This is a genomic window from Dickeya sp. MK7, from assembly GCF_000406305.1.
In the GTDB taxonomy this organism is placed as follows: domain Bacteria; phylum Pseudomonadota; class Gammaproteobacteria; order Enterobacterales; family Enterobacteriaceae; genus Dickeya; species Dickeya fangzhongdai.
Genome location: NZ_CM001984.1, coordinates 1,664,895 through 2,400,932, shown reverse-complemented (window position 1 = coordinate 2,400,932; position 736,038 = coordinate 1,664,895). Strand labels below are relative to the sequence as shown.

At 55.9% G+C, this 736,038-nt stretch carries 652 protein-coding genes, 6 tRNA genes, 8 pseudogenes, 2 riboswitches and 2 other annotated features; of the genes and pseudogenes, 279 read left to right on the top strand and 387 right to left on the bottom strand.

The window, feature by feature from the left end; all coding sequences use genetic code 11:
• From DXXMK7_RS23065 to nth, 5 genes and pseudogenes are all read left to right on the top strand, one after another.
• A pseudogene (locus DXXMK7_RS23065) lies at positions 1 to 210 on the top strand (electron transporter RnfC); the annotation flags it as partial.
• Positions 211 to 1,263, top strand: a complete 1,053-nt coding sequence (gene rsxD / locus DXXMK7_RS10460; protein ID WP_038919029.1) for an electron transport complex subunit RsxD — start codon at positions 211 to 213, stop codon at positions 1,261 to 1,263.
• A gap of 12 nt (positions 1,264 to 1,275) precedes the next feature.
• A complete protein-coding gene (rsxG, locus tag DXXMK7_RS10455; RefSeq protein WP_038920966.1) occupies positions 1,276 to 1,905 on the top strand; it encodes an electron transport complex subunit RsxG in 630 nt (209 codons plus the stop codon).
• The gene (locus DXXMK7_RS10450) at positions 1,902 to 2,594 is read left to right on the top strand and encodes an electron transport complex subunit E (RefSeq protein WP_038919027.1); all 693 of its coding nucleotides are present in this window, start codon (positions 1,902 to 1,904) and stop codon (positions 2,592 to 2,594) included. Before rsxG ends, DXXMK7_RS10450 begins: the two co-directional genes overlap by 4 nt.
• A 1-nt stretch (position 2,595) precedes the next feature.
• Entirely contained in the window at positions 2,596 to 3,231 is a 636-nt protein-coding gene (nth, locus tag DXXMK7_RS10445; RefSeq protein ID WP_038919026.1) for an endonuclease III, read from the top strand.
• Positions 3,232 to 3,314: 83 nt separating this feature from the next.
• Here nth and cysB read toward each other — a convergent pair whose 3' ends face one another.
• Together cysB and topA are read right to left on the bottom strand one after the other, a co-directional pair.
• The gene (gene cysB, locus DXXMK7_RS10440) at positions 3,315 to 4,289 is read right to left on the bottom strand and encodes an HTH-type transcriptional regulator CysB (RefSeq protein WP_013317898.1); all 975 of its coding nucleotides are present in this window, start codon (positions 4,287 to 4,289) and stop codon (positions 3,315 to 3,317) included.
• 336 nt (positions 4,290 to 4,625) lie between these two features.
• Positions 4,626 to 7,229, bottom strand: coding sequence for a type I DNA topoisomerase (gene topA / locus DXXMK7_RS10435; RefSeq protein ID WP_038919025.1), 2,604 nt, complete (start codon positions 7,227 to 7,229; stop codon positions 4,626 to 4,628).
• Positions 7,230 to 7,670: 441 nt separating this feature from the next.
• Here topA and DXXMK7_RS10430 point away from each other — a divergent pair, with 441 nt between their 5' ends.
• Together DXXMK7_RS10430 and DXXMK7_RS10425 are read left to right on the top strand one after the other, a co-directional pair.
• Positions 7,671 to 7,940 (top strand): YciN family protein, encoded by a 270-nt coding sequence (locus tag DXXMK7_RS10430; RefSeq protein WP_033568757.1) that lies wholly within the window; start codon positions 7,671 to 7,673, stop codon positions 7,938 to 7,940.
• Positions 7,941 to 8,382: 442 nt separating this feature from the next.
• Positions 8,383 to 8,976 carry a YolA family protein gene (locus tag DXXMK7_RS10425; protein ID WP_038919024.1) on the top strand — a complete coding sequence of 198 codons (594 nt, stop codon included), beginning with the start codon at positions 8,383 to 8,385 and terminating at the stop codon, positions 8,974 to 8,976.
• Positions 8,977 to 9,363: 387 nt separating this feature from the next.
• Here the strand turns inward: DXXMK7_RS10425 and sohB are convergent, their stop codons facing one another.
• Positions 9,364 to 10,410: a protease SohB gene (sohB, locus tag DXXMK7_RS10420; protein WP_038920965.1), complete on the bottom strand. Its 1,047-nt coding sequence runs from the start codon at positions 10,408 to 10,410 to the stop codon at positions 9,364 to 9,366.
• A gap of 282 nt (positions 10,411 to 10,692) precedes the next feature.
• On the opposite strand from sohB, the gene DXXMK7_RS10415 reads away from it, so the two are divergent.
• Both DXXMK7_RS10415 and cobO read left to right on the top strand, forming a co-directional pair.
• A complete protein-coding gene (locus DXXMK7_RS10415; RefSeq protein ID WP_038919023.1) occupies positions 10,693 to 11,454 on the top strand; it encodes a YciK family oxidoreductase in 762 nt (253 codons plus the stop codon).
• 21 nt (positions 11,455 to 11,475) lie between these two features.
• Positions 11,476 to 12,066, top strand: a complete 591-nt coding sequence (gene cobO / locus DXXMK7_RS10410; protein WP_038658783.1) for a cob(I)yrinic acid a,c-diamide adenosyltransferase — start codon at positions 11,476 to 11,478, stop codon at positions 12,064 to 12,066.
• Positions 12,067 to 12,115: 49 nt separating this feature from the next.
• Here the strand turns inward: cobO and rluB are convergent, their stop codons facing one another.
• The 3 genes from rluB to DXXMK7_RS10395 all read right to left on the bottom strand — a co-directional run bounded on the left by rluB (position 12,116) and on the right by DXXMK7_RS10395 (position 14,779).
• Positions 12,116 to 13,006: a 23S rRNA pseudouridine(2605) synthase RluB gene (gene rluB / locus DXXMK7_RS10405; RefSeq protein ID WP_038658786.1), complete on the bottom strand. Its 891-nt coding sequence runs from the start codon at positions 13,004 to 13,006 to the stop codon at positions 12,116 to 12,118.
• A 188-nt stretch (positions 13,007 to 13,194) separates the two neighbouring features.
• Positions 13,195 to 13,815 carry an L-threonylcarbamoyladenylate synthase gene (locus DXXMK7_RS10400; RefSeq protein WP_038919022.1) on the bottom strand — a complete coding sequence of 207 codons (621 nt, stop codon included), beginning with the start codon at positions 13,813 to 13,815 and terminating at the stop codon, positions 13,195 to 13,197.
• A 91-nt stretch (positions 13,816 to 13,906) separates the two neighbouring features.
• A complete protein-coding gene (locus DXXMK7_RS10395; protein ID WP_038919021.1) occupies positions 13,907 to 14,779 on the bottom strand; it encodes a PHP domain-containing protein in 873 nt (290 codons plus the stop codon).
• A 251-nt stretch (positions 14,780 to 15,030) separates the two neighbouring features.
• Positions 15,031 to 15,131, top strand: a sequence feature (Trp leader region).
• A 22-nt stretch (positions 15,132 to 15,153) separates the two neighbouring features.
• On the opposite strand from DXXMK7_RS10395, the gene DXXMK7_RS10390 reads away from it, so the two are divergent.
• From DXXMK7_RS10390 to DXXMK7_RS10360, 6 genes and pseudogenes are all read left to right on the top strand, one after another.
• Positions 15,154 to 16,716 carry an anthranilate synthase component 1 gene (locus DXXMK7_RS10390; RefSeq protein ID WP_038919020.1) on the top strand — a complete coding sequence of 521 codons (1,563 nt, stop codon included), beginning with the start codon at positions 15,154 to 15,156 and terminating at the stop codon, positions 16,714 to 16,716.
• Positions 16,716 to 18,312: pseudogene (gene trpD / locus DXXMK7_RS23060) on the top strand (bifunctional anthranilate synthase glutamate amidotransferase component TrpG/anthranilate phosphoribosyltransferase TrpD). Before DXXMK7_RS10390 ends, trpD begins: the two are co-directional and overlap by 1 nt.
• 8 nt (positions 18,313 to 18,320) lie before the next feature.
• Positions 18,321 to 19,706 (top strand): bifunctional indole-3-glycerol-phosphate synthase TrpC/phosphoribosylanthranilate isomerase TrpF, encoded by a 1,386-nt coding sequence (gene trpCF / locus DXXMK7_RS10375; protein ID WP_038920963.1) that lies wholly within the window; start codon positions 18,321 to 18,323, stop codon positions 19,704 to 19,706.
• A gap of 17 nt (positions 19,707 to 19,723) precedes the next feature.
• Positions 19,724 to 20,914, top strand: coding sequence for a tryptophan synthase subunit beta (trpB, locus tag DXXMK7_RS10370; protein WP_038919017.1), 1,191 nt, complete (start codon positions 19,724 to 19,726; stop codon positions 20,912 to 20,914).
• Positions 20,914 to 21,723, top strand: coding sequence for a tryptophan synthase subunit alpha (gene trpA / locus DXXMK7_RS10365; protein WP_038919015.1), 810 nt, complete (start codon positions 20,914 to 20,916; stop codon positions 21,721 to 21,723). The genes trpB and trpA overlap by 1 nt, the downstream gene beginning before the upstream one ends.
• A 551-nt stretch (positions 21,724 to 22,274) precedes the next feature.
• Positions 22,275 to 23,003, top strand: coding sequence for an oligogalacturonate-specific porin KdgM family protein (locus DXXMK7_RS10360; RefSeq protein ID WP_038919014.1), 729 nt, complete (start codon positions 22,275 to 22,277; stop codon positions 23,001 to 23,003).
• A gap of 79 nt (positions 23,004 to 23,082) precedes the next feature.
• Here the strand turns inward: DXXMK7_RS10360 and ompW are convergent, their stop codons facing one another.
• A complete protein-coding gene (gene ompW / locus DXXMK7_RS10355) occupies positions 23,083 to 23,715 on the bottom strand; it encodes an outer membrane protein OmpW (RefSeq protein ID WP_013317880.1) in 633 nt (210 codons plus the stop codon).
• 338 nt (positions 23,716 to 24,053) lie between these two features.
• Between ompW and DXXMK7_RS10350 the strand changes: the two genes are divergently transcribed.
• The 4 genes from DXXMK7_RS10350 to yciA all read left to right on the top strand — a co-directional run bounded on the left by DXXMK7_RS10350 (position 24,054) and on the right by yciA (position 26,458).
• Positions 24,054 to 24,359, top strand: a complete 306-nt coding sequence (locus DXXMK7_RS10350; RefSeq protein ID WP_231348866.1) for a YkgJ family cysteine cluster protein — start codon at positions 24,054 to 24,056, stop codon at positions 24,357 to 24,359.
• A 118-nt stretch (positions 24,360 to 24,477) separates the two neighbouring features.
• On the top strand, positions 24,478 to 25,230 hold the full coding sequence (locus DXXMK7_RS10345; RefSeq protein ID WP_038919011.1) for a YciC family protein: 753 nt from the start codon (positions 24,478 to 24,480) through the stop codon (positions 25,228 to 25,230).
• A gap of 193 nt (positions 25,231 to 25,423) precedes the next feature.
• Entirely contained in the window at positions 25,424 to 25,984 is a 561-nt protein-coding gene (locus tag DXXMK7_RS10340; RefSeq protein ID WP_038919010.1) for a septation protein A, read from the top strand.
• A 51-nt stretch (positions 25,985 to 26,035) separates the two neighbouring features.
• Positions 26,036 to 26,458, top strand: a complete 423-nt coding sequence (gene yciA, locus DXXMK7_RS10335) for an acyl-CoA thioester hydrolase YciA (protein WP_013317876.1) — start codon at positions 26,036 to 26,038, stop codon at positions 26,456 to 26,458.
• A 63-nt stretch (positions 26,459 to 26,521) separates the two neighbouring features.
• Here yciA and tonB read toward each other — a convergent pair whose 3' ends face one another.
• Positions 26,522 to 27,280, bottom strand: coding sequence for a TonB system transport protein TonB (gene tonB / locus DXXMK7_RS10330; RefSeq protein ID WP_038919008.1), 759 nt, complete (start codon positions 27,278 to 27,280; stop codon positions 26,522 to 26,524).
• 201 nt (positions 27,281 to 27,481) lie between these two features.
• Here tonB and DXXMK7_RS10325 point away from each other — a divergent pair, with 201 nt between their 5' ends.
• Together DXXMK7_RS10325 and DXXMK7_RS10320 are read left to right on the top strand one after the other, a co-directional pair.
• A complete protein-coding gene (locus DXXMK7_RS10325) occupies positions 27,482 to 27,778 on the top strand; it encodes a YciI family protein (RefSeq protein ID WP_038658828.1) in 297 nt (98 codons plus the stop codon).
• 129 nt (positions 27,779 to 27,907) lie between these two features.
• Positions 27,908 to 29,608 carry a methyl-accepting chemotaxis protein gene (locus tag DXXMK7_RS10320; protein WP_038919006.1) on the top strand — a complete coding sequence of 567 codons (1,701 nt, stop codon included), beginning with the start codon at positions 27,908 to 27,910 and terminating at the stop codon, positions 29,606 to 29,608.
• A gap of 72 nt (positions 29,609 to 29,680) precedes the next feature.
• On the opposite strand, the gene DXXMK7_RS22635 is transcribed toward DXXMK7_RS10320, so the two are convergent.
• Positions 29,681 to 29,857, bottom strand: a complete 177-nt coding sequence (locus tag DXXMK7_RS22635) for a YciY family protein (RefSeq protein WP_087881238.1) — start codon at positions 29,855 to 29,857, stop codon at positions 29,681 to 29,683.
• Between the two features lie 226 nt (positions 29,858 to 30,083).
• On the opposite strand from DXXMK7_RS22635, the gene cls reads away from it, so the two are divergent.
• Together cls and DXXMK7_RS10310 are read left to right on the top strand one after the other, a co-directional pair.
• Positions 30,084 to 31,544, top strand: a complete 1,461-nt coding sequence (gene cls / locus DXXMK7_RS10315) for a cardiolipin synthase (RefSeq protein ID WP_038919005.1) — start codon at positions 30,084 to 30,086, stop codon at positions 31,542 to 31,544.
• A gap of 54 nt (positions 31,545 to 31,598) precedes the next feature.
• On the top strand, positions 31,599 to 31,922 hold the full coding sequence (locus tag DXXMK7_RS10310) for an HI1450 family dsDNA-mimic protein (RefSeq protein ID WP_013317870.1): 324 nt from the start codon (positions 31,599 to 31,601) through the stop codon (positions 31,920 to 31,922).
• Positions 31,923 to 32,036: 114 nt separating this feature from the next.
• Here the strand turns inward: DXXMK7_RS10310 and oppF are convergent, their stop codons facing one another.
• The 7 genes from oppF to DXXMK7_RS10275 all read right to left on the bottom strand — a co-directional run bounded on the left by oppF (position 32,037) and on the right by DXXMK7_RS10275 (position 39,147).
• Complete coding sequence (gene oppF, locus DXXMK7_RS10305; RefSeq protein WP_038919004.1) at positions 32,037 to 33,041, bottom strand: murein tripeptide/oligopeptide ABC transporter ATP binding protein OppF; 1,005 nt, start codon at positions 33,039 to 33,041, stop codon at positions 32,037 to 32,039.
• Positions 33,038 to 34,027 (bottom strand): ABC transporter ATP-binding protein, encoded by a 990-nt coding sequence (locus DXXMK7_RS10300; protein ID WP_038919003.1) that lies wholly within the window; start codon positions 34,025 to 34,027, stop codon positions 33,038 to 33,040. The genes oppF and DXXMK7_RS10300 overlap by 4 nt, the downstream gene beginning before the upstream one ends.
• A gap of 16 nt (positions 34,028 to 34,043) precedes the next feature.
• Complete coding sequence (gene oppC / locus DXXMK7_RS10295) at positions 34,044 to 34,952, bottom strand: oligopeptide ABC transporter permease OppC (protein ID WP_038658842.1); 909 nt, start codon at positions 34,950 to 34,952, stop codon at positions 34,044 to 34,046.
• A gap of 12 nt (positions 34,953 to 34,964) precedes the next feature.
• Positions 34,965 to 35,885, bottom strand: coding sequence for an oligopeptide ABC transporter permease OppB (oppB, locus tag DXXMK7_RS10290; RefSeq protein ID WP_038658845.1), 921 nt, complete (start codon positions 35,883 to 35,885; stop codon positions 34,965 to 34,967).
• Between the two features lie 89 nt (positions 35,886 to 35,974).
• Positions 35,975 to 37,618, bottom strand: a complete 1,644-nt coding sequence (oppA, locus tag DXXMK7_RS10285; protein WP_038919001.1) for an oligopeptide ABC transporter substrate-binding protein OppA — start codon at positions 37,616 to 37,618, stop codon at positions 35,975 to 35,977.
• A gap of 174 nt (positions 37,619 to 37,792) precedes the next feature.
• Positions 37,793 to 38,113 carry a hypothetical protein gene (locus DXXMK7_RS10280; RefSeq protein ID WP_038919000.1) on the bottom strand — a complete coding sequence of 107 codons (321 nt, stop codon included), beginning with the start codon at positions 38,111 to 38,113 and terminating at the stop codon, positions 37,793 to 37,795.
• A gap of 389 nt (positions 38,114 to 38,502) precedes the next feature.
• A complete protein-coding gene (locus DXXMK7_RS10275) occupies positions 38,503 to 39,147 on the bottom strand; it encodes a YchE family NAAT transporter (RefSeq protein WP_038918999.1) in 645 nt (214 codons plus the stop codon).
• A 546-nt stretch (positions 39,148 to 39,693) separates the two neighbouring features.
• On the opposite strand from DXXMK7_RS10275, the gene adhE reads away from it, so the two are divergent.
• Complete coding sequence (gene adhE, locus DXXMK7_RS10265) at positions 39,694 to 42,396, top strand: bifunctional acetaldehyde-CoA/alcohol dehydrogenase (protein WP_038918997.1); 2,703 nt, start codon at positions 39,694 to 39,696, stop codon at positions 42,394 to 42,396.
• A 616-nt stretch (positions 42,397 to 43,012) separates the two neighbouring features.
• Here adhE and DXXMK7_RS10260 read toward each other — a convergent pair.
• Positions 43,013 to 43,612: a thymidine kinase gene (locus DXXMK7_RS10260; protein WP_038918996.1), complete on the bottom strand. Its 600-nt coding sequence runs from the start codon at positions 43,610 to 43,612 to the stop codon at positions 43,013 to 43,015.
• A gap of 385 nt (positions 43,613 to 43,997) precedes the next feature.
• Here DXXMK7_RS10260 and hns point away from each other — a divergent pair, with 385 nt between their 5' ends.
• Positions 43,998 to 44,405, top strand: a complete 408-nt coding sequence (hns, locus tag DXXMK7_RS10255) for a histone-like nucleoid-structuring protein H-NS (RefSeq protein ID WP_038668517.1) — start codon at positions 43,998 to 44,000, stop codon at positions 44,403 to 44,405.
• Positions 44,406 to 44,512: 107 nt separating this feature from the next.
• Here the strand turns inward: hns and galU are convergent, their stop codons facing one another.
• The 3 genes from galU to rssA all read right to left on the bottom strand — a co-directional run bounded on the left by galU (position 44,513) and on the right by rssA (position 47,606).
• On the bottom strand, positions 44,513 to 45,424 hold the full coding sequence (gene galU, locus DXXMK7_RS10250; protein ID WP_038918995.1) for a UTP--glucose-1-phosphate uridylyltransferase GalU: 912 nt from the start codon (positions 45,422 to 45,424) through the stop codon (positions 44,513 to 44,515).
• 200 nt (positions 45,425 to 45,624) lie between these two features.
• On the bottom strand, positions 45,625 to 46,641 hold the full coding sequence (gene rssB, locus DXXMK7_RS10245) for a two-component system response regulator RssB (protein WP_038658867.1): 1,017 nt from the start codon (positions 46,639 to 46,641) through the stop codon (positions 45,625 to 45,627).
• Positions 46,642 to 46,700: 59 nt separating this feature from the next.
• On the bottom strand, positions 46,701 to 47,606 hold the full coding sequence (rssA, locus tag DXXMK7_RS10240; protein WP_038918994.1) for a patatin-like phospholipase RssA: 906 nt from the start codon (positions 47,604 to 47,606) through the stop codon (positions 46,701 to 46,703).
• 159 nt (positions 47,607 to 47,765) lie between these two features.
• Between rssA and DXXMK7_RS10235 the strand changes: the two genes are divergently transcribed.
• The 3 genes from DXXMK7_RS10235 (at position 47,766) to DXXMK7_RS10225 (ending at position 49,395) form a co-directional block, all read left to right on the top strand.
• On the top strand, positions 47,766 to 48,233 hold the full coding sequence (locus tag DXXMK7_RS10235; RefSeq protein ID WP_038918992.1) for a YchJ family protein: 468 nt from the start codon (positions 47,766 to 47,768) through the stop codon (positions 48,231 to 48,233).
• A 78-nt stretch (positions 48,234 to 48,311) separates the two neighbouring features.
• Entirely contained in the window at positions 48,312 to 49,163 is an 852-nt protein-coding gene (purU, locus tag DXXMK7_RS10230; protein ID WP_038918991.1) for a formyltetrahydrofolate deformylase, read from the top strand.
• A 147-nt stretch (positions 49,164 to 49,310) separates the two neighbouring features.
• A tRNA-Tyr gene (locus DXXMK7_RS10225) sits at positions 49,311 to 49,395 on the top strand.
• Between the two features lie 191 nt (positions 49,396 to 49,586).
• On the opposite strand, the gene DXXMK7_RS10220 is transcribed toward DXXMK7_RS10225, so the two are convergent.
• Entirely contained in the window at positions 49,587 to 50,207 is a 621-nt protein-coding gene (locus tag DXXMK7_RS10220) for a trimeric intracellular cation channel family protein (RefSeq protein WP_038658878.1), read from the bottom strand.
• 21 nt (positions 50,208 to 50,228) lie between these two features.
• A riboswitch (glycine riboswitch) is annotated at positions 50,229 to 50,323 on the bottom strand.
• A gap of 242 nt (positions 50,324 to 50,565) precedes the next feature.
• On the opposite strand from DXXMK7_RS10220, the gene xthA reads away from it, so the two are divergent.
• On the top strand, positions 50,566 to 51,372 hold the full coding sequence (xthA, locus tag DXXMK7_RS10215) for an exodeoxyribonuclease III (protein WP_038658881.1): 807 nt from the start codon (positions 50,566 to 50,568) through the stop codon (positions 51,370 to 51,372).
• 45 nt (positions 51,373 to 51,417) lie between these two features.
• Here xthA and DXXMK7_RS10210 read toward each other — a convergent pair whose 3' ends face one another.
• The 3 genes from DXXMK7_RS10210 to DXXMK7_RS10200 form a co-directional block, all read right to left on the bottom strand.
• Positions 51,418 to 51,813: a DUF1496 domain-containing protein gene (locus tag DXXMK7_RS10210; RefSeq protein WP_038918990.1), complete on the bottom strand. Its 396-nt coding sequence runs from the start codon at positions 51,811 to 51,813 to the stop codon at positions 51,418 to 51,420.
• Positions 51,814 to 51,818: 5 nt separating this feature from the next.
• Positions 51,819 to 53,744 (bottom strand): DNA topoisomerase III, encoded by a 1,926-nt coding sequence (locus DXXMK7_RS10205; RefSeq protein ID WP_038918989.1) that lies wholly within the window; start codon positions 53,742 to 53,744, stop codon positions 51,819 to 51,821.
• Positions 53,745 to 53,828: 84 nt separating this feature from the next.
• Entirely contained in the window at positions 53,829 to 54,380 is a 552-nt protein-coding gene (locus DXXMK7_RS10200) for an NAD(P)H nitroreductase (protein ID WP_038918988.1), read from the bottom strand.
• A 266-nt stretch (positions 54,381 to 54,646) separates the two neighbouring features.
• On the opposite strand from DXXMK7_RS10200, the gene sppA reads away from it, so the two are divergent.
• From sppA to pncA, 3 genes are all read left to right on the top strand, one after another.
• A complete protein-coding gene (sppA, locus tag DXXMK7_RS10195; RefSeq protein WP_038918987.1) occupies positions 54,647 to 56,497 on the top strand; it encodes a signal peptide peptidase SppA in 1,851 nt (616 codons plus the stop codon).
• Positions 56,498 to 56,635: 138 nt separating this feature from the next.
• Positions 56,636 to 57,655 (top strand): asparaginase, encoded by a 1,020-nt coding sequence (gene ansA / locus DXXMK7_RS10190; RefSeq protein WP_038918986.1) that lies wholly within the window; start codon positions 56,636 to 56,638, stop codon positions 57,653 to 57,655.
• Between the two features lie 58 nt (positions 57,656 to 57,713).
• On the top strand, positions 57,714 to 58,355 hold the full coding sequence (gene pncA, locus DXXMK7_RS10185; RefSeq protein WP_038918985.1) for a bifunctional nicotinamidase/pyrazinamidase: 642 nt from the start codon (positions 57,714 to 57,716) through the stop codon (positions 58,353 to 58,355).
• 45 nt (positions 58,356 to 58,400) lie between these two features.
• On the opposite strand, the gene DXXMK7_RS10180 is transcribed toward pncA, so the two are convergent.
• On the bottom strand, positions 58,401 to 58,730 hold the full coding sequence (locus DXXMK7_RS10180) for a YeaC family protein (RefSeq protein ID WP_038918984.1): 330 nt from the start codon (positions 58,728 to 58,730) through the stop codon (positions 58,401 to 58,403).
• A gap of 65 nt (positions 58,731 to 58,795) precedes the next feature.
• Complete coding sequence (gene msrB / locus DXXMK7_RS10175; RefSeq protein ID WP_038920962.1) at positions 58,796 to 59,212, bottom strand: peptide-methionine (R)-S-oxide reductase MsrB; 417 nt, start codon at positions 59,210 to 59,212, stop codon at positions 58,796 to 58,798.
• Positions 59,213 to 59,561: 349 nt separating this feature from the next.
• Here msrB and gapA point away from each other — a divergent pair, with 349 nt between their 5' ends.
• On the top strand, positions 59,562 to 60,557 hold the full coding sequence (gene gapA / locus DXXMK7_RS10170; RefSeq protein ID WP_013317844.1) for a glyceraldehyde-3-phosphate dehydrogenase: 996 nt from the start codon (positions 59,562 to 59,564) through the stop codon (positions 60,555 to 60,557).
• Between the two features lie 212 nt (positions 60,558 to 60,769).
• Positions 60,770 to 61,642 carry a D-hexose-6-phosphate mutarotase gene (locus DXXMK7_RS10165; protein ID WP_038918983.1) on the top strand — a complete coding sequence of 291 codons (873 nt, stop codon included), beginning with the start codon at positions 60,770 to 60,772 and terminating at the stop codon, positions 61,640 to 61,642.
• A gap of 49 nt (positions 61,643 to 61,691) precedes the next feature.
• Here the strand turns inward: DXXMK7_RS10165 and DXXMK7_RS10160 are convergent, their stop codons facing one another.
• Together DXXMK7_RS10160 and DXXMK7_RS10155 are read right to left on the bottom strand one after the other, a co-directional pair.
• Positions 61,692 to 62,543, bottom strand: a complete 852-nt coding sequence (locus DXXMK7_RS10160) for an aldo/keto reductase (RefSeq protein WP_038918981.1) — start codon at positions 62,541 to 62,543, stop codon at positions 61,692 to 61,694.
• Positions 62,544 to 62,669: 126 nt separating this feature from the next.
• Positions 62,670 to 63,419: a MipA/OmpV family protein gene (locus tag DXXMK7_RS10155; protein WP_038918980.1), complete on the bottom strand. Its 750-nt coding sequence runs from the start codon at positions 63,417 to 63,419 to the stop codon at positions 62,670 to 62,672.
• Between the two features lie 449 nt (positions 63,420 to 63,868).
• Here DXXMK7_RS10155 and yeaG point away from each other — a divergent pair, with 449 nt between their 5' ends.
• From yeaG to DXXMK7_RS10125, 6 genes are all read left to right on the top strand, one after another.
• Entirely contained in the window at positions 63,869 to 65,803 is a 1,935-nt protein-coding gene (gene yeaG, locus DXXMK7_RS10150) for a protein kinase YeaG (RefSeq protein ID WP_038918979.1), read from the top strand.
• 18 nt (positions 65,804 to 65,821) lie between these two features.
• Positions 65,822 to 67,117, top strand: coding sequence for a YeaH/YhbH family protein (locus tag DXXMK7_RS10145; RefSeq protein WP_071603941.1), 1,296 nt, complete (start codon positions 65,822 to 65,824; stop codon positions 67,115 to 67,117).
• A 328-nt stretch (positions 67,118 to 67,445) separates the two neighbouring features.
• The gene (locus tag DXXMK7_RS10140) at positions 67,446 to 68,249 is read left to right on the top strand and encodes an ABC transporter ATP-binding protein (protein ID WP_049842556.1); all 804 of its coding nucleotides are present in this window, start codon (positions 67,446 to 67,448) and stop codon (positions 68,247 to 68,249) included.
• A gap of 4 nt (positions 68,250 to 68,253) precedes the next feature.
• On the top strand, positions 68,254 to 69,069 hold the full coding sequence (locus tag DXXMK7_RS10135; RefSeq protein WP_038918977.1) for an ABC transporter ATP-binding protein: 816 nt from the start codon (positions 68,254 to 68,256) through the stop codon (positions 69,067 to 69,069).
• Between the two features lie 26 nt (positions 69,070 to 69,095).
• The gene (locus DXXMK7_RS10130; protein WP_123130534.1) at positions 69,096 to 70,610 is read left to right on the top strand and encodes an ABC transporter substrate-binding protein; all 1,515 of its coding nucleotides are present in this window, start codon (positions 69,096 to 69,098) and stop codon (positions 70,608 to 70,610) included.
• Positions 70,607 to 72,349 (top strand): ABC transporter permease subunit, encoded by a 1,743-nt coding sequence (locus tag DXXMK7_RS10125; RefSeq protein ID WP_038918975.1) that lies wholly within the window; start codon positions 70,607 to 70,609, stop codon positions 72,347 to 72,349. The genes DXXMK7_RS10130 and DXXMK7_RS10125 overlap by 4 nt, the downstream gene beginning before the upstream one ends.
• A gap of 114 nt (positions 72,350 to 72,463) precedes the next feature.
• Here DXXMK7_RS10125 and DXXMK7_RS10120 read toward each other — a convergent pair whose 3' ends face one another.
• On the bottom strand, positions 72,464 to 72,712 hold the full coding sequence (locus DXXMK7_RS10120; protein ID WP_038918974.1) for a GlsB/YeaQ/YmgE family stress response membrane protein: 249 nt from the start codon (positions 72,710 to 72,712) through the stop codon (positions 72,464 to 72,466).
• A gap of 343 nt (positions 72,713 to 73,055) precedes the next feature.
• Positions 73,056 to 73,472, bottom strand: a complete 417-nt coding sequence (locus tag DXXMK7_RS10115) for a hypothetical protein (RefSeq protein ID WP_231348874.1) — start codon at positions 73,470 to 73,472, stop codon at positions 73,056 to 73,058.
• A gap of 540 nt (positions 73,473 to 74,012) precedes the next feature.
• Here DXXMK7_RS10115 and DXXMK7_RS10110 point away from each other — a divergent pair.
• Complete coding sequence (locus DXXMK7_RS10110) at positions 74,013 to 74,351, top strand: YebY family protein (RefSeq protein WP_038918972.1); 339 nt, start codon at positions 74,013 to 74,015, stop codon at positions 74,349 to 74,351.
• 556 nt (positions 74,352 to 74,907) lie between these two features.
• On the opposite strand, the gene DXXMK7_RS10105 is transcribed toward DXXMK7_RS10110, so the two are convergent.
• Positions 74,908 to 75,315 (bottom strand): hypothetical protein, encoded by a 408-nt coding sequence (locus DXXMK7_RS10105; RefSeq protein WP_038918971.1) that lies wholly within the window; start codon positions 75,313 to 75,315, stop codon positions 74,908 to 74,910.
• A gap of 337 nt (positions 75,316 to 75,652) precedes the next feature.
• Here DXXMK7_RS10105 and DXXMK7_RS22630 point away from each other — a divergent pair, with 337 nt between their 5' ends.
• The 6 genes from DXXMK7_RS22630 to DXXMK7_RS10080 all read left to right on the top strand — a co-directional run bounded on the left by DXXMK7_RS22630 (position 75,653) and on the right by DXXMK7_RS10080 (position 82,865).
• Positions 75,653 to 76,402 carry a hypothetical protein gene (locus DXXMK7_RS22630; protein WP_127353491.1) on the top strand — a complete coding sequence of 250 codons (750 nt, stop codon included), beginning with the start codon at positions 75,653 to 75,655 and terminating at the stop codon, positions 76,400 to 76,402.
• A 376-nt stretch (positions 76,403 to 76,778) separates the two neighbouring features.
• Entirely contained in the window at positions 76,779 to 78,152 is a 1,374-nt protein-coding gene (gene pelA, locus DXXMK7_RS10100; RefSeq protein ID WP_049842555.1) for a pectate lyase, read from the top strand.
• A 260-nt stretch (positions 78,153 to 78,412) separates the two neighbouring features.
• Positions 78,413 to 79,537, top strand: a complete 1,125-nt coding sequence (locus DXXMK7_RS10095; protein WP_038918970.1) for an FIST N-terminal domain-containing protein — start codon at positions 78,413 to 78,415, stop codon at positions 79,535 to 79,537.
• Positions 79,530 to 80,645: a sensor histidine kinase gene (locus tag DXXMK7_RS10090; protein WP_038920959.1), complete on the top strand. Its 1,116-nt coding sequence runs from the start codon at positions 79,530 to 79,532 to the stop codon at positions 80,643 to 80,645. Before DXXMK7_RS10095 ends, DXXMK7_RS10090 begins: the two co-directional genes overlap by 8 nt.
• Positions 80,636 to 81,733, top strand: coding sequence for an HDOD domain-containing protein (locus DXXMK7_RS10085; RefSeq protein WP_038918968.1), 1,098 nt, complete (start codon positions 80,636 to 80,638; stop codon positions 81,731 to 81,733). The genes DXXMK7_RS10090 and DXXMK7_RS10085 overlap by 10 nt, the downstream gene beginning before the upstream one ends.
• Positions 81,726 to 82,865 (top strand): response regulator, encoded by a 1,140-nt coding sequence (locus tag DXXMK7_RS10080; protein ID WP_038918967.1) that lies wholly within the window; start codon positions 81,726 to 81,728, stop codon positions 82,863 to 82,865. Before DXXMK7_RS10085 ends, DXXMK7_RS10080 begins: the two co-directional genes overlap by 8 nt.
• A 494-nt stretch (positions 82,866 to 83,359) precedes the next feature.
• On the opposite strand, the gene DXXMK7_RS10075 is transcribed toward DXXMK7_RS10080, so the two are convergent.
• The 4 genes from DXXMK7_RS10075 to copC all read right to left on the bottom strand — a co-directional run bounded on the left by DXXMK7_RS10075 (position 83,360) and on the right by copC (position 86,643).
• Positions 83,360 to 84,019, bottom strand: coding sequence for a DNA/RNA non-specific endonuclease (locus DXXMK7_RS10075; RefSeq protein ID WP_238555987.1), 660 nt, complete (start codon positions 84,017 to 84,019; stop codon positions 83,360 to 83,362).
• Positions 84,020 to 84,558: 539 nt separating this feature from the next.
• Positions 84,559 to 85,068, bottom strand: a complete 510-nt coding sequence (ftnA, locus tag DXXMK7_RS10070; RefSeq protein WP_038658962.1) for a non-heme ferritin — start codon at positions 85,066 to 85,068, stop codon at positions 84,559 to 84,561.
• A gap of 282 nt (positions 85,069 to 85,350) precedes the next feature.
• On the bottom strand, positions 85,351 to 86,259 hold the full coding sequence (copD, locus tag DXXMK7_RS10065; protein ID WP_038918964.1) for a copper homeostasis membrane protein CopD: 909 nt from the start codon (positions 86,257 to 86,259) through the stop codon (positions 85,351 to 85,353).
• 3 nt (positions 86,260 to 86,262) lie between these two features.
• Positions 86,263 to 86,643, bottom strand: a complete 381-nt coding sequence (gene copC, locus DXXMK7_RS10060) for a copper homeostasis periplasmic binding protein CopC (RefSeq protein WP_082170933.1) — start codon at positions 86,641 to 86,643, stop codon at positions 86,263 to 86,265.
• 160 nt (positions 86,644 to 86,803) lie between these two features.
• Here copC and DXXMK7_RS10055 point away from each other — a divergent pair, with 160 nt between their 5' ends.
• Complete coding sequence (locus DXXMK7_RS10055; protein WP_038658972.1) at positions 86,804 to 87,034, top strand: DNA polymerase III subunit theta; 231 nt, start codon at positions 86,804 to 86,806, stop codon at positions 87,032 to 87,034.
• A gap of 530 nt (positions 87,035 to 87,564) precedes the next feature.
• Here the strand turns inward: DXXMK7_RS10055 and DXXMK7_RS10050 are convergent.
• Positions 87,565 to 89,601, bottom strand: coding sequence for a S9 family peptidase (locus tag DXXMK7_RS10050; RefSeq protein WP_038918961.1), 2,037 nt, complete (start codon positions 89,599 to 89,601; stop codon positions 87,565 to 87,567).
• A 283-nt stretch (positions 89,602 to 89,884) separates the two neighbouring features.
• Between DXXMK7_RS10050 and purT the strand changes: the two genes are divergently transcribed.
• The gene (purT, locus tag DXXMK7_RS10045) at positions 89,885 to 91,063 is read left to right on the top strand and encodes a formate-dependent phosphoribosylglycinamide formyltransferase (RefSeq protein WP_038918960.1); all 1,179 of its coding nucleotides are present in this window, start codon (positions 89,885 to 89,887) and stop codon (positions 91,061 to 91,063) included.
• A 208-nt stretch (positions 91,064 to 91,271) separates the two neighbouring features.
• Here purT and DXXMK7_RS10040 read toward each other — a convergent pair whose 3' ends face one another.
• Together DXXMK7_RS10040 and zwf are read right to left on the bottom strand one after the other, a co-directional pair.
• On the bottom strand, positions 91,272 to 91,913 hold the full coding sequence (locus DXXMK7_RS10040; RefSeq protein WP_012884856.1) for a bifunctional 4-hydroxy-2-oxoglutarate aldolase/2-dehydro-3-deoxy-phosphogluconate aldolase: 642 nt from the start codon (positions 91,911 to 91,913) through the stop codon (positions 91,272 to 91,274).
• Between the two features lie 153 nt (positions 91,914 to 92,066).
• Positions 92,067 to 93,542, bottom strand: a complete 1,476-nt coding sequence (gene zwf, locus DXXMK7_RS10035; protein WP_038918959.1) for a glucose-6-phosphate dehydrogenase — start codon at positions 93,540 to 93,542, stop codon at positions 92,067 to 92,069.
• Between the two features lie 365 nt (positions 93,543 to 93,907).
• Between zwf and DXXMK7_RS10030 the strand changes: the two genes are divergently transcribed.
• Both DXXMK7_RS10030 and pyk read left to right on the top strand, forming a co-directional pair.
• Positions 93,908 to 94,777: a MurR/RpiR family transcriptional regulator gene (locus DXXMK7_RS10030; RefSeq protein ID WP_013317811.1), complete on the top strand. Its 870-nt coding sequence runs from the start codon at positions 93,908 to 93,910 to the stop codon at positions 94,775 to 94,777.
• Positions 94,778 to 94,957: 180 nt separating this feature from the next.
• Positions 94,958 to 96,400, top strand: a complete 1,443-nt coding sequence (gene pyk / locus DXXMK7_RS10025) for a pyruvate kinase (RefSeq protein WP_038918958.1) — start codon at positions 94,958 to 94,960, stop codon at positions 96,398 to 96,400.
• Positions 96,401 to 96,542: 142 nt separating this feature from the next.
• Here pyk and DXXMK7_RS10020 read toward each other — a convergent pair whose 3' ends face one another.
• The 5 genes from DXXMK7_RS10020 to znuA form a co-directional block, all read right to left on the bottom strand.
• Positions 96,543 to 96,947, bottom strand: coding sequence for a hypothetical protein (locus DXXMK7_RS10020; RefSeq protein ID WP_038918957.1), 405 nt, complete (start codon positions 96,945 to 96,947; stop codon positions 96,543 to 96,545).
• Positions 96,948 to 97,106: 159 nt separating this feature from the next.
• Complete coding sequence (locus DXXMK7_RS10015) at positions 97,107 to 97,538, bottom strand: hypothetical protein (protein WP_038918956.1); 432 nt, start codon at positions 97,536 to 97,538, stop codon at positions 97,107 to 97,109.
• 440 nt (positions 97,539 to 97,978) lie between these two features.
• Positions 97,979 to 98,965 (bottom strand): lauroyl-Kdo(2)-lipid IV(A) myristoyltransferase, encoded by a 987-nt coding sequence (gene lpxM, locus DXXMK7_RS10010; protein WP_038918955.1) that lies wholly within the window; start codon positions 98,963 to 98,965, stop codon positions 97,979 to 97,981.
• Positions 98,966 to 99,113: 148 nt separating this feature from the next.
• On the bottom strand, positions 99,114 to 100,532 hold the full coding sequence (gene mepM / locus DXXMK7_RS10005) for a murein DD-endopeptidase MepM (RefSeq protein WP_038918954.1): 1,419 nt from the start codon (positions 100,530 to 100,532) through the stop codon (positions 99,114 to 99,116).
• A 15-nt stretch (positions 100,533 to 100,547) separates the two neighbouring features.
• Positions 100,548 to 101,570, bottom strand: a complete 1,023-nt coding sequence (znuA, locus tag DXXMK7_RS10000) for a zinc ABC transporter substrate-binding protein ZnuA (RefSeq protein WP_038918953.1) — start codon at positions 101,568 to 101,570, stop codon at positions 100,548 to 100,550.
• A 75-nt stretch (positions 101,571 to 101,645) separates the two neighbouring features.
• Between znuA and znuC the strand changes: the two genes are divergently transcribed.
• Both znuC and znuB read left to right on the top strand, forming a co-directional pair.
• Positions 101,646 to 102,404: a zinc ABC transporter ATP-binding protein ZnuC gene (gene znuC / locus DXXMK7_RS09995; protein ID WP_038918951.1), complete on the top strand. Its 759-nt coding sequence runs from the start codon at positions 101,646 to 101,648 to the stop codon at positions 102,402 to 102,404.
• On the top strand, positions 102,401 to 103,186 hold the full coding sequence (znuB, locus tag DXXMK7_RS09990; RefSeq protein WP_038918950.1) for a zinc ABC transporter permease subunit ZnuB: 786 nt from the start codon (positions 102,401 to 102,403) through the stop codon (positions 103,184 to 103,186). Before znuC ends, znuB begins: the two co-directional genes overlap by 4 nt.
• A gap of 161 nt (positions 103,187 to 103,347) precedes the next feature.
• Here znuB and ruvB read toward each other — a convergent pair whose 3' ends face one another.
• The 10 genes from ruvB to pdxA all read right to left on the bottom strand — a co-directional run bounded on the left by ruvB (position 103,348) and on the right by pdxA (position 114,413).
• The gene (gene ruvB / locus DXXMK7_RS09985; protein WP_038918949.1) at positions 103,348 to 104,352 is read right to left on the bottom strand and encodes a Holliday junction branch migration DNA helicase RuvB; all 1,005 of its coding nucleotides are present in this window, start codon (positions 104,350 to 104,352) and stop codon (positions 103,348 to 103,350) included.
• A gap of 7 nt (positions 104,353 to 104,359) precedes the next feature.
• Positions 104,360 to 104,977, bottom strand: coding sequence for a Holliday junction branch migration protein RuvA (gene ruvA, locus DXXMK7_RS09980; RefSeq protein ID WP_038918948.1), 618 nt, complete (start codon positions 104,975 to 104,977; stop codon positions 104,360 to 104,362).
• A gap of 207 nt (positions 104,978 to 105,184) precedes the next feature.
• The gene (locus DXXMK7_RS09975) at positions 105,185 to 106,216 is read right to left on the bottom strand and encodes a HoxN/HupN/NixA family nickel/cobalt transporter (protein ID WP_038918947.1); all 1,032 of its coding nucleotides are present in this window, start codon (positions 106,214 to 106,216) and stop codon (positions 105,185 to 105,187) included.
• Positions 106,217 to 106,421: 205 nt separating this feature from the next.
• Positions 106,422 to 108,527, bottom strand: coding sequence for a transketolase (tkt, locus tag DXXMK7_RS09970; RefSeq protein WP_038918946.1), 2,106 nt, complete (start codon positions 108,525 to 108,527; stop codon positions 106,422 to 106,424).
• A gap of 18 nt (positions 108,528 to 108,545) precedes the next feature.
• Positions 108,546 to 109,490: a transaldolase gene (gene tal / locus DXXMK7_RS09965; RefSeq protein ID WP_038918945.1), complete on the bottom strand. Its 945-nt coding sequence runs from the start codon at positions 109,488 to 109,490 to the stop codon at positions 108,546 to 108,548.
• A 32-nt stretch (positions 109,491 to 109,522) separates the two neighbouring features.
• A complete protein-coding gene (locus DXXMK7_RS09960) occupies positions 109,523 to 109,981 on the bottom strand; it encodes an RpiB/LacA/LacB family sugar-phosphate isomerase (protein ID WP_038918944.1) in 459 nt (152 codons plus the stop codon).
• A gap of 48 nt (positions 109,982 to 110,029) precedes the next feature.
• Positions 110,030 to 110,401, bottom strand: coding sequence for a PTS glucitol/sorbitol transporter subunit IIA (locus DXXMK7_RS09955; RefSeq protein ID WP_038918943.1), 372 nt, complete (start codon positions 110,399 to 110,401; stop codon positions 110,030 to 110,032).
• A 10-nt stretch (positions 110,402 to 110,411) separates the two neighbouring features.
• The gene (locus tag DXXMK7_RS09950; protein ID WP_038918942.1) at positions 110,412 to 111,419 is read right to left on the bottom strand and encodes a 2-keto-3-deoxygluconate permease; all 1,008 of its coding nucleotides are present in this window, start codon (positions 111,417 to 111,419) and stop codon (positions 110,412 to 110,414) included.
• 193 nt (positions 111,420 to 111,612) lie between these two features.
• Positions 111,613 to 113,331, bottom strand: coding sequence for a four-carbon acid sugar kinase family protein (locus DXXMK7_RS09945; RefSeq protein ID WP_038918941.1), 1,719 nt, complete (start codon positions 113,329 to 113,331; stop codon positions 111,613 to 111,615).
• Positions 113,332 to 113,387: 56 nt separating this feature from the next.
• Positions 113,388 to 114,413 (bottom strand): 4-hydroxythreonine-4-phosphate dehydrogenase PdxA, encoded by a 1,026-nt coding sequence (gene pdxA, locus DXXMK7_RS09940; protein WP_038918940.1) that lies wholly within the window; start codon positions 114,411 to 114,413, stop codon positions 113,388 to 113,390.
• Positions 114,414 to 114,658: 245 nt separating this feature from the next.
• On the opposite strand from pdxA, the gene DXXMK7_RS09935 reads away from it, so the two are divergent.
• Positions 114,659 to 115,444 (top strand): triose-phosphate isomerase, encoded by a 786-nt coding sequence (locus DXXMK7_RS09935; RefSeq protein ID WP_038918938.1) that lies wholly within the window; start codon positions 114,659 to 114,661, stop codon positions 115,442 to 115,444.
• Positions 115,445 to 115,634: 190 nt separating this feature from the next.
• On the top strand, positions 115,635 to 116,597 hold the full coding sequence (locus DXXMK7_RS09930; RefSeq protein ID WP_038918937.1) for a sugar-binding transcriptional regulator: 963 nt from the start codon (positions 115,635 to 115,637) through the stop codon (positions 116,595 to 116,597).
• Between the two features lie 118 nt (positions 116,598 to 116,715).
• On the opposite strand, the gene ruvC is transcribed toward DXXMK7_RS09930, so the two are convergent.
• The 4 genes from ruvC to aspS form a co-directional block, all read right to left on the bottom strand.
• The gene (gene ruvC / locus DXXMK7_RS09925; RefSeq protein WP_038659051.1) at positions 116,716 to 117,237 is read right to left on the bottom strand and encodes a crossover junction endodeoxyribonuclease RuvC; all 522 of its coding nucleotides are present in this window, start codon (positions 117,235 to 117,237) and stop codon (positions 116,716 to 116,718) included.
• 40 nt (positions 117,238 to 117,277) lie between these two features.
• Positions 117,278 to 118,021 (bottom strand): YebC/PmpR family DNA-binding transcriptional regulator, encoded by a 744-nt coding sequence (locus DXXMK7_RS09920; RefSeq protein WP_038918936.1) that lies wholly within the window; start codon positions 118,019 to 118,021, stop codon positions 117,278 to 117,280.
• Between the two features lie 142 nt (positions 118,022 to 118,163).
• Positions 118,164 to 118,607, bottom strand: coding sequence for a dihydroneopterin triphosphate diphosphatase (nudB, locus tag DXXMK7_RS09915; RefSeq protein WP_038659057.1), 444 nt, complete (start codon positions 118,605 to 118,607; stop codon positions 118,164 to 118,166).
• 1 nt (position 118,608) lies between these two features.
• Positions 118,609 to 120,399, bottom strand: a complete 1,791-nt coding sequence (gene aspS / locus DXXMK7_RS09910) for an aspartate--tRNA ligase (protein ID WP_038918934.1) — start codon at positions 120,397 to 120,399, stop codon at positions 118,609 to 118,611.
• A 328-nt stretch (positions 120,400 to 120,727) separates the two neighbouring features.
• On the opposite strand from aspS, the gene DXXMK7_RS09905 reads away from it, so the two are divergent.
• From DXXMK7_RS09905 to cmoB, 4 genes are all read left to right on the top strand, one after another.
• Positions 120,728 to 121,543: a DUF72 domain-containing protein gene (locus DXXMK7_RS09905; RefSeq protein ID WP_038918933.1), complete on the top strand. Its 816-nt coding sequence runs from the start codon at positions 120,728 to 120,730 to the stop codon at positions 121,541 to 121,543.
• Positions 121,544 to 121,723: 180 nt separating this feature from the next.
• Positions 121,724 to 122,119, top strand: a complete 396-nt coding sequence (locus DXXMK7_RS09900; RefSeq protein WP_038659066.1) for an MAPEG family protein — start codon at positions 121,724 to 121,726, stop codon at positions 122,117 to 122,119.
• 123 nt (positions 122,120 to 122,242) lie between these two features.
• Positions 122,243 to 122,986 (top strand): carboxy-S-adenosyl-L-methionine synthase CmoA, encoded by a 744-nt coding sequence (cmoA, locus tag DXXMK7_RS09895; protein WP_038918932.1) that lies wholly within the window; start codon positions 122,243 to 122,245, stop codon positions 122,984 to 122,986.
• Complete coding sequence (gene cmoB, locus DXXMK7_RS09890) at positions 122,983 to 123,954, top strand: tRNA 5-methoxyuridine(34)/uridine 5-oxyacetic acid(34) synthase CmoB (protein WP_038659072.1); 972 nt, start codon at positions 122,983 to 122,985, stop codon at positions 123,952 to 123,954. Before cmoA ends, cmoB begins: the two co-directional genes overlap by 4 nt.
• Positions 123,955 to 124,051: 97 nt before the next feature.
• Here the strand turns inward: cmoB and DXXMK7_RS09885 are convergent, their stop codons facing one another.
• From DXXMK7_RS09885 to DXXMK7_RS09875, 3 genes are all read right to left on the bottom strand, one after another.
• Entirely contained in the window at positions 124,052 to 124,348 is a 297-nt protein-coding gene (locus tag DXXMK7_RS09885) for a hypothetical protein (RefSeq protein WP_038918930.1), read from the bottom strand.
• 288 nt (positions 124,349 to 124,636) lie between these two features.
• Entirely contained in the window at positions 124,637 to 125,401 is a 765-nt protein-coding gene (cutC, locus tag DXXMK7_RS09880; protein ID WP_038918929.1) for a copper homeostasis protein CutC, read from the bottom strand.
• Between the two features lie 203 nt (positions 125,402 to 125,604).
• Positions 125,605 to 126,177, bottom strand: a complete 573-nt coding sequence (locus DXXMK7_RS09875; protein ID WP_038918928.1) for a VOC family protein — start codon at positions 126,175 to 126,177, stop codon at positions 125,605 to 125,607.
• Positions 126,178 to 126,879: 702 nt separating this feature from the next.
• On the opposite strand from DXXMK7_RS09875, the gene argS reads away from it, so the two are divergent.
• Positions 126,880 to 128,610: an arginine--tRNA ligase gene (gene argS / locus DXXMK7_RS09870; RefSeq protein ID WP_038918927.1), complete on the top strand. Its 1,731-nt coding sequence runs from the start codon at positions 126,880 to 126,882 to the stop codon at positions 128,608 to 128,610.
• An 84-nt stretch (positions 128,611 to 128,694) separates the two neighbouring features.
• On the opposite strand, the gene DXXMK7_RS22315 is transcribed toward argS, so the two are convergent.
• From DXXMK7_RS22315 to rimJ, 22 genes are all read right to left on the bottom strand, one after another.
• Positions 128,695 to 132,762 (bottom strand): DUF4157 domain-containing protein, encoded by a 4,068-nt coding sequence (locus DXXMK7_RS22315; RefSeq protein WP_082202648.1) that lies wholly within the window; start codon positions 132,760 to 132,762, stop codon positions 128,695 to 128,697.
• A gap of 15 nt (positions 132,763 to 132,777) precedes the next feature.
• Entirely contained in the window at positions 132,778 to 133,053 is a 276-nt protein-coding gene (locus DXXMK7_RS09860; protein ID WP_038918926.1) for a hypothetical protein, read from the bottom strand.
• A complete protein-coding gene (locus DXXMK7_RS09855) occupies positions 133,050 to 134,426 on the bottom strand; it encodes an ATP-binding protein (protein WP_049842553.1) in 1,377 nt (458 codons plus the stop codon). Before DXXMK7_RS09855 ends, DXXMK7_RS09860 begins: the two co-directional genes overlap by 4 nt.
• A gap of 119 nt (positions 134,427 to 134,545) precedes the next feature.
• Positions 134,546 to 135,685 carry a hypothetical protein gene (locus DXXMK7_RS09850; RefSeq protein WP_038918924.1) on the bottom strand — a complete coding sequence of 380 codons (1,140 nt, stop codon included), beginning with the start codon at positions 135,683 to 135,685 and terminating at the stop codon, positions 134,546 to 134,548.
• Between the two features lie 19 nt (positions 135,686 to 135,704).
• The gene (locus DXXMK7_RS09845; protein ID WP_038918923.1) at positions 135,705 to 137,462 is read right to left on the bottom strand and encodes a hypothetical protein; all 1,758 of its coding nucleotides are present in this window, start codon (positions 137,460 to 137,462) and stop codon (positions 135,705 to 135,707) included.
• 92 nt (positions 137,463 to 137,554) lie between these two features.
• Positions 137,555 to 141,490, bottom strand: a complete 3,936-nt coding sequence (locus DXXMK7_RS09840) for a contractile injection system tape measure protein (RefSeq protein ID WP_038918922.1) — start codon at positions 141,488 to 141,490, stop codon at positions 137,555 to 137,557.
• Entirely contained in the window at positions 141,487 to 144,330 is a 2,844-nt protein-coding gene (locus DXXMK7_RS09835) for a hypothetical protein (RefSeq protein WP_038918921.1), read from the bottom strand. Before DXXMK7_RS09835 ends, DXXMK7_RS09840 begins: the two co-directional genes overlap by 4 nt.
• On the bottom strand, positions 144,327 to 148,085 hold the full coding sequence (locus DXXMK7_RS09830; protein WP_038918920.1) for a baseplate J/gp47 family protein: 3,759 nt from the start codon (positions 148,083 to 148,085) through the stop codon (positions 144,327 to 144,329). The genes DXXMK7_RS09835 and DXXMK7_RS09830 overlap by 4 nt, the downstream gene beginning before the upstream one ends.
• The gene (locus DXXMK7_RS09825; RefSeq protein WP_038659103.1) at positions 148,069 to 148,506 is read right to left on the bottom strand and encodes a GPW/gp25 family protein; all 438 of its coding nucleotides are present in this window, start codon (positions 148,504 to 148,506) and stop codon (positions 148,069 to 148,071) included. Before DXXMK7_RS09825 ends, DXXMK7_RS09830 begins: the two co-directional genes overlap by 17 nt.
• 3 nt (positions 148,507 to 148,509) lie before the next feature.
• Positions 148,510 to 148,809 (bottom strand): PAAR domain-containing protein, encoded by a 300-nt coding sequence (locus DXXMK7_RS09820; RefSeq protein WP_038659106.1) that lies wholly within the window; start codon positions 148,807 to 148,809, stop codon positions 148,510 to 148,512.
• A gap of 34 nt (positions 148,810 to 148,843) precedes the next feature.
• Positions 148,844 to 150,631, bottom strand: a complete 1,788-nt coding sequence (gene vgrG, locus DXXMK7_RS09815; protein WP_038918919.1) for a type VI secretion system tip protein VgrG — start codon at positions 150,629 to 150,631, stop codon at positions 148,844 to 148,846.
• Positions 150,628 to 151,308 carry a hypothetical protein gene (locus DXXMK7_RS09810; RefSeq protein WP_082202647.1) on the bottom strand — a complete coding sequence of 227 codons (681 nt, stop codon included), beginning with the start codon at positions 151,306 to 151,308 and terminating at the stop codon, positions 150,628 to 150,630. The genes vgrG and DXXMK7_RS09810 overlap by 4 nt, the downstream gene beginning before the upstream one ends.
• 103 nt (positions 151,309 to 151,411) lie before the next feature.
• Positions 151,412 to 151,582, bottom strand: a complete 171-nt coding sequence (locus DXXMK7_RS22830) for a DUF5908 family protein (RefSeq protein ID WP_157987320.1) — start codon at positions 151,580 to 151,582, stop codon at positions 151,412 to 151,414.
• 2 nt (positions 151,583 to 151,584) lie between these two features.
• Positions 151,585 to 152,058, bottom strand: coding sequence for a phage tail protein (locus DXXMK7_RS09805; protein ID WP_038918917.1), 474 nt, complete (start codon positions 152,056 to 152,058; stop codon positions 151,585 to 151,587).
• Positions 152,048 to 152,512 carry a phage tail protein gene (locus DXXMK7_RS09800; RefSeq protein WP_038659115.1) on the bottom strand — a complete coding sequence of 155 codons (465 nt, stop codon included), beginning with the start codon at positions 152,510 to 152,512 and terminating at the stop codon, positions 152,048 to 152,050. The genes DXXMK7_RS09805 and DXXMK7_RS09800 overlap by 11 nt, the downstream gene beginning before the upstream one ends.
• 61 nt (positions 152,513 to 152,573) lie before the next feature.
• A complete protein-coding gene (locus DXXMK7_RS09795) occupies positions 152,574 to 154,157 on the bottom strand; it encodes a phage tail sheath C-terminal domain-containing protein (protein ID WP_038918916.1) in 1,584 nt (527 codons plus the stop codon).
• A gap of 115 nt (positions 154,158 to 154,272) precedes the next feature.
• Positions 154,273 to 155,085, bottom strand: a complete 813-nt coding sequence (locus DXXMK7_RS09790) for a hypothetical protein (RefSeq protein WP_038918915.1) — start codon at positions 155,083 to 155,085, stop codon at positions 154,273 to 154,275.
• Complete coding sequence (locus tag DXXMK7_RS09785; protein ID WP_038918914.1) at positions 155,085 to 155,660, bottom strand: DUF4255 domain-containing protein; 576 nt, start codon at positions 155,658 to 155,660, stop codon at positions 155,085 to 155,087. Before DXXMK7_RS09785 ends, DXXMK7_RS09790 begins: the two co-directional genes overlap by 1 nt.
• Positions 155,661 to 156,315: 655 nt before the next feature.
• Positions 156,316 to 157,851: a murein biosynthesis integral membrane protein MurJ gene (gene murJ, locus DXXMK7_RS09780; RefSeq protein WP_038918913.1), complete on the bottom strand. Its 1,536-nt coding sequence runs from the start codon at positions 157,849 to 157,851 to the stop codon at positions 156,316 to 156,318.
• A 207-nt stretch (positions 157,852 to 158,058) separates the two neighbouring features.
• Positions 158,059 to 158,973: a Gfo/Idh/MocA family protein gene (locus DXXMK7_RS09775; RefSeq protein WP_038920955.1), complete on the bottom strand. Its 915-nt coding sequence runs from the start codon at positions 158,971 to 158,973 to the stop codon at positions 158,059 to 158,061.
• Positions 158,974 to 159,011: 38 nt separating this feature from the next.
• Positions 159,012 to 159,656, bottom strand: coding sequence for a YceH family protein (locus DXXMK7_RS09770; RefSeq protein WP_038918912.1), 645 nt, complete (start codon positions 159,654 to 159,656; stop codon positions 159,012 to 159,014).
• A 25-nt stretch (positions 159,657 to 159,681) separates the two neighbouring features.
• Entirely contained in the window at positions 159,682 to 160,266 is a 585-nt protein-coding gene (gene rimJ, locus DXXMK7_RS09765) for a ribosomal protein S5-alanine N-acetyltransferase (protein ID WP_033568451.1), read from the bottom strand.
• A 311-nt stretch (positions 160,267 to 160,577) separates the two neighbouring features.
• On the opposite strand from rimJ, the gene mdtH reads away from it, so the two are divergent.
• From mdtH to DXXMK7_RS09750, 3 genes are all read left to right on the top strand, one after another.
• Positions 160,578 to 161,783, top strand: coding sequence for a multidrug efflux MFS transporter MdtH (gene mdtH, locus DXXMK7_RS09760; protein WP_038918911.1), 1,206 nt, complete (start codon positions 160,578 to 160,580; stop codon positions 161,781 to 161,783).
• Positions 161,784 to 162,030: 247 nt separating this feature from the next.
• On the top strand, positions 162,031 to 162,678 hold the full coding sequence (grxB, locus tag DXXMK7_RS09755; protein WP_038918910.1) for a glutaredoxin 2: 648 nt from the start codon (positions 162,031 to 162,033) through the stop codon (positions 162,676 to 162,678).
• A 135-nt stretch (positions 162,679 to 162,813) separates the two neighbouring features.
• Positions 162,814 to 163,377, top strand: coding sequence for a lipoprotein (locus tag DXXMK7_RS09750; protein ID WP_038918909.1), 564 nt, complete (start codon positions 162,814 to 162,816; stop codon positions 163,375 to 163,377).
• A gap of 45 nt (positions 163,378 to 163,422) precedes the next feature.
• Here the strand turns inward: DXXMK7_RS09750 and DXXMK7_RS09745 are convergent, their stop codons facing one another.
• Together DXXMK7_RS09745 and DXXMK7_RS09740 are read right to left on the bottom strand one after the other, a co-directional pair.
• Positions 163,423 to 163,998: a molecular chaperone gene (locus DXXMK7_RS09745; protein WP_038918907.1), complete on the bottom strand. Its 576-nt coding sequence runs from the start codon at positions 163,996 to 163,998 to the stop codon at positions 163,423 to 163,425.
• Positions 163,999 to 164,044: 46 nt separating this feature from the next.
• Positions 164,045 to 164,782, bottom strand: a complete 738-nt coding sequence (locus tag DXXMK7_RS09740) for a phosphatase (RefSeq protein WP_038918906.1) — start codon at positions 164,780 to 164,782, stop codon at positions 164,045 to 164,047.
• 272 nt (positions 164,783 to 165,054) lie between these two features.
• Between DXXMK7_RS09740 and DXXMK7_RS09735 the strand changes: the two genes are divergently transcribed.
• Positions 165,055 to 165,144: transfer RNA gene (locus DXXMK7_RS09735), tRNA-Ser, on the top strand.
• Here the strand turns inward: DXXMK7_RS09735 and DXXMK7_RS22625 are convergent.
• Positions 165,136 to 165,348, bottom strand: coding sequence for a hypothetical protein (locus DXXMK7_RS22625; protein ID WP_152490645.1), 213 nt, complete (start codon positions 165,346 to 165,348; stop codon positions 165,136 to 165,138). The two genes, DXXMK7_RS09735 and DXXMK7_RS22625, sit on opposite strands and share 9 nt — an antisense overlap.
• A gap of 343 nt (positions 165,349 to 165,691) precedes the next feature.
• Between DXXMK7_RS22625 and DXXMK7_RS09730 the strand changes: the two genes are divergently transcribed.
• From DXXMK7_RS09730 to DXXMK7_RS21880, 3 genes are all read left to right on the top strand, one after another.
• Entirely contained in the window at positions 165,692 to 167,023 is a 1,332-nt protein-coding gene (locus DXXMK7_RS09730) for an ATP/GTP-binding protein (protein WP_038918905.1), read from the top strand.
• Entirely contained in the window at positions 167,016 to 167,459 is a 444-nt protein-coding gene (locus DXXMK7_RS22620; RefSeq protein ID WP_127353461.1) for a hypothetical protein, read from the top strand. Before DXXMK7_RS09730 ends, DXXMK7_RS22620 begins: the two co-directional genes overlap by 8 nt.
• 182 nt (positions 167,460 to 167,641) lie before the next feature.
• Entirely contained in the window at positions 167,642 to 168,061 is a 420-nt protein-coding gene (locus DXXMK7_RS21880; RefSeq protein ID WP_071605201.1) for a hypothetical protein, read from the top strand.
• A 16-nt stretch (positions 168,062 to 168,077) separates the two neighbouring features.
• On the opposite strand, the gene DXXMK7_RS09720 is transcribed toward DXXMK7_RS21880, so the two are convergent.
• Positions 168,078 to 169,004, bottom strand: a complete 927-nt coding sequence (locus DXXMK7_RS09720; RefSeq protein ID WP_038918904.1) for a carbon-nitrogen hydrolase family protein — start codon at positions 169,002 to 169,004, stop codon at positions 168,078 to 168,080.
• A gap of 101 nt (positions 169,005 to 169,105) precedes the next feature.
• Between DXXMK7_RS09720 and DXXMK7_RS09715 the strand changes: the two genes are divergently transcribed.
• Positions 169,106 to 170,044, top strand: coding sequence for a LysR family transcriptional regulator (locus DXXMK7_RS09715; RefSeq protein WP_038920954.1), 939 nt, complete (start codon positions 169,106 to 169,108; stop codon positions 170,042 to 170,044).
• A gap of 90 nt (positions 170,045 to 170,134) precedes the next feature.
• On the opposite strand, the gene DXXMK7_RS09710 is transcribed toward DXXMK7_RS09715, so the two are convergent.
• On the bottom strand, positions 170,135 to 170,890 hold the full coding sequence (locus tag DXXMK7_RS09710; RefSeq protein WP_038918902.1) for a DeoR/GlpR family DNA-binding transcription regulator: 756 nt from the start codon (positions 170,888 to 170,890) through the stop codon (positions 170,135 to 170,137).
• 183 nt (positions 170,891 to 171,073) lie between these two features.
• Between DXXMK7_RS09710 and DXXMK7_RS09705 the strand changes: the two genes are divergently transcribed.
• The 4 genes from DXXMK7_RS09705 to DXXMK7_RS09690 all read left to right on the top strand — a co-directional run bounded on the left by DXXMK7_RS09705 (position 171,074) and on the right by DXXMK7_RS09690 (position 174,187).
• Positions 171,074 to 171,679, top strand: coding sequence for an NUDIX domain-containing protein (locus DXXMK7_RS09705; protein ID WP_038918901.1), 606 nt, complete (start codon positions 171,074 to 171,076; stop codon positions 171,677 to 171,679).
• Between the two features lie 102 nt (positions 171,680 to 171,781).
• Entirely contained in the window at positions 171,782 to 172,387 is a 606-nt protein-coding gene (gstA, locus tag DXXMK7_RS09700) for a glutathione transferase GstA (RefSeq protein ID WP_038920952.1), read from the top strand.
• Positions 172,388 to 172,845: 458 nt separating this feature from the next.
• Positions 172,846 to 173,484, top strand: coding sequence for a ribonuclease T2 (locus tag DXXMK7_RS09695; protein WP_038918900.1), 639 nt, complete (start codon positions 172,846 to 172,848; stop codon positions 173,482 to 173,484).
• 214 nt (positions 173,485 to 173,698) lie between these two features.
• Positions 173,699 to 174,187, top strand: coding sequence for an NUDIX hydrolase (locus DXXMK7_RS09690; RefSeq protein WP_038659168.1), 489 nt, complete (start codon positions 173,699 to 173,701; stop codon positions 174,185 to 174,187).
• Positions 174,188 to 174,245: 58 nt separating this feature from the next.
• Here the strand turns inward: DXXMK7_RS09690 and DXXMK7_RS09685 are convergent, their stop codons facing one another.
• Positions 174,246 to 175,358 carry an NADH:flavin oxidoreductase gene (locus DXXMK7_RS09685; RefSeq protein WP_038920951.1) on the bottom strand — a complete coding sequence of 371 codons (1,113 nt, stop codon included), beginning with the start codon at positions 175,356 to 175,358 and terminating at the stop codon, positions 174,246 to 174,248.
• A gap of 102 nt (positions 175,359 to 175,460) precedes the next feature.
• On the opposite strand from DXXMK7_RS09685, the gene DXXMK7_RS09680 reads away from it, so the two are divergent.
• Positions 175,461 to 175,865, top strand: coding sequence for a helix-turn-helix domain-containing protein (locus DXXMK7_RS09680; RefSeq protein ID WP_038918899.1), 405 nt, complete (start codon positions 175,461 to 175,463; stop codon positions 175,863 to 175,865).
• 45 nt (positions 175,866 to 175,910) lie between these two features.
• Here the strand turns inward: DXXMK7_RS09680 and cueO are convergent, their stop codons facing one another.
• Positions 175,911 to 177,620, bottom strand: coding sequence for a multicopper oxidase CueO (cueO, locus tag DXXMK7_RS09675; RefSeq protein ID WP_038918898.1), 1,710 nt, complete (start codon positions 177,618 to 177,620; stop codon positions 175,911 to 175,913).
• A 578-nt stretch (positions 177,621 to 178,198) separates the two neighbouring features.
• On the opposite strand from cueO, the gene DXXMK7_RS09670 reads away from it, so the two are divergent.
• Entirely contained in the window at positions 178,199 to 178,999 is an 801-nt protein-coding gene (locus DXXMK7_RS09670) for a cyanophycin synthetase (protein WP_238555983.1), read from the top strand.
• 157 nt (positions 179,000 to 179,156) lie between these two features.
• On the opposite strand, the gene DXXMK7_RS09665 is transcribed toward DXXMK7_RS09670, so the two are convergent.
• The 5 genes from DXXMK7_RS09665 to cmoM all read right to left on the bottom strand — a co-directional run bounded on the left by DXXMK7_RS09665 (position 179,157) and on the right by cmoM (position 187,950).
• Complete coding sequence (locus DXXMK7_RS09665; RefSeq protein ID WP_038918896.1) at positions 179,157 to 180,470, bottom strand: FAD-binding oxidoreductase; 1,314 nt, start codon at positions 180,468 to 180,470, stop codon at positions 179,157 to 179,159.
• A 188-nt stretch (positions 180,471 to 180,658) separates the two neighbouring features.
• Positions 180,659 to 185,098 carry a chromosome partition protein MukB gene (gene mukB / locus DXXMK7_RS09660; RefSeq protein ID WP_038918895.1) on the bottom strand — a complete coding sequence of 1,480 codons (4,440 nt, stop codon included), beginning with the start codon at positions 185,096 to 185,098 and terminating at the stop codon, positions 180,659 to 180,661.
• Complete coding sequence (gene mukE, locus DXXMK7_RS09655; RefSeq protein WP_038918894.1) at positions 185,095 to 185,829, bottom strand: chromosome partition protein MukE; 735 nt, start codon at positions 185,827 to 185,829, stop codon at positions 185,095 to 185,097. The genes mukB and mukE overlap by 4 nt, the downstream gene beginning before the upstream one ends.
• A complete protein-coding gene (gene mukF, locus DXXMK7_RS09650; RefSeq protein ID WP_038659203.1) occupies positions 185,810 to 187,132 on the bottom strand; it encodes a chromosome partition protein MukF in 1,323 nt (440 codons plus the stop codon). Before mukF ends, mukE begins: the two co-directional genes overlap by 20 nt.
• Positions 187,129 to 187,950, bottom strand: coding sequence for a tRNA uridine 5-oxyacetic acid(34) methyltransferase CmoM (cmoM, locus tag DXXMK7_RS09645; RefSeq protein WP_038918893.1), 822 nt, complete (start codon positions 187,948 to 187,950; stop codon positions 187,129 to 187,131). Before cmoM ends, mukF begins: the two co-directional genes overlap by 4 nt.
• Positions 187,951 to 188,101: 151 nt before the next feature.
• On the opposite strand from cmoM, the gene elyC reads away from it, so the two are divergent.
• A complete protein-coding gene (gene elyC, locus DXXMK7_RS09640) occupies positions 188,102 to 188,881 on the top strand; it encodes an envelope biogenesis factor ElyC (protein ID WP_038659208.1) in 780 nt (259 codons plus the stop codon).
• A 40-nt stretch (positions 188,882 to 188,921) separates the two neighbouring features.
• On the opposite strand, the gene DXXMK7_RS09635 is transcribed toward elyC, so the two are convergent.
• The 7 genes from DXXMK7_RS09635 to DXXMK7_RS09605 all read right to left on the bottom strand — a co-directional run bounded on the left by DXXMK7_RS09635 (position 188,922) and on the right by DXXMK7_RS09605 (position 197,756).
• Positions 188,922 to 189,818, bottom strand: a complete 897-nt coding sequence (locus DXXMK7_RS09635) for a YcbJ family phosphotransferase (RefSeq protein WP_038918892.1) — start codon at positions 189,816 to 189,818, stop codon at positions 188,922 to 188,924.
• 262 nt (positions 189,819 to 190,080) lie between these two features.
• The gene (gene pelN / locus DXXMK7_RS09630) at positions 190,081 to 191,400 is read right to left on the bottom strand and encodes a pectate lyase PelN (RefSeq protein ID WP_038918891.1); all 1,320 of its coding nucleotides are present in this window, start codon (positions 191,398 to 191,400) and stop codon (positions 190,081 to 190,083) included.
• 286 nt (positions 191,401 to 191,686) lie between these two features.
• Positions 191,687 to 192,439, bottom strand: a complete 753-nt coding sequence (gene kdsB, locus DXXMK7_RS09625) for a 3-deoxy-manno-octulosonate cytidylyltransferase (protein ID WP_038918889.1) — start codon at positions 192,437 to 192,439, stop codon at positions 191,687 to 191,689.
• The gene (locus tag DXXMK7_RS09620) at positions 192,436 to 192,618 is read right to left on the bottom strand and encodes a Trm112 family protein (protein ID WP_013317752.1); all 183 of its coding nucleotides are present in this window, start codon (positions 192,616 to 192,618) and stop codon (positions 192,436 to 192,438) included. The genes kdsB and DXXMK7_RS09620 overlap by 4 nt, the downstream gene beginning before the upstream one ends.
• 40 nt (positions 192,619 to 192,658) lie before the next feature.
• Positions 192,659 to 193,672 (bottom strand): tetraacyldisaccharide 4'-kinase, encoded by a 1,014-nt coding sequence (lpxK, locus tag DXXMK7_RS09615; protein ID WP_038918888.1) that lies wholly within the window; start codon positions 193,670 to 193,672, stop codon positions 192,659 to 192,661.
• Positions 193,669 to 195,417, bottom strand: a complete 1,749-nt coding sequence (msbA, locus tag DXXMK7_RS09610) for a lipid A ABC transporter ATP-binding protein/permease MsbA (protein ID WP_038659221.1) — start codon at positions 195,415 to 195,417, stop codon at positions 193,669 to 193,671. The genes lpxK and msbA overlap by 4 nt, the downstream gene beginning before the upstream one ends.
• 38 nt (positions 195,418 to 195,455) lie before the next feature.
• Positions 195,456 to 197,756: a ComEC family protein gene (locus tag DXXMK7_RS09605; protein WP_071605200.1), complete on the bottom strand. Its 2,301-nt coding sequence runs from the start codon at positions 197,754 to 197,756 to the stop codon at positions 195,456 to 195,458.
• A 49-nt stretch (positions 197,757 to 197,805) separates the two neighbouring features.
• Between DXXMK7_RS09605 and DXXMK7_RS23055 the strand changes: the two genes are divergently transcribed.
• Positions 197,806 to 198,396 carry a hypothetical protein gene (locus tag DXXMK7_RS23055; RefSeq protein WP_231348864.1) on the top strand — a complete coding sequence of 197 codons (591 nt, stop codon included), beginning with the start codon at positions 197,806 to 197,808 and terminating at the stop codon, positions 198,394 to 198,396.
• Between the two features lie 72 nt (positions 198,397 to 198,468).
• Here the strand turns inward: DXXMK7_RS23055 and DXXMK7_RS09595 are convergent, their stop codons facing one another.
• Positions 198,469 to 198,807 (bottom strand): DUF496 family protein, encoded by a 339-nt coding sequence (locus DXXMK7_RS09595; protein ID WP_013317748.1) that lies wholly within the window; start codon positions 198,805 to 198,807, stop codon positions 198,469 to 198,471.
• 514 nt (positions 198,808 to 199,321) lie between these two features.
• On the opposite strand from DXXMK7_RS09595, the gene sbcB reads away from it, so the two are divergent.
• Both sbcB and DXXMK7_RS09585 read left to right on the top strand, forming a co-directional pair.
• A complete protein-coding gene (gene sbcB, locus DXXMK7_RS09590) occupies positions 199,322 to 200,752 on the top strand; it encodes an exodeoxyribonuclease I (protein ID WP_038920949.1) in 1,431 nt (476 codons plus the stop codon).
• A 31-nt stretch (positions 200,753 to 200,783) separates the two neighbouring features.
• Positions 200,784 to 201,371, top strand: coding sequence for a hypothetical protein (locus DXXMK7_RS09585; protein ID WP_127350715.1), 588 nt, complete (start codon positions 200,784 to 200,786; stop codon positions 201,369 to 201,371).
• 82 nt (positions 201,372 to 201,453) lie between these two features.
• Here DXXMK7_RS09585 and DXXMK7_RS09580 read toward each other — a convergent pair whose 3' ends face one another.
• From DXXMK7_RS09580 to DXXMK7_RS09535, 11 genes and pseudogenes are all read right to left on the bottom strand, one after another.
• Complete coding sequence (locus tag DXXMK7_RS09580) at positions 201,454 to 202,812, bottom strand: APC family permease (protein ID WP_038659232.1); 1,359 nt, start codon at positions 202,810 to 202,812, stop codon at positions 201,454 to 201,456.
• Positions 202,805 to 203,071, bottom strand: a complete 267-nt coding sequence (locus DXXMK7_RS21875; RefSeq protein ID WP_071605199.1) for a hypothetical protein — start codon at positions 203,069 to 203,071, stop codon at positions 202,805 to 202,807. Before DXXMK7_RS21875 ends, DXXMK7_RS09580 begins: the two co-directional genes overlap by 8 nt.
• Before the next feature lie 235 nt (positions 203,072 to 203,306).
• Complete coding sequence (locus DXXMK7_RS09575; protein ID WP_038918885.1) at positions 203,307 to 204,059, bottom strand: flagellar brake protein; 753 nt, start codon at positions 204,057 to 204,059, stop codon at positions 203,307 to 203,309.
• Between the two features lie 224 nt (positions 204,060 to 204,283).
• Positions 204,284 to 205,192 carry a triphosphoribosyl-dephospho-CoA synthase CitG gene (gene citG, locus DXXMK7_RS09570; RefSeq protein WP_038918884.1) on the bottom strand — a complete coding sequence of 303 codons (909 nt, stop codon included), beginning with the start codon at positions 205,190 to 205,192 and terminating at the stop codon, positions 204,284 to 204,286.
• The gene (gene citX, locus DXXMK7_RS09565; RefSeq protein ID WP_193745945.1) at positions 205,170 to 205,712 is read right to left on the bottom strand and encodes a citrate lyase holo-[acyl-carrier protein] synthase; all 543 of its coding nucleotides are present in this window, start codon (positions 205,710 to 205,712) and stop codon (positions 205,170 to 205,172) included. Before citX ends, citG begins: the two co-directional genes overlap by 23 nt.
• A complete protein-coding gene (gene citF / locus DXXMK7_RS09560; RefSeq protein ID WP_038659240.1) occupies positions 205,709 to 207,238 on the bottom strand; it encodes a citrate lyase subunit alpha in 1,530 nt (509 codons plus the stop codon). Before citF ends, citX begins: the two co-directional genes overlap by 4 nt.
• 106 nt (positions 207,239 to 207,344) lie before the next feature.
• Entirely contained in the window at positions 207,345 to 208,235 is an 891-nt protein-coding gene (gene citE / locus DXXMK7_RS09555) for a citrate (pro-3S)-lyase subunit beta (RefSeq protein WP_038918883.1), read from the bottom strand.
• Complete coding sequence (citD, locus tag DXXMK7_RS09550) at positions 208,235 to 208,525, bottom strand: citrate lyase acyl carrier protein (RefSeq protein WP_033568418.1); 291 nt, start codon at positions 208,523 to 208,525, stop codon at positions 208,235 to 208,237. The genes citE and citD overlap by 1 nt, the downstream gene beginning before the upstream one ends.
• A 32-nt stretch (positions 208,526 to 208,557) precedes the next feature.
• Positions 208,558 to 209,602 (bottom strand): annotated as a pseudogene (gene citC, locus DXXMK7_RS09545) ([citrate (pro-3S)-lyase] ligase).
• Between the two features lie 75 nt (positions 209,603 to 209,677).
• Positions 209,678 to 210,562: a fumarylacetoacetate hydrolase family protein gene (locus tag DXXMK7_RS09540; RefSeq protein WP_038659250.1), complete on the bottom strand. Its 885-nt coding sequence runs from the start codon at positions 210,560 to 210,562 to the stop codon at positions 209,678 to 209,680.
• A 64-nt stretch (positions 210,563 to 210,626) separates the two neighbouring features.
• A complete protein-coding gene (locus DXXMK7_RS09535) occupies positions 210,627 to 211,994 on the bottom strand; it encodes a 2-hydroxycarboxylate transporter family protein (RefSeq protein ID WP_038659253.1) in 1,368 nt (455 codons plus the stop codon).
• Positions 211,995 to 212,421: 427 nt separating this feature from the next.
• On the opposite strand from DXXMK7_RS09535, the gene DXXMK7_RS09530 reads away from it, so the two are divergent.
• The 3 genes from DXXMK7_RS09530 to DXXMK7_RS09520 all read left to right on the top strand — a co-directional run bounded on the left by DXXMK7_RS09530 (position 212,422) and on the right by DXXMK7_RS09520 (position 217,112).
• The gene (locus DXXMK7_RS09530) at positions 212,422 to 214,017 is read left to right on the top strand and encodes a sensor histidine kinase (protein WP_038918882.1); all 1,596 of its coding nucleotides are present in this window, start codon (positions 212,422 to 212,424) and stop codon (positions 214,015 to 214,017) included.
• Positions 214,018 to 214,041: 24 nt separating this feature from the next.
• A complete protein-coding gene (locus tag DXXMK7_RS09525; RefSeq protein ID WP_033568413.1) occupies positions 214,042 to 214,767 on the top strand; it encodes a response regulator in 726 nt (241 codons plus the stop codon).
• Between the two features lie 386 nt (positions 214,768 to 215,153).
• Entirely contained in the window at positions 215,154 to 217,112 is a 1,959-nt protein-coding gene (locus tag DXXMK7_RS09520) for a methyl-accepting chemotaxis protein (RefSeq protein WP_038918881.1), read from the top strand.
• Between the two features lie 145 nt (positions 217,113 to 217,257).
• Here the strand turns inward: DXXMK7_RS09520 and DXXMK7_RS09515 are convergent, their stop codons facing one another.
• Positions 217,258 to 218,079 carry an SDR family oxidoreductase gene (locus tag DXXMK7_RS09515; protein ID WP_038918880.1) on the bottom strand — a complete coding sequence of 274 codons (822 nt, stop codon included), beginning with the start codon at positions 218,077 to 218,079 and terminating at the stop codon, positions 217,258 to 217,260.
• A gap of 229 nt (positions 218,080 to 218,308) precedes the next feature.
• Between DXXMK7_RS09515 and hisL the strand changes: the two genes are divergently transcribed.
• The 10 genes from hisL (at position 218,309) to DXXMK7_RS09470 (ending at position 226,464) form a co-directional block, all read left to right on the top strand.
• Positions 218,309 to 218,356, top strand: a complete 48-nt coding sequence (hisL, locus tag DXXMK7_RS22615; protein ID WP_107760798.1) for a his operon leader peptide — start codon at positions 218,309 to 218,311, stop codon at positions 218,354 to 218,356.
• Positions 218,332 to 218,454, top strand: a sequence feature (His leader region). It overlaps the preceding gene by 25 nt.
• Before the next feature lie 63 nt (positions 218,455 to 218,517).
• Complete coding sequence (gene hisG, locus DXXMK7_RS09510; protein ID WP_038659269.1) at positions 218,518 to 219,417, top strand: ATP phosphoribosyltransferase; 900 nt, start codon at positions 218,518 to 218,520, stop codon at positions 219,415 to 219,417.
• 4 nt (positions 219,418 to 219,421) lie between these two features.
• Positions 219,422 to 220,732: a histidinol dehydrogenase gene (gene hisD / locus DXXMK7_RS09505; RefSeq protein ID WP_038918879.1), complete on the top strand. Its 1,311-nt coding sequence runs from the start codon at positions 219,422 to 219,424 to the stop codon at positions 220,730 to 220,732.
• A complete protein-coding gene (gene hisC, locus DXXMK7_RS09500; protein WP_038918878.1) occupies positions 220,729 to 221,799 on the top strand; it encodes a histidinol-phosphate transaminase in 1,071 nt (356 codons plus the stop codon). Before hisD ends, hisC begins: the two co-directional genes overlap by 4 nt.
• Before the next feature lie 14 nt (positions 221,800 to 221,813).
• Positions 221,814 to 222,881 (top strand): bifunctional histidinol-phosphatase/imidazoleglycerol-phosphate dehydratase HisB, encoded by a 1,068-nt coding sequence (gene hisB / locus DXXMK7_RS09495; protein ID WP_038918877.1) that lies wholly within the window; start codon positions 221,814 to 221,816, stop codon positions 222,879 to 222,881.
• Positions 222,881 to 223,471 (top strand): imidazole glycerol phosphate synthase subunit HisH, encoded by a 591-nt coding sequence (hisH, locus tag DXXMK7_RS09490; RefSeq protein WP_038918876.1) that lies wholly within the window; start codon positions 222,881 to 222,883, stop codon positions 223,469 to 223,471. Before hisB ends, hisH begins: the two co-directional genes overlap by 1 nt.
• Positions 223,472 to 223,477: 6 nt before the next feature.
• Positions 223,478 to 224,215 carry a 1-(5-phosphoribosyl)-5-[(5-phosphoribosylamino)methylideneamino]imidazole-4-carboxamide isomerase gene (hisA, locus tag DXXMK7_RS09485; protein ID WP_038659286.1) on the top strand — a complete coding sequence of 246 codons (738 nt, stop codon included), beginning with the start codon at positions 223,478 to 223,480 and terminating at the stop codon, positions 224,213 to 224,215.
• Positions 224,197 to 224,973, top strand: a complete 777-nt coding sequence (gene hisF / locus DXXMK7_RS09480) for an imidazole glycerol phosphate synthase subunit HisF (protein ID WP_038659291.1) — start codon at positions 224,197 to 224,199, stop codon at positions 224,971 to 224,973. The genes hisA and hisF overlap by 19 nt, the downstream gene beginning before the upstream one ends.
• Complete coding sequence (gene hisIE / locus DXXMK7_RS09475) at positions 224,967 to 225,581, top strand: bifunctional phosphoribosyl-AMP cyclohydrolase/phosphoribosyl-ATP diphosphatase HisIE (RefSeq protein ID WP_038918874.1); 615 nt, start codon at positions 224,967 to 224,969, stop codon at positions 225,579 to 225,581. The genes hisF and hisIE overlap by 7 nt, the downstream gene beginning before the upstream one ends.
• Positions 225,582 to 225,828: 247 nt before the next feature.
• On the top strand, positions 225,829 to 226,464 hold the full coding sequence (locus tag DXXMK7_RS09470; protein WP_049842551.1) for a hypothetical protein: 636 nt from the start codon (positions 225,829 to 225,831) through the stop codon (positions 226,462 to 226,464).
• Positions 226,465 to 226,595: 131 nt separating this feature from the next.
• On the opposite strand, the gene DXXMK7_RS09465 is transcribed toward DXXMK7_RS09470, so the two are convergent.
• From DXXMK7_RS09465 to serC, 6 genes are all read right to left on the bottom strand, one after another.
• Positions 226,596 to 228,491, bottom strand: coding sequence for an amidohydrolase (locus DXXMK7_RS09465; protein WP_038918873.1), 1,896 nt, complete (start codon positions 228,489 to 228,491; stop codon positions 226,596 to 226,598).
• 421 nt (positions 228,492 to 228,912) lie between these two features.
• Positions 228,913 to 229,197, bottom strand: a complete 285-nt coding sequence (gene ihfB, locus DXXMK7_RS09460) for an integration host factor subunit beta (RefSeq protein WP_038918872.1) — start codon at positions 229,195 to 229,197, stop codon at positions 228,913 to 228,915.
• A 90-nt stretch (positions 229,198 to 229,287) separates the two neighbouring features.
• Positions 229,288 to 230,997, bottom strand: a complete 1,710-nt coding sequence (gene rpsA, locus DXXMK7_RS09455; protein ID WP_071603939.1) for a 30S ribosomal protein S1 — start codon at positions 230,995 to 230,997, stop codon at positions 229,288 to 229,290.
• Between the two features lie 68 nt (positions 230,998 to 231,065).
• Positions 231,066 to 231,752, bottom strand: a complete 687-nt coding sequence (gene cmk, locus DXXMK7_RS09450) for a (d)CMP kinase (protein ID WP_038918871.1) — start codon at positions 231,750 to 231,752, stop codon at positions 231,066 to 231,068.
• Positions 231,753 to 231,945: 193 nt separating this feature from the next.
• The gene (aroA, locus tag DXXMK7_RS09445) at positions 231,946 to 233,235 is read right to left on the bottom strand and encodes a 3-phosphoshikimate 1-carboxyvinyltransferase (RefSeq protein WP_038920946.1); all 1,290 of its coding nucleotides are present in this window, start codon (positions 233,233 to 233,235) and stop codon (positions 231,946 to 231,948) included.
• A gap of 358 nt (positions 233,236 to 233,593) precedes the next feature.
• Positions 233,594 to 234,679 carry a 3-phosphoserine/phosphohydroxythreonine transaminase gene (gene serC / locus DXXMK7_RS09440; protein ID WP_038918870.1) on the bottom strand — a complete coding sequence of 362 codons (1,086 nt, stop codon included), beginning with the start codon at positions 234,677 to 234,679 and terminating at the stop codon, positions 233,594 to 233,596.
• Between the two features lie 272 nt (positions 234,680 to 234,951).
• Here serC and ycaO point away from each other — a divergent pair, with 272 nt between their 5' ends.
• The 5 genes from ycaO to DXXMK7_RS09415 all read left to right on the top strand — a co-directional run bounded on the left by ycaO (position 234,952) and on the right by DXXMK7_RS09415 (position 242,949).
• The gene (ycaO, locus tag DXXMK7_RS09435; RefSeq protein WP_038918869.1) at positions 234,952 to 236,715 is read left to right on the top strand and encodes a 30S ribosomal protein S12 methylthiotransferase accessory factor YcaO; all 1,764 of its coding nucleotides are present in this window, start codon (positions 234,952 to 234,954) and stop codon (positions 236,713 to 236,715) included.
• Between the two features lie 495 nt (positions 236,716 to 237,210).
• Positions 237,211 to 238,068, top strand: coding sequence for a formate transporter FocA (gene focA / locus DXXMK7_RS09430; RefSeq protein ID WP_038659314.1), 858 nt, complete (start codon positions 237,211 to 237,213; stop codon positions 238,066 to 238,068).
• 56 nt (positions 238,069 to 238,124) lie between these two features.
• The gene (gene pflB, locus DXXMK7_RS09425) at positions 238,125 to 240,407 is read left to right on the top strand and encodes a formate C-acetyltransferase (protein WP_038659317.1); all 2,283 of its coding nucleotides are present in this window, start codon (positions 238,125 to 238,127) and stop codon (positions 240,405 to 240,407) included.
• A gap of 302 nt (positions 240,408 to 240,709) precedes the next feature.
• Positions 240,710 to 241,450, top strand: a complete 741-nt coding sequence (pflA, locus tag DXXMK7_RS09420) for a pyruvate formate lyase 1-activating protein (protein ID WP_038918868.1) — start codon at positions 240,710 to 240,712, stop codon at positions 241,448 to 241,450.
• A 569-nt stretch (positions 241,451 to 242,019) separates the two neighbouring features.
• The gene (locus DXXMK7_RS09415) at positions 242,020 to 242,949 is read left to right on the top strand and encodes a LysR family transcriptional regulator (RefSeq protein WP_038918866.1); all 930 of its coding nucleotides are present in this window, start codon (positions 242,020 to 242,022) and stop codon (positions 242,947 to 242,949) included.
• A 21-nt stretch (positions 242,950 to 242,970) separates the two neighbouring features.
• Here DXXMK7_RS09415 and DXXMK7_RS09410 read toward each other — a convergent pair whose 3' ends face one another.
• Entirely contained in the window at positions 242,971 to 244,122 is a 1,152-nt protein-coding gene (locus DXXMK7_RS09410) for an MFS transporter (protein ID WP_038918865.1), read from the bottom strand.
• A 130-nt stretch (positions 244,123 to 244,252) separates the two neighbouring features.
• Positions 244,253 to 245,161: a LysR family transcriptional regulator gene (locus tag DXXMK7_RS09405; RefSeq protein WP_038920945.1), complete on the bottom strand. Its 909-nt coding sequence runs from the start codon at positions 245,159 to 245,161 to the stop codon at positions 244,253 to 244,255.
• A gap of 102 nt (positions 245,162 to 245,263) precedes the next feature.
• Here DXXMK7_RS09405 and DXXMK7_RS09400 point away from each other — a divergent pair, with 102 nt between their 5' ends.
• The 3 genes from DXXMK7_RS09400 (at position 245,264) to DXXMK7_RS09390 (ending at position 247,925) form a co-directional block, all read left to right on the top strand.
• Positions 245,264 to 246,139 (top strand): MBL fold metallo-hydrolase, encoded by an 876-nt coding sequence (locus DXXMK7_RS09400; RefSeq protein WP_038918864.1) that lies wholly within the window; start codon positions 245,264 to 245,266, stop codon positions 246,137 to 246,139.
• 289 nt (positions 246,140 to 246,428) lie between these two features.
• Entirely contained in the window at positions 246,429 to 247,073 is a 645-nt protein-coding gene (locus tag DXXMK7_RS09395; RefSeq protein WP_038918863.1) for a DsbA family protein, read from the top strand.
• Between the two features lie 246 nt (positions 247,074 to 247,319).
• The gene (locus DXXMK7_RS09390) at positions 247,320 to 247,925 is read left to right on the top strand and encodes a glutathione S-transferase family protein (RefSeq protein WP_038918862.1); all 606 of its coding nucleotides are present in this window, start codon (positions 247,320 to 247,322) and stop codon (positions 247,923 to 247,925) included.
• 180 nt (positions 247,926 to 248,105) lie between these two features.
• On the opposite strand, the gene dmsD is transcribed toward DXXMK7_RS09390, so the two are convergent.
• From dmsD to lrp, 6 genes are all read right to left on the bottom strand, one after another.
• Positions 248,106 to 248,720 (bottom strand): Tat proofreading chaperone DmsD, encoded by a 615-nt coding sequence (gene dmsD / locus DXXMK7_RS09385; protein WP_038918861.1) that lies wholly within the window; start codon positions 248,718 to 248,720, stop codon positions 248,106 to 248,108.
• A gap of 319 nt (positions 248,721 to 249,039) precedes the next feature.
• Positions 249,040 to 250,335, bottom strand: a complete 1,296-nt coding sequence (gene serS / locus DXXMK7_RS09380) for a serine--tRNA ligase (RefSeq protein WP_038918860.1) — start codon at positions 250,333 to 250,335, stop codon at positions 249,040 to 249,042.
• Between the two features lie 106 nt (positions 250,336 to 250,441).
• Positions 250,442 to 251,785 carry a replication-associated recombination protein A gene (locus DXXMK7_RS09375; RefSeq protein ID WP_038918859.1) on the bottom strand — a complete coding sequence of 448 codons (1,344 nt, stop codon included), beginning with the start codon at positions 251,783 to 251,785 and terminating at the stop codon, positions 250,442 to 250,444.
• A 7-nt stretch (positions 251,786 to 251,792) separates the two neighbouring features.
• Positions 251,793 to 252,407: an outer membrane lipoprotein chaperone LolA gene (lolA, locus tag DXXMK7_RS09370; protein WP_100849449.1), complete on the bottom strand. Its 615-nt coding sequence runs from the start codon at positions 252,405 to 252,407 to the stop codon at positions 251,793 to 251,795.
• A gap of 208 nt (positions 252,408 to 252,615) precedes the next feature.
• The gene (locus DXXMK7_RS09365; protein WP_038918858.1) at positions 252,616 to 256,152 is read right to left on the bottom strand and encodes a DNA translocase FtsK; all 3,537 of its coding nucleotides are present in this window, start codon (positions 256,150 to 256,152) and stop codon (positions 252,616 to 252,618) included.
• Between the two features lie 117 nt (positions 256,153 to 256,269).
• On the bottom strand, positions 256,270 to 256,764 hold the full coding sequence (lrp, locus tag DXXMK7_RS09360) for a leucine-responsive transcriptional regulator Lrp (RefSeq protein ID WP_010277211.1): 495 nt from the start codon (positions 256,762 to 256,764) through the stop codon (positions 256,270 to 256,272).
• Between the two features lie 501 nt (positions 256,765 to 257,265).
• Here lrp and trxB point away from each other — a divergent pair.
• From trxB to infA, 5 genes are all read left to right on the top strand, one after another.
• Positions 257,266 to 258,219 (top strand): thioredoxin-disulfide reductase, encoded by a 954-nt coding sequence (trxB, locus tag DXXMK7_RS09355; protein ID WP_038918857.1) that lies wholly within the window; start codon positions 257,266 to 257,268, stop codon positions 258,217 to 258,219.
• A gap of 228 nt (positions 258,220 to 258,447) precedes the next feature.
• Positions 258,448 to 260,214: a cysteine/glutathione ABC transporter permease/ATP-binding protein CydD gene (gene cydD / locus DXXMK7_RS09350; RefSeq protein WP_038918856.1), complete on the top strand. Its 1,767-nt coding sequence runs from the start codon at positions 258,448 to 258,450 to the stop codon at positions 260,212 to 260,214.
• Between the two features lie 19 nt (positions 260,215 to 260,233).
• A complete protein-coding gene (gene cydC, locus DXXMK7_RS09345) occupies positions 260,234 to 261,955 on the top strand; it encodes a cysteine/glutathione ABC transporter ATP-binding protein/permease CydC (protein ID WP_038920942.1) in 1,722 nt (573 codons plus the stop codon).
• Positions 261,956 to 261,967: 12 nt separating this feature from the next.
• The gene (aat, locus tag DXXMK7_RS09340) at positions 261,968 to 262,696 is read left to right on the top strand and encodes a leucyl/phenylalanyl-tRNA--protein transferase (RefSeq protein ID WP_038918855.1); all 729 of its coding nucleotides are present in this window, start codon (positions 261,968 to 261,970) and stop codon (positions 262,694 to 262,696) included.
• A gap of 91 nt (positions 262,697 to 262,787) precedes the next feature.
• Positions 262,788 to 263,006, top strand: a complete 219-nt coding sequence (infA, locus tag DXXMK7_RS09335; RefSeq protein ID WP_002211347.1) for a translation initiation factor IF-1 — start codon at positions 262,788 to 262,790, stop codon at positions 263,004 to 263,006.
• Positions 263,007 to 263,238: 232 nt separating this feature from the next.
• Here the strand turns inward: infA and clpA are convergent, their stop codons facing one another.
• Together clpA and clpS are read right to left on the bottom strand one after the other, a co-directional pair.
• Positions 263,239 to 265,515: an ATP-dependent Clp protease ATP-binding subunit ClpA gene (gene clpA, locus DXXMK7_RS09330; protein ID WP_038918854.1), complete on the bottom strand. Its 2,277-nt coding sequence runs from the start codon at positions 265,513 to 265,515 to the stop codon at positions 263,239 to 263,241.
• Positions 265,516 to 265,543: 28 nt separating this feature from the next.
• Positions 265,544 to 265,864, bottom strand: a complete 321-nt coding sequence (clpS, locus tag DXXMK7_RS09325) for an ATP-dependent Clp protease adapter ClpS (RefSeq protein WP_033568380.1) — start codon at positions 265,862 to 265,864, stop codon at positions 265,544 to 265,546.
• A 323-nt stretch (positions 265,865 to 266,187) separates the two neighbouring features.
• Here clpS and cspD point away from each other — a divergent pair, with 323 nt between their 5' ends.
• A complete protein-coding gene (gene cspD / locus DXXMK7_RS09320; RefSeq protein ID WP_022633331.1) occupies positions 266,188 to 266,409 on the top strand; it encodes a cold shock-like protein CspD in 222 nt (73 codons plus the stop codon).
• Positions 266,410 to 266,558: 149 nt separating this feature from the next.
• Here cspD and DXXMK7_RS09315 read toward each other — a convergent pair whose 3' ends face one another.
• Positions 266,559 to 268,220: an ATP-dependent endonuclease gene (locus DXXMK7_RS09315; RefSeq protein ID WP_038918853.1), complete on the bottom strand. Its 1,662-nt coding sequence runs from the start codon at positions 268,218 to 268,220 to the stop codon at positions 266,559 to 266,561.
• A gap of 252 nt (positions 268,221 to 268,472) precedes the next feature.
• Here DXXMK7_RS09315 and hcp point away from each other — a divergent pair, with 252 nt between their 5' ends.
• From hcp to DXXMK7_RS09300, 3 genes are all read left to right on the top strand, one after another.
• Complete coding sequence (gene hcp, locus DXXMK7_RS09310; RefSeq protein WP_038918852.1) at positions 268,473 to 270,125, top strand: hydroxylamine reductase; 1,653 nt, start codon at positions 268,473 to 268,475, stop codon at positions 270,123 to 270,125.
• A gap of 59 nt (positions 270,126 to 270,184) precedes the next feature.
• Positions 270,185 to 271,192, top strand: a complete 1,008-nt coding sequence (gene hcr, locus DXXMK7_RS09305) for an NADH oxidoreductase (protein ID WP_038920941.1) — start codon at positions 270,185 to 270,187, stop codon at positions 271,190 to 271,192.
• 204 nt (positions 271,193 to 271,396) lie between these two features.
• Positions 271,397 to 272,863, top strand: coding sequence for a DUF2867 domain-containing protein (locus DXXMK7_RS09300; protein ID WP_038918851.1), 1,467 nt, complete (start codon positions 271,397 to 271,399; stop codon positions 272,861 to 272,863).
• A gap of 38 nt (positions 272,864 to 272,901) precedes the next feature.
• Here the strand turns inward: DXXMK7_RS09300 and DXXMK7_RS09295 are convergent, their stop codons facing one another.
• Complete coding sequence (locus tag DXXMK7_RS09295) at positions 272,902 to 273,783, bottom strand: N-acetylmuramoyl-L-alanine amidase (RefSeq protein WP_049842550.1); 882 nt, start codon at positions 273,781 to 273,783, stop codon at positions 272,902 to 272,904.
• Entirely contained in the window at positions 273,780 to 274,106 is a 327-nt protein-coding gene (locus DXXMK7_RS09290) for a heavy metal-binding domain-containing protein (protein ID WP_038918849.1), read from the bottom strand. Before DXXMK7_RS09290 ends, DXXMK7_RS09295 begins: the two co-directional genes overlap by 4 nt.
• 352 nt (positions 274,107 to 274,458) lie before the next feature.
• On the opposite strand from DXXMK7_RS09290, the gene artP reads away from it, so the two are divergent.
• From artP to DXXMK7_RS09260, 6 genes are all read left to right on the top strand, one after another.
• Positions 274,459 to 275,187, top strand: coding sequence for an arginine ABC transporter ATP-binding protein ArtP (gene artP, locus DXXMK7_RS09285; protein WP_162942926.1), 729 nt, complete (start codon positions 274,459 to 274,461; stop codon positions 275,185 to 275,187).
• 17 nt (positions 275,188 to 275,204) lie between these two features.
• Positions 275,205 to 275,936: an arginine ABC transporter substrate-binding protein gene (artJ, locus tag DXXMK7_RS09280; protein WP_038918848.1), complete on the top strand. Its 732-nt coding sequence runs from the start codon at positions 275,205 to 275,207 to the stop codon at positions 275,934 to 275,936.
• A gap of 15 nt (positions 275,937 to 275,951) precedes the next feature.
• Positions 275,952 to 276,668 carry an arginine ABC transporter permease ArtQ gene (artQ, locus tag DXXMK7_RS09275; RefSeq protein WP_038918847.1) on the top strand — a complete coding sequence of 239 codons (717 nt, stop codon included), beginning with the start codon at positions 275,952 to 275,954 and terminating at the stop codon, positions 276,666 to 276,668.
• A complete protein-coding gene (artM, locus tag DXXMK7_RS09270; protein WP_038659391.1) occupies positions 276,668 to 277,339 on the top strand; it encodes an arginine ABC transporter permease ArtM in 672 nt (223 codons plus the stop codon). Before artQ ends, artM begins: the two co-directional genes overlap by 1 nt.
• Positions 277,340 to 277,603: 264 nt before the next feature.
• Positions 277,604 to 278,353: an arginine ABC transporter substrate-binding protein gene (locus DXXMK7_RS09265; protein ID WP_038918846.1), complete on the top strand. Its 750-nt coding sequence runs from the start codon at positions 277,604 to 277,606 to the stop codon at positions 278,351 to 278,353.
• A 199-nt stretch (positions 278,354 to 278,552) separates the two neighbouring features.
• Positions 278,553 to 279,746, top strand: a complete 1,194-nt coding sequence (locus tag DXXMK7_RS09260) for an MFS transporter (RefSeq protein ID WP_038918845.1) — start codon at positions 278,553 to 278,555, stop codon at positions 279,744 to 279,746.
• A 28-nt stretch (positions 279,747 to 279,774) separates the two neighbouring features.
• Here the strand turns inward: DXXMK7_RS09260 and rlmC are convergent, their stop codons facing one another.
• From rlmC to nfsA, 9 genes are all read right to left on the bottom strand, one after another.
• Positions 279,775 to 280,905: a 23S rRNA (uracil(747)-C(5))-methyltransferase RlmC gene (rlmC, locus tag DXXMK7_RS09255; protein WP_038918844.1), complete on the bottom strand. Its 1,131-nt coding sequence runs from the start codon at positions 280,903 to 280,905 to the stop codon at positions 279,775 to 279,777.
• Positions 280,906 to 280,970: 65 nt separating this feature from the next.
• Complete coding sequence (locus DXXMK7_RS09250; RefSeq protein WP_231348863.1) at positions 280,971 to 281,387, bottom strand: YbjO family protein; 417 nt, start codon at positions 281,385 to 281,387, stop codon at positions 280,971 to 280,973.
• 146 nt (positions 281,388 to 281,533) lie between these two features.
• Positions 281,534 to 282,379 (bottom strand): putrescine ABC transporter permease PotI, encoded by an 846-nt coding sequence (gene potI / locus DXXMK7_RS09245; protein WP_038918842.1) that lies wholly within the window; start codon positions 282,377 to 282,379, stop codon positions 281,534 to 281,536.
• A complete protein-coding gene (gene potH / locus DXXMK7_RS09240) occupies positions 282,376 to 283,335 on the bottom strand; it encodes a putrescine ABC transporter permease PotH (protein ID WP_038918841.1) in 960 nt (319 codons plus the stop codon). Before potH ends, potI begins: the two co-directional genes overlap by 4 nt.
• A 14-nt stretch (positions 283,336 to 283,349) precedes the next feature.
• Positions 283,350 to 284,483 carry a putrescine ABC transporter ATP-binding subunit PotG gene (gene potG, locus DXXMK7_RS09235; protein WP_038918840.1) on the bottom strand — a complete coding sequence of 378 codons (1,134 nt, stop codon included), beginning with the start codon at positions 284,481 to 284,483 and terminating at the stop codon, positions 283,350 to 283,352.
• Positions 284,484 to 284,606: 123 nt separating this feature from the next.
• Positions 284,607 to 285,716, bottom strand: a complete 1,110-nt coding sequence (gene potF / locus DXXMK7_RS09230; protein WP_038918839.1) for a spermidine/putrescine ABC transporter substrate-binding protein PotF — start codon at positions 285,714 to 285,716, stop codon at positions 284,607 to 284,609.
• 384 nt (positions 285,717 to 286,100) lie between these two features.
• Positions 286,101 to 286,580: a YbjN domain-containing protein gene (locus DXXMK7_RS09225; RefSeq protein WP_033568365.1), complete on the bottom strand. Its 480-nt coding sequence runs from the start codon at positions 286,578 to 286,580 to the stop codon at positions 286,101 to 286,103.
• A gap of 129 nt (positions 286,581 to 286,709) precedes the next feature.
• Positions 286,710 to 287,612 (bottom strand): 30S ribosomal protein S6--L-glutamate ligase, encoded by a 903-nt coding sequence (gene rimK, locus DXXMK7_RS09220; RefSeq protein ID WP_038918838.1) that lies wholly within the window; start codon positions 287,610 to 287,612, stop codon positions 286,710 to 286,712.
• A gap of 12 nt (positions 287,613 to 287,624) precedes the next feature.
• A complete protein-coding gene (nfsA, locus tag DXXMK7_RS09215) occupies positions 287,625 to 288,347 on the bottom strand; it encodes an oxygen-insensitive NADPH nitroreductase (protein ID WP_038918837.1) in 723 nt (240 codons plus the stop codon).
• A 503-nt stretch (positions 288,348 to 288,850) separates the two neighbouring features.
• On the opposite strand from nfsA, the gene DXXMK7_RS09210 reads away from it, so the two are divergent.
• Positions 288,851 to 289,108: a GrxA family glutaredoxin gene (locus DXXMK7_RS09210; RefSeq protein ID WP_012770093.1), complete on the top strand. Its 258-nt coding sequence runs from the start codon at positions 288,851 to 288,853 to the stop codon at positions 289,106 to 289,108.
• Positions 289,109 to 289,244: 136 nt separating this feature from the next.
• Here the strand turns inward: DXXMK7_RS09210 and DXXMK7_RS09205 are convergent, their stop codons facing one another.
• Positions 289,245 to 289,619 carry an inner membrane protein YbjM gene (locus tag DXXMK7_RS09205; protein WP_038920938.1) on the bottom strand — a complete coding sequence of 125 codons (375 nt, stop codon included), beginning with the start codon at positions 289,617 to 289,619 and terminating at the stop codon, positions 289,245 to 289,247.
• A 345-nt stretch (positions 289,620 to 289,964) separates the two neighbouring features.
• Between DXXMK7_RS09205 and DXXMK7_RS09200 the strand changes: the two genes are divergently transcribed.
• Both DXXMK7_RS09200 and deoR read left to right on the top strand, forming a co-directional pair.
• Positions 289,965 to 291,653, top strand: a complete 1,689-nt coding sequence (locus tag DXXMK7_RS09200; protein ID WP_038918836.1) for an aspartate:alanine antiporter — start codon at positions 289,965 to 289,967, stop codon at positions 291,651 to 291,653.
• Positions 291,654 to 292,134: 481 nt separating this feature from the next.
• A complete protein-coding gene (gene deoR, locus DXXMK7_RS09195) occupies positions 292,135 to 292,905 on the top strand; it encodes a DNA-binding transcriptional repressor DeoR (RefSeq protein WP_038918835.1) in 771 nt (256 codons plus the stop codon).
• A gap of 63 nt (positions 292,906 to 292,968) precedes the next feature.
• On the opposite strand, the gene DXXMK7_RS09190 is transcribed toward deoR, so the two are convergent.
• Entirely contained in the window at positions 292,969 to 294,177 is a 1,209-nt protein-coding gene (locus tag DXXMK7_RS09190) for a serine hydrolase (RefSeq protein WP_038918834.1), read from the bottom strand.
• A 522-nt stretch (positions 294,178 to 294,699) separates the two neighbouring features.
• Between DXXMK7_RS09190 and DXXMK7_RS09185 the strand changes: the two genes are divergently transcribed.
• Positions 294,700 to 295,518: an alpha/beta fold hydrolase gene (locus tag DXXMK7_RS09185; RefSeq protein ID WP_038918833.1), complete on the top strand. Its 819-nt coding sequence runs from the start codon at positions 294,700 to 294,702 to the stop codon at positions 295,516 to 295,518.
• A gap of 76 nt (positions 295,519 to 295,594) precedes the next feature.
• On the opposite strand, the gene DXXMK7_RS09180 is transcribed toward DXXMK7_RS09185, so the two are convergent.
• From DXXMK7_RS09180 to DXXMK7_RS09170, 3 genes are all read right to left on the bottom strand, one after another.
• Positions 295,595 to 296,257: a methionine ABC transporter permease gene (locus tag DXXMK7_RS09180; protein WP_038659430.1), complete on the bottom strand. Its 663-nt coding sequence runs from the start codon at positions 296,255 to 296,257 to the stop codon at positions 295,595 to 295,597.
• Positions 296,250 to 297,266, bottom strand: a complete 1,017-nt coding sequence (locus DXXMK7_RS09175) for a methionine ABC transporter ATP-binding protein (RefSeq protein ID WP_038918832.1) — start codon at positions 297,264 to 297,266, stop codon at positions 296,250 to 296,252. Before DXXMK7_RS09175 ends, DXXMK7_RS09180 begins: the two co-directional genes overlap by 8 nt.
• Positions 297,267 to 297,411: 145 nt before the next feature.
• Entirely contained in the window at positions 297,412 to 298,257 is an 846-nt protein-coding gene (locus DXXMK7_RS09170) for a MetQ/NlpA family ABC transporter substrate-binding protein (RefSeq protein ID WP_038918831.1), read from the bottom strand.
• 270 nt (positions 298,258 to 298,527) lie between these two features.
• Between DXXMK7_RS09170 and DXXMK7_RS09165 the strand changes: the two genes are divergently transcribed.
• Positions 298,528 to 299,145 (top strand): glutathione S-transferase family protein, encoded by a 618-nt coding sequence (locus tag DXXMK7_RS09165; RefSeq protein WP_038659438.1) that lies wholly within the window; start codon positions 298,528 to 298,530, stop codon positions 299,143 to 299,145.
• A 46-nt stretch (positions 299,146 to 299,191) separates the two neighbouring features.
• Here DXXMK7_RS09165 and DXXMK7_RS09160 read toward each other — a convergent pair whose 3' ends face one another.
• Positions 299,192 to 300,316 (bottom strand): PQQ-dependent sugar dehydrogenase, encoded by a 1,125-nt coding sequence (locus tag DXXMK7_RS09160; protein ID WP_038918830.1) that lies wholly within the window; start codon positions 300,314 to 300,316, stop codon positions 299,192 to 299,194.
• A 255-nt stretch (positions 300,317 to 300,571) separates the two neighbouring features.
• Between DXXMK7_RS09160 and rimO the strand changes: the two genes are divergently transcribed.
• Positions 300,572 to 301,975 (top strand): 30S ribosomal protein S12 methylthiotransferase RimO, encoded by a 1,404-nt coding sequence (rimO, locus tag DXXMK7_RS09155; RefSeq protein WP_193745944.1) that lies wholly within the window; start codon positions 300,572 to 300,574, stop codon positions 301,973 to 301,975.
• Positions 301,976 to 302,146: 171 nt separating this feature from the next.
• A complete protein-coding gene (gene sanA, locus DXXMK7_RS09150) occupies positions 302,147 to 302,902 on the top strand; it encodes an outer membrane permeability protein SanA (RefSeq protein ID WP_038918829.1) in 756 nt (251 codons plus the stop codon).
• On the opposite strand, the gene yeiB is transcribed toward sanA, so the two are convergent.
• From yeiB to DXXMK7_RS09115, 7 genes are all read right to left on the bottom strand, one after another.
• Positions 302,903 to 304,051, bottom strand: a complete 1,149-nt coding sequence (gene yeiB, locus DXXMK7_RS09145; protein ID WP_193745943.1) for a DUF418 domain-containing protein YeiB — start codon at positions 304,049 to 304,051, stop codon at positions 302,903 to 302,905.
• 148 nt (positions 304,052 to 304,199) lie between these two features.
• Positions 304,200 to 304,868: a GTP cyclohydrolase I FolE gene (gene folE, locus DXXMK7_RS09140; protein WP_038659451.1), complete on the bottom strand. Its 669-nt coding sequence runs from the start codon at positions 304,866 to 304,868 to the stop codon at positions 304,200 to 304,202.
• A 200-nt stretch (positions 304,869 to 305,068) separates the two neighbouring features.
• Complete coding sequence (locus tag DXXMK7_RS09135; protein WP_038918826.1) at positions 305,069 to 306,754, bottom strand: methyl-accepting chemotaxis protein; 1,686 nt, start codon at positions 306,752 to 306,754, stop codon at positions 305,069 to 305,071.
• A 380-nt stretch (positions 306,755 to 307,134) separates the two neighbouring features.
• Positions 307,135 to 308,802: a methyl-accepting chemotaxis protein gene (locus DXXMK7_RS09130; RefSeq protein WP_038918825.1), complete on the bottom strand. Its 1,668-nt coding sequence runs from the start codon at positions 308,800 to 308,802 to the stop codon at positions 307,135 to 307,137.
• A 796-nt stretch (positions 308,803 to 309,598) separates the two neighbouring features.
• The gene (locus DXXMK7_RS09125; protein WP_038918824.1) at positions 309,599 to 311,260 is read right to left on the bottom strand and encodes a methyl-accepting chemotaxis protein; all 1,662 of its coding nucleotides are present in this window, start codon (positions 311,258 to 311,260) and stop codon (positions 309,599 to 309,601) included.
• 494 nt (positions 311,261 to 311,754) lie between these two features.
• A complete protein-coding gene (locus DXXMK7_RS09120) occupies positions 311,755 to 313,428 on the bottom strand; it encodes a methyl-accepting chemotaxis protein (RefSeq protein ID WP_038918823.1) in 1,674 nt (557 codons plus the stop codon).
• A 661-nt stretch (positions 313,429 to 314,089) separates the two neighbouring features.
• Positions 314,090 to 315,496 (bottom strand): methyl-accepting chemotaxis protein, encoded by a 1,407-nt coding sequence (locus tag DXXMK7_RS09115; protein WP_238555986.1) that lies wholly within the window; start codon positions 315,494 to 315,496, stop codon positions 314,090 to 314,092.
• Between the two features lie 1,021 nt (positions 315,497 to 316,517).
• Between DXXMK7_RS09115 and DXXMK7_RS09110 the strand changes: the two genes are divergently transcribed.
• From DXXMK7_RS09110 to DXXMK7_RS09095, 4 genes are all read left to right on the top strand, one after another.
• Entirely contained in the window at positions 316,518 to 317,381 is an 864-nt protein-coding gene (locus DXXMK7_RS09110) for a LysR family transcriptional regulator (RefSeq protein WP_038918822.1), read from the top strand.
• A 97-nt stretch (positions 317,382 to 317,478) separates the two neighbouring features.
• Entirely contained in the window at positions 317,479 to 318,600 is a 1,122-nt protein-coding gene (locus DXXMK7_RS09105; protein ID WP_038918821.1) for an S-(hydroxymethyl)glutathione dehydrogenase/class III alcohol dehydrogenase, read from the top strand.
• A 20-nt stretch (positions 318,601 to 318,620) separates the two neighbouring features.
• Positions 318,621 to 319,466, top strand: coding sequence for an S-formylglutathione hydrolase (gene fghA / locus DXXMK7_RS09100; protein WP_038918820.1), 846 nt, complete (start codon positions 318,621 to 318,623; stop codon positions 319,464 to 319,466).
• Positions 319,467 to 319,795: 329 nt separating this feature from the next.
• Complete coding sequence (locus DXXMK7_RS09095; RefSeq protein ID WP_038918819.1) at positions 319,796 to 320,008, top strand: KTSC domain-containing protein; 213 nt, start codon at positions 319,796 to 319,798, stop codon at positions 320,006 to 320,008.
• A 48-nt stretch (positions 320,009 to 320,056) separates the two neighbouring features.
• On the opposite strand, the gene DXXMK7_RS09090 is transcribed toward DXXMK7_RS09095, so the two are convergent.
• On the bottom strand, positions 320,057 to 321,145 hold the full coding sequence (locus DXXMK7_RS09090; protein WP_038918818.1) for an oxidoreductase: 1,089 nt from the start codon (positions 321,143 to 321,145) through the stop codon (positions 320,057 to 320,059).
• Between the two features lie 378 nt (positions 321,146 to 321,523).
• Between DXXMK7_RS09090 and DXXMK7_RS09085 the strand changes: the two genes are divergently transcribed.
• Positions 321,524 to 323,035 (top strand): sugar ABC transporter ATP-binding protein, encoded by a 1,512-nt coding sequence (locus DXXMK7_RS09085; protein ID WP_038918817.1) that lies wholly within the window; start codon positions 321,524 to 321,526, stop codon positions 323,033 to 323,035.
• An 83-nt stretch (positions 323,036 to 323,118) separates the two neighbouring features.
• Complete coding sequence (locus DXXMK7_RS09080; RefSeq protein ID WP_231348873.1) at positions 323,119 to 324,039, top strand: ABC transporter permease; 921 nt, start codon at positions 323,119 to 323,121, stop codon at positions 324,037 to 324,039.
• Between the two features lie 168 nt (positions 324,040 to 324,207).
• Here DXXMK7_RS09080 and DXXMK7_RS09075 read toward each other — a convergent pair whose 3' ends face one another.
• From DXXMK7_RS09075 to DXXMK7_RS09055, 5 genes and pseudogenes are all read right to left on the bottom strand, one after another.
• Positions 324,208 to 325,281, bottom strand: coding sequence for an alpha/beta hydrolase (locus DXXMK7_RS09075; RefSeq protein ID WP_038918815.1), 1,074 nt, complete (start codon positions 325,279 to 325,281; stop codon positions 324,208 to 324,210).
• On the bottom strand, positions 325,278 to 326,024 hold the full coding sequence (locus DXXMK7_RS09070) for a 2-oxo acid dehydrogenase subunit E2 (protein ID WP_038918814.1): 747 nt from the start codon (positions 326,022 to 326,024) through the stop codon (positions 325,278 to 325,280). Before DXXMK7_RS09070 ends, DXXMK7_RS09075 begins: the two co-directional genes overlap by 4 nt.
• Entirely contained in the window at positions 326,002 to 326,115 is a 114-nt protein-coding gene (locus tag DXXMK7_RS23050) for a hypothetical protein (protein ID WP_238555985.1), read from the bottom strand. The genes DXXMK7_RS09070 and DXXMK7_RS23050 overlap by 23 nt, the downstream gene beginning before the upstream one ends.
• A 283-nt stretch (positions 326,116 to 326,398) precedes the next feature.
• Positions 326,399 to 327,991: pseudogene (locus DXXMK7_RS09060) on the bottom strand (HAD-IIIC family phosphatase); the annotation flags it as partial.
• Between the two features lie 294 nt (positions 327,992 to 328,285).
• Positions 328,286 to 329,311, bottom strand: a complete 1,026-nt coding sequence (locus DXXMK7_RS09055) for a 3-oxoacyl-ACP synthase (RefSeq protein WP_038918813.1) — start codon at positions 329,309 to 329,311, stop codon at positions 328,286 to 328,288.
• Positions 329,312 to 329,987: 676 nt separating this feature from the next.
• Here DXXMK7_RS09055 and DXXMK7_RS09050 point away from each other — a divergent pair.
• Positions 329,988 to 331,175 (top strand): sugar transporter, encoded by a 1,188-nt coding sequence (locus DXXMK7_RS09050; RefSeq protein ID WP_038918812.1) that lies wholly within the window; start codon positions 329,988 to 329,990, stop codon positions 331,173 to 331,175.
• A gap of 98 nt (positions 331,176 to 331,273) precedes the next feature.
• On the opposite strand, the gene DXXMK7_RS09045 is transcribed toward DXXMK7_RS09050, so the two are convergent.
• Positions 331,274 to 332,758 carry an amino acid permease gene (locus tag DXXMK7_RS09045; protein ID WP_038918810.1) on the bottom strand — a complete coding sequence of 495 codons (1,485 nt, stop codon included), beginning with the start codon at positions 332,756 to 332,758 and terminating at the stop codon, positions 331,274 to 331,276.
• A 163-nt stretch (positions 332,759 to 332,921) separates the two neighbouring features.
• Entirely contained in the window at positions 332,922 to 333,800 is an 879-nt protein-coding gene (gene yieE / locus DXXMK7_RS09040; protein ID WP_038918809.1) for a DNA-binding transcriptional regulator YeiE, read from the bottom strand.
• A 107-nt stretch (positions 333,801 to 333,907) separates the two neighbouring features.
• Here yieE and DXXMK7_RS09035 point away from each other — a divergent pair, with 107 nt between their 5' ends.
• Complete coding sequence (locus tag DXXMK7_RS09035; RefSeq protein WP_038918808.1) at positions 333,908 to 334,990, top strand: YeiH family protein; 1,083 nt, start codon at positions 333,908 to 333,910, stop codon at positions 334,988 to 334,990.
• A gap of 80 nt (positions 334,991 to 335,070) precedes the next feature.
• A complete protein-coding gene (gene nfo, locus DXXMK7_RS09030) occupies positions 335,071 to 335,928 on the top strand; it encodes a deoxyribonuclease IV (protein ID WP_038918807.1) in 858 nt (285 codons plus the stop codon).
• A 50-nt stretch (positions 335,929 to 335,978) separates the two neighbouring features.
• Here the strand turns inward: nfo and DXXMK7_RS09025 are convergent, their stop codons facing one another.
• The 4 genes from DXXMK7_RS09025 to fruB all read right to left on the bottom strand — a co-directional run bounded on the left by DXXMK7_RS09025 (position 335,979) and on the right by fruB (position 340,591).
• Positions 335,979 to 336,689 (bottom strand): hypothetical protein, encoded by a 711-nt coding sequence (locus DXXMK7_RS09025; RefSeq protein ID WP_038918805.1) that lies wholly within the window; start codon positions 336,687 to 336,689, stop codon positions 335,979 to 335,981.
• A gap of 122 nt (positions 336,690 to 336,811) precedes the next feature.
• Positions 336,812 to 338,500 (bottom strand): PTS fructose transporter subunit IIBC, encoded by a 1,689-nt coding sequence (gene fruA / locus DXXMK7_RS09020; RefSeq protein ID WP_038918804.1) that lies wholly within the window; start codon positions 338,498 to 338,500, stop codon positions 336,812 to 336,814.
• 16 nt (positions 338,501 to 338,516) lie between these two features.
• Entirely contained in the window at positions 338,517 to 339,455 is a 939-nt protein-coding gene (gene fruK, locus DXXMK7_RS09015; RefSeq protein WP_038918802.1) for a 1-phosphofructokinase, read from the bottom strand.
• Positions 339,452 to 340,591 carry a fused PTS fructose transporter subunit IIA/HPr protein gene (gene fruB, locus DXXMK7_RS09010; RefSeq protein ID WP_038918801.1) on the bottom strand — a complete coding sequence of 380 codons (1,140 nt, stop codon included), beginning with the start codon at positions 340,589 to 340,591 and terminating at the stop codon, positions 339,452 to 339,454. The genes fruK and fruB overlap by 4 nt, the downstream gene beginning before the upstream one ends.
• A gap of 335 nt (positions 340,592 to 340,926) precedes the next feature.
• Between fruB and DXXMK7_RS09005 the strand changes: the two genes are divergently transcribed.
• A complete protein-coding gene (locus DXXMK7_RS09005) occupies positions 340,927 to 342,108 on the top strand; it encodes a sugar efflux transporter (protein ID WP_038659534.1) in 1,182 nt (393 codons plus the stop codon).
• Between the two features lie 5 nt (positions 342,109 to 342,113).
• Here DXXMK7_RS09005 and DXXMK7_RS09000 read toward each other — a convergent pair whose 3' ends face one another.
• Complete coding sequence (locus tag DXXMK7_RS09000; RefSeq protein ID WP_038920936.1) at positions 342,114 to 342,368, bottom strand: YkgJ family cysteine cluster protein; 255 nt, start codon at positions 342,366 to 342,368, stop codon at positions 342,114 to 342,116.
• Positions 342,369 to 342,556: 188 nt separating this feature from the next.
• Here DXXMK7_RS09000 and yeiP point away from each other — a divergent pair, with 188 nt between their 5' ends.
• The 8 genes from yeiP to yejF all read left to right on the top strand — a co-directional run bounded on the left by yeiP (position 342,557) and on the right by yejF (position 351,720).
• Positions 342,557 to 343,129: an elongation factor P-like protein YeiP gene (yeiP, locus tag DXXMK7_RS08995; protein ID WP_038659537.1), complete on the top strand. Its 573-nt coding sequence runs from the start codon at positions 342,557 to 342,559 to the stop codon at positions 343,127 to 343,129.
• A 70-nt stretch (positions 343,130 to 343,199) separates the two neighbouring features.
• On the top strand, positions 343,200 to 344,174 hold the full coding sequence (locus DXXMK7_RS08990; RefSeq protein ID WP_038918800.1) for a GTP-binding protein: 975 nt from the start codon (positions 343,200 to 343,202) through the stop codon (positions 344,172 to 344,174).
• A gap of 48 nt (positions 344,175 to 344,222) precedes the next feature.
• Positions 344,223 to 344,936 carry a phosphatase PAP2 family protein gene (locus DXXMK7_RS08985; RefSeq protein WP_038918799.1) on the top strand — a complete coding sequence of 238 codons (714 nt, stop codon included), beginning with the start codon at positions 344,223 to 344,225 and terminating at the stop codon, positions 344,934 to 344,936.
• 425 nt (positions 344,937 to 345,361) lie between these two features.
• On the top strand, positions 345,362 to 345,937 hold the full coding sequence (gene mepS / locus DXXMK7_RS08980; RefSeq protein WP_038918798.1) for a bifunctional murein DD-endopeptidase/murein LD-carboxypeptidase: 576 nt from the start codon (positions 345,362 to 345,364) through the stop codon (positions 345,935 to 345,937).
• A gap of 251 nt (positions 345,938 to 346,188) precedes the next feature.
• Positions 346,189 to 348,000, top strand: a complete 1,812-nt coding sequence (locus DXXMK7_RS08975; RefSeq protein ID WP_038918797.1) for an extracellular solute-binding protein — start codon at positions 346,189 to 346,191, stop codon at positions 347,998 to 348,000.
• A 9-nt stretch (positions 348,001 to 348,009) separates the two neighbouring features.
• On the top strand, positions 348,010 to 349,104 hold the full coding sequence (locus tag DXXMK7_RS08970) for a microcin C ABC transporter permease YejB (RefSeq protein ID WP_038918796.1): 1,095 nt from the start codon (positions 348,010 to 348,012) through the stop codon (positions 349,102 to 349,104).
• Entirely contained in the window at positions 349,101 to 350,126 is a 1,026-nt protein-coding gene (locus tag DXXMK7_RS08965; RefSeq protein WP_038918795.1) for an ABC transporter permease, read from the top strand. The genes DXXMK7_RS08970 and DXXMK7_RS08965 overlap by 4 nt, the downstream gene beginning before the upstream one ends.
• A gap of 1 nt (position 350,127) precedes the next feature.
• Positions 350,128 to 351,720: a microcin C ABC transporter ATP-binding protein YejF gene (yejF, locus tag DXXMK7_RS08960; RefSeq protein WP_038918794.1), complete on the top strand. Its 1,593-nt coding sequence runs from the start codon at positions 350,128 to 350,130 to the stop codon at positions 351,718 to 351,720.
• A 66-nt stretch (positions 351,721 to 351,786) separates the two neighbouring features.
• On the opposite strand, the gene DXXMK7_RS08955 is transcribed toward yejF, so the two are convergent.
• From DXXMK7_RS08955 to rsuA, 3 genes are all read right to left on the bottom strand, one after another.
• Positions 351,787 to 352,131, bottom strand: coding sequence for a YejG family protein (locus DXXMK7_RS08955; protein ID WP_038918792.1), 345 nt, complete (start codon positions 352,129 to 352,131; stop codon positions 351,787 to 351,789).
• A 358-nt stretch (positions 352,132 to 352,489) separates the two neighbouring features.
• Entirely contained in the window at positions 352,490 to 353,614 is a 1,125-nt protein-coding gene (locus DXXMK7_RS08950) for a Bcr/CflA family multidrug efflux MFS transporter (protein WP_237431766.1), read from the bottom strand.
• Between the two features lie 156 nt (positions 353,615 to 353,770).
• Positions 353,771 to 354,469 (bottom strand): 16S rRNA pseudouridine(516) synthase RsuA, encoded by a 699-nt coding sequence (gene rsuA / locus DXXMK7_RS08945; RefSeq protein WP_038918790.1) that lies wholly within the window; start codon positions 354,467 to 354,469, stop codon positions 353,771 to 353,773.
• A gap of 255 nt (positions 354,470 to 354,724) precedes the next feature.
• Between rsuA and DXXMK7_RS08940 the strand changes: the two genes are divergently transcribed.
• The 3 genes from DXXMK7_RS08940 (at position 354,725) to rplY (ending at position 357,199) form a co-directional block, all read left to right on the top strand.
• Positions 354,725 to 354,964, top strand: coding sequence for a YecH family metal-binding protein (locus DXXMK7_RS08940; protein ID WP_013317604.1), 240 nt, complete (start codon positions 354,725 to 354,727; stop codon positions 354,962 to 354,964).
• Positions 354,964 to 356,754 (top strand): DEAD/DEAH box helicase, encoded by a 1,791-nt coding sequence (locus tag DXXMK7_RS08935; protein ID WP_038918789.1) that lies wholly within the window; start codon positions 354,964 to 354,966, stop codon positions 356,752 to 356,754. Before DXXMK7_RS08940 ends, DXXMK7_RS08935 begins: the two co-directional genes overlap by 1 nt.
• A 157-nt stretch (positions 356,755 to 356,911) precedes the next feature.
• A complete protein-coding gene (rplY, locus tag DXXMK7_RS08930) occupies positions 356,912 to 357,199 on the top strand; it encodes a 50S ribosomal protein L25 (protein ID WP_038918788.1) in 288 nt (95 codons plus the stop codon).
• A gap of 182 nt (positions 357,200 to 357,381) precedes the next feature.
• Here the strand turns inward: rplY and DXXMK7_RS08925 are convergent, their stop codons facing one another.
• From DXXMK7_RS08925 to yejK, 4 genes are all read right to left on the bottom strand, one after another.
• Positions 357,382 to 358,599: an OFA family MFS transporter gene (locus DXXMK7_RS08925; protein WP_038918787.1), complete on the bottom strand. Its 1,218-nt coding sequence runs from the start codon at positions 358,597 to 358,599 to the stop codon at positions 357,382 to 357,384.
• A 185-nt stretch (positions 358,600 to 358,784) separates the two neighbouring features.
• Positions 358,785 to 359,519: a LytTR family DNA-binding domain-containing protein gene (locus tag DXXMK7_RS08920; protein WP_038659577.1), complete on the bottom strand. Its 735-nt coding sequence runs from the start codon at positions 359,517 to 359,519 to the stop codon at positions 358,785 to 358,787.
• A gap of 25 nt (positions 359,520 to 359,544) precedes the next feature.
• Entirely contained in the window at positions 359,545 to 361,245 is a 1,701-nt protein-coding gene (locus tag DXXMK7_RS08915) for a sensor histidine kinase (RefSeq protein ID WP_038918786.1), read from the bottom strand.
• A gap of 140 nt (positions 361,246 to 361,385) precedes the next feature.
• Positions 361,386 to 362,396, bottom strand: coding sequence for a nucleoid-associated protein YejK (yejK, locus tag DXXMK7_RS08910; RefSeq protein WP_038918785.1), 1,011 nt, complete (start codon positions 362,394 to 362,396; stop codon positions 361,386 to 361,388).
• 161 nt (positions 362,397 to 362,557) lie between these two features.
• Between yejK and DXXMK7_RS08905 the strand changes: the two genes are divergently transcribed.
• The 7 genes from DXXMK7_RS08905 to DXXMK7_RS08885 all read left to right on the top strand — a co-directional run bounded on the left by DXXMK7_RS08905 (position 362,558) and on the right by DXXMK7_RS08885 (position 368,094).
• Positions 362,558 to 362,788, top strand: a complete 231-nt coding sequence (locus tag DXXMK7_RS08905; protein ID WP_013317597.1) for a YejL family protein — start codon at positions 362,558 to 362,560, stop codon at positions 362,786 to 362,788.
• Positions 362,789 to 362,801: 13 nt separating this feature from the next.
• Complete coding sequence (yejM, locus tag DXXMK7_RS08900) at positions 362,802 to 364,574, top strand: LPS biosynthesis-modulating metalloenzyme YejM (RefSeq protein WP_038918784.1); 1,773 nt, start codon at positions 362,802 to 362,804, stop codon at positions 364,572 to 364,574.
• A 78-nt stretch (positions 364,575 to 364,652) separates the two neighbouring features.
• Positions 364,653 to 364,729 (top strand) — tRNA-Pro (locus DXXMK7_RS08895).
• Positions 364,730 to 364,999: 270 nt separating this feature from the next.
• Positions 365,000 to 365,245, top strand: a complete 246-nt coding sequence (locus tag DXXMK7_RS08890) for a CopG family ribbon-helix-helix protein (protein WP_038918783.1) — start codon at positions 365,000 to 365,002, stop codon at positions 365,243 to 365,245.
• A complete protein-coding gene (locus tag DXXMK7_RS21865; protein WP_071603937.1) occupies positions 365,235 to 365,519 on the top strand; it encodes a type II toxin-antitoxin system RelE/ParE family toxin in 285 nt (94 codons plus the stop codon). Before DXXMK7_RS08890 ends, DXXMK7_RS21865 begins: the two co-directional genes overlap by 11 nt.
• A gap of 582 nt (positions 365,520 to 366,101) precedes the next feature.
• Positions 366,102 to 367,211 carry a ParA family protein gene (locus DXXMK7_RS21860; RefSeq protein WP_071605198.1) on the top strand — a complete coding sequence of 370 codons (1,110 nt, stop codon included), beginning with the start codon at positions 366,102 to 366,104 and terminating at the stop codon, positions 367,209 to 367,211.
• A 4-nt stretch (positions 367,212 to 367,215) separates the two neighbouring features.
• The gene (locus tag DXXMK7_RS08885) at positions 367,216 to 368,094 is read left to right on the top strand and encodes an SIR2 family protein (RefSeq protein WP_038918781.1); all 879 of its coding nucleotides are present in this window, start codon (positions 367,216 to 367,218) and stop codon (positions 368,092 to 368,094) included.
• Positions 368,095 to 368,304: 210 nt separating this feature from the next.
• Here the strand turns inward: DXXMK7_RS08885 and DXXMK7_RS08880 are convergent, their stop codons facing one another.
• The 6 genes and pseudogenes from DXXMK7_RS08880 to DXXMK7_RS08855 all read right to left on the bottom strand — a co-directional run.
• On the bottom strand, positions 368,305 to 368,790 hold the full coding sequence (locus DXXMK7_RS08880) for a DUF3916 domain-containing protein (protein WP_038918780.1): 486 nt from the start codon (positions 368,788 to 368,790) through the stop codon (positions 368,305 to 368,307).
• Between the two features lie 344 nt (positions 368,791 to 369,134).
• Positions 369,135 to 369,530: an Imm63 family immunity protein gene (locus DXXMK7_RS08875; protein ID WP_038918779.1), complete on the bottom strand. Its 396-nt coding sequence runs from the start codon at positions 369,528 to 369,530 to the stop codon at positions 369,135 to 369,137.
• Positions 369,527 to 369,757: a hypothetical protein gene (locus tag DXXMK7_RS08870; protein WP_038659597.1), complete on the bottom strand. Its 231-nt coding sequence runs from the start codon at positions 369,755 to 369,757 to the stop codon at positions 369,527 to 369,529. The genes DXXMK7_RS08875 and DXXMK7_RS08870 overlap by 4 nt, the downstream gene beginning before the upstream one ends.
• Before the next feature lie 229 nt (positions 369,758 to 369,986).
• On the bottom strand, positions 369,987 to 370,370 hold the full coding sequence (locus tag DXXMK7_RS08865; RefSeq protein WP_038918778.1) for a hypothetical protein: 384 nt from the start codon (positions 370,368 to 370,370) through the stop codon (positions 369,987 to 369,989).
• Between the two features lie 300 nt (positions 370,371 to 370,670).
• Entirely contained in the window at positions 370,671 to 371,096 is a 426-nt protein-coding gene (gene arsC, locus DXXMK7_RS08860; protein WP_038918777.1) for a glutaredoxin-dependent arsenate reductase, read from the bottom strand.
• Positions 371,097 to 371,139: 43 nt separating this feature from the next.
• A pseudogene (locus tag DXXMK7_RS08855) lies at positions 371,140 to 371,358 on the bottom strand (ArsB/NhaD family transporter); the annotation flags it as partial.
• Positions 371,359 to 371,822: 464 nt separating this feature from the next.
• Between DXXMK7_RS08855 and DXXMK7_RS08850 the strand changes: the two are divergent.
• Both DXXMK7_RS08850 and DXXMK7_RS08845 read left to right on the top strand, forming a co-directional pair.
• Entirely contained in the window at positions 371,823 to 372,845 is a 1,023-nt protein-coding gene (locus tag DXXMK7_RS08850) for a sensor domain-containing diguanylate cyclase (protein ID WP_038918775.1), read from the top strand.
• Positions 372,846 to 373,529: 684 nt separating this feature from the next.
• Positions 373,530 to 373,994, top strand: coding sequence for a protease inhibitor I42 family protein (locus DXXMK7_RS08845; protein WP_225623145.1), 465 nt, complete (start codon positions 373,530 to 373,532; stop codon positions 373,992 to 373,994).
• A gap of 77 nt (positions 373,995 to 374,071) precedes the next feature.
• Here the strand turns inward: DXXMK7_RS08845 and DXXMK7_RS08840 are convergent, their stop codons facing one another.
• Positions 374,072 to 374,488: a helix-turn-helix domain-containing protein gene (locus DXXMK7_RS08840; RefSeq protein WP_197724543.1), complete on the bottom strand. Its 417-nt coding sequence runs from the start codon at positions 374,486 to 374,488 to the stop codon at positions 374,072 to 374,074.
• Between the two features lie 183 nt (positions 374,489 to 374,671).
• Here DXXMK7_RS08840 and DXXMK7_RS08835 point away from each other — a divergent pair, with 183 nt between their 5' ends.
• Entirely contained in the window at positions 374,672 to 375,097 is a 426-nt protein-coding gene (locus DXXMK7_RS08835; RefSeq protein WP_198677302.1) for a hypothetical protein, read from the top strand.
• Positions 375,098 to 375,198: 101 nt separating this feature from the next.
• Here the strand turns inward: DXXMK7_RS08835 and DXXMK7_RS08830 are convergent, their stop codons facing one another.
• From DXXMK7_RS08830 to DXXMK7_RS08810, 5 genes are all read right to left on the bottom strand, one after another.
• A complete protein-coding gene (locus tag DXXMK7_RS08830; protein ID WP_049842547.1) occupies positions 375,199 to 376,206 on the bottom strand; it encodes an ABC transporter ATP-binding protein in 1,008 nt (335 codons plus the stop codon).
• The gene (locus DXXMK7_RS08825) at positions 376,196 to 377,218 is read right to left on the bottom strand and encodes an ABC transporter ATP-binding protein (protein ID WP_049842546.1); all 1,023 of its coding nucleotides are present in this window, start codon (positions 377,216 to 377,218) and stop codon (positions 376,196 to 376,198) included. The genes DXXMK7_RS08830 and DXXMK7_RS08825 overlap by 11 nt, the downstream gene beginning before the upstream one ends.
• A 7-nt stretch (positions 377,219 to 377,225) precedes the next feature.
• A complete protein-coding gene (locus DXXMK7_RS08820; protein ID WP_038918773.1) occupies positions 377,226 to 378,071 on the bottom strand; it encodes an ABC transporter permease in 846 nt (281 codons plus the stop codon).
• A 5-nt stretch (positions 378,072 to 378,076) separates the two neighbouring features.
• Positions 378,077 to 379,030: an ABC transporter permease gene (locus tag DXXMK7_RS08815; RefSeq protein ID WP_038918772.1), complete on the bottom strand. Its 954-nt coding sequence runs from the start codon at positions 379,028 to 379,030 to the stop codon at positions 378,077 to 378,079.
• 106 nt (positions 379,031 to 379,136) lie between these two features.
• On the bottom strand, positions 379,137 to 380,696 hold the full coding sequence (locus DXXMK7_RS08810) for an ABC transporter substrate-binding protein (protein ID WP_038918770.1): 1,560 nt from the start codon (positions 380,694 to 380,696) through the stop codon (positions 379,137 to 379,139).
• A gap of 509 nt (positions 380,697 to 381,205) precedes the next feature.
• Here DXXMK7_RS08810 and DXXMK7_RS08805 point away from each other — a divergent pair.
• Positions 381,206 to 381,739: a hypothetical protein gene (locus DXXMK7_RS08805; RefSeq protein WP_038918768.1), complete on the top strand. Its 534-nt coding sequence runs from the start codon at positions 381,206 to 381,208 to the stop codon at positions 381,737 to 381,739.
• Positions 381,740 to 381,837: 98 nt separating this feature from the next.
• Here DXXMK7_RS08805 and DXXMK7_RS08800 read toward each other — a convergent pair whose 3' ends face one another.
• Positions 381,838 to 382,179 carry a GlpM family protein gene (locus DXXMK7_RS08800; RefSeq protein WP_038918767.1) on the bottom strand — a complete coding sequence of 114 codons (342 nt, stop codon included), beginning with the start codon at positions 382,177 to 382,179 and terminating at the stop codon, positions 381,838 to 381,840.
• A gap of 285 nt (positions 382,180 to 382,464) precedes the next feature.
• Here DXXMK7_RS08800 and pemB point away from each other — a divergent pair, with 285 nt between their 5' ends.
• Positions 382,465 to 383,766 (top strand): pectinesterase PemB, encoded by a 1,302-nt coding sequence (gene pemB / locus DXXMK7_RS08795; RefSeq protein WP_071605196.1) that lies wholly within the window; start codon positions 382,465 to 382,467, stop codon positions 383,764 to 383,766.
• Positions 383,767 to 383,817: 51 nt separating this feature from the next.
• Positions 383,818 to 384,852, top strand: a complete 1,035-nt coding sequence (locus DXXMK7_RS08790; RefSeq protein ID WP_127353462.1) for a hypothetical protein — start codon at positions 383,818 to 383,820, stop codon at positions 384,850 to 384,852.
• A 71-nt stretch (positions 384,853 to 384,923) separates the two neighbouring features.
• On the opposite strand, the gene DXXMK7_RS08785 is transcribed toward DXXMK7_RS08790, so the two are convergent.
• The 14 genes from DXXMK7_RS08785 to DXXMK7_RS08725 form a co-directional block, all read right to left on the bottom strand.
• Positions 384,924 to 386,204, bottom strand: coding sequence for an HlyD family secretion protein (locus tag DXXMK7_RS08785; protein ID WP_038918765.1), 1,281 nt, complete (start codon positions 386,202 to 386,204; stop codon positions 384,924 to 384,926).
• Positions 386,194 to 387,639 carry a TolC family protein gene (locus DXXMK7_RS08780; protein WP_038918764.1) on the bottom strand — a complete coding sequence of 482 codons (1,446 nt, stop codon included), beginning with the start codon at positions 387,637 to 387,639 and terminating at the stop codon, positions 386,194 to 386,196. The genes DXXMK7_RS08785 and DXXMK7_RS08780 overlap by 11 nt, the downstream gene beginning before the upstream one ends.
• Positions 387,629 to 388,816 carry an ABC transporter permease gene (locus DXXMK7_RS08775; protein WP_038918763.1) on the bottom strand — a complete coding sequence of 396 codons (1,188 nt, stop codon included), beginning with the start codon at positions 388,814 to 388,816 and terminating at the stop codon, positions 387,629 to 387,631. Before DXXMK7_RS08775 ends, DXXMK7_RS08780 begins: the two co-directional genes overlap by 11 nt.
• A 7-nt stretch (positions 388,817 to 388,823) precedes the next feature.
• The gene (locus DXXMK7_RS08770) at positions 388,824 to 389,480 is read right to left on the bottom strand and encodes an ABC transporter ATP-binding protein (protein WP_049842545.1); all 657 of its coding nucleotides are present in this window, start codon (positions 389,478 to 389,480) and stop codon (positions 388,824 to 388,826) included.
• A gap of 75 nt (positions 389,481 to 389,555) precedes the next feature.
• Entirely contained in the window at positions 389,556 to 389,936 is a 381-nt protein-coding gene (locus DXXMK7_RS08765; RefSeq protein ID WP_038918762.1) for a hypothetical protein, read from the bottom strand.
• Positions 389,937 to 390,027: 91 nt separating this feature from the next.
• A complete protein-coding gene (locus DXXMK7_RS22610; protein ID WP_127353463.1) occupies positions 390,028 to 390,429 on the bottom strand; it encodes a hypothetical protein in 402 nt (133 codons plus the stop codon).
• Between the two features lie 108 nt (positions 390,430 to 390,537).
• A complete protein-coding gene (locus tag DXXMK7_RS08760) occupies positions 390,538 to 390,909 on the bottom strand; it encodes a hypothetical protein (RefSeq protein ID WP_127353464.1) in 372 nt (123 codons plus the stop codon).
• A gap of 404 nt (positions 390,910 to 391,313) precedes the next feature.
• Complete coding sequence (locus DXXMK7_RS08755) at positions 391,314 to 391,802, bottom strand: Hsp20 family protein (RefSeq protein ID WP_038918759.1); 489 nt, start codon at positions 391,800 to 391,802, stop codon at positions 391,314 to 391,316.
• A gap of 167 nt (positions 391,803 to 391,969) precedes the next feature.
• Entirely contained in the window at positions 391,970 to 393,274 is a 1,305-nt protein-coding gene (locus DXXMK7_RS08750) for a cytosine permease (protein ID WP_038918758.1), read from the bottom strand.
• Between the two features lie 214 nt (positions 393,275 to 393,488).
• Entirely contained in the window at positions 393,489 to 394,511 is a 1,023-nt protein-coding gene (locus tag DXXMK7_RS08745; RefSeq protein WP_049842544.1) for a biotin-dependent carboxyltransferase family protein, read from the bottom strand.
• Positions 394,501 to 395,382: an allophanate hydrolase subunit 1 gene (locus DXXMK7_RS08740; protein WP_038918757.1), complete on the bottom strand. Its 882-nt coding sequence runs from the start codon at positions 395,380 to 395,382 to the stop codon at positions 394,501 to 394,503. Before DXXMK7_RS08740 ends, DXXMK7_RS08745 begins: the two co-directional genes overlap by 11 nt.
• A 1-nt stretch (position 395,383) precedes the next feature.
• Positions 395,384 to 396,769, bottom strand: coding sequence for an acetyl-CoA carboxylase biotin carboxylase subunit (locus DXXMK7_RS08735; RefSeq protein WP_038918756.1), 1,386 nt, complete (start codon positions 396,767 to 396,769; stop codon positions 395,384 to 395,386).
• A 57-nt stretch (positions 396,770 to 396,826) separates the two neighbouring features.
• Positions 396,827 to 397,075, bottom strand: a complete 249-nt coding sequence (locus DXXMK7_RS08730) for an acetyl-CoA carboxylase (protein ID WP_038918755.1) — start codon at positions 397,073 to 397,075, stop codon at positions 396,827 to 396,829.
• A gap of 29 nt (positions 397,076 to 397,104) precedes the next feature.
• The gene (locus tag DXXMK7_RS08725; protein WP_038918754.1) at positions 397,105 to 397,887 is read right to left on the bottom strand and encodes a 5-oxoprolinase subunit PxpA; all 783 of its coding nucleotides are present in this window, start codon (positions 397,885 to 397,887) and stop codon (positions 397,105 to 397,107) included.
• Between the two features lie 127 nt (positions 397,888 to 398,014).
• Here DXXMK7_RS08725 and DXXMK7_RS08720 point away from each other — a divergent pair, with 127 nt between their 5' ends.
• Complete coding sequence (locus tag DXXMK7_RS08720) at positions 398,015 to 398,929, top strand: LysR family transcriptional regulator (protein ID WP_038659674.1); 915 nt, start codon at positions 398,015 to 398,017, stop codon at positions 398,927 to 398,929.
• On the opposite strand, the gene DXXMK7_RS08715 is transcribed toward DXXMK7_RS08720, so the two are convergent.
• The gene (locus DXXMK7_RS08715) at positions 398,926 to 400,107 is read right to left on the bottom strand and encodes an MFS transporter (protein WP_038918753.1); all 1,182 of its coding nucleotides are present in this window, start codon (positions 400,105 to 400,107) and stop codon (positions 398,926 to 398,928) included. The genes DXXMK7_RS08720 and DXXMK7_RS08715 overlap by 4 nt on opposite strands.
• A gap of 97 nt (positions 400,108 to 400,204) precedes the next feature.
• On the opposite strand from DXXMK7_RS08715, the gene DXXMK7_RS08710 reads away from it, so the two are divergent.
• Positions 400,205 to 400,699, top strand: coding sequence for a MarR family winged helix-turn-helix transcriptional regulator (locus DXXMK7_RS08710; protein ID WP_038918751.1), 495 nt, complete (start codon positions 400,205 to 400,207; stop codon positions 400,697 to 400,699).
• 71 nt (positions 400,700 to 400,770) lie between these two features.
• Here the strand turns inward: DXXMK7_RS08710 and ompX are convergent, their stop codons facing one another.
• On the bottom strand, positions 400,771 to 401,286 hold the full coding sequence (ompX, locus tag DXXMK7_RS08705) for an outer membrane protein OmpX (RefSeq protein WP_038918750.1): 516 nt from the start codon (positions 401,284 to 401,286) through the stop codon (positions 400,771 to 400,773).
• Positions 401,287 to 401,657: 371 nt separating this feature from the next.
• On the opposite strand from ompX, the gene rhtA reads away from it, so the two are divergent.
• From rhtA to glnQ, 5 genes are all read left to right on the top strand, one after another.
• Entirely contained in the window at positions 401,658 to 402,539 is an 882-nt protein-coding gene (gene rhtA, locus DXXMK7_RS08700; RefSeq protein ID WP_038918749.1) for a threonine/homoserine exporter RhtA, read from the top strand.
• A gap of 435 nt (positions 402,540 to 402,974) precedes the next feature.
• On the top strand, positions 402,975 to 403,478 hold the full coding sequence (dps, locus tag DXXMK7_RS08695; RefSeq protein ID WP_038918748.1) for a DNA starvation/stationary phase protection protein Dps: 504 nt from the start codon (positions 402,975 to 402,977) through the stop codon (positions 403,476 to 403,478).
• A 501-nt stretch (positions 403,479 to 403,979) separates the two neighbouring features.
• Positions 403,980 to 404,726: a glutamine ABC transporter substrate-binding protein GlnH gene (gene glnH, locus DXXMK7_RS08690; protein WP_038918747.1), complete on the top strand. Its 747-nt coding sequence runs from the start codon at positions 403,980 to 403,982 to the stop codon at positions 404,724 to 404,726.
• 99 nt (positions 404,727 to 404,825) lie between these two features.
• Complete coding sequence (gene glnP, locus DXXMK7_RS08685) at positions 404,826 to 405,485, top strand: glutamine ABC transporter permease GlnP (protein ID WP_038918746.1); 660 nt, start codon at positions 404,826 to 404,828, stop codon at positions 405,483 to 405,485.
• The gene (glnQ, locus tag DXXMK7_RS08680) at positions 405,482 to 406,204 is read left to right on the top strand and encodes a glutamine ABC transporter ATP-binding protein GlnQ (protein WP_033568280.1); all 723 of its coding nucleotides are present in this window, start codon (positions 405,482 to 405,484) and stop codon (positions 406,202 to 406,204) included. The genes glnP and glnQ overlap by 4 nt, the downstream gene beginning before the upstream one ends.
• A 144-nt stretch (positions 406,205 to 406,348) precedes the next feature.
• On the opposite strand, the gene DXXMK7_RS08675 is transcribed toward glnQ, so the two are convergent.
• Positions 406,349 to 406,744 (bottom strand): nuclear transport factor 2 family protein, encoded by a 396-nt coding sequence (locus tag DXXMK7_RS08675; RefSeq protein ID WP_038918745.1) that lies wholly within the window; start codon positions 406,742 to 406,744, stop codon positions 406,349 to 406,351.
• Positions 406,745 to 406,812: 68 nt separating this feature from the next.
• Positions 406,813 to 407,451: a DsbA family protein gene (locus tag DXXMK7_RS08670; protein ID WP_038918744.1), complete on the bottom strand. Its 639-nt coding sequence runs from the start codon at positions 407,449 to 407,451 to the stop codon at positions 406,813 to 406,815.
• Between the two features lie 84 nt (positions 407,452 to 407,535).
• Between DXXMK7_RS08670 and DXXMK7_RS08665 the strand changes: the two genes are divergently transcribed.
• On the top strand, positions 407,536 to 408,507 hold the full coding sequence (locus DXXMK7_RS08665; RefSeq protein WP_049842543.1) for a LysR family transcriptional regulator: 972 nt from the start codon (positions 407,536 to 407,538) through the stop codon (positions 408,505 to 408,507).
• Positions 408,508 to 408,664: 157 nt separating this feature from the next.
• Positions 408,665 to 410,362 carry a DUF1349 domain-containing protein gene (locus DXXMK7_RS08660; protein WP_038918743.1) on the top strand — a complete coding sequence of 566 codons (1,698 nt, stop codon included), beginning with the start codon at positions 408,665 to 408,667 and terminating at the stop codon, positions 410,360 to 410,362.
• A 171-nt stretch (positions 410,363 to 410,533) separates the two neighbouring features.
• Here DXXMK7_RS08660 and DXXMK7_RS08655 read toward each other — a convergent pair whose 3' ends face one another.
• Positions 410,534 to 411,799, bottom strand: a complete 1,266-nt coding sequence (locus DXXMK7_RS08655; protein ID WP_231348861.1) for a phosphatase PAP2 family protein — start codon at positions 411,797 to 411,799, stop codon at positions 410,534 to 410,536.
• A gap of 376 nt (positions 411,800 to 412,175) precedes the next feature.
• The gene (locus DXXMK7_RS08650) at positions 412,176 to 413,462 is read right to left on the bottom strand and encodes a phosphatase PAP2 family protein (protein ID WP_038918741.1); all 1,287 of its coding nucleotides are present in this window, start codon (positions 413,460 to 413,462) and stop codon (positions 412,176 to 412,178) included.
• A 300-nt stretch (positions 413,463 to 413,762) separates the two neighbouring features.
• On the opposite strand from DXXMK7_RS08650, the gene DXXMK7_RS08645 reads away from it, so the two are divergent.
• Positions 413,763 to 414,881 carry a hypothetical protein gene (locus DXXMK7_RS08645; RefSeq protein WP_152490644.1) on the top strand — a complete coding sequence of 373 codons (1,119 nt, stop codon included), beginning with the start codon at positions 413,763 to 413,765 and terminating at the stop codon, positions 414,879 to 414,881.
• Positions 414,882 to 414,971: 90 nt separating this feature from the next.
• Here DXXMK7_RS08645 and DXXMK7_RS08640 read toward each other — a convergent pair whose 3' ends face one another.
• The 4 genes from DXXMK7_RS08640 to dinG all read right to left on the bottom strand — a co-directional run bounded on the left by DXXMK7_RS08640 (position 414,972) and on the right by dinG (position 421,522).
• Entirely contained in the window at positions 414,972 to 416,837 is a 1,866-nt protein-coding gene (locus DXXMK7_RS08640; protein ID WP_038918739.1) for a M3 family metallopeptidase, read from the bottom strand.
• A gap of 98 nt (positions 416,838 to 416,935) precedes the next feature.
• Positions 416,936 to 417,904: a DNA-binding protein YbiB gene (gene ybiB / locus DXXMK7_RS08635; protein WP_038918737.1), complete on the bottom strand. Its 969-nt coding sequence runs from the start codon at positions 417,902 to 417,904 to the stop codon at positions 416,936 to 416,938.
• A 176-nt stretch (positions 417,905 to 418,080) separates the two neighbouring features.
• The gene (locus DXXMK7_RS08630; RefSeq protein WP_038918736.1) at positions 418,081 to 419,247 is read right to left on the bottom strand and encodes a YfaP family protein; all 1,167 of its coding nucleotides are present in this window, start codon (positions 419,245 to 419,247) and stop codon (positions 418,081 to 418,083) included.
• 169 nt (positions 419,248 to 419,416) lie between these two features.
• On the bottom strand, positions 419,417 to 421,522 hold the full coding sequence (dinG, locus tag DXXMK7_RS08625; protein ID WP_038918735.1) for an ATP-dependent DNA helicase DinG: 2,106 nt from the start codon (positions 421,520 to 421,522) through the stop codon (positions 419,417 to 419,419).
• A 212-nt stretch (positions 421,523 to 421,734) separates the two neighbouring features.
• On the opposite strand from dinG, the gene DXXMK7_RS23045 reads away from it, so the two are divergent.
• Positions 421,735 to 421,842, top strand: coding sequence for a membrane protein (locus DXXMK7_RS23045; protein WP_012770198.1), 108 nt, complete (start codon positions 421,735 to 421,737; stop codon positions 421,840 to 421,842).
• 118 nt (positions 421,843 to 421,960) lie between these two features.
• On the opposite strand, the gene bglX is transcribed toward DXXMK7_RS23045, so the two are convergent.
• Complete coding sequence (gene bglX, locus DXXMK7_RS08615) at positions 421,961 to 424,279, bottom strand: beta-glucosidase BglX (RefSeq protein WP_038918734.1); 2,319 nt, start codon at positions 424,277 to 424,279, stop codon at positions 421,961 to 421,963.
• Between the two features lie 1,174 nt (positions 424,280 to 425,453).
• Between bglX and DXXMK7_RS08610 the strand changes: the two genes are divergently transcribed.
• Both DXXMK7_RS08610 and nifJ read left to right on the top strand, forming a co-directional pair.
• Positions 425,454 to 427,088, top strand: coding sequence for an NAD(P)-binding protein (locus tag DXXMK7_RS08610; protein ID WP_038918733.1), 1,635 nt, complete (start codon positions 425,454 to 425,456; stop codon positions 427,086 to 427,088).
• A complete protein-coding gene (gene nifJ / locus DXXMK7_RS08605) occupies positions 427,085 to 430,660 on the top strand; it encodes a pyruvate:ferredoxin (flavodoxin) oxidoreductase (protein ID WP_038918732.1) in 3,576 nt (1,191 codons plus the stop codon). The genes DXXMK7_RS08610 and nifJ overlap by 4 nt, the downstream gene beginning before the upstream one ends.
• Before the next feature lie 436 nt (positions 430,661 to 431,096).
• On the opposite strand, the gene DXXMK7_RS08600 is transcribed toward nifJ, so the two are convergent.
• A complete protein-coding gene (locus DXXMK7_RS08600; RefSeq protein ID WP_038918731.1) occupies positions 431,097 to 432,437 on the bottom strand; it encodes an aspartate aminotransferase family protein in 1,341 nt (446 codons plus the stop codon).
• A gap of 401 nt (positions 432,438 to 432,838) precedes the next feature.
• Here DXXMK7_RS08600 and DXXMK7_RS08595 point away from each other — a divergent pair, with 401 nt between their 5' ends.
• On the top strand, positions 432,839 to 433,615 hold the full coding sequence (locus tag DXXMK7_RS08595) for a DeoR/GlpR family DNA-binding transcription regulator (RefSeq protein ID WP_071605195.1): 777 nt from the start codon (positions 432,839 to 432,841) through the stop codon (positions 433,613 to 433,615).
• Positions 433,616 to 433,711: 96 nt separating this feature from the next.
• Entirely contained in the window at positions 433,712 to 434,398 is a 687-nt protein-coding gene (locus DXXMK7_RS08590; protein ID WP_038918730.1) for a glutathione S-transferase family protein, read from the top strand.
• Between the two features lie 19 nt (positions 434,399 to 434,417).
• On the opposite strand, the gene pbpG is transcribed toward DXXMK7_RS08590, so the two are convergent.
• Entirely contained in the window at positions 434,418 to 435,371 is a 954-nt protein-coding gene (gene pbpG, locus DXXMK7_RS08585) for a D-alanyl-D-alanine endopeptidase (RefSeq protein WP_038918729.1), read from the bottom strand.
• A 253-nt stretch (positions 435,372 to 435,624) separates the two neighbouring features.
• Here pbpG and DXXMK7_RS08580 point away from each other — a divergent pair, with 253 nt between their 5' ends.
• Positions 435,625 to 436,308, top strand: coding sequence for an epoxyqueuosine reductase QueH (locus DXXMK7_RS08580; protein ID WP_038918728.1), 684 nt, complete (start codon positions 435,625 to 435,627; stop codon positions 436,306 to 436,308).
• A gap of 95 nt (positions 436,309 to 436,403) precedes the next feature.
• Here the strand turns inward: DXXMK7_RS08580 and cyaB are convergent, their stop codons facing one another.
• The 3 genes from cyaB to DXXMK7_RS08565 all read right to left on the bottom strand — a co-directional run bounded on the left by cyaB (position 436,404) and on the right by DXXMK7_RS08565 (position 440,373).
• Positions 436,404 to 436,943, bottom strand: coding sequence for a class IV adenylate cyclase (cyaB, locus tag DXXMK7_RS08575; protein ID WP_038918727.1), 540 nt, complete (start codon positions 436,941 to 436,943; stop codon positions 436,404 to 436,406).
• A gap of 751 nt (positions 436,944 to 437,694) precedes the next feature.
• Positions 437,695 to 438,630: a tRNA dihydrouridine(16) synthase DusC gene (dusC, locus tag DXXMK7_RS08570; RefSeq protein ID WP_038918726.1), complete on the bottom strand. Its 936-nt coding sequence runs from the start codon at positions 438,628 to 438,630 to the stop codon at positions 437,695 to 437,697.
• A 147-nt stretch (positions 438,631 to 438,777) separates the two neighbouring features.
• Positions 438,778 to 440,373 (bottom strand): ABC transporter substrate-binding protein, encoded by a 1,596-nt coding sequence (locus DXXMK7_RS08565; protein ID WP_038918725.1) that lies wholly within the window; start codon positions 440,371 to 440,373, stop codon positions 438,778 to 438,780.
• Between the two features lie 115 nt (positions 440,374 to 440,488).
• On the opposite strand from DXXMK7_RS08565, the gene pepT reads away from it, so the two are divergent.
• On the top strand, positions 440,489 to 441,730 hold the full coding sequence (gene pepT / locus DXXMK7_RS08560; protein WP_038918724.1) for a peptidase T: 1,242 nt from the start codon (positions 440,489 to 440,491) through the stop codon (positions 441,728 to 441,730).
• Here pepT and DXXMK7_RS08555 read toward each other — a convergent pair.
• The 11 genes from DXXMK7_RS08555 to DXXMK7_RS08505 form a co-directional block, all read right to left on the bottom strand.
• Entirely contained in the window at positions 441,722 to 442,600 is an 879-nt protein-coding gene (locus tag DXXMK7_RS08555; protein ID WP_038918723.1) for a helix-turn-helix domain-containing protein, read from the bottom strand. The two genes, pepT and DXXMK7_RS08555, sit on opposite strands and share 9 nt — an antisense overlap.
• Positions 442,601 to 442,674: 74 nt before the next feature.
• Positions 442,675 to 443,016 (bottom strand): tRNA-binding protein, encoded by a 342-nt coding sequence (locus tag DXXMK7_RS08550; protein WP_038918722.1) that lies wholly within the window; start codon positions 443,014 to 443,016, stop codon positions 442,675 to 442,677.
• Positions 443,017 to 443,061: 45 nt separating this feature from the next.
• The gene (locus DXXMK7_RS08545; protein ID WP_038918721.1) at positions 443,062 to 444,024 is read right to left on the bottom strand and encodes a DMT family transporter; all 963 of its coding nucleotides are present in this window, start codon (positions 444,022 to 444,024) and stop codon (positions 443,062 to 443,064) included.
• Between the two features lie 79 nt (positions 444,025 to 444,103).
• Positions 444,104 to 444,868 carry an AraC family transcriptional regulator gene (locus tag DXXMK7_RS08540; RefSeq protein WP_038918719.1) on the bottom strand — a complete coding sequence of 255 codons (765 nt, stop codon included), beginning with the start codon at positions 444,866 to 444,868 and terminating at the stop codon, positions 444,104 to 444,106.
• 178 nt (positions 444,869 to 445,046) lie between these two features.
• Positions 445,047 to 445,847 carry a glycerophosphodiester phosphodiesterase family protein gene (locus tag DXXMK7_RS08535; RefSeq protein WP_038920925.1) on the bottom strand — a complete coding sequence of 267 codons (801 nt, stop codon included), beginning with the start codon at positions 445,845 to 445,847 and terminating at the stop codon, positions 445,047 to 445,049.
• Positions 445,848 to 445,924: 77 nt separating this feature from the next.
• Positions 445,925 to 446,803 carry an ABC transporter permease gene (locus DXXMK7_RS08530; RefSeq protein WP_038918718.1) on the bottom strand — a complete coding sequence of 293 codons (879 nt, stop codon included), beginning with the start codon at positions 446,801 to 446,803 and terminating at the stop codon, positions 445,925 to 445,927.
• Positions 446,804 to 446,814: 11 nt separating this feature from the next.
• Positions 446,815 to 447,741 (bottom strand): ABC transporter permease, encoded by a 927-nt coding sequence (locus tag DXXMK7_RS08525; protein ID WP_038918717.1) that lies wholly within the window; start codon positions 447,739 to 447,741, stop codon positions 446,815 to 446,817.
• Complete coding sequence (locus tag DXXMK7_RS08520; protein ID WP_038918716.1) at positions 447,735 to 448,607, bottom strand: ABC transporter ATP-binding protein; 873 nt, start codon at positions 448,605 to 448,607, stop codon at positions 447,735 to 447,737. The genes DXXMK7_RS08525 and DXXMK7_RS08520 overlap by 7 nt, the downstream gene beginning before the upstream one ends.
• Positions 448,604 to 449,476, bottom strand: coding sequence for an ABC transporter ATP-binding protein (locus DXXMK7_RS08515; protein WP_038920923.1), 873 nt, complete (start codon positions 449,474 to 449,476; stop codon positions 448,604 to 448,606). The genes DXXMK7_RS08520 and DXXMK7_RS08515 overlap by 4 nt, the downstream gene beginning before the upstream one ends.
• A gap of 10 nt (positions 449,477 to 449,486) precedes the next feature.
• Positions 449,487 to 451,046 (bottom strand): ABC transporter substrate-binding protein, encoded by a 1,560-nt coding sequence (locus DXXMK7_RS08510; RefSeq protein WP_038918715.1) that lies wholly within the window; start codon positions 451,044 to 451,046, stop codon positions 449,487 to 449,489.
• Positions 451,047 to 451,245: 199 nt separating this feature from the next.
• On the bottom strand, positions 451,246 to 452,019 hold the full coding sequence (locus DXXMK7_RS08505) for a DeoR/GlpR family DNA-binding transcription regulator (RefSeq protein WP_038918714.1): 774 nt from the start codon (positions 452,017 to 452,019) through the stop codon (positions 451,246 to 451,248).
• Positions 452,020 to 452,549: 530 nt separating this feature from the next.
• On the opposite strand from DXXMK7_RS08505, the gene DXXMK7_RS08500 reads away from it, so the two are divergent.
• Complete coding sequence (locus DXXMK7_RS08500) at positions 452,550 to 453,446, top strand: DMT family transporter (protein WP_038918713.1); 897 nt, start codon at positions 452,550 to 452,552, stop codon at positions 453,444 to 453,446.
• Between the two features lie 138 nt (positions 453,447 to 453,584).
• On the opposite strand, the gene rhlE is transcribed toward DXXMK7_RS08500, so the two are convergent.
• Positions 453,585 to 454,955, bottom strand: a complete 1,371-nt coding sequence (gene rhlE, locus DXXMK7_RS08495; RefSeq protein ID WP_038918712.1) for an ATP-dependent RNA helicase RhlE — start codon at positions 454,953 to 454,955, stop codon at positions 453,585 to 453,587.
• Between the two features lie 421 nt (positions 454,956 to 455,376).
• Here rhlE and hlyD point away from each other — a divergent pair, with 421 nt between their 5' ends.
• From hlyD to clsB, 6 genes are all read left to right on the top strand, one after another.
• On the top strand, positions 455,377 to 456,381 hold the full coding sequence (hlyD, locus tag DXXMK7_RS08490) for a secretion protein HlyD (RefSeq protein WP_038918711.1): 1,005 nt from the start codon (positions 455,377 to 455,379) through the stop codon (positions 456,379 to 456,381).
• Positions 456,371 to 458,122 carry an ATP-binding cassette domain-containing protein gene (locus DXXMK7_RS08485; RefSeq protein ID WP_038918709.1) on the top strand — a complete coding sequence of 584 codons (1,752 nt, stop codon included), beginning with the start codon at positions 456,371 to 456,373 and terminating at the stop codon, positions 458,120 to 458,122. Before hlyD ends, DXXMK7_RS08485 begins: the two co-directional genes overlap by 11 nt.
• Entirely contained in the window at positions 458,106 to 459,251 is a 1,146-nt protein-coding gene (locus tag DXXMK7_RS08480; RefSeq protein WP_038918708.1) for an ABC transporter permease, read from the top strand. Before DXXMK7_RS08485 ends, DXXMK7_RS08480 begins: the two co-directional genes overlap by 17 nt.
• Positions 459,252 to 459,315: 64 nt before the next feature.
• The gene (locus tag DXXMK7_RS08475; protein WP_038920921.1) at positions 459,316 to 460,422 is read left to right on the top strand and encodes an ABC transporter permease; all 1,107 of its coding nucleotides are present in this window, start codon (positions 459,316 to 459,318) and stop codon (positions 460,420 to 460,422) included.
• Positions 460,423 to 460,514: 92 nt separating this feature from the next.
• The gene (locus tag DXXMK7_RS08470; protein ID WP_038918707.1) at positions 460,515 to 461,285 is read left to right on the top strand and encodes an endonuclease/exonuclease/phosphatase family protein; all 771 of its coding nucleotides are present in this window, start codon (positions 460,515 to 460,517) and stop codon (positions 461,283 to 461,285) included.
• A complete protein-coding gene (gene clsB, locus DXXMK7_RS08465) occupies positions 461,282 to 462,493 on the top strand; it encodes a cardiolipin synthase ClsB (RefSeq protein WP_038918706.1) in 1,212 nt (403 codons plus the stop codon). Before DXXMK7_RS08470 ends, clsB begins: the two co-directional genes overlap by 4 nt.
• 368 nt (positions 462,494 to 462,861) lie before the next feature.
• On the opposite strand, the gene DXXMK7_RS08460 is transcribed toward clsB, so the two are convergent.
• The 12 genes and pseudogenes from DXXMK7_RS08460 to DXXMK7_RS08405 all read right to left on the bottom strand — a co-directional run bounded on the left by DXXMK7_RS08460 (position 462,862) and on the right by DXXMK7_RS08405 (position 473,452).
• Positions 462,862 to 463,572 carry a Bax inhibitor-1/YccA family protein gene (locus DXXMK7_RS08460; RefSeq protein WP_038918705.1) on the bottom strand — a complete coding sequence of 237 codons (711 nt, stop codon included), beginning with the start codon at positions 463,570 to 463,572 and terminating at the stop codon, positions 462,862 to 462,864.
• A 181-nt stretch (positions 463,573 to 463,753) separates the two neighbouring features.
• On the bottom strand, positions 463,754 to 464,788 hold the full coding sequence (locus tag DXXMK7_RS08455; RefSeq protein WP_038918704.1) for an ABC transporter ATP-binding protein: 1,035 nt from the start codon (positions 464,786 to 464,788) through the stop codon (positions 463,754 to 463,756).
• Positions 464,785 to 466,286, bottom strand: a pseudogene (locus DXXMK7_RS08450) (ABC transporter permease). The gene DXXMK7_RS08455 and the pseudogene DXXMK7_RS08450 overlap by 4 nt, the downstream one beginning before the upstream one ends.
• A 124-nt stretch (positions 466,287 to 466,410) precedes the next feature.
• Positions 466,411 to 467,427 (bottom strand): iron ABC transporter substrate-binding protein, encoded by a 1,017-nt coding sequence (locus DXXMK7_RS08445; protein WP_038918703.1) that lies wholly within the window; start codon positions 467,425 to 467,427, stop codon positions 466,411 to 466,413.
• 246 nt (positions 467,428 to 467,673) lie between these two features.
• Positions 467,674 to 468,123 carry a molybdopterin synthase catalytic subunit MoaE gene (moaE, locus tag DXXMK7_RS08440; RefSeq protein ID WP_038918702.1) on the bottom strand — a complete coding sequence of 150 codons (450 nt, stop codon included), beginning with the start codon at positions 468,121 to 468,123 and terminating at the stop codon, positions 467,674 to 467,676.
• Between the two features lie 3 nt (positions 468,124 to 468,126).
• Positions 468,127 to 468,372: a molybdopterin synthase sulfur carrier subunit gene (gene moaD, locus DXXMK7_RS08435; protein WP_038918701.1), complete on the bottom strand. Its 246-nt coding sequence runs from the start codon at positions 468,370 to 468,372 to the stop codon at positions 468,127 to 468,129.
• Positions 468,369 to 468,851, bottom strand: a complete 483-nt coding sequence (gene moaC / locus DXXMK7_RS08430) for a cyclic pyranopterin monophosphate synthase MoaC (protein WP_038659837.1) — start codon at positions 468,849 to 468,851, stop codon at positions 468,369 to 468,371. The genes moaD and moaC overlap by 4 nt, the downstream gene beginning before the upstream one ends.
• A gap of 6 nt (positions 468,852 to 468,857) precedes the next feature.
• The gene (gene moaB / locus DXXMK7_RS08425; protein WP_038659841.1) at positions 468,858 to 469,370 is read right to left on the bottom strand and encodes a molybdenum cofactor biosynthesis protein B; all 513 of its coding nucleotides are present in this window, start codon (positions 469,368 to 469,370) and stop codon (positions 468,858 to 468,860) included.
• Between the two features lie 31 nt (positions 469,371 to 469,401).
• Entirely contained in the window at positions 469,402 to 470,391 is a 990-nt protein-coding gene (gene moaA / locus DXXMK7_RS08420) for a GTP 3',8-cyclase MoaA (RefSeq protein ID WP_038918700.1), read from the bottom strand.
• Positions 470,379 to 470,522, bottom strand: a riboswitch (molybdenum cofactor riboswitch). (Overlaps the previous gene by 13 nt.)
• Before the next feature lie 311 nt (positions 470,523 to 470,833).
• Positions 470,834 to 470,980 carry a DUF2474 domain-containing protein gene (locus DXXMK7_RS08415; protein ID WP_071605258.1) on the bottom strand — a complete coding sequence of 49 codons (147 nt, stop codon included), beginning with the start codon at positions 470,978 to 470,980 and terminating at the stop codon, positions 470,834 to 470,836.
• 47 nt (positions 470,981 to 471,027) lie between these two features.
• Positions 471,028 to 472,035: a cytochrome d ubiquinol oxidase subunit II gene (gene cydB, locus DXXMK7_RS08410; RefSeq protein ID WP_038918698.1), complete on the bottom strand. Its 1,008-nt coding sequence runs from the start codon at positions 472,033 to 472,035 to the stop codon at positions 471,028 to 471,030.
• 1 nt (position 472,036) lies between these two features.
• The gene (locus tag DXXMK7_RS08405) at positions 472,037 to 473,452 is read right to left on the bottom strand and encodes a cytochrome ubiquinol oxidase subunit I (protein WP_038918696.1); all 1,416 of its coding nucleotides are present in this window, start codon (positions 473,450 to 473,452) and stop codon (positions 472,037 to 472,039) included.
• 631 nt (positions 473,453 to 474,083) lie between these two features.
• On the opposite strand from DXXMK7_RS08405, the gene yvcK reads away from it, so the two are divergent.
• A complete protein-coding gene (yvcK, locus tag DXXMK7_RS08400) occupies positions 474,084 to 475,004 on the top strand; it encodes a uridine diphosphate-N-acetylglucosamine-binding protein YvcK (protein ID WP_038918695.1) in 921 nt (306 codons plus the stop codon).
• Positions 475,005 to 475,007: 3 nt separating this feature from the next.
• Here yvcK and DXXMK7_RS08395 read toward each other — a convergent pair whose 3' ends face one another.
• The 6 genes from DXXMK7_RS08395 to bioB form a co-directional block, all read right to left on the bottom strand.
• Positions 475,008 to 475,439, bottom strand: coding sequence for a VOC family protein (locus DXXMK7_RS08395; RefSeq protein ID WP_038918694.1), 432 nt, complete (start codon positions 475,437 to 475,439; stop codon positions 475,008 to 475,010).
• A gap of 121 nt (positions 475,440 to 475,560) precedes the next feature.
• Entirely contained in the window at positions 475,561 to 477,573 is a 2,013-nt protein-coding gene (gene uvrB / locus DXXMK7_RS08390) for an excinuclease ABC subunit UvrB (RefSeq protein ID WP_038918693.1), read from the bottom strand.
• A gap of 732 nt (positions 477,574 to 478,305) precedes the next feature.
• A complete protein-coding gene (gene bioD / locus DXXMK7_RS08385; protein ID WP_038918691.1) occupies positions 478,306 to 478,986 on the bottom strand; it encodes a dethiobiotin synthase in 681 nt (226 codons plus the stop codon).
• Positions 478,979 to 479,761, bottom strand: a complete 783-nt coding sequence (gene bioC / locus DXXMK7_RS08380) for a malonyl-ACP O-methyltransferase BioC (protein ID WP_049842538.1) — start codon at positions 479,759 to 479,761, stop codon at positions 478,979 to 478,981. The genes bioD and bioC overlap by 8 nt, the downstream gene beginning before the upstream one ends.
• On the bottom strand, positions 479,748 to 480,902 hold the full coding sequence (gene bioF / locus DXXMK7_RS08375) for an 8-amino-7-oxononanoate synthase (protein ID WP_038918689.1): 1,155 nt from the start codon (positions 480,900 to 480,902) through the stop codon (positions 479,748 to 479,750). Before bioF ends, bioC begins: the two co-directional genes overlap by 14 nt.
• On the bottom strand, positions 480,903 to 481,940 hold the full coding sequence (gene bioB, locus DXXMK7_RS08370) for a biotin synthase BioB (RefSeq protein ID WP_038920918.1): 1,038 nt from the start codon (positions 481,938 to 481,940) through the stop codon (positions 480,903 to 480,905).
• 89 nt (positions 481,941 to 482,029) lie between these two features.
• Between bioB and bioA the strand changes: the two genes are divergently transcribed.
• From bioA to DXXMK7_RS08310, 12 genes are all read left to right on the top strand, one after another.
• Positions 482,030 to 483,313 carry an adenosylmethionine--8-amino-7-oxononanoate transaminase gene (gene bioA / locus DXXMK7_RS08365; protein WP_038920917.1) on the top strand — a complete coding sequence of 428 codons (1,284 nt, stop codon included), beginning with the start codon at positions 482,030 to 482,032 and terminating at the stop codon, positions 483,311 to 483,313.
• Positions 483,314 to 483,723: 410 nt separating this feature from the next.
• On the top strand, positions 483,724 to 485,700 hold the full coding sequence (locus DXXMK7_RS08360; protein WP_049842675.1) for a glycoside hydrolase family 3 protein: 1,977 nt from the start codon (positions 483,724 to 483,726) through the stop codon (positions 485,698 to 485,700).
• A 146-nt stretch (positions 485,701 to 485,846) separates the two neighbouring features.
• Complete coding sequence (locus tag DXXMK7_RS08355) at positions 485,847 to 486,257, top strand: CidA/LrgA family protein (protein WP_038918688.1); 411 nt, start codon at positions 485,847 to 485,849, stop codon at positions 486,255 to 486,257.
• Positions 486,257 to 486,952, top strand: a complete 696-nt coding sequence (locus DXXMK7_RS08350) for a CidB/LrgB family autolysis modulator (protein ID WP_038659877.1) — start codon at positions 486,257 to 486,259, stop codon at positions 486,950 to 486,952. Before DXXMK7_RS08355 ends, DXXMK7_RS08350 begins: the two co-directional genes overlap by 1 nt.
• Positions 486,953 to 487,054: 102 nt before the next feature.
• Entirely contained in the window at positions 487,055 to 488,401 is a 1,347-nt protein-coding gene (locus DXXMK7_RS08345) for a PD-(D/E)XK nuclease family protein (protein WP_038918687.1), read from the top strand.
• A 173-nt stretch (positions 488,402 to 488,574) separates the two neighbouring features.
• The gene (gene cdd / locus DXXMK7_RS08340; RefSeq protein WP_038918686.1) at positions 488,575 to 489,462 is read left to right on the top strand and encodes a cytidine deaminase; all 888 of its coding nucleotides are present in this window, start codon (positions 488,575 to 488,577) and stop codon (positions 489,460 to 489,462) included.
• 281 nt (positions 489,463 to 489,743) lie between these two features.
• Positions 489,744 to 491,441: an NAD-dependent malic enzyme gene (locus DXXMK7_RS08335; protein ID WP_038918685.1), complete on the top strand. Its 1,698-nt coding sequence runs from the start codon at positions 489,744 to 489,746 to the stop codon at positions 491,439 to 491,441.
• Positions 491,442 to 491,658: 217 nt separating this feature from the next.
• Positions 491,659 to 492,894 (top strand): molybdopterin molybdotransferase MoeA, encoded by a 1,236-nt coding sequence (gene moeA / locus DXXMK7_RS08330; RefSeq protein WP_038918684.1) that lies wholly within the window; start codon positions 491,659 to 491,661, stop codon positions 492,892 to 492,894.
• Positions 492,894 to 493,652: a molybdopterin-synthase adenylyltransferase MoeB gene (gene moeB, locus DXXMK7_RS08325; protein ID WP_038918683.1), complete on the top strand. Its 759-nt coding sequence runs from the start codon at positions 492,894 to 492,896 to the stop codon at positions 493,650 to 493,652. Before moeA ends, moeB begins: the two co-directional genes overlap by 1 nt.
• A 213-nt stretch (positions 493,653 to 493,865) precedes the next feature.
• Complete coding sequence (locus tag DXXMK7_RS08320; protein WP_038918682.1) at positions 493,866 to 494,261, top strand: acyl-CoA thioesterase; 396 nt, start codon at positions 493,866 to 493,868, stop codon at positions 494,259 to 494,261.
• A gap of 115 nt (positions 494,262 to 494,376) precedes the next feature.
• Positions 494,377 to 495,429: a glycosyltransferase family 2 protein gene (locus DXXMK7_RS08315; protein ID WP_038918681.1), complete on the top strand. Its 1,053-nt coding sequence runs from the start codon at positions 494,377 to 494,379 to the stop codon at positions 495,427 to 495,429.
• 467 nt (positions 495,430 to 495,896) lie between these two features.
• Positions 495,897 to 496,451, top strand: coding sequence for a flavodoxin family protein (locus tag DXXMK7_RS08310; RefSeq protein WP_038659899.1), 555 nt, complete (start codon positions 495,897 to 495,899; stop codon positions 496,449 to 496,451).
• Between the two features lie 71 nt (positions 496,452 to 496,522).
• On the opposite strand, the gene DXXMK7_RS21850 is transcribed toward DXXMK7_RS08310, so the two are convergent.
• The 3 genes from DXXMK7_RS21850 to DXXMK7_RS08295 all read right to left on the bottom strand — a co-directional run bounded on the left by DXXMK7_RS21850 (position 496,523) and on the right by DXXMK7_RS08295 (position 499,487).
• Positions 496,523 to 496,690, bottom strand: coding sequence for a YqaE/Pmp3 family membrane protein (locus tag DXXMK7_RS21850; protein WP_038918679.1), 168 nt, complete (start codon positions 496,688 to 496,690; stop codon positions 496,523 to 496,525).
• 156 nt (positions 496,691 to 496,846) lie between these two features.
• Positions 496,847 to 497,869 (bottom strand): discoidin domain-containing protein, encoded by a 1,023-nt coding sequence (locus tag DXXMK7_RS23260; RefSeq protein ID WP_231348860.1) that lies wholly within the window; start codon positions 497,867 to 497,869, stop codon positions 496,847 to 496,849.
• A gap of 1,270 nt (positions 497,870 to 499,139) precedes the next feature.
• The gene (locus tag DXXMK7_RS08295) at positions 499,140 to 499,487 is read right to left on the bottom strand and encodes a DUF3168 domain-containing protein (RefSeq protein WP_038918678.1); all 348 of its coding nucleotides are present in this window, start codon (positions 499,485 to 499,487) and stop codon (positions 499,140 to 499,142) included.
• A gap of 579 nt (positions 499,488 to 500,066) precedes the next feature.
• Between DXXMK7_RS08295 and DXXMK7_RS08290 the strand changes: the two genes are divergently transcribed.
• From DXXMK7_RS08290 to DXXMK7_RS08275, 4 genes are all read left to right on the top strand, one after another.
• Positions 500,067 to 501,287 (top strand): site-specific integrase, encoded by a 1,221-nt coding sequence (locus DXXMK7_RS08290; protein ID WP_038918677.1) that lies wholly within the window; start codon positions 500,067 to 500,069, stop codon positions 501,285 to 501,287.
• A 210-nt stretch (positions 501,288 to 501,497) separates the two neighbouring features.
• Positions 501,498 to 502,241, top strand: a complete 744-nt coding sequence (locus DXXMK7_RS08285) for a hypothetical protein (RefSeq protein ID WP_038918675.1) — start codon at positions 501,498 to 501,500, stop codon at positions 502,239 to 502,241.
• Between the two features lie 572 nt (positions 502,242 to 502,813).
• Positions 502,814 to 503,215, top strand: a complete 402-nt coding sequence (locus DXXMK7_RS08280; protein ID WP_038918674.1) for an H-NS family nucleoid-associated regulatory protein — start codon at positions 502,814 to 502,816, stop codon at positions 503,213 to 503,215.
• A gap of 326 nt (positions 503,216 to 503,541) precedes the next feature.
• On the top strand, positions 503,542 to 504,240 hold the full coding sequence (locus DXXMK7_RS08275) for a hypothetical protein (RefSeq protein ID WP_038918673.1): 699 nt from the start codon (positions 503,542 to 503,544) through the stop codon (positions 504,238 to 504,240).
• Positions 504,241 to 504,355: 115 nt separating this feature from the next.
• Here DXXMK7_RS08275 and DXXMK7_RS08270 read toward each other — a convergent pair whose 3' ends face one another.
• From DXXMK7_RS08270 to DXXMK7_RS22605, 4 genes are all read right to left on the bottom strand, one after another.
• A complete protein-coding gene (locus DXXMK7_RS08270; RefSeq protein WP_038920915.1) occupies positions 504,356 to 504,577 on the bottom strand; it encodes a hypothetical protein in 222 nt (73 codons plus the stop codon).
• A 341-nt stretch (positions 504,578 to 504,918) separates the two neighbouring features.
• Complete coding sequence (locus tag DXXMK7_RS08265) at positions 504,919 to 505,203, bottom strand: conjugal transfer protein TraD (RefSeq protein ID WP_038918672.1); 285 nt, start codon at positions 505,201 to 505,203, stop codon at positions 504,919 to 504,921.
• A complete protein-coding gene (locus tag DXXMK7_RS08260) occupies positions 505,200 to 505,457 on the bottom strand; it encodes a hypothetical protein (protein WP_038918671.1) in 258 nt (85 codons plus the stop codon). Before DXXMK7_RS08260 ends, DXXMK7_RS08265 begins: the two co-directional genes overlap by 4 nt.
• A gap of 112 nt (positions 505,458 to 505,569) precedes the next feature.
• Complete coding sequence (locus tag DXXMK7_RS22605; protein WP_152490643.1) at positions 505,570 to 506,175, bottom strand: hypothetical protein; 606 nt, start codon at positions 506,173 to 506,175, stop codon at positions 505,570 to 505,572.
• 770 nt (positions 506,176 to 506,945) lie between these two features.
• On the opposite strand from DXXMK7_RS22605, the gene mobQ (DXXMK7_RS21845) reads away from it, so the two are divergent.
• On the top strand, positions 506,946 to 508,355 hold the full coding sequence (gene mobQ / locus DXXMK7_RS21845; RefSeq protein WP_071605257.1) for a MobQ family relaxase: 1,410 nt from the start codon (positions 506,946 to 506,948) through the stop codon (positions 508,353 to 508,355).
• Between the two features lie 320 nt (positions 508,356 to 508,675).
• On the opposite strand, the gene DXXMK7_RS08235 is transcribed toward mobQ (DXXMK7_RS21845), so the two are convergent.
• The 5 genes from DXXMK7_RS08235 to DXXMK7_RS21840 form a co-directional block, all read right to left on the bottom strand.
• On the bottom strand, positions 508,676 to 509,005 hold the full coding sequence (locus tag DXXMK7_RS08235; RefSeq protein ID WP_038918665.1) for an ankyrin repeat domain-containing protein: 330 nt from the start codon (positions 509,003 to 509,005) through the stop codon (positions 508,676 to 508,678).
• Positions 509,006 to 509,157: 152 nt separating this feature from the next.
• A complete protein-coding gene (locus tag DXXMK7_RS08230) occupies positions 509,158 to 509,529 on the bottom strand; it encodes a hypothetical protein (protein WP_038918664.1) in 372 nt (123 codons plus the stop codon).
• An 804-nt stretch (positions 509,530 to 510,333) separates the two neighbouring features.
• On the bottom strand, positions 510,334 to 511,218 hold the full coding sequence (locus DXXMK7_RS08220; RefSeq protein ID WP_038918662.1) for a hypothetical protein: 885 nt from the start codon (positions 511,216 to 511,218) through the stop codon (positions 510,334 to 510,336).
• A gap of 378 nt (positions 511,219 to 511,596) precedes the next feature.
• The gene (locus DXXMK7_RS08215) at positions 511,597 to 511,872 is read right to left on the bottom strand and encodes a hypothetical protein (RefSeq protein ID WP_038918661.1); all 276 of its coding nucleotides are present in this window, start codon (positions 511,870 to 511,872) and stop codon (positions 511,597 to 511,599) included.
• Between the two features lie 9 nt (positions 511,873 to 511,881).
• On the bottom strand, positions 511,882 to 512,355 hold the full coding sequence (locus DXXMK7_RS21840; protein WP_152490642.1) for a DNA-directed RNA polymerase subunit beta: 474 nt from the start codon (positions 512,353 to 512,355) through the stop codon (positions 511,882 to 511,884).
• A 225-nt stretch (positions 512,356 to 512,580) separates the two neighbouring features.
• Here DXXMK7_RS21840 and DXXMK7_RS22595 point away from each other — a divergent pair, with 225 nt between their 5' ends.
• The gene (locus DXXMK7_RS22595; RefSeq protein WP_152490641.1) at positions 512,581 to 513,141 is read left to right on the top strand and encodes a hypothetical protein; all 561 of its coding nucleotides are present in this window, start codon (positions 512,581 to 512,583) and stop codon (positions 513,139 to 513,141) included.
• A gap of 483 nt (positions 513,142 to 513,624) precedes the next feature.
• Here DXXMK7_RS22595 and DXXMK7_RS08210 read toward each other — a convergent pair whose 3' ends face one another.
• Complete coding sequence (locus tag DXXMK7_RS08210; RefSeq protein WP_038918660.1) at positions 513,625 to 513,900, bottom strand: hypothetical protein; 276 nt, start codon at positions 513,898 to 513,900, stop codon at positions 513,625 to 513,627.
• A 9-nt stretch (positions 513,901 to 513,909) separates the two neighbouring features.
• Positions 513,910 to 514,464, bottom strand: a complete 555-nt coding sequence (locus tag DXXMK7_RS08205; RefSeq protein WP_038918659.1) for a membrane lipoprotein lipid attachment site-containing protein — start codon at positions 514,462 to 514,464, stop codon at positions 513,910 to 513,912.
• A 653-nt stretch (positions 514,465 to 515,117) separates the two neighbouring features.
• Between DXXMK7_RS08205 and DXXMK7_RS08200 the strand changes: the two genes are divergently transcribed.
• Positions 515,118 to 515,495 carry a hypothetical protein gene (locus DXXMK7_RS08200; protein WP_038918658.1) on the top strand — a complete coding sequence of 126 codons (378 nt, stop codon included), beginning with the start codon at positions 515,118 to 515,120 and terminating at the stop codon, positions 515,493 to 515,495.
• Positions 515,496 to 515,830: 335 nt separating this feature from the next.
• Entirely contained in the window at positions 515,831 to 516,595 is a 765-nt protein-coding gene (locus tag DXXMK7_RS22590) for a hypothetical protein (protein WP_152490640.1), read from the top strand.
• Positions 516,596 to 516,993: 398 nt separating this feature from the next.
• On the opposite strand, the gene DXXMK7_RS08195 is transcribed toward DXXMK7_RS22590, so the two are convergent.
• Positions 516,994 to 517,263 (bottom strand): hypothetical protein, encoded by a 270-nt coding sequence (locus DXXMK7_RS08195; protein ID WP_050569993.1) that lies wholly within the window; start codon positions 517,261 to 517,263, stop codon positions 516,994 to 516,996.
• A gap of 909 nt (positions 517,264 to 518,172) precedes the next feature.
• On the opposite strand from DXXMK7_RS08195, the gene DXXMK7_RS08190 reads away from it, so the two are divergent.
• Positions 518,173 to 518,907 carry a DNA-binding protein gene (locus DXXMK7_RS08190; RefSeq protein ID WP_038918655.1) on the top strand — a complete coding sequence of 245 codons (735 nt, stop codon included), beginning with the start codon at positions 518,173 to 518,175 and terminating at the stop codon, positions 518,905 to 518,907.
• 26 nt (positions 518,908 to 518,933) lie between these two features.
• Here the strand turns inward: DXXMK7_RS08190 and DXXMK7_RS22585 are convergent, their stop codons facing one another.
• The 7 genes from DXXMK7_RS22585 to DXXMK7_RS08160 all read right to left on the bottom strand — a co-directional run bounded on the left by DXXMK7_RS22585 (position 518,934) and on the right by DXXMK7_RS08160 (position 523,009).
• Positions 518,934 to 519,953, bottom strand: coding sequence for a ComEC/Rec2 family competence protein (locus tag DXXMK7_RS22585; protein WP_152490639.1), 1,020 nt, complete (start codon positions 519,951 to 519,953; stop codon positions 518,934 to 518,936).
• A gap of 250 nt (positions 519,954 to 520,203) precedes the next feature.
• A complete protein-coding gene (locus DXXMK7_RS08185) occupies positions 520,204 to 520,455 on the bottom strand; it encodes a DNA-binding protein (RefSeq protein ID WP_038918654.1) in 252 nt (83 codons plus the stop codon).
• A 63-nt stretch (positions 520,456 to 520,518) separates the two neighbouring features.
• Positions 520,519 to 520,884 carry a hypothetical protein gene (locus DXXMK7_RS08180; RefSeq protein WP_038918653.1) on the bottom strand — a complete coding sequence of 122 codons (366 nt, stop codon included), beginning with the start codon at positions 520,882 to 520,884 and terminating at the stop codon, positions 520,519 to 520,521.
• A 56-nt stretch (positions 520,885 to 520,940) separates the two neighbouring features.
• Positions 520,941 to 521,231 carry a hypothetical protein gene (locus DXXMK7_RS08175; protein WP_038918652.1) on the bottom strand — a complete coding sequence of 97 codons (291 nt, stop codon included), beginning with the start codon at positions 521,229 to 521,231 and terminating at the stop codon, positions 520,941 to 520,943.
• A 69-nt stretch (positions 521,232 to 521,300) separates the two neighbouring features.
• Positions 521,301 to 521,513: an AlpA family transcriptional regulator gene (locus DXXMK7_RS08170; RefSeq protein ID WP_038920914.1), complete on the bottom strand. Its 213-nt coding sequence runs from the start codon at positions 521,511 to 521,513 to the stop codon at positions 521,301 to 521,303.
• 264 nt (positions 521,514 to 521,777) lie between these two features.
• Positions 521,778 to 522,671: a DUF6387 family protein gene (locus DXXMK7_RS08165; protein ID WP_038918651.1), complete on the bottom strand. Its 894-nt coding sequence runs from the start codon at positions 522,669 to 522,671 to the stop codon at positions 521,778 to 521,780.
• A gap of 248 nt (positions 522,672 to 522,919) precedes the next feature.
• Positions 522,920 to 523,009 (bottom strand) — tRNA-Ser (locus DXXMK7_RS08160).
• 94 nt (positions 523,010 to 523,103) lie between these two features.
• Between DXXMK7_RS08160 and mtfA the strand changes: the two genes are divergently transcribed.
• Positions 523,104 to 523,895, top strand: a complete 792-nt coding sequence (gene mtfA / locus DXXMK7_RS08155) for a DgsA anti-repressor MtfA (RefSeq protein ID WP_038918649.1) — start codon at positions 523,104 to 523,106, stop codon at positions 523,893 to 523,895.
• A 109-nt stretch (positions 523,896 to 524,004) separates the two neighbouring features.
• A tRNA-Asn gene (locus DXXMK7_RS08150) sits at positions 524,005 to 524,080 on the top strand.
• Between the two features lie 220 nt (positions 524,081 to 524,300).
• On the opposite strand, the gene DXXMK7_RS08145 is transcribed toward DXXMK7_RS08150, so the two are convergent.
• Together DXXMK7_RS08145 and DXXMK7_RS08140 are read right to left on the bottom strand one after the other, a co-directional pair.
• Positions 524,301 to 524,729, bottom strand: a complete 429-nt coding sequence (locus DXXMK7_RS08145; RefSeq protein WP_038918648.1) for a hypothetical protein — start codon at positions 524,727 to 524,729, stop codon at positions 524,301 to 524,303.
• 46 nt (positions 524,730 to 524,775) lie between these two features.
• Complete coding sequence (locus tag DXXMK7_RS08140; RefSeq protein WP_371206763.1) at positions 524,776 to 525,720, bottom strand: AraC family transcriptional regulator; 945 nt, start codon at positions 525,718 to 525,720, stop codon at positions 524,776 to 524,778.
• A gap of 359 nt (positions 525,721 to 526,079) precedes the next feature.
• On the opposite strand from DXXMK7_RS08140, the gene DXXMK7_RS08135 reads away from it, so the two are divergent.
• The 8 genes from DXXMK7_RS08135 to DXXMK7_RS08100 all read left to right on the top strand — a co-directional run bounded on the left by DXXMK7_RS08135 (position 526,080) and on the right by DXXMK7_RS08100 (position 534,816).
• Positions 526,080 to 527,228: an iron-containing alcohol dehydrogenase gene (locus tag DXXMK7_RS08135; RefSeq protein WP_038918647.1), complete on the top strand. Its 1,149-nt coding sequence runs from the start codon at positions 526,080 to 526,082 to the stop codon at positions 527,226 to 527,228.
• A gap of 81 nt (positions 527,229 to 527,309) precedes the next feature.
• Positions 527,310 to 528,401 carry an alpha/beta hydrolase gene (locus DXXMK7_RS08130; RefSeq protein ID WP_038918646.1) on the top strand — a complete coding sequence of 364 codons (1,092 nt, stop codon included), beginning with the start codon at positions 527,310 to 527,312 and terminating at the stop codon, positions 528,399 to 528,401.
• Positions 528,402 to 528,690: 289 nt separating this feature from the next.
• On the top strand, positions 528,691 to 529,626 hold the full coding sequence (locus DXXMK7_RS08125) for a metal ABC transporter solute-binding protein, Zn/Mn family (protein WP_038918645.1): 936 nt from the start codon (positions 528,691 to 528,693) through the stop codon (positions 529,624 to 529,626).
• Positions 529,623 to 530,519 (top strand): manganese/iron ABC transporter ATP-binding protein, encoded by an 897-nt coding sequence (locus DXXMK7_RS08120; RefSeq protein WP_038918644.1) that lies wholly within the window; start codon positions 529,623 to 529,625, stop codon positions 530,517 to 530,519. The genes DXXMK7_RS08125 and DXXMK7_RS08120 overlap by 4 nt, the downstream gene beginning before the upstream one ends.
• Positions 530,512 to 531,366, top strand: a complete 855-nt coding sequence (locus tag DXXMK7_RS08115) for a metal ABC transporter permease (protein ID WP_038918643.1) — start codon at positions 530,512 to 530,514, stop codon at positions 531,364 to 531,366. The genes DXXMK7_RS08120 and DXXMK7_RS08115 overlap by 8 nt, the downstream gene beginning before the upstream one ends.
• Before the next feature lies 1 nt (position 531,367).
• Entirely contained in the window at positions 531,368 to 532,195 is an 828-nt protein-coding gene (locus tag DXXMK7_RS08110) for a metal ABC transporter permease (RefSeq protein WP_038918642.1), read from the top strand.
• Between the two features lie 450 nt (positions 532,196 to 532,645).
• The gene (locus tag DXXMK7_RS08105; RefSeq protein ID WP_038918640.1) at positions 532,646 to 533,509 is read left to right on the top strand and encodes an ETX/MTX2 family pore-forming toxin; all 864 of its coding nucleotides are present in this window, start codon (positions 532,646 to 532,648) and stop codon (positions 533,507 to 533,509) included.
• A 374-nt stretch (positions 533,510 to 533,883) separates the two neighbouring features.
• Entirely contained in the window at positions 533,884 to 534,816 is a 933-nt protein-coding gene (locus DXXMK7_RS08100; protein WP_038920912.1) for a LysR substrate-binding domain-containing protein, read from the top strand.
• On the opposite strand, the gene mdcH is transcribed toward DXXMK7_RS08100, so the two are convergent.
• From mdcH to DXXMK7_RS08055, 9 genes are all read right to left on the bottom strand, one after another.
• A complete protein-coding gene (gene mdcH, locus DXXMK7_RS08095) occupies positions 534,800 to 535,708 on the bottom strand; it encodes a malonate decarboxylase subunit epsilon (protein ID WP_038918639.1) in 909 nt (302 codons plus the stop codon). The genes DXXMK7_RS08100 and mdcH overlap by 17 nt on opposite strands.
• Before the next feature lies 1 nt (position 535,709).
• On the bottom strand, positions 535,710 to 536,324 hold the full coding sequence (locus tag DXXMK7_RS08090) for a malonate decarboxylase holo-ACP synthase (RefSeq protein ID WP_038918638.1): 615 nt from the start codon (positions 536,322 to 536,324) through the stop codon (positions 535,710 to 535,712).
• Positions 536,325 to 536,327: 3 nt separating this feature from the next.
• Complete coding sequence (locus DXXMK7_RS08085) at positions 536,328 to 537,287, bottom strand: AEC family transporter (RefSeq protein ID WP_038918637.1); 960 nt, start codon at positions 537,285 to 537,287, stop codon at positions 536,328 to 536,330.
• A gap of 304 nt (positions 537,288 to 537,591) precedes the next feature.
• Entirely contained in the window at positions 537,592 to 538,392 is an 801-nt protein-coding gene (gene mdcE, locus DXXMK7_RS08080; protein ID WP_038918636.1) for a biotin-independent malonate decarboxylase subunit gamma, read from the bottom strand.
• On the bottom strand, positions 538,389 to 539,222 hold the full coding sequence (locus tag DXXMK7_RS08075; protein WP_038918635.1) for a biotin-independent malonate decarboxylase subunit beta: 834 nt from the start codon (positions 539,220 to 539,222) through the stop codon (positions 538,389 to 538,391). Before DXXMK7_RS08075 ends, mdcE begins: the two co-directional genes overlap by 4 nt.
• Complete coding sequence (gene mdcC / locus DXXMK7_RS08070) at positions 539,215 to 539,514, bottom strand: malonate decarboxylase acyl carrier protein (RefSeq protein ID WP_038918634.1); 300 nt, start codon at positions 539,512 to 539,514, stop codon at positions 539,215 to 539,217. The genes DXXMK7_RS08075 and mdcC overlap by 8 nt, the downstream gene beginning before the upstream one ends.
• Before the next feature lie 9 nt (positions 539,515 to 539,523).
• Positions 539,524 to 540,381, bottom strand: a complete 858-nt coding sequence (locus tag DXXMK7_RS08065) for a triphosphoribosyl-dephospho-CoA synthase (protein WP_038918632.1) — start codon at positions 540,379 to 540,381, stop codon at positions 539,524 to 539,526.
• The gene (gene mdcA / locus DXXMK7_RS08060; protein ID WP_038918631.1) at positions 540,381 to 542,036 is read right to left on the bottom strand and encodes a malonate decarboxylase subunit alpha; all 1,656 of its coding nucleotides are present in this window, start codon (positions 542,034 to 542,036) and stop codon (positions 540,381 to 540,383) included. Before mdcA ends, DXXMK7_RS08065 begins: the two co-directional genes overlap by 1 nt.
• Positions 542,037 to 542,428: 392 nt before the next feature.
• Entirely contained in the window at positions 542,429 to 543,403 is a 975-nt protein-coding gene (locus DXXMK7_RS08055) for a chemotaxis protein (RefSeq protein ID WP_038918629.1), read from the bottom strand.
• A 747-nt stretch (positions 543,404 to 544,150) separates the two neighbouring features.
• Between DXXMK7_RS08055 and DXXMK7_RS08050 the strand changes: the two genes are divergently transcribed.
• Positions 544,151 to 545,371 (top strand): MFS transporter, encoded by a 1,221-nt coding sequence (locus DXXMK7_RS08050; protein ID WP_038918628.1) that lies wholly within the window; start codon positions 544,151 to 544,153, stop codon positions 545,369 to 545,371.
• Positions 545,372 to 545,489: 118 nt separating this feature from the next.
• Here DXXMK7_RS08050 and DXXMK7_RS08045 read toward each other — a convergent pair whose 3' ends face one another.
• Complete coding sequence (locus DXXMK7_RS08045) at positions 545,490 to 546,110, bottom strand: transcriptional regulator (protein WP_038918627.1); 621 nt, start codon at positions 546,108 to 546,110, stop codon at positions 545,490 to 545,492.
• A 195-nt stretch (positions 546,111 to 546,305) separates the two neighbouring features.
• Between DXXMK7_RS08045 and DXXMK7_RS08040 the strand changes: the two genes are divergently transcribed.
• Entirely contained in the window at positions 546,306 to 547,274 is a 969-nt protein-coding gene (locus DXXMK7_RS08040) for a threo-3-hydroxy-L-aspartate ammonia-lyase (RefSeq protein ID WP_038918626.1), read from the top strand.
• A 42-nt stretch (positions 547,275 to 547,316) separates the two neighbouring features.
• Here DXXMK7_RS08040 and DXXMK7_RS08035 read toward each other — a convergent pair whose 3' ends face one another.
• The 10 genes from DXXMK7_RS08035 to DXXMK7_RS07990 form a co-directional block, all read right to left on the bottom strand.
• Positions 547,317 to 548,402: an alginate lyase family protein gene (locus DXXMK7_RS08035; RefSeq protein ID WP_231348857.1), complete on the bottom strand. Its 1,086-nt coding sequence runs from the start codon at positions 548,400 to 548,402 to the stop codon at positions 547,317 to 547,319.
• 180 nt (positions 548,403 to 548,582) lie between these two features.
• Positions 548,583 to 549,962 (bottom strand): glutamine synthetase family protein, encoded by a 1,380-nt coding sequence (locus tag DXXMK7_RS08030; protein ID WP_038918625.1) that lies wholly within the window; start codon positions 549,960 to 549,962, stop codon positions 548,583 to 548,585.
• A gap of 197 nt (positions 549,963 to 550,159) precedes the next feature.
• Positions 550,160 to 551,065: an alpha/beta hydrolase gene (locus DXXMK7_RS08025; RefSeq protein WP_038920910.1), complete on the bottom strand. Its 906-nt coding sequence runs from the start codon at positions 551,063 to 551,065 to the stop codon at positions 550,160 to 550,162.
• Positions 551,066 to 551,140: 75 nt separating this feature from the next.
• Positions 551,141 to 552,934 (bottom strand): ABC transporter ATP-binding protein, encoded by a 1,794-nt coding sequence (locus DXXMK7_RS08020; RefSeq protein ID WP_038918624.1) that lies wholly within the window; start codon positions 552,932 to 552,934, stop codon positions 551,141 to 551,143.
• 3 nt (positions 552,935 to 552,937) lie between these two features.
• Complete coding sequence (locus DXXMK7_RS08015) at positions 552,938 to 553,858, bottom strand: ABC transporter permease (protein ID WP_082202669.1); 921 nt, start codon at positions 553,856 to 553,858, stop codon at positions 552,938 to 552,940.
• Positions 553,855 to 554,829, bottom strand: a complete 975-nt coding sequence (locus tag DXXMK7_RS08010; protein WP_038659970.1) for an ABC transporter permease — start codon at positions 554,827 to 554,829, stop codon at positions 553,855 to 553,857. The genes DXXMK7_RS08015 and DXXMK7_RS08010 overlap by 4 nt, the downstream gene beginning before the upstream one ends.
• A gap of 240 nt (positions 554,830 to 555,069) precedes the next feature.
• Complete coding sequence (locus tag DXXMK7_RS08005; protein ID WP_038918623.1) at positions 555,070 to 556,038, bottom strand: nucleoside hydrolase; 969 nt, start codon at positions 556,036 to 556,038, stop codon at positions 555,070 to 555,072.
• Positions 556,038 to 556,988 (bottom strand): nucleoside hydrolase, encoded by a 951-nt coding sequence (locus DXXMK7_RS08000; protein WP_038918622.1) that lies wholly within the window; start codon positions 556,986 to 556,988, stop codon positions 556,038 to 556,040. The genes DXXMK7_RS08005 and DXXMK7_RS08000 overlap by 1 nt, the downstream gene beginning before the upstream one ends.
• Positions 556,985 to 557,869, bottom strand: coding sequence for a dihydrodipicolinate synthase family protein (locus DXXMK7_RS07995; RefSeq protein ID WP_038918621.1), 885 nt, complete (start codon positions 557,867 to 557,869; stop codon positions 556,985 to 556,987). The genes DXXMK7_RS08000 and DXXMK7_RS07995 overlap by 4 nt, the downstream gene beginning before the upstream one ends.
• A gap of 268 nt (positions 557,870 to 558,137) precedes the next feature.
• Positions 558,138 to 559,676 (bottom strand): ABC transporter substrate-binding protein, encoded by a 1,539-nt coding sequence (locus DXXMK7_RS07990; protein ID WP_038918620.1) that lies wholly within the window; start codon positions 559,674 to 559,676, stop codon positions 558,138 to 558,140.
• A 166-nt stretch (positions 559,677 to 559,842) separates the two neighbouring features.
• Here DXXMK7_RS07990 and DXXMK7_RS07985 point away from each other — a divergent pair, with 166 nt between their 5' ends.
• From DXXMK7_RS07985 to DXXMK7_RS07965, 5 genes are all read left to right on the top strand, one after another.
• Entirely contained in the window at positions 559,843 to 560,742 is a 900-nt protein-coding gene (locus DXXMK7_RS07985; RefSeq protein WP_038918619.1) for a LysR substrate-binding domain-containing protein, read from the top strand.
• Positions 560,743 to 560,914: 172 nt separating this feature from the next.
• Entirely contained in the window at positions 560,915 to 561,682 is a 768-nt protein-coding gene (locus tag DXXMK7_RS07980; RefSeq protein WP_038918617.1) for a CDP-diacylglycerol diphosphatase, read from the top strand.
• Positions 561,683 to 562,048: 366 nt separating this feature from the next.
• Positions 562,049 to 563,887 carry an amidohydrolase gene (locus tag DXXMK7_RS07975; RefSeq protein ID WP_082171006.1) on the top strand — a complete coding sequence of 613 codons (1,839 nt, stop codon included), beginning with the start codon at positions 562,049 to 562,051 and terminating at the stop codon, positions 563,885 to 563,887.
• 391 nt (positions 563,888 to 564,278) lie between these two features.
• Positions 564,279 to 566,516 (top strand): LamG-like jellyroll fold domain-containing protein, encoded by a 2,238-nt coding sequence (locus DXXMK7_RS07970; RefSeq protein ID WP_049842655.1) that lies wholly within the window; start codon positions 564,279 to 564,281, stop codon positions 566,514 to 566,516.
• A 286-nt stretch (positions 566,517 to 566,802) separates the two neighbouring features.
• A complete protein-coding gene (locus tag DXXMK7_RS07965) occupies positions 566,803 to 567,729 on the top strand; it encodes a LysR family transcriptional regulator (RefSeq protein ID WP_038918616.1) in 927 nt (308 codons plus the stop codon).
• A gap of 4 nt (positions 567,730 to 567,733) precedes the next feature.
• Here DXXMK7_RS07965 and DXXMK7_RS07960 read toward each other — a convergent pair whose 3' ends face one another.
• Positions 567,734 to 568,831: an ABC transporter substrate-binding protein gene (locus DXXMK7_RS07960; protein ID WP_038918615.1), complete on the bottom strand. Its 1,098-nt coding sequence runs from the start codon at positions 568,829 to 568,831 to the stop codon at positions 567,734 to 567,736.
• A gap of 240 nt (positions 568,832 to 569,071) precedes the next feature.
• On the opposite strand from DXXMK7_RS07960, the gene DXXMK7_RS07955 reads away from it, so the two are divergent.
• The 4 genes from DXXMK7_RS07955 to DXXMK7_RS07940 all read left to right on the top strand — a co-directional run bounded on the left by DXXMK7_RS07955 (position 569,072) and on the right by DXXMK7_RS07940 (position 574,502).
• Positions 569,072 to 570,676 (top strand): ABC transporter permease, encoded by a 1,605-nt coding sequence (locus DXXMK7_RS07955; protein ID WP_038918614.1) that lies wholly within the window; start codon positions 569,072 to 569,074, stop codon positions 570,674 to 570,676.
• Positions 570,673 to 571,476: an ABC transporter ATP-binding protein gene (locus DXXMK7_RS07950; protein WP_038918613.1), complete on the top strand. Its 804-nt coding sequence runs from the start codon at positions 570,673 to 570,675 to the stop codon at positions 571,474 to 571,476. Before DXXMK7_RS07955 ends, DXXMK7_RS07950 begins: the two co-directional genes overlap by 4 nt.
• A 12-nt stretch (positions 571,477 to 571,488) precedes the next feature.
• Positions 571,489 to 573,282: an aryl-sulfate sulfotransferase gene (locus DXXMK7_RS07945; protein ID WP_038918611.1), complete on the top strand. Its 1,794-nt coding sequence runs from the start codon at positions 571,489 to 571,491 to the stop codon at positions 573,280 to 573,282.
• A 215-nt stretch (positions 573,283 to 573,497) separates the two neighbouring features.
• Entirely contained in the window at positions 573,498 to 574,502 is a 1,005-nt protein-coding gene (locus DXXMK7_RS07940) for a DUF2167 domain-containing protein (RefSeq protein WP_071605192.1), read from the top strand.
• A 277-nt stretch (positions 574,503 to 574,779) separates the two neighbouring features.
• Here the strand turns inward: DXXMK7_RS07940 and DXXMK7_RS07935 are convergent, their stop codons facing one another.
• The 5 genes from DXXMK7_RS07935 to DXXMK7_RS07915 form a co-directional block, all read right to left on the bottom strand.
• The gene (locus DXXMK7_RS07935) at positions 574,780 to 575,172 is read right to left on the bottom strand and encodes a hypothetical protein (RefSeq protein WP_038918610.1); all 393 of its coding nucleotides are present in this window, start codon (positions 575,170 to 575,172) and stop codon (positions 574,780 to 574,782) included.
• 353 nt (positions 575,173 to 575,525) lie between these two features.
• Positions 575,526 to 576,185, bottom strand: a complete 660-nt coding sequence (locus tag DXXMK7_RS07930) for a methionine ABC transporter permease (protein ID WP_161131149.1) — start codon at positions 576,183 to 576,185, stop codon at positions 575,526 to 575,528.
• Entirely contained in the window at positions 576,182 to 576,973 is a 792-nt protein-coding gene (locus DXXMK7_RS07925) for a methionine ABC transporter ATP-binding protein (RefSeq protein ID WP_072093975.1), read from the bottom strand. The genes DXXMK7_RS07930 and DXXMK7_RS07925 overlap by 4 nt, the downstream gene beginning before the upstream one ends.
• 3 nt (positions 576,974 to 576,976) lie before the next feature.
• Positions 576,977 to 577,783, bottom strand: coding sequence for a MetQ/NlpA family ABC transporter substrate-binding protein (locus tag DXXMK7_RS07920; protein ID WP_038660006.1), 807 nt, complete (start codon positions 577,781 to 577,783; stop codon positions 576,977 to 576,979).
• A 43-nt stretch (positions 577,784 to 577,826) separates the two neighbouring features.
• Positions 577,827 to 578,861, bottom strand: coding sequence for an isopenicillin N synthase family oxygenase (locus DXXMK7_RS07915; RefSeq protein WP_049842653.1), 1,035 nt, complete (start codon positions 578,859 to 578,861; stop codon positions 577,827 to 577,829).
• 507 nt (positions 578,862 to 579,368) lie between these two features.
• Here DXXMK7_RS07915 and DXXMK7_RS07910 point away from each other — a divergent pair.
• Complete coding sequence (locus DXXMK7_RS07910; protein ID WP_038918608.1) at positions 579,369 to 580,145, top strand: DUF2076 domain-containing protein; 777 nt, start codon at positions 579,369 to 579,371, stop codon at positions 580,143 to 580,145.
• Between the two features lie 167 nt (positions 580,146 to 580,312).
• Positions 580,313 to 581,248 carry a LysR family transcriptional regulator gene (locus tag DXXMK7_RS07905; protein WP_038918606.1) on the top strand — a complete coding sequence of 312 codons (936 nt, stop codon included), beginning with the start codon at positions 580,313 to 580,315 and terminating at the stop codon, positions 581,246 to 581,248.
• Here the strand turns inward: DXXMK7_RS07905 and DXXMK7_RS07900 are convergent.
• The 4 genes from DXXMK7_RS07900 to DXXMK7_RS07885 form a co-directional block, all read right to left on the bottom strand.
• Positions 581,235 to 581,969 carry a DUF6250 domain-containing protein gene (locus tag DXXMK7_RS07900; protein WP_049842652.1) on the bottom strand — a complete coding sequence of 245 codons (735 nt, stop codon included), beginning with the start codon at positions 581,967 to 581,969 and terminating at the stop codon, positions 581,235 to 581,237. The genes DXXMK7_RS07905 and DXXMK7_RS07900 overlap by 14 nt on opposite strands.
• Before the next feature lie 110 nt (positions 581,970 to 582,079).
• The gene (locus DXXMK7_RS07895; protein WP_038918604.1) at positions 582,080 to 584,848 is read right to left on the bottom strand and encodes a hypothetical protein; all 2,769 of its coding nucleotides are present in this window, start codon (positions 584,846 to 584,848) and stop codon (positions 582,080 to 582,082) included.
• A 10-nt stretch (positions 584,849 to 584,858) separates the two neighbouring features.
• Positions 584,859 to 587,165 carry a TonB-dependent receptor gene (locus tag DXXMK7_RS07890; protein ID WP_038918603.1) on the bottom strand — a complete coding sequence of 769 codons (2,307 nt, stop codon included), beginning with the start codon at positions 587,163 to 587,165 and terminating at the stop codon, positions 584,859 to 584,861.
• Positions 587,166 to 587,255: 90 nt separating this feature from the next.
• A complete protein-coding gene (locus DXXMK7_RS07885; RefSeq protein ID WP_038918602.1) occupies positions 587,256 to 588,269 on the bottom strand; it encodes an ABC transporter substrate-binding protein in 1,014 nt (337 codons plus the stop codon).
• Between the two features lie 541 nt (positions 588,270 to 588,810).
• On the opposite strand from DXXMK7_RS07885, the gene DXXMK7_RS07880 reads away from it, so the two are divergent.
• The 6 genes from DXXMK7_RS07880 (at position 588,811) to DXXMK7_RS07855 (ending at position 595,019) form a co-directional block, all read left to right on the top strand.
• Positions 588,811 to 589,689, top strand: a complete 879-nt coding sequence (locus DXXMK7_RS07880; RefSeq protein ID WP_038918601.1) for an energy transducer TonB — start codon at positions 588,811 to 588,813, stop codon at positions 589,687 to 589,689.
• Between the two features lie 14 nt (positions 589,690 to 589,703).
• On the top strand, positions 589,704 to 590,402 hold the full coding sequence (locus DXXMK7_RS07875; RefSeq protein WP_038660030.1) for a MotA/TolQ/ExbB proton channel family protein: 699 nt from the start codon (positions 589,704 to 589,706) through the stop codon (positions 590,400 to 590,402).
• A 2-nt stretch (positions 590,403 to 590,404) separates the two neighbouring features.
• Complete coding sequence (locus tag DXXMK7_RS07870) at positions 590,405 to 590,806, top strand: biopolymer transporter ExbD (RefSeq protein WP_038918599.1); 402 nt, start codon at positions 590,405 to 590,407, stop codon at positions 590,804 to 590,806.
• An 18-nt stretch (positions 590,807 to 590,824) separates the two neighbouring features.
• On the top strand, positions 590,825 to 592,405 hold the full coding sequence (locus DXXMK7_RS07865; protein WP_049842651.1) for an ABC transporter permease: 1,581 nt from the start codon (positions 590,825 to 590,827) through the stop codon (positions 592,403 to 592,405).
• A gap of 572 nt (positions 592,406 to 592,977) precedes the next feature.
• Complete coding sequence (locus DXXMK7_RS07860) at positions 592,978 to 594,390, top strand: GGDEF domain-containing protein (RefSeq protein WP_038660035.1); 1,413 nt, start codon at positions 592,978 to 592,980, stop codon at positions 594,388 to 594,390.
• 143 nt (positions 594,391 to 594,533) lie between these two features.
• Entirely contained in the window at positions 594,534 to 595,019 is a 486-nt protein-coding gene (locus tag DXXMK7_RS07855; RefSeq protein ID WP_049842650.1) for an EVE domain-containing protein, read from the top strand.
• 137 nt (positions 595,020 to 595,156) lie between these two features.
• On the opposite strand, the gene DXXMK7_RS07850 is transcribed toward DXXMK7_RS07855, so the two are convergent.
• Together DXXMK7_RS07850 and DXXMK7_RS07845 are read right to left on the bottom strand one after the other, a co-directional pair.
• Complete coding sequence (locus tag DXXMK7_RS07850) at positions 595,157 to 598,231, bottom strand: efflux RND transporter permease subunit (protein WP_038918597.1); 3,075 nt, start codon at positions 598,229 to 598,231, stop codon at positions 595,157 to 595,159.
• 2 nt (positions 598,232 to 598,233) lie between these two features.
• Complete coding sequence (locus DXXMK7_RS07845) at positions 598,234 to 599,388, bottom strand: efflux RND transporter periplasmic adaptor subunit (protein WP_038918596.1); 1,155 nt, start codon at positions 599,386 to 599,388, stop codon at positions 598,234 to 598,236.
• 159 nt (positions 599,389 to 599,547) lie between these two features.
• On the opposite strand from DXXMK7_RS07845, the gene DXXMK7_RS07840 reads away from it, so the two are divergent.
• The 3 genes from DXXMK7_RS07840 (at position 599,548) to dsbG (ending at position 601,536) form a co-directional block, all read left to right on the top strand.
• Positions 599,548 to 600,192 (top strand): TetR/AcrR family transcriptional regulator, encoded by a 645-nt coding sequence (locus DXXMK7_RS07840; protein ID WP_049842649.1) that lies wholly within the window; start codon positions 599,548 to 599,550, stop codon positions 600,190 to 600,192.
• A 166-nt stretch (positions 600,193 to 600,358) separates the two neighbouring features.
• Positions 600,359 to 600,712: a hypothetical protein gene (locus DXXMK7_RS07835; protein ID WP_038918595.1), complete on the top strand. Its 354-nt coding sequence runs from the start codon at positions 600,359 to 600,361 to the stop codon at positions 600,710 to 600,712.
• Positions 600,713 to 600,783: 71 nt separating this feature from the next.
• The gene (gene dsbG, locus DXXMK7_RS07830) at positions 600,784 to 601,536 is read left to right on the top strand and encodes a thiol:disulfide interchange protein DsbG (protein ID WP_038918594.1); all 753 of its coding nucleotides are present in this window, start codon (positions 600,784 to 600,786) and stop codon (positions 601,534 to 601,536) included.
• Positions 601,537 to 601,621: 85 nt separating this feature from the next.
• On the opposite strand, the gene DXXMK7_RS23035 is transcribed toward dsbG, so the two are convergent.
• The 5 genes and pseudogenes from DXXMK7_RS23035 to DXXMK7_RS07805 form a co-directional block, all read right to left on the bottom strand.
• Entirely contained in the window at positions 601,622 to 602,128 is a 507-nt protein-coding gene (locus tag DXXMK7_RS23035; protein ID WP_038918593.1) for a M20/M25/M40 family metallo-hydrolase, read from the bottom strand.
• 2 nt (positions 602,129 to 602,130) lie between these two features.
• Positions 602,131 to 603,057, bottom strand: coding sequence for a glyoxylate/hydroxypyruvate reductase A (locus tag DXXMK7_RS07820; protein ID WP_038918592.1), 927 nt, complete (start codon positions 603,055 to 603,057; stop codon positions 602,131 to 602,133).
• Positions 603,057 to 603,905: a GNAT family N-acetyltransferase gene (locus tag DXXMK7_RS07815; RefSeq protein ID WP_038918591.1), complete on the bottom strand. Its 849-nt coding sequence runs from the start codon at positions 603,903 to 603,905 to the stop codon at positions 603,057 to 603,059. The genes DXXMK7_RS07820 and DXXMK7_RS07815 overlap by 1 nt, the downstream gene beginning before the upstream one ends.
• Before the next feature lie 9 nt (positions 603,906 to 603,914).
• Positions 603,915 to 605,246, bottom strand: a complete 1,332-nt coding sequence (locus DXXMK7_RS07810) for an FAD-binding oxidoreductase (RefSeq protein ID WP_038918590.1) — start codon at positions 605,244 to 605,246, stop codon at positions 603,915 to 603,917.
• Positions 605,247 to 605,475: 229 nt separating this feature from the next.
• Positions 605,476 to 605,658 (bottom strand): annotated as a pseudogene (locus tag DXXMK7_RS07805) (ABC transporter); the annotation flags it as partial.
• A 252-nt stretch (positions 605,659 to 605,910) separates the two neighbouring features.
• Here DXXMK7_RS07805 and DXXMK7_RS07800 point away from each other — a divergent pair.
• Positions 605,911 to 606,717, top strand: coding sequence for a C1 family peptidase (locus tag DXXMK7_RS07800; protein WP_038918588.1), 807 nt, complete (start codon positions 605,911 to 605,913; stop codon positions 606,715 to 606,717).
• A 117-nt stretch (positions 606,718 to 606,834) separates the two neighbouring features.
• On the opposite strand, the gene DXXMK7_RS07795 is transcribed toward DXXMK7_RS07800, so the two are convergent.
• From DXXMK7_RS07795 to fdnG, 6 genes are all read right to left on the bottom strand, one after another.
• A complete protein-coding gene (locus DXXMK7_RS07795) occupies positions 606,835 to 608,115 on the bottom strand; it encodes an MFS transporter (protein ID WP_038918587.1) in 1,281 nt (426 codons plus the stop codon).
• Between the two features lie 53 nt (positions 608,116 to 608,168).
• On the bottom strand, positions 608,169 to 610,298 hold the full coding sequence (locus DXXMK7_RS07790; RefSeq protein ID WP_038918586.1) for an alpha-galactosidase: 2,130 nt from the start codon (positions 610,296 to 610,298) through the stop codon (positions 608,169 to 608,171).
• A gap of 136 nt (positions 610,299 to 610,434) precedes the next feature.
• Positions 610,435 to 611,460: a LacI family DNA-binding transcriptional regulator gene (locus DXXMK7_RS07785; RefSeq protein WP_038918584.1), complete on the bottom strand. Its 1,026-nt coding sequence runs from the start codon at positions 611,458 to 611,460 to the stop codon at positions 610,435 to 610,437.
• 418 nt (positions 611,461 to 611,878) lie between these two features.
• A complete protein-coding gene (gene fdnI, locus DXXMK7_RS07780; RefSeq protein ID WP_038918583.1) occupies positions 611,879 to 612,520 on the bottom strand; it encodes a formate dehydrogenase-N subunit gamma in 642 nt (213 codons plus the stop codon).
• Entirely contained in the window at positions 612,513 to 613,421 is a 909-nt protein-coding gene (gene fdxH / locus DXXMK7_RS07775) for a formate dehydrogenase subunit beta (protein ID WP_038918582.1), read from the bottom strand. The genes fdnI and fdxH overlap by 8 nt, the downstream gene beginning before the upstream one ends.
• Positions 613,422 to 613,433: 12 nt before the next feature.
• Complete coding sequence (gene fdnG / locus DXXMK7_RS07770; RefSeq protein WP_071605191.1) at positions 613,434 to 616,481, bottom strand: formate dehydrogenase-N subunit alpha; 3,048 nt, start codon at positions 616,479 to 616,481, stop codon at positions 613,434 to 613,436.
• Positions 616,482 to 617,031: 550 nt separating this feature from the next.
• On the opposite strand from fdnG, the gene DXXMK7_RS07760 reads away from it, so the two are divergent.
• The 3 genes from DXXMK7_RS07760 (at position 617,032) to DXXMK7_RS07750 (ending at position 619,070) form a co-directional block, all read left to right on the top strand.
• Entirely contained in the window at positions 617,032 to 618,087 is a 1,056-nt protein-coding gene (locus tag DXXMK7_RS07760) for an MBL fold metallo-hydrolase (RefSeq protein ID WP_038918579.1), read from the top strand.
• Between the two features lie 280 nt (positions 618,088 to 618,367).
• A complete protein-coding gene (locus DXXMK7_RS07755) occupies positions 618,368 to 618,628 on the top strand; it encodes a type II toxin-antitoxin system RelE/ParE family toxin (RefSeq protein WP_024105364.1) in 261 nt (86 codons plus the stop codon).
• A gap of 73 nt (positions 618,629 to 618,701) precedes the next feature.
• Complete coding sequence (locus tag DXXMK7_RS07750) at positions 618,702 to 619,070, top strand: helix-turn-helix domain-containing protein (RefSeq protein WP_024105363.1); 369 nt, start codon at positions 618,702 to 618,704, stop codon at positions 619,068 to 619,070.
• Between the two features lie 131 nt (positions 619,071 to 619,201).
• Here DXXMK7_RS07750 and DXXMK7_RS07745 read toward each other — a convergent pair whose 3' ends face one another.
• From DXXMK7_RS07745 to phnE (DXXMK7_RS07675), 15 genes are all read right to left on the bottom strand, one after another.
• Positions 619,202 to 619,843, bottom strand: a complete 642-nt coding sequence (locus DXXMK7_RS07745; protein ID WP_038918578.1) for an RraA family protein — start codon at positions 619,841 to 619,843, stop codon at positions 619,202 to 619,204.
• A 32-nt stretch (positions 619,844 to 619,875) separates the two neighbouring features.
• Positions 619,876 to 620,685 carry an ABC transporter ATP-binding protein gene (locus tag DXXMK7_RS07740; RefSeq protein WP_038918577.1) on the bottom strand — a complete coding sequence of 270 codons (810 nt, stop codon included), beginning with the start codon at positions 620,683 to 620,685 and terminating at the stop codon, positions 619,876 to 619,878.
• Between the two features lie 11 nt (positions 620,686 to 620,696).
• Positions 620,697 to 621,728 (bottom strand): iron chelate uptake ABC transporter family permease subunit, encoded by a 1,032-nt coding sequence (locus tag DXXMK7_RS07735; protein ID WP_038918576.1) that lies wholly within the window; start codon positions 621,726 to 621,728, stop codon positions 620,697 to 620,699.
• A gap of 10 nt (positions 621,729 to 621,738) precedes the next feature.
• Positions 621,739 to 622,761 carry an iron ABC transporter permease gene (locus DXXMK7_RS07730; RefSeq protein ID WP_082202623.1) on the bottom strand — a complete coding sequence of 341 codons (1,023 nt, stop codon included), beginning with the start codon at positions 622,759 to 622,761 and terminating at the stop codon, positions 621,739 to 621,741.
• A complete protein-coding gene (locus DXXMK7_RS07725; RefSeq protein WP_038918575.1) occupies positions 622,758 to 623,675 on the bottom strand; it encodes an iron-siderophore ABC transporter substrate-binding protein in 918 nt (305 codons plus the stop codon). Before DXXMK7_RS07725 ends, DXXMK7_RS07730 begins: the two co-directional genes overlap by 4 nt.
• A gap of 363 nt (positions 623,676 to 624,038) precedes the next feature.
• Positions 624,039 to 625,979: an IucA/IucC family siderophore biosynthesis protein gene (locus tag DXXMK7_RS07720; protein ID WP_231348855.1), complete on the bottom strand. Its 1,941-nt coding sequence runs from the start codon at positions 625,977 to 625,979 to the stop codon at positions 624,039 to 624,041.
• Between the two features lie 4 nt (positions 625,980 to 625,983).
• Entirely contained in the window at positions 625,984 to 626,760 is a 777-nt protein-coding gene (locus tag DXXMK7_RS07715) for an HpcH/HpaI aldolase/citrate lyase family protein (protein WP_038918574.1), read from the bottom strand.
• Entirely contained in the window at positions 626,754 to 628,610 is a 1,857-nt protein-coding gene (locus DXXMK7_RS07710; protein WP_038918572.1) for an IucA/IucC family siderophore biosynthesis protein, read from the bottom strand. The genes DXXMK7_RS07715 and DXXMK7_RS07710 overlap by 7 nt, the downstream gene beginning before the upstream one ends.
• A gap of 156 nt (positions 628,611 to 628,766) precedes the next feature.
• Positions 628,767 to 630,212, bottom strand: coding sequence for a DHA2 family efflux MFS transporter permease subunit (locus DXXMK7_RS07705; RefSeq protein ID WP_038920895.1), 1,446 nt, complete (start codon positions 630,210 to 630,212; stop codon positions 628,767 to 628,769).
• Positions 630,202 to 631,437, bottom strand: coding sequence for a type III PLP-dependent enzyme (locus tag DXXMK7_RS07700; RefSeq protein WP_038918571.1), 1,236 nt, complete (start codon positions 631,435 to 631,437; stop codon positions 630,202 to 630,204). The genes DXXMK7_RS07705 and DXXMK7_RS07700 overlap by 11 nt, the downstream gene beginning before the upstream one ends.
• Positions 631,430 to 633,247 carry an IucA/IucC family siderophore biosynthesis protein gene (locus DXXMK7_RS07695; protein ID WP_038918570.1) on the bottom strand — a complete coding sequence of 606 codons (1,818 nt, stop codon included), beginning with the start codon at positions 633,245 to 633,247 and terminating at the stop codon, positions 631,430 to 631,432. Before DXXMK7_RS07695 ends, DXXMK7_RS07700 begins: the two co-directional genes overlap by 8 nt.
• Before the next feature lie 254 nt (positions 633,248 to 633,501).
• Entirely contained in the window at positions 633,502 to 635,616 is a 2,115-nt protein-coding gene (locus DXXMK7_RS07690) for a TonB-dependent receptor (protein ID WP_038918569.1), read from the bottom strand.
• Positions 635,617 to 635,787: 171 nt separating this feature from the next.
• On the bottom strand, positions 635,788 to 637,167 hold the full coding sequence (locus tag DXXMK7_RS07685; protein WP_049842414.1) for a diaminobutyrate--2-oxoglutarate transaminase: 1,380 nt from the start codon (positions 637,165 to 637,167) through the stop codon (positions 635,788 to 635,790).
• A gap of 432 nt (positions 637,168 to 637,599) precedes the next feature.
• A complete protein-coding gene (gene phnE / locus DXXMK7_RS07680) occupies positions 637,600 to 638,490 on the bottom strand; it encodes a phosphonate ABC transporter, permease protein PhnE (protein WP_038920893.1) in 891 nt (296 codons plus the stop codon).
• Between the two features lie 2 nt (positions 638,491 to 638,492).
• Positions 638,493 to 639,359, bottom strand: coding sequence for a phosphonate ABC transporter, permease protein PhnE (gene phnE / locus DXXMK7_RS07675; RefSeq protein ID WP_174213735.1), 867 nt, complete (start codon positions 639,357 to 639,359; stop codon positions 638,493 to 638,495).
• 27 nt (positions 639,360 to 639,386) lie between these two features.
• Here phnE (DXXMK7_RS07675) and DXXMK7_RS23175 point away from each other — a divergent pair, with 27 nt between their 5' ends.
• Positions 639,387 to 639,518 carry a hypothetical protein gene (locus DXXMK7_RS23175; RefSeq protein ID WP_255412276.1) on the top strand — a complete coding sequence of 44 codons (132 nt, stop codon included), beginning with the start codon at positions 639,387 to 639,389 and terminating at the stop codon, positions 639,516 to 639,518.
• On the opposite strand, the gene phnD is transcribed toward DXXMK7_RS23175, so the two are convergent.
• From phnD to DXXMK7_RS07660, 3 genes are all read right to left on the bottom strand, one after another.
• Positions 639,515 to 640,447 (bottom strand): phosphonate ABC transporter substrate-binding protein, encoded by a 933-nt coding sequence (phnD, locus tag DXXMK7_RS07670; RefSeq protein WP_038918568.1) that lies wholly within the window; start codon positions 640,445 to 640,447, stop codon positions 639,515 to 639,517. The genes DXXMK7_RS23175 and phnD overlap by 4 nt on opposite strands.
• A 126-nt stretch (positions 640,448 to 640,573) precedes the next feature.
• Positions 640,574 to 641,434, bottom strand: coding sequence for a phosphonate ABC transporter ATP-binding protein (gene phnC, locus DXXMK7_RS07665; protein ID WP_038918566.1), 861 nt, complete (start codon positions 641,432 to 641,434; stop codon positions 640,574 to 640,576).
• A gap of 149 nt (positions 641,435 to 641,583) precedes the next feature.
• Positions 641,584 to 642,480 (bottom strand): LysR family transcriptional regulator, encoded by an 897-nt coding sequence (locus DXXMK7_RS07660; RefSeq protein ID WP_038920890.1) that lies wholly within the window; start codon positions 642,478 to 642,480, stop codon positions 641,584 to 641,586.
• A gap of 103 nt (positions 642,481 to 642,583) precedes the next feature.
• Here DXXMK7_RS07660 and DXXMK7_RS07655 point away from each other — a divergent pair, with 103 nt between their 5' ends.
• Positions 642,584 to 643,234 (top strand): NADPH-dependent F420 reductase, encoded by a 651-nt coding sequence (locus tag DXXMK7_RS07655; RefSeq protein WP_038918565.1) that lies wholly within the window; start codon positions 642,584 to 642,586, stop codon positions 643,232 to 643,234.
• Positions 643,235 to 643,363: 129 nt separating this feature from the next.
• Here the strand turns inward: DXXMK7_RS07655 and phnP are convergent, their stop codons facing one another.
• The 10 genes from phnP to phnF all read right to left on the bottom strand — a co-directional run bounded on the left by phnP (position 643,364) and on the right by phnF (position 651,486).
• Complete coding sequence (gene phnP / locus DXXMK7_RS07650) at positions 643,364 to 644,113, bottom strand: phosphonate metabolism protein PhnP (RefSeq protein WP_038918564.1); 750 nt, start codon at positions 644,111 to 644,113, stop codon at positions 643,364 to 643,366.
• A 433-nt stretch (positions 644,114 to 644,546) separates the two neighbouring features.
• Entirely contained in the window at positions 644,547 to 645,095 is a 549-nt protein-coding gene (gene phnN, locus DXXMK7_RS07645; RefSeq protein WP_038918562.1) for a ribose 1,5-bisphosphokinase, read from the bottom strand.
• A complete protein-coding gene (phnM, locus tag DXXMK7_RS07640) occupies positions 645,095 to 646,264 on the bottom strand; it encodes an alpha-D-ribose 1-methylphosphonate 5-triphosphate diphosphatase (protein WP_049842415.1) in 1,170 nt (389 codons plus the stop codon). Before phnM ends, phnN begins: the two co-directional genes overlap by 1 nt.
• Positions 646,261 to 646,983: a phosphonate C-P lyase system protein PhnL gene (gene phnL / locus DXXMK7_RS07635; RefSeq protein ID WP_038918561.1), complete on the bottom strand. Its 723-nt coding sequence runs from the start codon at positions 646,981 to 646,983 to the stop codon at positions 646,261 to 646,263. The genes phnM and phnL overlap by 4 nt, the downstream gene beginning before the upstream one ends.
• A gap of 24 nt (positions 646,984 to 647,007) precedes the next feature.
• The gene (gene phnK, locus DXXMK7_RS07630) at positions 647,008 to 647,835 is read right to left on the bottom strand and encodes a phosphonate C-P lyase system protein PhnK (protein WP_231348854.1); all 828 of its coding nucleotides are present in this window, start codon (positions 647,833 to 647,835) and stop codon (positions 647,008 to 647,010) included.
• Positions 647,822 to 648,676, bottom strand: coding sequence for an alpha-D-ribose 1-methylphosphonate 5-phosphate C-P-lyase PhnJ (locus tag DXXMK7_RS07625; RefSeq protein ID WP_038918559.1), 855 nt, complete (start codon positions 648,674 to 648,676; stop codon positions 647,822 to 647,824). The genes phnK and DXXMK7_RS07625 overlap by 14 nt, the downstream gene beginning before the upstream one ends.
• Positions 648,654 to 649,745 carry a carbon-phosphorus lyase complex subunit PhnI gene (locus tag DXXMK7_RS07620; protein ID WP_038918558.1) on the bottom strand — a complete coding sequence of 364 codons (1,092 nt, stop codon included), beginning with the start codon at positions 649,743 to 649,745 and terminating at the stop codon, positions 648,654 to 648,656. The genes DXXMK7_RS07625 and DXXMK7_RS07620 overlap by 23 nt, the downstream gene beginning before the upstream one ends.
• Entirely contained in the window at positions 649,745 to 650,320 is a 576-nt protein-coding gene (gene phnH, locus DXXMK7_RS07615; protein ID WP_038918557.1) for a phosphonate C-P lyase system protein PhnH, read from the bottom strand. The genes DXXMK7_RS07620 and phnH overlap by 1 nt, the downstream gene beginning before the upstream one ends.
• Positions 650,317 to 650,766 (bottom strand): phosphonate C-P lyase system protein PhnG, encoded by a 450-nt coding sequence (phnG, locus tag DXXMK7_RS07610; protein WP_038918556.1) that lies wholly within the window; start codon positions 650,764 to 650,766, stop codon positions 650,317 to 650,319. Before phnG ends, phnH begins: the two co-directional genes overlap by 4 nt.
• A complete protein-coding gene (gene phnF, locus DXXMK7_RS07605; RefSeq protein WP_038918555.1) occupies positions 650,767 to 651,486 on the bottom strand; it encodes a phosphonate metabolism transcriptional regulator PhnF in 720 nt (239 codons plus the stop codon).
• A gap of 434 nt (positions 651,487 to 651,920) precedes the next feature.
• Between phnF and DXXMK7_RS21805 the strand changes: the two genes are divergently transcribed.
• The gene (locus DXXMK7_RS21805) at positions 651,921 to 652,400 is read left to right on the top strand and encodes an Hcp family type VI secretion system effector (RefSeq protein ID WP_071605189.1); all 480 of its coding nucleotides are present in this window, start codon (positions 651,921 to 651,923) and stop codon (positions 652,398 to 652,400) included.
• A 214-nt stretch (positions 652,401 to 652,614) separates the two neighbouring features.
• Here the strand turns inward: DXXMK7_RS21805 and DXXMK7_RS07595 are convergent, their stop codons facing one another.
• On the bottom strand, positions 652,615 to 653,307 hold the full coding sequence (locus DXXMK7_RS07595) for a hypothetical protein (RefSeq protein ID WP_038918553.1): 693 nt from the start codon (positions 653,305 to 653,307) through the stop codon (positions 652,615 to 652,617).
• Between the two features lie 194 nt (positions 653,308 to 653,501).
• Here DXXMK7_RS07595 and DXXMK7_RS07590 point away from each other — a divergent pair, with 194 nt between their 5' ends.
• Positions 653,502 to 653,804: a hypothetical protein gene (locus tag DXXMK7_RS07590; RefSeq protein ID WP_082202624.1), complete on the top strand. Its 303-nt coding sequence runs from the start codon at positions 653,502 to 653,504 to the stop codon at positions 653,802 to 653,804.
• Positions 653,805 to 653,909: 105 nt separating this feature from the next.
• Here DXXMK7_RS07590 and ygjG read toward each other — a convergent pair whose 3' ends face one another.
• The gene (gene ygjG / locus DXXMK7_RS07585; protein ID WP_038918552.1) at positions 653,910 to 655,328 is read right to left on the bottom strand and encodes a putrescine aminotransferase; all 1,419 of its coding nucleotides are present in this window, start codon (positions 655,326 to 655,328) and stop codon (positions 653,910 to 653,912) included.
• Positions 655,329 to 655,606: 278 nt separating this feature from the next.
• A complete protein-coding gene (gene patD / locus DXXMK7_RS07580) occupies positions 655,607 to 657,043 on the bottom strand; it encodes an aminobutyraldehyde dehydrogenase (RefSeq protein ID WP_038918551.1) in 1,437 nt (478 codons plus the stop codon).
• A gap of 1,150 nt (positions 657,044 to 658,193) precedes the next feature.
• Here patD and DXXMK7_RS07575 point away from each other — a divergent pair.
• Positions 658,194 to 659,534 carry an anaerobic C4-dicarboxylate transporter gene (locus tag DXXMK7_RS07575; RefSeq protein ID WP_038918550.1) on the top strand — a complete coding sequence of 447 codons (1,341 nt, stop codon included), beginning with the start codon at positions 658,194 to 658,196 and terminating at the stop codon, positions 659,532 to 659,534.
• 87 nt (positions 659,535 to 659,621) lie between these two features.
• On the opposite strand, the gene DXXMK7_RS07570 is transcribed toward DXXMK7_RS07575, so the two are convergent.
• The 3 genes from DXXMK7_RS07570 to DXXMK7_RS07560 form a co-directional block, all read right to left on the bottom strand.
• On the bottom strand, positions 659,622 to 660,344 hold the full coding sequence (locus DXXMK7_RS07570; RefSeq protein WP_038918549.1) for an aspartate/glutamate racemase family protein: 723 nt from the start codon (positions 660,342 to 660,344) through the stop codon (positions 659,622 to 659,624).
• Positions 660,344 to 661,357, bottom strand: coding sequence for a D-cysteine desulfhydrase (locus DXXMK7_RS07565; RefSeq protein WP_038918548.1), 1,014 nt, complete (start codon positions 661,355 to 661,357; stop codon positions 660,344 to 660,346). The genes DXXMK7_RS07570 and DXXMK7_RS07565 overlap by 1 nt, the downstream gene beginning before the upstream one ends.
• 180 nt (positions 661,358 to 661,537) lie before the next feature.
• Positions 661,538 to 662,560 carry a malate/lactate/ureidoglycolate dehydrogenase gene (locus DXXMK7_RS07560; RefSeq protein ID WP_038918546.1) on the bottom strand — a complete coding sequence of 341 codons (1,023 nt, stop codon included), beginning with the start codon at positions 662,558 to 662,560 and terminating at the stop codon, positions 661,538 to 661,540.
• Positions 662,561 to 662,978: 418 nt separating this feature from the next.
• Here DXXMK7_RS07560 and DXXMK7_RS07555 point away from each other — a divergent pair, with 418 nt between their 5' ends.
• From DXXMK7_RS07555 to yghU, 6 genes are all read left to right on the top strand, one after another.
• Positions 662,979 to 663,947: an ABC transporter substrate-binding protein gene (locus DXXMK7_RS07555; protein ID WP_049842417.1), complete on the top strand. Its 969-nt coding sequence runs from the start codon at positions 662,979 to 662,981 to the stop codon at positions 663,945 to 663,947.
• A 23-nt stretch (positions 663,948 to 663,970) separates the two neighbouring features.
• Positions 663,971 to 664,822, top strand: coding sequence for an ABC transporter ATP-binding protein (locus DXXMK7_RS07550; protein WP_038918545.1), 852 nt, complete (start codon positions 663,971 to 663,973; stop codon positions 664,820 to 664,822).
• Positions 664,782 to 665,648 carry an ABC transporter permease gene (locus DXXMK7_RS07545; RefSeq protein WP_038918543.1) on the top strand — a complete coding sequence of 289 codons (867 nt, stop codon included), beginning with the start codon at positions 664,782 to 664,784 and terminating at the stop codon, positions 665,646 to 665,648. The genes DXXMK7_RS07550 and DXXMK7_RS07545 overlap by 41 nt, the downstream gene beginning before the upstream one ends.
• Before the next feature lie 34 nt (positions 665,649 to 665,682).
• Entirely contained in the window at positions 665,683 to 666,771 is a 1,089-nt protein-coding gene (locus DXXMK7_RS07540; protein ID WP_038918542.1) for an iron-containing alcohol dehydrogenase family protein, read from the top strand.
• A 417-nt stretch (positions 666,772 to 667,188) separates the two neighbouring features.
• A complete protein-coding gene (yfcF, locus tag DXXMK7_RS07535) occupies positions 667,189 to 667,821 on the top strand; it encodes a glutathione transferase (protein WP_038918541.1) in 633 nt (210 codons plus the stop codon).
• Positions 667,822 to 667,862: 41 nt separating this feature from the next.
• Positions 667,863 to 668,726, top strand: coding sequence for a glutathione-dependent disulfide-bond oxidoreductase (gene yghU, locus DXXMK7_RS07530; RefSeq protein ID WP_038918540.1), 864 nt, complete (start codon positions 667,863 to 667,865; stop codon positions 668,724 to 668,726).
• Positions 668,727 to 668,764: 38 nt separating this feature from the next.
• Here yghU and DXXMK7_RS07525 read toward each other — a convergent pair whose 3' ends face one another.
• The 4 genes from DXXMK7_RS07525 to cbl form a co-directional block, all read right to left on the bottom strand.
• Positions 668,765 to 669,754 (bottom strand): Gfo/Idh/MocA family protein, encoded by a 990-nt coding sequence (locus DXXMK7_RS07525; RefSeq protein ID WP_038918538.1) that lies wholly within the window; start codon positions 669,752 to 669,754, stop codon positions 668,765 to 668,767.
• A 196-nt stretch (positions 669,755 to 669,950) separates the two neighbouring features.
• Positions 669,951 to 670,721, bottom strand: coding sequence for a YdcF family protein (locus DXXMK7_RS07520; RefSeq protein WP_038918535.1), 771 nt, complete (start codon positions 670,719 to 670,721; stop codon positions 669,951 to 669,953).
• Between the two features lie 213 nt (positions 670,722 to 670,934).
• Positions 670,935 to 672,251: a glutamate/aspartate:proton symporter GltP gene (gltP, locus tag DXXMK7_RS07515; protein ID WP_038918534.1), complete on the bottom strand. Its 1,317-nt coding sequence runs from the start codon at positions 672,249 to 672,251 to the stop codon at positions 670,935 to 670,937.
• 435 nt (positions 672,252 to 672,686) lie between these two features.
• Entirely contained in the window at positions 672,687 to 673,640 is a 954-nt protein-coding gene (cbl, locus tag DXXMK7_RS07510; RefSeq protein ID WP_038918533.1) for an HTH-type transcriptional regulator Cbl, read from the bottom strand.
• 218 nt (positions 673,641 to 673,858) lie between these two features.
• Here cbl and DXXMK7_RS07505 point away from each other — a divergent pair, with 218 nt between their 5' ends.
• Both DXXMK7_RS07505 and DXXMK7_RS07500 read left to right on the top strand, forming a co-directional pair.
• Positions 673,859 to 674,833, top strand: coding sequence for a DMT family transporter (locus DXXMK7_RS07505; RefSeq protein WP_038918531.1), 975 nt, complete (start codon positions 673,859 to 673,861; stop codon positions 674,831 to 674,833).
• A 513-nt stretch (positions 674,834 to 675,346) separates the two neighbouring features.
• A complete protein-coding gene (locus tag DXXMK7_RS07500) occupies positions 675,347 to 676,081 on the top strand; it encodes a DJ-1/PfpI family protein (RefSeq protein WP_038918530.1) in 735 nt (244 codons plus the stop codon).
• Between the two features lie 157 nt (positions 676,082 to 676,238).
• Here the strand turns inward: DXXMK7_RS07500 and DXXMK7_RS07495 are convergent, their stop codons facing one another.
• Together DXXMK7_RS07495 and hybG are read right to left on the bottom strand one after the other, a co-directional pair.
• Positions 676,239 to 677,186 (bottom strand): GlxA family transcriptional regulator, encoded by a 948-nt coding sequence (locus tag DXXMK7_RS07495; protein WP_038920885.1) that lies wholly within the window; start codon positions 677,184 to 677,186, stop codon positions 676,239 to 676,241.
• A gap of 277 nt (positions 677,187 to 677,463) precedes the next feature.
• Complete coding sequence (hybG, locus tag DXXMK7_RS07490) at positions 677,464 to 677,739, bottom strand: hydrogenase maturation factor HybG (RefSeq protein WP_038918529.1); 276 nt, start codon at positions 677,737 to 677,739, stop codon at positions 677,464 to 677,466.
• A gap of 515 nt (positions 677,740 to 678,254) precedes the next feature.
• Here hybG and DXXMK7_RS07485 point away from each other — a divergent pair.
• Genes DXXMK7_RS07485 through hycI form a run of 11 tightly spaced genes read left to right on the top strand, consistent with a single transcriptional unit; the run spans position 678,255 to position 689,617 of the window.
• Complete coding sequence (locus DXXMK7_RS07485; RefSeq protein WP_038660206.1) at positions 678,255 to 678,881, top strand: 4Fe-4S dicluster domain-containing protein; 627 nt, start codon at positions 678,255 to 678,257, stop codon at positions 678,879 to 678,881.
• Complete coding sequence (hyfB, locus tag DXXMK7_RS07480; protein ID WP_082202625.1) at positions 678,878 to 680,917, top strand: hydrogenase 4 subunit B; 2,040 nt, start codon at positions 678,878 to 678,880, stop codon at positions 680,915 to 680,917. The genes DXXMK7_RS07485 and hyfB overlap by 4 nt, the downstream gene beginning before the upstream one ends.
• Positions 680,918 to 680,929: 12 nt before the next feature.
• Complete coding sequence (locus tag DXXMK7_RS07475; protein ID WP_038660209.1) at positions 680,930 to 681,877, top strand: respiratory chain complex I subunit 1 family protein; 948 nt, start codon at positions 680,930 to 680,932, stop codon at positions 681,875 to 681,877.
• 16 nt (positions 681,878 to 681,893) lie between these two features.
• The gene (locus tag DXXMK7_RS07470; protein WP_038918528.1) at positions 681,894 to 683,333 is read left to right on the top strand and encodes a hydrogenase 4 subunit D; all 1,440 of its coding nucleotides are present in this window, start codon (positions 681,894 to 681,896) and stop codon (positions 683,331 to 683,333) included.
• Between the two features lie 9 nt (positions 683,334 to 683,342).
• A complete protein-coding gene (gene hyfE / locus DXXMK7_RS07465) occupies positions 683,343 to 683,993 on the top strand; it encodes a hydrogenase 4 membrane subunit (protein ID WP_013317235.1) in 651 nt (216 codons plus the stop codon).
• A gap of 4 nt (positions 683,994 to 683,997) precedes the next feature.
• A complete protein-coding gene (locus tag DXXMK7_RS07460; protein ID WP_038918526.1) occupies positions 683,998 to 685,644 on the top strand; it encodes a hydrogenase 4 subunit F in 1,647 nt (548 codons plus the stop codon).
• Positions 685,637 to 687,364 carry an NADH-quinone oxidoreductase subunit C gene (locus tag DXXMK7_RS07455; protein ID WP_038918525.1) on the top strand — a complete coding sequence of 576 codons (1,728 nt, stop codon included), beginning with the start codon at positions 685,637 to 685,639 and terminating at the stop codon, positions 687,362 to 687,364. The genes DXXMK7_RS07460 and DXXMK7_RS07455 overlap by 8 nt, the downstream gene beginning before the upstream one ends.
• Positions 687,365 to 687,374: 10 nt before the next feature.
• Positions 687,375 to 687,944 carry a hydrogenase 4 subunit H gene (hyfH, locus tag DXXMK7_RS07450; protein ID WP_038918524.1) on the top strand — a complete coding sequence of 190 codons (570 nt, stop codon included), beginning with the start codon at positions 687,375 to 687,377 and terminating at the stop codon, positions 687,942 to 687,944.
• Positions 687,941 to 688,732: an NADH-quinone oxidoreductase subunit B family protein gene (locus DXXMK7_RS07445; RefSeq protein WP_038918522.1), complete on the top strand. Its 792-nt coding sequence runs from the start codon at positions 687,941 to 687,943 to the stop codon at positions 688,730 to 688,732. The genes hyfH and DXXMK7_RS07445 overlap by 4 nt, the downstream gene beginning before the upstream one ends.
• A complete protein-coding gene (locus tag DXXMK7_RS07440) occupies positions 688,729 to 689,127 on the top strand; it encodes a formate hydrogenlyase maturation HycH family protein (protein ID WP_038660229.1) in 399 nt (132 codons plus the stop codon). The genes DXXMK7_RS07445 and DXXMK7_RS07440 overlap by 4 nt, the downstream gene beginning before the upstream one ends.
• Positions 689,120 to 689,617, top strand: a complete 498-nt coding sequence (gene hycI, locus DXXMK7_RS07435) for a hydrogenase maturation peptidase HycI (RefSeq protein ID WP_038918521.1) — start codon at positions 689,120 to 689,122, stop codon at positions 689,615 to 689,617. Before DXXMK7_RS07440 ends, hycI begins: the two co-directional genes overlap by 8 nt.
• Positions 689,618 to 689,701: 84 nt before the next feature.
• Here the strand turns inward: hycI and DXXMK7_RS07430 are convergent, their stop codons facing one another.
• Positions 689,702 to 690,190, bottom strand: a complete 489-nt coding sequence (locus tag DXXMK7_RS07430) for a DNA-binding protein (RefSeq protein WP_038918520.1) — start codon at positions 690,188 to 690,190, stop codon at positions 689,702 to 689,704.
• Between the two features lie 7 nt (positions 690,191 to 690,197).
• Positions 690,198 to 690,455: a DUF4160 domain-containing protein gene (locus tag DXXMK7_RS07425; protein WP_038918519.1), complete on the bottom strand. Its 258-nt coding sequence runs from the start codon at positions 690,453 to 690,455 to the stop codon at positions 690,198 to 690,200.
• A 497-nt stretch (positions 690,456 to 690,952) separates the two neighbouring features.
• On the opposite strand from DXXMK7_RS07425, the gene DXXMK7_RS07420 reads away from it, so the two are divergent.
• Positions 690,953 to 691,495 carry a 4Fe-4S dicluster domain-containing protein gene (locus DXXMK7_RS07420; protein ID WP_013317225.1) on the top strand — a complete coding sequence of 181 codons (543 nt, stop codon included), beginning with the start codon at positions 690,953 to 690,955 and terminating at the stop codon, positions 691,493 to 691,495.
• Between the two features lie 34 nt (positions 691,496 to 691,529).
• Positions 691,530 to 693,680, top strand: coding sequence for a formate dehydrogenase subunit alpha (gene fdhF / locus DXXMK7_RS07415; protein WP_038918518.1), 2,151 nt, complete (start codon positions 691,530 to 691,532; stop codon positions 693,678 to 693,680).
• 67 nt (positions 693,681 to 693,747) lie between these two features.
• Here fdhF and flhA read toward each other — a convergent pair whose 3' ends face one another.
• Complete coding sequence (gene flhA, locus DXXMK7_RS07410) at positions 693,748 to 695,925, bottom strand: formate hydrogenlyase transcriptional activator FlhA (RefSeq protein ID WP_049842419.1); 2,178 nt, start codon at positions 695,923 to 695,925, stop codon at positions 693,748 to 693,750.
• A 913-nt stretch (positions 695,926 to 696,838) separates the two neighbouring features.
• Here flhA and DXXMK7_RS07405 point away from each other — a divergent pair.
• A complete protein-coding gene (locus DXXMK7_RS07405) occupies positions 696,839 to 698,128 on the top strand; it encodes a dicarboxylate/amino acid:cation symporter (protein WP_038918517.1) in 1,290 nt (429 codons plus the stop codon).
• Between the two features lie 54 nt (positions 698,129 to 698,182).
• Here DXXMK7_RS07405 and hypT read toward each other — a convergent pair whose 3' ends face one another.
• Complete coding sequence (gene hypT / locus DXXMK7_RS07400; RefSeq protein ID WP_038660250.1) at positions 698,183 to 699,076, bottom strand: hypochlorite stress DNA-binding transcriptional regulator HypT; 894 nt, start codon at positions 699,074 to 699,076, stop codon at positions 698,183 to 698,185.
• A gap of 152 nt (positions 699,077 to 699,228) precedes the next feature.
• Here hypT and DXXMK7_RS07395 point away from each other — a divergent pair, with 152 nt between their 5' ends.
• The 8 genes from DXXMK7_RS07395 (at position 699,229) to DXXMK7_RS07365 (ending at position 711,441) form a co-directional block, all read left to right on the top strand.
• On the top strand, positions 699,229 to 699,945 hold the full coding sequence (locus tag DXXMK7_RS07395; RefSeq protein WP_038918516.1) for an aspartate/glutamate racemase family protein: 717 nt from the start codon (positions 699,229 to 699,231) through the stop codon (positions 699,943 to 699,945).
• An 87-nt stretch (positions 699,946 to 700,032) separates the two neighbouring features.
• Positions 700,033 to 701,106 carry a LacI family DNA-binding transcriptional regulator gene (locus tag DXXMK7_RS07390; protein ID WP_038660256.1) on the top strand — a complete coding sequence of 358 codons (1,074 nt, stop codon included), beginning with the start codon at positions 700,033 to 700,035 and terminating at the stop codon, positions 701,104 to 701,106.
• Positions 701,107 to 701,288: 182 nt separating this feature from the next.
• Complete coding sequence (locus DXXMK7_RS07385) at positions 701,289 to 704,402, top strand: beta-galactosidase (protein ID WP_038918514.1); 3,114 nt, start codon at positions 701,289 to 701,291, stop codon at positions 704,400 to 704,402.
• 199 nt (positions 704,403 to 704,601) lie between these two features.
• Positions 704,602 to 704,677, top strand: a tRNA-Asn gene (locus DXXMK7_RS07380).
• Positions 704,678 to 704,857: 180 nt separating this feature from the next.
• Positions 704,858 to 706,138 carry an integrase arm-type DNA-binding domain-containing protein gene (locus DXXMK7_RS07375; protein ID WP_038918513.1) on the top strand — a complete coding sequence of 427 codons (1,281 nt, stop codon included), beginning with the start codon at positions 704,858 to 704,860 and terminating at the stop codon, positions 706,136 to 706,138.
• Between the two features lie 73 nt (positions 706,139 to 706,211).
• On the top strand, positions 706,212 to 706,574 hold the full coding sequence (locus tag DXXMK7_RS21795; RefSeq protein ID WP_238555982.1) for a hypothetical protein: 363 nt from the start codon (positions 706,212 to 706,214) through the stop codon (positions 706,572 to 706,574).
• 11 nt (positions 706,575 to 706,585) lie between these two features.
• Entirely contained in the window at positions 706,586 to 708,526 is a 1,941-nt protein-coding gene (locus DXXMK7_RS07370) for a site-specific DNA-methyltransferase (RefSeq protein ID WP_038918511.1), read from the top strand.
• A 2-nt stretch (positions 708,527 to 708,528) separates the two neighbouring features.
• A complete protein-coding gene (locus DXXMK7_RS07365) occupies positions 708,529 to 711,441 on the top strand; it encodes a type III restriction-modification system endonuclease (RefSeq protein ID WP_038918509.1) in 2,913 nt (970 codons plus the stop codon).
• 72 nt (positions 711,442 to 711,513) lie between these two features.
• Here DXXMK7_RS07365 and DXXMK7_RS21790 read toward each other — a convergent pair whose 3' ends face one another.
• On the bottom strand, positions 711,514 to 712,083 hold the full coding sequence (locus DXXMK7_RS21790; protein WP_071605188.1) for a type 4 pilus major pilin: 570 nt from the start codon (positions 712,081 to 712,083) through the stop codon (positions 711,514 to 711,516).
• A gap of 235 nt (positions 712,084 to 712,318) precedes the next feature.
• Positions 712,319 to 713,929, bottom strand: a complete 1,611-nt coding sequence (pilV, locus tag DXXMK7_RS21785) for a shufflon system plasmid conjugative transfer pilus tip adhesin PilV (protein ID WP_084682748.1) — start codon at positions 713,927 to 713,929, stop codon at positions 712,319 to 712,321.
• Positions 713,930 to 714,111: 182 nt separating this feature from the next.
• Here pilV and DXXMK7_RS07360 point away from each other — a divergent pair, with 182 nt between their 5' ends.
• Entirely contained in the window at positions 714,112 to 714,510 is a 399-nt protein-coding gene (locus DXXMK7_RS07360) for an H-NS family nucleoid-associated regulatory protein (protein ID WP_038918508.1), read from the top strand.
• A gap of 128 nt (positions 714,511 to 714,638) precedes the next feature.
• Here DXXMK7_RS07360 and DXXMK7_RS07355 read toward each other — a convergent pair whose 3' ends face one another.
• The 3 genes from DXXMK7_RS07355 to DXXMK7_RS21780 form a co-directional block, all read right to left on the bottom strand.
• The gene (locus DXXMK7_RS07355) at positions 714,639 to 714,992 is read right to left on the bottom strand and encodes a conjugal transfer protein TraD (RefSeq protein WP_038918507.1); all 354 of its coding nucleotides are present in this window, start codon (positions 714,990 to 714,992) and stop codon (positions 714,639 to 714,641) included.
• Positions 714,989 to 715,240 carry a hypothetical protein gene (locus DXXMK7_RS07350; protein WP_038918506.1) on the bottom strand — a complete coding sequence of 84 codons (252 nt, stop codon included), beginning with the start codon at positions 715,238 to 715,240 and terminating at the stop codon, positions 714,989 to 714,991. The genes DXXMK7_RS07355 and DXXMK7_RS07350 overlap by 4 nt, the downstream gene beginning before the upstream one ends.
• A gap of 201 nt (positions 715,241 to 715,441) precedes the next feature.
• On the bottom strand, positions 715,442 to 715,726 hold the full coding sequence (locus tag DXXMK7_RS21780) for a DUF3892 domain-containing protein (RefSeq protein ID WP_032667201.1): 285 nt from the start codon (positions 715,724 to 715,726) through the stop codon (positions 715,442 to 715,444).
• Between the two features lie 729 nt (positions 715,727 to 716,455).
• On the opposite strand from DXXMK7_RS21780, the gene mobQ (DXXMK7_RS07345) reads away from it, so the two are divergent.
• A complete protein-coding gene (gene mobQ, locus DXXMK7_RS07345; RefSeq protein ID WP_038918505.1) occupies positions 716,456 to 717,856 on the top strand; it encodes a MobQ family relaxase in 1,401 nt (466 codons plus the stop codon).
• Positions 717,857 to 717,933: 77 nt separating this feature from the next.
• On the opposite strand, the gene DXXMK7_RS21775 is transcribed toward mobQ (DXXMK7_RS07345), so the two are convergent.
• The 6 genes from DXXMK7_RS21775 to DXXMK7_RS07325 form a co-directional block, all read right to left on the bottom strand.
• Positions 717,934 to 718,584: a hypothetical protein gene (locus DXXMK7_RS21775; protein ID WP_071605187.1), complete on the bottom strand. Its 651-nt coding sequence runs from the start codon at positions 718,582 to 718,584 to the stop codon at positions 717,934 to 717,936.
• A 218-nt stretch (positions 718,585 to 718,802) separates the two neighbouring features.
• Positions 718,803 to 719,903: a reverse transcriptase family protein gene (locus tag DXXMK7_RS07340; RefSeq protein WP_038918504.1), complete on the bottom strand. Its 1,101-nt coding sequence runs from the start codon at positions 719,901 to 719,903 to the stop codon at positions 718,803 to 718,805.
• Positions 719,896 to 720,177 carry a helix-turn-helix domain-containing protein gene (locus DXXMK7_RS21770; RefSeq protein ID WP_008499884.1) on the bottom strand — a complete coding sequence of 94 codons (282 nt, stop codon included), beginning with the start codon at positions 720,175 to 720,177 and terminating at the stop codon, positions 719,896 to 719,898. The genes DXXMK7_RS07340 and DXXMK7_RS21770 overlap by 8 nt, the downstream gene beginning before the upstream one ends.
• Positions 720,178 to 720,267: 90 nt before the next feature.
• Positions 720,268 to 720,483, bottom strand: coding sequence for a hypothetical protein (locus DXXMK7_RS07335; protein ID WP_008499885.1), 216 nt, complete (start codon positions 720,481 to 720,483; stop codon positions 720,268 to 720,270).
• A 458-nt stretch (positions 720,484 to 720,941) separates the two neighbouring features.
• Entirely contained in the window at positions 720,942 to 721,217 is a 276-nt protein-coding gene (locus DXXMK7_RS07330) for a hypothetical protein (protein ID WP_038918503.1), read from the bottom strand.
• Positions 721,218 to 721,226: 9 nt separating this feature from the next.
• Positions 721,227 to 721,778: a membrane lipoprotein lipid attachment site-containing protein gene (locus DXXMK7_RS07325; RefSeq protein ID WP_038920882.1), complete on the bottom strand. Its 552-nt coding sequence runs from the start codon at positions 721,776 to 721,778 to the stop codon at positions 721,227 to 721,229.
• A gap of 635 nt (positions 721,779 to 722,413) precedes the next feature.
• On the opposite strand from DXXMK7_RS07325, the gene DXXMK7_RS07320 reads away from it, so the two are divergent.
• Positions 722,414 to 722,791, top strand: a complete 378-nt coding sequence (locus tag DXXMK7_RS07320; RefSeq protein WP_023302096.1) for a hypothetical protein — start codon at positions 722,414 to 722,416, stop codon at positions 722,789 to 722,791.
• 85 nt (positions 722,792 to 722,876) lie between these two features.
• On the opposite strand, the gene DXXMK7_RS07315 is transcribed toward DXXMK7_RS07320, so the two are convergent.
• From DXXMK7_RS07315 to DXXMK7_RS07300, 4 genes are all read right to left on the bottom strand, one after another.
• A complete protein-coding gene (locus tag DXXMK7_RS07315) occupies positions 722,877 to 723,368 on the bottom strand; it encodes an NUDIX hydrolase (protein WP_157847139.1) in 492 nt (163 codons plus the stop codon).
• A gap of 254 nt (positions 723,369 to 723,622) precedes the next feature.
• Positions 723,623 to 723,763 carry a hypothetical protein gene (locus DXXMK7_RS23030; protein ID WP_238555981.1) on the bottom strand — a complete coding sequence of 47 codons (141 nt, stop codon included), beginning with the start codon at positions 723,761 to 723,763 and terminating at the stop codon, positions 723,623 to 723,625.
• Between the two features lie 65 nt (positions 723,764 to 723,828).
• Positions 723,829 to 724,098, bottom strand: coding sequence for a hypothetical protein (locus DXXMK7_RS22820; RefSeq protein ID WP_023302098.1), 270 nt, complete (start codon positions 724,096 to 724,098; stop codon positions 723,829 to 723,831).
• Positions 724,099 to 724,257: 159 nt separating this feature from the next.
• The gene (locus DXXMK7_RS07300; RefSeq protein WP_038920881.1) at positions 724,258 to 725,022 is read right to left on the bottom strand and encodes a hypothetical protein; all 765 of its coding nucleotides are present in this window, start codon (positions 725,020 to 725,022) and stop codon (positions 724,258 to 724,260) included.
• A 713-nt stretch (positions 725,023 to 725,735) separates the two neighbouring features.
• Here DXXMK7_RS07300 and DXXMK7_RS22815 point away from each other — a divergent pair.
• From DXXMK7_RS22815 to DXXMK7_RS22810, 3 genes and pseudogenes are all read left to right on the top strand, one after another.
• Positions 725,736 to 725,915: a hypothetical protein gene (locus DXXMK7_RS22815; RefSeq protein WP_193745960.1), complete on the top strand. Its 180-nt coding sequence runs from the start codon at positions 725,736 to 725,738 to the stop codon at positions 725,913 to 725,915.
• Between the two features lie 262 nt (positions 725,916 to 726,177).
• A pseudogene (locus DXXMK7_RS22280) lies at positions 726,178 to 726,802 on the top strand (hypothetical protein); the annotation flags it as partial.
• Between the two features lie 33 nt (positions 726,803 to 726,835).
• Positions 726,836 to 727,600 (top strand): hypothetical protein, encoded by a 765-nt coding sequence (locus DXXMK7_RS22810; RefSeq protein ID WP_071605186.1) that lies wholly within the window; start codon positions 726,836 to 726,838, stop codon positions 727,598 to 727,600.
• Positions 727,601 to 727,714: 114 nt separating this feature from the next.
• Here DXXMK7_RS22810 and DXXMK7_RS07290 read toward each other — a convergent pair whose 3' ends face one another.
• Positions 727,715 to 728,983 carry a hypothetical protein gene (locus DXXMK7_RS07290; RefSeq protein ID WP_038918501.1) on the bottom strand — a complete coding sequence of 423 codons (1,269 nt, stop codon included), beginning with the start codon at positions 728,981 to 728,983 and terminating at the stop codon, positions 727,715 to 727,717.
• Between the two features lie 186 nt (positions 728,984 to 729,169).
• Between DXXMK7_RS07290 and DXXMK7_RS21755 the strand changes: the two genes are divergently transcribed.
• Positions 729,170 to 729,649 (top strand): DUF4756 family protein, encoded by a 480-nt coding sequence (locus DXXMK7_RS21755; RefSeq protein ID WP_071605253.1) that lies wholly within the window; start codon positions 729,170 to 729,172, stop codon positions 729,647 to 729,649.
• Positions 729,650 to 729,726: 77 nt separating this feature from the next.
• Here DXXMK7_RS21755 and DXXMK7_RS22575 read toward each other — a convergent pair whose 3' ends face one another.
• From DXXMK7_RS22575 to DXXMK7_RS21745, 12 genes are all read right to left on the bottom strand, one after another.
• A complete protein-coding gene (locus DXXMK7_RS22575; protein ID WP_126850915.1) occupies positions 729,727 to 730,038 on the bottom strand; it encodes a hypothetical protein in 312 nt (103 codons plus the stop codon).
• A 62-nt stretch (positions 730,039 to 730,100) separates the two neighbouring features.
• Positions 730,101 to 730,754, bottom strand: a complete 654-nt coding sequence (locus DXXMK7_RS07285) for a hypothetical protein (protein WP_126850916.1) — start codon at positions 730,752 to 730,754, stop codon at positions 730,101 to 730,103.
• Between the two features lie 59 nt (positions 730,755 to 730,813).
• Positions 730,814 to 731,005, bottom strand: a complete 192-nt coding sequence (locus DXXMK7_RS22570; protein ID WP_126850917.1) for a hypothetical protein — start codon at positions 731,003 to 731,005, stop codon at positions 730,814 to 730,816.
• A 140-nt stretch (positions 731,006 to 731,145) separates the two neighbouring features.
• Positions 731,146 to 731,388, bottom strand: coding sequence for a hypothetical protein (locus DXXMK7_RS07280; protein ID WP_038918499.1), 243 nt, complete (start codon positions 731,386 to 731,388; stop codon positions 731,146 to 731,148).
• Positions 731,389 to 731,456: 68 nt separating this feature from the next.
• A complete protein-coding gene (locus DXXMK7_RS07275; RefSeq protein WP_038918498.1) occupies positions 731,457 to 731,807 on the bottom strand; it encodes a hypothetical protein in 351 nt (116 codons plus the stop codon).
• Between the two features lie 26 nt (positions 731,808 to 731,833).
• A complete protein-coding gene (locus DXXMK7_RS07270; protein WP_038918497.1) occupies positions 731,834 to 732,070 on the bottom strand; it encodes a hypothetical protein in 237 nt (78 codons plus the stop codon).
• A 50-nt stretch (positions 732,071 to 732,120) separates the two neighbouring features.
• The gene (locus DXXMK7_RS07265) at positions 732,121 to 732,417 is read right to left on the bottom strand and encodes a hypothetical protein (RefSeq protein ID WP_038918496.1); all 297 of its coding nucleotides are present in this window, start codon (positions 732,415 to 732,417) and stop codon (positions 732,121 to 732,123) included.
• A gap of 74 nt (positions 732,418 to 732,491) precedes the next feature.
• Positions 732,492 to 732,806: a hypothetical protein gene (locus DXXMK7_RS07260; protein WP_038918495.1), complete on the bottom strand. Its 315-nt coding sequence runs from the start codon at positions 732,804 to 732,806 to the stop codon at positions 732,492 to 732,494.
• A 32-nt stretch (positions 732,807 to 732,838) separates the two neighbouring features.
• Positions 732,839 to 733,057 carry an AlpA family transcriptional regulator gene (locus DXXMK7_RS21750; protein ID WP_038918494.1) on the bottom strand — a complete coding sequence of 73 codons (219 nt, stop codon included), beginning with the start codon at positions 733,055 to 733,057 and terminating at the stop codon, positions 732,839 to 732,841.
• Between the two features lie 149 nt (positions 733,058 to 733,206).
• Positions 733,207 to 734,082, bottom strand: a complete 876-nt coding sequence (locus DXXMK7_RS07250) for a DUF6387 family protein (protein ID WP_038918493.1) — start codon at positions 734,080 to 734,082, stop codon at positions 733,207 to 733,209.
• 310 nt (positions 734,083 to 734,392) lie between these two features.
• Positions 734,393 to 734,605 (bottom strand): hypothetical protein, encoded by a 213-nt coding sequence (locus tag DXXMK7_RS07245; RefSeq protein ID WP_038918492.1) that lies wholly within the window; start codon positions 734,603 to 734,605, stop codon positions 734,393 to 734,395.
• 13 nt (positions 734,606 to 734,618) lie between these two features.
• Positions 734,619 to 735,194 (bottom strand): mobilome CxxCx(11)CxxC protein, encoded by a 576-nt coding sequence (locus DXXMK7_RS21745; RefSeq protein ID WP_071605185.1) that lies wholly within the window; start codon positions 735,192 to 735,194, stop codon positions 734,619 to 734,621.
• Positions 735,195 to 736,038 lie beyond the last annotated feature (844 nt).

Genomic DNA, 736,038 nt, shown 5'->3' with positions numbered 1-736,038 from the left:
GTGCAGTCTGGTACCGCAGAAGACGTGACATTGTCACCCCATGCGCCGGCATCAACCACAGTGGAAGCGCTGGAAAGCGCGCTCCCGGCCACACCGGCTGATGCCGCCCCAACCGAGATTATCGACCCGCGTAAAGCCGCCGTCGCCGCTGCCATCGCCCGGGTTAAAGCACGCAAGGCCGCCGCATCGCAGGCGTCGCAAGAGGACTAAATGGCTTTCAGAATCGCACCCTCACCGTTTACCCATAACCGCCAGTCCACCCGCAATATGATGCGCTGGGTTCTGGCCGCCTGTGTGCCCGGCCTCGCGGCGCAAGCCTGGTTTTTCGGTTACGGCAACCTGATCCAGCTGGCGCTGGCCAGCATCACCGCGCTCTTTACCGAAGCGGCGATATTGTCATTGCGAAAACGACCGGTGCTGGAAACGCTGCAGGACAGTTCCGCGCTGTTGACGGCAGTTCTGCTGGCCATCAGCCTGCCGCCGTTTACGCCCTGGTGGATGGTGGTGTTGGCCACCCTCTTCGCCATTATTATCGCCAAGCAGCTGTACGGCGGACTGGGGCAAAACCCGTTCAATCCGGCAATGATCGGCTACGTGGTGCTGCTGATTTCCTTCCCGGTGCAGATGACCAGTTGGTTGCCGCCGGACGGGCTGCAGGCATCGCCGGTCGGGTTCATGGATGCGCTGACGGCGATCTTCACCGGTCACGGAACGGCGGGTCAGACTATCCAGCAGCTGATTCAGGGGGTGGATGGCGTCAGTCAGGCCACGCCGCTGGACGCATTCAAAACCGGCTTGCGCAGCGGTCATCAACCCGAAGCGTTGCTGCATCAGCCGTTATTTGGCGGCGTGCTGGCCGGGCTGGGCTGGCAATGGATTAATCTGGCTTTTCTGGCCGGCGGCCTGTTTATGCTGTTGCTGCGGGTCATCCACTGGCAGATTCCGTTCAGTTTCCTGCTCGCGTTGTCCGTATGCGCGCTGGCGGGTTGGTACCTGCATCCGGACGTCAGCGCCCCGCCGCTGCTGCACCTGTTTTCCGGCGCGACCATGCTGGGCGCGTTCTTTATCGCCACCGACCCGGTTACCGCCTCCACCACGCCCAGAGGTCGCCTGATTTTCGGCGCGTTGATCGGCGTGCTGGTATGGACCATCCGCACCTACGGCGGTTACCCTGATGGCGTGGCTTTCGCCGTGCTGTTGGCCAACATTACCGTGCCGTTGATCGACTATTTCACTAAACCACGCGCTTATGGCCATCGCTAAGGACGGATTATGCTGCTGACCACTATGCGCCGCCATGCCACCACGCTGGCTCTGTTTGCCGCCTTTACCACCGGGTTGACCGCACTGGTTAACTCCCTGACCGAAAAAACCATTTCGCAGCAGGTTATCGCACAGCAGCGCGCGCTGCTGGACCAGGTGATCCCTGTCGATCGCTATAACAACGATCTGCTCAGCGAGTGCTATCTGGTGAGCGACCCGGCGCTGGGCTCCGCTTCGCCACACCGTGTCTACATCGCTCGCCATGACGGCGCACCGGTCGCCGCCGCGCTGGAAAGCACCGCGCCTGACGGTTATTCCGGCGCGATCCATCTGCTGATTGGCGCAGACTTTCATGGTACCGTGCTGGGCACACGGGTCACCGAGCATCATGAGACACCGGGGTTGGGCGACAAGATCGATATCCGTATTTCCGACTGGATAACGCGTTTTACCGGCCAGGCCGTTACAGATTCACAAGATAGCCGCTGGGCGGTGAAAAAAGACGGCGGCCAGTTTGATCAGTTTACCGGCGCCACCATTACCCCGCGCGCGGTGGTCAATGCGGTGAAACGCGGCGCCCTGTTTTTACAAACCTTGCCGCCGCGACTGTCCACCCTGACGCCATGTGGAGATAAACCATGAACCAGACCAAAGAACTGGCCCTGCAGGGACTGTGGAAAAACAACTCGGCACTGGTGCAACTGCTGGGGCTGTGCCCGCTGCTGGCGGTGACCTCCACCGCCACCAACGCGCTCGGACTGGGGCTCGCCACCACGCTGGTGCTGACATGCACCAATATTGCCGTTTCCGCGCTGCGCCGTTGGGTGCCGGACGAAATTCGTATTCCGATTTACGTCTTGCTGATTGCCTCGGTGGTCACCATCGTGCAGATGCTGATCAACGCTTACGCCTACGGTCTGTATCAGTCGCTGGGGATTTTTATCCCGCTGATCGTCACCAACTGTATCGTGATTGGGCGCGCGGAAGCCTTCGCGTCGAAAAATACGGTGATGCTGTCGGCATTGGACGGCCTGTTCATGGGCCTGGGCGCCACCAGCGCGCTGTTTGTGCTGGGCGCGATAAGAGAGATCCTCGGCAATGGCACCCTGTTTGACGGCGCCGACCTGCTGCTGGGCAGTTGGGCTCGGGTGTTACGGGTCGAGGTCGTGCATATGGACTCGCCGTTCCTGCTGATGATTTTGCCGCCCGGCGCCTTTATCGGACTGGGAATGATGCTGGCAGCCAAATATATTATCGATGAAAAACGCAAACAGCGCCGTGCCCGTACGGTGCGGCTGTCGCCTCTTAGCTCATCTACGCTGACGGAATAATATGAACAAAGAGAAACGGATTGCCATTCTTAGCCGCCTGCGAGAAAACAACCCGCATCCCACCACCGAACTGAAATTCAACTCGCCGTTTGAACTGCTCATTTCGGTGCTGCTGTCCGCGCAAGCCACCGACGTCAGCGTTAACAAAGCCACGGAAAAGCTCTATCCGGTGGCGAATACGCCGCAGGCGATGCTGGATTTAGGCGTGGACGGCGTGAAGTCGTATATCAAGACCATCGGGCTGTTCAACAGCAAGGCTGAAAACATCATCAAAACCTGCCGCATTTTGCTGGATAAACATCAGGGCCAGGTGCCGGAAGATCGCGCCGCGCTGGAAGCCCTGCCCGGCGTCGGGCGTAAAACCGCCAACGTGGTGCTGAACACCGCTTTTGGCTGGCCAACCATCGCGGTGGATACCCATATCTTCCGCGTTTGCAATCGTACCCACTTTGCACCGGGCAAAACCGTCGAGCAGGTGGAAGAAAAATTGCTGAAATACGTCCCGGCGGAATTCAAGGTCGACTGTCACCACTGGCTGATCCTGCACGGCCGTTATACCTGCGTCGCCCGCAAGCCGCGCTGCGGCGCCTGTCTGATAGAGGACTTGTGCGAATATAAGGAAAAGGTCGATATCTGACCGACGACGCTGTTATTCCGTAATGACAAGGGCAGGTTTTCACCTGCCCTTGTTGCATCATGTCGCACAGTGAAATGGATTGATTATTTCACCGGCAGCGTAACGTCCTTGAACATGGCTTCGATCTCTTCATTCGAGCGCAGCGAAATCGCCGTATCCACCACATCACGTGTCAGGTGCGGCGCAAAACGATGAATAAAATCGTACATGTAGCTACGCAGGAACGTACTGCGACGAAAACCGATTTTGGTGGTGCTATAACTGAACAGGTTATCGGCGTTGATAGCCACCAGATCCGGATCGCTGGCCGGGTCCACCGCCATATTGGCGATGACGCCGACGCCCAGTCCCAGGCGGACATAGGTTTTGATCACATCGGCATCGGTCGCGGTAAACACGATGCGCGGCGTCAGTCCGGCCCGGTTGAATGCGGTATCCAGTTCGGAACGGCCGGTAAAACCGAAGGTATAGGTGACGATCGGGTAGGCTGCCAGTTCTTCAATGCTGATATCGGTTTTACCCGCCAGCGGATGGTCCGGCTTCACTACCACAGCGCGGTTCCAGTGGTAGCACGGCAGCATGATCAGGTCTTCATACAAATGCAGCGCTTCGGTGGCGATGGCGAAATCCGCAGAGCCTTTGGCCACGGCTTCGGCAATCTGCATCGGCGAGCCTTGATGCATATGCAGCGAAACGCGCGGATAACGCTCGATAAACCCTTTGATCACGTCAGGCAACGCGTAACGCGCCTGAGTGTGCGTGGTGGCGACGTACAGCGAGCCTTTGTCTGGATAAGTGTGCTCGCCTGCCACCGCTTTGATGGCATCGACCTTGGACAGCACCTCACGGGCGATACGAATGATTTCCTGCCCGGCAGGCGTAACCTGGGTCAAATGTTTTCCGCTGCGTGCAAAGATCTGAATACCCAGTTCATCTTCAAGCATCCGAACCTGTTTACTGATCCCCGGCTGGGAGGTGTACAACCCCTCGGCGGTCGAAGAAACGTTCAGATTGTGATTAACAACTTCAACGATATAACGAAGCTGTTGCAGTTTCATAAGTTATCCCATTCCGTAATATGTCATGCGCGGCGGCATCTGTATTGTTGACGTTATCTGCGTTGACAAGGGGGCGACAGCTCAATGCAACGGTATAGATTCTCGCCACTTAAATGCCATTTAATCATAAAAAAATATTTTATATAACCACTTTCTGTATTACTTAGACAGTACTGGTACTGGAAAACGGGTTTTTATTTCCTTTTTTGTTATCGGCTGCCGGCGGATGATATTCATGGTTGATGGATCAAAAAAGCCAGCCTATGCAGGCTGGCTTAACGTAATGTAACCGCAAACAGATGGAAAAAATGCGGTTTTAGTCAATTATCGGCGTAATTAGCGGCTGCTTTCCACCCATTTGCCGTCCACATAAAATGCCGACCATCCAGTAGCTTTGCCCTCTTTTTCAGAGGAAACATACTGCTGTTTGGTTTTGCGGCTGAACCGCACCAGCGTTTTGTTGCCTTCCGGATCGACCACAGGCGCCTCGGCCAGATAGCGTAATTTCTCTGGCAGGCGATCGCGGAAACGCACCAGTTCTTCCACCAGCGGCGCGCGGGTTTCCCGCGATTTCGGGAAGGTATTGGCCGCCAGGAACACGCCCGCTGCGCCATCGCGCAGCACAAAATAGGCGTCGGATTTCTCGCACGGCAGCTCCGGCAACGGCACCGGATCTTCTTTCGGCGGCGCCACTTCCCCGTTACGCAGAATTTTGCGGGTATTGCCGCAGCTTTCGTTGGTACAGGCCATATATTTGCCGAAACGCCCCATTTTCAGGTGCATTTCCGAACCGCACTTCTCGCATTCCACTACCGGGCCGTCATAGCCTTTGAGGCGGAACTCGCCTTGTTCGATCTCATAGCCATCGCAGGACGGGTTGTTGCCGCACACATGCAGTTTGCGCTGATTGTCGATCAGGTAGCTGTCCATCGCCGTGCCGCATTTCGGGCAGCGGCGACGGGCGCGCAGCGCATTGGTTTCCGCCTCGTCGCCTTCCAGCACATTCAACACTTCCGCTTCCGGAATCAGGTTGATGGTGGTTTTGCAGCGTTCTTTGGGCGGCAACGCGTAACCGGAACAGCCGAGGAACACCCCGGTGCTGGCGGTACGGATCCCCATTTTGCGGCCGCAGGTCGGGCAATCAATGCTGGTCAGCACCATCTGGTTCGGCTTCATGCCGCCCTCGTCCGGCTCCAGCTCGGCGGTTTCCAGCTGTTTGCTGAATTCGGCGAAGAATTCATCCAGCACCGCTTTCCACTCGGCCTGGCTGTTCGCCACCAGGTCGAGGCTATTTTCCATACGGGCGGTAAAATCGTAGTTCATCAGCTCGCGGAAGTTATCTTCCAGCCGATCGGTCACGATCTCCCCCATCTTCTCGGCGTAGAAACGGCGGTTTTCCACCCGCACATAACCACGATCCTGAATGGTGGAGATGATGGCGGCATACGTGGAAGGACGGCCGATACCGCGCTTTTCCAGCTCCTTGACCAGCGATGCTTCGCTGTAACGCGCCGGCGGTTTGGTAAAGTGCTGACTTGGCAATAGTTTTTCCAGCGACAGGGATTGCCCCACGTCGACGGCCGGCAACGTGCGGTCTTCATCGCCCTTACGCAACGCCGGCATCACCTTGGTCCAGCCGTCGAAGCGCAGAGTGCGCCCTTTGGCACGCAGCTGATAGTCGCCGGCGCTGACCACCAGCGTGGTGGAATCGTATTGGGCCGGCATCATCTGACAGGCCACAAACTGCCGCCAAATCAGTTGATACAGCTTTTGCGCATCCGCTTCCATGTCTTTGAGCTGGTCGGCCAGCACCTTCACATCGGAAGGACGAATGGCTTCGTGCGCTTCCTGCGAGTTTTCCTTGCTGGTGTAAAGGTTGGGCGCTTCCGGCAGATAGCGTTTGCCAAATTCGTCATGGATATAATCACGCGCCATCGCTAGCGCATCCTGACTCAGGTTGGTGGAGTCGGTACGCATGTAAGTGATATGGCCGGCTTCATACAACCGTTGCGCCATCATCATGGTCTTTTTCACGCCGAAGCCCAGACGGGTGCTGGCGGCCTGCTGCAGAGTAGAAGTAATAAACGGCGCGCCCGGTTTGCTGCTGGTCGGTTTGTCTTCCCGCTCGGCCACTACATAGCTGGCTTTTTCCAGCAGGCTGACCGCCGCTTGCGTCTGAGCCTGATTCACCGGCCGGAACGGTTTGCCGTTGTGGTGTGTTACCTGCATCTGCAGCGCGATTTCCGGGTTCGCCAGCAAATCGGCGTGCAATTCCCAGTATTCTTCCGGCACAAACGCTTTGATTTCGCGCTCGCGCTCCACCACCAGACGTACCGCCACTGACTGTACGCGACCGGCGGACAGCCCACGGGCAATCTTTTTCCACAGCAGCGGCGATACCATGTAACCCACCACGCGGTCCATGAAACGGCGGGCCTGCTGGGCGTTGACGCGGTTGATATTCAGTTCGCCCGGATTGTCGAACGCCTGGCGAATGGCGTTTTTGGTGATCTCGTTGAACACCACGCGGCTGAAACGCGTATCGTCGCCACCGATGATTTCCCGCAGGTGCCAGGCAATGGCTTCCCCTTCGCGGTCAAGGTCGGTTGCGAGATAGACGTGCTCGGCGTTCTGCGCCAGCGTTTTCAGTTCCGATACGACTTTTTCCTTGCCGGGCAGAATCTCATACTGAGCCTGCCAGCCGCGATAGGGATCCACCCCCATGCGGTTGACCAGCGCGGTTTTTTCATCTTTCTTGACTGCTTTTTTGGCTTTTTCCCCGTTGGCCTCAGCGCTTTTCTTGCTCGCCGAACCGGAGCCGCTGGTCGGCAAGTCGCGTACATGCCCCACGCTGGATTTCACCACGTAATCATTGCCAAGGTACTTATTAATCGTTTTGGCTTTTGCCGGGGACTCGACGATAACGAGAGCTTTACCCATAATATATTGTTACCTACTGAATTCTTTGAAAAAAGAAGAAATTTTCTCAGTTATTCGCTCTGGCTTTCCAGCCGGCGTAGCCTGAACCATCATGGTTGCGGGAAAATCGTTCTGTTGGTGCGTCGACGGCGCGCCGCACGCACTCACCGCGTCGCAACCCTATGATCATTCAGGATTATTCATTTACTGCACCGCCCTTTGCGGTAACCGGTTCCGTCCCGGCGCAAAGCAATTATTCCGCTTGACGATGCAAAATCCCACACTCTACCTGATAAATAACACCACGCAACCTAATTAGCATGTAAAACCCGTTTTCGCCAATCGTTACTCTCGTGTTTATCGGCAAACAGGCGACTAAAAATCAGTCAGTTTGCGATAAATTCCGTTCAGGCGGTACAATAGCGCCAGCAAAACAAGGGTTATTTGCAGGAGAACAATCCCATGTCTGGTTTTACACACATAAATGAAGAAAAAACGCCAATTGGTCGCGAGGCTCTGCTGCTGGAAGCCAACACACTGATTAAAAACCACGAAGACTACCTGCACGGCATGGTAGCCAATGCGGTAGAACAAAAGAGTGGCGTGCTGGTGTTTCGTGGCGAATACTTTCTCGACAGCGATGGATTGCCGACGCACAAGACCACGGCGGTGTTCAATATGTTCAAACACCTGGCGCACGTTTTGTCGGAAAAATACCAGTTAATCGATTAACACCGGAATCCCGCCGGGCGCTACCTGCTGATGCGGGCCGCTCCCGGCGTGCCCTCTGATGCAGAGCAAGGATCACAGCGTGGCTCCCGCTATTGTGCACTTCGATCATTCTGATTTTCTGAACGCCCTATCCGCCACGCATGCTTCTATTTTATCTCCTCCCAACGATTAGGTTGATATCAGGCCGCCCGCATGATGTTTGGATGAAAAACGCCGTCAGCATGGGCTCATGCATGACTTAAAATAATCAACGAAACTATTTTTTAATAAATATATTCCCCTTGATTTTAAAAAATATCATTTCAAATAGATTAATTTCACAAAACAAAATCAAAACAATTAAAAACAAATTTTTCAATTTATTTACAAATCAAATATCGTTATTTATACTCGCCACCGATGCCACCCAGGCATTAATTAAAAAACATTTACGGAGAGTGTTATGAAAAAGCAATTTGGATTGCCTTTGCTATTGTCACTCGCAGCAATTTTTAGCCACGCTGGCTATTCGCAAACCATCAATACTACCGATGAAGCAGGCCCGCCGGTCGAATTAGGTATGTCGGCGTTTGATTCACTGGAAAACAACAGCCCGCTGTCTGCGGCCAAAGACACGTCCCGCGCATCCACCTCTGGCGCCTTGCGGGCCCCCGCTCCGGCGTTGTCACGGGTCGCCGTGTATGCGGTCGGTTCATCAACCTGCGGCTGGGAATACATGACGTCTGTTGGTCAGTTCTCAACTACCTGTGACCACGGCGGCGCCCAGCTCAGAGTCGTGGTGCAGGAAATTGGCTACGGCAGCAACCCCGTTGCCTGGATGAATGGCGGCGCATTGCCTCGTTCGGCTAATTATCAAAGTGACGCCATTTGTATTGTCGGGAATCAATATACCTTCCCTTGCCCGGCCGGATATACCGTTGTTGGCTGGATGCGTTATTACAATCTGGATGGGACTGATAACGGTCAGTTTAAATTCCAGGACACATCCACCAACGCGCCGAGAAATACATTATTCACACAGATCTATATTAATTAATTCGCCATCTGAACGGCCCGATTCGGGCCGTTCACTCTGAATAAAACACACATTATTAGTGTGTATATTCTGATTTGGAAATAGAAATCGCCCGCACATTGATATAAATGGAATGCGCTATTTCAAGAAACCCCAAAAAATAAAAATCCATAGTCCGCAGCATGCATGGCTATGGATAGGAGTGACGGTAAAATAGCGTCTTAATGAAGGAAGGGTGGGAAATAATCGTGATGGATGGGAACCTGGCGTTCAACAATCAGGTTTAGAGCCTGAGAGATGGAGAGTAGCGATTACATTACAGGAACCGGTTACCCACCTATCCGGCCGCTAATATGCGGATGGCATTGCTCAGCGCGGACAGGCGGGGGGGTTAAACACTAAGGTGAATTACAACTGGGGGTTACTGCCCCGCTGCCACCAGCGCAGCATCAGGCGTTCCAGAGCATCGCCGGTGCTGCCGGTGAGGCGGTCCAACAGACGTTTGCGGCGGGTATAGCGCACGGCCAGCACTTCGTGGTTTTCCATTTCCGCGATCAGCAGATCGTCGCTGGTGCCGATAGCATCCACCAGCCCCATCGCTCTGGCCTGCGTGCCGAACCAGTGCTCGCCGGTAGCAACCGACTCAATATCCAGCGACGGGCGCATCTCGCTGACAAACTGTTTGAACAGCAGGTGCGTTTCATTCAATTCCTCGCGAAACTTCTCCCGGCCTTCTTCGGTATTTTCGCCGAACAACGTCAGGGTACGTTTGTACTGACCCGCAGTATGCAGTTCCACATCGATATCTTTGCTTTTCAGCAGCCGGTTGAAGTTGGGGATTTGCGCCACCACGCCAATCGACCCGACAATGGCGAACGGCGCCGCCACAATGCGATCCGCTACGCACGCCATCATATAGCCGCCGCTGGCCGCCACCTTGTCTACCGCCACCGTCAGGCGGATACCGCGCTGACGAAACCGCTGCAGTTGCGAAGCCGCCAGCCCGTAGCCGTGCACCACACCGCCGGGGCTTTCCAGACGCAACAACACTTCATCTTCCGGCCGGGCCACCGCCAGCACTGCGGACACTTCTTCACGCAGCGAACTCACCTCACCGGCATCCATGCTGCCGTTAAAATCGAGCACATACAAACACGAACGAGCGGATTTCTCTTCCCCCCGTTTGGCGCGTTTCTTCTCCTGTTTGGCGGTTTCCTTTTCTTCTTTCTTCTGCTTTTTCTCCAGCAGGCTGCGCGCGGTATCGCTCATGGCGGCGGACTGCATCTCCTGCCGCATTTCGCGGTATTGTTCGCCCAGATTAATCACCTGCAGTTCGCCCTTTCGATGGCGCTTACGCTGCGTCATACCGACTGTCAGCACCACCAATGCGCCGATGGCGACGACAAGGGTGACGACTTTTGCCAGGAATAAACCATACTGAGAAAGTAATTCCACAAATACCGCCTTCATTGACCAATGTGATATATGACGTTGATTCTTCAACAACCATTACGGTTCCAGCGCGGCGCGCCGAACTTCTAACCTAACGTATGACGGACGCAATGGCGATGATCTTCATACATAAATTGTACTTTCCGCTGCTTTTTACCGCACAAACTGTGAGAAAACCGGACCTTCTGATTGAAAACACCTATTGTTTCAGGCATAAAACACCCATTATGGCTTTTTCGGAAACACCTCATCATCCCCGGATGATGACAGCCAGAGGACACCGTTTTGCATTACCAACCCAAGCATGACCTGCTGCAACACCGTATCATTCTGGTCACCGGCGCCGGTGACGGCATTGGCCGCGAAGCGGCGCTGACCTACGCGCGCCACGGTGCGAAACTGGTGTTGCTGGGGCGCACAGAGAGCAAACTGCAGGAGGTGGAACAACAGATCCTGCAGGAATGCGGCGTCCACAGTTATCTGATTCCCTGCGATATGCTGACCGCCAGCCATCATGATTTCATACAGATCGCCGGGCAGCTCGGCCAGGCGCTGCCGCGGCTGGACGGCGTATTGCATAATGCCGGTCTGCTGGGTGACGTCGTGCCGATGGAAGAACAATCCGCCACCGTCTGGCATCAGGTGATGCAAGTCAACGTTAATGCGACCTTTATGCTGACGCAGGCGCTGTTGCCGTTGTTGCTGAAATCAGCCAGTCCGTCGCTGATTTTCACCAGCTCCAGCGTCGGCCGTCAGGGGCGCGCCAACTGGGGCGCCTACTCGGTATCCAAATTCGCCACTGAAGGCATGATGCAGGTACTGGCCGAGGAATACCGCAACCGCAACCTAAGGGTCAACTGCATCAATCCGGGCGGTACCCGCACATCAATGCGTGCCGCCGCGTTTCCCGATGAAGATCCGAATAAACTCAAAACCCCGGCCGATATCATGCCGCTTTACCTGTATTTAATGGGGGATGACAGCCGTCGCAAAACCGGCATGAGTTTCGATGCCCAACCCGGCCGCAAGCCCGGCCTGGCCGAGTGATTAAGCAAAGGATACCGACGCATGAGCGACGATCGCCATCAGCAACGACAGCAACGGCTGAAGGAAAAAGTAGACGCCCGCATCGCCGCCGCCACTGACGTGCGCGGCATAGTGATGGTGTTTACCGGCAACGGCAAAGGCAAGACCACCGCAGCCTTCGGCACCGTAACCCGGGCGGTGGGCCACGGTCTGAAAGCCGGCGTGATCCAGTTCATCAAAGGCGAATGGCCAAACGGCGAGAAAAATCTGCTGCAACAGCACGGGGTGGAATTTCAGGTGATGGCGACCGGTTTTACCTGGGAAACCCAAAATCGTCAGACCGACACCGATGCGGCCAGAGGTGTCTGGCAGCATGGATTACGTATGCTGGCGGATGACTCGCTCGATCTGGTGGTGCTCGACGAGTTGACCTACATGATCAGCTACGACTATTTACCGCTGGATGACGTGATTACCGCCCTGCAACAGCGCCCGGCGCACCAGAGCGTTATCATTACCGGCCGCGGCTGCCATCGTGATGTACTGGAACTGGCGGATACGGTGACGGAAATGCGCCCTGTGAAGCACGCCTTTGATGCCGGCATTCAGGCTCAGCAAGGTATTGACTGGTAGGATAAAACAGGACGACGCTGCACCAGCGGCGCAGCGTTAAACAGACGGGTTAACCGTTACGCTTCGGCGCGCTACGGCGGCCGGCGGCCGGGCGGTTACTGACGCCCACCTGGCTGTGACGTTTCACCGCACGGCGGATCTGATTGGCTTTCACCCGGCGCCGCTCACGCTCCACCGGCAATTTGCTGACCGTTTCCGGCGTCAGTTGCACCAGTTCACGCAGGTAGTTGACGTCGGTCAGGCCCATCTCCATCCAGCCGCCGCGCGGCAATCCTTTCGGCAACTGAATGTCGCCGTAGCGCACGCGAATCAGCCGGCTAACCTGCACGTCGACCGCTTCCCACAAACGACGCACTTCGCGGTTGCGGCCTTCGGTCAGGGTCACGTTGTACCACTGGTTCAACCCTTCGCCCCCCTGATAGCGGATCGAGCGGAACGCCGCCGGACCGTCTTCCAGTTGTACGCCTTTACTCAGTTGACGAATTTTGTCATCGCCCACTTCGCCGAACACGCGCACGGCATACTCACGTTCCACTTCACGGCTGGGGTGCATCAGGCGATTCGCCAGCTCGCCGTCAGTCGTGAACAGCAACAGGCCGGAGGTATTCACATCCAGACGCCCTACCGCTACCCAGCGGTATCCCTGAATTCGCGGCAGACGGTCAAATACCGTTGGCCGTCCTTCCGGGTCGCTGCGGGTACAGAGTTCCCCTTCCGGCTTGTAATACATCAGCACACGGCACACGGCTTCTTCGGTTTCGCGCACCGACACCACATGCCCGTCAATACGAATTTTGGTCGCCCGGGTAACCTCAACGCGGTCCCCCAGCGTGGCAATCTTGCCGTCAACGCTAATGCGCCCGGCTTCAATCATACTTTCAATTTCGCGGCGTGAACCGTGCCCTGCACGCGCCAGCACTTTCTGTAGCTTTTCGCTCATTGAGCAACCTCTGTGTCGCCTTCACAGGCGTCGGGGGGAATGTCATGATGACCAGAAATCGCGTTAACTCATGAAAAATAAAGAGTTAACGCATATTTTCGCGATTATACCCTGATTTGTGCCGTTTGTATGCCAAATGTTAGCGGAGATGAATACGCATTGGGAAACGCCATTACGGCGTTTCTGCGTTACAGAAATGGCGTCACATCGCCGGTGCCTTCGCGCACCACCACCGGCACGGATTCGGTCAGATCGATAACCGTAGTGGGCTGTTGCCCCAGAAAACCGCCGTGAATGACCAAATCCACCCGTTTGCCCAGTTGTTCCTGAATTTCTTCCGGATCGGACTCGGCGAAATCGTTGCCCGGCAACATCAGCGTGGTCGACATCAGCGGCTCATTCAACGCCGCCAGCAATTCCAGCGCAATCGGATTGGACGGCACGCGCATGCCGATGGTTTTGCGTTTCTCATTCATCAGGCGACGCGGCACTTCCTTAGTCGCTTTGAGAATGAAGGTGTAATTGCCGGGGGTATTATTCTTGATCAACCGGAACGCGGCGTTATCCACATAGGCGTAAGAAGATAACTCCGACAGATCGCGGCACATCAGGGTGAAATTATGGTTCTGATCCAGATCACGAATGCGGCAGATGCGCTCCATCGCCGCTTTATCCTCCAGCATGCACCCTAGCGCGTACCCTGAATCGGTGGGGTACACAATTACCCCGCTTTTGTGCAGGATTTCCACCGTCTGGTTGATCAGCCGCGGTTGCGGGTTCTGCGGGTGAATATAGAAAAACTGACTCATGCTACGTCCTCTGCCTTCTGAAAACGTACACCCCGCCAGGCGACACCGCCATAACGGGTTGAACGAATGCTGTCGTGATATCTACCGGGGTTTAATCGGCCAACGCCGGATGTTGCCAGACCGGCTCCACGCCGGCGGGCAGCCACAATTTTCGTCCCAGTTCTATCCAGGCGCAGGGCTGATGAAAATCCGAACCCTGCGACCCCAGCAAATGGTAGTCCTGCGCATAACGCGCCAAATGCGAACGCTCGTCCGGCGCCTGTTGACACTGGGCTATTTCCATCGCTTCTCCGCCGCACCCGGCAAAATGCCCGATCAACCGTTTCAGCCACTTGGCGGTCAGGTCATAACGGCCGGGATGCGCCAGCACCGCGACCCCGCCCGACTGGCGGATAGCGTCCACGGCTTGCTGTATTGTACACCACTGCGGCGGCACATAACCGGTTTTCCCTTTAGCCAGATACTTTTTGAACACCTGCGCCACTGTGGCGGCTTTCCCTAATTCCACCAGATAACGCGCGAAATGCCCGCGCGTTATCATGCCGCCTTCCGCCAGTCGGGACGCCCCCGCCAGCGCATCCGGAATCAGCGCCTTTTCCAGCCGCTGCGCAATCTGCACGGCCCGCTGCTCGCGGTACTTCACCTGCTGTTGCAGTAATGACGTCAGCGCCGGATGTCGGCAATCCAGCCCCAGCCCGACGATATGGATCTCATGGTTTTCCCACACGGTGGAAATCTCGACGCCGGAAATCAACCGCAACGGCAGCGCCTGCTGCTGAATAGCGGTCTGCGCCTCATCCAGCGCCGCGGTAGTGTCGTGATCGGTGATCGCCAGCACGCTGACGCGCATGCTCACCGCGCGCTGCACCAGCTCGGTTGGCGTCAGCAAACCGTCGGAAGCCGTGGTGTGGCTGTGCAGATCATACAGGGGAAACGTCGGTGATACCGGCAACTCGTCTGGCACGTCAGGTGTCTCTCTGTTCAGGGAATTTCAGGCGGCATGATGCCACCAACCTCGCTAAAAAGGAAAAAAGATCGGTGGGCCCGATGTGGGTTGTCGGCCAGCCATCTACAGCCGGACATCTCCCCGAAAAAATCGTGTGAAATGTTATTGACTTCCCTTTCCCGTTCCAGTTAACTAGTACACAAGTTCAAACGTAGCGATAAATGAGGACAATGGCGATGACGGTAATGACCCTAACCCTGAAAAATCATGCTGGTTGGTGGCGCTTCTCCCTGTTGCGGGCGAAGTGATGACGCATAGCCATTATCTGACATGCATATCCTGAAGCCCGCTGATTAGCGGGTTTTTTTATGGACAAAATACGAGTAGACATCATGCAAATACCACAACCTGAACTTGAGCTGCTGCGCGTCGGTGCCGAATACCGCAACGACCCCAGCGCGATGTTCCACCAGCTGTGCGGCGCTCGCCCGGCAACCCTGCTGCTGGAGTCGGCGGAAATCGATAGCAAACAAAATCTGCAAAGCCTGCTTATCGTCGACAGCGCCCTGCGTATTACCGCCCTCGGACCACAGGTGTCGATTCAGGCGCTGACCGCCAACGGCGCGTCGCTGTTGCCGCTGTTGGATAACGCACTGCCTGCTGATGTCATCGTCGATGCGCGCCCGAACAGCCGCGAACTGACCTTCCCGACCATCGATATCATGCAGGACGAAGACGCGCGTCTGCGCTCCCTGTCGGTATTTGACGCGCTGCGCCAACTGCTGGCGCTGGTGGCATGCCCGGAGCATGAGCGTGAGGCCATGTTCTTCGGCGGGCTGTTCGCCTACGATCTGGTGGCGGGTTTCGAAAGTCTGCCGCCGCTCAGCCAGCAACAACGTTGCCCGGATTACTGCTTCTACCTGGCCGAAACCCTGCTGGTGGTGGACCATCAACAACGCGCTACCCATCTGCAGGCCAGCCTGTTTACCCCTAACGCCGCGGAACGTCAGCGCCTGCAACAGCGTCTGGAACAGTTGCAGCATCAGTTGCGCCAGCCGGCCCCGGCGTTGCCGTGCCAGACGGTGGACACCATGACGCTGGCCTGTAACCAGAGCGATGAAGATTACGGCGCCGTGGTCAGCCAGATGCAGCAGGCGATCCGCATCGGCGAAATTTTCCAGGTGGTGCCGTCCCGCCGCTTCTCGCTGCCGTGCCCGTCGCCGCTGGCCGCCTACCAGACCCTGAAAGACAACAACCCCAGTCCTTACATGTTCTACATGCAGGATCAGGATTTCACCCTGTTCGGCGCGTCGCCGGAAAGTTCGCTCAAATACGACGCCGCCAGCCGCCAGATCGAAATCTATCCCATCGCCGGCACTCGCCCGCGCGGCCGCCACGCCGACGGCTCGCTGGACCGGGATCTGGACAGCCGTATCGAGCTGGAAATGCGTACCGATCATAAAGAACTGGCCGAACACCTGATGCTGGTGGACCTGGCCCGCAACGATCTGGCGCGAATCTGCGAACCCGGCAGCCGCTATGTGGCGGACCTGACTAAAGTAGACCGTTATTCGTTCGTGATGCATCTGGTGTCCCGCGTGGTCGGTACCCTGCGCGCGGATCTGGACGTGCTGCACGCCTACCGCGCCTGCATGAACATGGGCACGTTGAGCGGCGCCCCCAAAGTACGCGCCATGCAGCTGATCGCGGAAAGCGAGAAAACCCGCCGCGGCAGTTACGGTGGCGCAGTGGGCTACTTCACCGCCCGCGGCGACCTCGACACCTGCATCGTGATCCGCTCCGCTTACGTGGAAGACGGCATCGCCACCGTGCAGGCCGGCGCCGGCGTAGTGCTGGATTCCCACCCGCAGGCTGAGGCCGATGAAACCCGTAACAAAGCCCGCGCGGTTCTGCGCGCGATTGCCAGTGCGCATCATGCCCGGGAGGTGTTCTGATGGCCGATATCCTGTTGCTCGATAATATCGACTCTTTTACCTATAACCTGGTCGACCAGTTGCGCGCCAGCGGCCATAACGTAGTGGTGTACCGCAATCAACTGCCTGCCGATGTCATTATCGACCGACTGCAGCAGATGGAAAAACCGGTGCTGATGCTCTCGCCCGGCCCCGGAACGCCGTCTGAAGCCGGCTGCATGCCGGCACTGCTGCAACGCCTGCGCGGTCAGTTGCCGATCATCGGCATCTGTCTGGGCCATCAGGCTATCGTTGAAGCCTACGGCGGTCATGTCGGTCAGGCCGGTGAAATTCTGCATGGCAAAGCCTCCAGCATTGAGCACGACGGTCAGGCGATGTTCAACGGCCTGCCCAGCCCGCTGCCGGTGGCGCGTTACCACTCGCTGGTTGGCAGCGACATCCCGGCCGAACTGGTGATTAACGCCAGTTTTAACGGCATGGTGATGGCGGTGCGCCATGACGAGCATCGCGTTTGCGGTTTCCAGTTCCACCCGGAATCCATCCTCACCACTCACGGCGCACGTTTGCTGAACCAGACGCTGGACTGGGCACTGGCCTGATTTGACGGAGACACCACTGATGCAACCGATTCTTGAAAAACTGTACCGCGCCGACATCCTGAGTCAGGCAGAAAGCCAGCAGCTGTTTGCCGCCATCATTCAGGGTGAACTTGATCCGACGCAACTGGCTGCGGCGCTGATCAGCATGAAGGTACGCGGCGAGCACCCGGATGAAATCGCCGGGGCCGCCACCGCGCTGCTGGCCGACGCCAAGCCGTTCCCGCGCCCGGACTACCTGTTCGCGGACATCGTCGGCACCGGCGGCGACGGCACCAACAGCATCAACATCTCCACCGCCAGCGCGTTTGTGGCCGCCGCCTGTGGGCTAAAGGTCGCCAAGCACGGCAACCGCAGCGTCTCCAGCCGTTCCGGCTCGTCGGATTTGCTGTCGGCGTTCGGCATCAAGCTCGATATGTCGGCTGAGGTATCACGCCAGGCGCTGGACGATCTGGGGGTATGCTTTCTGTTTGCGCCGCAATACCACACCGGTTTCCGTCACGCGATGCCGGTGCGCCAGCAGTTGAAAACCCGTACCGTGTTCAACGTGCTGGGGCCGCTGATCAACCCGGCCCGCCCGCCGTTGGCGCTGATCGGCGTCTACCGGCCGGAACTGGTACGGCCAATCGCCGAAACTCTGAAAGTGCTGGGATACCAGCGCGCGGCCGTGGTGCACGGCGGCGGTATGGATGAAGTCGCCATTCATGCGCCGACACAGGTTGCCGAACTGCGTGACGGTCAGGTGGAAACCTACCAGCTGACGCCTCATGATTTCGGGCTGGACTCCTTCGCACTGGATGATTTGCTGGGCGGCACGCCGGAAGAAAACCGTGATATTCTGGCTCGATTGCTTCAGGGTAAGGGCCAACCGGCGCACGACGCGGCTGTCGCGGCCAATGTGGCGCTGTTGCTGAAATTGTTCGGACAGGAAGATCTGCGGCAGAATGCCCGACAGGCGCTGGACGTGATTCACAGCGGTCAGGCTTACCAGCGCGTGCTGGAACTGGCAGCCAGAGGATGATGAAGAAAATGCAGGAAACCGTATTAACCAAAATTGTGCGCGACAAAGCGCAGTGGATCGCCGAACGGCAGCAACGACAGCCGCTCGACAGCTTTCAGTCACAGGTAACGCCCAGTTCGCGCCACTTCTATCAGTCGCTGAAACAGGCCAATCCGGCGTTTATTCTGGAGTGCAAAAAAGCCTCGCCCTCCAAGGGGTTGATTCGCGCCGATTTCGACCCGGTCGCAATTGCGCGAGTTTATCAGGATTACGCGTCCGCCATTTCGGTACTGACCGACGAGAAGTATTTCCAGGGCGATTTTGCTTTTCTGACCCAGGTCAGCGCGGCGGTTGCTCAGCCGGTGCTGTGCAAGGACTTCATTATCGACCCGTACCAGATCTATCTGGCCCGTTACTATCAGGCCGACGCGATTCTGCTGATGCTGTCGGTACTGGATGATGAACAGTATCGCCGGCTGGCGCAGGTAGCGCACAGCCTGAATATGGGCATCCTGACGGAAGTCAGCAATGAAGCCGAACTGGAACGCGCTATTGCGCTGGAAGCGCGCGTGGTCGGCATCAACAACCGCGACCTGCGCGACCTCTCTATCGACCTTAACCGTACCCGCACGCTGGTGCCGCGTCTGCCTGCCGGCGTGACGGTAATCAGCGAATCCGGCATCAGCCGTCATGCCCATATTCAGGAACTGAGCCAGTACGCCAATGGTTTTCTGATCGGCAGTTCGCTAATGGAAGAAGACGACCTGACGCTGGCGGTACGCCGGGTCATCCTCGGGGAAAACAAAGTGTGCGGGTTGACCCGGCCCGACGATGCCGCCGCGGCCTTTCAGGCGGGCGCGGTGTACGGCGGGTTGATTTTTGTCGCCAGTTCCCCGCGCTGCGTGACACCGTCACAGGCACGTGCCGTGATGGCGGGCGCGCCCTTGCGTTATGTCGGGGTATTCCGTAACGCGCCGCTGGCCGACATCGTGGCAACCGCAGCGTCGCTCCAGCTGACGGCCGTACAGTTACACGGCAGCGAAGACGAAACCGCCATCGCCGCCTTACGTGAACAGTTGCCCGCTGCCTGCCAGATCTGGAAAGCGCAAAGCGTCGGCGACACACTGCCCCCGCTGGCGCTGGCGCAGGTTGACCGGGTGCTGCTCGACAACGGTCAGGGCGGCAGCGGCCAATCGTTCGACTGGTCATTGCTGCAGGGTCAATCGCTGCAGCAGGTGCTGCTGGCCGGCGGACTCGGCCCGGACAACGTGGCGCAGGCCGCGACACTCGGCGCCGCCGGGCTGGATTTCAACTCTGGCGTAGAGTCGCAACCCGGCATCAAAGATCCGCAGAAAATCGCGGCGGTATTCCGGACGCTGCGTACGGCGCAACCCCGCCGTACCTCTCATGAATAACAAGATACAGGCTGATTATGACGTTACTTAATCCTTATTTTGGTGAATTTGGTGGTCAGTACGTACCACAGATCCTGATGCCGGCTCTGCGCCAGTTGGAAGAGGCATTTGTCAGCGCGCAGCGTGACCCGGCGTTCCAGGCTGAGTTCAGCGACCTGCTGAAGAACTACGCCGGGCGGCCGACAGCGCTGACCCTGTGTAAAAACCTGACCGCAGGCACCCGAACCAAACTCTATCTGAAACGCGAAGACCTGCTGCACGGCGGCGCGCACAAGACCAATCAGGTACTGGGGCAAGCGCTGCTGGCGAAGCGTATGGGTAAAACCGAAATCATCGCCGAAACCGGCGCCGGCCAACATGGCGTCGCCACCGCGCTAGCCTGCGCCCTGCTGGGGTTGAAATGCCGCGTCTACATGGGCGCCAAGGACGTAGAGCGCCAGTCGCCGAACGTGTTCCGTATGCGATTGATGGGCGCAGAAGTCATTCCGGTGCACAGCGGCTCCGCCACCCTGAAAGACGCCTGCAACGAAGCGCTACGCGACTGGTCCGGCAGCTATGAGACCGCTCATTACCTGCTGGGGACTGCCGCCGGTCCACACCCTTACCCCACCATCGTGCGGGAATTTCAGCGCATGATCGGGGAAGAAACCAAAGCCCAGGTGAAAGAAAAAGAAGGTCGTCTGCCGGATGCGGTGCTGGCCTGCGTCGGCGGCGGTTCCAACGCCATCGGCATGTTTGCTGATTTCATTGACGAGCCGTCCGTGCGTTTGATCGGCGTGGAGCCGGCAGGTCTGGGTATCGAAACCGGGCAGCACGGCGCACCGCTGAAACATGGCCGCGTCGGTATCTACTTCGGTATGAAATCACCGATGATGCAGACCGAAGACGGTCAAATCGAAGAGTCGTACTCTATTTCGGCCGGTCTGGACTTCCCCTCCGTCGGGCCGCAGCACGCGCACCTGAACAGCATCGGGCGGGCGGATTATGTGTCGGTCACCGACGATGAAGCGTTGAACGCATTCCGGGAATTGTCGCGTCACGAAGGGATTATCCCGGCGCTGGAATCCTCCCATGCGCTGGCCCACGCGCTGAAAATGATCAAAGCGGAACCGGAAAAAGAGCAAATTCTGGTGGTCAACCTGTCCGGCCGTGGCGATAAAGACATTTTTACGGTTCACGACATTCTGAAATCCCGGGGAGAGATTTGATGGAACGCTACCACGCTTTGTTTAAACGACTGTCGGAAAAACAGGAAGGGGCGTTTGTGCCGTTTGTTACGCTGGGCGACCCTTCCCCCGAGCTTTCGCTGCGCATTATCGATACGCTGGTGGCCGCGGGTGCAGACGCGCTGGAATTGGGGATCCCGTTCTCCGATCCGCTGGCGGATGGCCCGACCATTCAGAACGCCACGCTGCGCGCGTTCGCCGCCGGCGTGACCCCGGCCCACTGTTTTGAAATGCTGGCGACCATCCGCCAGAAATACCCTGACCTGCCGATCGGCTTGTTGATGTACGCCAACCTGGTGTTCAGCAATGGTATCGACGCTTTTTATCAGCGTTGCGCCGAAACCGGCGTTGACTCGGTGTTGGTAGCCGACGTACCGCTGGAAGAATCCGCGCCGTTTCGCACTGCGGCGATGAAGCATGGCGTCGCGCCAATCTTCATCTGCCCGCCGAATGCGGATGACGACCTGCTGCGTGAAGTGTCATCCTTCGGCCGCGGCTATACTTACCTGCTCTCCCGGGCCGGCGTAACTGGCGCAGAAACCCGCGCCCAACTGCCGCTGCACCATCTGCTGGAAAAACTGCAGGAATACCATGCGGCTCCGCCGCTGCTGGGTTTTGGCATTTCCGAACCGGCTCAGGTGCAAAAAGCGCTGGAATCCGGTGCCGCCGGCGCCATCTCTGGTTCCGCGATTGTCAAAATCATCGAGCAATACCATTCCCAGCCGGATGAGATGCTCGCAAAACTGACCGATTTTGTCCGCGGCATGAAAGCCGCCACCCGCGCACGTTAATCCCGCCAGACCTTCCCGCCATAGCCTGTTTTCCCGGCTATGGCGTTTTATTGTTCTTATCCTTATCAAATGTTCCTGCCAACCACCGCTGAGGATCGTGGATAGCTCCGGCACGTTTACGCTATGCGCGTGGCTCAGCGTACAACATGACAATCTGGCGTCACGTCACAAAATGACAAACATACTCATAATTATGAATTTATTAAGAAGAAGTAAAAAAAGTTAAAAGTGCCAAAAATCAGAAACCAAAAACACAGAGTCAACAAGTTAAATAGTTTCCAAATATTAATTTTGTAAAAATAGATATCAAATAAATTCAAAAAATGAAATATTGTATTTGGTTTTATTGAAACGCCTTTTTATTTCTGTAGACATAGATTCATTGCTATGTAAATAGACGCCCATCACACAAGTAAAATGGCTTTTCATTTTTTTGAGTTTGCCGTTCCGGATCACACATTTGTAAGCAGAGATAAATAAAAATCGGTTCCGTGCTGCGCTATGTCCGCAGCACAACACTAATAAGAATGATCTCTGAGAGGGTTATAGCGATGAAATTTAAAATTCTGACAGTGATGGTTGCATCTTTGGTAAGTATGAGCTCAATGGCGGTCACATTCGATTACCGCCATGAAATGCAGGACACCAAAAGTGCCGATCACAAAGATCGACTGCTGATTTCACACCGTTTTGAGAATGGGTTCGGTTTGTCTTCTGAAGTGAAATGGAAACAATCCAGCAATGACTCCACGCCAAACAAACCTTATAACGAGCAAGTAAGTAATGGCACCGAAGTTACTGCCAGCTATCTGTACAAATTCAATAAAATGTTTAATGCCGAGGCCGGTTTCAACCTGGTTTCCGACAATACGGGCAACACCTATCGTCCTTATATCAAAGGCGGCGTAAACTTTACCGATAGCCTTTACTATACCCTGCGTTATCGTCCTTTCTACCAGCGTTTCAGCAGCAGCATCAATACCCCGACCCCTGCTGATAACACCAATATGAAGGGTTATACCATCACCAGCGTGCTGGGATACAAATTCCTGGACAACTTCACCGTTGAATACGAACTGGAATACAATAAAAACACCAAAGCGGGTGCCGCAGGCTATCGCTTCGACAATGATAGCGACAACTTTACGCATGACGTGAAGCTGGCCTATAAAATCGACAAAAACTGGACCCCGTATGTTCAGGTCGCCAACGTTGAAGGCTCTAAAGTTACTGACGAACGCCAGACCCGTTACCGCGTCGGTGTTCAGTACAACTTCTAATACCGTCCCGGTTATCACCTGACGTAAAAAAGGCGGAACTCCGGTTCCGCCTTCTCTTTTTTGTTTTTTACTTCGCTTATCAGAATTTATAACCGAAGCCAAACATAAATACCCAGGGATCCAGACGAGTTTTGATACTCTGATCCTGGCCGGCTGCCTTGAATTTCACGGTGGTGTCGATATCCATCCACCATACCGACATATTCAACAGCCAGTTTTTATTCAGGTTGTAATCCAGACCGGCCTGCGCGGCAACGCCCCAGGAGTTTTTCAGGCTCAGGTCGCTCAACCCGGCGTCTTTACCCGTCTGGTTAAATTTCTCGTCAAAGAACATGGTGTAGTTCAGACCGACACCCAGATAAGGGCGCAGCTTGTCCGTACTCTGCCCAAAATAATACTGCGCCATCAGCGTCGGCGGCAGGTGTTTAACTTCGGCGATCGGCCCAACATTGCCTACGCCGACCTTGTGCTGGAACGGCGTCGCAGCCAGCAGTTCCACGCCGATATTATCCGTCACCATGTAGCCAAGGGTCAGTCCCAGTTGGGTATTGTTATCCACGTTGAATGAACCCAACCCCAACACATTGTCCGAGCTTTCAACCGGGCGTACCGTTGCCGTTCCAGTACGAACAATCACATCGCCAGCCTGATGAGCTTGCGCCAATGCCGGCATCAACGCGGCAGCCATCATCAATAAAGAAACCTTCTTCATTATCCACTCCATTTGTAAGGTTAATATCCGGGCGAACTATACCCACTAAGGGGTATTTTTGTTTGAAGCCAGATCACATCCTGGCAGGATTTTTGCGACATTATGTCATCAATCAAAACACCCCAAGTCTCTAAAAAACAAAGAATTGATCCAAATCAAAAAGCACAGAAAAGACCAATTTTGCATCAGTACAAAAAAGGAGCTGCGCGACCCGGTATTCGGGCGTAAATTCTTCTGTTCACCTGAGATTCAACACGATTGAGGCCGGTGGATAATCAACCATGAGCGATAACGTCAACCCTTGTATGGAATGCGGTGCTTGCTGCGGTTACTTTCGAGTGTCTTTTTATTGGTCGGAAGCTGATGACGGCGGCGGAAGCGTTCCCGCCTCGCTGACGGAACCGGTAACGCCATTGCTGCGCTGTATGGCCGGCACCAACAGCAAACCGATTCGCTGTTGCGCACTGGAAGGCGAAATCGGTGAGTCGGTCAGTTGCCGTATCTATGCCCAACGGCCCACGCCTTGCCATGAATTTGCGCCATCGGGAGAAAATGGTCAGCGCAATGACGCCTGCGATCGGGCTCGCGCGGCCTATGGCCTGCCGCCGCTGGTTCCAGCCAGATTGCCGCTGCCGTGTGCATGAATCAGAATAAAAAGCAGAACGTCACGCCGGGGTGCCACGAAACAGCTGAACGGGTTACAATAGCCGGATAATATTTTTTGCTAAAAGCCCTATTGCTAACCTTTGCCAAGGAGTTTTCATGCCTATCACGGCCAGCAGATTATACCGTGACACCTTGAATTTTACGCGTAACCAGTTTTTCAGCATCCTGATGCTGGCGCTGCTGACGTCCTTGATCACCGTCGTCCTCGGGCACGTCTTTACGCCCGGCAACGATCAACTGCAACTACTCAGCAACAGTAATGTAGATCTGTCCTCCATCGAGCAGCCTGGTATCAGCGATATCATCCAACAGCTTTCCCCCGAGCAACAAATGGTGCTGCTGAAAGCCTCTGCCGCCGGCACGTTTGCCACGCTGGTAGGCAACGCGCTGCTGACCGGCGGCATCCTGATGCTGATCCAACTGGTGTCGGCGGGTCATAAAATCAGCGCCCTGCGCGCCATTGGCGCCTCGGCGCCGCTGTTACCCCGCCTGTTTTTGCTGATACTGGTTTGCACCCTGTTGATTCAGTTAGGCATGTTATTGGTCGTGGTCCCGGGGATTTTGTTATCCATCGCCTTTAGCCTGTCACCCGTGATCGCCGTTACCGAAAAGCGCGGGATCTTTGCCTCCATGCGTGCCAGCAGCAAGCTGGCGTTCGCCCATTTCCGCCAGACTGCGCCGGCCGTAATACTGTGGCTGCTGGCCAAAGTCGCGCTGTTGTTGTTGCTGACCCGGTTACCGATGGTATCGCCTACCGCCATGGCCGTGATTCTGAACGGCATCAGCAACGTGCTTTCCGCCATGCTGCTGGTCTATGTATTCCGCCTTTACATGCTGGTGCGCGGCTAAATTCACACCGCTTATTCCGGAGCAGCGACGGCGCTGCTCCGCTATCGTCGCCCGCCATAACGTAATTTTCTGCAAATTGTTACGATAAATCGGGAATCGCGCTGCGCAAACGGCGATAATAATTCAGAAATAGATTGGCCCTTTTGATACATGCGGACCACCACCCCACATGGGTAAGTGACGGATTAACATAATGAAGCAACTGATTGATTTTATTCCTCTTATTGTTTTCTTTGTTTGTTATAAACTGTATGACATCTATGTCGCCTCCGGAGCATTGATTGCTGCAACGGCGGCGACGTTACTGTTGAGTTGGTTTATTTACCGCAAAATCGAAAAGATGATGCTGCTGACGTTCCTGATGGTTGCCGTATTCGGCACCCTGACGCTGGTATTCCACAATGACCAGTTCATCAAATGGAAAGTAACCATTATTTATACGCTGTTCGCCATTGCCTTGCTGTTCAGCCAGTTTGTGATGAAGAAAACCCTGATTCAGCGCATGCTGGGTAAAGAACTGGCGTTACCGGAAATAGTATGGGCAAAACTGAATATTTCATGGGCGGTATTTTTCCTGCTGTGCGGCCTGGCTAATATTTATATTGCATTCTGGCTGCCGCAAAGCGTTTGGGTTGACTTTAAAGTATTTGGCCTCACCGGCCTGACTCTGGTATTTACATTGCTGTGCGGCGTTTACATTTATCGCCATCTGCCGGCTGAGCCGGAAAAGACGGAAAACGAAAGCGACAAATGATCGCCCGACACAGACTGACATTGACTACTCACAAGCGGATTCGTTGACCCTATGAGCAAACAAGACGCATTACCTCACGGCGAACTGGTGCTGCGCACGCTGGCCATGCCGGCGGACACCAATGCCAACGGCGATATTTTTGGCGGCTGGCTGATGTCGCAGATGGATATCGGCGGCGCTATCCAGGCAAAAGAGATTGCAGAAGGTCGCGTCGTCACCGTTCGGGTTGACGGCATGACGTTCCTAAAACCTGTCGCCGTCGGCGATGTGGTGTGCTGCTATGCCCGCTGCGTCCGTACCGGTCGCAGCTCGATGACTATTAATGTGGAAGTGTGGGTGAAAAAGGTTTCGACCGACCCTATCGGCCAACGCTACCGCGCCACCGAAGCGCTGTTTACCTACGTTGCCGTGGACGAAGACGGTCGACCGCGCGAATTGCCGGAAGGGAAAAGCCATTTCGAGCCTGAGCAATAATGACAAATGATTAAGGCACCGCTAGCGGTGCCTTAATTTTTTCAACGTCAATCGGGCTGCGACTTACTCCATCGCGGCGCCGCCATTGATTCTAAAGATGATCGTCACCACCAGGTCTTTCCCCGGTTTGCTCTCTTCATAACGCCATTTACGCATCGCCTGCTTGATATCTCGCTCAAACATGTTCTTAGGCTCCGCCGACAGTACACGGACGTTATCCACCCGTCCCGATTCATCGACGTCAAACTGCACCTTAACCCGGCCTTCGATACGCAAGGCGAACGCCCGAGCCGGGTATTCCGGCTGAGCCCGGCTCAACGGTCTTGGCCCCGAGGGCTGAGCGCTGGCGACCGGAGCCTGGCTGACCGGCGCCGTATTACGGCTGACTGTCTGGCTGGCCGACGGCGTCGCCGTCGGCTGCGGCGCGGTTTCACGCGGCGTTTCCTTCGGCTGTTCCACTTTTTTTACCGGTTTAGGTTTCGGCTCCGGTTTCGGCTTAGGTTTGGGCTGGGGCTTCGGCTCCGGCAACGGGACTGGAACCGGTTTTGGCAGCGGCGGCGGTTCTGGCTGAACTTCCGGCTCCGGCGTCGGTTCCGGCACCTTTTCCGGTTCTGGCTGAGGCGCAGCCGATGGGGCTGGCGCAGCTTCCTCCGGCGCGGTATTGACCATCACGACCTGGATCGGCTGCGGCGTCGACGGCAGCTTGACTGATGTATTAAATGAAGCAAACAGCAACCCGGCAATCAGTGAACCATGAAAACCCACGGAAATCAGCATCGGCCATGAATATCGGCGGGTCAGGAAAAATGTTTTCTGCGGCATAGTTATATGATGTCCTCTCACTGCGCAAGTTTAAATGCAAATGACAATCATATTCAATAGAAGCCGATCAATTCCCGCATGGGACGGCTCAATCCGCATCGGTTTTCGTGCCGGACGGACGGTAACAGGGATTGTCCTACCGGTATCATCGCGTATGATGGCGGTTCCGTCCCACAATGGTCTGACAGACCGAGGTTTACCATGCTGTATGTGATTTATGCCACCGATGTGCCCGGCTCACTGGAAAAACGTCTGGCCGCTCGCCCCGCACATATCGCCCGCCTGCAAACACTGCGGGATCAGGGGCGTTTGTTGACCGCGGGCGCGCTGCCGGCTATCGACAGTGAAGACCCAGGCACCGCCGGATTTACCGGTTCAACGGTGATTGCCGAATTCCCGTCGCTGGAAGACGCCCGCCATTGGGCAGACGAAGATCCCTATGTCGCCGCCGGCGTCTACGAGTCTGTCAGCGTCAAGCCCTTCAGAAAAGCATTTTAATCCAAATTTGACGGAGGTCATGGCATTTTCACCAAATGACGCCTCCGTTTTCCTCTTAAATATCTGAAATATTTTAGTCATTTAATGATGTTATGTTGGCGGCAATTTATCTTTAGAGAGTAGATTGTCATGTCAACATCCGCCCCGTCACGCTCCGGTTTTCTGGGCAGAGTGCGTCAATACCGCCTGAGTTTTCTTTCCGGTTTGCTGCTAATCATTGGGTTATTTTCCTTACTACAGCTGTTGTCCGTAGGGATGATATCGAAAACCATGACTGAAGTACGTCAGGACAGCGCCGCCAACGAAGCCCTGCGCCAACAACAGGCACTGATGGATCAGGCTCGCATGGAAGTGATGAACGCCAGCGACAAGCTCAATCGTGCCGGCATTTACCTGATGTTTGACAAAGAAACCGGCTCGGTCGGCAGTTGGAACAGCCTGATGACCGAAGCGGAAGAGTCGTTAACCCACGCGCAGGCGTATTATCAAAAGCTAGAGCGCTTTTCTGGCGCCACCCGCAATGACGCCGCCTTCACCGAGCTAAAAAGCAGTTATCAGCAGCTCTATAACGGGCTGCTCGAACTGGCGCAAGGCATCAAAAAAACCAACGAAATCGATATTTTCTTTGCCGTCCCCATCCAGGCTTACCAGACCCTGTTTACCCAAAAATACGCCCGGTACCTGCAGGAAAACGATGCCCGTCAAAAGCAACATGCTCAGCAGCTGTTGGATAATCTTGATGCCGCCCACACCCTGTTTATCGTCATTCTGGGATTGTTGCTGACGATTTCGCTGGTCGTCTGGATTGGCGTGAACAAAGTGATCGTTCATCCGCTTAAGCGCATCACCGACCACCTGCGGCTGATCGCAGCTGGCGATCTATCGCATGACATCGGCATAGAAAAACGTGCAACCCGTGAAATCGCGCTGCTAAACAGCAGCGTGGTGCAGATGCAGAGCGGTCTGGTGGACCTGATAAGTCAAGTTCGTCAGGGGATGGAAACCATGATGCAACAGGTCAGTCATGTCACTACCGACAACCGTTTGCTGTCTGAACAGGCCAATCGACAGTCCGCAGAGTTGAAAGTCACCACCGAGCACATCATCCAGATCAGTCAGCACCTGGAGCAGAACGCCCAGTACACCGAGCAAGCCAGTCATCACGCACAAGAAACCAGTCACATCGCCGAACAGGGCGAAACCATGATGAGCGACGTCAGAGACGCGATGCAGGACATTTCCGGCCGCAGCAAGGAAATGACGGAAGTGATCTCGCTGATTGAAAACGTGGCGTTTCAGACGCATATCCTGTCGCTGAATGCCGCAATTGAAGCGGCCCGGGCCGGCGAGATGGGTAAAGGTTTCTCGGTTGTCGCCCGCGAGGTGGGCGCGCTGGCTTCACAAAGCAGTCAGTCGGCCCAAAACATCAATGCGTTGATTCATGAATCGGACAGCAGCGTCGCTACCGGCGCCAGACTGGTCGGTCACCTCAACGATAGCCTGCAGGAAATCATTCAGGCGGCCAAAGGCACCAGCACATTCCTGAGTGAAATCACCGATATTTCGCAACAACAGAATCAAAGCATCCATGAAGTGACCAACCGCATCAGTTCACTCAACGATACGGTGAAACAGAATGCCCTGCAGGTGGACGCCTCTGCCCGCACCTGCCTTCAGTTGCTTGAGCAGACCGAGCAGCTCAATCTGTCGGTATCCCTGTTCCAGTTGCCCGGCACGGCGGCAGCGGCCGAATCTGACGCGCCTCGCGCTACGCCGGCTCCGGTCGCTAATGGCTATGTTGCCCTACCGCAACACTCGCCAGCCCTGTAATCCTCTCTTTCAGATAATAAAAAAAGCCCAACGCTCTGGCGAGCGTTGGGCCTGACACGGACTACCTGATGGTTACCACTCGTAAGCCACCGCATACAATAACGCGCGACGTTGCTGCTTCTGGAGCAGGTAGCGCACGTGGTGGATATGCCGGTAACCGCGTGACTGGGCCTCAAGCCAGCGGCTGCGACGGCGCTGCACCTGACGTTGCATACGCCAACGGCTAACTTCATTCCGGCTGCGTTTCATGGCTCGACTCTTGTTTCATGGCACAACTCTGTAATAAGCGTGATGGGACCGGGTTATTATATCCCTCTGATATCCTCCGCCAAGCGATACGACAGGATTTTCCCGAATCCGCACGCTTGCCCTTCATGCGCTATAGTATTCAGAGTAAAGGACTTTCCCCTTTGGGGAACTATGCATACACTTGAACTCGTAAACATTTCGCAGCAGGGAACCGTGCATTGTTACTATGACAGCATTTTATACTGTACTGAGCGGATTACTGGTTTTCAGCTATTGGCTGCTCGTTGCCAGCATTACGCTGCGTATTCTGATGAAAAGACGCGCGGTTCCTTCCGCTATGGCCTGGCTGTTGGTGATTTATATTCTGCCGCTGGTCGGGATCGTCGCTTATCTGTTATTCGGCGAATTGCATCTGGGGAAACGCCGTGCGGAACGCGCCCGGCAAATGTGGCCGGTTACCGCGCAGTGGCTTCGTGAACTAAAAGAATATCGCCGCATTTTCGCCACTGAAAATAGTGAAGTGGCGCGATCGTTGTTTCAGCTCTGCGAGCGTCGTCAGGGCATTGGCGGCATCAAGGGTAATCAGTTGCAGTTGTTGACCTCATTCGACGACACCATCAGGACGTTGATTCGCGACATTGAACTGGCCCGCAATAACATCGAGATGGTGTTCTATATCTGGCAGGCCGGCGGATTGGTGGATCAGGTGATGACCGCCCTGCTGGCGGCGTCGCGACGCGGGGTCAAATGCCGCATCCTGCTGGATTCGGCAGGCAGCGTGCAATTCTTTCACAGCACCTACCCGGAGGTCATGCGCGCCGCCGACATCACGGTGGTGGATGCGCTACAGGTCAACCTGCTGCGCGCATTCCTGCGCCGGATGGACTTACGCCAGCACCGTAAGGTGATCCTGATTGATAACCGCATCGCCTACACCGGCAGCATGAACATGGTGGATCCGCGTTATTTCAAGCAAGACTCCGGCGTCGGCCAGTGGGTGGACCTGATGGTGCGCATCGAAGGTCCGGTGACCACCACGATGGGCGTTATCTATAGCCTCGACTGGGAAATGGAAACCGGTCAGCGCCTGCCGCCGCCGCCGCCCGACGTGAATATCATGCCGTTTGAGCAAGAGCGCGGCCATACGGTGCAGGTCATCGCCTCCGGTCCCGGCTACCCCGAGGATATGATCCATCAGGCGCTGCTGACCGCCGTTTACTCTGCTCGTCATCAGTTGATCATGACCACGCCCTATTTTGTGCCCAGCGACGACCTGCAACACGCCATCTGCACCGCCGCACAGCGCGGCGTAGAGGTCAGCGTCATCGTACCTTACAAAAACGATTCCGTGATGGTTGGCTGGGCCTGCAAAGCTTTTTTCACCGAACTACTGGCGGCGGGCGTTAAAATTTATCAGTTCGAAGGCGGGTTGCTGCACACCAAAAGCGTGCTGGTAGACGGCCAGCTCAGTCTGGTGGGGACGGTCAATCTGGATATGCGCAGCCTGTGGCTGAACTTCGAAATCACCCTGGTGATTGACGACGACGGGTTTGGCAGCGATCTGGCCTGCGTGCAGGAGGATTACATGTCCCGCTCTCGCCTGCTGAACACTAAAGAATGGCTAAAACGCCCCTACTGGCAGCGTATCGTCGAGCGGCTGTTTTACTTTTTCAGTCCACTGCTGTAATCACACCGCCCTTCATGCTCTAATACCCCCATCACGTTTTAACAGGAATGTTGTATGGATTTAAATAACCGCCTGACAGAAGATGAAACGCTGGAACAGGCCTACGATATCTTTCTGGAACTGGCGCCGGATAACCTGGACCCGGCAGATATCCTGCTGTTCAACCTGCAGTTCGAAGAGCGTGGCGGTGCGGAGCTGTTTGATCCGGCGGAAGACTGGCAGGAACACGTGGATTTCGACCTGAATCCGGACTTTTTCGCCGAAGTAGTCATTGGTCTGGCCGAGCAGGAAGGTGAGGAAATCAATGATATTTTCGCCCGCATTCTGATCTGCCGCGAAAAGGACCACAAACTGTGCCACATTCTGTGGAAAGAGTAACCGCCGCGATCGCAGCCTAATCGGCCATCATCAGCGATCAGCGACGAACAGCAAAACGCCCCTGACGGGGCGTTTTGCTTATTACCGGGTATTGCTTACACGAGCAGCGCCGGATTACGACAGCGGATCCACCTTCAGGCAGGATACCGCATGACGGAAGCTGCCTTCGAGCACCGGCCGGGTTTTGGTGCATTCCGGCCCGACAACCGGGCAACGGGTGCAGAACACACAGCCGGTAGGCGGATTAATCGGTGACGGCAGGTCGCCTTCCAGCAGTTGAATCTGCTTGTTGCGCTCCTTGTCCGGGTCAGGAATCGGCACCGCCGACATCAGGGCGCGGGTATAAGGATGCTGCGGATTGTGGTACAGCTCATCGTAGGTTCCCAGTTCCACCGCATGACCCAGATACATCACCAGCACGCGGTCGGAGATATGTTTCACCACCGACAAATCGTGGGCGATAAAGATCAGCGACAGCCCCATTTCCCGCTGTAACTGTTGCAGCAGGTTCACCACCTGAGCCTGAATCGACACGTCCAGCGCGGAAACCGGTTCATCACAGATGATCAGTTTCGGTTCCAGAATCAGCGCGCGGGCAATACCGATACGCTGACACTGACCACCGGAAAACTCGTGCGGGTAGCGGTTGATCAGGTTCGGCAGCAGGCCAACCTTCATCATCATCGCTTTGACGCGGTCTTTCACTTCCTGACGCGGCATCTCCGGGTGATAGGTGCGCAGCGGTTCGGCGATAATTTCGCCGATGGTCATACGCGGGTTCAGCGACGCCAGCGGATCCTGGAAAATCATCTGGATATCGCTGCGCACATTGCGCCATTCGGTATCACGCATCCCCAGCAGGTCTTTACCCAGCCAGCTAATGCGCCCGCTGGTGGCCTTCACCAGACCGATGATCGCGCGGGCCAGCGTGGATTTTCCGCAACCGGACTCCCCAACCACCCCCAGCGTTTCCCCTTCGTACAGCCGCAGGGTAACGCCATCAACCGCTTTCAGCTTCCTGGCGGGTTGCCAGAACCACTGTTTATCATCGCGGATATCAAAGTGGACTTTCAGTTCATCCACTTCAAGCAAGACTTTTTTGTTTTCCAGCTCGTTCATACTAATTCCCCCACACTCCGGAAACAGGCACGCAGACGGCCCTCGCCAAACGGCGTCAATTCAGGCGCCTGCTGGCACCGGTCCTGTGCATAGGGGCAACGCGGCTGGAAAGGACACCCTTTCGGCAAGCGCAACAGGTTAGGCGGATTGCCCGGAATAGTGGCCAGCGCTTCGTTCTCTTCGTCAAGACGGGGAACGGCTTTCAGCAAGCCGATTGAATACGGATGCGTCGGCTCGTAGAAAATTTCGCGCGCGCTGCCGTACTCCATGGTACGGCCGGCGTACATCACCAGCACCTTGTCGCAAATACCCGCTACCACGCCCAAATCGTGGGTAATCATGATAATGGCGGTATTGAACTCGCGCTTCAGGTCGTTGAGCAATGTCATGATCTGCGCCTGCACCGTCACGTCGAGCGCGGTGGTCGGTTCGTCGGCGATCAGCAATTTAGGACGGCACAGCAGCGCCATCGCGATCATAACGCGCTGACGCATCCCGCCGGAAAACTCGTGCGGGTACATGCGCATACGTTTTCTGGCTTCCGGCATTTTCACCGCGTCCAGCATACGCACCGACTCGTCAAACGCTTCGCTTTTACCGAGTTTCTTGTGCTGCATCAGCACTTCCATCAGTTGGTCGCCGACACGCATGTACGGGTTCAGCGACGTCATCGGGTCCTGGAAAATCATGGCGATCTCTTCCGCGCGCAGGCGATTGAGCTCACGTTCCGGCAGATTGAGAATCTCGCGCCCGTTGAAACGGGCGGAACCGCCGATACGGCCGTTCGCGGCCAGCAGGCCCATCAGCGCAAACGCTGTCTGGGATTTACCAGAGCCGGACTCCCCGACAATCCCCAGCGTCTCACCGGCGCTGAGAGAGAAATTAAGGTCGTTTACCGCGGTGACATCACCGTCAGGCGTACTGAAAGTCACGCGCAAATCTTTAACGTCAAGCAGCGCTTCACGGGGTTGTGACGTATTCATCATGGTATGAAGCGTCTCCTTAGCGGTCTTTCGGGTCGAGGGCATCACGCAGGCCATCGCCGATAAAGTTGAAACAGAACAGGGTCACCACCAGGAAACCGGCGGGATACAGCAGCAGCCACGGCGCCACTTCCATTGAATTGGCGCCATCGTTCAGCAGCGCGCCCCAGCTGCTCAGCGGTTCCTGGGTACCCAGGCCAAGGAAACTCAGAAAAGATTCGAACAGGATCATGCTCGGCACCAGCAGCGACGCGTAGACCACGACCACGCCCAGCACATTCGGCACGACATGGCGCAGCACGATACTACGGGTGGATACACCGCACACCAACGCGGCTTCAATGAACTCTTTACGTTTCAGGCTCAGGGTCTGGCCGCGAACGATACGGGCCATGTCCAGCCAGGACACCATGCCTATAGCCACAAAAATCAGCAGGATATTTTGCCCGAACAGCGTCACCAGCAGGATAACGAAGAACATGAACGGGAAGGAGTTAAGGATCTCCAGCAGACGCATCATGACCGAGTCCACTTTCCCACCCAGATAGCCGGATGCAGCGCCATACAGCGTTCCCACGACTACTGCCACCAACGCGGCGGCAACGCCGACCATCAGAGAAATACGTCCGCCGATCGCCACACGCACCAGCAGGTCGCGGCCGGACGAATCGGTGCCGAAATAGTGTTTGGACACCATGTCAGGCGCGCTGGACATCATATTCCAGTCGGTATCGGCATAGTTGAACGGCGCCACCATCGGGCCAATGACGACAAACAGCGTGATGAGCGTCAGTACGAACAGGCTGGCCAGCGCCGCCCGGTTGTGCATGAAGCGACGGCGCGCATCCTGCCACAGGCTGCGCCCTTCCACTTCCAGTTTTTCGCTGAAATTATCCAGCGCTTCGCGGTTACGTTTATTCCAAAACATCAGTGATTTACCTTAGTAACGGATCTTCGGATCGATGACCGCGTACAGCACATCGATGACCGCATTAAACAGAATGGTCAGCGCGCCCACCAAAACCGTCAGGCTGAGCACCAGCGAATAGTCACGGTTAAGCGCACCGTTAACAAACAACTGACCAATACCAGGTAAACCGAAAATGGTTTCAATCACCATGGAGCCAGTGATGATCCCCACGAACGCCGGCCCCATGTAGGAAAGCACCGGCAACAGCGCCGGCTTCAGGGCATGGCGCAGAATAATCCGGTGCAGCGGCAGCCCTTTGGCGCGCGCGGTGCGGATAAAGTTCGAATGCAGCACTTCAATCATGGAGCCGCGGGTAATACGGGCGATACTGGCGATATAGGACAGGGACAGCGCAACCATCGGCAAAATGATGTATTTCGGCGCGCCGCCGTTCCAGCCGCCCCCGGGCAGCCAGCGCAGGGTTATCGCAAAGACCAGCACCAGCAGCGGCGCCACCACAAAGCTCGGGATTACCACCCCGGTCATGGCAAACCCCATTACCGTGTAGTCCCATTTACTGTTTTGATTCAATGCGGCAATCACGCCGGAGGTCACCCCCAGCACCACAGCCAGCAGAAAAGCGGCGGCACCCAATTTAGCCGACACCGGAAAAGCCCGGACGACCAAATCATTTACCGAATAATCTTTGTACTTGAAAGACGGCCCGAAGTCGCCTTGCAGCAACTGCACCAGATAATTACCGTACTGTTTGATCATCGGATCGTTCAGATGGTATTTGGCTTCGATATTCGCCATCACTTCAGGGGGAAGGTTGCGTTCTCCAGTAAACGGACTTCCCGGGGCCAGTCGCATCATGAAAAACGAGATGGTAATCAGGATGAACAACGTCGGGATTGCTTCCAGGCAACGACGGAAAATAAATTTTAACATTGACCTTACCTATAAAACCGGTCTGAGATTTTCTCTTCTATCTATCAAACCGAATAAGGACTGCGTGCCAGCACGCAGTCCCATCATCATTAATGCTTGATAATATAAAGATTTTTAACGTTGAGGTTATCCAGCGGATCTTTACCGGTCAGGCCGCCTACATACGGCTTAACCAGACGGGTATTGGCGTAGTAGTAAACCGGAACGATAACCGCGTCTTTTTCCAGCAGCGCTTCCGCTTCTCGGTAAACACCGGCGCGTTCATCCTCTGTTTTGGCCGCCAGCGCTTGCGCCATCAGCTTGTCGAAATCCGCGCTCTTGTAATGCGAGGTGTTGCTGCTGCTGTTGGCGATCATGATGTTCAGGAACGTAGTCGGTTCGTTATAGTCCGCACACCAGCCGGCACGAGCTACGTCAAAGGTCCCCTGATGACGGCTATCCAGGAAGGTTTTCCACTCCTGGTTTTCCAGCTTCGCATCTACGCCGATATTGCTTTTCCAGATGGAAGAAGCAGCGATCGCCAGTTTCTTGTGCAGATCGGAAGTATTGTACAGCAGGTTAAAGGTCAGCGGTTTTTCAGCAGTGAAGCCCGCTTCGGCCAGCAGTTTCTTCGCTTCGGCATTACGTTTTTCACGTGACCAGCTCACCCACTCCGGCGGAGTCAGTTTGCCGTCCAGGCCGTCGATGTACGGCGGGGTGAAACCAAACGCCGGGGTATCGCCCTGACCTTTCACCTTGTTAACCAGAATGTCCTGATCCAGACCCAGCACCAGCGCCTGACGCACGCGGGCGTCGGTAAACGGCGCTTTCTGGTTGTTGATTTCATAGTAGTAGGTGCACAGATACGGATCCGCCTTCACTTCATTGGGGATCTCTTTCTTCAGCTTCTGGAACAGTTCGATCGGCAGGTTGTTATAAGTCATGTCGATCTCGCCGCTGCGGTAGCGGTTCACGTCCGTTACTTCGGAGGAGATCGGCAGATAAGTCACTTTATTGATGATGGTGTTGGCGTTATCCCAGTAGTTCGGGTTGCGCTCCAGAACGATTTTTTCGTTCACGATCCATTCTTTCAGCTTGTAAGCGCCGTTGCCGACCCAGTTGGCCGGTTGGGTCCACTTGTCGCCGAATTGCTCAACCACTTTTTGGTTCACCGGGAAAGTGGACGGATGCACCAGCAGTTTATAGAAGTACGGAACCGGTTCGCTGAGGGTCACTTCCAGCGTGTGGTCGTCGATCGCTTTCACGCCCAGCGTGTCAGGTGACTTTTTGCCCGCGACGACATCATCGATGTTAACGATATGGCCGAACTGCAGGTAACTGGCATAAGGAGAGGCGGTTTTCGGGTTAGAAATGCGCTGCCAGCTGTAAACGAAATCCTGAGCGGTGACCGGATCGCCGTTGGACCATTTGGCGTTTTTACGCAAATGGAAGGTCCATACTTTGAAATCTTTATTGTCCCAGCTTTCTGCCACGCCCGGCGCAGGATGACCATCTGGGGACGTTACCAGCAGCCCTTCCAGCAGATCGCGCGCAATGTTGGATTCCGGCACGCCTTCAATTTTATGCGGGTCCAGCGAGGCAACCTCGGAACCATTATTGCGCACCAGCTCCTGTTTCTCAGCCAGTTGAACGCCGGCCGGCACCGTGGCGGCCCAGGCGGAAACGCCAGCAGAGGCAGTAATAGCAGCAAGAATGCTGACCGCCAGTCTTTTTTTAATAGTGTTGTTTACCATTATTTACCTTGCTCCTGTTCTACTGTTATCGCCCAATCAGGCACATAACTTTTTTTACGTATTAAGCGGACAGACATCATCGCCACCAGAGGAACGAATCTGGCAACATGGCCGCTCAATCACATCTAAATTGTTTTATCCACGCAACACGGTCTGATACGTCATAACGCCGCGTCAACGTGTCGGAAAAATCAACAGAGATAAAAACAGCACATTTCGGCAACCCAAAAACTGCCGCAGCCCTTTCCCAGACGCGACAGCCCACAGCCATTTCCACTCTTCCCTGATGGTACGCTCCCCACAAAAAAGCAGCCACGGATAAATCTCTAATAAAATTAACTTATCCATAACAGCCAAGGGGAATAGCGTGATGCCGAACGTATCAGAAGAATCCGTCTTCGCCAATAGATTTTGCAGGCTGTTACTTAAATTTCTTTTCCATCTCGGAAAGTCACAAAATGGCTCGAACGCGTAAATGGATATAAAAACATCCATGACGAGCGTCACTGGGGTAAAAATTCACCCGGCAGCAGATTGTCCAATAACTTGTAAGTATGAAAGAATTAACAGTAGATCAGGGCAAAAAATGCACGATAAAACACTTCCGCACACAATAACATCATTCCCGGCGCCACGCCCTCCGCGTGTGAATAAATTAACAGCGAAAACGCATATGCAACTCGCCATAATGCCAGTCGCCTTTCACGCCATATGCATTAGCTTATCTAAGGCATGCGATAAAGAATGAAAATAAGCTATACCCTCTGAGATGATAAATGAGTGATAAATAATAGTGGACGGCATGCTTTCCCCGGCCCAATTATTGCCGGGGAATAAACATAAGAAAAAAGTATTAATAAAAATAAAGTTAGCAGCCCTTGCGGCTATAGCAAACCGGGAAACAAGGTGCGAATTCCGGTGACGATAAATTCGATGCCGAGCGACATCAACAACAACCCCATGATACGCGTCACCACGTTAATGCCGGTCTGCCCCAGCAGTCGCACCAGCGCCGGCGCGGCTCTGAACAGCAGCCAGCAGCAGAATGCGAAAAAGGCAATCGCCGCCGATAGCCCCAGCAGATTCTGCCAGCCGTGATAACGGGAACTCCAGACAATGGTGGAACTGATTGCCCCCGGCCCCGCCATCAGCGGCAATGCCAGCGGCACCACGCCAATACTTTCCCGATTGGCGGTTTCCGTTTTTTCCTGTTTATTCTGTTTATCCTCACCCAGCTTGCCGCTAATCATCGACATGGCGATGGTGACAATCAGAATGCCGCCCGCAATCCGAAACGAATCAATGGAAATACCGAACAACCGCAAAATCATGTCGCCGAAAAACAACGCGCCCCAGAGAATGATCACCACGGAGACATTCGCCGTGAGGTTGGTCTTAGACCGCCCCTCCGCTCCCTGATAACTGGTCATACTTATAAAGATAGGCAAAATCCCCACCGGGTTAATCAGCGCAAACAACCCGATAAAGAATTTGATGTAACCGGAGAAATCCAGGACAGGCTGAATCACATTCCACCTCTGAAGGTTATTGTCAACGTAGGGAATCCCTGATGGGCCACAACCGATACCGTGATGCTTCCTACAGTAATGTAAAGCATCGCGCGCCTCCATCCTCCGTCCTGATAATTATTCTCTGCACCCATTCAGATTTTCGATACAAATCCATATAAACCCACTCATATTATGGTCATTTATTTTTAACAAATCGTCGCTATAAATGATATTAATTCTCAAAAACATCATGCTGAATGGTGTCAGCATTAAGATTTAGCGAGCATGATCACAAAAAATCGGCTAACAACGGGGTATTCTGCCTTCATCGTAACAAGAAGGATTAACGACAGCAGATTCTACCGCCAAATCGCCGACGACTTTAGGAGCAGGATTGAGAAACCAGGGTTTCTGTTATTAAACAAGGCGATCGCATTTATCGGGAGCGCTTTGAGTCAATGGATAATCACCGCCGCCAAAATCAGGTGCGTCAACCATTATCTATACTGCTTATTTACCGGGCTGACCATTGACTGAAAGAGCTTAACATTACAGGAGTGCATTATGGCCGTAACAAACGTTGCTGAACTTAACGCTTTGGTCGAACGCGTCAAAAAAGCGCAGCAGGAGTTCGCAAATTTCTCGCAGGAGCAGGTCGATCAGATCTTCCGTGCCGCCGCGCTGGCTGCTGCGGATGCCCGTATACCGCTGGCGAAAATGGCGGTCGCCGAATCCGGCATGGGTATCATTGAAGATAAAGTGATCAAAAACCACTTCGCTTCCGAGTACATTTATAACGCCTACAAGGATGAACAGACCTGCGGCGTGCTGTCCGTCGATGATACGTTCGGTACCATCACGATTGCCGAACCTATCGGCCTGATCTGCGGCATCGTTCCGACCACCAACCCAACCTCCACGGCTATCTTCAAGGCATTGATCAGCCTGAAAACCCGCAACGGCATTATCTTCTCCCCGCATCCGCGCGCCAAAAACGCCACCAACAAAGCAGCGGACATCGTACTGCAGGCCGCTATCGCCGCGGGCGCGCCCCAGGACATCATCGGCTGGATTGATGAACCATCGGTGGAACTGTCCAATCAGCTGATGCATCACCCGGATATCAATCTGATCCTGGCAACCGGTGGTCCGGGCATGGTAAAAGCGGCCTACAGTTCCGGTAAGCCGGCCATCGGCGTAGGCGCAGGCAACACCCCGGTAGTGATCGATGAAACGGCCGACATCAAACGCGCCGTAGCCTCGATTCTTATGTCAAAAACCTTCGACAACGGCGTGATCTGCGCTTCCGAGCAGTCGGTGATCGTGGTCGATGAGATCTATGATGCCGTACGCGAACGCTTCTCGACCCACGGCGGCTACCTGCTTCAGGGCAAAGAGCTCAGCGCGGTACAGGGTATTCTGCTGAAAAACGGCGCGCTCAACGCCGCCATCGTCGGCCAGCCGGCTATCAAGATTGCGGAAATGGCCGGTATTACCGTGCCTGCCAGCACCAAGGTGCTGATCGGTGAAGTGACGAACGCTGACGAGTCCGAACCGTTCGCTCACGAGAAACTCTCCCCGACGCTGGCCATGTACCGGGCGAAAGATTTTGAAGACGCGGTCGACAAAGCGGAAAAACTGGTCGCCATGGGCGGGATCGGCCACACCTCCTGCCTGTACACCGATCAGGACAATCAGGCTCGTCGCGTCAACTATTTTGGCGACAAGATGAAAACCGCCCGTATCCTGATCAACACACCGGCCTCTCAGGGCGGGATCGGCGATCTGTACAACTTTAAACTGGCGCCGTCGCTGACGCTGGGTTGCGGTTCATGGGGCGGTAACTCCATCTCCGAGAACGTCGGGCCGAAACACCTGATCAACCGTAAAACCGTGGCTAAGCGAGCAGAGAATATGCTGTGGCACAAACTTCCCAAATCTATCTACTTCCGCCGCGGCTCTCTGCCGATCGCGCTGGAAGAAGTTGCGAGCGACGGTGCTAAACGCGCATTCATCGTTACCGACCGTTTCCTGTTTAATAACGGCTATGTCGACCAGATTACGTCGGTACTGAAACAACAGGGTCTGGATACCGATGTCTTCTTTGAAGTGGAAGCCGACCCGACGCTCAGCGTCGTTCGTAAAGGCGCCGAACAGATGAACGCCTTCAAACCCGACGTCATCATCGCGCTGGGCGGCGGTTCGCCGATGGATGCCGCCAAGATCATGTGGGTCATGTACGAACACCCGGATACCCATTTTGAAGAACTGGCGCTGCGTTTCATGGATATCCGCAAACGTATCTACAAGTTCCCGAAAATGGGCGTGAAAGCCAAGCTGATCGCCGTCACCACCACCTCCGGCACCGGTTCGGAAGTAACACCGTTCGCCGTGGTGACCGATGACGCCACCGGCCAGAAATATCCGCTGGCGGACTACGCGCTGACCCCGGATATGGCGATTGTGGACGCCAATCTGGTGATGAACATGCCGAAATCGCTGTGCGCGTTCGGCGGCCTGGATGCGGTGACCCACTCGCTGGAAGCCTATGTATCCGTACTGGCGAACGAATACTCCGACGGACAGGCGCTGCAGGCACTGAAGCTGCTGAAAGAAAACCTGCCGACCAGCTACCATGAAGGCGCAAAAAATCCGGTTGCCCGCGAGCGCGTCCATAACGCGGCGACAATCGCCGGTATCGCCTTCGCTAACGCCTTCCTGGGCGTCTGCCACTCTATGGCGCACAAGCTGGGTTCCGAGTTCCATATCCCGCACGGGCTGGCCAATGCCCTGCTGATTAGCAACGTGATCCGCTATAACGCCAACGATAACCCGACCAAACAGACGGCGTTCAGCCAGTACGACCGTCCTCAGGCTCGCCGTCGCTATGCGGAAGTGGCCGACCATCTGGGTCTGAGCGCCGCTGGCGACCGTACGGCGCAGAAAATTGAAAAACTGCTGGCCTGGCTGGAAAGCATGAAGAAAGAGCTGGGGATTCCCACCTCTATTCGTGAAGCCGGCGTACAGGAAGCCGATTTCCTGGCCAAGGTGGATAAACTCTCTGAAGATGCGTTTGACGATCAGTGTACCGGCGCCAACCCGCGTTATCCGCTGATTGCCGAGTTGAAACAAATCCTGCTGGATTCGTTCTACGGCCGTCCGTTTGTCGAACATGCGGTCACCGAGAGCAAAGCGACCCCGGCGGCGGCCAGCGTGCCCGTCAAGGCGGAAAAAGCCGAGAAGAAAGAGAAAAAAGCCGTTAACTGATATCGCTGACGGCAGCATACTCAAAGCCCTGTGCGCACGCGCAGGGCTTTTTTTTGGGGGGGATTTACCACATCGCGGACAAGAAATAACTCCCCCCGCCGCCATCTCCCGCAGAGATATCATCTACTGAGGTACCATCCGCCGTGAACGCACCGCCATTCCCTGTAATCTGGAATCTGGCGATAAGTACCAGAATGCTCTCTGATAACGGTCCTGACAGCTACGGAGAGCCTTAGGCAGGTAAAGCAAGGTTCGTGCATCAAGCATGCGTATAGCGCTCAAACGCCCTGCTACCGCGTATACCGTCCGTGTCGCCGATAACCCCGGTAGCAGGTTAATCTATCCTGGCTGTGACGAACGCGGTGGCAGCACCGCTATATCAGTAGAGGGCGGTGAGGGATTATTCGGCTCATAAAGCGAACGGCGCCCCGGAAATCGCATCAATAACACCGGGCGGAGCGGCTGTGAAAACAACGATAAAAGCGGCAAATACGCATCTGGTAACGAATATTTAATTTATATTATCAATTTTTACCAGAAGCGATAACCGGATAATCGCCGCCACTACCCGGTTATTAATAAGCCCGGCTAAATGCTTAGCCTATATAGATATGGATTATTTCGTTTCAGGTCGGGTCAATCCCAACGCGATTTTATAATGCTTTCGACACACCGATACGTAACTCTCATTTCCGCCGATAACGACTTGCTCGCCTTCAATGACAGGCTTGCCATGCGAATCCACCCGCAATACGTGATTCGCTTTACGCCCGCAATGGCAGACGGTTTTAAGTTCGATCAGTTTGTCTGCCCAGGCCAATAAATAATGACTTCCGCTGAACAATTCCCCGCGGAAATCGGTACGCAGGCCATAACAGAGAACCGGAATGTCTAATTGATCGACAACATCACACAGCGCATTCACTTGTTCACGTGTCAAAAACTGACTTTCATCAATTAACACACAGTGAATAGTTTGCTGACGATGCTCCAGCTCAAGCGTCTGGAATAAGTCTGTCTGTTCGTTAAACAATAACGCCGGTGAAGAGAGACCGATACGGGAACTAACGATGCCGCTTCGCCCGGAACGGTCATCTATTTCAGCCGTAAACACCAGGGTTCGCATTCCCCTTTCCTGGTAGTTATATGAAGACTGTAACAGTGCGGTGGATTTCCCTGCATTCATCGCGGAATAATAAAAATAAAGCTGCGCCATGGCTCCTCGTTCAACGGCATTCACCGGTCAGTAATCGTTAAAATTTATTGTAACATAGGTATTGCCGCTGACGAGGGTTTAGTCGCGCCGCCTCCCGCTCCGCACGCGCCCTGAATCATTCTGTGGTTTAGTAATATAGATAGTTCCATCGTGAGGGTTCAAAGAAACTATCGAGACGCTCCACATGGCTATTTCCGCTGCAGATCGCGCTAACAGAATGTATTAGCTGGCTTGTCCGAAATTTATATTGGTCAGTCAACACGTGATTTCCGTTTTAAATTTGCTAAATTTTAACAACCTGACAATTTTACCTATTGCAGAAAATAAAACGGCACTCTATTATCTCTGTACTGTCACCAATAATATTTATTTTGAGATTAATCCAATGAGCGAAGCACTTAAGATTCTAAACAACATCCGCACCCTGCGCGCCCAGGCAAGAGAATGCAGCCTCGAAACGCTGGAAGAAATGCTGGAAAAGCTGGAAGTCGTGGTGAACGAGCGCCGCGAAGAAGAAAACCAGGCTCAGGCAGAAATTGAAGAACGCACACGCAAATTACAGCAGTATCGTGAAATGCTTATTGCCGATGGCATTGACCCGAACGAATTACTGCAATCTTTGGGTTCAAACAAAGTTGCCGGTAAAGCCAAACGTGCAGCACGCCCGGCTAAATATCAGTACACCGACGAAAACGGCGAGCTGAAAACCTGGACCGGTCAGGGCCGCACCCCGGCAGTCATCAAGAAAGCAATCGAAGAACAAGGCAAGTCTCTGGATGACTTCCTGCTGTAATTTACAGCCCGAGAATAAAAACAAAAACACCCCTCTCAAAGGGGTGTTTTTTTATGCCCTGATTCAGGCACTCCCCCGTACTAACTAAAAGTACAGGGGGGAGAAGATTAATTGGCGTCTTCCTCTATCGCCTCTTTCAGCCACTGGGTAAAGTCTTCACCCAGAGCGTCATGGCGAATACCATATTCCACAAAAGCGGCCATGTATCCCAGCTTATTACCACAGTCATGGCTTACCCCTTTCAGGTGATAAGCTTCAACGGTTTCTTTTTCCATCAGCATGGCGATAGCGTCGGTCAACTGAATTTCATTACCGGCACCCGGTTCTGTTTTCTTCAATAGATCCCAGATCTGTGCAGACAGCACATAACGCCCGACCACCGCCAAATTAGACGGCGCTTCCGACGCCTTGGGTTTTTCCACCACGCCGACCATCGGTGCGCTGTCGCCCGGTTTTAATTCCACGCCTTTGCAATCCACTACACCGTAACTGCTGACGTTTTCCACCGGCTCAACCATAATCTGGCTATGACCTGTACTATAAAAACGTTGCAGCATTTCGCTCAGGTTGTCTTTTTTCAGATCGGATTCATATTCGTCGATGATCACGTCCGGCAAAATAACCGCCACCGGCTCGTCGCCAACCAGCGGGTGGGCACAAAGTACCGCGTGCCCCAATCCTTTCGCCAGCCCCTGACGGACCTGCATAATAGTGACATGCTCCGGACAAATAGCCTGAACTTCTTTCAGCAACTGGCGCTGAACGCGTTTTTCCAGCATGGCTTCCAGTTCAAAACTGGTATCAAAATGGTTTTCTATTGAATTCTTAGAAGAATGTGTAACTAAAATTATTTCATTGATACCGGCAGCAATACATTCATTAACCACATACTGGATTAACGGCTTATCGACCAGCGGCAGCATTTCTTTGGGAATGGCCTTGGTAGCAGGCAACATACGCGTCCCCAACCCAGCCACTGGAATGACCGCTTTTTTTACTTTTTTATTAACAGTTGACATAAACAACCTCGTATATATCGTTCAAATAATGAGCTTTATTTGTCCGGTGCATAAAACCGCGAAAGTATATCAGGTTCAATGCGCGATGCTCGACCAATCTGGATTCGTGATTAAAAATCATAGGCCACATACTAGGGAATAAAAAATAATAACGATAGATACACCTGGTCTGAAGTGCGGGGAAATTCGCAGCTATCGGATTAGTCTGTAGAAAGCATCAGTCGCAAGCGACCGCCGCTGCCCCACATCTGGCATTGCCATGACTCGCACTGATAACTGAGTTGATTAAGATAAGCGGCTTCCAGCGTGCCTAACGGCACCCCGTTATTTAGCCCGATGTGTTGTTCTTCCACACTCAGGGTGGCATGCAACCCCGCCGAAATCAGGATCAGCCGTTTCAGCTCCCGATGATAGTAACCGACCAGCAAGGGAAACTGCCCTTGCAGATTGGCCTGACGCAATAATTGGTTAACCTGATTGAGTAATACCGGTAATTCGGGCAACCGGCGCTGCTGATGCACCAGATGCTCCTGCAACAGGCTGTTGAACAGCGCCCGTAACAGCAACGCCGCCAGCACGCCGTGATTATTAGCCGCCTGCGTCACATCAAGACAATAAAACGCCAGGTCGTCCCCGGACAGCGCCGCAATATCAAGCACCAGCCCAGGGCGGTCCGCCGCCATTAGTTGCCGATAATTGACCCGGCAGCGCGCCAGCGTCTGCTGAACCGGCGGCTGCAACTGCTCAAGCAGCTTCAACGCCGCACCGGGCGACTGGTTCAGCGTATCCAAGTCATGCATCAGTTGTTCGACTTCATTGGCCTGCGAAGTAAACATCGTCGGGTACAGGCAAGCCATCACCGATTCGCGCAAGCGGGTGTAGTCATGGATAGGTTTGAGCAACACATCCTGAACGCCAAGACGTAATATTCTGGCGATGTCCGCCAGGTGACTGGTGGCGGACACCACCAGCACCGGCGTAGTGATATCGTGCAGCCGCAGCCGCTCGACGAATTCGAAACCGCCCATCATGGGCATGTTGAGATCGCAGATAATCAGATCGGGCGGCTGATGAGCCATTTTTTCCAGCGCATCCTTGCCGTTATCCGCTTCATGCACGTCTGCGCCCAGGGATGTCAGATAACCGGCCAGCACGGAACGGAAAACAGCCTCATCCTCAACAACCAAAATGTGTTTTCCCGTCAGTGGTTGTGCCATCAATGACCCCTTGCACCGCTCATCATCATTCGTTGCCGAATCCTAAATCGGAAATAACCCTATACGCCCCGGTTTACCAGCGGCAACAGCAGCTCCCGCTGTTTTTCCACCGCCAGCCTGCCGGACTCAATAGCTTCTTCCGCCCGATGAAAATCCAGCGTGGCGATTTGCGGACAATAGGGTTGAATCAATACATCCGGAGGATCGCCCGCCATGCGATTCATTTTCAGGCGATTCTCCAATACCTGTATGGAGGTACTCATGATCTCCATCGCGGTAGGCGTCGCTTCCGTCTGTCGACGAAAACGGTGAGACAGACGATACCGAAGACGCTGACGCCAGCCGTGCGGCGCGGCAATCGCTTCCGCCTGAGCCGCCGGTCTGGCAGACAGCAAATTATGCTGCTGCAAGCTGGCGTCGTGCTGCAAATCCACCGCAATCACCACATCCGCGCCCATCGCGCGAGTCAATGAAACCGGAACCGGATTAACGACAGCCCCATCCACCAGCCAGTAACCATTGAATTGTACGGGGGACAATAACCCCGGCATACTGCAGGAAGCGCGAACAGCCAAATGTAAGTCCCCTTGCGTTAGCCAAAGTTCCCTTCCCGTACTCAAATTAGTTGCCACTGCTCCATATTTGATAGCACACTCCTCAATATGTTGCGTACGTAGCAAATGCTTTACATGGTTGAAAACGCGATCCCCCCGCAATAATCCGCCGCGCCCCCAGGAGAAGTCCATCAGACGAATGACATCCCAGTAGCGAAAGCCGCACACCCAGTGCTCCATGCTGTCCAGCCGGTGCGTGGCGTAAGCGGCGCCGACCAGCGCCCCCACCGAACACCCCGCCACCACGTCAGGCACAATCCCCAGATCCTCCAGCGCTTTCAGCACGCCGATATGCGCCCATCCCTTAGCCGCGCCGGATCCCAATGCCAGACCGATTGTTACCTTCCGCATGGTATTTCTCCTGTATCTTATTCTAGGCGCTGCCCTGCTGTTATGTATCCGCCAGGCAGGATTATTGCGATACGCGAACCCTATTGGGTAACATAGCGCACGCCTTATCAGTGGCGTCTCAATTATTTAACCTTATTGCAGAGTTTTGCAGGAGATATTGTGTCCGAATGTTGCCCGTGCGGCAGTGATCAGCCTTACGAACACTGCTGCCAGCCCTATCTGCGCGGTGATACCCAGGCTTCGCGCCCTGATCTGTTGATGCGTTCACGGTACAGTGCCTACGTCAAACAGGATGTCGATTATCTGGTCGCCACCTGGCATCCGGATTGCCACGCAGAAAACTGGCGAGCCGACATCGCCGCCAGTTGCGCCGATACACACTGGCTCGGTCTGCGGATACTGGACGTCGCGCCGGGAAAAACGGCGGATGAAGGCTATGTCGAGTTCGCGGCCAGCTACAGCACAACCGAACATCCGGCGCGTCGGGTACTGATGAGAGAACGTTCTCGCTTCCTTCGTTATCGCGATCGCTGGTACTATGTCGACGGCGTTCACCTGCAAACCGGCAGGAACGACGCCTGTCCGTGCGGCTCCGGCAAAAAATACAAAAAGTGCTGTGGACAATAATACTCTCGATTACCGCGATGATTCCGGCATCGCGTAACGGCAACATCTGATTTATGTTTTGGACAGGATCCCAATTCCATGCAATCCCAGAATATCCAAAGAAAAATTTTACGGACAATCTGCCCTGACGCAAAAGGGCTTATCGCCAAGATCACCAACATCTGTTACAAGCACGAGCTGAATATCGTGCAGAACTCGGAATACGTTGATCACCGCACCGGTCGTTTCTTCATGCGTACGGAATTGGAAGGTATCTTCAACGACACCACGCTGCAGGCCGATCTGGACAGCGCCTTACCGGAAGGCTCCGTGCGTGAACTGAGCAGCGCCGGGCGTCGCCGTATCGTGATTCTGGTTACCAAGGAAGCTCACTGTCTCGGCGATCTGCTGATGAAAAGCGCCTATGGCGGTCTGGATGTCGAGATCGCGGCGATAATCGGCAACCACGAAACGCTGCGTACGCTGGTAGAGCGCTTTGATATTCCGTTCCATCTGGTCAGCCACGAAGGCCTGACGCGCGAAGAGCACGATCTGAAAATGATCGCGCAGATCGACCAATACAAGCCTGACTATGTGGTGCTGGCGAAATACATGCGCGTGCTGACGCCCGCCTTTGTTCAGCACTACCCCAACCGGGTCATCAACATCCATCATTCGTTCCTGCCGGCGTTTATCGGGGCGCGCCCGTACCATCAGGCTTACGAGCGCGGCGTGAAGATCATCGGCGCCACCGCCCATTATGTGAACGACAGTCTGGATGAAGGCCCGATCATCATGCAGGACGTGATTCACGTCGATCACACTTACACCGCGGACGACATGATGCGCGCCGGTCGCGACGTGGAAAAAAACGTACTCAGCCGGGCGTTGTACCATGTGCTGGCTCAGCGGGTGTTCGTTTACGGCAACCGCACGATTATTCTGCGTTGATTAGCACTTCGCCGCCCTTCGCCTACAATTGCAGCGGGCGGCATAAAAAACCGGCAAACGAACTTGTTTTTGTTTTTTCGGTCTTTACAGGGGCGCGGCATTTGGTATGATGCGCCCCGCTCGACACGAAAGAGCAATCAGGCCAGTGGTGGGGTTCCCGAGCGGCCAAAGGGAGCAGACTGTAAATCTGCCGTCACAGACTTCGAAGGTTCGAATCCTTCCCCCACCACCATCTCTCAAGTCGCTACGACATATCCTCACTGCATAGCTTCCCCCTCAAACAAAAAATCACCCGAAAGCGCAGCAAGAAAAACACATCGCGACGTCGCCTCGACCGATTTATCGCACCATGAAGAATCGCAGCGATGACTCTGTGATATTCACATACCGATTTCGCGGTGACAGCACAGCAGAATAACGTGATTACTCTTTCCAGCGTTCCGGCATATAACTGAATACCGGCAACTGCCAGGACCAGAAAATAGCCGCCAGACGCAGCGATAACCCGACAGAGAAAGAGATCAGCTGATTTAGATCGTGGTTGATGCCGATTTCGCGCAGGCCAAGGTAAACCAGCGCCACCAGCAATGAAACGCAGGCGTACAGCTCTTTGCGCAGCACCATCGGCGTTCGGTTGCAGAAAATATCCCGCAAGATCCCACCGAAAATACCGGTGGTAATCCCCGCCATCACCACCACGGTCGGCGAATACCCCAGCTCAATCGCCACATTGCAACCGATAATGGTGAATGCCACCAGCCCCATGGCGTCCAGCACCAGAAACAGCCGGTGCAGATGGTGCATCACGCGCGCAGCCAGCACCGCCAGCAGTCCGGCGCCAATCGTGAGGTAGATATAGACAGGATGCTGAGTCCAGACGATGGGATAGTTACCCAGCAGAATATCGCGCACCGTACCGCCGCCCAGCGCGGTAATAAAAGCGATCATTGAAACACCGAAGATGTCCATGTTGCGGCGGCCAGCAGCCAGCGCGCCGGACATACCCTCAGCGGTAATAGCGATCAGATAGATATAGGTCAGCACACACGTACCCTTGTGAAATGTGCCCCTCCCTCTGTCCTTTTACCTGAGAGTTTACGCGGTAAAACCGCTTGCCCCTTCGGTGGGTTGTCTGGCAACCGCTCTCCAGTTGGCGTCATAGAAATGTGCAGTAAGGTAGCCTGAGCGATTATGGGAGTTTGCGCCTTCGGCGGGAAGGCGTGTCGTGACATGTCGTGCCTTCCGCTCTCCTGCAAGCCGCGGAGTATACGGGCTATCGCCGCCCGGTTCAACCAGCCATCACCGATAGTTATGACTGCTGATACAGCAGCGTAGCCGCCGTGACTCGACTCCCGCCTTTCTGCTAACATCGGGGCACGTTTTTTTAACAACGGCAGCGAACATGAAGTTTGTTTCTTTCAATATCAACGGGCTGCGCGCCCGACCACACCAGTTGGCCGCAATCATCGAACAACATCAGCCTGATGTGATCGGTCTGCAGGAAACTAAAGTCCACGATGATATGTTTCCGCTCGAAGAGGTGAAACAGTTTGGTTATCACGTCTTCTACCACGGGCAGAAAGGCCACTACGGCGTTGCGCTGCTGACCAAAGCCGAGCCGCTGGCGGTCCGTCGCGGATTCCCCACGGACGAAGAAGACGCCCAGCGCCGTATCATCATGGCGGACCTGGCGACGCCGCTTGGCACGTTGACCGTGGTCAACGGCTACTTTCCACAAGGCGAAAGCCGCGACCACCCGGTGAAATTCCCGGCCAAGACCCGTTTCTATCAGGATTTGCAGCATTATCTTGACCAGCACCATCAGGCGGACCAGCCGGTGCTGATTATGGGTGACATGAACATCAGTCCGACCGATCTGGATATCGGTATTGGCGAGGACAATCGTAAACGCTGGCTGCGCACCGGCAAGTGCTCATTCCTGCCGGAAGAACGCGAATGGATGGAGCGGCTGAAAAACTGGGGACTGGTCGATACCTTCCGCGCCGCCAATCCCGAGTGTCAGGACCGGTTTTCGTGGTTTGATTACCGTTCGGCCGGGTTTGACGACAACCGCGGCCTGCGCATCGACCTGATTATGGCCACGGCACCGCTGGCCAGCCGCTGCGCGGCCACCGGTATCGATTATGCGATTCGGGGAATGGAGAAACCTTCCGACCACGCGCCGGTGTGGGCGGAATTCACGCTCTGATGACGCGATCGGGGCTGCAAGCAGCCCCGCTATCACCGCGTACGTTTACTGCTGTTCTTTGATGATCCGCCACACCAGATTGTTGGTGCCGAGATTGCCCTTATCGCGCTGACATTGCAGCAACACCCCTTCCGCCCTCACCACCGAGCCTTCAGAGTAGTTTCTGTTCTGATAAATGCAGCAACTCATGCAATTAACCTGAGCTTCACGCTGCACGTTGCCGCCATTGCCGTTTCCCCAGATCACCTGAGGAGGAACCGGCACCACCACCTCGGTGTTGGTGCTGCCCTGCGTTGTGGATACCGTGCCGTGGGTACTGCTGCCATTACCCGGCAGCACCACAGGATTCCCCTGCGTAATCACCGTGGTTTGCGTCGCCGCCTGCGCAGCGGAAGATAACAACAGGCCTGTTGTCATCAGGAAGGTGCCCCATGCTTTCATCTGCGTTACTCCTTTGTGCTGGCTGAACGTGACTGGCGACGTTTCCGCCCCGCGGGCGGAGAACGTTTAACCGGCGGTAATCCTCTGAATGCCGTGATATTACCACTTTGCCGGGCCTGCTGAATAAGTTCATACAGCGACTGGGTCAGGGGCTGCATGAAATCCTGATAGCGGCAGCGCTTTTCGCTGATCTGCGTCAGCGTGGCTTCCCAGTGCGCCGTCATGTCCGGGTGCGCCGCCATCGGCGGCAAAGCGTGAATCAACGCTTTGCCCGCATCAGTGGAATGAATATAACGCCCTTTCTTGATCAGAAACGCGCGTTTAAACAGAAGCTCGATAATGCCTGCGCGCGTGGCTTCGGTGCCCAACCCGTCGGTTTCGCGCAGGATTTTCTTCAACGCCTTATCCTGCACAAAGCGGGCGATACCGGTCATGGCGGACAACAAGGTTGCATCGGTGAAGTGTCGGGGCGGCTGAGTCTGCCGTTCCACTACCTCGCCCCGCTCGCACAAAAGTTCATCATCTTTTGCCACCACCGGCAACGGCATCCCCTCATTTTCCTCATCCCGCTCTTTGTTGCCCAGCAGCGTCCGCCAGCCTGCCTCAGCCAGAAATCGCGCCTTGGCGACAAACTTGCCGCCGGCGATATCCAGATCGATAACGCATTTACGAAACACCGCATCCGCGCAAAACTGCATCAGGTACTGCCGGGCAATCAGCCCATAGACCTGGCTTTCATGTTCCGTCAACGAGGTGCGGGCGCTGCGCGCCGTGGGAATAATGGCGTGGTGGGCATCGACCTTGCCGTCATCCCAGCAGCGGTTGCGGCGCTCGGGATCAACGGCAGGCTGCGGCAACAAATCCGGCTGATGCGCTGCAATCGCGTTCAGCACCGCCTGTCGCCCGGCAAAATGCTCTTCCGGCAGATAACGGCAATCCGAACGCGGATAGGTGATCAACTTGTGCGTTTCATACAGCCGCTGGCAAACATCCAGCACCTGCTGGGCGCTAAGGCCAAAGCGTTTGGCGGCTTCAATCTGCAGAGCGGAAAGAGAATACGGCAGCGGCGCGGTTTCCGATTCCCGTTTATCATTATAGGCGGTAACCCTCGCCGGTTGCCCTTCGATGCGTTTGACGACGTGCTCGGCCAGCGGGCGATGCAGTAACCGCCCTTCTTCGTCCTGATAAGGTTCGCAGGATTCACTGGGCTGCCACAAGGCGACAAACCGCTCGTCGGCCGGGGTGACGATATGCGCCTTAACCTCGAAATAGTCGCGGGCCACAAAATTGTCGATCTCTTCGTCACGCCGCACCACCAGCCCCAGCACCGGCGTCTGCACCCGACCGACCGACAACACGCCTTCGTAACCGGCGTTTCGCCCCAGCAGGGTATAAGCGCGAGTCATGTTGATGCCGTACAGCCAGTCGGCGCGCGAGCGGGCCAGCGCGGAGACGCACAGCGGAACGAATTCCCGGTTTTCACGCAGGCGCGACACCGCCCGCTCCACCGCCTGCGGATTCAGGTCGTTGATCAGGCAGCGGCTCACATGCTGACGCTTTTCTTCCGGCAGCGCCAGATACTCCAGCACTTCGTCCACCAGTAACTGCCCTTCCCGATCCGGGTCGCCGGCATGAATGATTTCATCGGCCTGAGTCAGTAATTTTTTTATAACATTCAGCTGTTTGCTGACAGACGGTCGCGGCTGCAACAGCCATTTCTGCGGTACAATCGGCAGATCCGCCAGCGACCAGCGCGCATAACGGGCGTCGTACACATCCGGTTGCGCCTGTTCCAGCAGGTGCCCCACGCACCAGGTCACGACATCCTGTTCGCCACAGGCAATAAAGCCATCGCTGCGTCGCTGCGGTTTGGGCAGCACATCGGCAATGGCTCTGGCAAGACTGGGTTTTTCCGCAATAAACAGTCGCATGTCACACCGCAAGGCAGAACGGATATTTCCTGACGCGCGCACCGTCAGGAACGCGAATCAGGGGAAACATCGTCAATACAGAAATTAGAAATAGCTGACAAACTTCGCGCTATCAACGGGCGTGATCGCGGCGGAGGCTTTAAGCTGAGGCGTCCCTAAATAAAGGAAACCGACAATTTCATCCTGCGCACGGCAGCCAAAGGCGTCGCGCACCAGCGGATGATGAGTCCAGGCGCCGCTGCGCCAGATACCGTTGAACCCCTGCGCCAGCGCCGCCATTTGCATTGCCTGCACCGCGCAGCCGGCGGATACGACCTGTTCCCAGTGCGGAACTTTAGGATTTTCCTCACAGTGCGCGACAACGGTAATGATCATCGGGGCGCGGAATGGCGCCTGACGCGCTTTTTCAACCGCGGCCTCGTCCAGATTATCCTGCAATGCCGCGCTGACCAGCAGATCGCTGAAGCGGGATAACCCCTCATCCTGAATAAGGGAGAAACGCCACGGCTGCAGCGCGCCATGGTCCGGCGCCCGCAGGCCCGCGCGCAGAATATTCTCCAGCGCGTCGCCCGCCGGCGCAGGTGCCGCCAGACGGGACGCCGAACGACGATTCAGTAGCAATTCCAGAGCATCCATCACATCTCTCCTGTCATGAAAATCTGCTGTCGGTGAATAAAATCCGGTTGCGCGCCACGGTAGCACAGGTAGAAGATTTGTTACAAGTTAGCGCCCCGCCGCCAACCCGGCGGCAAGATAAATAGCTGACTTTTATCCTGTCGCTCATTAGGATACCGCCAGTGACCCGCGTGCGGGCGTGATCGCGCTGATACTTTTTTTGGCAGCGCATCGCCCGGCAAACACGGGGCGCCGCTTAAACCCAGTTTTCTTTTGACGGAGTGGACATGCGCACAATGTGGCGAATTTTCAGTGGAATATTCAGATGGGGATGGCGCCTGCTGAATTTTATCCGCGAATTTATCCTCAACCTCTTTCTGGTGTTTTTGATCCTGGTCGGCATCGGGGTCTATAGCCAGCTAAAAACCACGCAGGCAGAGCCGGCGCGAGGGGCGTTGATGCTGGATCTGACGGGCGTGGTGGTGGATAAACCGTCCGTCAACAACAAACTACGCCAGTTCGGACGGGAATTCTTCGGCGTGTCCGCCAGCCGTCATCAGGAAAATGCGTTGTTTGATATTGTCGACAGCATCCGTCAGGCCAAAGACGACAGCAACATTACCGGTATGGTGATGGACCTGTCCGACTTCGTCAGCGCGGATCAGCCTTCGCTGCAATACATCGGCAAGGCGCTGCGTGAATTCCGCGATGCTGGCAAACCGATTTTCGCCGTCGGCGACAACTTCAACCAGACGCAATACTATCTGGCCAGTTTTGCCAACAAAATCTACCTGACCCCGCAGGGAAATATCGACCTGCACGGCTTCGCCACCAATAACCTTTACTATAAGACGCTGCTGGACAAGCTGAAGGTCACCACGCATATCTTCCGCGTCGGCACTTACAAATCGGCCGTCGAACCGTTCATCCGCGACGACATGTCGCCGGCCGCCCGTGAGGCCGATAATCGCTGGATTTCCACCCTGTGGCAGCATTATCTGGATACGGTAGCGGCCAACCGCCAGATCACGCCGCAACAGCTGTTCCCCGGCGCCGAAAACCTGCTCGCCGGTTTGCAAACGCTGAACGGCGACACCGCCCGTTATGCGCTGGAAAACAAGCTGGTGGACGAAGTCGCATCCCGTTCGGTGATTGAGCAGTCATTAATCAAAGCCTTTGGATGGGACGCCAAAAACAAAAACTTCAACTTCACCAGCATCTATGATTACGCGCCGACCCCGCCGGTAACCAATGCCAACGAAATCGCCGTGGTGTTTGCCAACGGCACCATCGTCGACGGCAAGGAAACCCCGGGGTATGTCGGCGGCGATACCACGGCGGCGCAGATCCGCGACGCCCGTCTGGACCCGAAAGTCAAAGCCATCATCCTGCGGGTGAACAGCCCCGGCGGCAGCGTCACCGCCTCTGAGCTGATTCGTTCGGAACTGGCGGCGGCGCGGCAGGTGGGCAAACCGGTGGTGGTTTCCATGGGCGGCATGGCGGCCTCCGGCGGCTACTGGATTTCCACGCCGGCCAACGCCATCATCGCCAGCCCCAGCACCCTGACCGGCTCAATCGGGATTTTCGGCGTCGTCACCACCTTCGAAAATTCGCTGGACAGCATCGGCGTACACACCGACGGCGTCGCCACCTCTCCGCTGGCCGCACTGTCCCAGACCAGAGCCTTGCCGGCAGAAGCCAGCCAACTGATGCAACTCAATATTGAGCGTGGTTATCAGAACTTTATTTCACTGGTGGCGGAGTCACGCAAGAAAACCCCGCAGGAAGTGGATGCCATCGCGCAGGGGCATGTTTGGGTCGGCAGCGATGCCAAAACCAACGGGCTGGTGGATCAACTGGGCGACTTTGACGACGCCGTGAAGAAAGCGGCGGAACTGGCCAAACTGGAACATTATCAATTGAGCTGGTATTCCGGCGAGCCGGACCTGCTTGATACGATGTTCAGCCAGGTCAGAAGTTCGGTCTACGCCATGCTGCCTTCCGCGTTGCAGGCGGTGGTGCCGGCGCCGGTGGCGCAGCTGGCGCAGACGGTTCGCGCGCAAACGTCGGTGCTGGACGCCTTGAATGATCCGCAAAACCGTTACGCGCTGTGCCTGAATTGCGGCGACGTGCGTTAATGCTTCCCTGAACAGCCCGGTACTGCCGGGCTGTTTTTACCGCCGAAGCCTTTTTATTTACGACTGAACCTTTTTATAATCCTGGCCTTTGACGGCTAACCGTTTCTCTAACCAACAGTGTCCCGACCCAGACTATCCATGCAAAAGAAATCCATTTATGTCGCCTATACCGGCGGCACCATCGGTATGCAGCGCTCCGCCAACGGTTACATCCCGGTTTCCGGCCACCTGCAACAACAACTGGCGCAGATGCCGGAATTTCATCGTCCGGAAATGCCTTCGTTCACTATTCACGAATATACGCCGCTGATCGACTCATCCGATATGACGCCGTCTGACTGGCAATCGATTGCGAATGACATCCAGCAGCACTATGACCAGTACGACGGTTTCGTGATTCTGCATGGCACCGACACCATGGCATTCACCGCCTCCGCCCTGTCTTTCATGCTGGAGAATCTGTCTAAACCGGTCATTGTGACAGGGTCACAAATTCCGCTGGCGGAACTACGCTCCGACGGGCAAACCAACCTGCTCAATGCGTTGTACGTGGCGGCCAATCACCCGGTCAACGAAGTCAGCTTGTTCTTCAATAACAAACTGCTGCGCGGCAACCGTACCACCAAAGCGCACGCCGACGGTTTTGACGCCTTTGCCTCCCCGAACTTTCCGCCGCTGCTGGAAGCCGGTATTCACATCCGCCGTCTGACGCCGGCCAACCCCGACCCGATTAGCGGGCCGCTGATCGTGCATGCCATCACGCCGCAGCCGATCGGTGTGGTGACGATCTACCCCGGCATCTCCGCCGATGTGGTAAGCAATTTCCTGCTTCAGCCGGTAAAAGCGCTGATTCTGCGCTCGTATGGCGTCGGCAACGCGCCCCAAAGCTCAGGCCTGCTTGATGAACTGCGCCGCGCATCCGAACGCGGCATCGTGGTGGTTAACCTGACGCAATGCATTTCAGGACGGGTCAACATGGACGGTTACGCCACCGGCAATGCGCTGGCGCAGGCTGGCGTCATCAGCGGGTTTGATATGACGGTTGAAGCGGCTCTGACGAAACTGCATTATCTGTTAAGCAGGAACGATCTTTCCCCTGACCAGATTCGCCAGCTAATGCAGCAAAACCTGCGCGGAGAACTGAGCGACAAAGATTAAATCGCCTGCAACCGACACAGCATCCAGAACATAAAAATTTTAATAAGAAGAACACCATATGAACAGAGCACTCTTGCTGGTGGATATCCAGAATGACTTCTGTGCAGGCGGGGCGCTGGCCGTCTCGGACGGCGATAGCGTGGTCGCGGTGGCAAACCAGGCTATCGCCGCCTGCCAGCAGGCCGGGGTAATAGTCGTTGCCTGTCAGGACTGGCATCCGGCGGATCACCGCAGTTTTGCCGTCAATTCCGGCACCCGCGTAGGCGACCAGGGCGAATTGGACGGCTTACCGCAGATCTGGTGGCCGGTGCATTGCGTTCAGGGTTCGCCCGGCGCCGATTTCCATCCCCGGCTGAATCAGCAGGCGATAAACTGGGTAGTACGCAAAGGAACGCATCCCTTTATCGACAGCTACAGCGCATTTTTCGACAACGGCCGCCGCACCCGTACCGAACTTTATGACTGGTTGAAAGCCAGAGACATTACCCAACTGACCATCATGGGGCTGGCAACCGATTACTGCGTCAAATATACCGTGCTGGATGCGCTGGCGCTGGGTTATCAGACCGAGGTGCTGACGGATGGCTGTCGCGGCGTAAATCTGCATCCGAAAGATAGCCAGCAGGCGCTGGACGTGATGGCGAAACACGGCGCCACGCTAATGGATCTGCCCGCGTTTACCGCGTCACTCAGCCGGTAATTCATGCTCGCATCACGCCAGTTGTCGATGCTGGCGCGATCGGGTTTAGTCTTGCGGTTTCAGGGTGGTGATAGGTTTCAGGGTAGCGGCAGGCGCTGAGGTCGTAGCAGACGTTGGGGTAGTAATAGCATCGCCGGCAAAACGCTGCTTGAGCTCCTGCTTGCTTTTCATTTCGATTTCACCACGGGTGTTGATCGTCATATGGTCCGCCTCGGCGTTATTGCGCGCCTGCCACAGCATGACCATCTGCAACGCATTTTCCTTTTGTTCCGCCGTCAGGGTTACCCCGTCCGGCCATTTTCCCAGCTCCACCGCCGTCACCAGACGTTGATAGATTTCCGGGGTCATGCTGTTTATTAAATCATCCAGTTGCATGTTTTTTCTGCCTGCAGTCAGATTTTAGCTGAAACGTTTCAAGTCAAAGTATTGTATTAGCGACGTTAACCATCCGTCTGTTGACCGTTTTCCGTATCGATAAAGCTGAGCGACGCGGAATTCACGCAATAACGTTCGCCGGTGGTGTCCTGCGGACCATCGGGGAACACGTGCCCCAGATGCGCATCGCAATGGCCACAGCGGATTTCGATCCGTTGCATATGGTGGGAATTGTCTTCCAGATAGCGGATGGCGTCCTCCGCTACCGGGCGATCGAAGCTCGGCCAGCCGCAACCGGAGTCATATTTGTGGTCGGAATAAAACAGCGGCTGATGACAGCACAGGCAGTGGTAAACCCCGGTACGCTTGTTGTGCAACAGTTTGCCGGTGTAGGGGCTTTCCGTCCCCCGCTGCTGCGTGACATGCCGCTGCAGATCGGTTAACTCGTTCAGATTACGTGGTGAAGCGGTTATCTTGGTCATCAGGTTCTCACTGAAACACGGTTTTTTCGCCAGCGCGATGAAGCATAATTCTAACAAAAAGTTAACACCGTCACAGCCTATTTTGGCCTACACTTAGCCCTACGCGGCAAAGGCACTTTTAATTGTGATCTCAATCACAATTACACCTATGGCAGGTGTTTTCATGCCTGTGTATTCCTCATATGATTAGGTTATGCACTTTAATTAGGCTGATAGCTGTTTATCGCGCAACTGTTGAACGGACTTTTGACTTACCGCAACGATTGACACGATTCCGCTTGACGCTCAGTAAGGTTTTTGTAATTTTACAACCAACCTTTTATTCACAAACCAATAGCTGGTGGAATATATGACTATCAAAGTAGGTATCAACGGGTTTGGCCGCATTGGCCGTATCGTTTTCCGCGCTGCCCAGGAGCGTTCTGACATCGAAATCGTTGCCATCAACGATTTGCTGGATGCGGATTACATGGCGTACATGCTGAAGTATGACTCCACCCACGGTCGTTTCAACGGCACCGTTGAAGTGAAAGACGGTCACCTGGTTGTCAACGGCAAAACCATCCGTGTTACCGCTGAGAAAGATCCGGCTAACCTGAAGTGGAACGAAATCGGTGTTGACGTTGTTGCTGAAGCAACAGGTATCTTCCTGACCGACGAAACTGCACGTAAACACATTCAGGCTGGCGCCAAGAAAGTGGTTCTGACCGGTCCGTCCAAAGACGACACCCCGATGTTCGTTATGGGTGTTAACCACGCCGCTTACGCTGGTCAGGACATCGTTTCCAACGCGTCCTGTACCACCAACTGCCTGGCGCCGCTGGCTAAAGTCATCAACGACAAATTCGGTATCGTTGAAGCACTGATGACCACCGTTCACGCTACTACCGCTACGCAGAAAACCGTTGACGGCCCGTCTCACAAAGACTGGCGCGGCGGCCGCGGCGCTTCTCAGAACATCATCCCGTCCTCTACCGGCGCAGCTAAAGCGGTAGGTAAAGTGATTCCGGCTCTGAACGGCAAACTGACTGGTATGGCGTTCCGCGTACCGACCCCGAACGTATCCGTGGTTGACCTGACTGCTCGTCTGGAAAAACCGGCTACTTACAAAGAAATTTGTGCCGCCATCAAAGCCGCTTCTGAAGGCGAGCTGAAAGGCGTTCTGGGTTACACCGAAGATGACGTGGTATCCACCGATTTCAACGGCGAAAAACTGACCTCCGTGTTCGATGCCAAAGCCGGTATCGCACTGAGCGACACCTTCGTGAAACTGGTTTCCTGGTATGACAACGAAACCGGCTACTCCAACAAGGTTCTGGATCTGATCGCCCACATCTCCAAATAATGTGGCGATGAACAGATGATGAAAGGGCGACATGAGTCGCCCTTTTTTATTGGGTATATACCCGTCATACTTCAAGTTGCAGGTGCGTTGGCTGCCCTCGCTCCCCCAATCACTTACTGATGTAAGCGCCTGGGGACTCGCTCGATTGCCGCCTTCCTGCAACCCGAATTATTTGGGGTATACAACAAGACCATAAAGGCAAAACCAATACCATGAGCGATAAAATTTATTCACTTCCCATCAATAACGCGATCACCGCGCACCTTAGCCAACGTCAACTGGACCAACTGCCGATTATCGTGGTGGATCATCCGCAGGTTCGTGCCGCCGTCGCGCTGCAGGGCGCGCATCTGATTAGCTGGCAGCCCAAAGGTGAACAACCGGTACTGTGGCTGAGCGACAACACGCCATTCGAGCACGGCGTGGCGATTCGCGGCGGCGTGCCCATCTGTTTCCCCTGGTTTGGTCCGGCTGCACAGCCCAACCACGGTTTCGGCCGCCTGCTGGCGTGGGAGTTCACCTCTCACAGTGAAGATGCGAACGGCGTTACCCTCAGCTTCACGCTGCGCGATTCCGAGCAAACACGCGCCGCCTGGCCGCACGCGTTTACCGTTCTGGCTCGTTTCCATTTAAGCGCGCAGGAATGCCGCATGGAACTCGAATGCCACGGCGACTACAGCATCACCAGCGCGCTGCACACCTATTTCCAGATTGGGGATATCAGCAAAATCAGCATCGGCGGCCTGGGCAACACTTTTATCGACAAGGTTAACGACGGCAAAACCGATACCCAGCAGGGCAACCTGACGTTTGCTACCCGTACCGACCGCATTTATACCCAGCCAGCGTCACTCAGCCTGATTGAAGACCCGGTGTTGCAACGCACTATTGAAGTGCATCATGCTCACCACAGCGACGTGGTGGCCTGGAACCCGGGCGCAGAACTGTCTCGCACCATCAGCGATATGACCGATGACGGCTACCAGACTTTTGTTTGCGTTGAAACCGCGCACGTGACCCAACCGCTCGTGGCGACTACCCAGGCGCCGGCGCGTCTTACCACCACCATTCGCCTGCGTAAATAATCTATTTTTGCTTCCTGCTCATGGCTGGCTTTCGCCAGCCATGCTTCGATTACACCACATCCAGCGGCTGTTTGCGGCGTGGGGTGGGATAAGCCTCATCCAGTATGGCGAGATCTTCAGGTGACAACGTCACTTGAAGCGCGGCGGCATTCTCTTTGACATGCGCCAGCGTACCGGCTTTGGGAATGGCGATGACGCCAGGCTGGCGCGTCACCCAGGCCAGCAGCACCTGTGCGGGCGTCAACGCATGTCGCTGTGCCACGCGCACGACCGCCGGGTGAGCAAACAGGTCATGGCGCAACTCCCCGGCCTGCGCCAGCGGGCAATAGGCCATGACGGGAAGCCGATGTTGCTGACACCAGGGCAGCAGGTCATACTCAATGCCCCGCGACGCCAGATGATACAGCACCTGATTGGTCTGACACTGCTCTCCACCCCGGCAGGACCACAGTTCTTCCATGTCGTCGGTATCCAGATTAGAGACGCCCCAGCGCCCAATCTTGCCCGCCTGTTGCAACGATTCCATCGCGGCGATGGTATCCACCAGCGGAATGCCGCCGCGCCAGTGCAGCAAATACAGATCGATATAATCGGTTTGCAGACGTTTCAGGCTACGTTCACAGGCGGCGATCGCCCGCTCTCCGCCCGCATTATGCGGATACACCTTGGATACCAGATAGACACGGTCGCGACGGCCGCGTATCGCCTCGCCCACCACCTCTTCCGCCCCGCCGTCAGCGTACATTTCCGCCGTATCGATCAACGTCATTCCCGCGTCGATGCCGGCCTGTAACGCGCTGACTTCACTGCTCCGCCGTTGGGCGCTTTCTCCCATGAACCAGGTTCCCTGACCAATAGCGGGAACGGTGTTTCCACCCGGAAATGTTACCTGTTTCGTCATGTTATTCCTCCCTTGTAACCCTCCCTTGTAGCAGAGTAGCAAACCCCGCTCGCTCCATTAATGTGCAAATGGGGTGAATCCACCCCATTTTTGTGCAGCCAATGCACAATGACCGTGCGGGTCGCTTTAGAAGGTATAACTGACGCCGCCTCCCAGCATCAGGTTATAGTTTTTATCGACCATCGGGCTGTTTTTGATCTCATCCGACAGCCGGACATAACGCCCGCTTACCCAGGTATTCCAACTGGAATTAATCTTGTAGCCGGCGTTCAACTCGACATACGGCGACCAGCCGTCATCCGGCTGATAATTGCGTAGTCCGGAGCGGGCCGATTCGTCGCCAGTGACGCCATAATAGTAGCGATTCTGGTTTTCGCTCGACCAGGTAATCCCCACGCCCGGCGTCAGGCTCCAGTCGCCGTCGTTGAAGCGGTAAAGATAGGCGGAGTCCCACACCAGACCATTGCTGTAATTCAGCGTGTCGCCGGCCAGCAAGGTGCGCAAGGTGCCCCATTGCGCATCGTAGCGATAGGATAACCCCGCCATCAGCGTACCGCGGCGACGTTCAAGCTGCTTCATCTGGTTATCGTCGCTATCGCCCGGTTTGAAACCAAACGGGTTGTAATACGCCGTCAGTGACAATTTGTTCTGCGCGTCATTCCACAGGTAATACCCACCCAGCAGACCGCGCAGGTAAAAACTCTCGCTTTCATAAGTCACCATCGGAAAAGGATAAACGTGACCGCTATCGCCACGGTATACCGGAGTCTCTCCGACCGCGCCCAGCCCGAGCGCGAACTCGTCCGCAAAGGCCGCCGGGGCCGCTACCGTTGCGGCCAACGCCGCTGTTAAGAAAGTTAATACGCAATTTTTCACGATTGTCGGTTCCCATTCAGTGTTACGTATTTGATCACTTCCAGCAGAATAGCAGCGCCGGAGTCCTACATACATCACATTAATGTGAAAGATACATAAGTTATAACGATTTCGTCTGCCCGCCAGCATCCCGCATCAGGGCTGCGTTAGCGGATAAAAAAGCCGGTTGCAGGCCGCCGCGCCGAAGTGAGTCATTGAAATATCTTAAAAATGCGACGCAAGAATAGAGGAAATTTTATGGATGCAAACTACGCTTTAAACAAGGATGAGGATTTCCGCTGAGTGTAGCCGGGCGCCAGTTGCCCACCCCTTCCCGCCAACCAAAGTTGGCATAAGGGTTGCTGTATCTCAGCAGCGGTCTTCTTCCGGGAGAGCCATCCATTAAACAGGCTGTATACATACCATTCGCTCTCTTACTCTGTGTTAATCGACGAAGGACGGGCAACGCTATGAACATATTTGATCATTATCGCCAGCGTTACGACGCTGCCAAAGACGAAGAGTTCACTCTGCAAGAGTTCCTTACCATCTGCCAGCAGGATCGCAGTGCGTATGTGAACGCCGCTGAGCGATTGTTAATGGCTATCGGTGAACCGGTTATGGTCGACACCGCTCAGGAACCGCGTCTGTCTCGTTTATTTTCCAACCGGGTAATTGCCCGCTACCCTGCGTTCGAAGAGTTCTATGGTATGGAAGAAGCCATCGAACAAATCGTTTCCTACCTGAAACATGCCGCGCAAGGGCTCGAAGAGAAGAAGCAAATCCTCTATCTGCTGGGTCCGGTGGGCGGCGGTAAATCTTCGCTGGCTGAACGGCTGAAATCGCTGATGCAGCGCGTTCCCATCTACATTCTGAGCGCCAACGGCGAGCACAGCCCGGTCAACGACCATCCGCTCAGCCTGTTTAACCCGCAGGAGGATGCCTCGATTCTGGAGAAAGAATACGGTATCCCGCGCCGCTATCTGGGCACCATCATGTCGCCCTGGGCGGCCAAACGGCTGCAGGAATTCGGCGGCGACATCACCAAATTCCGCGTCGTCAAGGTGTGGCCGTCCATTCTGGCCCAGCTGGCGATCGCCAAAACCGAACCGGGCGATGAAAACAACCAGGACATTTCAGCGCTGGTCGGGAAAGTGGACATCCGTAAGCTGGAGCATTTCGCCCAGAATGACCCGGACGCCTATGGCTACTCTGGCGCGCTGTGCCGGGCCAACCAGGGCGTGATGGAATTTGTGGAAATGTTCAAGGCGCCGATCAAAGTGCTCCACCCGTTGCTGACCGCGACTCAGGAAGGCAACTACAACGGCACCGAAGGCATCGCCGCCCTGCCGTTCAACGGCATCATTCTGGCTCACTCCAACGAATCGGAATGGGTGCAGTTCCGCAACAACAAAAATAACGAGGCGTTCCTTGACCGTGTCTATATCGTCAAAGTGCCTTACTGCCTGCGGGTTTCCGAAGAGGTCAGAATTTACGACAAGTTGTTGATAAATAGTGAGCTGAGCCGCGCCCCCTGCGCGCCCGGCACGCTGGAAACACTGGCGCGCTTTTCCATTCTGTCGCGGCTGAAAGATCCGGAAAATTCCAGTATCTACTCCAAAATGCGGGTATACGATGGCGAAAGCCTGAAGGATACCGACCCGAAGGCCAAGTCGTATCAGGAATACCGCGATTACGCCGGCGTCGACGAAGGCATGAAAGGGCTTTCCACCCGTTTCGCCTTCAAGATCCTCTCCCGCGTGTTCAACTTTGATCACAGCGAAGTGGCGGCCAACCCGGTCCACCTGTTTTACGTGCTGGAACAGCAGATTGAACGGGAACAGTTCCCGCAGGATGTGTCGGAAAAATACCTGGAGCACCTGAAAGGCTACCTGATTCCGAAATACGCCGAGTTTATCGGCAAGGAAATTCAGACCGCCTACCTTGAGTCTTACTCGGAATACGGTCAGAACATTTTTGATCGCTACGTGACCTATGCCGACTTCTGGATTCAGGATCAGGAATACCGTGATCCGGACACCGGCCAGCTGTTTGACCGTGAGTCTCTGAACGCCGAACTGGAGAAAATCGAAAAACCGGCGGGCATCAGCAACCCGAAAGACTTCCGCAACGAGATCGTCAACTTCGTGTTACGCGCCCGGGCCAGCAACAGCGGCCGCAATCCGAACTGGACCAGCTATGAAAAACTGCGTACGGTCATTGAGAAGAAGATGTTCTCCAATACCGAAGAGCTGCTGCCGGTGATTTCGTTCAACACCAAAACGTCGACGGAAGAGCAGAAAAAACACGACGACTTTGTCGATCGCATGATGGAAAAAGGCTACACCCGCAAACAGGTGCGTTTGCTGTGCGAATGGTACCTGCGTGTGAGGAAGTCATCCTGATGCCGTACATCGACAGGCATGTCGTTTGGGGGAAACATGGCCTATTTCATTGATCGGCGTTTGAACGGCAAAAACAAAAGCGCGGTTAACCGCCAGCGCTTTTTGCGCCGCTACAAGTCGCAAATAAAACAGTCGATTGCCGGGGCCATCAACAAGCGTTCGGTTACCGACGTGGAAAACGGAGAGTCTATTTCGATCTCCAATTCGGATATCAGTGAACCGATGTTCCATCAGGGCCGTGGTGGGATTCGTCACCGGGTGCACCCCGGTAACGACCACTTCGTGCAGAACGACAAGATCGAACGGCCTCAGGGTGGCGGCGGAGGCGGCGGATCGGGTCAGGGCGACGCCGGCCAGGATGGCGAAGGTCAGGATGACTTCGTGTTCCAGATATCCAAAGACGAGTATCTTGACCTGTTGTTCGAAGATCTGGCGCTGCCCAACCTGAAAAAAACCGAACACCGGCAACTCAACGAGTACAAAACCCACCGTGCGGGGTACACCGCCAACGGCGTCCCCGCCAATATCAGCGTGGTGCGTTCGCTGCAGAACTCGCTGGCGCGCCGCATGGCGATGACCGCGGGTAAACGCCGCGAGCTTCACCAGCGGGAAGAAGATCTGGCGTTGCTGGAAAATACCGAGCCGGTCCAGTTGCTGGAGGAGGAGCGACTGCGGCAGGAAATCGCCGAGCTGCGCCAGCGCATCGCCAGCGTGCCGTTTATCGATACCTTCGACCTGCGTTACAAGAACTACGAACGCCGGCCGGAACCGTCAAGCCAGGCGGTGATGTTCTGTTTGATGGATGTTTCCGGTTCTATGGATCAGGCCACCAAGGACATCGCCAAACGTTTTTACATCCTGTTGTATCTGTTCCTGAGCCGCACCTATAAAAACGTGGAAGTGGTGTATATCCGCCACCATACGCAGGCCAAGGAGGTGGATGAGCAGGAGTTCTTCTACTCTCAGGAAACCGGCGGCACCATCGTCTCCAGCGCCCTGAAACTGATGGAGGATGTGGTCAAAGAACGCTACGACCCTGCGCAATGGAACATTTACGCCGCGCAGGCTTCCGACGGCGACAACTGGGCGGACGATTCGCCGCTGTGCCGTGAATTACTCGCCACCCGCCTGCTGCCGGTGGTGCGTTACTACAGCTACATCGAAATTACCCGTCGTTCGCACCAGACGCTGTGGCGGGAATATGAGATGTTGCAGGACAGCTTTGACAATTTCGCCATGCAGCATATTCGCGATCAGGACGATATCTATCCTGTCTTTCGGGAGATCTTCCACAAACAAACCGTCAACAACTAACCAACCTGCCCCAGCCAGCCGTTCACGCGCTGGCTGTTTTCCCTTCCATATGTCATGTCTTGCCTGTTGTTGAGAGCAGCCATAAACCCGTCGTTGAATAATCCAGGCCCGAATACCGGTACGAGCCGCACGCAACGCGAAGATCACCCGGTTTATCCCCCCATCGTCTCTGCCTGACCGCACCGGATGCCCCCTGCCGCCAGCCACAGCAGGCATCCGGAATCCGTTTTCCCATTGTTTCCCCCTTTTTAATAAGGGTTTTTATTTGAAATGTTATGTTATAACATAAATGTTATTGCAATAAATTTTCACATTTTCGGAGTGCTGTGTGCTGGATGTCAGGCAGTTAACACTTTGTATCGATGGGGACCACAAGATTCATGACCTCAGTTTCTCCCTCGCGCCCGGTGAGCGTGTCTGTCTGCTGGGCGGATCCGGTTCCGGCAAATCGCTGACGGCGCGTTGCCTGCTGGGCGCACTGCCCATCGGCAGTCAACTCAGCGGCAGCATCCGTCTTCAGAACCACGACGTAACGGGGTTGCCGTTGTCACAGCGCCCGCCTGCCGAACGTCCGGCGGCCATTTTTCAGGATTCAGCCACGTCGCTAAACCCGTTATTCACGATTGAAACGCAACTGCGCATGGCGTTAAAACACCAGTCGACTCATCGGGCGCTGCCGGATTTGCTGCGTGCGGTCGGTTTTTCCGATCCGCAAGCCGTGCTCACGCGCTACCCCGGCGAACTCTCCGGCGGCCAGCGTCAGCGCCTTTGCATCGCGCTGGCGTTACTGTGCGAGCGTCCGTTATTGATCGCCGATGAACCCACCACGGCGCTGGACGTGGTCACCCAGGCGCAGGTACTGCAAACCCTACAGGATCGGCTGCAACAATCTCCACGCACCAGCCTGCTGTTCATCACCCACGACATCACGGTAGCAGCCATGGTCTGCCGGCGCGCGCTGGTAATGGAAAACGGCCGGCTGGTCGAGCAAGGCGAAATGCGTCAGTTGCTGACGCATCCCCGCCATCCTTATACCCGTGCGCTGGTGTCGGCGGCGCGTCAGGCATCCGCCGGCGCCGTTTTTTCCCGCCAGAACCACACGCCGTCCGTATCATGGTCACAGGCCAGTTAATGCTATGCACCAAACCTCTTGCATGCTGAGTGAAGCTCCCTTTTTGCAACTTCATCAGGTCAGCCACCATTATCGAACGGCGGGTGTGTTTACGCGCCGGGCAACGGCCACCCCGTCGCTGCAGCACGTCAGCCTCGAACTTCATGCGGGAGAACGCGTGGCGCTGGTGGGCGCATCCGGCTGCGGCAAATCCACCTTGCTGAAAATTCTGCTGGCGCTGGAGTCACCGATTCAGGGCACTGTGCATTGCCAGGGGCGCGAGGTACGCCCGAACAGCGTATCCCGGTTGCGCTGGTATCGGCAATTGGTGCAGTACATCCCGCAGGATCCGGCGGGATCGCTGGCGCCGCACGCCTCGGTATTCGCGCTGATCGCCGAACCGCTGCGCCAGCTAGGGATGACGGAAAACCTGAAACAGACGGTCTGTGAGGTGCTGGAGCAGGTTGATTTGCCGTTAACTCTGTTGCATCAGCGGGCCGAATCGCTATCCGGCGGTCAGGCCCAGCGGGTTGCCATTGCCAGAGCCATTGCGCTGCGCCCGGCATTTCTGCTGGCGGATGAGCCGGTCAGCGGGCTTGACCTGCCTCTGCGTCAACAGATCACTACGTTGCTCGATACGCTGTCACGCCGTCATGGCATGGGACTATTGCTGGTTTCCCATGACCTGTCGGTCGTGGCCGCGCTCTGCCAGCGGGTACTGGTCATGTACAACGGCAGTCTGGTGGAAGACCGTCCGCTGCCCGATTTACTCGCCGAACCGCGCCATTTTCATACCCAGGCCTTGTTGGCGGCTGTGCCGACGCTGCCTGCTTTTGACTGATTTTTCCAATACCACAAGGAATGCGTATGTTTCGTTTCCCTTCTCTGACGATGGCCGCCACGCTGGCATCCACTCTGTTGATCGCCGGTTGTTTTGACAAACCGGCGCCCGCCGCCACCGGCGCGGACAATCCGCGCATTCGTCTGGCGATGTTGTTGCCGCCGCGTTCAGCGCTGTCGCCTTTCAGTGACGATGCCTTCAAGCTGTCGCGCTGGCGCGCCGGTGAAACGCTGGTGGTGCTTGATGCCAACGGCGATGCGCAACCCGCGCTGGCGACCCACTGGCAACAGGTAGATGAGTTAACCTGGCGTTTCACCCTGCGCGACGGCGTAAAATTTCACGACGGCAGCGATTTCAACGCCAGCGCCGTGGTCAACGCCCTGACCGCCGCCACGCGCGCCACTCCCAAGCCACGCATTCTTGACGGCGTGACGCTGAGCGTGACGGCGGAAGACGCGCGCACCGTGCAGATTAAAACCGCCACCCGCGACCCGTTGCTACCGCAACGCTTGTCCAGCCCTCAGTTAACCCTACTCTCGCCCGCCGCTTACGGCGCCAACGGCGTGGTCAGCCCGATCAGAACCGGCACCGGCCCGTTCGTGCTGACGCAGGTTAACGGCACCAGCAGCGCCCGGTTGGATCGTTTTGACGGTTACTGGGGCAGCAAAGCCACGGCACCGGGCATTGATGTCGATTTCGTCCCGGACAGCGCCGCCCGCACCGCCGCGCTGCGTACCGGCACGGCCGACCTGGTAGAAGCGATACCGGTGTCACAGGCGCCGCTGCTGGACCAAAACCTGGTGCATGAAGTGCCGATGCCCCGCACCAACACGCTGTACCTCAACACCCGGCGCGGCGTTTTCAGCGATCCGGGCCTGCGGGCCGCAGCGCGTGATGCGATCCAACGGGACGTTCTGGTCAAAAACGTGTATGAGAACCGGGCAGACGTGGCGGCCGGGCTGCTTGGCCCGGCGGTGCAATGGGCCGCGGCGTTGCGTCAACCGGTAGCGGCACCCACCGCAGCCCGTTCCCCTAACGGCGCGACGATCACGCTGGCGACCTTCAGCGACCGGGCGGAACTGCCGGAAGTGGCGGTTTATCTGGCTCAACAGTTAACCGCCGCCGGCTTCACGGTAAAACAGGAGGTCCGCGAATATTCGCAGATAGAAGCGGATGCGCTGGCCGGCCATTTCGATGCCTTTATTTTATCTCGCGCCACCGTGCTGGATTCCGGCGATCCGGTGGCTTACCTGTATAGCGATTTTTCCTGCAAAGGCTCATTCAATATTTCGCAACTGTGTAATCCTGCGGTAGACGACGCGCTGAAACAGGCTGCCGCCACCCCGGCTGGAGAGGCGCGTCGCCAGGCGATCATGGCCGCCGAGAACCTGATTCTGGCGACTAACGCCGCCATTCCATTGCTGCACGAGCGGGTGATTCAGGGCGAGTCCGCTCGTTTGCGTCAGGCTATTCGGGACCCGCGTGAACGCACCCTGATCGACGTACAGACGCACATCGATGGAGCGCATGCCAAGCCATGAGCGATACGCGGTTTCGGTTACCGGCAGAACTGCAACCATCGCTGCTGGTCATGACCTCGCGCCTGTTGACCGCCCTGACCATCATCGTATTGATCGGGCTGCTGCCCTGGCTGTCTGACACCGATCCGGCGCTCAGCCTGCTGCGCGCCCGCTCCAGCGAACAGGAAGCCACGGCGGAAGCGCTGGATGCCATTCGTCAGCATCTGGGGCTGGCGCAGGGACCGTGGGCGTTGCTGAAGCAATGGTTAGCCGGTTTATTGCACGGCGATGCCGGCCTATCCTGGGTATCCGGCAAGCCGGTGTTGCCCGGTATGCTGGATGCCGCAGGCGTGTCGCTCACACTGATGCTGGCGGCACTGGCGGTGGCGCTCCTGTTGGCCCTGCTGCTGAGCTGGCCAACCCTGCAGCGCGGGCTGGCCGGCGATAACCGGCGCAGCAACGGGGCGCTAGCCACCGCCTTCACCGCCATGCCGGAGTTTCTGCTGGCGTCGTTCCTGCTGATCGTCGGCGCGGTCTGGCTGAAGCTGTTGCCGCCTTATGGCTGGCAATCATGGCAACACCTGATTCTCCCCGCGCTGGCGTTGGGTATTCCGGCGGGCGGCTTGCTGGGTAAACTGTTCAGCGATGCGTTGACCAGCACATTCAGCGAGCCCTGGTTGCTGACCTGGCAGATGGCTGGTTTTTCCCGCCGAGACTGCCTGCTGGGCGTAGTTCGTCGCGCCCTGCCCGCTATTCTGCCGCAGGTCAGTCTGGTGCTGGTCGGGCTGACCGGTGGCGCGGTCGCGGTGGAAAAGGTGTTTGCCATTCCCGGGCTGGGGCGGGCAACGCTGGGTGCGGCGGCGGCTCAGGATCTGCCGGCGTTGCAATGCGGCGTGCTGATTCTACTGGTTATCGCGGTGATCGCCGGGATGGGGTCGACGCTGCTGCGCCGCTGTCTGCTTGGTCATGCGCTGGAAAACGGCTCCCTTTCTACGCCCGCCAGCGCCATTAAAGTGACGCGTCGTCATTATCGTCTGCCGCTGTTCATCGCGTTGCTGCTGGCGGCGATCGTGATTACCGGCCTGCCGCGTGATCCCTTCGGTTCCGACTTTGCCCGTCTGCAGTCGCCTGACTGGTCGTTACCGTTCGGCGCTGACGCCACCGGCCGCGACATGCTGGCGCGGGTTGCGCACGGTGCGCTATCCACCCTGTTTACCGCGCTGGCGGTGACACTCTGCTGCCTGCTACTCGGCCTGCTTTTCGGGCTGTTTCCACGGCTGTTCAGCGGCCCGGCCGAAGTAGCCAACGCCATGCCGCCGGTGATCGCCGGCATGGTGGTCGCCGCGTTGTACGGCCCTTCCACATCAGGCGCGGCGCTTGCCGTGGCGCTGGTTGCCTGGGCGCCGCTGGCGGCACACACCGCGTCGCTGGTGACCGAAATCACCGCCCAACCGTATATTCGCATCACGCCGCTGTTTGGCATCAGTCGTCTCCGGTGCCTGATACGCTATGTGATTCCCGCGCTGATCGGGCCGGTCACCCGCCATGCCATGCTACGTCTACCCGGCATCGCACTGGCGCTGGCATCGCTGGGTTTTCTGGGATTAGGCGAACAACCGCCGACGCCGGAATGGGGACGCGTGCTGGCGGAAGGCATGCCCTATGTCGAACGCGCTGTCTGGACAGTATTACCGCCCGTTTCCGCATTGATTCTGCTATCGGTACTGGCTGTTTCGCTCAGCCAATGGTCTCGACGATAAAAGGCGACATCAGGTTGTGCAATATTGCACAACCTGATGCTATCGAATGATATCTGGTTGGTTATGGCAGACAAAAAACGCGGCTATCTGGCGGAATACTGTCGGTTTCCCGCATCAGTTACGTACTTTACGGTAAACCCATAACACCACAATGGCGCCGATTACCGCCACCGCAAAACTGCCGAAATTAAAGCCATCGACTTTACCAAAACCAAAGAACGTGCTGATCCAGCCGCCGACCACCGCACCGACCACGCCCAGCAACACGGTCATGATAAAACCACCGCCATCTCTACCCGGCATGATCCACTTTGCCAGAATGCCGGCAATAAGACCGAAAATAACCCATGAAATGATTCCCATCGTATCCTCTCTATCAGTCGCACATTAGGCGGTATCCCGCAATAATAATGTGTACCCGTGGTTAGTGGTTATGCCTATAAAAGCGTAGCATAAGATGCATCGCTTACTTTACCGCAGCGTTTTACGCCGCTTCTGGCGGTTATGGCTCAATACCGCAGCCTAACAAGATAGACAATGTCACGAGGGAGTGACAGCAAATTGACAATCACGCCAAACAAAAAAATAACCACAATCTTTTACCGGAAATAAAAAAGCGCCCGAACAATCATTCCGAGCGCTCTCAATACCCGTATCAACATGAATACGCTAACTGTGCTATCAGCCTGCGGCAGGCCAGAGACGATTATTTGTCGGCCACAAAATAATCATTATTATCGGTCATCGGAATATAAACCCTGACCCATTCGTCACCGTCTGTCAGCTCCCAACTGTGCCCTTCGCCATTAGTATCCTCAGCCAGCAGAACCGTTCCCGGCGACAAAATAAACGTAGAACCGTCGCTGACTTTGAATTTCAGCTTACCTTTCAGTGTAATAACATACTGTTTTCTCGGCGCCGGATGCGTGTTTTTTTCCCACTCTTCAACCGAGTTATTAATCCAGAAATTTTGCGCGGGTATTTTGTCCAGCGCAGGAATGCTGCCTTTCAGATAAGCAGAATGGTTATCCGGTGTGGTGATGAGTTTAATTGCCGGGATACGCGAAGGCTGGGTTGACGTTTCTGCTATGCCTTTCAACGGCATTAACGATGCTATAACCATAAATAAGAATATTTTAAATTTACTCATTACCACCTCGACTCCCTGTTTAATTTAACGCCATCGATGACCGATAATCATCGCTCTAAAAATTTCGCCGTGAATTATACGAGAATAATCCGTCAGGTAAACAAACACGCATTCTGAATATAATTATTCATTCAATAGGCAATAACGATGAAGATATAGCGCATCATTCAGCTGTACTGGTGGGAAACCGGAACGTAAAATCAGGTAACTGATCACCTTGCAAACAGGTATTGCATGGTCACTCACCTGTTGTTACACCGCGCCTCTGGCAAGAAAATCACCGCTACGTTTCCATCGCCCTGCAGATAACGCCGCCTTCTTCCTCTTCTTCGGCAACTTGCCTGCTCATGGATAAGATCAATGCCGGTCTGGCCGACTCGACTTCATCAAACCCGGCCGTTATGATCGCCTTTCCGGGCCTGCGACTCGCCGTCTCTCAGTGGTGTGTCTCGTTTCGCCCGATGGTAGACCTGAGGTCATCTCCCGCCTGGGAGCTTTACATGGAATATCACAATGAAAAAAGTAGTACTGTCGCTTATTGTCTCTGTGCTGTCTGCTCAGGCGTTGGCCGCGCCGCAACTGGCTAACCTGAGCAAGCTGGAATATGGTCCGCGCTGGGCGTTCAACCGTGAAGAAGTTCAGTTGATCTGCCGCCCCGGCCATGCCATGTACGTGATCAATCCCAGTACGCTGGTGCAATATCCGCTCAATGACGTGGCGCGTGAGCAGGTCAACACCGGCAAGGTGAATGCTCGCCCGCTGGAAACCATTCTTCTGGACGACCCGCAGAATCCGGGGCAAAAAATGAGTCTGCAACCCTTTATCGACCGGGCCAAAGACCTCTGTCAGTAGCGCATATAGCACTCCTGAAGCGAGTGTGGATCGCGAATACGCGGGTTTGCGCTGGTTGTCACAAAGTGTACAGATTGTTTCAGAATTGGCCGTCAAAAACCGGGCCAGACTGGAAAACAAAAGTGAGTCGTCTACGCTTAAAGTGCGGGCTGTGATGCAACCCGCAACAAATGCCAACTTTTAGCGCACGGCTCTCTCCCAAGAGCCATTTCCCTAGACCGGGCACAGGAATCGTGTTCGGTCTTTTTTTATAGCATTGATTTTTAACGATTTATTTTTCAATGTCCGAAATTTGTCCGAAAACCCGTACCCGGTGTAAATTGCAGCGGGCTGGATAATCATCATTATCTATCGCAAGATAGGCCTTTCAATAACAAGGATGTAACAAAAAATGAGAACTATCGACGATTACGGAACGACATTAACCATCAGCGCGCGGTAGGAAATAAAAAAGCCGCAGGGTGAACCATACGGCTTGAGGACTGCCCAATAAAAAAACTGGGGCAGATTTTGAGCATACTTCGGTATTTTTAGGAGATTTAGCACTTAGGCGTTATTAGATCAATTCTGGTTTTTGTAGAAATCCTGCTGTTTTTAAAGCTAAAACAACATGCATTTGTTGGTTGTATTTATTTGGCCTGGCAGGAATACTTTTCTTGATCATTAGCCATAGATCTTCTGGCTGATAAATTTTTTCAACATGAGCCAAGACAATTTCAGCTCCTGCAATAGCATAATTTTTATTCTTCTCTCCCCGGATAAGATATTTGTTCGGGCTAATACCACTTATATACCCAGCCTCACACAGCCCCAAAAATGCCGTTCTGGGGCATCCTTTCTCCTTCACTGATTTGAGGTCTGTTAAGAGAGCAATCTCACGTTCCCAACTTTCCCTTGGATTTTGTCCATCAATATGGTTTTTAGCCACAGCGACAGCTGCCTCCCCATACACGTCTCTCCCCATATACTCCCCTTACTTCGTTATGAATTTACTTACCGAGAATGCGCTACTGATTCCTCAACCGCTCGACCTGGCTATCAGGCCAACATTTCACATCAGTACATCATACTCTGCCGAATTAAGTCGCGGTAAAGTGACTAACACGCACTCTCTCTCCTCTTTGGGCAGAAGTACTTGCCCTCTCCCTGCATTCAGTGATTCAATACTTATACAGCGCGGACGTGCATCTTGATAAGTTGTTCTATGGCTATAGTTATTTAGAACCCTTTATCAATGACTACCATTTAGAACATTAACATTTGAAGAATAAATAGTCATTAACTATATAAAAAGGCATTACATGAGAGATAATTTCACCCTAACAGTTAGAAAAGAAATAGCACAAAAAGCCATGTATATATGTGCCAATCCTGACTGTTTATGTTTAACTGGCTATACAACAACAGAAGGAAAAGCCAGAGCAATTGCTGAAGCCGCACATATCAATGCAGCAAGTCAGAATGGTCCTCGGGCAACAACCATTAGAGATGAAAAATATTTATCATCTTCAGAAAATGGCATTTGGCTTTGTAAAATATGTCATGATAAAGTCGATGACGATCCAGGTTTTTATACTGAAGATCATTTAAAGAAATGGCAAAAAAACCATGAGGAGCGCTTAAGACGGATTATCGGGAAAGACCTTGAACGAGCCATCCTGGAGTTAAGAAACGAGAGGCATTACTATGACGAAACAAGAGAATTCATATCATTTTTAGAAAACCGAAGAGTTCTTTATGAAGGGCTTGATGCTGAGTTTCCCCCGCGAGTTTTAGAATCCCTAAATATGATTCGCGAAAGAATAACCTCAACAAAGGCAAAAATAAACCCTGAAACAAAATTATTTTCAGCGTTAAACAAACTTCATGATATCATATGTGACTTTCTAAGGAACATTGGCCACGACACTGACTTAACCAAACTTAGGTGTGATTCATTTGATGATAAATGGCTTAATTTCTCAAATCAACTAAGAATACTCAGAGGAGACTTTATCATTATTATCAAAATCCTTTCCGGTGATGCTGGCTATACTCTTAGCAGGTGGTGACGATAAAAACAAACTTATATATTGGTCCTGTAAACACCTACCACTGGGCCAATATATTTCATGTCTTAACCAAACTTTTTCGGTTCAAACCCCATCACATTTCCCCAAGTGAGTAGGTTAATTTGCATCAATGCCATCATCATTATTAATAATGCAAACGAGTCAATTTTCGGTGGTGATACACCCAGACCATAATTCGGCAAACCATATCGCCGGAAGAAACATTAAATGCGATAGGAAAAGCTAGCGCTTTATCTATCCTTCATTTTCTTCAATGATATTGCGGAGCTGCCGCTTAACGGATTGGATGTCCCGTTTATGCGCCGTCACTCATTGGTGGAAACGCAATAACATCATGTTCATGGAGGATTGGTATATGTCACACAAACTCACTCGCCTGTCGCTCATTAGTTTGAGCCTGCTGGCCGGTTTATCCGCTAACATTCAGGCCCATGCAGCATCATTGGGGTGTAATCAGAACTGTATCGACTATCTGCGCGAAAATGTGCAGGCCAGGCCGCTCACCGCGGCAAGCATCGCCACGTTGGGTAACGCCACCTTGCAATCGCAATTCACGTCTTATCTCAACACCTCAATCAGCGCTCGTAATTCAGATAAAGCAGCGCTCGCCGCCGAGCGAAATAACCTGACCAACATACCGGCGCCACGCTCGTCAGATGAAGGGCATGACCTTGATACCATGCCACTGAATAAACCGGCATCGTATTATCAGTCGGCGCAAGCGCTCAATATCGCCAGAGACATATTGAGTTTCCAAATCCCCTCTGGAGGCTGGGGCAAGAATATGCCGCATACCGGCGTCGAGCGCGCCAAAGGGCAATCGTACACCATCGACAACCTTGATCCGTCAGAGTCCGGGCGCTGGCGCTACGTCGGCACTATTGACAATGGGTCAACCACCACTGAACTGCGTTATCTCGCCAAAGTACAGGCTACTCGTGCAGAGGGTGCCGATACAACCCGCATACGGGCCGGTATCGTCCGTGGTCTAAAATATCTTCTCGCCGCACAGTACCCTAACGGCGGCTGGCCGCAGGTCTATCCGCTGGCGGGCGGATACAATGACGCCATTACGATCAATGACGATGCCATGTTAAGGGTGGTTATGCTGTTAAATGAGATTGGCAACGGCAGTAACAGCGATTTTGCTTTCCTCGACAGCCGTACCCGCAACAGCATTGCCCAGAGCGCGGCGAAAGGCGTCACCTGGCTGCTCGACAATCAGGTGTCGATCGGCGGTACGCTGACGGTCTGGGGGCAGCAACATGATGTACTGACACAGGAGCCAACCGCCGCGCGGGCCTTCGAAATGGCATCGCTGACGTCGGGAGAAAGCGCAAAAATCGTGGAATTTTTGATGACGTTGCCGAATCCCAACGCGGCGGTACGCCGGTCGGTTTACGCCGCAGCGGATTTTTTTACCGCCACCCGCATAACCGGTCAGTCCTGGTCTAACGGCAAACTGTCCAGTTCGCCGAACGGCGTGCTGTGGGCGCGTTATTACGATCTGGCCTCCTACACGCCGGGAGCAAGCCGTGTGGAAAAACGTGCGCAAACCTTATTCGGCGACTTCCCGAAAACACACGACAGCAGTGCTTACGGCCTTGTCTTCGGCTCTATTGCCTCGGTGTCGACCGAGCGACTGACCGGTTACGCCCAGTACGTTTCCAGTCCGCAAAGAGTGCTGACGACATTCGCCGTCTGGAGCAAAAGTAACGCCCGCCCCTGACGTCCAACGCTTGCGGGAAAATTCACTGCGCAATCCGCTCTGAGGACGGATTGCGTTTTCACCGTTCACGCGCCAGCCAGCGAGGCTGGCCGCCCTGCGGATATGCATAGATAAGATAAAATTCTACATATTTGCTATTTGTAACACCACCACCTAACCTCTCTGAAGAGGGATAGATTACAGAGGGATACTGACTGAGGATAACGGGATAATGCAGGAGCGCGGGCGAAGGTTTCTGCTTAGCATCGGGAGAACTCGTCATGAATTTCCAACCCAAATATGCCAGTAGCGAATCACCGAACCCGGTCCAGGCTGTTGCCGAATTTGCCAGCCAGATTGGTCATGACGGCATCGATACCGTCATTTTCTTCTGTTCTCCAGACTACGACCTGGACGTCCTGGGTCGGGAGTTGAAGAACACCTTCTCCTGCCCCTGTATAGGTTGCACCTCTTCTGGTCAGATTGGCACAGAAGGCTTCCAGCACTCCGGACTGTTGGGGCTGGGATTGGGCAAAGACTTCCGCACTCGCTTTTTCATGATTCAGCCGTTGGTAAACTACACCGCGGTCGTGGCCGACATCGCCGAAGCCATTCGCCGCGACAGCGAGGCCAGACCGAACCTGCATCGCTTCGGCCTGCTGCTGGTAGATGGGCTGTCTATGGTCGAAGAGCGCCTGGTGGCGAACCTCTACCAGCAGATCGGCAACGTTCCCATCATCGGCGGTTCCGCTGGCGATGACCTGCGTTTCGAAAAAACCCATGTCTATGATGGAAATGGACGCTTCATTTCCGATGCGGCTGTATTCGCCGTTATCGAAACCAATTCGCCCGTCACCACCTTCAAAGTGCAACACTTCGAGCCCAGCGAGGTGGAGCTAGTCATCACCGAGGCCGATCCGGAGAAGCGACTCATTCTGGAGATAAACGGCGAACCCGCCGCTCAGGTTTATGCAGAAGCCCTTGGCCTCACGGTGCACGAATTGACGCCGACGGTATTTTCCCGCAATCCGCTGATGCTCTCCTTCGGCGATGAACCCTACGTCCGTTCCATACAGAAATGGAACGAAGACCTCTCTCTCACCTGCTACTGCGCCATTGAAGAAGGGTTGATCGTCGCCATCGGCAAGGCGGAGGACCCAGTCCAAACCCTCAGACAGGCTTTTGACAAGGTCCGCGAGACAATTCCGGAGCCCGCGGTAATCATTGGCTGCGATTGCATCCTGCGCCGCCTCCAGTTCGAGCAGGAAGGGCTTGAGCAGCAGATCGGCGATGTAATGATGCAGAATCGGGTAGTGGGCTTTTCCACCTACGGCGAACAGTACAACGGATTGCACGTGAACCAAACCTTCACGGGCATCGCTATTGGAGGACAACACGTTGACTGAAGGAACATTTTCCGAAGCGTCCGCCATTGTCTTGTCCGCCGCCGAATACCAGCGCAAGCTCACCGCCCGGGACAAGACCATTGAGGTACTCAAGCGCCGCATCGCACAAGAAGCCAGACACAGCCACGCCACGCCTTTTGCCATTCTGGAGCAAAACGTAGGTCTGGAGAAGGTGGTCGCCCGCAAGACCCTGGAGTTAGAGAATGAACGCCAGGAGCTAGAAAAAGCCCTCACCGAATTGCGCTTCACCCAGGCCCAACTGCTGCAGGCTCAGAAGATGGAGTCCATCGGCCAACTCGCCGCCGGCATCGCCCACGAGATCAACACGCCAACCCAGTACGTCTCCGACAATGTGGGTTTCGTTAAAACCGCCACCGTTTCTCTGCTAAGCCTGTTAGACTCCGCCCTCACGCTGGCCGAGGCCACGCGGGGGAAGATGGCCGAAGACCCCATCGTGGCGGAGTTCGACGCTGTCCTCAAACGCACTAAAGTGGAGTTCTTGCGCCGCCAGATCCCAAGCGCCCTAGACGAATCGCTGGAGGGCCTTAGTCATATCGCCAAGATCGTGGCCGCCATGAAGGAATTCTCCCATCCCTCTCACAACGAGAAAGCGTTGGTGGATGTGCGCGAGGTCATCAACACAACGGTGACCGTCGCCCGCAACGAATGGAAATACGTGGCAGAACTTGAGACGCACTTCGAAGACGACTTGCCGCAACTGCCGTGTCTGCGCGACATGATCGGCCAGGCCATTATCAATCTGGTGGTAAACGCCGCCCACGCCATCGCCGACACCATCCAGCAAGGCATCAAAGAGAAGGGCCGCATCATCATCTCCGCGGCGCGGGACGGCGAACATATGGAAATCCGGGTCAAAGACGACGGAGGCGGTATCCCTGCGGCGATCCGCGACCGCATCTTCGATCCCTTCTTTACGACCAAAGCCGTAGGCAAAGGCACCGGCCAGGGGCTCGCCATTGTCTATTCAACCGTGGTAGACAAACATGATGGGCTGATCCGTTGCGAGTCGGAAGAAGGCGTGGGCACGACGTTCATACTGAAATTGCCCCTCCACTGCCACAAAGAGGAAGGCCCCGCATGCAAGTGATGTTCGTCGATGACGAAAGTCGGGTGCTTTCTGGTATTGAGCGGGCCCTCATGATGCAAGACAGCGAATGGGAATGCCGCTTCGCCAATAGCGGTCAGGAAGCACTTGCGATGCTGGAGGAACAGCCGGCCGACGTGGTGGTGTCCGACATGCGAATGCCCTTCATGGATGGCGCTGAATTGCTTACTCAGGTACGCAACCGCTGGCCTGGCACAATACGAATTATCCTGTCCGGCTACTCCGAACCTGACGCCACCCTGCGTATGTTAGACGTGGCTCACCGGTTCGTTTCCAAACCCTGTGACAGCACGGTGCTACTGGATATGGTAGGAAGCGCTCTGGCCCTGCGCGACATGTTCCAGGACCCCACCGTAGTCGAGATAGTGGGCAGAACCAGCCGGCTGCCGGCTGCCCCCAAAGTGTTCAGCGAAATATGCAGTCTCATTGCCACCCCCGGCAGCGATACCCGACACATCGCCGAGCTTCTGGGCAGAGACCCTGCGCTGAGCGCCAAGATTATGCAGCTTGCTAATTCAGCCTATTTCGCCAGAGGCGGACACATTAATGACATCGGAAACGCCATCACCCACTTAGGGCTGGATCAGGTGAAGTTGCTGGTTCTGGCCTCTCAGGTCTTTGCCGGCGCGAAGACGGCCCCTTATGTGGACCGGCTACAACAACGCGCCCTGCTCGCCTCCACACTAGCCGCCCGCATTTCCGACCATCAGGGAGTGGAAGCCACCGCCGCCCTGCTCGCCAACATTGCGCAACTTATCCCCGAACTGAGGGAGCCCGACGGAGAGGCTGCCACCACGCGCAGCGGCATGCCCACGCACGCCGCGGTAGGTGCCTATCTGCTGGCCTTGTGGGGGTTGCCCATGGACATCGTGGAAGCCGTGGCCTGTCATATGCAGCCTTCCCGTTCTACGGAAAAAGTCTTCGGCGCGATCGGTACCGTGCATGTCGCGGTCACCCTCGCCAACAACGGTGTCCTCGATCTGGACTATCTCGAACAGACTGGCGTGCTGAACAAACTGCCGCAGTGGCAGGCGATGCTCGCCCACACGCAGGAAACTCTCAATGACTGAAACCGCCTTGCCCCGGGTTCTGTGCGTAGACGATGAACCCAATGTGCTCGCTGCAATGGAGCGAAACCTGTTTGGCGAATTCGACGTCGTGGTCGCTCCCAGTGGTGAAGCTGGTCTGGACGCCGTTCGCTGGGGCCAGCGTTTTGCCGTGATCATGTCCGATATGCGCATGCCCGGCATGGACGGCGCTGCTTTCCTCGCCAAAGCACGGGAAATATCCCCCGACAGCGTGCGTATCCTCCTCACCGGGCAGGCCGACGTGGAATCCTCCATCGCCGCCATCAACAAAGGGGCTATTTTTCGCTACCTCTGCAAACCATGCCCCAAAGAGGAACTGGTTTCGGCGCTTAATGACGCAGTCGGTCAGTACCGTCTCGTTTGTGCGGAAAAGGAATTGCTGGAAACCACCCTCACCGCCTCGGTCAAGACACTGACTGAAGTGCTCGCCATGGTCGCGCCGTGGGCTTTTCAGCGGGCGGCGTTCGCCCAGTCCTGTGTCCGCCACGCGCTGCCCAAGCTGGAATGGCCTGATGGATGGATATACACCATCGCCGCTTCATTGAGCCAAATCGGCTGTGTGGGTATCCCCGCCGATATCGTCCAGGCCGACGCGGCCCAGCGCGATATCACGGAGGAGGAGAAAAAACTCCTTCAGGAACACCCGGATGTCGCCGGTCGCCTGGTGGAACACATCCCCCGCCTCGAACTGGTGGCCGAGATCATCCGTCACCAGGCCAGAGTTGCCCCGCACAGCGCCCCTACTGAGGTTATCCGCGGCGCTCACCTTCTGCGCGCCGCCCTCGAACTGGAGCGCTATTCAGCCCGGGGGCCGGCATTGGAACACCCTGGGGAAATCCTGCGCGCGGTACGACCGGCGATCCCTGAGTACATCATCAAAACCCTGGCTGATTTCCGCGCCAATGTGGCAGGCGTTCGTTCTGTGCGCATTTGCGAATTGAAGTCCGGCTGGGTGATAGATGAAGACATCCGCACCACCAACGACTTGATGGTGCTCACCAAAGGTCATGAACTCACCGACACCGCCATCTCCGCCCTTCAACATCTCCTCGCCGCCAACGCCGTTAAGGAGCCGATTCGGGTGCGTGGAGTTCCAGACACCGCAGCGTCTTAGCGACGTCATGGACGGAATTCGCCAAACCCGAATAGCGCAGACGTGGGGCATCGTTGAATGTCAGGCTGGCGGCCATTCTGCTGCGGAGGATTAGCGTCTTTTACGCTCGCATTGGGGCAATGATTGGTGCAGTGAATATAGTGGAAGTGAGAATATTGTGGCAGTGAATAGTGCAATGCTCAGTGAGCAGGCGCCAAAGGCCGAGCACGGATAAAACCGCTTAGTCCGGCACCACAATAAATGCGTAATAATAATATTGGCCGTTCGATAATCGCCGACCGTGGTATTCGCTAAAAACCCACTGATTGCTCAGTGGGCCGTTTCCCTGGCGTTCAAATTAGCGTTTAGCATTGACATCATGTCATTAGAAGCGGTTATTTTATAGACGTTTTTACAGATCAATTTTTTGAAATTGATCGCTGCCACCGATCGGTTTAACCCGCACCGCCCTACAAATTATTAGCAGCGTTCACCGGTGTTCCCGCTATCGGCATTCAGGGCTGTTTAAGAGCCGGAAAGGGGTCGATGGAATACCGGGCGGAAAAGTCGCTGACTGACAGACGGGTGACAACACCGGTAGTGTTATCGCCCACAAAAACCTGTTGGGCAGACTGACTGCTGATGGCTTTATAAATCAGGGTCGGCACCGATACGCCGTTGCCGATTCTCCTGTTGCCGAATACGGCTCCCGTCACTACCCATACCTCGCCATCCTGCAACGCCAGTTTACGCACCGACGCTTCGATTTTACGCCAGGATACCCGGTTCAGTTTCGGCAACTGCGGCGTCATATTCGACATGGAAAAAGACTCATGCTGCGCCAGAGGATTTGGCATATCCCCCGCTGGCGTCATATGCCCCTGATCGTACCCTGAATACTCATAATCTTCAGTTGCTGAACGCATGGCCTGAGGTATTAATGGCTCAACATGAAATGAGTCGCGCCGGGAAATGCCGTCCGCCGCCTTGACCCGCTCGGCGGTTAAACGTTGTGCGGAAATTAATGGCGCTTTATTCGCATAACTATAAAGCACGACAAATTCAGTGAAACAAATCTCTTCGTCATAATGAATATTGGGTGTTTCATCATTGATAAATTTACCGGGACATAACGACTGACCCGCTATTACCGGTAAATACGCCATCATCAGCATCAATGACAATAATAAATAACGCATCGTTTGTTTTAATGCCATCAGCTCGCTCTCTTACGGAAGTACGGTGAATTCGATTAATCCTGCTGGGCATCAACTTATCGAGCCCATCGCTAACCGACGGCGGCCCAGACTGAATCCGCCGGGAAGCCCCGTTATTATTCCGTTGGCCGTCGAAATAATCGTGTGTGTCCGGTACGTTCCGCGTTCACCAAACCGCAATGTCCACCAACGATGCATGCGATGGCGCATCAGCACCCTGGCAACAGACATCTCACCGCCCATATAATATTCAGACGGCGGATAGAATGTTCACAATCGGAAAGAAAGCAATGTTCATGCATAAAGTAATCATGCCTGATTACAAAACAAGAATTGGCGTGTCGTTACGAAATGACGTTTAACTCGTGGAAAGAGTATGGCTGAGGGAAATACCGAAAATATACCGCATGCGGTGCAATAGCTATAATCGCCGATGCCCCAGAAAAATAGGTGGGAAATACCAGTAAACCGGGCAGCCTGATGCTGCCCGGCCATCATCAGGCTGACGGCGTGACGGATGCCGCCATTTTCTTCAGATCCTGATCAATAAAGAACAGACCGCCTTCCTGAGCATTCACCATGCCCATCTTGTCGAGGATAGACTTGAACAGTTTTTCTTCTTCATGCTGTTCCGCTACGTACCATTGCAGGAAGTTGAAGGTGGAGTAATCCTGCAACGTCATGGCTGCATGAGCCAGCTCATTGATTTTACTGGTGATCAATTGCTCATGTTCATAGGTCAGTTTGAACACATCCTGCAGTGAGTTGAAATCGACCGGCGGTGCGGCGATTGCACCCAGCACGGGCAGGCTGCCGGTATCGTCCAGATAATCGAACAAGCGCTGCATGTGTTCCATTTCTTCACGGGAATGCGATTTCAGGAAAGTCGACGCCCCTTCGAAACCTTTGTCGCCACACCAGGCGCTCATCTGCAGGTATAAATTGGCGGAGTAAAATTCAAGATTAAGCTGCTCATTCAGCTTTTGAATCATTTCTTTTTTTAACATGGCCGTTCCTTATTTTTACTGGCAGGTGACTGATGGATTGGCATTATGCCTGCAAATAATAAAATTTAAAACATTCCATTAACCAATAAGTGAATAATTTCGCTATAAATTCAAAGCATTATCATTTAGCCATGATAATGCTTTTCATTATGGTAAAAATGATCGCAGATTATGATTTGATAATTGTTTTCATTATCAACACTTGCTGTTAGAAAATAGACCTGCGGTATTTATCTCACACGTGCAATACGGCACAGGATATATTTCTCACCCTTGCACGATTCAAACCGGTGATAACGTAGCAAAAAAGCTGACCAGCGCGATGATCAGTACGGATAACGCCAGCTCCACCGTGGTTAGTCGCAGAAAATAGCCATACGCGGCGGTATTTGCCCGCCGAAAACGCGGCACCACCCAATACCGATTGAATAACGCCAGCAGCGCCATAACGGCCACCAGCAGAATTTTCACTGCCAGCAACGCGCCATACAGCCCGGCGGCCGATAATGGCCAGCCGAGAATCAGCCTGGTATTCACCAGCCCGGTCAGGATCGCCAGTGCAACAGCCAGGTGACCATAGCGGGAAAAACGCATCATCGTCAGGATAGCGTCCGTTCGTGTCTGCAACAGCCGCGCATCCTGCAACACAAACAGCAGTGGAAGCAGCCCTCCGACCCAAAACGTCACGGACAGCAAGTGCACGATCTGATTGATGCAATGCAATACGCCGGGCCATCCTTCCAGCATTGCCGCGTGTCCCACCCACCCCATGCCGCATAATTGCAGTATGCCAAGCACCAGCACGCCCGCTTGCCGGCTACGGCTACGGCTACGGCTACGGCTACGGCTACGGCTACGCCAGAAAAACACCACGCAGGCCATCAGCGCCAGCACGGGCTGCCAGAGCCATATTTTCCCGAAGCGGGTGCCCAATACGGCGCGCCAGATGCCGGCATCGCCGATATTACGCCAATCGCCGCTCATCAAGCCGGTTTGCGCCGCCAGTATGGCTACGGCGGTCAATAACGCCGCCACACAGCTGATCGCCATCAGACCGTGCAACTGCGACGCCAGCCGAACCCGATACGTTTGGGGAGCAAGCAGCGTGCTGTAACATGCCGAACCGACCAACAGCATCAGGCTGGAGAAATGTCCGAAGCGCGACAACGCGTAAAGCCATTCCAGCGTCATCGCTTACTTAACGCCGAAGCGATAGCTTCCTTCCGTCTTGTGACCGTCAACCGACAGCACATGCCAGCGAACCTGATAATTGCCGCTGACCAGCGGCTTCTCAAGCGGCACCACCAGAACGTTGCGATGGTCGCTTTCCACCGTCGCTTTGCCCACCGGCACGGTTTGTCCCGCCGACATCAATTCAACACCGCTGAAAGCCGGTTCGATCTCTTCGGAAAAAAGCAGCGACAGAGAAGAAGGCGCTTTTTGCACCGGGGTATCTTTATCCGCTGCCGGCGTCTGGCTTTTGAGGTGCGCATGCGCCAGTGCCGAGTGGGAAATAACCAGACTCCCCATCAACATCGCTACACGCAGGGCCGGAAAAACTTTACGTTTCAACATGATTTCATCCTTTCTGACGATCCCCATTGCGCTCGGGAACCAAGAGTCAGCGGCAAGGATACGAGCCCCCCGTCGCCTTGTCGAGGGACAGGACGGTAACAGAATTTGCCAATTCCACACTTCTGCTTTAATTTTGTGGCGCAACAGAGAGGAGGCAATCATGGGATACAATCTGGCCGAACTTCCTTATGAAGAAATGGAAAAGGTCAATGTGGATCTGGCGGCATCCGGCGTGGCGTTTCGCGAACGCTACAACATGCCGGTGATCCTGGATGAAATCGAGCAGCATCAGCCCGCGCACCTGCGCACCTATTTCCGGGAAAGGGTCAGCTATTACCGGGAGATGTCGCATCAGTTCTCCACCCTGCCTTACGACCCCAACAGTAAATAACGATCCCGTTTTCCAACATGGTTTCGAAGCGGCGCTACCCGGTACGGCCGGGTAGCGCCTGTTTGCCGTCTGATTCCAGTTCTGCCGTCTTGCCTGAACCGGTCGCCTGACGCGGCGCCGTCCGTCAAAAAAACGCTTTTTTCCCCTTGCATCTCTGCGCAAACAGGAGGTTAATAAACAGGCAAACCAACCTTTTACCAAGCGAGGCACAACATGAGTAAAGGAATGGACAGCAAGAAAAACGCCAAGAAAAAACCGCTGAAAACCGCCGCGCAGAAACGGGCGGAAAAGCGGGCTAAACGGGCTCAACCACAGCCTGAAACCAACTGAGTTGCCGCCGTTCTTCCGGTCAATTGAACAGCATCATCGCCAAGGCAACATTTCTGCGATCACCCTCTGCCTCCTGACACCCGGTGATCGCAGTTTCAAACGCTGACCAGTCGCTGTTATTCCCCCGTTTCCCCTGCTCCACCGCCTTGAGAATACCTGGGAAGTTACCTGCCTGACGTACAGACGCTATTCAACGCCGACTAGCGCTCCAGCACCATCAGCAAGAAGGTGAACTCCTGGGCGATATCTTCAAACTGAGCCAGACGGCCGGATTTGCCGCCATGCCCTGACCCCATATCGGTATGCAACAGCAGCAGGTGGTCATCCGTTTTCAGTTCACGCAGTTTCGCGACCCATTTGGCCGGTTCCCAGTACTGAACCTGAGAATCATGCAGACCGGTGGTCACCAGCAGGTGCGGATACGCCTGCGCCGAGACGCTATCATAAGGGCTGTATTGTTTGATGTACTGATAATCCTGCGCATTGTTTGGGTTACCCCACTCGTCGTATTCACCGGTGGTGAGCGGGATGGACTCATCCAGCATGGTAGTAAGCACGTCGACAAACGGCACCTGCGCCACCACGCCACTGAACAACGACGGCGCCAGATTAATCACCGCCCCCATCAGCAACCCGCCCGCGCTGCCGCCCATCGCGAAGGTTTTCGCCGGATCGCCGTAACCGCGCGCCAGCAACGCCTGCGTGACATCAATGAAATCCGTAAAGGTATTCATCTTGTTGAACAGACGCCCCTGGTCGTGCCATTGCTGCCCCAACTCGCCGCCGCCGCGAATATGCGCCAGCGCATACACGAAGCCGCGATCCAGCAAGCTAAGACGACTGCTGCTGAATTCCGGATCCATACTGCTGCCATAAGCGCCGTAGCCATAGACCAGCAGCGGGCTTTGGCTCAGTTCGCAATCTTTGTGATACACCAGCGATACCGGCACCGACTCGCCATCGCGGGCCGTCACCCACAATCGCTCGCTCCGATAATTTCCGGCGTCAAAGTTTTTCACCTCTGATTGCTTGAGCACCACCTGAACGCCGGTCGTCATATCCAGCTCATAGATAGTCATCGGCGTGGTCATGGAGGAATAGCCGTAACGCAGCTGCGTGCTCTCCGGCGTCGGGTTATAGCTCAGCCAGGTCACATAGGCCGGGTCGTTAAAGGCAATCTGCCGAGATTCTTGCGTCTGCCAGTGAATGTAGCGGATGTGAGTCAGCCCGTGCTCGCGCTCTTCGACCACGTACCAGTCGTCAAACAGCGAAAATCCTTCCAGCACCCGCTCCGGACGCGGGGCAATCAAGGCATCCCATGCCGACTCGCTGGCATCGTGGGCGCGGTAGAAACCAAAGGTTTTGCCGTCTTTGTTGGAGCGAACATAAAATGCGTCGCGGAAATGATCGACCACATATTCGTGATCCGGTCGCCGCGGCACAAACACGCGCGGCGTTGCCTGTGGGTCGGCGGCGTCCAGCAACAGAATTTCCGTGCTGGTGGTGCTGTCGAGATAAATCAGGATATAACGCTCGGACGTGGTTTTATCCAGACTAAGATAGAACGCGTCATCCGTTTCTTCGTACACCAGTTCGTCCTGCTGCGGATCCTCGCCCAGACGATGGCGATAAACCTGATAAGGCAGCAAGGTCTGCGGATTTTTACGCACGTAATAGAGAGTGCGGGAGTCCGCCGCCCACTCACTGCCGGCCGAGACATTTTCCAGCCGATCCGTCAGCCACTCGCCGGTGTCGAGGTCGCGAAACGTCACCACATACTGCCGACGGGACAGCAAATCTTCCGCCACGCTCATCAAATGGTTGTCAGGGCTGACGCCCAGCGCGCCCAGACTGTAGAACTCGCTGCCTGCCGCCCGCTGATTACCATCCAGCAATACCTGCCAGGAGTCGCTCCCCGTCTCCTGCTCCGGCTGACGCTGATAGATAGCGTAATCCTTACCGGGTTCATAGCGGCTCTGGTAGCGATAGCCGCGTTTCACGTAAGGCACGGAGACGTCCTCACCGGGGATCCGCGCCACCATTTCCTCGTACAAGGTCTGACGCAGCGCGGCATGGGGCGCCATGATCTGATCGCAATAGCGATTCTCCTCCTGCAGCCAGGCCAGCACATCCGGGTTGTTGCGTTCATCATCTCGCAGCCAGTAGTAATTATCGATGCGGGTATCGCCATGCATCGTCATCACATGCGGGCGTTTTTCGGCTTGCGGCGCTTTCATCCACGTCACTCCTTTCCATTCATTGATCAGGCTCTGCCTTACATCCCGCCTCGCGCTGGCGAGCCAACGGTGGTGAGACGGCAAATGCCCAAAGCCTGTCATGAATCATCGGGGGAATCCAGCTTGTGCCGAGATCTGCATGAATTTTCACTCGCTTTTGCGTACCGGTACGCGAGTAATGCCAAACGCAAACGTTTTCGTTTATACTGCGGCCACGTTCGGGCCCCGGTCTGCCCGGTTTTTACTGCAAGCTCTTTTTTACAACACCATCAGGTATCAGGTTATGTTAACAATGGGAACTGCCCTGCGTCCCGGAGCCACCCGCGTTATGCTGTTAGGCTCCGGCGAGCTGGGAAAAGAAGTGGCGATTGAGTGTCAGCGTCTGGGTATTGAGGTCATCGCGGTCGATCGCTACGCCGATGCCCCGGCCATGCAAGTCGCCCACCGCAGCCACGTCATCAACATGCTGGATGGCGACGCGCTGAAACAACTGGTGGCGCAGGAACGTCCGGATTACATCGTGCCTGAAATCGAAGCTATCGCCACGGATATGCTGGTCGCGCTGGAACGGCAGGGTCAGCGCGTGGTGCCGTGCGCCGAAGCCACCCGTCTGACCATGAACCGCGAAGGCATCCGCCGGCTGGCGGCGGAAACGCTGGGCCTGCCGACGTCCAGTTACCGTTTTGCCGCTGACGAAACCGCGTTCCGCCAGGCTGCCCATGAGCTGGGTTTTCCCTGTATCGTCAAACCGGTGATGAGCTCATCGGGAAAAGGCCAGAGCCTGATCCGGTCGCCGGAACAGCTTGACCACGCCTGGCGCTATGCGCAGGAAGGCGGCCGGGCCGGCGGCGGAAAAGTGATTGTGGAAGGGCTGGTGAAATTCGATTTTGAAATCACGCTGCTGACCATCCATGCGGTTGACGGCCTGCACTTCTGCGAGCCGATCGGCCATCGTCAGGAAGACGGTGATTACCGCGAATCCTGGCAGCCGCAGCAGATGAGCGAGCTGGCGCTGACGCGAGCCAAAGAGATTGCCGGTAACGTGGTGAAAGCACTGGGCGGTTTCGGCCTGTTTGGCGTGGAACTGTTTATTTGCGGCGACGAAGTCATCTTCAGCGAAGTGTCGCCACGCCCGCACGATACCGGCATGGTGACGCTCATTTCGCAGGATCTGTCCGAGTTTGCGCTGCATGTTCGCGCGTTCCTCGGCCTGCCGATCGGCGCGATTCGCCAGTATGGCCCGTCGGCCTCCGCGGTTATCCTGCCGGAACTGACCAGCAGCGATGTACGCTATCAGGGGCTGGAGCAGGCATTGCGGCCGTATACCCAGATTCGCCTGTTCGGCAAGCCGGACATCAGCGGTCGCCGTCGTATGGGCGTTGCGCTGGCGACCGCCGACAGCACGGATGCCGCCGTGCAACTGGCGAAGTCCACCGCGTCAGCCGTTAAGGTAAGCGGCTGACATTACATCAGGATCATGTCTTCACATCAGGCTCATGACTTCGCGTGGGCCTGAATCCTCTCCTCCAGTAATACCAGAGCCAGACGGCAGACTTGTTGTAACGACCGCTGTCGCCAGAACAGGCGCAAGACGGTTTGCCGGCCCGCCGAGTAAGCACAAAAAAGCCCGCTGACGCGGGCTTGCAAGCATTAAGTAGGGAAAACGTCGGTCAGGCTGTCGCGCCGGCAACGGCTTCACGCGCCAACGCCGTGATGCGATCGTAATCGCCGCTTTCCAGCGCATCGGCCGGCACCAGCCAGGAGCCGCCAACGCACAGCACGCTTTTCAGCGCCAGATAGTCGCGGTAATTCTTCAGCGAGATCCCGCCGGTCGGGCAGAAACGGATCTTACCGAACGGACCGGCAATCGCCTGCAGCGCTTTCACCCCGCCGTTAGCTTCCGCCGGGAAGAATTTAAACTCACGCAAACCGTAATCCATCCCCAGCATCAGCTCGGATACGGTGCTGATCCCTGGGATCAACGGAATTGTGCCTTCCGTTGCGGCTTTCAGCAGCGGCTCAGTCAGGCCGGGGCTGATGGCAAACTGCGCACCGGCTGCGGTCACTTCCGCCAGCTGTTGCGGGTTGGTGACCGTACCGGCGCCGACGATCGCGTCCGGCACTTCCTGCGCGATCAGGCGAATCGCCTCTACCGCACAATCGGTACGCAGCGTCAGCTCCAGTACACGCACGCCACCCGCTACCAGGGCTTTCGCCATCGGCACCGCGTGTTCCAGTTTGTTAATCACAATCACAGGAACAACCGGACCGGCTGTCAGAATCTGTTCCGCACTGGTTTTCCAGTTTTTCATCGAGGGTAATCTCCAGTCATGCCCTACGGGCATCGATTAATGATCTGGCGCGCCCCTGCCACAGGGATCCGCAGTTACCCACGGACGTCCGACCGCACCGTCAGCCAAAAAACGCTAACGGCTTCGCCCCGCCTTCCGACGGGGCAAAACCGCTTATTCCACTTCGTTCCAGGAACGTCCATCGCGGGTAATCATGGCGACGGACGCGACCGGCCCCCAGGTCCCTGCCTGATACGGCTTGGGCGAATCATTGTCCATTGCCCAGGCATCCATAATGGAGTCCACCCATTTCCAGGCTTCTTCTACTTCGTCGCGGCGCACGAACAGTGCCTGAATACCGCGCATGGTTTCCAGCAGCAGGCGCTCATAGGCGTCCGCCAGATGCTGCTGGTTAAAGGTTTCCGAGAAGCTCAGGTCAAGCTTGGTGGTCTGCAACCGATGTTTGTGGTCCAGCCCCGGAATCTTGTTCAGAATCTGAATTTCCACCCCTTCGTCCGGCTGCAAACGGATGATCAGCTTGTTCTGCGGCAACTGCTGATAGGAATCGTGGAACAAATTGAGCGCCGGGTTTTTAAAGTAGACCACCACTTCCGAACATTTTGACGGCAGACGCTTACCGGTACGCAGATAAAACGGCACGCCGGACCAGCGCCAGTCGTCGATATCGACGCGAATGGCCACAAAGGTTTCGGTATTGCTGGTCTTATTGGCCCCGTCTTCTTCCAGGTAGCCCGGCACTTTCTTGCCCTGCACGAACCCGCTGGTGTACTGGCCGCGTACCGTCACTTCATGCACATTGGAACGATCGATACGGCGCAGCGAACGCAGCACCTTGACCTTTTCATCACGAATGCGATCGGTGCTCAGATCCGCCGGCGGCGACATGGCGATCATGGTCAGAATCTGCAACAGGTGATTCTGGATCATGTCGCGCATTTGCCCGGCCTGATCGAAATATCCCCAGCGCCCTTCAATACCCACCTCTTCCGCCACGGTAATCTGCACGTGATCGATAGTGCGGTTATCCCAGTTGTTGGCAAACAGGGAATTGGCGAAACGCAGCGCCAGCAGATTCAGCACGGTTTCCTTGCCGAGATAGTGGTCGATGCGGTAGACCTGACATTCGTTGAAAAACTCCGCCACCTGATTGTTGATCACCCGTGACGACGCCAGGTCGGTGCCCAGCGGTTTTTCCATCACCACGCGCGCCGGCTCCTTGTTCAGGCCGGCCTGCCCCAGACCGCGGCAGATAGCGCCGAAGGTGCTCGGCGGCATGGCGAAATAATTGATGGTGGTGCGATTTTGCTGATCGAGCATCGTTCCCAATCGCTTGAACCCTTCGGTGTCTTCCACATCAAGGTTGCAGAAGTCGAGCCGGTTGCTCAGGGTTGTCCACAATGCCGGGTCGAGCGGCTCCTTGAGAAAGGTTTCCAGCGCTTCGCGCACCACTTTGATATAGGCGTCTCGGTCCCACTCCGCCCGTCCCACGCCGATAATGCGGGTTTCCGGATGAATATGGCCTGCTTTTTCCAGTTGATACAGTGAAGGCAGCAATTTACGGCGCGCAAGGTCGCCCTTTGCACCGAAAATAACCAGGTCACACGCCTGGGCTGTTGACGTTACCGCCATTTTCAATCTCCTCATTGCAGGACGCTGTAATTTTATTACATTAATAATGTACTCTTTTTGACACAAACCAGTAAACCCGTAATAAAACCACATTATCGGCTGATTCTGATACTGCAAGGCCTCAGAACCTATTGTGCCGATGGAGAAAACGAGTCTGGCATCTGCCTAAAAGAGAAATTTTCCATCGTTTCTGACAGCCAGTTACTGTTCTGAAAGTTAGACACAGGTCATATTCTGACAAAAAAAGCCGATGACTTGTTGTGCCGACCTCTGCCAACCGTTACGGGCTCGTAGTATATTTCACAAAATCCGCATCGGTTTCACCTTTGGCTGAAATCCAAAATACCATAGATGGTCGTTGTCATATGAATATGCTGGAAAAAATCCAGGGTCATCTGGAGCTGTTGAGCAAATCGGAACGAAAAGTGGCGGAGGTCATTCTCGCGTCGCCTCAGACAGCCATCCACTCCAGTATCGCCACCCTCGCCGGCATGGCCGAGGTCAGCGAACCCACGGTCAACCGCTTCTGCCGCCGGCTGGATACCAAAGGCTTTCCCGATTTTAAACTGCATCTGGCGCAGAGTCTGGCCAACGGCACGCCTTATGTGAACCGCAACGTGGAAGAAGACGATTCGGTGGAGTCTTACACCAGCAAAATCTTCGAGTCCACCATGGCCGGGCTGGAACATGTGAAATCCTGCCTGGACATTCAGGCTATCAACCGGGCGGTGGATTTGCTCACCCAGGCGCGCAAGATTTCCTTCTTCGGCTTCGGTGCCTCGGCGGCGGTGGCCCACGATGCGATGAACAAATTTTTCCGCTTCAATATTCCGGTGGTTTACTTTGATGATTTGGTCATGCAGCGCATGAGCTGCATGAATTCCGGCGAAGGCGACGTGGTGGTGCTGATTTCGCACACCGGGCGTACCAAAAGTCTGGTGGATATGGCGCGGCTGGCGCGGGAAAACGACGCCACCGTTATCGCCATTACGTCGGACGGCTCCCCTCTTTCGCGGGAAGCTTCGCTTACGTTGCGGGTCGAGGTGCCGGAAGACACCGATGTTTACATGCCGATGGTATCGCGCATCGCCCAGCTAACGCTGATTGATGTGTTAGCCACCGGTTTTACCCTGCGGCGCGGCGCAAAATTCCGCGATAACTTGAAGCGGGTCAAGGAAGCGTTACGCGAATCGAGATTTGATAAGGAAGAACGATTCAGCAACCCGTTTAACTAATTATGTTATAACATCGGGTGACAAGGGGTGATGCCCAACGGGAAGAAATCCTGTCACTCAATCATAATTACAGGCACGGCATCCGGACAGTGCAGAGCGGCAGAGACGGCACCCATGTTATGTCCTCTCCTGACGGCGTTACCACATTACAACAAGCTTCACCAGTCAACGGAGTTATACATGTCCAGACGGCTCAGAAGAACCAAAATCGTTACCACGCTGGGGCCGGCTACAGACCGCGACAATAATCTGGAAAAGATCATTGCCGCAGGCGCAAACGTAGTCCGCCTGAACTTTTCTCACGGCTCGCCGGAAGATCATCTTTTGCGCGCCAATAAAGTTCGCGAAATTGCGGCTAAACTTGGCCGTCATGTTGCTATTCTGGGCGACCTCCAGGGCCCCAAAATCCGTGTATCCACCTTCAAGGAAGGGAAAATTTTCCTCAACGTGGGTGACAAGTTCCTGCTGGACGCCAACCTTGGCAAAGGCGAAGGCGATAAAGAAAGAGTCGGTATCGACTACAAAGGGCTGCCCAGCGATGTGGTTCCCGGCGACATCCTGCTGCTGGACGATGGCCGTGTGCAGTTGAAAGTTCTGGCCGTGGACGACATGAAAGTGTTCACCGAAGTCACCGTCGGCGGCCCGTTGTCCAACAACAAAGGCATCAACAAACTGGGTGGCGGTCTGTCCGCCGAAGCGCTGACTGAAAAAGACAAGGCCGACATCATTACCGCGGCCAAAATCGGCGTGGATTTTCTGGCGGTGTCATTCCCACGTACCGGTGAAGACCTGCATTATGCCCGCCGTCTGGCGCGCGAAGCCGGCAGCAACGCCAAAATCGTCTCCAAAGTGGAACGTGCAGAAGCGGTGTCAACCGACGAAGCTATGGACGACATCATTCTTGCCTCCGATATCGTGATGGTCGCTCGTGGCGATCTGGGCGTGGAAATCGGCGACCCGGAACTGGTTGGTATCCAGAAAAAACTGATTCGCCGCGCTCGTCAGTTGAACCGTGCGGTGATTACCGCTACGCAGATGATGGAGTCGATGATCACCAACCCGATGCCGACCCGCGCCGAAGTGATGGACGTCGCCAACGCCGTGCTGGACGGTACCGATGCGGTGATGCTCTCGGCGGAAACCGCTGCCGGTCAATACCCGGCGGAAACCGTCGCGGCCATGGCGAAAGTGTGTCTGGGTGCGGAAAAGATCCCCAGCATCAACGTATCCAAACACCGCCTTGATGTGCAGTTCGACAACGTGGAAGAGTCGATCGCCATGTCCGCCATGTACGCGGCCAACCACCTCAACGGCGTTACCGCGATTATCGCCATGACCGAATCAGGCCGCACCGCACTGATGATGTCCCGTATCAGTTCCGGCCTGCCGATTTTCGCCATGTCTCGTCACGAGCATACGCTGAACCTGACCGCGCTTTATCGTGGCGTCACTCCGGTGCAGTTCACCAGCTACACTGACGGCGTAGCTGCGGCTAACGACGCCGTGCTTCTGCTGCGCGACAAAGGTTTCCTGATGTCCGGCGACCTGGTTATCGTGACCCAGGGGGACGTGATGGGAACGGTCGGCACCACCAATACGGTGCGTGTACTGCGGGTGGAATAATCGCGTAGCAATCGCGATACCACAACGTTCGACGAACGTTTATTCAGCTAAAAAGCGGGGCGCAATTATCGCCCCGCTTTGTTTTTGTTATCACACATCGTGTTCCGGCGGCTGAATCCCCGACCTGCCGCGAATCATCCGCCTATTGGCTATCCAGCCCACCAGACAGATTAGCCCTGCTGGAACTGGACTTGCCGTCGCTATAATAAACGTCATAACCGCCGGAGAGATTGGCACGGCTGGAACTGGCGTTACCATCGCTGTAACGGGTATCCAGCCCGCCCGACAGATTCGCGCGGCTGGTGCTGTGGGTGCCGTCACTAAAGTGGGTGTCATAACCGCCAGACAGGTTGGCCCGGCTGGTGCTGGTGCGCCCATCGCTGTAGCGGGTATCGAATCCGCCCGATAAATTGGCGCGGCTGGTGGATGTCGAACCATCGTTATAACTGCAGTCCTGACCACCGGACAGATTGGCTCGGCAGCTGTCAGCCTGGGAAAAAGGAATGTGTGCAGTCAGTAACGCAAGACATAAAAGTGATTTATTCATAAAACTCAACCTTTCTCCAAAAGGAATAAGTCATATTTCCCGGTCAGGAATAACGCTTTGGTTATTTTGCAATAACTCATGTTGTTATTTCCTGACCGGGTCAATTATTGCCATCTGCGCGAATGCTACTATTCCTTTTATTATCGCGCGATGTTCATCTTATTGTACGTTGACTGGCGGACGGTTTTCCTGGGTATCGCTACTATTGCTTTTCGTGTCGTCCGTTTTTTCCCCGGTGCTGGCTTTGGTTTTTCCCTTGGTGTTGGCGCTGTCGGCGTGGTGCTTTTTCACCGCCTTCTTCGCTGCTTTCTCTTCACCTTTCACGTGAGTTTCAGCGGCGACTTTTTCAGTCTTCGCCACGTTATCTCCGTCGACATTCGCTTTCACCGCTGAAACGTCACGTTCAGCCTTGGTTGCAGCGTCAGTGTTGGCTTTATCCACCGCCTTGCCCAGCGCAGATTCGGCGGATGCCGGTACTGTGCTGGTTGCCGTGGCGTCAGTTGCGCTTTTTCCCACCGTGGTGGTCGCTGCGTTGGCAGTTGCATAAGTTGTTGCCAGTAAAACGCCTAAAAACAGTGGTTTCAGATTCATGATATAAATCCTTTAGCAGAGATTCTTTTATTAGCCTGGATTAAATAGGCGGATAAATTATCCCGCAATATTTACAGTGGCTAACGGTTGAAGTCATGTATGCAGTGACCTCGGGGGTTATTAAATCAAAAACAATAACAAAAAGAATATGGAATACTCCGAGAAAAGATCAGGGGTAAACAACGCTATTTTTAAAGTTTTTTATAAGTTCCGGTGCGGATAAAATGAAATAAGATTTAACTGTTACAGATTATGTATTTCCGACAATGAATTCATCGTGTTTAAATAAATAACGGATTGATTATTCAATACATAAATTCTGCGACAGGCTGGGCAGGCCATGAATAACGCTTATGTCTATACCGCAGCGGACACAGATAAAAAAAGCGGAGCCCCAGCTCCGCCTTTGTCGTTGTACTGTTGTGACCGCCTACGGTTTACTACTTTTTGCGCGGGTACAGATCCTTACGCAAATAGGGCTCGGTTTCCCCCGGTTTACGGGTTTTCAACAGCTTCAAAATCCAGGTGTACTGTTCCGGGTTAGGCGTGACCAGATGCTCAACCTCTTCATTCATGCGGCGGGCAATCGTGTGATCGTCAGCGCCATTAATATCGCTCATCGGCGGGCGAATATAGACATTTAGCTGAGAGGTTTTGCCATCATACACCGGAAACAGCGGCACGATTTCAGCACGGCATACCTTCATCAGCCGGCCGACAGCGGGCAAGGTGGCTTTATACGTCGCAAAAAAATCGACGAACTCGCTGTGCTCGGCGCCATGATCCTGATCCGGCAGATAGTAGCCCCAATAGCCTTCACGCACTGAGCTGATAAAAGGTTTAATGCCATCGTTACGGGTATGCAGACGGCCACCAAAACGGCGACGCAGGGTATTCCAAAGATAATCCTGCAACGGGTTTTTCTGATTGTGCATCATGGCGGCCATTTTCTGGCCGCGCAGGCTCATCAGCATGGCGGGAACATCCACCGCCCAGCCGTGGGGCACCATGAAAATAATGTTGCGCTGCTGCTCCCGCAACGCATCGACAATCTCCATGCCATGCCAGCGAACACGACGTTCAGCCCGGCTGGCTGGCAATATCGCCAGTTCCACCATCATCAGCATCGCCTGCGGCGCAGTCGCAAACATCTGATCGATGATATGCTCGCGTTCGGCTTCCGACAGTTGCGGCATACACAACAGCAAATTAATGCGGGCACGCCGTCTCGCGCCTGTGGAAAACCGCCCTACCAGTCGCCCTAACGCGCCCAGTACCGGGTCACGCAAGCGGGCTGGAATGCAGACGAGCAACGCTGTCACCCCCACAACCAGCCAGAGCGCCCAGTAGCGCGGATGAAAGAAGGCAGACGTAAACTGCGGGATAAACTCGGCGTTGGTTTTCTTCTCTTTTTTCTCTTGTTCCATGCAACCACTCTTCATCACAAAATCGGGTTAATGATAATCGCTGCCCGACGTTTTGCAATTGAACACGCACTGGTCTGATATTGCCCGTGCGACATAAAAAAACAGCCGGCAGCGCAAACTGCCGGCTGTCACTTATCCGCAACGGCTATTAGTCCAGTTGCAGTTGAGGTAATACTTCGCGCACGTGCGCCAGATAATCGCGACGCTCTTTGCCCATCAGCCCTTCAGAGCGCGGCAGTTTCGCCGTGAGCGGATTGACGGCTTGCTGGTTAACCCACAGTTCATAATGCAGGTGCGGGCCGGTGGAGCGCCCGGTATTGCCGGACAGACCAATACGATCGCCACGTTTGATCTTCTGCCCCGGTTTAACCAGCAAACGGTTCATGTGCATGTAACGGGTGGTGTATTGCCGCCCGTGGCGCACAGCCACAAAGTTGCCGGCTTCACTGTCCCGTTCAGCCACCACGACCTCGCCATCACCGACGGCCAGTACCGGCGTCCCCACCGGCATGGAAAAATCAACGCCACGGTGCGGCGCGATACGACCGGTTACCGGATTAAGACGGCGCGGGTTGAAGTTGGAGGATACCTTGAATTGCTTCATGGTTGGAAAACGCAGGAAGCCGCGGGTCAGGCCGGAAGCTTCGCGGTCATAAAATTTGCCGTCTTCAGCGCGGAACGCGTAGTAGTTTTTCCCGCCGGTACGCAACCGTACGCCCTGCAGCTCGCTCTGCTCGCTACGGCCATCCAGTATTTCACGGGAAATCAGCACGGCAAAACTGTCATCTTTACGCAGTTTGCGGAAATCCAGCTGCCATTGCAGCGCACGAATCACTTCCCGCACTTCGCTGCTGGTCAACCCGGCAGCCTGCGCGCTACTGGCGAAACTGCCGTCCAGACGACCGACCAGCACTTTGTTCTGCCAGTCCCCTTCCACGTTCTCGATTTCTTCACGGAACGCATCGCCGCTACGGGTGTAAGTACGAGTTTCACGGCGAGATACCTGCCAGGTCAGGGTTTGCAGCGCGCCGTCGCTATCCAGCGTCCAGGTCAGTTGCTGGCCGATCTTCAGATTCCGCAACGCTGCATTACGATCCGCCAGCGCAGCGATATCCGACATATCAATACCGTATTGCGTCAGAATACTGCTCAGCGTATCGCCGGTAGACACCACATACTCATGGGTGTCGTCGGCGTCTTTATCGTCGAGTTCGTCTTTGATAATGCCGTTGGTGGTGGATGGCTGATCCAACGGTTCGCTGTTGGCTTCGGTAACATCCGCCGTCGGCGCCGAACCTGCGATCTGCGAAGTCGCTACCGGCGGCAACGGATTGCTGTCCAGGGGTTCACTGGCGGGAGGATTCAGAGCCTGGCTCTGAGTCTGGGTTTGATTTCTTTCGCTTTCCGCGTCTTTTACGATAACAGGTGCGTCATTGACCGGGGGATATGTCATCGGCCGCCAGACCGCGGCGGCCAGTGTGACGACAGTCAGTGACCCCAGCATCACGCGGTGAGGCCGGGGCAGGCTGTTATACGCCAGAGCGATAGTTCGGACTATCTGCTGCACTTGTTCCTATCCTCATTATTTTTCCTTCAGGCAGCTCAAATACTGTTCGGACAGTTGCAACAGGAACCGCGCATAGCTGTCCTTATCCAGTGCAATGTCACTTCCCAACGGGTCCAGCACGCCGATGCGCACGTCAGTTCCCTTGGCGACAGCATGTATGACCGCTGGCCTGAATTGTGGTTCAGCAAAAACGCAAACCGCTTTATGCTCAACCAACTGTGTTCGTATCTGGTTTAAGCGCTGTGCGCCGGGCGCAATAGCCGGGTTGATGGTGAAATGCCCCAGCGGGGTCAACCCATAATGCTGTTCAAAGTAGCCGTAGGCATCGTGAAACACGAAGTAACCCTTGCTACGCACAGGCGTCAGCATATTAACAACATTTTTATCTGTCTGCGCAAGTTTCTCAGTGAATTTACGCAGATTTGCATCCAGTTTGTCTTTATTCTGCGGCATGAGTTCCAACAATTTTGCATGAATTGCGACGGCAGATGCCTGCGCCATCTCCGGCGACAGCCAGATATGCATATTGAACTCACCGTGATGATGCCCGTCATCATCGCTATCCTGATGATTTTCAGGCTCATTGCCGTGATCATGCCGGTTGTCGGCATGGCTGTCATGATCGGAGTCATGATGCGCACCGTTTTCCGCCGCTGCATGCTCAGGATGTGACTCCTGTAACAATAGCGATTTAACGGCCGGCTGCAGCCCCAATGCGATTTGGCGCTCCGCCGGCAGCGGTTGCAACGCCTTGGGCAGAAACGCTTCCATTTCCGGCCCCACCCAAATCACCAGTTCTGCCGATTTAAGACGCTGTACATCGGACGGGCGTAGTGCATAATCATGCGGCGATGCGCCATCCGGCAACAGCACTTCCGTGGGCGTAACACCATCAGCGATCGCCGCAGCAATAAACGCCAGCGGGCGAATCGAGGTAACCACGGCGGCAGAGGCAACCGGCGTGGCAGACAAGGAAGCCAGTAATGTACCGGCCGCAAGTACGGTGTTTAGCCATTTATAGTGAGTAACTCGCAACATACCCAATCATCCGTCGATTTATCAATAAAAACGCGTTATATTATAACGTCACACACCCTCTGCAAACAGAATTCTATGTCAACGCTGGTTTCACTGGAAAATATTGGCGTGCAGTTTGGCAACAAACCTGTACTCAATGATATTTCTCTCACATTGCAGGCTGGTCGTATTCTGACGCTGCTCGGGCCTAATGGCGCGGGGAAATCCACGCTGGTCCGGGTGGTGCTGGGATTACAAGCTCCAACCCGCGGTACGCTGACCCGGGCGGCGAATCTCCGCATCGGCTACGTACCGCAAAAGCTGCATCTGGACCCAACTTTGCCCCTGACCGTCAAACGCTTTATGCTGTTGCGCCCCGGAGTCAATAAGCAGGACATCATGCCGGCCTTGAAGCGCGTGCAGGCGGGTCATCTGCTTGAACAGCCAATGCAAAAGCTCTCCGGCGGCGAAACCCAGCGCGTTCTGCTGGCGCGTGCTATTCTCGCCCGCCCACAGTTGCTGGTGCTGGATGAGCCCACCCAGGGGGTGGACGTCAACGGTCAGTTGGCGCTGTACGAGTTGATCAACCAGCTACGACAGGAATATCAATGCGGTGTGCTGATGGTTTCCCACGACCTGCATCTGGTGATGGCAAAAACCGATGAGGTTCTGTGTCTCAATCAGCATATTTGCTGTTCCGGTACCCCCGAGGTGGTGTCGCTGCACCCGGAATTTCTGGCTATGTTCGGTCACCGCGGCGCCGGACAACTGGCGATTTACCGCCACCATCACAATCACCGTCACGATCTGAACGGAAAAATCATTTTAAAGCGACAGGATGGTAATCACGCATGATTGAGTTGTTGTTGCCCGGCTGGCTGGCAGGGGTGTGTCTGGCGGTGGCGGCAGGGCCGCTCGGTTCCTTCGTGGTGTGGCGCCGCATGTCCTATTTTGGCGATACCCTCGCCCATGCCTCATTGCTTGGCGTTGCGCTGGGTTTGTTGCTGGACATCAACCTGTTCTATGCGGTGATTGCGATCACTCTGCTGCTGGCCGTGGGGCTGGTCTGGCTGGAACGCCGTCCCGGACTGGCGATCGATACCCTGCTCGGCATCATGGCGCACAGCGCGCTGTCGTTGGGTCTGGTGGTGGTCAGCCTGATGAACAATGTCCGTGTCGATTTGATGGCTTACCTGTTTGGCGACCTGCTTGCGGTCACCAGCGAAGACTTATGGCTGATCGGCCCCGGCGTGTTGCTGGTGCTCGGCGTGCTGGGGTGGCAATGGCGCGCCCTACTCTCCATGACCGTCAGCCCGGAACTGGCGCACGTCGACGGCGTTGCCATCGCCCGTACCAAGCTGGTGTTAATGCTAGTCACCGCCCTGACCATCGGTCTGGCGATGAAGTTTGTCGGCGCGCTGATCATCACCTCGCTGCTGATTATTCCAGCCGCTACCGCACGCCGATTTGCCCGCACGCCGGAGCAAATGGCCGTTTGCGCGATGGGCGTCGGCATTCTGGCCGTCACCGGCGGACTGGCTTTCTCGGCCGGCGCCAATACGCCTGCCGGTCCTTCCGTGGTGCTATGCGCTTCGCTGCTGTTTATGTTTAGCCTGCTGAAAAAACAGGCCGCCTGACGCCGCCCGTACTGCCCTTTATAGTGAAGAGGCAAGTCAGTCTGTCGATGTGTTTTAACGTTGTCGGACTTATCGCCAGCCGACTGGCTGGCGATAACAATGAAAGGCGGCCTGCTACTTATTCTTACTTCTTGCTACTTTTTCCTACTCTTCTTTTTTTCTTACTCTTCGCGGGTCAGGCCGAAATGGCGATAGGCGTGCTGTGTAGCGATGCGGCCTCGCGGGGTGCGTTGCAGAAATCCCTGCTGAATCAGATAGGGTTCCAGCACATCTTCAATGGTTTCACGTTCTTCGCCGATCGCCGCCGCCAGGTTGTCCAGCCCCACCGGGCCGCCCATAAACTTGTCGATCACCGCCAGCAGTAACTTGCGGTCCATGTAATCGAACCCTTCGGAGTCAACCGCCAGCATATCCAGTGCCTGAATTGCCACCTCGGCCGAAATGACCCCGTCCGATTTCACTTCAGAGAAATCTCGTACCCGGCGTAACAGCCGGTTGGCGATGCGCGGTGTACCGCGCGAACGGCGGGCCACTTCCAGCGCGCCTTCCTCGGTCATATCCAGCCCCAGACACTGGGCGCTGCGCCGCACAATATGTTGTAAATCAGCGACCTGGTAGAATTCGAGCCGCTGCACGATGCCGAAACGGTCGCGCAGCGGCGAGGTCAGCGAGCCGGCGCGCGTTGTCGCCCCGATCAGGGTAAACGGCGGCAAGTCCAGCTTGATGGAACGCGCCGCCGGCCCTTCGCCGATCATGATATCCAGTTGGTAATCTTCCATCGCCGGGTAGAGCACTTCTTCCACCACCGGCGAAAGACGATGAATTTCGTCGATGAACAACACGTCGTGCGGTTCAAGGTTGGTGAGCAACGCCGCCAGATCGCCCGCTTTCTCCAGCACCGGACCGGAGGTCGTGCGCAAATTCACGCCCATTTCGTTGGCAACGATATTAGCCAGCGTGGTTTTGCCCAACCCCGGCGGACCAAAAATCAGCAGATGATCGAGCGCATCGCCGCGCTTGCGGGCCGCCTCGATAAAAATCTCCATCTGCTCGCGGACCACCGGCTGCCCGACGTACTCTGACAGCAGTTTCGGCCGGATCGCGCGATCCTGCAGTTCTTCGTCGGCAACCACGCCGGGTGAAATCAGACGATCGGCTTCAATCATACATACCTCACAGCGCAGCGCGCAGCGCTTCCCTGATCAGGGTTTCGCAGTCGGCGCCCGGCCGCGCCACTTTGCTCACCATCCGGCCGGCCTCCTGCGGTTTATAACCGAGGGCGACCAACGCCGCTTCGGCCTCCGCCTGCGGATCGGCTTCCGGCTCTGTGTTGCCCGCCGCGGCCGGCAAGGCGATATCGCTGGCGGCGTTGAACAGATCGCCGTTCAACCCTTTAAAGCGATCTTTCATTTCCACCACCAGACGCTCCGCCGTTTTCTTGCCCACGCCCGGCAATTTCACCAGCGCGTTGATTTCCTGGCGCTCCACCGCGCTGACGAACTGCTGCGCCGACATGCCGGACAAAATCGCCAGCGCCAGTTTCGGCCCCACGCCATTCACTTTGATCAGTTCGCGGAACAGAGAACGTTCTTGCTTATTGTTGAAGCCAAACAATAGTTGTGCGTCTTCACGTACCACAAAGTGGGTAAAAATCACCGCTTCCTGGCCGAGATCCGGCAACTCGTAAAAGCAGGTCATCGGCATATGAACTTCATATCCGACGCCGTTGGCTTCAATCAGCACCAGCGGCGGCTGTTTTTCTAATACGATGCCTCTCAAACGACCTATCACGTGATGTTTTCCTTAATCTGGCTGACGTAAACGTGGCGTATAGCTTATAACACAAAAAAAGAGGCGGATACAGAAAAGCTGGATGCATATCCAGATATCAGACAGGGTGGCGAGGCATCTCCGACGCCGGTATGAAAACCGTGAAACGCCGGAGAAGACGTGCTAACCGTTTCCCGTCCAACCGGAGAAACCGGCCGGGAAATGCGGTTACGATATCGGGCTATTCAGCGCATCGTAATTCTTCCAGCGGTAGTTACACAGAGAAATCACCCAGCAGGCGACAAACAGCGCGATAACGTAAAAACCGGCGTTGCCCAGTTGGTCGTTCAAAGCGTCCACCAGACTCCACGCGCCGGAATGCAGATCGAGCTTGTCCGCCAGCAGGCCGAGCGCCTCCAGCCCGCCGATAAACACCGCCACCACCACCGACGTAGCGGTAATGGTCATGTTGTAGTAGAGCTTGCGCTGCGGCTTGCTGAACGCCCAGCCGTAGGCGCCCACCATCAGTACGTTATCGAGCGTATCCACCAGCGCCATGCCGCAGGTAAACAGGGCGGGAAACAGCATGATCGACCAGATCGACATGCCCTGCGAGGCGCCCGCCGCCGAGATGCCCAGCACGCCGATTTCCGTCGCGGTATCAAACCCCAGCCCGAACAGGAACCCCACCAGATACATGTGCCAGCTTTTGCGCACCAGCCGGAACGTGGCGCGAAACAGCCAGCCCAGCACGCCGGAGGCCGGCACCGCGTCTATCACCTCCGGCGTCAGGCGGTGCCCCTGTTTGAAGCGCTGAAAATTCCGCCAGACGCTGCGCAAAATCACCAGATTCACCAACGCCATCAGTAGCAGAAAAGCGGCGGACACCGAGGTGCCGATAACGCCGCCCACCTCGTGGAACCAGGTCATATCGTCCTGAAACGCCGCGGCGGTCGCCGCCAGCGCCAGCGACGCCAGCACCACGATGGTGGAGTGGCCGAGCGAAAACCAGGTGCCGACGCCCAGCGGGCGCTTCTCCTCCTGCATCATTTTGCGGGTCACATTGTCGATGGCGGCGATATGGTCCGCATCCACCGCATGACGCAACCCGAAACACCAGGCCAGCAGGCAGGTCGCCATCAGCGCGGCGTCATCGTGAAACATCGCCACAGCCAGCAGCCATACCGCAATATTGACAACGACCAGAGTTCCTAAGATAACCACAGCACGCGGGTTTTCCCGCAGTAGCGAAGACAACATGAAAGCCCTTCCAATCGATCCGGCGGCAAACGTCGTCGGGGGAAATACGAGTATGAAAGTCTATTAATTTTTCATACATCGCCATGTTGTCGCAGATCAAAGGCGGGCGGAATTTTCAGGCTGCACATCTGAACCTGAACATGTGATACAAAAACCGGGCGCCCGCCGCATGACGGAAGCCCGGTATACGCCAACAGGGGGGACGCTAGCGCGTCAGCAACGCTTCCGCCTGCCGCAACAGGTTATCGACGGTGAAGCCATAGCGCTCAAACAGTTGCCCGGCCGGGGCCGATTCGCCGAAGTCGCTCATCCCCACCACCGCGCCGTGCAGCCCGACGTACTTGTACCAGTAATCGGCAACGCTCGCCTCGACCGCTACGCGCACGCTCACGCTCACGGCCGCCGGTAGTACCGCTTCGCGGTAACCGGCATCCTGCTGGTCGAACACGTCGCAAGACGGCATCGATACCACGCGAACCGCCACCCCGCGCGCCGACAGCACTTCCCACGCGGCCACCGCCAGCGCAACTTCAGAACCGGTGGCGATCAAAATCAGCCTTGGCGGCAGCGCACTGTCTTTCGGTACCCTGTCTTTAAGTACACTGTCTTTAAGTACACTGTCTTTAAGTACACTGTCTTTAAGTACACTGTCTTTAAGTACACTGTCCTTAAGTACATAGCCGCCCCGTGCGATCGCCGCCAGCTGTGCGTCGTTGCGCGGCTGCTGCGCCAGATTCTGACGCGACAGGATCAGCGCCGTCGGGCCGTCATGCCGCTGTACCGCCTGTTGCCAGGCCACCGCGGTTTCCACCTGATCGCACGGGCGCCAGACGCTGAGATTCGGCGTCACCCGCAGCATCGCCAGCTGTTCCACCGGCTGGTGAGTCGGGCCATCCTCCCCCAGCCCGATAGAGTCGTGGGTGTAGACCAGCACCTGGCGCTGCTTCATCAGCGCCGCCATACGCACCGCGTTACGGGCATATTCGACGAACATCAGGAAGGTGGCGGTATACGGCAGGAAGCCGCCGTGCAACGCCATCCCGTTGGCGAGGGCGGTCATGCCGAACTCCCGCACACCGTAGTGCACGTAGTTGCCCGCCGGATCCTCATTCAACGGCCGGGAGCCGGACCACAGGGTCAGGTTGCTCGGCGCCAGATCGGCGGAGCCGCCCAACAGCTCCGGCAGCAACGGGCCAAAGGCATTCAGGGCGAGCTGCGACGCCTTACGGCTGGCGATCTCCGCCGGGTTAGCCTGCAACCCGGCGATGAACGCCTGCGCCGCATCCGCGAACGTTGACGGCAACTCGCCGCGCATGCGGCGGGTGAACGCCGCCGCCAGCTCGGGAAACGCGCGCGCATAGTCCGCCAACCGCGCCGCCCAGGCGCTTTCTCGCGCCTGACCGACCTCACGCGCATCCCATTGCGCGCGGATTTCCGGCGGAATCACGAACGGCGGGTATGGCCAACCCAGCGCTTCGCGGGCCGCCGCCACCTCCGCCTCCCCCAGCGGGGCGCCGTGCGACTCATGGCTGCCGGCCTTGGCGGGCGAACCGAAGCCAATCACGGTTTTACACATCAGCAGCGACGGCTTATCGCCGACCGCGCGCGCTGCATTGATCGCCGCGCGGATCGCCTGCTCATCGTGCCCGTCAATGCCGCGCACCACATGCCAACCGTAAGCCTCAAACCGGGCGGCGGTGTCATCGGTAAACCACCCCTCGACGTGCCCATCGATGGAGATGCCGTTGTCGTCGTAAAACGCCACCAGCTTGCCTAACTTCAGCGTCCCCGCCAGCGAGCAAACCTCGTGGGAAATGCCCTCCATCATGCAGCCGTCGCCCAGGAACACATAGGTGTAATGGTCAACGATAGTATGCCCCGGCCGGTTGAACTGCGCCGCCAGAGTACGCTCGGCCAGCGCCATCCCTACGGCGTTGGCGATGCCCTGCCCCAACGGCCCGGTGGTGGTTTCCACGCCGGGCGTGACGTCCACCTCCGGGTGTCCCGGTGTTTTGCTGTGCAACTGCCGGAAATTTTTCAGCTCCTCCAGCGGTAGCGCATAGCCGGTCAGATGCAGCAGGCTGTAAAGCAGCATCGAGGCATGGCCGTTGGAGAGCACAAACCGGTCGCGATTAGCCCAATCGGGGTTGGCGGGGTTATGTTGCAGAAACTCGCGCCACAGCACGGTGGCCATATCCGCCATGCCCATCGGCGCGCCCGGGTGGCCGGAATTGGCTCGTTGTACCGCGTCCATACTCAGCGCGCGGACAGCATTGGCCAATGGCCGCGCGGTGTAATCAGAGTGCTTCATCGTTAGTCTCCCGCCACGTTACATCAGGCTGTGCAGCATATTTTCCAGCCGGACCTGATCGGCAGCGAACAGCCGGATGCCTTCCGCCAGTTTTTCCACCGCCATCGGGTCGTTGTGGTGCTGCCACAGGAATTCCGCCTGCGTCATCAGGCTGGGACGCGTTTCGCTTACCGTCTCGGCGGGTAGTTGGCGCGGTAGCGGCTCATCGCACGCCTTCAGCTCGTTGAGCAATGCCGGGGAGATGGTCAGCCGGTCACAGCCGGCCAGCGCCGTCACCTGCGATTTTTTGCGGAAACTGGCCCCCATCACCACGGTGTCGTAGCCGTGCGTTTTGTAGTACTGGTAAATACGCCGCACCGAGGCCACCCCCGGATCGTCGCCGGGTTCCGTCTGCGGCTGATGCGCCTGATACCAGTCATAGATGCGCCCGACAAACGGCGAGATCAGGTAGACGCCCGCTTCCGCGCAGGCACGCGCCTGCGCAAAGGAGAACAGCAGCGTCAGGTTGCATTGGATCCCCTCCTGCTCCAGCTCCTCGGCCGCGCGGATCCCTTCCCAGGTCGCCGCCAGTTTGATCAGAATACGCGAACGGTCGATGCCCTGTTCCTGATACAGCGCGATCAGCCGCCGCGCTCTGGCGACGCACAGGCCGCGATCCCAGGACAAGCGGGCGTCCACCTCGGTCGATATCCGTCCCGGCACCTGCCGCAGCACTTCCGCGCCGATGTTGACCGCCACCTGATCGCATGCGTTGATCAACCGGGTGGCCTCACTGCCGCCCTGCCGCTGCGCCTGTCCGACCGCATCGCGGATCAGGCTCTGATACAGCGGCAATTGCGCCGCCTTCAGGATCAAAGAGGGATTGGTGGTAGCGTCCTGCGGCGCGAACTGCCGGATGGCGTCGATATCGCCGGTATCCGCCACCACTACCGTGTACTGTTTTAAGGCTTCCAGTTGGTTCATGGTTATTCCCCTGCGTTAGGTCTTCCGACGGGTTATTCGGCAATGTGTTGATTTTGATAGTAATCAATACGCTCTACCTTCGGCGCCGAACCGCCGCCTTCATACTCGGCGTTCAGCCAGGCATGAATAATCTGCTTGCCCAGTTCGGCGCCGATCACCCGCGCGCCCAGCGTGACGATCTGCGCGTTATTGCTTTTACGCGCCCGCTCCGCCGAAAACGTATCGTGACACTGGGCGGCGCGAATACCGGGCACCTTATTCGCCACAATGCTCATCCCGATGCCGGTGCCGCACATCAAAATGCCGCGATCCTGCTGGCCTGCTTTAATCGACATGGCGACGGCGTGCGCCACGTCCGGGTAATAACGGTTATCCACATTGTTATCGCTGCTGAAATCCACCCAGGGAATATTTAACGAATCGAGATAACGGGTAATAATACTGCGTAATTCATACGCAGCGTCATCCGCACCAATGGCGATTGGTTTCATGATTAACATCCTTACTTCAGATTAATGAAAATTTAATTCGAACGATTTTTAACTCAGTTCAAAAATCGTGATATTTCCTAAACCCGGTAATTTATCCGGTATATTCCCCCTGACATGTACCGTCCCGGGTAATTCCGCCTCAGCACCGCCATCAAATAACAGCGTGATATGTCCTAATTCGCGTAAATTATGGTTGGCGATATCGCCGACGGCGGTAATCACATAACTCTTGCCGTCTAATTCCAGTTGCTGATTCACCGCCAGCGGCCGATGCCATTCACCATCCTGATGCAGCAGGCAATACGCGCCCAACTCCGGCGGCACGCGATCGCTGAACAGGATCAGGCGATTTTCCTGCCGCATCGCCTCCGCCTCATGGCCGATAGCGCGGATCGTCGCTTGCCACGCCACATGTCTCATCCCCGCGCCCTCACTTCGCCTTATCCGCGGGCGAGCTGAACGATGGTGCCGTCGGTTGCGGCGCCGTCGCATCGGCATCGTTTTTGCGCAAGCGCTTGTCAAACCAGGCCACCAGCACCGGCGCGGTAAGCATGGTGATGATGCTGGCGGTCGCCAACTGGGCGGTGGCGGCATCGACAAACGCCTGCAGCGTCGGATCCGCCTGGGCCACCATCGCCGGCGTCAATGCCGAGCTGGCCGCCGTGGTGCCGAGCGCCGCGCCAAGCGCGGTTTTCTTCTTCAGAAACAGGTTGTACAGGAAGTAGAAGACAATCGCGGTCAAGGCGGAAATACCGCCCAGCAGGATGCCGGACAGCCCGGCGCTGAACACCGTACTCATGCTGGAGTTGGCACCGATCGCAAACGACATGATGATAATGATCAGCGGCTGGGAAGCAGCACATAACTGCTTGAATTTTTCGTCAATATTGCCCCACATCATCCCGACCAGCAGCGGCACCAGCATCGACAACAGCGCCTCAAACGGAATATTGGCCAAACCGCTGACTCCCAGCACCACCATGGTAACGAACGGCCCGTCCTTGATGCAGAACACGGAAATAGCCCCGGCGTCGCTGGCGTCGCCATAGTTGCTGCACAACGCGATATACAATGAGCTGTTCGAACTGGTAATACAGGCCACCAGCGCCAGCGTGGAGATGCCGAAAAAGCCCGCCGGCCCGAACAGCGCCCCCATGATCCACACCGCCAGCGCGCCGGCGGCAAATTTCAGCATCAGCAGCACCGCGCCCTTATATAACGGCAACCCGGCCTGGCGAATATTGATCGACGCGCCGCAAATTAACAGGAATATCCCCATCATCGCGCTCGAACCGGCTTTAAATAAAGCGGTGGTCGGGCCGCCAATTTTTAGCACCGACGGGAAAAAGGTATTAATTAATATTGCGAGAATCAATGGAATAATAATCAACCCACCGGGGAACTTATTCATCTTGTCAAACAGATTTATATTTTTCATGGCGTTTCTCTTTTGTAGGGTAGAGTCACTTCAGGCCTATTATTATTGAATAGATTCGGCCCATATCCTGAATAATACCAATAGCAAAAATAAGTGAAGAACACCGCACGCAGAATCAGTACGAAATAACCCATCTGCGGATACGTTATTTTCCGGTTATGTTATTTTCCGGTTATGTTACTTTCCGGTTATATTACTGCGTCGCTTCGCGATAAATATGTTCGACGATGGTATGAATCACCTCATCCGAACCGGTCAAGCCGCCCTTGCCCACACACACCAGCCCGTTGTAATCGCCGCCGATAATCCTGACCAGATCGGTTTGCGGTATCACGTAATCCACCATTTCGATGCCGCTGGCGCCAAGCCGCCTGAGCACGTTCACCATGGTGTCGCCTCCGGTCATGTACAACCCGCGGATGTCGCCGCCGCCCGCATCCAGCACCGCCTGGACGATATCCCCCAGCCCGCGATTGATGTTGTCGGCCGCTTGTCCGTGCGCCAGCCCAAAACGCTGCTCCTCCTGCGCCAAATCCAGCAGCCGACCGGTCAGCGCCGATTCGAACACGAAAATGGCGTTATGATGCGTACGCACGCACTCCTGCGCCTGACGCACCACCCGCTGCACTTCAATCGCGGCGGAATGCTCCCGGTCAATCAGCAGTTCCGCATCCACCGGGATATGGCACACGCGCGAATCCTGTTCGATCAGTCGGGTCAGCTGTCGTTTGGTCACCGGCGTGGCGCTGCCCGCCACTACCACGATCGACCCTTGCTGTTGGCTCACCGGTACTGCGATCGGTTCCGGACGCGGTTCATCGCGGATCATCTCCCGCGCCCAGGCCAGCCGTTCGGTAAACGGCCCCGGATCCACCGCCAGTACGTTCCAGTTCAGCAGCGTCACCGCCTGGGCGATGGTTTCAACATCCGCCAGCGAGATAGCGTCCACCACCATGATACGCGCGCCGTCCTGTTGCAGCCGGCTCAGCGCCTGGCTGACCGCATCGTACCCCTTGAGCACGCACGACAAAGCGATATGACCGACGTGATGGTGCGTCTGCGCGGCCAGCAACTCCGGCACAAAGGTTTCCGTCACCGGCGTGCGGACGTCTTTAGCCACATCGGTGCACGACAGCGCCACCGAATCGATGACCGAGTAGCCCCCCACCAGAATCCGGCGCGACTGCGGCATCGCCGGCACGACGACCGCCACGGTTTCCTGCGGCAGCACCTCCAGCATGGCATCGATTTCATACCCAATGCCGCCGCGCAGCGTGGTATCGACGCGCTTGGTGAAGTAGCGCGCGCCCCGCGCCTGCAATGACAGCGTGGCCTGGCGCACCAGCTGTTGCGCTTCCGCTTTCGGCAGCGGTCGGCTATTGCTGCTGATCACCATCGCCTGCCACTCCGAATCGCAGGCGTCAAAGGAGTCGGTGTCAAAAAACGCCGCAGTTCGGATCCCGCTGCGCGCCAGCAGCACCCCGACGGTGGTCGCGCCGGTCAGGTCATCCGCCACAATGCCCAGCCGGTCGCCCTGCCCGCCTTCACTGCGCAACTGAACCCCGGCCGGCGTCACGCCGGACACGTAAATATCTTCACGAATAAACGCCGCCAGCGGCCCGGTTTTGCCGGTCGGGTGCAGGTTAACGGTGGGAATGCCGCGCTTGGGGTACAGGCCGCAGCGCAACGTGCCGCCGCAATCGATCACCACCAACCCGATGTCCTGCTCCGCCGGCTCGCCATGTTTGAACACATCCACGCCTTCCCAGCCGGTCAGCTCCATCAGTCGATCCACCACCGCGGGCCGGATCCCCCCGGTGATATAAGCAATTTTTTTCCCCGCCGCCACTTCGATGGTCAGCGGCCCGCCCCAGCCTTTGCTGCCGCGGGTAATTTCCAGATAACGTTTCATGCGGTTCTCCTTTCTCCGGAAAGACACGTACCCGGCTCGCGGGTACGTACCTGCGGTTATCGGTGTTTCATCTTCCAATAGCGGGCCGCCACCAGGGTGGACTCCAGCATGCTGACGGTGCCGGCCTTGCCGGTCCCGGCAATATCAAACGCCGTGCCGTGGTCTACGGAACTGCGCATAAACGGCAGGCCGAAGGTGATGGTGACCGAGCGCTCGAAGTCCAGCGTTTTGCAGGCGATATGCCCCTGATCGTGGTAGAGAGAAAGGATCGCGTCGTAATGCCCCAGTTTGCCCAGGTGGAAAACCGAGTCGGCCGGAACCGGCCCGATAGCGTTGATCCCCAGCGCCTGCGCCGCCTGTACTGCTGGAATGAGGTTGTCTTTCTCCTCGCGTCCGAACAGCCCGTTGTCGGAGGCGTGGGGATTGAGCGCCGCGACCGCAATGCGCGGCTGCTTGATATTCAGCGCGGTGAATTCGTGGTGAATCTGTTGTACGCAGGCCAGCACCCGTTCCTTATTGGCGTAGTCGCACGCGTCTTTCAGCGCCATGTGACGGCTGACGAAGAACACGCGCAGTTTCTGCACGTGGAACATGGTCAGGCCGTAATCGGAGCCGGTTTCCACCTGATAGATTTCGGTGTGGCCGGGCAGCTTGCAGCCCGCCAGCTTGATGGCTTCCTTATGGATAGGCGCGGTAGATACCACGTCAATCTCGCCGGCCATCCCCAGCGTAATGGATTTCATCACGTAATCCAGCGACATCTGGCCGGCCTGCTTCTGCACTTTCCCCCAGACAATGCCGTCGCAGTCGTAGTCGCCGGTTTCCAGCACGTCCAGCGTTCCCCAGGTGAAGCGGGCTTCGGCCAGCGAGTGAATCACGTTGATGGCGAAGTCGCAGTTCCAGATTGCCATCGCCCGCCGGATGATGGGCACTGAACCAATCAGGAACGGCCGGCACTCCTCATACACCGTTTGATTCATCATGGTGGCGACGGAGATTTCCGGGCCGATGCCCGCCGGGTCACCGATGGTAAGGGCTACAACAGGCTTTCTATCAACCACAGGTTTTTTCTCAACCGACATATTTTTCACCTTTTTCACATGGCCAGAACAACCAAATGTTCATATGTTCACTTAAATAACTTTTGTTAGGTGGCAGTTTACGGTAAGGAAAACAAATAACCTTGAATAAGGTCACGTTTTATACAGAAATATCCTTGACTGGGGAAATGTGTGATCGAACATTTGTTTTAGTCATGATTATAAGTAACAGCGTGGAGACTTTTGTTACCCTCACCTCAGGCGAATAGTGATAACGGGAGTGATTAATGAGAAACCTGATGCTGGGCACCAGTTGGAAAATGAACAAAACCCTGGACGACGCCAAAGCCTATTGCGATGTGCTGGCCGCCCGGCTCAATGCCGCCGCCGGCCCCCGCATCCAGCCGTTCGTCATCCCCCCTTTTACGCTGATCCGGGAGGTGACCGAACGGTTGCGCCAGCACGGCGTCAACTGCCTGACCGGCGCCCAGAACATGCACTATGCCGACGCGGGCGCCTGGACCGGGGAAATCTCACCGGTCATGGTGCGCGACTGCGGCGCCGCGCTGGTAGAGCTGGGCCATTCGGAGCGACGCCGCGACTTTGCTGAAAGTGACGCGAATATTCGGAAAAAAGTGCAGGCCGCGCTACGCTATCAGCTACGGCCGCTGGTGTGTGTCGGCGACAGCGCGCAGGAAAAAGGCTGGGGAGTCTCTACCGAAACCGTCGTGCGCCAGATGAAAATCGCCCTGGCCGGGCTGGAGCGCGCGCAGGTTGAACAGGTGATCATCGCGTATGAACCCGTGTGGGCGATCGGCGACGGCGGTACCCCGGCGACGGCCGGCGAAGCGCAGGCTATCCATCGCGCCCTACGGCAGGCGCTGGCGGACGCTTACGGCGCCGCCACCGCGGAAAACGTGACGTTGCTGTACGGTGGCAGCGTAAATCAGCATAATAGCCCCGAACTGATCCAATGCCCTGATATCGATGGATTATTCATCGGCCGGTCGGCATGGGACGCCGAGGATTTTTGTCGGTTGGTACACGGCGTCGCGACGTTACTGGATCGCTAAGAACACCGCCGAGCCGCAGTTGGCGCTGCACAGGCGTCATTTTCAATTTTCGTCGCCCGCGGGGGGCCGGTAGCCCACATTCAGCCAGCAGGCTCCCGCACGCCGGCCCATTTCGCAACCGGCCGGCGACGGAATAATGACGAGACATGGCCAGGAGCCTCTTTGCAACCACACAATGGCGAGTTAATCCATGAGTGAATTCGATTCAGACAGCGAACTACTGACGGAAATTGCCGTCGCCTATTACGAAAACGAACAGACGCAAGAGGAGATCGCCAGCCGTTTCGGCATCTCCCGCATCAAGGTGGGGCGCCTGCTGAAACGCGCGCGCGCGGAAGGTATCGTCGAAATCAATGTGCGCTACCATCCGGTTTTCAGTTCGCAGATTGAACAGCAGTTCATCCGGAGTTTCGGCATCAAACGCGCGCTGATCGCCCTCGACCATCATGATGAAGAGGAACAGCGTCAGCAGGTGGCGTCGCTGGTTTCCACCTATCTGTCGAGCATTATCAAAAACGGCATGACCATCGCGGTGGGACAAGGCCGCAACGTCGCCGCCGTCGCCAGCCATGTCGGCGTTTTTCCCGAACGGCAGTGCAAATTCATCTGCGGCATCGGCGGCACCAAACGCGACGGCGAACTGATCGACGCCGACCACATCAGCCGTCATCTGGCGCGCAAGTTCAACGCCAGCAGCGAAACCCTGTACGCCCCGGCCTATGTGGAAAACCCGGCGATGAAAGCCGCCTTCATGCAGAATCGGTTGATTAGCGAAACGCTGGAACGCGCAAGCAAAGCGGACATCGCGCTGGTGGGGTTGGGGGATATGAATGAAAACAGTTTCATGGTGCAACTGGGCTGGTTTACCTCGCAGGAGATCATCACCGCGCGTCAGGAACAGGGGGTGGTGGGCGACATTGCCGGTTACTCCTTCCTCGATATGCAGGGTACGCCGGTGGACACCGTGATGAATGACCGGGTGATTGGGCTCAGCCCGGAGCAACTGCGCAAAATTCCCTGCGTCATCGCCATCGCCGCCGAGAATACCAAGGCTACGGCGATACTGGCGGCCTTACGCTCCGGGATTATCGATGTGATTGCCACCAGCGCCAGCAATGCCCGCACGGTGCTGAATCTGGAACAGGCGAAATAGCGCCCGGATGGAAAAGCGGCCGCGCATGGCGGCCGATGGGAAACCGATTATCGGGCCTCGCCCCTCACTTGACGAGCGGTGCCCACGGTGCAGAGTGAATAGCGAGGGAAACTGGCCGTCAACGCAGCCGACCACGCGCCAGCGTCAGTTTGTCATGGCTGATGCGCGACAAATTCTGGCTGAAATGACAATGCGTAATGGCAATCGCCAGTGCATCGGCGGCGTCGGCCTGCGGGCTGGCGGGCAATTTGAGCAGCGTTTTCACCATGTGTTGCACCTGGCTTTTTTCTGCCGCACCGGTGCCGACCACCGTTTGTTTCACCTGTCGTGCGGCGTATTCAAACACCGGCAACGACTGGTTCACCGCCGCGACGATCGCCGCGCCGCGCGCCTGCCCCAGCTTCAACGCCGAGTCAGCATTGCGAGCCATAAAAACCTGCTCGATAGCGAAATAATCGGGCTGAAACTGGGTGATGATTTCACTGACGCCGGCATAAATCAGCTTGAGGCGAGTGGGCAGATCATCCACCGCGGTGCGGATGCAACCGCTACCCAGATAGCTGATCTGCCGGCCTTGCTGGCGGACAATGCCATAACCGGTGACGCGGGAACCGGGGTCGATGCCGAGAATAATACTCATCGTTCTCCCCCGGTCGCCTGTTTAGCAAGGAAAACTGCCATTACAGCAGTGCCGCTACCTCGTCGGAGATCTCACCGTTGTGGTAAACCTCCTGCACGTCGTCGCAGTCTTCCAGCATGTCGATAAGACGCATCAGTTTCGGTGCGGTGTCAGCGTCCATGTCCGCTTTGGTGGACGGAATCATCGACACTTCGGCCGATTCGGCCACCAGACCGGCCGCGTCCAGCGCGTCTTTTACCTGACCGAAAATTTCCCACGGCGTAAACACGTCGATCGCGCCATCGTCATAGGACACCACGTCGTCAGCGCCGGCTTCCAGCGCCGCATCCATCACCGTATCTTCATCCAGACCCGGCGCATAGGAAATCACGCCTTTTTTGGTGAACAGGTAGGACACGGAACCGTCGGTTCCCAGGTTGCCGCCGCATTTAGTGAAAGCATGACGAACTTCGGACACGGTACGATTACGGTTGTCGCTCAGACACTCTACCATCACCGCGGTGCCGCCCGGGCCGTAGCCTTCATAAATGATGGTTTCCATGTTGGCGTCGTCATCGCCGCCCACGCCGCGCGCAATCGCCCGGTTCAGGGTGTCGCGCGTCATGTTGTTGGACAGCGCTTTATCGATGGCAGCACGCAGGCGGGGGTTGGAGCCGGGATCGCCGCCGCCCAGACGGGCCGCGGTAACCAGTTCGCGGATAATCTTGGTAAAAATCTTGCCGCGTTTGGCGTCCTGTGCTGCTTTGCGATGCTTAGTGTTGGCCCACTTACTATGACCTGCCATAAAAATCTCCGAAAAAAGCCTGTTGTTCCCTTTATCTTTCGCGCCGCCGCGGCGTTAGCGCCCTCGTTCCCCCGGACACTTACGCGGGTAAGCGCCGGGATTCGCTCGGTCGCCGTTTTGCCGCAACGCGAAATCTATCAGGCTAGGCTGGACAAATAACAAATTCTTCAATCGCCTGCCGGTTGCTCCAGGATTTGGTCAACCGCGCCGCATCGGGCGCACCCAGCCACTGATAAGCCAGATGTTCACTGATCTCCACCGGGCGTTCATCAGGTAACGCCAGGCAAAACCAGTGTTCCAGGTTATGCGTGACGCCAGGGGCATAGCGACGTCTCAAATGAGCAAAAAGCTCGAACTCCACACTGCGTTGACAGTCAACCAGCGTCAGCGCCTCGGCAGCGATGTCGATGTTAACTTCTTCTTTCACTTCACGCTGTGCGGCACATCGCGCGCTTTCATCCTCCTCCAGGCTGCCGGTGACCGACTGCCAGAAATCCGGATCATCGCGCCGCTGAAGCATGAGCACCCGTCCGGTATTCCGGGCATAAATCACCACCAGCACCGAAACGGGTCGCTTATAGTTCATCTTACTGGTTCTCTGCATCCTGCGCGGCTTTGCCCTTACCCACCACCGCGATGGAGAGTTCATCCAGTGCCGACGGGTTGGCGAAGCTCGGCGCTTCGGTCATCAGGCAGGCGGCTGCGGTGGTTTTCGGGAACGCTATCACGTCGCGAATATTGTCGGTGCCGGTCAGCAGCATCACCAGACGGTCGAGGCCGAAAGCCAGACCGGCGTGCGGCGGGGTGCCGAACTTCAGCGCATCCAGCAGGAAGCCGAATTTTTCGCGCTGCTGCCGCTCGTCAATGCCGAGAATGCGGAATACCGTCTGTTGCATTTCGCTACGGTGGATACGCACCGAACCGCCGCCGACTTCGTAACCGTTCAACACCATGTCGTAAGCGTTGGCGATAGCGGCCGTCGGGTTGGCTTCCAGCTCTGTCGGCGACATATCGCGCGGCGCGGTGAACGGGTGGTGCATCGCGGCCAGGCCGCCTTCGCCGTCATCCTCGAACATCGGGAAGTCGATGACCCACAGCGGCTGCCAGCTGTTTTCGTTGGTGATTTTCAGGTCGCGACCCAGTTTCAGGCGCAGTGCGCCCAGCGCGTCCGTCACCACTTTGGCGCTGTCGGCGCCGAAGAACAGGATGTCGCCGTCTTCCGCCGCGGTACGCTCCAGCAACGCTGTCAGAATACCGTCGTTCAGGAACTTGGCGACCGGGCTCTGAATACCTTCCAGGCCGTTGGCTTTCTCGTTAACCTTGATGTAAGCCAACCCTTTGGCGCCGTAGATTTCGATAAATTTGGCGTATTCGTCAATCTGTTTGCGGCTCAGCTGTGCGCCGCCCGGTACGCGAATAGCGGCAACGCGGCCTTTCGGATCGTTGGCCGGACCGGAGAAGACTTTGAAGTCCACGTCTTTGAGCAGATCGGCCACGTCCACCAGTTCCAGCGGGTTGCGCAGGTCCGGTTTGTCGGAGCCGAAGCGACGCATGGCTTCAGCAAACGTCATGATCGGGAAATCGCCCAGATCCACACCGTGGATTTCCAGCCACAGCTCGCGCACCAGTTTTTCCATCACTTGACGCACCTGCGGCGCGGTCATGAAGGAGGTTTCCACGTCGATCTGGGTAAATTCCGGCTGGCGGTCGGCACGCAGGTCTTCGTCGCGGAAGCATTTGACGATCTGATAGTAACGGTCAAAGCCGGACATCATCAGCAACTGCTTGAACAACTGCGGCGACTGCGGCAGCGCGTAGAATTTGCCTTTATGCACACGGCTCGGCACCAGATAGTCACGGGCGCCTTCCGGCGTGGCTTTGGTCAGCATCGGAGTTTCGATATCAAGGAAGCCGTGGCTGTCCATGAAGCGGCGCACAAAGCTGGTGATGCGGGCGCGGGTTTTCAGGCGCTGAGCCATTTCCGGACGACGCAGGTCAAGGTAACGGTACTTCAGGCGCGCTTCTTCGCTGTTGGTTTGGTTGGCATCCAGCGGCAGCGGTTCGGCCCGGTTGATGATGGTCAGCGCGGTCGCCAGCACTTCCACTTCGCCGGTCGCCATCTCTTTGTTGACCTGATTGTCCGGACGGGCGCGCACCACACCGGTCAGTTGGATGCAGAACTCGTTGCGCAATTCGGAAGCCAGAGTGAAGGCCTCCTGACGATCCGGGTCGAAGAACACCTGCACCAGACCTTCGCGGTCACGCATATCAATAAAAATCAGCCCACCCAGATCGCGGCGGCGATTGACCCAGCCGCACAACGTTACTTCCTGGCCCACATGGGACGAATTCAACAGCCCGCAATATTCAGTACGCATTACGATGTCCTTTTACACCGCCGCCGGCGCCCTGTTTCATACGCCAATTGGCGGCGACACAAGGTCTGTGAACCGGTCGGCATGGTTTTTCTGGATTACAGTCCAATGAAAAAAGGGGAGCATTATAAAGGAATTTCCCCACAACGATAAGTACGATGGTAGCGGTCTGCGGGCCGCCCCGCATACTCTTTTTTGCTTTTTGCCGTGCTTTTGCCTGTCGGTTACACAATTGCGGGGTATTATGCTAAAACCCTGTTACATCAGCCGTCATGGCGACCGGCTGTTTCAGGACGTTCACTCGCAGAGAAACCTATCGGGACAAGGATTTATGTATATCGGCTTACCGCAGTGGCAGCACCCCGGCTGGAACCGGCTGGGCCTGCGCGATCTGGCGGATTATGCCCGCCACTTCAACTGCGTGGAGGGAAACACCACCTTTTATGCGCTGCCGTCGGCGGAGTCCGTGTTGCGCTGGCGCGATATGACGCATGACGATTTCCGATTCTGCTTCAAGTTTCCTTCCGCCATCAGTCATCAGGCCGGATTGCGCCATTGCCAGCAACAGGTGGCGGAGTTTTTCCGTTGTCTGGAACCCATTCACCACCGGCTGGGACAGTTGTGGCTACAGTTGCCGTCTGCCTTTGGGCCAGACCAGACAGACACGCTGTGGCAGTTTATAGACGCCTTGCCGGCAGGAGGATTCCGTTATGGCGTGGAAGTCCGCCATCCGCTGTTTTTCGCCAAAGGCGATGAAGAACGCCAGCTTAATCAGGGGTTGCACCAGCGCGGACTCAACCGGGTGATCATGGATAGCCGGCCGGTGCATCATGCCGCCCCCACCAGCGACGCGCTGCGGGACGCCCAGCGCAAAAAGCCGAAGGTGCCGTTGCATGTGGTGCGCACCGCCGAAGAACCGCTGATCCGGTTTATCGGCAATGAAGATCCGGATGATAACCTGCGCTGGTTCATGCCCTGGCTCGCCAAACTGGCGGAGTGGCAAACGCATTCCCCCTACCTGTTCATCCACACGGCCGGTACGGCCAGCGCGCCGGAACTGGCGCAACGGCTATGGCCGCATCTGAGTGCGGTAATTTCCGGCATGCCGCCCTGCCCGGACTGGCCGCAGCAGTCGTCGCTGTTTTAGGGCGTTATGTTGAAAAACGCCGGGCAAACATCGCCGTCGGCTTTTATCACAGTTTCTTATTAATAGCGTTTGATATCCGCCAATTTCACCTACAATATCTTCGCGTTATGCAGGCGACAGGTCGGCGACAGACACGTTATGATAGCGTCTGCCGCTTCTGGTCAGGCAATGGAGTAAAAAATGGTAAGCGCGCTTTATGTGGTGCTCAGCGCATTGTTGTTAGTTAAATTGTCGGTTGATGTGGTGAAACTGCGAATGCAGTACCGGGTGGCCTACGGCGACGGCGGTTTTTACGAGTTGCAAACCGCCATTCGCGTCCACGGCAACGCGGTGGAATACATCCCTATCGGCGGCCTGCTGTTGGTGCTGATGGAGATGAATGGGGCGATGAACGCGATGATTCATCTGTGCGGAATTATGTTGTTGCTCGGGCGGTTATGTCACTACTACGGCCTGCGTCACCGTGAGTTGAACTGGCGGCGCTCCGGTATGGCGGCCACCTATGTTTCATTGCTGCTGATGATTCTGTTCAACCTCTACTACCTGCCCTGGGATCTGGTATTTACCCTGCGTTAATCCCGCCGGGTATCCACGGTAAGGCCTGCTGACGGCGCCTTACCGTCTTTCTCTCATACATCTTTGTCCCATCTTTCTGCTAGAATGCGCCCCTGTTCTTCCCTAGTATGCATTTTCCCTGCTATGTCAAACCGCGATATGCTTTTTTCCGCGCCCATCGCCAACCTGGGCGACTGGACGTTTGATGAACGCGTTGCTGAAGTGTTTCCGGACATGATTCAGCGCTCCGTTCCTGGCTATTCGAATATTATTTCCATGATCGGCATGCTGGCGGAGCGCTTTGTGCAGGCGGACACCCAGGTCTACGATCTCGGTTGTTCGCTGGGCGCCGCCACCTTGTCGATGCGCCGCAATATCCGCGTGCCCGGTTGCCGAATCATCGCCGTCGATAACTCGTCGGCAATGGTGGCCCGCTGCCGCCGCCATATCGAGGCTTTTCGCGCCGATACGCCCGTCGACGTTCGTGAAGCGGACATTCTGGACACCGATATTGAAAACGCCTCGCTGGTGGTGCTCAATTTCACGCTGCAGTTTATTCCGCCAGCTAGCCGGCTGACCTTGCTAAAACGAATCTGGCAGGGGTTGCGCCCCGGCGGCGCGCTGGTGCTGTCGGAAAAATTCAGTTTTGCCGATGCGCCGATAGGCGAATTGCTGTTCAACATGCATCTGGATTTCAAACGCGCCAACGGGTACAGCGAACTGGAAATCAGCCAGAAACGCAGCATGCTGGAAAACGTCATGCTCACCGACTCGGTGGAAACACACAAAGCGCGGTTGCGCGAAGCCGGCTTCAGCCACAGCGACGTGTGGTTCCAGTGTTTTAACTTCGGTTCCCTGCTGGCGTTGAAAGCGGAGCAAGGTTCATGATCGATTTCGGCAATTTCTATCAGTTGATCGCTAAAGGTCCGCTCAGCCACTGGCTTAATACGCTTCCGGCTCAGATCAGCCAATGGCAGCAGGAATCGCTGCACGGCGAATTCAAACACTGGGTTAATACCGTGGAACACCTGCCGACGCTGACGCCAGAGCAGCTCGATCTGGTCCACGGCGTCACTGCCCAGATGAATACGCCGCTGTCAGCCGGCCAGCAGTCGGGCATTGAGAGTCTGCTGCGTAACCTGATGCCCTGGCGCAAAGGGCCGTTTTCACTCTATGGCGTCGACATCGACACCGAATGGCGTTCCGACTGGAAATGGGATCGGGTGTTCCCGCATCTCAGCCCGTTGCAGGATCGGCTGATTCTGGATGTCGGCTGCGGCAGCGGTTACCACCTATGGCGCATGATCGGCGCCGGCGCTCGTCTGGCGGTCGGCATCGACCCGATGCAACTGTTCCTGTGCCAGTTCGAATCGGTGCGCAAGCTGCTGGGCAACGACCAGCGCGCCCACCTGCTGCCGCTGGGCATTGAACAACTTCCGGCGCTGGCCGCGTTTGATACCGTGTTCTCAATGGGCGTGCTGTATCACCGGCGCTCTCCGCTCGACCATCTGTGGCAACTCAAGAATCAACTGGTTTCCGGCGGGGAACTGGTGCTGGAAACACTGGTGGTGGAAGGCGACGAGCACTGCGTTCTGCTGCCGGGCGAGCGTTATGCCCAGATGCGTAACGTCTATTTTCTGCCCTCATCCGCCGCGCTCGCGCGCTGGCTGGAGAAATGCGGTTTTGTCGATATTCGCGTGGTAGACCAGTGCGTCACGACGCTGGAAGAACAACGTCGCACTAGCTGGATGCGCACGGCTTCGCTGGCGGATTTTCTCGACCCGGACGATCGCAGCAAAACCCTTGAAGGCTATCCGGCGCCGTTACGGGCGGTGCTGGTAGCGCGCAAACCCTAAGCGGGAACGGCTCATCGCCAATATCAGGGCGGCGCGGCGCATCCGTCGATCGCAGACCAGCGCCGACCGCCGCCCCAATCATCCTTAATACGGACCATCAGTTGCGGTTTTTAACGATCAGCTCGATGGCCGCATCCTCGGTCATATCGGTATTTTGGATCTCGACGTTGATATCCTGATTGTTGGTTTCATTAAAAAGCGTCGTATTGCCGACGGTCTGGAAATCGCCGGTTATCGCATCTCCCCTTTCCACTTCATAAATGTCCAGCAACTTAGCGACAATAAATCCGTCTTCCGGATCGCGGATAACGATGAAACCAATGCGATGCTCATGATGCACAACGATTCCACGCATAACAGGATTCCTTTTGGCTGTTGGGATAACAGGCAGCATATCACCGGCTCAGGGCGATAAAAGATAAACGTATAACAATTCAACACATTTTCTGGGCGTGATCACATTCAGTCCGGTAATAACCGCGACGTACAGCAGCTGACGTATAACAACTATAGCGTACAGTGAGTGATGAAGCGGTCGTTCGACCGCCGTTACCATGGCAGAAAAAAAGCCCCGACAAGGCGTCGGGGCCTGGTACTCGCAAGCAGACCGATAAGGGGAATGCTGCGCGGCAAAGGGCATCGGGATATGCCAGACGGTGCCAACGCCTCATGCAGGCACAGTCTAGGAGGCGGATGTCGCAGAGGGAGCCGGTTCCGGGCTCAAGGCGTTTTTCATGGCCGCCACAACATCGCCATCAACACAGTAGTGCTGGAATTCATCCATTTCAGTTTCGGAACAGAGCGTGACACCCAATTTGCGATAACGCATCGGCGATGGCAACCATTGGCCTGCCGAGGTGTGCAATTCCTGAATACCACAGGCGCGGAATTTATGCAGGTTGGTCAGCCTGACGCCCGCGCCCGCCATAATAATAGGACCGCAACTGGCCGCATTAAGTTCCCGTAACAACGTTAACCCATTTTCGGCGCTTTGCTGCTGGCCGGAAGTCAGAACGCGGGCGACGCCCAAATCCGCCAGTTGATTCAGCGCCAGACGCGGATTCAGGCACATGTCGAACGCCCGATGGAACGTGACCGCCAGCCCTTCGCACCGCGCCATAACCTGCCGCATACGCGCCATATCAATATGGCCTTCTTCATCCAGAATCCCCACTACCAATCCTGGAAACCCCATCGACCTGATCTGATCGATGTCATACAGCATCGCCGTAAATTCCTGATGACTGTAACAAAAATCCCCTCCACGCGGCCGCACCATCGGGTGCACCGGAATGGCAAGCGTTTCCCGCGCCTGTCGCAATACGCCATACCCGGGCGTCAGGCCGCCCTCACGTTGCGCGGCGCAGAGTTCTATCCGATCCGCCCCCGCCTGCTGTGCCGTCAGTGCGCAATCAAGGCTATAACAGCAGACCTCCAGCATTGGCATATCCGCCTCCCTTGCAAAAAATAACGAAACCGGAAACACAACGCATTTCCGAAAGAATTGCCCGCTCATCACCCTATGCCGGCATGATACACGCCTAATACTGGCATCCCCTTGCCAGCGGCGGAGAGAGGCGTGTCACACTGGCGACAGGATTTGCGCGTGGAATATGACACGCCACACAATTTAAATGACCGCGAGCTAACCTACTGACCGGCCGACTGTTCGCTGGCTACGATCTCCTGAATACGGTAGGGATGAAATTTCAGCGTGACCCGTCCGTTAGTCACCGCCAGCGTCGGATTGGGCAGGCGTTCATGTTCACCCTGAGGATGGCTGAATTTCAGTTTAATGCCGGGAGTGGTCAGAGCCGCGTCCGGCAGACAGGCCAGCGCACGGGGATGTAAGGTAGCCGGGTCGCCGGGCAATACCAGCTCCACGTGCTCCCACCCTTCGTGCGGATAATGCTGATTCCCCGGCCACGGCAGTTCCACGCAATCAATCTGCCACGGCCCTACCGTTAACGGTTGATGAAGGATAAACAGACAGATAGGCCGGCCGTTGATCATGTTTTCCGACAGCAACGACCCACAGGCCAGCAACGCCGTACGCCATTGCTCCGCCGTACTGTTCTGATGACAGCGCAGAGAAATGTGGTCGGCGTCAAACGCGGCAAGGTCAAGTTCGAGCTGCTGTGCGAGTTGCTGAAGTTCAGTTTCAAAACGGGAAAGGTCATTCAATAAGGAGGGGGGAAGCGTCGACGGTAACAAAGCGGTCATTATTTCCTCATTAACCTAAATAAATAGTTTATCCAGTCTAATTTAACATAGACAGAAATAACCTCCATCTTTTTGCGACTTTGGTATCATACCGTGCTGGCATTAGCCCGACTTTCTTGTCTTTTCATGCCATTATTTGCAACGGTGGACAAACTTCATTTCAATCAAAGAATAATAACAACAAATACTGTTAACAAAATGACAGAAATATAATAAAAATTACAATGTATTGATTTTTAATGAATTTAAAAACCCGATGAGAGTATTCTTAAATATTCTCTGTAACATTGAGAAATAAACAAAAAACGGATAACTTCGAAACTACCCAACCTCCACTAAATGACCAAAGGGCATTTACCATGTTGCTAATAACCTTCTCTATGCTAGTTGTCATTGCCGGTTATTCACTGTTCCGTCATTTTAAAACGATGCAGAGCACGCGACTGAGCACGGACCGTCGACACAAACGACGTTAAATTTTTTATTAATACTCCCCTTCCGCTATTCAGGCTTGCCGGAAAGCCGCGCCTTTCACCTTAAATTTTATTATCGATAATGGCAGCAGACATCTCGCCGCATTATCGGATGCTTTGTTTTATTTTTATTGACGCCCCGCCAGGGGCGCTTGTCATGGTGCTCTGCTGACTACACAACCCAAATATGGTATAAAGAAAGGCTTGATTCGTCATTTAGGGTAAACCGGTGAATATTCAGGCTCTTCTTTCAGAAAAAGTCCATCAGGCAATGATTGCGGCGGGCGCGCCCGCTGACAGCGAAGCAATGGTTCGCCAGTCAGCAAAAGCGCAATTTGGTGATTATCAGGCAAATGGCATCATGGCGGCCGCCAAGAAACTGGGCATGCCCCCGCGCCAGCTTGCCGAGAAAGTAGTACAAACGCTGCAGCTGGATGGCATTGCAGCCAAAACGGAAATTGCCGGTCCCGGTTTCATCAATATATTCCTCGATCCCCAGTGGCTATCCGGCCAACTGGAACACGCGCTGACCGCCCCGAAACTGGGTGTCGCTGCGGTTGAGCCGCAAACTATCGTCGTTGACTACTCGGCTCCCAACGTAGCCAAAGAGATGCACGTCGGCAACCTGCGCTCGACCATCATTGGCGATGCCGCCGTACGTACCCTGGAATTCCTCGGTCATAACGTTATTCGCGCCAACCACGTCGGTGACTGGGGTACCCAGTTCGGTATGCTGATTGCTCATCTGGAAGATGTGCAAAACGACAACACCAGCGATCTGGAACTGGCGGATCTGGAAGCGTTCTACCGTGAAGCGAAAAAACACTACGATGACGATGCCGTCTTCGCCGAGCGCGCCCGCGGTTACGTAGTAAAATTGCAAAGCGGCGACGAATATTGCCGTTCGATGTGGCGCAAGCTGGTGGACATCACCATGATCCAGAACCAGCATAGCTATGATCGTCTGAACGTGTCGCTGACCCCAAATGACGTCATGGGCGAAAGCCTCTATAACGCCATGCTGCCGGAAATCGTCGCCGACCTGAAAGCCAAAGGGCTGGCGGTGGAAAGCGAAGGCGCCATCGTGGTCTATCTGGACGAGTACAAAAACAAAGAAGGCGAAGCGATGGGCGTCATCATCCAGAAAAAGGATGGCGGCTACCTTTATACCACCACCGATATCGCCTGCGCCAAATACCGTTATGAAAAACTGGGCGCCAACCGTGTGCTGTACTATATCGACTCCCGCCAGCATCAACACCTGATGCAAGCCTGGAGCATCGTGCGTAAAGCCGGTTACGTGCCGGAATCCGTCAGCCTGGAACACCACATGTTCGGCATGATGCTGGGTAAAGACGGCAAGCCGTTTAAAACCCGCGCCGGCGGCACTATCAAGCTGTCCGAACTGCTGGACGAAGCCTACGAACGCGCGCTGACGCTGATTGCCGGCAAAAACCCGGAGATGGAGCGCGGCGAACTGGAGCAACTGGCGCAGGTGGTATCGGTAGGCGCGGTCAAATACGCCGACCTGTCGAAAAACCGCACCACCGACTATATCTTCGACTGGGATAACATGCTGGCGTTTGAAGGCAACACCGCGCCCTATATGCAGTATGCCTACACCCGCGTCTCGTCGATCTTCAAACGCGCCGGGGTGGAAGAAGCCAGTCTGAACCAGCCGATTGCGCTGACCGCCGAGCATGAACAAGCGCTGGCGACCCGCCTGCTGCAGTTCGAAGAAACCGTTACCACGGTGGCCCGCGACGGTACGCCGCATGTGATGTGCGCTTACCTGTACGATCTGGCCGGGCTGTTCTCCGGTTTTTACGAAAACTGCCCGATCCTCAACGCCGACAGCGACAGCGCACGCCAAAGCCGCCTCAAACTGGCGCTGCTGACCGCCAAAACGCTGAAAACCGGCCTGGATACGCTCGGCATCCAGACCGTCGAGAAGATGTAATTTCTGTCGCGCCTCCCCTTCCCGTCATGGGAAGGGGCCTTTCGATATCATCACGCATGCCTTCCAACCTGCGCGCAGTCCGGCTCATTGCACACTGGCTGATTTGAAACTCTCCAGCGCCGCTTTTGCCTGATTTTGCAATAGCATGACTATCGGCGTGCGTTTGCTGCGGCTGTTGTTCGTCAGATAAGTACCGATCGCACGCAGCAACGCTTCCACACTCGCCTGGGATTTTTGCTGATGAAAACTCGCCAGCGCCGTATCAACCGGAACGATGTTCTTGCGGGTCGTGACCATTAACAGCTCATGGGTGGTGGATTGGTGAATAAATTCGTTATACCCCATCACGCGATTGATGCCGGCCATCACCACCGCGTCTTTGTCTATCGCGGCCGTCAGCCCATCGCTGGCCTCGGCAAGTGATTTACCGAACGCCTGGGAATCGGGAAGATGCAGTTGTTTGATGTGATTCTTGCTGTCTTCAACCGCCTCAAGCGATGACGTCAATCCCTGTTTTTCCAACATAGCGCCATCAACATGCGACAACGATCGCAACTTCTCTATATTGGCTTCAATGCCTTGCATCAGCTTATGTTCTTCATCAACCAGTTCGGCATACTGGTTTTGCAACATCTCGATGCCATATTTTTTGTTGAATTCAGCAAGCTGGCGATTGGCCTGTTCATCATTAAATTTTCCCACCAACGCCCGGTGGTACTGACTTTTACGCTGCAGCAGCTCCACATATTTCGTTTCCAGCGTTTTCCTTTTATTTCCTGCGCTCAGGCTGCGCTGTTTCAGTTTTTGCAGGTATTTTTCTATGGTCTTACGTTCATCACGCAAAATACGCATTCGCTCGTCGCCGCTGCCGGCAATCGGCTGATTCCCTTGCAGCAGGGTCTTCGCTTCCGCTCCTTTAATGGCGCGGTATTCCGGCGGGTTGGCTTTTTTCCCTATTCCCAGTGTTTCCGGCTTTTCCGGCGCCATCGCGTCTTTCGTGCTGCCGATTTTACCCACCAGCTCGTAATTCCCCATGCGCCACTCGGCGGCGGTATATTCAAAGATAGTCTTATTAAAGAAATACAATGCTTTGGCCTTTACCACCACCCCAATGGACGCCACCGCTTCCGGCTTGAAGCGATAATCAATCATCAGCGGTTCGATCGTCTTGAACTGGCGCGCATCACGATCGAACCGGGCCTGCCCCCCCAGGTTCACCTGACTGTGCAGCATGGCCTTGCCTTCGGCGAAAGCCCCGGCGCTGAGCGCCAGCAGCAGTTGAGAACCCGCATTCACCCCCAGTTCGGCGCGCAGGCCGATCGCGCCGCTAAAATTGGCATGTTTGCCGACGGCCCATATACCGTCCTTGCCCTTCGCGTTCAGTAAAATATTGATATCCAGATTGGCTTTCGCTTCCAGCGAGCCATAGACCTCCAGCCCCGGGAAAACCGGAAATATTATCTCAACCTTGAGCGGCAATCCGGCGGCCAGGCTCTCCAGCGACAGCTGTTTCTCGTAACCGACCTCGCCGAACATCTGCTCCGGATCCAACATCGCCGACGCGCCAAACGCCGAGAAACGCAGTTTCTTCAGATTCAACTGGACACGTTTTACGCTCAGCCCCTTCTGCGTCAGATCAATATCGAAAACCGTGAATGTCATCAAATCTAGCGGCAGAAAATCCATGATCCCGGTGTCGAAACCGGGAATAAACTCCGTCATGTTTTTATCGTCGCTGGCCGGCCGGTTCGGCAACAGCGTCAGGTCCGCTTCGTCGACGTGCAAACCGTCGCGGTTGATCTGCGCGTCTTTGATCCCCAACGAAAACAGCGACGTTTCTACACTAGCGGAAGCAACGGACCCTTTAATCCCATTAGCATCTATGCCAAAGCGCAGCTGTTTCGCGCTGCCGGTGACTTTAGCCAGCTTGAGCGCCGCATCGCTGGTCAACGTCATCGATTTGCCGTTCTCTCCGATCAGGAATTGCAGTTGCTCCAGCGTAAACCCGGAAAACAGCGCCAGCTTCTGCGGACCGCGCACAATGGCGGAAGAGAAATTCACGCCGTTGCTATCAATGCTGACATCATTCACCTCGCCTTCAACATCGATGGCTTTGATACGCAATGCCGCCTGTTTCATGGTGAAGCGTCGCTGGTCATGGTCGTAACCCAGCTCGCTGGCTTTCAGGTGAAAGGCCTGATAATCCGCCTCGAAGTGCCCGTTACTGAGCACGATGTGCGTTTTCTTCTCGCGGCTGTTGTAGCGAATACTCGCCGTACCGCCGGCCTTCACTTCGGAAAACAGTATGTTGAGGGTGGCGCTGGCCGCCGCCTCCCATTCGTCAGTACCGGCGCGCAACTCACCCTGCACTTTTTCCAGCATGACCCGATCGCCAAGCAACGGGATCCGCTGCCCGACGATCGAACCTTCACCGGTTACCGCTTTATTATTCACCGTTAAGCTTGCGATCATCCCCCGGATATCCAGTCCGGTCAGCGGTTGTAGATTCAGTTCGGCGTCGGTGAGGCTTAGCCCGTTCGTTTTGCTGATGGCCGCCTGCTTGATGGTGACGACGCCTTTGCTTTCATGAAAGTCATCCATACTGCCCGACTTAAAATGCCCTGTTTCATCAAGCTCCAACATCAAATGCGCGCCCGCATTCCAGCCATACAGACCAATGCCGGCGTAGGCGGAAAAGGTCATCCCGATATTTTTCTGGTACCTGGCCCGTATGTCCTCCGCCAGCACCGTGCGATTGCCGATGGAAAACTCCTTCAGGAAAAAGCCCAGCTGTTGCAGCCCTTCATTGCTGACCGACAGCGACGTCATATCCAACTGGCGTACTACAAACAAATCGCTGCCGAACACGATTTCCTTGATCAGGTTGATGCTTTCCTGCGATTCCAGAATCGCCCCGCCCTCCCACGGCAGGATCAGCGTCAGCTTGCCGTTCTGCCCCAGCGATCCTTCATGATCAAACAGCCGATAGCCGAGTGAAAACCCGGCGTGCAGCCCGCCCTGCGTCGTTTTTCCGTCGCTCTCCTGCTGGGTATTTTTCAGTTTTACGGAGCCGACCTTCAGCCAGATGATGTGCAAATCCAGGCTGGCGATCGCTTTTTTCTGTTCATCCGGCGATGTTGTTTTTCCTTGCTTGCCTGTCGTTGATGTCGGTGCGCTTTCAGCGCCCGGCCCCTGCCACCAGTTGGCGTAGAGGTACTGACCGAATTTGACCGCGCTGCTGATCGGATGGCTGGCCGCGTTAATGGCGATCTTGAGGATATCCACCACCTGCAACAGCACATGGGTAGACGCCCCTTCATCGGCAGCCACCAGCAAGCTGTGGCTAAAGCTGACCGCCCGTTGACTCGGCAGGTAGCTCGCCACCTTGCCGGCCAGAAACAAGATACCGGTTCTCACCGGCGCCGGCAGCGCTTCCCAGATGCCGATGGCGGTACTGAGCGCGTTGCTGAACGAGGTCGCCTTATCGATGATTTTTCCAAACGACTCGTAATGCGACAGCATCTTCAGCGCCTGAGCATCGGCAAACAGCAATATGTTGTTCAGGCCCAGCGGCAGCAGATGGGTTTTCAGCAGAGAAAAAGTGAAATCGGACACGATGCTGCGCTGTATCGCCTGATGGGAATCCGGCCAGGCATAACGCTGCATCGGCACGGCGGGCGACGTTGCTAAACCGGGTTCCCCGGTCAGCGGCGCCGCGGTCGACATCTGCTGCGCCTGTTGCCCCATGCGGGTCGCCTCGGCCTCCAGCGCCGGATCATCATTGATGCCTGCGCCATGCAGTTGCGTCGTGGCGCGCACCCGCCCCTGTGCCTGTTGCACCACATGACCCAGTTCATGCGGCAGATGGTGCGATTGCCCTGGCGCGAGATGAATATCGGCGCCCTGCGCATAGGCATGCGCGCCGTAGCGCGCCGGTTTATCCGAGTTATAGTGCACCCGAACGTGATCCAGCGATTGCCCGGATAGCTGCTCCATCCCTGACTTCAACGATGACGGCAGACCGGTTTGTCCCGCTGACGGCGCCAACTGACGATTATCCGGCAACGCCGCGCCTCCCCGACGCGGCTTACGCTGCGTGACGGACTGGGTGTGGTGGCGTTGCTGCCGCGATGCGGAATTAAAGTCAGCCATGTCGTTGCACTCTGGTCATTTGAATTTGGATGACGAATTTCCCTGACTGAACACCCCGCCGGGATACGCGCTTTTATTGGCCGCCCACCACTGGTTAGCCGCGGCATGGCTCTTGAACGAGCCAACGTAAGTCCAGTTCCCGCCCGCGGGTCTGACCCAGTAATAGCGATCGCCTTTGAGTTGCAAGGTAGCCGACGGCGATGCCCGATTATCCTGCAACGGCTGACGCGGCTGGCGTTGCGCCTGGCGCTGGGTCGTTGCGGTGTGATGCTGCAGACCGGCATGCTTCATGATGCACCCCGCGGTGAATGGGTTAAGCGAATGGTTTTGTTGTCTTTCTGGAATTCCTGACGGATACCGTTCAGCAGATCGTCACGATGCACGACGCGTTCGTTGCGACGGATGGCTTGCAGCGCGCACTGTCGCAGTACGTTGACGATTTGCCCGCCGGACAGCTCGAAATCTTCGGCGATGCGCGATAAGTCGATATCATCGCCCAGTTCGCACACCCCCCGAAAGGCGTTCTGCCACAGCAGCAGCCGCTCTTGCGGACCGGGAAGAGCGAACTCCACCATGCTCTGGAAGCGGCGGGTGAAGGCATCATCCATATTGGCCTTCAGGTTGGTGGCCAGAATCACGGTGCCGGGAAAATCCTCAATGCGCTGCAACAAATAACCGGTGAGCTGGTTGGCATGGCGATCGTTGGAGGACTGGGCGACCGTACGCTTGCCGAACAAGGCGTCCGCTTCGTCAAAAAACAGGATCCAGTCTTTGTAACTGGCGGCGTCAAATACCCGCGACAGGTTTTTCTCGGTTTCGCCGATGTATTTAGAAACCACCATCGACACGTCCACGCGATACACATCCCGGTCGGTGGCTTTGGCCAGCAACGCGGCGGTAAGGGTTTTTCCCGTCCCCGGCGGGCCGAAAAACAGCGCGCGATAACCGGGTTTGACTTTCTGATCGAGCCGCCACTCCTGCATCAGGGTATCGCCGTAAGACAGCCAGGCGCGGATCTCATTCACCCGGTTCATCACCCGATAGTCCAGAATCAGATCCTCCCAACATAGCGGCGTCTCCAGCGGATGGGCTGGAAAGCTCATGCTCAGTTCGGGACGCGGATGCTCGCCGGTAATCAGATACGTCAACCAGCGGTCGCTGAGCCGATAGACGCCGGCCCAGGCAGGCAACGCGGGGTCGGCCGGCAACAGTTCGGTGACCTGTTCCGCCATAAAGCGGTGCCGGGGCGATAGAATATGCATCACCTCCAGCCGCCAGGCCGGATCATTGCCGGCAATCAGGAAATTAAGGGTTTGTCCGGTGGGAATGAACCCGCTGAACGCTTTATCGCTCACCCCGCCGAACTCGCTGAACCCCCGCTCGGTACTCAGGTTCAGCCCGAACAATTTATCCAGCACGTTGGGGCTTAGTGCAGGAGCGATAGTCAGCGCCAGCGCCAGCCGCTCAAACGTATTCAGTTCCCAATTCAGGACCAGATCGGCATACACGCTGCCGTGGTGCTCCAGCCGCGGCGGGGTAATTTCCAGCCAGTGGTTTTCATGCCCTTCATGCTTCAGATAACAGCCAATCACCTGACTAACCACCTGCGACAGCCAGTGCATTTCCCGGTAAAGCGCGGCAATATTGTGCTCGGGTGAAATCATGACCATGACTCCTTATTAACATCCTGCGGCAGCAAACCGAGCTGCATTCATGGCCGGGGCGCGCTCGTGAAAGAACGGCCCGGCATGAACCAACGCCAACGTTACGTCACCTTTGCGGCTTATGCCGCGTAGGCCGCGGCTTTTGCAGCCCCCAATCCAGCCGTCAGTGAATTCAGCAGCACGGTGGCGCTCGCCAGGTCGGCCTGCGCCGTTTCCAACTGCATGTTCGCCATGTTCACGGCCGCCAGCGCGGACTGATAGCTTTCCACCGCCCGTTGGTAGCCTTTCTGGATCAGGGTGAACAGCGCATTATCCTGCTGACTCTGGATAACCTGATTCAGTTGGGCGATATAGATATCTACCTGAATCGTGATATCCACCAGCGCGTCGCTGGATTGCTGATACGCCTGGCGGGCCTGTTCCATTGACTGGTGCGCCTGGATCACCTGCTGTTGCTGTTGGCTCTGCGCATTGCTGCTGTCCGCCGTTGCCGTTTCGGCCGGCGCACTCATCAAATTGAACTGTTTTTCATACGCTGCCGTTTGGGCGAACTGCGACGCCTGCAGCTTCTGGTTGTCCTGCTGCGCCTGCGTCAACGCCTGCAACGCCCCCTCGACATTGCCGATCGCCTCCAGCACACGGCCGTACAGCGCGCCCGCCTGTGGCGAATCGTCTTGTTCGCCCACCAGCAGTCGCCGCAATTGCGAAGCCTGCCGAAATTCGAGCGAGGAAATGCTACCCGCCTCATCCGCCGACGCCGCGGTGGCATAGCTGCTTTGTAGCGCGGTCAGCGTCAATGCTACGGCGCTGTTGGCATCGGTCGTCGCCTGATTCAGCACCGTGACCAAATCATCGGGGATGACATTATTGGCTGCTTTCTGACGGTTAACGAACCCGGACAACTTCTCGATCACGTCCACCGAAAAAATAAGCTGTTCGATCAACACCGCAATATCGTCGGTGGTGTCTTTCACCTTATTACGGCTCTTTTCGGTCTGCTGTTGTACCTGTTGAGAATAGCGCCGCAGCTCTTCCACATTAGCCACCAGCGACTTGGCCTGATTAAGATGAGCGAGAGCGGTATCTTTTTTCGTGTCGGCGTCGCTGAGCAACGACGCAAAATAAGCCTGTTTGGCCGTCAATGCCGTTACCACGGACGTCAATTCGTTGACCCGGTATTGCGCGCTATTAACCTGATTCGTCAGCGCCTCAATCTCGGCATTTTTCTTTTCAGCGATGCCAATTTTCATATTTTTCACGGTATGCGCTCCTCACGGATTAGCTTTCGGTCTGTTGTTCGTTGTTTTCGTCCCCGCCGGCCGGCGCCGCCGTACTGTCGCCGGATGCGCTCACCGCAGGGGGCGCGCTGACGGAAGTCACGTCTTCGCTGCCGGCCAGCGCCACCAGCACCGCGGGCGTTGTCGCCCACAGCGACGACATGGCGCTGGCGTAAGCGTTCTGCGCGACGTTGTCAGAGGGGACGGTGAGCACCACCGGCAGATAGTACATACCGGCGATCAGCGGGGAGCCGAAGTTGTCGGTCATGTCATCCGGGATAGGCGCCTCCATAGTGCGAACCACCGCGCCATTGTCGATGTGCGTCGCTTTACAGTAGGCCAGTTGATAGTTGGCGCTGGATACCTGCGCCGCTATGGTCTTGTTGAAGTAGAAATTAATGAAGTTGCCGTTCGCGCTTTTTTCTTCAAACGAATCATCGGTCAGCAGGCCGCCGGTCAACGGCTGCCAGGCCGGCAGCAACATGACGCGAAACGCCTGCGCGCCAATATTGTCGGACTGAATGGTAAACAGGACGGATTTGTTATCCGTACTGAAACCAACGTCTTCCGCTACCGACAACGGTGTCTGCACGTTTACGCTCTGGGACGCGCTGGAAAGAATATTGCTGAAAGAATTGATGTATTTCTGGTAAGGCAGGCTCAGTACCATGTACAGATAGACCACGTAGTCCATGCCCGTGGTGAGCGGGTCGCCGTCAATATCGGTGATAGTCTTCCCATGATCCGGCAGCAGAATGGTGGTTTCATACGGCGCCGCCACCTGAACAAAACGCGATGTAGCATACGCGTTAAACAGCGCTTCTACCTGTTCCAGCTTCACCCCGGCGGATTTGTCCGCCCTGACGACAAACACATGGCAGACGGGGGCGGCATCCGGAATCGCGCCATCGTTTCCCTGATGCACGCCGGAGCCTGCCGGATAGGTTGGGAACGGTTGCGAATACGGGGTGAAACTGACCGTAATGCCATCCGCCTTATCCGTGACCGCCGCGGTCAGGCCAAAATTGAGCGCCTGATTACTGTCGGTCACGGTTTTCCGGATGGCGTGCATTTCCCGTTTAGCGTCCTCCAGCACGCCCTCAGCCTGCTTTTCAGCCTTACTGGCGCCGGCCACCGCTTTCTGGCCGGTCACCGCCTGCGCCGACAAGGCATCAAACTGGGCATTGGTGGCCGTCAGCAGCGTTTTTAAGACAGACTGGGACTTGGTCGCCTGATTCAGCAGGTCGGTGGCGATAATCTCCGAGCTGGCCGCCGCCGCATCCATCGCCTGTTTCGAAACATACTCCGCATAATTCGCGGTGGTGCGGATGAAACTGTTGGCTTCCAGCGTCTTCTTGTAAATATCGGTGCCATAGCACGCCGCGGCGGCGATATTCAGCGCGCTGCCCAACTCCGCCGCCAGTTTCGAAATCGCTTTGGCGGCCGTCTGGATATTGACGGCGGCCGTGGCGCTATTGGTCACGGTGGTCGCCGTCGCGGTCTGAATCTGCGTGGATGACGACAGCAGATTCGTCAGTAGATTATCGTTTTTGACCCCTTGCTCGCTGATAACCTGGCTGGCGAGAAGTTGCGCGCCGGTGGCCGTCAGGTTCTCGATGGCGTTCAACTGCGCGCCCTGCGCGTAATACAGGCTGTACTGCGCGCTGTACAACTGTGATTGCAGTTGCTGCTGTTGCGTATACAGGGCCGAGAGGGAGTTTCCCACCGTGTCCTGCAAGTTTTCTCTATACGAATTCATAGTCTCACCTTCCCCTTCATTCGTTGATTAACGATTTACGGCACACCGATTCACGGCACATCGACTCACGGCACATCTAAGCAACCCGGCGGTCAGACTGGCCAGGTGACATAAATCGGTTTGTTCATCCACGGTAACCGTACAATGGTGTACGACAGCGATGAGCGGCTGATCAGGATGTCGTACGATCGTCGCGTTACCACCAGTTCCCAGTACTCGCTTTTTTCCGTCAGCGCGCCCTCCCTGACCAGCCAGTTTCCGCGAAAACCCGCCACGGACGTCTTGCCTATCGCCGGCCAATACTGCGCAATGGCCTCAATCAGGCTATGAATGGTGGCGATCTCATCACTACTGATATCGACACCCGCTTCGAGCGGATGCGACAGCGGCAAGCCGCACAACAGTTTGTTCAACGCCAGCTCATGCTCTTCACTATGGCTCTGACCGGTTATCAGATATTGCAGGTAATGCACGGCGGCGCGCTGCGCATCGGCGCTGACAAACGCGTTGTCGCTCACCAGCCGTAACCGCTCGAACAGCGGCCTGATATAGCTCTGCAACAGCACCACGCCGGCATTTCCGACCACCAGCGGCATCGTTTGCGGAGCATCGTCATGGCGTGCGGGTTCTGCCGCCCGTGGTCGGGGCAGAGCGCGTGCCGGCGCATCGCCCCGCGCCAGCTCGTCGATCACCGCATCGAGCGCATGGCGCAGGCCGTGCCCGGCGGGCAGCCCCGGCGCACGCAATGCCCGACGCAACTGGGCGCGACTGCACCCGCCATCGCGCAACAATCGCCAGAACAGTTGCCTGACCAGCGCGTCGGTATCCATGCGCCCGTTGCCGGGCAGCAACCAGACATCCAGCAGGCACGCCAGCAAACACTGTTGCCGCACCGCCTGACTGACCATCGGCAACGCCAGCCGCGGCAGTAATGCGCGCAATGCCTGTACGGTCTGTATTGATATAGGTATGTCAGAATGGGCGAGCGCCTCCGCCACCGCGCTCAATGACAGATGATTCAGCAGCCGGGTCTTTACCGCGGGTTGCGGATAAAGCGGCCGGACGCATTGTGCGAAATGACGGGGCGCGCGCAGCAATAGCGTCATCAGCCAGGTCTGCTCATTGAATGGGATACCGCCCGTCGCCCTTGCCGATGCCGGCAACGTTCCATGCGTCAGCCAGCGCGCCAGCACATTTGCCGTATCGGGCCACGGCCAGCAGGACTCGCCGGGAGCCGTCGCGTCCGAACGCGCCCTTTCCTCCGGCGCGGCCGATAGCGGCGTCCCGGACGAGTCGACCGCGTCGCCACTGTTTTTTGGTGACGGTGTCACTAATCGATTGTCGTATTGGTCGTCACGCACTGCCGCCGGCGCGTCAACCACACTCAGCCAGCGGCGCCACAGCGCATCGGCTTTCGCGCCATCTGATGCCGTCGTCGCACCGGTCAGCCGCTGCTGCAACACCGTTGTGATCTCGTGTGGATAAACCGGCTGTTGCCGGCACCAGCGCAACAGCAGCCGCGCCATAAACTCGTCGACATCCGTCAGGCTGCCCGTCAGCGTGCGATGCGCCAGCCAGTACCTCCGCCATGTCTGACTTAATTGCAGCCAGAACAGCTGGCGAAGACGAAACAGCAAAAAAGCGTCGGAAACCGGTTCGACACCCACCGAGCGGGACAACGCCTGACGCGTCACGCTGACCAGGTCACGCCACAGCCGCTCCCGCTGCTCCGCGGTACGCCAGGCTGCCGGCAACCCCTCCGCCAGCCACTGCTGGCCTTGCGGCGTCCGGCTCAGCGCCTCCAGCAGCCGGTCGGCCTGCGGATGACTCAGCAGGCTATCCGGTCGGATCGCCGGCATGGCGACCGGACGCGGGCGCGCCAATTCCCCGCCGCCGGCCGCCAACGCATTCATGCTACTTTGGGCCGGCGCCGAAGCGCGCAGTAAACCCGGCGTTGCCGATGCCCGGCGCCGGCGGGCGGAGTAGTTCAGCAACAGCGGCGCCAGCGCGGCGTCCAGTTGGCCGAAGGTTCTGTCGGCACGGGCATTGTCACGCCACTCGGCGACGATTCTCGCCGCTGGCGCGGCGGTGTGCCGGGACAAGATCGACAGCAGGCGGTGCATCCATCGTCTGGCATTCTGCGGCCCGTCAAGATCGCTCAGCATCGCCTCGACCATCGCCTCCGCCAGTTCCCGCGTCACGCCGACCAGCCACCGCTCCTGCCGCTGCCAAACCTGAAGCGCCGCCAATAACGCCATCGCCGGGGCGCACAGCGTCGCGGACAACGCCGTCATCAACCGCTGCAGGTCGGACAACGTCACGCCACCGTCCCCCGCCAGCGCGGCAACCAGCCGCTGACTCAGTTGACGATTATCGGCGTGAGTCTGTCGTACCTGCCGCAATACGCTCCGCAGGCGGTCTGACGAGGACGGCATCAACAACACCGCACGCAGCCCGGCTCGCCCGAACGCGGCCTGAGACGCCCAATCCTGACGGCGCGCGCCGTGCGCCACAGTGCCGTCCCGCAGATAACGACCCAGCGGCTGCCAGAGGCTATCGTCACGCTGATGCGCGTTCAGCTGTTGCTTTTGCAGTTCATGCAGAATGGCCAGCAGCTCAAAGTGGCCCGGATGCAGTTGCTGTACCGACGCCTGCGTTAGCATCGTCAGCAACAGCGAATAGGCGATACGCGTCCGCTGGCTCAAGGCGAGCAGCGTCTCCTGCACAAACTGACGACGGCTGAAATGGCTGCCGGGGTTCACGAGCAGCCAGGCCAGCGACACGTCCCAGATGAGCCGGGAAGGACGGTGTTGCTGGCGGAGCGACATCTGCGTCCGGGTGACATGCAGCATGATGAAGCGGTGATCCTGAGGCGCCAGCACCTCCACCACCTGCGCCAGTTGCGCCTGATTCAGATGCCGCAGCAGGTGGTCGCGTACCTCGGCGGCGCGCCCTTCCTGCCGCAACAACGCCGCGGCGCGCGCCCGGTCCTGCCCGGCCAACCGCATCAACAACTCCGACAGGTGGATGCCTTCGCGCTGTTGCTGCAATATCGCTTCGCGGCGATGCAGCAGGCGCTGCAAATCACCCCATAACCCGCTGTCGTCCGGCGTTTCCGGCCGGGACACGTGCGCCCCCGCCTCGTCTTGCTGTAACCGCACCAGCGCCCGCAGGAACGACGGCGCGACCGCCCCGTCGCGCTGCAACCGGCTGACCGCCCGGCTTAGCTCGGCAATCAGCGTCTGAAAATCCAGTTGATAATGCTGCGCCATCTGCCACAGCGTCGAATGCACGAACTGCTGCGTATTGAACAGCGTGCCGCGATCCACCAACAGGTGCGTCAGGATCCAGTACCAGAGATGGGCGCCAAACCCGCTGTCCTGCCGGCGCACAATGGCATAGCGCTGCTGGCTGTCGCGCACCTGATCGGCGTAGCGGCAGATAAAGCGCGCATGCCAGGGCTCCAGCAACGTGACGGTACGGCGCAGGCGGTTGTCGCCCCACTGCCACGCGATACGCCGCCGCGCCGCCGCTTCCTGACCGGCGTGCCGTACCAGCGACGCCAGCTGGTGCGGCTGTTCGTCCAGCAATTGGTCCACCAGCGACAGCAGCGATGCGCGCTCGTGGTTCCACCAGGGCGATGTTCCGTGCCGCAGGAACCAGCGCAGCGTTTCCCGCGCCGTCGTGTCGGCGTCGGTTGCCGGACCGGCGGGGACGCGCGCAGGCAGACAACGCACCTGCTGTTGCAAAAACGCCCTGCCCAGCGCCTCTTCCAGCGCGGCCACCAGCCGCTGCGTCAGGGTTTCGTCCAGCGACAGCAGCGGCACGCTCCCCAGATCGACCTCCAGACGCTCGATACGCCAGCGATCTGTCGCCGGGCAATGCGCATCGAAAAACCGGCACAGAATCTCCGGCATGACCTGATGGCTCCACTGGCTCAACGCATTTTGCAGCGCCACCGCGTGCGCTTCCTGATCAAAGCGGGTTTGCCATTCGCAACGCGCAATCACATGGTCGGACACCGTCATGCATCCTCCCGGCCCAAGGCCTGCAACGCGGCCATCAATGCCGATTGCGCCGATGACGTCGCCGCCGGCTCTGTGTTCGCCGACTGAGCCTGACTGAGCTGACGCTGTTGATTGAACCAGACGCGATAAGCGTCGATCAGCGCCGCCATTTGCGGGTGGTTTCCACGCGCGACGCGCAGGCCGATATGCGCCGGCCAGTGCAACTGCTGCATGAGCGCCAGCCCATTCAGCAACGCGGGCTGGCCGGTTAGCGTTACGTAATCCGGCAGCGCCAGCGTCGCGCCAAGCCAGCCGCCCGGCGGCGTTAGCGCCGTATCGTCGGTTCCCGCCGGCGCGCCCGCCTCCGGCCGCAGCAGGGTATGCTCCACCAACAGCGCCCCCTGCCGGGACTGGCTCAGCCAGACCAGTTGATCCACATACTGCTGCACCCCTTCGGCTCGCATCCCCTCCGCCTCGCTCGGTAAGTTCAGCACCGGTTGTGCGCCGATCAAGACCGCCAGACCCGACGAACTTTTCCGCACCGAAACATCGCCGGTGACGTGATCGTCATCGGCCGATGGCACGTAGGTCCCCGGCGCCGGCGACGGCAGCCAGGCAAGAAACAGGCGGTCCTGCAACAGTCGCGCCAGCGTAGCGGCCAGCATCCGCAAATGACGCGGCAGCCCCAGCAGCAGAGCGCATTTCAGCTCAAATACGCTGACGTCGGCGTACGCCTGCGGCGGCAACCTGGCCTGACGCTCCAGCGCCGGCAAATCCCACTGCCCGTCATGGCGCAATAGCCGTTCGTCATCCCGGGAGGCGGCAATCACGCGCTGATTGCCGTCCTGCCGCAGCACCCCATCAAGGAGGCGCTGACGCCAGATTGCGCCTGACGCCGGGTCGCTATCGTCCGGCGACGCGGGTACCGAATCCAGGTAATGGATCAGCGCGTCACGGTGCTCAAAGCTTCTCTGGTATACCGACGTCAACAGAGCGCTCACGCTGGCCGGGCACTGATTCAGCCACTGGCGATAGTCTTCGTCGCCCAGTCGATAGCGCCCCGGCGACGGCAGCGATTGGGCGCGGGTAAAGTCGCACGCCTGCGCCCGGCGGTAGGAAAGCGCCTGTAGATTTTGCAGCCAAATGCTTTTGACGAAGATGCGGCTCTTCAACCTGCCGCCGAACCACTGCAACCCATCGATGATGTCGTTGTAGGCATCGGCGGGTTCGCCATGCCGGGCCAGCAGGTGGCTGAGCATCGCGTCCCGGCGTTGTTCCGCGTCCTCCGTGCTTTCCATCGCCTGCACCAGCCCGTAGTGGTAAGCGTTGAACGGGTCGCGCTGAAAACGTTGCCAGACCAATTCCGCCCGCAGGCGCGGGTCGTCGGGGTCCCCCGGATAGAAATACTGATAGCGCGATTCGCCCTGTAGCAGCGCCTGAACATCCGGCACGTCATACAGCGGCTGGCAGAAAAAAGTACGGATGGCCGGCTCGGCGGGCAGCCCCGCCAGCGGATCCGGTTTTGCCGACGGCGGCAAGGCGTTATCCGGCCGCAGCGTCGGGGTGCGGGTAAAGCTGAACGAAAACAGGTTGCCGAGGTTTGCCAGTTGCGAGAACTGGTTGGCAATCACCTGATCAAACATCAGCAGGTAGCCCTTCAGTTGCCGCGCCTGCGCCACCCGATAGTCCGGCGTATCCGCCTGCAACGAATTCGGCCCGACGGCGTAAATGTCTGGAAACGTGTTCTGGATCGAATAGTAGCTCTCGATATCGCGATAGCGCCCGGACGGCAGCGGCGGCGCCAGATCAACGCTTGCGTCCACGCTGCTGGCCTGATGCCGCGCATGGAGCTGCGCCAGCGCGTTGAGCGCCGTGATGTTGTCCGGCGGCGCGGCGGCGTTCCCTTGCGGGTTCGCTATCTGCGGAACGAAACGCAGACGGGCGATGCAATCAGCGGCGATCGTCAGGCTGGTCACCCCCGGTTGATGGCTGAATTGCCCTTGCTCGACGGCCAACACCCCCGGAATACTGCTGATCAGCACCACGATATCGATCAACTGGATGGTATTCCGTTTACCCGCCGACGCACTGTCGCCGGCCATCCAGCCGTTTTCCATCATCGGGCCGTTGAAGATTGCATCGGGCTCGATGCCCTGCTCCCGCAGTTGTCCATACCCCGACTGCTGTGCCAGCGGGCTGACGTAATCGGCCAGCACCCGATCGATACGGGTATAAATCTGCTGCGCGTCCGCCTCCGGAGACAGTAATAATCGCCCGCTAATCACCACCGGCTGCGCCTTCAGCAGCGTCGGCGGTAAAAAGTATTCCCCGATATTACGCTGGCTGTTCAGCAGGTCATGCACCCGCGTCGCCAGTTGTCGGGCTGCCGGGTCGCCGCCGCCCGGATCGCTATTGGCGATAATCGCCACCTGATACAACCCGGTAGGCTGCTGCTGTTGCATCACCGCGCTGAGATAGAGGTTGTCGACGTCAGGGATGCGATCAAGCACCAGACGCCGATAGTCCTCTTTGGTGATCGGTCCGGTGGTCAGAATCTGTTCCGCGGGGAAGAACTGCCGCGCGTAATCAATCTGGTGATTAGCCTGCGTCAGTACATCCTCAATCGGGAAACTGTTGACGTAACCCAATTCCGTCAAGGCATAGCAGAGCTGTTCCAGAATCGTGACGCCGGGATCGCTGTCGTTGTAGTTGCTCCAGCCATGACCGGCGATGGCCTTGATATGTTTAATCCCTTCCTGTTTGAGGAAGGTGAAGTTCTGTTCCGCCGGCAGCGGCCCGGCATTGATGCTGTTTGCCCCTACCTGTTGGTCTAACGGCAACGGCGCGGCCATATCGCTCATGCATACACCTCCGTCAGCGTGTTTTGCGGCATCGTCACGGCGTCCTGAGTCATTGACGACGCCGACAGCCCGGAACCGCCGGCGCGAATAAAGGTCAGTTGGTGGTCCAGTGCGGACACCAGCACCTGATCTTCGTCGGTTGGCTGCAACAGCGCGTCCTGCGCCGTTGTCTCACCAGACGGCGCCGCCGGAACCGCGGTTTCAGGATGCGCCGGCGCCAGTTTGCGCAATTGCAGCTGCTGGATCGCCGCCACATCATCAAAGCGGGTCAGGACGCTCGCCATCGCGGCGCTGCTGACGCCGGTAGCGATCGGGTATTGCGGCTGATCGGCCCGAATCCAGGGCGACAGGAACAGGTTGATGCTCTGCGTCAGCGCCTGCGCCAGATCGTTGGCGTTGGCCGTCGCGCTGATCACCAGCGTGGCGACGACCTGGACCGGTTCCGGGCGCAAATTGCACACGGACGCCTGCGCCATCGCCGACTGCCGGGACGACAGATACGCCAGTATCTGATTCAGCCCCTCACGCGGCACCGCCGGACGGAAAGCGCCCGCCGCACTGGCGTCGTCATATCCCTGCACCACCCCGAGGCGGACCTCGCCCGGCCGCGTCGCACTCAGGTTCTTCACGAAAAACAGGCCGGAATAGGCTTGTCGGGCCAGCAGAGCGCCGTCCCACTGGTTATGCATTCGGTCTTTGGTTTTCAGGCGCAGGCTGACGCGCTGGCGAAACAGCGTGTCGTCTTCCGCCGGGAATCCCCCCGTCGAGTCAAACGGCTGCACGATAGCGGCAATCGCCGGGTTTGCCGTCGTCAGCGCGGTGATGCTGCCAGCCGCCAGCCGCGGCTGCACGCCGGCGGGCAACGTCGTCAGCGTTTGCCGCTGCACCCGCATCCCCTGCGTATTGCAGTAGACCACCCGGACCCGCCGCGGCGCAGATTGGGTCAGCAGCAGCCAACCGCGCTGTGGCATTGCGCCGGGAGCATCGGCCTCGCTAGCCAGCACCGGCGTATCCAGCGCCATATCCGACGGCAGATCCAGCACGATCACCCCCGACGCGCTCAGGCCGCCGGTCTGATCGCTCAGTACGCCGAGCGGCTTCCAGCCCGTCTGGCTCCAGTAATACATCGGTATCGCCGCAGGCGACGATACCGTTGCAACCTCTTGCGCCAGTTCGATGAACAGGCTGAGACGACAGGGCGGCGCCACCGCCGTCAATGGCATGAAGACCGCGCAAGCCGCCTGACAGACCCCCTGATACAGCGCCAGCCCCGGCGTTGCTGTCGCCGCGTCCGGCTGTAACGCGACATCGGCGAGATTGACCTGCGGCGCCGTTGCGTCTGCCGACTGGCTGAAATAGCGATAACTCGTCAGCGTACCGAGATGCACCAGCGTAAATGCCTGCGTCAGCGTCTGTGGCTGAGTAAAATCCAGCGTCTGCCGGGCCCGATAGCTGGCAAGCACCTGGGTGACCTTCGGCGCCCACGGTGGATTCGGCATCGCCGTGGTATCGCCTTTACCCCAAAACGACATCAGCGCCTTGGCGTTTTCCAGGCTAATGTCGGCTACCAGTTGCGGGTACATGCCAAATCCAAAAGCGGGCGACGGCGCGCTGATCGTCATGCGCATCTGGGGCGACGGTATCGCCGCCGTGGCGTCGTCCGCAGGCGTGCGCCACGCTATCCCCGTCGGGAAACGGAAACTGAAGGTGCTGGTGGACGCGTTGGCGTTTACCTTGCCAGTCTGCGTCTGGGCAAACAGGCCGCCGGTCGTCTGAACCGCGTCATCCGAAAAACGCCGGGTCGGGTGCCAGAACCACTGCAGAATCCGCTGGAGCCATGAACGGCGTTTGGGCGGCTGCGGCAGCGGAACGTCATCGGCAGGCGGCGCTATCGTCAGGATGGCCGGTTGCGTTTGCCATCCCGTCGGCGTGTCGGCCTGCCAGTCGACCTGAAACGCGGTATTGCTGAATGTGGTGGCGCTGCCGCCGTGTTTATCGAGCCAGCGGTTATACGCGGCGTAGTACTGGCTTAAATCGGTCGGCGGGTGGTCCCAGAAAAATTGCAGGCTCAGCTGCGTCAGCGGCTGGCTGAACACGTCGGGCGCGCTCAGGCAGCAACGGTCGCCGAGCGCGGGCGTCGGCCCGAACACGGCCATCGGCTTACCGGCCGACAGCGGCGCGCCGTCGTTGAGCAAGGTCACCACCGGGCTTTGATTCACCGCTACCGCGATCTGCAACGTCAGCAACCGCGGCGCGTGTTGCAAATCGACCGTCGGCGGCAGCCATAACCGGCAATAAGGCAACGCGGTATCAAAGGCTGAGGATGGCGCCACGGCAAACGCCGCCACCGCCGGGAATGCTTCGTCCAGCGTCACGACCACGCTTATCTGCGCGGGCGTGTCCCCCTGCCGCCAGCGGCAATGCGCGGTGACATCCAGCCAGTGTTGCGCGCTGCTGAGCGCGACGGCCGCCTGTTGGTACGCGGCCACGTCGACGGGCTGGTCCAGCGTGAGCGTGAGCGTCAGTACGCGCTCGCCGGCGCTGAGGCAAAACATCGGGCTGGCGAATGCCAGTCCTTGCGTTCGCGCCTGAACGCCGTTGCCCCCAAACCAGTCGCTGGCAAGGATGTGGCGATGCGAATCGCGCCGGACCTGTGTGCTGTCGGGGAGCGTATCGACATAAAGTTGTTTGTCGCCGCTCTCGCCCGGCGCGTAATAACTGTTGATCACCGCGCCCAGACGTATCCCGTTAATCTCGGTGTCTTGCGTACTGGCAAAGGTTATCGGGTGCTGGTCGGCGTCGGTCCCGGCGAGAAACGCGGTGCCGGCCGCTATCGTCACCGGCGCCTGCCCGGCGACGAGCGTCAGGCAGAGGAAGGTCTGATCCGGCTCCGCCGGACGCGGCTGCTGCTGTAACAGCGTCCGGTAATAAAAATCGAGATGGCGGCGACTGAAACTGTTCAGCCCGGTCTGAGAGAACTGCAGGAGCCGGTTGAAGGCGATGACCAACGCCGTATCAGGAAAATCGTTCTGCTGGTCGCACAGGGCATAAAATGCGTCTTTGGCGCTGGTGATGACCTGCATAAAGAACGAAAACACCTGATGATAGAGCGTTTCGAGCATCGATAGCGCCGCCAGCATTGACGCCGGACGCGCGATTTGCGGGCCTCGGTTTTGCCATAATTCGCCGAATTGACCGACATCCGGCGTCGTCAGCGTCCAGCCCGGCCGCGCCTCCGCCAGATAACGCTGCGCGCTGATGCGCTGCCACAGGCATTCGGACAGCGATTGCGGGATAGCCTCCAGCACAAACTGGCGCAGCGGGTAGGCCGCCGCGCTCTGCGATAAATACACGCCCCAGGTGTTGATGTGTCCGAACATCGTATCCAGCAGCAGCAACAGCTGATGAACGGCCTCGGCGCGGTTGTCGGGCGTGTCTTCCGGCCCGGCCTGGCGGTTTAGCAGGCTGAGTTTGTACTGCGACAGCGGGCGCTGTAACTGACTGAAGCGAAAATGCAGCGGCTGATACGGCGTTTTACTGATCACCGCCAGCAGGATGGCCGGGTCTTTCAGCATCAGGGCGCGCCAGTTTCCCGCCGCCTGATTCCGGGCATCATAGAACACGACCAGATCGGCGATAGCCGCGGCAAACGCCAGGCGATCGCGCATATCACGATCGTCTATCGCGAGGCTGTCCGGATCCAGGCGGCGATTGATCTCGCCAAGCAACGTGTCGCTGTCAACGCTGGTGCGCACCCTGCTGCTCCACTGTCAGATTGGTCCCTTCAAGCAGAGAAAACGGGAACACATGATTGTGCCGCGTATTGGTCTGCCTGATGATGTAATCGATATGAATCGCCACCATCGAGGCTGGCTCGGGCAGGAACGTGACCTCCACAGACGCGACGCTGATGCGCGGCTCATCGTTCAGCAACGTGGTCCGCACCGACTGCGCGATTTCATTTTGTAGCGTCGCGTCCGGATGGCGAAACAGGAAGCTGCGCAGTTCGCTGCCGAAATAGGGCAGCAGGCTGCGCTCCCCGCGCTGCGTCTGCAAAATCAGGTCGATAGACTGGTTGATGTTGGCTTCGGCGCTATTCATCGCCACCTGCCGGACCGCCCCGGAAAATACCGGGGGAAACTGCCAGCCACGGCCGAGAAAGTGACTGTCGTCCATCCGCTATCCTCCGATAATCACCGTGAAATCCCCCAGCATGAGACTGCCGCCGTGCGCGGTGCTGTCGCCTATCCGCGCCGCGGGCATCCCGCCGATCAGCACGGTGGCTGACCCTTTGATAATGCTGTCCGGCGGCCCGACGCACACCAGCATGTCGCCCACTCTGGCGGCGGGCAGCTTGCCGATCAGCACGGTTGGGCATCCCGGCCCGACAACCGGCCCGCCCACATGGGGTATCGGCGGCAATCCCGGCGTAACCATTGGGCACTGGTGAAAGTCAGTCAGTCTTGCTGCTGGCGGCATCGCATCCTCTCCTTTATCGATTGATCATCATCGATCAGTTAATCATCACCACGGCGCCTTTGAGGGTCAGCTCGGCGCCGCCCTGAACTTCGGCGGTGGCGCTGCCTTTGGCGTTAAACGACATATCGGCGCTGGCGTTAACGTTCAGACCGGAGACTTTCACATCCCCTGACGACGCCTGAACCGTCACCCCCAGATTGCCTTTGATATTGACCTTCTGATCGGCCTGAATATTGATGGTGGACGGGCTTTTGATATCGATGCCGGACGACGACATCGTGATGGCATTGTTGTGCTGGTCGGTGATGCTGATTTGCTGTTTTTTATCATCCAGCACAATGACGTTATTGCCCTTCGTGGTGATCGTCATGATGCTATCCTTGTCATCGAAAACGATGCGCAGCTCGCTCTTCGTCACGATCGCTTTTTTGCTGTTTTCCGCGTTCGGGGTCAGTTCGCTGTAGGGTTTGCGGTTAGCGCTGTACACACTCCCGAGGATGATCGGGAAACGCGGGTCCTGATTAAGGAAACCGACAATCACTTCATCCCCGACTTCGGGCAGAAAAAAAGCCCCCACGCCGCTGCTGGAATAAAAATTCGCCAGCCGCGCCCACAGCCCCTTTCCGCCGTCATTGAACAGCGGCAATTCGACCAGAATGCGGTAAGCGTTGTCGGGATCCTGATCAGTCTTCTTCACGGTGGCGTTGTACAGCCCTTCAACGCCGGGCAGCAGCCCCGCCGCCGACGGCGCCATGACATCGTGCTCCTGCACGAACCACAGCGGCGATAGCCCCAGATCCGCGCAGGTAAACCAGTTACCGTCGGCGTAATCGTGTTCGATACCGGAAACAAAATAATCGCCGTCAAACCGGCTACCCATGCCGCTGATGGTCAGGTAGTTCCCGGCGGTCACGGCGGCATCGCCCTGAAAGCGAACCTCACCGGTGATCTTGGCCAGCTCGCTCTTGAGCATTTGCGCTTTGGACCACTGCGTCAGGGCGTCGTTATCCAGCGCGGCCGTGGTCTGCAAGGCGAAATCAGACAGCCCCACCACACCGGACAGCGTTTTGCTGCTGAGATTGCCCGGCCCGGCCAGGGAATTGGCGGCGGTGGCGGAAATGCATTGCTGGCTCTTGTCGTCCCACGCGCTGGCCTTGACCTGCGCCAGCTGGGTCACGGCGTTGAGCCCGGCGCTGAAATGGTACAGCCCGGCGCCGTAGGTCACCGTCAACACCGACTGGGTGTTTGCCGTGGGCGAGAAAACCGACACCGTCCCGTTCAGGGTGCTCACCACCAGCCCGTTCACCTCGGCGCGGCTCAGCATGAAGTCCCAGTCGCTGCAGTAGTACTGCACCAGTTCCGGCAGCGTCGCCGTCGTGCTGGTGATTTTTTTGCTCAGACCATACTGACCAATCAGCGTACTCATCACATCGCTGTCGGTTTTATTCTGATAAGCGGCGCTTTTGCGCCCCACGCTCATCTTGATCGCGCTATCGCGGCACTCAACCACCAGCAGCGGACCGACGCCGGGATTCACCTGCAAGGATTGCCGGGTGACGATGCCGGAGAACACCTTTTTATTGGTGCTGTCATACCCCAGGTTGATCACGATTTCCGCCCCCGGCACAAACGTTGACGAGGCGCTCACGGTGAAATTTTCCTGCGAGGCGCTGCCGTCCAGAATTTCCAGCGTGGCGCGGCTAATGTGATTGATTCGCTGCTGTATCTGAATGCGGCGGACCTGATAGTCCCCCGGAATCGCCGTACCGTTGGCGGTAATCTCGTGCGTCGCGACTCCGCCTGACGTCGCTCCGCCGCTCATGCGTCACCTCCACGCTTGAGCGGCGGCACGCGCAGCTGTAGCCCGGCGGGCAGCGAGCGGATCTTGTCGAGTTGATTGAACGCCGCCAACTGGACATAGCATTCCGGGTCGCGATAAATCATCTGGCTGATTTGCGGCAGGCTGTCGCCATCGACCACATCGACCCGGTGGGTCAGATCCGGCGATTTTTTGTCCTCCTGCTTAGCGGCGGTGGCCGGGTCAAGATAGGAAGTGAACTGCAGCGACACCCTGGCGCGCAGCGCCGTGCCGTCAGGTCGGAAAAAGGTATAGGTGGTGTCGAACCCCTGTAGCACGCCTTTGAACGACAGCCCCTGTCCCCAATAGATGACCACGTAATTGGGGCGATGAATATTGCCGTTGTAGTCGTACACCACCTTCTTCAACTGGGTCATTTCTTTGGTTAAATCCGTGCGTGTGCTGTCGACCACGCCGGTACAGTCGAGCACCATCTCAAAGCTCAGCTGTTCCCCGAGCGTGGCGCGATATTTGGACGACAGTTTGCCGCTGCCCGGGGCTTGTTCTTCGTTATAACTGACGCTGCGGTTGATTCGGACTTGTTCAGGGTTGAGTATCACCACGAACTCGCCGCCGGCGACCTTGCTGGTGAACTTTTCATCACTGTAGGCCACCATCCGCATTTTCTTTAATCCGCCCATCGCACCCTTCCTGCCTCAGTTACTTTTCCATTCCGCGTGTTTTTTACGCGTGTTTTCATCGGCGCTGGTTGGCTCACGCACGGTGACTGGCGTTACACGCCGGTCACCGCTCCAGCGGGTGATGCCGCTCCCGCTTTTCCAACTGCCGCAGGCACTCCTGGACAATGCGCTGTTTAAGCGCCTGCAACTGCGCCGGATCCAGTTCGGCGGCCGCCGTCGTGTTCTGGCTCTGGATGTCGGTTTTAATCACCAACTCGCGGATTTCCACAGGCATGGTCAGTCATCTCCCAGTGAAAGGGTTTCAAAATTGGGCATTTCGAAGTACTGGTAGGCGAACTCCAGCGTTTCAATAAATATTTCACTTTCCTGCGACTTCAGGCTGCTGCCGGACCACTTCACCGGATAGGCGGCGATAAAATTCCAGTCCATGCTGACGTTGCCGTTTTCATTCAGCAGCCAGACCTTGATATCGCGGGTTTTGATCGGTGCGGACACGCCGTTGTCCAGCGTGTCCTTCACCCAACTAATCAACGCCGATTCCGCATTGAGCACGCCGCGCCGCAGGACCAGATTCTGAAACGTCGTGTGGGCGGGCAGCCGATACTTAAACCGGTTCTCCCCGCCGCACACCACCTCTTCAATCCCCATTTCTTTGCTCAGCCCGCTGACTTCCTGAAAGGCAGCATCGTTGCTGCCCATGCCGGAAATCGAAACGCTGAAGTAAAAGCTGGTCTGCAGGTTAAGAGCCATTGGTCACAAGCAATTGTTCATGGGCGATTTCCAGGGTATCCACCGCCACTTCATTGGCGTCGGACTTCAGGTCGGTGCCGGTGATTTTGGTCGGCCAGGCATTGTTCAATTGCCATTGCATGGTGACCGCGCCATTTTCATCCAGCAGTTTGATCAGCACCGTTCGCCGTTTGACGGTGTTCATCTCGATTTCGTCCATCCATTTCCAGAAGTTGTTGTCGTTGACAAACACGCCGCGCTTCATCGTGATGTTGCCGAACTTCGCAATCCCCGGCATTTTGATGGTCGAGAACAAGGTACTGTTGCTGTGACGGTACTCAATCACCTGAACCTCTTTGTCCATACCGGACACTTCCTGAAACGCTACCCCTTTCAATTCCGAGCCGAGATCGACCTCAAACCGGAATTTGGGCATCGGCCATGTGCTGCCTTCTTTGCTGCCGTCATCTGCCATGAGCATGCTCCTTAACAGTTGCTAATCAATGTGTTGAATAGAGTGAACCCCACAACCGGACTTAGCCCGACTTCGCCATTTCCTGCTCAAAGGTGATCACGAGGAATTCCGCCGGCCGGACGATCGCCACCTTGACCGTCACATTCAGGAAGCCGTTCAGCAGGTCATCGCCGGTCATGGTCGAGCCCAGCCCGCAGAGCACCTGAAACGCATCGGCCGCCGACGCCCCCTGCAAACCGCCCTCTTTCCAGATAGACGTCAGGAAGCTGATGATCTCGCTGCGGACCGCCGCCCAGGTATTGGCGTTATTGGGTTCAAACACATAGGCGCGCGCCGCGAGTTTGACCGACTGCTCCAGAAAGGTCATGGTTCGGCGTACCGACACATAGCGCCAGTCCTGACTGTTGCCATCGAGCGTCCGGGCGCCCCAGATCAAAATGCCTTGCCCGTTGAAAAAACGGATCGCGTTGATCGATTTGCCCGACACCGCATTCACATTGAGATCCGCCTGCTGGGCATCCGTCAGGCGGATCGGCAGGTGCGCGGCCCCGACGATGCTGGTGTTCGCTGGGGCGTGCCAGACGCCGTTCAGGTTATCGTTAACGGTGTAGACGCCGGCCACCGCGCCGCTGGGCGGCAGTATGTTCGCGCTGGTCAACACGTGATTGATGATTTGCGAGTAGGTCTGCGACGCGTTGAGCAATGCCGCATTCAACTGCGAGTTGGTCATCGGATTGGTGGCGGGCGGGGTTTCAATCATGCCGATGATCTTGGCGACGACGGCATTCGGCGCCGACGGCGGATTCAGGATCGGCGCCAGTTGTTTGATATCGCCGCCAAACAGGTTGGTGAAGTTGATATCGCTGCTCTGCATGATCGTGGTGCCCACGAACGGGTAATAGGCGGCCCCGTAATTCAGCCCGTTCGATCCGGTGTTATTGCGGAACGTTTCAATATCGTTGGTGTACATGATGGGGTCCGGCGCATTGCCGCCAATGATATCGAACAGGCAAACCGCGGTTTGCAGCTCCGCCGCCTGCAGCAACATGCTCTGCATCAGCGTGCCGTTGTCGTCCACCGACAGCAGCGTCGCTTCCGGGCAGATATAGATGGTCGGCTCTTGCTCGTTCTGCAACAACGCCAGCCCCCGTTGCAGATCCGCCAGCGTCACGTTCGGGTTAACGAGCGGCGCGCCGACATCGCCCGCTTTGCCGCTGGAAGCGCCATAGGTGCCGACGGACACGATATACGCATCGCCCCCGCCGTTCTGGTAAAACAGCCGGATGCTGTTATAGAGGTAATAGACCGTATTCGGGTCTGGCACAATAGAATAGTAACTGCCGTTCAGCAGCAGATACTCTCCCTGAGCAGGCTGGCTCTTCTGCTCTACCAGATAGTATTCCGGGTTGTATTGTGACGCGGGATCCGCCGGCGGCGCCGGATTCGGATTCATGTAGATGGCCTGAAACTCGGCAAAGGACGTGATCTTCTGCGCCTTGTTATAGTATGACTTGCCCTGATATTCCGCATTGGGTGTGTAGCCGATGAAGGCCGGAACCGCTGTGGCGACAGGGACCACAGAGTTCGGAAACGCATTCAGCTCATTGATGTACACACCCGGAGTTTTGATGTTGGATGCTAGCATGTCGTGGTTTTCCTTTGGTTCACTGAGTGAAATTCCTGTACTTCATTGATTGACTGCCCGATAGCGTCTGGCTGTCGCCCTTCAACCGCGGTTTGCCGCCGACCGGCCGCGTCGGTCAGACGTACACATACATGACCGATACCGGCAAGTTATCGTCGGCGCGGTGTGTAAACGGCTGAGTGCCCGCCGGGGTCGGCAGCGCCGATAAGATGCGCCGCTGCCGGGCGCCGCCATCGGGCGTATCGGCAAGCTGGCTGTCCATCAGCGACAGGCGCTGCGCCGGTACCTGCTGAAAGGCGATCGCCGACATACTGCGGGTAACCCACCCGTCCGATTCACCGGATTCCGCTGTCAACGCGGCAGGCGACGAGAACGCTACCTGACCGGAGGTATCCACCACCTGCGGACCTTGTAGCCGGATCTGGCCGCGCGGAATCACGCGGTATTCCCAGGTGGTGGCACGCGGCTGCAAACTGACGGCGTAGGACTGTCGGGTCGCCAGGTCATCCGGATGACAACAGATCTCCGCCACCGCGCCATCCGGCGCATCGTCGCTCGCCGGCGCGCCGGCGATCAGTTGAGCGGTATCCTGAGCGGCGCCCTCGCTCATCACGCGCTGGCTGCTAAACCCCAGCACGCCTTGCCAGTCGAGCGGCATATCGGTGATGAGCACAAAATACGGACGGGGCTGAACCACCCAAAAACGGAATGGCTGTGCATCCGCCAGCGTGGCGTAATACTGCAGGAATGCCGCCCGCCCGGTTATCGCACCCCCATAGAAGCGCCACGTATTGCCGAACGCCACCAGTTGCAAACCAAAGCGCCGCATCTGACGCCGGGTGTATTCATCCGGCACCAGCGAGGCTTCCCGCCAGTCCCCTTGCGGAAAATAGTGGTGCTGCAAGATGAGTTCCGCGATCGCAAACATCAGGGCGATACCTTATTGGTGACGTGCTGCAATACCGGTGTTTCACCCGCAATCTGATTCGACTGAATAGCGATGTGACGAATTTTGTAAATAATCGATGGTTGATACCGCGCGCCTAATGCGCTCCAGAGATTTTGCGTTTTTTCATAGGATGAATTCTCTATTTCGAATTGCAACTGCGTTAAATCATCCGGCATATCGGGAAATTTCCGTCTGACCAGCGTGGGGCTCGCCTGGAAAAAGGCGATGGTGGCGGATAGAAATTTCAAGGCTTCATGGTAATCGTCAAAGTGTGCGGTAAATAAAACGTCAAGATTAAACCTTACCGCAGGCATTATTTGCCTGACGCTGGTATTTTCCGGGCTGCTCGCTGAACGGCCGCCATAAAAGGGCTTTATAGTTTCATGTTCGAGATTGATCAGCGTCAGCACCATCTTATTCTGATTTTTCAATGGATAGCTGCCATTCAGCTCCACCAGATTATTCACCACGACCAGTTCGCCGTCACTGTCAAATTGATGGCATAATTGTTGGCTCAATATGTTTTTAACGTAGCCTAGCGCGTCATCAATCATCAGAAATCCCTTATATACCCGTCATACTTCAGGTTGCAGGATTGCAGTTTTCCTGTAATTCGAATTATTTCGGGTATGTCGCGAAAATTAATCCGCAAAAAATTCACACAAAACCAGTCTGCGCAAAAATAAAATCATTTTTGCGTAAAGAAAACGATAATAATCCATCTGTCTTTTATATAGAGAGAAATATAAAAAAGACAACACAACACGCGTCAGAAAAAATCTGATGACAAACGGTTATTTTATGATGAATAAGGTGGCGTCGTATGCAATTTGAATACGTTGTGTATTGCCTCCGGCTGTAATCTGCTTTCCGTTAATATTATTGAAAAATGAATAGGATCAGGCTGTTTCGCAACATCCCTTTTATCATCCACAGTTGTTTTTCAGTATAAGCAGAAAATCCAAAAAAACCACAGATGCGCCAGAGTATAAATAAAAAATTCATAATTCATTGAATTTGCTTTTATTTATACGCCAGACTTTTTCGCTAAAAAATAACGGCGGTTCAATAGACAACAAAATGATTTTAGTCTACAGCCTGTCATGATGCGTGCGCACCAAACGAATAAAAAAGGCCATTCAGTCACGACTGAATGGCCTGCTATATGGAATAAAACAGACTGCCCCACGGCTGTGGGGCAGTGACGCATCAAATGCTACGGCGGGAAAAATCTTTCGGGCGGAACCCCAGTGCCGCCAGCGAGGCAAAATAGCTAACGACGCCAGCTGCCACGACCCCCAGCAGACGCAACATCCGCTCCGTCATATTGCCCTGCTCCCAGGGTGGCATCCATAGATTCAGCGCGAGCAGTACCGCAGACATCACCACAACGGCCGTCACCAGCTTCATCAAAAATACCTTCCAGCCCTGCAGAGGTTCAAAGATACGCTGACGACGCAACTGCCAGAACAACAACCCGGCGTTGAGACAGGACGCCAGACCAATCGACAGCGACAGCCCGGCATGTTGCAGCGGGCCGATGAATACCAGGTTCATCAGTTGGGTCATCACCAGCGTCACCATGCCAATTTTTACCGGCGTTTTAATATCCTGTCGTGCGTAAAAACCCGGCACCAGCACTTTTACCAGAATCAACCCCATCAGCCCGATGGAGTAAGCGACCAGCGCACGCTGGGTCATCAGCGCGTCGAAGGCGCTGAACTTACCGTACTGGAACAATGCCACGGTCAGCGGCTTGGCCAGCACCCCCAGCGCGACCGTGGCCGGCAGCGCCAGCAGGAAACAGAGCCGCAGCCCCCAGTCCAGCAGCCGTGAATACTCCTGCTGATTGCCGCTGGCGACGCTTTTCGACAGCGACGGCAACAGAATCGTCCCCAGCGCCACGCCCAGCACGCCGGATGGAAACTCCATCAGCCGGTCGGCGTAGTACATCCAGGACACCGCCCCCTGGCTGAGGAACGACGCAAAAATAGTATTGATGATCAGTGAAATCTGGCTGACCGACACGCCGAGGATCGCCGGAGCCATCAGCTTCATCACCCGGCTGACGCTGGGGTCGCGGAACTTGATGCGCGGCAGCACCAGCATGCCGATTTTCTTCAGATACGGCAGTTGGTAGCCCAGTTGCAACACCCCGCCCACTATGACCGCCCAGCCCAGCGCCATCACCGGCGGATTAAACCAGCGCGCGCCCAGCAACGCAAAACCAATCATGCTGATGTTCAGTAGCGTCGGCGCAAACGCCGGCACCGAAAAACGGTTCCAGGTATTCAGCACCGACCCCGCCATCGAGGTGAGCGAAATCAGTAAAATATAGGGAAAGGTAACCCGCAGCAGCGCCGAGGTCAGTTCAAAGCGCTCCGGCGTCGAGGCAAACCCCGGCGCGGTCACCATGATCACCCAGGGCGCAACCAGCATCCCGGCCACCGTCACCAACGCCAGTATTAGCGTCAGCATCCCGGATACGTAGGCCAGAAAGGTACGCGCCGCCTCCTCGCCCTGCTGACTCTTGTATTCCGCCAGGATGGGCACAAACGCCTGGGAAAACGCGCCTTCGGCAAAAACGCGCCGCAGCAGATTCGGCAGTTTGAACGCCACAAAAAACGCGTCGGTCGCCATACCGGCGCCGAACACGCGGGCGACGATCGCGTCACGCACGAACCCCAGCACACGGGAAAGCATGGTCATGGAACTGACCGCAGCCAGTGATTTCAGTAGATTCATTCAGTTGTTCTGAGTATGGGAAAGAGAGGATGGCGGGTAAAACCGGCTCGTCCGCCATGTCCATGACGGTCAAACCGCCCGCGACGGTCAGTGCCTGCAACAGAAGTACTGACTCTGACCTGTAACGCCGCAGCGGCTATCGCGGCACACAGCCTAGTCGATTGCACCGCCAATAGCCACACGGATGCCCGATGGCCGCTGTTTTTTTCAGCGTTTTCTCAACAACATCTCGATCACCCGTTGCGCATGCAACGCCTGATCGCCGGAGGTTAACGGCGGCGTGTGCGAAACCACCGCGTCGATAAAATGCCGGACCGCGCCCGCAAAACCACGCTGTTCCAGCGTGCTCTGCCAGGACGGCGCCGGATGCAGCGACACTGTGCCACCGCGCTCTTCACGCCACTCCCGCAGGTTATCCACCTGATACCAGCCGCCATCATTGACCAGTTGCACGCTTTCACGCTGGCTGCCGGCCTGACGGTGCATACTGGTGGTGATCACCCCATAAGCGCTCTGGAACTGGTGTTCGGCGTAAATCAACTGCCCCTGCGGATTGCAGCGTAGCAGGCCGCCGCACAGCGTGGCCGGCGCGTCCGCCAGCCACAAGGCGGTGTCCACCACGTGCAGATAGTCATCCAGCAGAGTAAACGCCAGCGGATGCGGCCCGATATTATCGATGCGGTGTTTTTCCATGCGCAGGCTGTCCGGAAAAGGCCGCAGTTGCCGGAGCCGTTGATAAAGCGGCGCAAAGCGACGGTTGAACCCCACCATCAGCAACAGATTACGGCTGGTCGCCAGCGCCACCAGCTCTTCCGCCTGCGCCAGCGTTTCCGCCAGCGGCTTGTCCACATAGACGTGTTTGCCTGCCAACAGCAACGTTTTGACGACGTCGTAATGGCTGGCGGTGCTGCTGTGTACAAACACCGCGTCGCACTGGCTGCTCAACGCGTCCAGAGAGGAAAAGCAAGGAATACGGTACTGCTGACACAGCTGCCGGGCCCGCTCCTGCCCCGGCGACCAGGCGCCAGTCAGTTGCCAGTGATCGGCGTGCGACAAGATCGGCAAATAGGCCTTGCGGGCGATATCGCCCAATCCGGCCACCCCGATACGTAATGATTTCATGCTCTCGCTCCCGGTAACGTGCTGCATTCAGGCTGCCGTCAGGCAAGGCGCGCCTGTAAATCGGCTAACTGCGCCCGTAACTCGGCGACCTCGTTTTCCAGTGCGGAAACCCGCGCGGCCAGCCCGCCTTCGGCAGGTTCGTCGACGGGTTCAGAGGGCGCGACATCCACCACCTCGCCGCTGAACAGGTGCATAAAGCGGCTTTCGCGCTTGCCAGGCTCCCGCGCCAGTCTCGCCACAAACGGCCCGTCCTCGCGCTGCTGCAACTGCTGCAGCACGTTTTCCACCTCGTCCATATCGGCAAATTCGTATAAACGGGCAGCCCGGGTACGAAGCTCGCCCGGCGTCTGCGCGCCACGCAACAGCAAGGTGGTCACCAGCGCCACTTCGGCCGTCGAAAATTTCAGGTCGCCGAACTCGGAGTTGCAGAAACGGTGTTCGTATTTCATCACCCGGTTGCCAAAACCGCTGACGGTGCGCAGAAAATGCCGTTTAACCAGCAGGTCCAACGTTTGCTGCACCTCGCTTTCCGTCAGGTCCATCACCGGCTCGCGGTTGGTTTTCTGATTACAGGCGGCGGTCAGGCCATTCAGGGACATCGGGTACTGTTCCGGGGTAGTTACCTGTTTTTCCAGCAAGCACCCGATTACCCGCGCTTCGCGGGGCGTCAGTTGGTATTTCATGGCTCATCCTCATTCACCCGCATGCTCAGCGCATCGGCGTCCATTCATTATTGGTCAGGGCGGTCAGCACGTGGTCCTGCCACTTGCCGTCAATCAACAGGTAGTTTTTGGCGTAGCCTTCCTTTTCGAACCCAAGCCGGGCCAGCAGGTTGCCGCTGCGCTGATTGTGCGGCATATAGTTAGCCATGATGCGGTGCATATGTTGCTGACGCTGCATGTAGCGCAGCGCCGACTGCAACGCCTCGTACATCATCCCTTGTCCCTGCCACTTTTCACCCAGCGAATAGCCGAGGTAGCAGGCGTGGAAAGAGCCGCGCAGCACGTTGCTGAAGTTGGCGACGCCCCGCACCTCGTTTTCATCCGGGTCCAGCAGCAAAAAGTAGTAGGCGCTGCCCTGTTTGTGCATATCGCAGATCACGCTCAGCCGCGCCTGCCAGCCGGAAGGGTAACAGTGGCTGGCATCGCGTACCGGCTCCCAGGGTTTCAAAAAATCACGGTTTTCCGCGTAATACTCAGCCAGACGCCAGGCATCGCGTTCGTGCGCCAGACGGACCACCAGCCGATCCGTGGTCAGACGGACCCTGGGTGTCGTTGAGCGATAGCCAAACATGCCTTCCCCCCTCAGGTGACGGATTGTCGATGAATAAATTTTATTGATGCGGTCAACGCCGACGCGGCGGACGCCATAACAGGATAAATCACCAATAGCGCTTACTATAAACACATAAATTCCATAGCGTAAAATCATGACCGCCGAGTTATTGCACAATCGACACGCCGTACTGACTTTTTTTCTTAAACTGCGCGTCAGATAACTGTTGAACGATAAAAAAATTTATTAGCCGGGTACTCTATCGCAACGGCGCAATCGGCGAGAGAATAGACAGGCTGCATTCCTTTCTTCTTTCCTCGTGGTGAAACATGTCATTGATGACGCAGGCCCGCAGCCTGGGTAAATATTTTCTGCTGCTGGATAACATGCTGGTGGTATTGGGTTTCTTCGTGGTATTTCCGTTGATTTCCATTCGCTTTGTCGATCAGATGGGCTGGGCGGCGCTAACGGTCGGGGTAGCACTGGGTCTGCGTCAATTCACCCAGCAGGGACTCGGCATTTTCGGCGGCGCCATCGCCGACCGGTTCGGCGCCAAACCGATGATCGTCACCGGCATGCTGCTGCGTGCCTCCGGTTTTGTGTTCATGGCGCTGGCCACTACGCCGCTGATGCTGATGCTCTCCTGCGTGCTGTCGGCGCTGGGCGGCACCCTGTTCGAGCCGCCGCGCAACGCGATGGTCATCAAGCTGACCCGGCCGCACGAACGCAGCCGCTTTTTCTCGCTGTTAATGATGCAGGACAACGCCGGCGCAGTGATTGGCGCCCTGATCGGTAGCTGGTTGATGCAATACAACTTTTCGGTAGTGTGCTGGGCCGGCGCGGCGGTGTTCGTGCTGGCGGCCGCGCTGAATGCCCTGCTGCTGCCCGCCTATCGCATTTCCACCATTCGCACCCCGATTCGCGAAGGAATGATGCGGGTAATGCGCGACCGTCGCTTCGTCGTCTATGTGCTGACGCTGACCGGTTACTTCATGCTGGGCGTACAGGTGCTGTTGATGATGCCGATCATGGTTAACGAACTGGCCGGCACGCCGTCCGCGGTGAAATGGATGTACGCCATTGAAGCCGCGCTATCGCTGACGCTGCTTTACCCGGTCGCCCGCTGGAGTGAAAAACGCTACCGTCTGGAACAACGGCTAATGTTCGGGCTGTTCATCATGACCCTGAGCCTGATTCCGATGGGTATGGTCACCAGCCTGCAATGGCTGTTGGGTCTGATCGGGCTGTTTTACATTGGCTCCATCATCGCCGAGCCGGCGCGGGAAACGCTGGGCGCATCGCTGGCCGACGCCCGCGCCCGCGGCAGCTATATGGGGTTCAGCCGTATGGGGCTGGCGCTGGGCGGCGCGCTCGGCTACAGCGGCGGCGGCTGGCTGTTCGATACCGGAAAAGCGCTCGGCCAACCGGCCTTGCCCTGGTGCATGCTGGGCATCATCGGCATGCTGACCCTGGCCGCCCTGTACTGGCAGTTCCATCTGAAGCGCATCGAACCCGCCATGCTGAGCGAGCACTGATCCACCGCACCAAACCCTGCCAACGCACGGGGCGCTCTCGTCGCCCCGCTTTTATCTTCAATTTCCACCTGTTGCAGCGCACATTGGCTACGACGAACATTTTTTCGACGTACATTTTTTGCGACGTACATTTTTTTGCGACGTACATTGCACATGGACGAGCCGGCGCTGACGATAGATAATCCCGCACGACATCATGATCGCGGTAGCGTCCGATACGACGCCGCTCAACCCAAGGAGTTCCGGTATGAAACTGTTTGTCTATGAACATTGTCCTTTCTGCGTGAAGGCACGCATGATTTTCGGCCTGAAGCAGTTGCCGGTGGAATTACGCGTGTTGTCCAACGAGGATGAAGCCACGCCGATTTCGATGGTTGGTCAGAAAATGGTGCCGATTCTGCAAAAAGAGGACGGCAGCTACATGCCGGAAAGTCTGGATATCGTGAAATACGTCGACGCGCTGGACGGCAAACCGGTACTGACCGGCCCCGTCAATCCGGCCATCGACGCCTGGATCCGCAAGGTGTATGAATACGCGCCGCGCCTGCTGATTCCGCGTTTCTCCCGCGCCGACTTCGAAGAGTTCGCTACCGACGCCGGCCGCAACTACTTTATCCACAAGAAAGAGGGGCAAATCGGCAGCTTCGATACCCATTTCAGCCAGACGGCCGCGTTGATCAGCCAACTGGAAGGCGACCTGCAAGCGCTGGCGCCGCTGATTGTTTCGCCGCAGGCGTGCAACGGCACGCTGTCGCTGGATGACATCAATCTGTTTGCCCTGCTGCGCTCACTGACCATCGTCGCCGACGTCAATGTCCCGCCGGCCGTCGCCGCCTACTGCAACACGCTGTCCCAGAATGCCGACATCGATCTGCTGATCGAACAGGCGCAATAACCCCTTGTTGCCGCCGTCACTACCGGCTGACGGCGGCGTTTAGGTCTATTCCTATTGGCGATATCACCGGAATAACGCACCCTGCCGGCATTCCTCGCTCGGCGAGGGAGTCATGGAAAACAAGAGGTTATAACAATGAAAAAATCGGGACTGGCCGCTCTGGCGCTGCTGGGGACACTGCTGATAAGCGGGTGCAACCAGCTGGCGCAATACAGCCTGAGCGAGCAGGAAATCAATCAGTATTTACAACAGCATAATGACTACCAGAAGCAACTGGGCGTTCCCGGCGTGGTGGATGCGCAAATTACGCTGACCGAGCTGACCAGCCAGATCGGTCGCGCGGAACCCGGCAAAGTGACGCTGAGCGGCAACGCCAAGGTCGATATCAGTTCGCTGCTGGGTAAACAGCAGGCAGACATGAAACTGACGCTGAAAGCGCAGCCGGTGTTCAACAAGGACGAAGGCGCCATCTATCTGAAAGACATGGAATTGGTGGATTACAGCGTTCAGCCGGAGAAATTACAAACGGTGCTGCAAACGCTGACGCCCTACCTGAATCAGTCGTTGAAAAGCTACTTTGACCAAAAACCCGCCTACGTGCTGAACCCGGAGCGCAACAACAAAGAAGCGCTGGCGAAGAAACTGGCCAAAGGCATCGAAGTGAAGCCCGGCCAGTTGGTTATCATGTTGACCGACTAATGTTGACCGATAAGAAACAAACGGGTGGCGTTCGCCACCTACTTTTTACTGTTCAGACGCCTCGTCATCCAACTCTTCGTCGTCTTCCGCCAGCTCATCCCGCATCGCTTCCAGCGCTTCACGGCAAATGATCGCCAGCGTGCGATAAAACGCGGTGGTGGCATGGCTTTCCACCTTGCCCAGAAAGCGATCGCTCCATGTCAGCAGGTAGCGGTCAAAAAATGCCGACTGCGCGGCGGTTTCATCCTCCTGCGCCTGATCTTCCAGCCAGGAAGCGGCCAACAGCAAGGCGCCGAAATGGTCCACCGGCCCGTCGCCCAGCGGCATACCACGCTGTTGCAAAAACGCGCGCACCTCAGCTTCCTGCTCTGCCGGATCCCAACTGGAACGTCGCGGCGGCACCGACGGCTGCGCGCCGAATAATGCGTCATAATCCGCGCTCATCGCCGGCAAATCAACGCTGCGCTGCCAGCGCGCCATCAGCTCATCCTGCGCCAGCGGCCATTGTTGCGCCAGCTTGCCTTGCGCAATCAGATTAAACAACGGCGCCAGCAGCGGATCCTGCGGCGGGCGGTTAAACAGCGAGCCGAGAATACGGCACACTACGGAAAATTCATTCATCTCATCAACCTGTAAAAAGACATGACGGCGCGCCTAGGTGACAACGTCACAAATCCGCAAACTCCGGAATCGCGGGCTTACCGCGCTGCTCCAGAAAATCCAGCACCCGACGCGGGCTGACATTCAACACGCGATCCTGCGGAAAATCAACGTCCCGCATAATGCGTTCACAATGCGGAAACTCGCCCAGCGACCAGGCGATATGCGAATCCGACCCCAGCGCCAGATAACCGCCGGCATCGCGCACCGCTTCGGCCACCGCTCGGCAATTCGGCTCGCTGCCCTTGCGGGAATGGGTAAAAGACGAGTTATTCAGTTCCAGCGCTACGTTATATTTGGCGGCGGCTTGCGCAACCGCGCGGATATCAATCGGGAATTTTGGGTTGCCGGGATGACTAATGATATGCACCGAGCCCTGCGCCATCGCGGCAATCATCGCTTCGGTATGGGTATCGCGGTCCTGCGGAGGAAACACCGGTTCGTGGAAACCAGCGATAATCAGGTCCATGCAATCCAGCATCGGCCCGGTGCAATCAATATCGCCCGCCAGATTCTTGATGTTGGCTTCAATGCCGCGCAGGATGCCGATACCGTCCACGACGCGCGGCCAGACGCGCATATTGATGAAATGCCAGTAATGCGGCGCATCCGCCATATCCGGGCCGTGATCGGTAATTGCAAACAGGCGGATCTGTTTGGCTTTGGCTTCAGCCACGTAGTCATGCAGGGTGCTGTAGGCGTGGGTGCTGGCGACGGTGTGCATGTGTAAATCGACGGGATACATGGTTTCTCCTGACTCGGCATTGATAAGCCAGCATAGCATTTATCCCGCACCGGCACAGCCGAGGCGTCGGCGCGATAACCACAAATTAACAGAACTGAAACATTCGCCACCTCGTTGCACGCCCGAACCACCGGTCAACAACACGAACTGGCGAGTAAAGCAGCATATTGCGCTAAGTTTGGCTAAACGCACGTTTTTATGAAAGAAGTGTGTTGACGCTGCAGCGGATTTTCCCTAGAGTAGCGCCCCGTTGCCCCTGATGGCAACGACCCGGTGAGGTGTCCGAGTGGCTGAAGGAGCACGCCTGGAAAGTGTGTATACGTGAAAACGTATCGAGGGTTCGAATCCCTCCCTCACCGCCAGATTAAAAACAAAAACCCCAGACGAAAGTCTGGGGTTTTTGTTTTTAAACCGATGATCGGCCTGACGAGAATCCGCGACAGGGTTCGGTAAAACGGCTTGTCGTTTTGGGGCGCCGCAGGCGGCCCGCAGGGCGAGCGCAACGCGCGAGTCAATCCCGAGCGGGCCAGTTCAACCTCGCCTGCCCTTTTCCAGATTTCAGGCATAAGACTGATTTTCTTGTTTATGAGCCCTCAATAGTAGATTGTAGCGGGTATTCACAACAAAATAGGAGACAGCCCCCTACGCCATACACTTTGCATACAGTATCAGTGTCACTATCAATGGCTACCACCAGTCCCTATTTAGGTTATAGGCGGACCAGCTTTCGATCACAAGTCGAACATAATGGTTCCCGCGTATTCATACCACTTTAAGGATCTGGTAACTATCAGCTATTTTCACCCCATAAGAATCGTCAGTTAATCATTAGTTTCGACGTTTTTTTGCATAAATCGCACTTTAGTGTTATAATAAATGTAACTTAAGACCATTTTTTATGGTGAGAAAATGCTAATTGATTTTTCTGTACAAAATTACAAATCGTTTAATTCAAAACAAGAGTTAAGTATGGTTGCGTCAACTTCAACCAAAGAAAGCTATAACTTAGACAGTGTTAAGGAAGTAAATAACTTCGGTATTAAAAGTGTTCTAAAAAGTGCTGCTATTTTTGGTGCTAATGCTTCAGGAAAATCTAATTTAACGAATGCTCTTTATACCTTTAAGGCAATAGTATTAAAATCTTTAGAATCAATTGATGATAAAAGTACAAGAATGGCTGTGCCATTCTTATTAAAAGAGAATTACTTTGATGAAAACACAGAGTTCGAAGTAACTTTCTTAGCAAAAGAGAATTTATATCGTTACGGTATATCTATTAAAGGTGAGAACATTGCAGAAGAATGGCTCTATTGGACAAAATCATCTAGGGAAACCCAATTGTTTCATAGAGAGGGTCAAAGCATAAAGTTCAATCAACGTTCTTTTCCTGAAGCAAAGTCATTTGTTAATTTTGACGGAAATACTTGGGTGATAGAAAAAACAAAATCTTTTGTTCCATTTCTAACTGTGTTGTCACAATTTAACGGTGAGAAATCGGTAGTCGTGACGGATTGGTTTCAGGATCTGAGGATAGTTTCTGGTTTGAACGATTATGGATTCAAAGATTTCACAACCAATCTTTTTGCGGAAAATAGTGAATTTAAGAACTGGTCTTTAGGAATTCTAGAATCCCTTCAAATCAAAGATATAGTAATAAGCGAGGTCGAAGAAAACATACCATTCCCAAAATCCCGTAGAGATATTGATGACATTGACTTAAATGATGCCATAAGAAAACTAGAAGGATTTATAGAAAGAACTAAAATTAAAAAAAAGAAAATAGAGATTATTAAATCCAACAAAAAAACTGGTGAATTTTTTTCATTCCCTTTATCTTTTGAGTCTGAAGGAACAAAAAAATTAATATATTTACTTGGCCCCTTGTTTGATGTGATAAAAAATGAAAAAATCTTAGTGATTGATGAATTTGATAACAAATTTCATACCCTACTATGCAAGTTTATTATTGAACTATATAACAAAAACAATCACGGGAGCAGTCAAATGATTATTACTTGTCATGATACAAATTTATTGACAAAAGATTTTTTCCGAAGAGACCAAATTTGGTTTATAGAAAAAAATGACCGGAATGAAAGCGAGATATATTCTCTTGTTGAGTACAAAGAGCATTACACAAGAAAGGAAGGAAGTTATAGCAAAGACTATCTATTTGGGAAATATGGTGCAATTCCACTTTTTAGCTCTGTGGATAGTCTCGGAGTGGCTCTTAATGGCTAACAGGGATATAGGTAAGACGAGAACTCGTAGAGAAAATACAAGAGAAGAGCGTAAAGTTGTTCAAAATAGGGAGTTAATGACTTTCAGCTTCAAATATTTTGACCAATCCCAACCCCTGAGAGTTCCTGAAACTATTGATCTTTGGCAAGAGTCCAGACTTCTCAAGCCCTTTTTTAATAGGTTGATTGAGATATCAAAATTAACTAGAGATGAAGCATTAGGACAGAGGCAAATAAAGATATATGGAGATTTTCCTCCCAGCGAAAAAACCGCTTTCACTCATCCTCAGCATGTTGAGGAAAATGTGGCATGGGCTGTTATTGAAGGTATTGGCGGAAAACCTAGAGTTGCCGGCTTTGTTTCTGAAAGTACATTCTATGTTGTTTTTTTGGATAGCGAGCATAAATTCTGGATATCTGAAAAAAGGCATACATAAAAACGTTTAAGATGACGCTTACAGCGTACCTAATTTTGGTGTCATGCTATAATATGGTTTTATTTAATACCATCAAAGCTTTATATGAAGATGAACAGATTTTCCATAAAAAACTGATTTATAAAAAATTATATTAACGATTAAATAAAAAACCAACTTTAACACATCAAGCAGAGAGTCGTATGTTTGGAAAAGTTAAATTCCACCCGTGGATAAACCTGACAAAAAGACGGGATATCGCCGGAAAAGATCTTCCCGGCGTATATATGATCGCCAGAAGTGAAACTGAACCTTCTGATTATCGTTCCAACAACGCATCCATCATCTATATCGGCGAAACGACAAGTCAAACGCTTGGTAAGCGAATTCATCAATTCGCTGTATCCGCCTTTAACGAGAAACCCGGTCATTCTGGTGGCAATACTTTTCGCAGAAACAAAAAAGTATTCGGGGATGTGCCAGAAAGCATGCTTTGGGTATCTGTATGCCCTATCCAAATAGACGATATTTATACATCAGCATACATAAGATATTTAGAGCGCAGGCAAATTCTGAAGTTTGTTTGCGCTCACGGTGCGTTACCCACGTGCAATAGTAAGTAGTATTTACGGCTACACCCTAATCCCCCCAATACCTCACCGCCTTCCGCTCCCGCTCATCCACCGTCAGCGAGAACACGTCCGGCCGGGCGTAGTGGCCGACCACGTCCAGATCATAACGGGCGCCGACCAGCAGGTCGGTGTCGATTTCCGCCGTCAGCAAGCCGGCCTGACCGGTCAGCGGCCCGGCCAGTACGTTGCCCAGCGGATCGACGATCAGGCTGCCGCCGTTGATCAGCGGCCGTTGCGGATCCCAGCCGGGCACCTCAATGCCCAACGCGGCAGGCGACGGCTGCACCTGACAGGCGGTAATCACGAAGCAGCGCCCTTCGTGGGCGATATGCCGCATCGAGGCTTGCCAGATATCGCGTTCGTCCACCGTCGGCGCGCACCAGATCTGTACCCCTTTGCCGTACATCGCCATACGCAGCAATGGCATGTAGTTTTCCCAACAGATCGCCGCGCCGACTTTACCCACCGGTGAATCCAGCACCGTCAAGGTGGAACCGTCGCCCTGCCCCCAGATCAGCCGCTCGGCGCCGGTGGGCATCAGTTTGCGGTGCTTGCCCGCCAGCCCGGCCTCCGGCGTGAAAAACAACGCCGTGCAATATAGCGTGTTGCCGTCACGTTCAATGGCGCCCACCACCAGCGTGGCGCCGGTACGAGCCGACAACGCCGCCAGCGCCGCACACTCTTCGCCATCCAGATCGACGGCGTGGTGGTAATACTGTGCAAACGCTTCGCGCCCTTGCGGCAGGCGATAGCCCAGATAGGTGCCGAACGTCTCGCCCTTCGGGTATCCCCCCAATAGCGCTTCCGGCATGACCACCAGCTTCGCGCCGCTGCGGGCAATGTCCCCTTCCCATGCCAGAATCGCCTCCAGCGTCGCTGCTTTGCCAGCGGGTGAACTCCCGATTTGCAATGCTGCCACCACCGATGTCGCCATAGTTTGTTCTCCGGTTAGTTGCGATGGCCCGACGGGCCAGCGATAGTGATATGCTGCCTATCCCGCTGAGTTGAATGAAGCCCATTTCGTTGTTGATTGATATGAATGAAATAAATATCAGCAGTCTGGATTTGAACCTGCTCAAAACCTTTGAAGCGTTATACGAGGAAGGCAGCGCCAGCCGGGCCGGCTTACGCCTTGGCATCACCCAGTCCGCCGTCAGCGCGGCGCTAAAACGGCTGAAGCAGTGGTACGGCGACCCGCTGTTCGTGCGTACCGGGCGAGGTTTGATGCCGACGCCGCGGGCACATGAGCTGCAACCGCTGGTCAGCGATGCGCTCAACAAGTGCCGTGAAACGCTGACGTTGCTTCAACCCAATCCGCAGGCGTATGCCGGCCGCACCGTAACCCTGGGGCTGTCGGATGATTTTGAACTGGCGCTGGGGCAGGCGCTGATCGCCCGCCTGCAACAGCGGGCGCCGGGATTACGGCTGGTGTTTCGTCAGGCCCACAGTCAGATCGCGGCGGACCTGCTGCTGCGCCACGAACTGGATCTGGCGCTGACGGCTGGCGGCTTCAGCTACCGCTCACTCTCGAAGGTACAGGTCGCCAGCGGCGGCTATGCCTGTCTGGTGGTCCGTGACGTGACCGCACTATCGCTGGAGCGGTTTATTCAGACGCCGCACCTGCTGATCTCGCACGGCGGGCACATCGGGCTGGTGGATGAACAGCTGGCGGAACAGGGGCTCAGTCGGCGTATTGCCGCCTCCACCACCCATTTTGCCGCGATCCCCTGGCTGTTGCAGGATGACACCCTGTTGGCGACGCTGCCCGCCCACGCCGCTCAGGCCATCGCCGCCCGTACGCCACATCTGCGCTGCCTGCCTTGTCCGTTGTCCATGCCGGATTATGCCATCGAGCTGGGATTCCGGCCGACCGTCATACGTGACAGCGCGGTTCGTCTGGTGCGTGAAACGCTCAGCCAGTTGGCGGGCGAGTTTCAGTGGTTCGCGCCGGCTCGCCCGTTATCTGAGCGGTGATAGCCGGCGTTTGCACTGGCGTATAGGCCACGTCATGCACGTTTCTGCACGATCTCCCATTACGATAGCGCTCACGTCGTATTACCGAGCTTAAGCCCGAACCAGACTTAACCCGGCCTGCGCAAAAGGCGCAATAACCTCATCCGGGACGGTGGATTCCACAATCAGCGTGCCGGCCATGGCTAATTCGCCAATCGCATAGCGGGAGGCCACGTTCAGCTTATCCTGCGTCGCCATGACCACCGTTTCCGCCGCGCGCGCCGCCAGCGCCCGCTTGATATACGCCTCTTCCAGATCGCCGGTACTGAACCCCGCCTGCGGATGCACGCCGGTCACCCCCATAAAAAACACGTCGGCCCGAATCGGAGCCAGCGCTTCCACCGCAGCGGCACCCACCGCCACCAGAGAGTGTTTGTAGAGACGCCCGCCAATCAATACCACCTCAATGCCCGGATGGTTTACCAGCGCCACCGCCACGCTCGGGCTGTGGGTCACCACCGTGGCGGTCAGCGTAAGCGGCAGAGATTTCACCAGTTCGCCGCTGGTGGTGCCGCCGTCAATCATCACCACCTGCCCCGGCAGGATCATGGCGGCCGCGGCCCGCGCCAGCTGATGTTTGGCGCCTGTCGCCATCCGGCTGCGCGCTTCAAAGCTGACCACCGTGCCGGACGCGGGCAACGCGCCGCCGTGCACTCGTTGCAATCGGCCCTCGCTGGCCAGCTCCCGCAAATCACGCCGGATGGTATCTTCCGATACGCCAAATGCCTCGCTCAATTGTTTCGCCAGCACCTGCCCTTCGGCCGCCAGTTGTTCCAGAATCCGCTGTTTACGCTGCGTGGTCAGCATGATGTTCCCCGAATGAGTCAGTCACCCCCCTTATTTACCTGATACTGCCTGATTTTGCACGTTTTATGGTTATTAGCACGCTTTTCCGGCACAAATGAATGCACGAAATTGCATGATAACAATTGAGATCGCACGAAAGATTACGTTAGGATAACCGCTCACTACTTGTTCAGGAGAGTCATGATGCTTGCCACACGGGACCGGATACGCATTATCGACAGCGTTGTATTGGCTAACGATTGGTATCTGCTGAAAAAAACCACCTTCGACTTTCTGCGCCGCGATGGCACCTGGCAGCGGCAGAGCCGGGAAACCTATGATCGCGGCAACGGCGCCGTTATCCTGCTGTATCATCGCCAGAAACAGACGCTGCTGCTGACCCGCCAGTTTCGCTTCCCCGTGTTCGTCAACGGGCACGACGGGATGCTGATTGAAGCCGCCGCCGGCCTGCTCGACCACGCGGAACCCGAGGTGCGTATTCGCGCCGAGGCGGAGGAAGAAACCGGCTACCGGGTATTTAATGTCCGCAAGGTGATGGAGTCGTACATGAGCCCCGGTTCGGTGACGGAAAAACTCTACTTCTTTCTGGGCGAATACGACGACCATTCCCGTATCAGCGCGGGCGGCGGCGTGGAGGACGAAGGCGAAGACGTGGAAACGCTGGAAATGACCCTGCCGCAGGCACTGGCGGCAATTGACGACGGCACGATTATGGACGCCAAAACCATCATGCTGGTGCAATACGTCGCACTGCATCGCTGCCTGCCGTTCGACGGCACGAAGCGTTAATGCCAATTCCCTGAATTTTGATAAGTTTTTCGGCGAGTGTAATAACTCGCCGTTCCCCTGAACATAATCCTGAACGTAATAATGGATGACTGAATCATCATGATGAAACTGTATTATTCTCCCGGCGCCTGCTCAATGGCATCCCATATCATTCTGCGCGAATCCGGGCTGCCTTTTACCGCAGTCCCCGTGAACCTTGCCACGCATACGCTGGAAGACGGCTCCGATTACTACCACATCCATGCCGCCGGGCAAGTGCCGTTGCTGGAGCTGGAAAATGGCGCGCGCCTGAGCGAAGGCGTCGCCATCCTGCAATATCTGGCCGATCAGGCTCCTGCCAAAGCGCTGGCGCCGGAAAACGGTACGCTGGGCCGCTACCAGTTGCAGGAAGCCCTGAACTTCATCAGTTCCGAACTGCACAAATCCTTCTCGCCGCTCTTTCGCCCGAATACGCACGAAAGTACGCAGGCCACGGCGCGTGAACGTCTGCGCACGCTGTTCAACCGTATTAATCAGCGCCTGAGCACCCAGCCCTGGTTTTGCGGCGACACCTTCAGTGTGGCGGACGCCTACCTGTTCACCGTAACGCGCTGGGCTGGTTACGTCGGTATTGAGCTTGCCGACCTGAACGCGCTTAACGCCTATATGACGCGCGTCGCCGAACGACCGGCGGTAAAAGCGACGCTGGCGGCGGAACACCGCGACTGATGGTTATTCATGTGCGCGTACCGCGCACATGTTCTTTTCCCCACCCGGTGGGGAAAAATAATAATTAGCCAAAGAATTACTTGTCATCTTTATTTATTTCACTTCGATTATTATGCGTCTTTCTTTTTTTAGGATGACAACCAACGATAAATCGCCCCTTAGATTCACAGCTCGCCAACCCGTTTATTCAACAGACGTTTTTAATAAAAATCCCCCTGAAAATTGACATTTCGCGTTTTTATCTTCATACACTATTACACCTGTCTGCGATCATCGCACAGGTTTTACGGTTATTTATTCCCCGTTTTCGATCTTAAAAAATAAGGTCAATGGCAAAGGTTCATGGGTTATTTATCCGTGTTCAGGGGTGTGCTCATCGCATCCGAATGCGTTTATCAACACAAATTGGGCACGAGAATGCGTGCCTGAAACACAGAAATACACGACAGGAGAGGGTTATGAAGAAAATATGTTCGTTACTGGCCGGATTGATGCTGGCTGCCGGCATCATGTCCAGTCCCGCCGTTCAGGCCAAAGGTCAGGCGGGCGTTTTTGATTACTACCTGCTGACCTTATCCTGGTCGCCTACTTTCTGCCTGACCCACGCCAATAATGAACAGTGCACCAAAGGGTATGGCTTTGTGTTGCACGGTTTATGGCCGCAATATGCCAACGGCGGCTGGCCGCAGGACTGCCCGCCGATTACCGCGCTTACCGCGCAGGAGCGCAAATACGGCAATACCCTGTTCCCCACCGATACCTTGCTCACCCACGAATGGACTAAACACGGTACCTGCAGCGGACTGGGAGCGAATGGTTACCTTCAGGCGGCAGATAACGCGCTGACCAAGGTGAAAATTCCGGCCAGTTTCCAGGCGCCGGTCAAGCCGTTGCAACTGACGGCGCAGCAGATTCTGACCGCGTTTCACCAGAGTAATCCCGCGCTGCCGCAAGAGAGTATCGTCGCAGTTTGCAGCGGCGCGGAACTGTCTGAAATCCGCGTCTGTATGGACAAAGACCTGAACTTCCAGTCCTGCGGCAAAGCGGTAAAAACCCAGTGTCGCGACGGTAACATCCGCGTTCCTAACGTGCGTTGATCCGTTCTCTCGTGCCTGACGCACGGTAGAATGCTCCTTTTAGCCCGCCTGACGGCGGGCTTACTGTCAGTGAATGTAGATACATTGAATAACAATATTTACTTTTGTAAAGATTTCTATTGTATTTATTCTGCATGTGAAATATCACTGTCATCCGGGATCGTTAGCATGCCCGGTTGGACATACCCCATTCACCCCAGTGCAGGTATACAGCATGTTTTTGTTTTCACCTCAGGACAGCACCTACACCAGGATGTTGTGCCAGTTTGAATTTCAGGCGCAACAGGAAGGGATTACCCGTCAGACAATGGCTGCCGCGGTAGTATTCCGGGGCGGAATTCTGCTGGTGCGCCGTAGCGCCAACGATCCGGTGCTGCCCGGCCACTGGGAGATCCCCGGCGGCAGCCGCGAGCCCGGCGATCACAACCTGCTTGCCACCCTGATGCGGGAATTACAGCAAGAGACCGGCCTGCGGTTGCGTTATATCCGTCATTATCTGGGCTTTTTCGATTATCTGACGCCGGTTAACGAGAAAGTTCGTCAGTGGAATTTTCTGGTCGACGTCATGCAGGAAGAGGTGTGTCTGAATGGACAAGAGCACGATGCCTGGCAGATCGTGCGTCAGCCTGCGGATATTCCGGAAGACTGCCCCATCAGCGAAGAGAGTCGCTTTGTCGTCAACGCCGCGATTCGTATGCTATAACCGCCGTAAATGCGATAACCGGAAACAATGGCCCCGGTGCGCCGGGGCCTGATAACGCTTACACCAGTTGGCCGAGGGAAGCCGGTTCGAACCCTTTGAGGGTTTCCAGCTCCTGCTGGCGGACTTTTGCGGCCCAGTTTGGATCGGTCAGCAGCGCACGCCCCACCGCGATCAAATCAAACTCATCACGCGCCATGCGGTCCAGCAGTTTATCGAGGCTAGCCGGGTTGGAGCCTTTGCCGGCAAAGGCGCTGAAGAATTCATCCGACAGCCCGACGGAACCCACGCTGATCGTGGCCGCTCCGGTCACTTTTTTGGTCCAGCCGGCGAAGTTCAGGCCGTTTTCGCCATCCACATCCGGGAATTCCGGTTCCCAGAAACGACGCTGGGAGCAGTGCAGAATATCCACACCGGCGGACACCAGCGGCGCCAGCCAGTCTTCCAGCGCCAGCGGCGTCGGCGCCAGACGGGCGCTGTAATCCTGCTGTTTCCACTGGCTAACGCGCAGAATCAACGGGAAGTCCGGTCCTACCGCTTCGCGGACGCTCTTCACTACCTCGGCGGCAAACCGTGCGCGTTGTTTGATCGTCGCGCCGCCGAATGCATCGGTGCGCTGGTTGGTTCCGCCCCAGAAGAACTGGTCGATCAGGTAGCCGTGCGCGCCGTGCAGTTCCAGCGTATCAAAACCCAGACGTTTCGCGTCGGCAGCCGCGCGGCCAAATGCGGAAATGGTATCGGCGATGTCTTCATCGGTCATGGCATGGCCGCGTTCCACCTCCGGCGAGAACAAACCAGACGGGCTTTCGATGTAATCCGGCTCCCAATCCACGCCGTTAAGCGGTGCCGAACCGACATGCCACAGCTGCGGCCCCATTTTGCCGCCCGCGGCGTGGACCTCGTTAATCACCTTCTGCCAGCCATTCAGCGCGCGTTCGCCGTGGAAGAACGGAATGCCGGGATGGTTACGCGAACCGGGACGATCCACCACGGTGCCTTCCGACAGAATCAGGCCTACCTCGCCTTGCGCCCGACGGCGATAATAGGCGGCAATATCATCGCCCGGAATGCCTTCAGGCGCGAAGGTGCGGGTCATCGGCGCCATCACGATACGGTTTTTTAATTCCAGCGTTTTTAGCGTAAACGGACGGAACAGAACTTCAGTATTAGCCATGTAATTCATCTCCTTGGGCATGAACCCGTGATGGTATACAATGTAAACCTGGTGTCAATCAGGCACATGAATGCTACCAGGTAGCCTAAAGGAAACCACTATATGCTGAAACCCTGCGTATCCCCGTTCTCGCATGCCAACTGCCCCAGCCGCTTTCTGCTGGAACAGATCGCCGATAAATGGTCGGTGCTGGTGCTGGGCGCGCTGTGTGAAAAACCACTACGCTTTAACGAAATCAAACGCAGCCTGGAAGGCATTACGCAAAAAGCGCTGACGCAGTGTCTGCGCAAACTGGAGCGCAACGGTATCGTGGAGCGGCGGGTGCTGACTTTCTCGCCGATTGCGGTGGAATACCACATCACCCCGCTCGGACACACCCTGAAAGAACCGTTTCAGGCGCTTTACCGCTGGACGGTGGAATACCTGCCGCAAGTGGCGCTGGCGCGGGAAGTCTTTGATCAACGACAGGAAGAACAAACCCGAGCGATGTCCGACAGCAACGCCTGAATGAAGGTCGTCAATGCGCGGACATCGCCTGTCAGGCGAGCGGTATCAGGACACGGTAAACGACATCATCATGCCGGTGTCTTCATGCTCCAGCAGATGGCAATGCGCCATAAACGCCCGCTCTTTCGGCGCCGGGTGATTGAACTGCACCAGCACCTCGCTGCGAGCGCCTTCCACATGCACAATGTCTTTCCAGCCACGCCGGTGTGCGGCGGGCGGTTTGCCATTTTCGGACAGGATGCGAAAACGGGTGCCGTGAATATGGAAGGGATGCAGCATCATGTCGCCTTGCCCGGATATGCTCCACACCTCGACGTCGCCGCGCCGGACGTCAAACAGGGGCTGCCCCATCTGGAACGCCGCGCCATTGATGCGGTTGCCGGACAGGATATCCAACGGCGCCGACGCCTGACCTGTCTGATGGTTCATACCGCCGTGGTTCATACCGCCGTGGTTCATACCGCTGTGGTTCATACCTCCGTGATTCATTCCACCCTGATCCATGCCGCCATGATTCATGCTCATACCGCCATGCTGCATTCCGGACGACGCGGATGACGACATGTCCATACCACCCTGCGACATCCCCTGCATAGCGCCGTGTCCCGCCATATCCATGCCCGCCATCGCCTGCATGCCATAGCGCTGCATCAGCGCCTGCATACCCAGCATATCGAGCTGCGGGTCCATGGTTAGCTGCAGTTGGCGCGTTTTTAGCCCCGCCGTTGACGGCAGCGCCGGCAGTGTCGCCAACGTTTCCGGCAGCGCGCCGGCGCCGGGTTGCAGGGTTGGCTGAATGCGTAATACCGGCAAGGGCTGATCAAACGGCGGCACGCTCATCCCCATCTGTGTAACCGGCAGCGTCACCACATCGAACGCCTTACCGTCACGTGCATCCACCAGCACCTCAAAACGTTCACCCATCAGTACGTTCAATGCGCTCACTGCCACCGGCTCCGCCAGCAGTCCGCCATCGCTGCCAATCACATACAGCGGTCGCCCATCGCTGGCCGCCAGCGTCAGCGAACGCGCGTTACAGCCGTTCAGGACCCGCAGCCGCAGCCACCCGCGCGGCGCGGCATGTTGCGGGTAGCGCGCGCCGTTGGTCAGCATCAGATCGCCAAACCAGCCGACCGCCGCCGACATAACATCCAGTTGATAGTCAATTTGCCCTTTCGTATCCAGACGTTTGTCTTGCAGGATCAGCGGGATATCATCCACGCCCCACTGCGACGGCAGCGGCAATGCCCGGCTGGCGGCATCCTGAATCAGAATCAGGCCGCCCAGCCCCATCGCCACCTGACGGCCGGTCACTCCGTGGGTATGCGGATGAAACCACGCTGTCGCCGCCGGCTGCTCGACCCGGAACGCGGCGGTCCAGGTTTTGCCCGGCGCGATCTCCGCCTGCGGACCGCCATCCGCATTGCCCGGAATTTCCAGCCCATGCCAGTGCAGCGTTGTGGTTTCAGGTAGGGTGTTGGTAACGTTGAGGGTCACCGCCTGCCCCTGCTCCAGTTGCAGCGCCGGCCCCAGAAATCCGCCGTTGACGCCCCAGGTGGCGGTTTCCAGCCCTGTCAGCCAGCGCATGCTGCCGGTCTGCAACTTCAGGGCGATATTGCCGCCCGCATCCGGCGCCAGCAGCGGCGGCACCGGCAAGGTCGGGCGCTCCTCGGCCCAGCCGAAACGGCTCCACCAGGGCAAAGCGCTAGCCGCCCCCAGCATGGCGCCCAATTTGATAAACTCGCGGCGACGCATACGTCTCTCCTCCATGCGGATATCATTCAGGAAAATGATTGGTAGTCGCTGGCAGACTGCACCTTCCAGTAACAGGAAGGTCAAGCGTTTTTATTCCATTCCACTACGTATTTCCATACTGTGAATATAAGGCTCGACAGAATCCAAGCCCGTCTCAGGCACAACAAAAAGACATTTTATTAAACAGTAGATATATTTTTATTTTTCATCAGTCAGCCGTTATAACCGCTGAATGCTTTACTCGGACCACTCTGATTTTACTCCAGCGCATTTCAGCTCCCGCGCCTCGCTTTGCAATAATAACGCCGACGACAATGTCATTATCGGTAATACACCGTATAGCGAGATGAAAAATGAATTATCCCTTTGTTTCCGCTTTGCTATCAGAAATAGCACCCACATTAGGCATCCAAATCGAATTTGAGCCGGAATTCAGTTTTGTCGGTGAAATAATATTCCCTGACGGAAAGAAACATTTATTCAAAAACACCAATCTCAACCTTAACCCTTCCGCATCCTCGGCTATCGCTCAGGACAAGTCCTACACGAAATATTTCTTGCGCAAAAATGGGTTTAACGTGCCGCTGGGAAAAACCTTCTTTTCGGAAACGCTGAATAACCGACTGGCGCCGGAAAGCAGAAGAGGCATTGCTGCCGCCGGACGGTTTGCCGGCTCGCTCGGGTTGCCGGTATTTGTAAAACCCAACAATCTGAGTCAGGGAGCCTGGGTCACCAAAGTTTATGATATGCCGTCGATGGCGGCGATCTGCAACCATATTTTTTCCCGCACGGATGTGTTATTGGTGGAACAAGTGTGTCAGGGGCGGGACTACCGGGTGGTGGTGCTGGGTGGAACCGTGATCTCGGCATACGAGCGATTTCCGCTGGCCGTTTATGGCGATGGCGTGCGGACAATCCAGCAACTGCTGGTCGCGGCGCAACAGAGTCTGACTCATCGCGGGCGCCCCGGCAGCCAGATTAACCCGCACGACCCGCGTATCGATATCAAGCTGGCCGATATGGGCCTGAGCCGCAAGACCATTCTGCCTGCGGGGCAGAAAACCTTTCTTCTTGATAACGCCAATCTTTCCACTGGCGGAACCTCGGTGGATTTTACCGATACCATCCATCAAAGCTTCGCCGAGTTGGCAATAACGGCCACGGCGTCATTGGGGTTGCGTATCGCCGGCGTGGATATTATCTGTCGTGATTTATGTACGGATGCCGCTACACAGCCCTGGAATATTATCGAAATCAATTCTGCGCCGGGATTAAACAATTACGCAGCGCTAGGACCGGAGCAACGAGAGCGCGTGAAAGCCCTTTACCGGCAAATCCTGCTGCTGATTCAACAGGAAAGCACCATCACACAGCATTAATTGAGCGGATAAAAACGCCGCAACACGGCAACCGGAAAAAGCCCGTCATCCATGACGCGGCCCGATTGAAAAGGTGTTCAGTTTACAGGGTGTTCTGCTTAAATGGCGCTTCGCAATTATTCGGAGCACGTCAGACCTGAATAATTGCAGAGCGTGCCTAATATTCCTTTCGTCCCAGCCAGCACTCTTTCAAAATACTGCCGCGTACGCCCATATCCAGCAACGGACGTGGCGGGATATAACTGGGTCGACCCAACGCCTGCATATCAGCGATCAGCGGGTTATCGACGCCGGTCGCCAGATCCGCCAGCGTGCTGCCTGCGACGGTCTGCTTAGAGATACCGGCGCCGTTGCACCCCACGGCGGCATACAAATTATCGCTATATTTTCCCCAGCCCGGCGCCCCGTTACGGGTGACGCTGATCATGCCGGACCAGGTATGGGCAACCGATACCTCGGCCAGTTGCGGGAAGCGGGACAGAAAAATCGCCTGATGCTGCCGCGTAATCTCCGCAGTGTGGCGCGCCGTGACAGTGTAACTCGGCACATAAGCCACATGCTGGCGAATCAGGAAACGACGATCGCGGGTGTAACGCAGCGTAGCGCCCGCGATGGCATTAGCCGGCGTCATACCCCACTCGCCAATCTGGCCGATCCGCTGTTGCTGTTCCGCCGTCAGCGGTTCAGTGAGCGTGGCAAACGTCGACAACCCCACCACCTGACGGGAGAACATCGGCAGTTGCCGGGCGCAGCCGTTGGTCGCCACCATCAGATGCCGGGCTCGCACCTCGCCGTAAGGCGTGCGCACCCGCACCGTTTTGCCGGGTTGGATCTCCAGCGCCGGCGAGCGCTCATACAGCGTCACGTTGTCGGGCAGGCTATCCGCCAGCCCCCGCACCAGCGCCGCCGGGTTGAGCAACACGCAATTCGGCGTATGGATCGCCGCATGGTAATAGGACGTACCCAGCTTGCGGGCCAGCGCATCGCCCTGCACTAACTGGTACGGCTCCGACAGCGCCTGCAATTCGTGGGCGTACTGCTCCAGCAATCCATTCAGTTCAGGTCGAACAATGCAATGATACTTGCCGTGGCGGTTCCAGTCGCAATCAATGCCATAACGGGCGATCAGTGTTTCCAGTTGCGCCAGCCCGGCGTGCAGCAGGCGGCGATAGTTGGCGGCTTTTTCCAGCTCCGCGGTGGAGCTGCCGATATTGTGCGGCAGGTCGATGGCGAAGCCGGAATTCCGCGCGGACGCGCTGTCGTCAATGTCGACGGCATCCAGCACCACCACCTGCTCATGCGGGTGGTTCTCCGCTATCCGGCGGGCGAACGCCAGCCCGGCGTAACCCGCGCCAATCACCAGCCAATCGGCGGTGATCGAACGGCGCAACGCCGGTCGGCTTTCTCGCGGCGACAATATCGCCGACCAGCCATTGGTGTTGTCATCCAGTGGTAATGCATTGATGTTCAAAATGTTCTCCCTGATCTGATGCTTATATTTATGTGCCGCATTTTACCCGGCGGATCGGGCGATGCACAGGCCGCCGTTTCTTCCGACAGTTCGGTGTTCCACGGCAATTCAGTCCCACATTCATACGACACTGGACGGCAGATAAAAAAATGCCCGCAGAATCGCGGGCATTAACAGGATGAGCGGTATTACGATCCCTGTTGCGTCGTTTCCATCTGTTCGCCACCAAACCCGCGCAGCCCGACCACGTGCACATGTTCGTGGTTCTGGAACACTTTCCGCACCAGTTTGTAAGTGGTGCCTTTTTCCGGGCTGATGTTCTCCGGCGCCGCGATAATCAGCTGCATTTCCAGCCGTTCGCACAGTTCGAACAAGGTGGCGATGGACTTGGCGTCCAAACGCGCCGCTTCGTCGAGGAACAGCAAACGGCACGGCGAAATATCCTTGCCGCGCAGGCGACGGGACTCTTCTTCCCAGCTCTGCACCACCATCACCAGAATAGACATCCCGGTACCGATAGCTTCACCGGTGGACAGCGCCCCACTCTCGGCCCGCAGCCAGCCGTCGGCGCCGCGGTTGACTTCCACTTCCATCTCCAGATAGTTGCGGTAATCCAGCAGTTCTTCGCCGATAGTCTGCGGCGTGCGCTGCCCCATATCGATTTCCGGGTTCAGGCGCTGATACAGCTTCGCCAGCGCTTCGGAGAAGGTCAGGCGGGTGCTGTTGAACAGGTCCTGATGCAGTTCCTGCTGCTCGGACAGCACATTAAGCAGCGTGGTGTGAGTTTCGCGTACGTTGACATTCAGCCGCACGCTCTTCACCTGACCGAACGCTACCGCCTGTAGCCCCTGATTAAGCATACGGATACGGTTCTGCTCGCGCTGAATGGTCTTGCGGATAATGTTCGCCACGCTGCGTGAACTGATCGCCAGCGTCTTCTCGCGGGCAGTCAGCTCTTCGGTCAGCCGGTTCAGCTCAATCTCCATCTGTTCGATGGCTTCCACCGGGTCATCGGTACGGATGATATCCTGACGGATACGCTCGCGCAGATGCTGGTACACCGCAATGTAGAACTGCACTTTGCGTTCCGGCCGTTTCGGATCTTCCGACATACGCAGCACATCGCGCAGATGCTCGTTGTCCGCCACCGCCTGACGCAACGCCCCCAGCGCCTTATCCGACATAGAACGCAGTTCGTCGCCGCTCATGTACGCCAGTTCACGGCGATGCAGACGGCGCTCGACGCCATTGTCTTTCACCAGCCGCATCACCGCGCACCAGCCCGCCTTGGCGGTCACCACCTGCTCGCGCATGACGTGGTAATCGCGCTCCAGCTTGCGCAGTTTCTTCTGCAGGCCGTCCATTTCCGCTTCACAGAAGGTGATCTGTTTCTCCAGTTGATTACGGCGGGAACGGTTGGCGCTCAGGGCGGCGTGCAGTTCATCGCGACGCGTACGAGCGCGTGCTTCGGCGTCCGCATCGGCGCGCACGCCGATGTCCGACAGTTCCTGCGTCAGTTCCTTCAGCATGTCGCGTTTGGCGTCGGAAGAGCTCTTCAGCGACGCCTGCAACTGGCTGTACTGCGTCAGTTGCGCCTGCTGCTGGCGCAGTTGTTCGCGGGCGCGGGTACGTTCCTGCTCCGCCTGCTCCAGCCGCTGACGCAGTTTATCGTTGAGATCGGCGTTGGCGTTGAGCATGCCCGCCGAATCGGTGTAACTGAAATGGGCGCGGCGTTGTACCACCTCAGTCAGGGCGAACGCCTGCTGTTTGGCGGCACGCTGCGCCGCCTGCGCCTGCGCGTAATCTTCGCGCATCTGCTCATGCTGTTGCGGGTCGTTCTGCAACACCGCCGCCAGCGGTTCCAGTTTCACCAGCGACGCACCGTGCTGCTGCATGAAACGGGCGGCCTCTTCGGCTTCGTCCAGCTCTTCGCGCAGTTCTTCCACCCGATCCGCCAGCGCGTCGTCGCACAACAGGCTGATACGCGGAATCAGACGGTTCAGCATGCCGGCCTGCTCTTTGGCTTGTTCATACTGCTGACGCTGCTGCTGGTTTTCGCTATCGAAATTGCTGATGGCGCGATCCAGCTCGCCGCGTCGGGTGCTGATCTGGCGAATTTCCGCTTCCGGATCCGATTCGAACACCACCGCCAGGTGGCTGCCGATAAAGCGGCTGAACGCCTGATGCAAGCGCTGAATCTTCTGCACGTCAAACGACAGCGTGGCGTACTGCTCGGCCAGTTGCTCGCGCTCTTCACGCAAGCTCTCCAGCCGCTGCTCGCGGGCGGCGCGGCCGAACAGCGGCACTTCCGGGAAGCGCGAGTAGCGCCACTGGCGCTCGGCGATTTTCACCACCACCGCTTTTTCCAGCTCTTCCACCTCGAACACGCTGTCGTCGAACGACTGCGGATCCCCCTCGATCAGGTAGAGATCTTCCGGGCAATCGTCCAGACCGGCCAGTTGCTCGCGCACCAGCGACAGATCCGCCACCACGATGGCGTGGCGCGACGGACCGTATAACGCGGAGAAATACGGCGCGTCATCCAACGTGACGTCGTCATAGATTTCGGATAGCAGCACCCCGCCAAACCGTTCCGCCAGCGCGTTAAGGCGCGGATCTTCGGAACCGCCCGGCTGGCTCAGGCGCTCAATCTGCGCATCCACCTGCTGCTTGCGTACCGCGACGCGGTCGCGCTCCACCGTGGTTTCACGCTCGCGCTCCAGCAGTTGCTGCATGAATTCGGTGACCTGCTGACTGTCGGCAAAGTTTTCGCCGCTCTGTTCGCCAAGCTGGGTCAGGGCTTCCTGCGCCGCCAGCCATACCGGCGCGCGGGCGGTCAGCTGTGCGATACGCTGCTGGATCTGCTCCAGTTCCTGACGCAGCGCCAGACGATGCTCGCCGGCTTCCGACACGCGGACGGACAGGTCTTCGATACGGGCTTCCAGCTCCTGCTGCAGGCTGTCGAGATCTTCCGGCTGGTAATCCTGACCGCTGCGCTTGACGAACTCCTGCAACAGACGCTCGGCGTCCTGCTGCTCGCGCCGGCGTTGTTCCAGCTCCGACAACCGCATGCGCAGCGGCTGCACCTGCTCGGCCAGATAGCGCTGAGAAGAGCTGTCGCGCAGCACATCGCGAGCTACGTCCCAGGCTTCGCTGCGGCTGATGGCGCCGGCGATGCGGCATACCAGTTGGTATGCTTGTTCGAACTGGCTGTTGGCGGCGTCCGCCACGCTCAGTTTCTGCTCCAGCATCAACAGCAGTTCGGTGGCTTCCTGCTCTTTAGCCTGGAAACTGTCGAGCCATTCATCGGCATTGTCCGGCGTCAGTTCCGGCACCTGACACAAGCTGCGGGCGCGCTCCAGCGCCTGCTGCGCCTGATTGTACTGAATGGCGCGCGTCTGCTGCACATCCAGCGCCTGCTGGTAGTCGGCCAGCTGGCTTTTCAGTTCGTCCACTTCCTGCTCGGCGGCGTCGGCGCGGGCTTCGCTCTCTTCCAACTGATCGCGCGCCTCTTCCACCACCTCGTTTTGCTCTTCCAGCCGGTAGCTCAGTTCTTCCAGATCGGCGTTGTAACGTTCGATCTTCTCCTGCTGACGCATCGCGGTTTGCACCAGATTGAGGTGATCGCTGGCGGCCTGATAATCGGTTTCCAGATCGCTTTCAGCGCCGCTCTGCTCTTGCAGTTCCCGCGCCATTTCCACATGACGGGTCTGCTCGGTGATCAACTGCTTGCGGCTGGCGAACAATTCGCGACGCAGCGCCAGCGAGCCGTCCAGATGGATGCGCCGTTCATTGGCGTGGCGCATGTAATCCGCCGCCACGTAAGAGGTGGCTTCGGAAATCAGGTGCTTGAACAGGTCGCGGTCCGACTGGGTGACGCGAATCGCCTCCAGCGTCATGCGGTTTTCGCGCAGCGCGGCTTCCATGTCCTGGAAAGCTTTACGCACCCCGCTGTTTTCCGGCAGCAGGTAGTCGCGCAGCGACCGGGTGATGGCGCTGGAAATCCCGCCGTACAGCGAGGCTTCGATCAGGCGATAGAACTTGCTGCGGTCCGATGCCGAACGCAGGCGCCGCGGCACGACGCCGAGATCGAACATCAGCGAATGGTAATCGGTGATGGAGTTGAACTGCTTGAACTGGACGCTTTCGTACTCGTCGAGCCGGTCTTTCACTTCCTGCAGCGACAACACCCGCGCCTGACGATCGCCCACCGTCTGGGTGAGGATCTGCGTCGGCGAGACGGCGACCGGCAGCCCCTGAATGGTGAAGGGTTTGATGTCGACCTTGCGGTCGCGCCCGGCGACCTGCTGCAGCCTGACCCCGACCAGCACGCGCTGATGGCGCGAATTGACCACATCCAGCACCGAGTAACACACGCCGGCGCGCAGCTTGCCGTGCAGCCCCTTGTCGCGGGAGCCGCTGGTGGCGCCCGCTTCCGTGGTATTACGGAAGTGCAGCAGCGTCAGGTCCGGGATCAGCGCGGTGATAAACGCCGCCATGGTAGTGGATTTCCCGGCGCCGTTGCCCCCGGACAGGGTGGTCACCAGTTCGTCCAGATCAAAGGTGCGGGCAAAGAAACCGTTCCAGTTAACCAGCGTCAGTGAGCGAAATTTACCGCGTTCAATCATTCCTGTTCATCCTCAGCACGTTGGTCATCACTGGAAGCGTTATCGCCGGCGCCGTCGCCATCATCGCTATCGTCCAGCGACAGGCTGCCATCAACCGGCATGGCTTCGCCGTCGCGAATCATCCGCAGTTGTGCTTCGCGCGGATCGTCGCCGCTGCGCACATCGGCGCCGAAGCGGAACACCGCCTCGGTAATGCGGAATTTGCTGCTGTCGGTCCCCATGAAATAAATCATGCCGAGACGGCGTAGACGGTTGAGCGAGGTGCGGACTTTCTCCTGCAGTTTCTGCCGGTCGAGGTCCGACCCGGTGGAACGCTGGTTCACCAGCTTCAACAGTTTGTTTTCGTCCGCCAGGCTCAGCAGTTCCTCGTACAGTTCCTGCTGGCTGAAAATCCCCTCGTGCGCCAGACGTTCCGGGCTGAGGTAGAGGTAGCAAAGGATCTTGCCCACCATCATGTCCAGCTCGGACAGCACCGAGCGCGGGATCAGCGTGGTGGAGCGCGGCCGCAGGTAGAAAAAGCCTTCCGGCGCGCGAATCAGCTCCACGTTGTAACGGCCGTAGAATTGTTCCAGCTCATCCTGAAAATCCATCAGGAAAACGTGATTCTCCAGCTCCTCCACGCCAATGTGGCGCCCGGCGCGCAACTGGCTGTCCAGCGCCGGAAACAATGTGTTGGAGAGCGCGGTCATCAGCCGCGCACAAACGTGTTGATCAATATTTATCGATGACATGGGCCTGCACCTTGGCTCCGTAATCATTGATTGCCTGCCACAGCGCAGGCAATCCAGTGAAATCAGCTTCGGCCACGCCCAGGCGAACCGCCTGGTCGACCACGATTCGGGCAACGTCGAAATGCTGCGAGCGCGGATACTGCGTCAGGTACTCCCGCACTACGTCGCCCAGATTAAGCGGTATTTGTTGCTGTTTGTATTTTTGCAGCGCCTGCTCGATCATCGCGGCGATCTGCTCGCGGATTTCGCTAAAGGCTTCATACTCCAAATCCGGCGGCAATTCGCCGGTGACTTCCTCGGAACGCAGCGCCAGCTCCTCATCGCGCATATCCAGCAGACGATCGGCATTGGCGTAGGTCAGCGCCCACGGCGCCTCGAAATAGCTCTGTACCGACTGGCGCAAACGCTGGGAAAACACGCGATTTTTATCCATGTCGATGGCGGTACGGATGAATTTATGTACGTGACGGTCATAGCCGATCCACAGGTCGATGCTCTGCTGACCCCAGCTAATGATGCGATCGAGTTTGCCCTGCAGGTCGAAGACCAGATTGTCGACAAACGACAGCGCCGCCTGACCGAGCGTGGCGTCCTGAATACGCAGCAGGCTGGTCTGTAGCTTGTCGCCCGCCGCTTCCAGCGTGTCCTGCAATTCCCGCAGGGTATCGGAAGTCTCGGTCAACAGCTTTTCACAGCTGGAAATCGCAGCGCGCCAGTCCTGATTGAGCAGCCCGGCGATATTCTCTTTCACCCCTTGTTGCTGCTCATCCATCACCCGCTGCGACAGGTCGATGCTGTCGAAAATCTCCGCCACCGAATACTTGAGCGGCGCGAAAACATTGCGATGCCAGTGGAACTCGTCGCCGCCCTCTTCCGCCGCTTCCGCCGCTCGTCCCAGCTCCTGCGCCACGATCGACAACTGCATCGACAGGCGCAGTGCGGAAAACTCGCGCTGACGAATGTAATAGTCGGTGATGCCGATACCCAGCGGCGTCAGGCGATAAATAGCGTTGCCGTCCGCCAGTTCGCTGGTAAAACGGTTGATCAACCGCTGACGCACCAGATCGTTGATCGCATTATTGGCGCGCACCGGAATGGTTTCATTGGTCTGCTCAAAACCCTTGCTGACGTGACGGAAGGCGTCCACCAGTTCCCCTTCGCTCATTTCGCCGTCCATGCGCTCGCCGTTCAGGGTGGCGATAGCCAGCAAAAACGCCAGACGCTCGGTGGGCAGCGTAATGGCGAAGTCATTTTTTCTCGCCCAGGCAACCAGTTCGGGTACGGTCTGGGAAAAATCACTCATAATGCATCCTTCATAGGGTGCTTGTGCGCCATGACATGCTTGTGTGCCATAACATGCTTGTGCGCCATGACATGGATGTAGCGCCCCAGGCTGACAAAGGGTTCCTGCCGGCAGTAACGCTGTTCCAGCGCCAGCAGCAGGTCAAAATCGTCAATCTGTTGTTGCTTGTTCTGTAGGTAGTCATGAAACACCCGTATGCCGGTCTTGCCGTTCAGCTGTAGCCCCAGTTCGGCGAGCCACTGATAGACCTGCGGCGGGTCAAGCGGGTGATCCGGCGACAGCGAACGGCGTTTGCGCTTGGGCATGCCGGCGTCCACATAGCCGAAATTGCCCAGCACCATGTTGCGCATCACCAACGCCTGATGGTTGTAAAACATCAGCGACAGCGCGCCGCCCGGCGCCAGACAGTCGGTCAACGCACGCAACGCCTGCTGCGGCTCCGCCACCCACTCCAGCACGGCGTGAAACAGCACCAGATCCACCGGCTGCGACAAATGCGCGCCGACATCCTGCGCGGCGCACCGCACGAAGCGCATATTATCAGCCACCCCCGCTTCCTGCGCCGCCTCACGGGCGCGCGCAATCATCTCATCGGACAGGTCGCACAACAACACCTGATGCCCCAACGCGGCCAGACGACGGGACATCGGCCCTTCGCCGCCGCCTGCATCCAGAATACGCAGCGGTTGCGACGGCAGGCGCGTCAACAAGATTTCCAGATCCTGCCACAATACCGCCTGACGCAGCCGCCCTTTGGTGGTGCCATAAATGTTTCGGGCAAATTTGTCAGCGATATCGTTAAAATTACGATCCTGCATTCCACGGTTCCGCATGATGGGTGACTGCACTACCTAAACAACTGGTTTTTCTCTGAACCTGACATTCTGTCACAGGCTGGCCTAGAATAAATGGTCTGAACGCCTATTTTCGCCCGTATGGCGTTTTTTCATTCAAAAGGGACGCTATTTTATGCTGTTTGCCGTCAAAAAATACATCGGTAGTCTGTTGCTTCCGCTACCGCTGCTGATGCTGGTGATGGGGCTTGCCCTCGCCCTGCTGTGGTTTTCCCGTTGGCAGAAAACCGCCCGGATCCTGCTGACCGGCGGCTGGCTGGCGTTGCTGTTGCTGAGTCTGCAGCCGGTGGCCGATCGGCTGCTGTTGCCGCTGGAGTCCCGCTATCCGACCTGGACGCCGGATTTCCCCACGGCGAATTACATCGTGGTGCTGGGCGGCGGTTACACCTTCAACCCGGACTGGCCCCCCAGCGCCAACCTGATCAACAACAGTCTGGCGCGCGTCACCGAAGGCATAAGGCTATGGCGCGCCAACCCTGGCTCCAAGCTGATCTTCACCGGCGCAGCCGCGCAGGGCAATCCGGTTACCAGCGCCAGCACTTCCGCCCGCGTCGCCGAAAGCCTGGGCGTCCCGGCGCAGGATATCCTGTTGGTGGATCAGGCGCGCGACACCGAAGAAGAGGCGGCCGGAACCGAAGCGCTGGTCGGCAAACAGCCGTTCCTGTTGGTGACGTCCGCCAATCATCTGCCTCGCGCCATCCACTTTTTCCAGGCGCGCGGGCTGCACCCGATCCCGGCGCCGGCCAACCAGTTGGCCATCACTTCGCCGCTTAATCCTTGGGAACGGGTATTTCCGTCCGCACTTTATCTGTCGCACAGCGAGCGCGCCTGGTATGAAGGATTGGGTCTGATCTGGCAACAAATGAAAGGCGTTACTCCGCCGCCGGAATCCTGATACCTGTACGCGGGTGATCAAGGATCGCCCGCGTCGCCGATTATTCCAGCCAGGGCAGTAATTCGCGGGTCGCGGTATCGAACAACGGGCGGTCCAACTGGCCGGTGTGGATGTAGCGGGAAACCGCGGCCCACAGGATGTACAGCCAGCGGCGGCAGACGAAGGATTCGGCCAGCGGCGCCTGTTTCAGGTAGTGGTAAAACAGTTGTTCCGGCATGCCCGACTCTTCACATAAACGGAACAGGTCGTACTCACGCGGCGCCCACAACATCATGCCAGGATTGATCATCGCCAGCAGTTGATCGCTGCGCGGATCTTTCAGCATGCTACGCAGGGTCAGGTTGCCGTGCACCAGCACGCAATTGTCATCGAAATCCGCAAACAGCGCGGGCAGACTCTGCCGGGATCGGTACAGTACGGCGCGATCCTGCTGCGTCAGCTGCGCGGCGTTGACGTTCATCAGCGTAGCCCACAGCACTTCCAGCCGCTGGCGATACCAGTTCTGCCAGCTGTTGTCCTGCGTGCTGTCCACCGTGCCGACGCAGCCGTGGCTATCGATACGATGCCACGCCAGCATGCTTTCGACGATCTGGTCCATCAGCAGCGTCCAACGCTGAGGCGAACGGGACGGCGCTTCCACCGACACGCCGCGCAAACGCTCGATAAGCAGCAGCTCTTTGTAAGGGGACTGATGGGTCATCACCATCCCGTAGACCGTCGGCAGCCTGACTTCGCCTTCCCGGGCCAGCATGGTCAGCTTGTAGGCTTCCTGTCCGGCAATCCCCTGACAGATATAACTTTTCGCCAGCAACGGCATGGCATTGCCCGCGCGGTCATACAAAGCATACAGATGCGCATAGGGTTGTTCACTGATGCGTTCAAGACGGCTGAGCGACTCGCCCAGCACCGTACTCAACTCGGCTTTTAACAGTTCCATAGGCGATAAGATCTCGCTGTTACAGGCACGCTCTTGCACTTATCATGCGAGCAGCACACAACAATTTCCCCAATACAGATCAAAGAAAACAGGATATGTAGCGACGCATGTCGGTTAACGAAAGGCGGAATTAAGCATAGACAGCGCGCCCACGCTGCAATTGCCGTCGTCATCGGCAAAAAAATGCCCGCCGAAGCGGGCATCTGTTACGTCATCGAGCGGCTTCTCCGATGAACACCGCGGATAGCAGCATTTTCGCCGCTTATTTCAGCTCAAACGCGCCCAGATCCGGTGCAGCACCTTTATAGGCGATCTTGACATCGCCGCCTTTGTCGATCATCCAGCTGTCTGACGCCAGACGCAGGTGCTTCAGCACCGGCAGACTACCGTCAGCCTGACGCGCCGCATCCCAGCCGGTGGTGGACACGCTCTGGAATTCAGAATCGGAAATCACGTTGCTGAAGTTCCAGGAGTTGTAACGCATGTTGGCGCCATCGGTATAGGCCAGCGATTGCGAACGTGCGGCATAAGAGATGTTGTTACGCAGCGTGCCCAACGCGATGGCGTTACCGCTCGCATCGATGCCCCGCATGCTGTAATTGACGGTATTTTTGAACGACGTATTGTTGAAGAAATCATTCGCCACCGGGTGATGGTTAGCATAGAAACCCGCGGCTTTATTCAGGAACGCCACCGAGTTCCGCACGATGTGTTTCGGCGCATTGCTCACGTACTGAGCGCCGTAACCCCCGGCTTTGAAACCGTTGCCGTTACCAGCGGGCAGCGACGTGGTAGTGCCCGGCAGGTAGCCGTGCGACCAGGCCCAGGAGTTCTCAATCGTTACCGATGAGTAGGCGTTGATCAGGTCAAAGCCGTCATCCGAGTTGGCCCAGGCGCGGCAGCCGCTGAAAATGTTGCCCGGCATATTGGCGGCAATGTGCGCGCCGAAACCATCGCCACTCTGGCCGGCGCCATTGGAGGTCAGCGGGTCATAGTTGTGATGAGAATCGGTGTTGAGTACGGTATTGTTGGCTCCGTTCTTTAAAAACAGCCCGGTCCCCATGATGTGGTGAATATTGAGTTGTTCGAAACGGTTGTTGCTGCCGTTAATCCACACCCCCCAGGATTCGTGGTTCTTGTTGTTATTTTGCGGCACCCCTTTGATTTCCAACCCTTTGAGGGTAACCCAGCTGGCTACTACGTTAAATCCTTTAACGCGGCAATCATCTTTCATCTGGCTGAAATCAAACACCGGCGTTTCGCCGGTATAAGCCACATATTCGATACGGTTACCCGAAGTACCACTCTTATTCAGGGTAATGGCGTTCACGATATCCGTCTGGCTGGCGCAGCTGTTAATTCCGGCGGTGAAGGTGTAGGTTCCGCCGCGGACCCACAGGCGGTCGCCGGGAGAGAGGGTCTGCTGCGCGCGGGCAAAGGACTTCCAGGGTGCGCTCTTGCTGCCGCTGGCTGAATCACTGCCATTCGGCGCCAGATAATATTCGGCGGCCAGACTTTGTGCTGCCGTCCCGGCTAATACGCATCCAATTATTGCGGGTAAAAATTTTTTATTCACTTTCATTGTGTCACTCCATCCTTAAGTAAAACAAAACCCAGAGCATTTACCGCCATCGGATAAATGCCGACCAATAATAAGTCATGATTAACAATTGTGCACCTGCGGCACGGGTTTTTATTATTCCTGCTAATAAATTTATTAATTAAGCTATACCATTTGTGGCATAACAATAGCGGCGGGTGATTAGCGTATTTCCCGGCTTTAGTGATATCCGATAATCTGTGGGATAAAAAAAGCGTATACGCCAATGACGCATACGCTTATCGAAAAGATTCGCGGAGAGTCGGAATCAGGCTGCCGACATCACCGCTCTGACACGCGCCAGATCTTCAGGCGTGTCCACCCCGACGCTCGGCACTTCTTTGGCGACGGCCACATGGATTTTCTCGCCGTACCAGAGCACGCGCAGTTGCTCCAGCATTTCGATTTTCTCCAACTGGCTGGGCGCCCAACCGACATAGCGGCGAATAAATCCGGCACGGTAGGCATAAATACCAATATGGCGCAGGAAATGATCGCCAATAGCATCACGGGATTCGGCAAAACGGTCCCGCTCCCACGGAATGGTGGCGCGCGAGAAGTAAAGCGCATACCCTTCGGCATCCGTCACCACTTTTACCGCGTTCGGATTGAACGCTTCTTCACACGTAGTTATCGGCACCGCCAGCGTAGCCATACCCGCCCGGCTGCCGGCCAGATTGTCCGCCACCTGACGGATGATCACCGGTGGAATCAGCGGTTCATCGCCCTGCACGTTGACGATGATTTCATCATCGGTAAAACCGTAACGGTCGATAACCTCGGCCAGTCGCTCGGTGCCGGAGTTATGATCCGGGCTGGTCAGGCAAACTTCACCGCCCGCCAGTTCAATGGCGCGGGCGACATCCGCGTGATCGGTTGCCACCACTACACGGCTGGCGCCAGACTCGCGGGCGCGTTCCATCACGTGTACCACCATCGGCTTGCCATGAATATCCGCCAGCGGCTTGCCCGGCAACCGGGTGGAGGCATAGCGGGCGGGAATAATTGCAGTAAACGTCATTGTGCGATCTCATCCGGCGCCAGCGTACGGGCTTCATTTTCCAGCAGGACAGGAATGCCGTCCCGCACCGGGTAAGCCAGCCCTTCGATTTTGCAAATCAGTTCCTGCTTTTCTTTGTCAAAAATCAGCCGCCCGTTACACACCGGACAAGCCACGATTTCAAGCAAACGATGATCCATGCTTCCTCCATCAAGAAGCGATTATCAAAAATATAGCCGGTCACCCGGTTTCCGTCTGGCGCGACACGCAATGCGTATCAATCAGGCGCGTCAGACGCTGTAACAGTAATGCCGATTCTGGCGCTGACAATACAGCGTCAACCGGCAGATACCACCAGTTGGCGCGAGCAAAGGCGCGGCATTTCACCGCATCCTTTTCCGTCATGATCAGGGGCTGCCGGTCATTGTCGGTCAGCGCCTGTAACTCTTCCGGTTGCCAGTGCTGATGGTCGGCAAACGCCACTTCACGCACCAGCGTGCTTCCCAGCGCTTTCAGCGTAGCAAAGAAGCGCGGTGGATGACCGATCCCCGCCATGGCGACCAGCGGAGGCAATGTTGATACCGGGCGGCGTTCTCCGGTCAGCAGATTAACCGCGTCCCCTGCCGTGAGCTGCATGGCGATTTCACCGCTTTTCGCCTCGCCGCCATTCACAATGACAGCGTCAACCGAACTCAGGCGCGAGGCTCGTTCCCGCATCGGCCCGGCTGGCAGCCACCAGCCATTGCCAAAGCGGCGCACGCCATCCACCACCACCAGTTCCATATCCCGCGCCAGCGCGTAATGCTGCAGGCCATCATCGGTCACGATTACGTCCAGCGGCTGATGAGCCAGCAATGCGGCTACCGCGTCACACCGTTTGGGCGCCACGGCGACCGGCGCGCCGGTGCGCTGATAAATCAGCACCGGCTCATCGCCGGCCTGAGCGGAGGTCACCTCATCGGTGACCCGCAGCGGATAGCGCTCCGTCTTACCACCATAACCACGCGATACCACCCCAACGCGATATCCCTGCTGTTGCAACTGCTCTACCAGCCAAATCACCACCGGTGTTTTGCCGTTGCCGCCGGCGGTAAGGTTACCCACCACGACCACCGGCACTGGTGCTCGCCACACCCTGCGCCAGCCGTAACGGTAACTCAGCCGGATAAGATGACTGATCAGGCCATAAAGCAACGACAGCGGCAGCAACAGCCGGTACAGCGGGGAGCGCCCCGACCAGATGCGTTCAATCATGCGCCAAACTGCAGTTTGTGCAGTTGGGCATACGCCCCGTTTCGGGCCAGCAACTCACCGTGCTGACCGCGTTCGATGATCTGCCCGTCTTCCACCACCAGAATTTCGTCCGCCTTCTCAATGGTGGACAACCGGTGGGCGATCACCAATGCGGTGCGGTTTTTCTGCAATTCGTCCAGCGCCGCCTGAATGGCGCGCTCCGACTCGGTATCCAGCGCCGAGGTGGCCTCATCCAGCACCAGAATCGGGCAATCGCGCAACAGGGCGCGTGCAATCGCGATACGCTGACGCTGGCCGCCGGACAGTAGCACGCCGTTTTCGCCGATCACCGTATCCAGGCCCTGCTCCAGCTTGCCGATGAAATCCATCGCATGCGCCATTTTGGCGGCGCGCTCAATATCCTCACGGCTATAGCGGTCACCGCAGGCATAAGCGATATTGTTGGCAATCGTATCATTGAACAGGTGGACATTCTGGGACACCAACGCAACCTGGCTACGCAATGACGGCAATGTGTAATCGCGCAGGTCGTGCCCATCCAGCAAAATCTCACCGGACTGAATATCGTAAAACCGGGTGATGAGGTTGGCGATAGTCGATTTACCTGAACCGGAACGCCCTACCAGCGCCACCGTTTTCCCCGGCGGAATATGCAGGCTGATATTTTTCAGCGCCAGCGTTTCTTTGCCCGGATAAGCGAAGTTGACGCCACGGAACTCGATGTCGCCCTTAGCATGCTCCAGTACTCGTGTGCCGGTATCTTTTTCCTGCTCCATATCCAGAATGGTGAACAGGGTCTGGCAGGCCGCCATACCGCGCTGGAACTGGGCGTTGACGTTGGTGAGCGACTTAAGCGGGCGCATCAGGGTAAACATGGAAGAGAACACCACCGTGATGGTGCCGGCGGTCAGGGTTGCCATTACCGCCGGGAAACTGGCGGCGTACAGTACAAATGCCAGCGCCAGCGAGGCAATCAGCTGGACTACCGGATCAGAAATGGAGGATGCCGATACCATCTTCATGCCTTGTTGGCGCATGCGATTGCTGACCGCGTCGAAACGCTCCACTTCCACGGTTTGTCCGCCGAAAATCAGCACTTCTTTGTGCCCTTTCAACATTTGCTCGGCGCTGGTCGTCACCTGCCCCATGGTGTTCTGCATGTTTTTGCTGATGCTGCGAAAACGTTTGGACACCACGCGCATACTGTAGGAAACAATCGGCGCGATCAGCACCAGAATCAGCGACAACTGCCAGCTGTACCAGAACATCAGCACGAACAGGCCAATGATGGAGGCCCCTTCCCGCACCACGGTCACCAGCGCGTTTGACGAAGAGGCGGCCACCTGCTCGGAATCATAGGTAATACGTGACAACAACGTACCGGTAGACTGCTGATCGAAGAAGGAAACCGGCATCCCCATGATGTGGCTGAACAGACGACGACGCATGTTCATCACCACTTTACCCGATACCCAGGCCACACAATAACTGGAAATATAGCTGGAGATACCGCGCATAATCATCAGTCCGATGATAGCCAGCGGCATCCACACCAGCACGCTGCGGTCGGCCTTACCGAATCCGTCATCCAGCAGCGGCTTAAGCAGGGACAGCATCAGCGTATCGCCGGCGGCGTTAACCACCAGCGCCACCGCCGCGACCGCAAGCCCGGCCTTATAAGGGGTGATCATCGGCCATAGGCGACGAAACGTCTGCCACGTGGAGAGATCTTTATCATTAATCATGCAATAAACCTGAGCCTTTGATAAATAGCCGTCTATTATTACTCATTATCCCGGTAAGCGCCAAACCACTGATGGTACCAGCGAGGGGATATTTCACCCCGGTAGCGCAACATTTCGATGCCTTCGTCGAAAAAACGCACACTCAGCTGTCCGTCGCTGGCGGTATCGTGCCAGCGATCTCCCCCCTGACGGTAACGACGCACCACGCCGACAGCCGGTAAACGCCACGGATTGTATCGGGAGTTGGACGACAACGCCTGCCCCGCCCCCACCGCCCGTAAAAATGGCGGCGATGATGACGTGGTACTACCATGATGCGGCACCTGCAGGATATCCGCCGCCAGCATTTCACGTTGCGTACGCAGCAGCATGGTTTCATCTTCACGCTCCAGATCGCCCGTCAGCAGTACCCGATAGCGTCCATCGTCCACCCGCACCACGCAGGAGTCGTGATTACCGGCTTCGCGCACCCGCAACGGCGGCCAGATAACGCTGAACGTCAATCCTTGCCAGCGCCACCGTTCGCCTTGTATGCAAGGTCGGTGCCCCGGCTCAAGCAACGGGCTGTATACCGGGACATGCGGAAACGCGCGCTGTAATGCCTCCAGTCCGCCGCGGTGATCCAGATGGCTGTGACTGAGAATGATGCCCTCCAGCAGCAATCCCCGCCATTTAAGATAAGGCAGGATTTCACGATCGGCCATGTTGCCGCCGTCCCAGCCGGGACCGGTATCATACAGCCAGGCTTTGCCCTGTCGTTCAATCACCACCGCCAATCCGTGACCGACATCCAGCATGTCAACCCGCCACGACGGCGCGGGCGATTTGGGGCGCAGCAGCATCACCAGTACCAGCGCCAGCAGGCTGAAGGGATAAGTTCGCCACCAGGCGAAACGCCAGACGATCACCGCCAGCCATCCCGCCATACTGTAAGGCACCGCACTTTCGCCCAGCGACAACCAGCCCGGCGGCATAGCCTGCAACGGCAGGAAAACCAGCGCCAGTGAACGATCGGCCAGCCACCACAGGCCTTGCGCCGCCACCGGGATGACCATCATCGGCAACGCCAGCAGAATCAATGGCGTTGTAATAAACGATACCAACGGCACCGCCCACAGATTGGCCGGCAACGAACTCAGGCTGACGCCGTGAAACAGCAACACTTGCAGCGGCATCAGCAACAGTGTGATTCCCGTCTGCAAATGCAATCCGCGTAGCCATACCCAACGTTTGGGCCGTTGCAGATGCGGCGGTAGCGGCGCCCACTGGTACCAGAAAATCAGCGCTGCGACCGCCAGCGCGGAGAGCCAGAAACTGTCCGACAACACGCTCAGTGGGTCACTAACCAGAATCAACGCCACACACCATAGCCATACTTGCCACGATGAAACCGATACGCCGCGTATCCTTAGCCACGTCCAGCATGATAACGCCAGCGCAGCTCTTACCGCCGGCGGGTTTCCTCCGGCCAGCCAGACGTATCCCCAGGCGCAGCACAACCCACACCACAACGGCGCGCGATGTTCTACCCAATGAACCGGCAACAGATATTGCACCGCACGCACCACGCCCCAGCCAGACAATGCCGCCAGCACGATATGTAGCCCCGATATCGCCATCAGGTGCATGATTCCGGTTTGCCGAAGCACGTCGAGGATGTCATCCTCCACCAGTGTCATCTCACCGATCGCCAACGCCAGTATGATCGATCGCCACGGCAATGACCGCGTTTGCCGTTCCGCCTGTTCAACCAGACGCTGGCGCAAACCGCATTCTGGCGTCAGCACCGAGGCAGAGAGTATCCGCCCGGTCAATGGCTGCGCCTTAGCCAGCGCCCAACGCTGACGGTCAAAACCGCCCTCGTTCAACCGGCTGTGCACCGGACGTAACCGCAACCGGACTTCCCACTGCTGCCCGCCGCACCAGTCCGCCATCTGCGGCTGTGCATCCAGCCGCGCATAGAGCGGCGGGAACACCCAACGCCCGTTGATCTCCCACAACCGCACCACGACCTGCCCGGCATCCGCCTGCGCAAATCGGACGCTACTGACGCCAACCCTTGCCGTCACTGGTCGCAGGGTAAACTGATCCACCTGATTCAGTATCGCCCGGCCACTGTAGAGGCTCCAAATCACCCCAAGCACCACCAGGCCGACCGGATAAAAGCGCGTCTTAAGCAGCCACAGCGCAGGCAGCCCCCACATCAGAGAACGTCTATCCGGCAAATCCGGCAATATCAGCAACAACAACGGGCCCGCTATCAACGTCGCCGCCAGTTGGTTCAATGAAATTCTGATGGTTTGTCCCTTACCATTTATCGCCGAATTTCCGGCGGTCATCCTGCTGGGACGCAGTGTGCCAACCCATGAATGTTAGCGAAAGCAACGCATGACAACCCCGGAATCGGCTACGCAAACAACCGCAACGGTTGCAATCCATTGCAACAACAATGCGAAGCGGCATGAGCGCGACAACAGCCCGCCGACTCTCGCCTTGACAAGCAGAAGTGGTTCATTGAATGGTATGCCGCAGGCCACGTCTGGCGGTTATGGTAATCGTGGCGCAAACAGGGATATGCCACGGATTATTGGCGAAAAACAAAAAGGAACATGGGACATGATGGATAAAAACAGGATTTTCATCATCAGCGTATTGGCGTTGTCAGCCTGCGCGATGACGCCGCGCAACGAGCCGACCGATAGCGCCTTCCAGCATGTGGCGCGCGCCGCCAACGAATGCACCACTGATTTACTGGCGCAGGTAAGGCACCTCGACGGGAAATACCGGGTAATGACGCGGTATTACATCAAAAACCAGACTATCGACACCACCGGCGGCAAGGTCATCGACACAAAAGTGAGGGAGATCCCCGCCATCAACGCAGACGCGCTGGATAAAGGCGAGACAGGCAGCGCATGGCGCAACTGCATGATGCAGAGAAACGCGCTGGCGCCGGAAATCGTGATGAGTCAGTCATAGTCGGGCTGCCTGAATAGTCACACCGCCCCAAAAAGCATCAGGGCCGGAAGCCGGCCCTGAACGTCAGTGAAATTATTTCGCCTCCACCGGCGGTTTGATTTCACCCATTTCCTTGATTTTACGGGACAGCTCGCGGCGCTCTTTCGACAGTTCCGCGTTTTTGATGATGTATTCATCCACGCGGTCCTCATAGTCGCTACGCATGTTGGCGATAATGTTCTGGATATCTTCAATCGACATACCCGGTTTGATGTACTCGCTCAGGTTATCCAGCAGCAGCACACGTTTCTGGTTATCGCGGATTTTCTTTTCATTATCCGCAATTTCACGCTGCAGCTTGTTCTTGCGACGGAACATACGCACGAATTCCAGTACATCCTGGAAACATGGCTTAGTGTTACCCTTCTCCATTTTTCTACCCTTACTTAACGATCAAAATTCGTTATGCGGAGACCGCGTTACTCCAGGCTGTATCCCGTAATAATGCGCATCCTCCTCCGCCCTGATAACAATCGTTGCTTTGATAACACTGTGTGAGCGATACCAGCGACGCGCATCATTGCGGAACATAGACTAACCATACAGGTTAGCCACTATCGTCGACAAGGTGGTTTTCCCATATCGCCGATGCAATCGTTGTCTTTATGTGCACCCTATCACTCCCGCGTTCTGATTGCACCTGACTCGATTCAACACCGCAGGGCGGCACACATGTCGGCTTCTGTCAGACAGCAGGATGGTTTACCATGACGGCTTTGTGTTGTCCGTCACCGTTTTTACTGAAAGAACGATGATTTGCCCTTAAACTGGCGGGCCGTTACGCATGGCGCTTACGCCGGGCAAAACCGACGGTGACAAACACGCTTCGCGGCGGTATGACTGGTTTACCAGCGTTTGCCGTCGCCAGGCTGAACAGAGAGAAACCGTGCAAAATCAACACACCGAACCCACTTTTTTCATTCATGACTATGAGACCTTTGGTAAACATCCGGCCAAAGATCGCCCGGCTCAGTTCGCCGGCATCCGTACCGATTTGAATTTTAACGTGATTGGCGAGCCGGTAGTGATCTACTGCCAGCCAACCGACGATTATCTGCCCGACCCGGAAGCGGTGATGATTACCGGCATCACGCCACAGGTGGCGCAAAGCCGTGGGATACGCGAAGCGGAGTTCGCCCGCCATATCCATGAGGCGTTCAGCGAGCCGGGCACCTGCATCATGGGATACAACAACATTCGGTTTGATGACGAAGTCAGCCGGAATCTGTTTTATCGCAACTTCTACGACCCGTATGCCTACAGTTGGCAAAACGGCAACTCTCGCTGGGATTTACTGGACATGCTGCGGGCGTGCTATGCCTTGCGTCCGGATGGCATTATCTGGCCGGAAAACGACGACGGTTTTCCCAGCTTCAGGCTGGAACACCTGACGCACGCCAATGGCGTCGAACACACTCAGGCGCACGACGCCATGTCGGATGTGTATGCCACCATTGCCATGGCGCGCCTGCTCAAACAGTCGCAGCCGAAACTGTTCGACTATCTCTACGCGTTGCGTAACAAAAACAAGGTCAGCGCGTTAATCGATATTCCGCAAATGAAACCGCTGGTACACGTTTCCGGCATGTTTGGCGCCGCGCGCGGTAATACTAGCTGGATTGTGCCGCTGGCCTGGCATCCGGATAACCGCAATGCAGTCATCGTCTGCGATCTGGCGGGCGATATTCAGCCGTTGCTGGAGCTGAATGCGGATGAACTGCGCACCCGGCTTTATACCCGTCGTGCGCTGCTGGCGGAAGATGAATCGCCGGTGCCGATCAAACTGGTGCATATCAATAAATGCCCGGTTCTGGCGCCGGCCAGCACGTTGCGTCCGGAAGACGCAGAGCGGCTGGGCATTGACCGTCAGCACTGCCTGAACAATCTGCAACTGCTGCGTCAGCATGGCAGCGTACGGGAGAAAGTGGTGGCGCTATTTGCCGATGCCCCGCCGTTTGAAGCGTCGACGGATGTGGACCTGCAACTGTACGATGGCTTTTTCAGCGACGCCGATCGGGCTGCGATGGACATCATTCGTAAAACCGATTCCCAGCACCTTCCGGCCTTGAACCTTCAGTTTGCCGATCGCCGGGTGGAGGAATTGTTGTTCCGCTACCGGGCGCGCAATTTCCCCGGCACGCTTGATGAGCAGGAGCAGCAGCGCTGGCTGGCGCATCGTCGCGAGGTCTTTACCCCGGAGCGGTTACAGTCTTATTCGGATGTGCTGGAGAGTTTGTATCAGCAGTACGCGGATGACGAGAAAAAAACCGCGCTACTAAAAGCACTGGTTGCCTATGCCCAACGGCTGGTCGCCTGAAATGTGGCAACATCACACCGGGACAAGCATCATGCGCTTACTGCCGCGGTTACACCGGATTGCCCGTTGTTGCAGCTCTGGCATCGTCTTTTTTGCTGCTTTGTCGGCCATCATGTTACCGACGGCCAGTGCCGCGCCGTTTATTCAGCCCGCGTCCGCTCAGGTCCAGTTAGTCTCACCGTCCCAGCAGGTTGCAGAAAAGTCTTTTGCTATCACGCCCAGGGAATTGGTCACACGCATTAATGACAACCTGTTCCGCCTGCACTGCACTTTCAGGTTCACGATGGGCAACGATCCGCTTAGTAGCGAAGCCTCTTCCGGCACTTACTCACACATCAAACTCACCAGTGAAGTTTCTCAAGCCACCGGGAGAATCACTGTGCTGAAACTGATAGTGGCTGGCGATGGGACGCAGCAGTCTGGCATCGATAATCTTGCCGCGGTTGTCGCTGCCTATGGCGCATTGCTGGACGAAAAAGATGAAATCACGACCATATCGCCGACCGTCAAGCAACTTCTGAACGCGAAAACGTCGCCCGCTATGCTGGTGCTAGACCATATCCGTTTTATTCGCGTATGGCAGGGTGGCACCAATTTGTTCGCCGCCGCTCCGCTATAAGCGCAGCATACAGATAAACGACACACATCCGGCGTATAAAAAAACAGGCTCCCGCGGGAGCCTGTCATCGTCAGTCAGCACATTACGCCAGATCTTCGTTGTACTGCGGTACCGGCTGTCTGAAACTGCGCGTCACGAACGTCAGATAGAGCAGACCAATCGCTGCCCATACCAGCCCCAGCGTCATTGAGGTACTTTCCAGATTCAGCCACAGCGCGCCGACGGTCAACGCGCCCATGACCGGCAGAATCAGGTAGTTCACGGTGTCTTTCAGCGTCTTGTTGCGGCGTTCACGGATATAGAACTGAGAAATCACCGACAGGTTGACGAAGGTGAAAGCCACCAGCGCCCCGAAGTTGATCAACGCCGTCGCGGTAACCAGATCGAACGAGATGGCAGACAGCGCGATAACGCCGACCAGCAGTACGTTCAGCGCCGGCGTCCGCCAACGCGGATGTACATAACCGAAGAAGCGTTCCGGGAATACGCCGTCACGCCCCATCACATACATCAGACGGGACACGCCGGCATGCGCCGCCATACCGGACGCCAGTACGGTGACGCAGGAGAAAATCAGAATGCCGAACTGGAAGGCCTTACCCGCCACGTACAGCATGATTTCAGGCTGAGAGGCATCCGGATGTTGAAAACGTGAAATATCCGGGAAGTACAGTTGCAGGAAGTAGGACACCACCACGAAAATTACGCCGCCGAGCAACGCCGTCAGAAAAATGGCTTTCGGAATCACGCGGCCTGCATCTTTGGTCTCTTCAGACAGCGAACTGATGCCGTCAAAACCAAGGAACGAAAAGCACAGGATCGTCGCGCCTGTTATCATCGGCACCACATGGGCGTTATCGGACCAGAACGGACGGCTGCTGGTCAGCGTACCCGCGCCCTCACCATGCGCCACACCATAAATCACCATACCGGTGATGGCCACCATCACGGCGACCTGCAGCACGACGATCAGGCTATTGAAGTTGGCGACGGTTTTGATGCCGCGCAGGTTGGACAGCGTCATGAAGCCCACCAGCAACACCACAAAAATCCACGACGGAATACTGGGGATCAGGGTTTCAAAATAGATTTTCGCCAGCAGGATGTTGATCATCGGCATGAACAGATAATCCAGCAACGACGACCATCCCACCATGAAGCCGACAGTCGGACTAATCGCTTTCTGGGCATAGGTATAGGCCGACCCGGCGGACGGGAAACGACGAACCAGTTTGCCGTAGCTGAGTGCGGTAAACAGAATGGCAATCAGCGCAAACGCGTATGCGGTGGCGACGTGACCATCGGTCAGACCGGAAACGATACCGAAGGTATCAAACAGCGTCATCGGCTGCATGTAGGCCAGGCCCATCATCACGACGGGAACCAGGGTCAGAGTTTTACGCAGTTGTACGCGCGGCGTGGAAACAGTGGAATCAGTCATGACGCAGACCTCCTTTACCGACAGCGGCCTTATCGGCGCCACTCACCATCCATGATCCCGCTATGAATGACGAAGACGCCGTGCGGCGGTGTTTCAGGTATCCAGAACGTCTGGAAGCGAACGGACGAGCGGTGTCGCCGTAGCCGAGGTGAGCAGCCGATACGCCGCCCGATGTCAGGCACGCCAGCATGGCGCCCTTGTCGCTGCGCTTGCAGCACCAGCCGGCGGGCACCGGCTCCAAAACAACTGATTGCCCCATTATGTCTCTCTATTAACTCTACGCAGCCCGTAGCATGCGTTTTACCGATATCTGTCCGGTGCCATCAACAGCGCCGGCCTCTTAATGAAATACAAAAAAATAACCGACGCGATAGGTATGCGTCGGTTTTTCAGGGCGCGTATTTTGCCCCAGTCGGCAATCAGAGACAAGACCTGTGAAGCCAATCGTGTACGACTTGCGCGGTCAACTCTGTCGCCGGCACGGATCAAACGGCTCAGCGAAGCCGTTTGCGTTTTTCGTTTTGATCCAGTTCAAGTTCGGTTATCACCTGCTGTAATCCCCGTTCTTGCGCGGCATTTAGCGTCGAAAACTTGAAGCTCAGACGCTCGATCTGCTTCACCTCGCCTTTACTGTCAACGACTTTGGTGGTGGCATGATTGACAAAATGCAAGTCCAGACAGAATTGCCCGTAGCTGGCGAGATCCACATCAATGTTTTTCAGGAGCATGCCCGGTTCAAACAATTCAGCCATCGCTTTGTCGTCGGTGTACATAGACAGACCGCCCAGCGACAAATCCTTCAGGCTAAATTCGAAATGGGTGTTATCCGGCAGCTCTCCCCGACAGCTCATGGGCGGCCAGGCAGGTGAATTGATGCGGAAAAAATTACGGCGCTGGATATAGTACAGCACGTCGGGAACCGCCGCGCAGAAGGCGGGAAAACCGTCATGTTCGACCGTTCTGATGATCGTGGAACGAAATTCAACCTTGGCGCCAGCCGTTTCTGCCGCAAACTCCAGTTCACCCGCAAACAACGCCCGACTGTTTTCACGCTCTAGCGCGCCGAGGTCAAACAGAAACTCCTCTTCGTCTGAATCAACCTCAAGGATCTTGCTGATGAACTGACCGTGCGTGTGATACACCATTACTGTGGCGTCTTGCTTTTGCAGTCCGCGTAATGTGGCGCAAATAGCCATTTTATTGCGCCTGGCGTACTGCTCTTTCATATTGTTATCCACTACATCCATCCCCACCGTCAATTGAATGGTTAATGCGTCATTCAGTGTCCCAGAACCCCCAGGATACAGCATGGCACTAGTATCGACATTCATGCCATCAACTTTAGGGTTTTATCTGTTCATTCGCTTATGCACTGTACGCATGGAACATCCGGCACACAGTAACGCCCCGCAGCGCGAGGCGAAAACTCATGAAAAGAATGGGGGGACTGCTTGCCAATAATAGACGAGGTTCAGACGCGGGGATAGTGAGAAAGCAGCCAGGTTAGCGCCAGCAGATCGGCGCTACCGCCAGGGCTGATGTTACGCTCGACCAGCGCCTGATTCATCTCCTGCAGCCCCTGTCGGGTCACACCGCCGGACAGCAATGCCCGCGCATACGACTGTACGAACGCCAGCCCTTCCATTCCGCCACGGGAGACTACGTTGGTATCCGGATTGTGGGCCATTAATACCACCAGCGTCTGCAGCAAGGCCGATTCGTCGTCCTGCCCCTGAGCGCGAGCGCGCAGATAAGCGGGCAGCGCATGCTGACGAACGGTAGCAAAACCGCTGGCGGCTTCTCCCCGCGCACCGGTCAAGCCGTGACGCCGGAACAGATGTTCTCCAGCCGTCGCGGTGTGCTGACTGTTCTCCAGCTCATTACGCACCAAATCGGCGCTCATCCGCGCGGCGCACTGGCACAGGCTGTCCTGCGTCAGTTGTAGCCGACGGCCCGCCAGCCAACCGGCTGCGCTGCACAGTAATCCAAAGGCGAAAATGCCGCCTTTGTGCGTATTCACGCCGCCCGTCGCAGCCAGCATCGCCTGTTCGGCGGCGATGCCGATAGGCCGCGCCTGCGGCAGGAGCTGGGTTATCGGCAACGCGCTATGCGCCATGCCTGCTTCGGTAAAACGTGAAAACCAGGGAGCCAGCGCGGCGATACTGGCCTGAAACAGCGGCACATCCATATCGCGATGAGCGCCGTTGTTATCCCGATCCACCAGACCGGGTTTTGGTGTCAGCATCACCTCAATGGTCAGGGCGTCAGCCACCTGCTGGTGAATAGTAGGTAGTGCCACCAGCGCGCCGGTGGCATCAGGAAATAGCGTTGTCAGTAACGGAGAGGAAACACTCGACTCAGTGTGCGTTAAACCAGGCATGGAGGATACCCTCGATTTTTTCAATCACGTCCGGTAACGCATGGCGGCGCGAACGCGCGCAGGCATGCGCCGATTCATCACAGAGTATACATCGACGACGATCATGCGCCAGTAACGTTCGGCTGATCGACCCTTCCTGCGGACAAAATACGTCAAAATCCCACAACCGCCCCAGCGGGTGCTGATCTTCCAGTGCAATGGCCGCCGCCTTAACGCTCAATGCATCCTTGGTGATGACCCAGAATGCCTCTGCGCCGGTATCCAACCAGTGCAACTGTTGCTCCAGCGCTTCCCAGCCGCGCGCCAGGCACAAGTCATTGAACGCCGCGACCGCTTCCGTCATCGCCCGGCGATATAGCGGCGAATCTTTAACCGGACCCGGCGTCACCAGCGTCAGCGACACCAGCGTAGACTGGTGCCGCGCCAGCAATTGCTGCTGGCGGGCACAGCGGCGTTCCTTCGCCGCCAGCAGGCTTTCCAGTGGGACGGCGACCGTTGAGTCTATCGCAGCATCGCTCACTCGTTGTCCTCTTTAACCTGACGTACCACGTCAATCACGCTGCCGTCACGGTAGCGAATCACCCCGACGATGCGATCGTGGAATTCAATGGCTTTAGGTTCGCCCACCAGTTGAATCGCACGCTGGTACAGTTCTTCAATCGACATCACGCTCAGACCGGCGTTGATCAGGCGTTCCGCTACATCCGGACGCGCCGGGTTAACGGCGATGCCGTGGTCAGTCACCAACACGTCGATGGCGCTGCCCGGCGTCACGCAGGTCGTTACCTGACGGACTACCGTCGGAATACGGCTGCGAATCAACGGCGCGACCACGATAGTCAGGTTAGCCGCCGTCGCCACGTCGCAATGGCCGCCGGACGCGCCGCGCATGACACCGTCGGAACCGGTGATCACGTTGACGTTAAACTGGGTATCGATTTCCAGCGCGCTCAGAATCACCACGTCCAACTGGTCGCAGCAGGCGGCCTTGGAGCTGGGGTTGGCGTAGACATTGGTGGAGATTTCCACATGGTTGGGGTTCTTCGCCAGCGATGCCGCGGCGTTGGCGTCAAAGCACTGGGTGTCCAGCAGCTTTTCAATCAGTCCTTTTTCATGCAAGTCGACAATGCTGCCGGTGATGCCGCCGAGTGCGAAACTCGCCACCACGCCCTGCTTCTGCATGCGATCTTCCAGAAAACGGGTACAGGCGGTAGACGCTGCGCCGGAACCGGTCTGGATCGAAAAGCCCGGTTTGAAATAGCCGGAGTGTTCGATCACGTCTGCCGCGCTGCGGGCAATCAGCAGTTCGCGCGGGTTGCTGGTGACGCGCGCCGCGCCTACGCTGATTTTCGCCGGGTCGCCGACTTCTTCCACCGGCACCACAAAGTCCACCTGGTCCTGCACCAGACTGGCCGGCATGTTAGGGAACGGCACCAGACTTTCGGTCAGCAGCACTACTTTACCGGCGTACTGCGCATCGACCATCGCGTAGCCGAGCGAGCCGCAGCGGGATTTACCCGACGTGCCGTTGGCGTTGCCGAATTCGTCGCTGCTCGGCACCCCGAGGAATGCGACGTCAATCTTCAGCTCGCCGCTCTGCAGCAGATGCACGCGGCCGCCGTGAGAGTGAATCTGTACCGGCTCTTTCATCAGGCCGTGAGAGATGGCGTCCGCCAGCTTGCCGCGCATGCCGGAGGTGTAAATACGGGTAATCACGCCATTGCGGATATGCTCGATCAGCGGCGCGTTGCAGGTCATCAACGAACTGGAAGCCAGCGTCAGGTTTTTAAAACCCAGACGGGCCAGGGTGTCCACCACGTGGTTAATCACCTTGTCCCCTTCACGGAACGCGTGGTGGAACGAAATCGTCATGCCGTCCTGCAGCCCGCTTTTGCGAATGGCTTCTTCCAGATCGGCGCACAGCTTGCGCTGGTGTTTTTCGGTGACGTCATTCAGCCAGGGGGTACTGTGGTTGGCATTGACGAACGGTTGCAGATGGCTTTTTTCTGGATATTGCTTCTGCAGTGCTTCAATAAAGTTACTCATGATCCAATCCTGTCATTGCGAGGCCCGCTAGCGCGATATCACGCCGCCAGCTGGCCAGTGCGGAAACTATTACAAACCAGACTCCATCCGGTTACCCGGCCTGCGTTTATTTGCGCACGCCGGAGGCCAGCGCACGCTCCACCACCCGGCGGGCGTGGTCGATAATCGGGCCGTCGATCATTTTTCCGTTCAGCGAAATTACCCCCAACCCGGCGCGTTCGCCGTCTTCCGCCGCCTTGATGACCAGATGAGCGTAATCCACCTCATCCTGAGTCGGCGCGTAGGCGTTGTGCAGCAGTTCGATCTGGCGCGGGTTGATCAGCGACTTGCCGTTGAAGCCCAGTTTGCGGATCAGTTCCACTTCTTTCAGGAACCCTTCTTCGTCGTTGACGTTGGAGTACACCACGTCAAAGGCGTCGATACCGGCAGCGCGAGCGGCATGCAGCACCGCGCAGCGGGCATAGAACAACTCGGTGCCGTCGCCGCGTTCGGTTTGCATATCCATCACATAGTCGAACGCCGCCAGCGCGATGCCGATCATGCGCTCGGAGGAGCGGGCGATAGACACGGCGTTGATCACCCCGACCGCGGACTCGATCGCCGCCATGATGCGGGTCGAACCGACTTCACGACCGCACTCTTTTTCGATGCGCGCCAGATGGTGTTCCAGCTCGGCGACATCGTCGGTAGAGTCGGTTTTCGGCAAACGGATGACATCCGCGCCGCCTCGCACAGACGCTTCCAGATCCTTAAGACCGAACGGAGTATTGAGCTGATTGATACGCACCACGGTTTCGATGCCCTGATACATCGGGTGCTGCAACGCATGGTGAACCAGCAGGCGCGCGGTATCTTTCTCACGCAGGGAAACGGCGTCCTCCAGGTCAAACATGATGGAGTCCGGTTTGTAGATGAAAGCGTTGGACAACATGGCGGCATTCGCGCCCGGCAGGAACAGCATACTACGGCGCAGTTTTTTCGGCTGAGTGGTGCTCATCACAGTTTCTCCCAGTCAATCTGATCAACATCGGCGGCACGCAGCACGGCGCTCTGCACCCGGGCACGAATTACGCAATCCAGCGCGCCCTTGTCTTCAACCACGATGGTGCCGGACTCTACGCCCAGCGTGCTCAGGGTGTCGTTCACCACCTGCTTGATCTGTGCGCCAAACTGTTTGATGACTTCACTGTTTATCACCACGGTCAACTGGCCTTCCGCCGGCGCCACCTTGACCAGCAAGTCGCTGGATTCAAAGGTGCCCGCCAGGGCCTCCTTGATAATTTTCATGTTGTTTACCTGCTTAATACATTAAAAACACGTTACGCACAGGCGAGTTCGCCATAGCGTTGTAAATGCGCAAACGTAGTCGCCGGGACGATCTCGCGGATATGTTCAAACTGACGCAGCTTCAGTAACCGGCGCACTTCAGAGGCGGAAATCGCCAGGCCGGAGTGTTCGCGAGTGCGTTCAATTTCCACCACTTCCAGCGCCGGCGCGGCAACCTGCCCGGCCTGCTCCAGCCAGTGGTGCATATCCTGGTTATAACGGTGCGTTACCGGGCAGAAGGGTTCTGTGCCGACAAAGCGCCGGGTAATACCGAGCGCCGGTGCGATGTACTGGCGAAAGATGATCAGATCCAGCGCCGCATGGGCCTGAGTAATCAGTTGCTCTTCTTTCAGGAAATAGCCCGGAAACGTGGCTTTGGAGATCATGTATTCCGACCCGGCGTGAACCGTCAGATTCGGGATGTGCGCCACCCCCTGACGTACCATGTCCAGCCGTTCGGTGAACGGGAAAAAGGACACATCTTCCCGCACCACGAAAATATGCAGCCAGTCACAGGCACGGGCGGCTTGCTCCGCCAGATAACAATGCCCCAGTGTGAACGGGTTGGCGTTCATCACAATGGCGCCGATATCCCGACCCGGTTTGACCTGTGTCGCCAGGGACTGGCAATACTGTTTGATGCCGATAGGCGTATTTTCCATCAACACGGCCTTGTCTTCATAACAGGCCAGCGGGTAGAAACCGCAACCGCGGAAAAACCGTGATATTGCAGGGGCGGGTGTAGAGAAACAGATGGAACTGGCCACGTTCGGCGGCGAACTGCACCACCTCGTTCACCACTTTCACCCCCAGGTTGAGGTCACGATAGCCGGGATCCACCGCCACACACTTGATGGTATTCGCGCACAACCCGGCACAGGCAACCAGTTGGCCGTTATGCCTGCCCACCACAAAAAACTCGATATCCTTGTCCATGCCCAACTGGCACATCCCGAGAAACTGACTGACTTCAGCCACTTCACGGGGTTGGACGCGAACATCCAGCGTGGAAAAAGTAAAACTCTCATCGGCGTACATAACGGTTATCCTGCTTTTTGCTGTACCACATAACTCGTGGGGTCGACGCCTCCGGCGAACCGGAGGCGATGCCTGTCAGTGCCCCACAGCGGCGGGTGCCGCTCGCGGGGTTTTCACCGGCTGAGCGACTTCACCAATGGTGTTGCGCAGGTGACCCACGTTTTCAATTTCCACTTCAATGCTGTCGCCCGGTTTCATGAACAGCGGCGGAGTACGTTTCTTACCGACGCCGCCAGGCGAACCGGTAATAATCACGTCACCGGCGCTCAGCGCGGTGAAGGTACTGATGTACTCAATCAGATCCGCCACTTTGTGAATCATGCTGGCGGTATTATCGTCCTGTACCATGCGGCCGTTCAGGTAGGTACGGATGGCCAGCGCGTGCGGATCCGGAATTTCGTCACGGGTAGTGAGGTAAGGCCCGAACGCACCGGTTTTCTGCCAGTTCTTACCGGCGGTAAACCAGCTGTGCTGCCAGTCGCGGGCGGAACCGTCCATATAGCAGCTGTAACCGGCGACAAACGACAGCGCTTCGTCGCGGCTGATGTTCTGACCATCTTTACCGATGATGACCGCCAGCTCGCCTTCATAGTCGAACTCGCTGGAGTAGTGCGGCTTGAGCACCTGGGTGCCGTGGCCGGTCTGCGAGTCGGCGAAACGCACAAACAGCGTCGGCGCCGGGTTCTGTTCGTTGAACTCTTTACGTTTGTCGGCGTAGTTCATGCCGACGCACAGGATTTTGGACGGCGCCACAATCACCGGCAGGAAGGTCACGTCTGCCACGGCGACGTCCGGAGTCTCGCTCTGGAAAGCCGCAGCTTCCTGGAGCGCATCGCCAGCCAGCAACGCTTTCAGGTCCGGATAACGGTCGCCGAGCCGGCTTCCCAAATCAATCAGGCCCGCAGGCGTGTGGATCCCGTAGCTGTTTTTGCCGTGATGGCGGTAACTTGCAAGTTTCATAATCTTTCCCGTTTAAATAAGGCCGCTTGCTATCGCGGCGTTATTTGTTTTTGTCATACAACCGTCACACCAGGAACTTGCCAAGAACCAGCAAGGCCACGGAGACGTTGATTGCCCCACCAATACGGGTAGCAATCTGAGCGAATGGCATCAGCACCATACGGTTGCCGGCGGTGAGAATAGCCACGTCGCCGGTACCGCCCTGCCCGCTCTGGCAGCAGGAGATGATGGCAACATCAATCGGATGCATACCGATTTTCTTGCCGACGAAGAAACCGGTGGTAACCAGCGCTACCACGGTGGAAACAATCACCAGCAGGTTGGTAATGGTGAACGCGTGCACCAGCTCTTCCCACGGCGTGATCGCCACACCAACGGCGAACAGAATCGGATAGGTCACAGACGTCTGGAAGAATTTGTAAACCACCTGGGAGCCTTCCAGCAGACGCGGAGACGCACCATTGAGCAGTTTCACGATCACCGCGGCGAACAGCATGCCTACCGGGGCCGGCAGACCAATCAGCTTGTAGCCCAGCATACCGATCATGTACAGCAGGATAGCCAGCAGAGCGCCCGCAGCCAGATTGGCCGGGTCCATTTTGCCGCTCAGCGTGCTGGTGAGTGTGGCCGGAGCCTGTTCGGTGCCGTTTGCCTTGTTCGGCATCAGGTCGCCTTCACCGGTCAGGTGCGGATAACGTTTACCCAGTTGATTCAGTACACCGGCAAGAACGATAGCGGTCAGGCTGCCCAGCATGACGATTGGCAGGATACGGCCCAGCGCGACGCCCTGTTCCATGTGCAGCAGCGTGGCGTAACCGATAGAGAGCGGAATCGCCCCTTCACCCACGCCGCCAGCCATGATCGGCAGCACCAGGAAGAAGAAGATCTGGAACGGGTCCATCCCCAGCATAATGCCGACGCCCATACCGACAATCATGCCCACTATTTCACCGCACAGCATGGGGAAGAAAATACGCAGGAAGCCCTGAATCAGCGTCTGCCGGTTCATGCTCATGATGCTGCCGACGATAATGCAGCAGATATACAGATACAGAATGTTGGTGGATTTATAGAATTTGGTGGTGGAGTCTACAACCACCTGCGGCAGCAGGCCGTAATACACCAGCGCAGACGGAATAAAGGTGGCGCAGATGGCCGCCGCACCCATTTTGCCGATAAGCGGCAAACGCTTACCGAACTCACCACAGGCAAAACCGAAGAACGCCAGCGTGGCGACCATCACCACGATATCGCTGGGCAGTTTCCCTTCAAGGCAGTCCAGTGCAATCAATAGCCCGGCAAGGATAAACAGCGGCACTGGAATAACACCAATTTTATAGTTATCCAGAACATGCCACCATTTTTCTTTTAATGAAACCTTCCCAGAGGCCTCATCTTTTACAACGATATAAGAATCATCAGTGGTACTCATAACTTTCTCCCCTTGTTATTTTCCCGGGCATAGTAAGAGCTCAACACCAATTATTATGTGACAATCCTCAAATTAAAAAATGAGTTTTAATGGTGCTTATGGTTTTTATGGTTTTTATTAATTTTTAATTATAAATCAATAAAATAAAAGATCATCAAGCGAGGATTATTTTCGTGGTTTTTATGGTTTTTATGAAGCGAATGGCACCTATTCCGTCGATGGAATTATATGTTGAAAAAAAGTAATTAAAATGTCCTCTGTCCGTGACGCTTAATTTACGCTTTATTTAAAAATGCAGAAATAAGAATACTATTTTCACAATTTACGCGGAGCGCTTCACAAGACTATTTTTTATACCCTTTCTTGTACGCCTTTCATGATAAATTAGCCATCTTCGTTTCCGCGCTTTACCGGTGATTAGCACATTATGACTGTCAGGCTACCGTTCCATCTCAAGCTGTTCATCTACCTGATGATCTTTTTTTCTCTGCTGCTTATCACCGCGGGGCTTTACTATTACCGGGCGGTAGACCAGCAACTTTATGATGAACTGGGCAGCCGGGCGCAGATTCAGGCACGTGAAATCGCGATTATTCCCTCACTGGTTGAGGCGGTAAAACACGGCGACACCGCCACCATCGACGACCTGGTCGACCAAATCAAGGCACGCAGCGACGCCAGCTTTATCGTCATCGGCGATCGCAACGCCACCCACCTTTATCACTCGGAAGAACCCTCGCTGCTCGGCACCGAAATGATCGGCGGCGATAACAAAGAGGTGCTGGAAGGGCAAAGCACCATCACGCTGCGCCGTGGCGCCATCGGTATTTCGCTGCGCAGCAAAGCGCCGATCATGGAAGGCGATCAGGTTATCGGCATTGTCTCGGTGGGGTATCTGAAAAAGCGCATCGACAACCTGACATTCAGTAAAGTCGCCCATGTCGGCCTGGCGATCGTCGCCATGCTGGTCGCCTTGTTCTTTTTCTCCTGGTGGTTTTCCCGTAACCTGAAAAAGCAGATGTTCGGGCTGGAGCCGCTGGAAATCCGGTTGCTGGTCAGGCAGCAAAAGGCGTTGCTGGAGTCCATTTATGAAGGCGTGATCGCCATCGACAAGCAGCGTAACATCGCGGTGATCAACCATGCGGCAAAAGATTTGCTTGGTCTGACCATGCCCTCATATCAGTTACGCGGTAAACCGATCGATGATGTCATCGCGCCGGTGCCGTTTTTCTCCAATAAAGACATCTGGGTCAACGATACCCATGATGAGATCTGCCGCTTCAACCAGATTACGGTTATCGCCAGCCGCGTACGCATTATGCTGGAGGACGAACTGCAAGGTTGGGTCATCAGTTTTCGCGACAAGAACGACCTCCACACCCTGAGCATGCAGCTCAGCCAGGTGAAACGCTACGCCAACAGCCTGCGCATTCTGCGGCACGAACAACTGAACTGGACCGCCACGCTGGCCGGGCTGTTGCATTTACGCCGTTATGATGAAGCCGTGCGTTACATTGAGGCGCAGTCCGAAGGGGCGCAGGTGGTACTGGATTTTATCTCCAGCCGCTTTTGTTCCCCGGCGCTTTGCGGCCTGCTGCTGGGTAAATACGCCAGCGCCCGAGAAAAAGGCATCGAACTGCGTTTTGATCCGCGCTGCCAGCTCAGCGGCATCCCCGCGTCCCTCAGCGAAACAGAGTTGATGTCAATTATTGGGAATTTAATCGATAATGCAGTAGAAGCCACACTGGCCAGTACCCCGGCTTACCATCCTGTCGAAGTGTATATCCACGATGGTGAGCAGGAACTGGTCATTGAAGTCGCCGATCAAGGTACAGGGATTGACCCCGCCATTGCGGATCGGGTATTTGAAATGGGCGTCACCAGCAAACAGGAAGGCGATCACGGGCTGGGCCTGCATCTGGTTTCCAGCTATGTCAGCCAGGCACAGGGTGTGATCGAGGTTTCTGACAATTCGCCTCACGGCGCTATTTTTTCTATTTTCATTCCAAAAACCACCATATAACCAAAAACAGGGAATACGAGCACCATGCCGATTGCGAGCACCATGCCGACTGAACGAACCATTGAAAACTTCGACGTACTGATCGTTGAAGATGAAAGAAAGCTGGCAAATATCCACGCGGAATTTATCGAAAAGAATTTCGCGCTGCGGGTGGTGGGCACTGCGTCAACCCTGAACGAAGCCAAACGCATGCTGCAACAGTACAAACCCCGTCTGATGCTGCTGGATAACTACCTGCCGGACGGCGAAGGCGTTCAGCTGATCGAAAGCGACCTGATGCGCAGCATCAACTGTTCGGTGATTTTCATCACCGCCGCCAGCGACATGAACACCTGCGCGCAAGCCATTCGGTGCGGCGCCTTTGATTACATCATCAAGCCGGTGTCCTATCCGCGGCTGCGCTCATCGCTGGAGCGCTTTATCCAGTTCGTCAAAACCCAGCATACCTACAAGGTCGTCGATCAGCAGAACGTGGACGTGCTTTATCAGTTGCAGGCGTCTACCGTACCTAACGGGCCGGGCAGCAAAGGCATCGAAGAAAACACCCTTAGTCTGATCAAACAGATCTTTCAGGACGATCCACAAGCCCTGTTCTCCGTGGATGAAGTGGTGGAAAAAACCGGATTAAGCAAAACCACCGCCCGGCGTTATCTGGAGTTCGGGCTTGAAAACCATTTTCTGGATGTAGAAATGCGCTACGGCAAGATTGGCCACCCCCGGCGCCTATACCGCAAAAAACACCTGGACTGACACGCACGTTCGAGCGCCCTTTCCTGCCCGCCATACCAGCCTTGCCGGTATGGCGTCCCCCTCACCAGCCGCCTCTTCACGGTATGAAAGCCTCGTGTAACGTCAGAATGCCTGGGTGGATGGTGGTTCGGTAAGCGGCAGAATGGCGCGTTTCCAGCCGGCCGTCGATTTCAGTCAACAGACCTAACGTGCTTAGGCATTTCGCCAGATAAACAGCCTCACGTCACAAAAAACTATCAAGCAGCGCAAGTACAACTAAATCTCTATACTGCAGGCACCGATAACACACTGACCGGACGTCGCAAAAACGTGGCTTATGCACCACCGACGTTCACAGCACCAGACCAATAACAACACTCAGGTAATTTATTTCAAGGAGTACGGCAATGGGGTTCAGCAGCACGATAAAAAATACCAAAATTTCTCACAAACTCTACCTGGGATTCGGCGTAGTGTTATTGCTGGTGGTAATGGCTTCCTCACTCAGCGCGATACGCTTTCGCGACATTCGCGACATCTACGAAAAAACCAATCTGATTTACAACATCAATATTGAAGTCTTCCAGGCCAAAATCAACCGCCTGAAATATTTCTATACTCCGGACGACAGCACGCAAACCGTTCTGACCGGTTTCGTCAAACACGCCGCCGACCTGACCCAAAGCGCCCACACGCTCTCCTGGCACAGCGACGAACTCGGTTACATCAATGATCTGGATAAGATCATGGTGGATTTCCAGAAATCGGTCGCAGATATGTCAGCCGCCACGCAACAGGTGGTCGCGCTGAGAAAGCAGATCGCCACGCTGAATACGCAGGATGCCGTCAAAAGTTTTCGCGACGGCCTGCAAAATCAGCAACTGGACACCGCGTTGTACCAGCGCGTGGTTGAATTGGCTTACGCCACCGCGTCGCTGAAGAACCTCTCGTATGAATTGCAGCTTACCGGCACTGACGATGCCGCCAAGGCGTTTAGCAGTCGCTATGTCGAGGTGCAGAAGGCTTATCAGGCTCTGCTGCCGACGCTCTCCGGCGAAACGCAGAAACTGGCGGAAGATCTCTGGAAATACACCGGGCAATACGCCTCGCAGAATCAGGACTATTCCCGTGCCTGGAGCGATCTGAAAAAAGCGGAAAATGCCGTGAAGACCGGCGGGGATAAAAGCAGCGCGGTGATCAAATCTCTGCTCACGACGGTGAAAAACCAGAACGATGCGCTGGCGTACGGTTCAGCCAACATTACACTGCTGATCGGGTTGATCGCGGTGATCATCGGTATCCTGATTGCCGTCTATATCATTCGCCAGATCACCCGCCCGGTAATGCATAACCTGATGCTGGCGGAACGCATCGCCAGCGGCGACCTGACCGCCACTATCAACGTCGATCGCCACGATGAACTGGGCAAGCTGACCGCCGCGATGGCCGCCATGAACGACCGTCTGCGTCAGATGATTTCCGATGTCCGCGACAGCGTTGGTCATGTCACCCATTCTGCCGCCGACATTGCCGCCGGCAATAGCGATCTCGCCTCCCGAACCGAACAGCAATCCGCCGCCGTGGTGCAAACCGCCGCCAGCATGGAAGAACTGACGTCAACGGTGAAGAACAACACGGAAAACGCCCGTCATGCCAGCCAGATTGCTTCCGACGCATCCCAAAATGCGCATAAAGGCGGCGAAGTGGTGCAAAACGTGGTGAAAACTATGGATGATATCGCCGCCAGCTCGAGGAAAATCGCCGATATCACCGCGGTCATCAATAGCATCGCTTTCCAGACCAACATTCTGGCGCTGAACGCCGCCGTGGAGGCCGCTCGCGCCGGCGAACAAGGACGTGGTTTTGCCGTGGTGGCCGGCGAGGTGCGCAGCCTCTCCCAGCGTAGCTCTCAGGCCGCCAAAGATATCGCCGCCCTGATTGCCGAATCCGTGGAAAGAACCAATGCCGGCAGTACGCTGGTAGCGGAAGCGGGACAAACCATGGAGAGCATCGTCAACTCGGTATCTCGCGTTAACGATATTATGGGCGACATTTCCTCCGCCTCGGAAGAGCAAAGCCGCGGTATCGAACAGATCTCCCGCGCCATAACCGAACTGGACAGCACCACGCAGCAAAACGCCGCGCTGGTTTCGCAGTCATCCTCTGCCGCCAATGCGCTGGAAGAACAGGCGATGCTGTTGGAAAAACTGGTCGCCACGTTCCGGTTGTCCGAATCCCCGGCGACATCACCGCGCCCTGCTGCGCTAAATAACCCGCGTCGCCCGCTGCAGGCCCTGCCCGCCGCCGGTAAGGCATCGGCGAAACCGGCCGCTAAAAATCATCAGGACGACTGGGCTTCCTTTTGAGCGCACTGACTTGTGGTCGCGCTGACTTGATAGTTCAGACGTTATCCTGACAAACGGCCCGCTTCTGGCGGGCCGTTTCTTTTTGATACACACGAAAACCAGAGATGGCGGACGGATGTTAATGAGGAAACAGCCGCCACCCGGCCTAAAACACCATCGTCATCGGGTCCGGGTGCTGATACTCAAACCCCAGTTCGCTGCAGATCCGTTGCCCGTCAATCAATCGGGCCTGCGCGGGGTCGCCCGGCAGAAACTGTGGCGGCTCCATCCCCATCTGGCGCGCCTGCGCCGGATAGAAATCCTGTTTAGCCGGATGCGCCGGCGCGCACAGATTGTAGAGATGCCCGCCATGCGGACGCTGCAGCAACAGCGTAATCGCGCCGATCACGTCCTCCAGATGGACCAGATTCACGCCGTGACTGCCATCCGGTAGATCGCGCCGTCCGGCAAGAAAGCGCCCCGGATGGCGATTGCTCCCCACCAGCCCGGCCAGCCGCAAAATATCCACCTCGGTATGAGGCAACGCGTGCAGCCACTGCTCCAGCGCCAGTAAGACCTTGCCCGTACCGGTTTCCGGCTGCAACGGACTGTTTTCTTTCACCCGGCCGCTGAGCGGTCCGTAGACCGAAATGGAACTGGTGTACATAATGCGCGGCACCCCCAGCGCCAGCGCGCTGTTTACCACCTGCTGCACCGCCTGCAGATAAGCGCCGCCAGCCCGCTCAAGGCGCCCCGGCGGTAGAGTGATAATCAGCGTGTCCACGTTCAGCAGTATGTCCAGTTCGTCCGGTTCGCACTCCAACTCCGGCGTCAGGCACAGGCGATAGCACTCCACACCGGACAGCCGCGCCGCCGTCACGCCATCATCGGTGCTCTTGCTGCCCACCACCCGATACCCCCGGCCCTGTAACGCCAACGCCAGCGGCATACCCAGCCAGCCCAGTCCGATTATCGCTACCTTTTTCATCGTCGTTCTCCTGCCCTTCCGGCGTTTCTGTTTCCGGATGTCTATTCCGCGCTTTTCATTATGTACCCTTATCGCCCATCTGGCGGCAATGTGATTTGCACGCACGATAATTTGTACACAATATGATTTGTACACTGTGGGGTAAAAAAATGTTGCGCTACCACATCAACATGGTTTAGGTTAACCAACAGACAACATCACTCTACTTTGACGACAAAGAGACGAATTCATGTTACGCGTTAAATTCAACCACCATCATCACCATCACCCTGACTAGTCTTTCAGGCGATAGGTGCTGGAAGACATTCAGATCTTCCAGTGGCGGTAAACGCGTAAGAAAAGCCCCCGGAAGATCGATTCCGGGGGCTTTTTTTTGGCCGGAATTTTTTAAAAAAGCCTGCTTAACAGGCATCACAGACAGGATAAATTGAGGTTCACATGCTGGATAAAACACGTTTACGTATCGCGATGCAGAAATCAGGCCGCCTGAGCGACGACTCCCGGGAACTGCTGGCCCGCTGCGGCATTAAAATCAACCTGCACCAGCAGCGCCTGATCGCGTTTGCCGAAAACATGCCTATCGATATTCTGCGCGTACGCGATGACGATATTCCGGGGCTGGTCATGGATGGCGTGGTGGATTTGGGCATCATCGGCGAAAACGTGCTGGAAGAAGAGTTGCTCAACCGTCGCGCACAGGGCGAAGACCCGCGCTACTTCACGCTGCGCCGTCTGGATTTCGGCGGTTGCCGCCTGTCGCTGGCGATGCCGCTCGACGAGGAATACACCGGCCCGCAATGTCTGCACAACAAACGTATCGCTACCTCCTACCCGCACCTGCTCAAACAGTACCTCGATAAGCAAGGCGTCAATTTCAAATCCTGTCTGCTCAATGGTTCGGTAGAAGTGGCGCCGCGCGCCGGCCTGGCTGACGCCATCTGCGATTTGGTTTCCACCGGCGCGACGCTGGAAGCCAACGGCCTGCGCGAAGTCGAGGTGATTTACCGCTCCAAAGCCTGCCTGATTCAGCGCGACGGCGAGATGCCGGCCGAGAAACAACAGCTTATCGACAAACTGTTGACCCGTATGCAGGGCGTGATTCAGGCGCGCGAATCCAAGTACATTATGCTGCACGCGCCCAGCGAGCGTCTGGACGAAGTCATCGCGCTGTTGCCGGGTGCCGAACGCCCCACCATTCTGCCGCTGGCCGGCGATCAGAATCGTGTCGCCATGCACATGGTCAGCAGCGAAACCCTGTTTTGGGAAACCATGGAAAAACTGAAAGTGCTGGGCGCCAGCTCTATTCTGGTGTTGCCGATTGAGAAGATGATGGAGTAACGCCATGAGCAACCGCTTCAACACCCTGATTGACTGGCAGACCTGCACCGAAGAGGAGCAGCGCCGGTTGCTGACCCGCCCGGCCATCTCCGCTTCCGATCGCATCAGCGCGATTGTCGGCGAGATTCTGGCAAAGGTGCGTGATGACGGCGATGCCGCGCTGCGTGAATACAGCGCCCGCTTTGACAAGGTGCAGGTCGACAGCCTGCGCGTATCCGCCGAAGCGATTGACGCCGCCGTTGCACGACTGGGCGACGACATCAAACAGGCGATGGCGACCGCCGTTCGTAACATCGAAACCTTCCACAACGCGCAGAAACTGCCGTCGATCAATGTGGAAACCCAACCGGGTGTGCGGTGCCAGCAGGTAACCCGGCCGATCGCCAGCGTCGGTCTGTATATTCCGGGCGGCTCCGCTCCGCTGCTGTCCACGGTATTGATGTTGGCGACTCCGGCGCGCATCGCCGGCTGCCGGCGCGTGATTCTGTGTTCGCCGCCGCCGATCGCCGACGAGATCCTGTATGCGGCAAAACTGTGCGGCGTACAGGAAGTATTCCAACTGGGCGGCGCGCAGGCGATTGCCGCGATGGCGTTCGGCACCGACAGCGTGCCGAAGGTGGACAAGATTTTCGGCCCCGGCAATGCCTATGTGACGGAAGCCAAGCGTCAGGTTAGCCAGTTGCTTGACGGTGCGGCCATCGACATGCCGGCCGGTCCGTCCGAAGTGCTGGTGATTGCCGACAGCGGCGCCACGCCGGATTTTGTCGCCTCCGACCTGCTGTCGCAGGCGGAACACGGCCCGGATTCGCAGGTCATCCTGCTGACGCCGGATGCCGGCATGGCGCAGGCGGTAATCGACGCGGTGGAACGCCAGTTGGCAACGCTGTCCCGCGCGGACATCGCCCGTCAGGCGCTGGCCAGCAGCCGGGTGATCGTAGCGCGCGATCTGGACCAGTGCATCGACATCAGCAATCAATACGGCCCGGAGCACCTGATTATCCAGACCCGTAATGCCGAAACGCTTGTCGAGCGCATCACCAGCGCCGGGTCGGTATTTTTGGGTGACTGGTCACCGGAATCTGCCGGCGACTATGCCTCCGGCACCAACCACGTGCTGCCGACCTACGGCTACACCGCTACCTACTCCAGTCTGGGGCTGGCGGATTTCCAGAAACGCATGACGGTACAACAGCTGTCGCCGCAAGGTTTGCTGGGGCTGGCGTCAACCATTGAAATCATGGCGCAAGCCGAACAGCTGACCGCCCACAAAAATGCCGTTACCCTGCGCGTCAACGCCCTCAAGGAGCAAGCATGAGTATTGAGAATCTGGCTCGCGACAACGTCCGCCGCCTGACCCCGTATCAGTCCGCGCGTCGTCTGGGCGGTAATGGCGATGTCTGGTTGAACGCCAACGAATACCCGCAAGCGCCGCAGTACCAACTGACCTTGCAGACGCTGAACCGTTACCCGGAATGCCAGCCCGTGCAGGTGATTGAACGCTATGCCGCCTATGCCGGGGTGAAACCGGAGCAGGTGCTGGCGAGCCGCGGCGCGGACGAGGGCATCGAGCTGCTGATCCGCGCGTTCTGCGAACCGGGCAAAGACGCCATTCTGTTCTGCCCGCCGACCTACGGCATGTACGCCGTCAGCGCCGAAACCCTCGGCGTGGAGCGCCGCGTCGTGCCGTCGACCGTCGACTGGCAACTGGACCTGGCCGCTATCGAAGGCGCGCTGGATAACGTCAAAGTAATTTATGTCTGTTCGCCCAACAACCCGACCGGCAACCTGATCAACCCAGAGGATCTGCGTCGCCTGCTGGAACTGGCGCGCGGTCGGGCCATCGTCGCCATCGACGAAGCCTATATCGAGTTTTGCCCGCAGGCGAGCACGGTCGGCTGGCTGACGGAATACCCGCATCAGGTGGTGTTGCGCACGCTGTCCAAAGCGTTCGCCCTTGCCGGCCTGCGTTGCGGTTTCACCCTCGCCAGCGCCGAGGTGATTCAACTGCTGCTCAAAGTGATCGCCCCCTACCCGCTGGCGCTGCCGGTGGCGGATATCGCCGCGCAGGCGCTGAGCGAGGCCGGACTGGCTGACATGCGCCGCAATGTGACCGAGGTGAGCGAAAACCGCCGCTGGCTGAGTGAATCGCTGAAAACCCTGCCGAACGTAGAAACGGTATACACCAGCGAAAGCAACTACCTGCTGGTGCGCTTCGCCGATTCGCCAACCGTCTTCAAAACTTTGTGGGATCAGGGCATTATTTTACGCGATCAGAACAAACAACCGGGGCTGGCGGGTTGTCTGCGCATTACCATCGGCAACCGCTACGAGTGCGAGCGCGTCATCAGCGCATTGCAGGCGTTGTCCGGCAAAACGGCATAATTTGAGGAATCACCGTGGGATTAAAGTATCTTTTCATCGACCGTGACGGCACGCTGATTGCCGAGCCGCCCGAGGACTTTCAGGTAGACCGACTGGATAAGCTGGCGCTGGAGCCGGATGTCATTCCGTCGCTGCTTTCCCTGCAAAAGGCCGGTTTCAAACTGGTGATGATCACCAATCAGGACGGCCTGGGCACCAGCAGTTTCCCGCAGGAGGATTTCGATCCGCCGCATAATCTGATGATGCAGATTTTCACCTCGCAGGGCGTGCGTTTCGAGCGAGTGCTGATTTGCCCGCACTTCCCCGGCGACAACTGCGACTGCCGCAAACCGAAAACCGCGCTGGTGGACGCTTTCCTGAAAGACAACGTGATGGACAGCGCCAACAGCTACGTGATTGGCGACCGCGAAACCGACGTCCAGCTGGCGCAGAACATGGGCATCACCGGCCTGCGTTACCAGCGCGACGGCCTTAACTGGCAGGCAATTACCACCCAGTTGACCAAACGCGACCGTCATGCCCACGTCAACCGCGTCACCCGTGAAACCGCCATTGACGTTAACGTCTGGCTGGACCGCGAAGGCGGCAGCAAGATCCATACCGGCGTCGGTTTTTTCGACCACATGCTGGATCAGATTGCCACCCACGGCGGTTTTCGCATGAATATCGACGTAAAAGGCGATCTGTACATCGACGACCACCACACGGTGGAAGACACCGGTCTGGCGCTGGGCGAAGCGCTGAATAGCGCGCTGGGCGACAAACGCGGCATCGGCCGTTTCGGCTTTGTGCTGCCGATGGATGAATGTCTGGCGCGCTGCGCGCTCGATATCTCCGGCCGCCCGCATCTGGAATACAAGGCGGAGTTCAGCTATCAGCGTGTCGGCGATCTCAGCACCGAAATGGTGGAACACTTCTTCCGTTCCCTCTCCTACGCGATGGGTTGCACGCTGCACCTGAAAACCAAGGGCCGCAACGACCATCACCGTGTCGAAAGCCTGTTCAAGGTCTTTGGCCGCGCGCTGCGTCAGGCCATCCGGGTGGAAGGCGACACCTTGCCCAGCTCCAAAGGAGTGCTGTGATGAATGTGGTGATTCTGGATACCGGGTGCGCCAACCTGTCTTCCGTGATGTACGCGGTCAAGCGGCTGGGGTATGACCCGCAGGTCAGCCGCGAACCGGAGGTGGTGTTGCGCGCCGATAAACTGTTTCTGCCGGGCGTCGGCACCGCGCAGGCGGCGATGGATCAACTGGCCGAACGTCAGTTGATCGGCCTGGTTAAGGCCTGTACCCAGCCGGTGCTGGGCATCTGTCTCGGCATGCAGTTGCTGGGCAGCCGTAGCGACGAGAATAACGGCGTGGATACGCTGGGTCTCATCGATACGCCGGTGGTGCCGATGGTCGATCGCGGTCTGCCCTTGCCGCACATGGGCTGGAATCAGGTGACGCCGCAGGCCGGTCACCGCCTGTTCCGCGATATTCCGGACGGCTCGTACTTCTACTTTGTGCATAGCTACGCCATGCCGGTTTGCGCCAGTACCATTGCCCAGTCCCACTATGGCGATGCCTTTACCGCCGCGGTGCAGAAGGATAACTTCTATGGCGTCCAGTTCCATCCGGAACGCTCCGGCGCGGCGGGTGCCCAGCTACTGAAGAATTTTCTGGAGATGTAAACGGACATGATTATTCCCGCATTAGACCTGATTGATGGACAGGTAGTCCGTTTGCATCAGGGCGATTATGGTCAACAGCGCCAGTACGGCAGCGACCCGCTGCCCCGCTTGCAGGATTACCAGCAGCAAGGGGCGCAGGTACTGCATCTGGTGGATTTGACCGGCGCCAAAGATCCGGCGGCGCGCCAGATTCCGTTGCTGAAAACCTTGCTGGCCGGCGTTTCCGTGCCGGTACAGGTTGGCGGCGGCATCCGCACCGAGCAGGATGTGGATGCATTGCTGGCTGCCGGCGCCAGCCGGGTGGTGATTGGCTCCACCGCGGTAAAACAGCCGGAACAGGTGCAGCAATGGTTCACCCGCTATGGCGCGGACGCGCTGGTGCTGGCGCTGGATGTCCGTATTGACGCCGACGGCGTGAAAAACATCGCCATCAGCGGCTGGCAGGAAAATTCCGGCATCACGCTGGAGCAAACGGTAGAACGTTATCTGCCCTTCGGTCTGAAGCACGTGCTGTGCACTGATATCTCCCGCGACGGTACGCTGCAGGGTTCCAACGTCGAGCTATACCGTGAAATCAGCGCCCGCTATCCGCAGGTGGCGTTTCAGGCATCCGGCGGCATCGGCTCGCTGGCGGATATCGCCGCGCTACGCGGCAGCGGCGTACAAGGCGTGATTGTCGGTCGGGCCTTGCTGGAAGGTAAATTCAACGTGACGGAGGCGATTTCATGCTGGCAAAACGGATAATCCCTTGTCTGGACGTGCGTGACGGCCAGGTGGTGAAAGGCGTACAGTTCCGTAATCACGAAATCATCGGCGATATCGTACCGCTGGCTCAACGTTACGCGCAGGAAGGCGCCGACGAACTGGTATTCTACGATATCACCGCGTCATCCGACGGCCGGGTGGTGGATAAAAGCTGGGTGTCCCGCGTGGCGGAAGTGATCGATATTCCGTTCTGCGTCGCCGGCGGCATCAAAAGCGTGGAAGACGCCGGGCAAATCCTCTCTTTCGGCGCGGATAAAATCTCCATTAACTCGCCGGCGCTGGCGGATCCGGATCTGATCTCGCGTCTGGCGGATCGCTACGGCGTACAATGCATCGTCGTCGGCATCGATACCTGGCATGACGCCGAAACCGGCCGCTATCATGTCAATCAGTATACCGGCGATGAAAAGCGCACCCGCGTTACGCAGTGGGAAACGCTCGACTGGGTGCAGGAAGTACAGAAACGCGGCGCCGGTGAAATCGTACTGAACATGATGAATCAGGACGGCGTGCGTAATGGCTATGACCTGACGCAACTCAAGCAGGTGCGCGACGTCTGCCGCGTTCCGCTGATCGCTTCCGGCGGCGCCGGCACCATGCAGCACTTCCTTGAGGCGTTTCAGGACGCCGGGGTGGACGGCGCGCTGGCCGCGTCGGTATTCCATAAGCAAATCATTAATATTGGCGAACTCAAACAGTTCCTTAAGCAACAAGGTGTGGAGATCCGGGTGTGTTAACCGAACAACAGCGAAACCAGCTCGACTGGCAAAAAACCGATGGCATGATACCCGCCATCGTACAACATGCGGTTTCCGGCGAAGTGCTGATGCTGGGCTACATGAATCAGGACGCGTTACGGGTTACGGAAGAGACGGGTAACGTCACGTTCTATTCCCGCACCAAGCAGCGGTTATGGACCAAAGGCGAATCCTCCGGCCACTTTCTCAACGTTGTATCGATCACGCCGGATTGTGACAACGACACGCTGCTGATTCTGGTCAACCCGATTGGCCCGACCTGCCATCTGGGCAACAACAGCTGTTTCCACCCGGCAGAAACGCAGTGGCAGTTTTTGTACCAGCTGGAGCAACTCCTGGCGGAGCGTAAGCACGCCGATCCGGCCAGTTCCTATACCGCCAAACTGTACGCCAGCGGCACCAAGCGTATCGCCCAGAAGGTCGGCGAAGAGGGCCTGGAAACCGCGCTGGCGGCCACGGTGCATGACCGTGAAGAATTGACCAATGAAGCCTCCGATCTGGTCTATCACCTGCTGGTGCTGTTGCAGGATCAGGAGTTGGATCTGGGTACGATCATTCAGCGCCTGAAAGCGCGTCATAACCGCTAATGCATCATCCGCTTCACCAGCCATCCCCCGCCGGTGAAGCGTTTCCCCCTTTCCCCGTTATTTCCCATCCTTGGCAAAATATTCGGCCGGTTTAACCGCGTCTGCGTGTGTCGCGTTGATTAAACTTTATTCGCTTACAGCAGCTGCGGACGCAGCAGAATTTCGCTATCGCAGTCAACCTGGCCCACTCCTGTGAGACGGAAATGCATCGCAGGATGCGGCCATTTCACCCAGCAAGGAAAACGATATGCAACAAAAAATACGAGGCTACAAACTCACGATGTTAGGTGCTGTGCTGGCGTCCCTGATTAGCCAGGGTGCATCAGCGGCGGACGCAAAAGTGGAAAGCCTGATCAAAAAGAACGGACTGGATAATACGCGGGTACTGAGCATGTACCAGAATGGCGGCCTACAGCTTCAAACTGAAACGCCGAACAAACTTATCCTTGTTAATCCTAAAGTCCGCGCTACCGATGAGAATGCGGCCAAAGCGATGTACTGGTATCGAGGTATGCAATTTGCCGAATACAAAACTTTCGACGCCAATAAATATACAACCCTACCCTGCGTGCAACAGGACAGCTTTTGCGGCATTACACCGGAATATACTTACGCAGCTCAATATCTGACCATCGAAAAACCCGGTGTCATAATTCAATTCAGTACGATAGAACCAGGCTGGCTTTACAGTGATTTCAACAGTAAGCATCACTGCCAAATCAAAGCGGAAGGCGGCGGCACCTTTGGGCTCGGGGTAAAAGGAACATCGGGCAGTTGCGATGCCGAATATAAGCAAAAGGGCCTAGGTAACGTTTTCAACACTTGGCTGCGCTCTCCTCAAAAAATAGAGCCCATTCTCGCCTACGTGCTTCTGGCGAAATAATCCCGAACCAGTGTGTCGTCGATTCACTGCCAAAGAAACGCTGCGGTATTTATCCTCAGAGCGTAAACGGCATCAATAATTACGTATTCAGCTACAGGAATGACCTGTAGCTGATGTGCAACGGTCTGGATTTATGACGCTGATTTTGGATACGTCTGCCAGCCGCCTTTCCAGGTTTCCAGGACGGGAATATCGCGCATACCCGCCACAGGGTTATTTTTATCGGCGCTATGATAAGTGATGGGAGAATCGGCCAGAATGACAAAATCAGCGCATTTTCCGGCGGTCAGTGACCCAACCCATTGCTCAGCATGACATTGCCAGGCGGCATCATAGGTCATGGCTTTTAACGCGTCGAACCGGGAAATGGATTCCTGCTCATTCAGCACAGGCGAGTCACCATTAGCCGGCGCGCCTTCCATCACACGGGAAATCGCCTGCTCCATCATGCGCAGAGGCCCCAGCGGCGTCACGCTGTTATCGCTATGCAGGGTAATTCTCATGCCTTGTTTTAACGCGGACTGGCAGCGGTCAAGCAAACTGGCGCGCTGTTCGCCAAGAATAGTCTGCTGAAATACCCATCCCCAATACCCTACATGACCGATTAAAAAGCTGGGGGAAATACCTAGCGCTTTCATATCATCAAGATTCTGATCGGAAAGCAGGGAGGCATGTTCCATGCGATCTCGCCGCTCGTTATATGTGCTCTGTGTCACTCCGGCCTGCCTGAAGGCCAGCAGGGTACGATCAATCGCCTGCCCGCCATTGGCATGGATCATCAACGGCCAGTTATATTGAACCGCTTCACTCACCAGATGATTAAATACCGTTGGGTAATCAAAATTGAAGACCCCAATATTCTGCTCTGATGCATTTTTTTCATAATTATTATCACAGCAATACGGCTGTAGTTGATATCCCGTCAATCCCTGATTCGACCCATCGGAAACAACCTTGATGCATGGCAGGTTAAAGCGACTATCACCTGTATTTGGGAGGTATCGATTATTTATTTTGTTTTTAAAATCATCAGGGCTTGTCACTACCAGCGCCCCGCCAATTCTGGTGGGACAACGGCTGGCGCGTGCTTTTAACTTCAACAACAAGGGCTGGTTGAGCAGAGATTTTCCATCCCAGGGCTCAATCCCCGCATCAAATAAATAAGTCACGCCCCGCTGACTGGCTTGCACAAATATATTGTCAATGGATTGGTTTAACTGGAACGGGAAGGTTAACGGATTCTGGCTGCTGGTAATCACAGCGATAACAGGGGCAATGCCTTCTATTTCAGCCAGAATACCATCCGGACTGATGGTGATCGGCTGGCCTTTGTCTTTATAGTACTGCTGAACGACAGTGATCGCATGGTTGTTAATATAGGCAAGATGCATCGACGCATTCATGATAAAAACCGGCTTATCCGTCCCTATTTCCTGATCGAGAATAGTGGCATTGAACGCCTTGTCATCGCCAAGGAAAAGGGAGGGGTCGACATTATGACCAATCACCCATCCTCCCATATACGGACCGCTTTTCATGACATGCTTTAACTGTGATGTCACCCATTGCCTGGTGTATTGATCTTCCGGCTTCTGCGCCACCTGAGAGCGCAAATTCTGTCCAATAAATGGGCCAACGTCCGTTGCCAGATTTAGAACCGCAGTAGGAATGATATGTACGTGGGGTTCAATCAAACCGGGAATGAGGGTTTGGCTGCCCGACAGTACACGTTCCTGCGTACCGGGCGGCATCTGCGTTTTGACATAATTATATGACCCGGTAGCGACAATGATGCCGTCCTGAATCCCCATCGCCTCGACTGATGCGCTCTGACCATTCTCCAGTGTCAGAATGGTTCCCCCGGCGGCGCCATCCGCGCCCGTCGCAATGCGGAAGATAAGGGTTTCTGCATTCACCTTATTGATATCATTGGAGATATTGATAGTAATATCCGGAATGAAAGACTTCCATAACGGGCTACAACAGGAACAGGTAATACTGTCAGAATGATTGCATGCTTGCGTCATAAAATTTCCTTCCAACAATGAATTATTTAGAAAAACCAATATAAAGCTGGTCCACAATGCAGAATTCTTCAAGTTGGGGAAATCAACCCATGACTTTTATCAAAAAATATTATTGATATTTAAAAGTTTTTTGTGAAATCTTCGTTACATGAAACATGTCGCGCCTATATCGGCTTAATAGTTAAATTATCATTTTTTATGTATCACCATCGTCATGGTGTTTTCAGGTAATTAACAATGAATCTAAGGTCGGGCAGTATGTCTGCATCGGGAAAACATGTGGACAGGCAGAAAAAACGCATCAATAAACAGCGTTTCAGGCAGGGAACGGTGAGGAAAATGATCGACAATACGTTGTTGTGACAAAAAAAATAGCACCCAACTGGGTGCTATCCATGAAACAGGCGTTACAGCTGGTTAATCAGCCATAAATATTGGCGCGATCGCGTAATTCTTTACCCGGTTTGAAATGAGGAACGTATTTGCCTTCCAGTTCCACCTTCTCGCCAGTTTTCGGATTACGACCCACACGCGGTGCACGGTAGTGGAGTGAAAAACTGCCAAACCCGCGGATTTCGATGCGATCACCGGTGGCCAATGTTGTGGCCATCTGTTCCAGCATCTCTTTTACCGCATCCTCAACCACCTTGGCCGGGATATGAGATTGCTGTCCAGCAAGTCTTTCGATAAGTTCAGACTTGGTCATGATTCCTCCAAGCATGTGGTTAGTTACTGCCACGTTAACTTACTACCGTTTGAGGCCGGGCGGCAAGTATCGCCGCCCAACCCACCGTCATTACTCGCCTTTTGCAGCTTTGAAAGCTTCCGCCATGGCGTTAGAGAAATTGCCTTCTTCCTGTTTGTTGTTAACAGAAGCGATAGCATCTTTCTCGTCAGCTTCATCCTTGGCACGGATGGACAGGCTAACAACGCGGTTTTTGCGATCAACGCCAGTGTATTTGGCTTCGATCTCATCACCCACGCTCAGAACCAGCGTTGCGTCTTCGATGCGGTCACGAGAGGCTTCAGAAGCGCGCAGGTAACCTTCAACACCGTCGGCTAATTCAACTGTAGCACCTTTGGCGTCAACTGCGGTGACTTTACCTGTAACAATTGCACCTTTCTTGTTAACAGACAGGTAGTTGTTGAACGGGTCTTCAGCCAGTTGTTTCACGCCTAGGGAGATACGCTCACGCTCGGCATCAACCTGCAGAACCACAGCAGCGATTTCGTCGCCTTTCTTGTATTCGCGAACGGCTTCTTCGCCAGCTACGTTCCAGGAGATGTCAGACAGGTGCACCAGACCATCGATGCCGCCATCCAGACCGATGAAGATACCAAAGTCAGTGATGGACTTGATCTTGCCTTCTACGCGGTCACCCTTGTTGTGGGTTTCAGCGAACTGCTGCCACGGGTTGGCTTTGCACTGTTTCAGGCCCAGGGAGATACGACGACGTTCTTCGTCGATGTCCAGAACCATAACTTCCACCACGTCGCCCACGTTAACCACTTTGGACGGATGGATGTTTTTGTTGGTCCAGTCCATTTCAGATACGTGTACCAGACCTTCAACGCCTTCTTCGATTTCTACGAAGCAGCCGTAATCAGTCAGGTTGGTTACGCGGCCAGTCAGTTTGGTGCCTTCCGGATAGCGCTTAGCGATAGCGACCCACGGATCTTCGCCCAGCTGTTTCAGGCCCAGGGAGACACGGGTACGCTCGCGGTCGAACTTCAGCACTTTAACAGTGATTTCGTCGCCCACATTGACGATTTCGCTCGGATGCTTAACGCGTTTCCAGGCCATGTCGGTGATGTGCAGCAGGCCGTCAACGCCGCCCAGATCAACGAATGCGCCGTAGTCAGTGAGGTTCTTGACGATACCTTTGACTTCCATGCCTTCCTGCAGGTTTTCCAGCAGCTGATCGCGCTCGGCGCTGTTTTCGGATTCGATAACGGCACGACGGGAAACAACAACGTTGTTGCGTTTCTGGTCCAGCTTGATCACTTTGAACTCAAGCTCTTTGCCTTCCAGATGCAGGGTGTCGCGTACCGGACGGACATCAACCAGAGAACCCGGCAGGAACGCACGGATACCGTTCAGCTCAACGGTGAAACCGCCTTTCACTTTACCGTTGATAACACCGGTAACAGTGGCAGATTCTTCGTAAGCTTTTTCCAGCATCAGCCATGCTTCGTGACGTTTAGCTTTTTCACGGGACAGCAGAGTTTCGCCGAAGCCGTCTTCTACCGCATCCAGAGCTACGTCTACTTCATCACCAATCTGGATTTCAATTTCACCCTGAGCGTTTTTGAACTGCTCTACCGGAATGGCAGATTCAGATTTCAGGCCGGCATCAACCAGGACAACGTCCTTGTCAATAGCAACCACAACGCCGCGAACGATGGAACCCGGGCGGGTTTCAATTTCTTTCAGGGATTCTTCAAAGAGTTGAGCAAAAGATTCAGTCATGTTGATAATCTTTGGGTTTTTAAATTTAACGTCCATCTGGCTTCCTGCTCGATGGGGTTGTTTCACATCCCCGCCACATCCTTGCGGCGAGGTAAAAAATAATATCAGGCCAATTGAGGCAATATCTGGCGCACATGCGCCAATGCCAGCCCGACCACTTCATCCAACGTCATATGCGTGGAATCCAACACCAGTGCATCCGGTGCCGGCACCAACGGCGCAACCGGTCGATTACGGTCGCGCTCGTCACGCTCTTTAATCTCGGACAAAAGACGTTCAAAGTTAACATTAAAGCCCTTCGCCTGCAACTGGAGCATGCGACGTTTGGCGCGTTCTTCCGCGCTGGCATCCAGAAAAATCTTCACTGGCGCGTCGGGGAACACCACCGTTCCCATATCGCGGCCGTCGGCAATCAGCCCCGGCATTTCACGAAACGCGCGCTGACGACGCAGCAGCGCCTCGCGCACCCGCGGAAATACGGCGGCCTGAGACGCTGTATTGCTCACTTCCTGGCTACGAATCTCATTGCTGACATCTTCGCCTTCCAGGATAACTTTCAGTTGCCCGTTTTCCGGCACAAACCGCACATCCAGATGCGACGCTATCGGCACCAACGCCTCTTCGGAGGCAATGTCCACCTGATGATGCAGGGCTGCCAACGCCAGCACACGATAAATCGCGCCGGAATCCAGCAGATTCCACTGCAGCGCGTTAGCCAGCGCCTTGCACAGGGTTCCCTTGCCCGCACCACTTGGCCCGTCAACCGTAATTACCGGTGCAGTCACCGCCATCTCTTACTCCTTACAAAACAGGGAAATCGCATGTCATTGTAGACAATACAATAAGTCATTATACCCTGCTGTGGCAGCAAGCGTGAAATTAAAGACTTATTACTGCAGAAGATCGGGCAAATATTGTGATACCCAGAGTATAACGCTAAATGTTGACGCACAGGACCCTATCGCAGACCTGTGCGTCAGAACATCAGCCGTGCTGGCTCAGACGTTCCAGTTGCTGGAAGTAATCCGGGAACGTTTTGGCGGTACATTTAGGGTCGAGAATGGTCACCGGCGTGTCAGACAACGCCACCAGCGAGAAGCACATCGCCATGCGGTGGTCATTGTAAGTGCCGATTTCAGCTGCTTTCAGCTGCGTTGGCGGGGTAATGCGGATGTAGTCATGCCCTTCTTCTACCTCAGCGCCGACCTTGCGTAACTCCGTCGCCATAGCTGTCAGACGATCGGTTTCTTTCACGCGCCAGTTGTAGATATTGCGCAGCGTCGTCGTCCCGCCCTCGGCAAACAACGCAGTAGTGGCAATGGTCATTGCCGCATCGGGAATATGGTTCATATCCATATCGATAGCGTGGAGATTACCGCGCTGACATTCGATATAGTCATCACCCCAACGGATCTCCGCGCCCATTTTCTCCAGCACATCGGCAAAACGGATATCACCCTGCACGCTATGACGGCCGACGCCGGTCACACGTACCGTTCCCCCGCGAATTGCCGCTGCCGCCAGGAAATAAGAGGCGGACGATGCATCGCCTTCCACCAGATAGTGTCCGGGCGACTGGTAATGCTGATTACCGGCTACCACGAAGGTCTGGTAGTCGTTATTGATCACCGTGATGCCGAAGGTCTCCATCATGTGCAGGGTGATATCGATATAAGGTTTGGAGACCAGGTCGCCTTTAATGCTGATGCGCGTATCCTGCGTAGCCAATGGCGCCGTCATTAACAGCGCAGTGAGAAACTGGCTGGATACCGAACCGTCGACACTGATGTCGCCGCCTTTGAAGCCCCCTTGCAGGCGCAACGGCGGATAATTTTCCTGCTCCAGATAGTCGATACGCGCGCCCCCCTGCCGCAACGCATCTACCAGATGACCAATCGGACGCTCTTTCATGCGAGGTTCACCGGTCAGCACGATATCGCCATCAGTCAGGCACAGTGCGGCGGCCAGCGGACGCATCGCCGTCCCGGCATTTCCTAAAAACAGCTCCAGCGGCGCAGACGCCGTTAATGCGCCCCCCACCCCGACGATTTCGCACTCTGTGCGGCTGCCCGACAGATGGTATTCAACGCCCAATGCACTCAGCGCATTAAGCATATGACGGACATCGTCGCTGTCCAGCAGGTTGGTCAGGCGAGTCGTGCCTTTGGCCAATGCCGCCAACAGCAACGCACGGTTAGAAACGCTTTTGGAACCCGGCAGATTGATCGTGCCGTTAATCAATGAAATCGGTTGTAGGGTCAGGGATTCCTGCATGTGAAACATGTTCTCCAAGAGTTAACACAAAAACCCCGGCCAGATACCGGGGTTTAAAATCAGAAGCAGCACGTTATCGCGCTATACCCGTCATACTTCAGGTTGCAAGTGCGTTGGCTGCGTTACTCGGCCCATTTCATGGGCCTCGCCCCTTCGGGGCCGCTGCCAGCAGTGTTCAAATCGGCTTACGCCAATTTGTCACGCCCCCAGTCACTTACTTGTGTAAACTCCTGGGGATTCACTCACTTGCCGCGTTACAAGGCTCATAATGAGCCTTGTCCTAAAGGGCCAACGCGTTGCGCTGTTCAACACGCCAGCGTGTTGTCCTGCAACTCGAATTATTTAGGGTATATATTTATCAGCCGTGGCGACGCTCAAAATCGACCATGAATTCCGTCAGCGCTTTTACGCCCTCCAGCGGCATGGCGTTATAGATCGACGCACGCATGCCGCCTACGACACGGTGACCTTTCAGCGCATGCAGACCGGCCACCTGAGCTTCCTGCAGGAACACCGGATCCAATGCGGCATCTGCCAGTTGGAACGGCACGTTCATGCGGGAACGGCTGGCCAGCACAACGTCGTTACGATAGAAATCGCTGCCGTCAATCGCGGCATACAGCAGTTCGGCCTTGGCTTGATTACGTTTTTCCATTTCCAGCAGGCCGCCTTGCTCTTTCAGCCACTTGAACACCATACCGGACAGATACCAGGCAAACGTCGGCGGCGTGTTGAACATGGAATCGTTATCAGCCAGGGTTTTGTAATCCAGAATCGACGGCAGTTCACGGCGTGCCTTGCCGAGCAGGTCTTCACGCACAATCACCAGCGTCAGGCCGGCAGGCCCTACGTTTTTCTGCGCGCCGGCGTAAATCACGCCATAGCGACTGACATCCAGCGGGCGGGAAAGAATGCTGGAGGAGTAATCCGCCACCACGATTTTGTCGCCGAAATCCGGCGTTTCTTCAATCGCCAGACCGTCAATGGTTTCATTCGGGCAATAATGAACATAGGCGGCGTCATCCGACAGCGCCCATTCACTCATCGGTTTCACGCCGCGCAGACCGTCAACGCGGGTTTTCACGTCAATGACATTCGGGGTGAGGTACTTTTCAGCTTCCTTGACCGCACTATGCGCCCAGTAGCCGCCATCGATATAGTCGGCTTTGGTATTATCGCCCAGCAGGTTGAGCGGAACCGCCGCAAATTGCGCACGTGCGCCGCCATGACAGAACAACACTTTGTAATTCGAGGGGATTTTCAGCAAATCACGCAAATCCTGCTCAGACTCGCTGGCCACTTGCATGAACTCTTTACTGCGGTGGCTGATTTCCATCACCGATGTACCCAGCCCATGCCAGTTGCACAGTTCCTGTTCTGCACGACGCAACACTTCTACCGGTAACATGGCCGGACCGGCACTAAAATTAAAAACCTGAGTCATTTCCCCTCACCACCTATCACTATAAATAGCGACCTGTCTAAGTCGCATCAGTTTACCCTGCTATCGGTTTTATCACTCGTTTTTCCTGCCTGCAATGCTTATTGCCCCTGATGTCGGAAAACTTGCGCGCGCGTTCGCCTGTTATCGTACCCGGCGATACATCTGTTACATCATCGCCGGAACACGCCGCGCAATACGCAACATGCAGGATAGAGTCAGCACACAAAACCACGTATGATGCAGCCTCCTCATAACACATTCAGGTTCGAACCATGACCCAAACGTTTATCCCAGGCAAAGACGCCGCCCTGGAAGATTCCATCGCCCGTTTTCAACAGCAGCTCCTCAACCTGGGGTTCAACATCGAAGAAGCCTCCTGGCTGAATCCGGTGCCCAACGTCTGGTCGGTACATATTCGTGATCGCGACTGTGCGCTGTGCTTCACCAACGGCAAGGGCGCAACCCGGAAAGCCGCACTAGCTTCCGCACTGGGCGAGTACTTCGAACGTCTGTCCACCAACTACTTTTTTGCCGATTTCTATCTGGGCCAGCAGATCGCCGAAGGTGACTTCGTGCATTACCCTGACGAGAAGTGGTTCCCGCTGCCCGAAGACGACAGCCTGCCGGAAGGCATTCTGGACGCGCGCCTGCACGCCTTTTACGACCCGGAACAACAGTTGATCGCCAGCGACCTGGTGGACCTGCAATCAGGCAACCACAATCGCGGCATCTGCGCCCTGCCGTTTACCCGTCAGTCCGACCAGCAGACGGTGTATATCCCGATGAATATCGTCGGCAACCTGTATGTGTCGAACGGCATGTCCGCAGGCAATACCCGTAATGAAGCACGGGTGCAGGGGCTATCTGAAGTATTCGAACGCTATGTGAAGAATCGTATTATCGCCGAAGCCATCAGCCTGCCGGCGATTCCGGCCGACGTGCTGTCGCGTTATCCGGGCGTGGTGGAAGCCATTGCCACGCTTGAGCAGGAAGGCTTCCCGATTTTCGCCTATGACGCCTCTCTCGGCGGTCAGTACCCGGTGATCTGCGTGGTGCTGTTTAACCCGGCCAACGGCACCTGCTTTGCCTCGTTTGGCGCACATCCGGATTTCGGCGTGGCGCTGGAGCGTACCGTCACCGAATTGCTGCAAGGCCGCGGGCTGAAAGATCTGGACGTATTTACGCCGCCAACGTTCGATGATGAAGAAGTTGCAGAGCATACCAACCTGGAAACTCACTTTATCGATTCCAGCGGCCTGATTTCCTGGGATCTGTTTAAAACTCAGGCGGACTACGCGTTCGCCGACTGGAACTTCAGCGGCACCACCGAGCAGGAATTCGCAACGCTGATGGCGATCTTCAATAAAGAAGACAAAGAAGTGTATATCGCCGATTACGAACACCTGTCGGTGTACGCCTGCCGCATTCTGGTACCGGGCATGTCGGACATCTATCCGGCGGAAGACCTGTTGCTGGCGAACAACAGCATGGGCGCGCATCTGCGCGAAACCCTGCTGTCCTTGCCGGACAGCCAATGGGAAAAAGCGGATTATCTGACGCTGTTGCAGCAACTGGACGATGAAGGGCTGGATGATTTTACCCGCGTACGCGAGCTGTTAGGGATAGCAACCGGCAAAGACAACGGCTGGTTCACACTGCGCATTGGCGAACTGAAATCCATGCTGGCTCTGGCCGGCGGCGACCTGGAGCAGGCGCTGAGCTGGACGGAATGGTCACTGGATTTCAACCAATCCGTCTTTGCCCCAGCGCGCAGTAATTACTACCGTTGCCTGCAAACGCTGCTGCAACTGGCGCTGGAGCCTGAACGCGACCCCGCCCAGTATTACGATGCATTCGTGCGCATGTACGGGCAGGACGCCGTTGACGCTGCAAGCGCCGCCATTGCCGGCGAACAGTGCTTCTACGGTCTGTTCACCGTCGATGCTGACCTGAAAGCGCTGCCGGCTCACCAGTCGTTGCTGGCTGCTTACGAAAAATTGCAGCGCGCTAAGCGCCAGCACTGGCAGGTAAAATAAGCCGTACCTGTAGCTGACCGGATGGCCTTCCGTCATCCGGTCAGGTCTTCACCACAGGCTACGGCTGCATTTCCGTATATATCTTTTTTACAGTATTACCACCGGGCAACACGATTGATGTTATTTTAAGCCTCGCTTATTCCCTTATTTTTATATGGGTATGTGAGCCTCGTTGCGAGATATTTATTTTTAATAAAAGCACTATTGTTATCGAATGGTAAATAACAAATTAAATAATATAAAACTCAAGTGTAGAATCACTACAAAAACTTATTTTATTTAACGCTAAATAGGTAAACAGAACCCTTAATTCAACTGTTTTTATAATTTTTAAAAAATATTTTTTACATTAAAATCAATGCATTAAGTGAAAAACACCCCATGAAGCCGCTCCTGATCAGCCTAATAAATTCCAGCGGTATGATCCACGTCAAATTATGACGAATAACCCTTTGTTAGTATCTCACCGTAGATAAACTTTAAGAGAGAGTTAGTGTGAAAGCTGACAACCCCTTCACCCTGTTATTACCGCCGGCGATGGCGAAAGTCGCTGAAGATGCCGGTGTCTATAAAGCAACAAAACAACCGCTTACTGCGTTTTTTCTGGCGATTACCGCCGGTGTGTTCATCTCAATAGCGTTCGTTTTTTACATCACCGCCACTACCGGTTCTTCATCCATGCCGTATGGTATGGCTAAACTGGTAGGAGGCATCTGCTTCTCTATGGGGTTGATGCTGGTGGTGGTCTGCGGCGCAGATCTGTTTACCTCTACTGTGCTTACCGTGATTGCCAAGGCCAGCGGCCGCATCACCTGGAAACAGTTGGGGATGAACTGGCTCAACGTTTATATCGGCAACCTGGTTGGCGCCTTGTTCTTCGTAGCGTTGATCTGGTTTTCCGGCGAGTTCATGGTAGCGAATGGCGCCTGGGGGCTGAATGTCTTGCAAACCGCCAGCCATAAGCTGGAGCATTCATTCGTTGAAGCGCTGTGCCTTGGGATTCTGGCGAACCTGATGGTTTGTCTGGCGGTGTGGATGAGCTACTCTGGTCATACCCTGACCGACAAGATGCTGGCCATGATCCTGCCGGTCGCCATGTTCGTCGCCAGCGGCTTTGAACATAGCATCGCCAACATGTTCATGATCCCGATGGGGATTGTGATTAAGAACTTCGCTCCAGATGCATTCTGGCACGCCATCAGCATGACGCCGGGCCAGTTTGAGCACTTGACCGTCAGCAACTTTATTGTCGATAACCTGATTCCTGTCACGATCGGCAACATCATTGGCGGTGGATTGCTGGTAGGGTTGACTTACTGGGTCATCTATTTGCGCGGTGGAGATCAGCACTAAGCTGCTGTCGGCCGCAACGTCGGGTTATAAAAATCCAAATCAAAGGTAGGTGTAATATGACCGAACTTAATCAGAAACTCGCCCAGGCTTGGGAAGGTTTTAGCAAAGGCGAATGGCAGAATGGCGTCAACGTACGTGACTTCATTCAGAAAAACTACGCGCCGTATGAAGGTGATGAATCATTCCTGGCTGGCGCTACCCCGGCAACCACTAAACTGTGGGATGCCGTTATGGAAGGCATCAAACAGGAAAACCGCACTCACGCGCCGGTTGACTTCGATACCAATGTAGCTGCCACCATTACCTCTCATGATGCCGGTTATATCGACCAGAAACTGGAACAAATCGTCGGTCTGCAAACTGATGCGCCATTGAAACGTGCGCTGATTCCGTTCGGCGGTATCAAAATGGTTGAAGGCTCCTGTAAGGTTTATGGCCGTGAACTGGATCCGCAACTGAAAAAAATCTTCACCGAATACCGTAAAACCCACAACCAGGGTGTATTCGATGTTTATACCCCGGATATCCTGCGCTGCCGTAAATCTGGCGTACTGACCGGTCTGCCGGACGCTTACGGCCGTGGCCGTATCATCGGCGACTATCGTCGTGTTGCTCTGTACGGTATCGACTACCTGATGGCGGACAAATTCGCCCAGTTCACTTCCCTGCAGACCAAACTGGAAAACGGCGAAGATCTGGAAGCAACTATCCGCCTGCGTGAAGAAATCGCTGACCAGCACCATGCGCTGTCACAGATCAAAGAGATGGCAGCGAAGTATGGCTGCGATATCTCCGGCCCGGCAACCAATGCCAAAGAAGCGGTTCAGTGGACTTACTTCGGCTATCTGGCTGCGGTGAAATCTCAGAACGGCGCCGCCATGTCCTTCGGTCGTGTCTCCACCTTCCTGGATATCTTCATCGAACGTGACCTGAAAGCGGGCAAAATCACCGAACAGGACGCTCAGGAACTGATCGACCACCTGGTGATGAAACTGCGTATGGTGCGCTTCCTGCGTACCCCGGAATACGATGAACTGTTCTCCGGCGACCCGATCTGGGCAACTGAGTCTCTGGCCGGTATGGGTCTGGATGGCCGCACGCTGGTTACTAAAAACAGCTTCCGTTTCCTGAACACCCTGTACACCATGGGGCCGTCTCCGGAACCGAACATGACCATCCTGTGGTCTGAAAAACTGCCGCTGAACTTCAAGAAATTCGCCGCTAAAGTGTCTATCGATACCTCTTCTCTGCAGTACGAGAACGATGACCTGATGCGTCCGGACTTCAACAACGACGATTACGCGATCGCCTGTTGTGTAAGCCCGATGGTAGTGGGTAAACAAATGCAGTTCTTCGGCGCCCGCGCTAACCTGGCGAAAACCATGCTGTACGCTATCAACGGCGGCGTGGACGAAAAACTGAAAATGCAGGTAGGTCCGAAATCCGAACCGATCAAAGGCGATGTGCTGAACTTTGACGAAGTAATGGATCGTATGGATCACTTCATGGATTGGCTGGCTAAACAGTACGTCACCGCACTGAACATCATTCACTACATGCACGACAAGTACAGCTATGAAGCATCGCTGATGGCTCTGCATGACCGTGATGTGTTCCGTACCATGGCTTGCGGTATCGCAGGTCTGTCCGTAGCGGCTGACTCCCTGTCTGCTATCAAGTACGCGAAAGTTAAACCGATTCGTGACGAAAGCGGTCTGGCCGTCGACTTCGACATCGAAGGCGAATACCCGCAGTTCGGTAACAACGACCCGCGTGTTGACGACCTGGCTTGTGACCTGGTTGAACGTTTCATGAAGAAAATTCAGAAACTGAATACCTACCGTGGCGCTACCCCGACTCAGTCCGTACTGACCATCACCTCCAACGTGGTATACGGTAAGAAAACAGGTAACACTCCGGATGGTCGTCGCGCTGGCGCGCCGTTCGGACCGGGTGCCAACCCGATGCACGGCCGTGACCAGAAAGGTGCTGTCGCCTCTCTGACCTCCGTGGCTAAACTGCCGTTCGCCTACGCGAAAGACGGTATCTCCTATACCTTCTCTATCGTGCCGAACGCGCTGGGTAAAGACGACGACGTGCGTAAAACTAACCTGGCAGGCCTGATGGACGGTTACTTCCACCACGAAGCCAGCATCGAAGGCGGTCAGCACCTGAACGTCAACGTGATGAACCGTGAAATGCTGCTGGACGCAATGGAAAACCCGGAAAAATATCCGCAGTTGACCATCCGTGTATCTGGTTATGCCGTTCGCTTCAACTCGCTGACTAAAGAACAGCAGCAGGACGTCATTACCCGTACTTTCACTCAGTCCATGTAATTACATGTCTGTCTGAAAAGGCGTAAACTAAAGGCTCCACATCGGTGGGGCCTTTTTATAGCGGGTGTCTTGTCCGTTCTCCCTGTGGATTGCCGCACGCGGCGTTAAAATTTCTTCCGGAAATTTTTCACCACTCCCACCGAAAGACCCAGAACCTGTTTTGTCAGCCAGCTACTTTTCCGGCTGGCGGGCTGACAAAACAGATTCGACACAGAGCGAATGCTGTGGCCGTCCGTGCCGCAGCCTCGTTACTGTGCTCATCGAAGGCCGCTATTTCTCGGCCCAACCTGGAGAAACCTTGCATGTCAGTTATTGGTCGCATTCACTCTTTCGAATCCTGCGGCACCGTAGACGGTCCCGGTATTCGCTTCATCACTTTTTTTCAGGGTTGCCTGATGCGTTGCCTCTACTGCCACAACCGCGATACCTGGGATACTCACGGCGGCAAGGAAGTTACCGTGGAAGAGTTGATGAAGGAAGTGGTGACTTATCGCCATTTTATGAATGCGTCCGGCGGCGGCGTGACGGCATCCGGCGGCGAGGCCATTCTGCAGGCAGAATTTGTCCGTGACTGGTTCCGGGCCTGCCACGAGCAAGGCATCAATACCTGTCTGGACACCAACGGCTTTGTCCGCCGTTACGACCCGGTTATTGACGAACTGCTGGACGTGACGGATTTGGTAATGCTCGACCTCAAGCAACTCAACGATGAGGTGCATCAAAATCTGGTGGGGGTATCCAATCACCGTACGCTGGATTTTGCCCGTTATCTCGCCAAACGTAACCAGCGCACCTGGATTCGCTATGTGGTGGTCCCCGGCTGGAGCGATGACGACGCTTCCGCTCATCAGTTGGGTGAGTTCACCAAAGACATGCGCAACATTGAGAAGATCGAACTGTTGCCTTACCACGAGCTGGGCAAACACAAGTGGACGGCCATGGGCGAGGAATACAAGCTGGATGGCGTCAAACCGCCCAAAGCAGACACCATGGACCGCATCAAGTCCATTCTGACCAGTTACGGCCACAAAGTGGTGTACTAACCCTCCGTCCCTGGTGGAGAATAGCGCCGGTGGATCAACACCGAATGCGCCTCTCCACCAAAGCCATCCCATTCAGCCAGTGTTAACGTCAGCGTAGACCAAAATCGGCTGACGTTGATAATTAACGCCCTGCCACCCGCCAGCCAAATATCGGCCGATAACGCGTGACCGAGCCGCCCTTCTGGGCTATCCATACTTACCATGCGCCACAATCAGCGAGATAGTCTATTCGAGATTCCTCGCCGTTTGAGAGGCAGCGTTTTATGCTCATTGTCCGCGTGAAATGAATAACCTTGTTTTGCTGTGTTTTTTCTCCCTGCAACAATCAGAAGCAAACTCACGGCAAGAAAATAGATAATCATGGATATTATATGGCAGGTAATGGTATGCCCGCCCTAATGCGACATACTGAAAAAGAACCCTGGTGTCGTGCATAAACCACATTATTGCGGTGTGGAGACCGCCCAAACAGAGCGACTTGCGCGTACCATAAAGGGAAAATACATTGAATAAAACCGATTTATTTCAATGCTAACATTTAAAATGGCTATGTGTTCAGGGGCACATTTATGCGGCTCGACAAACTGGAAATTCGCTGGCTAAAACTATTCTGCAAAATTGTTGAGAAAAAAGGCATCACCAACGCTCAGGACGCTACCGGGCTGAGTCAGCCGGTACTAAGCCACTACCTTTCCCGGCTGGAAGACACGCTGGGGCTGATTCTGTGTGAACGCGGTCGCGGCGGTTTCTCGCTGACTACCGAAGGGGAAGTGGTCTATCAGGAAGCGCGCTCGGTGATCGCCACGCTGGATGACTTTGCCAACCGTCTGGCCCGCATCAAACATGAACTGATCGGCGAAGTACGAATTGGTTGTCTGGATAATATCGTCTCTCATCCGGATCAAGCCGTTTCGCTGGCGATTCATCGTCTGTTCGAGCTAAGTCCGGATGCATCGATGAACCTGAGCATCAGCGACCATCACACGCTGATGGAGCGACTGCGAAGCAGCGAGCTGGATGTGGTATTAACGGTTCTGCCGGCCGATGTGCCGCCGGACATCTTCTTCCAGCCCGCATTCATTGAGCACAGTTCATTTTACGTCGCGACCGAACACGCCGAGCGCATCGAACAAGAGTGGCGCGACGGTACCCTGAACCCAAAACGGCTGCTGATTGGCGGCTACCCTATGAATGAAATCTGCAAACAGCTGGGACCGGTAGCCAAACAAGGGCAACAGAACATAGCCTGTAGCGAGGAGAGTTGCATGCTGCTGATTCTGGCCGGCACCCATATGGGGTTCCTGCCGGACCACTACGCTTCGCGTTGGGTACAGGAAGGAAAACTGACCGCAGTCGCACCGGAAAGTCTGCAACTCAGCAGTATTTTTTATCTGGTCCGCAATGCCAAACAGCGGCTGAGCCCGGTCGCCGAAGTCCTGTGGAACAATATCATCGAAGCCGGGCAGCCTTCCCTGGGCGGCCGTCGTCGCCAGTCATGACCCAGGTGTTGCCGAAATCGCTCACACAGCCAGCGGCCGGGGATGATGATCGGCTTTTTTCAGCAATATGATCAGATACCCCAGCGATACCGCCGCAATCAGTACAAACAGTAACTGGTCGGAATACGTCTGCATCAGCATTGCCGCCAGGCTCGGGCCGCACAGGCTACCGATAGTATAACTGAGCAGCAACGCCTGATTCATGGCTACCAGCTCGCTGGGCGCCACCTTTTCACAAGCCCACGACATCGCCACCGGATATAACGTAAACCCGGCAGCGCCAAGCAGAAACAGCGACGGAGCCATGCCGTATCGCCCCGGAACCAGCATCGCCAGCGAACCGAGAATGACGGCGAAGACCAGAACCCGCAGCACCAGCAATCGCCCATAACGATCCGCCATCCGCCCGACCGGCCATTGCCCGAGGATACCGGCGCTGATCAATAACGCCATCCAATAGCCGACATTGGCGTCGCTCATGCCCCGATGGGCCAGATACAACGGCATCAGCCCATACAGCGAGCCAAGAATGATCCCGGAAATCACGCATCCCTGAATGCCCAACCGGGCGGTGCGATAACGCAACATGCGCCAGACGTTGACACGCTGGGTCACGGGCTGCGGCGGCGGAATGCGGGCAAACAACAGCGGCAGCACCGCCAGCAGCGCCAACGCCACCAGCCAGGGCAGAATGCTGAATAGTGCGGTTGGCACCATCCCCAACAGCAACTGCCCCACGACGCTGCCCAGATAGTAGGCCATCATGTAAGCGGCCAGCAGTTGACCCCGATTGAGCGCATTACCACTACACAGCAGCGCGCTCTCCACTACCACCCAAATCAACGCGCAAGCGACCCCGGCGACAAAGCGCCACAGAATCCAGCTCCCGATATCCGGCGACAGCGCCAGCGCCGCGGTCGCCAGCCCAAACATCAGGGTCGCCAGATAATAACTGCGGTTAAAGCCATAGATCCGAATCAACCCGCCGGCCACCAACGTTCCCAACAGGTTGCCGCTAAAATAGGCCGAGCCTACCACGCCAACCTGCCAGACCGGCAATTGGCGATCATTGAGCCATAACGGCACCAGCGTATTCAAAACGGCCAGACAAACAGTAAGCAGCAACAGCCCGCAGAGCAGCAGTAAAACCGGGCGCGTATAGGTGGTTGACATGGGAAGACGAACCGGAAAGAGAGGATATTTTGCGCGCATCATGCCACTGGCAATGGCAAAGTCAATCGCCTCGTTATCCGCCGCCGCACAATTTGCTCATCCGTCGATATTTCGACAGCACAGGCTTGTTTCAACGGCGAGAAACCCGCTTCCACTCCAGGTTGCTATCGAACCATTCCGCCAAAAAATCCACCAATGCTCGCAGTGCGGGCGGCATACGCTCACGGGAGTGATAAACCGCATAAATGTCCAGTTCTTGCGGTTGCGCTTCGGGAAACAGGGCGATAAGCCGCTTGCTGGCGATCAGGTCTGTGACGGAATAGACCGGTTGCAGACTTACGCCTGCGCCATTCAATGCCGCCTCCAGCAGCATCAGCGAGTCATTGGCGCTGAAACTGCCGCTGACCGGTATCGCTACGGCTTCGCCTTTGCAGGTAAAACGCCACAGGCTTTTGCCAAAAAAGGAATAGGTCAGGCAGTTATGCACCGCCAGATCCTCCACACGTTGCGGTGTGCCATGCACGGCCAGATAGGATGGCGCCGCGCACACTACCGACGGACATCCCCCCAGCCGACGCGCAATCAACCCCGAATCCAGTTGACTGGTAATGCGAATCGCCAGATCGATACGCTCCTCGATCAGATTCAGGGTATGACTCGCTACCTGCAGGTCAATAGCAGTCTTTGGATAACGCCGCAGATAGGCGGTGATCGCCGCCACCAGCGTCGTTTGCGCCAGAGACGGGGAGCAAGTCAATCGCAACAATCCGGATGGCTCCTTCCTGCCGCGGGACGGCATCTCCAGTTTTTGCGACACCGCCAACAATTCGCGACAGTGCCGCAATGCCGTCTCGCCTTCACCGGTCAGACTCAGTTGTCGGGTGCTACGATGTAATAACCGGGCTTCAGCCCAGCGCTCCATCTCGGCCAGATAGCGCGTCACCATAGCACGCGACATCTCCAGCGCCTGTGCCGCCCCCGTCAGGCTGCCCTGTTCGGTTATGGCGACAAAGACCCGGGCCGCGGTAATTCTATCCATCATTCGTCCGTTTTATGCAACAAAGCTGTTCGACAGGCAGAGTTTTTCTTTACGAAAATGAAATTTACCATGACGCCATCTTTTTCAGGAAGGAGTATTACCGTGTTAAAACAAACCCTGCTCGCCACCCTCTTCGCCTCCCTGGCGTTTTCCGCCTCTGCCGCGCTGAAGATGGAGGTTTACAATCCCGGCGAAAAATCAGTCTTCCCGGTATCGTCTGAAATCATTACCGGCGAACACGATGCCTTGCTGGTCGATGCCCAGTTTCAGCGTAACGATGCCGAAAAGCTGGTGGAAAAAATCCGCGCCACCGGCAAAAACCTGAAAACCATCTATATCAGCCATCACGATCCGGATTTTTATTTTGGGCTGGATGTGCTGAAAGCCGCCTTCCCTAACGCGCAGATCGTCGCTACGCCGCAGACCATCGCCGCCATCAACGCCACCAAAGACAAAAAAGTGGCTTACTGGGGGCCGATTCTGAAAGAAAACGCGCCGAAACAGGTCGTGGTGCCGCAGGCGCTGAATGCGGATCATCTGACACTCGAAGGCAACACTATTGATATCGTGGGTCTGAAAGGCGCGACGCCGGACCGTACCTTCGTCTGGATTCCCTCGCTGAAAGCCGTCGTCGGTGGTGTGCATACCTCGGCGAATATCCATGTGTGGGTGGCGGACACCCAGACGGTTGCTTCGCGTCAGCACTGGCTGGCGGACCTGGATGCTATCGATAAGCTCAAACCGACCACCGTGGTGCCAAGCCACTATCTGCTGAACAAAGACGGTTCCGCGCCCTGGTCACCGAAAAATGTGGACTTTACCCGCCAGTATCTGAAGACCTTCGAGCAAAACGTCCCGTCGTCGGCCAACAGTACGGCGCTGATCGACGCGATGAAGCGCGCCTACCCGGACCTCGGCGAACCCGCATCGCTGGAACTGGGCGCTAAGGTCATCAAAGGCGAGATGCAGTGGCCCTGATAACCGACCGATAAAAGCCAGAGGCGACCGCCCGCGGATCGCCTCTGGCGTCAGGATGGGTCACTTTTCTTTCAGGTTTGCGATCCCTGATCGCAGAACGGGTACAGAAAATTATGTCATCGCCTGCTAACTCTCAGGAAATAGATAATAATTAAAGCAGAGCGCCACACAGGCGATAATAACGGGCTGCCATTCCCACACTCTCTCGGAAAGGCGCGTGGCGCGATAACCCAGTCTCTTTCCCTTTTCTGATGTGCCCGGTGCACCGGGTAACATACGGAGCGTATGAATGAACAGGCTACACTACATCTTCGACCCTCTGTGCGGTTGGTGTTACGCCGCAGCGCCGTTAATCCATGCAGCCCGTAAAATCGAAGGGTTGCCTGTTGTGCTGCACGCCGGTGGCATGATGACCGGCCCGAACCGACGTCGCATTACCCCGGAGTGGCGGGATTATGTTCAACCACATGACCGCCGCATTGCTCAGATGAGCGGTCAGCCGTTCGGCGATGGCTATTTCAATGGCCTGTTGTGGGACGTGACGGCAACGCTCGACTCTGAACCGCCAACGACGGCTATTCTGGCGGCGGAAGAGCTGGGCGGCCGGGGGCTCGACCTGCTTGAACGCCTGCAACGCGCCCACTATGTCGAGGGGCTGCGCATCTCCGATCCCCCGGTACTGATGAAAATGGCGGTAGAAATCGGCCTGTCGCTGGACGACTTTGAGAACGCCTGCACGCACTGGCGCGGTTTGCCGACCCGCAAGCATATCGAAGAGAGCCGTCAATGGCTTACCCAGTCGGGCGGCGCGGGTTTTCCGACGCTGGTCTTCGCGGTAGACGATATCTTCACCACACTGAATATTGCCCCCTGGCTGGGTCGCCCTGACGACTGGCATGACTATCTGGCAAAACTGGTGGCGGAAAATCAGTAAACTTCGCCCAACCCGCTTTTTCGCAACAACCGCACGATAGAAAACAGCGGGTTGCCGGCGTAGTCGGCATGAAAATACAAAAACACGGCAGCGGCAAGATGTCGGCACCGTGCGCAGAGCGTTAGACTGACGCCACCCGGCAAAGGTGGTCTTTCATTGCCGCCCTTTCATCCTTATGTCCTATGACTTTTTCGTCGTGACCTGCGATGTGAAATCGCAGCATTTCCCCCATAGACAGGACGCCCCATGATTCGTGTTCATCATCTGAATACCTCCCGTTCACAGCGGGTTTTATGGCTACTGGAAGAACTTGATGTCCCTTATGAGGTGATTAATTATCAGCGCAATAAAGCCACCATGCGCGCCCCGAAAGCCTTGCGTGACATTCATCCGCTGGGAAAAGCGCCGGTGGTTGAGCACGACGGTCAGGTGCTGGCGGAAACCGGTTTAATCCTGGAATATCTGGTCGCCACATTTGGCCCGCAGTTGGCTCCATCGAGCGACAATCCGAACATTTGGCGCTACCGCTACTGGATGCACTACGCTGAAGGTTCACTGATGTCGGCCATGCTGCTGAAACTGGTCGCTCACAAAATGGGACCATTTGGCTGGCCGATTCGCAGCATGACCACTACCCAGCTCAATCTGCATTATGATTTTCTGGAACAGGAGGCCGGGAAATTTCGCTGGCTGGCAGGCGATGCATTTTCAGCAGCGGACATCATGATGGGATTCCCGCTGGATATTGCCGCCCAGCGCGGCTGGCTCACCCCGGCGCGCGCCAGTCTCTGGCGTCTACTGGTAGCCATGCGGGCGCGACCTGCCTGGCAGCGCGCCGCCCGCTACGGTTAACAGCAGCGCATACCATGACAGTCCCCATTCATCATGGTATGCGCGGCGAGCAATATCGCTCAACAACACGCCGCCAGGATTTCCGCCCGACGACATTACAGCCAGGTTGCGAAAACAACCGCCAAAAACAACCGCCAATAAGGCACTGTGCAATAAAGCGCTATTCACTAAAAACGCCATTCAATAGAACAGTGCCTTTTCCATCTGGATCAACTGGAATCGTGCCTGCCAGTCCTGCAGCGTGATGCGGGTTAACCGCGCCACGCCCTGATAAAACGGGTGGCGACAGTGGCACTCCAGCAAATCCAGATAGCGCGTCGCCCAGGGTAGCAAATGCTCGGTCAGCAATTCCGCCAGGCTGTCCGGCTGATTTTCCGCACACCATGCCGCCAGCATCAGCATCAGGCCGATGTGATCCTCCGGCTCATGCCGATCGCAGCGCGGCTCAATCCCCAGTTCTCGCAACCAGCGCCGCAATGCCAGTGTCGAATCACCAAACAATACATTTTGCCGGTCAAGATATACCGACCCCCAGGGCGGCGCAGGCACTTCCTCGCCACTGTTGAATAATCGCCGCCAGGCGACCGACAACGTTTCATCGTAGCCCGGCTGCAAGCCAAGCTGAATTTGCCGGGCGGCAATGGCGATGTCTGCCCGGTCGCCACATGGCCATGTCTGCTGCCACGCCTGATGTCTCAGGCGCTCAATCCACGCCGCGTTATGTTCATCATCCGGTGCATAATAGAGTAAAGCGCCTAGCAACCGTCCGGTCAGGCTGACGATATGTTTTGGCATAAATCACCTCGTTGACTCTGTCTTCAGGAGGATTCCCTCCTTGCTGTTATCGGGCGTTGTTATCCTGCGTTTTCATCCTGCCACTGTCGGTTCTTTCCTCAGCTGAGTCAGTACCGGCCAGTGCAACGACAAAAAACTTAGAACCCCGCGAGCCAGCTCTCCATAAGAGGATGCCTGAATCCTCTCATCCATACCGATATCCGGCCGGAATCAGACAATTCCGCGCGCCATGACCACGGCGAGACGTGATTTCAGCCATAAAAAAAGCGCCCCGAAGGACGCTTTAGTAAGAGAGTGAATGCCGTCATGATTGACGGTATTAACCAATAAATTGCAGACCATTCATGTACGGACGCAACACTTCCGGCACTTCAATCCGACCGTCAGCCTGCTGGTAGTTTTCCAGCACCGCGACCAGCGCGCGCCCTACCGCCAGACCAGAACCGTTCAGGGTGTGTACCAGACGGGTTTTCTTATCGCCCTTGCTGCGGCAACGCGCCTGCATGCGACGCGACTGGAAATCCCAACAGTTGGAACAGGAAGAGATTTCACGATAGGTATTCTGCGCCGGCAGCCAGACTTCCAGATCGTAGGTTTTGCATGCGCCGAAGCCCATATCGCCGCTGCACAGCAGCACTTTGCGATACGGCAGTTTCAGCAGTTGCAGTACTTTTTCCGCATGCCCGGTCAGTTCTTCCAGCGCTTGCATGGAGTCTTCAGGACGGACGATCTGCACCATTTCGACTTTATCGAACTGGTGTACACGGATAAGACCGCGCATATCCCGACCATAAGAGCCGGCCTCAGAGCGGAAGCATGGCGTATGTGCGGTTAGTTTGATCGGCAGCGACTCTTCATCCAGAATTTCATCACGTACCAGATTGGTTAACGGCACTTCCGCGGTTGGAATCAACGCATAGTTGCTGGTTTCAGCTTCTTCTTCCAGCGGGCGGGTGTGAAACAAATCCTCTTTAAACTTAGGCAACTGCCCCGTGCCATACAATGTGGCATGGTTGACCAGATAAGGGACATACGCTTCCTCATAGCCATGCTCAGCGGTATGCAGGTTGAGCATGAACTGCGCCAGCGCACGGTGTAACCGGGCTACCTGACCTTTCATCACCGAGAAGCGGGAACCAGTCAACTTCACGCCCAGCGCCATACTCAAACCGCCCGTAATGTCGCCCAGGTCCACATGGTCGCGTACAGGGAAATCAAACTGACGGGGCTCTCCCCAGCGAAAGACTTCCTGATTTTCAGAATCATCTTTACCCAGCGGTACACAGTCGTCAGGAAGGTTGGGAATAGTCAGCGCAATGTTCTGAATCTCGCTCTGAATCTCTTCCAGCTCAGCTTTAGCAACGTCCAGCCTTTCACCCAGCGTGTTCACTTCTCGACGCAGCGGCTCAATATCTTCCCCACGCGATTTAGCCGCCCCGATCTCTTTCGATCGGGAGTTACGTTCTGCCTGCAAATTTTCCGTTTCGACCTGAAGCACTTTACGGCGTTCTTCCAGCGTACGCAGCGCTTCCACATCCAGTTTAAAATTTCGGCGAGCCAGTAATTTTTCGGCAACTGCGTCTAGCTCATTACGCAGTAAATTGGGATCGAGCATGCTAGTCCTGTGCTTGTATTATTAAGGGGATATCGATAATTACAGGGCGCCGACAGCGGCGCCGTGCAGCAGAAAATCTCGGAATAACCTTACCGCAACGTTAATGCTAGCGGTAGCGTTTTGTCGGGCTATTTTGATCCTGAGCAGCGAGCCAGGCCAGCTTTTCGCCAATCTTGGCTTCCAAACCCCGCGAAGTCGGCTGATAGTAGTGCGTTTCTGCCATTTCAGGCGGGAAATACACTTCACCGGCGGCGTAAGCGTTATCTTCATCGTGCGCGTAACGATATTCGGCGCCCAGCCCCATCTCTTTCATCAGGCGGGTTGGCGCATTACGCAAGTGCTCCGGCACGTCGTAATCCGGCTTATCACGGGCGTCGTGCATCGCGGCTTTAAACGCGGTATACACCGCATTACTCTTCGGCGCGCACGCCAGATAAACTATCGCCTGAGCGATGGCGCGCTCCCCTTCCGCCGGGCCGACACGAGTGAAACAATCCCAGGCGGCGATCGCTACCTGCATCGCCCGCGGATCGGCGTTGCCCACATCTTCAGACGCGATAGCCAGCAAGCGCCGCGCAACATACAAAGGATCGCCACCGGCGGTGATGATACGGGCATACCAGTACAATGCGGCATCCGGCGCCGAACCGCGCACCGATTTATGCAACGCGGAAATCAGGTCGTAATAGCGATCGCCTTTGTTGTCAAAACGGGCGCTGCGTTCGCCGGAAACTTCCTTCAACAATGCCGATGTCAACAGACGCTGACCGCTGGCGTCCACTTCCGCCATATCGGCCATCATTTCCAGCAGATTCAGTGAGCGCCGGGCATCGCCGTTTACCAGCTCAGCCAGCAGGCGGCGAGTCTCATCCGGCAAGACAATCTGCTGTCCGCCCAGCCCCCGTTCCTTATCCTGCAGCGCCTGCTCCAGCACCTGTTCGATATCGTCGGCGCTCAGCGCTTTAAGCAGATAGACGCGAGCGCGGGACAGCAGCGCCGAGTTCAGCTCAAAAGACGGGTTCTCGGTGGTGGCGCCAATAAACGTGATGGTGCCGTCTTCAATGTGCGGCAGAAAGGCGTCCTGCTGGCTTTTATTGAAGCGATGCACTTCATCCACAAACAGGATGGTACGACGCCCGGCATCACGGTTCTGGCGCGCGCGCTCAATTGCCTCGCGAATCTCCTTGATGCCGGAGGTTACTGCGGAAATCCGCTCCACATCGGCATGTCCATAGCGCCCAATCAACTCGGCCAGTGTCGTTTTCCCGGTCCCCGGCGGCCCCCACAGAATCATCGAGTGGAGCTGCCCCGCTTCAATCGCGCGCGGCAGCGGTTTGCCAGGCCCCAGCAGATGCTGTTGACCGATATATTGCGCCAGCTTGACCGGCCGCATCCTCGCGGCCAGCGGCTGGAACTGATTGCTGGAAAAATCGAGTGACAGGTTGCTCACACACGCCTCACTGACGCTGATCGTCCACCGCTACGCCTTTCGGCGGCGTAAAGCGAAACTTCGCGGCATCCACCTCGCCATTTTGCTGATTCTTCAGCGTATAGGCGCTGCGCTGCCCATCTTGTTCGGTGGCGGTAAAACCGTGGATAGTGCCGTCACTGGTCACGTTGATGGAAAACTGTTTCAGATTGCCATTAGCCGCACGGGGAGTCAGGTCGAAGTCATCCCCTTTCTGACTCACGTTGTACTTACCCCAGTCTTTCGGATCGTTACGGGTGATCAGAATAAACGGCGTATTACCGGTCGCATCCTTCACCCAGGTTGCCGTCACCTGTTCGACGAACGGGTTATAAAACCACAGTGTTTTACCATCGGACACCAGCGTACTTTCATCCGGCGATGTGGTTTTCCAGTTGAACAGATTCGGGCGTTTTACCCACAGTTCACCGGCGCCTTCCTGCACCGCAGCACCGTCATTGGTGGTGACTTTTTGCGTGAAGCTGGCGTGAAAGCTGTTCACTTTACTCAAACGGCTCTGTAAATCACCGGCCGCATCGGCATAGACTGCGCCGGAAACCAGACTGGTCAGTAAACAACCAGCCATCAACCCTGTTCTTATCATACAAAAAATCCTTTGCGTGTTCTTACCGCGTCGCGGCTCCCGACGGGAGCCGATTTCAGTTGAACGCAACTTCAGTTGAGCGCTGATTCAATTGAACGCTGCTTCAGTTGAACGCTAATGTAGCCCAGCCGGGCATGGCATGACAGGCGAATTGTCTGTTACCCAATACTTTTACGCTTCTTTGCAGGGACATACACCGCACCGAAAATTACTCCATCGGCGGCGGCGCCAGCACCTCGCGGTTGCCGTTATGGCCGGGGGCGCTGACAATGCCCTGCATCTCCATCTGCTCGACGATGCGGGCCGCACGGTTATAGCCGATGCGGAACTGGCGTTGCACCCCGGAAATCGAGGCGCGGCGTTTTTCCACCACAAAGGCCACCGCCTGATCAAACAGCGGATCCAGCTCTTCGTCTCCGTCAAAGCCAAGGCTACCGCCCTCGCCGTCGTCATCGCCGCTGATAATACTGTCGATATACTCTGGACGACCACGCGCCTTCCAGTCCTGCACCACGGCATGCACTTCCTGATCACGCACGAACGCGCCATGAACGCGAACCGGAATCGAGGAGTTGGGCGCCATGTACAGCATATCCCCCATGCCGAGCAGCGATTCCGCACCACCCTGATCGAGGATGGTACGGGAGTCGATCTTACTCGACACGGTAAAAGCGATACGGGTAGGGATGTTGGCTTTGATAAGGCCGGTAATCACATCCACCGACGGGCGCTGCGTCGCCAGCACCAGATGAATCCCGGCGGCACGAGCCTTCTGGGCCAGTCGAGCGATCAACTCTTCCACTTTCTTGCCCACCGCCATCATCAGGTCGGCAAACTCGTCCACCATCACCACGATATACGGCAGCTTTTCCAGTACCGGCGGTTGGGTATCCATACTGTCACCCGGTTTCCAGAACGGATCCGGCACCGGTCGACCCATCGCTTCCGCCTGCATCACGCGTTCGTTATAACCGCTGAGGTTACGCACGCCGAGCGCCGACATCAGCTTGTAGCGGCGCTCCATCTCACCCACGCACCAGCGCAAGGCATTGGCGGCGTCTTTCATGTCCGTCACGACTTCGGTAAGCAGATGCGGAATCCCCTCATACACCGACAATTCCAGCATTTTCGGGTCGATCATAATGAAACGCACGTCTGCCGGCGTCGCTTTGTACAACATACTGATAATCATGGCGTTAACGCCGACCGATTTACCGGAACCGGTGGTACCGGCCACCAGTAAGTGCGGCATTTTCGCCAGGTCAGCCACAACCGGCTGTCCGGAAATATCCTTGCCCAGCACCACCGCCAGCGGCGAGGCGTTGTCACGGAATCGATCGCAATCCAGCACTTCCCGCAGGAATACCGTCTGGCGATGGCGGTTCGGCACCTCAAGCCCGACGTAGGGTTTGCCGGGGATAACCTCGACAATCCGCACCGCCACGACCGACAATGAACGCGCCAGGTCTCTGGCCAGATTGGAGATGCGGGCCGCCTTGACGCCCGGCGCCAGATCCAGCTCAAACCGGGTGATCACCGGGCCCGGATGGTAATCCACCACCGTCGCTTTAACGCGATAATCCGCCAGCCGGGTTTCGATCAGGCGCGCCATGTCATCCAGCGCGTCACGATCCACCGGCGCGTCATTCATGGAAGGCGGCGTCAGCAGGTCCAGCGATGGCAATGGCGTCGTCGGCCTCTGCAGCGGTTGGTCGTTACGCATCAGGAACGGATGAATCAGGCTGTCCATAATTGACGGCGATTCGGCTTCCGCTTCAGGTTCGTTCGGCGCAGCGGTCTGCAACGCATGTACTGGCGCCAGCGGTTGCGCCTGCTGCTCATCAGGGAAACTCTCCTGCGGCGGCAGCGTGAACAGCGGCTCTAGCGGACCATCATCCACCAGGTCGGCAAAGGGTGAAATAGCGAAGGCGCTGTCCAGCGGAGCCTCGGTCTTCGGCGTCATGTCCGGCTGTCTGGTTTCGGCCGCAGCAGGCACCGCCTCGGACGGTTCAGCCGCAAAAATCGCCGGCGCAGCCTGCACCGTATCCGGCTCATGCGCTTCTCCATAACGGGAACGCTGCATGACGGCGAAGTCACGCGCCAGTTGCGCTTGCAACAGCGTTTCTTCGTCCTCTTCATGATCGGGATAGGTTTCGCCGTAGCGTTCGCGTTGCTGATCAGCAAAAGCCTGTCGTAACGCCGCGTCTTGTATCAACTCCTGCTCGTCGTCAGGCAACGCTGTCTGCGCTGTCACGTTGTCCGGCAAAGGCGCTGGCGCGGCAAACGACGCCGACGTGCTGGTTTGCTCAACGTGGGCGGCTTGCGCCTGTTGCTCCGCTTCGCGGGCCTGCTGTTCAGCCAGCCGCTGCGAGGGCAGTTTGATGCCATACGATGCCAGTTCACGGCGAGTAGGAATACGCACCGGATTTGGCCGCGGCAATTCCGGCCCCATACCGCGCTTGACCTGCGGATTGTTATCTTCATCGGTGGTAAACGCCGGCATGAACGGCGCCGCATTTTGCAGTTCCGGTTTCGGCTCAGGGGCAACCCCGGCGCTTCCAGAAACGACCGTCGCCGCCGTGACTGCCGCCGCGGCCGTGCGGGCAATGCGATCGTCAGCTTGCAAGGTCAGCGGTTGCCAGTCAGGCAACGGTTCAGACAGTGATGACGCAAAGCCAGCCGGTACAGGCGCTGTCTCCGCAGGCGCTGGCGCCCATGTCGATGCCGGCGAGACATCAACCTTCGGCCTGAATTCAGGCGCAGGCGTTGCAACCGGCGGGACATAGGATTCAGACCCGGCTAACGGCGTAACGGCTATTGGTTCAGGGTGCGGCTTCAGCACCGGCTCCGCATCAGGCGTTGCCGCAACGGCAAATGCAGGCTCGTTCGCTTCGTCTGCAGCCGGCATGCTGGCGGCGGCCGATGCAACGGCGGGCACACCGGAAGTCGCCGTCACCGCCGGGGCGGAAAACAGCACGTCATCTTCCTCTACGTCATCGTCCTCTGCCGAGGACGACATCGCGGTGGATTCTTCTTCGTGAGGCCCGGCTGTACGGCGAGCGTCTTTCCGCGTTTCGACTGGCGACTCATCGACCTCTTCGTCATCATCATAAAGGTAGTCATCTTCACGTCGACGCCCGGAAAACAGCGTCAGGCACCCCATCACCCCGGCGCCGAGCTTTTCGGCGATCGTCAGCCATGACCAGCCGGTGAACAGCGTCAGCCCGGCGGCCCAGACGCACAGCAGAATCATGGTGCCGCCGATATTATTGAAACGCGGAATCATCGAGCTGCTAAGCAAACTGCCCAACACCCCGCCGGAGGCAAAATAGTAGATGTCATCCACATTGAGCGCCGCCAGCCCGCACGAGGTCAGAATCAGTGCCAGCGTGCCGATCAGACGCAGCGAAAGGGTAAAGTAATCCAGCGTGGCGCGTTGGCCGCGCTGGCGATGGATCACCCAGCACAACGACACCATTACCACGGGGATGGCATACGCCAGTACGCCGAAAATGAAAAACAGGGTATCCGCCAGCCAGGCGCCTACCCCGCCCCCCAGATTGTGAATCGGTTCATGCCAGGCGGTCTGCGACCAACTGGGATCCGAGGGACTGAAACTCAGCAGCGCCACCGCCAGATAAATGGCAAAAAGCACCACAACGATTAACATCGCTTCCAGTAAACGTCGACCCGCGCTGAGTTTTTTCAGCGTGACGTCTTTATCTTCTGTATATTCCTGGCTCAAGCGTCTCTCCAGGTTCCCTGTAAATGTTTCATGATAAAGCGCCGAGTCTTCCCCGGCGCCATACTGTACAAATTCACAGGAGTGTAGCTGAATTTATCGGGTTATGCACCCTTGCCGTCAGCGGGTCTTGATGACCAGCCGGTTGCTTTGCTTCACTTCTTCCATCACCACATAGGTGCGGGTATCGTTTACGCCCGGCAGACGCAACAGCGTTTCTCCCAGCAACTTACGGTATGCCGACATATCCGGCACGCGGGTTTTGAGCAAATAGTCAAAATCCCCGGAAACCAGATGACACTCCTGAATTTCCTCAAGCTTCTGCACGGCTGCATTGAACTGTTCAAACACATCCGGCGCGCCGCGATTGAGAGTAATCTCAACGAACACCAGCAATGACGCATCCAGATAATGTGGGTTCAGCAGCGCGGTATAGCCATTGATAAAACCCTGTCGTTCCAGACGACGAACGCGCTCCAGACACGGGGTTGGCGAAAGACCGACCCGCTTGGAAAGTTCCACGTTGGAGATACGTCCATCTTTTTGCAATTCGTTCAGGATATTGCGATCGATACGATCAAGATCTTTTCCCGGACGTTTTTTCGTGTCTACCATTCTTATTGTCTCTCTTCATCCTTCCCTGTTTAACCGCTGTCTCTGACCAACCTCAATGTACCAGAGCCACCCCTAAAGAAGACCCCTGCCTTTTGTAATGTGTTCATTCTCTGTTCCGACCGCGTTTCCCGGAAACGTTGTAAAACGCCGGTTATCCATCGGCAGACAAACGCCGCCGCTAGAGACCCCAAACGCATAAAAGCCGGAGCATTTAACTATTCACATACAAAAAATTTCCTCTTCCAAGGATGTTTTCGCAAAAGCGCAGCCGATTGTCAAAGTAAAACAATTAAAATCAGAAGAAAGTGCCAGATTCGCTCCCGGCAGTCCATTAGGGCAGCGTTTTCACACGCTCCGCACCCGCCGTCAGGCTATTCGCCGTTCCCTGCCAATATTCCGTAACGATTGAACCGATAGCCAACAACATTCCTCCACACTTTTTTTACGCAGGTAATTTCCTTACAATCGGTCATATCGTCCGTTCGAGTGAATGAGGAACTCATGAGCACTGCCAAACACCGTAAATTATTGATTCTGGGTTCAGGCCCGGCAGGTTATACCGCCGCGGTCTATGCTGCGCGGGCAAACCTAAATCCGTTGTTGATTACCGGCATGGAAAAAGGCGGTCAGTTGACCACCACCACCGAAGTGGAAAACTGGCCCGGCGACCCGGACGAGTTGACCGGTCCGCTGCTGATGGAGCGTATGCACGCTCATGCCGCCAAATTCAATACCGAAATCGTCTTTGACCACATCACGCGCGTCGACCTGCAAACCCGCCCGTTCCGCCTGTTCGGCGACAGCGATGAGTACACCTGCGACGCCTTGATCATCGCCACCGGCGCATCCGCCCGCTATCTGGGTCTGCCGTCTGAAGACGCGTTCAAAGGGAAAGGCGTCTCCGCCTGCGCAACCTGCGACGGTTTCTTCTATCGCAACCAGAAGGTCGCGGTAGTCGGCGGCGGCAATACCGCAGTGGAAGAGGCGCTGTATCTGTCCAACATCGCCGCCGAAGTGCATCTGATCCATCGTCGCGACAGCTTCCGCGCGGAGAAAATCCTGATCGACCGTCTGATGGCGAAGGTCAGCAGCGGCAATATCGTGCTGCATACCAATCGCACGCTGGATGAAGTGCTGGGCGACGATATGGGCGTGACCGGTGTGCGCCTGCGCGACGCAGCTGAAGCAACCGAGCAGTTGGATGTAGCGGGCGTGTTTATCGCTATCGGTCACAGCCCGAATACCGCCATATTCGGCGATCAGCTGGAACTGGAAAACGGCTACATCAAGGTGCAATCCGGCATCCACGGCAACGCGACTCAGACCAGCATTCCCGGTGTATTCGCCGCCGGCGACGTCATGGACCACATTTATCGCCAGGCTATCACTTCCGCTGGCACCGGTTGTATGGCGGCGCTGGATGCCGAACGCTATCTGGACGCCCTCGTCAAGTAAGCCTTGATGACCAACAATGCCAACCCGGGCGTGATCGCGTCCGGGTTTTTTATTGCAGTTCATCACTGCAAAAATTGATCGACACCCCGTTCCGCCATCTGCTTTTCGTTTGCACAACCCCGCCACCGCGGTAACATGGCGCATCGCGACCGTTACGCTCACAATTGTGTTAAGTAACGGTTATGTAAGCGTTATTTTCATGTACCAACTGGAAGCGATCGGCACCTGATGAAAGACACCCGACAACGAGAACTGACCCGCTGGCTGAAACAGCAAAGCCGTCTGGCGCACCGCTGGCTACGACTATCGCTGATGCTCGGTCTGGCAAGCGGCCTGCTGATTATGGCGCAGGCCTGGTTACTGGCCTCACTGCTCCACGCCCTGATTATCACCCACACCCCGCGCAACGAACTGACCACGATGTTTCTGTCACTGGCAACGACATTCGTATTACGGGCGTTGATCAACTGGATACGGGAACGCGTCGGTTTTCGCTGTGGTCAGACGATTCGCCAGCACATCCGCCAGCAGGTTCTGGATCGACTGCAGCAGTTGGGACCGGCCTGGATTCAGGGAAAACCGGCCGGCAGTTGGGCCACACTGATACTGGAGCAAGTGGACGATATGCACGATTACTACGCCCGCTATCTGCCCCAGATGTATCTGGCCGTACTGATTCCGGTGCTGATCCTGATTATCGTGTTTCCGGTGAACTGGGCCGCGGGGGTCATTCTGTTAGCCACCGCCCCGTTGATCCCGTTGTTCATGGCGATGGTCGGTATGGGCGCCGCCGACGCCAACCGCCGCAACTTTCAGGCGCTGGCCAGACTGAGCGGCAATTTTCTTGATCGACTGCGTGGTCTGGATACCCTGCGCCTGTTCTATCGCGGCGAGTCGGAAACCGCACAGATTCGCCAGGCGTCGGAACAGTTTCGCAGTCGCACGATGGAAGTGCTGCGTATGGCCTTTCTGTCTTCCGGCGTGCTGGAATTCTTCGCGTCGATTTCGATCGCGGTGGTAGCGGTTTATTTCGGCTTTTCATACCTCGGCGAGTTGCATTTTGGCAGCTACGGCGTCGGCGTAACGCTGTTTGCCGGTTTTCTGGTGCTGATTCTGGCGCCGGAGTTCTTCCAGCCGCTGCGCGATCTCGGCACGTTTTACCACGCCAAGGCGCAGGCGGTCGGAGCGGCGGAAGCCCTGCACCGTTTCATGACGGCCGAAAGCGAGGAAACCGGAGCCGGCACGCACCTATTTCAAAGCGATACGCCCGTCACACTGGTCGCCCATGAGCTGATTATTCTGTCGCCCTCAGGCAAAACACTAGCCGGGCCGCTCACCTTTAAACTGAACGCCGGGCAACGGGTCGCGCTGGTCGGTCCCAGCGGCGCCGGGAAAAGCTCGCTGCTGAACCTGCTGCTGGGTTTTCTGCCCTACCGTGGTTCACTGACGGTCAATGGCGAGGAACTGCGTACCCTGTCGTTCACGTCATGGCGGCAGCACCTGAGTTGGGTGGGGCAAAATCCTCACCTGCCGGAACCCACGCTGCGGCAGAACGTACTGCTGGGTCGCCCGAAGGCCAGCGACCATATGCTGCAACAAGCGCTTGAGCGCGCGTATGTGCACGAATTTCTGCCTCAGTTGCCGCAAGGCCTGGACACGCAGTTGGGCGACGGCGCCGCACGTCTGTCAGTCGGCCAGGCCCAGCGGGTCGCCGTGGCGCGCGCATTGCTGCACCCATGTCGATTACTGCTGCTGGACGAACCCTCCGCCAGCCTTGATGCGCACAGCGAACAGCGGGTCATGAGCGCGCTGAGCGAGGCGTCGCACACTCAGACCACATTGCTGGTGACCCACCAACTGAGCGAAATTCGGAACTATGACGAAATCTGGGTCATGGTCAACGGCCAGTTGGTCCAGCAGGGTGACTACCTTACCCTGAGTCAGGCCGCCGGGCCGTTTGCCGACTTACTGGCGCAACGCCGGGGAGAACTGTGAGATGGAAAAGATTCGGGCAATTCAGGTACTCAAACCCTTTCTGGCGCTGTACCGCCGTCACCTGTTCCGGCTTGGGTTGGGCGTTTTGCTGGCGATACTGACTCTGTTAGCCAGTATTGGTCTGTTGACGCTGTCAGGCTGGTTTCTGGCGGCCTCGTCCATCGCCGGTCTGGCCGGGCTGACTACGTTCAACTATATGCTGCCGGCGGCCGGGGTGCGCGGCGCAGCGATTCTGCGTACCGCCAGCCGTTACTTTGAGCGACTGGTAAGCCACGACGGCACCTTTCGCGTCCTGCTGCATCTGCGTGTGTTCACCTTTAGCCGTATCCTGCCGCTGGCGCCGGGCGGGCTGATTCGTTTTCGTCAGGCCGAACTGCTCAACCGGCTGGTAGCGGATGTGGATACGCTGGACCATCTCTACCTGCGGGTAATTTCTCCGCTGGTGAGCGCGCTGGCCGTGATTCTGGCGCTGGCTTATGGCTTGAGCTGGCTGGATGCGTCGCTGGCGCTAACGCTGGCCGCCATCATGCTGGCGCTGCTGCTGGTGTTGCCTCTGGCGTTTTACCGTGCGGGACAACCGGTCGGCGCCGACCTGACCGCGCTGCGCGCCCACTATCGGGTACAACTGACCACCTGGATCCAGGGGCAGGCCGAACTGGCGGTATTCGGCGCCCTGGCGCCCTTTCGCCAGCAGTTGGAAATACTGGAGCAGCGCTGGTTTGAACGACAACGTCAACAGGCCGGGCTAAGCGCGTTGTCGCAGGCCATCCTGATTGCCGCCAGCGGCCTGACCGCCACCTTACTGCTGTGGCTGGCCGCCGGCGGCGTCGGCGGCGACCATCAGCCGGGTGCGCTCATCGCGCTGTTTGTGTTTGCCGCCCTCGCCGCTTTCGAAGCGCTGGCGCCGGTCGCAGGCGCCTTCCAGCATATCGGGCAAGTCGTCGCGTCGGCGGCCCGAGTCGATCAACTACTGAAACTGCGCCCGCCGGTTGCCTTTCCGTCTCAGGGTCCTATGCCGTTGGAGCAGGTTCAGCTCACACTGGATAAAGTGAGCTTTACCTACCCGGAACAAAACCAACCGGCGCTGAGCGGAATTACGCTGACGTTTACGCCGGGCGAGCATGTCGCGTTATTGGGGCGTACCGGCTGCGGCAAGTCGACGCTGTTGCAATTGCTGACCCGCGCCTGGGATTGCAGCGCCGGCGAAATTCGTCTTAATGACACGCCGATCGCGGCATTCCCGGAGTCTACGCTGCGCGATGCCATGAGCGTGGTGCCGCAGCGGGTGCATATTTTCAGCGCCACGCTGCGGGAAAACCTGCGGCTGGCGGCCCCAGCGGCCAGCGACGAGCGTTTGCAGGCGGTGCTAACGCAAGTCGGCCTGGAGAAACTGCTGGAGGATCAGGGGCTCAACGCCTGGCTGGGTGAAGGGGGACGCCAGTTGTCCGGCGGCGAACAACGCCGTATCGGCGTGGCGCGCGCCCTGCTCCACCCGGCGCCGCTGGTGTTGCTGGATGAACCGACCGAAGGGCTGGACGCCGATACCGAACAGCGCATACTGCAGTTATTACGTCAGCATTGCCTGGGTAAGACCCTGATCGTCATTACCCATCGCCTGAATGGACTGGAGAGTATGGACCGGCTGTGCGTGATGGATGGCGGACAACTGGTGGAACAGGGTTCGCATCATAGCCTGATGGCGTTGCAAGGGCGCTACTGGCAATTTCATCAACACCTGTAGGCCGAGGTGCGCATGCTGTTGTATGAACTGTCTCCGTTTTCGCTGCAGTTTCCCAACCCGGAAACCGCGCTGCGGGATCCCAATGGTCTGCTGGCCTACGGCGGCGATCTGTCGCCCGAACGCTTGCTAAGCGCCTACCGTCAGGGTATTTTCCCGTGGTTTTCACCGGGAGAGCCGATCCTGTGGTGGAGCCCGGACCCACGAGCGGTGCTGTTCCCGGCACAGTTTCACCTTAGCCGCAGCATGAAAAAGTTCATTCGCCGCACCGATTATCGGGTCACACTGAATCAGGCGTTTGAAGCGGTGATTTCCGCCTGCGCCAGCGAGCGCGAGGAAGGCACCTGGATTGGCAGGGACATCGTGCGCTCCTATGTTCAGTTGCACCTGTCCGGCCTGGCGCACTCGGTCGAGGTCTGGCGTGGCGCCCAGTTGGTGGGCGGCCTGTACGGTATCGCTCAGGGCGCGCTATTTTGCGGCGAGTCGATGTTCAGCCGGGCGGATAACGCGTCCAAATACGCGCTGGCGGCGTTTTTGCAGCATTTCGTGCGCCACGGCGGCCAGTTGATTGATTGCCAGGTGCTCAACGACCATACTGCCTCGCTGGGCGCCTGTGATATTCCCCGGCGCGAGTTTCTGTACGAGCTGAACCGGCTGCAACAGGCCGCATTAATCGATGGTTGCTGGCATCCGCAACCCCTGAATACACCCACTGCCGCCACCCCTGGTGAAGGGGATAAATGAGCGGCAGCGACTTACGCGCCTTTACATAATGAGGGTTTTTCGGCATTATCTTGCCGGTTAAAAACTAAGGTACTTAAACCTAGAGGATTCGATGGCCAAAGAAGACAATATTGAAATGCAAGGCACCGTGCTGGATACGCTGCCCAACACCATGTTCCGCGTTGAGCTGGAAAACGGGCACGTGGTTACCGCTCATATCTCCGGTAAAATGCGTAAAAACTATATCCGCATCCTGACGGGTGACAAAGTGACTGTGGAACTGACCCCGTACGACCTGAGCAAAGGCCGCATTGTCTTCCGTAGCCGTTAACAACCGCGCTATCGCCTGAGGCGATGCGCCAGGGTGTTTACCTCTCTGCCCTCACCCTTCGGTGAGGGCGTTTGCATTTTAAGCCGGTCAATAACTTACCCGCCTATTAATTCGGATATCGCAGTAAGCTGCAGTCAGGCAAACCGTGTGGTAACGTGAATGCGACCAACATGAAAAAGGGCATCTGACGATGCCCTTTTGTGTTTTTAGCGTGACGACGTAATCAATTCACTCAGTGAACCGCACCTTCGGCTTTAGTCTTTTGCGCGCTCAGGAAGCGATAAGTCAGCTGTTGGGCGGCCTTATCCAGTTCCACTTTCACGGAGCCGCCGTCTACCAGCGAGCCGAACAACAGCTCATTGGCCAGCGGTTTCTTGAGGTTTTCCTGAATGACTCGCGCCATCGGTCGCGCGCCCATCGCTTTGTCATAGCCTTTTTCCGCCAGCCAGTTACGTGCTTCTTCGCTAACTTCCAGCGACACGCCTTTGGCGTCCAGTTGCGCCTGCAGTTCGACAATAAACTTGTCCACCACCTGCTGAATCACTTCAGCCGACAGGTGGTTGAACCAGATGATGCCATCCAGACGATTGCGGAATTCCGGCGTGAAGACTTTTTTGATCTCTTCCATCGCATCGCTGCTGTTGTCCTGCTGGATAAGACCAATGGACTTACGCTGGGTTTCCCGCACCCCGGCATTGGTGGTCATCACCACGATCACATTGCGGAAATCCGCCTTGCGGCCGTTGTTATCGGTCAGCGTGCCGTTGTCCATCACCTGCAACAGCAGGTTGAACACATCCGGGTGCGCCTTCTCGATCTCATCAAGCAGCAGCACCGAATGCGGATGCTTGATCACCGCATCGGTGAGCAAACCGCCCTGATCGTAGCCCACGTAGCCCGGAGGCGCGCCGATCAAACGGCTGACCGTATGGCGTTCCATGTATTCAGACATATCGAAGCGCAGCAGCTCGATATCCAGCGCTTTCGCCAACTGTACCGTTACTTCCGTTTTCCCGACCCCGGTCGGACCAGCAAACAGGAACGACCCGACCGGCTTGCGCTCATGCCCCAGACCGGCACGGCTCATCTTGATGGCTTCGGTCAGCGCCTCAATGGCTTTATCCTGCCCGAATACCAGCATCTTCAGACGATCGCCCAGATTGCGCAGCACATCACGGTCACTGGCGGAAACGGTTTTCTCCGGAATACGGGCGATGCGGGCGACCACCGCTTCAATATCCGCCACATTGACGGTTTTCTTGCGTTTGCTCGCCGGCAGCAGGCGGCAGCGGGCGCCGGCCTCATCGATCACGTCGATCGCTTTATCCGGCAGGTGACGGTCATTAATGTATTTCACCGCCAGTTCCACCGCCGCACGGATCGCCTTGGCGGTATAACGCACGTCGTGGTGCGCTTCGTATTTCGGCTTCAGACCATTAATGATCTGCACCGTCTCTTCCACGCTCGGCTCGGTGATGTCGATTTTCTGGAAGCGGCGCGCCAGCGCGCGATCTTTTTCGAAGATATTGCTGAATTCCTGATACGTGGTGGAGCCAATCACGCGAATCTTGCCGCTGGACAGCAACGGCTTGATCAGGTTGGCGGCGTCCACCTGACCGCCGGAAGCTGCGCCAGCACCGATAATGGTGTGGATCTCGTCGATAAACAGAATGCTGCTCTGATCCTGCTCCAACTGCTTGAGCAGCGATTTAAAGCGTTTTTCGAAGTCGCCGCGGTATTTGGTGCCGGCCAGCAACGAGCCGATATCCAGCGAGTAGAGCGTGCAGTCGGCCATCACCTCCGGCACGTCGCCCTGCACGATGCGCCAGGCCAGCCCTTCGGCGATAGCGGTTTTCCCCACGCCGGATTCGCCTACCAGCAGCGGGTTGTTTTTACGGCGACGGCACAGCACCTGAATCGTGCGCTCCAGCTCGCTGTCGCGGCCGATCAGCGGGTCGATGCCTCCCACCCGGGCAAGCTGGTTGAGATTTGTGGTGAAGTTTTCCATACGCTCCTCCCCGCCAGCCTGTTCTTCGTTAACCGGATTTTCCGGGTTTGCCGCCGGACCGGTTTCTTCTTTGCGCGTACCGTGGGAAATGAAATTCACCACATCCAACCGGCTGACGTCATGTTTGCGCAGCAGGTAGGCAGCCTGAGATTCCTGCTCGCTGAAGATGGCGACCAGCACGTTGGCGCCGGACACTTCGCTGCGCCCGGACGATTGCACGTGGAACACGGCGCGCTGCAGCACCCGCTGAAAGCTCAGCGTCGGCTGGGTATCCCGTTCTTCATCATTTTGCGGCAGCGTGGGCGTGGTCTGTTCGATAAAGGTTTCCAGTTCCTGACGCAGAACCGCCAAATCGACCGTACAGGCTTCCAGTGCCTCTCGTGCGGAGGGGTTGCTGAGCAGCGCCAGCAACAAATGTTCCACGGTCATAAACTCATGCCGGTGCTCGCGCGCTCTGGCGAAAGCCATGTTGAGACTGAGTTCCAGTTCTTGATTGAGCATAGGCACCTCCCCCAATAAATTGCCCTATTCAGGCTTTTTCCAGCGTACAAAGCAATGGATGCTCGTTCTCCCGGGCATAACGGTTCACCTGCGCCACCTTGGTCTCGGCTACCTCGGCGCTGTAGACGCCGCAGATGGCCTTGCCCTGATAGTGAACCGTAAGCATCAGTTGCGTTGCACGTTCAATATCATAAGAAAAGAACTTTTGCAGAACGTCAATAACAAATTCCATCGGCGTGTAATCATCGTTGTTAAGTATCACTTTATACATCGATGGAGGCTGCAAGGCTTCAGTATAATGCTCTTTGGTCAGGTCGTCGGTCTGCGCCCCGGTGCTATGATTTCCCATCTTCTACCCAAATCAGTTCTGATACTTATCCGCTGGCTGTCTTCACAGCAGCATGCCTGATTTTTATTGTATCACCGCCCGGTCAAAATCGCTCAGACCCCAAAAACGCATCCCTCTTGATATTAACGGCAATAAAACCCGACGATAGCGTTATCTGTATCAAATTTTCACAAACCTGCGGCAAAGTGTCGGATTCGGGTGCTTGACGGCAAGGGCGATTTCACTAGAGTGTAGAGTTGAATTGATGTCGTTTTAATCAATTTGGTTTTGCCTTAACCCAATAACCTCACCTTAGAGAACACTCTAGCGAAGGATGAAGATTCATGGAGACAGGTACTGTTAAATGGTTCAATAACGCCAAAGGCTTTGGCTTTATTTGTCCCGAGAGCGGCGGTGAAGATATCTTCGCCCACTATTCAACCATTCAGATGGACGGCTACAGGACGCTGAAAGCAGGTCAGGTGGTGCAATTCACTGTACACCAGGGACCCAAAGGAAATCACGCCAGTCTGATCGTGCCGGTAGTCGGCGAAACGGTCGCCTGAATGTTCACCCCACGCTTTCCGGTCTTTCTCCTTTAATTCCTGTGACCAGGTCAAACGAGTCCAATGCCGGTCGCAAAGCGGCCGGCATTCTTTATGCTCTCTTCACATGCGCTCTACACGCGACAGGCTCGTTCAGCCGGATAACACGCCTAATCCGCCCGCCCGCGCGCCAGCCACAAGACCCGTGAAAACATGCTGCGGATCAGCGGCGGGATGGCCGATTCCCCCTGAGACGCCGCTTCCAGCGCCACTTCAATCGCCAGATCCGGTTTTGAGGTACGGTGAATCGCCTTGGTGATGACTTTCGCCGCCGACAGCGGCACCGGTTCCGGCAACTGCGCAACCCGGTGATAGACCTGACTAAAGCCGTTGCGATACATGAAATGCTCCATATCCAGCGCCGGCAGCACGGTCAAATGGTCGCGTTCGGACTCACTCTGCGATTGCAGCAGGCTACGAACCGTGGCGGCGTATTTTTTCCCGGCGTCATCGCCATCCACCAGCACATGCCATTCGATACCCATCCGATAGGCGAACTTCAGCAGCGGTTTTAACCCCACCTGCGCAAACTCGATCACCCTCACGCCTTCCGCCTCGAAGTGATGACCGCACTGACGCGCCAGTTCACTGAGCATCCAGACTTCGGTTTCGCCCTCCACCAACAGCCAGCAGCGCGCGAATAACGACGCCGGGCGATTAAACCGAATGTGAAAGGTAATGCGGCGGCTATCTTCCTGCGTCATGCCCTGACGGCCGATACGGTAGGTCGCGACCTTCGCCGATTCTCGCACCAGACGGCAAACCTGTTCTACCGGCACCAGCGACAGCAGTTCACCGGAATTGGTGGTGGTGATTTTTTGCAGCGGCAACTGCGTCAGCAGCCCCCATGCCACAGACAGCATAATCGGATGCAGCCGGGTTTCCGGGTCTTCAATCAGCAGCAGCGGCCGGGCATGCGGATCAAGCGCCGTGGACCCTTTGGCCTGCAGCAGGGTGGAAAACAGCTCCAGCAGAATAATACGACGGCTGCGACTATTGGGGCCGGAAATCATGCGATTGATGTTATCCAGCGAGCGCCATGCCCGGCCATTGCCCGCACGGGCATGGCGATGGTGACGCCGATCGTTCGGGTCCGCGCCCTGCTCGGAAAAATAGTGCTCGACCAGTTGGCGCATCGCCACCAGACCTTGTCGCAGTTCCTGATTAGTCAACCGGTTGGGATTTTGCGCCAGTTCGCGCACCAGCGTCTCAAACTGGCGCGATAGCCGATCGTTATCATCGATTTGCGGCATCAACGAGCCGGTGCGAAAACGGCGAATAAAGCGGGCGTCACGCAGCCGCAACACCGGATGCAGACGAATCACTTCGCTGGCCAGCCAGTCGATATTGTCCAGCGGCAATGCCTGACCATTGGCATCAAGAAAACTGCGCCAGGTAAAGATCGCCTGGCTTTCATCCATTTCCCCTTCCAGCCGATAGAAAATGCGATGCAATCGCCCTTCGCCCTTGATCCATACCGACGACAATGAACGATAGCGAGGGGCCAGATGGTGACCGGGCGCAGATTCGCAAAACGTGAAGATCACCTGCAGATGACGCTCGCGGCTGGTTTCGTTGCCCGGCGTAAAATGAAAGTCCTGCAGATCAAAGTGATAAAGCGGTGGTGACGGCGTCAGCAGCAGCGACAGCGCATCCAACAAGCTGGACTTGCCCCAGGCGTTTTCGCCGATCAGCACGGTATTATCATCCAGCATCAGCGACAGTCGGTTAATACCACGGAATCCAAGAATCTCGACTCTTTCCAGATACATCCGTGCCTCCTGTTCTGTGGTCTTCTAACGAGAATGACGATAAAAGCGCGGCAGGGTCAAGCCCTATGCCTCGGATCTGCCTCGCGACGCATAAAAATGCCCGGCAGATGCGAGTGATTGTCATCCACAAGTAAAAATTGCGCTAAATCAACTTCACCTTAAATTGCCTATAAAAGATCTTTTTAGACACCGGCAAACCGTTCTATGCTTTTAAACAAGCATTATAAATGCAACTTTAAAAAGGAAGTCATTATGTATTGTGTGCAATGTGAACAGACCATCCGAACCCCGGCCGGCAATGGCTGCGCTTACGCGCAAGGCATGTGCGGCAAGACCGCCGAAACCTCTGACCTGCAAGACCTGCTGGTCGCCGTTCTTCAGGGGCTGTCCGCCTGGGCGCTGCAGGCGCGCGCATTGGGCATCATTGACCATGAGATCGACAATTTTACGCCCCGCGCTTTCTTCGCCACCCTGACCAACGTGAATTTTGATTCGCCGCGTATCATCGGCTACGCCCGTGAAGCGATTAGCCTGCGTCAGGGGCTGGCCGCCCGTTGCCGGCTGCTGGACGCCGCCATCGCGGTCGATCATCCGATGGCGGAACTGCAACTGGCGGGCGACGATATCCCGACGCTGCTGCAACAGGCGGCGATGTTCGCGCTGAACAAAGATAAAGCCGCTATCGGCGAGGATATTCACGGGTTACGTATGCTGTGCCTGTATGGCCTGAAAGGCGCGGCCGCCTATATGGAACATGCCCACGTGCTGGGTCAGTACGATGACGCGCTGTACGCCGATTTCCATGCGTTTATGGCCTGGCTCGGCACCGAGCCCACCGATGTCGACACCCTGCTCGGCAACGCGCTGGCTATCGGCAAAATGAATTTCGGCGTAATGGCGATCCTGGATCAGGGAGAAACCTCCGCCTACGGTCATCCGCAGCCGACTCAGGTTAACGTACGCCCGGTGGCGGGCAAGGCGATTCTGATTTCCGGCCATGACCTGAAAGACCTGCGTATGTTGCTGGAACAGACCGAAGGCACCGGCATCAATATCTATACCCACGGCGAAATGCTGCCGGCGCACGGCTATCCGGAACTGAAGAAATTTTCCCACCTGGTCGGCAACTACGGCAGCGGCTGGCAGAATCAGCAAAGCGAATTCGCTAAATTCCCTGGCCCGATCCTGATGACCTCCAACTGCATCATCGACCCCAACGTAGGCCAGTATACCGACCGTATCTGGACCCGCAGCATCGTCGGCTGGCCGGGCGCGCAGCACCTCGAAGGCGATGATTTCAGCGCGGTGATCGCTCAGGCGCAGCAACTGCCGGGGTTCCCGTACAGCGAAATCGAGCACCTGATTACCGTCGGTTTTGGTCGCCAGACCCTGTTGAGCGCCGCCGATACCGTGATTGATCTGGTCGCCAGCAAGAAACTGCGTCACGTATTTCTGGTCGGCGGTTGCGACGGCAGCCGCACCGAACGCAGCTACTACACCGATTTCGCGCTCAACGTCCCGCAAGACTGCCTGATCATGACGCTGGCGTGCGGTAAATATCGTTTCAATAAACTGGATTTCGGCACGCTGGAAGGCTTGCCGCGTCTGCTGGATGTCGGCCAGTGCAACGATGCGTACGCCGCCATCATGCTGGCGGTCAATCTGGCGGAAAAACTGGGCTGCGGCGTCAACGACCTGCCGCTGAGTCTGGTACTGTCCTGGTTTGAACAGAAAGCCATCGTCATTCTGCTGACGCTGCTGGCGCTGGGTGTGAAAAATATTTATACCGGCCCGACCGCCCCTGGCTTCCTGACCCCGTCGCTGCTGGCGATCCTGAACGAGAAGTTCGGCATGCGCGCCATCACCACCGTGGAGCAGGACCTCAAAGACATCCTCGCCGCCTGATTTTTCGTTGACCTTCGCCTTCCGCCGACGCATGGCGGAAGGCTGTTATGGAGACCGCCATGACCATGCCTACTCCGCAGTGCCCCAACCGCATGCAGGTGCACTCTCTTCATCAGGAAACGCCGGATGTGTGGACGCTTTCCCTGATCAGCCATGACTTTTACCCCTGGCAACCCGGCCAGTATGCGCTGGTCAGCATCGCCAACAGCAGTGAAACGCTGCGCGCTTATACCCTGTCCTCCTCGCCCGGACTGAGCCCGTTTATCACCTTCACGGTACGCCGACTGGAAAACGGCGTCGGCTCGCGCTGGCTGACCGAACAGGTGAAGCCCGGCGATTATTTGTGGATCTCCGATGCGCAGGGCGAATTCAGCTGCACCCGTGCCGTCAGCGATCGTTACCTGATGCTGGCGGCAGGCTGCGGCGTTACGCCGATCATGTCGATGACACGCTGGCTGCTGGCCAATCGCCCGCACACGGATATTCAGGTCATCTTCAATGTGCGCTCGCCGCAGCACGTGATTTTTGCCGACGAATGGCAAACACTCCGCCAGCGCTACCCACAGCAACTGCAACTGACCCTGATGGCGGAACAGCAGGCTGAAACCGGTTTTCTCAGCGGTCGCCTCACTGAGTCGGTCCTGTCGCAACAGGTGCCGGATATCGCCAATCGCACCGTGATGACCTGCGGCCCGCAACCCTATATGCAGCAGGTGGAAACCTTCTGTCTACAGGCCGGCGTCCCACGCGAGCGCATCTTCAAAGAGCAGTTCGGCGCGCCGGAAGCCGCCGTGGATGATGATGGCGAACAACTCACCATGACCATCCGCCATTCGTTGCAACAGCTGAAAGCTCCGATCGGCATCAGCCTGCTGGCAGCGTTGGAAAGCCACCAGTTACCGGTAAACGCCGCCTGTCGCGCCGGGGTATGCGGTAGCTGCAAGACCCGGATTCTCAGCGGCAGCTACACTACCACCAGCACCATGACGCTGACGCCTGACGAAATTGAAAACGGGTATGTGCTGGCCTGTAGTTGCCAGTTACAAGGCGATGTCGAACTGGTCTGATTTTTTCGCTCGCTCTTGCCATACGGCTGACATCACGCTCTGGATCCACCCCGCACTTTCGTTAAGAAACCGTTAAGGCGGGGTTTTTCCCCTTCCTGCTTCCGGCTATATTAGGTTGTATTGATATCGTATTGCGGGTGTGAACATCGACAGGGACACCGCTGCAGTTTCAATCGCGCTGTTGTGGCAGGAGCAAACACCATCATGACCATCAGACCCGCCCCGATTCTGATCCTTGGCGCCAGTGGCTACATTGGCCGTCACCTCCTCACGCGTCTCAGCCAGCAAGGTCAATCGGTGATTGCCGCTTCGCGTCACATCGACTCGCTGGCGGCACTAAACCTTCCCGGCATACGCTGTGAATACGTTGATCTGATGAAGCCATACACGCTGCCGGAAGGGTTATGGCAGGCAGACACCCTCTACTATCTGGCGCACAGCATGGGTGATGGCGCCGATTTTCTGGAGCGGGAATATCAATCGGCGCAAAATCTGCGTCAGGTGCTGCGCACCAGCCGGATTCGACAGATAATCTATCTCGGTTCAGCGCAGGCTGAATGCCATCCCTCCATTCATATGCAGGCGCGCAAACTGACCGGCGACATTCTGCGCAGCAGCGGCATTCCGGTCACCGAGTTGCGCGCCGGCATTATCGTCGGCCCCGGTTCCGCTGCATTCGAAATCCTGCGCGATATGGTGAACAATTTACCGGTGCTGACGCCGCCGCGCTGGGTGCGCTCGAAATCCGCGCCGATTGCGCTGGAAAATCTGCTCACCTACCTGACGGAACTGCGACACTACCCTGCGGAACGTCATCGGGTTTTCGATGCCGCCGGGCCGGAATACCTTAGCTATCAGACCCTGTTCGAACGGTTTATTCGTATTACCGGCAAACGTCGCCTGTTGTTGCCGATTCCGGTGCCGACCGGGTTGATATCGGCCTGGTTTCTGAACATGGTGACCTCAGTTCCCGGCTCTACCGCCCGGGCGCTGGTACAGGGGTTGCGACACGATCTGCCGATGGACGACGGCGAACTGCGTCGCCTGATTCCCCAGCGGCTGATCGGGTTTGATGAAGCGGTGCGGGCTACGCTGGCCGATGAAAAAGCGGCGGCGCAACATCCGGACTGGGGATATGACCCCGATGTTTTAGCTCGCTGGCAACCCAATTACGCGTTCTACCCCAAACAGGCGGGTTACAGCCACAAAACCGGTGCCAGCAGCCAGGCATTGTGGCAGGTGATCCAGCAAGTCGGAGGCCGGGAAGGCTACTTTTACGCCAACCTGCTGTGGGCTATCCGCGCTCGAATAGATGATTTATGCGGTAATCAGGTGATTTACCGCCGACCGGAGCGGGCGGAATTAAGGGAAGGCGACTTCGTCAACGGCTGGAAGGTCATCCGGGTCAGGCCTCATCAGCAGTTGGTGCTGCTGTTTGGCATGAAAGCGCCCGGACTGGGGCGTCTGGTCTTCTCCATTGACGATCGTGGCGCGTATCGGGTGCTGGATGTTCGTGCCTGGTGGCACCCCGCCGGCAGCAGCGGGCTGGGTTACTGGTTCCTGATGATGCCTGCGCATCTGTTTGTGTTTCGCGGCATGGCGCGCCGTATCGCCGTACTGGCGCAGGAGGCCGAACAGCGGGACATCGTTCGCCTCCCCCACAGCGATTAAGCCGCCAATCTTCCTGCCGCGACCAACGGAGACGCAGGTTATCGCCCAGACCCCGCGCCGCTGCGGGGCGCGGCGCCGTACTTCTCCAGCAGCGCATCGGCGATCGCTTCGGTTTCCGCATCCGCCTCACCATCATAGCGCTGCTGCCGGAAGTGCATCTGGAATGCCGCCACCACCTGTTGCTGCTGGCGCGCGCTCATGTTCGGGTTGACCTCATAACCATAACGCGCCAGTTTCTCCAGCAGCGCCTGTCTGTCCACCGGCGTATATTCCTGCCGTCCTCTCAGATAGAAATGCACCCGTTGCGGCTCCGGCCAGGCGCCGATACCCGCCATCGCCAGTTGATGCCAGGGAAACAGCGGCCCCGGGTCGACTTTGCGCTGGGGAGCAATATCGCTGTGCCCCACCACATCCTGCGGCGCAATATGGTGACGGGCGATGATGTCCCGGGCAAGATGGGTCACCAGCGTGATCTGTTGCGGGGTATAAGGCTGCCACCAGCGGGTACCGGACGCAGTTTGCCGCCAGCCGGGGTTTTCCTGTTCGATGCCGATCGACGTGGCGTTCAACTGACTGTAACCGCGCCAGTAACTGGCGCCTGCATGCCAGGCCGCCTGCGACTCCGGCACCAGCTTCCACGCCACCGGCTTGCCATTAACCTGCGGCGGATAAGCCGGCACCAGATAATGCGCGCTGACATGTTCGGCGGTGAGTTTTTCCAGCGAACTGCCTAAATCTTCGGCCGTATAGTGAAATACCAGAAAGCGGACCCGCTCCCCCCGGCTGACAGCCGGAGACGACTGATCCAACTGGTAATCGCCCTCATCGACATAGCGTTCGCGGCTCTGACAGCCTGCCAGCAACGTTAGCGCCACCAACGCCACACTCCGCCATGACAACCCAATGCACCTGCAGGTCATGACCGGCGAACCACCACCGCAGTACCGCTGACGGACACCATCAGCATGCTGGCGTCCTTACCCACGGTTTCATAATCAATGTCGATGCCAACTACGGCATTCGCGCCCAGCTCCTGCGCCTGCTGCTGCATTTCGCGAAATGCTATCTGCCGGGCGTTGCGTAACTCTTTTTCATAGGCGCCGGAACGGCCGCCGACGATATCGCGGATACCGGCGAAGAAATCCCGAAAGATATTGGCGCCAAGGATGGCTTCGCCCGTCACCACGCCGCAGTAGTTTTCAATGACGTGCCCTTCCAGGGTTGGTGTGGTGGATAATTGCATCATGCCTCCTCGTCTCAGATATTCGGCCGTTGGATCGACTGCACATTCTCACAGCCTTCTTACGCTTTTATAGCAATTTCTGCCACTAAAAGACTTTTTCACAACACAGAAGTCATCAATCGCGCTTTTTAGCAACGTAGCTCGCTACAGCCGGGGTTGGTTATGGCTGAGGATTGTCCGCTACAAGTCGGCTATCGCCCTGACAAATCCGCCTGCCGCCGCGGCAAAGCACGATTTTGTGCTAAAATATCGACAATAAGTCGTGTATTTGCAAATTTTAACCCACGACGATTGCATAACTATTCTGCCGAGGCTACCATTTGCGGCATCAATGTCTATTCAATTCTTGCGCATGAGTATTCAACTAAACAGCATTAACTGTTTCTATGGCGCACACCAGGCGCTGTTCGATGTCACCCTTGATTGTCCATCCGGAGAAACGCTGGTGTTGCTGGGTCCCAGCGGGGCCGGTAAAAGTTCGTTATTGCGGGTGCTGAACCTGCTGGAAACGCCCCGTTCCGGTACGCTCAACATCGGCGGCAATACCTTCGATTTCAGCCAGACGCCCGGCGAAAACGCCATTCGCGAACTGCGCCGCAATGTCGGCATGGTGTTCCAGCAGTACAATTTGTGGCCGCACCTCACCGTGCAGCAGAATCTGGTCGAAGCGCCCTGCCGCGTGCTGGGGCTGGGTCGTCAGGAAGCGCGGGAACGGGCGGACAAACTGTTGAGCCGTCTGCGACTGAACGACTTCGCCGATCGCTACCCGTTACATCTCTCCGGCGGCCAGCAGCAGCGTGTCGCCATCGCCCGCGCGCTGATGATGGAGCCGCAGGTGCTGCTGTTTGACGAGCCGACCGCGGCTCTCGATCCGGAAATCACCGCTCAGGTCGTCAGCATTATTCAGGAACTGAGCGAAACCGGCATCACCCAGGTGATCGTCACCCACGAAGTCGATTTCGCACGTAAAACCGCCAGCCGCGTGGTGTACATGGAAAACGGCCGCATCGTGGAACAAGGCGACGCCTCGCATTTTACCCAACCCCAAACACCGGAATTTGCTGGCTATTTATCTCACTGATAGATAAGGATAATAAGATGAAAAAATTGCTCGTTGCCGCCCTGCTCGGCGGGTTAAGCCTTTCCGCTGGCGCAGCCGAAACTATCCGTTTTGCCACTGAAGCGTCCTATCCTCCGTTTGAGTCGGTGGACGCCAGCAACCAGATCGTCGGGTTCGATATCGACCTGGCCAACGCGCTGTGCAAACAGATTCAGGCCACCTGTACTTTCAGCAATCAGGCATTCGACAGTCTGATCCCCGGTCTGAAATTCCGCCGTTACGATGCGGTGATCGCCGGTATGGATATCACGCCGGAACGCCAGCAGCAGGTGACCTTCACCCAGCCGTACTATGAAAACTCGGCGCTGTTCATCGCCCAGAAAGGCAAACTGGCCGATATCGCCGCGCTGAACGGCAAGCGTGTCGGGGTACAGAACGGCACCACCCACCAGAAATTCCTGCTGGACAAGCATAAAGACATCACCGTGGTACCGTACGACAGCTACCAGAACGCGGTGCTGGACCTGAAAAACGGTCGTCTGGACGCCGTCTTCGGCGACACCGCCGTCGTGAACGAGTGGCTGAAACAGAACGAGAATCTGGCGTCGGTGGGCGACAAGGTTACCGATAAAGACTACTTTGGCATCGGCCTGGGGATTGCCGTTCGTCAGAACAACGACGAGCTGGTGAAGAAATTCAACGATGCTCTGAACAAGATCAAGCAGGATGGCACCTACCAGACCATCTACAAGAAATGGTTCCAGCAGTAAGCCGACTAAGACTCAATGACTGAATTCCAACCTCTTGCAAGCGCCGCCGGGATGACCGTCGGCCTTGCCGTTTGCGCCCTGGTGCTGGGGCTGCTGTTGGCGATGCTGTTTGCCCTGTGGGAAACGGCGCGCTGGAAAGCCGTCAGCGCCTGCGGCACCGCTGTCGTCACCCTGCTGCGCGGCCTGCCGGAAATTCTGGTGGTGCTGTTTATCTATTTTGGTTCGTCGCAGTTGCTGCTGATGCTGTCCGATGGCTTCACGCTTAATCTCGGTCTGGCGCAGGTGCCGGTCAAACTGAATATCGATAACTTCGAAGTCAGCCCGTTTCTGTGCGGCGTCATTGCGCTGTCGCTGCTGTATGCCGCCTATGCGTCTCAGACGCTGCGTGGCGCGCTGAAAGCGGTGCCGCGCGGCCAATGGGAGTCCGGGCAGGCGCTGGGAATGAGCAAAAGCGTGATTTTCCGCCGGCTGATCATGCCGCAAATGTGGCGTCACGCGCTGCCGGGGCTCGGCAACCAGTGGCTGGTGCTGCTGAAAGATACCGCGCTGGTATCGCTGATCAGCGTCAACGACCTGATGCTGCAAACCAAAAGCATCGCCACCCGTACTCAGGAACCCTTTACCTGGTACATGATTGCGGCGGCGATCTATCTGGTGATTACCCTATTGAGTCAGGCGATCCTGAACAGGATTGAAGCACGCGCCACGCGCTTTGAACGGAGGCCGTCCTGATGCTGGGCTACATTCCTGAACTGCTGAAAGGGCTGCACACCAGCCTCTGGTTGACTCTGGCCGCGCTGCTGCTGGCGTTGCTGCTGTCGCTATTGCTGACGGTGATCCTGACGCTGAAAACCCCGGTAGCGTCGCAGATAGCCAAAGGCTACATCACATTGTTCACCGGTACTCCGCTGCTGGTGCAGATTTTCCTGATTTACTACGGTCCCGGTCAGTTCGCTTCGATCCGCCAGACCGACTGGTTGTGGAATCTGCTGTCTCAGCCGTGGTTGTGTGCGGTCAGCGCGCTGGCGCTTAACAGCGCGGCTTATACCACTCAGCTGTTCTACGGCGCGGTGCGAGCTATTCCGTCCGGACAGTGGCAATCCTGCGCCGCGCTGGGCATGAATCAACGCCAGACGCTGCGCATCCTGCTGCCGTTTGCGTTCAAGCGCGCGCTCTCTTCGTACTCCAACGAAGTGGTGCTGGTGTTCAAAGGCACCTCGCTGGCGTACACCATTACGCTGATGGAAGTGATGGGCTACGGCCAGCTGCTGTACGGCCGCACCTATGATGTGCTGGTGTTTGGCGCGGCGGGTATCGTCTACCTGTGCGTCAATGGCTTGCTGACGTTGCTGATGCGTCTGGTCGAACGGCGCGCCTTGCGTTTCGAACAGCGCAATACCTGAACCATCAGTGAACGTAACCTAATGACTGATTACGCCGGCTTTCATGCCGGCGTTTTTTATGCATATCATCCAGCCTTCCATCGATTTAAATCTGCTTTATTTTTATTCAATTACCACAGGTACGCTTTATCACCATTGCCACACCGCAAATTAAAATGAATTTATAATCATATTATTTGCATATAAATACATTTAATGGCATGGTGTCGTCATCCTTTTCAACGACCATCACGTTGATAAACATAAATTAAGCTGGAGTACTCCATGAAGAAGCTCGTCCTTGCCGCACTGCTGGCCAGCACCACCTTTAGCACCATGATCTTTAACGCCACGGCGGCTGATACCATCCGCTTCGCCGCGTCGGCGACGTATCCGCCGTTCGAATCGTTGGATGCCGGCAACCAGATCGTCGGGTTTGATATCGATCTCGCCAACGCGCTATGCAAACAATTGCAGGCTACCTGCACCTTCACCAATCAGGCGTTCGACAGCCTGATTCCGGCGTTGAAATTCCGCCGTTATGACGCCGTTATTTCCGGTATGGACATCACGCCGGAGCGCAGCAAGCAAGTGGCGTTTACCCAGCCTTACTACGCCAATTCGGCGATCGTCATCGCTCAGAAAGGCAAATTCCATACGCTGGCGGATCTGAAGGGCAAACGTATCGGCATGGAAAACGGCACCACACACCAGAAATTCCTGCAGGACAAACATCCTGAAGTGAAAACCGTCCCGTACGACAGTTACCAGAATGCGCTGATCGACCTGAAAAACGGTCGTCTGGACGGCGTGTTCGGCGATACCGCGGTGGTGAACGAATGGCTGAAAACCAACCCGGACCTCGCCACCGTGGGCGAGAAAGTCACCGATCCCGCTTACTTCGGCATCGGGCTGGGTATTGCGGTGCGCCCGGACAATCAGGCGCTGCTGGAAAAATTGAACAGCGCGCTGAACGCCATCAAAGCCGACGGCACCTACAAGGCCATCAACGATAAGTGGTTCCCGCAGCAGTAATCCCGCTCTTGTTTTTATAATGCTGTTTTTATGACGCTGTTTTTATAACGTTGCTTTCACGCTGCCGGTTGCCGCCGGTAGCGTGCCGCGCCAGCCATCGATTCGCACCCGCCTTGCATTTTGTACTTATCAAATCCCCTGCGGATTGATTTAATAGCGTTTTCTCTTTACCGGGTCATCACCTCCAGGCAGGAAATCGATGTCGCTGGATTTTTCAACATTGAAACGCATCCCGAAAGGGGTATGGGTATTGGGCGGCGTCAGTCTGTTGATGGACATTTCGTCGGAAATGATCCACAGCCTGCTGCCGTTATTCATGACGACGGTCCTCGGCGCCAGCGTGGTCTTGATCGGTTTGATTGAAGGGCTGGCGGAAGCGACCGCGCTGATCATCAAAGTGTTCTCCGGCGCGCTCAGCGATTACCTCGGCAAACGCAAAGGGCTGGCGCTGCTAGGATATGGTCTGGGTGCCGTCAGCAAGCCGTTGTTTGCGCTTGCGACCTCATCCGGTCTGGTGCTGGGCGCCCGCCTGCTCGACCGGGTAGGCAAAGGCATTCGCGGCGCGCCGCGCGATGCGCTGGTCGCGGACGTCACGCCGCCCGATATTCGAGGCGCGGCGTTTGGCCTGCGTCAGTCGCTGGACACCATCGGCGCCTTCGCCGGTCCGCTGCTGGCGGTCGTGCTGATGTTGCTGTGGCAGGACGATTTTCGCGCTATCTTCTGGGTGGCGTTCATCCCCGGCGCCCTGGCGATCACGCTGTTGTTTTTCGGCTTGCGCGAGCCGGAACGGAGCAATGCTGCCAAACGCACCAACCCGATCCGGCGCGATAACCTGAAACGGCTATCCGCCCGGTATTGGTGGGTGGTCGGTCTGGGGGCGGTATTTACGCTGGCGCGTTTCAGCGAAGCCTTCTTGGTGCTGCGCGCACAGCAGGTAGAGATTCCCGTAGCGCTGATTCCGCTGGTGATGGTGGCGATGAATCTGGTTTATGCCTGTTCCGCCTATCCCTTCGGCAAACTTTCCGACCGGATGGATCATCATCGTCTGCTGAAAATGGGCCTGCTGGTGCTGATTGCCGCCGATGTGGCGCTCGCCATCAGCCAGCACTGGCTCGGCGTGATCATCGGCGTCGCGTTATGGGGCGTACACATGGGAATGACGCAGGGGTTGCTGGCTGCGATGGTGGCTGATACCGCACCGGCGGACCTGCGCGGGACCGCCTACGGCGTCTTCAACCTGATAAGCGGCGTAGCACTGCTGCTGGCCAGTCTGAGCGCCGGGATTCTGTGGGACGTCTGGGGCGCGGCGTCCACCTTTTACGCCGGCGCGCTGATCTGCCTGGTCACGCTGGCCGGCATGGCGCTGATGCCGCGCTCGCTGTTATCACGTTAAACAGTCATCACGTTAAACCGTCATCGCGTTAAACGCGTCGTTGCAGCAGCGCCAGCACCTCGTAATGCGCGGTGTGCGGGAACATATCGAACAGTTGCGCCTGCTGTATCTGGTACGCCGGCAGGCGCGCAATGTCTCTCGCCATGCTCTCGGCATTGCAGCTGGAGTACAACAGATACGGCGGCGCCATGCGGCTCAGGTAATCGCACAATTCAGCGCCGATACCGCGCCGGGGCGGGTTGACGATCACCAGATCCGGCGTCTGGGTCTCGCCAACGGCAAAGCGGGTGGAATCAAGCGCGGCAAAACTGACCTCTGTCAGCCCCAGCTGCGCCGCCGAACGACGGGCGCAGGCGATGGCTTCCTGGCTGATCTCAATGCCGGTGAGCGGCGTATCAGGGCTGGCGCAATGCAGGCCGAATCCGCCCACGCCACAAAACAGATCCCACAGGCTGCGCACCGGCAACGCCGATACCCACTGCCGGGCGGTGTCATACAACGCCGCCGCCACCTGCGGGTTGGTCTGGAAGAAACTTTGCGGTCGGATATACAGCGGCACCTGATTAAAACGCTCTTCCAGCGCCTGCGCTTCCGTCAGCGGAATCTCCTGCTCTCCTTCCAGTATCGCCTGATGAACCGGCTGAATATTCGCCGATATCACCGCCAGCTGCGGCAACTGCTGTTGCAGCCAGGGCAACGCGGCGCGCAATTGCGCCAGCTTGGTTTCGGATCGCAACACAAAGCGCAGCATGAAGCGGCCGCTCAGAGTGCTTTGCGTCAACAACAGGTATTTCAGTTCTCCCCGACGCCGGGCGACGTTATAAGGAGTTAAGCCGGCACGGGCGATGAGCACTTTCAGTATAGCGAACACCGGCGCAAAGCTGTCGGGATACAGCGGACAGTCGCAGAGATCCACCGCCGAACCGTCACGGTGCAGCATCCCCAACAGCGGGCGTTCCACACTGCCGCTGACCACCATCTTGGCTTTATTGCGAAAAGCGACTTCCGCCGAGGTCACCGGCGTCAGCCATTGTTGAACCGGATGGGCGGACAGCAATCCGATCAGGTGTTGCTGCTTATCGCTCATCTGCTGCGGATAGGCGATTTCCAGCCATTGGCAGGAACGGCACGAACCGTCGTTATAGCGGGCACATTGCATGGAAAATCTGAAATCTGTCGTCAACATCAAAAGGGGGCTGATTGTATCACCCCCGTGCGGGAAAGTTAGGGATGGCGCGTAAAAAAACGCTGGCTGCGTCGGGGCAGGAACAGGAGCAAAATCAGCAAAAAATCCGGCAACCGCTGCATCAGCAGATGGTTAAGGATTTCACCGACGCCGTCGCCATTGATATGAAAGATCGGCGGCAGAAACTCCACCAGCGATGCGGTCAGCATGTAAACCGTCACCAGGCACTGGGTCAACAGGAAGCACCAGCGCCCCCAGTTCAACCCGCTGAGCACCGCAAACCCGCAGCGGATTTCAAGGCAAACCACCAACAGCGCAGCCAGCAGCACCAGCGTGCTGTCCCACTGTTTAGCGCTGCTGCTGAGCCAGCCGCCAAAACCGCTCAGACCCAGCTCGCTGATGGTCAGGACGATACCCAGACAGCGGGTGGCGATAATCGCCGACCCCGCCACCATGATGGCGACCGGAGCGAATATCCCCCGCCGCAGCAGCTCCCGCTTACCGTACAGTATGATTGCGTTCCCCCTGAAATCACCGCGCCACCAGAAAGTATGGCGGCGCGGCGAGAATTGGCAAATACAGGGCGGAAACGACGTGGCCGTCAGCCGCGTCTCGCTTTTTGCAAATCGCGCTGGCGCTGTTTTTCCGCCCGAGCCATAAACCACCAGGCAATCAAACCGATAATGCCTACCACCAACAATATCAGGGATGCCAGTGCGTTAATCTGCGGGTTAACGCCCATTCTTACGCTGGAAAAGACCAGCATTGGCAAGGTGGTGGCGCCGGGACCGGAGACAAAGCTGGCAATCACCAGATCATCCAGCGACAGCGTAAAGGCCAGCAGCCAGCCGGAAACCAGCGCGGGTGCTATCATCGGCACGGTAATGATGAAGAACACTTTCAGCGGCGTCGCGCCCAGATCCATCGCGGCTTCTTCAATCGAGTGATCCAGTTCGCGCAGGCGGGCGCTGATGACCACGGTGACATACGCCGAGCAGAAGGTGACGTGCGCCAGCCAGATGGTCAGCATGCCGCGCTCGGCCGGCCAACCGATGGCCTGCGCCAGCGACACAAACAGCAGCAGCAGCGACAGCCCGGTGATCACGTCCGGCATCACCAGCGGCGCGGTCAGCATAAATGCGAAGCCGTTGGATCCGCGGAAATTGCCGAAACGCACCATCACCACCGCCGCCAGCGTTCCCAGCACCACCGCCATCGTGGCCGACGCCGCCGCGATGGTCAGACTGAGCGCCACCGCGCTGATCATGGCTGAATCCTCGAACAGCGCGCTGTACCACTGCGTGGACCAGCCGGCCCACACCGTCACCAGGCGGGAACTGTTGAAGGAATAAACCACCAGCATCAGCATCGGCGCATACAGGAAGCTATATCCCAGCACCAGAATCAGTGTCCGCCACGGCGAACGCACGACCGGTAAATTGTTCATGCCTGATCCTCCGCGGCTTTATTCTGATGTTTATGGAACCAGATGATCGGAACAATCAGCAGGAACAGCATTACCATCGCCACCGCCGACGCCACCGGCCAGTCGCGGTTATTGAAGAATTCCTGCCACAGGATACGACCGATCATGATGCTATCCGGCCCACCCAGCAGCTCAGGAATCACGTACTCGCCGACGGTGGGAATAAACACCAGCATCGACCCGGCGATGATGCCGCCTTTAGTGAGCGGCACAATAACGCTGAAGAAGGTTCTTACCGGGCGCGCGCCCAAATCCAGCGACGCTTCCACCAGCGAATAATCGAGGCGGGTCAGCGCGGTATAAATCGGCAGCACCATGAACGGCAAATAGGAATAGACCACGCCGATATACACCGCCAGATTGGTATGCAGAATCACCAGCGGCTGATCGATAACGCCCAGCCACATCAGGAAATTATTCAGGATACCGTTATCTTTCAGAATGCCCATCCAGGCGTACACGCGGATCAGGAACGACGTCCATGACGGCAGGATCACCAGCAGCAACAGAATGTTGCGGGTAGACGACTTGCTGTGCGCCACCGCCCAGGCCATCGGATACCCCACCACCAGACAGCACAAGGTGGAAATCGCCGCCACTTTCAGCGACTGCAGGTAAGCGTCGATATACAACGGGTCGGACAGCAGTTGCAGGTAGTTGCCGATATTCAGGCTGATTTGCAGCCGGTTCTCCGCCCACTCCAGCAGATCGGTATAAGGCGGCACGGTACGCGCCATTTCCGCGAAGCTGATCTTGAATACGATCAGGAACGGCAGCATAAACAGGCACAATAACCACAGATACGGCAGCGCGATCACCAGCTTGCGGCCATGCGCCAGACGCAGCCGCGCCAGCGTGGCGCGCAACGGGCTCATCGGCTGGCCCGGCGGTTCATGTTGTTCAGATAACATCGCCATTGCGTCTTCCCCCGTTATACCGTCAACACCACACAGCTGTCCGCATCCCAACACAGGCGGACTTCATCCCCCCAGGTCGGCGAGCCTTTGCGGAACCGGTCGGCGTTTTGCAACTGGGCGCTGATGATCTGACTGCTGTTCAGCCGGACATGGTAAATAGAGAGATCGCCCAGATAAGCGATGTGCACCACTTCGCCCACGGCGAAGTTGCAGCCGTCGGCCGGTACCTCGTCGCACAGCATGATTTTTTCCGGACGCAGCGCGATGTACACCGGCACGCCGTCCACCACCGAGACATCGGAGTTGACCTTCAGCGGATGCACCAGCCCCGGACTCTGCACAATCAGCGCATCGTCCTGGCGCTCTTTCAGCAATCCTTCGAACATATTGACCGACCCGATGAACTCGGCGCTAAACCGGCTGTTCGGGTTTTCGTAGATCTCTTCCGGCTCGCCAATCTGCACGAATTTACCGCGGTTCATGATGGCGATACGGCCCGCCATGGTCATGGCTTCTTCCTGATCGTGCGTCACCATCACGCAGGTCACCCCTACCCGCTCCAGAATGTCGACCACTTCCAGTTGCATACGGTCACGCAGTTTTTTATCCAGCGCGCCCATCGGTTCGTCCAGCAGCAGCAGTTTGGGACGCTTGGCCAGACTGCGCGCCAGCGCCACGCGTTGACGCTGCCCGCCGGAAAGCTGATGCGGTTTGCGTCCGGCAAATTCCTGCATGTGCACCAGCGTCAGCATCTCTTCCACGCGATCTTTGATTTCGCCGCGCGACAGCTTGTCCTGTTTCAGGCCAAAGGCGATATTCTTCTCCACCGTCATGTGCGGGAACAGCGCGTAAGACTGAAACATCATATTGATCGGGCGCTGGTAAGGCGGCACCAGAGACAGGTCCTGCCCGTCCAGCACAATCTGCCCCTGGGTAGGCTGTTCAAAACCCGCCAGCATGCGCAACAGCGTGGATTTACCACACCCCGAGGCGCCCAGCAGGGCAAAAATCTCGCCTTTATAGATGGTCAGGCTGACATCATCAACCGCGAACTGGCCGTCATAGGATTTCGTCAGGTTGCGCACTTCCAGCAACGGCGTGGCCGCTTTCTGAGGTTTGGGCTGGGGGCGGGGAATCGCTTCGTTCACTTAATATTGCTCTCCGGCAGAAGCAGAACAAAGTCGCAGCCACATGACTGCGACACAAATACAAATAGCACAAACAGGCGGGGTTGAGCCGCCTGTTGCATGAAGTGGAATCAAGGGTGGCGGTTATTTCCCGCTTTTCACCTTGGTCCACGAACGCGTAATCACGCGATCGATTTTCGGTGACTGTACCTTGAGCGTAAACAGCTTGGCACGAATATCCGCAGGCGGATAAATGTTCGGGTTGTTACGCACGTCGTCTTTCACCAGCGCGGTCGCTTCCTTGTTAGGGTTGGCGTAATACACATGGTTACTGACGTTGGCAATCACTTCCGGTTTCAGCAGATAGTTGAGGAACTGATAGGCTGAATCCAGGTTTTTGGCGTCTTTCGGAATCGCGAACACGTCAAAGAACGCCAGCGCCCCTTCCTTCGGAATGCTGTAGCTGATGTTCACGCCGTTTTTCGCTTCTTTCGCCCGGTTGGCCGCCTGCATGACGTCGCCGGCCCAGCCGATAGCCACGCAAATATCGCCATTCGCCAAATCGTTGATGTACTGGGACGAGTGGAAATAACGCACGCTCGGACGCAGTTTCAACAGCAGGTCGGTCGCGTCTTTGGTGTAATCGGACTCATTGGTGCTGTTCGGGTTTTTGCCCTGGTAGTTGAGCACCGTGGCATAAATTTCAGCCGGCGCGTCGAGGAAGGAAACGCCGCAGCTCTTCAGCTTTTCCAGGTTTTCCGGTTTCAGCACCAGATCCCAGCTGTTGACCGGCGCATCTTTGCCCAGTACCGCTTTTACCTTATCCACGTTGTAGCCAATACCGGTGGTGGCCCACAGATACGGCACCGCATATTTATGGCCCGGATCGTGTTCCTCGATCAGCTTCATCAGCTCGGGATCAAGATTTTTGTAGTTCGGCAGCTTGCTCTTATCCAGCGGCTGGAAGACACCGGCACTGATCTGGCGCCCCAGGAAGCTGGCGGAAGGCACCACCAGGTCGAACCCCGTGCTGCCGGCCATCAGTTTGCCTTCCAGCACTTCGTTGGAGTCAAACACGTCATACACTACTTTAATACCGCTCTCTTTCTGGAAATTCTCCAGCGTGTCCGGCGCGATATAATCAGACCAGTTATAGACGTGCAGCGTTTTCTCTTCCGCAGATGCGGTGACGGACGCGGCCATCATTAAGCCGGCTAAAACACCCGAAAGCCATTTTTTACGTTGGGTGAACATCCGTTCCTTCCTCCATACCAGGGGGTAAATATAGGGGGGTGAATGTACGGTGCCCGGAAACAACACCGCTCTTTGTTTCTCCGGGCTCAGAATGACGGCGCGATGAATGGCTATGCACCCGCTTTTTTCATCGTTAACACACAACCAACCGCGACGTTATTACCTGAACCATACAGAAATAAAGCATAACCGCACTGTTACGCCCGTACCATACCGGAACACAAAAAACAGGTTTTATCGATTATTTATTCACAATTTATCTATGTGCTGCGTCCTGAAACGATAAACGCAGAAAAACATCTGGCTTAGACAGTAAAAAACCGCATTAAATGCGGTTCGCAAAAATAAGAAAAGCTGATGGTCGGCTATTGATACATAACGCGATCAGTGCAGGCTTGAGGTATTAAAACGCTCAGCAGGGCTCTCTTCCTCATCTCCCAAAAACAGCAGATTATTGGCGCTGGCTTCCATGATCACCATGGAGATCTGCTCCTCAGCCTGCTGCATGAAATGGCGGAACTGTTCCAGCGTGATGCCGGCGCCGGCGCTGAATGTCTGGCAGACGATCAATTTAGGCAGGTTGTCGTCCTGAATATCGAGAAACGCCTTGGCGGTTAATGAACTGGCGTTGATCTGGCTTAGATTGCCCACCAGCGGAATCAAGGCGGTCGGTTTCACTTCCGCCAGCGCGGAGAACAGGATGACGCTGTCGGCCATATCGACCTTGGCGTCGAACACGCCGTCAAAATTCTGCATGTGCGGCAGATGCAAGGCCTGGCAGGAGTCGCACTCGAAGTAAATGATGCCCAGTTGATCCAGCCACCGCCGAAGCAAATTCAAATCAGGGACGATGATTGAATCCATCTGACCGCCTCATATTTCATGGATGATAAAAAACCCTGACCTACGCAATGCCTAACCCAGGAATAGAGGGCCAATCCTCGCTGACTGACCACGACGGCGCGCCCAAAAGACTGCGTCCGCGCCGGGCATTCACCCTGCCCTGACTGAACGGGATGTCGCACGGTGATGGTGTTCAATGTATTCGATCATCATCCCTGCGATATCCAGCCCGGTGGCGGTTTCAATCCCTTCCAGCCCGGGCGAAGCGTTGACCTCCATGACCAGAGGCCCGCGCGCCGACCGCAGTATATCAACACCCGCCACATTGAGTCCTAATGTTTTTGCGGCCTTGACCGCAATTGCGCGCTCCTGCGGCGTGATCCGCACCCGGCTGGCTGACCCGCCCCGATGCAGGTTGGAGCGAAAATCACCCGGTTTGGCCTGTCGTTCGATCGCCGCCACTACCCGTTCGCCGACCACCAGACAGCGAATATCCTTGCCGTGAGCTTCACGGACATATTCCTGTACCAGAATGTGGGCGTTGAGGCCACGAAAGGCATCAATGACGCTTTCCGCCGCCTGATGAGTTTCCGCCAGCACCACCCCGATTCCCTGCGTGCCCTCCACCAGTTTCACCACCAGCGGCGCGCCGCCGACCATCTTGATCAGGTCGGCGGTATCGTCCGGCGAGTGCGCAAAGCCGGTAATCGGCAAATCGATGCCCTGACGGGCCAGCAATTGCAGCGAATGCAGTTTGTCGCGGGCGCGAATCACCGACATGGCGTTATTCAGCACGACGCTGCCCAGCATCTCAAACTGGCGCAACACAGCCGTACCGTAAAAGGTAATCGCTGCGCCGATACGCGGAATCACCGCGTCATAATGGTCCAGTTGGCGCCCCCGATAATGAACGGACGGCGCGGCCGAGTTAATGTTCATATAGCACGACAGCGGATTGATCACCTCAATGCTGTGCTGCCGCTCCTCCGCCGCTTCGCATAGCCGCTTGCAGGAATAGAGAGAACCGTCCTGCGACAGAATGGCGATTTTCATAGCGCTCCGGTGCTATCGGGTGGCCCAGCCCTGCTGTCGCAGGTAGTCCAGCATGAACGGACGACGTTCCTTGCTCAGGGTGCGTCGGATTTGGTCGCTCCAGCTTTCCATACGCTGATTGCTGTCGCGGTGACGATAATACTCGACGATATGCTGGTCATATTCCGCCAGCACGGCGTGATCCAGCGGCTGATAGCGGTTCTCATGCACCACCAGCGCCGCCGGCAAACGCGGTTTGAGATCAGGCTGCGTGGCCGGATACCCCAGACACAGCCCAAACAGCGGCAATACCTGTTGCGGCAACGCCAGCAACCGGGTTACTTCGGCGATCTGGTTGCGCACGCCGCCAATGAAGACGCCGCCCAATCCCAGCGATTCGGCTGCCACCAGCGCATTCTGCCCCATCAGCGCGGTATCGACGCAGCCGAGCAACAACTGTTCCGCCAGCCCCAATTCAGCTTGCGGATAAATCTGCTGATGACGATGAAAATCGGCGCAGAACACCCAGAACTCCGCCGCCTGTCCGACCCAGGGCTGTTCGCCGGTCAGATGCACCAGATGCGAGCGTAATGTGGGATCGGTAATGCGGATAATCGAACTGCATTGCAGGAAACTGGAGGTGGACGCACTCTGTGCAGCGGCGATGATGGCATTGCGCTGCTCATCGCTGAGCGGCTGGTCGGTAAACGATCGGATGGAGCGGTGCTGGCGTAACAGTGAAATGGTTGGCGTCACGTTGAATATCCCTGAAACACAATGTTGAGATGACACAACGCCGGCTGCGCTTTCCGGCGCGAAACACAGGCAGACAAGCGCGGTACCCGGCGTGCTGCCATCCGGCGTCGCCGTTCTGTTGATAAAACGACCATTCCGCGGCGTCCTGCACTGATTTAGCGCCGACAAGCTGGGGCTGGTTCGCCGCAGCCGTCACGCATCATGAACAGGAACAACCTGGATGCAACCTACCTTTCGGTATTAAGTGGCAAGTATATGTCAGACCGTCAGACAGACCAATGCCACCGGCGATTTTAGGCTATATCTGGCGTCGCACACGGTTGCAATAGATGACGCTAATCGTTATGACAGGCAATGACTACTTCAGATCGACCCTGATTGCAGGCATAGTAACGCAGTTGGCTACACTAAATAGTAACGCGGTTGACTAGAAACCGTTTACAACCTGGGTATCTCCCTGATTACAGGGAAACCCAGACAAAATTAGAACGTAAGGAGTTCACATGTACGCTGTTATTTTCGGTCGCCCCGGCTGTCCTTATTGTGTTCGCGCCAAAGAGCTGGCTGAGAAACTGACCGAAGAGCGTGACGATTTCAATTACCGTTACGTCGACATTCACGCGGAAGGCATCACCAAAGCCGACTTGTCCAAAACGGTAGGTAAACCGGTGGAAACCGTCCCGCAGATTTTCCTGGATGAAAAACACATTGGCGGCTGCACCGACTTCGAAGCCTACGCCAGAGAAAACCTGTTCCAGTAATCCCGGTTACCGGCAAAAAAAGGCGCCAGCGGCGCCTTTTTGTTTTTCTGCCATACGAGATGAGCACGTTGCCTCACGGCTATCTATGGCGTTGGGCAACGAACCGCTGACGAAAACCTCTCCGACTGAAACAGCTTTAGTGGAAATAGTGTCGGCTGACCGCTCGCAAAAACAGAAACACCAGCCCTCCCATCAGGCACCAGAATACCGCACTGCTGACATAAGCCAGCTCCTGCCAGAACGACAGGCTGGAAAACTGCCACAGTTGCAGCACCAGCAGGCAGATCGGCATCGCCACCAACGCCCCCATCAGGGGATAATGTAATCGCCGGTTGCGCGACAGATAGCTCGATACCATCCCCGGCAGCAAAAACAGCAACATTCCAGGGTCGCCCCGGAAACCGTCTTCCAGCGACGTGCCGACAATTCGCATTTTCTGACTTAGAAACACCAGCGTAAACAAGACAAAACAACTGACCACGCCCAACCAACCTCTGTTGTTGCCTGTCATGTGAGCCTCCCCGAAATAGACTAAAGCCGCGCATGACGAGCGACGATCGTCGCCCACAGCAATCATGCCGCGGCAGGTATCCCTGATGGGACGAAAAGCCAGCGATGAGATGATTTATCAGCATCATCAGCTGGTTGTCCGCTGGAGAAATCACTAAAATGGCGTTGCCATACCAGACGGTGCCGCCGCTGTTTCGGGGCATTGCCGGATAATGAATAACGGAGCCAAGCCTTCCTTATCATCATGTTGTCGTCCAGACATGGCCGGAACCCCTGCAATGGGGTAAATTTAGTCTAAATTATTTTTTATATCAATAATTTACCAGTAAACAACAAGTTACATTCCATGAATATAAACGTCGCTGATTTGTTAAACGGGAATTACATTCTGCTGCTGTTCGTGGTTCTCTGTTTAGGTCTTTGTCTGGGAAAATTGCGGCTCGGTTCGGTTCAACTCGGCAATTCCATTGGCGTTCTGGTGGTTTCGCTGTTGCTCGGGCAGCAGCATTTCGCCATCAACACCGACGCGCTCAACCTCGGTTTTATGCTGTTTATTTTCTGCGTCGGCGTGGAAGCCGGCCCCAACTTCTTCTCGATTTTTTTTCGCGACGGCAAAAATTACCTGATGCTGGCACTGGTCATGGTCAGCAGCGCATTGCTGATCGCTCTGGTGCTGGGCAAGGTATTCGGCTGGGGAATCGGCCTGACCGCCGGCATGCTGGCAGGCGCTATGACATCGACGCCGGTGCTGGTGGGTGCCGGGGATACGCTGCGCAACACCATCAGCCTCGGGCCGCAGTTAGCGATGACGCAGGAGCAACTGAGTCTGGGCTACGCGCTGACCTACCTGATCGGTCTGGTCAGCCTGATTTTCGGCGCCCGTTACCTGCCCAAACTGCAACATCAGGACCTGCCGACCAGCGCCCAGCAGATTGCCCGCGAACGTGGGCTGGACGCCGACAGTCAGCGCAAGATCTACCTGCCGATCATTCGCGCCTACCGGGTCGGGCCGGAGCTGGTGGCCTGGGCTGACGGCAAAAACCTGCGCGAACTGGGCATTTATCGTCAGACCGGTTGCTACATTGAACGCATCCGCCGCAATGGCATTCTGGCGACGCCGGATGGCGACGCCGTGCTGCAATTAGGCGATGAAATCGCGCTGGTGGGGTATCCGGACGCTCACGCCCGCCTCAACCCCAATTTCCGCGACGGCAAGGAAGTGTTTGAGCGCGACCTGCTGGATATGCGGATCGTGACCGAGGAAATCGTGGTGAAAAACCACAACGCCGTGGGCAAGCGCCTGAGCCAGTTGAAACTCACCGACCACGGTTGTTTCCTCAACCGCATCGTCCGCAGCCAGATTGAAATGCCGATCGACGACGGCGTGGTGCTGAACAAAGGGGACGTTTTGCAGGTCAGCGGCGATGCCCGTCGGGTGAAAAGCATCGCTGACCGCATCGGGTTTATTTCCATTCACAGCCAGGTCACCGACCTGCTGGCCTTCTGCGCCTTTTTCATCATCGGCATCATGGTGGGGCTAATCACCTTCCAGTTCCGCAATTTCTCCTTCGGCATCGGCAACGCGGCAGGCTTGCTGTTTTCCGGCATCATGCTCGGTTTTCTGCGCGCCAACCACCCGACGTTCGGTTACATCCCGCAGGGCGCGCTGAATATGGTAAAAGAGTTCGGCCTGATGGTCTTCATGGCCGGCGTCGGACTCAGCGCCGGCAGCACCATCAACCACAGCTTCGGCGACATCGGCATCCAGATGGTGCTATCCGGGCTGATCGTCAGCCTGTTGCCGGTGGTGATCTGTTTTCTGTTTGGCGCCTATGTGCTGCGCATGAACCGGGCGCTGCTGTTCGGCGCCATTATGGGCGCACGCACCTGCGCCCCGGCGATGGAGATCATCAGTGACGCCGCCCGCAGCAATATCCCGGCGTTGGGCTACGCCGGTACCTATGCCATCGCCAACGTATTGCTGACGCTGGCCGGGTCGTTGATTGTGATTATCTGGCCGCAACTGCCCGGCTGAGTCACTTTGTAAATCAACGTCAATTTTTTTTCGAATTACGCAGAACTTTTTTCCAGAGGTAAAGTCTGAATAAATGCCACTGCTTTTCTTTGATATCCCTGAATTGAGGAGCCCGTCGTTCACGCCGGTTAGGTTCAAGAGCGACGGGCATTTTCTTTTTTATGGTTTAGCCCCCGATGTTATCTGCCGGCGTCACGCGAATTACCCATTGGTTTATTTACGTTAATTAGCCGATCTAATAAGGTCCGGTGCGTTATAACATTTTCATGATGGATTTGCGCCCCACCTTTCATGAAGGTTATATTGATGCCCCATCTGCTGAGCAGTCAGCGCACATTGCCAGCGGTTAACCATCCCCGGTGCATTTCACTTTCATCCTTAATCACGTATCCCGATTCAGGCATTTGTCATGAAGGATGGCGTAGTGCATGGTGAAGATTCTGCATCGGAGCACGTCTGACCGGCATTATCGAGGAAAAACATGGAAACGCGTCGCGCAGCACGGCTCAACAAACTGGCTCAGGCTTTAAAAAAGGCCGATAAACTGCACCTGAAGGATGCGGCGCAACTGCTCGGCGTCTCTGAGATGACAGTTCGACGCGACCTGAACGCCCAGCCGGAGGCGTCGGTAGTGCTGCTGGGCGGCTACGTGGTTTGTGATCTGAAAGCCAACGGCGCCACCAGCTATTTTGTCTCCGATCAGCAGACCAAGCATGTGGTGGAAAAAAGCATCGTGGGCGAGCTGGCCGCCGCCTGCATCGAACCAAACGATACCGTGTTTTTTGACTGCGGCACCACCATCCCTTTCATCATTGCCGCCATTCCGGATGACCTGCCGTTTACCGGCATTTGCTATTCGCTCAATACGTTTCTGGCGCTGCAAGGCAAACCGAACGGCCGGGTGATCCTGTGCGGTGGGGAGTTCCATCCTGACAACGCCATTTTTACTCCGCTGGGGCGTCAGCATGAACTGGATCAGATCTGCCCGACCAAAGCGTTCATCTCAGCGGGGGGAATCGATCAGGAGGCAGGCGCCACCTGTTTTAACTTCGCCGAACTGGCGATGAAACATCGCGCCATGGCGTTATCCCAGCGCGTGATTCTGGTGGCGGACGGCAGCAAATTCGGCAAACGCAAGCCCGCGCGCATCGGCGCGCTGACCTTATTTGACACGGTCATTACCAACCGCACGCCGGACGCTGACTGCATACACTATCTCAAAGCCAACAACATTCGATTGCTGACGCCCTGAGACTGACGACCTTACTCACGGCAGATGACCCGGCTGGGCCATCTGCTCGCAATTTCAGGCCGGTTAACCGAATACCCCGCCAAACCAGCCGGACAGCGTCATCAGCACCCTATCCCACAGGCGGCTGAAGAAGCCGGCTTCCGGTATATCCTCCATCACCACCAATGGACGCTGGCCGACACTGTTGCCATCCAGCTGAAAATCAATGGTTCCGACCACCTGACCTTTCTTCAACGGCGCCTGCAACTGCGGCTGCGCCAGCGTGAAACTGGCCTTCAGGTTTTTCATTTGCCCTTTCGGCACGGTCAGCGCGGCATCCTGCGCGACGCTCAGTCTGGCCTGTTTTTCGGTGCCGAACCACACCCGCGACGTGGTAAATGGCGTATCGCTGCGCACCGGCGTCACGGTTTCAAAGAAGCGGAACCCCCAGGTCAGCAGTTTTTCACTCTCCCGAAAGCGCACCGCGTCCGACGGCGCGCCCAGCACGACCGAAATCAGCCGCATGTCGCCATCGACGGCGGACGCCACCAGACTGTGACCCGCCCCGCCGGTATAGCCGGTTTTCACGCCATCCACGCGCAGATTGCTGTTCCACAGCAGGCGGTTGCGGTTTGGCTGGCGGATATTATTGAACGTAAATTCTTTTTCGCTGTGTAGCGCGTATTCGCCCGGTACATCGCGGATCAACGCCTGAGTCAGGCGCGCCATGTCGCGGGCGGTGCTGTACTGCCCAGACGTATCCAGACCATGTACCGTGAGAAAATGGGTATTCGCCAGCCCGAGTGTGGCAGCGTACTGGTTCATCAGGCTGACGAAGGCATCCTGGCTGCCGGCGACATAATCCGCCAGCGCGATACTGGCATCGTTGCCGGACTGAATCACCATGCCTTTATTAAGATCGGACACCGGAATCTGGTCACCCGGCTTAAGGAACATCAACGACGACCCACGCAGCACCGGATTACCGGTAGCCCAGGCATCTTTCCCAACGGTGACTTTATCTTCCGGCGTGATCTTCCCCACCTTGATGGCCTGACCAATCACATAGCTGGACATGATTTTAGTCAGGCTGGCGGGATCCAACCTGACATCGGCATTCGACTCCGCCAGCACCCGCCCACTGGCGTAATCGATCAGAATAAAGGCTTTGGCCTCAATTTGCGGCGGAGGCGGCATCTGCTCAGCCCGAAGTACCGGCGAAACCGTCATCAGCACCGTGGCGGCCACCACGACTACGCGTCCCCAGGAAATGAGAGGTGTCACTATCTTCATGCGCGCTGCCCATAAATTGTTAAAAGTGAAGAGGATCAATCGGTTTACCCAGTCTAACCCGTACTAAGGTAGCCCGGCATACCTGAGAATAAAATCGTTCACTCTGTAAAGTTCGTCAAAGAAAATAAAAAATCAGCAGAATCCGCCCGAGCACACAGTCAGATTCACTACCAACAGGCGATAATCCCCTTGTTTACGCCACCACAGCACGTCCTCGCCCACACATCTGTCGAAATCATTAAAATTTTTTATCAAATCATCTTTGCATACCGCTTAGGTCGACATTTTTAATATGTTATTTCTTTTTAGAAAGCTTAATGCTGCGAATAAATTAAGTGGCATTTATCTCATCCCAAATAATGTGATAAATTAACGATGTCAATATATTAACAACAAGGATAGAAACGGTTTTCCTTCGGTCTTTTTTCAGAGGGAGAATTATTAATTCGGTTAAATCTCACAAATAAAAATGTTCTAACGATAGCGCCATGCCTTGGCCGGGCAAACAAAAGGGAATTTATCATGTCCATAGAAAAATGCATTGTCACATATGACTCATGGAAAATATATGTTGAAAAGCATATTTCCGATCCTGCACATGAAACCATTATTATGGTTAACGGAGCACTATCGACAACCGCAGCATTCAAAAATACCGTAAAAAACCTGTCCAGCAGGTTTAATATAATTCTTTTTGATTTGCCGTTTATTGGTGAATCCCTGCCTCACAACACGCTGGATAGAGTCATAACCAAAAGCGATGAAGTCAATATCCTGCTTCATCTCATCGACACGCTTGAACCGGACCATATCCTGTCGATTTCCTGGGGCGGCCTGTCTTCAATGCTTGCCTTGTCAAACAAGCCCAAGCAGATCAAGAAAGCCGTGATCGCGTCATTTTCAGCGCATCTTAACGATAAAATGCGAGATTATATCCAACGCGCCAGGCAATATATTCACTCGAAGGAATTCGAAAACGCGGCAGAACTGCTCAATAATGAAGTAGGTAAATTCCTGCCGCCTTTATTGAAACATATTAATCTGAAACATATCTCCTCCATGAGCGAATTTGCATTCCAGCAGGTCAATTTCCATATCGACCAGGTTCTCACGCTCAAGGAAGAGCATTATATAGAAATGTTCAAAGATATTAACGCTGAGGTACTTTTTCTGAATGGTGAAAATGACGAGTACACCACCGCCGACGATATCAAGAAAATGGAAAAATATATCAGGATCTGCGAATTCAGTACGATTCCTGAGGCAGGTCACTTCCTTGACCTCGAAAACAGGAAAGCCGCAAAACAGGTAGCGGAAAGAATAATATCGTTTTTCGCATAACAAGACACTTATTCGCCAGGCCGCTGAACCAATATCAGCGGCCTGGTCACTAAGTAGATTATCAAATAATATTTAATTATCGGCGACGTTCGCGCTTGTCAGCGCGTTTTGCCAACCAGTCACCCAACGTTTGCACGATCTGTACCAGAATAACCAGTGCAATCACGGTAATCACCATCACCTGGGTTTCGTAGCGGTAATAGCCGAAGCGAATCGCCAGGTCGCCCACACCGCCGCCGCCGACAATCCCGGCCATCGCGGAGTAACCGATCAGACTGACCAGCGTAATGGTCAACCCTCGCAGCAACCCGGCGCGCGCCTCGGGCAGCAGTACCGTGCAGATGATGCGCAACGGACTGGCGCCAAACGCTTCCGCCGCTTCCACAATCCCCGGATCCACGTCACGCAGAGCACTGTCGACCAGACGCGCATAGAACGCGATCGCCGCCACTGACATCGGCACCGCCGCCGCTACCGGGCCGATGGTGTTCCCCAGCAGGAACTGGGTCAACGGCAGCAGCAATACCAGCAAAATGACGAACGGAATCGAACGGATGATATTCACCAGCACAGTACCGAACAGATAGAGAAACCGATTTTCCCAGAACAGATGACGGTCGGTTACATAGATCAGGAACCCAAGCGGCAACCCGCCCAGCAACGCAAACAGCGTCGAAATGCCTACCATCTGGAAGGTTTCGCCAAAGGCATTGAACAGATCGGCCAGCAACTCAGCCATGCAGCACCTCCACCTGAGCCGTGCGTTGTTGAATGTGTTTCACCGCGTCCGCCACAACCCGATCGTCACTGGGATGGGTCAGTAGCGCGACCAGAATGCCTAACGCCCGATGACCGATATACTCGATTTTGCCGTGCAGGATATTGACCGATACGCCATAGCGGGTCGCCACATCCGACAACACCGGTTGCTCTGCCGACTCGCCGATGAACAGGATTTTCAGCAACGTGCCGCGCAACTCTTCCTTCAGGCGCGCCGGCAGTTCCAGATTGAGGGTGTGCGACACCAGTTGCCGGGTAAAGGCATGTCGCGGCGTGGCGAAAATATCGAACACATCGCCCTCTTCCACCACACGACCGCCGGTCATCACCGCCACCCGGTCGCAGATCGCCTTGATCACACTCATTTCGTGGGAGATCAACACAATGGTGATACCCAGCTTCTGATTGATCTCTTTCAGCAAATCCAGAATCGCCGCTGACGTTTCCAGATCCAGCGCCGACGTCGGCTCATCGCACAGCAGCACTTCCGGGTGATTGGCGATGGCGCGGGCGATGCCCACACGCTGTTTTTGACCGCCGCTCAACTGCGACGGATAGGCGTCGGCTTTATCCGCCAGCCCAACCAGCGCCAGAATTTCCGGAACCCGCTGATCGATAATCGGTGTCGGTTTACCGGCGGCGCGCAGGCTGAATGCCACGTTCTGCGCTACGGTGCGCGTCTGCATCAAATTGAAATGCTGAAAAATCATGCCAATTTTCTGACGTTCGGTCCGCAGCGCCTGACCGCTCAGGTCGCTGACCTGCACGCCATTGACCCGTACCTGACCCGAAACCGGGCGTTGCAGCAGATTAATGGTGCGCAGCAGCGTACTCTTTCCCGCCCCGCTGGCCCCGACAATCCCGTAGACCTCTCCCTGACGAATGTGCAGGCTGACGTCATCCACCGCCCGCGCGCCCGCGCCTTTTCCCTGAGGAAATTCTACGCAGATATTTTCTAACTGAATCATTATCCGCATGACTCCTGATAACCAATGGAAGAAAAACAGAAAGCCGGTCGAAGACCGGCTCATGCTGATACTACGCGATCCTTGTTCTGAATCGGCGTACTGCCGATGGCGTCATACCTCAAACGCCATCGGCTTCAGGTGATTATTATTTGGCCGGCGCCGGCGTTTGCGCCGTCATCCAGTCAGGACGCTGGAACTGGCTGAACATCGTGGCCGGATCGTTAATCACCGCGGCATACGCCGGGGATTCCACCACCGCTTTAATCTCTTTCACAAACGGCTTGTCCAGATCATCGGTGCGCACCGCAATCACGTTTTTCAGGTTTTCATCCAGCGTTTCCAGCTTCAACGCGGAAGAGAGTTTCAGCCCGGCGGCGATGGCGAAGTTGCCGTTCACCAGCGACGCGGTCACGCTATCCAGCGTACGCGGCAGTTGCGCAGCCTCCAGCGGCTTGAACACCAGTTCGCGCGGGTTGTCCTGAATATCTTTTTCCGACGCTTTGGTCGGATCAATATTCGGTTTAATGGTGATCAACCCCAACGATTGCAGAAAACGCAGACCGCGCGCCAGGTTGGTCGGGTCGTTGGACAAGGTGATCACATCGCCTTTCTTCAATTGATCCAGCGAGGTAATTTTACGGGAGTAGAACCCCATACTGGCGGTCGGCACCGTGATCAGGCGAGTGAGTTTCAGCCCTTTATCGGCGGAAAATTTTTCCAGATACAGCGTATGCTGGAACAGGTTGGCGTCGATGCTGCCGTTAGACAACGCCAGATTGGGCTGCACATAGTCGCTGAATTCACGCACCACCACGTTGTAGCCTTTTTTGGTCAGCTCCGGCTTGATGGCCTGATTCACCATATCCCCGTATGGCCCTGGCGCTACGCCGAATACGATCGTGTGCGGGTCGCTCTGCGCTAACGCCAGCGAGGTTCCAGAAGCCAAAAGCGCAACCGTCAGCGCGGCGCGAATCGAATGGGTTAATGCCATGTAATAGTTATCCTGTCTGCTAATAAATAGCGGTCATTATTGGAAATATCAGCCTGATTGGTAAATAGAAAAAAGCTATATCAATATTTCCTGTCTGTCTGTTGTACCGAATGACGAATAAATCGCCACCTAAGAAGCGGTTACATCCCACCGCGGCTATGAGTATAGTGACAATAGCGTTATTTAAAGCACTGACATTAGCATGAGCGTCAGGCGGCACGATAACCGCCGGCGTCATTGCGTAAAAAACCAACGGGAAGGAGTGATGTGATGCTGATAATCTGGGGTCGTGAAAATTCGACCAATGTGAAGAAGGCGCGCTGGTGTGCGGCAGAACTCGGGTTGGCGTATGAACTGGTGCCGGCGGGCGGGCAATTCGGCCGCAACCGCGATCCGGACTATCTGTCCATGAACCCCAACGGGCTGGTGCCCTGCCTGCAGGATGACGACCTGGTGCTGTGGGAATCGCATGCCATCGTGCGTTATCTGGCCGCGCAATATGGTCAGGGCCGCTTCTGGCATGCCGACCCGAAAACACAGGCCGGCATCGATAAATGGCTGGATTGGGCCGCGGGGTTCACCGAACCTTACAAACAGGTCTTTATCAACCTGGTGCGTACCGCGCCGGAAAAACGCAATATGCAGGATGTCGAAACCGGCATCGCCGGTTGCGAAAAATTATTTGCTATCGCCGATGCGGTGCTGGCGAAGCAGCGCTGGCTTTCCGGCGATGAATTCGGCATTGGCGACATTCCGTTAGGGTGCATCGCTTATAGCTGGTTCAATCTGCCGATTAGCCGCCAGCCTCGTCCGCATCTGGAGCGCTGGTATCAGCAATTGACCGAACGGGACGCATTCCGTCAGACCGTGATGTTGCCGCTGACTTAATCTTGCTGGAGCGCCCGGCGCGGGCGCTCCGTTACGCTAGATGTCGTCACTCCGCCAGCCCGACTTTCAGCAATTTGCCGTTATCCTGATCGGTCAGCACATAAAGATAGCCATCCGGCCCCACCCGCACATCGCGGATACGCTCTCCCCGATCGGCCAGCAGCCGCTCTTCCGCAACGACCCGATCCCCTTCCAGCGACAGCCGGATCAGGCTGGTACTCGCCAGCGCGCCGATGAATAACGAATGACGCCAGGCCGGGAAACGGCCGCTGTTGTAAAACGCCATCCCGCTGATGGCCGGCGAAACTTTCCAGTAATAAACCGGGTTGGCGGTGCCGGCCACTTCCGTTCCCTGAAATTCCGGAATCTTTTGCCCCGAATAATCGATGCCGTACGTCGCCAGCGGCCAGCCGTAATTTTCGCCCGGCCGAGGAATATTCACTTCATCGCCACCGCGCGGTCCGTGTTCGCTTTCCCAGATATCGCCGGACCACGGATTCAGAGCCAGCCCCTGCGGATTGCGCAATCCGTAGGACCAGATTTCCGGTCTGGCGCCCGAGTGGTTAACAAACGGATTATCGGCCGGCACCTCGCCTTCCGGGGTGAGACGCACCAGTTTGCCCTGCAAACTGCCCAGATCCTGAGCCAGCATGCGCTGCTGATTTTCGCCCAGCGCGATAAACAGATGCCCCTGCCGGTCAAACGCCATACGTCCACCAAAATGGGCGCCGGTCGAGCGCTTCGGCAACTGCCGGAAAATCACGGTGAAGTTGTTCAGTTTGCGCATATCATCCGACAGAACGCCAAATCCCACCGTTGTTCCCGCCAATCCTTCCGGTCCCGATTCGGCATAACTCAGGTATACGCGGCGATCCTGCCGGAAATTCGGCGACAGCACCACATCGAGCAAACCGCCCTGCGAACGGGCAAACACCGCCGGAACGCCGTCGAGCGGCGCCGACAACCCTTTTCCAGCCTGCCAGTACCGCAACTGGCCGGAGCGTTCCGTCAGCAACAATCCCTGATCGTCCGGCAAGAACGCCAGCGACCACGGATGATCAAGATTATCCTGCAACACCGTGACTGTCGGCGCAGCAAACAGACTCATGGAAAACAGCCAGCCTGCCGCCAGCAGCGGCAAGGTAATAAAATGAACGCGGGGAAAAAACATGCAGGTTCTCCCTGTTATGGGACATGGCGATGAAATCACCACATGTAAAACGACACAGAATGTAAAACTAATAGCATGTTGAACCAAACCGCCAGGTAAAATTTACTCAAATTTGCATCCTGTTCCACCAAACCGCGCCAGTCGCCGGCGGTCGGTTCTCGCTGATTATTTTATAATCATCCGGGACTGTTTCCTGACGATGATTCAGGTATAATCCGCCGCATTTTTCCGCCCCAACCCGATGTATGAGACGCTATGACTGTTAACACCTTCGATCCATCCCAGACCACTACGCTGTCGGCACCGCAAAAAGCCCTGAGCGATCAATCCGGTGGCGCCGGCAAAGACCTGTCACGCAAGATCGGCTTTGTCAGCCTCGGTTGCCCGAAAAACCTGGTGGATTCGGAGCGCATCCTGACCGAACTGCGTACCGAAGGGTATCAGGTAGTGCCAAGCTACAACGACGCCGATCTGGTGATCGTCAATACCTGCGGTTTCATCGACAGCGCGGTGCAGGAATCGCTGGAAGCGATTGGCGAAGCGCTCAACGAAAACGGCAAGGTGATTGTGACCGGCTGTCTGGGTGCGAAAGAGAATCAGATCCGCGAAGTGCATCCCAAAGTGCTGGAAATTACCGGCCCGCATAGCTACGAACAGGTGCTTAATCATGTGCACCACTACGTTCCCAAACCGGAACACGACCCGTTCACCAGCCTGATCCCGGCGCAGGGCGTGAAACTGACGCCGCGCCACTACGCCTATCTGAAAATTTCCGAAGGCTGCGATCACCGTTGCACTTTCTGCATCATTCCGTCGATGCGTGGCGATTTGGACAGCCGTCCGATCGGTTCAGTGCTGGATGAAGCCAAACGGCTGGCGGATGCGGGCGTGAAGGAACTGCTGGTCATCTCCCAGGACACGTCCGCCTATGGCGCCGACGTCAAACACCGCACCGGGTTCTGGAACGGACAGCCGGTGAAAACCAGCATGGTCAGCCTGTGCGAGCAACTGGCGACGCTGGGGCTGTGGGTGCGCCTGCACTATGTTTATCCCTACCCGCACGTGGACGACATCATTCCGCTGATGGCGGCCGGTAAAGTGCTGCCGTATCTGGATATTCCGCTGCAACATGCCAGCCCGAAAATCCTCAAGCTGATGAAGCGCCCCGGCGCGGTGGAGCGAACGCTGGAACGTATCAAGCGCTGGCGTGAGATTTGCCCGGAGTTGACGCTGCGTTCAACCTTTATTGTCGGCTTCCCCGGCGAAACCGAGGAAGATTTCCAGATGCTGCTGGATTTCCTGCAGGAAGCGCAGTTGGACCGCGTGGGCTGTTTCCGTTACAGCCCGGTGGAAGGCGCAGCGGCAAACGACCTGCCGGATCAGGTGCCGGAAGCGGTGAAAGAAGAGCGTTACCACCGTTTCATGCAGATACAACAGCAGATTTCCAGCCAACGCCTGCAGGCCAAAGTGGGCCGCGAACTGAAAGTGCTGATCGATGAAGTCGACGAGGAAGGCGCTATCGGCCGCAGCATGGCGGATGCGCCGGAGATCGACGGCGCGGTCTATCTGAACGGCGAAAGCCGGGTCAAAGTGGGCGATCTGGTTACCGTGAAAATCGAACACGCCGACGAATACGACCTGTGGGGCAGCCGGGTCTGATTCCGTCCAAACCAGTCGGGTTGATAGCCCGGCTGGTGTTTCCCCACCCCGTCATTCTGACCAAAAAACCAGCAACGTTTATCGCTTCCGGACAGTTCGCCTTGCGTCGTTCCGACGCCTCAAGTAGCCTTGCCTCATGACTATCTACTCCATGCGGACGAAGGCAGCAGCATGTGGAAACGCCTGATATTTGGTCTTTTCACCGCCATTCTGGTGATGGCCTGCGGCGCTTTTCTGCTTGACCGCTGTATTAGCTGGCGCACCGCGCCCTACATTTACGAGGATGTGCAGGATCTACCGCCGCGCCAGGTCGGGGTAGTCTTGGGCACCGCCAAGTATTATCGCGCCGGCGTCATCAACCAGTATTATCTGTTCCGAATTCAGGGCGCGCTCAACGCCTACAACAGCGGCAAGGTCAGCTACCTGCTGCTGAGCGGCGACAATGCCCAGCAAAGTTATAACGAACCCATGACCATGCGACGCGATCTGATCGCCGCCGGGGTTCCGCCCACCAATATTGTGCTGGACTATGCCGGATTCCGCACGCTGGACTCCATCGTGCGCACCCGCAAAGTGTTCGATACCAACGATTTCACCATTATTACCCAGCGATTCCACTGCGAGCGTGCGCTATTTATCGCGCTGCACAAAGGTATTCAGGCGCAGTGCTTCGCGGTGCCGTCGCCCAAGGATATCTGGCAGGTACGTATGCGGGAGTTCGGCGCCCGGTTGGGTACGCTGTTCGATCTCTACATTCTCAAGCGCGAACCCCGCTTTCTGGGGCCGCAGGTGCCGATTCCATCCGAGTACAAGATTTCGGATGACGAGCCCAGTTACCCGGCGGTGCCGCCTGAATTCATGAACGACCTGGATTCGCGCGTGGAGCCGCCGCTGCGGCAGAAACCGTCGCCGCCGGCATCCCGCTGATCAGGGTTCGTGCGCGGATTGCGCAGAAACCGGCCCGGCAACCCGAGCCGTCAGCCAGCGCCATACGCTCTCTAGCGGCCCTTGCCGGAAAGCGCCCAGCCAGATACGCGCCGCCAGCAGATTGCATAGCAATACCGGCGGTACCACCAGCAATAGCTGCCAGCGATCCAACTGCATAAACCAGCCGAGGCGGTTGAACAGCGCGGTGCAAATCAGGGTTTGCAACAGATAGCTGCTTAACGCCATACGCCCGACATCGACAATCCAGCGAGTTAGCCGCCAGTTCGCCAGCGTCGGCCAGAAGCCGTAACACAACGCCAGATACGCAATCGCCTGCAGCGGCGCGCCCACTTCCCGCGGGATTTGCAACAGCAAACCGCACCAGCGGTAGTCCCATCGCAGTTGCCACTGTGCAGCGACGCCCACCCCGTCAATCAGCAACGCCAACGGCAGCAGCCATAGCGCGACGCGGCGATAATGCCGCTGGCTAAACTGCCCACGCAGCCAGCCGCTGCGCATCAGCGCCGCGCCCATCACCATCGACCCGGCCAGCAGCCAGCCATACTGGATGCCCAGCGACAACAGGCTTTCATTCAGCAACGACAGTCGATTACGCCAGGCTTCCGGCCCGCCTTGCACCAGCCACCAGGCTTCATAGGTGACCTCGGCCGGCCCCGGCTGCCAGAAACTGCCGCCGTCCGGACTTAGCACCTGACTCAACACCACCAGCATCGCCAGCCCCATCAGATACAGCACCACACCGGTACGCAGCAACATGCGGGTGCTGTCGGCGTGCCGCAACAGGCCGTAGCACACCAGGCCGATCAGGCCATAGTCCAGCAGGATATCGCCGTCCCACATAAAAATGCTGTGAAACAGACCGAACACCATCAGCCAGAACAATCGCGCATGAATCCAACGCTTGCCGCGTTTTAGCAGCAGTTGCAGCCCGGCTCCAAACAGCAGGGCAAACAGGGTGAGAAATTTCCCCTGCGCCACCATATCCATCAGCGCCCACGTCCAGGCATCCGCGACAGAAGGCGGCCCCTGCCACGCCGGGTTGAGGTAGGCCGCGTGCGGCAGACCGAACGAGACAATATTCATTAACAGAATGCCGAGCATCGCCAGGCCACGGGCGAAGTCCAGCATAGGAATACGGGATGAAGAATGAGGCGGTGGCGACATGGCTTTTAGCAAATACAGGGAAGCATCAGCGAATTGTAGTGACTGGCACGGCAAATGCCCATGATTTTATGGCGGCCGACACCGGCCGCCGGAAGACAACCAACCGGGACGATCAGTTGTGGTGATGACGCACGGCGCGCAGGAACTCCTGCCGGGTATTCTGACTGGATTTGAACAGGCCGCCCAGCGACGTGGTGGTGGTGGCGCTGGTGGCGTCGCGAATACCGCGCGCCTTGACGCAATAGTGCACCGCGTCAATCGACACCGCCACGTTGTTGGTGCCGAGCAGCGTCTGCAACGCCACCAGAATCTGCTGGGTCAGACGCTCCTGCACCTGCGGGCGCTGGGAGAAGAACTGCACGATACGGTTGATTTTGGACAGCCCAATCACGCCCTCTTTCGGGATGTAGGCCACCGTGGCTTTACCGTCGATAGTCACAAAGTGGTGTTCGCAGGTACTGGTCAGGGTGATGTCGCGCACCGTCACCATTTCGTCCACTTTCATCTTGTTTTCGATAATGGTGATTTTCGGGAAATTGGCGTAATCCAGACCGGAAAAGATCTCTTCCACATACATTTTGGCGATGCGGTGAGGGGTTTCCGCCAGACTATCGTCTTCCAGATCGAGATTCAGCAGGTTCATGATTTCCGTCATGTGCTCAGCGATGAGGCGCTTACGGGTTTCACTCTCCAGCATCTTGCCGCGCAGTGGGGTTTCCAGGCCACGCGCCAGCAGCGCCTCGTGAACCAGGGCCGCTTCTTTTGTTAATACAGCCGACATGTTTTTCTCCAGCAGGTGTCTCTCAGTCTGACGTTGCCCAGGGCCAACGCCGGCCACAACTCTAATGGAGTGTCTGAAGATTATCCAGTGATTGTGTGTCATGGCTGATGAAAAGACTTCAACTTGCCACGGCGCTTACCACGTCAAACACCGCGCCCGCCGTATCCGTTACAACGAACACGACGGGCGGTCGGACAGGATCAGAATTTTTCCCAGTTATCCTGCCCGTTGGCCTGGCGGGCAGGCGGCAGCGCCGGAGTCGTACCCCTGAGCGCCGGGCGCTTCAGCGCCATGTTGCCCGCCGGGTTTGCGCGCCCGGCGGCCGTCTGGTGTTCAGTGCCGAGGTGGAACACTTCTACTGCCTGCGTCAGTTGTCGCGCCTGATCTTCCAGCGACGTGGCGGCCGTCATCGCCTGTTGCACCAACGCGGCATTCTGTTGCGTCACGCCGTCCATTTCATTGACGGCCTGTCCGATTTGCGCAATCCCCCGGCTCTGTTCATCCGATGCCGAGGCTATCTCGCCAATCAGGTCGCTGACATGCGATACGGCGGTGATAATTGTACCCATCGCCTCCCCCGCCTGTTTAACCTGCGATGAGCCGATATCCACCCGGGATACCGATTCCGCGATCAGCCCCTCGATCTCTTTGGCCGCCTGCGCGCTGCGCTGCGCCAGACTGCGCACTTCTCCCGCCACCACCGCGAATCCCCGTCCCTGTTCGCCGGCCCGAGCGGCTTCCACCGCGGCATTCAGCGCCAGAATATTGGTCTGAAAGGCAATGCCGTTGATGACCGAGGTAATATCGGCAATCTTGCGGGAGCTGGCGGTAATACTGTCCATGGTTTCCACCACATTGTTGGTAATTTTCCCGCCCTGTTTTGCCGCGTCGGTGGCTTCTCCCGCCAGCTTACTGGCCTGATGCACGTTTTCAGCATTATGCAGCACGGTAGAGCTGAGTTGTTCCATGCTGGCGGCGGTTTCCTGCAGCGCGGAGGCCTGCTGTTCGGTACGGCTGGACAGGTCATTATTACCGTGACGGATTTCCGTCGCGCCCTGATAAATGGTTTCCGCGCTATTACGAATTAACGACACGGTATTTATCAGGCTATTCTGCAATTGTTTAATATCGGGAATAATACGCCCGGCGCAATTACGCCCAAATTCCGCCAAATGTTGATCCAGACGCCCGGCGGTCAGCTTTGACATGTGCGCCTTAATACTGCCGATGGGGCTAACCAGATAGTTAGCCAGATAACGTTCGCTGATCACAAACACCAGCAGGCTCATCAGCAAAGCGAAAACCAAGACATTCCGGTTCCAGCCATTATAGGCATTCACCGACTGGATATAATCGGAACTGGTTATCGCGCTGGAGTACTTCTGGGCTACCTCGCCAAAAGCGACGCTGGCGGCGGGATAGACCGTCCGAAAAATACGCCGGAACTCATCCAGATTATTGCTTCTCAGCGCGCTATACATGGGTTCAATTCCGGTGCTGATTAAATTCGACCAGGTTGTGACCATGTTATCCGCCAACGCCTTATCAATTCCCACGTGCTCCGCTGTTTTAAATTTTTCCAGCGCATCTTTGGTGTTGTTAATCGCGTTTTGCGCTGAATCCAGCGTCTTTTTGGCATTGTCGGCATCATTGAATTGCAGATAATCCATTACCCGCGCCATGCGGGTAACCGAGCGAAAATATTGATCGTTGCCATAGACCAGGGAGGAATAGCTGTTTTTCTGAGAGACGCTTTTATTCAAAAGTACAGTCACATGCTGAAGCGAATAAAGACTGAAACCGGACGCACCGCACCATAACACCACAAAAAAACCCATGATGATTAACATCATAATTTTTATGCTGATATTTCTTAGAAAAGTCATAGTTAACTCCAGATCGTTATTTGACGTTTTTCCACGATTCACTGATTAGCAGAGCATCCTTCACCCCTTAATACGCAATACATAAATATCGGAACGCTAACGTTGCCACACACCACCGGCAAACACGTCATGCATAGAAAAAGCAAAAGTAACGCCAACCGGCGGTTATAAGCAGGAGAATCAATATCTGGTCAAGTGCGTTCTGATTACCAGCAAGTATAGGCAGGGATAGAAAAAATGGGATGACGCATCCGGCTATTCGCCTAAAAACCGTACCGGGAAAAAGCCAACACAGCGTTTACCTCGCCGGCGTTATGATGAAAAAATGCACCGGCAAGCCGGTGCATTCGGAGATAAAACGGGAAGCCCGAAACCCGTCGTCAGAACGTTTCCCAATCGCCGTGGGACGAACTGGTCGCGGCCGGCAGGGAAGCTTTCAGCGCCGGTCGTTTCAGCGCCGGCACGGCGGCGCGAGGTGAAATAAACACACTCTGCCTGTCGCCAAGATCAAACGCCGCTACCGCCGCCGACAGACTTTGCGCCTGCTCTTCCAGCGACGCCGCCGCCGTGGTGGCTTCCTGCACCAACGCCGCGTTCTGCTGCGTCACGCCGTCCATTTCCGTCACCGCCTGACCAATTTGCGCAATGCCCCGGCTCTGCTCGTCGGACGCCGCCGAAATCTCGCCCATCAGGTCATGCACCCGCGATACCGAGGAGATAATCACTTCCATAGCGCTGCCCGCTTCGCGCACCAGTTCAGAACCGGTATTCACCCGGCCGACCGATTCGCTGATCAGCGTCTCAATCTCTTTGGCCGCCTGCGCGCTGCGCTGCGCCAGACTGCGCACTTCCCCGGCCACCACCGCGAAACCACGCCCCTGCTCGCCGGCCCGCGCCGCTTCCACCGCCGCGTTCAGCGCCAGGATATTGGTCTGGAAGGCGATGCCGTTAATCACGCTGGTAATATCGGCAATCTTGCGGGAACTGTCGGAAATGCTCTGCATGGTGGTCACCACGCTGTCGGTGATGTCACCGCCCTGCCGGGCCATCTGCTGCGCTTCTTCCGAAATTTGCCGCGCCTGACGTACGTTGTCGGCGTTGTTTTTCACCGTCGAGGTCAGTTCTTCCATGCTGGCGGCGGTTTCCTGCAAGGCGGCCGCCTGCTGGTCGGTACGGCGCGACAGCTCGTCATTGCCCTGGCGGATTTCGCTGGTACCGGTATGGATTACCGACGAACTGGTATGAATGGTTTGTACGGTATCGCTCAGGCTATGCTGCATCGCCCGAATGTAGGGGATCAACTGGCCGGCGCAGTTGCGGCCGAATTCATTCAGTTCCACGCCGAGTTTACCGCTGGTCAGCAATTCCAGATGACGTTTAATCTGACCAATCGGCGTCACCAGATAGGTGACCAGATAACGGTCGCTCAGGAACAGCACGATGACGCCAATAATCAGCGCGACCAGCAACACGTTTTTATTGAAGGCGATGTGTTCCTTCAACGCCGTGATGGTATTGTCCGCCTGGATGGCGTTGACGTATTTGTTCGCCACATCGCCAAATTCCACGCTCAGCGCCATATATTGTTGGCGGTAAAGCTGCTGGAAATCATCGTTCCGGCCTTCGCTAACCGCCGCCAACAGCGGCGCCATTCCGTTTTGCAGCAGCCGACTCCAGACATCGACCATCTGCTTCGCCAGCGCCTCATCCACGCCGACGTGCTCGCTGCTTCTAAACTGCGCCAGCGCCTCTTCGCTATTTTTCAGTGCGGTGGTAGCCGAGAGCAGGGTCTTTTGCGCATTGTCGGTATCGCCGGCCTGCCGGTAATCCACCACCCGCATCATCCGCGTTACCGAGCGGAAATACTGATCATTGCCTTTGACCAGATTCGAATAACTTTTCTTTTGGTCTATCGTGTCATCCAGCAGGTTGTTCATGCTGCTGAAGGAGTTCAATGTATAAATAGAGGCGATACCCCAGATAACGGTAAACAGTGCCAGAATCACCAGCATCATTCTTCTGACGGTAATATTTCTTAAAAAAGTCATAACAGGCTCCGGACAATTAATCGCGCGTTAAGCACATGTTTGATAGTAGCCACCTGCGTTTGGTTGACCCCGACTGTAGCCAGACGCATCCCTCACCACAGCCACTCGCTTCGTACCATGACAAGGAAACGCCTGGCTCAACAACAATCATCGGGAAGACGTCAGTAATAACATTTATGTTTCTGGTACGAATGATTACTGAGAAAATCAAAGCAACACGCCAGCGTTGACGACGTTCTATTTAGTCAGCCATGACCGATAACGCCCTCAATGGTTTTCACGTCGCTAAAACTATACGATAAAAAACAAAACCATACGGTAAAAAACCAGGAGAATCCTGATCTAAAATAAATAAAACCAATCAGGATCACGCCTTCTCAATTCGATTGCTTACATTTTAATTTCTCCCGTTACTGAGTTTAAGGTAATCATCCCAGATGGCAACTGTTCAGTTTTACACCACTTTATTCCCATCCCATCACGCATTATCACCCCCAAATGATGCGTCAGCCCTATGCTAAAACGCGTGGCCCTGCTGGCTCGACACCGTAGCGACAACGATGCCACAGCCCGTTGATATCACTGACGACCGCCATTCGGTTTCCAGATGTTTCAGGCTGTTTCAATCGAGTATAGAAGCGATAAGAAATTATTAAAGTGCGCAGACGGCCGATTGACGGTCAATATCCGTTCCAGCCAGATGTCGGGTGTAGCGTGAGGTCTATACGGCGTGAAAAAGCGAATGCACCGGCTGGCCGGTGCATTCGAAGAAGATAACGCAGATGTCCCTAATACGTCAGAACGTTTCCCAGTCGCCGTTGGACGAACTGGCCGGCAGGGAGGCTTTCAGCACCGGCCGTTTCAGCACCGGAGCGGCAACACGCGGAGCGTTCAACGCGGTCTGTCTGTCGCCAAGATCAAACGCTGCTACCGCTGCCGCCAGACTCTGCGCCTGATCTTCCAGCGACGCCGCCGCCGTGGTGGCTTCCTGCACCAGCGCCGCGTTCTGCTGCGTCACGCCATCCATCTCCGTCACCGCCTGACCGATTTGCGCAATGCCCCGGCTTTGTTCGTCGGACGCCGCCGAAATCTCGCCCATCAGGTCATGTACCCGCGATACCGAGGAGATAATCTCCTCCATGGCGTTGCCCGCTTCCCGCACCAGTCCAGAGCCGGTATTCACCCGGCTGACCGATTCGCCGATCAGCGTCTCAATCTCTTTGGCCGCCTGCGCGCTGCGCTGCGCCAGATTTCTCACTTCCCCGGCCACCACCGCGAAACCACGCCCCTGCTCGCCGGCCCGCGCCGCTTCCACCGCCGCGTTCAGCGCCAGGATATTGGTCTGGAACGCGATGCCGTTAATCACGCTGGTAATATCGGCAATCTTGCGGGAACTGTCGGAAATGCTCTGCATGGTGGTCACCACGCTGTCGGTGATATCACCACCCTGCCGGGCCATTTGCTGCGCTTCTTCCGAAATCTGCCGTGCCTGACGTACGTTGTCGGCGTTGTTTTTCACCGTCGAGGTCAGCTCTTCCATACTGGCGGCGGTTTCCTGCAAGGCGGCCGCCTGCTGGTCGGTACGGCGCGACAGTTCATCATTGCCCTGGCGGATTTCGCTGGTACCGGTGTAAATCACCGACGAACTGGCATGGATGGTCTGCACCGTATTGCGCAGGCTGTGCTGCATCGCCCGGATGTAGGGGATCAACTGGCCGGCGCAGTTACGGCCAAACTCATCCAGCTCCACGCCGAGTTTACCGCTGGTCAGCAATTCCAGATGACGTTTAATCTGACCAATCGGCGTCACCAGATAATTGACCAGATAGCGGTCGCTCAGGAACAGCACGATAACCCCAATAATCAGTGCGACCAGCAGTACATTCTTGTTGATGGCAATGTGTTGCGATGCCGAGATGATAGCGTCGTCGGATTGAATTGCCGTCGCGTATTTATCCGCCACGCCGCCGAATTCCACGCTCAGCGGCGGATACTGTTTGCGAAACAGCTGACGAAAATCGTCCATCCGACCGTCTTTAACCGCCGCCAGCATCGGCTCTACTCCGCTGTGCAGCAATCGGCCCCAGACATCGGTCATCTGCTGCACGACGTCTTTGTCCACACCGATATGTTCGCTGCTTTTGAACTGCGCCAGCGCTTCTTCGCTATTTTTCAGCGCGCTGGCGGCTGAACTCAGGGTTTTCTGCGCATTATCGGCATCGCCGGTCTGCAGGAAATCCACCGCACGCAGCATCCGGGTTACCGCACGAAAATATTGATCGTTGCCTTTGACCAGCATCGAGTAACTCTTCTTTTGCGCCATGTTGTCATTCAGCAAATTGCTCATGCTGCTAAATGAGTTCAGAGTAAAAATGGAGGCAATTCCCCAGAGGACGGTAAACAGTGCCAGGATAATTAACATCATTCTTCTGACAGTGATGTGTCTTAAAATATTCATAACAGGCTCCGGATAATTAGTCGCGCATTCAGCGCTTGCTTAGTCATAGCCACCTGCGATTGGTATTCCCCAGTGTAAATAGATGCATTGCTCACCACTGTGCTGCGCATTGTGACAAGAAAAACCCTGGCTCAATAAATTATTTTCAACAATGTAATAACAATTTTTATTCCGGCATGGATAACGGTTAAATAAATCCGCATTCCTTTTTAGCGTCCCGTATTCACTCTCATGGCCAGCAACACGTTCACTGTGTCTTCATCTCTAAGATTACAGATTGAAAATTAAGTGAGCCTTAAAATAAAAAAGTAAAATGGACCAGGATCACGTTATTTCATTTTCGACCTTGTTTATTTTTTAATTCCCTCCGTTATTGAGTCCAGGGTAATCATCCCGACGTCAACCACCCGCATACGAATTTAATCCATTGCATAAAGCAGAATGCACCGGCAAGCCGGTGCATTCTGGGATAACGCGAGAGAACCAGAAGCGTATCAGAACGTTTCCCAGTCCCCCTGAGAGGAAGCCGCAACCGGCCGCGCGTTCACCGAAGAAGTCAGTACAGGCCGTTTCAACGCCGGAGCGGCCACACGCGAAGCGTTCAGCGAAATCTGTCGTTCTCCCAGGTCAAACGCCGCTACCGCCGCCGCCAGACTCTGCGCCTGATCTTCCAGCGATGCCGCCGCCGTGGTGGCTTCCTGCACCAGCGCCGCGTTCTGCTGCGTCACGCCGTCCATTTCCGTCACCGCCTGACCGATTTGCGCAATGCCCCGGCTTTGTTCGTCGGACGCTGCCGAAATCTCGCCCATCAGGTCATGCACCCGCGATACCGAGGAGATAATCACTTCCATGGCGTTGCCCGCTTCCCGCACCAGTTCAGAGCCGGTATTCACCCGGCTGACCGATTCGCCGATCAGCGTCTCTATCTCTTTGGCCGCCTGCGCGCTGCGTTGCGCCAGATTTCTCACTTCTCCGGCCACCACTGCGAAGCCACGCCCCTGCTCGCCGGCCCGCGCCGCTTCCACCGCCGCGTTCAGCGCCAGGATATTGGTCTGGAACGCAATGCCGTTAATCACATTAGTAATATCGGCAATCTTGCGGGAACTGTCGGAAATGCTCTGCATGGTGGTTACCACGTTATCGGTAATATCGCCACCCTGCCGCGCCATCTGCTGCGCTTCTTCCGAAATCTGCCGTGCCTGACGCACGTTGTCGGCATTGTTTTTCACCGTCGAGGTCAGCTCTTCCATACTGGCGGCGGTTTCCTGCAAGGCGGCCGCCTGCTGGTCGGTACGGCGCGACAGCTCGTCATTGCCCTGACGGATTTCGCTGGTACCGGTGTAAATCACCGACGAACTGGCATGGATGGTCTGCACCGTATTGCGCAGGCTGTGCTGCATCGTCCGGATGTAGGGGATCAACTGGCCGGCGCAGTTGCGGCCGAATTCATTCAGTTCCACGCCGAGTTTACCGCTGGTCAGCAATTCCAGATGGCGTTTAATCTGACCAATCGGCGTCACCAGATAACTCACCAGATAGCGGTCGCTCAGGAACAATATGGTAATACCGATAATCAGCGCGGCCAGTAATACGTTTCTGCTAATCTCGATGTAATATCCCACGTTCATAATGGTGCTGTCGGACTGGATAGCGGCAGCGTATTTTTCTGTCAACTCACCGAACTCCACGCTCATCGGCGGATATTGTTTCAGGAAAATTCGTTTAAATTCATCCATTCGCCCGTCTTTCAGCGCGCTCATCATTGGCTCGACCGCATTGCTGAGGATCTGTTCCCACGATGCAGTCAGTTGCTGAACCTGTTCATTGCTAACGCCGACCTGCCGGCTGCGCTTAAACTGCGCCAACGCCTCTTTGGCATTGTTCAACGCATCCGTCGCAGAGCCCAACGTTTTCTGGGCATTATCCATATCGCCTTGCTGTATAAATTCCGGTATGCGCGACATACGCATTACCGCACGGGAATATTGGTCGTTGCCGCGAACCAGAATGGAATAACTTTTCTTCTGATCCTGATTGTCACTTAATAAACCATTGACATTGCCAAGTGAATACAGGGTAAACGAGGACGCCATTCCCCACACAACCGTAAACAGCGCCAGGATAATTAACATCATTCGTCTGACGGTAATATTCTTTAAGAAATTCATAACAGGCTCCGAATCATTTTCTGCGTGCATGGCACGTATATTAGTCATAGTCACCTGCGTTGGTTGCTACCCATGTAATCAGACGTATTCTTTACCGCTGCTTACCTATCTTCGCATCGTGACAAGAAAAACCCTGGTCAAACCGGCAAAGCCAGCGCTGAAAATCAGTCACAGCACTAATCTTTCCGGTGTAAACTATTGCCAATTAAACAAGTGAAATAGCACTTCAGTTTATCGTTTTCGTTGCTCAGAAAAATAATCCGAGAACCCGACAATCTTCACCTCAAAGATTATCTATTAAAAATTAAGCGAGCCTTAAATTAAAAAAGACAATTTCTTACGCGGTCACATTATAAAATATCTTTGTACCTTCCCTTTAATATTACTGACTATTTTCCTTTTGATTAAGGATACCTATTGTTGTCATCGTTATATCCTAACTTATTCCGGCGACAGGAAAGCCTTAGACGAACGAGCCGTCATGCCGAAAAGACAAGGCAGAGAAACGAGATACAGAGCAGCCGACGCGGGCAACCTGCCAAGTGATGGGGCATGATTTAGGCGATTTTAGCGATAAAAAAACCACCGGTATTGAACCGGTGGTTTTTATTACGCGATCGGAGCAAGAGAAGCCGCGATGTTCACGACACGGCGTTTAATATTACCGGGACGGCGATACGCTCAATGCCAGTGGTGAAGAAGGCAGCATTCCGTTGGCGGAATAGCGGTGCTCCTCCTCCGACAGGCTGAATACGGTGACGGCGTCCGCCAGTTGCCGGGCCTGGGATTCCAGCGATGCCGCCGATGATGCCGCTTCCTCGACCAACGCCGCATTCTGCTGGGTCACGCTGTCCATTTCCGTCACCGCCTGACCCACCTGCATGATGCCATTCTTCTGCTCTTCAGACGCCGACGCGATATCGCGGATCAACGCATCCACGCTCATGATGCTGTTAATAATATCGCTCATTGCCGCACCAGCCTGCGTCAATTGGATGGATCCCGCTTCGACGCGCTGAACGGAATCGCCGATCAACGCACCGATATCCTTAGCCGCCTGGCCGCTACGCTGAGCCAGATTACGCACTTCGCCCGCCACCACGGCGAAACCGCGCCCGGCCTCGCCCGCGCGCGCCGCTTCCACCGCGGCGTTCAGCGCCAGAATATTGGTCTGGAAAGCAATGCCGTTGATCAGAGTGATAATGTCATTGATTTGACGTGAACTGTCAGAAATCCCCTTCATCATCGATTCCAGCGATTTGCCAGCTTCGCCGCCGCTGAGCGCGCGTTCGGTGGCTTCCTGCGCCAGCTTGCTCGCCTGCTTAAGGTTATCCGCGTTCTGGATAACCGTGGCGCTCAACTGTTCCATGCTGGCGGCCGTCTGTTGCAGCGCCGCGGCTTGTTCTTCCGTCCGGCTGGCCAGCTCGTCGTTGCCGCTTTTAATCTCGCTCGCGCCGACATGCAGCGCCGCCGAACTATCGCGGATCACGCTCACGGTATCGCGCAGATTGCTCTGCATTTGCCGGATGTAGGGAATCAGTTGCCCGACGCAGTTACGGCCAAACTCCTGCAAATCCGCGCCAAGACGCCCCTCCGTCAGGGCGGTCAGATGACGCTTGATATCCCCTACCGGTTTAACCAGATAGTTGACCAGATAGCGATCGCACAGAAGCAACGCCAGCAGCCCGAAAATCAGAGCGGCGCTCAGCACATCCCGGCTGATGGAAGCCAGACGATTCGCTTTGCTCAACGAATCGTCGACCTGTATCGCCTCGCCGTACTGCGCCACGTTGTTGCCAAACGCCTGCGCCAGCGCGGGGTAAACGTCCAGATAATAATGCTGGTATTCATCGAAGCGGCCGGCGCGGCTGGCGTTCAGCATCGGCATCAACGCCTGGGAAATGGCGTTATCCCACGAGTCGGCGATTTGTCCCGCCAGCGTGGCGTTGATGCCGTCATGGCTGGCGGCGCGAAAGGTGGTCAGCAGCGTCCGGGTGCTGTCGAGGTTGCCCTGCACTTTTTGCAGCAGCGCCTGAGCCTGAGCGCTATCCCCCCGTTGCTGGAACAGCGTACTGCGGTTAATCAGCGCGATGGACTGGGTAAAGGCTTCGCGGCCGTTGGACAGAATAGTGTAATTTTTTTCTCGGTCTGATTGGTGTCCAATAAGGACTCGATTTTATTTAATGACACGATAGTGGTAATCGCGCTGCCTCCCCAGATTAAAGTGAATCCGACGAGTATGATTAACAACATAGCCCTGATGGTGATATTTTTTAAAATGCGCATCATGATATCCAGATAGTGTGTGTCTGATTTGAATAATGTCTCATCCGCAGCGCAGCAAACGCGATGGCGCAAGGATGCATGGAGCTATTTACCCTAAATAATTCAAGTCGCGCGCAGGCAGCAACCCAGCGGCTCCCCGGTCGCCTACACGGGTAAGAGACGGGAGTCAGGGAAAGCGACCAACACATCCGCAATTGAAATATGGCGGGTATAACGGGTAGGAGATCAGTCAGTTCTGACCGTCTGTGTCGTCCATAGGATGTCACAAAGAAAAAAGAGGAATAAACAGGCTCCGTGCCAAAACCCGAATCCCATCTTATCCTTACTCTGCGATAAAAAAAAAGCCGCGCTATTACCCGACGGCGGATTTAAATGTCACAAAAAATAAAAAAAACGGCGGCGAACGTCCGGTGTTTATAGATATCTCCCCTAAAATAATTCGAGTTGCAGGCCGACGGCGACCAGGCGAATCCCCGGTCGCCGACTCTGGTTAGTATTGGGATGAGCTCGGCCAACCGGCGCCACGGCAATTTGCCGTCCGGCGGGGATAAACGGATAGTCAACGCTCGCCAATTACATGTTCGCCTAATCGGGGTTTTCCATATAACCATGACCACCGGTCTTTCATCACCGGTGGCACACATTGGGCCGTATCCGACACGGGTATGACGCCAAATGCATTTCCACACCGTTTCTGGCGGTCAGCAACCGGATCAACAACCGGGTTGCCAGTGGCAAACACAACCGTTACACTCAATATAAATAAACAACTCAACAAAAGTTATTCACGTAAAGAGAATAATATGGACCTAACCCAACTGCGTATGTTCTGTCTGGTGGCGGAAACCGGCTCGCTGGTGCGCGCGGCCGCACAGCTCGGCCGCGTGCCTTCCAACCTCACCACCCGGCTGCGCCAGTTGGAACAGGAACTGGGTACCGATCTGTTTATTCGTGAGCGCCAGCGCGTTCGCCTTTCACCGGCAGGCCATAATTTCCTGTGCTACGCCCAGCGTATTCTGGCGTTGAGCGATGAAGCGCTGGCGATGGCGCACACCAGCGAACCCGCCGGCCTGTTCGCGCTGGGCGCGGTGGAAAGTCTGCTGATCACCGCGCTGCCCGAATTGCTGGCGCTGTACCACCGCCGCTATCCGCAGGTTCAGTTAGCGTTGCGCAGCGACACCTGCGGCGCGTTGCTGGATGCCGTGAACGCCGGCGAACTGGCTACGGCGCTGGTAACCGGGCCGATTAATCATGACGCCGTCAACAGTTGCCGGGTGTTTTCACAACAGCTGGCGCTGATTACCGCCGCCGGCATACCGCCGGTTTCTCAGGCGGCGCAGGTGCGTAATCTGCCGTTGCTGGCCTTCGCGCCCGGCTGCGGCTACCGCCAGCGGCTGGAAGGCTGGTTTCGCGGGCAGGGCATCTCGCCCGCCGCCGTGCTGGAAATGCCGTCGTATAGCGCCCTGCTGGCGGGCGTGGCCGGCGGCAGCGGCGTGGCGATGGTGCCGCTCAGCATACTGGAAGCCCTGCCTGCCGGTCAGCAGGTTCAGGTCCATCACCTGCCTACCGACATTGCGTCGGTCAGCACCTGGCTTATCTGGCGGCGGGACGCCTTCGGTCCCAATGTCGAGGCGCTGAAAAAACTGATGATTGAAATCGGCGCCTGATGCATTCCCTGTCGGCATTCGATGTCAATGCCGCATTATCCCTGGCAGCCGCTGCGTCATTCCGGCGGCTGCGCCACTCTGAATAAGGAGCTTCACCATGCAAATGATCAAAACCCGCGCCGCCGTCGCCTGGGGCCCCAACCAGCCGCTGTCCATTGAAGAAGTGGACCTGATGCCGCCGCAGAAAGGCGAAGTGCTGGTGCGCATCCTCGCCAGCGGCGTCTGCCATACCGATGCCTACACCCTGTCCGGTAAGGACCCGGAGGGCGTTTTCCCGGCGATCCTCGGCCATGAAGGCGCCGGCATCGTGGAAGCGGTAGGCGAAGGCGTGACCAGCGTGGCGGTCGGCGACCACGTCATTCCGCTGTACACCCCGGAGTGCGGCGAGTGCAAATTCTGCCGTTCTGGCAAAACCAACCTGTGTCAGGCCATCCGCGCCACCCAGGGCAAAGGTCTGATGCCGGACGGCACCACTCGTTTTTTCAAAGACGGCAAGCCGATTTTCCACTACATGGGCACCTCCACCTTTGCAGAACGCACCGTCGTGGCGGAAATCTCTCTGGCGAAAATCAATAAGGAAGCGCCGCTGGAAGAAGTGTGCCTGCTGGGTTGCGGCGTGACCACCGGCATGGGCGCCGTGACCAACACCGCCAAGGTGAAACCGGGCGACACCGTGGCGATCTTCGGTCTGGGCGGCATCGGTCTGTCCGCCATCATCGGCGCGAAAATGGCGGGCGCCGGTCGCATCATCGGTATTGACCTCAACACCAGCAAGTTCGATCTGGCCCGCAAACTGGGCGCGACCGATCTGGTCAATCCGAAAGATTACGACAAGCCGATCCAGGAAGTGATCGTCGACATGACCGACGGCGGCGTGGATTTCTCCTTCGAGTGTATCGGTAATGTCAACGTGATGCGTTCCGCGCTGGAGTGTTGCCATAAAGGTTGGGGCGAGTCGGTCATCATCGGCGTGGCTGGCGCAGGCGAAGAGATCGCCACCCGTCCGTTCCAGTTGGTGACCGGGCGCGTATGGCGCGGTTCCGCCTTCGGCGGCGTCAAAGGCCGTAGTCAGTTGCCGGGAATCGTTCAGCGCTATCTGGACGGTGAATTCCAGCTCAACGACTTCATCACCCACACCATGCCGCTTGAGCAGATCAACGAGGCATTCGATCTGATGCACGAAGGGAAATCCATTCGCTCCGTGGTTCATTTCAACTGATGACAGGAAACTCGCACACCATGACTGCGTCACTGGAATTGCTGGAAGAACACCGGTTGTTCGGCGGCTGGCAGCGGCGTTACCGCCATGCCTCAGCTACGTTGAACTGCGACATGACCTTCAGCGTGTTTTATCCTCCCCTCGCCGGGGAGGCTCCGCCGCCGGTGCTGTACTGGCTGTCGGGGCTGACCTGCAACGACGAGAATTTCACCTTCAAGTCCGGCGCCCAGCGGGTGGCGGCGGAACTGGGGCTGGCGCTGGTGATGCCGGACACCAGTCCGCGCGGCGATGAGGTTGCGGACGACGCCCAGTACGATCTGGGTAAAGGCGCCGGCTTTTATGTCAACGCCACGCAATCCCCCTGGGACCGGCATTTCCGCATGTTCGACTATATTAGCGACGAACTGCCGGCGCTGGTGCGCCAGCACGTCAGCGCCAGCGATCGGGTCGCCATCAGCGGTCATTCGATGGGCGGGCACGGCGCGCTGATGCTGGCGCTGCGCCATCCGGGGCGTTTTCGTTCGGTGTCGGCCTTTGCGCCAATCGTCAACCCGACGCAGGTGCCCTGGGGGCAGAAAGCCTTCAGCGCCTATCTGGGCGACGACCGCCAGCAGTGGCTGCAGTACGACAGTTGCCATCTGCTCGCTCACAGCGACGCGCCGCTGCCGACGTTGATCGATCAGGGCGACGGCGACAGCTTCCTGCCCGTCCAGCTTCAGCCTGAGCAGTTGGAAGCCGTCGCCAGCGCACGGCAATGGCCGCAGACGCTGCGTATTCAGCCGGGTTATGACCACAGCTACTACTTCATCGCCAGCTTTATCGAAGATCATCTGCGTTTTCATGCAAAGCACTTGCAGTCGAACTGATCAGAGTTGTTTAATAATGCGATAAAACCGGCACAACAGACGGTTCAGATTGAACCACCGCTGATGTGCCGGTATGACATTAAAAACGTGATCGCCACCAAAACAGGAATTCATCCTGACAGCCAATCGTTGACTGACGGATAGATTCCTGCAAACGTGGCATCATCTGCCGATGTGCAGGTGAAATAGGGAAATAATAAGCTGTTCTTGTATTCTTTCGTCTGTTTTGCTGACGATTTTTTCGCCCCTCTGGCGTCGACGTTGACCAAAAAAAACACAGCAAGTAACATTACCGTTACATCGCAACCATCAACAGGGAGCAATTTGTTTTGCAACGCAAACGTGTATCTTCCACCGAGCTGTTTGCCGTAGGTTACGATTCGGAAACCAGCACATTAGAAGTAGAATTACTGAACGGCAGTCTGTTTCAGTACAAAAACGTAGCACGAATGATTTATGAGGAGTTAATGGCCTCTAACGCCAAAGCGCGTTATTACGCACGTTACATCAGGAATTCCTTTCCGTATGACAAACTGCAATAACCCAGCCCTCAATGACGGGGCGGTTTAAAAAACCGCCCCGTTGCTTTATTAGCCGTTCGCCAATTCCACTGCCCGGAACGCGGTCAGCAGCGTGTCAGCGTCCAGCGGACCGGGCAGATAATGAATGGATTCGCCACTCTGCAAAGTACGGGCGATGACCGCCTGCAATGCCGCTTCATCGCTAATATCCACATCCAGTTCGGCCAGCGACACCGGCAGCCCGAAGACCCGGAACGCCGCTTTCAGCTGACGCAACGTATCGGTTTGCCCCAGCAGCGCGCACTGTACCAGAATGCCGTAGGCTACTTTGGTGCCATGCAGAAAACGCGCCGTCTGCGGCAGTACCGTCAAACCGTTGTGCACCGCGTGCGCCGCCGCCACCCGGGTGTAACGTTCGCCCAACCCGCCCACCATGCCGCCGCCGGCAATAATCGCGTCGACAACATCCAGAAAATCCTGGTTCAGCGTGGCGTTATGCGCCACCTTCAACGCAGATTCGCTCTGGTTCAGCAGCACATCGCGGATATCCTGCGCGGTCTGCAAACCCAGACGCACCGTCAGCGACAGGGTTTCCGGCTGCGGGCTTAACACCACCGCCTCATACCATTTCGCCAGCGTATCGCCGATCCCCGCCAGCAAGTACTCCACCGGCGCCGCCAGCAGAATACGCGGTTCCACCAGCACCAGATGGTTGGCATCGTTGAAAATCTCGAATCGCAGCGCCTGCCCGGCCTCGTTGTACCAGACCGAGAGCGGCGTCCAGGCGGCGCAGGTCGCGGCAATGGTCGGAATCGCCACCAGCGGCAGGCCAAGACGACGCGCCACCACCTTGGCGGTGTCCAGCACCGCGCCGCCGCCCACGCCAATCACCACGGTGCGATCATCGCCCGCCGCCGCCGTCAACCGCGCAATTTCATTTTCGCTGCAGTGTGCCGAAAAACCGGCCGACCGGGCCGTCGGCGCAGAAAACGCCGCCGGCAGATAAGCGCGCGTCGCCGCCAGCGCGCGTTCGCCGTGTATCCAGAACGCGCGGGCCAGCACCTCGTCCGGATAAAATTCGTTCAGCTTGTCGATCGCCCCTGGGAAAGAAAAATAGTTGGCCGGTCCCACCTGGACCCGAATATCAGTGCTACTCATTACGGATACATTCCTGTCTGAATAAATTCTTGTCGTCACACAAAATAATTCGAGTTGCGGTCAGACGGCAACCGTGTAAATGCCCGGGCGCTTACATGGATCAGTGACCGAGGCAAATGAGGGCAGCCGACGCACCGGCAACGTAAAGCATGACGGGTAGAGATAATGCGCTGTTTAATCTGGAATCCTGCGCGGAAAAGCTCTCTTTAGGGATAGCCGGCGCGGATCTTAATAACGTTTTTGCTTAAGTTATGCTTTTTCATTTCTTCTCTGGGGCGTCCACAAGCCCATTCAGGCATTCCATTCTGCGGTTAATATGATATTTTTCAACGTCGACCTCCCGTCATTATCGCTGTTAAGAACCCGTTGTTGTCAATTATGTCCATAAACCCGCGTTCGCGTCTGGAAATGCGCTACATTTCCATCTCTTTTGCCGGATTCCCGGCGCTCAGACAGGTGAATTTCACGCTGGAAGGCGGATCTATCCACGCGCTGACCGGCGCCAACGGCGCGGGAAAATCCACGCTGATGGCGATTCTTTCTGGATCTTATGACCATTACAGCGGAGATATCCTGCTGGATGGCGAAAAAGTCGCAATTCATTCTCCCCGCGACGCCAAACGCCACGGTATTCATCTGGTTCAGCAGGAAGTGGACGCCGCGCTGGTCCCTACGCTGTCGGTGGCGGAAAATATCATGCTGGACCAGTTGGCACAGAGCGGTCACGTGCTCAACTGGTCAACGCTTTACCAGCAGGCGCAGGCCTTGCTGACGCAACTGGGGGTCAGCATCAATGTCCGCCAGCGGCTGGAACAGTGTACGCTGGCGGAAAAACAGCAAATCCTGCTGGCGCGCGCCCTCTCCCACCGCTGCCGGTTTCTGATTCTTGACGAACCTACCGCCCCGCTCGACCAGGAAGAAAGCGCCCGGCTGTTCGCCGTCGTGCGCCGTCTGCAGCAGGACGGTATCGGCATCGTCTTCATTTCGCACCGTATCCACGAACTGAAAGCCATCTGCGATACGTTGACCGTGTTGCGCGATGGGCAGTTTGTCAGCAGCGGCCCAATGCAGGGGCTAAGCGGCGGGGAAATTGTCGAGCGGATGCTGGGCCACCGGCTGGATGATATTTTCCCGCCGCGCCGCACGCTCACGGACGCAGAGCCGCTGTTGCAGGTAGACGGTCTGCATGACGACACCCTGCTGCACAACATTTCGCTCCGGCTGCGCAAAGGCGAGATTCTCGGCATCGCCGGTCTTGCCGGCGCCGGTAAGACCGAGCTGTGCAAGGCGCTGTTCGGCGCCGCCCGCAGCCGCATCGATTCCGGCCGCTATCAGGGAAAACCCTGGCGCCCTACCTCGCCGGCCGACGCGGTCCAGCAGGGTATCGCGCTGGTGCCGGAAGAGCGGCGCAAAGAAGGCATATTTATTGACGAATCCGTCACCATGAATCTCAGCATCAGCGCCAGCGACAGCTTTTCCCGCTACGGCGTTTTCGGTCACGGTCAGGCGCTGGCCTGGGCCCGCGATTTGATCCAGCGGCTGACCATCCGCACCAGCGGGCCGCAACAGCGGTTGCGCCGTCTGTCCGGCGGCAATCAGCAAAAAGTGGCGATCGGCAAATGGCTGCGCAGCGACATGCAGGTGTTGATTCTGGATGAACCCACCAAAGGCGTGGATATCAAAGCCAAACAGGATTTATTTACCCTGATCGATTCGCTGGCGCAGCAGGGCAAAGGCGTGATTTACGCCTCCGGCGAGTTCTCCGAACTGGTGGGCCTGTGCGACCGGATCTGCGTGCTGTGGGACGGGCGTATCGTCGCCGAACTGGACGGCGCCGACGCCGACGAAGAGACGTTGTTACTTTATTCAACCGGAGGAACTCCCGCGTGAGTCAGCCACTTGCATCCAACGGCGCGCCCAACGAAGCGCTCCCCTTTCACCACCGCCTGTTTGACCTGTTCTACAAATGGGGGATGCTGATTACCGTCGTCGCGCTGATCGCCCTGTTCGGGCTGGCGTCGGACAATTTTCTGGATCCGAACAACATCATCAATATCCTGCGTTCCATCGCCATCGTCACGGTGATCGCGATAGCCGTTTCCATCTCGTTGTCGGTCGGCGGTTTCGACCTATCGGTCGGGTCGACCGCCTCGCTGGCGAACGCGCTGGTTGTCTCGCTGTTCGTCTGGCACGGTTTTGGCACCACCGGCGCGATTGTATTGACGCTGACGCTGTGTCTGCTGGTGGGGCTGTTCAACGCGTTTTTGATTGTGATATTGCGGATTCCCGACATGCTGGCGACGCTGGCCAGCCTGTTCGTGATTCAGGGCGTCGCCATGACCTACAGCTACGGCGGCTCCATCACCCAAAATATGCTGCTGCCGAGCGGCGAGATGGCGGAAGGCGTGATCCCCGAGGTGTTCGCCACGCTGGGACAGGTGCCGGTGATTGTGGTGATCATGCTGGTGGTGACGGTGCTGGTGCAACTGTATATGTCGCTGACCAAGCACGGCCGCCGCATGTACGCGATTGGCGGTAATCCGGAAGCCGCGCGGCTGGCCGGTATTCGCACTGCCCGTTACCGCGTGCTGGCCTATCTGCTTTCGTCGCTGCTGGCCGCGCTGGGCGGCATCCTGCTGGCGTCCCGCATCGGCTCTTCGCAGGTCAACGCCGGCGGCGGGTACCTGATGGACGCGGTGGCCGCCGCCTATATCGGTTTTTCGCTGGCCGGTTCCGGCAAACCCAATGCGTTGGGAACGCTGGTCGGCGCGGTGATCCTCGGCGTGCTGCAAAACGGGCTGGTGATGCTGTCCGTGCCTTACTACGCCATGGATATCATCAAAGGTCTGGTGCTGGCGCTGGCGCTGGCGATGACCTATTTCCAGAAACGCTGACCGACGAGACGGCGCGGCACATAAAAAATGGGGCCGGTATTACCGCCCCGACGCGCCGCGCCCGGCATTGCCGGCTCCGTGTACCGACCCGCTTCTACGCGGTGCTCTGTGCGCCGATTGCCGCGTTTAGGATCCGCGGTCGGCACACGAATCCTGACGAGACACCGCCTATCGCTTCAGACGCCGCAGGATGCGAAATCCCAGCCTGGCGACGCCGGCCAGAACCCGCGACAGGCGCAGCGAATCCAGCAACGACCATAGCAAATAAACCCGCACGGTTTTGCCGTACCCGGGCGACCCATGCACGTCATCCAGCGACAGAATATGATGCTGCCGGGACAACCGGCGGATCGTGTCCGCTTCGACGTTCGGGATCACTTCGTCGCGCAGGCTCTGAACGTAATACAGTCTGACGCCATGGTTGATATCCTCCTGGCGCATCACAAACGTGGTATCGAGGTAACGAAATACCTTGTCGTCGTCATCCAGTTCCGGATGCGTTTTCCCCACGTTATGCCCGATGACCAACCGTGTAACGTAAGGTAGCCGCCGATAGACATCCCGATCGTGGTACAGCGAATCCAGCGGCGTGCCCGCCATAGTGATGCCCACGATGCGGCTGTCGGTCAGGCTGTTCTTGTACGCGATAAACCCGCTGAAACTCAGGCCGAAAATATGGCACCGGATGTCGGACCGATCCTGGGCGAGGTAATCCAGCACGTCGCTGTACATGCGGAAGGATTGTTCGTTGTAGGGCAACTGGTTTTCCCCCACCCCCGGCATTTCCGTCAACACCACGGTAACGTCGAAACGTTCGAACAGACCCACCAGATGCACCCACTGCTCTTTCAGCGAGATAATGCCCCCATTAATAATGACGACGTTGCCGGTGTTCTTTTTTCTGACGTAGCACACCTGCCGCCCCTGCGACAGACTGACCCTCGTCACCGTGCCGCTCTCGATATACTGCCGGCGGAACAACCGTTGACAATGCCGGTTGCTCTCATGCTGGAGCGGTGTTTCCGGATAGGGAAAACGCGCCAGATTGTAAAGCGAACACGCCTTGAGCAATTCACCTTGATTTTCATAATCTTGCGCCTGACGGTAAAACACCTGGCTCCAGCTATGCGGCAAATCGTCGCCCAGATGATGAATATCCGGCAGGATGGCGCGGGTTTCCGCGCCGACATTCAGCACATTGCTGTGCAGCAGCACAAAATTCTTGAGTTCATCAAGCATCATGATGATGACTCCAGTGCAAAACCTTCCATGTTGCTTTTTATCTGCGCCAGAAACTCTGACGCCAGCCGGCCGTCCAGCACGCGATGGTCGAAAATCATCGACAGATTCGCCACGTGCGACACCGCCACGTCATGCGAGTTTCGCGACAACTTTTCGTTAATCAACCCCAGCGTAAACGTGAACGTGGAACCGGATATGGGGATACAGGCGTCGGGGCTGTTTTTCCCCAGCGATGTCACGGTGAAGCTGCCCCAGGTTTCCGCCTGCCGCGTCGGCGACAGCATCGCCAGCCGCAGCAACAGGCCGGCCAGTAACGGCGGCAATCGCTGAATAAGGCGAATTTTCTCGTAATGCTCGCTGGTAGCCGCGTCCTCCTGCTTGAACTGCTGCAGCGCCCGTTCGATATCGGCGACAGACAGCCGATCCGTATTGCTGATCACCCGCGAATACACCCCGGACACGCCGTTCAGCACCTTTTCCAGCGTCACCCGGGTACTGATGTTGTCCGGGCAAATCAGCGTGCTGTCGCTGCCGAATCGGATCATCGCGTTCAGTTGCGGAAACTGACGCAGCGCCTCGCTGATCGCCTTGATGGTAATCGCCGTCATGCTGCGCTGCAGCCCGCCCGCCACAATGCGCGAGACATCTATCTCGCGCATGACGGTAATGGCCGGAATGCCCCTGGATATCGCCAGAAAAGAGAGCGTCTGGCGCCTTTCCCTAGAAACTTTCAGTAACTTCATGGCTCACAACCCTGTAAATGTCATTCAGCGTGGTGCACTGCAATACCTTCTCGACATCGATTTTGACGCTCTGCTGTTTTTCGATTTCCATCAACAGATAGACGAAGGTCAACGAGTCCCACTCCGGAAGGTTGGTCAAATCTTCCTGCGCCTGCTCGGTCGCCAGCGCCATGCCGGTTTTGGTGTTGATAAAGCCGATAAAATCGTCCAGTTTCATGGTCATTCCCCTTCTTTGACAGTGACGGTATTACTGTTCTCGGCCAGCAACGCGGGCGCCGGGTCGATAACGGTGAACACATTGCTTGCGGTTTCGCCGAACCCGCAATCCGGATAAAAACGCTGGAATTTTTTATTTTTTCGGTCGGACCGTACGCGGCGGTAATCCGGTCGACACCTCGCGCCCGGCACAAGCCGAACAGCCAGCGCATCGCCGCGAACTCGATCTGACGCCCGAAGATACGGCAGCTCATGATGAAGTTATCGATGTGGCAGCCATCGCCGTCGAAACGCAGAAATATCGCGCCGATGGTGCCGTAGTCGCCGATTCGGTCGCGGCATGCCAGCGTAACCGCCAGATGCCCTTCCCGTGCGAGGTAGCCGGCCACGTCCTGCGTGGTCATCCGTTGCGTCGTCATATTGAACTGGTTAGTGCGCAGCGTCAGTTGCGATACGCGATCCAGCGTGGACGTTTCCACCGGCAGGATAGTCAGCGTCATGCCCAAGCTGGACAGAAAGGCGTGGTCATCCGCAAATTCTTTTTGCAGCTCCGTGCGAAGTTTATTCTGCGCATAGCTCAGATTGCGCATGCGGTCATCGCTGCTGATGGTCGGACGCAGGAAATAGTCGGCGGCGATCAGTGCGGCGACGTTCTCCGCCACGTCGCCGGAAAATTCCAGCACGGTGATGGCTGGAATACGGGCCTTGACTTCCGCGCATTCGAACGCCGAGTCGTCAATAAAAAGCATGTGTTCCGGGGAGATGTTCAACTCATTGGCGATATTCAGGATGTTGCCGCTTTTCCCCTGCCAGTTGGCGCTGACCACGGAAAATTTGTCCAGCGAAATGCGCATCTCGTCGGCGCGGCGTTTAAACGCCTCTTCCACATTCTCCAGATTGTTTTTGCTGCAAATGGCCAGAATGACGCCCTGATCGTACAGATGGCGCAGATACTCCTGATAGCGCAGGTGCCCCGTGCCGATATGTTTATCCGCCATCAGAATGCCGTCGGCGCCGTCGTCCGCCAAAATGCCCTTCCACAGCGTGTTATCCAGATCGCTGACCACGCATTTCAGCGTTTTCCCCAGCGTGTGCCGGATAGCGGCGACGCCGGCGCGCGCAATAACGTCCAGCGCATCCAGACCCACGCCCAGACCGAGTAACTGCGCCGCTCGGCGGGTGGCCGCATCCTCCACTGTCCCGCCGGTCTCCTGCAGATCGACCACCGTCACGCGATCTTCCGTCTGCCCCAGCGCCAAAAGATACGCGTTGAACTCGCCGATCAGCTGCTTCAACGCCGCCCGCTGATCCTGCGCGATAATCTGTTTGAGCTGCGATTCAGCGATATGGACGGTGTTCAGCACAATGCGGGCATCGCAGCCGACAGCGGAAAAATTCAGCAGATACGCCAGCCGACTTTTGTGCTCCCGGATATTGTCGCGGATATCGTCCACCGGCAGCAGCGAACCAATGTCGTTTTCGATAAAGGAGGAATCAAGGACATAAAAATGAAATTGCGCCCCGAACGTCTTGATATCGGCGGCATTACCCAAAACGTGGGGAAAATAGTCGCTGTAAATACCGTCATAAAAGGATGGATAACAGCCCAGGTCATTCAGGTTGAACGTAATCAGATCATTCAATGCTTTATGATTAAAATTGCTGAAAGTGGCTATGTTAACGATGCGCTTTCCTTCCGATGCAATTTTTTTCGAGGCGGCGATCCGACTTAATGCATTGTCCTGTTTCATAAATGTCCTTATTCTCTTTATCCTTACGCGCTTGTCGGTTGCCCTGCAACTCGAATTATTTCGGATAGATACCCTAAATAATTCGAATTGCGGGAAGGCGGCGACGCAGCGAATCCCCAGGAGCTTACTGAAGTCAAGTGACTGGGGTAAGCGACAACGCTGCCGGAAGCAGCGTTGAACGCGGTTTACCTCAGCCCCGCAGGGGCGAGGCCCAAGGATGGGCCGAGTAATAAAGCCAACGCGCCTGCAACTTGAAGTATGACGGGTATAGATAAAAGGTCTTTTTACATGATGCTATAAAAGGCCTTTCCTGTTTCGCAGAATCAGACCACCCGCCAGCCAACGCGATGACTCAACAGAAATACCGATGGCGCATTCATTGGCAAGAGAGATATCGCTGAATTCTTTTATCTGAAAAAATAACGCAGCATTAGCGGTATTACCGATTTCATCCACCAGGCTGAATACTTCATCTGCCGTATAACCGATATCGGATAAAATTTTCTCCAGCATCGAACCGGAAAGTTGCGGCGGCAGCAGCCAGTCCGGACGCCCGCCTAATTTATCCGTTAATGCATTGATCGTATCCTGGGTAATACCCGGCACCAGTTTTTCAATCAATTTATATTCTTCATTCAGCAAAGCGCCATAATCAATATCATTACGGGTGCCACGCCAATTTGCCAATTGCCCAACCACTTCATCAACACCCAGATATTTAAAAGAAATATGTTCAATCTCAATACTGGATGCGGATGACTGATTGGAGATCAGGCATCCACCGACGCCGTCGCCAAACAGCGTATAATTCACCAGTTCCTTCGTTTCTTTCTTACCGGCATGTTCATCAAAGATATCCAGGAATTTATAAGCTGTCTCAACCCCGATGACCAGGCCGTTGTCCAGGCCATTGTCCGGCGCCGCCACCAGCTCGCGAGCCAGCTTGAGCGCCTGTACCGCGCCGGAACACCCCGAAACAATCTGGTAGGTTTCTATCTGCCGAAACCCCATGGCATGACACGCCTGATTTACACTACTTGGCAACAGCGTATCAGGCGTAGCGGACGCTACGATAATAAAATCGATGCGTTCTTTACTTATGCCGGAACTGGAAAGGAGTTTCTTGATTACGATGGTAATTAATTCCGCTGACGACGCGATAGGTTTACCGGTATTCATATTAACGGCAAAATGCCGACCGGTATTCCCGAAAAGCTTTTTAATTAACTCAGGTTTAAATCCGATTTTATTTCCTAACTCCTGATTACTAATAATCGGGCCAGGCAAATAGGTTTCCACCGCATTAATATATACGCTCATTGCTGTTCCCTCATCGAAGCTTGTGATAAAGTTCTCACACCTGTTTTTCTTTTGCAACCGCAATTTCATGCATCATTATAAAAAGCTATTCCACCTTATGCATGTTACCACTCTGTAAAATAAAACAATTACCAGGGTAATTCTTAGGCATACCAGTTTATTTTTCTATGGTTAGGCATAATAAATAGTAAAAACCCCACAAAACAAATAACAAGACGGCTATTCAGAAGCTATAAATCCCTGCCAAAAGCAAAATCCCCGGCATTCATTTGGAAAATGTAAAGCGTAATAAAATCGTCATATATTCGCATACAAAGGATATTCATAATTAATATTTTCGTTGCGTCACAATAGCCAAACACCAAAGAAAACAAATAATATTTCTTTATGTAGCTTATTTAAAATAAGCAAATACAACAAAATAATAATATTCATTCTGTCGCATAATTTTGAACGTCAATTATTGGCGGCATAATTCTATCTACAATAATATTAGGCGGTCTTCGCAACGATGCCTGCTATCGGCACGGACGCCAAACGGCCGTCGAAAGCAGCGCGCCGAGCCACGATTCAGGCGCGGCGTCCCCTGATTGAAATGTGATCGTAATCGCATTTTAACCCACGATTGACTACAATAGGCCGTTCGCAATTTGTAATACCCGACTGGAACCTGACTATGACATCCGCTTCCCCCTCACGCTCCACCGCCTGGTTACGCGTGGTGACGCTGGCTGTGGCCGCGTTCATCTTCAACACCACGGAATTTATTCCAGTGGGGCTGCTGAGCGACATCGCCAATACCTTTGCCATGAAAACCGAAGATGTCGGTCTGATGATTACTATTTATGCCTGGATTGTGGCGGTGGCTTCGCTGATCTGCATGTTGCTGACCAGCGGTATTGAGCGTCGTAAATTGCTGATCGGCCTGTTTAGCCTGTTTATCGTCAGCCATCTGTTGTCTGCCGTGGCCTGGAACTTTACCGTGCTGGTCATTTCCCGCGCCGGGGTGGCGCTGGCGCACTCGGTATTCTGGTCGATTACCGCCTCGCTGGCGATTCGCATGGCGCCTCCCGGCAAACGCGCGCAGGCACTGGGGCTGATCGCCACCGGGTCGTCGCTGGCGATGGTGCTGGGGCTACCGCTAGGAAGGGTGATTGGTCAGTATCTCGGCTGGCGCGTAACCTTCCTGACCATTGCCGCCGGCGCCACGGTCGCCATGATCATGCTGGCGCGCTTGCTGCCGTTGCTGCCAAGCGAGCATTCCGGCTCGCTGTCCAGCGTGCCGAAGCTGTTCCGCCGCCCGGCGCTGGTCGGCATCTACCTGCTGACCGTGGTGGTGGTCACCGCGCATTTCACCGCCTACAGCTATATCGAACCGTTTATCCAGACGGTGGCCGGTCTGCCGGAAAACTTCACTACCCTGATTTTGCTGTTGTTCGGCTGCGCCGGGATCGTGGGCAGTATGCTCTATAGCCGTTACAGCGAGCGCTTCCCGATTGGCTTTCTGGTGACCGCCATGTTGCTGCTGCTGGCCTGTCTGACGCTGCTGATGCCGCTGTCCGGTTATCCGTTCGGCCTGACGCTGCTGTGTCTGGTGTGGGGGCTGGCGATGATGTCCATCGGGCTGGCAATGCAGGCCAAAGTACTGTCGCTCGCGCCTGACGCCAGCGATGTCGCCATGTCGATTTTCTCCGGGCTGTTCAACCTCGGCATCGGCGGCGGCGCGCTGCTGGGCAGTCAGGTCAGCCTGCATCTGGGGATGGACAAAATCGGTTATGTCGGCGCGCCGCTGGTGCTGGCGGCGTTGTTCGCCACCCTGCTCAGCGTTTACCGCAACGTGCGGCTGGTGCATTCCCGCATTTGAGTTCCATCTTTCTCGTTCATAAAAGGCGTTCATAGCAAACGCTCATAAAAAAAGCCAGTCGCTAATCCGACTGGCTTTTTTGTTTACGAAACAGTTAGTTAATTTTCCTCGGAACGATGCTCAGGAAACGTCATCTCGCTGTATTTCACCACCCGCGAACCTTTTACCAAGCGGTAGCCGAACCAGATAACCAGAAACAGCGGAATACCGATGTAAGTCGCCGTCACCGCGGACCAGTCGATCTTGTCGGCCAGAAACGCCTGATAGTTCTGGCCCAGCGTAATAATCAGGCACAGTACGAAGGCAAAGATCGGGCCCAGCGGGAAGAAACCGGAACGGTACGGCAGCGCGTTCAGATCGCGCCCCTGCATAACGTAGCCGCGACGGAAACGATAGTGGCTGATGGCAATCCCCAGCCAGGCGATGAACCCGGTCATGCCGGAGGTATTCAGCAGCCACAGGTATACCGTCTGGTTGCCGAACATGGAAGACAGGAAGCACAGGCCCGCCACCACCGTGGTGGCGTACAGCGCGTTGCGCGGCACCCCGCCTTTGGACAGTTTGCCGAAGCAGGCCGGCGCCTTGCCTTCCTGCGCCAGCGTAAACAGCATGCGGGTGGACGCGTACATGCCGGAATTACCCGCCGACAGCACCGCGGTCAGGATCACCGCATTCATTACCGCCGCCGCCGACAGCAGGCCAGCGTTCTCGAACACCAGCGTGAATGGACTGACGCTGATGTCTTTCACATCATTGCGCAGCAGGTTCGGGTCGGTGTAAGGGACCAGCAGACTGATGATCAGAATAGCGAAAATATAGAACAGCAGAATACGCCAGAACACCTGACGAACCGCTCGCGGAATGTTGGTCTGCGGATCTTTTGATTCCCCCGCCGCCACGCCAATCAGCTCCGTACCCTGGAACGAGAAGCCGACAATCATCGCCACGCCGATCATGGCGGAAAAACCGCCGGCGAACGGCGCATCGCCAATCTGCCAGTTATGCCAGCCCGCGTGCTCGCCTCCGCGCAGAATGCCGATCATCATCATCAGCCCGACCGCGATAAACAGGATTACCGTGGTGACTTTAATCAGCGAGAACCAGTATTCCGCTTCGCCAAACCCTTTGACGGAGATGTAGTTCAGCAAAAACATCAGCGACAGGAACAGCGCGCTCCACACCCAGCCGGGCACCGACGGGAACCAGTATCCCATCACCAGTTGCGCCGCCACCAGGTCGACCGCGATGGTTACCGCCCAGTTGTACCAGTAGTTCCAGCCCAGCGCGAAGCCAAACCCTTCTTCCACATAGCGCGCGCCATAGGTGGAGAACGAGCCGGAAACCGGCATGAATGCCGCCAGCTCGCCAAGACTGGTCATCAGGAAATAGACCATCAGGCCGATCAGCGCATAGGACAGCAGCGCGCCGCCGGGGCCGGCCTGCGACACCGTCGCGCCGGAGGCGACAAACAATCCGGTGCCGATCGAACCGCCAATGGCGATCATCGTCAAATGCCGCGCTTTCAGCTCACGGCGCAGTGTGGTTCCCCGCTGTTCGGCGGAGTGAGTGTCATGTTGAGCCATTACAATCCATGCCCTTGAAAATTTGAGGGCGGATTGTAGGCAATCCGCTACCCGCTGAATAGCGCACAGCGCGGATTATAAGAGACCTTCATAACTCACCCGGCATCATAAGAAATCCCTCTGACTTGAGGCCCGGTTCGTTACACCGGTGTTGCCAGTCTGTTTAGATACCGTCATCGCCCTGACAGTACCCCAGAAAACATTGCAGCACGCCGGATAAATGTTTCTGACGGTGATGCACCAGATACAACGTGCGGTTTAGCGGCGGCAAAGGAACCGGCAGTTCCACCAGCGTGCCGGCATCAAGCTGATCGGCGATCACATGGCGCGACAGACAGCTGATGCCGATACCGTGCCGCACCGCGTGCTTGATCGCCTCCGAGTTGCCCAGCTCCATCACCAGCCGGAAATGCGGCAGGCGCGCCAGCAGCAGGTGGTCCAGCACTTCGCGCGTTCCCGAACCGTGCTCACGCAGGATCCAGGGAGCGTCCGCCAGCATCTGCAACGTAAACTCACGATCAATCAGGGGATTACCCGGAGCACAAAACACCACCAGTTCATCTTCCCGCCAGGGCTGGGTGATCAGATCGGGATGATGGCACGGCCCTTCAATCAGCCCCAGATCGACCCGGAACTCGGAAACGGCATTGACCACATCCAGCGTATTGCCCACGTACAGCTCCAGCGGAATGGCCGGAAAATCCTGACGGTAGCGGGCGATCATCGCCGGCATCAGATAATTGCCGATGGTACTGCTGGCATAAATGCGCAGCGCGCCGTTATCGCTTCGGAACAGTTGCTCGATTTCAGCCGACTGCTCCAGCAGCGCCAGCGCTTTGGGATACAACAGGCGACCGTGCTCATTGACCACCAGCCGTTTACCGACGCGGTCAAACAGTTGCACCCCCAACTGACTTTCAAGATCGGCCAGCGCCGCGCTGACGGCCGACTGTGACAGCGACAACACCACCGACGCCTGCGTTGTTGAACCGCTTTTCAGGACTTCGGTAAACACTTCCAGTTGACGTAACGTAATATGCATAGGGGCTCTTATCGTAAATATCTATAGGTTATAAATATATAATCAATTTCTATTTTAAGTGTGCTGATCATAGGCTGTGCCCTCAACCTCTATCATCCAGAGTGGGTATGACTATGTTTTCATTTTCTTCCAGGGTACAACGCTTCTCCCCGTTGTCCGCCGCCGGTCATCTGCTGACCGGCGTCATCCTGACCGGCCTGTTGACGCGGGGCGTGTTATGGTTATCCGGCCAGCCAACGATAGCCGGATTGGGACTAGGTTCCCTGACGCTGGCGATACTGGTTGGCATGGTGCTGGGCAATACCGTCTACGCGCATCTGCAACCCTGGTGCGACGCCGGCGTTCAGTGGTCCCGGCATCATCTGCTGCGCTGGGGCATCATCCTGTACGGCTTCAAACTCAGCTTTCAGCAAATCACCGCCATCGGCGCCGCCGGTCTGGTGATCGACCTGTTGACGCTCACCTCTACCCTGCTGCTCGCCTGCTGGCTGGGACAGCGCTGGTTCCGGCTGGATCGTCATACCGTATTGCTGATCGGCGCAGGCAGCAGCATTTGCGGCGCCGCCGCCGTACTGGCTACCGCGCCGGTGCTGAAAAGCAGCGCCGACAAGGTGGCGGTGGCGGTATCGACCGTGGTGCTGTTCGGCACCACCGCCATGTTTTTTTACCCGTGGCTGTACCAACATTTTATCCAGTATAGCGGCTGGTTATTTACCCCGCAGACTTTCGGACTCTACCTCGGCTCAACGGTGCATGAAGTCGCGCAGGTGGTGGCCGCCGGTCATGCCATTGGCCCGGAAACCGAGAATACGGCGGTCATCGGCAAGATGCTGCGTGTGATGATGCTGGCGCCGTTCCTGTTTCTCCTCGGCCTGTGGCTGAAACAGCGCCAACCCGCACATCAGGCCGCCGCGCCCGCTACCGCGGGTTATCCGTGGTTCGCCCTGGGTTTTGTGTTGATGTGCGGGGTTAATTCGCTGAACTGGCTACCGGCGGGCTGGGTCGCCATGCTGACGCAACTGGATAATGCGCTGTTGACCATGGCGATGGTGGCGCTGGGGCTGGCTACGCGCCTGAGCACGCTGCGACAGGCCGGCATCAAACCGTTGCTGCTGGCGGCGGTCCTGTTTATCTGGCTGGTGGCGGGCGGCGCGGCCATCAATCTGGCGGTACAGCATCTCTTCGCCTGAGCGAAACGGCATGGACGAAACAAGGCTACAGCCAGCTAAGCAGTAATGTCATAATGCGCGGGCATGAAAAGGAGAAAAACATGAAATATGTCGGAGCCCACGTCAGCGCCTCGGGCGGCGTGGATCAGGCGGTTGCCCGCGCCCATGACATCGGCGCCACCGCGTTTGCGCTGTTTACCAAAAATCAGCGCCAGTGGCAGGCCCCGGCGTTGACGGCGGACGTTATCGAGCGTTTCCAGGCCGCCTGCGCGCAGTATCAGTTCGCCCCGGCCCAGATTCTGCCGCACGACAGTTACCTGATCAATCTGGGGCACCCGGACGACGACGCTTTGCAGAAGTCCCAGACGGCGTTTATCGACGAAATGTCGCGTTGTCAGCAACTGGGGCTGACGCTGCTGAATTTCCATCCCGGCAGCCACCTGCGTCAGATCGACGAAAGCACCTGCCTGAGCCGCATCGCCCAGTCTATTAATCTGGCGCTGGACGCCACCGCCGGCGTGACCGCGGTGATCGAGAACACCGCCGGTCAGGGCAGCAACCTGGGGTTTCGGTTTGAACATCTGGCGGAAATCATCGATCAGGTGGAAGACAAAAGCCGGGTCGGCGTCTGCATCGATACCTGCCACGCCTTTGCCGGCGGCTATGATCTGCGCACCGAGGCCGACTGCGAGCACACGTTTGCCGAGCTGGAGCGCGTAGTCGGTTTCCGCTATTTGCGCGGCATGCACCTGAATGACGCCAAAAGCGAATTCAACAGCCGGGTCGACCGCCACCATAGCCTGGGGGAAGGCAACATCGGTAAAACCGTGTTCAGCTATATTATGCGCGACCCACGCTTTAACGGCATTCCGCTGATTCTGGAAACCATCAACCCGGATATCTGGGCGCAGGAAATCGCCTGGCTGAAGTCACAGCAATCGTCTGTCGGCATCGCCTGAACACTCACGTCGCGGCCTGTTTTTAGGCCGCCCAACGGCTCGAATTCCACCTATTCGACTTCCTGCCGCCGCAGTTGCCCCGCCCGCTGGAATATCTTGTCCGATACCGTGCGCGGCTTATGCCCCTGTCCGCTGGGTTGCACCACACACTGAAAGGCATCGCGCAGCGGCATCGGCTTGCCGTGCGTATCCCGCCCAATTGCGTACTTATCGTGGAAGGGCGAAATCGCCAGCGCCAGGTTCTCGACGATAGTATCGCGATCGGCGAATGCACTCTTTTTTAGCGACAGCATCTGATTGATGATGGCGCAGTCAATCAGCGTGCCGGTAAGCCATTCGGTTTCTGAGGCATATCCGGCGCACCAGCGCAGATAGTTGCCGCTGGTAAATGTTTCCATCAGGTCGGTATGGGCGCCCACGAAACAGGCGCCGAGTAGCAGCCCGGTAATATTGAAATGATGGGACAATTCACCGACCGGTACGAGAACATCCCGGATATGCGTACCGCCAAGCTTTTTTCCCTGACCGTGCGCGGCGACATAAATAATGATGTTTTTGAACGGGATCTTGCACAGGCAATGCAATGCGGTGCGAAAACTCTTCTTATCGTAGAAGTTCGCGTAATACACCTCGGTATCACCGGCGACTTTGGCAATGCCTTCAATAAACGGCACCACGGATGAACGATTGGCATCGTGCTCATCCAGCTCCCAGGGCGATTCCAACACCAAAATTCCACGACTGGCATGGTGACGCGGCATACGGTTCTCCTTCTCTTGCCTCACAGCAATACAAAATCATAGCGCTATTACCCGACTCGGCGGAAAAAACGTAAAAAAAACGCCAGTCGCAAGACTGGCGTTTGTCATCAGGTCAGCAACGATCAGGCTTTGACCAGTTGCTCTTCCGGACGTTTCAGCACGGCGTACAGCACGCCAGCCACTACCGTACCGGCAATGATGGAGAACAGGTAACCCAGTACCGGTGTAATCGCACCCGGAATCAGCAGCACGAACAGACCGCCGTGCGGCGCCATCAGTTTAGCGCCAATCGCCATGGAGATCGCGCCGGTCAGCGCGCCGCCCAGGATACAGCACGGCAGCACACGCATCGGGTCGCGGGCAGCGTAAGGAATGGCCCCTTCGGAGATGAAGCACAGCCCCAGCACCACCGCCGCCTTGCCGCCTTCACGTTCGCTGGCGGTGAATTTCTTGCCGGCAATGAAGGTCGCCAGACCCATCGCCAGCGGCGGCACCATACCGGCAGCCATGACGGCGGCCATCGGCGCATACACCTGGCTACTCAGCAGCGTCGTGCCGAACACGTAGGCCACCTTGTTTACCGGGCCACCCATGTCGGTACACATCATGCCGCCCAGAATCGCGCCCAGGATAACCGCGTTGGCGGTGCCCATAGACTGCAGCCAGCCGGTCAGACCGGTCAGGATTTTCGCTACCGGCGTACCCACCACGTAGATCATGATCAAACCGGTGATCAGCGTAGCGACCAGCGGAATAATCAGGATCGGTTTCAGCGCCGACATACTCTGCGGCAGCGTCACATGGTTACTGATGGCGCGCGCCAGATAACCGGCCAGGAAGCCGGCGATGATACCGCCGAGGAAACCCGCGCCGGTGCTAACGGCCAGCATACCGCCGACCAGACCCGGCGTCAGACCCGGACGGTCAGCAATCGAGAACGCGATATAACCGGCCAATACCGGCACCATCAGAGCAAAAGCCGACCCGCCGCCGATCTTCATCAGCGCGGCAGCCAGCGTCCCCTCTTCCTTGAACGCCGTAATACCGAACACGAACGACAGGGCGATACACAGACCGCCGGCCACCACCATCGGCAGCATGTAGGACACGCCGGTCAGCAGGTGACGGTACGGACCTGCGCCGCCTTTCTTGGCGGACTCGCCGCCAGCCGCCGCACTGTTTTGGGCGGACGGCTGGAACACCGTCGCTTCGGACAGCGCCTTGTCAAACTCCTGCGCCGTCTTCTTCAGCGCCAGACCGGTGGAGGTGCGATACATCTTTTTGCCAGCGAATTTGCTGAGGTCAACTTCGATGTCCGCCGCCACGATCACCAGATCCGCCTGCTCCACTTCTTCCGGACTGATCGGGTTGCCGGCGCCCACGGAACCGCGGGTTTCCACTTTCACCCACCAGCCGCGTTTTTTCGCTTCGCTTTCAATCGCTTCCGCCGCCATAAAGGTGTGCGCCACCCCGGTCGGGCAGGCGGTCACCGCCACGATGCGCTTAGCGGTAGCCGGAGCAGTTGCAACAGCGGCAGCAGGCGCCTGATACGTCTGCGCTTGCGCTTTGGCTTGTTCCAGAAACGCCGCCGGTTGACTCAACGCCAGTTCACTATCCCCGGCAAACACTTTTTTGCCATTCAGACCACTGTCTGCCTGTACGGGAGCGCCCAACACGATGGCCAGCTCCGCGTCGGCAAACTGCTCAGTGAGGGTAAGTCCTGCGTTAGCGGCAGCAGCACCGAGCAAATTTTTCACCAGACGGCTTTTCGCCAGCCCCAGTGATTTATCAAGTATCAGCAGCGTTTTCATTGTTTATCTCCTGCTGTCAGTTAAATGGTTTGAGATCGACACGCGCCATCATCGCAGCCAGCTGCGGACGATCGCTAATGCCTACGTTGCTCTGGCTGACGGCCAATGCTGCCACCGCGGTTGCCAGGCGCAACGTGTGTTCACTGGACTCACGCATCAATAAGCCATAAATCAATCCCCCCACCATGGAGTCACCCGCACCTACCGTACTGATCACTTCACAGGCCGGCGGCAACGCCCGCCAGGCACCAGACGCATTGACCCACAGCGCGCCTTCCGCTCCCAGCGAAATCACGACATGGGCAATACCCTGTTCACGCAGCGCATGCGCCGCATCCACCACATCCGCCAGCGTGGGCAACTTACGTCCGGCCCAGATTTCCAGCTCCCGGCGATTGGGTTTCACCAGCCACGGCGAGGCTTTCAGACCTGCCACCAGCGCTTCGCGGCTGCTGTCAAAAATAATGCACGGACACTGGCTACGCAGGCGCGACATCCAGTCGGTAAACGCATCCGGGTCAACGCCGCTCGGCAGACTGCCGCTAACGGCGACCATGTCAAACTGCCCCAGCCAGCTCAGCGAATCGTTGACGAAACGCTGCCAGTCCTGCTGGGTTACCTCGAAACCGGAGAAATTCAGGTCGGTTACATCGCCATTCTGCTCGGTGAGTTTGACATTAATGCGAGTCCGCCCCGATACCACCTGGAAACGGTTGGCGATGCCCAGTTCGCTGAACAGCTGCTGAAAACCGTCCTGATTGTCTTTGCCCAGAAAGCCGCCCACGGTGACGTCAATCCCAAGATCTTTCAGTACCTTGGCGACGTTGATGCCTTTTCCCGCGGCATGCAGGCCGGTGGTCTGAACCAGGTTGACTTCGCCACGTTCGATTTCCGGGCAGTAGCCTACTAAATCATAGGCGGGATTCAGGGTGATGGTGGCAACGCGCCTGCTCATGCTGCGCCCTCCCCAAGACCGGACTGAATAGCTTCGCCGATGGCTTTCAGCGCCGCTTCAGCATCGCTGCCGTTGGCGGTAAAGCGCAGGCGGTGACCGCTCTTAACGCCCAGCGCCACCACTTTCATCAGGCTGCGGCCGTTGGCCGGTTTGCCAGTGCCGTCGAGGTTCGTCACGGTGATCTCGCTGGAGAACTGCTTGATGACGTTAACCAGCATCGCGCCCGGACGGGCATGCAGACCGTGCTCGTTGCGGACGGTAAATTCCGCCGCCAGCGCGTTGCTCTCTTCTTCTTCCTCTTCTTCGCTGGTCAGCAGCGCCAGCAGCGTGGCTTCGTCAGCGGACAGCAGACGATCGGCCTTGCCGGCGATCAGCAGCTTGCTGAGATAATCCAGCGACGCGAACACCTGCTCATCAGCCGCCGAGACCGTCAGCAGCAGCGCCACGTTTTCGCCATCCACCGCGAAAGGCTCCGCCGGGCGGCTCACCGCCAGCGCGCTCACCAGATTGCCGTTCAGGCTGTCGCTCAACCAGACGCCCTGCCCCAGATGTACCGGCTTGTTGCCGACCACATGGCTGACAAAGCTGGCGTCGACCGCGCCAATCTGTTGCAGACGGCCGGCGTTCAGCGCCTGCAGCGTCATCAGGTTGTCGGTCGCCACATTCAGGCTAATCAGCGAGGTATCAAAACGGAACGCGCCCGCCAGTTGTTCGCCCATCAGCAACCCGCGCAGTTCGTCGGCTGACGTGGTGCTGGCCAGACGGGCCGCGACGCGATCATCGCTCAGCACATGGGTCAGCTGACGCAGCAGCGCCAGATGTTCATCGGAACGGGCGGCGATCCCCAGCACCACATACGCGGTCTGGTCTTCGCCCCACGCGATCCCCTGCGGGAACTGGAACACCTGAACACCGGTTTTCTGCACCAGATCGCGCGTATCGGTGGTGCCATGCGGAATGGCAATACCGCTGCCGAGATAGGTAGAGGTCTGCTGCTCGCGCTGAAGCATCCCCGCGACATAGCCCTCGCTCACGCAACCGGCTTCGGTCAGTGCGGCAGCCACCTGACGGATGGCCTCCTCTTTACTGCCGGCGGAAGCACCTAAATGAATGTCGTGCTGTGACAACTGAAACATAACGCTCCTCTCTCGCTGAACTTGAATCGTTTCAGCCTTTATGAGAAATAATTTGCTGACTCTCTCAGGGTAGTTTCAGCAAAACCTCGCTGAAACGTTTCAAAAATTCTGCGTTTTTCACTATATGTATGCAAGCATTCTGCATAGATAAAATGACAGATCTTAGAGGTCACGCACATTTTCACCACGAAACACCAAAATTTGTAACACTTTGACACACCGGTGCTGAATTGGTGCTGAAGAAAAAAAACTGAAACGGACTTTCGTTTCTATTCCATCAGCGTAAGATAGCGCGTTCAGTTTCCTCCCTGCTTCTTTTTTAACCTGAATTCAGCATGACAATTTCTTCTGCCCGCGCGGCCCGACGCCTGCCCGACCTGACGTCTTCGGCGTTTCTGGTAATTGCTTTTCTGACCGGGATTGCCGGTGCGCTGCAGCTCCCCACGCTCAGCCTGTTTTTGTCAACGGAAGTACAGGCGCGCCCGTTCATGGTCGGGCTGTTTTATACCGGCAGCGCGGTGATCGGCATTGTCGTCAGCCAGATTCTGGCGACCTATTCCGATCGTCAGGGCGACCGCAAGACGCTGATATTGCAGTGCTGCCTGTTGGGCGCGCTGTCTTGCCTGCTGTATGCCTGGAACCGCAACTATTTTGTTCTGCTGTTTATCGGCGTACTGCTGTCGAGTTTCGGTTCTACCGCCAACCCGCAACTGTTTGCGCTGGCGCGGGAACACGCCGACCGCACCGGTCGCGGCGCCGCCATGTTCAGTTCGGTGATGCGGGCGCAGATTTCGCTGTCCTGGGTGATCGGGCCGCCGGTCGCCTTCGCGCTGGCGCTGGGCTTCGGCTTCCCGGCGATGTATCTGACGGCTGCGGTGGTATTCGTACTGTGCGGGCTGCTGGTGTGGCTGCTGTTACCGTCAATGCCCAAAACCCGGGTTAAATCCGCCGCGACGCTGGAGTCGCCCCGCCAGAACCGACGCGACACGCTGTTGCTGTTTACCGCCTGTACGCTGATGTGGACCTGCAACGGCATCTATCTGATCAATATGCCGTTGTATCTGGTCAATGAATTGCAGTTACCCGAAAAGCTGGCCGGGGTCATGATGGGCACCGCCGCCGGGCTGGAAATTCCGGTGATGCTACTGGCCGGCTACCTGACCAGCCGGTTAGGCAAGCGCCTGCTGATGCGGCTGGCGGTGATCGCCGGGCTGATTTTTTATGTCGGGCTGACGCTGCTGAACGGGTCGTGGGCCTTGCTGGCGCTGCAACTGCTGAACGCGATTTTCATCGGCATTCTGGCCGGGATGGGGATGCTGTATTTTCAGGATCTGATGCCGGGTCAGGCGGGCGCCGCCACGACGCTGTTCACCAACACCACCCGGGTAGGCTGGATCATCTCCGGTTCGCTGGCGGGCATCGTGGCCGAAGTCTGGAGTTACCATGCGGGCTTTGTCATCGCCATCGTCATGCTGGCCGGCGCCGCCGTCTGCATGTGGCGCATCCGCGACGCCTGATCCCGTCAGGGCGCGGTGGCCTCTTCCAGTTGAATCAGGTACAGCATCGCTTCATCGCGGTGATTTCGGCACATGTCGCGGCTCGGTTGCAGGCCGCGGCACACCGCCGGGCGCAACGCTGAATGGAACAGGCCGCAGCGCATGCGTTCATCCAGATGGATGCAGGGCGTATTGGCCGGTTTTCCCTGCGGCATGCCGGGAATCGGGCTGGAGATAGAAGGCGCGGTACAGCAGGCGCCGCAATCAGGACGACATTCCATCAGCATAACCTCCGGGGATTCCCGTTACTCTTTCAGGCCGCAGAGCCTAACAGGCCGCCAGTCGCAAGGCCAATATTTCCCGCCGGTTTGTTTGGCATCCGGCTGCCGCAAATCCCGCTTGCCTGAACCCATCCTGACGGGTAACGTGTCGCCACAAAAATTTCTCTTCTTTATTTAAGGTATGTTTCATGGCAAGAGCGAATGAAATCAAACGCGGCATGGCCGTTAATTACAACGGTAAGCTGCTGCTGGTAAAAGATATCGATATTCAGAGCCCCAGCGCCCGCGGCGCCAGTACGCTGTACAAAATGCGTTTCTCCGATGTCCGCACCGGTCTGAAAGTGGAAGAACGCTTCAAGGGCGATGACATCCTGGACACCATCACCCTGACCCGCCGTTCCGTTACCTTCTCTTATATTGATGGCGATGAATACATCTTTATGGACGAGGAAGACTATACCCCGTATACCTTCAAGAAAGAGCAGATCGAAGATGAACTGCTGTTTATTCCTGAAGGCGGCATGCCGGGTATTCAGGTATTAACCATGGACGGTCAACTGCTGGCGCTGGAACTGCCGCAGACGGTCGATCTGGAAATCGTGGAAACCGCACCGGGCATCAAAGGCGCGTCCGCCAGCGCCCGCAACAAACCGGCCACGCTGACCACCGGTCTGGTAATTCAGGTGCCGGAATACCTGAGCGCCGGCGAAAAAATCCGTATTCATATCGCCGAGCGTCGCTACATGGGTCGCGCGGACTAACCGCCGCCGATGAATACCCGCGTCTGGCGAGCTACGCCAGACGTTTCCCTGCAGACTCAAGGAGGCTCCTGTGTTGACGAAAGTAAACCTGATCACCGGTTTTCTCGGCAGCGGCAAAACCACCACTATCAGGCACCTGCTGTCCCGCAAACCCGAAGACGAAGTCTGGGCGGTGCTGGTCAATGAGTTCGGCGAAATCGGTATCGACGGCGCATTGCTGAGCGATACCGGCGCTCTGCTCAAAGAGATCCCCGGCGGTTGCATGTGCTGTGTGAATGGCTTGCCGATGCAGGTGGGGCTCAATATGTTGCTGCAGAAAAAGCCTCATCGCTTGCTGATCGAACCCACCGGTCTCGGTCATCCAAAACAGATTCTGAACTTGCTGACCACAGAAGCCTACCAACCGTGGCTCCAGTTGCAGGCTACGCTGTGTCTGCTGGATGCGCGTCAACTCGGCGACAGCCGTTGCCTGGAAAATGAAAACTTCCGCGACCAGTTGGCCGCCGCGGACGTAATTGTCGCTAATAAGGAAGACACCTGGCAGGACAGCGACCGTGACGCGCTGATGGCGTGGTATCAGCAACAGGGGCAGGATCGTCGCCTGATCACGGTAGCCCAGGGGCAGTTGGATACCGCAGTGCTGGACCTGCCGCGGGAAAACCACAATGCGCTGCCGGATGCCCGCCACCATCATCACGCCGCCGCCAAAACCGGGTTGGCCGCACTGAAACTGACCGGCCGGGAAAGCTGGCGTCGAGCCTTGAATCAGGGCCAGGGTTATTATGCCTGCGGCTGGATTTTCGATGGCGACACCCAGTTCAACACCGCCAGTCTGCTTGACTGGGTGCGTCTGGCACCGGTAAGCCGCGTTAAAGGTGTGATGCGTATCCCGGAGGGCACGCTGGTGGTTAACCGGCAGGGATTCGACCTGCGCATTGAAACACAATCAGCTGCGCCGCCGGACAGCCGCATCGAAATCATTAATGAATCTGAAGCGGAATGGAACACGTTGCAAAAGCAGTTGTTAAATTCCCGTTTAATGTAAGCGGTGTAAGTTACACGCCTGGACAAATTTGACAGTGAGTCAGGATGTATGTCAAAGCGTAATACACTACTTATTTTATTCTTCAATCTTCTGGGTTTTGCTCTGTTCTTCTCCTGGTATTTACCAGCACAGCACGGGTTCTGGTTCGAGATAGACACATCGCTGTTTTTCTATTTCAACCAGCGCCTGGCTACATCCAGCGCGTTTCTCCATTTAGTGGCGATTACCAACAATCGCGCCTTTGATGCCTGCGCGCTGCTGGCGATGGGACTGCTTTATCTGTTCTATTATCTGCGTCGCTCCCATGACGCGCGCCGTCAGATGCTGCTTATCGGCCTGGTCATGCTGGTGACCGCGGTGGTGCTCAATCAGCTGGGGCATCTGATACCGGTGCAGCACAGTAGCCCGACGCTCTTTTTCAGCGGCATCAACCGGGTGGGCGAGCTGACCGGCATTCCCACCAAAGATGCGTCCAGCGACAGTTTCCCCGGCGATCACGGTATGATGCTGATGATCTTCGCCGTATTTATGCTGCGCTACTTTGGCCGTGCCGCCTTTGCCGTCAGCATGCTGATTCTGCTGGTGTTCGCCACGCCGCGTATCATGATCGGCGCACATTGGTTTACCGATGTCGCCGTCGGGTCGCTGTCGGTGGTGCTGGTGGGACTAAGCTGGTGGTTGCTGACCCCAGCCTGCGACGCCTTGATTAGCCGCATTGACCGCCTGCTACCCGGCAAAAAATCGCTCAGTCAGCCAGCCTGACTGGTGGTGACCGCAGCAAACGATCGCTCTCCTCGCAGCGGTCACCCCTGCCCGTCCATTCAATTTTTTTGGTTATTTTGCGCACGTTTTCTCGTTCCGCTCTCCCGCCGCAGTTTTTTATAGGGCTGGCGTAAAAGATTTCATCACGAAATCGTATAAACAAAAGAAACAAAAAAACTCGCAATCTAATATTCGTTAAGGTATGGTCACCGAGGTCCGTGATTTATGGGCAGACATCCGGCCAGTTAAACAACTGTTGCCACACCAATAATAATGTGCGGCATTGCACAATTTGATTGACGGATAATTGTCCCATTAAAAGTAGTGCTTTAGTCTGACACTCGTTTTGTTTGGCATAGATACATCGTTCATAAACACAGCGATAGCGATTGAATCGTTAAGGACATCAAGGGAACATAACAACAATGGTCAAATCTCAACCGACTCTGAGATATATCTGGCGGGCGCTGCCTGCCGTGGCGGTAGCGGTGATGCTTTCCGCCTGTACCAACAATACTGCCAGCATTAATAATCAAACTGATAGGCGTGTGGTTAACGGTGGTGACCCTTCACTACAAGCCTCTCAGGATGAATTCGAAGCGATGGTTCGCAACGTGGAAGTCAAATCCAAGTTGCTTGAACAATACGCCAGTTGGAAAGGCGTGCGCTATCGCCTCGGCGGCGACAGCCGGAAAGGCATTGATTGCTCCGGTTTCGTTCAGCGAACCTTCCGTGAACAATTCGGTATGGATTTGCCGCGTTCCAGCTATGAACAGCAGGACATTGGTGTTCAAATCCAGCGCAATAAGCTGCGCCCGGGTGACTTGGTTGTGTTCCATGCCGGCTCTACCGGCCGCCACATGGGCATCTACATCGGCAACCAGCAGTTCGTCCACGCGTCCACCAGCATTGGCGTGACCATTTCCAGTATGGATGATAACTACTGGAAACCCCGTTACCGCGAAGCGCGGCGGGTGCTGAAGCAGGATTCGCACAGCTGATTTTCTTTTCCTTTGATGTCGTCCAAACAAATTCAAAACGCCGCTCGTCAGACAGCGGCGTTTTTTATTGCGTCACTCGCCTTCCCGGTAACAACTTGGATCGATTAACAGTAGGTTTGACGCCTTATTTCATGATAAAACAGAACACCATAGCGTCCGGCATCGTGATTGCCAGGAATTTCAGGCACTTTCTCCAGTAAACCGGCTTTTCATACGGAGAAACATGAGGTTATCAGGAGTCCGCCATTTCGATGTTTACACGTGCACTTATCGCCGTTTTGCTGTCTGCCTGCACCTGGCTGACCTATGCGGAACCGACCACACAACAGACTTATGCGTTCGCCACGCTGGGCGAACCAAAATACCGGCAGGGCTTTACCCACTACGATTACACCAATCCATCGGCCCCCAAAGGCGGCAAAGCCACACTCAGCGCGCTGGGCACCTTCGATAACTTTAACCGCTTTGCCTTGCGCGGTCTGGCCGCCGCCCGCACCGAAAGCCTGTACGACGCCCTTTACGTCAGTTCGGAAGACGAACCCGCCAGCTACTACCCGTTGATTGCGCTTACCGCCCGTTACGCCAGCGATTACAGCTGGATTGAAGTGGAGATGAATCCCGCCGCGCGTTTTCACGACGGCTCACCGATTACCGCCGCCGACGTGGCGTTCACCTTCAATATGTTCATGACGCAGGGCGTGCCGCAGTTCCGTCTGTACTACAAAGGCACCGAAGTCAAAGCCGTCACCCCGCACACGGTCCGCTTTACTTTCCCTGAACCAGACAAGGAAAAGATGCTGGGGATGCTGACCTTGCCGGTCATGCCGGAGAAATTCTGGCGCGACCACAAACTCAGCGACCCGCTGAACACCCCGCCGCTGGCCAGCGGCCCCTATCGCATTACCGATTACCGCATGGGCCAGTACGTGATTTATTCGCGCGTTACCGACTACTGGGCTGCCGACCTGCCGGTCAACCGCGGCCGTTACAACTTCGACCAACTGCGTTATGACTACTATCTGGACGACAGCGTAGCGTTGGAAGCCTTCAAGGCCGGCGCGTTTGATCTGCGCATAGAGGGTTCACCCAAGCACTGGGCGACCCAGTACGAAGGCGGCAATTTCGCCCGCGGCTACATTCGCAAGAAAGATGAAACCAATCGGGCGGCGCAGGATACCCGCTGGCTGGTGTTTAACATCCAGCGGCCGCAGTTTAGCGATCGTCGGGTGCGTCAGGCGCTGGCGCTGGCCTTTGACTTCAACTGGATGAACAAGGCGCTGTTTTTTAATAGCTATCAGCGCCCCAACAGCTTTTTCCAGAACACCGAGTACGCGGCGCAGGGAACGCCATCGGCGGACGAACTGGCCTGGCTGACGCCGCTGAAAGACAAGATCCCCGCCGACGTCTTCGGCCCGGCATACCGGCCGGAAGGCTCCGACGGTAGCGGTTACGACCGCGCCGGCCTGCTTAAGGCGCTGCAACTGCTGCAACAGGCGGGTTGGGAACTGAAAAATCAGGTGCTGGTGAATAAACAAACCGGTCAGCCTTTCCGTTTCGAACTGCTGCTGCCGAGCGCCGCCAACTCCATCTATGTACTGCCGCTCCAGCATAGTCTGGCGCGACTCGGTATCCGCATGGAAGTACGCAGCGTCGATAGCCCGCAGTTCAACAACCGATTTCGCAAGCGCGATTTCGACATGATCCCGAAGCTGTACCCGGCGATGCCCTACCCCAGTTCGGACCTCGCCATCAGTTGGAGTTCCGGCTATATCAATTCCTCCTATAATTCGCCGGGGGTACAGGACGCCGCCATCGACCAGCTGATCGACAACATCATTCGCCATCAGGGCGACAAACCGGCGCTATTGTCGCTGGGACCGGCGCTGGACAGAGTGCTGACCTGGAACCAGTTCGCCATACCGATGTGGTATTCCAATCACGACCGTTTCGCTTACTGGAACAAATTTGCCATGCCTGCAACCCGCCCGGCCTATACGCTGGGTATCGACAGTTGGTGGTATGACGCTGATAAAGCGGCCACCCTGCCGGCAGCGCGTCGATAAGGAGCCGATGTGGGAACTTACCTGTTACGTCGACTATTGCTGGTGATCCCCACGCTGTGGGCAATCATCACCATCAACTTTTTTATTGTGCAGGTCGCGCCGGGCGGCCCGGTCGATCAGGCCATCGCCTCGATTGAAATGGGCCAGGGCAGCGGTTTTAGCGCCGGCGGGGACGGCGGCGGGCTGGCGCGCGGGCCGGGCGGCGGCAAGCCGTCGGTGGAAAACACCTATCGCGGCGCTCGCGGGCTGGATCCGGAAATCATCGCGGAAATCACCAAACGTTACGGCTTCGATAAACCACTGCACGAACGCTATTTCAAATTGATCTGGGATTACGTGCGGTTTGACTTCGGCAACAGCCTGTTTCGCGGCTCGTCGGTCATTGCCCTGATTAAAGAGAGTATGCCGGTATCGATATCCCTCGGGCTGTGGAGCACGCTGATCATTTATCTGGTCTCCATTCCGCTCGGCATCAAAAAAGCGGTGCGCAACGGCTCAGCCTTTGACGTCTGGAGCAGCACGCTGATTATCGTCGGCTACGCTATCCCGGCGTTCCTGTTCGCGATTCTGCTGATCGTGCTGTTCGCCGGCGGCGGTTATCTCGACTGGTTCCCGCTGCGCGGGCTGGTGTCGCCGCATTTTGACAGTCTGTCCTGGTTTGACAAGGTTATCGACTATCTGTGGCACATTGCGCTACCGGTGCTGGCGATGGTGATTGGCGGTTTCGCCACGCTGACCATGCTGACCAAAAACTCGTTTCTGGATGAAATCCGCAAGCAGTACGTGGTCACCGCCCGCGCCAAAGGGCTGGATGAAAAACGAATTCTCTATCGCCACGTATTTCGCAACGCCATGCTGTTGGTGATCGCCGGTTTCCCCGCCACGTTCATCAGCATGTTTTTTACCGGCTCGCTGCTGATCGAGGTGATGTTCTCCCTCAACGGTCTTGGGCTGCTGGGATACGACGCCACCCTGCAGCGCGATTACCCGGTGATGTTCGGCACCCTGTACATTTTCACCCTCATCGGCCTGCTGCTGAACATTCTCAGCGACATGACCTATACGCTGGTTGACCCGCGTATCGATTTCGAGGAGCGCCAATGAGCCGTCTAAGCCCCATTAATCAGGCGCGTTGGGCGCGCTTTCGCGCTAATCGTCGCGGCTACTGGTCGCTGTGGATTTTTCTGGTGTTATTTGTCGTTACCCTGTGTTCGGAGCTGGTCGCCAACGACAGACCGCTGCTGGTGCGCTACCAGGGGCAGTGGTACGCGCCGTTTATGGTGGATTACAGTGAAACCACCTTCGGCGGCCAGTTGGCGACGCCGGCGGATTATCGCGATCCCTGGCTGGAACAGCGGCTGGAGCAAAGCGGCTGGACGCTGTGGCCGCTGATTCACTACCGCTACGACACCATCAACTACGCCACCCAACGCGCGTTTCCGTCGCCGCCGTCGCGCCAGAATCTGCTCGGCACCGACAGTCAGGGGCGCGACGTGCTGGCGCAGGTGTTGTATGGCTTTCGCATTTCCATTCTATTCGGGCTGGCGCTGACGTTGCTGTCCAGCCTGATCGGCATCGTAGTGGGCGCATCTCAGGGGTATTACGGCGGGCGTGTGGACCTGTGGGGACAGCGCCTTATCGAAGTCTGGTCCGGGATGCCGACGCTGTTCTTGATTATCCTGCTCTCCAGCGTGATCCAACCGAATTTCTGGTGGTTGCTGGGCATTACCGTGCTGTTTGGCTGGATGGCGCTGGTCGGCGTAGTGCGGGCGGAATTCCTGCGTACCCGCAATTTCGACTATATCCGCGCGGCGCAGGCGATGGGCGTCAGCGATCGCGCCATCATGTTTCGCTGCATGCTGCCCAACGCCATGGTCGCCACCCTCACCTACCTGCCGTTCATTCTCTGCGGCTCCATCACTACCCTGACCTCGCTCGACTTTCTGGGCTTTGGTCTGCCGATGGGGTCCGCTTCGCTCGGCGGGTTGTTGCTGGAAGGGAAAAACAACCTGCAGGCGCCGTGGCTTGGCATCACGGTCTTCATGGTGCTGGCGGTAGTACTGTCACTGCTTATCTTTATCGGCGAAGCGGTTCGCGACGCTTTTGACCCTAGCAAGGCGCATTGATATGTCCGCACAACCTTTACTTGAAATCCGGGACCTGAGCATTGCGTTTCGCAACGGCGGCCAGCAGCGACAGGTGGTCGATCAGGTCTCGCTGAGCATTGAGGCCGGAGAAACGCTGGCGCTGGTCGGCGAGTCCGGCTCAGGCAAAAGCGTGACCGCGCTGTCGGTGCTGCGTTTGTTGCCCTCGCCGCCGGTGGTCTACCCGCACGGCGACATTCTGTTTGCCGGCGAATCATTGCTGAACGCCAGCGAGCAGCGGCTGCGCCAGATTCGCGGCGACCGGATTGCCATGATCTTTCAGGAACCGATGGTGTCCCTCAATCCACTGCACACCATCGAAAAGCAATTGGCGGAAGTTCTCTCGCTGCACCGGGGCATGCGCCATGACGCCGCGCGGGGCGAAATCGTCGGCTGTCTTGAACGCGTCGGTATTCGTCAGGCGGCGCGGCGACTGGCGGACTTTCCCCACCAGCTTTCCGGCGGCGAACGCCAGCGGGTGATGATCGCAATGGCATTGCTGACGCAACCCGCCCTGCTGATTGCCGACGAGCCAACCACCGCGCTGGACGTCACCGTACAGGCGCAAATTCTGGATCTGCTCAACGAGCTGAAACAGGAGCTGAACATGGGGCTGCTGTTCATTACCCACAACCTGAACATTGTGCGTCGGCTGGCGGACCGGGTGGCGGTGATGCAGGCCGGACGTTGCGTGGAGCAGAACCAAACCCGCGAGCTGTTCAGCGCGCCGCAGCATCCGTATACCCGGCAGTTGCTGGATGCCGAGCCGGCAGGGGAAGCCTTGCCGCTGGAACAGACCGCCGCGACGCTGCTGGATGTTCGGGATCTGGGCGTCAGCTTCCCCATCCGACGTGGCCTGTTACGTCGTACCGTGGGAGAAAAATCGGTGCTGCAAGCGCTCAGCTTTAGCCTGCGCCGCGGAGAAAGCATCGGGCTGGTGGGCGAATCCGGTTCCGGCAAGAGCACCACCGGGCTGGCGTTGCTGCGGCTGCTGCGCAGCCGTGGCGAGATCTGGTTCGACGGCCAGCCGCTGCACCATTTTAACCGTAAGCAGATGCTGCCGGTACGTCGTCGCATTCAGGTGGTGTTTCAGGATCCAAACGGTTCGCTGAATCCCCGCCTGAATGTAGAACAGATTATCGCGGAAGGGCTGCGGGTGCATCACCAGTTAAGCCCGGCGGAACAGACGCAGCGGGTGATCCAGGCCATGCAGGAAGTCGGGCTGGACCCGGACAGCCGCCATCGCTATCCGTCAGAGTTTTCCGGCGGTCAGCGCCAGCGTATCGCCATCGCCCGGGCGTTGATCCTGCAACCGGAACTCCTGATTCTTGATGAACCGACCTCATCGCTCGATCGCACGGTACAGGCGCAGATTCTGACGCTGTTGAAAACCCTGCAGCAGACCCACCAGTTGGCCTACCTGTTCATCAGCCACGATCTGCACGTGGTGCGTGCATTGTGTCATCAGGTTATTGTGCTGCGGCATGGCGAAGTGGTGGAGCAAGGCGAGTGTCGGCAACTGTTTGAGCATCCACAGCAGGATTATACCCGGCAGTTGCTGCAACTCTCGGCCTGACTATTGGCCCGTTCGGGAAAGCATGGGGAAAGGCGTTACAGCAGCATCGTTACCGATGCTGCCGCTTCAGAAAGGATATTGAGCGCAGACGGATTCGGCGATCGCCACGCCGACGTCTTTCAGGCGGCACATGGCGGCGCTCTCGTCCTGGCGATGCAGGAACAGGCATGGCTCGCCCTCCCACTCCACTATTGCGCACTGCAGCTGGATATCATCCAGTGATTGGTTGAGGTGGCGCATAATCTGGCGGGCCTCTTCGCCGTCGTGGCTGAGCAGTTTAAAACCAATCAGATAACTGTCGTCATCCATGCTGCAAAGCGGAATCGGTTCAACTTTGATGCCAGTAAAACCGGATAACCAGCGGTAACTTTGCGGCAAGCGATGAACTACCGAAAGTTGGAGAGTATTCACAGCGGTCTTCCTCAGCTAAGCTGCTTTAAAATTCACAAAATTATAACATAACCCAGCAAAATTTTTTGCTATGCACCCTTCTTTTCTCACCATCAGGATACAAAAAAGCAACATATTTTCATGATGAGCCCGTCCCAGAAGCATGGCGCTCAGATTGGTAACCGTTCAAAACGTTAACGAGATCACGATTTTGACTGGTTTTGCGCTATATGTAACCTTTTATTCCCGATATCTCAATCATTTTCTTCAAATCGTTCACTTTCGATTCAATATTTTCACATTTTAGGAACAATAAGCGGGGCGCTGCCGGCGGGTTGCCGGCAGCAGAAGCAGGAAAGAGGAGAACAGAAGAGACGTCTTAACGCCGACCCGCGTACAGAAATAAGCCGAATGCGCCTGCCGAGCAGAACGCCATCGCACCCACCATCGGCCATACGCTCTGGAACGTCGCCAGCGACAATAACGTTCCTACCAGCGAGCCCAACCCAAAGCGCATGGTGCCGGCCAGCGAAGACGCCGTTCCGGCCATATGGGGGAAATCGTCAAGAATCACCGCCATCGCGTTGGACGCCACCGTGGCGACACAGCCCACGAATGCCGCGACGCCGATCACCAGCGGGATAAACCCTAAATCGAAGCAGCTGACCACCACCAGCCATATCCCCATCACAAACTGGATAATCAGCCCCAGCCGGAACATAAACATCGCCCCCATACGCGACACGATACGGCTGTTGAGCAATGTCATCAGGAACAGGAACACGATGTTCAGCGCAAAATAGTAGCCAAAATGCTGGGGCGACACGCCATTAAGGTCGATATACACAAACGGCCCGGCGCTCAGAAAGGCAAACATGCCGGAAAACGACAGTCCGCTGGCAAACATATAGCTGAAGACGCGACGATGGCGAACCAACAGCAAAAAGTTCCCCAGCGTGGTACGCAAATGGAAACGCTGCCGTCGCTCCGCCGGTAGGGTTTCTCGGATAAACAGCCACACCAGCACTGTCGCCACCAGCGACGCGGCGGCGATAGTCCAAAAGATCGCGTGCCAGCTGAGCCAGAACAGCAATGCGCCGCCGATGATCGGCGCCAGCAGCGGCGCCACCGTCATCACCAGGATCACGAACGACATCATGCGCGAGAATTCATCCTTCGAAAACATGTCCCGCATCAGCGCGTTGATCACCACGTTGGCCGACGCGGCCGACAAGCCGTGCAGGAAACGCATATGAATCAACTGGTCGACCGTTTGCGACAGCGCACAGGCGGCAGCGGCCAGAGTAAAAATCAGCACGCCGCCCAGAATAACCGGCTTACGGCCGATGCTGTCCGACATCGGGCCGTAAAAAACCTGACCGATGGCAAAACCGAGCACATAGGAGCTGAGGGTCATCTGCACCCGACCCGGATCGACCGAAAACTCTTTTGCGATCACCGGTAGCGCCGGTAAATACATATCGATGGCGATTGGCATCAGCATCGATATCAACCCCAGAATAAAAATCAGACCGACGCGCGAGGATGATTGTGGTTGCACGAAAAGCGGTTCTCCAGGTAGACGACGGTTTCCCGCCACCTGACGGCGGCGGACAAAAGGACTTAACAAAGAACAAAGCGATAGCCGACGGTCTTGCGACTATTGCCCGATGCTGGCCACCTCTTCCGGCGTCAGCGGCCGATACTCGCCAGGCTCCAGCGCGTCATCCAGCGCAATAGCGCCGATGCGTTCACGATGCAATGCCACGACATGGTTGCCAACCGCGGCAAACATGCGTTTTACCTGATGGTAGCGACCTTCGCTGATGGTCAACCGCACCTGGTGCTCAGAAATCGGCTCCAGCGCCGCCGGGCGGGTCAGGTCCTTCTCGCCGTGTAATTGCACGCCGGCCTGAAAATGCTCCGCGGTGTCTGGCGCCAGCGGCTGTTCCAGCGTCACCAGATAGGTTTTTTCGCAATGGTGCTTCGGCGAAGTAATGCGATGCGACCACTGACCGTCGTCGGTCAGCAGCACCAGACCGCTGGTATCGATATCCAGCCGGCCGGCGGCGTGCAGCTTGTGCGCCACCGGTTCATCGATAAAATATAAAATCGTCGGATGGTCGGGGTCGTCGGTTGAACACACATACCCCTGCGGCTTATTGAGCATGAAATAACGCGGCCCGTTCTGCTGTTCAAGCACATTGTCGTCAAACGCCACTTCATGGTCCGGCAACAGTTTGAACGCGCCGTTCTTCACCACCTCGCCATTTACCGTTACACGCTGCGCACGCAGTTCGCGCGCTATCAGCGAACGGCTGATCCCCAACTGTTGGGAAAGAAATTTATCCAATCGCATTAATGAATACTGCCTATGGTCGTCACGAATTGCCGGTCAGTCATGGCGCTGACCGCCACCTGATAGGAAAAGGCGTCGGCTTTCACATCGGATATTGATGTAAACCGCCCTTCTGCGCCGTTTAAAAAAGCATAATAAAAGCAACTTTACTGTTCTTCCACCCTGCTCGTCACCGGGCAGGAAAGGGAGAGTATACCGCGACGTTTCGCCGTATTGGCGGCATTTCATCGCCCGATAATTATCAGGAGCCCTATTATGTCATCGATTCACGGTCATGAAGTATTACATATGATGGTTGCCGCCAACAGATCCTTTACCACTGATGAACTGATCGCCGCCATTGAGGCGCGTTTTGGCCGCGATGCCCGTTTTCACACCTGCTCCGCCGCCGACATGACCGCCGCCGGGCTGGTGCAATTTCTGGCTGACAAAGGCAAATTCATTCCGCAAGATAACGGGTTTACCACCCATGAAAGTAAAATCTGCCGCCACTGATGTCATTTACACTGCGCCCGTACCAGCAAGAAGCGGTTGACGCTACCCTTGCCTATTTTCGTCAGCATACCGCCCCGGCGGTCATCGTTTTACCCACCGGCGCCGGCAAAAGCCTGGTGATCGCCGAGCTGGCGCGGCTGGCGCGCGGCCGGGTATTGGTGCTGGCGCATGTCAGGGAACTGGTGGAGCAGAATCACGCCAAATATTGCGCGCTGGGGCTGCAGGCGGACATTTTCGCCGCCGGGCTCAACCAGCGCGACAGCGAAGGCAAGGTGGTGTTTGGCAGCGTGCAGTCGGTGGCGCGCCACCCCGACAAATTTGATGACGCCTTCTCGCTGCTGATCGTCGATGAATGTCACCGGATTAGCGACGATGAAAACAGCCAGTACCAGCAAATCATCCAGCATTTGCAGCAGGCCAATCCCCAGTTGCGGCTACTGGGATTAACCGCTACCCCTTATCGCCTCGGCCGGGGCTGGATCTATCAGTACCACTATCACGGCATGATCCGTGGCGACGACAGCTGCCTGTTCCGCGACTGCATCTACGAGTTGCCGCTGCGCTACATGATCCGACATGGTTTTCTGGTGCCGCCGGAGCGGCTGGACATGCCGGTGGTGCAGTACGATTTCAGCCAACTGGCGGCGCGCAGCAACGGGCTGTTCAATAATGGATCGTTCAATAATGGATCGTTCAGCGATGTGGAGCTGAACCGGGAACTGAAGCGTCAGCAACGGGTCACGCCGCACATCGTCCGCCAGATTACGGAGTACGCCGCTAACCGACGGGGCGTGATGATTTTCGCCGCCACGGTTGAACACGCGCGGGAAGTCGAAGGGCTGCTGCCGGCCAGCGAAGCGGCGTTGATCAGCGGCGAAACGCCCGCACCGCAGCGGGATGCGTTGATTGCCGCCTTCAAACAGCAACAGCTGCGCTATCTGGTCAACGTGTCGGTGCTGACTACCGGCTTTGATGCGCCGCACGTCGATGTGATCGCCATTTTGCGTCCGACGGAATCCGTCAGCCTCTATCAGCAGATAGTCGGCCGCGGTTTGCGCCTGTTTCCCGGCAAAACCGACTGCCTGATTCTGGACTACGCCGGCAACCCATTCGACCTCTACACGCCAGAAGTCGGCCACAGTAAACCGCACAGCGACAGCCAGCCGGTGCAGGTGTTCTGCCCACAGTGCGGCTTCGCCAACCTGTTCTGGGGAAAATGCACCGATGACGGCACCGTGATTGAGCATTATGGCCGCCGTTGTCAGGGCTGGCAGGCGGACGAACAAGGGCGGAGGCAACAATGCGATTACCGCTTCCGTTTCAAAAGCTGCCCGCATTGCGGTGCGGAAAACGATATCGCCGCCCGACGCTGTCAGACGTGCGAAGCGGTGCTGGTCGATCCGGACGACATGCTGAAAGCCGCGCTAAAACTGAAAGACGCGTTGGTGCTGCGTTGCAGCGGCATGAACCTGCAACACGGCGCCGACGCCAAAGGCGAATGGCTGCGCATCACCTACTACGATGAAGACGGCGCCGACGTCAGCGAACGTTTCCGGCTGCACACCGCCGCCCAGCGCAACGCCTTTACGCATGTTTTTCTGCGAGCGCACCAGCGCGCGCCCGGCGTTCCCTTCCACTGGCAGCGTGCTGACGATGTCGTCGCGCAGCAGGCGCTGCTGCGTGCGCCGGACTTCGTGGTGGCCCGTTTGCAGGGCAAATTCTGGCAGGTGCGGGAAAAAATCTTCGATTATCAGGGCCGTTATCGCCGCGCCCATGAGCTACGCGGCTAATTTGCGGCGGTTTTATTTGCCCGCGCCGCCATATTCCGCTAGAATCTCGCCCGCTTTTATTTCGAATAACAGCATCGTTATTTGAATGACAAGCATGATTATCCCGCCTGTTGCTGGGTCGCCTGTAACAGGTTCATTTTATCAAGTAGAGAAAGCAATGATTACTATCAACGCAGAAGTACGTAAAGAGCAGGGTAAGGGTGCGAGCCGCCGCCTGCGCACTACCGGTAAATTCCCCGCCATCGTTTACGGCGGCAGCGAAGCACCGGTTTCCATCGAACTGGACCACGATATCGTCAAAAACCTGGAAGATCGTAACAGCGAAGGCCTGTACGGTGAAATCGTCCTGGTTGTCGATGGCAAAGAAACCAAAGTAAAAATCCAGGCTGTTCAGCGTCACCCGTTCAAGCCGAAACTGACTCACATCGACTTCGTTCGCGTTTAATCACGCATAACGTCTTCGACGAGCCAGCAAAAACGCCGCACATGTTGCGGCGTTTTTGTTTTTCTCTCTTCCTTAGATTTTCTGTCATCTCATCCAATCGTTACCATTGCTATCTCTCCCGCAAAAAAAAAGCCACCGCATGATGGCAGTGGCGTTTGGCTACACGAAGAGTGCGAGGTTTATCAGGCGTGGCTGCCCTGTGCGACCAAGGGCGCATCCTGCTCGTGCGGCGCTTTCGGCGGCTGGATGAACAGGGTAATCACCAGCGACACCACCGACAACAGCGCAATGGCGATAAAGGTACTGTGGAATCCGCCCAACGCAGCGGCGATAAAGGAACCGGCCAACGGGCCCAGACCAAATCCCTGATAAATCAGCCCGTAGTTTTTACTGTGATGCTTCAGGCCAAAGAAATCCGCCACAATCGCCGGATACACGGTGATATTGCCGCCGAAACAGAAGGCCACCGCACCGGTACACAGGAAGAACGTCATGCCGTTAAGCGGCAGGAACGCCATTACCGTCACCGCCAGCGCGGTCACCAGCAGCGTAAAGTTCAGCACCCGCAGGCGGCCCACTTTGTCGGACAGATAGCCAAGAATAAGACGCCCGGCGGTGTTGCAGATAGCAATCGCCGATACCACGCTGGCAGCGGTCACCGCATCCAGCCCGGCCATTTTCACGCCGATATCCTTCGCGATGCCAATCAGGTACAAACCGCTCATGCAGGAGGTGAAGAACACCACAAACAGCAGCCAGGCTTCTTTACGACGCAGCATTTCACTGACGGTAAAGTTGACGTTGCCGCCGTTAACGGCCGTCTGAGCCGGCTGCACCGGCGCATCCTTCAGCAGCATGGCGCCGCCGGTGATCATCAGCAGCGCCATCGCGCCCCACCAGAAGAAGGTCTGAGACACGCCGACCTGCGCCAGCAACGCGCTGTTGATGTATTTGAACACCAGGCTGCCGGTACCGTACGCGCCGACTGAAATCCCGGCGATAACGCCCTTGCGATTCGGGAACCATTTAATCAGATTGGACAAGGTGGTGATGTACGCCGCGCCGTCGGCAAACCCGACCACCACGCCCACCAGCAGCCACAGCATCGACAACGATGACACCATAGAGGCAGCCATCAGCGCCGTACCCAGCACCAGACCGGCGATCAGCGTCAGTTTACGGATACCGATGCGCTCCTGAATGCGCCCGGCAAACAGCGTGGCGAACGCCAGGAAAAAGCTGGTTAGAGAAAAGGTGGTAGCCACCGAACTGAGCGGCCAGTCGAATTTGTCGACCAGCGGTTGGTTGTAAAGACTCCAGGTGTAAATGGTCCCCAGCCCCATTTGGGCGAGGATAGTCCCTGCAATAATAACGCCGCGATTTGCCGGTTTACTGTTCATGCCGGTCCCCTTAATTTTTCTGATGTGAAGATAAAGCAGGCCGGAGCCTGCCGAATGGCACCAGTATAAAGAGGGGCTAAATCCACGGGGTTAATAAGGGCATGAACGGCATGAATCAGGGAATGAAATGCATCCAGGACGGTATCAATGACATTGAAGACATTTCATGCCTGGCCTATTTGTTGTTACAGTCGCATCAGTTGGCGAAACTCCCGCACTTTGCTGCGGCTGACCGGTACCTGAAAATCCAGGTCGCTCAGTTTGAGAATATAGGTGTTGTTGAACCAGGGTTCGATCTCGCGGATCTTGCTCAGGTTGACGCAGTACGAACGATGACACCGGAAAAAATAGGCTTCCGGCAACCGGCTGCAAAATTCGGTGATGTTCATCGACATCACGAACTCGTCACGCCGGGTATAGACAAAGGTCAGTTTTTCGTGGGATTCGGCGTAATAGATATCGTGAATATTGGTGACGATAATCCGTTTATCTTTGACCAGATTGATGGTCATCGGCGCCGGGCGGTTATCGCCGCCGGCATGGGTAGGCAACTGCTGTTGCTGCCAGGCCGCCTCCAGTTTTTGCAGCATGCCGACAATGCGGGTTTCATGGTAGGGCTTGAGGATATAGTCGAACGCTTCCAGTTCAAACGCCTCCACCGCATGATTCTTATACGCGGTGATGAAGACGATCAATGGCTTATGGGCAAACTGGCTGATGTTTTTCGCCAGCATCACCCCATCCAGCGATGGAATGTTGATATCAAGGAAGATCACATCCACCCGGTTATCCTGCAGGTATTTCAGCACATCGAGGCCATCGTCAAACACGGCGTCGACCTCGATCTGACTGTGTTGTTTAATCAGCCAGCTCAGCTCCTGCTGCGCCAGAAATTCATCTTCGACAATGATCGCTTTCACGCTTTTCTCCTACCGCCAGCCCCGTTCACGAGGGAAACGCCACCATACTGTCCGAACGGTTGACGTTGTCCCGGGTGATAAAAAATTCAATTTCCGTGCCGGGGTTGAGCCGGCGAATCCGCAGCCCCTCACCATACAGCAGTTTAATCCGGTGATGCACATTGAGCAGGCCAATCTTGTTGCCCGGCAGTTCATTGCGCTCGACGCGGGCGATCACCTCATCACTGATGCCGCTGCCGGTATCCCGAACCGCCACCCGAATGCGTTCCCCTTGCTCCTGAATACTCAGCGTCACCACGCCCTTGCCTTTACAAGGCCGGATGCCGTGCACAATCGCGTTTTCAATCAGCGGCTGAATCAACAGGCTGGGAATATGGCAACTGACTTCTTCATCAATGTCGTAAATCACCGTCAGCTTGTCGCCGAAACGGGCCTGCTCAATGGCGATATAATCCTTGACCTGATAAAGCTCGCTTTTAATATCAATCAGTTCCTCGTCATTGCGCTCCAGGTTATAGCGCAGATAACGCGACAAATTGATAATCAGCTGACGCGCCGTATCCGGGTTCAGCCGGATAGAGGTGGAAATGGCATTAAGCGCATTAAACAGGAAATGCGGGTTGATTTTACTTTGCAGCGCCCGCAATTCGGCCCGGTTGGCCATATCGCGCAATTGTTCGGCCCGCGAGACTTCAAGCTGGGTGGAAATGATCTGCGACAGCCCGATCGCCATCTCTTTCAACGACCAGGTGATACGATGCGCCCGCCGGTAATAGATCTTGAGCGTGCCGGTCACTTCGCCTTTTTCCCGCAGCGGAATCACGATCATCGAATGAATTTCCGGGGTACGGTAGGCCTCATCGTTATTTTTGATGATGATCTTCCCGCTCTTTAACGCCAGTTGGGTGGTCGGGCTGAGATCGCGATCGCCGCTGTGGTAATTCTCCTCCCCTACCCCAACGTAGGCCAGTACCTGCGAAGTATTGGTGATCGCCACCGCGTCGGCATCGATGTCACGGCGGATAATATCGCATACCGTACTCAATGACTGGCTATTGATATGGCGGAATAGAGGTAGCGTTTTGTTGGCGATATCCAGCGCCAGTTTGGCCTGTTGGGCGGCAATCGCCTCCTTTTCCCCTTCCACGCTGCGCACCAGCAGCACAATCAGGCCAATGCTGACCGCCCCCAGAATCATCGGAATAGCGATGTGGGCGACGATATCCAGCCCCAGCGAGAACGGCCGCGCCCACAGCACCACCAGCAACATGGTCAGCGACTCGCACAGCATGCCGCCGGCAATACCCACGCTCCAGTGGCGATCGCGCGGAATACGCCGGTGAATCCAGGCGGACATAAACCCGGCCACAATACTGGTGATCAGACAAGGTATCGAGGTAATGCCATGAATATCGATCAGATAGCGGTGCACACCGGCGATGACCCCGGTGGTGATGCCGACCCACGGCCCAAACAGGATACCGCCGGACATCACCGCCACCACCCTTACGTTGACCAGCGAACCTTCCACATTGATGCCGGACCAGGTGCTAAACAGCGCGAACAGAGAAAAAATAGCGGTGACCACGGCCAGGTCAAAGCGGGAATGCTCGTCCTGCTGAAGCAACTGGCGGAAATGACGGGTTCGCGTCAGGAAAAACAGGCAAATAAGCATCAATGCCGCACGGTCGTACACCGCCAGCAACATGTCAAAGGTCGAACGCACGGGAATCTCACAACACAAGCAGTCGAATGCCCATCATAAAACAGCGGGCAAGCGCTGCCAAACCGGTTTACAGGCAGGGATAGCCCCTGCCTGAACGCGCCGCTCGCCGCACACGGCGGAAAACGGGCCGAAGAAAAAAATCAGCGCTCGCCGCCGCCAAGCCGGCGCTGTAATTGATCGCGAAGATTAGGCGGCGTGCCTTTGATGGTCAGGGTATCGGTAGCCGCATCCCAGAAAATGCGTTCGCCCAGCAACAGCGCGTCAAAATTGATGCTAAGCCCGCCGCCGCTGCCGGCGAACTTGGTCAACTGGCGCAGCGTGCCGCGATCCGCCGGAAAACTCTCTTCCAGCTCATAGCCCTGCTCGGCCGTGAACGCCTGAAACGTCTTGTCGCCCAGCGGCGGCAACTCGTTCGACAGCGCTTCCAGTTCAATCTCTTCGCCCGCCTGCAACTGCTCGTTGCAGTAACTGTACACTTGCTGACGGTATTGCTGACGCTCGTTCTTGTCCAGTTCGGCGTCGGCGCAATAGTCATCCACCGCCTTCAGCAGCCCCTTGTTCTGCGCTTTGGTATCCAGCCCTTCCGCCGCAGCCAGAAAATCCATAAAAAAATCAGATACTTTGCGGCCGACACGGCCTTTGAGGAAGGTCAGGTAGCGAGTCGACTCCGGGCTGGTTTCCCATTCGGTCAGGTCGATGCGCGCCACGATATCCGCATGGTGGATGTCCAGATAATGGGTACTGCTGATATCCAGCTGTTCGTTGACCCGCAGGCTGTTGCAACTGTTCAGCACCGCAATCAGCAGGTACTCCACCGCCAGGTAGCGATACTGACAGAACAGCACCACGCCGCCTTCGGCGAACGGGTATTTGGCCAGTTCATCACGTAACCGGCCGGTGGCGGCGCGGGATAATGCCAGAAAGTCATCATCGCCCTTGCGACAGGAACGCAATGCCGTCGCCAGTTCGCTCTCTTCATTAAACAGGCCGTACGCCTTGCTTTTGGCGCTGTAAACGCGGTGCAGTTCCGCCATCATATCGCTGACCGCGCCGTTCACGGTCAACAGCGAATCCCGCAGCACCATCTCCAGTGACTGCTCGTCGCGCTTGATCAACTGGTGCAGGGCAATCTGGTCGATATCCAGACTCATGGTAAACTCTCCTTCTAGTAAGGCGCGTATTCAAGCACCTGACGTTTCGGCATGCAACTCAAAGCATCCCGGTTCTGACGATCATCATTGATAAAAGTGCGGAAAACCACGCCCCTATACGGTAATATATTTGCCTTTCATCACCTGAGATACACGATTTTATGCCACAATCATCCCGTTACAGTGACGAGCAAATCGAACAGCTGCTGTCTGATCTGGTCAATGTGCTGGAAAAGCACCACACCCCGACCGATCTCGCACTGATGGTGCTCGGCAACATGGTCACCAATCTGCTCAATACCAGCATCGCTAATCCGAAACAACGCGAAGCGCTGGCTGGCTCGTTTGCCGACGCGTTGCAGGCGTCCATAAAAACCAACGACATCCACTGATACCGGCCCGTTTATGGTAACCAACCGTCCGCGCTACCGTGAAAAAGTCTCCCAGATGATCAGCTGGGGGCACTGGTTCGCCCTGTTCAACATTCTGCTCGCGCTGGGGCTGGGTAGCCGCTATCTGTTCGTTGCCGACTGGCCGTCGTCGCTGGCCGGGCGAGTCTATTCGCTGGTGAGTTGGCTGGGACATTTCAGCTTTATCGGTTTTTCAGCCTACCTGCTGATCATTTTCCCGCTGACATTTATTGTGATGTCGCAGCGCTTGCTGCGCTTCCTGTCCGCCGCGCTCGCCACCACCGGGCAGACGCTGCTGATTGTCGATGCCGCGGTGTTCGGCCGCTTCCATTTGCACCTGAACATGACCGTCTGGGATCTGGTGACCAACCCGGATCAAAGCGAGATGGTGCGCGACTGGCAGTTGCTGTTTATCAGCGTGCCGGTGATCTTCATGGTAGAGATGCTGTTCGGCACCTGGTGCTGGCAGAAGTTACGCAGCCTGGGTCGACGCCATTTCGCCAAGCCGCTGGCGGCGGTATTCATCGTCGCGTTTTGCCTGTCTCACCTGATGTACATCTGGGCGGACGCCAACTTCTACCGGCCGATTACCATGCAGCGCGCCAATCTGCCGCTCTCCTACCCGATGACGGCGCGTCGTTTCCTGGAAAAACACGGCCTGCTCAACGCGCAGGAGTATGAACGTCGCCTGGCGTTGCAGGGCAACCCCGACGCGGTATCGGTGGAATACCCGCTCAGCGACATCAGCTTCCGCGACGCCGGCAGCGGCTACAACCTGCTGCTGGTGGTGATGGACAGCGTACCGGATCAGGATACGCCCCGCTCCATGCCTAATCTGGCGCGCTTCGCCGAAGCAAACGTACGCTTCAGCAACCATTTCAGCGCCGGAACCCAGCAGGATGGCGGTCTGTTCAACCTGTTTTATGGCATCTCCACCACCTACATGGATGGCGTGCTGGGCAGCAGCAAACCGTCGGCGCTGATCAACGCACTGAGCCAGCAGGGCTACCAGTTCGGCCTGTTCTCGGCCAGCGGATTCAGCAGCCCGCTTTACCGTCAGGCGTTGTTGTCCGACTTTTCGCTGCCGCCGGCACAGCCGCAGAGCGATGAGGCCATTACCACCCAGTGGACCAAATGGCTGGATAACAATACCGATGCACGCTCTCCGTGGTTCTCGTTTATCGAATTCAACCACAGTGAGCTTAGCAGCAACGGCCGCCCGGTTTCGGCCAACGACCAACAACGCCGTTATCGTCAGGACACCGCCAGCATTGATGAACAGATCGATCGCATCATCACTACGCTGCGCGAGAAAAACCTGCTCGACAAAACGGTGGTGGTGATTACTGCCGAGCAAAGCAGCGCCGAGCGTCTCAAAGACGACGACCCGTCGCCGATGAACCGCGAACATCGTCAGGTGCCGCTGGTCGTGCACTGGCCGGATACCCCGGCGCAGACCATCAGCAAAATGACCGACCCGAAAGACGTGATGACCACGCTGATGCAGCGTCTGCTGCATGTGAAAACCGCAACCGAGGATTACTCTCAGGGTGAGGACCTGTTCAGCGCCGAGCGCCGCACCAACTGGCTGCTCAACGGGGACAACAATGCGCTGACCATCATCACGCCACAGCAGGTTATTGTGTTGGGACGCAACGGCAACTACCGTGCTTACGACGCCAGCGGTCGGCTATTGCCAAACGAAAAACCCCAGCTGGGGCTGCTCTTGCAGGTGCTGACGACCGAACGGCGATTTATTGCCAACTAACTGCCTAAATCTAAAGCAGTCGTTCGGGGCGGCTATTGCAATCGGGTCAGGAAACGGTAGTATAGCGGCCCATAGCATCGGCACGTAGCGCAGCCTGGTAGCGCACCGTCATGGGGTGTCGGGGGTCGGAGGTTCAAATCCTCTCGTGCCGACCAAATAGTACTTCCGTAAGTACCGGTTACTAACGGAAACCCCACAGAAACCCGCATCCTCTCTGAGTTTGCGGGTTTTTTGTTGCCTGTTATCTGCCGGGATACCCCGTTTACAGCCGGAAACTTTGGGCTCGCCCCCTTAAGTGGGAATCGCTTTAAAAACGGAACCCAACGGACACACTGTTTTACCCTCCTTTTCTCCTGCTAACTTGCTCCATTCGCCCACAGAAACTACAATGTATACAAAATAAACAATGTAGTGAGGTATACATCATGGGTGTTATGTCGGTTCGCTTGAATGACAACGCCTCCGCCCAGTTAGACGCGCTGGCAAAGGCGACGGGGCGTACACGCTCTTTTCTCGCAGGTCAGGCTATTGAAGAGTATCTCGCACGGGAAGCCTGGCAAATTGCCGAGGTTGAGCAAGCGATTAAAGAGGCTGACGCGGGTGATTTTGTTGCGGCTGATGAAATGGGCAAGCTGTTTCAAAAACTAGGTGCAACAACGCATGGAAATTAAATGGCTGCGCAAAGCTGCCGCCAATCTGGAAGCCGAATACCACCATATTGCACAGGATGATCCGCAGGCAGCCGGTCAGTTTGTCAGTGAGGTCAGACGATTAACACAACTCCTGCCAGAGCAGCCATCACTGGGGCGACCGGGTCGCGTTCCAGGCACACGCGAACTGGTGTTATCGCACTATCCCTATATCATCCCCTACCGTGTCAAAAACAACACCATTCAGATCTTACGCATTTTCCACACCCACAGGCGTTTACCGTCCACATGGTGAGTAGTGAAACTGGCCGCTCACGGGTTACAGCAAAACGATACGCAATAAAGTACGCAGCATCATGCGTCATTTTCAGTGCGTACCACGGCGCAAACATCCTTACTCCATGTGCGGTTAGCTTTTGTTCGTGTATTTCCTGTTTCGTCCGGTGCTAAATGTTCAGCCTGTTATCAGATAGGTAAATTACGCAATGTCGCCCTACCCTTTGGAGACTACGGAAAACCTGAGTTTCAGGATCGATAAACGCGAGGGTGCACGCGTAAAGAGAGGCTGGAAACTTCGCCAGCGTTGTGATTACGCTATTACTGCGCAAAACGGAACCGAACGGTAGTAATGCGCAAAAATGTAGGATTGCTATACCTATACTGACTTATGCTTGATCTGGCGTTATCGTTATTACTTGGACCAATCAAATTTACTTGCCAGAAGCGGGCATTGAACGCGTTACGATATGCTTATGATTGTGTTAGAGCAACTAATATCGAAACATTAGATTGTATGTGCCTAATAAATCTGTGAAAATATTGCCAATAACTAGATGTAGTGTCCTTATAACATGCATATAATTTTTGGAGACTAAGAATGCCACGCAAAAACCGGAGCAAAAATACAAATATCGAACTTACGTTAGATGATATTGAACTGATAAATAAAATTAAGAAATTTAAAACCCAGACCACCTGTTTTTTTAATAACAAAGGCGGTGTTGGAAAAACAACGCTGGTTGCGAATTTAGGTGCTGAACTATCGATTAATTTTGGCGCAAAAGTATTGGTTGTTGATGCAGATCCTCAATGTAATCTTACTCAATATGTGCTAACAGATACAGAAACGCAACAACTTTACAGCCAAGATAATCCTGACAGCATATACACTGTCATAAGGCCATTATCCCTTGGTAAAGGATATGAAAGCGACCTCCCAATTCGTAATGTTGAAAGTTTCGGCTTCGATATAATCGTTGGAGATCCACGACTTGCTCTTCAAGAAGATTTATTAGCTGGCGATTGGAGAGATGCTAAGGGCGGTGGTATGCGAGGAATTCGAACAACATATGTATTTGCGGAGTTAGTTAAGAAAGCTCGTGAATTAAATTATGATTTTGTTTTCTTCGATATGGGACCTTCACTTGGAGCAATTAACCGCGCGGTATTACTTGCAATGGAATTTTTTGTGGTTCCTATGTCAATCGATGTTTTTTCATTATGGGCAATAAAAAATATTGGATCGACTGTTTCAATTTGGAAAAAGGAACTTGACACAGGAATAAGACTATCAGAAGAACCAAGTGAATTATCGCAGTTATCTCCACAGGGGAAATTGAAATTTCTTGGCTATGTGACACAACAGCATAAAGAGCGTTCAGGATATGATACTGTTCGTTTGGAAAACACTGAAGAAATAAAAACCAAGCGTCGTGTTCAAGCATATGAGGACATTGGTGAAAGTTTCCCATCCAAGATAACTGAATATTTATCAAAGCTATATGCAGAAAAGTCAATGAACCCACACTTAGGCGATGTCAGGCATTTAGGCAGCTTAGCTCCAAAATCTCAGTCTCAACATGTACCAATGATTTCCGTTTCAGGTACAGGAAATTATACAAGGTTAAGGAAAAGTGCGAGAGAATTATATCGTGATATTGCACGTCGTTATTTAGAAAACATTCAAGAAGCTAATAGCGAGAAATAAAGACATGATTTACAATGAAGATTTAATAAATGATCTTTCACAACAAAAAGTTGTTTTGTTTTTAGGATCTGGTGTCTCTTCAAGTGTGAATCTAGATGCAGTTAACAGATTTAAAGGGTGGCCAGATTTTTTAGAGGATGCAGCCAAGGATAGAAATAACACATTAAAAAGACAGATCAAAAATTTATTAAAAGCCAAAGACTACTTGTTAGCCTGTGAATTATTGCAAGCAGATTATGGCGATACATGGGAAAGAAAAGTTACAGAAGAATACGGACGTGCGGCTCAGCCATCTGCATTACATAAAGCTTTAATTTCTTTAAGGCAAAGAATAATTCTCACAACGAATTTTGATAAGTTGGTCGAAAGTGCATGGGCTTCATCATTAGCTGATGGTGAAAGACATTTCAAAGTAATATCAAAAGTAGATAACGATATTTTCAAGGTTTTAAAAGAGCATGACACGTCTTATATCATTAAGATTCATGGCTCAATTGATGATGTCAGTAATATAGTTTTTTCTCGTTCGCAATATATAAGACTTGCATTTGGAAATGAAAACTATTCATTATTTTTAGATTCGCTTTTATTAAATTATACTTTTCTCTTTGTTGGTTTTTCAATGGACGACCCTGCTATTACATCATTAATGGAGTTGTATGCATATAAATATCCTAAGTCACGCCCGCATTATATCATCACAAGCAATAAAATACCTCAAAATATCCGAGATATACATAGAACCCTGAGGAAATTAATTGTTATACCATACGATCAAAAAAATAACCATGAAGAACTACCTAAGCTGATTGAAACTATGGTGGGAAAAGTAGATTTGAAGGTTAAAGCTAATATCGCAACATTGCTAGCAAAAACAACATAATTTAAGCCATTTGAATCGCCATGTCCAATTTAGACTTTTTTATGCCATTTATAATCAAGGACAACGTCCTGTCTTCGCTCTTAGCAGCTAAGGCACTATCGCTGGCAGTTTTGCGCCAAGATCCGACGTTATAAGCCTTGCTATGAGTTAGTAATCAGGGCATGCCATCAGCAATTTCACTTTAACTTGGTGTTCCCGGAATGGCTTCGATCACTGTAATTGGCCGTAATACCAACGCTCGCCTGTGAACCACTCATCTGGGTCGTCACCGCCATGATATTCAAGTGCAATACCCAATTCCTGCACACCGTTTGGAAGAATAAGCCCCCATTCTTCAGCAAGACTACGTTTTTCGAGAAGTTCCGATGAACTATTTTCAGTGCTACCTTCTGATATGAAGCCCTGAAAGTAATCCTCAGAGCGGAACAGACATACCTCGCTGGTAAACATATCCGGGAGGCAGATTACAGCAGTAATTCGTGGGCAGTACTCCCAATCTGCCGTTGCGAGCATTAAATTAGAACATGCATTGATTAAAGATTGAGCGCAGTCTGCCTTAATTTTCTGATTACTATACTTCTCTTCCACAAGATTAATATTCACAGGTATTTTGTAGTTCCAGTAGTGCTGGTCTTCTGAAAAAACGGCGCGGTTTGGATTATGGAAGGTTTCTGCCCAACGATTAAGAGCTGTTATACGCGGGGAATATTCCTGATTTTTGTGCGGTAATCTTTGCTGAGGCGCCTGCTCATATATTTTATGCTCCTTATCTACTTAACGGATTCATGCTATCCTCTCACATTTAGCATTTTCCTAGCCCAATAGATTAGCTTATAGTCATTCATTGTCACGGGCAATATTCATTGCATTGAAAGCCATAACCTCCGCTCCATTCTCCTCTGGTTGACCGAGACCGCTGTTGGACAATTTTGTGCCAGCAGCGGACATTACTAACTTTATGACGAGTTAATTAATGGGGTAAGGACAGACGGTCAAAAAATGATTAATAAACATTAGCATATGAAGATAAGCGTCAACCGTTATAGCTTGAGGAGCGCTGCAAATTCCTTGTGCTTTCTTGTAGCCCATTCGGGCTTGATGGAAAGCATTAGATGATACTGTTTTCGGAAATATACATCTCTGAACGTTCTGTCTGGAGAGCTATTCAAAGCCGCATAGCTTGAAGCCATACCACGTACACCACAGTCAGTGAACCAATAAAGGATGTCTTCGTCACTACGGGTCACATTACGCTCCCTTTCGATGCCTCTTTCACTGACGATGAAATGGTATTCCTCCCCATGAATTTCCAGATGTGGAGTAGCGAGACCATCAGGTTTGTCAGGGATGATGAAGTAATGATTTGGCCTTACTCCTCCACCAAGTTGCTGACCAATTTTAAGGAGCTCCGCTCTCAGTTCTTCGATTGTTTTCATCGGAATATGCTTTTCTTGTATTTCAGCCACTCATCCCAGACGAATTCTGCGTCAATATCAGGATAGCCGCGGTCCCTAACCATCTCCTTTGCAATTTCCTCTGGCAGTTGAACGGCGGTAGCATCATCGCGTATTGACTCAATTTCTTGCCGGGTCAATTCACGACCAGCTTCCTTCTCTTTTGCCTCCAACAATACGACCAGCGCAGGGATGAATACTATAGTCATTTTTTGTTCAACTCTGATATTTCAACATAAAGCAGATAGCTACTCTTCAGGATAATTATCGACTTTTCACGATAAAACTTCAGGCTTACATAGAGTCGTCCCTAAGATGCTTCGGCTACCGCGTATCGCCTGTAGGACTTTGACCGGCATGTGAGGCACTACCTACACGTTACATCAGGCGCCGCAAGGTTAAACTTGTCCTTTCTGGCCCGTTGTTGCGATATTCAAATCACTCAAGGGATACGTTGTAGTCATCGATAACCCACATTAAAACTACTCTTGGTGTATCTTTTGTACTAATTCTGAAGTTGCGCTTCAGCCGCTGCACGATCATCACCGTAGAGAGTTCGTTACCCAAATATGAGATAGTCAATTTTTTCCCCATGTTCTTATCGGTAATATCCTCCAATCGCTCGCCACATCTATCCGTAAGATAAATGCCTAAGCTATCCGCCCCCATTTCATCCTGCCTCACGTAATGAATGGACTTTATGCACGACGAATCGAAGATATGATTTTGGGTTCCAACCGAAAATTTAAACTCCCCTTTTTCTGCATACGACGCAAATGGTATGAGTAAAGACAAACATAATAAGCCGATCTTACTAGACATTTTATCCTCTATTATGGGAGAAAAACCGCTATGGACCGCCCCAGGACATGGCGAAACCTCAGAAAGAAATTTGCGAACATAATAATACGCTTTGGTTGCATACCAACGTCCTGGATAGATGTGCCGGGCGATAATACCAGACGTTGAATTAAGCTTCGCACATTCATCTGTAAGTCACAGGGAAAACTGGCTTATGAAATGTGGTAAATGCTTAGCGTCTTTATCAGCAGCGCGTAAACGATGCTGCACAAACGAGTTTTCTCACGCACTTCCTGCACATTCCAGGTTTTCAATTCCATTCTATTCCACTCGCTTCCCGAATTGATCGACGACTATCTCGCCATCCTCTTTGGTAAATTCCCCTTGCTGCGCATCGGGTAAAATATCCAGCACCACCTCTGACGGGCGGCACAAGCGGGTGCCAAGCGGCGTCACGACAATCGGGCGGTTGATAAGAATCGGGTGCGTCAGCATGAAGGAGATCAATTGCTCATCGCTGAACCTATCTTCGGCCAGCCCCAGTTGTGCATAAGGCTCTACATTTTGACGTAATAGCGCCCGGGGGCTGATCCCCATTGCGGAGATTAATCTGACCAGTTCGTCTCTCGACGGGGGTGTTTCAAGATAGTGAATGATGGTGGGTTCGACACCGCAATTACGAATCAGCGCCAGTGTATTACGGGAGGTTCCGCACGCGGGATTATGGTAGATGGTAATGTCTGTCATCGCTTTTCTCTTCAAACGGGTCTGCGGTGTACCACCGCGCAAGTCAGATGGAAAGACGCAGCGCCAGGGCGGTCAGCGTCACAAACAGTACAGGAAATGTCATCACCGCACCAACGCGAAAGTCATCTCCCCATTTGATACGGTTCTCTTTCTGCGCCAGTACGTGTAGCCACCGCAACGTAGCAAGGCTACCGATGGGTGTCAGCTTTGGTCCTAAATCACAGCCGATGATGTTGGCGTAAATCATCGCGTCACGGATCACCAGCCAAAGCAGCCCGGCAAAGACAGCAGCAACCAGACTGACAGGCACGCCCAGCGTTTCTGGTACGAAAAAGTCAGTCAGCAACAAAACACCCCCGTTGTAAACCATTCTCGTGCCGGCATGTATTAGCGCCGTCAGAATAATGAACAAGAGAGACAGTTCGCCGCGTTAACGAGAGTACGGGTCATCGGGAGCGGTTGACCGCAAGATTTCCCCCTCAAATTTCCACAAAAAACTTCTATTCTGGTCGCCAATGTTGGTTACCATGGATGTCCGTTGCTACAGGCACATAGACCCGCGGCTGCAATTAAACCGCATCAAAGCACAGTCGGAGAAAGTGTGATGTAGTGGATAACACGGACTCACAATCATAACAAAGAGAACCTGTGTCGCCGGTTGTTAAACATTAGCGTGTATCCGATGTGGTACGGTTGAGAACTTAAGGAACGGGGAGATTTGATTTCATGGCGGATAATCTGATTAAGCGCATTTCAGCCTCGCTGGAAACGGAAAAGACGTTGAAAGGGCTGGTCAGACAGTTACTGCAGACGCTTGAACTGGTGACGAATATGGAATCGACCTATCTTACGCGCATCGAGTCGGAGCGTAATCTGCAGCACGTTGTCTTCTCGCATAACAGCAAAAAGATGCAGATTCCTGAAGGGCTGTCGGTTCCCTGGGGAGATTCGTTGTGCAAACGGGCGCTGGATGAAGGACGACGCTATATGTGCAACGTGCCAGAACACTGGGGAGACTCGCAAGCCGCGCGAGAACTCGATATCGCAGCCTATGTCAGTACGCCCGTGTTGTTAGACGATGGTTCGCTATACGGTACGCTCTGTGCCGCCAGTACGCAAAATCAACCGATTAACGAACGTAGCCAGCAAATCCTGCAGCTTTTTGCCGAACTGATCGCGCAGTACATTCAGAAAGAACAACTGTTGCAGCAACTGCAGGAAGCGAATGAAGCGCTGACCACCGTTTCTTATACCGATGAGTTGACCCGGCTGCCAAACCGTCGTTCCATTTTTAATCAGCTACATCAGCTTTTTTCGCGGGCGCACTATACCGGGCGATACGTCATTATTGCGTTTGTTGATCTGGATGGTTTCAAGCACATTAATGATCATTACGGGCATAAGGTTGGCGATACCTTCCTGTTTGAAGTCGGTCAACGTCTGCAACAGGGGATACACGCCGGCGACGTGCTTGGGCGTCTGGGCGGCGATGAATTTATCGTGGCGGGCTTTGGCGCGGCAACCCTTGCGGAATCGCTGACCATCTCACAGTCTCTCAAGACGCGGCTGACGGCGCGGTTGATAGGGTGCTTTGAGCTTAACACCTGCCGCATCGATTACGCCGGAGCCAGTATCGGGGCGATTGCGGTTAATCCGGTAACGGTCACCCCAGATGATGCGATGCGAGAAGCGGATGCAGTCATGTACGAAGAGAAGAAACGCCGGAAAAGCGTACAACTGTGCATGTAAACGCAAAGAGAGAAACGCCCGTCAGCAACTGGGCGTTTATTATAACAGACCAATGAACTCATCTCTCTTTCAGCCGAATAACCGGAAAAAAATAAACGGATGGTATCGAATTTTTCATCTGCCGATTGAATTTTTCGTCTGCTGATTGAAAGCGCATTGAAGGAATAATTAAAGCGCAGCCCATTATACTAAGCACGTCCCTGCCGGCAGAAATCAGGCACCCCAGCGTGTACTGAAAAATCAATATAATGCGCCATACAATAAAGTGTGTTTTCATCAGCGAACGCCGCAGGCGGAGTAAGTGATAGAGTCAGATAAACGCCCCGGCAGCGCCAATATACTACTCATTACGCGGATCATTATTTACCGCACCAACAGCACATTGGTTTATTAATAAAATTTAAATAATTCCATCTCTGCCGTTTTTATTTTTTATATAGTCATCACGGAAAATAACCCTGTATGACGAATAATGTCGTCACAATACAATTCACGCGCCACGCTAAGATATTTAGGTGATATTAATTTGCCATTTTCACATCTTGTGCCATCTTTTATAAAACATAAAATAACCTTATTTGTGAGGTAACCCTATGTCGCTACACATTTATTATCCTTCTGCTGTTTTCCCGCCATATTCGTTGCCTGAACACAGAGTGTCCTCTTCTTATATCGCTGATTATCATGGCGAGTATTACTACCTGCCCATGCAAAAACATGGGCCATAATCACCAATATGCAGGCCGTATTTTACTGTATTCACGATTATCTCTGGAGAACTTCATGAAAAGATTCGCTTTTGCAGTTGGTTTGATGTTCCCGCTGAGCGTCATGGCAGCCACGGCTGTCGATAATCAGCATAAAGAAACCAAAGTCGGCGAGCAGTTTGAAGTGACGCTGCCGGCCAACCCCAGCACCGGTTATACCTGGGCGATTAAAAAATTGCCGGATATCGTCGTGCTGACCGGCAAAACCTACAAACCCGGCGCCGACTGCCACGACAAAGTCGGATGCGGCGGCCATGAGATGTTTCACTTCAAGGCGGTGAAAGCAGGTACAGGCGAAATCGACCTGTCCTATGCCCGCCCGTGGGAAAAACAACCTCAGCCTGATGATAAAGAAGCGGTTATTAAGGTGACCGTCAAGTAACGCTCGCTTGTCGTTGGGCGACGTTTGGTACACTCGGCGTCCAACGCCCTCGCCTGACGGCATCCGTTAGCGTCGTATTACTCCTCCGCGCCAGACATCGTTTGCTGGCGCGTATCCCATTGCGCCTGCGCGGCCAGCACCGCATCAATGTTCTTTTCGGCCCAGTGCGCCAGCGTAGCGACTGTTTCCGTCAGCGTATCGCCCAGCGGGGTCAACGCATACTCGACCGTGACCGGCACCGTATTGAACACCTGACGCGAAATCAGCCCATCCCGCTCCAGCTTACGCAACGTCTGGGTCAACATCTTTTGCGTAATCCCTTTGATGCCGCGCTTCAGCGCATTAAACCGAACAGGTGTGTGCGTTTGTTCCAGCCGTGCCAGCACCAGCAATGCCCATTTGTCCGCCAATCGCTCCAGCACCATACGGGTAGGACAACGATCCTCATAAATATCATAGACATATTTCACTTCTTCCTGCTCTGTCGCCGCCATATAGGTACCCCCGAGTAAACTAAGTCTCACGCGGGTGCGTTCTTCCGCCCCACCTGAATAAGGTTTATAAACATACTTAGTCTATCTCAGAAACCTGATTAACGGCGAGAGCACGGGCAAACGCCCTTCTGCACCGATTCAAGCATCGTCGTGATTTTTCACCTGTAAAATGAAGGATATGTAATGACATTCAACGCATTATCGAAAAAATTCGCCGGCAAGATGCTGCTGCTGGCGGCCCTGACTGGCGTCAGCCTGACCACGATGGCCGCGTCTCAAGATCCGCATGCCGTTGCGGTGGCTAGCGATGCAGAATTTGTCGCGGTAGGTAAATCCTACAATGTCGATTTTGGCGACCAGAAGTTCCGTCTGGATTTCACCTCAGCCAAAGAGATGGTTTTCACCTCTCCGGATGGTAAGAATACGGCAAAAGTGGATATTACCGTCACGCCGATCGGCCATGACGTCTATATGATTTACTGGTCGCGCCGGGCCGGACAACATGTTGTCCATGTAGATGATTTCCGCAACGGCATCGCCTATACCAATATTTTCCTGCCAGACGGTTCGGCTTCCCGCCGCAAAGGCACGCTGGTCGAAATTAAATAATCCAGACAGATAACGGCCGGGCGACGCATGTTCTGCCGTGCCCGGCATACCGCAATCTCTTTGCCTGATGCCGCCGCGAGTTTATCACTACCTTTAACCGGTTATTTTAAGTCACCATTACCGATGGATTGCCCCTCCGGTTCCGGCACGCCATGCCAGCATGCCACCCGGTGTCCAGCGGCAATGTCGCGTAACGGCGGCGCAGCGGCGCGGCACTGTTCGCTCGCCTGAAGGCAACGGGCATAAAACGGGCAACCGGCCGCCGCCGACCCGCCTGACTCGGCGACAATCGGCTCATCCGGCGTAACCGCGCGCGGATCCGGTATCGGGATTGATGCCAGCAGCATACGGGTGTAGGGATGTGTCGGATGCAGATACAACTGTTCCGCGGGCGCTTCCTCGACCAGCCGCCCTTGATACATCACCCCAATCCGATCCGAAATATGGCGCACCATCGACAGGTCATGGGCAATAAACAGATACGTCAGCCCCCGCTCCTGCTGTAAGTCCTGCAACAGATTAACCACCTGCGCCTGCACCGACACATCCAGCGCCGACAGCGGTTCATCGCACACCACGAATTGCGGATTCACCGACAACGCCCGGGCAATACAAATACGTTGTCGCTGGCCGCCGCTGAACTCGTGGGGAAAACGATTTAGGTGTTCCGCCTTCAACCCCACCCGATTCAGCAATTCCAGCGTGCGCGCCTGTCGCTCATCTCGCGCATAGCCGTGAATCCGCATCGGTTCGGCGATCAGTTGCGCCACCGTCATCCCCGGATTGAGTGAGGAATACGGGTCCTGAAAAATAGCCTGCACGCGCCGGCGAAACGGCTTTAACGACGATTCCGGCAACGCGCTGATAAGCTCGCCGTCAAAATGGATCTCCCCGGCGGTAATCTCGACCAGCCGCAGCAGGCTACGTCCGAGGGTCGATTTGCCGCAGCCCGACTCGCCCACCAGCCCGTAGGTTTCGCCCGGCCAGATGTCAAAACTGACGCCATCCAGCGCCCGCACCGGTTGACCTTGTTTGCGCCAGCCCCGCCGCACGGCGTAGTGCTTTTTGAGTTCACGGATACGCAGCAGCGGTTGTCGGTTACTCTGCATGTCGCGCCTCCGTGGAATCCGCCAGCCAGCACTGCACCCAGTGATGATCGCCACACTGTCGCCGGTCCGGCTGCTGCTGGTCGCACACCGCCATACGCTGCGGACAACGCGCGGCAAACGGGCAGCCGGTCGGCGGATGCAACAACCCCGGCGGAGCGCCCTCAATCGGCGACAGCCGCCGACGCACGTCGTCATGCCGCGGCAACGACGCCAGCAATCCCCGGGTGTAAGGGTGTGCCGGTCGGTAGAAAATATCTTCCACGTCCCCCTCTTCCATCACCAGACCGCCATACATCACCACCACCCGAGAACAAAGCTGCGCGACCACGCCTAAATCGTGGGTAATCAGCATGATGGCGGCGCCGGTTTGCCGTTGCAGCTGTTTAAGCAAGCGAAGAATCTGCGCCTGAATAGTGACATCCAGCGCGGTGGTGGGTTCATCGGCAATCAGCAGCGCCGGGTGGCAGGACAGCGCGATGGCGATCATCACCCGCTGGCGCATACCGCCGCTGAATTCGTGCGGATACTGATCGTAGCGCTGCTCGGCATCAGCAATGCCCACCTGTTGCAGCATGGCGATCGCCCGCAGCCTGGCGGTTTTCTTATCGAGCCGCTGATTGCGCATCAGGATGTCGCGCATCTGCCGTCCAACCGTCAGCACCGGGTTAAGCGCCGTCATGGAATCCTGAAAAATCATGGCGATATCGTTACCCCGCAGTCGCCGCAGCGCCCCGGGGCTATAACCGGCCAGGTCGTCGCCGCGAAAGCGGATCTGCCCGCCGACGATACGGCCGTTGCCGCCCAGCAGTTGAATCACCGATTTGCAGGTGACGCTTTTTCCGCAGCCGGATTCGCCAACGATACCGACGATTTCACCCGCTTTGACGCTGAAACTGACGCCGCGCACCGCCTGCACTTCCCCATCGCGGGTGAAAAAGGAGGTACGCAGATTGTCAATCGACAACAGATCTTCACTCGACGGCTCTTTATTCGACAAGAATGCGTTACCCATTAATGCCTCACTCATCGCGTTGCGCCCCCGGCTCAAAAGCGGTGCGGAACACATCGCCCAGCACGTTGAAACTGAGCACCGTCAGTAGGATCAACATGCCGGGGAACAGCGCCAGCCAGGTGGCGTCGCCAATATAGGCCTGCGCATTGTTGAGCATGCTGCCCCAGGAGGCGTTGGGCTGTTGCACGCCCAGCCCGAGAAAGCTGAGCGTGGATTCCATCAGGATCGCCGAGGCGATATTCAGCGTCGCCGCCACCATAATGGTCGGCAGAATATTGGGGATAATATGACGCAGGATGATACGCCACGCCCGTTCGCCGGATGCGCGCGCGTACAGCACATATTCCCGCTCTTTCAGCGACAGGGTTTCCGCCCGCACCAGCCGCGACAAGTTCATCCAGGTCAGCGCGCTGATGATCAAAATGATGTTGGCGACCCCCGGCTTAAGATAGGCATTCAGCACCAGCAGCAAAAAGAAGGCAGGGATCGACATCAGCATATCCACCGCCCGCATCAGCACCGTATCCAGACGGCCGCCGACGTAGCCGCTGACGGTCCCCACCAGCGTGCCGATCAGGGTGGAGAACGTCATCGCCAGCACGCCGACCATCAGTGAAATCTGCCCGCCATAGAGCGCGCGGGTAAAATAATCCCGACCGTATTCGTCGGTGCCGAACCAGTGTGTGCTATCCGGCGGCAGCATCCGCGCCTGAATCGCCATGGCGTTCGGGTCCCACGGGCTGAGCCACGCCAGCGCCGACGTGACGCCAAACACCGCCAGAATCGCCAGCGCCAGCTGTGCCGGTCGGTTGCGGCGCAACTGTTGTTTTGCCTGTTGCCATCGTCTTCCCATCGGCCCTACCTCATCGCCTTGATGCGCGGATCGGCCACGCGGTACAGCACGTCCGCCAGCAGATTGCCGATCACCAGCATCAATGCCGACAGCATCACTATCGCCATGATTAACGGGTAATCCAATGACGTGATGGACTGAATACCCAGCAATCCCATACCCGGCCAGGAAAACACGCTCTCCGTCACGTAGGCGCCCACCACCAGCTCGGAAAACGACAGGCCGAACAGGGTGATAACCGGCAACATCACGTTTTTCAGCACGTGCCGAAACAGGATGTGAGCACGCGTCGCGCCGTACGCCAGCTGCGTTTGCACGTAGTCGGCGGAGAGCTGGGTGATGGTGTGAGAGCGGATGTAACGCACATAGTGCGACAGGTTGTAAAAGGTCAACGCGATGCACGGCAGCACGCCGTGTCGCGCCACATCAAGCCAGGAATCCGCCGCTCCGATGGTGCGCATTCCCATGCTCGGCAGCCAGTTAAGCTGGACCGAAAAAATGATGATCAACAGGATGCCGAACCAGAAAATCGGCACCGAAATACCGATATAGGCAAACAGATTGAGCAGATGATCCAGCCAGCGGTGGCGAAACGCGCCCGCCAGCAGCCCCAGCGGTATGGCGATCGCCACCGCCAGCAGCAGCGACGCGCCCATCAGGCCCAGCGTCGCCGGCAGCCGCTCGACGATCAGGGTCAGCACCGGGCGGTGGGAAATCAGCGAATAGCCCAGATCGCCCTGCACCACGTTTTTCAGCCACAGCAGGTACTGTATCGCCAGCGGCCGGTCTAATCCGAGACTATGACGCACCCGCTCGATGTCATCCTGGCTCATACGCGGCGTGATATACGCCTGCACCGGGTCGCCCGGCGCCAGCTTCACCAGCAGAAACGACACCAGTGAAATAAAAAATAGCATCGGCAGCAGTTGCACAAGCCGACGCGCCACTATGTTATCCATGAACTGTGTTATCCATGAGCTATGTTATCCATGAGCCATGTTATCCATGAGCCTTCCGCACGGGTTGCCGACGGCCGCCCGCCACGCTGCGAGCGGCCGGGGGAGATTATTGCTGATAGATTTTCGACAAATCCTGGAACAGGTAGACCGGTTTCGGTTCCGCCTCCTGCGTGCCGCCAAAGCGTTTGTCTACCGCCACTACCGCGTTGGTGTAGGCGATGGGGTACCAGACCATCTCGCTCGCCACCGTCTGCTGGATATTCTGGTAGATTGCCGCACGCTGCGCCGTATCGGTTTCAATCGCGCCTTTGTCCCACAGCGCGTCAAACGCCGGGTTCTTGTAGTGGGCGTAGTTGTAATCCTCGTTGCTCATAAACAGCGACTTGTAGCCGTCCGGCTCGGCGCCCATGATGTAACCGCCCAGACTCAGCTCATAAGCGGTGTTGTTCTTGTCGCGCCCTTTTTGCGACATGGCGTTGGCGTCCAGCGGCAGCAACTCCACATCAATGCCGATATCTTTGAGTTTCTGCTGGATATACAGCCCCATGCTCTCCTGAGTCTTATTGGCGTTGATATACGCCAGACGCAGCTTCAACCCTTGTGTCTGACCTGACTCGCTGAACAAGGCTTTGGCCTTATCGAGGTTGTAGGGGTATGCTTCGACATCCCCGGTCTGATAGAGCGTATCCGGCGTCAGGATCGAATTGGCGGGTTTGGCGTAATCCAGCGAGGTAAAGGCGGTCTGCACCAGTTCATCCTTGTTGATGGCATAGGCGATCGCCTGACGCAGCGCCTTGTTCTTCATACTGTCGACGTTCTGATTGAACACCATGTAAGCCAGACGGCCTTCCGGATAAATAATGAAGTCAAAGCGACCGGTGGCCTTGAGCTGCCTGACATCCTGCGGGTCGATCAGCTTAAGATTGATTTCGCCGTTCTGCATCGCCAGCCTGGCGGCGTTGGCATCTCTGGCGAAGCGATACGTCACCGCCTCCAGCTTCGGCTTGCCGTTCCAGTAATCATCAAAGCGGCTCAGCGCATAGTACTGACCGGAGCGGTATTCGCCGAATTTGAACGGGCCGGAACCGACCGGCGCATCGTTTTTGGCGCTCTTCGACAAATCCTCTTCTGTGGCAAAAATATGCTGAGGGATGGGGTAAATCTGTACCAGCGAACCGACAAAAGCGGCGCTGACCTGCGGCAACGTGAATTTCACCGTCAGATCGTCCACCTTGCTGACCGCCACCGGCTGATTGTTATACACAAACATACTGCGGAAAAAGCTATGTTGCTGCTCATCCAGCAGCTTATTGAAAGTGAACACCACATCATCGGCCGTGATCGGCTGCCCATCCTGCCACTTAAGGCCGGGTTTTAGTTTTAGCGTATAGGACAGGTTGTCGGCTGATGGCGTCAGGCTTTGCGCCAACCCCCACTCCACCTTGCCGTCGTTATAACTGTACAGCGGCGAATACAGCGCCTGCATAATAGTCAGTGTGGTTCGGTCGCTGGCATACAGCGGATTCATCACCAGCGGGTCGCCGCTGGTGATGCCGATGATCAGATTGCCGCCCGCGCTGGCTGTCGTCTCCGCCGCGGCCTGGCCGCCGACGCCCAGCGACAGCATGATAGCCGCCGCCCATGCTGAAAATGCCGATTTACGCATTGTGTTTTACTTCCCCTGGAATGATAAAAATCCGAATATTGCACCGGGGGGCAGGCTTACCAAAGCGCGTAAATCGCATAAGGTTAGCGAAAAAAAAGCTAATCAAACCTCGTCATCGCCATCCGATTTACGCCGAATCCGCTAATGCGCGGTTCAGGGGTTATCACCGCCATTGCGCTGGCGGTCGTATCCGCCGGGAAAACCCGCTAGAGTAAGTGGATAAACCGGATATAACGCGGGAAAAAGAATGCGGTTCGATGACTGGTTATGGCGTAAAAAGCTGATTGTCCTACTGATTATAGTGATTGTGATTGAACTGGTACTGCTGCTGGTTCCCTGGGATCGTTTCTAAGCTTCCGAGCGGCATTTAGCCATAGCAAATAAATCGTTCTGAGAATCCGACAGTCGACGTAAGATAGACAAATTATTACCGCCAAGCCCATACGGTTCCTGTCCCCCGTCAGGCGCAAGGCCCACTCCCATAGCAACATACAATCACGAGGGATCTCATGAACAGGCCACATACCCCCTTGCTGGCGCTTGCCCTGTCGCTGCTGTCGCTGACGGTATCCGCCGCCGATGGCTACAAAAACCTGAAATTCGGCGCCTCCGCCGCCGCCATTCGGCAGCAGGCCAACTGTTCACTGCGCGGCCCGGAAATGATTATGGGGCAGACGGTGTATATCTGCCCGGACTTTAGCTTCGCCGACAAAAAAACGCAGGCGATCTTCAGTTTCAACAATGACAAGTTCAACCGTCTGGCTATTTCGATAACGCTGGCCGACGTGCCCAGCGTAGTGGAAGGGCTGAAGAGCAAATACGGCATGACGGCGCCGTTATCCGCCAGCGACGTCAATACCTTCATGAACACGCCTAACTCGCGGGTAACCGCCAGATTCGACAAAAACAACATCACGCTAGTGTTCGACAACGGCATCGACAGCCAGAAGAACATCTACCTGGTATACAACGCCGAAAACAGCGTCAGCGCCGGCCCGACCGCCGCACCGGCGACCAAGGGCATCACCAAGGACGACCTGTAACATCGCACGTCCGGCGCTCGCTGCGTCGGGCGTTTTTCGTTTTTCCCGCCAGCGACGCGCTGTTAACGCCTAGCCGGTGCTATCCGGCATAGTAATTCCTATCCGGTATAGTAACTGCTCCAGACTTTCACCAGCACCGCCGCCGACAGGCTCCAGCACACCACCGCCAGCGCCAGTGCCGGCGGCAGGCGCATCACGCCGGTAAAGTAATAGAGCGAAATCAGGTACACCAGATAGGGGATCACCGCCCAGATGCCAAATAAAATGGTGGCGCGCAGCGCTTCCATACCGCGCTCCGCGCCTACGATGTAATGGGCTATCAGCGCAAACGTTGGGAACAGCGGCACCAGCCCGGCAATATAATAATTACGGGTTTTGGCCAGCAGGCCGATCAGTACGACTACGATAGCGCCCAGCGCCGCTTTTATCAGTAATGCCATGTTTTATGATGTTCAGTTATCGGTTTGCCATCCGGCGCGTCTGTCACGTCCGCCCTTTCCGTCGTCAATCTCCGACGGAACGCTCCTATATCTAACAGAAACGCCGCTAAAAATCAGAATTGCGCCCTATTTCGTCGCGGCTGTCCGCAGACAAAAATGAAACGCAGGTTTATTTTTCAGAAATTATGATCCCGCTTCGCGTTTTTTCGTACCGGGTTGAGTAGGCTGCCACAGCCTAACGTTCATGAATACAACAACATGACCTCAACCTGAAAGGAGTATGCTGTGAGTCTGACACACTATTCCGGGCTGGCTGCCGCGGTGTCCATGTCACTGATCCTGGCCGCCTGCGCCAGCCAGACGCCGAATCCGGCGCGTTTCCAGCCGGTGTTTCCCGGTACCGCCAGCCGTCCGGTGCTGTCGGCGCAGGAAGCCGGGCGTTTTACCCCGCAACACTATTTCGCCCACGGCGGCGAATACGCCAGACCGGTGGCGGATGGCTGGACGCCAACGCCGATTGACACCTCTCGCATCACTGCCGCCTATGTGGTCGGCCCCCGCGCCGGCGTGGCGGGCGTCACCCATACCAGCATCCAGCAGGCGGTGAACGCGGCGCTACGCCAGCATCCGGGCAAAGAACGTGTGTTCATCAAACTGCTGCCGGGCACCTACACCGGCACGGTATACATCCCGGAAGGCGCGCCGCCGTTAACGCTGTTCGGCGCCGGCAATCAACCGGATCAGGTCGTGGTTTCGCTGGCGCTGGATTCAATGATGTCGCCGGCCGATTATCGCGCCCGCGTCAATCCGCACAACCAGTATCAGCCGACGGACCCGGCCTGGTATATGTACGACGCCTGCGCCTCGAAGGCGGGTGCGACCATCAACACCACCTGCTCGGCGGTAATGTGGTCGCAGAGCGACGGTTTTCAGTTGAAAAACCTGACGGTGGTCAACGCGCTGCTGGACACGGTTGATAAAGGCACCCATCAGGCCGTCGCGCTGCGTACCGACGGCGATCGGGTGCAGTTGGAAAATGTCCGCCTGCTCAGCCGTCAGGACACCTTTTTCGTCAATACCAGCGACCGCAAAAACAGCTACGTCACCGACCATTACAGCCGCGCCTACATCAAGGACAGCTACATCGAAGGGGATGTCGATTACGTGTTTGGCCGCGCCACCGCCGTGTTTGACGGAGTGCGTTTCCATACCGTGTCCAGCCGCGGTTCGAAAGAAGCCTATGTGTTCGCGCCGGACAGTATTCCGTCGGTGAAATACGGCTTTTTGGTGATCAACAGCCAGTTGACCGGGGATAGCGGCTATCGCGGCGCGTTGAAAGCCAAACTGGGTCGCGCCTGGGATCAGGGGGCGAAACAGACCGGTTACCTGCCGGGCAAAACCGCCAACGGCCAGTTGGTGATCCGCGACAGCACCATTGATAGCAGCTACGACCTCGCCAACCCGTGGGGCGCAGCGGCCACCACCGACCGGCCGTTCAAGGGCAATATCAGCCCGCAGCGGGATCTGGACGACATCCATTTCAACCGGCTGTGGGAATACAACACCCAGGTGCTGCTGCACGAGTAATGCCGGTATACCGTCTTGTGACGCTGTTGGCAAACAACCATGTTTTCCTGAGTGCACCCCATTAGTTGGATAATCGTCCAACAACGAGGTGCACTTATATTTATTGGCAAAAATCACACCAGAAATCAGGCTGGCCGCGTACCGGAATATCTTCGCGCTTTCGCCAGTAAAAAGGATCTTGGTAAAGTCTATGGCGTTGGGGAAACGACTATTGCACGATGGCTCAGATTCTGGCGTCATCTGGCCTATTTTCTCAGAGCAGAAAAAGTATCGGCATCATTATCAACGCGCTGGCTGAACGGCTCCACGCCATCAGGGGGTAAGAATGATGACTATCGCCACCCTGTTGGGAGAAACAGCATGTTAATCAACCAGGAATTCTTCGAAATACAGCTGCATTTCGCAGCTTACGTGGCATCAGCGAAAGGTATACCACTCAGTAACGCCATCATGGATTACACAAATATTTATATCCGGCTGGGATTGGGGCGGGATTTTGATACGGATAATCCGGACTGGATGAAATATGTCAGCGGCTTGCAAACCGATACGGTCAGGAATGCAGAGCATACCCTAACAGTCTGGCAGTCAAGGCCTGAAATATTGCCCCCGGATATAGCCGCGAATTCAGGTTGTTTCTCATACGCATATGAGCCTGGAAATACGGTCAGAATTCACTTTGAAAATCGTCAGAACGAAAGTGAATCACCGCTGGACGATAGCCAGTACCAAATAAGACACGAAGAGTTGCGTAAACTTTTCCGTCTGGTACGTGATACTCACCCTGAGGCTGAAAATGTCTGTGGGCTGTCATGGTTATACAATATCAATGCTTACAGGCGGTTATTCCCTCCGCAATATATCTCATCATCCAAGCCCGTTACTGACCGCTACCGGAATATGCCGCTTTGGGGACAGTTTCTGAATCGCCACGGAAAACTCAGAACTGAACAGGTGGCGTTATTTTATGAAAAACTCAACCACTGCCCCCCAGTGAGTGAGCTTTCATCATGTTTTCCCCTGCTGCCTCTTGCCGTTAAATTCCATATTTCAGCGTTTTACAGGTTCTACGGTATACCGTGTTAAATCCTCATGGTGACTACGCTTTCCTGCCGTTTAGTCAGCCTCGGCCCATTAATACGGTCGGGCCGATACACTCAGTTCGCGGCGGGGTGGCAACAGTCCCACTTTCTGACCTCACCGGGCTCCAGCCCTGTTACCAGAATGCCTTGCGGCAACGGCCCGACGACGTCAATTTGCCGTACTTCTTCGGGCGCCTGGGGCGTGCGGCGATAATAGACCGCGGTCTTCCCCTGTTCATTCTGGCCGACCTCATCCGGCAACAGAACCATGCCATTAGGGTCGGAAAAGGTGGTGATTTTCAGCAGCGCGGACATGCCGAACCGCGGCACAGCCTGCCCGGCGCGGCAGCAGTCGAGATCGAAGACAACATCATAGGTGGCGCCCGGCTGCCCTTCGATATAGTTGGCCTGTGGGCTGACCGCCCGTAACCTGCCTGCCAGCAACTGGCCCGGCAGCGCTTCGCTGGTGAGGACCGCCGGCATGCCCGGCCGCAGGTGCTCGATGTCGGCTTCGTCCGCTTTGGTCCGTGCTTCAAAGCGCGTTACGCCCGCCAGAATGAATAGCGCTTCCCCCGCGCTGACCCGCTGCCCTAAGCGGGGAAAAGCGACCTTCTCCTTGTCGCCGTTTTGTATGCGCACCGCATAGCCGTCGCTGGGGGCATACACCTCGCTGCGGGCCTGCTGATCGCGGATTTGCTGTAATTTCTGTTCGGCGTTATTCAGTTCCAGTTCGGCCATCGCCTGATTCTCCTCGTTTCCCGGCACCTGAGCGGCCGTCAGCGCCTGACGCGCCGCCTGCAACTCCAGCCGCCGGCTGGCCACCTGCTGAAGCAGGCTGTCGCGCTCCGAACGTGCGATGATCCCCTGATGATACAGCGGCTCCGCCGCACTCAACTGGCTGGACGCGTCTCGTTCGCTCATTTCCGCCATGAGTAATGCCCGCCGGGCCGACATGACTTCACTGCTGTTTTCCCAATAGCGTAGATTCCGCAGCGACTGGCGTGCCTTGAGAAACTGCGCCTGCGCATCGCGATACGCGAGTTGCAACGGCGTGGTATCCAGCGTCAGCAAGGCATCGCCTTTATGCACCTGCTGCCCTTCCTGAACGTTCAACTGGCTGATGTCACTCTCAAAAGGGGCGTTTATCAGATACTGCTGCGCCGCCTGCACGTGCGCCAGCAGCGTAATGTGGTTCTCCACCGGCGACGGCACGACGGCGCGCCAGTTGGTTTCGGCCGCCGCCTCCTTTGCAGGCGGCCGGAATAAAAGCACCGCCGCCGCCAGCGTTACCGTCACCCCGCCGAATAAGACCAGCCGCCGCCAGCGAACACCACCGTTCAGAACATTACCGATCATGCTGTTGTATTCCCCAGTGATCAAGGGTGGCGCCCAGCACGCGATCCAGCTCAGCACGAGTGTTGAGATAGGCGATCTGCGTGGACACGCGCGCGTTTTGCGCCGCACGCAGACTGCCCTGATAACTCAGCACCTGAAAGTTTGATGAACGTCCTGCCAGCAGTTTGGCCTGCTCTGCCTGCAGCGTTTTTTCCGATAGCCGCGTCAGGCGGTCGGCAATCAGAAACTGCTGCCAGTTGCTGTTAAGCGCGTTGACCTGCTGCGTGACCGTTTCCTCCAGTTGCTGACGCACGTCCGCCATCTGTAATAGCTGAATTTTCCCCGCCACCCAGGCGCGCTGTTCTTCCTGACGGGCTTGCAGGTCGTTCAACGGGATAGAGACGTTCAGGCCGACATAGCGCTGCCAGCGGCTATCATTCTGAATATCCGCCGCCCGGGTGTTGACCCGCCCGGCCCCGGCGACCAGATCCACCCCCCACAGGCGCTGGTTTTTCGCCTGCATCAGGTAGATTTGCTGTTTATCCGCCGTGAGCTGCTGAATCAGATAGTCAGGTTGATTTTTCATCGCCATCGCTATCGCCTGCGGCGTTTTCAGGGCGATCGGGCGTATTTCGATGCGATCGCTGGCGCTCAGTTGGGTGCGGGTATCGATGCCCAATAAGCCGCACAGCGCCAGACGGCGCTCGGTCAGGGCATTTTCTTGCTGTTCCAGACTTAACTGCTGCGAGGAGATATCGGTATCGCTCTGCAGTCTGTCGAGCGCGGCCTGTCTGCCGCTGGCGATCAACGCCAGCATCACGTCGCGCTGCGCGCCGGCGCGTTGCAGAGATTCCTGCGCCAGCCTCACCCCTTGCTGCGCTTCCAGCAATCCGTAGTAAGCCTGGATAATCCGGGTAATGGTATCGGCGATCTGCTTTTGCTGATTCAGGTGACCAATGCGCTCATCAAGCCGGGCCAGACGCACCGGCGCGGTATTAAATTCGACGCCGGCGCCTTTTAGCAACGGCTGCACGACAGTGATCGTGTTGCCCCGGCTTCGGGTGCTTCCGGACGAGGTCAAGCCGGAATAGTCCTCGTTCCAGTCCGCCTCAAGCTGCGTCCCCAATGGCGTCAGCAGGCTGGTGGACAGGCCGGAATGGCTTTCCTGTCCGGGCAATTGTTCGCCCATATTGCGGCGATACTCACTGTTCAACACCAGATGCGGCCGGAAACCGTCTTCGGCAACCACCAGATCAAACTTATCCATCAGCCGGGTTAGCGCGACGCTTTTTAGCGTGTTGCTGTTGCGTACGCCCAGCGCGACCGCATCGGCCAGCGTGAGCGGCACCGTTTCGCGCGCTAACGGCGATTCGGCCATCGGGACATTCGCCGCCGACAGCCAGGGCGACATCAGTAACGATAAAAAAGCGACGGCATGTGACGATTTAATGTTCACGCAACGCCTCCGCAGGGGATAAACGGGCAGCCGTGAGAGAAGGCTTCAGACCAAAAAATACCGCCAGCATCAACGCACTGCCGATAGCCAGCGGAAACACCCACGGGTCGGCCATCAGCGGCCAGTCGACGTAACGGGTATAACCCCAGGCAAGCAGCGCACCCGCCACGCAGCCCAGCACCGCGCCGGGCAGCGAAAGCAGCGCCGCTTCCAGCAAAAACAAGACGCCGATATCCAGCGAACGAGCGCCGATGGCCTGGCGCAGGCCGATTTCATGCCGCCGCGTCGACACGCTCATCACCATGACATTCATTACGCCAATGCCTCCCATCAGCAGCGCGACGGCGGCCAGCGCAGCCAGCAGGTAGCGGAAGGTCGCATTCTGCTTCGCCATGCTGTCGATAAGCTGCTGTTGAATCTGAATCTGGATCGTCCGCGTCGGCAGCATCTGCTCAAGCCAGGGGCGGATCGCATTGACAACCGGCGTCAGGAGCGCGGTCGACGTTACCTGGATGTACAGCAGGTCCGTACTCGCAAAAGGAGAAATCCGCGTGATCGTCTCTATCGGCACCAGCGCCACATGGTCGATAGTCTGACCGCCAATCGACACCGTCGCCGGTTTCAGGATACCGATAACATCGAAGGCGTAACGGCCGAGCTGAAGCGCGCGCGTCGATGAGGCACCCGCCAGACGAGACGCCAGCTCCGCGCTGACAATGCTATAGGTGCTGCGGCCGTCGTAACGGGAAAACGCCCGCCCCCGCGTCAGCGTCAGCCCCAGCAACGGCATCAGTTCAGGCGTAGAGCCGATCACCACCAACGGGATGCCGTCGTCGTCATCATTCTTTTGCGGCAGCCTGATATTCCAGCGAGCCAGCGGGACGACGCGCCGAATGCCGCGATGGACGCGGGCCAGCGCGGAAAAATCCAGATTAACCGGCAGCGGCACTGCCGACTGCGACGAGTTGTCCTCCTTTACGCCGATTTCAACCACGATGATATCGCCGCCCAGATTGTCAAACGCGCTCAACGCCATCTGCTGGGCGCTTTTGCCCAGCAGCAACAGCGCCACCACCAGCGCACTGCCAACGCCGATGCCCAGCATCGCCAGCGACGCGCGCTGATGGAACGCGATCAGATTGCGGCAGGCTTCAAGCCACTGTTGCATAACATTCATGGCGTGTTCACTCCCCGACCAGCGTACCATCATGCATGCGGCAACGCCGCTGCAGCCGCTGCGCCAATCGTTCGTCATGGGTCACCATGACGATGGTTAACGCCCGCTGGCGGTTGATGTCCAGCAACAGGTTGAGGATTTCCTGCGCGGTTTCAGCATCCAGATTGCCGGTCGGTTCATCAGCCAGCAACACGGCCGGCTCGCCCACCAGCGCCCGGGCCAATGCGACCCGCTGGCGCTGCCCGCCGGACAGCGCTGCCGGGCGTTGCAGACGATGCGAATACATGCCCAATTCGCCCAGAACCCCGGCGGCGCGGCGGCGGGCCTGCACAACCGGGACATTCCGATACAATAGCGGCAACGCCACGTTATCCAGCACGTTATGGCTGGTCAGCAAATGAAAATGCTGGAACACAAACCCCAGTTTTTGATTACGCAACCGGGCCCGCAAACTGGCGGAACACTGCCGGATATCCTCGCCATCCAGGTGATAGCTGCCCTGCTGTAGCGGCTCCAGCAGCCCCAGCACATTGAGCAACGTACTCTTGCCGCTGCCGGAGCGGCCGAGAATAGCGCAGGTTTCTCCGTGCCGGATATGTAATGAAAGCGCACGCAAGATCACCGTGTCACCATAACGGTGGTGCAAATTTTCGATCCGAATCACAGGTATCTGTTTCCCGTCCCCACCCCCACGAAAAGCAGTGAGCGACAACTGCCGGGGAATACAGTGAATAAACCATCACGACACATCGTTCGTGGTTATCACGTCAAATTGATAATAAAAATGTTTATCTTTTTTCCTGTGTTCGCTGCCAGCACATTGCTGTACCGTGTCATTTTTCGAACTGTTATAAAAAACGACATGGAGTTTTATCGGCCGGGGAACGGTGGTAGTCGCGGCGATAGTGCCCTCGTAAGTATCGTTTGGAATGTAATACGCTGACTTATTATCGCTAAAATCTTTATGATCCATCCTGGAAATAGCGACGCAATACCCACTTATATTTCCTAAGTGCGTATTTTTAGAAAAAACCTCTTCATTCTTTGCCGCTGCCATCCCCGACAACATGAGGGAGAAGGTTATAACAGAAGCAGAAAGGAACTTTTCAACATGCTTCATGATTCACCTCTGGTAGTATTAAATAAAAACGTTTTATTTCATACTCATTATGATGACGATGACGCGTACAAATTAGCGCCACCATGCGCCATTAACTTGGTGGATTTATATCAACGACCGTGCGATTAAAATGCACATTTTTTCTTGTTTTATTCGATGGGGCATCTACATTGTTGCCACAACTAGTTTTAGTATCTGAAGATGAACTGGGCACATAAATAATATGAAGCTTTGCAGGGTGATCGCCAGGCAACTGATTGAAATGGCCATTACCTAGCTTAAAATAATGCGCATTATTTATATCTTTACCATCTGGTCGATATAGCGCGACACAATAGCCACTCGAATTATATACGCCCGTTTCGGTTTTGCCGGGCTGGTATTCGACGAATGGAGATTTTGACTTATCCGCCTGTACCTCCGCCTGTGCCATAGTGGCAGACAACAAACACCCCCCGACGGCGAAGGGAAAAACCCATTTACTATATTTCATAATTCACCTCTGATGTTGTATGTTGTATGTTGTATGTTGTAAAACTGGATTTTGCAAAAAAACCAATAAGATAATCTTACTTTTCATATGCGCTCGGCATTCCCTTCATTACCTGGCATCGTCCGTGCTTAGTGCAGAAAGCGGCGTATCTATTTTCAAGTGTTTATTTCTTTTCATATATAACTCGCCATGACAAGGCACAGTGGCGACATTGCTATCCCGCTTGTCATTTTTGTAAAAATCAACCTTAAGGTACACAGGATGATTTGCCGGTATAACATCACCAGAATCATCTTTAAAGTAAATATGCTCCTGGTTATTGCTAAAAAGCTGTTTATCTTTTCTATAGACATCAGCGCAATAACCACTTTCGTTAATCAGATAAGTATCACCAGAATACAAATTCTTATCTCTGGCCTCTGCCGTATCTAACAGCACGAATGCTGACGTTATAAAAACCAACTCTACCACGTATTTCATAGCGAGCACCTCTGCCATTCTAGTGAAAAGTGGAAACGACCCAAACACCAGTTCAGCCAGAACTATCCCTACACATACAGTCCATACACAATAATTTTTGTTATGTTATTTTCAGTGCAAGAATGCCATTATAAAAGATGAAGCATAATTAACACTCAGATTAAACACTCTCAATCCAGATGAGTAAAATAGATATTATTCGGCATCTCCCATATCGACATCGGAATACTCCCAACTGTCTCGGTAGAAAAACTATCGCTATAAAACAAAAGAGAATAAATATTTCTATACAGCAATCGACAACCTGTAACGTTCCCATCAATATCAGATAAGCGCGCCTGAATTATTAAAAAAAAGCCCCGATACTATCGGGGCAAAACATCGTAATGAGGAATAAGAAAAAATTAATGTTCGTGTTCCAATGCCTGAGCCCCCGCCTGATTGCGGTTTTCAATGGCAATTTTTTTCGGCTTTTCGTTTTCCGGAATATCCTGCTTTAACGTGACGGTCAGCAGGCCATTTTCCAGATGCGCGCTTTCTACATTAACATGCTCCGGCAATGAATAACTGATGCTGAAATCAGTGTGGCTAATGCCGCGATAGAGCCAGCCGTCCTGCTCCTGCTGTGCTTCCGGCATCGCTTCCTTGTGTTTCCCGCTGATGGTGAGCTGACCGCCATGCGTGCTGATCTCCAGTTCCTCTTCACGCCAGCCGGGCACGCTAACCGTGATGCCATAGTGCGTATCGTCAAGCCGGCGGATGTCGTAGGATGGCGCCGCAGTGAGCGGCGTATCGCCGGTCAGTTGGCTGAATAACCGATCGATGCGGTTGAAGCGGTCAGAGAACAGCGAGTCGGTGATTGCCGGAAATAAAGACATGGGTTTGAATGCCATGGTTAACCTCCTGAATATATCGTTACACGCATTCAAAAGTGCAAACCGCAAGGCAACGACAGTGTCTTGCTTTCACCTTTTCATATAGACTCGCGCACGATTTTTTCAAGGCCAATGGCTGAAAAATGTGCGCGCAGGCGGCGAGTGGGCATCCCTGCCCTGCGCTTTCAGGCGCTACGCTTGTGCGGCAACAACCCGTACAGCGCCAGCGCGACGGCAAAGGTCACCGGCGCGGAAAACGACTGCAACACGGCGCTGCCGTGCATCAATGCCACCCCGGCTATCACGCTCAGCAGCCAGGCGCCGAGACCGGTCGGATTAAACGCGCGCACCGGCGCTGCGGTGGGTTGCGCACGGTGAAAGGCGATATGCGCCAGCGCCACGCCGACCCACGCCACCACAAATACCCCCTGGTAGGCCAGCGCCTGCAAAATATAGGCGAACACATCCGCCAGCATCAGGACATAGACCGCCGCCCCTACCACGCAGGCCCAGACAATCTTGCGATAACGCAGCCGCAGCAGGCGATCAAAAAACACCTGCATGTTGACGGTAGCCAGATAATAGTTGGCGGTATTGATGCGCGTCTGAGTCACCCACACGAACAACAGTCCCCAGAATCCCAGCAGATTGAGGATATTCACCACCACCGCGGTTTCACTGACGCCATTCTGCTGGGCAAAACTGCTGACCAGATAGATGCCGACCACCCCGTTCAACAGAAACGTGATCAGATAGAACGGCATACCGAAATTGATGCGCGCGTGGTACCGGCTGTCTTCCTGGCGGCCAAACCGGGCGTAATCGAAGGTGTACATCATCAAAATCCACACCCCCATATAGTAGGTGAAGCAGTTCCACCAGCCATAGGCGGGCGGCGATGCCGGACCGAATGACAACCATTGCGGCTGATAGCCATAATGCTGAATAGACACCGCCACCGTCAGCGCCAGCCCAAGCAGATAAAACGGCAGCAGCACGCCGTTGAACTTGTCCAGCCAGTGCTGCACGCTGCCGAAAATCAGCGGCACGCTGTAGAGCACCACCAGCAGCGCGGCCCAGTGGTAATCCAGCGACGGGAACAGGTGATTGATGGCGAACGCAATCACCGAACCTTCAAACACCGCGTAATAAATGGCGGTGGAGAAAAAGATCAGCGTCGCCAGCGCCGACCCCGCCTGGCCGAACAGCTGGCCGGAAAATGCCGCCACCGACAGGCCGCTGCGAATAGCGAAGCGGCTAATGGCTGCGTTGATCAAACCGTAGCACACGACGGACAGCACCATACCGATAATGGCATTGCGCGCACCGTAATTCAGCGCCAGCGACGCCCCTACCACAATATAGAAAATCGCGCTGCACACCGCCCACCAGGCCATGGTCAGCGATAGTTTTCCCATACGCTCCGTTGCGGACACCGTATCGGCAGGCGATGCCGCCGCTGCCCCCTGAACATCAGATACCTCAGCCATCGCAACCCCTCCACAGACCCGTATTTAATGACATGCCGCCAGCGTCATACGGCATGGCGGCATGCGTTATGGCCGAACCCACCCGCCGCCGCGGCAAAAGCCGCACGGTCATTCAGGTAGTTCGGTATGTCAGACGAGGTCCCGCCGCCGTTGCCGTTCCTGGTGTTGGCGCAGGGAAAAATCGGCGGGACCGTCTGAAATCAGTGCGTTAACGTCAGTTCGTTAATAACAGCGTCAGCCGTTCAAGACGGCGGCGATAGTGTTGCCGGGCGGCCAGCGCCCCCTCCAGCGATACAGGCGCAAAACGAACGCCATAGTGGGGTTGTAGTTGCCCGATGATGTCCAGATCGCTGCTTATCACCGTCCCCAGCGTCATGTAACCACCGCCGGACACCGCATCGCGCAACAGAATGATCGGCTCCAGACCACCCGGCACCTGCACCGAACCGATGGGGTAACAGGCATCGACGATATTGGACGGATCCGAGCCGGCGCCAAACGGCGGCGTACGCGGTTCAAACGCCAGCGGCGCCCCGCCCTTGAGCCGGTAGCCGATGCGGTCGGCTTCGGTGCCGACCCGCCAGTCATCGGCAAAAAACTGTTCTACCGCCGCCGGGATCAGGCGGTGAATGTATAACCCGGTCACCATGCGCAGCGTCACGCGCTTGTCGAGCGGCTGGAGACAGTCGGCCGGCACGGTCACATCCGGCGCTGTTTTACGGTACGGCGTCCCTACCGGCAGCACATCATTGGCGGCCAGTCGACGCCCCTGATAACCGCCCAGCGCGCCGAGCGCATAGGTCGAACGGCTGTCCAGCACCTCCGGCACCGCGATGCCGCCCGCCACCGCCAGATAGGCGCGGCACCCGGCCGTCGTCGGCGCAAACCGCAGTACCTGACCGGCACGCACCGCAAACGAGGTATCCATCGGCATCGCCATACCGTCCAGCAGCGGCGGCATCCGCGCCCCGCACACCGCCACCAGCGCATCGCCCTCAAACTGCAGTTCCGGCCCCAGCAACGTCATTTCCAGCACAGCCGCCTGCGCCGGATTGCCCACCAGCAAATTCGCCAGCCGCAACGAATACTGGTCCAGCCCGCCGGACGGCGGAATACCGAGGTGGTAATAGCCTTCGCGACCGCCATCTTGTATTGAGGTCGCCAGCCCCGGCCGGATGACATTGATCCGTACATTCGATATCTGCACACTTGATATCTGCGCGCTACTACCCTGCATACAGTACCCCCTGAAGATAGTGTTGATAGCCGGCCGGGTCAGCGAGGAACTTATTCAGTTCAAACGTTACCGGGCGAATGCGCAGGCTGAAGCGACCGGCTTCAACCGCCTGTACGTCCTGTTCATACCGTGCCAGATCGATCGGTTTGAACTGCACGATGTCGCCCGCGCGGAAAAACACCATCGACGATTGCAGATAGTCCAGGCGCTGTTCCGGGTCGTAAATCGGCGCCGGAGTGACGCCAAACAGCTGGTAGCCGCCCGCCCCCCGCACCGAGTAGATACAGCCGAAACAGCCGCCGTGCCCCAGCGACAGTTTGGGGGTATCGGTACGCGGTCGCAGGTATTTCGGCACCTGAAGCTGCTGCGCCTGCTCCACCATCTGAAACATGAACGGCAATCCCGCCACAAATCCCACCATCGACACGAACCACGGCGTGCCGCTGTGCGCCGCAATAAACGCCGCCACGTCCTGATAACCGTTGATGCGCGCGGCATATTCCAGATCGGTAGCCGCCGGATCCTGATGGCGATCGCGAAACCGCATCAGGGTTTCGTGGGTCCAGGGGTCGTTGTACAGCACCGGAATTTCGATGATGCGCGTGTCGAGCACCGTCATCGTCTGCGCCTGCTGTTCAGTGCTCTGCACCCTCTCCAGCAGCGCCTGCGGCGCGATGACATCCGGATTGAAACGCACCTGAAAGGACGCATTAGCCAGGCAAATATCCAGCACGCCGGGCAGCGCCTGCTGCTCCAGCGCGCGGGTCATCGCCAGTCCGCGGAAAAACGCGCCCAGCGACATTGCTTGGTCAATCTCGGCAAACAGGTGCTCATCGCCGCCGAAGGTGTAGCGTATTGCAGGAAACGTCATCTCAGGCCTCCTTCGACAGCGACAGTGATTCGGCTTCTCGCGCCTGCAGCCAGCTTTCCAACGAGGTGGTATCAAAGTGCCCGGCGCGCAGACGGGTATCCGTCAGTAGCCATTGATGCAATGACTGCGTGGTGGTGATGCCGCCGATCCGCAACTGATTCAGCGCCTGCTCGGCACGGGCCAGCGTCTGCTGGCGCGTCGGTCCGGATACCACCAGCTTGGCCAGCAGAGAGTCGTAATACGGCGGGACGCGGTAACCGCTAAACAGATGGCTGTCGATGCGAATGCCAGGGCCTTGCGGCCAGGTCAGCGAGTCCACCACGCCGGGACAGGGGAAGAAATTACGCGCCGGATCTTCAGCGTTGATGCGCATTTCACAGGCATGACCATGCAGCTCGATCGTCTCCTGACGCAGACTGAGCGGTTCGCCGCCGGCGATACGCAACATCCACTGCACCAAATCGACGCCGGTAACCCGCTCCGTGACCGGGTGTTCAACCTGGATGCGGGTGTTCATTTCGATAAAATAGAACTGTTCCCGCTCGGCATCGAACAGATATTCCAGCGTACCGGCGCTGCGGTAGCGTAACTGTTGCGCCAGTTGCAGGGCGCTGCCACACAACGCCTCGCGCTGCGTCGGCGTCAGCGCCGGCGACGGCGCTTCTTCAAACACTTTCTGGCGACGACGTTGCAACGAACATTCGCGCTCATACAGATGCACCGCCCGCTCGCCGTCGCCCAGAATTTGTACTTCGATATGACGAGCATGGCGAATAAACAACTCCAGGTAGACATCGCCGCATCCGAACGCGGCTCTCGCTTCGCTCTGGGCAATCGGAAACTCGCGTTTCAGGTCATCCTCATGATTGACGACCCGGATGCCGCGCCCGCCGCCGCCGGCCGCCGCCTTGATGAGCAACGGATAGCCGATCTCTGTGGCGGCCTGTAACGCCGCTTCCAGAGACGACAACACCCCCGAACCGGGCACAACCGGCACCCCCGCCGCCTGCGCGGTGTGCCGCGCCACGGCCTTGTCGCCCATCATGCGAATGGTTTCCGTCGTCGGGCCGACAAACACCAGCCCGGCCTGCTCCACCGCGTCGGCGAAGGCGGCATTCTCAGACAGAAAACCGTATCCCGGATGTATCGCATCCGCCCCGCTGTCGCTGGCCGCCTGCAACAACGCGGCCTGATTCAGGTAACTCTGGTCGGCGCGCGCCGGCCCCAGCAGCACCTTTTCATCCGCCAGACGCACGGGCAGCGAATCGACATCGGCCTCGCTGCAGGCGGCCACCGTGGCAATCCCCAGACTGCGGGCGGCATGAATAATGCGAACGGCAATTTCCCCCCGGTTGGCGATAAGCAATTTTTTGATCGGCTGACGCATTATGCGGCCCTCCTGATGACGTAATGTAATAATGAGGATATAGGGTAGGTTTTACCGTTATTCATCGATTTTTATGATGGCTATTACCTGCCCCGGCTCCAGCGCATCACCGCTATTCACACAGAAAGACACCAATTCGCCAGCCTGCTCCGCATAAATTTCACTGAACTGTTTCATCACCTCGACCAGACCAATAACGCTATTCGCGGTAACCGGGGTATTTTCTTCAATAAACGCGGGAGCATCCGGTGCGGGCTGACGATAAAAAATACCCGGTAAAGGAGAACAAACCTCATATGTTTTCATTAGCCTCAATCCTTATAATTATTTATCAATTACCGATTATTAAAACTATTCTGCAATGGCGAACGCACGCGAATATTGGCGTTATTCAATGCGTCCCGGGTCGCTTTAATTAATGTCAGCGCGCCGGGCGTATCGCTATGAATACAAATCGAATCAAACTCGACGTGAATGTCTTCGCCGTCAACCGTCGTCACTTTGCCTTCCACACAGGCGCGCACCACTTTCGCCGCCACCCGCGCCGGGTCCAGCTCGCCAACCCGGCGGGTAAATACGATAGAGCCGCTGGCGTCGTATTCCCTGTCGCCATAAAACTCACAAATAACAGGGTGTTGCAGTTTTCTTGCTTCCTGCCAGACCCATGACCCGTGCAGACAAAACAGCCGTAATTCAGGGTCCAACCGATGCAGCGTTTCCACAAACAGCTGCGCGGACGGCTGATCGCGCGCCAGATGCATATACAGCGCTCCGTGCGGTTTAACGTGCTGCAACGGTAATTGATACAGCCGGGTAAATTCACGCAATGCCCCGAGCTGATATAGAATGTCATTCACCACTTCCTGCGGCTGACTGTGAATATGCCGCCGGCCAAAACCGACTAAATCGCGAAATCCGGGATGCGCGCCGACCGCGACGCCATAATCGCTGGCCCACTCAATGGTCTGCCGCATGGTCGAAGGATCGCCGGCGTGAAATCCGGCGGCAATATTGGCAGAACTTATATAAGACATAATCTGCCGGTCAACGTCATCGCCTATTTTCCAGGGACCAAAGTTTTCGCCCATATCGGAATTCAGATCGATTTCATATTTCATAATTATTTCTTATTTGTGATGGTTTTGTTTAAAAATAATATAGAACCACTATTTTCTATTCGGAAAGACGTATTTTCAGAATGCTCGCTATCTGAAAAACAGAACGCTCACCGACAAGGGGCATGCCATGGTCACATTGCGTCAAATCCGCTACTTCATCGCCACCGCGGAGATGGGCCAGATATCCCAGGCGGCGATTCACCTCAATATCTCGCAGTCGGCGGTCACCACCGCGATTCAGGAGTTGGAAAATCTGCTGGGAAAACCGTTGTTCCTGCGCTCGGTGCACGGCATGACGCTGACCGAAAACGGCAGTTACTTCCTTAACCACGCCTACGCCGTGCTGCGCAGCGTGGATGACGCCATGCATATTCCGCTGACCGACAATCGCATCGCCGGTTCGCTTAACATGGCCGCCAGCTATACGGTGATGGGGTATTTTCTGCCGTTTCATCTACAGCGACTGTCATACGGCTTTCCTCACGTCACTATCCATCTCAACGAACGCGAGCGGCAGGATATCGAAACGGGTTTGCTGGATCGTTCTCTGGATTTATCGCTGGTGTTGACCGCCAACATTACCCATCCGGAAATCACCGCCGAGCCCCTGTTTAATTCGGAGCGACGGCTATGGCTGCCCAGCCGTCACCCATTGTGCGACAAACCGGAGGTGAGTCTGGCGGATGTCGCCGACGAGCCCTTTATCATGTTGACGGTGGATGAAGCGGATCACAGCGCCATGCGCTATTGGGAATTGAGCGGACATCGCCCGAAGGTGATGCTGCGCACCAGTTCCGTGGAGGCGGTGCGCAGCATGGTGGCGAACGGACTGGGAGTGGCGATCCTGTCCGATCTGGTGTACCGCCCCTGGTCGCTTGAGGGGCGGCGTATCGAAACCCGATCGCTGAAAGACCGGGTGCATCCGATGAGCGTCGGGCTAGCCTGGTCTCGCGACGCCGAATTTACCCCGGCGATGCAGGCGGTTCGGGAATACTTCCGCAACCTGTTCCTGACGCCGCAGTTGGCGTTTTCACGCCGTTAGGCCGACGCTGGAACCTGATGGCGCGGCGCGAAACGCAGCGCCATCAGGATCAGCACCACGACCCCCGCCGCCATGATAAGCCAGGCCTGCTCCAGAGCGCTGGTGTACTGCCGGATGAAACCCGCCAGCAGCGGCATCAGGCTGGCGATCAGATAACCGCCGCCTTGCACAAACCCCATCAGCGCCCCCGCCTGACGCGGGTCGTCCACCTGATCCAGCGCGATAATCAGCGACAGCGGAAACAGCGCGCCAATCCCCAACCCCAGCGCAATCATGATCGGCAACACCAGCGTCTGCGGCGCCAGTATCAGGCCGGCCATTCCCAGCAGCAGCAATACCAATACCGGCAGCAGCAGATAACGCCGGTCCGGGAAGCGGTTGATCAGCAACGAAACCAGCAGCCCGGCCACCACTTCGGTCAGCGTCAGCCCGCCCAGCAATAACCCACTACGGGCGGGGCTCCAGCCAAGCTGGGTGTAGTACGGCGGCAGCCAGGCCAGCACCAGGGTATACGCGGCGGTGCCGATGCCGAAAAAGATCATCAGCGCCCAGGCCCGGTTTTGCGACGACGCGGGCGCTGAACCCGAACGCGACGCGGTATCCGGCATCGGACTCAGCGACACCGTAATCAACCAGGCCAGCGTCGCCAGCGTCGCCAACCCGCCCCATATCGCCAGCGCGCCGTCCCAGTCAATGATGTCCGCCAGCGGCGAAATGCTGGCCGCCGCCAGCGCTGCGCCGCCCATGATGGCGGTCGTGTACAACCCCATAAGCCGGCTGCTTTGCCGACTGAAACTGCGCCGCAAAAACGACGGCATCAACGCCTGAATCAACGCGATGCCGATACCGGCCAGCGCAGCGGTCAGCAACAACCCGGCGGTGCTGGTCAGCCAGCAACGCAGCAGGCAGGCGACCGCAATCCCGACAATGCCGATGCCGATGCCGCGGTATTCTCCCAGTCTGGCCTGTAGCCAACCGCCATACAGGGCGCAGATACCCATCGCGAATACCGGCAACGTAGTCAGCAGGCCAGCCTGCGTATCCCCCATGCCGGTCGCCGCCTGAATCCGCGACAGCAACGGCCCGACGCCTGCCAGCACCGGCCGGAGATTCAGCCCCAGCAACATGACGGTAATGACGACAAAAAACAGTGATCCTGCACGAATTGCGTGTGACATAACGCTCCTTATGACCCCTTGATGCTTGAACGACGACGTATATTTTCCGTAGAATATCTTCACAAAAAGAATCTTAACGTCAAGATAAATTACACTTATGACAGATCGTGCAGATAACGCTTATGAACAATGGCGGCGAGAAAGGCCGGATATTGACCCGTTCCCGATGCAGGTGCTGGGGCGGCTGTTTGAGGCCACCCAGCGGCTCGAACGGGATCATCTCAACCCGCTGTTTGCCCGTTTCGGTCTGCGTCCCGGTGAATTTGACGTGCTGGCGACGTTGCGGCGCAGCGGCGCGCCCTATGCGCTGACGCCCACGCAGTTGTACGAAGCGCTGATGATGTCGTCAGGCGGCATGACCAACCGTATCGACAGGCTGGAACAAGCGCAGTGGGTGGCGCGTCAAAGCAACCCGCAGGATCGGCGCGGAACGCTGGTGACGCTAACGGAACAAGGGCGGGAACTGATGGATACGCTGGTGGCGCTGCATACTGACAATGAGCGGCAAGCGCTGGCGTCATTGAATGAAGACGAACAGCAACAGCTCAACCTGCTGCTCAAAAAATTGCTGGCGGGCTTGCCGCAGCCATAAAAAAATCCGCCCTGTCGGGCGGATTTTTCAGCACACATCGTTTCACGCAGTGCGTGCAACGCATGGCGCGATTAGAAACGGTAGCCTACGCCTACGTTCCAGCTGCCTACGTCAACGCTGCGAACACGGCTCTGCTCGTAACCAACATCAAAGGCTACGTTCTGAACCGGGTTGAACTGCAGACCGGCGCCGTATACAAAGCCCGCATCGCTGGAGCTGTTGTTGGAAGAACCGTCGGTGTTGTTGGCGGTGAATTTAGCCGCGCTAACGCCAACCAGGCCGTAGATGCTCGCCCAGTCGTTGAAACGGAAGGACGGACCTGCGCTGAAGCCGTAGTACTGCGCTTTGTTGTAAGTACCGGCAACAGTCTGGCTGTCTTGCAGGTAGGTGAAAGACCCTACTACGCCCAGCTGGCTGTTATCGAATTCGTAACGGTATTTCAGGTTGAAACCCGGCAGTTTGTTCTGCACGCCCTGAGCGTCGCCCTGAGCATAACCAAGAGATACAGTGCTTTCGCCAGCCACTGCAGTACCTGCGCTTACGGCTAGAACACAAGCCAGAGCGGAAAGACACGCGATTTTTTTCATAATATGCCTCGAATTATCTTACGAAAGAAGATTTAAGCGAGGCAAATATAACAAAAAATTAGGGCACATGCCGCCTGGTTATTATTTTTCAATTAGGTCAAACATGTAACAATTAATTTCATTTTCAATTTATACCATTGATTTAAAACAATAAATAAAGTTCAAAGTGGTATGAAAAAATAAATGAGCCGCCCCGCTTCGATACGGAGTTTTCTTAATTTTTTGATTAATTTTCAAACTGAATTTATATCAAAAAAAAGATTTTCAAATGGAGAGTAAATTAAGGTCAATAAGAGTAAACTAACCTGGAATAATTTGTTCATTTATTGCCTGCTTTTTTCTGGTTGCACATCGAATTTTAAGGCCCCGCAATGACCTTGATTTCCACATTAAAAAACTCTGTATTACTGCCGGTATTACTGATCATCATCGCCATGCTGTCTATCCAGACCGGCGCGGCGATGGCCAAGATGGTCTTCCCGCTGATCGGCGCGTCCGGCATGACGGCGCTGCGTCTGGCGATAGGCGCGCTGATCCTGCTGGTGGTGTTCAAGCCCTGGCGGCTGCATTTCGGTTCGGATCGGTTGCCGTTGCTGGTCTACGGCATCACGCTGGGCGGCATGAACTATCTGTTTTATCTGGCGCTGCGCACCGTACCGTTGGGGATCGTGGTGGCACTGGAGTTCACCGGGCCGCTGGCGGTGGCGATTATGGCTTCTCGCCGTCTGCTGGACTTCATGTGGGTATTGCTGGCCGCCGCCGGGCTGTGGCTACTGCTGCCGCTCGGGCAGCATATTGACAATGTGGATCTGACCGGCGCCGCCTTCGCCGTTGGCGCCGGCGCCTGTTGGGCGGGTTATATTCTGTTTGGTCAGAAGGCAGGCGCCAGCCACGGCGCCGGTACCGTGGCGATGGGGTCGCTGATCGCCGCGCTGGTGTATTGCCCGATAGGTCTGCTGTTTTCCGATACCAACAGCCTGTTTTCCCTCAGTATTCTGCCAATCGGCATTGCGGTGGCGGTGCTCTCCACCGCCTTGCCGTATACGCTGGAGATGCTGGCGCTGACCCGGTTGCCGACGCGCACCTTCAGCACCCTGATGAGCCTGGAGCCCGCCGTGGCGGCCATATCCGGCATTATCTTTCTGAACGAGCATCTGTCACTCACCCAGTGGCTGGCGCTGGCGTTTATCATTATCGCCTCGCTGGGCACCACGCTCAGCGCGAAAAAGAACGCTGCATCGGCGTCGTCCTGAGATCCACCTTGTCCTGAATAAATAAACGGCGTCATCACCGTTCCGCCTGAAAATAACCGTTTTCCCGGCCAGTCCGGCCGGGAAATATCATTTCATGTGACTATCCCGCCGACTGACTTAATTTTCATCAGACACATTCTGAAAAGAATTGCATATTAAAATAGCACTAAAGGTGAAATGCCAGCGATTTTATTCCGTCATAAATCAACGCAACCTGTTGTAATTTATATCAATATCCACCCCATCCTTTTCGACTGTTTTACCAGCTGATTCGAATGATAAATAACGTGCCAGCAAGGCGATGCCCTTAGATGTCTGAGTCTATTCCTGTAATAGACCGAACTGAGCATCTTCCACTCATGTCGGCTGCTATAATTCGTTTCGTTGATAGCCGGAATCATTATCAGTAATAACGGAAATAAAGAGGATAATACTATGCGTACAGCTAAACTGGTAAAAACAGCTTCCGCTGATCTTATTTTCACCCGTAACGATCTGGACGATAACGTTAAAGCCTCGACCATCGCCCTGCTCAATCAGCTGGTCGTGGACTTTACCGATCTGTCGCTGATCACCAAGCAGGCGCACTGGAACATGCGCGGGGCGAACTTCATCGCCGTACACGAGATGCTGGATACCTTCCGCACCTCGCTGATTACCCACCTGGACACCTTCGCCGAGCGCGTGGTGCAGTTGGGCGGCGTGGCGACCGGCACCACTCAGGTCGTCCACGAGAAAACCGCGCTGAAGAGCTACCCGCTCAATATCCACAGCGTGCAGGACCACCTGAAAGCCCTGGCGGATCGTTACGCCGTCGTGGCGAACACCGTCCGCAAAGCCATCAGTCAGGCGCAGGACGAGGATACCGCGGACATGCTCACCGCCGCTTCCCGCGATCTGGATCAGTACCTGTGGTTCATCGAAGCCAACATCGAATAATTCATCAATGATGACCGGCGGCCCAGCCGCCGGATTTACCCGCCCATTTCCACCGGTTCATCCCTCTCTTGCTGTTTTATCCGTGCCGTTTCCCACGCTTTTCTCCCTGTTAGGCAACCTGAAATAATATGCATTTTTTTTGCATCACTACGCAAATCGTTCGAATGCACGGCGCAAAACGTACAAAAAGTTAGCGCTTGTTAGCAATATTGTCCCCGGAACGTAATCAACGGTTGTGTCCCCTGCACAATTCAGTTATTCATAGCAGCGCATTCCATAGGCGTTTCTGATGGATGCCCATAATAATTAGCGGGTCTACCCGTCCTGTTTTGGCAACGACTCCCCCTGTTTTCTCCACCGCCCCCTGAATGGCAGTACGGCGGGTGACCAGACCGATGCCGGGCCATCGGCCCCATGCCTGCATGCCGGGGCTGACGCAGCAAATCCGTAAGGTGCGGTAAGACAGCGGAATATATAACCAACGAGAGGAAGGACGTTTTGATGAAATCGTTATTTAAAGCTTCACTGGCCGCACTTGCGCTGGCCTTTAGCCTGTCCGGTCAGGCGGCGGAGAAACCACTGCTCGTGGCGACCGACACCGCGTTCGTGCCGTTTGAATTCAAGCAAGGCGATAAGTACGTCGGTTTTGACGTCGACCTGTGGGATGCCATCGCCAAGCAACTGAATCTGAATTACACCCTGAAGCCGATGGATTTCAGCGGCATCATCCCGGCGCTGCAGACCCGCAACGTGGACCTGGCGCTGGCCGGCATCACCATTACCGAAGAGCGTAAACGCGCAATCGATTTCTCGGACGGTTACTACAACAGCGGCCTGCTGGTGATGGTGCGCGCCGACAATCAGGACATCAAAGGCGAGCAGGATCTGGCTGGCAAAGTGGTGGCGGTGAAGAGCGGCACCGGTTCGGTCGATTACGCTAAAGCCAACATCAAAACCAAGGAACTGCGCCAGTTCCCGAATATCGACAACGCCTATCTGGAACTGGGCACCAACCGTGCCGACGCGGTGCTGCATGACACGCCGAACATCCTGTACTTCATCAAAACCGCCGGCAACGGCAAGTTCAAAACCGTAGGCGAGTCGATCAAGGCACAGCAGTACGGCGTCGCCTTCCCGAAAGGCAGCGACGAGCTGCGTAACAAGGTAAACGGCGCGCTGAAAACCCTGCGCGACAACGGCACCTACGCCACCATCTACAAAAAATGGTTCGGTACCGACCCGAAATAACGGGTGGGACACCTGACAGGTTGAATAGCTTTTGCGGTGCCGCCGGCAAAACCGGGCGGCACCTGGCTATTATGGCGTTATCATTGCTGGAGAATGTTCATGCAGTTTGACTGGAGTGTCATTTGGCCGTCTATCCCTCAGTTGCTGGAAGGGGCCCAAATGACTCTGCTGATTTCCGTGCTGGGTCTATTGGGCGGCCTGGTTATTGGCGTCGTTGCGGGATTTGCCCGCGTCTATGGCGGGTGGCTATCCAATCGCATCGCGTTGGTCTTTATCGAAGTGATCCGTGGCACCCCCATGGTCATACAGATAATGTACATCTACTTCGCCCTCCCCATGGTATTGACATCGGTTCGTATCGACCCTGTTACCGCAGCCGTAATCACTATCATGATTAACTCGGGCGCCTACATCGCCGAAATTACGCGCGGTGCGGTGCTGTCTATCCATAAAGGCTTTACCGAAGCCGGCCTGGCGTTGGGATTATCGCACCGCGCCACGTTGCGCCATGTGATTACGCCGCTGGCATTGCGCCGTATGTTGCCCCCGTTGGGTAACCAGTGGATCATCAGTATTAAAGACACCTCATTGTGTATCGTGATTGGTGTCTCTGAGTTAACGCGTCAGGCGCAGGAAATCATTGCGGGTAATTTCCGCGCGTTGGAAATACTGACTGCCACGGCGATTATCTACCTGGTAATTACACTGGTTCTTACCATTGGAATGCGCTGGCTGGAAAGAAGACTGAAGATTATATGATTGAATTCAAAAACGTATCGAAACACTACGGTCAGACTCAGGTACTGCACGACATCAACCTGAACATCAATCAGGGTGAAGTGGTGGTGATTATCGGGCCGTCCGGCTCCGGGAAATCCACCCTGCTGCGCTGCATCAACAAGCTGGAAGAGATCAGCAGCGGCGAGCTGGTGGTGGACGGTCTGACCGTCAACGACCCGAAAGTGGACGAGCGCCTGATTCGTCAGGAAGCCGGCATGGTATTCCAGCAGTTCTACCTGTTCCCGCACCTGACCGCGCTGGAAAACGTCGCCTTCGGCCCGATTCGGGTACGCGGCGCCAGCAAGGCCGACGCGGAGAAACTGGCCCGCGAGCTGTTGGGCAAAGTGGGTCTGGCGGAACGCGCGCATCACTACCCGTCCGAACTGTCCGGCGGGCAGCAGCAGCGTGTGGCGATCGCCCGTGCGCTGGCGGTCAAACCTAAGCTGATGCTGTTTGACGAGCCAACTTCGGCGCTGGACCCGGAGCTGCGCCACGAAGTGCTGAACGTGATGAAAGATCTGGCCGAAGAAGGCATGACCATGGTCATCGTGACCCACGAGGTGGGTTTTGCCCAGAAAGTGGCCTCCCGCCTGATCTTCATCGACAAAGGCCGTATTGCCGAAGACGGCCATCCGGATGCGTTGATTTCGAATCCGCCCAGCGATCGTCTGCGCGAGTTTCTGCAACACGTTTCCTGATAGCGCAATCAGGCCGCCGCTGGCGGCCTGATTGGCAACATGTATCAATACCAATACCGCGCGCTATACCGATATATACCGATACCCCTGCGCGTCAGGGGCTGGATATTCAGGTTAACCGCACCCCGGATTTAACGCCGCCGCTCAGGCTGTTTCCATCGCCTGACACACCATCGCGCTGTCCACATACTGCTCCATGCGGATAATCTGCCCTGCGCGCAGTTGATAAAGATGGGCGAACGTCGCCGTCATCGCCTTGCCCGTCGCACGGTACGTTCCTGAATAGACGCCAAAGGCCGCCACCCGATCGCCATCCGCCAGATAGGTGTGGACCTGCGCCCGATACCCTTCCCATTCGGTCGCCAGCCGATAAAACACACCATCGACAATCTGCCGCGGACCGACATAAGTACCGGCATAAGGGAAGCCCGCCGCCTCAATCCAGACCGCGTCCGGCGCCAGTACCGATAACAACTGCTTGCCATTCTCTTCGGATGTGCCTTCATAGGTGGCACGAATAATATCCAAATTGGTCTGCATCTCACGTTTCCTCGTTCATGTATCGCCGCCGCAAAGGCGCGGACGCTACTGGCGGTATGGCTATACCATCACGCCGACAGCAACTGTTTGATAAACGCCTGCGGATCGGAATAAACGGCGTCACTGCGGACGAGTTGGTGCCGCCCGTCTTCCTCAATGATAAACGTCGGCACACCGTGAACCCCCAACGCCGACATCACCCCCCGCGTTTGCCTGATGCGCGCCTGAGTGGCTGCCAGCAACGCCGCGTCGGGTTGCGACAACCGCGCCGCCGCCAGCATCATTCCCGCCTCACTCAGCAACACCGCCAGACTTTCGCGGCGCGTTACATCCCGGGCATCTACATAACGCGCCTGCTGAATCGCCTTGAGCGCCGCGACTTCCCGCGACGGTTCGGTCAACGCAACCGCGGTCAGCGCCAGCGTCGCCGCGCCGCTGTCAAACGCCTGCTGACGGTCGCCCAACACCTGCTGGCGATAACGCTCGGAAAAAGGCTGACCGGTTAATCGGGCGATACGCTGGTCATTGCTCCAGGCATAAGCGGCAAACTCATCATTCATCGGCCGCGCGCCCTCATCGGCGAACAGCCCGCTCGGCGACAGTTCCAAACGAAACGCCGGATGATCGGCCAGCGCGGCGACGGTTGGGGAGGCGCCGTAACACCATCCGCACAGGGGATCAAAAACATAATGCAGGATTTTACTCATCACCGACTCCATTGTTTTGCAGAATGTCGCTTATGATAAGCAAAACCCATTGGCGTAAAAATACCGACAAACCTTATAGAGCGTATGCTAAAAGCAAACAATCGCAGCGATACCGGACCGGGTGATGTTCCCCACCTGCGGCGCATGGCCTATTTCGCCGCCGTCGTCGAAACCGGTTCATTCACCGCAGCCGCTGAACGGCTTGGCATCACCAAGGCCGTCGTCAGCCAGCAGATCGCCCGTCTTGAACGCGAGTTCAATACCGCCCTGCTGATTCGAACCACGCGCCATGTACAACCCACCGAGGCAGGATACCGCTTCTACCAACGCTGTGCGCTGATTCTGCATGAAGCGGGGGATGCCTTTGCCGAGCTGGCCGAAGCCGCGTCAGAGCCGTCCGGGTTGTTACGGTTGACCGCGCCGCTTGATTACGGCATCAGCGTGGTTGTCCCGGCGCTGGCGGATTTCACTCGCCAGTACCCGCGCTGCAAGGTGGACATGAAGCTGAGCGATCAACCGCTGGATTTGTTATCGGACAATATCGAACTGGCTATCCGGGTGGGATGGCTGACCGAACTTCATGTGCAGGCCCGGCAAATAGGCACCTTCCGGCAATGGCTAGTGGCGCCGGCGGCGTGGCGGGAACGCATCGCCCACCTGACATCGCCTGCGGCCATCACCGCACTGCCGTTTATCGCTAATACCGCCTTGCGCGACCCATTACACTGGGTCTTCTCCCGCCCCGGTGCCGACAGTTGTCCGGTCACAGTCAAGGCCGATCTGTTTTTTAGCGCCACCTTCGCCGTGCGCGAAGCCGTACGGCAAGGCGCCGGGCTGTCCGTATTGCCGGATTTCGCAGTGGCGGAGGATCTGGCGCGTGGTCATGTGATACAGGTGTTGCCCGACTGGCAGTTGCCCGGCGGGGGCATCCATGCGGTCTTCCCCGCTTCGCGTTTTCGCCCGGCCAAGGTACGCGCCTTTGTCGATTTGCTGGCCGAGCGGGAAAAAACATCGTCAACCGCCATCACCCCGTCTCTGCCTGCCGGCGACGGCTGACCACGGCTCCGGCATGGGCTGCCGCCGGAAAATTCTGATAACGCCAATGATGAGTTTGGCATTTTCCGCCAATTACTATACGCTGCCCGGGCGCATGGTCTGGCGTTTATCAATATCACTTAAAATCAATAAGTTATAAATTCACCAGGATACACTTATGGAAACTCTCCGTCATCGCCTGCCCCGACGTCGATTCAGCGCCCTGCTTGGCGGATTGCTGTTCGGCGCATACGGGTTCGCCGGTAAAGCTGCCGCCGTCGACACGCAACGCTGTGCCGGCTCCGTCGCGGCGGCCGAGCATGCGGCGTTCGATAAGGGCGATCAGGATCTGTCCTACCCAAAGATCAACGGCCTGTATCAGCGACCGGCGGCGACCGGCGTCACGCTGGTCGGCAACAACGATGGCGAGGCGAATAAATACGTCGAACCCATTAAAGGCTCAAAGGAAGGGAAGTACCTGCTATTGCACGCCGGCGAGCATCTGACCCTGACCGGTCAGGGATACTTTCTGATGCACTGGGAACTGAACTATTTCAACCGCGGCGGCACCCTGCTGGCGGAAAATGCGCCGCTGGTGACGACGACGCAGGGCTTTATCAAAAAGGTCGCGCTGACCGATCGCTATGCGCCGGATTATCCCCTTGACGGCGCGCCCGGCCGCTCCGCCGTGTGGAACGCCGGTATCCAGACCAGCACCGGCAACCCGATGGTTCCCTTTACCGTCGGGGCTCCGGCCGGTAACGGCGAAATCATGCCCAGCCTGTGGCTCAACGAAATTTTCTATCTGGACGGCACCGCCACCCTGACCCAGCGCGAAGGCCCGGTGGATTACGACGTCAGTATTACGCCGCTGACGCTCGCCGACGTGAACAACCGGCTGGCCGCGACGCGCCATCGCGTCAGCGCCAAAATCCTGCGCACAGGGATATCGCTGGATCCCTACATCGGTGAAGATAAGCCGCCGGCCTCGCCGGACAGCCTGACCGCCGGCGCGATCTCCAGTTCGGTGGTTCAACTGGACTGGAACGACTGTTCGGATAACGAGCGCGGCTTTATCGTCGAATATTCCTATGCGGGTACCTTTGGCGACGGCGCTTACGACACCACGCCCCGTGCCTATGAGGCGGGCGGCGCCTACACCAGCGCCGAATCGCTGGGGCCGGACGCCACCTCGGTGGACGTAGGCACGCTGGCTCCCAACACCACCTACGCTTTCCGGGTGAAAGCCTACAATCAGGCTGGCGATTCCGTTTATTCCAACGTGGTCAGCGTGACGACGCCGCCGGCATCTCCACTCAGCGAGGCATGGAAACGGCAGGACATTGGCAAAACCGATACGCCCGGCACCGCCACCGAAGATCAGGATGTGATTGCGCTGGAAGCGCACACCGGCGATATGTGGGGCGCCGCCGACGCCTTCAACTTCGTCTATCAAACCCTGAAAGGCGACGGCAGCATTACGGCGCGGCTGATCGATCTGCGCTATAGCGATCCTTACGCCAAAGCCGGCCTGATGATACGCAACACTCTTTCCGACAGCAGCGCCTATATGCTGACGGGGTATACCGCCTCGTCCGGCGCGATGTCGCAATGGCGTAGTAAAGACGGTACCGCTACCGGCAGCAGAGGCGTTTTCGCCAAATCTGAAAACGGCAGCCAACCCACCTGGCTGCGGTTAACCCGCGACGGCAACACCTTTACCTCGGAGGTTTCCGACGACGGGCTGACCTGGACCACACTCAACAAGCGCATCAATCCCAACATGAACGATACGCTGTATATCGGGCTGGCGCTGTCATCGCGCAATAACAGCAACGGCAAGGTCAGCTTCGATAACGTCAGCATCAAGCACTGACCAAAACCCGACGGACCCGGTTTAATCGCCGGACATCCGTTACAGAAGGGCTTCACGGGAAGCCCTTCTGTTTATCTTGCGGATGCCGGCAACCGTTATTGCTTCACTGAATAGCTATTGCCTCACTGAATCGCTATTACCTCACTGAATCGCTATTACCTCACTGAATCGCTATTGCTTCACTGATTGCTCCGCCGCTTCCACCGCATCATGCAGGTTCAGGCGCTGCCAGAAATTGGCGTCCTCTCCGCCTGAAGACAGCGGATAGCCGTCGTCAATGGCGGTTTTCGCCATCAGCGCACGGCGCTGAGCGGCGCTCAGCTGCGGCAACGGCCCTTCCAGCAGCGCTTCCGCCCCTTCGGGCACCGTGATCGGCTGGGCGATCACTTCCGCCACCGGCAGGTTGTAGGTCATGGTGTAGCGGTAAAACGATTTCATCGCCGGGTCGGTGTAGGGGTCGTTTTTACCCTGTGGTTTGGCGCACTCGGCCAGCGTGGTGCCGCAGGCTTTTTCCAGCGCGGCGCGCAACTGGGTTTTAGCGTCGTTGAACAGCACACGGTATTCCGGGTCGTTCAGAATATACGCCACGTTGCGCTCGGCCATCATACGTCCGCCGACCACGTCCAGCGGATAATGCACCCCCAGCACCAGACGGGAATAACCGTAGGTGGCGGCGCGGTCAATCAGCGGGACGAAGCGTTCCGGCAGCATCTGCCCCATCAGCAACGCGGTATTAAACCCGCCGCTGGTATGCCCGCTGGGGAAGGCGCCATCAGAAGCCGTGTAAGGCTGCTTATCCATCACTACCGCGGTATCCGGCACCAGATGGATATGGTTGCCGGGCTGCTTGAACGGGCGCGGGTAGTTAAAGGCGTTTTTGGCCGCCGACGTGCTGACGTTGGAGGCTTTGATCAACACCGCGGCCTTACCTATTTCGCCTTGCTGGTACACATCCAGAAACGCCTCGCCCAGCTTCGGCCCCAGCGCCTCCGCCAGCGCGTACAGGTAGCGGGTATTTTCCGCATCAATCAGCGCCTTTTGCCGCAACGCGGGCGACGCATCCTGATTAATACGCTCCACGATAGCCATATTCTCCTGCAAAACATCCGCCGGCAGCGCTCTGAACCCTAATAACAACGTGATGCTGTCCTGCTGCTGAGCGGTGGAATTAAAGCGATAGTTGGCGGCTTTCAGCCACCTTAAATCATCCCAGGGCTCGCTCAGATAGGGGGCATTATCCATCACCGTGCGGGTTAGCAGCGGCGCGTTTCCCTGCAACGCTTTTTGCAGATAGCGCCGCACCTTTTGCTGCATGGCGACCACCGGCTTACTGTCGCTGGCTTCGGTCGTCGTTTGCAGAAAAATCATTTGCTGCCGAGTGTCATCCCCCTCAGCGGCTTGCGCTTGCCATACCGCCAGCGTGCAGACCACCGACATGAAAACTATTGATATGAAAACAACAGGTGACATGAAAACAACAGGATACCGCATGCTACCCCCTCATTTTTCTGCTAACAGGAAACGACACCGGTGATGGTGAACAGTGAATGAGCCTGCCCCGCAAGCGCCCAAATATCACCCAACCAGCGTAGAATTAAACGCCACCCCTGCGCGAGAAACCCGCACCGGTTTAACGATACAAAATGTGACGTTACGGCCAGCCTGCGGCGGGTAGAGCCGATACAGCCATGAGCATGACCAGAACGTGAAAACAGAGGATGACGCGAAAAAAAACAGCCAATGTCGATATGACATTGGCTGTTCATCAGGCCCGGCGGAGAGCGGATAAAGGTGTCTTTTATTGCGAAAACGATTATTTGGTTACAGTCTTCGCCGCTTCCACCGCGTCATGCAGGTTCAGGCGTTGCCAGAAATTGGCGTCCACCCCGCCGGCAGACAGCGGATAGCCGTCGGCAATCGCCGTCTTCACCATCAATGCACGGCGCTGGGCGGCGCTCAGCTGCGGCAGCGGTCCTTCCAGCAGCACTTCCGCCCCTTCCGGCACCTTGACCGGCTGGGCTTTCACCTTCGCCGACGGCAGGTTGTAGGTCATGGTGTAGCGGTAAAACGATTTCATCGCCGGGTCGGTATACGGGTCGTTTTTACCCTGCGGTTTGGCGCACTCGGCCAGCGAGGTGCCGCAGGCTTTTTCCAGCGCGGCACGCAGCTGGGTTTTGGCATCATTGAACAGCACGCGGTATTTCGGATCGTTCAGGAAATGCGCCACGCTGCGCTCGGCCGCCATGCGACCGCCGATCACGTCCAGCGGATAATGCACTCCCAGCACCAGACGGGAATAGCCGTAGCTGGCGGCGCGGTCAATCAACGGGACAAAGCGCTCCGGCAGCATCTGCGCCAGCAGCAGCGCATCGTTATACCCGCCGTTGGTATGACCGCTGGGGAACGATCCGCCCGACGCCGTGTAACGGGCATTATCCGCCACAACCGCGGTATCCGGCACAAGATGGATGTTGTTGCCCGGCTGTTTGAACGGACGCGGGTAGTTAAAGGCGTTTTTCGCCGCCGACGTGCTGACGTTGGTGGCTTTGATCAACGCCGCGGCCTTACCTATTTCGCCTTTCTGGTACACATCCAGAAACGCCTTGCCCAGCTTCGGCCCCAGCGCCTCCGCCAGCGCGTACAGGTAGCGGGTATTTTCCGCATCAATCAGCGCTTTCTGGCGCAACGGCAGGGTCGATTCCAGATTGATGCGCTCAACCGTCGCCAGGTTTTTCTGCAACACCGGCGCCGGCAGGGTTCTGAACCCTTCCAGCAGTTTCACGCTGGCCTGCTGTTGATCTTTCGGGTTGAAAACGTAACCGGTCGCTTTCAGCCATTTCATGTCGCCCTGCGGTTCTCCCTGATCCGGCGCTTTGTCCAGCACCGCGCGGGTCAGCTTCGGCGCAGTTCCCAGCAAGGCTTTTTGCAGATATTGCTGCACCTGCTGCTGCATTTCGATGACCGGGGCGCTGTTGCTGGCCTCGGTGGTGGTTTGCAGCAGGCTGACTTGCGGCAGTTGGGAATCGCTTTGGGAAGCGGCCTGCGCCTGGACTGTCGCCAGTGAGCAAGCCACCGCCATAAACACGTAAGAATAGCGCATGATATGTCCTTTTTATTGTCACGAATTATCGTCAAGGATAGGAAACCGCATCAGCCTAATCGGCGCAGATGACAGTTCGGTGAAACTTTTTTAATAACAGGCACTTTCATTGCGGATATCGCCAGACCAGTATAGGCACGGGCGGCTCCCGGCGCGAGAGAGCCGTACCGGTTTAGCGATACAAAATGAGTATGGAGAGTTGCCCAGCGGCCGGTTTACGCTGGAAATGACCTTGATATAACCGAGCGGGCGGCGAGGCGCGAAATTACGCTTGACCCAGGCCCACTACTAAAAGGTTATATGATGGATATCTTCGAGTATTTCTGTAATAAATGGCAGGACAAAGGCGCCCAATCACTGGGTAACAAATTCTATAATTCACTGGATTTAAATAACATTTCGCACGGCATCAACGCGCTGGAGGAGATGCGTCGGGATGTCACCATCGCGGAATGCATCAGCATTCTGGCGCCCGAAGCCTGGTTTGCGCTGGATGTACATATCAACCTGCTGAATGAGGTCAGAGTGGGTACGAAACCTCAGGCGACACAATGTGAAGCCTTGGGACAAAAGCTATCAAGGGCAGGCAGTTATCTGTTCGCCTCACAGCCGATAGACACATACAGGAAACTGTATGACCACTTTGATGCTTATCTGAAAGCCGCCACCCCCTCCGCGCGTGAATTATCATCCATTCTCTTTGCGACGCCTGCCGTGACCACAAGCAGTGTCCAGGCGCCAGACCCATACGAAAAGGCTCTGCAATTGATCTCCAGCGACAAACCCGTATTGCTGCCTGCATTTGTGGCCGCCCGTTCGATACTGGCGCTGGAAAGTTTGCCGGTGACAGATCTGTCAAAAGACAAAACCGGCGACTATATCAAGCTTGCACTGGAAAAAGGGTCGGCCTACGTCGCCTCAAAAGGGCTTGGCGCCGTCATCGGGACAGTGAGTCCGTTGACATCCGGCGGCATGGTGCTGGCGCCCTGGATGGCCTTGAGCAGCTTCTCCGGCTACATGGAAAAACAGTCTCGCCTGTACGATATGCTGGAAATCATTACGCCATTGCAAATCACTAACGAAACGGTAAAAGACGGGCTCAAAACGGCCATTCACGACATCGATATCGGCGCCATGAAATCCGCCTTTTCCGTCACGCCTTTCGGGGTGCTGTTTACCGCTTACGATGGGATAAAGAAGTGTGCCGAACTGATTAACTTCAAAGCCAAAGATCACCAGAAGTTGGCTGAGTCGCTGCTGACGCTGGCGAAATCATGGAACGATAAATCCCTCAACCGACTGATGTGCCTGATGTTGCTATCTAACCTGTCCAAAAACATCGGGGACGTGATTACCGTACTCTGTCACCCTGACAGCCATGCCGCCGCCAAAGACGTTGCCGGCTGGCTGGAGCCCTGACCGGCAACGTCGGCGTAATAACCGGCCTGAATCACCGTCTCCCGCGGCTTACGCTGCCGGGGGAGACGGCCTTGCCTGACGATTACTCGCTCAGGCGTGAGTCGGGTAAGCGTCTTCAATTACGCGAGCGAACGCCTGACACATGGCGTCGTCGCCGTCCTGGTTGTCCGCCAGCACCGCATCGCCGTCCACCACCCGGATACGGGCGTTAAGGTCGAAATCCGCCGCCGGTTGCGGGCGCGCCACGGCGGCGTCGATAGTCGCCTGCGCCTGCCGCCACGCCTCCTCCACCGTCAGGTTGCATTCACGGGCCAGATAATCCGGATTGAACCCTTCGCCGGTCAGGCTGCGCAACGTTTCATCATGGGTCAGGCTGTTGCCGGGCTGCCAGTAATGGCGCATCAGATCCGGTCCGATCGCCGGGTTATCGGTCAGGTAGCCGTCGCGCTGTTGGAAGAAATGCCGCGTTTGCTCTACCGCCATCATCGCCAGCAGATAGCCCTGATACGAACAGGCCGACTCCATCGACAGCAGATGCGGAATCGCCATAGTAGGACGCGGGCTGCCGTTGATGCCGAGAATGCGCAATTCGGTGTCGCGCGCCAGTTGCAAAATCGCCTTGGGGGTACGTTCCGCGTCATCCATGCAGTACAGTTGCCATTCGAAATACGGCACCAGCAGAATATGGCGTTCGTTGAAGGCACGCATCGGCTGACGAGCACGGATATCGGCCTGAATCAGCGCATCGGGGATCGGTTCGCCCTGTGCGTTATGCGCATAGCGTTTCAGCCAGTCGGCATCCTGCAGCAAGCTATCGCAAAACATCGACTGAGTTTCGGCGTAGGCCATCGAGGTCGGCGGAAACTCCTGGGCGAAACAGGGCGCATTCTGGCGGATATTGGCGAAATGCGCCGCATGGCCGCCCTCATGGAACAGCGTGTTGATGCCGTTGGAGCCGCTGCCGACCTGATCCGGCTGCGCCAGACTGGTAAAGTTGATGCGCGCGGGCAACCACTGGCCCTGATCGACAAACGGCGGCACCGGCTGGTGCATGAAGCCGTTTTCATATTTGCCTTTGCGCACCAGCAGGTCGAGTTGCATCTGTGCGCCGCTAAAACCGATATGCAGGCGCTTGAAGCTGTTGACCCAGCGGGACAGCGACGCGGCGAACGGGAAATAAGGATCCAACTGGCGGGTAACATCGCCGGTGCTGGCGTAACGCACATTCCACGGCTGCAACGCCGCTTCGCCTTTTTCCGCCGCCAGTTGACGCAGGCTGCGCAGGTTGGCGTCACGCGTTTGCGCTTCAAAACGGTCCAGAATGGCGAACAGCTGTTCCGGCGTCATCCGCTCGGTTTTGTTTACCTTGTAATCAAAGTAGTTGCGATAGCCCATCTGGCGCGCAAAACGGTTACGCAGACTGACCAGCGCCGGGAATCCGTGATTGACCAGCCACTGTTCCAGGTCACGCAGCGCCTGCTGCGAACTGCGGCGGCACTCCTCGTTATCATTGGTGGCCTGATTGGTCAGCAGCTCGCCCAGCGAAGCGGAAACCCGCTCGCCCTGCTCATTGAGGTGGGTGGGTTGATGGGTTTTACGGCGGGAAAACAGATCGTTTTCGGCGGCGATTAGCTCATCCATCAGCGCCTGAGCCTGCGGATCTTCAATCACATTGCAGTCAAAAAAGCGGTACCAGCCGCGCAAGCCGTGCAGCAGCGCGTCACGCGCCTCGCCGGCGGGGGCGGCCTCAACGGCGGCGAGGTGTTGCCGCAGTTCGGCCAGACGAGATGACTGCGAGATAAAACGTTTCCAGGCGCTTTCCGCTTCAGCGAAACGGGCGGAAACGGTTTCGTCGCCGGTTCCCATATAACGCTGCCAGAAAAGATCCTCTTTGGTTTGATGCACCGCCAGATAATCGCGGTTCAGGGCGTCAAAATACGCCTTAGCCTGTTGCATGTGGTTGTTCCTTTCTTATATCCGTCCTACTTCGAGTCGCAGGCGCGTTGGCTTTCCGGCAACCCGAATTATTTTGGGTATATCGTTAATCGTTACGATCAACCCAGTCGTTTTCGTATCGTCGAGACCGCCTGCTCCATCGAGGCCGCCTCGCCGCTGCCGACCAGACAGCACGCCAGTTGCAGGCGAATCGCCTGTGGTATCGGCTGCTCGCCCGCCAGACAGGCCTCCGTCCAGCGGGCGGTGGTGGCAGCATCCTTCGCCGAAGGCAACGCCGCGCTGTCTGCCACGATATCCTGCCGCCATTGCAGGATGTCCCGCTGTTGTTCACGGATAAAATGAATTTCCGGGCAGCGCTGCGGGTTAGCGTAGACCTCGCCTTCGGTGCCGTGCATCAACAACGCGCGGCCGTTAATGTCCTGAAAGAACGTGCCGACCCGGCCGACGTACTCCGGATGCGACACGCTTGCCAGCCGCAGCGCCGCCGACTCATCAAACGGCGTAGCCAGTTTGGCCAGCGTATGGGCGCTGTTGCGTACGCCCATACGCCAGCGTAGATCCAACTGACGCTCTATGGCGGGGCACAGCAGCGACACCGGCATAAATACCGGCTCGCCCCGATCGAGGCGCTGCTGTGCTGCCTGCGCGTCGTTCACCGGCGCGATGCCCAGTTCACGAAAAATCGCCTCGCTGGTGACACGGGTCGGGTCGTTGCTCACGCCGTGCACCACCACCGGCAGTCCCAGCCGGTGCAGCAGCAACGCCAGCAATGGCGTCAGGTTGGCCTGTTTGCGGGCGCCGTTATAGCTGGGGATAACCACCGGTATCGGACCGCCGGCCGGCGCGGACAGACGCAACGTCTGTTCGCTCATCGCCTGATAGAAACCGCGCATTTCGGCTTCGGACTCACCCTTGATGCGAAAGGCGATCAGCAGCCCGCCCAGCTCCAGCTCAGGCACCTGATCATTCAGTATCTGACCATACAGCTGATAAGCCGTGTCCTGATCCAGATCGCGCGCATGATTTTTGCCGCGGCCAACCTCTTTAATGATTCGGGTGTAATCCATGATGTGCTCTCATTGGTAAGGCGACGGTTAGACGGTGTCCCATAGACCGGGCGAGCCGATGACGCCCGTCATGGCAGGACAACTATTTGGAAACATAGCATGAATTTGTCACAGGGGAAGCGTGAAATCGCCGTTGCCGCCCCGGAGTCGGAGCGGCAAGAAAACGCGGTCAGCCGTTACAGCTTGCTTTTGATGCGGCTGATGGCCTGGTCGTAGCTGGCGCTGTCTTTTTGCGCTTTAGCCAGTTGATAATGGCGCAGGGCGTCGTCCAGTTGCCCGGCCGCTTCATAGATGCGGGCGATGTTATAGTAGGAGCTGGCGCGCACCGTTGCCGCGTTCGCCCCATCCGCCAGCGCGATCGCTTTACGGTTTGCCCAGATGGCTTCCGCGATGCGATCCAGTTTCTGGTAGGCCAGCCCCAGATTACTGTACGCCTGGCTGAACACCCCATCCTGCTCGATCGCCTGCTGGTAAAACGCAATCGCGCTTTCCAGATCGCCGCGACGATAGGCCTCTTCGCCCTGACGGTTCAGCGCTTTCGCCGCCGCCTGATTGACGTTGACCGCACCGGTCGCGGCCCGGCCGGACAGTTGGCCGCTCACCCCGGCAGCAACGTTATTGGGGTCCTGATAGCCGGTTTGTTTGATGGTGTTGATATCCTCAAAATCACCGTTCGGGTTCAGGCGGAACACCGTCCACAGGTTGCCGACCTGATTGCGCGGCACACTATAGGTTCTGACCAGCGATTGCCCGACGTAGACAAACACTTTCGCCTGACTGTTCGAGAGCGCGGCCTGATCCGGCTGATGAATATGCGTGTAGTCGTGTACCGCATACAGGTAGCTTTCGCCAAAACGCTTTTTCTCGATGGTGATGGTTTCCGGGCCGTAGCTGTCGATGTCATCCACATCCAGATTGGCGTCCGGCCCATTTTTATGTTCGAAGTAAATATGGCTGTTGCCATAGACCAGATGCGAATCGAGGTCGGCTGGGTTAGCGCCCCAGGTCAGCACGATGCGCATCCCGTCCAGATTTTTCATCACCGGGCTGATGGCGTAGGTCAGGCCGTCGCACGGGCACTTGACCACCAGGTTGGAAAACCCCGGTTTTTTGATAATCAGCAAGGCATTCTCATCGGCGGTAAACGCCGGCGACAACTGCGCCTGTCCCTGGGTATTGGTACGCCCTACCGCCGTCTGTGCGCCGTCACGTTGCAGCAACACATCGGCATCGGCGATTTTTTTATCTTTAATGGTGGCGTCAAGCACTTCAATACTGACCGGCGCGGCCGAAGCCTGTGCCAGAAATAGCAGTGCGCCAAGCGCCATGATCTTTTTATTCATCACACATCCTTATCGAATCATCAAACGTCAGACTGTCTTGTACAAGCACCGCTGGCCGCGACGCGACAGGCGGCGCACAGTCTGTCACGCCACGGCCAACAGGCCGTGGCGGCGATATGATAGGGATTTGACGGCCGTTTGTCAGAAAAAATACATGAATAACAGCAGGCTACTTATCATCCGGCATGGCGCGCTGTTCGATGGGAAACACCGGCAAGGCGGCCAGTAGTTGAGCGCCGTAGCCTTTGGTCAGTAAGCGGCGGTCGTAGATGACGATTTCACCGAAACAGTCATGACTACGAATCAATCGACCAACCTGCTGAATCAGGCTGAATGAGGCGCTCGGCAAGCTCTGCACCACAAACGGGTGACGCTTGAGGCTTTTCAGCCACTCGCCTTCGGTGAGGATCACCGGGCTGTCCACCGGCGGAAAAGCAATCTTGTGGATATGCACCTGCGACAGCAGTTCGCCTTTGAGATCCAGCCCTTCGGCAAAGGATTGCAGGCCGATCAGCACGCTGGTCTGGCCCTGTTGCACCCGCTGGCGATGCAGTTCTACCAGCCGGTAGCGCGGCTGATCGCCCTGCACCAGCAACATCAGCCGCAGGTCGGGCACCTCGGTGAGAAATTGCTGCATCGCCCGCTGGCTGGCGAACAGCATCAACATGCCCTTGTGAACTTCCCGCCGCAGTTCGGCACGGAAAAATCGCGCCATCTCGGCGAGATGTTCAGCTTCGTGCGCGATCAGCGGTTCATGGCGCATGCGCGGGATCACCAGTTTTCCCTGCTCGCGGTGATTGAACGGCGAATCCAGCGCGATGAAGGTATCGCCCTCTTCCTCGTCCAAACCGGACAGCTCTTTCAGGCGGGAAAAACTGTTGAGCGAGCGCAGCGTCGCCGAGGTGACCACCACATGCGACAGATTGCGCCACAGCAACCGGTCCAGTTGGTCGCACACGCGGATACCGGCGCAGTGAAAATACAGATGCAGTTGATTGTCGCGCCGTTCCCGCAGCAGCCATTTCGACACCGGCGCGTTAGAGGATTTCTCCAGCGCCGCCAGCCGCCATAACTTGCCCTGCGCTTCCCAGTAACCACTCAGACGGCTGATGCGCAGCATCGCCTGATGCAGCTTGACCACATCATGCTTGCCGGTTTTTTCCGCCAGGTCGTTGAGCAGGTATTCCGCCAGCCCGCGCAGGCTGTCGGCAAGCTTAAACAGCCGACTGCAGCACTCGCGCATCTCTTCCGGCAATTCCCCCATCGGGAAACGGTAATCGGCGTCCGGCTGGGCCGGCGGCAGAAACAGGCTGCTCAGCCGTTCGAACAGTTGCAACTGCTCCCGTATCTCGCCACAGTGATCGCCCAGCCTGTCGGGCTGCATCAGCCGCGGCGGCGATTTAGGCGGAAACTGCGCCAGGCAGAGCCCCACCTGCTGAATCAGCTGATCCATCTGGTGCTGCACCGCGCTGACCGTCACCTCGCCGGACATCTCCAGCGCGTCGCGCGCCACATCCGGCACGTGGTGGCCTTCGTCCAGCACCAGCAGCATGTTTTTCGCCTGCGGCAGCACCGAGTCGCTTTCCATCGCCGCCATCACCAGCGCGTGGTTGGTCACCACCACATCGGCGTCTTCGATTTCCCGGCGGGCGAGAAAGAACGGGCATTCGCGGTAATAATGGCAGTTGCGCCCCAGACAGTTGGCCTTGTCGGTACTGATGCGTTGCCACAGCGCGTCGCCGATCGATTCCTGACAATGGTCGCGCAAGCCGTCCCAGGCATAGCTTTGCAGCGCCTGTTGCAACCGGGCGCTGGTGGTTTGTTCCTCGCGGCTGGACGGCAAGTGGTCATCCATAAACAGCATCAGATCGCCCTGCGCCGACGCATCGGTCGCCATCGCCGCCAGATTGCGCGGGCACACGTACCGCCCGCGACCAAACGCCGCGGTGAATTTCAGTTCAGGAATAAACTGACGCAGCAGCGGCAAATCCTTGTTAAAAATCTGATCCTGCAACGCCACGTTGGCGGTGCTGATCACCAGCGTTTTCAGCTCCGCTCGCCCGACGGCAATGCCGGGTATCAGGTAGGAAAGCGTTTTACCCACGCCGGTCGGCGCTTCAATCACCAGATGACGTTGGTAGTCGCCCGCCAGCGCTTTCGCCACTTCGGCGATCATCTGGCGCTGTGGCGCACGGGAGACAAAATCGGGAATCTGCTGTTGCAGCGCTTTATACCAGTCGCCAATCTGCTGCTTTAACGCGGGGGTAAGGGTCATGCCATCTCACTGTCGTTCAATCTGGCCGGTATTGTCCCACAGACCGGCGGCAACGTCAGCAGCCATAATTGTGACGTTGTCACATTCATCCGGATATTGACGGATAACGCGGTTGGCTTGTATCCGGTGCAGGAGGCTCTATAATCGCCGGAACTTAATCATCACCGGAACGTAACCATTTACCGGCCGGGACGTAACAAAAGGATAACCGGATGAATATCAAAAAACTGGGGGTTGTCAGCCTGTTTGCGCTCTGCGCGTTGGGCGGCATCGGCGGCGTGATGCTGGTGGGTTATATCATTATCGTGCACGGCGGCTGACGCCAAACCGGTCGGATCCGGCCGCCCGTGGCGGCGCAGCCGGTTTTCCTGCCCGGCCCCTGGGAATTATCGCAGGGGCCGTCGTTTATCTACAGCAACGAGTGACATCACCAGACGCTTACAGCAAGGTAAAGCTGCCGGTTTTCACGCGCTGGGAATCCAGCCCGATCATCACTTCAAACTTGCCCGGTTCCGCTACCTGCTGCATCTGCGCGTTGTAGAACATCAGATCCTGCGGCGACAGGGTGAAGGTCAGGGTACGGCTTTCACCCGGCTGCAGCATGACTTTCTGGAAGCCGCGCAGCTCTTTCACCGGGCGGCTTACCGATGCCACCACGTCATGCAGATAAAGCTGCGCCACGGTTTCCCCGGCGCGTTTGCCGGTATTGGTGACCGTGACCGACGCTTTAATGCTGCCGTTACGCTTCATCGTCGGGCTGGAGAATTTCACGTCCGACACGTCAAAGGTGGTGTAACTCAGACCGTAACCGAACGGATACAGCGGCCCGTTAGCCTCGTCAAAATAGTGCGAGGTGTACTTGTTGGGCGCTTGTGCCGAATACGGACGGCCGGTCGGCAGCTGGTTGTAATACATCGGGATTTGCCCCACCGAGCGCGGGAAGGTCATCGGCAGCTTACCGGACGGGTTGTAATCGCCAAACAGCACATCGGCGATGGCGTTGCCCCCTTCGGTACCGCTGAACCAGGTTTCCAGCAGCGCGTCCGCCTGCTGATCTTCACGGCTCAGGTCCAGCGGACGGCCGTTCATCAGCACCAGCACCAGCGGTTTGCCGGTGGCTTTCAGCGCGGCAATCAGCGCCTTTTGCTCCGGCGGAATGGTGATTTTGGCGCGGCTGGACGCTTCGTGCGCCATCCCCTGCGATTCACCCACCACCGCGATCACCACGTCGGATTTCTTCGCCACGTCCACCGCTTCATCAATCATCGCCTGCGGCGCGCGCGGGTCGATTTCCACCGACTGGTCATACTGGTTAAGGAACTGGACCAGACCCGGGTGATTGGTGACATTGGAACCTTTGGCGTAATAAACGCGGGCGTTATACCCCACCGCCTTGCGGATCCCTTCGTATACCGTCACCGCCTGCGCCGGACGACCCGCGGCGGACCAACTGCCGATAATGTCGCGCTTGCTGTCGGCCAGCGGCCCCACCACCGCGATGGCGCCGGATTTTTTCAGCGGCAGGACATCAAGACGGTTTTTCAGCAACACCAGACTGCGACGCGCCACATCACGCGCTTCCTCGCGGTGCAGGCGGCTTTCGGCATTGGTGTCCACCGGGTCGGAACCGACCGGGCCGAGATGGTTGTACGGGTCCTGGAACAGCCCCATATCGTATTTCATGTTCAGCACCTGGCGGCAGGCATCATCAATGTCCTTCATGCTGACCAGCCCGCGCTTGACCAGATCCGGCAGATAACGCACGAAATACTCGTCGCTCATGCTCATGCCGATACCGGACTGCACCGCGATGCGCGACGCATCGCTCGGGTCCGCCGCCACGCCGTGCTTGATCAGCTCCTTGATGGCGCCGTGATCGCTGATAGTGATGCCTTTGAAATGCCACTGGTCGCGCAGCACGTCTTTCAGCAACCAGCGGTTGGCGGTCGCCGGCACGCCGTTGATGGAGTTGAGCGACGCCATCACGCCGTAGCTGCCCGCGTCGATCGCCGCTTTGTACGGCGGCATGTAATCCTGGAACATGCGCTGCGGACTCATATCGACGGTGTTGTAGTCACGTCCGCCTTCCGCCGCGCCATACAGCGCATAGTGTTTCACGCTGGTCATCAGCGAATGACGGCCGGTCAGGTCATCGCCCTGAAAGCCTTTCACCATGACGCGGGCGATTTCGCTGGTCAGATAGGTATCTTCGCCAAAACCTTCGGAAACACGGCCCCAACGCGGATCGCGGGTGATGTCCACCATCGGCGCCCAGGTCATGTTCAGGCCATCTTCGGTCGCTTCATAGGCAGCGATCTTCGCCGACAGCGCCACGGCGCCCATGTCCCAACTGGACGCCAGCCCCAGACCGATCGGGAACACGGTACGCTGGCCGTGCACCACGTCATAAGCAAAGAACAATGGAATCTTCAGGCGGCTGAGCTGCATCACCTGATCCTGCATCACCCGGATGTCCTGCCGGGTGACGGTATTGAAAATCCCGCCCACCTGGCCGTTGCGGATCATTTCGCGAATGGCGTGTTTCGGGTTATCCGGGCCGACGCTGATCAGACGGAGCTGCCCAATCTTTTCATCCAGCGTCATTTTTTTCATTAAGTCGTTAACGAAGGCATCGCGCTGTTGCTGGGCGGAAGCCGCCTCCGGCGCAGTCTGTTGCAGCATAGAACCGGGCGTCTGCGCCCAAAGCGGGCTACAGGCCAGACCGACCGCAAGCGCCAGTGAAGTAAACCATTTCATTATTATTGCGAATTCCTTGTGCAGCTGCCGGTTAGGGAACGACAACCTGCCCGCTGATAGTGACAAGACAAGGCGGCTAATGTGCCACAAAACCGTCAGCGGAAAAATGGATATCGCGTATTTCCCGTTACGGATGTGATGTTGAACAAACGTAATAATGACAAAACACAACGATAGCCTTAACGCAATGCTGCGACCGTTGCGAAAAGAAGCGGCACGGCCTGCCTGTAGCGTCAACGACGAATGCCGCAACCACAGACGCCACGGCTATCTTCTCCATACGGTAAGTTGCAGGTACGGTGACGTGACTACCCACGCTATCCATCAGCCCTGCCCCTGAAGAGCCACGCGTTTCACTGTTCAAATCGCCCAGCCTTCCTGTGGCTCGAATTATTGGGGATAGACTCATCAATGTTATTCATTCCCATTTTCAAATGAAGAATGGTCCCCATCTCATTTCTCTCATGCATAGCAATATATATCGCCTTCTCCATCGAACGAGTTGGAGTTTGTAATAATGCAGAGATCATCTGACAATCATCAGTTGAATCAGGCGGCAATAACATCGGTCAACCACGGGATCCCCGGGGAAATACAACATACCTGAAAATTGAATTATCACGATTTCAATTGGCAATATACCAAACTATACAACGATCACTTTTAACCCAGATAAATAATTAGCAACCAATAATAATCATCATTTGAAAAATGAAATATTATTCCACTTAAACATACAGTTAAAATAATTATCCAGTGTAAAACGCCAGAAATGGCATGATAAATAAAAATACTCCCCTTCTGGTTTCACCCAGTCAATATGCGTCAAGTGGTCTGTCATCGACTGCCCGATACAGTCGATTAGCTTATATTTGATCTGCCTCATTTATTGATTATTCCGACGGCGTAATCTTGTCTCAACATTATTTTAATAATCGCAAAATTATTCACCTATTTCCCGACAACACGACCGAAACCGGCCACGTGATTGTCTTTATTTATGATTAATCCTGTTTTCGAAATTGTCCCTGTTTGCGAATCGTCTCTGGTTGAACATTGCCCTTCGCGCATTATCCCCCGCAAAGGCGCGCCACACCGCGGACGACAGCACACAGTGACATGGGAAGCCCCACATATAACAACGAGTCAACATTGGACGTAGAGAAGCAATACGATGAGCAACGTAAAACACGATATGACGCAGCCGCCGGACCTGAAGGTAACCTCAGGCACCGGTCCGGTACGCAGTAAACATCCGGTCTATCAGGATTCCCTGCCCCCGTGCAATCATGCCTGCCCCGCCGGCGAGAATATCCAGTCCTGGCTGTCGCTGGTGCAGGAACAGCGCTATGAAGAGGCGTGGCAACGCCTGATCGAGAATAACCCCATGCCGGCGATCCACGGCCGCGTGTGTTACCACCCGTGCGAAAGCGCCTGCAACCGCCTGCAGGTCGATCAGTCGGTCAGCATTCATGCCGTCGAACGTTTTCTCGGCGACATGGCGCTGGAACAAGGCTGGACGCCGCGGATTACCGCGCCCGACAGCGGCAAAAAAGTCCTGGTGATCGGCGCCGGCCCGTCCGGCCTGTCCTGCGCCTGGCACCTGCGCCGTCTTGGGCATCAGGTGGAAATCCGCGAGGCCGGGCCGATGGCCGGCGGCATGATGCGCTTTGGCATCCCCGCCTACCGTATGCCGCGCGACGTACTGGATAGTGAAATCCGTAATCTGCTCTCCAGCGGTATTACCCTGACGCTGAACCACAAAGTCGAAGATGTGCTGCAGGAAAAACAGCAAGGCGGTTTCGATGCGGTCTTCATGGCTATCGGCGCCCATCTGGCGAAGAAAACCGATATTCCGGCGCGCGAAGCGGGCAAGATTCTGGATGCGGTCAGCTACCTGTCGGCGGTAGAGCGCGGCGACGCGCCGAAGCTGGGCCGCCGGGTCGCCATCTACGGCGGCGGCAATACCGCGATGGATGCCGCACGCACCGCCCGCCGCCTGGGCGCCGATGAAGCGATGATTATTTATCGTCGCGACATCGAACACATGCCGGCGCACCGCTTTGAAGCGGAAGAGGCAATGGAGGAAGGGGTCAAAATCAACTGGCTGCGCACCATCCGCAATATCGACAGCACCACCTTCACCGTGGAAGAGATGGCGATCGATGCCAACGGCCGCCCGCAGCCCACCGGACGCGTCGAGACGTTACAGGCCGACAGCCTGATTCTGGCGCTGGGCCAGGATGTGGACACCCGCGTGCTGGAGCGCATTCCCGGCCTGACCATCCGCCCGGACGGTATCATCGATGTCGATGAACACATGATGACCGCGGTAACGGGTATCTTTGCCGGCGGCGATATGGTGCCGTCGGAGCGCACCGTCACCATCGCCACCGGGCACGGCAAAAAAGCGGCGCATCATATCGACGGCTGGCTGAGGCGCCAGCCTTACCATAAACCGGCCAGCAGCCCGGTTCTGGAATATCCCCATCTGCACCTGTGGTTCAATACCGAGGCCAACGCCAGCAGCCAGCCGGCGATCGCCCCCGAACAGCGCGGCGGTTTTGACGAAATCATCGGCGGGCTAAACCGTGAACAGGCCACCTATGAAGCCACCCGCTGCTACTCCTGCGGCAACTGTTTCGAGTGCGACGGCTGCTATGGCGCCTGCCCGGAAAACGCGGTGATCAAACTGGGTAAAGGACTGCACTACCGTTTTGATTACGACAAATGCACCGGCTGCGAAGCCTGCTACCGGCAATGCCCTTGCCATGCGATTGAGATGAATGCCGAGGAGGTGGCGCAATGAACCAGCAAAATGAATTTGTCATGGTGGACGGCAACGAAGCCGCCGCCTGGGTCGCCTATAAAGTCAGCGAAGTGTGCGCCATCTACCCGATCACCCCCAGCTCCACTATGGCGGAACTGGCGGACGAATGGGCCAGCAAGCGCCTGAATAACATCTGGGGCAACGTCCCGGACATCATGGAAATGCAGCATGAAGGCGGCGCCGCCGGCACCGTGCACGGCGCATTGCAGGCCGGCGCGCTCAGCACCACCTTTACCGCCTCGCAGGGGTTGATGCTGATGCTGCCGAACATGTACAAGATCGCCGGCGAGCTGACCAGCGCCGTGTTCCATGTCGCAGCGCGTTCGCTGGCGACGCAGGGGCTGTCGATTTTCGGCGACCATCAGGACGTAATGGCGGCACGCACCACCGGTTTCGCCCTGCTCTCCAGCGTTTCGGTACAGCAGGCGCAGGATATGGCGATGATCGCCCACAGCGCGACGCTGGAAGCGCGGGTGCCGTTCCTGCATTTCTTCGACGGCTTCCGTACCTCGCACGAGGTTAACAAAATCAGCAAGCTGAGCGATGCGCAGATTCGCGCCATGATCGATGACGATCGGGTGCGGGCCCACCGCGAGCGCGCGCTCAACCCGGATAAACCGGTGATGCGCGGCACGGCGCAGAATCCGGACACCTACTTTCAGGGGCGCGAGAGCGTCAACCGCTTCTACGACAGCGTGCCGGGTATCGTCGAACGTCACATGGCGCGTTTCGCCGAGCTGACCGGCCGCCATTACGGGCTGGTGGACTATCACGGCGCGGCGGACGCCCGCCACGTGGTGGTGGTGATGGGTTCCGCGTCGGCCACCCTGTGCCAGGCCGCGGATCGGCTTAACCGCGAGGGCGGCCGCTACGGCGTACTGACCATTCATCTGTACCGGCCGTTCCCGATGGACGCGCTGCTAAAAGCGCTACCGGCCAGCGCCGAGGTGGTCACGGTGCTGGATCGCACCAAAGAGCCGGGCGCGCAAGGCGAGCCGCTGTATCAGGACGTACTGGCCGCGCTGGTGCATAGTCTGCAACAGGGCCAGCGCCCGTCGCTGCCGCGCCTGAGCGGCGGGCGTTACGGCCTGTCGTCGAAAGAATTCACCCCGGCGATGGCGCGTGCGGTATTCGAGCAGCAACAGTCAGCGCAGGCGAAACCGACATTCACCATCGGCATCCATGATGATGTGACCGGCCTGAGCCTGCCGTGGGACGAAAGCTGGAAACCGGAGCCGGACGAACAGATCCGCGCGCTGTTTTTCGGCCTCGGCGCCGATGGCACCGTCGGCGCCAACAAGAACAGCATCAAGATCATCGGCGAACAGCCGGAATTCTACGCGCAGGGCTATTTCGTCTATGACTCGAAGAAATCCGGCTCGCGCACCACGTCGCACCTGCGTTTCGGCCCGACGCCCATCGATTCGCCTTACCTGATCGGCACCGCCAACTTCATTGGCTGCCATCAGTTCAACTTCGTCTATACCGTCGACATTTTGAGCTATGCGCTGCCCGGCGCCACCTTCCTGCTCAACAGCCCCTACCCGGCGGACAGCGTCTGGTCTTATCTGCCGCGTGAGATGCAGCAAACCATTCAGCAGAAACAGCTCACACTCTACGTCATCGACGCTGCCTCGGTGGCGCACGACGTCGGCATGGGCAACCGCATCAACACCATCATGCAAACCTGTTTCTTCGCGCTCTCCGGCGTGATGCCCAAAGAGAAGGCCATCGAGCTTATCAAGAGCAGCATCCGCAAAACCTACGGCAAGAAAGGCGACGACGTGGTGCAGAAAAACTTCCGCGCGGTGGATGAGACGCTGGCGCACCTGCATCAGGTCACGGTGCCGCAGGGCGACAGCCCGTCGGTCGATCAGGGCTGGACGCTGTCGGAACAGGCGCCGCGCTTTGTGCGCGAAGTGACCGCGGAGATGATGCTGGACCGCGGCGACCGCATCCCAGTGTCCATGCTGCCGGTGGACGGCACCTACCCCACCGGCACCACACGCTGGGAAAAACGCAATATCGCGCTGGAGATCCCGCAGTGGCGCGACGACCTGTGTATCCAGTGCGGCAACTGTTCGTTTGTCTGCCCACATGCGGCCATCCGCGCCAAGTTCTACCATCAGGACCAGCTCGATGACGCGCCGGACGGATTCCGCTCCGCGCCGATCAGCGCCCGCGGCTTTCCTGAAACCCGCTACACCCTGCAAGTGTATCCGGAAGACTGCACCGGCTGCGGATTGTGCGTCGAAGCCTGCCCGGTACGGCATCACGAAGGGGAAACCGAGGTCCGCGCCGTCAACATGGTGGACAAACTGCCGGTGCTGGCGCAGGAAAAAGCCGCGCTGGGCTGGTTCGAACAACTGCCCTGGCCGGACCGCGCCGCGGTGGATTTCTCCACCATTCGCGGCGTGCAGTTCCTTGAGCCGCTGTTTGAGTTCTCCGGCGCCTGCAGCGGCTGCGGCGAAACCCCGTACCTCAAAACGCTGACCCAACTGTTCGGCGAACGCATGATGGTGGCTAACGCCACCGGCTGTTCCTCCATCTATGGCGGCAACCTGCCCACCACACCGTGGGCGCACAATCAGGAAGGGCGCGGCCCGGCCTGGTCCAACTCGCTGTTTGAAGACAACGCCGAGTTCGGTCTTGGCTTCCGGCTGGCGGCCGACAAACATATGGAGATAGCGAAAGCGCAGTTGCTGGAATCAGCGTCGCTGATTGGCGCCGATCTGGTTGACGATATTATCCGCGCGCCGCAGCAGACGGAGAGCCAAATCGTCGCGCAGCGCCGCCGCCTCGAACAGGCGCGCGCCAAGCTGGCGGAGCAGCAGACTCCCGCAGCGGAATCGCTGTTAAGCCTGATCGACCATCTGGTGCGCCGCTCGGTGTGGATCATCGGTGGGGACGGCTGGGCCTACGATATCGGCTCCTCCGGATTGGATCATGTGCTGGCGTCCGGACGCAACGTCAACGTACTGGTGATGGATACCGAAGTCTACTCCAACACCGGCGGGCAGATGTCCAAATCCACGCCGCTTGGCGCGATGGCCAAATTTGCCGCCGGCGGCAAGACCATGGCGAAAAAGGACGTGGCGTTGCAGGCCATCGCCTATGGCGACGTCTATGTAGCGCGCATCGCGTTCGGCGCCAATCCGCAACAGACGCTGGAAGTACTGCGCGAAGCCGAAGCCTACCCCGGGCCGTCGCTGATCATCGCCTACAGCCACTGTATTGCCCACGGCATCGATATGCGTCAGGGGTTGATGCAGCAGAAACGGGCGGTGCAGGCCGGTCACTGGCCGCTGATCCGCTACAACCCGGTGCTGCGCGAACAGCACACCAACCCGTTCCAGCTCGACAGCCTGCGGCCGACCCTGCCGTTGTCTGAGTACCGCAAGCACGAGACGCGCTTTAAGGCGCTGATGCGTGCGCACCCGGAAGACGCGGAACGGATGATGGCGACGGCGCAGCGGGTGGCGCGGCAGAAATGGGCCAACTACGAGATTATGGCTCGCCGGGACGAAACCGCCTTCCCGGATACCCACTAGGCGAAAAAAACCGGCGCACAGCGCCGGCAAGGCTGTCGACAAACAGCCATGTTGTCTTGTGAATGCTGAATTTGTCCGTTCAGTGAATAGTTTCGTGCGGGATAAACGGTGTCATTTCTTTGCGGCTTCGTCGCACGCACGACAAGGCGAGGTTCAAACGCCACCTCCCCTTGACCACTGGCTGGGGGCTAAACTGTGCCGCTGACGCGGTTCCTTCGGCGTTTGCCTTCGCTGTTCGGGCCACCCGTGACGCGTTCCAGACGCGACACGGGCTTTCGCGACGTCCTGTCGCTCACCCGGCGAAGTCACCCACCTCAGCACAGTTTTTGACGCCAGAAAAATGCTTCATCCTGTACTTAAGGACTTTGTCAGCAGTCTGACCGGCGCACAGCGCCGGTTTTGATTTTTCAGCGCACCGAGCGCCGGGGCGAAGGCCTCAGGAAACGGTGGCGCTCAGCGCCTTGTCCAGCGCGCCGACCAGCCAGTCGATATCGTGTTCCTGAAACGCCAGCGTCGGACGCAGTTTCAGCACGTTGCCGTGCGGGCCGGCCACCGATGTCAGCACCCGCTGTTCACGCAGCTGTTCGATCACGTTCAGCGCCCGCGTTTTATCCGGCGTCTTGTTGTCGCGATCGCTGACCAGTTCGAAACCGATAAACAGCCCGGCGCCGCGCACGTCGCCGACGCTGGCATGGCGATCCGCCAATCCGGCCAGCTCCTTCAGCAGCCGTGCGCCTACCACCTTGCTGTGCTCCTGCAATTTCTCTTCACGAATCACCTTCAGCACCGCCTGCGCCGCCGCCATCGATACCGGGTTGCCGCCGAAGGTGTTGAAATAGGGAATTTCGTCGCTAAACGCCGCCAGCACGTCGGGTTTCGCCAGCAGCGCCGATACCGGAATACCATTGCCCATCGGTTTACCCATAGTGATGATGTCCGGCACGATGTCGTGACGGGCAAAGCCCCAGAAGGCGTCGCCGGTGCGGGCAAAGCCCGGCTGCACTTCGTCGGCGATGAAGATGCCGCCGTTGGCGTGCACCACATCGATAGCCGCTTGCAAATAACCGGCCGGCCCCGGCAACACGCCATCGGAGGAGAAAATCGAATCGGCGAGGAAACCGGCGAATTTGATGCCGTGAGCGGCCATGTCATCGATCTGCTTCTGGATTTCATTGGCGAACCAGACGCCCAGATCCGGCGCGTCCACGCGGTAACGGTCCGGCGCCGGCACCAGCCGGGTGGTCGCGGCAATCGGCTGACCGCTGCCCAACGCCGGCGACGCGCCGGAGGTCAGCTCGCTGGTGCCGTGATACGCCTCGCGAGTGACGATAATCCCGGTGCCGCCGCTGTAGGCGCGCGCCACCCGAATCGCCAAATCGTTGGCTTCGGAACCGGTACACATGTACATCGCTTTGGTGATCGCCTGCGGCACCAGCGTCAGCAGGTCCTCGGTGTAATCAAGAATGCGATCGTGCAGGTAGCGGGTGTGGGTGTTGAGCTGACACATCTGCGCGTGCACCGCCTCAATCACCGCCGGGTGGCAATGACCGATGCTGGCGACGTTGTTGTACACGTCCAGATACTGATTGCCCGCTGCATCCCACAGATATTGCTTCTCGCCGCGCACCAGATGCACCGGGTTGCGGTAGAACAGCCGGTAAGAATCGCCCAGCACTCTGCCGCGTTTTTCCGTCAGCGTGCGGATGTCGTCTGTCAGTGCCGCCGCATGTTCCGCACGGAAGCTGTTGGTATCCATGATGGTTGAACGTGTCGCCATGATGACTCCAGATGAAAGTAATGTACCCAACGCGTAATGGCCGCCGGCTCTCCGGCGCCGCTTGATGAACATACCCTACACCAAAAGCAACAAAATACACAAATACAAAAATACGCACTATTTTACGGCGTGAAATTCACCAAAAAAGTGCATCGACACCGTAGACCACACGCCAATCCACTGCGTTATCGCTCAATAAAAATAAATTTAAAAACAAACAAATAACTCAAAATCGTTCGGTGCCGCCTGTTTCCCCACGCTCAATTGCCAAAATCTGCACACCTGTTATGCTGAAAAGCACAGATTTACACAAACCGACTTATTATCTGTCGAACCTGATCGTCCGCCGCCTTGCCGTTATAATGGCGGCGACCGACACCTGACCGAGAGAATGCCCGCTGATGCTTGAAGAAACCCGCCTGCACCGTATCCGCCTGCTGCTGTCGTCCCTTAACCGGGTCACTACCGACCACATCATTCAGCATCTGGGGGTGTCGCGGGAAACCGTGCGGCGTGATGTCCTTAAACTGGAAGCACAGGGCGTGCTGCGCCGGGTGCACGGCGGGATCGTCGCGACCGGCGCCGAACCGGAACCGCCGCTGTCGGTGCGCAACACGGTGCGGGAACAGGAAAAGCTGGCGATTGCCCGGCTGGCGGTTCAGCAATTAAAGGCCGGTCAGACGCTATTTATCGACGCCGGCAGCACCACCACCCTGCTGGCCGGCGAGCTGCTCCCTCTTCCGGGCATGACCATCATCACCAACAGCCTGAATGTGGCGTTGAAACTCACCGCCGGCGACGCTGACGAGCGCTTGCCGCACGACGTGATTCTGCTCGGCGGGCACATGGGCGCGTCCGCACAGGCCACCAGCGGCGCGCTGACGGTAACGGAAATCCAGCGCTACCGCGCCGATATCGCGCTGTTGTCGCCGGTCGGCATCGCCAGTCAGTCCGGCGCCAGCAGCTTCTCCCATCATGAAGCGGCGATTGCGGGGGCGATGGCGCGCTGCGCCAGACAGCGCATCATGCTGGCGGACCACAGCAAGGTAGGCGTGACCAGCCGCATCCTCTATGCCGCCCCCACCGACATCGACATGCTGATTACCGACGGCGCCAGCGTCCACAATGCCGATTACCCGGCGTTGCAGTCGGCGTGCGGACAGGTGCTGCTGGCCTGAGACGGTTTTCCCGCCAATCAGGCGGTGCCATGCCGCTGATTTCATGGTAAATCTAGACGATATGGTTCACCGCCTTATCTCTCCACGGAGGAAAACATGTATCAGTTGCACATCGCCAACAAAAACTATTCATCCTGGTCGTTGCGTCCCTGGATCCTGCTGAAAGCGCTGGATATCCCGTTTGAAGAGGTGCTGACTCCGTTTGCGACCGGCCCGGTTCAGACGGCTTTCAAAGCCTTCTCGCCGACCGGCAAAGTGCCTTGCCTGACGGATGGCGATATCACCGTCTGGGATTCGCTGGCTATCACCGAGTATCTGGCGGAAAACCACCCGTCGGTCTGGCCGCAGGATAACGCCGCCCGCGCCTGGGCGAGAAGCGCCGCGGCGGAAATGCATTCCGGCTTTAGCGCGCTGCGCAACCAGTGTTCGATGAGCTGCGGCATACGTGTGAAGCTGCACGCCATCACCCCGGCGTTGCAAAACGATGTCGCCAGACTAAATCAGTTGTGGCAGGAAGGCATACAGCGGTTTGGCGGGCCGTTTCTGGCGGGCGCGCAGTTCAGCGCGGTAGACGCGTTTTTCGCTCCGGTGGTGTTCCGGGCGCAGACCTATGGCCTGACACTGACCGGCGAGGCTGAACGTTACGCGCAGCACCTGCTGGCACAGCCGGCGATGCAGTTATGGTATCAGCAGGCGCTGGCGGAAACCTGGCGCGAAGCGAGTCATGAAGAAGAAGTATCGGAATGGGGTCAGATCGTGCAGGACCGGCGGGCGGCGCCGTAACGCCGCCCTATCCTGTCGGTTATTCGTCCACGGCGGCCGTCACGTCGGCGCCGTGCGGTTGGCGTGACGCCAGCGACTTCTGTTTCTTGTAGCTCAGCGCCGCTTCCGGCACCGGGCTGACCTTGCCGGTTTCCAGCCAGTTGCGCAGACGGTTGGCATCGGCGAAGTGGGTGAACTTGCCAAATGCATCCAGCACCACCAGCGACACCGGCCGCCCGTTGATCACCGTGCGCATCACCAGACAATGACCGGCCTGATTGGTAAAGCCGGTCTTGGTCAGCTGGATGTTCCAGTCCTGACGATAGATCAGATGGTTGGTGTTGCGAAACGGCAGGCTGTAGGACGGCTGGGTAAAGACCGCTGTTTTTTCATGCGTGGTGCTGAGCTGGCTCAACAGCGGATACTGTTTGGAGGCGATCAGCAGTTTGGTCAGGTCGCGGGCGGTGGAGACATTGCTGGTCGACAGCCCGGTCGGTTCCACATAGCGGGTATGCGTCATGCCCAGCGCTTTCGCTTTGGCGTTCATCGCGGCGATAAACGCCTGATAGCCGCCGCGATAGTGGTGCGCCAGACTGGCCGCCGCGCGGTTTTCCGACGACATCAACGCCAGCAACAGCATGTCGTGGCGGCTGATTTCACTGCCCAGACGCACGCGGGAATACACCCCTTTCATCTCTTTGGTCTGGCTGATATCAACGGAAATGCGCTCGTCCAGCGGCTGATTGGCATCCAGCACCACCATAGCGGTCATCAGTTTGGTGACCGAGGCAATCGGCACCACCACATCCGGATTGGTGGAATAGAGCACCTCGTTATTACGTAAATCCACCACCATCGCGCTGCCGGAAGCAATCTCCTGGCGGGATGTGACATGTTGTGTCGCGGGCGTTTTGGCGACGGCCTGCGGCGCAAACCAGACAGGCGCGGAAAGCAACAGCAGGCTTACAGCGGAAAGCCGAAATTTTTTATTCATTATTCAATAGCTTAAACAGTGTACTGTTAACTGAAAAAAGAGAACGACGCATTATAATGCGCCCCAGGAAAGCGTGCACTCCGCCGGCCGAAAAAGCTTTGTGACAAAGTTTGACAGCCGCGCCGCCTGCCCGTCGGCGGTTGTCATCCGCTTAATGATAACGGATACTGGCCGCGCGTATCGCCCCGGCGGTCAGACCGGGCGACGCCTCGACGACAATCCAGACCATCGACGACCAAAAAAGGATGAGACCGTGTCCGACAAGGAACAGACTACGGGCCTTCAGCGCCCGGTGCTGACACTGCCCAATCAGGCCGACAAACTGTTGCTGCACTCCTGCTGCGCGCCCTGCTCCGGCGAAGTGATGGAAGCCATCACCGCTTCCGGCATCGATTACACCATCTTCTTTTATAACCCGAACATTCACCCGCAGCGCGAATATCTGATCCGCAAGGAAGAAAATATCCGTTTTGCCGAAAAGCATGGCGTCCCTTTTGTCGACGCGGATTACGACAGCGACAACTGGTTCGAGCGCGCCAAAGGCATGGAATGGGAGCCGGAACGCGGCGTTCGCTGCACCATGTGCTTCGATATGCGTTTTGAGCGCACCGCGCTGTACGCCCATGAACACGGCTTTTCGGTTATTTCCAGCTCGCTGGGCATTTCCCGCTGGAAGAACATGCAACAGATCAATCAGTGCGGCATCACCGCCGCCGGCCGCTATCCCGGCATGACGTACTGGGACTATAACTGGCGTAAAGGAGGCGGTTCGGCGCGCATGATTGAAATCAGCAAGCGGGAACACTTCTACCAACAGGAGTACTGCGGTTGCATCTACTCGCTGCGCGATTCCAACAAACACCGTAAGGCGCAGGGCCGCGATATTATCCGCATCGGCAAACTCTATTACGGCGACGACGCCCCGTCCGATAGCTAATCCGCGATTCCGCGATCGGCTCAGTTCGCCCGGCAGCACCGGGCGTTCCGGTTATATTTCGCTATGGCTATCTTAATTACGCCCCGCTATAGCGCCTAGTACCCCAGCAACTGCCGATAGGAGCGGGTTTCGATGCTGCTCATCTGCAACCCCAGCCGCAAGGCGCAATCCTGACAATGCTCGCCCAGAATATCCAGCTCCGCCTCTTCCTCCGTCATGCAGGAGATTTCCACGAAATGCCCCAGCGACTCGATATAATCCAGCGTGATATGGAACCGGTCGAGAAAATAGATGCTGCGGGTTTTATTCACTTCGAAAATCGGCAGGAACCCCAGCGTTCTCAGCATACTGTCCGTCATGTCGCACGACTCGACGTTGACGGCCTCGCAGCGTCCGGTACGCGGCCCTTTTACAATCCAGAGCTTAATTCCCGAAGGCGCCATGCGGCGCAATAACATGCTGATATTCTGGTTCCCCAGCTTCTTTTCCGCTGAATCATAATAAATATCGTTTTCCTTATTTTCGAAGACAAACGACTCAGGATGGTGGCTGAATAAATTTTCACGAAAAGCGCTAATATCCTGAATACGAAATTTCAATTCAACTTCATATTTCCCTCTGAAATGCTCGTGCACGTTCTTTCTCCGCTTATCGGTTCTCTCTGACGCGTCTCATTATGGGATGAATACGGGCAGGGACGGGCGTCCAGACAACGTTACCTTTGTCATTAGACAATATTATTATCATGCTAATTTTTTATTCGGGCTATCGTCGCTGCACAGCGAATCATTGCAGCCTACCGCTGCACGCAAACCGGGACTCGCCCCGGATAGCGGCAAGCGGGCTGCGCCAGCCGGCAATCTTATCGGCACGTTTTGCTGAAATGAGAACCATAAACACAAGCACAGTGCGCGCGCACCATGCTAAAAAAGAGAACGGATTAAACTGACGCCCCATTATTCCTTACCAGAAAACAAATCCCTCATTTTTCATCATGATTGATTTGCAAAAGAAATCTCACTCAGTCAATGCCAACCAGTCCGGTTTTACCGGAATTCATCATGCTGAATTCCGATTACTGGATTTTCGCGCTACCTCGAATTGACCGCAATACGGAACACGGTGTTTTACACCAATAGCCGCTATTTCATCGTGTCATTATTACAAAACGGTTTTTTCGCTAATCATGTATAGATACGAAAGCGTAATAATTCAATCCGCCAGCTCGCGTTTTGCCGATTAAACAGACACATTGTTGTAAATTTTCTTTTCACGAATAAATCGTCACCGCCACGCAGTGGTCTGCCGACAACGCGCCCGCCGTCTTTCCGATCGGATGCGCATACTCAAACTACGACGACCCTGACCTCGCAGCGCGATATCCGCTCACCCGATGGCGTCGATAACCCGCGCAATATCGGCCGAGGTAGTCAGCGCGCGAATCCGACTGAATAGCTCGCTCGCCTCGTCGTACTCCTTGCGCAGGTAGCCCAGCCACTGCTTGATGCGCGCCACGTGATACAGGCCGGTGTCGCCCTGCTTTTCCAGCCGCACGTATTTCTGCAACAGTTGCACCACGTCCGGCCACGGCATGCGCGCCTCGCGGTATTTGATCACCCGGCTCAGGTTGGGCACATTGAGCGCGCCGCGGCCAATCATTACCGCGTCGCAGCCGGTGGCGGCCATGCAGTCCTGCGCGCTTTGCCAGTCCCAGATTTCGCCGTTGGCGATCACCGGAATACGCAGACGCCGGCGAATCTCGCCAATCGCCGCCCAGTTGATGCGCTCCGCCCGGTAGCCGTCCTCCTTGGTGCGGCCGTGCACCACCAGCTCGCTGGCCCCCGCCTGCTGCACCGCATCGGCAATCTCAAACTGGCGCTCGCCGGAATCCCAGCCCAGCCGCACTTTCACCGTCACCGGCAACGAGGACGGCACCGCCTCGCGCATCGCTTTGGCGGCCCGGTAGATCAAATCGGGGTCTTTAAGCAACGTGGCGCCGCCGCCGCTGCCGTTGACCATTTTCGACGGACAGCCGCAGTTAAGATCAACGCCCCAGGAGCCCAGTTCCACCGCCCGGACAGCATTTTCCGCCAGCCATTGCGGATACTGGCCAAGCAATTGCACCCGCACCCGCGTGCCGGACGGCGTACGGCTGCCGTGGCGTAATTCCGGGCACAGGCGATAGAACGCTTTTACCGGCAAACGGCTATCCACCACCCGCAAAAACTCGGTGATGCACAGATCGTAATCATTCACTTCGGTGAGCAATTCCCGCACCAGGGAATCCAACACCCCTTCCATCGGGGCCAGCAAAACACGCATAACTCGACTCATCATAAAAAAGGCAGGCAATGGTACTGTCGGCGGGAGAAGCTGTCGATGAGAGAAACTGTCGATGAGGAAACACCGCAATGGAGACAAGCGCAAGAACCAGCGGGAAAGTCTCGGCTTTCCCGCTACGGCGTGAGATTACTGCCGGATATCCACCTGGTAGAAAATGTGCTTGCCGAACGGATCGATTTCATACCCGGTCACCGCATTGCGCACCGGTTCAAAGATAGTCGAATGAGCGATCATCACCGCCGGCGCCTGCTCATGCATCACGAACTGCGCCTGTCGATATAATTCCACGCGTTTCTGGTGATCCTGCTCGGCGCGAGCGTCGGTAATCAGCTTATCAAACGGCGGGTAACACCATTTGGACGAATTGGAGCCGCCATTGGCGGAAGTACAGGTAAACAGCGGGCCGAAGAAATTGTCCGGATCGCCGGTGGCGGTGGTCCAGCCCATCAGCGCCGCCTGATGCTCGCCGCTCTTCACCCGTTTGAGGTATTCGCCCCACTCGTAACTGACGATATTCGCTTTCACCCCCACCTTCGCCCAGTCGGCCTGAATCATCTCCGCCATGCGACGCGCATTCGGGTTATACGGCCGCTGCACTGGCATCGCCCACAGATCGATAGCGGTCCCTTCCGCCAGCCCGGCTTCTTTCAGCAGCGCTCTGGCTTTTTCCGGATCGTACTCATAGTCCTTCAGGTCGGCTGCCGCGCTCCATACGCCGGGCGGCAGCAGATTTTTGGCGGCGGTGCCGGTGCCCTGAAACACCGCCTCGATAATCGCCGGTTTGTTGATCGCTATCGTCAGCGCCTGGCGCACCTTGAGGTTATCCAGCGGCGCTTTACGGGTGTTGAAGGCCAGAAAACCGATGTTCAACCCGGCTTTCTGCATCAGGGTGATGTCCTTGTTGCTCTTCATGTCCGCCAGTTCCGCCGGATTGGGAAACGGCATCACCTGACACTCGTTCTTGCGCAGCTTGGCGTAACGCACCGAGGCGTCCGGCGTGATGCTGAACACCAGCCGGTCCAGTTTGGCTTTGCCCTGCCAGTAGTCTGGAAATGCCTGATACAGGATGCGGGAATCTTTCTGGTACTGCGCCAGCTGGAACGGGCCGGTGCCGACAGGCTCCAGATCCACTTTCTCCGGCGTCCCGGCCTTCAGCATCTGGTCGGCGTATTCAGCGGACAGGATCGAGGCGAAATACCAGGCCAGATCGGCCAGAAACGGCGCTTCCGCATGGCTTAGGGTAAAGCGCACCCTGTAGTCATCCACCCGATCGATGGCGGTAATCAGGCTGCGGAACGACAGGCTCTCAAAATTGGCATAGGTACCGCCGGACACCTTGTGATACGGGTGATTAGGGTCGCGCTGGCGTTGAAAAGAGAAAATCACGTCATCGGCGTTGAAATCACGACTCGGGGTAAACTGCGCGTTGCGATGAAACTTCACCCCCTTGCGCAGATGAAACGTATATTGCGTGCCATCCGGACTGATGTCCCAGCTTTCCGCCAGGCTCGGCACCAGTTCGGTGGTGCCGACCTTGAAATCCACCAGCCGGTTGTAGATCGGCACCGCGCTGGCATCCACGCTGGTGCCGGAGGTATACAGCTGCGGGTTAAAGTTTTCCGGCGATCCTTCTGAACAGTACACCAGCGTTTTGGCGCACGCCGCCTGAGCAGCCGCCAGCGTCAGCGCCGCCAGCGCAACGCGCGTTATTACGTTTTTCATCCCCATCCTCGCTTTTTATTGACTTCCGGGCGGCTCGCTGAGTACAACGAAGCCTTTGATTATTGTTGAATAACGATACCTAATCTTTCGAATGGTTTACCAATAAGGATCCGCTATGAGCCATAACCAGGCGCGTCAGTTGACCGACCGTTTCTACCGCTATCTGGCGGTCACCAGCCAAAGCGACGCCGCCGCGGCCACGTTGCCGAGCACGCCGGGCCAGATGGCGATGGCCCGCCTGCTGGCGGAAGAGCTGCGCGCGCTGGGGCTAAGTCAGGTGGAAATCGACGAGCACGCCACCGTTACCGCCGTGAAACCGGGCAACACGCCGTCCGCGCCGCGCATCGGCTTTATCACCCATATCGACACCGTGGATGTCGGCCTGTCGCCGGACATTCATCCGCAAATCCTGCGCTTTACCGGCGAAGACCTGTGTCTCAATCCGGCGCAGGACATCTGGCTGCGGGTCAGCGAACATCCGGAAATCCTGCCCTATCGCGATCAGGAGATTATTTTCAGCGACGGCACCAGCGTGCTGGGCGCGGACAACAAAGCCGCCGTCACCGTGGTGATGACGTTGCTGGAAAACCTGCGCGACGATCAGCCGCACGGCGATATCGTGGTGGCGTTCGTGCCGGATGAGGAAATCGGGCTAAGAGGCGCCAAGGCGCTGGATCTGGCGCGTTTCGACGTCGATTTCGCCTACACCATCGACTGCTGTGAACTGGGCGAAGTGGTGTACGAGAACTTTAACGCCGCCGCGGCGGAAATCCGCTTTACCGGCGTGACTGCGCACCCGATGTCGGCCAAAGGCGTGCTGGTCAACCCGATTCTGATGGCGCACGACTTCATCAGCCGGTTTGACCGCCGGCACACGCCTGAGCACACCGAAGGCCGCGAAGGCTACGTCTGGTTCAACGATATTCACGCCAACGCCAATGAGGCGGTGCTGAAAGCCTCGATTCGCGATTTCGATCTGGCAGGATTCGAGCAGCGCAAACAACAGATTCGCGACGTCACAGCGCAGATTGCCGCTCACTACCCTACCGGCCAGGTCCGTTGCGCCATCGCCGATATCTACGGCAACATCAGCAACGCGCTGGGAGACGACCGGCGGGCGCTGGACTTGTTGTTCGCCGCCATGAACACGCTGTCGATTACACCGAAGGTGATTCCGATGCGCGGCGGCACCGACGGCGCGGCGCTGTCGGCCAAAGGCATTCTGACGCCGAACTTTTTTACCGGCGCGCACAACTTCCATTCACGCTTTGAGTTTCTGCCGGTGCCGTCGTTCGTCAAATCCTATCAGGTGGCGTTGACGCTGTGCCTGCTGGCGGCGCAGCAGCCTTCAGCCTGAACATTGCTGGCGTAGCGCCGAGGGCGTGATGCCGTATTCGGCGCGAAAACGCTGGCTGAAATGACTGGCGGAGCTGAACCCGCAGGCCAGCGCGATATCGGTGATGGAGCGACTGCTGTGGCGCAGCCACTGCTCCGCCTGCGCCAGCCGCCGCTTCATCACATACTGATGCGGCGCCACGCCTTCGCTCTGGCGGAACATGCGGGAGAAATGAAACTCGCTAAGATCGGCTTCCGCCGCCAGTTCGGCCAGCGTCAGCGCCTCCCCCAGCCCGGCGTCAATCCGCGCTTTTACCCGCCGCAACACCGCCGGAGCCAGCCCGCCGCGGCTGTTCGGCGCCTGCCACTGCAACTGGCTGTACTGACGCAGCATATGCAACATCACCATCGTAGACGCGGAACTCAGCATCATCTGGCTGGCCGGATCGCGCCAGTTGCCGGCCAGCAGAAAATGGCGATATAGCGCCTCCAGCGCCGGGTCGGCGATAAAAATGCGCTCATCAAGACGGATCGACGCCGGGCTGCGGTCCCAGGTTTGCTCCGCCAACTGGCGCAAGTGCTGATCGGTACAGTAAAAGTGGGCGAAACGCAGGCTGCCGCGAATATCCCAGGTGGACTGGCTCTCTTTCGGCATCAGACAAAAACGCCCCGGCGCGCCGCCGTTGAACCAACCATCCGGACGCTTGTGGTAGCTTTCGTAGCCGTCCTGCACGTACATGCTGAAGATGTGGTGATGGGTGTTTTCCAGCGTGACCCGATCGTGGCTGTTCTGCCAGACCGCCAGTTGCACCTCGTTGGCAAGCGTGACCGTTTCCTGCAACCGGGTTTTGTATTGGCGCTGGAGCACCTCGAAAGCCTCGTATTGGTTCATGCCTACCGTCCTGTAAACCTATTAACTTGCAAACCTCTCGCCCTGTAATAAAAAGTACTACCTCAGGCAACAGATTAAAACAAGCGCCCGCCATTAGGAATGGCTCTCTCCGGGCCTATCAGCACCACGCGGTCTTTTTCATCCGGAAAACCCAGCGTCAGCACCTCCGAGATAAAAGGCCCGATACGACGCGGCGACAGGTTGACGACGCACGCCACCTGTCGGCCGATAAGATCATCGGGCGCATACAGGTCGGTTATCTGGGCGCTCGACCGTTTGCAGCCGATTTCCGGGCCAAGATCGATATCCAGTTTCCAGGCAGGTTTGCGCGCTTGTGGAAACGGCTCGACACGGACAATCGTCCCCACGCGGATGTCGACATCAAGAAATTGTTCAATGGTAATGGCAGCGTTCAACTGGTCACCTCAAGATTTTTATTTAAAACAGGATGATGGCTCGTGTCAGAGCAGCGCGTTTAAGCCGGTCTCGTTGCTCTGATGTACCGGTTTCCGGTGTGCCGCGACACAGGACATCACGCTGCAAACCACCAGCGTGAAGGCGGCGGCCTCCAGCCAGGTGGGCAGACGCTGCTCCCACAGGAAGCCGTAAATCAGCGCGAACAGGGTTTCGAACAGAATCATCTGCCCAACCAGCGTTAGCGGCAGCAACCGGCTCATCCGGTTCCAGAATAGATTGCCGACAATCGAAGCCAGCACCGCTACGCCCACCGATACGCCGGCGAACTGCGCCCATGCGACGCCGCTGTGGCTGTAGGTGTTAAACATAATGGCTAAAGGAATCAGGACCAGCGACTGCGCGCCGGTGACGAGGCCCATCAGCAGGTTCCAGTCGTGGGCCGAGACAGATGGCGCGCGGGCCAGCCAGCGGCTGTTGCCAACGGCGAAGCTGCTCCAGGATATCAGTGCGCCGAGCGCGCACAACAGGCCGATGGTTTGCTCGCCTGTGGTTGCGGACGCCGGCCCGCCCAATGCCTGCCAGCCGATGCAAATGGCGCCGGCCGCGCACACCAGCAGCGACGGCAACAGTCTGCGCAGCGGAACCGCGCCCCGGTCGCGGCTGCCGATGAGGGTCACCGCCACCGGCATAAAACCAATCACCAGCGAGGTGATGGCGATGCCCGCCATCTGTACCGCGCTGGATAGAAGAATGTAATACAGGGTGTTGCCCGCCAGCGACAACCAGCCCAGCGCAAACCACTCACGGCGCGTCAGCCGCCGCATCAGAGCCGACCAGCGCGGCGCCAGCAACATCAGCGAAATCAGGCCATAGGCGCTATAGCGGCCAATGGCGATCTGCAACGGGCTAAACGCGCGCACCAGCTCCGGCGCCAGGAAAACCAGCCCCCACAACGCACCGGCTCCCATGCCGCATGCCACGCCCGCTAACGTTCTTTTGCCATCCACTCTACGATTCTCCGCACTTTCGATTCTCCGCACTTGCACTGGCCGGAGAGTATCGCGCGGCGAATGACCCACGTCTTGATTAAGACTCGCGTGCTTTGGGCCCAGACTCCTGCAACTGCTGTCGAAACGCTGAGGGCGTCAGCCCCGTCGCCTTACGCATGGCCCGGGTCAAGGCGCTTTGGTCGGCGTAGCGGCCCCGGTAGGCAATCTCGGCGATGGGCAGCGTCGTCGTCGCCAGCCAATGCTGCACCCGGCCCAGCCGAACGCGCGCCAGCCAGGCGTGCGGCGTGGTATCCCGCTCGCTGCGGAAAACGGCGTGCAGCCGACTGACGCTCATCCCCGCCTGCTGCGCCATGAACTCGGTGGTCCAGTCCAGAAACGGGTCGCTTTCGATAGCCGCCATCAGTCCTGCCAGCCGTGAACGCGGCTGCGCCCCCTCGCCGGTCAGCGCATCCAACAGCAGCGGCGCCCACAGTTGAACCCGCGATTCAGGCACCCGACCTTTGGTCAGCATCCCGCCCATATAATCGATCAGATGATTGGCTTCCGGCGCAAGGCGCATAAACCGGCACGACGCCAGATATTCCGCCACATGGGGATCCAGATGGCCGGGCTCGACATCCACGATCAGAAACTGGTTGGTCCCGCGGCTTTCCTGAGCATGGGGAGAATGCCTGTCGACATAGGCGGCCAGACGGCGATCCAACTGAGCGCTCTGACCGGATATGTCGATACAGAGCGAACCTGACAGCGGTAAAACCAGTTGTGAGTGGTCGTGACGATGAGGCGCCTCCAGCGCGCCGTAGCCGCGAATGGACAGCATGAAGGCATTAGGTCTAAACATGTCTCACCACCACGATCGCCGATATATGAATGTTAGCGAAATGAACTAGCTCAAGGCCGTGTCTGCCGCAAATACTGCCTGCTGCAAATACCGTCTACGGCAAACAACGGCTGCGGCAAACAGTGTGGTTTACGGCGCAGGGAAAGGTCAATCATTTCCGGCGCCATCGGCGCGCGTATCAGCCGCAAGCTTGCTGTTTAAGCCTTGCCACCTGTGCAACGTCATCGCCAAGCAGTTGATCCAACTGGCCGTCACGAATCCATTGAACCACCTGAGCTTCGATATCGACGCCGTAGTCCTTGCGCTTCTGGTGTTCCTGGCCCGGCAGGTATAGGAATGCGGCAAAACCCTCGTCATGCAGCTGGCGCGCTTCTCCGCTGGCAAAGTGGTAGATCTCAATGTTCATCGCATCGAGATGGGCTTGCCGGGCCAGCGCGGCAGGGTCGATCAAGCGCGAATGCATCAGGCCGACGGTCGGCACTTCAGGTATCGCCGCTTTCACCGCTTTGAGTTGAACGTAGTCAAACGAGGAAAATTGCAGCAGGTCGGCGCAGTCCAGTTCATCAATCAGCGCGCTTAGCTTCGGGAAGAGCACCTCATTCCGATCGTATAACTTGAGCTCAAGCTGATAGAGGATGCCAAGCTCGCGGGCCAGCTGCAGCGCATCTTTGAGCCGCGGAACGCGCTCTCCGGCGAATTCATGGCTAAACCATTGCCCGGCATCAAGTTGGGAGAGTTCGGCATAGCTCATGTTTTGCACCAGGCCGCGGCCGTTGGTGGTGCGGTCAACCGTATTGTCGTGAATCAGGACCAGTTCGCCATCGCGGGTGATGCCGAGGTCGGTTTCACAGATCACGCCGCAGCCGCCGTATTCAAACGCCTGTTTAAACGCGGCGAGGGTATTTTCCGGCGCCCCGGCGCTATGGCCGCGGTGGCCGCCGAGACGTATAGTCTCTGGCGTCATTCTTAGCGGATTCATGTTCGCTTCCTCCTGTTTACTTTCGTTTAGCATTGTTTCGCTCAACGGCGCTGCGCGGTGAAATCCGCGCGTTTCGATCACTTCAGCGTCGGGTCGAAGATGTCGCGTAGCTGGTCGCCGATAAGACTGATGGTTAGCGACAGGACGAAGATGACCACGCCTGGCGCGATAGCGATCCACCATTCGGTCATGATGTAGTCGCGGCCGGCGCCGACCAACGACCCCAGACTGACCTGTGGCGGTTGTACGCCGAGGCCAAGAAAACTCAGCGACGACTCCAGAATGAGGATTTCAGGCATCACCACCGTGAATGTCACCAGCACGACGGCAAGGATATTGGGAAGTACGTGAACCATCGCGATACGAAAACTGCCTGCGCCGTTGCGATGCAACGCGGCGATATAGGGCTTTGCCAGTTCAAGCCCGGCCATGGTCCGCGTCAGACGTGCAAACCGTTCCCAGCCAAACAAACCGAGCAGGCAGATGAACAGCGTGAGGCTGTTGCCGAGAAACGCCAGCACCGTGAGGGCGATGATGATAAACGGCATCGACGCCTGAAAATCGACCGCCACCCGGATGATGGCGTCGGCAAAACCGCGCCGGAAACTCGCGATGAGGCCCAGCGCCGTACCGATAATCATGCTGATGATCGACGCGCCGAGCGATATCAACATGCTCATACGCAGCGCAAAGAAAATGCGGCTTAGAATGTCGCGCCCCATCTCGTCGGTGCCGAGCCAGTGCGTGGAACCGGCCACGACGTGGAGTGGCGGCATTTTGCGTGCCCTCAGGTCGATCTGCGCAAAGCCGTATGGCGCCAGCGCGTCGGCGAATACCGCAACACCGACGGTAAACACGATGACCAGCACGCATACCGCCAACAGCGGATGAATGCGCGGGAGTCTGGCGAAGAAGCCGGAAGTCAGCTTTGGCGACGCAGGGGAGATATCGGCCATGAGTCCCTCCTTCAAGAACGTTTCGCGTAGCGCAGGCGGGGGTCGGCCATCACATGCAGGAAATCGACCAGCAGATTTGCGCTGACCATAGCGACGGTGATGAGAATGACAATCGCCTGAACCACCGCGACGTCGCGGGAAGCGACCGAACTGATCAGCAGCAGACCGACGCCGGGCCAGGCGTATACCGCTTCAACCACCGCGGAGCCGCCAATCATTCCGCCGAGCAGGAATCCAAGCAGCGTCAGCAAGGGAAGCGCCGCGTTCGGCATCACATGCCTCACGATGATCCCCCACTCCGATACACGCTTCGCCCGGGCGGCGAGGATGTAACGTTGCCCACTCACCTCCAGCGCGCTTGAGCGAACGAACCTCGCGATGACGCCGGCATTGTAAAGCCCGATCACCAGCGTGGGCATCACCATGTGGGCGAGCGTCGCCCCGCCGCCAGAAGGCAGAAGCCGCAGCTTTACGGCAAACAGCTGGATCAGGAGAATGCCGGTCAGGAAAGTCGGCACAGAGTGCGTCAGCACGGCGAGACTAATCACCGCGCGGTCGACAACGCCGCCGCGATACCGTGCCGCGACGATACCTAACGGGACACCCGCCGCCAGCGCCAGCACCAGCGCGGCCGCCATCAGCCGCAGCGTCGCCGGAACCTTCTCGATGATGATGGCAAGCGCGTCCTGACCGCTTCGCAGCGAGGTACCGAAATCGCCGCTCAACATACGGCCGAGATAGGTGAAATACTGCTCGGCCACGGGACGATCCAGGCCCCATTGCTGGCGCAGCATGTCGACCACCTGCGGCGGGGCTTCGACGCCGAGGAGTGACGTCATCGGGTCGCCGCTGATGCGAAGCATGACGAAGGTAAAGGTCACCACCAGGAAAACCGTCAATATCGCGCGCAACAATGAGCCGGTCATGATGTTCAGCATGCTCTCGCCTCCGCCAGTATTGAGCGGCTGCACGCCGTATCCGCAGACGTTGCCCGACGCTTGCCTTTCGGCACGGCGGCAAGCAGCTTCGCGGTATAAGGGTCGGACGGTGCGGCAAAGACGGTTGACGTCGGCCCGCTTTCCACCACGCGACCGGCCTGCATCACCACGACCCGATGCGACACATGGCGCACCACGCGCACATCGTGGCTGATGAACAGGATTGAAAGACCGCGCTTCTGCTGAAGGTCGAGCAGGAGATTGAGCACCTGAGCCTGCACCGACACATCCAGCGCCGAAACGGGTTCATCGCACAGCAGGATGTTGGGTTCGGTCACCAGCGCCCGGGCGATGGCGGCGCGCTGCCGCTGCCCTCCCGACATCTGATGCGGATAGCGATCCAGCATGGCGCCCGGCAGCGCAACGGCGCCGAGCGCTTCTTTAGCCCTATCGCGCCGCTCGCTCTTGCTGCCGATAGCATGAATCAGCAGCACCTCTTCAATCTGCCGACCGATGGGATGACGCGGGTCGAAAGCGCCGAGCGTATCCTGTGCGACGACCTGAAGAACGCGGGCCAGACGCCGGCGATTCGGCCTGAGATAGCCCGCGAAGGGCGCGTCGAAGAGTTCCAGCGTGCCGCTATCCGGCTGGCGGTCGCCGCACAGCAGAGCGGCGAGGGTCGATTTCCCGCATCCAGACTCGCCGACCAGACCGAGCGTTTCACCCTGACCAAGCGCGAGGGAAACGCCGCGGACGGCATGGTGACCCGCCCGCTTGCCCGGCAGAAGAGAAAATCCAGCGGGGTAAGTGAAATTCAAATCGCGGGCTTCAAGGACTGTCGTCCCGCCTGGCGCGTTCAAACTCATGGTAAGCGCTCCGCTGAGGTTAAGGATACGGCAGCGTCGAGCCGCCAGCTGTGGGGCATTTCCACCAGTCGGGTGAGCGGTTCGCCGTGCCCTGGCATCGCGTCCAGCAAAAGCCGGGTGTAGGGATGGCTCGGTCGTTCATAGATGTTTTCAGTCGTGCCGACTTCCATGATCTCGCCGCCGTACATCACGACGATGCGATCGCAGACCTCCGCGATCAGGTCAAGGTCGTGGCTGATGAAAATCATGGCAATACCGCGGTTGCGCACCAGCGACACCAGCAGCGACACCACCTGAGCCTGAACCGTGACGTCGAGTGCGGTCGTCGGTTCGTCGGCGATGACGAGCTGCGGCTCCAGCGCCAGCGCCGTGGCGATCATCACGCGCTGGCACATGCCGCCGGAAAATTGCGAAGGGTAGTCATGGTAACGCCTCTCCGGCTCGTCGATGGCGACGTCTTTCAGGAGTTGCAGCGCGATCTGGCGGGCTTGCTCCGCATCGTGCCCGGCACTTCGCGCCGCCTCGGCGATTTGCTCGCCAACGGTGCGTACCGGATTGAGGCAGGATACCGGTTCCTGAAAAATCATGCCGATCGGCGCAAGTTGTTTCGACGCCAGCGCCTGTTGCAGGTAGTCGGCGGCGAACGTCCGACCGCCGATGGCGACCGAACCGCAAGCCAGCGCCGTTGCCGGCAGCAGACCGGCAACGGCGAGGCACGACAGCGATTTTCCGGAACCGCTCTCCCCCACAATCCCCAGGATTTCGCCCTCCCTGACGTCAAAGGATACCGACTTAACCGGCGTCGTCCTGCCCTTTGCGGCGGGAAAGGAAATGCTCAAGTCTTGAATAGTGAGAACGGATTTGCGCATTGCGACAACCTCACCCGGCGGCATTGACGAAGGACAGGTTTTGCGGCCCCAGATCCATCGCGAAGGCGTGCTGCGGTTTCCACTTCACCTTTTTGGAGACGCCGAAGAAGACGGCGTTCTGGTGAAGAACCGTGATGCCTGGGTCCTTCCATTCAATGATGTCCAGCATGTCGGAGAAGATTTTGGCGCGATCCGCCGGAGCTACGGCCTGTTCAAGCTTCGCGCCAAGAGCGTCGAATTCGTCATTGACCCAGATCTTCTGCGTGCCCATCGTTGCGGTTCTGGCGAACGACAGCGAGTAGATGGAAACGTAAGGATCGGCAATGACCGCGGTGCTGGACCAGTTGCCGGTCGCCCGACCGCTGGCGTTATCGAAGAGCTTACCGGCTTCAACAAACTCCAGTTTGGCGTTGACGCCAACCGCCTGCCACATGGCGACGACCGCTTCGCTGACCGGGTTTTCCGCCGTGTAATAGTTGTTCTGCGAGCGGATCGTGATCGGTTCGCCCTTGTAGCCGCCCTCCTTCAGGAGCTGTCGGGCTTTTTCCGGGTTGTATTCGTATTTCGGCCGGTCCTTCAGGTAGATGGGGCCGAACTCCTTGAACTGCTCGCCGTTCGGGACCACGGTCAGGCCGTTCCAGATGGTGTCGACGATCGCCTGACGGTCGATAGCAAGAATCAACGCCTGACGCACGCGCGGATCCTTGAGCGCAGGGTTGTATTTGTCGAAAAAGAGGATGCGGTTGTTTGGAACCGGACCTCCGACGATCGTCGCAGTGCCGGACTTGTTCACCACGTCGAGCTGGTCCGGCGGCAGATCGGTCGCAATGTCATAGTCGCCCGCAAGAAGACCGGCGATACGAGATGACACTTCCGGCACCACCTTGAAGGTGACGCGCTTCGCGTTGGGCTTTCCGCCGAAATACCGGTCGTGAGCGACCAGCGTGACATGATCGTTAGCGACGGATTCGAGAACCTTGTAGGGGCCGGCGCCGACCGGCTTTTGCTTCCACTTCGCCCAGTCGCCGCCCATCTTGACCCAGGCATCTTTGCTGATGACCACCGCGGCATAGCTGGCCAGCCGCTGTAACAAGATCGGATCCTTAAACTTGGTGACGAAACGGACAGTTTCCGGATTCACAACGTCGACATGAGCAAGGCTGCTGAAGCTTGTCAGATAGGTTGGATAACCGGGTGCCTGCGGGTCGGTCAAACGTTGCGGCCCGAACGAAAAGGCCACGTCGTCAGCGGTCATCTCACGGCCGTCATGGAAAATGACGCCTTTGCGAAGCGTGACGTCGAGGGTTTTGTCGTCTACCCATCGCCACGAGGTCGCCAGGTTCGGCTGCACCGAGAAGTGACCATCAAGGTCAAGTTTCAGCAGCGTCTCGTGAATCGAGGGATTGTTGCGAAAAGCGACGTTGGACGCCGCGTCAACCGGCTCCTGCGTCTCCGGGTTTTTCTGAACCGCGATCCGTAACTCAGGACGATTGTCTTCCTGAGCGGCCGCGCCGTCTGCAAGGGAGACGGCGATCAACGCCGCCATAGCAATAAAAATGCGTATCTTCATCCAAACCACTCCTTAAGTAAGCAGGTCCGTCGAGCCGTGCCCGCGATTGTTCTTTTTTCACTACCCATCACCGCCGGGATGGCAGCGATTTCCCCCGTACAGAAACGCGTGCCGGAAGATACTTAAGCGAGCCGTCGTACCCGGATTAGTCCGGGCGGTTCAGCCGGATCCCCACGTCCGCCGACCAGAGGGCCGGATTTCAGTGCGCGATGACAAACTTCTTGCGCAGTTTCTCAGGTACGGTGTCGATGATGCTGCGGGCGCCGGCATCGGTAACAATGACGCCCACGTCTTCTATCCGGGTGATGACCGAGAGGCTTGATTTCGTGAATTTCGAGTGGTCAGCCACAACAATGACGCGGTTCGACACGTCGATCATGGCTCGCGCGACGCTCGCATTCACTGGCGATGAGGTGCAGATCAAACCACGGTCGACGTCGATCGATGCGGCATTCAGGATGAGTTTGTCGACATTGAACTGCCGTATGAAATACTCGGCCAGCGGCCCTCTGAATGAGCGGTTCGTGGCGGTAAATTCTCCCCCGACCGAGTAAATGCTCTGCCCCTCGCTGCGCGAAAATTCAGCAACGATGTCAAGGCCATTCGAGATCAGCGTCAGACTTCGACGACCAACGAGCTTTTTAGCCACTTCCAGCGCGGTCGTACCGGCATCCAGAAGCACGGTGTCGCCATCGGCAATCATGCCGGCGACGGCGGCGGCGATGGCCGCCTTCTCCGCCTGATTCCAGACGGCGCGGGCCTCATTTGTCGCATCCAGCGCGACCTGATTGATATTGACCGCGCCGCCATGCGTTCTGCGCAGCAATCCGGCTTCCTCAAGGTCGCACAGGTCCCGACGAACGGTGGCGACCGAAACCTCGAATCGATCCGTTAACGTGCGCAAATCAGCAAAATTCTCTTCGCGCAAAAATTCAACGATTTTCGCCTGACGCTCTTCCGCCTGAGTCAGCATAGGGTGGTTCCTTGTCATCATCATGACCGTTATCGATCAACAATCTGAGCGAACCCTATCCTTTCCAGATGACACTCGTATGAAGAAAATGCGTCGATTACCACCATCGAAGCGTTGCCGGACAAGAAGACTGCGCAATAAACCCTGAACCCATCTTAATGAACGAAATCGCTCACTTACCAACGGCGTCGACGGCTCATGCCGGACTCTGGCGCCCCGCCAACCGCCGATCGATAGCCCTGGCATTATTCTGCGTAATCTGAGGGAAAACGTGCGGCGGCGGGGTGCGGCGCAGGTCGCCCCCTGTCGGTGCTGGAAGCCGTTTGAAATAAAAAAACCGCAGGATTCTGCTACTCGCCGCAAGCTGCTGACAGCCGCCGCCCTGCCAATCCCAGATACTCAATGTTTACGGTTGCTTGCGGATTGTTTGCGGAATTACCGGTGAAACTGTTTGTGAAATTGACTGTTTGTGAAATTGACTGTTTGTGAAATTGATTGTTCGTGAAATTGATTATTAGCGGAGTCTGACGATGAATAGCCTGCTTTATTGCGCCGTGGTGCTGATTTGGGGCACCACCTGGATCGCCATCAGTCTACAGCAAGGTAGCGTGCCGCCAGAAGTGTCGATTTTCTGGCGTTTCGCCATCGCTTCGGCGTTGTTAATGGCGTTTTTGATCCTGACTCGTCGCCTGCGCCCGCTGAGCGGCCGCGCGCATTTGCTGTGTATGGCGCAGGGGGTGACGGTTTTCGGCATGAATTTCTTTTGCTTTTATCATGCCGTCGCCTGGATCCCCAGCGGGCTGGAATCGGTGATCTTTTCGATGGCGGTGCTGTTCAATGCCTTCAACAGTCGGCTGTTTTTCGGCACCCGTCTCAGCCGCAGCGTGAAGCTGGCTGCGCCGTTGGGGCTGGCCGGCATCATCCTGCTGTTCTGGCACGATCTGCTACAACTTGGCAGCAGCCCACAATTGCTGTGGGGGGTCGGCATGAGCCTGATCGCCACCTACTGCTTTTCGCTCGGCAACATCATCAGCGCCCAGCATCAACGCATGGGCCGGGACATCATGACCACCAACGGCTGGGGCATGCTGTACGGCGCGCTGGCGATGGGTTTCATCGCACTGCTGCTGGGTTACCGCTTTACGCCGGAATTCTCGCTGCGCTATCTCGGTTCGCTGTCTTACCTGGCGCTGTTCGGCTCGGTGATTGGTTTTGGCGCCTACTTCGCGCTGGTTGGGCGTATCGGCGCCAGCCAGGCGGCTTATGCCACCTTGCTGTTTCCGTTGGTCGCGCTCTCCGCCTCTACCCTGTACGAAGGGTACGTATGGCGAAGCAACGCCGTGCTGGGCTTACTGCTGATTCTGGCGGGCAATGCGGTGATGTTTTATCGCCCCCGGCCGCAACCGGTGGCGAAAACCGCCGCGTAAACGGTCGTCTTCTCATCATGGGAAGACGACCTGGGCGATAACTGACTGGATAACAAGGTTTGCCGACGAATAGCTACCCGACCGGGTAGCTATTTTGTTTGCTGCGTGACCGGATAGCGACCTTGCCGGGTAACCCGCTTACTGGCCGCCGGCAGGCTTGCGCGGCGGGCGACGACGGGCGGATTGCCCTTCCGGGCGCTGTCCGGCCGGGCGCGCTGCGCCATCACGACGCGGCTGATGAGGACGGTCGCCCTGCGGGCGTCCGGATGCGCGTTCGCCTTGCGGACGATCGCCCTGACGCGGCGCACCGCCGCCGCGACCACCGCGCCCGCCCTGCCGGCCGTTCTGGATCGGTTCGGCCTTGATCGTTGGGTCCGGCTCATAACCCGGAATCTCCATCCGCGGGATTTCCCGCTTCAGTAGACGTTCAATGTCGCGCAGCAGTTTGTGTTCATCGACGCACACCAGCGACAACGCCTCGCCAGTCGACGCCGCCCGACCGGTACGGCCGATACGGTGCACGTAATCTTCCGGCACATTCGGCAGCTCGTAGTTCACCACATGCGGCAACTGGTCGATATCCAGCCCACGGGCGGCGATGTCGGTCGCCACCAGCACGCGGATGTCGCCGTCTTTGAAATTAGCCAGCGCACGGGTACGCGCTCCCTGGCTCTTGTTACCGTGGATAGCGGCGGCGGTGATGCCGTCTTTATTCAGTTGTTCCGCCAGATGGTTGGCGCCGTGCTTGGTGCGGGTAAACACCAGCACCTGCTGCCAGTTGTGTTTGCCGATCAGGAGCGACAGCAGTTCGCGCTTGCGTTTCTTGTCCACGAAATGCACGTGCTGGGTCACCAGTTCGGACGGCGTATTGCGGCGCACCACTTCCACCGATGCCGGATTGGTGAGCAGCTTCCCGGCCAGTTCCTTGATCTCGTCGGAGAAGGTGGCGGAAAACAGCAGGTTCTGACGTTTGGGCGGCAGCTTCGCCAGCACCCGGCGGATGTCGTGGATAAAGCCCATATCCAGCATACGGTCGGCTTCATCCAGCACCAGAATTTCCACCTGCGACAGGTCGACCGCGTTCTGGTGCTCCAGATCCAACAGACGGCCCGGCGTGGCAATCAGAATATCGACGCCGCCGCGCAGCTTCATCATCTGCGGGTTAATGCTGACGCCGCCGAACACCACCAGCGAACGCAGACGCAGGTATTTGCTGTACGCCAGCACGTTTTCGCCGATCTGCGCCGCCAGTTCGCGGGTCGGCGTCAGGATCAACGCCCGCACCGGACGGCGGCCTTTCGCCTGCGACGGACGGTGGCTCAGCAATTGCAGCAGCGGCAAGGTGAAGCCGGCGGTTTTGCCGGTACCCGTCTGGGCGCTGGCCATCAGGTCGCGCCCTTCCAGCACCACCGGAATCGCCTGACGCTGAACCGGCGTCGGCTCACGGTAGCCCTGTTCTTCCACAGCGCGCAAAATATCGGCACTCAGGCCGAGGGATTCAAAAGACATAACGAGAACAACTCCAGATTCACCCTACCCGGCATCCGCCGGTGCAGTTTTCAGGGTGACAACAGATGGGTTCAGCGCCGCGTCGGCGTACACGCCTTACAACGCTGACTCCAGATGAATGGGCACAAACTACGGTGCGTGACTGCGCGCGATTGTAACAGAAAATCGCTTGTTTGAGGAATTTTTATCTGTCGATCACATTTTATCCTCCGCATTCTGCGCAAAATGGCCGTGCTCTTCATGGATATCAATCGTTTACTGATTAAAAAGCCGGTTCTCTCCTGCCACGGCAGCGCATATCCGCGCTGAATCAGCACGCCGTCAGTCAGAACACGGCAATCTGTTGAATATCGGATTATTCTTAAGTGATGTCGTCGTAATAGCGGGATCGGCAATAATACGAAGTCATATCGGGAGCGCTATGAATAAAAAAACAGGGGTATGGTTGGTGCTGGCGTTGTTCGCCGTCACCACCGCCGGCTACGGCTTGATGCACTACCGTAGCCAGCAGGATGCGCCGCTGACGCTGTACGGTAATGTGGATATCCGCAGCGTCAATTTGGGGTTCCGGGTCAGCGGACGCCTGACCGCTCTAAATGTGGATGAAGGGGAGGTTGTCCAGCCGGGGCAGTTGCTGGCCCGGCTGGATAACGCGCCGCAGCAGAACGCGCTACGGCAGGAAAAAGCCAGCGTAGCCAGCGCGCAGGCGCAACTGGCGCTGCTGCGGGAAGGCTACCGCAGCGAGGAAATCGCCCAGGTGCGTTCGCAACTGGAGCAGGCGCAGGCCGCCTACGACTACGCCAACAGCTTCTACCAGCGCCAGCTTGGCCTGTGGAAGCAACACACCCTGGCCGCCAACGCGCTGGAAGACGCCCGTTCCACCCGCAATCAAACGCAGGCGACGTTGCAGGCGGCGCGGGAAAAGCTGAGCCAATATGAGCGCGGCAACCGGCCGCAGGAAATAGCCGCCGCCGAAGCATCGCTGGCGCAGGCGCAGGCCGCTGAAGCGCAGGCGCAACTCAGTCTGCAGGATACGCGCCTGTACGCGCCCTCTCCCGGCGTGATTCTGACCCGGGCCGCCGAAGCCGGCAGCATGCTGAGCGCCGGCAGCACCGTCTTTACCCTGTCGTTGACCCAGCCGGTATGGATTCGCGCCTACGTCAATGAAACCCAGTTGGGCCGCGCCGCGCCCGGGCGCGAGGTGCTGATCTACACCGACGGCCGCCCGAACCGCCCCTATCACGGCAGAATCGGCTTTGTGTCGCCCAGCGCCGAATTTACGCCGAAAAATGTCGAAACCACGGAGTTGCGCACCGACCTGGTGTACCGGCTGCGCATCATCGTCAGCGACGCGGACGACGGTCTGCGTCAGGGGATGCCGGTAACCCTCACGCTGATGCAGGATCGGTCGCGCCATGACCAGTGACCCGCCGCTGATCCGCCTCGACGCGCTGGAAAAACGCTTCGACGGCATGACGAAACCGGCGCTGGCGCAGTTGAGCGCCGAGATTCGCGCCGGCGCGGTCACCGGGCTGGTGGGGCCGGACGGCGCCGGCAAGACCACGCTGATGCGCATGCTGGCCGGATTGCTGACGCCCAGCGCGGGCACGATTCGGGTGCTGGGGCTGGACCCGATCGCCGATGACCGCCAGCTACATGCCCGGCTCGGTTACATGCCGCAGAAATTCGGCCTGTACGAAGACCTCACCGTGATGGAAAACCTGACGCTGTACGCCGACCTGCGCGGCATCACCGGCGACATCCGGCGCGCCACCTTTGATCGGCTGTTGCAGTTTACCGACCTCACCCGCTTCACCACTCGGCTGGCGGGCAAACTCTCCGGCGGCATGAAGCAGAAACTGGGGCTGGCCTGCACCCTGCTGGGGCAGCCCGGCGTGTTGCTGTTGGACGAACCGGGGGTCGGCGTCGACCCGATCTCCCGCCGCGAACTGTGGCGGATGGTGCATGAACTGGCGGACGACGGCATGCTGATTCTGTGGAGCACCTCCTATCTGGACGAGGCCGAACAGTGCCGCGACGTGCTGCTGCTTAACGAGGGCGAATTGCTCTACCGGGGCGCCCCCGCCGACCTAACGCAGCGGATGGCGGGCCGCTGCCTGCTGCTCGACCAACCGGGCAGCAACCACCGCCGTCTGCTGCAACAGGCGCTGCGTCAGCCGCAGGTGAGCGACGGCGTGATTCAGGGGCGCTACGTGCGGCTGATTCTGAAACCGCAGGCGGATCGCGCCGCGCTGCTGCACGCCCTCAAATTGCCGCCGGACAGCGTGCAGGACACCGCGCCGCGCTTTGAAGATGCATTCATCGACCTGCTGGGCGGCGGGCCGAGCGCCACCTCGTCGCTGGCGGCGATCCTGCCGCAGTTGGACACTCACCGCGGGGAGACGGTGATCGAAGCGCGGAACCTGACCAAGAAATTCGGCGATTTCGCCGCCACCGACCGGGTGAATTTTCAGGTGCGCCGCGGTGAAATCTTCGGTCTGCTGGGGCCGAACGGCGCTGGGAAATCCACCACCTTTCGCATGATGTGCGGCCTGCTGACGCCGACCGAAGGTCAGGCGCTGGTGCTGGATATGGACCTCAAGACCCGTTCCGGCCGGGCGCGGCAGCATCTCGGCTACATGGCGCAAAAATTTTCGCTGTACGGCAACCTGACCGTGGAACAAAACCTACGCTTTTTCTCCGGCGTTTACGGCCTGCGCGGCCAGCATCAGCAGGATAAGGTGGACAGTATGGCGCAGGCGTTCAACTTTCATCCGATCTTCCAGCAAACGCCCGACGCGCTGCCGCTCGGTTTCCGCCAGCGGCTGGCGCTGGCCTGCGCGCTGATGCACGAACCGGATATCCTGTTTCTTGACGAGCCCACCTCCGGCGTCGACCCGTTTACCCGCCGGGAGTTCTGGCAGCACATCAACGGCATGGTGGACAAAGGCGTGACGGTGATGGTCACCACCCATTTTATGGACGAAGCCGAATACTGCGACCGCATCGGACTGGTGTACCGCGGCCGGCTCATCGCCAGCGGCACGCCGGATGACCTGAAACGTCAGGCCGCCAGCGACGACGCGCCGGAGCCAACCATGGAGCAGGCGTTCATCGCACTGGTGCAAGCCTATGACCAGGAGGCCGGCCATGCCACCACCAATTGACGATAAACGTTTTTCCTGGCGACGCTTACGCGCGCTGTGCCTGAAGGAAACCCGCCAGATCCTGCGCGACCCCAGCAGCGCGCTGATCGCTTTCGTCATCCCGCTGTTGCTGCTGTTCATCTTCGGCTACGGCATCAACCTCGACTCCAGCCGCCTGAACGTCGGCGTACTGATGGAGCAACACAGCGCCGAGGCCGACAGCCTGGCGCGCGCCTTTACCGGCTCGCCCTTTCTGTCCGTCACCCTCAGCGATAACCGCCCGGCGCTGATAGCACGGATGCAGGCCGGGCAGATTCGCGGTCTGGTGGTCATCCCGGCCGACTTCGCCAAACGGCTGGCGCACCCGCAGGATCGCGCGCCGATTCAGGTCATCACCGACGGCAGCGAGCCGAATACCGCGCAATTCGTGCAGGGCTACGCTCAGGGGGTGTGGCAACTCTGGCAGCAGCAATACGCGCAGGACCACGGCGGCCGCTATCAACCGCTGATTGAGGTGCAGACCCGCTACTGGTTCAACGCCGCCGCCATCAGCCGGAACTTCATTATTCCCGGCGCCATTACCATCATCATGACGGTGATCGGCGCGATCCTGACCTCGCTGGTGATCGCCCGCGAGTGGGAACGCGGCACCATGGAGGCGTTGCTTTCAACGCAGGTCACCCGCGCCGAACTGCTGCTCACCAAATTGCTCCCCTATTATGTGCTGGGGATGATCGCTATGGCCCTGTGCGTGGTGGTGGCGGTGTTTGTGCTGGGGGTGCCTTATCGCGGCTCGCTGTGGCTGCTGTTCGGCCTGAGCAGCCTGTTTCTCGCCAGTACGCTAGGCATGGGGTTGCTGATTTCCACCCTGACCCGCAATCAGTTCAACGCGGCGATGGTGGCGCTCAACGCCGCCTTTCTGCCGGCGGTAATGCTGTCCGGGTTTATTTTCGAAATCCACAGCATGCCGGTGCCGGTACAGGCGGTGTCGTACCTGATCCCCGCCCGCTATTTCGTCAGCACGCTGCAAACCCTGTTTCTGGCCGGGAATATCGGTAGCGTGCTGCTGATGAACCTGCTGTTTTTAATGACGTCCGCGGTGTTTTTCATCGGCCTGACCGCCTGGAAAACCCGCCGTCGACTGGATTAGGTGCGGTAATTCATCCACCGGGCCGTGCCGGATGTATGCCGGCACGCTGATGAGGGAAAAGAGTATGTTGCATCGTCTGTGGACGCTGATCCGCAAAGAGCTTCAGTCATTGCTGCGCGAGCCGCAAACCCGCGCCATTCTGGTGTTGCCGGTGCTGCTGCAGGTGTTACTGTTCCCGTTCGCCGCCACGCTGGACGTCACCGACGCCACGCTCGCCATTTACAGCGAAGACAACGGCCCGGCTTCGGTGGAGCTGACGCAGCGTTTCGCCAGCGCCAGCGCCTTTTCTCGGGTCATCACCCTGCACAACCCGCAGGACATCGCGCCCACGATCGATAACCAGCGGGCGCTGCTGCTGGTGCGCTTCCCGCCCGATTTCTCGCGCCAGTTGGTCAGCGGCACGCCGACCAGCATCCAGCTTCTGCTCGATGGACGCCACTCCAACAGCGCCCAGATCGCCGCCCGCTATGTACAACAGATCGTGCAGGATTATCAGTTAGAGCAGTTGAACGATCCGGCGCTGACGCACCAGAGCAAGCTGGTGATTCGTCACTGGTACAACCCGAATCTGGACTACAAATGGTTCGTGGTGCCGTCGCTGGTGGCGCTGATCACCACCATTGGCGTGTTGATCGTCACCGCGCTGTCGGTGGCGCGCGAACGGGAACAGGGCACGCTGGAACAGCTGCTGGTTTCGCCGTTGTCCACCGGGCAGATCTTTGTCGGTAAGGCGGTGCCGGCGCTGATTGTCGCCACCGTTCAGGCCAGCATCGTGCTGGCGGCCGGCATCCTCGCCTACCGCATCCCGTTTTCCGGCTCGCTGCTGCTGTTCTACCTCTGCATGCTGGTGTACGGGCTGTCGCTGGTAGGGTTCGGGCTGCTGATTTCTTCGCTCTGTTCCACCCAGCAACAGGCGTTCATCGGCGTCTTTGTCTTCGTAATGCCCGCCATTCTGTTGTCCGGCTACGTGTCGCCCGTCGAGAATATGCCGTTATGGCTGCAACAGCTTACCTGGGTCAACCCGGTGCGCCATTTCACCGATATTACCAAACAGATATATCTGAAAAACGCCAGCCTGGCCGTGGTCTGGCGCGGGGTGTGGCCGCTGCTGGCAATCACCGCCACCACCGGCAGCGCCGCCTACGCCCTGTTTCGGAGCAAGATTGGCTAGGCTGGCGCAAACCGCCGGCGCCCGCCGTCAGCGACGCTTTGCCAAACACTGACTACACTGATTATTCAGCTACTTGGGAACGAGGGAAAACAATGGATACCGTCTCGCAACCGTTATTGGGGTTTTCTTTCACCGTGCTGACCATCAATACCCATAAAGGGTTCAGCGCACTGAACCGCCGCTTCATCCTGCCGGAACTGCGCGATGCCGTACGCTCGGTTTCCGCCGATATCGTCTGTCTGCAGGAAGTGCTGGGCCGCCATTCCACCCATCCGTTGCAGGTAGAACACTGGCCGGACACCTCGCACTACGAGTTTCTGGCGGAAACCATGTGGAACGATTACGCCTACGGGCGCAATGCGGTCTACCCGGAAGGCGAGCACGGCAACGCGGTGCTGTCGCGCTTTCCCATTTTCAGCTATCGCAATCTGGACGTATCGGTATCCGAAAAAGCCAAACGCGGCATCCTGCATTGCGTACTGAAAGTCCCCAACCGGGATTTACATATCCACATCGTGTGCGTACACATGGGGCTCACCGCCTCGCACCGGCGACAGCAAATGGCATTATTGTGCGACCTGCTGGCGACGCTACCCGCCGAGGTGCCCCTGATCGTCGCCGGAGATTTCAATGACTGGCAGATGAAAGCCAGCGCCCTGCTGAAACGCAGCGCCGGTCTGGAAGAGGTATTCAGTCAGCATTTCGGTAAACCGGCACGGACCTTTCCGGCTCGCTTTCCATTGCTGCGCCTCGACCGCATCTATGTGCGCAACGCCCGAACCAGCGTACCGAAGTTGCTGCCGTCCAAACCCTGGTCGCACTTGTCCGATCATGCGCCGCTGGCGGTGGAGATTCATTTGTGAAAACCGAATGGCGCGACGGCAACCAAATTGAACTACTGGTGAATGGCGACGAATTCTATCCCAGCGTGTTTGACGCGATCCGTCAGGCCCGCAATCGGGTGGTGCTGGAAACCTTCATCTGGTTTGAGGACAAGGTCGGCTACGCGTTGCGGGAAGCGCTGATCGCGGCGGCGCAGCGCGGCGTCAGCGTGGATGCCACCGCCGACGGCTATGGTTCGCACGACCTGTCGCCCGCCTTTCTCGCACCGATGGTGGAAGCCGGCGTACGCTTCCATTTTTACGATCCACGTCCGCGTCTGTTCGGCCTGATGCGTACCAACCTGTTCCGGCGGCTGCACCGCAAGATCGTGGTGGTGGACAGCCACACCGCCTGGATAGGCGGCATCAACTACTCGGCCGACCACCTGAGCGACTACGGCCCGGAAGCCAAGCAGGATTACGCCGTTAAAGTGCGCGGCCCGGTAGTGGACGATATCTACCGGTTTGTGCTGGCGGCGCTGGCCCATGATGAGGAGCCGCGCATCTGGTGGCGGCGACGCTTTCGCCGCGCCGTGCGCAACCCCCACCCCGGTAACGCGCAGGCGCTGTTTGTCTGGCGCGACAACGGTCTGCACCGCCGCGACATCGAACGTCAATACCTGCTGATGCTGCGACGAGCCAAACGCGAGGTGGTGATCGCCAATGCCTATTTTTTCCCCGGCTATCGCCTGCTGCGGGCGATGCGCAAGGCCGCGCGACGAGATGTGCGGGTACGGTTGATCATTCAGGGACAGCCGGATATGCCGATCGTTCTGGTAGGCGCGCGTCTGCTCTATCCCTGGCTGGTGAAAGCCGGGGTGGACATTTATGAATACCGTCGTCAGCCGTTGCACGGCAAGGTCGCGTTGCAGGATGAATACTGGACCACCATTGGCTCCAGCAACCTGGATCCGCTCAGTCTGGCGCTCAACCTCGAAGCCAATCTGATCATCAATGACCGCGACTTCAACCAGCAACTGCGGGACAACCTGCACCAGCTTATTCGCGAAGACTGCGTACGGGTTGACCCTGCGCAACTACCGAAACGCTCGTACTGGCAGATGCTCAAAAACGTAGTGGTGTTCCATTTCCTGAAACGCTTCCCGTCGATGGTCGGCTGGTTGCCGGCGCACAGCCCGCAGTTAACCCAGGTGGGACACCCGCCGGCGGATGACAGCGAAAAGAAATAACAAAACTCTAAGGCTGTCGACAAACAGCCGTGTTGTTTTGTGAACGGAGATGTATGTCTGGTCAGTGAATGGTTTCGTGCGGGATAAACGGTGTGGTTTCTTTGCCACTTCATAGCACGCACGACAAGGAGAGGTTCAAACGCCACCTCTCCTTGACCACTGGCTAGTGGCTAAACTGTGGCGCTACGCTCTACCTTCGGCATTCGACTTCGCTGTTCGGACCGCCCGTGACGCTCTCCCGGAGCGGCACGGGCTTGCGCGGCGTCCCTGCCGCGCATCCGGCGAAGTCACCCGCCTCAGCACAGTTTTAACGCCGGAAAGCCCCATTATCTGTAACTAAGAAGGGTTGCCAGTAATCTGCAACACCCTCACCGACGACTGCCGAACAAACGCAGCAGCATCAGGAACAGGTTGATGAAATCGAGATACAGGGTCAGCGCGCCCATGATCGAGTACTTGCGGAAACTGTCCCGGTCATCGACCGACAGCTCTTCACCGATGTTTTTCAGTTTCTGCGTGTCGTAAGCGGTCAGGCCGACAAACACCAGCACCCCGATGTAGGTGATGGCAAGCTGCAACCCTTCGCTTTTCAGCCAGAAATTCACCAGCGTGGCCAGCAGAATACCGATCAGCGCCATGAACAGCATGCTGCCCATGCCGGTCAGGTCGCGTTTGGTGACATAGCCGTACAGGCTCATGGCGCCGAACATACCGGCGGTAATCACAAAGGTGCTGGCGATGGATTCGCCGGAGTAGACGATGAAAATACTGGAAAGCGTCAGGCCGGTCAGCGCGGAATAGAGCATAAACAGCGTGGTGGCGACGCCGCCGCTCAGGCGGTGCACCATGCCGGACAGCACAAACACCAATCCCAGTTGGGCAATCACCAGCCCAAAGAAGGTGATCTTGCTGGAGAACACCATCTGCAACACCGCCGGGGTGTTAGCGGCATACCAGGCAACAAACGCGGTCAGCAACAGACCGCAGGTCATCCAGCCATAGACCTGCGCCATATAAGTTTGCAGACCGGTGCCGGCCTGCTGAACGATGGAACCGTTAGAACGTGGAAATCGATCCATGATGCAACCTTTGCATTGAGTGAAACAGAACGGGCTTACGCCCACCTGTTTTTCAGCTTAACACAAAATGCTACACGCAACGGATAACGCTTCCTCAACGGTCATCGCAATTTATGCAGGCTATGCGCCCGCAGGGCGCGTGATTACGGCCAGCGCTCCACAGTGAAGGCGGCCGCCGGAACTAATCCAGTCGGTGCGCCCGCCCGGCTACCGTCAGATTGACGCCGCAACCGATGACGATATCTTCCCGGCTGACGCTTTTCAGTTCGATCACCTGCGCGCTATTGGTCATTCGCAGGCGCAGCGTGGACACGAATCCGGCAAACTCGATGTTCGCCACCACCGCCTGCGGCGCCGCCGACGGCTCGGCCAGCGAGAGCTGAATCTGCTCCGGTCGCAGCATGATGCGTGCGGCGCCGGCGGACTGATTATCGTCAACCGCGATATCGCCCAGCGCGCACGCGGCGCGCCCGTCTTTCAGCTGCGCCGACAGCACCAGCGTGTCGCCAAGAAACGCGGCGGCGGCCTCATCCACCGGGCGCAGATACAACGACTGCGGCGATCCCACCTGCACCAGCCGCCCTTGCCGCATGACGGCCATCTGATCGGCAAATGACAACGCCTCCGCCTGATCGTGAGTCACCAGAATCGACGCCACGCCCGCCTCCGCCAGCAGGGCGGAAACCGCCTGACGGGTCGCGGCGCGCAGGCCGGTATCCAGCGCCGAGAAAGGTTCATCCAACAGCATCAGCGTCGGGCGCTGAGACAACGCGCGCGCCAGCGCCACCCGCTGCTGCTGGCCGCCGGACAATTCATGCGGCCACAGTGCTGCCAGCCGCGAGTCCAGCGACACCATCGCCATCAGTTCATCGATGCGTCGCTGTTTATCCTGTTTACTGCCCTCAAGCCCAAAACCGATGTTCTGCGCCACGGTAAAGTGCGGAAACAGCGCGCCGTCCTGCGGTACAAAGCCGATGCCGCGCTGATGCGCCGGCACCCACTGGTTCGCATCCGCCACGACGCGCGTTTGCAGACGCACGGTGCCGCTGTCCGGCGCTTCGAAACCGGCAATAATACGCAGCAACGTCGTCTTGCCGGAACCGGAGGGGCCGACAATCGCGGTACGGCTGCCCGGCGCAACCTGCAAGTCGATTCCGTCCAGCACCGTGACGGCATTGAAAGATTTGCCGATGCCATAAAGTTCAAGCGTATTCATAAACCTGCCGTACGTTTCGATTGAGAATAGAGCAACCAGGTCAGCGGGAGCGACAGCACCACCATAATCAACGCATAGGGCGCGGCCGCCATATAGTCGATTTCACTGGTTAACGCCCAAAAGCCGGTCGCCAGCGTGCGGGTACCGTTCGGCGCCAGCAACAGCGTGGCGGTTAATTCGTTGGTGACGGCGAGAAACACCATCGCCGCCCCAGCCGCCGCGCCCGGCGCCGCCAGCCGCAGCGTGATGCGCCACAACGCCCGTCCGGGCGAACATCCCAGACTGCGCGCGACGTTTTCCAGTTCCACCGGCGCCTGCGCAATGCCGGCGCGCAGGTTAATCAGCGCTCGCGGCATAAACATCAGCACATAGGCCAGCAGCAGGGTGAATTCGGTCTGGTACAGCGGCCGCAGGGTATGAATGGTGACGGTGACCAGCGCCAGCGCCACCACAATGCCCGGCAGCGCGCTGGTGATGTAATTACAGCCTTCCAGCAGGCGATACAGCCGCGACGGATGGCGCACCGACAGCCAGGCCATCGGAAACGCGCACAGCGTCACCAGCGCCGCGCCGCTGACGCCCAGCCACAACGTCTGGCGCAATGCGGGCCACAGTTCGTCGTTGCGCCACACCTCCATGCCGCCGAGCCACAGCCAGCGAGCGAGCGTCATCAGCGGTACGCCCAGCGCCAGCACAGTTAACGCCAGCGGCAACAAAACGCAAACCAGCGCCGCCGGCGACGACAGCCGCCAGGGCGTCAGGTTACGGGCGCTGCCGGAACCGACGCGGGCATAGCGCGCGCGTCCGCGGGTCAGCGCTTCCAGCAGCAGCAGCCCCAGACAGCACAACACCAGCACGCCCGCCAGCATGTTTGCCGCCAGACCGTTAAAGGTAGACTGGAACTGCTCGAAAATTGCGGTGGTGAAGGTATCGAAGCGAATCATGGCGTACAGGCCGTATTCCGCCAGCAGATGCAATGCAATCAGCAGCGAACCGCCCCACACCGCCAGCCGTAGCTGCGGCAACACCACGCGAAAAAAACACGCCAGGGTCTGGCGCCCAGTGAGGTCGCCACATCTTCCAGGCTGGGATCAAGCCGGCGCAGCACCGCCGCCGCCGGCAGATAAATAAACGGGAAATAGGCGAGAACCGACAGGAACACGCCCGCCGCCAGGCCATGCATGCCGGGCAACAGGCTGATCCAGGCGTAACTTTGAACAAAGGCCGGTACCGCCAGCGGCGCGGTCAACAACAGCGACCACGCGCGGCGCCCCGGCAACGTGGTGCGCTCGGTCAGCCAGGCCAGCGCTACCCCGAGCAGCGTGCAGAGCGGCAGCGTCACCGCCACCAGCAATACGGTATTAAGCAGCAGTTCCCCGACCCGAGGCCGGAACACCAGCGCTTTTATCGTTTCCCAGTCGGTTTCAAGGGTGATACCCACCACGAAACCCAACGGCAGCAACGCCAGCAACGACAACAGCAAGGCCATCAGCGCCATGCCGCCGCCAGCAATCCGGTATGGCCGCGCCCCCGGTCGCACCGGGTGGGTCACACCGACGCCGGCGACTTTCCATTCCACATCGGCCATATGCCTTATTGTACTCCCGCCCTGCACTGACGCATTACAGCAGACCTGCTTCGGTCATCAGCTCAACCACTTTCTTGCCGTTAAGTTTGGCGGCGTCCACTTTCGGCGCCTGCAGGTCTTTCAGCGGCACCAGTTTCGGGTTGGACTCGGCATTCACGCCCACCGCGTATTCAAAGGCGGTGTTGGTACGCAGCACTTCCTGACCTTTCTTACCGGTGATCCACTTGACGAAAGCCTGAGCCTGTTGCTTATGCTTGCTGGAGGCCAGCACGCCGCCGCCGGAGATGCTGACGAACGCGCCCGGATCCTGATGTTTGAAGTAGTACAGACGGATATTTTTGCTGTTTTCGCCGGTTTTAGCGCCGTCGACAAACGGGTAGTAGTGGTAAATAACGCCGCTGTCGATCTGGCCGGCGTTCACCGCTTTCATCACCGTACTGTTGCCTTTATAAGCGGTGAAGTTGGTTTTCATCGCCTTCAGCCATTCCAGCGTCGCTTTCTCGCCTTTCAGCTCCAGCACCGCGCTGACGATCGCCTGGAAATCGGCGCCGGACGGGGATGCGGCCCAGCGGCCTTTCCATTCCGGTTTAGCCAGGTCCATCAGCGACTTCGGCAGTTGCGCCTCGGTCAGTTTCTCCGGATTGTAGACAAACACCGTCGAGCGAGCGGCGATGCCGATCCAGCGACCGTGGGACGGACGATACTGCGGCTCCACCTGCGCCAGCGTATCGGCGTCCAGCGGCGCGAACAGGTTGGCGTTATCCACCAGCACCATCGACGGCGAGTTTTCCGTCAGGAACACGTCGGCCGGAGAGGCATTGCCTTCCTGCACCAGCTGGTTGCCCAATTCGCTGTCGCCGCCATTACGCAGCGTGACTTTAATGCCGGTGTCCTGAGTAAAACCATCTACCCACGATTTCACCAGGTTTTCGTGCTGCGCGTTGTAAATCACAATACCTTCATCTTCAGCCTGCGCGCCGAAGGAGAACCCCATCACCAGGGAAGACGCCAGCAGGGTGGCGGGGAACAGGGAAGCAATACGCCGTTTCATACCATTATCCTTTTCACTGTATGGCAATTAACTGTATGACAATAAAAGCGAATCAGGCGGAACATAACCGCCGGCTCATTATCGTAGCACTAAAATAGAAATAAAAATGATTCTTATTAATTGTTTCCTTAACACTATTTTAATGCAAAATTTATAATTCACTGCTTTTTATCGCTTTTTCTTCAACGGTGAAATTATTACGCTGAAAATCATACAGCGGCGGCAATCAATCCGCCGCCGTTGCCATTACCAACGCTCCGCCGCCTGCCGATCGCTATCGCGGGCGTCCACCCAGCGGTCGCCATCCGACGTCGCTTCCCGTTTCCAGAACGGCGCGCGCGTTTTGAGGTAATCCATGATGAATTGCGCCGCCTCGAACGAGGCATGGCGGTGGGCGCCGCTGACGCCGACAAAGACGATTTCGTCGCCGGGATAGAGCGCGCCGACGCGGTGAATCAGGCTCACGCGCTGAATCGGCCAACGCTGCCGCGCCGCGTCGACAATCTCCGTCAGCGCCTTTTCCGTCATGCCCGGATAATGCTCCAGCGTCAGCGCGTTGACGTGATCGCCCAGATTATGATTGCGCACTTTGCCGGTGAACGTCACCACCGCGCCGTCCGCATCGCTCGCCGCCAGCCAGGCGTACTCGTCGCCCACGCTGAACGGCGCTTCCCCTACCTGAATACGCGTCTCCATCACTCAGCCTCCGGTTACCGGCGGGAAAAACGCCACTTCGTCGCCATCGGTCAGCGGGTGCGACATCGCCACCAGCGACTGATTCACCGCCGCCAGCAACTTACCGTCTTCCAGCGCCAACGCCCAGCGGTCGCTCCGCGCGCACAGCGCCTGTCGCAACGACGCCACGTCCCGATATTCCGCCGACAGCGAGAGCCGATCGGTGCCGGTCAGTTCCCGCACCTGCGCAAAAAACAACACGGTAATCATGATGCCTCCGCCTTGAAATCACCGGATTTACCGCCGCTTTTCGCCAGCAACCGCACCGGGCCGATCACCATGTCTTTCTGCACCGCTTTGCACATGTCGTAAATGGTCAGCGCCGCCACCGAGGCGGCGGTCAGCGCCTCCATTTCCACACCGGTCTTGCCGGTCAGCCGACACAGGGATTCAATCCGCACCCGGTTGTGCTCCGGCTGGGCTTCCAGCTCCACCGCCACTTTGCTCAACAACAGCGGATGGCACAGCGGGATCAACTCCCAGGTACGCTTGGCGGCCTGGATACCGGCGATGCGCGCGGTGGCGAAGACATCGCCCTTGTGATGCCGCCCGTCGATGATCATCGACAGGGTCTGCGGCGCCATTTCCACAAAGGCTTCGGCGCGCGCCTCGCGCACCGTGTCCGCCTTGTCGGAAACATCCACCATCGCCGCTTCACCGGCTGCGTTAATGTGGGTCAGTTGTGACATAACAGCTTACTTTTTCAAATGGGGATAGAGGTTACAGGGTTTCTGGCGCGCATCCAGTTGCTCGCGGATAATGCGCTCCCAGGCGGTATGACAGGCTTTGGTCGACCCCGGCACGCCGAAAATCGCCGTCTGGTTAGCCAAACCGGCAATGGCGCGGGACTGAATGGTGGCGGTGCCGATCTCTTCGTACGACACCATGCGGAACAGTTCGCCAAACCCGTCGATTTCCCGGTCGAACAGCACCCGGACCGCCTCCGGCACCAGGTCGCCCGGCGTAAAACCGGTACCGCCGTTGATCAGGATAACCTGCACATCGTCGCTAGCTACCCAGGCGGAAACCTGCGCGCGGATCTGGTACAGGTTTTCGCTGACAATCGCGCTGCCCGCCAGTTGATGCCCATCATGCTGCAACGCTTCACGCAGATAATCGCCGGACGTATCGTCGGCGGCGGTGCGGCGCGACGACACCGTCATCACCGCCACACGCAGAGGAATAAATTCGCTGCTGACCTTGCTCATAAACACTCCTTAACGCTATTGCGCGGCCGGTTCAGCCGCCGATAAAGGACAGATTCGGGGTAATGCCGCTGTTGCCGTCGTGCAGGAAATGCGATTGCCGTTTGCTGCTCAGGCCGCCGGAAATACGCAGCTTCAGCGCCTCCTGCTGGTCATCATCCGTCAGCAAATCGCGCAGCGGAATGCCCTGCTCGCCGAACAGGCATAGGTGCAGATTGCCGATGGCCGACACCCGCAGCCGATTGCAGCTCTGACAAAAGTCTTTTTCGTACGGCATGATCAACCCCACTTCACCCTGATAATCCGGGTGCGAGAACACCTGCGCCGGGCCGTCGCTGCGCGCCCGCGCCTGCTGTTGCCAACCTTGTTGCAACAAGCGCTCGCGGATCACCTGACCGGATACATGGTGACGGCGGAACATCGCCCGCCCTTCGCCGGTTTCCATCAGTTCAATAAAACGCAGTTGGATCGGCCGGGTGCGGATCCAGTCGAGAAAGGTGTGCAGGCTGCTGTCGTTGACATCACGCATCAGTACGGTATTGACTTTCACCCGGCGAAATCCGCTGGCGAAGGCGGCATCGATGCCGTCCATCACCTGACGAAATTTGTCCTGCCCGGTAATGGCGTGAAACTGGCGGGCATCCAGGCTGTCGACGCTGACGTTAAGCGCCGTCAGCCCGGCCTCGCGCCAGCTCGCCACATCCCGCGCCAGCCGGTAACCGTTGGTGGTGACCGCCAGCGTGCGAATCGCCGGGTTTTCGCGGATAGCGGCAATAATGTCGACAAAATCCCGGCGCAAAGACGGCTCGCCTCCGGTCAGGCGCACCTTTTCGGTGCCCAGATCGGCAAACGCGCGGCCAACGCGGCGGATTTCATCCAGCGACAGAAAACGATGGGGCGTCGCGCCGTTCGACTGATAGCCGTCCGGCAGACAATAGGTACAGCGAAAATTACAGACGTCCGTTATCGACAGGCGCAAATAGTAAAACTTGCGCGCAAACGCATCGGTCAGTTGACTCACCATAAACACCTTTCCAAATACGGGAGATGCGGGCATTTCTACCCTGCACCCTGGTGACCATCGGCCACGGCCAGGGAACCGTATCCTCGCTTGCGCGCGAACTTAGGCTCCGGGGCTAGGAGTTTGATTTCCCGGCGTCGCTTCACCGACGCCGAACAACCGTGATTGCTTCATGAAGTCTATCGCCAAATCAGGTTATCCGTCACTGAAAATGCGGTATATAATCCTGTATATAGCGGATTTCATTCACTATTTTGGCGCTCAGCATAGCGGAAATCCACTCAGCTTTCCTGACCTGAGTCATAGGATGACGCTTATCCCCTACCCCTCTGGAGGTAAGGCGCGCGAAATGAACCGGTTTGCCCGGTTAAAGAAACCTGCCCGCCGGATAACCGGCAGGCATGGGGTGCGGATAAAAAATACGGCAGATACTACGGCAAATAAATCAGTGCGTTTTCAACCCGGCGGCGGTCATCAGCAGGCGAAACAGCGTCGCGACCACGCCGAGCGCCAGCACGCTGGCGCTCCATAGCACCGCCATCCATACCAGCCGCCGCCACAGCGGCCGCACCGGCTTTGGCGATGTCGCCATGTCGATTGCACTTTCCCTGGCAACGGTTCGTACGGCAAACAGCTTCATCAGTGGTACCCCTCATCCGGCCGGACTTTTCCCCGGAAAACGTAATAACTCCAAAAGGTGTAACCCAGGATCACCGGGATGATCAGCAGCGCGCCGACCAGCATGAACCCCTGGCTCTGCGGCGGCGCGGCGGCATCCCACAGCGTCAGCGACGGCGGAATGATCATCGGCCACAGGCTGATGCCAAGCCCGGTGAAGCCGAGGAAAATCAGCGCCAGCGTCAGCAGGAACGGAGAATAATGCGCGTGGCGACGCACGCCGCGCACTATTCCCGCCGCACAGGCCGCCACCAGCAACGGAACCGGCAGGAACCAGAACAGATTAGGCAGCGAAAACCAGCGCTGTTTGACCGCTGGATGCGCCAGCGGCGTCCACAGGCTAATGACCGCGATCACCGCCAGTAACGCCACCACCAGCGACGGCGCCAGCGCCGACATGCGGCGATGCAGCCTCTGCCCGGTTTTCATGATAAGCCAGGTACACCCCAGCAGCGCATACGCCACCACCAGTCCAGCGCCGCAAAACAGCGAAAACGGCGTCAGCCAGCCTAATACCGGGCCGGAAAAATGGCGATCGGTCACCTCAAAGCCGTTGAGCACCGCACCGACGGTGACGCCCTGAAAGAAGGTGGCGACCAGCGAGCCCCACATAAAAGCGCTATCCCAGAACGGGCGGTGCGACGGCGTCGCCTTGAAGCGAAACTCAAAAGCGACGCCGCGAAAAATCAGCCCAACCAGCATCAGCGTCAGCGGAATAGTCAGCGCATCCACAATCACCGCGTAAGCCAGCGGGAACGCGCCGAACAATCCGGCGCCGCCCAGCACCAGCCAGGTTTCGTTGCCATCCCATACCGGCGCGACGGTATTGACCATCAGGTCCCGGTCGGCGGCGTGGCGATGAAAAGGAAACAAGATGCCGATGCCCAGATCAAAGCCGTCCATCACGATGTACATCAGCGTGGCGAAGATGATGATGGCGAACCAGATGACAGAAAGTTCGATACCCACGTTATTTCCCCTCTTCCAGCGTTTCCGGTACCGCGGACAGCGGCCGCGCCGGCGTAGACGATTGCCCCGGCCCGCCGGTAGATGCGGCGTCGCCCTCTCCCGCTTGCGGCCCTTTCTTGATCAGCCGCACCAGATAGACATACCCGACGCCGAAGACCGACAGATACACCGCAATAAACAGCAGCAGACTGATGCTCATTTGCAGGTCGCCGTGCGCCGATACCGCGTCACGGGTGCGCTGCAGACCGTAAACCACCCACGGCTGGCGACCCACCTCGGTGGTAAACCACCCCGCCAGAATCGCGATCAGCCCCGACGGCCCCATCAGTAGGGTGAACCACAAAAACGGCCGCGACTGATACAACCGGCGACGCCAGCGCAGCCACAGACCGATAACGCCCAGCAGGATCATCAGCATGCCCAGCCCGACCATGATGCGAAACGACCAGAACACCACCGTCGAATTAGGACGTTCGTCTTTCGGAAAACTTTTCAATGCCGGCACCTGCTTGTCCAGGCTGTGGGTCAGGATCAGGCTGCCCAGATAAGGAATTTCCAGCGCATAGCGGGTGGTTTCACGCTCCATATCCGGCCAGCCCACCAGGATCAACGGCGTCGGTTCGCCGGGCGGGTTATCCCAGTGGCCTTCTATCGCGGCAATTTTGGCCGGCTGGTATTTCAGCGTATTCAGGCCGTGCATATCCCCCAGCAGCGCCTGAACCGGCGCCACGATTAACGCCATCCAGAGCGCCATCGACAGCATTTTGCGAATCGCCGGCGTGTCGTTGTGACGCAGCAAATGCCAGGCGGCGGACGCGCCGACAAAGAAGGCGCTGGCAAGAAACGCCGCCGTCGCCATGTGCATCAGCCGGTACGGAAAGGACGGGTTGAAGATCACCGCCAGCCAGTCCACCGGCACCACTACGCCGTTATGGATTTCATGCCCCTGCGGGGTCTGCATCCAGCTGTTGGACGCGAGGATCCAGAACGTGGAAATGATGGTGCCAAGCGCCACCATGCAGGTGGCGAAGAAGTGCAGCCCCGGGCCTACCCGCTGCCAGCCAAACAGCATGACGCCAAGGAAACCGGCTTCCAGAAAAAAGGCGGTCAGCACCTCGTAGGTCAGCAACGGGCCGGTGATACTGCCGGCAAACTGGGAAAATCCACTCCAGTTGGTGCCAAACTGATAAGCCATCACCAGGCCGGACACCACGCCCATGCCAAAATTGACGGCAAAGATTTTCGAACAGAAATGGTAAAGATCGCGGTAGTCGCGGTTATTGGTTTTCAGCCATAACCCTTCCAGCACCGCCAGAAAACTGGCCAGCCCGATGGTGATGGCGGGAAAAATGATATGGAAGGATACCGTGAAGGCAAACTGGATCCTTGCCAGATGAAATGCATCGAGTCCGAACATGTCTTACCTCTGGACTGCAAACAGTCCTGCTATCGATTTACTTGTCGGCTGGGCGCGGGCCGGAATAGGAGCTATCGCCGACGCGCGCCGAACGAAACAGCGCCAGCCGTACTCACGCTGATGGCGGAATACCACTGGCAAGGATCTTAGAATGGGCGGGAATAAATGGACATAAACAGTCTGTATTATTTACGCCATAACAGTTTACGCTATAACAGCATGATTTCGCTGTGCGTGACTTTTATTTATCGGTGAAAAATGCGCAAATAAAAAATACAAATAAATTTAAAAAACATAAACATAATAATAAATATTAAAAATATAACAGCATGCTTTATTACACTATTTATCAAGCCATCATATTTTAAAAAATCCGGTTTCCTGTTATTAACGATTATCGGCTAACCACTGATTTCCGCTGAAAAATCTATCCGTCGACGAACCTTTTTCTGGTTAACCGGCTGGCATTTCCTGCACCGCCGCCCAGCGCTTTTTTGCCGCCGGCTGTACAACCGTTAACCATCCGGGAAGACGCGTGGAAAATTTCTGTCGGCGCTTATGCTGCTTCAGGCCAAGATGTGGTATATATCCGCTACTTTTTACGGCAGATAACCGAAAGATAAGGGTATTTATGGGGAATCGCACATTGGCGGAGCTGGATCGTGTGGTGGCGCTGGGCGGCGGTCACGGACTGGGGCGCGTCATGTCGTCGCTCTCCTTTCTGGGGTCACGGCTGACCGGCATCGTCACCACAACCGACAATGGCGGCTCCACCGGGCGAATTCGCCGTTCGGAAGGCGGCATCGCCTGGGGCGACACCCGGAACTGCCTGAACCAGTTGATCACCGCCCCCAGCGTGGCGTCGGCAATGTTCGAGTACCGCTTCAGCGGCAACGGCGAACTGTCCGGCCACAATCTTGGCAATCTGATGCTTAAGGCGATGGATCACCTCAGCGTGCGTCCGCTGGAAGCCATCAACCTGATCCGTAATCTGCTCAAGGTGGACGCGCTGCTGATTCCGATGTCGGAACAACCGGTAGACCTGCTGGCGATTGATGCCCAGGGCAATCCGGTATACGGCGAAGTGGCGGTAGACCAGCTCGCCACCCTGCCGCAGGATCTGATGCTCTACCCGGCCGCCCCCGCCACACGGGAAGCGCTGACGGCGATTACCGAGGCGGACCTGATCCTGATCGGCCCCGGCAGCTTTCTCACCAGCCTGATGCCGCCGTTACTGCTTACCGATCTGGCGCAAGCGCTGCATGACGCCCGCGCCCCGGTGGTGTACATCGGTAATCTGGGGGACGAACAAAGTCGAATCGCCACCCGCCTGACGCTGGCGCAGAAACTGCAGCTTATCGAGAGCAAAATTGACCGACGCATCATTGACGCCGTGGTCGTCGCGCCCCGAACGGACACCCGCGGGGTGGACGATCGCCTGATTATCCAGCAGCCGCTGGCAGCGCAGGACGTGCCGCACCACCATGACCGCGCACTGTTGCGCGCGGCGCTGGAGCAGGCGGCACAATCGCTGGGACTATGCCCTGCCTGAGGTTCACTCTCTGAGCCACGGCGTATGGGTCATGCCCAGCAGCAGGCCCTCCGGGCTGAGGAAGCGGGTTACCGTCTGCCCCCAGGGCTCCAGCCGGTTCTCCACTAACAGCGGATATCCCTGCTGTTTGACCGCTTCGGTAGCGGCGGCGATATCCGCCACTTCCAGCTCCATCCAACCCTGCGGCCGCGGATACGCCGACGGCCAGTCATCACTGCCGAAACAAGACTGACTGGCCTGCGCCAGCGGCCATAGCGCGAAATGCTTCACGCCGCCCAACTCGTCGCAGGAGAGGTAGATGTCATTGCCTTCCATCGGCTTTAGCGGCAGGTTCAACATCGTCTGATAGAACGTCTGACTAGCCGGAGCGGATACCGTTACCGGCCCAAAGCCAGCCACGAACAGCACGTCTACGCCAGGAATCGGATTATTCATCACTCAGCCTCTCTTTTGTATATGCTCTGCATCTGTGTAGGTTCTGCATCTGTATATAGGCGCTGCCTCGCCATGCCGCCGGCCGGGCGACAACGCCAGCACAGCGCTCACGCCGGTATCATCATGACGCGGCGATAAACTGTTCGCGCAGCGCGTGAATCTCGTCGCGCAGCCGGGCGGCTTCCTCGAATTCCAGATTCTGCGCATGGGCCAGCATCTGACTTTCCAGCTCGCGGATTTTTTGATCCAGCGCTTTTGGCGACAGTTGCTGGTAATGCGCCGCCGGTTCGGCCGCTTTCTTGCCGCGCCCTTTGCCCCGGCCGTTAGTCGGCTGACCAATCTGCAGGATGTCGCCAATCTTCTTGTTAAGCCCCTGCGGCACGATGCCATGTTGTTCGTTGTACGCCTGCTGTTTCTCGCGACGGCGCAGAGTCTCATTCATGGCGCGTTCCATCGACGGCGTAATCTTGTCGGCATACAAAATCGCCTTGCCGTTAAGATTACGCGCCGCCCGGCCGATGGTCTGAATCAGCGATCGTTCCGAACGCAGGAACCCTTCCTTATCGGCATCCAGAATCGCCACCAGCGACACTTCCGGCATGTCCAGACCTTCACGCAACAGGTTGATGCCCACCAGCACGTCGAACTCGCCCAGACGCAAATCGCGGATGATCTCCACCCGCTCCACGGTATCAATATCAGAGTGCAGATAACGCACCCGCTCGCCGTGCTCTTCCAGATACTCGGTCAGGTCTTCCGCCATCCGCTTGGTCAGGGTGGTGACCAGCACGCGCTCGTTGATGACGGAGCGTTTGCGAATTTCCGACAGCAAGTCATCCACCTGGGTGGTCACCGGGCGGACTTCCAGTTCCGGGTCCAGCAGACCGGTCGGCCGCACCACCTGATCGATCACCTCGCCGCCGGATTTTTCCAGCTCGTAATTGCCCGGCGTCGCCGACACATAGATGGTCTGCGGCGCCAGCGCTTCGAACTCCTCGAATTTCATCGGCCGGTTGTCCAGCGCCGACGGCAGGCGAAAACCGTACTCCACCAACGTTTCCTTGCGCGCCCGGTCGCCGCGGTACATGCCGCCCAGTTGCGGAATGGTGACGTGGGATTCGTCGATCACCAGCAGACCGTCGGCCGGCAGGTAATCGAACAGCGTCGGCGGCGGTTCGCCCGGCCCGCGGCCGGACAGAAAGCGGGAGTAGTTTTCAATGCCGGAGCAATAGCCCAGCTCATTCATCATCTCCAGATCGAAGGTGGTGCGCTGCGCCAGCCGCTGTTCTTCCAGCAACTTATTGCCGGCGAGCAGCACCTGACGGCGCTCCGCCAGCTCAACCTTGATCTCTTCCATCGCCTGCAGGATGCGTTCGCGCGGCGTGACGTAGTGAGTTTTGGGGTAGATGGTGTAACGCGGCACCGTCTGCACAATATGCCCGGTGAGCGGGTCGAACAGCGACAGCCGCTCCACTTCTTCGTCGAACAGTTCCACCCGCAGGGCGATGTCCTCAGATTCCGCCGGAAAAATATCGATGATCTCGCCGCGCACGCGAAAGGTGCCGCGCGAAAACGCCTGATCGTTGCGGGCGTACTGCAACTCCGCCAGCCGCCGCAGGATGGCGCGCTGGTCGATCAGCATGCCCTGAGTCAGGTGCAGCATCATCTTTAAATACAGGTCCGGATCGCCCAGACCGTAAATGGCGGACACCGACGCCACCACCACCACGTCGCGCCGCTCCAGCAGCGCCTTGGTGGCGGATAATCGCATCTGTTCGATGTGTTCGTTGACCGAGGCGTCCTTCTCGATGAAGGTGTCCGAACTCGGCACGTAGGCTTCGGGCTGGTAGTAGTCGTAGTAAGAGACGAAATACTCCACCGCATTATCCGGAAAAAACGCTTTCATCTCGCCATACAACTGCGCCGCCAGCGTCTTGTTGGGCGCCAGCACCATCGTCGGCCGGTTGAGGTCGGCAATCACGTTGGCGATGGTGAACGTTTTACCGGACCCCGTTACCCCCAGCAGCGTCTGGTGCGCCAGTCCGTCTTCCAGCCCTTCTTCCAGGCGGCGTATCGCCTCGGGCTGATCGCCGGCGGGTTTGAAATCAGAATGCAGTTTGAACGCTTTACTCATGGATAAGACACCCGGATAAAAAACGGTTGGAATCACGCAACGGACATCGGCGGGTTAGGCCAGCGTCGCCGACAGGGAGAGACACACCTAGTATGAAAATCTCCGGTCAGATTTGCCAGCCACATATTACTGGATATAAAAACAGCATCAAGCAATTCTTAACCATTGACGGCACAACCATAGCGCCCTGCTTGACTAGCACAGAGTGATGCCGCTAATCCAGCAAAAAATAATGCATTTATCCCCAGAAATGCCGTTTCTCAAATTAGCTGCTACGACCAGTGCCGGTGATTTATTCAAACAGGTCCCGTTGCAATAAAAGTGACTTGCTTTTAATTAATTATTTGATTTTTAATGATTTTATAAAAAAGCGGAGATTAGCATCAAACCAGGCGCAACCCGCGCCAGCTCTCGGCTGGCGCGTTTTTTCTAACCCTAATGCACACGGTTATCCACAGAAATAGTGGATAACTCCCACAAGCGCCCGCGCCTCCTGTATTGGCGTGTTTTACTGTTTTTTTCCGCCACGAAAGCGCAAGGCGCTTTTAAACAAGATTTCCGTGTTTGACCCGGCGATCATTATAAAAAAAAGTGCTAAATGACACAGACTTAGCAAGAAGAAAAACTGCTGGCCCATTGGATTCAGCACCTGTTTTCAAGATGGTTTTTTCTATCAATTTCAACCAGAAGAGGGGGAAAAGCCGCGACTCATGCAACATTTACTCAGAATCGTTAACCTCTCAGTAAAGTGATGTTTAAGTAATCGCCGATATCCTGCTGAATTGGCTCGGATAAGTAAGGGATTTCCCCCAGTTGCGGCGCCGGAATCCGCGCTTGCAACGTTTGCAGGTAGGCGTGATGGTGACGACCGGGCGGCTGCACCACGTTGGCGACCCAGCCCGCCAGCCGCAAACCGGCTTGCTGCACCGCCTGCGCCGTCAGCATCGCATGGTTGATGCACCCCAGCTTCACCCCCACCACCAGAATCACCGGCAGCGCCTCTTGCTGTACCCAATCGGCGAAGGTCTGCCGTGTGGAAAGCGGCGTAAACCAGCCGCCGGCGCCCTCTATCAGCACCCAGTCCGCCTGACGCTCCAGCTCGCGCAAACCCTCGCTGAGGGTGGAAAACGCAATCGGTCGCTGTTCGGCCGCGCTGACGATATGGGGCGACGTCGGCTCCAGAAACGCCAGCGGATTGACCGCATCGTAGGGCAGCGCCACGCTGCTGTTGGCCTGCAACTGCAATGCATCGCTGTTGCGGATGCCGTGCGGCGTCACGTCGCAGCCGGAGGCCACCGGCTTATACCCGGCGGTACGGTATCCGGCGCGGCGGGCGGCCTGCAGCAGCGCCACGCTGGCGACCGTTTTGCCTACTTCAGTGTCGGTTCCGGTAACAAACCAGCGTTCAGTCACGATAAATCACTCCAAAAACACGTTGATACGTCAGGGGATAGCCCTGCGGATGACGGCTGTAACGCGTGGTCAGTTCGGTCAGTTGCCGACGGCTCAGGCCGCCGTGGTCACGGCCGTCACGCAGCCAGGTGGCGCCTACCCCTTTGACCGAACGCATCAGGCTCAGCACATCGGGGAAATAGCAGGTCACCGGCGCCAGCGAGACATCAGCGTGGTAGAGACGGAAGGAGGAGACGATCGCCTCCAGCGACATAAAGCGGTTAATGCGACGCGAGCCGTCCAGTTGCTGCCAGGCGGCATCCAGTTCAACCAGCGTGCCTTCCGCCAGCGTACAGACGGCAATCGCCCCGCCCGGCCGGGTGACCCGGTAAAGTTCAGCCAGCCCGGCGTCGAAATCATCACACCATTGCATCGCCATGTTGCTAAAGCTGATATCCACGCTGCCATCCGCTAACGGCAGATGTTCGATATCGCCTTGCAGATAGCGCGTCGCCGCCCGCCGCTGACGCGCTATCGCCAGCATCTCCGTCGATAAATCCAGCGCCGTCACCTGTTTTCCGCTCGCCTGCCAGCGGTCGCTGAAATAGCCGGTGCCGCAACCGGCATCCAGCACCTCGCGGCCGGCATGGTCGCCGACCAGCGCCATCAACTGTTCCCCACTCTCGCGCTGCAGGGCGGCAAAGCGGTCGTAATATCCGGCCGCCCGGCCGAAGGCGCGGGCAATCGCCTGCTTATGGGGAGGATGCGGCATCAAGAGCGTGTTACCCGGCGTCATACAATACCTCCAGCAGACGGTCGATATCCTCCGGCTGATGACTGGCGGTCAGGGTAATGCGCAGGCGAGCGGTGCCCGGCGGCACGGTGGGCGGCCGGATGGCGTTCACCCACAACCCATGCGTACGCAGTTGCTGCGCCAATGCCAGCGCCCAGGCGTTATCGCCGACGATCAGCGGCTGGATAGCGCTCGTCGACTCCAGCAGACGAAACGGCAGCCCGGCCGCACCGTCGCGGAAACGACGGACCGCCTGCGCCAGCGCGGCACGTCGCGCCTCGCCGTCAGCGCCGCGAACGACCGCCAGCGCCGCGTCCAGCGCGCACGCCTGCGCCGGCGGCATGGCGGTGCTGTAAATCAGATGACGGGCGAACTGCAACAGGTATTCCGCCACCGACTGGCTGCACAACACCGCCGCTCCGCTAACGCCAAACGCTTTGCCGAAAGTGACAATCAGCAATTCGGGTTTCACCCCTTGCTGCCAGCTACAGCCGCGCCCCTGTTCGCCGACGATGCCGATGCCGTGGGCATCATCCACCATCAGCCAGACGCCATGATCGCGGCAGCGCGAATGTAACGCCGCCAGCGGCGCGGTGTCGCCATCCATGCTGAACACCCCTTCGGTGACCACCAGCGTCTGGCCGCCGACCGGTTTTTCCAGCAATTGCTGCAACGAATCCGGCTGATTATGGTGAAAACGGCGTAACGTCGCGGGTGACAGGCTGGCAGCTTCCAGTAACGAGGCATGACTGAGGCGATCCGCCAGAATACGGTCCCCCTCCGTCAACAGCGCCGTCACCACCGCCTGATTGGCGGCAAACCCGGAGATCATCAACAGCGCCCGGTCGTACCCCAGCCAGTCCGCCAGTTGCTGTTCCAACTGCTCATGCGCGTTGGTATACCCGGTCACATGACCGGAACCGCCGCTGCCCACGCCGTAGCGCTCTGCGCCCTGCTGCCAGGCGCGCACAATCGCCGGATGCTGGCTCAGCCCCAGATAGTCGTTACAGGAGAAATTGAGATAACGCTGTTGCTCGCGCACCAGCCAGCGGCCGCTGCCGCCGTCATTGGGCAAGCGAACCCGGTAGGCGTCCTCCGCCTGCCGCTGCGCCAGCGCCTGATCGATCCGTTGTTGCCAGCCCATTCACACCGCCGCGTTGTAGTACTGAGCGGTATCGGCATGCAGCAGTCGTTCGGCCAGATGCTGCTGTTGCTGATTGTCGCCGTATTCGGTTTGGGTCTGCCGCGGGTTAAGCCCCAGTTTGCGGAACAGCAGCAGGTCCTTGTCTTCTTTCGGGTTCGGCGTGGTCAACAGCTTGCAGCCGTAGAAAATCGAATTGGCGCCGGCCATGAAACACATCGCCTGCGTCTGCTCGTTCATCTGCTCGCGCCCGGCCGACAGTCGCACGTAGGAGGCCGGCATCATGATACGCGCCACGGCGATGGTGCGGATAAAATCGAACGGATCCACGTCCTCGTTTTCCGCCAGCGGCGTCCCCTTCACCTTCACCAGCATGTTGATCGGCACGCTTTCCGGCGGCGTCGGCAGATTCGCCAGTTGCACCAGCAGTCCGGCGCGGTCGCGCACCGTTTCGCCCAGGCCGACGATACCGCCGGAGCACACTTTGATACCGGCTCCACGCACCTTACCCAGCGTATCCAACCGTTCCTGATAAGTACGGGTGGTGATGATGTTGCCGTAAAATTCCGGCGACGTATCCAGATTGTGGTTGTAGAAATCAAGCCCGGCCGCCGCCAGTCGTTCGGCCTGATCGCCATGCAGCGTGCCCAGCGTCATGCAGGTTTCCATTCCCATCGCTTTCACGCCGCGCACCATTGACTCCAGATACGGCATATCGCGCTCATGGGGGTTTTTCCACGCCGCGCCCATGCAGAAACGGGTAGAACCGGCCGCTTTGGCCTGTCGGGCGGAATCCAGCACCTGCTCGACCTGCATCAGCCGTTCGGTTTCAATGCCGGTACGGTAGCGCGCGCTTTGCGGGCAGTATTTGCAGTCTTCCGGGCAGGCGCCGGTTTTGATGGATAACAGCGTGCTGACCTGCACCTGACGGGGATCAAAGTGCTGGCGATGCACCTGTTGCGCTTCAAACATCAGTTCCAGAAACGGCTTATCGAACAGGGCCTGCGCCTGCTCCAGTGTCCAGTTTACGCGTTCGGTCATCATCATTGCTCCGGGTAAAAAAGTCTCGCCAGTGTAATTTATGTGGGTATACTGTCAACCAAATTGAGATCCAATTGGTTTACATCAGTATGAATCAGGACGACCTGAACTTCGACCAGCGCCATATCTGGCACCCCTACACGTCCATGACCGCTCCCCTGCCTTGTTACCCGGTGATCGCCGCCAGCGGTTGTCGGTTGCAACTGGCCGACGGCCGCCAACTGGTGGACGGTATGTCTTCATGGTGGGCGGCCATTCACGGCTACAATCACCCGCGGCTGAATCAGGCGTTGACGGACCAACTGGCGCAGATGTCGCACGTGATGTTCGGCGGCATTACCCATCCGGCGGCGGTGGCGTTGTGCCGCCAACTGGTGGCGATGACCCCGGCGGCGCTGGAGTGCGTGTTTCTGGCGGATTCCGGCTCGGTAGCGGTGGAAGTGGCGATGAAGATGGCGCTGCAATACTGGCAAGCGCGCGGCGAACGCCGCCAGCGCTTCCTGACGCTGCGCCACGGCTATCATGGCGACACCTTTGGCGCCATGTCGGTGTGCGATCCGGATAATTCGATGCACAGTCTTTATCAGGGATATTTGCCGCCGCATCTGTTCGCCGACGCGCCGCGCTGCCGCGTTGACCAGCCCTGGCAGCCGGAAGACATCACCGACTTCAGCGCGCGGTTGCAGCAGCATCAGCACGACATCGCCGCCGTGATCCTGGAACCGATCGTGCAGGGCGCGGGCGGTATGCGCTTTTATCATCCCGAGTATCTGCGGCAGGTCCGCCAGTTATGCGATCGGCACGGCATTCTGCTGATCGCCGACGAAATCGCCACCGGGTTTGGCCGTACCGGACGCCTGTTCGCCTGCGAACACGCCGGGATAACGCCGGATATCCTGTGTCTTGGCAAGGCGCTGACCGGCGGTTACATGACGCTCTCCGCCACGCTCACCACCCGCGCGGTGGCGGAAACCATCAGCAACGGCGAGGCTGGATGTTTCATGCACGGCCCCACCTTCATGGGCAACCCGCTGGCCTGCGCCGTGGCCCATGCCAGCCTGACACTGCTGGCGGAAAACCGCTGGCAGGCGCAGGTCGCCGCTATTGAGGCGCAGTTGCGCCAGGCGTTGTTACCGCTCAGCGAGGCGCCGACCGTTGCCGACGTGCGGGTGCTGGGCGCCATCGGCGTGGTGGAAACTCGCCAGCCGGTCAATATGGCGCGTCTGCAACGCTTCTTTGTCGATCGAGGAGTATGGATTCGGCCGTTCGGCAAGCTTGTCTATCTCATGCCGCCCTTCATCATTCAGCCGGACGAGTTGCAGGCGCTGACCGATGCGGTTCGGCAGGCGGTTTCCAATCCGGCGCTGTGGTGAACCTGGCGTGAGGTAAATCCCCGTCTGCCAAAAGCCGGGCCGCAAATAGCGCCCGGTTTTATTTTTCTTTATTTGCCGACTCCGCTTTTCGTCCTCTTTCTTGTTATTTCCCAGCGATTGAAATCAAACAATCACAATAAGAAATTATCACCAATGACGATGATTGAATAATTCTCACCCACCGGCAACAGCTGCGCCAATTCTTTGATCCATCTTCAGAATTACTATTTACCCGCTTGAACCCCCAATTAAGACTGGCATAGCGTGACAGGAATTAATCGCTGGCGTTCACCGTTATTCCACTCAGCGGGCACAGGCTGTCTTTTCTTTTTCCGATGGTCTGTCGCGTTGAACCTTCACGGGCGCTCGCTGTTTTTTCCTCTGGCCCACACATAATGAGAAAGACCACCATGAAATCACGATTCTCGCCGCACACCGCGGTGGTTCTGCCCTGGATTGCCACCCTACCCTTGCTGTTTTCCCCGCTGGCGGGAGCTGTGCAGCAAGCGGTGCTTGATACCCGCGAAGCCCCGCTGATCACCGTTAATGGATTGAAATTCAAGGATCTCAACCGCGACGGTAAACTCAATCCGTACGAAGACTGGCGTTTGCCGCCGGCGCAACGTGCGGCGGACCTGGTGTCGCGTATGACGCTGGCGGAAAAAGCCGGGGTGATGATGCACGGATCCGCCCCCACCGCCGGCAGCGTCACCGGCGCCGGCGCCCAGTACGACCTCACGGCGGCCAAAACCATGATCGCCGAACGCTACGTCAACAGCTTTATTACCCGGCTTTCCGGCGATAACCCGGCCCAGATGGCGGAAGAGAACAACAAACTGCAGCAACTGGCGGAAGCCACCCGGCTGGGTATCCCCGCCACCATCAGCACCGACCCGCGCAACTCATTCCAGTCGCTGGTCGGCGTTAGCGTGTCGGTCGGTAAATTCAGCAAATGGCCGGAAACCCTCGGTCTGGCCGCCATCGGCGACGAGGAGCGGGTGCGGCGCTTCGCCGATATCGTGCGTCAGGAATACCGCGCAGTCGGCATCACCGAAGCCCTGTCGCCCCAGGCCGACCTGTCCACCGAGCCACGCTGGCCACGTATCGACGGCACCTTCGGCGAAGATCCCGAACTGACCAAAAAGATGGTGCGCGGTTATGTCACCGGCATGCAGAACGGCAAAAACGGCCTTAACGGCCAAAGCGTGATTTCCGTGGTGAAACACTGGGTCGGCTACGGCGCGGCGCAGGACGGCTGGGACAGCCACAACGCCTATGGCAAATACGCGCTGTTCCGTCAAAATAACCTGCAATGGCATATCGACCCGTTTACCGGCGCGTTTGAAGCCCACGCCGCCGGCATCATGCCCACCTATTCCATTCTACGAAACGCCCGCTGGCACGGCAAACCGATCGAACCGGTCGGCGCCGGCTTCAACCGTTTCCTGCTCACCGACCTGCTGCGCGGCCAGTACGGTTTCGATGGCGTGATCCTCAGCGACTGGCTGATCACCAACGACTGCAAAGGGGACTGCCTGACCGGCGTCAAACCCGGTGAAAAACCGGTGCCGCGCGGCATGCCGTGGGGCGTGGAAAACCTGACGCCCGCCGAGCGTTTCATCAAGGCGGTTAACGCCGGGGTTGATCAGTTCGGCGGCGTAACCGACTCGGCCTTGCTGGTGAAAGCGGTACAGGACGGCCTGCTGAGCGAAGCCCGGCTGGATACCTCGGTCAACCGTATCCTGAAGCAGAAATTCCAGACCGGGTTATTCGAGCGCCCTTACGTCAATGCCGCGCAGGCCAACGATGTCGTCGGCAGAACAGACTGGCAGCAACTGGCGGACGAGACCCAGGCGCGGGCGCTGGTGCTGCTGCAGAACAACAATCTCCTGCCGCTGCGTACAGGCAGCCGGGTCTGGCTGCACGGTATTGACGCAAAAGCCGCGCAGGCGGCAGGGTTTATCGTCGTGGATGCGCCGGAGAAGGCGGACGTGGCGCTGATTCGCACTCATACCCCGTACGAGCAGCCGCACAAAAACTTCTTCTTCGGCAGCCGTCACCATGAAGGGTCGCTGGCGTTTCGCGCCGACAATCCGGACTATCAGGCCATCGTGCGCGCCAGCGTCCGCGTGCCGACGCTGGTCACCGTCTATATGGAACGTCCGGCGATCCTCACCAACGTTGTGGACAAAACCCGGGCGCTGATCGCCAACTTCGGCGTCAGCGATAGCGTACTGCTGAGCCGGCTGGTTTCCGGCGCGGCTTACACCGCAAAATTGCCCTTCGAGCTGCCATCTTCCATGCAGGCGGTGCTGAAACAGCAGCCCGACCTGCCGTACGACAGCAATAAGCCGTTGTTCCCATTCGGCTACGGCCTGCCCCACTGACCCGCGTTGCCCCGGTTCGTCCGGGGCGACCATTTCCCGCCGCAGGGGATCATCCAGGGAAAACCACACTCCGCGTTTTGTGATTCGTAGCACACTGACAATATTAGCGTTATCATCACTTCTACGGTTAATCAGGATTTTCCCTTATGCGTAATACCATCACGCTTTGCTGGCAGTATTTACGCGCTTTCGCATTGATTTATCTGTGTCTGTTCGCCGGCAATGCGATATCCGCGTTACTCCCCATCACCATTCCCGGCAGCATCCTCGGCATGCTGATTCTGTTCGCGCTGCTGGCGTCGCAGATTCTGCCTCCCAACTGGGTCAAACCCGGTTGTCATCTGCTGATTCGCTACATGGCGCTGCTGTTCGTGCCCATCGGGGTCGGGGTGATGAACTACTATGGCGTGCTACGCGACCAGTTCGGCCCGATTGTCGTTTCCTGTCTGGTCAGCACCTTTGTGGTGATGATCGTCGTCGGCTACACCACCCAGATGATGCACGGCGACCGGCAGGCTGGCAGCCGGAACGGCACAGAAACGAAGGAAGAAAAATAATGCTGAATTATCTGTGGTGGTCGCTGCCGCTGACGCTGGCGGTGTTTTTTGGCGCCCGCAAGGTGGCGATGACGCTAAAAATGCCGTTGCTTAACCCGTTGCTGGTATCGATGCTGGTGATCATTCCGCTGCTGCTGGTGCTGGATATCCCCTACAACCACTATTTCAGCGGCAGCGCCATCCTCAACAGCCTGCTGCAACCGGCGGTGGTGGCGCTGGCGTTTCCACTGTATGAACAGCTACATCAAATCCGCGCGCGTTGGAAATCCATCATCAGCGTCTGTTTTATCGGCAGCGTCACCGCCATTATTTCCGGCACCGTCATCGCCCTGTGGCTGGGCGCTTCGCGGGAAATCGCCGCCTCGGTGTTGCCGAAATCGGTCACCACGCCGATCGCCATGGCGGTCGCCAGTTCCATCGGCGGCATTCCGGCCATCAGCGCCATGTGCGTGATTTTCGTTGGCATCGTCGGCGCAGTACTCGGCCACGCGCTGTTCAACCGACTGAAAATCCATGCCAAATCCGCCCGCGGGCTGGCGATGGGCACGGCGTCGCACGCGCTGGGCACCGCCCGCTGCGCGGAAGTGGACTTTCAGGAAGGCGCCTTCAGTTCGCTGGCGCTGGTGATTTGCGGCATCATCACCTCGCTGATCGCCCCGTTTCTGTTTCCGGTGATCGTGCGCCTGATGGGCTAATGCCACCGGACGCCCTGACGTCATCCAAATTGCAGGTCCGCACCTTGAAACACCGGTCGGCCTGCATCCCGCCACATGATAAGAAAACATTCAGACTGCCACATGGACGAACAGACATTTTATACCTTTCTTGAAGATAAACATTTCATCGAGTTACAAGAGCTGCTCAAGACATCGGATGACATCCTTGATGTGATTACGCTAACGGAAAATCAACACTCCCATATGTTGGCCTGGTGCTTGAATCCGAATGAAGGCCACGGTCAGCGAGACGCGATAATTAAAGATTTTCTGACCGCCGCCTATTACGCCAGTACCGAACATAAATACGACAATAAAAAATTTTTCCATATCTGGACCCCCGGCTTAATCCATCAGACCAGCTTTGGTTCGCTGTTTGTCTGCCGGGAATTCAGCATTGTCGACCTTAACGGGGGTCGCCGCCGTCTTGACCTGTTTTTGATCGACCCGCAAAACAAATTTATCGTCACGATAGAGAATAAAGCTGGCTCAACCCCCGATGTCGCTCAGCTTGACGACTATCACGCCGCGGTGAAAAACGCGCTGGCGCGCAACGCCTGTTTCCACGGCTATAACTTCCTGTTCGTCGCCATCGACAAATGGTTTAACCAGTCAGCCGATAACGATTTTGTCAGCCAGGCCAAGCGCTGGGCATTTATGAACTACCAGTGGCTGGATAAAGCGGCGCACCGCGCCCGACTGCAATCTGAAAATCATCATGCCGCGGTGCAGTTGCTGTTGTCGTACTGCCAGAAACAGGCCGACTGGCAAAGCCCGGCCGAGCAAAGAATCTCAGAGCTCTCCGCCACGCTGGCAATCCGCTATGCGCCGCTGGTGGAACACTTTTACCAGCAAAGAAATCACTCGCCTGTCCAATGGCGCGTCAGCAAATTTGCCGGCATCGACGCCGAAATGCTGCTGTTCCTGCAACAGCACCGCCCGCTTTGCGACAAGCTGATCCAATCCCGCGGCATCGCCGGCGTGCTGGTTAACATGAAAAAAGCCCTGCTGGATTTGCAGGGTGACGACGGCTCGTACAGCAATAATCTGCAAATCAGCCGCACCTGGTTTAATTTTGCGACCGACGCCATGCTGGAAATCAGCGCGGAGACGTACTGGCCTATCTACGTGAACATTTTCAGAGAAAAAAGCGAAAACAGCCGTCATCCTCGCTTCGGCCTACGGGTGTTTTATGCCGAGGCCTACCTGAATGAAGCCTTCTCCTCTTCGCATTGCGCCTTCACCGACTTGCTCTATCAACATTTTCCTGAGGGAAGAAAATCCAGAGCCTATGACTGGAAAACACTCAGCCATCAATACGGGTTGAGCGCAACGGAGGTGGTTGAGCAGGCGAAAAGACTCGCACAAAAAATAGATGCGATCATTCAGCAGGAAAATGAAGCGGCATTGCCGGACGGCGGTTCATAACCGCTGCCGCAATACCAACCGGACCTGCGGCCGATAAACTTGAGATACATCTCGCATTTGTGATTTCTTTTTCATGTATTTCATATAAAAAGTGATAATAATCACAAATAATCGCCGCGTGTCTGACCAGACTCTGGTTAACATGCTCTGAAAACCGGGAAAGAGAGACCATCATGCAAGCACGCTTCCACGACGCTTTCACGCAACTGCCTGCGGCGCTGCAAGCCGCGCTGGCGCCGATACTGGCGCGTGATGATTTTGCCGCCATGCTGACCGCCGACGATGTCAGCAGCATTTGCGCCCAGAGCCAGCTCGACGCCGACAGTCTGGCTTTCGCCCTGCTGCCGCTGGCCGCCGCCTGCGCGCTGACGCCGGTGTCTCACTTTCACGTCGGCGCGATAGCACAGGGCGTCAGCGGCGCCTTCTACTGGGGCGCCAATATGGAGTTCGACGGCCTGCCGCTGCAACAGACCGTCCACGCCGAGCAAAGCGCCGTCAGCCACGCCTGGCTGCGCGACGAACCGGCGCTGCGGGCGGTGACGGTGAACTACACGCCCTGCGGGCACTGCCGCCAGTTCATGAACGAACTCAATAGCGCGCCCGAACTGCGTATCTGCCTGCCGGGGCGTTCACCCGCGCTGCTCGGCCACTATCTGCCGGATGCGTTTGGCCCGCGCGATCTGGCGATCAACACCCTGTTGATGGATGACATCGATAACGGGTTGACGCTGACGACAGACGATCCCCTGCGCCAGTTGGCGCTGGCGGCGGCCAACCGCAGCCACGCGCCGTACAGTAAAGCATTCAGCGGCATCGCGCTGGAAACCCGCCGCGGTCGCCGTTACGCCGGGCGTTATGCGGAAAACGCCGCGTTCAACCCCAGCCTGCCGCCATTGCAGGCGGCGTTGAATCTGGTCAATCTGGCCGGCGAGCCGTTCAGCGATATTCAGCGGGCGGTTTTGGTGGAATCCAGCCATGTGACGCTCAGCCAGTGGAGTCTGGCCCAGCCGTTGCTGGCGTCATTCGGCTGTACCGATCTGTGCCGCGAACCGGCGCACTAAAACATAGCGCGCCGCCATGCGTTCATATGGCGGCGCTGCGTCGATTCGGTGGTGGAAAATTCACACCGTGTGAGTAAGACCAGCCCCCCCAAACCCCCTCTTTTTCCAGCAGAAGCGCGATAATATGTGACTTTCCCCACATATTTTTCATATGCAAGTCATCTGTAATTATTTTAATTAACAATCCCTGTACATATTTTTGGGGTACTTTAAGATCCACGTTATCCTATCGTTTCGTTGGTTCTTCGAACCGATTTCCGCTACCCAAAGAGTCGAAAGTCATGGAATTGGAATACGAAAGTAAACGTCCGCTTTATATCCCTTATGCCGGTCCTATCCTGCTCGAATTTCCCCTGCTGAACAAAGGCAGCGCCTTTACCGAGGCGGAGCGCGCCCAGTTCAACCTGCACGGCCTGCTGCCCGAAGCGGTGGAAACCATTGAAGAACAGGCAGAGCGCGCCTGGCGGCAGTATCAGGAATTCAAGAACGACATGGAAAAGCACGTGTACCTGCGTAACATTCAGGACACCAACGAAACCCTGTTCTACCGTCTGCTGGAAAACCACCTGAGCGAAATGATGCCGATCATTTATACGCCGACGGTGGGCGCCGCCTGTGAACACTTCTCCGACATTTACCGTCGTGCCCGCGGCCTGTTTATCTCCTACCCCAACCGCGAGCATATCGACGATATGCTGCAAAACGCCACTAAACAAAACGTAAAAGTCATCGTGGTGACGGACGGCGAGCGTATCCTCGGTCTGGGCGACCAGGGCATCGGCGGTATGGGTATTCCGATCGGTAAACTGTCGCTGTACACCGCCTGCGGCGGCATCAGCCCGGCTTACACCCTGCCGGTGGTGCTGGATGTCGGCACCAACAACCCGCAACTGCTCAACGACCCGCTGTACATGGGCTGGCGTCACCCACGTATTACCGGCGACGAATACTACGAGTTCGTGAACGAATTCATTCAGGCGGTGAAACGCCGCTGGCCGAACGTGCTGCTGCAGTTTGAAGACTTCGCACAGAACAACGCCATGCCGCTGCTGAACCGCTACCGCGACGAAATCTGCAGCTTCAACGACGACATTCAGGGCACCGCCGCCGTAGCGCTGGGCAGCCTGATCGCCGCCAGCCGCGCGGCCGGCAGCCAGCTGCGCGACCAGACCGTAGCCTTCCTCGGCGCCGGTTCCGCCGGTTGCGGCATCGCCGAGCAGATCATCGCCCAAATGAAATCCGAAGGCCTGAGCGATGAAGAAGCCCGCGCCCGCGTATTCATGGTGGACCGTTTTGGCCTGTTGACCGACAAACTGCCGAACCTGCTCGACTTCCAGAGCAAACTGGTGCAGAAAAGCGAAAACCTGGCCAAGTGGGACATCACCAGCGACGCTATCTCGCTGATGGACGTCATGCGCAACGGCAAACCGACCATCCTGATCGGCGTATCCGGCCAGCCCGGCCTGTTCACGGAAGAGATCATCCGTGAAATGCACAGCCACTGCGCCCGTCCGATCGTGATGCCGCTGTCCAACCCGACCTCCCGCGTGGAAGCGCGTCCGGAAGACATCATCCGTTGGACCGACGGCGCGGCGCTGGTAGCGACCGGCAGCCCGTTCGCCCCGGTGCAGCACAAGGACAAGGTTTATCCGATCGCGCAGTGCAACAACTCCTACATTTTCCCCGGCATCGGTCTGGGCGTACTGGCCAGTGGCGCCAAGCGCATCACCGACGGCATGCTGATGGCCTCCAGCCGCGCGCTGGCCGACTGCTCGCCGCTGGCAAGCCAGGGCGAAGGTCCGTTGCTGCCGGAAGTCAGCACCATTCAGGAAGTCTCCAAACACATTGCGCTGGAAGTCGCCAAAGCGGCCCAGTTGCAGGGCGTGGCGGAAGTCACATCCGAAGACGCGCTGGTGAAAGCGATTGCCCACAACTTCTGGCAGCCGCAGTACCGCACCTACAAGCGCACCTCTTTCTGATTGCGCTTTCCGATCGCGCTGCGTTCAGCGCGATCGTCGTTTCAAGCGCGGCTCCGGCCGCGTTTTTTATCCCCCGCTCCTCCGACACGCCTCATTCTCCCGCCCGGCGATTTCTGCCATAATGGCAACCTATAGACACATCAATACCATACCTGTTTTCAATACGATGCCTGTTCTGCCCGCTTAGTGATGCGGCGAACAGACCTGTGGAGCTGTCATGGATACTTCGGGTTTACTCTCTCTGGAACAGGCGCTGCAAACCATGCTGGCGCAGGTTTCACCACTCACCGCCACAGAAACGGTTTCGATTTATCAGGCCGCCGGTCGCATCACGGCGAGCGCGGTAAACTCCCCCCTCGACGTGCCCCCGTTCGACAATTCTGCGATGGACGGCTATGCCGTGCGTTGTCATGAACTGACCGGTCAGCCGTTGCCGGTAGCGGGTAAAGCGTTTGCCGGCGCGCCGTTTGACGCCGACTGGCCCGCAGGCAGTTGCATCCGCATCATGACCGGCGCGCCGATTCCTGTCGGCGCCGACGCGGTGGTGATGCAGGAAGACACGGAAAACGATGCCGACGGCCGGGTCCATTTCACCCGCGCGGTCAAACCGGGCCAGAACATCCGCCGCATCGGTGAGGATATCCGCCGTCAGGCGCAGGTGCTGCCAGCCGGCACCCGACTGGGCGCCGCCGAACTGCCGTTGCTGGCGTCGCTTGGCATTGCGACGGTCGAGGTGGTGCGCCGTCTGCGAGTAGCGCTGTTTTCCACCGGCGACGAATTACAGCCGGTCGGCGAACCGTTACAGGCCGGGCAGATTTACGATACCAACCGCTTTACCGTGCGCCTGATGCTGGAACAGCTGGGCTATGAGGTGATCGACCTCGGTATCGTGCGTGACGACCCAGCGGCGCTGCGTCAGGTATTTCAGGAAGCGGATCAGGCGGCTGACGTCGTGATCAGCAGCGGCGGCGTGTCGGTGGGCGAAGCGGACTACACCAAACAGATGCTGGAAACGTTGGGCGATATCCACTTCTGGAAACTGGCGATCAAACCCGGCAAGCCGTTTGCCTTCGGCAAGTTGAGCCACGCCTGGTTCTGCGGGCTACCGGGCAACCCGGTGTCCGCCGCCGTCACCTTTTACCAACTGGTGCAACCGCTGCTGGCACGGCTGTCCGGACATACCGGCTGGTCATTGCCGGCGCGTGTTCGGGTTAAGACGGCGACAGCGTTGAAAAAATCGCCCGGTCGACTGGACTTCCAGCGCGGCATTTTGGCCCGTACCGCTGGGGGCGACCTGGAAGTGCGCACCACCGGGCACCAGGGGTCCCACGTGTTCAGTTCATTCAGTCAGGGCAACTGCTTCATCGTGCTGGAAGCCGAGCGCGGCCGGGTGGAAGCGGGCGAATGGGTGGACGTAGAACCGTTTAACGCCTTGTTGCAGAGCCATTACTGATGTTACCTGAACTGACGGATGAAGAAACCCTGCGCTATAACCGGCAAATCGTCCTGCGCGGATTCGATTTTGATGCGCAGGAGCGCCTGAAAGCCTCACGGGTATTGATCGTCGGGCTGGGCGGACTGGGTTGCGCCGCCGCGCAGTATCTAGCCTCGGCAGGGGTCGGTCGGTTGACCCTGCTGGATTTTGATACCGTTTCATTGTCCAACCTGCAACGTCAGGTGCTGCACCGTGACGATCGTATCGGCATGCCGAAGGTGGAATCCGCCCGCCTGACCTTGCAGGGCATCAATCCGCATGTTCATATCACGCCGGTTCAGGACAATCTGGACGATGACGCGCTGCTGGCGCTGGTGATGCAACACGATACCGTGGTGGATTGCACCGACAATGTGTCGATTCGCGATCGGCTCAACCGCCTCTGCTTTATGCAAAAAACGCCGCTGGTATCCGGCGCGGCGATTCGGATGGAGGGGCAAATCAGCGTCTTTACCTATCAGCCGGAGGAACCCTGCTACCGCTGTCTCAGCCGTCTGTTTGGCGACGGCGCGCTAACCTGCGTCGAAGCCGGCGTCATGGCGCCGCTGGTCGGCGTAATCGGCTCATTGCAGGCGCTGGAAACCATCAAGCTACTAGCCCGCTATGGGCAGCCGCTGGCCGGTAAACTGCTGCTGTTTGACGCCATGACGATGCAATTTCGTGAGATGCGACTGCCGAAAAATCCGGACTGCGACATCTGCGGGCAAACAAGCTAAGAGCCTATCCCAATAGACGTAATTGGCGCAGCCAGTTTGGACTCGGGCAGCGCGGAGAACCCGGAGCGTACACGCAGTACGTGAGGCGTTCGAGCACTGCCCAGGGCCAAAATGACAAGTAAAATAGCCCTGGTGGGATAGGCTCTAAATCCCGCCGGGGATGAAATTGATGTAAGATGACGATGTTCTGATTATCCACAAGGTCGCCGTATCATGACGCAATCCTTAACTATTGAAGAGCGTATTCAGCATTCCATCACCCGGGTCGCCAAAGTGGTCTTCCCCACCAATATCAACCACCATTCGACGCTATTTGGCGGTACTGCGCTGGCGTGGATGGATGAAATTTCGTTTATTACCGCCACCCGTTTCTGCCATAAACCGCTGGTCACCGTTTCCACCGAAAAGATCAACTTCACTACCCCTATCCCGTCGGGCACCATTGTCGAGCTGGTCGGGCAGGTCAGCCGGGTCGGACGCACCAGCCTGACGGTCGATGTATCGGTGTATCTGGAGCAGATGTATGCCGAAGGCCGCACCAAAGTGATTACCGGTCAGTTCAATTTTGTGGCGGTCAATGACGAAGGGCGCCCGATTCCATTATTCTGATCGCCGGCCGCTTTCATTTTTCAATGAATGAGGCAACACTGACGCACTAATGTTTCGTCAACGGTTTCCTCTGGTCGCCGTGGCATCATCAAACTTTTTCTGGCGGGTGAAAATAATGATTTCCGTCTGCATGATAATCAAAAACGAGGCCAGGCATCTTGCCGGCACGCTGGCATCCATCGCCGCCCATTTTGACGATATCGTTATTGTCGATACCGGTTCCACCGATAACTCCAGGGCCATCGCCAGTCAGTTCACAACCAATATCCATGATTTCGAATGGATAGCCGATTTCTCCGCCGCGCGTAATGCATCGCTGGATTATGCCCGTCACGATTGGGTGCTGGTGATCGATGCCGATGAAGAAATCGAATCGATTGATATCGATGCGTTATACGCACTGATAAAAGCGCACCCGCAGGCGATCGGGCGCGTGGAGCGCATCAATTATCTGGATGAAGGAAGCGATACCACGACCGTCCGGGAATCGATCAATCGTTTATTTCGCAAAGATCGTTATCATTACAGCGGCATTATTCATGAACAGGTTACGCCGCGGGAAATCAGCGCGCCGCCCGCCCCTTCATTTATCGCCCCGATACGCCTGAATCATGTGGGATACAAAAAAGAAATACTGCAGGAAACCGATAAAATTTCGCGAAACATCACCCTGCTGAAACAGGCGCTTGAAACACAGGCTGACGACCCTTATCTGCTGTTTCAACTGGGAAAAAGTTATTACCTGAAGCGGGACTATCCCTCCTCGATTGACTATTTCCGGCAGGCATTGCGTTTTGAAACCAATTTTACGTACGAATATACCGAAGACCTGGTCGAGACCTATGGTTATGCGCTGATCAATCAGGGCGACTATGCGGCGGCCATGGATATTCTTCATTATGAATCCCATTTTTCATCCACTGATTTTATGTTTTTAAAAGCATTGATTCTGATGAATAATGGTCAGCTTCAAAACGCGGTTGATTTGTTTATCCACTGCACAAAGATGCCGCCGGGGAATAAAGAAGGCGTCAATTCCTATAAAGCCAATTATAATATCGGCGTTATTCTTGAATGTGTCGGCATGAAGCAGAAGGCGCTGGAGTTTTATCAAAAATGCGGTAATTACGCGCTGGCGCGTGACGGCATTCAACGGCTGGTTCATTGAAGCGATTTGATACGCCGCCTCTGACATGTTTTTCCAGCGGAGGCGTGTATACCCTAAATAATTCGAGTTGCGGTGAATCCCGATGCGCTTACTCAGGTAAGCGATTCGGATGAACGACAACGCTGCCGGGAGCAGAGTTGAACGCTACTGGCAACGGCCCCAAAGGGGCAAGGCCCAGGGATGGGCCGAGTAATAAAGCCAGCACATCTGCAACGTGACGTATGACGGATATAAAGCCGAATCACTTATTCATATTCTTCATAATCTATTTTAAAACGATGCGGCATCGCTGCATTCTATTAATATCCCTGATCATATTACCGTTATATGGTTACCGCGAAGTAACCTAGGCACTTTCAGGTAATTCATTGTTTATGCAAATTTGACGCGATAATATGTCGCCATACCTGAGCAGAATTTATCGTTTTTAAGTTCTGTTTTTATCTGGCCATACTTGAGGAAATGCTATGAGCAAGATTGCAGTTGTCTACTATTCTGGCTACGGTCACACCAAACTTATCGCTGAACTGGTTGCGGAAAGCGCCAAAGCCAGCCTGATCGCTATCGACAGCAATGGCGATATCACCGACGCGGACTGGGAAACACTGAACGCCGCAGACGGTATCATCTTCGGCGCGCCGACCTACATGGGCAACGCCCCCTGGCAGTTCAAGAAATTCGCCGACGCCAGCTCAAAAATCTGGTTTACCCGCGGCTGGCAGGACAAGGTGTTTGGCGGCTTCGTCAACAGCGCCAGCCTGAACGGCGACAAACAAGTGACGCTGATTTATCTGCAGACGCTGGCTGCACAGCACGGCGGCATCTGGGTCAGCCTGGGTCAACTGCCGGCTAACGCGCTGGCTTCCACCCGCAACGACGCCAACAACCTCGGTGGTTCCGGCGGTGCGCTGATTCAGTCTCCGTCCGACGCCGGCGCCGATGCCATTCCGGCAGGCGATCTGGAAACCGCCAAACTGTACGGCGCGCGCGTTGCTGAAATTACCCGTCGCCTGCACGGTTAATCACGCCATACCCTCTGAAATTCACATGCCCGGTTTCCCGGGCATTTTTATTTATCGCCATTCTTTCCCGGCTAATGCCGTTCAGGGCGCGTTTGAATCCAGAACGCATGGATCAGGCCAGGCAGGTAACCCAGCAACGTCAGCACGACATTCAACAGGAATGCCCAGCCAAGACCTTTACCCAACAAAACCCCAAACGGCGGCAGAATAATGGTGAACAGAATACGCCAGAAACCCATTGGTAACCTCCCTTGCGGCCAGTAATCGGGTTAGATACGCCAGCATAATCGGTTGAATGTCAGTTTCTGATAGCTGTGGGTAAGGTTTTTCATACAGATGAAAAAGCGGACTGAGAATATCAGTCCGCCCGTGTTGTTTAGGGATACAGTCAGGTATTACGGCTGTTGATAGGCCAGCTTGTAGTTACCCGCCGCCACGGTTTTAAACGTCACTTTGTCGGGATACCAGCGAATTTCCACTTCGGCTTCGGTCTGTTTTTTCCAGGCGGAAGCATAATCTAGATTTAGAGTAATAGAATTCACTGATATTGAGTCACTATTCGGTTCTGGTAGATCCAATGCATATGCAAATGCAATCTTGTCAAGATTATTGTTAAACAACTGAGTCCATTCATGAGAAGTTAAAGAACTCATGCTCACAGATGTCATACCCTTTTCCAGCAATGCGGAAGCCCCCGATTCGTCCGCTGTAAGTGGCCCAAGATTAATCCACTCGTTGCCATTCCATACATACCAGTTTATCAAATCTCGGCTGACCGCCATCTTCATTACACCGTTAGCATTCTTAGTCGAAGAAACGTTCACGTTATTTAATTTAAGATATGAGCTTAATGATATCAATGAATCAGGTATGGCAATTTGGCTATGCGGCCAATATGTAGTTGATACTGTAACTGGCTCTGCAGCTACTACCCGTAAAGGCAGTTTATCATTCAACATACTCTCAGATATTTTACCAGAGGAATAGAATCCATAAGTATCAAAATCCAATCCGCCTGACGTGGACGAAACCAAATTCAACCTATCGTTTAAAACAGAGTAATACCCCCCATCAGATAACTGTAGCAACACTTTCCCTTTATATACATCATTAAATAAATTAAACATGGACACACATACATTCATATCAGGACTGCTATTAACATCACTGACATAAAGACGATATTTAGAATATGACGCAGGTTTAAGTAATTTAAAGGTTTTGATTTCAGAGGCACTATTCCAGACAATATTTTTTTGACTATCAATTGTTACCCATGTTTCATCGTCATTTGCCCCCTGCAATTCAAAAACTGTAGCTTGCTGTTTATAACCCCCCGAAGGGTTATTCCTTCCCGATATTTGATAGCCAGTAACAATTTCCTCTGATGGTAAATCAATACGCAGCCATGCAGGCAAGCTATTAACAGCAGAAGCCCAGCTAGATGGTGATGGACCATTTTTTTCTGAAATGCAAAATAAGCATAATTCCCAGGATAGACACTGGATGCAGACAAGGAATAGCCATCAGGAGATTTATTTGATGTCATAACTGGGACAATATCAACCTTATCAATAGCACTAACAGAAATAGCGATACCTTTCCCATCAGATTTAATTTCTTTAGAATACATCCCCCCGTCTGATAGTAATGAATACTGCCCACCAATATAAGGAAGTAAACTCCCATGCCATAATAATGCTGAGGTTTGTCTGTAACTGCTACTTTTTAATTCATCAAACCCTTCCTGAATGGCGTTTTGATTGGCCAGACCTGCCTCTTCCTTCAACGCAAATGCCTCGAAGCTATAATCCATCTGACCATTCGGGCTAATCGGGAAGGCAAACACCTGATTTGCCGTCGCACCACTACGCGTCAGCACGGTATAACCAGTGCCACCATTACCACTACTGCCGCCTGTCGCACTGACAACCAACTGATTGCTGTTTGTATCATAATTCAGTGAAACACTCTGACCAGCCGCCAGCGTCGCCACAAGTACCTTGCGCACCGCGTCGGTGAAGTCGGTAATTTGCGAGGCAGTATGGGTATGATTAGCAAGGTCGGACTTATGCACCACATCGCTCAATCCAAGATTAGCGACAAACTGGGCTTTATCCGGGATATCCGCACCATTGAGGGTTTTATCCATCATCCGGCTGACGGCGTCGGTCAAATCCGGCAGCGTTTTCACCACCACGTTCTGACCATTGCTGTCCGTCAGGGTCACCTGACCGCGCTCGGTCAGCACCTGTTTCCACTGCGTCAACTGGGATTGATAACCTGCCAGCATCGCCGCAACCTGCGCCACATAGGCGGCGTGATCAAACGTGTCACTGCTGCCAAATGCCGGAATCGCGTAGTGCACGCCATTTGCCGTACAACCACTATATTCGCTGACCAACACCAGCTCAGTATCCGATACCACTGAGGCAATTTCATAAATTTTAATGCTGCAATCAGCAAAAATCAGCAACATGCCGCCGGCAATAACGCCATTATTCTTATCTGTCCAAATCGTATTATTCCCCAGAACAACCTTACTACCAGAAAATAAAGATAAGCTACCTGATTTATACCACATAAATTATGTCCTTTATTCCATAAAACAGTAAAAACCTGCCCAGCACAATGTCAGGATGGAAGTTAACCCAGGATGGAAATTAAATTCACTCGCTGAGGAAATAGTTAGCGAGAAATATCAACCTCCAGTGTCATACGGAACTTTTCGTATTCCACATCGAAGTCGTTATATTCGACGGTTTTATTCGGTTGCAATGCTGAAAGGGCCATTCCGACCTGCTCACGCAAGGCCCGAGCTTCGGCTACCGTATGAGCATAGCAATCTGCCGTGACGGTGACTTTCTGGCTGCTCAGCTGTTGCGAGGTATTGTAATTATTCTCCTGGATCAATGAGAAAAGGATAAACGGACATTTCTGATGAGGTGCATGATAATCGCAACACGGTACGGCATACGCATAAACACGACCATTAGCCAATTTACCCAACAATGGATAGATATCTTCTTCAGTCATTTTAGTCGCCTACTTTGATAATAAATAAAATAGATTCTTTCGAAAATCTACCGTTTCGAGCATGATCATAATGGCTTTATGACTAGGCTTCTTGCTTTCACTGTTGTGCCGTCAACCAGAAATAACAATTCTGGTCTATTAATATTTATCCCCAGTGAACGATAAAAACTTAAAAAATGACGGCAATCCACGAGATTAGGCCGGTTACCATAAATCAACGCATCAACGATGATAATTCGTGATGTAAAAATGGTGATTTCATGACGCTTCTGCCAGAAACATCACCCAATTGAGTGTTAGGCTGTGCCATACGTAATGGCGAGAGAAAAGGAAAAACAACATATCAGGAAGAAAAGGATAATTCAGACAGGAAAAGACAAAGAACTAAAAGAGGGTTAAGTGGCGGAGAGAGGGTCTGATTTTTTAGTGTCCACAAGCGTCCAGCATCATTCATTTTTTTCATATAAAACAATATATTGTCATAAAATTATTGTTCAGTAACGTCTTGCTATTTCCGACGCAATCAGCGATTTTATGCAGTACCGTATGCATGGCAGGTTGTATGACAGGATTATAATAATGCCGAAGAAAGCCAAAGAACTCTCAGGGCTTGCCGTATCCAGATTAAAGACCGAAGGTTCTTATGCCGTTGGTGGTGTTGATGGTTTATATCTTCGAATCAGAGGTCAGTCCCGTTCGTGGATTCTTTGCGTGGCGATGGGAGTCAGAGTAAACGCACTCGGTAGAACAGTTCCAAAACGTTTGAATATGGGCCTTGGCCCCTACCCCGAAGTCTCATTAGCCGAGGCTCGTGACAAGGCGCGTGAACTACGTAAACAAATCCGTAATGGCGTTAATCCACTACAGGAAAAACACGCTCAAAAAGCGCAGCAGTCAGAAATAGCGCGTAAACAAAAAACATTCTCGGAATGCTGTGATGATGTATTGGAAATCAAAGCCAGTGAGCTAAAGAACAAGAGGCATGTCGCTCAATGGCGTGCCACGCTGGAAACTTACGCTTATCCGGTTATTGGTCAGAAAGCGGTCAGTGAAATAACAAAAATGGATGTTTTAGCCATACTCGAACCGATATGGTTAACCAAAAATGAAACCGCAAGCCGCCTTCGCGGTCGCATTGAAACCGTTCTCGACTATGCCAAGGCAAAAGAATACTTCGAGGGGGATAACCCTGCTGCATGGAAAGGAATGTTGAAACCTCTTCTTCCTTTACCGAGTAAAGTTCAAACCCAAAAGCACCATGCAGCACTACCTTATAGTGATATTGGGGCATTTATGGGCGAACTACGTCAACGCCAAGGCATTTCAGCTCGAGCACTCGAATTCGCCATACTCACAGTGGCTCGTTCTGGCGAAATACGCGGTGCAGAATGGGATGAAATCGATCTGGCGGGGAAAACGTGGACCATTCCCGGCACACGGATGAAAGCAGGAAAAGAACATAGAGTCCCCCTGTCTGATGCTGCGGTTGCTTTACTAAAAGATTTACCTCGATTCGCTGATAACAACTACATTTTCCCTGCCCCACGCGGTGGGCAACTGTCTGATACGGCATTACTTGCAGTGCTAAAGCGAATGGGATATACCGACTTAACCCAGCACGGCTTTCGTTCCACTTTTCGTGATTGGGCAGGTGAAACTACCTCACACCAACGCGAAGTTATCGAGCATGCATTAGCACATCAATTAGCAGATAAAGCAGAAGCGGCTTATCAACGTGGAACCTTGTGGCCTAAACGTGTGGCACTGATGGATGACTGGACGCGTTATTGCGCTAATTGAGTCGGATATTTAGCCGAAAGTTGTGGTTGAGTTTCAGATGAGCCATATAGGAAAGAACAACGTTCGCGCTGCCTACACTTATAAGGCAAACACCTTGAAAAGCGTCAACTGATGCGTTATCACGGCTGATAAGAATAGCTTGACCCTGCCCCCTTACTCACTGATATTGTGGTTTTATATCAGTAGTTAATCTATAAAAGGAAATTTTTTATGTCGCTCAGTAATAGTAGCTCCCCCATTTCTCTATTAGGTTTTGTTGATGGTTTGTGGGATTCTACCAAAGTAGCCAAAGTCATTTACTTTACCTTATGCTTTGATGTTCTCTATTTCTGGTTAAAAGGGGGTGGTTTATTCAATATAAAGTTAGGAAAAGAATTCGATTTATCATTGGCTGATCTAGCAGGAATAATTATCGCTTTAGGGATTTTTTCGTCAATTATTTTAAAAATTATATCTTTTATTTTTTCGCTAATGCTGATAAATATAAAATATAGCGACATATTACAGTCCAAAGAAAACATAGCATACCAAAAAAATTACACTGAAGTCTTTATGAGTGAACTACGCGAAGATGCATTAGGGACTGGAGATGATTTATCATTAAAAATATATATGGAAGAGGAAAAGAAAAGAAAAGATTTCGAAATAGAACAGAGAAATTCTGAAATAATTTCTTTTGGTGTTTTTTTGGTTTTTTTCTGCGAATGGTATTTATCTGCACCAGATGGTTCCAGCAAAATGTTTATAGATTGGCTTTGGGAGCAACTTAAGTATAGGGATCCTACTACATCTCACTCTTTCGTCGGAATAATCATTTCATTGATATTACTTGCATATGCTGTGATGGTATGTTGGCCCAAAGACAATAACCGCATGGTGTATTATCCCAATCTTGCCAGAAAACTTAGGAAAGAAGAAGAAGATGAAAAAGTAAGGAAGTTTAATGCATGGTAATTTTCAGTCTAGATAATATCCAACTATTCACGTAATACAAAATGCTCGTAAGAAGTTAGGGCAATGCAGCTAAGAGGTCAGAAATTTACCACAGTAGGTTTTCTGTCTCAGGTTGAGGGGTTGGCCAGTACCATTCTTAGCCTTATATTGCAGCCAATTAGATATGCAACCCTGTTACAACTCACCTAAACACCTGTTTCGCCCCTGAAAGGTATTTGCCTACCAGAAAGGGGCTAACCTCAACGTTAACGAGACTAACGCTAAGGCTGTTTATCTGTTCACACACGGCTTTGTGCTATAACAGTTTCCTGTTGATTTTTCATATCCTGAAATTTTATAAACGCAGCGATCATTCCAACACTCAGCACCAAAATGAGTTCTAACAATGAGAACCTTTTCTTATTTTATTTTCACGTACTATTCAATTAACAAAAATGAAAAGAGGATAAGAACAGGAAATGAAAATCCATAAAACCGATTATTAATCGGTATCAAACACATTTATAGTATCTGTATCATTTTATCGTTTATAGTATGATGTTTATGACGTTCAACATTCAGGTTAAATGATAATGAGTGAAGTCCTAAAAATATTAAACAACATTCGCACCCTTCGTGCTCAGTCCCGTGAAACCGATCTGGCAACACTGGAAGAAATGCTGGAAAAGCTGACCGCCATTGTTGAAGACCGGCGTGAAGAAGAGGCCAGCGCACAGCAACAAAACGCAGAGCGTCAGGCTAAAATCGAATCCTTACGCGCCAAACTGCTGGAAGATGGCATTGATCCGTCTGAACTGCTCGACGCAGGTGTTACCAGCAAAACAGCAAAAGCTAAACGTACTCCCCATCCTGCCAAGTACAAATATATTGACGAAAACGGCAACGAACAGACGTGGACAGGTCAGGGTCGGACACCAAAAGCTATCGCCGCAGCGCTGGAAAGTGGTAAAACGCTGGAAGACTTTACTATTTAATTATATGACTCCCTGTTGTATTTGGTGCAATGGGGAGTCACTTAATCGGACAGGCTGTTCGGTGCCAGAAGCAGACATTTCTGACTTCTCGCCAAACGATGAGTGCTGTAATTTTATCCAGTTTATATCTGGATGCCTCTACTGCTGTTAGGCGGGTTAACCAGTATTTGTTGGTTCAGCAAATTTAAGCGACCGCATAATATATTGGAATATTTGGGAAATGTATGTAATTATCTGCACATTAAACTTATAAAGGTGGAATAATAAGTGCTTAGTACAGAACTTTCCGTCGAGTAAGCATTAGCCTCACGAATCGGAGATCGAATATGGAAGAAACTTGGGCGTCCGGCTCATTAGAGTTGTTAAGACATGCGGATTCGCACATTAAGCTAGAGACCGCTTTTGATAGCAGAATTGCTTTCATTAGCGTTGATAATTCAGTTGAGACCTCCATCAGAACTTTCTTATCTCTTCCGGAAAAAATATCGGGTGTAAGATTCCAACGAAAGGAAGTTGAAGAAGCTGGTAACAGCTTTCCAAAAATGATTGATCTTCTGTTTAACAAAGCTAAGCCAAAACTAGCTGGATTAAATGACGGTGATATCGAGCATTATCATCGCATCAGAAATCAGCTATATCATAATGGAACTGGTTTAGGAGTTGATCGCCGATACTTGGATGCTTATCGGCAAATAGCAGCCGTTCTATTAAATAATTTATTTGGTGTGAAAGTTGTTTCCAAAGGCGCAGAGGTCACACTCGAAAACCTTATATTACTATTTAACGAAGTAGAGATATTATTTCGCAAAATATTCGAAGGCTCTAGTGTAGACACCAGACATACATTCAAATGGGAAATGGCAATACGTGAGGGAGTGTTGGAAATGGAAGATATCAATCAGCTTACCGAATTACGCATGATTCGAAATTCCCAAGTACATTCTACGGCAGAAAATATTGACAAAAAGCGTATCGAACTAGGTGTCGAAATAGCTGAAAAATTAATCAAAAAACTAAAAAGCTAACAAAGTATTGCATCGGAAAAACCGTTCTCTGAGTTGACGCTTGTTGCACCAAGATAACTATAATGGACTGTCCCTTTATGGAGGCAGTCCAAGGCCACTTCCGCAGCGTCTATAATTAGTAAACCTGAACAACTTCAACAGGAGGCCCCATTCCTTCTACTTCTAAGTAATACCGTGAGCCATCAGTATACAGCTTTGCTTTAGGGCGATAGCTGTAACTATAACTGTATGTATAAGAAGCTAATTTCCACTTAGTACCATCATCAAACTCATAAATCTTGTCATCATCCCATCCTTCAAATTCGTCTGAAAGATTTGAATTTTTTAAAACTTTCATATGCGCATCCACATTGAGTAAAAACACGAAGCTATGCTTGTTGTACAACATATCATCATCTTAAACATCAGAGATGTGATCTGCTCGGTGTTAATTAACACACCTCTATTTAAGTAATGTCATAATCAGGGTGAGTAACAAATGTGAACTTCCTTCCCTTACACAATGCAGTCTGTCAGATTTGATTGTGATCTATCGGCGAAAATTGTCAGTTTAACTTTGAGTTAATGCATCTAAATACACTGAAACAAGCTACCGCGCCCTCTAGGGCTTACTCAACAGCTCACCGACCTAAAAGCAAGTTTTAGGCCGGTTCACCGTTTGGACGTGAAAAAAAATAATTAGCATTTGGATTTATTTATAACATTCTCGATATAGACTTGGCCATGTGCTTTATACCTTTCAATATCACGCTCAGGTAGATTAGATATATTGAGCAGAACACCGAAGACTAATTCTTTATCTACATAACCAATATCACATCCTAATACTTTGGCAACCTCTGCACCGAAAATAATTTTCTGGCGGGTGTTTTCTTTTTTCGTTTTCTGTTTCTTTTTAGCTTCCAAGAAATATAAGCGTTCCTGTGCTGAAGCTATTTGTTGTTTGATATCTTTTCTGGTCATTTATGCTCTCCCCACTGTTTTTTCTTGTTGACATAAGGGACATCCGCATAATCATAACCATTACCAATTTTTTTCTTGATTGACTTAATTTTCAATTTAAATTGTTGCTTTATATGGCGCTGTTTTGCTTGTTCCCTTATCTGGTTTACTAGTTTCTCTGCTTCTAAATAGGCTTGTTCTGTATCGGTATAGATCCCATCATCTAAAAGTCTCTTGGCTTCCCAATCAATGGCCTCATCGTTATTTTTATACATTACACCTCCTTGTTTTTGTTATATATTATCATTTAGCATATTTTTAAAAATTATCAATACAATGGATGATTTTATTTTATAAATCGCAATCCAAAGCGATTTGGATAAATACTCACAAATAAAAACGAAATGCAGATTCAATAAACTTAAATTCATTACTATCTAAGTCATACTCTGCTTTAAAGAAACATCCACCGTGCAAGAAATAATAAGACATTTCACTACCGAAATTATTGTATATTTCTTTTGAGGTCACATCTGTATAGTTACCATTCTCGCCAAGATATTGAACCGGACAATCAAAAAAAACACCTATAATTTCATATTCACAAACACAAATCTCATTATATTCGTTTCCCCCTCTGTTTACTATAGCGCTTTCAAAATGCGAATCAGAAGCTTTCATATTACCTTTCATTTCATCTCTGCTCGCTGGAGTGGTTCCTGCATCCCCTGACGAACAATCTAAAATAGACCCTCCCGACTTTGGTCTAATCACAACACCCAATTTCCCAGTATAATTACCTTTTTCATAAGTATCAGAATGAGATATAGTCGAACATGCGATGGCAGTGTTTGTATCCTTGACCACTCTATTTAGTCTACCTAGATATGTTAAAGAATTTGTATCTTCATTCCCAACCATCTTAACAAACCCGGCACAATGCACTAATACACATTTATGTTTTAATAAAATATCAATTTTAGATTTTGGCATACTTTTACTCTTGTGTTTATATTCATACATTATCAGCGACATTCAGAGACGCCCATTTAAACACTAACAATACACTCAAAAATAAGTGAATGTAAAAAGTCAATGAATCACAGATAGTGATTACCATTCCAACAATAGATAGATTACCCCAAACATCTCAGATCAGTAAAGATAAAGACGATGAAAAATAATCTAGCAAACATACCACATAAAATCTCGCTGATTCTAAAATCTCGATCTCACCGCGTTACTTATTTTTGTTTATTAGTGCTTTTCATTTCACCTGTTAAAATTCAATCCTGATTTTCATAGTTAACCTGTGAATTCTGCCACAGGGAAAATTACCTATAACCACATCTATTTGCTTGTTTTAGGGTTTTCCCGCCTTACGGCGGGATAAATTAACACTCTATTTGTCCTTCGGACGCCATCTAAACCCCATCATTATAATATCGAGGGAATACTTCGCCCGTTTATCCAGATTGCGCCGCTTAATTCGGCGTTTTGTTTTACAGGCATTCATATATTTCGTATTAATTAAGTAGGGAGGCTTTTACATTGTCTCTATTTTTAATAAGACAATGCCCACTTATACACTGCTACGCAGTGTGTGGGGTCTACCGACGGTTGCCTGCCGCAGGCTAACACCGTTTCCTTCGGAAACAAAGTCAACGTCAACCCCGAAGTTTTTCTTGCGAAAAACTAACGACAGCATAGTTATCGTTGCGTTTTATATTTTGGTTTTATTTTATATTGAGGTCTTTTATTATATGGCGATATTTCATCTGGAGTTTAAAATTGTGAAACGTTCTGAGGGGATGTCTTCCTGTAGGAAGGCAGCCTATCATGCACGTTGCAGAATAACTGATGATCGCACAGGTAATACCTATGATTTCAGCCACAGAACAGATTTATTCCATCATCTGATATTAGCACCTGTTTCTGCACCTGCTGATATTGTCGAAAACTCAAGCTCCTTGTGGAATGAAGTTGAAAGAGTTGAGCGTCAGAAAGACGGTCAAACAGCCCGTTATTTTGATGTGGCTATTCCCTGTGAACTGAATAATGAAGACAAGATAAAACTGGTCGTTGAATACTGCCAGAAGAATTTCGTTGAGAAAGGAATGATTGCCGATATCGCCTTCCACGATTTGGATGGCAATAATCCACATGCTCATGTGATGTTGACATTAAAACCAATCACCGCTGATGGCTTTGGTAAAAAAGAAAGGAGCTGGAACGACAAGAAAAACGTAATACTGTGGCGTGAAGCGTGGTCTGCTCTTGCCAACCGCTATCTTACTGCTGCTGGCAGTAATGAACGTATTGATCATCGTTCTATTGAGGCTCAACATAATGAAGCACTCGAACATGCTGCTATTACCTTGGATGCAGAAGAAAAAGCCCTATGGCTTGCCAAAGCAACAGCAACCAGCCGCCCGGCAATGCAGCGTGTTCATCGTGCCAAGTGGAACAGTCGAAGCGTTCAGGAAAAACGTGCTGCGGAACAGGCTGTACGTGATGAGATGAAACAGGAAGCTCAGGCCACATATAGTGTCTTCAAAGATTTGGATCTTCAGATCGTTGTTGACCTCAGAAGCTTTACTGTGTCGCAGCTTCCTGAACCTGTTGAAATCGTCTTACCTGAAATACAACCTCGAACAGAGTTCTATGAGACAGATTCACAGTCGTCATCATCAGAAGACCAAAAGCCTGTTCTGGTTGCCCCTGCACCTCATACACGCACCAAATTGAAAACTCCATCCTCTTCAACGGCCAGAGCGGTTAAACGCGTTCCTGTTAAAAGTAAGAGGAAGCAGGTTAAACCTCGTCAGGATGGTATCTTTAAACGTTTCACTTTACTGGTGGTGGAATATATAAAAGAGAAATTCGTCTGGGCCAAGAAGAAACCCACTCCTGTTTCCGTTGATGCTGACCACGATAAACGTATTGCCGAAAACTATGTGTTTGATGAGGTTCGAGGCATCTATGTTTCACGCGTTGAGTATGAAAAACGTGCCAGATTTAACAGTGACACTTATACTCCAACACCTGATGAGATCAGACGTTTTCCAAGTCGTCCGGTTAAGCCAGCGCAACCTGATAGCGATCTTGACTATATACCAACACTAGCTGTTGATAGTAAACTGCCAATACCCAAACTAGGGTCTGTCCCTTAACCTCGCAGCGCGCTAAAAAGTGCCGCAAGAATCATTTCCGAAAGGTGATTTTTGGTTAAAAATTGAACGTTTTAGTAGTTTTTTATCGCTTAAACGCGTTTTTTGGCACAGTTATAACAATGCTGATCTGTACAAAAAATAGTTACGGGACACACCCTAAGACCACACAATGGCTATAAGGACAGGTAATAGCTATTTTGGCAAAGATAAATTAATTCGTTATTGATAATTAATTTTCCTCGCACTCAATATGCATGTTAATGCTAAGGATATGATAAAAAGTGATAATACATTGAAATTATCATTTCACTTTCATAGTGTCATATCAAATGTTTTATAATTAGATTCTTAACAGGTTGAGACCTCATATTATTTAATCTCTCTGGATTACTTTTGAAGATGCTTAAATCAATACCGATATCTATAAGAAACTGAGCTTTATCGATATGATTTGATGGAATATTCATTAATATATTCACTGAATCATCATCCAATAAATTTAAATTAACACCATATTTAACTAACCATTTACTTTTTTCTAAATCCGAATAAAACAACGCATTCCTACCCCATTGATCAACCTTGTTTATGTCATATTTATTTTTAATTAAATCTTCTTCTGTTTCACATTCAAATATATCTTTATTCATTATTTATCCTTTTTTTAATAATGTTCATTTTACAAAAAATATAACAAACCCAATTGAATTGTCAAATTCATTTTTTAATGACGGAGCCAATGTGGTCATAATTTCAAAAAATCACTCCGACTTGTAGCAAGAAACACAAGTCGGATATGTTATTAAAAATTAAAATGTGATTGTGGGATGTTCATTACTTCTTTGTTTGGTGGTAGTTCTGGATAACCATACTCTTCTTTCTTGATAACCCAACGAGCATTTTCAATATCATCAAAGGTCAGATATAATGGATTTTTAATGAATCCATTGAAAACAAAAACATAAATAGCATGAGTGAGATAGCGGCGGGGGAAATCTCTTTTCATCTTAACCATTTCTTCCATCAAGTTAGCCCGCAAGATATCAGGATTTGATATTTTACCTGATGGCGAGCACTCTGCATGGAACCAACGTCTAGCCTCATGAACATCATTTTTTACATTTTTGTTGTAATCAATTGGTGATCTATCCCAATCCATATCTTCTAAAATCATTACAAGCTCCTAATTCTAAACGGTATCAGTTATCTCCCACCGAAGGAAGGACCGATCCTATGATCGGCAAAAAATCCAGTAACTTTAGAGAGTTGGACCTTCATCTCACTGTTGACCTTACAAGATTCACCATGTCCGAGCATCCTTAACCTATTGAAATCGTATTGGCTGACACCAAGCTCACAGTCATCATCATCCGAAGTGCAACAGCCTGTTCTGGTTGCCCCTGCGCCTCATACCCGCACTAATCTGAAATCCTCATCATCTCCAACTGCCAGAGCGATTAAACGCGCTCCTGTTAAAAGTAAGAGGAAGCAGGTTAAACCTCGTCAGACTGGTTTGTTCAAGCGTTTCAAGCTGTTGGTAGTCGGATACACAAAAGAAAAATTCATCTGAGCCAAGCAGAAGCCAGTTCCGATTGCCGTTGATGCTGATGCTGATGCTGATGCTGATGCTGATGCTGATGCTGATGCTGATGCTGAGCACGATAAGCGTATCGCAGAGAGCTATGTGTTTGACGATCTTCTGGGTATCTATGTCCTACGCACAGAGTTTGAAAAACGCACTAAATTTAACAATGTCCCAAAATCACCACAGGCAGAGTTCTGTGGCGACGTATCAGGTAATAATGAGACTGTTCATTTTCCAAGTCGTCCTAACCGGGAACAGTTTGATGTTGATAAGAACATGGATCTCGCGCCCTCCATTTCTCCGAAATATATCAATGAGGGTATAAACATAAAATCAAAACCATTTAATCTTAAAAGTGTAAAATAAAAATTAAAATATTCCATCTCAAATGCATTATGATAATTTTTGTTTATTCACCTGATACTCAATGGCGTTTTCTCGACTTATTGTACCTAATCCCATGCATACTTTACAGTTTTTATTAGGAGCTAGTTTATTAGACGGTTGACATTCAGGACAATCATAACCATCAGTAAACATATTATCATCCAAAGCTATTGCAGACTCATGTTTTATCGAACCAACACCACCACACAATATACAATGCTTTATACCGAGAATTCCAACCCCCTCACACAATGGGCATTTAACAAATTTTTTCGATGATTTTAATAGTGAGGTTCTTTTTATCAGGCTCTCATTCTTACTTAAAATTTTATTATTAACATAATTATAACTCTCACTAACTAGTTTCAATCTATACGAAAAATATTTCTTTAATGCCTTCCCTATATCTGTAATTTTTCCTTTATTACTTAACATTGATGTATCAAAACGGAGGGTTTCAACATGCATATTGCTGAACACATACAGGTCTCTTTTTTTATCATTTATCACCCCATCTTGTATTAAATGCCTATCATCACCATCATACTCCAAAGCAATTTGGCAAATTAAAAAATCATCTTCCTCATCTTTTAATTGTAATAATAAATCTAATGAAAAATATCGCTTTGTTTTTTCATTGTAAATTTTTTGTTGTAATAAAAACTTAACGGAATAACCAAAAAATTCGCCAATGATTATTTCTTTACCATTCTCCAATTTAAGTGTTAACGGTTTGAAAAACTGCATAATATTAGCAAGAAAAGAACTTTCCTCGGCAGAGGATATTTTATTATTATTCTTATACTGATGAATAAAATTAACTACATCTTCATCGGATAATATAGAAAAAAGCTCTGATTTATTTAACTTTTTTATTCTCTTCCTTGTCATCTCATTAACACCGAAATATACTTTACCTCATTATATAATAAAAAAACAGAAAGATAAAGAGTTACTCTATTTTGGTAATCATAACATATACACATGTTGCATTTAGCTTATGATATCCTTATCAGTCAGACCCCACATTTTTCTTTTGTAAAAATTATACATATGATACTGATATTTCTCAAAAATCCGGGTGAAATTAATTGATTTCAATTAGTGCCAATGAATAAAAATTTTCTTTTCAGTTAATATACACCTACAACAAAAAATGACATCAATAACGAAACAATAAAAAAAGAACCAAGAGAAGTAGTTTTCGATTAAAAAATAAGAACTATATTTTATATATAAATATAGCTCCTTTACATAATTAAAGAACTATTACATCCTTCTTCTGAACACAACATTATCAAAGAAAATTGCCTTACCAGCGACAAACCCAACAGCCGCAATTATTGGTAGGCTGATAGTAGCACCCGCGATGCCTGTAGACATTCCGATCATGATAGACAGGCCAAATGTAAGTAAGATAGCCACTGCAGCATACCAGCCGGGGAAGGCTCCATATAAAACAGTCGCCATGCAGCCTGTACAAACATGCACACCCCGCTGGCTTTCTTTTAGGCAAAACGGACACTGGATTGTATTGTTTTCCATAATAGCCCCTTAAATCGCTTTCCAGCCATTGCTGGTTTTAACAAGATTAATCATTCCTTCTTCAGGTTCATTCAAACCCTTGACGCTGGAGAACGCTTTTTTGTCCCCCCATGAGGGAACATCCGCCAATTTCCATGTATAATACACGCGAACAACTTTCTGATTACCGTTTCCCGGTTCGGTCCATTCATTTATCTCAGCAACTGCCCGATGACCAACACAGGCACCTTCCTCACGGTCCCAAAAATCAACTTGTTGTCCTTTGTCCGTGACTTCCAGAACATCAACACTGCTAAAGCCATTTGCCTGTTGTGAAACATTGAGCACCCCCTGTTCAACAAGTCCTTTAAGGATTTCATCACTGGCACTGTTTCCGGCAGAACGGTAGCCACGGTTAACCTTAATCGGAAAACCTTTGTTGAATACAATGTCGTTGTCCTGCAGTGAGTAGCACAGCTTGGACTTTGATATTTGCGCGTTAATCGCTCACCTTTCTCACCGCATCAGCCCGCTAATCCAAAAATGCATCCATATCAGGCAACGACACTTTACGCTTTATTCGTTTAAAGGATAGAACAGTGAGCCGACCCAATACTGAGGTCACCGGGTCATCGTGATAGGGACTAATCCCATCGTTTTTCATCATTGACTAAAAGGATGTTTCTATGGTTTTATCCCTATAGTTCAGGACAATAAAGGGCTTACCACATGCAATATCTTTATCATTTTACATCACAGAAAGCTGCTGAAAACATCATTAATGATGGCTTGATTATGTTAGGTACATTTTTATCTTCCAACGGCATTGTTATGGAAAACTCAGCAATTAGCTTAACCACAGATCAAGATCCCATTGGGCATGGTTTGCCCGATGGAAGAGAAATTACTAAAAAACAAGCAGAAGCATTAAAATATCACACTATCATTAATGGGAAGCTTCATGCAATCAATAATACAAAATGCAGAATAACTATTGCTCCTTCGGGATTAAATATTGTATCTGCTATTGATTACTATGCAACCAATCCCGCATTATTACATAGCCTTGAATTTATGGGTTATTACCCTGTTGGGATAGATGATATAAACGTTATCAATAAGAACAAAACATTTAAATCAAAAGCACCTACTTGGTATTATTCCTTTGCTCCTATCAACGTTTCATCAAATGTAATATCTTTTGGCATTGATATAACTGGTGATGGTAAAAACTACGAGGAACTCTCACCATCTGATTTTCAACAGCTTTGCCAGTACATACATCAATAATAACAGGGGTATTTTTCATACCATCCAAAAAATATTTCTGAACATCATTTGATAATGACTGACACTTTCCTTTTATTAACATAAAAACTCCTACTGGTTGTATTACATTTATGATGTAGACCTAATTTTTTTCATATTCCGAGCGACTATCTCGCGATAGTCATTATAAAAAATCATCAATTTGGTCTATTCGATACGATTAAAAAATATTAAGAATATATCAATCTTATCAATTTCCGAATCAAGGCATTCAATCAGCAACACTCATAAAACCCCCGATGGAAATAGTTAAGACTTTTACTATCCTATTTCATTAAGCATTTCATAATAAATCCTTCATGAAAAGTCAAATTTTAAATTACCATTGCAAACATATTAATTAATTATATGAAATCACTCGAGTAAGAATGGAGTGAAATATTTTTCTCAAAACAAAAAAACCACTTCATATAATAACGAAGTGGTTTTTTTACAAGATTTTTATTACATTCTTCGCCTGAAAACAACATTATCAGCAAAGATAGCCTTCCCAGCGACAAACCCAACGGCAGCTATTATTGGCAGACTGATAGTAGCCCCAGCTATGCCTGTAGACATACCGATCAACGCTGACAGACCAAAAGCCAGCAGCATAACAACAGCTGCATACCATTGTGGAAAGGCTCCATAAAAAACAGTCGCCATACAGCCAGTACAAACGTGAACACCGCGCTGGCTTTCCTTTAAGCAGAAAGGACACTGGATAGTTTTATTTTCCATAATAGCCTCTTAGTTAGCCTGCCAGCCGTTATTTGTTTTCACCAGAACAGTTTTGGCTTCTTCGGGTGTAGCCATCCCCTTGACGCCAGAAAAGGCTTTCTTATCTACCCAGCCCGGTACACCATCCAGTTTCCACGTATAAGTCACTTGCGTCATTTTAACGCCATTACCTTCGCTGGGTTCGGTCCAGCTTTTAACCTCAGCAACAGCACGATGGCCCACACAGGCACCGTCTTTGCGATCCCAGAACTCAACTTCCTGACCTTTATCGGTAACTTCCAGAACATCAACACTGTTAAACCCGTCAGATTCTTGCGAAACCTTTAACAGCCCCTGTTCAACAAGTCCTTTAAGGATTTCATCACTGGCACTGTATCCGGCAGAGCGGAAACCACGGTTCACCCGTCTGGGGAAGCCTTTATTGAATACAACATCATTGTCCTTGAGTGAGTAGCATACTTTGGACTGTGATATTTTTGCGTTGATAGCCTTCTCAAAGTCGCCTTTCTCACCACATCCCGCCAGAACCAGTGCCGTGCCAGCAACGAGCAAAATCTTCTTCATCTACTTATCCATCCTGATAATCAAAAACGCTGTCATTTAAGGGAGGCGACTGTTTACCGGTATCCGTTACAGCTTGTTCTGACAGATACATAAGAGCACAGCCACCTCATTAACCAATTGATAGCTTTCAATTATTTCCGCTGGCCGTCATATCGTTTGTAACGATCAAAACTGAATTAATGATAGATAATATCTATTGTTAATTTTATATCGATCGATAAAAGCAATTAAAATACCGATCGATAAAACAATATTAATCGTTATTATCTATCGATATGTAATTATCGATCTGATATACCGATCATTTTGCTTGCCATACCTGACGCTGATAGATAGAGTTAATCAGAGGCTTACAAAGCGATTTGCCACGTACTTCTGGCTCAGTAAAAGCCAAAACGCACTACAGGCTGTTTTATGGGGCAGGAATGGCTGTTATGCACATCAGGGGAAATACACAGGCAAGGTTTCATATGGAATAACGTGATAATCACTTAATTTACCCGATTACTCGTTCACCTAATGCTTTTCCATTTTTCTGTGGAGGCACATGTTCGCCAGTAATCAATGAAACAGGCTTGTGGTGGTCTACGACCAACATGATTTTTAATCTCCTTCATACTACTTTTTTATTGTTATGTTTTATCGGAGTTAATATGAAAAAACTGCTTATTGCGGCACTGGTGATCCTGCCTCTTTCCGCCTGCACGACTTATGGTAATAAATCCCTGAAAAACGAAACCCAACAGACCGTTAAAACCAAAATCGTTAAAGGGAAAACTACGCAGCAGGAAATCTTGGCTGCATTCGGGGAGCCGCAAACACGCGCCAGCAATGATGGTCAGGAAATGTGGTCCTACTCCAGTATGTCAGGTGAGAGCCAGATATCGAACTACATTCCCGGTCTGGCCCTGCTGAAGAACAGCAACACCGCTCATATGAACTCCCTTGAAATCTGGTTTAAAGGGAATGTTGTTGACCGATATAATTTCAGTCAGACGGCTAGTAAAGTTTCGCGTGGGTTGTTGGATTAATTTAATTAGAACAAAAAATCACTTAATTATCATTTTCCTGATGAAGCCAGATTACTCTGGCTTCATTATTACGAAATAATTTTTTTGGAATACTGATATTAGTTAGCAGAATAAAAGCGAATGACTCATAGTAAATTCCATATACTACTATAGTTTTCAAAAAAACATCCCCGCCCCTAAAATTCGGATCGCATTCTTATTTTTATTACTATCATAAAAGTCATAGCTACCGTTACCCACTCACAACATAGAAAACCTGACACAACACTTTTAATCTTGACATAGAAATACAAAATCATTATTTTATTTTTATTTTTCATATGGATGAAAAATAAATGTCAAAATACTTGCCAATTGTTGATCAATTTTCAACCAGATTTGAGATATGGAAACAGCGGGATGCTACATTGGAAGAGCTTATTCAATTTTATCATAAAAATAAATTTTTTCCATCAAATAAAGTAAATGAAAAATTGATAAACTATGCTGATAACATGCATGATGCTGCAAGATTAGTTATAGCAGGCAGCGTTTCTAATGATTTAGAAAATCATATTGAAGATAATTTAGCGAATTCGAATGAGTACAAAAAATGGCGAGAGTTAATGCCGTCAAAAACACCAAAGCCGTTGGCATTTTATCAAAAAAAATATTCTCTGGACATGAATTTTGATGATGTAGATAAAGAGATAATTTCTTGTGGAAAGCTACTTACCCAAAAACAACAACTAGTTCATGGTGGGAATTTTTTTAACGGAAAACCCATAGGAACAATTTTAAAAACAGAAAGACCACTATCTACATCTTTATGCCCCTTAGTCGCTCAATCTAATGCACTTTGGCGAGGTAAAGCGTATGATGAAAATGCACTAACTCTAATAGTTCTAAATGTTATTTGCCCTCAAACAAAAGTGTTCGTTTTCCGACATAGTGGAACTAATCTGGGCCACGAGAAAGAAGTTCTTTTTGCATCTGGGGCTATTTTAACTTTACGAGGTAGAACTGAAATGGGTGGTTATACAAATGTCAGTAAATTCTCTGATAACACCTATTATGAAAAAGCGGTACCACGATATGTTTTAAAAGTTGATATTTCCTAAATTCATCTGTACCAGAAACAGCGATCTTAAATCTGTCAAAAGCTTGAGATGACGCCTCCTAGCGATTACCCTCAGTCTCATGCAAAACGCTCCGTTCCCGAACATTACTACTTACCCATCGGTCAAATCCTGAACACAGTCAAGGTGTGTAGGTTTTATGGCTCGTCTGACACCAGAATGTAAATATTCAGCTACCGGATAGCCCATATCGGTGTGAAGTACGATACTGCGAGAGGCTTGAAGTTATCTGCACCTATTGCTTCACGTAAATCCTTTAGGCCACGCGAGTTCATCAACACAGGTTCGTCTGGTGCATTAGCCTTTACTCTGCCACATTAATAATAATCATCCAGAATACTAACGGGTGTGTTGGGATGATAGTTATTATAGGTTTCGGGTTATGGCATCAGCGATCTGACCGTTTCTTCGCTGACTTGGCTGAGTTCAGAAATTAATCTCCCATACACATTTACCATTCGTTCCTTATCGCAATTATTCGCTGATTCAGATAGAAAAAAAGAATCGTAATCTTTAACATAGATGTTATTACCGTTTTCAAGGGTAAGTTTTATACCTTGTTCGTTCTCTGCAACGTCTTTAACCATACAGGTCATAAATGGTATTTTCTCTTTGGCATGAAAAATCATAATGATTTTAATATTATTCACTTTTATTCTCCTTGTTGCTTTATTTTTTAATACTATATTTTCATTATAAAATTCAAATTTAACTCTTGGACAATAACGTTTTACTTCCTATTCTCACTTTCTTTTGAAAAGATATTTATCTTATGAGCTAACGCTCATATGTGCTGTCGAAAACGATAAACCCGTTTTCATGAGCACGGCTACGCCCTAACTCTGATGTAAATAATTTTCTATTTCGAGAAGAAAGCTTTCAATTTTTGTAAAAAAGAAAAGATCTCGTTCAGATCATTTCATCATCAAATAATAAAATTGATCCTATGTTTAAACATAGTGTTAATACTATAACATATAGCATTTGCTCTTAAACGTATAGGAAAACTATATGCAAAGAAGCAGCACTTCGTGATTGTCCGAAACAATCACATTGCTGGAACAGGGCTTGACCCTGTTAGTGATGGATTTATCCATAAAGAATTGCGGCGATAGCCGCCAATAAAATAGAGGTAAAACAATTGCAGTATTTCTATAACATCAGCAGCGCTTCGTGATTGTCCGAAACAATCACTTCGCTGAAAATAACTCTCAAGAAAACCACATATTCCCACGTAAAACACTCCGCACATAAGAAAAAAGGAAAACTGGACTCTCTTAACTTCTTACTAATTATTTAATTATAAGCACTGTCCCAACCCAATAAAATCAAGGCTTCACAACTTGTTTTGCTATGTTTAAACATAGCGGACACCTATGTTTAAACATAGAATCGTCCTATGTTTAAACATAGCGGGATCTATGTTTAAACATAGTTTTTTTAACATATAGCAATATCATAATAATAAAAACCCTATTTTATTTATAGTTTAACTATTGACTTTTATTTTCCTGCATAGTATTAAAAATAACATAATAAAAACTATAAGAGAGAATAATATGAATACTAATGACACTGAACTACTTCACCTATTTGAAACATTAACCACAGAACAAAAGATTGATATCGCAAGACACTTGCTGCAAAACAAGGATATAAAATCGACCACTGTTATTGCAACAGAAGAAGATAAAGCAATATCATTTGCACAGCCTTATGTTTTTGCTTTCACTTCCAACTTTCGTGTTTTTTCTGATTTAGATATATCTAAGAATGAATTCCGTGTATTAACTTATATTTTAGAGTACATGGAGTTCGGAAACCTTATCAACCTTTCACAGTCTTCACTCTGTAAAGCGTTGAATATCGCATCCGGGAATATGTCTAACATATTCAAAAAACTCAAGCAGAAAGGAATACTTGTTGAGCATCATGGACACCTGTATATCAACTCAAATATTTTCGCTAAGGGTATGAGTCATCAACTTGATGAGAAGCGTAAAGAGCATTTAAGCAATGCTAAAAGCCTCAATGCCGATATTGAACAATATCCAGAGTATTATGCAGATCTTTCACAACAAAAAAGACGAGGTTTAGCTTTAGAAACTGAAACTAAAGAGATCTATACTGATGCCTTTGTTTTTAGTAAGAAAAAAAAGAATAATGCTGTTCCTAATGCTAAGAACAGTATCAAGATCGAGAAACCACGAAAGGTATATAAACGAACGAAAGAAAATGAAGCGGCAAGAAAAGACTTGGCTGATGCCGCCAACAATTTAAAAAATGCTTGCTAAACAATACAATATAAATTATTAACCACTTATATAATAATCGCATCAGCATTTGTTATTGGTCCCGAGTGGGCATTTTCGATTAATGCCCCATTCTTTTTCACATCATTCGTATAGTACGTTATTACACCTTGACTCTTAAGAATGGTTATTAATTTAGAGTTTGGATGTGTATCTTTTGCCTTACCAAACTTTCCATTATCGTGAGAGATGATTGCTACAGAAGGTGATATTTTAGATAAAATCCTTTTGCTTAAATTCTTAATACTTCCATGATGAGGCACTTTTAATACATCAGCTCTTAAACAACATTTACTCTTAATTAAGCGATTAAACACTGAGCGATCTGCATCACCAGTCATCAGATATGAAATATCGTTATATTCTTGATAATATTTAAATACTACACTTATTTTATTTGCATCATATTCTAGAAATCTTTTTATTGCTTTTTCTATTGTGACATTTCCATTTTTAGTTAACTGCCTTATTATATTAACAGCTATTTTTATGAAGAGTTCACTATTATATCCCTCAGGGTAACTTATGTTAATAAATGGTGTTTCCTGATTAATGATGTCACTAATACTTGTGCTGTTCTGCTCTAAAAATAAGGCAATATCTCTCTCTGAAATATCTGAAACATTTTTCTTGCTAAATATTTCGTTAGGATCTAAAGGTGGATTTAAAACTTTTGCATGCATACAATTCCCAATTGAGGAACCCTCACTTAATAATTCAACCCTCCGAAATATGTTTGGAATTTTAACAAACTGATTTCTTAATAGCTTCTTAAGTATCTTATATATCTCAGGAAAATAAGCTGGTATATATAGTGTATCCACACTAAAGTTATTATTTTTGAATTTCCCACGAATATGATCATCATGTGAATGAGTTATAAGAAGATCTATTACTGGAGAATTTACAGTACATGTATAGTTTTCAGGCCCTAAATCAATATAAAGAGGCTTGGTGGCATTAAATAGACAAAAGTCATTTTCCAGTTTTATCGCATCGCCTTGCCCACAGTTGAATACAGTTAACATATATCCCCTTATTTTAAGTAAATCATCCCAGAATCTACTATTTATTCATCTGAAAATGTTAAAAAAATTTTGAAGATTACATTGCCACAGATCTTAGTAACATTAGATGCGATTAAAATCAATTATGTCAATATGTTATCGCATAAAGATTGATCTTCACCCGGAATTAGATATGCATATTAGTTAAAAATGTCTGTTTCTGGCACAAAGCTGTCGGTTCGTTTTGCTAGGACTATGAGTCACAAAAGTTTTAGGCCAAATATAAATCAACTGAGCATAACTCCTCTGGTGATACCCCATCCTTCTCCATCAACTTGCGGATCCTTGTCATCTTCTGCTTACGCGCCTTCTTCTCACCAATCTCCTGATAGTAATCTTCACGGCGCTCCGCTACCACCTTGCGGAACTTCTTCAACAGTTGGTTCAGAATCTTTAAGTCAGTAGTAGCAGCTTCAGCTTGGATTTTTCTATACATAAACATAACGTGGAATTCATCAATCATATTAAGTCTCTCAGTTTTATTATCTATTTTATCTCCCTCTCAACGAGGGAATATAATCGTTTATCAATCACGGTCCACTGTCATTTTTAACTTCCAATAAACAGGGCCATCAGTGTCATTCTGATTTATGTTTTTTAACACCAGTTCAATGATGTGTTCTTTATGCCAATATAAAATCTTTTCCTTCAACTCATCAAAGTTGATATCAGATAAATCTTTATACCTCTCATCTTTAACACACACTTCAACTTCATGTGCAATCAGAATGTCATAAAGTATCTCTGACAACATTTCTCCTGATAAAATATTCATTGCTGTTTCAGGCTCTGTTTCATTTATGTGATAAATCGTTTCGCAATACCCCTGTAATACAGTTGAAATAAGATGCATTACCGTTTCACTTTTTTCATTTAGCACTATCTCTTTCATTTTTAATCCTTCTGTTATATTTATGGTTGTTAGCCCCTTGCGGGGCAACGTTAAACTTACTTTCTAAAACTATCTGAATACCGCACCAACATTGCTGCAACTTGTTCAAAGTTTACTTCGGTAATATCACCACGATTACCTTCTTGAGCCGTGAACTTCTCAAAGTTTTTCTGGATATGGTCAAATACATTCATAATGAATGGACTCATAAAATCAGGATCATCCAGAAGCTCCGTACTTTCACCATTAATCTCTTGCAGGACTTTCCAGCTTGCCTTAAACGACCTTTTAGCAAGATCAAAGAACAGCGCTGTGGATTTATTTTCAATAACGGTTTCTTTAGACATATTTGTTCCTCATAGTTAAATGCTTTTATATTTCAGTATTTATTAACTCACTTCTGGACGGATAATGAGTTATTTTGGGAAGTAACGAGAATCAGAGATGATTCCATCGATCCATGCATCAATCTCACTTTCAACAAACGCCACTGACCTTAACCCTATTTTTACCTTATCTGGGAAACGGCCTTCTTTGATAAGCTCATACATCTTGGTTCGACTAAAACCGACTCTTCTCAGCACTTCAGGAACACGGATTAATCTTTTTCCTACGATTTCATTTCTCATAGAACCTTGTTCGTTGTTGTTTATCATTTGTCTTTTCCTCTGTTGTTTTACGTAATCGCGATGAGATTTCGTTTTTCTCTATGTTGTTTCGACAGGAGCTATAGTAGGAAAAATTGAGATCACAAGATGCAGAGATTGGCGAACAAGATTTTTTGAGAAAATGGCAGGACGTGGTTTTCGGGGAAAATGGAAGTTTGTGGATTTCGCTGGTTTTGAAGAATGGGGACCAGTCTTGGCGATAGCCCCCTACACGTAGGAAGTGAGTTACTTCACTTTTTTCTCGTCTTCCTCTTCTTTTTCGTTCATCTTCATCGCTTCGGCTACTTTGGTATCTATCATATAGTCATTTTTACTCAACCAGAGGTTAAACAGTCGATCAAATTCACGCGTGAGAACCTTATCAGCAAACGGTTTGTCGGTATCCTTGATTTGAGCGCCACCCCTGATAACTTCTGAGTCATTAGGGTAGAGAAGCCGGGATAGCTGTTCATAGGAGATTTTGGCACCATTCCGCTTCGCCCAAAGCAGCAGATCCAGCATTGGAATAACCCTGAGATTGATCACCTTTTTGACAGTGCTTAGCCCAAACCGAAACGAACCAATATCCGGTTCACCGACATCATATTTTTTGCGCCATTGAGGGAGCATTCTTTTGAGATGCTCAATAACCTCATCATCAGTCAGTAGCCGAATGTTTAGCCACAAATACAGTGAGTGGCCGGAATCAAACGTTTCAATGTCGGTCAGCCTGCGCGTACCTTCTTCTTTTGATACAGGTGATGATGGCGCATCAGGTGAAGAGTTTGTACGTTGCAACAATTTTAGGTCTCGTAACCGTGCCTCATAACGGCTAATGTCATTGACAGTCATATGCCGAACGTGCAACTGCGCATCTATTAGTGGATTTTTCTTTTTAGTGGTAGGGGAAGTTTTTTCAGTTGAACTCGCCAGAAGGGGCTGGCCTGCTAAAATCTTGGCTTCTTCTTCTAGATAGCGCTCATGGCAGGGATGACCTTCTTTACCAAAATCATGTCGGTTCAACGATACGCGACGACTGATTTCATAGCTCAGATCATTGATCGTGATCTCTTGAAGGACATCGTAGTTGCTTAACTTGAACCACTGTTTTATAGCCTTCATGGTGTCGCTGGCTTTCATTTATACCCCATTTATCCCTAACGTATCTCACACGTCAGCAAGAGCAGATTTTCTCGTGCCAACAATGACCTAAAGATAAATTGTTTTGAGAGTGTGAGCCAGAGGAGATAAAAATGAATGCTCAGAGGAATGCAACATGATAGAAATAAGTGCGGCAGAAAAGGCTGTTGCTAATGGATTTTTAATGCACCACCTGATGCAGGACAAGAGAAAAACTTAACGGTAAGCTATTGAATTTAAAGGATGAGTGGCGGAGAGAGGGGGATTTGAACCCCCGGTAGAGTTGCCCCTACTCCGGTTTTCGAGACCGGTCCGTTCAGCCGCTCCGGCATCTCTCCGTAAAAGTGGTGCCTATAATGCCCTGTTTTATGGCATGTTAACAAGAACAAACCGACGCCTTTGAATTCAAGTGATGACTTAGCGAGCAACACCATGATGAAGTGGCAATGGAAATCCCCTACCCCCGACGCTTTTTCGGACTGGCAGCAGGCGTTGTCAATCCCGCTGTTAACGCCGCTGGCTGAGACTGAACGCCAGCGTATCGCCATACTGGCCAGGCAGTTTCTGCGCCAGAAACGCCTGGTGCCGCTGCAGGGGCTGGCGCTGACTGAGCTAATGGCGCAGCGCATCGCGCTATTGTTTGCGCTCCCGGTGCTGGAGCTGGGTATCGAATGGCTTGACGGCTTTCATGACGTACTGATTCACCCCGAACCTTTTATGGTTGATGGCGAGTGGATGGATGAATTCGGTCTGGTGCATAGCGGCCCCAGCGTACAATCGGGTCAGAGCTGGGATCAGGGACCGATCGTACTGAACTGGCTGGAGATTCAGGATTCGTTCGATCTTTCCGGATTCAATCTGGTTATCCACGAAGTCGCGCACAAACTGGATATGCGCGGCAACGAACGCCCGTCTGGCGTTCCTTCCATGCCGCTGCGTGATGTAGCACGCTGGGAGCAGGTGCTGCATGCCGCGATGGAGGAACTGCGCGAGGAAATAGAGCTGGTGGGCGAAGACGCCGCCAGTATGGACCCTTACGCCGCGACCGATCCAGCGGAGTGCTTCGCCGTGTTGTCCGAGTATTTTTTCAGCGCGCCAGACCTGCTGGCGGAGCGATTCCCGGCGGTATACCAACACTTTTGCGGTTTTTACCGCCAAAGCCCGTTGGAACGCTTGCAGCACTGGCAAGCGAGCCATCCACTGGCTGATTTGTCATCAGAATGACGCTGAATCCTACGGATTGTACAGAAGCCAAGCAGTCAGCGCAGAATGTCGATGTTGCCCGTTGACAGCTTACGGGCACCACGGATAAGATGCGCCCCGTTCAAGCGATTCCTCTGTAGTTCAGTCGGTAGAACGGCGGACTGTTAATCCGTATGTCACTGGTTCGAGTCCAGTCAGAGGAGCCAGATTTAGAAAAGCAGATGTCGAAAGGCATCTGCTTTTTGCTTTTCAGACACTCACTACCCTTCTCATCTATACCCGCCCAGTAAAGCACCCTGTAGTCATTACTCTTGTTGATATCTCTGTTTACAACGCGCTTATACCAACAGTAAAGAGGAATGCGCGCTGCCTATTATTGATACTAAATAAAACATTGAGCAGGAATACCGCTCACGAGTAGCCTTGTTATAACAGCGCTATCTGCTGAATATTAAGATGATGCGATAGCTCGCGCACAATGACCAGATAGCTGATAAAGCCCGTGTCATCCGGGAATTCGCCGTCGTGAAAGGGGCTGCCGGAAATGACATCCGCCACCCGGTTGAACACGTTCTCGATTTGTTGCTGAGTCAGCATGTCGTGGCTGCCGGCGCTGCGGGCTATCTCTTTAAGATAACTGTCGGCAGAAGCAATATGTTGCGCCACCTGACGTAGCGCCGGTGTCGCCTGCAATTGGTCTTCAATGGTGGCGATCGCCATTTCCACTTCATAAGGCGACGGGATTTTGCGGCGGAAAAACTGGCGGGCAATGGCGCGGTATCCTATCGACAAGGCGATATCGGGGGTAGTAAACCGCACATGCTCTTCGTCGATAGTGAACGAATCATTCATCATCGTGATTCCTGAAACAGGCATTGGATGACCAAAACAATAACGCTGATTAATCGGAAAGGGAAACCATCCCCGCTGGTTTTTGCGGCTTATCCGGCTCTCCGGGGTGAGAGTCGCCTCCCCCACTATCCGCCTTGCGCCGTAATCCGTCTATGTCACGCTTGGGCGGCGCCCCGAAAAGGCGCGTGTACTCACGGCTGAATTGCGACGGGCTCTCATAGCCGACGTCGAAGGCCGCGCTGGCCGCATCCAAATCCTCGTTCAGCATCAGGCGCCGGGCTTCATTCAACCGCAGCCACTTTTGATACTGCAAGGGGCTCATGGCAGTCAGTTGCCGAAAGTAATGATGCAGGCTGGATGTGCTCATCTGCACATAGGCCGCAAGCTCATCAATCCGGAGCGTTGCGGTGTAATTGAGTTTCAGCCAGTCGATAGCCCGGGAGACCCGGTGTCCCTGGCTTCCTACCGACGCGATTTGCCACAGCCGCGCGGCCTGATCGCTCATCAGCAGGCGATAGTGGATTTCCCGTTCGATAAGCGGCGCGAGCACCGGGATCGAGCCGGGCTCATCAAGCAAATCCAGCATCCGCCTGAAGGGTTCAATCAACACCGGCGTGACCGTACCGATACCAATGCCTCTGTCATTTGTCCGCAGCGTGGGCAACGGCAAACCGCCCTGAGCGATCAGCTCCGCCATGATGCGAAGATCGAACTTCATGGACAACCCCAGACAGGGCTTGTCCGGGCTGGCGACGTTCACTTGCGAATTAGCCGGAAGATCCAGCGACGTGATCAGAAAACGCTGGGTGTTATAAGAGTAGGCTTCGCCGCCCACCAGCATTTGTTTTTCGCCCTGAACCACGAGGATAATGCTGGGCTCGACCAAACAAGTGGTCGGCGGCATCGGAGCTTCACGTCGAAAGAGCGTCAGGCTCGGAATCGGGGTGGTACAGTCCGTCTGACCGGCGGTCCATCGCCCGATAACCTGCGCCATCGCCTCACTCGCCACGCCGACCGCGTCGACGTCGTGTCGTCTTATCTGTTGTTCCTGATTCGGCATACCACGTCTCCAGTCAGTGCCTTTTGGCAGCATATCCTCACGACACGATAGAGCCAATCGACAATCCCGGTAGTTGGAGGATCAGGCAATAAATGCGGAGTATCTGTCTATCGATGGGCTGACAAGATCACGAAAAATGCATCCTGCAAGAACGTTAAGCGGTCAGCGTAATCCCGGTCATCCCTCAGCACGTGTTTTCGCTCCGTTCCGATATATGTCGATTCAGTCCGCTCATCCCTCAGCCTGTGTCCGGCGACAAAATGAGCAACCAGACAGATTCAAAGGATGTAAATATGGAAAACTTCACTTTCTTTAACCCGACCCAAATCGAATTCGGCGTCGGCAAGGAACAACAGATCGGTCAGCATCTGGCCGATCATGGCATTAAAAAAGTGCTGCTCTGCTACGGCAGTGAGCGCATCAAACGCAACGGTCTTTTCAACACCGTCAGCCAGAGTCTCTCCGGGCAAGGCATCGAACTGATCGAATGCGGCGGTATCGTCAGTAACCCGGTTATCTCGAAGGTGCGGGAAGGGATTGACCTGGCAAAAGCGCATCAGGTCGACGCCATTCTGAGCGTCGGCGGCGGATCGGTGCTCGACAGCGTCAAGGCGATCGCGGCCGGCGTCCGCTACGACGGCGATGTCTGGGACTTGTTTACCGGCAAAGCCCCCGTCGAGTCGGCGCTGCCGCTGTTCGCCATTCTGACGCTGGCCGCGACCGGCAGCGAAATGAACCCGGGCGCGGTGGTCACCAATGACGAAACCAAAGAGAAGTTCTTTATCTCGTCGCCCGCGCTGTTCCCCAAGGTATCCATCGTCAACCCGGCGCTGATGCAGGACGTACCTCGTGACTATCTGGTGTATTCCGCTTCGGATGTCATCGCTCATTTGATCGAGGTTTATTTCACCGCGACGGTGCATCCCAAGCTGCAATCACGGCTGGTTGAATCCCTGATCAACACGGTCATTGAGACAACCGAGGCGTTGCTTGCTGATGCGACAGACTATAACGCCCGTGCACAGTTCGCGTGGGCCGCGACCTTGGCGCTGAATGGCCTGACCTTTTCCGGCGCAGCGGGCTTTAGCTATCCCAACCACGCCATCGAACACTCGCTTTCCGCGCTGTTCAACGTACCGCATGGCGCCGGCCTGTCGGTGGTGGTCCCGGCCTGGATGAAATGGTACATCGACCGCAACCCGGCGCAGTTCGAACGATTTGCCCGCAACGTATTTGGCGTCGATACCGGCGAGCAAGGCATCGCCGCACTGGAAGGCTGGTTCAACACCATCGGTACTCCTACGCGTCTGCCACAGCTGGGTATCCGGGAAACCGCTTTGCCGGGCATCGTTGAAAACGTACAGAGCAACGTCCGTGTCTTTGGTATTGCCGACACCTATTCCCCGGACGTGGTGACCGCCATTCTGAAGAATGCGTTGTAGCCGTTTAGTTGTGACATCCCCCTGATAAGGTCAGTGTCCCTTATCAGGCGGTATCCCGTAATCATTCGAGAGATAATCCGCATGAACAGCCTGCTTTCCCGCAATACGTTCATTCAAAACGCTATCGCTATTTGCGTAGCGACAGTATTGACCAGCGTCCAGCCGGTGCTGGCGCAGTCCCCTTCCGCGTCAGCCAATGGCGATGCCCTGCAACTGACTCAGGAATGGGATAAAACGTTTCCGAAAAGCGATAAAGTCGACCAGCGGAAAGTCACTTTCAAAAACCGCTACGGCATTACCCTGGCCGCCGATCTGTATTTGCCAAAAAACCGTGGCAACCAGCGACTGGCAGCGCTTGCGATCAGCGGTCCCTTTGGCGCGGTAAAAGAGCAGTCTTCCGGTCTGTATGCGCAAACCATGGCCGAGCGCGGCTATGTTACGCTGGCCTTCGACCCGTCTTATACCGGCGAAAGCGGCGGAGAGCCTCGCAATGTGGCTTCACCGGATATCAATACCGAAGATTTCAGCGCCGCGGTCGACTTTCTCGGTTTGCAGCCCTTTGTTGATCGCAACCGTATCGGCATTATCGGTATATGCGGTTTCGGCGGCATGGGGCTAAACGCCGCCGCGGTGGACAAACGCATCAAAGCCGTTGTCACCACCAGCATGTATGACATGTCCCGCACCATGGCGAAAGGCCTGAACGATAGCCTGACCAACGCGCAGCGCACCGAAATGCTGGAGCAAATGAGCCAGCAACGCTGGGTTGACGCCCAGAAAGGCACGCCCGCCGCCGGTCCCCGCATTTTGCCGGAGAAACTGGACAGCAACCCCAATCCGATCATCAAGGAGTTTTTCGAGTATTACCGCACACCGCGCGGCTATCACAAGAACTCGCCGAACTCCAATGGCGCCTGGACGGCCACCACGCCGCTATCGTTCATGAATATGCCGCTGCTGACCTATGTCAACGAAATATCGCCGCGCCCGATCCTGCTCATCGCTGGTGAGAATGCGCATTCGCGTTATTTCAGTGAAGATATCTATCAGGCGGCAGCGCAACCGAAGGAACTCATGATTATCAAGGATGCCAACCACGTCGATCTCTACGATCGTCTGGATAAAATTCCGTTTGATAAGATTTCCGATTTCTTCAGCAACAACCTGAAATAAGCAATACGACGGCCATCGGGAGCGAGATGATATTCGTTGCCAGATGGCCTGTCGGCATTTTATATCCGCCATCGTTTATAACCGCACTGGTTTTACTCGTCCAGCGCGGACTGATCGTCGTATTTATCGCGCACAACCACTCCCCCCGCGCAGAAAGCGCATGAAACTACAACCATTTACACCCAAAACAATTTACTTCGTGGTGTTATTGAGGTGTTAAATGTAGTCTGTTAACATAGCGCTGGTTTTAAATGAAAATGGTTATCATTATCATTGTTGGGAGAGTGTTATGTTTACGGCCTTTCAGATGCGCAAGACGTGGTTATCCTTCCCGTTTCCCTTTTCTGCTGCTGCGCTATCAGCGGCTCTGCTGGCGCTGCTGTTCGGTTTTTCGCTACCGGCGACGGCAAAACTCAAGGTGGTCACCACATTTACCATCATTCAGGACATCGCCCAACATGTTGCCGGCGATGCCGCTACCGTCGAATCGATCACCAAACCGGGCGCGGAAATCCACGACTACCAGCCCACGCCGCGGGATATCGCCAAAACGCAGTCGGCAAACCTGATTCTGTGGAATGGCCTGAACCTGGAGCGCTGGTTCGGTCGGTTCTTTGAAAACATTCAGGGCGTGCCGTCCGTGGTCGTCAGCGAAGGCGTCGCCCCTATCGCGATCAGCGAAGGTCCCTACAACGGCAACCCGAATCCCCACGCCTGGATGTCGCCGAACAATGCATTGATTTACATTGAAAATATCCGGGCGGCGCTGGTGAAATACGATCCGGATAATACGGAAACCTATAACCGCAACGCCAAAAATTACGCCGCGCAAATCATGGCGCTGGATCAACCGCTGCGGGCTCGGCTGAACAATATTCCGGCCGAACACCGCTGGCTGGTGACCAGCGAAGGCGCGTTCAGCTATCTGGCGCGCGACTACGGCCTGAAAGAACTGTATCTGTGGCCGATCAACGCCGACGAACAGGGCACGCCGCAACAGGTTCGCCATGTTATTGATGAAGTGCGCCAGCATCAGATCCCGGTCGTATTCAGTGAAAGCACGGTATCGGACAAACCGGCGCGTCAGATCAGCAAAGAAACCGGCGCGCGCTATGGCGGCGTGCTCTATGTGGATTCACTGTCGACCAAAGACGGCCCGGTGCCCGACTACATTTCGCTGTTGAAAACCACCGTAGACACCATTGCAAAAGGTTTTAACCAATGACCCGGCACGCAGAAGACGCACAGCTGACCGTGCAGGACATCACGGTCACCTACAACAATGGCCATACCGCCATCCATAACGCCAGTTTTCAGCTCCACGGCGGCACCATCTGCGCGCTGGTGGGGGTAAACGGCAGCGGAAAGTCAACGCTGTTCAAAAGCATTATGGGCATCGTCCGCCCCACCACCGGCAGCGTGTCGCTCAACGGGTTGCCCGTCAGGCAGGCGCTTAAAAGCAATCTCATCGCCTATGTGCCCCAGACCGAGGAGGTGGACTGGAACTTCCCGGTGCTGGTTGAAGATGTGGTGATGATGGGGCGCTACGGCAAGATGTCGATGTTTCGCATTCCGTCAGCGGAAGACAAAAAGCAGGTGGCGCTGGCGCTGGAGCGCGTCGGCATGGCGGAACTGCACCAGCGCCAGATTGGCGAGCTGTCCGGCGGGCAAAAGAAGCGGGTGTTTCTGGCGCGCGCGCTGGCGCAGCAGGCGCAAATCATCCTGCTGGACGAACCGTTCACCGGCGTTGATGTGCAGACGGAAAACGCGATTATCAAATTGCTGAAAACGCTGCGCGAAGAGGGCCACCTGATTCTGGTGTCCACCCATAACCTCGGCAGCGTGCCCGAGTTTTGCGATCAGGTGGTGCTGATCAACCGCACCGTACTGGCGGTCGGCCCGACGGAGAGCACCTTCACGCACCCCAATCTGGAGAAAACCTTCGGCGGCGTGCTGCGTTACCTGCGCCTGTCGGGGCAACAGCTGCATCAGGACGCCGATGCCCGCGAGCTGACGGTGCTGACGGACGATGAACGCCCCGCGGTCTTTTACGGCAAGGGCAGCCTGACGCCGCCCCATCGCTCATCCGCGGATGATGAGGATAAACGCCATGATTGATGCGTTGCTGGCGCCCTTCCAGTATGAATACATGGTCAAAGCCATCCTGATAAGCAGCCTCGTCGGCGGCACCTGCGCCTTTTTGTCCGCCTACCTGATGCTAAAAGGCTGGTCGCTGATGGGCGACGCGCTGTCGCATTCGGTGGTGCCGGGCGTGGCCGGCGCTTATGCGCTGGGGCTGCCCTACGCCGCCGGCGCGTTTTTCGCCGGCATCCTAGCGGCACTCGCTATGACCTTCATCCGGCATCTGACCCGTATCCGGGAAGATGCGGTGATCGGGTTTATCTTCTCCACGTTTTTTGCCGCCGGGCTGTTGATCATTTCGCTGAACCCGACCGCGGTGAACGTGCAGTCGATCATCTTCGGCAATATTCTGGGCATTGCCGATGAAGACATTTTGCAGGTGGCGCTGATTATCGGTATTTCACTCATCGTGCTGTGTTTTATCTGGAAAGATCTGTTCGTCACCTTTTTTGACGAAATCCACGCCAGAACCATCGGCCTGTCGCCGCTGCGGCTGAAAATCATCTTCTTCACCCTGTTGAGCGCCTGCACCGTCGCCGCACTGCAAACGGTGGGCGCCATTTTGGTGATCGCGATGGTGATTACGCCCGGCGCCACCGCCTGGCTGCTGACCGACCGCTTCCCGCGGCTGGTGCAGATCGCCATTGCGCTCGGCACCGTCACCAGCGGCGTGGGCGCCTGGCTGAGTTTCTTCCTGAACGGCGCCACCGGCGGCATCATCGTTTCACTGCAAACGCTGATGTTTCTGCTGGCGTTTGTCTTCGCGCCCCGCCACGGGTTGCTGGCCGCCCGTCGTCAACGCCGTCTGGCGATGAGGAAATAATATGGAATGGTTGACCTTGTTAGCCGAACCCTTTGCCTTTCCGTTCATGGTCAAAGCCATGCTGGCGGCGGGCGTGGTCGGCATGGTGTGCGCGGTACTCTCCTGCTTTATGGTGCTCAAAGGCTGGTCGCTGATGGGGGACGCCGTTTCCCACGCCGTGCTGCCCGGCGTGGTGCTGGCCTGGCTGGCGGGCATTCCGTTGGCGATCGGCGCGTTCGCCTCCGGTTTGTTTTGCGCGCTGGCTACCGGCTATGTGAAGGAGCGTTGCCGCATCAAAGAAGACACGGTGATGGGGATTTTGTTTTCCGGCATGTTCGCCCTCGGTCTGGTGCTGTTTTCACGCGTCAATACCGAGCAGCACCTGAGCCATATCCTGTTCGGCAACGTGCTGGGGATCACCCGCTACGAACTGCAGCAAACGCTGACCATCAGCCTGTTGGTGCTGGCGGTAGTCCTGATTAAATGGCGCGACCTGGTGCTGTACTGCTTTGACGCCACGCAGGCGCAGGTCTGCGGCCTGCCGGTAAAACTGCTGCACTATGGCCTGTTGACCCTGCTGTCGCTGACCATCGTCGCCGCGCTGCAGGCCGTCGGCGTGATTCTGGTGATCGCCATGTTGATCACCCCCGGCATTACCGGGTTTGTGCTGTGCAAACGGTTCAGCGCCATGATGCTGGTGGCGGTAACCAGCGCCACCTTCTCGTCGGTTTTCGGCACCTGGCTCAGCTATTTCCTTGATGGCGCGACCGGGCCGTGCATCGTGCTGATTCAGTCGCTGATTTTTATCATCGCGCAGTGCACCGCGAAAATGCGAAAACCGCAACACTGACCGGATACGGTTCGCTGGGGCCTGCCAAGCGAGGCTCCGGCAGCAACGGACATCACGTCACGTTGTTCTACAGTCGTAGAAATTGACATCGACAATCCTTCTTCAATAGAGAATTTCTCACCCGATATCAGCCCTGCTGAGATATTTTTACATTGACGAAAATAAATTATTTTCCTTGAAATTATGGCAACGACTTAATTAACGCCTTAACACTCTTTCCTGACTAACAAAAAAATAATAAATTTAAATTTGTCGTTATAAAAAAACACACCTATGCTGATAAATATTAGATTTGATGTAAAAGAATTAAACAATCCAACTTGTAGACTGACAACTAACACATTCGCGGCGTAATAGCATTAGCACTATCAATATCCGCAACAAAAAAGAAAACAACCTAATTATGCATGTTGATGAAAACTCACAACCCATAAATTAAGGAACGTTATCATGTCAATAAAAGTTGATATCACTGCATCATCAGACAACCATCAAACGATAGCCACGGCTACAGGAAATGATATTTCCGTTATCAGCAATGAAGAAAGAGGTACTTTTCAGCTAAACGATCAACAGTTAAAGAGGGCAGTTGAAGTTTATTTTGGCAAAAAACCAAATGACGCATACCTTTCTAGTCCTACGCCCTGGGGGGATTTATATAAGACCTACAATTGGCAGCAGGTTATGAGAACCTTACAGCCGGTAAGCACAAGGGTCATAAGCCAAAACTCAACACCGGTCATTGTTATGGAACAGGATTTTGTTAATAACAGTTCTGTTCCTGCTGTTTATAATGTAAAAATCTCACAAAGTGTTCAGAACACAGTAAAATCCAGCTGGAATACTGGAGGAAAGCTAACTGTAGGTCAGAAAGTTAAGTATGGCATATCCTTTCTGGGAACAGGTGGCGGGGGCGAGTCATCTATATCGTATGAACAGTCGTGGGGAATTGGCGGTGAACAATCTACGACTATAACGTTAGGAACTGAATCCGGCTTGCAGGTTACTCTACAGCCAGGCCAGGCCGTTACGGCAGAGCTGGTCGCATCCAGAGGATCGATGAAAGTTCAGGTAGATTATCAGGCGTCTCTTTCTGGAATCAGTGCGGTTAATTATAACCCCACCTATAAAGACCATCATTTTTGGGGACTTCCCATCACTCAGATCATGAGAAGTTCAAACATAAGTAATGCGATAGTTTCATCTGAAATAATCGATATCGGATTTTACGCTGATTCAAAAGTTATTCTTCGCGACAAAAATACCGGTGGAGTTTTCAGAACATTTAATCTTTTCGACAAACACACCGACTAGCATTAACTGAAGATCATACATTTACCCCCCATTATTTCGTGTTCCACTAGGGGGGTATTATGTTGAAAGCTTAATCCTTATATTTACATTTAACGATCACATTTCAGTATTTTCATTTTCTTGTAAATTTCACAGCAACACCCACCAGGTGATGAAACCACCGTAACACCCGTCCAGATATCGGGATCCGGCAGGTTAAGTAAAATAGGTTTGAACACGGCAGCCACAATCCGACACTCAGCCAGTTATGCACGATAGTCATACTGAATTAATTGCAGGATGCAACCTAACTCCCCTTTTACCACGCATTGCAGGTACAATTCCCTACCCGTTACCCGATTTACATCCGCGCGCTATCACGCAATGAGTCCGATATGTTAAAAGACGGCGACATCACGTTCCGCAAGCTTGAGATTTTCAAGACGTTCATGGAGAGCGGCACCATCACCCGCACCGCTGAACTCCTCGGGCTCAGCGGCGTCAGCGTGCATCGAGCGCTGCATACGCTGGAAGAAGGGGTACGCTGCCCGTTGTTTATCCATAAAGGGCGCAATCTGGTGGCGCTGCCGGCGGCGCATACGCTGCTGGAGTACAGTCAGGAAGCGATGTTGCTGATGGAACGGGGGCTGGAGGAAACCCGCAAGACCGCGGGGGTTGGTCAGGGGCGCTTGCGCATCGGGACGCTGTATTCGCTGACGCTGGAAACGGTGCCGCGCCTGATTATGGGCGTCAAGCTACGCCGCCCGGATCTGGAGCTGGATTTAACCATGGGGTCGAATCAGCGCCTGCTCGCCATGCTGGATGATCAACAGTTGGACGCGATTCTTATCTCGCTCTCCGACAGCAACATCGACCGTAACCAGTTGGAATTCCTGCCGCTGTTTGAGGATGACATCTGTCTGGCGGCGCCGGCCGCTGCGAAGCTGGATACTCGTCAGCCGGCCGACCTGCGTGATTTCCATCACCAGCGGTTCGTTTCGCTGTCCGAAGGGTTCGCCACCTATGCCGGTTTTCAGGAAGCGTTTCATATCGCCGGGTTCGAGCCGGAGATCGTCACGCGGGTGGACGACATTTTCTCCATGCTGAGTCTGGTGCAGGCCGGCGTCGGCTTTACCCTCATCCCCGAGCGGATGAAAAAAGTGTACGAAAACGATGTACAGTTGCTGAAACTGGCGCCGCCCTACCAAATGCGCCAGCTCATCGCCATCGTGTTCGCCCGCAACCGCGAGCATGACCCGAATCTGCTGGCGCTGGTGGCGGAAGGCCGCATGTACGCCCGCGGCCTGAACGCTACCCCTGCGCCCTAAGCTGGCCGGCGCGGTGGACCACCACATCGATGCCGCTGCGCTCCAGAGAAAACGCCTCGCCACGGCTAAACGCCTGCTTTGCCAGACAGGTCAACACGCCGCCCGGCGGCATCTCAATCGCCAGCCGCACATCGCGCTCTTCAGCCGCAATCATCGCCTCATGCCAGCGCACGGTGCGCGCCATGTTTAGCGCCAGGTCGTCCGCGATGCGTTCCGGCTGCCAGATTGCCCGGGCGGAACTGCCGCTCAGGTAGCCGCATTGCGGCGGCGACAGCTGGAGCGAAGCAAACGCCGCCGCCAGCTGTCTGGCAGGCGCATCCAGCAACGCACAGTGCGACGGTACGCTGACCCGCAGACGTTGCGCCCGGCTGGCGCCGCGTTGCAGCGCCCGTTCCGCCACCTGCGCCATGTTCTCGTCGCTGCCCGCAATCACGATTTGCCGCTCGGCGTTCAGGTTGGCGAGATACGCGCCGCTGTCAACCAGCAACGCTTCCACCTCCGACTGGCTCAACCCCATGATGGCGGTGAGCCCATACCCTTGCGGATAGGCTTGCTCCATCAGGTCGCCGCGCAGCGCCACCAGCCGTAACGCATCGTCAAAACGCAGCACACCGGCGATCACCGCCGCCGGAAACGCGCCAATCGACAGGCCGCTGACCATATCCGGCATCACGCCGCGCGCCATCAGCGCTCTGGCCCAGCCAACGCCCGTGATCAGCAGGCACAGCTGTACCGCGCGGGTATGGCGCAGCGCCTGCGGGCTATCCAACTGGCGAACCTCGTCGCCCAGCACCGCCGCCGCTTCATCCATCACCCCGGTGTCGGCTGGCAGCGACTGCAACATACCGGCATGCTGCGCCCCCTGTCCGGGGAAGGTAAACAGAATCTTCATCTCACCACTCCATTGCCCACGGGTCGCTGACCCGCCGCGGCCCGCGCTCGGTTTTCAACAGCGCTTGCCCGTCTCTCAACCACTCAGCCAGCGCGAAACCGCCGTTGGGCGTTTCCACTTGCGTGTCGGCTCGACACAGCCCCGACGACAATTGCCGTTGCCAGTCCCGCAGGGCTTCCAGGTCCGGCGCCCGAGGCGCGCGAATCAGCAGGTCCAGGTCGCTGTCGGCATGCAGCACCGGCACCTGCGTCGCCAGCGCGTATCCCGTACTGCCGGTTACCCCCCACTGCCACGGCCAGTGCTGCTGCGCCAGTTGAATCGCGACCTGCACCGGCGGTTGCGACACAAACGGCGATGCCAGCAGTGCGGGCAGCTCACCCAGCATTTCCGGGGTCGCCGCGCGTACAATATGCGCCGCCGCCACCCACCCGGCGGCGCGCTGGTCCCGGCGCATGCCGCGCACCCCGACCGGAATACGCCCGGCCGGGTCAACGTCACGCCGCACCACCACCGGCAAAGCCGGTCGCCATTGGCTGTCCACCCAGGGCGCGTCGATACCTTCCAGCGCCTCGCGGGACGCCAGCCATAACAGATCGTGCGGACGTGTCGTTACCATGCTTTAGATTCCTGATGTCAACGTAATAAATAGCGGCAGCGACAGGATACAGAGTACCGAGCTTAACAGCAGCACCGCTTCCGCATCCGGCGACTGCACGCCAAACCGGTTACCGAAAACCACGCCGAAAAAGCCGGCGGACAGAGCAATCATCAGAATCGCGGTGATCGCCACCGCGCCGTGCAGCCCCAACATCAGCACCACCGCCCACGCCAGCGCCGGTTGTACCAGCAGCTTGGCCAGCACCGCGGTGGTGACCACGCGGTTAAGCTTCAACTGGCGCGCCGAAAGAATAACGCCGGTCAGGAACAATGCGGTCGCCGTGGCGGATAGCCCCAGCGGCTTGATCGCCGCCAGCAGCAGCTCCGGCATGCGAATACCAATGGCGGACAGCACCACGCCCAGCAGCGGCCCCAGTACAATCGGCTTTTTCACCGACCGCCACATCAGCACCGGCAGCATCGCCAGCGTAGAGGTCTGGCTGCCGCCTGACGCCCGCGCTTTTTCGCGTTCCAGGATCAGCAAACAGAACGGCGTCATCAGCACCGAACCACAGGCGATGGACACCGCCACCGACAGTGAGGTAGACGAACCGTCGCCCAGCACGCTGCCAAGAATCGGCAGGCCGAGCGCCGCATAGTTGGGCAGCGCCACGGTGAGCGTCAGCACCGCTGCGTCCTGCGGCGTTTTATGAAACAGTTTTACGGCCAGAAAATAAATGGCCGCATAGGTTACCCACATCGCCAGCGTCAGCACCACGATCAGCGGAGCCTGCTGGACAATGCCGGACCAGGGCGTTTGCACCGTGGCGCTGAACAACGCCGCCGGCAGCGCAAAATCCATGACGAAAATATTGAGCAGGGCAACGTTCTTGTTATCCACCATTTTGGCTTTGCCAGCCCAGAACCCCAGCAACATGATGATAAAAATCGGCGCGAGGGCATGAACAATTACATAAGTCATATCGTATTCACCTGTAATAAAAGAGCATGAGTTCCAGCGCGATGGTTAGGCGGCACCCGCTATTATTCGTGTGGCGGAGCACCGCATAGTTTTTTCAGACAAAGGGCGTTCGTGGGCATCCAATGACGCCCATTACCCTTTATCTGGCAGGTCTCTTTACTGGCTTACCGATATCAGGCGGCCGCTCCTTGTTAACCAGGATGCTGACCGCCTGTGTGGGGCTGATTACCTGTGCGAGGCTTCTCCCCGAGTGACGTTCCCTGGTGACGCTTACACCGGCGCGTGGTTTACCCGCAGACGCGGTTTACCACTGCGCCCACATCCGTTCGCGGACCAGCGACGAACTGCGCCGGTTGTCCGCTCCCAGCCGCGTTTTCAGTGAGCGGTCGCGACGGGCGTCGGCAATCGCCTGCTGCAACGCGGCGATCACCTGCGCCGAATCGCCGGCGGACGGCGCATCCGGATTGCTGATATCCAGCAACGCCGACAGCAACCCCAGCGTGGCGTAATTGCGGATGTCATACGCCATCGGCGGGATAGTGGCCGCCAGTTTCTCCAGTTCCTCGACGCTTCTGAGCGTGATGCGCGCGGCGGAGGCCTTGCCCATCGCGTGAATCTGCACCGCGGGGTCATTAAAGGCGATCAGCCGATTGGCCTGATAGCCGTGGGCCAGAAACGCGCCGGACATCGCTTTGCCGACGATCAGCCCGATGACCGGATGCCCGGCGAGGCGAGCCTGCGCATACGCGCCCGCCGCTGCCGCCAGCGCCTGATGGATGCCGAACGCTTCCTCCCGGCGGCCATACGCCTGACTCGGCACGTCGATCACCGCCACAATCGGCCGTTTGTTATCGCTGTGCCGGTCCGCGGCGATAGTCTCATGCACCACTTTCGCCAGCGTCCAGCCTTCAAGCAGCCCCACCTCGCCCTGCGCGGCGCGCGGGTAGTGGTTATCCGCGTCAGGAACAACGGCGATAAAACGGACCGGTTCGCCGGCGATGTCGCCGTCAGCTGCCTGCACCGACGGGCATAGCCCGACCAGTCGCGGTTTACCGTGCGCCAGCGTTTCCAGCCATAACGCGCCGCGATGTGCTACGTGACTCATGGGTTTACCTCCCCGAAAAGCTGTTGGATCTGTTGCGTGTCGGCCTGCACCCGCGTATCGGCGTCGGTCAGTCGCGCCAGATACCACGCATAGTTATCCGACCGGTGTTGCGCCGGAACGCCGCTGGCGAGCGCGTTATCCACCGCCTGTTTGACGGCGTTAACGCCATCGGCCACCAGACTGTCGGCCAGGCCACTGCGGCGACGGATTTCCCCGCCGGTCATGCTCCAGATAAAAGGACGGTCGCGTGAGTCGTACTCGGCAATCCCCGCTTCCTGTTCAATTACCTGCGGGCCGTTGAGCCCAAGACGCGCCTCGCGGGTGACGATCAGGTGGCTGCACAGCGCGGCGGCGATCGACATGCCGCCAAAGCACCCCACCGTACCGGCGATGATGCCGATCACCGGCGTGTAACGGCGCAGGTCGACGATGGCGGCGTGGATATCGGCGATCGCCGCCAGCCCCAGATTGGCCTCCTGCAACCGGACGCCGCCGGTTTCCAGACACAAGATCGCCTGCGTCGGAATACCCTTGCGCTGATCGTCCGCCGCCAGCTCCAGCGCGGCGGCCATTTTGGCGCCGGAGACTTCGCCCATGCTGCCGCCCTGAAACGCACCCTCAATAGCGATCACTACCGTCGGTTTGCCCTGCAGCGTGCCTTTCGCTACCACCATACCGTCGTCGGACTGCACCACGATGCCCTGCGGCCCCAGCCACGGCGAGACGATGCCGTCAAACGGGTCGAGCAATTCGCGGTAGCTGCCCTCATCCAGCAGCGCGCGGGCGCGCTCCCGCGCTTTGAGTTCGATAAAACTGCGATCGTCACGCATGATTCACCCCTTCAAAAACCTGTTCGATACGGATGCGCGCCACACCGGGCGTGGCGCCGAAATCATGAATCTTCATGGCGCCGGCAGGCAGGCCGCCGAGCGAACTTAACCGGTCGAACAGCGCCTGCCAGCGCGCCCGACTGTTATCCACCGACGTGGTGATGTCGATGGAGAGCGTCTGTCCGGCGTTCGCCGTCAACAGCACTTCCATATCACCGGACCCCACCACGCCCGCCAGCGCGTTGCCGCTGGCCGTGCGGGTAGCCGGGAATGACAATGTAATGTGTTCCATAACACCCTCTTAATCGTATAAAGATGGCTGTGCGATACCATCAAGCAATAGCGTGGCGGCCAGCAGATCGGCCGCGCCGCCCGGCGACGCGTTCAGCGCCAGCATATGCGCATCCAGTTGCGCCAGCGCCTGCCGCCCGGCGGGACGAGATATGCCGCCGGCCGCCAATACCGCCCGCGCGCCGCGCTGCATCGTTTCCAGCCCGTCCAGCCCGGCGCGTGACAACACGCAGGTATCGCTCAGCGAGGTCATAATGCTCATCAGCGCATCCAGACGCGCCGCGTCTTCACCGGCGCCTTGCCGGCGGCTATGCAGCAACTGCGGCAGCGCCAGTCGGGTAATGTGCGGGAACCCCTGCTGCGCCTCTTCGCGCGCGCCAGGGACCTGATAACGCTGCGTCGCCCGTCGCCCTTTGCTAAAGACCGTCGGCGCGGCGCTATCCGGCTGGCGGGCAAGACGCGCCGCGGTGTCCGCGATAGCCTGCGAGTCGCCGCCGCCGCCGAGCATCGCCGCCGCGCTGACCAGCAGCCCCAGCGCCCAGATCGCGCCGCGGTGCGTGTTGACGCCGCCGGTCGCCAGCATCATGCGCTGTTCGCCTTCGCGCCCTACCCGACCGACCAACTGGCGCAACGCGGCATCCACCGGGCGTTGCCAGCTCTGAAGCGCCAGCGTATGGAATGTGTCGGTCAGGCTGCGGGCGGAACGCTCCATCAGCGCGAGCGTTAAATCCTGATGCGCGCCGCTGCCGCGGCTATCGACCAGCCCCGGCTTGGGGCTGAGCCGCGCTTCCTCAATCAGGCAGCGCGTCGCGGCCTCGGCCAGCCATTGCGCATACCCCTGCGCGTCGGACTGTCGCTGCGGCTTCATTACCAGCTCCGGAATTTCGCCGGCGGGTTGTACAGGCCGCCCGACCATTCCACCAGATCGGCCACGCTGCCGGCCGCCAGCAGCGAGCGGGTCGCTTCGGTACGGCGGATCCCCAAATCTTCCGGGTAGGCGACCTTGCCGTTGCGGCGGAACTCCGCCACGCGCTGCGCGTCCACCCCCAGCCCGATATCGGTGATCCCGGCTACCGCCGCCACCATCGCCCGGCGTTCCTCCAGACTGTCGGCGCGATAGAGATAGGCGATGCCTTCTTCCGTCAGCACATGGGTGACATCGTCGCCATAAATCATCACCGGCGCCAACGGCATACCGGCCGCTTTCGCCACATCCACCGCGTCGAGTTTTTCCACAAAGGTCGGTTTGACGCCGGCCTGGAAGGTTTCCACCATTTGCACCACCAGCTTGCGCCCGCGCTGCATCGGGTCAGGTTCGTTAATCATGGCGAGCCATGCCGGCGTGGCGTGACGGCGACCGTGCGGGTCATGCCCCATGTTGGGCGCGCCGCCGAATCCGGAAAGACGTCCTTTGGTGACGGTGGACGAGTTGCCCAGCCCATCGACCTGCAATGTCGAACCGATGAACATGTCCACGGCGTACTGCCCCGCCAGCTGGCAAAACGCGCGGTTGGAGCGCATCGAGCCATCGGCGCCGGTGAAGAACACGTCCGGCCGGGCGGCGATATAGGCTTCCATCCCCAGTTCGCCGCCAAAGCAGTGGACACTGTCGACCCAGCCGCTTTCAATCGCCGGAATCAGGGTGGGATGCGGATTGAGGGTCCAGTGCTTACAGATTTTGCCTTTCAGCCCCAGACGCTCGCCGTAGGTCGGCAGCAGCAGCTCAATCGCCGCGGTGTTGAAACCGATGCCGTGGTTGAGCGACTGCACCTGATGCTCGGCGTAAATGCCCTTGATAGCCATCATCGCCATCAGGATGTGCTCTTGTTTGATCAAGCGCGGGTCGCGGGTAAACAGCGGTTCGATAAAGAACGGCTTGTCGGCGACCACCACATAATCAATCCAGGAACCGGGAATATCGACGCGCGGCAAATCCGTTTCGTCGTCCACCAGCTCATTGACCTGAGCGATGACGATACCGTCATGGAACGCGGCGGCTTCAACCAGCGCCGGCGTGTCTTCGGTACTGGGGCCGGTGTACAGGTTGCCTTTGCGATCGGCTTTATACCCCGCCACCAACGCCACATTGGGGATCAGGTCGACATACAGGCGGGAATAGAGTTCGATATAGGTATGGATGGCGCCGACTTCCAGCGCGCCATCCTCCAGCAGTTGCGAAATGCGCAGACTCTGCGTGCCCGAGAAGGAAAAATCGAGCTTGTGGGCGATGCCTTTTTCAAAGATATCCAGATGTTCGCTGCGCCCGACGCTCGGCATGATCATATGCAAGTCATGCACTTTTTGCGGATTGACCTCCGCCAGCGTGCGGGAGAGAAAATCAGCCTGCTTCTGGTTATTGCCTTCCAGCACCACCTTATCGCCGGGAGCGATCAGCTTTTCCAACATCGCGGCAAGATGTTCCGTGGGAAGCACCTTGCCCGGGACGGGTATCGACGCCTTGCGCCGTTGTTTTTCACTGCGGCGCGTATTCCAGAGCCGCGGTGACGTTTGCCCAGACAACATTATTAACCTCCTGATTCAGCTCATCATTTTGATTTGCCTTGGTCTGGTTAAAGTATGTTCCCCGGCCGATGCCGCTTCAATAAAGCCGGTATCGCAATCATTAGCTTTAGAGTAAAGATTAATAGCGCACCGCGGGTCGTCGTGATGCCAGCGCGCGTCCGCTCACGGTTTGCCCCTGCGGCCCGGTTTTGACTCATTGTGATCGACATCGCGCTTTTTAACGCGGGATGGGTAAGCGGTGGCTCGGCAAACGCCGCCGTTAACAGGCAGGGCAATACGGTACCAGCGGGGATTACCGTCTGCGGAGGTTATTGGTCATTCAGGAAAACAGTCCGGGCGGTTACGCTGTCAGCCCTGACCGGACAGGTCAGGGCTGTGGAGAACCGATTACATCACTTGGAGGAAGGGACTTTTTTGTCCACCACGCTGTGAATCGCGGCGGCCAGTTCATTGATTTCGAATTTCGCTACATACGAATCCGCGCCCACGTTACGCACATGGTCTTCGTTCGCGGTGCCGGACAGTGAAGAGTGGATAATAACGGGAATGCTCTTGAGCGTATCATCACGTTTGATATTACGCGTCAGTGTAAAACCATCCATCTCCGGCATTTCCAGATCGGTCAGCACAAAGGCAATCTTGTCCGAAATCGGCCGACCTTCCGCCTGTGCTTCCTGCGCCATTGCCTTGATCTTGTTCCAGGCTTCCAACCCGGTGATATGCATGATGTACGGAATATTCATCACCTTCAGCCCCGTTTCGAGCATCGTTCGCGCGACTTTGGAGTCTTCGGCTACAATCGCCACCGCACCGGGCTTCAGTTTGAAGGTTTTGGCTTCTACGCTTTCAATCTTAATCTCGCGCTCGGTCGGAATAATGTCGTGCAGAATCTGTTCGACATCCAGCACCAGCGCCAGACGGTTACTCGATGGATCGCTGTCCAGACGCGCAATACTGGTAATATAGGTATTGCTGACGCCTGCTTCGGCGGTATTTACCTGACTCCAATCCAGACGAACAATGTCATCAACGGATTCGACCGCAAAAGCCTGAGTGCTGCGTGCATATTCCGTCACCAGCAGGATATTGCGGCCGGTACTCGCAGCACATCCCACTACCGCCGGAAGATCGATAACGGGAATAATCTGCCCGCGAATATTAATCATGCCAAGCATCGGCGGTGTCATACCCGCAGCCTTGGTCAAGGTTGGCATCGGAACGATTTCACGAAGCTTGAACACATTGATGCCGAACAGCTCGGATGGCCCCTCACCGGTAGCCGACCCTAAACGGAACAATAACAATTCAAACTTGTTGGATGAGGTAAGATTGGTTCTCTCCTCAATCTCTCTTTGAAATTTATCCATTCTGTCCTCAATGCAAATAATTATTAATTGTGTGGTTACAAGGCAACATCAGTAATGCAGGCAAATCAGGGCAATACCCTGCCACCTCACTCTACGCGATCGCTGGCGCGCTTCAAATAGCTCTTACTTCTTATACACCATCAAAAAGAAAAATATGTGTCTCACGTCATCCGTCGCATCTTCCTGTTTTAAAAAGCATAGACCACCGGTCATTTATCCACCATTTTCCTGTGACAATTGTTCCGCATCCTGTGAGCAGTGGTTAAAACGCGTCATTGACATAACGTCTGCCGCGGTTTAACCACGAGGCGCTGATCCATTTTGCCGGCAAACTGCCCGCGCGACGCACAAACCGTCGGGACGGCGCATGACAAAACGCGCACGCTGGAAAGGGTTAAATAACAACCTTTCTCGCCGCCCGGCCAGAAAGTCGATAAGCGCGGCTATTTATCGCCACGGTTATCGGAAAAAAGACCTCGCAGCGGCATCCGCGCCGTCACTGTTATTAACTTTATAAATAAGGTCACATTTAAAAACACCCGAGAACAGGATTTAACAAAAAGCTTAAATGAATAAGAGAAATCCCAGAGCATGAAATACTCCGTCGTTTACGCTCATGCACCACATTCTCCATCTATATTATCGCCGCTGTCTGGCGTCATATAGATTGAAATAATGCCATACATTGGAAGTCATTCCATAGATTAGAAAATTTCCACAGATTTGAAAATCACAGGGTTATCCATAATGAAGTTTTTATTCACAAAAAATGTATTACTGCACAATAAATCCTGGTTTTTGCTATCAGGGACATTCTTATCCGTATTATCGTCATTTTTTATTATCCCCTATTACGTTGTGTATTTATACCAGACCCTGGGGATGAGCGTATTTCAGGTTTCGCTATTACTGATGCTACGCGCCACCCTTGAAAAAGGGCTCACCTTGCCCGCCGGCATGATGGCCGACAACATCGGCGCCAAAAAGGTGGCGCTGCTGGGCATTGCCTTACGTATCATCGGGTTAATCCTGCTGGCGGATGCCCATACCTTTGCCGGGCTGGTCGCGTCCGCGTTGATCAACGGCGTCGGTCTGGCATGCGGCATGATAGCCAGCAAGAAAGCCATGCTTGAACTGATTGACAGCGACATGAAAGCCTTCGCGTCTATCGGTCTGGCGATCAACATGGGGGTGGCATTTGGTCCGCTATTTGGTTACCTGATGATCGGTTACGATTTCGCTTTTCTGTGCTACGCCAACGCTGTCTGTCTGGTGGTAGTCGCGATAATCTACCTGATTACGTTATCCAATTTCCGCAGTTATCATAACGATCGCGAACGGGCATCGCCCTGGCAATGGCTCTCAATGCTTCGACAGGTCAATATCCGGCCGTTATTTTTAATGCAATTATGCTTTTTTTATTTCTATACCTTTCTCGAACTGGTCTTTCCGCTTTATTCCTCTCTGAATATTTCATTACTGGCATCCGGAATGACATTTACCATTAACGCGATCACCGTAATTTTTTCAAACCTGTTTATTATCAGCAGAGTAAAAACAGTCGCTCTTGAGCTTTCCTATGGTTTTCTGGTTTTTTCCGTCGCCTTTATTTTGATTGCTATTTCGTCATTAATAGACTCCCCGTTGCAACTGGTTTTTTACGCCATTGGAATATTTTTCTTCAGCATTGCCGAGGTATTTTTCACGGTAATGATAGACGCTCAGGCAATAACCCGTGCGCCGGCAAACGCCAACGGCACCGTCATGGGCTTACTGGGGTTATTTTCGATGACTGGCGTCGGCCTCGGCTATACCCTGAACGGCATCCTTTTCGACTATTTCCATTCTCGTGACATCGTCCCCTGGTTCTGGGGGCTTTTTATTGCGATCAGCGGACTCTTTTTCGTTATCGCGCTCACGGTCAGCCGATGCTGTAAAGAGAACACGGCGCGCCCCAGGCGCTTTTGACCTTAACGTCTGGCCTTAACCTCGCCCACGCATCATCGGCAAAGGCGGTGGGCGAACCGCGTTTGCCGACAGGGCCGCGATTATCCGGCCCGGTGAGGATTATTTGGCCGCGCGGAGATTATTTGGCATAGCTGTAAACCGAGGCGCGAGAAATCCCCAGGTGCTGGGCGATGGTTTCCATGGATTTTTTCACGTCGAGCAAGCCATTTTCCCGCAGTTCCTGGATCAGCTGGCGCCGTTCCGGCGCTTTAAGCGCGCGCGGCGTGGTCGCCAGACGCGCCGCAAACCGATCGATGCGCTGACGAATCGCTTCGGAACCAGACGGTTCCAGGCTTTCGTTAAGCACGCCGGCACTGACCTGATTGAAGCGGGCGAATGCATGCTGAATGCCGCGAAACAGCGTCATATCGACATTGAGACACAGCGACGCGACATACTCGCCGCTGGCGTCCTTGATGCCGATCGAGGTGCTTTTCACCGGCCGACCATCGGCGAACTGGTTGGCGTAATTCGCCACGATACGGGGAAATTCCGGCGATGCGATACGCGCCAGCCCCAGTTCGGTCGCCGGTTGCCCCACTTCCCGCCCGGACAGGTTGTTGTAGATAGCCAGAATGGCGTGTTCCGGGTTTTTCAGATCGTGGATCACCACTTCGCAGAACGGCGCGAACGTCTCTCCCAGCCCTTCCGCAATGGTGCCAAGCTGCTCAAACAGTAGCGAATCAGGCAGATGCGTCATCGCGTTTATCCTTTCATCGACTCATTTTTGGATAAACTATTTACAAATAGACAATATGTCAAATTCGGCCCGGACCTCATCCGGCCGGGCAACGCCGTCAGCCCGCTAAAAACGGTTGGCAACGCCCAAAATACAGGCTATAAAAAATAAGACATTTTGTTTAAAACTGGATAAATCGTTTACACAGGTACCGCCATGAACCCGATTGTTCTGCCTACTTATGACGACGTCGCCGCCGCCAGCGACCGGATTGCTGGTTATGCCCACCGCACGCCGGTTCTCACCTCCCGTACCGTCAACGATGTGTTCGGCGCGGAACTTTACTTCAAATGCGAAAACTTTCAGCGCATGGGCGCGTTCAAATTTCGCGGCGCGATGAACGCGTTGTTGCAATTCACCGATGAACAGAAAGCCGCCGGCGTGGTGGCCTTCTCTTCCGGCAACCACGCACAGGCGATCGCTCTGTCGGCAAGATTGCTGGGCATTCCGGCCACCATCGTCATGCCGCAGGACGCCCCCGCCGCCAAAGTCGCCGCCACCAAAGGGTACGGCGCGCAGGTGGTTACTTATGACCGCTACACGGAGGACCGTGAGGCTATCGGCCGCGAGCTGGCGCAACAGCACGGTATGACGCTGATCCCACCCTACGACCATCCGCAGGTCATCGCCGGTCAGGGAACCGCGGCCAAAGAGTTGTTTGAAGAGGTCGGCGAGCTGGATGCGCTGTTTGTCTGTCTGGGCGGCGGCGGGCTGCTGTCCGGTTCGGCGCTGTCGGCACGGCGGCTGTCGCCCGGCTGCCGGGTGTACGGTGTCGAACCTGAAGCCGGCAACGACGGCCAGCAGTCCTTTCGTTCCGGCCGCATCGTGCGTATCGATACGCCCAACACCCTCGCCGACGGCGCTCAGACGCAGTATCTGGGCCAATATACGTTCGCGCTGATTCGCGCCAACGTGGATGACGTTCTGACCGTCAGTGATGATGAACTGGTCGCGGCAATGCGCTTTTTCGCCGAGCGGATGAAAATGGTGGTGGAACCGACCGGCTGCCTCGGTTTCGCCGCCGCCCGCGCCTGCCAGCACGAACTGCGGGGGAAACGCGTCGGCGTGATCATCAGCGGCGGTAACGTCGACCTCGTCCGCTACGGCCAGTTACTGGCTGGCTAATCCTTTCAGTCAACACGCAAAGGCGCCGGCGATTCCGGCGTCTTACCGGCACGATGCCGCCGCCCACAGCCATCGGGGCGGCGTAGCATTGAGTTTGCGGGCAATCTCCAGGTAGCGCTCATCCAGCAGGCTGGCCGACCAGTACAGGGCGGACGCGGTTTTGGCCGGCCATAATCCGTCGAATCCCGGCACGCCGGCCTGCCGACGCTCGATATCAAAACGCACCGTGGTGCGGGCAAATTCTTCGTGAGTCTTCACGCCGTCGGCGTAAGGTTTGAGCCACGCCAGCGCGGCGCGCAGACTTTGTCCGTCACGGCCTTTCAAATCAAGCCAGTCATGCCCCTGCGTGCGAGCGGCCAGCGCGGCGCGCACCAGCGGTTCCAGGCTATACACCACATAGTGCAGCGCATCGCGCTGGCTGAAATCCAGCACTTCGCCATCGGCGCGGACATTGGCGTTCAGCTGGCGTACAAAGGCCTGCTGCGCCGCCGCCATCAGGCGGGGATCGTCCAGCGCGGCCGCCCCCATCGTCACCAGCTTGACGCGGTGACTCTGCCAGTTATTGTTCCAGGTGCCGCGTTTATCCTGCTGATGCGCCTGCATCCGTTGCAGATACCCCGTCGTCAGGTCGTTCAGAAAACGGCGGGTACGCTCCCGCGTGGCCTCCGGCAGGTCGTTTCGGGTCAGCTGATAGGCGTCAATCAACCCGTCAAGGCCGGTTTCATCAATAGGATTGAAGCTCAGGCGGTAAGTCTTGATCCAGTCGTCAAGATAGACCGCCAGCCGTGACAGCGACGCCGCATCCCCAGCCATGCGCCACGCCAGCGCCAGATCGCGCATGTAACCGAAGTCGCGTTTGGCCGCGTTGGAAATATCATAAATGCCCTGATGAGGCAGCGTGCCTTCGGTGTGCATGACCGGTATCGCTTGCGGTTGCGGCGACGGCGGGCGGGAGGCGGTCGACAGCAGGGCGGATTTTGACGGCGCTTTTACCGCCAGACAAAACGATTCGCCGGCCTGCGCCGACGTGATGAGACCGGCGGCGATCGCCCCCAGCATCCACCGGGAATGGCGGCTAAGACGGACAACGCCCGCCTTACCGTTGACGTTTGACGTTATGGTTCCCACGCGAAAAACTCCTATCCATGCCCGGATCGGCGCACCGTTATCGGTATTATTGACGTTATAAAAATGAAGGATGTAACGCATCGTGGACTGCGGCGCAAGCCCGACAATCCTGCGGCAGACGGTCAGCGTGGCGGTTTGTGCGCCGGGTCACGGCCGCCACGCCTGTCGCCGGGCACGCCGCTATAAATGCCACCCGTTTTCCGCCTCGGTCACCCGTGACTCAAAATGGCTCAACTCCGCGTTTTTGCACGTCAGCCACAGCTGGCTAAATTCGCGGCCAAGCAACGCTTGCAGCGGCAAACACTGCCGAAACAGCGCCAGCGCATCCTGCTGATACCGCGGCAACGCCACGCGCTCCGCGAGCGGAACCGCATCGTGCCGCCCTTTGCCGGGAAGCGGCAGGTCATGCTCAAGGCCGTGCCACATACCGCTCAACAGGGCCGCCATCACCAGATAGGGATTGGCGTCGGCGCCGGCCAGACGATACTCGATACGCTGATTATCGCGATCCGCACAGGGCAATCGCAGCGCCACGGTGCGATCGTTGTATCCCCACGATGCGTGGAGCGGCGCATGTCCGCCCTGCCGCAACCGGCGAAACGCGTTCACATTCGGCGCCAGCAGCGCTACCGACGCCGGCATCAGCGCCATCATCCCCGCCAGCGATCGCCGCATCGTCTCGCTGAGCGCCTGCCCCGGTTCACCGGCGAGCAGGTTGATGCCGTTCCTATCCTGCAAGCTGATGTGCACATGCAGGCCGCTGCCCGACAGATGCGCGTACGGCTTAGCCATAAAACAGGCCGCATGGTTGAATTTTTCCGCCAGTTGTCGCGTCATCCGTTTCAACGTCAACACCTGTTCGCAGGCCTCCAGCACCCTGTCGCTATGCTGCAAATTGAGTTCGTACTGACCGGCGTCCGCTTCGGCGACGATTCCGGTCAGCGGCAGACGCTGCATTCTGGCGTGCTGTTCAATCTCATCCAGGAGGTAAACATGCGGTTCCGGCTCATCGACCAGAAAACAGTGGGAAGGCTGGGAGAGCGATGGTTCGGACTGCTCGCGGTCGCGCAGATAAAACTCCAGTTCGGCCGCCGCCACCGGATACAGGCCGCGGTCATGAAAACGGCGCAGCAGGTTTTGCAATACCACGCGCGGTTCCAGCTCGCAGGCGGCGCCATCCGCATTTTTCATGGTCAACAGCAACTGGGCGTGACGCGCCGGATCGCTGGCGCAAGGCCGCAACGTGCCGCTGACCGGCAGGCACAAGCGGTCCGGCTCGCCCACCTGTTTACCCAATCCGCTCTGCTCGATGACGTGCCCTTCCAGACTCATGGCATACACCGACAACGGGAAATAGCATCCTTGTTCCAGAGAAAACAGCGTGCTGACCGACATACGTTTACCGCGCACGCAGCCATTCAGGTCATGGAGGTAGATGTCGACATGTTCGGTATCAGGATAGTGCTTCAGGTAGGTTTCCACTTCATCGCGAAAACATCGCTCAACCGGGTCGGGAAATGGTCCGCTAACGACGTTGGCGTTCATGACGCGTAATGGCATAACGATATCAGCCTCATCAGATAAGTGACGGGGTCGACAAGGCAGGAGCATAATCAGCCGCGCTGAGTGCGACCACCCTGCCGGCCCCAGTTAACGTCGGGCTGATTATTGGCCGGCAGGGATAAATTTTCTGTAAATTCTCCGCGGCGGGAAATAAAAATCCTGTAGGGCACCAGGCGAAAACCGCCGAAGACGCATTACCCCTGACGGCGCAGCCAGCTCAGGTAGACCGCCGGCCAGGCCGCTGCCGACGTGCCCGGCTCACCCAACCCAAAACCGTGCCCGCCGACCGGGTAACGCCGCATCTCCACCGGCACCTGCGCACGTCGGCAGGCCTGCGCCATGATCAGGGTATTGTGCGGGTCGGACACCGGATCATCGTCCGCCTGCACCAGAAAGAACGGCGGCGAGCGCCGCGACACGTAGGACTGTACCGACCATTCGGCTTCCGCCGCCGGCGTGGCGTTACGCCCCACCAGCTCCCGGTGGGTGGCGGTGTGCTGATAGGGTTTTTCCAGCGTAATCACCGGGTAGATCAGCGCGGCATGGTCAACCTGAAGCGGGAGGGTATCACGCGCATCCTGCGGCGCATAAGCGGCGTCATGCCTGAGCGCCGCCATGCCCACCAGATGCCCGCCCGCCGAAAACCCCAACACGCCGACACGCTGCTCGCGATGACGAATCAGGCGCAACGCGCGCTGGGCATCCTGTAACGCCACCCGGTTGCCGTCATGCCAGCCTTCGCCGGGCAAGCGGTACGCCAGCACATAGGCGGTATAGCCCTGCGCCGCCAGCCAGGCCGCTGCCGGCCAGGCCTCCTTACCCATTTCGATACGCTGATAGCCGCCGCCGGCCGCCACCAGTATGGCCTGACCGTTGGGTTTTTCCGGCTGAAACACCTCAAGATAAGGGGCGGCGATCTGACTGAGCGCGCCTCTGGCGCTCAACCGCTGCGCGCCGGATGGTCCGCCGCCGCCCGGCGGCAATCCATCCCACAGTGGGATGCGGGGACGCGACGTCGGCAACGGCACACCGAACGCGCCCCCGGTTTTCAGCGCGACGGCAGAAAGGGTAATGGCGGTCAGAAAACGTCTGCGATTCATGCTGATAGCCCTCTTCATGCCGGCGGTGCGATGCTTCATCCCAGCGTATGGCAGGCGCCACACGCTGCCCATCGCTCAGGATACTAGCACCAGATGGCCGTCGCCAACCTGCTGATAACGGCGCGTCGGCGGCTGATAGTCCGCCGGGCGCAGCGGGCTGTGCAGTTCATCGGCCTGCGTCGATCTGAGCACGCGCTTTTCCGGGTCGGGTACCGGCACGGCGGCCAGCAGGCGGCGGGTATACGGGTGCTGCGGATCGTTGAATACCGCCTGACGCGGGCCGATCTCCACAATTTCGCCCTGATACATCACCGCCACCCGATGGCTGATGCGCTCGACTACCGCCATGTCGTGAGAAATAAACAGGTAGGCCAGCCCCAGTTGCTGTTGCAAATCGAGCAGCAGGTTGACGATTTGCGCCTTGACGGTCATGTCCAGCGCGGACACCGCTTCGTCGGCGATAATCACCTGTGGATTGAGCGCCAGCGCCCGCGCGATGCATAAGCGCTGACGCTGCCCGCCGGAAAACTGATGCGGATAGCGGTCGGCCATGTCGGCCTGCAATCCCACTTTTTCCAGCAGTTCCGCCACTTTTTGCGGCGCCTGTCGCGCTGACGCCAGGCCGTGGCTGATCATCGGTTCGGCGATCGCGCTGCCCACGGTCAGCCGTGGGTTGAGGCTGTCGTAGGGATCCTGAAAAATCATCTGCGCCCGCATCCGCAACCCGGCCAGCGTCGACGCGCCGGCCGCCAGCATGTTCTCGCCGCACAACGACACCGCGCCGCCATTCGGCTCCAGCAGCCGCAGAATCGCGCGCCCGGTGGTGGACTTGCCGCAACCGGACTCCCCCACCAGAGATAGGGTTTCCCCCGGTTGCAGGCTGAAAGAAACTTTTTCCACCGCATGCACCCGGCCGGTCACCCGCCGTAGCCAGCCACTTTTCACGTCAAAACGCTTGATCAGATCGCGCACCGCCAGCACCGGCTCTCCCGGCGTTACCGTGTCTGCCAGCGGTTCGCTCGCCGCCGCGGACTGCCCGAACAATGCAAACCGTCGCGGCAGACGGCTATCAGCCATTTCGCCCAGTCGCGGCACCGCGGAGAACAGCGTCTTGCTGTACGGGTGCTGCGGCGCGCGAAACAGCTGGCGGGTATCCGCCATTTCCACCCCTTCGCCGTGGTACATCACCATCGTGCGGTCGGCCACTTCCGCCACCACCCCCATATCGTGGGTGATGAACAGAATCGACATGCCTTGTTCGTCCTGCAACGTTTTGATCAGCGCCAGAATTTGCGCCTGAATGGTGACATCCAGCGCCGTGGTCGGTTCATCGACAATCAGCAAGCGGGGATTGCAGGCCAGCGCGATGGCGATCACCACCCGCTGGCGCATACCGCCGGAAAAGCTGAGCGGGTACTCGTCCAGCCGGGAGCGGGCGGCGGGAATGCGCACTTTTTCCAGCAGACGCACCGCTTCCGCCCGGGCGCCGGCGTGGTCCATTCCCCGATGGCGCCGCAAGACTTCGGTAATCTGGGTGCCGATTTTCAGCACCGGATTAAGGCTGGTCATCGGCTCCTGAAACACCATGCCGATATGGTTGCCGCGGATGTGCTGCATCTCGCGGGCCGGTAGCGCCAGCAGGTCGCGGCCGTCGAACAGCACCCGTCCGGTGGTGCGCACCTGCGGCCCGGCCAGCAGACGCATGATGGACAGCGCGGTGACGCTTTTGCCGGAGCCGGACTCGCCCACCAGCGCCACGGTTTCCCGTTCGCCAATGTCAAACGACAGATCCTGCACCACCTTCAGCCACTCACCGTTGACCCGAAAAGCGGTGTTCAGTTGTTCAACGCGCAGCACCGGCTGATTCACGCCTCACTCCTCTTGTCTGGTATTCAGCGCATCACGCAGGGCGTCGCCGATCAGGTTAATCGCCACAATCAGCAACAGCAGCATTACGCCGGGGAACAGGCTGATCCAGTAATCCCCGGACAGCAGATAGTCAAACCCATTGGCGATCAACAACCCCAGCGACGGTTCGGTAATCGGCAGGCCAATGCCGAGAAACGACAGCGTCGCCTCCAGCATGATGGCGTACGCAATGCGCATGGTGGCGACCACAATCAACGGCGGCAGGCAGTTGGGCAGCATATGGCGAAACAGAATGCGCGGAGCGGAAAACGCCATGCCGCGCGCCGCATCCACATAATTACGGCGGCTCTCCAGCAGAGCGGAGGCGCGAATGGTGCGGGCGTAGTACGCCCACTGGGTAATCACCAGCGCCAGAATAATTTTGTCCACCCCCTGCCCCAGCACCGCCAGCAGAATCAGGGCGATAAGAATGGGCGGAAAGCTGAGCTGGATATCGACGATACGCATCAGCAGCGCATCGGTTTTGCCGCCCAGCCAGGCGCTCAACATGCCGGCGGCCATGCCGATGACCAGCGCCACCAGCGCGCTGCTGACGCCGACTGTCAGGCTGGTGCGGGTGCCGTAGAGAATGGCGCTCAGCAAATCGCGGCCCTGATCGTCGGTGCCGAGCCAGTAAGTCAGCCCGCCCATGCCGGTTGAACCCGGCGGCAGGCGGTTATCCATGATCATCAGTTGGGTCAGGTCATACGGATTCTGTGGCGCAATCCAGGGCGCCAGCAGCACCAGCGCCACAATCAATGTCAGCGTAAACAGCCCCAGCCGCGACAGCCGGTCATGAAACAGCATCGACAGGGTACGCGCCAGCGCCGAACGCGCCGCCGGCGCGGCGGATGGGGTATGTACCGAGCGTCCCGACATGCTCATTGCCCTCCTCCTAACCGGATGCGCGGATCCACCACCGCGTACAGCACGTCCACCAGCAGATTGATCAGACTGAACATCACCACCGTCATCATCAGGTAGGCCAGAATCACCGGGCGATCCAGCACCGCGATGGAGTCGATAATCAGTTTGCCCATCCCCGGCCAGGCGTAAATGGTTTCGGTCACCACCGCAAAGGCGATCAGCGCGCCCAGTTCCAGGCCAATCACCGTAATCAGCGGGATCAGCGTATTTTTCAGCACGTGCACAAACAGGATGCGGCGCTCCGACAGCCCCTTGGCGCGGGCAAAACGCACGTAGTCCTGTTGCAGGCACTCGCGCACGCCGGCGCGGGTCAGGCGGATAATCAGCGAAATCTTGAACAACGCCAGATTGAGCGCCGGCAGCAGCAGGTGCTGCCAGCCGTCCGACGTCAGCAGGCTCAGCGGCACGCCCGCCACCGTCACGGTGTCGCCCCGCCCCGACGACGGCAGCCACCCCAGCTTCACGCTGAACAGCATGATCATCATCATGCCGATCCAGAACGTCGGCAGGCTAAAGCCCAGAATCGACACCGTCATCACCGATTTCGCCGCCAGGCTGTCCGGACGCAGGCCGGCGAACACCCCCAGCGGAATACCGATCAGCAGCGACAGCAGAAACGCCACCAGCGCCAGTTCCAGCGTGGCGGGCATGCGTTGCAAAATCAGGTGTAGCGCCGGTTGGTTGAAAATGAAGGAGTTGCCCAAATCGCCCTGCAGCGCGTGGGTCACAAACAGCAGGTACTGCTGCCACAGGGTTTTATCCAGTCCGAACGCGCGGATCACCGCCTCGCGCTCGGCCGGGGTGGCGTTGCTGCCCAACAGCAAATCCACCGGGTTGCCGACCAGATACACGCCGGCGAAAACCAGCACCGACATGACCGCCAGCGTTATCAGGGTTTGCAGAAAACGACTGAGTAAAAAGCGGGCCATGACGCATCCTTGTTGGTTAGCGATGGGTTAAGAACCTACCCCAATAGAGCGATTTTACTTGCCATTTTGGCCCTGGGCGGTGCCCGAAACCCTCACGTACTGCGTGTACGCTCCGGTTTACTCGCCGCGCTCGCCCGTTGGGCCGGACCAATTGCTTTGTCCGTTCAACATGCGTTGCATGTTGTCTCCGCGCTGCCATGTCCAAACTGACTGCGCCCATTACGCCTATTGAGATAGGCTCTACGCGTGACGCTCCGGGATATCCGGCCGGCCGTAGCGGCTAAGCACCCGGACCAGCAACGACAGAAAACCGGGTTCATCTACCGACTGCATCACCTGCGCATTAGGCGCCTGCGACAGCTTGCCATAAAAATCCGCCCAGGTATGCCCGGCGGTTTCACCGGCGACGGTCACCCCGACCAGCGCCTCCCGTCCGGCAAACAGCGACGGTTGCAATAGCCAGGCCACGGTGGTGGCGTCATGCACCGGACCGCCTTCGCGGCCGAAACGCGCCATGTCGCTGCGGTCAAAAGCGCCCAACAGGCGGGCGATGGCCTCACCGGGCCGCCCGGCGTCACGTTGCAAAACGTCGATCTCCTGTTGGGTAATCAGCGCCTGAAACGTCATGTCCAGCGGCATGATCACCAAAGGAATGCCGCTGCCGAATACCCGGCGGGCGGCGTGCGGATCGGCATAGATATTGAATTCCGCCCACGGCGTGCGGTGGCCGAGCGCGGTAAAGGCGCAGCTCATGGTCACCACCTGACGGATGCCGCGCGCGACGTCCGGGTGCTGAATCAACGCCAGCGCCAGATTGGTCATCGGCCCGATGGCGCAAAAGGTAATCGGGTTCTGTTCTTCCGCCGCCCGACGTGCCGTGCGAACGATAAAATCCACCGCGTGCTCCTGCACGACCCGGCACTCGCCCGCCGGCACCAGCTCATCGCTGAATGCGCCGATATGGGCGTACTTGCCGTAGCGCTGCGGACCGATCAGCGGCCTTTTCGCACCGGCGAACACCGGCACGTCATCACGACCGGACAGCGCCACAATCCGCCGGGCGTTCGCCAGCGTATTCTCCAGCGCCACGTTGCCGGCCACCACCGTGATACCCAACACCTCCAGTTCCGGCGAAGCCAGCGCCAGCCACAGCGCAATGGCGTCGTCTACGCCGGGATCGGTGTCAATAATGATTCGCTGACGTGTCATCACGCGGTTCCATAAGCTGAAAACAGCTGACAGAACAACTGAAACACCTCGTCGACCGCCACGCCGGTGACCACATCGACGTTCGCCGACAGGCCGGATTTACCGTAGATATCCATTACGCTCTGTCCCATACACAGTTCGCTCTGATGCTCCACCAGCACTCGCGCCCGTTCGGTCTGGAACAAATCGGGGCGCAATACCCAGGCGATCACCAGCGGGTCATGCAGCGGCCCGCCGCGGGAGCCGTAACGTTTAACATCATTGCGATCCCAAAACGCCATCAGTTGACTCAACGGAGCGCGCAATCGCCCGGCGTGAGCCACCAGTTCGCTGACGCGCTCCGGCGTCAGGATCACCTGATGGGTGGCGTCCAGCGGCAACAGCGTCATCGGCAGTTCCTGCGAAAAGACGATGTGCGCGGCATGCGGGTCGGCCAGCATGTTGAATTCCGACGTCATGGTGCGGTTGCCCAGCTCCCGGCAGGCGCCGCCCATTGATACAATTCGTTCGATGCCGTCCACGATATCGGGCGCGATACAGAAGGCGCTGGCCAGGTTGGTCAACGGCCCCAGCGAGCACAACGTAATGCGTTCGCCGCTCTGCGCCGCCGCCCGGCAACGGGCGATCAGAAAGTTAACCGCGTGCTGCATTTCCGCCGCTTTACGCGGCGCGGGAAAATCGCTGTCGCCCAACCCATTCTTGCCATGAAACTGACCGTGGATCGGCTCGCGCAACATCGGTTGCCAGCAACCGGCAAACACCGGAATATCGGTACGCTCGCCCAGTTCGACGATCTGCAGCGCATTGCGCAGCGTGTTGGGCAACGGCTGATTACCGTTCACCACGGTAATGCCCTGAATCGCCAGCTGTGGGGCGACAAACGCGCTCAGTAACGCCAGCGCGTCGTCAATACCGGGATCGCAATCGATGATGATGGGAATCGACTTCACAGAGCGCCCACCAGTTTCAGCACGCTGGCGACTTCTTCCCGCGCGTGATGATTCAGCGGCTGTTGCGGAGCAATCGGGTTGCCGACCGCGAATCCCTGCATCTCCAGCGCGGCCTTGATGCAGGCGGCCACCGAGTATTTGGCGAAAATTTCATTCACCCGCCACAACGGGCGTTGCAGTTCCATCGCCAGTTGCCAGTCGCCGCGTTTGGCCGCCTCGTACAGCGCCAGGCTCTGACGCGGCACGATACAGGCCGGGCCGGCCATCCAGCCGACGCCGCCGATCAGCATGACGCAGGCGGGAATATGGGCCGAGGCGGCGAAAACCTGCATGCGTCCTTCGGTGCGTTCGATGATAGACAATAACCGGCCGGTATTGGTGGACGCATCCTTGATGTAACGGATGTTATCCACGTGGCTTAAACGCTCGATCACCGGCAGGCTTAAGTCGGAACGCTGGAAATGAGGATTGGTGTACAGCACCACGGGCATGGGGTGCGCGGCTTCGGCAATCGCCCGAAAGTAGCTCTCCACGCCGGCATCGGTCAACGGGAAATAAGCCTCAAGTATCGCCAGAATGCCGTCGACGCCCAGGCCGAGGTAAGCCTGCGTCTGCGCCACCGCATCCTGGATGGTGGTGGCGGCTACGCCGGCGATCACCGGCACCCGGCCGCGCGCCGCGTCAACCACGGTGCTGACGACATCAAAACGCTGCTTTGCGGTCAGATAAGCGAATTCGCCGGTGCTGCCAAGCGGCGTCAAACCATGTACGCCGCTGGCGATAAGGTGCTCGACCAGTTCGGCGAGGACGGTTTTGTCCACATCGCCATTCGCTTTTATAGGTGAAACCAGATAGGGAAATACGCCGAAGAATTCGCTCATGGAGTGACCCTGAAAGTGGCAGGCGGAGTGTCCCGCCGCGCAATGCAGCGGGACACGGCCTGATGGGAGAACCCTGGTGTTAACGTAAAAATCGCACTATACCCGTCATACTTCGAGTTGCAGGTGTGTTGGCTGCCCTCACTCACCCCAGTCACTTACTTATGTAAGCTCCTGGGGATTCACTCGGTTGCCGCCTTCCTGCAACCCGAATTATTTGGGTATACATCATTTTCATTCACCACCAGCGCCGGGTGAAAAACTCACCGTTTTACTGCTTGTGAACGAAATAGGGCAATGTGTAGCCGTCTGTGCGGCCCACGTAGCTATAGCCTTTTTTCATTGCCCAGGTATTGGAGAGAAACAGCAGCGGGATAACCCCTTGCTCTTTCATCGCCAATTCGGTTGCCTGCTGCAGCAGAGCATCGCGTTGCCGTTCATCCAGCGTGGCGCGTGCCTGATTCAGCAGCTTGTCAAATTCGGCATTGGAATACCGTCCCCGGTTGCCCTGGCCGGCATTCGGGCCAAAGGTTTCCAGCAACGGCCCCAGCACGCCGGACGCCTCGCCGGTTTCAATCGCCGCGCCGCCCATCACCAGGCTGAATTCACGCTGCGCCGCCTTGGCGAAGTAGACGTTGCCGGGCATGGTGACCACCTCGGTCTTGATGCCCGCCTGACTGAACATCTGCCCCAGCGCCTGCGCGATTTTGGCGTCGTTGGGATAGCGATCGTTCGAGGCGTGGAACGTCAGGGTAAAGCCGTTCGGATAGCCCGCCGCCGCCAGTTTTTGTTTCGCCTGCGCCAGATCGTAAACCGGCGCCGGTATCTTGGCGGAATATCCCGGATACCCTTGCGGCACCAGCTGCGACGAAGGCAGCCCCTGCCCGTCGAGGATACGCTGCACCAGCGCGTCGCGATTGATCGCCAGCGACATCGCCTGACGCACCTCCGCTTTTTTCAGCGGATTCTTGCCGTCGTCGCCTTTGGCGAACGGCGACTCGTCTCTGTCCTGATCCGGGTGCAGATACAAAATGCGGTTGCCCGGCACCGACTCCGTGGCGAAAGCCTGCTGACGCGCGATAGACGCGCGGTCTGCGGTCGGCACGCTTTCGATCATGTCTACATCGCCGGACAGCAACGCGGCAATGCGCGCGCTGCTGTTCTTGATGACGCGCAACGTCACCTGGTCCCACTCGGCTTTGCCGCCCCAGTAGTGGTCGTTACGGCTCAGCACCACCTTGTCATCCGGGGTATAGGAGACAAATTTGAACGGGCCGGTGCCAATCACGTCTTTACCGCCGTTCAGCACGTCGGTCGGCTGGTCGGCCAGCCGCGCCGGCAGTATCGCGATGCGGCTCAGGTTGTTGAGCAGCAGCGCCGCCGGTCCTTTGGTCTTGATTTCCACCGTCAGCGGGTCGATTTCACGAACCTCGCTGATGTCCGCCACGTAGGGCGTGTAAGCGCTGGGGCTGTTTTTCGCCGCCAACGCGATGCGTTTCACACTGGCCACCACATCCCGGGCGTTAAAATCGGTGCCATCGTGAAACTTGACGTTCGGTCGCAATGTAAATTGCCAGGTGGTGTCGTCGAGAGCTTTCCATGACACCGCCAGAGCAGGGGTAATTTGTTGTTTTTCGTTTTGGTTAACCAGCCCGTCGAACAGATTGCGGGCCATTGCGCTGTTAGCGCCGCCGACATAAAACTGCGGATCCATCGAGGTGGTGGATGACGCCAGTCCAATCGTCAAATCCGCTGCCTGCGCGATGGGCATCAGCGTCATCAGGCCGGCAACAAACAACGTTCCTTTCATGGTTACTCCTTTAAATTCGGATCCATCCCGCATTCGGGTTTATCACGCTTTGTGCAAATCTATGACAAACTGTAACCTTCGGGATGGAGTCTACGTGTTGGTTAAAATAATTAAAAATCGTATTTTGTACCGAATTCATAAATAAACATTATGGTTGGTAACATCTATGAGCCGTATCAACTTAAGACAGGTTGAAGCATTCCATAAGGTGATTCTGACCGGCGGCATCACACAGGCCGCCAACATCATGAATATCACCCAACCGGCGGTCAGCCGGCTGATCAAGGATTTTGAGTACGCGGTTAAACTAAAACTGTTTGATCGGGATGGCCGGGGACTCGAACCCCGTGAAGAAGCACTTAAGCTTTTCCGGGAGATCGAACGGCTGTATCTGGGGTTGGATCACATTTTGCGGGTGGCGGACGACATCCGTCACGCCAAAGGCAGCGTGCTGCGCATCGGCGCGGTGTCCGCGCTCGCCAACCTCTGTACCGAACGCATTTTCCCCTCGCTGTTGAAGAAATACCCGGATGTGGCGCTTTCTATGGATGTGGAAAGCACGCTGGCGATCACCGAAATGGTGCTGAGCAACCAGTACGACATTGGTTTTATCAACAGTACGCCGGCAATCAAGGGTTTGCAGGCCGACCTGCTGGGCGTCGCCCAGGCGGTCGCGGTCGTCGCGCCAACCCACCCGCTGGCGGGCCGCGCCGGTATCACCCTTGACGACCTGAACCACTACCGCTCGATCCTGCCGGGGCGCAAAACCGTGTTACGGGAACAGTTGGCGCAGGCTATCACCGCGCAGGATGTGGCGTTGCAAAGCCCGATCGAAACCTCGCTGCGCCATTGCTGCGTCATGGCGGGCGCCGGATTAGGGGTGGGAATTGTCGATGCCATTACCGCCCGCACCAGCGAAGCGACGCTGCTGATCAAACCCTTTGAACCGAAGATTGACGTCGCCTATCTGGCGATCTTCCCGCCCCAGCATGCGCGCAGCCTGCTGGTGGAAGAGGTCGTTCAGGTTATCCGCACGTTGATCGGCGAGAGCGCGTCGGCCGATTGATCGGCATCGGCCGGCTGTCATCATGGCGCCATCTGCGCACGGCACTATGCGGCGCGTCATCACACGAATGCAGCCTGTCGTCATACGACGAATCACCTTGCAACAAATAACGTTGCGACAATTGCGTTGCAATCAATAACCATGCGGCAACAACCCTTCACGGAATCCTGCCATGATACGCAAGAAATACCTTCTCGGTTTGATCGTTACGCTGCTGCTGGTCGCCCTACTGCTCTATTTCTGGCAGCCTTTCGCCCGCCGCGGCAATGGCAACGCGCTGTGGACGTTCGTCAGCCAGCAGTGCGTACCCAACCAGCAGAAAAGTAACTCGCCCGCCCCTTGTCTGGACGTCAATCTGCAAGGTCATTACGCCCTGTTCAAAGACCGGCGCGGACCGTATCACGACCTGCTGATCCCGACCGATCGCATCAGCGGCATTGAAAGCCCATTGCTGCTGCAACCCGGTACGCCGGCCTATTTTGCCGCCGCCTGGAGCTACCGCGACAGGCTGTCGAGCCAAATGGGCAAACCGATCGGGGACGACGCGCTCGGGCTGGCGATCAACTCGCTGTACGGCCGCACGCAAGGCCAGCTGCATATCCATATTTCCTGCCTGAAACCCGAGGTCTACCAGACACTGCGCGCCCAAAGCGCTAACATCGGTTACGACTGGGTGTCGCTCGGTCAGCCGCTGTTGGGCCACGACTATCTGGCAACCAAGCTGAACGGCAGCGATCTGACGCGAACCGATCCGTTCAAGTTGCTCAATCAGTATGTGCAAACGCGCGGGGACCAGATGGAAAACTACGGTCTGGCGTTGACCGCCAATGCTCAGGGCGAACTGATTCTGCTGGCGGTGCGGCGTGATTTTATCGGCCTGTTCAACCGCGGCTCGGCGGAAGAAATTCTGGATGTGAGCTGCGCGCTGGCGCAGACCTGAAACGTTTCTTTCACCGGATGGCTGGGGAACAGGGTTCCCCAGAAAACACAACACCCATAGCCTGACGCGATCTACAGATTGCGCAAAAACACAAGTTAATCAAAACATACCTGTTATTAACAGTATGTCGAAACCGTCTCCAGAATACCTTAATGTCGTGTCACAATAAGTCAAACATGGGTTTATCGGGAATACATCAGTGCTTCTCTAAGAATGCCACATTTCTCGAATAGCACCGCTGTTTTTGCTATTTGTGCCTTCACATCACTAATAGCTCAATTTGCATTATCCGATTGTAACAATATATGGAGGATGTAACTCCCAGCTAGTGGAATAGCGTAAAAAAATACATAGGGAGATGAATATATGACAAGAGCCAGTGTAGGTAATATTGAAGGGTGTAGCCCCCAATTGACGTGTGTAAGGAAGCCGCCATTAGCTTCGAACGTACCGACAAAAAACCATTTTCTGGTACGGGTCGGATTTGTTGCATCTATAGCAGGTTTACTTTTTTCTATTCCCTCTTCTGCCGTCGCAGAAAAGAACGTACCCGCCGAACTGGTTTTACGTAATGGCAATATTTTCACCGTCACTCAGCATCAACCGTGGGTTGAAGCGATTGCAGTGCGCGATGGTCGTTACGTATTTATTGGTTCCAATGCGCAGGTCGCCAACCTCATCGGCCCCAATACCAAGGTTGTTGACCTCAAAGGGGGAATGGCGATGCCCGGCATCAATGACGTGCATGCCCACCCGCTGGATGGCGGATACGAAGATCTATTCTCCTGTAATTTCCCTGGCAAGAGCTCGCTGGACGAGATGCTAAAGCGAGTCTCCGAATGTGCGAAACAGGTGGAACCGGGTGGATGGGTTATCGGCTCATCATGGGGGAGCCCGCGCATGTCTGAACTTATGAGCGCCGACGCACTGGCCAGGCTGGATAAAGTCAGCAACGGGCATCCTGTTATTCTGCGTGACGATTCCTATCACAACCGCTGGATCAATAGTGAAGCGATGCGTTTGGCAAACATCACCTCCGCGTCCGTCAGCCCTGCCGGCGGCGTGATTGTCAAAGATGCGGTGACTGGCGAACCTACCGGATTGTTACAGGAGTTCCCTGCCTTCCAGCATGTGCAAAGTCTTGTTCCTGCCCGAACGGAGGAGCAACGCCTGACCTCTGGACGAGGTGCAGCAAAGACGATGGTCTCTCTGGGTATCACGGGTGTGCAAGAAGCCGTTAGCTCCGAAGTGAATCTGCGGATCTGGAGCAAAATCGATCGGGCAGAAGGCTTACCGCTGAAGATTTTGGCCTCTGTCGTCTCAACCCCATTACTGGATGAAGGCGCAGCCGGAATGGAACTGTTTGCCAGACGCGACGTCTATCGTACGACGAATTTCCTCCCCGACCGCTTCAAGTTCGTCCTTGATGGTGTGCCGCCCGCTTACACGGCTAAGCTTCTCGCTCCTTATGTTCCAGACCATGTCCACGGCAATAATTTTCATGGTGAAACACACTACACGGTAGACCAGGTAGTTGACATTCTGACTAAGCTCGACAAGCAAGGTATTTCCACCAAGTTACATGCGGCTGGAGATGGTTCATTACAGCTTGCGTTAGATGCTGTCGAAAAAGTACGTAAAATCAATGGGCCGAATGGACCTGTGCATCAGATTGCCCATACGCATCTGATTGCGCCACAGGATTTGCCGCGTTTCGCCAGGCTTCGTGTAGCAGCCGACCTGTCGCCGATGCTGTGGTTCCCATCGGATATGACGCAAGCCAGCGTTGTTACTGTCGGTGAGGAGCGTATGAGAGATTTTGTCCCCACGATGAAATTGCTCCGCGCAGGGGCGCTGGTGGCCGGAGGCTCTGACTGGCCAGCAGGTGGTCCGACACCGTCTCCGTGGATCGGTATTGAAGGTTTGGTAACACGACAGAACCCATTGGGTGATGTCCCTGGAACGCTGGCGCCCGATGAAGCTGTCGATCTGGCAGAAGCGATCCGCATTTATACTATCAACAGCGCGAAGGCGATGGGGCTGGAAAAGGATACGGGGTCGATCGAACTTGGCAAGTCCGCGGATCTTATCGTGCTTGATCGGAATCTGTTCAAAATTCCTATCAAACAAGTTCATAAAACTAAAGTATTAAAAACCTACTATAAAGGAAAACTGGTTCATTCGGTTCCAGAAATAGGTATTTGAGCCATTCTCTATAGGGCAAGAAATGTAACAATCGTGCCGTTAACCATTAATAAATTTTGATTAGAACCGATCCGAAAACGGCTTTTTTCACAGAAAGTCGTTTTTATTTTTAGTGCCGATTCTTCAGCAGACGAGCAAGATGATTTCTGTCCGGCGGGTAATATCCGGCATGCGGTTACCCTGCATTAAAAATAAAGGAGCGGCTCACAGGTGCGCTAAAAAAGCAGAGTCACATCGACTATACCGTTATATTCTCACGAGAGACGGAGGACACGCGCCACGTTTACGAAGTGGCGCATGGAATTCCCCACTTTTAGGTTTTACAGGCGATTATTGAGAAAGAACTGCCGCAGAGCACTGCTAATTCATATCATCAGGGAGAGAGTCCATCATGAAGAGAATACCACACACGCTGCAGCGTGATTTTCCGTCGACACCAGAAGCAGACGCCACGCCTGTGACTACTCAAAAACAACTGGACTCCATGCCACGGCGTCGCTTTCTGCAAGCTGGCGCGAGTATCGTATTCAGCGGGCTGCTGGGGCGATTTAGAAGCAGTTTTCTAACTCGTGCAATCGTAGCCGCAGCAACGGGCACCGTTGCGCCGGCGCTTCACGCAGAAAACCGCACCTTCACCCATCCCGGCTTGTTGCACACTGAAGATGACTTCGTCCGTATAAGCAAGAAGCTGGCAACCGGTGAGAAACCCTGGGTAGATGGATGGGAACCGTTTGTAAAAGATGCCTATTCACAGTTGGGGGCGACCCCGCGCGCCACTGAGACAATTGTGCGGGGAGGTGACGGGCAGAATTTTTCATTACTGTATGTTGATGTGCAGCGTTCCTACCGTCTGGCGGTACGCTGGAAAATCACGCAAGACACCGCGTATGCAGAGGAAGCGATCAAGTATCTTAATGCGTGGTCTTCCACGCTAAAGACGGTCACTGGCAACGCCGATCGCTGGCTGGCCGCGGGTATCTACGGCTATCAATTTGCCAACGTTGCTGAAATCATGCGCAGCTATTCCGGGTGGGCTGCAGCAGACCTGGAGCGGTTCCAGAATATGATGTTGACGGTGTTCTATCCGATGTCGAGGCAATTCCTGGATGTGCATAACGGTGCGGATATCACCAATTACTGGGCCAATTGGGACCAATGCGCGATAGCTAATATTCTGGCGATCGGCGTGCTGTGCGATCGCCCCGACATCTATCAGGAAGCGATTGACTACTACAAATACGGTCAGGGCAACGGAGCCGGCATGCAAGCAGTGGTACATGTGCATCCCGGTTACCTTGGGCAATGGCAGGAAAGCGGTCGCGATCAGGGACACACTACGCTAGGAATAAGTCTGGGCGCGGCTTTCTGTGAAATGGCATGGAATCAAGGCGATGACATTTATGGATACGACAATAACCGTTTTCTTGCCGGTGCAGAGTTTGTCGCGAAATCAAACCTGAACGACGAAACGGGCGGGTTCTATGCAATGCCCTGGATGAACTACCGCAACAGGCATGGCTTGATGGAAGCCGTTTCCTCGTCGAGCCAAGGGAATAAACGGCCATGCTGGGAGGCTATTTATAACCACTATGCAAAGCGAAAAGGTATTGCAACGCCCTATGTGTTCAAACAGGTACAAAAAGTGTACCCGGAATACGGCGGCGGGGGCGACGGAACGGGATACGGTACTTTACTGTTCTCACGCGACCTGGCCGTTGAGACGACGGCGTTGCGCCCTTCCGGCCTGACTGCCAACCGCCGTGGCGACAAGGTAGAACTTTCCTGGTGGGGGGTTGTTGGCGCTACGCGCTATACCCTCGAACGCGCCACCGTCGCTAATGGGCCGTTCACCGTCATTGCGCCTGACATCATTGATCTTTTGACCTATTCGGACAGCGATATTACGAGGGCAGCGAGCTACTACTATCGCGTGAAAGCGTTCATTGCCGGGGGAGAAACCGCGGCGTCGGACACCGTCAGAGTACCGATTCAGGTGGAAGAAATATTCCATCTTGCGTTGAACGAAGGCTCTGGCATTACTGCCGCAGACAGCACAGGCAAGTGGGGAGTGAGTTCGCTGTCAGGCGGTGCCAGTTGGGGAACGGGACCGGATGGCACGGGTACTGCGCTGGTGCTTGATGGCGTAGATGGCTACCTGAAACTGCCGGATGGCCCCCTGTCGAAACTGGGTGATTTCACAATTGAAACCAGATTCTGTGCGGACGATTCACGTTCGTGGGGCAGGATTTTCGACATTGGTTCTGGCGAACGCCGCTGGATCAGCCTGACACCATTTGGAAATAACGGGAAGCCAACGTTTAGGATATCGATCCTACATGGTTATATGGTCGAAGGCGTGACGGCAGACACCACATTCCCAGTCGGTAAATGGGTACATGTTGCGATGACATTGTCTGGTAATGTCTGCATCGTCTATCTCGATGGCATAGAGGTAGGACGTAATGAAAAATTTACGCTAGCACCTTATCAGCTTGGCGTGGCTGAGTCGGCCTATCTTGGCCGCTCGCAGTACGCGCGCGACGCCAATATAAAGGGGCGTTATGACTATTTCAGGATCTTGTCGGGGGCGTTGAGCAGCGTGGATATTGCCGCATTAGCCAGAAAATGACGCCATACTTCGCGACTTAAAAGGGTGACAACGCTGCACATGGATAAAGAGATAACACACCGGATGCATCGGCTTATAAAGCTGAGTTAGATTGCTCAGACCGGGATCCGCAGGCTTCGGCAAGCGGGTCTCGGAAGAGCGGGATATTCCAGCCGGTGTCTCCACCATCTATCGCCCGGACAAAACCGACAGATAACCTGTTATAAGTTATGCGTTTTTGTTCATTGCTTTGCCAACGCCCGTCAGCCTAGGCTGGCCCGGATTTCCATGCCCGGGCGAGAACATCATGCATCTGGATTTACGACAACTGCGCAATTTTCTGGCGCTGGCGGAACACCGCAGTTTTGTGCAGGCGGCGGAGGCGGTTTGCCTGTCGCAATCCGCGTTCAGCCGCAGCATTCAGACGCTGGAGCAAACCCTCGGCCATCCGCTGGTGGAGCGGCACAGCAAGCAGTTCACCCTCACCAGGCAGGGCAAAAAGCTGCTGCCTTTCGCCCAGCGCATGCAGGCGCTGTCGTGGGAGCTGATTCAGGATATGCGGCAACTCGGCGAGGATGACGCCGGCGAGCTGGCGTTCGGCTGCGGCCCGGCGCCGGCGGCGGCGCTGATCCCGCAGGCGATATCCGCCTTTCACCTGCTGCGGCCGCGAGCGCGCATCACCTACTGCGTCGACAACTGGCACGCGCTGCATCAGCGGCTACAGGCCGAAGAGTGGCCGTTTTTTGTGGCCGACGCCTGGCAAGCCGAACTGGACCCGCAGTTGCGGGTGCAGCCGCTCAACCCACGCCGCTGTTTCTTCATCTGCCATCGCGACCACCCGCTGGCGCAGCAGGCGCAGGTCACGCCCGACGACCTGCTGCGCTTTCCGCTCGCGTCGCCCTATTTGCCGGTCGGCATGCGTAAAGTGCTGGCGGCGTTGACCGGCCAGCCGGACTATCGCCCGCAGATTCAGTGCGACCACATCCATTCGGTGTTCAGCGTACTGCGCCATACCCAGGCCATTAGTTTTTCCAGCGAGGACGGATTTGCGCTTGGCCGCGACAGCCATCAACTGGTGGAGATCGCCCTCACCGAACAACCCGCGGAATGGGCGCAAATGCAGACCCGGTTCGGCGTTATCTCCAGCCTGCAAAAACCGCTGCCGCCGCTGGCGCAACTGATGATCGACGCCATTCTGGAACAGGACCGGCTACGCCAGCCCGCTCCCGTATAAAGCATTACTGCGGTTTGCCGCTGGCGTCATATGCCGGCCACTGATGTTCCAGCTTCAGGTCGGTCAGCGCCTGATCGACAACGCGATTATCCAGCCACTCCTCCACCGAAAAAGCGGAACGAATTAATCCGGCCGCGCCGGCGCGCTGCACGCTGTCCTGCAGGTTGCTGCGCAGGAACGGGTCCAGACGCGGCGACGTTTGCAGGTTGAGCGAATCCGGCCGGAACTGCTCTTCAAACAGCGCCGCCGGAATCTGGCTCTGGTCCGCCATCAGTTTGATATAGTCCGCCAGATGCGCCGGGTCGCTGGCCCACTGTGCTTCCTGCACCAGCGCCGCCACCAGTTGCTGAGTGACCTGCGGGTAGCGCTGGATAAAATCCTGCGTCGCCAGCACGACCGCCTGAGTAGTATTGGCCCAACCCAGGTCGCGGCTGGAGGTTATGATGCGAATCCCCTGCGGGCGCAGCGCCAGCAGCGACACGCCGCCCCACACCGCGTCGACGCGCCGGGCCGCCAGCGCCGCTTTGCCGGCGGTCCAGTCAAGGTTGATGACCCGGATATCCCGCTCGTTCAGCCCGGCGCTTTTCAGCGCCCGCTCAAACGACAGCTGGTCGGCAGTACCCTTGTAGACCGCTACCCGTTTGCCGCGCAGGTCCTCAATACGCTGAATGCCGGACTCCGGCGTCGCCGCCAGATACGAACTCGAGCCGCGCGACCCCAGCAGCACCCGGGTAGGCAACCCGCCGGAGCGGCCGATGATCGCCGCCAGGTCGCCAAGGTACGCCACATCCAGTTGCTGGTTGGCCAACGCTTCGTTCACCGCCGGTCCCGCGCCTTTAAAGAACGACCAATGCACCTTGATGCCCTGTGGTTCAAACGCCTGTTCCAGACTGTGGCGAATATAGGCCAACCCCAGCGGTCCGCCGATAAACGGCTTGCTGCCCGCGCTCTGATCCGGTAGCCCGATGCGGATTTCCGTCGGTTTGGCCTCCTGCGCCCGTGCTGAATTCCCCAGCGCCGCGACCGTCAACAGCACCAGCCCCGCGCCTTTAAACAGGCGGCGCCAGCCACGGTAACGATGACGATCTTGTTGTTGTTGCATGATTTTCTCCACTCATTGCAGGCGGTTTCAATGGCGAGAAACTAGCGAACGCGACCGGTGCGCCGTAAATAACATTTCCATGATTTATCAGCAAAAAAAAGCATAAATCAGCACCGGTGCCGGGTAGCGGGTCATATGCATTTCTTGCACGCCTAATATCGGTTTATTGCATTGGCGTATCACCGGGAAATCAGGTTTTTATACCCTATCTCTTCGTTTTGACTGAGCTTACAAAGAAAAATGAATAAGCCATTGGTCATGCATAAATCCTGGTTTGTGAAAGCCCCGCAGGCGACACGCCCGCTCACGCCGCGTCAAACCCGGCGTATCGCCGCGCCGTTGCTGTTGCCGCTGGCGGTGTTGCTGCTGTGGAGCCTCAGCAGCCTGCAGGGATGGATGCCGCCGCAAATCCTGCCTGCCCCGTCGCGGGTGGCGGCAACGGCCGTCGCTCTGTTGCAGGGCGACCTGCTCAGTCAGTTATTGATCAGCCTGCACCGTCTGGTGAGCGGGCTTGCCGCCGGCGTACTGGCCGGCACGCTGCTGGGCGCGCTGATGGGCGCATCGGTGCGGGCGGAACGGCTGCTGTATCCCACCGTCTACGCGCTGGCCCAAATCCCCACGCTCGGGTGGATCCCGCTGTTTATGGTGCTGTTCGGCATCGACGACGGCCTCAAGCTGGCGGTGCTGATCAAAGCGGTGATCGTGCCGGTGACGCTGCACAGCCAACGCGGCGTACGCGACGTCCCGCCACACTTGCTCTACGTGGCGCGCACCCTGCGCCTGCCGCGGCTTACTCGTCTGACCCGGCTGATTCTGCCCGCCGCGTTGCCGGTGTGGTTTACCGGCCTGCGGCTGGCGCTGTCGCAAGCCTGGGTGTCGCTGATTGTGGTGGAACTGCTCGCCTCGTCGCAGGGCATCGGCTATCTGATGGTGTGGGGACGCCAGCTATTCCAGTTGGATATCGTGTTGGTGTGTATCGCCGTCATCGGGCTGACCGGCCTGCTGATGGAATGGGGCATCAACCAGTTGGACAAACGGCTGATCGCCTGGCCGCATCCGCCGGTCGGTCGGCTGCACGCCGTACCCGCCGGTCAGACCATCGGGCTGGCGGCGCCGCTGCTATTGCTGGCGCTGTGGCAACTGGCCAGCTATCACAGGTGGATCGATGCGCTGCTGTTGCCGCCGCCCGGCGATGTGCTCCGCGCTATCTGGCATGGCGTGAGAGAGGGTTCGTTGCCCGATGCCATGCGCCACAGCCTGTGGCGCGCGCTGATGGGCGGCGCCCTCGGCGCAAGCGCCGGTCTGCTGGCCGGGCTGGCGCTGGGGCTGAGCGCGCGCGCCGAGGCGGTATTTACCCCGACGCTGACGCTGTTGCGTCAGGTGGCGCTGTTTGCCTGGCTGCCGTTGATTACCGCCTGGGTCGGCAACGACGACGGCGGCAAGGTGACCTTCATCGCGCTGGTGGCGTTCTTTCCAATGCTGGTCGCCAGTCATCGCGGCGTGTGCCAGCGCTCCCTCGCCTTGCAGGAAGTGGCGCAGGTGCTGCGCCTGCCGTGGTTGCGCCGCCTGCGCGTACTGATCCTGCCCGGCGCGGCACCCGCGCTGTTCACCGGGCTACGGCTGGCGATGATTTACGCCTGGCTCGGCGCCATCGGCGCGGAATATTTCATGTCGTCCGGCGTCGGGATCGGCAGCCTGATGATCAACGCCCAGCAATTGCTGGATATGCCCATCATTCTCAGCGGCATGCTGCTGATTGGCGTCACCGGCGCGCTGATCGACTACCTCGGCCAGCGGCTGGAACGCCGCGTGACCCGCTGGCGCACCACAGGAGACACCCAATGACGCAACCGCGCCCCCAACCGGTGGTCGCCTTCGACCGCCTGAAAAAACAGTTTCGCGTCGGCGGCAGCCCGCTGACGGTCATCGACGACCTCTCGCTGGCGATTTATCCCGGCGAGCTGGTGGCGATTGTCGGCAGCAGCGGCTGCGGCAAATCCACGCTGCTGCGCCTGTTGGTCGGGTTGGATGACGACTATCAGGGCCACATTCTGGTGGACGGCGCGCCGATTAACGGCATCGGCGGCGAGCGCGGCATCGTGTTTCAGGAACCGCGGCTGTTTCCGTGGCTGACGGTGCGCCAGAACATCGAGCTGGGGCTGGCGAGCGAGAAGATCGGCCGCGCCGACCTTACCCGCCGGGTCGACCATTTCATTCGGCTGGTGCATCTGGACGAGTTCGCCGACGCCCTGCCCGCCCAGTTGTCCGGCGGCATGGCGCAACGCGTGGCGATCGCCCGCGGGCTGGTGGGCAACCCGCGCATTCTGATGCTCGACGAACCGTTCGGCGCGCTGGACGCGCTGACCCGACAACAGATGCAACAGGAACTACGACGGATTCATCAGCAGGAAGGCACCACCACCCTGCTGGTCACCCACGATGTGGAAGAAGCGGTCTATCTGGCCGACCGCGTCGTGGTGCTGGCGCCGCGCCCCGGCCGTCTGAAACACATCGCCACGGTGACGTTGCCGCATCCGCGTCAGCGCGACAGCCAGGCCTTCCACCAGCAGTGCAGCGAACTGCTCACGCTGCTGACTCACTCCGACGCCTCGGCCTTGCCCGACGCCACGATTATCACTGACTAAATGGAGTAGCACATGGGACACCCTTCCGTTTACCCGACCGGCACCACGATTTACCACCCGGACAAAGCCTGGGGCGGCTACACCGTCTTCCAGGCGCTGGAAACCGGCGCGGTCTTGATTGACATGAACGGGGCGGCGCTGCGGCTGTGGGAAGGCCTGCACGGTTTTCCCAATAAAATTCTGCCGGGCGGTTATATCCTCGGCCACAGCGGCCAGCGCGACGCCCGGTACGGCATGCAGGACATGGTGGATGTGGTGCAACTGGACTGGGACGGCAACCGGGTCTGGCAATTCAACGGTTACGAACACATCAGCGACCCGGATCTGCCGCCGGAGTGGATGGCGCGCGCCCATCACGACTACCAGCGCAGCGGCAACCCGGTGGGGTACTACGCGCCGGGTCTCGAACCGCAGGCGCTCGGCGGCAATACGCTGATTCTGGCGCACCAGAACCTGCACAACCCGAAAATCAGCGACAAGTTGCTGCTCGACGACACTATCATCGAAGTGGACTGGGACGGCAACGTGGTGTGGGAATGGCGCTGCAGCGATCACTTCGACGAACTGGGCTTTGACGACGCCGCCAAAACCGCGCTGTACCGCAACCCTAATATGCGCAGCAGCGGCGGCGGCATGGGCGACTGGATGCATATCAACTCCATGTCCACCCTCGGTCCCAACCCGTGGTTCGATCAGGGCGACGCCCGTTTCCATCCGGACAACATTATCTGGGACGCACGCGAGTCCAACATCATCGCCATCATCGACAAGCAGAGCGGCGACATCGTGTGGCGGCTCGGCCCGGATTACAGCACGCCGGAGCTGAAACATCTGGGCTGGATCATCGGCCAACACCATGCGCACATGATCCCGGCCGGATTGCCGGGCGCGGGCAATATTCTGGTGTTCGACAACGGCGGCTGGGCCGGTTACGGCGCCCCCAATCCGGCGTCGGCCGACGGGGTGAAGAACGCATGGCGCGACTACTCGCGCGTACTGGAAATCAACCCGGTGACGCTGGACATCGTCTGGCGCTATTCGCCGTACGAAGCCGGTATTCCGCACCCGACCGACGCGTTCCGGTTTTACAGCCCGTATATCAGCAATATCCAGCGCCTGCCGAACGGCAACACGCTGATCAACGAAGGCGCCAACGGCCGCCTGTTCGAAGTGACGGCCGACCATGAGGTAGTCTGGGAGTACATCTCGCCGTTCTGGGGCAAGAGCGTCAACACCAACATGCTGTACCGCGCCTACCGGGTACCGTACGACTGGGTGCCGCAACTGCCGCGCCCGCAGGAAACCCCGGTGCAGGCGCCGGACAACACCCGCCTGCGTCAGCCTGGCGCCGCGCAGCCCGGTTTCGCCAGCGTCGTTCCCGTCAGCGATACCCGGCCATACAAGCGCGGCGGCGATGCGCTGTGCGTCGCTACCGACAGCGAAGAGCTGAAACGCAGCCCGAAACTGTTCGCCGTCAACCGTCATCGCTTTACCGCCTTATCGCTGGCGCCGGATGAAGCGCTGTCGCTGCCCGCTGGCAACCAACTGCTGCTGGTGGGCGCGGAACGCTGCGTGCACTGTAAGAGCCTGTATCGCCAGTTGGAAACGGTCATCGGCGACGTGGCGTTCAATGGTCTGTCCTGCCACTATCTGGACGCCGACCATCATGTGCCGCACGCCGCACAGCTACAGGTTCGCTCGCTGCCCACCCTGCTGTGGCTGAAAGACGGTCAGGAACAAGCCCGACTGACCGGCGCACAGAGCGCGGACAAGCTGCGCCAGTGGTTAGGCGACATTCAGAGCTAATCGCCCCGCTTCCCGGCACGACGCTGGCCGGGAAGCGTCCCGTTGGCCGAGAGATACCAAATCACGCCATTATTATTAACTAGTGATTATTTTATTTATAATTATAAATACGATTGAATAAGTAATCGCGAATATAATTGAGATAGATTAATAACGAGAGTAATATCCCCCCGCTTTTCTATTTGCTCTCTTTTTATTATTAATCAGGATGATTTATGGCTCTCTCCGTACGTTTAATCAGCCAGCTGGCGCTGATATTTCTCCTTTCCTTTTCTCTTCGCAGCATGGCCGCAGACAATGCCGCGCCGCAGGTTCACAGCGCGCTGGACAACGCCGTTGAAGCCATGCAGCGCGCCGGTGTTGAAGGCCCCAAAGAGATCGACCTCGGTAATCAGGCGGTGCTGAAACTTCCACAGGGATTTATTTATATTCCGGTGCGGGAAGCGCGTGTATTTATGCGCGAACTGGGAAATTATGTGGGCGGTAATTTTTATGGTCTGGTGTTGCACCCTGACATCGATGGTTTTATTTCCATCGACTACACCTCGTCGGGTTATATCAAGGATGACGATGCCAAAGAATGGAATGCCGATGAATTGCTGGATAACCTGAAAGAAGGTACCCGTGAAGCTAATAAAGAACGGGTGAAGAAAGGCATTGCGTCGATCGAAATCCTCGGCTGGATTGAAAAACCCAACTACGAGCAGGCGACCCACCGGCTAGTCTGGTCCGCCGCGTTGCGCGATGAAGGCAGCAACATGGCGGAAAACGATCAGGGCGTCAACTACAACACCTATCTGCTCGGCCGCGAAGGCTATCTGTCGCTGAATCTGGTCACCAATCGCGGTACCGTCAACGAAGAAAAACCCAAAGCCCGGCTGTTGCTCAATGCCGTGACCTTCAACAACGGCAAGCGCTACAGCGATTTTAACGCCAGCACCGACCGCGTCGCGGAATATGGCCTGGCGGCGCTGATCGGCGGGATTGCCGCCAAGAAACTGGGCCTGCTGGCGATGATGGGCGTGGCGTTCGTGAAATTCTGGAAAATCATTCTGGTGGGTATTTTCGCCGTCGGCGCCATCTTCAGAAAACTGTTTTCCGGTAAGAAAAAACCACAGCCAGCGCAAGACGATGCCGGGAATGAAACCGTGCCGGAAACAAGCGCGGAAATAGTCCCTGAAACCGCAACCGTAACGGAAAAAGAACAACAGAAAGTCTGACATTAATAGCGCCAGCCCAAATAGCGCAAGCCCAGCTTCATCGCTGGGCGTATTAACATCGTCCGGAAATGCCGGCGCTGGCACACACCCGGCACCGATGCCTGCCCCGACGGCGATATTAATGAGTCCCGGCTGGGCATCATACCTGTTCTCTGCATCAGGCAAAAAACAGACGATGACCAGCCGGGAAATAAGGGCGCCAGCCCGATGATGCCTCTTCGGTTATTACTGACTCCCTTCAGTGACTGGCATAATTTTTAATTACAGCAATAATCCATTATTCCGTTTTGGCGGAAGTTATCGGTGTGGTTTTTTTCTCATCAACGTTATGTTTCTTTTTTTCCGCCGTTATTTTCTGCCCGGTTACTTTTTCTTCTTCCGATTTTTTCGACGCGACCGTTTCTTTTTCCGTCGTTACCGCTTTTTTATGTACGACTTTTTTCTCGTTGTGCGTTTTCACCTGGGCATCGGTGCTGGCAGCCGTCTGTTGCGCTGCCGTCAGCGTTTTGCCGCTCGCCTCCTGACTCGCTGTGGCGTCGGTGGCGGCCGTGGTTTTCACTTCCGCGCTGGCTGCCGTTCCGGTTACCGGTTTGGCGCTCACTTCGGTCGATGCCGCGTGTGCGTAAGAAGCAGCCAGGATAACGCCTAAAAACAGGGGTTTCATATTCATTATGAATTTCCTTTAACAAGTCATTTGCGATTAACCGGAAATAAAGTTTTATTCTCTGGTTAATAACTGAAGCGTTTAGGTAACCGCCTCGGGAGTGATTAAAGCAAAGCTGGAAATAAAAAGAATATGGAATATTCCTAGAAATCACTCCACTCATCCGACCTGATTATTTTATATTCTGTCCACCTGTATGGATAAATAACATGTTATACCTTATTTTTATTTGATTCTTCCCATCGCCGGGGGATAAGGCGAATTACACCATCAAAATTACTCACAGCCAATCGATTGAATGGCGGGGAAACTGGGGATAAGCGCCCGCCGGGCAGGCGCGTACCGTTGGAAAGCCGTGATTAGCGCCGGTAGGCCAGCGACCGCACCAGTCGATCGCCCAGCGACTGCACCAGTTGCACCAGCAGCACCAGAACGATCACCGTTCCCGCCATCACTTGCTGATTAAAGCGTTGATAACCGTAGCGGATTGCCAGATCCCCCAGCCCGCCGCCGCCAATCACCCCCGCCATTGACGAAAAGCCAATCAGCATCACCACCGTCAGCGTGATGCCCGCCAGAATCGACGGCAGAGCTTCCGGCAACAACGCCTTGGTAATCACATGCCAGACGGTGCCGCCCATCGACACAATCGCCTCTATCCGGCCGCGATCCACCTCAGCCAGCGCGTTTTCCACAATGCGAGCGAAAAACGGAAACGCGCCGACGGTAATCGGCACCACCGCGGCGGTGCTGCCCAGCGTCGTGCCGACCACCCAGCGGGTAAACGGAATCAGGGCAATCAACAACACCACGAACGGCAGCGAACGTCCGACGTTGATCACGCCGCCCAGCACCGCGTTCACCCGCGGCAACGGCATGATGCCCGACTGGCGGCTGATAAACAGCAGCACGCCGGTCGGCAGCCCCACCAGCACGGTAAACAGCGCCGCCAGCCCCACCATGTACAGGGTTTCCAGCGTCGCGTTCAGCATAATCGGGAAAAAATCTTCCCAGCTCAGGCGACTTTGCACAATTCGCCCTCCTCTACGCCGTGCCGCCGTAAAAACGCGCGTTCGGCGTCCAGATCCGGCAACAGCGCCTGTCGCAGGCGGGAAGTCGGGTCCGCCAGCAGCGTTCGCAGCGCGCCGCTTTCCGCCACCCGGCCTTGCTCCAGCAACGCCGCGTGATCGCAAATGGCTTTGACCACCTCCAGCTCATGGGTGATCAGCACAATAGTTAGCCCCAGTTGCCGGTTGATGTCGGCCAGCAGCGCCAGGATCGACGCGGTGGTTTCCGGGTCGAGCGCGCTGGTGGCCTCGTCGCACAACAGATAACGCGGCTGGGCCGCCAGCGCGCGGGCGATGCCGACCCGCTGTTTCTGCCCGCCGGACAGCTGCGACGGATAGGCCTGCGCCTTGTCGCTCAGCCCGACCAACGCCAGCAACTCCGTTACGCGCGCCTCCCGTTCACGCTTGCCGGCCCCGGCGATTTCCAGCGGCACCGCTACGTTGTCCCGCACAGTACGGGCATGCAGCAGATTGAAATGCTGGAAAATCATGCCGGTGCGCTGACGCTGCTGGCGCAGCGCCCGCGGCGACAGGCTGGCGATATCGCAGTCGTCCATCAGAATACGGCCCGAGGTGGGCCGCTCCAGCAGATTGAGGCAGCGAATCAGCGTACTCTTGCCCGCACCGCTACGGCCGAGAATGCCGTACACCGCCCCTGACGGAATGGTCAGCGACACATTCTCCAGCGCGGGCTGCGCGCAGCCCGGGTAGCGTTTCCCCAGCCGTTCGATCCGAATCATGCGTTATTGCCCCGCCACCGCAATCACCGACCCTTTGTAGCGCTGGCTGATGAAGTCAGCCGTGGCTTTGGACTCCAGATCCTTCGCCAGTTGTTTGATACGCGGATCGTTTTGCAGCGCCGGCGTAGTCACCAGAATATTGGCGTATGGGTTATGGCTGGCGCTTTCCAGCCCCAACGCATCGCGGGACGGCACCAGCCCGGCTTCCAGCGCATAGTTGCCGTTGATCACCGCCAGATCGACGTCATCCAGCGAACGGGGGATCTGCGCCGCTTCAATCTCTTTAATCTTCAGCTTTTTCGGGTTTTCGGCGATGTCTTTCGGCGTCGCCTGATCTTTCGACGGGTCGCTATAACCCGCCTTGAGTTTGATCAGCCCCTGCCCCTGCAACAGGTACAGCGCCCGACTGAGGTTGGTGACGTTGTTCGGCACCGCCACGGTGGCGTTCTCCTTCACCTCGCCGAGCGATTTGTATTTTCGGGAATAAATCCCCAGCGGTTCGATATGCACCGTGGCCGCCACCACGAATTTTTTGCCCAGCGCTTTTTCCTGATCGCGCAGATAAGGCACATGCTGGAAGTAGTTGGCGTCCACATCGCCGCTGGCCAGCAGTTCGTTGGCGTTCACGTTGCCGCTCAGTTCAACCACCTTCAGCTTCAGCGACGGATCCGCCTTTTGAATCTGCGCCAGAATTTCCGCATGCGGCACCGGGTCCGCCGCTACCCGCAAAGCATCGGCCGCCTGAGCCGATACCGACAGTCCCATTGCCAATGCCATCGCCGTCAGAGCAAAAAAATTATGATTTTTCATTTTGTTATCCCTTGATGATTTTCATTTTGATGACTAACCGAACTCAGGCGGTAACCGCCTGCTGCTGCGCCTGCAACACATCGCCGTAGTAGCGTTTAGCCACTTCCGGGTGAGAGCGCAGGCGCCCTTTCAGATAGTTCCAGCCCACTTCGCGCAACAGCGGGTTGCTGGGGTCGCTGGCCGGCCCGCGGGCCAGTTTCGCCAATGCCGGCGACAGCGGAAACACCGGCACCACCGCATCCAGTTGCGCGCCGAGGAAAAAGGCCACCGACAACCGATCCTGACTGGCCGGCGGCGACACCACCCGGTGCACGGTGGCACGCAGATAGCCGTCGGTCGCCAGTTCCAGCAGTTCGCCGATATTGACCACGAACGAACCCGGCAGCGGGTGCGCCTCTACCCATTGACCCGGTTCAACCTCCACCTGTAAACCAGACTGTTGGTCCTGCAACAGCAGCGTCAGAAAGCCGGAATCCTTGTGCGCGCCGACGCCTTGCTGGCTGTACGCCGTCGCCCGGCCGGGGTAGCGAATCAGCTTGATATGTTCGCTGGGTTTATCGCCGTACAGCGCATCAAACGCGGTTATCGGCAACCCCAGCACTTCAGCAAAAGCGCGCAGCAGGCGCAGCGAAATGCGGGTCAGGGTTTGCTGCCACTCCAGCAGCGCGATTTTCAGTTCCGGCAACGACGCCGGCCACTGATTCGGCCCCTGCAACCGTCGCCAGGCGGGATCGCCGGATAACAGCCGCAGCGGCGGGCGCTCCGCCCCGATATCAAACTGCTCGCGCCAGTCCGGCTCGCTGCGGGTACGCTCCGCGCCAGCGAGGTTGTAACCGCGGAAATGGGGAGAGTGAATCATCGCCACCCGCTGTTTTTCCGCGTCCGGCAATGCAAAAAAAGCGCGCGACAACCGTTGAACGCGTTGTTGCAGTTCCGGGTCGACGCCGTGGTGGGTCAGGTAGAAGAAGCCGGTTTCACGCGCGGCGTGATTCAGGCGTTGCAGAAAACCGGCACGTTGCCGGGCATCGCCGTCAAGCTGGGAAAAGTCGAGTACAGGCAGGGAAACGGGTTGACTCATGGCGGACTCCATTAATGAAATTAACAAATGTCGAAATCTTCGGCATGGAGCAACCGCAACAACACAAACGGGACATGGTGATTCCTCTTGGTCGATAAATAGGAAACCGGTTGGCAAAACGGACCCCAAATGACGCATTCAGACCGTGCAAGCCACGCTGTGTAGCGTGACATCGCCTCGCTGATACGGCGAGCGTCCGGCGCCCTTAGCAGCGTCGCCTGCGCGGCCTGAGAGCCAGCGCGGGCAGGCTCCCGGCGTGTGTAAAGTATTAATCACCATTTCCCCCGGCAGGTAAAATATCAATAGCGGCAAAGGTAAGCCGGAAACCGGCAGAGCGGTCGGCATCGGTTTGCCGTAATTGGTAACAAATTTGTAAGCAGCTTTACCCGACAATCATGTATTAGCCCGGAGGAACGCAGTAGGATGGCGGCGAAGGGTGTGACAAAACAGCCGCAGGACCGGCCTGAACGGGCGGGTCCGCAATCCAATATCTCTTGAGGTAATCCTATGCAATCTGAAGAACAACGCCTTATTGATGGTCTGTTTAGCCGACTGAAAACAGCCGAGACCAACACGGGCCCTCGGGATCTCAAGGCAGAACAGCAAATCAATGACCACATTCGCCAGCAGCCGGCCGCGCCTTACTACATGGCGCAGGCGATGATTATTCAGGAAGCGGCGCTGAAACAGCTGGATCAGCGGGTGAAAGAACTGGAAGCCGAGGTCAACCGGCTGACGCAGGAAGCGGCTGCCCGTCCGCAGCAAAGCAGCGGCGGTTTTCTGTCCGGCCTGTTTGGCGGCGGCAACCGCAGCAGCGCGCCGCAGCCGTCGCAACCGGCGGGTTATGGTCAACCGGCCGGATACGGTCAACCGAGCCAGCCGATGGGATATACGCCGCCGGCGCCGAGTTACGGCCAGCCGGCACCGGGCTATGCGCAACCTGCGCCGTCCCGCGCGGGCGGTTTTCTGAGCGGCGCATTGCAGACCGCAGCCGGCGTGGCGGGCGGCGTGGTGCTGGCCGACATGCTGACCGGCATGTTCCACCGCTCGCAGCCGGAAGAGATCGTCAACATTATCAACGAAACCCCGATACTCAACGAGAATCCGCTGGGTAACGTCAGCGACAGCTTCCGGGATTTCGGCGCGAATAATCTGGACACGTTCAACGGCGCCGGCGCCGGCAACAACTTTTGGAACAGCAACGCCGGCGACGAACCGCAGAACAGCGACTACGACAATTTCGCGGCTGATGATTCCTACGACGACGACGATTCCTACGTCTAATCCCCGCCCCTCCCGCGCCCGCGGGAGGGATGCTCTTCCCGCCCGAACGCACCGTTTGCGACATATAACAACCCGTAATATGGCCGCCCTATTGGTTATTTGTTGATGGGGGCGCCAGGCTGATAGCTTGTTCAGTCTGTCCGCCGCACAACATTGCCTTGAATGCCATGAACATCGACCTGCGTCAGTTACGCCACTTTATTGCGCTGATCGAGCACCGGAATTTCACTTCGGCGGCGCAGGCCATGAACATTTCACAGTCGGCGTTCAGCCGTAGCATCCAGTCGCTGGAACAGAGCGTGGGCGCGCGGCTGATTGACCGTCACCATAATCTGGAACCCACCAAGAAAGGGCTGCTGGTGCTGGAGCACGCCCGCCGCCTCACCCGCCACGCGCAAGATTTGATAAACGACATCGAGCAGTTCAGCGAAAAAGAGAGCGGCGAGGTGCATTTCGGCTGCGGCCCGGCGCCGGCGGCCTGGCTGATGCCGCAGGTGATCGGCGAATTCTCCCGCCAGTATCCGCGGGTGCGGCTGGTGTTCCGGGTCGATAACTGGCAGGCGCTGGGGCAACGCCTGATGGCGGAAGAGTTTGCCTTTATCGTGGCCGATACCCGCCATTTCGAGCTGGATGCTCGCTATAACGTGCAGCCGCTGAGCCGGCACCGCTGGGGCTTCTGCTGCCGTCAGGGGCATCCGCTGGCCGCGTTTGATGAAATCAGCGTCGAGCAACTGTTCAGCTACCCGCTGGCGGCCACCGTGCGCCCGCCTAACCTGCGTCAGGCGCTGGTGCGGCTGAGCGGTCAACAGGATATCCGCACCGGCATTGAGTGCGAAAACGGCTACAGCCTGCTGGATGTGATCCGCCAGTCCGACGCCATAGGCACCACCAATCACCGTCACGGACCGCTGCAACAGCCGCCGGACGGCATCCACATGCTGAAAATCACCGGGCTGGATGACGACACCGACGAGTTTTACACCCATTACGGCATCGTCAGCCGCGCCGACTCCCGCCTGTCGTGGCTGTCGCAGCGGCTGATCGCCATGTTTTTGCAGGTGGATCAGGCGCCGCATCGCGCCAGCGCCTCTACAGCGGCGTAACGCTGAATTCGCTGATCGCCTGCCGTGAAAATACCGTCCGCAAGCCAAAATAGCCGCTGGCGGGCGGCTCGGCATAGTGGGCGCGAAAGTAAAGTTGGTTATCGATCAGGAAACGGGTTTCAGTGCGGTCCACCTCGATGGTCACCCGATAACGATGCCCGGCGCGCAACAGATGCGCTTCATCGGTGAATTCCCCCAGCAGTTGTCGCTCGCCGTGGCCGTTGTAGTAGCGAAAACGGGTGGTGCTGTTCCAGTTACCGCCCATGCCCACGTAATACAGCGCCAGATTATCGTATTCGCCCAACACGCCGTGGCGGGTGAACAACGAGGCGCGGGCGGGGTCCCGCGCCGCCCAAAACTGATTGAGATCGGAGAGCCGATCGTTCGGTTGCCCCTGTACCAGCACTTCGCGCAAATAGCTAATGCGATACCTGCCGGATAGCGGCTGGTCGAGCCATACCGTTAGCCCGGCGGCGGTATCCAGCGTCAAACTGTGTTCGTCAATGTCGATACGGGTGCGCGCCGGCTCTTCCTGCTCCACCCGCCAGCGCAGTGGCTTTCCGTCAGCGGAGTGCGCCCATTGCAGCGAGAACTGCCGGGCGTCTGATTCCCGATGAATACCTGATTCCCGCTGGGAGCCGCCTTCCGTGGCGGCGGTACACGCCTGACCGGCGTGACTTTCCATAACCGTGCTCTGTGCGCTATAGCCTGTGTCCGTCATTGATAATGTCCTGATGATGTCCTGTTGAAACCCGCCGCGGCGGGCGTAATTATCTGGCGTTCGTCGTTATCGGACCGTCGTTATCGGGCCTGTCGCTGGCTGAAGTATCGCTATCTGGGCGGCGCGTCTCCTGCCAGCGCCAGCATGGCGATGGCGGTCAGCCCCCACTGCGCCACCGCATTGGTGGACAGATTGGTGTCGGCGGCGCTGCCGGAACGCTGATCGATCGACGAGTCGATCTCCGCTTCTTTCACCGGGTAGAGCACCGCAGGCGGCGTTATCAGCCGTACCCGCCGGTTGGGGTGGACAATGCCGCCCTCGCCGTCCAGAAACTCGCGCCAGGCGCGCCGGACCAGCGCCTTGTCGTGCTGACGCCAGCCGGCAAACGCGCTCAGCCGGGCATGGCCCTGCACCAGATTGCGTTTTTTCACCGGCTGGCCGACAAACTTGCTCAGCGCCGCCGGGTCGTTGTACAGGCGGCAATAGTCCAGCCAGGCGCGCTCGAACGCCGGATCCGGCAATACCTGCAACAGTTCCGCGCACACCTCTGCCAGCCCGAACACCGCGCTCAGATGCGAAATAAACCGTTGATCGGCCGCGGCAGGCCGGAACACGCCGGTATCCGGGTCCATCTCCGCCAGCCCGGTGAAGAAGCCGTGCGGCTGGGCCGCAATCGACCGCATACTGTTAAGCAGACGATCGCGTATCGCCGCATCATGTCGCCGTTCCCAGGCGGTCAGCCAGGCCGCCGCCACCGCGCCCCAGTCGGTGCCGAAATAGAGGCTGACCAGACGCTCGTCGGCAGGCGGTGGCTGGCCGATCTTGCGGCCCGGCATCACCCGTTGCAGCGTGCGCAGCGCCTCCACCTGCTCATCCATCAGCTCGCCGATGCGTTCATCGGCGGTCAGGTAATACAGAAAACGCCGGTTCGCCACGGTGGAGATGCGCAGTTGCTTGGCGCTGTCGCCCCAGTGGCGCACGTTGTGGCGCGACCCAAGCGGCTGGAAGCGCCCGGCATGGTGTACATCCACCTCGCCGGTGTGGCGGGTCATCGCTTCCGCCATGCGGAACACGTCCGCCCGGCCGCTACGCAGGAAGTAGTACCACAGCCACAGATCGGTGCTCAGCTCCGAGTTATCCCAGGCATAACCTCCGACGTCATAACGCCAGACGTGGCGATCGCTATCGTAGGTGTGCATCACGTCGCCAAAATCCCAGAAGCCGTACCATTTGCGCTGTTCCACTTCCTGCTGATAGAAATCGAAATACCACGCCAGCTGTGCGTCCAGCGCCGGTTGCGGCTGATGCCCCGGCGCGGCTGGCGACCATACCGGGCCAAACGCGCCGGCGCGCTGTAAATCGGCGCTGTCGGCCACCAGCAGCGGCGGTTGCTGGTGACGGCGGGCCAGCGCCAGCAGCGTGTCGCTGTCCGGCGTAGCGGGCAGCACATCGAGAAACAGTTCGCTGGTGCGGGCGACGCCTTCCGGGGTGGCGAACCCCGGTTCGTAATCCTCGTAGGTGATTTCCAGCGCCTCACGCTGCTGTTCGAAACTCTCCTGCCCCATGCCGTCGTGATAGAAGCGCAGATCCATCGGTTCCGCGTACGGCGACCACAGCCACAGCGTGACCGTGGCCAGATCGGTATGCGCGCGCTGAATCTCCAGGCAGGCCGGGTAGCTCTGCCAGAAATGACGGATGCCGAACGCCACCCCGCCGGCGGGCGACCCCAGATAGCCGCTGCCGGAGGCCCGCTGCCCGGTGGCGGACAGCAGCCAACCCTGCCCGGCGGCGGTGCGTTTATGGATCTGGTAGCCGTCGGGGTGATGCTGGGTCAGCCGGTAACTGCCGAACGCCGGAATGTAGTCCAGCCGTTTGCCCACCGCCGGGGGAAACTGCGCGACCGGCGGCGTGGCCTTTCCGGCCAGTTGCGCCGCGATAACCGCCTCGCCCGGATCGCGCCGCAAGCCGGTCAGGCCGCGTACCGCTTCCCGAAACAGCCCGCCCTGCGCCGAGGTGAATCGCACGTGGCGGTCGTGCAGTTCACCCTGCTGCGGCGCATCAAACGCCACCCCCAGCCCTTTGATGAAAGTCTGTTGCTCATCGCCGTCGTAAATAATGGTGTGCAGCAGGCGCAGCGACGCCGAACCGGCATAGAAATAGAGCCGCACCACAAACGGCAGACGGGTGACGCCATCCTGCGTGGCATGGCGATGCACGCCGCGCAGGGCGATGACCGCACGCTGCGGCCCGTTCTGCTCCAGCGTGACGCGCGCGGCGTGCCCCTGAAACGTCTCCACCGTCAGTGGCCCGTCCGTCCCTTCGCCGGACTGGATCTGCAACACCAGCCGACCGTTGCCGAGCGCCAGCCTGCCGTCCTGCCACAGCTCACCGATCAGCCGCTCGCCGTTTTTCGGCACCTGACAACGCAGTCGACCGGTATCCACCACCCAGTCCTGCGCCGTTTCGGTGACGAGGGCGGCGTCCGTTGCGGTAACCGGCGGCGCGGGCCGCAGCGACAGCCCGTGGCCGGGCGCGTGCCCGCCGCCGAGCGCATGGGCCGACCACTTCAGCGAGCCGTCCGGCCAGTAAGCCAGCGGCCAGCTCTGTAACACGCGATCCGTCTGGCCGTCTTCGCGCAGCACGAACCCGCTGTCGGCAGGCACCTGCCCTTGCGGCCAGGGCACGCCCCAGGTCATGCCGCCGAAGCTGGCGGGCGGTTGCCGTTCCAGCCAGTTCAGCCGTACCGTTGGCGTAGCGTCGGCAGCCGCGCCGCCGCCCGGTGCGCGCGCCGCCAGCGCCCGGTTCCACAGCGGCGCCGACAGCGCCAGCAGGGCGCCGTTACGGATGAAACGACGGCGCGAGGTATCATGCAGTGGCATCGGCGTATCCTTAGAAGTCATAACCCAGCGTGATCCCCAGCGTGCGCGGTTCGCCCAGTACGCCGTACGCCGACCCGTAATCGCCCGATCTGACGGTGCGGTAGTAAGTCTTATCCAGCGCATTATTCAGCCACAGGGTGGCGCGCCAGGCGTGTCCGTCCTGTTTGCCGCTCACGCCGGTGGACAGGTTGAGCACGCCGTAAGCCGGAATGCGGGTAAAGTCGGAGTTGTCCACCGTGCCGTAGGCCCAGCTGCGCCAGGCCCAGCGTCCGGCCACAAACGCCTGCAGATTATTGAAGGCTTGCCACTCATAGCGGATGCGGGCGTTGTAGGTCAGCCTCGGCGAACTGAACACCCGCTCGCCGCTCAGGTCGCAGGAGGCGGTCGGGTTGGCCGCCAGCGTCACTTCCGGCGGGCATTTGGCGTTTTTGAAGTCCAGATAGCTGGCGTCCAGCAGGGTGCCGTTAAGGCTCACCGTCAACCCATCGACCGGGCGCAACGCCAGTTGCGACTCCACGCCGCGCGAGCGGAATTTACCGGCGTTCACCAGATAGCTACTCAGCGTTTCTTCGTCGTAGGCCGTGGTTTGGAACTCGCTGACCTCATTCCAGAACAGCGCGGTGTTCCATTCCACCCGGCGTTGCAGCCAGTGCGTTTTCACCCCCAGCTCCGCGGCGCGGGTTTTCTCCGGTTTGATATACAGGCTATCGATGCCCGCCTGCTTCGCCGCCCCGGAGGAGATGTTGAGGCCGCCGGCCTTTTCGCCGTAAGCCAGCGTCAGGTACGGCGTCACGTTGGGCGTGGCGTACCAGTTAAGGCTGACGGTGGCGGACGGCAGGTGATTACTCTGCGACAGATCGCCGGAGTCAAAATCGTTTTTGTTGATGCGGCGGAAGGTGCCGGTTTTCTTCTCGTAGGTTTCCCGCACGCCGGTGGTCAGGTCGAACCGGTCGCCCAGATGCCAGGTGCTGCGGGCGAAGGCTGAATACACCGTGTCTTCCAGCGAGCCGAAGCGTTGTACGAATTTGCCGGTGTTGCTGGTGTTGCCGTACCAGCGGGTGACGCGCGCATTATTGTAGTAACGGTCATGCGCGAAGGTATCCAGATTCTCGCCCCAGTAATCCACCCCGAACGAATAATCCGCCAGACCGCCTTTGGGCGAATCCACCCACAAGCGCTGCCCCCAGGTGCGGTCGCGGGCATCCGCGCCGCTGTCCTGATACAGCGGAATGCTCAGGCCGTCGGCGGTGCCCGGCAAAAAGCGAAAGTAACGCAGCGATGACAGCGAATTCAGGGTATAGCCGTTGCGCAGCCGCCAGTTGGCTTCCACCGAGCCGCCGCCCTGCGCGACGCGGTTTTTGGTTTCGTCGTCCAGCGCCACCTGACGGCCGTCCACCACCCGCGCCCCAACCACCGCCGCGCGCGTCCGGAACTGATCCACGCCGCCGACCGGGTAGCTGTCCACCAGCGACATCACCGGGTAGCTGGTCGCCTCGCTGTAATCGCCGATGATACGCAGGCTAAAGCCGTCATCCGGCTGGTACAGCAACTGACCGCGCACGCCGTTGCTGTTGCTGCCGCCCAGTTGGTGGCCGTTTTGCACGTTGTAGACGTAGCCGCCCTTTTCGGTGTGCGACAGGTTGATGCGCCCGGCCCAGTTATCGCTAAGCGCGCCGGACGCCATCAGTTTGGACTGCACGTAGCCGCGCTGGCCGAACGACTGTTCCAGCGACACTTCCGGTTTGAACGTCGGCCTGCGGCTACGGATATCCACCGCGCCGCCGGTAGTGTTAAAGCCGTACAGCGTACCCTGCGGCCCCTTCAGCACGCTAACCGCATCGATATCCAGCAGGTCGTTGGACAACATACCGGGACGGGACAGGTAGACCCCGTCCAGAAACAGACCGACGCTGCTTGGCATGCCGATGTTGATTTCGCTGCCGCCGCCGTCGCCGATGCCGCGAATGGTCACCCGGGTATCCAGCGCATCCGCCGCGGCGATATCCACGCCGGTGACCACCTGCGACAGATCTTCAAAGCGGTAGAGCCGATCCTGCTCCAGTTCCTTCCCCTCCACCACCGACGCCAGGCTGGTTTGCTGCTGCGCCTGGCGGCGCTGCGCGTTGACCTGTACCCGTTTGAGCCGTACCGCCTGGGCGGGAGCCGCCGTGGCTTCGGTACTTGTCGCGGCGTCCGGCGTCGCAACGGCATTTGCCGTCGTCGTCGGCGTATCGGCCGCCTGCGCCATCCCCTGCATCGCCAGCACGCTGCCGATAACGACCGGGTATCGCCAGAACATCGTTTTTTTATTGCGCATATCCACCCCAGTTTTTAAATAAAGCCGCCCTTGCCGCGCCAGCGCGACAATAAATAAGGCGGAGAGAAAAAATAATGAATGAAAAACAAATCAGCGCTGATGTTTTAAAAATGTGCTATCAAGCCATTCCTCCACCGCAAAGGATTTACGGATTAATTTCGCGTCATACGCCAGTGCAACGGACTGTTTGAGAATAGCGACAAAAGCGGGGTCCAGTTCCGGCGATAATAATTGGGATAACGGCGGCATACCGTCTAAATCTTCACGCAGCAATTTTTCCGGATAACCGGATTGCGCCGCCAGCAACTGAATATAATTATCCCGGTTGGCGGGTTGACTGGCCCACGCGGATGCTTCTTTCTGCACCTTGATAATACGCGTCAGCAAATTCTGATTCTGACGGGCAAAATCGCCGGCGACCAGAATCAGCCCTGTCAGTTGGCCCGCGCCCTGCAAATCGCGGGTGGATACCGCGATATCCGCCAGCCCTTTATCGCGCAACGCCAGCGCGTTGCTGCCGCCCCAGGTGGCGTCAATCTGGCCGGCGGCCAGCGCGGCGCTGGCGGCGGCGAAGTCCAGATTAATGATTTTCATATCCGATTCGCTCAGCCCGCGGGAGTGCAGCGCGGTGACGAACGACAGTTCCGCCGCGGTGCCGCGAAACAGCCCCACCCGTTTGCCTTTCAGATCCTCCAGCCGGCGGATCGGCGAGCCGCGGGACACCGCCAGATAGTGGTTGACGCCGCGCGCCGCCGCGCCAATCACCGTCGAATCCAGCCCGCGCGAACGGCCGATGATGCTGGCCAGATCGCCCAGATACGCCATGTCGATCTGATGATTGGCGAAGCCTTCGTTAATCACCGGTCCGGCGCCTTTGATAAACAGCCAGCGCACGCTAATGCCGTCGCGGGCGAACTCCCGCTCCAGCAGTTTCTGGCTGTAAATCAGATCCACCAGCCCGCCGCCGCTCGGTTGAGAACCGGCGCCGATATCCGATACCGCAATGCGGATCTCGGTGGCGCCGGCCGCCTGCGCTCCCGCGTGCCAGAACGCCGTTAAGGCCAGCAGGCCGGACAGTAACCAGTGTTTTCCCGTTTGCTTCATGTTTCCCCCAGCGTGAAAAGTCATCAGTGGACCCTGTTGTTGTGTTTGCTTCGGCAACATTTAAAGGGTGGGAAATAAACTGGCTAATATAAAAATGTCATTTGTATTTTTATGAATTAACTAAAACAGGAAATACCGGCGTCGTCCGCCTCATGCAGCAAACGCAAAAAAACTATACCGATGATGCATTAGCCTTTTTTTCCCGCCGACGATTAGGGTAAATGCCATCTGAGCGGGGAAATAACATAAATAACGGCTGACGCTGCAGGAATTCCATTCAGGATCAACCGATAAAAGACGGCATATTGATATAGAGATATGGCATTTGACATCAAAAGCAAATGATTAAAAATCGACAACGCCGTTATTTATTTTATGGCCCGGTATTTTTGCTAAAAACCGATCCGACAGGCGCTCAGCCACGCGAATATTCGCTACGCCGGCCTCATTGACGCGTAAAGCACATGGTTGGCGAGTAACGCATACCGCCTGAACGGCCCAGACGGGTCAGGCTCTTATTCAGTTGAGGAGTAACGCCATCATGACTCATCCCCTGTACGCCGGGGCTGCCAGCGTCAACTGGCCGGACACATCGGGCAACGGCGCGGCCCCCCGACCAGCTAGCGCCCGCGCGATTGCGCCGGTCTGGCCGACGGCTTTGTCCGGACGGCGTTCGGAAACGTGGCTCACCCTCACGCTGGCGCTGGCGTTGCACGCCGCGGTACTGGTGCCGCTGGCGCTGCGTCCTTCGCCGACGCCGGTTCCGCCGCGCCCGCTGCCGGTAACCATCGAATTCGCCGCCGCACCGGCCGAAGCGACGCCGGCTGACACAATACCGCCCGAAGCGATACCGACAAAAACAGCACCGTCGAAACCGACGCCAGCGACCGATAGCGCGCCGGTCGAACCACCGCCCGCTGTCGAACCGCCAGTGGATGAGCAGGCGCTGACGCCGCCACCGGCTCCGCAACCAACGCGCGCCACTGAAACCGCGGCGCGGAAGACGCCGAAACCGGTCAAACCCATCGCTAAAAAACCGTCGCCGCCGCGCCAACCGGCGACGCCTGCGCCGCAAAGCGCGCCCGTCAGTACCGCCACGGTGGCCCCTGCCGCGGCACCGGCGGCGGCTGCAACGGTGACGCCGCCTTCCGCCAGCGCGGCGTATCTGCGCAACCCGCCGCCCGCTTACCCGGATGTGGCGATCAACCGCGGCTGGGAAGGCACGGTGCTGCTTAATGTCCAGGTACGGCCGGACGGCAAGGTGCAAACCATTCGTCTGCAACATTCCAGCGGCTACCCGGCGCTGGACGACGCCGCCCGCGAGGCGGTGCAGCACTGGTCGTTCGTACCGGCCCGCCGGGGCGATCAGCCGGAAAGCGGCTGGGTCGTGGTTCCTGTCGATTTCACCCTGAACTCATAGAGGCATCCATTATTATGACGCTCGAACACATCGCTCTGCTGTCCCCGGAAGGGGGCGTAATCCTGCTGTTGCTGTTTTTCTCGCTAGTCACCTGGTCCATCGGGCTGCTCAAGCTGGCGCAGTACGCCCGCCAACGGCGGCGTAATCAACAGTTCCGTCAGTTGTTCTGGCAACAGGAAAACATCGATACCGCGCTGCGCGATGTCGCCCATCCCGGCGCGCTGGCGAATCTGGCGCGCGCCACGCAACTGACGCTGGAACGGGTGAAAGACCGCATTACGCCGATCGCGCATTTGCAAGACCGGGTCGAGCGGGCGTTGCAGCAGCAAATTCAGCGCGAGCGCCGCTCGCTGGAAACCGGCCTGGCACTGCTGGCCAGCATCGGCACCACGTCGCCGTTCATCGGCCTGTTCGGCACCGTGTGGGGCATCATGGCGGCCTTGCAGACCATTGGCCAGTCGGGCTCCGCCAGTCTGGACACCGTCGCCGGCCCCATCGGCAATGCGCTGATCGCCACCGGCATCGGCATCGCCGTCGCCGTGCCCGCCGTGCTGATTTACAACTATTTTCTGCGCCGACTGAAACTGGAAGTGGCCGACATGGACGACTTTGCCCATGACATTTACAGCGTGGCGCAGGCGCAGGAATTCCGCCTCGCCCCGGAACAACCGGCCGCGCCTTATGCGGTGCAGACGATCCGGGAGGTGGTGTAATCATGGCGTTTGCTTCCCGCGACAATGACGAAGTGATGAGCGAAATGAACATTACTCCGCTGGTGGACGTGATGCTGGTGCTGCTGGTGGTGTTTATCGTCACCGCGCCGATGCTGACCAACAGCATCCCGATTCGTCTGCCTAAAACGACGGCGGTGGCGCCGGCCGACTCGCCACGCCCGCTGGTGGTAAGCCTTGATGCATCGCAGCAGCTGTTTATCGACCAGGAAGCCCTGCCCCGCGAGGCGCTGACGGCGCGCCTGCAACAGGCCAAAGCCGCCAATCCGGAGCTGGTGGTGCAGGTGCAGGCGGAAGACGCCGCCAACTATGGCGCGGTGGCCGCGCTGCTGGCCGATCTGGAAAAAGCGGGCATCACTCGTTTGTCGCTGCTAACCCGCAAGTGACCACGGCGCGCCATCATAATGTCGACGATGCCCAAACTAACGCTGACCCCGCCGCGGCCGTGGCCGACCGCCCGCCTGTCGGCGGTGTGCAGCGCACTGCTGATGCCGTTGCTGCTGCTGTGCGGCTGGTGGCTCGCCAGCCACTACGACTGGATGTCGGAACAAATTCTGCCCTCCCCCGCCACGGTGGCCGACAGCGCCCGCGACTTCATCCCGCAGGAACTGGCGCCCCAGTTGCGGGTTAGCCTTGCCCGGCTGGCGATCGGGCTGGCGGGCGGCATCGCGCTTGGCCTGGCGCTCGGCGTGCTGTTCGGCCTTAGCCGCACGCTGGACCGGCTATGCATGCCGCTGTTCAACGTGCTGGCGCAAATCCCGACGCTGGCCTGGATCCCACTGCTGATGCTGGCGCTGGGCATCGGCGAAGCGCTAAAACTGGTGGTGCTGATCAAGGCAGTGACGGTGCCGGTCACGCTTTGCACCTGCGCCGGCATCCGCCAGACGCCGCAGACGCTCTACGAGCTGGCGCGCACGCTGCGCCTGCCCTGGCTGACCCGGCTGCGTCGGCTGGTGATCCCCGCCATGCTGCCGTACGTGATGACCGGCACGCGGCTGGCGTTCTCGCAAGGCTGGGTATCGCTGATCGCGGTGGAGTTGCTGGCGTCCAGCGAAGGGTTGGGTTACCTGATGGTGCAAAGCCGCCAGCTGTTTATGCTGGATCTGGTGTTCGTGTGCATTCTGGCGATCGGCGCTTTCGGTCTGGCGGGCGAGCAGGCGCTGCAACGGCTGGAGCGGCGCTGGATTTTCTGGCCCGCGCCGGTGCTGAGTCACGAAGGCCCGACGCCGCGCGCCGCCTGGCACTCGCTGGCGGGCTGGTGCCTGCCCGCGCTACTGTGCCTGCTCTGGCAGTTGGTCACCTATCAGCGCTGGGTGCATGCCGCGTTTCTGCCCGCACCCGATGAGGTCGTGACCGCCCTGCTGGCCGGGTTTGGCAACGGAGAACTGACATCCGCGCTGAGCGCCAGCCTGTCACGCACGCTGGCGGGGTTCGTGCTGGGGGCGGGTCTGGGTTGTCTGCTGGGCTGCCTGTTAGGCCGCAGCCGCGTTGCCGATCGCCTGTTGACGCCGCTGCTCTCCGCCCTGCGCAGCGTCGCGCTGTTTGCCTGGTTGCCGCTGCTCACCGCCTGGTTCGGGCTGGAAGAGAGCGCCAAAGTGGTATTCATCGCGCTGGCGGCGTTTTTCCCCGCGCTGCTGGCAAGCTATCAGGGCATTCGCCATCTGCCGCCGTCGTTGCTGGAAACCACCCACGTGCTGCGCCTCAGCGCGTGGCAGCGGCTACGGTGGCTGACGCTGCCCGCGATGCTGCCTGCGCTGTTTTCCGGGCTACGGTTGTCGCTGATGCACGCCTGGGTCGGCGCCATCGGCGCGGAATACTTCATCTCCTCCGGCAACGGCCTCGGCAGCATGATGATCCGCGCCCAGCAACTGTTCCAGTCGGAACGGGTGATCGCCGGCGTGGTGCTGATAGCACTGGTCAGCACGCTGTTTTATCGGCTCATCACGCTGGCGGAACGGCGTCTGACCGCCTGGCGTTTCCGCTGACGCCCGAAATCGCGCTTCCCGCATGACCGTTATTTATCGCATAAGCGCCGGGTCATCCGGAAAGTGGTGCGTCCAATCGTCAGCCGGATCGCCGGCGGCCTGACGATTGTCATTACGGTAGGTTTATTGACGGAACAATTAATGTGAGAAAAAGTTAATGCCCGGTATCACTGTGACAGGATTAAGAAGTATAAATCCGTGCGGCGAACCTAGTGATAAGCCTATCGGCGATGCCGCCCGGATGGCTGCTAACGCGATGATCTATCGCTATATTCTTTCCGTTGCTCTCCTATCCTGACCATCCCCTTATTTATCGCATGCCGATGCCGCCGAGCGCGGGCCAGCGCCAATCACAAAGGGAAACACTACCTCATATTCGTTTGCTTGCTCGTTACGAATTGTCAGAAATAGAATAGAAGGGAAACAGTGCTAAACAGGCTTTTTTCATACCTTTTATCTATAACGATGTATCATACCGGTTCTACGCATGACCCACCGCTGCCAGAACGCAGCAAAGGCCGCCAGCGACATAGCGCCAGGGGAAGGCTATAAACGGAAAGTGGATTGACGGCATGCATCTGAATTTGGCTTTATTTAAAAACGACAGCACCGGGTTAAACAGCCTGAATGTCTTCATGGTGACGCTGATTGGCTGCAACATCGGTGCGCACGCCCGGCTTTCCGAGCTTGACCTGTCCGTCTTCTGGCCGGTGAACATCATCATCGCCGCGCTGTTTTACCGCTGCCGGTATCTGAACACGCCCTGGTACTACGCCGTCTCTTACGCGGCGATGATCCTGCAGGACTCGCTGTTTTACGGCTGGGGACTGACCGCGTTTACCATCAATTCCGCCAATATCGCCTTTATCGTCGTCCTCACCCAGTTGCTCAACTGGCCCGGTTTCCTTGCCCGCCGGGAAACCGACATGATCAGTTCGCTGTATGTTTTCGTCGCCTGCATGATCGCGGCGCTGGCCTGCGGTATCGTCGGCGCGCTGGCGCAACAACCCTGGCCCCGTTTCCCGGCGGCGGTGTTTCGCAGCAACTTTCTCAACTGGTTCAGCGACCAGTTCTACACCGCGGTGCTGTTCCTGCCGCTGCTGTTGACCCTGCGCAGCCAAATCCCGCTGCGTTTCCCGGCGCTGCGGCTGCCGGACGCGCTGCCGCTGTTGCTGTTGCTGCTGTCGATCTGCGTGGCCCCGTTGCTCGGCCCGGTTGCCATTCTGGCGTTTCCGCTACCGGCGCTGACCTGGTGCGCCATCGTCTATCCGCTGTGGCTGATTCGGTTGATCACCTTGTGTATCGGGTCCGCCGAGCTGATTCTGACCGCGGAACATGTTTACGCGCTGTATGGCTCGCAAGATCCGCTGTTTATGCATCAGGTCACCATCGCCCGCATCGGCATTGCCGCCACCATTTTCAGCCCGCTGATGATGGCGACCAACGCCCGCACCATTCGCCAGTTGAACGCCCGCCTGCTGCAACAGGCCAGCCATGATTTTCTAACCGAAACCCTGTCGCGCTACGGTTTTACCGAAGCGCTGACGGCACAGGGCCAGAGCGTCAAATCGCTGCAGAGCTCGGTCAATATCATGCTGATCGACATCGACCATTTCAAAAACATCAACGACAGCTTCGGGCACGACTGCGGCGATGAGATCCTGCGTCAGGTGGCGACCGTGATAAAACAGACCATTCCCACGCCGGGGCTGGTCAGCCGCATCGGCGGAGAAGAGTTCGCCGTGGTCTGCTTCAATCACAGCCCGTCGGCGTTTTACCGGCTGGCCGATGGGCTGCGCCAGACCATCCAGCACACCCCGTTTATGTTCAACCAGCAGCAGGTGCCGGTCACCGTCAGCATCGGCATCGCGCATGCGCCGACGCCGGGCAAATATCTGGTGGATACGGTGCATCAGTTATTTCCGCTGGCGGACAAAAACCTCTACACCGCCAAACGCGAGGGGCGCAACCGCACTATTCAGTAGCAATAGCCGATACGGACCCAGTAGCCGGGGCCGGAATCAGCGCCGGAAAGGCCTGATGACCATCACTGCTGACCATCACTGCTGACACCAGCTGTCAGCTGTCGCGTGTACATTCTCCGGGACTCAATCGAGAAGGAAACGCCATGTCATCCCATGCCCCAATCGCGCTATTTCCCCATGACCAGAACCCACCGCGCCACTACTGGGTCGGCGTAGTTTCCGCCGAACACGTCCGGTACGCGCTCGACGGGGGTTACATTCAGGTTTGCCACGGCAAACTTAGCGCGCTGAAACGCGCAAAGCCCGGCGACGGGTTCGTCTATTACTCACCCAACCAGACTTTCAAAGGGAAGGAACGCTACCAGCATTTCACCGCCATCGGCATCATAAAACGCGGCGATCCCTACCGGTTCGATATGGGAGACGGCTTTGTGCCGCATCGCCGCGACATCGACTGGGCGGGCGGCGTGGAAGCGCCCATCCGCCCGCTGCTGGGCCGCCTTGATTTCACCGCCGGCCGGACGAACTGGGGCTACGCGTTGCGCTTTGGCCTGTTCTCCATCAGCGAGCATGACTTCCGCCTGATTGCCGAAGCCATGCAGGCGGACCAGTCCAGACTGTTCCCATGACCGCGCTGGGCGCAAACATCGGCGCTAACGCAGCACACGTCAACCGGGCGGAGAAGGAGGCCGGACATCATCCGGCCCGACGCGGCATCCGCTGACCAACGCGGTGCAGTACGCAATCAGACTATGCCATCAGCGCCTTACACATCACCCGCGTCCTGCGCCAGCTCGCGCATGCGCTCAGAAGCGGCGTGCGCACGGTGGTCGCGCGCCAGCAGGGTATAAATCGTCGGCAGTACAAACAGGGTGAAGAACGTGCCGATCAACATGCCGGTGACCACCACAATACCGATGGCGAAACGGCTGGCCGCTCCCGCCCCGCTGGCAAACAACAACGGCACCAGCCCCACCACCATCGCCGCCGTGGTCATCAATACCGGACGCATACGGATAACCGCCGCGCGGTGCATGGCGTCAAGCGGCCCCAGCCCTTCATGCTTCTGAATGTCGTTGGCGAAGGACACCATCAAAATCCCGTGTTTGGAAATGAGGCCGATCAGCGTCACCAGCCCGATCTGGGTATAGATATTCAGCGTGGTGTAACCCAGCCAGAGCGGCAGCAGCGCGCCACAGATCGCCAATGGGACGGTCACCAGAATCACCAGCGGGTCGCGCATGCTTTCAAACTGGGCGGCCAGCACCAGGAAAATCACTACCAGCGCAAACGCGAATGATACCGTCAGGCGATTGCCTTCTTTGACATATTGCCGGCTGTCGGATTGCCAGTCGATTTTCGCCCCCGGCGGCAGCGGCTGGTTTTGCAGGAACTCGACCGCCTGCCCCATCGTTACCCCCGGCATCAGCACCGCCGACAGCGTGATGGCGTTCATCTGGTTAAACTGCGGCAGGCGGTTGGCTTCCGGCTGGATATGCACGTCCACCACGGTAGACAGCGGCACCAGCTTGCCGGACTGCGCGCGCACGTAATACCCGCCGAGATCCTCCGGGGAAATGCGCTGTGCCTGCGGCACCTGCGCAATCACGTCGTAGGAGCGATCGAACCAGTTAAACCGGTTGATATAATTCTCCCCGACCAGCACGGCCAGCGTATCGGCAATGGCGCTCATGCTGACCCCCATTTCCCCCGCTTTGGCGGCGTTGATCGTCAGGTTCGCTTCCGGGCTGTCAAACGCCAGATTACTGTCGACAAACGCAAACAGCCCGCTGCCCCAGGCCGCGCCTTTAATGCGCTCGACCGCGCCGTACAAACTGCGGAAATCGTCCGGCGAGCGCACCACCATCTGCACCGGGAATCCGGCGGTGCCGGCCGGCAACGGCGGCGGCTGGAACGCCGTAGCGTACACGCCGGTGATTTCGCCGCTGCGGGCATTCAGCGTCGCCTGCACCCCGGTCGCGTTCTGATGCCGTTCCGTCCACGGCGTCAGGATCACGCCGCCGAAACCATAGCTTGGCCCGTCGGTGCCGTTGACAAAGAAACTGCTCTGGTAATCCGGCAGCGCGCGAAACAGGTTCTCCACATCATGCGCATAGCGCTCGGTGTAATGAATGTTGGCGTATTGCGGCCCACGGGTCTGAACAAACACGTATCCCTGATCTTCCTGCGGCGCCAGCTCTTTCTGCAGCCCCATAAACAGCAGCACGATCCCGGCCAGCACCGCGGCGCATACCAGCAACACGGCAGCGCGGGCATGCAGCGTGCGCGCCAGTAGCCGCTCATAACGGCCAGCCAGCCCGTGCATGGCATGCTCAATACGTTTAGCCAGACGCCCTTCCGAAACGCTGGCGTTCAACAAATAGCTGCTCATCATCGGGGACAGCGTCAGCGCCACAATCCCGGACACGATGACCGAGCCGGCCAGCGTGAAGGCAAATTCCCTGAACAACGCGCCGGTCAACCCGCCCATCAGGCCGATCGGGGCATAGACCGCAGCCAGCGTGATGGTCATCCCGATGACCGGGCCGATAATTTCACGCGCCCCCAGCAATGCCGCCCGCGGCGGAGACAGTCCGTCTTCAATGTGGCGATGGATGTTTTCCACCACCACGATGGCGTCATCCACCACCAGACCAATCGCCAGCACCATCGCCAGCAGCGTCAACAGGTTGAGGGAAAAGCCGAACGCCAGCATCAGCATCGCCGTTCCCACCAGCGACAGCGGGATGGTCACTACAGGAATAATCACCGCCCGCAGCGAGCCGAGGAAGAGGAAGATGACCACAATGACAATCACGATCGCTTCCAGCAGGGTATGCATCACCTCATCGATAGCCGCATTCACAAACCCCGCGGTATCAAACTGGCTGGATACCGTCATGCCCGGCGGCGCGGCGCGTTGCAGGTCGGGAATCAGGGCTTTCACGCCTTTTACGATCTCCAGCGGATTGCCGTCCGGCGTCGGTGAGATCGCCAGCGCCACCGTGCGCGTCCCATTGGTTAACGCGCTGCTGTCGTAGTTTTGCCCACCCAGCTCCACCGTCGCCACATCGCCCAGACGCACGATGCCGTTACCCGCCCGCTTAAGCACCATCGCGCGGAAATCGTCAACGCTTCGCAGGTCCGTCGCGGCCATAATCGGAACTTGCGTCACGTCGCCCTTGAGCATGCCCGGCGCCGCCTGCACGTTATTGGCGCGCAGGGCATCGGCCAGATCGGAAGCGGTCAGGCCGCGGGCCGCCAGTTTGACCGGGTCAACCCACAGGCGCATCGCCAGCGTCTGCCCGCCTTCAATACTGGCGGACGCCACGCCGGGAACCGACGTGATCAACGGCTGCGCCACCCGGGTGATAAAATCCGTGATTTCCGGGATGCTCTGCCGTTCGCTGGCGAACCCCAGGTATTGCACCGCGGAGGCGCCGTCGGTGATTTTGGAAATGACCGGATCGTTAACGCCCTGCGGCAGGCGATATTTCACCTGCTGCACCTTGGCGAGAATCTCCGTCATTGCCCGGTCCGCATCCGCGTTCAGCACCAGCTTCGCCTTGATCTGACTCTTGCCCTGAGTCGACGTCGATGACAGGTATTCAATGCCGTTGGCGGTCGCAATCGACTGCGCGATCGGCGTCGTCACAAACCCCTGCATGACATTTTGCGTAGCGCCCGGAAAGTTGGTGTCCACCACGATGGTGGCGCTTTCCATTTTCGGGTATTCGCGCATCGGCAGGGAAAAGAGCGACGCGACGCCGACCAGCAGGATCAGAATGCTGAGCGCGACGGATAAAATCGGCCGCCGGATAAAGATATCGGTAAACCGCATGCTTACTCCTTACCCGCATCAGGGCGGGCGACAGCGGCCGCCGGTTTTTGCACTACGTTGACGTCGGCGCCCGGCTGGATGCGCAACTGCCCTTCCGTCACCACCACGTCTCCGTCCTTGAGGCCGCGGGTGATCATGACCCGATCGCCGAGCCGACGCCCCGTCGCCACCGTTACGAACTCCGCCTTGCCGCCTTTTTCCGGCGATTCGCCGCGCACGGCGATCACCGCATCCCCGGACGACGAGGTCATGATGGCGGTCGCCGGCACCAGCAGCCCGTCGGGCGTGTCCGGCAATATCACCGTCGCCGTGACGTACATGCCGGGGCGCAGTTGCTGCGCGTCGTTATTCAGGCGGGCGCGAACGGTGGCGTTGCGGGTATCCGTCCCGACCTGCGGCTCGATAGCCGTCACTTTCGCCACCGACGCCGGCACGTCCGGCATGTCGCTGATGACATCCACATCCTGACCGGGCCGGATGCGGGACAACATCTGCTGTGGAACCGTGAAATCCACATACAGCGCATCAAGCGCCGTCAGCGTCGCCACGGTATCGCCGGCGTTCAGGTACTGACCGGCGTCGACCTGCCGCAGTCCTAACTGGCCGCTGAACGGGGCGCGAATCGCTTTCTGGCGGATCCGCGCCTCAAGCTGCATCACCTGCGCGGCGGTGCGATCGCGCTCGGACTGGCGTTGTTGCAGGACTTCCGTCGAGATGGCGCCGGTTTCCGCCAGTTTACCGGCGCGCTGATACTGCTGCTGGGCAAAGACGGCGGCGGCGTTGGCGGCGACAAGGTCGGCGCGCTCAGGCGCATCATCCAGTTGCACCAGCGGCGCGCCGGCTTTGACGGTCATGCCCGAATCAAAACCGATTGCCGTCACCCGCCCGGCGGTTTCACTGGCCAGCGTGACCTGATTAACGGCGCGCAGATTGCCTAACGCATCGAAACGGTCCGGCACCGGGGCGGCCTGAAGCTTCAGCGCCACAACGTTGACGGGCGCGCCCGGCGCATATCCCCACGCGGTGTTGCGGCTGACGCGCCAGAACCAGAGCAGAGAAACAATCACCGCCAGTACAACCACGGTAACAATGACGATCTTCCAGGACCTGTGCCTGTCGGTATGGGCAAACGGCGCGTGCTGCGAATGGTGATTCATATCTACTCCAGAGAAAACAGACTGACAGTCTAATTACGCCGATTTTGTACTTTCAGTCGGTTTTTTGTCAAAGAATTATTTTCAGTGCAAAATACCGTCCGTATACGTCACCGGCGCGCGCTTTACGCGGCCCGGTCCTACCGATGGAAGGAGAAGCCTTTGCCGCAGGAAACGCTGTCTGAACGGAGTGAACACGCCGCGACAGGAAGAAAAACCCAGCCGCGGGGACGCCGCAGCGCCCGTAAGCTACTGGATACCGCCATGGCGCTATTTGCGGCAAAAGGCGTTGAAGCCACCACGGTGGATGAGATTGTTGACGTGGCCGGACTGTCGAAAGGCACCTTCTACCACCATTACGACAGCAAAAGCGCATTGCTGGATGCGCTGCGCGCTGAGTTTATCCGGCGCTTTCACGAGCATATCAACGGCGCGCTGGCACGCTGCGCCAAAGAGGATTACGCATCCCAACTGGAAAGCTGGGTGCGGGCGGCGATCGAAAGCTATCTTGAGCTGGGAGAATTGCACGCCATTGTATTCAGCGGCGCCGACTACCTGCTGTGGAGCGCCAGCGATGAAGCGTTTATGGGGGAGTTCATCGCCATACTGGAACAAGGGCACCGGGCCGGCGCGTGGCGGGTAACTGACGCGCACCTGACCGCCACGTTTATTCTGCGCGGCTTACTGGGCGTGATCGATGACCGTCTGCTCAGTGGTCAAGACGCCCTGTCGGCCTGGCCGACGGTGGCGGCGCTCGTCGCTGCGTTGGTGGGCCTTCCCGGTCAGGTCGAGCCTCGCCAAGAGTAATAAGGTCTGCCGCTCGCCGGTCTGGTTCGCGGCGTGTCCGCACCGGCGAACCAGGCCTCGCCTCACCGCCAGGCGCCTTACCGTTCAGCGCCTTGCCATTGCGGCAGACTGCTCTATGATTAGTGCGTTTCACTACCCTCAGCGCGCGCCACAACGCGGAATAACCATGCGAAATCGCCAGCTTGTCGGAAACCTTTTTTTAGCGCTTGCCTGCCTGATCATGCTGACCTGCCTGATACAGCGGGTCGCCAGTTTGCAACTGCTGCTGGCGAACCCTATTAGCGCGTCGGCGTTCGGACCAAGCGAGGATCCGCCCGCCGCCATAACGCCCTGTCAGCTAAGCGCGCATTCGCTGCTGATGGTGCAGCCGCTGCTGATGGAACACATCATCCCGCTCCTCCCCCTGTTGTTTGCCGCCGTGGCTCCGCGGGTAAAGATCAGGCTGACGTTTACGGTCGCCCACCTGTTTTTCCCGCCGCTACTGCGCATACACCTGAAGCATTGCGTTTTTCGTGAATGAGTTAACCGTCACCCCGGTTTTCTTCGCTGGCACAATGACATTCAACGCATGAAATTTATCGAGATATCACGATGAAATACCGTTACTTACTGCTGTCCGCCCTGCTTGCCGCCGTATCGGCGCAGGCCGAAAAGCCGATTCCCCCAGCCGTCAAACAGTTCGAAAAGCAGGGGATTAAACTCATCAAACCCTTTTCTGCGCCGGGCGGTTTACAAGGCTGGCTGGGCGAATATCAAAAAATGGGCGTCACGATTTACCTGACGCCGGATGGCAAGCACGCCATTTCTGGCTACATGTACGACGAGAAGGGCAACAATCTCAGCGAACAGCTGATTGAAAAAACGCTCTACCTGCCGGCGGGGCGGGAAATGTGGAAAAAACTGGAGCGCGCGCCGTGGATTGCCGAAGGTAAAACCGACGCCCCGCGCACCATCGTGGTGTTCGCCGATCCGTTCTGCCCGTACTGCAAGCAGTTCTGGGAAATGGCCAAACCCTGGGTGGAGTCCGGCAAGGTCCAGATCCGCACCTTGCTGGTCGGCATCATCCGTCCGGACAGCGGCCGTTACGCCGCCGCCATCCTCAGCGCGAAAGACCCTACACAGGCCTGGCGCGACTTTGAGTTATCAAACGGGAAAACCGTGCCGCCGTTCCCGGAGTCCACACCTACGGTGATTGTGAAAAAACTGCAGTACAACCAGCAGTTGCTCGACGAGCTGGGTGCCAACGCCACCCCGGCGATCTACTACATGAATGCCGACAACGCGTTGCAACAGGTCGTTGGTCTGCCCGATGAAAAGCAACTGGCCGATATGATGGGGAAATAAACCATGCCCCGGCGCAGGCCGGGGCATGCTGTCACCTATTCGCCCGGCCGCGATGGCGCCACCGGGCGAATACCACGATGTGGGGTCAGGCGAACGGCGGGGTCAGGGCAACGGCAAATCGGCATGCGTCACCTCTCTGATGAAAAATAACCGGGCTGATGAAAAATAACCGGGTCGGTGAAAATAACCGGGCTGATGAAATAACGGTTTCGATGAAAAAGAACGGTCCTGAGGAAAAACGGGCTTCAGTATGGCAATAAGCCGCCAGTTGCCGCGCCGCGCCCAGCAGCATGGCGGTGTGGCCGTCATGCCCACAGGCATGGTGCGCGCCGCTGTGCTGACTGCGCCACGGTTGCCCGCTCTGCTCGTCCATCGGCAGCGCGTCCATGTCGGCGCGCAGCCCGACCCAATGGTCGCGGTTTCGGCCGTGCAGTACGCCCACCACGCCGGTGCCGCCGATGCCGGTATGCACTTCCAGCCCGCAGGCGGCGAGAAAATCCGCCACCCGCTCAGCGGTACGATGCGCCTGAACCCCTAACTCCGGGTGCGCGTGCAGATCGCGGCGCAACGCCGCCAGCTCGTTATCCGTCATGTTTAATACCCTCGTTGACGGTCGATCACGCCGACCATCGGCTCGCCCCGCTCAAAACGGGCGATGTTGTCCATCAACGCGCTCACCGCGCTGTCCGCCTGGGTCTGGCTGGCGATATGCGGCGTCAGCCACAGCGCCGGGTGCGACCAGAACGGATGCGTCGGCGGCAACGGCTCCGGATCGGTGACATCCACCACTGCGCCCCGCAGGCGACCGCTATCCAGCGCCGCCAGCAGATCGTCGTGGTTCAGCTGCGCGCCGCGCCCGACCTGCACCAACGCCGCACCCGCCGGCAACTGGTCGAATAGCGACGCGTTGAGCATGCCGTGGGTGGCAGAGGTCAGCGGCAGCAGGCACACCAGAATGTCGGTGTCGGCCAGAAACGCCGCCCGCTGCGCGTCACCGGCAAAACACGCCACGCCCGGCAAGGATTTGGGCGTGCGGCTCCAGCCGCGACAGGCGAAACCAAGCGACTGCAACTGCGTCACCACCGCCTGCCCAAGCTCGCCCAGCCCCATCACGCCGACGCGGCGTTGCGACGCCGGCACCAGCGGATGTCCCTGCCAGCGTTGTTCGCGCTGCTGTTGCAGATACAACGGCATGTCGCGGTGCAGCCCCAATACGGCAAAGGTGACGTACTCCACCATGCCGCTGACGATGCCCGGTTCCACCATTCGCGCCACCGGCAGCGACGGCGGCAGCGCCGCATAGTCGAATTGATCGGCGCCGGCGCCCACGGAAAACAACACCTTGAGATTGGGCAGGCTGGCGATCAGGTCCGCCGACGCGTCCCACGCCACCAGATAGTCCACCGCCGCCGGGTCCGGCACCTCGGGCCACTGCCAGAAACGCGCCTGCGGATAACGGCGGGCGATGATTTCCGCCCACTGCCGCCCACGCTCTGCCATCGACTTATACAGAATGTTCATTACGCCATCGCCTGCGTCATCAGCGCCCAGGCACGCATTCCGCCCGCCTCCGGCTGCCACAGCGCACCCCGGATCATGGTGACCGGCGCGTCCACCTGCTGCAGCCCGCAGTCGGCCAGCCAGCTTCCCAGCCCGAGCGCGGCATCGCTGTCGATACGGACAAATTCGCCGCTGACCTCGGCCATCAGCGCGCCGATCAACCGACGGGCGTTATCCGCGCTGTCGGCAATCACCGGGCCGATGGCGTAACCGCGGCCAAAACGGCGCAGCGCGGCAAAACCAGCGGTACGGCCGTGCTGTTCCAGCACCCGACTCTGCGCCGACTGACGCAGCAACCAGGCGATCAGCGCCGGACGCGCCAGCCCGTGCGCCTGTTGATCCAACGCCGTCAGGTATGGCGCATCATCCAGCGCGGCGGCCCGCAGCCGTTGCCCATCGAGCAATACGGGCGCGGCGAACGCCGGCAACCGCGGACACTGGTACTGATGGATTTCACCCACCGGCGCGAATCCCAGCCGGGCGTACAGCCCCTGCCCGGCGGCCGTGGCGTGCAGCCGCACCTGATAGCCGTCAAGGCCGGCTAACAACCCTTCCATGAGCATCCGGCCGATGCCGCGCCCCTGCTGCTGCCCGTCCACCACCACCAGACCGATAGTGGCCCAGCGGTCCCCCCAGCGCCAGCACAGCGCGGTGCCCACCGGTTGCCCCCGGTCTTCCGCCACCAGTCCTTCGCCCAGTTGCAGCGCGTCCCGCCAGTCTTCCAGCCGGTGCGGCCAGTTCATCTGCTGAGTCAGCGACCAGCCGTAGTCGGCATCCGCCGCCGTCATGGCGCGTAACGTTATCGTCATGTCTGGTCCTCACATCATGCCCGGCGCCTTCAGCCCGGAACCGTCCACCAGTCGGGCATAGCGGAACGGGGTCGGGTCCACCACCGGCGTCTCGCCGGTCACCAGATCCGCCGCCAGCCGACCGGCGCCCGGTCCAATGCCGAAACCGTGCGCGCTATACCCGGCGGACAACACCAGCCCCGGCAGACTCTCCACCGTCGAAATCACCGGAATGGCGTCCGGCGTGCTGTCTATCATGCCGCCCCACGCCTGTACGGCGCGGATAGCGGCCAGCGCCGGGTATTCACGCCGCATCGCCGCCAGCCCTTCGCTCACCATCGCCATGTCCGGCGCCGGGTCGAGAATGCGGGTTTTCTCGAACGGCGAAACGCCGTCGAATGACCAGCTTGCCCACGCCTCCGGCCCGCACAGGAACGGTTTGATGCCCGGCCGGAACGACAGGTTTTTACGCCGGGCGCGGAAGGTAGGGTAAAATTGACGGGCGTAGCGCAGGCTCTGGAAACCCGGCTCCAGCCGGCCGCGCCCGGACACCGACACCGTATAGCTGCCGTCCAGCTGCGGGCGGCAGGCAAACGCGGCGGTGTAAAACGGCAGGCCGATCGCCTGTTCGATCGGCGCGGTGCGAAACGCGGTGCCAATCACGTTGCCCAGCGGCAGTTCGATGCCGTGACGACGGCAGAACAGCGAGCTCCAGACGCCGCCGGCGCAAATCACCGTTGAGGTTTTCACCCGCCCGCGCTCGGTCCACACGCCGCTGACCCGCCCGCCGCTGATGTCCAGCCCGCGCACCGCGCACTGTTGGATCACGCTGGCGCCGAGGCGCTGGGCGGCGATCGCCAGCCCGGCGCAGGCCAGCGCCGGTTCGGCATGGCCGTCGGTGGGCGACGACACCCCGCCCAGCCACGCGGTGGTGCTGCCCGGCGTCATCGCTTTGGCCTGCTCGGCATTCAGGATGTCGCTGCGCACGCCATAGCCTTTCGCCATCTTGCCCCACTTGTCCCAGGCGTCGATCTCCGTCTGATCCTGCGTGGTGTACAGCAGGCCGGAGCGGCGGAATCCCAGCTCTTCGCCGGTTTCCTGTTGCAGTTCCTCCCAGCGGCGCAGCGCGTAGATAATCAGCGGCAATTCGCGCTCGTCGCGGTTCTGCTGCCGACACCATCCCCAGTTGCGGCTGGATTGCTCGCCGCCGACCAGCCCTTTTTCCAGCAGCAACACGCTGACGCCTTTTTTCGCCAGTTCATACGCTGCCGCCGCGCCGGCAATTCCGGCGCCAATCACCACCACGTCCGCCTGATCCGGCAACTGGCTGCTGTCCTGAACATATCTGATGGGTGCAGGCATGTTGTTCCTCTGTAATTCCCTAAGTAATAGAAAAGGCGTCGTTGACGCCGGGGCTGTTAACCAACAGCCCAATTGTTTTTGTTACCAACCCGTCCATGCACGTACGATAAGCGACGCTGCGCAGAATAAACAGCCATGTTGCGTTGCAACGCCCTCGCTCGCCCGCATAAGCGGTGAAGGCGCAAGCTAGCGGTCTGTCGCCACGGCGTTCCGTTTATTCCGCCCGCAACTATTCCGCCCGCAACACGTCGGCCGGTAAGAACTCATGCTCTTCCAGCCAGCCCAGCCGCAATTCCGGCACCGCCAGTTTGAGGCATTCATCATAGCGTTCCGACGACGGCTTATCGTAATCGGCGCGGGCCACCTGCGTCACTTTATGTCCATCTTTCATCACGATAATTTCATCGCATACCACCAACGCCCGCGCGGCCGATGCGCATTCAACAGGATGTAACGAAACAAACCACGGTGTTACCGGCGCAAACCGCATTTTGTGCCGTCAGCGGCAGGCGAACGGCGCTGGCGGACGATGCCGGATTTTCCGGGGTCATATCCTGCAACAGACGGTTATCAGCCGGTCACGATCTCTCAACCCATTCCGATAGCTGTATCAAGCGCATCGTCAACAATGGGCGGGAACCCTACGACCACGAGGTGGATTATCATGCTAACCAAAAGACGTAAATCCCTGCTGGGCTACATTCCTGATATCCCGGATATCCGCGACCATTTCTACGCGCCGGACCCAAGCGTACTGAAAGTCTTGCCGGCCAAAGTAGACCTGACCCCGACGTTCGAAGTGTACGATCAGGGCCCCATCGGCTCCTGTACCGCTAACGCGCTGGCGGGCGCCGTACAATTCAGCCGGTTAAAAATCGGTGAAAGGCCGAACTTCACGCCTTCCCGGCTATTTATCTACTACAACGAACGCACCATTGAAGGAGACGTCAAACACGACTCCGGCGCCATGCTGCGCGACGGTATCAAAACCCTGCACAAACTCGGCGTCTGCCCGGAAGACGAGTGGCCCTACGTGGCGACGCCGCCGCAGGAAGACGGCGGCGAGTTCCCGCCCGGCGCGCCGGCCGCCACCAAACCACCGGCGCGCTGCTATCAGGATGCGCAGAAATATACCATCACCAACTATCAGCGGCTGCACCAGGACCTGGCGCACCTGCAAAACTGTCTGGCCTGCGGCTTTCCATTTGTGTTCGGTTTTACCGTGTACTCCAGTTGGGTTGATTTGAAAAATCTGCCGGTGGTGGTGCCGTTGCCCTCCGGCAAGGACAGACCGGAAGGCGGTCATGCGGTGCTGTGCGTGGGGTATGACAACGCCACTCAGCTATTCAAATTCCGAAATTCGTGGGGAAAAGACGTGGGGGAGAACGGCTATTTCTACATGCCGTACGCCTACCTGCTGGACCGCCGGCTGTCGCAGGATATCTGGACCATCAATACGGTTAAGAATTAGGCGCTCTGATTGGCCGGTATCCGGCAATACTTCGTGCAGCTTGCGCAGCGTCCCGCACACCGCGATGAAAGTACGGACAAGGCCGGCATCAGGCGGCAGACCTTGTCCTGTCTTTTTTCAGGATAGCGTTGTGCGATACGCGGGCTGCGCCTTGGCGCGCGAGCCGGATAGCGTGAACGCCGAGATAATAGTCACCGTCAGGGCGATCGCGCCAAGAATCAGATAGGTGTGCTGAAAACCGATGCGGTCATACAGATTCCCCGCCATCGCCGACAGGAAAATCGCCGCCGACTGTTTGGCGAACTGAAAGCCAATCAGGTAGATGGTGGCGGACAGTCGGGTGTCGAAGGTGGTGGTGATGTACTTGAACGCGCCCACCAGCAGGAACGGCACCTCCAGCGCATGCAGCATTTTCAACGCCACGACTTCCACCGCCGTGGTGGCGAACGCCGACCCGACGATGCGTACCGTCATGATCGTCCCCGCCACCAGTAACGTGTTTTTGGCGCCGATGCGGTTGATGATCCACGGCGAACAGAACATGATGACGGCATTAGCCAGTTCGCCAAGCGTGGTGGCAAAGCCAAATACCTGATTGCCCTGTTGCGGCGTGGCGAAAAACGATTTGAAGAAGTTGGCGAACTGCTGGTCGAACACGTCATACACGCAGGCCACCCCCACCACGTACAGCACAAACATCCACAGTTTGCGATCGCCAAATACCCCGGCCGCCATTTTCAGCGTCATTTGCGGTTGATTGGCGCCCAGCGCGTCCATCACCTGCGCCGTCGGATGCGGCTCGGGACGGGCTATCAGCAGCAACACCAGCAGAATCACCGCCGCGCCGGATCCCATCCAGAACACCAGCGCCGGGTTGACGTTAAACAACATGCCCGCCGTCGAGGCGCACAGCCCCCAGCCCAGGCAACCGAACATACGCGCCTTGCCGTACTCGAAACCGCTCTGGCGGCTGACGCGCTCAATGTAGGCTTCCACCGCGCCGGAACCGGCGGAAAACACCAGCCCGATATACACGCCGCCCGCCATCGCCCCCAGCAGGCTGTTGACCCTGAGCAGCGGCGCAAACACATACAGAAAGAACGGCGCGAACAAAAACAGCAAGATGGCGATAACCCACAGCAGGTGTTTTTTCAGCCCCAGCCGGTCCGACAATACGCCCATCAGCGGCTGAAACAGAATGGCGAACAGCGAAATGGCGGAAAACACCACCCCGGTCTGGGTTTTGTTCAGGCCAATCACTTCCGCCAGCCAGACCGGCAGAAACGGAAAGCAAGTCGCCATAATGAAGAAGTACAGAAAGAAGAACAGGCCGAAAATCCAGAAATTACGATTATGTTTGTGGGTGGTGATGCGTGGGGTCGGGTGGCTGATGTCCATATTATTATCCTCAGAGGGTCCAGACTGGGGAGAGGTCGCCCTCTCCCGCCGTATTACAGACGTTCCAACGCCAGCAGCAGCGCCGTTTCCGGGTTGAGGATCGGCAGGCGCAGCCCGGCTTTCATCAGCCATTCACCGCTGTATTCCGCCGGCGTCGCCATCCACGCCGGTAACTGGCGCATGGTGCTGCCGCCTTCGATCACCGGCTTCAGGTCGGGGTGATCCACCACGGTCAACCGATAGCGAGCCTGCGGGTCCAGGCCGGGGAAGCGCAGCACCCCAGCCAGCGCGTAATCCGGCATCGCCAGTTGCGCCGCCAGAAACAGCGCCTGACGCCGATCGGCGCTGACCACCCCTTGCACCTGGGTGGAGGCGTCCGGCATGTCGACCCGCCACAGGCAGCCGGTGTGCAGCAGCGCGCGGTAACGCCGGTGCAACGCCACGTAATGGCGAAAACCAGCCTGCTCCTGCGCATCGGCGCGCACCGGGTCCAGTTCGATGCCCATATGGCCGAACAGCGCCGTCAGGCCGCGAAAGGCAATGCCGTGCCGGCGTCCGGTGGCATGACAGCGATGATGACCGATGTGCGCCCCCATCACCTCGGGCGGAAAGAAGTAGCTCATACCGCGTTGAATCGTCTGCCGCTCCAGCGCGTCGTTATTGTCGGACGCCCAAAAGCGGTGGCAACGCCGCAGCACCTCATAATCGATACGCCCGCCGCCGGACGCGCAGGACTCAAACTCCACCTGCGGGAAGCGCTCGCCCAGCACATCGAGCAGACGGTAAAACGCCTGCGTCTGACGGTCGGCCGCCGCCCGTCCCTGATGCGCCGGTTGCACCAGCTCGCGGTTCATATCCCATTTCACGTAATCGATAGGGTGCTCGCCCAACAGCCAATTCAGGCGCGCCAGCAGGTAATCGAAGACCTCGGGGTTAGACAGGTCGAGCACGTACTGGTAACGACCGCTCGGCTGAGCGTAGCCGGGCAGCGCCAACAGCCAGTCCGGGTGGGCGCGGCAGAGATCGGAATCCGGGTTGACCATCTCCGGCTCCACCCAGATACCAAACTCCATGCCCAGTTCACGCACATGGTTTATCACCGGCATCAACCCCTGCGGGTACTTGCGTTGGTCCACGTACCAGTCGCCGAGCGCGGCGCGGTCATGGTCGCGGCCGCGAAACCAGCCGTCGTCGATAATGAAGCGCTCAACGCCCAGCGCCGCCGCCTGACTCGCCATCTGCATGATGTAGGCCGGGTCATGCTCGAAGTAGATCCCTTCCCAGGTGTTGAGGTGCACCGGGCGCGGCTTACCGTGCGGAAAACGGATAATCTCCTGACGCAAAAACCGGTGAAACTGCTGGCTCATGCCGTTCAGCCCCTGCCCGGAACAGGCGGCGTACAGCCACGGCGTGGTCAGAGACTCCCCCTGCGCCAGCGCGATTTCGCCGGGCAGATAGAGCGCCTCCGCCTGCAACAGCCGCCGGCCGTCGGTTTTCACTTCCGCGCGCAGCCGGTGATTGCCGCTCCAGCCAAGGTGTACGCCCCACACCTGACCATGCTGCTCGGCAAACCCCGGCTCGCCGCCGATCATCGCCGGAAAATATTCGTGCGACGTGCGCCCGCGGCGGTTTTCCTGCACCAGACTGCCGTGCGACAACAAAGTGCGATGCGGCTGAAACTCCCGCACCCAGCGGCCGTGAAACGCCATCACCTCCGCCGCCGACTCCGGCAGCGGCAGCGTCGTCGCCAGCCGCTGTACCTGCCAGTCGCCCGGATGCAGATTGGTCAGGCTGTGACGCAGTTGCAGTACCCCGCTGTCGGCGTGCAGCCGTAATTCGGTGGTCAGGCGCAGGCCGGCCTGCGGGTCTTCCGCCACGATAACCAGTTGCTGCGGGTCGGGTTGCCGTACCTCAACGGTGGTCAGCACCGCAAAGGCGTCGAGGCCGTTGCGATGACCTTCGATCCCCGGCGAGCCGAACAGCCCGCGTCCGGTTTCCGCCGCCAGCGTCACCGGCACATCCACATCCAGCCGTCCGTTCGCCACCGGCCGCGACAGGCTGTCGGCATCCTGCGGTGAAAACGTCGCCAGATGCGGCCCCCAGTACAGTATTTCCGCCGCCGGCCGGCAGCGGACAATCACGTCCGTCGCCGGACTGGCGAGACGAATCAGCGTCGTATCCATCCTCATCCTCCTGAACGATTGATGAGGTTAGTTGTATTCCGAAACGTTTCGGATTGGAACCGAAACGTTTTGGTTTTGTGATCGGGTTAAAAAGCGAACGATGAAAGCGATGATATGAACGCGTCGGCGGGAACGGCTATCCAGCCTGCGCCGGCGGCGGATTATCGGTCTGCCCGGCACGCAATTGCGGTTGCCACAAGACCTGCAACGACGCAGGATCGTCTCCCGCCAGCAGGCGAAATACCATATCGGCGATCTGCTGCCCGACCTGCGCGCGGGTGGCCTGCGTAATAGCGGTGACCGGTATCTCCACCAGCGAGTCAGCCGGCAGGCCGTCATAGACGATCAGCGATACCGCCTGCTCGCCCTGCAGGCGTCCGCTGTCGCGCAACGCCAGCGCTGCCCCCTCCCCCTGCGTACTGCCGTCGACAACGATGGCGGTGGGCGGCTGCGGCAGTGCCAGCCATTGCAAGGTGGTCTGGTATCCTTCCCGGCGTGATGGCGCGACCTGACGCAGCAATTCGTCACGCCGGTCGATACCGGCGGCGGCCAGCGCGTCCAGATAACCGGCGCGCCGCTGGACAATGAACGACTGCGGGTGGTGTTCGCCAAGAAAGGCGATATGGCGATGGCCGAGCGCGATCAGGTGACGGGCGGCGAGCGCGGCGCCGGCCTGATTGTCGAAATCGAACCAGGCATAGGGCGACGGCAGGTCGCTGCGCCCGAGCGCCAGAAACGGAAAGCGGATCGATTGCAGATACTGCAGGCGAGAGTCCTGTTGCAGGGTGTGGGCGACAATCAGCGCATCCACCCGGCGGCTTTCAATCATGCGCAAAAACGCAGGGTGGTCGGACTGCTCTTCGTCGGCGATCAACAGCAGGTCAATCTCCTGCTTCGACAATTCATGGCTGATCTCCGCCACCATCTCCATAAAGGTCGTATTGCTGAGCGGCGCAGGCTGCAACGGGAACACCAGACCCACCGCATCAATGCGGCCCATTTTCAGGCGGCGGGCAAAGGTGTTCGGACGATAGCCGAGACGTCGCGCCTCCTCTTCCACCCGCAGACGCGTCTCGGCGGCCACGTCATCGTAGCCGTTCAGCGCCCGACTGACGGTAGTGACCGACAGCCCCAGCGTTTTTGCAATCTGTTTCAGTGACATGGCGCATCACCCACCCTGAATTCCGTTACGCGCCAGACTATCACAAATCGCCGCAAGGGGGGGATGTGAGAGGCTGTTGACAAACAGCTGGATGTCTTGTGAATGGTATTATCCGTCTGGACTGTGGATGATTTCGTGCGAGGTAAAGCCAATCTTTCCTTTGTAATATTACCGCTCGCACGACAAGGAGAGGTTGTATCTTGCTCATGTCGTGATTAGCTATCACGACATGAAACAGAGTGAGCTCAAACGCCACCTCTCCTTGACCACTGGCCGAGGGCTAAACAGTGCCGCTTCGCGGTTCCTTCGGCTTTCGCCGCGTCCATGCGGCTCACCCGGCGAAGTCGGCCACCTCAGCACCGTTTTTAACGCCGGAAACCCCTTCGCCTGCCATGAAAGGCACTACGAGAAGGGAGCCTTATTTCTTGTCTTTATTGGCCTTGCCGATCACATCACGCGCCCAGCGCGGGTGATGTTTCAACGCCCACTTCTCGGATACCTTGCCTTCGATCATCCCTTTGATCGAGCCGCGCACCCAGAACGCCATGTACATGTGAATCAGGATGGCGTGGATCAGCACGATGGCCGCCGTGGCGTGCAGCAGAATGGCGTAACGCACCACGTCGATCGGGAACAGATGCGCGAAGTACGGGCGCCACATGATGATGCCGGTAATCAGCAGCACCAGCGTCAACCCCATGATGCTCCAGAACATCATCTTCTGGCCGGGGTTGTACTTGCCCACGTCGGCGACTTCATGCTCATTACCCTTCAGCACCTCGATGATGTTGAGGAACCACGGCAAATCACGCAGCTTCGGAATGTTATGCCCGACAAAGCGGAAGAACATCGGCACCAGACACACCACAATCAGAATACCGAAGAACGGGTGCATGATGCGTCCCATCTGCGGCGTACCGAAGGTCTGCGTCAACCATTGCAGCGTCGGGAAAAACAGCGCGATGCCGGACAGCGCCACCATAAAGAAACTGATCACCACAATCCAGTGGCAGACACGGTCAATAAATTTGGTGCGCACAATCATTTTCGGGTTACTCATGCTTATCTTCTCCTTCGTGCGGTTGCCCTTCATGCGGGTGCGCGGTCTCTTCCGTGTTCGGCCCGATGCCGATGTAGTGGAACATCAACCCGGCGAAGGTGGCGACGAAGCCCAGCGTCGAAAGCGGTTTGAGAATGCCTTTCCACAGGTTGACCGGCGTCGAGATTTTCGGGTTGTCCGGCAGGTTATGGTACAGCGACGGTTTATCCGCATGATGCAACACATACATCACGTGGGTGCCGCCGACGCCCTGCGGGTCGTACAGGCCGGCCTGGTCGTAGCCGCGTTTTTGCAGATGCGCGACACGTTCGGCGGCGAGCTGCTTCATCTCGTCCTTGGTGCCGAAGTGGATGGCGCCGGTCGGGCAGGTCTTCACGCAGGCCGGCTCCTGTCCGGTGCTGACGCGATCCACGCACAGCGTGCATTTGTAGACGCGGTTATCCTGCTTGTTTAAGCGCGGAATGTTGAACGGACAGCCGGCGATGCAATAGCCGCAACCGATGCAGTGCTCGGACTGAAAATCGACGATGCCGTTGGCATACTGAATGATGGCGCCCGCCGATGGGCAGGCTTTCAGGCAGCCCGGTTCGGCGCAGTGCATACAGCCGTCCTTGCGGATCAGCCACTCAAGACGGTCTTCGCTTTCCACTTCGGAGAAGCGCATCACCGTCCAGGATTTGGCGCTCAGATCGGCCGGATTGTCGTACACCCCAGCGTTGTGACCGACGTCATCACGGATGTCGTTCCATTCGGAACAGGCCGCCTGACAGGCTTTACAGCCGATGCAGGTGGTGACGTCGATCAGTTTGGCGACTTCGCTTTTATCATTCCGAACCTGTGGCGGCGGCGTCAGGCTACTGGTGGCCGAGCGCTGGATAATATCCTGAGATTGCATTGACATAACGTTTTACCCTTACACCTTTTCCACATTGACCAGGAACGCCTTGTACTCCGGCGTTTGCGAGTTCGCGTCGCCGACGCTCGGCGTCAGGGTATTCGCCAGGAATCCCTTGCGCGTGGCGCCCTCAAATCCCCAGTGACAGGGAATGCCGACGGTTTCGATCGCTTTCCCGGCCACGGTCAGCGTCTTGATGCGCTTGGTCACCACCGCTTTCGCTTTGATGTAACCGCGCTGGCAGGACACTTTCACCATGTCGCCCGCCTGAATCCCTTTGCTTTTCGCCAGGTTCTCGCCGATTTCGACAAACTGCTCCGGCTGGATGATGGCGTTCAGGCGCGCATGCTTAGTCCAGTGGCGGAATAGCTCGGTAATGGAATAGGTGGTGGCGACGTACGGGAAATCGCTCGCCTTGCCCATGGTTTTGGCGTCGCGCGCGAACAGGCGCGCCGCCGGGTTGGACACCACCGCCGGGTGCAGCGGGTTGGTGCCAAGCGGGGTTTCTATCGGTTCGTAGTGCTCCGGGAACGGGCCGTCCGCCAGCTTGTCCAGCGAGAACAGCCGCGCCACGCCTTCCGGCAGCATGATGAACGGCATGGTGTCTTTGCCCGGCGGTACGGTGGCGGCAAAGTCCGGTACGTCGATGCCCTTCCACTTCTGGCCGTTCCATTCCAACAGCTTGCGTTTGCTGTCCCAGGGTTTGCCCTGCAAATCGGCCGACGCGCGGTTGTACAAAATGCGGCGGTTCTGCGGCCAGCACCAGGCCCAGCCCGGCGTGCTGCCCAGACCGACGTCGGTATTGTCGCGGTTAGCCATCTGGTTGCCGGCGTCGGTCCAGCTACCGGCGTAAATCCAGCAGAAGCTGGCGGTAGTGCCGTCGTCGCGCAGTTGCGAGAAATCGGACAGCTGCTGGCCTTTCTTCAGCACCAGATTGCCTTTGTCATCAAACACGTCCGCCAGCGCCATGCCGTTACCTTCGCGGGCGATCTCTTCCGGCGTCGGGTCTTCCGGGTCCTGATAGTTCCAGTTGATGTTCATCACCGGTTCCGGACAGACGCCGCCCTCTTCATGGTACAGCTCACGCAGGCGCATCATCAGCCGACCGAGGATTTTACCGTCGTGCAACGCTTCACCCGGCGGCTCAGCCGCGGCCCAGTGCCATTGCAGCCAGCGGCCGGAGTTGGCGATGGAGCCGTTTTCTTCGGCAAAACAGCTGGACGGCAGACGGAACACTTCGGTCTGAATGTCAGCCGAATTCACGTCGTTAAACTCGCCGTGGTTCTGCCAGAACGTGGAAGTTTCGGTAGCCAGCGGGTCGATCACCACCATGTATTTCAGTTTCGACAGCGCGGCGGTGGCCTTGTTTTTGTTGGCGAACGCCGCCAGCGGGTTAAAGCCCTGAACGATGTAGCCGTTCATTTTGCCGTCCAGCATCAGTTCGGTCTGGACCATCACGTCATAGCTGCGGTCCCACTTCGGCAGCCAGTCATAGCCCCAGTTGTTGGACGCCTGCGCGTTATCGCCCCAGAAGCTCTTCATCATGCTGATAAAAAACTTCGGCGTGTTCTTCCAGTAGTTCACCTGATCCGGCAGCAGCGCGTCCGGCGTGATCTGGCTGAGGTAGGTTTTCAGATCGCCCTGTTTCTCGGACGGCAGCGGCATGTAACCCGGCAAATTGAGGCTCAGCAGCCCCAGATCGGTATAGCCCTGAATGTTGGAATGGCCGCGCAGCGCATTGATGCCGCCGCCCGCCATGCCGATGTTGCCCAGCAGCAGTTGGATCATCGCCGCCGCGCGGATAATCTGCGCGCCGTTGGTGTGGTGGGTCCAGCCCAGCGCGTACATGAAGGTGGCGGTTTTGTTGGGTACGCAAGTGTCCGCCAGCGACCGGCAAATCTCTTCGTAGGCTTTCGCCGGCGTGCCGCACAGCGAGGTCACCATCTCCGGCGTGTAGCGGGAAACATGTTTTTTCAGCAGGTTCCACACGCAGCGCGGGTGGGTCAGGGTCATATCCCGTTTGGCGAAACCGTCCGCCCCCAGTTCGTACTGCCAACTGCTCTTGTCATACTGGCGAGTTTGTGGGTTATAGCCGCTGAACAGGCCGTCGTCGAAGCTGAAATCCTCACGCACGATCAGGCTGGCGCTGGTGTAAGACTTCACATACTCGTGGTGAATCTTGTCGTGGGTAATCAGGTAGTTGACGATGCCCAGCAGGAACGCGGCGTCGGAACCGGCGCGAATCGGCGCGTACAAATCGGCGACCGCGGCGGAACGGTTGAAGCGCGGATCGACCACAATCAGTTTGGCGTCATTGTGGGTTTTGGCTTCCACCGCCCATTTGAAACCGACCGGGTGCGCTTCCGCTGCGTTGCCGCCCATCACGATAATCACGTTGGCGTTTTTGATATCCACCCAGTTGTTGGTCATCGCCCCGCGGCCAAAGGTCGGCGCCAGTGCGGCAACGGTCGGGCCGTGGCACAGGCGGGCCTGACAATCGATGGCGACCATCCCCAGCGAACGGGCGAACTTCTGGTCGAGAATGCCGGTTTCATTGCTGGCGGCGGAAGAGCACAGCATCCCGGTGGTCAGCCAGCGGTTGACCAGCGCGCCTTTGGCGTTGACGCGCTCGAAATTGGCGTCGCGGTCTTTTTTCATCAGGCGGGCGATGCGGTCAATGGCGTCATCCCAACTGATGCGTTGCCATTTGTCCGAACCGGGCGCGCGGTACTCCGGGTATTTCAGGCGGCCTTCGCTGTGGATGTAGTCCACCAGACCGGCGCCTTTCGGGCATAACGAGCCGCGACTGACCGGATGATCCGGATCCCCTTCGATGTGAAAGATGGCGGGTTTGGCGTTTTTCGCCCCGTCGCCCAGGCTATACATCAGCAGCCCGCAGCCGACGGAACAGTAAGTGCAGTTATTGCGCGTTTCCTTCGCCCGCAGCAGCTTGTACTGACGGACCGATGCCATCGCTTCCGTTGGCGTAAACCCTAAGACAGCGAGTGTCGTCCCAGCCATTCCCCCGGCACAGACTTTAAAAAAGCCCCTTCGATTAACTTGCATGCTTTTCCCTATAAAATTTATGTATTTTTTTTGTTGCGGGAAATCTAACAACACGCCACGAGGAGATTTTGAGCAAAATCAAAAATTACGGTTTTAATGGTACATTCACCCCCTTTATGGGTATTGGCAGACGAATTTTCGTTATGTAATTAAATACATAACGATTAAAATGCTTATTTAATCGACATTGTGGCGCTGTTTCGCCCCCTATTTTTTTCGGTATCAGCACCTCATCTCACCATCACCGCCCACCCGCCATTACCCATACCAATAACCTATCGCTACGAATGCGTAACAATCGCGCCGTTCGGCAATGGCGTGAAGAAACCGGCCTGACGCGATTTTGCAACATACCGTCAACAGCCGGTTTTGCTGATAAACCACTGGGACCGGACGCTCCGGCACGATCAGCCGGCAGACGGCGCGCAGCCATAACGCATGGCCGCGATGAAAATGGGGGTACGCCTTGAATCCTGACGCTTTTGGCACCACATCTATATCCATACGCTGATATAACCTGTAGCCACAGTTGCACTGATCCGGAGGCCTTATGGCGGACCCGCAAGCAAAGCATTATTCTCCCGAAACCGGGCGTTTCTTTAACCTGCGTCCGGCTACTGCGCCGCGGATGAGCCTGTGGCAAAGTTTGTCGCTGCTGTGGCGGCTCGGGTTTCAGCGCAAGGGGCGCGTGCCGAACAAACGGCTGCCGGAGGTATCCCCCGACCTCAATGCGTTCCTTGCCGCCGACGAACGCCTCAAATTTATCTGGTTCGGGCACTCGACCCTGCTGCTCAATCTGGATGGCGTCCGAATTCTGACTGACCCGGTGTTCTCCGCCAGCGTCTCACCGTTCAGCTTTATGTTCCGCCGTTTTCAGCCGCCGGCGCTGACGCGCGAAGCGCTGCCGGATATCGACATCATCCTGCTGTCGCACGACCACTACGACCATCTTGACGAGCAGACCATTCGCGCCTTCCGCGATACCACAACCCGCTTTATCGCCCCGCTAAAAGTGGGCGAACATCTGCAAAAATGGGGTATTGAGGCACAGCGGATTCAGGAACTGGACTGGTATCAGTCCCATACGCTCAACGGCATCACCTTTACCGCCACGCCGTCGCACCACTTTTCCGGCCGCAGTTTGTCTGGGCGCAACACCACGCTGTGGGCGTCCTGGGTGATTCAGGGGCAGCGGGAGCGTATTTTTTTCAGCGGTGATTCCGGCTATGGCGAGCACTTCCGCGATATCGGCGAACGCTTCGGCCCGTTTGATCTGGCGTTTATGGAAAACGGCCAGTACAACCACCGCTGGCCGGATTCGCACATGCACCCGGAACAGACCGTGCAGGCAGTGCAGGACGTGCGCGCCCGCCAGTTCATGCCGATCCACTGGGGTATGTTCGCGCTGGCCTTTCACGACTGGGCCGACCCGGTGCGCAGCAGCAGCCAACTGGCGCGAGAGCGACAGTTACCGATCATCATGCCGATGCTGGGGGAAGTCGTCACACTGGGAGCGCCGACGGCGACGCCGGCATGGTGGGAGAAATGCGCCGACGCCCGGCAGGCATCACTGATCACCGATACCGCCGTGCAGGATGTGGAATAACGGAGAGTGGGGGACGAACAGCACGCCAGTATTGCCGATTTCACCCACGCAACCGGCTGAGATCTCAGCACATCGAGCTCCAACAGCTGGCGTTGCCGCTACTGTTAGCAACGAGATGGGCAAAAGATGACCGAAAGCGGCTTTCTTTTCATGAATGTGACCAAATTCTATGTTGCTATAAACTGAATGATAAGATAATAAGAAAAATTGCAGGAACTAATACTTTATCTTATTATTAACTTATCCAAAGGGATATGCTCTTTAAAAACTGAGGAAACAGATGGTAAAGGTGATCTGGTCAAGGAAAGCGCTGAAACAACGTCTGACCATCGACAAGCGATATCAGAACGCCATAAGTGAAAAGGTGACTGAACTGGAGAATTTCCCTGCTGTCAGGTTGGATATCGTCCCATTGAAGGGGAAAGAAAGTATGTTCAGGATGAGGGTTGGCGACTACCGGATCATTTTCCAAATCATTAAAGGTGAACCGGTGATCTGTGAAATCAAAGAAGTTAAGCGCAGAACGTCAACAACCTATTAATCAGGCAGAGAAAACCACACGTTTCCTCAATGACATAAGACGACCGCGACTCATAGAAACCCGGATAAAAAATATGTCAAAACCGCAATATATCAATGATGTGAACGGTAAACCGCAATTCGTGGTATTACCGATAGATGTGTACGAAAGCCTGCTCTCCAATGATGAGAGCGGGTACGAATCCATTCCTTATACTGCTGATGGGCATGATGATGAAACCGTGCCAAATGAGGTGGTCAACATTATGTTTCGTGACGATATCAGCCTGCTGGCCGCCTGGCGCGTTTACCGCGGGCTGTCGCAGTACGATGTGGCGGAACGACTGGGTACGACGCAATCAGCGGTTTCTCAGTGGGAAGCCAAAGACTCCCGCCCGCAGAAGAAAACCCGTCAAAAGCTGGCTGAACTGTACGGATGCCAGCCTGAACAGATGATTTTGTGATTTATGAGTGCGCATGTCTCTGTTCGCATGATCTAAAAAGGATCAATGATGCTACGGCCCGCCAGAAATGGCGGGCCGTTTCTCCGCAGGTGATGGCCCCCTATAAATAAAGGGGTTACCGGCAATCACGGTCACCGATCGTCGATACCGGAGGCGCACTCGGGCAATTTCCGCCGCAGTGCGTTCCGCCGTTCTGTATCCGCGAGTTCCTTGTGTTGCGCCTTCTCCAGCCAGTCACGCGCAGCAGACGGACTGAGAATAAACACCCCATCGTCATCGCCGATCGCCACATCGCCGGGTTGCACCGTCACGCCCGCCACTGTCACTGGTACATTGACCGCCCCTGCCGTTCCCAGCGTGCGGGTGGTAATGGCGCTGACGCCTTTGCAGAACACCGGCAACCCCAGTTGACGCAGCGCGCGCGAGTCGGTCACCGCGCCGGCCACCACCACGCCCGCCAGCCCTTTCACACGCGCCGCCAGCGCGCGCAATTCTCCCCAGCAGGCGCGTTCTTCCTCATCAGACGCATCAATCACCAGCACGTCGCCGGGCTGGCTCAGCAGCAGCGCCTCACGTAATACGCCGCCGTCCGGCGGGCACAGTTTCACCGTCACCACGTTGCCGACCATCTGCACGTCCGGCAGCAACGGCCGGATGCCGGACAAATACCCCGCCTCCGTCAAATGACCGAGGGTCGAGGTGCTGATGTGGCGGTAGCCTGCCAGCAGGTCATCACTGAGCGGCGGCACGCGGGGAATAATGTGATAATTCATCGTCTATCCTGCAACAGGTTGATCTTCCGGCTTCACGCCACCGGCGCGTCTTCCCGTGGTTTCTCGCGCCCGAACGGAATACACAGCGGCGTATGGAAAAACGGGTCGGGGATGATACGGCAATCCAGATTGAACACCGTTTTAACCAGCGTTTCGTCGAGGATTTCAGCCGGCGCGCCCTGTGCGAAAGCGGTGCGATCGTGTACCGCCACCATGTGGTCGGCGTAACGGCAGGCCAGATTGAGGTCGTGCAGCACCATAATGATGGTTTTGCCGTGCTGGCGGTTCAACTCACGCAGCAAATCCAGCACCTCGATCTGGTGCGCCAGATCGAGGAACGTAGTGGGCTCGTCCAGCAGCACCACCTCGGTGTCCTGCGCCAGCGTCATCGCTATCCATACCCGCTGACGCTGGCCGCCGGACAAGGCATCCACCGGTCGTTCCGCCAGTTGCTGGGTACCGGTCTGCGCCAGCGCCAGGTTCACCATCCGCTCATCTTCCTGCGACCACTGCTGCAACCAGTTCTGGTAAGGGTAGCGCCCCAGGCTGACCAGCTGTTTCACGGTAATGCCTTCCGGCGCGTCCGGCATCTGCGGCAAAATCGCCAGTTCGCGCGCCACCTCGGCGGTGGACTTGCGGTGGATATCCTCGCCATTGAGGACAACCGTCCCGCTCAGCGGCCGGAGCAAACGGGCGAAGGATTTGAGCAGCGTACTTTTGCCGCACCCGTTGCTGCCAATCAGCACCGACACTTTGCCCTTCGGCAGCTGGATATCCAGATTGTCGATAATGGTCTGGCTGGCATAGCCGAGGGTCAGTTCCCGGCTGGTAATGGCGGTCATCATCCGTTTCCTTAATGACGTTGTTTAATCAATAAATACAGAAAGAACGGCGCGCCCAGCGCCGATACGAAAATCCCGGCGGGCAGATCCAGCGGCAAAAACAACGTTCGTCCGCACAGGTCCGCCACCATCACCAGCCCGGCGCCGCAAAGAAACGCCATCGCCGCCTGCCCGGCAAAGGTCGGCGCCACCAGCCGTTTGGCGATGTGCGGCGCGATCAGCCCGACGAACGCCATCGCGCCGCCCCAGGCAATCGCCGCGCCCGCCAGCGCCACGCTGAGCAACAGCAGCGCCAGACGCAGCCACTGCACCCGCACGCCGATGCCCTGCGCCAGCCCATCGTCCAGTTGCTGGACCCGCACCTGACGCGCCAGCCACACCAGCCACGGCGCAATCAGCAGCAGCCAGCCGCCCAGCTCACGGGTTTCGCGCCAGCTGGCGCCGTAGACGCTGCCGGTCAACCAGACGTAAGCCGACAGCGTGGTGGTCAGCGGGCTGAACACCAGCATAAAGGTGGTCGCCGCCATCAACAGCGCCGACACGCCGACGCCGGTCAGCACCAGCCGCTGCGGCGATACGCCCGCCTGCCACGCCAGCCAATACACCGCCAGCGCCGCCGTCGCGGCCCCGATCATCGCCGCCAGCGGCAGGCAGTGCGCCCCCAGCGTGGTGGCGAGAAACGACAGGTAGAACACCGCCGCGGCGCTGGCGCCGCTGGTGATGCCCAGAATATCCGGCGAGGCCAGCGGATTGCGGATCATCGCCTGCAAAATCAACCCAGACACCGCCAGCGCGCCGCCCACCAGTGCCGCCAGCACCACCCGCGGCAACCGTAACTGCTGCACGATCAGCGCCGCGCCTTCCGGCTGCGACGACCATAGCGCCCGCAGCACCTCCCACGGCGACAGCATCAGTTTGCCGACGCCGAGCGATGCCACCATGACCGCCAGCGCCAGCAGCAACGCCAGCGCAACCCGGCCTACGGTGGTCAGGTTAATCTGGCGGGAAAAACGCCCCTGCCGCCATACCAGCACATGGCTCATCCCCCCATGCTTATCCATAACGACCTCCGCGCCGCAGCAGGAAAATAAAGAACGGCGCGCCGAACAGCGCGGTCATCACGCCAACCGGCACCTCCTGCGGCACAATCACCACCCGCGCCAAAATATCCGCCAGCAACAGCAAAGCGGCCCCCAGCAGCGCGCAGCCGGGCAGCAGCCAGCGGTGGTCGGCGGGCAACAGTTTTCTTGCCATGTGCGGCACAATCAAGCCGACAAAACCAATGCTGCCCGCCATCGCCACCGCGCCGCCGGCCAGCGCCACGACCAGCAGGCTCATCAGCAGCCGGATGCGCCCGGTGCGCTGTCCCAGCCCACGAGCTATGGCTTCCCCGGCGTTCAGTACGTTGACCTGCCCCGACAGCAGCAGCGCGCCGAGCAGCGCCGCCAGACAGTAGCCCATCAGCGGCAGCACCGTCGCCAGCTCGCGATCGGCCACCGAGCCCGCCAACCAGAACAGTACCGTATCCAGCCCTTCCTGATTCACCACCAGCATCGCCTGACTGAAGGCGGCGAACATGGCGGTGATGGCCGCGCCCGCCAGCACCATGCGTAGCGGGTTAAGGCTGCCTTTGCCCATCGTGCCGATCAGCCACACCAGACACCCGGCCGCCGCCGCGCCGGCAAACGCCGACCACAGCCACACCGACATCGCCACTTTGGGAAACAGCGACACACAGACAATCAGAAAAAACATCGCCCCGGCGTTGATGCCGAACAGCCCCGGCGACGCCAGCGGGTTACGGGTCAGCACCTGCATCAATGCGCCCGCCACCGCCAGACTGGCGCCCACCACGATGGCGATCAACGTGCGCGACAGGCGAGTAGAAGTAACCAGAATATGGCTGACATTGAGCGGATCCGGGTGCCACAGCGCGCCCAGCACTTGCGACGGCGCAATCCACATCGGCCCGACCATCAGACTGAGGACGGCCAGCGCCAGCAGGCAAACGCCGCCGCCCGCCAGCACCTGACCGGGCGCCATCCGCTTCCCGGCCGGTATCACGGCATGACTCATGACGTGCCTCCGGCGATACCGGTGACCCGGGCGATGTCGTCCAGCATCATGTTGGCGCCCAGAATGCCGCCGGACAGACTCCAGGTGACGCCATTCACCACCCACACCTGATTGCGCTGCGGGGCTCGTAACCGCTGCCACAGCGGGTGACGAATCAGGGACTCATAGTTGCGTTGCACAGACGGACTCTCGGATCGCAGGAAAATGAAAAAGATGTCGGCATCCACCACCGGGATGTTCTCTTTGCTGGTCAGTTTGAGCGAGACGCCCGGCTGGGCGAGGCTGGCGTTGCTCCAGCCAAACCCCAGTTCGCTCAGCACCGAGCCGGGAAAACTGCCGGGCAAATAGCTGCGGATATGGTCTTCGCGGATATCCAGTATCGACACGGTCGGCGGCCAGTCGCCGCCGAACTTGCGTTGCAACTGCCCGCGCAGCCAGCTCACCCGCTGCTGCCAGTCCTCCAGCAACCGATCGGCCACCGCCTGACGCCCAAGCGCCTGCCCCATCACCTGCACCGTTTTTTTGAACTGGTAGATTTCATCCAGCATCACCACCGGCGCAATCTGCGACAACAACGGCTCCAGCCGCTGATGACGAAAGCGCGACGCGACGATGGCGTCGGGCTTCAGCAGCACGATGTCTTCCAGACTGGGCTGGGTTTCCAGCCCCACATGCGGCACCCCGGCCAGCGCCTGACGCAGGTAGCGGTACATGGGCTTCTCGCTCCACGAATCCACCACGCCGGCGGGCGTAATCCCCAGCGCCACCGCAGTATCCGTGGCGCCCTGAAACAGGGTGATGACCCGTTGCGGCATAAACAAGGACTGGGCCAGCGCAGGCCGGCCCAGTCCCAGTGGCAACAGGCTTAACGACAACCGCAGCAACCTGCGGCGCGAAAGCAAATACTCATTCACGATTCTGTGTGATCTACCTTTTCCATAGTGACGACCAACCCGTTAAGTACAGAAGGGAGATCTCTGGCGTCAGAAACTGTGCTGAGGTGTACGGCTTCGCCGGGTGAGCCGCATGGACGCGGCGAAAGCCCGAGCCGCGCCGGGAGCGCGTCACGGGCGGCCCGAACAGCGAAGACGAACGCCGAAGGCACCGCGTTAGCGGCACAGTTTAGCCACCAGCCAGTGGTCAAGGAGAGGCGGCGTCTGAGCCTCTCCTTGTCGTGCGTGCGATAACGTTGCAAAAGTGAACCGCAGTTTATCCCGCACGAAATATCTCCCCACCCTTACATGAACCCGATAACAACAGTCTATTGGCTGAGCAATCTATTTACTCATAATCGTCTGAAACGGGTTAATCACTTCCCCTTTACCGAACGGCATACTCCCCGGTCCGCCGGCGCGGGCGATCATCGGGGTGATCAGCAGTTTCTGCGGCCAGTTCGGCACGTCGAACAACCGGGTTTTCAGCATCGTCTGCGTATCGGCGGCGAAACCGGCACGGTCAATGGCGCCGTTGATTTCACTGCGCATCACGCCCCACAGCGTCGCAGCGTCTATCTCATAAGTCAGCGACAGCGTTTCGATAATCGCCCGCATGTTGACCTGAATGCCCAACGTTTGCAGCCAGAACAGCAGGTCGTCCAGACGCTCGTGGTAAAGCGTATTGGCATGGCCTTGCTTGATACGGTACACCGGGTCCTGCATGCCGTTTTGCTCCAGCGTCGGTACATGGATGCGCAGCGAGTCGTGATCGCGCAGCAGCAGACCGTGGGCCTGACCGGCTTTCCATACCAGCACCGCATTCTGACCGTGGATCTCGCCCAGCATCCCCAACCGGAACATGCGGAAATTAATGTCGAAGAAACAATGACAAAGCTCAGCAAACAATGTCAAGACCGAATCGGCGTTCGTCGGCAAGCCGCGATACGCCAGCCAGTCGTCGAAGAAATGACGGCGGCTGCCCGGCAGCGGCGTGCCCAGCGCCGCCATCGGCAGCAGGCGGTAATCCGGATCGTCGAACAGCGCTGACGGATAACTGCGGACCATCGCCGACAGGTGGCGCGGCGCTTCGTCAAACAGCGTGGCCTGCGGCGGCATGAACGCCCACCACTTGCCTTCATCGCACAGATACAGCCGTTCCTGCAACACGGCGTCTTTGTCACGCGCCTGCCGCAGCAGCGCTTCGCTCAGTCCGCCGTTGATCATTTTCACCGCCGGCAGATAGCGCGATGCCCCCAGCGAGTAAACCGCCATCGGCAGCTTGAGGTAATCGGCGCTGGCGAAACACGGCGTCATTGAGCGCAGTGACGACGTCGGCAGATAGCGGGCGGCGCTGAAATCCAGCCGGTGGCAGTCGCCGTTGCGAAAGGCGTCGCCCAGTTGGGTTTCCAGAATGTGGTCGAACTGCCACGGGTGTACCGGCAGCGCGATATGGCTCTCAGCAAGGCCGCGCGTCGCCAGTTCCTGCTGCAACGCCGCCTGCTCCGCCTGCGGCAGCAGGTAATGCGCCGGGTACGAGTCAACCACGTCGCTGATGCCGTCGCCGCATTGCAGGCGATTTTTCGCCACCGCCACCCAGTTCAGCGCCACCGGTTCGGCGAACTCGGCCACGTACCGGCGATACTCCTGCGCATTCAGCCCCTGTTTAGCCTTGGCGGTCGGATGGAACGGACGATCGCGCAACGACGCCCACTGCTCCATCACATGGAAGAAATCGGCGTTACCGCGTGCGAGCAGGTTATCGGTATCGATACGATGCTCGCGCGACAGCGCGGTCTGCTCGACGCTGGTGTTAAGCACATCCAGAAACAACGCCTGCCCTTTGGCATTATTACCTTCTCCGGCATGGTCTTCTCCAGCCTGCTCTTCTTCGCCATGCTGACCGGCGAACACCAGATTCATGAAGCTCTCCGGCTCCAGCTCACGCCAGTCATCGCCGCCCTGCTGCCAGGCATAAACCTTAGTGCCCGGTACTTTTTCCCACCGCTGGGTAATACCGGGGCGCAGCGCCACCACCAGATGACGCTGTTCGCGTTCATCGCTGCACCAGCGCCACAGGCGGGCCGTGCTATCCAGCGCGCCAAACGGCGCCGGTTGCCCGTACTGCTGCCGCCACTCATCGGTGGTATACAACGCCAGCGGCTGCGGGCCAAAGAACTCCTCGGCCAGCAGGCAATCCACCAGATCCTGCATCACGCTGTGGCCGGCGTCCTTGTAGTGAGACGTGCTCTTAATCACACTACTTTCCATCGCATTACTTTCCATCGGATCACTTTCCTTCTGCTGAAATCGTTGCGGCCAGTCTGGCCTGTAAAGCGCGAAACGCGATACCGCGCTCGTCGCCCAATACAAATGCGCGCACGCCCTGCTCACGCCAGCGTGCATGATCGTCGTGCTGGCGGGGAATAGCGCAGTACGTCACGCCATGCGCGTCGGCAGCCCGCCGCACCTCGGCCAGCGCCGTCTGCACCGGCACCGCCGCAGTCTGCCACGGCATCCCCAGCGACTGGGAGAGATCCGCCGCACCCTCAAGAATCATGTCCAACCCCTCTACCGCCGCGATCGCCTCGGCCTGACGCACGCCCCCGGCGCTTTCGATCATCGCCACCAGCATGATTTCCCGGTTTGCCAACGCGACGTATTCCGCCAGACTGTGCTTGCCAAATGCGCCGGGGCGGCCGCTGTTCAGGCTGCGCTCGCCCTGCGGGTGGTAATGGCAGGCGCGTACCGCCGCGCGTACCTGCTCAGCCTGCTCCACCATCGGCAGCACGATGCCCTGCGCGCCGCCGTCCAGCAGGCGCAGCATGGTCTTGGGGTTATCATCCGCCACCCGCACCAGCGGCGTCAGCGCGTAGCTTTCCGCCACCCGGATCATGTTCTCCACCGTTTCCGGGTTAATCAGCACATGTTCGCTGTCGATAATCACGAAATCGAACCCGGCTTCGGCGATCAACTCCACCGACACCGGCGAGGGAATCGAGGCAATCAACCCGTATACCGGCGTACCTGCCGCCAGCTTGCGCTTGAGCTGGTTGGTTCTTAGCATGACGACGGCCTGAACGGATGCAGCGGGTTCGGCACCGATTTGAAGCGACGCTCGCCGTCGCCCAGCAACCGGCGCTTAGTCAGTTCCTCCACCTCGTAGGTCGGCGCGAACACATCGAACAAGGTGTAACGCGAGCGATGTTGCGGGTGCTCGGCCTGATAACGCAGCACCACCTCCGCCGTCATTTCCCAGAACTGCGCTTCCGGCAGTTGATAATGCTGACGCAGGAAGACAGCCATTTCCGCCAGACAAATGAAGAAGAACGAGTCACAGGTAAAATCGCGCACCGCGTCGATGTCATCGGTAAGGATGAACGAGTTGCGGTTGATTTTGGCGTGGCTGGCGGGCAGCGGCACCAGATCCGGGCGCATGGCGGGGCGCGCCAGATGGTCCGGCGAATAACGCACGCCGTCATGGAAGTCCTTGAGCGCAATGCGCTGCGGCCAGCCGTCACGCACTATCAGCACGATATTCTGACCGTGCGATTCCATACCGATGCCTTCGGCGTACAGCATGTGGATAATCGGCGACACCGTGACCTGCAACAGTTGTCGGGTCCAGGCTTCCAGCCCGTACTGACGAATCCAGGCATCGATAAACGGCGCCTGCTCGCCGCCGTCGTAACGGTGTTCGACGTGACTCAAACCGTTGAACGGCACCGCCTGCTCGTCCGGCTGCAGATACTGATGGATGCTTTCACGCCAGATCGCGCCCATCACGCCGTAGGCCTGCGCCATACGCGTGGCGGGCAGCGGCTGGGTGTCGAAACTCACGCCGGCGACTTCGCCGAGAATCACGAACTTCAGGTTGCGGGCGGTCTGGTCGGTGTCGATCAACTGCTGCAGCCAGTCGGTAATAATCGGTCCGTTCATTACCGTGTGCCGTGCCAGAATGCGGGTGCTGGAGGTGTTGGTCATGCTCATCGCCAGCTTGACGTAAGGCCGCGTTTTCTCCGTCACGTTAGCCAGCGTGCGGATAGACTGCTGCGCCTGCCAGCGGTCATCGGACGCGCCGAGGTAAATCAGCTCGCCGCTGACCAGCTCCGGATAAAACACCGGCGCAATCACGTTTTTCCACTGCCACGGGTGCACCGGCACCAGTTGGTAATCTTCCGGCTTACGCCCCTGACGCGCCAGCTGTTCGCCAAACGCCTGCCAGCGCGCCGCGCCGAATTCGGTCTGCAGGAAATCGTCCAGATCCAGTTTGGCCGAATGGTTGGCGGACGCCCGCTGCTTCGCCAGCGCCAGCCAGACAATGGCGAAAGGCTGGCCGAACTCCGGCCCCCATTGGGCGTTATCCTGCAGGCTGAAGCCGATGCGCGACTTGTAGCAGGGGTGGTAGCTGTGAGCGTCCATAAAGTGGCGTTCCAGTTCGTCGAAACTGAGCTGATGCGCCGGTTTGCCGGGTTGATAATGTTGCGCCCGCGACTGCAAATCCTTCAGTTGGGTCTGCTCCAGTTCCTGTACAAAACGCGTCAGGAAGGGATTATTCTCCTGCTCGCCCAGCAGTTCTTCCAGCATCTGGTGCAGGTTGGGCGACTGCGCGTCGCCGTCGGGACCGATGCGTCGCACGCTGGCGTAGTCGAGGCGGATCAGACAGAAGCTGTCGCTAAACAGCCCGCTGCACCGGTACTCCACCGGCACCTGCTGCGCATCGCGCCCGGTTATCACAAACTGGCTGTTGCCGTCGCCGATCGGCGTGCGGCGATAAGGCAGCACATCCTCGTACAGCAGCGTCTGCAGCAGCTGTCCGACCACACGCTGTTCCACCAGCTGATAACGCTGCGCATCCATGTGCGGCAGCCACTCGCAGGCGATGTCCTGAAATACGGCGGGGGATAATGTCTCCATGCTATTACCTTGTCAGTGTGTCGGTTGAGTCAGACGGAACGGGCGGCGTCGGTTCGAAACATGACGGCGCCCGGCCTGAAGAAACAGTAGGCTGGACCCCGTCGTGCAGTGACCGCCAGCGCCGGTCACACGTCATTACGGGGCACGACCTAAACATCAGCGCGGCCCTCTGACGCCGGTCAGCGCGTCTGGCGCGCCGGACTCGTCGGAGGCGGCCGCCTCATCGGTTGCCGTGGGAAAACGCAGGGCGCACGGCAGCGCCAGCACGATCAAAATGCCGGTGGCAATAAAGGTTTCGCTAATGGCCGCGGCGCGCACGGCTTCGTGCGCCAGCCCGCTGCCCGCCAGCCGGAATTCGAGGTACAGCGACGCCACCACGATCGCCAGCGACGACACCAGCCGGCGCGAAATGTTGTTCATGGCGGCGCCTTGCGTGACCAACGTTTCCGGCAGCACATTCAGCCCGGCGGTGGTGACCGGCATGTAGGACAGCCCCAGCCCGGCGCCGCGCAGCATCATCCAGCCGAACACCACGCCAATTGAGGTCTGCGCGCCCGCCATGCCTAACCCGATGGTCGCCAGCGCGGTCAGCAATACCCCGGCGCCCACCACCCGCGACGGGCCGTGGCGATCCAGCAGGCTGCCGCCGACCTTGCCGAACAGGCTGGCGAACAGCGCGGTGCACAACAGCGCCAGCCCGGTCCAGATAGCGCTGTAGCCCATCACCATCTGCACCAGCATCGGCAACAGCACCAGGCACTCGAACATCCCGACCGACTGCACCACGGCGATCACCACGCTCAGTCGATAGCCGTGCAGTTGAAAAATACGCAGGTTAAGCAGCGGCTCGCGCTTACGCAGTTCGACGCGCACAAAAGCAATCAGGCAAACCGTAGCCGCCAGCAGCATCAGCAGGTTGAACGGATTCGCCAGCGCCGCGGCATGGTGCAATCGTCCGGCGCCGATCATCAGCAACCCGATGCCGGCGGACACCAGCAGATAACCGGTCATATCGAACGGTTTGCGCTCACCCGGCGCGGTTTTCGGCAACACCACCAGCCCCATCAGCAGCGCCAGCGCCCCAATGGGAATATTCATGGCGAACAGCGCCCGCCAGCTGAACCACTCCAGCAGGATGCCGCCGCACAGCGGCCCCAACGCCGGAGCCAGCATCACGATAGCGCCCCAGATGCCGGTAATACCGCCCCGCTCCTGTTTGGGGTACACCGAAAAAATCAGCGTCAGCGACAGCGGGATCATCAAGCCGCTGGCGATGCCCTGCACCGTTCGGGCGGCGATCACCAGCGAGATGGAATCCGCCATCATCCCCAGCAACGAACCGGTGATAAACAGCGCCACGCCCAGCAGGTAGAGTGGTTTGTTGCCCAGCCGGTGGCCGAGATAGCCGGTCAACGGCATGGTCATGCCCATGCTGACCATGAACGCCGCCACGATCCAGGTGGCGAGCAGCGGCCCGATCTGGAACACCTCGATAAACGCCGGCAGCGCCGGATTGAGCGTACTGTTATTCAGGCTGACGGTAGTGGTGCCGAGCAGCACATTGACCACCACCAGCCAGCGGGGAATAGCGTTATTCCACACGGCGCACCGCTCCGGCCGCATCCACCGTCACGCCGTCGTCAGTGATGAAATACTGCACGGGACGCGGATGACACAGGAAGTCGGCATGAGAAATGTTGTAGCCATAGGCGCCCGCCAGCGGCAACACCAGCAGATCCCCGATGTTGACGTCGGTCAGGCGCTGGTCGCGGCTAAGCACGTCCTTCGGCGTGCACAGCTGACCGACCACCGTCCAGTCGCGCGTTTCCCCGGCCGTCGGCGCCGCTGCCAGCGGCAGATGGACCACCGGATGGTCGTGTCCCTGCGCCACCGGCAGACGGAACTGGTGAGTGCCGCCGCGGCACACCAGAAAATGTTTGCCGTGACTGCGCTTTTTATCCAGCACTTCGATGGCGTAATAACCGCAGTAGGCGCTGATGAAACGCCCCGGCTCGAAGCGGACTATCGGCGCGTCCGGCTGTTGCGCCAGCCGCGTGCGCAGGTAATCGCACAGCGCCGGCCAGTCGAAACGCTCCGGCGTCAGATACGGCACGCCGATGCCGCCGCCCACGTTCAGGTGGGTAATGTGCTGCGGATGCGCGGACAGCGCCTTCCACTGCGGCCAGCGCGTCAGGTAGAGATCCAGCAATTGCTGGTGCCGCGCCACCACCATCTGGTGCGACATCGCGTGGACATGAAATCCTTTCAGTTGCAGATGGCTGGCGTTATCCACCTCGCGCACCGCGTCCGCCAGGTCGGCCTCATCCATGCCGAACGGCGTCGGCGTTCCGGCCATCGCCAGTTTACTGGTCAGCGACGACGCCAGTTCCGGATTGATGCGGATGAACACCGGCTGGACCACGCCATGCTGCTTCGCCCGCTGTTGCAGGCGGGCAATCTCGTGGCGACTTTCCACATGAACCGCTTCCACGCCCTGTTCCAGCGCCAGATCGAAGTCTGAGTCCAGTTTGCCCGGCCCGGAGAACACGAACGGTTTGCGCGTGTCGCAACCGGCCACACGCGCGATTTCACCGCCTGACGAGATTTCAAAGCCATGCACTAACGGCGCGATCGCGTCCAGAATCGGTTTTTCGCTGTTGGCTTTGATGGCGTAATAGAGTTCCACACCCGGCGGCAGCGCCGCCATCACTTCGCTGACGTGTTGGCGCAGCGCCGTCAGGTCGTACACAAACGCCGCCAGCGGGTCGGCATGCTGCTGTTGCAGGCGGACAATCACATCGTGGACGTGCAAAGGCAGCTTAGCCATGCTGCACCTCACCATGCTGTGCTTCGCTGCCGTACTGCACGGCCTTCCCCCAGGGCGACGGCAATCGGACATAGCTGGCCTGACGGTCGGCTTCGGCCGCCAGCCTGACCTTGAGGTTGGTTTTGCACGCCACCGGATGGCCGGCGATCAGTGCGTCCAGCTCCGGCGACGGTTGTTTCAGTTCCCCCTGAATGGCACGCAGTTGCTGTCGCACCCGTTGCCACATCAAGGGCGCCAGATGCGCACGTCCCTGACTCAAGGCCAGAATGGTTTCGGACAGATGATTAATGAACAGGCAGTACATGATGCGATTCCAGCCCTGCTCGCGCGAGTACAGCAGCGACTGACGCACACGGGGATGGATGTCGTCGCTAATATAGCGGGCACCAAGATCGTCGGTCAGCTTCACGCCTTCAAAGTCGCGCAGCAGCACCTGCTGCGGCCGCCCGTGTTGATGCACCAGCACGCTGTTTTGCAGATGCGGCTCCATCACCACGCCGTGATTGAAGAACAGCGACAGCACCGGGCGCAGCAGTTGCGTCTGGTAGTCATCGAACCAGTACAGCAATGCGTTGTCATCCAGCGCCTCGCCATAGTGCGTGCGCAGGAAGGTTTGAATCATCGGCTGCAAATCCACGCCGCGTGCAAACAGCGTACCGGCCATAATGCTGCGATCCGCGCCGGTATGACGGCAGAAATTCTCGCGCAGGATGCCGCCGGTCTGCTCGCGGAACCAGTGTCTGTCCGACTCGCTGGCGGCGACCGGGCTCCAGCTCACCACGCCGGGTTCGGCTGCGGCGACCAGCCCGCCCAGCGTGTCGGCATGCTGATCCAGCAACTGACGGAACAACCGGTCGATCAGCACCGTGCTTTCCAGTTCATACCAGGCGTTTTTGCGCACACAGTTGGTGATGCGCACATTCAGCGAACCTTTGATGAAGTAATCGTGATCGTCGATGAACCAGGTGCGAATAGAGGCGGTCGGGCTGGCGACGCGGCCGCTCTGCCCCAGATCGCGGATCACGTTATCGCGCAACAGCTGCTGCACGCGCTCATCTTGCATAAACAGCTGCGCCTGCACCGGGTGCATACAGATAATGGCGTGCCCTATAGAGGCTGACTGCTGGTCGGCGAACCCCTCCAGCACCTGTTGCGGCGTCAGGCCGTTGGCGCCGATGTGCAATCCGTCCACCGGCACTTCGAACTGATGCAACGCCGCACGGGCCTGGAATTCAGGCGCCCACTGTTCCTGACCAAGATGCGCCGGCCACAGACGCGCTTTGGGCGCGGGGTGGCTGGGGTGGCCGAACCACAAACCCTGTTCGCTCTGCAGATAGTGCTGCAGCGGCGCGTCCGCGCGCTGACGGCCGTTGTGGCTGACAATAGCGCTCACCAGCCGCTGGCTCTGGAGAATCTGCTCGTACAGCTCCGGGTTTTTCCTCCCGGCGATTTGCTCGCATGCGGCCAGCAGGCGTGCGACCAGACGTTCAAAATCGGGGCATTGCCATTCATCCTGCGCCTGGCGCAGGTAAACATCGGACAGGTAATGTTGGCTGCCGAAGGTGTCGCGGCGGTCTACCATGACAAACAGTTGCAGTTGGTCGGGCAAGCCGATCATCATCGGGATGCCCTTCCAGTTTGCACCATCAAAATAGGCCCCCGGCGGGATCCCTTTCATTTCGTCTGGCCATTCATATCGCAAATACCCTTCCGGTATCGCGAACTCTTTGATAAGACAATTCAGTAACCCATGTAAGGCTGCTTTTTCGCTTATCATTGTGGACAAAACATCATGATTTCGGTTGTTCATCTCTGCTCCGTAAGAATAACAATCGGCCGGTGGTGTAGAGCCTATCCCAATAGGGCTATTTCACTTGCCATTTTGGCCCTGGGCAGTGCTCGAAATCCTCACGTACTACGTGTACGCTCCGGTTTCTCCGCGCTGTCCGAGTCCAAACTGGCGGCGCCAATTACGCCTAGTGGGATAGGCTCTTATTTCGTGGCGAAGGTTAAATATCCTGAATAAATCACTGAATAATGCCCCGCCTTACGGCGGGGTTATTATCAGAAGTCAACGCTGTATCCTAATGTCACGGTTCTTCCCCGACCGGAGAAATAACGTAAGGGGTTCACAATCGCACTTTGCGAGTAATACGTGATGTACTCCTTGTCGAACAGATTGGAGACCGCCAGATTAATTTTACCTTTCGGCAATTTATAACCGACGGCGGCATCCACCAGCAGATAACCGTTAAAGTCCTGCTGACGTTTATCCATAATTCTGTCAAAGGCATAATTAGCCTGAATAAAGGATGACCATTGCGGCGTCCAGTTGGCGGACCAGCTGGCGGTCAGGCGATCCGGCGGGATATTCAGCCCGTCCAGCTTGCCGTCCAGACTGCCGTTGCCATCGCTGTCATACCAGCCCTGAATATGGGAATAACCGAGTTTCAGACGGTGATCGTCATTCACCTTGTAACCCAGCGACGTCTCGATGCCATCGATACGGGTTTTCTGACGTTCGCTCTGGAAGGTGCCGCTCACATCCACCACGCGTTCGCCCAGCTTGGATGTCGAGCGGTAGTAGCTCAGCTCAAACTCCACCGGGTCTTTCTGGATCCGCAAGCCGGTCTCAACGTTGTCCGTCACAATCGGTTCCAGCGGCAGCATGCTGACCGATTGATCGGCTTTTCTAATACCACGTAACGTACGGCCCACGTCCGGAATACCGAAGCCCTGCGAGTAGTTGGCGAACAGGCTCAACGGCTGGTAAGGCGTGGTCCACACCGCGCCGACGTTGTACAACGTCTTGTTGAAACTCAGGCGCCCGCCCTGAACATCTACACTGTTATTAGATTTTTGTACGGTGCTGGCCGCCACCGTGCGGAAGCTGTCGATATCCAGACGCGCGTACTCGTAGCGCACCCCGGTGGTGATTTTCAGCGACTCGATCGGCTGGATATCAAACTGCATAAACGGCGACAGATCGGTGTATTTCATCTGCGGCGCGTACAGGCGTTTGGTCAGCCAGAAATCCTGTTTGCCGGTATCGAACAGAGTATCGAACCCGACCGTCGCTTTCAGGTAATCGTCCCAGATATCGTCCTTGGTCAGCGCCACTTTGCTGCCGTAGCGGCTGGAGGTCACCCGCGACTGATCGTACAGCTGATTGAGCGGCGCAATGCGGATATCCTGGAAAGAATCCGAATTATCGGCGCCGAACAGCGACTCGTAATTCTGGTAATACACCAGCGAGTTCAGCTTCATGCCCGCCAGATTGTAGTTATCGTAGGTGGCGCTGGTGGTCCAGACGCTGTTCATCGGCGCATCGCCGACCGGGCGCCCGGATATCGAGGTGGTCGGGATACCGTTATTACGGTCGCCGGCGACGCCTAAATAGTTCATCTTGCCTTTGATCTGATAGCGGTTAAGGCTGAACTGTATCCGCTGGTCGTTATCCAGCCAGTAGCCCACTTTCGCCATCACATCGTAAGCGCGCGAATCCATCAGGTCGCCCTGGGTGTTATCAACCCCGATAGGACGATCTTTCCCGTCCAGGAACAATCCCTGATCTTCGTAACTGACTGAAAACAGGTAATCCAGATACTCTTCACGGCCACTGAATCCGTAGGTGGTTTTGTAGCTCATGGCGTCCGAGCTGACTTTCGTCGGCGAGGTGGTTTCCACGCTGAAGTGCTGGTTGAACGAGCCTGGCTCCGGGCGGCGGGTAATAATATTGATCACCCCGCCGGTCGCGCCGATGCCGTTGCTGGCGCTGGCGCCGTGAATCACTTCGATGCGATCCACCATCGCGAAATCGATGGTGTGCATTTCACGCCCGGTAGGGCGCAACGGGTTGGATTGCGGAATACCATCCACCAGAATCAACGGCGCGCGGCCGCGGAAGGTCTCGCCGCTACCGCTCATTTTCTGACGGCTCGGCGCCATCGACGGCAATAAGTTGCTTAATATCTGGGAAGAATCACTGGTAATTTGTCGCTGCTGTTCGATCTGTTCTTTAGTAATAATCGTCACGACCTGAGGTGAATCTTTTTTCTCGGTATCCGTTCGGGATGCCGTCACCACCATTTCGTTGTCATTTTTGTTTGTGCTGTCTGCTGCGTTAGCCTGTGCAAATAAAAATAATGGCGTCAACGCATATAATGCCCGAACCTTCATTCATTCAACCTCATTATTATCTTCCCAGTAAATAAACGCTGGCGGTTCCGCCAGCATACGTCGTTAATATTATTGTTTAGCCTCAGGCTATATCCGTAATAACGCCGGTTACGTTTTCTTTTTATTATCTCGTCGTCATTATCATTACGGACCATATACTTACCTCTGGCATTATGGATGACGGACTTGCGCCACGGCTTCGATCAACGCGCGCTCGAAGCGCTCCACTACGCTGCGGCACTGCTCCTCGGTAATAATCAGCGGCGGCAGCAGCCTGACCACGTTACCCTGTCGTCCGCCCCGCTCCAGCAACAAGCCCTGGCGGAAGCAGTGCTGTTGAATCGCGACCGCCAGTTCGGCATCCAGCGGATAACAGCCGCCCGCCTGCGTTGGCCGGCGCTCATCCACGACTTCAATTCCCAGCATCAGGCCGCGGCCGCGTACCTGTCCCAGGCAGGGGAAGCGCGTCTGTAACTGGGTAAACTGCTGCTTCAGCCAGTCGCCGCGGGCAGTCGCCTGCGCCGCCAGCTTGTCGCGCAGCAGAATCTCGATGGTGGTTTTGCCGGTGGCCATCGCCATCTGGTTACCGCGGAACGTCCCGGTATGGGTACCCGGTTTCCAGACATCGAACTCGCGGCGAATGCCCAGCACCGCCATCGGCAAGCCGCCGCCCACCGCTTTCGACATCACGATGATGTCCGGCTCGATGCCGGCTTGTTCGAAGGCGAACAGCGTGCCGGTACGGGCGAATCCGGCCTGCACTTCATCCACAATCAGCAGAATGCCGTGACGGCGGGTCACCTCGCGCAGCGTTTGCAGCCAGCTGGCCGGCGCCGGGTTGACGCCGCCCTCGCCCTGCACCGCTTCGACAATGACGGCGGCCGGCAACGACATGCCGCGCTCGACATCCTCAATAAACGTGGTGAAATAGTGGCTCAGCGCCTGTACGCCCGCCTCACCGCCAATCCCCAGCGGGCAGCGGTATTCATGGGGGTAAGGCAGGAACTGGACGCCGGGCATCAGATTCTGCACCGCGTCCTTGGGACCGGTATTGCCGGTGACGGCCAGCGCGCCGTGCGTCATACCGTGGTAGCCGCCGGAGAAGCTGATGATGCCGCCGCGGCCGGTATAGGTTTTCGCCAGTTTTAATGCGGCCTCAACCGCATCCGCTCCCGAGGGGCCGCAGAACTGCAGGCAGTACTGGTTTTCGCCGCCGGGCAGCTGCGCCAGCAGGGTTTCGCAAAAGGCGTCTTTCAGCGGCGTGGTGAGATCCAGCGTATGCATCGGCAGGCCCGACGCCAGAAATTGCTGGATGCTGGCCACCACTTCAGGGTGGTTATGCCCCAGCGCCAGCGTACCGGCACCCGCCAGACAGTCCAGATACGGATTGCCGTCTACATCCGTCACCCACACGCCTTGCGCTTTCTGGATCACCAGCGGCAGTTTGCGCGGATAACTTCGAACATTGGACTCAAACCATCCCTGTCGCTCCAGATAATCTGCATTGGTTCTCTGCACATGATCCGTAACCGCAAACTGTGTCTCTGACATCGTCTTCACCCCCTGTGATATTGATAATGACAACAATTATCATTAACAATAATGACGCTCAAGTGTTATTTAAATGACGGTTTTCATAACCAAATCCTTACAATTAATGACGCTATATTCACTAAATGCATACAGCGCGAGGGTTTTGGCAACACGCTGTCGCCTAAAAACGGGGGAATCGCCGGTAAGATGAAAAAACGATTTTGTGACGCAAATCACAAAATATACGCTAAATAAAATCTGCATTTTGCCGAGAGGCAATTCCAGCGGAAATATGCTGCCAGTGGCGGCGATCTGGCATGGAACAGACGGAATCTGTCGCTATCCGGCATTAGACGGGGCGGTCTGCGATAAAAACCGGTTTTCGCCTCGACAAACCGGTTCGCTGATAAACGCTTTTTGGCAAACGCTGTTGAGAAACAAAAAAGCGGCTTAGCGCGCTGATGTCTCCGACTCAAACAGCGGCAACGGCTTGCCGATGATGTAGCGCCGGCGCAAATGCGCGGACAAGACATCCATCAGCATCACCACCGCCACCAGAATCAGGGTGATGAACATCACCACATCCCAGTTCCACAGTCGCATGTTTTCGGCGTACACCAACCCGACGCCGCCGGCGCCGACAAACCCCAGCACCGCCGCCGACCGCACGTTGGACTCCATCTGATACAGGCTTAGCGCCAGAAAAGTGGGAAACGATTGGGTGAAGATGCCGAAACGGTGTTTTTGCAGGCTGTTGGCGCCGACCGCGCCAAGTCCGCGGCTGGGTGAACGTTCTACCGCTTCATGCCCCTCCGCGTACAGCTTGCCGAGCAGACCGGCGTCCTGCATCAGGATCGCCAGCGCGCCGGACAGCGGCCCCATGCCCACCGCCCGCACGAAAATCAGCCCCCAGATCGCCATGTCGATGCCGCGCAAGATATCCAGCAGACGACGCACCAGCAACGCCACCGGCCGCAACATCGGTTCGTGCATCACGTTGCGAGCCGCCAGGAACGACAACGGCAGCGCCACTATCGTAGCGGTCAGGGTACCGGCGAACACGATGGCGATGGTGATGAATACCTGCGACAGGTAGTAACCGAACGGCCAATCGAGAAAGTCATGCCACACGAACATACGCACAAAATAGCGCCCCAGTTCGCTGAAGCCGCGCAGCCACTGTTCGGCGCTGATGCCGAAAAACGTCAGAAACGCCAGATAGTAAAGCAGCACGGCCGCCGCCATCAGCCCGACGCGCCGCAAGTAGCGGCGTTGCTGGCAGAACAACGCCGGGTGCTGTTGTTTCATCGCGGCGATGTCCGCCGGCGTCAACGGGGTCATGTTCATTTGCCGCCCTCCACCACTTGCCGCCGTAACCGCCCGGACAGCGCATCCAGAATCGAGACCACCACGATGATCAGCAGCATGGTCATGCTGACCTGATCGTAGCGGTCCAGCTTGATATTGGTCATCAGTTCCTGACCGATGCCCCCGGCGCCCACCAGCCCAAGAATGGTGGACTGACGGAAGTTAATTTCCAGCCGCATAAAACTGTAGGACAGCACGATCGGTTTGACCTGCGGCCACAGCCCAAAACGCATACGCTGCAACACGCTGGCGCCACAGGCGGCCAGCCCGCGCACCGGCCGTTCCGAGGCGCTTTCAATCGCTTCATAAAACAGCTTGGTCAGGCAACCGACGGTATGCAGCGCCAGCGCCAGAAAGCCGGGAATAACGCCGATACCGAATGCCATCACGAACATCACCGCCCATGCCAGCTCCGGCATGGTGCGCAGAAACGCCAGCAACGCACGGAGAGTAAAACGCACGCCCGGCGGGCTTTGCGTATTGTTGGCCGCCAGAAACCCCAGCACCACCGACGCCGCGACCGACAGCAGCGTCGCCGCCAGCGCCAGGTTGAGCGTCTCCCAGATCAACGGCAACTGGATATTGAGGCGGTATCCCCAGTAGGCCAGCGAGCCTTCGGTATGGCCGTCGGCGAACAGCAGCGGCCAGTGCAGCACCGGCAGCGTCTCGATCAGGTAGTCAAAAAAGTGGGGAAACGAGGTCCACAGGGTATGCAGATTGAATTCGGACAACGCGCCCGCGCCGATGTACAGCACGACCAGCACCAGTGTCCATATCAGCGACTCGCGCTTCTGCCGTGTGCGTATCCGCTGGTAATAGCGTTCAAAATCAGGGTTCAGCATGAGTTTGGTCTGAATGGTGGAAAAGCGATGATGGGTTTGGAACCGCAACAGTGTGAAAAAATAGGCATCCTGCCTGTGCCGCAGTCCGTCAATGTTGCGCCGTTGCGCACCGCCGGTCGGGAAAACGCCGAGCCTGACGACCCGGCGCGCCGCCCTTAGCGGTTGCCTTTGGTCAGTTCACGCTTCATGGCGATAATGGTTTTGTAATCGTCCACGCTGGCCGGGCCGATGTGCTGTTTGCCGCCCATCGCCTTGATGAAACAGGTATGATCTTCTTTATCCAGCTTGTTCACCGCGGTAATCAGTTTGGCTTTGAAGTCGGCCGGCAACGCGTTGCTCACCAGAATCGGGCCGTTCGGGATCAGCGGCGATTGCCAGATGATGCGAATCTGTTTCATCAGATCCGGGTGGTCCATGCGAATCAGACGGCCGAACGCGCCGCTGGTGTAGCCGGTGTTGTAGTCGCCAATCATCGACGCCCAGGTCACCGCGCCGTCAAACTGGCCGTTCAGTACGCCGAGGATGTCCTGCTCATGCCCGCCGGAGAAGGTGACGCTGGAGAAGAAATTGTTGTACTTGTTATCGACGCTGCCGCCGAATTTCTCTTTAAACGCCTGATTGGGAATCAGGTAGCCGGAGGTGGAATCCGGGTCGGCGAAACCGACCGCCTTACCTTTCAGATCTTCCAGCTTCTGGTACGGGCTGTCGGCCTTAACGATCACCACCGAATGATAGCCGCGCGACTGGTCGACGTCGTCCACCGCGATACCGACGACATCCACCGCGTTGGGATCTTTGATGTATACCGACGCATACGACGACGGCGACATGCTCAACACCAGATCAATCTTTTTGCCCAACAGCCCCTGAATAACCCCGGCATAGTCGGATGAGTTGCGCAATTGGGTATCGACATTCAGCTCTTTATCGAGAAACTGTTTAACGCACTGGTTATCGCCGATCTGCTGAGTCGCGTTCTGACCGCCCAGGATGCCCAGATTCAGCGTTTTCGGTGTTTCCGCGGCGAATACGCTGGCGGACACTACCGCACCGGCCAGCAAGGTGGTCAACGTGAAGGTTTTTTTCATCAGTTTTGCCTATGTTGTCGTTATGCCAAGGTGTGTTGTCGTTATGCCAAGGTGTAGCGATGTGATGTCGAAAAATCCGCTACCCGCGTTAAAACCACCGGGACGCGGGGAGTGCCAAAAAGGGAATCAGTGCACCGGCTGCAGATCGTCGCCGTACAGGGTACGCAGCAGGCTGTCGGTCAGTTCTGACGGCGGGCCGTCAAACAGGATGCGCCCCTGGGCGATGCCAATAGCCCGGGTGCAGTATTCTTTCACCAGCTCGACCGAATGCAGGTTCACCACGACGGTGATGCCGTTGTCGCTCACCTGTCGTAGTACGTCCATGATGCGGCGGGTGTTTTTCGGGTCGAGCGACGCCACCGGCTCGTCGGCCAGCAGGATTTTGGGGTTCTGCATCAGCGCGCGGCAGATAGCGACGCGCTGCATCTGGCCGCCGGACAGGTTTTCCGCCCGCTGCAACGCATGCGGCAGCAGGTTCATCCATTGCAGCAGCCCAATGGCGTGCGCGCGATCCTCATCGGAAAACAGTTTGAAGAACGACTTCAGGGTGGAGGTCCGGCTCAGGCGGCCCAGCAGTACGTTGGTCAGCACATCCAACCGCGGCACCAGACAAAAATCCTGAAAGATCATGCCGCATTCGCTGCGCCACTGGCGCATCTGCCGGCTGCTGAAACGCAGAATGTCCTGCGTGTCGCCCTGCCCGCCATCGTGCTGGGCAGGATAGCGCAGGATTTGCCCTTCGCTGGCCGGAATAGTGCCGTTCATCACGTGCAACAAGGTGGACTTACCGGCGCCGGAACGGCCGATCACCGCCACCATCTCGCCGGCGTGCAAATCAAAACTGAGGTTCTCCAGCACCCGTTTCTGCTGACCGGAATAGGCCTTACACAGCTGACGCACCGACAAAATGGTCTGCTGCGGTTGCGTCTGGAAATGATGTGCGCGCAGTGGAGTAGCGCTTTCGGATGCCAACAGTGCCTGTGCCATGAGTTTCGTCATCGTTTAGTCAACAATATGGACGTTATTAAGCGCAGCGCAGATGAATACCTGATGACAGCTTTGTGATTAAAAAATGAACTCACGGACATTCCACCTCGCCTCATAACCGTTTCTGTCGCCGCTTTCGATGAGGGAATTTACGCCGACTCCCCGAAGCGCATTCTGAGCGCGTCGACAACGCTTTTAATTTTAACGGTCTGCCGCCGCCCTGCCGGCACCAGCACATGCATAGGGCGAGCAGGTCCTTCATACTCAGGCAACACCTGGACAAGACGCCCTTGCCGGATTTCTTCGCGCAGCACATCTTCTGGACCTAACGTGACGCCATAACCCTCTATCGCAGCATGTAGCAACGCCTTCCAGTCATTTGAGCGGAACCGGCCTTGCGGCCTGACGTCTTCGGTCTTGCCCGCTCGATGGAACACCCAACGGCAAGGGGCGGCGGGTGACCATATTCCGTAAACGAGGCAGGCGTGATGTGCAAGCTCAGCCGGTACTGCCGGTAAACCTTCGCGCGCGACATAGTCTGGCGAGGCACAGGCGATTAAACGGTAAGGCCGCAGCGGCCACGCCAGCATTGAACTGTCGGCCAGTTCACCGATGCGAATGATGACTTCAAAACCCTCTTCAATCGGGTCGACCAGACGATCACTCAACGTCAGTTCCACCTGCGTATCCGGATAATTTCCGAGATAGTGTGTAAGAAAAGGGGCCAGAGTATACGAGCCAAAGGTCACCGGCGCGTTTACCCGAATAACACCGGAAGGTGTGGCCTTCATGTCCAGCACAATGGCATCGGCGGCTTCTGCTTCAGCCAGTACCATCCGACACCGTTCGTAATAACTGCGGCCAATATCGGTCAGACTCTGGCGGCGCGTGGTGCGATTCAGCAATCTGACGCCGAGCCGTGCTTCCAGCCAGGCCACATGTTTCGCCACCATTTGCGCAGAGAGACTCAACGCCTCGGCTGCCGCTGCAAAAGAGCCAAGCTCCGCCGCCTTCACAAAAACGTTCATGCTGGTCAGCCTATCCACCATTCCCTCCATTTTGTTGTTTATTTATGTTTTATATTGCGCTTTATCTCCGATTTGTAGGGAACTATTTTCTTGTTATCTCAACACGAAAAAGGAAAAAACGATGAAGATTGGCATTATTGGCGCAGGTTTCGTCGGACGGGCAATAGCAACGCTGGCCATTAAAAACGGCCATCAGGTGATGCTCAGCAACTCACGCGGCCCACAGACGCTGTTCAGTCTCCGGCCAATGGTTGGCTGTGACGTTGGCACCGCCACCGAAGCCGCCATTTTTGGCGATGTCGTCGTCATCGCGGTTCCCCTCTCGGCTATCAGCCAGCTTCCTGTCGCGGAACTACGGGGAAAACCGGTGGTGGATGCCGTCAACTACTATCCTGAACGCGATGGGCAAGTTGAGGCGCTGGACAGACTGGAAACCACTACCAGCGAGCTTCTGGCCGGCTATTTGCCCGGCGCGCTGATAACAAAAGCATTTAACGCCATCCCCATGACACAGCTTGAAAGTGACGGGCTTCCCTCTGGCGCGCCGACGCGCCGGGCGCTACCGCTTGCCGGAGATGATGCGACAGGTAAACGGCTGGTCACCGAACTATACGAAGCTTTTGGTTTCGATGTCGTTGACGCAGGTGCTCTCGCCGAAGGATGGCGCTTTGAGCGGGGAATGCCGACTTATTGTGTACGGATGACAAAAGAGACGCTGAGCACAGCACTCGATAATGCTCAACGCAGTGACGTCGCTGTTTCCGGCAGATGACGCCGCAGCAATACCGCGACACGGGCACGCCGCAACATATTCCGGCTTAGACCTATCCGGTCGACTGATTTCTGAGCGGGAACTGACGCTATCTTCCCGTCTCAGCTTATTCAGTTGCGGTTTTCGTCGCTACACGTTGATCCATGCCCCATCGGCCGCCGCGCGCACCCCGTCCGGCAGGTCGTTTAGCATCAGCCAGGCGTCGGTTTCGTGGCTGACGTGGGTCAGCCAGGTTTGCGTCGGCCGCAGCTGTTCGCGCACCCGCAGCACGGTGTTGAGGTCGCTGTGGTTGAGCGGCGGCCTATCCCGCGGCGGCTGGGTGCAGTCCATCACCATATGATCGAGCCGTTTGCCGCGCAGGAAATCCAACGTATCGTCCGGCAAACCGCAGGTGTCGGTCAGGTAGGCCACGCTCTGCCCGCCATGTTCCAGCAGATAGCCGAAGGTGGGTTTGGAATGATTGAGCGGCAGCGCCGTGACCCGCAGCGCCCCCATCGTTACCGCCTGAAACGGCGTCATCGCCGGCTGGAAATCAAGCCGACGCGGATGCTTGTACAGGTCGTCGCATCCCTGTTCATCCGGCGGCCCGAACACCGGGATGCGATCGCCGATGCCCCAGCGCAGCGAAAACAGCCCCTGCACATGGTCGACATGGTAGTGCGTCAGCAGGATGCGACGAATCTCGTTGACGCCAAAGCGCTGCTCCAGTTGCGTGACGCCGGCGTCCAGCAGCGTCGCCTCGCCGTCGCACCGAACCAGCATGCTGCTCGGTCCGCGCCGAAAGCGCGGATCCAACCGCGCCCGCTCGCAGGCGATACACTCACAACCGGTCAGCGGCACCTGCTGCGCGTCGCCGGTCCCCATAAACATTAGCTCCATAACATTAGCTCCACTTTTGAGGCTGTTAACAAACGGCCGTGTTGTTTTGTTATTGGCGAATAGATGTCAACGCCGTGAAATGTTTCGTGCGTGATGACCTCAATGATCTCTTTGTAACGTCATCGCACGCACGACAAGGAGAGGCTCATCGCCGCCTCTCCTTGACCTCTGGCTGGTGGCTAAACTGTGGCGCTACGCGCTACCTTCGGCACTCGACTTCGCTATTCGGGCCGCCCGTGACGCGTTTACTCGCCCCATACCTGGGGCTCGCCCTACGGGCCAGCGTAAACGCTGTTCAAAAACGCTCCCGGCGTTTTTGTCAGACGCGGCACGGGCTTTCGCAGCATCCATGCTGCTCACCCGGCGAAGTCGCCCACCTCAGCACAGTTTTTGACGCCGGAAAAAAACACTCCCCCCGGGCTAAAGGGGGGTATCAGCAATCTCGTTTTTCAGCCGCTAACAGGGTGTGAAACGCCAGCAGCGTTTGCGCCAGCGCACCATCGTTATTCAGTCGCCGGCACGCCGCCGGAACCGGCATGGCGTCAGCCCGCTGCAACCGCTGCGCGATCGCCGCGTCATCTTCCCGCCCGCGCTGACGCAAACGCTGCGCCAGCACCTCCGGGGATACCTGCAGGCACACCGGCAATAAGCGGTCGCCGTAGCGCGTTTGCGCCTGCTGATGATGAAAGCGCGATCCATTGACCACCACATCCAGCCCGGCGGACAGCCACAGGTCGATTTCAATGCCGATGCCATACTGATAGTGGTGCGCCTGCCAGTGCAATGCGAACAAACCGCACTCACGGCGCTGCGCGAACTCCGCGTCGCTCAGCGCAATATGGTTTTCGCCGCCGGCCTGCGCCGGGCGGGTAATGTAGCGATGCGCCACCAGCAGGCGCGGCGGATTCGTCTGCCGCAGGGCATCCAGCAGGGAATCTTTACCGGAGCCGGACGCGCCGGTCAGCCAGATTAGCCGCGCCATCAGAACACCTGTCGCCCCTGCGCCCACACCTGACGAATCCGTACCTGACCGTGCGAGTGGTGCGCCAGCACCAGATCGGCGCGCAGCCCGTCGGCAATCCGCCCCCGATCGTCTAACCCGACCGACTGCGCCGGATTAGCGCTGACCATCGCCACCGTCTGCGGCAACGTAAACGGATTACGCTCATCCGTCGCCAGGCGAAACGCCGCATCCAGCAGGCTGGCGGGGTAATAGTCGGATGACAGAATATCCAGCAGCCCCTGCTCCGCCAGATGGGACGCCGCCACGTTGCCGGAGTGGGAGCCGCCGCGCACGATATTGGGCGCCCCCATCAGCACCTTCATGCCGCTGGCGTGCGACGCCTGCGCCGCCATCTCGGTGGTGGGGAATTCGGCGATCACGCTGCCCAGCGCCAGCGATTCATGCACATGCGCAGCGGTAGCGTCGTCGTGGCTGGCCAGCGCGATGCCGCGCTCGCGGCAATGCGCGGCAATCGCCAGCCGGTTCGGCGTCGACCAGCGTTCGGACAGCGCCCGCTGTTCGGTTTCAAACGCATCCATCTCGGCATCGTTCAGGTGGTATTTGCCCTGATAATACTCGCGGTATTTTTCCGGCGTGGCGAACTGCCGCTGCCCCGGCGAGTGGTCCATCAGCGACACCAGCGCCACTTCCGGCGTGTTCATCAACGCTTCAAACAGCGGCAAGGTGGTGTGGTGCGGCAATTCGCAACGCAGGTGAATCAGATGCTGCGCCCGGTTCACCCCCAGTTGCTGGCTGTGAACGATGGCGTCGATCATGCGACGCAGGTTATCGAGCCGGTGGCCGCCGTCGCGTACATCGCCTATCGCCACCGCATCCAGCACCGTGGTGATGCCGCTGGCGACGATCAGCGCATCGTGGCTGCTCATCGCCGAATGCGCCGGCCAGTCGACATTCGGGCGCGGCATGAAAAACTTGTCCAGATTGTCGGTATGCAGCTCCACCAGCCCCGGCAGCAGCCAGCCGCCTTCGCCGTCCAGCGCCTGCGGCAGTTGACTGGGGGTGGAGGAAAAGGCCTCGATCGCGCCGTTGCGCCAGGCCAGCGATCCGCTGACCACCTCATCCTGCAACACCAACTGTACGTTATTGATGATCCGGGTAGTATCGCTGCTCTGAGTCGTCGCGCTCATGGCGTGAGCTCCTGCGTTACGGGCGTCATGTGATGCAGGCGGTCCGCCACCCGGGCGCGCACCTGCGCATCGTGGAAAATGCCGACCACCGCCGCGCCGCGGGCACGCGCTTCCTCCACCAGCTCCACCACCGCGTCGCGGTTGGCGGCGTCCAGCGAGGCGGTCGGTTCGTCCAGCAGCAGCAACGGATAATCGGCGATAAACCCGCGGGCGATGTTGACCCGCTGCTGCTCGCCGCCGGAGAAGGTGGCGGGCGCCAGCGTCCATAGCCGGCGCGGGACATTGAGCCGGGTCAGCAGCGCGTCGGCGCGCGCTTCGCATACCGCCCGGTCTTCGCCGCGCTCCAGCAACGGCTGCATCACCACCTCCAGCGTCGGAATGCGCGGGATCACCCGCAGAAACTGGCTGACCCAGCCGATGGTGTCGCGCCGTACCGCCAGCACCTGCCGGGCCGGGGCGGTCACCAGATCGACCCACGCCTCGCGGTGGCGCACCCAGACATGACCGCTGTCCGGCTGATAGTTGGCGTACAGCGAACGCAGCAGCGTGGACTTACCGCTGCCGGAATGGCCGTGCAGCACCACGCATTCGCCGGCGGCCACCGTCAGGCTGGCCTGATGCAACACCGGCAGCCGGGCGGCGTGCTGGTTGTGCAGTACAAAAGTTTTACTCAGATTTTCCACGCGCAGAACCGTCATGGACGTGCCTTCGGTTGTCATGTTTCACCTCATCGCCATTCACGCTTATCCCAACACCGACGACACCAGCAACTGGGTGTAAGGGTGATGAGGATCATCCAGCACCCGGTCGGTCAGGCCGCTTTCCACTACCCTGCCCTCGCGCATCACCAACAGCCGGTGCGCCAGCAGACGCGCCACGCCGAGGTCATGGGTCACGATCACCACCGCCAGACCGAGGTCGCGCACCAGCGTGCGCAGCAGATCCAGCAATCGCGCCTGCACCGACACATCCAGCCCGCCGGTAGGTTCATCCATGAACACCAGCTTCGGATGGGTCACCAGATTGCGGGCGATCTGCAACCGCTGCTGCATCCCGCCGGAAAAGGTGGTGGGCAGGTCGTCGAGCCGGGACAGCGGGATCTCCACATCCTGCAGCCACTGACCGGCCTGACGACGAATATCGCCATAGTGACGGGCGCCGACCGCCATCAGCCGTTCGCCGATGTTGCCGCCCGCCGACACGCGGGGACGCAGGCCATCCAGCGGATGCTGATGCACCACGCCCCACTCGGTGCGCAGCAGGCGGCGGCGATCGCTTTCGCTCATGGCGTACAGCGAGCGGCCCTGGTAGTCAATCTGCCCGGCCTGCGGCGTCAGCCGGGCGGAAATCGCCCGCAGCAACGTGGTCTTGCCGGAACCGGACTCGCCGACGATGCCCAGCACTTCGCCGGGGTACAGATCGAACGACACCTCGCTGAACCCCTTGCCGGGCGCGTACAGGTGGGTCAGGTTGCGTACCTGCAACAGCGGCGTCTCGTCGTCGCGGCCAGCGGGGGCGCCCGCAACCGGCACGACAGCCTGATCCACGCCAGCCTGATTAATGTGATTCATGGTGCCCGGCCTCCTGACGCTCGCGGCAATAATCGGTATCGGAACAGACGAACAAGCGAGTGCCCTGATCGTCCATCACCACCTCGTCGAGATAACTGTCGTGCGAACCGCACAGTGCGCAGGGCTGGTCCCAGCGCTGAACGCTGAACGGGTGGTCGTCAAAATCGAGGCTTTCCACCCGGGTATAGGGCGGCAGGGCGTAAATGCGCTTCTCGCGCCCGGCGCCGAACAGTTGCAGCGCCGGCATCATGTGCATCTTCGGATTGTCGAATTTCGGGATCGGCGACGGGTCCATGATGTAGCGGTCGTTCACCTTGACCGGGTAAGCGTAGGTGGTGGCGATGTGGCCGAAGCGGGCGATGTCTTCGTACAGCTTCACCTGCATGATGCCGTACTCCTCCAGCGCGTGCATTTTGCGTGTTTCCGTCTCACGCGGCTCGATAAAGCGCAGCGGTTCGGGGATCGGCACCTGATAAATCAGGATTTGGTCTTCGCGCAGCGGCGTTTCCGGGATGCGGTGCCGGGTCTGGATCAGCGTGGCGTCTACCGTACGTTCGGTGACGGCGGCTTCGCTGACCCGCTGGAAGAAACGGCGGATCGACACCGCGTTGGTGGTGTCGTCGGCCCCCTGATCGATGACTTTCAGCACGTCGTCATCGCCGATCAGGCTGGCGGTCAGTTGTATGCCGCCGGTGCCCCAGCCGTAGGGCATCGGCATTTCCCGCCCGCCAAACGGCACCTGATAACCGGGGATCGCCACCGCTTTGAGGATGGCGCGCCGAATCGTGCGTTTACTCTGTTCGTCCAGATAACCGGGGTTATATCCGCTCAGCGTGTTCATCGCGCTCCTCCTGCGGTGACTGGCGCAACTGGCGCAGCAGCGCCAGTTCGGCCTGAAAGTCGACGTAATGCGGCAACTTGAGGTGGGAGACGAAACCGGCCGCCTCGACATTGTCCGCGTGCGACAGCACAAACTCTTCGTCCTGCGCCGGGCTGCCGACCGGCTCCTGATAGGCCGGCGCCTGCAATGCCCGGTCCACCAGCGCCATCGCCATCGCCTTGCGCTCGGCGCGGCCAAACACCAGCCCGTAGCCGCGGGTAAAGTGCGGCGGCTCATCCTCCGGCACGGTAAAACCGTTGACCATCTCGCATTCGGTCAACAGGATGTCGCCGATTTCCAGCGCAAAGCCCAGTTCTTCCGGCTCGATCTCCACCGTGACATAACCGGTGCGAATCTCGCCGGCGAACGGATGGGTGCGGCCGTAACCACGCTGGGTGGAATAGCCCAGCGCCAGCAGGAAACCTTCGTCGCCGCGCGCCAGTTGCTGTAACCGGGCGCTGCGCGGCATCGGGTAGGCGGGCGGATCGCGGGTGATATCCAGCGGCTCGCCGCCGTCGTCATGTTCGGCCGCCGCCAGCCCTTCCGCCGTCATCATGGCGAACATGTGCGGGCAGTGGTCCGCCAGCGGTTCCTGCGCCTTTGGCGCGAGCGGCGGCTCGCCTTCCGCCAGCAGGACAAAATCCAGCAGCCGGTGGGTATAGTCATAAGTGGGGCCAAGCACCTGCCCGCCGGGCAGATCCTTGTACACCGCCGAAATACGCCGCTCCAGCTGCATGCGGCCGGTATCCAACGGCAGGCTGTCCGCCAGCCGCGGCAGCGTGGTGCGGTAGGCGCGCAGCAGAAAAATCGCCTCCACCAGGTCGCCGCTGGCCTGCTTGATCGCCAGCGCCGCCAGTTCCCGGTCGTAAATACCGCCTTCGGTCATCACCCGATCCACCGCCAGCCCCAGTTGCTGTTCAATCTGCGCCGCCTGCACCTCTGGGAGCCGGGTGTCGCCGCGCCGCAGGTTAGCCTGTAACTGATGAGCGGCCTCAATGGCTTTTTCGCCCCCTTTCACCGCGACATACATCAGCACACCTCCACATGCGTAGTGCGCGGCAGCGCCATCAGCGTGCCGCCGCAGGTAAAAATGAAGTCCAGCCCGGCGGGAAACGGATGCGGGCGCTGTTCCAGATAATCCCGCACGCTGGTGGGCAGCTGCGGCGCAATCATGCGCGCTTCGGCAATCCCCGGACCAGTCAGGCGCAAGGCGCGTCCGCCGCCCAGCGCGGGCACCTCCAGCACCAGCGTGACGCTGTTTTCCGGTGCCATCTCGTCGCCGGCGGTAAAGCCGTCCAGCGACAGTTCCCGGCTGACCGGCAACAGCGCGAACGCCGCCGCCTCGCGTTCCACCAGCTTCACGCCGGTGTGAAACCGCAGGTTGGTCAACAACGTCTCCTGCGACAACGCCGGGTCCAGCCACAGCGGCGTTTCGCGGTCCATCAGCGTCAGCGCCACCGCGGTGGCGGACGGCGATAAGCCATCCCAGCCGATATCGTGATTCAGCGACACCACCACGCCCGGTTCGCTCATCGCTTTAAGAATGCGGCGAAAGGCGTACTGCGCATCGCGCCAGGGATGGGAAAATCCTGCCAGTAGCGTCATGTGTTATCTCCTCGCACCAGCGTAAAGAAATCGACCTTGCTGCTGGCGATTTCCCGCGCCCGTTGCTGACGCAGCTCGTCACGGGTAGCGGCCAGCGGCACGATCAGGTGTTGGTAGAGCGCGCTTTGCGTCCCCTGTTGTTGCAGCAGGGCGTCGATTAACGCGCACAGTTCGGCGTGAGGCTTGTTACGGCCGGTGACGTAGCTGTAGCCGCAGGTACCGTCTTCCAACCGCACCACCGCGCGGGTGACGGTGACATCACCCAGCACGAAGCGATTGCCGGTAGCGCCGATACGCGCCTGCAAACGAGCCAGCCCGGTTTCAGGCGCCCGTAGCGTTTGCCAGACCGGATGCAGACTCAGCGGTTGCCAGTGGCGCCGCAGTTGATCCGGGTCGCTGTGCGCCAGTACCGACAGCCAGCGTTGCCTTGCGGTTTGGGTTGCCATTCAGTGCTCCATTGTCAGTTCGATCATGTCGGCGCGCGCCAGACTGACGGAGTACTCCGCCACCCGGCCGCTGCCGCTACAGATATTGAGCGTGCGAATGCACATCAGCGGGGTTTGCCGCGCCACTTCCAGCAATTGTGCTTCTTTCGCCTGCGACGCCCGGGCGCTGATGCGGGTCTGGCGACGGGTCAGGGATTGCTGTAGTTCGCGGGCCAGAAAATCGTGCAGCGAGCCGCTGGTGAAACGCTGTAACGACGGCCACCATTTCAATTCCGGCAGGTAGTGATCGATCACCGATACCGGCACGCCGTTGACCCGACGCAGGGTGCGCAGGTGGATCACTTCATCGCCCTCTTCCCGCCCCAGCGCCGCCGCCACCTCGGCGTTGGCCGGGCGCAACACCGCCAGCAACCGCTCGCTGGTGGGATGGCTGCCCTGCTCCAGCAAGTTCTGGCTGAAACGCGCCTGCGCATGCAGCGGATAGTCATAGGGACGCATCAGCACCAGAATGCCGACGCCATGCCGACGCTGTACCAACCCTTTGTTGACCAGTTCGTCCACCGCTCGCCGCAGCGTATGGCGATTAACCTCGTAGTGCGCCGCCAGTTGCTGCTCGGACGGCAGATAGTCGCCGCAGCGGTAGACGGTGCGCAGTTCTTCTTCCAGCCGGGCGGCGATGGCCTGATACACAGTGGTAGGATGTCTAGATATCATGTCCATAAAAAAACTCCTGCTCGCAGGGAGCCTTTCCGGGCGGACATTCGCTCACGGATCGGTTAGCCACGAAGCGCGACCGGAGTGCTGCCAGCGGGCAACGCGGTACATCGCTTCAATCAGGGGGATTGGCGATTATGTTGGCAAAGCTGTGTGACAGACTGGCGAAGCGTGGATGACGAAATAGTGAAGGAAAAAGGACAGGTGGTGAGGCGGAGAGACTTGAAAAAAATCGGTAATAGAGGAAAAAGACTTACTCTTTCTATTAACTCATAAACGAATGTTTTATATCCCTATTGTATTTTCACTACAATTACCATCAAGCAGCAAAAATAAAATAAAATCATACCACCTGAGAAATTCACATTGAAATAAAATTCATTTAGAAATAACATCTCTAGGAATAAAAAACAACAACTCAATCAATAAGGATGTTAATTATGTCTCATGTTATTTATCTAACCTTAGAGGGTGACCAACAGGGGTTAATATCATCCGGGTGCTCAACACATGACTCGATTGGAAATAGATATCAATCTGGACATGAAAATCAAATTCAGGTTCTGGGACTTAACCACGCAATTACCAGAGAACAAAACATTGCTCACCATCCAATACAACTCATTAAGCCGATTGATAAATCCTCACCTTTGCTGGGTGTATCGATAACGTCCAATGAGTCCCTCACAGCGACATTCTTTTTCTATAGAACAAATATAGCGGGACAATTAGAAGTATTTTATGAAATTAAGCTCGCAGATGCCAGAATTGTTGATGTATCTTCAACCTATCCTCACTCTATCAACAACAACGATGCCATTCCATATGAGAAGATCCTACTAAAATATAAATCAATTTCATGGTCACACAAAACAGCCGGGACTTCGGGATATAGCATATGGAATGAAAATCCCCTTTAAGATCAAGCCAGGTGTTACAATCACACCTGGTTATTTTCTATACCAAACGCAAGTCAAAACCATTGCAGTGAATCCTAATGTTAACCGCCCCCAAATATCTGGAAAGAACTCTAATGTGATAACAGAACACATTACGATAAGAATAACAGGGATAACGCCCCATAAAATATCACTAGCGAGCCCCATTAAAAACTTAATAATATACCTAATCACATCAATCACCATTTGATAAATCTAACAATGTTAAAGCCGCTTCCTCGTCCGTTCTGATTTTCTTTATGCGATTTATATGTTTGGAAAAAGCTGGTTCAACAACGAAATAAACCATTTCCAACCTCTCAGAGTATAGAGCCCAATAAAATTCCGGGAACTCTCGCTTTAGTCTATCTGCGGATACAGAAGCATGTTCGACATTTCCATATAATGTAAATGCAAAAATAGATATATTAGAAAACGACTGAAGTCTTCTTCTGACTACCATATTGAAGTAGAGCTGCTCTGATAAAACTTTAGCTATAGAATATGCAATCGCCGTTTTTGTCACACCAGTAAATATAAACTTAGATGTATGTTTTAGTAAAATCTTATATACCGCATCAAAATCTCTATTCTTTAAAATCTCATTGACATATAATTCTGTTATTCTAAATATAGCATTACCTTCTTTTACAACCCTCCATATGTTCTTAGCCATCCGGGTATCTTCAACGTTGATTTTTTCATTCACATCTTCATAGCCTTCAAAAAAAACAGAAGTTCTCCAGATGAGCCTCTTAGCACCAACCTCGATTGTTTCAACGGTATCCTTTGCAATATCACTCAATGCTTTTCCTGTATGATCAGCATTCAATGCCAAGTTTTTTTCGGCTTCTAACTTCTGCTGTAAGTACCGATCCATGTAATTCATTACTGTAATCCCTGTTAATGTCAGTTGTTGAGCTTCCCGAGATTTAAAAGCATTAACTCTAAATTTTATAGTAAAAACCATGTAATTACCACTATTATAACTACACCATTGTAACATCAGTTAATACTATAAATCACGTTTGATATTTTTATTTGAAACAGTTTTCTTTATCTCTCCCAATATAAGTGAATAAAATGCAGAAAATCAGCAACAGCACATCAAGCATCGTCATGATCTTTTGCCTGTTACCGTGGCAGGTTACGTTAGCGAATACCGTTCATTTTCCTGATGACGTGCAACGTTTTTTAGATAACGCGGAGGAATGCCAATATTTCTCCGGAGAGTGGGACAGCGCGCTGCCTAAATCACGCCAGCGGGGCATTGAGCGGAAAGTGGATAAATACTGCAAGCCGGCGAAAAAGCAGCAGAACGAACTCAGACATAAGTACAAAGGAAATCAGCAGATAGCAGACAAACTCAGCGAATATGATTTTTAATTTCGCTTCAATACCCGACAGATTTGCCAAAAAAAAGCCAGTCGAATAATCAGACTGGCTTAACGTATCGGCTCAGCACCGGGCTGAACGCATAAGGGTGGGTGTTCACTGGAGTGCGAGTTCCTTATTGATAGGTTTGGGTTTGGCGTCATCCACACCGGTTGCCCGTAGCCTCGCCAGCGCTCGTTCCGCCTCCTGCAGTACGTGCTGACATTGTTCGTGGGTGATGGTCAACGGTGGTTCGATGCGAATCGACTTGGCGTTGTTCAGCGTGCCCGCCACCAGCACCCGGCGCTGGAACAGTTCGCTGGCAAAGGCATAGCCAATCGCGTTTTCTTTAAATTCAATTGCCTGCAACAGCCCTTTACCGCGCGCTTCCACGATCAGGTCCGGGTACGCCGCCGCCAGCCGTTGCAGCCCGGCCAGCAAAAACGCCCCCTGACGCGCCGCCTGCTCCGCCAGATTGTCGCGCAACAGCACGTTGACCGTCGCCAGCGCCGCCGCGCAGGCCAGCGGGTTGCCGCCAAACGTGGTGGTATGCAGGAACGGGTTGTCAAACAGCACCGAAAACACCTCTTCGGTGGCGACCGTCGCGCCAATCGGCATTACGCCGCCGCCGAGCGCCTTGGCCAGACAGAGGATATCCGGCTGTACGCCATAGTGCTCGCAGGCGAACATCTTGCCGGTGCGCCCCATGCCGGTCTGCACTTCATCCAGAATCAGCAACGCGCCAATTTCATCGCACAAGGCGCGAACGGAGGGCAGATACTGCTCGGGCGGCACGATTACCCCGCCTTCGCCCTGAATCGGCTCCAGAATCACCGCGGCGATGCCTTCGCCGTTGCGCTGACACTGTTCGACTTTCTGCCGCATAGCCTGAATATCGCCAAACGCCACGTGGTGGAAATCCGGCAATAACGGCATGAACGGGCGACGGAACACCGGCTTGGCGGTAGCGGACAACGCCCCCAGCGACTTGCCGTGGAACGCGCCGTGGGTGGCGATGAAGCTGAACTTGCCGCGCGGAGACTGATAGGCTTTCGCCAGCTTCAGCGCCGCTTCCACCGACTCGGTACCGCTGTTGCTAAAGAAGCTGTACTTCAGCTTGCCGGGCGTGATGGCCGCCAGCGTTTTCGCCAGCATGGCGCGCAGCGGGTCCAGCAGTTCCTGGCTGTGCAGCGGCTGTTTGGACAGCTGTTTTTCCACCGCCGCCACCACCGTAGGGTTACGATGACCGACGTTGAAAATGCCATAGCCGCCAAGACAGTCGAGGTATTCATTGCCCTGCGTATCAAGCAGCGTGTTGGGGCCGCTGGCGCGCCATTCTACCGCACCGTAGCTGCCACCGGAGGTGACGGATTTTCTGTACTCCAGAAAACCGGGATTGACGTATTCACGAAAAGCGTTAAGGGTTTCATGGTTGAGCGCCGCCATCGCGTCGGCGGATAGGGTATCGCTCATAATCAAGTCAAGGGCCTGCTGAGAACACTCTAGCGGGTTAAGATGTGACAGTGGTCTGGACAAAATGAGCTCCTTGGGGGTGAGGTATCACGTGATACCAATTTAAGTAATGCATATAACGCACCACTTGCCCACCCGATTTGGAAATCACGATTTCCTCCTGCCATTGTCTATTTTTGAAACACTTTATAAACAAAATAATATATTTCGTATCACCCCCTGCCGTTAGCAGCCTTATAAAGAGCAAAAAACGCTCAAAAAACAAGGCGGACGCACTATTGCTGTGCAATCCGCCCCAGCACCGGGCACTTTTTCGTCACCGGTCCATACTCGTCATACCGTCAATGACGGATCATGACGTGCCGCACCACGGTGTAATCCTCCAGACCGTAGACAGACATGTCCTTGCCGTAGCCGGACAGCTTCTGGCCGCCGTGCGGCATCTCGCTCACCAGCATAAAGTGGGTATTGACCCAGGTGCAGCCGTATTCCAGGCAGGCGGCGACGCGATGGGCGCGACCGATGTCGCGGGTCCACACCGAGGACGCCAGCCCGTAGCGTGAGTCGTTAGCCCACGCCACCACCTGCGCTTCGTCGTCAAACGGCGTAATGGAGATGACCGGGCCAAACACTTCCCGCTGGACGATTTCGTCCTCCTGCCGGGCATCCGCCAGAACCGTGGGCTGAAAATAGTAACCGCCGCCGGGCACCCGCTCCCCGCCGGTGATCAGCCGAATATGTGATTGCGCGCGGGCGCGATCGACAAAACCGGCGACCCGCTCCAGTTGCTCGGCGGTAATCAGCGGCCCCAGTTCGGTGGCAGGGGCGTCGGGCGCGCCAATCTTCAGGGTAGCGACCGCTTCGCCCAGCTTCGTCACCAGTTGTTCATACACCGGGCGCTGCACATACAGGCGGCAGGCGGCGGTGCAATCCTGCCCGGCGTTGTAAAAACCGAAACTGCGAATACCATCCACCACCTGCTCCAGGTCGGCATCGTCAAACACAATCACCGGCGCCTTGCCGCCCAGTTCCATGTGGGTGCGTTTTACGCTGGCCGCCGCATTACCGATGATATGCGAACCGGTGGCGATCGAACCGGTCAGCGATACCATGCGCACCCGCTCGTGGCCGGTCAGCGCATCACCGATTTCTCGTCCCTGTCCGAACAAAATATTGACCACGCCCGGTGGGAACAGGTCGGCCAGCAGGCTGGCCAGATACAGCGTCGTCAGCGGCGTTTGCTCCGCCGGCTTCAGCACCGCGCAGTTCCCCGCCGCCAGCGCCGGGGCCAGCTTCCACGCCGCCATCATCAGCGGATAATTCCAGGGGGCGATAGAGGCGACGACGCCGACCGGATCGCGGCGAATCATTGAAGTATGCCCTTCCAGATACTCGCCTGCCGCCGAACCGTTCAGGCAGCGCGCCGCCCCCGCGAAGAAGCGGAACACGTCCGCCACCGCCGGAATTTCATCATTCAGCGCCGCGTGATAGGGTTTGCCGCAGTTTAGCGACTCCAGCCGGGCCAGCGTTTCGCCGTGCGCCTCAATCAAGTCCGCCAGTTTCAGCAGCAGCGCGGCGCGTGTTTTCGGCGTGGTCTGCCCCCAATGGGCAAACGCGGCGTCCGCCGCCATCACCGCGGCATCCACCTGTGTCAGGTCCGCCTGCGCAATGGCGGCGATGGCTTCGCCGGTCGCCGGGTTGTATACCGTGTAAGGCTCCCCTTTGCCCGACACCCGTTTTCCGTCAATCAACATGTCAGTCAGTAAATTGTCGTGCATACCCTGTCCCTCGAAGCGATAGCTGTAGACGTACCGTAGCGGTTGTATTGCGAAACACTCGTGTAAAAGACCTCTGTGCCAAATAGTGCAAAATAGTGCAAAATACCTGCCATCTTCACGGCGACGATGCGTGCGCCGCTGAAAAACCGCATTTACCCTACTTCAGGCGTAGCTGAACCCTTCAAGCGTAGCTGAGAGATTGCAAAGAGAGCGTGACCGGGAAACAACATCAATAACATCAGACGGGCGCGATTAGAGCATCGCCCAACTTAACGGCAGCGTAGGGTTGGAAACCCCGAGCGCGACACTCGACGGTAAATGGAAAGTCAGCCAGAACAGAACGCCGGAAGACCGACAGGGGGTGATTGATGGGTTGCAACGTGCGAACGGCTGTCCGGCGATGGTCGAATGGGTCGACGCCTGCGGGGCAAAATGAATGCTGACCTGTCATTCCCGTTTCAACGGGCTTTAGTCTGCCCCCGCACTGATGCGTGACGCACGCTTAATAGATAAAAACACGCATGACGGTTTTATTTTAATAACCAGAAAAACTATTAATCGTTCTTCGTCATATTCATTTTACCCACAAATGAAATAATGTGATGCCATCGGTAGATTTATAAAATAACACGCTCAGAACCGCCGTGAATTATTATCATTTATTCCCGACCACTTCCATACTCGGTTGACATTAAAAAATAGAGTGATAGCGAAGAATTGTATTTATAGAAAATTCTTTAAAATCAACACATTGAAATAATAATTTATTATTGCCACATTTTTAAAACGATGTTCATTTTCACCCTACTCACTTTACTGGAGCAAAAACACAACCATAAAAAAACACCAGCACAACAAAAACAAAACACTTATCAAAACAAACCGCTGCAATAATAAAACCAATGAAACAAATTCACGACAACTCATCTTTATTAAGAATTATAAAATTAATCTTATAATTAATAAACTAAAAAAATCAGACGTTTTTTATTCTCGCCGCGCATCCCGTTAATTCGCCATCAGGGAAAGAAACAGTTGGAATAGTAGATTTAGATCAAGAAAAAACAGACGGAATAATCTCTATAGTACCCATGACGACAGTAATCCAATCTCAATTAATTAACTCGTCATTTTGAGCAATGGGGAATCTATGGACTTTATCATTCAACTTATCATAGTCCTGATCTGCCTGTTTTACGGCGCGCGAAAAGGTGGTATCGCGCTCGGATTATTAGGGGGTATCGGACTCGTCATTCTGGTTTTCATTTTTAAACTGGAACCTGGGAAACCGCCGGTCGACGTGATGCTGGTCATCATTTCCGTGGTGGCCGCTTCTGCTACGTTGCAAGCCTCCGGCGGGCTGGATGTGATGCTGCAGGTGGCGGAAAAAATGCTGCGACGCAACCCGAAATATGTGTCGATCATTGCGCCGTTCGTGACCTGTACGCTGACTATTCTGTGCGGCACCGGCCACGTGGTGTATACCATTCTGCCGATTATTTACGACGTCGCCATCAAGAACAACATCCGTCCGGAACGGCCGATGGCCGCCAGTTCGATCGGCGCGCAGATGGGGATCATCGCCAGCCCGGTATCGGTAGCGGTGGTGTCGCTGGTCGCTATGCTGGGTAAATTCACCTTCCACGGCAAACACCTTGAATTCCTGGACTTACTGGCAATCACGATTCCCTCTACCCTGTTGGGTATTCTGGCCATCGGGATTTTCAGTTGGTTCAGGGGTAAAGACCTGGACAAGGACCCGGAATTCCAGAAATTCATTTCCGTACCGGAAAACCGCGAATACGTTTACGGCGACACCGCCACCCTGCTGGACCGCAAACTGCCGCGCAGCAACTGGGTCGCCATGTGGATCTTCCTTGCCACTATCGCTGCGGTAGCACTGCTGGGCGCGGTGGAAAGCCTGCGTCCGTCCTTCGGCGGTAAACCGCTGTCGATGGTGCTGGTGATTCAGATGTTCATGCTGCTGTCCGGCGCCGTCATCATCATCGCCACCAAAACCAATCCGGGGTCGATTTCGAAAAACGAAGTGTTCCGCTCTGGGATGATCGCGATTGTCGCGGTGTACGGCATCGCCTGGATGGCCGAAACCATGTTCGGCGCGCACCTGACGCAAATCAAGGATACGCTGGGCTCGCTGGTGAAAGAGTATCCGTGGGCGTATGCGCTGATCCTGCTGCTGGTGTCCAAGTTCGTCAACTCGCAAGCCGCTGCGCTGGCCGCAATCGTGCCGGTAGCGTTGGCGATTGGCGTTGACCCGGCGTACATCGTGGCGTCCGCGCCGGCTTGCTACGGTTACTACATTCTGCCGACCTACCCCAGCGATCTGGCCGCCATCCAGTTCGACCGCTCCGGTACCACCCACATCGGCCGGTTTGTGATTAACCACAGCTTCATCCTGCCCGGTCTGATTGGCGTCAGCACCTCCTGCGTGTTCGGCTGGGTGTTCGCCGCCATGTACGGGTATTACTGAGTTATCCCGCTGCGCCGGGCACATCGGCGCAGCGGACGTTTCTCCCTCCAACCGCCCGTTCGGTCCCAGCCGTCGGGCGGTTTCTCGTTACAGGTCCGCCTGTTCCCGCCACAGCGCGACACAGCGCCGGGCCAGCGCCTCGGTGCTGTCGATACTGCGCGCCAGCCAGCGCGACTGCGCTGCCGCCAGCCCGGGCGCCACTTCAGTGCAGGCCAAAATCAGCTGGGTGGCGCCGCGTGCAGCCAATCGATCGGCCAGTTGCCCGAACAGCGCTCCGCCCGCCGCGACTTCGCCACGTTTCACCGCATAACAACCCGGCACGAACAGATTATCCATCTCCTGCTCGTCGGGCAGCACCGTTTCGATATCCAACGCCGCCAGCCGCTGCTGATACCAGCCCGCCGCCAGCGTACCGTGGGTGGCGATGACCCCCACCCGCGGCGACGGCGTGCCGGCCAACGCCAGCTGCGTCTGCGCCAGCGTAGCGTCGGCAATGTGCAACACCGGCGCGCGGCTGGCCGAGCGCAGTTCATCAAACCAGTGATGCGCGGTATTGCAGGGAATGATCAGGTGACTGACGTCCAGCCGGTTGAGATGTTCAATACCGTCCAGCAAGGCGGGCAGCGGCGACTCGCCAATCCCGGCCAGCGCCCGCTGGCGATCCGGAATCTGCGGCACATTCCATACCGCCATCGGTACATGTTGCTGGTCGCGCTGCGCAGGCGTGGCGGCGATGATTTTCTGCAACAGATCGACGGTGGCGAGCGGCCCCATCCCGCCCAGCACCCCGATCAGAAAACGCGTCGGCATCACCAGCCTTCCTGCTGCTCGAACGCCTGACGGTAACCAAACAGTCCCGCCGCTCCGCCGGTGTGAATAAACAGCACGGTGTCGTCTTTACCAAACTGCCCTTTACGCACCAGATCGATCAGCCCGGCCAGCGCCTTGCCGGAATAGACCGGGTCCAGCAAAATCCCTTCCAGCTGCGCCGCCAGTTTCAGGGCTTCCAGCGTCCCGGCGGTGGGGATGCCGTATCCCTGCCCGACGTAATCACTGTTGACCTGAACAGCTTCGCGCGGCACCTCGCCCGCCAGCCCCAGTTTCTGCCAGGTGCGCTGCGCCAGTAGCCAGACATTCTCTTCCTGCTTCGCCTTCGGCGCCCGCACGCTGATACCCAGCACCGGAATGCCGCTGTTGCTGGCGGTCAGCCCGGTAACCAGCCCCGCCTGAGTGCCGGTGCTGCCGGTGGCGTGCACAATATGATCGATGCGCAGCCGCTGCTGGCTGGACTGATACAACAGTTCTTCGGCGCAGGCGACATACCCCAACGCGCCGGTCGGGCTGGAGCCGCCGCCGGGGATCACATAAGGCCGATGGCCTTGTTCGCGCAACGTCGCCGCCAGCGCTTCCATCGCCTGCTGCATGTCGGTGCCGGCCGGCAGGTGATCGACAATTTCGCCGCCCAGCAACTTGTCCAGCAACACGTTGCCAGAGCGCTGGTAATCAATGCCGTAATCCTCGACCCGCTTTTCCAGCAGAACCTGAGTCTTCAGCCCCAGCTTCGCCGCCGCGGCGATGGTTTGGCGCACATGGTTGGACTGGGTGGCGCCCTGAGTGATGATAATGTCGGCGTCCTGTTGCAACGCTTCCGCCAGCAGAAACTCCAGTTTGCGGGTTTTGTTGCCGCCGGTCGCCAGCCCGGTGGCGTCATCGCGTTTGATATAAATCGTCGGGCCGCCGAGATAAGCCGATAAACGCGGCAGCGGTTCCAGCGGCGTGGGAAAATGGCCCAGCGACAAACGGGGAAAACGGGCGAGATGCATATTCTTCTCCTTGGGAAATAATCAATATGTTTTAATCATCTCGTGTTTCATCTTATTTCAGCCACGATAATGAACTGACGAAAAAATAAAAACGTGTTGCAGAGAGCGTCATGAAATAAGGAAAAACGCAGGATGATAAAAGTAATAAAAATAAGCGCGGCGCACAGATTGGCCGCCGGATCAGGCCACCTGGCGTTCCAGCTCGGTTAATTGCCGCCAACTGGTGTCGTCGACGAAAATACCGTTCGCCAGCCGCTGGCGATACGCCTGCTGTTCCGGATCGCCGGGCAGCAGCAATCCGCCGTCGGGCCGCGACTGACGCACCCAATCCAGCAACGCCGGGATTTCCTGTTGATAGCTGGCCGCGCCGCCCAGCCGCTCCGGGTCGATCAGTATCGACAGCATGCTGTTGATGATCTGCTTACCCTGACCCGTGGCGGTGCGCTCCGTCGCCCCGCCGGTCAGCGCCGCGCCAAGCAGCGAGCACACCAGCGCCAGACCGGAACCTTTATGCTGGCCGAACGCCAGCAGCGCGCCGAACGGCTCTTCCATCAGCCAGCGCGGGTCCACCGATGGCTGGCCCTGATTGTCGACAATCTGTCCCGACGGCAATGACCGGCCTTCGTTCCAAGCGATGCGCGCCTTGTTGCCGGCAATCACACTGGTGGCGAAATCGAGAATCACCGGCGAACCGCCTTCTACCGGGATCCCGGCGCAGAACGGATTGGTGCCGAAACGCGGTTGCTGTCCCTGCCAGGGCATGACGATCGGGCGGGTGTAGACATTGGCGAAATGCAGCGACACCAGCCCCGCTTGCGCCGCCTGTTCCGCCCAGGCGCCGATGCGCCCGAGATGGTGCGCGTCCGCCAGGCTGAGTACCGCCACGCCCTGCTGTTTCGCACGTTTAATCCCCTGAGCGATCGCCTGCCGGGCCACCACCTGGCCGAAGCCATGCTGCCCAGAAAACGCCAGCATCGGCCCGGCGTCAAGCGTCTTTTCCGCCTGCGCATGCGGTGCCAGCCCGCCTTCGCGAATCGCGGCGATATAGCGCGGCAACATGCTGACGCCGTGAGAATCATGGCCTTTCAGGCTGGATTCCACCAGATTATCCGCCACCAGACCGGCCACCTCCGCGTTCACCTCCGCCTCGTTCAGGCGTTCGCGCAAATAATGACGTAAATAATCGTGAGAAAAGACAGGCATGCTCCGGGTCCCCGTAAATCAGAAAGGTTTTACTATAATCCTCGCGGAAACCGGGGTAAGTGAATAATACGGGAAACCATAGCAATATTATTGCTTAGCAGAATATCGACCCTACTTAGCAAAAATAACTATAAATAGAATTTAAATAACTTATTTCCAAATAAGCTTTGCCGTCGGGGATTATAAAAATAGCATGCGAAAATTATCTCGTTAGAAATGAAAAAATGATCGCCGACTTTTATTAATTAAATAATTAACTGACTGTGAGACTATACCGATGGCGCCAGTGGAAATGCAATTCATAGCAATAAACAGGGTTGTAGAAATAAACCGGGTCGTAAAAATAAATCGAGCTGAAAACACGACCGGGCAGAATACATCCTCCAGCCACGTCAAACGCGGTTGGCTACTGGCACTGATGCTCGCGCTGGGTGCGGCGCCGCTGGCGGCACAGGCGGAGGGCAGCCTCAGCATCGCCCAGCAGTTCGGCATCGGCTACCTGATTCTGGATGTGGTGCGCGACCAGCAGTTGATTGAGAAACACGGTAAACAGCAAGGGCTGGACATCAAGGTCGACTGGCGCACGCTGTCCGGCGCCACCGCGATCAACGAGGCGTTGCTGTCCGGCGCGCTGGATGTGGCGTCCGCCGGGGTGCCGCCGATGCTGACTCTGTGGGACCGCACGTTGGGCAAACAGAATGTGCGCGCCATCGCCTCGCTGGGGTCGATGCCGAACTATCTGCTGAGCAATAACCCGGCGGTGAAAACCCTGCGCGACCTGAGTGACCGCGACCGTATCGCCACCCCTGCCGCCGGTGTCGGCTTTCAGTCGCGCACGTTGCAGATTGAAACCGCCAAACTGTTCGGCGACGGCGACTACAAACGCTTCGACAATATTACCGTCAGCCTGCCGCACCCGGACGCCAACGCGGCGCTGATCGCCGGCGGGTCGGAAATCACCGCCCATTTTTCCAGCCCGCCGTTCCAGTATCAGGCGCTGGAACACCCGAACGTGCACAAGATTCTGAGTTCCTATGACGTGCTGGGCGGGCCGGGCACCTTCAACGTGCTCTACACCACCCAGAAATTCCACGATGAAAACCCGAAAACCTACCGCGCCTTTTACGACGCGCTGAAAGAGGCGTCCGACATTATCAACGCCAACAAGGCCGCCGCCGCTGAAACCTATATCCGGGTGGAAAACTCGCGCCTGCCGCTACCGCTGGTCAAACGCATCGTCGAAGACCCGGAGGTGAACTTCACCATCGTGCCGCAACGAACGTCGGTATACGCCGAAAAACTGCAACAGCTTGGCGTACTGAAAAACAAGGCCGCGTCATGGAAAGACTACTTCTTCAATGAAATCCACGATCAGCCGGGCAGTTAACTATCCGGCTACAGGAGATTGCGATGTCCGCTCATCCATTGCATCCGCTGTTGCAGGTCAACGGCGTTGACCTGCGTTACCGCACCCATCGTGCGCAGATACAGGCGACCCATGACGTCAGTTTTGACGTGTTCCCGGCGGAGCGCTTCGTGCTGCTGGGGCCGTCCGGCTGTGGCAAGTCCAGCCTGCTGAAAGCGATCGGCGGATTTCTGTCGCCAGTCGGCGGTAGTATCCAGTTGGAAAACCAGCCGGTCACCCGCCCCGGTCCGGATCGCATGATGGTGTTTCAGGAATTCGACCAGTTGCTGCCGTGGAAAACCGTGCTGGAAAACACCCTGTTCCCGCTGGTCGCCAGCGGCACACTGACCAAATCAGAGGCGCGCGAACGGGCATTGCACTTTCTCGACAAGGTCGGGCTGGCGAAATTCGCCGATGCCTACCCGCACACGTTGTCCGGCGGCATGAAGCAGCGGGTGGCGATCGCCCGCGCGCTGGCGATGCAGCCGAAAATCCTGCTGATGGATGAACCCTTCGCCGCGCTGGACGCCCTCACCCGCCGCAAGATGCAGGAGGAATTGCTGGCGCTGTGGGAAGAGGTGCGCTTCACGCTGCTGTTCGTCACCCACTCCATCGAGGAAGCGCTGGTGGTCGGCAGCCGGATCCTGCTGTTGTCCCCTCATCCCGGCCGGGTGCGGGCGGAAATCAACTGCCATCAGTTTTCGCTGAACGATGCCGGCGGCGATGCTTTCCAGCACACTGCCCGACGTATCCACGATCTGTTATTCCCGTCGACGCCGGCCTCTCGCGGCGCATCGGCTTCACCTGAGGTATCCCATGAATACATCTCCCCCGGTCAGGCCCGAGTATCAGCGTGAGCTGACGCCGTTGCCGCCCGACACGCTGGAAGCGCCGCTGCCGTGGCTGACCCGGCTGGCGCAACATACCTTACTGCGTCGGCTGATATTGGTGCTGTTGCTGCTGGCGTTGTGGGAAGTCGCCGCCCGCTGGCAGAACAACGACCTGATGCTGCCCGGCTTTCTCCAGACATTACAGGCGTTCCGTCAGGATATGTTGAGCGGCGAACTGCCGCAGAAAATAGCGGTATCCCTCGGCACGCTGCTGAAAGGTTATGTCATCGGCAGCGTGCTGGCGCTGTTGCTCAGTACGCTGGCGGTGTCGGTGCAACTGGGGCGCGACTTACTGGCGTTGCTCACCGCGATGCTTAACCCATTACCCGCTATCGCGCTGCTGCCGCTGGCGCTGCTGTGGTTCGGCCTCGGTGAAAAAAGTCTGGTTTTCGTGCTGGTGCATTCGGTGATGTGGCCGATGGCGCTCAACGCCTACAGCGGTTTTCTCGGCGTTTCCGACACCCTGCGCATGGCCGGGCGCAACTATGGCCTGACCGGCTGGCGCTACGTCGTCCACATGCTGATCCCGGCGGCGCTGCCGGCGATCATTTCCGGGCTGAAAATCGGCTGGGCTTTTGCCTGGCGCACGTTGATCGCCGCCGAACTGGTGTTTGGCGCCTCCAGCGGCAAAGGCGGGTTGGGATGGTACATCTTTCAGAACCGCAACGAGTTGTATACCGACCGCGTGTTCGCCGGGCTGGCTTCGGTGATCCTGATCGGGTTACTGGTGGAAGGGCTGATCTTCTCCACGCTGGAGCGCCTGACCGTCCGCAAATGGGGTATGCAGCGCTAGGCTGCGCAGAAAAATCGACAGGAGAAGCGAGAGCATGATCGCCATACAGGTTCCGGACACGTACCTCAATCAGGACGGCTTGCTCGCCCAGGTGGGCGACTATATTCAACCACTGGCTAAACGGGTGCTGATCATCACCAGCCCAACCGCCTGGCGGCACACTGCCGCCACGTTGGAAGCCAGTCTCAGACAACATGGTCTGCACTACCGGACCTTATTTCTCGAAGGCTATTGCACCGAAGAGAGTATCGCCGCGCTGCGCGAACAGGCGCACATCGAACGCGCGGAGCTGATTCTCGGCGTCGGCGGCGGCAAGGTGCTGGATACCGCCAAAGCGGTGGCCGACCAGTCCGGCGCGTTACCGATGATCGCCGTGCCGACGGTTGCCGCCACCTGCGCCGCCTGGTCGCCCATCAGCGTGCTGTACAGCCGCGACGGCGTGCATCAGGGGCGGCTTAGTCTGCATCGCCTGCCGGTGTGGGTGCTGGTGGATAGCACCGTCATTGCCCGCGCGCCGGTGCGCTATCTGAAAGCCGGCATTGTTGACGCGCTCGCCAAATGGTACGAATTTCAGCCCTACCTACGGCACGGCGACGATGCCCTGTCGCTGCATATCAACGCGCGTATCGCCCGGCTGGCGGTCGATATTTTTGACGCGGACGGCGAGCAGGCGCTGGCGGACAACCAGCGGCAGCAGGCAACGCCGGCGCTGCGCCGGGTAATCGACGCGGTGATTGCGCTGGCCGGTATCGCCAACAGCGTCAAGGACGAGCGTGCCCGGCTGGGCGTCGCACACGCCATTCATAACAGCCTGACCCGCCAGCCGGAATCCAAGCGCTGGCTGCACGGCGAAAAGGTCGGCTTTGGCCTGGCAGTACAGGCGCAACTGGAAGCACGCCACGGATTCGACAGTCAGGAGCTACTGGCGCAATTGCGCCGCTACGACAGCCCGCAGACGCCGCAGGCGCTGGGCCTGACCGACGAAGCACGCTGGGACCTCGTTGCCGCACAGGTGACCATCCCGGCCGATGTCGCCGCCCGGCTGCCGTTCGCCGTAGACCGCAGCGCGTTAAGGCAGGCGTTGGCCGCTACGGCGCAATCCGCCACGACCGAGGCGCACTAATGCTGCGCCTCAATCAGAAAGCGGGTTAATCCCCGCAAATGCATTGATAATGTCATCCCGCACATACGCAACACCTGAACTGTTGACTGTACGCTTATGCCAGACAAGGTATCGCTCGTTGGTCGGCGCGTCGTCGGGTTTGATTATGGCAACCTTCAACGTCATTTGGCAGCCAATGCCAATTTATGGGGGATTTCACTAAATCAATGCCACCACTTTCGCCGGTAAGGGAACAATCGCAATCGCATGCCAGATTGCTTGGGGTAGGATATTAAACGGTGTCCTGCGCCGAGGCGTACCGAGGAATGCTCGCCTGCCGTGATCACACATACGTGATCATACATACGTGATCACACATAAATGACAGGGCACCACCTACGACTCATATACGCCAGCCATGAAAACAGGAGACACCCGGTGACATCCACCCCTTTGCACCTTTACGTCGACGCCCAGTTCGTCAGCCCGTTTGCAATGTCGGCGTTCGTTGCCCTGCGCGAGAAAGCATTGCCGTTCGAACTGTCAACGGTAGACCTGGGTAACAAGGCGCAGCACGCGCCGGAGTATGCTGCGGCATCGTTGACCAGCCGGGTGCCGACGCTGGTTCACGACGGTTTTTCGCTGTCCGAATCGTCGGCGATTACCGAGTACCTTGACGAGGCGTTCCCCGGCACGCCGCTCTACCCTCAGTCTCTACAGCAGCGGGCGCGGGCGCGTCAGATACAGGCATGGCTACGGACGGACCTGATGCCCATCCGGCAGGAACGCTCATCGGAAACGATGTTCTACGACGCCACGTCGGCGCCGCTGTCCGCACCAGCGCAACAGGCGGCGGAAAAGCTGTTCACGATCGCGGATAAACTGCTGCCGGCAGGCGCTTTAACGTTATTCGACGCATGGAGCATCGCCGACCTTGATCTTGCGGTCATGCTAAACCGGCTGGTGATGAACGGCGATGCCGTACCACAGCGGCTGGAAGAATACGCCCGGCACCAGTGGCAACGACCGTCGGTGCAAGCGTGGGTTATGATGGAACGTCCATTGCGTTAACCGCCCTTTCTCTGACGAATGTAATTATCAGGAGGTTTGCCATGTCCCACTCATCCGAATACATCCCGCCGAAAGTCTGGACCTGGAATACAGCCAGCGGCGGCCTCAATCGCCCAATCGCCGGCGCCACGCACGACAAAGACCTGCCGGTCGGTCGTCATCCGCTCCAGCTCTATTCGCTGGCGACGCCAAACGGCCAGAAGGTGACCATCCTGCTTGAAGAACTGCTGGCGCTGGGTCATAGCGGCGCGGAATACGACGCCTGGCTAATCAGAATCGGCAACGGCGAGCAGTTCAGCAGCGGCTTCGTGGAAGCCAACCCTAACTCCAAGATCCCGGCGCTCGTGGACCACTCCGGGCCGCAGCCGGTGCGCGTGTTTGAGTCAGGCGCCATTCTGCTTTATCTGGCGGAGAAATTTGGCGAATTCCTGCCGACCGACGCCGCCGAACGCGCCGAATGCCTGTCGTGGCTATTCTGGCAGATGGGCAGCGCGCCCTATCTTGGCGGCGGTTTCGGTCATTTCTACGCTTACGCGCCGATCAAGATCGAATACGCTATCGATCGCTTCGCGATGGAAACCAAACGCCTGCTTGATGTGCTCAATCAGCGGCTGGCGCAAAGCGACTATCTGGCCGGTTCTCACTATACGATCGCCGATATCGCCGCGTTTCCCTGGTACGGCGGTCTGGTGAAAGGCTGGCTTTACGACGGTGCCGAATTCCTGTCGGTTCACGAATATCCGCACGTGCAGCGCTGGGCAGACGCTATTCTCGCCCGTCCTGCGGTTCAGCGCGGCCGCATGGTCAACCGCCTGAGCGGCGATCCCGCCACCCAGTTGCATGAGCGTCACGACGCCAGCGACTTCGAAACGCAAACACAGGACAAAGTGTCGGCACCGCGCTGACTGTACTCATCCCGCCGCTGCACTGACGGGCGGCGGGCTTATTCTTCGGTGAGAGGGAAATGAATACCGCAACATTCCCTGGCCTGCTCCAGCACATTAGAGACGATAAGAGCAATATCCAGCAATTGATGGCACCGGGACATATCCTGTGCGTTGACGATATCCCTGAACGCCTCAAATTCATAAATCATGTGATTTTTATCCGTCGTGTCGTCATGTTTTATCAGCGTTCCCGCTGTCGAAAATTCAACATGCTTACATACACTCGGTATATCGGTAATTTTCACATAGCCAGCCGTTCCCTGAACGGTTAAATAACCCGGACTGGCCGAATCTTTCGCACCGGTGCAGACAGCAATAAATTTCCCGTAATTCATGACCAGAATACCGGAAGTGTCGATGCCGTTGTGTCCCTTATTACAGCTATAGCTCACGCTCTCCGGCGCCCCAAATAAGGCGCAGACATCATATATATTATATAAGTTGATATCGTAAAGCGCGCCGCCCGATTTGGCGGGGTCGAATGCCGGATGCACGATACCGTTGAGGTAGTCGTCATAGCGGCTTGAATATTGGGAGTAATTCGCCTGTATCAGCTTAATCTCACCGATGTCGGCGACATGAGTCGCCAGATAATGAAAACCGGGCGTGTGAATCGAAGTGATGGCCTCAAAAAGATAACGCCCTGTTGATTTCGCCAGCGTGACCAGTTCCAGTAATTGCGCATAATTCGACGTGAACGGCTTTTCACAAATAACATGCTTTCCGGCGGACAGCGCTTTATGGGAATAGGAAAAATGCAGGTGATTGGGTATCCCGAGATAAACAAAATCAATGTCGCTATCCTGCAACAGGGCATCATAATCGGTATAAATCGCATGGATATTATATTGGCTTTTTAATGCTTCGCCTTTTTGCAGACTTCCCTGCCGGACGCATAAGGCCGCAATATCAATGCCTTCAATGTTTTTCAGTGCATCAAGACAGGACAGCACAATTTTACCTGCCCCTACCAGCGCGATTTTCATGGGATAACTCCTGAGCGTATTACCGAAATACGACTGACTATACAAGATAGTCGTTATCGGTTATAGCCATCAGCGCTCAGGCTGCGTCCCGCCATTCTCTGCACCGGGCTGCGGTGAAATGCTGTCACGCCTCATTACGAGTACAGCCGAAACAACAGGCCACACCGGCGTGGCCTGTTAGCATGGTTCAGAACGGTTATCTGACTCTCTCACTCAGCGACTGATTGCTCATTAGTCGCTCCCATGCCCGCGTGACCTCATCAGGAATATCCACATGTCCAATAAAACCGGCGCCTGACGGCCCATAGCCATTCTGATCATCTCTCAGGCGTTTAACCTCGCCTAAAACCATCGCGGTATAACGCTCAATTTCCCACACTTCCGGCATTTGCCCGCCGGTAATCATCGGCTCGCCGCCAATCATGATGAGCGACGGGGTAAACACCGGCCAGCTGATAAACCGGCTGTCCATCCCTTTCTTATTCCAGCTGAACAGAAAGGTTTCTGTCGTGCGCCGTTGCATCAGGGGATCCTGCACCAGAATAATTTCCTGACGCGCTATCTCTTTATCAAGCACCAATTCCCGACTAAAGTCGGCGTTTTCTCCGCAGTTTCTGGAAGCGCTTTCAATAAATAGTTTCTCCGCGGCGATGCCGAATACGCTCATGGCGATGCCGGCAAGCATTTCCGCCTCGCTTTTATCCGCGGTATCGATCGCAGCGGTCAGACGATTATTTTTCACCGCCTGCTGTAACAGCACCGTTGAATGGCCGATCCCACCGCTCAACAAGACCGGAATATCCGCCTTCTTCGCCAGCGTCAACGCGCCGAAAATGTTGGGTAAAATGGCATGACCAGCGATAATCATCAGGTCGGGATTCATGGTTTTCACCTGCGGGAAATCATCCAGCGCCAGCCAACTTGCGATATCGTTAAGGTCGTGAATCACTTCATCGGATAAATCCATAACACCTCTCTTCGCCATCGCCACATGAAAAAATCCATCGTGTGGATGGCTATTCCATACCCGAAAGCTCGGGCAGCCAGATTTGCCAGCCGCCAGTATGCATCATTCAATTCAACTTCGTCGCCGCTGACGATTGCACAGGCTGAAAGACGGCGACCTGCCGACGTAAAAAAACCGGGCCAGGGCCCGGTTGTCTGACGTCACGCGGCAGGATTATTCCTGACCGGCGGGACGTGTCGCCAGCGTCGCCCGTTCCTGCTCGTACGCACGCGCCTTCTCTTCATCGAACTGCCCTTCCCATTTGGCGATCACCAGCACCGCCAACGCATTGCCCACCACGTTAAGCGCGGTGCGCGCCATATCCAGAATGCGGTCCACCCCGGCGATGAACGCCAGCCCTTCCAGCGGAATGCCGACGCTGCCCAGCGTCGCCAGCAACACCACAAAGGAGACGCCCGGCACGCCGGCAATGCCCTTGGAGGTGATCATCAACGTCAACACCAGCACCAGTTCCTGCCACAGGCTGAGATCGATACCGTACAACTGGGCAATGAAAATGGCGGCGATGCTCTGGTACAGCGTGGAGCCGTCCAGATTGAACGAATAACCGGTCGGCACCACAAAGCTGGTGATGGCTTTCGGCGCGCCATAGGCTTCCATCTTCTGGATAATGCGCGGCAGCACCGTTTCCGAGCTGGCGGTGGAGTAAGCCAGGATCAACTCATCCTTCAGAATGCGGATCAGCGTCATGATGCGCAGCCCGCACAGCCGCGCCACCGCGCCCATCACCACCAGCCCAAAGAACAAAATCGCGATATAGACCAGAATCACCAGCTTGGCGAGCGGCCACAGCGAGGCGAAACCGAAGTTGGCGACAGTAACGGAAATAAGCGCAAATACCCCGACCGGCGCATAGCGCATGATCATGTTGGTGACGCGGAACATGGTTTCCGACGCGCTGCGAAACACGTTCAGCAGCGGTTCACGCTGTTCGCGCGCCAGCGACGACAACCCGAGGCCGAACAGCACCGAGAAGAAGATCACCGGCAGCATTTCGCCCTTGGCCAGCGCGGCGAAAATGTTGGGCGGAATCAACGACAGAATGGTGCTCACCAGGCTGTGCGAACCACTTTGCACCTGCTCGGTGGTTTTCTCGTATTGGGAAATGTCCACCCGGGTGAGCATCGACATGTCAATGCCGTGCCCCGGCTGGAACACATTGGCCAGCGTAATGCCGATCACAATCGCCAGCGTGGTAATAACTTCAAAATACAGGATGGTTTTGAAACCGATGCGCCCCAGTTTTTTGGCGTCGCCGACGCCGGCGATGCCCACCACCAGCGTGGTGATAACAATCGGCACCACAATCATCTTAATCAACCGAATAAAAATATCCCCGGCCGGGCTCAGGACGTTGGCGATCAACCACTGCTTATTGGCCGGGTTTTCATGCAACCAGGCTCCGACGGCAATACCGATGACCAACGCGATGAGAATTTGCCAGGCAAGGCTAACTTTCTGTTTTTTCATGATACGAATCCATTGTCTGTGCTCCCTGCGACTACTTGCCGATGGTGAAACCACTGCCATCGGACATTCCAGCTAACTGCTGAACTACGACAGATAAGGGGAGAGGTGAAGGTTGTTTTTTGCACAATTACGTGATCCACAGGCAAACATGTGACTCACCAAAACAGAGTGCGTAATCAAATAGTTATGCATTTAAAATGCGCAACTATTTGTATCGCAAAAGAAAATAAAAAAGCATAACCTGTTGTTATGCCGCGGCATGCTACTATTCCCTCCCCCTGAGATCAAGCGCTTCATTCAGGGAACTTTTCATAATTATGCGTTTCATCACTGTGTGCCGGCTGCCCCAGCGCCGATGACCATCACAAAAAAATCCGGCCGCGCAGCAACAACACGCGGCCGGATTTTCGGGGACTGGCGGCTGAATCGCCGCCGTCAGATTTGATAATCGATCACCGCTTCGTTGTCTTCGGCGAACACCCGAGCCTTGATGTCATCCTGCGTCAGCTCCGGGTTGCACAGTTGAATAAACTTCCAGGTGTAATTGCGTTGCAACTGCCCGCGTTTAAGACCCAGCCAGACCGTGCTGGCTTCAAACAGATGGCGCGCATCCAGCCGCACCAGTCCGGGATCGCGCGTCGCGTCAAACGACATGTCGGCGACGATGCCCACCCCCAGCCCCAGTTCGACGTAGGTCTTAATCACATCCGAGTCCTGCGCGCTGATGGAAATATGCGGCGTCAGGCCGGCGGCGGCGAACGCGCGATCGATACGGGAACGACCGGTGATGCCCTGCCGGTAAGTAATCAGCGGCACCGCGCTGAGCTTATCAAGCGTGACCGCCGGCTCGTCCGCCAGCGCATGCCCTTCCGGCACCAGAATAGCGTGATGCCAGCGGTAGTAAGGAAATGCCGCCAGCGAATTCACGTTCATCAACTGCTCGGTAGCGATGCCAATGTCCGCTTCGCCGGATTCCAGCATCGCCACGATTTCATCCGGCGTACCCTGATTGAGCACCAGTTGCACCTGCGGATAAAGCGCGCGAAACTCCTTGATCACGCCCGGCAAGCTGTAACGCGCCTGCGTGTGAGTGGTGGCGATCACCAGTTGCCCGACGTCGTTGTCGCTGAACAGGTTCGCCAGCCGCCGAATATGATTGGCATCGTTGAGAATACGTTCGGCCATGACCAGCAGCTCTTTGCCCGGCTCCGTCATACCCAGCAGACGCTTGCCGCGGCGGATAAAAATCTCAATACCCAGTTCTTCTTCCAGCTCGCGGATGTGACGGCTCACGCCAGACTGGGAAGTGAACAGGGTATTGGCGACTTCGGTCAGGTTATAGTTGCACCGCGCCGATTCACGGATAATCTTCAGTTGTTGAAAGTTCACGCCCTTGTCCCTTGTCCGTCGTTCTTGTTATCACTATTCATACGAAGTATTGTTATTCCGTACAAATAAGGAAAATTTACTATTTATAACTTTTTGTGATATGACGGCGTATTTCACCCCGTCGCGCAACGGCAGTCCGCGGTTGCTTTTCGCAATGTGCGTGATGGCGGGTATATATAAGTGATTGCAGGAACATAGCCGTATCAACAGGAAAAAACATGCTAAGTGGGATCTTTTTTGCCCTGTCCGCCGGGCTGATGTGGGGACTGGTGTTTGTCGCGCCCTTGCTGGTGCCGGATTACCCCGCCATGCAATTGTCCACCGGACGTTACCTGGCATTCGGGCTGATTGTATTGCCGCTGGCATGGATAGACCGAAAACGGCTGCTACAGCTGACGCGCCGCGACTGGCTGGAGGCATTCAAACTGGCGGCGGTAGGCAATTTACTTTATTACCTGTTCCTGACCGCGGCGATTCAACGCATCGGCGTGCCGATCACCAGTATGCTGATCGGCACGCTGCCGGTGGTGATGGCGGTAAGCGCCAACCTGCTGTACGGCCGTCACGACGGACGTATGCCCTGGCGGCGGCTGGTTCCGGCGTTACTGTTGATCGCGTTGGGTTTGCTGCTGGTGAATATGGCGGAACTGAACGGCGAAGCGGCCGATGTGCCGGCCGGACGTTACCTTGTCGGTATAGCGTTGGCGCTGCTGGCGCTCGTCTGCTGGACATGGTATCCGCTGCGCAACGCGCGCTGGCTGCGTCAGAACCCGGAGCGACTGCCTGCCACCTGGGCCACCGCGCAGGGGCTGGCGACGCTGCCGATCGCGCTGGCCGGATTCATCCTGGTCAACAGTTATCTCGCTGTCACGACGCCGGATTTTACGCTGCCGTTCGGCCCGCAGCCGTGGCGTTTCCTGACGCTGATAGCGGTCATCGGCCTGTTCAGTTCCTGGCTCGGCACCCTGTGCTGGAATGCCGCCAGCCAGCGTCTGCCCACCGTACTGGTAGGGCCGTTGCTGGTGTTTGAAACCCTGTCGGCGCTGGCGTATACCTTTATACTGCGCCAGTCGTGGCCGCCGCTGATGACCGCCGTCGGTATTCTGTGCCTGATCGTCGGCGTGATTTACGCCATGCGTATCAAGCTTGAGCCGGTGGTCACCCGGCATTCTCCCGATATGACCGGCACCTGACGCTGCCAGCCGCGACACCGCTATTAAGAGATAACGGTGTCGCCTGGCAGTATAAACAGGCTGCATCTTCAATGAACTGCGGCGCCGGCACGCCCTTTGCGCAGTAGCCATGCCGATAAAAGAGACACGGTCTGGTATTTGTAAATTACGACCTGGCCCGGCTGTCATAATCACTAGAGCCGCTCAATGTGGCAGTGACTGAAAAAGTCTGTCACTTCATGAAAACAGCCAGTCCATTCCCCGGAGGGAAATAGGGTCTGGCAAAGTGTAGCGGTATTAGGTTCAACCATTTAGTTAACCCTTCCCTCTTGATGTCCTTTTTTAAGGTATTTACGTCCTTTACGCCACAACCTATCACTTCCAGAATGAAACGAAAGATCGAGCCAGGGTAGCGCTATCACAGGGATTGCGCATCGCTCCTCTGGCTTGATCACTCCCAAACAGGATTTTCTGTGAAGGCTTTCCGCTGACCCAGCAAGACTGCAAGGAATCTCAACCCTGGAGATAATTACCATGACAGATGATATTAAAAATAACGCCCCTGGCGCTCAATTAAGCAGCAGGGGCCAGGTTTCAAACGAACCTCTCAACATTGTTTTTGCTGTATACAATGGAGGTACGCTTCTCGACTTTGCCGGCCCCAGCGAGATCTTTCACCGACTGCCAAATACAAACGTTCGCTATGCCAGTCTCAACGGAGGAACCGTAACTCTCGAATTCGGCGTTAAGTACGGCAATACAGAGCGACTGATGGATATATTTAAGACTGATTTGATCATGGTACCTGGTGGCTCAGATATGACTGAAGCCATGCACCCTGAGTATCTGGCTCAGATAGGCCGACTGGCTAAAAACGCTAAATATATAACGTCGGTATGCACAGGCTCGCTCTCGCTTGCTGCGGCAGGCGTCCTTAAAGGCAAACGAAGTGCCTGCCATTGGGCTTTCGTCAACAGACTGGCAGAATACGGCGCCATTCCGGTTTCGGATCGTTTCGTTGAGGATGACAACGGCCGATTTATGAGCGGCGGAGGTGTAACGTCAGGTATTGATTTTGCGCTTCATGTTGCCGAAAAGCTGAAGGGAAAGCAGCATGCCGAATTCACACAGCTTGTCATCGAATATGATCCCGCTCCGCAATTCAGTTCCGGTCACCCAAGAAGTGCTCCGCCGGAGGTGCTTGCGATGGTTGAAAAAGTACTGCCTGGTGCCACCAAGGGCCTTGCACGAATTCCTGTCATTAAATAAGAGCCAACTGCTGAATGCGCAGGACTACAGTCGTGGTCTGACCATTACTCAATCCGCCATTTCCTCAACAGATCTAAGATAGGCTGTCACAACCGGCAGCAACCGGATGAGACGCGGCTATATAATTTATGGTGTAGGCGCTGGAGCCTAAATAAGCTCAGAGTTCTCTATCCATTCTGCCAGCTCTTCTTATTGATTGCGGCGGGTGTCCAAGAAGTTTGATAAAAGCACGTCGCATACGCTCGGGGTCATTGAACCCCACGGCAAGGGCGATTTGCTCTATGGGTTCGCTACCATCCTGCAGTCGCAATCGGGCAGCCTCAACACGTAAGCGTTCGACAGCCTTAGCCGGTGTTTCTCCCGTTTCACGGCGAAACACCCGTCCAAATTGCCGTGGGCTTAGCCTGGCTGCTTCTGCGAGACGCTCTATAGGCAACGTTTCATCCAGATGTTCTCTGGCAAAATTCAGCGCCATGCGAATACGGTCCGACTCAGGTTCCATTTGTGACATAGCTGAAAACTGAGACTGGCCTCCAGGCCGACGATAGGGAACAACTAAATGCCTGGCAATAGCGCGTGTAATTTCAGCACCCAAATCTTTTTCAATCATAGCGAGCGATAAATCGATTCCAGCCGTGTGCCCTGCCGATGTCCAGATTGGTCCGTCAGCGATAAAGATACTATCAGCGTCGACCGTGATGCGCGGAAAGGCAGACTGTAGCTGGGCGGCATGACGCCAATGAGTCGTTGCCCGACGCCCATCCAGCAAACCGGTTTCAGCCAGCAGAAACGCGCCCGTACATACGCTTGCTATCCGCGAGGCGTTGGTGCTCAATTGCCTGGCCGCGTCTATGTTCTCAGGCGACTGCATGGCGTCAATATTTCCCCCGACAAATATGACGGTGTCAAATGTATGTACCCCAAACGGTTTCGTCTCAAGTGCAAGACCCGCATTACCCACGATCGGGTTCCCGAATCGCGAGATTACATACAGTTCGTACGGGCTATACCCGGCAACCTTAGCCACATGAGCAAACGCTGCAAGTGGGCCGGCAAGATCAAGTACCTCGTGGCCGCTGCAAACGAAGAATCCAATACGATGCATGATCATGCTAATCCCAAAATCCCACCGAGTGTCTTATTTTACGGAAAAGCCTCTATTAAAGCCAAAGTGTTATTTCCTGACGAGATCGAGTTGATCCATTTTTGTCTTTAAATAGGGGGAGTACTTTATTTCCGACAAACCTGAGCCTTCCTGCCGCCATCTGCACCGCTCAATCCGGCAGTTACTGCATAAAGTGCACCATTTCAAGGAAACGACCAGCCCGTTCCGAGAAGAAAACATAGTTTGGCGAAAGTGTAGCGGTATGGGGATCAGCAACTCAGACCGACTTAGCCAGAAAAACGCCGACATCCGACTCCACCTCTTCCATCTGCCGTAGCGCATCCAGCGTATCGCGCGCTTCCTGCTCGTCCAGCCGGCTCATGGCAAACCCGACGTGTACCAGCACCCACTGGCCTACCAGCGATGACGGTTGCCCGTCTTCCAGCACCAGCGCCACATTGACTTCGCGCCGCACGCCGCACACATCCACCCACGCCAGTTGATGATCCGCCGACGCCCATTCCACCACCTGCCCCGGAATTCCCAGACACATAACGATTTCCCGTTTTTCCTGACCACACTTGCTCGTCACCTCATTCCGGCGACAGCACCGTCTCCTGCTGATTCTCAGCGCGCACATAACGACCCGGACGACCGCAAGCACAACCCGCCATCGCCGCCTGCCGTTTGAGGCCGACTTGTCACGCCAGCATGCTAAGCAAATTCGGTGCCAGCCGCCTTGATCCTGCGCCGGCCGCGAGCGGAAAGCGCCCCAAGCTATAGTATGTTGTAACTAACTCACCGTTATCCGGTAAAAAACCGGCGGCGCTCGTCAAAAGTGTCGAGTTTTCACCCCCGACCGATGCTGTCGACGGTGACGACAATCGGGTAAAAACCGGCGGCAAAATGTCGTCACTAATGTCGAGCAGCAGGTTCGACTAGCCGCCGTTGATTTCGCGGTTTTATCTAACTGACTGATTTTAAAAACCATCACTCCACTGTTTTTCTTATGGCATGGAATATGCTTCCGGCGCAGGAAACATTTCTATCACCCCGGAGGGTATGGCTATGAACCGCTTCGTCATTGCGGAGCCAACGCGTTGTATCGGATGCAACACCTGCATGGCGGCCTGTACGCAGGTGCATCGCCAGCAGGGCCTGCAATCTCACCCGAGGCTGGCGGTCGAGCGCGATGCCAACGGCACCGCGCCGGTGTTATGCCGTCACTGTGAGGATGCGCCCTGCGCCAGAGTGTGCCCGGTCAACGCCATCAGGCATCAGGACCACGCCGTGCTGCTGGACGAAAACACCTGCATCGGCTGCAAACTGTGCGCCATCGCCTGTCCGTTCGGCGCCATCACGCCATCCGGCAGCACGCCGCTGGCAATCCCTACTACGTTTGATCACCACATCCCGCTGTCGCTGCTGTCCGATGTGCCGGTGAGTCAGCCGTCGGTTCATCCGATGCTGGCGTGGAACGCCGGGGTGCGCAGCATCGCGGTGAAATGCGATCTGTGCGATTTCCGCGAACAGGGGCCGGAGTGCGTGCGCGTCTGTCCGACACACGCGCTGTATCTGGTGGATGACGCCGCGCTGGACGACGCTATCGCCGCCAAACGCCGTCAGGCGGCGGAATGGCCGGAAGGCAACATCCCTTTTCCCGCCGCAGGGACTGACAGGGAGCAAACTTTATGATGATGCCACTGCAATTGATGACGTCTCTGCAATGGCTGGGCCTGTCGCTCACGCTGTATCTGGCTGGCGCGCTGCTGTCGTTATGTCTGTGCCGCCAGGAGTCGCTGGCGATTCGTTTAAGCGGGCTGTGCGCGCTGGCAGGCGGCTGTGCCGGTGCGCTGGCGGCAGCGCCCGTCCTGCTCGGCGGCGGCGTACTGACCGCCGTGTTCGACGGGCCGTTTGACGCCTTCGCTCACCTCACGCTGCGCTTCGATACTCTGGCCGCCTTCATGACGCTGGTGATCTCGCTGCTGGTGGCGGTGTCCGCCCTGTATTCGCTGGCTTATCTGGAGGAGTACCGCGGGCGCGGCGCCTGGGCGATGGGGTTCTTCATGAACCTGTTTGTCGCCTCAATGGTAGCGCTGGTGGTGGTGGACAACGCCTTCTATTTCATTGTGCTGTTCGAAGTGATGTCGCTCAGCTCCTACTTCCTGGTGATCGCCGATCAGGATGAAGAGGCGGTCGGCGCCGGGTTGCTGTATTTCCTGATCGCCCATGCCGGTTCGGTGCTGATCATGATTGCCTTCTTCCTGCTCTATCGTCATAGCAGCAGCCTCGATTTCGCCGATTTCCGCCACGCCGCGTTGTCGGCGCCGCAAGCCTCGGTGGTGTTCCTGCTGGCGTTCTTCGGCTTCGGCGCCAAAGCCGGGATGCTGCCGTTGCACGGCTGGCTGCCGCGCGCGCACCCGGCCGCGCCGTCGCACGCCTCGGCGCTGATGTCGGGCGTGATGGTCAAGATCGGCGTATTCGGCATCATCAAAGTCGGTGTTGATTTGCTGGGCGCTACCGAAGCCTGGTGGGGCGTGGTGGTGCTGGCGTTCGGCGCGGTGTCGTCGGTGCTGGGCGTGCTGTACGCACTGGCCGAACACGATATCAAGCGTTTGCTGGCGTACCACACGGTGGAGAACATCGGCATCATTCTGATGGGGGTCGGCGTCGGCATGATCGGCATCGCCACCCATCATCCGCTGCTGGCGCTGCTTGGCCTGCTGGGCGGGCTGTATCACCTGCTCAACCACGCGGTGTTCAAGGGGCTGCTGTTTCTCGGCGCCGGCGCGGTGATCTACCGCGTTCACACCAAAGACATGGAAAAAATGGGCGGCCTGTCGCGACTGATGCCGCGTACCGCGCTGGCGTTTTTGGTCGGGTGTATGGCGATATCCGCCCTGCCGCCGCTCAACGGTTTCGTCAGCGAATGGTTTACCTACCAGTCGCTGTTCACCCTCAGCCATGACGGCGGCATCGGCCTGCGGCTGGCCGCGCCGATCGCCATCGTGATGCTGGCGATCACCGGCGCGCTGGCGGCGATGTGTTTCGTCAAAGTGTACGGCATCAGTTTCTGCGGCGCGCCGCGCAGTGAGAAAGCCGCTCACGCCCGCGAGGTCCCCTGGCCGATGACGGTCGCCATGTTACTGCTGGCGCTGCTGTGCGTGCTGCTCGGCGTCGGCGCCAGCATGGTGGTGCCGGTGATGACCCGCATCGCGGCGGACCTGGCGCACACCCCGGCCGTCATGATGGCCGCGGGGCTGGGCGTCTTCCCCGGCGACCACCTGCAAACCCGTCTCAATACGCCGCTGATTTTCATCCTGCTGCTGGCGCTGCCGTTGCTGCCGCTGATGCTCTACAGCCTGCTGCGCGGGCCGCGTCTCGGCTTTCGCCACAAGGGCACGCCCTGGGCCTGCGGCTACGGCTACGAGTCCGCCATGTCGGCGTCGGCCGGCAGCTTTACCCAGCCGCTGCGGGTGATGTTCGCGCCGCTCTACCGCGTGCGTAAAACCCTCGATCCGGCGCCCGCGATGCAACAGGCGCTGGAAAAGACCACGCAGGCGGCGGCGTACGTCGAACCGGTATGGGACGACCACGTGGTGATGCCGGTGGTCAGCGGCGTGCAGCGCATCAGCCGCGCGGTGCAATGGATTCAGCACGGCGATTTCCGGGTGTACTGCCTGTATGTGGTGGCGGCGCTGGTTGCCCTGCTACTGGCCACTCTGGCTTAAGGAGACCGGAACATGACTTACGTTTCACTCGTTTTTCCGCTGCTGGGCGCGCTGTTGCAGGCCGTCCTGCTGATGGCGGCGGCTCCGCTGTTGTCCGGCATGTCGCGCGTGATCCGCGCCAAAATGCACTCCCGGCAGGGGCCGGGCCTGCTGCAGGATTACCGTGACATATTCAAGCTGCTGCGCCGTCAGGAAGTGGCGCCCGAGCATAGCGGCGGCGTGTTTCGCCTGATGCCGTTCATCCTGCTCGCCACCATGCTGCTGGTGGCGATGACGCTGCCGGCCGTGACCGACAGTTCTCCGTTCGGCGCGGCGGGCGACGTCATCACCCTGCTGTATCTGTTTGCGGTATTTCGCTTTTTCTTCTCCCTGTCCGGCCTGGACTCCGGCAGCACCTTTGCCGGTATCGGCGCCAGCCGCGAACTGACGCTCGGCATTCTGGTCGAGCCGATTCTGATGCTGGCGTTGTTGGTGGTGGCGCTGGTCGCCGGCTCCACCAACATCGGCAACATCAGCGTCAAACTGGCGAGCGGCCACTGGGTGTCCCCCACCGCCACCGCGCTGGCGCTGCTGGCCTGTGCCTTCGCCACCTTTATTGAGATGGGCAAAATCCCGTTCGACGTGGCGGAAGCGGAGCAGGAACTACAGGAAGGGCCGCTGACCGAATACGCCGGCGCCGGGCTGGCGCTGGTGAAATGGGGCATCAGCCTCAAGCAGGTGGTGGTCGCCACGCTGTTTCTGTCGATTTTCGTGCCGTTCGGCAAGGCCGAAACGCTCACGGCGGTCAGCCTGCTGTGGGGCACGCTGGCGCTGATCATCAAGCTGGTGGTGGTGTTCGTCATCGCCGCGATTATCGAAAACAGCCTGGCGCGCGGGCGCTTTCTGCTGACCGGCCGGGTGACCTGGCTCGGCTTCGGCGTGGCGGCGCTGGCGTTCGTTTTCTACCTGACCGGACTATAAGGAGTCGGCATCCATCATGGAGAATATTGCTCTTGCGACCCTGCTGCTGCCGTTTCTCGGCGCGTTGTTGGTCGCCTTTGCGCCGCAGCGCTTCGCCAAAGGGGTGTGTACGCTGTTCGCCCTGCTGGCGACGCTCGGCATGGCGCTGCTGGCCTGGCGTTACCTCGACGGCGGCAAAACCGACCAGGTCGTCACCCTTTACCGTTACGGTCAGGCCGATCTGTTCGGTTTTGTGTTTGACCGCATCAGTCTGTTGATCGGCTTTGCGGTGGTGTCGCTCGGTTTTCTGGTCAGCCTCTACTCCTGCGGCTACCTGACGCTGGGCAACCGCGAACATCCGCACGACGGCAGCAATCGCTACTACGCGTTTCTGCTGGTGTTCATCGGCGCAATGGCCGGGCTGACGCTGTCATCCACTATCCTCGGCCAGTTGCTGTTCTTTGAAATCACCGGCGGCTGTTCCTGGGCGTTGATCGGTTACTACCAGAAACCGAAATCGCTGCGCTCGGCGCTGAAAGCGCTGCTGGTGACCCATGTCGCGTCTGTCGGCCTGTATCTGGCGGCGGCCTGGCTGTTCGCCACCACCGGCACTTTCGCGCTCAGCGCCATCGCGCAACTGGACGACAGCAGCAAAATCATCGTGTTCGGCGGCATTCTGTTCGCGGCCTGGGGCAAGTCGGCCCAGTTGCCGCTGCATGTCTGGCTGCCGGATGCGATGGAAGCGCCGACGCCGGTGAGCGCCTACCTGCACGCCGCCTCGATGGTGAAAGTCGGCGTGTATATTTTCGCCCGCGCCATTCTGTCCGCCGTCGAGGTGCCGCACATCATCGGCGTGGTCGGCGTCATCATGGCGATCATCACGCTGGTGTACGGCTTCCTGATGTACCTGCCGCAAAAAGACATGAAGCGGCTGCTGGCCTACTCCACCATCACCCAGCTCGCCTACATCTTTCTGGCGCTGTCGCTGTCTATTTTCGGCTCGCGCATGGCCTTCGACGCCGGTATGGCCTACATCTTCAACCACGCTTACGCCAAGAGCCTGTTCTTTCTGGTGGCCGGCGCGCTCAGCTACAGCTGCGGCACCCGTATGTTGCCGCAGTTGCGCGGCATGATGAAGCGCCTGCCGCTGCTGGGCGTGGGTTTCTGCGTGGCGGCGCTGGCGATCACCGGCGTGCCGCCGTTCAACGGCTTCTTCAGCAAATTCCCGCTGTTCGCCGCCGGGTTTGCGCTCTCAAACGACGCCGTGTGGCTGCTGCCGTTGCTGATCATCGCGCTGGTGGAGTCGGTCGCCAGTTTCGCCTGGTTCCTCTACTGGTTTGGCCGCACCGTGCCGGGCGAGCCGTCCGAGGAAGTAGCGTCGGCCACGGCGGTGCCGGCGTCGATGAATCTGGTGCTGCTGGTGCTGATCGTGATGTCGCTGTGCTCCAGCGTTATCGCCGCACTCTGGCTGAAATAAGGAACTCCCATGACTGGATCTCTTCTCGTCAACAATCTGGCTGGTTTGCTGATCATCACCTCGCTGCTGGTGATCGCCGCCAGAAAACCCACGGTGTCCGCCGCGCTGTACGCGTTGCAGTCGCTGGTGCTGGTGCTGATCTTTGTGGCGCTGGGCGGGTTGCTGGGCTCCCACGAGCTGTATCTGTGGTCGCTGACCGCCTTCATCACCAAGGTGGTGATGGTGCCCGCCATTATGAGCTTCGCCTTCTGCCGGCTGGCTGACCCGAAAGCCGACGGCGGCGTAATCGGCACCGCGACCCTGATACTGATCGCCACCCTGATTGTGTTGCTGAGCTACTTTGCCGTCGCGCCGGTAAAACTGCCGATGGTCAACGACCTTAAACCGGTGCTGGCGGTATCGCTCGGCCACTTCCTGATCGGCCTGCTGTGCATCGTCAGCCAGCGCAACATTCTCAAACAGGTGTTCGGCTACTGCCTGATGGAAAACGGCGCCCACCTGACGCTGGCGCTGCTGGCCTACCGCGCGCCGGAGCTGGTGGAGATCGGCATCGCCACCGACGCCATTTTCGCCGTCATCGTGATGGCGCTGATGGCGCGCAAAATCCACCGCACGCTGCACACGCTGGATGTTCAGCAACTGACCGCGCTGAAAGGATAATCACATGACGACTTTGGATCTTTTTTCCCTGCTGCTGGGCGTGCCGTTTGCCGCCGCCCTGCTGGCGTTCGCCTGCCGCTTTACCGGCTCGGCGGCGCGTGCGCTGGTGAGCCTGATTCATCTGCTCGGCATCAGCGCGCTGCTGCTGACGGCATTGCTGGCGGTATGGACGGTGTACCAGCAGGGCGAGCTGCTGGCGGCCCACCGCTGGCTGCATCTCGACAGTCTGAGCGCGCTGTTTCTGGCGATTCTCGGGGTAATCGGCTTTCTCACCGGCCTCTATTCGATGGGGTACATGCGCCACGAAGTCGACGGCGGCGAGATTAGCGTCACCACGCTGTGCCACTACTACGGCTTCTTCCACCTGTTCCTGTTCACCATGCTGCTGGTGATCACCAGCAACAACCTGATCCTGATGTGGGCGGCGATTGAAGCCACCACGCTCAGTTCGGCGTTTCTGGTGGGCCTGTACGGCCAACGCTCGTCGCTGGAAGCGGCGTGGAAATACATCATTATTTGTACCGTCGGCGTCGCGTTCGGCCTGTACGGCACGGTGCTGGTGTACGCCAATGCCGCCAACGTGATGGCGGAACCGGGCAACGCCATTTTCTGGACCGAGGTGCTGCAACACGCCGGCGAGCTGGACAGCACGCTGATGCATCTGGCGTTCATCTTTATTCTGATCGGCTTTGGCACCAAAACCGGCCTGTTTCCGATGCACGCCTGGCTGCCGGACGCCCACAGCGAGGCGCCCAGCCCCACCAGCGCCCTGCTCTCCGCCGTGCTGCTCAACTGCGCGCTGCTGGTGATCGTGCGTTACACCATCCTGATCAGCGCCGCCATCGGCCCGGAATTTCCGCAACGGCTGTTGCTGGTGTTCGGCCTGCTGTCGGTGGCCGTCGCCGCGTTCCTGATTCTGGTACAGCGCGACATGAAGCGCCTGCTGGCCTACTCCAGCGTGGAAAACATGGGGTTGATCGCCGTGGCGCTCGGCATCGGCGGCCCGCTCGGCATTCTGGCGGCGCTGCTGCACACCCTGAACCACAGTCTGGCGAAAACCCTGCTGTTCTGCGGCTCCGGTAACGTACTGCTGAAATATGGCACCCGTGATATGGACGCGGTGAAAGGCATCCTGCGCGTCGCGCCGGTGACGGGCGCGCTGCTGGCCGGCGGCGCGCTGGCGCTCGGCGGTATGCCGCCGTTCAACGTGTTCCTGAGCGAGTTCATGACGGTGACCGCCGGCATCCACGCCGGTCAGTTGCCGCTGGTGCTGGTGTTGCTGGCGCTGCTGACCGTGGTGCTGGCCGGGCTGGTTCGCATGATCGCCACCAGCGTGCTGGGCAGCCAGCCGGAAGCGGTCAGCAAAGGCGAACTGGGTTGGCTGACCACCGCGCCGATGCTGATTCTGCTGGTGTTGATGCTGGTGATGGGCACCCGCATTCCGCAGCCGGTCATCCATTTGCTGGAACAGGCCACCGCCATTGTTTTAAACGGCAGCCATGCCGGCGAGCCAACGCCGCCGAGTCTGGGCTGGCCGTCGCTGAGCGCCCGTACTACCACGTCGGGTACTACCACGTTGGATACTACCACGCCGGACACGGCGCCTGCGTCATCGTTAACCCCTTCCCGTCAGGAGATGTACCGTGATTAATTCATCCGCCGCGACCAGCGCTGAAAATTTAGGCGCTAATTACGTCGCCCATGTCAGACAGCAATTCCCGACGGCGATTCTGGAAGAAGAACGGCAAACCGCCAATCAGTTGACCATCACCGTCAAACTGCACCAATTGCCGGAGGTGGTGGAATATCTCTACTACCAGCACGGCGGCTGGCTGTCGGTGTTGTTCGGCAACGACGAGCGTACCCTCAACGGCCATTTCGCCGTCTACTATGTGCTGTCGATGGAACAGGGCGAGAAGTGCTGGGTGGTGGTGAAAGCGCTGGTCAACCCAACGGTGCCGGAGTTTCCGTCGGTGACGCCGCGCGTGCCCGCCGCCGTGTGGGGAGAGCGCGAGGTGCGCGACATGTACGGGCTGATCCCGGTCGGCCTGCCGGATGAGCGCCGGCTGGTGCTGCCGGACGACTGGCCGGACGAACTCTACCCGCTGCGCAAAGACGCGATGGATTACCGCCAGCGCCCTGCCCCCACCCGTGACGACGAGTCCTACACCTTCGTCAACGACGCCACCGGCGACACCCGGGTGGTGCCGATCGGTCCGCTGCACATCACCTCCGACGAACCGGGGCACTTCCGGCTGTTTGTCGACGGGGAACAGATTATCGATGCCGACTACCGCCTGTTCTACGTCCATCGCGGCATGGAAAAGCTGGCGGAAACCCGCATGGGCTACAACGAAGTGACGTTTCTGTCCGACCGGGTGTGCGGCATCTGCGGTTTCACCCACAGCGTGGCGTATACCTCGTCCATCGAGAACGCGCTGGGCGTAGTGGTGCCGGCGCGCGCCCATACCATCCGCAGCATCCTGCTGGAGGTAGAGCGCCTGCACAGTCACCTGTTGAATATCGGGCTGTCCAGCCACTTCGTCGGTTTCGACACCGGCTTCATGCAGTTCTTCCGGGTGCGCGAAAAATCGATGCAGATCGCCGAAATGCTCACCGGCGCGCGCAAAACCTACGGTCTTAACCTGATCGGCGGCATCCGCCGCGACATCCTGAAAGAAGATCGGCTGAAGACCATCCGGCTGATCCGTGAAATGCGCGCAGAGGTGACGCAGTTGACCGATATGCTGCTCAACACCGCCAACATGGCGCAACGCACCCAGGGGGTCGGCGTGCTGAACCGTCAGGTGGCGCGCGACTACAGCCCGGTGGGGCCGATGATTCGCGCCAGCGGTTTTCAGCGCGATGTGCGCGTCGACCACCCGTTCGCCGGCTATCTGGACCTGCCGATGGAGCTGCATCACCTCGACGGCGGCGACGTTTACTCCCGCGTACTGGTGCGGGTGCGTGAAGTGTTCACCTCTTTGGCGATGATCGAATTCGGGCTGGACAACATGCCGGACGGGCCGATCCTCAACGAGCACATCCATTATCAGCCGCACAAGTTCGCGCTGGGCTTTACCGAAGCGCCGCGCGGCGAAGACATCCACTGGAGCATGACCGGCGACAACCAGAAGCTGTTCCGCTGGCGCTGCCGCGCCGCCACCTACGCCAACTGGCCGGTGCTGCGCTTTATGCTGCGCGGCAACACGGTGTCGGACGCGCCGCTGATCATCGGCAGCCTCGACCCCTGCTACTCCTGTACCGACCGCGTCACGCTGGTGGATGTCCGCAAGAAGAAAGTCACCACCGTGCCGTACAAAGAGATCGAGCGCTACGGACTGGAACGCACCCGTTCGCCGCTGAAATGAGGGAGGCCCCATGATTAAATTGTTCAAAACCATCCTCAAGGCGGGCAACAGCACGGTGAAATACCCGTTCGCGCCGCTGGCGGTGCCCGCCGGATTTCGCGGCAAACCGGAGTACGACCCGGAGCAGTGCATCGGCTGCGCCGCCTGTACCATGGCCTGCCCGGCCAATGCCCTGACGATGGCTAACGACCTGGACAACGGCACCCGCACCTGGCAGTTGTTCCTCGGCCGCTGCATCTTCTGCGGCCGCTGCGAAGAAGTGTGCCCGACCCGCGCCATTGTATTGTCGCAGGAGTTCGAAATGGCGGTCGCCAGCAAGGCCGACCTGTACCAGCGCGCCACCTTCCAACTGCTGAACTGCCATGTCTGCCAGCGGCCGTTCGCGCCGCAGAAAGAGGTGGAATACGCGATGGCGCTGCTGGCGCACGCCGGGGTGCCGGAAAACGAGGTGGAGGCGCGTCGCCACCAGTTCGAAACCTGCCCGGACTGCAAACGCAAACAGAACATGAACCATCAGGGCAACGTGCGGCTGAGTCAGCACCTGTCCGCCCCGACCACTCACAAGGGGAATGCGCAATGAGTATGCTGCCCAACGGGGTCGATCACTACCACACCACCCCGATTACGCTCGACGAACAGGCCCAGCAGCTGAAAAAGACGCTGCTGAAAGATATCCAGCGCTCCGCCTACGTCTACCGCGTGGACTGCGGCGGCTGTAACGGCTGCGAGATCGAGATCTTCTCCGCCATTACGCCGCTGTTCGACGCCGAACGCTTCGGCATCAAGGTGGTGGCGTCGCCGCGCCACGCCGACATCCTGCTGTTTACCGGCGCGGTGACCCGCGCCATGCGAAGCCCGGCGCTGCGCGCTTATGAATCGGCGCCGGATCCGAAAATCTGTATCTCCTACGGCGCCTGCGGTTGCGGCGGCGGCATCTTCCACGACCTGTACTGCGTGTGGGGCGGCAGCGACAAAATCGTGCCGATCGACGTCTACATCCCCGGTTGTCCGCCGACCCCGGCGGCGACGATTTACGGTTTTGCGGTGGCGCTGGGGCTGCTGGAGCAGAAACTGCACGGCAGCGACCACCAGCAGGCCGAACATGAGAAAGCGGCGCTGATTCATCCGGCGGTGCCGCTGGATTTGCGGGTGCGGGTGGAGCGGGAAGCCCGTCTGATGGCGGGGTATCGCCAGGGGCGGGAAATCAGCGACCGTTTCCTCGACTTGCTGGAAAACCAGCCGCTGGAAGGCTTTGAGCATCGCGTCACCCGTTGGCTCAACCAATATGAAGACCCGCGGCTAAACGAGATCGTCGGTCATCTGCTACAGATTTATCACGCCATGCTGCGCGGGGAGATCCTGTCATGAGCAGCGTTCGTTTTTATGCCCTGAACCGCAAGTTTCTCGACAGCCGCGACAAGATACCGGAGCAGGCGCAGCAGGTGATGTATTACTCGCTGGCTATCGGCCATCACGTCGGCGTCATCGACTGCCTGAAACAGGTGTTGCATTGCCCGCTGGCGGAGTACGAAGGCTGGGTCGGTCAGTTGAGTGATGAGGAAGCCCGCCGCAAGATGCTGGGTTTGCTGCGCTTTGGCGAAATCACCATTGACCACACCCACACCGCGCTGCTGGGCGCTGCCTTCACCGCACTGGCGGCGGGGGATCGCTACCCGGAATGGACCGCTACGCTGGTGGACTATCTGGCGGCGATGCAACGTGAACCGGCTATTTATCTGATGGTGAAACGCCTTGATGACTGAACACCCTTTACACACCGAAGCCCCTTTATATATCGAAAACATGGTGCTGACCGTCGGCAACACCCTGATGGGGGACGACGGCGCCGGCCCGCTGCTGGCGGAACGCATGAGTCAGCAACCGGTAGCGGGCTGGTCGGTGATTGACGGCGGCGCCATTCCGGAAAATGCCGCTCACACGCTGCGGGAACTGAAGCCTCGCCGCCTGCTGGTGGTGGACGCCACCGACATGGGGTTGGCGCCGGGCGCCATCCGCATCGTCGATCCGGATCGTATCGCCGAAGACATGCTGATGAATACCCACAGCCTGCCGCTGAACTACCTGATCGACAGCCTGAAGGAAGACATTCCCGAGGTCATTTTCGTCGGCATCCAGCCTGCGCTGGTGGCGTTCTATTTTCCCATCAGCCTAGAAGTAACCCGGGCGGTGGACACCCTGTATCAGCGATTATCCGGCTGGGAGGAGAACGGCGGGTTTGAGGTGCTGGCGTAAGGCGCACGTGCATTGACGTGATATTGGCCCTGATAGGGCTACGGGCGGAGCAGACGCCAGCTCCGCCCCTGGCAGGCCCACGGCTTACTTCTCTTCCAGTTGCAGCACGGTATGCGCCAGGCTGACCACCGTCGCAAGACTGACATGGGTATTTTTATTCAGCGACTTATACAGACTGGTGCGACTTTTCGCCCCCGCCTCTTTGGCTACTGTGCTGTTGCCATGTTTTTCCACCGCGATTTTCAACGCCGCTTGCAGAATTTCCGGCCGGTTCTCAATCACGGCATCATAGAAGGCGCGAGAGATGACATCAGCGAAGTTCTTTTCTCGCACCGCAAGCGTGTGGCTGACATACTCCCCTTTTTTCCGCAATTCCGACGCGGAAATCTTAATATCCGGCGACCATTCCAGCGAACCATCCGGCAGCAGCCCAAACTTGATAAATAGGCTGGCGTTCGAAAATACCGGGCTGGAGGCATATTGATAAAGATTGATGTCGCAAACCAAACCATCCTCATAGGTCAGGCGCAACGAAAAGTCGCCAATCACGTCAACTTCCACGATTTTATGCATAAATGCCTCACAGTTTTCCCGGATTTCTCCCCACAACCGCCCGCTCCCACATACTCAGCAGTTGTTCCCGATGGGCTCTGATATGCGCAAGCGCCAGCTTGCGCTTGTTATTCGGCAGATATCCTTCGATCTCTGTTCCAGTACGAATACTGATGATCAGCTCATGGTTGCCGTAGCAGACATGCACATGCGGCAAGTGGTGCCGTTCATCATCGTAAAAGTACAAATGGAAAATTAGCCCTGCCAGTCTGTCAATCTCAGGCATTGGCACTCCTTGTCAATGAGCAGATTAACACCGTATCCCAAAGGATACAACCATTCGATTCCCGTCTTCTTGCCTGTAAAAGGCTTCATGTTGATTTCACTGAAAAATAAAAAGCCATTGCGCGCCGCTGAAACGTGCGGGTAAAGCGCCATCGCGCTGAAGACACAATAAAGGCCAGACTTTCTAACCTCGATAGGCAGTTTTCAGAGCTGGAACACGCTTCGCAACAGATTGGTTTTTCTCTGCCTGTTGCTGCGGCCTGCATCGCGCCGGGCACACGTCGTCAAATCTGCCGAACCTCGTCGACTGACACTCGTCACCGGCCGGTCACAGGCTGTCTTTCCCCCAAAAACTCACTTTAAATCTCTTATAAATCAAACTTATAAACCATAAGCATTCATTCTGGCATAAACCCTGCTTTATATATGGCGATGTGTCGGCGGCCGAGCCTTCGACATAACCCTTAGTCCATCAGAGCCGCGGAAGGAGACCCTGTCATGAACCGGTTCGTTTTAGCAGACCCCAGGAAATGTATTGGCTGCCGCACCTGCGAAGTCGCCTGCGTGCTGGCGCACAGCGACGGTAACCCGTCGTCGCTGTCGCCAGAGCATTTCACACCGCGCCTGAAAGTGGTGAAGGGGCTGAATGTCAGCACCACGATTCAATGCCGCCACTGTGAAGACGCCCCCTGCGCCAATGTTTGTCCCAACGGGGCGATCGTACACGCCGGCGATCATATCCGGGTGCAGCAGGAAAAATGCATTGGTTGCAAAACCTGCGTGGTGGCCTGCCCGTACGGCGCCATGACGGTGATCAGTAAACCGGTGGCGCGTATCAGCCATTATCAGACACTGGGTAACTGCATCAAGGCGGAGGCGCACAAGTGCGACCTGTGCGAAGGACGCGCCAACGGCCCGGCCTGTGTCGAAGTCTGCCCGACCAAAGCCCTGCGCCTGATCAGTCGGGAAGACATTCAGGAGATGATTCAACGTAAACAGCGGCGCGCAGCACTTGATGAAGCCGCGGAAATGAAATTCTGAGCGTGCCGCCGGTACGATGAAGGAGAGCAATGTCATGCAGAAAGTGATTACCGTCTGCCCTTACTGTGGGTCAGGCTGCAAAATTAACTTGTTGGTGGAAAACGGTAAAGTGGTCGGCGCGGAAGGCGCCAACGGCCTGACCAACGAAGGCGAACTATGCCTGAAAGGCTATTACGGCTGGGATTTTCTCAACGACACCAAGCTGTTAACCCCGCGACTGAAGCAACCGATGATCCGCCGCCAGAAAGGCGCGCCGTTTGAGGTAGTGTCCTGGGACGAAGCCATCGACTTCGCCAGTTCCCGCCTGAAAGCCATCAAAGAAAAATACGGCCCGGACGCCATCATGCACACCGGTTCTTCCCGCGGGCCGGGCAACGAAACCAACTATGTGATGCAGAAATTCGCCCGCGCGGTCACCGGCACCAACAACATCGACTGCTGCGCCCGCGTTTGCCACGGCCCGTCAGTCTCCGGTCTGCAGGTGACGCTGGGCAACGGCGCGATGAGTAACTCGATCTGCGAAATCGAACACACCGACTGCATTCTGGTGTTCGGTTACAACGCCGCCGATTCTCACCCGATTGTGGCGCGCCGCATCATCAAGGCCAAAGAACGCGGCGCCAAAATCATCGTCTGCGACCCGCGCCATATCGAAACCGCGCGTATCGCCGACCTGTGGCTGCCGCTGAAAAACGGCTCCAACATGGCGCTGGTCAACGCCTTCGCCAACGTGCTGATCAATGAAGGGTTGTATAACGCGAATTTCGTGGCCCAGCATACCGAAGGGTTCGAGGAATACCGCAATCTGGTGGCGAAATACACGCCGGAATACGTAGCGGACATCACCGGTCTCGACCCGCAGTTGATCCGCGACGCCATTCGCCTGTACGCCGCCGCGCCGTCCGCCACCATTTTGTGGGGCATGGGCGTCACCCAGTGGACGCAGGGCGTGGATGTGGTGAAAGGCTTGTCCGGTCTGGCGTTGCTCACCGGCAACCTCGGCCGCCCGAACGTCGGCGTCGGCCCGGTGCGCGGTCAGAACAACGTGCAGGGTGCCTGCGATATGGGCGCCCTGCCGAACCAGTTCCCCGGCTACCAGAAAGTCACCGATGCGGACCTGCGCGAAAAATTCGCTAAAGCCTGGGGCGTACCGTCGCTGTCCGACCGTATCGGCTACTCGCTGACCGATGTGCCGCACATGATCAAGGAAGGCAAGATCAAAGCCAATTACCTGATGGGCGAAGATCCGCTGCAAACCGAACCGGATTTGTCGGTGGTGCGCGAAACCTTCAACCAGTTGGAACTGCTGATCGTTCAGGACATCTTCATGACCAAGACCGCCGCCGTGGCGGACGTGATCTTCCCCGCGACGTCCTGGGGCGAACATGAAGGGGTGTATTCAGCCGCCGACCGTGGTTTCCAGCGTTTCTACAAGGCGGTGGAGCCGCAGGGCAACGTCAAGCCGGACTGGGAAATCATCAGCCTGATGGCAACCGCTCTGGGTTACCCGATGCATTACAACAACACTCAGGAAATCTGGGATGAGTTGCGCAATCTGTGCCCGCTCTACTACGGTGCCACCTACGAGAAAATGGCCGGTCTGGGCTATGTGCCGTGGCCGTGTCTGACCGAAGACAGCCCAGGCACGCCGTGGCTGTATGCCGGTAACCAGTTCGACCGCCCGAACGGTAAAGGCTTGCTGTTCGCGACAGAATGGCACCCGCCGATGGAGCAGACCGACGCCGACTACCCGCTGGTGCTTTCCACGGTGCGCGAAGTCGGTCACTACTCCTGCCGTTCCATGACCGGCAACTGTACCGCGCTGCAAACGCTGGCGGACGAACCGGGTTACGTACAGATGAACCCGGAAGACGCCGCACGCCTCGGCATTCGCGATCAGCAACTGACGTGGGTGGCGTCACGCCGCGGCAAAGTGATCAGCCGGGCGATGGTCAGCGAGCGCATCAATAAAGGCGCGGTTTACATGACCTATCAGTGGTGGATCGGCGCCTGTAACGAACTGACGCTGGACGAAGTGGACCCGATCGCTAAAACACCGGAATACAAACACTGCGCGGTGAAACTGGAACCGATCGCCGACCAGAACTGGGCGGAGAACTACGTCACACAGGAGTACAGCGCGCTGAAAGCCCGTCTGCGTAAAGAAGCGGAAGTCGCGGGTTAATCCCTACCCCTCCTCCCCGATCGGGGAGGAGGTTTTTTCAGACCCTCTCACCACCTCATCGCCTTAATCAGGAAATCCCTTCGATTTCCCGGGCGGAAATTCCCATGCGTTGCATCCGCGACAACAATGTGGTGCGTTTAAGCCCAAGCCGGGCGGCGGCGCCTTTCGGACCGGCGACGATGCCGTTGGTTTCCCGCAATACCCGGATAATCCGCTCGCGTTCCGATTCCTCTTCGGCATCCAACTGCCCGGATGACGGCTCGGCCGCCACCGGCGGCGGCGTAAAGTCGCGGTGCGCCGGTTTGGGCACCTCCAGCGGCGACAGATGATGCTGCAATTCATCTATCTGCAAATTAAGCGTGGTGCCGCGCGTCAGGATCACCGCCCGCTCCACCACGTTTTCCAGTTCCCGCACGTTGCCTGGCCACGGTAAACAGCTCAGCTGACGCAGCATGTCGGACGGAATGCTGTCGATAGTGCGGTTCATGCGACGGGCGATCTTGCGGGTGAAAAACTTCACCAGCAACGGAATATCTTCCGGCCGCTCGCGCAACGGCGGAATAACGATGGGAAACACGTTGAGTCGGTAATACAGGTCGCTGCGGTACTCGCGGTCCGCCACCATCTGTTTCAGGTCACGGTTGGTGGCGGCAATCAACCGCACATCCACCGGAATGACTTTGCTGCCGCCCAGCCGTTCTATCTCCCGCTCCTGCAACACCCGCAGTAGTTTAGGCTGCAATTCCAGCGGGATATCGCCCACCTCATCCAGAAACAGCGTGCTGTTATCCGCCAGTTCAAACCGCCCCTGGCGCTGGCTGGTGGCGCCGGTAAACGCGCCCTTTTCATGGCCGAACAGGTCACTTTCCAGCAGGCCGGACGGAATGGCGGCGCAGTTCATTTTCACCATATGCCGGGCTTTACGCTGGCTCAGGCTGTGGATAGCGCGGGCAATCAGCTCCTTGCCGGTGCCGGTTTCACCCAAAATCAGCACCGTGCTGTCGCTGGCCGCCACCATCTCCACCTGTTCCAGCACCTGCCGGATGGCGGCGCTGCGGCCGATGATTTCACCGAACTCGTCGCCGCTGCGCTGATGAATATGCTCGGTAAGCTGTTCCGTCAGGTAGAAATTCTCATGCACCAGCGAATCTTTCATGCGGGTGATCTGCTCATAGGCCAGCGCGTTATCCAGCGCAATGGCGATACGCGCGGCAATTTGCCGCAGCAGCCGGAGATCCGCTTCGCTGACCGCCAACGCTGAGCGGTGCGCCAGCTCCAGCACCCCCAACGTCCGGTTGCCAAACGCCAGCGGCAACAGGCAGACATGAGACAACGCATGGTCAAACCACTGACTGAGCGGGCGCGGCTCGCCGGCCTGGGGGCGCTCCGCCACCCGTACCAGCAGCGGTTGATGCTGCGCCATCACGCCGTCTGCCAGCGTTTGCGCCCGCTCCACCTCGCCTTGTACCGTTTTCGGCGCGCCGGCCTGCGGGTAGACGGTGGCGAGATACTTGAGCGCTTGCGCTTCGCCCTCGCCTTCTTTTAATACCAGCGCGATAAAATCAATGCCGAAGAAGCGGTGGATCTCGCGCGACACCTCCAGCGCCAGCGCCTGCAGCTCCAGTTTGGAAATCACGGTATTGGTGACATCCACCAGAATGCGCAGATGGTCGCGCTCATGGCGCAACCGCTCCTCTTCTTGCAGCACCTGCTCGCGTTCACTAATGTTTTCCACCACCAGCGCCACCACTCCAGCCAGCGCCTGGAAAAAGTCGAGTTCGTTATCGGTGAAACGGCTGCCGTCGGTCTTGAGGAATTCCACTCCGCCCAGCCCGCGGTGCGTGCCACACAGCGGCAACTGACAATAATCGCTCAGTCCGGCGTAGGCCGGCTGGTCGGTCAGGTGGGGAAAATCGCGCAGGAAGTGCGTGCGATCGCAGTGCAGCGGGGTCTGGGTGCTCCACACCACTCCGCCGGGACCGTTCGCCAGCAGAACCGCCTCTTCGCTGCACTGGGTACGCCCGGATTCGCGATCGTAGCGGTAGAAATTCATCTGGTTATGCAGCGGATCAAGCAGGATCAGATTGACCCGGCCAAAGCGCACCACTGAAAACGACACGCCATCCAGCGCCCGCAACAGGTCGGGAATGCTGCGCTGTTGCAACAATGACTGAGAAATTTTCAGCAAGGCATCCTGCCACAGAATAGACAGCCGGGACGGAGAGTCTGTCAGTCGTGTCGCCATAACCACCGTAATCCAATTTCCATAGATAGTGTGGGGAAATAGTGTAAGAGCTTCACTGACGAAATGACACGTCGCCTCACCAATAGCTTGATCTGAATCGTGCTAAACCGGAGCACGCCGGCAACAAGCGGTTACCGGATGAGCGATTATCGCCTGTCGCGCCAGATAATAATAAGAACCGTTTACTATTGTGGGTGTATTTTATACAGCGACCATTACCGATGCTTGCTGAGGTAATATTGTCTTGGTGTATATTATCGCGCTGAATTGGTTAAAACGCCGTCATATAAAAACCAAAATCCAACATTTCAGTTACATCCAGAAAGAAGAAAATAACATTTGTCCGCCCGTTCAATGCAATTAAAGCAGGTCATTAAAATTGCTGCTGTTTTTATTCAATTGCGATACGGTTTTTTCGTATTACGCCAGATTATATTTTCATGAATAGAAGGGTAATTACTGTTTATTAATCACTCATGTCATCAACCAATAATAAAATCGTGAATGGATAAAAATAGTTCAACGGCGATTATTGGATTTATTGCTGACTCAGATGATGATATAAGAAAAAGTTATGATTAACTCAAAAAGCGCCTGTCGTCTCACGACATAAAAAACACAACCAATTGATAAATATAAAATTATAGAAATAAATACACCTATTATTTATCTGGTTTTTACCCATGATCAACAGGGAAATAACGCATTTTTGACCTCATTCAGTGATGCATTTCATTTTATCAGCAGAAAAAAAGGGCAAAAATCCGATTTCGTTGTAATATTTCGCGCGGCAGACACAACACCCCACAAACAAATCAGGGTATCGGCCTGCGTATGTCTCACGACATCTCTGACCGCTACGCTGCAATAACACTGTGTGTTGTCTGAATACATTCATCAACATGAGGTTAATATGCAAAGGCAGAAGTTATTAATACAGATATGCTTGGCGATCGTGCTCGGTATTCTGATTGGTTGGGCATGCCACAACTATCTGGACGGTGCCCGCGCCAAAGAGGTGGCGTCTTACTTCAATATGGTCACCGACATCTTCCTGCGTCTGATCAAGATGATCATCGCGCCGCTGGTGTTCGCCACTCTGGTCTCCGGTCTGGCCAGCATGGGCAACTCTTCTGCCGTGGGCCGCGTCGGCCTGAAAGCTATGACCTGGTTCGTTACCGCGTCTTTCCTGTCGCTGCTGATCGGTATGATGCTGGCGAACTTCTTCCAGCCGGGCGTCGGCATGAATCTGGTCGCGCCGGTCAACCATGTCACCACCGGTCTGAATACCGATGGTTTCACGCTGAAAAACTTCATCAGCCATATCTTCCCGAAAAGCATCGTCGAAGCGATGGCCAACAACGAAATCCTGCAGATTCTGGTGTTCTCGCTGTTCTTCGGTTCTGCGCTGGCTTACGTCAAACACCATAACAAACAGGCCAACTTCATTCTGTCCACCATCGAAGAGCTGGCCAAAGTGATGTTCCGCGTGACTGACTACGTGATGGCGCTGGCGCCGATCGCCGTGTTCGCCGCCATCGCGTCCGCCATCACCACTCAGGGTCTGGGCCTGATCTACGACTTCGGCAAGCTGATCGGCGAGTTCTATCTCGGTCTGGCGCTGCTGTGGGCGGTGCTGTTCCTGGTCGGTTACGCCTTCCTTGGCCGCTCCATCGCGGTGCTGGCACGTCTGATTCGCGAACCCACCATGCTGGCGTTCGCCACCGCCAGCAGCGAGTCGGCCTACCCGAAAACCATGGATGCCCTGACGCGTTTCGGCGTACCGAAGAAGATCACCAGCTTTGTGCTGCCGCTGGGTTACTCCTTCAACCTGGACGGCTCCATGATGTACCAGTCGTTCGCTATCCTGTTCATCGCTCAGGCGTACAATATTGACCTGAGCCTGACCCAGCAGATCCTGATCCTGCTGACGCTGATGATCACCAGTAAAGGCATGGCGGGCGTCGCGCGCGCCTCCGTGGTGGTGGTAGCCGCCACCCTGCCGATGTTCAACCTGCCGGAAGCCGGCATCCTGCTGATTCTGGGTATCGACCAGTTCCTGGATATGGGCCGCACCGCGACCAACGTTATCGGCAACAGTATCTCGACCGCCGTGGTGGCCAGTCTGGAAAAAGACATCACCGACGACGAGGAAGAGCCTGAGGCGGAAGTGGCGCTGCAACAGGCCAGACAAGACGCCTGACCGTTCCCGACAACAGCTTAGTTCATCAAACAGCGGCCCTGCGGCCGCTGTTTTTTATTGCGCCGAACGCGGCGCGGTCATCGCCCGCCAGAATGACTCCGACGCCACGTTAAGCCGCGCATCCAGCCGGTACAGATACACCTGCATCTTCATCACCGCCTGATCCAGTTTCAGCACCGTCAGCTCCTTGTGCGCCAGCTCATCGCGGATGGAATAATCCGGCAGCCAGGCGATGCCGTGTCCCTGCTTCGCCATACGTTTGAGCAAGTCGCTCATCGAGGAGACAAAACTCACGGTAAACCGCTCGGGCGCCAGCGTGGAAAGATAGCGGTTGACCTGACGCCCCATGTAGCTGGTGTCGGTGTAATTGAGCAGCGGCAGCCCGGCGGCACGGATGTCAAACAACGGTTTGCCGGCCGCATCGCAGGCGCAAACCGGGTACAGGGTGGAATCCATGATGCGGGTATGGCGAAACGGCTCCGACATCAGTTCCTCGTTGTAAAACGAAAAAATAAAATCGCTGCGCCCTTCTTTCAGATTGAGTACCGCATCATCCACATCGATCGATTCAACATAGAAAATCTTCTCCTGCCGATCCGGCACGGTTTTAAGCAGTTCCGGCATCACAAACACCGACAGCGAATGCGCTGCCGCAATCGTGATCTTGTTCTTGTAATGGCTGCCGCCGTGCAGTTTGTGAATCTGGTATTCCAGATCGTCGAGGGTGTTGCGGATATGGGCGTGAAAAATCTTGCCCGGTTCGGTCAGTTGCAACGGCTGGGCGCCGCGGTCGAAAATATCGAACCCCACCGCCTCTTCCAGCGCCCGGATTCGTCGGCTGAATGACGACTGGGAAATGTTGCGCGTCTCGGCTGCCAGCGTAAAACTGCGGTGCTCCTCCAGTGCGATAAAATCGTATAACCATTTGGTTTCAATGTTATTTAGCATCGACACTCACCTTTCAGAAAAACGCATTACGCGCATAACGCCAGCACAGTTATGCAAAACATACATAGAGGATGGGAATTTCGCAATTCACATTTCCGGGCGCTGTGCGATGATTTTTCCACTCCAACATCACCATCAATGAGGCGGAAAACGTGAATCCTGTAGTCGGCATTCTTGGCGGCATGGGACCCGGTGCGACCGTGGATGCCATGCAAAAACTCATCCGGCATACTCCGGCCAGAAAGGATCAGGAACATATTCCGGTGATCGCGGTTTCTATCCCGGATATTCCCGATCGTACCCAATGTATTCTCAATCACAGCGCCTCACCACTGAAGAAAATGGTGGAGTACATGAAAATTCTGGAGAGAGCCGGCGCGACCTGCATCATCATTCCCTGCAACACCGCGCATTACTGGTTCGAGGATTTGAAGCGGTATACCCAGTTGGAGATGATCAGCATTATTGACGCTACCTGTCAGCAGGTGGCTGAACAGCGCGTCCGTCACGTCGCCATCCTGGCCACCACCGCCACCGTGCGCGGCGAAATTTACCAGCACGCACTGGCCGATCAACAGGTGCGCTGCACATTACCGACCGACGAGCAGCAGGACGCGGTGATGAACAGTATCTACGCCTACAAGGCGGGCGATGCCGCGCAAGCCCGGGCGCTGCTGCTGCCGGTGGTCGACTCGCTGCGGCAGCGGGGCGTGGAAAAAATCATTCTGGGTTGTACCGAGCTGCCGCTGATTCTGGAGCCGGAAGCCGTCGCCGAGCCAGACGCCTATCTGGATGCCACCGATGCGCTGATCAGAAAAACCATCGCCTGGTATTACCAGCAGGTAACGCATCCGCCGGTCGCCGCGTAATTTTTCTCTGTCGGTCGCAGTCTACTGTCGCCAGCCTTTGTTATGATAACGTCAGGTGACAATACAGGGACTGATTAACAGAGAACCATGAAAGCGAAACCAGTAACGCTCAATGACGTGGCGGCTTACGCCGGGGTATCGTACCAGACAGTCTCCCGGGTGCTGAATCAAGCGCCTCATGTCTCAGACCGAACCCGGGGAAAAGTGGAGCAGGCAATGGCCGCGCTCCACTACATCCCCAACCGGGTGGCCCAGCAACTGGCGCGCCGCAGCGCCACCACCATCGGTCTGGCGACCATCGACCTGTCGCTGCACGCGCCCTCCCAAATTGCCGCCGCGATTAAAACCACCGCCAGCGAACTGGGATTCAACGTGGTGATATCCATGCTGCGCGCCGTCGATGGCAATGACGTTCAGCGCGCGGTCAATGAACTGCTGGCGCAACGGGTGGACGGCGTGATCGTCAACGTGCCGCTGGAACAGGAAGCGGCGGAGCAAATCCACCAGTTGTGCGCCGCCACGCCGGCGCTGTTTCTCGACACCTCCCCCGCCGCCGACCTGCCGAGCGTGATATTCGACCCGCATCAGGGCACCAAACTGGCTATCGATCATCTGGTGGAGCTGGGCCATCGCCGGATTGCCTTGCTTGCCGGCCCGCAAAGCTCGGTATCCGCCCGGCTGCGTTATGAAGGCTGGCAACAGGCGCTTGCGGCCCATCTGCTGACGCCCTGCGCCATTGCGGAAGGAGACTGGAGCGCCAGTTCCGGCTATCAGCAGGCGCATCTGCTGCTGGCGAATGCGGTTCGCCCGACCGCCATTGCCGTCGCCAACGATCAAATGGCGCTGGGCGTTCTGCGGGCCATCCACGAGTATGGCCTGCGGGTACCGGAACAGATCTCGGTGATTGGCTTTGACGACACCCGCGACAGCGCCTATTTCCAGCCTCCGTTGACCACCATCCGTCAGGACTTCCGGCAACTGGGCCGGGAAAGCGTCAACCGGTTGCTGGAATGCCTGCAACACCCGCACACCCCCGCCCCGCTGCGGCTGAAAACCACGCTGATCCCCCGTCAGACCACCGCCGCCTGGCAACCCTCCATACTGTCGCCGCAGGACGTCGCGCTACAGCTGATTACACTGGCGCGGCAGTTACAACGCTAATCCATTCCCCAACGCCGATTGGTTTTGTGATCGACGCCACTTTCCGGCGTCCTTGCGCTTTACTCACGCCCGGCAAGCCGCGATCCTGCCAGTAAAATTGTGAGCGGATAACAATTCTTGTTCATCCGCCAGTCGGGCGCTTTCAGCCACTCACTTTCAGCCAACAAAGGAAAGCCTGCTTTATGTCCACTGCTTCCGCTTACGTTCCTCTATCCGGCATCTCGCTGGCGGATATTCTGGCCAGACGCGACTGGGAAAACCCGGCTTGTCCTCACGCTCGCCGGCTGGACGCCCATCCGCCGTTTTCCAGCTGGCGCAGTCTCGACGCTGCGCGTGACGACCAGCCTTCCGAGCGGCGTCAGTGGCTGAATGGCGCATGGACCTTCAGCTATTTCCCGCGCCCGGAAGCGGTGCCGGAACAGTGGCTGACGCAGGATCTGACCGGCGCTGACGCTATCGCCGTGCCATCCAACTGGCAGTTGGCGGGCTACGACGCGCCGATTTACACCAACATCAAATACCCGATACCGGTCAACCCGCCGTTCGTACCGCAAGACAACCCCACCGGTTGTTACTCGCTCACATTCCCAGTTAACGCCGACTGGCTGGCGCAGGGCCAGACCCGCATCGTGTTCGACGGCGTGAATTCCGCCTTTCACCTGTGGTGCAACGGCAACTGGGTCGGCTATTCCCAGGACAGCCGGCTACCGGCGGAGTTCGACCTGACGCCCTGCCTGCAGCCGGGAGAAAACCGGCTGGCGGTGATGGTGCTACGCTGGTCTGACGGCACCTATCTGGAAGATCAGGACATGTGGCGCATGAGCGGCATTTACCGCGACGTCTACCTGCTGCATAAACCGGCGGTGCATCTGCGCGATGTGCAGATCACCACCCCGCTGCGCCACAGCTACACGCAGGGCGCGCTGTGCGTTACCGCGCAGGCTAATCTGCCGGAAGAACAGGCGCAGGCGTGGCAACTGCATGTGCAGCTGTGGCGCGGCGGGCAACTGGTGGGTGAAAGCCGCGCGCCGTTCGGCACGCCGGCGATCGATGAACGCGGCGCCTACCATGACCGCGTAAGCCTGCAACTGGAGGTGGAGCGGCCCGCACTGTGGAGCGCGGAAGAACCCAATCTGTATCGGGCGGTGGTGGCGCTGGAGCACGCCGACGGCACGCTGGCGGAAGCGGAAGCTTATGACGTCGGCTTTCGCGAGGTCGCCATCCGTAACGGCCTGCTGCTGCTCAATGGTCAGCCGCTGCTGATTCGCGGCGTCAACCGCCATGAACACCACCCGCAACGCGGTCAGGCCATCGATGAAGCGACCATGCGGCAGGATATTCTGTTAATGAAGCAGCACAACTTCAACGCGGTGCGCTGCTCTCACTATCCCAATCATCCGCTGTGGTATCGGCTATGCGACCGTTATGGCCTGTACGTGGTGGACGAAGCCAACATCGAGACTCACGGCATGCAGCCAATGAGCCGCCTGTCCGACGACCCGCGCTGGCTGCCGGCTTACGCCGAGCGCGTCACCCGCATGGTACAGCGCGATCGCAATCATCCCTGCATCATCATCTGGTCGCTGGGCAACGAGTCTGGCTACGGCCCTACCCACAGCGCACTCTACCAATGGGTGAAACAGCAAGACCCGAGTCGGCCGGTGCAATACGAAGGCGGCGGCGCCAACACGCCCGCCACCGATATTCTGTGCCCGATGTACGCCCGGGTGGATCAGGACCAGCCGTTCCCGGCGGTGCCGAAGTGGTCGATCAAAAAATGGATCGGTCTGCCGGGAGAAAACCGGCCGCTGATTCTGTGTGAATACGCGCACGCCATGGGCAACAGCTTTGGCGGATTCGACCGTTACTGGCAGGCATTCCGTCAGTATCCGCGGCTGCAAGGCGGCTTCGTCTGGGACTGGGTGGATCAGGCGCTGGTGCGTGAGCAGGATGGTAAACCGCATTGGGCTTACGGCGGCGATTTCGGCGATAAACCCAACGACCGTCAGTTCTGCCTCAACGGTCTGGTGTTCCCCGACCGCACGCCGCATCCGGCGCTGTACGAAGCCCAGCGCGCCCAGCAGTTTTTCCAGTTCACCCGCCATGAGGACAACCCGCTGACGCTGACCGTCACCAGCGAATACCTGTTCCGTCATAGCGATAACGAGGAGCTGCGCTGGCGCATCATGCAGGATGACGTCCAACTGGCGTCAGGCGTGGCGCCGCTCACTATCGCACCGCAGGGCTGCCAGACCTTCACTCTGCTCGAACAGTTGCCTGCGCCGCAACACCACGCCGATATGTGGCTGACGGTGGAGGTGGTTCAGCCGAACGCGACTGACTGGTCGCCCGCCGGGCACCGCTGCGCCTGGGATCAATGGCCGCTGCCGATGCCGCTGGCGTACCCGGCGTCACGCCAGGCCGACGGCGCATGTCCAACCCTGACTCGGGATGATGACTGCTTCGATATCAGCCACGGCCAGCAACGCTGGAGCTTCGACAAACGTAGCGGTCTGCTGACTCAGTGGTGGCGCGACGGGCAGCCGCAGTTGCTCAGTCCGTTGCAGGACAATCTGACGCGCGCGCCGCTGGATAACGACATCGGCATCAGCGAAGTGGACCGCATCGACCCGAACGCCTGGGTGGAACGCTGGAAGCTGGCCGGGCTGTATCAGTACCAGACCGACTGCCGACAGATCCGCGCCGATACGCTCAGCGACAGCGTGCTGATCACCACCGAACACGTCGGCCATTACCAGCAACAGGTGTTGTTCATCAGTCGCAAACAGTGGCGTATTGACGCACAAGGCGTGTTGACGGTGAATGTCGACGTGGACGTTGCCCGTCACCTGCCGCCGCTGGCGCGCATCGGCCTCTGTGGTCAACTGGCGGCGGTCAACCCACAGGTAAGCTGGCTTGGGCTGGGTCCGCACGAAAATTATCCCGACCGCCGCCTCGCCGCGCTGCACGGCCGCTGGCAGCAACCGCTGGACGCGATGCACACGCCGTACATTTTCCCATCGGAAAACGGCCTGCGCTGCCACACCCGGGAACTGCGCTACGGCAACTGGCTTATTGAAGGCGACTTCCACTTCGGTATCGGCCGCTACAGCCTGCGACAGTTGATGGATTGCACCCATCAGCATCTGTTGCAGCCGGAGCCGGGCACCTGGCTCAATCTGGACGGATTTCACATGGGCATCGGCGGCGACGACTCCTGGAGCCCAAGCGTCGCGTCGGATTTCCTGCTGACCGCGCCCCGCTACCGTTACCAGTTGCAACTGCGGCTGCAATAATCCCGCCGGGCCGGCAGCATCACGCTACTGCCGGCCTGCTGTTTTACCACGGCGACACAACGTAAAACGCCGTTCAATCAAGACGATCGTGTGAAAAAGTCGGCATATTGCGCATTCCCTCGCCAAACGCGTCAAAAATGTGGTTTACACCTTTGACATGCACGGCAGACCCCGTTATCATGCGCCCCGTTCAAGCGATTCCTCTGTAGTTCAGTCGGTAGAACGGCGGACTGTTAATCCGTATGTCACTGGTTCGAGTCCAGTCAGAGGAGCCAATTTAAAGAAAGCAGACGTTCACTGACGTCTGCTTTTTTGCTATTTATCAATTGGTTATCCCCTCTCAGTCGTTCACCCTCGTTCACTAAAAACCACTCGAAGCCATATCATTTTGATGGTAAAAATGCTGGTAATGCTGGTTCGATTTCCCTTTTACCAACAAACGAGGGGGCGTGTTCATGTCACTGACTGATATTAAAGCAAAAAATGCAAAACCCCTTGAGAAGGAATACAAGCTGACTGATGGCTTTGGTATGTTCCTTCGTGTTACCCCTAAAGGTTCGAAATACTGGCAAATGGCCTACCGTTTCGAAGGAAAGCAAAAACTTTTCTCTATCGGTGTTTACCCTGCTGTTTCTCTTTCTGACGCAAGACAACGCCGTGACGAGGCCAGAAAGCTTCTGGCTCAGGGTATTGACCCTAATGCAAAGAAACAGGCAGAGGTTAAAGAGCTTAAAGCCAAACGTGATAATACACGCTCCTTCAGAACAGTAGCCAAAGCGTGGTTCGCCACGAAAACAAAATGGTCTGATGATTATGGTGATGCCGTATGGAAGCGCCTTGAAACTTATGTCTTCCCGGTAATCGGTGACAAAGATGTTGCCGAACTGGATACAGGTGATCTGCTGGTTCCGGTGAAAAAGGTGGAGGCTCTTGGTTATCTTGAAGTCGCCATGCGCATTCAACAATACATTACGGCAATCCTGCGTCATGCCGTCCAGCAAAAGCTGATACGCCATAACCCAGCCTATGATATGGAAGGGGCAGTTCAGAAACCACAAACTGAACACCGCCCTGCACTGGAGCTGGAAGAAATACCTCAACTACTGAACAAAATTGCCGAATACAAAGGCCGCAGGTTAACCATACTGGCAATACAGCTCAATCTGATGATTTTCATTCGTTCCAGTGAGTTGCGTTTCGCTCGCTGGTCAGAAATTGATTTCAAAAGTAAGTTATGGGTGATACCCGAACAGCGTGAAGCGATTGAAAACGTCAAACATTCAACTCGTGGGGCTAAAATGAAACGTAAGCACTTCGTTCCCCTTTGTAAACAGGCCATGAAGATACTCAAAGAGATCCGACAACTGACTTATGAAGAAGGTCAAGATGATGGGTTAATTTTTACTGGCTGTTATGACTCGTTTAAACCCATGAGTGAAAACACCATCAACAAAGCCCTCCGCAATATGGGCTATGACACGAAGCAGGACATCTGTGGACACGGTTTTCGAACTCTGGCCTGTAGTGCTTTGATTGAGTCTGGTTTATGGTCAGAAGACGCTGTGGAGCTTCAGATGAGTCATAAGGAAAGCAACAGTGTCCGGGCAGCTTATACTCACAAAGCTAAACACCTTGATCAACGTCGCCTGATGCTCCAGTGGTGGGCTGATTTCCTTGATGCCAACAGCAACAGTATGATCAGGCCGTTTGAGTTTGCCCACAGGAATCAAAGCTAACTGCCTGATAACCCACCATATAACAGTATGTAACACTTTGTTTTAACGATGTTTGAATAGCCATCAACCTGTGATGGCTACTACACCATTCTATTATGAATTTTCAGCAATATTTGATATCGTAGCAATATTGAATACCGAGGAAATAACCATGATATCAGGTCTTGATGGTGGAATTTTCATCCTTAGCTCAATGGCTAAAGAAAGAGTCAAATCAGGTCTACTTGACAGAGCAACAATAGAAGGCTCTAAAGGCGAGTATACCGTGATTTTTGATGGTTCAGAATGGGAAGGTAAGCCTTTAGTCTTATGCAGTTCCAGACAGCCTTATGAAGCACGAGTCTTCAAAAGCATAGATGGTGCAGCGGCAGAGCTACTACGCATAGGTCTAAGTGAAGCTTCAATCAAAAACACCACCAAATCGAACACTAAATAATCAGGCTTAAAATGGATATGCAAAAAGAAACGATTTTTTCTGAAGTAGAAACCGCGAACAGCAAACAGCTTGGTGTATTGAAGGCTAACTTTCCGCAGTGTTTTGATAAAAACGGGGCTTTCATTCAAGAGAAATTGCTTGAGATCGTCAAGTCGTCGGATATTGAACTCTCTAAAGAGTCATACAGCTTAAACTGGCTGGGTAAGTCCTTTGCCCGGCTGTTGGCTAACCTACCACCGAAGACGTTACTTACGGAAGATAAAGACCATAACCAACACGATGAGAACAAATGCAGTAAAAATCTGTTAATCAAAGGAGATAACCTCGAAGTATTGAAGCATATGGTTAATGCGTATGCTGAACAGGTTAAGATGATTTACATTGATCCTCCATACAATACAGGTAAGGATGGGTTTGCCTATAACGATGATCGCAAGTTTACACCTGAACAGCTTTCTGAACTTGCGGGTATCGATCGTGATGAAGCTACACGTGTACTCGATTTTACTGTCAAGGGTTCAAGTAGCCATAGCGCATGGCTGACATTCATTTATCCTCGTCTTTATATTGCTCGTGAACTAATGAAAGAAGATGGGACTATTTTTATCTCTATCGATCATAATGAGTTTAGTCAATTAAAACTTGTTTGTGATGAGATTTTTGGTGAGCAAAATTATGTTGGAGATATTGTGTGGAAAAATGCAACTGATAATAATCCGTCAAACATAGCTGTAGAGCATGAATATATTATTGTTTACGCAAAAAACAAAGAGCAACTTGAAAGTGAGTGGAAGTCTAACATTTCAGATGTTAAGAATTTACTTATCAACATAGGTGAAGAATTCACATCAAAATATTCGGGTGATGAACTTAAGGAAAAATATACCCAATGGTATCGTGAACATAAATCTGAATTATGGCCTCTTGACCGATACAAATATATAGATAAAGATGGCGTCTATACTGGTAGCCAGAGTGTACATAACCCCGGAAAAGAGGGGTACAGGTATGATGTTTTACATCCAGAAACTAAAAAACCATGTAAACAACCTCTTATGGGATATCGTTTTCCATCAGAGACAATGGATCGGCTCCTATTAGAAGAAAAAATTATCTTTGGTGATGATGAAAACAAAATTATAGAGTTAAAGGTTTATGCTAAAGATTATAAACAAAAATTAAGCTCTGTTATTAATCTTGATGGGCGTACAGCAACGAATGAACTCAAAGAGTTATTTCCTGAAATGACTCAACCATTTACAAATGCTAAAACAATAAAATTAGTAGAAGATTTAATCTCTTTTGCATGTGATGGAGAAGGTGTTGTTTTAGATTTCTTTGCTGGTTCAGGAACTACAGCACATACAGTATTTAATTTAAATCATAAAAATAAAACATCGTATCAGTTTATTACAGTTCAACTAGATGAGCCAACAAAAGACAAATCTGATGCTTTGAAGCATGGCTATAAAACAATTTTTGACTTAACAAAAGAGCGGTTAATTAGAGCTTCTAAAAATAACGGAAATCAAGGTTTTAAGGTTTATCAACTAATGACTGATTTTCGAGCAAAAGATGAGTCTGAACTTACGCTGTCTAATCTTAGCTTCTTTGACGATGCTGTATTGACACCTGAACAGTATGACACCCTATTGACTACATGGTGTGTATATGATGGTAGCTTGTTAACAACGCCAATTGAAGATATTGATCTTAATGGCTACAAAGCGCACTTGTGCGATGGTCGTCTTTATCTGATTGCGCCTAATTTCACTAGCGAAGCACTGAAAGCTTTACTTCAAAAGCTGGATGCAGACAAAGACTTTGCCCCTAATAAAGTTGTATTTTATGGCAGCAACTTCGAAAGTGCAAAACAGATGGAACTCAATGAAGCACTAAAAAGTTATGCTAATAAAAAATCTATTGATTTAGATTTGGTGGTAAGGAACTAATCATGTCTAAAGGATTCACATTCGAAAAGAATTTACCTCATCAAAAGGCTGGCGTTGATTCGGTGATGAATGTCTTTGTATCCGCCATACCTCATCAGATGGATCATGTTGCTATTCGCCTGTTAGCTAATCCAGAACTGAATCTATCTGAACAACAATACTACAACAACATAAAAAATGTTCAGGAATTCAATGGCATTGAGCACTTAAAAGATAATTACGATGCAAAAAGCAACGTCATTGATGTTTCTATGGAGACAGGGACAGGTAAAACCTATACCTACACAAAAACAATTTTTGATCTGAACAAATCTTTTGGCATTAATAAATTTATTATTATTGTTCCTACACTTTCAATTAAAGCTGGAACAGTTAACTTTTTAAAAAGTGATGCTTTAAAAGAACACTTCCGAGATGATTACGAGCGTGAACTAAAGACTTATGTAGTTGAGAGTCAGAAAAACTCTGGTAAAAATACAAAATCGTATATGCCTCAAGCTATTCATGATTTTGTTGAAGCCAGCAATTTCAACAAAAAATATATACACGTTCTTGTAATCAACTCAGGAATGATTAACTCCAAGTCTTTAACTGACACTTATGATGTTGGTTTGCTTGATAATCAGTTTGATACACCATTTGCTGCTCTAAGTGCGGTTAAACCATTTATTATTATTGATGAACCTCATAAGTTCCCTACAGCTAAAAAAACATGGGAGAATATTGAGAAATTCAATGCTCAATATATTATTCGTTACGGCGCAACCTTTAGTGAAGGCTATAAAAATTTAGTTTATCGCCTGACAGCCGTAGATGCATTTAATGAAGATCTTGTTAAAGGCATTGATGCTTACATTGAAGATATTGTTGGTGATGGTAGCGCCAACCTCAAGTTCGTAAAATCTGACGGTAAAGAAGCTATTTTTGAGCTTACCGAAAATGGTAACAAAAAAACGTTCAAATTAGCAAAAGATGAATCGCTATCGAAAACACATAGCGCAATTCATGATTTAACACTCGATGCGTTAAATAAAAGCACTGCAGTGTTGAGTAATGGTATTGAACTAAAAATTGGTAGTTCAATAAACCCCTACTCTTACGATCAGACGCTCGCTGACAACATGATGCTTAAAGCTGTCAAAGAACACTTTAAGTTAGAAAAAGAGTATCTGACACAAAGACCACGTATAAAGCCTCTTACTCTTTTCTTCATTGATGATATTGAAGGCTACCGTGATGGTAATGATATTGCCGGAAGCCTGAAAACTAAGTTCGAAGAATACGTTCTGTCAGAAGCGAATGAACTTATAAAAACAGAGAAGGATGAGTTTTATCGAAACTACCTTGAAAAAACTATTCAGGATGTATCTTCTGTTCATGGTGGCTATTTTTCGAAAGATAACAGTGATAAAGATGATAAAATTGAGCAGGAAATCAACGAAATCCTTCATGACAAAGAGCTTCTTTTATCTTTAGAAAATCCTCGCCGTTTCATTTTCTCTAAGTGGACGTTGCGTGAGGGGTGGGATAACCCAAACGTATTCCAGATTTGTAAGCTACGTTCGAGCGGTAGCACCACATCTAAACTTCAAGAGGTAGGGCGTGGTTTACGTCTTCCCGTGAATGAATACATGTGCCGAGTGAAAGATCGCAATTTCACACTCAACTACTATGTTGATTTTACGGAAAAAGATTTTGTTGATTCTCTTGTCAAAGAGGTTAACGATAGCTCTTTCAAAGAAACTATACCAAGTAAGTTTACTCAAGAGCTTAAGGATAAAATCTTATCTCAGTATCCTGAACTTTCATCCAGAACACTAATGAATGAAATTTTTGATGCTGAAATCATCGATGAGAATGAAAACTTTAAAGACTCTGGTGCCTATACTCGCTTAAAAGATAAATATCCAGCAGCATTCCCTACCGGAGTTAAACCAAACAAAATCAAAAAATCCACTGATGGTAAAAAACGTACTAAAATGCGTGTTGGCAAGTTCAGTGAACTGAAAGAACTGTGGGATTTGATCAATCAAAAAGCTGTGATTGAATATAAAATTAATAGCGAGAGTGAATTCTTATCAATATTCAAGTCGTTCATGCTCGAAGAAAAAGATAGATTTACTAAATCAAGCGTTCATACTCGCATTGATAGAATTTATATCCATAATGATACGGCAATGTCGAAAAGCATAATTAGTGATGATGATAACTTTGCTAAACTCAACACAATGAGTTATCGAGAATTTCTTGATAACTTATCACAAACTATGTTTGCTAAACACGATACCTTGCATAAGGTTTTTTGTGATATAAAAGACACTATCAATATCACTGACTACCTGAACATTCAAACTATCAGAAAGATTAAATCTGGCTTTAGCAAGTATTTGTTGAACAATTCGTTTAACAAGTTCAGTCTTGGCTACAATGTGATATCAAGCTCTATTCATCCTACAAAGTTGACTAATGCAGATGGTAATCCTTTAAATGAGGTATTATCAAGTGATCTTGGTGTATTGCAGGATAATACAAAATCACCATTGGATTCTTATCTTTTTGAAGAAGTATTTTATGACTCAGAGCTTGAACGGCTCAACATAACAGATGGAGAGATCCAGTCTGTATCTGTTTTCACAAAGATACCGAAGAACTCCATTAAGATCCCGGTTGCGGGTGGTTATACATATTCTCCTGACTTTGCTTACGTTGTTAAAACCACCAAAGGTGATTATCTAAACTTTATCATTGAAACAAAAAACGTAGACGGAAAAGATAGCCTGCGGCTTGAAGAGAAGCGTAAGATTGAACATGCTCAGGCACTGTTCAATCAAATAAGTAAAACGGTCAATGTGGAGTTTAAAACGCAGTTTGCTGATGATAGCATTGCTAATTTAATTAAGAGTAGCATTCATTAATCCTTTTCCCCTCACTGTTCATTCATTAGTGAGGGGGAACTGATATAAATGCGAAAGGATATTTGTGTTTTTTTAAATAGCTGTGAATATAAGAGTATTACTATTACCACCGGCTGAACACTGCGTAGCAGTTTTAGCCACATCCAGCACATCACCTGCTGCTTTCACATTCGCCGCGACTCCTACGCCAACCTCATAGAAATTTCCTGCTGCTGCAGTTACTATTTTGGTACATTCCGCTGCAGGAACATTAGAATAAGTAATATTAAAAGAAGAACCGGGTGCTTTTGATGGACCAGTTGCTGCAGCTCCCAATATAACATCACCTTTAAATGCATTAATTGGCTTCACTGCTGACTCAGAGCCACTCAACATATTATCAGGGAAAATCTTAGCCTGAACTGCCACAGTGTTTGAAAGACCAGTAAAACTTGATGCTGAAGTATATAACGATTTAACACCAGCCTGAATAGTGGCTATATTATTACTTTCTGCCTGCGCACGCTGTGAAGCCTGTACTTTAGGGTAAACAATAAATGCTGCAACCACTAATGCAGATATAATCCCAAGAACCAACAGAAGTTCTAAGAGCGAGAATCCTTTCTTGCTTTTTTTGTATTTAATTAATACTGCTTTTTTCATTTCCTTTATATCTCCTTAGTTATTTGGATAGATATAAAAGAGATAAACCAGATAAAATATTAAACAAGACTTTTATATTCTTTATATACTCTTATCCGATAAGCGGACTACCTGATAAAAACAAAAAAAGACCAGATCATTCTGGTCTTTTTTTGGAAGCGAGCTTCGTTGACTTTATTAAAAACCATCAAAGATTTACAAGATTGAATATGGAGTTATTCTTCTTTGATAGTAATTAAACGTTACAATTTACTTTCAAGCATGTCAAATTTAATTGTTTGATTATGCCATTATTTTTTAATCCTTTTATAAACTCCGTTTCCTTGTGAAATATCGAGTTGAATATTAATACCACTACCCAGAAACTTATATATTGCCATGATAAAGTGAACTCTCGTTCAACGAATGCCTGATTTACCGACATCTGGATCACTCCATTTGAATATGTGAAACTTCCGGGGTAGCAGCTCCCACATCCATCTCCCCACCAACGGGTTATCCTTTCGCTAACTAATTTTATTTCAGAGCGTGTAATACCATCTCGCCAGAAAGTCAAATCAGTATAAACGTCTTTCCTACAACTATTGCTGGAGTTGTTTCCTGCATGACAAGATAAAATTATTTTTAGCGGTTTTGGAGCATCTGCTGCATAATTTATTCTTCGCCAAATCCCATCCTGACAGGAAATAATAGCCCCTGTGGATTCCTTACTGATTAATCCTTGGGTAGGACAGGCTGTTCCTACAACCTCAGTCGAGTTAGGTAAAAAATAGTTTGCGTCGATAGTTTTATCTGAATGAATATTTCCGGTAGCTTCTATATTTCCACTTACCTTCACATATCCACTCAGAATCCCTCCGGTTGTTTGAACATTTTTACCATTATACGCAGTGATGGTATTCGCATCTTTCATATACCATCCTCCACCATATTTCTGAAAATATATACCTCCGTCATTTAATGTTCTGAACCAGTTCTGCGTATATGTCTCACCTCTTGATTGGATATTTTGGGCTGAAACAGTGTTATTAGCATTTATTGAACCATTGACCTGAGCACTACCGCCAACACGGATATGTGCACCGACAACTGTATCTCCTGTAGAATTCAGAACATTAGCAGTCGCAGTTCCCGCAGCAGTTATATCTTGGACATTCTTGATGCTTTTACCTCCCATATTAAGATCCCCCGTCATCGGCAATGTGCCATCACGACGAAGATAAATAGAATACATGGTGGAATCATATCCTACACGATAGGCCATCAATCCAGCACTTGTGATATTACTGTAATCTGTAGATGTTTCTTTCCATGCACCCTGCAAACCTGATGCTAACGTTGCTGATTGCGTCATACCACTATCAATACCTGCCGCTTGCATCGCTCGACCCAATAAATCGTAACGATACTTATCCCCTTCCATCCAAGGCAAAGTCGTTGTAATAAGACCATTAACTACATAGTTAGGTGATATTCCTGAACGTTTTAATATAATTTTATATGAAGATTTTTGTGCATTAATACCGGTGTATGACGCAGGTAATAACCCTTCATTAACCAGTGTCTGGTATGTAATTTCGCAGCCAGAAGCATTACAGATACGGGGACCCGGATCGCTTGACTGACTGCTGCTTGAAGTCAGAGTGGAAAGTTTATCATATCGGATATTAATATAACCATTAACCGCCTCCCCGACCTGTTTAATTTGCTGACCAACAGCATTAGCTATAATCGTTTCCTGTTCATTTTTCATATCCTGAAAACGCATAAATGCCATCATGCTACCCACACCCAGCACCAATACGAGTTCTAACAGGGAGAACCCTTTCTTATTTTGTTTTTTCATTTTCATCGTCCTTTTTTATTTCACGTATTAATTAATTATCAAAAATAAACAGGAGGTCAAGACCGATGAATATATAACCAATGAAAAGATTAATAACAAAATTTCAAATGAGCCGATTTTATCTCTCTCTATCCGGTTTGTGGTATCATTACAATGATTTTATACATTCAGGATAAAAGAGAATGACAGACGCTATTAAAACACTTAATAACATCCGTACCCTTCGCGCTCAGGCACGAGAAACAGATCTGGCTACACTTGAAGAGATGCTGGAGAAATTAACTTCTATTGTCGAAGACAGACGCCAAGAGGAAACAATCGCAAAGCAACAAAATGCTGAACGTCAGGGCAAAATCGAAGCCCTGCGTGCGCAACTGCTTGAAGATGGCATTGACCCGTCTGAGCTGCTGGGTAATGTTAAATCATCACGTCCTGCTGCTGTCCGTGCTCCTCGTCCTGCAAAGTACAAATACATCGACGAAAATGGCGATGAGAAAACGTGGACGGGTCAGGGACGTACACCAAAAGTGATTGCAGCTGCACTGGAAAGCGGTAAGGTTCTGGAAGATTTTGCCATTTGATTAAGAGTTTTAATTTGCTGCCAAGGATGGTGGTAAAAATTGGCTACCGCGCCCTCTGGGGCTTGCTCAACAGCTCCCCAGCCTAAAACAAGTTTTAAGCCGAAGAGCTGTTCGGACGTGAAATGATTTTATGGTCTGAATTTCTTGAGAACTCTTTCAATGTAGATTTGTCCATTAACTTTATACCGTTCGATATCGTGTGTATGTAACGATGGAACTTCTAACAACAAACCAAAGAGTAATTGCTTATCTACCTCACTTATATCACAGTTTAGAACCTTGGCAACCTCTGCACCAAGAATTATTTTTTGTCGTGTGTTTTCTTTTTTACTGTCTCTTTTTTCTTTTGCTTTAAGGTAATTTAATTTATTTTGTGCTCCAGCAATTTTCTGCTCAAGTGTTTTCTTAATTTCCGGCCTGCTTCTATCACTCTGAAAAACATTGCCAGTTAGATAGGTATTTTTTATTTCATCATCATTCATTCTTTTCTCCACTGATATCTATGATTGTAAGGAATGTTACTTCTGAATTCATCATCTGAAAGTGCTCGTTTGATTGATTTAATCCGGGAACGGAACTGTTTCTTTTCCTGTTTCTTTTTAAACTCAACTCTTATTTCTGTGATTATCTTTTCTGCTTCACTATACGCTTTTTCCAGATCGGTATAGATTCCATTATCAAGTAATCGTTTTGCTTCAAGATCGATGGCTTCATCGTTATTTTTATACATAAAACCTCCTTGTCTTTATTTCCTTAACACCAATTAGCATAATTAATAAATTAATCAATAGTATACAAAAATTATTTTATTATATATCTTCAAGTCTTTTAATGGACTTTAAAATTATCTCTATAACTAACTACATTCAGAAGTGATCATGGTAAGCGCAGTAAATAGTAGGAAAGGGCCTATTGGCCCTTTCTTTAACACTTATGCGCACTCAGGAAGACTCAAAAGGTTATTAGGCTGTTCGCCATCATTTTGTGTTTTTAAGTATTTGTTACCAGAAGCGCTAACAGCAACAATCACCCACACTGAATGTCCTCCTGCATTAACATAAAATCTCCATTTCCCAGATTCTATTCCGCTTATAGCCTCTTGCTGTGTGAGCTTCCATCTGGTGCCATCAGCATTCTTACCGCCAATATGAGTTATCCTTTCATGAGCACTCTGGCGATTGCTTTTATTGATACATAACACTTGATGTTCGGACATTTTATCCTCATTATAATTGCTGTATGTAATTAATAAACTGATCATCATTCCCAATGCATCAAACTGCTTTAAGAAATGATGCAGACTGAGTTTAGGCCATATCCTCACGATTTCCAGTCAACAAGAACCTGAATCGCGCACTTTGTAATTTATGCAACACAAGTGATAGCAACTACTAACTTAAAATATCTGATACTCTCCGCGTTACTTATTTTTGTTTATATATGATTTTCATTTCACCTTTCGGTTTTTCACCCTAGTTTTTAAACCTCACCTGTTAATTATATAACGGAGAAGTCATCTCTAAATTTAACTATTTTATTTATGTTTTAGTTTTTCCCGCCTTACGGCGGGATAAATTAACACTCTTTTTGTCCTTCGGACGCTATCAAAACCCCATTTATGTAATATCGTGGAACACTTCGCCCTTTCATCCAGATTGCGCCGCTTAATTCGGCGGTTTGTTTTACAGCCATTCATATATTTAGTATTAATTAATAAAGGAAAGCCTTATACATTGCCGTTATTTTTGAGCCATTTATGGCGATAAAAAATAAAGCAATGCCCACTTACGCATTATCGCTTCGCTCTAATGCCGTGGGGTCTACCGACGGTTGCCTGCCGCAGGCTAAAACCGTTTCCTTCGGAAACAAAATCAAGGTCAACGTCAACCCCGGCGTTTTCCTTACGTAAAACGAAAAGCAGCATTTGGCATTGAGGAATACTTGGATGGCGATATACAGTTTTAAAATGGAGAACATCAGCAGAGGCGAAGGTCAGTCTTCGGTTAACTCTGCTGCATATCGTCACCGTAAAGTTTTCTTCGATAACAGAACGGGTGAAGTTTGTGGTCGCAAAACAGCACATAAAAAGGACCTTGCCTTTGCGCAGATTTTTGCACCTGAACATACCCCTCCTGCCCTGATTGTTGACAGTGAAACACTCTGGAATGCTGTCGAAGCCTCAGAGAAGAGAAAAGATGCCCGCCTTGCCAAAGAGTTTAAGATTGCCCTCCCCGCTGAGCTAACACCAGAGCAGAACATTGAACTCACTGCAGCTTTTGTTCTTGAGCACTTTACCAAGCAAGGCATCATTGCCGATGTTGTTATTCACGATATTAATGGTCATAACCCGCATATCCATATAATGGGAACCACCCGTGAGGTTCTTTCTACCGGCTTTGGTAAAAAGGTCCGTGAGTGGGACAAGCCTGAAACCCTTGATAGCTGGCGTAAAGGCTGGCAGGACATCTGTAATGGGTTCCTTGACCTGTATGGTCATGATGAACACATCGATCACCGTTCTATCAGGGTTCAGTATGAGGAAGCCCTTGAACAGGCTACGGCTGCTGCTACAAACGAAGAGAAAGCAATCTGGCTGGCTAAAGCTATTGAAACAAACCGCGATCCAATACTTCATATTCCTCGTGACCGCTGGGGCACTGTTGCCGCTCAGGAACAACGTGCTGCAGAGCAAGCGATACGTGATGAGCTGAAAAAAGAAGCTGACGAAGCCTACTTTACCTTTAAAGATCTACCATTAGACATCGTGGTTGATGTTGCCAGCTTTAGGGTTCATGCACTGGCTGAACCTGAAGAAATTGTTATCCCGGATAATACCGGGAGAGCTTCATCTTCAGACTCGCAAAAACCTGTTCTGGTTGCCCCTGCACCTCATACACGCACTACACTGAAAAACCCATCCTCTTTAACAACAAGAGCGATTAAACGCGCTCCTGTTAAAGCTAAGAGGAAGAATGTTGAACCACGTCAGGATGGGATTTTCAAACGTTTCACACTGTTGGTAGTCGGATATATAAAAGATAAATTCGTCTGGGCCAGAAAGAAACCGTCCCCTGTTTCAGTGGATGCTGAACATGATAAACGTATCGCTGAAAACTATGTCTTTGATGAGGTTCAGGGCATCTATGTGCCACGCGCTGAGTATGAAAGACGTGCCAGATTTAACAAGGATGACTATAAACCAACACCTGATGAGGTCAGGCGTTTTCCAAGTCGTCCTAAACTCGATCAGACAGAAAATAATATTAGTCTAGATCTAATTACTCCCATAAAGTCTGAAAGCAAAAGAAAATATATACCGCGTTTAAAACCGCCAAATCATAGATAACAAGAAAAAAGAGATAATAATTACATCCAATATCTCCTTTTTTCATGGCATGTGTTATTAAAATAATAAATTGCTACTCAACCATTTTTAAATTGTGAAACAGCCATAATAAAATCATCTTCCCATCGCTGCGTTCTGATTGTTCTAGGGTGCGGCGCTCTAAGCGTATACTTCGGAAGATCTGGATGATGTAATCTTGAAAAATGTTTCTTTGGCAATCTATCAATATTATTGAAAACTAGATCTTGGTATAAACCTTTCAGTCTTTTATCATACTTGTGATTTGTAAAAAATATACATATATCGGGCTTAAGAATACTAATTTCTTCTTTAACTAGATAGTCTAGCGAAGCAATATCCTGTGCAAGTTCCGTCCGATCTGGTGAGCCGCAATCAACATCAAATCTATTAAGATTTGACCACGCAATAGCATATGGCTCAATACTTAGTGATCTTTCCACTTTCCTAATTACATTCCAAAAAGCACTACTATAATATGATGATCCAAAATTAAATTCTTGATACGTAGCTCTTTGAGCTGCTATAGAGGGAGATTTATTCCAGCCAAACGTCTCCTGCCCCACAACCATTAGCTTTAATTTCTGAGATGAATAATTACTGATATTTAAAAGAAGTGGTCCATGTAGATTTTTATCTGAATGCTTTTTACTGTACTCATTAAGAATATTAATGTTTTTGATGTATAGCTGATTAAGTCTATCATTCATTTTATTCACTATAAAAACTCCAGTTAATGAAACACGACACCACTAGCATTGAACATGATAAACTTGTAGATAAAAACCACATCTTTTATTAAGTGGACTGGTTCTATACTTCGCCCATAAATTATTTAAAATGAGCAAATTTTGTAATTCACCACGATTGAGACCATACAATTATTGTGTCAATAAATAAGCTAATTCACCCATAATTTATCGATCAGTTAGCTATTTAGCTTACATTTGCAGGTTTTATATTCAACATCCAAAATGGTAGATATACTTTTAGATGAATTACCTAATGGTTTTAACTTTGAATATAACGCTCTTAATTTCCTGATATCCTTAACTTTTCTCATCTCTCTGATTGATTTTATTGCATCCTTTTTATCAACAACAGCAACTAGCTGATTAGCTTGTTTTATATACTCTGCATGATTTTTATCGCCTTGCTGCTTTAATGTATTTATTAATCCTCTAATTTTAAAATACAATGCAAGAATATCCATAATATTTTCTTTTTCAATTACTTTTTTCTTCAAATTGAAAAGATACATTCTTATACTATCTTTTCTTTTTTGTGTTGGCCTAAGCTCTTTGATTACTTTTACACCATGTACGATTTTGGAATGACCATCCCTTAAAATTTTTGATTTCTGTCTATTTAATCTAACCCCACTTTTGAGCGCCATTGACAAAATCATTGCCTTTATTTTTGAAATATCTTCATTATTAACTTCTGATTCGAAGCTAATAGTTATATCATCGACATATCTCGTGTAGTTTCCACCTAATTTTCCGACTTCAGCACTTATAAGAGTCTCTTCTTCTAAAAATATCAGGTTGGCGATGTCAGTACTTAACTTAGTTCCTTGAACAAGTGAACCTTCAAGTGTTGATAGTTTGGCTATTAATGATGAAACTTCAGGAGAGAAGTTCATGTAATATTGAAATGCTTTAGCTATTAGTTCTTCTTTTATAGAAGGAAAGAAATCCTTTATATCTTCTTGAATGATAATTGACTTATTACAATGGGATATACAATCATCTAAATAGCTGACTCCTTTCCTGCCTCCGGTAATATACTCCGGGAGTGATATCTTCGAAAAAACACGCCGTTTAATAATCTCATGTATTCTTAATAACTCACCAACTACTTTATACGTCGTTCTTTTTTTTCCTTTCCTTATTACTGGTACCGTTTTGAAATAACTCTTTTTGTTTTTTAAAACATAAGCGAGCCTCTCTTCGTTTGTTTCTAGCATTTTGAATAGAGACTCTATATTAGCAAGTGGCCTGTTTGAATAACTCCAATTTTTATGCATTAACTAATGTATCCATTATAGTTTTTTTGAGCATATTATTGATATCAGAAAACTCATCATTTGCCTCTTCACTTTCAGAAAGAAGGATAATGATATTTAGTGGAATATGTAGCGCTAACGATATTTTTTCTAACGCTGTAATAGTAGGATCTCTTTGATTGTTTTCTATACGAGATAAATATGATTTAGTTAAATCCGTTCTATCTGATAGTTCTTGTAGTGTGAGCTTACGTGCTTCACGGCATAGTTTAATGGTTGAACCAATATCTAACATAATGTACCTCAGATAATGGGATTGACATGGCTGGCTGCTCGTTCAAAAAATGAAGATGGATACATAACAAATCTCCTTAGTAGGTAGAAATCAATGAATATCAGAATCACCGTGTAGAAACTTAACTACAGCCAAGATCCTAGCAACATAGGGAAGATAATCTAAGGCAGACCAGCCTTTTGAATTTTCCCTGATTCTCTCTTCAAGGGCTTGTATTGCATCATCCAGTTCTTTCAAAGAGCTATTGTCTACAGTGTGTTTGCTCTTCTCACGCACTCGGCGCAAAGTGTCTAAAACATCTTTCATAAAAACCTCTCATTTTAACAACACGATGCAACTTGCATCCCCGCCAAAATGTCCTGTGGATCGTGTTGCACACCGTAGACAAAGCCAGCCAACACCCATCCAACACAACTGATTGGATACCCCGCCATTTCAGCATTAAACAATGCCGTATCGTAGATATACGATTGCAACATGCATTTCGCATAAAGTTACGATCACAATGAAGAGGGACATGGGCCACGTCTCGTATTGGAGAAATGGTTGACTGAAAATTTCACTCAGTCCTTTACCGATCCTAGAGGTTTTTAAAGAGCAAAGACAAACGAGTTCGTTCGTCCATGATTTGATAATAGCCAAGTGTTGCCTGACAGGCAACATATTGCATATATCATTTTGGAATATAAATTGACTTATTATGCAATAAAAAACCACATCTAGATCCGCAGACATGGTTTCTTTGCATTTACAGTAAGGGGGTTTTACATCCTCCTCCTGAATACAACATTATCAGAGAAAATTACCTTACCTGCTACAAACCCAACGACTGCAATTATCGGTAGGCTGATAGTAGCCCCCGCAATTCCTGTAGACATTCCGATCAGGATTGACAGGCCGAATGTAAGTAAGATAACCACAGCAGCATACCAGCCGGGGTAGGCCCCATATAAAACAGTCGCCATGCAGCCGGTGCAGACATGCACACCGCGCTGGCTCTCTTTCAAGCAAAAAGGACACTGAATTGTATTGTTTTCCATGATAGCCCCTTAAATCGCTTTCCAGCCATTGCTGGTTTTAACAATGTTAATCATGCCTTCTTCAGGTTCATCCATACCCTTGACGCTGGAGAACGCTTTCTTGTCCACCCATGAAGGAACATCCGCCAACCTCCATGTATATGACACGCGAACAACTTTCTGATCACCGTTTCCCGGTTCGGTCCATTCCTTTATCTCAGAAACTTCCCGATGACCAACACAGGCACCTTTCTCACGGTCCCAAAACTCAACCTCTTGGCCCTCGTCCGTGACTTCCAGAACATCAACACTGCTAAAGCCATTTGCCTGTTGTGAAACAGTGAGCAGCCCTTGTTCAACAAGTCCTCTAAGGATTTCATCACTGGCACTGTATCCGGCAGAACGGTAGCCGCGATTAACCTTAACCGGAAAACCTTTGTTGAATACAATGTCGTTGTCCTGCAGGGCGTAACACAGCTTTGATTGTGATAGTTTCGCGTTGATTGCTTTCTCAAAATCGCCTTTTTCACCGCATCCCGCCAAAGCAAGAGCTGTGCAAGTAACGAGTAAAATCTTCTTCATCTTCCTATCCATCCCGATAATCAAAAATGCTGTTATGTAGAGGTAGCCTGCTGCGCACCTGTAGGCGCTAGAGCTTGTTGTTACTGGCATAACGCAGCAAAACCACCTGATTAACCAATTGATAGGATTCAATTATTTTAATGGGCCGTCATATCGTTTGTAACGATCAAAATCAAAACAACGATAGATACTAACTATCATATCTTGTTATTCGATCGATTAAATCAATTAAAACACCGATCGATAAGGTATTATTAATCGACCAAGACTATCAATACTAGGTTATCGATCTGCAATACCGATCATTTTCTTGCTAGATGAATCGTTACTGGATAAAGTAAACGAAAGGATCACTGGAGCGTTTATGCGCTGGTTTGTAGGGATAGAAGGTCAAACCCTATGACCAACAGCCAGCACTGCCCTATGGCCCTTTCTGGACCTTTATTAATGCAACATCAGGGAAAACAACCATGAAGAATGCCGTGAGCTGATTAGATAAAAGACTCACTGGCTTTTGATAAGCGACTTTCTTCACCACTAATTTACATGACCTATTTCGATGGACAGCCTGAACACAACGCTGGTCCCGGCTTTTTCACGCCTATTTTTACGTTTACTGTTTATATGGAGTTAACATGAAAAAACTATTTATCGCTGCTCTGGTGATCCTGCCTCTTACCGCTTGCACCACCTACGGCAACAAATCCCTTAAAGACGAATCCCAACAAACCGTAAAAGCCAAAATCATTAAAGGGAAAACTACCCAGCAAGATGTTATTAATGCATTCGGTGAGCCTCAGACGCGAGGTACTAATGATGGTCAGGAAATGTGGTCTTATTCCAGCATGTCGGGCGAGACTCAGATTTCAAACTACATTCCCGGTCTGGCCCTACTTAAGAACAGCAACACGGCGCATATGAACTCCCTTGAGATCTGGTTCAAAGGGAATGTTGTTGAGCGATATAATTTCAGTCAAACGACGAGTAAGGTTTCGAAGGGACTGTTGGACTAATTATTATATTTAAAGAGCCAATGTTAAACTTTAATTTTCTTATGAACATCACACATTCGGCTCTTTACTTCCCTTTAATATCATCTCAATCGATGGTTATCGGGTGATTAGGAATGCCATTTAAAATTATTCTTTCAAGTTCCTTATTGATATTTATGGGTCTAAAATTCTCATTAGAGAATTTCATTTCCTCAAGACTCCACCACCGTTTGTCTAAAATGTTGTTTTTTTCATTATCAGTGAGGTCAATCTCACCTATATCACAAGTATTAGCATAGATGATATAGTACTGTTCATGGCTAATAAATTCATCACCATTACGTTTAAAAATAACATTTCTTGACCAAACCCATATTGGTTTGTCCTTAATAATTAAACCTGTTTCCTCTACTAGCTCACGTTTTAAAGCTTGTTCAAAATTTTCATTAGCTTCCAATCCACCGCCGGGAGTGATCCAGAATTCATTAACACTAGAATCGAGATTATCCTTTATATTTTTAAATCTGAATTTAAATAACAGAACCTTATAATTAGTATCAATAAGTAAAGCACGAGCTGAGTTTCTGATATCCATCATATGTCTCTTAAAAATATCAACTAACATCCCAAAATTGAATACGATATTATCTATTTATCCATTCTCACACAACACAACAGCGATCTTAAGCCTATCAACAGGTTGAGATAACGCCTCATAGAGATCGCCCTCTATCTCATGCTCGAACTCACCGCTCCTGAACATTACCACATAGCCATTGGTCAGATCTCGCATGTGCGCAAGGTTTATCGGCTCAATAGCTATCCGGATGTCTGTACCTTTGTATTCAGGTACTAACCCATATCGGTGTGAAATACGATACTTCCTGCAGCTTCCAGTTCAGATAGGAAGTTATCTTCAGCTATGGATTCATGCGGATCTTGCAGGCCAAACGCACTCATCAGTGTTGATTCATCTGATGCTTTAGCTTTCACCCTGCGTCACTTCATCTAGAACACTAACGGGGTGTATTGGGAGACTGGATGTTTTAGGGTTTGGTTTATGGCATCAGCGATCTTACTGTTTCTTCGCTGACTTGGCTGAGTTCAGAAATAAATCTTCCATACACATTTACCATTCGCGCCTTATCGTAATCATCTGCTGATTCAGACAGAAAGAATGAACCGTAATCTTTGATAAAGATGTTATTGTCATTTTCGAGAGTAAGTTTTATCCCGTACTCCTTCTCTTCAACATCTTTAACTATACAGATCATAAATGGTATGTTTTCATTGGTATTAAAGAGCGTAATGATTTTAATATTATTCATTGTTTGATTTTCCTTTTTTTATTTTTAATACCATGTTTGTTTTAGAAAAATCAAATTTAACTCAGGTTATATAAATAACATTTCACACGACATTTATATATGAAGCATTCTCGCTCATCTTATTTACTCAATAACGACACATCATCTGTGTAAATGCCTTTAAATATTATCCCAATCTAACGGTTCTTCTGGTGGTAAAAGTGTTGCGGCCTCAATAGTGATACATCCTCCCATCCTTTTACTCATCATCGCCCCTTGGGACTTTTTAGCCTGTAATCTTGCGATTAACAAATCAATATCCTCTTGGTCATTAACATCAGCTATCACTGACTCAATTGATCTATCTTCTTCTGTAATATTTTTATTTATTCGGTCAGTACTGGCAACGCTTTCGGGTTGTTCTTCCATTACTTCTTTCTTTTTTATAATCTCTGAAACAAAGCGAGCACGATCACCATTGAACACAATAGCAGGATTTATAAAATACCAGTTTTTTTCATTCGTTTTAGCAATAATACGTTTCTCAATAAGTTCTTTTATGCCTCTGTAAAAGATAGATTCAGACAAGACGAAGTGATCTATCTTTTCCGCAAGCGACATTGCTTTTTTACAGCTCAGGTAAAAGTGATCTTTACCTATCGCATCCTGATAGATACGGAGAAATATGAAAAACACCTTGTACGCTGTTTTCGTTAAATCAAAATATGCTTTTATCTGAGAGGTGTAGAGCTTAATGAACTCTTCTTTATCGACCTCTTGTGTATGTACTATATTGGCAAAATAAGATTTGCTGGTATCCTTCCTTTCAATAAGTTCTGTTCCTCTTGATACAGTCAGGTTTTTCTTTCTTGTTTCAATCTTTATCTCTGTCTCAAAGCAAAAAGGATTCAAGCCTAAATCTAAATCAACATCTATTTCATTCATCATGACATTACCTCTTATTGTTTTATTTATAATTAAATACCATGCACAAAATAGATATCAAGTTTTTTGCATATTTTTTTGCGAAAATATTTTAGAAATCGCAAGTATTCCAGTGACTATAATTGAAAGCACTGTCATTTTTAGTCTATAAAATGACATAGAAACTGACTACAGAGTCAGGAAAGCTCACTGTACAGTCAGGAATACTGACCACAGAGTCAGGAACACTGACTGTACGGTCAGTCCCGTTTTTTCGTTTCATCCCTTATACAGCAAGGGCTACAAGCCGATTTTATCTTAATTTAATTTTGCAAGAAGTAAGAGATAATACTTAAGAGGATAAACAGAAACCGGGCGATTTTTATGATCGCCACATGGGGTTTCAACCTTAAAATGATTAACCATTTTCGGGTTGCATTTTTTTATTGCAGAGCGTTTCTTTTTATTCCACTAAAATCCTTTTTGAAAATCACCACCATCTATGAGCTGACGCTCATGTGCTAAAGCACGGCTACGCCCTGACGCTGACATTAATATATTTTTACTTTCATTAGGTAGTTTCCATACTGGCTAGGAAAGTAGAAAAGGATCGTATCTAGATCGTTTCCTCATCCTGTTTTAAAAAAGATCCCATATCCGTGTAAAGTGTTAATTCTTTAAAACGGGCTATTTACTCTTCACTGAATGAAAAACATGCACATAAGCAGCACTTCGTGATTGTTCAAGACAATCACATTGCTGGAACAGGGTTCATCCCTGTAATGATGGATTTATCCATAAATAATTGCGGCGATAGCCGCTATGTAGTAAAAGAAAAAATAACATATCCCTATGACCAAGCAGCGCTTAGTGATTGTATAAAACAATCACTTGCTGTCTATCATTCAAAGTAAAGATATGACAGAAGATAAAACGGAACGAGTTGGCTGGCGCACTCCAAGTTAAAATCATTATATTAAAATATTTTTACGGTGAAGTTTTTCTGTACTGAAACCAAACATCTTTCTTCGAAAACTCTGTTATATTTAAAAACCACCGAAATCAGTGAACGTAATTTCGCAAAAGTGTATTTTATTTCATTTTTTCACATTTATTTTTGACAATGAATCGCCCTGCATTATATAAATGCATACAATAATAAAAAAAGGGAAACACATGAGCATTGATTACAATAAAATAATGACCTTAAGCAGTGAAGGAGTGGAAGATTACATATACAGAAATAATTTTACTGATAAGCAAAAGCTAGAGATATACGGATTCCACAATAGAAACCGAAAAGATAAAGCAACAGCAAATGTAAACAAAGAACATAGCTCTGATATACAACAGAGAATAGTCTATGTTCACGCTTTTTTAGATAATCTGGAAACGCTCGGGAAGAACATGTCGGGTGCAGAATATACAATAATGATCCGTTTATGTAAGCTCATGCAGAATGGAAATCTGATCGCCAGTGTCTCACAATCAGCTCTTGCAGAAGAGCTTGCCATGAGTAGATCTAACGTAAGTAAATGCTGGCAGAAACTTATAAATAAAAATATTCTGGTGCAAGACGGAAAGCATACAATGATAAATGCAAATCTCTTTCTATAGGGGCAGTACAGAAAATTTAATCCTATAAAGAACCGGGACTATAAATAATCATTGAGAAGAGCCAGTAGAGGCATAGAGAACGTTTTTTCCACAGTTTACGCCTAATGTCGATATTGACTTAAACTCAGTATCAGAAAACAACATTATCGATGATTATACTGAGGAAATTGATAATAAAGATAATAACCAACAGTCATTAACATTAAATGAGGTTTTTATGAAAAGAAGCAAAATAATAGTACGTGGGAATAGTTATTGTGATGGTATCATAATTTTATTCCAAATGGATGGAGAGAAATATTATTATGAACCTATCTCTTCATATTATGCAAAAAACTCTATTTACAAGGTTTCATGCTCAGATATTGAAGATGAGTATAAAACCTATTTAGATAAACTAAATAGCGATATAAATTTAGAAAGAAATGGTGGCAGCATACTACATGCAGCTAATATTTTAGAATTCAAAAATGAACCATCATACTCTCTGTGTAAAAAAATATTAAAAAAATCAGGGGCAAATATACAGTATTTAGAAAACCCTACACAGGAGTTGTGTAAAATAGCGATTCAACATGATGGTTACAACCTTAAATATGTCATCCCATTTATTACGCAAGAAAGTTTAAATGATTTTTATAAAATCGCTGTGAATAGCAATGGAATGGCTCTTGGTCAGATACCTAACCCATCGTATGAATTACAGTTAATGGCTGTAAAGAACTGTGGCGGTGCCTTAAAATACATCACCAAACCCACAAGGGAGATAGCTTTAGAGGCAGCGAGAAATTACGCCGATATTTTTTCATTCGAAAACAGAAAGAAACTTAAAAAATATTTAGATGATGATTTTATACGTGAAGCTGAAGATATTGAACTTGTTCCACTTATGATGTTTAGACAATCCATCCAATTCTTCAGAGAGTTAAAGATTCACATGGTGATATTCATGGAATATTTTAAAGCTAAACTATTATCATAAAAGGCTCGTCATGAGCCTTTTTAAGCTCTCGTAAACAACCATGTTAGAGGTAAACTCTGAGGCGAACAATGAAAATTATACACAGTCTAGGTGATTTATTTTTTATCATTATTGTTAATTAAACTTTATTCTATTTTTACTTCTCACATCCTGAGAAACAGGTTCAGATAAAGACTGTTTTACATTTTTTAATTTGTCTTTAAAGCTTATAACCTTTTCATGCGTCTGAGTATAAAGTTTATTAAACACTTCAATGCCCAAAAACTCTCTAGCTGAATCTAATGTCCTCCTCATATGATTTTCTCTTTTAACAGCAAAATCAACTTGAGAAGCCATCTCTTTAGTTAGCGTCTGAACTCTATTTATATAAGTCTCTTTTGCTACTGGATCATTAATATCAGCAGGCAGCATTCCAACAGAAAAATGAGGTGCATCTTTAAATGCTTCAGATTTGGAAACGACTACATCTCTTTCTTTAATATCACCCTCATTTTTTATTTTTTCATTAAAGCCTTCTTTGTTAAACCATACACCTAAAGAACTGGAAACTCTCTCAGCATGTTTAACTCTCATTACAGCCCTATTATCAAACATAGCTGTATGAACTTCTTCTGAAAGATTTCTATTGCCTTGCCTGAGTATTTCATCCTGAACTCTTTTCAATGCAGCATTATCAATGCCAGTATCAATATTGAATATTTTTTCATCAGCTTGTCTTTTAACTTGGTAAAATTGTTCGTTAACACTTATTATATCATCTAGGTTATCGACTTCTGCCTGTTCTTTCACTATCGCTACAGGTTCTGGTGTTGGTGCTATGTCTAAAGACTCCCCAGCATATAGCTTATTGAAAACTTCAACACCTAAAAGCTGTTTAGCGGCCTCAATGGTATTGCTCATATGGCTTTCTCTACTAACCGCAAAACTAACCTGATATTCCATATCTTTGGTTAATTGTTCTACCCTTTTTATATAAGCATCCTTTACATCTGGCTGATCTATATTATGTTGATACATACCAACAGAAAAGTAAGGTGCGTCTTTGAATGCCACGGATTTAGATGCCACTACGTCTCTTTCTTTTACATCACCTTCTGCTTTTATTTTATCGCTAAAAGCACTTGCATTAAACCATTCGTTCAATGAACTTGAAACTCGCTCTGCATGTTTTACTCTCATTACAGCGCTATTCTCAAACATTGCTTTATGCAACTCTTCTGCAAGACCTCTACTCCCCTGTTTTAAAACAGCTTGTTGAACCCTTCTTAAGGCTTCATTATCTATTCCTGTATCAGCATTAAATATTTTATTGTTTGCGTCAGCTTTTGCCTTATAAAACCTTTCATTTATTTCTGATATTTCTTCCCACGTACTCTCTTTCATATTATCACCTATATATTTTGTTAATATATTTATTATATTTTATATTAACAACTAGTAAATATATGGCATTGATATATTTTATTATTTGAAAAAAATCACGATTTACCAAGGAATAAAATCACTAATTTGACACTTTCTCTATATACCTTAATATATAAATATAACAACTATTATGACGAGATATATATGAGAAAAGTAAAATTAGATAACAGCGATTTATTAGAATATTTTGATACTATTGAAAAACTTGAGCAACAACCATCAATGGATGAATATAAAGAAGGATATCGTAAACTGCGTAATGACGACGCATTTGAATATGAAATTAAGAAATATAGATCTGCACATACCGAACTACGCAGGCTAGATAAAAAGAGACAATCACTTATGGGTAGTTTCATCGGTGAGCTTAATCCTATAAGTTTTTCAACAGCTAATACATCTGCAAAATCATCAGGGGATCTTGATAAGTTTTATGAACGTAGTCTTTATAGGAAAGCAATTCAAGCAAAAAGTGATGAAGAAATTGTATCCCTAATTATAAAACAGCGTACAGAAGCAGCGCTTCAATTTCAACGTTCTGTTGAGCAGAGTCTTGAACAGCTTTCCAGTATTTCATCAGATTTGGGAGCATCGAATATAAGACGTAGGAAAATGGCTGTTTAAATGCATTAGCTCAGAATTAATCTGGCATTAACCAAGTATTAACTCAATATATGCCAGATAAAGATCGGATAATTTATTTAGGCTTGTCTTTTAGATTTGATTTGAGAGAACGTTATCAACGTTTGGCAAAATGCAACCACATCACCTATTGTCCTAAGCGAGTGTAAAGCAGGCCCCCAAAGCGCAGGCTCTCCCTCATAGTAATGAACTTGTAACCATCCTCCGTCTTGTGCTGATGGATGTGTTGAATGTCTGATTTGAAAAGCAATGCCATGCTTTTCCATATCAAAATAGACATCAAAATCAGTATCCTCTAGCCTTCCTGAAACTTTATACCCATATTCTTTACCTATTGTTCTGATTAGATTTTTTGCTAAGTTGCGATCCATCTTTAAAACTCCTCACAAAGAAAAAAATAAGTTTATTTCATGAAAATATTAAAAAATGCTCACTATGGATTTATATTAGTAGTATTTGAACTAACTTCAGAGGAAGGGATAGGGCTGTTAAACATATTTTGAACCCTCCCCCAGAAACTACTGACGACACCAGATTTTGTCGCATCATCTGATGACCAGTAAGCAACCGAATGAAGAACAAAAATTAAAATAAACACAGCTATTACACTTTGGAATCCATTACCTATCCATCTGAAAATTTTCATTGCAATAGAAGTATGGCTTAATGGATATTTTTGCATTTTATCTAAAAGTTCTTTCCTTAAAGCTGTTGTAGTATCATTTTTACATTTGGTCAGTTCTTTTTTATGTGCAATATCTTTTTGTTTTAAAGCTGCTTGATGCTGATCTTTTAATAAAAGAACCTCTTTATTATGTTTTTCTATTAGTTCTGCATCTAATACTTCAGTCAAGGCTGCCATAACTCCCAGCCCTTTTGTCTTAAACTTTTCTAGTTGTCCCGTAGTTACAGAAACATTATGAAATTGTTCTAAGGCTCTTTCTACTTCGTCGTCCGACGTATTAGCTTCGCGGAGATCTTGTGCTAGTTTATCTTTTTCAATTTTATAGCACGTATAAGCTAAAAGTCCTTGATAGTCGTTTTCATTATCAATTAACTCACGGAAAACCCACTTCTTAGAGGTCACAACTAAGTTCTCCTTAACAAAAAAAAGCCCCATAGGAGGGGCTTTACTAAAAATTAATTTTATTTATAAACTGCTTCGAATGCTTCTGCAAACATTCGGTTTAAATCATCAGCAGAACGCTTCTCAGAACGCTCTTTTGCAATTCTTATGGAATCTGCACTAACTCCAGAAACCGGGCTAGAAGTTCTGGACGCAACAGTAAGGGCTACAGCATAAGCTCTGTTTTTAGATGTTTTATTAGTTTTTGCCATTGCCTCCCCCTAAGATCCCATTGTTTATTAAGATAAATATAACACATAACTATGAGAATCTCAATGCGTTGTAATATTTTATTTATATACAATATGCGATAGCCATTTCCGTTACTGTGAAAATATAGCTCATTGCTGAGTCAGATAAAGATATCATCCGGTGATACACGATCATGCACCATTTTATCAAGCAACTGTTGTATTCTCTTCATCCTCAGCTTACGAGCCTTCTTCTCACCAATCTCCTGATAGTATTCTTCCCGCCGTTCTTCTACTACCTTTCGGAACTTCTTCAACAGTTGGTTCAGGGTTTTCAAATCAGTAGTAGCAGCTTCAGCTTGGATTTTTCTATACATAAACATTACGTGGAATTCTTCAATCATATTATACTCCTTATTTTTATCACCTATGTTATTTCCCTCTTTCGAGGGAATATTCATAATATTTAAGATCAAACAACTGTCACTTTTAGCTTCCAATAAACAGGATCTTTATTTTCATTCTGATTTATATTCTTTGAAACAAGTTCAATGATGTGTTCTTGATGCCAATACAAGATAGCGGCTTTTAAATCCCTTCTGTTTATATCAGATACATCATTTTTGATAGAGCATTTCTTCATCTCACGAGTTATCAAAACATCATATATGACGCTTGACATGAAACCATCTTTCAAAATATCGATAGCTGTTTCCGGATGTTTTTCATAAATGGTATATATTTCATCACAGTATCCTTTCAAGATATTGGCAATAAGTTCGTTTAGTTCTTTTTCATTTTTATTTAAAATAATCTCTTTCATCTTTAATCCTTTTATTATGTTAATAGTTAGTTGTTATAAACGACATTGATGATTACCGAACCGTATTCCAGATCTAACTCATCAACTAAATCGTTATTGACATGTCGATTTAAAGCATCAATCAAGTTCTGATTCTCTATCATTTCCTCTACCGAATACCCACTAAGAGCAATAAACACATCAAGGCTTTCTTGAATAGTATTCTTTACTTTCGGGGTTCCTTCGCACAGCATACTTACTACTACAGATATTTTATTTGTCATATATTCCCTCTTATATTTTTAGTCAGCCCCTTTCGGAGCAAGATTGGTTCTTACTTTCTAAAGCTTTCTGAATACTCAACTAACATGACAGCAACCTGTTCAAAGTTAACCTGTTCAATATCACCGTTATTACCCTCTTGGGCAGTGAATATTTCAAAGTTATTCTGAATATGATTAATCACATGGATAATGAATGGACTCATAAAGTCCGGGTCATCCAAATAATCATTGGCATCACCATCGCCATTAACTTCCATGAACATATTCCAGCTTGCGGCAAACGATCTACATGCAAGGTCATAGAACAGTTCAGTTGATTTATTAACATTTATTTTTTCTTTAGACATATTTACACCCTCATAGTTAAATGCTTATTTTATTCATTTTTTATTAGCCCCTTACGGGGCCGAATACGCTGTTATTAGCTCATGCTAAAAAGTAATGCTTGAGTATGAACATATCTCATTTCATGCATAACCTTATCCATATCGACATAAATCAGTCTTTCTCTTTTACCCATTTCTTCCATATGTGCATCAAAGCGTTTTGCCAGATAATCTTTAACATGCGAAAGATATAACTCCGTTCTGTCGCTATCCAACATAATAGCCGTTAACACTTCAAGTTCTTCTTGTTCTTTATATATACGTATTCCTGATATATAAAGATTCTTTGCCATAGCAGTAAAAATATTGGTAGATGACTCTTTGATTTTTTTCATTTCATTACTCTTCATTTCATTTCCTCTTGTTGTTATTAAAATATTTGTTATTCAGATACAGGACGTGAATCAGAAATGACTTTCTCAATCCATGCATCAATCTCACTTTCTATAAAGGCAATAGACCTTAGACCTGTTTTAACTTGCGATGGAAAGCGACCTGCTTTAATAAGCGTATAAATCCATGTCTTTCCAAATCCTGTTCTTCTAATCACTTCTGATAAACGAATAAGACGTTGTTTTTTGTTTGCTACGATTTGAACCATATTTATCTCCTGTGCATTTGATGGAAATAATTGTATGGATAACTCATATGAGAAACTAGGTTGGTTCACCAGCCCTGAACAGAGAGGAAGTTCAGGACCAGTGAATTTAGGGGATGTTTATGGGAGGTGAATACAGGGGACGTTCAGGCCTAGCGAACATCCCTTGTTTTCTTTTTGTCTTCAGGTTTGTCATTCATGCCGATGACAGCAAGGATATCGGAACTTTTCACATGCATGTTTTTTATGAAAAAATCATTCAACGATTTGAAATAATTATCATTGTTTAAAAACTCATAGGCCAGAGGGTAATCCGTATCTTTGATTTGCTCGCTGCCTCTGGCATAGCGCATATCGGTATGGAGGATACCCGCCAGCACAGGATAAGGGATCTTCTGATTGTTGAGTTGTTCCCAACCAATAAGATCCATTAGGGGAATGATTTTGTAATCGAGTATCTTCTGGAAGGTTTTATGACCAAAACGGAAATCTTTTTCCGGGGGCTTAGGTGCTTTCAGGTGCTTCTGCCATTGAATGATAAGCACTTTTAGGTGTTCAGCCAGATCGTCGCTGCTAGCTTCATCCAAATCGATTTCAATCAGCATCTTGTTAGCAGGATTCAATCCTCCTTGCTTCAGATATTCAGATATGTATTCTGAACTCACTGAAACATCATCTTTAGGCGTGTTGTTTTCCAGACGATACATCGCCCTTCCATAGTTGAACAGAGAAGTCCTTGTCATTGGCCTAACCGCATAACTGTGTGCCAGCATATGGCTATCAGAAATCCATTTCGTCTCATGTATGACCTTACCTGAACGGATTTGGGCATCATGGTAGATCGCCAAAATTTGGTTCTCTTCACCTGCTGTTTCCCATTGCTGTCTGGACTTATAGGCAAAGATCCGCCTTTCCAACTCGGCATAAATTTGTTCTAAGGTTAAGTCTTTCAGCACATCATAGCGACTTACATCAAACCACTCGTTCAGTGCTTCGACGATCTCCGCTTTAGGCATCTTTTTTGTCATTGTTTTCTCTATGAGTGTTTGTTTTGAGTTGTGATAAAGCTATCTCATTCAACAGCATAGAGAAAGTGGAAAAAAATGTCAGTCAGCCTAAGATAGGGGCATTGAAGAATTTGATGTGACCTGCCCCCCTTTTGCGCTTTACTTGACCAATACTCGCAAATCACTTCAAATAGAGTTTAAGATATTGACGGATAATTTTTTGAAAGCAACTTAAAAACGTAATTTATCGGCAATAAATACCGCGCTAAATCAGAAAATATATTTATAAAGTTCAGAAAATTTAAAGCCGTCTATCAGACGGCTTTACTTGTTACTTGCCGCAAACCGGGCAACCACCCTGCATAGGAGCAAAATTGATTGACTGAGATTTTCGGATGCTTTCATTCACGACAAAACTTTCCATTCCTTCACTCAGTGGTACTCTACGGTGATCCTTATAAAATTGGCTAAGAATCCGTAAAAACTCTTTTCGCTCTTCTTCGGATGCATTGAAGTAAGCGTTAAGGATTTTTGCACTACTCATATTTTCTCCTTAATTAAAATTTCCCACAACCATCACAAGTACATTTCCCCGGTTTCAAAGTTCGAGGAACGGTATTACAAACATAACAATTTTTTTTGAAGTAGAAACAAGAAACACGATTTGCATAACGAAGTTCCTTATCATTCACACATAAAGCTAAGTCTTCCTGTTCTCTTCGCTCAAACCTTTCCCTCAAATCATCTATCAAAATTTCTAGTTTGGCTTCGTCGAGCTTACCTATTTTCTTACGGATACTTCCTGCTAGATTATAGATAGCTGTATTTTCCTTAACAGAGGCCATGCAGTCGCTATATGATCGATCCCATCCAGAAACCAAAGACCATAGCGAGAATCCTAGTTGCACAATACTAGCCATACCAGCAATTGCGATGCAAACCGGTAAAAATGATGCTTCAAGACCAAATGATAAAACAGTACCACCTATCATCAATGGAACGAATACCCCAAGGAAGGTGACCACCTTACGCTTCCAGTCTAATGCCCTCATACGCCGATCAAAAATTCGAGACGTTCCGTATGAAATAAATTCAGTGTGCGCTACTTCGGCACGATTTTTTTCCTCATCCATAATAGATAATTTTTGCCACCCAGTTTTTGACAGTTAAGCAACTATGCATCCCGCTCGCCCGAAACGTGAGTGATCGCCGTCACGGAAACAATTATTGCACCCTTCTCAAGATTTGTTTGGTTAGATTATACCCATAAATTCATAGTAGTGAAGTCAACTGCCTGATAAATCATCAGATAGCGCAACCCTTACTCGCGTAAATTCGACATATTCAAATGCCAACGTCGAATTAACAAAAAGATATCTATTGTTCGCTCAAAGTAGCCTGTTGCATAGCGTGTAGCTCTCTCAGAGCTTGCTGGAAGTCATAAAGTTGATGCAGATCCTTGCTCATATTGAATTCAACCTCAACCTGTATCAGAGCTAATCACAGGACAATGTTAAAAATTGAGTTATCAGTCAATAATCATCTGTTTCTAAATTAAAAAAATCATAATAATGCTGTCAGCGTGATGTTGATCATCAACGCTTTTCAAGGCATCAATGGACAACAAAATATTTTCATAACAAATTGTTTTTAATTGACATTTTATGGTTACAGATTAAATAATGATGGTAAAAATGCTGGTAAAAAAAACATATCACTTCAACAAAGCCAATAACAACAGGAGCTACAGATGAAGTTCGAGTCCAGTCAGAGGAGCCAAATTTATCAAGGGGTTGCGTATGCAGCCCTTTGCATTTCAGAATACGTTCAGAAAACCATTTCAGAATATCCCTTTTGTCACACTGCATAAAAATCGAGCATGGTGATTTCACGAAAGGGCGACAATCCTACCCGATATTTCACTCCGATACTTTCCGGTTTTAATACGGCGGTTCCTTGATTAAAGCCGTTACGCGG

Coding starts and splice junctions, on each gene's coding strand:
- rsxD (WP_038919029.1), top strand. CDS start 211: ATGGCTTTCAGAATCGCACCCTCACCGTTTACCCATAACCGCCAGTCC.
- DXXMK7_RS10450 (WP_038919027.1), top strand. CDS start 1,902: ATGAACCAGACCAAAGAACTGGCCCTGCAGGGACTGTGGAAAAACAAC.
- nth (WP_038919026.1), top strand. CDS start 2,596: ATGAACAAAGAGAAACGGATTGCCATTCTTAGCCGCCTGCGAGAAAAC.
- cysB (WP_013317898.1), bottom strand. CDS start 4,289: ATGAAACTGCAACAGCTTCGTTATATCGTTGAAGTTGTTAATCACAAT.
- topA (WP_038919025.1), bottom strand. CDS start 7,229: ATGGGTAAAGCTCTCGTTATCGTCGAGTCCCCGGCAAAAGCCAAAACG.
- DXXMK7_RS10430 (WP_033568757.1), top strand. CDS start 7,671: ATGTCTGGTTTTACACACATAAATGAAGAAAAAACGCCAATTGGTCGC.
- DXXMK7_RS10425 (WP_038919024.1), top strand. CDS start 8,383: ATGAAAAAGCAATTTGGATTGCCTTTGCTATTGTCACTCGCAGCAATT.
- cobO (WP_038658783.1), top strand. CDS start 11,476: ATGAGCGACGATCGCCATCAGCAACGACAGCAACGGCTGAAGGAAAAA.
- rluB (WP_038658786.1), bottom strand. CDS start 13,006: ATGAGCGAAAAGCTACAGAAAGTGCTGGCGCGTGCAGGGCACGGTTCA.
- DXXMK7_RS10400 (WP_038919022.1), bottom strand. CDS start 13,815: ATGAGTCAGTTTTTCTATATTCACCCGCAGAACCCGCAACCGCGGCTG.
- DXXMK7_RS10390 (WP_038919020.1), top strand. CDS start 15,154: ATGCAAATACCACAACCTGAACTTGAGCTGCTGCGCGTCGGTGCCGAA.
- trpCF (WP_038920963.1), top strand. CDS start 18,321: ATGCAGGAAACCGTATTAACCAAAATTGTGCGCGACAAAGCGCAGTGG.
- trpB (WP_038919017.1), top strand. CDS start 19,724: ATGACGTTACTTAATCCTTATTTTGGTGAATTTGGTGGTCAGTACGTA.
- trpA (WP_038919015.1), top strand. CDS start 20,914: ATGGAACGCTACCACGCTTTGTTTAAACGACTGTCGGAAAAACAGGAA.
- DXXMK7_RS10360 (WP_038919014.1), top strand. CDS start 22,275: ATGAAATTTAAAATTCTGACAGTGATGGTTGCATCTTTGGTAAGTATG.
- ompW (WP_013317880.1), bottom strand. CDS start 23,715: ATGAAGAAGGTTTCTTTATTGATGATGGCTGCCGCGTTGATGCCGGCA.
- DXXMK7_RS10345 (WP_038919011.1), top strand. CDS start 24,478: ATGCCTATCACGGCCAGCAGATTATACCGTGACACCTTGAATTTTACG.
- DXXMK7_RS10340 (WP_038919010.1), top strand. CDS start 25,424: ATGAAGCAACTGATTGATTTTATTCCTCTTATTGTTTTCTTTGTTTGT.
- yciA (WP_013317876.1), top strand. CDS start 26,036: ATGAGCAAACAAGACGCATTACCTCACGGCGAACTGGTGCTGCGCACG.
- tonB (WP_038919008.1), bottom strand. CDS start 27,280: ATGCCGCAGAAAACATTTTTCCTGACCCGCCGATATTCATGGCCGATG.
- DXXMK7_RS10325 (WP_038658828.1), top strand. CDS start 27,482: ATGCTGTATGTGATTTATGCCACCGATGTGCCCGGCTCACTGGAAAAA.
- DXXMK7_RS10320 (WP_038919006.1), top strand. CDS start 27,908: ATGTCAACATCCGCCCCGTCACGCTCCGGTTTTCTGGGCAGAGTGCGT.
- DXXMK7_RS22635 (WP_087881238.1), bottom strand. CDS start 29,857: ATGAAACGCAGCCGGAATGAAGTTAGCCGTTGGCGTATGCAACGTCAG.
- cls (WP_038919005.1), top strand. CDS start 30,084: ATGACAGCATTTTATACTGTACTGAGCGGATTACTGGTTTTCAGCTAT.
- DXXMK7_RS10310 (WP_013317870.1), top strand. CDS start 31,599: ATGGATTTAAATAACCGCCTGACAGAAGATGAAACGCTGGAACAGGCC.
- oppF (WP_038919004.1), bottom strand. CDS start 33,041: ATGAACGAGCTGGAAAACAAAAAAGTCTTGCTTGAAGTGGATGAACTG.
- DXXMK7_RS10300 (WP_038919003.1), bottom strand. CDS start 34,027: ATGATGAATACGTCACAACCCCGTGAAGCGCTGCTTGACGTTAAAGAT.
- oppC (WP_038658842.1), bottom strand. CDS start 34,952: ATGTTTTGGAATAAACGTAACCGCGAAGCGCTGGATAATTTCAGCGAA.
- oppB (WP_038658845.1), bottom strand. CDS start 35,885: ATGTTAAAATTTATTTTCCGTCGTTGCCTGGAAGCAATCCCGACGTTG.
- oppA (WP_038919001.1), bottom strand. CDS start 37,618: ATGGTAAACAACACTATTAAAAAAAGACTGGCGGTCAGCATTCTTGCT.
- DXXMK7_RS10280 (WP_038919000.1), bottom strand. CDS start 38,113: ATGGATGTTTTTATATCCATTTACGCGTTCGAGCCATTTTGTGACTTT.
- adhE (WP_038918997.1), top strand. CDS start 39,694: ATGGCCGTAACAAACGTTGCTGAACTTAACGCTTTGGTCGAACGCGTC.
- DXXMK7_RS10260 (WP_038918996.1), bottom strand. CDS start 43,612: ATGGCGCAGCTTTATTTTTATTATTCCGCGATGAATGCAGGGAAATCC.
- hns (WP_038668517.1), top strand. CDS start 43,998: ATGAGCGAAGCACTTAAGATTCTAAACAACATCCGCACCCTGCGCGCC.
- galU (WP_038918995.1), bottom strand. CDS start 45,424: ATGTCAACTGTTAATAAAAAAGTAAAAAAAGCGGTCATTCCAGTGGCT.
- rssB (WP_038658867.1), bottom strand. CDS start 46,641: ATGGCACAACCACTGACGGGAAAACACATTTTGGTTGTTGAGGATGAG.
- rssA (WP_038918994.1), bottom strand. CDS start 47,606: ATGCGGAAGGTAACAATCGGTCTGGCATTGGGATCCGGCGCGGCTAAG.
- purU (WP_038918991.1), top strand. CDS start 48,312: ATGCAATCCCAGAATATCCAAAGAAAAATTTTACGGACAATCTGCCCT.
- xthA (WP_038658881.1), top strand. CDS start 50,566: ATGAAGTTTGTTTCTTTCAATATCAACGGGCTGCGCGCCCGACCACAC.
- DXXMK7_RS10210 (WP_038918990.1), bottom strand. CDS start 51,813: ATGAAAGCATGGGGCACCTTCCTGATGACAACAGGCCTGTTGTTATCT.
- DXXMK7_RS10205 (WP_038918989.1), bottom strand. CDS start 53,744: ATGCGACTGTTTATTGCGGAAAAACCCAGTCTTGCCAGAGCCATTGCC.
- DXXMK7_RS10200 (WP_038918988.1), bottom strand. CDS start 54,380: ATGGATGCTCTGGAATTGCTACTGAATCGTCGTTCGGCGTCCCGTCTG.
- sppA (WP_038918987.1), top strand. CDS start 54,647: ATGCGCACAATGTGGCGAATTTTCAGTGGAATATTCAGATGGGGATGG.
- ansA (WP_038918986.1), top strand. CDS start 56,636: ATGCAAAAGAAATCCATTTATGTCGCCTATACCGGCGGCACCATCGGT.
- pncA (WP_038918985.1), top strand. CDS start 57,714: ATGAACAGAGCACTCTTGCTGGTGGATATCCAGAATGACTTCTGTGCA.
- DXXMK7_RS10180 (WP_038918984.1), bottom strand. CDS start 58,730: ATGCAACTGGATGATTTAATAAACAGCATGACCCCGGAAATCTATCAA.
- msrB (WP_038920962.1), bottom strand. CDS start 59,212: ATGACCAAGATAACCGCTTCACCACGTAATCTGAACGAGTTAACCGAT.
- gapA (WP_013317844.1), top strand. CDS start 59,562: ATGACTATCAAAGTAGGTATCAACGGGTTTGGCCGCATTGGCCGTATC.
- DXXMK7_RS10165 (WP_038918983.1), top strand. CDS start 60,770: ATGAGCGATAAAATTTATTCACTTCCCATCAATAACGCGATCACCGCG.
- DXXMK7_RS10160 (WP_038918981.1), bottom strand. CDS start 62,543: ATGACGAAACAGGTAACATTTCCGGGTGGAAACACCGTTCCCGCTATT.
- yeaG (WP_038918979.1), top strand. CDS start 63,869: ATGAACATATTTGATCATTATCGCCAGCGTTACGACGCTGCCAAAGAC.
- DXXMK7_RS10145 (WP_071603941.1), top strand. CDS start 65,822: ATGTCGTTTGGGGGAAACATGGCCTATTTCATTGATCGGCGTTTGAAC.
- DXXMK7_RS10135 (WP_038918977.1), top strand. CDS start 68,254: ATGCACCAAACCTCTTGCATGCTGAGTGAAGCTCCCTTTTTGCAACTT.
- DXXMK7_RS10130 (WP_123130534.1), top strand. CDS start 69,096: ATGTTTCGTTTCCCTTCTCTGACGATGGCCGCCACGCTGGCATCCACT.
- DXXMK7_RS10125 (WP_038918975.1), top strand. CDS start 70,607: ATGAGCGATACGCGGTTTCGGTTACCGGCAGAACTGCAACCATCGCTG.
- DXXMK7_RS10120 (WP_038918974.1), bottom strand. CDS start 72,712: ATGGGAATCATTTCATGGGTTATTTTCGGTCTTATTGCCGGCATTCTG.
- DXXMK7_RS10115 (WP_231348874.1), bottom strand. CDS start 73,472: ATGGTTATAGCATCGTTAATGCCGTTGAAAGGCATAGCAGAAACGTCA.
- DXXMK7_RS10110 (WP_038918972.1), top strand. CDS start 74,013: ATGAAAAAAGTAGTACTGTCGCTTATTGTCTCTGTGCTGTCTGCTCAG.
- DXXMK7_RS10105 (WP_038918971.1), bottom strand. CDS start 75,315: ATGGGGAGAGACGTGTATGGGGAGGCAGCTGTCGCTGTGGCTAAAAAC.
- DXXMK7_RS22630 (WP_127353491.1), top strand. CDS start 75,653: ATGAGAGATAATTTCACCCTAACAGTTAGAAAAGAAATAGCACAAAAA.
- pelA (WP_049842555.1), top strand. CDS start 76,779: ATGTCACACAAACTCACTCGCCTGTCGCTCATTAGTTTGAGCCTGCTG.
- DXXMK7_RS10095 (WP_038918970.1), top strand. CDS start 78,413: ATGAATTTCCAACCCAAATATGCCAGTAGCGAATCACCGAACCCGGTC.
- DXXMK7_RS10085 (WP_038918968.1), top strand. CDS start 80,636: ATGCAAGTGATGTTCGTCGATGACGAAAGTCGGGTGCTTTCTGGTATT.
- DXXMK7_RS10080 (WP_038918967.1), top strand. CDS start 81,726: ATGACTGAAACCGCCTTGCCCCGGGTTCTGTGCGTAGACGATGAACCC.
- DXXMK7_RS10075 (WP_238555987.1), bottom strand. CDS start 84,019: ATGCTGATGATGGCGTATTTACCGGTAATAGCGGGTCAGTCGTTATGT.
- ftnA (WP_038658962.1), bottom strand. CDS start 85,068: ATGTTAAAAAAAGAAATGATTCAAAAGCTGAATGAGCAGCTTAATCTT.
- copD (WP_038918964.1), bottom strand. CDS start 86,259: ATGACGCTGGAATGGCTTTACGCGTTGTCGCGCTTCGGACATTTCTCC.
- copC (WP_082170933.1), bottom strand. CDS start 86,643: ATGTTGAAACGTAAAGTTTTTCCGGCCCTGCGTGTAGCGATGTTGATG.
- DXXMK7_RS10055 (WP_038658972.1), top strand. CDS start 86,804: ATGGGATACAATCTGGCCGAACTTCCTTATGAAGAAATGGAAAAGGTC.
- DXXMK7_RS10050 (WP_038918961.1), bottom strand. CDS start 89,601: ATGAAAGCGCCGCAAGCCGAAAAACGCCCGCATGTGATGACGATGCAT.
- purT (WP_038918960.1), top strand. CDS start 89,885: ATGTTAACAATGGGAACTGCCCTGCGTCCCGGAGCCACCCGCGTTATG.
- DXXMK7_RS10040 (WP_012884856.1), bottom strand. CDS start 91,913: ATGAAAAACTGGAAAACCAGTGCGGAACAGATTCTGACAGCCGGTCCG.
- zwf (WP_038918959.1), bottom strand. CDS start 93,542: ATGGCGGTAACGTCAACAGCCCAGGCGTGTGACCTGGTTATTTTCGGT.
- DXXMK7_RS10030 (WP_013317811.1), top strand. CDS start 93,908: ATGAATATGCTGGAAAAAATCCAGGGTCATCTGGAGCTGTTGAGCAAA.
- pyk (WP_038918958.1), top strand. CDS start 94,958: ATGTCCAGACGGCTCAGAAGAACCAAAATCGTTACCACGCTGGGGCCG.
- DXXMK7_RS10020 (WP_038918957.1), bottom strand. CDS start 96,947: ATGAATAAATCACTTTTATGTCTTGCGTTACTGACTGCACACATTCCT.
- DXXMK7_RS10015 (WP_038918956.1), bottom strand. CDS start 97,538: ATGAATCTGAAACCACTGTTTTTAGGCGTTTTACTGGCAACAACTTAT.
- lpxM (WP_038918955.1), bottom strand. CDS start 98,965: ATGGAACAAGAGAAAAAAGAGAAGAAAACCAACGCCGAGTTTATCCCG.
- znuA (WP_038918953.1), bottom strand. CDS start 101,570: ATGTTGCGAGTTACTCACTATAAATGGCTAAACACCGTACTTGCGGCC.
- znuC (WP_038918951.1), top strand. CDS start 101,646: ATGTCAACGCTGGTTTCACTGGAAAATATTGGCGTGCAGTTTGGCAAC.
- znuB (WP_038918950.1), top strand. CDS start 102,401: ATGATTGAGTTGTTGTTGCCCGGCTGGCTGGCAGGGGTGTGTCTGGCG.
- ruvB (WP_038918949.1), bottom strand. CDS start 104,352: ATGATTGAAGCCGATCGTCTGATTTCACCCGGCGTGGTTGCCGACGAA.
- DXXMK7_RS09975 (WP_038918947.1), bottom strand. CDS start 106,216: ATGTTGTCTTCGCTACTGCGGGAAAACCCGCGTGCTGTGGTTATCTTA.
- tkt (WP_038918946.1), bottom strand. CDS start 108,527: ATGAAGCACTCTGATTACACCGCGCGGCCATTGGCCAATGCTGTCCGC.
- tal (WP_038918945.1), bottom strand. CDS start 109,490: ATGAACCAACTGGAAGCCTTAAAACAGTACACGGTAGTGGTGGCGGAT.
- DXXMK7_RS09960 (WP_038918944.1), bottom strand. CDS start 109,981: ATGAAACCAATCGCCATTGGTGCGGATGACGCTGCGTATGAATTACGC.
- DXXMK7_RS09955 (WP_038918943.1), bottom strand. CDS start 110,401: ATGAGACATGTGGCGTGGCAAGCGACGATCCGCGCTATCGGCCATGAG.
- DXXMK7_RS09950 (WP_038918942.1), bottom strand. CDS start 111,419: ATGAAAAATATAAATCTGTTTGACAAGATGAATAAGTTCCCCGGTGGG.
- DXXMK7_RS09945 (WP_038918941.1), bottom strand. CDS start 113,331: ATGAAACGTTATCTGGAAATTACCCGCGGCAGCAAAGGCTGGGGCGGG.
- pdxA (WP_038918940.1), bottom strand. CDS start 114,413: ATGTCGGTTGAGAAAAAACCTGTGGTTGATAGAAAGCCTGTTGTAGCC.
- DXXMK7_RS09935 (WP_038918938.1), top strand. CDS start 114,659: ATGAGAAACCTGATGCTGGGCACCAGTTGGAAAATGAACAAAACCCTG.
- DXXMK7_RS09930 (WP_038918937.1), top strand. CDS start 115,635: ATGAGTGAATTCGATTCAGACAGCGAACTACTGACGGAAATTGCCGTC.
- ruvC (WP_038659051.1), bottom strand. CDS start 117,237: ATGAGTATTATTCTCGGCATCGACCCCGGTTCCCGCGTCACCGGTTAT.
- DXXMK7_RS09920 (WP_038918936.1), bottom strand. CDS start 118,021: ATGGCAGGTCATAGTAAGTGGGCCAACACTAAGCATCGCAAAGCAGCA.
- nudB (WP_038659057.1), bottom strand. CDS start 118,607: ATGAACTATAAGCGACCCGTTTCGGTGCTGGTGGTGATTTATGCCCGG.
- aspS (WP_038918934.1), bottom strand. CDS start 120,399: ATGCGTACTGAATATTGCGGGCTGTTGAATTCGTCCCATGTGGGCCAG.
- DXXMK7_RS09905 (WP_038918933.1), top strand. CDS start 120,728: ATGTATATCGGCTTACCGCAGTGGCAGCACCCCGGCTGGAACCGGCTG.
- DXXMK7_RS09900 (WP_038659066.1), top strand. CDS start 121,724: ATGGTAAGCGCGCTTTATGTGGTGCTCAGCGCATTGTTGTTAGTTAAA.
- cmoA (WP_038918932.1), top strand. CDS start 122,243: ATGTCAAACCGCGATATGCTTTTTTCCGCGCCCATCGCCAACCTGGGC.
- cmoB (WP_038659072.1), top strand. CDS start 122,983: ATGATCGATTTCGGCAATTTCTATCAGTTGATCGCTAAAGGTCCGCTC.
- DXXMK7_RS09885 (WP_038918930.1), bottom strand. CDS start 124,348: ATGCTGCCTGTTATCCCAACAGCCAAAAGGAATCCTGTTATGCGTGGA.
- cutC (WP_038918929.1), bottom strand. CDS start 125,401: ATGCCAATGCTGGAGGTCTGCTGTTATAGCCTTGATTGCGCACTGACG.
- DXXMK7_RS09875 (WP_038918928.1), bottom strand. CDS start 126,177: ATGACCGCTTTGTTACCGTCGACGCTTCCCCCCTCCTTATTGAATGAC.
- DXXMK7_RS22315 (WP_082202648.1), bottom strand. CDS start 132,762: ATGGCTGACTTTAATTCCGCATCGCGGCAGCAACGCCACCACACCCAG.
- DXXMK7_RS09860 (WP_038918926.1), bottom strand. CDS start 133,053: ATGAAGCATGCCGGTCTGCAGCATCACACCGCAACGACCCAGCGCCAG.
- DXXMK7_RS09855 (WP_049842553.1), bottom strand. CDS start 134,426: ATGATTTCACCCGAGCACAATATTGCCGCGCTTTACCGGGAAATGCAC.
- DXXMK7_RS09845 (WP_038918923.1), bottom strand. CDS start 137,462: ATGAATTCGTATAGAGAAAACTTGCAGGACACGGTGGGAAACTCCCTC.
- DXXMK7_RS09840 (WP_038918922.1), bottom strand. CDS start 141,490: ATGACGGTGTCCGACCATGTGATTGCGCGTTGCGAATGGCAAACCCGC.
- DXXMK7_RS09835 (WP_038918921.1), bottom strand. CDS start 144,330: ATGAGCGATATGGCCGCGCCGTTGCCGTTAGACCAACAGGTAGGGGCA.
- DXXMK7_RS09825 (WP_038659103.1), bottom strand. CDS start 148,506: ATGGACGACAGTCACTTTCTCGGCCGTGGCTGGCAGTTTCCCCCGGTA.
- DXXMK7_RS09820 (WP_038659106.1), bottom strand. CDS start 148,809: ATGCCGCCAGCAGCAAGACTGACTGACTTTCACCAGTGCCCAATGGTT.
- vgrG (WP_038918919.1), bottom strand. CDS start 150,631: ATGAGCGGCGGAGCGACGTCAGGCGGAGTCGCGACGCACGAGATTACC.
- DXXMK7_RS09810 (WP_082202647.1), bottom strand. CDS start 151,308: ATGGGCGGATTAAAGAAAATGCGGATGGTGGCCTACAGTGATGAAAAG.
- DXXMK7_RS22830 (WP_157987320.1), bottom strand. CDS start 151,582: ATGCCTGTGGAAATCCGCGAGTTGGTGATTAAAACCGACATCCAGAGC.
- DXXMK7_RS09805 (WP_038918917.1), bottom strand. CDS start 152,058: ATGGCTCTTAACCTGCAGACCAGCTTTTACTTCAGCGTTTCGATTTCC.
- DXXMK7_RS09800 (WP_038659115.1), bottom strand. CDS start 152,512: ATGGCAGATGACGGCAGCAAAGAAGGCAGCACATGGCCGATGCCCAAA.
- DXXMK7_RS09795 (WP_038918916.1), bottom strand. CDS start 154,157: ATGCTAGCATCCAACATCAAAACTCCGGGTGTGTACATCAATGAGCTG.
- DXXMK7_RS09790 (WP_038918915.1), bottom strand. CDS start 155,085: ATGTTTGCGATCGCGGAACTCATCTTGCAGCACCACTATTTTCCGCAA.
- DXXMK7_RS09785 (WP_038918914.1), bottom strand. CDS start 155,660: ATGATTGATGACGCGCTAGGCTACGTTAAAAACATATTGAGCCAACAA.
- murJ (WP_038918913.1), bottom strand. CDS start 157,851: ATGAATCTACTGAAATCACTGGCTGCGGTCAGTTCCATGACCATGCTT.
- DXXMK7_RS09775 (WP_038920955.1), bottom strand. CDS start 158,973: ATGAAATCATTACGTATCGGGGTGGCCGGATTGGGCGATATCGCCCGC.
- DXXMK7_RS09770 (WP_038918912.1), bottom strand. CDS start 159,656: ATGAAATACCAACTGACGCCCCGCGAAGCGCGGGTAATCGGGTGCTTG.
- rimJ (WP_033568451.1), bottom strand. CDS start 160,266: ATGTTTGGCTATCGCTCAACGACACCCAGGGTCCGTCTGACCACGGAT.
- mdtH (WP_038918911.1), top strand. CDS start 160,578: ATGTCATTGATGACGCAGGCCCGCAGCCTGGGTAAATATTTTCTGCTG.
- grxB (WP_038918910.1), top strand. CDS start 162,031: ATGAAACTGTTTGTCTATGAACATTGTCCTTTCTGCGTGAAGGCACGC.
- DXXMK7_RS09750 (WP_038918909.1), top strand. CDS start 162,814: ATGAAAAAATCGGGACTGGCCGCTCTGGCGCTGCTGGGGACACTGCTG.
- DXXMK7_RS09745 (WP_038918907.1), bottom strand. CDS start 163,998: ATGAATGAATTTTCCGTAGTGTGCCGTATTCTCGGCTCGCTGTTTAAC.
- DXXMK7_RS09740 (WP_038918906.1), bottom strand. CDS start 164,782: ATGTATCCCGTCGATTTACACATGCACACCGTCGCCAGCACCCACGCC.
- DXXMK7_RS22625 (WP_152490645.1), bottom strand. CDS start 165,348: ATGCCTGAAATCTGGAAAAGGGCAGGCGAGGTTGAACTGGCCCGCTCG.
- DXXMK7_RS09730 (WP_038918905.1), top strand. CDS start 165,692: ATGCTAATTGATTTTTCTGTACAAAATTACAAATCGTTTAATTCAAAA.
- DXXMK7_RS22620 (WP_127353461.1), top strand. CDS start 167,016: ATGGCTAACAGGGATATAGGTAAGACGAGAACTCGTAGAGAAAATACA.
- DXXMK7_RS21880 (WP_071605201.1), top strand. CDS start 167,642: ATGTTTGGAAAAGTTAAATTCCACCCGTGGATAAACCTGACAAAAAGA.
- DXXMK7_RS09720 (WP_038918904.1), bottom strand. CDS start 169,004: ATGGCGACATCGGTGGTGGCAGCATTGCAAATCGGGAGTTCACCCGCT.
- DXXMK7_RS09715 (WP_038920954.1), top strand. CDS start 169,106: ATGAATGAAATAAATATCAGCAGTCTGGATTTGAACCTGCTCAAAACC.
- DXXMK7_RS09710 (WP_038918902.1), bottom strand. CDS start 170,890: ATGCTGACCACGCAGCGTAAACAGCGGATTCTGGAACAACTGGCGGCC.
- DXXMK7_RS09705 (WP_038918901.1), top strand. CDS start 171,074: ATGCTTGCCACACGGGACCGGATACGCATTATCGACAGCGTTGTATTG.
- gstA (WP_038920952.1), top strand. CDS start 171,782: ATGAAACTGTATTATTCTCCCGGCGCCTGCTCAATGGCATCCCATATC.
- DXXMK7_RS09695 (WP_038918900.1), top strand. CDS start 172,846: ATGAAGAAAATATGTTCGTTACTGGCCGGATTGATGCTGGCTGCCGGC.
- DXXMK7_RS09690 (WP_038659168.1), top strand. CDS start 173,699: ATGTTTTTGTTTTCACCTCAGGACAGCACCTACACCAGGATGTTGTGC.
- DXXMK7_RS09685 (WP_038920951.1), bottom strand. CDS start 175,358: ATGGCTAATACTGAAGTTCTGTTCCGTCCGTTTACGCTAAAAACGCTG.
- DXXMK7_RS09680 (WP_038918899.1), top strand. CDS start 175,461: ATGCTGAAACCCTGCGTATCCCCGTTCTCGCATGCCAACTGCCCCAGC.
- cueO (WP_038918898.1), bottom strand. CDS start 177,620: ATGCGTCGCCGCGAGTTTATCAAATTGGGCGCCATGCTGGGGGCGGCT.
- mukB (WP_038918895.1), bottom strand. CDS start 185,098: ATGATTGAACGCGGTAAATTTCGCTCACTGACGCTGGTTAACTGGAAC.
- mukE (WP_038918894.1), bottom strand. CDS start 185,829: ATGTCATCGATAAATATTGATCAACACGTTTGTGCGCGGCTGATGACC.
- mukF (WP_038659203.1), bottom strand. CDS start 187,132: ATGAGTGATTTTTCCCAGACCGTACCCGAACTGGTTGCCTGGGCGAGA.
- cmoM (WP_038918893.1), bottom strand. CDS start 187,950: ATGCAGGATCGTAATTTTAACGATATCGCTGACAAATTTGCCCGAAAC.
- elyC (WP_038659208.1), top strand. CDS start 188,102: ATGCTGTTTGCCGTCAAAAAATACATCGGTAGTCTGTTGCTTCCGCTA.
- DXXMK7_RS09635 (WP_038918892.1), bottom strand. CDS start 189,818: ATGGAACTGTTAAAAGCCGAGTTGAGTACGGTGCTGGGCGAGTCGCTC.
- pelN (WP_038918891.1), bottom strand. CDS start 191,400: ATGAAAGTGAATAAAAAATTTTTACCCGCAATAATTGGATGCGTATTA.
- kdsB (WP_038918889.1), bottom strand. CDS start 192,439: ATGACGTTTACTGCAATTATTCCCGCCCGCTATGCCTCCACCCGGTTG.
- DXXMK7_RS09620 (WP_013317752.1), bottom strand. CDS start 192,618: ATGGATCATCGTTTGCTTGAAATCGTGGCTTGTCCGGTGTGTAACGGG.
- lpxK (WP_038918888.1), bottom strand. CDS start 193,672: ATGATTGAACGCATCTGGTCGGGGCGCTCCCCGCTGTACCGGCTGTTG.
- msbA (WP_038659221.1), bottom strand. CDS start 195,417: ATGATTAATGATAAAGATCTCTCCACGTGGCAGACGTTTCGTCGCCTA.
- DXXMK7_RS09605 (WP_071605200.1), bottom strand. CDS start 197,756: ATGACCGCCGGAAATTCGGCGATAAATGGTAAGGGACAAACCATCAGA.
- DXXMK7_RS23055 (WP_231348864.1), top strand. CDS start 197,806: ATGACAACCCCGGAATCGGCTACGCAAACAACCGCAACGGTTGCAATC.
- DXXMK7_RS09595 (WP_013317748.1), bottom strand. CDS start 198,807: ATGGAGAAGGGTAACACTAAGCCATGTTTCCAGGATGTACTGGAATTC.
- DXXMK7_RS09585 (WP_127350715.1), top strand. CDS start 200,784: ATGCGCTTACTGCCGCGGTTACACCGGATTGCCCGTTGTTGCAGCTCT.
- DXXMK7_RS09580 (WP_038659232.1), bottom strand. CDS start 202,812: ATGACTGATTCCACTGTTTCCACGCCGCGCGTACAACTGCGTAAAACT.
- DXXMK7_RS21875 (WP_071605199.1), bottom strand. CDS start 203,071: ATGGGGCAATCAGTTGTTTTGGAGCCGGTGCCCGCCGGCTGGTGCTGC.
- DXXMK7_RS09575 (WP_038918885.1), bottom strand. CDS start 204,059: ATGGATGTAGTGGATAACAATATGAAAGAGCAGTACGCCAGGCGCAAT.
- citG (WP_038918884.1), bottom strand. CDS start 205,192: ATGCCTGGTTTAACGCACACTGAGTCGAGTGTTTCCTCTCCGTTACTG.
- citF (WP_038659240.1), bottom strand. CDS start 207,238: ATGAGTAACTTTATTGAAGCACTGCAGAAGCAATATCCAGAAAAAAGC.
- citE (WP_038918883.1), bottom strand. CDS start 208,235: ATGAGCACCACTCAGCCGAAAAAACTGCGCCGTAGTATGCTGTTCCTG.
- citD (WP_033568418.1), bottom strand. CDS start 208,525: ATGAAAATTATCAAGGAGGCCCTGGCGGGCACCTTTGAATCCAGCGAC.
- DXXMK7_RS09540 (WP_038659250.1), bottom strand. CDS start 210,562: ATGAAACTTGCAAGTTACCGCCATCACGGCAAAAACAGCTACGGGATC.
- DXXMK7_RS09535 (WP_038659253.1), bottom strand. CDS start 211,994: ATGAGTACCACTGATGATTCTTATATCGTTGTAAAAGATGAGGCCTCT.
- DXXMK7_RS09530 (WP_038918882.1), top strand. CDS start 212,422: ATGACTGTCAGGCTACCGTTCCATCTCAAGCTGTTCATCTACCTGATG.
- DXXMK7_RS09525 (WP_033568413.1), top strand. CDS start 214,042: ATGCCGATTGCGAGCACCATGCCGACTGAACGAACCATTGAAAACTTC.
- DXXMK7_RS09520 (WP_038918881.1), top strand. CDS start 215,154: ATGGGGTTCAGCAGCACGATAAAAAATACCAAAATTTCTCACAAACTC.
- DXXMK7_RS09515 (WP_038918880.1), bottom strand. CDS start 218,079: ATGAAAAAGGTAGCGATAATCGGACTGGGCTGGCTGGGTATGCCGCTG.
- hisG (WP_038659269.1), top strand. CDS start 218,518: ATGCTGGATAAAACACGTTTACGTATCGCGATGCAGAAATCAGGCCGC.
- hisD (WP_038918879.1), top strand. CDS start 219,422: ATGAGCAACCGCTTCAACACCCTGATTGACTGGCAGACCTGCACCGAA.
- hisC (WP_038918878.1), top strand. CDS start 220,729: ATGAGTATTGAGAATCTGGCTCGCGACAACGTCCGCCGCCTGACCCCG.
- hisH (WP_038918876.1), top strand. CDS start 222,881: ATGAATGTGGTGATTCTGGATACCGGGTGCGCCAACCTGTCTTCCGTG.
- hisA (WP_038659286.1), top strand. CDS start 223,478: ATGATTATTCCCGCATTAGACCTGATTGATGGACAGGTAGTCCGTTTG.
- hisF (WP_038659291.1), top strand. CDS start 224,197: ATGCTGGCAAAACGGATAATCCCTTGTCTGGACGTGCGTGACGGCCAG.
- DXXMK7_RS09470 (WP_049842551.1), top strand. CDS start 225,829: ATGCAACAAAAAATACGAGGCTACAAACTCACGATGTTAGGTGCTGTG.
- DXXMK7_RS09465 (WP_038918873.1), bottom strand. CDS start 228,491: ATGACGCAAGCATGCAATCATTCTGACAGTATTACCTGTTCCTGTTGT.
- ihfB (WP_038918872.1), bottom strand. CDS start 229,197: ATGACCAAGTCTGAACTTATCGAAAGACTTGCTGGACAGCAATCTCAT.
- rpsA (WP_071603939.1), bottom strand. CDS start 230,997: ATGGACGTTAAATTTAAAAACCCAAAGATTATCAACATGACTGAATCT.
- cmk (WP_038918871.1), bottom strand. CDS start 231,752: ATGGCGGTGACTGCACCGGTAATTACGGTTGACGGGCCAAGTGGTGCG.
- aroA (WP_038920946.1), bottom strand. CDS start 233,235: ATGCAGGAATCCCTGACCCTACAACCGATTTCATTGATTAACGGCACG.
- serC (WP_038918870.1), bottom strand. CDS start 234,679: ATGACTCAGGTTTTTAATTTTAGTGCCGGTCCGGCCATGTTACCGGTA.
- ycaO (WP_038918869.1), top strand. CDS start 234,952: ATGACCCAAACGTTTATCCCAGGCAAAGACGCCGCCCTGGAAGATTCC.
- pflB (WP_038659317.1), top strand. CDS start 238,125: ATGACCGAACTTAATCAGAAACTCGCCCAGGCTTGGGAAGGTTTTAGC.
- pflA (WP_038918868.1), top strand. CDS start 240,710: ATGTCAGTTATTGGTCGCATTCACTCTTTCGAATCCTGCGGCACCGTA.
- DXXMK7_RS09415 (WP_038918866.1), top strand. CDS start 242,020: ATGCGGCTCGACAAACTGGAAATTCGCTGGCTAAAACTATTCTGCAAA.
- DXXMK7_RS09410 (WP_038918865.1), bottom strand. CDS start 244,122: ATGTCAACCACCTATACGCGCCCGGTTTTACTGCTGCTCTGCGGGCTG.
- DXXMK7_RS09405 (WP_038920945.1), bottom strand. CDS start 245,161: ATGGATAGAATTACCGCGGCCCGGGTCTTTGTCGCCATAACCGAACAG.
- DXXMK7_RS09395 (WP_038918863.1), top strand. CDS start 246,429: ATGAACAGGCTACACTACATCTTCGACCCTCTGTGCGGTTGGTGTTAC.
- DXXMK7_RS09390 (WP_038918862.1), top strand. CDS start 247,320: ATGATTCGTGTTCATCATCTGAATACCTCCCGTTCACAGCGGGTTTTA.
- dmsD (WP_038918861.1), bottom strand. CDS start 248,720: ATGCCAAAACATATCGTCAGCCTGACCGGACGGTTGCTAGGCGCTTTA.
- serS (WP_038918860.1), bottom strand. CDS start 250,335: ATGCTCGATCCCAATTTACTGCGTAATGAGCTAGACGCAGTTGCCGAA.
- lolA (WP_100849449.1), bottom strand. CDS start 252,407: ATGATAAGAACAGGGTTGATGGCTGGTTGTTTACTGACCAGTCTGGTT.
- lrp (WP_010277211.1), bottom strand. CDS start 256,764: ATGGTAGACACGAAAAAACGTCCGGGAAAAGATCTTGATCGTATCGAT.
- trxB (WP_038918857.1), top strand. CDS start 257,266: ATGAGCACTGCCAAACACCGTAAATTATTGATTCTGGGTTCAGGCCCG.
- cydD (WP_038918856.1), top strand. CDS start 258,448: ATGAAAGACACCCGACAACGAGAACTGACCCGCTGGCTGAAACAGCAA.
- aat (WP_038918855.1), top strand. CDS start 261,968: ATGCTGTTGTATGAACTGTCTCCGTTTTCGCTGCAGTTTCCCAACCCG.
- infA (WP_002211347.1), top strand. CDS start 262,788: ATGGCCAAAGAAGACAATATTGAAATGCAAGGCACCGTGCTGGATACG.
- clpA (WP_038918854.1), bottom strand. CDS start 265,515: ATGCTCAATCAAGAACTGGAACTCAGTCTCAACATGGCTTTCGCCAGA.
- clpS (WP_033568380.1), bottom strand. CDS start 265,864: ATGGGAAATCATAGCACCGGGGCGCAGACCGACGACCTGACCAAAGAG.
- cspD (WP_022633331.1), top strand. CDS start 266,188: ATGGAGACAGGTACTGTTAAATGGTTCAATAACGCCAAAGGCTTTGGC.
- DXXMK7_RS09315 (WP_038918853.1), bottom strand. CDS start 268,220: ATGTATCTGGAAAGAGTCGAGATTCTTGGATTCCGTGGTATTAACCGA.
- hcp (WP_038918852.1), top strand. CDS start 268,473: ATGTATTGTGTGCAATGTGAACAGACCATCCGAACCCCGGCCGGCAAT.
- hcr (WP_038920941.1), top strand. CDS start 270,185: ATGACCATGCCTACTCCGCAGTGCCCCAACCGCATGCAGGTGCACTCT.
- DXXMK7_RS09300 (WP_038918851.1), top strand. CDS start 271,397: ATGACCATCAGACCCGCCCCGATTCTGATCCTTGGCGCCAGTGGCTAC.
- DXXMK7_RS09295 (WP_049842550.1), bottom strand. CDS start 273,783: ATGACCTGCAGGTGCATTGGGTTGTCATGGCGGAGTGTGGCGTTGGTG.
- DXXMK7_RS09290 (WP_038918849.1), bottom strand. CDS start 274,106: ATGCAATTATCCACCACACCAACCCTGGAAGGGCACGTCATTGAAAAC.
- artP (WP_162942926.1), top strand. CDS start 274,459: ATGAGTATTCAACTAAACAGCATTAACTGTTTCTATGGCGCACACCAG.
- artJ (WP_038918848.1), top strand. CDS start 275,205: ATGAAAAAATTGCTCGTTGCCGCCCTGCTCGGCGGGTTAAGCCTTTCC.
- artQ (WP_038918847.1), top strand. CDS start 275,952: ATGACTGAATTCCAACCTCTTGCAAGCGCCGCCGGGATGACCGTCGGC.
- artM (WP_038659391.1), top strand. CDS start 276,668: ATGCTGGGCTACATTCCTGAACTGCTGAAAGGGCTGCACACCAGCCTC.
- DXXMK7_RS09265 (WP_038918846.1), top strand. CDS start 277,604: ATGAAGAAGCTCGTCCTTGCCGCACTGCTGGCCAGCACCACCTTTAGC.
- DXXMK7_RS09260 (WP_038918845.1), top strand. CDS start 278,553: ATGTCGCTGGATTTTTCAACATTGAAACGCATCCCGAAAGGGGTATGG.
- rlmC (WP_038918844.1), bottom strand. CDS start 280,905: ATGCAATGTGCCCGCTATAACGACGGTTCGTGCCGTTCCTGCCAATGG.
- DXXMK7_RS09250 (WP_231348863.1), bottom strand. CDS start 281,387: ATGGTGGCGGGGTCGGCGATTATCGCCACCCGCTGTCTGGGTATCGTC.
- potI (WP_038918842.1), bottom strand. CDS start 282,379: ATGAACAATTTACCGGTCGTGCGTTCGCCGTGGCGGACACTGATTCTG.
- potH (WP_038918841.1), bottom strand. CDS start 283,335: ATGGCGATGTTATCTGAACAACATGAACCGCCGGGCCAGCCGATGAGC.
- potF (WP_038918839.1), bottom strand. CDS start 285,716: ATGTTCACCCAACGTAAAAAATGGCTTTCGGGTGTTTTAGCCGGCTTA.
- DXXMK7_RS09225 (WP_033568365.1), bottom strand. CDS start 286,580: ATGGATTCAATCATCGTCCCTGATTTGAATTTGCTTCGGCGGTGGCTG.
- rimK (WP_038918838.1), bottom strand. CDS start 287,612: ATGAAAATCGCCATTCTGTCGCAGGACGGTTCTCTCTATTCCTGCAAG.
- DXXMK7_RS09210 (WP_012770093.1), top strand. CDS start 288,851: ATGTACGCTGTTATTTTCGGTCGCCCCGGCTGTCCTTATTGTGTTCGC.
- DXXMK7_RS09205 (WP_038920938.1), bottom strand. CDS start 289,619: ATGACAGGCAACAACAGAGGTTGGTTGGGCGTGGTCAGTTGTTTTGTC.
- DXXMK7_RS09200 (WP_038918836.1), top strand. CDS start 289,965: ATGAATATAAACGTCGCTGATTTGTTAAACGGGAATTACATTCTGCTG.
- deoR (WP_038918835.1), top strand. CDS start 292,135: ATGGAAACGCGTCGCGCAGCACGGCTCAACAAACTGGCTCAGGCTTTA.
- DXXMK7_RS09190 (WP_038918834.1), bottom strand. CDS start 294,177: ATGAAGATAGTGACACCTCTCATTTCCTGGGGACGCGTAGTCGTGGTG.
- DXXMK7_RS09185 (WP_038918833.1), top strand. CDS start 294,700: ATGTCCATAGAAAAATGCATTGTCACATATGACTCATGGAAAATATAT.
- DXXMK7_RS09180 (WP_038659430.1), bottom strand. CDS start 296,257: ATGGCTGAGTTGCTGGCCGATCTGTTCAATGCCTTTGGCGAAACCTTC.
- DXXMK7_RS09175 (WP_038918832.1), bottom strand. CDS start 297,266: ATGATTCAGTTAGAAAATATCTGCGTAGAATTTCCTCAGGGAAAAGGC.
- DXXMK7_RS09170 (WP_038918831.1), bottom strand. CDS start 298,257: ATGGCATTAACCCATTCGATTCGCGCCGCGCTGACGGTTGCGCTTTTG.
- DXXMK7_RS09165 (WP_038659438.1), top strand. CDS start 298,528: ATGCTGATAATCTGGGGTCGTGAAAATTCGACCAATGTGAAGAAGGCG.
- DXXMK7_RS09160 (WP_038918830.1), bottom strand. CDS start 300,316: ATGTTTTTTCCCCGCGTTCATTTTATTACCTTGCCGCTGCTGGCGGCA.
- rimO (WP_193745944.1), top strand. CDS start 300,572: ATGACTGTTAACACCTTCGATCCATCCCAGACCACTACGCTGTCGGCA.
- sanA (WP_038918829.1), top strand. CDS start 302,147: ATGTGGAAACGCCTGATATTTGGTCTTTTCACCGCCATTCTGGTGATG.
- yeiB (WP_193745943.1), bottom strand. CDS start 304,051: ATGCTGGACTTCGCCCGTGGCCTGGCGATGCTCGGCATTCTGTTAATG.
- folE (WP_038659451.1), bottom strand. CDS start 304,868: ATGTCGGCTGTATTAACAAAAGAAGCGGCCCTGGTTCACGAGGCGCTG.
- DXXMK7_RS09135 (WP_038918826.1), bottom strand. CDS start 306,754: ATGACTTTTCTAAGAAATATCAGCATAAAAATTATGATGTTAATCATC.
- DXXMK7_RS09130 (WP_038918825.1), bottom strand. CDS start 308,802: ATGACTTTTTTAAGAAATATTACCGTCAGAAGAATGATGCTGGTGATT.
- DXXMK7_RS09125 (WP_038918824.1), bottom strand. CDS start 311,260: ATGAATATTTTAAGACACATCACTGTCAGAAGAATGATGTTAATTATC.
- DXXMK7_RS09120 (WP_038918823.1), bottom strand. CDS start 313,428: ATGAATTTCTTAAAGAATATTACCGTCAGACGAATGATGTTAATTATC.
- DXXMK7_RS09110 (WP_038918822.1), top strand. CDS start 316,518: ATGGACCTAACCCAACTGCGTATGTTCTGTCTGGTGGCGGAAACCGGC.
- DXXMK7_RS09105 (WP_038918821.1), top strand. CDS start 317,479: ATGCAAATGATCAAAACCCGCGCCGCCGTCGCCTGGGGCCCCAACCAG.
- fghA (WP_038918820.1), top strand. CDS start 318,621: ATGACTGCGTCACTGGAATTGCTGGAAGAACACCGGTTGTTCGGCGGC.
- DXXMK7_RS09090 (WP_038918818.1), bottom strand. CDS start 321,145: ATGAGTAGCACTGATATTCGGGTCCAGGTGGGACCGGCCAACTATTTT.
- DXXMK7_RS09085 (WP_038918817.1), top strand. CDS start 321,524: ATGTCCATAAACCCGCGTTCGCGTCTGGAAATGCGCTACATTTCCATC.
- DXXMK7_RS09080 (WP_231348873.1), top strand. CDS start 323,119: ATGCTGATTACCGTCGTCGCGCTGATCGCCCTGTTCGGGCTGGCGTCG.
- DXXMK7_RS09075 (WP_038918815.1), bottom strand. CDS start 325,281: ATGATGCTTGATGAACTCAAGAATTTTGTGCTGCTGCACAGCAATGTG.
- DXXMK7_RS09070 (WP_038918814.1), bottom strand. CDS start 326,024: ATGAAGTTACTGAAAGTTTCTAGGGAAAGGCGCCAGACGCTCTCTTTT.
- DXXMK7_RS23050 (WP_238555985.1), bottom strand. CDS start 326,115: ATGGAAATCGAAAAACAGCAGAGCGTCAAAATCGATGTCGAGAAGGTA.
- DXXMK7_RS09055 (WP_038918813.1), bottom strand. CDS start 329,311: ATGAGCGTATATATTAATGCGGTGGAAACCTATTTGCCTGGCCCGATT.
- DXXMK7_RS09050 (WP_038918812.1), top strand. CDS start 329,988: ATGACATCCGCTTCCCCCTCACGCTCCACCGCCTGGTTACGCGTGGTG.
- DXXMK7_RS09045 (WP_038918810.1), bottom strand. CDS start 332,758: ATGGCTCAACATGACACTCACTCCGCCGAACAGCGGGGAACCACACTG.
- yieE (WP_038918809.1), bottom strand. CDS start 333,800: ATGCATATTACGTTACGTCAACTGGAAGTGTTTACCGAAGTCCTGAAA.
- DXXMK7_RS09035 (WP_038918808.1), top strand. CDS start 333,908: ATGACTATGTTTTCATTTTCTTCCAGGGTACAACGCTTCTCCCCGTTG.
- nfo (WP_038918807.1), top strand. CDS start 335,071: ATGAAATATGTCGGAGCCCACGTCAGCGCCTCGGGCGGCGTGGATCAG.
- DXXMK7_RS09025 (WP_038918805.1), bottom strand. CDS start 336,689: ATGCCGCGTCACCATGCCAGTCGTGGAATTTTGGTGTTGGAATCGCCC.
- fruA (WP_038918804.1), bottom strand. CDS start 338,500: ATGAAAACGCTGCTGATACTTGATAAATCACTGGGGCTGGCGAAAAGC.
- fruK (WP_038918802.1), bottom strand. CDS start 339,455: ATGAGCAGGCGCGTTGCCACCATCACCCTGAATCCCGCCTATGATTTA.
- fruB (WP_038918801.1), bottom strand. CDS start 340,591: ATGTTTCAGTTGTCACAGCACGACATTCATTTAGGTGCTTCCGCCGGC.
- DXXMK7_RS09005 (WP_038659534.1), top strand. CDS start 340,927: ATGACAATTTCTTCTGCCCGCGCGGCCCGACGCCTGCCCGACCTGACG.
- DXXMK7_RS09000 (WP_038920936.1), bottom strand. CDS start 342,368: ATGGAATGTCGTCCTGATTGCGGCGCCTGCTGTACCGCGCCTTCTATC.
- yeiP (WP_038659537.1), top strand. CDS start 342,557: ATGGCAAGAGCGAATGAAATCAAACGCGGCATGGCCGTTAATTACAAC.
- DXXMK7_RS08985 (WP_038918799.1), top strand. CDS start 344,223: ATGTCAAAGCGTAATACACTACTTATTTTATTCTTCAATCTTCTGGGT.
- mepS (WP_038918798.1), top strand. CDS start 345,362: ATGGTCAAATCTCAACCGACTCTGAGATATATCTGGCGGGCGCTGCCT.
- DXXMK7_RS08975 (WP_038918797.1), top strand. CDS start 346,189: ATGTTTACACGTGCACTTATCGCCGTTTTGCTGTCTGCCTGCACCTGG.
- DXXMK7_RS08965 (WP_038918795.1), top strand. CDS start 349,101: ATGAGCCGTCTAAGCCCCATTAATCAGGCGCGTTGGGCGCGCTTTCGC.
- yejF (WP_038918794.1), top strand. CDS start 350,128: ATGTCCGCACAACCTTTACTTGAAATCCGGGACCTGAGCATTGCGTTT.
- DXXMK7_RS08950 (WP_237431766.1), bottom strand. CDS start 353,614: ATGCTGATGCCAATCGCCATCGATATGTATTTACCGGCGCTACCGGTG.
- rsuA (WP_038918790.1), bottom strand. CDS start 354,469: ATGCGATTGGATAAATTTCTTTCCCAACAGTTGGGGATCAGCCGTTCG.
- DXXMK7_RS08940 (WP_013317604.1), top strand. CDS start 354,725: ATGTCATCGATTCACGGTCATGAAGTATTACATATGATGGTTGCCGCC.
- DXXMK7_RS08935 (WP_038918789.1), top strand. CDS start 354,964: ATGTCATTTACACTGCGCCCGTACCAGCAAGAAGCGGTTGACGCTACC.
- rplY (WP_038918788.1), top strand. CDS start 356,912: ATGATTACTATCAACGCAGAAGTACGTAAAGAGCAGGGTAAGGGTGCG.
- DXXMK7_RS08925 (WP_038918787.1), bottom strand. CDS start 358,599: ATGAACAGTAAACCGGCAAATCGCGGCGTTATTATTGCAGGGACTATC.
- yejK (WP_038918785.1), bottom strand. CDS start 362,396: ATGAGTCTGGATATCGACCAGATTGCCCTGCACCAGTTGATCAAGCGC.
- DXXMK7_RS08905 (WP_013317597.1), top strand. CDS start 362,558: ATGCCACAATCATCCCGTTACAGTGACGAGCAAATCGAACAGCTGCTG.
- yejM (WP_038918784.1), top strand. CDS start 362,802: ATGGTAACCAACCGTCCGCGCTACCGTGAAAAAGTCTCCCAGATGATC.
- DXXMK7_RS08890 (WP_038918783.1), top strand. CDS start 365,000: ATGGGTGTTATGTCGGTTCGCTTGAATGACAACGCCTCCGCCCAGTTA.
- DXXMK7_RS21865 (WP_071603937.1), top strand. CDS start 365,235: ATGGAAATTAAATGGCTGCGCAAAGCTGCCGCCAATCTGGAAGCCGAA.
- DXXMK7_RS21860 (WP_071605198.1), top strand. CDS start 366,102: ATGCCACGCAAAAACCGGAGCAAAAATACAAATATCGAACTTACGTTA.
- DXXMK7_RS08885 (WP_038918781.1), top strand. CDS start 367,216: ATGATTTACAATGAAGATTTAATAAATGATCTTTCACAACAAAAAGTT.
- DXXMK7_RS08875 (WP_038918779.1), bottom strand. CDS start 369,530: ATGAAAACAATCGAAGAACTGAGAGCGGAGCTCCTTAAAATTGGTCAG.
- DXXMK7_RS08870 (WP_038659597.1), bottom strand. CDS start 369,757: ATGACTATAGTATTCATCCCTGCGCTGGTCGTATTGTTGGAGGCAAAA.
- DXXMK7_RS08865 (WP_038918778.1), bottom strand. CDS start 370,370: ATGTCTAGTAAGATCGGCTTATTATGTTTGTCTTTACTCATACCATTT.
- arsC (WP_038918777.1), bottom strand. CDS start 371,096: ATGACAGACATTACCATCTACCATAATCCCGCGTGCGGAACCTCCCGT.
- DXXMK7_RS08850 (WP_038918775.1), top strand. CDS start 371,823: ATGGCGGATAATCTGATTAAGCGCATTTCAGCCTCGCTGGAAACGGAA.
- DXXMK7_RS08845 (WP_225623145.1), top strand. CDS start 373,530: ATGGCGAGTATTACTACCTGCCCATGCAAAAACATGGGCCATAATCAC.
- DXXMK7_RS08840 (WP_197724543.1), bottom strand. CDS start 374,488: ATGGCGGCGACAGAGCAGGAAGAAGTGAAATATGTCTATGATATTTAT.
- DXXMK7_RS08835 (WP_198677302.1), top strand. CDS start 374,672: ATGACATTCAACGCATTATCGAAAAAATTCGCCGGCAAGATGCTGCTG.
- DXXMK7_RS08830 (WP_049842547.1), bottom strand. CDS start 376,206: ATGCAGAGTAACCGACAACCGCTGCTGCGTATCCGTGAACTCAAAAAG.
- DXXMK7_RS08825 (WP_049842546.1), bottom strand. CDS start 377,218: ATGGGTAACGCATTCTTGTCGAATAAAGAGCCGTCGAGTGAAGATCTG.
- DXXMK7_RS08820 (WP_038918773.1), bottom strand. CDS start 378,071: ATGGGAAGACGATGGCAACAGGCAAAACAACAGTTGCGCCGCAACCGA.
- DXXMK7_RS08815 (WP_038918772.1), bottom strand. CDS start 379,030: ATGGATAACATAGTGGCGCGTCGGCTTGTGCAACTGCTGCCGATGCTA.
- DXXMK7_RS08810 (WP_038918770.1), bottom strand. CDS start 380,696: ATGCGTAAATCGGCATTTTCAGCATGGGCGGCGGCTATCATGCTGTCG.
- DXXMK7_RS08805 (WP_038918768.1), top strand. CDS start 381,206: ATGAACAGGCCACATACCCCCTTGCTGGCGCTTGCCCTGTCGCTGCTG.
- DXXMK7_RS08800 (WP_038918767.1), bottom strand. CDS start 382,179: ATGGCATTACTGATAAAAGCGGCGCTGGGCGCTATCGTAGTCGTACTG.
- DXXMK7_RS08785 (WP_038918765.1), bottom strand. CDS start 386,204: ATGATCGGTAATGTTCTGAACGGTGGTGTTCGCTGGCGGCGGCTGGTC.
- DXXMK7_RS08775 (WP_038918763.1), bottom strand. CDS start 388,816: ATGAATGTTATGCAACAGTGGCTTGAAGCCTGCCGCAATCTGATCGCG.
- DXXMK7_RS08765 (WP_038918762.1), bottom strand. CDS start 389,936: ATGAAGCATGTTGAAAAGTTCCTTTCTGCTTCTGTTATAACCTTCTCC.
- DXXMK7_RS22610 (WP_127353463.1), bottom strand. CDS start 390,429: ATGAAATATAGTAAATGGGTTTTTCCCTTCGCCGTCGGGGGGTGTTTG.
- DXXMK7_RS08760 (WP_127353464.1), bottom strand. CDS start 390,909: ATGAAATACGTGGTAGAGTTGGTTTTTATAACGTCAGCATTCGTGCTG.
- DXXMK7_RS08755 (WP_038918759.1), bottom strand. CDS start 391,802: ATGGCATTCAAACCCATGTCTTTATTTCCGGCAATCACCGACTCGCTG.
- DXXMK7_RS08750 (WP_038918758.1), bottom strand. CDS start 393,274: ATGGCTGAGGTATCTGATGTTCAGGGGGCAGCGGCGGCATCGCCTGCC.
- DXXMK7_RS08745 (WP_049842544.1), bottom strand. CDS start 394,511: ATGCAGGGTAGTAGCGCGCAGATATCAAGTGTGCAGATATCGAATGTA.
- DXXMK7_RS08740 (WP_038918757.1), bottom strand. CDS start 395,382: ATGACGTTTCCTGCAATACGCTACACCTTCGGCGGCGATGAGCACCTG.
- DXXMK7_RS08735 (WP_038918756.1), bottom strand. CDS start 396,769: ATGCGTCAGCCGATCAAAAAATTGCTTATCGCCAACCGGGGGGAAATT.
- DXXMK7_RS08730 (WP_038918755.1), bottom strand. CDS start 397,075: ATGAAAACATATGAGGTTTGTTCTCCTTTACCGGGTATTTTTTATCGT.
- DXXMK7_RS08725 (WP_038918754.1), bottom strand. CDS start 397,887: ATGAAATATGAAATCGATCTGAATTCCGATATGGGCGAAAACTTTGGT.
- DXXMK7_RS08720 (WP_038659674.1), top strand. CDS start 398,015: ATGGTCACATTGCGTCAAATCCGCTACTTCATCGCCACCGCGGAGATG.
- DXXMK7_RS08715 (WP_038918753.1), bottom strand. CDS start 400,107: ATGTCACACGCAATTCGTGCAGGATCACTGTTTTTTGTCGTCATTACC.
- DXXMK7_RS08710 (WP_038918751.1), top strand. CDS start 400,205: ATGACAGATCGTGCAGATAACGCTTATGAACAATGGCGGCGAGAAAGG.
- ompX (WP_038918750.1), bottom strand. CDS start 401,286: ATGAAAAAAATCGCGTGTCTTTCCGCTCTGGCTTGTGTTCTAGCCGTA.
- rhtA (WP_038918749.1), top strand. CDS start 401,658: ATGACCTTGATTTCCACATTAAAAAACTCTGTATTACTGCCGGTATTA.
- dps (WP_038918748.1), top strand. CDS start 402,975: ATGCGTACAGCTAAACTGGTAAAAACAGCTTCCGCTGATCTTATTTTC.
- glnH (WP_038918747.1), top strand. CDS start 403,980: ATGAAATCGTTATTTAAAGCTTCACTGGCCGCACTTGCGCTGGCCTTT.
- glnP (WP_038918746.1), top strand. CDS start 404,826: ATGCAGTTTGACTGGAGTGTCATTTGGCCGTCTATCCCTCAGTTGCTG.
- glnQ (WP_033568280.1), top strand. CDS start 405,482: ATGATTGAATTCAAAAACGTATCGAAACACTACGGTCAGACTCAGGTA.
- DXXMK7_RS08675 (WP_038918745.1), bottom strand. CDS start 406,744: ATGCAGACCAATTTGGATATTATTCGTGCCACCTATGAAGGCACATCC.
- DXXMK7_RS08670 (WP_038918744.1), bottom strand. CDS start 407,451: ATGAGTAAAATCCTGCATTATGTTTTTGATCCCCTGTGCGGATGGTGT.
- DXXMK7_RS08665 (WP_049842543.1), top strand. CDS start 407,536: ATGCTAAAAGCAAACAATCGCAGCGATACCGGACCGGGTGATGTTCCC.
- DXXMK7_RS08660 (WP_038918743.1), top strand. CDS start 408,665: ATGGAAACTCTCCGTCATCGCCTGCCCCGACGTCGATTCAGCGCCCTG.
- DXXMK7_RS08655 (WP_231348861.1), bottom strand. CDS start 411,799: ATGTCGGTGGTCTGCACGCTGGCGGTATGGCAAGCGCAAGCCGCTGAG.
- DXXMK7_RS08650 (WP_038918741.1), bottom strand. CDS start 413,462: ATGCGCTATTCTTACGTGTTTATGGCGGTGGCTTGCTCACTGGCGACA.
- DXXMK7_RS08645 (WP_152490644.1), top strand. CDS start 413,763: ATGATGGATATCTTCGAGTATTTCTGTAATAAATGGCAGGACAAAGGC.
- DXXMK7_RS08640 (WP_038918739.1), bottom strand. CDS start 416,837: ATGCAACAGGCTAAGGCGTATTTTGACGCCCTGAACCGCGATTATCTG.
- ybiB (WP_038918737.1), bottom strand. CDS start 417,904: ATGGATTACACCCGAATCATTAAAGAGGTTGGCCGCGGCAAAAATCAT.
- DXXMK7_RS08630 (WP_038918736.1), bottom strand. CDS start 419,247: ATGAATAAAAAGATCATGGCGCTTGGCGCACTGCTATTTCTGGCACAG.
- dinG (WP_038918735.1), bottom strand. CDS start 421,522: ATGACCCTTACCCCCGCGTTAAAGCAGCAGATTGGCGACTGGTATAAA.
- DXXMK7_RS23045 (WP_012770198.1), top strand. CDS start 421,735: ATGAATATCAAAAAACTGGGGGTTGTCAGCCTGTTTGCGCTCTGCGCG.
- bglX (WP_038918734.1), bottom strand. CDS start 424,279: ATGAAATGGTTTACTTCACTGGCGCTTGCGGTCGGTCTGGCCTGTAGC.
- DXXMK7_RS08610 (WP_038918733.1), top strand. CDS start 425,454: ATGAGCAACGTAAAACACGATATGACGCAGCCGCCGGACCTGAAGGTA.
- nifJ (WP_038918732.1), top strand. CDS start 427,085: ATGAACCAGCAAAATGAATTTGTCATGGTGGACGGCAACGAAGCCGCC.
- DXXMK7_RS08600 (WP_038918731.1), bottom strand. CDS start 432,437: ATGGCGACACGTTCAACCATCATGGATACCAACAGCTTCCGTGCGGAA.
- DXXMK7_RS08595 (WP_071605195.1), top strand. CDS start 432,839: ATGCTTGAAGAAACCCGCCTGCACCGTATCCGCCTGCTGCTGTCGTCC.
- DXXMK7_RS08590 (WP_038918730.1), top strand. CDS start 433,712: ATGTATCAGTTGCACATCGCCAACAAAAACTATTCATCCTGGTCGTTG.
- pbpG (WP_038918729.1), bottom strand. CDS start 435,371: ATGAATAAAAAATTTCGGCTTTCCGCTGTAAGCCTGCTGTTGCTTTCC.
- dusC (WP_038918726.1), bottom strand. CDS start 438,630: ATGCGTGTTTTGCTGGCCCCGATGGAAGGGGTGTTGGATTCCCTGGTG.
- DXXMK7_RS08565 (WP_038918725.1), bottom strand. CDS start 440,373: ATGAAAAACGTAATAACGCGCGTTGCGCTGGCGGCGCTGACGCTGGCG.
- pepT (WP_038918724.1), top strand. CDS start 440,489: ATGAGCCATAACCAGGCGCGTCAGTTGACCGACCGTTTCTACCGCTAT.
- DXXMK7_RS08555 (WP_038918723.1), bottom strand. CDS start 442,600: ATGAACCAATACGAGGCTTTCGAGGTGCTCCAGCGCCAATACAAAACC.
- DXXMK7_RS08540 (WP_038918719.1), bottom strand. CDS start 444,868: ATGTTTAGACCTAATGCCTTCATGCTGTCCATTCGCGGCTACGGCGCG.
- DXXMK7_RS08535 (WP_038920925.1), bottom strand. CDS start 445,847: ATGAATCCGCTAAGAATGACGCCAGAGACTATACGTCTCGGCGGCCAC.
- DXXMK7_RS08530 (WP_038918718.1), bottom strand. CDS start 446,803: ATGGCCGATATCTCCCCTGCGTCGCCAAAGCTGACTTCCGGCTTCTTC.
- DXXMK7_RS08525 (WP_038918717.1), bottom strand. CDS start 447,741: ATGCTGAACATCATGACCGGCTCATTGTTGCGCGCGATATTGACGGTT.
- DXXMK7_RS08520 (WP_038918716.1), bottom strand. CDS start 448,607: ATGAGTTTGAACGCGCCAGGCGGGACGACAGTCCTTGAAGCCCGCGAT.
- DXXMK7_RS08515 (WP_038920923.1), bottom strand. CDS start 449,476: ATGCGCAAATCCGTTCTCACTATTCAAGACTTGAGCATTTCCTTTCCC.
- DXXMK7_RS08510 (WP_038918715.1), bottom strand. CDS start 451,046: ATGAAGATACGCATTTTTATTGCTATGGCGGCGTTGATCGCCGTCTCC.
- DXXMK7_RS08505 (WP_038918714.1), bottom strand. CDS start 452,019: ATGCTGACTCAGGCGGAAGAGCGTCAGGCGAAAATCGTTGAATTTTTG.
- DXXMK7_RS08500 (WP_038918713.1), top strand. CDS start 452,550: ATGAATAGCCTGCTTTATTGCGCCGTGGTGCTGATTTGGGGCACCACC.
- rhlE (WP_038918712.1), bottom strand. CDS start 454,955: ATGTCTTTTGAATCCCTCGGCCTGAGTGCCGATATTTTGCGCGCTGTG.
- hlyD (WP_038918711.1), top strand. CDS start 455,377: ATGAATAAAAAAACAGGGGTATGGTTGGTGCTGGCGTTGTTCGCCGTC.
- DXXMK7_RS08485 (WP_038918709.1), top strand. CDS start 456,371: ATGACCAGTGACCCGCCGCTGATCCGCCTCGACGCGCTGGAAAAACGC.
- DXXMK7_RS08480 (WP_038918708.1), top strand. CDS start 458,106: ATGCCACCACCAATTGACGATAAACGTTTTTCCTGGCGACGCTTACGC.
- DXXMK7_RS08475 (WP_038920921.1), top strand. CDS start 459,316: ATGTTGCATCGTCTGTGGACGCTGATCCGCAAAGAGCTTCAGTCATTG.
- DXXMK7_RS08470 (WP_038918707.1), top strand. CDS start 460,515: ATGGATACCGTCTCGCAACCGTTATTGGGGTTTTCTTTCACCGTGCTG.
- DXXMK7_RS08460 (WP_038918705.1), bottom strand. CDS start 463,572: ATGGATCGATTTCCACGTTCTAACGGTTCCATCGTTCAGCAGGCCGGC.
- DXXMK7_RS08455 (WP_038918704.1), bottom strand. CDS start 464,788: ATGAATACGCTTGAACTTTATGGCATCGGCAAATCTTTCAATGCCGTC.
- DXXMK7_RS08445 (WP_038918703.1), bottom strand. CDS start 467,427: ATGAAACGGCGTATTGCTTCCCTGTTCCCCGCCACCCTGCTGGCGTCT.
- moaE (WP_038918702.1), bottom strand. CDS start 468,123: ATGGAGACGCGTATTCAGGTAGGGGAAGCGCCGTTCAGCGTGGGCGAC.
- moaD (WP_038918701.1), bottom strand. CDS start 468,372: ATGATTACCGTGTTGTTTTTTGCGCAGGTGCGGGAACTGACCGGCACC.
- moaC (WP_038659837.1), bottom strand. CDS start 468,851: ATGTCACAACTGACCCACATTAACGCAGCCGGTGAAGCGGCGATGGTG.
- moaB (WP_038659841.1), bottom strand. CDS start 469,370: ATGAGCAAGGTCAGCAGCGAATTTATTCCTCTGCGTGTGGCGGTGATG.
- moaA (WP_038918700.1), bottom strand. CDS start 470,391: ATGGTGAGTCAACTGACCGATGCGTTTGCGCGCAAGTTTTACTATTTG.
- DXXMK7_RS08415 (WP_071605258.1), bottom strand. CDS start 470,980: ATGGCGACATCGCCAAAGCCGGTGCGGCCGCTGTGGCGGCGGCTGGTA.
- DXXMK7_RS08405 (WP_038918696.1), bottom strand. CDS start 473,452: ATGTTCGGACTCGATGCATTTCATCTGGCAAGGATCCAGTTTGCCTTC.
- yvcK (WP_038918695.1), top strand. CDS start 474,084: ATGGGGAATCGCACATTGGCGGAGCTGGATCGTGTGGTGGCGCTGGGC.
- DXXMK7_RS08395 (WP_038918694.1), bottom strand. CDS start 475,439: ATGAATAATCCGATTCCTGGCGTAGACGTGCTGTTCGTGGCTGGCTTT.
- uvrB (WP_038918693.1), bottom strand. CDS start 477,573: ATGAGTAAAGCGTTCAAACTGCATTCTGATTTCAAACCCGCCGGCGAT.
- bioC (WP_049842538.1), bottom strand. CDS start 479,761: ATGACGCCGGGTAACACGCTCTTGATGCCGCATCCTCCCCATAAGCAG.
- bioF (WP_038918689.1), bottom strand. CDS start 480,902: ATGGGCTGGCAACAACGGATCGATCAGGCGCTGGCGCAGCGGCAGGCG.
- bioB (WP_038920918.1), bottom strand. CDS start 481,940: ATGACCGAACGCGTAAACTGGACACTGGAGCAGGCGCAGGCCCTGTTC.
- bioA (WP_038920917.1), top strand. CDS start 482,030: ATGAATCAGGACGACCTGAACTTCGACCAGCGCCATATCTGGCACCCC.
- DXXMK7_RS08360 (WP_049842675.1), top strand. CDS start 483,724: ATGAAATCACGATTCTCGCCGCACACCGCGGTGGTTCTGCCCTGGATT.
- DXXMK7_RS08355 (WP_038918688.1), top strand. CDS start 485,847: ATGCGTAATACCATCACGCTTTGCTGGCAGTATTTACGCGCTTTCGCA.
- DXXMK7_RS08350 (WP_038659877.1), top strand. CDS start 486,257: ATGCTGAATTATCTGTGGTGGTCGCTGCCGCTGACGCTGGCGGTGTTT.
- DXXMK7_RS08345 (WP_038918687.1), top strand. CDS start 487,055: ATGGACGAACAGACATTTTATACCTTTCTTGAAGATAAACATTTCATC.
- cdd (WP_038918686.1), top strand. CDS start 488,575: ATGCAAGCACGCTTCCACGACGCTTTCACGCAACTGCCTGCGGCGCTG.
- DXXMK7_RS08335 (WP_038918685.1), top strand. CDS start 489,744: ATGGAATTGGAATACGAAAGTAAACGTCCGCTTTATATCCCTTATGCC.
- moeA (WP_038918684.1), top strand. CDS start 491,659: ATGGATACTTCGGGTTTACTCTCTCTGGAACAGGCGCTGCAAACCATG.
- moeB (WP_038918683.1), top strand. CDS start 492,894: ATGTTACCTGAACTGACGGATGAAGAAACCCTGCGCTATAACCGGCAA.
- DXXMK7_RS08320 (WP_038918682.1), top strand. CDS start 493,866: ATGACGCAATCCTTAACTATTGAAGAGCGTATTCAGCATTCCATCACC.
- DXXMK7_RS08315 (WP_038918681.1), top strand. CDS start 494,377: ATGATTTCCGTCTGCATGATAATCAAAAACGAGGCCAGGCATCTTGCC.
- DXXMK7_RS08310 (WP_038659899.1), top strand. CDS start 495,897: ATGAGCAAGATTGCAGTTGTCTACTATTCTGGCTACGGTCACACCAAA.
- DXXMK7_RS21850 (WP_038918679.1), bottom strand. CDS start 496,690: ATGGGTTTCTGGCGTATTCTGTTCACCATTATTCTGCCGCCGTTTGGG.
- DXXMK7_RS08295 (WP_038918678.1), bottom strand. CDS start 499,487: ATGACTGAAGAAGATATCTATCCATTGTTGGGTAAATTGGCTAATGGT.
- DXXMK7_RS08290 (WP_038918677.1), top strand. CDS start 500,067: ATGCCGAAGAAAGCCAAAGAACTCTCAGGGCTTGCCGTATCCAGATTA.
- DXXMK7_RS08285 (WP_038918675.1), top strand. CDS start 501,498: ATGTCGCTCAGTAATAGTAGCTCCCCCATTTCTCTATTAGGTTTTGTT.
- DXXMK7_RS08280 (WP_038918674.1), top strand. CDS start 502,814: ATGAGTGAAGTCCTAAAAATATTAAACAACATTCGCACCCTTCGTGCT.
- DXXMK7_RS08275 (WP_038918673.1), top strand. CDS start 503,542: ATGGAAGAAACTTGGGCGTCCGGCTCATTAGAGTTGTTAAGACATGCG.
- DXXMK7_RS08270 (WP_038920915.1), bottom strand. CDS start 504,577: ATGAAAGTTTTAAAAAATTCAAATCTTTCAGACGAATTTGAAGGATGG.
- DXXMK7_RS08265 (WP_038918672.1), bottom strand. CDS start 505,203: ATGACCAGAAAAGATATCAAACAACAAATAGCTTCAGCACAGGAACGC.
- DXXMK7_RS08260 (WP_038918671.1), bottom strand. CDS start 505,457: ATGTATAAAAATAACGATGAGGCCATTGATTGGGAAGCCAAGAGACTT.
- DXXMK7_RS22605 (WP_152490643.1), bottom strand. CDS start 506,175: ATGCCAAAATCTAAAATTGATATTTTATTAAAACATAAATGTGTATTA.
- mobQ (WP_071605257.1), top strand. CDS start 506,946: ATGGCGATATTTCATCTGGAGTTTAAAATTGTGAAACGTTCTGAGGGG.
- DXXMK7_RS08235 (WP_038918665.1), bottom strand. CDS start 509,005: ATGAATAAAGATATATTTGAATGTGAAACAGAAGAAGATTTAATTAAA.
- DXXMK7_RS08230 (WP_038918664.1), bottom strand. CDS start 509,529: ATGATTTTAGAAGATATGGATTGGGATAGATCACCAATTGATTACAAC.
- DXXMK7_RS08220 (WP_038918662.1), bottom strand. CDS start 511,218: ATGACAAGGAAGAGAATAAAAAAGTTAAATAAATCAGAGCTTTTTTCT.
- DXXMK7_RS08215 (WP_038918661.1), bottom strand. CDS start 511,872: ATGGAAAACAATACAATCCAGTGTCCGTTTTGCCTAAAAGAAAGCCAG.
- DXXMK7_RS22595 (WP_152490641.1), top strand. CDS start 512,581: ATGCAATATCTTTATCATTTTACATCACAGAAAGCTGCTGAAAACATC.
- DXXMK7_RS08210 (WP_038918660.1), bottom strand. CDS start 513,900: ATGGAAAATAAAACTATCCAGTGTCCTTTCTGCTTAAAGGAAAGCCAG.
- DXXMK7_RS08205 (WP_038918659.1), bottom strand. CDS start 514,464: ATGAAGAAGATTTTGCTCGTTGCTGGCACGGCACTGGTTCTGGCGGGA.
- DXXMK7_RS08200 (WP_038918658.1), top strand. CDS start 515,118: ATGAAAAAACTGCTTATTGCGGCACTGGTGATCCTGCCTCTTTCCGCC.
- DXXMK7_RS22590 (WP_152490640.1), top strand. CDS start 515,831: ATGTCAAAATACTTGCCAATTGTTGATCAATTTTCAACCAGATTTGAG.
- DXXMK7_RS08190 (WP_038918655.1), top strand. CDS start 518,173: ATGAATACTAATGACACTGAACTACTTCACCTATTTGAAACATTAACC.
- DXXMK7_RS22585 (WP_152490639.1), bottom strand. CDS start 519,953: ATGTTAACTGTATTCAACTGTGGGCAAGGCGATGCGATAAAACTGGAA.
- DXXMK7_RS08185 (WP_038918654.1), bottom strand. CDS start 520,455: ATGATTGATGAATTCCACGTTATGTTTATGTATAGAAAAATCCAAGCT.
- DXXMK7_RS08180 (WP_038918653.1), bottom strand. CDS start 520,884: ATGAAAGAGATAGTGCTAAATGAAAAAAGTGAAACGGTAATGCATCTT.
- DXXMK7_RS08175 (WP_038918652.1), bottom strand. CDS start 521,231: ATGTCTAAAGAAACCGTTATTGAAAATAAATCCACAGCGCTGTTCTTT.
- DXXMK7_RS08170 (WP_038920914.1), bottom strand. CDS start 521,513: ATGAGAAATGAAATCGTAGGAAAAAGATTAATCCGTGTTCCTGAAGTG.
- DXXMK7_RS08165 (WP_038918651.1), bottom strand. CDS start 522,671: ATGAAAGCCAGCGACACCATGAAGGCTATAAAACAGTGGTTCAAGTTA.
- mtfA (WP_038918649.1), top strand. CDS start 523,104: ATGATGAAGTGGCAATGGAAATCCCCTACCCCCGACGCTTTTTCGGAC.
- DXXMK7_RS08145 (WP_038918648.1), bottom strand. CDS start 524,729: ATGATGAATGATTCGTTCACTATCGACGAAGAGCATGTGCGGTTTACT.
- DXXMK7_RS08140 (WP_371206763.1), bottom strand. CDS start 525,720: ATGGCGCAGGTTATCGGGCGATGGACCGCCGGTCAGACGGACTGTACC.
- DXXMK7_RS08135 (WP_038918647.1), top strand. CDS start 526,080: ATGGAAAACTTCACTTTCTTTAACCCGACCCAAATCGAATTCGGCGTC.
- DXXMK7_RS08130 (WP_038918646.1), top strand. CDS start 527,310: ATGAACAGCCTGCTTTCCCGCAATACGTTCATTCAAAACGCTATCGCT.
- DXXMK7_RS08125 (WP_038918645.1), top strand. CDS start 528,691: ATGTTTACGGCCTTTCAGATGCGCAAGACGTGGTTATCCTTCCCGTTT.
- DXXMK7_RS08120 (WP_038918644.1), top strand. CDS start 529,623: ATGACCCGGCACGCAGAAGACGCACAGCTGACCGTGCAGGACATCACG.
- DXXMK7_RS08115 (WP_038918643.1), top strand. CDS start 530,512: ATGATTGATGCGTTGCTGGCGCCCTTCCAGTATGAATACATGGTCAAA.
- DXXMK7_RS08110 (WP_038918642.1), top strand. CDS start 531,368: ATGGAATGGTTGACCTTGTTAGCCGAACCCTTTGCCTTTCCGTTCATG.
- DXXMK7_RS08105 (WP_038918640.1), top strand. CDS start 532,646: ATGTCAATAAAAGTTGATATCACTGCATCATCAGACAACCATCAAACG.
- DXXMK7_RS08100 (WP_038920912.1), top strand. CDS start 533,884: ATGTTAAAAGACGGCGACATCACGTTCCGCAAGCTTGAGATTTTCAAG.
- mdcH (WP_038918639.1), bottom strand. CDS start 535,708: ATGAAGATTCTGTTTACCTTCCCCGGACAGGGGGCGCAGCATGCCGGT.
- DXXMK7_RS08090 (WP_038918638.1), bottom strand. CDS start 536,324: ATGGTAACGACACGTCCGCACGATCTGTTATGGCTGGCGTCCCGCGAG.
- DXXMK7_RS08085 (WP_038918637.1), bottom strand. CDS start 537,287: ATGACTTATGTAATTGTTCATGCCCTCGCGCCGATTTTTATCATCATG.
- mdcE (WP_038918636.1), bottom strand. CDS start 538,392: ATGAGTCACGTAGCACATCGCGGCGCGTTATGGCTGGAAACGCTGGCG.
- DXXMK7_RS08075 (WP_038918635.1), bottom strand. CDS start 539,222: ATGCGTGACGATCGCAGTTTTATCGAACTCAAAGCGCGGGAGCGCGCC.
- mdcC (WP_038918634.1), bottom strand. CDS start 539,514: ATGGAACACATTACATTGTCATTCCCGGCTACCCGCACGGCCAGCGGC.
- DXXMK7_RS08065 (WP_038918632.1), bottom strand. CDS start 540,381: ATGAAGCCGCAGCGACAGTCCGACGCGCAGGGGTATGCGCAATGGCTG.
- mdcA (WP_038918631.1), bottom strand. CDS start 542,036: ATGTTGTCTGGGCAAACGTCACCGCGGCTCTGGAATACGCGCCGCAGT.
- DXXMK7_RS08055 (WP_038918629.1), bottom strand. CDS start 543,403: ATGGATAAATTTCAAAGAGAGATTGAGGAGAGAACCAATCTTACCTCA.
- DXXMK7_RS08050 (WP_038918628.1), top strand. CDS start 544,151: ATGAAGTTTTTATTCACAAAAAATGTATTACTGCACAATAAATCCTGG.
- DXXMK7_RS08045 (WP_038918627.1), bottom strand. CDS start 546,110: ATGACGCATCTGCCTGATTCGCTACTGTTTGAGCAGCTTGGCACCATT.
- DXXMK7_RS08040 (WP_038918626.1), top strand. CDS start 546,306: ATGAACCCGATTGTTCTGCCTACTTATGACGACGTCGCCGCCGCCAGC.
- DXXMK7_RS08030 (WP_038918625.1), bottom strand. CDS start 549,962: ATGCCATTACGCGTCATGAACGCCAACGTCGTTAGCGGACCATTTCCC.
- DXXMK7_RS08025 (WP_038920910.1), bottom strand. CDS start 551,065: ATGAATCGCAGACGTTTTCTGACCGCCATTACCCTTTCTGCCGTCGCG.
- DXXMK7_RS08015 (WP_082202669.1), bottom strand. CDS start 553,858: ATGAGCATGTCGGGACGCTCGGTACATACCCCATCCGCCGCGCCGGCG.
- DXXMK7_RS08010 (WP_038659970.1), bottom strand. CDS start 554,829: ATGGCCCGCTTTTTACTCAGTCGTTTTCTGCAAACCCTGATAACGCTG.
- DXXMK7_RS08005 (WP_038918623.1), bottom strand. CDS start 556,038: ATGACACGTCAGCGAATCATTATTGACACCGATCCCGGCGTAGACGAC.
- DXXMK7_RS07995 (WP_038918621.1), bottom strand. CDS start 557,869: ATGAGCGAATTCTTCGGCGTATTTCCCTATCTGGTTTCACCTATAAAA.
- DXXMK7_RS07990 (WP_038918620.1), bottom strand. CDS start 559,676: ATGAAAGGAACGTTGTTTGTTGCCGGCCTGATGACGCTGATGCCCATC.
- DXXMK7_RS07985 (WP_038918619.1), top strand. CDS start 559,843: ATGAGCCGTATCAACTTAAGACAGGTTGAAGCATTCCATAAGGTGATT.
- DXXMK7_RS07980 (WP_038918617.1), top strand. CDS start 560,915: ATGATACGCAAGAAATACCTTCTCGGTTTGATCGTTACGCTGCTGCTG.
- DXXMK7_RS07975 (WP_082171006.1), top strand. CDS start 562,049: ATGACAAGAGCCAGTGTAGGTAATATTGAAGGGTGTAGCCCCCAATTG.
- DXXMK7_RS07970 (WP_049842655.1), top strand. CDS start 564,279: ATGAAGAGAATACCACACACGCTGCAGCGTGATTTTCCGTCGACACCA.
- DXXMK7_RS07965 (WP_038918616.1), top strand. CDS start 566,803: ATGCATCTGGATTTACGACAACTGCGCAATTTTCTGGCGCTGGCGGAA.
- DXXMK7_RS07960 (WP_038918615.1), bottom strand. CDS start 568,831: ATGCAACAACAACAAGATCGTCATCGTTACCGTGGCTGGCGCCGCCTG.
- DXXMK7_RS07955 (WP_038918614.1), top strand. CDS start 569,072: ATGAATAAGCCATTGGTCATGCATAAATCCTGGTTTGTGAAAGCCCCG.
- DXXMK7_RS07950 (WP_038918613.1), top strand. CDS start 570,673: ATGACGCAACCGCGCCCCCAACCGGTGGTCGCCTTCGACCGCCTGAAA.
- DXXMK7_RS07945 (WP_038918611.1), top strand. CDS start 571,489: ATGGGACACCCTTCCGTTTACCCGACCGGCACCACGATTTACCACCCG.
- DXXMK7_RS07940 (WP_071605192.1), top strand. CDS start 573,498: ATGGCTCTCTCCGTACGTTTAATCAGCCAGCTGGCGCTGATATTTCTC.
- DXXMK7_RS07935 (WP_038918610.1), bottom strand. CDS start 575,172: ATGAATATGAAACCCCTGTTTTTAGGCGTTATCCTGGCTGCTTCTTAC.
- DXXMK7_RS07925 (WP_072093975.1), bottom strand. CDS start 576,973: ATGATTCGGATCGAACGGCTGGGGAAACGCTACCCGGGCTGCGCGCAG.
- DXXMK7_RS07920 (WP_038660006.1), bottom strand. CDS start 577,783: ATGAAAAATCATAATTTTTTTGCTCTGACGGCGATGGCATTGGCAATG.
- DXXMK7_RS07915 (WP_049842653.1), bottom strand. CDS start 578,861: ATGAGTCAACCCGTTTCCCTGCCTGTACTCGACTTTTCCCAGCTTGAC.
- DXXMK7_RS07910 (WP_038918608.1), top strand. CDS start 579,369: ATGCAATCTGAAGAACAACGCCTTATTGATGGTCTGTTTAGCCGACTG.
- DXXMK7_RS07905 (WP_038918606.1), top strand. CDS start 580,313: ATGAACATCGACCTGCGTCAGTTACGCCACTTTATTGCGCTGATCGAG.
- DXXMK7_RS07900 (WP_049842652.1), bottom strand. CDS start 581,969: ATGACGGACACAGGCTATAGCGCACAGAGCACGGTTATGGAAAGTCAC.
- DXXMK7_RS07895 (WP_038918604.1), bottom strand. CDS start 584,848: ATGCCACTGCATGATACCTCGCGCCGTCGTTTCATCCGTAACGGCGCC.
- DXXMK7_RS07890 (WP_038918603.1), bottom strand. CDS start 587,165: ATGCGCAATAAAAAAACGATGTTCTGGCGATACCCGGTCGTTATCGGC.
- DXXMK7_RS07885 (WP_038918602.1), bottom strand. CDS start 588,269: ATGAAGCAAACGGGAAAACACTGGTTACTGTCCGGCCTGCTGGCCTTA.
- DXXMK7_RS07880 (WP_038918601.1), top strand. CDS start 588,811: ATGACTCATCCCCTGTACGCCGGGGCTGCCAGCGTCAACTGGCCGGAC.
- DXXMK7_RS07875 (WP_038660030.1), top strand. CDS start 589,704: ATGACGCTCGAACACATCGCTCTGCTGTCCCCGGAAGGGGGCGTAATC.
- DXXMK7_RS07870 (WP_038918599.1), top strand. CDS start 590,405: ATGGCGTTTGCTTCCCGCGACAATGACGAAGTGATGAGCGAAATGAAC.
- DXXMK7_RS07865 (WP_049842651.1), top strand. CDS start 590,825: ATGTCGACGATGCCCAAACTAACGCTGACCCCGCCGCGGCCGTGGCCG.
- DXXMK7_RS07860 (WP_038660035.1), top strand. CDS start 592,978: ATGCATCTGAATTTGGCTTTATTTAAAAACGACAGCACCGGGTTAAAC.
- DXXMK7_RS07855 (WP_049842650.1), top strand. CDS start 594,534: ATGTCATCCCATGCCCCAATCGCGCTATTTCCCCATGACCAGAACCCA.
- DXXMK7_RS07850 (WP_038918597.1), bottom strand. CDS start 598,231: ATGCGGTTTACCGATATCTTTATCCGGCGGCCGATTTTATCCGTCGCG.
- DXXMK7_RS07845 (WP_038918596.1), bottom strand. CDS start 599,388: ATGAATCACCATTCGCAGCACGCGCCGTTTGCCCATACCGACAGGCAC.
- DXXMK7_RS07835 (WP_038918595.1), top strand. CDS start 600,359: ATGCGAAATCGCCAGCTTGTCGGAAACCTTTTTTTAGCGCTTGCCTGC.
- dsbG (WP_038918594.1), top strand. CDS start 600,784: ATGAAATACCGTTACTTACTGCTGTCCGCCCTGCTTGCCGCCGTATCG.
- DXXMK7_RS23035 (WP_038918593.1), bottom strand. CDS start 602,128: ATGACGGATAACGAGCTGGCGGCGTTGCGCCGCGATCTGCACGCGCAC.
- DXXMK7_RS07820 (WP_038918592.1), bottom strand. CDS start 603,057: ATGAACATTCTGTATAAGTCGATGGCAGAGCGTGGGCGGCAGTGGGCG.
- DXXMK7_RS07815 (WP_038918591.1), bottom strand. CDS start 603,905: ATGACGATAACGTTACGCGCCATGACGGCGGCGGATGCCGACTACGGC.
- DXXMK7_RS07810 (WP_038918590.1), bottom strand. CDS start 605,246: ATGCCTGCACCCATCAGATATGTTCAGGACAGCAGCCAGTTGCCGGAT.
- DXXMK7_RS07800 (WP_038918588.1), top strand. CDS start 605,911: ATGCTAACCAAAAGACGTAAATCCCTGCTGGGCTACATTCCTGATATC.
- DXXMK7_RS07795 (WP_038918587.1), bottom strand. CDS start 608,115: ATGGACATCAGCCACCCGACCCCACGCATCACCACCCACAAACATAAT.
- DXXMK7_RS07790 (WP_038918586.1), bottom strand. CDS start 610,298: ATGGATACGACGCTGATTCGTCTCGCCAGTCCGGCGACGGACGTGATT.
- DXXMK7_RS07785 (WP_038918584.1), bottom strand. CDS start 611,460: ATGTCACTGAAACAGATTGCAAAAACGCTGGGGCTGTCGGTCACTACC.
- fdnI (WP_038918583.1), bottom strand. CDS start 612,520: ATGAGTAACCCGAAAATGATTGTGCGCACCAAATTTATTGACCGTGTC.
- fdxH (WP_038918582.1), bottom strand. CDS start 613,421: ATGTCAATGCAATCTCAGGATATTATCCAGCGCTCGGCCACCAGTAGC.
- fdnG (WP_071605191.1), bottom strand. CDS start 616,481: ATGCAAGTTAATCGAAGGGGCTTTTTTAAAGTCTGTGCCGGGGGAATG.
- DXXMK7_RS07760 (WP_038918579.1), top strand. CDS start 617,032: ATGGCGGACCCGCAAGCAAAGCATTATTCTCCCGAAACCGGGCGTTTC.
- DXXMK7_RS07755 (WP_024105364.1), top strand. CDS start 618,368: ATGGTAAAGGTGATCTGGTCAAGGAAAGCGCTGAAACAACGTCTGACC.
- DXXMK7_RS07750 (WP_024105363.1), top strand. CDS start 618,702: ATGTCAAAACCGCAATATATCAATGATGTGAACGGTAAACCGCAATTC.
- DXXMK7_RS07745 (WP_038918578.1), bottom strand. CDS start 619,843: ATGAATTATCACATTATTCCCCGCGTGCCGCCGCTCAGTGATGACCTG.
- DXXMK7_RS07740 (WP_038918577.1), bottom strand. CDS start 620,685: ATGACCGCCATTACCAGCCGGGAACTGACCCTCGGCTATGCCAGCCAG.
- DXXMK7_RS07735 (WP_038918576.1), bottom strand. CDS start 621,728: ATGAGCCATGTGCTGGTATGGCGGCAGGGGCGTTTTTCCCGCCAGATT.
- DXXMK7_RS07730 (WP_082202623.1), bottom strand. CDS start 622,761: ATGAGTCATGCCGTGATACCGGCCGGGAAGCGGATGGCGCCCGGTCAG.
- DXXMK7_RS07720 (WP_231348855.1), bottom strand. CDS start 625,979: ATGGAAAGTAATGCGATGGAAAGTAGTGTGATTAAGAGCACGTCTCAC.
- DXXMK7_RS07715 (WP_038918574.1), bottom strand. CDS start 626,760: ATGCTAAGAACCAACCAGCTCAAGCGCAAGCTGGCGGCAGGTACGCCG.
- DXXMK7_RS07710 (WP_038918572.1), bottom strand. CDS start 628,610: ATGGAGACATTATCCCCCGCCGTATTTCAGGACATCGCCTGCGAGTGG.
- DXXMK7_RS07700 (WP_038918571.1), bottom strand. CDS start 631,437: ATGGCTAAGCTGCCTTTGCACGTCCACGATGTGATTGTCCGCCTGCAA.
- DXXMK7_RS07695 (WP_038918570.1), bottom strand. CDS start 633,247: ATGAACAACCGAAATCATGATGTTTTGTCCACAATGATAAGCGAAAAA.
- DXXMK7_RS07690 (WP_038918569.1), bottom strand. CDS start 635,616: ATGAAGGTTCGGGCATTATATGCGTTGACGCCATTATTTTTATTTGCA.
- DXXMK7_RS07685 (WP_049842414.1), bottom strand. CDS start 637,167: ATGTCAGAGACACAGTTTGCGGTTACGGATCATGTGCAGAGAACCAAT.
- phnE (WP_038920893.1), bottom strand. CDS start 638,490: ATGACCCCGTTGACGCCGGCGGACATCGCCGCGATGAAACAACAGCAC.
- phnE (WP_174213735.1), bottom strand. CDS start 639,359: ATGCTGAACCCTGATTTTGAACGCTATTACCAGCGGATACGCACACGG.
- DXXMK7_RS23175 (WP_255412276.1), top strand. CDS start 639,387: ATGATGGGTTTGGAACCGCAACAGTGTGAAAAAATAGGCATCCTGCCT.
- phnD (WP_038918568.1), bottom strand. CDS start 640,447: ATGAAAAAAACCTTCACGTTGACCACCTTGCTGGCCGGTGCGGTAGTG.
- phnC (WP_038918566.1), bottom strand. CDS start 641,434: ATGGCACAGGCACTGTTGGCATCCGAAAGCGCTACTCCACTGCGCGCA.
- DXXMK7_RS07655 (WP_038918565.1), top strand. CDS start 642,584: ATGAAGATTGGCATTATTGGCGCAGGTTTCGTCGGACGGGCAATAGCA.
- phnP (WP_038918564.1), bottom strand. CDS start 644,113: ATGGAGCTAATGTTTATGGGGACCGGCGACGCGCAGCAGGTGCCGCTG.
- phnN (WP_038918562.1), bottom strand. CDS start 645,095: ATGGCGCGGCTAATCTGGCTGACCGGCGCGTCCGGCTCCGGTAAAGAT.
- phnM (WP_049842415.1), bottom strand. CDS start 646,264: ATGAGCGCGACGACTCAGAGCAGCGATACTACCCGGATCATCAATAAC.
- phnL (WP_038918561.1), bottom strand. CDS start 646,983: ATGACAACCGAAGGCACGTCCATGACGGTTCTGCGCGTGGAAAATCTG.
- phnK (WP_231348854.1), bottom strand. CDS start 647,835: ATGAATCACATTAATCAGGCTGGCGTGGATCAGGCTGTCGTGCCGGTT.
- DXXMK7_RS07625 (WP_038918559.1), bottom strand. CDS start 648,676: ATGAACACGCTGAGCGGATATAACCCCGGTTATCTGGACGAACAGAGT.
- DXXMK7_RS07620 (WP_038918558.1), bottom strand. CDS start 649,745: ATGTATGTCGCGGTGAAAGGGGGCGAAAAAGCCATTGAGGCCGCTCAT.
- phnH (WP_038918557.1), bottom strand. CDS start 650,320: ATGACGCTACTGGCAGGATTTTCCCATCCCTGGCGCGATGCGCAGTAC.
- phnG (WP_038918556.1), bottom strand. CDS start 650,766: ATGGCAACCCAAACCGCAAGGCAACGCTGGCTGTCGGTACTGGCGCAC.
- phnF (WP_038918555.1), bottom strand. CDS start 651,486: ATGGACATGATATCTAGACATCCTACCACTGTGTATCAGGCCATCGCC.
- DXXMK7_RS21805 (WP_071605189.1), top strand. CDS start 651,921: ATGTCTCATGTTATTTATCTAACCTTAGAGGGTGACCAACAGGGGTTA.
- DXXMK7_RS07595 (WP_038918553.1), bottom strand. CDS start 653,307: ATGAATTACATGGATCGGTACTTACAGCAGAAGTTAGAAGCCGAAAAA.
- DXXMK7_RS07590 (WP_082202624.1), top strand. CDS start 653,502: ATGCAGAAAATCAGCAACAGCACATCAAGCATCGTCATGATCTTTTGC.
- patD (WP_038918551.1), bottom strand. CDS start 657,043: ATGCACGACAATTTACTGACTGACATGTTGATTGACGGAAAACGGGTG.
- DXXMK7_RS07575 (WP_038918550.1), top strand. CDS start 658,194: ATGGACTTTATCATTCAACTTATCATAGTCCTGATCTGCCTGTTTTAC.
- DXXMK7_RS07570 (WP_038918549.1), bottom strand. CDS start 660,344: ATGCCGACGCGTTTTCTGATCGGGGTGCTGGGCGGGATGGGGCCGCTC.
- DXXMK7_RS07565 (WP_038918548.1), bottom strand. CDS start 661,357: ATGCATCTCGCCCGTTTTCCCCGTTTGTCGCTGGGCCATTTTCCCACG.
- DXXMK7_RS07560 (WP_038918546.1), bottom strand. CDS start 662,560: ATGCCTGTCTTTTCTCACGATTATTTACGTCATTATTTGCGCGAACGC.
- DXXMK7_RS07555 (WP_049842417.1), top strand. CDS start 662,979: ATGCTCGCGCTGGGTGCGGCGCCGCTGGCGGCACAGGCGGAGGGCAGC.
- DXXMK7_RS07550 (WP_038918545.1), top strand. CDS start 663,971: ATGTCCGCTCATCCATTGCATCCGCTGTTGCAGGTCAACGGCGTTGAC.
- DXXMK7_RS07545 (WP_038918543.1), top strand. CDS start 664,782: ATGAATACATCTCCCCCGGTCAGGCCCGAGTATCAGCGTGAGCTGACG.
- DXXMK7_RS07540 (WP_038918542.1), top strand. CDS start 665,683: ATGATCGCCATACAGGTTCCGGACACGTACCTCAATCAGGACGGCTTG.
- yghU (WP_038918540.1), top strand. CDS start 667,863: ATGTCCCACTCATCCGAATACATCCCGCCGAAAGTCTGGACCTGGAAT.
- DXXMK7_RS07525 (WP_038918538.1), bottom strand. CDS start 669,754: ATGAAAATCGCGCTGGTAGGGGCAGGTAAAATTGTGCTGTCCTGTCTT.
- DXXMK7_RS07520 (WP_038918535.1), bottom strand. CDS start 670,721: ATGGATTTATCCGATGAAGTGATTCACGACCTTAACGATATCGCAAGT.
- gltP (WP_038918534.1), bottom strand. CDS start 672,251: ATGAAAAAACAGAAAGTTAGCCTTGCCTGGCAAATTCTCATCGCGTTG.
- DXXMK7_RS07505 (WP_038918531.1), top strand. CDS start 673,859: ATGCTAAGTGGGATCTTTTTTGCCCTGTCCGCCGGGCTGATGTGGGGA.
- DXXMK7_RS07500 (WP_038918530.1), top strand. CDS start 675,347: ATGACAGATGATATTAAAAATAACGCCCCTGGCGCTCAATTAAGCAGC.
- DXXMK7_RS07495 (WP_038920885.1), bottom strand. CDS start 677,186: ATGCATCGTATTGGATTCTTCGTTTGCAGCGGCCACGAGGTACTTGAT.
- hybG (WP_038918529.1), bottom strand. CDS start 677,739: ATGTGTCTGGGAATTCCGGGGCAGGTGGTGGAATGGGCGTCGGCGGAT.
- DXXMK7_RS07485 (WP_038660206.1), top strand. CDS start 678,255: ATGAACCGCTTCGTCATTGCGGAGCCAACGCGTTGTATCGGATGCAAC.
- hyfB (WP_082202625.1), top strand. CDS start 678,878: ATGATGATGCCACTGCAATTGATGACGTCTCTGCAATGGCTGGGCCTG.
- DXXMK7_RS07475 (WP_038660209.1), top strand. CDS start 680,930: ATGACTTACGTTTCACTCGTTTTTCCGCTGCTGGGCGCGCTGTTGCAG.
- DXXMK7_RS07470 (WP_038918528.1), top strand. CDS start 681,894: ATGGAGAATATTGCTCTTGCGACCCTGCTGCTGCCGTTTCTCGGCGCG.
- hyfE (WP_013317235.1), top strand. CDS start 683,343: ATGACTGGATCTCTTCTCGTCAACAATCTGGCTGGTTTGCTGATCATC.
- DXXMK7_RS07460 (WP_038918526.1), top strand. CDS start 683,998: ATGACGACTTTGGATCTTTTTTCCCTGCTGCTGGGCGTGCCGTTTGCC.
- hyfH (WP_038918524.1), top strand. CDS start 687,375: ATGATTAAATTGTTCAAAACCATCCTCAAGGCGGGCAACAGCACGGTG.
- DXXMK7_RS07445 (WP_038918522.1), top strand. CDS start 687,941: ATGAGTATGCTGCCCAACGGGGTCGATCACTACCACACCACCCCGATT.
- DXXMK7_RS07440 (WP_038660229.1), top strand. CDS start 688,729: ATGAGCAGCGTTCGTTTTTATGCCCTGAACCGCAAGTTTCTCGACAGC.
- hycI (WP_038918521.1), top strand. CDS start 689,120: ATGACTGAACACCCTTTACACACCGAAGCCCCTTTATATATCGAAAAC.
- DXXMK7_RS07430 (WP_038918520.1), bottom strand. CDS start 690,190: ATGCATAAAATCGTGGAAGTTGACGTGATTGGCGACTTTTCGTTGCGC.
- DXXMK7_RS07425 (WP_038918519.1), bottom strand. CDS start 690,455: ATGCCTGAGATTGACAGACTGGCAGGGCTAATTTTCCATTTGTACTTT.
- DXXMK7_RS07420 (WP_013317225.1), top strand. CDS start 690,953: ATGAACCGGTTCGTTTTAGCAGACCCCAGGAAATGTATTGGCTGCCGC.
- fdhF (WP_038918518.1), top strand. CDS start 691,530: ATGCAGAAAGTGATTACCGTCTGCCCTTACTGTGGGTCAGGCTGCAAA.
- flhA (WP_049842419.1), bottom strand. CDS start 695,925: ATGGCGACACGACTGACAGACTCTCCGTCCCGGCTGTCTATTCTGTGG.
- DXXMK7_RS07405 (WP_038918517.1), top strand. CDS start 696,839: ATGCAAAGGCAGAAGTTATTAATACAGATATGCTTGGCGATCGTGCTC.
- hypT (WP_038660250.1), bottom strand. CDS start 699,076: ATGCTAAATAACATTGAAACCAAATGGTTATACGATTTTATCGCACTG.
- DXXMK7_RS07390 (WP_038660256.1), top strand. CDS start 700,033: ATGAAAGCGAAACCAGTAACGCTCAATGACGTGGCGGCTTACGCCGGG.
- DXXMK7_RS07385 (WP_038918514.1), top strand. CDS start 701,289: ATGTCCACTGCTTCCGCTTACGTTCCTCTATCCGGCATCTCGCTGGCG.
- DXXMK7_RS07375 (WP_038918513.1), top strand. CDS start 704,858: ATGTCACTGACTGATATTAAAGCAAAAAATGCAAAACCCCTTGAGAAG.
- DXXMK7_RS21795 (WP_238555982.1), top strand. CDS start 706,212: ATGGCTACTACACCATTCTATTATGAATTTTCAGCAATATTTGATATC.
- DXXMK7_RS07370 (WP_038918511.1), top strand. CDS start 706,586: ATGGATATGCAAAAAGAAACGATTTTTTCTGAAGTAGAAACCGCGAAC.
- DXXMK7_RS07365 (WP_038918509.1), top strand. CDS start 708,529: ATGTCTAAAGGATTCACATTCGAAAAGAATTTACCTCATCAAAAGGCT.
- DXXMK7_RS21790 (WP_071605188.1), bottom strand. CDS start 712,083: ATGAAAAAAGCAGTATTAATTAAATACAAAAAAAGCAAGAAAGGATTC.
- pilV (WP_084682748.1), bottom strand. CDS start 713,929: ATGAAAAAACAAAATAAGAAAGGGTTCTCCCTGTTAGAACTCGTATTG.
- DXXMK7_RS07360 (WP_038918508.1), top strand. CDS start 714,112: ATGACAGACGCTATTAAAACACTTAATAACATCCGTACCCTTCGCGCT.
- DXXMK7_RS07355 (WP_038918507.1), bottom strand. CDS start 714,992: ATGAATGATGATGAAATAAAAAATACCTATCTAACTGGCAATGTTTTT.
- DXXMK7_RS07350 (WP_038918506.1), bottom strand. CDS start 715,240: ATGTATAAAAATAACGATGAAGCCATCGATCTTGAAGCAAAACGATTA.
- DXXMK7_RS21780 (WP_032667201.1), bottom strand. CDS start 715,726: ATGTCCGAACATCAAGTGTTATGTATCAATAAAAGCAATCGCCAGAGT.
- mobQ (WP_038918505.1), top strand. CDS start 716,456: ATGGCGATATACAGTTTTAAAATGGAGAACATCAGCAGAGGCGAAGGT.
- DXXMK7_RS21775 (WP_071605187.1), bottom strand. CDS start 718,584: ATGAATGATAGACTTAATCAGCTATACATCAAAAACATTAATATTCTT.
- DXXMK7_RS07340 (WP_038918504.1), bottom strand. CDS start 719,903: ATGCATAAAAATTGGAGTTATTCAAACAGGCCACTTGCTAATATAGAG.
- DXXMK7_RS21770 (WP_008499884.1), bottom strand. CDS start 720,177: ATGTTAGATATTGGTTCAACCATTAAACTATGCCGTGAAGCACGTAAG.
- DXXMK7_RS07335 (WP_008499885.1), bottom strand. CDS start 720,483: ATGAAAGATGTTTTAGACACTTTGCGCCGAGTGCGTGAGAAGAGCAAA.
- DXXMK7_RS07330 (WP_038918503.1), bottom strand. CDS start 721,217: ATGGAAAACAATACAATTCAGTGTCCTTTTTGCTTGAAAGAGAGCCAG.
- DXXMK7_RS07325 (WP_038920882.1), bottom strand. CDS start 721,778: ATGAAGAAGATTTTACTCGTTACTTGCACAGCTCTTGCTTTGGCGGGA.
- DXXMK7_RS07320 (WP_023302096.1), top strand. CDS start 722,414: ATGAAAAAACTATTTATCGCTGCTCTGGTGATCCTGCCTCTTACCGCT.
- DXXMK7_RS07315 (WP_157847139.1), bottom strand. CDS start 723,368: ATGATGGATATCAGAAACTCAGCTCGTGCTTTACTTATTGATACTAAT.
- DXXMK7_RS22820 (WP_023302098.1), bottom strand. CDS start 724,098: ATGAATAATATTAAAATCATTACGCTCTTTAATACCAATGAAAACATA.
- DXXMK7_RS07300 (WP_038920881.1), bottom strand. CDS start 725,022: ATGAATGAAATAGATGTTGATTTAGATTTAGGCTTGAATCCTTTTTGC.
- DXXMK7_RS22810 (WP_071605186.1), top strand. CDS start 726,836: ATGAAAAGAAGCAAAATAATAGTACGTGGGAATAGTTATTGTGATGGT.
- DXXMK7_RS07290 (WP_038918501.1), bottom strand. CDS start 728,983: ATGAAAGAGAGTACGTGGGAAGAAATATCAGAAATAAATGAAAGGTTT.
- DXXMK7_RS21755 (WP_071605253.1), top strand. CDS start 729,170: ATGAGAAAAGTAAAATTAGATAACAGCGATTTATTAGAATATTTTGAT.
- DXXMK7_RS22575 (WP_126850915.1), bottom strand. CDS start 730,038: ATGGATCGCAACTTAGCAAAAAATCTAATCAGAACAATAGGTAAAGAA.
- DXXMK7_RS22570 (WP_126850917.1), bottom strand. CDS start 731,005: ATGGCAAAAACTAATAAAACATCTAAAAACAGAGCTTATGCTGTAGCC.
- DXXMK7_RS07280 (WP_038918499.1), bottom strand. CDS start 731,388: ATGATTGAAGAATTCCACGTAATGTTTATGTATAGAAAAATCCAAGCT.
- DXXMK7_RS07275 (WP_038918498.1), bottom strand. CDS start 731,807: ATGAAAGAGATTATTTTAAATAAAAATGAAAAAGAACTAAACGAACTT.
- DXXMK7_RS07270 (WP_038918497.1), bottom strand. CDS start 732,070: ATGACAAATAAAATATCTGTAGTAGTAAGTATGCTGTGCGAAGGAACC.
- DXXMK7_RS07265 (WP_038918496.1), bottom strand. CDS start 732,417: ATGTCTAAAGAAAAAATAAATGTTAATAAATCAACTGAACTGTTCTAT.
- DXXMK7_RS07260 (WP_038918495.1), bottom strand. CDS start 732,806: ATGAAGAGTAATGAAATGAAAAAAATCAAAGAGTCATCTACCAATATT.
- DXXMK7_RS21750 (WP_038918494.1), bottom strand. CDS start 733,057: ATGGTTCAAATCGTAGCAAACAAAAAACAACGTCTTATTCGTTTATCA.
- DXXMK7_RS07250 (WP_038918493.1), bottom strand. CDS start 734,082: ATGACAAAAAAGATGCCTAAAGCGGAGATCGTCGAAGCACTGAACGAG.
- DXXMK7_RS07245 (WP_038918492.1), bottom strand. CDS start 734,605: ATGAGTAGTGCAAAAATCCTTAACGCTTACTTCAATGCATCCGAAGAA.
- DXXMK7_RS21745 (WP_071605185.1), bottom strand. CDS start 735,194: ATGGATGAGGAAAAAAATCGTGCCGAAGTAGCGCACACTGAATTTATT.